A 907605-nucleotide genomic window follows, 5' to 3' on the forward strand; every position below is an offset into this window, starting at 1 on the left:
CCGACCGCGAACGGATCGGAGTCCTCCGTGACCGCACGCAGTGCCCGGGCATGGTGCGGCGACAGCTGCCCGAACACCTCTTCGAGCGCGGCACACAGCTGCCGCAGTCCCGCGTACGGCCGCGTTTCGGACGAGCGCACTTGGACCACCCGATACCCGCGCGTTCGCGCGACGACGTGGCGCAGCAACGCGGTCTTCCCCACGCCCGGGTCGCCCCGCAGCACGAGCGCGCCGTGGCCGTCCCGCACGTGCTGATCGAGCAGGTGGACTTCGGCGGCACGGCCGTGCAGAGTGACGTCGGTTACTACACTGGCCGGGTTCGGGTCGGGCACGGCGTCGACGTTCGCGGGTCCCGGGCCGCTTCGAACCCGGGCCGCCCCGGGCACGACCCCGGGACCCGGGCGAACCCGGGCGAACCGGGCGACATCGGTGAACGCTGTGTACCCGGCGCCGCCCGATGATCGGGATATCCTGCGGGCGCCCGCTGGTCGCCGTGGCCGGAAGGGAAGAGCGAGCACACGGGCAGGTGGGTGAGTGCTGGACCGGCGCGCGGAACGCGAGACCCTCGACCGGCTGCTGGACTCCGTCCGCGCCGGTAAGAGCCAGGTGCTCGTGCTGCGCGGCGAGGCGGGCGTCGGCAAGACCGTGCTGCTCGACCACCTGGCCCGCCAGGCCGCCGGGCTCCGCGTCGCCCGCGCCGGGGGCGTCCAGTCCGAAATGGAGCTTGCGTTCGCCGGCCTGCACCAGCTGTGCGCGCCGATGCTCGACGGCGCCGAAGCCCTGCCGGATCCACAGCGGGTGGCGCTGCGCACCGCGTTCGGCCTGAGCCCGGGCCCCGCGCCCGACCGGTTCCTCGTCGGCCTGGCCGTGCTGGGTCTGCTGGCCGAGGAGGCGCGAAACCGGCCGTTGCTGTGCGTGATCGACGACGCCCAGTGGCTGGACAGCGCTTCCGCGCAAGCCCTCGCCTTCGTCGCGCGCCGGCTGGTCGCCGAGTCGGTCGCGCTGGTGTTCGCGGTGCGGGAGCCGGCCGCGGCCACGGAACTGACGGGCGTCGCGCAGCTTGTGGTCGAGGGTTTGCCCGACGCGGCGGCCCACGACCTGCTCGACTCCGTGCTGCGCCTGCCCGCCGACGACCGCGTGCGCGACCGGATCGTCGCCGAGACCCGCGGCAACCCGCTGGCGCTGGTGGAGCTCTCGCGCGGGCTGAGCCCGAAGGAGCTGGCCGAGGGATTCTCCCTGGCCGGTGCGACCACGATCCCGCGTCGCATCGAGCAGCGTTACCAGGCGCGGCTGGCCCAGCTCGACTCCGACACCACGCGCTTGCTGCTGATCGCCGCACTGGAACCGCAGGGCGACCCGGTGACGCTGTGGCGTGCGGCCGGGCTGCTCGACATCGGCGCCGAAGCAGCGGAACCCGCGCTGGCGGCCGGGTTGATCGAGATCGGCACCCACGTGCGCTTCCACCACCCGCTGGTGCGCTCGGCGATCTACCAGGCCGCGGCACCGAGCGAGCGGCGCCGGGCGCACTGGGCGCTCGCGCAGGTCACCGACCCCGAGACCGACCAGGACCGCCGCGCCTGGCACGCGGCGCAGGCCGCCGAAGCACCCGCGGAAGAGGCCGCCGAAGAGCTCGGCCGGGCGGCATGCCGGGCGCAGGCCCGGGGCGGCATGGCGGCCGCCGCGGCGATGCTGGAGCGCGCGGCGGAGCTGACGGCGGACCCCAAGACCCGGGCGAAGCGCACCCTGGAGGCGGCCCACGTCACGCACGTCGCGGGCGCGCCGGAGGAAGCGCTGCGGCTCTTGTCGATCGCCGAGGCCGGCCCGCTCGACCGGCTCGAGAAGGCCGAGGCCGACCTGCTGCGCGGCCGGATCTCGATGACCGTCAACCGCGGCCGCGAGGCGCCGCCGCTGCTGTTCGCCGCGGCCCGGCAGCTCGAGGAGCTGGACGTGCGGCTGGCCCGCGAGACCTACCTCGACGCGCTGCTGGCTGGGATGTTCGCGGGCGTGACCGACGCCGAACTGCGTGAGGTCGCCGAGGCCGCGCGCGCCGCACCGCGGTCGCCGCAGCCTCCGGGCCCGGCCGACCTGCTGCTCGACGGCCTGGCGATCCGGTTCACCGACGGTTTCGCGCCCTCGCTGCCGATGCTGCGGCGGGCGCTGAGCGCGTTTCGCACTCCCGATCTGTCGCTGAAGGAACTGCACTGGCTGTGGCTCGCCCACATCATGGCCGGGAACATGTGGGACGAGCAGACGCTCGACACCGCGCGGCACCTGCAGCTCGCGCGCGACAAGGGCGCGCTCAACACCCTGCCGCTCGCGCTCGCGTCGCACATCGGCGCCCACGTCTACGCGGGTGACCTGGTCACCGCGGCGCACCTGCGCGACGAGCTCGCCGAGGTGTCGCGGGCGACCGGGATTCCGGCGGCGACGTACGGGACGCTGCTGCTGGCCGCGTGGCGTGGGCGCGAGGACGAGGCACGCGCCGTGATCGCGCGCACCGAAGCGGAGGCAGTGCGGCGCGGGGAAGGGTTCGGGCTGCTGATCGTCGGGTCGGCCCGTGCGGTGCTGTGCAACAGTCTCGGCCACTACGCGGAAGCGCTGGCGTCGAGCGAAGACGCGCGGCAGCGGCCGCCGGTGATGGGTGTGGAGCCGTGGCTCGCGCTGGTGGAGCTGATCGAAGCCGCCACCCGGCTCGGCAAGACCGCGGCGGCCGAGGACGCGTTCGCCCGGCTCGTGGAGACCACGCGCGCCAGCGGCACCGACTGGGCGCTGGGCGTCGAAGCCCGCTCACGCGCGTTGCTGGCCACCGGCGAAGACGCCGAGAGCGCTTACCGCGAGGCCGTGGAACGCCTGTCGCGCACCCGCATCCGGGGCGAGTGCGCGCGGGCGCGACTCCTGTACGGGGAGTGGCTGCGCCGCCGGCGCCGTCGGGCCGACGCGCGGGAACAGCTGCGCGCCGCCCACGACATGTTCACCGAGATGGGCATGGAGGCGTTCGCCGAACGCGCGGGCCGCGAGCTGCGGGCGACCGGCGGCACGGCGCGCAAGCGTTCCGTCGAGACCGGCACGGAGCTCACCGCGCAGGAGGCCCAGATCGTGCGGATGGTGCGCGAGGGACTGTCGAACGCGGAGATCGGCGCGCGGCTGTTCCTCAGCCCGCGCACGGTGGAATGGCACCTGGGGCGGATCTACGACAAGCTCAACGTCACGTCCCGGCGCCAGCTTCAGAGCTGAGTGGGCTCCTCCAGTGCCGCGAAGCCCGACACGTCCACGCAGTTGATACCGCGCTTCTCCACGATGACCATCAGGATCGCGTCGCAATGCCCGCAGCGGGCCACCACACCCGGCGCGTCGCGGTAGACCCGCAGCTGCGCCAGGACTTCCGTGGCGCCGCACGACGCGCAGGTTCCGCTCGCCGTGGTCATCTCGCCGCCGAACACCGCGTTGAGAGTGCCGGCGATGGCGTTGCCGTCGAACATCGTCATGGTGTCCCCGTTCCGCCGAAGCGTTCGGTCCGGATCCGCTCGGGCCGGTGACCGAGGTCGACGAGCGTGTTCGCCACCGTCTCGACGAACCCGGTCGGCCCGCACACGTAGACCACGGGCTCCTCGGTGGGCGGCAGGCCGGCCCGAGTGAGGAAGTCCCGGTCGATCCGCCCGTGCTCGCCCGGCCGGGTGCCCGAGTTTTCGCGAGTGAGTGTGACGCGGATGTCGATCCCGCCGCGTCCCCCGATCCGGGTGAACTCGTCGGCGTAGATCAGGGTCTCCCGCGACCGCGCCGAATACAGCAGTCGCATCGGCACCGTGCTGCCCGCCGCGGCGTGGTGGCGCAGCATCGAACGGAACGGCACCACGCCGGAGCCGCCCGCGACGAGCAGCACCGGACTGCCGCACGTGGACTCCCACACGAAGTGCCCGCCGACGGGGCCGCGCAGCTCCACCTCGTCGCCGACGCGCAGCTCGTCGACGAGATAGGGCGAGACCTCGCCGTCGTCGAGCCGCTCGACCGTGAGCACCACGTCGGGGTCCTCCGGCGCCGAGGCGATCGAGTAGCTGCGCTCGGCCCGGTAGCCGTCCTCGGCGGTCAGGCGCACGTCGACGTGCTGGCCCGCGCGGTGGCCCGGCCAGTCCGGCAGGGCGAACGCGATGCTGCGGGTGTTCGGCGTCTCCGCGACGAGGCCGGTCACCGCGGCCTGCTGCCAGTTCAGTCGCCGGCGTAGCGCTGTTCCCGCCATGGGTCTCCGTAATTGTGGTATCCGTAGCGCTCCCAGAAGCCGGGTACGTCCTGCTCGCGCAGGTCGAGGCCCCGCACCCACTTGGCGCTCTTCCAGAAGTAGAGGTGGGGCACGAGCAACCGCACCGGGCCGCCGTGTTCGGGTTCGAGCGGGGCGCCGCCGAACTCGTGGACCAGCCAGGCCTTGCCCCCGGTGAGGTCGGCCAGCGGCAGGTTCGTGGTGTAGCCGCCTTCACTGAAGGCGACCGCGTAACCGGCCCGGGTTTCCACACTGTCGAGCATCGTGTCGAGCGAGACGCCGGTCCACGTCGTGTCGAGCTTCGACCACTTGGTGACGCAGTGGATGTCCACGGTGATCGACTCGGCGGGCAGCGCGCGCAGCGCGTCCCAGGTCCAGGTGACGGGCCGCTTCGCGGCGTCGCGGACGGTGAACGTCCAGTCGTCGGCGACCACCTTCGGAGTCGGCCCCGCGGAGAGCACCGGGAACCCCGGCGTCACGTACTGCCCGGGCGGCACTCGCCCCGGGTCGACCTCCTCGCGGCGCTTGCCGCGGAAGTTGCGGGTGAAGGCCATCAGGCGCACCTCCCGTGTCCGGCTGCTCGGAGTTCCATGCAGCGCAGCGTTTCTCCCCGGCCCCGTGCTTCGCGTCGGGGAACCCCCGGGTGGACCCACCGGGGCGGTCGGGACTGGGGTCCAAGGCCCGGGCTCACCCCGATGCGACGGGCCGCGGTGCCAGGGCACCCTGGCGGGCAAGGGGAGTAGTCGGGGAGGAGTGAAGGGGTGACCGGCACGATCGGCTCCCGGGCCGGCCTGCGGGTGGTGGTCACGGGGGTGCTCGAGGTCCGCGCCGCGCAAGACGGGCGGCTCGACCTGGCCGTCGTCCTGGACGGTTCGGGGGACTGCGTCGCCCTCGAATTCCCGTCGGACCCCACGGCGCTGACCCGGGCCAGCATCCTGCGCCCGGTGACCGCTTCGGGCTGGCTGCGCCAGGCCGGCAAGCGCTGGATCCTGCACGTGGAGTGGCTGCGTCCGGCGAGGCTGAGCTGATGAGCTCGGCCGAGTACCGCAAGTTCATCGCGGAATAGTTTACGAAAGTGAAACGGACTTCGTCGCGTACCTTTTCGCGGCCTGATCACTGACCGATTGATCACGTGATCATCCGGGCACTGGTGGAACTGCTCGGCACCTGGTTAGCGTCCGGGGAAAGACGAAATCGGCACGAGGATTCCCATGAAGAAGACTGCGCGTTTGTCGTTGGCGACCGGGGTCGCGCTGGCCGCTGTGGCGACCACGCTCATTTCGGGGGCCGGCGCGGCTTCCGCGGCGACGGCCGGGGCCACGCTCTACGACAAGACCTTCTACGCCGATGATTCCGTCGGTCCTGGCACGCTGGCCGCGTCGCTCGGGTCGTTCAACGACCGCGCTTCGTCGATCAAGGTGGTCGGGACGAGCAGCCAGGAGTCCATTTGCTTCTATCTGGACGCCAACTTCAGCGGCGCCCATTTCTCGGGGACCGCGGACGCCGGTTCCACGTTGATGATTCCGGTTCTGCGGCTCGTCAACCCGGCGTATGACAACTCCATTTCCTCGATCCGGCCCAAGCTGCCCGGAGACTGCAACTGACCGGCGGTTTCAGGTGAACGGGGAAGCGTGAAGGTCCGGAAGCTCGCTGCGGGCGTGGTCGGTGCCGTCGTGCTGGGCGGGTGTGCCGCACCGGCGGACTCGCCCGGGCAGAGCTTCGCCGGGGTGCTCGAAACGGTCCTGCCGCCCGGTTTCACGGTCATCTCGGCGCGGCCGGCGCCGCCCGTTCCGCCCGACGACTCCGTGGTTTCGGCGTCCTTCACCGTGAAATCCGGGGCCGCCCACGTCGAGGCGAACCTCGGCGTGGGCATCGCCCGGCTTCCCGTCCCGGTCCCGGTCCTTTTCGCCGCGTGCCCCGACACGTCGTACCACCCCTACAGCCGGTGCAGCAGCACGGTTCTGGCCACGGGTGGCGTGCTCAACCTCGACACGTCCCCGGTGGACGCGGCCGCACCGGACGGCGAGCAGCGCTGGTCGGCGCAGGTGACCTTCGGCGACCAGCGGCAGGTCTTCGCCACGGAGACCCCGCTCGCCGGATCGTCCGAGGCCGCCGTACCGCTCGCCGAACTGGAGACCGTCGTTTCGTCACCGCGCTGGGATCCGCTCGGACCGCAGCCGGCACACTCCGCCCCCGCGAAGCCGCCCGCGACCGGCGACCCCGAGGCGCGCGCGATCGTCGAGACCCTCACCACCCTGGTGCCGCAAGGACTTCACGTCGCCGACGGTGGGGGACAAGGCGGCTACGGCCACCTCACCGTCGACGACTCCCACGTCCGGGCACTCGTCGTCGTCACGCTCCAGCGCTGGAAACGCGACGATCCCACCCTTGCCCCGCTGTACCGCACGACCACCACCGACCTCGACGGCACGAAGATCGCGACCACCGACCTGCCTTCACCCGACGGCGGCAAGGACGTCCGCGAATGGAAGGTCGACGTGCTGCACCCGTCCGGGGTTCGCGTAGTCGTCTCGACGCTCAACGCGCCGGGCTACGGCGTGCCCGCGACACGCACCGATCCCGCTCTCGCGCAGGCGCTGCTCCGGCGCATCGCCCTGTCACCCGAGTGGGAGAAAACCGGCTAGTCGTCCCGAGCCGGCGCGGCGGGTGTCCGCAAAGGACTCTCGGGAGTGGCGGGCCGGAGGCCGGCGCGTTCCAGGAACTGCCACAGGACGCGCCGGGCGGTGGGGTCGGGGCGGCCGCGCAGAAGTTCGACGAGCGCGGTCTCGGCAGCCATCGCGATGAGGAGCCGGGCGGGCCACCGGGTGCTCCACACCGGACACACGCCCTTCGCGTCCGATCCGTCCGGTTTCCTGGCCGTGGTCGAGCCGTTCCTCGCCTCGTGCCGGTCGGCCGAAACCGCGTGAAACCCCCGCCTGGCCTGGGCAATGAGCGGTGAACCGGCAGACCTCGGTGATCCGGGAGACACTCGTACGCGGCCGCTGAACGGCGCGGCCGGAAGGTGGATCCATGGTGGAGGGGAAGGCCGGCGACGTCCAGGTCGTCGAGCCCGCGGTGATCAACCGGGCGGTCGGCGCGGCCGCGATCGGCAACATCACCGAGTGGTACGACTTCGGCGTTTACGGGTACCTGGCGACGACGATCCAGAAGGTGTTCTTCACGGACCTGCCGGCTTCGGCCGGGCAGATCGCGACGTTCGGGGTTTTCGCCGTCTCGTTCCTGATCCGCCCGTTCGGCGGGCTGATCTTCGGGCCGCTGGGTGACCGGATCGGGCGAAAAAAGGTCCTGTCGCTCACGGTGATCCTCATGGCGCTGGGCACGTTCGCCCTCGGCGTGATCCCGAGCTACGGCGCCATCGGCCTCGCCGCGCCCCTGCTCGTGCTGCTCGCCCGGCTGGTACAGGGCATCTCCACCGGCGGCGAGTACGGCAACGCCATGACGTTCATCGCCGAGTACGCGCCGGACCGCCGGCGCGGGTTCTTCGGCAGCTGGCTCGAGTTCGGCACGCTGACCGGCTACGCGTTCGGCGCGACGATCGCCACCGTGCTCAGTGCGGTTCTGTCCGACCAGGCGCTGCTGACGTGGGGCTGGCGCATCCCGTTCCTGCTCGCGCTCCCGCTGGGCGCCGTCGGGCTCTACCTGCGCCGGCGGCTGGAGGAGTCGCCCGCGTTCGCGCAGCTCCAGGAGACGGAGAAGCCGGACGAACGCGTCCAGTCGCTGGGCGGCGAGCTGCGCGCGGTGTTCACGAAGTACTGGCCCGCGATGGTGCTGTGCGCCGGGCTCGTCCTGACGTGGAACGTCGCGAACTACATGCTCACCAGCTACATGCCGACCTACCTGACGGAAACGCTGCCCGAGCAGCACACCGGCGTCGGCAAGACGGCGTCGGAGATCCTGCAGATCGTGGTGCTCGTGCTGCTGATGGTGGTGATCACGTTCGTCGGCCGGCTGTCGGACAAGGTGGGCCGGCGGCCGGTGATCTTGGCCGGCTGCCTCGGGCTCGTGGTGCTGTCGCTGCCCGCCGTGCTGCTGGTCCGCGCCGGCGGCGCCACCTCGACGTTCTTCGGCCTGCTGGTGATGGGGCTCGTGCTGGTGCTGTTCTCGGCGATCCTCCCGTCGACCCTGCCGGCGCTGTTCCCCACGAACGTCCGCGCCGGCGGGCTGTCGATCGCGTTCAACCTTTCGGCGTCCCTGTTCGGCGGGACCACGGCGACGGTGATGAGCGCGCTCGTCTCGGGTACCGGAGACCTCAACTGGCCCGCGTACTACCTGATGATCGCCGGGGTGATCGGCGGCATTTGTGTCTTCTTCATGCGGGAGACGGCGCGCAAGCCGCTGCCGGGATCGGTCGCGCGAGAGGATTAGCCGGCGCAAGGCGTCACCTGTCCGGGCACAGCCGGTCACGCCTGAGCTGTCGCGATGGGCCATCGTGGTCGTATGGACAACACCTTCGAAGGCCGCCTGCTCATCGGGGCGACCGGCTCGGCCGCGGTCGCGACACTGCCGATGTACCTCGGCGCGCTACGGACGGTCTTGCGCGGCCCGATCACCGTGGTCATGACGCATACCGCGGCGACTTTCCTGCCCGCGCACACCGTCGGCCTGTTCGCCGACCGCGTGGTGACCGGCGCGGACGCGGCGACGTGGCCGGCCGACAACCACGCCACGCTGGCCGCCGGACACGACCTCACGGTGATCCTCCCGGCCAGCGCCCACACGCTGTCCACGGTCGCGGCGGGCGCCGCGCCCAACATGCTGGCCACGACCGTGCTGGCCGCCACGCACCCCGTGGCGTTCTTCCCGGTGATGACGGCGGAGATGTGGGCCAAGGCCGCAGTGCAGCGCAACGTGACCCAGCTGCGGGAAGACGGCTACCACGTGTACGACCCGGCGTCCGGCCCGCGCTACGACGTGGCGACCGGCGCGTTCGTCGAGAGCCCGCAGCCCCCGCCGCCGCCCCGGTTCCTGGAGATCGTGCGCGAGCTGATGGGCTGAGCCTCAGGGCCGGGTCGCCCGGAAGGTCCCCGGTGTCGTGCCTTCGGCGGCGCGGAACGCCCGGTGCAGCTGGGCCGCGCCACCGAACCCGGACTGCGCGGCGATCGCGGCCAGCGGCAGGTCCGGCCGGTCACGCAGCAGCCGGCGGGCGCGGGCCACGCGCAGGCGCCGGATCAGCGCGGTGAGCGACTCCCCGTCGTCGGCCAGCGCCCGGAACATCGACCGCCGCGACAGCCCGCACCCCGCGGCTACCGCGCCGGCGTTCAGCGCCGGATCGGCCAGGTGCTGGCCGACGAACCGGTGGATCCGTTCCCGCGACAGCGACGCCGACGTCGGGGTGGTGCCGCGGGCGGCCCAGTCGAGGGCCGTTTCCAGCAGGCCGACGGCGTGCGGCAGCAGCGCGGCGGCCACCCCCGGGTCTTCGCGCTGCTGCAGGGCCAGCCCGGCGAGGAACTCGGCGACGAGCCGGCCGGGGCCGCGCCCGTCGAGCTCGACGGCCGTGACGCCGGCCGCGACCCGGGCGGGCAGCAGCGTCCGCGGCACCCGCAGGATGACCTGGGAGAACGCTCCCGCGAACTCCAGCCGGTAGGGCCGCGTGCTGTCCAACACCGTCATCGTCCCCGGCTCCAGCGCGGCGGTCCGCCCGTCCTGCTGCGCCAGGGAACGCCCGCCCGTTTGCACGTTGACCAGCAGGTACTCCTCCGGGTCGCGCGCGATCAGCCGTTTCGTGCGCGCCACTTCCTGCGGGCCGGAGGCGACCGTCGACAGCCCGACGCCGTCGAGTGCGGCGTGCTCGAGCCGGCCCGTGAACCGCGCCTCGCCGGTCGCGCGGGCCGAGACCTGCACGAGGGCGTCGCAGATGACGTCGGACCAGTACCCGAACGCATCGGGCGCGGCGACGTCCTCTGTGGACCAGGACGAGGGCTCTTCCACCTTGCGATGGTGACACAGGTCCAGTGACTACGGGAGGACACGCCACCGGCGCGGGCTTGATCGACGGGCCGGAACGCCGAAGCCGGTGTCGATCGCAGTCGACCACGCCACGCCCTTTGGGCTAGAGTTCGGGCAACGCCTGCGCGCGATGCACCAGACCGGAGACGACCCGGTTTCTCCCGCCGCGCAGATCTTGCGACTCAGAGCCGGCAACCGCGTGCTCAGCGAGCGACTCGCCCAGACCACTGGCCCGGCGACGCCGGAACCTCCATCACGCACCCGCCTCGGCGCGACGTGGTCTTCGTCCGTGCCGACAGGCGCGCCGAGAACCGAAACCACAAGTACACCGGGCAGATCCACTCCCACCAGCAGAATCGAGCCGACAATGACATGGTCCATGCCACCGATCACCACCGGCACCGAACGCCGTTTGCTCGAGAGCATGCTCGACCGCAATCGGGCCGAGTTGGTCAGCACGGTGCGCGGCCTGTCCGAAGCCGAGGCTCGCCGCCGCTTCGTCGCGTCACTGACCACCCCGATCGGATTGGTCAAGCATGCCGCGGTCGCCGAACGGATCTGGTTCCAGCACGTCCTGGCGGGTCTGCCCGAGAGCGAATGCGACGGCGGCACGACGCCCGGCGACGCCAGTTTCATCGTCGACGACAATGAAAGCCTGGCCGACGTGATCTCCGAATTCGACCGCACCGCCGAGCGTTCCCGCGTGATCGCCGCCGAATTCGACCTCGACGACATCAGGACACACCCCCGTGTCGGCGACGTCAGCCTGCGGTTCGTCTACCTGCTCGCGATCGAGGACTTCGCGCGTCACGCAGGCCACGGCGACATCCTCCGCGAGCAGATCGAGCATCCCGCCGCACTCGACCGGCCACGGCGACCTTCGACGACGAACGAGATCATCGCCGGTCCGCGGGATCGAAATCAGGAAGCCGAACTCGACGGAGGAGCTGCTTGAGGACCCTCAGCGTTCGGTGATGCTCGCCGCCTGGTCGAGGTGCAGCACGAGGTCGGCTTCCGGCAGCGCCTCGCGCGCCGCCCGCTCGTCGGCCGGGGTGAGGCCCGACAGCTCGATGCGCAGCGCGCCGAGCCGACGAAGGCGCACGAGGTCACGCGCCGGGGTCGCGGCGGTGAGGACGAGGGCGCGCAACGACGGCAGCGCGGCGAGCTCGTCGACCTCCGCGACGGAGGGAATGCCGGCCGCGGCGACGGTGTGCACGTCGGCGAGGCGGGTGATGCCCCGCAGGTCGCGCTGGTCCGCGCCCATGTCGACCACGAGTTCGCCCACGCGCAGGCCCTCGGGCAGCACGTCCAGGCCGTCGACGAGTTTGCGGTGGCGCACCGACAACCGCGGCAGGTAGGTGCCCTCGACCGACGCCAGGGCTTGGATCGCGTCGAGCGTGCCGGCGTGCAGCCGCAGGTCGGTGAGGTGCATGCGCGACAGCGCCGAAAGGTCGGTCAGCGCACTGCCGAAGCCGGTGATCCACAGGGAACGCAGCGCGCGGCAGGCGACGAGCCCTTCGAGGTCGTGGACGACGTCGTTGGACTTGATCTCGAGGTGGCGCAGGGCGGGCAGCCGGGTGAGCGGGTGCAGCCCGAGGGCCGGGTCGTCGAGCGTCATGTCGCCGACGAGCTGGATCGCCGTGAGCGTGCGGAGGTGGCGCAGCCGGCGCAGCACGTCCCAGCGGTGCACCTCCAGCACGAAGTCGCCGAAGTCCACAGTGGACAGCAGGGTGGCGGCGTACTCCTCGGAGTACTCATTATGGCGCCAGGCGCGCAGCAGCTCGTCGATCACCGAACCCCGGTGCGTGCGGCTGAACGCCTGGATCTTCTCCCACGACTCCTCGCCGCCGATCAGCGCGAGCGTGCGGATCACGCGCGCCGCCACCAGATCCGCGTCGGCGCTCGCGTGCCGGGCGATCTCGGCCGGCCCGGGGAGCAGGTCGATCACGAACGCGCCGGCCTTGGCCAGCAGCTCCGCCTGGTCGAACCCGGCGGGCGGGATGAGCCTGCGGACCGCGGCCAGCACGTCGGTGCGCACCTGCTCGGGCTCGATCACGTCGACGTAGCTCATCTCCGCCGCGGCCAGCAGCGACAGCCGGTCGGCCACCTCGCGGTTGCCGCGCTTGCGCGCCCGCTCCAGCAGCCTGGCCAGCAGATCGCCGGCCTCCCGTGCGCGGGCCTGGGCGGCGACCATGAACACGACCTCGTTGAGCGCGTCGTCGTGGGCGTGCTCGACGAGATAGCCGAGCTCGCCGGACTTCACGAACTCACCCGCCGCGAGGAAATCGCGGAACGTGCGGTGCACGAACGCGATCCGCCCGTCCACGGCGTTCTGCCGCAGCACGCCGCTGCGCTCGAGCAGGTGCCGCAGCACCAGGTCGGGCTCGATGCCCTGCGAGCGCAGCCCGGACATGGCGCGGCCGAAGCGCTTGCGCGCGTCTTCGGGGTGCACGAGCAGTTCGGCGTTGCGGACCATCGGCGCGGCGAACCGCTCCAGGAGGATGATCTTCTCCTTGTCCGACATCTTCAGCTCGTCCTCGACCTGCACCCCGCGCCGAGTGTCCCACTCGCCGAGCAGCAGCTTCAGCGCTTTGTCGAGCAGGTCTTTGCGGCTCTGCGGGAGGTACATGTTCTCCCGCCGGTAGAGCGCGCACAGCAGGGAGCACAACAACGGGCTCGAGACGAGTCCGCGCACGTCCGGGCGGGTCGCGAGCGAGTCGCCGAGGCGTTGTTCGCAGTCGGCGAGCCAGGAGCGCTGCAGCTCGTCGGTCTCCATCGCGCGGGCGGCGCTGAACCAGTTGCCGATGAGCTCCCGCATGCCCCGCCCGCTCAGCGGCAGCAGCTCGTACGCGGGGAACGGCTCGCCGGCGATCGGCCACTCCGGGTCGACGACGGCGGGCCGGGTGCTCACGACGTAGCGCGCTCCGGGGTACCCGCGCAGCAGGCCTTCGAGCCAGCGGCGCACCTCCTCTCGCCGCGGCTGCAGGACCTCGTCGACGCCGTCGACGAGCACCATCGCGCGCCCGGAGCGCAGCAGCTCGCTGACCCACCGGGCGGGTTTCTCGCCGGCCAGCGCCGGGGCCGTCACGCGCACGAGGTCTTCGGGCTGGGGCAGGCCGCGGTCGGCGAACTCGCGCAGCGGCACGAAAAACGGCACGACGCCGCGCCAGGGGTCTTCGCTTTCGCCGTCGCCGGTGAACTCTGCGGTGGCCGCCGTGTAGGCCAGCCACTGCAGCAGTGTCGTCTTCCCGGCGCCCGCGCCGCCGACCAGCAGCACGCGCCGCTCGGCGGCCAGCGCGTGGGCGGTGTTGGTGCCCGCGCCCGTCAGCGCCGAGCCCGCGGCCGTCCCGCCCTGGCGCGTGACCGACGGGGCCGCGTAGTACTGCGAGAACGAGTGGCGCACGGGGGCGCGGCCGTGGCCGACCTGGAACAGCTCGAACGTGGCGTAGTCCGTGGCGAGGTAGGACAGGTAGTGCTGCTCGAAGGCTTCGGCGCGGTCGCGCGTGCGCCGATCCTCCTGGCTCTGCAGGTCGGCGACGGCGCGACGGATCTTCAGCACGTCGCCGGCCATCCCGGCCTGCACGGCGCGCATCACCTCGTCGACGGCCCGGGCGCGGCGGGCGACGCGCCGGCAGCACTCGTCGAGCAGGCGGTGGAACGCCGCGGTCGCGTCGGCGCCCAGGGCGGCCGCGTCGAGCGCCTGGCCGCCGGCGGTGCGGACGCGGGCCCGCAGGCGGTCTTCGTCGACGAGCACGGCGGGGTTCGTGCGGACGAGCCCGCCCACGTCGGCGGCGTCGAGGGCAACCGCCGCCGCGTCGAGCGCGGCCTGCGAGTCGCCGTCGGACACGGCCGGGAACTCGACCCGCCGCAGCTCGGCCAGGTCCTCCTCGGCCGCGACCAGCTGCCGGTGGGGATCACCCAGGGCGCGCGCCCGGCGCTGAGCCGTGAGCTTGTCGGCGCCGCGCTCGACCGCCCACTGGTACAGCGCGGAGAAGGTGGCACCCAGCGAGGCCACCAGCGCGGAGGAGAGCGGATCTACGACGACACCCCCAGTGTGCGTTCCGGGGTCAGTTTACCGGCCGGGGCGACCCGCGGCGAGGACGTGAGCCGCACCGCGCGCGGGAATCAACCGAGGCCCGCGTACGCTTCCACAGGCGTGAAGAACATTGGTTTCCTCTCGTTCGGCCACTGGTCGGACACCCCGCACTCCGAGACCCGGTCGGCGAAGGACTTCTTGCACCAGTCCATCGACCTGGCGGTGGCGGCCGAGGAGCTCGGCGTGGACGGCGCCTACTTCCGCGTGCACCACTTCGCGCGGCAGGCCGGCAGCCCGTTTCCGCTGCTCTCGGCCATCGGCGCCCGCACCTCGAAGATCGAGATCGGCACCGGCGTGATCGACATGCGCTACGAGAACCCGCTCTACATGGCGGAGGACGCCGGCGCGGCCGACCTCATCTCCAGCGGCAGGCTCCAGCTCGGCATCAGCCGGGGATCCCCCGAGCAGGTGATCGACGGCTGGCGTTACTTCGGCTTCGCCCCCGCCGACGGCGAGACCGACGCGGACATGGCCCGCCAGCACGCCGAGGTCTTCCTGAAGGTCATCGAGGGCGACGGCTTCGCGCAGCCGAACCCGCGCCCGATGTTCGCCAACCCGCCCGGCCTGCTGCGCGTCGAACCGCACTCGCCCGGCCTGCGCGAGCGCATCTGGTGGGGCTCCGGCTCCAACGCGACAGGCGTGTGGGCCGCGAAGCTCGGCATGAACCTGCAGAGCTCCACCCTCAAGGACGACGAGACGGGCGAACCCCTGCACGTCCAGCAGCGCAAGCAGATCGAGGCCTACCGCGAGGCGTGGAAGGAGGCCGGCCACGAGCGCGAACCGCGCGTGTCGGTCAGCCGCAGCATCTTCGCGCTCACCAACGACCTCGACCGCGCCTACTTCGGCCGCGACCGCAACTCGCAGGACCAGGTCGGCATGATCGACGAGAACACGCGCGCCATCTTCGGCCGCTCCTACGCGGCGGAGCCCGACGAGCTCGTGCGGCAACTCAAGGAGGACGAGGCCATCGAGGCCGCCGATACCCTGCTGCTGACGATCCCGAACCAGCTCGGGGTGGAGTACAACGCCCACGTGCTGGAGAGCATCCTGACGCACGTGGCGCCGGAACTCGGCTGGCGCTGAAGTTCTCCACCGAGGCCCGGCCGGTTGGCCGGGCCTCGGTCGTTGCGGTCAAGCCTCGTGCACCACGCGCCCGCCGACGACGGTCATCTGGACGGCGAGGTCCTTGATCGAGCCCGGGTCGGCGGTGAGCGGGTTGGCGTCGAGGACGACGAGGTCGGCGAGTTTGCCGGGGTCGAGGGTGCCGAGGGTGTGTTCGGCGAACTGCGTCTGCGCGCTGCCGAGGGTGTAGAGGTGCAGGGCCTCGCGGGCGGTGATGGCCTGTTCGGGGCCGAGGACGTCGCCCTTGAGGGTCTCGCGCGTGACCATCCAGCCGAGCGACCACAGGGGGCTGGGAGGGACCACGGGGGCGTCGGTGCCGCCGCCGGCGACGAGGCCGGCGTCGAGGATGTCGCGGATCGGCACGGCGCGGGAGCCGCGTTCGGCGCCCCACCACTTGACCTGGTTGGCGCCGAGCAGCACGGGGTGGTCCTGCACGCTCGCGAGCAGGCCCATCTTCCGCATGTGCGCGAGGTTCGGGCCGCTGGGCAGGAACAGGTGCATCAGCACCCAGCGCAGGTGCGTGAGCGACGTGTCGCGGTGCACGGTGGCGAGGACGTCGACGATGAAGTCCATCGCCGCGTCGCCGACCACGTGGGTCTGCACCTGGAACCCGTGCCGTGCGGCGCGGAGGTACATCTCGGTCAGCTCGTCCTTGCCGCCGGGCGGCAGGAGCTGGACGCCGTGGTAGTCCGGGCTGGTCTGCTCGCCGGGGACGAGCTGGTAGGGGTCGCGCAGGAAGCCGCCTTCGACGCCGCCGTCGGAGAGGTACTTGAGGCCGTCGAAGCGGAGCATGTCGTCGCCGGTGCGCGGCTTGAACGCCGCCACGGCCGCGTCGACGTCCGCGAGCGCCGCGATCCGCCAGAGCAGGTGCGCTCGCGTGGTCATCTCGCCGTCGTGCCACAGGCGCGTGTAGATCTCGATCTGCGACGGGTCCAGCCCCGGCTCGGTGACGCCGGTGATGCCCAGCGCGTTGTGCTCGGCCATCTGATCGCGCAGCTGCTGCCGCTGCTGGTCGGCCGACGGCGGGGCCGGCAGGAACGGCGTGACGAGTGAGCGCGCGCGTTCCAGCAGCACTCCGGTGGGTTCGCCGCTCGCGTCGCGGACGATGACGCCGCCCGTCGGGTCGGGGGTGTCGCGCGTGATGCCGGCGAGTTCCAGCGCGCGGCTGTTCACCGTGGCGACGTGGCCTCCGCGCGGGATGAACACCGGATTCTCGGGCGACACCGGGTCGAGCTCGGCCCGTGCGGGCAGCCGTCCTTCGGCGAGGAGGCTTTCGTGCCAGCCCGACCGCGCCTGCACCCACGCGCCGGACGTGCTCGCGGCGACCCGGGTGCCGATGGCCGCCACGACGTCGGCGATGCTGCGCGCTTCCAGCAGCGACACGTTCGGCCGGTCGAGCGCCGAGGTGAACTGGTGCAGGTGGCTGTCGATGAGCCCCGGCAAGACGGCGCGGCCCTTGAGGTCCACGGTGCGAGTGTGCCGCCCGCCCAGGCGCAGGATTTGGTTCGACGTCCCTGCCGCTTCGACGCGTCCGCCGCGGATCGCGATCGCCTGCGCGGTGCGCCCGTGCAGCGCCGCGGTGACGACGTGGCCATTGTGGAGGATCAGGTCGGCGTCGGCGCCGGCGCCCGGTTGGGCGGCGGCGTTCGCCGGTGTCCCGAGCATCATCGGCGTCACGGCGAGCCCGGCCGCAGCGGCGAACAACGTCCGCCTCGAGACCGCGGAGCTTTCCCGCGCTTCAGAACCGCACAACTGGCACATACTCCGACCCTTCGGACGAAAGACCCGTGGTACATCGCGTGCTTGTGGCGGCGGTGACCGTATCAACACATCGGGGTCGAGTAATAGATCTTCCCAACCGAAGATCCTTTTGCTACAGCGGCGTCAGCCTGTCCGGATCCGCCGGTTCAGGACAGGAGGCGCGAATCGCCGGCCGGCCCGCCGTGCGGCCGGTGCCGAACCGCCGCTCGGACCGCGTGCCGGCCGGCGATGGCGGCCGGCGCAGCCGCGCGCACTTCGTCTACATCGGACTTGAGGTCGTCAAGGTGGCGGGTGGTGGGGCTCGTCGTGCTCGGGATCGCGGCGCTCGCCGGATGGCGCCCTAGTGCCCGCTGCAGCACGACGTGCGGGCCGCGGCGACGTAATGCGGGTCGTGCCACCAGAAGGCGGCGTTGGCGGGGTGGTCGGGGATCGGGGCGAGCCGGGTGTTGACCACGGTCGTGGACGAGGGTGACGCCGAGGCGAAGGGCGCCAGCAGGTCGTCCACCGTGTGCACGCGACCGGCCACCAGGGTCTGCCGGACGTCGGCCGCGGCGGTGATGTCGGTCAGCGGGTCGGCGCCGAGGACGACGACGTCGGCGTAGCAGCCACGGGCGATGCGGCCCAGCGGCTCGCCCAGGACTTCGCCTGCGATGCTCGTGGTGGTGGTCAGCGCTTCGTAGGGGGTGAAGCCGTACTTGACCATCGCGCGCAGGTTCATGTGCGTGCTCACGGCGGTGTGGTCGATGGGGGAGTCGGTGCCGGTGACGACGCGGCCGCCGCCGCGCAGGATGGCGGCGGCCTGGGCGACCTGGCGCCGCAGGTTTTCCAGCAGCGCGGTCTGGTCGGCGGATTTCGCGGCGGTGACGGAGTTCTGCAGCGACGTGTACTCCCACGCCGGGTACAGCGTGCGCACGCGGCGGTCGGTCACGAGGCTGGTGTCGTCGCGGAACAGGGCACTGGCGGCGAACAGCGTGGGCGTGCGCGCGGCGCCGCGGCGGACGAAGGGTTCCACCACGTCGTCGTAACCGGAGCCGAGCAGGGACACCGTGCGCGAGTAGCCCAGGCGGTTGGTGGCGCCCATGTGTTCCATGCCGTCGCCGCCGAAGGCGAGTGCCGGGTGGTGGTAGTGCGACGTCACGGGCAGCCGTCGTGCGTGAGCCCAGTCGATCACGCGCCGGTGCATCTCGGGGCTGAGCCGGACGTAGGCCTTCATCAGGTCGTAGTCGAGCTTCTCGGCGCGTTCGAGTTCGAGCTCCAGCTGGCGCTCGTCGAACGTCGGGCGCATGAAGTTGTAGTAGATGCGCGAACCGTCGATCGCCTCGCCGGTCGCGAAGTACCGCGGCCCGAGCCGAGCGCCGGACTGGATCGACTCGCGTTCCTCCACCATGTGGTACGCCGGGCTGCCGGGGGAGCGGGTGGTGGTGAAACCGAGCGAAAGCCACAGCCGGCCCTGGCGGTCGCCGTAGCCGTACCCCTGCATCTGGCGGTGGTTGTGCATGTCGATCATCCCGGGCACGACCACACCGTCGCGCGCGTCGACGACCGTGCCGTCGAGCCCGCTGCCCGCGCGTTCCACACTCGTGATCCGCCCACCGTCCACGACGATGTCCACCTCGGACCGCAGCGTGCGCGAGGTGCCGTCCCACATCCGCCCGGCCCGCACCACCACGCGCCCGCGGCTGCGGGCGTTGGTCCAGGTCAGGTTCGTGGGGACCGTGCGCGGCTTCCCGCCCGAAGCCGCGACCAGCCGCAGCCGGCCGTTGTTGAGGTACAGCAGCGTGCGCGAGTCGCCGCTCCAGCTCGGCGCGTCGGTGACCTCGTCGGTGATCTGCCGCGGTTTCCCGGCGAAGGTGCCGTCCGCGTGCACGTCCACCACCCACAGCACGCTGGCCACCACGAACGCCATCCGCCGCCCGTCCGGCGACCACACCGGCCCGTCGTCGCCGCGGGTCTGCAGCGATCGCTCCGGCATCGGGTCGACGTAACGGCCCTGGCCCGTCGCGACGTCCACCAGCAGGATCTTGCTGAGCCCCTCGCGGTAGCGCGCGGAGAACGGCTTCACCGCGGCCAGCGCGATCACCTTGCCGTCGGCCGACCACGTCGGGCGCCCGGGCTCGAACGTCGCGGTGAAGATCTGCCGCACCGCTCCCGTCGCGACGTCGACGGTGTGCAGCGCGCCGGTCTGGTCGAGGAACGCGATCTTCGTGCCGTCGGCCGACCAGGTGCCCGACACCGCGGCGAGGCCGGGCAGGTTCGTCAGCTGCCGGTCCTGCCCGGTTTTCAGGTCGCGGATCCAGAGGTCGAGCGTGCCGCCGCGATCGGTGGAGTACGCCAACCGAGTGCCGTCCGGTGACCACGCGGGGTCGCTCTTCCACCAGCCGTCGCCGGTCAACGGACGCGGCGGACGGCCGAGCTCCATCACCTGGATGTCGTTGAGCGCCCGGAATGCCACGCTCCGGCCGTCAGGCGACAACACGGGGCTGCCGATGCCGAGCACGGGATTCGGCTTGGTGGAAGTGAAGTCACGCGGCCTGGCGTGTACCGGGCCCTTTGCGACCGTGACGGGAGCGGTGAACGGCACGTCCGTCGCAGCACCGCCGCTGAGTTTGCGGCGCCGCAGCGCGCCGTCGGCGGTGTAGAGGTACTCGTCCGCGTTGAGCCACGAGACGCGGAACGGGAAGACGTCTTCGCCGGTGAACAGCGGTTTCCCGCCGCGCACCAGCTCCGCGGCGCCCACCGCGATCGGTGGCACCCCACCGGAGTACCGCGCGTAGACGAGGTCGCCGCCGTCTGGTGTCCACATCGGACTGTGCAGCACAGTGCCGGGCTCGGTGGCGAACGTGCTGCGGGCGCCGCCGGCGACCGGGACGACGTCGATCCTCGTCCCGGCCGCCACGAAGGCGAGCTTGCTGCCGTCCGGCGACCACGCCGGTTCGTACTCCTCGTCGGCGGTGTCCGTGACGAGCGTGGCCTGGCCCGACGCGACGTCCAGCACGTGGATGCCGTAGCTGCCCGGCGCGTCGGACGAGTAGGCGATTTTCTTGCCGTCCGGCGAAAAAACGGGCTCCCGGTGGTCGAACGGCCCGCTCGTGAGACGGCGCAGACCGGTGCCGTCGGCCCGGATCGTCCACAGGTCGAAGCTGCCTTCGCGGTAGGACTGGAACACCAGCGCGGAGCTGTCCGGCGACCACGTCGGCATCGCGATGTCGAACAGGTCGCCGGTGAGGCGCTTGGCCTGCCCGCCCCGCGCCGGCACGAGCCACAGGACGCCGAGCAGGTCGAGGGCGACTTGGCGGCCGTCCGGGGAGACCTGCGCCGCGACGTTCGTGCCCTGGCGCACCGCGAGCGACTGACCCGCGCGGGGCTCGGCCACCGCGAGCCCGGCGCCGGCCGGGCCGAGGCCCACGGCCCCGACCGCACCCGCCACGCCCGTCAGGAATCCCCGCCTGTTGACCGTCACCGAGCCCCACCTCCACCTCGACGCAAGATCGAACCGGACCCTAGTCCCGAAGTTGCGCCGTGAGTGAACACTCGACCACGGAACGACACGAACAGAGCAGTCGTCTTGCCCGGACGTCCCCGGTCACCGGGGCGTCGGGGGCATCCGGGCGACGCCGAAAGGCCCGATGATCAGATCCCGGCCGCGCCGAACGCCGCGTGGAACTCGGCGAGCAGGTCGCTGTACTCCTCGATGTCGCGTGAGATGTTCGGCAGCGTCAGCACCGACTCCTCCACTCCCGCGCCACCCAGTTCGGCGAGGTCGCCGAGGATCTGCTCGATGCTGCCCTGGTACGGCGGGCGATCTGCTGTCTCCACACGCACGAACTCGCCGCCCAGCGCGATGATCGCGATGCAGCGGATCGCCTGCGGGTCCCGGCCGTGCTCCTCGGCCTGCTTGCGCAGGTCGGTCAGCGTCGAGGCGACCTGGGCGGGCGGCACCATGACCGGAAGCCAGCCGTCGGCGCGGCGGGCGATGCGCTCGAGCGGCTTGCCCGACCAGCCGCCGAGGAACACAGGGATCCGCTCGGCGGGTTTGGGGCCGGTTTCGGCCGGCCACAACGTGTAGCGCTCGTTCTCGAACGACGCCGGGTCCGGGCCCCAGACCGCGTCGGCCACGTCGAGGAACTCCTCCAGGGCGGCGCCGCGCTCTTTCATGGGCCGGGGTGCGGTGGCGGCGAACTCGTCCACGGACCAGCCGGTGCCGAGGCCCGCGATCACCCGCCCGCCGCTGATCGCGCCGATCGCGGCCAGCGAGTTCGCCAGCCGGTAGGGCATGTGCAGCGGCGGCAGGAGCACCGAAGCGCCGATCCGGACCCGCGAGGTGACGGTCGCGGCCATCGTCATCGCCACCAGCGGGTCGAGCACCTTGCGGTAGACGTCGGGCCAGGCGCCGTCGCCGTACTCGGTGAGCCGGTGGATCCCCGTCTGGTCCTGCGGGTAGAGCACCCGTTCGGCCACCCACACGCTGTCGTAGCCGATTTCCTCGGCCTCGCGGGCGCCGCGGACCAGGTCGGTGCTGGGGTCGAACTTCCAGTTCTGGGGCAGCGTTACGCCGAGCTTCATCCAGGTCTCCTTGCTGACCATTAATCATTGACTGTTAATCAATGATCAGCGTACGCCGAAACTGGTTGAGCGCGAAACCATGTGCGGACTATAGGTGGGCGAGTGCCTTAGTCACGTCGAGGGCGGGATCCAGCTCGTGCGCGCCGCGCAGGGCGCCGGCGAGCAGCGCGCAGAACGCCTCCACCAGTGCGTCGAGCCCGAACGGCCGGTCGGCACGCAGCCAGTCGGCCGTCAGCCGTTCGGCGCCGTCGGCGAACGAACGCAGCGCCGCGGCCACGGCGGGGCGGTCCGGGTCGAGGCCGAGCAGTCCGGCGAGCACCCGCAGATTCCGGTCGCGGAGGCCGGCGAACGCCGGGTCCCGGCCGGCGGCGAGGACCAGGTTCAACGCCATGTCGGGGTGCGCGGCGAGGAAGGTGACGAACCCGCGGAAGCGCGCCCGGATCCGATCGGGCACCGTCGTCGGTTGCTCGGCTTCCTCCGCTTCGCGCAGCTGCTCGTAGACCTCGGCCACGGCGGCGACGTACGCGCCTTGCTTGCCCTGGAAGTGGTGCGACACCAGCCCGTGCGCCACGCCGGCGGCGCGCGCGATGTCGCCCACGGTCACCTCGGCGTAGGGCCGCCTTGAGAACTCGGCCAACGCGGCTTCGAGCAGCTTCTGCCGGGTCTGCTCGGCGGCGGCCTGGCGCGCGGTCGGCGGCTTCTCGGGGGTCACGGACCGTCACGGTACTGCAGGTCGCGGCCCGCGTCGTTCGTGGTCACCGTGAGCGCGGTGGAAACGCGATTCTTCTTCGCAGAAAGAATCGTGAAGAATCGGTCAGGATTCTGCGACGGTGAAACCGCTCACGCACATGCCCGCGGTGGCGAATCCGCTCACGACTTGACCGAGAATCCTGCGAAGGCGAAACATTGTCATTTCCTCCCTGTCGATTCCGGTGGGCTCTCAGGAATCGAAGGTAACAGGAAAAGGGGGAGCCGCCAGGCTGAAAACGATCTTGCATGCTTTCGTGCCCGCGGTGCCGGTTCCGCTCACGCTCCGTCGTGGGCAAGGGCTTTCCCGGGCGCAGTGCGCCGGACCCGGCCCCACGGCCTGAACACCGTCAGCAGATAGGCGAACAGGAGCAGGCTCGGCGCCACGACCATCGGGGGCAGCAGATCGACCGGCTGTGCGGGGCCGCCGGCCATCAGCGCGCGGGCGTAGTCGGCGGCCGCGTCGATCCCCGGCCGCAGCGAGAACAGGATGAGCACCGCCATCAGCAGGTTCACCGCCAGTTTCGCGGCAACCCACCAGTACCGCACCAGGCCGTACCTCGAGCCCAGTCCGAGCACGGCGCCGGTGCCGAGCGTGAGCACGCTGGCCGTGAACATCGGCCACACCGCGAAGAACCGCAGCGCACCCAACGAGGTCGCTTTCACGGTGAGGTCATCGGTCAGCAGGGCCGTGCCCGCGAGGACGTCCAGCGCGAGATCGAGGCCGAACCACGCCGCCGCGGCCACGATGTGCCCGACGAGGAACGCCTTTCGCGCGCGGGCACTCAGCCGCCACTCCTGTCCGGTCCCCATGCCGTCTCCCCCTTCGATGGCCCTCTGTGTCCATCGTCGGGGGAAGGTGGGTGCGCGTCGTCCGTCGAGCTGCGGTACTTCGGCGTACTACTGCGCGCGTACGCGGGTGGTGGTCACGCGGCCGGCGCCTCGATGTCGTCGTACACGCGGACCGCGCTCAGCAGCCCGTCGGGGCCTCGGTCGAAGACGCACACCCCGGCCTGCGGTGGCACGTCGTGCCGGCCCCAGGCGACGCAGTTGTACTCGAGGACGCAGCGCACGCCGTCATCGGTGACCACGCACGGTTCCAGGTGGACACCGCCGGCGGCGAACGTCTTCGTGAAGAACTCGCGCAGCTCGCCGGGGCCGGTGTGCTGCGTGTGCGTGCCGATGGGCTCGCGCAGGTAGCCGATGGGGGCGAAGGTGCCGACGATCGCGTCGGCGTCGCCGGCCGCCAGCGCCGCGAGATAGTGCCCGACGACGTCGCCGAGCGGGGTGTCGGCGGACGCGAGGATCGGCGGCCGCAGGTGTCGGCGCCCGTCGACCGGCCACTGGCTGCAGTAGGTGCGGAAGACCACGGACCGTTCGGTCGCCGACTCGGCGACCACCGCCACCGGCCAGGCCACCTCCTGCCCGTCGCCGCCGAGCCACGCCAGCAGCTCGACCACGGCCCGGCCGCCGACGCGCGTGGTCGCGATCGTCTCCGCGCGGGCGTGCTGCTCGCCCAGCCAGACCTGGTTCACGTGGACGAAGTGCCGCAGCTCCTTGCGGCTGCGGATCTCCCCGGCCCGGGGGTCGAACACCGCGACCTCGCCGGGCCAGACCGTCTCGAGCGTGCGCGCGTCGCCGTCGTTCAGCGCCGCGAAGAACTGCCCGACGGGATCCGCGTGCCCCTCGACGCGAGTCTGCTTGCGCGCCAGCTCGGCCGCATTGACGAAGTCCGGGAACCACGGCATCTCGACCCACGCTCCTTCTCCCGAGCGGACACCCGGACCCCACCCTGCCGTGTCGGGCGCCGCGGCGACAGTCCCGACGGGCTGACTTCACCCGGTGTATAACGCCCTACACGGCACGGCGAGTGCTCTCGTCCGGGTCAGAGGCCGGTCAACCGCGTCAGACCGGCGAACCCATCTTCGGTGCCGGGCCAGTGGGCCCGGACGGCGTCGATCCCGGCGTGGCGCACGACGCTGCGCAGAACGAGGGTGACGACGATAGCGTCGTCCGCGTAGCCGAGCACCGGGATGAAGTCCGGGATCAGGTCGATCGGCAGCGCCAGGTAGACCAGCAGCAGACCGAGTCGCACCCGCACGCCGCGGGGGAGCTCCCGGTCGGCGGCCAGGCGGCGGATCAGCCGCAGGACGTCGGGAAGCAGGCGCAGCGCCTCGCGCAACAGGTCGCCGCGCGGGCGGGCCACGACGAGCACGGCCACGAGGGCGAGCCACAGCAGCAGCAGCCCGGCGGCGACCCCGAGCACCAGGTCCCACCAGAACGAGCCGGTCACCGGTTCGGGCCGGGGTCTTCGGAGCCGAGGTCAATCGTCACGGCCTGATGCTACGGAAGCCCTTCAGGACCGCAGTTGCCGGTTCTTGATCCCGTACTGCGCCATCTTCCGGTAGATCGTCGCGCGGCCCATGCCGAGCTCGGCCGCCGCGCGGACGACGGTGGCCCCGGGCTGGGCGAGACAGCGGACGATCTCGTCGCGTTCCATCGCCTGCAGGCGGCTGAGCCGGTGGCCCGTGGTGGTGAACACCTCCGGCGGCAGGTGGTGCGTGTCGACGGTGTCCGCGCGGGCGGCGGCCTCGGCGACGATGCGTCGGAGCTGCTTGGCGTTCTCGGGCCAGTCGTGGGTCGCCAGGGCGCGGGTGGCGGCCGGCGTGAAGGAGACGGCGCGGCCGCGGGCGCGGTGGGCGAAGTGGTGGGCCAGGGGGAGGATGTCGTCGGGCCGCAGCCGCAGGGGCGGGAGCTCGACGACGGTGTCCACGAAGGACAGCAGCGGCTGCGGGATGGCGGCGGAATCCGTTGCGGTCAGGACGAAACCGGTCGGGTGGCCGGTGAAGCGGGCGGCCAGCTCGCCGGCGGCCCAGGCGGGCAGGGCGTCGACGCCGGAGACGATCACGCACGTGTCGGCCTTGCCGACCTCCGGGGCCCACATCGCGAGCCACGCGTCCACGTCGTCGGGCGCGGGCGGTCGTGCGTTGAGCACGCGCTCGCGCGGGTGCAGCTCACGACGGGCCAGTGCGGCCAGCGCCGTCTTGCCGGCGCCCGGCTCACCGACCACCGCGACGGTGCGGCCGCGGCCCATCGTGTCCATCGCCTCCAGCAGCGCGTGCTGCCACGCGGCCGAGAGCTCGGGCGGGTCGATGCGGTCGGCGTACACGCGGAAGACTTCGCCGCGCGGGGCGGGGCGCGGGCGGCGGCCCGAGGCACGCGCGAGCATCAGCGAGGAGGTGTGCCCGGCGGCCGTCTGGGCGAGAGCGAGCAGCAGGCCCGACGACTGCTCGGACCACGTCGTGAGGTTCACGCTGCCCGCGAGCGCCCCCGTGATCGGGTCGAGCACCGGCACGGCGGCGCACGTGTAGCCGCGCAGGCTCGTGCAGTAGTGCTCACCCGCGCGGACCAGCGACGGCGTGCGGTCGGCGAGCGCCAGGGCGAGGCCGTTGGTCCCGGCGTTGCTCTCCGCGTAGGAGAACCCGGGCGCGAGGTGCACCCGATCCAGCGACCGGGTCATCCCCGGGTCGCCGCACAGCCGGCTGAGCACCAGGCCTTCGCTGTCGGTGAGCATCAGGCTGATGGGTTCGTCGGCCAGCGTCGCGTGCAGGCCGCGCAGCACCTCGTTGCCGCATTCGAACAGCAGCGAGCCCGTGTCGACCGTGGCCGTGAACACGGGTTTCACCTCGTCGTCGGGCACCCCGTAGCGCGCGCTGCGCCGCCAGGACGCCCGCAGCCTCGGCGTGGTGTCGCCGCGGGCCTCGAGCCCCTCACCGCGTGTCATGCCACCTCCCGGAAGACGCCACACTGCGTCTAGGCCGATCGTGCGTCCGGCTTGGGCAAGGCTAGAAGACCCAGGGTAGCCGCCGCCGCACTCTCGTGTCTCAAATCGAGACAGCAAGGGCCACCTCCACCGGCAATGATCGCCCTAAGTTCCGGTCTTGACGTGCCGATGTGGTCACGAATGCGGAGGAAAGCCCATGTACAGCAAGGACGGCGAGAAGTACTTCATCCTCGACGCGCACGTCGCGCTCTGGGACGCGCGGCCGGAGAACCAGCGCAACATCCACGGCAAACAGTTCATCGACTGCTTCTACGACTACCACCGCAACCTCAGCCCCGAGTCCGAGGTGTGGTCGTACGAGGACTACCTCTACTACGGTGGCGAGCGGCTGATGAAGGACCTGTTCACCGACGGGTACGTGGACCACGCCATTTTCCAGCCCGCGGCGCTGCCCGCCTTCTACAACAACAACTTCGGGCAGACCGACGAGGCGTTCGCGCTGGCGCAGAAGCACCCCGACAAGCTCACCTACAACCACTGCTGGGACCCGCGCTACGGCGAGGACGGCCTCAAGCAGCTGCGTGAGGACGCCAAGCGCTTCAACCTCAAGGGCGCGAAGCTCTACACGGCCGAGTGGTTCGGTGACTCGCGCGGCTGGAAGCTCGACGACAAGTGGAGCTACAAGTACCTGGAGGCCGCGCAGGAGCTGGGGATCAAGAACATCCACATCCACAAGGGCCCGACCATCCGGCCCCTGGACCGCGACGCGTTCGACGTCGCCGACGTGGACAAGGTCGCCACCGACTTCACCGAGCTCAACTTCGTGATCGAGCACTGCGGCCTGCCGCGGCTCGAGGACTTCTGCTGGATCGCGACGCAGGAGCCGAACGTGCACGCCGGCCTCGCCGTCGCGATGCCGTTCATCCACACGCGACCGCGTTACTTCGCGCAGATCGTCGGCGAGCTGCTCTACTGGCTCGACGAGAATCGCATCCAGTTCTCCAGCGACTACGCGATCTGGACGCCGAAGTGGCTCGTCGAGAAGTTCGTGGACTTCCAGATCCCCGAGGACATGACGGAGTACGCGCCGCTCACCACGGAGATCAAGAAGAAGATCCTGGGCCTCAACGCCGCGGCCATGTACGACATCCCGGTGCCCGAGGAGCTGCAGGTGAAGAACCCGCCCGCGGACGCGAGGGCCGAAGCGGCGGCGGTTGCCTGATGCCCGATCTCGAACAGCTGGCGCGCAGTGCGCTCGACTCGGTGTACGACCCTGAGCTCGACGAACCCATCACCGATCTGGGGTTCGTGCGTTCCGTGGCCGCGACCGAGGACGAGCTCACCGTGCACTTGCGGCTGCCGACCTCGTTCTGCTCGCCCAACTTCGCGTACCTCATGGCTTCGGACGCGAAGGACGTGCTCACCGCCGTCGGGGGCGAGCGGCGCGTGGTCGTGCAGCTCGACGACCACCACGACTCCGACCTGATCAACCGCGGACTCGCCGCCGACGCCGGGTACCTCGGCACGTTCGGCTCCGAGGCCGAGAAGGACCTCGACGAGCTGCGGCTCACCTTCCGCCGCAAGGCCCACACCGCCGCCATGGAGCGAGCGCTGACGGGCCTGCTGCGCGCGGACAAGGAGTTGAAGGAAGAGGACCTGCACGACGTGAAGCTCGGCGACCTGCCGGCGGGCCGCACCACCGCTGCCCTGGTGCGGCGGCGGACGGCGCTCGGCCTGAGCGTCGAACCGGGTGAACCGGTGCTCGTCGACGAGCACGGCGAGCCTTACCCGCGCGAGGAAGTGCCGCTGCGGCTGCGGTTCGCCCGGTCGATCCGGATCTCGATCGACGGCAACGCGCATTTCTGCCGCGGTCTGCTTCGCACGCGTTACCCCGGGTCGGAGACCGACCAGACGACCCGGCCGCACGACCCGTCCGTTTCGGCTGTCGCCGGTGAGGAGGCACGAGCTTCGTGAAGGCTGTCCAGGTCGTCGGGTACGACGAGAAGCTGCGTATGACCGACGTTCCCGAACCCGAGGTGACCGGGCCGCACGATGTGCTCGTGCGCATCGGCGGGGCGGGTGTGTGCCGCACCGACCTCCACATCCTCGAGGGGCAGTGGGCGGAGAAGTCCGGCGTCACGCTGCCTTACACGATCGGGCACGAGAACGCGGGCTGGGTGCAGGCCGTGGGCTCCGCGGTCTCGAACGTGGCCGAGGGCGACAAGGTGATCGTGCACCCGCTGATCACGTGCGGGCTGTGCCCGGCGTGCCGGCGCGGCGACGACGTGCACTGCGAGAACAGCCAGTTCCCCGGCATCGACACCGCCGGCGGCTACGCGCAGGTGCTCAAGACGTCGGCTCGCAGCGTGGTCAAGCTCGACGACTCGCTGGAGCCCTCGGACGTCGCGGCGTTGGCCGACGCCGGCCTGACCGCGTACCACGCGGCGGCCAAGGCGTCGCGTCGCCTTCACCCGGGCGACAAGTGCGTGGTGATCGGCGCGGGCGGACTCGGGCACATCGGCATCCAGGTGCTCAAGGCGATGACCGCGGCCGAGCTGATCGTCGTCGACCGCAACGCCGACGCGGTGAAGCTGGCCGAGTCGATCGGCGCGGACCACGGCGTGGTCGCCGACGGCGGCCACGTGGCGGCCGTGCAGGACCTGACGGGCGGCCACGGCGCGGAGGTCGTGGTCGACTTCGTCGGCGAGGGCGGCGCGACGCGCGACGGCGTGGCGATGCTGCGCCGCGCGGGTGACTACCACGTGGTGGGCTACGGCGAGAACATCAACATCCCGACGATCGACGTGATCTCCACCGAGATCAACTTCATCGGGAACCTCGTCGGCTCCTACACCGACCTGTGCGAGCTGATGGTGCTGGCCGCGCAGGACAAGGTGAAGCTGCACACCACGAAGTACTCGCTCGACAACTTCCAGCAGGCCCTCGACGATCTCGACGGCGGCCGCATCCGCGGGCGGGCGATCCTGGTCCCGTGAGCGCGGCCGTCCACAGCGGACGCGCCCGCGTCGGCGCTACGCTGCTGAGGGCACGAAGGAGGAACAGATGATCTTCATCACCGTGAAGTGGCAGATCAAGCCGGAGTACGCGGACCGGTGGCCGGAGCTCTCGCGGGAGTTCACCGAGGCCACGCGAGCCGAACCGGGCAACAAGTGGTTCGACTGGTCCCGCAGCCTCGACAACCCGAACGAGTACGTCCTCGTGGAGGCCTTCGCCGACGACGCGGCCGCGGCGCACGTCAACGCGGACCATTTCAAGAAGGCGCAGGCCGACTTCCCGCAGTACCTGCAGAAGACCCCGGACATCATCAACACCACGCTCGACCAGGACACCTGGTCGGAGCTGGGCGAGATGAAGGTCGGCTGAGGCACCCCGGACACGACGGCGGCGGCGCACCCCTGAGTGGGTGCGCCGCCGTTTTCGTCTGCCGTACCCCCTCGATCGGCGGTGGCGTGTCTGTGGCGATCGAAACGGAAGCGGCATGGTCCCGTGGTCGGGACCAGCCGGCGGCGCGAGGGAATCGACGGGTTGATCGGCGCCGGCACGACGGCGCTCGACGTGCCGGACGGCACGGTCCTGCCGGCCTTGACGTCCTGAACTCCTTCGCCCTCAAGCTCGCCGGCATCACCGAGGACACGCCCGAGCCGCCCGGCGGCATCATCGAACGGGACGCGTCCGGCCGCCTGGCCGAACGGCTCGTGGACAACGCGCTGCACCTCGCCGAGCACCTGCTGTCCCCGGCCGACTTGGCCAAGCGGGTCGAAGGGTTTCGCCGCGCGTCGGGCGACTGACGGCCGGATCGCGCACCGACCGGCGGCGAGTCCACAAAGGATCAAGTGGCGTACGCGGCCATGAACAGGTCGATCAGGCCGTCGACCGCGGCTTCGTCGACCGGGCGGGTCGAGAGCAGGGCGCGGTAGTAGAGCGTGCCGCACAGGACCTCGGCGGCGAACCCGAGCTCGGCGTCCGCCTTGAGCTCGCCGGTGCGCTGGGCGAGGGTGATGCGCTCGAGTGTGCTCTTCTCCACGGTCACCAGGAACCGCTCGTGCAGCGTTGCGCGCAGCGCATCGTCGGACTGCGCTTCGGCGATCACCGCGCGGTACACGGGCCCGATCGGGGGCGTGGAGAGGGCGGGTGCCGAGCGGAGGAACTGCTCGCGCAGGTCGGCGCGGACGTCACCGGTGTCGTGGTAGTCCAGGTCGGTCGTCCAGACGCGGGCGAGCGCGTCGAGCAGCAGCGCGGACTTCGACGGCCAGCGGCGGTAGATCGTGTGCTTCCCGACCCCGGCCCGGCGCGCGACCGCCTCCATGCTCAGCCCGGCGTAGCCCACCTCCGTCGCGAGGTCGAGCGTGACCCGCAGGAGCTCGTCGGTACGCGCGGCGCCTCGGCGCCGGGGTCCCTCGGCCATGGCTGGGGAGTCTAACGGCACGGACCGTGCCATTGACAGGTGTCGACGGGGAAGCAATGCTGAGCCCGGATCGGCACGGTCCGTGCCGATCTGGACGGAAGGGGAATCTGATGGCCACCAGACAGGCGGCTCGGCGCGAGGGCTTCAGCGCCGAAGAGCGCGCGGCGATGAAGGACCACGCGAAGGACCTCAAGGCGGCCGCGCGTGGCGGCTCGAAAGCCGAGAAGGCGGCGCAGGCGCGCCAGGACGTGCTCGACAAGATCGCGGAGCTGGACCCGGCGGACCGGGAGCGGGCCGAGCGCGTGCACGCCGTCGTCCTGGCCGCGGCGCCGCAGCTGGAGCCGAAACTCTGGTACGGCATGCCGGCCTACGCCCTCGACGGCAAGCTCCTGTGTCACTTCCAGCCGTCGGCGAAGTTCAAGACGCGCTACCCGACGCTCGGTTTCAGTGACTTGGCGAAGCTCGACGACGGTGCGCTGTGGCCGGTCGCGTATGCCGTGACCGAGGTGACCGCCGAGGTCGAGAAGCAGATCACCGCGCTGGTGCGGCGGGCGATCGGCTGATCTCGCGTCGTCCACCGGGGAGGCTGCACGGTTGACATCGCGTACTTGTGACGGTCGGCACGGGTGCTATACGCTCGCGGGCGGTCACCGTGGACCCGTTCGCAGGAGGTTCGAGATGTTCGTCGCGCTTTTCTGGGGCAAGGTCAAGCCGGAGTGGCAGAACGACGAGTACGCCGCGATCGGGGCGCGCATGTTCGAGCGGGCCTGCGCGATGCCGGGGTTCGTCGCGCTGCACAAGCTCGACGTGCCGGACGGGCGTGAGCTGGCCATCGCGTACTTCGAGACCGAAGAGCACATGCGCGCTTGGTACGACGATCCCGAGCACCGCGCCGTGCAAGCGTTGGGCCACCGGGAAATCCTCGACGACTACACGATCGAGATCCTCGAGCTGACGCGCTCCTACACCAAGGCGACCTCGACTTTCGAGGCCACCGAGGAAGATTGCTGCGCCGCGGACGAGCTCGTGGCCGGGCTGCGCGCGAAGGCCTGATCCCGCCCGGAAAGGGCCCGGCCGGGTGAGGTGCCGTAGAGCTCACGGTGGAGCGCGGCGAAGCGGTGGGCGTTGCTGAACCCCCACCGCAGCGCCACCGCCGTCACGGTGGTTTCTTCCGCGCTCTTGGCCACGAGCTCCTCGTGGGCGCGCCGCACCCGGAGCTCGCGCAGGTACTTCATCGGCGAGGGCAGGTCGGCGCGGTGGAACGCCGCGCGCAGGCCGCGCACGCTCAACCCCGCCGCGGACCAGACCGGGGAGATCGTGGTGGTCAGCTGGCTGCTCGGCGGTGAGCAGGTGCCGCTGCTGTGGCACCTGCCGCGCCGGCGCACCGCCGTTCGCGCCAACGTGCTCGGCGTGGTGGTCCGCCCGCACCCGCTGTGGGCGACCGCGAGCGGCCGCCGGCGCAACGCGGCCCGTTGCTGCCGGAGGAACCGGTGCCCCGGCTCACGGGGCAGACGCCGGTGGACTCGGCCGGGCTCAAGAGCGTGATCAAGACCGGGGTGAAGGACGGCCTGCATTTCGAGCAGGGCGAGGTCCACAACGGACTGTGGTGCTGCTCGGTGCGCTCGAACCCACCCAGGCCGACGAACGGCTCGCCCTCGCGGCGATCTGCCTGACCGCGCCGGACGTCGTGCAGGAAAGACGAATCCATCGCGTGCTTCGGCAAGAGGCGTTCAACACGATCGTCGGGCTCACCGCGGGCGGGTGAGGCAGACTCGGGACGCCGCTCGGAGAGGAGTGTCATGAGCGTGACCACGGGAACCGCCGGCGTCGACGGCGGTCTGTTCCGCGAGGCCATGGCGGGGGTGTGCGCGCCGGTGTCCATCGTGACGACGCTGCACGACGGGGTTCCCCACGAAACCATGGTCAGCGCCTTCGCGGCGCTCTCGGCCGATCCGCCGCTGGTCAGCGTCGCACTGGACACCGGTTCGAGGGTGCTGGCCCGCGTGCGGCTTTCGGCGGTGCCGCGGCTGGACGAGCCGCTGACCTACCACAACCGGGCATTCGGAACCCACCTGCCGCAGCAGGTCGAACGGGAGGAGAAGGCGTGAAGGTCGTCATCGGTGCGGAGCTTCGGCCGACGGTGGTCGAAGCCGAGGAGCTGAGGTCGCTGTCGGTCGAACGAGCCGAGGGAGTCACCGAAGCCGACGTCGACGCGGCGTTGCGCGGCGCCGGAGCCGGCACCGCGGCCGGCGGGCACGCGTGGCTGTCGGTGGCGTGGCTGCGGGGCGAAGGACCAGGTGACGATCCACAGTGGACTGAAGCGTTCGGGAAGATGATCGTTTACGCTGAGAGCAAGGGCTGGACCGATCCGCGACGGGACGCGGTGCGGGCCCACCTGTCGTGACGAGGACGGCGTGAAGGGGAAGTAGATGCCGGACGCGATCGTGATCGGCAGTGGCGTCAACGGGCTGGTGGCAGCGGCCGAACTGGCCGGTGCGGGTTGGTCGGTGACGCTCGTGGAGCGCAACGACCGGCTCGGCGGGTTCATCGCGAGCGAGGAACGCACGCTCCCGGGCTACGTGCACGACACGTTCTCCTCCTGGCACCCGCTGTTCGTCTCGGGCGGCGCGTACGCGGCGCTGGGGGAGGAGCTGCACCGGCACGGGCTCGTCTACCGCAACGCCGACGGGCCGCTCGTCGCGAGCATCGCCGACGACGGGCATGCCGTGGTCGCGCACCGCGACCCGGAGCAGACCGCGGCGGAGTTCGCGCACGCCGAGGACCGCACCCGGTACCTGAAGGCGTTGCAGGACTTCCTGGACCACGCCGGCCCCGTCGGCGGGCTGATGGGTTCGGAGCTGCGCTCGCCTCTGTTGTTCAAGCACGCCGGCGGGCTCGCGCGCGGCCTCGGCCGCACGGGGACCGAACGCTGGCTGCGTGACTTCGTGAGCAGCGGCCGTTCGTGGTGCGCGCGGGAGTTCACCGGCTCCGAGGTCGACCACCTGTGGATCCCGTGGCTGCTGCACGCCGGCCTGGCCCCCGACCAGGCCTCGGGCGGGTTCCTCGTGCCGGTGCTGGCGGCGACCATGCACGGGTTCGGCCTGCCCGTGGTCGAGGGTGGGGCCGGACGGTTCGTCGAGGCGTTCCGATCGCTGCTCGAAGCTCGGGGTGTGGAGATCCGCACGGGCGCGCCGGTCGAACGCATCCTCGTCGAAGGCGGCCGCGCGGTCGGTGTCGTGGCCGGCGGTGAGACCCTGCGGGCCACGCGGGCCGTGGTCGCGTCGGTGACTCCGACGGCGCTGTACGGCGAGCTGCTGCCTGCCGGGTCCGTGCCCGAGCAGGTCACCGACGAGGCCCGCCGCTTCCGCTACGGCCGTGCGGAGCTGCAGATCCACGTCGCCTTGTCCGCGCCACTGGACTGGCGCGACGAGCGGCTGCGCGAGATCCCGCTCGTCCACGTCTCCGACGGTTCGGCGAGCACCGGCATCGCCTGCGCCCAAGCGGAAGCCGGCCTGCTGCCGGACCGCCCGACGATCGTGGTCGGCCAGCAGTACCTGCTCGACCCCTCACGCGTGCCCGAGGGCGCGGCCGCGTTGTGGTTGCAGCTGCAGGAAACGCCGTTCGCCCCGGTCGGTGACGCGGCGGGGGAGCTCGACGTCACGGACGGCTGGACGTCGCGGCTCGCCTCCGCCTACGCCGACCGCGTGCTGGACCGGATCGCGCGGCACGCGCCCGGGCTGCGGGACAAGGTGCTGGCCGTCGACGTGATCACCCCGCCCGACCTCGAAGCCGCGAACGTCAACGCCGTCGCCGGCGACCCGTACGGCGGCGCCGCCGAAGTCGACCAGAGCTTCCTGTGGCGCCCGTTGCCCAGCGCGGCCCACCACCGTACGCCGGTGCCGGGGCTGTGGCACATCGGCGCGTCGACTCACCCGGGCGCCGGGCTCGGCGGCGGCTCGGGCCACCTCGTCGCCCAGAGCCTCACCACGCCGTCGCGCGTGGAGACGGCGAAGTCCACGCTGACGTCTTGGTTGAGGGGCTCGCGCCCCTGAGCGCGGGCCCGTGACGACGGGTGCGGCGGCCGGGAAACCACCTCGCATCAGCGGTCGCGGCGGCAGGCGGGATGGCGGCCGGCAGCGAACCCCTCGGCACCCCGCCCGCGAAGGCGGTGCTGCGCCGCGCGCGGGCGATCCTGCGGTCGTTGGACGCGAGCTCGTCCGTGCTCGGGATCAGCGGGCTGGCCCGCCGCAGCGGCCTGCCGAAGGCGACGGTCCACCGGCTCGTGCAGGAGCTCGTCGAATGCGAGCTGCCGGAGCGCGACGGACACCGCTACCGCCTCGGCACGTGGCTCTACGAGCTGGGCCAGCGCGCGCCTGCCCACCGGTCGCTGCGCGTGGTCGCGAGCGAGGCGGGCTTCGGCGAGCGGGACCTCGTGGAGGTGCTGCGCGCGTCTCGTCCGGAGGTATGAGACGGCGGCCGAGGTTCGTTCGCGCGGTCGATCTTCGCCGTCGCCGGTTGCGGGAGTCTCGACGCATCGGCACACGAAGGAGACCCCGATGCTGAAGACGGACTTCATCCCCGGGCCGCAGTGGCTTCCGCAGGGCAGGATCACCGGGCTGCCCGCGTGGTACTTCGTGCTCGTGGGGCTGCTCGCGGCGAGCGGGGACCTCACCGTGCAGTTCCAGGACCGGTACCCGTGGGTGGCGCTGCTGCCGCTCGTCGTGCTCGCGGTCCACCTGGTGTTGTGGTCCACGATGCTCGCGCGGCGACGCCGGCTGCTGCGCGCGGTGTGGCGCCGCAAGCAGGCGCTGGGCCTGGTGGCGACGCTGTTCGTGGCGCGGCTGCTCGTGCAGCTCGGCCTCACGCGGCTGACCGACAGCGTCGCGCCGCTGCACAGCTACACCCACCTGATCCTCGGCCTGATGATGCTCGTGGTGACGACCGTGGGTGCGTGGTTCGACCAGTGGCTGGTGCTGCGCGTGGTGAACAAGGACCGCGCGTGAGCCGTCAGCGGCGGCGCTTCGCGTCCCGGAGCACGCGCTGGGCCGCGAGCCGGCCGGACGTCGCGTTGGTGCCGGCGCCCGGCCAGGTCGCCGCGCCTGTGAGGTAGAGCCCGTCGACCGCCGTGCGGTAGCTGTGGTGGCCCCAGCCGAGCGGGCGGAAGACGAAGTTCTGCGGCAGGTGGTGGCTGCCGCCGACGCTGTCGCCGCCGACCAGGTTCGGGTTTGCGGATTCGAGGTCCTGGGGTGTGTGCACCGCGTACTTCGCGATCCGGGCCGACGCGCCGGGTGCGTAGCGCTCGAGCTTCGCGAGTACGCGTTCGGCCATCGGCTCGGCCGCTTCGGGCCAGGTCGTCGCGCGGATCGTGCCGGCCGCGTCGCCGCGGATCACCGAGGGCACGGTGCGGACCTGCAGCCACGCGACGTGCTTGCCGGCGGGGGCGCGTGTCGGGTCGACGGCCGTGGTCTGGCCGACGACCAGCAACGGGTCGGCGGGCAGGAGGCCGGCCTGGGCTTCGGTGTAGGTCTTGGCGAGGTCGTCGACGTAGGGCGCGGCGTGGACGTCACCAAACTCGGCGAGGTCTTCGCCGGCGGCCCAGGGGAGCGGGCCGTCGAGTGCGAGGTGGAGCATGAGCGTGGCGGGGCCGTAGCGGAAGTTCTTCGCCTTGCGCCGCAGGTCTTCGGGGACGTCGAGCAGCTTTCCGTACAGCGCTCGGGGTCCCACGTTGGCCACGACCGCGCCCCGCGCCCGCAGGCGGGTGCCGTCCGCCGTCCGCACCCGACGGCACGGTCGTCCTCGCGCAGCACCCCGTCGACCTCGAGTCCTGTGTGGACTTCGCCGCCGTGCTCGGCCAGCAGCGCGGCGAGTGCGTCCGGGAGTCGCTGCGCTCCGCCTTCGACGACGGACATGCCGTTTTCCATGTCGGCGAACAGCTCCAGCAGCGGGAACATCGCGCCCCCGCCGACGTCCGGCGCGAAGTCGAGGTGCATGCCCCAGCACGCGGCCATCGCCTGCGCTTCGCGGGTCTCGAACCAGGTTTCGCCGAGCTCGCGGGTGCTCATCAGCAGCGTCCGGGCCAGGTCGAGCGCACCGCGCACCCCCTGCTTCCGGACCAGTCGCGCGACTTCTCCGACGGCGGCTCTCGACGGCAGCGCCGAGCCGTAGAGCGCGAACAGGTGGGTGGCGAACCGACGGTACACCGCGTAAGGCGCTCGAATCCCTCGGCGTCCGCCCGCGAATGGGCGGCGAGGCCTTCGAGCGTCTTCTCGTGGTCGTGGTGGACTCGCAGGCTGCGGCCGTCGGGGAAGACGTTGGAGTAGGGCTGGTGCGTGACTCGGAACTTGAGGCCCAGCCGGGTGAGGTCGGTGCCGAAGTCGGCGTAGGCGGCGCAACCGAGGAACAGGTTCTGGTTCGTCGAGTACAGGTCAGGCTCGAACCCCGGCAGCGTCACCTCCCCGCCGGCGATCGCCCCGCCCACGCTGTCGTTGCGCTCCACGACGGCCACGGACCACCCGGCCTTGGCGAGGTACAACGCCGCGACGAGCCCGTTGTGCCCACCACCGATCACGATCGCGTCGTACGTGCTCACCGGTCCGCCTCGCGCATCGGGGCCCCTCCTCGACTCCGGCTCAGCGTAAGGGTTTTCGGCCCGTCGCGGCTTTCGGCGTGCCCCACCCCAGTCCTCGCCGAAGGTCATCGGCGAGGACCACCCAGGAGCTACGGGCCGAAGACCTCCGCGTTGTGCTCCCCGACGGACGGCGCCGGGATCGGGTCGAGGCGAGCGCCGTCGACCACGAGCGGCGATTTCGGCGCCAGGTGCGGGCCGACGCCGGGCTGGTCGAGGGGTGCGAAGAGGTCCTGGTCCGCCAGTTCGGGGTCGCGGCCGACCTCGGCGAAGGTGCGGTAGCGCTGCCACAGGATGCGGTGGGCGTCGAGGGCCTTGGAGGCGTCGGCGTACGGCGTGGTGGCGAACCAGCGGGCCAGCAGCACCGAGATGAGGTCGCGGTGTTCGAAGCGGGCGGCTTCGCCGGAAAAGTCGATCGCGAGGGAGTCGGCGAGAGCGGCGAAGGCGGCGGTGAGGCCCGTGGCGGCCAGCAGCTTCGTCCAATGGCGTTCGGTCAGCACGACAACCACGACGGCCACGCCGTCGGCCGTGGTGAAGTCGCGGCCGTAGGTGCCGTGGATGTCGTTGCCGGACTTGGCGCGTTCGTGGTCGGTGACCTGGGCTTCGGCGAGGTAACCGAGGTTGCCCGCGGTGGCGAGGGCCACGTCCTCCAGCGCGACGCGCAACGACGCGCCCCGGCCGGTTTGAAGGCGGCGGCGCTCGGCGGCGAGCAGGCCCGTGGCGAGGTACAGGCCGGCGGCGAGGTCCCATGCGGGCAGGACGTGGTTCACCGGCCCGGGCACGTCGGGCGGGCCGGTGATGAGCGGGAACCCCGTGGCCGCCTGGACGGTGTAGTCCACGGCGGCGCCCCCGTCGGAGCGGCCTTCCAGCAGCACGTGGATCACGTCAGGGCGCCGCGCGGACAGCGCGGAGTGCGTGAGCTCGGGATGCCGATCGGTGTTGGTGACGACGACACACGGTCCACCGTGGACGATCAGGTCCGCCACCCGCTGTCGGTCCACTTCGGACGCGAGGTCCACCGCGATCGAGCGTTTCCCTTTGTTGAGCCCGGTCCAGTACAGGCTCGTGCCCGAGTCGGCCAGCGGCCAGCGCGTGCGGTCGGGCGCGCCGCCCAGCGGTTCGACGCGCACGACGTCGGCGCCCAGCTGGGCCAGGGTCAAGCCGCACAGGGGAGTGGCGACGTAGCTGGAGATCTCGACTACCCGCAGCCCGTCGAGCAGTGCCTCAGGCATCGGCGCCGCCCCGGCCGGTGAAGTCGGGCTTGCGGCGTTCCCGGTGCGACGCCAGGCCTTCGCGCACTTCCGGCCCCGCGAACCCGTAGAACTCCAGCGCCAGCGAGGAGTCGAAGATCGCGCCGGCGATCTGCCGGTACCACGCGTTGAGGCTCTGCTTCGTCCACCGGATCGCGTTCGGCGCGCCGAGCGCCAGCTCCCGGGCGAGGCCGCGCGCGGTCGGCAGCAGCTCCGCCTCTTCGTCCACGCACAGCGAAACCAGGCCGATCCGCTCGGCCTCCTCACCGCTCATCGGCCGGCAGGTCATCAGGTAGTACTTGGCTTTCGCCATCCCGCACAGCAGCGGCCAGCAGATCGCCGCGTGGTCCCCGGCCGCGACGCCGAGCCGCGTGTGGCCGTCGACGATCTTCGCCGTTTTCGCGACCACCGACACGTCCGCGAGCACGCCCGCCACCAGCCCCGCGCCGACGGCCGGCCCGTGGATCGCGGACACGATCGGCTTGGAGCAGTCGATGATGTTGTAGACGAGGTCCCGCGCCTCCCGCATGGTGCGCGAGCGGGCCTCGAAATCGGTGGTCAGCTTCTCGACCAGGTCGAACGACCCGCCGGCGGAGAACCCCTTGCCCTCGCCGCGCAGCAGCACCGCGTTCACCGCGGGGTCGCGGTCGAACTCGCGCCAGATCTCGGCGAGGTCGCCGTGTGCGGCCTCGCTCACGGCGTTGAGGTTCGGCCCGTCCAGCACCAGTTCGACCACGCCGTCCTCGTCCGGCCCGTCGACCCTGAGGTGCTCGAAACGCGCGTACCGGCTCATGCGGCTCCTTCCGCTCGTGGATGATCAGAGCTCAGTCTGCACCGTCGGACCCCAGGAGTTCGGCCACGACGGCCGTGGTCGCGCGCAGCACGGCCTCACGGTGGCGCTTGCGGCGGGCGGCCGAGTCGTGGCCGGCGGGGGAGCGGATGTCGGGCGGGGTGAGATTCCACGACTGCGCCAGCGCGAGGGTGAGCATGAGGACGTCGATGCCCTGCTCGACGTCGACGTCGTGCCCGGCGGAGATCTCCGCGGCCTTGTCGAGGTGGGCGCGCACCTCCGCGGCCGACGCTTCGGGGCGCTCGAGCGCCTTCCACTGCATGAGGCGCATCACGGTCGGCTCGGCGACGAGGTAGTCGAACAGCGCGCCGATGTAGCCGGGCAGGTCGTCGGGCGTGAAGGGGACCAGGTCGGCGAGCACGCCGAGCCGCGCGTCGAGGACGGCGTCGAACAGGGCGTTCTTCGAGCCGTAGTACGCGTAGATGGCCTGCTTGTTCGCCGAGGCCGCGGCCGCGATGCGGTCGACCCGGGCACCGGCAAGGCCGCGCTCGACGAACTCGTCGTGCGCCGCCTCCAGCAGGCGGGCGCGGGTCGCGTCCGAGTCGTACGTCATGGCCCCAGGGTAATAAACCAACTGGCTGGTTGACAATCCGGCGGAGCCGTGGCTAGATTTTAAACCATCCAGTTGGTTTTGTCTTGCGCAGATTAAACCAAACAGTTGGAACTATCGAAGGAGCGCGACATGGTCACCTGGTTCGTCACCGGCGCGTCGACCGGCATCGGCCGGGCGGTCACCGAGCAGCTGCTGGCGCGGGGACACCGCGTGGCCGCCACGGCGCGCCGGCCGGAGACGCTGGCCGGCCTGGGACACCCGGACCTGCTGTGGACCGCACAGCTGGACGTGACCGACACGGCGCAGCTGCGGTCCGTGGTCGAGAAGGCGTTCGCGGAGCTCGGGCGCATCGACGTGGTCTTCTCCAACGCCGGCGCCGCGGCGTTCGGGGCCGCCGAAGAGCTGTCGGACGAGGCGATCGAGGGGCAGCTCGCGCTCAACACCACCGCGCCGATCCAACTGTTCCGCGCCGTGCTGCCGCACCTGCGCGCGCAGGGCGGCGGGCGGTTCGTGCAGACGTCCACGATGGGCGCCCACATCTCCAGCCCCGGCGGCAGCATGTACCACGCGTCGAAGTGGGCTGTGGAGGGCTTCCTGGAGTCGGTGATCGGCGAGGTCGCGGCGTTCGGCGTCGGCATCACGATGGTGGAGCCCGGCACCATCCGCACCGGCTTCGGCGCGGCGATGTCCGTCGCCGAACCGCTCGACGTCTACGCGAGCACGCCCGTCGGCCGGCTGCGCCAGTACCTCGAAGGCGCCGGCAACCTCACCGGCGACGCCCCCGGCGACCCGGCCCGCGTCGCGACGGCCGTGATCGACTCGGCCGGCGTCACCCCGGCCCCGCGCCGCCTCGCCCTCGGCGCCGATGCCTTCGAGGCCATCCGGGCCGCACTGACCACGCGCCTCGCCGAGCTGGACGCGGGCGAGGACGTGGCCCGCAGCACCGATTTCCCCCGCTGAACCTTCGGTACCCGGGTGCCGAGAAGATCGAAGAGAGCTGGAAAAATGACTGACACCGCACTTCCGTTCACGGCTTCATCCACTGCCGCCGAGGTGCTCGACGGCGTCGACCTCACCGGCCTTCGCGCCATCGTCACCGGAGGCGCGTCCGGCATCGGCCTCGTCACCGCCCGGACTCTGGCGGCGGCCGGCGCCGACGTGACCGTGGCCGTCCGCAACCCGAAGGCCGTCGAGGATCTGCCCGCTGTGCAGCTCGACCTGGCGGACCGCGCGAGCATCGCGGCTTTCACCGCCGCGTGGGACGGCCCGCTGCACATCCTGGTCAACAACGCCGGGGTCATGGCGCTGCCCGAGCTCACGCGCACCGCCGACGGGTGGGAGCGGCAGTTCGCCGTGAACCACCTCGGCCCGGCCGCGCTCACCCTCGGCCTGCACGACGCCCTCGCCCAGGCCGGCGGCGCCCGCGTGGTCAACGTCGCGTCCTCGGCCCACCTCATGGCCGCGGTGGACTTCGACGACCCGCACTTCGAGCGCACGCCCTACGAAGCGTGGACCGCCTACGCCCGCTCGAAGACCGCGATGATCCTCTTCACCGTCGCCCTCGCCGAACGCTGGGCGGCCGACGGCATCACCGCCAACGCGCTGCACCCGGGCGGCATCATGACCAACCTGCAGCGCCACCTCGACGAAACGCAGCTCGGCTTCGTCGGCGCCCTCGACGACCACGGCAACGTCCTCGCCGTCCCGCCGGGCTGGAAGACTCCGGACCAGGGCGCGTCGACGTCGGTGCTGCTCGCGGGTTCGCCCCTGGTCGAGGGGATCACGGGCCGCTACTTCGAGGACACCGCCCTCGCGCCGGTCCAGCCGAACCCCACCCCGGACGGCAAGGGTGTCGCGCCGTACGCGATCGACCCGGCGCTGGCGGCGCGGCTGTGGGACGAGACGCAGAAGATGCTCGGCTGAGGCCGCTGACCACAGTGGACGGTCCGGGACCGGCTAGCGTGCGGCTCCCGGAACTCCGAGCTCCTTCAGGAACAGGTCGTGGAAGCTGAGCCCGAGCACCTGGCGCACGTCGGGCTCGGCCCAGCCGCGGTGGCGGAGCTCGGCGGTGATGCGGGGGAGCCCGGCCGGGCCTTCGAGGCCGGGCACGAACTCGCGCGCCGTGCGGTCGTCCCACGAGCGTTCGTCGGCACGGCGGAGGCTGTCGGAGACCTCCTTGATGAAGTCGGGGCCGAGGCCGACGTGGGCGACGCCGACGACGTCCGCCGCGTGTTCGATGTGGTCGGCGACGCGGGCGACGGTGTGCTCGTGCTCGTCGACGAACTGGGCCAGGACGTTGATCCCCACGACCCCGCCGGCGTCGGCGATCGCGCGCAGGCGGGCGTCGGTGAGGTTGCGGTGGTGGGCGCGCACGGCGAAGGCCGAGGAGTGGGACGCGACCAGCGGCCGGGTGGCGAGCTCCAGCAGGTGGTCGGTGGACGTGGCGCCGAGGTGGGAGACGTCGAGCATGATGCCCAGCTCCTCGCACACCGCCACGGCGTCCACGCCCGCACTCGTGAGGCGGCCGCCCGTGTCGTCCTCGGCCGAGCCGTCGGCGAGCATTGTGCGCCCGAAGTGCGTGAACGACGCCATCCGCACGCCGAGCCGGTGCAGCGTCTCGAACAGGCCGACGTCGAGGCCCACGGCTTCGCAGCCCTCCAGCGCCAGCAAGAGGGCGATCCGGCCGTCGGCGAGGGTTTCGCGGATGTCGTCGCCGGTGAGGCACAGCCGCACGGCATCGCGGTTGCCGGCCTCGACGCGCCAGGCGGTTTCGATCATCCGCAGCGTCTGGCGCAGCGCGCCTTCGGGGCGGAACTCGGGTTCGAGGAACACCGGCAGCACCTGGAGGTCGACGCCGCCGGCGCGCAGCTGCGGCAGCCATACGCTGCGGAAGTACGCGGCCTGCCGGGCGGCGGGGTAGCGCGAGCAGAGCATGAGCAGGTCGTTGTGCGCGTCCGCGACCACGGCGTCGTGGTGCATGGCGTTGTGGTGCATGGCGTCGTGGTGCAGGGCGACTGCTTCGGTCATGACAAGGCACTCCTCGACGGTCCACAGTGGAATCGCCGACGAGTGTAGGCGTGTGGTGGCTGTGCCGTCACGTGGTGATGTTCTGAGAGCACGCCGTCAGGACGCTCGGCTCATGATGGCACTGAGCCGGCGCGCGGCGACCTTGGTCGTCGCGCTGAGCTCGGTCAGGCGGTCCAGTGCCCGGCTCGTCGGCGCGGACACGTTGAGCGACGCGATGATCCGCCCGGTCGCGTCCCGCACGGGCGCGCCGACCGACAGCAGCCCGCCCTCCAGCTCGTCGATCGCCACGGTGCAGCTCTCCTGCCGCTCGTGGTGCAGCCGTTCGAGCACCTCGGCCACGCTGCGCAGCGCGCGCGGGCCGAACTCGCCCGGCGGCGTGCGCGACAGCAGCGCGCGGATGTCGTCGTCCTCGTGGTCGAGGATCAGCGCGCGGCCCGACGCGGTCACGTGCAGGGGCGAGGTCCGCCCGACCCAGCCGCCGGCCTGCACGGTGTGGGGCGAGCGCTCACGCAGGATCGTGAACGACTGGTCGCCCTGCAGGATCGACAGCAGCGCACTTTCGCCCGTCTCGGCGACCACGGCGCGCAGCACCGCCGTGCCGCTGCCGAGCAGCCGCTGGTCGCCGGCGTGCGCCGCGAGCACGTGCAGCTGCCAGCCGAGCCGGTACCCACGCGTCTCGGGGTTCTGCTCGACCAGCCCGTGGGCGGACAACGCCTTGAGCATCCGCGAGATCTGGCTGCGCTCACGGCCCACGTGGCGGGCGATCTCGGCCCCGGACAGCTCGGGGTGGCGCGTCGCGGTGCCAGTGTCCGAGACTTCGGCCCGGTTGGGGGCACTGCCGTTCGACGCCGGTGCTCCGACGGTCACCCTCCGCACGGCCGGCGGCGGTGGGCACGGGTCCCCTGCGGACCGTCCGGTCGAGGCGGTGCTGCGCGACGTGCGTGACGAGCTGCTTTCCGTGGAGGAGGCGCTCGACGTGTACGGCGTGACCGTGGACCTGGAGGCGCTGACCGCGACGCGGAACGCTTGATCCTCGGTGTGAGCACCATGGTCCCGAGCGCGTGGTGAGCTCCGTAGCGGAGATTCGCTCCCGGTACCCCGGGGGTGAATCTCCGCCGCAGAGGAGATGATCTCGAAACAGTCCGATGAGGACAGTCGGTTCCCCGGTTCTCCGGGCAGGTCGAAGGGCGTCGCCGACCTCGTGGACCGGCGACGCCCGGTCGGCGCGACCTGGCTGGGACCGCGTGCCGCGCCTGAAATTCGGGTACCCCGTCTCGCGGGGGTGAAACCTTGCCGGGACGTGCGAAGCGCTGCCGTCTTCGCTGGTCGTGCTTACACTCGGATGGGTGACGGAGCACTCCGGCGAGACCCGCGATGAGAAGCTCGGGCGGAACGTGAGTGAGCTCCTGCAAGAGCTGCGGGTGGCCCAGGCCGGGGTGCAGATCCTGTTCGGGTTCCTGCTTTCGGTGGTCTTCACCTCCCTGTTCCGCGAGGCCAGCGGGTTCGAGAAGGGCCTGCACATGGCGGCCGTCGTGCTCGCGGTGGCAGCGACGGCAATGCTCACCGCACCCGCGGCCTGGCACCGGTTGCTGTTCCGGACGGGCAGCCGCGAGCACATCCTCACCGTGGGCAACCGCGTGGTGGTCGCCGGGCTGGTCTGCCTGGCTCTGGCCATCACGGTGACGGTCGCGCTCATCGCGAAGGTCGTCTACGGCGCGGCGGCGATGTTCGGCGTGGCCGGCTTCGCGCTGTTGCTCTTCGTCGTGTTCTGGGGTGTCGCGCCGCGCTTGCTCAGACGCCGGTGAGCCACACCTGGACCCGATCGGCGGGAAGATTTTCAACGCCGTGCCCGCTTCCGGGCACAACGGCTACGCTGGGGCGCCTGCGTTGCCACGGGAGGCCGGGATGACCACGTCGGAGAGCGGGCTCGAGAACGTCGACATGAAGGTCGAGGTGCTCGTGATCCCCGTCGCGGATGTCGAGCGGGCCAAGGCGTTCTACACGGGAATCGGCTGGCGCCTGGACGAGACGCCGCCGTGGATCGTGCAGCTGACCCCGCACGGGTCGCCGTGCTCGGTGCAGTTCGGGGCGAACCTCACGGACGCGAAACCCGGGTCGGCGAAGGGGTACGTGGTCGTCTCCGACATCGAGGCGACGCGCGCCGCGCTGGTCGCTGCCGGCGTCGCCATGAGCGAGATCGTCCACTTCGGCCCGGACGGGCCGGAGCCCGGGGTGGACCCGGATCGCACCAGCTACCGGTCGCAGGCCACGTTCGCCGATCCCGACGGGAACCAGTGGCAGCTGCAGGAGATCACCACGCGGCTGCCCGGGCGGGTCGACGCGGCGGAGACGTCGTTCGCGTCGGTGAGCGACCTGGCCGACGCGATGCGCCGCGCGGAGGTGGCGCACGGCGAGCACGAGAAGCGCACCGGCCAGGCCGACGCGAACTGGCCGGAGTGGTACAGCCGGTACATGGTGGCGGAGCGGGCGGGCACGGAACTGCCGCTCTGAGGGATTTCACGAGGCGGCATTTCACGAGGGGGCTTTCACGAGCACGGAGGACGGATGGCGGACGTCGAGCGGGGGCGGGGTCTGGCGGGCCAGACCGTCGTCGTCATCGGAGGCAGCGCGGGGATCGGCCTGGAGACCGCGCGGCTCGCGCGGGCCGAGGGTGCGCAGGTCGTGCTGACCGGGCGCGATCCGGAGAAGCTCGACAAGGCCGCGGCCGATGTCGGCGCGCAGGACACCTCGGCCTTCGACGCGACCGACCCCGCGGCGATGGCGGCGTTCTTCCAGGGCCTGGCCGCCGTCGACCACGTCATGATCACCGCGGGGGCGCCGCGCTACGGGCCGCTGCTGGCGATGTCGGCGGCCGAGATCCGCGACGCGTTGAGCGACCACCTCGTGGTCGGCCTCGAAGTCGCCCGCAGCGCCGCCGCGAAAATGCCCCCGGGTGGCTCGCTCGTCCTGATGGGCGGCACCGGCGGCCGGCGGGTGAACCGCGCGCTCGGCATCGTGTCCTCGGCCACCGCCGCGCTGCCCCCGTTCGCCGCGACGCTGGCCCTCGAGATCGCACCGGTGCGGGTGAACCTGATCGCCGCGGGGTTCGTCGACACGCCGTTGTCGGCGTCACTGCTGGGCGAGGGCCTGGACGAGCGCCGCGCCGAACTGCGCGCCACGCTGCCCATCGGCCGCGTCGTCACCCCGGTGGACGTCGGCGCGCTCGCCGTGCACCTCATGACCAACACGGCGCTGACAGGCGCAACGTACGACATCGACGGTGGGCAGCAGTTCGTCTTCTGACGCTCGGCCTCCGGCGGTGACCCGGCCGGCGAGCACGGTCAGACGGAGCGAGTCTCGGGCGGGCAAGTCCCGTTTCCGAAGTGCGGATTTGCCCGTCAGTCCATTGAGGACCGTCGAGTCGATGTGGCGAGGGTCGAGCCCGGCGAGCGGACGGTCGACGAGCCGCTGGTCGGGTGTGGCGATCAGGCGCCTCGGGGCCCGAACGCGCCGGCGAGATCGTCGGCCGTGAAGGCCCGGCCGCGGTGCGACGGTAGTGCACGCCGTGGCGGGCGAGGCGCTGCCGGAGCGGCCCGGCGTCGAGGTAGCCCTCGGCGAGCCCCAGGACTTCGTCACCGCCAGGCGCTGCGGAGCCCAGCGCCACGTGCCGGGGATCAGCGCCGGCCAGCCGGGCCGGGCAGCCGTTCGCGCAACGAGGTCGACTCGACGTTGGCGAGCCGGCGCGGCCGCTTCGTGGGCGGCCGCCACCGTCGGCCGCGGCGGTCCTGGCAGGCGGTGCCGAGCCGGACGGCCCGCACCGCGCGGCCGCGGTCACCCGGCCGTTCCGCCCGTGTCGCGCACGGTCGATGGCGGTCCGCCGAGGGTGCACCGCAAGGGCGGTCAGGCCACGCCGAAGAATGATGCTTGGGGACGGGGAGTGGACGAATCGGCAGGTCAGTCGGTTTCCGGCTGCTGCCATTCGCGTCCGGCGCGCTGCGCGGCGATCCGGATCTCGTTGCCGGTTTCCCGGCGGTTCTGCCCGGGCAGTTCGGCGGCCCGCGGCGTGGGTTCGGCGTCCGCGTCCGGCTGTTGTCGGGTCTCCTGTTCGGCCATGGTCATGGTTGCCTCCGTTCTCTTTGCCCCACAACGATTCCGGATACCCGCCCCCGCGGCAAGCAAACGCGACTCCGCTTCACCCGGAAGGTGAGGGGTTGCGCATTCGGCCGGCGACCCGTCGACCCCGGCCCGGCAGGCCGGCGGCGCCGCCCGAGTACCCGCCGTTCCACAATGATCCGGAGGTGCCCACGGCGCCCCTGCACCTCGAAAGGCCAGCAGGTTCAGGCGATCCTGGGCCCAAGAAAGTCCGATGTGGACATTCGAGTGTGGATCGTGCGACGCGTCGGTGAACCGCGTTCACGCCGAGCGCCCCGCCGACCTCGAACCGGTGACCGGCGCAGCGCGAGGGCGCCGGCGTCGGACAGCGCTGGGGGTCGGATCGGTCAGTCGCCGCCGCGGAAGTTCTCCGTCCCGCGGCGGGACCGGCCGTGCTCGTCCTCCAGCGGCGTTTCCCGTTCGGCCCACCGCGAAGGCGGCGGACGGTTGCCGCTCGAGTCCTCGTCGGCGGCCACGCGGTGGAGTTCGAGGGTGGGTCGTTCGTCGTCCACGGTCGCTCCCTTGGTCAGTCGTCGCCGGGCCACTCGCCGCTGGCCTTCTCGTAGCCGACGGCGCCGGCGCGCTCGGCGGCGGCCTTCACCGCGCCGAAGATCGCGCCCTGCACGGCCGCGGCGATGAGGATCTCCTGCCAGCCGCGGTGCTTGTCCGTCGCGCTCGGGGCGTCGTCCTCGCCGGCGATCCGCTGCCACAGCAGCTTGAAAACCTGCCCGGCGACCAGACCGCCGAGGGCGCTGACGGCGAAGTTCAAAGGTTTGTACAGCGTCTTTTTCATGCCGGCCGGGTACCCCGGCGCGAGCGAGGCTCAACCTCGGCCGTGACCGGCGTAGGCTCCGGTGACCGCGGTTCACCAAGAAGCCGTCTGCCGTCGTCCCGGCCGTGCCGAGGACTGCGGAGACCGGCCGGGCCCGCGTACCTGGCGTCTCCGCCGATGCGTGGAGGGAGGCCTGCCGTGGCGGAACCCCTCCCGGACGTGGCCGCGAACCGAGCAGCTGGCCGTGGAGCTCGAGCTCGGGCCCCCCGTGCTGCTCATCGACCTGCGTGAGGTCACTTTCTGCTCGTCCGACGGCATCAGCGCCCTCGTCCGGGCCCACGAGGCCGCCCGCGTCGCCGCGGTGCCCTACGCGATCGTCACCGGCCGGGTCGCGGTGCTGCGTCCCCTGCGGATGCTCGCGCTCGACCGCGTGCTGCAGGTTCACCGCGACCTGTCCGACGCGAAGGCGTGGCTGGGGATCGTGTCGCGGCTGCGCTCCTGACACCGGCCGCGTCCGCGTGCGTGAGGGCGCGGCCGGCCCACAGGGGGCGTCGCCGGCGCACCTGCGGTGTCAGGGCTGCGAGAGTCCCAGGTGGTCTCGCAGCGTCGTACCCGAGTACTCCGTCCGGAACACCCCGCGGTCCTGCAGCAGCGGCACCACGGTGTCCGCGAACTCGTCGAGCCCGCCCGGCGTCACGTGGGGCACGAGGATGAACCCGTCGGCGGCATCGTTCTGCACGAGGTCGTTGATGGCGGTCGCGACGGTCGTCGGGGAGCCGATGAACGTCTGGCGCCCCGTGACCTCGATGATGACCTCCCGCGCGGTCAGGTTCTTGGCCTCCGCGAGCTGGCGCCACTCCTTCGCCGTGGCCAGCGGGTCCCGGTACATCCGCACGCTGGCGCGGCCCTTCGAGATCAGGTCCTCGCCGACGACCGGGTCGAAGTCGGGCAGCGGGCCGTTCGGGTCGTGCTCGGACAGGTCGGTGTTCCAGAGCTGTTCGAGGAACTTGATCGCCGTCTGCTCGCTGACCTGCTGCAGCCGCACCACGTGGGCTTTCTCGTGGGCGTCGGCGTCGGTGTCGCCAAGCACGAAGGTCGCCGCGGGCATGATCACGAGCTGGTCGGGCGTGCGGCCGTACTTCGCGAGGCGGCCCTTCACGTCGCGGTAGAACGGCCGGCCGGTCTCGAGCGTGCCGTAGCGGCTGAAGATGGCGTCGGCCGTGGCGGCGGCGAACTCGCGACCCTCGTCGGAGTCGCCGGCCTGGATGGTGACCGGCCGGCCCTGTGGGCCACGCGGCACGGGGAAGCGGCCGTCGATGGTGAAGTGCTGATCGTGGTGGGAGAACGCGCCGGCGTGGGGGTCGGACAGGAAGCGGCCGGTCGCCTTGTCCGCGAGGACCTCGTCGCCGCGCCAGGAGTCGAACAGCTCCCAGGCCGTGCGCAGGAACGTCTCGGCGCGCGAGTACCGCTGGTCCTGCGGCAGGAAGCCGCCGCGGCGGAAGTTCTCGCCGGTGAAGGCGTCCCACGACGTCACGACGTTCCACGCCGCGCGCCCGGCCGAGAGGTGATCCAGCGACGCGAACTGGCGCGCCACGTCGAACGGCTCGTTGAACGTCGAGTTGATCGTGCCCGCGAGCCCCAGCCGCTCGGTGACTGCGGCCAGCGCCGAGAGGACCGTGAACGTGTCGGGGCGCCCGACGACGTCGAGGTCGTAGATGAGGCCGTTCTGCTCGCGAAGCCGCAGGCCTTCGGCGAGGAAGAAGAAGTCGAACTTGGCGCGCTCGGCCGTCTGCGCGAGCTTCACGAACGAGCTGAACTCGATGTGGCTGCCCGCCTCCGGGTCGCTCCACACAGTGGTGTTGTTGACGCCCGGGAAGTGCGCCGCGAGGTGGATCTGCTTCGGCTCGGTCATCGGGTCCCTCCTCAGGCGGCGTAGCGGTTCGCGGGGCGGGGCAGGCCGAGCAGGCCCCGCAGCGTGGCGGCTTCGTAGTCGTGGCGGAACGCGCCGCGCCCGCGCAGCTCGGGCACGAGTCCGCGCGTGACGGCGGTGAGGTCGTCGGGCAGCGCGCCCGGTCGCAGCCGGAACCCGGTCAGGCCGGCGGCGTGCCAGTCGAGCAGCAGGTCGGCGAGCTCGGCGGGCGTGCCGGTGAAGACGTGCGCGTCGGAGGTGTACTCGGTGCCGGCGAGGTCGTCGAGGCGCGCCTTGCGGTCGGCGGCGGCGCCCGGCTTGTCGTCGAGGAACACCACGAGGTCGGCGAACACTCGCAGGCGCTCGTCCACGGCGGCGCGGATTTTCGTGACGTCCGCCCGGTCTTGCGGTGTCACGTACACGAGGTCGGCGGCTTTGTCGGCCAGCCGGTAAGCACGGTCGTTGTGCGCCAAGGCGGCGACGGGCGGCTGGCCCTGCGGCGGCCGCGGCGTGATCGACGGGCCCTTCACCGAGAACCAGCGGCCCTCGAAGTCGATGTAGTGCAGTTTCTCGCGGTCGACGAACCTGCCGGTGGCGACGTCGCGGATCTCCGCGTCGTCCTCCCAGCTGTCCCAGAGCCGGCGCAGCACCTCGACGTAGTCCGCGGCCTCGTCGAACAGGTCCGCGGCGTCGGCCGGTTCGCGACGGCCGAAGTTGCGGTACTCCTCCTCGTGGCGCGACACCTGCACGCGCACGCCCGCCCGGCCGCCGCTGACGTAGTCGAGCGTCGCGATGGCCTTCGACAGGTGGAACGGCTCCGTGTGGGTGACCACAGCCGTCGGCACCAGGCCGATGCGCGAGGTCACCGGTGCGACGCGCGAGGCGATGAGCACCGCGTCGAGCCGGCCCTGGACGACGTCGGTGCGGTCCTCGAACGGGCCGCGGGCGTCGGCGCGCAGGGACAGGAAGTCCTCGAAGGTGACGAAATCCAGCTTCGCCGCTTCGGCCTCCTGCACCAGGCCGGTCCAGTACCCGGCCGTGAGCAGCTCGGCCGGCCGTGCCGCCGGCTCCCGCCACGCCGCCGGGTGCCAGCCGGCTCCCTCCAGTGCGACGGCGAGCAAGGGTCCACCTGCCATGTGCGCGTCCTTTCCGCTCGGCCTGCCTTCGCAGTGTGCGCCGGGACACGCGGGTGCGGCAGCCGGAACCAGCCATTGGGAAAGCCGGGGTTTTCCCGCCCGATCGGGAATAACGCGGGGGAGTAGCGTCCACGCGGGAACCCGGCGTGGACGAGGGAGTGGTGATGGCGGGAGAAGGCCTGGTGACGGTCGCGAGCAGCCGGCCGGTGGGGGAGACCGTGGACCGGCTCGTGGAGCTGGCCGAGAACGCGGGGCTGATCGTGTTCGCGCGCATCGACCACGCGGCCAACGCGGTCGCCGCGGGCCTCGAGCTTCGGCCCATGCAGCTGCTGGTGTTCGGCCACGGCCGCGGCGGCACCCCGCTGCTCGCCGACGGCCCCACGAGCGGCCTCGATCTGCCGCTGAAGGCGCTCGCCTGGGAAGACGACCAGGGCGCCGTCCACGTCACCTACAACGACGCCACGTGGCTCGCCGAGCGCCACAACCTGGGCGACGGCAGCGCGGCCGCGGTGGGGGCGCTGGGCAAGGGGCTCGCGACGCTGGTGGGGAAGGCGACGGAGTAGCGCTCCTCAGCTCATCAACGACGAATGCCGCGCAGCGGTCGTCACCGGGCCGACCAGGGTGGGCTGCAGGCGGCGGGCCGCGTCGAGGTGGTCGGCGGTCCAGATCATCTTCACGGCGGTCGCGGTGCCCTGGTGGTCGTCGCCGGAGAGGTCGCGGTGGACGGCCGTCAGGAGGCGCGCGTCGGCGGCCGGGTCGCGGGACTTCAGCGGCGGGACGATGCCGGAGCCGGTGAGGGCGTCGGCGGTGGCTTCGTACCAGCGGGCCAGTTCGTCGCTCGCCGCGAGGACCTCCAGCCGCGCGGCGGTGCGGTCGCCGACGGCGCCGCCGGTCTCGCGGCGCCACAGGTCCAGCACGGCCTCCGCCGTCAAGCGGAGGACCGCGACGGCCGTGATCATCGCCGCGACGTCGGCCAGGGGCACGTGCTTCGGGCCGCGCTCGGTGAGGAACACGCGGAAGGCGTCGTCCAGGCGGCGGGCCGCGGCGGCGGCGCGGCGGTTCTCGTCGCCGGGCTCGGCGGTCGCGGGGACCAGCGCGTCGCAGCGGCTCACGCCGTACTCGACGGCGCCGCGCAGGTAGCGGGCGCTGTCGGCGAGCCCGTCCGCCACGGCGCGCCGCAGCTCGGCCGCGGCGCCGCGCGGCCAGAACACGAACCCCACCACGAGGCTCACGGCGCACCCGATCGCCACGTCCTCCACCCGCACCAGCCCGATCCGCAGCCCGGCCGGCTGGATGAGCGAGAACAGCAGCAACAGCACGACCGTGAACCCGGCCTGCCCGGCGGCGAACGAGATCACGGCGGGCGCGAGCCCGGTGAACACCACCGCGATCGGCAGCAGCGCCCAGAACACCGCCGTGTCGTGGCCGAGCAGCAGGATCAGCACGCTGCCGACCACGATTCCCGCGACCGTGCCGAGCAGCGCCCGCACCGCGCTCTGCCCGGTGCTCAGCGCGTTGGACCGCAGCACGGCCATCGTGCCGAACGCGACCCAGAACGAGTGCTCCACCCCGGTCAGCTCCGCGATCAGCACGGCCGCCCCGAGCGCGATGCCGCCGCGCAGGCTGTTGTGCAGCGTCACCGAGTTCCAGGCGACGTGCGCGCCGGTCCGCTCCTGCACCGACGACAACGCCGAACCGGCGCCGTCCGGGCGCCGCCCGATCAGGTGCTCCCACCAGGTCCGCCGCCGCGCCGCCACGGTCAGCTCGATGTTCTGCGCGATCTCCGAGATCGCGAAGCTCATCTCCTGGGCGCGGAAACTCGGTTCGAGCGACGTCACGAACTCCGCGGTGTCCGGGTCCGGCAGCGCCGACGTCGCGGTGGCTTCCATCTCCCCGCGCGCGTCCCGCAACCGCGCGAGCTCGGCCACCAGGTCGTCGGGCGCCGAAGCCACCGCCTTCAGCAGCCCCGCGCCGTGGTCGAGCAGCACGGCGGCGGCCAGCTTGACCTCCGACACCGCCGCCGTCGTGGCGCCGTGACCTTCGGCGACGGGCATCCGCGCCAGGATCTCCTCGAGCCACACGACCTCGTCGATGAGCCGCACGAGCGTGCGCGTCGAGGTCGTCAGCCCCGTCGGGCGGTAGGGCGTGCCGAAGAACGAGTCCCGCAGCGCGGCGACGGCGGCACTAGACTCCGCGACGATGTCGTCGACCTGCGCCACCAGGTTCGGCAGGAATCCGCAGCGCACGCACTCGACCTCGGTCCGCAGCCGCTGCGCCAGCAACGCGCACGCGCGGGCCGTCGCGATCCGCAGCGGGTTGCGTACCGGCGAGGGCCACAGCACGGCGATGGCGGCCATCGACACGACCCCCGCCATGCCCCAACCGAGCAGCCGGTCGGGCAGCGTGGCGAGCGAGCCGGGCAGCGTCGCGGGCAGGATGAACGACACGAGCAGCGACGTCGTCGCACTGGCGATCACGGAGCTCACCACTGCGGCGAACAGCACCACGAACGCCACCACCACCGTGGTCACCGCCGCGAGCCAGACGACCCGCGACACCAGCGTGCCCAGCGAGATCAGGAAGCCGCCGGCGAGCACGAGCGCGCCCTGCGCGAACACGCGGTCGCGGATCGGCCCGCCGAAGTCGACGAACAGCAGCAGCGCCACCGAGCCGACGGACGCGAACAGGCCCGTCAGCGCGCTGCCCAGCACCAGGTTCCCGACCGCGAACAGCGACGGCAGGATGATCGCGGCCCGGCCCGTGCGGCGCAGCGCCGAGAGGTTGTTGTCCCGGCTTCGCAGCCACCCGAGAACCGTCATGGCCCGCCGTGCCTCCCACCGTCGAGGGGGCACCACGCCCGGACGCGAGCATGGTCGGGCAAACTCGCGTGTGTCAAGAACCCGGAACGGGCCCGAATCCACTGTGGAACGCCGCCACTCACCGCGCGGACCTGGTTGACTGTCGCCATGCTGCCCTGGGATGCCCCGCTCGCCGGCCGGCTCGACCGTCACACGATCACCTCGGAGCTGCTGCGGGACAACCCGCTCGGCGACCCGCACGAGCGGCCCCTGTGGGTGTACGTCCCGCCTGGCTACGACGACTCCGAGGCGCGCTACCCGGTGATCTACGTGATCCAGGGCTACACCGGCCAGGTCACGATGTGGGCCAACCGCACCGCGTTCCGTCAGCCGTACCTCGAAACGGCCGACGCGGTGTTCGCCGACGGCGCGCCGCCCTGCGTCGTGGTCTACGTCGACGCCTGGACCTCCTACGGCGGCTCGCAGTTCGTCGACTCACCCGGCACCGGCCGCTACCACTCGTACCTCTGCGACGAGATCGTGCCGTGGGTCGACGCGCACTACCGCACCATCCCCGCGCGCGAGTCACGCGCGATCACCGGCAAGTCGTCCGGCGGCTTCGGCGCGATGATCACGCCGATGCTGCGCCCCGATCTGTTCGGCGCGCTCGCCACGCACGCCGGAGACACGCTCTACGAGCTCAGTTACGTGCCCGAGTTCGGCAAGGCCGCGCGCGTGCTGCGCGAGTACGACCACGACATCTTCCGCTGGTGGGACGACTTCCGCTCACGCCCGGCGTTCACCAAACCGGGTGACGAGTCGCTGCTCGTGGCCCTCGGCGTCGCCGCGTGCTTCTCCGCGCGCGAGGACGGCACGCCCGAGTTGCCCTTCGACCCGGTGACCGGTGTGCTCAAACCGGACGTCTGGGACCGCTGGCTCGCGTGGGACCCGGTCCGCATGGCTCCCGCGCACGCCGAGACGCTGCGCTCCCTGGACTCGGTCTGGATCGACGCCGGCACCCGCGACGAGTGGTTCCTCGACCTCGGCGCCGCCGCGTTCCGCGACGAGCTCCTCAAGGCCGGCCTGCCCGAGGACCGCCTGCACTTCGAGCTCTTTGACGCCGGCCACGGCGGCATCGACTACCGCTACCCGCCGGCCCTCAAATGGCTCGCCGAACGGCTGGCCCGCTAGCGCTCACTCCAGGTCGACGCGCACCGTCAGCAGGTTGTTGCCCAAGGTCCGCACCCCGGCGCTGTTCAAGCGCGGCAACGACTTCAGCCGGGCCACGGCGTCGTCGTCGGGGAGGACGTGGGCGGTCCCGCGGTGCCAGCGCCCGCGAAGCCGCACGCGGACGCGCGGGTCGGCCTGCAGGTTGCGGACGTACTGCGAGCGGGTGCCGAACTCCGACACCAGCCAGAACTCGTCGCCGGTGCGCCGGCCGCCGACGGGCGTGCGGCGGGGGAGACCCGACGTGCGGCCCGTGGTTTCCAGCAGGACCTGGCCGGGCAGCCGTGACAGCACGGGGTTGCCGATGCGGCGCTGAAACGTCGTCACCAGCCGGTGCCATCCGCTGCCGCGCTGGGCGGCCTCGCGCAGCCGCCACGGGATGACCACCGCGTGGATCGGCGCCGCGAGTGCCCACAACGCCCGGGCCGGCGCACGGTCGAACCGCACGGTGGTGGTCCAGCGCACCCGCGAGCCGACGTCGACGGAATTGCGCGTGGTCACCAACGCCGACGGCGCTTCGAGCACCACGCTGCCGGGTTCGGAGCTCACGACCGTCCAGCCGAGCACCCGGCCCGGCCCGGGCTGGGTCCGCAGGCCAAGGCACCGCCAGCCCACGCGCAGGAACGCCCGCAGCGGCGCCGGCGCGTCTTCCCAGACGGCTCGCGCCCACTGCTCGGCGGTGCGCTCGTCGCCGGCGGGCCGGGCGATGTCCACTGTGGACGTGTAGTCGGAGGTCACGCGGTCCAGGCTAGTGGTTCGAAGCCTCCGACGCGCGAGCGTGATCGACCGCGGCGGCCGCGTCCGGGCCCCAGCTCGCCAGCAGCCGCAACGCTTCCTGCGACTTCGAACCGGGCTCGGTGTGGTACACCGACAACGCCTGGTCCTGGTCCTCGGGCAGCGTGAACGTCTCGTAGGACAACGTCAGCTCACCCACGAGGGGGTGCCGCAACCGCATCGTTCCGTGCGTCTTGCGCTTCACGTCGCGCGCGGCCCACAGCGTGCGGAATTCGTCGCTCTTCACCGACAGTTCCCCGACCAGCTCGGTGAGCAGCGGGTCGTTCGGATGCTGCCCGGCGTCGAGCCGCAGCTGCCCGACGACGTCGGCCGCCTTGGTGCGCCAGTCCGCGTACAGGCTGTGCGCGGCCGGATCGAGGAAAACGATGCGGGCCCAGTTGCGGTCTTCCGGCGCCCGCGCGGCCCAGTCGCCGAAGAGTGCCGACGCCGTGCTGTTCCAGGCGAGCACGTCGGTGCGGCGGCCCCACACGTACGCGGGCACGCTCTCGATCGCGTCGAGCATCGTCTGCAGCACGGGCCGCACCTGCTGCCGTTGCCGCGGCGCGGGCCGTTTGCGCTGCTGGGGCTTGGCCAGGTGCAGCAGGTGCGCGTGTTCGGTCTCCGACAGGTTCAGCGCGGTGGAGATCGCAGTCAGCACTTCGAGCGAGACGTTGCGGCCGTTGCCCTGCTCCAGCCGCGTGTAGTACGCGACGGAAACCCCGGCCAGCTGCGCCAGCTCCTCACGCCGCAACCCCGGCACGCGCCGGCGCCGGCCGTACTCGGGCAGGCCCACATCGGCCGGCTTCAGGCGGGCGCGCCGTGAGCGCAGGAACTCGCTCAGCTCCGCGCGTGGATCCAGCGCCTGCTCGGTGCGGGGGTGCGTGGCCATGTCCCTCAGTATCGCGCCCGAACCGACTAATCGCTGCTCCTGAGCCTGTCCCTGCCAGTAGTAGGCACGCGGGACGTACGCGAAACGGGCACCTGGGTAACCCCTCGGGCCCGGCGCACAGTGAACAGTGCCCGCCGAGCGGCCCGGCACCAATGAGAGGGATCAGTGAGATGACCGAGACAACCACAACTTCGCCCGCCACCGCGCGTGGCCGGGACCGGCTCCCGGGCAAGGCCCTTTTCGGCCTCTTCCTCGCCGGGTTCATCGGCATCCTCACCGAGTGCCTGCCCGCCGGTCTGCTGCCGGAAATCAGCCGGACCCTGCACACGAGCGTCGCGGCCACCGGCCAGATCGTCACGATCTACGCCGCCGCCACCGCGCTCGCCGCGATCCCGCTCTCGCGCCTGACCGCGAAGTGGTCGCGTAAGACCGTGCTGCAGGTCGCCCTGGGCACCGTCGCGATCACCAACGCGCTCACCGCGTTGTCCACCGACTACACCCTCACGATGGTGATCCGCTTCGTCGCCGGCCTCGGCACCGCGCTGGTCTGGACGCAGCTCGCCGGGTACGCCGCGCGCCTGTCGCCGCCGCGCGTGCAGGGCCGTGCCATCGCCATCGCGCTGGCGGGCACGCCGATCTCGCTGGCCCTCGGCGTGCCGGTGGGCACGTGGCTGAGCACCTTCGGCGGCTGGCAGACGGCGTTCTGGGTCTCGGCGGCGCTGAGCGTGCTGAACATGCTCTGGTTCGTGGTGAACCTCGCGAACCTGCCCGGCCAAGCGGGCCACGAACGCTTCACGCTCCGCCAGGTCCTCGCGATGCCCGGGCTGCGCACGATCCTGTTCGCGCTCACCACGTACATGGTGGCGCACAACATCCTCTACACCTACGTGACCGACTTCCTGCGCTTTGCCGGCATGGAGAGCCAGGCCGGGTGGGTGCTGTTCGCCTTCGGTGTCACGTCGGTGCTGAGCGTGGGCGTGGTCGGCGCGCACATCGACCACCACCTGCGCAAGCTGATCGTCGCGAGCACACTGCTGTTCGCGGTGAGCGTGCTGGTCCTGGCGGTGCTCTCGGATGTGCCCGCGCTCGTCTACCTCGCCGCCGCGGCGTGGGGCCTGGCGTTCGGCAGTTCGCCGAGCCTGTTCATCGGCGGCGCGATCACCGCGACGGCCGAAGCCGCCGACGTCGCGCAGTCGATCGTGATCTCGTTCTTCTCCGGCTCGATCGCTCTCGGCGGGCTCGTCGGCGGGCTCTTGATCGCGAGCCTGGGCACGGCGTCGATCACGTGGGCTTCATTGGTGCTGCTGGTCTTCGCGGCGGTCGCGGTGGTCGGCGGCCGCAGGCACGCTTTCCCCAGGGGCGCCTGAGCGGCACCCCCGGGGAAGGCGTCAGCGCGGGAAAACCGTGCCGTCGAACAGCTTCCGGGCCGTGCGCACGACCCCGCTGCGGCGCACCCGCGGCGGGGTCTCGCCCGGGTCCACCTCGACCTCGACCTGCAGGTGGCCGGTCGGGTGCTCGACGTCGATGCGCGAGGTGCCGGGCAGCTTCGCCAGCTCGTGCCCGACGGCGCCGTCCAGCAGGAGCGCCGTGGCCACGCTGACGGCCCCGAGCACCCCGATCGACGTGTGCGGTTCGAGCGGGATGAACGTGCGGGTGCAGATCGTGCCACCGTCGACGGGCGGCGCGACGAGCGTGGTCTTCGGGACCGAGCTGTCGCGCACGTCGCCGAGGCCCATCAGCTCGGCCGCCCGCAATCGCAGCGACTGGATCCGGTCCCGCAGCGCGGTGTCGGCCTTGAGCTGCTCAGGCGTTTCGTAGCCGGTGAGCCCGAAGTCGGCGGCCCGCGCGACGACCACCGGCATGCCGTTGTCCACACAGGTCACCGGCACACCGTCCACAGTGTCCACGAGGTGCCCGGTCGGGAGCAGGCCGTGGCCCGTCGAGCCGGCGGTGTCGGCGAAGTCGAGCACCACCGGCGCCGCGGTACCGGGCACGCCGGAGATCGCCGTGTCACCCATGTAGTCGACGACCCCGCCGGGAGTGGGGAAGCGGGCGACGGCGGTGCTGTCCGAGTTGACCATCCGGATCCGCACGGTCGTCTCGCCGTCGCCGGCCGGCACGAGGCCACGTTCCACCGCGAACGGGCCGACGCCCGCGAGCAGGTTGCCGCAGTTCTGCCGGTCGGTCACGGTCGCCTCGGCCACGCCGAGCTGCAGGAACAGGTAGTCGACGTCCGCGCCGGGCGTCGTGCTCGGCGACACCACGGCCACCTTGCTGGTGAGCGGGTGGGCGCCGCCGATGCCGTCGATCTGGCGCGGGTCGGGACTGCCCATGATGCGCAGCAGCAGGTCGTCGCGCTCCGCCGCGTCGGCGGGCAGGTCCTCGGCGCGGAAGTACGCGCCCTTGGACGTGCCGCCGCGCATCAGCAGGCAGGGGACGGCGTTCATGCCGCCTCCGCGGGAGGGAGTTCGTCGGTGGTCGTCACGCCTGCTCCTTCGCGTACTCCTCGGCGGTCACCCACCGCACGCCCAGCGAAGTGAGTTTCTCGCGCAGCCCGTAGCGGTCGAGCCCCAGCTCACCGCCGGCGAGGGCCGCCCGTGTGGCTTCCTCCTTGGCCAGACGCGCCTTCGAAGCGGTGATGCCCCGTTCGACGTCGATCTGCGCGACTCGCAGCACGCCGTCGTCGTCGGCCAGGATCACGTCGCCGGCGTGGATGGTCTGTCCGCCGACGGTCACCGGCACGTTGACCGAACCGGCCGTCGCCTTCACAGTGCCCTGCGCGCTGATCGCCCGCGACCACACCGGGAAGCCCATTTCCTTGAGCTCCGCAACATCACGCACGCCCGCGTCGATCACGAGACCCCGCACGCCGCGCGACACCAGCGACGTGGCGAGCAGCTCGCCGAACATCCCGTCGGTCGAAGGGGAAGCGGTGGTGACGACGAGGATGTCGCCCGGCTGGCACTGCTCGACCGCGGCGTGGATCATCATGTTGTCGCCGGGCCAGCACAGCGCCGTCACGGCCGAACCGCCGATGCGGGAGCCGCGGTGCAGCGGGCGGTGCTCGGTGCCGACGTAGCCGACGCGCCCGAGCGCCTCGTGCACCGTGGCGACCCCGAAGCCGGCCAGCTCGTCGATCTTGCCGCCGGGCGCCCGGGGGACGTCGGTCACCACCACGTTGTTCATTCAGCCTGCTCCATCGCTCAGTTGTCGGTCTCGCGCAGCGCGGTGATCACGCTGCGCAGGTGCGCCCGGGCCGCTTGCTCGGCGGCGTCCGGGTCGCGGCGGGCGATCGCGTCGATGATCGCCAGGTGCTCGGGCAGCGATACGTGCGGCCGGCCCGCGCGCATGGCGAGCCGGAACTGGTGGCGGACGATCTGGCCGTGGAGCCGCTCCAGCAGCTCCGCCGCCACGGACTGACCCGCGATCTCCCGCACCGTGCGGTGCAGCTCGCGGTTCAGCTCGGAGTACTTCATCGACTCGCCCTCGTCGACGGCGGCCTGCAGCCGCTTCGCCAGCTCACGCAGCGAGTCGATCTCGTCGTCGCTTACCTTCTCGGCCGCCTTGGCCGCGCACAGGCCTTCGAGCACCATGCGGCACTCGGTGATGGCCACGGCCTCCTCGATCGACACCACCCGCACCCGGGCCCCGCGGTGCGGAATACGCTCCACCAGGCCTTCCGCGGTCAGGTCGATCAGGGCGGCCCGCATGCTCGCGCGCGTGACGCCGAAGGTTTCGGCCAGCTCGGCCTCCACCAGGCGCTGCCCCGGGACGACGTCGCCCGCCAAAAGGGCGGCCCGCAGCGCGTCGAGCGCGGCGTGCTTGCCGACCTCCCCTTCCTTCGGCGTGGTGGGCATCCCGGCTCCTCTCTTCGATGGATGACGCTAAGCATCCCATACGAGATTGTCAACAATTTCGTAGACGACTCTTGTGACGATCCGGGTCCACGAGTTACCTTCCCTCGGACCACTCCGGCCGCGATGACGCGCCCGGCACGACAGGAGATGATCACGACGATGACCGGACCGGCCACGTCACCGCCCGCCGCCTCGGGGGCCAAGACTTCGACCCGCAACGCCGTCATCGGCGCCTCCTTCGGCTTCTTCGTCGACATGTTCGACGTGTATCTGCCGGTGGTGGCGCTGACGCCCGCGATGAACTACTTCCTCCCGCCCTCCGTTTCCGCGGGCAGCCGGGCCGTGATCACTTCGCTGATCTTCGTGGCCACCCTGCTCGGGCGGCCGCTCGGCTCGATGATCTTCGGCCGCCTCGCCGACAAGGTCGGCCGCCGCCGCGTGACGCTGTGGTCGATCACCGGCTGCGGCATCTGCACGCTGCTCATCGCGCTGCTGCCCGGCTACCACGCCGTGGGCCTGCTCGGCGTGGTGCTGCTGGTGGTGCTGCGCCTGATCGACGGCGTGTTCCTCGGCGGCGAGTACACCGGCGCCACCCCGCTCGCCATGGAGGCGGTCCCGACCGGCAAACGCGGTTGGTACGGCGGCCTCGTGGGCATGGGCTTCCCGATCTCGTACTGCGCCATTTCGCTGGTGACCTTCGTGATGTTGCGCATCGCGCCCTCCGGTGGCGTGAACTCGGCCTACTCCCAGTGGGGCTGGCGCGTGCCGTTCCTCGTGGGCGCGCTGCTGTGCGCGGTGTTCTGCTGGTACTTCTCGCGCACCGTCGAGGAGTCCGAGACGTGGAAGTCGGCGAAGAAGTCGCGCACGCCGATCCGCGACGTGCTCGTGGGTTCCTCTCGCAAGCAGTTCCTCCAGGTGTTCGTGATCATGAGCGGCATCTGGTTCGCCTCGAACCTCGCTTCCGGCCTGCTGCCCAGTGCGCTGCAGTTCCAGGCGCACGTGTCGGCGCAGCAGGTGACGGCGGCGCTCGTGATCGTGCAGGCAATCCATTCCGTGCTGTTCCCGTTCCTGGGTGCGTTGTCGGAGAAGATCGGCCGGCGCAAGTTCCTCGCGTGGTCCGGCATCGGCATCGGCGTGGTCTGCTCCGCCGCGTTCGCCACGATCAGCCTCGGCTGGTGGTCGGGCTTCGGCGCGGTGCTGTTGCTGACCTTCGTGATCCGGATCTCGGGTGGCAGCACGTTCGCCGTCACGCCGTCGTACCTGTGCGAGCGGTTCCCGCCCGCCGTGCGCGGCAGCGGCTTCGGTCTCGGCTACAGCATGCCGCTGATCCTGACCTCGTTCTACGCCTACTACCAGGACTGGCTCGGGCACATCATGCCGTCGGGCCTCACCGCCGCGGCCCTGCTCGTGCTCGGTGGCGCGCTCGTGTTCGTCGGCTCGCTGATCGGCCCGGAGACCAAGGACGTCGACCTCGGCGTCGCGGCCGCGGGCCAGCCGCAGCCGAAGGCGGTGACAGCGTGACGACGATCGCGTTGCTGGGCCTCGGTGAGGTGGGTTCCGTGCTGGCGGAAGACCTCACCGGGGTGGACCTCGCGGCGTGGGACGTGGCGCTGGCGGATCCGTCGAGCGCCGCGGCGCGCAACGCCGAACGGTTCGGGCTGGTGTCCGCTGTGGACGCGCACGACGCCGTTCGCGAAGCCGATCTGGTGATCAGTGCCGTGACCGCGGCCAACGACCTCACCGCGGCCAAGTCGATCGTCGACGGGCTGCCCGCCGGCTGCTGGTTCCTCGACCTCAACTCCGCGGCACCCGGCCAGAAGCAGGCCTCCGCCGAGGTGATCGAGAAGGCCGGCGGCCGCTACGTCGAGGCCGCCGTGATGTCGCCCATCAACCCCAAGCGGCTCGCGGCCCCGATGCTGCTCGGCGGCCCGCACGCGGCGGAGTTCGCGGAGTTCGCGCGTCCGCTCGGCTTCACCGGGCTGGAGGTCTACGCCGACGTGGTCGGCCGGGCCGCGGCCACCAAGCTCTGCCGTTCCGTGGTGATCAAGGGCGTCGAAGCCCTGCTCACCGAGTCGCTGCTCGCCGCGCGCGAGTGGGGCGTGGAGGGACGCGTCCTCGGGTCGCTGTCGAACCTGCTGCCCAGCGACGACTGGGAGAGCCTCGCCGCATACATGATTTCCCGCTCGCTGGAGCACGGCGTCCGCCGGGCCGAGGAGCTGCGGGAAGCCGCCGTGACCGTGGCCGAGACCGGCGTCGAGCCCGTGATGGCGGAAGCGATCGCACGCCGCCAGGACTGGGCGGCGGCCCACCGGCCCGCAGACCTCGGCGACCTGGAGTCGCGGCTGCTGCCGCTGCTCGACGCGGTCCGCACGCGAATGTCCGAAGAAGACGCGAAAGGCGACACCGAGTGATCATCGACTGTCACGGCCACTACACGACCGTGCCCGCGGCCCACACGAGCTGGCGGGACGCGCAGCGCGCCGCGTACGACGCGGGGACCGCCGCTCCGGCGTACCCGGAGATCGGCGACGACGAGCTGCGCGAATCGGTGCAGGGCCAGCTCGGGCTGATGGCCGACCGCGGCGTGGACCTCACGGTGTTCTCGCCGCGCGCGTCGGCGATGGGCCACCACATCGGTGACGAGGCCGTGAGCACCGAGTGGGCGCGGGTGTGCAACGACCTCGTCCACCGCGTCACCACGCTCTACCCCGAGAAGTTCGTCGGCGTCTGCCAGCTGCCGCAGTCGCCGGGAGTCCCGGTGGAGCACTCCGTGGCCGAGCTGCGCCGCTGCGTGGAGGAGCTCGGGTTCGTGGGCTGCAACCTCAACCCCGACCCGAGCGGCGGGCACTGGACCGCGCCGCCGCTCACCGACAAGAGCTGGTATCCGTTCTACGAAGCCATGGTGGAGCTCGACGTGCCGGCCATGGTGCACGTGTCGGCCTCGGACAACCCGAGCTTCCACGCCACGGGCGCGCACTACCTCAACGCCGACACCACGGCGTTCATGCAGTTCCTGCAGTCGGACCTGTTCACCGACTTCCCGGCACTGCGCTTCGTGATCCCGCACGGCGGCGGAGCGGTGCCGTACCACTGGGGCCGCTACCGCGGGCTCGCCGACATGCTCGGCCGCCCGGAGCCCGACGAAGGTGTCATGCCGAACGTCTTCTTCGACACGTGCGTGTACCACCAGCCGGGCATCAACCTGCTCTTCGACGTGATCAACGTGGACAACGTGCTGTTCGGCTCGGAGATGGTCGGTGCCGTGCGGGGCATCGACTCGCGCACCGGGCACCACTTCGACGACACCCGCCGCTACGTCGACGCGCTCGGACTGTCCGATGAGGACAAGACGAAGGTGTACGAGGGCAACGTGCGCCGCGTCTACCCGCGCCTGGACCAGGCGCTGAAGGCGAGGGGCGTGTGAGCGCGTTCACGGCCGACCCCGGCTGGCTCTCCTACGACCCCGACCCGTCGAAGCCGGCCTTCGTGCTTCCGCCGGGCACCGTCGACGTGCACACGCACGTGTTCGGCCCGGGCGACAAGTTTCCCTATGCGCCGGAACGCAAGTACACGCCGACCGACGCCGGCAAGGAGAAGCTGTTCGCCCTGCGCGACTTCCTGGGCATCGAGCGCCAGGTGATCGTGCAGGCGACCTGCCACGGTGCCGACAACAGCGCTCTGGTCGACGCGCTCGACGCGGCGGGCGAGCGCTCCCGCGGCATCGCGACGATCCGCGGCACCGAGTCCGACGAGGAGCTCGCCCGGCTGCACACGGCCGGCGTGCGCGGCATCCGGCTGAACTTCGTCCGCCGGCTCGTGGACCCGAAGCCCGACGCGTACTACCACGACCTGGTCGCGCGGATCGCGCCGCTGGGCTGGCACATCGTGATCTATTTCGAGGCCGCGGACCTCGCCGAGAAGTGGGACCTGTTCACCTCGCTGCCGACCACGGTCCTGGTGGACCACATGGGCCGCCCGGACGTGACGAAACCCGTCGACGGCCCGGAGTTCGGCCGCTTCCGCACCCTGCTGCGCGAGCACCCGAACTTCCACGTGAAGGTCACCGGCCCGGAACGCCTCACGGTGGCCGGACCGCCGTACGACGACGTGGTGCCCTTCGGCCGCGCGCTCGTGGAGGAGTTCCCGGACCGCGTCCTGTGGGGCACCGACTGGCCGCACCCCAACATGAAGAGCCACATGCCCGACGACGGCACGCTGGTCGACTTCGTGCCCCGCATCGCACCGAGCGCCGAAGCGCGGCAGAAGCTGTTGGTGGACAACCCGATGCGGCTCTACTGGGCTGACTGAACGCGAGCCGACCGAGCCGGGGAGCCGGGCCGTCCGAAGTGGACGACCCGGCTCAGCCCAGCCGTTCGGCGACGCGCGGGGGAGCGGTGTCGCTGTCGCCGGGAGAGATCGTCATCGGCCAGACCTCCTGCACCGGGTCCTTCGCCGAGGCGACGCGGGCGAGCACGATCTCGCCGAGCCGCCGCCCGTACGCCTCCAGTGAGACCGCGAACGTGGTCAGCGACGGCACGAGGTAATCGCACACCGGGTTCTTGCGGAACCCCACCACGGCCAGGTCCGCGCCCGGCCGCACACCGGCCTCGGCGAAGCGCCGGTAGAGCCCGAGCGCGAGTGTCTCCTGCGCCAGCATCACGGCCGTCGGCGCCGGCGCCATCGCCAGCAGGCGTTCGGCGAGCAGCCCGCCGCCCTCGGGCGTGTCGGGCAGGCGGATCTCGGCGGCGGGCTCGAGCCCGTGCGCGGCCAGCGCCTGCCGGCAGCCGCGGGTGTACTCCCAGGTGCTGTTGACGTCTCCGTCGTCGTAGGCCAGCGCGATCCGCGTGTGCCCGGCGGCCACGAGCCGCTCCACCGTCTCCGCCGCGACGCCCTCGAAGTCCAGGTCGAGCCACGCGTGACCCTCGGGTCCGCCGCGGCCGAGCGCCACGAACGGCACGCCGCGCTCGGTGAGCAGCTCCACCCGCCGGTCGACGCGGTGGGTGTTGGAGATGACGTACGCGTCGGCGATGTGCCGGTCGACGGCGTTGACCAGGTACCGGTAGGGGTCCTTGGCCGGCCCGACCGGCAGCAGCACCAGGTCCATCGAGCGTTTCGCGAGCTCCTGCTGCAGGCCGTCGCAGACGCTGAAGTAGAACGTCTCGCCCATCGCGGTGCGCGCGGTGTTGGTCTGCATCACGAGCGCGACCGTGCCGGTCTCGCCGCGGCGCAGCGTGCGGCCGGACTGGTTCGGCTGGTAGCCGAGGCGCTCCGCGGCCGAGCGGACGCGCTCGCGCGTGGCGTCGCTGACCTCGCCGCGGGAGTTCATCGCGCGCGACACGGTGCTGATCGACATGCCGAGCTCGGCCGCCAGCTCCCGGATCCCGACCCGGCCCATGCGTCCCCCCGTCCCTTCAGGTTGTCGCTCACAGTATCGCGGGTCGATCACTCACTGGCGTACCGGAAACGTTTCCGGTAACGTTTCCGGCGGACGCGCCGAGGCGTCCGGTTGCTCGTGGGCGGAGGATTCATGCTCGAGTCACGTGTGGTGCGGAAGCTGTCGCTGAGACTGCTGCCCGTCTTGATCATCGGTTACTTCCTGGCGATCATCGACCGCGCGAACCTGGGGGTCGCCGCGCTCACGATGAACGCCGACCTCGGGATCGGCGCCACCGCGTTCGGGTTCGCCGCGAGTGTGTTCTTCGTGCCGTACGTGCTGCTCGAGGTGCCCTCGAACCTCGCGATGGCCAGGTTCGGAGCCCGCTGGTGGATCGCGCGCATCCTCGTGACCTGGGGGATCATCTCCGCCGCCCACGCGCTGGTGTGGGACGTGCCGAGCCTTTACGTCGCGCGCGCCCTGCTGGGCGCGGCCGAGGCCGGCTTCTTCCCGGGCGTGATCTTCTACCTGACGCTGTGGTTCCCCGCCGCGCACCGCGGCCGCATCATGGCGACGTTCACCGCCGGCATCCCGGTGGCCCTGATCATCGGCACGCCGCTGTCGGGTCTGATCCTCAATCTCGAAGGCCGGCTCGGCCTGCACGGCTGGCAGTGGGTGTACCTGATCGAGGGTGTGCCCGCCGTGCTGATGGGGATCATGATGCCGTGGCTGCTGCCGAAGAGCCCGGACAAAGCGAAGTTCCTCGACGAGGAGGAACGCGCCTGGCTCACCGGCACTCTCGCCCGCGAGGCCGCCGAACGCGAGGCGCTGGGCGAGCGCGGCAGCACCCGGCGCAAGGTGCTGAAGACGCTGCTGAGCCCGAAGGTGCTCATGTTCGCCGTGGCGTACTACGGCCTGACGAACCTCAACGGCGCGGTGTCGACGTTCCTGCCGCAGATCCTCAAGCCGTTCGGGCTCGGGAACACCGCGACCACGTTCGTCGCCGCGATCCCGTACGTGTTCGGGCTCATCGGCATGCTGGTGCTCGGGCGCCTGGCCGACCGGCCGGGGCTGCGGGCGACGAGCCTGTACATCGCGCTCGGCGTGTCGCTGGTCGGGCTGGTCGCGTCGGCGGTGTTCGACGCGCCGGTGGTGAAGCTCGTCGCGCTGTGCGTGGCCGCGTTCGGCGTCTTCGGCGTGCTGCCGACGTTCTGGGGACTGCCGACGGCGATCCTCACCGGGGCGGCGGCCGCGGGTGGCATCGCGTTGATCAACGCGCTCGGCAACCTCTCGAGTGTCGTGAACCCGGCCGTGATCGGGGCGATCGACGCGAAGACCGGCAGCTTCGACGGCGGCCTGCTGTGGCTTGCCGCGATGGCGGTGGTCGCGATCCTGGCGGTCACGGTGATCCTGCTCGTCTGGCGGCCGGCGCGACGGGCCTTGGTGACTGTGCCTTCGAAGCAGGAGGTCTGACGTGCGTATCGCCGAAGTGCGGTTGCGGCGGCTGAAGGGTGTGCTGCCTACCGACGGCGACCTGTGGGAGGAACGGCTGGTCCGCCCGCTCGACGTCTACCCCGAGTATCGCGCCCGCGACGACCACGAGGGCGGCGTGCAGCGGCCCGGCGGGTTCGAGATCACCACGTTCTTCGTGGAGATCGAGACCGACGAGGGCCTGGTCGGGCGCGCCGGCCCCGTGCCGGAGACGGTGGCGTGGCTGGTGGCGCACGAGCTGCGGCCGCTGCTGCTCGGCCGCGACCCGATCGCGGGGGAGAAGCTGTGGGACCAGCTGCACCGCGCGCAGGTGCACGGACGCGGCGGCCAGCCGATGCTGGCGATCAGCGCGGTGGACAACGCGTTGTGGGACCTGCGCGGCAAGTGGCTCGGGCAGCCGGTGTACCGCCTGCTCGGCGGGCCGACGCGGGACGAGGTGCCGGCGTACGCGTCGATGCTCGGCTTTGCGGTGCAGGACCTGGACCGCGTGCGCGAGCGGGCCGTGGAGTTCCGGGACCGCGGGTACCGGGCGCAGAAGTGGTTCTTCCGCCACGGCCCGGCGAGCGGGTACGAGGGGCTGCGCGCGAACGTCGCTCTCGTCCGGACGCTGCGCGAGGCCGTCGGCGAGGACTACGACCTGATGTTCGACTGCTGGCAGTCGATGGACGTCACCTACGTGACGGAGCTGGCTTCGCGGATCGCCGAGTTCCGGCCGCGGTGGCTCGAGGAAGTGGTGATGCCGGACCGGATAGACGGCTACGCGTTGCTGCGGCAGCGGCTGGCGGTGCCGCTCGCGGGGGCGGAGCACGAGTACACGCGCTGGGGTTTCCGGCGGTTCGTGGACGCCGGCGCGCTGGACGTGCTGCAGCCCGACCTGTATTGGTGCGGCGGGCTTTCCGAGGCGCTGAAGATCGCGGCCTACGGCACGGCTCACGACCTCCAGGTGATCCCGCACGGCCACTCCGCGACGGCGACACTGCACTTCTCGCTGACGCAGTCACCGGCCCACACGCCGTACCAGGAGGATCTGGTGAAGTGGAACCAGGTGCACCAGCTGTTCCTGGCTTCGCCGGTGAACCCGGCCGGCGGGGTGCTTTCGCCGTCGGACGCGCCAGGCCTGGGCATGGAGCTGGACGCGGGCCGCGTCGACGCCGACGACGTCGTTTTCGCTTGAGCTATCGGGAAAGCAGGGGAATGAACACGCCTCGTTGGTGGCAGACCGCCACCGTGTACCAGATCTACCCGCGCAGCTTCGCCGACTCGAACGGCGACGGCGTCGGCGACCTGCGCGGCATCATCGGCAAGCTCGACCACCTCAGCGCGCTGGGCATCGACGTGGTGTGGCTTTCGCCGGTGTACCCGTCGCCGCAGGACGACAACGGCTACGACATCAGTGACTACTACGGCATCGACCCGGTGTTCGGCACGCTCGCCGACTTCGACGAGCTGCTGGCCGAAGCGCACGCGCGCGACATCCGCGTGGTGATGGATCTCGTGGTGAACCACACCTCGGACGAGCACCCGTGGTTCGTCGAGTCGCGCGACCCCGCGAGCCCCCGGCACGACTGGTACTGGTGGCGCCGCCAGCCCAACAACTGGGGCTCGCGCTTCTCGGGCCCGGCGTGGGAGCAGGACCCGGATTCGGGCGAGTACTACCTGCACCTGTTTTCGCGCAAGCAGCCGGACCTCAACTGGGAGAACCCGGAGCTGCGCCGGGAGATCCACCGCATGATGCGCTGGTGGCTCGACCGCGGCGTCGACGGCTTCCGCATGGACGTCATCAACTTCATCGCGAAGCCCGTTTCACTGCCCGATGCGCCGCTCGGCCCCGGCGACCTCTACGGCGACGCGGAATCCCTGTACGCCAACGGCCCCCGCCTACACGAGTTCCTGCAGGAGATGCACCGCGAGGTCTTCGCCGACCGCGCCGACCGGCTCCTGACGGTCGGCGAGACGCCCGGTACGTCCGTTTCCGATGCCGAGCTCCTCACCGACCCGGCGCGCCACGAGCTCGACATGGTGTTCCAGTTCGACCACGTGGAGCTCGACCAGGGGCACTCGAAGTGGGACGTGCGGCCGTTCGACCTGGCGGCGCTGAAACGCACCCTCGCTCGCTGGCAGGTCGGCCTCGCCGACCGCGGCTGGAACAGCCTCTACTGGAACAACCACGACCAGCCCCGCATCGTCTCCCGCTGGGGCGACGACGGTCCCTGGCGTGAGCTGTCGGCCACCGCGTTGGCCACCGTCCTTCATCTGCACCGCGGCACGCCCTATGTCTACCAAGGCGAGGAACTCGGCATGACCAACGTGCCGTTCTCCTCGATCGACGACTTCGCCGACATCCAGTCCCGCAACCACTACTTCGAGGCGACTGGCCCTCTGGGGCAGTCCCCTGTCGAGGTCTTGGCCGCCCTCCGCGCGCGCTCCCGCGACAACGCCCGCACCCCGATGCAGTGGACCGCCTCATCCCAGGCCGGCTTCACTTCGGGCACGCCGTGGCTGCGCGTGAACCCCAACCACACGACGATCAATGCCGCGTCCCAAGTGGACGATCCGGCGTCGGTGTTCTCCCACTACCGCCGTCTGATCGCTCTGCGGCATTCGGAGCCGCTGGTGGTTTCGGGCCGGTACTCGCTGCTGGAGCCTGATCACCGCCGGCTGTTCGCCTTCACCCGCGTGGACGGCGACCACGGGTTGCTGGTGCTGGCCAACTTGTGGCATACCCCGCTCGACGTACCACCGTCCGCGGTGGCCGGTTGGCCTTCCGCCACGCTCGTTCTGGGCAATTACCCGGGCCCGGCGTCGGTGGGTGCGCAGCTCCGCCCCTGGGAGGCCGTCGTCTTCCGCCGCTGACGCCGGACGACAGCACCGACCCTCCCGGCCGGTTCCTCACCCCCCGCAGCGATCGGCAGGCCTCAAGCGGCCGGTTTCCAGCCCAGCTCAGGGCCCAGCCGGGTGGCGATGTCCGTGAGGATCTGCACGTAGTCGGCGTGCTCGAAGCTGAAGGGCAGCGCGAATGCGACCTCCGACACCTCCCGGAACGCGGCGTCCGCGTAGAGCCGCTCGGCGATGGAAGCCGACGTGCCCACCAGGTCTTCCGCGAAGGTCATGCGGGCGGGGCCGTGGGCCTTGCCGACGCGGGGCAGGCGGGAAGCGGCGTACGCCTTGTACTTCGCGCGCTGCTCGGGGCTCGCGCTGTCGGTCGGGATGACGACCAGGCCCTGGGACACGCGGGCGTCGGCGCCGAGGGGGTGGTGGGCGCGGAACTCGCGGATCTGCGCGGCCTGGATGGCGGCGAAGTCGATCTCCGTGGCGTCGGGATCCTCGGCGCGCACGACGCTGCTGGCCAGGTAGTTCATGCGGTGCTCGCCGGCCCAGCGGGCCGAGCGGGTGCTGCCGCCGCCGTACCAGAGGCGGTCGGCGAGGCCGGGGGAGTGCGGCTGGACGCGGGGCGAGTACTCCTCGATGCCCTCGGTGCCACTGAAGTCCGTGGCTTTCTCGCCTCGGATGAAGCCCAGGAGGCGTTCCACGCGCTGGTAGCTGAAGTCCTCGGCCGACGCGGTGTCGGGGTACAGCGCGGGCGCGAGGTGGTCGTAGTGGCGCGGCTCGCCGACGCTCAGGCCGGGGTTGAGGCGCCCGCCGGAGAGGACGTCGACCGTGGCGAGGTCTTCGGCGAGGCGCAGCGGGTTTTCCCAGCCCAGGGGGATCACCGCGGTGCCCAGCTCGATGCGGCTCGTGCGTTGCGTGGCGGCGGCCAGAACCGCGACGGGCGACGAGATGCCGAACTGCAGGTGCCGGTGGCGCACCCACGCGCTGTCGAAACCGAGCTCCTCGCCGAGCTGGATGACCTGCAGCGTCGACTCGTGGCCGGCGGCGGGATCGGCCTCGTCGAACAGCCCGATCGTGAGGAATCCCAGCTTGCGCAACGGTTCCGAGGTGATCGGCACGGCAGTTCCTCCTGGCTCCGGGTCTTGCCGCAGATCAACCTCGACGGCGCCGGGATTGTTCCGGTTCCGGTGTGGTCTGGAGCACTACGTCGGTACCTCACGGGAAGTCCGGTTTCCTGGACCGAAACTAACTTGTAACGGGGCGAAGGTTCCACTCCGGCGGCGCGCGCGCCAGAATCGCGCGTTGTGATCGCGTCAGAAAAGCATTCGGAGGCTTGTCGTAAATCCTGAAAACAGGTACTGGCGCGAATCATTCGGACAAAGTTCCCGAACATTCGGATCGAGGCTCATCCATGGTTGAACCCGCCCAGAAAACCGCATCTGCGGGCACTTCGCCGAAAATGCGCAGATCGGTCGGCTTCTACGGCCTGATGTTCGTTTCGCTCGGCTCGATCATCGGCTCCGGGTGGCTGCTCGGCGCGCTCAAGGCGGCGAAGGTGGCGGGTCCCGCGTCGCTCGTGTCGTGGGTGCTCACCGCGGTCATCATGGCCACGCTTGCCCTGGTCCACGCGGAACTCGGCGCGGCCTACCCGGTCGCCGGCGGCACGGCCCGGTACCCCGCGCTCGCGTACGGAGTGCTCGGCGGGTTCGTCGGCGGCTGGGTCGCGTGGCTGCAGGCGGTGGCGCTCGCGCCGGTGGAGGTCGAGGCGAGTCTCGAATACCTCGACAACGTCACCTGGATCAAGGAACACCTGAATCTGCTGAGTCCCTCGGGCACGCTCACCGCGAGCGGATTCGGCTGGGCGACGCTGCTAATGGCGATCTTCACGATGATCAACCTCGTCGGCGTGAAATTGCTGTCGGAAAGCAATTCGGCGACGGTGATCTGGAAGACCGCGGTGCCGGTGCTGACCGTGGTCGTGCTGCTGTCGCTGCGCTTCCACCCGGGCAACTTCACCGCGGGCGGCGGCTTCGCGCCGCACGGTGCCCACGGCATCTTCGCCGCGCTGCCGGTCGGCGTGGTGTTCGCGTTGCAGGGCTTCGAACAGGCCGTGCAGGTGGGCGGCGAGGCGCGCGACCCGCAGAAGGACCTGTCGCGCGCGATCATCGTCGCGATGGTCATCGGCACGATCGTCTACTTGTTGCTGGAGGTCGCGTTCATCGGCGCGCTCGACCCGGCCGCGCTGCTCAAGGGCTGGGACAACCCGATCGCGCAAGGCTCCTTCGGCCCGTACGCCACGCTGGCGACCCTCGCCGGTGCCGGCTGGCTGTCGTACGTGCTCTACGCCGACGCCTTCGTCTCCCCGGCCGGCACGGGCATGCTCTACCTCGGCACGTCGGCGCGCCTGTCGTACGCGATGGGCCGCGAGCGCACGCTGCCGAAGGGCCTGGGCAAGCTCAACGTGCGCGGGGTGCCGGTCTGGTCGATCGGGTTGTCGTTCGTGGTCGGCGAGATCGCGTTCCTGCCGTTCCCGAGCTGGCAGTCGCTGGTCAGCGTGATCACCTCGGCCACCGCGCTGATGTACGCGTTCGCCCCGGTCTCGATGATCGCGCTGCGCAGGCGCGACCCGGACCGCCCGCGCCCGTACCGCGCGCCGATGCCGAAGGTGCTGGCGCCCGCGGGCTTCGTGGCCGCGAACCTGATCATCTACTGGAGCGGTTTCGACACCACGTGGAAGATCATGATCGCCGTGGTGATCGGCTTCGGCCTGTTCCTCATCGCCCGTGTGACCAGCCCCAAGCTGGAACGCATCCCGATCGACTGGAAGGCCGCGCAGTGGATCGTGCCGTGGCTCGCCGGCCACGTGCTCATCGGCTACTTCGGCCGCTACGGCGAGTCGGGCAACATCAGCGCCCTGCCGGAGTGGATCGACCTGCTGGTGGTGATCGTGTTCAGCCTGGCGGTGTTCTACTGGGCCGTGAACCTCGCGGTCGACAGTGACAAAGTGAAGGCAGCGGTCGAGCGAGAGGCGCTGGAGCTGGCCGTGCAGTGATCTCGCGGGTGACCGGTTTCCCTTGCGGGCGACCGGTCACCGGCGCCGCCACGCCCCGGGCGTCGTTCCTTCGCGGCGGCTGAACACGCGGGTGAGTGCGGCGTTGGACTCATAACCCACCCGAGTGGCGATCTGCGCGACGCTGAGGTCGGTCTCGCGCAGGAGCCGCTTGGCCTGGTGCAGCCGCCACGACGTGAGGTAGCCCAGCGGGGTCTCGCCGACCACGGCCCGGAAGGCGGCCGCGAACGCCGAGCGCGAAAGGCCGGCCTCGCGGGCCAGCGTTTCGACCGTCCACGGGTGCGCGAGGTCGGCGTGCAGCGCGCGCGTGGCGGCCGCGAGGCGGGGGTCGCGCTGGGCGGCGAGCCAGCCGAGGTCGCCGCCTCCGGTTTCGCAGAACGTGCGGACGGCCTGGATGAACAGCACGTCCGCGAGCCGGCTGGTCACGAGCCGGGAGCCGAGGCCCGCGGCGGCGTCCTCGCGGGCGAGCAGGTCGAAGGTCGCGCGCAGCTGCTCCCCGGCCTCGCCGCGCAGGTCGAGCAGGAACAGCGGGGGCAGCATCGCGAACAGCGGCGCGGCCGCGGTGGCGTCGAAGGAGAACCGGCCGGACACGATGTCGGTGCGTTCACCGCTCCCGCCGTGCATCGCGACGGTGCGTTCCGGGTCGGTGAACAGGGATTCGCATTCGACGAGGTCCCGGCCGGGCTCGTCCTCGAGCGTGAACCGCGCGCCGGCGCGGACGACGAAGCAGTCGCCCGCCGCGAGCCGGCGCGGTTCGCCCACGGCGTCGCCCGTGAGCACGCACGAACCGGAGGCGATCAGCACGAGGCGGGTGGTCTCGGGCGAGTGGAAGGCGATGCCCCACGGCGCGCCGGCCTCGATCCGCACGTACCGCGACTGCTCGATCCGCATCGCGGTGAGCACGTCCTCCACCGGATCCATGGGGTGCTCCTGGACGATCAGACAACGATTGCGGACCCGAAGGTAACACTCGTCCGGCTCGGCGGTTCTAGCGTGGGTCGCATGAAGATCACCGAACTGTTCGACCTGACCGGCAGGACCGCCCTCGTCACCGGAGCGAGCCGCGGGATCGGCGCCGCCGTGAGCCGGGTGCTGTCGGAGGCGGGCGCGCGGGTGGTGCTGGTCGGCCGGTTCGCGGAGACCCTGGCCGCGGTGGCGCGCGAGCTCCCGGGTGACGCCGACGTGGTCGCCGCCGACCTGGCGTGCCCGGAGGCCCCAGCCGAGATCCTCGCCGCGGCGGGCTCGGTCGACGTCCTCGTCAACAACGCAGGCAGCGGCACAGGCGCGGGCTTTGCCGACCGGCTACGGCTCGCCGACGTCGACGAGGCTTGGGCGGTGTACCTGCGCGCCCCGATCGTGCTGTCCGGCCTCGCCGCCGCGGGCATGGCCGCGCGCGGCAGTGGCAGTGTCGTCACCTTGTCGTCGGGCGCCGCCCACCAGGGCCTGCCCGGCTTGTCCGTCTACAGTGGACTCCGCGCCGGCGCCGAAGCCGCCACCCGCGCGCTGGCCGCCGAGTGGGGCTCCCGCGGCGTCCGCTTCAACGCCGTCAGCCCCGGCGCCGTCCGCACCACACTCGGCGCCTGGATCGTCGACGACGACTCGGCCCGGGCCAAGTACCTGGAGACGGTGCCGCTGGGCCGGGTCGGCGAGCCGGACGATGTCGCTGCCGCCGTGTTGTTCTTCGCTTCCCCAGCGTCGTCGTACATCACTGGCCAGACCCTCACCGTCGACGGCGGCTGGGTCACGACGGCGCCGTCGCCGGTGGGCTGAGCCGGATTCGCTCGCCGCACGGCCGTTCAGGACTACCTTGCAAAGTGCTGTCGACCGGCCGGCGAGGGCTGAAGATCGAGGTGTGGGGCATGGACGATCGAGCGGCTGCGGGCGGCAACGATCCTGCGGCAGCGTCGCAACCGGCGCGGGCCGGTCGGGTGGCGGGAGAATTGGTCACCGAGATCTTCGAGTACGACGGTGGACGGCGGGTCACCGTGTACGTGCCGCCGGATCCGCCCGAGGCGGTCGTGTTCGCCGGTGACGGTCAGCTGATCTCGCAGTGGGGCGGCCACCTCGAAGCCGCCGACGTGCCGCCCACGATGATCGTCGGCGCCCACCGGACCGCCGGCGAGGACGAGATGGTGCGCATCCGGGAGTACTCGCCGTCGTTCGACCAGGACCGGTTCGCGGCGCACGAGCGGTTCTTCACCGGGGACGTCCGCCGATGGGTGCGGTCGCGCTTCGGCGTCGACTTGCCCGCCGAACGCACGGCGGTGTGCGGTGTGTCGGCGAGCGGAGAGTTCTCGCTGGCGATGGGCCTTCGGCATCCGGATGTCTACGGTGCGGTCTTTTCCGCGTCGCCGGGCGCCGGCTACCGCCCGCCTGTCGCGATGCCGAGCCCGCTACCGCGCGTCTACCTGGTCGCCGGCACGCTGGAGCCGTTCTTCGCGAGGAACGCGACGCGGTGGGCGGACGCGCTGCGCGATGCCGGCGCGGACGTCGTGCTGACGGAACGGGTCGGCGATCACGGCGGCCCGTTCTGGGCCGCGGAGTTCCCGCTGATGGTGGCCTGGGCCTTCGGAAGCTGACCAGCGGCACCATTATCGTTTGCGGCGCGATGTGGGCAGCGATCATCCTCGGGTGCCATGACGGCAAACCTCACTGAGTTCTACGGCCACGATACCGACGAGGACACCCGGCTGACCCGCTCGGCGCACGGGAAGCTGGAGTTCCTGCGGACGCAGGAGTTGGTGCGGCGGGCGCTGAACGGGAAGGCGTTGCGGGTGCTCGACGTCGGCGGTGGAACCGGTGTGCACGCGCGCTGGCTCGCCGCCGACGGTCACTCCGTGCACGTCGTCGACCCGGTGCCCCGGCATGTCGAGGTCGCGGCCGGGATCCCCGGCGTCACAGCGGAACTCGGCGACGCGCGGGCGCTCACGTGGCCGGACGCGAGCGCGGACGTCGTCCTGCTCTTCGGGCCGCTCTACCACCTCGTCGAGGCCGAGGACCGAACGTTGGCGCTGGCCGAAGCGCTGCGCGTACTCCGTCCTGGTGGCCTCCTGTGCGCCGCGGCGATCAGCCGCTACCTGTCCCTTCTGGAGGTGAGTACGACCGGGCGCCTCGACGCGCGGATGGACGGCGCCGTCGGCGAGGTCATCGGCACGGGAAAGTACGACGGGCACGTCGGATTCGTCCCCGCGCACTTCCACACCGCTGCGGAGCTGGGTGGCGAGGTCCGAACCGCCGGCGTGCGGGACGTCGAGGTGTTCGGCGTGGAAGGCCCCGCCTGGGCCGCGCTCGACGTGGCGGGCGCGGCGATCCGGGACGAGCACCTGGAATCGGCGCTGCAGTGCGCCCGGCTGGTCGAGCGGGATTCCCACATGATCAACGCCAGCGCGCACCTTCTCGCCGTCGGAAAGGCTTAGCCGGCAAGAAAATCACTTGACCCCGTCACCAGACTCGCCGGTATGGGGTCGTGGGGGCGGTTGCAGCTGGTCGCGGTGTTCGGATCGGCGGGGGAAGGCCTGGTGCTCTCGGCGATTCCGCTGCTGGCCGTGTCGATCACGACGGACCCGCGGGAGATTTCGCTGGTGACGGTGGCCGGGCAGGCGCCGTGGTTGCTGTTGTCGTTGTTCGCGGGCGTGGTGATCGACCGGGTGCGGCGGACGGCAGTGCTGGCGGGGGCGTACGCCGTGCTCGCCGCGGCCGCCGTGGCGCTCGCCGCGGCCGGATCGCTGCACGAACTGAGCCTGCCCGTGGTGGCGGTGGTGGCGTTCGTGGTCACCACGGCGCAGGTGTTCGGCGACGGCGCCAGCGGCGCGCTCGTGCCGGACGTCGTGGGACCCGACCGGCTGGCGGCGGCGAACGCGCGGCTGCAGGTGATCGACCGGGGGCTGGTGCAGTTCGTCGTCCCGCCGGCGACGGGGGTGCTGCTCGGGATCGGGGCGGGGATTCCGGCGTGGGGCGCCACGGCGGCGGCGGTCGTGGCGTTCGCCTTGGTACGCGGGATTCCGTCGGCGCCGCCGGTGAAGTCGCCGGCGCATCCGTTGCGCGACATCGGCGAAGGGCTGCGGTACCTGGTGGGCACGCCGCTGCTGCGGTCGATCACGATCACCGTCGCGCTGGGGTCGTTCGCGGCGAGCGCGGGCAACGCGATGCTGGTGCTCTTCGCGACGCAGGTGCTGCACCTCGGCCCCGTCGGCTACGGCGGGCTGCTCGCGTGCCTGGCCGTCGGCTGGGTCGCGTCGTCGTTCGTGGTGGACCGGGTGGTGCGGCGGCTGGGTTACTCGTGGTCGATGCGGCTGGCGCAGAGCTGCGGCGTGGTGGCGCAGCTCGCCATCGCTTTGGTGCCGCCGTGGCCGCCGGTCGTGGGGCTGGTGCTCGTGTTCCTCACGGCGACCACGCTCGTGTGGAACGTCTGTTCCCAGTCCTCACGCCAGCGCTTCACGCCGTCGCCGCTGCTGGGCCGTGTGCTCACCAGCCACCGCGCGCTGGCGTGGGGACTGACGCCCCTGGGCGCGCTCGCGGGCGGGTTCGTCGCCGCGCACGTGAGTCTGCGCGCGGTGTGGGTGATGAGCGCGTTGATCCAGCTGGTCGGCGCCGCGGTGGTGTGGTGGCAGTTCTCGCCCGCCGCCTTCCGCGACGCCGAGCTCGCTCAGGCGCGCTTGGGCAGCTTCCACCCGGGGCGGGGGAAGTGACACGTGTAGCCGTTCGGATAGGTCTGGAGGTAGTTCTGGTGTTCGGGTTCGGCCTGCCAGAAGTCGCCGGCGGGGGTGACTTCGGTGACGACCTTGCCGGGCCAGAGGCCGGAGGCCTCGACGTCGGCGATGGTGTCTTCGGCGACCTTCTTCTGCTCGTCGTTGGTGAAGTAGATCGCGGAGCGGTAGCTCAGGCCGATGTCGTTGCCCTGGCGGTTCTTCGTGGTCGGGTCGTGGACCTGGAAGAAGAACTCGAGCAGGTTGCGGAAGTCGGTCTGGGAGGGGTCGTAGAGGACCTCGATGGCCTCGGCGTGGGTGCCGTGGTTGCGGTAGGTGGCGTTGGGGGTGTCGCCGCCGCTGTAGCCGACGCGCGTGGACACGACGCCGGGCTGGTGGCGGAACAGCTCCTCCATGCCCCAGAAACATCCGCCCGCGAGGATCGCCTTTTCCGTGGTCATGGTTCGCCATCGTAGCGGCGCCGCAGCAGGTCGAGCACGAGCGCGAGCGGCGGCCACGCGTCCCGCCCGCGCCGGGTGGCCGTGAACGAGCGCAGCCGCACGTCCGGCCCGGTCAGCGGCAGCAGCGCCACCTCCGGCCGCGTCGGGCGCGCGACCGGCAGCAACCCGACGCCGGGCCCCGCGACGATCAGGTCCTCCACGAGATCGAGGCTGTCGGCCAGGTGCGTGACGCGCGGGGTGAACCCGGCCATCGACGCCAGCGTGCGCACCACGTCCTCGTCGGCGCGGTTGCGGGAGTTGCCGATCCAGTCGTGGTCGCGAAAGGCCTCGAACACGGCCAGTGTGCCCTCGCCGGCCACGCGGCCCGCTTCCGTCGCCGGCACGCCCAGCCCCCACGCGGCCGTCCACAGAGGACGGACGTCGAGCGACCGGTCGGTGGTCGCGGGCGCGAGGTCGTAGTCGTAGATCAGCGCGAGGTCGACGTCGTCGGCCAGCAGCTGGGTCATGGCTTCGGCAGGTTCGTACTCGCTGATCACCAGCCGAACCCGTGGATGCGTCCGCGCCAGCCGGTCGGCCGCCGGCAGCAGCGCACGCCGGATCGCCGTGGCGAAGCCCGCCACCCGCACGGTGCCCGCCGGCTCCGCGTGCGGGTCGAGGTCCGCCCGCGCGGCCTCCACGGCGGCCAGGATCGTCACGGCGTGCTCGGCCAGCCGCTGCCCGGCCGGGGTCAAGCGGACGCGGCGGCCGTCCGGTTCGAGCAGCGGCGCGCCCGTCTCCAGCGCCAGTGCGGCGATCTGCTGCGACACCGTCGACGTGGTGGTGTCGAGCACATCCGCGACGGCGCGCATCGAGCCGAGCCGCGACAGCTCGAGGAGGAACTGCAGCCTGCGGGTGTCCATGCCGCCATTGTCCAGGATTCCCGGACAGTACGTTCACGATCGGCACGTGGACACGAACGGTGGCCATCGGTTCTCCTGGACGCGTGCTCTCCTCCTCCACCCGCACCGGGGCGGCGCTCGCCGTCGCCGCGATGCTCTGCGTGCAGCTCGGCCTGGCGCTGTCCGTCGGCCTGTTCGACCGCGTCGGGCCCGAGGGCGCCGCGTGGCTGCGGCTCGCCTGGGCCGGGGTGCTGCTGCTCGTGCTGGTCCGCCCGCGCCCGTCGTCGTTCAGCCGCTCGACGCTGCTCGCGTGCGTGGTGCTGGGCGTCGTCACTGCCGGCATGACGATGCTGTTCATGGCCGCCGTCGCGCGGCTGCCACTGGGCACCGCGAGCGCGCTGGAGTTCCTCGGCCCGCTCACGGTCGCGATCACGCGCGGGCGCGGCGGCAAACGCCTGTGGCCGGTGCTCGCCGCCGTCGGCGTGCTGTTGCTGACCGAACCGTGGGAGGGCGGGGCGGACCTGGTCGGCGTCGGTTACGCGCTCGCCTCGGCGGTCTGCTGGGCGACTTACATCCTGCTGACGCAACGTGTCGGCGACGAGGTGTCGGGCGTGCGTGGCCTCGCGGTGTCCATGCCGGTGGCGGCGATCGTGGCGACGCTGGTGCAGGGGCCGGCGGTGTTCGGGCACCTGTCGTGGGAGCTGCTGCTCGCCGGGCTGGGGCTCGCGATCCTGCTGCCGGTGGTGCCGTTCAGCTTCGAGATGCTCGCGCTGCGGCGGCTCACAGCGTCGGCCTTCGGCACGCTCATGAGCCTCGAACCCGCCATCGCGATGACGATCGGGTTGCTCGTGCTCCACCAGGTGCCCGACCTGGCCGCGGCCGCGGGAGTGCTGTTCGTGGTGGCGGCGGGCATCGGTGCCGAACGCACGGGCGCGCGGGAACCTGTTGTGGCGCCTTAGGTTTCGGCCAGGCGAGCCCGGCGCGTTCGCAGGAAGGCGCGTTCGGTGTCGTTGCCGGCCAGGCTGATCGCCTCGTCGTAGGCGGCGACGGCTTCCGCGGTCCGGCCCAGCCGGGTGAGCAGGTCGGCGCGGGTGGCCGGCAGCAGGTGGTAGCCCGGCAGGTCCAGCTCGTCCACAGTGGCCAGCGCCGCCGCCGGACCGTGCACCTCGGCAACGGCGACCGCCCGGTTGAGCGCGACGACCGGGGTCGGGGAGTGCTGCAGGAGCTGGTCGTAGAGCGCCAGGACCTGCGTCCAGTCGGTGGTCGGCCCGTCCGTGTGCACGGCGTTGATCGCCGCCTGCAGCTGGTACGGACCCGGCTGCCCGCGGCGCAGACAATGGCGGACCAGGTCGTGCCCCTCGGCGATCAGCTCGCGGTTCCACAGTGACCGGTCCTGCTCCGCTAGCACCACCAGCTCACCCGAGGGACCCACGCGCGCCGGCCGGCGGGCTTCGGTGAGCAGGAGCAGCGCCAGCAGCCCGAGCACCTCCGGCTCGTCCGGCATCAGCTCGGCGAGCGCCCGCGCCAGGCGGACGGCGTCGGCGCACAGGTCCGTCCGCAGCAGCTCGCCGGACGTCGACGTGTAGCCCTCGTTGAACACCAGGTAGAGCACGGTGAGCACGGGCGGCAGCCGGTCGGGCAGGTCGGCCGCGCCGGGCACCCGGTAGGGGATGCCGGCGTCGCGGATCTTCTTCTTCGCGCGCACGATCCGCTGGGCGAGGGTCGCCTCCGGCACGAGGTAGGCGCGCGCGATCTCCGGCACCTCCAGCCCGCCGAGCAGCCGCAGCGTGAGCGCGGTCTGCGCGAGCGGCGACAGCGCCGGGTGGCAGCAGGTGAAGATCAGGCGGAGCTGGTCGTCGCGCACGGGTCCCACCTCCTCGGGCTCGTCGCGTTCGTTCAGCAGCAGGGCCTGCGCGTGGCGCGCCTCGCGCGTGGACTCGCGGCGCAGGCGGTCGATGGCGCGGTTGCGGGCGGTGGTCACGATCCACCCGCCGGGGTTGGGCGGCAGCGCATCGGCCCACTTGGTGACGGCCACCGCGAACGCGTCCTGCACGGCCTCCTCGGCGAGCCCGATGTCGCCGAGGAGGCGCGTCAGCGTGGCCACGCAGGGGCCGTACTCGGCCCGGTAGACGCTGTCGAGGTCCACCGGCGCCTCAGCGCTGCGAGATGTCGTCGAACGGGCGCACCTCGATCAGCTGCCCGCAGGCCAGCGCGCACTTCTCGGCCCACGCGAGCGCCTGGTCGAGGTCGTCGCACCGGATCACCCAGAACCCGCCGAGCTGTTCCTTCGTCTCGGCGAACGGGCCGTCGGTGATCGTGACCGTGCCATCTCCGGGTCGCACGACCGTGGACGCGTGCGAGGGCCGCAGACCACCGACGAACACCCACACCCCGGCGGACTTCATGTCCTCGGTGACCCGGCCGGTCCGGGCCAGCATCGGCTCGAAGTCCTCTTCGGGCTCCGGCTTGCTCTCGTCGAGCTGGACGGCGAGCAGGTACTGCTTCATGGCGGGCTCCTTCGCTCGGGCGACCGGTCCGTTCGCCGGTCCCTCACCCTGCCCACGAACCGGCTCGACGCCATTCGACACCACGAAGGGGAAAACTTCTCGCTTTCCCGTGTTCTCGGCACTACGCGTCGGCGAGGAGCTTCTCGCGCTTGCTCGCGTAGTGGATCGCCCACGCGGCGGCCCCGAACGCGAGGCCGGTGAGCGGGTTGCCCATGGCGATCTTGGCGAAGGCGAGCCAGCCCGTGCGGTCCTGGTCGTAGAGGTACTGCTGCACCAGGAACCGCGACGCGAACACCAGCGTGGCCGTGGCCGTGGCCAGGTCGTAGCCCAGCCGCGAGCGCCGGTCGGCCCGTCAGGTCATCTTCTCGCTGTTGACCAGGCTCCACACCACGCCGACCAGCGGCCGGCGCACGACGATCGACACCGCCAGCGCCACGAAACACGCGAGGCTGAACCAGATGTCGGACAGGAAGTAGCCCAGCCCCGCGAAGGAGTTCACCACCACGAAAACCAGCGACGGCAGCGACGACACGAGCAGGCCCGCGAGCCCGCCCGTCCGCTCCCACGCCGTGCGCGGCCGTGACTCGGAGGCGGACCCGGCGGGCTTCGGTCTTCGTCCCAGGTCGCTCCACACCTCCGATTGAAACGGGCGGGAACTAGGCAAACTCCTAGCTTGGGCCCACGGTCGGGTGGTCCGGGCGGTGACCCTGCGTGGGTCCGCCGCGTGGTGAGTCGTCCCACAGCCGCCGGGCCCGGCTTCGTCGCCGCGCAGGAAGGGGTCGGTTACCTGGGAGTGCGTACTTCTGGATCACCCCCGCGGTCCTTAGGCTGGGGACATGCACGTGGAAATCTGGAGCGATGTCATCTGCCCGTGGTGCTACCTCGGGAAGGCGCGGTTCGAGGCGGCGCTGGAGGGGTTCGAGCACCGGGACGAGGTGGAGGTGACGTTCCGGTCGTTCGAGCTGGACCCGTCGCGCGACACGGTGGAGCCGTTGCAGGAAATGCTGACCGCGAGGTACGGGCCGCAGGCGGTGGAGATGGAGGAGCACCTCGCCGGGCTCGTCGCGGAGGTCGGGCTCGGGTACCGGTCCGACCGGGAGATCGGCAACACCTTCGACGCCCACCGGCTGATGCACCTCGCGCGCGAGCGCGGGCTGGAGCGCCGGATGGTGGACGCGTTGTTCACGGCCAACTTCGCCGAGGCGCGTCCGCTGTTCACCGGGGACACGCTGCTCGACGTGGCGGTGGAGGCCGGTCTGGACCGCGAGGACGCGAGCCGGGTGCTGGCCGATCCGGCGGCCTACGCGGACGCCGTGCGGGCGGAGGAGCGGGAAGCGGCGCAGCTCGGCGCGACCGGGGTGCCGTTCTTCGTGCTGGACCGGCGCATCGGCGTCGCGGGTGGTCAGGCCACCGAGGTGTTCGCGCAGGCGCTCGAGCGCGCGTGGAGCGAGCGCGCCGCCTGACCGCGGTCCACTGTGGACGGCGTGCTCAATCGGACCAGCCGCTGAGCCGGTTGAGCAGCCGTTCCAGCACTTCCGGGTCGGCGGCGACCGGCGCGCCCGACACGGGCTCGTCCACGAGGGTGCGGCGTTCCTGCCGACGCGGCAGGCGGACCTGGCCCGCCGTCATGCCGCTGGGCAGCGGCATCTCGCACCACGTGAGGCGGCCGTTGCGCAGGGGCTCCACGCCGATCCGGTCGCCGGGCGCGGTTCGCGGCGGGTTCGGGCCGACGAGGTCGTCCTCGATCTCGACCACGAGCACCTCGCCGCGCAGCTGCAGGCGCACGGTGATGAACGCGGGGGCGGCGGTGTTGCTCTGGTCCACGATGTCGCCGACGAGCCGCGACGTGGTGGCGGTGACCTGTTCCAGCATCGGCAGGAGCGACCAGTCCGACAAGATCAGGCGGACGAACAGCTCGGTGCACGGAACCGCACTGGGCTGAGCCACCAGTCGGAGATCGTCCACCTGGGTGGTGCGCGTGCTCAAGCCTCACCTTCCTCATCGGCTCACTGCCGCCCTCCGCGGGCGGGACCGGTTGGGGCATCATGCCATCGACCTCCCGCGGGTTCGCGGCGGGAGGTCGATGTGCGTGTCCGCTCGCCTCACGCGTCCGGATTCGCTGGGTGAACGTCCCAGGTCACAGCTTCGAGTGGCCCACCGCGAAGGTCGAGTGGACGACGTCCATGAACGGGATGCCGGAAATGCCCGGAGCGGACTTGCCGGGTTCACGAATGTGAACGATCACTTGTCGCCCAGGTCCCAGAACAGGCCGGTCATGATCGCGACGGCCTCGCGCGCCAGGGGAGCGAGCAGGTGCTCGTCGGGCGCGTGCTGGGCGCAGGCCGGGTAGGAGTGGGGGAGCCAGATCGTCGGCATGTCCAGGATTTCCGCGAACGCGTCGTTGGGGATCGTGCCGCCGAGGTTGGGCAGGAGCACGGGCGCGCTGCCTGTGGTGCGGGCGACGGAGTCGGCGGCCCAGCGCACCCAGGGGTGATCGGGATCCGTGCGCGTCGGCGGCCGGCTCTCGGTGACAGCGACGTCGACCATCGGAAAACCGTGCTCCGCCAGGTGGTTCCGCAGCGCCGGCTCGAGCCGGGCGAGGTCCGTGCCCACCACCGACCGCAGTTGCAGCGTCGCCTCCGCGCGGCCCGGGATGGCGTTGACCGGTGACGCGGGCGTGCCGGCGAGGAACGCCAGCACCTCCACGGTGTTCCATCCGAACAGCCGTTCCGCGGGCGTGAGATCCGGCTCGCCCCAGCCCTCGTCGACGGCCGGGTCGTCCGCTCCGCCGCCGACCGGCACGGTGGCCAACGCGTCGCGCACGGACTCGGGGATCGCCGGGGGACGCAGCCCCGGCACCAGAATCCGGCCCCGTCCGTCCACAAGGGAGGTGATCGCGGCGGCCAGTGTGGTGGCCGCGTTGCGGAGCACGCCACCCCAGTTGCCGGAGTGGTGGTCGCGTGGGCGCAGGTCCGCGGTGAGCGTGAACTGCGTGACGCCGCGAGAGCCGAGGAACAGCGTCGGCAGGTCGGCGCGCACGCGGGGCCCCGTCGGACGCGATCAGGACGTCCGCGCGCAATTCGTCGCGCAGCTGCCCGCACACCTCGACGAGGCCGGGGGAGCCGCGTTCCTCACCGGTTTCGACGAGCACGACGAGGTTGAACCCGAGCTGCCCGCGGGCCCGTAGCACCTCGCGCAGCGCGAAGAGGTTCAGCGTGTGCTGGCCCTTGTTGTCGGCCGACCCGCGGCCGTACCACCGCTCGCCTTCGGCGATCAGCGTCCACGGGTCGAGGCCTTCACGCCATCGGGGTGCTTCGCCGTTGACGACATCGCCGTGGCCGTAGAGCAGCACCGTGGGCCGGTCGGCGGACTCGTGGCGGGTCGCCACCAGCAGTGGGCACTCGGGCGCCACCGGGTTCTCGGCCACCCGGGTGCGGCAGCCCAGGGCTTCCAGGGCCGGGGCGAGCTCGTCGGTGAGGTACGCGCGCAGCCGCGGGTGCCCGGCGGTGAGGTTGCTCTCGGTCCGGTACGCCACGCGGCGGGCGAGCTCGGCGAAGAGCTCGCCGGAGTCGAACCGCTCCAGGGCCTGGTCGATCGTGTCCGCGCGCTGCATCGAGCACCTTCCGGTCGGGGACGCCGGGTCCGTTGTAGCACCCGGCCCCGACGAGAATGGACTCAACCTTTTCGCGGTCCCGCTCGTCTGACCGGTCATGTACGCGCGCGAGGACCGGCATGGCCCGGGGTGACAGTGAGTTCGCGGACTTCGTCCGCGCGTTCTCGCCGCGGCTGCTGCACGCCGCCTACCTGCTGACCGGCGACCGGCACCAGGCGGAGGACGACGTCCAGACCGCGCTGGTGCGCACGTACACGTCCTGGCCGCGGATCCGCAAGCAGGACCCGTTCGCCTACGCGCGCAAGGTGCTGGCCAACCACGTGATCGACCGCTGGCGCCGCCCGTACCGCGAGCAGGCCACCGAGGAGGTGCCCGAGCGCGCCGTCGAGCGCGACTTCACCGTCGGCGTCGTCGACCAGGAGTGGCTCATGCGGGCGCTGGCGCCGCTGAGCCCGCGGGAACGCGCGATCGTGGTGCTGCGGCACTTCTGGGACCTGTCGGAGGCCGACGTCGCGGCCGAGTTGAAGGTGTCGCTGGGCACGGTGAAGAGCACCAACTCGCGTGCGCTGGCGAAGATGCGCGGCACGGCCGCCGAGCGGCACTCGTGCGCGGCGGGGCAGGCGTCGTGACGGATCTCGAAGCGCTGCGCGGGGTGCTGGCGGAACCGCCCGCCGTGGAGTTCACGGCCGTGGACTTGGCGAACGTGATGCGCAAGGGCCGCCGGCGTCGTCGCGTGCGCCGGCTGTCGGCCGCCGCCGCGACGGTGGTCGTGCTCGTCGGCGTCGTCGTGGGCGCGCAACTGCTGCGGACGCCCGATTCGCCCGCGGTGACCACGCTGGCCGTGACGGCGGCCCAGCCCGAACAACGCGCCGCGGCTCCGGTCGGCGAGGTGGTTGGCACCAAGATTGTGGACCCGGAAGGCGAGGTGGTGCTGTTCTTCGAACGCGCATCGGCCGGACCTGATGCCTCGCCGTACCAGCTCGTGCTCGGCCACCGCGACGGCGACGGCATCACCTCCGAGCTCGCCACCGGCTCCCGCGCGAGCTCACCCGGCTTCCACGCGCTCACCGCGGGCCGCCCGGGCCGGGACCTGCCGCTCTACGGCTACTACTCCGGCCCCGCCACCCGCGTCACCGCGGAGGTGGGCGGCCTGATGTACGGCGCCGACACCCAGCGCGTCGAGGCCTTGGCGGTCACGGTTTTCTGGTTCCCCCGCCGCGACACCACCGTCTTGGGCGGCATCTCGACGTTGCCGATGAACGCGTACAGCGCGGTGGGTCACGCGCTGCCGAAGTAACGGCTCAGACCGTCCGCGCCGCTTCCCACGCCGCGCTCGCAATGAAGTACGTGTCGTAGATTTCCTGGACCTCCAGGAGGCTTTCGGGGGCCGCTTTGCCGTACGCGATGCGCTCGAGGTGGCGGAAGTACTCGAAGCGTTCGACGCCCGGCGCGATGACGATGAGCAGGTCGGCGTCTTCGCCCGGTGCGGCCGCGAAGGCGTGGGTCAGGTTGGGCGGCACGACGACGAGGTCGCCGCAGTCGGCGGTGACGACGGTGTCGCCCGAGAGGACCTGGACGGTGCCGCCGAGGACGTAGAACAGCTCGGCGGAGCCGGCGTGGTGGTGGGGCGCCGCGCCGTTGGCGCCGTCCTTGAGCTCGACCTGGATGGTCGACAGGGCGCCGCCCGTGGAGCTGCTGTCGGCGAGCAGCTTGACGGTCGTGGGTGCGCGGCCGATGACCTCGGCGTCGCCCGACCGCACGATCACGGAGTCGTCGAAGCTGGGAATGACGATGGACATGTGAAGCCCCCGGGAAGTCCGTCGTGGGATCGTGGCGGCGCCGGATCCGCGGCGAACCTACCACGCTGCGACCAGCTCCAGCGCCGTGAATTTCTCCAGCGCGCCAACGGTTTTCCGTGACCGGGACACCGCACTGGCGAAGAGGAGGGGTACCTCCGTATAGTGGATCGGAGGCACCCCTCCTCTTAAGCACAAGCTCTACACGCAAGGAGCGATCATGTCCGCACGTGAGGCCATCGAGAATCTGATCTTCACCTACGCCGCGCACGTCGACGCCGGGAACTTCGCCGCGGTCGGCGAGCTGTTCGCCCACGGCACCTTCGCCGGCGGCGACCCGGCGACGGGGCGCGAAGCCGTCGAGCGGTACTTCCACGACACGCTCGTGCTTTACCCCGACGGCACCCCGCGCACCCGCCACCTGACCACCAACGTGCGCGTCCACGTCGACGAGGCCGCCGGCACCGCCACGGCCCACAGCTACTGGACCGCGCTGCAGGCCGCACCCGGGCTGCCGCTGCAGCCCATCGCGTCGGGCCACTACGACGACCGCTTCGAACGCTCGCACGGCGCGTGGCGCTTCGTCGAACGGCGTCCGCACGTGGCGCTGGCCGGGGACCTCAGCCACCACCTCAAAGCCGCGTGACCCGCCCGCTACGGGCCGACGCCCGCCGCAACCGCGAGCGGCTCGTCGCCGAGGCCGGGGCGGCGTTCCTCGCCCACGGCACGGGCGCGTCGCTCGAGGAGATCGCGCGCCGGGCCGGCGTCGGGATCGGCACGCTCTACCGCCACTTCCCGCGCCGCGAAGACCTGCTCGACGCGGTGTTCCAGGGCGAGGTGGACGCGCTGCTCGACCTCGGCCGGGAGCTGGCGCGTGCCGACGACGCGTTCGGTGCCCTCGGTACGTGGCTGAGGGCCGTGGTCGACCGCCACCGCGCGTGGCAGGCCATCGCGGCGGCGTCGGGCCAGGACCGTCCGAACGCGACACTCGCGACGTCGCGGATTCCCGTTGAACAGACCGGGAAAACGCTGCTCGCCCGAGCGCAAAAGGCGGGGGAGGCCCACAAGAGTGCGACGATCGCCGACCTCCTGCGCCTCGCCGGCGCCATCGGTCAGGCATCCGACGAGACGCCGGACGACCCGAAGCTGCCGGACCGCCTGCTGCACCTCGTGGTGGAAGGGCTGCGGGCTCAGCCGCGCACGGGCAAGCGCGCGAGGTAGTGGTCGCGGGCCGTGAGGCTCGTGTCCAGGTGCCGCACCAGCGGCTCGAAGAACGAGCTGCGGTACGTCGAGTCCGTGACCGCGCCGGCCGCGAAGTACAGCGCCGAGAACGCGGCGATGAACAACGACACCTGCAGCAGCTCGTTGGCGATCGGCACCTGGATGCCGAACAGGGTGCCCGGTGTCGGATCGTGCCCGACCCACGACTTGATCACCGGCGCGCGGACCGTGATCACGCCGAACGCCACGAAGAACACGAACGTGAGCACCGACAGCACGAGCGTCTGCAGGATCTGCGTGAGCAGCAGGACGAGCACCATGTTCGCCCGCTCCAGCTTGGTCAGCGGCACCCGCTCGGGCGCGGGATCGGTGCACGACGCGAACGGGGTCCCGTCCAGCGTGTCCGGTTCGGCGGGCTTCTCCGCTTTCGTCAGCGACCGGACCTCGTCCGACAGCGTGGCCACGAGGAACAGCACCGCCACCACCGAGAAAAGCCCGACGACGAGCCAGATCCGGTGCCGGGTGAGGTCGGCGGTGACCTGCCAGATCTCGGTGGTGAAGAAGCCGAATACGGTGAACAGCAGGAGCAGTGGCAACGCGCGGGACGTGAGGTCACCGAGGCGGCCGAGCTGGCGGAACGCGGCCCGCAGCGCCCAGCCGAGGATCGACCCGCCGCCGAAGAACGCCGCGACGAGCAGCACCACCAGCAGCCCGAGCTGTTCCAGCACCCCGACCGGCAGCGAGTCGCGCGGCGGGGCCGCGGCGTCGACGATCGGGTTGAGCACCAGGAACACCGCGGCCACCCCGAGCGCGACGGGCGTGCCCCGCCGAGCCGGCACGCGCCGCCGGACCCAGCGCGCGGCGAGCCACGCGCCTACCGAGGGCACCACCACGTACGCGAGGAGCACGACGAGGTAGAGCAGCGCGAACCAGGTCTGGTCCATCCGGCGCGCGAACTCGTCGTCGCTGCCGCCGTCGACCACTGACGTGGCCGTGGTGAACAGCAACCCGAGCACCACGAACACCTCGGCGGGCACGATCCGCGCCAGCAGGTGCGCCGGGCGGCCGCGCACCACCGACGGCAGGCCGCGCCGCCGGAACCACTGCTCGGCGGCTTCGCGGTCGTAGGGTTCGCGCGCGCTGTCCACGTCGGGTGACCTTAACGGGACTCGCGTGAACTCTCCTGGCGGAACGCGATCAGCCGCGGCGCTTGCGCAGCGCGTCCCGCGTGCGCCGGCCGACGAACAGCGTCGGCACCGCGAGCGCCATGCCCGCCCCGAGCGGGAGGCCCTGCTGCCACGCCGGCGCGCCGAGCGCAACCGGGGTCGCCGAGTCCTGCGCGTCGAAGTCGCTGACCCCGCCCCAGCGTGACGGCGGCAGCACGATGAAGCGCGCCTTGCCGATCACGTCGTCGACCGGCACCGTGCCGTTGACACCGCCCCCGCCCTGGCAGGTGGAGTCGCACGAGTCGTTGCGGTTGTCGCCCATCACCCACAGGCTGCCCTGCGGCACGGTGACCGGGGCGAACGACTTCTGCGCCGGGTCGTTCGGGTCGATCCAGTGGATGTAGGGCTCGTCGAGCGCCTTGCCGTCCACGATCACCCGGCCTTGCGGGTCGCAGCACTGCACCGTCTGCCCGCCGACGGCGATCACGCGCTTGACGAAGTCCTGCTCGTCCGGCGGCGCGAAGCCGACGAGCGAGCCGAGCTCGCGCAGTCCCTTCGCGAAGATGTTGCTCGGCTCCTGCGGCGCGATCTCGTGTTCCGTCCACGGACCGGGTCCGCGGAACACGATCACGTCACCCGGCGAGGGGTCGGTGAAGTCGTAGGTGACCCGGTCGACGACCACGCGGTCGCCGAAGCACCCCGTGCAGCCGTGCAGCGTGGTCTCCATGGACTCGGACGGGATCATGAAGACCTTCGCCACGAACTGCTGGATCAGGATCGTGAGCACGAGGGCGATCACGATCAGGATCGGCAGTTCCTGCCAGAACGGACGTTTCTTGCGCGCCTTGCGTTCGGGACCGTCCGAACCGGACGACTCGCCCTCACCGTCCTGATCAGGACGTTCGGGGTCACTCTCGGCGGAACCGCGGGGGATGGGGTCGACCACGGGGCCAGGCTACCGACTTCCCGCTCAGCGCCGCCGCAGCACCACCGATCACGATCGGGGTGTCGTCCCGCTGAGGGATCACTGGGGTTTCCCGCAGTCGCGCCCGCTTAGCGTGAAGTGATCTTGACCGGAGGGAGCCGGCGGTGGACACACCCGTGCTGAAATGCGGGAACCTGGTGCTGGGCGAGCTGGATCCGGTGCTGCGCGCCGTGCGTGACACCGGTCCGGTGGCCCGCGTGCGGACGCCGGCGGGTGACGAAGCCTGGCTCGTCACCCGGCTCGCGGAGCTCAGGCAGCTGCTGCTCGACCCGCGGCTGGGCAAGACACACCCCGATCCGGGCGCCCGGCCGCGGTACGTGCGCACGCCGATGTTCGACCTGGCGGTGTCCGACGCCGAGCCGGCCGCGGCCCGCGAACGCCACGGCGACATCCGGGGCGCGCTCGTTCCCCACTTCACCGGCCGCAAGATGCAGCGTCTGGCCGACCGCGTCGCGGCGATGGTCGAGCAGATCGACGTCGTGCTCGCGGCCGGGCGCCCGGCCGACCTGCACAACGACTTCTCGCTGCCGCTGTCGTTCCGGATCCTGTGCGACCTCGTCGGCGTGCCCGATTCGGACGGTTTCCTGGCCTTGCTCCTCGGCGCCGGCGAGGTCGGCGCCGAGCACGCGGCGGCCGCGGCGCTGGACGAGCTGTATGCGTACCTGCGCGAGCTCGCGCGCCACAAGCGCAGCACCCCGGGCGACGACCTCGCGTCCACGCTGTGCGAGGTGATCCCGGACGACGCCGACGTGTCGGGCCTGCTCCCGCTCGCGAGCTTCTCGTTCCTGGTCACGCCGAGCAACCTCAGCGCGGGCATCGCGCTGCTCGCCGGGCACCCCGGCCAGCGGGACCGCGTGCGGGCCGACCCGCGCCTGCTCGACACGGCCGTGGAAGAGGTGCTGCGCGTCGGCCGGGTCGCCGAATCCTGCGTGCCGCGGTACGCGGCCGAGGACATCGCCGTGGCGGACGTGGTGATCCGCGCGGGTGATCTCGTGCTGTGCGACCACTACTGGACGGGCTTCGACGACCTCGTGTTCGCCGATCCTGAACGCTTCGACGTCGGGCGCCGCCCCAACCCGCACCCGGCGTTCAGCTACGTCATGTCGCACTGCATCGGCGCTCCGCTCGCGCGGGTTGAGCTGCGCGCCGCGTACGCCGCTTTGCTGCGGCGGATGCCGGACTTGCGCCTGGCCGTCCCGTTCACCGAGATCCCCATGCTGGGCACGGAACTCGGCGAACAGGTGGGCGGGTCGATCGCCCGGCTCCCGATGACCTGGTGAGTGCCCGGCCTAGACTGCCGCGCATGCCCGAAGCTCTCGTCACCGGTGCGACAGCCGGAATCGGCGCGGCGTTCGCCCGCCGGCTCGCCTCGGACGGATTCGGGGTCGTGCTCGTCGCCCGGGACGCGGCCCGGCTCGAGCAGTTCGCGCGCTCGCTGCGGGCCGACCACGGCGTGCCGGTCGAGGTCCTCGTGGCCGACCTGGCGACGGACGCCGGAATCACCCGCGTGGAGCAGCGCGTGGCCACGGTGGACCTCGTGGTGAACAACGCCGGGTTCGGGCACCAGGGCGAGTTCCTCGAGACCGAGGTGGCCGCCGAGCTGGACATGCTGCGGGTGCACTGCGAGGCCGTCCTGCGGATCACGAAGGCGGCGTTGCCCGGCATGCTGGCCCGCCGGCGCGGGGGAGTGATCAACGTCGCGTCGGTGGCGGCGTTCTTCTCGCGCGGCACCTACAGCGCGTCGAAGGCCTGGGTCGTCGTCTTCAGCGACAGCGTGCGCGAACAGGTGCGCGGCAGCGGTGTGCACGTGATGGCGCTGTGCCCCGGCTGGGTGCGCACGGAGTTCCACGAACGGTCCGGAATGGACACCAGCGGCATCCCGGACTCGCTGTGGCTGGACGGGGCGACCCTCGTCGCCGCCGCCATCCGCGACTTCCGCCGCGGCACGGCGGTGAGTGTGCCGGACGTGCGGTACAAGACCGCGGCGGCGCTGGGGAAGCTGCTGCCCCGCCCGCTGATGACGCGGATCGCGGCGCGGGCGGGCAGCAAACACTGACACCGGGCCAAAAACCTCGGCGCCTCCAGTTCTCAGCGCCCCGAAAGTCTCAGTGCCCGAACGCTTCCGCGAGCCACCATGAGCCACCGTCGTCGGAGACCTTCGCGTCGATCACCAGCGGCGCTTCGCGAGGACCGTCGAGCCACTTCGTCACCGCGGCCAGGTCGCCAGGCGTGCGCACGGTGACGCCGGTGCAGCCGAACCCTCGGGCGATCGCCGCGAGGTCCGTGTCGGGGAAGCGCACCGTGTCGAGGTCGGCGTCGCCGAAGTGGTGGACCTCCGCGCCGTACGCGGCGTCGTTGTAGACGATCACCACCAGCGGCAGCCGCAGCCGCACCGCCGTCTCCAGCTCGGAGATCGCCATGTGGAACCCGCCGTCGCCGGCGCCGAGCACGGGCAGCCGGTCCGGGCGTGCGAGCGCCGCACCGATCGCCGTGCCCAGCCCGAGCCCGACGCACTGGTAGGCCTGCGTGAAGCAGAACCCGTTCTCGTCCGGCACGGATAGATATGCGCTCGGGTAACCCATGAAGTTGCCCGAGTCGACCGACACCACCCGCCGGGCGGGCAGCAGCTCGTCGAGGCGGGCGCTGAGCGTGCGCGCGTCGATGCGGCCGTCTCCGGAGTTGTCGAGGTGCGCCACGTCGTTCCAGCGCACCTCGGCCGCCAGGCGCGCCGCGACCTCGGGACCGCGGTAGCCCGCGGCCTTGTGCCCGCGCGCTTCCAGCAGTTCCAGCACGTCGACGGCCGTGGCCGCGACGTCGCCGACCACACCGAGGTCGATCGGCCGGTGCGCGCCGAGCGCGGCCTGCTCGCGGTCCACCTGCACGAGCCGCGCCCGCGGCCCGAGCAGCTTGCCGTGGCGCGTGGTCCACATGTTCAGCGCGCAGCCCCAGCCCACGACCAGGTCCGCGTCCGCGATCAGCTCCGCGGTGAGCGGTGACGAGAAGCCGCCGCTGATCCCGAGTGACCACGGGTCGTCGTGGAAGAGGCCGTTGGCCACGGCCGAGGTCGCCAGCAGGGCGCCGGTGACGTCGGCCAGCGCCCGCAGCGCGGTGGCTTGGCCACGGGCGCCGCGGCCGGCGATGAACACCGGGCGCCGCGCCTCGGACAGCAGCTCCGCCAGCTCGTCGGACACCGCGGTCTCCGGCCGGATCGGCGCGGGACCGGGCACCTCCGGCACTTCGCCGGGCGTCGGGGCTTCGTGCTGCTGCAGGTCGATCGGCAGGCTGAACACGACGGTCCGGTTCTCCTGCCGCGCGGTGCGGAATGCGCGGATCGTGTCGGCGAAAGCGGATTCCGCCGAATGCACGCGGTCGGCCACCGCGCCCACCGCGATGCCGAGCGCGTCCTGGTCGATCTTGAAGTTCGACAGCACGGCCGCCGCGGCGGCGTCGGCGGTGACCACGACCATCGGCGTACGGCTCTTCGCAGCCTCCGTGATGCCGGTGATCGCGTTGGTCAGCCCGCAGCCCTGGTGCAGGCTCAGCACGGAGACCTGGCCGCTCATCCGCGCGTACGCGTCGGCCATGCTCGCCGCGCCGCCTTCGTGCCGCGCGGCGACGAAGCGCACGCCCGCCGCCCGCAGCGCGTTGGTCACCTCGAAGTTGCCGCTGCCGACCACGCCGAAGGCCATGCCCGCGCCGAGGTCGGCGAGCGTGCGCCCGACGAGTTCCGCGACCTTCACGCGCCACGCTCGACGAGCGCGAACACCCGGGCCGGGCTGCCCGAGCCGCCGACGATCGGCAGCGGGCTGATCACCAGCATCGCGCCGGTGGCGGGCAGGTTCGCCAGGTTGCGCAGCTGCGTCAGGCCGAACTTGCCGGCGCCGAGCAGCAGTTCGTGGCACGGGAAGGCCGGGTCGAGCCCGGGCGCCTGACCGGCGTCGGTGCCGACGGTCTCCACGCCCAGCCCCGCGATCGGCGTCTCCTCGGCGAGCCACTTGGCGCACTCCGGCGAGATGCCCGGGGTGTGCGAGCCGGACTCGTCGGCGTTGAGGAACTCGTCCTGGTCGCTGGAGTGCACGTCCCAGCCGCTGCGGTAGAGCAGCCACGCGCCCGCCGGCAGCGCGCCGTGCTCGGACTCCCACTCGCGCACGTCGTCGATGGACAGCAGGAAGTCGGGGTTGCCCTCGGCTTTCGCCGACGCGTCGAGCACCACCGCGGGCGCGACGAGCGTGCTCAGCGGCGCCTGGGAGACGTCGAGACCGTCCTTTCCGGACAGCCAGTGCACCGGCGCGTCGAAGTGGGTGCCGGTGTGCTCGCCGGTGTGGATGTCGTTCCAGTACCAGCGCGGGCCGCGCTCGTCGTAGCGGCTGATCTCCTCGAGCCGGAACGGGATCGTGTTCGCGAACGGCTCGGGCAGCTGCAGGATCGGGGTGCTCGAGGTCAGGGGAGCGGTGAGGTCCACGACCTCGATGCCACCCCCGGTGATCGCCGCGCTCAGCTCGGCCAGCAACGACATGCGTCCTCCAGTGCTCGACGGTGAACTGCTCATCCGTGAAACCTGGGGGAGACCCTATGCCCCGCAAGGGGTTCCGGGGAACCGCTCAGCCGGCGCGCAGGCCGTAGAAGCCGGCGATGTGCCTCGTCACCTCGGCCGACGCACGCTCCGGGTCGCCGGTTTCGATCGCGTCGAGGATCCACGTGTGCTCGGTCGCGAGCTGCCGCGCCGTCGCGGGCCAGTCGGCCGTCCGGGCGTACCCGGCGGTCATCTCGTCGCCCACGGCGTCTCCGAGCGAGGCGAGCAGCACGGCGGCGAGATCGTTGTGCGCGGCGCGGGCGAGGCCGAGGTGGAAGCCGGAGTCGAGCTCGCGGAACCGCACGCGGGTCACGCCGGGACGGCCCATTTCGGCGGTGACCTCCCGCAGCTGTTCGAGGTCTTCCGGAGCCGCGCCGCGGGCCGCGCGCGCCGCCGACGAGCGTTCGAGCTCGAGCCGGATGGACATGAGGTCACCGGTGGCGAATCGCGACAGCGAGAGGTGCAGCCTGAGCAGCTTGTGCAGCGCGCCGCTCGGTTCGCCGGCCACGACCGCGGCCGCCGTGCCCGTGGCCGCCGGTTCGAGTACGCCCGCCGCCTCCAGGGCGCGGACTCCGTCGCGCACGTGCGCGGGCCCGACGCCGAGCGCCCGGGCCAGGTCGCGTTCGGCGGGCAGCGGGTCGCCAGCGCCCAGCCGCGCGGTGAGGATCCAGTCCTGGATCCCCGCCAGCGCCTGGCCGGGTGACCCGAGGTAACGCACGTTGTCCGGTTGGCCCATCGATCGGACCGCCTCCTCGACCGCGTTGTCGGATTTCCGGCTGGTCCGAGCCTAGGTCAGCGGTGGTCAGACCACAATGTGGACTGCTCCGGTAAGTCCAGCTCGTCGTCAAGCGGTGCGAAGAACGCCTCGACGGCCGCGTCGTCGACCTCCGCGAGCGTGCCCGGGCGCCAGCGCGGTGAGCGGTCCTTGTCGAGAATCGCCGCCCGGATGCCCTCGGCCAGGTCGGGATGCGCGAGGAACCGGCTGCACAGGCGGAAGTCCTGGCGCAGGCATTCCTCGATCGAGGTCATCCCACGAGCCTGGCGGACCGCTCGCAGCGTCACCTTGAGTGCCGTCGGGGCGGCCGCGGTGATCGCGGCGCGGGCCTCGCGCGGCCCCGGCTCGTCGATCGCCTCGAGGCGGTACAGCACGTGTTCGACGGTGGTCGCGCCGCCGTACACGTGGTCGATCCAGCACCGCGCTGCCGCGAGCGGCGCAGGGCCGGGATCCTCGGCGTACTTCGCCACGGTCGCCTCGGGTGCAGCGCCGGCGGCGAGGTCTTCGACGAGCGGGGCCAACCGGCCGGCGGGCACGTGGTGGTCCGCGAGTCCACAGTGGACCGCGTCGCCAGGGCCAACGCGACCCGCCGTCAGCGCGAGGTGCGTGCCGAGCTCCCCGGGTGCACGGGCGAGCAGCAGCGCGCCGCCGACGTCGGGTGCCAGGCCGATCGCGACCTCCGGCATCGCGAGCACCGAGCGTTCGGTGACCACCCGGACCGCCGCGTGCGCGCCGATCCCGATCCCGCCGCCCATCGTGATGCCGTCCATGAGCGCGACGACGGGTTTCGGGTAGCGCGCGAGGCGGGCGTCGAGCCGGTACTCCTCGCGCCACAGCGTCCGGGCGACCACCGGATCGCCGACGGCCGACGAGTGCACCACGCCGATGTCGCCGCCCGCGCAGAACGCCCGATCGCCCGCGCCGTCGAGGACCACCGCGGTCACGGCGGGGTCGGACTCCCACTCGTCGAGGGCGGTCAGCATCGCCCGGATCATGGGCAGGTCCAGGGCGTTCAGCGCCTCCGGGCGGTTCACGGTCAGCCTGCCGATCGCCCCTTGTCTGCGGGCCAAAACGGTGCTCACGTCGATCAAGTCGGACACCTTCGCCTTCGTGCAGCCGGGTGGTGCTTGGGCACAGGGTTGCACATTCCGTACGCCCACTTCTATGGTCAGACCACATGCAAGGCAAGACCAGATGCAGTTCAGGTCATGGAACGAGGTGTGGACACGGTGGGTGAGAGCGGCGGCGACCCGATCCGGGTGATGCTGGCCAAGATCGGGCTGGACGGCCACGACCGGGGCGTGAAAGTCGTCGCGCGGACCCTGCGCGACGCGGGCATGGAGGTGATCTACACCGGCCTGCACCGCAGCCCCGAGCAGGTGCTGGAAGCGGCCGTTCAGGAGGACGTCGACGTGCTCGGCGTCAGCCTGCTCTCCGGCGCGCACATGCCGATCTTCACCCGCATCTTCGAGCTGATCGACGCGATGCCCGACCGGCCCGGGTTCGCGATCGTCGCCGGCGGCGTGATGCCGGACGAGGACGAGGAGGCGCTCAAGAAAATGGGGGTCGCCGAGGTACTCGGCCAGGACACGACGCCGGAGACGATCGTCGAGCGCATCCGCGCGCTGGTCGGCGTGACGGAGGAGGCCTGATGGAACAGTGGACCTGGCCGCCGCGCTACGACGAGACCTACCGGCCGCCGGCCGGGCAGGCGCACTGGTTCCCGCGCCGCGAGACCATGCCGGCCGGGGAGCGGGACGAAGCGATCCTCGCCCGCATCCGTGAGGTGATGGCCTACGCGTGGGACCACGCGCCGTTCTACCGGCGCAAGTGGGAGGAAGCGGGGATCCACCCGTCGGCCATCCGCGACCTGTCGGACTTCGAGAAGGTTCCCGTGGTGCGCAAGGAAGAGCTGCGCGCCGACCAGGCGGCCCACGAGCCGTTCGGCAGCTACCTCGCCGTGGACCCGAGCGAGGTCAAGCACGTGAACGGCACGTCGGGCACCACCGGCCGCCCGACCGCGTTCGGCATCGGCGAACGCGACTGGCGCAGCGTCGCCAACGCCCACGCCCGGGTGATGTGGGGGATGGGCATCCGCGAGCACGACACGGTGCTGGTCGCCTCGCCGTTGAGCCTCTACTGGGGTTCCTGGGGCGCCTATCTCGGCGCGGAACGCCTCGGCGCCCGTGTGTTCCCATTCGGCGCGGGCACGCCCGGGCAGACCGCCCGCACGGTCATGTGGATGAAGCAGATGGGCGTGACGGTGTTCTACGGGACGCCGTCGTATGCGCTGCACCTGGCCGAGGTCGCCGCCGACGAGGGCGTGGACCCGGCGGATCTGGGGCTGCGCAAGCTGTTCTTCTCCGGCGAGCCCGGCGCGAGCGTGCCGACGATCCGTGGCCGCATCGAGGCGGCCTTCGGCGCCGAGGTCTACGACTCGGGCAGCATGGCCGAGGTCAGCCCGTGGATGCACCTGGGTGCCGCGAACCACGAGCCGGGTGTGTTCGCCTGGCAGGACCTCGTCTACACCGAGGTGTGCGACCCCGTCGACCACCACCGCGTGGACTACGGCCGCGAGGGCACGCCCGTCTACACCACGCTCGAGCGCACCAGTCAGCCGATGATCCGGCTGCTGTCCAACGACCTCACGCGCTGGGAAGCGCCTTCGGCCGACCGCGGCCGCACGTACCCGTTCCTGCCACAGGGCATCTACGGGCGCATCGACGACATGTTCACCGTGCGTGGCGAGAACGTGTACCCGAGCGCGATCGACGACGTGGTGATGGCCGCCGAGGGCTACGGCGGCGAGCACCGCATCGTGATCAGCCGCAAGTCCACGATGGACACCCTCGCCGTGCAGGTGGAGCACCGCGGAGTCGCGGAGTCCACTCTGGACGGCTGGGCCCGTGCCATCGAGGACAAGCTGCGCCGCGCGCTCGGCGTCGGCGCGCACGTCATCCCCGTGGAGTACAAGACGTTCGACCGCACCGAGTTCAAGGCGCGGCGGGTGATCGACGACCGCGACCTGCTGCGCCGCCTCGGAAGTGGGTCGTGAAGACGCCGGGCGAAGTGGTCGGGCGGGTGCTCGCGGGGGAGCACCCGGCCATCGCACGGATGCTCACGTTCGTGGAACGGCGTACGGCCGGCGTCGACGAGGCGCTCGCCGAACTGCACGGCAAGGCGGGCAACGCCCACGTCCTGGGCCTCACAGGGCCACCGGGCAGCGGCAAGAGCACGCTGGTCAAGTCGCTGACCGAGTTCTACCGCAAGCAGGGCAAGACGGTCGGCGTGCTGGCCGTGGACCCGTCCAGCGTGTTCAGCGGCGGCGCGATCCTCGGCGACCGCATCCGGATGACCGGCCTCGCGGGCGACGAGGGCGTGTTCATCCGGTCCGTGGCCACCCGGGGCGCGCTCGGCGGGCTCTCCCGCGCGACGCTAGACGCGATCACCGTGCTCGACGCCGCCGGCAAGGACGTGGTCGTGCTCGAGACCGTCGGCGTCGGGCAGGCCGAGGTCGACGTGATCAGCGCGGCCCAGACCGTGGCCGTGGTGAGCGTGCCGGGCATGGGCGACGACGTGCAGGCGATCAAGGCCGGCCTGCTCGAGATCGCCGACGTGCACGTGGTGAACAAGTCCGACCGCGAAGGCGCCGCCAAGACCGTGGCGGAGCTGCGCGACATGCTGCGGCTGGCGCACCGCAAGCCGCACCAGTGGAACGTGCCGATCCAGCAGACCGTGGCCGCCACCGGCGACGGCGTGCCCGAGCTCGCCGAGCAGTTCGCCGCGCACCTGGCATGGATGACCGAGCACGGCGAACGCGAGCGGCGCGCCCGGCGCAACAGCGCGACCCGCATCCGGTGGGTCGCCGAACAGCTGGTGCTCGACGACCTGCGCCCCGGCGTCCCCACGTTCGACCGGGCGGTGGACGACGTGACCGCGCGCCGGGAAGACCCGCTTTCCGCCGCGCGCCGCCTGGTCGGGCGGCCGGGTGTGACGACTGACGAGGAGGAATTGTGGTGAACGAGCACGACCCGGCCCCGGCCGACTCAGCACTGACGACCGAAGCGCTCGTCGAGGCGGTCACGCGCGAACTCGCCGGCTGGGAGGGTGACGAGCTCGCGGCGTTCGTCGACCGCCAGCCCGAATCGCGCGAGGTCTACCGCTCCGGCAGCGGCATGGCGGTGCAGCGCGTCTACACCCCCGCCGACCTGCCCGAGGACTGGCACGACATCGGCCTGCCCGGCCGCTACCCGTACACGCGCGGGCCGTACCCGACGATGTACCGCGGCCGCACCTGGACCATGCGCCAGATCGCGGGCTTCGGGCAGGCCGAGGAGACCAACAAGCGGTTCCAGTACCTCATCGCGCAGGGCCAGACGGGCCTGTCCGTCGACTTCGACATGCCGACGCTGATGGGCCTGGACAGCGACGACCCGATGAGCCTCGGCGAGGTCGGGCGCGAGGGCGTCGCGATCGACACGCTGCCCGACATGGAGGCGCTGTTCGACGGCATCGACCTCGAGAAGATCAGCGTGTCGATGACGATCAACCCGTCGGCGTGGATCCTGCTCGCGATGTACGTGGCCGTGGCCGAACAGCGCGGCTACGACCTGAACAAGCTCTCGGGGACGATCCAGAACGACATCCTCAAGGAGTACGTCGCGCAGAAGGAGTGGGTGTTCCCGGTCCGGCCGAGCATGCGGATCGTGCGCGACACCGTGGTCTACGCCAGCGAGCACATGGCGCGCTACAACCCCGTCAACATCTCCGGCTACCACATCAGTGAGGCCGGGGCGAACGCGCTGCAGGAGATCGCGTTCACGATGGCCATCACGAAGGCCTACGTGGAGGACGTCGTCGCCACCGGGGTCGACGTGGACCAGTTCGCCTCACGGCTGTCGTTCTTCTTCGTCAGCCAGGCGGACCTCTTCGAGGAGGTCGCGAAGTTCCGCGCGGTGCGGCGGTTCTACGCGAAGATGATGAAGGAGACCTTCGGCGCCAAGAACCCGCAGTCGATGCGGCTGCGCTTCCACGCGCAGACGGCGGCGGCCACGCTCACGAAACCGCAGCCGCTCAACAACATCATCCGCACCGCGCTGCAGGCCCTCTCGGCCGTGCTCGGCGGCGCGCAGTCCTTGCACACCAACGGTCTCGACGAGGCCTACACGATCCCGAGCGAGCAGGCGATGAAGGTCGCGCTGCGCACACAGCAGATCATCGCCCACGAAACCGGCGTGCCGAACGTGATCGACCCGCTCGGCGGCTCGTACTACGTGGAGAACCTGACCGATCGCCTCGAACAGGGCATCCACGACTACTTCACGAAGATCGAGGAGCTCGGCGGCGTGGTGGCCGCGATCGAACAGGGCTTCTTCCAGCGCGAGATCTCCGACACCGCCTACGACTACGCGCGCCGCAAGGCCAGCGGCGACCGGCCCGTGATCGGCGTGAACTCCTACGTCGACTCCGGTGACGGCGAGAAGATCGAGACCCACAAGCTCGACCCGGAGTCCGAAGCCCGGCAGCTCTCGCGCCTCAAGCAGGTGCGGGCCGACCGGGACCCGGATCGGGCGAAGGCGGCGATGGAGCACCTGCTCGCCGTGGCGGCCGACCCGGCGGCGAACCTCATGCCCGCCACGATCGAGGCCGTGAAGGCACACCTGTCCATGGGAGAGATCACCGGTGCGCTGCGTGATGTCTTCGGCTCCTACACCGAAACGCCGGTGTTCTGACGAGCCCAGCTCCAGTCCCCACCCCCTCTCAACGACGAGAGTCCCGGAGGTGACCTGTGTACACACAGGTTCCCGCGCCACTGGGCGGCAGCCTCGGCTGGTCCGCCCTTGTGTCCGCCCTGCCCCTGCTGGTGTTGTTCGTGCTGCTGGGCGTGTTCCGCGTCCGCGCCTGGCTGGCTTCGGTGATCGCGCTCGTGCTGTCGATCGTCGTCGCCATCGCGGTCTACGGCATGCCCACCGGCCCCGCCCTCGATTCCGCGCTCGAAGGCGCGGCGTTCGGCTTGTTCCCCGCACTGTGGATCGTGCTGAACTCGCTGTGGATCTACCAGATGACGAAGGTGTCCGGGCACTTCGACGTGCTGCGGCGCACCTTCGCGAAGATCAGCGACGACCAGCGGGTGCAGGGCGTGATCATCGCGTTCTCGTTCGGCGCCCTGCTGGAGGCGCTCGCCGGCTTCGGCGCGCCGGTGGCGATCTGCTCGGTGATGCTGGTGGCGGTCGGGCTGAAACCGCTGAAGGCGGCGACGGTCGCGCTGATCGCCAACACCGCACCGGTCGCGTACGGCGCTGTGGCGCTGCCCGTGATCACACTCGCGAAGGTGACCGGGCTGCCGCTCGACGACCTCGCGGCCATGACCGGACGGCAGGTGCCGATCCTCGCGCTGATCGTGCCGCTGGTGCTCATGATCGTGCTCGACGGGCGGCGCGGGCTGCGGCAGGCGTGGCCGGCCGCGCTCGTGTGCGGCGTGAGCTTCGCCGTGGTCCAGTACCTGATGGCGAACTTCGGCCCGGTGCAGCTCACGGACATCGCGGCTTCGCTCGTGTCCGCCGCGGCCGTGCTGGTGCTGCTGCGGTTCTGGCGGCCGAAGCCGGCCGACGCGCCGGACCGCGCGCCGGATGACGGTGGTGAGCGGCCCGCGCCGGTTTCCGGTGGCAGCGGGGTGGCCGCGGCGACGGTGGTGCGCGAGCGGACGGTCGTCGACTCGCGAATCGAGCAACTGCGGTCGTTCGCGCCGTACGCGACGATCATCGTGCTGTTCTCCATCGCCGCGATCCCGGCGGTCGCGGCGGCGCTGGCCACGACGACCAAGACGTTCAGCTGGCCCGGCCTGCACATCGCGACGGCCGCGGGCAAACCGCTGAGCCTGGTGTCGTTCAAGTTCGACTGGCTCGCGGACAGCGGCACGGTGTTGTTCATCGCCGGTGTCGTGTCCGCGTTCCTGCTGAAAGTGCCGCTGCGGCAGGCGATCCGCGCCTACGGGCAGACGATCGTGCAGCTGCGTACCGCAGGGCTGACGGTGATGGCGGTGCTGGCGCTGGCGTACGTGATGAACATGTCGGGCCAGACGGCGACGCTCGGGTTGTTCCTCGCCGGCGCGGGCGGGCTTTTCGCACTGCTCTCGCCGCTGCTCGGCTGGTTCGGCACGGCGGTGACGGGTTCGGACACGTCGTCGAACTCGCTGTTCGGCGCGCTGCAGGTGGCGGCCGCGCACGGAGCGCAGCTGCAACCGACGCTGATGGCGGCGGCGAACAGCAGCGGCGGGGTGCTCGGAAAGATGATCAGCCCGCAGAACCTGGCGATCGGCGCGAGCGCCGTGGGACTGGCGGGTAAGGAGGGCCTGCTGTTCCGGCGGGTGCTCGCGGCGTCGGCGGTGTTCGTGCCGCTGATGTGCGTGCTGGTGTACCTGCAGTCCACGCCGGTGCTGTCATGGATGGTGCCGTGAGCGCGCGCGACGCCGTCGACGAGGCCAACGCGGCGATCGGCGCGGCGGTGTCCACGTGCACGTTGCCGGCCGACGACGAGACGGTGCTGCTCGACGTCCAGTACGAGCTGCTGGAACTGGCCGACGCGCTTGCCGCCGGCGTACCGGTGCCCGAGCTGCCCCGGTTGTGGCGGGCGGCTCGGGACCTCGGTCCTGTGGTGGTGCCGCGCGGGTTCGAGGTGCTCGGCGGGCTGAGTGCCGCGGCCGGGCTGCTGAAACTCGCGCGGGCGGTGGCGCGGCGGGCGGCGCGGGAAGCCCCGGCCGACGCGGTGGTGGTGCTCGACCGCTTGGGTGACGTCCTCCTGGCGATCGCGTTCCGCGCGGAAGAGCGCGAACGCTCACTCGGGTACGCGGGATCGTGTGCCGACTAGTGTGGTCATACCAACAAAGAGGTCATATTGACACTGGCTGCGAGCTCCGATTACCTTGAGTGAGCACTACGCGGTGCAGAGGAACTCCGGTGAGATTCCGGGCCGGTCGCGCCACTGTGATCGGACCCCGCCCGGCGGGGTTCGCAGGCAGACCCTCTCGCCGCGTCCATCCTTGAGCGGGTCGCACGAACCCGAGGAGGAGCGTGACCACCGTGATACCCGGAACGATGCCGGAAACGACGCCGAGGAACCGGTCATGACGACCGAGGCGGCCTGGGAGCCGGTGCGCCGCGTGCGGATGCACGAACAGGTGCTGGCGCAGATCGAGGAGAAGATCCTCGACGGCAGCCTGCGCGCGGGGGAGAAGCTCCCCAGCGAACGCGAGCTCGTGAGCGCGCTGGGGGTGAGCCGGACCAGCGTCCGCGAGGCCCTGCGCGCGCTCGAAGCCATGGGGATCATCGAGGCCCGCACGGGTTCGGGCGCCGACGCGGGTTCGGTCGTCACCGCGCGGTCGACCCCGGCGCTGACCAACCTGCTGCGGCTGCACCTCGCGCTCGCGCGGATCAGCCTGGCCGATCTGGTCGAGACGCGCGTGCAGCTCGAACGCAACGCGGCCCGGGGCGCGGCGGCGACCCGCACCCCCGAGGACGTGGCCCGGCTCGCCGAGCTGGTCGAGGGCATGCGCGCGGCGGACCAGGAGTACCAGCAGTTCAACGCGCTGGACACCGAGTTCCACGTGAGCATCGCCCGGATCTCGGGCAACGCGCTGGCCACCGACCTCATGCAGGCGCTGCGGGGAGCCGTCGAGTCGGAGATGGCGGCGGCGTTCGCGCGCCTGCCGGACTGGCGGGCGGTCGCGGCCGACCTGGTGACCGAGCACGAGGAGATCCTGCGCGCCATCGAGGCGGGCGACGGGGATCGCGCGGCCGAGCTCGTGGCCGAGCACATCACGCGCTTCTACACCGACCGCGTGCTCAACCCCTGATCGCGCGGCGGCAGCCGGCGCGGTCCACGTCGTACGTCACCTGAGCCCACCGGCTCGCCGAACGGGGGCGGGCCAGGGCGTCGGCAGTCACCTGCTCCAGCTCGTGCCGATCGCACCGAGGTCCGATTCACGCTGCCGCGGTGCGCGGCATCGACTAGACTCATTTGCCTCCTTTTCCCGAGAGGGAGGAGTCGGTGATGAGCGACTTCCCCAATTCACTGCACAGCAGGCGGGACGTGTTGCGTGCGGCGGCGGCCGTCACGCTCGGTTCGGTGGCACTGGGCGCCTGCGCCTCCGAGGAGGACACCGGGGAAACCGCCGGTGGCCAGGCCCCGCAGGAGACCTTCAGTGAACCGTCCACAAAGCTCTCCGGTGACCTGAAAATCCTTCTCTGGAGCCACTTCGTGCCGAACCACGACGTGTGGTTCGACCGGTTCGCGCGGGACTGGGGTTCCCGGGTCGGTGTCAACGTGACCGTCGACCACATCGACCAGGCGCAGATTCCCACCCGGATCGCGGCCGAGATCCAGGCTCGCCAGGGCCACGACCTCATTCAGTACATCGCGACGCTGTCGCAGTTCGAGCCGAGCGTGCTCGACCAGCGGGATCTGGTCAGCGAAGCGACCGGGCGCTGGGGACGGCAACTCCCGCTGTGCGAGAAGTCCAGCCTCAACCCCGCCACCGGCAAGTTCTACGCGTACTCGCCGGGCTGGGTACCCGACCCGGGCAACTACCGCAGGTCGCTGTGGGAGGCCGTCGGCATGCCGAACGGCCCCACCACGTGGGACGAGCTCCTCACGGGCGCGGCGCAGATCAAGAACAGCAAGAGTGTCCCGCTCGGCCTCGGCATGTCCCAGGAGATCGACTCCAACATGGTGCTGCGAGCCCTGATGTGGTCCTTCGGGGCGTCCGAGCAGGATGCGAACGAGCGCGTCACGATCAACTCGCCGGAAACGATCGCTGCCGTGGAGTACATGACGAAGCTCTACCAGCAGGCGATGACGCCCGAGGTGTTCTCCTGGAACGCCGCGAGCAACAACCAGGGCCTCGTCGCCGGCAAGATGTCCTACATCGTCAACTCGATCTCCGCCTGGCGGACCGCCGCCGGGTCGAACCCGACCGTCGCCGACGACACGTTCTTCGTCCCGGCACTGCGCGGACCGGAGACCGCGCTGGCCGCGCAGCACGTTCTGTACAACTGGATCATCCCGCAGCACGCCACCGGGATTCCGGCGGCGAAGGAGTTCCTGCTCCACTACACCGCCAACTTCGCCTCGGCGACCTACCAGTCGAAGTTGTACGACTTCTCCGCCTGGTCCAAGCTGACCCCCGAGCTGCCGAACTGGCTCGCGAACGACCCGTTCGGCTCCCGGCCGCCGGACAAACTGAAGCTCCTCGCCGACGCCATCCCGTGGAGCGCCAACATCGGTCATCCGGGGCCGGCCAGCACGGCCATCGGAGAGGTGTTCAGCACCTTCATCATCCCCAATATGTTCGCCAGGGCGGTACGCGGCGAAGCCACCCCGCAACAATCAGTCGCCGAGGCGGAGGGACAGATCAACGCGGTCTTCGCCAAGTGGCGTGCCGCCGGGCTCGTCGGCGGCTGAGTGCGATGGCGGTCGTCGAGGTTCGCGACCTGGTCAAGCGGTTCGACGGCGGGCGGGTGCCCGCCATCGACCGGGTCAGTCTGGCCGCCGCGGCCGGGGAGTACCTGGTGCTGCTGGGCCCGTCGGGCTGCGGCAAGACGACTCTGTTGCGCACCATTGCCGGGCTGGAACAGCCGACCAGCGGCGACGTGCTGATCGGCGGGCACGTGGTGACCGGGCTGCCGCCCCGGGCGCGCCAGATCGCGATGGTGTTCCAGAGTTACGCGCTCTACCCGCACAAGACCGTTCTGGCCAACATCGTGTTCCCGCTCCGGGCTGGGGGCATGGCCAAGGAGGAACGCGAGCGCAAGGCCCGCTGGGCGGCCGAGCTCCTGGGCCTCGAACTGTTGCTGGACCGCAAACCTCGACAGCTCTCCGGTGGCGAACGGCAGCGGGTGGCGCTCGCCCGGGCGCTGGTCCGCGACCCCCAGGTGTTCCTCCTCGACGAGCCGTTGTCCAATCTGGACGCGAAGCTGCGCGCCAGCGCCCGGGACGAGCTCAAGCGGTTCCAGGAGGACGTGGGAACCACGACGATCTACGTGACTCACGACCAGGCCGAGGCGATGGGGCTGGGCGACCGGATCGCCGTGCTCAACGCCGGCCAGGTGCACCAGGCCGGCCCTCCGGTGGAGGTCTACGACAACCCGGCCGACACCTTCGTGGCGACCTTCATCGGCTCGCCGCCGATGAACCTGATCCCGCACGACGGCAAGCTGGTCGGGTTCCGCCCCGAGCACCTGCTGCCGGTCGAGAACGTCCCGGCCGGCGAGCGGGTCACGATGCCGCTCGCCGTGGAGCGGCTCGAATACCTCTCCGGCGACCGGCACGTGTACGGCACGGTGTCGCGGATCGGCGAGCCCACCAGGGTGGTCGCCCGGCTGCCGGCCACAGTGGACACCGCGATCGCGGCGGGCGAGACGCACGAGTTCGCGGTGCCCGGCACACGCCTGCGGTTCTTCGACTCCGACAGCGGGCAACGCTCCGACCCTGTCCGCCTGGACGGTGGGTGAGGTGGCCACCACCGCCGACGCGGTCACCACTCCCGCGACAGCCCCGGCACGGCGCCGGCTGGCGGACCGCGATGGCCTGCTGGCATGGGGTTTCCTGCTGCCCAGCATCGTCTACATCGTCGCGCTGGTGGGCGTTCCGTTCGTGCTCGCCATCGCGTTCGCGTTCTCGGATGTGACGGCAGGGGACCCGTCCTACGATTTCGTCGGGTTCCGCAACTTCACGCGGGTCTTCCAAGACCCCGTGTTCTGGCGGGCGCTGGGCAACACGTTCGTGTTCACCCTGATCTCGATGGTTCTGATCGTGGTGCTGGGCAAGGTGCTCGCCAACATCCTCGTCGCGGACTTCCGCGGCAAGTGGCTCGTCCGCTTCCTGGTTCTGCTGGCGTGGACGACGCCGGTGGCCCTGTCGTCGATCTCGTGGCTCTGGTTGCTCGATTCCATCTACTCGCCGATCGACTGGATGCTGCGGCAGTTCGGCGCGCTCGGTCCGGCGGAGAACGTGTACTGGCTCGGCCGGCCCGGCCTGTCGATGGCCTCGGTGATCGCGGTCCACGTCTGGCGGCTGACCCCGCTGGCCGCGGTGATCATGATGGCCGGGCTGATGGCCATTCCCAAGGACATCGACGAGGCCGCGCGGGTCGACGGAGCCGGGTACTGGCGCCGGATGTTCGAGATCACCATCCCGCTGGTGCTCCCGGTGGCGGCGGTCGCCGCACTGTTCGGCGCGATCTTCACGTTCACCGACATGGCCGTGGTCCGCGTGCTCACCCGCGGTGGCCCCAACGACGCCACGCAGGTGCTCGCCAGCTGGGCCTTCTACCGCGGCATCGACGGCGGCGACGTCGCCCAGGGCGCCGTCATCGCGCTGTTCCTGTTCCCGCTGTTGCTCGCCGCGGCGGTGCTCATCCTGCGCGCGGTGCGCCGAATCGAAGTGCGATGACCACCGCCGAGGAAGCCGGACGGCTGCGGCAGCGATACGCCAGGCGCCACGTGCTCGCCCGGGTCGGCCTGTATCTGACGGCGATCGTGGCGGCACTGATCTGCGCGGCGCCCTTCCTGTGGAGCCTGATCACGGCGTTCAAGCAGAACCGGGACCTGTATAACCCCCAGAACAACCCGTTCGTGTTCAACCGGCCGCCCACCTCGGACCACGTCGGCTACTTGTTCACCGACACCGAGTTCCTGACCTTCGTGGCCAACACCCTGCTCGTCGGGGTCCTCGTCGTGCTGATCACGCTCGCACTCGGCCTCCCCGCCGCGTACGCGCTGGCCCGGCTGGACCGACCGTGGTCCGGGCCGATGGCGATCGGTATCTTCCTCGTTTACCTCGTGCCGCCCAGCCTGCTGTTCCTCGCGCTGTCGCGGATCGTGGTGGCCGTCGGGCTCCAGGACTCGACGTGGTCGCTGGTCCTGATCTACCCGACCATCACCATCCCGGTCTCGGTCTGGCTGCTCATGGGATTCCTCAAGAACATCCCGAAGGACATCGAGGAACAGGCCATGGTCGACGGCTACAGCCGGGTGGGCGCGTTCGTACGGGCCGTCCTGCCACTGGCCTACCCCGGCGTCATCGCGGTGGTCGTGTTCGCGTTCACCCTGACCGCGAGCGAGTTCATCTACGCGCTCGCCTTCGTCGCCCCCACGGACCAGATGTCGGTGAGCATCGGGGTGCCGACCCAGCTGGTGCGCGGTGACGTGTTCTTCTGGCAGTCGTTGCAGGGCGCCACCGTGCTGGTGGCCGTGCCGATCGCATTGGTGTTCACCTGGTTCCTGGACCGGTTCGTCAGCGGATTCACGATGGGCGCGGTCAAGGAATGAGCAGCGGAGTGGGCTCCCTGACCGAGTACGGCCACCGGATCGACCTCGGGGGCCGCGCAACTCCCAGGGAACCGGATCGCGTACTCAACCCCTGATCTACGCTGTCGGCCATGACTGACAGCGCTACCTCTGCCACCGGGGCCACCGCGCTGGCGGCCTTCGGCTACGAGCTAGGGGTGCTCAAACGCGTCCGCCGCAGCGGCTGGTGGCAGGCCGGCGTGCGCGATCCCGAGTCCGTGGCCGAGCACAGCTTGCGGGCGGCTCAGCTCGCGGCGTTGCTGGCCGCCGAGGAAGGCGCGTCACCGGAGCGCGCCGCGTTTCTGGCGCTGTGGCACGACACGCAGGAGACCCGTACGGGTGATCTGCCGCATTCGGCCGGGCCCTATCTGGTGAAGCCGGACCCGCGGGCGATCACGGCGGACCAGACGGCCGCGTTGCCTTCGCGTGCGCGTGCGGTGGTGCGCGAGGCCGTCGACGAATACGAGGCGCGGGAGTCCACTGAGGCGCGTTGCGCCAAGGATGCCGACAAGCTGGAAATGCTCCTGCAGGCGCTGGAGTACCGCTCGTCGGGTGTGTCCACAGTGGATGAGTGGGTCGACTCCGCCTGCGCCGGGTTGTTCACTTCGACCGCCCGCCGTCTCGCCACGGCCGCGTTGACGTTGCCGCCGCTGTCCTGGCGCACGCTCTGATCACGGTTGGTTGGAAACTCGCGGACCGGGGAATTCTTCCTGTGACCGACGGGAGGCAGAACGATGAAGTGGAGGATCACGGCAGCCTTGGCGGGCGCGGCGGCGGTCGCGGCCACGATCGGCTTCGCCGACAGCGCGAACGCGGCCACCGCGCCGTGCAGCACCCAGGCGAAAGCCTGCGTCCAGCTGCACACCGGCAGGGCCTGGCTGATGGACAACGGAAAGGTCGTCCGCGGCGGTGTGCCCATCACGGTGGGCAAACCCGCGTACCCGACGCCGGCCGGCACGTTCCATGTGCAGTACAAGGACATCGACCACTACAGCAAGCAGTTCAACGGGCCCATGCCGTACTCGGTCTTCTTCACGACCACCGGCGTGGCGTTCCACCAGGGCAGCCTGAAGGTGCAGTCGCACGGCTGCGTCCATCTCTCCCACGCCGACGCGGTGGCGTTCTACAACGCACTCCACCCGGGTGACGTGGTCGAAGTGGTGAAGTAGGACGATCGCGGGGTGGGGAGGTTCCCGCCCCGCGCGGTCGTGGTGGTCTGGACCACCGTGCTGGCAGGATGGCCGGGTGACGGTGGGGCAGGGGGAACGGCTGGGCCCGGACTTCGCGCGTGTCTGGGCGGCCGCGTCGGTTTCCGTGGTGGGCGACGGAGTGCGAATGGCGGTGCTGCCGCTGCTCGCGGTGGGGGTGTCGCCGACGGCGGGTGCGGTGAGCGCGGTCGCGGCGGCCGGAGCGCTGCCGTGGCTGGGGTTCTCGCTGTTCGGCGGCGCGCTGGCCGACCGGCACGACCGCCGGACGCTGATGTGGCGCACGGACGCGGTCCGCGCCGTCGTCGTGGCGGCGGCCGCGGTGTGGGTTTTCCTCGCAACGCCGCCGCTCGCGGTGCTGGTGGCGCTGGCGTTCGCGCTGGGGTGCGCCGAAACCGTGTTTGACAACGCTTCCACGGCGATGCTGCCCGACGTTGTGGTGCCCGCGCGGCTCGATGCGGCGAACGGGCGTCTGCAGGGCAGCCAGGTAGTCGGGTTGCAGTTCGTCGGGCCGCCGCTGGGGGCGGCGTTGTTCGCGGCTTCGGCCGGGGCACCGCTGGTGGTGGACGCGGCGTCCTTCGCGGTGGCCGCTCTGTTGATGTGGTTCGTCCGGGCGCGGCCCGCGGTGCCCGCCCGGTCCGGTCGCTCGATGCGCGCGGACATCGCCGAAGGCGTGCGCTGGCTCTGGGGCCACCACGGGCTGCGACTGCTCGCGGTCGAGCTGGCGCTGGCCGCGCTGGCGGTGCAGCTCGCGACCTCGGTGCTGGTGTTGTTCGTCGTCCAGACGCTGCATGCACCGGAGTTCGCCTACGGCCTGGTCCTCGCGGCGGGCGCCGCCGGTGGCGTGCTGGGGTCGTTTGTCGCAGGGTCGCTGAAACGCCGGTTGCCGCTCGGTGCGCGCATCGGTCTCGCGATCGCGGCCATCGGCGCCGCCCTGGTGGTGACTTCGTTCGCGATGTCCGTGGTGCTCGTGGGCGGAATGTACGCGCTGGGCAGTTTCGGCATCGTCGTCTGGAACGTGCAGGCCGTGTCGGTGCGCCAGCGCCTGGTCCCGCGCGAGCTTCGCGGCCGCGTGAGCAGCGCCTACCGCCTCATCGGCTGGGGCGGCATCCCGCTCGGCGCGGCCCTGGGCGGTGTCCTCGGTACCGCGGCGGGCGTCCGCACGCCGATCCTGGTGGGTGGGTGCTTGATGCTCGCTTCGCTCGTGCTGGTCCCGAAACTGGCGAAGCTGGAGCCGGGATCTCGCTAGGCTCACCGGCATGGACCTTTCCGTGCGGTACGGGCCGGAGCCCGACCAGCTCGCCGACGTGTTTTTCCCCGCCACCGCTCCCGCGCCCCTCGTTCTCGTGCTGCACGGCGGATCCTGGCGGCTCGACGTCGACCGCGGATACCTCGAACCGGCGGCTCGGGCGTTGACGCGCCACGGGTTCGCCGTGGCCAACGTGGAGTACCGCCGGCCCGGCGGCGGTGGCGGCTGGCCCGCGACCTTCGCCGACACCGGTCTCGCCGTGAACGCGCTGCCGGGCCTGATCGAGGGTGAGGCACCGGGTCGGATCGACCCGGCGCGGGTGGTGGTGCTGGGGCACTCGGCCGGCGGCACGCTCGCGCTGTGGGCCGCCCACCGGCCCGGCGCGCCCGGGGTCGTCGCGCTCGCTCCGGTGGCCGCGCTGGCCGACGCCCACCGCCGTGACCCCGAAGGTCCCGTCGACCGGCTGCTGGGCGGCGGACCGGAGGATGTGCCGGAGCGCTACGCCGAGACCGATCCCGCCGCGCTCGGCACGCCGCCCGGGCCCGTCGTTCTGTTCCACGGAGAGCTCGACACCGCCCTGCCCACACAGCTGTCCCGCGACTACGCCGACGCGATCGGCGCGGAGCTGGTGCTGGTGCCCGGCGCCGGGCACCTGGACGTCGTCGTGGCGGACGGACCGGCGTGGCCCGCGCTGGTCGAAACGCTCGCCAAACTGTCCACAGTGGAACGGTCCTGAATGGAGTGCCCGCTGCCCGTCGTCGGGTACGTCCGCACCGCCCGCACGGAACTCGAGCGCACCCCGGTGCAGGCCGGCGCCAACCGTGGTGAGGAAGGCGTGCTCGAGCTCGCCGAGGAGTACGTCGAGGGCCTCGACGGGCTGGCCGGCTTCGACTACGCCTGGCTGCTCAGCTGGCTCGACCGCCCGGACCGGCCCCTGACCAGCCTCTCCCAGGTGCCCTACCTGCTGCGTCGCGAGCAACGGCGCAAGGGCATCTTTGCGATGCGTGGGCCACGGCGGCCGAACCCGATCGGGCTGAGCCTCGTGCGGATCGTCGAGGTCACCGGGCACACGGTGCGCTTCGCGGGCGTCGACCTGCTCGACGGCACGCCGATCCTCGACCTCAAGCCCTACGTCACCGCATTCGACCGCCCGCCCGGCGAGCCCGGCAGCGGCTGGTTCGACGGCGTCAAGGTGGCCGAAGGCACCACCCCGGAGGACCTCGCGCCGCCCGGCTGACGGGGAGGTGTTAGCCGCGCTAAGGGATCGCGTCACAGAACGCCGCTGGTCGTGGCCGCGGCGCGAACCTAGCGTCGATCGTGGCCCTGATCCCCGACGACGCCAAGGAGACCCCCAGTGGACGCCGGCACCCCCTCCATGATCCTGACGGCCGCGCTGATGCACGGCCTCGGCATGCACACCGGCGCGTGGATGGCGCGCGAAGGCGACGCCGGTGACCACCTGACCCCCGCGCTGTACAAGGACATCGCCCGCACCGCCGAGGCCGGGAAGCTGCATGCGATCTTCCTCGCCGAGCAGATGACCAACCAAGAGGTCGGCACCGAGCGCCCGTGCGGCGCGCTCGACACCGTCACCGTGCTGTCGCTGATGGCCGGGATCACGGACAAGATCGGCCTGGTCGGCACCGGGTCGACCACCTACAACCAGCCCTACGACCTGGCGCGGCGCTTCGCGACGCTGGACCACCTCAGCCAGGGCCGCGTCGGCTGGAACTCCATCGCCACGCAGAACCCCACCGTGATCGAGATGTTCGGCGGCGGCAGCCACCCCGACCACGCGCAACGCTACGCGCGCGCCGACGAGTTCATCGACGTGGTGCTCAAGCTGTGGGACAGCTGGGAGGAGGGCGCGCTCCTCGGTGACAAGGAAGCCGGCGTGTTCGCCGACCCCGACCTGGTGCACGAGATCAACCACGTGGGCGAGTACTTCGCGGTGAAGGGCCCGATGCCGTTCGCGCGCTCGCCGCAGGGCCGTCCGGTGATCTTCCAAGCCGGCTCGTCCGACCGCGGCCGTGACCAAGCCGCCAAGTACGCCGACGTGGTGTTCACCGCCCAGCACGTGCTCGAAGACGCCGTCGCCTTCCGCGACGACATGCGCCGGCGCGCGGCCGAGTACGGCCGCCACCCCGACAGCATCAAGATCCTGCCCGGCATGTCCGTGGTCCTCGGCGCCACCGAGAAGGACGCGCAGGAGCGCAAGCAGCTGATGGACGAGGTCTTCGGCGTCACCGCGAACATCAAGAAGCTCTCCAAGCGCGTCGGCCTGCCGGTCGAGGTGCTTGAGCTCGACCAGAAGTTCCCCGCGCACCTGCTCGGCCCGGACGAGGAGTTCACCGGTTCGATCGGCTTCCGCCGCAGCATCGTGAGCCTCGCGGTCAAGGAGGACCTGACCGTCCGCGAGCTCATCGGCAGCTACGGCGGCGGTCACCACCAGGTCGTCGGCACCGCGGAGCAGGTCGCCGACCAGATGCAGGAACGCCTGCTCGCGGGCGCGGCCGACGGCTTCACGCTCATGGTCGACATGCTGCCCTCGGGTGTGCACGACGCCGTCGAGATGCTGGTGCCCGAGCTTCAGCGGCGCGGCCTGTTCCACACCGACTACGAGCACGACACCCTGCGCGAGAGCCTGGGCCTGCCCACCCCGTCGCTCGTCCCGGCCGGCTGAAGGAGTCGAGCATGACCGCATTGCCGAGTATCGGGGGAGACCCCGTGCGCGTGCTGGGGATCGGCGGCACGCTGCGGCCGGGTTCGACGTCGGAGCGCGCGCTGCGGCACGCGCTCGCGGCGGCCGCGGCCGAGGGCGCCGAGACCGAGCTGATCACGGCCACGGAGCTGGCCCTGCCGATGTACGACCCGGGCGTGGCGCCGCTGACCGACGAGGCCGTGCGGCTGCTCGAAGCCGTCCGGCGGGCCGATGCCCTCGTGCTGTCCGTGCCCGGCTACCACGGCGGGATCTCCGGGCTGCTGAAGAACGCGCTCGACCACCTGCAGGAACTCGCCGACGACCCGGTGCCCTACCTCGACGGCAAGGCCGTGGGCTGCGTCGTCGCGACGGGCGGCTGGCAGGCCGGGGTCACCACGCTGACGTCACTGCGCTCGACGGTCCACGCCCTGCGCGGGTGGCCGACGCCGCTGGGAGTCGTGGTGAACTCGGCGACCAAGCCGTTCGACGCGGCGGGCGGGATCGCCGACGCGAAGGTCGGCGACCAGCTGGCCACGGTGGGCCGGCAGGTGTGCGGGTTCGCGCGGTTGTGGAGTGCCGCGTGACCCTGTCACCGGCCCGGGAGGTGGTCGCGGCCGGCGGTGTCACGGACGCCGCCGCGGCGCTGGCCCGGGGTGAGGTCGTGCTGGTCGCGGGTGAGGAGGGGGCGGCGCTGGTCGCCGCCGCCGAGCTCGTGACCGGCGAGACGGCGCGGTTCCTGGCCGCCCACGGCGGGCCAGTCGGTTGCGCGCTGCCCGGCAGGTGGGTCGACCGGCTGCGGATCCCGGCGATGGTGCCCGGCTCCGACGTCCACGTCGGGGTGGGGCACGGGTCACCGGCCCGCACCCTGCGCGCGCTGGCCGATCCCGCGACGCGCCGCGAAGACTTCCGGGTGCCCGGGCCCGTGTTCCCCACCCGCACGCGCGAGCTCGGCGTGCTCGAACGCCCCGGCCTCGCCGAGGCGGCCGTGGATCTGGCCCGGATCGCGGGCTGCGAACCCGTCGCGGCCTTCGTGGAGCTCGACGCCGCGGCCGACGGTCTGCCGTGGGTGTCCGTCACCGAAGTGGCGGCGTACCGGCGGGCGCGCGAACGGCTCGTCGAACGCGCTGCGGACGCCCGGCTTCCCCTGGCGCACGGTGGTTTCCGGGCGCTCGGGTACCGCGACCTCGTCGACGGCGGGGAGCACGTCGCCCTCGTGCACGGCGAACCGGGGCGCGGCTCGGTGGTGCGCGTCCACATGGAGTGCCCTGCCGGCGACGCCTTCGGCGCCCGGCACTGCGGGTGCGCGCAGGCCGTGCGCGATTCGCTCGACGAGATCACCCGCGCCGGATCGGGCGTGCTGGTCTACGTCCGCGGCCGCCGATCACTGTGGTCCGCGCTCACCGGGCACCGGGTGCCGGACGGCCGGACGGACCACGTGGCGGCCCAGATCCTGCGCGACCTCGGTGTGGACGACTGACCGCATCCGGTGTTCCACTGTGGACTTCCGGCCGGGAACCGTGCCGCGAAACCGGGTTCGCGCCGCGCGCCTCACCCGAAACGGGTGAGGCCGCGCGCGTCGGACGGCGCCACCGCCGGGTGGCCGGGCGCACCGGTCCGCCGCTGCCCGCGCCCGCGCTGCCGGTGAGGCGGGCGGTGCGCGGGCCGGCGGGATATCTCGCCCTCAGCAGGTGATGGGGAAACCCGCCGTGGTTGAAAGGTTCAGGCGTCGCCGGGGGAAGGGACCCTGGTCGGTGCGAAGAGGACTGAACCATGGCGGGCGATAAGCGGGCCGAGCGGATCGCGGAGTTCATCAGGCCGCTGCGCGTCGAGCCGGGGTCGAAGGTCCGTCTCTCCCGGGACTTCGACCCGGCCTACCGAGGTGACGTGCTGCGCAAGAAGGACGGCCGCGAGCTGCTCGCGGCGGGAGTCACCCTGCTGGCGGACTACCAGCGGCGCCTGGCCGCCCAGAACACCTACGGCGTGCTGGTCTGCCTGCAGGCATTGGACGCCGGCGGCAAGGACGGCACGATCCGGCACGTGATGAGCGGCGTGAACCCGCAGGGCGTGCGGGTGAGCGGGTTCAAGGTGCCCTCGTCCGAGGAGCTGGACCACGACTACCTGTGGCGCTACGCGCGCCGGCTCCCCGCGCGCGGGGACATCGGGATCTTCAACCGGTCGCACTACGAAGAGGTGCTCGTGGTGCGGGTGCACCCGGAGCACCTGGACCACCAGCAGCTGCCCGCGTCGGCGCGGCGCGGGCACGTGTGGGCGCGCCGGTTCCGGGAGATCAACGACTGGGAACGCTACCTGACCGACAACGGGTTCAAGATCGTGAAGATGTTCCTCAACCTGTCGAAGGAAGAGCAGCGCACGCGGTTCCTCAGGCGGATCGACCGGCCCGACCGCAACTGGAAGTTCTCCGCGGCCGACGCCCGCGAACGCCGGTTCTGGGACGACTACCAGCGAGCGTTCTCCAAGGTGCTCTCGGCGACGAGCACGGAATGGGCTCCGTGGTACGTGATCCCGGCCGACCGCAAGTGGTTCGCCCGCACGTGCGCGGCCGCCGTGCTGGCGCACACCCTGATCGACATCGACCCCCAGTACCCGACGGTGAGTGACGAGCGGCGCGACGACCTCCTCGTCGCGCGGGCGGAGCTGGAAAGCGAAGCACCCGAAGGCGCGCCGGCCGACCCGTACGCCGCCGCCGAGAAGAAGAAACGGGACAAGAAGAAGAAAACGAAGCACTGACGACCGCGGTTTCGGCTCACGGCGATCGGAGGGCGGAAATGGTCGCACAGGAGCACGCGCCGGCGAAAGAGCACAACTGGTACTCACGCACCCCCGGCGACGTGGCCTCGGCGTTCGGCGTCGACCTGGAGTTCGGGCTCTCCTCGGCGACGGCGGCGGAGCGGCTGAGCGTGAACGGTCCCAACGCGCTGCCCGAGGAGAAACCGAAAGCGGCCTGGCTGCGGTTCCTCGAGCAGTACACCAGCTACATGCAGCTCATCCTGGTCGCGGCCGCCGCGGTGTCGCTGGTGATCAAGCAGTGGGGCACGGCCACGCTGCTGCTGGTGCTCACCGTCGGCAACGCGATCGCGGGCCTGCGCCAGGAGGGCAAAGCCGAGAGCGCGATGAACGCGCTGAAATCGATGATGAAGGCGACCGCGCGGGTGCGCCGCGACGGGGTCGAAGAAGCGGTGCCGGCCGAAAAGATCGTGGTCGGCGACGTCGTGCTGATCACTGCGGGCGACCAGGTCCCCGCCGACTGCCGCATCGTCGTGGCCAACGCGTTGCAGATCGACGAGTCGTCGCTGACGGGCGAGAGCACACCGGCGGTGAAGGACGCGGTCGCGTTGCCCGCCGGCAAGCTCGGCCCCGGTGACCAGTCGAACATGGCGTTCATGAACTGCCCGGTCACGCACGGCAGCGCGACCGTCATCGTGACCGGCACCGGCCAGGAAACGGAGCTGGGCAAGATCTCGGGGATGCTGTCGGCCACGACGCGCGAGAAGTCGCCGCTGACGAAGCAGCTGAACACGCTCACGCTGTGGATCGCCGCGGCGGCCGGGATCACCATGGTCGTGATGTTCGTGCTGGGCCGCGGCCGTGGTCTGTCGTGGGACGTCCTGTTCGTGAGCGCGATCTCGCTGGCGATCGCGGCCATCCCCGAGGCGCTGCCCACGGTGAGCCAGGTGATCCTGTCGCTCGGCAGCGTGGACCTGGCCAAGCGCAACGCGATCGTCAAGGACCTCCCTTCGGTCGAGACCCTCGGGTTCACCTCCGCGATCAACTCGGACAAGACCGGCACGCTGACGATGAACCAGATGACCGCCGTCGAGGTGGTGAACCACACCGACCGCTACACCGTGAGCGGCATCGGGTACAGCCTCGACGGCAAGGTGCACCACGCCGCCGGTTCGGCGGGCGGCATCGAGAGCGCGATCCTGCCCTACCTGCTCGCCAGCGACGCGAAGATCGTCGACGGCAAGGTCGTCGGCGATCCCACGGAGGGTGCCCTGCTCGTGCTCGGCGCCAAAGCCGGCCTCGACGTCGACGCCACGCTGGAGAAGCTGCCGCGCACGGCGACCTTGCCCTTCGACCCGTCGTACAAGCTGATGGCAACCTTCCACCCGACGACCGACGACTCGGGCCGGGAGGTGGTGCGCTGCTTCGTGAAAGGCGCCGCGCCCGCGGTGCTGGACCGCGCCGCGACCGCCTTGTCGGGCGGCGAGTCCGTGCCCTGGGACGACGCCGTGGACCGGCAGGCCCGCGAACGCATGAAGAGTATGGAAGCGCAGGGCCGGCGTGTGATGGCCGCCGCCCAGTGCGACCTCGACCCGGCCGCGTTCGACCCTGAAGGCGACTTGCTGTCCTACGTGACCGGCCTGCAGGTGATGAGCCTGGTCGCGATGGTCGACCCGCCGCGTGAGCAGTCCCAATCCGCGGTGGCCAGCGCACAGGCGGCCCACATCCGGGTGCGCATGGTGACCGGCGACGACGTCACCACCGGTGCGGCGATCGCGAAGCAGCTCGGCATCCCGGGTGACGCGGTCCTGGGCTCGGAGTTCGCGGACCTGCCCGAGGCCGAACGGTTGTCCCGCATCGACGACATCGGCATCGTGGGGCGCGTTTCCCCGGAACACAAGGTGATCCTGGCCGACACGCTCAAGAAGAAGGGCGACGTCGTCGCGATGACCGGCGACGGCGTGAACGACGCGCCGGCCATCAAGGCGGCGGACCTCGGGATCGCGATGGGCAGCGGCACCGACGTCGCGAAGAACGCGAGCCGGATGATCCTGTCGGACGACAACTTCGCGACGATCGTGTTCGCCGTCGAGCAGGGCCGCAAGATCTACGACAACCTCACGAAGTACATCCGCTTCGTCCTGGTGCTGCTGGTCGTGTTCGTGCTGACGTTCCTGGGCGCCAGCCTGTTCAACATCGCCGCCGGCGAGCCGTTCACGCCGGCGCAGGTCCTGTGGATCCACTTCGTGGTGAACGCGCCCTTCGGGTTCGCGCTCGGCTTCGACCGCGAAACACCGGGGCTCATGGGGCTGAAACCGCGGCCGCGCGGCGAGTCGGTGCTCACCCGCCCGGTGTTCGTCACCGTCGGGCTCTCCGGGCTGGTCGTGACCGTCGGACTGCTCCTGCTGCTTTCGCTGGGCCAGGCGTACTTCGGCAGCGCCGAGGTCGCCACTACGATCGCGTTCACGGCCTTCGCAATGTGCTTGATCGTGGCGGCGGTCGAATGCCGCAGCGAGACGGGGACCGCACTCACGATCGCCACGTTCGACAGCAAGCAGATGAACTGGGCGATGCTGGGCGAGTTCGTGCTCGCGGTGCTGGTCATCAAGATGGACGTCTTCAACAAGCTGCTGGGCACCACGGACCTGACGCTGACGGAGTTCTTCTGGGCCCTGGTCCCGGCGGTCGCGCTGCTGATCCTGTGGGAGGCCGGCAAGGCCGTGGCGCGGTGGCTGAAGGGGAGCGGCGCGCACCGGGTCAATCGCACGTGAGGAAAAAGTAAAGGAACCATTACCTTTCGTTGCCCGTTGTCAGGGCATGGAGCGCACGGTGATCGAGCTCGGGAGCCGCGACCTGCTCGTGGTGGCGGGACTGCCCGGAGCCGGCAAGACGACCCTGCTGCGCCACGCCGCCGGCTCCCTGCGCGTGCTCGATTCGGACCAGGTCCGCGGCCGCCTCGGAGCCGTGCTGCCCGCCGCCGTGCCGTACCGGCTCTACCGGCCGGTGGTGCACGTGTGCCACCGCGCGCGGATCGTGCTGTTCGCGGCTCTGCGACGCGGGCCGCTGGTCGTGCACGAGCCCGCCACCCGCGCGTCGACACGCCGGTGGCTAGGTCTGGTGGCCCGGGGCACCCGGCGTCCGGCCCGGTTGCTGTGGCTCGACGCGACCGCCGAGGAGGCGCTGGCGGGGCAGCACCGCCGCGCGCGGATCGTGCGGAGCCGCTCGTTCGCGCGGCACGTCGCGAGGGCCCGCGTCGTGCGGGAGGAGCTGCGCGCGGGGCGGGTGCCCCCGGGCTTCGCCTGCGCCCAGGTGCTCACCCGCTCCGCCGCTCCGTACGCGGTGCTCAGGCCAGGCGCCGACGGACCCACCAGAACGCCCCTGCCACGCACAGCGCGGCCAGCAGCACGAACAGACCCGCCTCGCACAGCTGCAACGTCCAGAACCGCCCGGCCGGCTGCACGGGGTACAGCCGGGTGAACCCGGCCGCGGCCAGCTTGTCGACCGGCTCCATCCCCGGGATCGGGGGCCGCGGGACCCCGGCCAGGGCCAGGGTTTCGTCGTAGCCGTGGATCACGCCGGCTCCGTCGCGGAACACCTGCGTGCCGACGGTGAGGTCGCCGAAGTGGGTCTGCTCGGTGAGCACGGGGGAGAGCAGCCGCGGGCGCACGAGGTTCTTCACGACCACGATCACCGGCAGGAAGCCCACGAGCGCCACGGCCGCGCCGGCGAGCGTCCGCCGGAACACCGCGCCGCCGGCGACTCCGAGCGCGAAGCCGAACAGGCAGGTCGCCGGAAAGGAAACAAGCCCGAAGTCGAAGGTCGGGAACCAGCCGTCGACCTGCGTGGCCGGCGCGAACCACCACGCGTACGCGGCGGCGAAGACGAGCCCGTAGGCCACGGAGAACGCACCGCCGAGCAGCAGCTTCGAGCCCAGCCAACGGCCGCGGGTCACCGACTGCGTCCAGGTGAACCGGAACGTGTGGTGCTCCAGCTCCGTGGCCACGACGGGCGCGCCGAGGAACATGCCGAGCGCGGCGGGCAGGAGCGTCAGCAGCAGCTGCGCGTAGTTGTGCACGAAGGCGATCAGCGCCGGCCAGTCACCGCACCGCGGGTCCGGTGCACCGGCGAAGCAATCGGGCAGGTCCACTGTGGACAGCGATGACCGCATGCCGGCGCCCATCGCCACGTAGCCCGCGGCCAGTACGACGAACAGGACGGCGAGGCCCAGCAGCCGCGCCCGGTCCTGCCGCCAGGAAACCCAGATCACGCCGCGACCTCCTTCGGCCGCCCGGCCGCGAGGTGGTGCAGCACGAGGTCTTCCAGCGATACCGGCTCGGCGCGCCAGCCCGGCGGAAGCGCCGGCCGCGGACCGCGCAGGAGCATCGTGGCCGCGTCGCCCCGGCGTTCGCAGGACAGCGGGACGCTCCGGATCTCGTCCACAGTGGACGCCGGACCGGTGAGCCGCACGTGCTCCGCCATGAGGTCGTCGACGTCGCCGGACAGCACGACCCGGCCGTGATCGAGCACCACGAGGTGGTCGCACAGCCGCTCCAGCTCGGACACGACGTGCGAGGACAGCACGACCGTGCAGTCGTGGTCGGCCTTCGCCGCCATCAGGCTGCCCATGAGGTCGCGGCGGGCGAGCGGGTCGAGACTCGCGACGGGCTCGTCGAGCACCAGCAGCTCCGGTCGCCGCGCGAGCGCGACGCTCAGCGCCACCTGTGCCCGCTGGCCCCCGGAGAGCTCGCCGACGCGGCGTTGCAGTGGAATGCCCAGCTCACGCACGCGGTCGAGCGCCGCGCGGTGGTCCCAGCGCCGGTTGAGCCGGCGCGCGGCTTCGAGCATCTCGCGCACTCGGAACGATTCATAGAGCGAATGCCGCTGGTCGAGGTATGCGACGCCGTCGGTCGGCTGTCCCGGCTTCACCGGGCGGCCGAACAGCTCGAGGTTCCCGGCCGAGGGCCGCAGGAGCCCGGCCAGGAGGTTCAGCAGGGTCGACTTCCCCGCACCATTGGGTCCGACGAGGCCGACCACGCGACCCTCGCCGATTTCGAGTGTGCAATCCCGAAGCCCCCAGGCGCGACCGTAGCGCCGGCCCAGGGCATGGGTCGCGATCGCCGCTGTGCTCACTCATTGTCCTTCCCAGAACGTTTTCCGATGCGCAGGAGCACGGACGAGACGAGGGCCTCGACGTCGGCGACGGTCAGGCCCGACCCGCGGGCCTCGTTGATCCACCGCTCGAACCCGGCGCGCAGCTGCGCCTGCCGTTCGGGCGACACGCCTGCCGGGTCGTCGCGCGCGACGAACGTGCCCATCCCGGGCCGGCCGCGCACGATGCCGCGGTGGTCCAGCTCGCGATACGCCTTCTGCACGGTGTTCGGGTTGATCACGAGCTGCCGCGCGACCTCTTTGACCGTCGGCAGCCGGTCGCCCCGCTTGAGCTCGCCGAGCCGCACGGCGTGCTCGACCTGCCGCACCAGCTGCAGGTACGGCGGCACACCCGAACCACTCTCGAACCGGAACTCGAACACCGTGTCCGTTACTCCTGTATCCGCTACCCCAATTGACTAGGGAACTAGGTTAACGGCCGGTCAGAGCACTGATCATCCGGGGGTGGTCACTGGGCGCCCATGATCCGTCGCTGCAGGCCACCGTCGGCTTCAGCCACTTCGGCGGCCGGACCGAGGTCGATCCGGACCGTGTGCACGAGCCCCGTGAACGCGTTGGTCCCGGCGGCATAAGCGTCGGACACCGGCGTGCCGAGGTCGACGCCCACGTCGAGTGTCTCGTCGAAGGAGAAGTAGTACGCGATCGTCCGCTCCACGCGGGCCGCCGCGAGCTTCTCGCCGTCGGCGGTGAGCACGGCTTCGCCACCGAGGCCGGGCTCGCCGCCGTCGTAGGTGAACTCGAGGCGCAGCTCGTGGCGGCCCGGGGCGAGCGGGTCGGTCGCCGCCGCGGTGAAGTGCTCGAGGCCGAAGTAGTTGTAGACGTAGACCGGGCGGCCGTCGGCGAAGTACAGCGTCCAGCCACCGAAGCGGCCGCCCTGCGCGATGACGACGCCGGACGCGGGCGTGGCGGGCAGGTCGACGTCGGCGGTGATGACGTGGGAGCGGTTCTTGACGTTCGGCGTGGTCTCCTCGGTGAAGCGCCGCATCCCGCCGCGGTAGGTCACCGACGTTCGCGCGCCCAGCAGGTCGAGCCGCCCCGCCAGCACGGGGTTCTCGCGTTCGGTGACGCGGTCGTCGAGCGGGAACACCTGGTGTTTCGCCGCCTCCACGAGGAAAAGGTCCTGCAGCTCCCGCAGTTTCGCGGGGTGGTCGGCGGCGAGGTCGCGGGCCTGGCTCCAGTCGCGGGTGAGGTCGTAGAGCTCCCAGACGTCGTCGGAGAACGGCCGACGCTTCGTCGCCACCATCTCCCACGGCACGCCGTGGCGCGTCACCGCGGTCCAGCCCTCGTGGTAGATCCCGCGGTTGCCGCACATCTCGTAGTACTGCGTGTGGTGGCGCTCGGGCGCGGCGGCGTCGGTGATCGTCTCGCGCAGGCTCACGCCCTCGATCGGCTGCTGGTGCACGCCGTCGACGCTGTGGGGCGCGGGAATGCCCGCGCAGTCGAGGATCGTGGGCAGCACGTCGATCACGTGGCCGTACTGGTGGCGCAGCCCGCCGGCCTCGGCGCCGCCCGCGGGCCAGTGCACGATCAGCCCGTCGCGGGTGCCACCGAGGTGCGAGGCGACCTGTTTCGTCCACTGGTACGGCGTGTTCAGCGCGAGCGCCCACCCGGCGGGCGCGATCGGGTAGGTGCTGGGGTCCCCGATCTCGTCGAGGTGGCGGATCATCTCCTCCGGGTCGTCGACGAGCCCGTGGCCCAGCCGGTGTTCCACGAGAGTGCCCTCGATGCCGCCTTCGCCCGACGCGCCGTTGTCGCCGAGCAGGTAGAGGAACAGTGTGTTGTCGAGCTCGCCCAGCTCGTCGAGCGCGGAGACGAACCGGCCCACCTGCGTGTCGGCGTGTTCGACGAACCCCGCGAACGTCTCCATGAACCGCGCGGCCAGCCGTCGGCGGGTGTCGTCGAGCTCGTCCCAGCGCGGCACGCCTTCGGCCCACGGCGCGAGTTCGGTGTCTCCGGGCACCACGCCGAGCTCCTTCTGCCGCGCCAGCGTCAGCTCCCGCTGCCGGTCCCAGCCGTGGTCGAACCGGCCGCGGTGCCGCTCGCGCCATTCGCGGCCGACGTGCAGCGGCGCGTGGGCGGCGCCGAGGGCGAGGTAGGTGAAGAACGGGCGGTCGGGTGTGAGCGTGCGCTGCGTGCGCACCCAGTCGACGGCGTGGTCGACGAGGTCCTCGGTCAGGTGGTAGCCGTCCTCCGGCCGCCGGCCGGGTTCGACCGGCGTGGTTCCCTGGTACAGCAACGGGTACCAGTGGTTCATCTCCGCGCCCAGGAAGCCGTAGAAGGTGTCGAACCCCTCGCCGGTCGGCCACCGGTCGAAGGGGCCGACCGCGCTGATCTCGCGCGGCGGCGTCTGGTGCCACTTGCCGAACGCGGCGGTGCTGTACCCGTTGCCCTGCAGGATCTGCGCGAGCGTGGCGGCACTGCGCGGGCGAAAGCCGTGGTAACCCGGCGCCGAGGTCGCCATCTCCGTGGTGCCGCCCATGCCGACGGAGTGGTGGTTGCGTCCGGTCAGCAGTGCCTGGCGGGTCGGTGAGCACAGCGCGGTGACGTGGAAGCGCGTGTAGCGCAGCCCGCCGGCCGCGAGCCGGTCGGCCGTCGGCATGGCGCACGGGCCGCCGAACGCGCTCGACGTGCCGAAGCCCAGGTCGTCGGCCAGCACCACCACGACGTTCGGCGCGCCGTCCGGTGGTGGTACCGGCCCGATCGGCGTTCCCTGGCCGCGCTGCTCGCGCACGTCGAGTGCGGCCGGCGCGGGCACGGGGACGTCCGGGCGCGGCAGTACGTGGCGCCCGGCGGGGAACGCGGACATGAAGGGCTCCTTCCGAAGTGGACGCCAACGAGCTTCACAGCGGCCGGCCCCGGCGGTCAGGCTCCGGACGGGGGTGGCCCAGACCGGAATCCGATCAGGCCGAGAGGTGATCTTTATGGGCCCTCGCCGGCCAGGGCCAGGAACCGTTCCGCGGCAGGGGAGAGCGGCCCGGCGCGCCAGACCATCCGGCCGCGCCGCAGCAACGGCGGGTCCAGTGGCACGGTGATCGCGCCCTGGCGACAGGCGTCTTCGGCCATCGCGCGGGGCAGCAGCGCCGCACCGGCCCCGGCCAGCACGAGGGGCACGATCATCGCGCGGTGCTCGGTCTCCACGACGACGCGGGGCTCGGCCGTGCCGCGCAGGGCTTCCTCGACGATCCACCGCGTCGCCGTGCCCGGCGGGGTGGTGACCAGGTCCAGCGCGGCGAGCTCGGTCACCGGCAGCACGTCGCGCACCGGCGAGTCCGCGGGCAGCACGGCGAACACCTCCTGCTCGGCGAGGTCGAGCCCGGCGAGCCCCGGCGTTTCGGCACCGGACTCGACGAGACCGACCTCGCTCTGTCCATTTCGGACGCGGTTCACGACGTCCGAGCCCGTCTCCGGCGCCCGCACGCGCACGAGGACCCGGGGGTGCGCCGCGCGGAACCGGCCGAGCAGCTTCGCGAGCGGGTCGACGGCGAGCGTGGTCTGCGACGCGAGGTCCAGCGTCCCGCCGTCGAGACCGAGGACCTCGCGCACGGACGCGTCGGCCGTGCGAAGGTCGCGCAGGATCTGCCGGGCCGGGGCGACGAGCGCCGTGCCGGCCGGCGTCAGCGTGGCGCCGTGGGGCAGGCGGTGGAACAGCAGTCCGCCGAGCTCCTTTTCCAGCGTGCGCACGGCGTGCGAGAGCGACGGCTGCGCGACGTGCAGCCGCCGGGCCGCGTTGGTGAAACCGCCGTGGTCGACGACGGCGAGGAAGTACTGAAGCTGGCGGCGTTCCATCCTCGCAGTTCAGGCCACGGGGGCGGGCCGCCGCAAGGCCTGGCGCCGCAACCGGGTGAACTGCTTGGCACTGTTGAGGGCGAAGACCCCGACCGTCACTCCATTGCGCTGGTAAGTCGCCACGAACGCGGGGTCGTCGGGGCCGCCCTCGGTGAACACGACCTCGTCACCGGGCTCGGGGTGGCCGGCGAGCTGCAGGGTGCCCTCGTACTGGTCCGACCAGACGTAGCCGCTCGGCGTGTAGTGCCGGGTGGTGGTGCCGGCGAGCAGGTTCGCGACGGCGACACCGGCTTGCTCGCTCGCGTTGGTCCAGTGCTCGTGCCGGTGCCGCCGCCCGATTTTCTCCGACGGGTGGGCCGCCGACCGGTAGGCCGCGACGTCGCCGGCCGCGACCACGTTGGGCAGCGCGGTGACGAGCCCGCTCGAGACGTGCACGCCGTTGTCCACCTCGAGGCCCGAACCGGCCAGCCACTCGGTCGCGGGCACCATGCCGATGCCGACGACGACCACGTCGGCCGACAGTTCCTCACCGCCCACGAGCCGGACGCCGGTCACCCGCCCGCCCGCGGTCACGAGCTCGTCGACGGCGGCGCCGCAGCGCAGGACCGTGCCATGGCGATCGTGCAGCCGCGAGCACACCTCGGCCAGCTGTGGCCCCAGCACGCGTTCGAGCGGCGTGGCCAGCGCTTCGAGCACGGTGACGTCGAGACCAAGCGCGCGGCAGGTCGACGCGACCTCCGCCCCGATGAACCCGGCGCCCACGATCACCACCCGCGCGCCCGCCACCAGTTCGGCGCGCAGGGCCAGCGCGTCGTCCAGCGTCCGCAGCACGTGGACCCCGGCGACGCCCTCCGTGCCGGGCAGCGTCCGCGCGCGCCCGCCCGTGGCGAGCACGACGCCGTCCACCGCCAGGTCACCGCCGTCGGAGAGCACGAGCCGGCCGGCGGCGGCGTCGAGCCGTTCCGCCCGGGTGCCCAGCCGCAGCTCCAGCGACGCCGTGTCGTCGGCGTCGAGCAGGTCCAGCGACTCCCTCTCGGCGGTGCCGGCGAGGAAGGCCTTCGACAGCGGTGGCCGGTCGTAGGGCAGGTGCGGTTCGGCCCCGACGAGCACTACCCGGCCGTCGAACCCCTGCGCGCGCAGCTCCTGCGCGGCTCGCGCCCCGGCGAGCGAAGCGCCGACGATCGCGACGCTTTTCACGCGGCATCCTCGGCGCGCTCCGCCTGCACGTAGATCACGCCACCGTCGACGAGCACCTCGTACGTGCGCACCGGCTCCTTCGCGGGCAGGCATGACGGCATCCCCGTCCTCAGGTCGAACAGTGCCGCGTGCAGCGGGCATTCGACGAAGCAGCCTTCAAGCCAGCCGTCGGCCAGGGACGTGTCCTGGTGGCTGCACGTGTCGCCGATCGCGTAGAGCTCGCCGTCGGCGTTGAACACCGCGATCGGCTCGGGCCCCGCGATCCGGACGGATTCGCCGGGGGACAGTTCGTCCACTGTGCACGCGCGCAGCATCTGGGCCTCCGGGAGGAGCTGGGGTGTGCTTTTGATGGGGTGCTTTTGATGGGCATCGTGTTGCGTATGGGGGAACGCAGAACGCGATACGCAACAAGTCTGAGTGCGCGGCTGGGGCGCCGTCAAGAGGTGTCCGGGGTCCGATCGGGGCGGATTTTGTGGCCTGTTCCCGGGCACACCGCAGACCCGTGCGCCGGGTGGGCGCACGGGTCCGGCAGACCGGCGGCTACGCGGGACTGTGGCGGTAGAAGGGCTGCTTGATCGGCGCGAGCGGGGTGTTGCCGAGGATCAGGTCCGCGGACTTCTCGGCGGTCATCATCACCGGCGCGTAGATGTTGCCGTTGGGGATGTAGGGCAGCACCGACGCGTCGACCACTCGCAGGCCCTGGATGCCGTGCACGCGCATGCTGCCCGGGTCCACCACGGACAGTTCGTCCACGCCCATCTTCGCGGTGCACGAGGGGTGCAGCGCGGTCTCGGCGTCCTTGGCGACCCAGTCGAGAATTTCCTCGTCGGTCTCCACAGCCGGCCCGGGCGAGATCTCACCGCCGTTGAACGGGTCGAGGGCGCTCTGGTTGAGGATCTTGCGCGCCACCCGCACGGCCTCCACCCACTCGCGGCGGTCGTTCTCCGTGGACAGATAGTTGAACCGCAGCGCCGGGTGCTCGCGCGGGTCGGTGGAGGTGATCTTCACCGTTCCGCGGGTGTCGGCGTACATCGGCCCGACGTGCACCTGGTAGCCGTGCCCGCCCGCCGGCACCGAGCCGTCGTAGCGGATGGCGATGGGCAGGAAGTGGAACATCAGGTTGGGGTATTCCACCGCGTCGTTGCTGCGGACGAACCCGCCACCCTCGAAGTGGTTGGTGGCCGCGGGTCCCGAGCGCAGGAACAGCCACTGCGCACCGATCCACGGTCGCTTCCACTTCGCGAGCGAGGGCTGCATCGACACCGGCTGCTTGCACGCGTACTGGATGTAGACCTCGAGGTGGTCCTGCAGGTTCTCCCCGACGCCCGGCAGATCGCGCACCACGTCGATGCCCAGCTTCTCCAGCTCGGCCGCGTTGCCGACGCCGGAGAGCTGCAGCAATTGCGGCGTGTTGATCGCGCCGCCGCACAGGATGATCTCCTTGCCGTACACCTCCCCGGGCGCGCCGCGGCCCTGCGCGTACTCGACGCCGATCGCGCGGGTGCCGTCGAAGAGGATCTGCGACACGAACGCATGGGTCTTCACGGTGAGGTTCTTCCGGTTCAGCACCGGGTGCAGGTACGCGCGGGCGGCCGAGAGCCGCCGTCCCTTGCGGACGTTGCGGTCGAAGGCGGCGAAACCCTCTTGCCGGTAGCCGTTCACGTCGTCGGTACGCGGGTAACCGGCCTGCACCGCGGCGTCGAAGAACGCCTCGAACAACGGGTTGGTCGCCGGGCCGCGTTCCAGCTCGAGCGGGCCGTCGTGGCCGCGCCACGGCCCGTCGGGCGCGTCGGCGAGGCAGTTCTCCATGCGGCGGAAGTACGGCAGGCAGTGGGCGTAGTCCCACTCGGACATGCCGGGGTCGCCCGCCCAGCGCTCGTAGTCGAGCGGGTTGCCGCGCTGGAAGATCATCCCGTTGATGCTGCTGGAACCGCCGAGCACCTTGCCGCGCGCGTGGTAGATCCGCCGCCGGTTCATGTGGGGCTCGGGTTCGCTGCGGTAGCCCCAGTCGTAGTACTTGCTGCCGATGGGGAATGTCAGCGCGGCGGGCATGTGGATGAACACGTCCCACTTCGCGTCTTCGCGGCCGGCTTCGAGGACCAGCACCTTCGTCGCGGGGTCGGCGGAGAGGCGGTTGGCGAGCGCGCAGCCCGCGGACCCGCCGCCGACGATGACGAAGTCGTAGGTCTCGGTACTCATGTCTCCTCCTTCTCTCAGCCGGTCACGGAACCGGGCGCCGGGGTGTCCGGCTGGTGTTCGGGGCTCGTGTGCGCGGCCGCCCAGTGCCGCCGGCGGACCCACAGCAGGACCCCGCCGACGAGCACGATCAATGCGGTGATGAGCACGGCACCCCACTGGAAGTACCAGTGGTCGTCGCCGTAGACCTCGGCCCGCGGCCAGATCAGGTTGATCGTCATGCCGGCGCCGTAGAGCACCGCGACGAAGTTCACGAGCGTGCCCCAGCGGCCGAGCTTGAAGTACGGGCCGTGCTCGGGGCGCGGCCACTGCCCGCGCAGGCGGCGCACCAGCATCGGGCCGGTGACCATCAGGTAGGGGATGTAGAACAGGATGATCGCCGTCGAGGTGAGCACGAAGAACGCGCGCTGGTTGCCGAGGTTGATCAGCAGCACCACGACCGTGAGCCCGCCGGTGATCAACGCCGGCAGCACCGGCGTCTTCGAGCGCGGCGACACCTTCGCCAGCGCCTTGCTGAACGGCAGCCGCCCGTCGCGGGCCATCGCGAAGGTCATGCGGATCGCGGCGGTCTGCACGGCCAGGCAGCACACCGTGATCGCGATGGCCGAGCAGATCAGGAACGCGTCGCCGAGACCGGTGCCGAGCGTGCTCTTGAGCAGGTACGGCATGCCGGACGTGGAGAGCTCCTCGGCGTTCAGGTCGCCGACGGCCATCATTCCGACGAGCATCATCAGCCCGCCCACGATGAACGCGGCCGTGATCGCGCGGATGATCGCTCGTGGCGCGTGCTTGCGCGGCTGCGTGGTCTCCTCCGCGAGCGAGCCCGCGGTGTCGAAGCCGTAGAACACATACGCGCTCATCAGCGACGCGACCAGGAACGCCCCGAGGTACCCGAGCGACTGGCCGTCGCCGGTGCCGTGGGTGTCGAACACCAGCCCTGGGCCGCGTTTGATGTGCACAGCCAGCGCGATGATCAGCAGGACGCTAGCGCCGAGCTCCACGGCCACGCCGAAGTTGTTGATCTTCGCCATGAGCTTCACGCCGATGATGTTCACGATCGTCGCGAACACCACGAGCACGAGCGCGAGGATGATCGCGTTCTGCGCGCCACCGGGGGTGGAGGTGAGGCCGGCGTCGGAGTCGCTGCCGACGATCTGGAACGCCGTGGAGACCTGCGGCAGGATGATCTGGTAGGCCACCGCGACGGCCGCGGCCGTCACGATCGCGCCGATGATCATGATCCAGCCCGCGAGCCACGATGTCGCCGGTTTCGCGATCTGCTTGGCCCACTGGTACACCGAACCGGCGAGCGGGAACTGCCCGGCCAGCTCGGCGAAGCACAGCGCCACGGCCAGCTGGCCGATGAACACGAGCGGCCAGGTCCAGATGAAGGCTGGGCCGCCCGAGCCGAAGCCGAAGAAGAACAGCTGGAACACGCCGGTCATGATCGAGATGTAGCTGAACCCGGCGGCGAAGCTGGAGAAGGAGCCGAGTGAGCGCTCGAGTTCCTGGCGGTACCCGAACTTGGCGAGCTCGGAGCTGTCGGAGTGGTCCCCGGCGGACCCCCCGCCCGCCGGCTTGGATCGTGTGGTCATGGTTCGTCGTCCTCAAAGGTGGTGGGGCGGGGGATCAAGGGGGTGGGCGAGCGGATCAGCCTTTGAACCAGCGCTGCGGTACGGGGTCGATGTTGTGGTAGACGTGCTTGGTCTCGCGGTACTCCGCCAGCCCCGAGGGGCCGAGCTCACGGCCGATGCCCGACCGGCCGAACCCGCCCCACTCCGCCTGCGGCAGGTAGGGGTGGTAGTCGTTGATCCACACGGTGCCGTGGCGCAGCGCCCCGGCCACGCGCTGCGCCCGCCCCGCGTCGGAAGTCCACACGGCACCGGCGAGCCCGTAGTCGGTGTCGTTGGCGAGCGTGATGGCCTCGGCCTCGTCGGTGAACCGCTCCACGGTGACCACCGGCCCGAAGACCTCCTCCCGCACCACGGCCATGTCGCGGGTGCAGCCGGAGAACACGGTGGGGCGCAAGAAGAACCCCCGCTGCAACGCGGGATCGTCGGGCCGGGCGCCGCCCGCGCGCAGCTTCGCACCCGCCTTGACGGCGCCGGCGATGTAGCCCTCGATCTTCGCGCGGTGCTGTTCGGACACGAGCGGGCCCGCTTCGCTGGCGGGGTCGAGCCCGTCGCCGATGCGGATCCGGTCGGCCCGCGCGGCGAGCTCGGCGACGAAGCGGTCGTGCACGCCGTCCTGCACGATCAGCCGCGCGCCCGCCGAGCAGACCTGTCCGGAGTGGACGAACGCGGCGGCCAGCGCGTAGTCCAGCGCGGTCTCGAAATCGGCGTCGTCGAACACCACGTTGGGGTTCTTGCCGCCCAGTTCGAGGGCCACGCGCCGGACGCCGCGCGCGGCCGCGGCCATGATCTTCTCGCCCGTGGCGAGCCCGCCGGTGAAGGACACGAGGTCGACGCCGGCGTGCTCCACCAGGGTCGCGCCGACCGCACCCGGGCCGAGCAGCAGGTTCACCACCCCGGGCGGCACGCCCACTTCTTCGGTGAGCGCGACGAGCCGGATCGTGGACAGCGGCGTGACCTCGCTCGGTTTGAGCACGGTGGTGTTCCCCGCAGCCAGCGCCGGGGCGAGCTTCCACGACATCTGCAGCAGCGGGTAGTTCCACGGTGCGATAAGCGCGCAGACACCCACCGGTTCGTGCGTGATCCGGCTGATCGCGCGCGGGTCGCCGGTGTCCACCACCCGCCCGGCGTCGTGCGCGGCCAGGGCGGCGTAGTAGCGGAAGACCGCGGTGACGTCGTCGATGTCGATGCGGCCCTCGGCCAGCGTCTTGCCGGTGTCGAGCGTTTCGGTGCGGGCCAGGTCCTCGCGGTCGCGCTGCAGTAGAGCGGCGATGCGGGTGAGCAGGTCCGCGCGGTCGGCCGCGGTCGTTCTTCGCCAGGGCCCGGCGTCGAACGCCCGGCGGGCCGCGGTCACGGCGGCGCCGACCTCGGCGGTACCCGCCACGGCCACGGTGGCCAGCACTTCGCCGTTGGCGGGGTTGAGCACTTCCGAGCACGCCTCGTCGGCGGCTTCGGTCCAGATTCCGTCGATGTGGAGGTCCTTCATCAGGCCTTCCCAAGCAGCTCGCAGAGCCTTTTGCCACGCTGGGTGTGACGCGCGGCACTTCGAGTGCGTACATTTGTACGCTAGGCGTGTACACATGTCCACAACGAGTTCTCGGCGCCGACACCGGGCGTTCGCGCGAGGCCGTGCGACGATCAGCGGTGCCCGACGAGACCGGTGAGTGAAGGAGCTTGGCGGCGATGACGACGCGTGACACCGCCGGGGGCAGGAAGCTGCGCGGCCCCAACGACCCCGAGCGGCGGGCCCGGATCGCGAAGGCGGCGATCGAGGTCGTGGCCGAACGCGGCATCGACGGGCTGACCCATCGCGCGGTCGCGGCGGCGGCCGGGGTGCCGCTCGGTTCCACGACCTACCACTTCGCGACGCTCGACGACCTGCTCGAGGTGGCGCTGCACGAGGCCGCCGCGAGCAACGTGCGCGAGCTTCAGGAGTGGGAGCAGGCGCTCGACCCGGAGGCCGATTTCGCCGCGGCGCTGGCCGATCTGGTGATGGGCTACATCCACGAGCTCTACCCGCACACGGTCGTCGAGTACGACCTCTACGTCGCCGCCCTGCACCGGCCGCGGCTGCGGCCGGCGAGCGCCGCGTGGGACGACGCCCTGATCAAGTTGTTCTCCACTCGCACCGACCCGCTCACCGGCCGGCTGCTCGCCGGGCTGTTCTGCGGCCTGCTCATGCAGGCGGCACTGGCCGACCCACCGCCGACCCGGCCGGAGATCGAAGCGCTCTTCCGGCGCGCCATCGAGGGCCCCGCGGCCTGACGGGCTTTCGTTGGGGTAAAGCCGAAACCGCTTCCGTGCACCAGGTTCGCGGCGGCGTCCGGTAATCGGGTGACGCGAAAATCCCGTCCTTGACAGCGCCGGTCGAGCGCCCGCATTGTGTTCCGGAGAGAGCAACCCGGCGCGTCCTGCGCAACATCAACGCCGGTGGTGCCTCTCCCGTGACTTCTGCCGTTTTCGCGCCCGGCACCTCCCGCATCGAGCCGGCCCGCACCGACCGTCCCGCCCCGAGAGGAGCACCGCCGGTGACCACCACCGACCTCCCGCAGAGCCTCCTGCCGACGCTGTCCGGCCGCCATTACACCGACCCGGAGATCTTCGCCCGTGAGCAGGAGCGGATCTTCGAGACGGACTGGTTCTGCGCCGTGCGCACCGCGGACCTGCCGACCGCGGGGACGTTCGAGACCGTGCAGATCGGCCACGAGAGCGTGCTCGTCGCCCGCGGCCGCGACGGGAAGGTGAACGCGTTCCTCAACGTGTGCCGCCACCGCGGCGCGCGCCTGTGTACCGATGCGCGAGGGCAGGTGAAGCGGGCGTTCCAGTGCATGTACCACGCGTGGACCTACGGCCTCGACGGCAAGCTCATCGCCGCGCCGAACCTCACCGGCATGCCCGACGTCGACCGCACCGAGTTCGGGCTCACGAAGCTGGCCGTGCGCGAGTGGCTCGGCTACGCGTGGGTGTGCCTGGCCGAGGAACCGCCGTCGTTCGAGGCCACGGTGATGGCCGACGTCTCGGACCGGCTCGGCGGGCCGGGGGAGATCGAGGCGTACGGGCTCGACGGGCTCGCGCTCGGCCGGCGCATCGAGTACGACGTGAAGGCCAACTGGAAGCAGATCATCGAGAACTTCATGGAGTGCTACCACTGCGCGACGATCCACCCGGAGCTCACCGAGGTGCTGCCGGAGTTCGCCGACGGCTACGCCGCGCAGTACTACGTGGGCCACGGCGCGGAGTTCGGCGAACAGATCGCCGGGTTCACCGTGGACGGCAGCGCCGGCGTCACGCGGCTGCCGGGTGTGGGGGAGCACCAGGACCGCCGCTACTACGCGATCACCATCCGGCCGCAGGTGTTCGTGAACCTCGTGCCGGACCACGTGATCCTGCACCGGATGTTCCCGCTCGCCCCGGATCGCACGCTCGTGGTGTGCGACTGGCTCTACCTGCCCGAGGTGGTGGAGTCCGGGGCGGACCTCGACCGCTCGGTGGAGCTGTTCCACCGCGTGAACCTGCAGGACTTCGAGGCGTGCGAACGGTGCCAGCTCGCGATGGACTCGCGTTCCTACGCCCGCGGCGGGGTGCTGGTGCCGAGCGAGCACCACATCGGCGCGTTCCACGAGTGGGTCCGCGCGCGGACCGAAGGTTAGATCAGCGCGCGGATCGCCTGTTCGAACCCGGTCACGTGGTCGAGTGTGAGGTCGGCGGCCTTCTTCGCGTCGCCCTCGATGATCGCCGTGAGCAGCGGCAGGTGCTCGTTCACGTGGCCGGCCATGCCGCGCAGGCGCGGCAGGAACACACACCAGATGCGGGTGGCGAGGTTGTCGTAGTGGATCAGGGTGTCCTCGAGGAACGGGTTGTGCACGCAGCCGTAGATCGCGCGGTGCAGTTCGAGGTCGGTGCGCAGCAGTTCGGTGTTGTCGGCCGGGTTCGCCGTGTCGAGCTGCTCGCGCAGCACCGTGAGGCCGGCGCGGTCGGCGTCCGACGCGCGCTCGGCCGCGGCTGCCGTCGCCATCGGCTCCAGGGTGCGGCGCACCTCAGAGATGTGCGCGAGGTCGGAGATGTTCACGTCGGTGGCGAACGTGCCGCGGCGTGGGTAGGCGACCACGAGGTGCTCGGTCTCGAGGCGTTTGAGCGCCTCGCGCACGGGCGTGCGACCCATGCCGAGCGTGCTGCCGAGCCAGTCTTCGTTGATCGGGTCGCCCGGTTTGATGTCGAGCATGACGAGGCGGTCGCGGATGAACAGGTAGGCCTGTTCCGCGAGTGACGGGCCGCTGACCGGGATCGGGCTGTTGACCTGGGTGCTCACCCCGCCTACCCTACATCGAAGATTGATATATCAGAAGTCGACCAGCCAGTTCTGAGTCCAGCGAACGGAAGCAGGCAGGAATGACCTCGACGATCGGGGAAGCGGGCGCCGTGCTCGGCCGCTCCCTGCAGGACTTCGACCCGGACGTGGCCGCCGCGATCGGCGCCGAGCTGGGCCGCCAGCAGTCGACGCTGGAGATGATCGCCAGCGAGAACTTCGCGCCCACGGCGGTGCTGCAGGCGCAGGGCTCGGTGCTCACCAACAAGTACGCCGAGGGCTACCCCGGCCGGCGCTACTACGGCGGGTGCGAGCACGTGGACGTGCTGGAGAACCTGGCGCGCGAGCGCGTCAAGGAGCTCTTCGGCGCCCGCTTCGCGAACGTGCAGCCGCATTCGGGCGCGCAGGCCAACGCCGCCGCCATGGCCGCGCTGCTCAAGCCCGGCGACCGCATCCTCGGCCTCGCGCTCGCGCACGGCGGGCACCTCACGCACGGCATGCGGATCAACTTCTCCGGCCTGCTCTATGAAGTCTCGGTCTACGAGGTGTCCGAAAAGGACTTCCGCGTGGACCTGGCCGAGGTCGCGCGGCTCGCGCGGGAGCACCGGCCGAAGCTGATCATCGCCGGCTGGTCGGCCTACCCGCGGCAGCTGGACTTCGCGCGGTTCCGCGAGATCGCCGACGAGGTGGGCGCGTACCTGATGGTCGACATGGCGCACTTCGCCGGCCTCGTGGCCGCCGGGCTGCACCCGTCGCCGGTGCCTCACGCGCACGTCACGACCACGACCACGCACAAGACCCTCGGCGGCCCGCGCGGCGGCGTCGTGCTGACGAACGACCCGGAGCTGGCGAAGAAGGTGAACTCCGCGGTATTCCCCGGCCAGCAGGGCGGCCCGTTGGAGCACGTGATCGCGGCGAAGGCGGTGGCGTTCAAGATGGCCGCCGAACCGGAGTTCGCCGAACGCCAGCTGCGGACGTTGCGCGGCGCGAAGCTGCTCGCCGACCGGCTGCTGGCCGAGGACACCACGGCGGCCGGCATCTCCGTGCTGACCGGCGGCACCGACGTGCACCTGGTGCTGGCCGACCTGCGCGACTCCGTGTTGGACGGAAAGCAGGCCGAGGACGGCCTGCATTCGGTGGGGATCACGGTGAACCGCAACGCGGTGCCGTTCGACCCGCGGCCGCCGATGGTCACCTCGGGCATTCGCATCGGCACCCCGGCGCTGGCGACTCGCGGCTTCGGTGACGACGAGTTCCGGGAGGTCGCGGACATCGTGGCCACAGCGTTGCTGCCTGGTTTCGACGAAACCGTCGCCGAGAAGCTGCGCGCCCGCGTGGCTGCGCTCACCGCGAGGTTCCCGCTGTACCCGGACTTGGAGGCCCCGCAGTGAACCCGACGGCCCCCGGCGCCGACCTGCCCGAACACCCGGACTTCCTCTGGGACAACCCGGAGCCGAAGCGGTCCTACGACGTCGTCGTGGTCGGCGGCGGGGGCCACGGCCTCGCGACCGCCTACTACCTCGCGAAGGTCCACGGCATCACCAACGTCGCCGTGCTGGAGAAAGGCTGGCTCGCGGGCGGCAACATGGCCCGCAACACCACCATCATCCGGTCCAACTACCTCTGGGACGAGAGCTCCGGCATCTACGAGCACTCGCTGAAGCTGTGGGAAGGCCTGGAGGAGGACCTCGGCTACCCGATCCTGTTCAGCCAGCGCGGCGTGCTCAATCTCGCGCACAGCCTGCAGGACGTGCGGGACAGCGTTCGCCGCGTCGAGGCCAACAAGCTCAACGGCATCGACGCCGAGTGGGTCGACGCGGCCGGGGTCAGGGAGATCTGCCCGATCGTCAACACCTTGCCCGACGTGCGGTACCCGGTGCTGGGCGCCACCTACCAGCCGCGCGCGGGGATCGCGAAGCACGACTACGTGGCGTGGGGTTTCGCCCGCGCGGCCGCCGCGCTGGGCGTCGACCTCATCCAGGACTGCGAGGTCACGGGCATCGAGAGCACAGCCGGCCGCGTGACCGCGGTCAACACGACGCGGGGCCGGATCGGGGCCGGCAAGGTCGCGTTGTGCGCCGCCGGGCACTCGTCGGTGGTCGCGAAGATGGCGGGGTTCGACCTGCCGCTGGTGTCGCACCCGTTGCAGGCGCTCGTGTCGGAGCTGCTCGAACCGGTGCACCCGACCGTGGTCATGTCGAACGCCGTGCACGTGTACGTGTCCCAGGCGCACAAGGGCGAGCTCGTGATGGGCGCCGGTATCGACTCCTACGCGGGCTACGGCCAGCGCGGCGCGTTCCACATCATCGAGGACCAGATGGCCGCCGCGCTGGAGCTGTTCCCGGTGTTCGCGCGGGCGCACCTACTGCGCACGTGGGCCGGGATCGTGGACGTCACGCCCGACGCGTCGCCGATCGTCGGCCTCACGCCCGTGGAGAACCTCTACGTCAACTGCGGCTGGGGCACCGGCGGGTTCAAAGCCACGCCCGGCGTCGGCGACTGCTTCGCCCACACCGTGGCGAAGGGCAAGCCGCACCCGTACGCCGAGCCGTTCACCCTCGACCGGTTCACCACCGGCGCCCTCGTCGACGAGCACGGCGCCGCAGCCGTCGCCCACTAGGAGCTCCCGTGCAACTCATCCCGTGCCCGTGGTGCGGTCCCCGCGAGGAGACCGAGTTCCACTACGGCGGCCAAGCGCACGTCGCCTACCCGCAGGACCCGGCCGCACTGTCCGACGAGGACTGGGCAAAGTTCGTGTTCTTCCGCGCCAACCCCAGCGGCCCGCTGCCCGAGCGGTGGACCCACAGCGCGGGCTGCCGCCGGTGGTTCAACGCCGTGCGCGACACCCGCACCCACGACCTCCTGGCGGTCTACCGCCTCGACGAGCCCAGGCCGGTGATCCCGTGACCCGATTGCCCGACCGCGGCGTCGTCGACCGCGCCGCACCGCTGAAGTTCACGTTCGACGGCCGGGAGCTGACCGGCTTCCGCGGCGACACCCTCGCTTCGGCCCTGCTCGCGAACGGCGTGCACCAGGTGGCCACGAGCATCAAGTACGGGCGCCCGCGCGGCATCCTCGCGGCCGGCGTCGAGGACGCGACCGCGCTCGTGCAGATCGAAGCGCCGTTCCCGGAGCCGATGCTCAGCGCGACCACCGTCGAGTTGTACGACGGCCTGGTCGCCCGCGGCCTGCCCGGTCAGGGCAAGCTCGCCGCCGAGCCCGACCCGGCCCGCTACGACGCCAAGCACATCCACTGCGACGTCCTGGTCGTCGGCGCCGGGCCGGCCGGGCTGGCCGCCGCGGCCGGCGCCTCCGGACGAGTGCTCCTGGTCGACGACCAGCCCGAGCCGAGCGGTGCGATCCCCGACGGCGTCCGGTTCCTCTCCCGCACGACGGCGTTCGGCGTGTACGACGACGGGTTCGTGCTGGCGCTGGAACGACGCGGCGAGAACGCGGCCCCCGAGCGGATCTCGCGCCAGCGCGTGTGGCGGATCCGCGCGAAACGGATCGTGCTCGCGACCGGCGCGCACGAGCGGCCCGTGGTGTTCCCGGACAACGACCGGCCCGGCATCATGCTCGCCGGCGCGGCGCGGACGTACCTGAACCGCTACGGCGTGCTCGCCGGGCGACGCGCGGTCGTGTTCACCACCAACGACAGCGCCTACGCGGCGGCTTTCGACCTCGCCGACGCCGGTGCGGAGATCACGGTGATCGCCGACGCGCGGGACACCGTGTCCGCTCGCCTGGGCGAAGACGCCGCGGCGCGGGGGATCGAAATCCGGACCGCGCACGGGGTCGTCGGCACCGCCGGGGGTGACCGCATCACATCGGCGGTCGTCGCGGAACTCGGGGCCACGCAAGGGGATCGCTTCGCCTGCGACCTGCTGCTCGTGTCCGGCGGCTGGAACCCGGCCGTGCACCTGTTCAGCCAGGCTCGCGGCACTCTGCGCTACGCACCCGAGCTCGGCGCGTACATCCCGGACGGTGACCTGCCGGCCGTACGCGTGGTCGGCAGCGCGGCGGGGGAAGGCCTGCCGGAGGCGAAGGTGCTGTGGCAGGTGCCGGCGGCGGAGTCCGAAGTGGACACCCGATTCGTCGACCTGCAGCGCGACGCCACCGTGTCCGACGTCCTGCGCGCGACCGGCGCCGGCCTGCGGTCGCTGGAGCACGTGAAGCGCTACACGACCATCGGCACCGCGCACGACCAGGGCAAGACGTCCGGGCCGCTCGCCGCGGGCATCACCGCCGAGGCGCTCGGGTGGGACCTGGCCGGGCAGCGGCCGACGACGTTCCGCCCGCCCTACACCTCCGTGTCGTTCGCCGCGCTGGCCGGGCGCAACCGCGGCGACCTGCACGACCCGGTGCGGGTGACGGCGCTGCACCCGTGGCACGTCGAGCACGGCGCGGAGTTCGAGAACGTCGGCCAGTGGAAGCGGCCGTGGTACTACCCGCGGCCCGGGGAGGACCTGGAAACGGCCGTGCTGCGTGAATGCCGCGCCGCCCGTACCGGCGTCGCGCTGATGGACGGCTCCACGCTGGGCAAGATCGACGTGCAGGGCCCGGACGCCGCGGCGTTCCTCGACCTGCTTTACACGAACCTGATGAGCTCGCTCAAGGTCGGCCGCATCCGCTACGGAGTGATGTGCGGGGTCGACGGCATGGTCATCGACGACGGCACCGTGATCCGCGTGGCCGAGGACCGGTTCCTCGTCACCACGACCACCGGCAACGCGGCGATGGTGCTGGAGTGGATGGAGGAGTGGCTGCAGACGGAGTGGCCGCACCTGCGCGTGTTCGCCACGTCGGTGACCGAGCATTGGGCCACGATCCCGCTCGTCGGCCCGCGCTCCCGCGCCGTGCTCGCGAAGGTGGCGCCCGGGCTTGACGTGGCGAACGACGCCTTCGGGTTCATGACCTGGCAGGACGCGGTGGTCGCCGGAATCGACGCCCGCGTCTGCCGGATCAGCTTCTCCGGTGAGCTGGCGTACGAGATCAATGTGCCCTCGTGGTACGGGATCACGCTGTGGGAAGCGCTGCTGACGGCCGGCGCCGAGGACGGGATCACGCCGTACGGCACGGAAACCATGCACGTGCTGCGCGCCGAGAAGGGCTACCCGATCATCGGCCAGGAGACCGACGCGACGGTGACCCCGCAGGACCTCGGCATGAGCTGGGCCGTGTCGAAGAAGAAGCCCGACTTCCTCGGGAAGAGGTCCTTCACGCGTGCGGAGAACCTGCGGCCCGACCGCAAACAGCTCGTCGGCCTGCTGCCGCAGGACCCGGCCGTGCTGCTGCCGGAGGGTTCGCAGCTCATCGAGTCCGACCACGTGCCCGAGCCGCCGGTGCGCATGCTCGGCCACGTGACGTCGAGCTACCGCAGCGCCGCGCTGGGCCGCACGTTCGCCCTCGCGCTCGTGCGGTCCGGGCGGGAACGCGTCGGCCAGACGCTGTACGTGCCGGTCGGCGAAGCCGTGGTGCCGGTGACCGTGACGGAATCCGTGCTGTTCGACAAGGAGGGGACCCGTCGTGACGGCTGACCTGATGCGCCGTGCCCCGTTCGCGGACCACGCGGCCGCGCTGGCCGCCCTCGCGCCCGCCGTGATCGCGGAGGAACGGCCGTTCCTGACGCAGCTCACCGTGCGGGTGCGCGAAGGCCATGACGCCGTGGGGGAGCTGCTCGGGGTGCCGTTGCCGGCCCAGCCGTGCACCTTCACGTCCGGCCGCGGGCCGTTCGGCGCCGTGGACGTGCTGTGGCTGGGGCCGGACGAGTACCTGGTCCTCGCCGGACCCGGCGCGGTGACCGAGACGGATCTGCGGCCGGCGATCGTGGTCGGGGCGGTGACCGATACGTCGGCGCAGCGCACCACCGTCCGGCTGGCCGGGCCGGCGGTGCGCGACGTGCTCGCGCACGGCTGCGCGATCGACCTGGACCCGGCAGTGTCGCCGCCCGGGACCTGCGTGCAGACGTTGCTGGCCCGCACCGGAATCGTGCTGCTGGTCCGCGAGGCCGGTGAGTTCACCGTGCTCGTGCGCCAGTCCTTCGCGCGCTACTTCGCCGCGTGGCTGGCCGACGCCGCCACCGAGTACACCGAGGAGGCACCGTGGCCTTCACGCTGACACTGAAGTGTCCCGAGCGCGCGGGCATCGTCCACGCCGTCACCACGTTCCTGATGGAACGCGGGTGCGACATCGTCGAGCACCAGCAGTTCGACGACGACGTGCGCGGCTCGCTGTTCCTGCGCACCTCCTTCACCTGTTCCGTGCCGGCCACTGTGGACGATCTCCGGCGAGCGTTCGTGCCGGTGGCCGGTGACTTCGGCATGGCGTTCGAGTTCGCCGACGGTACGGCGCCGCGGGTGCTGGTGATGGTGTCGAAGTTCGGGCACTGCCTCAACGACCTGCTGTTCCGCTGGCGCGCCGGCAGCCTGGGCGCCCGGATCGCGCTCGTGGTGTCGAACCACGAGGACCTGCGCCCGATGGTCGAGGCCGCCGGGGTGCCGTTCGAGCACGTGCCGGTGACTCCCGCGACGAAGGCCGGAGCCGAGCAGCGGCTGCTGGACCTGCTGTGGGAACACGAGATCGACCTCGTCGTGCTCGCCCGGTACATGCAGGTGCTCTCCGACGAGCTGTGCGGCAAGCTCGCGGGCCGCGCGATCAACATCCACCATTCGTTCCTGCCGGGGTTCAAGGGCGCGAAGCCGTACCACCAGGCCTACGACCGGGGCGTGAAGTACGTGGGCGCGACCGCGCACTACGTGACGCCCGACCTCGACGAGGGCCCGATCATCGAGCAGGAGGTGCAGCGCGTGGACCACACGTACTCGCCGCGGGAACTCGTCACCGTCGGGCGGGACGCCGAGGCGCTCGCCCTGTCGCGAGCGGTCCGCTGGCACAGCCAACGCCGCGTCCTGCTCAACGGCAACAGCACCGTCGTCTTCCGGTAAGGAGTGTCTTCTCATGACCCGAGTCGTGATCATCGGCGCCGGCATCGTGGGCGCCAACCTCGCCGACGAGCTCACCGCGCGCGGCTGGACCGACGTCACCGTGCTGGATCAGGGGCCGCTGCCGCTGACGGGCGGCTCCACCTCGCACGCGCCCGGTCTCGTGTTCCAGACCAACCCGTCGAAGACGATGACCGAGTTCGCGCGCTACACCGTCGAGAAGTTCAGCGGCCTGGAGGTCGACGGGCTGCCGTGCTTCAACCAGGTCGGCGGCATGGAGGTGGCGAGCACACCGGCGCGGTGGCACGACCTGCACCGCAAACACGGCTGGGCCACGTCGTGGGCCGTCGAGGCGCACCTCATCGATGTCGACGAGTGCGTGCGGCGCTGGCCGTTGCTCGACGGCTCGCGGATCCACGGCGCGCTGTACGTGCCGACCGACGGGCTGGCGAAGGCGTCGCGCGCGGTCGTCGCGCTGGCCCGCCGTGCCGAATCGCGGGGCGCGCGGTTCGTGGGCTCGACGAAGGTGACCGGGCTGAAGCAGGCCGGCGGCCGGGTGACCGGCGTCGAGACGGACCACGGTGAGTTCTCCGCGGACGTCGTGGTCTCGTGCGCCGGGTTCTGGGGGCGCGAACTCGGTGCGCTGGCGGGGATGTCCGTGCCGCTGCTGCCGCTCGCGCACCAGTACGTGAAGACGGGTCAGGTCGCGGAGCTGGTGGGCTGCAACACGGAGACGAGCGAGGCGAGCCTGCCGATCCTGCGCCACCAGGACCAGGACCTGTACTTCCGGGAGCACGTGGACCGGCTCGGTATCGGCTCGTACGCCCACCGGCCGATGCCCGTCGAACCCAGCGGCGTGGACGGCGAGGTGACGGAGTCGTCGATGCCCTCGATGCTGCCGTTCACCGACGAGGACTTCGCGCCGTCGTGGGAGGAGAGCAAGCGGCTGCTGCCCGCGCTCGGCCGCACGAAGGTCGAGGAGGGGTTCAACGGCATCTTCTCCTTCACTCCCGACGGTGGGTCGCTGGTGGGGGAGTCGGAGCACGTGCGCGGGTTCTGGATCGCCGAGGCGGTGTGGGTGACGCATTCGGCCGGCATCGCGAAGGCCGTGGCGGAATTGCTCGTGCACGGTCGTTCGGAGACCGATCTGCACGAGGTGGACGTGCACCGGTTCGAGGAGGTGCAGCTCGCGCCGGAGTACGTGAGCGAGACCTCGCAGCAGAACTTCGTGGAGATCTACGACGTGCTGCACCCGTTGCAGCCCAAGCTTTCGCCGCGCGACCTGCGGGTGAGCCCGTTCAACGTCCGGCAGCGCGAGCTGGGCGCGGTGTTCCTGGAGGCGGGCGGCTGGGAGCGGCCGCACTGGTTCGAGGCCAACGCGCCGCTGGTGAAACGCCTGCCGCACGAGTACCTGCCGCCGGCGCGCGACGCGTGGGCGGGGCAGTTCCACTCGTCGATCGTGGCGGCGGAGGCGTGGCACACGCGCAACGGGGTGGCGCTGTACGACATGACGCCGCTCAAGCGCGTGGAGGTGAGCGGGCCGGGCGCGCTGGCGTTCTTGCAGGGGCTGACGACGAACCAGCTCGACAAGTCCGTGGGTTCGGTGACCTACACGCTGATGCTCGACGATGCCGGTGGCGTGCGCAGTGATGTCACGGTGGCGCGGCTGGAGCCTTCGGTGTTCCAGGTCGGGATCAACGGGAACATCGATGTCGCGTACCTGAACTCGCTGGTGCCTGACGGGGTCCGGGTCCGGGACATCACCGGGGGCACGTGCTGCGTCGGCGTGTGGGGACCGCTCGCGCGCGACCTGGTGCAGCCGTTGTCGGCGGAGGACTTCTCGCACGCGGGACTCAAGTACTTCCGAGCGCGCTCGGCGCGGATCGCCGGGGTGCCGGTGACGGCGATGCGACTGTCCTATGTGGGCGAGCTCGGCTGGGAGATCTACACCTCGGCGGACAACGGCCTGCGGCTGTGGGACGCGTTGTGGGCGGCGGGACAGGAGCTCGGCGTGATCGCGGCCGGCCGGGCGGCGTTCAACAGCTTGCGCCTGGAAAAGGGCTACCGGCTGTGGGGCACCGACATGACCACCGAGCACGATCCGTACGAGGCCGGAGTCGGGTTCGCCGTTCGCCCGGCGAAAGGTCCGTTCTCGGGACGGGAGGCGATCGAGGGCCGTTCGGAGGAGACGGCCGCGCGGCGGTTGCGGTGCCTGACCGTGGACGACGGGCGGACGGTGGTGCTGGGCAAGGAACCGGTGTTCGTCGACGGTGCTGCTTCGGGTTACGTGACCAGTGCGGCGTACGGCTACACGGTCGGGCGGCCGATCGCGTACGCGTGGCTGCCGGGGACCGTCGGCATCGGCGACGCGGTGGAGATCGAGTACTTCGGGCGGCGGGTCGCGGCGACGGTGGCCGCGGAGCCGTTGGTCGACCCGGGTATGGAACGAATTCGGCGCTGAGAGGGGATTTCCGTGCGGGATCAGATCATGAGCGAGTTCCTGAAGTCCCTGGCGACGCCGCCGGTGGGGTCCGCGGTGCCGGCCGGCGGGACCGTCGCGGCCCTCGCGTTGGCTCAGGCAGCGGCCCTGCTGACGCGCACCGGCGGCGGCGATGGCGGCAGTTGGCTGCACGGGCTGCGGCTGGCCGAGCAGGACGCGTTCGCGGTGCGGACGTCGGATCTCGACGCCTGGCGGCCTCCGGCGGACGTGATCACCGCGGCGGCCTCTGTGCTGGCGACGGCCGAACGGCGGCTGCCCGAGGTGAGCGGCGCGGCGCTGCTCGACGTGGCGGCCGCGGCGGAGGCGGTGCGCTCGGCCGTGGTGATCGCGCGGGTGGCGATCGAGAGCCGCACGGGTTCGGTGCCGGCGCTGGAGGTGGACGAACTCGTGTCGCGGGCGGAGCGGATCACGGAGGCGGTGCGGAGTGGCTTAACTAACCAACTGGTTGGTTGACGAACGTCCGGGATCGGTGTCTGATGGAGAGGTAGGCACGAACTCCCGGAAGGCACTCATGTCCAAGACCTGGCTCATCACCGGCAGCTCCCGCGGCTTCGGGCGGGAGCTGGCGAAAGCAGTCCTCGACCACGGCGACCGGCTCGTCGCGACCGCTCGCAAGCCCGAACAGCTCGACGACCTCGTCGCCCAGTACGGCGACCGCGTGCGCGCCATCGCCCTCGACGTCACCGACCCGGCGGCCGCCCGCGCGGCCGTGCAGGCGGCGGTGGACGCGTTCGGCTCGCTCGACGTCGTGGTGAACAACGCCGGCTACGCCAACTCCGCACCCATCGAAGAAATGTCCGACGACGACTTCCGCGCCCAGGTGGACGCTAACTTCTACGGCGTCGTCAACGTCACCAAGGCCGCCCTGCCGATCCTGCGTGCCCAGCGCTCGGGGCACGTCGTGCAGTTCTCGTCGGTCGGCGGCCGCGTCGGCGGATCGCCCGGCATGGGCGCGTACCAGGCCGCGAAGTTCGCGGTCGAGGGCTTCTCGGAGGTGCTGGCCAACGAGGTCGCCCCCTTCGGCGTCAAGGTCCTCATCATCGAGCCCGGCGCGTTCCGCACCGACTGGGCCGGCTCGTCCATGCGCGTCGACCCGGTGACCCCCGACTACGACGAAACCGTCGGCGCGATGAACCGCCGCCGCACCGACTCCGCCACCTGGCCCGGCGACCCCGCCCGCGCCGCCAAGATCATCGTCGACGTCGTCGACCACGCCGCCCCGCCCCGCCGCCTCCTGCTGGGCGCCGGCGCGGTGGAACTGGCCGCACGGTCTTCGGCGGAACGCGCGGCTGAGGCCGAGAAGTGGGCCGACGTGAGCCGCTCGGCGGACTTCCCTCCGGGCGAGTGATTTCCGGCCCTTCGAAGGACCCGCGGCGCCGGCGCGGAGCACTAGCATCGGTCGCATGAGTCGACGTGCTGGGCCGAACCGGTGAAGGCCTTCGTCGTCACCGGGCCCGGCGAGGCCGGGGTGGCCGAGGTGCCGGAGCCGGTCGCGGTGATGGGCGAGGTCGTGGTGGCCGTGGAGCGCGCGGGGGTGTGCGGTACGGACTTCGAGTTCTTCACCGGCGAGATGCATTACCTCGGCGACGGCCAGGCGCGCTACCCGATGCGGATCGGGCACGAGTGGTGCGGCACCGTGGTCGAGACGGGTGAGGGCGTGCATCCCGCGTGGGTGGGGCGGCGGGTCGTCGGCGACACGATGCTCGGGTGCGGCCACTGCCGGCGGTGCCGCAACGGCCACCAGCACGTGTGCGCGGACCGGCAGGAAGTCGGGATCCGCGGTGGGCGGGCCGGGGCGCTGGCGGAGAAGATCGCGGTGCCGGTGACGTCGCTGCACGAGCTGCCCCCGCACCTCGACCCGACGGCGGGCGCGCTGGTCGAGCCGGGCGGGAACGCGCTGCGGGCGGCGCAAGCCGCGTTGGGCGAGAAGGACGGCATGCGGGTCGCGGTCTACGGGCCGGGCACGATCGGGCTGCTCACCGCGATGTTCCTGCGCGCGGCCGGCGCCGAGGTCCACCTGGTCGGCGCCACGGCCGACTCGATCGCCTTCGCGCGTGAGCTGGGGTTCTCCGCGGCCGCCGAGCCACCTGCGTCGCCGGTGGACGCGGTCGTGGACGCCACCAGCGACCCGGCCGTCCCGGCGGCCGCGCTGGAGCTGGTGGAGCCGTCGGGCCGGATCGTCTACATCGGACTCGCCGGTGAGCCCAGCGGGATCGACACGCGGCTGCTGGCCCTCAAGGACGTGACCGCCGTCGGGATCCTCAGCGCGTCGCCCGGCCTCGAGGCGGCGATCGACCGCTACGCCGACGGGGATGTCGACCCACGGCCGATCGTCGCGGCGACGGTCGGGCTCCACGAGGTCGCCGACGTCTTCGCCGGACGCCGCCCGCCGGGCGCGGGGCCGAAGATCCTGGTCGACCCGAACCGGACGTGAAGGCCGGTCCGTGGGCATGGGTCGGGGGACCGCGCCCACGGACCGGGGTCAGGCGAGGTACTCCGCGGCCGCGCGCAGGCTCACGTACGAGCCGCTGAACGTGTCGATCCGCGGCCCCGTGCTCGACGGTCCGGGCACGCCGGTCTCGACGCGGATGTAGTCCACATCGGACAGTTCCGCGAGGAACGCGAGCACCGCCGGGTGCCGGTGTGCCTCGCGCGTCACCACGACCACGCTCGCGAAGTCACGAGCCTCCGAACGCACGGACACGGCGTCCGCCGGGGACACCGTCAACGCGCGGGTGCCCGGCACCAGTTCCGTCAGGTGCGGGCCCAGGCCCCACGGCATCGGCCCGGCCGCGATCGTCGGGTCGGTGCTCACGTCGACGACCAGCGGCGCACCCGCCAGCCGCGGCGAGCCCTGGAACCGCAGGGCCGCGCGAGCCGCCGAGAGGCCCAGCGCGTAGTCGACCGGCTGCGGCTCGGCGGGCGTCGGCGAGGTGCCCAGCGCCGCCGTCCGGGCGGCCGCGTCCGCGAGCCGTTCCGCGGACAGCGTCCCGTCCGAAACCGCGGCCACGATCGCAGAGGTGATGGCGTCCAACGTGTCCGCCTCGAACGCCGCCCCGCCGATGCACAACGCGTCCGCGCCCGCGGCCAGCGCGCGGACAGCCGCGCCGCCGAGCCCGTCGTGCCGGCCGTAGGAGCCGGAGACCGCGCCCATCTCCAGCGCGTCTGTGATCACCGCGCCGTCGAAGCCCAGCTCGCCACGCAGCACCTCGGTGAGCGCGACACGGTTCAAAGTCGCCGGTTCGTCGCCCCACGCGCGGACCACCAGGTGGCCCGACATGATCGACCGCACGCCCGCCGAGATCGCCGCGGCGAACGGCACGAGCTCGATCTCCCGCAGTTCGTCGACCGTCCGCGGCAGCACAGGCAGCGAAACGTGCGAATCCTCCGTCGCCGCACCATGGCCGGGGAAGTGCTTCGCACACGCGGCCACGCCGTACTTCTGCAGCCCCGTCACGAATGCCGCGACGTGCGGCGACGCTTTCGCCGGGTCCGACCCGAACGCGCGGACCCCGATGATCGGGTCCTCCGCCGCGAGCGTGAGGTCCGCGCACGGCGCCAGGTTCACCGTCACGCCGCACGCGGCCAGCCGCTCGCCGAGCGCCGCCGCGACCGCCGTGGTGAGCTCCGGGTCGTCGGCCGCGCCCAGCGCGAGCGGGCCGGGCACGAACGAGCCGGTGTTCACGTCGAGGCGGGTGACGTCGCCGCCCTCCTCGTCGATGCCGACCACCACGTCGTCGCGTTCGGCCCGCAGCGCCGAGGTCAACGCCGCCACCTGCTCGTCGTCGACCACGTTGCGCCCGAACAGGATCACGCCGCCGAGGCCCTCGCCCAGGCGCCGCCGCAACCAGTCCGGCGCCGTCGTGCCCGCGAAACCGGGCAGCAGCACCGCTTCCGCCCCAGCCCGAGGATCAGTCATCGCTCACCCCTTCACCGCGCCGGCGGTCAGGCCGGACACCAGCTTGCGCTGCACGATCAGGAAGAAGATCAGCGCCGGCACCGCGTACACCGCCGAAGCCGCCATGATCGCACCCCAGTCGACCGAGAACGCGGTCCTGAACGACGAGAGCCACACCGGCAGCGTCTGCTTGTTCGGGTCGTGGATGAACACCAGCGCGAACAGGAACTCGTTCCACGCGGTGATGAAGCTGAACACCGAGGTGGTCACCAGCCCCGGCCCGAGCAGGGGCAGCGTCACGCGGCGGAACGCGCCCGCGCGGCTGCAGCCGTCGATCATGGCCGACTCTTCGAGGTCGTACGGGATGCCGTTGATGAAGCCGTAGAGCATCCAGACGGTGAAGGGCAGCGACGTCGCGAAGTACACCAGCAGCAGCGAAGGCAGCGTGTCGAGCAGCCCGATGTCACGCATCAGCAGGTACATGGGGATGAACAGCGCCGAGAGCGGTGCCAGCTGCGCGACCAGGATCAGCAGCAGGAACCCCTTGCGCCCGCGGAAGCGGAACCGCGCGAGCGGGATCGCCGCCAGCACCCCGACCACGAGGGCCGCGATCACGGCGCCGAGGGTGACGATGAGGCTGTTGGTCAGGTACGTCACGAACCCCGGCTTGGTGAGCGCGGAGACGAAGTTCTCGAGCGTTGCCGAGGAGGGGAGCAGGTCGTACTTCGGCGCGAGCACCTCGCCGGGCGTCTTCAGCGACGTGGTGAACATCCAGTACGTCGGGAAGAAGAACACCAGCGCGATGAGCACGCCGACCACCGAGAGCGTGATCCGCTGGGTCAGGGACTTCTTCACGCGAGTTCACCGTCCTTCGAGCGCACCAGCAACTGCACGTAGCGCGCGGTGACCAGCAGCAGGATCACCAGCATGATCGTGGCGATGGCCGCGGCCGAGCCGAAGTGGCTGCCCGCGATGCCTTTGAGGTACTGCAGGATCGCGAGCGTCGTGCTCGCGCCGTCGGGCCCGCCCTGGCGGATGGCCCAGATCTGGCCGAACATGTTGAAGTCCCACAGCACCGACAGGAACGTGACCATCGTCAGGATCGGGCGGATCGCGGGCCAGCTGACCGCGCGGAACGTCTGCCACGGCCCGGCACCGTCGATGCCGGCGGCCTCGTACTGCTCGCGTGGCACGCCGATCAGGCCCGCGTAGAGCGTGAACGCCACGAACGGCGCGGCCTGCCACAGCACCAGCAGCCCGACGACCGTCATCGTGCTCGCGCCGGTGGAGAACCACGAGTAGCCGATGAACGAGTGGAACCCCAGCCGGTCCAGCGTCTTGTTCAGGATCCCGTACTGCTGGTCGAAGATCCACTGGAACACCGTGGTCGTCGCGATCACCGGCACGGCCCAGGCGAGCACGAGCGAGATCTGCAGGAGGATCCGGACCACCGGGTTGAGGTGGCGCATGAGCACCGCGATGACCAGCGCGACCAGCAGCGTGGCGGCCACCAGCAGGGCGGTGAACACGATGGTCCGGACGGCGACCGCCCAGAAATCCGGGTCCGTCAGCTCCTCGGTGTAGTTGTCGAACCCGACCCACACGGCCTTGCCGGTCACCAGCTCGTGCAGGTCGAGCTTGCGCAGGCTGATGCCGAGCATCTGGATCGTGGGCCAGCCGAGTAGCACCAGGACGGCGACGAGGGCGGGCAGGAGCAGCAGGTAGGGCGTGGCCCGCTCGCCGAACCCACCCCGGCGCCGCGGTTTCGCGGGAGTGACGCGCGCCGATGCCGGCGGGGTGGCCCCCGCCGGCATCGGCACGTCTTTGGTGGCGGTCATCCGCCGATGATCTTGTCGAGGGCGGCGTTGGCGTCAGCCGTGGCCTGGTCGATCGACTTCTTCCCGGTCAGGTACGCCGTCAGCATGTCCTTCAGCGGGTTCTGGCCCGACTCGACCTCGCCCCACTTCGGGCTGGTGGGCACCGCGCGGCCGTTCTTCGAGGCCTTCGCCATCACGCCGCCGAGCGGGTCCTTGTCCAGGGCGCTGGTGTCGGTCGAGGTGCCCGGCACGTAGCCGGCGGCGGCCATCTGGCTCATGTACTTGGTGCTGGTGAGCAGCTTCAGGTACTCCTTGGCGAGGTCCGCGTGCTTGCTGTTGAGCGGGATCACCAGGTTCGAGCCGCCGAGGAACACCGGGGCCGTCTGGCCTGCGGTCTTGCTCGGGATCGGGAACGCGCCGGTCTTGTCGGTGATGCTCGGGTCGGTCTTCGCGGCCGTGGCGACCTCGCCCGGCGTGCCGATGAACATCGCGACCTTGCCGCCGCCGTAGATGCCGGCCTGCTGCGGCGTGGCCTCGTCGTTGTCCTTCGGCGCGGTGGTGCCGGAGGCGTCCACGAGCTGCTTGTAGAACTCGAGACCCGCCTTCGCGCCGGCCGAGTCGAGCGTCGACTTGAAGCCCTTGCCGTCGGCCTGGGCGACGTCGCCGCCGTTGTCCCAGATGAACGACAGCAGGGTGTACCAGTACTGACCTGGCAGGTAGAGGGGCTGGAAGTCCTTGTCGCTGCCGAACTTCGCCTTCAGCTTGGCGATGTCGTCGAGCCACTCCGCGTTCGAGGTCGGCGGTGCGGTGATACCGGCCTGCTCGAACATGTCCTTGCGGTAGAGGACCTCGCGGTTGGCGGCGTAGAACGGCACGCCGTAGGTCTTGCCCTCGAACTCGCCCGAGGCCTTGAGCCCGGTCAGCCACTGCGCGCCGTTGAAGCTGTTGACGTCGGCGGAGAGGTCGGTGAGCACCTCGTCGGAGGCGAACGCCGGGGTCTGGGTGTTGCCGACCTCGATCACGTCGGGCGGGGTGTCACTCGCGAGCGCGGTGGTCAGCTTCTGCTGGATGCCGTTCCACGGCTGGATCTGGTAGTTGACCTTGACCCCGGCGTGGGCAGCCTCGAACTCCTTGTTGAGGGCACCCGTGAGGCTGTCCGGCGCGGAGCCGTCCATGAGCCAGACCGTGAGCGTGCCACCGTCCGAACCACCCGAGCCGGACGCGGTGTCACCGCCGCCCGAACCGGCACACCCGGCTGTCGCGAGGGTGAGGGCGGCGGCACCCGCCGCCAGTTTGAGCCAGCGCTTCACTTGTCTGTCCTTTCGGTGTCCGGCCCCCAGGCCGGTCGAGTGACAAATGGTGTAGACCAATGTTGAGCAGAGTGGTCCGGACCACAGCTGGTGTCAAGCCGGTTGCCAAGACGTTGTAAACGCGACGGGGAGTTTGACGCTGCGTGTCCGGCCGGTTACCAGCATGCGGCGCAAAAGCGCAGGTGGCGCACCGGAAAACCTTTACCGGGCAGGGTTTGTCTCGCCGTGGCGGTTGTTCGTGAAGACCTCGCCGGACCGCGGGATGCGGACAGAAGCTGTCCGCGAGACGGGGCGCGACCCGGTCCAGTGGTACGGGCTGGTCCGCCTGAAGGGCGGACGGCGCGAAATCGGCGAGGCTCGGACAGAGCCGAGAGCGGACATCGGCCCCGCGAGCGTACGGAAGCCCGCGATCGAGGTCCGGGTGGGCGACTCCCGCTGGCCGGGACACCGCGAAAACGAGTGCTGCTCAAGGCGTTGACACACGAAAAGGCCCCGCCCGGCGGGTGCCGGGCGGGGCCGTGGTGCGCTCCCCGAGCGGGTCAGGGTCGATCGTTCGGCGGTTGACCGAGCGGTGCCGGCTTGGTCAGCCCTGGATCGTCGAGTACCGGACCGGTCAGTGGTTGACCTTGAACCACGGCTGCGACCAGCCGAGGTAGGTCTGGCCCCACGAGCTCTTGATCTCCGAGATCGTGGTCTGGGTGTAGCTGCCCGCGCCGTGGATGTCGTTCGACAGGAACTGGCCGCCGCCGATCGAGATCATGGTGTGGCCCGCGCCGCCGTTGGAGAAGAAGGCGAGCCCGCCGGCCGGCACGTTCTGGTCGCCGGCGTGCTTGTACTGCGCGGGGATCTGGGTCCAGTGCACGTACGCGGTCTCGGAACCGCTGGCGGAGAACCCGTAGTTCTGGGCGTTGATGCGGTCGCACCAGCCGTCGTAGGAGGCGACGTTGTTGGTGTGCACGCGGGTCTTGGCGTAGGCCACGGCCTGCGCGCAGGTCTTCGCGTCACCGAGCCCGGTGGTGGAGCAGGTGCTCTGCGGCGGCGTCGGGACGCCGGTGCAGTCCGGGGCGATGCGGCCGTCGGAACCGGTGTAGACGTAGGTGTCGGTGATGTAGCCGCCCTTTGCGGCGACGTGGTCCCAGATGTTGCTGGTGCCGTACTTGCCGGTCACCGTGTCGCCGGTGGTCTGGCAGTCGATGACCACGGCGGTGCCGTCGGCGATGGTGCCGACGGAGCTCGCGCCGGTGCCGGGCGCCGAACGTACGGTGAGCGGCGCGCCGGAGTCGGTGTGCACGGTGCCGTTGGCGTCGGCGGCCAGCGCCGGCGCGATGCCCGACAGCGTCAGCGCCGCGGCGAACGCGACCAAACCCAGCGTGCGTTTCGCGATTCTCATCCTCGGTCCTCCTGATCCCCAGTGGGTGTGGGAACCAGGTTCGCCCGAGCCGATACACGCGCCGTACAAATGCGTTCGCGGCGGCCGTGAACCCCGGACAATCCGGGCGCGCGGTCAGCCCTTGCGGGGGTGGCCCGACTTGCGCCGCGGCACGTAGTCGCGGCTGTCGCCCTGGATCAGCCGCGAGCGCAACGTGGTGAGCAGCTCCGAGGTCTGGTTGGCGTGGTCCTCGTCGCGCGAGGCCAGCCCGAGCAGCAGCGCGTCCGCCAGCACCTCGGCGCTGAGCATCTCGCCGGTGAAGTTGCTGGGGGAGTGCGTGGCCTGCAGGGCCACGGCCACGCGGTCGCCGAAGACGGGCGCGAGCGAGTCGGTGATCAGCAGCGTGTGGGCGCCGACCTCGCGCGTGCGATCGAGGAGCACCTCGATGTCGCCGAGCAGCCGGCTCGGCAGGAACAGCACCACGACGTCGCCCTCGCCGAGGCCGAGCAGGTCGTCGGCGAGGCGGAAGCCGGTCGCGCCGCTGGCGCGGGCGCGCCGGCCCATCCGGCCCAGGCGCAACGCGACGTACCCGGCAAGGAAACTCGACGGGCCGATGCCGAAGGCCAGCACCTCGCGCGCGCCGGCCAGCAGGTCCACGGCCTTCTCGAAGTCCTCCTCCGAAATGAGGCGCCAGGTCTCGGCCAGCCGCTCGGTCGCCTCGGTGAACACGCGCGCGAGCACGGTCGTGGGCTCGCCGGTGGGCTCGCCGATCTGGCGGTGGCGCAGCTCGATCGACGGGCTGGTCTCGGTGACCACCTGCCGGGCGAGGTGCTGGCGCATGTCGGCCAGGCCGCTGTAGCCGAGCGTCTTGGCGGTGCGGACCACGGTGGCGTCGCTCGTGCCCGTGGCCGAGCCGATCTGCTCGGCGGTGGCGAAGATCGCCTCGCGTGCGTGGTGGCGCAGGTACTCGGCGACGGCGCGCTCGGCCCGCGACATCCCGGCGAGGCGGCCGGTGATCCGCTCTGTGAGCGAATCGCCGCCGTCGGCGGGGGTGGCGTCGTCGGGCATCGGATCACTCTCCTGTCGGCTCGCCTGCATCGTAGTGGTCCGCGGTGCCGTCGTGTGCGGGACCACAGTGGACGGTGTGGCGCGCCCCTGTGATCCGCGGCGTGGGTTGCCCTCCAGGAATGCGCTGACTAGGGTTCGAGTTAGTCATCGTTAGTGACTAATTCGAATCGAGGAGCTGACGATGTCGGTGATCGAGCTGACGACCTTCACGGTCCGTCCCGACCGGACGCGGGCGATGCTGGACGCCCGCCCCGGCATGGTGGAGGCCTTCCACCGGGACCGGCGCGGATTCGTGTCGGCGCGCCTGGTGCGGGTGTCTGAGGACACCTGGCTGGACTTCGTCGAGTGGACCGACGACACGGCCTGGGACGCCTCGCGCGCGAAGGGTGCGAACCAGCCGGAGATCGCCGAGTTCTTCGCGACGCTCGACACTTTGGTGAGCTCCGAGCGGGGCGTGCGCTACGACGACCCGGCGGGCGCGAGGGTCCGGACCATTGCCTATGGGCCTTCGCCGTCGCAGGTGGGGGAGCTGTACCTGCCTGAGGGAGCCGGGCCGTTCCCGGTGGTGGTGCTCGCCCACGGCGGGTTCTGGACGGCACTGTACGACCGCCGCCAGATGACCCGTCTCGCCGACGACCTCGTAGCGCGCGGGTACGCGGTGTGGAACGTCGAGTACCGCCGCCTGGGCGAATCCGGCGGCGGCTGGCCGGGCACGTTCACCGACTTCGCCGCGGCGGTGGACGCCGTCGCCACCCTCGACCCCGCGCTCGACGTCTCGCGTGTCGTCCTCGTCGGCCACTCCGCCGGCGGCCAGCTCTCGGCCTGGGCCGCCGGCCGTTCGGCTCTGCCCGCCGGCGCACCGGGCGCGGACCCCAGGGTCACGCCCGTCGCCGTCGTGTCACTCGCCGGTGTCCTGGACCTGCGCGGGGCGGCCGACGCCCGCCTCGGCCGCGAACTGGCCGATCCTGATCTGCCGGCCCCGGCCGGTGCCCCCGTCGAAGCGGACCCCGCGTACGTTCCGGCCATCGCCGCCCTCGCCGGCAACGGTCTGGTCCCCGCCCTCCTCGGCGGCACCCCGGCCACCGTCCCGGACCGCTACGCCCTCGCCACCCCGGCCGACACCGGCGTCCCCCTGCTGGTCGTGCACGGCGACGCGGACGAGATCATCCCGGCGGCCCCGGCGCGCAGCCCGTACGCGGAGGAGACGATCGACGTCGCGGGCGCGGGCCACTTCGAGGTGATCGACCCGGCGGACCCGTCGTGGGCGCGCGTAGTGGCGTGGCTGGAGACCAAGCCGGCCGGGTGATCGGCGGGGGAGCTCGGCCGGGTGACCGGGGCCGGTCGCTACGCTGCCGGGCATGACCACCACTCGTCCGGCTTTGCGGGGGTTGCCCGGGTTCGTGCTCATCGTGCGGTTCTGCACGGAGCTGGCCCTGCTGGCGGGCCTGGCGGTCGCCGGGGCGCGGCTGGGTGGGGGTGTGCTGCTGGACGTCGTCGGCGGGGTGCTGTGGCCGGTGCTGGCCGGGGCGATCTGGGCGCTCGTCGTGGCCCCCAAGGCGCCGCGGCGGGCGCCGGAGCCGACGCGGTTCATCCTGGAGTTCGCGTTGTTCGCGGCGGCGGCCGTGGCGCTGGCGGCGTCCGGGCTGCTGATCGCCGGGATCGTGCTCGCGGTGGTCGGCGTGGCGACGGCGGTCGCGGTGCGGGTCTTCGCCAAGGACTCCTAGCCGGAAGCCCTGGTTGTGCTGCCTCAGTCGAGCCGGTCCAGGACGTCCAGGTCGGCGCGGGTCAGCGAGTTCGTGGTGATCGCCAGCTCCGTCAGCAGGTTGTGGTTGAGCGAGTTCCCGATCGGCTCCGGCACCTCCGTGCGCTTGAGCCCGCGCACGCCCTGACCCGAGAGTCGCTCGCGCACGGCCGCGATCACGCGGTCGACCTTCCGCACGTCCCACTCGCCGCCCGGCTCGAGCGCGCCCATGATCTCGGCGACGTGGCCACGGCTCATGGGCTGCGGCTGGACCTCCCGGCGCAGGTACTGCTGGCCGAGCACCGTGAGCACGAGCCGCTGGGCGGCGGTGAGGTCCCACTGCCGGCCGGGCAGCGTCGGACCGGTGACGGGCATCGGCCGGTTGTGGTCGGGCGCGTTGACGCGGACCTCGAGCGGGTGCTTGCGCCCGCCGGCGCCGACCACGAGCAGCGTGGTGAAGCCCGCCGGCAGCGGCTCGGGCTCGTCGTCGGAGTGCAGCAGCCGCGTGGGGGAGAACTCGATCGGCGTGTGGCCGGAGTTGCTCAGCAGCCACCAGCCCCGCCGGTACGTCAGCGCGCCGTGCTCCCGGCTCACGCGCGGGTCGTCCTCGCCGACCTTGACACCGTCCGGCCCGGGTTGGCGCCCGAACGGCAGCCGCGCGTACTCGGCGGGCAGCACGACGGCCGTGCCCGCCAGGCCGCGGACCACGACGGCGCCTGGTGTCTCGGACGCGGGGTTGTCAGCGGGAAAGGAGGTCACCTCGGGTCCTCTCGAATCGGGGACCGGTCCCGTCGCAGGCCGGTACGGTGCGCGCATGGATCTTCGCACCACTGCCCGGGCGGCCGCCGCCCCCGTGGCCGCCGCGGCTCTGCTCGCCGCTCTCTGCGCGTGCGGGAGCGACGCCGCCCCCGCGGCACCGGCGCCGTCGGCGTCCGCGCCCGCCTCGTCCTCTTCGGTCGCTCCGCCCTCGACGTCGGTGCCCGACCGCGAGCCGCACACCCTCGTGCTCAACGCGACGGGCGAGGGCAAGCTGACGCAGATCGAGTACACGCTCGACGGCGAGACGAAGCAGGCCGGCGCGGTGTCCCTGCCGTGGCGTCAGTCGCTCACCGTTCCGGCCGACGGCAAACCGCACCAGTGGACGCTCGAGATCTCCTACGCGGGCGGCACCAAGGGCACCGTGGACATGTTCTCGATCGTCGACGGCAAGGAGAGCATCCACACGGGTGCGGGCAGCGCGGGTTCGCCCGGCTCGCACATCAGTGGCAGCGCGTCCGTCGGCGGGACCGTGCAGGGCTGAGGAACCGCGCTCACACCGGTCCGGCGTCGTGGGTCCACCAGTCGATCAGCGCGAACGGATCGTTGCCGCGGTGGGCGATCGTCTCGATGGTTGTCGCGTCGTCCGTCCACTTGAGCACGCGCTCGCCGCCGGGATCCTCGGTCGCGCAGGAGAGCCGGCCCGTGCGCCCGCCGCGGGAGTACGGCCGGTCGCCCGAGAAGTCCTTCGGCAGGCTCGTGCAAGCGGCGTCGCTGTCGCCGGTGCTGTTGAAGACCTGCCGCATCGTCGCGGCGTCGGGCAGCTGGTAGTAGACCACCAGCCCGGCGCCGCTCGTCCGTCCACACGCGACCGCGGCGACCGTGTTCACCGCACCGAGGTCCTGCCACTTCTGGTCCGCGGACGGGCGCACGCAGTTGAGCCGCGACTGCTGCGGCACGTGCTGCAGCAGGGAGCGCTCGGCGTCGGTCGGGAACGCCGGCGTGGTGTGGGAATTCACCTCGCTCACGATCCGGCTCAGCGGCGCGAGGTGCCACTGCGACCACCACCCGCCGACGACGTCGGGCGAGGAACCCGTGACATGGCCGATCATCGAGAACGCCTCGAGGCTCCAGTCCATCGCGACCGTGCCCTCGGGACCCGGGTGGCACAGCACCTGCCCGAGGTCCACGCTGAGCCAGTCGAACCGCGTCGTGCCGAGGAAAGCGCCGCCCGGGCACCCGCTCCCGCTGGGCGCCTTGGCCGCGCCGACGAGACCGGTGAACGACGAGCGCAGCGCCGCGACGTCGGCGAACCGGAAGTACGAAACCTGACGCGCGCCCGTGCCCTGCGGTGTGCAGGTGATCCCCGCGACGGCACCGGGATACGGGTCGAGGTCCGCGGGTGCCGCGCGCCGGCACGCGGTGCCGGCGGCGACGTCGAGCACGGCCTTTTCGTCCGGGGTGGGGAACGCGGCCGGCGCCCAGCCCGTCCAGCCGGCCCACGCCTTGCGCAGCGCGGCGTCGTCGGGTGCTTCGGCCCGGTTGACGGTGCGGGCCTTTTCGTCGGTCCAGACCACGGTGGCCGTGCCGTCGCGGTCCTGGCACAGCACGCGGCCGCGCGCGGGTCCGGTCGCGGGGTAACGGTGTTCGCCGCCCGTCGCGGCGGCGCAGTCGCCTTGGTTCGCGTCGACGCCCGCACGTGTGACGGCGTCGGCGTACGCGGCCGTGACCTGCTGCGGGGTGGCGTAGAGCGCCGTGGTTGCCGCCTGCCCGGACGCGTCGTGGCACGTCAGGGTGGCGGTCGCGCCCGCCGCGGGCTGGTTCGCCGCGGCGCAGCCGTCGCGCAGGGCGGTGGGTACGCGGGCCAGCGTCGAGTCCGCGGTGCCCGGCGAACCGCCGGTGGTGAACCACAGTACGAGCGACGCCACCACCACGAGCGCGGCGGCCGGGACGCCCACCACCCGCCACCGGCGCTTGCGGCGCCTGGCCCGTTCGGCCGCCTCGGTGGTGGCCACGAGGTCGTCGACGAGCTCCGCGCACGTGCGGTGCCGCTTGGCCGGATCGCGGTCGAGGGCCCGCCGCAGCGCGGCGACGCCGGGGTGCGCGAAGTCGGCGTGGTGGTGCGGCGGGCTGCCGGAGAGGCATTCGTAGAGCACACACGCCAGCGCGTACACGTCGGCAGCCGCCCCGACCGGCCGGCCCTCGCGTTGCTCCGGGGCCGCGTAGTTCATCGTGCCGAGGAACCCGCCGGTCGCGGTGAGCCGCGTCAAGTCGAGGTTGCGTGCGATGCCGAAGTCGCACAGGTACACGCCACCGGTCGCGTCTTCGAGCAGGATGTTGCCCGGCTTCACGTCGCGGTGCACCAGGTTGCGGGCATGGGCGGCGTCCAGCGCCGCGCCGACGCCGCGCCCGATCGCCACCGTCTGCTCGAACGACAGCGCGCCGCGGCGGTGGATCAGCCGCGCGAGGTTCGTGCCGAGCACGAACTGCATCGCGAGGTACCCGAGGTGCCCGTCGGCGGAGAACCCGGCGTCGTAGGACGCGACGATGTGCGGGTGGTCCAGGGCCAGCGCGATGCTCGTCTCACGCTCGAAGCGCCGGCGGAACCCCGGCTCGGCCATGAACTCCGGCCCGACGACCTTGAGCGCGACGGGCCGCTGCGCCACGAGGTCGTAGGCCTCGAAGACCTCGCTCATGTTCGTTTTGGCGAGCTGGCGCAGCAGCCGGTAGCGGGGCAGCCGGCCGGTGATGTCCGGCCGGTCGAGCGTCGGTGCTTCCGTCTCGTCCACTTCTTCGTCCCCCGAGGTGCGCCGGGGGAGCTTAACCGGTGGCACGCGGGTGCCGCTCGGCCTGGCAGGTCGCGGCCGCGCGCCAGGGTTGCGCCCCGCGCGGCGGTGGATGAAACTCCGGGCTATGCCGAGCCCGTTCAGCGCCGAAACCGGCGAAGCGATCCAGCACGCGCGTCAGCACTCCGTCGGTGACCTCCTCCGGCGCACGGCCGCGCGGTACCCGGACAAGCTCGCCGTGGCCGACGGCGAGCGGCGGCTGAGCTTCGCGGAGTTCGACGCGGCCGTGAACCGCTGCGCCCACCGCCTCGCCGAGCGTGGTCTCGTCAAAGGCGACCGGCTCGCGCTGCTGAGCCACAACTGCCTGCAGTACGTGGTGCTGGCGTTCGCGACGGCCCGGCTCGGCGTGGTGCTCGTGCCCGTCAACTTCATGCTCGGCGCCGCCGAGATCGCCTACATCCTCGGCCACGCCGGGGCGTCCGGGCTGGTCGCGGAAGACTCGCTGCTGGCCACCGGGGCCGCGGCGCTGGAGCGCGCCGGGCTCGGCGACGGGGTGCGCGGCCGCATCGGCGGCACCGCCGAGGACTGGGAAGATGTCGACGCCTGGATCGACGGCCCGGGCGACGAGACCGACCCCGGCGTGGCTGTCGCCGACGACGACCCGCTGCGGCTGATGTACACCTCCGGGACCGAGTCGCGGCCGAAGGGCGTGCTGCTCTCGAGCCGTTCGCTGATCGCGCAGTACGTGTCGTGCGTGATCGACGGCGGCATGAGCGCGGACGACGTCGAGGTCCACTCCCTGCCGCTCTACCACTGCGCGCAGCTCGACTGCTTCTTCTCCGTGGACGTCTACCTCGGCGCCACCAGCGTGATCCTGCCCGGCCCGGACCCGGCCGCGCTGCTGGCGGCCGTCGAGCGCGAGCGCGCCACGAAGCTGTTCGCGCCGCCGACGGTGTGGATCTCGCTGCTGCGCCACCCGGCGTTCGACACCACCGATCTCTCCAGCCTGCGCAAGGGCTACTACGGCGCTTCGGCGATGCCGGTCGAGGTCCTGCGCGAGCTGGCCCGGCGGCTGCCCGACGTCGAGCTCTGGAACTTCTACGGCCAGACCGAGATGGCGCCGCTGGCCACGATCCTGCGTCCGCACGAGCAGCTGCCGAAGGCCGGTTCGGCGGGCCGGGCTTCGCTCAACGTCGAGACGCGCATCGTCGACGAGGACGGCCGCGCGCTGCCGCCGGGGGAGATCGGCGAGATCGTGCACCGCAGCCCGCACGCGACGCTCGGCTACTACGAAGACGAGGAGAAGACGGCCGCCGCGTTCGCCGGCGGCTGGTTCCACTCCGGCGACCTCGGTGTGCTCGACGACGAGGGTTACCTGTCCGTGGTGGACCGCAAGAAGGACATGATCAAGACCGGCGGCGAGAACGTCGCGAGCCGCGAGGTGGAAGAAGCCCTCTACCGCCTGGACGGCGTCGCCGAGGTCGCCGTGTTCGGCGTCGCGCACCCGCGCTGGATCGAGGCGGTGACGGCGGCCGTCGTCCCGCGCGAGGGCGTGGAGCTGACCGCCGAGGCCGTGCTCGCCCACGCGCGCGAGCACCTGGCCGGCTACAAGTGCCCGAAATACGTGGTCTTCACCGACGCGTTGCCGAAGAACCCGAGCGGGAAGATCGTGAAGCGCACTTTGCGTGACACCCACGCGGACCTCGCCGCGGAGGAGCAGGGCGCTCGGTCTTTGGGCGCTCAGTCGCCTGGTGCCGTCAGGTAGCGCTGGGCGACGGCCTTGTTGTAGCGGCTCAGCAGCGAGCCGAACGAGCGCAGATCCTCTTCGCTCCAGTCGCCGAGCAGCTCCGCGGCCGCGTTGCGGCGGCGCGACTGCGTCACCCGCATGCGGTGGCGGCCCTCCTCCGTAGGCGTGAGGATGCTGCGCCGGCGGTCGGCGGCCGAGGGACTGCGCTCGACGAGCCCTTTGCCGAGCAGCACCGAACCCTGCCTGCCAACGGTGGACGGGTCTAGACCGAGTGCCCCGGCGAGCGTTCCCACGTCCGCCGAACCCAGCTCGTCCAAAGTGCGCAGCAGCAGGTACTCCGCTTGGTCCAGTTCGGCGTACGCGTCGGTGCGCCGGCGCAGCAGTTCGAAGTTGCGCACGAGCACCGCCGTGGCCAGTTCGAGCACGTCGAGTGTGTCGCCGGTCTCGGCGAGCCGATCCGCGAGCTTCGAGGCTGCGAAAGTCGGTTCGATCACTCGGAACTCCAAACCCCTGTATGACACCGGTATTTATCGGTATCATACCGGTGATCACTCCGAACGCACGGGAAGGCGGGTTTTGTGCTGCCCACGGCCAGGGAGTTCCGCGACAGGGTCGTCGCTTCGGATCCGGGTCTCAACCGGTTGAGATCGGCCGGTTCGGCGACCATCGGCATGGCCAGCGCCCTGGCGGTGGAGTACCTCGTGGCCAAGCTCACCGGCGCCGACGCCATGGGCACGCTCACCTCGATGCTGCTCGGCGCGGTCGTCGGGATGATGGGCGCGATGGCGCTCGGCGACGGCAGTCGGTGGGTGAAGACGCGCACGGCCGCGTTCTTCCCGGTCGCGCTCGGCACCGGTATGACGCTCGGCGTGCTCGTCGGCGACAACGGCACCCTGATGCTCGTCGTGTTCGTGCTGGTGATGTTCATGTCGGTGTACGTCCGCAAGTTCGGCGGGCCGTTCTTCTTCTACGGCTTCATGGGCTGGATGGGCTACTTCTTCGCCGCGTTCCTGCACGCGACGTTCGCGACGCTGCCGAGCCTGCTGCTCGCCGTGGTCGTCGCGAGCGCGTGGCTGCTGCTGCTCTTCGTCACCGTGCTGCGGACCAACACCACGAAGACGCTGCGCCGCGTGCTGCGCGCGTTCGACGCGCGCGGCCGGGCCGTGGCGCGTGCGTGTGCCGACCTGCTGGCCAACCGCGAGCCCAAGCAGGAGGCGCGGTTGCGCCGCCGGCTGCAACGGCGGCAGGCGCGCCTGGCCGACACGGCGCTGATGGTCGAGGGCTGGTCGGCCCAGCCGGGCGCGGTGCCGCGCGGGCGTTCGGCGGCTTCGCTGCGGCGGCAGATGGTCGACGCGCATCACCTGCTCGACGAGCTCGCCACGGCCGCGGACTCGTTGGTGCGCAGCGGTTCGGGCCTCACCGTGCTCGCGGCCGAGGTGGCCGATCGCCTGGCCCGCCGCGACGACCGCGGCGCGAGCGAGGTCGCCTACCGGCTCGCAGGGCACGCCGAGAGTGCCGGCGGTGCCGCGGGCGGCTGGTGGCCCGCGCGGCACTTCGCGGCGGCGGCCCTCGAGGTCGTGGCGGTGTTCGACGCCGCGCCGAAGCCCGAGGAGATCGCGGCCGAACCGGTGGACGACTTCGAGCCGGCCGTCGGGCTCGCGTTCGGCAACCTGCCCGGCTCGCCGGCCGCGGCGGGCGACGTGCCGGCTCGGCAGTCGAAGTGGAACCCCTTGGCGCGGCTGGACTTCATCACGCGGCAGGCGGTGCAGAGCGCGGTCGCGGGCGGGCTCGCGATCCTCATCGGCAAGGAACTGTCCGACGCGCGGTACTACTGGGCAGTGCTGGCGGCGTTCTTCATGTTCACCGGCACGGCCACGCGCACCGAGACGTTCATCAAGGGCTTCAACCGCGTGCTCGGCACACTCGTGGGGCTGCTCGCGTCGGTCGGGTTCGCCGAGCTGACCGCGGGCAACACCGCCGCCGTGCTGATGACGATCTGCGGCGCGATGTTCTTCGGTTTCTACCTGATCCAGATCTCGTACGCGTACATGATCTTCTTCGTCACGATCATGGTCGGGCAGCTCTACAGCGTGCTCAACGAGTTCTCGGCGGGACTGCTCCTGCTCAGACTCGAGGAGACAGCGGCCGGCGCCGTGGCGGGGCTGGTCGTCGCGGTGGTGGTGATCCCACTGTCCACCCGGGACACCGTGCGCAACGCGCGGAACAACCTGCTGGCGGCCCTCGGCGACATCCTCAAGGCCGCGGCCGAGCGGCTGGAGCACGGCAAGGCCGTGGACCCCCAGCCCGATTTCGACGCCCTCGCGCGCGCCCTGGACCACCGGCGGTACCAGCTCGCGCTCGTCGCGCGGCCGCTGACCCGGCCCATCCTCGGCGGCACGGACTCGCCGAAGCTGCGGCACCGGCTTTCGCTCTACGCGGCGCTGGCCACGCACGGCCGCGCGCTCAGCGTCGCGGTCCGCTGGCCGGAAGGCGCGTGCAGCGCGCACCCGGAAGGCCCGGTCGCGGCGTGCACCGCGCTGGCGGCGGCGGTGGAGGAGCTCGCCGCGACGCCGGTGGGCGCGCCCACCACGGCGGTGCGCGGTCCGCTGGCGAGCGCCGACGTGGCGTTGTTCGCGTACACACCGGCGGCGCCAGGGGACCGGGCGAAGGATCCGGTGCTGCTGGCGTTGAGCCACCTTTACCTGGTGTTGCGCGATCTGACGGCCACCGGCCCGATGGAGCTGCGTCCGTCGCCGGCACTCGCGTCGCCGGGTCCGCGGCTCTACCGGCAGATCCGGGCTGGGTTGCCGCCGGTGCCGGCCCCCGTGTCGGCCCCCGTGCCGACCCGGGAAAACTGACATCCGCGCACGAACCGTGCCCTTCGCGACCTTCCTCTGAGACCGGCCGGCGCCTTTCGGACGGCGGAGGCGCTATCACTCTCCTACTGGGGATTTCCGGGAGGAGGGGTCCGATGGCCGCGGAAACGAGGCAGACCGTCCAGCTGTGCCGGTGCGTGTGCTCGGTACTGGGACACCACCACTCGGTGTGCGACGAGCTCGCCGTGCCGGGTGCCACGGTCGCGCTGGTGTCCGGCACCGACGTGCGGGCCGTGCCCGCGTGCCTCGGCTGCCACACCGCCGTGAACCGGCAGCTGGCGCGCCGCTGAGGCTTCGCGGGGGACTACGCTTTCCGGGTGGCGCGACGGAAGAACCCTGCGGTGGACCTGCCCGAGCACCCGAGGCTGACCCTGCCGCCGCGCACCATCCTGCGCGACAGCGTGTACGAGGCGCTCAAGGCGATGCTCATGGACCTCGACGTCGCTCCCGGCAGCCGGCTGTCGATCGACGGCATCGCCCGCCGCCTCGACGTCTCGCCGACCCCCGTGCGCGAGGCCCTCACCAAACTCGAGTCCGACGGCCTCGTCGCGACCCGGCCCAACGCCGGCTACGTCGTCGCGCCCGTCCTCGACGAGACCGAGCTGGACCACCTCTTCGACGTTCGCGTCCTCTTGGAGCCCGAGGCCGCCCGCCTCGCCGCCGGCGCCGCCTCGAAGGCCGAGGTGTCGTCCCTGCGGTCCGCCTGCGCGGCCATGTCCGCCCACCCCGCGGGCGAGGACTACCACGCCTACCGCGACTTCGCGGTGCTCGACGCGCGCCTGCACCGCGTCATCGCTGAGGCCTCGGGCAACCCCCTCATCGCCGACGCCCTCGCCCGCCTCCACGCCCACACCCACGGCTACCGCCTGTACTTCCGAGTGGGCATCGCCGCCGAGACGACGCGCGAACACGCCGCCATCGTCGAGGCGATCGCCTCGCACGACGGCCCGGCCGCGGCGACCGCGATGCGGACGCACCTGGACCGTTCACGGGCCCGGCTGCACAGCGCCTACGCAACCGGGGGAGACCAGTCCGAAGAGGACTGACCGGGGCTGTGCACGGGCACTGATCGGCTTCGCACGACGGCCGCGCGGCCCAGGCCGCGGTCCACGAGCACCGGCCGTTGGCGCTCGGCGGCGCGGCGGTTGCGCAAGCGGCGCGGCCGGGTCTGATTGGGTCGGCCGGCGTTCGCCTGAAGCGATGTCGCCGCGACTCAGCCGTGGTGTTCGGCTGTCCCGACCGTTCGCGCCTGGCGGCGCGACCGGTCGTCCGGCGACGAGCGCGAGGTTGCTCACGGCGCGCTTCGCGTCGGGCCCGGCAGGAGGAGCCGACTGACCGCAGCGGATTTCGGTAGCCGGCGACCGGTCCTGTGCTGCTAGGTTCGCGGGAGTCGTCCGGGCCCGCATTGGTTCGGGCCTTACCTTCCCCCGGCGACGAGGGCCACGGGTCGCGCGGCGATCGTGGCTTGCCCCCGCCGGGTGGCGTGAAGGAATGTCGATGTCTCGCGCCGGTGGTTATCGGTCGCTGTTGTGTACGCGTGGTGCGGCTGCGTTTTTCGTGGCAGCCGCGGTGGGGCGCGTAGGGATCGCCATGACGGGGCTCGGCCTCGTGTGGCTGGTGCATGCGCGCACCGGGTCGTACGGCAGGGCCGGGCTCGCCGGCGGCGGGTTCGCTCTTGCCGAGGCGTTGTGCGGGCCGCAGGTCGCCCGGCTCATCGACCGGCTCGGGCAGACGCGCGTGCTGCCGTGCTGTCTCGTCGTGCACGGCGGCGCGATCGCCGTGGTGCTGGGGTCCTCCAGCGTGGCGGCGGAGGTCGTCGCCGCGAGTTGTGCCGGTGCGGTCGTGCCGCAGCTCGGTGCGCTCTCCGGGGCACGGTGGGCGTACCTGTTGCGAGAGCGGACCGAAGAGCTGCCCACCGCCTTCTCACTGGAGTCGCTGGCCAACGCCACCGCGTTCCTCCTCGGGCCGGTCTTGGTCACCTCGCTCGGAGCGGCCGGAGACGAGGCGCTGGCCACCGCCGTCGCGGCGAGCCTGATTCTCGCCGGGGGAGCGGTGCTGGCGGCCCAGCGCCGCACGGCACCCGAACCCCGGCGAAAAGTCCACACAGGACAGACCCTGCTCCGCCCGGCCTTCGCCCGGATCGCCCTGATGAACCTGGCCCTCGGCCTGTACTTCGGCACCACCCAGGTCTCGGTGAGCGCCTTCGCCCTCGATCACGGCGCCCCGGCCGCACCGATCGTCGCCGTGGCCAGCGTCAGTGGGCTGCTGTCCGGCTGGGTCTACGGACTGCGCCGCCACCGCACCCCCGCCCGGCGCCAGCTCCTCAGAGCCGGCGCCTGCCTCACCGGTGCGTCGGCGCTGCTTCCCCTCGCTCCCAACGCCCTCTGGCTCGCCGTCGCCCTCGCCCTCACCGAGGCGGCGATCCCGCCCACACTCGTCCTGCTGAACGTCGAAACCGAACGGTCCGTCCACCCCGCAGCGCTCACCCAGGCGTTCACCTGGAACAACTCCGCCAGCGCAGCCGGTTCTGCCCTCGCGGCCTCCCTCGCCGGACGAGTGGCGGACGGTGGGGGCGCCTCCGCCGCACTGGCGCTGGCGCTGGTCCCCGCGGCCGGTCTCCTCGCGTTGGTTAGGCCACCCGGCGGTCGTCCATCGCGTCGCGGTTCCACGGGATGCCCAGGCCCGGCGTCTCCGGGGCGACGGCGTGCCCGTCGGAGATCGTCATCTCGGCCGTCGTGATGGCGCGCAGCTGCGGGATGTGCTCGACGTAGCGGCCGTTCGGTATCGCGGCGGTCAGGCTGACGTGCAGCTCCATCAGGAAGTGCGGGCACACCTGGACGTTGAACGCCTCCGCCAGGTGTGCGACCTTGAGCCACGGCGTGATCCCGCCGACGCGCGCGACGTCGACCTGAACGATCGAGGCGGCACCACGGTGGAGGTAGTCGCGGAACTGCGCCACGGAGTACAGGGACTCCCCGACGGCGACGGGGATCGGCGTGGCCGCGGACAACCGGGCGTGGCCGGCGACGTCGTCGGCGGGCAGGGGCTCCTCGAGCCAGAACAGGTCCACCGCCTCGAACGCCCTCGCCCGCCGGATCGCCTCCGCCGCGGTGAGGGACTGGTTGGCGTCCACCATCAGGTCGAACCGCGGCCCGACGGCCTCGCGCACGGCGGTGAGCCGCTCCAGATCCTCGTGTGCGGTGGGCTTGCCGACCTTCACCTTCACCCCGCCCCACCCCGCGGCCACGGATTTCCGGGCGCCCGCGACGAGTTCGTCGGTGCTCAGGTGCAGCCAGCCGCCTTCGGTGTCGTAGAGCGGCACGCGCGGGGCGAACCCACCGGCGACCCGCCACAGCGGCTCGTCCGCGCGCCGGCACTTCAGGTCCCACAACGCCGTGTCCACCGCGGCGAGGGCCAGCGACGTGATCGCGCCGACGGTGGTGGCCCGCGTCGAGGCGAACAGGTCGTGCCAGACCGCCTCGATCCGGCGCGAGTCCTGGCCGATCAGCCGGGGCAGCAGATGGTCGCGCAGCAGCGCGAGCACGGCCGTGCCGCCGGTGCCGATCGTGTAGGAGTAGCCGAGCCCGGTGCCGCCGTCGGCGGTGGCCAGCTCGACGAACACCGTCTCCTGCTTGAGGAACGCCTGCACGGCGTCGGTGCGTTCCTGCTCCACCTCGAGATCGACGAGAAACGCCTCGGCCTTCACGACCACAGCCACGCGGTCCTCCTCGCTGACTCGGCAGGGACAATGCACGATCCTATAGGAAAGTGCACCGATGAGTTTCCGTGCCCGGGCCGGTCGGTACGGGAAACGACCACGGAGGTGCGGAATGGGCAAGCTGCTCTACTCGGCGGCGATGTCGCTCGACGGGTTCATCGCGGGACCGGGCGGCGACATGCAGTGGGTGAAGGAGTTCTTCGGCCCCAACCCCGAGATCGACCGGCTGGTGGCGGACATCGGCGCGCTGCTCGTCGGACGCCGCACGTACGGCGGCGATGACCCGTACCGCGACACGGAAGCCGAGGGCAAGGCCTTCGGCGGCGCCTGGGCAGGTTCGCAATTCGTGCTCACGCGCCGGCCCGCTGAGCCGGCGCCCGACGTGACGTTCGTCGACGACCTGCGCCACGGTGTCGAGCTGGCGAAGGCGGCTGCGGGGGAGAAGTACGTGAACGTCCTCGGTGCGACGGTGGCTCGCGGGTGCCTCGACGCCGGGCTGCTCGACGAGGTCCTCGTGTCGGTTTTGCCCGTGCTGCTGGGCGACGGGGTGCGGCTGTTCGACCGGCCCGGCGGCGATCCGGTGCGTCTCGAACGGAAGTCGCAGACCGAAGCGCCGCTCGCGACAAACCTGTGGCTACGCGTCGTGCGCTGACGAGATCAGGCCGGTGAGGACGGCTTCGGTGAGGTGGCGCAGCCGCGGCGTGAACTCGACGACGCCGTGGCCCAGCCGCGGGTCCTCCCGGTAGAGCTGCGCGAGCGTCTCGGGCGGGTGCGAGATCTGCCAGAATGAGGCGGCCAGTGACGTCACGGCGCCGACGACGTGGCGCCCGCCCGCCGCACCCAGCCCTGGCAGTGTCCGGGTGAGGAGGGCGGCGATGTCTTTGACGGCTTCCAGCGCGGCGAGCTTGAACGCGCGCACCGACTCGAGCGACACGTGCCTTTCGAGGGTGAGCGCCGCGTGGGCGAGGAGGTCGCAGAAGAGCGGTCGTTCGTCGAGCGTGCGCGCGATGACGTCGGCGACCTCGGCCGGCGACGCGCTGGTGGTCTCGTCCAGTGCCGCGTGCAGCCCGGCCGCCCAGTCGCGCCAGCCCTCGGCGGTGAGGTGCAGGTAGATCTCTTCGCGGGTCTCGAAGTAGCGCAGCAGTGCGGACTTGTGCACGCCGACTTCACCGGCGATGTCCCCGAGCGTCACGGCCCGCACGCCGTCGCGGGTTGCGAGCAGCCGTGCCGCGGCGAGGATCGCCTCGCGCCGCTGCTCCTTGTGCTCGGGGCGCCGCGCCCGCTGGAACTCGGAGGTGACCACCTGCACAGGTTACCGCAACGCCGTTGTGTTGTTAAGAGAACAGCGTTGCGCTAACTTGGTGGTGCGGGGAGCCTCCCCGCTCGAGGCGAGAGGGATCGAACGATGAGCAAGGTGTGGCTGGTCACGGGTGGTTCGCGCGGTCTGGGACGGGCCGTGGTGGACGAGGTGCTGGCGGCGGGCAACGACGTTGTGGCGACCGCGCGCAACGTCGACTCCCTGAAGGACCTGGACGAGCGATACGGCGATCATCTGCTGCGCCACCCGCTGGACGTGACCGACCCAGCGCAGGCCGAGGCGGCCGTCGCGGCGGCCGTGGAGCGGTTCGGGCGGCTCGACGTGGTGGTGAACAACGCGGGCTACGCCAATCTGGCCTCGGTCGAGGAGGTCGACCTGGCGGACTTCCGCGCGCAGGTCGAGGCGGTGTTCTTCGGGACTGTGCACGTGACCAAGGCGGCGCTGCCGGTGTTCCTGGCGCAGCACTCGGGGCACTTCATCCAGGTCACGTCGATCGGCGGCCGGGGCACCGCGCCCGGCATTTCGGCTTACCAGAGCGCGAAGTTCGCGACGGAGGGCTTCTCCGGCGTGCTCAACGACGAGGTATCGGGCCTGGGGATCAAGGTCACCATGGCCGAGCCGGGCCTGATGCGCACGGACTGGTCCGGACCGTCGATGGAGGTCCGGCCCTACAAGCCGGAGTACGAGCCCACGATGGGCCCGCTGATCGAGCACCTGCGGAGCAAGCGGGGCATCGAGCCGATCGACCCGGCCGCGGTCGCGCGTGTGTTCCTCCAGGTCGTGGAGATGGCCGAGCCACCGCTGCACCTGGTGCTCGGCAGCGACGCCGTGACGATGATGCGGGCCGGGATGACGAAGCTGATGGCGGAGGACGAGCGCTGGGCCGAGCTCGGCCTGTCCGTCGACTTCGCGAGCTGAGCCGGGCTGAGCCGCGCGGGGTTTGAGCGGGAGGCGAATCGGGGCAAAACCGGGGCACCACGGCGGTAGGTTGGCCCGCAAGGAGGACGTCATGGCTCGTTACGGCACCCAGTTCGGCCCGGACCTCACCTTCCTCGGCGTGGCGCGCTGCGACTGGGCCGATCCCGCCACCTACCCGGCCGCCGACGTCGTGATCCTCGGCGCGCCGTTCGACGGCGGCACCTCGCACCGCGCGGGCACCCGGTTCGGCCCGCAGTACATCCGGCAGAGCTGCTACCTCCCCGCCGACGGTTCGCGCCCGTCGCTCGCCCTGCGGGTGGACGCGTTGCGGGACCTGAAGGTCTTCGACGCCGGCGATGTCGAGATGTACTCGGGCGACGCCGAACGCTCGGTGCGCTCGCTGCAGGAAGCGGTGTACGCGGTCACCGCCACGGGCGCGATCCCGCTGGTGCTCGGCGGGGACCACACGATCGCGTGGCCGGACGCGGCCGGGGTGGCGCAGCACCTCGGCCAGGGGCGGGTGTCGATGGTGCACTTCGACGCACATGCCGACACCGGCGACATCGCGTTCGGCTCGCTCGTGGGCCACGGCCAGCCGATGCGCCGGCTGATCGAGTCGGGTGCCGTGCGCGGCGACCGGTTCCTGCAGCTCGGCCTGCGCGGCTACTGGCCCGGCCCGGAGACGCTCGACTGGATGGCCGAGCAGGGCATGCGGTCCTACGAGATGACCGAGATCGTCGCGCGAGGGCTCGAAGAGTGCCTCACCGAGGCGTTCGGGATCGCCACCGACGAGTGCGACGGCGTGTTCCTCTCGGTGGACATCGACGTGTGCGACCCCGGCCACGCGCCGGGCACGGGCACGCCCGAGCCGGGTGGGCTCACCGCCCGGCAGCTGCTGGATTCCGTGCGGCGCATCGCGTACGAGCTGCCGGTGGTGGGGGTCGACGTGGTCGAGGTGTCGCCGCCCTACGACCACGCGGACATCACGTCGTTCCTCGCGAACCGGGTGGTGCTGGAAGCATTGTCGGGCATCGCGCGCCGGCGCCGCGACCACGCCGACGGCACGGTGTGGGACGCCACGCGGCCGCTGCTGGCCGATTGGCCCGACCGGCGTCCGTGACGGGCGCGGTGACCCGAACGCGCGACGGTTTCCGCCCGTGCGGCCGATGCCGCGTGCCCCCGCGCGCCCCTACGGTGGTGAGTCCTCGGAGTGGGGAGGACACGTGGCCAAGTCGGTCGAGGAGATCCTGGCGAACGTCGACCTGTACGCCGAAGACCAGCGGGAGAACCTGCTGGCCGCGGCCGCGGCCGCCAGAAGTGGTTGTCCCGTCCCGCACACCGACGCGGACGGCGGCTACCACCTGCTCACCCGCTACGAGGACGTGCGGGCGGTCTGCGCCGCGCCGGAGCTGTTCAGCTCGGCGCAGCCCGCGATCCGCGGCGTGCCGGTGCGGGTGATCCCGATCGACACGGATCCGCCCGACCATCGCGAATACCGGAGGATCCTCAACCCGTTCTTCACGCGGGCCGCCCTCGCGCGGTACGAGCCGCAGCTGCGTGAACTCGCGCGCACGGCGGTCGAGTCCTTTGTGGACCGCGGCGCGTGCGACATCGTGAGCGACTTCGCGATCCCGTTCAGCGCCGGCTCGCTCGCGCGGATCGTCTTCGCGACGGACAACCGCGACCTCGTGGACCGCGGGGTGGTGGCGGCCAAGGACGCCGCGGTCACCAGCAGTCCCGAAGCGTTCCAGACGCTCGCGGGCTTGGCGATGGAGGCACTGGCCGAAGCCGAAGCGAAGCCGGACGACGGCGAGGACAGCGTGCTGCGCGCGCTGGTCACCGCGACGATCGACGGCCGGGCGCTCACCCTCGAGGAACGGCTCGGCATGGTGACCACGCTGTTCCTCGGCGGCCTCGACACCACGCGCGGGGTGATCGCGAACGTCGCCTACCACCTCGCCACCCGCGACGACGTCGAGCCGATCCTGCGCGATCCCGGCGGCTGGCAGCGGGAGCTGGAGGAGTTCCTGCGGCTCGAGACCACCGTCGCGTTCATGGCGCGCACCGCCACGCAGGACACCGAGATCGGGGACACGCCGGTGAAGGCGGGGGAGCGCGTCGCCGTGTTCTTCGCCGCGGCCAACCGGGATCCGGCGCGGTTCGAGCGGCCCGACGAGCTGGTGTTCGACCGTCCGAACGTGCCGCACGTGTCGTTCGGCTTCGGTATCCACCGCTGCCTGGGTCTGCACTTCGCGCGTATTCAGCTGGCGGTGGCGTTCGAGGAGCTGCTGGCCCGGACCACACGGTTCCGCCTCGCGCCGGGTGCGGAGATCCGGCGGCAGGTCGGGCTGAGCCTGGGCAGCCCGTACCGGCTGGACGTGACGTTCGACCGCGCCTGACTCACGCGGGTTCGAAGCCGGCGATCGCCTTCGTGACCGCCTCCCCCATGGCGGGGCTGCCGGTGTGGCCGGAGTCGTCGATCACCACGAGCTCGGCGGACGGCCAGGCCTGCACAAGGTTCCACGCCGCCCGCAACGGCACGCTCAGGTCAAGCCGGCCCTGGATGAACACGGCGGGGATCCCGTGGAGGCGGTGGACGTTCCCCAGGATCTCGCCGGCTTCCAGCCACGCGTGGTGGCCGAAGTAGTGCGCGCACATGCGGGCGAGCGTGATGAGCTCTTTCGCGGGGCGATCGCTGTACTGGCCGGCCTTGCCCTTGATCTCGTGCGCGATCACGGCGTCTTCCCAGGTACACCAGTCGCGTGCGGCGTTCAGCTGCACCGCGCGGTCGGGTGAAGCGAGCAAGCGGGAGTACGCGGCGAGCAGATCACCGTCGCGCTCTGCCTCGGGTACGCCGGCGCGGAAGGCCTCCCACTCGCGGGGCAGGAGCCGCCCGACGCCGCGGTAGAGCCAGTCGACCTCGTCGGGAGTACTGGTGAAGCCGGCGATCATCACCATCTCCGACACGCGTTCGGGGTGGCGCTCGGCGTAGGCGAGCATGACCGTCGGGGCCCAGGAACCGCCGTAAAGCATCCACTTCTCGACGCCGAGGTGCTCGCGCAGGCGTTCCATGTCGGCGATCAGGTGGTGGGTGGTGTTGTGCTCCAGGCTCACCGCCGGGTCCGCGATGTTCGGCACGCTCTCGCCGCACCCGCGCTGGTCGAACAGGATGATGCGGAACTTCTCCGGGTCGAACCCCTTGCGGCTGTTGCGTGTCCCGCCCGCGCCGGGGCCGCCGTGCACGCACAGCACCGGTTTGCCGTCGGGGTTGCCGCTGGTCTCCCAGTAGATCCGGTTGCCGTCGCCGACGTCGAGCAAGCCGTGCGCATACGGTTCGAGCGGCGGGAACGGGGCCATGGCGGGATCCTCCAGGCTGTCGGCGGCCCGGGAAGACTACTGACCGGATCTCGCGGTGACACCTCGTTTTCCGCGTGGCCGCTGGCTGGCGCCGCAAATCGGGTGGGATGGCCGGCTGAGGCCCAGCACACATTCGATATTTACATGATTAATCGACGTCGTTACCGTTTCCTGGATGGAACACACAGTCACCGCGGTGTCCGCGGAATTGACCCTGCGCTGGTGTCCTCGGTGGAAGCGTTGTTCCACGAGGACGGCGGCCGCCACGACGACCGGATGGATCTCGCCTGGCCGCAGCGCGAAGGCTCCGCCCACTACACCACGCTGCTGACCGATGAGGACGCGCTTTGCCTTGTCGCACAGGGAGAACATGGCGTCGGCGGGCACCTCGTCGGCCGGCTCCGGCGGCAGGACTCGCTGCACCCCGGCGCCGTCACCGCCGTGCTCGAAAGCATGCGAGTCGCCGTCGAGGAACGCCGCACCGGGATGGGCACTGCGCTCGTCGAGCGATTCGACGAATGGGCGAAAAGCAACGGCGCGAACGGATTCGAGGTCACCGCCTATGCCACCAACACCGACGCCCTCGCGTTCTATCGCCGGCACGGGTTCCGCGAGTTCGAGGTCACCCTCCGGCGCTGATCACCCCGTCGAGATGTCCAGCACGGCCTTGCCGTCGAGGACACCGGAGAGGCGGACGGTCACCATGTGGCCCGCCATGCCGAACGAGCCGCTGCCGCCGACGCCGAAGCTCATCTCGCCGGAGTCCTGCAGAATGCGGACGCCGCTCGAGGTGACGGACGCGGTGAACGTCATGCCGCTCGCGGTGATGTCGGCCTGGCCGGTCACGAGGACCTGGCACTTGCCGCCGGCGCACGCGCCCAAGTCGGTGCCGTTGGCGGCGGACGGCAGCGTCGGGGGCGGTGAGCCGAGCGGTCGGCACTGCGGGGCGACGTCGTGGGAGTGGGCCAGCACCGGGTTCGCGGCCGCGATGGTGGGCAGGTCGGGCGCGGGCAGGGCGATCGTCGCCAGCACCCCGATGATCTGCTGCGCCTGTGGTTTCAGTTGCTCGACGGGCTGGAAGTCCAGATCGGGCATGCGTGAGTCGCTCGACGGCAGTTTCGGCGCCACGGCGCGCAGCGAGGCGAGGAGGCTGTCGTGGTACTTGTCCGCCGCGGGGATGCCCGAAGGCGTGACGGTGCCCAGCGTCTCGACCAACTGGGCAACGCCGGCGCCGGCCGAAGAGATGAAGCTGCTCAGGTCGAAGCCGCTGAGGCGGGCGTAACGCGGATCGGTGATGACGAGGTCTTCGATTTTGTGCGCCTTCAGAGCCGCAGTGGAGGTGACCACGCCGCACATCGTGTCGGCCCACGCCACGAGCGGGCGCGTCGGCGCGGCGGCGTCCACGGGACCGAACTGCCGCAGGGGCGCGCAGGCGGGCGCGACGTTGTACAACGCGTTGAGCTTCGCGTCGCCGCGCACCGCCTTCGTCAGATCGGCGGCCGCCGGCTTCAGCGCGGTGACGACGGTGGCGAGCTCGCGGGCCTGCGCGAGCGTCGGCTGCGCGGTGGTGTCCGGGGTGCCTTCTTGGTCACCTCGTCGAGTGATTTTCCCAGCTGTGCCACGTAGGTGTCCGCGGCCTTGACGCCCGACGGCGGCACGGACTTCAGTCCCGACCCGGCCTGGCCGATCCGCCCCGTGATGCCGCTGACGTAGGAGCTGATCTCCGAGGCGAGGAAGTCGGCCTGCGACGGGTCGGCCGCGGTGTGGTTCACCTCGTCGATCCCGGCCTGCAGGCCCTGCAGCGCCTGCACGCTCGTGCACACCGTCTGCGACCACGCCACGAGCGCCCGGGCGGCGGCGGGCACCGGGGGCAACGGCGCGGGTAACGCGTGCCCGCTCGTGGTGCACCCGGCCGCGACCAGCGCGAACGCTCCCAGCACGACAGCCGACCGAACCCGCATTTCCGACTCCCTTTCCCCGGTGCGCGCAGACTAGGTCGGCCCTCCGGGAGGGGTCCCCGACGATCGCGGGAGACTCCACTGTGGACGGTTCCGGATCAGGGGGCATGTAGCCGACCCCGGGCACGGCGTGGATCAGCGGCGGGCCGCCCAGCGTGCGTCGCAGCTGGCTGATCTGCCCGGGCAGGACGTATTCTCCGTGAAATTCCGTCACCCTGGGTGAGCAAGTGGGGGCGGGTTTACCCGATCGGGCGGAGGTTCATAGGATCTTGCCGCCGGTCGTGCCGCGGGCTCGCGGTCCCGGCGGTGTGGAGGTCTGGATGGCAGGCACGGGGCCCGGCGAAGGTCGCGATGAGCTCGACTCGGTCGCGAAGCTGGTGAGCCTGTCGGAGACGGCGCCGATGCCGCGTATCGACGGCGAGCGGCCACCGCTCGTCAAGCGGCCGAAGCCCCAGCCCGATCCGAGCGGGCTGTACCCCGAGCCCGCCACCGCGCCGCGCACCTCGGGCGAGGGCCCGGCCACGAAACCGCAGTCGATCGTCGGCGAGCTGCCGCTGGGGCTCGACGCGATGTTCGCCGCAGCGGGGCCCGACCACGAAACCGAACGGACGCAGACCTCGCCGCCCGTGGGGAACCGGCGCAATACGCGGTACGTGGTGATCGCCGGCGCGGTGGTCGTCGCGCTGGCCGGGCTCGGCACGTGGGCGCTGTGGCCCGCGCCGGAAAGCGGCTCGGCCGGCCGGCCCGCGGAAGTGCCGGCCGCGCCGTCGAAGCCCTCGTCGGCGCCGCCGGCGGTCACCACCATGACGGCGAGCCCGACGCCGCCGACGGCCACCGACCAGGTGGACCACACCACCGTGCGCACCACCGAGGGGCAGAAGCCGCCGCGGCAGCCGGCGAGCGAGCACCCGAGCGCGCCGCACGGGACGGCAGGCACGACGTCGGAGGACATCTGGAGCTCGGCCGTGAGCTCGTACCTCCAGGACTGGAGCAGCCGCCACCAGCAGCCGCCGAGCCGCCACCGCGGCTGACGGGCGCGGAAGACGCAGGTAGCACCGATTTCCGCGACGACGTGCAGCTGAAACGGGCGACCTCACGTAACCGGAGGGGGTCAAGGTACTACTCTGAGTGGGTCAAAGCCGCCCCCCGAGCCGCCTTGCGAGGTGCCCATGCCCAGCGCTCCGCCGTCCACGCTGTCGCCCAGCCAGGTTCCCGTGGGGGTCGACCCGAACCGGCCGAGCATCGCGCGGATCTACGACGGCTTCCTCGGCGGCAACCACTACTACGAGGTCGACCGCGCGGTCATGGAGAAGATCAGCACGGCCGTCCCCGAGGCCGTGCACATCGCGCGCGGTAACCGCGGTTTCCACAACCGCGCGCTGCGGATGCTGGCCAACCAGACGGGCATCCGCCAGTTCCTCGACTGCGGTTCCGGCCTGCCGACCGCCGAGAACACCCATCAGATCGTGCAGCGCGCCCACCGTGACGCGCACGTGGTCTACGTCGACAACGACCCGGTGGTGCTCGCCCACGGCCGCGCACTGCTGGCCGAGAACGACTACACGCACATGGTCGACGCCGACATCTTCCAGCCGGAACTGGTGCTGGAGAACGAGACTGTGCGCGAGTACATCGACTTCTCGCAGCCGCTGGGCCTGCTGCACATCGGCACCATTCACCACTTCGAGGGCGACGGCGCCGTCGACGTGATGCGCCAGTACATCGACGCCCTCGCCCCGGGCTCCTTCGTGGCGCTCGCGCACTTCTACGACCCCGAGGTGCCGGAGCTGACCGCCGTCGCGAAGCGGATCGAGGAGATCCTCGTGTCCGGTCCGCTGGGCGCCGGCCGCTTCCGCACGCGCACGGAGATCGAAAGCATGCTGCCGGGCCTGGAACTGCTGCCGCCCAACGCGACCAGCGGCCCCGGCATGTCCGTCTGCGACGAGTGGTGGCCGGACGGCCCGCGGCTCACCCCGCTCAGCGACTCCGCGAAGTGCGTCGCGGGTGTCGTCGGGCGCAAGCCCTGAGCTGACCCTACGGAGATCCCCGGCATCCGCGTGGTGCCGGGGATTTTTCTTGCCCGGCAACGGGTTCAGGTCGGCAACGCGCGTGGCGCCGTGGCGAGCACGTGCTTGCGGAACGTCTCGCTCGCCGGCGGGAGCACCCGTCCGGCGAGCTGGGCCAGACCGATGTCGCGAGCCGCGGGCACGTCCGTCACGCGCAGGTGCGGCGTCGTCGGCGCGGTGGCCGCGGGCGGGAAGGTCGCGGTATGGGGGAGCGGTAGCAGGGACACGCCGAGCCCCGCCGTGACGAGCCCGCGCAGGGTCTCCACCTCCTCGCCTTCGAACCCGACGCGCGGTGTGAACCCGGCCTGCGCGCACAGCTGCTCGGTGGTCTCGCGCAGTGCGTATCCCCGGCGCAGCAGGATGAACGACTCCTCGGCGACGTCGGCCAGGCGGGCCTGCTTGCGGCGCGCGAGGCGGTGTTTCGGCGGCACGGCCAGCAGCAGTGGTTCCTCCAGCAGCCGGACCCAGTGGATCAGCGGGTCACCCGGGTCGCCGCTGGTGAGCACGAGGTCCGCCGTGCCGTCGAGCAGTTCGCGCGCCAGGCCTTCCTCGCCGTGCTGGCGCAGCTCGAACCGTGCCCTCGGGTGAGCGGCGCGGTAGCTGCTCACGACCGGCGGCACGAGCCAGGTGCCGAACGTGTGCAGGAACGCCAGCGGGATCACCCCGGACTCGGGATCGACGGCTTCGGCGACGGCGCGCAGGCCTTCGTCGTAGCGCTCCAAGATCGCGTCGACGTGGATCGCGAAGGCGTGGCCCGCGGGCGTGAGCCGCAACGCGCGGCCCGAACGCTGGAACAGGGCGGCGCCCGCTTCGCGCTCGATCCGGTGCAGCGCACGGGAAAGCGCGGGCTGGGTGAGCCGCGCGCGGGCCGCCGTGTCGGTCACCGTCGCCCCGCGGGCCACTTCCCGGAAGAGCCGCAGCACGTGCAGGTCCATGCCATCCATACTGCCACGGCATGGAACCGAGGAGAAAGAGGCATTGGACGCATACGGGCAGGCAGCACATGCTGGAAGCAGGTTTTCCGAGAGAGGAGCGTGGCTCATGGCCACAGTGGCCGAACAGCTCGTGCGGACTCTGCGCGACGCCGGCGTGGAACGGATCTACGGCATCGTCGGCGACAGCCTGAACCCGATCGTCGATGCGGTGCGCCGCACCGACGGCATCGAGTGGGTCCACGTGCGCCACGAAGAGGCGGCGGCTTTCGCGGCCGCGGCCGAAGCCCAGGTGACGGGGAAGCTCGCCGTGTGCGCGGGCAGCTGCGGCCCGGGCAACCTGCACCTGATCAACGGGCTGTTCGACGCCCACCGCAGCGGCGCGCCGGTGCTGGCGATCGCGTCGCACATCCCGTCGGCGCAGATCGGCACGGGGTTCTTCCAGGAGACGCACCCGGAGCAGTTGTTCACCGAGTGCAGCTTCTACAGCGAACTCGTGTCCCAGCCTGAGCAGATGCCGCGGATGCTGCGGATCGCGATGCAGACGGCTGTCGGCAAGGGCGGCGTGTCGGTACTGACCATCCCGGGCGACATCGCCGACCGCAAGGCCGCGCAGCCGGGTGTGGAAAAGGTCCAGCTCGTCAGGCCGTCGCCCGTCGTGCCGCCGGCCGGGACGATCGAGGAGCTGGCGCGCCTGCTCAACTCCGGTGAGAAGGTGATGCTCTTCGCCGGCGCCGGGACCCGCGGCGCGCACGACGAGGTGCTGGCCCTGGCCGAGCGGCTCAACGCTCCGGTCGGCCACTCGCTCGGCGGCAAGGAGTGGATCCAGTACGACAACCCGTTCGACGTCGGCATGAGCGGCCTGCTCGGCTACGGCGCCTGCTACGACGCGATGCACGCTGCAGACCGGATCGTGTTGCTGGGTACGGACTTCCCGTACGACAACTTCCTCCCGCAGGCCCGCACGATCCAGGTCGACACCGACGTCGCGCGCCTGGGCCGCCGCACTCCGCTGGAGCTGGCGGTCCACGGTGATGTGAAGGCGACGATCGAGGCCGTGCTGCCGCTGCTGCGCCAACGGACCGATCGCACCTACCTCGACCGGATGCTGCGCGAGCACGTGCGGAAGCTGGAGAAGGTGGTGTCGGCCTACACCACGAAGATCGAGCACCGCCGGCCCATCCACCCGGAGTTCGCCGCGGCGATCCTCGACGAGGTGGCCGACGACGACGCGGTGTTCACCGTGGACACCGGCATGGGCAACGTGTGGGCCGCTCGGTACCTCACGCCCAACGGCCGCCGCCGCGTGCTCGGCTCATTCCGCCACGGCAGCATGGCCAACGCGCTGCCGCACGCGATCGGCGCCCAGTTCGCGCAGCCGGGCCGCCAGGTCGTGTCGCTCTCGGGCGACGGCGGGCTCGCGATGCTCATGGGTGACCTGCTCACGCTGCCCACCTACGACATTCCGGTGAAGGTGGTGGTGTTCAACAATGCCACGCTCGGCATGGTGAAGCTCGAGATGCTCGTGGACGGCCTGCCCGACTTCGGCACCGACCACGCGCCCGTGAACTTCGCCGCGATCGCCCAGGCGTGCGGCATCCACGCGACGCGCGTCGAAGACCCGCGCGACGTGCGGGAGGCGCTGGCGAAGGCGTTCGTCCACCCCGGACCGGCCGTGGTCGAGCTGGTGACCGACCCCAACGCGCTGTCGATCCCGCCGCACATCACCGGCGCGCAGGTCCGCGGCTTCGCGCTCGGGGCGAGCAAGACGGTGCTCAACGGCGGCGTCGGCAAGATGATCGAGCTCGCGCGCACCAACCTGCGCAACGCGCCGGGCTTCTGAGCCCGCGCCGGCCCGTACGCTGGGCGCCGAGGAGGTGACCGACGTGCGTGAGCTGGCCGGGCGCATGCGGGCGATCGACCCCGGAGCCGGGGCCGCCCTGCAGGTGGTCGCCCACTTCGACGCCCTGGTGGAGGCCCGCGCCGGTCTCGAGGCGACGGTGCGGGCCGCGGCTGTGCTCGCCGGTTGCGCCGCGGGTCTCTTGGTTCCCGGACGCCGGCTGCGGGTCCGCGTGGAGCCGGACGGCCGGCGCGTGGACGGCGAGGTCGCCGGACTTGCGGTGCCGCTGCCGGGGTACGCGGGCGCGCTCGTGTGGGTGGAACGCGAGGCCGACGACCCGGGCCGGGCGGAGTTCGACCGCGTGCTCGTGGACCGGCTCGCCGCGACGGTCGGGATCGTGCTCGACCGCACGGGTGCCGGGTTCTCCACTGGTGACCCGGCGGCGGTGGAGCTCCTGGTGGACGCCACCGCCGACGAAGCCGCACGGCTCGCCGCGGCGCGGCGGCTCGGGTTGTCGCCGGAGGGGTCCTTCGTCGTCACGGTCTGCGCCGGCGGCCCGCACCCGCCCGGTGCGGCGCGGCTCGGCGACTTGGCGGTGACGATCGACCCGGCCGGATTACCCGCAAGGGCCGGCCCGGCGATGCGGTCGGCGTCGGGACCGGCGGTCGCCGTGCGGGATCTGTCGTTGTCCTACGGGCGGGCCGTTCTCGCGCTGCGGCTCACCGCCGTCGACGAACCGGGGCCGTCGCATGTGGACGCCGCCGAGGTGGGTGGGCTGCTGGCGCTCGCCGACGGGTGCGACTCGCCGGCGGCCACGGTGGAAGTGACGCACCTCGAACGCGTCCTCGCCGCGCACCCGTGGGCGCTCGCGACCCTGACCGCGGTCGCGGCGGAGCCGAGCCTGCGGGCCGCCGCGACGGCGCTCCACGTGCACCACTCGACGTTGCAGAGCCGCGTCGACCTGCTCGCCCAGGCGCTGGGCTACGGCGTCGCCACACCGGCCGGGCGGACCAGGCTCACGGTGGCGTTGGTGCTGCGCCGGTTCCGCCGGAACCGCTGACCGCCGCGTGGCGGGCAACGGCCGCCGCGTGACGGGTTCACCGGGGCGGGCTCGGGCCCTAGCGTCGGGGGTCGACGTACCGAGAGGAGCAGGCGGCATGCAGAGGGTGCACCCACCGTTCGACCCCGAGATCGCGGCGGCGCTGGTGGCGGTGAACAAGGCGCTGCCGTCGTCGGTGACGCCGGAGCTCGTGGGCCGGCTGCGCGAGCTGACGGCGGCCGGGCACACGATGAGCGTGGCCGAGATCGGCGAGCACGCCGATGTGCGCGAGGTCGACGCCGGCGTTCCGCTGCTGGTGCTGCGGCCGAAGGACAGCGACCCGGCCGCGCCGTTGCCGGGCGTGTACTTCATGCACGGCGGCGGCATGATGGCCGGCAACAACCGCACGGGCGCCGACTGGCTGCTCGGCTGGCTGGCCGAGATCCCGATGGTCGTGGTGAGCGTCGACTATCGCCTCGCGCCGGAGCATCCGCACCCCGCGCCCGTCGAGGACTGCTACACCGGTCTGACGTGGGTGGGCGAGCACCTCGCCGAGCTGGGCATCGACCCCGCCCGGCTCGTGGTGGCGGGCGGCAGCGCCGGCGGCGGGCTCGCGGCCGCCACCGCGCTGATGGCTCGCGACCGCGGTGGCCCGCCCCTGCGGGGGCAGCTGCTGGTGTGCCCGATGATCGACGACCGCGCGAGCACACCGTCGAGCACCGAACTGGTCGGTGAAGGCGTGTGGGACAGTGTCTCCAACGCCACCGGCTGGTCCGCGCTCCTCGGTGACGCCGCCGGGGGTCCGGATGTCTCCCCGTACGCCGCGCCCGCCCGCGCCACCGATCTCTCGGACCTGCCGCCCGCGTTCATCGAGGTCGGCTCGGTCGAGACCTTCCGCGACGAGGCTGTCGCCTACGCGTCACGCCTGTGGCAGTCGGGCGGGCAGGCGGAGCTGCACGTGTGGCCGGGCGGGTGCCACGGCTTCGACGAGGTCGTCCCGCATGCCCCGATGTCCCGTGAGGCGCGGGCGAGCCGGGCCAACTGGCTACGCCGCGTCTTCGCCGAGTAGGACAGCCGAGTAGGTCACTTGCGCGCTTTGCGCGCCGCCTTGAGGAACTCCCGGTTGAGCGTGTTGATGCTCGTCAGCGGGATGCCCTTGGGGCAGGCCAGCGTGCACTCGCCGCTGTTGGTGCAGCCGCCGAAGCCTTCGGCGTCCATGGTGTCGACCATGTCGAGCACTCGCTGCGCGCGTTCGGGCTGGCCCTGCGGCAAGGAGTTGAGGTGGCTGACCTTTGCGGCGGTGAAGAGCATCGCCGAGCCGTTGGGACACGCCGCGACGCAGGCGCCGCAACCGATGCAGGTGGCGTTGTCGAAGGCGAGGTCGGCGTCCGGCTTGGGCACCGGCGTCGCGTGGGCGTCGGGGGCCGCGCCCGTCGGGGCGGTGATGTAGCCGCCGGCCTGGATGATCCGGTCGAACGCCGAGCGGTCGACGACGAGGTCCTTGATCACGGGGAAACCCTTGGCCCGCCAGGGTTCGACGTCGATCACGTCACCGTCGGAGAACGCGCGCATGTGCAGCTGGCACGTCGTGGTCGTCTCCGGCCCGTGGGCCTGGCCGTTGATGACGACGCCGCAGGAGCCGCAGATGCCTTCACGGCAGTCGTGGTCGAACGCGACCGGCTGTTCGCCCGACTCGATGAGCTGCTGGTTGAGCGTGTCGAGCATTTCGAGGAAGGACATGTCGGTGCTGATGCCGTCGACGGGGTAGTCGACGAGCTGTCCTTCGGTGTCGGGGCCGGACTGGCGCCAGACACGCACGGTGAGTTTCACGTGTAGCTCCGCTGGGTGGGGTGGACGTAGTCGAAGTTCAGGGGTTCCTTGTGCAGCACGGGTTTCTCGCCGTACTCCCAGGCCGAGACGTGCGAGAAGTTCTCGTCGTCGCGGGCGGCCTCGCCCTCGGGAGTCTGGTGTTCCTCCCGGAAGTGCCCGCCGCAGGACTCCTCGCGCACGAGGGCGTCGAGCAGCAGGAGCTCGGCGAGTTCGAGGAAATCGGCGACGCGCGCGGCCTTCTCCAGCTCCTGGTTGAGCTCCTCGCCGGTGCCGGGGATGCGGACGTCGCGCCAGAACTCGGCCCGGAGTTCCGGGACGCGTTCGAGGGCCTTGCGCAGGCCTTCCGCGGTGCGAGCCATGCCGCAGTGGTCCCACATCATCAGGCCCAGCTCGCGGTGGAACGAGTCCACCGACCGCGTGCCGTTCACCGCGAGGAGCCGCTCGAGGCGGTCGCGGACGCCGGTCTGCGCCTCGACGACGGCGGGGTCGTCCAGGGTGACGTCGGTGAACCCGCCCTGTCCGATGTAGTCGTTGAGGGTCGCCGGCAGGACGAAGTAGCCGTCGGCCAGCCCCTGCATGAGCGCCGAGGCGCCGAGGCGGTTGGCGCCGTGGTCGGAGAAGTTGGCCTCGCCGATCACGAACATGCCGGGAATCGTGCTCTGCAGGTCGTAGTCGACCCACAGCCCGCCCATCGTGTAGTGGATGGCGGGGTAGATGCGCATCGGGACCTCGTACGGGTTCTCCGCGGTGATGCGCTGGTACATGTCGAAGAGGTTGCCGTACCGGGCTTCGACGGCCGGGCGCCCGAGACGCTGGATGGCGTCGGCGAAGTCCAGGTACACCCCGAGCCCGCCGGGTCCGACGCCGTAGCCGGCGTCGCAGATGTTCTTCGCCGCCCGCGACGCGATGTCGCGGGGGACCAGGTTGCCGAAGCTGGGGTAGAGGCGTTCCAGGTAGTAGTCCCGTTCGTCTTCCGGGATCTCCGACGGCGGCCGCGGGTCCTGCTTTTCTTTGGGGACCCAGATGCGGCCGTCGTTGCGCAGCGACTCGCTCATCAGTGTCAGCTTCGACTGGTGGTCGCCGGAGCGCGGGATGCACGTCGGGTGGATCTGCGTGAAGCAGGGATTGGCGAAGTACGCGCCCCGCTTGTGGGCCCGCCAGATCGCCGACGCGTTGGAACCCTTGGCGTTGGTGGAAAGGTAGAAGACGTTGCCGTACCCGCCGGTGGCCAGCACGACGGCGTCGGCCAGGTGAGTGGTGACCTCGCCGGTGACGAGGTCGCGCGCGACGATGCCACGGGCCCGGCCGTCGACCACGATCAGGTCGAGCATCTCCGTGCGCGGGTGCAGCTCGACGTTCCCGGCGTCGATCTGCCGCGACAACGCCTGGTAGGCCCCGATCAGCAGCTGCTGCCCGGTCTGTCCGCGCGCGTAGAACGTCCGCTGCACCTGCACGCCGCCGAACGAGCGCGTGTCGAGGAGCCCGCCGTACTCCCGCGCGAACGGCACGCCCTGCGCCACGGCCTGGTCGATGATCTGCGCCGACACCTCGGCCAGCCGGTACACATTGGACTCCCGTGATCGGAAGTCGCCGCCCTTGACCGTGTCGTAGAACAGCCGGTGCACGGAGTCGCCGTCGTTGCGGTAATTCTTCGCCGCGTTGATGCCGCCCTGAGCCGCGACCGAGTGCGCGCGCCGCGGTGAGTCCTGGAAGCAGAACTGCACCACGTGGTAACCCTGCTCGGCCAGCGTCGCCCCGGCGGATCCACCGGCCAGGCCGGTGCCGACCACGATCACCCGGTGCTTGCGCCGGTTCGCCGGGTTGACCAGCTTCGCCGAGAACTTCCGCGCGCTCCAACGCTCGTCGATCGGTCCGGACGGCGCCTTGGTGTCGGTGATCGGCTCGCCGATCGTGTAGTCGAGCATGCTCAGCTCACCCATCCAGTCATGACGGAGATCGGCACGATCATGAACCCGCCGGTGATGACCACGGCCAGGACGGTGCCGACGGTCTTGACCGTGCGGTCCTTGGTCGCGCTCTTGATCCCCAGCGTCTGCGTGGCGCTCCAGAACCCGTGGTTGATGTGCAGCCCGAGCATCAGCAGGGCCACCAGGTAGATGACGTTGACCCACCACACCTGGAAGTCGGCGACGACGTTGTGGAACGGCTGCCCCTCCACGAAGTCCCGGTTCGCGACCCCGACCGTGAGGTCGAGGATGTGCCACACGATGTACACCGCGAGCGTCGCGCCGCCCCAGCGCATGGTGTGCGTGGCGAAGGTCGCCCGCGGCCGCTGCCCGTGCGCGTACCGGACCGGCCGCGCGCGGCGGTCGCGTTTGGACAGCTGTACCGCCGCCGTGACGTGCAGCACCAGCGCCACCACCAGAACCGCGCGCTGGATCCACAGGAACCACGCGTACGGCAGCGCCGGCTCCCCGATCGTGCGCAGCCAGGCCGCGTAGTGGTCGAAGGTCTCCGGCCCGAAGAAGATCTTCAGGTTGCCGGCCATGTGCGCGAGCAGCCAGACCACGAACAGCAGTCCGGTCGCCGCCATCACGACCTTCTTGCCGATCGACGATTCCCAGAAAAGCCGCACCGCCGAGCGTTTGCGCCGGGCGGTGGCGAGTTCACTTGCCACGGCTCCGACGTTAGGTCCGCGTCAACGAGAGGGCAAACACATGATTCCTCTCGTGACGAGAGCCAACGCCTATGATGGCCCTATGCAGTTCCAGCAGCTGGCATATTTCCTGGCAGTGGCCGACACGCGGCACTTCACGCGCGCGGCCGAGCAGGTGCGTGTGGCGCAACCCTCACTGTCACAGCAGATCCGCGCGCTCGAACGCGACGTCGGCGCCACGCTGTTCCACCGTGTCCGCGGCAACGTCACGCTCACCGAGGCCGGCGAGACGCTCCTGCCCATCGCGCGGCGCATCCTGGCCGAGACCGAGACGGCGTACCGGGCGATCCGCGAGCTCGACGAGCTGGGCCGCGGCCGCGTGCGCCTCGGCGCGACGCCCAGCCTGTGCACCGGCCTGCTGCCGGTGATGCTCGCGGCGTTCCGGCGCACCTACCCCGGCATCGAACTGGCGCTGCACGAGAGCGGTTCCCGCGACCTGCAGACCGACCTTTCCGAAGGCGGGCTCGACCTCGCGATGATCGTCGACAGCCGGGTCCGCGACGACCACCGCCTGGAAAGCACGCCGCTGTTCGTCGAGGAACTCGTGGTGATCTCCCCGAAGCACGAGCCGGCGCCGGTGCGCGGACGGCTCGCCATCCAGGACCTGAAGGGCCGGCCGCTCGTCATGTTCCGCCGCGGCTACGACCTGCGCGAGGCCACCGTGAACGCCTGCCGCGCCGCCGGGTTCGACCCGGCCTTCGCCATCGAGGGCGGCGAGATGGACGCCGTGCTCGAGCTCGTGCAGGCGGGCCTTGGTCTCGCCGTCGTCCCGAGCACCGTGGTGGGGGACCGGTTCCGGATGACGCAGTTCACCGAACCCGGCCTCAGCCGCGTCGTCCGGCTCGCCTTCCGCCGCGATGTCGAGCTCACGCGCGCGGCCCGCGCTCTGCAGGAGGAGATTGTCCGATTCCTGGCCGGGGGAGGTGGACTCGGTCACCTCCCACTCGGGATCCGCTCGCTCGCCGGGCGCTGACGGGGGCATGATCAACTCGAGGAGTCCGAGAGGGGAGTGCGTGATGGCGGGAGCGCTGAACGAGCAGTCGGCGGTACGGGTGCTGGAGCTCGCGGGAGTGCGGTTCACCTACGTGGTCGACGGCGCGCTGGCCATGGTGCCCGGCGGCTTCTTCCCTGCCATCCCGGCGGCCTACTGGACCGAACACCCCGAGGTGCTCGACGTGAAGGGACGCGTCACGGCCTCCGTCGGCGGCCTGCTCGTGGAGCGCGACGGCCGGTCGCTGCTCGTCGACGCCGGGCTCGGCGTCGCGACCGACCCGGTCGAAATCAGCGGCGAGCCGATCGCCTTCAGCAATTCCGGTGCCCTGCCCGACACCCTCGCCGCGCTCGGCCACAAGCCCGAGGACATCGAGGCCGTGGCGTTCACGCACCTCCACGTGGACCACACCGGCTGGGCGTTCGTCGACGGCCGCAAATTCTTCCCGGCGGCCACCTACCTCGTCGCCGCGCAGGAGTGGGCGCCGCACGGACGCGGGGAGCTCATCCCGGGGGCGCCGGGCCGGGCCGAGGTGATCGAGCCGCTGGCGGGCACGCACCAGGTGATCGGCGACGGCGACGAGGTTTTCCCGGGTGTCCACGCGCTCGTGACACCCGGCCACAGCCCGGGCCACACCTCGTACGTGATCGAGGCGGGGGAGCAGTGCGTGATCGCGTTCGGCGACGTCTTCCACATTCCCGCGCAGATCACGCACCCCGACTGGCCTTCGCTGCCCGACGTCGACGCCGCGGGCGTGCTCGCCGCCCGTCGCCGGATCGTGCAGGAGCTGGAGCGGCCCGGCGCGATCGGATTCGGCATCCACTTCGGGGACCAGGCGTTCGGCCGCGTCCGGCGAGACACCGAAGGCCTGCTCGGCTGGGAACCGATCGAGGCCGAAGCCGTGCTGCCCGCGCCGCGCGTGCTGGGGGACTGAGCCCGCTCCGCCCGTCGGGCGACGCCCGTGGACAGGGTGCAGTGGGGGTGCTATAACCGGACTACTCCATACTGCATACAACATCCAGTCGAGCGGGTGACGCCATGTCCGAGCACCGGACCACCACCGCGGTTCGCGAACTGAAGGACGTCTACGGACGCCGGTACCGAGTCGGGGAAAGCGATCTGGACCTGCTCGGCCGCCCCCGGAGCTGGATGCTCTGGCTCAGCGGCGCCGCGATGTTCGCGGCCGGGCTGCAGCAGTACGGCTTCGGCGCCATCGCGCCGGTGCTCACCGGCGCGCACGGCTGGACGTTCACCGAAGTGGTGGTGTCGCTCGCCGTGTGGGCGGTGGCCCAGGCGAGCGTGGTGTTCCCCGCCGCGTGGCTGCGCGACCGCGGCCGGCTCTCGCCGTCGTTCGCGGTGGCGCTGGGCGGGATCCTGTGTGCGATCGGGCTCGTGACGCTCGGCCACGCGTCGAGCCTGGCCGTGGTGTTCGTGGGCTACTCGCTGCTCGGCGGCATCGGCACGGGGCTGGTCTACGGCACGTGTGTCGGCGCCGTGATGAGCTGGTTCCCCGACCACACCGCCACCCGCGTCGGCGCGGTGAGCGGCGCCTTCGCCTACGGCAGCGTCCCTTTCGTGCTTGTCGCCGGCTTCGGCCTCAGCGTCGGCAACCGCGGCGTGCTGCTCGACGTGACGGCGGCACTCGTGCTCGTCGTTGTGGTCGGCGCGGGCGTGCTCCTGCGCTATCCGCCGCGCAACTGGTGGCCGTCCGGCGCGCCGGACCCGCGCGAGTGGGCGCGGGACAAGGTCCGCAACCGCACCGTCTCGGTCAACCGCCCCGCCGTCCGCCACTACCGGCCGGTCGAGCTCCTGCGCTGCGGAACGACCCTCGCCCTGTACGTCACGGTGGTGCTGGCCGCCGCCGTGCTGCTGTTCGACCTCGCCTACCTCGCGACGTTCGTCGCCGAGCAGGGTGGCGGCACGGGCCTCGCGGCGGTCGCGCTCGCGGTGCTGGCCGGCGTGACCGGCACCGGCCGCGTGCTGCTCGGCTGGCTGTCCGACCGCGTGGGCCGTCGCCGGATCCTGCAGCTGGCCCTGGTGGCCGGCGGTATCGGCCAGTTCGTGCTCTTCTACTCCGGCGAGCACCGGCAAGCCTTCGGCCTCGTGCTCGGCGCCGCGCTCGCCGGGCTGGGCAACGGCTGCTGCTATACCCTGCTGACCGGGTTGGTGCGCGAGTACTTCGGCGAGGAGTCGGCGTTGCAGAACTTCGGTGTGCTCTACAGCGCCAAAGCCGTCGGCGCGCTCCTCGGCATCGGGCTCGCCGCCCTCGTCGTCACGGCGCACGGCTACTTCGGCGCCTTCGCCGCAGCCGGGATCTTCAGCCTGGCCGGCGCCGTTCTCACCGGACGGCTGACACAGCCGGGCCGGCCCAAGTCCCTGCTTCCCGCGCGCTGATCCCGGAGGTGGCCCCATGGGCCGGATGACGAGCCGACGCCGAGTGTTCCGCGTCGTCGGCGGCGAGCTCACCATGCGCCCGGACACGCTCAGTGCCGAGGAACCGCTGGAGATCCGCGTGGCCGGCAAGGCGCTCACGATCACCATGCGCACGCCCGGCAGCGACTTCGACCTCGCCGCCGGGTTCCTGGTGGGCGAGGGGATCGTGCACCAGGGCGCCGACATCGCCGGGATCCGGTACTGCGCCGGGGCTACTGTGGACGGTTCCAACACCTACAACATCGTCGACGTCGTGCTGCGCGCCGGCGTGCCGCCGCCCGACCCGTCGATGGAGCGCAACTTCTACACCACGTCCTCGTGCGGCCTCTGCGGCAAGGCGAGCCTGGACGCGGTGCGCACGACGTTGCGGTGGCCGGTGACCGCCGACCCGCTCGCCGTCGGTCCGGAGGTGCTGACGGGCCTGCCCGACGCGTTGCGCGCGGCGCAGAAGGTGTTCGACCGCACCGGCGGCCTGCATGCGGCCGGGCTCTTCGACGCCGCCGGAGAGCTGCTGTGCGTGCGCGAGGACGTGGGGCGGCACAACGCGGTCGACAAGGTCGTGGGCTGGGCCGCGCGCGAGGGCCGACTGCCGCTGACCGGCACGATGCTGATGGTCAGCGGGCGGGCGTCGTTCGAGCTGGTGCAGAAGGCGGCGATGGCGGGAATCCCGTTGCTGGCGGCGGTTTCCGCGCCCTCGTCGCTGGCGGTGGAGCTGGCCGAGGAGGTCGGGCTCACGCTCGTCGGGTTCCTGCGTGGCAGCTCGATGAACGTCTACACGCGAGCCGACCGGCTCGGCCTGCACGACCCGCTGCAGCTCGTCGAGCGCTGAGGTCCCGCGCCGGGATCCAGCAGGCCGGGCACTGACGCCATGCCCGAGGACGGCTCCTTTCGCCGCGGGGCAATCGCGGCGAAAGGGGCCGTCGTCGAAGGGTTCAGCGCTTGGCCGAGTACGAGTGCGCACCCGTGCCGGCGAGGTTGCCGCCGTCGACGATGAGGTACTCGTCGCGGATCGGCGTACCGGCGAACCACGACTCGAGGATCTCGCGGGTGCCCGCCGCGTAACGCGTCTGGGCCGAGAGCGTGGAGCCCGAGATGTGCGGCGTCATGCCGTGGTGCGGCATGGTGCGCCACGGGTGGTCGGCCGGCGCGGGCTGCGGGAACCAGACGTCGCCGGCGTACCCGGCGAGCTGACCGCTCTCCAGGGCCCGCATGATCGCGTCGCGGTCGGCGATGCGGGCGCGGGCGGTGTTGATCAGGTACGTCCCGCGCTTCATCGTGGCGATGAGCTTGTCGTCGAACAGGCCCTCGGTCTCCGGGTGCAGCGGCGCGTTGATCGTCACGACGTCGCAGTGCGGCACCATGTCCGTGGCGCTCTCGTGGAACGTCAGGCCCAGCTCCTGCTCGACCTCGGCCGGCAGGCGGTGCCGGTCGGTGTAGTGCAGGTGCACGTCGAACGGCTTGAGGCGGCGCAGCACCGCGGTGCCGATGCGGCCGGCGGCGACCGTGCCGACGTGCATGCCCTCGAGGTCGTAGGAGCGCGCGACGCAGTCGGCGATGTTCCAGCCGCCGTCGAGCACCGTCTGGTACGAGGGCAGGTAGTTGCGCACCTGCGAGAGGATCATCATCACGACGTGCTCGGCGACGCTGATGCTGTTCGAGTACGTCACCTCGGCCACGGTCACGCCGCGGGCGATCGCCGAGTCGAGGTCGGTGTGGTCCGAACCGATGCCCGCGGTGATCACGAGCTTGAGGTTCTTCGCCTTCTCGAACCGCTCGGGCGTGAGGTAGGCCGGCCAGAACGGCTGAGAGATCACGATGTCCGTGTCGGGCAGCTCCTGGTCGAAGACCGAGCCCTCTCGGTCCTTGTCGGACGTCACGACCAACTGGTGGCCCTGGCTCTCCAGGAACTCCCGCAGCCCGAGCTCACCGGAGACGCTGCCGAGCAGGGCGCCGGGCGCGAAGTCGATCGCCTTCGGAGACGGGAGGGTCTGACCGCCGGGGAAGCCGTCGAGGTGAGGAAGATCGTCGCGCGCGTAGGTCTTGGGGTACCCGTCGACCGGGTCGTCGTACAGCACGCAGAGCACCTTTGCCATGGTCTGTCTCCCGAGGTTTTTCGTTGGCAGCTAACGACTTTCAGCTTCCTCCGCTGCCCGGGAGGGGTCAAAGCGTCAGTGCCTATGCCGACATAGGCCCCGGCTATCGCGCGGGCGCGAGGAAACCCGCGAGGACGCGCTCCAGCACTCCCCGGACGTCGACCCGCGGCGTCACCTCGAGCAGGGCGCGGGCGAGGATGGGCTCCGGGCCCCGGTCGGCCATCACCAGCCCGATCTGCGGCGGCTGGGCGGGGTTTTCCAGCGGCACCACACGCATGCCCGGCGGCACGCCGAACATGTGCAGCCACGCGTGGGAGATCACGCTCGACCAGCGCCGCGAGGCGACGTGGGCGTAGAGCCCCGACACGGTGTCGGTCTCGATCGCCGGGACGACCGACGCGCCGGCCTCGGCGAAGAGCCCGTCGAGGATGCGCCGGTTGCGCATCTGCTGCCCGAGCAGGCACAGCGGCACGGTCGCGACCTCGGCCCAGCGGACGCGCTCGCGCCCGGCGAGCTCACCGTCGCGCGGTGTCAGGAGCAGGTAGCGCTCCTCGTAGAGCGGGTAGGTGCGGACGGCGCCGAGCTCCTCATCGTCCACATAGGTCAGGGCGATGTCCAGTTCGTACTCGGCGAGCCGGCGCGTGATCTCCCGTGACGGAAGGGATTCCAGCGTCACGCGGGCGTGCGGGTGGCGTTCGCAGAACGGGGTCGTGAGCAGCGTCGCGGCGGTGAGCGATGTCGGGATCGTGCCGACGCGCAGGACACCCGAGAGGCTGCTGCGCATCGTGGAGAGATCCTGGCGCAGGCCGTCGCACTCGGCGAGGATCCGGTGCGCCCACAGCAGCACACGCTCGCCTTCTGGCGTCAGGCCCTCGAACCGCCGGCCGCGGCGCACGATCGGCGCGCCCAGCTCGTGCTCCAGCTTGCGGATCGCGGCCGACAGTGAGGGCTGCGAGACGTGACAGGCGTCGGCGGCGCGGGCGAAATGGCGTTCTCGCGCGAGCGCGACGAGGTACTCCAGTTGGCGTAGCAGCACATCTCATCATGGCGCACGCCCGAGACCGGGGAAAGGTCTTGCGGCGTCAGGTCAGGTGCCGCAGCACGGCCGCCACCGCAGGCGGGGGATCACCCGCCGGACGGGTCACGGTGATGTGCCAGGTCGGGCCGCCGCGGGAGAAGGGCCGCGAAGTGAGATCGGCGAACCGCGCGGCCACGGACGCGGGCAGGATGCACGCGCCGAGGTCGTGGCGGACGAGCTCCGCCGCGGCGGCGACGTCGGTGACCTCGTGGGCCACGGTGCGACGCACCTGCGCGGTGTGGAACGCGCGGTCGGTCGCCTCGCGGTTGGCCCAGCCCGGAGCGAAGTCGACGACCGCCGCCGCGGCCGCGTCGGCGGCGGTGACCGGCCGGTCACCGCCGCGATCGCCCGCGGGAGTCACCAGCACCATGGCCTCGCGCCGCAGCGGCCGGCTGACCAGACCGTCACCGGCCACGCAGTCCTCCACGGCGACGAGAGCGTCCACACTGGACTCGTGCACGGCCGAGCGCAGCTGCCGCGGCGGGACCAGGAGGACCTGCACCTGCACCCCGGGGTGCTCCCGGCGCAGCGCCGCCAGGGCGCGGTGCGGGTCGGGCCACGCGCCGGGCATCACCCCGATCCGCACGCGGCCGTCGAGTTTCCAGCGCGCCCCGTCCACGGTCGCCCGGGCGTGTTCGGCCGCCTTCAGCGCGGCGCGCGCGGCGGGCAGGAACGCCCGTCCCGCCGGCGTGAGCGCGACGCGGTGGGTGGTGCGCTCGAACAGCGAGGTGCCGAGGTCGCGTTCGAGCGCGCGCACCACCGTGGACACCGTCGACTGCACGGTGTGCAGGCGGTGCGCCGCGGCGGTGAACCCGCCCTCCTCGGCGACCGCGACGACGATCTCCAGCTGCCGCAGGTCCATCCGTCCTCCTCTTCGTCGCGGTCAGGGCAGGGACAGCAGTTCGACGTCACCGCCCCGCCAGCCCGGCGGCACCACGGCGAGGGCGTCGGCGAGCGCCGCGCCCCACAGCGAACCGGGCCGGTCGTGGCCCACCGGGGTGACGTCGCCGCCCGAGCGCACGACGGGCACGAGCCGGGTGTCGCTCGGGTGCGCCGGCAGGGGTTCGGCGGCCCACGCCGTGACGGGCGCCGGCTCGCGGTGCCCGCCGAGCTCGGTCAGCAACGGCATGAGCAGCGTCAACCCGGCCCCGAGTGCCGCGAACGGGTTGCCCGGCAGCCCGACCACGCACCGGCCGTCGGGCAGCACCGCCAGCAGCTGCGGGTGCCCGGGCCGGACCGCGACGCCGTCCACGCGCACGTCGGCGAGCAGCGCGCGCAGCACCCCTCGCAGGTGGTCGGCCGGTCCCTTCGAGGTGGCGCCGCAGACGACCACCACGTCGGCGTCGTTGTCGGTCAGCGCCGCGGTGAGGGCGTCGGGCTGGTCGGCGAGCCGGACAAGGCCGTGCTCGTCGGCACCCGCGGCGCGCAGCAGGCCGGGCAGCAGCGGCCCGATCGCGTCACGCACGCGACCCGGCTCCGGCAGGCCCGAGGTCTGGACCTCGTCGCCGGTCACGACCACCGACATGCGCGGCCGGCGGTGCACCAGCAGCGTGTCGTGCCCGACGGCCGCCGCCGCGCCGAGCACCGCGGCCGTCACGGTGGTCGACGTGGTGAGCAGCTCCTCGCCCTCGGGACAGTCCTCACCCCGGCGGCGGACGTGCTTGCCGGTCACCACGGTGCCGCTCACCCGCCGTCCACTGTGGACGGCGTGCTCCACCGGCAGCACCGCCCTCGTGCCGGTCGGGACCGGCGCGCCCGTGGCGATCTCGAGCGCCGTGCCGTGGGCCAGCACCCCGGCGTACGGCGCGCCGCCGGCCCGGACCGCGCCCACCACGGTCCACGGTCCCGGCCCGGCGACGGCGTACCCGTCCATCGCCGAGTTGTCGTACGCCGGCATCGGCACCAGGGCACGGACCGGGCTCGCCAGCGCCCGGCCCAGCGCTTCGCCCAACGGCAGCTCCACCGCCTCGAGCGGCTTCACCGCGTCGCGGGCGATCCGGCGGGCCTCGGCCCATCCCCGGTGCATGGCGTACCTCCTAGTCCGGCCGGCCCGCGGCGCCGACCTCGGTCATCGCCCCGGTCCGCTCGTCGTACACGAACCCTCGCACGGACGCGGTGTGCGGCAGGAACGGACTGCTGCGCACGCGGCGCAGGCACTGGCGCACGTCCTGCTCGGCGTCGGTGAACGCCTCGGCCGACCAGGGCGGCCGGATCCCGGTGCCCTGCTCGACCTGGCGGGCGAACTCCGTGTCCGTGAAGGTTCGCATGCCGCAGTCCTCGTGGTGGACGAGGATGATCTCCCGGGTACCCAGCAGCCGCTGGCTCACCGCCAGGGACCGGATCGCGTCGTCGGTCACGGCGCCGCCGGCGTTGCGGATCACGTGCGCGTCGCCCTCTTCCAGGCCCAGCAACCGGTACACGCTGATCCGCGCGTCCATGCACGCCACCACCGCCACGCGCCGGCGTGGCCGCTTCACCAGCCGGGTGTGGTCGAGGCCGCGGTGGTAGCGCCCGGCGTTGGCGACCAGCGCGTCGATCTCGCCCACGGCTACGGCGTTCCCGCGAGGACCTCGCGCACCAGCCGCGCGGTCTCGCTCGGGGTCCGGCCGACACGGATGCCCGCCGCCTCCAGCGCCGCCTTCTTCGCGACGGCCGTGCCCGCGGAGCCGGAGACGATCGCGCCGGCGTGGCCCATCGTCTTGCCCTCCGGCGCGGTGAACCCGGCGACGTAGCCGACGACGGGCTTGCTCACGTTCGCCTTCACGAAGGCGGCCGCGCGTTCTTCGGCGTCGCCGCCGATCTCGCCGATCAGCACGATCACGTCGGTCTCCGGGTCCTTCTCGAAGGCCTCGACCGCGTCGATGTGCGTAGTCCCGATCACCGGGTCGCCGCCGATGCCGACGCAGGTGGAGAAGCCGATGTCGCGCAGTTCGTGCATGAGCTGGTAGGTGAGCGTGCCCGACTTCGACACCAGCCCGATGCGGCCGGGCCCCGTGATGTCGGCCGGGATGATGCCGGCGTTGGACAGGCCGGGGGAGACGATGCCAGGGCAGTTGGGGCCGATGATCCGCGTCTTGCCGCCCTTGGCCACGGCGTGCGCCCAGAACACCGCCGAGTCGTGCACCGGCACTCCCTCGGTGATGACCACGGCCAGGCCGATCTCGGCATCGACGGCCTCGATGACCGCGTCCTTCACGAACGGCGGCGGCACGAACAGCACCACCACGTCGGCGCCGGTCTCGGCCATCGCGTCGGCGACGCTGCCGAACACGGGCAGCTCGTGCTCGCCGACCGCCACCTTCTGGCCGGCCTTGCGCGGGTTCACGCCGCCGACCACGTTCGTGCCCGCGGCGAGCATCCGCTTGGTGTGCTTCATGCCCTCGGCGCCGGTCATGCCCGACACGACGACACGGCTGTTCTCGTCCAGGAAGATCGCCACTTCTCAGGCCTCCGCGCTAGCAGTAACGGTCGCGAGCTTGGCCGCCTCGCGGGCGGCGTCGTCCATGGTCTCCACCACGGTCACGAGCGGGTGGCCGGCTTCCGCGAGGATGCGCCGTCCCTCGGCCACGTTGTTGCCGTCGAGGCGCACGACGAGCGGTTTCGTCGCGCGGTCGCCGAGGATCCCCAGCGCCTGCACGATGCCGTCGGCCACGGCGTCGCACGCGGTGATGCCGCCAAAGACGTTCACGAAGACGCTGCGCACGTCGGGGTCGCCGAGGATCACGCCGAGCCCGGCCGACATGATCCCGGCCGACGCGCCGCCGCCGATGTCGAGGAAGTTCGCCGGTCCTCGCGCGCCCAGCTCGGCGGCCGCGGCCGCGACGACGTCCAATGTGGACATCACCAGGCCGGCGCCGTTGCCGATCACGCCGATGTCGCCGTCGAGCTTCACGTAGTTGAGCCCCTGCTCGGCGGCTTCGCGCTCCAGCGGGTCACCGGCGTCCGGGTCGGCGAACGCCGCGTGGTCGGTGTGGCGGAACTCGGCGTTGGCGTCGAGCGTGACCTTGCCGTCGAGCGCGATCACCGCGCCGCCCTTGGTGCGGGCCAACGGGTTGACCTCGACGAGGGTGGCGTCTTCGGCGACGAAGACCTCCCACAGCCGCACCAGCGCGTCGGCGATGTCGTCGGCCACCTCGGCCGGGAACTGCGCCGCGGCGACGATCTCGGCCGCCTTGGCGCGGTCCACGCCCGTCAGCGCGTCGACCGGCACCTTGGCCAGCGCCTCGGGCCGGGTCGCCGCGACCTCTTCGATCTCCATGCCGCCGGCCACCGACGCCATGGCGAGGAACGTCCGCTCCGCGCGGTCGAGCAGGTAGGACACGTAGTACTCCTCGGCGATCTCGCTCGCCTCGGTCACCAGCACCTTGTGCACGGTGTGGCCCTTGATGTCCATGCCCAGGATGTCGTCGCCGACCTGTTCCGCGTCGTCCGGCGTGGCCGCGAGCTTGACGCCACCGGCCTTACCGCGGCCGCCGGTCTTCACCTGGGCCTTCACCACGACGGTGCCGCCGATCACCACGGCGGCCGCGCGCGCTTCTTCCGGGCTCGTGGCGACGCGGCCGCGGGGGACCGGTACGCCGTGCGAGGAGAACAGCTCGCGCGCCTCGTGTTCGAAGAGATCCATCTGAGTCCTTCCTGGCGGGCCCGGGTGGGCCGCGAACGGGACTGGGGAGGAAAAGGGCCGTCCGGCGTGGCGTCATCCGCAGCGGCTCCGGCGAAAAAAAACCTCCGGACAAACCTGCGGATGGCCCTGGACAGCGGGTCGCTCGGAGAGTAATTCTAATGCCTACCTCATACGGTATGCAATCTACAGTTTTCGGTGAAGGTGCCGCTGACCTGGAGGGATGCCCTCGCCGCGGCTGTGGACCGACGGCAGTGCAGACCGGGGAGCGCACCGGAACGAGCGCCCGGATCAGAGAGGTCCGGCGTGAGACCAGAGGAGTTGAGCAATGGCGCCAACCACGACCGGCCAGAACGTCGACAAGGACCGGGCCGCCCCTGCGACGAACGGCGGCCAGCCGGCTCCGGACACGATCTCCGGCGGGCACCTGGTGGCCAAGGCGCTCAAGGCGGAGGGCGTCGACACGATCTTCACGCTGTGCGGCGGGCACATCATCGACATCTACGACGGCTGCGTCGACGAGGGCATCAACGTCATCGACGTACGCCACGAGCAGGTCGCCGCGCACGCGGCCGACGGTTACGCGCGCATCACCGGCCGGCCCGGCTGCGCGGTCGTCACCGCGGGCCCGGGCACCACGGACGCGGTGACGGGTGTGGCCAACGCCCTGCGCGCGGAGAGCCCGATGCTGCTGATCGGCGGTCAAGGCGCGCTGAGCCAGCACAAGATGGGCTCACTGCAGGACCTCCCGCACGTGGACATGATGAACCCGATCACCAAGTTCGCCGCGACCGTGCCCTCGACCGCCCGCGCGGCCGACCTCGTGTCGATGGCGTTCCGCGAAGCCTTGGCGGGCGCGCCCGGCCCGGCGTTCCTGGAGATCCCGCGCGACGTGCTCGACGCCCGCGTGCCGCTGTCGGCCGCACGGATCCCCGAGGCGGGCCGCTACCGCGCGTCCACCCGCAGCGCCGGCGACCCGGCCGACATCGAACGCCTCGCCGACCTGCTCGTGCACGCGAAGAAGCCGGTGATCCTCCTCGGCAGCCAGGTCTGGACCACCCGGGCGGCCGAGCCGGCGGCGGAACTCGTGCGCACGTTGAACATCCCCGCGTACATGAACGGCGCGGGCCGCGGCACCCTGCCGCCGGGCGACCCGCACCACTTCCAGCTCTCGCGCCGCTACGCGTTCGACAACGCCGACGTGATCGTGATCGTCGGGACGCCGTTCGACTTCCGCATGGGCTACGGCAAGCGGCTTTCGCCCGAGGCCACGGTGGTGCAGATCGACCTCGACTACAAGACCGTCGGCAAGAACCGCGACATCGACCTCGGCCTCGTCGGCGACGCCGGCCAGATCCTCGCCGGGGTGTCGCAGGCCGCGTCGGGCCGCGTCGACAACGGCGCGCCGGCCCGCAAGCCGTGGCTGGAAGAACTGCGCACCGTGGAGGAGAAGGCGAAGGAGAAGCGCCTGCCGCAGCAGCACTCCGACGCGAACCCGATCCACCCGTACCGGCTCGTGCACGAGATCAACGAGTTCCTCACCGAGGACTCGATCTACATCGGCGACGGCGGCGACATCGTCACCTTCTCCGGCCAGGTCGTGCAGCCGAAGTCGCCGGGCCACTGGATGGACCCGGGCCCGCTCGGCACCCTCGGCGTCGGCATCCCGTTCGTGATGGCCGCCAAGCACGCCCGTCCGGACAAGGAGGTCGTCGCGCTCTTCGGCGACGGCGCGTTCTCCCTCACCGGCTGGGACTTCGAGACGCTGGTGCGGTTCAACCTGCCGTTCGTCGGGATCGTCGGCAACAACTCGTCGATGAACCAGATCCGCTACGGCCAGGCGCAGAAGTACGGCCTGGCGCGCGAGCGCATCGGCAACACCCTGGGCGACGTCCCCTACGACCAGTTCGCCCGCATGCTCGGCGGCTACGGCGAAGAGGTCCGCGACCCCAAGGACATCGCGCCGGCGCTGCAGCGCGCCCGCGAGTCGGGCAAGCCGTCGCTGATCAACGTCTGGGTCGACCCGGACGCGTACGCCCCCGGAACCATGAACCAGACGATGTACAAGTAGTCGGGAGGCAGGAAAAATGGGAAAGGCACTTGAGGGCGTCCGCGTCCTCGACATGACCCATGTCCAGTCGGGACCGTCGTCGACCCAGATCCTCGCCTGGCTCGGCGCGGACGTGATCAAGGTGGAGACGCCGGGACGCGGTGACATCACGCGCGGCCAGCTGCGGGACCTGCCCGGAGTGGACAGTCTCTACTTCACGATGCTGAACGGGAACAAGCGCAGCATCACGCTCAACATGAAAAGCGAAGAGGGCAAGGAGATCTTCACCAAGCTGGTGTCCGGTGTGGACATCCTCGTGGAGAACTTCGGTCCCGGTGTGGTCGACCGCTTCGGCTTCTCCTGGGAGAAGCTGCAGGAGATCAACGAGGGCCTCATCTATGCCTCCATCAAGGGCTTCGGGCCGGGCCGCTACGCCGACTTCAAGGCCTACGAGGTCATCGCGCAGGCCATGGGCGGCTCGATGAGCACCACCGGCTTCGAGGAGGGCCCGCCCACCGCGACCGGTGCGCAGATCGGCGACTCCGGCACCGGCATCCACCTCGTGGCCGCGATGCTCGCCGCGCTCTACCAGCGCACGAACACCGGCCGCGGGCAGCGGGTGCAGGTGGCCATGCAGGACGCCGTGCTCAACCTCTGCCGCGTCAAGCTGCGCGACCAGCAGCGCCTGGCGCACGGCCCGCTCGGCGAGTACCCCAACGACGTGTTCGGCGACGAGGTGCCGCGCTCGGGCAACGCCTCCGGCGGTGGCCAGCCCGGCTGGGCGGTGCGGTGCGCGCCCGGCGGCCCGAACGACTACATCTACGTGATCATCCAGCCGGTCGGCTGGCAGCCGCTCACCGAGCTGCTGGGCCAGCCCGAGCTCGCCGAGGACCCCGAGTGGGCCACGCCCGAGGCCCGGCTGTCCAAACTGGACAAGGTGTTCGCGCTCGTGGAGCAGTGGACCGAGCGCCACACCAAGTGGGAGGTCATGGAGAAGCTCAACGCCCACAACATCCCGTGCGGCCCGATCCTGTCCACGAAGGAGCTCATCGAGGACGAGACGCTGGCCGAGCTGGGCACCGTGGTCGAGATCGACCACCCCGAGCGCGGGAAGTTCAAGACCGTGGGCTGCCCGCTCAAGCTGTCCGACTCCCCGGTGGACATCGGCCGTTCGCCGCTGCTGGGCGAGCACAACGGCGAGGTGCTGAGCGAGCTCGGCTACGCCACCGACGACCTCGAGCGGCTGCGCACCGCAGGCGTGATCTAAGGAGATTCTGGATGACCACGGGAACCGGCCGCGAAGCGGTCGAGAAGATCCTGGCACAGGCGGCGGCCGAGGGCCGGTCGTCGCTCACCGCCCCTGAAGGCCGCGCGGTCTGCGAGGCCTACGACATCCCCACCCCGCAGGAGCGTCTCGCGACTTCGGCCGACGAGGCCGTGGCGCAGGCGCGGGAGATCGGCCTGCCGGTGGTGCTGAAGATCGTGTCGCCCGACATCCTGCACAAGACCGAGGCCGGCGGCGTGCTCGTCGGCCTGCGCACGGCCGAGCAGGTGGCCGACGGGTACGCCACGATCCTGGCCAACGCCAAGGCCTACAACGCCGAGGCGAGCATCATCGGCGTGCAGGTGCAGCAGATGCTGACCACGGGGCAGGAGGTCATCATCGGGTCGGTCACCGACCAGACCTTCGGCAAGATCGTGGCCTTCGGCCTCGGCGGCGTGCTCGTCGAGGTGCTCAAGGACGTGACCTTCCGGCTGGCCCCGACCAGCGAGGACGAGGCACTGTCCATGGTGGACGGTATTGCCGCGGCGGAGGTGCTCAATGGCGTGCGCGGCAGCGAGCCGGTTGACAAGAAGGCCCTGACGGCCATCATCCACAACCTTTCGCAGCTGGTCAGCGACTTCCCGCAGCTCGCGGAGGTCGACCTCAACCCGGTGCTCGCCACGGCCGACGGCGCGACCGCGGTCGACGTGCGCATCCTGGTCGACCCGGACGCGGCGAAGGAGCCGGTGCGGTTCACGCAGGAGGAGATCCTCGCGTCGATGAACCGGATCATGAAGCCGGCCGCCATCGCGGTGATCGGGGCTTCGGCCGAGGCCGGCAAGATCGGCAACTCGGTCATGAAGAACCTCGTCAACGGCGGCTACGCGGGCGAGATCTACCCGATCAACCCCAAGGCGTCGGAGATCCTCGACCGCAAGGCGTACGCGAGCATCTCCGACGTACCCGGAGACGTGGACGTCGCGGTGTTCGCCATCCCGGCGAAGTTCGTGGCGGCCGCGCTGGAAGAGGCCGGGGCGAAGGGCGTGGCCGGGGCGATCCTGATCCCGTCCGGGTTCGGCGAGACCGGCAACATCGAGCTGCAGAACGAGGTCGTCGCGATCGCGCGCAAGCACGGCGTGCGCGTCCTCGGCCCCAACATCTACGGCTACTACTACACACCCGAAAACCTGTCGGCGACGTTCTGCACGCCGTACGACGTCAAGGGCGGTGTCGCGCTCTCCTCGCAGAGCGGCGGCATCGGCATGGCGATCCTGGGCTTCAGCCGCTCGGCGGGCATGGGTGTGTCGTCCATCGTGGGCGTGGGCAACAAGGCGGACATCGACGAGGACGACCTGCTCACCTTCTTCGAGCACGACGAGAATACCCAGCTCGTCGCGATGCACCTCGAAGACCTCAAGGACGGCCGCTCGTTCGCCGAGACCGCCAAGCGCGTGTCGGCGAAGAAGCCGGTGGTCGTGCTCAAGGCCGGGCGCACCTCCCAGGGCGCCAAGGCGGCGAGCTCGCACACCGGAGCGCTGGCCGGCAACGACAAGGTCTACGACGACATCCTGCGCCAGAGCGGCGTGATCCGGGCCCCGGGGCTCAACGACATGCTCGAGTACGCCCGCGGCATCCCGCTGCTGCCCACGCCGCAGGGTGAGAACGTCGTGATCATCACCGGTGCCGGCGGCTCGGGCGTGCTGCTGTCCGACGCCTGTGTGGACAACGGTCTGTCGCTGATGGAGATCCCCGGCGACCTCGACGAGGCGTTCCGGAAGTTCATCCCGCCGTTCGGCGCGGCCGGCAACCCGGTGGACATCACGGGTGGCGAGCCGCCGTCGACCTACCGGAACACGATCGCTCTCGGCCTTTCGGACGAGCGCATCCACTCCTTGATTCTCGGCTACTGGCACACGATCGTCACGCCGCCGATGGTGTTCGCCGAGCTCGTGGTGGACGTGGTCGAGGAGTTCCGCCGCAAGGGGATCCACAAGCCGGTGGTGGCGTCGCTCTCGGGCGATGTCGAGGTGGAGCAGGCGAGCGACCACCTCTACGCCAACGGGATCGTCGCCTACCCGTACACGACCGAGAAGCCCGTGGCGGTGCTCGGTGCCAAGTACCGCTGGGCGCGGTCGGCCGGACTGCTCGGCTGATCACTTCCGGCGAGAGGGAAGGAGGCGTATCTTGCCGGACACCTAGCCGTCGGCCAAGCGGGGGACACGAGCACACGCACGAAGCGCCGGGCGCGCGCGGTCGCGCCCGGCGGGGGGCAAGGAGCCACCCCACTCAGAGGGAACCGAAGTCAACGTTGACGAAAGAGAACTCTCATGACCGCAGCCTTACCGACGTACCAGGAGATCGTCGACGACAACGGACGCAAGTACCGGATCGGTGAGAGTCCCAGAGACATCATGGGCCGCTCACGCGCATTCATGGTCTGGCTGCCGTGGGTCGCCATGATGGCGGTGAGTGTGTTCGAGTACGGCTGGGGAGCCGTCGAAGGCACACTCGAAGACAAATACGGCTGGTCGCTGTCGGACGCGTTCTGGCTGGCCAGCATCTGGGCCGTGTTCCAGGCCGGGGTCGCGTTCCCGGCCGGGCGGCTGCGCGAGAAGAACATCGTCTCGGCGAAGACCGCCATGCTGTTCGGCGCGCTCTTCTCCGGGATCGGCTACTTCACCATCGCGCACAGTGGGAACCTGGTGCTCGCCTTCATCGGGTACTCCGCGCTCGGCGGCACCGGCGCAGGACTGGTCTACGCCACCTGTATCAACATGGTCGGCAAGTGGTACCCCGAGAAGCGCGGTGCGCGCACCGGCTTCGTGAACGGCGGCTTCGCCTACGGTTCGGTGCCGTTCATCTACCTGTTCAGCGCCTTCCTCGGCCACGAGAACCTGACCATCACGCTCGACGCCATCGGCCTCTACATGCTGCTGGTCGTCGGGATCTGCGGGTTCCTGTTCAAGGACCCGCCGAAGAACTGGTGGCCCGCGGAGGTCGACCCCATCGCGTGGCTGAAGGGAAAGGCGACGGGCAGCGCCAAGAGCCTGGAGAAGAACCCACCCGCCGTCCGGCAGTTCACGCCGATGGAGGCGATCAAGACCGGCATGCTCCCGCTGATGTGGGTCACGCTGATCGTGATCGGCGGCGTGTCGTTGTTCGGCATCAACTTCCAGGTGCCGTTCGCCGAGGAGAGCCACTTCGGTGCGTTCGTCGCGGCGTCCTCGGCGGGCATCCTCGCGATCGTCAACGGCGTCGGCCGCGGCCTGGTCGGCTGGGCGTCGGACCGGATCGGCCGCAAGGCCACCCTGTTCTGGGTCCTGGTGATCGCGGCGGTCGCGCAGTTCGGCGTGATGTGGTCGGGCAACACGCACAGCCTGTTCTGGTTCATGGTGTTCGCGGTCCTGACCGGATTCGGCAGTGGCGCGTTCTACCCGCTGTTCGCCGCGCTCGTGCCGGACTACTTCGGTGAGAACCACAACGCCACGAACTACGGCCTCGTCTACAGCGCCAAGCTCATCGGCGGTGTCGGCGGTGGTGGTCTCGCCGCGGGCGTGATCGCGGCGTGGGGCTACACCGGTGCCTACGTCCTGGCCGGTTGCATCGCGTTGCTGTCGGCCTTCATGGTGCTGTTCCTGCGCCAGCCGGGCCGCCGCAGCGGCCCGACCGCCTCGGAGCAGACCGGCGTGGTCGCACAGGCCTCACCGGCCGCCGGGACCGCCGGCAGCTGACGCCTGCCGGGGTTTTCGGTACAGGGCCCGGGAGTGAGGGGGCGGCTGACGCCCGCCCCCTCACTCCCGGGCTGCTTCGGGCCGCTCGTGGAACGCCCGGCGCGTGCGTTCCGTGTGGTGGGCCATGATCTTCTCCGCCTTATCGACCTCGTGCGCCGCGACGGCCTCGATCAGCTCGGCGTGCTCGTGCCAGGCGTCGTGGCCGCGGGGCCGGGCGATCGGCGTGTAGTACCAGCGCACGCGGCGGTCGACGAGCCCGATCAGCTCGGCCAGCACGGCGTTGCCGGTCAGCTCGGTGAGGAACGAGTGCAGGTCGGCGTTGGCCGAGACCAGGCCCTCGCTGTCGTCGGCGGCGAGGGCTTCGAGGCCGGCGTTCTGCAGCTCCCACAGCCGGGCCACGTCCGCCTCGGTCGCGCACGCGGCGGCCAGCCGGGCGGAGTGGGTCTCGAGCACCGCGCGAACACCGAGCAGCTGGTCGGCCTCCTCGTCGGTGGGCATGTGCACGAACGCGCCCTGCGCGGGCCGCAGGTCGACCCAGCCCTCGGTCTGCAGGCGCTGCAGCGCTTCGCGTACCGGCTGACGGCTCACGCCGAGGTACTCCGCCAAGTCGGCCTCGACGAGGTGCTGCCCGGGCTCGAGCGTGCGGTTGATGATGAGCTCGGCCAGCGCGTCGTACACGACCTGGCGCAGCGGCGCCGGCCGCTCCACACGCTGGGCGGACTTCGCCGCGAGGGACCCCTTGGCCGTTCGCCGACCGGTGGGCCCGCGCTCGGGCAGGGGAGAGGCGGGCTGGGTCACGGGGCACCTCTGGTCTGAGTAGACGCGGTCCGCGGGAACGCGGGGAAACCGCGGGATTTCGTGGAGCTGATCCGAGAATACAGGTTTTGGTATGCAAAATCCCAACTCTTCACTCTGTGGCCTGGATCTCACCCGAAGTGGATCAATCGGACGGGCGTGAAATGACAATCAGTATCGGGTCCGCCTGCTCCGGCCGGGTGTCATCGGCGAATTCCATCACCGGATCCTGGTGCCTGAGCGCGTCTCGGGATACTGTATGCAATCGCTGTGTTCGACCGAGCGGGAGGCACACCATGCGGGTTGCTGTTCTGGGCGCGGGCGCGATCGGCGCCTACGTGGGTGCGGCTATGCACCGAGGCGGCACCGAGGTCCATCTGGTCGCGCGCAAGGCGCACCTCGAGGCGATGCGCGAACACGGAGTGCGGGTGCTCAGTCCCCGCGGAGACTTCACCGCGCGTCCCCACGTCACCGACGACCCGGCCGAGATCGGCCCGGTCGACTTCGTTTTCCTCGGGCTCAAAGCCCATTCCTACCCGAGCAGCGGTGAGCTGCTCGAACCACTGCTGGGCCCGGACACCGCGCTCGTCGCGGCGCAGAACGGCATCCCGTGGTGGTACTTCCACGGCCTGGCCGGACATCCGCTGGAGGGCCACCGGGTCGAGACCGTCGACCCGGACGGCGAGACCAGCCGGGTGATGGCGGTCGAGCGCGCCATCGGGTGCGTCGTCTACTGCTCCACCGTAATCGAGGAGCCGGGCGTGATCCGGCACCTCGAGGGCACGCGGTTCTCCCTCGGCGAGCCGGCGGGCGGGGTCTCACCCCGCTGCGTCGCGCTGTCCGAGGCGATGATCGAGGGCGGCCTCAAGGCGCCCGTCGAGCCCAACCTGCGCGACGACATCTGGGTCAAGCTCATGGGCAACGTCGCCTTCAACCCGTTGAGCGCGCTGACCCGGGCGACGATGGCGCAGATGTGCGAGCACGAGGACACGCGCGAGCTCGTGGCCACGATGATGACCGAGACCCTCGCGATCGCCCGGGCCGCGGGGGCGGATCCCCAGGTCTCCGTGGAGAAGCGGATCGACGGCGCCTGGCGCGTCGGCCACCACAAGACGTCGATGCTGCAGGACCTCGAGGCCGGCAAGCCGCTGGAGATCGACGCCATCATCGGCGCCGTCGTCGAGCTGGCCGAGCTCACCGGGGTGCCCGCACCCGCGCTGCGCCACGTGCACGCGGCCATCGGCTTGCTGAACCGGACGGCCACCGCCGTGCCGGTCGGCTGACACCCATCCCACCACCTCCTGGAGGCAGAAGATGAAGCGCAGGAAGGACACCACGCCGTACACCCGGCTGACGGAGCCGCTGGTGCGGGACTCCGGTGTGCTGCGGCCGGCGACGTGGGAAGAGGCGCTCGACCGCGCCGCCGCGGGGTTCCGGCGCACGCTGGATACGAAGGGCCCCGAGGGCTTCGGCATGTTCTCCTGCGCGCGGTCCACGAACGAAATGAACTATGTGGCCCAGAAGTTCACCCGCGCGGTGATGGGCACGAACAACGTCGACTCGTGCAACCGGACCTGCCACGCGCCCAGCGTGGCGGGTCTGGCGCGGGTGTTCGACAGCGGTGGCGGCACGTCGTCGTACGCGGAGATCGAAGACTCCGACGTGATCGTGATCTGGGGCGGCAACCCGCGCGAGGCGCACCCGATCTTCTTCCAGCACGTGCTCAAGGCCGTCCACAAGGGAGCGAAGCTCTTCGTGGTGGACCCGCGCCAGACGAGCACGGCGAAGTGGGCGCACCGGCAGCTGCAGCTGGAGGTCGGGACCGACATCCCGCTCGCCAACGCGATCGCGCGGGAGATCATCCACTCCGGACTGGCCAACACCACGTTCATCGAGCGGGCCACGGAGGGCTACGAAGAGTTCGCCGCCTCCGTGGAGCCGTGGACGCTCGAGGTCGCCGAGCAGGTCACGAAGGTGCCGGCCGAGCTCATCAAGGAGCTGGCCCACACCTACGCGCGCGCCGACCGCGGGCAGATGTCGTGGACGCTGGGCATCACCGAACACCACAACGGCACCGACAACGTGCTGTCGCTGATCAACCTGTCGCTGCTGGCCGGGCAGGTCGGGCGCTACGGCGCCGGGCTGAACCCGTTGCGCGGGCAGAACAACGTGCAGGGCGGCGGCGACATGGGCGCGATCCCGGACCGGATGCCCGGGTTCCAGGACATCCTCGACCCGGCCGTGCGCGCGAAGTTCGACGAGGCGTGGGGCTCGCACATCCCGCCGTACAAGGGCAAGAACCTCACGCAGATGCTCGAGGCGATGGAGGACGGCCTGATCACCTGCGTGTACGTGATCGGGGAGAACCCGGTGCAGTCCGAGGCCGACTGCGAGCACACGATCAAGCGCCTGTCGAACATCGAGCACCTGGTGGTGCAGGACATCTTCCTCACCAAGACCGCGCAGCTCGCCGACGTGGTGCTGCCCGCGTCGGCCGCGTGGTGCGAGAGCGACGGCACCTTCACCAACAGCGAGCGGCGCGTGCAGCGCGTGCGCAAAGCGGTGAACCCGCCGGCCGGCGCGCGCGACGACATCGAGGTGATCTCGGAGCTCGCCCGCCGCCTCGGGCACGACTGGCACTACAGCGGCGACGACGGCCGTGAGGTGTGGGACGAGCTGCGGTCGCTCTCGCCGATCCACACCGGCATGAGCTACGAGCGCCTCGAGGAGCTCGGCGGCATCCAGTGGCCGTGCTACAGCGAGGACACACTGGAGCCGTCGTTCCTGCACGCCCGCCTGTGGGCCGAGGACCCGGCCGAGCGCGGCCGGCCGGCGCCGTTCACCGTGCTGCGCCACAGCCCGCCGGTCGACGTGCTCGACGACGAGTTCCCGTTGCGGCTCACCACGGGCCGGCGGCTCGATTCGTACAACACCGGTGTGCAGTCCGGCGGGTTCCCGTCGCCGCGCCGGCGCGGCGAGACGCTCGACCTGTGCTCGGCCGACGCCGCGCAGCTGGGTGTGGTGGAGGATGAAATGGTGCAGATTTCCTCGCGGCGAGGCGCGATCGTCGCGCCGGTGCGGATCGACGAGGGGCTGCGCCCCGGCCTGGCGTTCATGACGTTCCACTTCCCGGACGAGGTCGACGTCAACGTGATCACCATCGAGGCGACGGATCCGGTGGCGGGCACGGCGGAGTACAAGGCTGCCGCTATCCGGGTGGATAAATTGTCTTCGGGGGGTCCAGGGGGGCTTGCCCCCCGGCTGGGGTCTGGGGCTCGGCCCCAGAAGACACAGTTCGACGCGGTCGCGGGCTGAGGGGGCGGGCATGGATCTTCAGTTCCTCGACGCGAAGGCCACCTTCGAAGAACGCGCGGCCGTGGACGCGTTGCCCGAGGGTGCGGCGCGAGACCAGTTGCTGCCCGCGCTGCACGCCGTGAACGACCGCGTGGGCTGGATCAGCCAGGGCGCGCTGAACTACATCTGCGAGCAGCTGCACGTGCCGCCGGCCGACGCGTACGGCGTGGCGAGCTTCTACTCGCTGTTCTCTCTCACCGAGCGGCCGGAGCGCGTGGTGCACGTGTGCACCGACCTCGCGTGCCGGGTCAACGGGGCCGACACGGTGTGCGACACGCTCACCGAGCACGTCGGCCCCGCGGGCAAGGCACGCGGCGGTGTGACGTGGCTGCGCAGCCCGTGCCTGGGTGTGTGCGAGAAGGCGCCCGCGGCGCTGGCGTTCGAGGCCGGCGACCCGGCGGGCAGCGAGCTGCTCGCGCCCGCCACCGGAGCGGAGGTGGTGCTCGCCGCTGGCCGCTCTCCGGCTACGGAGGAGGGCGCCGCGCCGGTGCTGCACCAGACGGATCGGGAGTCGCTCAAGCTGCTGCACCGGATCGGAGCTGTCGACCCGGAAAGCCTCGACGACTACCGCGCCACCGGCGGCTACGCGGCGCTGCGCAACGCGTTGCAGCTCGGCCCGAACGGCGTGATCCGCGAGGTCACCGACTCCGGGCTGATGGGCCGCGGCGGCGCCGCTTTCCCGACCGGGCGCAAGTGGGAGGGCGCCGCGCGCCAGCCCGCTCTGCCGCACTACCTGGTGTGCAACGCGGACGAGAGCGAGCCCGGCACGTTCAAGGACCGCGTGCTGCTGGAGGGCGACCCGTTCGCGCTGGTCGAGGCGATGACCATCGCCGGGTTCGCGACCGGCGCCACCCTCGGCTACCTGTACCTGCGAGGCGAGTACCCGCGGGCGCGCCGGCTCGTGCAGAACGCGATCGACGTCGCCCGCGAGCGCGGGTTCCTCGGCACCGACATCATGGGCCACGAGGGGTTCTCGTTCGACATCGAGATCCGCCGCGGCGCCGGTGCCTACATCTGCGGCGAGGAAACGGCGATCTTCAACTCGATCGAGGGCTTCCGCGGGGAGCCGAGGTCGAAGCCGCCGTTCCCGACCGAGCAGGGCCTGTTCGGCAAGCCGACGGTGGTGAACAACGTCGAGACGCTGGTCAACGTGCCGCTGATCCTCACCTCCGGCTACGCGGCGTACCGGGAGATCGGCACGGAGAAATCGGCTGGGCCCAAGCTGTTCTGCCTGTCCGGCAACGTGCGCAAGCCCGGCGTGTACGAGGTCCCGTTCGGCACCACGCTGCGCGAGCTGCTGGAGCTGGCCGGGGGAGTGCCGGAAGGCCGCGAGCTGCGGGCGGTGCTGCTGGGCGGCGCGGCCGGCGGGTTCGTGCGGCCCGACGAGCTCGACCTGCCGCTGACGATGGAGGACGCGCGCGCCGCCGGCACCACGCTCGGCTCCGGCGTCGTCCTGGCGCTGGACGACAAAGCCGACCTCGGCGGGTTCCTGCTGCGCATCGCGTCGTTCTTCCGCGACGAGTCGTGCGGGCAGTGCGTGCCCTGCCGGATCGGGACGGTCCGGCAGGAGGAGGCGGTGAGCCGCATCGTCGGCGGCCGCAAACTGAGTACCGGTGCGGACGATCTGGCGCTGCTGCGGGAGGTCGGGCAGGTGATGCGGGACTCGTCGATCTGCGGGCTGGGGCAGACGGCGTGGAACGCGATCGAGTCGGCCGTCGAGCGGCTGGGTGCGTTGGACGGAGCGGAGTCATGACGATCGTCGAACTGGGTCTGCCGAAGCGCCTCGTCGAGTTCACTGTGGACGGTCAGGCCGTCAGTGTGCCCGAGGGTGCCACGATTCTCGACGCCTGCTCGGCGGTGGGGAAGGAGATCCCCACGCTGTGCTACGGCGACACGCTCAAGCCCGCCAACGCGTGCCGCGTGTGCATGGTGGAGGTCGAGGGCTCGCGGACCCTGGTGCCTTCGTGCTCGCGCAAGGCGGAGCCGGGCATGGTCGTGCACACGGATTCCGAGCGCACGCGGACCAGCCGCAAGGTGGTGCTGGAACTGCTCGGGTCGGCGACGGACCTGTCGACCACGCCCGGCGTCGCCGAATGGATGGCGGAGGCGGGCGCCGACCCCGAGCGGTTCGGCCCGCCGGCGCCGCCTTCCGACGATCGCGACGACGCGCTGCCGGGCGAGCACGAGCCCGTCGACGGTCTCACCGCGGCCACCGTGCGTCAGCCGGTCAAGGTGGACAACGCGCTCTACGTGCGGGACTACGGCAAGTGCATCCTGTGCTACAAGTGCGTGGACGCGTGCGGTGACCAGTGGCAGAACTCGTTCGCGATCTCCGTGGCCGGGCGTGGGTTCGGTGCGCGGATCTCCACGGAGTTCTCGACGCCGCTGCCCGACAGCGCGTGTGTCTACTGTGGAAACTGCGTCGAGGTCTGTCCCACGGGCGCGCTCAGCTTCAAGGCCGAGCACGACAAACGCGAGGACGGCACCTGGGACGAGTCCGCCCAGACGGAAACCACGACCGTGTGCACGTTCTGCGGGGTCGGCTGCAACCTCACCCTGCACGTGCAGGACAACGAGATCGTGAAGGTCACCAGCCCGCACGACAGCTCCGTGACCCACGGAAACCTCTGCATCAAGGGCCGCTTCGGCTGGCAGCACGTGCAGAACACCTGAGGGCGATCCCGGACCGCCTTCCCTCGGACCCGCCGTCTCCCGTCCCGGCCGCCTTCACCGCGGACGTGCGGGACGGCGGGTCCCGCGCGCTCTTTTCCTTGCGGCAAACCCCGAACGAAGGGGGCAATGGTGCCTTCTGTCGAAGAAATCTCCCGAACCGTGGCCACAACCGTCGCGCCGGCCGCGGCCGAGGCCGACCGGCTCGCGCGGTTCCCACGCGCGGCGGTGGCCGCGTTGAGTCGCAAGGGTGTGCTCGCGATGACGGCGTCGCGGCGCCTCGGTGGCGGTGGCCACGGGCTGGCGGAAGCCGCGCGGGTGGTCGAGGTGGTGGCGCGTTCGTGCGCGAGCACGGCCACGGTGCTGCGTTCGCACTTCGCGGCCGTCGCGGTGCTGGAGGCGCACGCCGACCAGTCCGTGCGCGCGGACCTCGCCGCGGGCCGCCACCTCAGCACGCTGGCGCTGTCCGACGCGGCGCCGGGCAGCCGGCTGCTCGCGCCCGACGGCGTGGCCAGTGCCCACGGCGGGGTCGTCGACCTGGCGGGCCGGAAGGCGGGTGTGATCGCGGCGGGCGAGGCCGACAGCTACGTGTGGTCGACCCGGCCGGCGAGAGGCCGGGGCGCCGCGACGCTGTGGTTCGTGCCCGGTCACGCGCCGGGCTTGTTCGTGCCCGCTTCGGGCGGCGGCCTGGGGTTGCGGGCGTCCGCGGCCACCACCGTGTGTGCGGATCCCGTGCAGCTGCCCGAAAACACGATCCTCGGACGAGACGGTGACGGCGCCGAGGTGGTGCTGGATCTGGCGCTGCCGTGGTTTCTCGGTCTCGGCGCGGTCGTCGCGCTGGGGCTCGCGGAGGCGGCGATCGAGCGGGTCGCCGCGGGTGGTACCGGCGCGGCGCGCACGGAGCTGGCGCGGATGCGCCTGCGGGCTTCGACCGTGCGGGTGCTGGCCGCTGACGCGTTCGCGACGTACAGCTGGGACCCCGCCCACGCCCTGGCGAAGTTCTTCCACCTCTGGCTGTCCGCGGGGGAAGCCGTCACGGCCATCACCGAGGCGGCGCTGCGACTGTCCTCGGCCTATCCCGGCGACGCCGTGCTCGAACGGTGCTTCCGCGACGCACGGGCGCACTGTGCGCTGGAGCCGACCGTCGACACCGTGGTGGACCTCGCGGCCCGCGTCGACGGTGCCGCGGTGCCGGAACTGCACTCCGCTCTTTAACTGCGTGCCCTCTAGCTGTAGTGACTATGGACGTTGTTGACGGTTGAGCGGCGCGTTGGCTTGATCATGACGAAGACCTCCGTGTGGGGTGTTGGTGTCTGACGCCATCACCGATCACAACGGAGGTCTTCGTGTTCCACCGTAATGCTCGCCTGACCCTGCACGGGCGTCGGTTGCTGGTCGAGCGTGTCCGGGCTGGCCGCCCGGTCGCGCACGTCGTCGCCGAGCTGGGCATTTCCCGCGCAACGGGCTACAAGTGGGTCCGCCGCTACGCCCGTGACGGTGACGCCGGCCTGGCCGACCGTTCCAGCCGGCCGCATCACTCACCCCGGCGAACCCATACCCAGACCGAGCGGCAGATCCTGCAGCTACGCCACGACCGCCGGCTCGGCCCAGCCCGCATCGCCGGCATCCTCGACCTGCACGCCTCGACCGTGCACCGAGTCTTGACCCGCCACCACCAGCCGAAACTGGCCTGGCTGGACCGCCCCACCGGCCAGCCGATCCGCCGCTACGAACGCGACCGCCCCGGCGAACTCGTCCACGTCGACGTCAAGAAACTCGGCCGACTGCGCGAAGGCGGCGGATGGCGCGCCCACGGACGCGACAGCGACATCCACCGCGCCACCCGCAACGCAGCCCGCGTCGGCTACGAGTACGTGCACTGCGCCATCGACGACCACACCCGCATCGCCTACGCCGAAATCCACCCCGACGAAACCGCCACCACCTGCGCCGGATTCCTCACCCGTGCCGCCAGCGCACTCGCCGACATGGGCATCGACCGGATCGAACGCGTCATGACCGACAACGCCTTGGCCTACCGCCGCTCCCACGCCTGGCGCGACGCCCTCACCGACATCGGCGCCCAAGCCCGCTTCACCCGCCGCTACCGACCACAAACCAACGGCAAAGCCGAACGCTTCAACCGCACCCTCGCCGAAGAATGGGCCTACGCCCAACCCTTCACCAACTCACACCACCGAGCCGAAGCACTGCCCGGATTTCTCCACCACTACAACCACCACCGCAGCCACACCGCCCTCGGCGGCCAACCACCCATCACCCGCGTCAACAACCTCACAGGGCACTACATCTAGCGGCGTGCGCTCCGACCCGTGGCCGTTGACCGCGTGCCAGTCGGGCGACTAGTCTCGATATACGGAAGAAGTATTCCGCAATGCGAAATGACGAGGTCAGAGCAATCCGATGAGCCGAGGTATCCGATGACCGGTCCCGCCGGGGTGCGGCACTCGCTGCCCTACACCGCCAACCTGTCGATCCTGTTCACCGAGCTCCCGCTGCTCGAGCGCGCGCAGGCCGCTCGGGCAGCGGGCTTCACCGCGGTCGAGTACTGGTGGCCGTTCGACAGCGCCGACCCGCGGCCGGTCGAGGTCGAGAAGTTCGTGCGCTCCATCGAGCAGGCCGGCGTGCGGCTGACCGGGCTCAACCTGTACGCGGGCGACATGGCCGCGGGCGAGCGCGGGCTCGTGTCGTGGGTCGGGCGCGAGGCCGAGTTCGCGGTGAGCCTGACGATCGCGATCGGGATCGCGGACCGGCTTGGCTGCCGCAGCTTCAACGCGCTGTACGGCAACCGGCTCGACGGCGTCGCACCGTCCGAACAGGACACGCTGGCGCTGGAGCACCTGGCCACGGCCGCGGAGGCGGCGGGCAAGATCGGGGCTCAGATCGTGCTCGAGCCGCTGTCGGGCACGCCGGCATACCCACTGAAGACGGCGGCCGACGCCGTCGCGGTGGCCGACCGGCTGGGGCTGGACAACGTGCTGCTGCTCGCGGACCTCTACCACCTGGCGGTGAACGGCGACGACCTCGACTCCGTGATCGCCGGGTACACCCCGCGCACCGGGCACGTGCAGATCGCCGACGCGCCGGGCCGGCACCAGCCGGGCACGGGGGAGCTGGACCTCGAGGGACACCTGGAAAAGCTGGAGGCGGCGGGCTACCGCGGGCACGTGGGGATCGAGTACAAACCGGACGGTCCCACGCTCGCGTCGCTGGCCTGGCTGCCGGAAGAGCGAAGGGGAGACAAATGAGCAAGGTGGGATTCATCGGCCTGGGCGTGATGGGCACGCCGATGGCCGCGCACCTGGCCGGTGCGGGACACGACGTGAGCGGTTTCGACCTGAGCGCCGACGCGCTGGCGAAGCTGACCGCCGCGGGCGGGCGCGCGGCGTCCGACGTGGCCGACGCGGTGGCCGAGGCGGACGTGGTCGTCACGATGCTGCCCGACCACCCGCAGGTCGAGCAGGTGGTGCTGGCGGCGGGCGGGGTCCTCGACGTCGTCAAGCCGGGCACGCTGCTGGCCGACATGAGCACCATCCGGCCGGAGACCTCGATCGCCGTCGCGAAGGCCGGTGGCGCCAAGGGGATCCGGGTGCTCGACGCGCCGGTCTCCGGCGGCCAGGCGGGCGCGGAGCAGGCCGCACTGTCCATCATGGTCGGTGGCGAGACTGAGGACTTCGAGGCGGCCAAGCCGATCTTCGAGGTGCTCGGCAAGACGATCGTCCACGTGGGACCCCACGGCGCGGGCCAAGTCGTGAAGGCCGCCAACCAGCTCGTGGTCGGCGGCATCTACGGGCTGGTCGCCGAGGCGATCGTGCTGCTGGAAGCGTCCGGGGTGGACGCCGGCACCGGGCTCGACGTGCTGGCGGGCGGGCTCGCCGGCAGCCGGATCCTGGAGCTCAAGCGCAAGTCGATGGTCGCGCGGCAGTTCCAGCCGGGCTTCCGGATCGACCTGCACCACAAGGACATGGGCATCGCGCTCGCGGCCGCGCGCCAGGCCGACGTCGCCCTGCCGCTGACCGGGCTGGTCGCCCAGCTCGTGGCCGCGGGGCGCGCCATGGGCCACGGCTCGCTGGACCACTCGGCGCTGCTGAAGGTCGTCGAAGAGCTCTCCGGACGCGACTGACGAGGAGACACGGCCGGGTGGTCGCGCACGACGGGCAACGTCGGCGTCGCGTTCGGCTCCCCGGCGCGGACAACGTGAAGATCATGGCGGCCCCCGCAGCTGCTCCGGCACCCGTGTGGTCGACCCAGGCGAGATCCGGCTGGTGCTCGTCGAGATCGTGATCGAGCGCGAGGCCAACGCGGCGATGGGCGCGGCGCTCGGCGCGGTGAAGGTGTTCGAGAGCGCGAGCTGTGCTTCTGCCGCGGGCGGGTCCGGGTGTGCGGGACCAGCCTGCGGCAGTGCCTTCTAATTGCTGTCGACGAGGTTGGCCAGCGACGCGAGCGTTTCGGCGTGGCGGCTGCCCGGGACGGCGTGGAAGACCACCAGCGACAGCGCGTCCGGGCCGGGGAGGGTGAGCTTGTCGCTGTGCAGGTCGAGGGGGCCGGCGGCCGGGTGGCGGAAGCGGGCGAGGTGGCCGGTGCGGGGCTTGATGTCGTGGCGGGACCGCAGTTCGTGGAAGCGCTCGCTCTTCGCGGAGAGCTCGGTGACGAGTTCGGTGGCGGCGGGGTCGCCGACGTCGCGGCCGAGCGAGGCGCGCAGGCCGCCCACGCCGTCGGCCGTCATCTCGTCCCAGTCCACGCGGAAGTCCTGCTCGGCGGGGTCGAGAAACACTTCGCGCAGGAGGTTGTGCCCGGGTGCGTAGCGGGGCGAGAGTGCGGTGGCGATGGCGTTGGCGGCGAGGACGTTGGTCAGGCGGTCCTGCACGTACGCCGGCGTGGCCGGCCAGGTGCCGATCAGCTCGGCGATGCTCGGCGGCACCACCGGAGCCGGCCCGACGGCCGTGGTGGCCGCGGGCGCGGGCGCGGTGAGGCTGTGGAGGTGGTTCGTGGCGTCGTCGTCGAGGCCCAGCACGCGGGCCAGCGCGTCGAGGACCTGCGCGGACGGGTTCTGGTCGCGGTCCTGCTCGAGGCGCATGTAGTAGTCGCTGCTGATCCCGGCCAGCAGCGCCAGCTCCTCGCGGCGCAGGCCGCGCACGCGCCGCCGCCCGCCGGCGGGCAGGCCGACGTCTTCGGGCGACACGAGCTGGCGCCGCGCCCGGAGGTAGTCGCCGAGGAGGTTGTCCACGCTCGACAGTCTACGAGAGCGCGGCCAGGAGTCCGAAGTAGACGGCGCCGCCCACCACCACGCCCACGAAGACGCCGCTGGTCACCTCGGCCGTCGTGTGGTCGCCCAGCTCCACGCGCGACCACGCGACCCACAGCACGAACGGCATCAGCAGGAGCAGCCACGGCCCGTACACCCACACGAGCATCACCGTCGCGCCCGCGGCGACCTCGGCGTGGATGGAGATCTTGAACTTCAGCCCGAACGTGATCGCCACCGCCACCACGAGGCACGCCAGCTCGGTCGCCGTGAGCGCGATCAGTTCTTCAGGAGCCCCACCGACGATCAGCGCCACGAACCCCGCCGCCAGCGAGGCCAGGCACACCGCGAGCGGCACCACCCGACCCGCCCGGTTGGTCACGTGGTGCGAGTCCCACTTCCCGCGCCGCGCCCCGCGCACGATGACGGCCATGGGAATCAGCGATCCCGTGACGCCCACGACGAGCCCCCACAGAACCGTCGCCCCGACCCGGTGGCCGGTCACCTCCCACGCCACTGCGAGCGGCAACCCCAGCACCCACACCCACGGCGCCAACACCTCCGTCGCGACGCGCGCCGCGCCCCGCCGAACCCCACCGGACGCCGAGACGGTCGAGGACATCGGTCTCCTTGCGTTGGGGATCCGCGGTTTTCGCGGACAGCTTGGAGATCTTACGGCGTTCCGCATTGGCCTTTGCGGAGGTCTTCGGTTCAGGGTCTGTCAAAGAGATCGTACTTTTCAGCGCATGCGGAGCTGTGAAACCCGCGAACCAGCCCTCGCCCGAGCCGGCCGCGTCCCGGCAGACCCGACGCCGTGCCGCATCCTCATCGCCGTCCTGACGGCGTCGCCTACCCGGCGCGCTTGGCCGAGACGCACGGGTTGACCAGGCTCAACGAGCCGCGGCTCGCGCCGGCGGCTGTCGAGGAGAGCCGGGTGCGATTCGGCTGGTCTTTCGCTGCGCCGGAGGCTTGAGCCAAACGGCAACGCGTGGTTGGGGGTCGGTTGTGGGCGACGACCTGCTCGGCACGGAGGTGGCGTGATGAGTCACGAGGCGCGGGTCGAACCCGCGGCTGCCGACGAGTGCTGCGGCGGTGCCGATTGCTGTGCGCCCGAGCCGGCTTCCTCGGGCGTTCGTCCTCGGGCGTTGGCGGTGGCGGGGGCGCGTGTTGGCGCGCCGGGCGCGGTGGCTTGGCCGATGGCGCACAACGTGGTCGAGGCCGTGGTCGCGCTGGTCGCGCGGGAGGCGGCGGACTCGGGTGCGCTGATGGCGTTCGGGCTGGGATTCAGTGGTGGAGGTGGCGTCCGAGGCGGCGGTGGCATGGCAGTTCGCCGGGGCGGATCCGGAACGGCGGGAGCCCCCGGCGCTGAAGGCGATCGGTGTGTCGTTCTTCGCGTTGGCGGCGTACGTCGTGGCCGACGCCGTGGGGGCGCTGGTGCGAGGCGCGAGGCACTCGACCGTCGGGATCGGGCTGGTCGCGGTGTCGCCGGCAGTGACGCCGGTGCTGTCGGGCGCGCAGCGCAGAGCCGGCCGCGAGCTCGGCTCCGCGAGCGCCGTGGCCGACTCCAGGCGGACCCTGCTGTGCCCTTACCTCTCGGCGGTGTTGCCGGCCGGGCTGCTGCTCAACACGCTGTTCGGCTGGTACTGGGCCGATCCGGTCGTCGCGCTGGTCATCGCGGTGGTCGCGGTGCCGGAGGGCCGCGAGGCCTGGCTCGGGCCGCACTGCTGTTGAGTGTGCGCCAGCCCGCGGTCGCGGCCCAGCCACCACTGCAACCCCCGCAGCACCACCGCGAACGCGATGAACACGCCCACCAGCAGCACCGAACCGTCGAGATCACTCACCGCGCGCCCTCTTCCCACGCATCACCCTGACGAACCCCAGCGTGCGGCGGCTCGGCTCGGCTCGCCTCCGGCGCTCACGCTTCCTTGACGCCCGCGGGAACGACGTTGACGTCACGCGCCGGGTGCGCGTGGATCAACGCCCGCGCGAGCCGCGGCAAGGCCGTCGCCATGCGCTGCTCGGCGGTGTGCGCGATGCCGTGCGCCTCGGCCAGCGTGCGGCCCGGGTCGACCGACACCTCTGCCTCGGCCGCGAGGGTGTGGCCGATCCAGCGCAGCCGGATCACATCGACGCCCAGCACGCCGGGCGTCTCGGCGAGCGCGTGCTCGGCGTCGTCCACCAGGTGCGGGTCGACGGCGTCGAGCAGCCGGCCGAACACCTCGCGCGCGGCGTCGCGCAGCACCAGCACGATCGCCACCGTGATGAGCAGGCCCACCACCGGATCGGCCCACGTCCAGCCGACGAGCGCCCCGCCCGCCGCGAGCACCACGGCGAGGCTCGCGAACCCGTCGGTCCGCGCGTGGAGCCCGTCCGCGACGAGCGCCGCCGACCCGATCTGCCGCCCGACGCGGATGCGGAAGCGCGCGACGAGCTCGTTGCCCACGAAACCGATCACGCCGGCGAGCGCCACCCACCCGGCGCCCGTGATCGGGCGCGGGTTCAGGAGGCGGTCGATCGCCTCGTATCCCGCGAGCGCCGCGGACCCGGCCATCACCACCAGGATCACCAGGCCGGCGAGATCTTCGGCGCGCCCGAGCCCGTGCGTGAAACGGCGCGTCGCCTGCCTCCGCGCGAGCAAGAACGCGACCGCGAGCGGCACCGCGGTCAGCGCGTCGGCGAAGTTGTGCAACGTGTCGCCGAGCAAAGCGACCGACCCGGTGAACCCGACCACCACGAGCTGGGCGACCGCCGTCGCCAGCAGCCCGGCGAACGACAGCCACAACGCGCGCATCCCGGAGCGGCTCGCCTCGAGCGTGTCGTCGACGAGCTCCGCCGACTCGTGGCTGTGCGGTTTCAGGGCGTGCCTGAGCCGGGTCCAGTGCCCGTGGCCGTGCCCATGCCCGTGTCCTGCGCTTTCCATGTCCGGAACGGTAGCAGAACGAATGAAGATATGTTCATGTCTCCTGCGGTGTTCTAGTCTCCTCTCCATGGGACACGGGGTGGAAGGGCGCCGCCGCCCCGCGGGACCGCTCGACGCGACCACCGCGGCCGCGGTGGCCACCACGCTGCAGGCGCTCGCGACCCCGAGCCGCTTGCTGATCCTCAGCGCGCTGAGCGAACAGCCCCTCGCCGTCGGCGACCTGGTGGCCGCGGTCGGGATGGAGCAGTCGGCCGTGTCGCACCAGCTGCGGCTGCTGCGCAACCTCGGGCTGGTCGTCGGCACTCGCAACGGCCGCAGCATCGTCTACAGCCTGCACGACAACCACGTCGCCCAGCTGCTCGACGAAGCCGTCTACCACAGCGAACACCTGCGGCTCGGGGTCGCGGACCGCGCGGGGGAGGCCGGGTAGGTCGCGCCGGCTTCGGGGTGTGTCTCGGGCGGTGGGTGCTCCCTTCGTTCGCCTAGGGCGTGTCTGACAAACATCGTCTGTGGCAGCTGGGATGCTGTCGGTCGTGTCGCGGTTTCAGTTGCTGTCAGACGAGCAGTGGGCGTTGATCAAAGACTTGTTGCCGGCGCGGACCGGTAAGCGGGGTCGTCCGTTTTCGGATGCGCGGGCGATGGTGGAGGGGATCGTCTACCGATATCGGTGTGGGATCGCGTGGCGGGACGTGCCCGAGGTGTTTGGTTCGTGGCAGACGATCTGGACCTGGCATCGCCGGATGGCGGGGGACGGCACGTGGGACATGGTGCTGCAGCGGCTGCTCACCGCCGCGGACGCGGCCGGGCAGATCGACTGGGCGGTGTCGGTGGATTCCACGATCGCGCGGGCGCATCAGCACGCCACCAACGTCAGGCGTGTCACGGGGGGCTGGGTCGAATTACACGGATCTGCTCGCCGAGCCGCCTGATCACGCGATCGGCCGCTCCCGCGGAGGCTGGAGCACCAAAGTTCACCACCTCGTCGACGGCAACGGGCGGCCGCTGGTAGCTCTGGTCGGGCCCGGCCAAGCCGGGGACGCGCCGATGTTTCCGCACCTGATGCGACATCTGCGCGTCGCTCGAATGGGGCGTGGCCGGGCGCGCACCCGTCCCGACCGGGTCCGGGGCGACAAGGCCTACTCCTCGCGAGCGATCCGCGGGCACTTGCGCACCCGCGGCATCACCGCCGTGATCCCCGAACCTGCCGATCAGGTCGGGCACCGCGCACGGCGGGGTTCACGAGGCGGCCGCCCACCAGCGTTCGACCCGGTCGACTACCAAGGCCGCAACGTCGTCGAACGCGGCTTCAACCTGCTCAAACAATGGCGCGGCCTGGCCACCCGCTTCGACAAGTTGGCCATCGTCTACCGCTCCGCAGTAGTCCTCCATGCCGTGATCACCTGGACCAAGGCTTTGTCAGACATGCCCTAGACTTCAGGTGTGAGTGAGTCTTGCGATGCCGTCGACGAGGTCATCGCGCAGTGGCGGCAGGAACGGCCGGATCTGGACCTGTCCGCCATGGACGTGTTCGGCCGGCTCGCCCAGCTGACCCGGCTGGTCGAGTCCGCGGTGGAGCGCGTGTTCACCGAGCACGGCCTGCGCCCCGGCGAGTTCGACGTGCTCGCCGCGCTGCGCCGAACGGGCCCGCCCTACACACTCACCCCCTCCGAGCTCTCGGCCGCGCTGATGACTTCCCGCGCCGGCATGACCAACCGCCTCGACCGCCTGGAGGCAGCGGGGTACGTCGAGCGCAGCCTCGACCCGGCCGACCGCCGCAGCTTCCGCATCACCCTCACCCCCGCCGGCCGCGACGTCATCGACGCGACCCTCACCGACCACGCGGCGGGTCTCGCGAAACTCCTTTCTTCGGCCACCAGCCCCGACGACGCGGCGACGTTGAGCCGCATCCTCAAGGCCATGCTCGCCGAACTCGGCTGACACCGCGGCGGACGACAGCCTGAATCATCCTTTGTGGACGGACCCAGGGACGCCGGGTCTCGGCCACCCGCGACGACGGTGGTGAGGCGACCGCCGCGAACTGGCCGCCGTGCCGCCACGACAGCCGGCACGGCGTTCCGGCGCGGCGGCCACCAGGCAGGCTCGACCGCCGTGCCGGCGGCGCTGATGGCCATCCGCGCCATCCCCGTGCCGACGGACAAGTGACAATTTTGCAGGCCGCCGCGACTGCAGTGGACCGAGTGCCATCAGTTGGCCGCTGCGCTTTCGCGACGGCCAGTAGTGGGCGTGCTTCACCGTGCGCCGGCAGGCAAAGTCAGAACGGCGGATCCCCCGCACCCGCCGCGACCGGCATCCCGGCGGCGGCCTGGGACCACGGGCTGTCGGAACCGCCCGAACTCTCCGGGGAATCACCAGCAGGCGGCCCGGAACGGTTGGCGCGGTTGACTTTTGCCGTGGCGTAGCGCAGGGAGGGGCCGATTTCGTCGACCTGGAGTTCCACGACGGTGCGGCGTTCGCCTTCCTTGGTGTCGTAGGAGCGTTGGGTGAGGCGGCCCTGGACGATGACCCGCGCGCCGCGGGTGAGGGATTCCGCGGCGTTTTCCGCGGGCTGGCGCCAGAGCGCGCAGCGTAAGAAGAGGGCTTCGCCGTCTTTCCATTCGCCGGAGGCGCGGTCGAAGGTGCGCGGGGTGGACGCGACGGTGAAGTTGGCGACTGCGGCGCCGGACGGGGTGAAGCGCAGCTCCGGGTCGGACGTGAGGTTGCCGACGATGGTGACGACCGTGTCTCCGGCCATGGTGTTCTCCTCGGGTTCCGGCGGCGCCCCGGGGTGAGGGCCGCTTCCGGGATTCAGGAGACCATCCGGGTACGACAGTTTCTCCGACCGTGGCCGTCACCCCATCAGGTGGTGTGCCGGAACCCTTCCTTCGGCCGTGGCCGGATCGGCGCCGCCACGGCACGATGGGCGGCCGAGGCTGCGGAGAGGGAGCGGATGAGGACCTGGAAGAAGGCGCGTGCGGGAGTGCTGGCGCTGGCATTGGTGGCGAGCATCGCGGCAACCCCCGCGAGTGGCACCGCGACCGACTGCTGCGGTGGCCCCTCGTCCTGGACCACCGGGGACAAGTCCGCACTCGGCACCTCGGCGACGACGCAGAGCCCCGTTTGGTTCACCGTCGCGAACGGCGTGACGTCCGAGGTCTTCTACCCACGCGTGGACGTCCCCGAGACGCAGGACATGCAGTACGTGATCACCGACGGCTCCTCCTTCGTCGACCTCGAACGCGACGCCACGAACCACGTCGTCTCGATGCCCGACGAGAAGTCCCTCGAATACACCGTCACCAACACCGCGAAGAGCGGCCGCTACCGCATCACGACCACGTATGTCACCGACCCGGCCCGTGCGACGCTCGTGACCCGCACCCGGTTCCAGTCGCTCGACGGTGGCACGTATCGGCTTTACCTGCTCGCCAACCCGTCCATGGCGGGTGGCGCGGGCGGGGACACGGCGTCGTGGGACGGCAGTGGGCTCGTGGCGAGTGGCACGGAGAACCTCTTCGGCACGACGACCACCGTCGTGTCGTCGCTGCGGGTGTCGACCGGGTTTTCCGCGCACGACAACGGATACTCCGGCGCCGCCAGCGACTGTCTCGTCGACCTGCGCGCCGATCATACGCTGGACGACGGGTTCGACTCCGTCTCCGGCGCCGGCAACGTCGTCCAGTGTGGACAGATCCCGGTCGCCGCGGACACGACCTTCACCGTCGCCCTCGGGTACGGCTCGACCGCACAAGCCGCGACGAGTGCGGCAACCGGTTCACTGACCGCGGGTTTCGGCTCGCTGGAATCCGGCTACCGCACGGGCTGGAGCTCCTACGTCGGCAGCCTCAAGCCCGCGCCGGTCAGCGTCTCGGGGGATCAGCAGCGGCGCCGCGCGTATTACGTCGCCGCGATGGCGTTGCACGCGGCCGAGGACAAGACGTTCCGCGGAGCCAGCGTGGCCGGGCTCGCGACGCCGTGGGGCGACGTCGTCAACGGCGACAGCCTCGGCGACGGTTACCACCGAGTGTGGGGCCGTGACCTCTACCAACAGGCCACCGGTCTCTTGGCCGCCGGCGACACCGCACAGCCGAAACGCATGGCGCAGTTCCTGTGGGGCTCGCAGTGGATCGGCTCGCCGACCGCCGGCGACGGCACGACGTACCCGGCCGGCGCCTTCCCGCGCTACAGCCCCGTGAGCGGCGTTGCCGGCGCCAGAGCCCAGCAGCTCGGGTGTTGCGAGCAGCTCGACCAGGACGCCGACGCGATCGTGCTCGCCTGGCTGACCGGTCTCACCGACGCCGCCACGTACGCGAAGGTCAAGGTCACCGCCGAGCACCTGCGCACGAGCGGTCCGGCCACGACCGAACGCTGGGAAGAGCAGTACGGCCGGTCGCCGTCGTCGATCGCGGCGGAGATCGCGGGACTCGTGACGGCCGGCGCGATCGCCCGCGCGAACGGCGACACCGCGAGCGCCACCACGTGGGAGTCCACAGCGGACTCCTGGCGGGCGTCGCTCGACTCGTGGACCGTGACGACGTCCGGTTTCTGGGGCGGTCACACGTACTACGAACGGCTCGACAAGGGCACCGACCCCGACGACGGCGGCCAGATCTGCTTCGACGAAGGCTGTTTCTACGAGCACGACGTGGTCGACTTCGGCTTCCTCGACCTCGTGCGGCTCGGCGTGCGCGCGCCGTCCGACCCGACGATCGCCGCCTCGATCGCCCCGACGGCCGCCGCGTCGGACGGCAACGCGCCGATGCAGGTGACCCTGCCCGACGGGGACGTCTACTTCCACCGCTACCCGCACGACAACTACGGCGAAAGCACCTCCGCCTGCACCGGCTGGCCCGCCGGCGGCCCGCAACGCTTCGGGCGGCTGTGGCCCGTGCTGTCCGGCGAACGCGGCGAGTACGAGCTCGCCAACGGCCGCTCGGCCGCGGTCTACCTCAAGTCCATGGCCGACGCCGCCAACGACGGTTACTTCATCCCCGAGCAGGTGTGGGACCGTTCGAGCGGCTGCTTCGCCTTCGGCCGTCCGACGGGCAGCGCCGCGCCCTTGATGTGGGCCGAGGGCCAGTACCTGCGGCTGGCGCAGAGCATGGACGCGGGCCACAACCTCGACACGCCTTCGGTGGTGAAGGACCGCTACGGCAGTTGAGGCCGCCGAAAGAGGAGGTGGCTCGCGGAAGGCGCGCGTGACGCAGATGACGCGGAGCATGGACTCGGCCGCTGATGCGCGGCTCGCACGCGACCGGTGGCGGAGGTCCGGCAAAACGCGGCCGGCGTCGCGGGCCGGCCACACCTCACGCGTCTCCGGTGGTGAAGCGCCGGCACGGCAGGTGAGGCGGTGGCACCGGAATGCCTACAGGTCCGTCGAGAACGCCACGCTCTTCTGCTCCCGCACCTCCGCCAGCCGTGCCTCCAGCGCGTCCGTGATCGCCGTCCACGCGTCGCTGCCCAGGACCAGGCGGCGGGGCGCCGGGGTCTGGTCCACGGTGGCGATCATGGCCGCCGCCATGCGGGCGGGGTCGCCGATGGCGAGGCTGGTGCGTTCCTCCAGGACCTGGCGGATGCGGGACGCCGGGGACACGGCGTAGGCGTCGATCTTGGGCGCCAGCTGCGAGTTGCCGTAGCGGAACTCGGTGCGGGCGCCACCTGGTTCGACGAGGGTGACGCCGATGCCGAAGGGCGCGACTTCGTCGGCGAGGGCGTCGGCGAAGCCTTCGATGCCCCACTTCGTCGCGTGGTAGAGGGAGCCGCCCGGCCAGGCGACCTGGCCGCCGACCGAGGAGAGCTGCAGGATGCGGCCGCCGCCGTCGGCGCGGAGGTGGCCCACAGCGGCGCGGATGAGCTGGATGGAGCCCAGCAGGTTCGTGTCGAGCTGGTGGCGCACCTGCTCGTCGGTGAGCTCCTCGGCTGCGCCCATGAGGCCGTAGCCGGCGTTGCTGACCACGACGTCCAGGCGCCCGAAGTGGGCGTGTGCGGCGTCGACGACCGGGCGGATGGCAGCGGTGTCGGTCATTTCCAGCAGGGTGACGTGGAACGCGGCGCCATACGACTCGACGAGGCCGGCCACCGAGTCGAGGCGGCGGACGGTGCCCGCGACGCGGTCGCCGGCGGAAAGCAGCTGTTCGGCGAGGTGCCGGCCGAAGCCGGTGCTCACGCCCGTGATGAACCAGGTTCGTGTCATGCCTCCAGCCTGGGCCGCCACAATACGACCAACCAGACCCCGCCGACAGGGGTGCCGGCAGGGCCACCTTCGGCGAATTATCGTGGGGGACATGGCGGGAAACGTGATCGGCGAGTACCTGCGCGCGCGGCGCGAGCAGGTGCGGCCGGAGGAAGTCGGGATCACCGTGAACGGCCACCGGCGCGTGCCGGGTCTGCGGCGTGACGAGCTGGCGATGCTCGCGGGCATCAGCACGGAGTACTACACGCGGCTGGAGCAGGGCCGGGATCGCCACCCGTCGGCGCAGGTGCTCGACGCCGTGGCGCGCGGGCTCCGCCTCGACCGCGAGGCGACCGCGTACCTGCACGACCTCGCCGACCCTGCGCCACGCCGTCGCCGCGCTCCGGCGAGCCAGGAGAACGTCCGGTCCAGCGTCGCGCGGCTGATCGCGTCGTGGGAACAGACGCCGGCGTACGTGCAGGGCCGCTACCTCGACGTCCTCGCCGCCAACCCGATCGCCGCCGCGTTGTCGCCCGTGTACACGCCGGGCACCAACCTGCTGCGCGCCGTCCTTCTCGACTCCGCCGCGCAGGAGTTCTTCACCGGGTGGGAGGCGCGGGTGGGCGGCCTCGTCGCGAGCTTGCGCGCCGCCGGCGAGCCGGATGATCCGCGGCTGGTCGGGCTGGTCGCGGAGCTGTCGGAGGAGAGCGAGCTGTTCCGCCGCCTCTGGCCCCGCCACGACGTGCGCCCGCAGCCGGGCGGCGGGACCCACCACCTGTGCCACCCGCGGGTCGGCGAGCTGGAGCTGCAGTACGACAAGTTCGCGGTCAGCGGCGCCGAAGACCAGCTGATGGTGATCTACCACGCCGAGCCGGGCACGCGGTCGGCCGAGGTACTCCGGAAGTTGTCGGAGGGCCTCAGCGGACCAGGTGGAACGCCCGAGCCGCAGGGGCGAACGTCACCGACTGCCCGCGCGTCACGGTGACCGCGTCGTTCTCGAGGCCGTCGCCGAACGCGCTGAGGTGGTCGGACTCGACGTCGATCGTCAGCGCCGAAGTCGTGAGCTCGCCCTCGGTGAGCGAGGTCGCGGTCGTGGGGGAGGGCCACGCTTCCCGGACGAACCACACGAGCCGGCGTTCGTCGGCGGCCGGCAGGCGCAGCGGGCTGTGCCGTTCCTGCCAGACCGACCGGCACCAGCCCGTGGCACCGGTGCCGGTGCCGACCAGCAGGCCCGACGACGCCTGCCGCTCGGGGCCGAGGCGGTAACGCGCGGTCTGGTGGCTCGGGTGGCCGAGGTAGATCTCGTTGAGCGCCAAGAGCTTCTGTCCGTCGTCGGCGGTCAGTTCGACCATCGTGCGGGGCTCGACGGAGTCCAGCGAGCGCAGCAGGTCCGCCGTGGCCTCGGCTGGGTGGCGCACCAGGACGCCCGACTCACCAGGCGTGACGCCGACGACGGGCTGGCCCGCCAGGTACTTCGCGACGTTCGCGACGAGCCCGTCCTGCCCGACGACGAGCACCACGTCCTCCGGCGTGAACAGGAAGCGCGACAGGTCCGCTCGCTCGACGCTGCCGCGGCGCCAGTCGAGGGGGATAGCGGCCGACACCGCGGTCAACGCCCGCCGCAGCGCGGCGTCCTGCTCTACCAGGTCACGCAGCGAACGGTCACCGAGCGAACGGCCGCGCGTGGCCAGGAAGAACTCCGCCTGGCCGAGCGTGCCGTGGCGGGCGAGCAGCTCGTCGAGCTCGGTGCGCCGGTGCACCACCACGGCCCGCGGGGCGAGGCTCACGACCCGATCCCCAGCCGGGCCAGCAGCGGGGCGATCAGGTCCGGCGTGAGTACGAGGCTGTCGATCTTCGGCAAGTTCGCGGCCAGCTCCTTCACGGCCAACGCCCGCAGCACCGGCTCCGGCAGGTCGCGGTACGCGGCGAGCCTCGCGGCCTCGCCGGCCGCCTCCGCTTCGCCGAGCGTGCGCGTGGCCTCGGCCTTCACGTGCGCCAGCCGCGTCTCCCGGTTCGCGCGCGCCTCGGTCTCGATGTGGTCGGCCGCCGCGGCTTCTTCGGCCTGACGCCGGGCGTTGGCGCCTCGCTGGACGTGCAGCTGCTCCTCGCGCCGGGCGAGCTCGATCTTGTTCTGCAGCTCGTTCTCGCCGATCGCGCGCTCGCGTTCCACGGCCAGCGCGCGCCGCTCGTAGGTCGCGCGGTCGGCTTCCTGCTGCACCTTCTCTCGTGCGGTCGTCTGCAGCGCCTTCTCGACCTCCGGCTCGGCTCGGATCGCGACGACACGCACGTCGAGCACGGCCGAACCCGTCTGCGCGAGCCGCGTGTCCTCCTCGGCCAGCCCCGCGCGGATGCGGTCGCGCACGGCGCCGACACCGTCCACAAGCGCCTCCGCGAGCGGCGTGCGGGTGAGCACGTCGAGGGCGTACTGCTGCACGTTCTCCGTGAGCAGCCCGCTGATCTGCGCCAGAGGGTCGCCGCGCCAACGGCCCGTGTCCGGGTCGACGGAGAAGTCGAGGCGCTGGGCGGCGAGCGCCGGGTCGACCACACGGAACGTGAGCGCGAGCTGCACCGTCACGTCCTGGAAGTCGGCGGTGCGCGCGTGGAAGAGCAGCGGCAGCTCGCGGTCGTCCACCGGGATCTCCGACAGGGCCGCGGCCAGTGGCCGGTACCAGAATGACAGCCCGGTGCCGTCGTGCACGAGCTTGCCGCCGCGCAGGTGCCGGATGTGCGCGGTCGGCACACCCCGCAGGTGCCGGAACCCGAACCGGCGCTTGATGTCCACCATGGGGCCTCCTTATCGTCGCCGTGACGATATGGGTTCGGCGGTCTTTTCGTCAAGCTGACGATTACGGTGTAGTGTGCGACACATGGAGGAGTTCCCGCCCAGCGCGGTCACCGTGGACCTCGTCGTGCTCACGATCACGGGGGAGCAGCTCTGCGTGCTGCTGGTGCGGCGGGGGATCGAGCCCTTCCGCGACGCCTGGGCGCTGCCCGGCGGCTTCGTCCTCGCCGACGAGGACCTCGACACCGCGGCGCGGCGCGAGCTGGCGGAGGAGACGGGCCTGGCAGCCGGCACCGTCCACATCGAACAGCTCGCGGGCTACGGCGACCCGGGCCGCGACCCGCGGCTGCGCGTGGTGACCATCGCCTACCTGGCGCTCGCGCCCGACCTGCCGGTGCCGCAGGCCGGCACGGACGCGGCCGAGGCGCGCTGGACCCCCGTCGCGAGCCTCGACCCGGCGACGCTCGCCTTCGACCACGCGAAGATCTTCACCGACGGCCTCGAACGGGCTCGCGCGAAACTCGAGTACACCCCGCTCGCCGCGGCGTTCTGCCCGCCCGAGTTCACGGTCGCCGAGCTGCGCCGCGTCTACGAGCTGGTGTGGGACGCGCGGCTGGACCCGCGCAACTTCCACCGCAAGGTCACGGGCGCCGAAGGACTCCTCGAACCAATCGGCACCACCACGACCCGCGACGGCGGCCGCCCCGCCCGGCTGTACCGGAGGGGGCCGGCCGAGCTGCTGTCGCCGCCGATGCTGCGTACCCGCGGTTGAGGTTCAGGACAGGCGGAGCGTCGCGATTTCCCACGGTCGCAGGGAAAGCCGCAGCTCTCTGTCGGTCACCGGCACGGTTTCGCCGGGCTTGCCGAGCAGATCCACTCGCTGTGCCGATGTGAAGGATCCGCGCACCACGGCGGCGGCCGCCTCAGGGGACTGGGCCACCAGCCGCACCTCCAGCGTGCCCTCGCGACACCGCAAGCTGGTGAGCACCGCGCCCTCGACCGTGAGCCCGTGCCGGGACGCGGGCGGCGCGTCGGGCGAGCCCGTACCGAGGGTGGCGTGCAGCGGATGGCGGTAGCGCTCGGCCGCGTCGAGCACGGCGCCGGCGCGCCAGTCGCCCGTGTGCGGGAGGACGGCGAGCTGCACGGTGGTGGTGCCGATCTGCTGGGCGAGCGGCGTCGGGATCTGCGGGCCGGCGGGCTCCTCGCGGTACGGGTGGACGTTGCGGCTGAGCCGGCCGCTCGTGCGCAGCACGGTGAGGGCGAGCGCTTCGTCCAGGAGCTCGTACTCGCACGCCTGCGTCAGCAGCAGTCCGGCGCCGCCGGCGTCGGCGAATCCGTGGGCCGGGAACGTCGGGATCGGGTACTCGCTGAAGCCGCCCTCGGCTGTGCGCCCGCGTTCGACGACGGCGAACTGGCCTTCGGCGTGTGAGGTCTGCGCGGCGCGGGCGAGCGGGACGTGGAATCGCACGCGGTGGTCACGTGAGGTGTTGTCGATCGTGAGGTCGAGGCGGACGAACGGTTCACCCGCGCGCAGTTCGACGGCCATCGTCACCGTGCCACGAGAAGTCGACGGGCTGCGCCGATCGCCCGCCCAGTCCATCTCCGCCGGCCACGAGTACGTCCGCTCGACGGTGAACGTCGTGCGCAGCGGCCCCTCGACGCCCGGTGCCACCCGCACCGAGTCCGGCCGCGTGACCAGGGTGTCCGTGCCGGGCGGGGCGTAGTTGTAGGAATCGCCGCGATCGCCGCCGTCGACGATCCGGCCGACGCCGTCGAGGACAGTGCCGTCGGCCGCGGTGATCCGCAGCGTGCCGTCGTCGCGCACCTCGACCGTCACGAGCCCGTTGCTCAGCGACGGGCCGGCGACGACCGGAGCGGTGACCGAAACAGAGCCCGGCACCACGCGGGCGGTCGTCCAGCCGAGAGCCGGCACGTCGACCAACGCGGTGACCGTCCGCTGCTCTGCCTGGACGATGCGGATCGTCCACGCTCCAGTCGCGCCGGTCACCGCCGCTCGCACGGCTTCGACGTCGAACGGTTCCTCGCCGCCGTGCCGCGCGACGGAGAACTCCAGCAGCCGTGCCGAAGGGTCGCACCGCCAGCCGGTGATCTCACTACCGAACAGCTCGCGCCCGTGGATGCGCGGCAGGAACAGCGGCAGGTCGGGGCCCGCGGCTGCTTCCTCGTGCAGCAACTGTCCGCTGTGTGCCTCCACCTGCGCGGGCAGGCGCGTGCCGTCGGGCAGCTCCAGCGCGACCTCGGCCCACGGCGCTTCCACGTCCAGCGTCACCAGGTCGCGGCGAGCCGCGGGCGTCGGGTTGAGCACCAGCAGCGAATCCCGCGCTACGGAGCGCGCGAGCCGGCCGGCCACGCGGTCGCGCACGGCCTGCCCGAGGTGGCCCGCCTCGCTGATCCGGGCGAACACCTGCGTCGCTGTCTCGTCGACCCCGCAGCCGGTCACGGAGTCGTGCCCCGACGCGTCGACCAAACGCCACCACGCCAGGTCCAGGAACCGCTGCGGCCACTCGGCCGAGAACAGCGCGGCGAACGGCTCGGCGTAGCGCTCCACGAGCCGCTCCGCCCGCGCCATCGCCTGCTTGAGCTGCGGGCGCACCGAAAGGACACCCGGCAGGATGTTGGCCGCCGCGTGGCTGCGCAGCTCACCTTGGACCACCGGCAGCGAAGGGTCCGTGGCGTCGCGCGCGCCGACGTACTCGGCCAGCGTGCTGATCCGCACGTCGACCGACGCCGGGTCGAGCCCGGCGACGAGCTTCACCAGCGAGCCGACGGGCGCGGAGTGGTCGGTGCCGTACATCGCGAGCACGGGGTCGGCGCCGAACGACGGCCGCAGCCGCCGCCCGAGCTCGGCCATGCGGGAGGCGAAGAAGCCGGGGTCGGAGAACACGTAGGCCGCGTTGCCGTAACCGCCGGCCAGGTACTCCACACGCACGGAGCTGCCGTCCGGCGCCGTCCAGCGGAACGCGTGACCTTCCACTCCGGACGGAACCCCGCGCCACACGCACGCGTGCTCGAACCCGGCGGCCGCCAGGATCTGCGGCATCTGCGCGCAATGGCCGAACTCGTCGGGCAGGTAGCCCACGCGCATCGCGCCGCCGAGCTCGGTGGCGCGCGCCCAGCCGAGCTCCAGGTTGCGCACGATGTTCTCGCCCGAGACGAGGAACTCGTCGAGCAGGATCTGCCACGGCCCCACCGCGAGCTGCCCGGACGCGACCAGCGCGGCCACCCGGTCGCGGTTCTCGCCGCGCACCTCCAGGTAGTCGTCGACGGCCGCCATCTGCCCGTCGAGCGTGAACCGGAACCGCGGGTCGGCCTCGGCGTGGTCGAGGAGTTCGTCGAGCAGGTCGACCAGGCGAAGGCGGAACCGCTGGAACGGCTCGTACCACTCACGGTCCCAGTGCGTGTGCGGGACGAGGCGGACCTCGGGCGCACCGGTCATCGGGTGGCTCCTTCGGGCGTGATCGGGGAGAACGTGAGCGTGAGGCTCGCCTTCTGGGCGCGCAGGCGGTAGCGCGGCAGCACGCCGGGCCCGCAGGAGGCGGTGCCGAGTCCGTGCTGGGCCAAGTCGAGGTTGAGGTGCACGAGCTCACCCGGCACGAGGTCGACGGTGTGGCGAGCGGCGTCGAGGTCCTCCGAAGTCCAGCGCCGCGCGGTGAAGTCGAACACCGGCTCGCCCTCGATCCGGAGCCCGGCGCCGCCCGCGGATGTCAGGTGCAACCAGCGCGCGTCGGCGCGGTTGCCGTTCTCCTGCGGGTACACGTACGGCGTCTGCAAAGCGTCCACCGTGGAGGCGAACCGGCCGATCCGCGCCGCCTGACGGCTGTCGGCGTACGCCTCGCCCGGGCCGGCGCCGAACCACTCGACGCCGCCGAACGCGCCCGGCACCGCCATCCGCAGGCCGAGGCGGGGGAGCGTGCAGGGCCACTCGCCGTCCGGCTCCAGCTCGACGCGCAGGCGCAGGCGGTCGCCGTCGGCGGTCCAGTGGTACTCGGCGAGCATGCCGAACCCGAGCCCGGGCGGCGCGACCCGCGTCCGCACGACGAGAGCCGACGCTCGTCCGTCCACTTCGGCCACGCGGTGCTGCAGCCGGTGCAGGCCCGCGGCCCGCCACTGCGCGGCTTCGGGGTCGTCGGAACCCCGGTCGTTGTCGGTCGGCGCGCGCCACAGGTCCAGTCGCGGCCCCTCGACGCGGTGGCCGCCGAGCGCGACGAGCCGGCCGGTGGCGGCGTCGAACGCGCCGGGCCCGAGCCGCAGGAGCCCCCGTTCACGCAGCAGTGGCGCACCCACTGCGGGAGGCACGGGGTCGGCCGCGGGCGTCACGGGCAGCTGCCCCCACGCCACGACGTGGCCCGCGGATGCCCAGCCGGTGTCGGCCGCCAGCACCGCTCGCACGGTGAGCACGCCTTCTCCCGAGGCATCGGGCAGCCGGGGGAGCGGCACGTCGAGGCTCTGTCCGGGGTGGACCTCGGGTACGGCCAGCTCGCCGGCCGCCACCTCGACGCCGTCGTCCTCGAAACTCCAGCGGAACACCAGGTGCGCCGACCCGACCACGTCGTAGTGGTTCGAGATCCGCACCCCCTCGGCGCTCGCGTCGATCCGCACCGGTTCGAAGACCTTCGCGAACTCGGCCAGCGCGGGCGAGGGCGTGCGGTCGGGGTGGACCAGGCCGTCGATCACGAAGTTGCCGTCGTGGATCTGTTCGCCGAAGTCGCCGCCGTACGCGAAGTACTCGCGGCCTCCGGCGTCGCGCTGGGCAAGCCCGTGATCGAGCCACTCCCACACAAACCCGCCTTGCACGTGCGGGTACCGCTCGAACAGCTCGCGGTACTCCAGCAGCCCGCCCGGCCCGTTGCCCATCGCGTGCGCGAACTCGCACAGCAGGAACGGCAGCGACCGGCGGCGTTCGTTGGCGTCGTCGCGGCGGCCGATCCGGTCGACCTCTGCGTGGTCGGCGTACATGCGGCTGTACACGTCCACGTACTCGCACTCGAAGTCGACTTCGTAGTGCACCGGCCGCGACGTATCGCGCTCCCGCGTCCACGCGGCCGTCGCGGCGAGGTTGCGGCCGGTGTGGGCCTCGTTGCCGAGCGACCACAGCACGATCGACGGGTGGTTCTTGTCGCGCTCGACGGTGCGGCGCATGCGGTCGAGGTAGGCCTCGCCCCAGCGCGGGTCGTCGCTCGGGTTGCCCGCCCAGCCCAGGTCGCCGAAGCCGTGGGTCTCGAGGTCGCACTCGTCGATCACCCACAGTCCGTGGGTGTCGCACAGCTCGAGGAAGTACGGGTCCGGCGGGTAGTGGCTGGTGCGCACCGCGTTCACGTTGTGGCGCTTCATGAGCAGCACGTCGGCCAGCGCGAACTCGCGCGGCAGCGCGCGGCCGAACCGCGGGTGGTGCTCGTGCCGGTTGACTCCGCGGAACAGCACCCGCCGGCCGTTCACCTTGAGCAGGCCGTCCTCGATCGCCACGGTGCGGAACCCGATCCGCACCGGCACGCGTTCGGCCGCGGTGTGCACCTCACCGTGGTAGAGCCGCGGCGATTCGGCGCTCCAGGGCTCCACGGCGACTTCCACCGGCGAGCCGGCCGGCAGGTTCTCGACCCCGAGCTCGGGCACGCTCAGCAGCACGCCCTCGGCCGCGGTGACCGAGAGCGTGCCGAGGCCGCCGACGTGGTCGTAGTCGGCGTGCAGCTGGTAGTCCTCGACACCACCCGCCGGGCGCGAGAGCAGCGTGACCCCGCGGAAGATGCCCGAGAGCCACCACATGTCCTGGTCCTCGAGGTAGCTGCCCGAGGACCACTGGTGCACGCGCACGGCCAGCACGTTTCCGCGCGCACGCAGCAGGTGGCTCACCGCGAACTCGGTCGGCAGCCGGCTGCCGCGCGTGACGCCGAGCTCCTCGCCGTTGAGCCACACCTTCGCGCACGAGTCGACGCCGTCAAAGCGCAGCACCGCAGGCTCGTCCGGCCAGCCGGCCGGCAGATCGAACGTGAGGCGGTGATCCCCTGTCGGGTTGTCCGAAGGCACCAGCGGCGGCTGCACCGGGAACGGGTAGTGCACGTTGGTGTAGGCCGGTTTCCCGTGTCCCTGCAGCTGCCAGTGGCCCGGCACCGTGAGCGTGTCCCAGCCTCTGTCGTCGAAGTCGTCGCGCGCGATCCCTTCGGGCGCGGCCGCCGGAGAGGGCGAGAGGCGGAACCGCCACGTCCCGGCCAGGCTCACCGACCGCGCGTTCGAAGAGAACGCGGCGCGGGCCGGTAGTGAGCCGTGGCCGGGGGCGGGGTCTTCGACGTACGACGACGACATGGATTCCTTTCAGCCCTTGAGGGCGCCGGCGGCGATGTTGCGGATGAAGTGCCGGGCACCGAAGAGGAACACGATGATCAGCGGCACGATCGCCACGAGCGTCCCGGCCATCACGACGCTGTAGTCCTTCACGTACACGCCCTGCAGCTGCGAGAGCGCCACCTGCAGCGTCACGTGGTTGGAGTCGATCAGCACGACCAGCGGCCACAGGTAGTCGTTCCAGGCGTTGACGAAGGTGAAGATGCCGAGGAACGCGAGCGCCGGGCGCAGCACCGGCAGCCCGACCGACAGGTACGTGCGGAAGAACCCCGCGCCGTCCATCCGGGCCGCTTCCAGCAGCTCGTCCGGGATGGCGCCGCGGGCGTATTGGCGCATCCAGAAGATGCCGAACGCGTTGGCGGCGGCCGGGATGATGAGCGCCTTGAGGTCGCCGACCCAGCCGAAGTTCGCCATCAACGTGAACTGCGGGATCGCCGAGAGCTGCGTGGGCACCACGAACGTCGCGAGCAGGATGCCGAAGAGCACGCTGCTGCCCGGGAAGTCGTACTTGGCGAAGGTGAACGCCGCCAGCGAGTCGAAGAACAGCACCAGCAACGTGGTGACCACGGCGACGATCAGCGTGTTGAGCAGCGATCCGAAGAAGTCGATCTTCGCGAACACCTCGCCGATGTTGGCGAACAGGTGCCCGCCGAACGTCAGCCGCGGCGGGGTCGCGTAGATGTCGGCCGTGGTGTTGGACGCCATCACGGCGAGCCAGTAGTAGGGGAAAAGGGTGATCAGGGCGCCGACGATCAGCGCCACCAGCGTCAGCACCCGTGCGCGCCTGGTCGTCATCGGCCGGCTCCCTTGGTCTGGACCTGGCCGCGCTCGGGCCGCATCACGAGCCGCCAGTTGAGGATCGAGAAGAGGACGACGACCACGAAGATGCCCCACGCGATCGCCGCGCCGTAACCGAAGTCGTTGTCCGCGAAGGCCGTGTTGTAGAAGTAGAGGACCATCGTCATGCCCGCGCCGCCCGGGCCGCCGCGGTTGCCGAGGAGCACCTGCGACTCGGTGAAGATCTGCAGCCCGTTGATCGCCGACATCACCACGGAGAACAGCAGCACCGGCCGCAGCAGCGGCAGCGTGATGCGGAAGAACGTCTGCACCGGGCCGGCGCCGTCGATGCGGGCCGCCTCGAACACATCCGGTGGCAACGCTTGCAGCCCGGCCAGGAAGATGATCGCGTTGTAGCCGGTCCAGCGCCAGATGATCATGACCGAGATCGCGCCGCGGATGGCCCACGGGTCGCTCAGCCAATCGACGTTGCCGATGCCGAACAGTCCCAGGAACCAGTTCAGGATCCCGAACTCGTCGGAGAAGATCGAGCCGAACACCAGCGACATCGCCACGATCGAGGTCACGTTCGGCAGGAAGTACGCGACGCGCAGCACACCCTTGTACCGCACCGAAGAGTTGAGGCCGACCGCGATGAGCAGCGCGAGCGCCGTCATCGGGACCGTCGACATCACCCAGATGATCAGAGTGTTGCCGATCGAGTCCCAGAACGTGGTGTCCGACAGCAGGAACGCGAAGTTCTCCAGCCCGACGAACTTCATCGGGCCGACGCCGTCCCAGCGCTGCAGCGCGAGGTAGAGCGAGTACAGCACCGGGTAGACGCCGAAGATCGCGAACAGCACGAAGAACGGCGCGACGGCCAGGTACTGCGGCAGGTAGCGCCACCGTTTGCGGCGGCCGTCGGCGGTGTGGCGGACCGGGGCGCGGCGGGCGCCGGCCGTCTCGGCGGGCAGGATCGCGGTCACGAGAGCACCCCCTGGCGGCGCAGCAGGCGTTCCACCGAAGCGCGGGCGTCGCGCCACGCGTCCTCGGGGTCCTTGCCCGCACTCTCCACATTGGTCAGTTCGTCGGTGAACGTGTCGCTGATCGTGATGTCCCACGGGCTGAAGTACACGGGCTGGACCTCCCGCGCGATCTTCGAGAACACGTCCATCGTCACCTGCCCGCCGAAGAACGGCTCGGGTGCGAGCAGCCGCGGGTCGGTGTAGGCCGACGGACTGGGCGGGAAGAGCCCCAGGTCCAGGAACGTCTGCGGCTGGTTCTGCGGCGACTGCAGCCACTTCACGATCTCGAACGCGGCGTGCGGGTCGGGGCAGTACTTCGTGATCGCCAGGAACGAACCGCCCTGGTTGCCCGCGCCGCCGGGCGGCCGGCACACGCGCCACTTGCCCGAGGTGCCCGGCGCCGACTCCTTGAGCTCGCCGGTGATCCAGGAGGCGTTGACGAAGCTGAGCTCCTTGCCGCTGTTCCAGGCCGCGTGGCGGTCGATCGACTGGCCGTTGACGCTCTGCGAACCCGCGTACCCGGCGGTCAGGCCCATCCGGAACGCCTGCACGGCCCGGTCCCACGCGCGGCGCACCTGCGACTGGTCGTCGAGGTAGTGGTTGGCCCGGTCGAAGTACTTGCGCGGTTCCTGCGCGAGCGAGTACGTGAACACCGTCTTGGTGTCGGTGATCATGTACCGCCCGGGCAGCTTCTTCTGCACCTGGGCGCTGAACGTGAAGTAATCGTCCCATGTGGACACGGCCGCGGCGACCTCGTCAGGCTCGCTCGGCAGGCCGGCCTGGGCGAACAGGTCGTGGCGGTAGTACAGCGCGGCCGGGCCGACGTCGACGGGAAACCCGAGCTGGAAGCCGTCGGGGCTGGTGCCCGCCTGCCACTTCCAGGGCAGGTACTCGTCGCGCACACCGGCCGTGCCGAGGCTGTTCAGGTCGACGAAGTGGTCGGTGTCGGCGAAGTAGGTGGCGATGTCGTCGCCGAGCATGGTGATGTCGGGCAGGTAGGCCTCGCCGGCCAGCGCGGCGAGCAGCCGCTGTTTCAGCTCGCCGCTGACCTGCGAAGGGGTCAGCTTGTCGGCGGCGAACCGCTTCACGGCCTCGCCGAGCACGACGTCGGACAGGCCGTTCGAGGTGTACCAGAGCGTGATCCGCCCTGGGTTGGCGGTCGTGGGACTGGTGCAGGCAACTGCCCCGAACGCCGCGGCGCCGAGTGCCGCCGCGCCGGTCAGGAACCGTCGTCGAGTCAACGTCATCGGGGACCCTCCGGAGAGCTCCGTGAACGCTCCCGTGAACGTTCACGAATTGCCCGGAAGTGTGCGCGAGGTGCCGTGAGGTGTCAAGCGGAGAGGCTCAGGCGGATTCGCGGACCAGCAGCTCGGCCTGGATCACGAGCTCGTCGGCCGACAGGGGAGTCGCGCCGGTGAGCAGGCGCGCGGCCTGGTCGATCGCGAGGGCGCCCAGCCGGCGCGTGTCGAGGGCGACGCTGGTCAATGCCGGGTCCACGACGGTGCCGAGCTGGAGCCCGTCGAACCCGACCACGGCGAGGTCGTCCGGCACCCGGCGCCCGAGGCGGCGGGCGGCGCGCAGGGCGCCCATGGCGATGATGTCGTTGAAGGTGAACACGGCCGTCACGTCGGGGTGCTCGGCCAGCAGCGCCTCCAGGGCCGCGGCCCCGCCGTCCACCGACTGGGCGGCCCGCTCGACGACCTCGGCTTCGAGCCCGTGCGCGGCGACCGCGGCGGCGAACCAGTCGCGCCGGACGCTCGGCTCGGCGCGGCCCGCGTGGTCGAGCATGCCGATGCGCCGGTGACCGGCTCGCACGAGGTGCGTGATCGCGGCCTGCACGCCGTCCGCGCCCTCGACCCGGATCGAGCTGAACCGGGGCGTGTGGTGTTCGCGGCCGATGAGGACCACGGGGATGCCGCGGGTGAACCGGTCGAGCTCGTCCTCGGGCCGGCTGAAGTAGCCGACGACGGCGTCGACCTGCGAACCGATCACCTGCAGCGTGCCGAGTTCTTCCTCGGCGCTGTCGGAGGTGTCGTACACGACCACGTGCCAGCCGCGGGCGCGCGCGGCCTCGAGCGCGGCGGCGGCGACCTCGGTGAAGAACGGGTTGAGCAGGTCGGGGATCACGAGCCCGATCGTGGTGGTGTCCTGGCGCACGAGGCCGCGGGCGAACCGGCTCGGCCGGTAGCCGAGCTCACGGGCCGCGTCGAGCACCCGCTGTTTCGTGGTGCCGTCGATCTCGGCCTTGTCGTTGAGCGCCCGCGACACGGTCTGGCGCGACACCCCCGCGCTGCGGGCGACGTCGTGGATCGTCACCTTCCGGGACGTTTCCGACGACACCATCACCGACCTCCCGCCGTGCGACGCGTCCGCGCCGCCGGATCCGAGTATGCCCGCACCGCACACGCCGGGCCGGGAACGGTGCCCGGCCGGGCGTGTGCGGTACGGCCCGGTGCCGGGCTCAGGCGTTGTCGCCGACGCGCGCGCCGCGCCGGCGCGCCACGATCCGCCAGCCGACCGCCAGGACGATCGCGAGCACGGGAATGGAGTAGAACGCGATCTTCTCGGCGCCGTCGGAGAAGCCCATCAGCACGACCACCAGCAGGAGGAACCCGAGCGTGGCCCAGCCGGTGTAGGGCGCGCCCGGCATGCGGTAGCTCGGCCGTTCGACCTCGCCGCGCAGCGCGGCCTGGCGCATCCGGATCTGCGAGTAGATGAGCGTGGCCCACGTGGCCACCACGCCGAGCGACGCCACCGCGATGGCGATGTCGAAGGCCTCCTGCGGCACGATGTAGTTCAGCACCACGCCGAGCACGTAGACGATCGATGTGAACAGGATGCCGCCGTAGGGCACGTGACGGTTGTTCATGCGGCCGACGAACTTCGGCGCCTCGCCGTGGTCGGCCAGCGCCCGCAGGATGCGCCCGGTCGAGTAGAGACCCGAGTTGCACGACGAGAGCGCGGCCGTGAGCACCACGGCGTTCATCACGTCGCCGATGCCGCCGATGCCCAGGCGCGAGAAGACGGTGACGAACGGGCTTTCGTCGCCGCTGTAGAACGACCACGGCATCAGCATCGCCAGCAGCAGCACCGAACCGACGTAGAACACGCCGATGCGCCAGACGACGCCGTTGATGGCCTTCGGCAGCACCTTGCGCGCGTCCTTGGTCTCGCCGGCCGCGATGCCGACGACCTCGATCGCGGAGTAGGCGAAGATCACGGCCTGCAGGGTCATGAGCGCGATGCCGATGCCCGCGGGGAAGAAGCCGCCGTGGTCGGTCAGGTTGTGCACACCGGCCGGGGTGCCGCCGATGTCGGCGCCCGCGAACACGAGGCCGATCGCCGTGATCAGGAAGACGACGATCGCGAGCACCTTCACCACGGAGAACCAGAACTCCAGCTCGCCGAACAGCTTCACGCTCACCAGGTTCACGCCGAGCAGCACGCCGAGCGCGACGAGCGCGGTGATCCACTGCGGCACGTCGGGCAGCCACTTGTGCACGTAGATCGCGACGGCGGTGATCTCGGCGATGCCGGTCATCGCCCAGTTCACCCAGTACATCCAGCCGGAGACGAAACCGGCCCACGGCCCGATGAACTTGCGGGCGTAGGTGACGAAACTTCCCGAACTCGGTTCGTGCAGGACGAGCTCACCGAGTGCGCGCATGACGAAATACGCGGCGATGCCGCAGATGGCGTAGGAGAGCACCAGCGACGGGCCGACCTGCTGGAGCTTGCCGCCGGCCCCGAGGAAGAGGCCGACACCGATCGCGCCGCCGATCGCGATCATCTGCACCTGGCGGTTGCCCAGTGCTTTCGTGTAGCTGTCGCCTTCGCCTGCGACCACTGTGGAATCCATGGTTGCGTGACGCTAGCGGTGCGGGCGCGCGTGACCAAGCACACCAAGGAAGACTTAAGGTGTGCGACACCTCACTCGGGGGAAATCCCGTGAAAACGCTCCCTCGATTTGACAGCGGCACCATTCTTCCGGTGACTTGATCAAGGCTTGATTCGCGCGGGCCGGCGATTCCGGTGACCGGGATTTCGGAATATCTCTCAGGTTCGCGGGGAACTTCAGGAACACTTCCGTGGCCGGGAGGGTAATGCGGCGGGCGCGCACGCGCGACGGCCGTTACCTTCGCGACATGACCACCGAACTGCCCGCGTCCCAGCTCTCCGTGTCCATCGTGGACGAGATCGAGCAGCTGAAAGGCACCTACCCGGGTTACCGCCGGGCCCACGCCCGGGGCGTCTGCTACGACGCCACTTTCGTCCCGTCCGGCGTCGCCGCCGACCTCACCACGGCGGCGCACCTGCGGGGCGAGCCCGTGCGCGCGACCGTGCGGTTCTCGCACACCGACACCAACCCGCACTTGCCCGACGCCGGCACGGCCGTGCGCGGGCTCGCGGTGAAGTTCCACCTCCCGGGTGGCGGCAACACCGACATCGTCGGCGTGAACCTCGACCGGTTCATCGCCGCGACGCCCGAGGACTTCCTCGCGTTGCTCAAGTCGGCCGAGCCCGACCCGGCCACCGGCGCGCCCGACCTCGGCAAGGTGCAGGCCCACGTCGGCGCGCACCCGAGCGCGGGCCCGGGCCTGTTCACCGCCTCGCAGCTGCCCACGCCGGTCAGCTACGGCACCACCACCTACTGGGCGATCCACGCGTTCTTCTGGCGCGCCGCCGACGGTTCCCTGCGCCCGGTGCGTTACCGCTGGGTGCCCGAGGCCGGCGACCACGTGCTCGCCGCCGGCGAGGGCGGCGACTGGTCGGCCGAGCACCTCACCGGTGAGCTCGGCGAGCGGCTGGCGCGCGGACCGGTCGAGTTCACGCTCAAGGTGCAGCTCGGCGAGCCGGGCGACCCCACGAACGACGCCACGCTGGTCTGGCCCGAGGAACGCACGGAGATCACGGCCGGCCGGCTGGCGATCACCGCCGAGGTCACCGACCAGAAGCACTGGAACTCCCAGGTCTTCGACCCCACGCTGCTCACCGAGGGCATCGAGCTGTCCGACGACCCGATCCTGGCCGCCCGCAGCGCGATCTACGCGGTCTCCTACGACCGGCGCAGTCACGACCGCTGACCGGGTGCGGGGTCAGATGAGCGTGCTCATCGTGGTGGCCGCCTTCAGCCCCGAGCCGGTGAGGATGACGGCGGTCCTCTCTCCGGGCGCGAGCACGCCGTCGGCGCGGAAGAGGTCGACGGCGGCCGCCGCGGTGGCGCTGGTCGGCTCGGCGTAGAGGCCGATCCGCGGGAGCTCCCGCGCGGCGCGGGCGATCTCGTCCTCGGCGATCGCCACCGTCGCCCCGCCCGAGCGGCGAATCGCGGCGAGCACCTCGGGGAGGCGGACCGGTTCGCGGATGGCGGTGCCCTCGGCGATCGTCGGCGTGAACTGCGTCGGCACGGCACTGTCGGCACCGGCGCGGAAGGCGGCGTCGATCGGCGCGCAGTTCGCGGGCTGCGCGACGAGCAGGCGCGGCCGCTTCGCGATCGCGCCGGAGGCGAGCAGCTCGCCGAACCCCAGGTCGAGGCCGAGGACGATGCTGCCCGCGCCGGCCACGGTCACGACCGTGTCCGGCGCGGTGTACCCGAAGTCCTCCCACAGCTCGTACGCGAGGGTTTTGGTGCCCTGCAGGAAAAACGGGTGCCAGTTGTGGCTCGCGTAGGTGGTTTCACCGGATCGGCGCAGGGCTTCGGCGGCGGTGTCGTCGCGGGTGCCCGGCACGAGGTCCACGGTCGCGCCGTACGCGCGGCTCTGCAGGATCTTCGCGGGCGACGTCGCCTCCGGCGCGAGGATCGTGGCCGCGATGCCCGCGGCGGCCGCGTAGGCCGACACCGAGGAACCGCCGTTGCCGGAGCTGTCTTCGAGGACCTCGCGCACGCCGGCTTGGGCGAGTGCCGAGAGCATGACGCTGCTGCCGCGGTCCTTGAAGCTCCCCGTGGGGCTGAACCACTCGAGCTTGAACCGCGTGTCGTGCCCGCGCCACGGGCGCTCGACCAGCGGCGTGCAGCCCTCGCCGAGCGAGATCGGCCGCAGATCGCCGGGCAGCGCGGCGCGGTAGCGCCACAGCGACCGCGTGGCGGTGTCCACCTGCTCGCGCGTGATGCCCGGCAGCGCTTCCACGGTGAGCGGCGCGCCGTCGTCCCCGCACCAGCGCAGTGCGTCGAGCGGGTAGCGGCGGCCGGAGCGTTCGTCCACGTAGTCCACGAGGGACACTCTGGCCACGCTCACGCGTCCGGTCAATGTGACGGTCGCCGGAGCCTCGGACCTGCCCGGTGTCACCGGAACGAGTGGCTATCCACAGTGGACACCTCGCCCTACGGTGGACCCGCGGGAACGACCGCCGAGCGGGTGACGAGGAGGGCGCATGACGGCCACCGCCGAGGTGACGCAGGAGGAGCCGGCCGCGCTGGGGGCCGGGTTGTCGCGGCGGAAGATCAACGCGGTGTTCGGCGCGGTGCTGCTCGGCATGCTGCTCGCGGCGCTGGACCAGACGATCGTGGGCACCGCGTTGCCCACGATCGTGGGTGACCTCGGCGGGGCGGGGCACCTGTCGTGGGTCGTCACCGCGTACTTGCTGGCCGAGACGATCATGACCGTGGTCGTCGGCAAGCTCGGCGACCTGTTCGGGCGCAAGCTGATGTTCCAGCTGTCCGTCGTGATCTTCGGGGTCGGGTCCTTCTTCTGCGGCTTCGCCGACAGCATGGTGTGGCTCATCGTGTGGCGGGCCGTGCAGGGACTGGGCGGCGGCGGCCTCATGGTGACCTCGACAGCGCTCATCGCCGACGTCGTGCCACTGCGCGAGCGCGGCAAGTACCAAGGCGCGCTCGGCTCGGTGTTCGGCGTGGTGACCGTGGCCGGGCCGATGCTCGGCGGCTTCTTCGTGGACCACCTGTCGTGGCGCTGGGCGTTCTACGTGAACATCCCGCTGGTCGTCGTGGTGCTCATCGTGGCCGCGTCCGCGATGCCCAACGCGCGAGCCGCCCTCAAGCCCGTGATCGACTACCTCGGCATCCTGCTCATCGGCCTCGCCGCCACCGGGCTGACGCTCGTCACGAGCTGGGGCGGCACCACGTACGCGTGGGGCTCGCCGACGATCATCGGGATGGCGGTCGGCTCGATCGTGCTGCTCGGGCTGTTCGTGCTGGTGGAGCTCCGGGCGAAAGAACCGATGCTGCCGATGCGGCTGTTCCGGAACCCCGTGTTCACCGTGGCCGGGATCATGAGTTTCGTCGTCGGCTTCGCGATGCTCGGGGCGCTGTCCTACCTGCCCACTTACATGCAGTACGTGCAAGGCGTCTCGGCGACGTCGTCCGGGGTGCGGCTGCTGCCGATGGTGCTGGCATTGCTGTTCGCGTCGATCCTTTCGGGTAACCTCGTGAGCCGCACGGGCCGGTACAAGATCTTCCCGCTGGTGGGCTCCGCCCTGATGACAGCCGGGCTCTACCTGCTCTCGCGCCTCGACCCGGACACCGGGTTCTGGGAGTCGGCGCTGTACATGGCGGTGCTGGGTCTCGGGATCGGCCTCGGCATGCAGGTCCTCACCATCGCGGTGCAGAACACGGTCGACTACCGCGACCTCGGCGTCGCCACGTCCGGCGTCACGTTCCTGCGGTCTATCGGCAGCTCGTTCGGCGCGGCGATCTTCGGCACGGTCTACGCCAACCAGCTCGGCCCGAACCTGGCCGGCGCTCTCGCGGCGCACCCCCTGCCGCCGGGAGTCGATCCGCGGGCGACGCAGGTGCCGCAGGCGTTGCACCAGCTTCCCCCGGCGGTGTCACAGCCCGTGATCGCCGCGTACAGCGATTCACTGCATGTGGTGTTCTTGTCGGCCGCTCCGGTGGGCCTCGTCGCGCTGGCGCTGGCGTTCTTCCTCAAGGAGGTGCCGCTGCGTGACACGTCCAGGGCGGCCGCACCCGATCTCGGCGACGGGTTCGCGATGCCCGAGGCGCGCGACCACGACCGCGAGCTGGAACGGGCCGTCGCCACGCTCTTCTTCCGCGAGCGGCGCAAGGTCGCGCCCGCCATCGCGGCGCGCTCCGGTTCCGATCTCGACCACGGTGGCCTGTGGTGTCTCGTGCAGGTCCACCTGCGTGAACGCCGTGGCGAACCGGCGACGCTCACGGCGATCGGGCAACACTACGGCGTGCCTTCGCAGGTGCTGGAACCCGCGTTCGCGCGGCTGGAGCTCACCGGGTACCTCAGGTTCTCCGGCGGGAGCTGGGCGCTCACCGCGGCCGGGCGCGAGGAGTTCGGCAAGCTCGTGCGCGCCTGGCGCGACTGGCTGGCCGAGCGGCTCGCCGACTGGGGCACCGGCGACCGCGCCGAGCTCGACGCCGCGATCGGCCGCGTCGCCGCGCGCGTGCTCGACCAGAGCGCTGACGCTGAGCGCACGGGCCGCCACGCTCTGATCTGAAAAAACGGGGACGTTACGGGCGGGGCGTTAACATCGCCGGAACGAACACCCCCTACTGTTCCCGGACCATGTCGGTGGATGAGTCAGTGGTCACGATCCCGGAAGACGCGGACAGCCGTGTGGAGCCCCACACCAGCAGTGCCGTACGGTCACGCTCCGTGCGCTTCCGTTGGCTGCCCTGGGCCGCGGCTCTCCTGGGCCTGTTGTCGTTCCTCCTCGTGCGCGGGAGCCTGACCGACGACGGGTACATCACCCTCGCCTACGCGAAGAACCTCGCGCTCCACGGCGAATGGGCGCTGGTGCCGGGCATCACGGCGAACTCGGCGACCTCGCCGCTCGACGTGCTGCTGCTCGGGCTGCTCACGCTCGTCACGCGGGTCAGCGGTGCGGCTCACCCGGTGGTCGCGCTCGGCGCGCTCACCGTGCTCTCGTCCGCCGCCATCGGCTGGGCGTGGCAGCGCCTGGCGCGCTCGTTCGGGCTGGCGACGTGGGTCGGCCTGCTCGGCGTGGTGATCGTGGTCGTGAACCCGTTCCTCCTTTCGGCCACGGGCCTCGAGGTCCTGCTGGTGCCGGCGATCCTCCTGTGGCTCACGGTGTTCGCCGTCGAGGGCCGGCCGGTCCTGTTCGGGGTGTTCGCGGCGCTGACGGTGCTCACCCGCCTCGACCTGGTCGTGTTCGTCCTCATCATCACGTTCGGCACGCGCGCCATCCGGCAGCATTTCTGGCGCGCGTTCGGCACGGCCGTGCTGGTCGCCGCGCCGTGGTTCCTGTTCAGCTGGTTCGCGCTCGGCTCGTTCATCCCCGACACCCTGGTCATCAAGCAGGACCAGGAAGGCCTCTTCGGCGCCTGGGGCTACTTCAGCGGCCCGGTGATGTACTTCCTGTACCAGCCGGTGACGGTGATCTTCACGTTCGCCGCGGCGGTCGCGGGTGCCGTGATCCTGCTGGCCTGGCTCGGGCTGCGCTTCGCGCGTCGCTGGGAGGACTTCCCGGCTCTGGCGCCGGTCGTCGGGCTCGGCCTGGGCGGCGTCGTCTACTACATCGTGTACTCGACGCTCGGCGTCGGCCCGTACCACTGGTACTACGTGACGCCGACGGCCACGATCGGGTCGTTCGCCGTGCTCATGACCGGCATCTGGCTGGCTGAGTCCGGCCGTCGGCCGCGGCTGCGCAAAGCCGCGCCGCTCACGGCGCTGGGTCTGGCCTGGGTGACCGCGCTCGGCATGGTGTCGATCGACCTCGCGCAGGGCGTGCCGTGGCCCTCGCCGGTCATCTTCGGCAACTGGGCGAGCTCGACCGACTACGCGCGGGTGGGCCGCGAGCTCGGGCAGCGGCTCAACGGCGCGTCGGTGGCGGGGCCGGGGGAGATCGGCACGCTCGCGTACTACTGCGACTGCCAGATCCTCGACGTGTTCTCCGACCGCAGCCAGGTCGCGTCGATCGTGCGCAAGCGGATCGCGGAGGACGGCGCCGTCTCGCGGCTCGGCCTGCGCATCAACTACCACTGGTTCGACCGGAATCAGCCGCCGCGCCAGGTAGACTACCGGCTTCTTTACGGCAAGGGCCCGGCTTCGGGACCCGACTCGTGGACGGTGTACTCGGCCGCCAAGGGCATCGGGCACTTCACGCTGGAGCCCGCGCGCTGAGACCCTGCCCGACCCCTCCCGACGAGGAGTCCGCGTGGCATCGACCAGCACCACCGCACCCGGCGACGTCGAGGACGCCGGACCGGCACCGCGCCGCCACGGCGTGCTCGCGCTCGTGGTCGCCGTGCTCTCGGCCGGCGCGTTCGCGTTGTTCCGCAACCACCTGATCGACGACACCTTCATCACGCTGTCTTATGCCCGCAACCTCGCTTTCCACGGGCACTGGGGCCTGATCGAGCTGGGCACGTCGAACACGGCGACCTCGCCCTTGAGCGTGCTGGTGCTGGCCGGGCTGACGCTGGTGGTGCGCGACGCCGTGGTGGCCGCGGCGATCCTGTACGTGCTGTGCCAGGTCGTGATCGCCGTCGGCCTGGCCCGCCTGGGTGACCGGGCGGGCCTGCCGCGGTGGTTCTCGCCGCTGGCGGTCGCGCTGCTCACCGTGAACCCGCTGCTGATCTCGTCGATCGGGCTCGAGGTCGAGTTCGGCGTGGCGGCGGTGGTGTGCCTGCTGGTGTTCTCGGCCGAGCGGCGGCCGGTGCTCGTCGGCGTGGCCACGGGCGTGCTCGTGCTCATCCGGGTGGACCTGGTGCTGATCGCGATCGTGGTGGTCCTCCTGCGGGTGCGGTTCTGGGCCGGGCTCGGCAAGTCGCTGCTGACGGCGGTGGTCGTCGCGCTGCCGTGGTTCGTGTTCAGCTGGTTCGTGCTCGGGTCCGCGGTGCCGGACACGCTGATCATCAAAACGCTGCAGAAGTCCTGGGGCGCCTACGGGTTCTCGAACGGCCCCGCGCTGTACGAGAGCGTTTTCCCTGGGGCGACGTGGCTTTCGTTCCTCCCGGCGGCGCTGGGCGTGGTCGCTTTCGCCGTCTGGCTCCTCACGCTGGTGCGGCGCGGCCCCGCGGCGAGGACACTGCTGCCGTTCGTGGCGCTGGTGCCGGCCGGGGTCGTGCACTACCTGGCGTACTCGCGGCTACACGTACCGCCTTATCACTGGTACTACGCGCCGAGCATCGCCGTGACCACGCTCTTCTTCGCCGCAGCAGTCGCCGCCGTGGCCGGGCGCGCACCGGCGGTGGCCCGCTGGACGGCCGGGGCGCCCGCGGTGCTGGCGGCGGTCGGGCTCGTGGTCGTGAGCGCGGCGTTCTACGCGTGGGGCGGGCTGCCACGGCCGTTCGCGCCGATCATGTCCAACCACACCACCACCGCCGAGTACGAGCGAATCGGGCCGGAGCTGGGCCGGCTCGTCGGTACCGGCACGGTGCGCAGCGGCGGGGAGATCGGGGTGCTCGCATACAGCTGCGGCTGCTCGATCGTGGACCTGTTCGACGACCGCGGCGCGGTCGGCCCGGCGATCGCGCAGCGCGAGGCGACCATGGGCTCGTTCGGCCGCAAGCTCGTCGACCTTAACTTCCACTACTTCGACTACGGCGCGGTGGCCGTGAAGCCCGAGTACGCGCTGGTCCCGACCTCGGTCGGCGCGACCGCGCCGGCAAACGTGCTGGCGCAGTGGCGGATCGCGTCGCCATGGGCCGGCGAGCAGGTGCTCTACCTCGTGCGCGGCGACGGGACCTGACGTGGGCCGGGCCGTGGCCCCTGGGCGTCTCCCGGCCGAGCCGGGGGAGCCCGCGAGACGCGGCCGTGGCCGGGCGGTGCTGTGGCCGGCCACGGTGGCCGCGGTCTCGGCCGTGGTGTTCCTCGGCGTCAAGGGAAGCCTGATCGACGACTCGTTCATCACGCTCGGGTACGCGCGCAACCTCGCTGAGCACTTCCACTGGGGCCTGGTCGAGGCCGAGACGGCGAACTCGGCGACCTCGCCGTTGAACGTCCTGCTGCTCGCGCTCGGCGGCACGCTCACGCGGGTCGCGGGCGGCCAGGTCCACCCGGTGGCCGGCGCGGGACTCGTGTTCGTGGCGGAGATGACAGCCGTGGGCTGGGGGTTCGCGCGCATCACCCGGGCGCTGCGGCTGCCGTTTTTCACGGCTGTGGCGGGGACGGCGGCGATCCTGGTCAACCCGTTCGTTCTGTCGGCGACGGGGCTGGAGGTGCACCTGATTTCGGCGGTGCTGGTCCTGCTCACGGCGTACGCGCTGGAGGGCCGGGCGATCGGGTTCGGCGTGGTGGCCGGGCTCGCGGTGCTGGTGCGGCTGGATCTGGTGGTTTTCGTGGTGCTGTTCGCGCTGGGGGTCGGCGCGCTGCGGCGCCGGCTGCTGCCCGTAGTGGGCGTGGCGCTCGCGGTGTGCCTGCCGTGGTTCGTCTTCAGCTGGTTCGCGCTCGGCTCGGCGATCCCGGACACCTTCCTGATCAAGACGACGCAGGGCGCGTTCGGCGAGTACACCTATGGCAACGGGCCGGAGTACTACCTCGACCCGAAGCGCTGGAAGGCGACGCTGGTGGCCTTCGCCCCGGCTGCCGCCGGGCTGGTGGCGCTGCTCGGCTGGCTGGGGTGGCTCGTGGTGCGCCGGGAACAGGCCGCGAGGTTCGGGCCGGTGGGTGTGCTGGGTGCGGGAGGGTTGGCGTACTACGGCGCGTACTCGCTGCTCGGCGTGCCGCCCTACCAGTGGTACTACGTGGCGCCGATCGTCGCGCTCACCGTGGTGTTCGTGGTCGCCGCCGGGTGGCTGGCCCGCGGCGGCGCGTTCCGGGTGGGCGTGGCGATCCTGGCGTTGGCGCTCGCGGTGCTGCCGGCCGGATACCTCGACGTGGACCGCGGGGTGCCCTGGACGGCGCCGCCGATCTTCGGGAACTGGGCCACGGCGGCGGACTACGCCCGCGCCGGCCGGGAAATCGGCGCGCGGGTCGGCGACGCGACGGTGGCGGCCCCGCCCGAGATCGGCACCCTCGCGTACTTCTGCGAATGCGCGATGGTCGACACGTTCGCCGACCAGGGCCGCGTCGTCCCGCTGGTGGCGCAGCGCATCGCGGAGGCGGGACCGGTCGGCGGATTCCTGCTGCGGGTGGACTACCACTGGCTCGACACCGCTCGCAGGCCCCGGCCCGTGGACTACCGCCTCGACTGGAGCTGGACGCCGATCTCCGGACCGGACACCTGGCACCTGTCCTCACCGGCGACGGGCGACGGCTGGGTGCGGCTCGTGCGGATCTGATCGCGCCCGCGCCCCGCAGCGGTTACCGTCACGGCATGGCGAAAGACTCGGCGGTGGAGGTCGCGGTCGGGGACCGCATGGTGCGCATCTCCAACCCGGACCGGGTGTACTTCCCGGCCCGGGGCGAGACAAAGCTGGACCTGGTGAACTACTACCTGTCGGTGGGCGAGGGCATCGTGCGCGCCCTGCGGGAGCGCCCGTGCATGCTGCACCGGTTCCCTTCGGGCGTCGCGGGGGAGAAGGTGCACCAGAAGCGTGTGCCGAACGGTGCGCCGCCGTGGCTGGAGACCGTGCGGGTGCACTTCCCGCGCTACGGCCGCTACGCCGACGAGCTGTGCGTGACGGAGGCGGCGCACGTCGCGTGGGCGGTGCAGATGTCCACTGTGGAGTTCCACCCGTGGAACTCGCGTCGCGCGGACACGGAAAAGCCCGACGAGTGGCGGATCGACCTCGACCCGATGCCCGACTGTCCCTTCGACACGGTCCGCAGCGTCGCGCACGTCGTCCATGAGGTGCTGGACGAGCTCGGCGCCGTCGGCTGGCCGAAAACCTCCGGCGGGAGCGGGCTGCACGTCTACGTGCGCATCGAACCCCGCTGGGGCTTCGCCGACGTGCGCCGCGCGGCGCTGGCCTTCGCGCGCGAGGTGGAGCGGCGCGCGCCCGACGAGGTCACGACCACGTGGTGGCGCAAGGACCGCGATCCGAAGAAGCTTTTCGTGGACTACAACCAGAACGCGCGTGACCACACGATCGCCAGCGCGTACTCCGTGCGCGGCGTGCCGGAGGGCACCGTGTCGACGCCCATCCGCTGGGACGAGGTCGACGACGTCGAGCCGCGCGAGTGCACCATCGCCACAGTGCCCGCGCGCTTCGCGGAGCTGGGCGACCTCCACGCGGGTATCGACGACGCGGTGTTCTCCCTGGAGCCCCTGCTGGAGTGGGCCGACCGCGACGGCCTGGAAGCCGATGACTCTTGATGATCAGGCGATCCGGGTGGCGGCGGCTCCGTTGTGCAGGAAGCGGGCTCGGCCGTGCTCGCCCGAGCCGACCAGGGACAGGACCTGGTGGCCGTCGAACTTCGGCTCGAGCGTGATGATCGTGCTGTCGCCGAGGCGGACGACCTCGACGCGGCTCTCGCGCTTGCCGAGGAGGGACGCGGCGAGCTCGCTTCGAGGGTGGTAGGTGAGAAACGCGCGGTCGTTCTCGACGGCGAGGGCGATGTCGTACAGCGTGGTGCGGTAGGTGCCGCACATGCGGTCCGCGTCGATCGGAGTGGGGTTCGCGGGCGGCACGGGGAGCGGTGCCGTCCCGACGCCGGCGAGCTCCCCGAGCACCGTGCTGAAGATTTCGTGCGCCAGCGGTTCACCGCCCGCGCTGTTGGTCAGCACCGCCACCGCGACGCCGGCCGAGGGGACGACGCGCAGGAACGCCTTTTGTCCTTTGGAGACGCCGGTGTGGCCGAGCACGCGGTCCTGGTAGAGCATCCAGCCGAGCCCCCAGCCGAGGATGCCGCCGCCGAAGTCCGGGACGGACTCGAGCTGGGGTTCGCGCAGTGCCGCGAGCGTCTCGTCGGTGAGGTGCAGGCGGACGAACTCCAGCAGGTCGCGCGCACTCATCGCGAGGTGCGAGCCGCTGGGCACGCAGTGGTAGCGGGCCGCCCACGACGTGGTGGGCACGAGCTCTCCGCCGGCCTCGACGTGGCCGACCGCGGCGCGGTGCAGGATCGCCTCGTACGGGTCGGTGGCGACGGACCGCAGCCCCAGCGGTGCCACGAGGTGTTCGCGCAGCACGTCGTGGAAACGCTTGCCGCGCACCACCTCCACGAGCCTGCCGAGCAGCGCGTACCCGCTGTTGGAGTAGGAGAAGAGCGTGCCTGGTGGAAGGAGCTGGTCCGCGTCGGCGAGGGCGGCGACGAACTTCTCGATCGCGTCGTCGTTGCGACCGGTGTCGGCGTAGTGGTTGCCGTCGAGGCCGCCGGTGTGGGTGAGCAGGTGGCGGGCGGTCAGCAATGCGGTGGCGGCCGCGTCGTTCAGCCGGAAACCGGGCACGTACTCGCGAACGGGACGGTCGAGATCCAGCACGCCCTCGCTCACCAGTTGCCGGACCAGGGTGGCGGTCCAGATCTTGGTGATCGAGCCGATCTTGAACACCGAGTCGGACGTGGTCTCGACTCCCGTGCGCAGGCTCAGCACACCCGCGGCCTCGTCCCGGATCTTCCCGTCGGCCAGCACAGCCACCTGCGCGCCCGGTACGTCGTACTTCGTGATGAGCTCGCCCAGGTTCCACCCCATCCCGGCAACCTAGCGGCCGTTGCACCCGCGAGATCGCGCCGGCTTCCCGATTGTGTGGTGCGATCGGCCCCCGGCCGATCCGACCGCACAATCGGGAAGCCGGCTCAAAGGCGATCTCGCACGCCCCGACGGAGTCGGGGCAGAGTTACAGCCGTTCGATGATGGTCGCGTTGGCGAGGCCGCCGGCTTCGCACATGGTTTGCAGGCCGTAGCGGCCGCCGGTCTGCTCCAGTACGGACAGCAGCGTCGTCATGAGACGCCCGCCGCTCGCGCCGAGGGGGTGGCCGATCGAGATGGCGCCGCCGTTGACGTTGACCTTGTTCAGGTCCGCACCGAGCTCCGCCTGCCACGCCAGCACGACGCTGGCGAAGGCTTCGTTGACCTCGAACGCGTCGATGTCAGACAGCTTCAACCCTGCGCGGTCGAGCACCTTGCGGGTCGCGGGGATCACGCCGGTGAGCATGTAGAGCGGGTCGTCGCCGACCACCGAGAACGAGTGCAGGCGCGCCCTCGGCTTGAGGCCGAGCTTCTTCGCCGTGTCGCTGCTGGTGATGAGCACCGCGGAGGCGCCGTCGTTGATCGGCGAGGAGTTGCCCGCCGTCACGCGCCAGTCGATCTGCGGGAAGCGCTCCGACCAGAGGTCGGCCTTGAACGCCGGCTTGAGGCCCGCGAGGACCTCGGACGTGGTGCCCGGGCGCACCGACTCGTCGGTGGTCACGTCGACGAGCGTGCCGTCGGGGCCCGGCGCCTTGAGCGCGGCGACCTCGCCGGCGAACTTGCCGTCGGCCCAGGCCTGGGCCGCGCGGCGGTGGCTCTCGGCGGAGTACGCGTCGAGCTGCTCACGCGAGAAGCCCCACTTGGCGGCGATGAGCTCCGCGCTGATGCCCTGTGGCACGAGGCCCTCGGGGTAACGGGCGGCGACACCGGCGCCGAACGGGTCCATGCCGGCCATCTGGCTGCCCATCGGCACGCGGCCCATGGACTCGATGCCGGAGGCGATGGCGATGTCGTAGGCGCCGCTCAACACACCCTGCGCGGCGAAGTGGATGGCCTGCTGGCTGCTGCCGCACTGGCGGTCGACGGTCACGGCGGGCACCGACTCCGGCAGCCCCGCGGCGAGCGCGGCCCAGCGCGCGGTGTTCATGCTCTGCTCGCCGATCTGCCCGACCGCGCCGCTGATCACGTCGTCGATCAGCGCGGGGTCGATGCCGGTGCGTTCGACCAGCGACCGGATGGCGTGTGCGTGCAGATCGACCGGGTGGACCCCCGCCAGCTGCCCCGTGGGCTTGCCCTTGCCGATCGGTGTCCGCACCGCGTCGACGATGACCGCGTCCCTCATGACCTGCCTCCTTGCATAGCCGCTTGATCCCGTTGTACGCGTTATGGGTTGGATAACACAACTCACTCGGCGAGGGTTGTCGGCCACCTCACACCCTGGTGGTGACGTGCTAGGTTGGAAATTCCTGCTGGGGTGTAACGGAGGTGGGACGGATGGCAACGCGAGGCCGGGAGTGCTCGATCGCGGACGCGCTCGAGGTGGTCGGCGAGCGGTGGAGCCTGCTCGCGCTCCGGGAGGTCCTGCTGGGCGAGCGGCGGTTCAACCAGATCGCCGAGAACACCGGGGCCAGCCGCGACATCCTGGCGGCGCGGCTGCGCAAGCTGGTCGACGCCGGCGTGCTCGAGAAGCGCCAGTACGAGGACCACCCGCCGCGCTTCGAGTACCTGCCCACGGAGTCCGCGAAGGCGCTCCAGCCGGTGCTGCTCGGCCTGATGCAGTGGGGCGACCGATTCATCCGCCAGGGCCCGCCGCCGACGGTGTACGAGCACGACTGCGGTGAACAGCTGCACGTGAAGAGCGTGTGCGCGCATTGCGGCGAGCCGATCGCGTCGAAAGGCCTGCACGCGGTCCGCGTGGGCGCGGTGCGCTGATCTTCCGCTGAAGCACACGGCTTCCGGGCCGGGCGGGCGCGTGCCAGGATGGCCGCGGAAGCCGTCCGGCCGGGCGGTGGTGCCGGGAAGGGGCGGCGTGCCGGAACGGATCCTGGTGACCGGCGGGACCGGTCAGCTCGGCAGGGTGGTCGTCGAACGCCTGGTGAAGGCGGGGGAGCAGGTGCGCGCGCTGAGCCGCCGGCGCCGCGGTGGAGGCGGCGCCGAATGGGTCGTCGGGGATCTGCGCTCCGGGCGCGGGATCGACACCGCGCTGGCGGGCTGCGACGTCGTTCTGCACTGCGCCACCGATTACCGGCGCGAGGTCGCCACGATGCGCACGCTCGTCGAGGCCGCGCGCTGGACGGGCAACCCGCCGCACGTCGTGTACGTGTCCATCGTCGGCGTCGACCGCGTGCCGCTCGGCTACTACGCGGCGAAGCTCGCCGCCGAGCACGTGCTCGCGAGTTCCGGGCTGCCGCACACGATCCAGCGTGCGACGCAGTTCCACGCGCTCGTGCGCGCCGTGCTCGCGGGCGCGGCCCGGCTGCCGGTGGTCCCGGTGCCGCGCTGGCGGTTCCAGCCCGTGGACGTGCGCGACCTCGCGGTGCGCTTGGCCGAGCTGGCCAAGGCGGAGCCCGCGGGCCGGGCGCCGGACTTCAGCGGACCGGAGGTGCTGGCGGCGGCGGACCTGGCGAAGGCGGTGCTCGCCGCGAGCGGCCGGACCAAACGCGTGCTGCCGGTGCGGCTGCCCGGCGCGTTGTTCCGTGCCTACGCCGACGGCGGCAACCTCGCGCCCGGTCACGCCGACGGGGTGATCACCTTCCGGCAGTACCTGGCGGAGCAGGAGAATCCGGTGGCTCTGCGGTACCACTGACCGCGTGTGGCGAGACCAGCAGCTTCAGCACGTCGGCGAAGAGCGAGTCCGGCACCGCGGACGCTTCGACGCCGCGCTCCACCGCGAGCCCGTTGGACAGCGCCAGCACCACCACCGCGAGCTGTTCCGGCGGCAGCGGCAGCTCGACGCCGTGCTGGGCCGCGGCCCGCGTGATGGCCGCGGTGATGGCGTCGCGCAGCTGCGCCCGGCGCAATGAGAGTCCTTTGTGGACGGCCGGGTTGCGCATCGCGATTCCCCAATACTCCAGCAGAAGCCGGTGCCACGTCGCGTCCGTGTCGACGCCCGCGGCCAGCCGCGCGCCCGCCTCCGCGGTGGCCGCGCCGAGGTCGCTCAGCTCGTCGAACGCCGTGGTGGCCGAACGCATGCGCTCCACGATGTGCTCTTCCATGATGGTGAGCACGAGGTCGTCGCGGCCCTCGAAGTTCGAGTAGACCGCGCCCTTGGTGAGCCCGGCCGCCGCGGCGATGTCGTTGAGCGACGTGGCCGCGATGCCTTGCCGGGCGAACACCTCGCTCGCGGCGTCGATGATCTTGCGCCGGGTCTCGGCGCGGCTCGGGCGACGGCGCGGGGTCCGCGAAGGGGCCATGAGCCGGAGACTACAGCTCCCTCACCTGGACGTTTTTCGTTGACTGTGATCCAGGTCATCTGGTAAGCCTCTGACCCGATACCGCTCGGTATTGAGTTGGAGGTCCCGTGCCCACTGTCAGCGTCGACATCCGCCGAAAGCTCTCCGCCCTCGCCGTCGTCACCGCGATGGCCGCGACGGTCTTTCACGGCCGCCACGCCGTCCGCCACCGCCGCGCCGTCGCCCGGAAATCCCGCGAGCGACCCGTTCTACGCCCAGCCCTCGCCGTTCCCGGAAGTCGCGCCGGGCACCGTGCTCGACTCGCGCCCGGTCACTATCCGGGCGCTGACCCTGCCCGCGCCGGTGCGCGCGTGGCAGGTGAAGTACCGCTCGACCGACACCGACGGTGCCGCCATCGCAGACGTCGCCACGATCATGCAGCCGGTGAACCCGCCGGCGGCCGGCGCGCGCAAGCTCGTGTCGTACCAGACCGCGCAGGACGGGCTGACCACCGACTGCGCGCCTTCATACGTCCTCACCACGGGCACCGCGCTGCCGGCCGAGGAGCTGGCGCTGATGCTTCCGCTGGTCGCGGCCGGTTACACCGTGGTGACCGCCGACTATGAAGGTCCGGACTCCGAGTGGGCGGCCGCCGCCAACGCCGCCCACGGTGTGCTGGACGGGATTCGCGCCGCGCAGTCGTTCCCGCCCGCCGGGCTCGCCGGCCCGCGCACGCCGACGGGCCTGATCGGCTACTCGGGCGGCGCGCTCGCCAGTGAGTGGGCCAACGAGCTGCAGCCGCGGTACGCGCCGGAGCTGAAGTTCGCCGGGGTCGCCGCCGGCGGCGTGCCCGCGGACCTCGACTACATCGCCCGCCACATCGACGGCGGCCCGTTCGCGGGCATCTACGTGGGCGCCGCCGTCGGGCTGGCCCGCGCATACCCGGAGATCGACACGGACACGCTGCTCAACGCGCGTGGCAAGCAGGCGTTCACCGAGGTCGGCGACCAGTGCATCGCGCAGTTCACGGTCGGACAGGCATTCCGGCGGATGCGCGACTACACGACCGTGCCGCAACTGCTCGAGGTGCCCGCGGTGAAGCGCGTGATCGCCGAGAACACCATGGGGCGCTTCAAGCCCGGCTCGCCGGTCTACGTCTACCAGGGCGTGTTCGACGAGCTGGCGTTCTCGCCGCCGGTGGACAAGCTCGTGCGCACGTACTGCGCGCAGGGCGCCGCGGTGCAGTACCGCCGGATCCCGATCGGCGACCACGTGACGGTGGCGGTGCAGGGCGCGCCCGGCGCGCTGGCCTACCTCGCCGACCGGCTGGCGGGCAAGTCCGCGCCCAGCACTTGCTGAGCGCGCTCGGGTGGCGGTCCCCGCCGGCGGAGGCACCGCCACCCGAGTCCTCCGAGGGGTTTGATCCGGCTCCGCCGGAAACCGATCCGTCTCCGTCGTTGGCGGGAAATAATTCCGAAGAATCTTGACCAGGTTCGGGCAGACATCCTATCTTTGGCGAGCTTCAGGCCTCGCTCACGGCCGGATTCCGCCTTCGACGACGAACGGACCTGTCATGTCGGACCTCTCCTCCCCACCCTCCCGTCGGACCTTTCTCAAGCTCGGTGGCGCCGTCGGCGCGGGCTTCGCCTTGAGCGGGTTTCACCCGTTCACAGCGCAAGCGTCGCCCGCGCGACCGCCGGTCGCCGACCTCGTCTCGGACAACGCCGCGACCACGCTCTGGTACCCGGCGCCGGCCGTCGAGTCGCACGTGATCGAGCAGGCGCTGCCGATCGGCAATGGTCGGATCGGTGGCCTCGTCGGCGGTGACCCCGCGGCCGACTACGTGTACTTCACCGACTCGTCGCTCTGGACCGGCGGGCTCAACGACACGGTGCAGGACGACGGCCAGCTGCCCTACGGCAAGGACGACTTCGGCAGCTTCGGTCTCCTGGCCAAGGTGCGGCTGAAGTTGCCCGCCCACACGGGCGTCAGCGGCTACCGGCGAACCCTGGACCTCAGCAACGGCCTCGTCACGGCGACCTACGGCCTGCGTGGCGCGACCTACCGGCGTGAGGTCTACGCGAGCTACCCCGACGACGTCGTGGTGATCCGGCTGACGCAGCAGGGCGGTGGTTCCTACACCGGTTCGGTGACGCTGGAAGGCACTCGCGACGAGAAGCCGACGACGGGCGGCGGCGCCGTCTCGCTCGGCGGCACGTTCGCGAACGGCCTGAAGTACAGCAGCGCCGTCACGGCCGCGTCGAAGGGCGGGCGCGTTGCCGTCTCGGGCACGGAGGTGACCTTCACCGGCTGCAGCGAAGTGGTGATCGTGGTCTGCGGCGGCACGAACTACGTGCCCGACGCCGCGCGGCAGTACCTCGACGCCGGGGCGGACCCGGCTTCCGTGGCCGTCGGCAAGGTGAAGGCCGCGGCCGCCGCGTCCGGCACCGCGCTGCTCGCGACCCACGTGCAGGACTACCGCAAGCTGTTCGACCGCATGAAGGTCGACCTCGGGCAGTCGCCGGCCAACCGGCGCACCCTCGACTCGTGGTCGCGCATCGCGGTGCGCTACACCGACCCGGGCACGCCGGACCCGGAGCTCGAGGCGAGCTACGTGCAGTTCGGCCGGTACCTGACGATCACCGGCTCCCGCAGCGGTCTCCCGATCAGCCTCCAGGGCCTGTGGCTCAACAACAACTCGCCCGACTGGTACAGCGACTACCACACCGACATCAACCTGGAGATGAACTACTGGCTCGCCGACCGCGCGGGCCTGAAGGAGTGCTTCACCGCCCTGGCGGACTACTGCCTCGCGCAGCTGCCCTCGTGGACCGACACGACGAAGCGGCTGTTCAACGACCCGCGCAACCGGTTCCGCAACAGCACCGGCAAGATCGCCGGCTGGGCGATCGCGTTCTCCACCAACATCTACGGCGGCTCCGGCTGGGTGTGGCACCCGGCGGGCAACGCGTGGCTGTCCAACAACTTGTGGGACCACTACGAGTTCACCCAGGACAAGGCCTACCTCGAGAAGGTCTACCCGGTGCTCAAGGGCGCGACGGAGTTCTGGGAGGCGCGCCTGGTCACGAAGAACATCGACGGCAAGGACTACCTGGTCAGCGACACCGACTGGTCGCCAGAGCAAGGGCCGGACGCGCAGGGCAACACCTACTCCCAGGAACTCGTCCACGACCTGTTCGGGCACTTCACGCAGGCGACGCAGATCCTCGGGCGCGACGGCGACTACGGCAAGACGATCACGGGGATGCGCGACCGGCTGCACCTGCCGACCGTCAGTCCGGTCACCGGCTGGCTGCAGGAGTGGCTCTCGCCGGAGAACCTGGGGGAGACCACCCACCGGCATCTCTCGCCGCTCATCGGGTTCTTCCCCGGCGACCGCATCAACACCGACACCGCGTCGAAGGAACTGATCGACGGGGTGCGCAACCTGCTGATCGCCCGCGGGATGGACACCTTCGGCTGGGGCTGCGCGTGGCGCTCCGCGTGCTGGGCCCGGCTCAAGGACGCCGACCGCGCGTACCAGCTCTTCCTCACGGTGCTGCGGCCCTCGTTCAACAACGGCAACGGCACGGCAGCCAACTTCTTCGACATGTACAGCCAGGGCAGCTACACGATCTTCCAGATCGACGCGAACCTCGGCGGGCCGGCCGCGGTACTGGAAATGCTGCTGTACTCGCGCTCGGGTGTGATCGAGCTCCTGCCCGCGCTGCCGTCGGCCTGGGCGGAGTCCGGGCACGTGACCGGCATCGGCGCCCGCGGCGGGTTCGAGGTCGACCTCGAATGGCGGCGGGGCAAGGTCACGAAGGCGGTCGTGCGCAGCGTCGGCGGCACCGAGACCGAACTGCGCGCCGGTACCTGGAAGCAGCAGATCCGGCTGCGCCCGGGCCAGTCGATCACCGTCACCCCGCGGTGACCGGACGGGCGCCGGAGGGTTCCCGTCCGCACCTTCCGGCGCCCGTGCCGTTCGTCGGTTCGACCTCGAACAGTGTAGCGTTCAACTACACGAGTCGGACAGATCAGGAGCGGGCATGAACATCGCGTTGTGGATCGCGGCGGGGATTTCGGCAGTGCTGTACCTGGGGGCGGGCGGGATGAAGCTCGCAACGCCGCGGAAGAAGCTGCTCGAGAACCCCAACATGGGCTGGGTCGAGGACTTCTCGGACACCTCGGTGAAGCTGATCGCGCTCGCGGAGGTGCTCGGCGCGATCGGCCTGATCCTGCCGTGGGCCCTGGACATCGCGCCCGTCCTCACGCCGATCGCGGCGGTGGGTCTGGCGATCGTGGCCCTCGGCGCGATCGTGGTGCACGCGCGGCGCAAGGAGCCGAAGGGCGTGCCGGTCAACGTGGTGCTGCTGGTGCTGACCGTGTTCGTCGCCGTGGGCCGCTTCGCCGGCTGAGCGCGGCCTCACCCGGGCGTCGGTCTCGACCCGGCCACGGAGCCGCGGCTGGCTTAGGCTGGGCGCGGCGAGGGACGGAGGCGCGAGGTGGACGTCGATCTGCGGAAGGTGCGCTACTTCGTCGCCGTGGCCGAGGAACTGCATTTCGGCCGGGCGGCGGAGCGGTTGCACATCGCGCAGCCCGTGCTGTCGCGCCAGATCAGGGCGTTGGAAGAGGAGCTGCGCGCGCAGCTGTTCGTCCGCGACCGGCGCTCGACGGAGCTCACGGCCGCCGGCCGGCAGCTGCTCGAGGACAGCCGGCCGATCCTCGCCTCGGCCGACGCGTTGCGGCGGCGCGTGGCGCTGGCGGCGCGCGGCGCTTCGACCTTCACCATCGGATTCATGCCCGGCATCACCGTGACCGAACCCGTGCGGGCGCTGACGGATCGGCATCCCGGCCTCGAGGTGGAGCTGGTCCGGACCACGTGGGACGACCAGACCCAGGTGCTGCACGACGGCCGGGCCGACGTCGGCATCGTCCGGCTGCCGGTGGACCCGCGCGGGCTCACCGTGCGGCCGATGTTCAGCGAGCCGCGCGTGGCCATCCTGCCGGTGTCGCACCGCCTGGCGGGCAAGGAATCCGTCGACGTGGCCGACCTCGCCGACGAGCACCTGCTCAACGACCCGGACGCGGTGCCGGAGTGGCGGGCCGTCGCGACCGAGCTGCGCGCCGGCGGCGCCGCGCGGCCCCGCGGGTTCCGCAGCATCGAGGAGAAGCTGGAGCACGTGGCCGCCGGTCTGGGCATCGCGATCGTGCCGCTGTCCACTTCGGAGTACTACACGCGCCCCGACGTCACCCACGTGCCGGTCGGCGACCTGCCGCCGGGCCAGGTCGCCTTGGCCTGGGTCGCCGCGCGACGCTCGCGGCTGATCTACGAGTTCGCGGAGCTCGTCACAGCCTGACTGCGGGTCGTGCCGTGGTGTGGTAGGCCAAGACCATGAACGCGCTGGGTTCCTACGTCGAGTCGTGGTCTCCCGAACCGGTCACCGATACCGACGCGCTCCCGGCCGGACCGGCCGCCGCGCTGTCGGCGGCACTGGACCTGCCGCGGCCGGCTGCCGTCGTGGGGCAGGCGCTACCGCCGCTGTGGCACTGGCTGTACTTCCTGGAGTGGCCGCGGCATTCGGAGATCGGCACCGACGGCCATCCGGCGGACGGCCACTTCCTGCCGCCGTTGCCGGACCGGCGGCGGATGTTCGCCGGCGGACGCCTGGAGGTCCGGGCGCCGCTCGTGCTGGGCACGCCTGCGGAACGGACGCGGTCGCTCGGCGAGGTCGCCGTGAAACACGGCAGGACCGGCGAGATGCTGTTCGTGACCGTGCGGTCGGAGATCAGCCAGGACGGGACCGTGCGCGTGGTCGAGGAGCAGGACATCGTCTACCGCTCCGGCGAGGACGCCGGGCGCACCGCGCTGGCGGCGCTTGACGTGACCGGCAAGCCGGAGTCGGCCGCCGAGTGGCAGCAGGCGTGGACGCCGGATCCCGTGCTGCTGTTCAGGTTCAGCGCGCTGACGGCCAACGCGCACCGCATCCACTACGACGAGCCGTACGTCACCGGCACCGAGGGGTATCCGGGTCTCGTGGTGCACGGCCCGCTGCTCGTGCTGCACCTGCTGGAGCTGGCGCGCACCCGGGCGCCGGAACGCGCGATCCCGTCGCTGTCCTACCGCTTGCGCCGCCCGGTCTTCGCGGGCGAGCACCTCCTCGCGACCGGCGTGCCCGGCGACGGCGGCGCGGCGCTGCAGGTCGACTCCGCGCGCGCGGAAGCCGTGGCGACCGCGGACGTCGTGTTCGCCTGACGGCGGTTCAGGCTCGGCGGGCCTCGGCGGGGGACACCGGCGGGTCGGCGTCGACGCCGTGCAGCACGTGGGCGAGGACTTCCGCGCCGCGGATGACGCGCGGGCCGGGGCGGTTGAAGTAGGCCGGACCGTCGAGCAGCCACACCGCACCGGCGCGCACCGCGGGCAGTTCGGCCCAGCCCGGCAACGAGGTGAGGACGTCGAACTCCGCCGCCGTGCGATCGGGGCTGAAGCCGCACGGCAGGACGAGCAGCACGTCCGGGCGCGCGGCTGCCACGGCGTCCCACGGGATCGGGTGCGTGTGCTCGCCGGGCGCCGCGAGCAGCGGTTCGCCGCCCGCCGCGGTGATCTGCTCGGGCACCCAGTGCCCGGCGGGCCACAGCGGGTCGAGCCATTCGAGCGCGACCACGCGTGGCTGCGGCTTGCCGGCGACACGAGCGCGGACGGCGTCGAGTCGCGCGGTGAGTGAGCGGACGCGATCAGCGGCGAGGGCCGGTACGCCCAGCGCGTCGCCGAGTGTCGTGACGCAGCCGAGGACCTCGGCGAGCCGCCGTGGTTCGAGGCTCAGGACTTTCGGCCCCGCGTCGAGCATCCGCACGGCTTCGGCGACGCGGGTGTAGGAGACCGCGCACACCTCGCACAGGTCCTGGGTGAGCACGAGATCCGGCGCGAGCCCGGCCAGCCGCGCGGTGTCCACCGAGTACAGCGAAGACCCGCGGTGGGCCGAACCGCCGACGGCGTCGGAGATCTCGCGGCTGGTCAGCACGGCGTCGTCCACCTCGGCCGCGGTGACGACGGGCACCGACTCGACCCCGGGCGGCCAGTCGCATTCGTGGGTGCGTCCGACCAGGTCATCAAGGCGGCCGAGCTCGGCCACGAGGTCGGTGGCGGCGGGCAGCAGAGACACGATCCGCATGGTTCGAACCTAGCCCGCGCCGAATCGCCCCGCGCGGGGAGGCAGACCGCGATCACCGTCGGTTACGCGGCCCGGTGAAGGCTATTGTGGACCGACTGCGTGGGGTGCCCGATCGGACGCACACCGTGACCTCGCAACTCCGTGGTGGTCGCCGATGCCGAACGCGCGGTGCTCGCGATCGCCGACGAGTTCGCCGCGCGGCGGCGCAAGACCCGCCGAGGCGAACTGGCCCGTGAGGCCGATCCGGGAACGGACCTCACCGCCCTCGCGCGCGACGTCGAACCCGGCGACGCGCGCGGTGCCGGAACTGGCCGGCAGCATGGTGGTGAGGATGTTGACCAAGGTGGTCTTGCCCGCGCCGTTGTGGCCAAGCAGGCCCAGCACGGTGCCGCGCTCGACGCTCAGGCTCACCGAGGACAGCGCGTCGACCGACCCGAACGTCCTGGTGATGCCGGTGGCCTCGATCATCGGGTCGCCGGTGCTCATTCGTGCCCTCCGGGGCTCGCCTCGGGCCGGCATCGAGCTTCTCGGTCCTTCCGGACAGCCGCCGGCGGTGCTTCGACGAAGCCGAGTCTCACCCGGAGGGCGCGGGCGGGTCCACCGTGCCGTAACAGCAAAACTCTCGGTGACCGCTAGAGAAAGCCTCCGGTCAGACGGCCTGGTGCAGGGCCGCCAGCAGCGTCGCGGCGCGCGTGTCCACGTCCTCGGCCTGCAGTTCGTTGGTGGTGAAGGAGAACGAGACACCTCGGTTCGGCCACGCGCCGTGTCGGCCGCCGCCCGCGCCCGAGTGGCCGAAGGCGCCCGGGTCGGCACCTTCCGGACCGTAGGTGCCGATCGGGTCGGCCAGTTCGAAGCCGAGACCGAAGCGCAGCGGCCGGTCGTTGATCGCGTCGACGCCCTCGCTCCACCTGCGGGTCGCCTGCGTCAGCACGGCCGACGGGACGAGGGAACCCGCCAGCAGCAGGTCGTAGAGGCGCGCCATGCTCGTGGCCGTGCCGACGCCGCTGCCGGCCGCGATCTCGGCGCCGCGGTACTCGGGGGAGTTCATGGTGTCGGTGGAGTCCAGCAGGCCGCGGTACATGCGCTCGACGACGCGCCGGCGCTCCTCGTCCTGCAGGAATGTGCTGATCCGGTAGCCGGGCGCGCGTTGCAGCGTCGCGACCGGGATCGACGGCGGGGTGCCGAGCCGCAGATCCAGCCCGTGCGGGGCGGTGAGCAGCTCGTGCAGCAGCTCGCCGACGCGCTGGCCGGTGACGCGGCGGATCAGCTCCGTGGCGAGGTAGCCGTAGGTCAGCGCGTGGTAGGCCACGCGCGTGCCCGGTGTCCACAGAGGACTTTGAGACGCGAGGGCGGCCGCGTTGGCCGCGTTGTCGGCCATCGGCACGTCGGCGTCCACATAGGGCAGCCCGACGGTGTGCGCGAGCACCTGCGACACAGCCACGTCGGCCTTGCCCGCCGCCGCGAACTCCGGCCAGTAACGTGCCACGCGTTCGCTCGGGCCGAGCTGGCCGCGCGCGGTGAGCATCGCGACGAGCGTGGCCACGATCCCCTTGGTGCCGCTGAACAGCACCACGCGCGTGTCGCGGGTCCACGGGACCCCGGGCGCCGCTGATCCGGCACACAGTTCGACCACGAGGCGGCCACGCTGGAAGACGCTGAACGCGACCCCACCCGAGGCCGCGCCGGCGACCTCGTCGAACGCTTCGCGCACCGCCTCGAACCCCGGCCGCACCTCGCCGTGGCCGGTCATAGGCGCGGCGTGGTGGCCAGCAGTTCGCCGGTGTAGGAGTGGGCGGGCGCGGTCAGCACGGCTTCGACCGTACCCTCTTCCACGATCTCCCCGCCGCGCAGAACGGCGATCCGGTCGGCCACCTCGGGCGCGAGCGCGATGTTGTGCGTCACGAACAGCACGGCCATCCCCAGCTCGCGGCGCAGCTCACCGAGCAGCTCCACGATGGTCGCCTGCACCGACACGTCGAGCGCGGAGGTCACCTCGTCGCACACCAGCACGTCGGGGGTCGTGACCAGCGCCCGCGCGATCGCCGCGCGCTGGCGTTCGCCGCCGCTGAGCTGGTCGGGCAGGCGGTTCGCGAGCGACCGGCCGAGCCGCACGCGGTCGAGCACCTCGGCCACGCGCTCGCGCCGCTGCGGACGCGACAGCGAGGTCAGGTGCACCAGCGGCACCTCGATCGACTGCGCAATCGTGCGACGCGGGTTGAGCGAGGAAAACGGGCTCTGGAAGACGTACTGGATTCGCCGCCGCTCGTCGTTGCTGCGCTGGCGCGTGCCGGGCGCGAGCGGGGTCCCGTCGAGCGCGACGGTGCCGGTGAAGCCGCGCGTGAGGCCCGCGACGCACTGCGACAGCGTGGTTTTGCCGGACCCGGATTCGCCCAGCAGCATCACGCACTCGCCGCGCGTCACCTCCAAGTCCACCCCGCGCAGCACCTCGTGGCGGCCGTATGCGACGTGGATGCCGCGCGCGGCCAGCACTGCGTCCGAGGGCGGGGGAGCGACGCCGGGTTCCGCGCCCAGATCCGGCACGGCGGCCAGCAGTTCGCGCGTGTAGGCGTGTTCCGGGCGCTTCAACACGTCCTCGGCCGACCCGGTCTCGACCACGCGGCCCTGGTACATGACCGAGACGCGGTCGGCGAGCTGCGCGACCACGGCCAGGTCGTGGGTGATGTAGAGCGCGGCCACGCCGTGCTCGGCCGTCAGCCGCCGCACGGTCTCCAGCACGAGCGCCTGGGTCATCACGTCGAGCCCGGTCGTCGGCTCGTCGAGCACCACGACACTCGGCCGGCACGCGAACGCCATCGCGATCCCCACGCGCTGCTGCTGCCCGCCCGAGAGCTGGTGCGGGTACCGCCGGCGGTAGGCCGGATCGGCGGGCAGGCCCACCTCCGTGAGCACCTCGGCCACGCGCTCCTCGACCGGGCCGGGGTAGCCGTGCGTCTCCAGCACCTCGGCGATCTGCAGCCCGATCCGCAACGCCGGGTTCAGCGACAGCGCCGGGTCCTGCGGCACGTAGGAAACGGTCGTGCCACGCAGTTTCCGACGCTCGGGCGTGGCGAGCGAGAGCACGTCGACGGGTTCGCCCTCACGCTGGTGCAGAGTCACCTCGCCGCCGTCCGCCACGAGCCCGCGGCGGAAGTGGCCGAGCGCGGCCAGGCCCGCCGTGGTCTTGCCCGACCCGGACTCGCCGACGAGCGCCAGCACCTCGCCCGGCGCGATGCGGTAGGAGATGTCGTGGAGCACCGGCCGACCCGCGGCCGTCTTCACACGCAGGCCGGTCACTTCCAGCGCGAGCTGCGCGTTGTCGACGGCGGTCACGAGCGTTCCTCCCGGGTGCGCCCGGCCGCGGCCGAGGCGAACGAGTCGGCCACGAGGTTCGTGCCGACGGCGAGCAGCGCGATCGCCACCACCGGGAGCAGCACGCCCCACGGCTGCACGACCAGCGCGATCCGGTTCTCGTTGATCATCAGGCCCCAGTCGGCCGCGGGCGGCTGGATCCCGAGCCCGAGGAACGACAGCGACGCGATGTAGCCGATGGAGTAGGTCAGCCGCAGACCGAGCTCCACCATGAGCGGGCCGGTGATGTTCGGCAGGATCTCGCGCAGCAGGATCCGGCTTCGCGGCACCGCGTACATCTCCGCGGCCCGGATGTAGTCCTCGCCGCGCACCGCCACCGTCGCCTGGCGCGCGACGCGAGCCGTGCGGGGCGCGTGGGTCAGGCCGATCACCAGCACGAGCAGCCAGCCTTTCGGCCCGATCACCGCGATGGCGAGCAGCGCGATCACCAGCTGCGGGAATGACAGCAGCACGTCGTTGCCGCGCATCAGCAGGCTGTCGAGGCGGCCGCCGCCGTAGCCCGCGACCATGCCGAGCAGCGCGCCCAGCACGATCCCGAGCACGGTGGCGAGCACCGCGTAGAGCAGCAGCGTGGTGCCGCCGGCGAGGAAACGCGTCAGCACGTCGCGGCCGAGGCCGTCGGTGCCCGCGAGTCCGTCCGGTTTGAACGGCTTGCCCGCGAAGTCCGTGGTGCTGTAGCCGGTGAGCACCGGCCCGAGCCACGGGCCGAGCAGCGCCACCAGCACCACGATCCCGGCCAGCACTGTGCCGACCTTCGCCTGCGGGAACCGCCACGCCGTACGGAGAAGCCCGCCGGCCTTGACGGGTGCTTCGCCGGCCGTGGTGGCCGGTGCGAGCTCGTCGTCGACGGCGGTCATCGGCTCGCCTCCGTCCGCAGCTTGGGGTTCGCGAGGATGCCGACCACGTCGGCGAGCAGGTTCACCACGATGTACACCGCGGCGATGATCAGCGTCACGGCCTGGACCACGGCGACGTCGCGTTTGCTCACCGCGTCGATCAGCGACTGCCCGATGCCGGGGTAGCGGAAGAGGAACTCGACCACCACGACCCCGCCTGCGAGCCACGCGAGCTGCAGTGCCACGACCTGCGCGACGGGACCCACGGCGTGCGGCAAGGCGTGCCGCAGCAGCACGGTCCGCTCGCGCACACCCTTGAGCCGGGCCATCTCGACGTAGCCGGAGTCGAGGACCTCGTTCATGGTCGCCCGCATCATCCGCGTGATGTACGGCGTCACCACCAGCACGAGCGTCGCCACCGGCAGCACGAGCTGGCTCGGCTGCCGCCACACGGGTTCACCGGGCGCGGTGAGCGTGACCGAGGGCAGGACCTTGAACACCGTGGTCGCGAACAGCACGATCAGCGCCACGCCGATCACGAACTCCGGCAGCGCGGCGATCACCAGGCTGATGCCGGACACGGTCTGGTCCGCGGCCCGGCCGCGCCGCATCGAGCTCCACGTGCCCAGCGCCAGCCCGAGCGGCGTCGCGATCACCGCGGCGAGCACGAGCAGCACGAGCGAGGCCACGATCCGGTCGCCCAGCAACGTCGTCACCGGGCCTTGCGTGGACGTCGAGGTGCCGAGGTCGCCGGTGAACAGCCCGCCGAGCCAGGTGAGGTAGCGCTGCCAGACCGGCTCGTCGAGGTGCAGCTGGTGCTGCAGCGCGGCGATCCGCTCCGGTGTCGCTTGCTGGCCGAGGATGGCGCGCGCCGGGTCGCCCGGCAGCAACAGCGTCGCCACGAACACGAGCAGCGTGACCAGCCACAGCACCACGAGGCTCACGAGCAGCCGCTTCACGATCATCCGGGTCATGCCGCACCTCACTTTCCTGAGTCGACGGGCGCGGTGCCCAGCCACGCTTCGCGGAACTGGTAGCCGGACAGCGAGATCCCCGTCCGGTCCGGCACGAGGCCCGCCACGTAGACCTGGTGGGCGTCCACCTGGTCCACGAAGCCCCACACGATGAGGCCGCCGCGTTCGTACTCGATCCGCTGCGCCTGGTGCAGCAAGTCCGTGCGGGCCGCGGTGTCCACTGTGGCGCTCGCGCGCGTGACGAGGTCGGTGAACTGCGGGTCCTGCCAATGGGTCTCGTTGTACGGCGACTTCGGCAGCGAACCATTCGCGACCTGCGGCAGGTAGTTGCGCGTATACCAGAAGTCCTGCGCGAAGTCCCAGGACAGGTAGTTCTCGCCGTAGAACGTGGTGGTGTCGACCTTGCGGATGCGCACGTTGACGCCCGCGGCCTTGGCCTGCTGCTGGAACACCTGCGCCGCCTCGACCGCACCGGCCTGGATGGGCGCGGTGACGAGCTCGATGTCGAGGTTCTCGTGCCCGGCTTCGGCCAGCAGTCGCTTCGCGGCCGGGATGTCCTGTTCGCGTTGCGGCAGCTGCGAGTCGTACGCCGGGTCGAACGGCGCGTAGAGGTCGTTGCCGGGCCGGCCCTGACCGCTCAGGACCTGGTTGATCATCTGGTCGCGGTCCACCACCAGCCGCAGCGCCTGCCGCACGCGCACGTCGTCGAACGGCGGACGGTCCACGCGCATCGTGAAGGGCAGCCAGGTGCCCGTGGCCGAGCGCAGCACGCGCATCCGCGGGTCGCTGCGCAGCACGTCGACGAGCGCCACCGGCACCTGGTCGATCGCGTCCACCTGGGACGAGAGCAGCGCGTTGATCCGGGCGTCGTCCTCGGCGAAGTTGATCAGCACCAGCTCGTCGAGGTAGGGCTGGCCGGGCCGCCAGTAATGGTCGTTGCGCACGAACGTGCTCTGCAGACCCGCGGTGAACTCCTTCAGCCGGAACGGCCCGGTGCCGATCGGCCGCTTCACGTCGAAGTCCGCCGGCACGATGCCGAGGGAGTACTGGCCGAGCAGGTCGTCGAAGCCGGCGTTGGGCTCGGTGAGCCGGAACTCGACGGTCCGCTCGCCCGTCGGCACCACCTGGCCGAGCATGGTCAGGCTGGCGGCTCCGCTCTTGGGATCCTTCGGGTCCGTGATCCGCTTGAACGTCGCCACGACGTCGGCGGGGGTCACCGCGCGGCCGTCGTGGAATCGCACCCCGTCGCGCAACACGGCCGTCCACGTCCGCGCGTCCGACGACGACGTGAGCGATTCGGCGACCAGCATCTGCAGCTTGTAGTCGTGGTCGCGCAGCAGCAGGGGTTCGTAGAGGTTGAGCACGCGGGCGATGTCCGGGTTCGCCACGGGGATGTGCGGGTCGAGCGTGTCGGACGCGCCACCACCGGTCACGCCGACGCGCAGGGTGCCGCCGCGGCGCGGTGGCCCGCTCGGCGCGGCGGCCGCGACGCCGGAGCCGCCGCACGCGGCGAGCAGGGGAGTGGCGCCGAGCAGGGCGGCACCGCCGAGCGCCGCCGTGAGGAACCGGCGGCGTGAGAGGGAATTCGGCTCACATCGTTCTTCCATGGGTGTCTTCCGGTGGGAGGCTGGCCGGGCAGGGGTTCGCGAGAGCGTCAGGCGATGGCGCGCCCGGCGTGTTCGGGCAGTGGCGTGAGGTGGGCGCCGAGGCGCTCGGCGACGGCTTCGGGAAACGGTGCGGCTCTGCCGTCGGCGACGTGCAGGCACAGCAGTTCCTCCGTGGCCACGAGCTCATCGCCCACGTATAGCTCGTGCCACAGCCGCACCTTCTTCGCCCCGACGGCCAGCACGGAGGTCGTCACGGTCAGCTCGGCGTCCGGCCCGACCTCTCGCAGGTAGCGGACGTGCGCCTCCACGGTGTACAGCGAAGCGCCGGTGGACTCGCGGTAGGCGGGATCGAGGCCGACGGCGTCCATCAACGCGGTGGTGGCGTCGCCGAACACCAGCACGTAGTAGGGCTCGGAGAGGTGTCCGTTGTAGTCGATCCACTCGGGACGGACGCGGTCGTGGTGGAGCAGGACCTCACCCACGACGGGCCTCGCCGACGGCGCGCTGGACGGCGATGATCGCCCGGTCCCGCTCGGCCACGAGGTCGGCGATCGCGCGCGGTGCGGCCGCGTCCTCGCAGCCGTCGACCACGGCGTTGCGCAGCTCGGTCGTGAGCTCAGGCGCCTCGAGCCGCGTCCACGGCGCCTTCAGCGACGGTCCGAAGTGGTCCAGCATGTGCGCCATGCCGCCTTCGCCGCCGGCGAGGTGGAACGTGAGCATCGGCCCCTGCACCGGCCAGCGCAAGCCTGGCCCGTCGGTGATCGCGGTGTCGATCTGCTCCACGGTGGCCTCGCCGTTCGCGACCATGTGCAGGGCCTCGCGCCACAGCGCCTCCTGCAGCCGGTTGGCGATGAACCCGGGCACCTCGTGGTCCATGGTGATCACGGTCTTGCCGACGTGCCGGTAGAACTCGCTTGCCCACGTCACGGCCCACGGCGCGGTGAGCTTCCCGCCCACGACCTCGACCAGCGGGATCAAGTACGGCGGGTTGAACGGGTGGCCCACCACGAGCCGTTCCGGTGTCTTCGCCGCCACCTGCATCTCGGTCATGCCGTACCCCGAGGTCGAGGACGCGACCACGACACCGGCCGGCGTGACGGCGTCGATGTCGGCCAGCAGCTTCTGCTTGAGCGGCAGATCTTCGGGAGCGCTTTCCTGCACGAACCCGGCGCCCTCGACCGCCTCCGCGAGCGTGCCGGCGACGGTGATCGCGTCGCGGCTCGCGCCCTCGGCCAAGCCCAGCGACGTGAGCGCGGGCCACGCGGCGTCGACGAGCCGGCCCAGCTTCGCCGCGGCGTCGGGCGCGGGGTCCCAGGCCCGGACGCGGTAGCCGCGCGCGAGGAAGTGCGCGACCCAGCCGCCGCCGATCACCCCCGCACCGACGCACGCGACGGTGTCCACAGTGGATACCTCAGGCACGGACACGCTCCTTGAGGCCGAGGATCTCGCGGGCACGGTCTGGAGTGGCGATGCCGGCGCCGAGGTCGGTGACGATCCGCACCGCCCGCTCCACCAGCTGGCCGTTGGTCGCCTTGACCCTGCGGGCGAGGTAGAGGTTGTCCTCGAGCCCGACGCGCACGTGCCCGCCGAGCAGCACCGACTGCGCCACCCACGGCATCTGGTCGCGCCCGATCGCGAACGACGCCCACTGTGCGCCCTCGGGCAGCAGCTTCACCATCGCCTGCAGCAGCCCTGGGTCGGCGGGCGCGCCGTAGGGGATGCCCATGCACAGCTGGAACAGCGGCGGCGCGTCGATCAGCCCTTCCTCCACCATCTTCGAGGCGAACCACAGGTGCCCGGTGTCGAAGATCTCCAGCTCCGGCTTCACGCCGAGCTCCTGGATCCGTTTCGCGCCGGTGCGCAGCATGTCCGGAGTGGACACGTAGAGCTGGTTGCCCTCGCCGAAGTTCAGCGAACCGCAGTCGAGCGTGCAGATGTCGGGCAGCAGCTCCTCCACGTGCGGCAGCCGGGCCAGAGCGTTGACGAGGTCCGTGCCGTCGATCGGCTTGAGCGGATCCTCCTCGTCGAGCACGAGGTCACCGCCCATCCCCGCGGTCAGGTTCACGACCACGTCCACTCCGGACTCCCGGATCAGCCGCACGGCTTCGGCGTACAGCGCCACTTCGCGCGACGGAGCCCCGGTCTCGGGCTCGCGGACGTGGATGTGGACGACGGCCGCCCCGGCTTCTGCGGCCTCGATGGCGCTCGCGGCGATCTGCGCCGGCGTGACCGGCACGTGGGGACTCCGGCCGACGGTGTCGCCCGCGCCGGTGAGGGCGCAGGTGACGATGACCTCGTGGTTCATCAGGCTCCTTTGACGATCGACCTTTCGATGAAGTCGTGCAAATGCGCGCGCATGGTGGCCACGGTGCTGCCGGGCTTGCGGGTCAGCACCTGGATGCCGAGCCCGTCGATCAGCGCCGTGAGCTGCTCGGTGGCGGCCTCGGGATCGGCCACGCGGAACGCGTGCTGCTCCTGGCCGGTGCGGATGGTCATGAGGATCGTGCGGTACCAGCGGTCGTAGGAATCGGTGTAGAGCGACCGCAGCTCCGGGGCGAGGGACACCTCGTTCCACACCTGAAGCCAGACCGACCACTCGGCGCGCAGCACGCCGTCGGCCGGGAGTTGCAGTTCGACCAGCTTGAGCAGCCGGTCGTGGGCGCCGTCGACGGCGTGCAGCTCCGCGACCTGCCGGTCGAAGGCGAGCTTCACGTTGCGCCGCAACGCTTCGTTGAGCACTTCCGCTTTGCTGGGGAAGTGGTAGTGGATGGTGGCGGTGCTGGTGCCGCACGCCTTCGCGATGTCGGCGATGCGCACCCGGTGGTAGCCGCGCTCGGCGATGAGCAGCCACGCCGTCTCGAGGATCCGCCGCCGCGGCTCGGACTGCATGTGGTGCTCGGGATCGCTCTCCGGACGCGCGGCGAGCGCGGGGACCGCCGTCACGGTCTTCGCGTCGTCGCTGCCGTTGAGCAGCCAGTTGACCGTGACGCCGCAGTACTCGGCGACGCGGACGAGCTCGTGCGGCGAGAATCGGCGGGTGCCGGTCAGCGCCTTGGACAACTTCGTCTCGTCGAGCCCGATGGCGGCGGCGAACTCCCGCTGGGCTCCCGGCATGGACCGGATCAGCTCCCGGACCCTGGTCCGCAGCTCCTCCGACTCGTCCATGCCGGAAGACCGTAACTCCGCGTTGCGATTATCGCAATGGTCCGGACACTTTCACTGTCCCGTTCGCGTAGTTTTGGCGCAGTGTCAGGGAGTTGCGATGGGGTGCTGACTGTCGGATCAGTCAAGCCCCCGGTTTGACCGCCTGCGGCGCGGGCATTACCGTCCGAGCGTGACCGCCGCCCCGTCCTGTGCCGTGCACACCGAGGTGATCGACGGCGTGCTCGTCGCCACCCTGGACCGGCCCGGTGGCAACAAGATCGACTCCCGGATGAGCTTCGAGCTCTACACCGCGTGGGCGCGGCTGCGGGACGACCCGGCGCTGTTCGCCGGCGTGGTGACCGGCACGGGATCGGGGTACTTCTCGGCCGGCTGGGACCTCGCGTCCGGCTCCGGCGGGTTCGCCGGCGTGGCCGACTTCTTCCGGCTCGGCAAACCCATGATCGCGGCCGTCAACGGGCTCGCCCGCGGCGGCGGGTTCGAGCTCGCGCTCATGACCGATCTCATCGTCGCCGCGGACCACGCCGAGTTCGCCCTGCCCGACCCCCGCGGCGCGGTGCCGCTGCCCGAGCGGCTCTCCGCAGCGGCAGTGCACGGACTGTGCCGCACCGGACGGCTCACCGCGGCCGCCGCCGCGCGCTGCGGGGTCGTGCACCGGGTCGTGCCGGCGGGCACCGAACTCGCGGCGGCGGTGGACCTCGCACGCTCGCTCGGCAGCGCGCCCGGCGCGGCCGCGGCCGTGAAGGAGATCGGCCTCGGCGCGCACCGCGGCGACAGCTCGTTCGACTAGTTCTCCTTGGGCACCACGGAGAACCGGCGCAGCGCGAGCGCCGGGTTCGTGGTCCGGACCTGCTCGAGCCGGTCGGTCGAGATCTCCGCGACCGCTACCCCCGGCCGCTCCCCGAGCGACGCCGTGACCACACCCATCGGATCGACGACGAGGCTCGACCCCGACCCCATCGGCGCGATCTGCCCGGCCGCGGCGACGTACACGGTGTTCTCGATCGCGCGTGCCTTCACCAGCGTCGTCCAGTGGTACTCCTTCAGCGGCCCCGGCACCCACTCCGCCGGCAGCAGCACGGCTTGCGCGCCGGCGTCGACGAGCCGGCGCGTCACCTCCGGGAACCGCAGGTCGTAACAGGTCTGCAGGCCGAAGGTCAGGCCGGCGGCCTTGAACGTCGCGGGCTCGGTGATCTCGCCGGCGCGGATCACGTCGGACTCGCGGAAGCCGAACGCGTCGTAGAGGTGGATCTTGCGGTACAGCGCGGCGAAGTCGCCGTCCGGACCCGCGGCGACGAGCGTGTTCCAGATCCGCCCGCCCTCGGGCATGGCTTCGTTCATCCCGGCCACCACGGTGATCCCACGCTCGCGCGCGAGTTCGCGCAGCCCGGTGGCGAACGCGCCATCGAGGGGCTCGGCCGACGCCACGAACCGCTCGTCGACCTTCGGCACGGTGAACATCGAGTACTCGGGCAGCACCACGACCTCGGCGCCGCGGTCGGCGGCCTCGCCCGCGAGCCGCGCGACTTCCGCCAGATTGGCCGGTTTGTCGTCGGTGGGCGCGAACTGCGCGACGGCGACGTGCACCATGACGAGTGTCCTTTCAGGAGGGACGGCGACCGTCACCGTTCTGTGTACTGCGTGTATACACGACGGATTGGAGCCGGTCCAGAGGTGTAGGCTCGCAGCGCGCCGACGCGGGCGCGGGACGAGGGGAGACGCATGACCACCACCGCACCGGGACCGGTCCCGGTCGAGGGCGGCGGACCGGCTCGGGATCGGGTGTACGCCTGGCTGCGCGACGGGATCATCTCGGGCGCGCTGGAAGGCGGACGCTTCCTCGACGAGCTGTGGGTCTCCGGGGTGGTCGGCGTGTCGCGGACGCCGGTGCGCGAGGCGTTCCACCGGCTCGAGGCCGAGCGCTTCATCAGCCTGCTGCCGCGCAAGGGCGCGCAGGTCCGCACGGTGACCGCGCGCGAGCTGGAAGAGGTCTACCAGAGCCGCCGCCTCATCGAGGGTCACGCGATCACCGAGGTCTGCGCCGCGGGCGCGGGTGCCCCCGCCGAGATGGCCGGCCTGATCGAGGACATGGGCCACGCGGGCGCGGAACGTGACTGGTTCGCCGTGTCCGGGCTCGACCGCCGGTTCCACCGCGCGATCGTGAACGCCGCCGGCAACACCGTGCTCACCGAGCTGTACGACACACTCCGCTCGCGCCAGCAGCGCGTCGCCGTGCGGGCGCTGGAGGCGCGTCCGGAACGGCTGTCGATCATCGACGCGGAGCACCGGCAGCTCGTCGCCGCGCTCGACGAGGGTGACACGGAAACGGCGCTGCGGATCCTGAACCAGCACCTTCGGCCGGTTTCCGAGGTGGTCTCGGCCCTTGACCGGACCTGAACGGGCGTGAGCGGCGCGGCACCGCGCGCGCTGATGATAGGAAGGTCGAGTGACCGAACCGAACTCGATCGACGCCGCCGCTGACGAGGCCGTCACGCTCACCAGCGACCTCATCCGCATCGACACCACCAACACCGGAGACCCCGACACCCTGATCGGCGAACGCGCCGCCGCCGAGTACGTCGCGGAGCAGCTCACCGACGCCGGCTACGAGATCACCTACGTCGAGTCCGGTGGCGAAGACCGCCACAACGTCATCGTCCGGCTGGCCGGAGCCGACCCGTCTCGAGGCGCGTTGCTGATCCACGGGCACCTCGACGTCGTGCCCGCCGACCCGGCCGAGTGGTCGGTGCACCCGTTCTCCGGCGCCGTGCAGGACGGCTACGTCTGGGGCCGCGGCGCGGTGGACATGAAGGGCATGGTCGGCATGACGCTGGCACTGGCCCGCCACTACAAGATCCACGGCATCGTCCCCCCACGCGACATCGTGTTCGCGTTCCTCGCCGACGAGGAGGCCGGCGGCAAGTACGGCGCGCAGTGGCTGGTGGAGAACCGGCCGGAGCTGTTCGAGGGCGTCACCGAGGCGATCAGCGAGGTCGGCGGGTTCTCGATCACGCTGAAGGACGATGTGCGCGCGTACGTGATCGAGACGGCCGAGAAGGGCATCCGCTGGATGAAGCTGCGCGTGCGCGGCACGGCGGGCCACGGCTCGATGATCCACCGCGACAACGCGGTCACCAAGCTTGCCGAGGCGGTCGCGAAGCTCGGCAGCCACCAGTTCCCGCTCGTGCTCACCGACTCCGTGCGCGAGTTCCTCGCCGGGGTCACCGAGATCACCGGCTGGGACTTTCCCGAGGACGACCTCGAGGGCTCGGTCGCCAAGCTGGGCAACATCTCCCGCATGATCGGCGCGACGCTGCGCGACACCGCGAACCCGACGATGCTCACCGCCGGCTACAAGTCGAACGTGATCCCGTCGGTCGCCGAGGCCGCGGTCGACTGCCGCATCCTGCCCGGGCGCATCGAGGCGTTCGACCGCGAGCTCGACGAGCTGCTCGGCCCGGACATCGAGAAGGAGTGGATGGAGCTCCCACCGGTCGAGACCACGTTCGACGGCGCGCTCGTCGACGCGATGACCGCCGCGGTGCTCGCCGAGGACCCGGGCGCGCGCACGCTGCCGTACATGCTTTCCGGCGGCACCGACGCGAAGTCGTTCCAGCAGCTCGGAATCCGCAACTTCGGCTTCGCGCCGCTGAAGCTGCCGGCGGATCTCGACTTCTCCGCGCTCTTCCACGGCGTGGACGAGCGCGTGCCGGTGGACGCGCTGAAGTTCGGCACGCGCGTGCTGGACCGGTTCGTTCGGTCGTCCTGAGCGCCGGAAACCACCGAGTTGCCCGCGTTCACGCTCGCTGACGGGACACCCCTGCACCTCGTGCGCTGGGGCGACCCGTCGGCCGGCGTGACCGTGGTGCTCCTGCACGGCTACGCGCTCGACCGGCGCAGCTGGAGCCGGATCGCCCCGTTGCTGCCGGAGGTGGTGGACGAGCCGCTGTCGGTCGTCGGCTACGACCACCGCGGCCACGGCAAGTCCGGCCGCGCGGGGCGTGGCACGGCGACCATGGCCCAGCTGGGCGACGATCTCGCCGAAGTACTGGAACGCGCCGTGCCCGAAGGCCGGGTGGTGCTGGTGGGCCACGACATGGGCGGGCTCGCGATCATGTCGCTCACGCAACGCCACCCCGAGCTGTTCGCCGCGCGCGTGGCCGGGCTCGTGCTGCTCGCGACGTCGTCCGGGCGGCTCGCCACGGAGGCTTCGGCGGAGTGGCCGGGCGCGCTCGGGGTGCTGGCGCAGGACCTGGAAGTGGTGCTGGGCGCCAAGTTGTTCGGGCTGGTGCGCGAGCACACGAGCCGCGCGGTGAGCGCGGGGCTGCGCTGGTGGCTCTTCGGTGACGACCCGGATCCGGAGCTCGTGGAGCTGACCGTGACGATGATCCGGCGCAACTGGCCGCACACCGTCGCCGTGTTCCGCCCGGCGCTCGACGCGTACGCGCGCGAAGCGGCGCTGGCACGCGTGGGTTCCTTGCCGGTCACGGCGATCGTGGGGGAGCGGGACCGGATCGTGGCGGCCACGGACGTCGAGCACCTCGTCGGAGGCCTCGAAAGCGGGACGGCCGTGGTGCTGCCGGGCGTGGGGCACGTCGTACCGCTGGAGGCCGCCGCGCAGGTCGTGCCACGGATCGTGGCGCAGGTGCGCGAGGCGTACCGACAACATCGCGGTTCTTGACAATTTCATTTTTCGGAAGCACCATGGGCGCATGTTTCCCGTTGCGGTGATCGAAGACGCGGCCGCGGCCGAGGTGTCGCTCGACCCGGTCCGCGCCCGGCTGCTGGCCGAGCTGGCGGAGCCGGCGTCGGCGACCATGCTCGCGGCCCGCGTCGACCTGCCCCGCCAGAAGGTCAACTACCACCTGCGCGCGCTGGAGAAGCACGGGCTCGTGGAGCTGGTGGAGGAGCGGCGCAAGGGCAACGTCACCGAGCGCATGATGCGTGCGACCGCGGCGTCGTACGTGATCTCGCCTTCCGCACTGGCCGCGGTGCAGCCGGACCCGGCGCAGTCGCCCGACCGCTTGTCGGCGCGCTGGCTGCTCGCCGTGGCGGGCCGGCTGGTGCGCGACGTCGGGATCCTGATCACGGGCGCCGCCAAGGCGCGCAAGCGCGTCGCGACGTTCGCGCTCGACGGCGAGGTGCGCTTCGCCTCGGCGGCGGACCGGGCCGCGTTCGCCGAGGAGCTCGCAGTGGCCGTGACGACCTTGGTGGGGAAGTACCACGACGAGGGCGCGGAGAACGGGCGCGCGCACCGCGTGATCGTGGCCGTGCACCCGAGCGTGCCGGACGAGGAGGCCTGAGATGGCGGAGTTCACCGGGAAAGAGTTCGAGCTCCCTGGATCGGCCGAGGTGGCCGCCACGCCGGAGCAGATCTGGGCCGCGATCGCGACCGGGCCGGGCATCGACTCGTGGTACATGGGCCGCAACGAGGTCGAAGGCGGCCTCGGCGGCGTCGTGCGCGGCTCCTTCGCGGGCTACGAACCGGACATGGCCATCACCGCGTGGGACCCGCTGGAGCGGCTCGTCTACGGCACGGAGACCGAGCCCGACGGGCGCCGGATCGCCTACGAGTTCCTGATCGAGGGACGCGACGGCGGCAGCTCGGTCGTCCGCTGCGTCACCAGCGGGTTCCTGCCCGGCGACGACTGGCAGGACGAGTTCGAGGCGATGACCGCCGGCGGCGCGCTGTTCTTCCGCAACCTCGCCGAGTACGTCACGTACTTCGCCGGCCGCACGGCCACGCCGGTCACGGCGTTCGGCCCGCCCGTGTCCGACTGGGACCGCTTGTGGGCGGCACTCGGGGCCGAACTGGGCCTGCCGGGCCGGCCCGAGGAGGGCGACCTTGTGCGCGTCGAGCTGGCGGGCCGGTCCGTCGAAGGCGTCGTCTACGCCGTGAATCCGCAGACAGTGGGCGTCCGCACGGCCGACGCGCTCTACTGCTTCCTGCAGGGCTTCCACGGCCCGCTCATCGCCTGCCACCACGTGTTCTCCACCGACGCCGGCGACGAGCAGAGCTGGCAGGAGTGGCTCGGGCGGCTCACCGCCTGAGCCGGGGCCCTGGGGCAGCAGGTCGGTCGATAGGTTCGCCGCCATGGTGATTCGCGCGGTGGTGTTCGACATCGGTGACGTGCTGGAGATCGCGCCCGACCTCGGCGTCGACAGGCGGTGGGAGGCCAGGCTCGGCCTCTCGGAAGGCGAGATCACCCGGCGGTTGGCCGACATCTGGGCAGCCGGCGCCGTCGGCACTGTCACCGAGGACGACGTGCGTGACACGATCAGCAGCAGGCTCGGCGTCGGCCGAGGACGAGCCGACGCGATCATGGCCGATATCTGGGAACAGTACCTCGGCACCGGCAATGCCGACCTGATCGACTACGTCCGCGGGCTGCGGCCGCGCTGTCGAACGGGCATCTTGAGCAACAGCTTCGTCGGTGCCCGGGAACGGGAACAAGCCGCGTACGGTTTCGAGGACCTGGTGGACGACATCGTCTACTCGCACGAGGTCGGGATGAGCAAGCCGGATCCGGAGATCTACCGGCTGAGCTGTGTCCGGCTTGGTGTGGCCCCCGAAGAAATGATCTTCCTCGACGATCTCGAACCCAACATCGACGCTGCGCGTGCGGTCGGAATCCACGGAATCCGCTACCGGGACAACGCCCAAGCGATCACCGAGATCGAAGGGCTTCTGGCGTCCGCCGGCGCGTGAACGAGCGGCCACCGTCCTGGTGGCCAAGGTTTCACGGCGCCACGCACTGTCATCCGCGCGGTGGCGCTGCCGAGGCCCGCGCCCGTAAGATTCCGGCAGCCCGCACACGTCGGACGCACTTGGGCCGGGTCCTGGGCTCGGTCAGGTGGCGAGCTCGGGCAGGCGGTCGGCTGCGGTGCGCTTGCGCCGCAACCAGATTCGCCGTGTGCCGTCGGCGTAGAGCCGCACCGTGCGCAGCTCCCAGCCGGCGAACTCGGCGTGGATCGAGAGCTGGATCGCCGCCGCGCGCCGGGACACACCCGGGGGCAGGCGCAGGCGGCGGTACTCCCAATCCCCTTCGACCACCGCCTCGTCGACAGTCGTCATGGCTGGATCACCTGGGTCCCTTCTCCTGCGGCCGAGCCGACGAGCACTCGGCCGCTCCGGTCGTCGACGCTCACCGAGTTCGGCTGGCGCACGGTCGGGAATCGGTACTTCTCGGTGGGCTCGCCACCGCGGACGTCGAAGCCCACCACCTGGTTCTGGCCGGTCAGGGTGACCCAGGCCAGGTTGCGCTGGTGGTCGTAGGCGATGCCGTAGATCCCGCCCGGCACCGGGTAGCGCTGGCGCAGGATCAGCGGGCCGACGGAGAACGCGAGCAGCGCGCCCGCGCGGGCGTCGGTGACCAGCACGCGCCCGTAGGAGTCGCTGGTGGCGTTGGCGGCGCCGTCGCCGGCGCGCAGGCCCTCGCCCATCGTCCCTGCGTTCACGTCGACGCTGAACACCGCGGTGCGCAGGCGGTCGAGCACGACCACGCCCTGCCCGGTGTCCACGACGTCGTCGGCGCTGTAGAGCTGGCCGGTGATGGTCTTGGTGACCGCGCCGCCGGCCAGGACCTCGACGGCCTTGCGGTCGCGCACGGCCACGATCGTGTCCGGCCCGTCGGCCACACCGGCGGTCGGCTGGCCGGCGACCGGTTGCGTGGTCAGCTGCCCGCCGGGCAGCGCGATCTTGGCCAGCTCGCCCTTGGTCGGGATGCTCGCGATCGCCTGGCCGTCGGACGTCGTCAGCGATTCGGCCGGCCCGGGCAGGGGCACGGTGGCCTTGGGGGTGCTCAGCGAGTCGAGGTCGTAGACGAGCACCGACGGCGGCTGCGTGACCGCGACCGCGAGCGTGCGGGTCTTCTCGTCGGTCGCCATCGCCGACACGGCCGGCGTCGCGAGTACCTGGCCCGCGGGCTTCGTCGTCACGGCGGGGGAGACCGCCGGCTTCGCGGCCACCGGGTTCGCCACCACCTGCAGCGAGTCGGTGTTGTCCTGGCCCGAAGCCGAGCATGCCGAAAGCGCGAGAGCACCGACCAGCGGAATCGCGATCCGCGACGCGGCGGTGAGCCGACGCACCTTGAAGCCTCCAGCTGTCCCTCGGCGAGGTGTCCTCACCAGCATCCCCCACGATTCCCGTGCCGTCACGTGTGCGTCATCCAACAGACACCTGCGCCTCATTTCGGACCCCGCTCGGGGTAGCCCACGTCGACGCAGCTCACGTCGTCGAGCGCGCTGCGGATCGCGGGCGGGAGCGTGAGCTCCTCCGCCGCCAGCGAACCCGTCAGCTGGCCGGTGTCGCGGGCGCCGACGACCGGCGCCACGACCCCCGGCCGGTCGCGCACCCAGGCCAGCGCGACGACCAGCGGCGAGATGCCGAGCCCGTCGGCGGCCGTGGCCACGGCCTGCACGATCCGCGCCGCGCGGTCCGTGCGGTGGTGCTCCACGTACCCGGCGAACTCGCTGGACGCGCCGCGCGAGTCGGCAGGCGTGCCCGTGCGGTACTTGCCAGTCAGCACGCCGCGGCCCAGTGGCGCCCAGGGCAGCAGCCCGATGCCGTGGTGCAGCGCGGCCGGTGCGGCTTCGCGGTCGACTCCGCGCTCCAGCAGCGAGTACTCGTACTGGCAGGACACGATCGGTGCCACGGCGCAGGCGCGCGACGCGGTCGTGGCCAGCTGCCAGCCCGCGTAGTTGGAGACGCCGACGTAGCGGACCTTCCCGCTGGTCACGGCGTACTCGAGGGCCGAGAGGGTCTCCTCGATCGGCACGCCCGCGTCCCACGCGTGCAGCTGCCACAGGTCAACGTGGTCGGTGCCGAGGCGGCGCAGCGAGCCGTCGAGCGCACTCAGCAGCGCGCCCCGGGAAGCCCCGCCGCCAAAGGGCCCTTCGGTGCGCCGCGCGACGGCCTTCGTGGCCACCACCACGTCGTCGCGGGGTACGAGGTCGCCCAGCAGGCTCCCGAGTACGCGCTCGGCCTCGCCTTCGGCGTAGATGTCCGCGGTGTCCACGAGGGTGCCACCGGCGTCGACGAACGCGACGAGCTGGCTGGCCGCCTCCTCGGCGTCGGTGTCGCCGCCCCACGTCATCGTGCCGAGCGCCAGGCGCGAGACCCGCAGTCCCGACCGGCCGAGCTGTCGCTTTTCCACGACCACCGAGCCTAGCCGTCGGCCCGGCCCGTAGTTGACCAAGGTGAGGCCGTGTCGCGACCGGCCACCCCGTCGGTGCACCCAGGGCACGGCGCGAGTCGCGCCCTCGGTACGTTTCCGGCCGTGCGAATGGGACTCAACCTCGGTTACTGGGGCACCGGGGACAACTCCGCGAACCTGGCGCTGGCCAGGAGAGCGGACGAACTCGGGTATTCGGTGGTGTGGGCGGCCGAGGCCTACGGCTCCGATGCCGTGACGATGCTCACCTGGATCGCCGCGCGGACCGAGCGGATCGACGTCGGCAGCGCCGTGCTGCAGATCCCGGCGCGGACGCCGGCGATGACAGGCATGACCGCCGCCACGCTCGACACGCTCTCGGGCGGCCGGTTCCGGCTCGGCCTGGGTGTCTCGGGCCCGCAGGTGTCGGAGGGCTGGCACGGCGTGCGGTTCGCCGACCCGGTGGGCCGCACCCGCGAGTACGTGGAGATCGTGCGGGCCGTGCAGTCGAGGCGCCGCGTGCGCTTCAGCGGCGAGCACTTCGAGCTGCCGCTGCCCGACGGGCCCGGGCTGGCCCTGGGCCTGACCTTCCGGCCCGAGCGCAAGCAGGTGCCGGTGTACCTCGCCGCGATCGGGCCGAAGAACCTCGCGCTCACGGGTGAGGTCGCCGACGGCTGGCTGCCGGTGTTCTTCTCACCCGAGCACGCGGGTGAGCAGCTGGCCCACATCCGCGCCGGCGCCGAGGCGGCCGGGCGTTCGCTCGACGGCTTCGACGTCGCCCCTGCCGTGCCGCTCGTGGTCGGCGACGACTGGCGCGAGTGCGCCGACGCCGTGCGCCCCCACGCCGCTCTTTACGTGGGCGGGATGGGCAGCCGGAAGCAGAACTTCTACAACCGCCTCGCCGTGCGGATGGGGTTCGAGGCCGCGGCGGCCGAAGTGCAGGAGTGCTACCTCGCCCGCGACTACGAGGGGGCTCAGGCGGCCGTGCCGCTCGAGTTCCTCGACGCGACGTCGCTGCTCGGCCCGCGGGAGCGGATCGCCGAGCGGATGGCGGAGTTCGCGAAGGCGGGCGTGACGACGTTGTCCGTGACTCCGTACGGGGAGTCTGCGGGATTCGAGGCGGCTCTGCGGACCGCTGTGGAAGCGATCGAGCTGGCGGGAGTGGCCTGATGGGGTGGTTCGAAGCACTGGTGCTGGGAGTGGTGCAGGGGCTCACGGAGTTCCTGCCCATCTCCTCCAGCGCGCACCTGCGGATCGTGGCCGCGCTCGTCGGCTGGGACGACCCGGGCGCGGCGTTCACGGCCGTGACGCAGATCGGCACCGAGCTGGCGGTGATCCTGTACTTCGGGAAGAAGATCGGCCGGATCCTGCAGGCCTGGTTCTTCTCGCTCTACCGCCGCAGCTGGCGCCGAGACCCCGACGCGCGGCTGGGCTGGCTGATCATCGTCGGCTCGATCCCCATCGTCGTGCTCGGCCTGCTGTTGCAGGACCAGATCGACGAGACCTTCCGCGACCTGCGGATCACCGCGACGACGCTCATCGTGTTCGGCGTGATCCTGCTCATCGCCGACCGCGTGGGCTCGCAGCGGCGCTCGCTCGACCACCTCACCGTGCCGCACGGCCTCGGGTTCGGCTTCGCGCAGGCCCTGGCCCTGATCCCGGGCGTCTCGCGCTCCGGCGGCACCACCAGCGCCGGCCTGCTCATGGGCTACACCCGCGCCGACGCCGCGGAGTACTCGTTCCTGCTGGCCCTGCCGGCCGTGTTCGGCTCGGGCCTGTACAAGCTCACCGACATCGGCAAGAACGGCGAGACCGCGCAGTGGGGGCCCACGATCCTGGCCACGCTGGTGGCCTTCGGCGTCGGGTACGTGGTGATCGCGTGGCTGATGTCCTACATCAAGCGCAAGAGCTTCGTGCCGTTCGTGATCTACCGGATCGTGCTCGGCCTGCTGCTGTTCGGGCTGATCATCGGAGGGGTGCTCGACCCCAACGCCGGACCTGTCGGGAGCTGAGTGAGGTCAGGCGGCAGCGCGGGCGCGAGCCTGGGGTGAGCGTTCGCCCAGCACCTCGCGGTAGTGGTTGATCAGGCGGTCGCCGGAGGCTTCCCAGGTGCTGCGGACCGCGGTGGCGCGGCCCGCGGCACCGAACGCGGCGCGCTTCGCGGGCGACTCCGTGAGCCGGAGCACCGCGTCGCGTAGGGCGCCCGGGTCGAGCGGGGTTACCAGGTACCCGGTGTGCCCGTCCACGACGAGGTCCAGTGGACCGCCGGCCGCCGGCGCCACGACGGGGAGGCCGCTCGCCATCGCTTCCTGGATGGTCAGCCCGAAGGTTTCGAAGGGCCCGGTGTGCGTGAAGACGTCGAGCGTCGCGTAGATGCTCGCCAGCTCGGCACCGACGCGCAGGCCCAGGAAGGTCGCGTCGGGCAGCGCCGCCTGCAGGCTGGGCCGGTTCGGCCCGTCTCCGACGACGACCAGCCGCACCCCCGGCAGCGCGCAGACGTCGCGCAGCAGCTCGACGTGCTTGTCCGGCGCGAGGCGGCCGACGTACCCGACGAGGACCTCGCCGTTCGGCGCGAGCCGGCGGTGCAGCTCCGGATCCCGGTGCCGCGGGTCGAAGCGCACGGCGTCGACGCCGTGGGGGAGCAGGTGCAGGCGAGGGATGCCCTGCGCTTCCAGCGCCCGCTTCGATGCGCTGGACGAGACGATCGTGCGGTCGGCCGGTCCGTGGATCCCTCGCAGCCGGTGCCATACGTACCTCGCGCCACCGGGCACCCGCGGGGCGTAGGAAGCGCAGTATGCCGCGACGTCCGTCTCGTACACCGCCACGATCGGCACCTGCCGCTTCAGGGCGGCCCGTACCGCGTGGGCACCGAGCAGTAGGGGGCTCGACAGGTGCACCACGTCAGGCTGGTGCTCGGCGATCGCGCGCGCCACCGCTCGGGTCGGCAGCGCCATGCGCACGTCCGGGTAACCGGGCCAGGACAGCGCGGGCACCCGCACGACGGGTGAGCTCCCGACCTCCGCCGACGCCTCCTGCCGCAGCCCGGTGGGCGCGGTCGGCGCCACCACCAGCGGCGCGTGACCGCGCTCCGTCAGGTGCTCGGCGACCCGGAACGCGGTGTGCGCGACCCCGTTGACCTGCGGCGGGTACGACTCGGTCACGACGAGGACCCGCAACGAAGATCCCGCGCGATGGCTGGACGTCATTCGCAGATCCAAACCGATGACGCCCACCTCACATCCCCGGGAACAGCACCCCAACACGAGGTGCCCAACAAGCGATGTGAACGCCACCACAGCGCGAGATCGCGCCCGCTTCCCAACAGGCGAAGCCCGGGACTGTCCCAAGGCGACCCCGGCGCGAGATCGCGCCGGCTTCCCAACAGGCGAAGCCCGGGACTGTCCCAAGGCGACCCCGGCGCGAGATCGCGCCGGCTTCCCAACAGGCGAAGCCCGGGACTGTCCCAAGGCGACCCCGGCGCGAGATCGCGCCGGCTTCCCAACAGGCGAAGCCCGGGACTGTCCCAAGGCGACCCCGGCGCGAGATCGCGCCGGCTTCCGGATGGGGCGGTGCGATCGGCCCCGGCCGATCCGACCGCCCCATCCGGAAGCCGGCTCAAAGGCGATCTCGCACGCCTCGGCGGAGCCGAGGCAAAAGATACAGTTAGGGTTACGTTGTGAGTACGGTCATCTTGCTGCGGCACGGGAAGTCCACCGCGAACGGGTCCGGCGTCCTGGCGGGGCGCACGCCGAAGGTCGGTCTCGACGACACCGGCCGCGCGCAGGCCGACAGGCTGGTCGAGCGGCTGGCCGGCGTGCCCGTCGCCGAGCTGGTGGTGTCGCCGATGCTGCGCTGCAAGCAGACGGTGACGCCGTTGGCGACCGCGCTGGGTCTGGACAAGACCGTGGAGCCGCGCCTGTCCGAAGTGGACTACGGCGAGTGGACCGGTCGTGAGCTGAAGACGCTGGTCAAGGAGCAGCTGTGGCGGGTGGTCCAGTCCCACCCGTCGGCGGCGGTGTTCCCCGGCGGTGAGGGGCTGGCCGCGATGCAGGCCCGCGCGGTGGCCGCGATCCGCGCGCACGACGCACGCATCACCGCCGAGCATGGCGACCACGCCGTGTGGATCGCCTGCAGCCACGGCGACGTGATCAAGGCGGTGCTGGCCGATGCCTTGGGCCAGCACCTCGACGCGTTCCAGCGCATTGTGGTCGACCCCGCGTCGGTGTCGGTGGTCCGCTACACCGAGACGCGGCCGTTCGTGCTGCGCGTGAACGAGAACGGCGGCGACCTGAAGGGCATCGTGCCCCCGCCGCCGAAGAAGAAGACCGGCCGCGGCAGGAAGGCGGGCGACAGCGACGCGGTGGTCGGGGGCAGCACCGGGCGCTGAGCCGGCGGACACGCCCTCGGCGGAAAGCGGCTCGACCAGGGCCGCGAAACCCGTAGGGTGGCGGGATCAGCGCGGGACGCACGTGAAGAACCAGGAGCACAACCCGATGATTTCGCCGGACAACCCGTTCGCCACCCCGAGTGAGCTGCCCTACGCCCTGCCGCCGTTCGACCGCATCACGGTCGAGCACTTCAGGCCCGCGTTCGACGAGGGCCTGACCGCCCACGCCGCGGAGATCCACGACATCGCCGCGAACCCGGCGGAGCCCACGTTCGAGAACACGATCGCCGCGCTGGAGCGGGCGGGGGAGCTGCTGGAGCGGGCGTCCGGCACGTTCTTCAACGTCTCCAGCTCCGACTCGACCGACGAGATCCAGGAGATCCAGGCCGAGCTGGCGCCGAAACTGGCCGCGCACTCCGACGCGATCCACCTGGACGCGCAGCTGTTCGCGCGGATCAACGCGCTGTACGAGGGGCGCGAGAGCCTCGGCCTCGACCCCGAGTCGCTGCGTCTGCTGGAGCGCCGGCACACCGACTTCAGCCGCGCCGGCGCCGGGCTGCCCGAGGCCGAGCAGGACAAGCTGCGCAAGCTCAACGAGCAGCTCTCGACCCTGCAGACGAAGTTCCAGAAGAACCTGCTGCGCGACACCAACGAGCTCGCCGTGGTCCTCGACGACGTCGCCGACCTGGCCGGGCTCGACGAGGGGGCGATCGCCACCGCCGCCGAAGCGGCTGCCGCTCGCGGCGAAGAGGCCAAGTACGTCCTGAACCTCACGCTGCCGACCGCGCAGGCGGCCCTGGAGTCGCTGGAGAACCGCGCGGTGCGCGAGCGCGTCTTCACCGCCTCGGTCTCGCGAGGCAACCGCGGCAACGAGTACGACAACAACTCCGTCGCCGCCGAGATCGTCCGTCTGCGGGCCGAACGCGCGGCGCTGCTGGGCTACCCGGACCACGCGTCGTACGTGATCTCCGACGAGACGGCCAAGACCGCCGACGCGGCCTCGGGCCTGCTGGAGCGGCTGGCGCCGGTCGCCGTGGCCAACGCCCGCGTCGAGGCCGCCGAGCTGCAGCAGCACCTCGAGGCGGACGTCCCGGGCGCGACGCTGAAGCCGTGGGACTGGGCGTTCTACGCCGAGAAGGTGCGCCGCGAGCGCTACGAGGTGGACACCGCGGCGCTGCGCCCGTACTTCGAGCTGAACCGCGTGCTGACCGACGGAGTGTTCTTCGCCGCGAACCGCCTGTACGGCCTGACCTTCACCGAGCGCGACGACCTGCCGAAATACCACCCGGAGGTGCGGACCTTCGAGGTCTTCGACGCCGACGGCAGCGGCATGGGCCTGTTCCTCGTGGACTACTACACGCGTGACTCCAAGCGCGGCGGCGCGTGGATGAACAACTTCGTGAGCCAGTCGGACCTGCTGGGGCGCAAGTCCGTGGTGGTCAACGTGCTCAACGTCGCGAAGCCGCCGGCGGGGGAACCGACCCTGCTGACGCTCGACGAGGTCACCACCGTGTTCCACGAGTTCGGCCACGCGCTGCACGGGCTGCTCTCGGGCGTCGAGTACCCGACGTTCTCCGGCCCGAGCGTGCCGCGGGACTTCGTGGAGTACCCGTCGCAGGTCAACGAGATGTGGATGCTGTGGCCCGAGGTGCTGGCGAACTACGCCAAGCACCACGTGACGGGGGAGCCGCTGCCGGCCGAGCAGGTCGCCAAGCTGGAAGCCTCGCAGCAGTACGGCGAGGGCTTCAAGACGACTGAGTACCTCGCCGCGTCGCTGCTCGACCTCGCCTGGCACCGCCTCGGCGTGGACGACCGCGTCGACGACGTGCAGCGCTTCGAGTCCGACGCGCTGGAGAAGGCCGGCGTCGCGCTGGAAAGCGTGCCGCCGCGCTACCGCACCACGTACTTCAACCACGTCTTCGGCGGCGGTTACAGCGCGGGCTACTACTCCTACATCTGGAGCGAGGTCCTCGACGCCGACACCGTGCAGTGGTTCCGCGAGAACGGCGGCCTCAAGCGCGAGAACGGCGACCACTTCCGCTCGACGCTGCTCGGCCGCGGCGGGAGTGTGGACCCGATGGAGGCGTTCGCGAACTTCCGCGGTCGTCAGCCGGAGATCCAGCCGCTGCTGGAGCGCCGGGGTCTCGCGGGGGCCTGATCGTCTTTTCGGGTGGGGCCGGCCGTTCTCGGTCGGCCCCACTTTTGTCTCTTATGGACTGTATAATGATCTATACGGCCAGGGTTGAGTTTGGCTGTGGTCACTCCAGAGGGAACAAGATCGGGCTGATGAGGTGCTGGCGCCGGCCGGGGGTGGGCTCGTTGCGCAGCCGGGGGAGGAGTACTTCGCGGAGCTCGGTGATGAGCTCGGCGAGCTCCTCGTGGCTCAGCCAGACCGAGTGCTGGCGGTAGCCCACCAGGTCCTCGACCGGATCCGCGCCGGCCCGGCCCAGGTACGCGGTGAACTCGGCGATCAACGTCGTCATCGCGGTCGCGAACACCTTGCGGTGATCGTCGAGCGTCGCCGAGGCCGCCGCGTCCGCGTCGATCACCGCGCGGTCACGCCGCAGCCGGTAGCTGCGCTCGACGGCGCCGCGGACGCGTTGTTCCTCGGCCACTTCGAGGATTCCGGCTTCGGCGAGCAGGCCGACGTGGCGGTACAGGGTCGCCTTCGACACGTCGTGGATGCGCTCGGCCAGCTGGGTGGTGGTCAGGGGCTGCCCGCCGGAGAGGGCGTGCACCACGCGCAGCCGCACCGGGTGCACCAGGAGTTCCAGATCGTCCACGCCGTTATGTTCGCACATCTGCTACCATCCTCAATGTTGAGAACGTTGGGCCACTGGGGGCCCGGGACGGGAGGTTCGGCGATGAAGGTCGACGCGGCACCACAGGGCGAGCACTACGAAGTGGCCGGGCGCCGGCTGCTGCTGCATCGCGGCGGCTCCGGCGGGCCGCCGGTGGTGTTCCTGCCTGGCGCGGGCTTGATGGCGTATGACTTCCTGAACGTGCAGCAGCGCGTCGCGGAGTTCACCACGAGCGTGGTGTACGACCGGGCCGGCACAGGCTGGAGCGATGCTGCCGAGCTGCCCCGCACGCCGGACCAGGTGACGGAGGAACTGCGGGCCCTGCTGGCGGCCGCGGACGTGCCCGGGCCGTACGTGCTGGCCGGACATTCGCTCGGGGCGCTGTACGCCCGCCGCTATGCGCAGCGCTTCCCAGGGGAGGTCGCCGGCCTGGTGTTCCTCGATCCGGGCCACGAGGACATCCTGGAGTTCCTGCCGAAGGAGGCCGCCGAGCTGAACGAGAGCCTCAAGCCCGACCTGGCCGCCCTGCCCGAGCCGACTCCCGCGCAACTGGACGCGTCGCGCGACGCATTGCTGAAGCTGTACGCGAACTGGCCCGACGGTGTCCGGGACGCGTTGGTGGACAAGCACCTCACGGAGTGGCGCACGGCGGTCCTGGAGACGCGGAACTTCGAAACCGAGGTGTACGACCAGGTCCGCGCCGGGGGAGTGCTGCCGGACGTACCGCTCGTGGTGCTGAGCGCGCTCGGGGCCAACCCGTACTGGGCGCAGTTCGCCTCCCCGGAGCTGATGGATTCGATGCTCGCGGGGATCAAGGCCCTGCACGCGTCGATCGCCGCGTCCGTGCCGCGAGGTGAGCACCGCATACTCGACGGTGCGGCACACCAGACGATGCACCTGGAGCACGAAGACGCTGTCGTGGAGGCGATCCGCTCAGTCCTCTGAGGACGATCTGCGCGAGATGGCACCCCTTGAAGTGTATAACGACCTATACCGCTGGGCGTTGTGCACAAACCAGGTGATCCCTCGAAGCTCTCACGTACCCCCAAACCTCTGCAAAGACCGGCACCCAGACGGCGGCCGATTCCTTTCGGCTCCGCGCGAGGTCTACCTCTTCGACGGTGCGGCTCGCCCCGAGCCGGCCGTGGTTCGGCAACCCGAGAAGAGGGCTGATCGCCGTGAGCATTCCCGCGACCATGCGCGCGCTGGAGCAGACTTCGCTCGAGGGGCCGCAAGACCTGCGGTTGATCACCGACGTGCCGGTGCCGGCTCCCGGCCGGGGTGAAGTGCTGATCAGGGTCCGGGCCGCCGGGGTCAACTTCGCCGACCTCTCGCAGGCCCGTGGGGTGTTCCGGGGCGGCCCGCAGCCGCCGTACCTGGCGGGTTTCGAGGCCGCGGGCGACGTTGTCGCGTTGGGTGCGGAGGTAACCGGCCTGGGGCCGGGGAGCCCGGTCATCGGTGTCGGGCCCGGTGCGTTCGCCGAGTACGCGGTCCTGCCCGCGGCCGCGGCGATGCCGGTGCCTGCCGGCTGGACGGCCGAGCAGGCGCTGGGCCTGGTCGTGAACCGGCCGACCGCGCTCGCGGCGCTCAAGCCGCTGGGCCGGCTGACCTCGGGGGAGACGGTGGTGGTCCACGCAGCGGCAGGCGCGACCGGCCAGGCCGCGGTGAGGATGGCCAAGCACTACGGCGCGACGGTCATCGCCACCGCTTCCCAGGGCAAGCACGAGACCGTGCGGGCGCTCGGCGCCGATCACGTCCTGGACTCCGCCACCCCCGATCTCGCCGCCGAAGTCCTGCGGCTGACCGGTGGTGCCGGTGCCGATCTGGTGCTGGAGTCCGCCGGAGGTGCCGGCTTCGCGGCCGGCCTGGCCTCCGCCAAGCCGGTCACCGGCCGGGTCGTCGTCTACGGCTTGGCGGGCGGCGAAGCCGCGATCACCAACTGGGACCTGGTGTACCGCCACCAGGTCCACGTCGTCGGCCTCAACCTCGGGATGCTGATCCGGGCGGCTCCCCGGATCTTCGGTGAGGTCATGGGTGAGCTGTCGGCCCTCGTCGCCGCCGGTGTCCTCCCACCCGAACGCCCGGTCGTCTACGACTTGGCCGACGGCCCGCAAGCCCTTGCCGCGCTGGAGTCGAGGGTGACCGTCGGCAAGCTCGCCCTGCGGCCCTGACGTCGCGCTGACCTGGGGTTCGATACCTTCGTGCCACTTTCGGGGTCTTATGGGGTGACGGTCCCGATCCGCGGGAGCGGTCCGGACGAGGAGCAGGGCATGGTCACCAGGCAATCCACGGTCACCCCCATGCCGCGACCTGGGCTCGCCGCATGACGGCCCAGGTGCGGGAGCCGGCGGATCGGGACCGGTTCACCGCCGAAACCGAGCCGTTCCGGCGGGAGCTGCTGGCGCACTGCTACCGCATGGTCGGTTCTGCGCATGACGCCGAGGACCTGGTGCAAGAAACCTACCTGCGGGCCTGGCGGTCCTACGCCGGGTTCGAAGGCCGTGCGTCGATCCGGTCCTGGCTCTACAAGATCGCCACCAACGTCTGCCTGACCGCGGTGGAGCCGCGCAAGATCCGGATGCTGCCCTCGGGCCTGGGCGGTCCCCAGGAGGGATCCGAGACCTCGGCCAACCCCGTCGCGCCGGATGAGGTCTCGTGGCTGGAACCGTGGCCGGACCGGTGGACCACCGCCGCCGACGACGACCCGGCCACGTCGGTCGTCGCGCGCGAGTCACTGCGCCTGGCGCTCATCGCGAGCCTGCAGCACCTGCCCGCCCGCCAGCGCGCGATCCTCATCCTGCGTGAGGTGCTCGCGTTCTCCGCGGCCGAAACCGCGCAGCTGCTCGGTACCACCACGGCGGCGGTGAAGAGCGGGCTGCAGCGGGCCCGGGCGCGGCTGGGTGAGCTGGAACCACGGCCGGAGCAGTTGCTGGAACCGGCTGACCAGCGGGCACGGGCACTGCTCGACGGTTACATCGCGGCCTTCGAACGCTCGGATGCCGGTCTCCTGGAACAGGTGCTGCGCGCGGACGCGACGCTCGAGGCGACACCGTTCCGCGAGTGGCAGGCCGGGCTGGTGAACTGCATCCGCATGCTCACCGCGGACGTGCTGGGGGCACCGGGGGACTGGCGGATGCTCGCCACCACCGCCAATGGCCAGCCCGCTGCCGTCGAGTACCGCCGAGACGAAGCCGGTGTGTTCCGGGGGAGAGGCATCGTGGTGCTGGACCCGACCGCCGCCGGCGTCTCCCGTGTCGTCGCGTTCCACGACGCGGCCCTGGTCACCCTGTTCGGCTTCCCCGAATCGCTCACAGACTGATCCTGACCGGTCGCGCCAAGTCCGGTGTAGACAGTCACTCTCAAAAATGTATAACGACCTATACGGCGGACCAAATGTCAAAAACCAATTTGTCACGCAACAGCCCAGTTAACCACCAAAACCCAGCTAAAGACCAGCGAGAATCCCGACCACGGCGTCGTAGGTCTGTTCCACGTCAAGGCTTTCCGTATCGACCACAGTGCACTTCGGACGTTGTCGCAGGTACGCCGCGAGGTGGTCGTGGACGCGGTCGATCAGCTCCAGCCCGCCGGCGCGGGTGATGATCTCGTCGATGTCGCGGGCCGGTCCGCTGTCGCTGGAGCGGGACGAGTAGCGGTCGAACGCGTGGGGCTTCGCCGCGGTCAGCACGATCTCGACGTACGAAGCTCCTGCGGCACGCGCGGCTGCTTCGAACCCCGAGACCTCTTTCAGGTGCGTTGCCAGCTGGGGCATCACGACGGAGAACCCGGACCGCAGATGGGTTTCGGCCATGGCGACGGCCAGGCGGCGCGCGACGGGCAGGGTGGCGAAGAAGTCGTCGCGCCAGCCGCCGATGAGGGAGACGACGTGGTCGGTGTCGAGGTCGAGCACGCCGGGGTGGCGGTCGGCGTAGAGGCGCGCGACGGTGGACTTCCCGATGCCCGACGGTCCGTTGAGGTGGATGAGGCGAGGGCCGCCCCGGACGGATCCGGGGCGGCCCTCAAAAGAAGCAGTGCTCAACTCAGATGAGGCCGAGCTTCTGCACGGCGTCGCGCTCCTCGGCGAGCTCGCCGACGGTGGCGTCGATGCGGGTGCGGGAGAAGTCGTCGATCTCGAGGCCCTGCACGATCTCGTACTTGCCGTCCTTGGCGGTGACGGGGAAGGACGAGATGAGGCCCTCGGGGACACCGTAGGAGCCGTCGGAGATGACCGCGGCGGAGGTCCAGTCGCCTTCGTCGGTGCCGTTGACCCAGGTGTAGACGTGGTCGATGGCGGCCGACGCAGCGGAGGCGGCGGAGGAGAGGCCGCGGGCTTCGATGATGGCCGCGCCGCGCTTGGCGACGGTGGGGATGAAGGTCTCTTCGACCCAGGTCTGGTCGTTGACGGCCTCGGCGAGGTTCTTGCCGCCGACGGTGCCGTGGGTGATCATCGGGTACTGCGTGGCCGAGTGGTTGCCCCAGATGGCCAGGCGCTTGATGTCCGAGACCGGGACGTCGAGCTTCTTCGACAGCTGCGCGAGGGCGCGGTTGTGGTCGAGGCGGGTCATCGCGGTGAAGCGGTCGGCCGGTACGTCGGGCGCGTGGGACTTGGCGATGAGGGCGTTGGTGTTGGCCGGGTTGCCCACCACGAGGACGCGGATGTCGTCGGCCGCGCCGGCGTTGATGGCTTCGCCCTGGGGCTTGAAGATGCCGCCGTTGGCCTCGAGCAGGTCGCCGCGCTCCATGCCCTTGGTGCGGGGGCGGGCGCCGACGAGCAAGGCGATGTTGGTGCCGGAGAACGCCTGCTTGGGGTCGTCGAAGATGTCGATCCCCGACAGGAGCGGGAAGGCGCCGTCGTCGAGCTCCATCGCGGTGCCCTCAGCCGCCTTGACCGCCTGCGGGATCTCGAGGAGCCGCAGTTTCACCGGGGTGTCCGGGCCGAGGAGCTGACCGGACGCGATGCGGAAGAGCAGCGCGTAGCCGATCTGGCCGGCCGCACCGGTGACGGTGACGTTGACAGGGGCTTGGGTCATAGCGGGTTCTCCAGCTTGAGACGACTTTGGCTAGTACCGCGACTCTAGTACTCGCGGGTGCGATCGTTCGGGTGCGTCCAGTCACTCTCCGGCGGGTGTCGTGACGTTGGCCGCGAGCCGGCTCAGGAGCGTGGCGAGGGTCGCGATCTCGTGGTCGGTGAGGCCGGTGCGCATGCGGTTGTCGTGGGCGACGGCGGCTTCGGCGAGGCGGTGGAAGGTGGTTTCGCCGTGGTCGGTGAGCTCGACGTGGTGGACGCGGCGGTTTTCGGGGTCGCGGGTGCGGGTGAGCAGGCCGGCGGTTTCCATGCCGTTGAGGTGGTGGGTGAGGGTGGCGCCTTGGATGCCGACGGCGTCGGCGAGCTGGCGTTGGCTGGTGTGCTGGTGGGTTTTGAGGGCGATGAGGATCTGCCAGATGGGCTGGGAGCCGCCGACGGCGGCGAGGGCCTGGTCGAAGGCCTGCCCCGCGGCTTTGGCGGTGCGGGCGAGGACGACGCCGATGGGGGCGGTGGTTGGTCGTGGCACGGGTGCACCGTAGCGCAGATTGATCGAAGTCTAAGCGTTTGACACCTAACGATTAGAGTTCTAACGTTTGTCGCGTCAAGCTGCTCCACTGACCGCGGGAGGGATCATGGGCACCACCGAAGAGATCACCGACTTGGGGAAACGCTGGGTCGCGGCCGAGACGGCCGGGGACACCACGACGCTGGCCGGGATGACCACGGGTGACTTCACCTTGGTCGGCCCGCTGGGCTTCGTGCTGAACCGCGACCAGTGGCTGCAGCGCTACGAAGGCGGCGGGCTCGTCACGCGCCGGCTGGACTGGCGCGAGGTCGAGGTGCGAGAGCACGGTGACTCGGCGATCGCGGTCGGCGTGCACGAGCAGGAGGCGACGCACCGGGGCAACGCGGTGGACGGGCAGTTCCGGTCGACGCACGTGCTGGTGCGCGAGGACGGCCGGTGGTTGCTGGCGGGGATGCACCTGAGCCCGATCGGTGCGCCGCCGGCGTTCGCGCGCGGGGGTGCGTGATGGCGGAGCTGAACCACACGATCGTCTGGGCGACGGATCGAGGCGCGTCGGCGGAGTTCCTCGCGGGTGTGTTGGGGTTGGCTGTGGGTGAGGAGACAGCGCCGTTCCTGCCGGTGGTGCTGGGCAATGGGGTGACGCTGGACTTCGCGCAGGCGGGCAAGTCGGACACGGTCGCCGGTCAGCACTACGCGTTTCTGGTGAGCGATGCGGAGTTCGACGCCGCGCTGGAGCGCCTCACGGCGTCGGGGACGGCGATCTACGCCGATCCGCTGCACCGCACGACGGGGATCAACGGGATGTTCGGCGGGCGCGGGTTCTACTTCGACGATCCGGACGGGCACAACATGGAGCTGCTCACGAGGGCCGGTTAGCGCCGGCCGGTGCGGGCTGGGTCGCGTCGACGTTGAACACGCGGCCCAGCGCGATGACGCCTTCGTCGAGGTGGCTGAAGCTGGAGACGACGGCGCGGGTTTCGGAGTCGTCGATGCGGTCGACGACGGGGGTGCCGTCGTCGCGGAGGAGCTTGTCCGTGGGCGTGGTGTTGGGGTGGCGGACGGCTTCGCCGACGAGGTCGATGTTGGCGAGTACACGGCCGGCGAAGAGGTCGAGGCGGTCGGCGACGGGTCCGTCGAGCTGGCCGGGCTGGGCGCGGGCGGCGACGTGGCGGGCGCGGAAGGCGATGCCTTCGAGGGTGGTGAGCACGTGCCAGCCGTAGTCGCGCCGCGCGCTGCGGAGGTTGATGGGGTGGGTGAGCGGTTCGATCGTCTTGCGGACCTGTTCGACGGAGCGGTCGAGGTCGCGGGACATCTCGATGATGTTCACGTTGTCGCGGCCGGAGAGCAGGGTTTCGGCTGATTCGACGAACTCGTGCAGCTCGTCGAGGACGGTCGCGATGTCGTCGAGCATCACCGAGCGGGTGCGGACGGGGACGATGACCATGGCGGCGAGCAGGCCGGAGGCGGCGCCGACGGCGGTTTCGGCGACGCGGATCCAGAGGACCTCGATGCTGAAGGTGCCGAGGAGGCTGTAGAGCAGGCCGAGCATGCTGGTGACGAAGAAGGCCATGAGGAACTGCGAGACGCGGGCCATGTAGACCATGCCGAAGACGCAGACCATGATCAGGGCGAGGATCGCGATGGTGTTGCCGCTGACGAGCAGGGCCAGTGCGACGCCGCCGACGATGCCGATGAGGGTGCCGCCGGTGCGGCGGACTCCTTTGACGAATCGGGCGCCGGCGCTGGAGGTGCCGACGAAGACCACGAAGACGGTCAGTACGGCCCAGTACCAGCGTTGGTGGGAGATGAGCTGTCCGGCGAGGACGGCGAGCCCGCCGCCGATGACGGCCTGGATGGCGCTGCGGGTCTGGTTGTCGTAGGCGAACGCTTTGGTGGGTTCGGGTTCGTCGTCGTCTTCGTCGAGGGAGTAGTCCACTGTGGCCTCGCGGCCGGCGACGCGCTGGGCGCGGTCGTCGGCGACGGCGAGCTCGGCGATGGCGCGGCGGACGCCGTCGCCGGGGCGGGCTTTCTCGTCGATGCGGCTGCCTTCCACGAGCATGCGGCTGTATTCACCGGTCTCGCTGATGAGGGGCAGTTCGCGGGGGTCGCGTTCCATGAGGGAGCGGAACTTCGCCAGCCGGGCGACGAGGTCGTCGGCGACGCCTTCGGGCATCGGGTGGGAGTAGGTGCGTTGCACGGTGATGGTGAGCCATTGGACGGCGAGCTCGACCTCGATGGCGCGGCGGCGTAGGAGGTCGGCGTTGCGGGCGTCGACGACGTCGGGGGCGTTGTCCTCGATGAGCAGGACGGATTCGTGCAGGCGGGCCAGGGCGGTGCGGATCTGGCGGTTGCTGCGGTCGCTGCCGGCGGAGGCGATGTAGGCCTCGGTGGCGCGCACGGTGGCGCCGACGCGGGCGCGGAAGGCGCGGCGGATGCGGATGAATTCGGTTTCGGCGTTGCGGCGCAGCAGGACGAAGCGCACGAGGGCGTTGGCGGCGATGCCGGTGGCCATGGCGATGAGCAGCTGCGGGGCTTGGGAAAGGTGGGCCTGCAGAAACATGGGGAAGAAGAACAGGAAGAACGCCATGGAGCCCAGTGCGGTGCCGCGGGGGCCGAAGCGCTGGATGTAGACCGCGACGAAGATCAGCAGGACGAAGACGATGCTGTCGAGCGGCGGGTAGGCGGCGCCGATCGTGGCCAGGGTGATGGAGCAGGCGCCGACGACGGCCGCGAGGCACAGCGTGACGGCTTGGCCGCCGGTGGTGGGGTCGTTGACGGTGAAGGCGCTCATCATCGCGGCGATGGCGGCGACCAGTGACGTGGTGAGCGGGAAGTGCAGGGGCTGCAGCACGAGGATGGCGATGATGATGCCTAGTACGGCGGAGCCGGCCAGCCGCAGGCGGACGAGGCCGGGATCGGCTCCCGCCAGCCGGTCGAGGGTGGCGTCGCGGAGGTCGGCGATCATCGGGCGAGCAGCTCCCACTGGGCGAGGGTGACGCGGCGGCGGTTCGCCGCCGTGACACGCAAACGGTAGTGCGCGCAGGCCGCGGGGCTGTCGAGGACGAACGGGCGAATCTGGCGGCGCCAGCGGAACAACTCGTCGCTGCGACGGTCGAGCACCGTCCATTGGCGGCCGTCGGCGGAGCCTTCCAGCACCCAGGCGGTCGGGTCGCCGTCGCGGCTGCCCGAGGTGAGCGTGTACATCGTGACTTCGCGGGGGTTGCCGTGCACGGAGAACTCGACCACGGGGGTGCGGGTGGTGAAGGTGGCTTCGGTGCGGCTGGTGTCGTCGACGAGGAGCGCGGCGGGACCGTCGGGGCTGTAGGCGGTGCCGACGAGGTCGGTCAGCGGCGCGGGCTTCGCCGGCGTGGCGGGTTCGGTGCCCCAGGTGCCGGGTTCGCTGCGGACGTCGAACTCCAGCACGGCGCCGCGGGCGAGCACGGCGTGGGAGAGGGTCGCGGAGTGGTGGGGCCGGCCGTCGATGGTGAGGCCGTGGACGTAGGGCGTGTCGACCGTGTCCCCAGTGTCGGCGGCCGTCGCAGCGCCGGGGGCGCGGATCACGAGGTCGTGGCCGTTCTCCAGGTGCAGGGTCGCCTGGCGGAACAGCGGCGCGCACACCACGTACCGCGGGCTGCCGACCGTGAGCGGGTACAGGCCGAGCGCGGCGAAGACGTACCAGGCGGACATCTCGCCGTTGTCCTCGTCGCCCGGGTAGCCCTGGCCGAGTTCGCTGCCGAGGTAGAGGCGGCGCAGGACCTCGCGGACGGTGCGCTGCAGCTTCGCGGGCGCTCCGGCGTAGGCGTAGATCCACGGGATGTGGTGCGAAGGCTGGTTGGAGTGGCCGTACTGGCCCATGCGCACGTCGCGGGCTTCGGTCATCTCGTGGATGAGGCCGCCGTAGGCGCCGGGTTTGCGGCCGGTCTCGGGGGTGGTGAAGAACGTGTCGAGCTTGGCTTCGAGGCCGGCGGTGCCGCCGTGCAGGGCGGCGAGGCCGGGCCCGTCGTGGGGCACGGAGAACGCGGTGTTCCACGCGTTGGTCTCCACGAAGTCGCCGCCCCACGCCTCGGGGTCGTAGCCCCGCGCCGGGAAGTGCCGGCCGCCGTCGGGGGTGCGGCCCTGGAAGAAGCCGATGCGCGGGTCGAAGTGGTGCACGTAGTGCTGGGCGCGCTGGCGCAGGTAGGCGGCGTTGTCGGCGCGGCGGCGCGCGCGAGGGCCTTCGCTTTCGCGGGCGAGCGCGTCGGCGAGGTTGGCGAGGCCGAAGTCGTTGAGGCAGCCTTCCAGCGCCCACGAGAGGCCTTCGCGGGTCGAGGTGGGCGTGTAGCCGAGGAACGGTGAGGTGTCGAGGCCTTTGCGGCCCACGCCGGCGCGGGGCGGGGCGACGGTCGCGTTTTTCAGCGCGGCGTCGTAGGCGGACTCGACGTCGAAGTTGCGCACGCCTTTGAGGTAGGCGTCGGCGAAGGCGACGTCGGAGCTGGTGCCGGTCATGAGGTCGGCGTAGCCCGGGGAGGACCAGCGGGCGATCCAGCCGCCTTCGCGGTACTGCTGCACGAACCCGTCGATCATCCGGCCGCAGCGCTCGGGGGTGAGCAGCGCGTACGCGGGCCAGGTGGTGCGGTAGGTGTCCCAGAAGCCGTTGTTGACGTACAGCTCGCCGTCGACGATCTTCGCGCCGGTGCGTTTGCGGGTGCTGAACGCGCGGCCGCGGGCGACGGGGCTGGCGTGGCGGATGCCGTCGGGCGTGTTCTCGTGCGCGAGGTTCGGGTAGAGGTAGAGCCGGTAGAGGTTCGAGTAGAACGTGGCCAGCTCGTCCTCGCTCGCGCCCTCGAGCTCGACGCGCCCCAGCACGTCCTGCCACTTCTCCCGCGCGCGGTCGCGGACCTCGTCGAATGTGGTGCCGGCCGGGATCTCCAGCTCCAGATTGCGCCGCGCCTGCGCGAGGCTGATCAGCGACGTCGCGATCCGCAGCGTCACCTCCGGCGCGGCGAACTCCAGGAGCCCGGCCACCCGGCGCCGGAACGGGCCGCGGCCCCCGCCGGACGCGGGCACGTCGGCCTGCGCGTAGACGAACATCCGCCGCGCTCCGGTGGACAAGCGGCTGCGCACCCACGTGTGCCCGGTGACCACCCCGGTCGACGGGTGCACGCGCAGGCCGCCGCGGTTGCGGGCGTTGTCGAAGACCACCCAGCCGGCGCCGTCGGGGAAGGTGAATCGGAACATCGCCGCGTGGTCGGTGGGCGCGACCTCCGCTGTGACGCCGTTGCCGAACCGCACGCCGTAGTGGTGCGGCCGATCGGTCTCGTCTTCGTGGGAGAACGCGAGCGCGCGGCGCCGGCGGTCGGTCTCGACGGGACCGGTGCCGGGCATCAGGTGGAAGGTGTGGCGGTCGCCCATCCACGGGCTCGGCTGGTGGCTCAGTGCGAACGCCTGCAGCGCCGGCTCGTTCGCCGCCGTGTTGTGCCGGTGGTAGGAGTAGAACCAGTCCAGCGACCGCGCGTCGGTGACCGGGGTCCAGAAGTTGAACCCGTGCGGCACGGCCGTGGCCGGGAACGTGTTGCCGCGCGAGAAGCCGAAGCCGGAGTGTGTGCCCCGTGTCGTGCGGACGTGGTCGACCGCGTCGCCGGTGCGCGGGTGGTGCTCGCCGATGCGCACGTCGTCGAGCCAGCCCTTGACGTCACGGCCGCCCGGCGCGTCGGTGAGCAGCACGATCCGGCGCACGCGGCGCCCGGCGAACGCGCCCAGCGGGCGGCGCACGAGGTTCCACTGGTCCACCAGCAGGGTCTTCGCGTGCCCCTGCTCGGTGGCCGAGAACCCGGCGGTGCTGCCGTCGTCGAACTCGACGTCCAGCGCGACGAACGTGCTGCGGTAGGAAGGGACCGCCGCGTCCGACGCCGGGAAGACCACGTAGGACAGTGCACTGTGGGCGGTGACCTCGACGTCGGTCTCGAACAGCACCGTCCGCGCCACGCCGCTGTAGCGCAGCGCGCGCATGCCGGTGAACCCCACACCTGGTTTCGCGGTGGGGGACCGGTCGGGTCCGCTGTCCACGCGGACACCGGAGGCGACCGGCTGCGGGTCACCCGCCTCGAACGATGAGAAGAACCCGGCGCTGGTCACGCGCTCACGGTAGTCGCTGCGCCACGGGTCGGCCTGCCGTGACCACGACCTCCCGGGCACCACTGATCCGGCGAATTGCCAGTAGGGGATTCGAATTGACATGGTCGCCATTGTGTGGCGAGCCGATTTCGCCCTCTCAGGCCACGAAATTCCTTTTCCGGCAACGGGATGGATGTCTCAACACTCATCACGTCCTTTTCCGGGCGTGGACTTTTATTGCGGCTAGGGTCGGATTTCATGGAATGGAGTTTTCACTCGGCCGAACAGCTCGCCACGGCCTTGCGGGCCGGTGAGGTGACCTCGGTGGAACTGACCGACGAGGCGATCTCCCGGATCGAACGGGACGACCCGGCGATCAACGCGATCTGCGTGCCGGACTTCGACCGGGCACGGGCCGCCGCGCACTGCGCCGACCAGGCACGCGCCCGCGGCGAGGACCGGCCCCTGCTCGGCATCCCGGTGACGGTCAAGGAGTCCTACGACATCGCCGGATTGCCCACGACTTGGGGACTGCCGCCGCACCGCGACCACGTGCCGGCCGAGGACGCGGTGCAGGTGTCGCGGCTCAAAGCCGCCGGCGCGGTGGTGCTCGGAAAAACCAACGTGCCCTTGGGTCTGCAGGACATCCAGAGCTTCAACGAGATCTACGGCACCACCGACAATCCGTGGGATCACGATCGCACGCCGGGCGGCTCCTCCGGCGGATCAGCGGCGGCCCTGGCCTCCGGATTCGGCGCATTGTCCATCGGCTCCGACCTCGCCGGTTCGCTGCGCACCCCCGCGCATTTCTGCGGCATCTACGCGCACAAGCCGACACTCGGGCTGGCGGCCACCCGCGGCATGGTCGCGCCGCCGGCACCACCATTGCCGGTCGACCTCGACCTCGCCGTCGTCGGTCCGATGGCTCGCACCGCCCGCGACCTGGCGCTCCTGCTTGACGTCATGGCCGGACCGGACCCGTTGACGCTCGGCAAGGCGCACCACGTGACGCTGCCGCCCGCACGCCACGAGAAGCTGTCCGACTTCCGCGTCCTGGTCCTCGACGACCATCCGCTCATCCCGACCGGGTCCGCCGTGCGGGCGGGCGTGAACCGGGTGGCCGACGCGCTCGTCGACGGCGGTGCCCGCGTCCACCGGCGCAGTCCGCTGCTGCCTGACCTGGCCGAAGCGGCGACGCTGTACATGCAGTTGCTGATTTCGGGCTCCGTCGCGCGGTTTCCCCTCGACGGATACGAGCAGTTGCAGGCCCGCGCCGCCGGGCTGAGCCCGGACGACCGGAGTCTCGACGCCGTGCGGCTGCGCGCCATGGTGTTCAGCCACCGCGACTGGCTCGAGGCGAACAACCGTCGCGAACTCCACCGCCACGCGTGGCGGCAGCTGTTCGCCGAGTTCGACGCCGTGGTGTGCCCGATCACGCCCACCCCCGCGTTCCCGCACGACCACGACCCCAACCCACTGGAACGGCGCCTCGACATCGACGGCGTCGAGTACCCGTACTTCGACCAGCTCGTCTGGGCCGGTCTCGCCACCATGCCCGGTCTGCCCGCCACGGCCATCCCGGCGGGCCGCTCCCCGGAGGGCCTGCCGGTGGGAGTGCAGCTCATCGGCCCGATGTTCGAGGACCGCACCCCACTGCAGCTGGCAGATCTGCTCGAACGCGAGATCGGCGGCTTCCAGGCACCGAAGTAGCGAACCCCCGGACACAGGTGTGGCCCCGCAGGAAACCCTGCGGGGCCACACCTGTCAGCTCGGCCGGCTACAGCTTCGCGCACTGCCCCGCGGCCGGGCCGCGGACGGTGTTGGCGAGGTCGTGGTCGGTCGGGGCGGGCGTGTTGCCCGTGCAGGCCAGCGGCCCGCCCACGGTGCTGCCGGCCAGCACCGGCCCGTGGTTGCCCGTGAAGGTCGCCGGGCCGCCGATGTCGGTCAGCTCGACCGAGACGGCCCCGGTCGTGCCCGTGATCGCCACCGGACCCGACACCTTCGTGCGGTTCAGCACCACCTGGCCCGCACCCGTCGCCGCGAGTGGTCCCGCGATCGAGCCACCGCGCACGACCAGCGACGCACCGGCGGACACGGTCACCGGACCGGACACCGTCGCGCCCTCGAGGCACACGGTGCCGCTCGACACCGCCAACGGACCCTTCTGCACACCCGTCAGCGTCTTCGTGCACGACGCGTCCGGCCGGCCCAGCAGCTCGAACTCCGCCAGCGAAGCCGGACCGCCGCTGCTGTCGGTCACGGTGAGCCGGTAGTAGGCGTAGTGCGCCGGGTTGGCCACCGCGAACGCCCGCGTCTGCTGCCGCCACGGGAACGTCTGACCGGTCTGCTGGTCGGCGACCGCCCACGTCTTCCCGTCGTAGGAACCCTCGAGCTGCCAGCTCTTCGGATCACCCGCGCCCTTCGGCGAGGTCAGCGTGTAGTGCGTGACCGCCTCGTCCGTCGAGTTCAGCTGGTAGGTCACCGCGCCGGTCACCTTCGCCTCGGTGCGCGACGAGTTGTCGATCAGCGCCACCGCGTTCGAACCGTCCGAAGTGGACAGCGTGCCCTTGCCGGCGCCCGTCTCGTCGTGCAGCGGCGTCGGCACCGCGTCGCCTGTGGTGATCGACTTCGGCGCGTCGTTGGCACCCGCGCCCCAGGCCGAGGGGTTCGGGCCCATGTCGAAGTCGAGCGTCGCCCCGTGCGAGAGCACGTCCTGCGGCAGCGACGTCGACGTCCAGGCCTTGCCGTTGATCTTCAGGCCCTGCACGTAGACGTTCTTCGCCGAGTTCTTCGGCGCGTTGATCACCACGTCACCACCCGGCAGGTGCAGCGTCGCTTTGGTGAACAGCGGCGACCCGATCGCGTAGTTCGGGCTGCCCATCTGCAACGGGTAGAAACCGAGCGCGCCGAACACGTACCACGCGGACATCTCGCCGTTGTCCTCGTCGCCCGCGTAACCCTGGCCCAGCTCGCTGCCCGAGTACAGCCGCGAGAGCGCCTCACGTACCTTGGCCTGCGTCTTCGACGGCTGGCCCGCGTAGTCGTACATGTAGAGCAGGTGGTGCGAAGGCTGGTTGGAGTGGCCGTACTGGCCCATCCGCACGTCCCGCGCCTCCCGCATCTCGTGGATCGCGCCGCCGTAGGTGCCCGGGAAGGTCGCGGTCTCCTGGTCGGCGAAGAACTGGTCCAGCTTCTGCGCCAGCTTGTCCTTGCCGCCGTAGAGGTTCGCCAGCCCCTGCCCGTCCTGCGGCACGGTGAACGCCATGTTCCAGCCGTCGGTCTCCGTGTAGTCCCCGCCCCACACCCGCGGGTCGTACTGGTCGGCCGTCTTCGTGAACTTGCCGCTGGCGTCCTTGCCCTGGAAGAACCCGATGCTCGGGTCGAACAGGTTCACGTACTGCTGCGCGCGGCTGGTGAAGTACTGGTAGTTCTCCAGGTACTCCGCCTTGCGCGGGTCACTCGCCGGCGCCTCGTCGTAGAGCTTCTTCGACAGGTTCGCGATGCCGAAGTCGTTGACGTAGCCCTCGATCGCCCACGAGAAGCCCTCACCCGTGGTGTTCGGCGTGTAGCCGAGGAAGATCGACTGGTCCAGGCCCTTGCGGCCCACTGCCGAGTTCGGCGGGGTCACCGTGGCGTTCTTCAGCGCCGCGTCGTAAGCCGACTTCACGTCGAAGTTCGTCACGCCCTTGAGATAGGCGTCGGCGAACGCGACGTCGGAGCTCGTGCCCGTCATCAGGTCCGCGTAACCGGGGGAGGACCAGCGCGCGATCCAGCCCGAGTCGCGGTACTGCTGCACGAACCCGTCGACCATCTTCCCGGCCATGTCCGGCGTGAGCAGCGAATACGCCGGCCACGTGGTGCGGTAGGTGTCCCAGAACCCGTTGTTGACGTAGATCTGGCCGTCCACGATCTTCGACCCGGTCTGCGTCGCGGTGTCCGCGCCCGTCTTGGCCGCCACCGGGCTGGCGTACTTGTAGGCCGGGGCCTGCGGCGTGCCGGTGTTCTCGAACGCCTCGTTCGGGTACAGGAACAGCCGGTAGAGGTTCGAGTACAGCGTCTCCAGCTGGTCCTTCGACGCGCCCTGCACCTCGATCACGCCCAGCTGCTTGTCCCACGCCTGCTGCGCGGCGTCGCGCACGGAGTCGAACGTGGCCGTCGGGGCGAGCTCCTGCTCGAGGTTCTTCTTCGCCTGCTCCACGCTGATCAGCGACGTCGCGATCCGCATCGTCACCGTCTTGTCCGCGCCCGCGGCGAACCGCAGGTAGCCCGTGACGTTGTCGCGGCCCTGGCCGGTCAGCTTCGCCCCGGCGGTCACCGGCTTGTCGAAGCTCGCGTAGACGAACATCCGCCCCGCACCCGCGGACAGCCCGCTCTTCGCGTCCGAGTACCCGGTCAGCGTGCCCGTGGCCGGGTCGAGCGTGAGCCCGCCGGAGTTGTTCACGTTGTCGAAGATCAGGCTCGAGTCGTTGCCCGGGAAGGAGAATCGCATGACCGCCGCGTGGTCGGTCGGCGCGATCTCCGTCTTGATCCCGTTGTCGAACGTCACGCCGTAGTAGTGCGCCCGCGCGACCTCGTTGTCGTGGGAGAACGCCAGCGCCCGCGCGTCGCGGTTCGCGTCCGGCACCCCGGCCGCGGCCGACGGCATGACCTGGAAACTCTGCCGGTCACCCATCCACGGGCTCGGCTCGTGGCTCGCCGAGAACGCCTGCAGCTGCGGCCGGTTGTCCGCGTTGTTCTGCGTCGAGTAGTTGTACAGCCAGCTGTCCGAACCCGCGTCCGTCACCGGCGTCCAGAAGTTGAACCCGTGCGGCACCGCCGTGGCCGGGAAGTTGTTGCCCCGCGAGAACGTGCCGTTGGCCATCGTGCCGCGCGTGGTCAGCACGTTGTCACTCGGGCGCTGGCTCGCCGGCGGCGTCGGGGTCGCCGAGATCTTCACGTCGTCGAGCCAGCCCTGGAACGCGCCCGGCCCGTTCGGGTTGTCATAGCCCACGAGGATCCGGTCGATCGTCTTGCCCGCCGCGACCGTGCCGACCGCCGAACGCACCAGGTTCCACTGGTTCGCGTACAACACCTTGCTCGCACCCTGGCCCGACGGCGTGAGCGGGAACCCGTACTGGTCCGTCGCACCCAGCCCCGACAGGTACGTCCCGTCGGTGAACGCCAGGTCGATCGCGACGTTCGTGCTCGGGTACTTCAGGTCGTTGCCCGTCAACTGCGGCTGCACCTTGTAGGACAGCTCGGTGGTCGGGACCACCGGCAGGTTCACGTCGAACACCTTGTTGTAGGAGTAACCGTGCCCGGCCGCGGTCTGCGTGCCGGCGTAGCGGAACGCCTTCTTGCCCGTGAAGCCCACGCGGTTCTTGTTCGTGTACCCGCTGGTGGGCCCGGAGTCGACGAAGCTGCGCATGTTCGGCAACGGCGGCGGCGCAGCGTCGTCGTTGGCCAGCAGCAGCTCCGACATCTGCAGGATGTCGTCACCGTGGTTGCGCGTCACGTCGAGGCGGTAGTAGCGGTAGGCCGCGCTCGACGCCGCCAGCTTGTACTGGTGCTCCTGGAACCGCGCGTCGAACGACTGACCCGACTGCTTGTCCAGGTCCGTCCACTGCTGCGCGTCGTTCGACCCCTGCAGCGTCCAGTCCTGCGGATCACGGCCGGGGAAGTCGTTGGCCGAGCTGAGCGCGTAGTGCGTGATCGCCACCGGCTCCGACAACGTCAGCTGCGTCCACGCCGTGGGCTCCCACGAAAGCCACTTCGTGTCCGTCGTGCCGTCGACCAGATTCGCCGAGACCTCACCACCGTCGGTGTTCTCGCTGCTCGCGCTCGTCTCGGTCACCTTGCCCCGGATGTCACCCGGGATCGTGGCACCGTTCGCGCCGTTGACCCCCGACGTCCGCGGCTGCCCCGCGGCATCGGTGTCAACGGTGTCCTGCCACGTCGGCTGCGGATCGGACGGCTCGAACGAGGACGAGAAATCCGGCGGAGGGGCGTCCGCCTCGGCGGTCGAGGTCGCCGGCACGGCGACCAGTCCGGCCGCCGCCACGACCGCGACCAGCGCGGCGCGGACGGATCTGACGCTTCGGGGCATCGTTGCTCCCAGCTTGTCGGGGCGGGTCGGGCGCGCCCGCGCAGGAACCCTCCCGGCGGCGGCGCTACGGAAGGGAAACCCGTGTGTGACATCGATGTCAAGATCCGGTGGGCAAACCTGACCGGAAACGGACAACGCCGGACGTACCCGCTGGCGCATCCGGTCGCCGGACGCATCAGAACCCGCGGAACACCCCGTCCTCGTCCGCCGCCGACGTGAACTCCTCCCAATCCATGTTGGCCAGCGAGATGTTGTTCTCGATCGAGTACAGGTGCTCCGCGACCACCCGCAGCCGCCCGCTCACGCGCGGGCTCACCCGGACCACCAGCAACGGCAGCTCCGCCGACGCGAGCGCCGTCCGGTCCGCCAGCACCAGCAGCGCCCACTCCGGCGCCAGCGCGACCAACTGGTCCGCGGTCGCGTCGCGGTACGCCGGGTCGTCGACCACGTGCAGGTCCGGCAGGAAATCCTCTTCGATCGGGGTCGTCACGGCGGTGCGGACCGCGTCCCAACCCGCCGGATCGGCGAAGTCCGTACGGATCAGCAGGCTGGTCTGGAGGTCGGGCAGTCGGTTCATGGCGATCAGTGAACCGCAGCCGCACAGTCGGGCCGTCACCGGATTCGCGCCGGATTCACACCAGGGAGCCTTGCGCGGCCGGGTGGCGCATCCGGAAATCCCGCACACCGGATGGCCGCCGCCGGTATAAGGGGAAGATGCCCCCTGAAGCCATCGACCAGGCGGCGGCCGACGACGCCGCGCGCCGCCGCGCCGAGACCGCGCTGGCCTCCGGCGACCCGACGGGATGGTTCGAACCCCTCTACGCCGCGGCCGAAGCGGGGCAGGCCGTCGTGCCGTGGTACCGCGGCGAACCGGGTCCCGAACTCGCGGCCTGGGCGGCGGCGAACCCCGGCCAGGGCCGCAGCGCGCTCGTCGTCGGGTGCGGCATGGGCGACGACGCGGAACTGCTCGCCGAGGCCGGCTACGCGACCTCGGCGTTCGACGTCTCGCCCAGCGCGATCAAGGCCGTGCTGAACCGCTTCCCCGACACGCGCGTCTCCTACCGCACCGCCGACCTGCTCGACCCGCCCGCCGAATGGCACCACGCCTTCGACGTCGTCGTCGAGATCCTCACCGTGCAGTCCATGCCGAAGTCCGTGCGCGACGCGGCGATCGCCTCCGTGGCCGGCTTCCTCGCCCCCGGCGGCACGCTCGTCGTCGGCGCGTTCGCCGAGGAGAGCATCGACCTCGCGACCTGGTCCGGACCACCCTGGCCGCTCAACCGCGCCGAGCTCGACTCCTTCGCCCGCGACGGCGTCCAAGCCACCACCGTCGACCGCGTCCGCGACGGCAGCCGCTGGTGGGCCCAGTTCACCCGGACGGCCTGACGTGAACCCGATCCTCGAACGCTGGTTCACCGAGCACCTCCCGGACCTGCCGCCGACCGAGGTGCTCACCGCGCTGCTCATGGCCGCCCAGCTCGGCCACGCGGCCCCCGACGACGTGCTCGACGCCTGGGGCCGCGAAGTCGTCACCAGCCGCCGGATCGTCGACCAGTCCGAACCCGAGTTCATCAACCAGGCCCGCCGGCGCGGCTGGTCCTGGGAACGCATCGCCGAACGCCTAGGCCTCCCGAGCGCCGAAGCCGCCGAACAGCGCCAAGCCGCGCTCGAAGCGGAACTCGACCGCACGCACCCGCAGAACCTGCCGGGCGCCTGGCGCGCCTAGCGCTACGGACGGCCACCGCGCACGAACAGTCTCCGTAGGTCGGGGCGGCACTAAAACGTGCCCGCGCTCTTCCGGCGGTTCCCCGGCCTGCGCACGACCGTGCCGATGGACGACGGCCTCGGGGAACATCGGTACAGCGGTTAACGCTAAGCCGGTGATCATGGCTTCTAGCACAGGTAGCGGGTGCTGCTGCCCGGGGTGTCGGTGCTGGCCCGGCAGGTGTCGGAGGCCCGCGCGGTCGCCGAGCACCTGCTGCGCGTGGTCGACCCCGTGGACGACACCTACCGGAGGCAGATGAACCGGCAGCTGACCGTGCAGGAGTCCCGCCACAAACTGGCCCGGGACGTGTGCCACGGCAAGCGCGGCACCATCCACCAGGCGTACCGGGACGGCATGGAGGACCAGCTCGGCGCGCTCGGCTTGGTCCTCAACGCCATCGTGCTGTGGACGACGAAGTACATCGGCGCGGCCGGTGCCCAGCTGAAGGCCGGGGCCACGAGATTCGCGAGGAGGACATCGCCCGGCTCTCCCCGCTCAAGCACCGCAAGAGGCGGATGGTTAGCCGGCGGGTACCAGAGCTGCGTCGCATTGCTCGACGGCCGAGGCCGCACCACACAGGACGTACGTCTGCGCCGCCTCGGCTTGCCGCACGCAGGCGCGGCCGGCAGTTCTCGTCGTACTCCTTGACTTCGCTGCCAGAGCCGGGCTTCGTCATGCCGTCGTCCGGTGCAGGCCGTCGAGGATGGTCTCGAAGAGGGGGCGTAGGTAGTCGGGGGTTTCATTAACCTTGGCGGTGGCGACGATCAAGTCGAAGACCTGCTCCAGCGTGAGGTCGTCGCGGATCTGCCCGGCTTCCTGGGCAGCGGCCAGCAGGGGACGGCCCGCCTCTATGGCGCGGGCGCGGTGGCTGGTGATGCCGTCCCGGTCGGTGTGCTCCAGCAGCTCGGAGATGATGAGCCGCTTGTGCGGTATGAATGCGATCTGCAGGCGCAGCCAGGCGATGAGGGCTGACGCGGGGGTCTGGCCGGGCTCGATCGTGGCCGCAGCGCAGATCTGGTCGACTTCGTCGGCGTAGAGCGCTTCGAGGAGTTCCTGCCGGCCGGGGAAGTTGCGGTACAGGGTGGCCATACCGACTCCGGCGCGGCGGGCGATCTCCGCCATGGAGATGTCGGGGGCAGGGTCGGCGAATGCCTCTCGGGCCGCGTCGAGGATCTTGTCGCGATTGCGCTCTGCGGCTGCGCGCCGCTTCGGGAACGCTGCCTTGCCTGCCTCCATGAACTCCTCCACGCGTGCTCAGGCGCGCCCACTGGTCAAGGCCCGCACTTCTCAAGTGGACAGCCTATCCGGTATCGCTCTATCTTTGACGGACAGGCTATCCGGAAACTTCGAGGAGCACAGCCATGCCCAGCCGATCACACCTCTCCCCAAGCGCCGGCGCATCCGCGCCGTCAGAGACAGACCCCTCACACGGGGTGGCCAAGCGCGGTGTCGGACTCGCGGCCGTCGCGGCCGTCGCATGCGTGGCGCAGTTCATGGTGGTGCTGGACTCCTCCATCGTGAACGTGGCCCTGCCGAGCATGAAGTCGGGCCTGGGCCTGTCGCCCTCTGCCCAGCAGTGGGTGGTCAACGGCTACCTGGTCGCCTTCGGCGGTCTGCTGCTGTTCGCTGCGCGCGCCAGCGACCTGTTCGGGCGCCGCCGCGTCTTTCAGGTCGGACTGGTCGTTTTCTCGCTGGCGTCCCTGGCCGGCGGGCTGGCGCAGGACGGCTGGATGCTGCTGGCGGCCCGGTTGGTGCAAGGAGCTGGGGCGGCGGCGCTGGCACCGTCCAGCCTCAGCCTGATCACGGCCAGTCACACCGAGCCCTCCCAGCGCACCCGGGCCATGACGTGGTGGGGTGTTGCCGCCTCCAGTGCCGGGGCCGCGGGCATCGTCGTCGGTGGGCTGCTGGCGTCGGTGAGCTGGCGGTGGGTGATGCTGGTCAACGTGCCGATCGGCATCGGCCTGTTGATCGCCAGCCTGATGTGCCTGGCACCGACCGAGACCGGACAGCGGCGCTCTCGCATCGATCTTCCCGGCGCGATCACCGTGACACTGTCGGCCGCGGCACTCGTCTACGGCGTCTCGGCTGCACCCGACGCGGGCTGGGGATCGGCCCGCGTGGTCGTCTCCCTGGTGGCCGGCGTGCTCCTGCTCGCGGCGTTCGTGGCCATCGAACGCCGCAGCAGTGACCCGCTGATCCCGCTAGGGATCTTCTCCCTCGCCAACGTGCGCATGGGCAACGTCCTTACGCTGTGCATGGGCGCCGTCATCACCGCGCCGCTGTTCTTCCTCTCGCTGTATCTGCAGCAGGTCCTGGGCCAGAGCGCCGTGCGCACCGGACTGGCCCTCCTGCCGATGGTCGCGGTCATCAGCATCGGAGTTCTGCTGTCCCAGAAGCTGATCCCCATCGTTGGCGCGCGCCGCCTGGTGGTGATCGGCGGCATCATCGTCGCCGCAGGACTGACCTGGGTGGGGCAGCTGCCCGTCCACTCCGACTACGTCGCCCACGTGCTGCTGCCCACCGTGGTCGTCGGTGCGGGCACCAGCCTGACGATGATGCCTGCGATCGTCGCATCGACCAGCGGCATCGACCCGCGTAACGCCGGCGTCGCCTCCGGGCTGATCAACATGTGCCGCCAGCTCGGCGCCGCCCTCGGCCTGGCCGTCCTGGTCACCATCTCCACCACCGTCACCAGCCATAGCACCAGCAGCGGCAACACGGCCGTCGTGGACGGCTACCGCATCGCCTTCTACGCCCTCGCCGTCCTCGGCCTCGTCACCGCCGCCCTGGCCCTGCGGCTCAAGCCCGCCCAGGACACCGCAGCCGACGCCGACTGAGCCGGACCGCCACCCGATTGAGCCGGTCCCCCCAGACCAAGCAGGGTCACGCCTGAACTGTCCGCTCACACCAGAAGGAAGCGCAGCGGTTAGCGGTAAGGACAACCTTGCCCTGCCTGTCGTCAAACGATTGTTTGACGACAGGCAGTCGGCGCGTCCAATGAACCCGTGCAATCCGGGGGTTCGAGGCGGCGCGAATCCAATCAGATCCGATGGTGATTGCTGACAGGGTTTGACGGCTCATCACAGATGAGGGTGGACTGGGAACTTTGACACGGCGACGGCGTCGCAGCTGCTCACCAAAGTTGCAGCAGCTCTGACTAGTGGCCGTGGCGCGCCCAGGACGGGTGCCATCTGTCGCTGCCTTGTCGGCCGGCGAAGTCGGCTTCGAGGAAGGCGAGCAGCTCGGCCAGATCGGGCTGCCGGTTGTCGGTACGCCAGATGACCCAAAGCGGGAAGACCGGTGTGGGGTCGACGATCGGGATGCGTCGAAGGTCGTAGTGCGCGGGCCAGAGATAGCGGGAGCCTTCGCCGACGAGGTTCGCGAGTGTCGCCGACTCGGCGATCTCGGTCATCAGCACCTCGGCCCCGAACGCAGGGCCCAGGACGTCGATGGTGATCCCGAAAGTGGCGGCGAGCTCGGCGTAGTAGGCCGCGACTTCGTCCCCGCTGGGCAGCCCCGGCATCCAGATCGGGTGATCGGCGAGCTGGCGTGGGGTCACTGAGGGGGCATCGGCAAGCGGGTGCTTCGGGCCGACCAGTAGCTCGTGGCGGTCCTCGATGACCAGGGCGCTGGAGAGTCCCGTGCCTGAGAGTTGCCTCTTCGGGTCGGTCAGGCCGCGGAAGGTGGCGTCGACGGTGCCGCTCGCGACCGCCGCGAGCGCCGCCTCGAGGTTGAGGTCGGCCAATGCGACGACGTTCAGGTCGAGCCCGCGGCGTTGCTGATAGAAGGCATGAAGGAGGGTGGCCGGTGCCGTCCGCCGGTTCCGTACGTCGACTCGGAGCGCTCGGCGTCCGGGCATCACCGATGCGATAGCGCGATCCTCGGCCTGGAGCAGCTCGCGGGCGTGCGGCAGGAACGCCTGGCCGTCGACCGTCAGCGTGGCGCCGCGAGGCCCGCGGGCGAAGAGAACCACGCCGAGCTCGCGCTCGAGGGCACCGATGCGCTTCGAGACAGCCTGCTGAGTGACGCCCAGCTCGTCGGCCGCGCTCTGGAACTGTCCTTCCGAAGCGACCTGGAGGAAGGTCCGCACCGCGTCGAGATCCACACACTCACCCTAGTGACACAACGGGGAGTTGTGGCGCGCCGCCAGATCGGTTGTTACCTCCCGCTTCGCCACTGGGGATTGCATATCCCGAGCAGTACGGACGGTTGTGGATACACGAGATGGAGGAACGACGTGGCACGCAGGAAGCTCGGGCGGCAGTTCGGATGGCTGTGGGCCGCGTACGTGGTCAGTGCCTACGGCTCCGGTCTCGGGTTCGGCGCCTTCGGCCTGATCGCCATCAGCGTCCTGCACTCCAGCCCCGCCAGCGTTTCCGCGCTCTCGTCGGCAAGCCTCATCGTCGGTGCCCTCGTCGCTATCCCGACCGGGCCCTGGATCGAAACCCGACGCAAGCGGACCGTCATGATCACGATGGACCTGCTGCGCTTCGCCGCGATGGCGACCATTCCGCTGGCCTACTGGCTCGGCTGGCTGACCTACGTGCAGCTGTTGCTCGTCGCGATCGTGGTTGCCGCTGCCAAGATCGGGTTCGCCACCGCCAGCGGCGCCTACCTGAAGTCGGTCGTGGCCCGCGACGACCTCCTGGCGGCCAACAGCCGCTTCGAATCCACATGGTGGAGCTCGATCGCGATTGGCCCGCCGCTGGGCGGCGCCGCGATCGGGCTGTTCGGCTACACCACTACCGTTGTCGCCGACGGCCTGAGCTACCTGCTCTCAGCGCTCGGCATCACCGCCATCGGCGGCCGCGAGCCGACTCCCATGAAGGATGCGGCGAAGAAGGTCACCCTGCGGGATCTGCCGGACAGTTGGCGGTACCTGCTCAGCCACCCGCAGCTGCGTCCAGTATTCCTGAACCGCCTCGCCGTAGGCGGCCTCATCATGGCGCAGGAACCGCTGGTCGCGGTGCTCATGCTGCGTGACCTCCACTTCGCGCCGTGGCAGTACGGACTCGCCTTCGCCGTACCGTGCATCGGCGGATTCGTCGGCTCGCGCCTTGCCGGTCCAACAGTCGCCAAGTACGGCGAGCACAAGGTCATGTGGCTCGCGGCCATCGGCGCGGTCCTATGGCCGATTGGACTGGCGTTCATTCCCACCGGCATCGCCGGACTGCTGCTGGTCATGGTCATCGAGTTCGGTGTCATCATGCCGATGAGCCTGTTCAACCCGGTGGTCGCGACCTTCCGGCTCAAGCACATCGAGCACGTGCGACTCTCACGGACGCTGTCGGCGTGGCAGATCAGCAGCAGCCTCGCTACGGCCTTCCTCACGCTCGCGTGGGGCGTCCTGGCAGCGCTGACGTCGACGAGGATCGCGATCGGGTTGGCCGGCCTTGTGCTGCTTGCCACGCCGCTGCTCCTGCTCCGGGCCGCGACATCGCGCGACAGCGCCCCTGCGCGCACCGGGCCACCTGGCGAGCGCCAAACGAGGCCGCTCATCACTGAGGAGATGTGACCGCCCGCCATACGGCGGCGGGTTTCGCGTGCCCTGACCTGACCACGTTCTGCCGACTCGACGAGCTCGGTCTCGAAGCCATAGGACAGCGTCTCGAGTTAGACCGCGCGGTGATCACGTGCCGGGTCGTCAAGTCCGATCAGTGGTGCCGTCGCTGCGGCGGTGAAGGCGTCCCGCGTGACAGTGTCGTCCGTCGGTTGGCGCACGAACCGCGGGGCTGGCGCGCGACGATGCTGGAGATCATCGTGCGTCGCTACAGATGCACCGACTGCAAGCACGTCTGGCGTCAGGACACCACGCTGGCGGCCGAGCCGCGAGCGAAGTTGTCGCGCCGCGGGCTGCGGTGGGCGCTGGAAGCGATCGTGGTCCAGTACCTGACCGTCGCCCGGGTCGCCGAAGGCCTCGGGGTCGCGTGGAACTCCGCCAACGACGCCGTCCTGGCCGAAGGCAAGCGGCTGCTGATCGATGACGAGCGCCGGTTCGACGGCGTCACCGCGATCGGGATTGATGAGCACGTATGGCGTCACACCCGCCGTGGCGACAAGTACGTCACGGTGATCATCGACCTCACCGGGATCCGTGACGGCACCGGACCTGCACGGCTGCTCGACATGGTCGAGGGCCGCTCCAAGCAGGCGTTCAAAACCTGGCTCTCCCAGCGCCCCGAGGCATGGCGCGACGCCGTGGAGGTCGTTGCGATGGACGGGTCACCGGCTTCAAGACCGCCACTACCGAGGAGCTTCCCGACGCAGTCGCGGTGAGGGACCCCTTCCATGTGATCCGCCTGGCGGGCGACGCGCTCGACCGCTGTCGCCGCCTTCCGCGACCACGCGATTGCCCACAACCCGCTTCGCCTGCCGGTCAACAGAACCCCCCGGGACAAGGGCGCCTAACAGGACTCCAGGAACCGCTTCAGCACCCGCGTCCCGAACCGGAGCCCGTCGACCGGCACGCGTTCGTCGACGCCGTGCGCCATCGCGCGGTACGGGAACCCCTCGGGCAGCGACAGGGGAGCGAAGCCGTAACACGCCATGCCCAGTTTGGAGAACGCCTTCGCGTCGGTGCCGCCGCCCATGCAGTACGGCACCACCACGGCGTCGGGATCCTCGCCGCGCAGCGCGGCGGCCATGGCGTCGAACCAGGGCGAGTCCACCGGCGCCTGCACGGGCGGCTGGTGCGCTACGAACTCCCGCGTCACCCCGGGACCCAGCAGCGAGTCGAGGACCTCGAACAGCTCGTCCTCCGCGTCCGGCAGCACCCGCACGTCCACCTGGGCCGTCGCGGTCGACGGGATCACGTTCACCTTGTAGCCGGCGGACAGCATCGTCGGCGTGGTGCTGTTGCGGACCGTCGGCAGCACCAGCGAACCCGCCGGACCGAGCCGCGCCACCGTCGCGTCTACCGCGTCACCCGAAGAAAGGTCCACGGGCACGCCCAAAGCCGTACCGGCGCGGTCCAGGAACGCCCGCACGGTCGGGGTCAGCCGCACCGGCCAGCGATGCCCGGCGATCCGGTGCAACGCGTCGGCGAGCATGGTCACGGCGTTCTCGTCGTTGGGGCGCGAACCGTGCCCGGCCCGGCCGCGCGCGGTCAGCTTGATGTGCGCGGTGCCGCGCTCAGCCGTCCCGACCGGGTACAGCCGCACGGTGCGCCCGTCGGCCGCCGGCACGTGGTAGCTGTAGCCACCCGACTCGCTGATCGCCGCGACGCAGCCCTCGAACAGCTCCGGGTGCCGCTCGACCAGCCAATGCGCCCCGAAGTCGCCCTTGTCCTCCTCGTCCGCCACGAACGCCAGCACCAGATCCCGGCGCGGCCGCAGCCCCGACGCGACGGCGGACAGCACCATCGCGCAGAAGTCCTTCATGTCCACCGCGCCCCGGCCCCACAAGAACCCGTCGCGCACCTCACCGGAAAACGGCGCCACCGACCAGTCCGCCGCGTCCGCCGGCACCACGTCCAGATGCCCCTGCACCAGCAGCGCCGGCAACGCCGGATCGGCACCCGGGATCCGCGCGATCACGTTCGCCCGTCGCGGCGCCGACTCCACGATCTTCGCCGAAACCCCGTGCCGCCCCAGGAATTCGGCGACGTATTCCGCCGCCTCCCGCTCGCCCTCGGAGTCCCCGCCACCGCGGTTGGTGGTGTCGAACCGGATCAAGTCCGCGCAGAGCTCTACGACGTCAGCCATAGATACCCTGCACCGCCCCCGCCGCGATGGCCGTGACCACCTTGAACGCCTTCATCGCCTCGGTCATGCTCGGCGCGTCGAACCCCACGCGGCGCGTGCCAATCTGCTCCACCGTCGGGATCACCGCCGTCGCCTGCGCCAGGTGGCTCGCGTCGAACTCCACCTCGATCCGGTGCCGCCCCGGCAACCGCTCCACCCGCCCGGCCCGCACGCACGAGTCCAGCGCCGCCGTCCTCAGCAGCTCCGCGGTGCGCACCGGCGGCAGGCAGATCGCCGCGTACCGGCTCACGCATTCCTTCACCGGCACCAGCTCCGCCTCGGGAGCGTAGTCACGGGCGTCTTCGCACGCCTGGTCGTCACCGCTGACCAGCAGCACCGGCACGCCGTACTCCGCGGCCAGCGCCGCGTTGAGCCGGCCCTCGCTCGCGGGCACGTCGTCCAGCCACACCCCGGTGATCTGGTTCTCCAGGTAGGTGTGCGACAGCACCCCGTCGAACCCCGCGCCCGCGTGGTAACCGAGGAACACCACACCGTCCACACCGGAATCGATGCCCTGCATCATCGACAACGGCTTGTGGCGCCCCGTGAGCATCCGCGCCCGCGGATCCAGCTCCTCCAGCAACAGGTTCCGCTGCGACGAATGCGCCTCGTTCACGAGGACGTCGGACGCACCGGCATCGAACAACCCCGCCAGCACCGCGTTGACGTCACCGGTGAACAACCGCCGGAACCGCTGCCAGGGCTCGGTGCCGGGCACGACGTCGTCGGTCCACGTGACGCCCGTGGCGCCTTCCATGTCCGCCGAGACCATGATCCGCATGCGGGCACTCTAGTCATCCTACGTCCGGCCCGCGGCGGAACACCCGAGGTCACCCACGGTGACCCCGCTTCGCACATAACGATCGGACCCGCACAGTTGTCGGAACATATTGCGCCCTTCCCTCGGTATGTGGTTACTTTTCGAATCTGGGGCTAGACGATGGGGTGGTCTTCAAGTGCGGATCAAGCACGTTCGGCGCGGGGTGAACCGCGTCATCGCGGTTCTGGCCGCGGGAACCATGGCGATTTTGCCGCTGGCGGGCACCGCCGCGGCGCAGCAGCCGGCGCAGCCGAAAGTGCTGCGGGTGGCGCTCACGACCGGGATCGATCACCTGAACCCGTTCACGGCGTCGCTCGCGGCGTCGACGCAGGTCGGCCGGTTCATCTACGAGTTCCTCACCATCCCGAGCGCGGACAAGGCCGAAGCCTCGCCCGCGCTCGCGGAGTCGTGGACGACCTCGCCCGACAAGCTCACCTGGACGTTCAAGATCCGCCAGGGCGTGAAGTGGTCCGACGGGCAGCCGGTCACGGCCAAGGATGCGGCGTTCACCTTCCAGCGCATGCTCGACGACGAGACCGCGCGCACCGCGAACGGCAACTACGTCGCCAACTTCCAGAGCGTCGCCGCGCCGGACGACACGACGCTGGTGATCAAGACGAAGGCCGTGCAGGCCACCATGGACCTGCTCGACGTGCCGATCGTGCCCGAGCACATCTGGGCGCCGATCAAGGACCTCAACGACCCGAAGACCGATGACCTGTCCGTGGTCGGCGTGAGCGACGGCCCGTACCAGCTCACCGAGTACAAGCAGAACGAGTACGTGAAGTTCAAGGCCAACACGTCCTACTGGCGCGGCGCGCCCAAGGTCGACGAGCTGCAGCTGCTCGTGTTCAAGGACGTCGAGGCCGCCGTCAACGCCCTCAAGCAGGGCGAGGTCGACGTGATCAACCGGCTCACCCCGACCCAGTTCGACGCCCTCGCGGGCCAGCCGAACATCGCCACCAACAAGGCACCCGGGCGCCGCTACAACGAGATCAACATCAACTTCGGCGTCGAAGACGTGAACAACAAGCCCATCGGCAACGGCAACCCCGTGCTGAAGGACCTCCGCCTGCGACAGGCCATCGCCCAGAGCATCGACACCAAGACCATCGTGGACAAGGTTATGGGGGGCTACGGCCAGCTCGGCGGAGGCGTCATCCCGCCGATCTACTCCGCCTACCACTGGGATCCCGCACCGACTGAGGCCCGCAAGTTCGACCTTGCCGCCGCCAACGCGGCGCTGGACCAGGCCGGCTACACCAAGGGCCCGGACGGCGTCCGGATCGCCCCGGGTGGCGCGCGCCTCGAGCTGCGCCTCACCGGCCACGCCAACCGTGCGTTCGACCAGCGCACCGCGCAGTACGTCACGGGCTGGCTGCAGCAGATCGGCATCTCGGTCAAGCAGGAGCTCGTCTCCGACGAAGAGCTCAACGACCGCACCACCGCCGGCAACTACGACCTCGTGATCTCCGGCTACGCCACCAACCCCGACCCGGACTACGCGCTCGCGCTGCACACCTGCGCCTCGCGGCCCAACGCCGAGGGCAAGGGCGCCACCACCGACACCTTCTTCTGCGACCCGACCTACGACGGGTTCTACAAGCAGCAGCTCACCGACACCGACCCGGCCACCCGCGCCGGCTACGTCAAGCAGGCCCAGGCGCGCCTCTACAGCCAGGCCGTGAACGTCGTCCTCGACTACGACAACGCGCTCGAGGCCTACCGCTCCGACAAGTTCTCCGGCTTCCAGACCCAGCCGCAGCCCCAGGGCTCGATCCTGGAGCAGACCGGCTACTGGGGCGTCTACGGCGCCGTCCCCGCCGGCACGGAGAACACCGCCGCCGAGAGCGGCGGCTCGAACACCGTGCTGTGGATCGTGCTCGGCGCGGTCGTGGTCGTGGTGCTCGTCGGCGGCGGCGTCCTGCTCGGCCGGCGCGGCAAAGCCGCGGACGACCGGGAGTAAATCCTCTTGACGCAGGCATTTTCCCCTTCGGACCCGGCTTCGCTGCTCGTCGACCCCGACGAGCAGCGAAGCGGCACCGGGACCCTCCGCTTCGTCCTGACCAAGGTCGCCGAAGCCGTCGCCAGCATCCTGCTCGTGATCGTGCTGGGCTTCCTGCTGTTCCGGCTCCTGCCGGGCGACCCGGTGGCGTTCATGGTCCGCGAACGCCCCACCGACCCCGCCCAGATCGCCGAACTGCGCGACCGCCTCGGCATCGACAAGCCCATGCTCACGCAGTTCTGGGACTACTTCACCGGCCTGTTCCGCGGCGACTTCGGCGAGTCCTACATCGAACGCCGGCCCGTGCTCGACATGATCGGCGAACGCCTCTGGCCCACCGTGCTGCTCGTCGGCAGCGCCACCGTGCTGGCCGTCGCGATCGGCTTGTGGCTCGGCATCCGCGCCGCGTGGAAGCGAAACAGCTTCTTCGACCGCGCCCAGACCGGCATCGCCCTGACGTTGTGGTCGGTCCCGCAATTCTGGCTCGGCCTGATCCTGCTCGTCGCCACCGGCGGCCTGTTCCCCAGCCGCGGCATGCACTCACCCGACGCGGCACCCGGCTTCCTCCCGCAGACGCTCGACGTGCTGCACCACCTGATCCTGCCGTGCGTGACCCTGCTAGTGGTCTTCTACGCGCAGTACATGCTGGTGATGCGCTCGTCGTTGCTGGGGGAGATGAACGCCGACTACCTCACCACCGCCCGCGCCAAAGGCCTGCGCGAGGACCTCGTGCGCCGCCGCCACGCCGTGCCCAACGCGCTGCTGCCCACCGTGACGCTGGTGTTCATGCAGTTCGGCATGGTCGTCTCCGGCGCCGTCACCGTCGAGGCCGTGTTCTCCTGGCCCGGTCTCGGGCAGCTCACCTACGACGCGATCCACGGGCCCGACCTCCCGGTGCTGCAAGGCGTGCTCGTCGTGCTGGCGAGCGCCGTGGTCCTGATGAACCTGTTCGCGGAACTGCTCTACCGCGTACTCGACCCGAGGGTGCGCACCGCATGACCACCTCCGCCCCGACCGAGACCTCGCGCGCCATCACCTGGCGCCGTCGGCGCGCGGCGGTCGCGCGCACTTGGCGCGACTTCGCCACCCAGAAGGGTGCGTTGATCGGTTTCTGCCTGCTCGCCGTGACCGTCGTCGTCGCGATCCTGCTACCCCTGATCAGCGACTCCGACGGTCTCGACGTCACCAAGGCCACCGGCCGTCCCCTCAGCCCACCGGACGGGCAGTTCTGGCTCGGCACCGACATCGACGGCCGCTCCGTGCTGCTCATGACGATCTGGGGCACCCGGCTCTCGCTGCTCGTCGGATTCTCCGCCACCGTGCTGAGCGTGCTGATCGGTGCGATCGTCGGCATCGCCGCCGCGCACTTCGGCGGCTGGTTCTCGGCGATCCTGCTGCGATTCACCGACTTCTTCCTCGTGCTGCCCTCGCTGATCCTCGCGATCGCGCTCTCGGCGGTGCTGCCGCAGAGCCCGCGCACGATCATCCTCGCCATCGGCCTCACCGCCTGGCCCAGCACCGCCCGGCTCGTGCGCGCCCAGACCCTCACCATCGAGAGCCGCCCCTACATCGAGCGCGCCCGTGCTCTCGGCGGCGGCCACCTCCACGTCATCGGCCGGCACGTGCTGCCCGGCGTGCTGCCGCTCGTGCTCGCCAACACCACCCTGGTCGTCGGCAACGCCGTGATCGCCGACGCGACCCTAGCGTTCCTCGGCGTCGGCGACCCGAACGCCATCTCCTGGGGCGCGATGCTCCAGACCGCCCTCTCCACCGGCGCCGTCACCCGCGGAGCCTGGTGGAACCTGCTGCCGCCGGGCATCGCGATCGTGCTCGTCGTGCTGTTTTTCACCCTGGTCGGGCGCGGGCTGGAGACGGTGCTGAACCCGAGGCTCAAAGGACAACACCAGTGACCGCCCTGCTCGAACTCAAGAACCTCGGCGTCACCTACCGCACCGGCGGCGGCGACATCTCCGCCGTCCGCGGCGTCGACCTGCGTCTCGAAGCGGGCGGCACGCTCGGCGTGGCGGGGGAGTCCGGCTCGGGCAAGTCCACCGTCGCCATGAGTGTCCTGCGGCTGCTCCCGCGCAGCGCCAACGTGACCGGTGAAATCCTGCTCGACGGCGAAGACGTGAGCACCATGCGCTGGGGCCGGTTGCGCACCGTGCGCTGGGCCGAGGCGTCGGTGGTGTTCCAGGGCGCCATGCACGCGCTCAACCCCGTGCGCCGCGTCGGCGAGCAGATCGCCGAACCCCTGCGCCTGCACCCACCCGAGACCGGCGCGCTCAGCGAGACCCAGGTGAAAGCCCGCGTCGCCGAGCTGCTCGAACAGGTGGACCTGCCGACCTCGCGCGCCGGCGCCTACCCGCACGAGCTGTCCGGCGGGCAGAAGCAGCGCGTGATGATCGCGATGGCCCTGGCCTGCTCACCCCGCCTGGTGATCGCCGACGAGCCCACCACCGCGCTCGACGTGATCGTGCAGGCCCAGGTGCTGGCGCTGCTGTCGAAGCTCGTGGCCGAACAGGACATCGGGCTCGTCATGATCAGCCACGACCTGTCCGTGCTCGCCGCCACCTGCGACCGCATCGCCGTGATGTACGACGGGCAGCTCGTCGAAGAACGCCCCAGCGCCGAGCTCATGGCCGACCCGCACCACGAACACAGCCGCGCGCTCGCCGCCGCGTTCCCCACCGTCGGCGACCCCGTGTCCCGCTTCGCCCCGGCCACCAGCACCCCGCTGCCCCCCGAACCCGAACACCGCGCCGGGCCCGACGACACGCCGCCGCTCGAAGCCGAGAACCTCCACGTGAGCTTCCGCGACCGCACCGGCAAGCGCATCCACGCCGTCAACGGCGTCGACCTCACCGTGCGCCGCGACGAGATCGTGGCCTTGGTCGGCCAGTCCGGCTCCGGCAAGACCACGCTCGCGCGCACACTGCTCGGCCTGCAGAAAGCCGACTCCGGCGCGGTCCGCCACGACGGCAAACCCATCCCCGCCGGGGGTGCCGCGCTGCGCGCGTACCGGCGCAAGGTCCAGCTCGTGCTGCAGGACCCCACCAGCGCGCTCAACCCGGCCCACACCGTCTACGAAGCCGTCGCGGAAGGCCCGCGCATCCACGGCCTGCCCGCCGAACGCGAGACCGTGCTCAAGGCCCTGGAGGCGGCGGAGCTGCGGCCCCCGGAGAAGTTCCTCGACCGCCTGCCCCACGAGCTCTCCGGCGGCCAGCGCCAGCGCGTGGTCATCGCCGGTGCCCTCGCGCTCGAACCCGCCGTGCTCGTGGCCGACGAACCCGTCGCCTCGCTCGACGCGTCCGTGCGCGGCGAGATCCTCGCGCTGCTGCTGCGGCTGCGGCGCGAGCTCGGCCTCGCCGGGCTCGTGATCACTCACGACCTGGGCCTGGCCTGGAACATCGCCGACCGCGTCGCCGTGATGTACCGGGGCGAGCTCGTCGAAACGGGCACCGTCGAACAGGTCCTGCTCGACCCCCGGCACGAGTACACGCGCTCCCTGCTCGCCGCCCTGCCCGGCGGCACGGCCCAGCGCGCGACCAGCGGCAGCTGAGCGTTCCGGACAGCTTCCGGAAAAACCGACGTTCACCACCCACGGGCGGAAGATTCACCCGGACCGCACGCCGGCCATCCGAACAGGTGCGCGAAATGGCATCGGTGCGGGAGCCCGTGCGGTGAGGCGAAGATTCACCCGGTAATCTCCTGGATCGAAATGGCGACCACCACCGACTCCGCGCAGCCGTCCGCGATCAGCGCCCCGGACGCGCGATTCCTCACGCCCTCGCGGTTCCCATACCGCACGATCGCGATGGGCACCATCGGGACCACGCTGCTCATGCTCGCCGCGCTCGGCGCCGGCGGGATCCTGATCCGCGACCCCGTCCTCGGCCACGGGCCCCTCTCGTGGATCCGCTACGGCCACGGCCGCGCGCTCGCCAACGCACTGCTCTACCTCGGCTTCGCGCTCGTCGTCTGGGCCTGGGTCCGCCTCGGCCGCTACGTGCTCGCCGGCCGCATCGGCAGCAAACCGATCCTCATCGCCGCGCTGTGCTGGATGGCGCCCCTGCTGGTGTCGCCGCCGCTGTTCACCCGCGACGTCTTCTCCTACCTCGGCCAGGGCGCGCAGCTGCTCTACGGGCTCGACCCGTACGCCAACGGCCCCGCCGAGCTCGACGTGCTCCCCAACGTGGTGCAGAACGTCCACCCGCTGTGGCAGACCACGCCCGCCCCGTATGGGCCGCTGTTCCTGCTGATCTCCAAGGGCATCGTGTCCATCACGCAGGACAACATGATCGCCGGCGTGATCCTCACCCGCGTCGTGCTGCTCGTCGGCCTCGGCATGACCCTGTGGGCGCTGCCGCGGCTCGTGAAGCACCTCGGCGGCAAGCTGCCCGTGGCGCTGTGGCTCGCGGTCGCCAGCCCGATGATGGTCATCCACCTCTTCGGCGGCCCGCACAACGACCTCATGATGCTCGGGTTCCTCACCACCGGCGTCCTCGCCGCGCTCGAACGCAAGTACATCGTCGCCGTCGTGCTCGTCACCATCGGCATGCTGATCAAACCGACCGCCGCCGTCGCGCTGCCCTTCCTCGTGTGGATGTGGGCCGCGAACATGACCGGCGAGTCGAAGGTCAAGAACTTCTTCAAGGCCGGCGCCGCGTCCGTCGGGCTTTTCCTGCCCGTGTTCGTCGCCGGCACGTGGCTCTCACTGGGCTCGCTCAACCTCGGCTGGTGGTCGGGCCTCGCGGCGCCCCAGCTCATCGCCAACTGGCTCAACTTCCCGACCGGCATCGGCGAAGCCGTGTACAACCTCGTGCACCTCGTCGCCAACGTCCAGGCCTCGCCGTTCGTCACCGTCGCCCGCGCGATCGCCATGCTCGGCCTCGCCGCCTTCGGCATCCGCCAATGGTGGCTCGCCCGCGAAGGCGGCGCCAAGGCCGTCTACCGCGCCGCGATCACCCTGCTGGCCGTCGCGATCCTCATGCCGCCCACCCTGCCGTGGTACCTCACATGGGGCTTCGTGCTGATTTCCGCGTTCCCCTGGGGACGCCGCAACCTCTCCGCCGTGGTCGCCGTCTCGGTCTTCGTGACCCTCGTGTACTACCCGACCGGCGAGCAGGCCCTGTACGACTGGTGGTTCATCGCGATCGTCGTGGTGGTGAGCCTCTACGCGGCCGCGTCGCTGCTGCGCCCGGACCCGCTGGGCCTCATCGCGGCGTGGCGGCGACCGCGGGAAGAGAAGTTCCTCCCCGCAGCTCCTGCCGCTCCTGCTGCTTCCCCTGCTTCCCAGGACTAAGACCGCGCGAGCGCCTCGGCGAACACCGGGGCGACTTTCTTCAACACGGACTGGCCCGCCTTGTCGACCCAGTCGATGTTCTTGAACACGAGCGCCTCGGCACGATCACCCTTGCCCAGCACCAGCACGCAGATCCGCACCCCGATGGGTTCGGTCGGCGCCGCGCAGAACCCGTACTGCGCATCCGCCACCTTCGGCGCCGTGAACTCGCTGACCGACGCGAAATCAAGGTGCTGCACCGTCACGTGGCCACAGGCGAGCGCCTTTTTCACGCCATCCACGACCTGAGCACCGGTGTAACCGTCGTACTCGGCCACGAGCTGCGCGATCTCCCCGCTGCGATCGCTCGAATGCGCCTGGGCGCCCAGCTTGGCTTTCGCGTCCCACGGCTGCGCCGCACCGCAGGCATTCACCAGCCGCAGCGGCGTGGTCTCGCCGATGATGTACTCGACTGGCTGCACGTACTCGTCCTGCCCGACCTTCGCCAGTTCGTCGTCGGTCGGCAGCAGCCGCTCCAAGGTCGGCGGATGCACCACCGGCGAAGGCGGCGCACTGCTCGACACGGGCGGCGCCTTCGGCATCACGCTGGGCGGCGCCGTCGCCGCGCCGGACGAACACCCCGCGACCAGGACCGCGAGACCGGACACCACCGCCGTTTTCCACAAAATCCGTCTGTGCACGCACCAAGATCGTCGATCACCCGGTGATCGTTACCGGTCCTTCGTGAAGGCCCCGGCGAACATCGGCAGCGTGGTCAGCAGGCTCTTCTTCGCCTTGCCGGGTTTCAATCCCTCGTCGTTCACTTCGCTGGATTGGAGGGCCTCTGCCGATCGCCGTGCGCGAGGAACAGAAAGCACTTGCGAGCATCGGGCGCGTCGGTGGCGGCGCCGCAGAACCCGTACTGCGCGTCGACCCCAGGGAGAGCGGGGGCGGAGAAGGTTTCGTCCACCTTGAAATCCTCCACGGCCTTGTCCCACGACTCCATCGCCACGTTCTTGCACGCGACGATGAGCTTCTTCGGGTACGCGACGCTGATGATCGACTGGGCCGGCGTCTCCAGCGCGAACCCGGTCGGCAGCAAGATCGTCGATCACCCGGCGATCGTCAGCCGCCGTCGTCACACCGTTATGCGAAGGACCAGCCGTGCCACGAACGGACGGTCGTGAGGATCACGGCGTGCTCCGGCGGGCGCTCGGCGTACTGCGGGTACTTCGCCACCAGCCACGACACCGGCTCGGCCCGCGCGGCCGGATCCAGCACGCGCGCGACGCCGTCCGCCCGCGCCCACCACAGCTGGGACCAGTCGTCGGAGTAGGCGTCGACCAGGAAGGACACCGACGGGTTCTCCGCGATGTTCGCCAGGCGTCGCAACGAGGTCGTCGACTTCGGTTTGTGGTCCACGGCGAAGGCGATCTCGTCGCCGGACACCGCGAAGGTCACCGGTACCAGGTGCGGGACGCCGGCAGCCGAGACGGTCGCCAGGCGGGCCACCCGAGCGGCGGCAAATCTGGTGCGAGCCTCAAAACCGGAAAGCCGCATGATCAGGCCAGCGCGGGGGAGTCGAGAGTCAGCGTGCCCAGCTCCGTGTCCAGCGAAGCCCGCGCGCCCAGCGGCAAGGTCGGCGACGACGCCACGTGGCCGAACCCGAAGTCGCCCAGCACGGGGATCCCCAAAGGCGTCAAGCGGTCCAGCACCAGCGACCGGATCTCGGCCGGGTCGCCGCACGCGGCCCACGAACCCAGCACCACGCCCCGCGCCCCGGCGAACCAGCCCGAGCGCAGCAGCTGCGTCAGCATCCGGTCGATCCGGTAGACGCTCTCGGTCACGTCCTCCAGCAGCACGATCCCGTCCTCGGCCGACCCCCGCTCGGCCGTGCCGAGCCCAGCCGCGAGCAGCGACAGGTTCCCGCCCACCAGCACCCCCGACGCGCGGCCCGGCACGAGCACGTCCGCCTCCGGTGCCCGCAGCACACGCGTGCGCTCCGGTTCGAACAGCGTGCGGCGCAGGTGCTCGGCCGCGGTCTCGTCGAACAAGACCGAAGCGGGCATCGGCGAGAACAGCGTGTCCAGGTCCAGGTGCGTGGCCACGGCGCGGTGCAGCGCCGTCACGTCGGACGAGCCCGCCAGCACCTTCGGGCCGGCAGCCCGCAACGCCGCCCAGTCGATCAGGTCGAGCATCCGCTGCGAGCCGTACCCGCCGCGGGCCGCGAGTACGCACGAGACCTCCGGGTCGAGCCACGCGGCCGTGAACTCCGCGGCCCGCACCTGGTCCGGCGCCGACAGGTAGCCCGACGTCGAGCCGTGCACCGCCTCGCCGACCCGCACCTTCACGCCCCAGCCGCGCAGCACCGGGAGCGCCGCGTCGAGCAGGTCCGGCGCCACGGGACCGGACGGCGCCACCAGCGCCACCGTGTCCCCGGGCGCCAGCCGCGGTGGTCTCATCGGGACAGCTCCAGCTTCGCCACGTCCGGCGTCGCGAACCCGAACACCTGGCCGTAGAACGACAGCTCGGCCTCCAGCGCCGTCACGATCGTCTCCGCCCGCCGGAACCCGTGCTGCTCACCCGGGAACCGCAGGTAGGCGTGGCCGACGCCGCTGCCGGCCAGCCCGGCGACGAACCGGTCCGCCTGTTCCGGCGGGCAGATCTGGTCCTCCAGCCCCTGCAGGAACAGCACCGGCCCCGCCAGCGAACCCGCGTGCGTGATCGGCGAGCGCTCCCGGTAGCGCTGCTCGGTCTCCGGGTACGGCCCGACCAGTCCCACCAGGTACTGCGACTCGAAGTCGTGCGTCTCGCCGCCCGCTCCCGTCCACGTGGCGAGGTCCAGGATCGGGAACTTCACCGTCGCCGCCGCGTACGTGCGGGTCATCGTGATCGACGCCGCCGACGTGAACCCGCCCGCACTGCCGCCCCGGATCCCCAGCCGCGCGCCGTCGGCGGCGCCCTCGGCCACGAGCGCCTCGGCCACCGCCACGCAATCGCCGACGTCCACCACACCCCACTGCTCGCGCAGCCGCTCCCGGAACGCCCGCCCGTAGCCGGTCGAGCCGCCGTAGTTCACGGCCACCACGCCGATGCCGCGGCTGGTGAAGTACGCGATCGTCAGGTCCAGCGCCGCGTCGCTGCGCCCGGTCGGCCCGCCGTGCACGTGGACCAGGAACGGCGGCCGCTCACCCTCGGGACCGGTGAAGTCCGGGTTCCGCGGCCCGAACACGAATGCCGGGATCCGCGAACCGTCCGCCGCGGCGAACACGCGCTCCTGCGGCACCGGCAGGTAGTCCGACGACGGCAGGTCGGCCGGCTGCGGCGTCAGCGCCGTCCACGTACCCGCCTCGAGATCCACCCGCACCACGGCGCTCTCGCGATCCGCGCCCCCGGCGATCCCCGCGACACCACCCGGCACCGTGGCCAGCCCCGACGTCGACCACACGCTCAGCTCCGGCACCACCGGCGTCACCGAACCGGCGTGCTCGTCGAGCACCGCCAACCCGTCCTCCGTGAGGACGGCGTGCCGCCCGCCGCCGAGCGGGGCGAACCAGCTCGCGCCGAGCTTCCACATCGCACCGCCGATCTCCTGCTCCACCGGTGCGAGGTTCACCACCGACCCGTCGAGCCCGACGCGGTGCAGGTTCCACCAGCCGTCCGGGTCCAGCAGCGCCAGCAGCCGGTCCGGCGTCTCCCACTCCAGCTGGCAGACCGCCACGTCAGTGCCACCGGCCAGCACGCGGGCCTCACCGAACACCCCGTCGCCGTCCACGGGCGCGACGAACAGCTCCGTGCCGTCCCACGGCATCGCCGGGTGGTCCCACGCGAGCCACGCCGCGTGCGCGCCGTCGGGCGAGAGCTGCGGCGCCGTGAAAAAGCGGTGCCCCTCCACGAGCACCCGCTCGGCACCGCCCGCGAGGGGGATGGCCACGAGCTCGCGGGAAATGTCCGTGCGGCGCGGCCCGGTGCTGCGCTCGCGCACCGCCCACACTTCGCCGGCGCGGCCTGCGCGGAGATCGCTGTAGCGCACGCCCTGCGACTCGGCCGGCTCCGGCGTCAGCGGCGTCACCTCACCGGCGACGGACGCGTACACCCGCTGATCGGCCCAATGGGTGAAAACCACGACGGCACCGATCGCGACCCACGGGCGGCCGCCGTACTCGTGCACCCGGTTGCGGACGTTCCACGGCGCGGGCACCACGTCCTCGACCCCGCCACCCGGCACCGCGCGCACGAGCGCCACGCGGCCACCTTCGGCCGGTCGGGCCTCGGCCCACCACAGTTCGTCACCCACGGTCGCCGGCCACTGTGCGCCACCTCCCGCGGCCGCCACGTCCGCCGCCGAAACGGGTGAGGTCCAGGTTCCGTATGCAGAGATCTGTGGCACCCGGAAAGCCTAACGGCGATCCGCTGCGTGTCCGCACCCGCACGCACCGCACCGAAATCCCGATCAACCAGGGGCGGCGGATGCCGATCAAGCGACCGTGGCCTAGGGTCGGGGGTGCTATGTCTCGCGTAATCCACGTCTTCCGCAAGCCCGACCGGTTCGTCGCCGGAACGGTCGGCGAGCCCGGCGATCGCACGTTCTACCTCCAGGCGTCGGAAGATGTCCGGACGGTCAGCGTGACGATCGAGAAACAGCAGGTCGTCGTTCTCGCCGAACGCCTCGGCTCCCTTCTGGAGGAGGTCGCCAGCCGCTTCGGCGCGGACGTGCCCACCGACGTCCCCGACGACCAGCTCGACGTCGACCCCCTCACGGTCCCCGTCGAGGAGGAGTTCCGCGTCGGCACCATGGGTCTCGGCTGGGACGCCGACTCCAGCGCCGTCGTGATCGAGCTCCTCGCGATCACCGAGGGTGAGGTCGACGAGACCGTGGTCCTCGACGACACCGAAGAGGGTCCCGACGCCGTGCGCGTGTTCCTCACCCCGGTCGGCGCCCGCGCCTTCGCCGAGCGCGCCGACCGCGTCGTCAACGCCGGGCGCAAGCCGTGCCCGCTGTGCGGCGAGCCGCTCGACTCGACCGGGCACATCTGCCCGCGGCAGAACGGCTACCGCCGCGACGTCGACGTGGCCGAGGACTGAGGGCGCCGGTGGCCAGCACTCCGCCGGAGCCGACGGACCCCGCTGCGCGCGAGTTCGTCACCCACGGCCGCATCGACGTCGAGGGCCGGCTCGTCGACGCCTCCAACGTCACCCTGTTCTGCGCGATCGAGCTCGACGGCGTCACCGGCCGTGTGGTCTACAAGCCGGTGTCGGGGGAGCGGCCGCTGTGGGACTTCCCCGACGGCACCCTCGCCGGCCGTGAGGTCGCGACCGCGATGATCGCCGACGCGTCCGGCCTCGGCACCATCCCGCCCACGGTCCTGCGCGACGGCCCGTTCGGGCCCGGCATGGTCCAGCTGTGGGTGGAGACCGCCGAGGACGACGACGTCGTCGACGTCTGCGCCCCCGACGAGGTCCCCGAAGGCTGGCGCACCGTGCTGCACGCCCACGACCGCCTCGGTGACCCGGCGGTGCTGGTGCACGCCGACCACCCCGGGATGCGTGAGCTGGCGGTGCTCGACGTCATCGTGAACAACACCGACCGCAAGGGCGGGCACCTGCTCGCGGGCACCGACGGCCGTGTCTACGGCGTCGACCACGGCATCTGCCTGCACACCGACCCGAAGCTGCGGACCGTGCTGTGGGGCTGGATCGGCGAGCGACTCGGGGACGACACCGCGGAGAAGTTGCGCAAGCTGCGGTCCGACCTCGACGGCAAGCTCGGCGCCGACCTCGGCGAGCACATCACCACCTTCGAGGTCCGCGCGCTCTCACAGCGCGCCGACTTCCTGCTCGCCGAAGGCGTCTTCCCCGAACCCGGCGACGACTGGCGCGCGATCCCCTGGCCGCTCTTCTGAGCGACTCGCTGGACACCGCGGCCCGCGCCCGGCTGGTCGACCGGTTCGGCGCGGGCGTCGGACCGTGGTGCGACGCACTGCCCGACCTCGTCGCGCGCCTGGCGCAGCGCTGGAACCTCACGGTCCGGGAAGCGCGCCCGGGCAACACCGGCCGGACGCTGCTGTGCGACGGCCCCGATGGTCCCCATGTCCTGAAGCTGTGCCCCGATCCCGGGATCGCCCAGGCCGAAGCCACGGCTTTGCTGGCGTGGGCCGGTCTGCCGCGGGTCGTGCAGCTGCTCGACACCGACCTCGCCGCAGGTGCGATCCTGCTCGAAGGCCTCGTGCCCGGCACGACCCTGACCGGCACCGAAATTCCCTGGGACGAGGTCCGCGACCTGCTCGGCCAGCTCCACGAGGTCGCGGCGGACGGCCCGTTCCCGACCCAGCTCGAGCGCGTCCACGCGATGTTCGACCTCGCCGAACGCCGGCTGCGCGGCAGCAGGGCGGAAGAGCACCTGCCGCTCGACGTGCTGCACGCCGGACGCACCCGCGCCGAAACCCTCGCCACGACCGGTCCCGTCGCCCTCGTCCACGGCGACCTGCACCCCGGCAACGTCCTCGACGCCGGCCCGGCCCGCGGCATCGTCGCGATCGACCCCCGCCCGTGCGTCGGCGACCCCGCTCTCGACGGCGTCGACTGGGCGTTCCTCCCGCTCGCCGACGGCGGCACGCTCGACGATGGCCTCGCCCGGCTGCCCGACCCCGACCGCACCCGCGCGTGGTGCGTCGCGCTCGCCCCGCTGATGGCGATGGGACCCCTGCGCCGTACCGGCCCGACGCCCTTCACCGACGCGGTCCTCGCGCTCCTGCCTTAACGAGTGTGGCGCTCGTCACTGTTCGGCCCCGGGTTCAACCGCCGCCGCCCCGGGCCCCGTGTCGCGGGGAGCCGCGCGCGCACGCGCCGGCTCCCGCTGCCGAAGGACTGACATGACCGCAACGAAGGCTCCCGGCGCGATGACCCGCGAGATGCGCATGGTGCACACCGCGCTGCGCCGCGAGTTCGGGCTGATGCCGAAGCTGATCGCCGGCGTCGCCGAAGGGGACACGCAGCGCGCCGCGCTCGTCGCCGACCACCTCGGGCTCGTCAGCACGATCCTGCACCACCACCATCACGCCGAAGATCTCGAGATCTGGCCCAACCTGCTCGAACGCTGCCCCGCCGACGTCGCCCCGCTCGTGTACGGCATGGAGCGCCACCACGAACGCATCGCGTTCCTCGGCGTCGACCTCACCGACGCCGTCGCGGCCTGGCGCGCCGAGCCGAACACCGCGCACCGCGACGCCGTGCTGGCCGTCCTCGACCCGCTGATCGCCGTGCTGAACGAACACCTCGGCGCGGAAGAGGACTACGTGCTCCCGCTCATCGAACAGCACATCACCGCCGCGGAGTGGGACACCATGGTCGCCCAGGGCGCGGCCGAGCTCCCCGCCGAGAAGCTCCCGCTCGTGCTCGGGATCATGATGTACGAAGGCGACCCCGGCGCCGTCCAGGACGCACTTGGCAACCTGCCCGCCGAAGCCCGCGACACCGTCGCCGAGCTGGCGCCGCGCCTGTACGCGGACCTCGCCGAAACCCTCCACGGCACCCGCACCCCGCCGAAGGAATCCACGCCGGCCCGCTGAACCGGCACGTCACGGCCACACGTCACGGCCACAGGAGCGGCACCGCCTTCTCCAGTGCCCAGCCGATGACCACGAACCAGCCGGCGATCCACACGAACGCCGGGATCGAGGTGAGCTCCGCGAGGCCGGCCGCGTCGTCGGTGTGGTGCCGCAGGCCGTGGCGCACCCGGTTGGACACGAGCGCGGCCAGCCCGCCGATCTCGCTGGTGAGCAGCAGCCACGTCTCGCCGTACGCGACCGCGTTCTGCACCCACCCCGGCGCCGTCCGCCAGACGGTGAAAGTGACCATCCCGAGCGCGACGACCGCGACGAAGGTGATCAGGTCGCGCGTGACCACCAGCACGAGCACCATCACCAGCGTGGTGAGCGCGAGGACGGCGGGCGCGTAGCCGTGCCGCAACAGCCCGGCGGCACCGAGCCCAGCCAGCGACGGCATCGCGTACCCGGCCACGCTGGTCAAGGTCCGCGACCACAGCGATCGCGTCCACGACCACGTGGCGCCGCTGTCGGCGCTGGTGATCGCGATCCGGTACACCCCACCGCCGGTGACGACGCTCGCGAGCGCGTGCCCGCTCTCGTGGAACACCGTCCCCAGCACGTTCGCGCGCCCGATCAGCAGATCCTTCTCGCTCGTCAGGAACGCGAACGTCCCCGTCGACACCGCGGCCGCGAACAGCCCCGTCACCAGCACCAACCACTGCCCGGGCGCCTCGACCGCCTCAGTCAGCGACCCGAAGAACCCCCCACCCGCCATGACCTCGACCTCCCCTGGGAACGGCAGGAACCCGAAGAATCGCACGTGGGTACGACATTTCCGGCCCACCGAAGCGCGTCAAGGATCAGCCGCCGCCCGGCGTGGCGGCAGGACTTCACCCCACGAACCGCACTAGCGTGCTCGGCCGTGCGCTCACATTCGTACGACGACGTGCTGTCGGGTCCGCGCAAGCGGAAGATCCCCGAAGTCCCGGCCGAACGGGGGCTCGTGGTCGAAGACCCCGACAGCGGCTTTTGCGGCGCGGTCGTGAAGATCGAGTACGGCAACGTCGTCCTCGAGGATGCCAAGGGTCGCCAGCGTGTGTTCCCGCTCGGCCCCGCGGCGTTCCTGCTGGAGGGCAAGCCCGTCACGCTCGTGCCGGTCCGCGAGGCCGCCGCGCCCGTCAAGCAGGTGTCGGCGTCCGGGTCGGTGAAGGTGCAGGGTCTGCAGGCGCGCGTCGCGCGGGACTCCCGGATCTGGGTCGAGGGCAAGCACGACGCGGAGCTCGTCGAGCGCGTGTGGGGCCACGACCTGCGCGTGGAAGGCGTCGTCGTGGAACCGCTCGACGGCGTCGACGTGCTGGCCGAGAAGATCGCCGAGTTCGGCACCGGGCCCGGCCGCCGCCTCGGCGTGCTGGTCGATCACCTCGTGAAGGGCAGCAAGGAGTCGCGGCTGGTCGCACAGGTCCGCGACGAGCAGGTGCTCGTGACCGGTCACCCGTACGTGGATATCTGGCAGGCCGTGAAACCTGCCGCCGTCGGCATCCGCGCGTGGCCGGAGATCCCGCGCGGCACCGAGTGGAAGGTCGGCATCTGCGAGGCGCTCGGCTGGGGCGAGACCTATGAAGGCTGGCAACGGGTCCTGGCCGCCGTGAGCAGTTTCCGCGACCTCGAGACACCGCTCATCGGCGCCGTCGAACGGCTCATCGACTTCGTCACCGAGCCCTCGGAATGAGCACGAAATGAGCCCGGTATGCCCGGTTTCGGACAAGGTCACGCGTCGGTCACGTCGAGTCACTTGCCCGGTGCGAACCGGCGCGATCTGAGAGCATGAGCACATGGCAGCAGCATTGATCTGGCTGATCATCGGCATCGTCCTGATGATCGCGGAAGTCATCTCCGGCGACTTCGTGTTGATCATGCTCGGCATCGCCGCGCTGCTCGGCGCCGGCTCCGAAGCGATCACCGGCAACATCTTCATCGACGTCGCCGTGTTCGCCGTCAGCTCCGTCGCGCTGCTGGCGCTGGCCCGCCCCATGCTCAAGCGCCGCTTCCTCGCCGGCTCCCACACGCCCACGGGCACGGACGCGCTCATCGGCGCCCGCGCCGTCGTGGTGTCCACAGTGGACTACGACGCCGGGCAGGTGAAGATCGGGGGAGAGATCTGGTCGGCGCGCGCCGTGCACGAGTCGCACCCGCCGATCGCGCCGGGCACCAGCGTCACCGTCGTCGAAATCTCCGGCGCCACCGCCGTGGTGGACATCGTGTCGTGATCGCGAGAACTCCGGAAAACGGTACTAGGTAAGGGGAAACGCTCTTGTCCACAATTGCGATCGTCGTGGTCGCGCTCCTGATCTTGTTCGTCATCATCACGGTGGTCAAGGCGATCATGGTGGTGCCGCAGGCCCAGTCGGCGGTGATCGAGCGACTCGGCCGGTTCCGCACGGTCGCCTCGCCCGGCCTGACGTTCCTGGTGCCGTTCCTGGACAAGGTCCGCGCCCGGATCGACCTGCGCGAGCAGGTCGTCTCGTTCCCGCCGCAGCCGGTGATCACCGAGGACAACCTGACGGTCAACATCGACACCGTCGTGTACTTCCAAGTCACCGACTCGCGCGCCGCGGTCTACGAGATCTCCAACTACATCATCGGTGTCGAGCAGCTCACCACCACCACACTCCGCAATGTGGTCGGTGGCATGAGCCTGGAGCAGACGCTGACCTCCCGCGACGCGATCAACAGCCAGCTGCGCGGCGTGCTCGACGAGGCCACCGGCCGCTGGGGCATCCGCGTCGCGCGGGTCGAGCTCAAGGCGATCGACCCGCCGCCGTCGATCCAGGACTCGATGGAGAAGCAGATGCGCGCCGACCGGGAGAAGCGCGCGATGATCCTCACCGCCGAAGGTCAGCGGGAGTCGTCGATCAAGACGGCGGAAGGCCAGAAGCAGAGCCAGATCCTCTCCGCCGAAGGCCAGAAGCAGGCCGCGATCCTCGCGGCCGAGGCCGAACGGCAGTCCCGCATCCTGCGCGCGCAGGGTGAACGCGCCGCCCGCTACCTGCAGGCCCAGGGCCAGGCGAAGGCGATCGAGAAGGTGTTCGCCGCCATCAAGGCCGGCCGCCCGACGCCCGAGGTGCTCGCCTACCAGTACCTGCAGACCCTGCCGCAGATGGCGCAGGGCGACGCGAACAAGGTCTGGATGATCCCGAGCGACTACGGCAAGGCCCTCGAAGGCTTCGCCCGCGCGCTCGGCGCCCCCGGCGACGACGGCGTGTTCCGCTACGAGCCGCCGAAGGACGACACCCCCGAACGCCCCGACCTGGACGACGACGAGGTCGCCGGCTGGTTCGACACCTCGACCGACCCGAAGGTCGCCGAGGCCGTCGCCGCCGCGGAAGCCGTGGCGCGCAAGGAGGTGCCGAGCCCGCTCAACACCGCGCCGCCGCGCCGCGCCCTCGGTGGAGCGACCCCGGCACCGGAAGCCGCGGCTCCGGCGGCACCGGCGGAAGAAGAGCCGCCCGCACCGCCGGCCCCGGCCACGCCGCCGCCCAGCACGCCGCCGCCGGGTGTCCAGCAGCAGAACCCGCCGTCGCTCCCGCAGCCGCAGCCCCCGACCACGCCGCCGGGTGGCCCGTACCAGGGCCCGCCGCAGCAGTTCGGCGGCCAGCAGGGTCAGCAGGGACAGCAGGGTCCGGGCAGCGGGCCGTTCCCGCAGCAGGGCCCGTTCGGCGGACCCCAGGGCGGGCCGCCGCAGCAGCGCCGCTGACACATCACGCAAAAAGAGGGGCGCCGCACCGGATTCCGGTGCGGCGCCCCTCTTTTTGTCGCTAGCGGCGGGCGTAGACGCTGACGTCGTCGATGTTCGCCTTCGACCGGTCCGGCAGCGCGATCACACACAGGATCGTGACCACCGCGGACAACACGATGTAGATCGACACCGAGTACGGCGTGCCCGTCAGGTGCAGCAGCCAGGTCGCCAGCAGCGGCGCGGGCCCACCCGCGAACACCGACGCCAGCTGGTACCCGAGGCCGGCGCCGCCGTAACGCAGGTGCGTCGGGAAGCTCTCGCCGATCAGCGCGGCCTGCGGCCCGTACTGCATCGCGTGCGCGACCAGCGACACGATCACCGCGATGAAGATCAGGGCGTGCCCGCCGTGGCTCAGCACCGTGAAGTACGGGAACGCGATCAGCGCCGTGAGCACCGCGCCGGTCAGGTACACCCGTTTTCGGCCGATGCGGTCGGAGAGCTGGGAGAACACCGGGATCAGCACCAGCTCCGCCAACGCGCCGACGAGCACCGCGTTGAGGACGAACGTCTTGCTGAACTCAGGACGCTCCACCACGTACACGAGCACGAAGCTGGTGAACAGGTAGAACGGCATCTGCTCGCTGAAGCGCAGACCGGCTGAGAGCAGGATCTCCCGCCAGTGGTGGCGCACCGCGTCCTTCACCGGCGCCTTGGACGTCTTCTTGTTCGCCACCACCGCCGCGAACATCGGCGTCTCGAGGATCCGCAGCCGGATCACCAGCCCGATGACCACGAGCACCAGACTCAGCAGGAACGGGATCCGCCAGCCCCACGAGTCGAAGTCCTCTTTCGACAGCGTCGCCGACAGCAGCGTCATGCCACCGGTTCCGAGCACCAGGCCGACCGGCACGCCGATCTGCGCGAAGCTCGCGAGGAGCCCGCGCCTTCGCTGGTCACCCCATTCCATCGCGAGCAGCACCGACCCGCTCCACTCACCGCCGATCGCGATGCCCTGGATCAGTCGCAGCAGCACCAGGATCAACGGCGCCGCGAACCCGATCGACGCCGTCCCCGGCAGCACCCCCACCACCGCCGAGGACAGGCCCATCAGCAGGAGTGTGACGATCAGCGTCGCCTTGCGCCCCAGCCGATCGCCCCAGTGCCCGAAGATCGCCGCGCCGACCGGCCGGGCCGCGAACCCGACCGCGTAGGTGGCGAACGACTGCATCACGCCGGCGTATCCGCTCGAGGAGGGGAAGAACAGGTGCGGGAAAACAAGTGCCGCTGCCGTGTTGTAGAGGAAAAAGTCGTACCACTCGATCGTCGTGCCGATCGACCCGGCGAGCGCCGCTCGCCGCACTTGCACTCGACGGTCTCCCGTGGACGCTTGGACTGACTGGCTGACTTCGTTGTCGCCTAGAACCATGGGTGCACACCTCTCGTGACTGGCGTCACTCAATAGTGTGAGCCGTGCCCGCCTGTTTGGCGATTCCTGACGAACGATGCGGGAAGGTCGTTTCGTTCTGTCACCCTTTGTGGTCGTATTCCGCCGAAAACCACGGTCTGCGATTGTTCCGAAAAACTTCGCGATGGGATGTCGGAAACCCGTGCGCGGCTCCGTCCCCGCGGTGACAACAGACCGAAGCTCACCGGCCGGACCGACACCACCGAGGAGAACCCCGTGGACCGCAGTGAGATCACCGAGATCCTCGACCGCCCGCTCAGCCAGGAGCTGCTGGCGCGCGACCTGACCCGCCTGGCGTACGTCGCGCAGGACGGGACGCCGCGCAACGTGCCGATCGCGTTCACCTGGAGCGGCACCGAGATTGTCATGTGCACCGCCAAGAACGCGCCGAAGCTCCCGTCCCTGCGGGCCAACCCGATGGTCGCGCTCACGATCGACACCGAGGTGCACCCGCCCAAGATCCTGCTCATCCGGGGCCGCGCCGAGCTCGACGTCGTCGACGGGATCCCCGAGGAGTATCTGCAGATGAACGGCAGCTACGAGATGACCGCCGAACAGCGGGTCGAGTGGGAGGCCGAGGTCCGCTCGCTCTACGACGGCATGGTCCGCATCGTCGTGACCCCGACCTGGGCGAAGCTCATCGACTTCGAGACCACACTGCCCAGCGCCGTCGAAGAGCTGGTCAAGCAGCGCGCCGAGCGTCAGCAAGCTTGAAAACCCCAGCCGGAAAAAGTTTCGCCGCGGGATGTCGAGAACCCGCGAACGGCTGCGTCCCCGTACCGAACCCGGCCAGAATGGGCCGGACCACACCAAGGAGAACGACGATGGCCAAGTACCTGCTGCTCAAGCACTACCGCGGCGCGCCGGCCGCGGGCAACGACGTGCCGATGGACCAGTGGACCCCGGAGGAGGTCACGGCCCACATGCAGTACTTGCGTGACTTCGCGGCCAAGCTCGAAAGCACCGGCGAGTTCGTGGACAGCCAGGCGTTGTCGCAGGACGGCACGTGGGTCCGCTCCGGCGGCGAGGGCCGGCCGCCGGTCACCGACGGGCCGTTCGCGGAGACCAAGGACCTCATCGCCGGCTGGGTGATCATCGACGTCGACACCCACGAGCGCGCGGTCGAGCTCGCCGGCGAGCTGTCCGCGTCGCCGGGTGCGGGCGGGAAGCCGACCCAGGAATGGCTCGAGGTGCGCCCGTTCTACGGCGAGTGCCCCGCCATCACCGAATGACGGCACCGGTGGACGAAACCCTGCTGCGGGCCCTCACACCGGCCGTGATCGGGATCCTCGGCCGTCGCGGAGCGGATTTCGCGGCGGCCGAGGACGCGGTGCAGGAAGCCCTGGTCGAGGCGGTGCGCGTGTGGCCGGACGACCCGCCGCGCGACCCGAAGGGCTGGCTGGTCACCGTCGCGTGGCGCAAGTTCCTCGACGCCGTGCGCGCCGACTCCTCGCGGCGCCACCGCGAGCTGCGCGCCGACGAGGAGCCCGAACCCGGACCGACCGAGGTCACGGACGACACGCTGCAGCTGTATTTCCTGTGCACCCACCCGTCGCTGACCCCGGCTTCGGCCGTCGCGCTCACGTTGCGCGCGGTCGGCGGGCTGACCACGCGGCAGATCGCGCAGGCCTACCTCGTGCCAGAGGTGACGATGGGCCAGCGCATCACCCGGGCCAAGAAAACCGTGGCGGGCGTGCGCCTGAACCAGGCCGGCGACGTCGGCACGGTGCTGCGGGTGCTGTACCTGGTGTTCAACGAGGGCTACTCCGGCGACGTCGACCTCGCCGCCGAGGCCATCCGGCTCACGCGCCAGCTCGCCGCCCGGATCGACCACGAGGAGGTCGCGGGCCTGCTCGCCCTCATGCTGCTCCACCACGCCCGCCGCCCGGCGCGGACCAGCTCCGACGGCCGGCTCGTGCCGCTGGCCGACCAGGACCGCAGCCAGTGGGACACAGGCCTGATCGCCGAGGGCGTCGACATCCTGCAGGCGGCGCTCACGCGCGACCGGTTGGGCGAGTTCCAGGCCCAGGCCGCGATCGCCGCGCTGCACGCCGACGCGCAGGCGGCCGAAGAGACCGACTGGGTGCAGATCGTCGAGTGGTACGACGAGCTGGTGCGCCTCACCGACAGCCCGGTCGCCCGGCTCAATCGGGCCGTCGCGGTCGGGGAGGCCGACGGTCCCCGCGCGGGCCTGGCCGCGCTCGCTGAGCTCGACCCCGCCCTGCCCCGCCACACCGCCGCGTCGGCGTACCTCCACGAACGCGAGGGCGACCCCGCTACCGCGGCCCGGCTCTACGTCGAAGCCGCCGCGGCCGCGCCCAACCTCCCCGAACGCGAGCACCTCACCCGGCAGGCCGCCCGCCTGAACTCCCGGCTGCGCGGGTGAACGCAGCTCGGGGTCAGGCGGTCGCGTAGATGTCGCGGTAGCGCTTCAGCGCGCGGCGGGTGAGGTCGTCGCCGTCCTGTCCGGCGAAGCGGCCGGGCCGCAGCGTCTCGAGGTGGGGGACGCCGGGGTCTTCGCCGCGCAGCAACGCGGCGAGCGCCGCGGCCGACCCGGCGGCGTGCGTGACCCAGATCGCCTCCGCCAGCCACAGGCCCGCGACGTGCGCGACCGGGCCCAGCAGCGGCAGGTTGTCGGGCGTCATGGAGAACACGCCGTTGAGCCGCTCGGCCGGCGTGAAGCGCGTGGCTTCCGGCAGCAGCGCGAGCGCGGTGGCGATGGCCGGGTCGAACTGCTCCGTGACCCACGGCTGTTGGGCGGACTCGCCGGGCGTGACCGGCAGCGGACGGTGGCCGTAGGTGCCGAGCCCCAGGCGCTCGCCGTGGTCGCGCGCGTAGACGTGGTGCTCGGGCCAGCGCACGAACCGGATCCACGAGCGCCGGAACATACGCGGCCGCCTCCGCCGGATCCAGCGCCCGGGCCGGCAGCCCTGCGGCTTCGGCCGCCGTCGCTCGTCGCTCCAGATCCCGCAGACCGTCCACAGTGGTCGCGACCTCCAGGCCGCCGACGCGGCTGAACCCGGCCGGGATCTCGTCGTAGCGCGCGGCGCTGGCCCGCGCCAGCTCGGTCAGCACGGGAGCCTCGTTGAACAGCCCGACGAACCCGGGCGCGTACCCGGTCGAGCCCCACCCACCCTGGCGCAGCGCTCCGCGGTTGACACGTAGGAATTATCCTACCTATTGTTTCCGGCATGACCGTCTCCCGCATCCAGTTCGTCACCGTGCCGGTGGCCGACCAGGCGAAAGCCCGCGAGTTCTACGTCGACAAACTCGGGTTCGAGGTCGTCGTCGATCGCCACGGCCCGGCCGGCCGGTTCGTGATGGTGGCGCCGAAGGGCGCCCAGACCGGCCTGGTGCTCGTCGACTACCCGATCTCCGGTGTCACGCTCACCGGCCCGCTGCACTTCCAGCTCGACACCACCGACCTCGACGCCGACGTGGCCGCGTTGCGCGACAACGGGATCGAGGTCCCCGAGCCGCAGGCGATGCCGTGGGGCCGCGCGACCTCGTTCCAGGACCTCGACGGCAACGGCGTCGGCCTGCTCGAGCCCTCGGCGTTCGGCAACCGGCCGGGCTGAGCGGCGTGCCCGTCAACGACGACGTCTTCGCCGCGCTCGCCAACCCCGCGCGGCGCGAGGTGCTGCGGATGCTGCTCGACGGCCCCATGGCCGCCGGCGATCTGGCCGAGCGCTTCGACATGCGCCGGCCCAGCCTGTCGGAACACCTGCGCGTGCTGCGGGAAGCCGGCCTGGTCACCGAGCAACGAGCCGGGCGCAACCGCCTCTACTCCCTCGAAGCCGCGCCGCTGGAGGAAGTCACGACGTGGCTGCACCCGTTCGAGCGGTTCTGGCGCACGAAGCTCACCAACCTGCGTGATCTGCTCGACGAGGAGGACCTGTGACCGAGGCCGCGCCGAACCCGGAAGACCCGACGGCGGTGCACGTCGACCAGTTCCTGCCGCACCGGGGTTCCCGGACATCTCGCGGAATATCCAACGGAATGGCCGCTGACCAGCAGTAATGCGGGTGTTTACGAGCGTTCGCGTCGGCGGCGGGCGGCGCGGATCTCGTCGTCGGCGACCTGGTCGGCGAGCAGGGTGTAGATCTGGGTGGTTTCGGTGCTGGCATGTCCGAGCCGGCGGCGGACGACTTCGATGGAGACGCCGGAGTTGATGAGTTCGGTGGCATGGGCGTGGCGCAGCTGGTGGATCTCGATGCCGAGCCCGGCTGCGGTGCAGTAGCCGTTCCAGCGGTGGTGGGCGGCGTCGTAGGACAGCGGGCCGCCCTTGCCGTTGATGCTGGCGCGGAACATCGGCCCGGCGGTGTATCCGGAGCGGGCGAGGTAGAGCTTGACCAGCGCGACGTACCCGCGGTCGTCGAGCAGGACCGTGCGCACGGTGCCGCCCTTGCCGTGGATCTGGACGTGCTCGTCGTCCAGGCGCAGGTCGAAGTCCTCGACGTAGAGCCCGCACACTTCGGCCGCGCGGGCGCCGCAGACGTAGGCTGTCTCGAACAGCACCCGGTCGCGCAGCCGGGCGAGCGGAAGCTCTTTGCGTGGCCGGCGGGTGCAGATCACGGCGAGCACCGTCTGCACGTCCTTCGCCGCGGCCGGGCGCGGCAGCGTCTTGGGGACCTTGATGGTGTCGATGCGGTCCATCGGGTTCGCGTCGAGTTCCTCATGCCGGACCGCCCATTTGCAGAACGACGCGACTGCGGCGCGTTTGCGCTTGCGGGTCGAGGGCGCGAGCCCGGCGATGTCGGAGAGGTACGCCCGGACCGGCTGAGCGGTCAGCTCACTGATCTCGCCGTCGTGGTGGGCGGCGAACTGGGTGAGGTCGCCGCGGTAGGCGCGGATGGTGTGCGCGGAGGCGTTGGTGTTGGCGAGGTCGGCGAGGAAGTCGTCGATGTGTCGGGCGAGCGGATGCGCCCGGTCGAGCTGCCCCGGGGCCACCGTCATGCCCTCATCCTCCGAGTTGCCAGATAACCGGGAAACGAACCAGGGGGCCGGGGTGGTGTCCGCCCAGCTCGCCGATCGCCCTTAAGGCCGATCTTGCCAGATAACGAGAAGGTTATCCCGCAACCGACCACATCGTCGGCGAAGCCCACCAGACCGCCGGTCCCGTGGAGTTGAACCGCGCCTTCGGCCTCGGCGTGAGGACCGCCGTGCGCTACGTCCGCGCCGCCCAGCCCGATCGCTACACACCCGACCCCGATGGCGTAAGCAGCACCACGCCCCGCCATCCCAAGGGGACCTTGCCGGGAGAGGGCTGGTTTGCCAGTGTCACCGGCGTGACTGAGCAGGTGAGCCGCCGCGACGACATCGGGCGGGGCGAGCGGGCGTGGATGACCCGGGGCGTGGGCGGGATCGGCACGGCCAGTTTCCTCGCTGACATTGGGCACGAGGTGCCGACCGCGTTGATGGCCAGCCTGGTCACCGGCACTCTCGGGGCGCCGGCCTCGGCGCTGGGGCTGATCGAGGGCATCTCCGACGGATTGGCCGGTGCGGGCCGGTTTCTTGGTGGCCCACTCGCCGACGACCCGGGCCGGCGCCGCCGGCTCGCCGTGGGCGGCTACACCGCCACCGCGGTGCTGTCGTCGCTGATCGGCACCGCCGGGAACGTCGTCACGGCCGGGGTGCTGCGAGGAAGCGCCTGGGCCGCCCGTGGCCTGCGCGTCCCGGCCCGCAACGCGCTGCTCGCCGATGTCGTGCCGGCCGGGGCCTACGGACGCGCCTACGGGTTCGAGCGCACCATGGACAACCTCGGCGCGATCGTCGGCCCATTGCTCGCTCTCGCGCTGGTCGCGGTGTTCTCCGTGCGCACCGCGATCCTGATCTCCGTCGTCCCGGGTCTGCTCGCCGCCGTGGCGATCATCTACGCCATCCGCCAGGCCAAACTGCCCACGGCCCGGGAGCGACACAAGCTGCGGTTCCAGGTCCGGCCGGTCCTGCACGGCCAGCTCGGGCGGCTGATCGGGGCGTTCGCGCTGTTCGAGATGGGCAACCTCGCCGCGACCCTGCTCATCCTCCGAGCGACCGACCTGCTCACCCCCGCCCACGGCACCCAGAGCGCCACCCAGATCGCACTCGGGCTCTACACCGCCTATAACGTCGCCGCCACCGTCGTGTCCTTCCCCGCGGGGAAGGTCTCCGACCGCCTCGGCGCCCGCGGCCCCCTGCTCGTCGTCACCGTCGGGGTCGTGACGTTCCTGCTCGCCTACATGCTGTTCGCGGCCACCGGCCCGGCGGTCACGGTCCTGGCCGTCGCGTTCATCGCCGCCGGGATCGGCATCGGCTGCGCCGAGACCGCCGAGCACGCCGCCGTCGCCGCGCTCGCACCACACCAGCTGCGCGGCTCGGCATTCGGGCTGCTCGCCACCGTCCAGGCCGGCGGGAACCTCATCGCCAGCGCCGTCGCCGGCCTGCTCTACACCGTGGTCTCCCCGGCCGCAGCGTTCGGCTACGTCGGCGCCTGCATGGCCCTCGCACTGGCCGGACTCGCCTGGGCCGCACGGCCAGCACGGGCGTGACGGTCGCGCCCGCCCCGGTCATGCACCGGCTTCACCGGCTCGACCTGCGCGGGGGTTGTGGCGCCTGCGCGATCCGGCCACAACCGCCGACCCCGACGCGCAACTGACGTGCAGTCAGTCGCAGCAGCCGGCAGGCTGCGAGTCCTTGTCCACCTCGCCGGTATCGGCGTCGGGGGTGCAGCAGGCCGCGGCGGTGACGGTGGCGGGGCTGTCCTGGCCGAACGAGGCGGAGTCGCCGGTGACGGTGTAGACCTCCCATGGCTCCTGGCCGGGGCCGTGCACCCAGACCTTGTCCTGCAGGGCGTAGCAGCAGGTCGTGCCGTTCTCGACCAGGGTGTCCATGCCTTCGCCGGTGAGCCGCTTCGACGCCGCATCGACCTCCTCTGTGGACTCGACCTCCACGCCGAGGTGGTCCATCACGGTCGCCTGGCCGGGCTCGCCTTCGAGCAGGACCAGCTTGAGCGCGGGCTCGGCGATGGCGAAGTTGGCGTAGCCGGCGCGACGCTTGGCCGGTTCGGTGTTGAACAGCTTCGAGTAGAAGTCGATCGAGCCTTCGAGGTCACCGACGCGGAGGGCGAGCTGGACGCGGGACATGAGCGAACTCCCTTAAGTAGATGTTCATCTAAACAGCTGAGGCTTAGATTGCTCTCTAGATAGAACCCTGTCAAGGTAGACGTATGTCGAAGCAACTGCCGTTGGCGGCGATGGACGCCTGCTGTACCCCGCTGGCCCGCGAGCCGCTGTCCGAGCCGCAGGCCGTCGAGCTGGCGCGGGTGTTCAAGGCGATTTCGGACCCGATCCGGCTGCGCCTGCTGTCTCTGATCGCCTCGCACGAGAGTGGGGAGGCGTGTGTGTGCGATTTGACCGACGCCTTCGAGGTCACCGGCCCCACCATCTCCCATCACCTCAAAGTGCTGCGGGAATCCGGCTTGATCGACGGCGAGCGGCGCGGGACCTGGGTGTACTACCGGGTTCACCCCGAAGTCCTCGCCCGGCTCTCGGCGGTGCTCGTCCCGGCCGACCCGGCGGGCGTGCCGGCATGAGCGTCACCGCGGAACCCGCCACGGCGGGCGTGGTCGGCAAGCTCTCCACGCTGGACCGGTTCCTGCCGGTGTGGATCGCGGCCGCGATGGCGCTGGGCCTGCTCGGCGGCCGGGTCGTGCCCGGCCTGGGCACCGCGTTGAACGCGGTCTCGGTCGACGGGATTTCCCTGCCGATCGCGATCGGGTTGCTGGTCATGATGTATCCGGTGCTGGCGAAGGTCCACTACGACCGCCTCGACTCGGTGACCGGTGACCGCAAGCTTCTGTGGTCCTCGCTGGTGCTGAACTGGATCATCGGCCCGGCCCTGATGTTCGCCCTCGCATGGCTGCTGCTGCCCGACCTGCCGCAGTACCGGACCGGGCTGATCATCGTCGGCCTGGCCCGGTGCATCGCGATGGTCATCATCTGGAACGACCTCGCCTGCGGCGACCGCGAAGCCGCCGCGGTCCTGGTCGCACTCAACTCGGTGTTCCAGGTGATCATGTTCGGCGTGCTCGGCTGGTTCTACCTGTCGGTGCTGCCCGGCTGGCTCGGCCTCGCCCGGACCGACCTGACCGTGTCGGGCTGGCAGATCGCCAAGAGCGTGCTCATCTTCCTCGGCATCCCACTGGTGGCCGGGTTCCTGACCCGCCGCTTCGGGGAGAAAGCCAAGGGGCGCGCCTGGTACGAGGCGACGTTCCTGCCCAAGATCGGCCCCGCCGCGCTCTACGGGCTCCTGTTCACCATCGTGATCCTCTTCGCCCTGCAAGGCGATCAGATCACCAGCCGCCCGGTCGACGTCGTCCGGATCGCGGTGCCGCTGCTGGTGTACTTCGCGATCATGTGGGGCGGCGGCTACGCCTTCGGCAAAGCCGTCGGCCTGAACTACGAACGCACCACGACGCTGGCGTTCACCGCGGCGGGCAACAACTTCGAACTCGCCATCGCCGTCGCGATCGCGACCTTCGGCGCCACCAGCGGCCAGGCTCTCGCCGGGGTCGTCGGCCCGCTCATCGAAGTCCCGGTGCTGGTCGCGCTGGTGTACGTCTCGCTCGCCCTGCGCCGCCGCGTCACCTCCACCACCGACCCGCTGGAGACCCGGCCATGACCGTGCCCCACCACCACCGCGAAGGCGAACGCTGTCTCGACGTCGAAGACTGCCGCCTCATCGATCCCCGCGTGCAGGTCCTGCTTGACCGCGAAGCCGCCACGCTCGCCGGCCGGTTCGACGGGATCTTCTCCGCCGAGACCGTGACCGCCTCGTGCACGACTCGTTCGACCAGCTCGCCGCGACCGCCACCGTCCACACCCACCTGCCCGTGCTGGCGGCGCGGTTCGCCCGCCAGCGCCTCGAGGCCACCGCCAAAAACGAAGGAGCCACCGTGTCCGACCTGCCCGAGGTGCTGTTCGTCTGCGTGCACAACGCCGGCCGCTCCCAGATGGCCGCAGCCCTGCTCAACCACCACGCCCACGGCCGCGTCGTGGTCCGCTCCGCCGGATCCGCGCCCGCCGACTCGATCAACCCCGCCGTCGTGGCCGCGATGGCCGAACTCGGGCTCGATCTGACCCAGGAGTTCCCCAAGCCGCTGACCACCGAAGCCGTGCAGGCCTCCGACGTCGTGATCACGATGGGCTGCGGCGACGCCTGCCCGATTTTCCCGGGCAAGCGCTACCTCGACTGGCAGCTCGACGACCCCGCCGGCCAAGGCATCGACGCGGTGCGCCCGATCCGGGACGAGATCGACCGCCGCGTCCGCGCGTTGCTCGCCGAACTCGTTCCCGTCGCACGCTGAGTCTTCCCGCCGGAACCTCTTCCCTAGCCTCTCGGCGAGAGACTAGGGAAGAGGTTTCTTGTGCTCGATCGTGAATCATCGCGGGCTGGGGACGCCGACATCGAAGGCGAACTCGCCCAGCTCGGCCCGACCGGCTACCGGCCGCTGCGGGTGCGCGACACCCTCTTCTGAGCTGCCTGCTCAGGGCGCGGCGGTGCCCGCGCGGGCGGGCACGAGCCGAGGCACGAGGCGGACGTAGGCGACCATGCCGAGCACCTCGACGAGAGTCTGGGCGACGACAACGGCCGCGGCGAGCGACAGCCGGTCGGGTAGCGCGAGGGCCAGGGGCAGCACGACCAGGGAGTTGCGGGTCGCACCGGTGAACACCACCGCCCGCGCGGCGGGGACGTCGAGCCGGAACGTGCGGGCCACGGCCCAGCCGGCGAGCGCCATGATCACCAGGAACGCGACGTAGAAGGGGATGACGGCGGCCACGTCGGCGAGGTTGCCGCCCAGCTTCGGGACCTGGGACGCCACGACGATCAGCAGGGTCGCGGCCATCAGCGGCACCATCGTGGTGTTCGCCGCCGCGGACACCGCGCGCCCGGCGGCGGCACGGGCGGCCCAGGCCTGAGTGGCCCAAGCCAGGGCGAGCGGGATCACGATCAGCACGACGAACGCCTCGACGAACGGGCCGATCTCGACGATGTCGGCCAGTTCGGAGCCCATGAACAGGTAGAGAAACAGCGGCAGCAGCAACATCTGCGCGACCAGCAGCAACGGGGTGGCGGCCAGCAGGCGCCGGTTGCTGCCACCGGCCAGCCCGCTGAACACGATGACGTAGTCCACGCACGGGCACAGCAGCACCAGCAGCACCCCGATCCGGACGGCCTGTTCGGCGGGCAGGAATGCGAACATCGCCGCGACGATGAGCGGCACCACGACGAAGTTGACGACCAGCGTCGCGGACAGGAACCGGCCGTCGCGCAGGGAGCGCATCAGTTCCGCGGCGGGGACTTGGAGGAACGTCACGTACAACAGGGCGCCCAGCACCGGGTTGATGGCGTGCCCCAGGCCCGGCCCGGCCGCGGGCAGGGCCCAGCCCAGCAGGCCGCCGGTCACCATCGCCGCCAGGTAGATCACCACCTGGTGGTGTTCCATCCGGTCGGCCAGACTCTGTGATTGCTGCGCCGCCACCCTGCCGACTCCCGTTCCTCGGCACCGGTCCCTGCTGATTCATCCTCGCAGGACCGGTCCCGACAGCGCCCGCGCCGGTCCGGGCTTAGCGGTCCGCGCGGGCCGTGATGTCGTCGGGTTCACCGGGGACGGCGGGCAGGCCCAACACGACCGGCCCAGTGCCAGCACGGCAGTTCGACGCGCGCCGTCTGCGGCGCACCACGAGGACGGCCACGGCGGCGAGCAGGGCCAGCACCGCGAGCGCGGGCACCCAGATCGCCGCGACCGCGAACACCGCGCCCAGGCCGCCGAGCACGGCCAGGATCGGCCCCGCGCAGCACAGCGCGCACGCCGCGACGGCTGCCGCACCGACTCCCCACGCCGTCCCTGAGCGGGAGGGCCGGGGCCTCCGGGTGTTCATGCGCTCACGGCGAACAGCTCGGCCAGCAGGGCGCCGGCCGCTTCGGGGGCCCGCACAGTCAACTCCAGCGCGGTCGGTGTCAGGTGCAGGGTGAAGTCGAAGAACGCGCAGCAGTCCTGTTCCGCCGCGGCCAGCGCGGCGACCTCGGCGGCCAGCTCGGGCGTGGCCGGCAAGATCAGCGTCAGCCCGTCGGCGGTGTCGCGCCGGCTGGTGGCCTGCCCGGTGATCCGCTGCCACTGCGCGATCCGCTCGCCCAACGCGGCGCTCTCCAGCGTGCACGCCACCGGCGCCTGCCTCCACGTCTCGGCCGCAGTCCCCCCGGCCGCGGTCTCCCCGGCCGCGGTCTCCTCGGAGTAGGTGCGCGAGAGCGGCACCGGCACTGGGCCGGGTCCGGTGGTGGTGGCGGTGCATCCGCAGTCCGGGCCGCACCCGCCGGCCGGGGCGGGGGTCGAGAGCTGCTGGTGGACCTCGGTGAGGCGGGCGGAGAACGCCGCGAGCTCGGCCTGGCGGCGATCGGCATCGGCGATCCGCTCGGCGAGCAGGGGCAGCATCCGGGCCCGCACCGCCGCGCACACCCCTTGCTCCCACACTCCGAGCAGGTCGCGGATCTCCTCCAACGGCAGGCCGAGAACCTTCGCCGAGGAGATGAACGCCAACCGCTGCACCGCCTCCTGCCCGTAGACCCGGTAGCCCGCAGTGGTGCGCTCGGCGGGCAGCAACCCCGCCGTCTCGTAGAACCGCAGAGTGGTCGCCGGCACACCGGTCCGGGCCGCGAGTTGGGAGATCCGCAAGCTGGTCACCACCCGAACCTAAACCTTCGACCCGACTCGAAGGTCAAGCTCAGCGAACGCACCGGCGCGCACAAATGACGCTACTTCGCTCGATCGACGGGGGCATCGAGGGCGAGCTTGCCCAGCTCAGCCCCGGCCGCTGCGGGTGCGTGAGAACCTAGGTGATCTCGCCTGGTCGACCGGGTCAATGATCGCCAATGACGAAGACCGCGTACACCTCGCGGGCGGCGTAGGCCAGCAGCACATACCCGGCGATCGGGTCTGCCCACCACCACCCGGCGGCGGCGTTGAGGACCAGGCCGACCAGTACGGCGACCGCGAGCAGCCCGTCGACCAGGGTGACCCGGCCTTCGGTGCGCAGCACTGGGTTGTCCAGGGCGGCGCCGGTGCGGGCCTTGCCAGCCGCGAGCGCGAACATCACCACCGCGGTAACCGCGGTCCAGATGATCCCGCCCGTGCTGTGCTGCGGGTGGTAGCCGGTGACCAGTACGAACGTGGACTGCACGGCCAGGTAGATCGCCAGCAGCGCGAACGCGCCACCGATCAGCCGCAGTGCTCGCCGCTGCCGGGCCTCGCCCGTCCCCGAGAGCTCCCAGATCACCACGATGGAGGCACCGATCTCGATCAGGGAGTCCAGCCCGAACCCGGCCAGCGCGACCGACCGCGCGGTGACCGCGGTGATTGCGAGCACGACGATGCCGACCACGTTCCAGGCCAGGGTGGTGTACTCCAGGGCGAACCCGCGCCGCAGCAGCCGGCGGGCGACGGCGTTCTCGATGTTCTGCACGACGACAGTCTGCCCGACCGCTTCTCGCAAACGCTCGTTTCTGAGAGAGTGTTCGCCGCTGCGGTTCGCCGGGTCGACGGAGGGCGGTTTTCTTCTCAGAACCCATTCTCACTCAAATAAGGTGTCCAACCTGTTCTGAGAAATGTTTGTGAGAAGATTCCGGTGTGAACACCGACCGCGAGGCCGCCGACCTGTCCGACGCTGACGACATCGAGCGGCATCCCTGCCCTCGCTGCGAGGTCCAGCCCGGCTCCCCGTGCCGGTCGCGCTCCGGAGCGGTCGCCTCGACCTACCACACCGGCCGGTTCACCAAGGTCCCTCGCCTGGTCAAGGAACTGCGCATCCCCACCCCGGCCGACCGCGGGCCGGGACAGCCGTGGCGGCCGGGCACCCCGCCACCGGCACCCATCCCCGCGGACTCGCCGAGCGCGGACATCCGCGTCGGCTACGCCCGCTGCTCGCACCTGACCCAGGAACTGCAGTCCCAGCTCGACGCCCTGGCCGCGCACGGGATCCCGCGCGACAAGATCTTCGCCGAAAAGGTCTCCACCCGCATCCGGGTCCGGCCGAAGTTCGAAGCCGCCCTCGAGGCCGCCCGGCAGATCAAGGCCCACGCCCCGCACTGCCGGGTCATCTTCACCGTCTACGAGATGAAACGCCTCGGCCGCGACTCCGCCGAACTCACCGCCCTGGCAGACCACCTCACCGCCCACGGCATCGCCCTGGAAATGCTCGCCGGGCCGCTGACCGGGATCTACGACCCGTCCGGCACCGGGCGGGTGCTGTTCGCGTTCTTCGCCGCGATGGCCGAGACCGAACGCGAGAACATCCGTGAAGCCACACTCGAAGGCCTCAACGCGGCCGCACGCAAGGGAAACCACGGCGGCCGGCCCCCGGTCATCACCGACGACATGCTGCACACCGTGCTGCGCCGCCGCGCGAACGGCGAGTCCATTGAGGATATCCGCGGCGACCTGATCATCCCGACAGGCAAACGCAAGGGCAAGAACCCCGGACTGGCCAGCATCTACCGAGCCCTCGCCGAGCACGAGAAGACCCGGACCTACCCCGACGCCGTCGCACGGGCACACGCCGAATTCGCCGCCATAGTCCCCACTTCCACACGACAGGCCAGTCGATGAAAGACCTGATCAGCTCCGGCACCCGCGGTCAATTCCGCGACCTCATGACCAACAGCACCCTGGCCGCCATCAGGTCTGCCTTCCAGGACGAAGGCTTTGCGCCCAATCCGGACACCCGCTACGACGACACCAGCTCGCGGCGCACCGCCACCCAGGAATACCTGGAGTCGGTCGCCTGGTCCGACCCCGACCACGTCGCGCGCGCGTGCCGGGCGTTCGAACGGCTGCTGATCGACTGGGACGACGACGAACCCCACCTGAAGAGCTTCTACAGTGCGTTGCGTCGAGACGGCTGCACGTTCGACCCTCACGGAATGATCACCCCGCCTGTCGGCAACGGTTCGCTGCGACCGCTGAAATCCATGGCCAGCTTGACTGACCCGTCCGCGATCCAGGAGCAGCTCGACCGTATCCAGCGCGCCATCATCGACGACCCCGCCCAGGCCATCGGCAGCGCGAAGGAACTGATCGAGAGCACCGCGAAAGTCGTGCTTGTCGAGCGCGGCCACCCGGTCAACGACAAAGACGACCTGCCCGCGCTGGCCAGGGCAGCCCAGGACGCCCTCGGGTGCACCCGTCGTCTGTAACACCGGGCCCCGACGGCAGCGACGCGGTCAAGAAGATCTTGGGCGCGGTCACCACCATCGCCGCAGGCCTCGGCGAACTACGCAACCGCGGCTATGGCACCGGGCACGGCCCGGCGGCCGCGCGAACCGGACTTCACCCCCGCCACGCGCACCTCGCGGTCAACGCCGCTGTGACCTGGTGCCAGCTGCTGCTCGACACCCTCGCCGATCCCCAAGCGCCGTGGCACAAGAACCCCTGAACTGCAGGTTCTGGGCTAAGCGCTAACGGCTGTACCGCTGCTACTCAACCCCGCACTCGGGCCAGCCTTGTTCAGTCCAGCACGGGGATCATGGCGTCCGGTGCACGCAGCGGACGTAAGCCTTGGCGTGCCAGGACTTTCTCGATAGGGAAGGTGTAGGTGCCGTACTGGTTGACGTGCTCCATCAACGCTGGGGACAGGTGGGCGAGGACATCGGGCGGGACGGGGCCGTGGGCGCGGACATACTCGGCGAGGGCGAGGGCGAGTTCGAGGTAGACGGTGTTCCAGGTGATGATCGCGTTCACCACGAGGCTCAGACAGAGCGCCTGGTCGGTCTGCTGGTCCAGGTGCCGGCGCCGGACACTGCCTTCGTGGGCGAAGAACAGGTCCCGGCGCAGCGAGTGCAGGGACTCGCCCTTGTTGAGCTGGCGGGTGATCCGGCGCCGGTAGGCCTCGTCGGCGAGATACCGCAGGGAGTAGAGGGTGCGCTGGATCGCGCCGTACTCGACCAGGGCCTGCGCGACCGCCGAGCGCCGGGAGGCGGCGTGCAGCTTGCCGACCACCAGCGATGCGGTGGCGTGTCCGTACTTCAGCGACGCGGCCACGCGCAGCATCTCGTTCCATTGCTCGCTGATCAGCTTTGTGTCGATCGTGCCGGTCAGCAGCTGTCCGGCGTTCGGAAAACGGCCCAGCAGGTCGCGTTTCGAACCGAGCCGATGCAGCGTGATCCCGCCCAGGTCCCGGATCCGCGGGGAGAGCACCAGCCCGGTGAGCTTGAACAGGGAGAACACCGTCAGCGTCTGGCCGGCGGTGTCGGTGGCGTGCTCGGAGATCGGCAGGGTCGTGGCGTTGCCGAGGATCTCGTCCAGGACGTAGACCGCTTCCCGGTCGGACACCGGGATGATCTTCGTGCCGTAGGTGGAGTGCTGGTCGGAGACGTGCGTGTAGGTCGAGATGCCCTCGTCCACGAAGTACCGCGACAGCGCGCGGGCGGTGAGCGACTTGCCCTTCATCGGGAACCGCTGCCCGTCGGAGGAGGACATCGTGCCGCCACCCCAGGCCTGGGCCATCGGCAGCGTGTGGTGGTGGTTGACCACCGCGGCGTTCGCCTCGCGCAGCGTCTCCTCCCGCAGGTACCACTGCCCGGTCCAGGCGAGGATGTCGTAGGTCAGCCCACACGCCTCGGCCATCGCGGTGGTGCCGAAGTTGCAGGCCTGCGCCAGGATCGCGGCGTAGAGCTGCTGGCGCAGCCGGTTGTCCCGCGCGGTCTTACCCGAGGCGTGCACGAGCTTGTCGGAGAACCCGGTCCAGCGGTCGACCTCGATGAGCAGCTCGGTGATCGGGATCCGAGGCAGCAGCTCCACCAGACCGAGCTTGACCGCCTCGACCTGGTCAGGCAGCTGCTCAGCGGTCAACCGGTTGATCGACAGCTGTCCCTGCTCGGAGAGCCGGACCGGGCCCTCGCCCGCCGCGAGCAGCGGCTCAACGGCCAGCAGCGCGGTCTCCAACTGCTCCTCGGCCTCGGCCAGCGCGTGCTCGGCCGACGGGGCGGCGCCGACCAGCGCGCAGTACTCGAGCTTCGACACCGCCCACTTGTCCGCGGGCATGAGGAACGCGACCGGGTTGGCGTACCGGCGTGACCCGGGCACCCACACATCACCCGAGCGCAGGCAGTCGCGCAGCCCGAGCAGCGTGCACAGCTCCCAGAAATGCCGGTACCGCACCGGATCCGCCTCCGCGCGGGCCCGGTCGAGGTAGCCCCGCCACCGCGAGGGCACGAACGAGGCCGGCGCGGTGTCGGGCACATGGCGGGTGCCCTTCGCGTACAGCCCCCGCAACAGCTCCACCGCCGCGAGCAGTGGCTGCGCGTCGAGGCTCCCGGCGAACTCGAGGTGGCGGATCACCAGCGGCGCGAACTGCCGAAGGTAAGTGAAGGAGTCCTCCACCGTGTCCAGATGCCCGTGATCCTGATACGGCCGGTCCTTCGGGTGCCGCCGCGCCGAGCGCATCCGCTCCAGCCCGACCCGATCCCGCAACAGGCCGCCGACCTGCTCGGCCGGGATCGCGGTGTCGGCCGCGATGGCGACGATCTCCTCCAGCAGCTCCAGCTTGTCCACCGACTCGCGGCCGCGGGCGGCGAGCTTCTCCTTCACCTTGGCCTTCGCCCGGTTCTCGATCCCGGACAGGGCCTGGTCGAACATCTGCACCAGCTCGTCGAGCACCTCGACGTAGCACTCGACCACTGTGGACAGCAGGATCGGATACTTGCTTTCCGCCCGGCGCCCGCGCAGCGCCTGGTTGCGCAGCCGCCGCCCCAAACCGGCCAGCCGCCGACGACGCGCCTCGGGGATCATCGACAGGTCCAGCGTGTCGACGCCCAGGCCACGCAGGAACAACACCTTGTCCACCTCGGCCCGGATCGCCGAGGGCGAGTAGCTGGTCGCGCCGCGGTGCAGCCACGTCAGCCGGGACACCGGCATCTCAGGTGCCACCTCCAGCACGCTGCCCATGTCGGTGAGCCGGCGTTCGGTCAGCAACGGCTCGATCCGGGCGAACACTTCCCGCTCGGCGACCTCGCGGGCCGAGGCGATCTCCTCCATCAGTGACACCACGCCCGGCCGCACGATCCGCACGTCCTGTGAGGCCAGGTGCTCAGTCGCCAGGCGGAACAGCACGCTCGGCACATCGTGCTCGATCGCGCGGTCGACCAGGAACTCCCGCAGCGTCTTCCACCCGGCCCGATCGTCGTCCTCAGCGGTGTGCCAGCCCAGGCGCTGCGCGACCAGCCGCAGATGATCCGACCTGGTCTGCTCCCGGCGCCCGTAATGCGTCAGCGCGCCGGGCTCCACCCCGAGCTGGGTCGCGACCCGCGCGACCGCCGGCGTCGGCGCCGCGCGCACGTCGGCCGGGACGAACCCCAGCCACGGCAACGCAGCCAGCTGCAACCCCAGACCCAGCTTGTTCGGCGCCCCGCGGGTCGTGCGGTGCACCCACTCGACGTCCTCCACTGCCAGCTGGAAGTACTGCACCAGTTCGTCTCGGCCGACTTCGGCCGGCCAGGACTCCAGCTCGCCGATCTCGCTCGCGGAGAAGAACTGCGTCGCCACCAGACACCGCCAACCCGTGCACCAACTCGACGCCCGAGATCATCTCGGGCGGTTCTCGTCATCAGCACTCGGGGTCTTGTCAGCGCTGGTCAGGGGCTATTCCGTTGGATATTCCGCGAGATGTCCGGGACCCCCGCACCCCGCGCGCAAGGTCTGGCGCGCGCTCACCGAACCCGAGCTGCTGGAACGCTGGCTCGCGATGCCCAACGACATCAAACCCGTGGTGGGACACCGCTTCGAGCTGCTCGCCCAGCCCGTGCCGGCGGCCGGGTTCGCGGGCGGGCCGGTGCGGTGCGAAGTGCTCGTGGCCGACCCCGAACGCGAGCTGAGCATCAAGTGGGGTCCGAAGTGGACGGTCACGTGGCGGCTCGTGCCGGAGGGCACCGGCACCCGGCTGTTCCTCAGCCACGAGGGCTTCGACCCGGACGACGAGTTCGAGCGTGTGTCCCGCCGGATCATGGGCGGCGGCTGGCGCTCGCACGTGCCGCGGGCCCTGGAACGCGTGCTCAGCGCGCTGCCCGGCTGAACCCGGCTACGATCAGGCACCGTGACGGAGTCCAAACCGCTGCGCGCCGACGCCCGGCGCAACCGGGCCAAAGTGCTCGAAGCCGCGGAGACGGTGTTCGCGGCCAAAGGCACGGGCGCCCCGACCGAGGAGGTCGCACGCGAGGCGGGCGTGGGCGTCGGCACGGTGTTCCGGCACTTCCCGACCAAGGAGGCGCTGCTCGAAGCGGTGCTCTACGCGCGGCTGCACCGCTTCGTCGACGAGGCCGAGGCCGTCGTCGCCCAAGACTCACCCGACGCCGGCGCCGCGTTCTTCACGTTCCTGACCAGCTGGATCGAGATGTCCAGCGCAAAGAACGCCTACTTCGAAGCCCTCAGCGCCGCCGGCGTCCACGTGCCGAAGGCAGGCTCGGACGTCGCCACCCACCTGCTGGAAGCGCTCGGGGTGCTGCTGCGCCGCGCGCAGGACGCCGACGCGGTGCGTGCCGACCTCACCGTGGCCGAGCTGATCCCGGTGATCATCGGCACGGCCAAGGCCGCCGAGCACATCGGTGCCGACTGCGCGCTGCGCAACCGCGTGGTCGCGATCCTGTTCGACGGCCTGCGCCCGGCCTTGTCAGCCGCGCACGCTCCGCGCGTCGGAGCCTGACTCAAGCGCGCCTGACTCAAGCGCGCCGGATCCGAACGGTTCCAGCACCGGGCGCTTCGGGCTCATCGTGTCGCCGGACGACTCGCCGCGCAGGCGGCGCTGCACCCAAGGCCACGCGTGCTCGCGGCTCCAGCGCAGGTTCTCCTCGCGGCGTTCGCGGGTCGACAGGCGCGGGCGCGGCGCCAGCTCGGCCGAGGTGAGGTCGTGGGGGACCCCGAGCGCGCCGAGGACCGCGATCGCGATCTCGAGGTGGCCCCGGGAGTTGAGGTGGAGGCGGTCCGGTGCCCACAGGCGCCGGTCGCGCAGCTGCCGCATCGACCACATGTCCACCAGCAGCGTTCCGTGGCGGGCGGCGATGCCGCGCACGTTCTCGTTGTAGATCGCGACGCGCCCGCGCATCTGCCGGAACAGCGCGTCCTCGACCCCGTCGACACCGGTGAACAGCACGACCCGGGCGCCGGTCCCACGCAGCCGGGCGACGGCGAGCTCGTAGGAGTCGGTCAGCGCGTCGATGTCGACCTTCGGGCGCATGAGGTCGTTGCCGCCCGCGTAGAGCGTGACCAGGTCCGGTTCCATCGCGATCGCCGGCTCGACCTGCTCGGCGAGCACCTGCGGCAGCAGCTTCCCGCGGATGGCGAGGTTGGCGTAGCGGAAGTCCGGCTCACGGGCGCCCAGCACCTCGGCGACGCGGTCGGCCCAGCCACGCACGCCGTTCGGCGCGGCGAGATCGTCGTCGCCGACACCTTCGGTGAAGGAATCGCCCAGAGATACCAAGCGGTTGGTCATAACGAGAACCCTAATGCAGCCCGAATCGTCCCTTGATCGCCTCCGGTGTCACAGAGTGACGAGATTCGCTGAGATTTCTCCACGGATGGCTGAACTTCTCAGCGTCTCCGTCCGTTGTTGCAAGTGTGAAGTCACGATCCGGTCACCGTCGCTCCCGGCACGGCGCGCTGGCACTCGCCATCGTCGCTGGTGCGGGCCTCGCCGGCTACGTCACCATCCAGAAGGGCCCGACAGCGTCCGCCGCCGGGACCGCCGACGCGGCCGAAGTCGCGCACACGCGGGCGGGCGCGGGCGGCCAGGGCACGTCGGCCCAACCGAAGCCGGCGCCCAGCAGCACTGCTCCGGCCTTGCCGCCGAGCGTGATGCCGTTCAACGCGAAGCTCACGTCGAAGGACATCCCCGTCGAGGGCGGCGGCGTGCGCGGTGGTGGCTGCAGCGGGTCCCTGATCGCGCCGGACTGGATCATCACGGCCGGGCACTGCTTCCACGACCTCGACGGCACCCGCGCCGGCGGCGCGCCGAAGTACCACATGACGGTGGCGGTCGGGAAGATCAACGACGAGGACCCGCGCGGGCACGTGGTGCAGGCCGTGGACGTGCGCCAGTCGCCGGTCAACGACCTCGCGCTGGTCAAGCTCAGCGCCCCGATCACCGACATCGCGCCGTTGACGCTGCCGACCGGTCCGCCGAAGGTCGGCGAGGACGTCGACTTCGTGGGCTGGGGCTCGCTCTCGGCCACCGTCGTCGCGCCGGCCGACCACATGAAACGCGGCCACTTCGAGGTCAGCGACATCCGCCACACCGAGCTCGACATGAGCCCCCGGGAGGCGCGCACCGTCGAGAACAGCCCGTGTCACGACGACTCGGGCTCACCGTTTTTCATCCCCGAGGGCGACCAGAAGGGCCGGCTCGTGGCGATCGAGGACAACGGCCCGGACTGCCCCCAGCCCGGTGTGGAGACCACCGCGCGCGTGGACACGATCCTCGACTGGATCCACGAGCAGATGAGCTGAGTCAGGCGCTGAGCTGCCGGGCCCGGTGGTCGGCGACGTTGACCCGCGTGCCGCACCGCGTCGAGCAGAAGCGGCGGCGGCCGTTGCGAGAGGTGTCCACGAACGCGATCCCGCAACCCTCACGTGCGCACAGGCCGAAGCGGTCGGGCGCCTCACACACGAGGTGGGCGAGCCCACCGGCCGAGTGCGCCTGCACGCGTTCCACGGCCTCGGCGTCTTCGCCGACGTAGTGCAGGTGCGGGGGTTTGCCGTCGTGGCCGGAGATGTGCGGTCGCACCGCCGCGGTGAGGAGCAGCCGGTTCACCAGCTCCACCTGGTCCGCTTTGCCCGCGCCGAAAACTTCACGCAGCCGCCGGCCCCAGTCGAGGATGCGGGCGCCTTCGTCGTCGGTGAGCCCGGTCAGCGTCATGCCGTGGGCCCGGCAGGTGTCCAGCACGTCGTCCGCCGAGACGCTGTCGTCCCGGGCCAGCGTGGCCAGCGCCGCGGCCACCTGAGCACCGGAGCCGCCGTAAGGGTTGAAGTGCACTGACTCATTACAGCACGATCGGGGCATGGATGAGAACCGTTGCCCCCGTTGTGGCTGGCCCCTGGCTGAACTGCCCCCGTCCGCCGTCGTGCCCGCCTCGCGCGGCAGTCGTGCCGACTACGTCCGCTGCCTGTGCGGCAGCTGGGTCGCGCGGCTCGGTGGCGTGGTGGTCGGGTCGACGCGGCCGGCTACCAGTGGGCGGGCCGGCTGAGGCGCTCGGTGAGCCGGGTCGTGGCGTCGCCGCGGGCGGCGTTGACCTGCGACTGCGTGAGGAACAGGCAGGCGGTGAGGTCCGCGCCGCGGACGTCGGCGTCGCGCAGGTCCGCCCCGATCAGGTCGGCCTGGCGAAGATCGGCGCCGCGCAGGTCCGCGGCGATGAGGTAGGCCCCGCGCAGGTTCGCGCCCCGCAGGTCCGCGTTCGCGAGTTTGGCCCCCATGAGATCGGCACCCCGGCGGTCCTTCTTCTTGCCGTGCACCCCGTCCCGCACGAGCCGGCTCGTGGCCTGCAGCAGCACGTCCACGCGGGCGCGCTGCTCTGCGACGTCTAGCGCGAGCAGGGTGCCGGGGTCGGTCAGCGTCAGTTGTCCGGTCTCGGCGAGCGCCGCGTCGAGACCGGCGTGCAGCTCCCGCGTGACGTCCAGGGACCGGGCTTCGGTGAGGTACCAGAGCAGTTCGTGCAGCTGGCGCATCACAGGCAGCGCGGCGAACATCTGCTTCGCGCCACCCGGTTCGCCGCGCCAGTCACGCCCGGCGAAGGTGATCTGCGAGATCTTCTGCCCGGCGCCGAAGCAGTCGTAGACGGTGCAGCCGGAGAACCCCTTGTCCCGCAGGCGATCGTGGATGCCGCAGCCGAACTCCGGTTCCAGGTTGACGCACGGCTCGCCGGCCGCCTTGTCCATCGCGAAGTCCGCGGAACGCGTGAAGGTGAGGGCGACACAGCACAGCCCGAAGCAGCTGCCGCAGTCGGCAGTGAGCGAATCGTGGTGGGACAAGTGTTCTCCTGGCCGGCGGGGTTCTCACCAGGGTATCGGCACCGCCGTTGCCGCTCTGGACAGCCGGCGTACAGCGACTGGCAGGCCTTCGGCGGGCTGTGATCGCTCGCAGGGTCGGCCACGCCTCCGGCACCGCCGCGACCGCCGTCCGGACGACGTCCAGGTGCTGTTCCATTCCCCGTTCGAACAGCGCGTTGTACACCGCGGCGCCGTGGCCGCACGTCAGCCAGCGGTGGTGTCGTCGGGGAACCAGCTGCTCGCGACGAGGTCGACGGCGCTGCGTTCCGGCGCGCGGGCGGCGTGGTCGTAGGTCTGCTGGGTGGTGTCGATGCTGCTGTGGCCGACGTCGGCCTGCACGTGGACGAGTTGGGCGCCCGCCTCGACGGCGGTGGTGACGTAGAAGTGACGCAGCGCGTGGGGGTGCATGGCGCCGGCGATGGGTTCGAGGTCGGTGCCGCCGGTGGCGGTGATGCGGCGGAGCAGCTGCCAGATCGCCTGGCGTTGGTAGCGGTTGCCGGTGCGGGTCAGCAGTAGCGGCGACGGCGGGGCGTGGCGCGCTTGGGTCCGGCGTTCGACGGTGGTCTCGCGTGAGGCGGCTGCAGTGTCGCGGGCGGAGAGGTAGCTCATGAGCGCGTTCTCCGCCGGGACGCTGAGGTAGACCACGCGCGTCTTGCCGCCCTTGCCGAGCACGCGCAGCGCGCGGCGGCCGCGGGTGACGTGCAGGTCGGAGCGGTCCAGGCCACACACTTCGCTCACGCGCAGCCCGAGTGTGAAGAGCGCGACCACGGCCACCGCGCGCGCCGTGTCCAGCGGGCCGGCACCACGCCGGGGGGTGCCGGCGGCGGTGTAGAGGGCGCGGACCTGGCGTGTGGTGAGGGTGACGGTGCCGGACGTGCTGCTCGCGGCCGTGGCGAGGCCGAGCCGGCGGCGGTTGAGGGCGGCGGGGTTTCCGGTGACGAGGCCGGTGTCGGCGAGGTAGCCGTAGAGCGCTTTGACGGTGGCGAGCATCCGGTCGCGCGTCGCGGGAGCGGCGTCGGCGGTGGCGAGGGTGTCGAGCCAGCTCTTCACGTCGGCCGAGGTGGCGGCCATCGGGTCGAGGCCGCGGGTGACGCACCAACGGAACCAGTGGTGCGCGCGCAGCCGGCCGCGCGGTGCGGGCGGGGGAGCGGCGGAACTCGGGCTCGGGCTCGGAGTGAGGCGGAGGGCGTCGGCGTAGTGGAGGACGGCCGTGCGCCAGGTGTCGAGGTGACGTCCCGGTTCGGCCCACTCGGCGAGGTCGGCCGCGGTGACGGGGAGGCCGAGTCCTTCGGCGTAGGTGCGGCGGGTGGCCTGGTTGCCGTAGCCGGCGAGCCAGTCCGCGATCGCGTCGAGCAGTGCGGCGGGGTCTTCGACGCCCGGCCAGACGTCGTGGTCGGCCGAGAGGGGGTACCCAGTTTTCGAGCCGGTTTCGAGGCGCACGATCTCACTCACAGCTGCTGGTTCCGTCACTCTCCGTCGATCGATCATCTTCCCTGTCAGCTTAGCAACAAAAGCTCTGTTCTGTAGCTGACCTATGTATTGAGTTAGATAACTACAACCTCAGTTACAGGTTGCATAACTGATCAGATAGGCTTCAGAAGTGACTGAGGGAGCTGTGATCGAGGACCGGACGGCCGCGCTGTGTGGGTTCCGGCAGTGCCGGGCGCCGTTGCCGCCACCGGGACCGCGTGGGGGCCGGCCGTTCGAGTTCTGCCCGGACCGGCGCTGGCCCGGGGACCGCACGTGCAAGCAACTCGCCGCCGCCGACCAGGCACTGCGCGAAGCACTGGGCGATTCGGTCTCACACGCCGGCCTCACCGACGCGGCCGCGGAGTTCGTCCGCGCCGCCACGGAGCTGGGTGGGCCGCTGCAGACGCTGCGCAACGCCCTCGACAGCGTCGCCGCCCGCGCCCAGGACGAGGTGACCTCCGCTCTCTCCCGCGCCGAAACCGCGGAAGCCCGCGCCACCGAAGCAGACGGCCTCCGCCAAGCCGCCGAAGCCCGCGCGCTGGAAGCCGAACAAGTCACCGCCGCCGCCCAGGCCCACTCCCAGGAACAGACCGACATGGCGAAAGCCGCCCAGGAAACGGCCGCGGCAGCGGTGAAAGCCCGGAAGACGGCCGAGCTCGACCAGGCCCGCGCCGAAGCATCCGCCATCGCCGCTGCCGAACGCGCCGACCAGGCCGCCGCCGAAACCCGCACCGAACGCACTCGCGCCGACGCCCTCGCCGCGGAGCTCGCTCAACGCTCCGAGCAGCTCGCCGTCCGCACCACCGAACGCGACGCGGCGCTCACCAGCCTGGCGCAGGCACGCGCGCGCGAAGAGGAGGTCCGGCGGGACCTCACCGGCCGGCTCGACCAGGCCACCGAGGCGCTCACCACCACCCGGGCCCACCTCGGGGACCTCGAGCAACGTCTGGACGCCGCTCACCATCACCAGCGCGCGGAATCCGCCGCCTCGGCCGAAGCTGTCGCGGAGGCACGCAGCCGGTCCGCTGTCCTGGCCAGTCGGCTGGACGCGGCCCAGGAGCAGCTGACCCGGGCCGCGGAGCACCACACCGGCTTGCGGTCCCGGCTCGAGCGCGTGCACGGGCTCGCGCTGGCGACTCCCACCGAGAACACCGACCTGCGCGCGGATCTGCTGGCGGAACTGCTCGATCTGCCCGGGGAGACCCCTCCGCCCGGGCCGTGAAGTTTCAACCGCACCCCGCTTCGGCCGCCGTGAGACTACGTCGTGCCGGCCGGGGCGACTGACGGCTCGCGGACGTGCGTGGGCGGCGTTCGGAGCCGCTTTCCCTTGAACGGCAGAGGAAGACGGCCGTCGAACGCCGGTCCCGCACCGCGGAGGCGGGCGCCCGCAGATCCGGCGGAGCCGTGGCACGCATCGTCTGACGTGCGCGTTCGTGCCTTGCGGCCACGACGGCACGCGCGGGACATTGGCCGCGGGGGAATCGGACAGGGGAGGGAGAACGTGATGACCGCACAGTCACAGACCGATCCGACCTTCTACCGCAGCCCCGGCGACGCGATCGCGGCCCCGCCGGAGAAGCTCGCGTACGTCGTGGCATTCGACCGGACGGCCGCCAAACCGGACGCCCTGGCGACGGTCGACGTGGATCCCGACTCGGGCACTTACGGCAGCGTGGTCGGCTGGTCGGAGCTGCCGACCCTCGGCGATGAGCTGCACCACTTCGGATGGAACGCGTGCAGTAGCGCGTTCGCGCACACCGGGCACGACCCCGACGGCCTGCGCCGCCGATTCCTGCTGCTGCCCGGGATCCGTTCGTCGAACATCCACGTGTTCGACACCCAGCCCGACCCGCGCCAGCCCGTCCTGCACAAGACGGTGACCGCGGCCGAACTGGCCGAGAAGGCCGGATACTCCCGTCCGCACACCTCCCACTGCGGGCCGGACGGCGTGTATCTGACGTGCCTCGGCGCGGGGGAGGGCTCGGGCGGCCCGGGTGGCATCGCGCTGCTGGACCACGACACGTTCGACGTGGTTCGCGCGTGGGAGACCGAGCGGGGCCCGCAGTACCTGGCCTACGACGCGTGGTGGCACCTCAACCGGAACGTCCTGATCAGCAGCGAGTGGGGTACCCCCGCGATGATCGAGGACGGCATCAACCCTGAGCTGCTGCTGGGCCACAAGTACGGGCACGCGCTGCACTTCTGGGACTTGGCCGAGGGCCGGCACCGCCAGAGCGTCGACCTCGGCGAGCAGCACCAGATCGTGCTCGAGGTGCGCCCGTCGCACGACCCGGACGCCACGTGGGGGTTCGTCGGTGTGACAGTGTCCACCGAAGACCTGTCGGCGTCGGTGTGGCGCTGGCACCTCGACGGCGACACCTGGGCGGTGGACAAGGTGATCACCGTGCCCGCCGAGCCCGCCGACGCCGCGGACCTGCCACCGGCGCTGCGGCCGTTCGGTGCCGTGCCGCCCCTGATCACCGACATCGGCCTCAGCGTGGACGACCGGTTCCTATACGTGTCGTGCTGGGGCATCGGCGAGCTCAAGCAGTTCGACGTCAGCGACCCCGCCCGGCCGAGGGAGGCCGGCTCGGTGCGCCTCGGGGGCATCACCGGCCGGGTCCCGCATCCGTCCGCGCCGTCCCTGCAGCTCTCGGGTGGCCCCCAGATGGTCGAGGTGAGCCGCGACGGTCGCCGGATCTACGTCACCAACTCCCTCTACGGCGCCTGGGACGACCAGTTCTACCCGGACGGTGTCGGGGCCTGGATGGCGAAGCTCGAGACCGATCCCGCGGTCGGCGGGCTGCGCGTCGACGGGAAGTGCTTCCTGCACGGCGACGACTTCCGTGGCCTGCGCCCACACCAGGTCCGGTTGGAGGGCGGCGACGCCTCGTCGGACTCGTACTGTTTCCGCTGATCTGAGCACCCGACCGCGACCGGCCGAGTCGGTCAGGTCGCGGATTCCGTGAAGGGGGACGCGCAGAGACTGCAGGTGATCGGCCCCAGTTCGAGGACTGACCGGGCCGCGCGGATGCGGCGCGGCTTGTCGCACCCGCACACCGCGGCCACGTAGTTCGGCCCGCCGCGGTGAGCACCGCGGCCGTCCACGGGCGCGATCACGATCGGAGTCGGTGCCGGCACGACGACATCGGGCTGGTCGGGGTCCGTGGGCAGCGGCTGCGGAGCCTGCGCACGGACCGCGACCTCCTGTTCGGTGTGCCGCCACACCGTCAACGCCCGTTCGAGAACGCGCAGCGAATCCGCGTAGGCGTCGATCGTCTCGGGCAAGGCGGTGGTGGCCGACCACCCGATCCGATCCGCCTGCTCGGCCCGCACACCCAGCTCGTGGGCGAGCGCCGCGAACCGCTTGTTGTGGTACCGGCCGTCGCTCACGTCCACGATGTCGCGCGTGGCGGCGAGGCCGTGGGCGGCTTCGTGCAGCGTGGTGGCCAGGATGTCGGTGGCGGGGCGGCGCAGGCCTTCGGCACCGAGGAAGAACTCGGCGCGCGGATCCTCGCCACGGCCGACGTGCCAGCGGGATCGGGCGAAGTGGCCGTGGATCTCGGTGGTGGTGCCCATCGTGCCGGATGCCAGGACGAGGATGGCCTCGGGCACGTCGGGGTGGCGGCGGCGGATTTCGGCCCACAGTTGTTCCATCCCGTGCATGACGCGGGTCGTCGGGCCGAGTGCGGGGATCACGCCGCAATCTTGCCGCTTAAGCGGTAACCGGGCCACCGGGGCCGTCGAGGACGCGGGCGAGGCCGGCGTCGAACGCGGTGTCCGGGTCGGGGTGGGAGCCGAGGTCGACGGCGCGGGCGAGGGTGGGGTAGCGGCCGGTCGCGAGCATGCGCCGCAGGTAGGGGGCCGACGCGCGTTGCCACTGCGCTTCGTCCTGGCCGGACTCGCGTTCGCGGCGCAGCTCGGTGATCTCGCTGCGAACGGCGCCGGTCACGTAGGAGTGCACGGCGTGCACCGCGACGAGCGCGTCGTCGAGATCGCCTTCGTCCGCGGCGGCGAGTGACGCTTCGAGGTAGGCCAGCGCGTTCGGGCCGAGCCCGGGGCGCCCGCCGAGAAGGTCGGCGAACCATTCGTGCCGGTGTGCCGCCGTGCGGACCGCGCGGGCGAGCGCCCGCAGGCCCGCGCGACGGCCGGTGCCGGGCTCGGGCAGGGGCAGCTCGCCGTAGACGGCGTCGGCCATGAGGTCGAGCAGTTCGTCCTTGGTGGAGAGGTAGCCGTAGAGGCGCATCGGCCCGGCGCCGAGCGCAGCCCCGACCTTGCGCAGCGACACGGCCTCCAGCCCTTCGGCGTCGGCGAGCGCACAGGCCGCGGCGACGATCCGCTCCCGGCTCAGCGGGGTCGGCGCCGATCTGGCCGGTGGCTCGGGCCGTTCCCACACCAGTTCGCTCACCGCGGTAACGATACACCGCACTCGTCGATACATCGTATTGTAGAAATACACCGTATCGATCGGAGGTCTCATGCGTCGTATCGCCATTGCCGGAGGGGGCCTCGGTGGCCTGACTCTCGCCCGGGTCCTGCACGTCCACGGCATCCACGCCGACGTCTACGAACGCGACGCCGGCCCGACCGCTCGCATCCAGGGCGGCACGCTCGACCTGCATCCCGCCGGCGGCCAGCTCGCGCTGCGCGAAGCGGGGCTGACCGACGACGCGTTCGGCCGCCCGGAAGCCGACCGTCCCGCGCTGCGCAAGCTGCTGCTCGACGCCCTGCCTCCCGAGACCGTCCGCTGGGGACGCGCCGTGGAGGACGTCACCCCGCTCGCCCACGGTCATCGCCTGCACCTGACCGACGGCGGCACCGCCGACTGCGACCTGCTCGTCGGCGCGGACGGCGCCCGTTCCCGCGTCCGCCCGCTCGTCACCCCGGTCGAACCCGCGCACACGGGCGTGAACGCGATCGAGCTCGTGATCCCCCACATCGACCGCGCCCATCCGGTGCTGTCGGGGATCGTCGGGCGCGGCAGTTTCATGGCGATCGGCCCGAACCGCACGCTGTCCGCGCAGCGCAACGGCGATGGCAGCGCCCGGGTGCATCTGACGATGCGCGGTGAGGAGGACTGGTTCGCCACCTCGGGCATCGCGTTCGACGACCCGGCGACGGCCAGGAACCAGCTGCAGGACCTCTACGCGGGCTGGGCCCCCGAGTTCCTGGAGCTCGTCGCCGCGGCCGAAGGACCGATCACGCGGCTGCCGATCACGGCGCTGCCGGTCGGCCTGAGATGGGATCCGGTTCCGGGCGTGACATTGCTGGGCGACGCGGCGCACCTGATGCCGCCGTTCGCCGGGGCGGGCGCGAACCTGGCGATGCTCGACGGAGCCCGGCTCGCCTTGGCGCTCGCATCGGCAGAAGACGTGCGCGGCTTCGAGGAAGAGATGTTCGCCCGCGCCGCCGAGGAGGCGCGGGACTCGGCGGTGAACCTGGCGAAGTTCCTGTCGCCGCGCGGCGCCCAGGGGGTGCTGGAGCTGATGCGGTCCCTGGGCGCCGTGGACGTCAGCTCAGGTGCTTGATGACCTCGGCGAACGCGGCGAGGTGCGGTTCGAGCACGCTGATGTAGGTGGTGCCGAACGTTTCGCGGTAGCGCTCGAGCCGCTCGGCGATCTCGCGCGGCGAGCCCACGAGCACGCCGGGCAGCTGGGTGAGCTGCTCGTCGGGCAGGCCGCTGGCCTGGCGGATGATGCCGAGGTCGAGCTCCTCGACGCTGTCGCCGACGGCCGCGACGAACAGGTTCAGCTCGATGTCGCCGAAGCGGTCGCCGGCGGCGTCGCGTAGCACCTGCACGCGGTGGGCGAACGCGTCTTCCGGGGCGGTGCCGGCGGTGACGCCGGCCATGATCGAGAAGCTGAAGATGTCGGCTTCGCGGCCGCCGAGCGCCACCATGCGGTCGCCCGAACCGGACAGCATGATCGGCGGCACGGGGGTGCCGGTTTCGGCGGCGAGCAGCTCGCGGGTGGCCTTGAGCGTGGACTCCAGCTTGCGGATGCGCTCGCCGCCGGAGCCCATCGGCACGCCGACGGCCTCGAACTCGTTCGGCATGTAGCCGGTGCCGAGACCGAGCTCGAGCCGGCCGTCGGTGAGGCGCTGCACGTCGGCGACGTCGCGCGCGAGGTAGGCGGGGCTGAGGATGCCGGCGTTGAGCACGTAGGTGCCCAGCCGGATGCTCGTGACGTCGGCCGCCGCGACCAGCGCGGGGAACGGCGAGGGCATCCCGAGGTGGTCGGGGACCTGGAGCACGTCGTAGCCGCGGTCCTGCACCTCGCGGGCACGGGCGCGCCAGTCCGTGCGGGAGCCGACGTTGAGCAGGGAGACCCCGAAGCGGAAGGGCTGGGTAGTCATAGGGGCGGATCCTTCGTATGCGGACGAACGGAGAAAGCCGGTACGGCCTCCGGCTCACACGTACGCCACGCTAGTCCCGTTCAACGCCATGATCGAGATCACGAGGTTTCGCGACCCTTACCGGTGACGCGGGGTTCGCGCAGGTGGTCGAGGACGCGCCCGAGCTGGTCGACGAACTGCTCGCGCTCGGCCGCGGGCAGGGGCGCGGTGAGCTCGTCCTGGACGTCGTCGAGGGTTTTCGTCATCGCGGCGAGGTGGGTGCGGCCTTCGCCGGTGAGGGTGACGACGTTGCGGCGGCGGTCGGCCGGGTCGGGTGCGCGCTGCACCAGGCCGCCGGCGTCCAGCTCGCCCACGGCCTCGACGACGTAGCTGCGGTCGATTCGGCAGCGCCGTCCGAGCGCGGCCTGGCTCGCGGGGCCGAACTCGTCGAGCGCGGCGAGCAGCGCGTAGTGGTAGCGGCGGAACCCGGCGGCGTCGAACGCCTCGCCCACCAGCCGCGTGACCTGCGTGGCGAGCTGGGTGACGAGCCAGCTGGGCCGGCTGCGCAACAGGGTGGGGACGCGGTCGTCCCCGGTGTTCTGCATGGGCAGAGCGTAACGACGGCGCGATGCCGCGACGCGGGAAGTGGCTGCTTCGCGCAGCTACCTCTGGGTGATCGCCCGGAGCGAACCGCGCACGCCGTGAGCGAACGGCGCCCCCACGGCGTCGCCCACGCTCCTACGTTCGGGACGGACAGGGATCTCGCGAAGAGAAGGAGAAGACGATGACGCTGACGGTGGTTCCCGGGATGCACGCGGCGGGGCAGCAGCCGAACGAGTCGGTGTACGAGCAGTTGCTGCGCGACCGGATCGTGTTCCTGGGCACCGAGGTGACCGACGAGGTGGCGAACCGGATCACGGCGCAGCTGTTGCTGCTCGCCGCGGACGACTCCGAAAAGGACATCACCTTCTACCTCAACTCGCCCGGCGGTTCGGTCACGGCGGGGATGGCGATCTACGACACGATGCAGCTGGTGAAGCCGGACGTGGCGACGTGGGGGCTGGGGTTCGTGGCGTCGATGGGGCAGTTCCTGCTCTCGTCGGGCACGCCGGGCAAGCGGCACCTGCTGCCGAACACGCGGATCGTGATGCACCAGCCGTCGGCGGGGATCTCGGGGGCGGCGACGGACATCGCGATCCAGGCGGAGGTGTTCGGGAAGATGAAGCGGCGGATCGCGGAGCTCACGGCGACCCAGACGGGGCAGTCGGTGGAGCGCATCACCGCCGACGCCGACCGCGACCGGTGGTTCGACGCCGAGGAGGCGCTGGCCTACGGGTTCGTGGACCACATCGTGGGCGCGGAGCGGGTCGCGACGGCCTGACCGTCCCTTCCGGACGGACACTCGGGCACTCGCGTCCCGGCGTCCTCACGCCGGGACGCGAGTGCGGTACTGCTGGGGGCTGCGGCCGTATTCGCGTTTGAACGCGGCGCTCAACGCGAACGCGCTGCCGTAGCCGACCTGGCGGGCGATCGCGCCGATCGTCGTGTCGGGCTGCTGGCGCAGGAGGTCGGCGGCCAGGGCGAGGCGCCACGCGGCGAGGTAGGCCATCGGGGGCTCACCGACGGTGGCGGTGAAGCGCCGTGCCAGGGCGGCACGGGAGACGCCGGTGCCGGCGGCGAGCCCGGCGACGGTCCACGGGTGCGCGGGCTGGTCCTGCAGCAGCCGCAGCGCGCGGCCGGCCACGGGGTCGTCGTGGGCGTGATACCAGGCGGGCGCGGGTGAGCCGGGGCGGGCGAACCAGGTGCGCAGCGCCGCGATGAGCAGCAGGTCCAGCAGGCGGTCGAGCACGGCTTCCTGGCCGGGCACGTCTTTGCCGATCTCGGTCGCAAGCAGCGGGACGAGGGGGCTGTCCCAGTCGGCCGCGCGAACCAGCAGGGTCTGGGGCAGGGCGGCGAGCAGCCGTCGCGACACCTCGCCCACCCGCGGATACGTCCCCGTGAGCAGCACCGTGGTGCCACCGGCGGGGGTGCCCCACGTTCGGACGCCGACGTCGACGAGGTCGATGAGGTGCTCGCCGTCGGGGGTGCGGCACTCCTGGCCGGGCAGGATCACCGCCTGCGGCGGGGTGGCCGGGTCGTCGGCGAACAGGTACGGGTCCGGGCCGAGGGCGATCGCGATGTCCCCCGCCTCCAGGTGCGTGGCGTCGCCGTGGTCGGGCACGAGCCACGCCTCACCGGCCACCACGGCGACGATGGTGAGCGGTGCCTCGTCCTCGATGCGCAGTGACCACGGCGGCGTCAGGACCGAGCGGAGCAGGAAGGCCCCGTGCGCGCGGGGCCCGTCGAGGAGCGCGGCGAGCGGATCCATGCCCAGCAGTGTAGACGCTGGAACATGGGATCGAGCTGATGAACCATGGAGAGTCTCACCCGGCCGGGCTTCACTGACGGGCATGACAAAAACAACTTTGGTTCTGGGTGGCACGGGCAAGACAGGGCGCCGGGTGACGCAGCGGCTGGCTGCGCGCGGCGTCGAGGTGCGAGCGGTGTCGCGTGGCAGCGAGCCGCGGTTCGACTGGGCGCACGACACGACCTGGGCGCCGGTGCTCGACGGGGCCGGCGCGGTGTACGTGACGTTCTACCCCGATCTGGTGGTGCCGTGGGCGGCGCCGGTGATCCGCGCGTTCTGCGCGGAGGCGGTGGCGGCCGGGGTCGAGCGGATCGTGCTGCTGTCCGGGCGCGGCGAGGAGGACGCGGCCGTCAGTGAGGAGGTGGTGCGCGAGTCGGGTGCGGCGTGGACAGTGCTGCGGGCGAGCTGGTTCTTCCAGAACTTCAGCGAGCATTTCTTCCTCGAGCCGGTGCTGGCGGGCGAGATCGCGCTGCCGGCCGGGCAGACCACGGAGCCGTTCGTGGACGCCGACGACGTCGCCGACATCGCGGCAGAGGCGCTGACCACGGGTGCACTCGACGGCCGCACGCTGGAGCTGACCAGTCCGCGGCTGCTGACCTTCGGCGACGTGGCCCGGGAAATCTCCGCCGCGATCGGGCGGGATGTCCGCTATCGTCCGGTTTCGGCGGAGGAGTTCGTGCGGCTCGCGACCGACGGCGGCGTGCCGGCGGCCGAGGCGCAGGTGCTGGTCGAGCTGTTCGCGCGGGTGCTGGACGGGCGCAACTCGCACGTGACCGGTGACGTGGAGCAGGTGCTGGGGCGTCCGGCGCGCGATTTCGCGGACTACGCGCGCTCGACGGCGGCGACGGGCGTCTGGACGCGGTGAGCCGCGCCGGCTGGGGAAGGGAGCACGTGATGTCCACAGTGTCCGGAGTGGTCCTCGTGGTCGCGATCGTCGCGGCGGGGCTGATCGCGGGGTTGTTCTACTCCTACGCGGTGTCGGTGATGCCGGGCCTGGCGCGGGCCGACGACCACACGTTCGTGACGGCGATGCGCGAGATCAACATCGCGATCGTCAACGGCTGGTTCCTGCTCACGTTCCTCGGCGCGCCCCTGCTGGCGGCGGGCGCGGTGGTGCTGAACCTGGTGGCCGGCGGACGTGGGGCGCTGCCGTGGCTGATCGCCGGCTTCGCGCTGCTGCTGGCGATGATCGTGATCACGGCCGTGAAGAACATCCCGATGAACAACGCGCTGGACCGCGGCACGGCTTCACTCGCCGAGCTGCGCGGGCAGTTCGAGACGAGCTGGGTCCGGTGGAACCTGTTGCGTGCCTTCGCCTCGACGGCCGGGTTCGCGTGCCTGCTCGGCGGGTGGCTGGCGCGCGGGACCGGTTGACGCTGTGCCGGAGCCGGTCCAGCGGCGCGCGGGTCAGTCGGCGAGGCGGAAGTACAGGTCGGTCTCCCACTTCGTGGCGTCGGGTTCCACACGCGGGTCGGTGCGGTAGACCTCAAGGCGCCCGGTCCAGTGCTCGCCGTCGGCGGCCCGGGTGCGGTCCCAGCGCACGCCTTCGGCTGCACCCCACGCGAGGACTTCGGCGGTGGCGGCGACGAGTCCGTCCGGCGCGCCGTGGTGGGTGGCGGTCACGTACTTCCCGCCGGGCACGACGTCGTTGAGGTAGTCCTCGCCCAGTTCGACCGGCGCCGCGACGGGCACCCCGGCTTCCACCGTCAGGCTCGCCATGTCCGGGCCGATCACGAGGTAGCGGAAGAACGGCGCGCCCGCCGGCGTGACCCCGCGTTCGGCGAGGGCGCCGACGATCGCGGCGATGCGGTGCGCGATCTCGCGCAGCCCGTCGAAGCCGACGGTCGCGCGGTAGGCGACGTAGGGCTGGTCTTCGCGGTCCACCAGGGACGGCATGGGGTTCTCCTCGTGTTCGGGTCAGCCCAGCATCGGGCGGACTTCGATGGTGCCGTACGCGGCGGCGGGATGGCGGGAGGCGATGTCGACGGCCTCGTCGAGGTCGGCGCAGTCGATCATGACGAAGCCGCCGATCTGTTCCTTGCTCTCGGTGAACGGCCCGTCGGACAGCAGGACGTCGCCGCCGCGGACGCGGACGGTGGTGGCGGTGGCCGGCGGGTGCAGGCCTCCGCCGCCGACGAGGATTCCGCGGGCGAGCAGGTCGTCGGTCCAGCCTCCGCAGCCGGCGATCTTCTGGTCTTCGGTGGGCTCTTCGCCGGCGATCATGAGCAGGTAACGCATGAGCTGCCTCCTAGGCGTGGGTGAGGACTTCGGTCAGGCGGGCGGCGAAGGGACCGGGCTCGCCGGCGAACCCGCCGTGGTCGCCGGGAAACTGCACGGCGTCCTGCCCGAGCGCACGGGCCAGTTCGAGCCCGGCGGTGTGGGCGGGGGTGCCGTCCGCGGCCTTGCCGACGGCGACGACGAGGCGGGTGTCGGTGGCGCGCAGGGCGTCGAGGTCGGGTTCCCAGGCGCCGATCGCGGCCATGAGATGGCCGAAGAAGAAGGCGAAGTTGCCCTGCATCCGTTTGCCCTGCGCGATTTCCTCGGCCGTCGGGTTCGCCGGTGGCGGCGGCACGTCGAACCCGGACGCCGCCATGAACGCGCCGAGCGCGGCCTCGACGCCCTGCTCGCGGTAGATCGCCGGGATGTCGGGGAAGTCGGCGAGCATCTCGCCGAGGTAGCGGCTGACCGGCGGCTCGTGCGCGATCAGGGTGGCGACCTCGCCGGGGTGGCGCCGGGTGTGCTCCAGCATCGTGATGGCACCGCCGCTGTTGGCGAACACGTGCGCGGGCCCGCCGCCGATCTCGGTGAGCAGGCGGTGCACGTCGTCGGCGTGCTCACCGACGAGGTTGCTGCCGGGTTCGCCGGCGATCGGGCTGCGGGAGATGCCGCGCGGGTCGAAGGTGACCACGGTGTAGTGGTCGGTCAGGTGCGGGCGCAGGCCGGTGAAGGCTGTGGCGTCGGCGGGGCCGCCGGGCACGAGCAGCAGCACGGGGCCGTCGCCGTCGAGGTCGTAGGTCAGCTCGGCGCCGGGTACGCGCAGCGTCTTGGTGATCATCGCGGTCCTTCCGGTTCACGGGTCGGTTCGTCCAGCCGACGAACGGGCGGCGCCGGGACCGACACTTCGGCTCCGGAATTCCCGGGAGATGTTTCAGCGAGCCTGCGCCGCAGGTAGCTGCGCTCGGCGTCGGTGCGGGCGAGGTCGAACGCGTCGGTGTATGCGGCGTGGGCTTCGGCGGTGCGGCCGAGGCGGCGGAGGAAGTCGGCGCGGGTGGCGGGCAGCAGGTGGTAACCGGCCAGCGTGCCGCGGGCGGTGAGCTCGTCGGCCAGCGCGAGGCCGGTTCCGGGCCCGAACGCCATCCCCGCGGCGACCGCGTGGTTCAGCTCCACGACGGGGGTGGGCAGGTGGCGGCGCAGCTCGCGGTAGAGGCCGGCGATCTGGGCCCAGTCGGTGTCGGCGGCGCGCGCGGCCGTGGCGTGGCACGCGGCGATCGCGGCCTGCACCTGGTAAGGCCCAGGGCTGCGGCGGCGCAACGCGGCCTCCAGCAGGGCGGTGCCCTCGGTGATGGCGGCGGCGTCCCAGCGGCCGCGGTCCTGTTCCTCCAGCGGCACGAGCTCCCCGTCGTCGGCGACGCGGGTGGCGCGGCGGGCGTGCTGCAGCAGCAGGAGCGCGAGCAGGCCGGTGGCCTCGGGTTCGTCGGGCATCAGGTGCGCGAGCACGCGGGCGAGGCGGATCGCTTCCGCGGCGAGGTCGGGCCGTTGCAGGTCGGGCCCGGCGCTGGCGGTGTAGCCCTCGTTGAACAGCAGGTACAGCACGCCGAGGACGGCCGCGGTGCGTTCGGGCAGCAGGTGCGCGGGCGGCACACGGTAGGGGATGCCGGCGCTGCGGATCTTGCGTTTCACCCGCACGAGCCGCTGCGACATCGTGGCCTCCGGGACGAGGAACGCGCGGGCGATCTCGGCCGTGCTGAGCCCGGCGAGGGTGCGCAACGCGAGCGCGACCTGCGCTTCGACGGCGAGCGCCGGGTGGCAGCAGGTGAAGATGAGGCGGAGGCGGTCGTCGGGCACGGTGCCGTCGTCGGTCGGTGGTTCGTCGGGGACGATCATGCGCGCGGCCTCCCGGAGCTTGCCCGCGCCGACGGCGTCGCGGCGGATCCGGTCGACGGCTCGGTTGCGGGCGGCGGTGGTGAGCCAGGCCCCGGGTTTGGCCGGGATGCCGTCGCGCGGCCAGGTGCGCACGGCGAGGGTGAAGGCGTCCTGGGCGCACTCCTCGGCGAGGTCCCAGTCGCCGGTGACCCGGATGAGGGTGGCCACGACCAGCGACCACTCTTCCCGGAACGCCTGCACGACGGCGGCCTCCATCGCGGCGTCTCGCCCTTCCTGCTGCAACCCTCGCTCCCTCCGGTACCGGCTCGTACCCGCTCGACGAGCGGGCCACGCCGAAACCGACACCCGGGTGCGAACCTAAACCGCGGGACCGACAGTTCTCCAGGCCTTCAGCGGCGCTCGACGAGCAGCGTCACCCCGTCGAGGATGCGGGCGAGGCCGAAGCGGAAGTGGTGCTCGGGGTTGGTCGCGGCGCCGTGGGCCTGGCCGGCGGCGGTGCCGACGCGGCTCGCGCGCGGGAAGTTCGCGGCGTCGGCGGCGGGGATTTCGGCGAGGACGGGCGCGCTGCGTTCCCACCACTCGGCGTCGGTCAGGCCGCTGCGGCGCGCGAGCCGCACGGCGTCGATGGAGCCGCGCGCGGTGCCCTGCACGAGCCCGATGACGAGGCCGACGACGGCGTCGAGCTCCAGCTCGTCGAGGTCGAGGCCGTCGAGCGCGCTGAGTTCGCGTTCGTACTTGGCGAAGGTGTTGGGTCCGAGCGGCGGGCGGGCGGTGGTGATCTGCAGCAGCCAGGGGTGGCGGTGGTAGAGGCGCCACAGGTCCTCGGCCACGGTGGTGAGCGCGTCCCGCCAGCCGGTCGACGGCAGTTCGGCGGTGAGCTCGCCGTGGGCGTCGTCGAGCATCAGGTCGATCAGCTCGGCGTGCCCGGGCACGTAGGTGTAGAGCGACATCGGGGCAACGCCGAGCTCGTCGGCGACGCGGCGCATGGTCACGGCCTCGAGCCCGTCGGCGTCGGCCAGCCGGGTCGCGGTGGCGACGACGTCGGCCACGGTGAGCTTGGGTTTCGGCCCGCGCCGCGGCGGTCCGGGGACGCCCCAGAGCAGCTCGATCGTGCGCCGCGGGTCGCCGCCGCCGGTGTACTCCGTGCTCATCCGCGTCATTCTGCCCTGCATTTCCTCGTACGTCGTACAGAGTTCTGGTAATGTCGGCGGACGGCGTACGAGACCGACGGGAAGGGGAGTCGTGGGGAGCGCATCGCCGGGGGAGGCCGTGGTGGTCGAGCCGGGTTTCGTCGTGTTCTGGCACCCGGACGGCACCACACCGGCGGGACCGGGCGAGCCGGGGACGGTCGACGTCGTCCTGCGCGACGGACTGCGCACGGTTCCGGCGCGGCGGGTGCCGATTGCCGACGCCGTCGCGCTGCTGCGGGAAGTCTCCGGCGACGCGTCGGCCGAGTTCTGGTCGGTCGCCGCGCAGGCGGGCACGCGCTTGGCCGAGGCTGGGTGGACGGGACCGCTGGCACCGGAGGAAGAACAGTGGCTGCGCCGGCTCGCCGACGCGATGCCGCCGCACGCCCACGCCACCCCGCTGCCCGGCGACCCGGCCCGGCTGCCCGAGCGGTTCCCTGTGCTGCTGCGCTTCCTGCGTGACGTCGCCGGCCTCGCCGCCGCCACACGGGTGTCGCTGCGGCTCGAATCGGACGACTTCGACGGCGGCCGGTTCCGCGCCGTGGTGCAGGTCCACGGCGACACGCTCGTGGACGCGGAGGAACTGTGGCGGACGGGCGCCGAGGCGGTCCGCCACGAGGTGCTGCTCGTGCTGCGGCGCTGCGCCGAGGTGTGGCCGCCGCTCGCCCCGCTGCTGTCCGCGCCCGTGCCCGCGGAGGTGGCGCTGCTCGACGACGACATCCGCGAGCTGCTCGGTGACGCCGCCGGCCGGCTGGCCGAGCTCGGCGTCGCCGTCCACTGGCCCGCGGAGCTGGCGGGACTCACGGCCCGCGCGGTCGCCCGCCCTGGCGCCGCGCCGGACGACGTGCCCGCGTTCTTCGGCGGCAGCCGCGCGCTGGAGCTCGACTGGCAGCTCGCCCTCGGCGGCGCGCAGCTGTCGGCGGCCGAGCTGGACGTACTCGCGGAGGCCCGCCGGCCCGTCGTGCGGCTGCGCGACCGGTGGGTGTTGCTCGACCCGGCGTCCGCTAGCCGCGCGCGGGAGCGGGCGCTGAAGCCCCTCACGCCTGTCGACGCGCTGGCCGCCGTGCTGGCCGGCACGACCGAAGTGGACGGTGCCGAGGTCGAGCTCGTCACCGACGGCTGGCTCGCCACTCTGCGGTCCCGGCTCGCCGAGCTGCCCGGCCCGGCGCCACAGCCGGCGGGGCTGACGGCGACCCTGCGCGACTACCAGCTGCGCGGCCTGCACTGGCTCGACACCGTCACCTCACTCGGCCTGGGCGGCTGCCTCGCCGACGACATGGGCCTGGGCAAGACGCTCACCCTCATCGCGCTGCACCTGCACCGCGACGCCGGCCCGACGCTGGTGGTGTGCCCGGCGTCGTTGCTGGGCACGTGGGAGGCCGAGATCCACCGCTTCGCCCCGGGCGTGGCCGTGCGGCGGTTCCACGGCGGCGCCCGCTCGCTCGACGACCTGGACGGGTTCGTGCTCACCACCTACGGCACGCTGCGCGCGGACCCGGCGCCGCTGGCCGCGGTGGCGTGGGACCTGGTGGTGGCCGACGAGGCCCAGCACGTGAAGAACCACCGCTCCGGCACGGCGAAAGCGTTGCGCACGCTGCGATCGTCCGCGCGGGTCGCGCTCACGGGCACGCCGGTGGAGAACACGCTGTCCGAGCTGTGGGCGATCCTGGACTGGACCACGCCGGGCCTGCTCGGCACGCTCACGGAGTTCCGCGCCCGCTGGGCGAAACCCGTCGAGACGGGCAGCGATCCGGCAGCGGCCGAGCGGCTTTCCAGGCTGCTGCGGCCGTTCCTGCTGCGGCGGCGCAAATCCGATCCGGGGATCGCGCCCGAGCTGCCCGCGAAGACCGAGACCGACCGGCCCGTGGCCCTGACGTCGGAGCAGGCCGCGCTGTACGAGGCGGCCGTGCGGGAGCTGCTGGCCGAGGTCGGTGCGAGCGACGGGATGGCGCGCCGCGGCCGGATCGTCAAGCTGCTCACCGCGCTCAAGCAGATCTGCAACCACCCGGCCCACTACCTGGCCGAAGGCGACGAAGCGCCCCTGTCCGGCCGATCCGGCAAGCTGGAGCTGCTGGACGAGCTGCTCGACACGATCCTCGCCGAAGACGGCGCGGTGCTCGTGTTCACCCAGTACGTGGTGATGGCGCGGCTGCTGCAACGCCACCTCGCGGGTCGTAAAATCCCCAGCCAGTTCCTGCACGGCGGCACCCCCGTTCCTCAGCGGGAGGAGCTGGTCCGCCGGTTCCAGGACGGTGCCGTGCCGGTGTTCCTGCTGTCACTGAAGGCGGCCGGGACGGGCCTGACGCTCACCCGTGCCGACCACGTCGTGCACTACGACCGCTGGTGGAACCCGGCGGTGGAGGACCAGGCGACTGACCGCGCGTACCGGATCGGGCAGACGCGACCGGTGCAGGTGCACCGGCTCGTCGCCGAGGGCACCGTGGAGGACCGCATCGCCGCGCTGCTGCGGGAGAAACGCGCGCTCGCCGACGCCGTGCTCGCCGGTGGGGAAGCGGCGTTCACCGAGCTGACGGACATCGAGCTCGCGGAGCTCGTGCAGCTGAGGAGGCCGGCATGACCGACCGCGTCAGGGGGTTCCCGGCGTTCCCCGCCCGCGAGGGCCGAGGTCCGTTCGCGCGCACGTGGTGGGGCCGCGCGTGGCTACAGGCCATGGAGGACACGGCCCTGGATCTGCGGCAGCTGCGGCGCGGCCGCCGTTACGCCGTGGCGGGACTGGTCGGGCCGATCACCGTGAGCCCCGGCCGGATCGCCGCGACCGTGGACGACACCGACGGCGGTCCGTTCCGCACGAGCGTGCACCTGGCCGAACTGTCCACAGCGGACTGGGACCTGCTGCTCGGCCGCGCCGCCGACCGGGCCGGGAACCTCGCCGCGCTGCTCGACCGGCACCTGCCGCCGGAGCTGGCCGACGACGTGCCGCTGCTGCCGGGGATCGGCGACCTCGACCCGGACTGCGACTGTCCCGGCTTCGAGCTGCCGTGCCGGCACGCGGCCGCGCTGTCGTTCCAGGTGTCGTGGCTGCTCGACGCCGACCCGTTCGTGCTGCTGCTCGCCCGCGGCCGCACCGAACGCGAGGTCCTCGACGAGCTCGGGCAGCGCTCCACCCGCCCCGCCGACGGCATCCTCGCCGCCGACGCGTACGCGCGGGTGGTGCCGCCCCTGCCGGATCTGGCCGAGTTCAGCCCGGTGCCGCGTTAGGCGTGGGTGCCGCCGTCGATGCGGATCTCGGTGCCGGTGATGAACTCGCCGTCGTCGGAAGCCAGCATCGCCACGACACCGGCCACCGACTCCGGGCGACCGACCGGGTTGCCGACCGGCGTCGCGAGATCCGTCGGCAGGATCGGCAGGAGCTTGCCGAACAGCGCCCAGTCCACGTCCTGCGGCATCCAGGTGCCCGCGTTGTCGGTGATGCCGCTCTTCACGCTGCCCGGTGCGACGCTGACCGCGCGCACGCCCTGCTTGCTGTACTCCAGCGCCAGCGAGTGCGTGAACGCCTGGATCCCGCCCTTGCTCGCCGCGTACGCCGCCATGTAGGGGTGCGCGAACGCCGCGGACGTGGAGCTGAAGTTGATCACCACGCTCTTCCCGGTGGCGATCAACGCGGGCAGCGCCTCGCGCGTGACCAGGAACGTGCCGGTGAGGTTCACCGCGACGATCCGGTTCCAGAACTCCAGCGACGTCTCGTGCGTGTGGGAGGCCTGCAGGATCCCGGCGGCGTTGACGAGCACGTCGAGCCCGCCGAGGTGCTCGACCGCGGCCGCGGTGCCCTTCACCACCGACTGCTCGTCGGCGACGTCCATCACGAAGGTCTCGAGGCGCGGGTCTCCGGCCAGCTCGGCGGTGCCCGCGATCGTCTCGGCGGACACGTCGGTGGCCACCACCCGCGCCCCCTCCGACAGCAGACGCAGCGTCGTGGCGCGGCCGATGCCGGAACCGGCACCCGTCACGAGGATCCGGCGATCGTGCAGGCGAGTCATCGATCTCCCTCAGGTTGCTCCGACGATCACCGTACCGAGTTCACCACTGCCTGCCACGGCGAAGTTTCCCCAGTTCCGGCATCGACACGTGCCCGATCCGGTACCGCACGGGGTCTTCGTCCGGTGCGTCCTCGGCCCACAGCGTGTAGCGCACCAGCTCCCAGCCGCGCGGGTCGATCACGAGCGCGGCGGAATGGACGCCGTCGCGCTGGGAGTGCTCCGACAGGTCAGCCAGCGCCGGCGTGATCACGTCACCCGGAAGGACCTCGCGCGGCAGGGTTTCGGTGCGTTTGCCGGCCGCGCGAGGTGTCGTGCCGAACGCCGGTCCCTCCTCGAACGCCAGCACGGTCCAGTGCTGCACGGGCGGGCGCCCGAAGTCGTCCACGATCCCGCGGAACCCGCCCTCCCACAGGAACGAGTGCATCCCGGCCGGGTCGTGCCAGAGGTAGAAGGGGGAGTACTGGTTGAGCTGCGAGCCGTCGACGCCGCGCTCGCGCACCCCGTACGCCTTGAGCCCCAGCCCGGGGAACTCGTCCAGCAGCGGCCCGCGCTCGCGCACCCTGCGGTGGATGATCTGCATGTCGTAGTCGGCGGGCAGGGTGATCTCGTAGTGCATGGCGTGCACGGGTGACCTCCGATCGTCGAGGTCCACACTAGGAGGGCGGGGGCATGCGGGCGTACGGGTTTGTGGGAGCAGGGGAGATCACGGCCGCGATCGTCGAAGGACTGAGCGCGGAGGTGGCTGACCCGCCCGCCGTGTTCCTCTCCCCGCGCGGGCGGCAGGTCGCACACGAGCTGGCCGGGCGGTTCCCGAACGTGGCTGTCTGCGCGAGCAACGAGGACGTGCTCGACGCGGCTTCGGTGATCGTGCTCGCGGTCCGGCCCGCCGTGGCGCAGGAAGTGGTGGCAGAGCTGGAGTTCCGGCCGGACCACGCGGTACTCAGCGCCGTGGCCGGGGTACCGCTGGCGACGCTGCGGGAGTGGACCGCGCCGGCCGCACCCGTCGTACGGACCATCCCGCTTCCCCAGGCCGCGCGCCGGCAGAGCCTCACCGCATTGTTCCCGGACCACCCCGTCGCCCGCGGCCTGTTCGAGCCCCTCGGCGGGGCGGTCGTCCCGCCCGACGAGCCGACGCTCGACGTCTTCAGCGCCGCGACCGCCACCTTCGCCGCGCACCTGGACTACCTGGCCACCATCGCGAGCTGGCTCGCCGGCCACGGCGTCGAACCCGGCGCCGCCGACACCTACGTGACGCACCTGTTCGCCCAGCTGGGCGAGTCGCTGGGCACCGAATCACTCACCGAGCTGACCGGCAAGCACATCACACCGGGAGGGATCAACGAGCAGCTGAAGACCGCGTTGCGCCACGACGGCGTGTCCGACTCGGTGCGCCGAGCCCTCGACGCGGTGCTGGCCCGGCTGCGCGAGTAGCTCAGCTTTCCTTGCGCGCCAACAGATAAGCCTGCGGAGTCTTCTCGTGCGGCGGCTCCGGTGCGCGAACCAGCCGGGCTTCCACCGTGAGGCCGGCCTCGGTCAGCAGACCGGCGATGAAGTCCGGGTCGAGGCGGTAGGCGTCGAGGGAGATGTCGTGGCCGTAGCCGTTGGCGATGTGCCGGCGTTCGGCACCGACCTGGAATCCCGTCAGCAGCCGCCCGCCCGGCTCGAGCACGCGGGCGAGCTCCATGATCAGCACCGACAACTGCCCCGGCGGAGTGTGGATCAGCGAGTACCACGCGAGCGCACCCGCCAGCGACGCGTCGGCCAGCGGCAACGCGGCCATCGACCCGACCTCGAACTCCAGCCCCGGATACGCCTCACGCGCGACCTCGACCATGCCGGGGGACAGGTCGATCCCGAACGCGTCGAGCCCGCGCCCCGCGAGATACCCCGTGACCCGGCCCGGCCCGCACCCGAGATCACCGACCCGCGCTCCGGCGCCGACCAGCTCGCTGAAGGTGTCCAGCATCGCGCGCTCCCACGGACTCGCGGCGAGGGCGTCCTTCAGCAGATCGGCGTAGGACACAGCAACGGTGTCGTAGGCGGTGCGGGTGGCGGACACGAAGTCGGTTTCGGAGGCGGTCATAACCGCGCACGCTAGCGGGCCGCCCGGCCCCGTGTCCGCGAAACGCCCCGGTTACACCCGGGCGCGGTCGATGATCGCCGAGGTGTCCGTGCCCGCCGGCAGCGTGCCGAACGCGATGCCCCAGTCACCGGCGAACCGCGACGCGCAGAACGCGTCGGCCACCGCCTGATCACCGTGGCGCGCCAGCAGGGAACCCTGAAGCACCAACGCCATCGACTCCACCACACGCCGCGCCCGGAACTCCAGATCGTCCAGATCGGACAGTTCCTTCTTCAGCCGGTCCAAGGCGTCGTCCAGCCGCGCGTCAGCACCGGCGGCCTGCTCGACCTCGGTGAAGAACGCCGCCATCGACTCGGGCTGGCGGGTCATGGCGCGCAACGCGTCGAGCGCCGCGACATTGCCCGAACCCTCCCAGATGGACATCAGCGGGGCCTCGCGGTAGAGCCGCGGCATCCCGGACTCCTCGACGTACCCGTTGCCGCCGAAGCACTCCAGCGCCTCGGCCGCGTGCATCGGCGCCCGCTTGCACACCCAGTACTTCGTGACCGCCAGCCCGAGGCGCCGAAACGCCTGCTCCTGCGCGTCGTCCGGCCGATCGCCCGCCGCCGCGAGCCGCATCGCCACGGTCGCGGCCGCGTCGGACTCAACCACAAGGTCGGCCAGCACGTTCGCCATCAACGGCTGATCCACCAGCGCCTTGCCGAACGCGTGCCGGTGCGTCGCGTGGTGCACCGCCCGCACCGCACCCAGCCGCATCCCCGACGCACTGCCGAGCGCGCAGTCGAGCCGCGTGTTGTTCACCATCTCGATGATCGTGCGGACCCCGCGGCCCTCCTCGCCGACGAGCCAGCCCACGGCGTCCTCGTACTCGATCTCCGACGACGCGTTCGACCGGTTGCCCAGCTTGTCCTTCAGCCGCTGCAGGCGGATCGGGTTGCGGCTGCCGTCGGGCAGCACGCGGGGGAGCAGGAAACACGACAGGCCGCCGGGCGCCTGCGCCAGCGTGAGGAACAGATCCGACATCGGCGCCGAGGTGAACCACTTGTGGCCCACCAGCCGGTAGGAACCATCGGCGACCGGCCGCGCGGTCGTGGTGTTGGCCCGCACGTCGGAGCCACCCTGCTTCTCCGTCATCGACATGCCCGCGATCAGCCCGCGCTTGGTGCTCGGCTCCCGCAGCCCGAAGTCGTACTCCGTCGACGCCAGCAGCGGCTCGTACAGCGCCGCCAGCTCCGCGTTGGCCCGCAACGCCGGAACCGCCGCGTAGGTCATCGAAATCGGGCATGTGTGCCCGGCCTCCACCTGACCCCACACGTACATCTTCGCCGCCCGCGCCGCGTGCGCCCCGGCCCGCTCGTCACGCCACGGCGCGCCCTGCAAGCCGTGCGACACGGCGACGGTCATCAGCTCGTGCCAGTAGGGGTGATACTCGACCTCGTCGATCCGGTTCCCGTACCGGTCGTGCGTGCGCAGCACCGGCTCGTTCTCGTTGACGATCCGGCCCCACTCCTGGGCCTGTTCACTCCCGGCGAGCCGGCCCAGCTCGTGGACCTCCTCGGCCGCCCAGCCCGCGTCCGCGCGATCCAGCGACTCGAGCAGCGCCGGATCCTTCGCGACGTCGTAGACCAACGGCGGCACCTGGTTGGTGACCTCATGCGTGGCGGACATCGGAACCTCCCAAAGACCGGACGACGAACGTCCGCAACTCGACGACATCACTCACCGCACCGCCTCGCAGCGGCCCGATCAACACCTCCGCCGCGGCACCCACCAGCGCCGCCGCGGTCAGCACGGAATCCTGCGCGGGCAACGCACCCGAACGCACCCCGGCGGCCACGTGCTCGGCCACCACATCCCGGAAAGCGCGCCGGAACTCCAGCCGCTCCGCGTCGATGAGCGCGTCCACCGGCTCGGCCAGCAGCGCGTACGCCAGCCGCGGCGCCTTCAACGCGCGCGCCGCGAACGTCTCGAACACCGCCGCCACCCGCTCCGCCGGCTCACCCGGCCCCGCCGACGCCTCCCGCACCGCCTCGACCTCCCGCGTCACGACCTGACGGAACACCCGCACGACCAGCTCGGCCTTGGTGGGGAAGTGCCGGTACACCGTGCCGACGGCGACCCCGGCCCGCTCCGCGACGGCCGCCACGGAACAGCCCGCGTAGCCGTGCTCGGCCAGCTGCTCGACCGCCGCGGCGACGATCGAGTCGCGCAGCGCGTCGAGGCGCTCCTGCACCTTGGGAGTCCTGCGGTAGGGCACGTCAAGAAGTGAAGCACTGATTCATTACTTCAGTCAACTACGCCGGCCCCCACCAAAAAAGTCGCCCAGCCAAGGGGGAGTGGGGCGTGCTTGGCTGGGAAACCGGACGAAAGGACCACACCATGCTGCGTGGAATGGCCACCCTGAACTTCTCCGCCGACGACCTCTCCGCCGCCCAGGCCTGGTACACGACCGTGCTCGGTATCGAGCCGTACTTCGCCAGGCCCGGCTACATCGAATACCGCCTCGGCGACCACGAGGCCGAGCTCGGCATCATCGACCGCCAATACCTGCCACCGGCGCCCGAAGGCCCCGCCGGCGCGATCCTGTACTGGCACGTCGACGACTTGCCCGCCGCACACGACCGCCTCATCGCCCTGGGCGCCACCGAACACGACGGCCTGCGCGAACGCGGCCACGGATTCGTCACCGCCTCGGTCGTCGATCCGTTCGGCAACGTCCTCGGCATCATGTCCAACCCGCACTACGTCGACATGCTCGCGACGACCTGAGACCAGGGGAGAGGCAGCCGAGACCGGCCACGCACACCCCGAGCGACCCCGACCGGGCGAACGCCCGGAACACCCCCGCATTCCGCTGCCTCGCGCCGCTACGATTCGGCCATGATCTGGGTGCGTACGGTGTTCGCCACACTCGGGCTGCTCGCGGTGACCTGGGTCGGCGTCGCACTGACCGTGTTCCACGGCAGCGGCGGCACTCTGCTGATCTGGGTCAGCGCCGCCCTGATCCTCGTGATCCCGGCGATCCTGGCACGGTCCGCGGTGTTCGGCCTGCTGAGCATCTTCGTCGCCGGCATCCACATCGTGATCATCTTCATGGCCGGACTCACCGCCGTCGACGGATTCGTCCTGGAGACCCGTGGCGTGCAGGTGCAGGCGACCGCAACCGGCTACACCGACCATTGGACCGCCGCACAGTTCACGCCGCCGAGCAAGTACACGCGCAACGGCCTGGCCGTCGTCACGCCGGACGGGCAGCACGGCGTCGTGGCCGTGGACGGCGACAAGCCGGGCTCGGTCATCGACGTGGTAGCCGACCCGGCAGCGGCAGTGGACCTGCACAGGCCCGACGAGGTCGACTTCACCGTCGGCATCGTCTGCGGGGCCATCGATCTCTTGATGATCTTCGGATGGGTCCATTGGGCAGACCGGTCACGGTCCCGACGTCGGCGTTCGGCCAACGAGGTGCCAGCGGCTGCGGAGTAGTGGTCCACACCGGTCTCTGATCCGGAGGAGCGGCCGATTGCCGCGACTTGACATAATGTACATTATCGGCACTTGGCCGACCTGCTGAAGGAAGCCCGGAGAGGGGCTTCAGGAGGCTGATTCCAGCGGTTTGAGCACCGCGAACGAGAGAGCATCCCGGGAAGCCCGCCGGAGCGCCGCGATCCGCACCTGACCGAACCTTCACCACACGACAGGTCCTGAGCAAGCCTCCTGGAGGCCGTCCGGAGACTTCGGCGGAGATCCCCGAGCTCAGCCGTCAATACCACCCCGGAACACCCGTTCAATTCGTCACCGTGACGAATTGAACGGGACTGGCGGGACATCGAAAGTACGCAACCAACACGCGTACTGGAGCATCGACAGTCGATCAGCTCTCGACACAGCCGCCTGGAACGACCTCAGACAACCACTCGAACAGATGAACGATCCCTCGACAATCCTGCACCACACAGTCGAAGACTCGCCAAACCGGCCATGCGAGCCGAGGACGCGAGACCGAGAGAACCGTTGTCCCCCAAGGGGATTCACCCCTGCCGTGGCCATGTTTCATGCATAATCGCCATTATGCAGCATACCGGACAAGCATCCGGGCGACAGAACTGTCGGTGCTGTGCTGTACAAGATCCAGATGCTGGTTTCCGAGGCGCAGCAAGCGTTCTTCGCGGCACGGCGGCCGCGCAAGGACTCGCCGCACACCACTGCCGCCTACCGTCGTGATCTGGCCGGGATCACCACTCTCCTGCTCCAGGAGCTCGGCCGCGCGCCCGAGGAGCTGGATGTCGAGCATCTGACGGCGCCGGCGTTGCGGACGGCGTTCGGCGCGTTCGCCGACGGGCACGCGAAGAGCTCCGTGCTGCGGGCGTGGTCGACGTGGAACCAGTTCCTTACGTTCTGCGTGTCCGACGGGCTGCTGGCGGGCAACCCGATGGGCGCGGTCGCCCGGCCCAAGACTCCCCCGCTGGTGCCGAAACCGTTGCGGGGTGAGGAAACTCCGGAGCGGTTGCTCGCCGCGGCAGCCGACGGTGCGCGGCGCGCGCGGGATCCGTGGCCGGAACGCGACGTGCTGGTGCTGGCGCTCGGGCTGGTGGCGGGGTTGCGGGCGGCGGAGATGCGGGCGCTGACGCCGCGTTCGGTGGTGGGCCGTGACGGTGAGCTGCGGTTGCACGTCTCGGGCAAGGGCAGCCGGGACCGGTCGATCCCGGTGCAGCCGGTGCTGGCGAAGCTGATCGAGGACTACGGGAAGTCGTGCCGGCGGCGGTTTCCGCAGTTGCGGTTCCCGGCGGCGGAGCCATTGCTGCGCGATCGGGCGGGTGAGCCGATCGGGCGCGGGGCTCTGGAGTACCTGGTGAAGTCGTGTTACCGGTGGGCGGGGTTGCACGACCGGGTTCCGGCGGGCGCGAATCTGCACGCGTTGCGGCATACGTTCGCGACGCGCTTGGCGGAGGACGGGGCGACGGCGTCGGAGATCATGGCGTTGCTGGGGCACGCGAGCCTGGCCACGAGCCAGAACTACATCGAGGCGACGGGCCGGGAGCAGCGGGCCGCGGCGGCGAGCAACCGGACGTACCGCGCGCTGGACGGGCTGGGCGCGGGTGATGCGGGCTGAGGGTTCAGTGGGTGGCCATGTACTGCTCGCGGAGCAGGTGTTTGCGGATCTTGCCGGAGCCGGTGAGCGGGAACTCGGTGACGAACTGCCACACCTTGGGTGTCTTGTGCGGTGCGAGGTGTTCGCGGACGTGGGCGAACAGTTCTTCCTCGCCGGCGTCGGCGCCGGGCCGCAGGAGCACGAACGCGCCGACTTGTTCGCCCCACTCCGGGTCGGGGATGCCGACCACGGCGACGTCGGCGACGGCGGGGTGGTCGAGCAGGACGTGTTCGATCTCGCGCGGGTAGATGTTCTCTCCCCCGCGGATGATCATCTCTTTCACGCGGCCTTCGATGGTGAGGTAGCCGCGGTCGTCCATGCGGGCGAGGTCGCCGGTGTGGAGCCAGCCTTCGGCGTCGATGGCGGCGGCGGTCTGTTCGGGCATGGCGTGGTAGCCGGTCATCACGTGGTAGCCGCGGGTGCAGAGCTCGCCGGTCTCCCCCGTGGCGGCGATTTCGCCGGTGAGGGGGTCGACGATCTTCACGGCGCAGGCGGGCAGGGCGCGGCCGAGGGTTTCGGCGCGGTCGTCGGCGCTGTCGGCGGGGGTGGTCATGGAAATGCCGGGTGAGGCTTCGGTCTGGGCGTAGATGATGGACATCGGGACGCCCAGGGTGGCTTCGATGCGGCGGACGAGGGCGGGTGGCACGGTCGCGCCGCCGCTGAGGGCGTAGCGGACGGAGCTGAGGTCGGTCTTGGGGAAGTCGGGGTGGCCGAGCAGGGCAAGCAGCATGGTGGGCACGCCGCCGAAGACCACTCCCTTCTCCTGTTCGAGGAGGGCGAGCTGTAGTGCGGGGTCGAACCAGGGCATCAGGACTTGAGTGCCGAGGGTGGCGATCGGGGCGAGGGTGGCGAGTACGCAGCCGGCGGTGTGGAACAGGGGCATGGGGTTGACGAAGTTCTCGCCGGGTCGCATGTCCAGTGTGCGGGCGTAGGAGAGCAGGGCGTTGTTGGTGATGCCCCGGTGGTGGAGCACGGCGCCTTTGGGGGTGCCGGTGGTGCCGGAGGTGTACTGGATCTGGGCAGGGTCGCCGGGTTCGACGGTGGGCAGGGCCTGGGTGGGCAGTCCGGAGGCGCGGAAGGCGCGCCAGTCTTCGAACCGGATGGTTTCGCGCAGGTTTGGTAGGTCGTGGCGGACGTGGTCGAGGATGGCGGCCATGGGGGTGCCGCGGTATTCGCCGACGAGGAACACGCCGGAGGCGCCGGACTGGCCGAGGACGTGGCGGAGTTCGGCTTCGCGCAGGGCGGGGTTGACGGTGACGAGCGTCAGGCCGGCGAGGGCGGTGGCCATCTCGAGCAGGACCCATTCGGGGATGTTGTTGGCCCAGGCGGCCACGCGTTCGCCGGGTTCGAAGCGCCCGAGCAGGGCGCGGGCGGCGTCTTCGGCTTCGCCGAGGAGCTCGCCGTAGGTCCAGCGGCGCCGCGCTGCGGGGTCGGGCAGGCCTTCGACGAGGGCGGGTGCGTCCGGGGCTCGGTCGGCGGCTTCGCGGAGCAGGTCGCCGACGGTGAGCTCGCGGACGGCGTCGAGTTCGGTGGCGGGTGTGAACGCGGCCTTCGTCACGGGCGTCTCCCTCGCTCGGCCGGCGCGCGGCTTCGCTGCCGGCAGTCCCCCGGGGACATTCCGGACTCTAGTCCGCCGCGCGGGCCGGCGGAGCCGCTTGAAATCCCGGCGGAGCCGCGTGAATCCTCAGCGGAGCTGCTCGAGGTCCTTCGCGGCGTGCACGATTGCTTCGGCGAGGCGGCGAAGCTCGTTGGCGTCGGCGCCGTCCTGGGTGGCAGTGGCGATGTCCTCGGCGGCGCAGCGCAGCTGGAAGAGGCGGTCCTGCAGGGCGGCGATCTCGGTGTCGGAGAGCACGACGGCGTCTTCGGGCAGGCCGCTGCGTTGCAGGGCGGTGCGGCGTTCGTAGGCGCGCTGGCGGCAGGACTGCCCGCAGTAGCGGCGGCGCCGGCCGACGTTGCCGCCCTCGGGCAGGCGGCGGCCGCACCAGCCGCAGTGCTTGGGTGCGTTGCTGCGGCGCGGTACGACCAGTTCGTCGCCGGTCATCGGGTGCTCGGCCAGTTCCCTCACCCGCCAGACCCTAGCTGGCCATCGTGTTCTCATGCCGAGGCCATGCCGGTGGAGCACACTGTGGAGATGCGCCCACCGTTTCCGTATCTGGCCGATCCGCTCCCCCGTGCGTTCGCCCACCGCGGGTGGCACCTCGACGAGCTGGAGGGGATGGAGAACTCGCTGCCGGCGTTCAAGCGCGCGGTCGAGGAGGGTTACCGGTACGTCGAGACGGATGTGCACGCGACGTCGGACGGTGTGGTGGTGGTGCATCACGACGACACGCTGGACCGCACCACCGATGGTGGCGGGTCGATCGCGGCGCAGACGTGGGAGCAGGTGAAGGGCGTCAAGGTCGGTGGGCGGGCGACGTTGTCGCGGTTGGAGGACGTGCTGGAGGAGCTGCCGCAGGCTCGGTTCAACGTGGACGTGAAGGCCAACAGCGCGGTGGAGCCGTTCGTGCGGGTGCTGGAGCGCACGGGTGCGATCGACCGGGTGGCGGCGGCGTCCTTTTCGGACTCGCGGCTGGCTCGGCTGCGGCGGCTGGCGGGGCCGAAGCTGTGCACGGCGATGGGGCCGCGGTCGGTGCTGATGGTGTGGGCCAACGGGTGGGTGCCGCCCTTGCCGCTGAGCCGGTTCGCGGGCGGGTATCTGGCTCAGGTGCCGGCGAAGCAGGGGCCGCTGACGGTGGTGGACCGTTCGTTCGTGAAGACGGCGGAGCGGGCGGGGTTCGAGGTCCACGCGTGGACGATCGACGATCCTGCGCAGATGCGGGAGCTGCTGGACCTGGGTGTGCACGGGATCGTGACGGACCGGCCGGACCTGCTGCGCGACGTGCTGGTCGAGCGGGGTGTGTGGCAGCAGGCCGGCTGAGCCGCGTTTCTACCTGGGGCGTTTGCCCTGCCAGGCGGCCTTCCACGTGAGCGGGCCGAGGCGGCCGGAGTCTTTGATGCCGTTGGCGCGCTGCAGGTCGAGCACGGCGGTTTTGGTCTTGTCGTAGTAGCAGCCGGTGCCGGTGAAGCCGTAGCCGAAGGCGTTCATGCGCAGCTGGAACGTTTTGAGCGCGGGTGCGCAGTCGCCGTAGGCATAGACGACTCCGGGCCAGGCGGGCATGCCGCCGGGCGGCGCGGGTGGTGCGGGCTGGGGCTTCAGGGTCGGCGGGGCGGGCAGGCCGGTGCCGCCCATGTAGGCGGATTCGTCGTAGGACGGGATGCGCTTGCTGCGCGCGTCGGCGTCGCCGACGAGTTTGAGCATCCCGCCGCACTGCCAGGGCTGCCAGCCACGCATGCGGTAGAGGTAGAGCGCGCGGTAGTCCTGTTCGCGGGGGCTGGCCTGGTCGGGGCGACCCTGGCCGCCGACGCTGCGCCAGGTGGGCAGGTCGAACTGGTAGGCGCCGTAGTAGCCGTTGCCGGTGTTGATCGTGTAGCGGCTACTGGACTCGCACATCCGCAGCTTGGCCCAGGCGCTCGAAGCGGGGTCCGCGGACGCGGCGCCGGCGACGGCGAGCTGCAGCCCCAGGACGGCGGCCGCGAGGAGCAGGATCCTCACGGCGCCGCGGTGAGCAGTGCGAACGCGGTTGGTCATGGGTTGCACAGTAAGCACGTGACCCATTGACCACAAGAGTCACAACACGCACACCAGTCTCACACAAATCGGTAAAGAATCACGTGAGCGACACGCTCGCCGCGCTATTTCGGGAGCCGTTCGGCGCAGCGCGGATGATCGGCAAGCGACGAACCGGACACGGTTTACCCGTTCGGCGGTGTCGCGCGCGGCCGCCCCAGTAGTCTGCCGCCTGACCTGGAGATTCGCGACCGCTGAGGAGCCGTGGATGACGCTGGCCGAGACCCGTGACAAGAAGCGGGAACGGTGGGGCTGGTACTTCTACGACTGGGCCAATTCGCCGTTCTATTCGTCGGTGACGACGGTGTTCGGCGCGCTGTATATGAGCACTGTCGCGGCGGCGGACGCGAAGCAGAACATCACCCTTAACGGGGACAAGGCGTGCCTCGACGCGTCCGGTGTGGACGACAAGCTCCACAACTGCGACGTGTCGTTGTTCGGGCTGCATTTTCCTGCCGGTTCGACGTGGGGTTACCTGCTGTCGGTGGCGACGGTGGTGCAGGTGCTGGTGCTGCCGATCGCGGGCGCGGTGGCCGACCGCAGCCGGAACAAGCGGCGCATCCTGGGCTGGTTCGCGTGGCTCGGCGCGGCGGCGTCGGCGCTGATGTTCTTCATGGCCGGCTCCGACTGGCAGCTGGGCGCGGCGCTGTTCATCGTCGCGAACATCGGCTACGGCGGTTCGCTGGTCGTCTACTACTCGTTCCTGGTCGACATCGCCGGGCCAGACGAGCGTGACTCCGTGTCCGCGAAGGGCTGGGCGTTCGGTTACCTGGGCGGCGGGCTCGCGCTCGCGTTGCAGCTGGCGTTCTACCTCAGCCGCGACGCGCTGGGCGTGGACACGGGCACGGCGGTGCGGATCTGCTTCCTGACCTCCGGCCTGTGGTGGGCGGTGTTCACCATTCCGGTGGTGCGCGCGCTCCCCCACGTCCACACACCGGTGGCGGTCGAGCGTGGCGTGTCGGTGCTGCGGGCCGGGTTCCGGGAGCTGCGGCGGACGGCAGTGGAGGCGAAGGCGTTCCCGCTGACGCTGGCGTTCCTGGGCAGCTACCTGCTCTTCGCCGACGGGATCTCCACGGTGGTGGCGGTGTCGGCACAGTACGGGAAGGACGAGCTGCGCTTCTCCGACGAGGTGCTGATCATCACGGTGCTGGTGATCCAGTTCCTCGCCTACGTGGGCGGGGTGCTGCACGGGCTGGTCGCGCGCCGGCTGGGCGCGAAGCGGACGATCCTGGGCAGCCTGGTGCTGTGGGTGGTGGTGCTGGTGGGCGCGTACTTCATCCAGCCGGAGCAGCCACTCCAGTTCTACGCGGTGGCGGTGGGAATCGGGCTGGTGCTGGGCGGCACGAACGCGTTGTCGCGGTCGCTGTTCAGCCAGATGATCCCGGCCGGCAAGGACGCGCAGTACTACTCGCTCTACGTCGTGGGTGAGAAGGGCACGTCGTGGCTGGGTCCGCTGGTGTTCGCGGGCGTCGGGCAGGCGACGGGGTCGTTCCGGTTGGCGATCGTCGCGCTGGTGGTCTTCTTCGTCCTCGGGTTCGTGTTCGTGGCGCTGGTGCCGGTGCGGCGCGCGATCGTGGCGGCCGGGAACCGTCCGCCCGCCGTGCTGTGAGCGGGCGGGCCGGGGCCGGATAGGGTCGATCGTCGTGACTGCCCTCGAAGAAGCCGTGCCCGACGATCCCACCGACGCGCTGTCCCCGGTCCCTGCCGCGCGCGCCCGGGGCGGCCGCCTGAAGTTCTGCTACGGCCCGATGGACTGCGGGAAGTCGACGCTGGCCCTGCAGATCGACCACAACCACGCTCGGCAGGGCCGGCGCGGGCTGGTGCTGGTGCGCCACGACCGGTCCGGGGCGCCGCAGATCAGCAGCCGGATCGGGATCACGCGCCTCGCCACGGAGGTCGCCGCGGGCACGGACGTGCGCGACCTGGTGCGCGAGCGCTGGGCCGACGGGCAGCACGTGGACTACATCATCGTCGACGAGGCGCAGTTCCTCTCCCCCGCGCAGGTCGACCAGCTGGCGGAGCTGGCCGACGAGGCCGGCATCGACGTGTACTGCTTCGGCATCGCCACCGACTTCCGCAGCCGACTGTTCCCCGGTGCGGGCCGGCTGTTCGAACTGGCCGACGAGCTGCAGCCGGTGCAGGTCGAGGTGCTGTGCTGGTGCGGGCTGCCGGGCCGGTTCAACGCACGCGTGCGGGACGACGAAATACTCCGCGAGGGTGACACCGTTGTAGTAGCAGATACCGAACAGCCTGTAGTTGAATCTTCAGCTTCGGCACGTTCCGATGCTGAATCCACTACGGTCCGTTATCAGGTATTGTGCCGCCGACACTTCCGGTTGGGTGACTTGGGTCCCGTGACGGCCCACCACGGTCAGTTACGGTTGTCGTGAACGGATCGCCAGTAGCCCAACTGGGGGATATCCGCACTTGGAAGGCGGTGTCTGCGTCACGCCGGAGCGCGAAACCTGTCCCAGTAGAGGAAGCTGATGCCGAAGGGTGACACAGCTCATCGTGAGCAACGACATGGTTACCGGGGAATCCCCCGAACGCCTCGTTCGTTGCATAGGGTGAGCAACACCCTGGCTCCACCCGGAGCTGACTGAAAGGACCCCATCATGGCCGACCGTGTTCTCCGTGGAAGCCGGCTGGGAGCGGTCAGCTACGAGACCGACCGCAATCACGACCTCGCCCCGCGCCGCACCGTGCGCTACGCGTGCCCCAAGAACCACGAGTTCGAGGTGCCGTTCTCCGACGACGCCGAGATCCCGACCGTCTGGGAATGCCGCCTGCACGGCAGCGAGAGCGAGATCGTCGATGGCGGGCAGCCCGAGCAGAAGAAGACCAAGCCTCCCAGGACCCACTGGGACATGCTTCTGGAGCGCCGCTCCATTCCCGAGCTCGAGGACCTGCTGAACGAACGTCTCGCCGAGCTCAAGGGACGCCGGACCAGCCGGTCCGCGTGAGTCTCGGCCAGTAGCTGGCTCCCACCCATCCCCCGATCGATCGGCCCCCGTGACCTCCCTCCACGGGGGCCTTTCGCATGTCCGGGGCGACTACGGCGGGTTGCTCCCCTGGTTGGCCTGCCAGCCCGCCTGTGCGGCTGGCCGGAGAAGGTGGGTTCCCACGCCTCGGAGGGTGACGAGCGCGACGTGGACGGGATCGAGAGCGTCGACTGGACGGCCGTAGCGGACGACCCGCGTAAGCTCCAGCACAGCTTTCTCCGGACATGCGAGAGTCCGCCGCCCCGGAAAAGGACGGCGGACTCTCGCGGGAACTCAGTACGTCAGTGCCGGCCGAGCAGGCGCTTGACCTGCTCCAGGCGCCGCTTCACGCCCCATTCCGCGACGCGGAAGAAGGCCTCGCGCATGATGTCGCCGCTCATCTTCGACTGGCCGATCTCGCGGTCGGTGAAGGTGATGGGGACCTCGACGATGTCGAAGCCCGCGTCGGCGGTGCGGCGGGTGAGGTCGATCTGGAAGCAGTAGCCGTGGGAGGCGATCTCGTCGAGCTCGAGCTTCTCCAGCACCGGCCGGCGGTAGGCGCGGAAGCCGGCCGTCATGTCGGAGACCTTGAGGCCCAGGGCGATGCGCGAGTAGATGTTCGCGCCGCGCGAGAGCAGCTGCCGGCTCAGCGGCCAGTTGACCGTGCTGCCGCCGGGCACGTAGCGCGAGCCGATGGACAGGTCGGTGTCCGTGACCGCGTCCAGGATCCGCGGCAGGTCCTCCGGGGCGTGCGAGCCGTCGGCGTCCATCTCGACGAACGTGGCGTAGCCCTGCGCCAGGCCCCAGCGGAACCCGGCGATGTAGGCCTTGCCCAGCCCCGCCTTCTCCGTGCGGTGGAGCACGTGGACGCGCTCGTCGGCGGCGGCCCGCTCGTCGGCGAGCTCACCGGTGCCGTCCGGGCTGCCGTCGTCGACGACGAGCACGTGGACGTCCGGGAGTGCCTTGTGGAGCCGGTCCAGAACCGGGCCCAGGTTCTCCCGCTCGTTGTAGGTCGGGATCACCACCAGCACCGGCTCGATTCCTTCGGCCCCCCGCGGCGCCTGCGCCATCCGTCTCCTCCGAATCCGGCGGTTCAGCCCGCCGCGTCCCCTGCTGTCGTGCCGGCGCGAGTGCGCCGGGTGCGAAAACGGAGTACGAACCCGCCGGCGATACCGGCGATCGCCAGTGCCAGCAGTCCGTACTCCGTCCACGCACCGAGTCGATCCGACAGCGTAGTCTGCGTCCGCAGCGGCATGCGGCCGACCAGGGCGTCTGCCGTGAAAAGGCCGGTTGAGCTGGTGATCGTCCCGTCCGGGGCCACCAGGGCGCTCACTCCGGACGTCGCCGAGACCACCACGGCGCGCCCGTGTTCGACCGCGCGCAGCCGCGACATCGCCAGCTGCTGGTAGCTCATCTCCCCCGGTCCGTACCACGCATTGTTGGTCGGCACGACGAGCAGCTCGCCACCGTCGTCGGTCGCTTCGCGGGCGGGGTAGTCGAACGCGGTCTCGTAGCAGATGAACACACCGACCTTGGTGCCCGCGACCGACAGGGCCGCGTTGCTGCCGTCGCCCGTGCGCATGTCGGCGGTGTCGTCGACGAACGGGGTGACCAGCCGCGCGATGTCGCGGGCGGGCACGTACTCCCCGAAGGGCACCAGCTGCTGCTTGGCGTAGCGCTGGCCCTGCCCGGTCTTCGGGTCCCACACGATCGCGGAGTTCTGGGCGGTCCCGTCGGGCAGGCGGTAGAGCGCGCCGATGATGGCGGGCACGCCGTAGGAGTTCACCATCTGGTCCACCGCCGGGTCGTCGCCGTCGACCGCGGTGGCGGTCTCGGGCCACACGAGCAGATCGGGTTTGGGCACCTTGCCCGCCTGGATCTGCGCGAGGAGCTTCGCGCTCTCCTCGAGGTGGTTCTGGCGCAGTACGTCGCGCTGGCCTTCGAGCGCGATGCCGATGTCGGGCGCGTTGCCCTGCACAGCGGCGACGGTGAGCGAGCCGTCCTGTGCGTCGGTGCCGACTGTCGGCCACACGGCCAGCCCGGCGACGACCGGCAGGAACGTGAGCACCAGGGGCGCGATGAGCCGGCGGTCGCGCAGCTTGCGCTGTTCCCACCACCGCGCGGCCAGCGCGGCGAGGCCGAAGCCGCTGAGTACCACGGCGAGTCCGACGAGCGGCGCGCCGCCGACGGACGCCAGCGACAGGTACGCGCCTTCGGGCTGGCTGAACGCGACGCGGCCCCACGGGAAGCCGCCGAGCGGGAACCACGCCCGTGGCGTCTCCAGCGCGACGAACACCAGCGCCCCCCACAGCGGCGCCAGCGGCAACCGGGACACGACCCGGATCAGCACCCCGGCGAGTCCGAAGTAGAGCGACAGCGCGCACGACAGCCCCAGCCACGGCCACGGCCCGAACTCCCGGCCGAGGAAGTCCTGCAGCCACACCAGCAACGCCAGGAAGAACACGACGCCGTAGACGAAGCCGTAGCCGAACGCGCCGCGCAGCGACCGTCCACGAAGGACGAGCGCGAACCCGGCGAACGCGATCGGCGCGAGCCACCACAGCGGTCTCGGCGCGAAGCTGAGGTAGTACAGGTAGCCCGCGGCGCCGGCGGCGACGAGCCGCACCAGCCACGCACGCGTGAACCGCGGTCGTTTCCGCCGCTTGGAGGTCGTTTCGTGCGGAGCGCCCGGTTCGGGGTCCACGACAGTCACTGCCACGCCCCGAACTCTAGGAGGCGGAGGTGAACTGGTCGTAGATGACCGTGCCTGCGCGCACCGTCCGCAGGCATTTCGGCAGCGGCGCACCCGGGTCGAGGCGCGGCAGCGGCGGCACGCCGGAGCGCGGATCGGTGGACCAGCGCTGCACGCGGGTGTCGGCCGTGGCGACGACGAGGTCGGTCGCGTCCCAGATCGCGTAGTGCGCCGGTGCGCCGGGCACGAGGCTGCCGGTCACGCCGTCGTTGACGCCGGCGGCGCGGTGGCCCGCGCGGGTGTGGGCGGTGAAGGCGGCGCGCGCGGAGAGCCGGGCGGCTGGGGTGTGGTGGTGCACGGCCGCGCGGACGGCGGCCCACGGGTCGAGCGCCGTCACCGGGGAGTCGGAGCCGAAGGCGAGCACCACGCCCTCCGCGGCGAGCGTGGCGAACGGGTTGAGCCCGGCGGCGCGGTCGGCGCCGAGGCGCTCGGCGTACATGCCGGCGTCGCCGCCCCACGCGTCGTCGAACAGCGGCTGCACCGAGGCGACGACACCCCAGCCGGCGAGGACGCGGGCCTGGTCGGCGGTGACCATCTCCAGGTGCTCGAGCCGGTGGTGGCGGGCGGCGAGCGCGCGCTGGCCCACCTCCTTCTCGGCCAGCCGGAAGCCTTCGACGACCTCCGCGACGGCCGCGTCGCCGATCACGTGGAACCCGGCCTGCAGCCCGGCCTCGGTGCACGAGGCTAGGTGCTCGCCGATGCCGGCTGCGTCGGCGTAGAGGGCACCGGATGTGCCCGGCTCATCGGCGTACGGGCTGCTCAGCGCGGCGGTGCGGGAGCCGAGCGCGCCGTCGACGAACAGGTCGCCCGCCACGCCGTGGGCACCGAGGGCGCGGGCGGTGTCGAGACCGCCGAGCTCACCCCAGTAGCCGACGACCTCGGGCAGGCCGGGTTCGGCGGCGAGGGCGAGCAGGCCGGCGAAGTCGTCCTGGGCGGCGATGTCCGGGCCGCCGCACTCGTGCACGCCGACGATCCCGCGCGCGGCGGCCTCGGCGAGGAACGCGCGCTGCGCCGCGGTGCGCTGCTGCGGGCTGATCGCGGCGCGCGCGGCCGCGCGGACCTTGTGGTGGGCGTCGCGGGTGAGCGGTCCGTCGGCGGAGAAGCCTTCGCCGACGCGGGCCTCGGGCGCGAGGTCGATCAGCGCGGTGGACACGAGCGCGGAGTGCACGTCGACGCGGCTGAGGTAGACGGGCGTGGTGCCGGCGGCGTCGTCGAGCTCGGCGCGGCCGGGCAGGCGCGGGTCGGTCCAGGCCGACTCGTCCCAGCCGTGCGCGAGCAGCACCTGACCCGGCGCGGCGGCGACGGCGGCACGGACCGCGGCCAGCAGCTCGCCGGCGCCACGCACGCGCGTGAGGTCGAGGCCGGTCAGGTGCAGGCCGGTGGCGGTGGCGTGCACGTGGGCGTCGACGAACGCCGGGGCGACGAACGCGCCGTCGAGATCGACCACCGTCGCGTCCGGGTGCAGCGCGCGGGCGGGGGCGTCCTGGCCGACCCAGACCACGGTGCCGCCGGACACGGCCAGCGCCGTCGCGTCGGGGGAAGACGGGGTGTAGATCCTGCCGCCGAGCAGGAGCGTCGTGCTGTCGTTCGTCACGGTGTCGAGTCTCCCCCGCGTCGCGCGCGCCGACCGCCCGGGGTCGGTTTTCCTCACTCCGTGTGAACACGAGTTCACCCCTGTGAGCCAGGTCACCTGAACGGGTCGGGCCGGTCGGCACGTGCTTGGTCCGTGAGGGAGCGCCGCCGCCAGGTGGCCGCCGAAGGGGACGCGCGGTGCGGGTGACCGGCCGGGCGGGAGACAGGGGACTTCGATGCACCAGATCGTCGCGAGCCCGGTGACCGGGCTCATCCAGGCCGAAGACATCACCGACCTCGTCGCTGTGACCGAAGGCGAGGTGCTGCTGCCGGGCGAGCCCGGATATGCCACCGAGTGTGCCGCCTTCAACTTCAACAACCCGCTCGAACCCGCGCTCGTCGTCGCCGCGGCCTCGTCCGCCGACGTGCAGAACGCCGTCCGGTTCGCGCGGCGCCGATCACTGCCCGTAGCGATCAAGGCCACGGCTCACCAGGTCGTGGCCCAGGTGCGCGACGCGGTGCTGATCACCACGAGCCGCATGACCGGCGTGACCGTGGACCCGCGGCGGCGCACCGCGCGGGTCGAGGCCGGCGCCCGCTGGCAGCAGGTCCTCGACGCGGCGGCCGAGCACGGGCTGGCGCCGCTGGCCGGGTCCGCGCCGGGCGTCGGCGTCGTCGGCTACACGCTCGGCGGCGGCCTCAGCCCCGTGATCGGGCGGACCCGCGGCTACGCCGCCGACCACGTGCGGCTCATCGAGGTCGTGACCGCCGACGGCGCGCACCGGACCGTGACGGCCGAGACCGAGCGCGACCTGTTCTGGGCGCTGCGCGGCGGCAAGGGCAACTTCGGCGTGGTCACCGCGCTCGAGTTCGACCTGTTCCCCGTCACCCGCTTCTACGGCGGCGGCCTCTACTACGCGGGCGAGGACCTGGCCGTGGTGCTGCACGCGTGGCGCCAGTGGGTGCCGCTGCTGCCGGAGGAGGCCACGACCTCGGTGATGGTGCAACGGCTGCCGCCGGCACCCGAGCTGCCCGATGTGCTGCGCGGCGCGTTCGTGGTGCACCTGCGCTTCGCCCACCTCGGCTCGCCCGAGGCCGCCGAACGGCTCCTCGCGCCACTGCGCGACGTCGCCCCGGTGCTCCTGGACCTGGTGGAAGACAAGCCGTTCAGCTCGATCGGCGAGATCCACCTCGACCCGGCCGACCCGCTCCCGTACTACGACCGCACCACCAGCCTGCGCGAGATCACCGCCGAGACGATCGACGCGCTCGTCGAACTCACCGGGCCGGACTCGGACTGCCCGCTGCTGGGCGTGGAGCTGCGCGCCCTCGGCGGCGCGCTCGACCGCGAGCCCGCGGTGCCGAACGCGGTCCCTGTGCGCGGCGTGCCGTTCCTGGTGTTCGCCCTCGGCGTCGGCGGTCCCGAGCGCGCCGAGGAGCTGCGCGCTGCCCTCGACACCGTTGTCGGCGCGCTGGAGCCGTGGACGGCCGAGCGGCAGTCGCCGAACTTCCTCTCGGCCGACGAGGGCTCGTCGGCCGCCGCGGTGCGCGCGATCTACGGGCCGGAGCGCTACGACCGGCTCGCCGCGGTGAAGCACGTCTACGACCCGGGCAACCTCTTCCGCGTGAACCACAACATCCGTCCGGCAGCTTGAGAACGCGTGCCGCAGTGGTCTGACCGCTGCGGCACGCACAGTCACCGTGCAAGAAGATTTACGTCGTGAGAACGTTATGGCAGGATAATTTAACGCGTTACCGACGACTTGAAGCACGAATGACTGGAGTACAGATGACTGCGATCCAGGAACCTGTGCCGCCTCCCGCCCACGACCAGCCGTACGAGTACGCGCGCACCGAGCTGGTGGAACCGGACTGGCGCCGCTTCCCCGGCTGGCACCACGTGACCGACGCCGAGTGGCGCGACGCGCAGTGGCAGCGGGTGCACTGCGTCCGCAACGTCAAACAGCTGCGCGCGCTGATGGGTGATCTGCTGGAGGAGCGGTTCTACGAGGACCTGCTCGCGGACCAGCGGGAAATGGCCACGATGTCGATGCTGCTGCCCCCGCAGATGCTCAACACGATGGCCCCGTCCGCCGGCAGCGACCCGGCGAAGGTCACCGAGGCGTTCTACGCCGACCCGATCCGCCGCTACATGCTGCCCGTGCGCAGCGACCGCGACCTCGCGTGGCCCAGCCACCCGCACTCGGAGCGCGACTCGCTGCACGAGGCCGAGATGTGGGTCGTCGAGGGTCTCACGCACCGGTACCCGACCAAGGTGCTCGCGGAGATGATCTCGACGTGCCCCCAGTACTGCGGGCACTGCACGCGCATGGACCTCGTCGGGAACTCGACGGAGCAGGTCGAGAAGCACAAGCTCACGCTCAAGCCAGTCGACCGCCAGGACGCGATGATCGACTACCTCAAGCGCACCCCGGGCGTGCGCGACGTCGTGGTGTCCGGCGGCGATGTCGCCAACGTGCCGTGGCCGCAGCTCGAGTCGTTCCTCATGCGCCTCATGGACATCGAGACCATCCGCGACATCCGCCTCGCCACCAAGGCGCTGGCCGCGCTGCCGCAGCACTGGCTGCAGCCGAAGGTGACCGAGGGCCTCGAGCGCGTCGCCGTCACAGCCCAGCGGCGCGGCGTGAACCTCGCCATCCACACGCATGTCAACCACGCGCAGTCCGTCACGCCCCTGGTCGCCGAAGCCGCGCGCACCGCGCTCGAGGTGGGTGTGCGCGACGTGCGCAACCAGGGCGTGCTGATGCGCGGCGTCAACGCCACCCCCGCCGCACTGCTGGACCTGTGCTTCGCGTTGCAGGGCGAGGCGAACATCCTGCCGTACTACTTCTACATGTGCGACATGATCCCCAACGCCGAACACTGGCGCGTCGCCGTGTGGGAAGCCCAGGACCTGCAGCACGCCATCATGGGCTACCTCCCGGGCTACGCCACCCCCCGCATCGTCTGCGACGTCCCCTACGTCGGCAAGCGCTGGGTCCATCAGCTCGCCGACTACGACCGCGACCGCGGCATCTCCTACTGGACGAAGAACTACCGCACCGGCATCGAGCACGCGGACCCGGAGGCCTTGCAGCGGCGGTACCCGTACTACGACCCGATTTCGACGCTGCCGGAGAGCGGGCGGAAGTGGTGGGCCGAGCAGAACGGCTGAGGCGCTCGACGCGGTGGTGGGCGTCGCGACGGGTTCCGCGCGACGCCAACCACCGTCCGGTCGGTGCCGGAAGTCAGCTGACCGCGGCCACGGCGACCACGCCGCGGTCGACCTGCACCGTGCCGCCGTCGGTGACCGTGAACGGCTCGGTGCGAGCGGTCTGGAAGTACTGGTTCTCGCCGTTCGGCGTGAAGTCCGAGTCGACGCGGTCGTCCCCGGCGTCCGGCGTGGTGAAGAGCCACCGGCTGGTCTGGACCTCGACCTCCGCGTAGTACTCCTTCGCCGGGACCTGCTCGGAGTACTGCCCGTCGAAGGTGTTCGCCCCGCCGTACAGGTCGTCGTCGCCCACCGAACGGACGCTGATGCCGCCCGGGTCCACCGCGGGCTCGCCCGGCTGCCGCAGCCCGTCGGCGTTGAGGTCATTCCAGAACTGCGTCTTGACGATCCCCTTGCCGACGTAGGTCAGCGTCTGCCGGTCGGTGTCGTTCGCCGCGTTCGCGTCGGGTGACGTCGTCGACGCCTCCGCCGTGACGTCGGACGCCCCGCCCACGGTCGCGCCGGACACCCCCGCGGTCAGGCTCAGCCCGTAGGGCTCGGCACCGGCGGCGAGGTCGCCGACGAACGCACACGTGGTGGTGCGTCCCTCACCCGAGCAGTCCCACTGGTTCGTGGTCATGCTGCCGCTCTCCTGCAGCTCGGGCGGCAGCGTCACACTGAACCGCACCCCGGACGCTGCCGCGGTCCCGGCGTTGAGCACCTGCACGTACACCGAGGTCCAGCCGCCGTCGGGGAGGATATCGAGCGCGGCCGGGCCTTGTAGAACTGCCGACGGTATGCGCGAACACGGCGTGAACATGAAGAGCAAGATCCGGCTCACCTGTTCGAGGGGTTCTCGAGGCCGGGAACAGGCGGGAAGAAAGCACACGCTCCCCCGCCACTATCAACGTATAACGCACCCCGGGGCTTGTGGCAAGACCCGGGTGATGCCGCACAATCACCACCCTGAAGCCGCGACCTGCGAAAACGTGGTGGCGGCGAGAGTGGTGAAGGGGATCTGTGTCAGCTGAGGGGTACGAACAGGAATTGCGGTCCGAGCGCGCCTACGTCGCCCGGCTTTACACGCGCCTCGACGGCGAACGCGCGCGGGTGAAGGGCGAGTACGAGGCCGCGCTGGGGGAAAACGGCGGGACGCCCATGGAGCGCGACGTGCGCGTGCGTGCGCTGGGCAGGGAGGTGCGGCGGCTGGACGTGGTGGACAACGGCCTGTGTTTCGGCCGCCTGGACACGCTCGACGACGACGTGTCCTACATCGGCCGCATCGGGTTGTTCGACGAGGAGGACGAGTACCGGCCCGGGCTGCTGGACTGGCGGGCGCCGGCGGCGCGCCCGTTCTACACCGCGACCGGGGCGCACCCGGAGAACGTGCGCCGGCGCCGCCAGTTCCACACGCGCGGGCGGCGGGTCCGCGAGTTCACCGACGAGGTGCTCGGCCGGCCCACCACCGGCGAGCACGGTGACGCCGACGCGGCGCTGCTGGCGGCCGTCAACGCGCCGCGCGGTGAGGGCATGCGCGACATCGTGGCGACGATCCAGGCCGAGCAGGACGAGATCATCCGGCTCGACCACCCGGGCGTGCTGGTGATCGAAGGCGGCCCGGGCACAGGGAAGACCGTGGTGGCGCTGCACCGCGTCGCCTACCTGCTCTACACGCAGCGGGAGCGGATGGAACGCCATGGCGCGCTTGTCGTCGGGCCGAACCCGGCGTTCCTGCAGCACATCGGGCGCGTGCTGCCGTCGCTGGGCGAGACCGACGTGGTGTTCACGACCACCGGCGGTTTCGTGCCCGGCCTGCACGTGACCGCCGAGGACGGGCCGGAGGCGGCGCGGCTGAAGGGCGAGCTGAAGATCCTCGACGTGCTCGCGGCCGCGATCGCCGACCGGCAGCGGATGCCGGAGGAGCCGGTGCCGGTCACGGTCGGCGACGTCATCGTGCGGATCGACGCCGAGACCGCGCAATGGGCCATCGAGGAGGCGCGCGCGAGCGGGCTGCCGCACAACGAGGCGCGCGACGTGTTCACCGAGATCGTCACCTACGTGCTCACCGAGCGCGCGATCAACCGCATCGGCCGCGGCTGGCTGGGCCGCGACAACCGCGAGGAACGCGACGACCTCAAGCGCACCCTCCTCAAGGAACTCGCCGGCAACCCGCGGTTCGTCGCCGCCGTCGACGAGCTGTGGCCCATCCTCACTCCGCAGGGCCTGCTCGCGTCGCTCTACGAGTCACCGGAACGGATGCGCGCGGCGGGCGCCGACGCGGTACTGCTGCGCGAAGACGGCGAAGCGTGGACGGTGTCGGACGTGCCGCTGCTCGACGAGCTCGTCGACCTGCTGGGCCGCGACAAGGCCGCCGACGCCCGGGCCGAGCAGGCGGCCGAGCGGGAGCGCAAGGCCCAGGCCGCCTACGCCGCCGACGTGCTCGACTCGCTCATCGAACGCGAGGACCTCAACGACGACGTCGGCCTGCTCGCCAAGGACCTGCTCTACGCCGAGGACCTCGCCGACCGGTTCGTGGCGCGCGACACCCGCGACCTCGTCGAACGCGCCACCTCCGACCGTGACTGGACCTACCGGCACGTGGTGGTCGACGAGGCCCAGGAACTGTCCGAAATGGACTGGCGCGTGCTGATGCGCCGCTGCCCGGGCCGCTCCTTCACCGTCGTCGGCGACCTCGCGCAACGCCGGTCGGCAGCCGGGGCGACGTCGTGGGCCTCGATGCTGGACCGCTACGTGAGCGACCGCTGGGCGTACCGCTCCCTCACGGTCAACTACCGCACGCCGGCGGAGATCATGAGCGTCGCGGCCGCCGTGCTCGCCGGGTTCGCCCCGGGGATCCGCCCGCCGGACTCGGTCCGCGCCAACGGGGTCCAGCCGTGGTCGCGGCACGTCACCGAGGCCGAACTGCCCGCCGCGGTGGAGGAGTTCGTGCGCGAGGAAGCCGGACGCGAAGGCACCAGCGTCGTCATCGGGCCCCCGGACGTGCCCGGCGCCGTGCCGGCCGCGGAGACCAAGGGGCTGGAGTTCGACGCCGTGCTGGTTGTGGACCCGGACCGCATCCTCGAGGACGGTCCCCGCGGCGCTGCCGAGCTGTATGTGGCACTGACGCGCGCGACGCAGCGCCTCGGTGTCCTGCACCGCGGCCCGTTGCCGGTGGCGCTGACGGGGCTCACCGAAACGGCGACGCGCGCGACGGCCGGGGCGCTAACGGTGGAGGTTCGAAGAGTCTGACGCGGAGATGCGAGGCCTCTGCCAAGCACTGCCAAGGGGCTGGTGCACCACACCGTCACCGGTACGGCCCACCAGCCTCTTGGCGGTCGACGACCTCGCCTCACCCAGACCGAAAGGCCGGTCTCCTGTGCAGAAGGAACCTGACCCCGAGTAGCCGTAGGCGTCGAACGCGGGCGCGACCATGGCGTCTGTTCCAGACCATCACCTGCCGGCGTGCCACCAGCAGGCCAGATGGCAGCCAATATTCGCGCGGCGCGCGGCGGGTCGTCAGCTCGAGAGCAACACCCCGACCGCCAGCTCGAATATCTCCCGCAGCTGCCCGAACAGTGGTGGCCCGCTCGTCGGGGTGATCTGCGCCGTGATGGACACCGCGACGCCGCCGCGGCCGTCGGGTGTGGCGGCGGTGAACTGGGTGTAGCCGAGGGTGTTGCCGGTGTGGCCGTAGACGCGGCCGTAGCGGGTGTCGTAGCGGAAGAGGGCCAGGCCGGCCGCGTTCGTGCCCGGGCCGGGTGGTTCGGACCCGCCCGCCAGGAACCGGAGCTGGGCGTCGCGGGTCTTGCGGTCGATCAGGGCGCCGCCGACGTAGCCGCGGATGAAGCGCACCAGGTCGGCCGGTGTGGACACCACGCCGCCGGAGGCCCAGCTCCAGCCGGCGGCGACGGTGGTCGTCACGTCTTCGGGCGGGCCTGCGACAGTGGTGTCGTAGCCGTGCAGTGCCGGTTCCGGCAGGTCCGGACCACGCGGGAGGCTCGTGTCGCCCAGCCCCAGCGGCTGCAGCACGCGCTGGCGGAGCACGTCCTCGTACCGCCGGCCGGTGACCGACTCGCACATCAGCGCGACGAGGATGTTGTCGGAATTCGAATACGCGTAGCGGCTGCCGGGGCGGAACAGCAGTTCGGGATCGGTGGTGTACGACAGCAATTCCCGCGGCGGTGGCGGGTCGCGCAGGCTCGCGACCAACGCGTCGCGGAACTCGGTGGCGTCGCTGAAATCGGGGATGCCGCTCGTGTGGCCGAGCAGCTGGCGCACCGTCACGGCCGACCACTCCCGCGGCATCCCGCGCACCGTCCGGCCCACCGTGGTGTCGAGCGACAGCCCGCCGCTGCTCACGAGGGAGAGCGCCGTCGCGCCGCTGAACGCCTTGGCCACGCTCGCCACCCGCATGCGGTGGTCCGCGCGCGGGGAGCGGTGGGTACCGAGCCGGGGAACTCCCGCCGTGTAGAGGGAAGTTCCCGACCCGCGGCCGATCGCGACGACGACCGCCGGCGGGCCGTGCGGGCTCTCGTGCAGCCGCCGGATCGCCGCGCGCAGCGAGTCCTCCACGCGCGGGCGCCCGGTGGCCGTGGCCGGGGCGGCCGTCCACACGAGACCGCCCGCGGCGGCGAACGTGGCTTGGGCGAGAATCGCGCGCCGAGACATCACCATCGCACCACGGTAGCCGCGGGAAATGCGCAGCCCTAACGTTTCTTCGTCGCCCGGAAATCGTCACGACGGAGAATCGTTCCCTATTCCCCCGGTGCGCATTCCGCGCGTTCACGCACCCGGCGGTGAATTACGGGCCGGGCCGGCGGTGCGCTTCCCCGCGCACCGGCGGCCCGGACACCGCTCACGCCATCTCGGGCACGTTCAGGTGCGCGATGGCGAGGTCGAACTCGCGGACGTCGAGCCGTTCGGCGCCGGCTTCCCGCAGGGTGGCCGCGCGCAGCGAGTTGGCCTTCTGGGCGGTGCGGCCCAGTGCCTCGGCGCTGTCGTAGCCGATCGAGGCCACGCACCGGCCGCTCGTGCGGTCGACCAGCAGGCTCGCACTGCAGAACCCGTCGAACTCGGCGAGCGCCGGCAGCGTGGTCATCTTGAACACGTCGACGACGGCGTCCACTTGCTCGGGCGCCACCTTCAGCCACGTTCCCCGCACCGCCGCACCGGCACCGGAATGGTGATCACGGTGCAGCAGCGCGATCTCCCACTCCTCCACCTGCGGTGGTCCGCCGAACATGTCGGCGACCTGCTGCCGCAGCACGGTCATCGCCTGCGCGCTCTCATGCATGAACTCGGCCGAGCGCCACGCCGTGGTCACGATGGTGCGGCTGTCCTTCCGGCCGAGAAGCATCGACAGTCCCACGTTCCCCTCGGTGGCCAGCGCCGCGGGCATGACGGTGTCGCGCACGTAGGCGACCGCGTCGTCCTGCGACGCCGGCTTCAGCTGGATCGTCGTGCTGCGAGCGAACACGATCCACCTCCCGGCGGTCGTGGCGGCGCCCCGGTGACGCCACCGGTCCCCTCACCCTCCCCCCGGGCGCGGCGGGTCACAACGCCCCGAATTTCACGGCGCCCGGGTCAGAACGCGGCGGTACCGTTCGGCGTGCCGAGACCGGTCGGGCCGTCGTAGCCCGCGCCGCCGGTGCACAGGTACGAACCACCACAGGAGCCGTTGCTGCCGGAGGTCACGTCGAACAGGCCATCAGGGTGCGCGTACGGCTGCGCGGCGGCCGTGACGGAGTTCCCGGCCAGCGCGTACACCGACGCGACGACCGGCGACGACAGGCTCGTGCCACCGACCTGCACCCAGCCGTCGGCGCCCTGCGCGAGCCCGAGCGTCAGCAGCAGATCGCACAACGCCCCGCCGCCGCAACTGTTGTACGTGTCGTACACGCCGAGCCCGGTCTTCGGGTCGGCCACCGCGGCCACGTCGGCGACAGTTCGCTTCGCACACGCGGTGTCGTGCTGCCACGCGGGTTTCGGCTCGAGCGCGGAGCACCCGCTGCCGCTGCCCGACCACGTCGTCTCCGCCCAGCCGCGCGAGGTGCCGGCGGCCTTCTTCAGTGTCGTGCCGCCGACCGCCGTCACGTAGGGCGACGACGCGGGCCAGCTCACGCCGTAGCCGGCATCGCCGGACGACGCGGTGATGGCGATGCCGGGGTGGTCGAGGTGGGTGTCGGCGGCGGTGATCGTCGGGTCCTCGTCGCCGCCGTAGCTGTTGGAGATCGCCACGACCCCCGGGCTCGCGGCGGCCGTGTCGACGGCCGTCATCAGCGGGTCGGTGTCCGGGGAATCGGCTTCCACCAACAGGATGCGGCAGTCGGCGCAGGTCGCGGACACGGCGTCGAGGTCGAGGCTGATCTCCTCCGCCCAGCCGTAGTCCGGTGCCGGCAGCGGGCTCGCCGCGCCGTGCTGGTTGACCTTGCGGAAGCAGCCGTCGGCCGATGTGCACGGCGCCAGCCCCCGCGCGGCGCGGTAGGTCGCGAGGTCGCTCTCGGCGGTCGGGGCGTCCATGGCGTCGACGATCGCGACGGTGCGGCCGTTCGCGTGCCGGCCGCCGAGGCCGTAGGCGGCCTGGATCTCGGCCGGTCCGTAGCCGACCGGCGTCGCCGCGACCAACGGTCCCGGCCCGTCCGGCGATTTGATCGCCTTGCCCAGGCAGTGCAGGCGGGCCTGCGCGCACCCGAAGTCGACGAGGCCGCCGCCCAGCAGCGGCGCGGCGTTCGCCGTGGTCGTGGTGGCAGCCGCCAGGGGAACGGCCAGCGTCACCGCCACGAGCACGCGGGCCAGGTTCTTGAGTCGCGACACTGCGGCCTCCTTGATCACGCTGAGACAGCGAATGGTCGCATGTAACTCGTTCCGGGTCACCCGTCCGAATGAGGGAAAGTTCCAGACCTCCGTTCCGGGTTGGCCCACCTCCACCAGTATTGGTCCAGACAACTGTTACCAAGGCGTGACGCGCAGGCCGCCGACCGGCGGCTACTTTGTTGTGACTTACAACAAATCCGTGTCTGTGAATCACCGACGGAGGTGCCACGGCGTGAACCGGACCTTGGACCGCAGCTCCCGATCCCGAAGTTCCCGATCCGACGGCGCGCGATGGCGGAGGGCGCTCGCCACGGCCGCGCTCCTGGCGGGGGCCGGGCTGGTCGCCGCTCCCCCGGCCTCGGCCGCCGGCGACTACACCCAGGCCGCCGCGGCGGCCGGCGCGCAGCAGGTGCAGCTCACCTTCACCCCCGCCGGCCCGGCGCGCTACGTCGATGTGCACTACACGGGCGTGCCCGGCGTAGGGCAGCAGAACGTGCGCATGACCGAGGGCGGCGGCACCTGGCACACCACCGTCGGCGGGCTCGGCAGCGGCAGCGTGCTCGACTACTGGTTCACCTACGAGAAGAACGGGCCGCAGTTCGACACCCCGCACTTCACGTTCACCCAGGGCGGCGGCACGCAGGCCGGCTGCCCGGCACAGCCCGACGTGCCGGACTTCGGTCCGAACGTGCGGATCTTCGACCCGAACATGCCCGCCGCCACGATCCAGGCGCAGCTCGACGCCGACTTCAACGCGCAGAAGGACACGCAGACCGCGCAGTTCGCCGACCGTCGCGTGGCGCACCTGTTCAAGCCCGGCACCTACGCCGTGCACGACGACGTCGGCTTCTACACCTCCGTCGCGGGCCTCGGGCGCAACCCCGACGACGTGACGATCAACGGTGACATCACCGTCGACGCGTTCAACGCCTCCGACCAGGGCGTGGCGCTGCAGAACTTCTGGCGCTCGGCCGAGAACATGGCCGTGAACCCTGCCAGCGGCAACGACCGGTGGGCCGTGGCGCAGGCCGCGCCGTTCCGCCGGATGGACATCCGCGGCGGGCTGCAGCTCTACCCGGCCAGCTTCGGCTTCGCCAGCGGCGGCTACGTCGCCGACACCCGCGTGTCCGGGCAGACCGCGTCGATCTCGCAGCAGCAGTGGTACACGCGCGACTCGGCCTTCGGCAGCTGGGACGGCGGTGTGTGGAACATGGTCTTCTCCGGCACCACCGGCGCGCCGGCGAACACCTTCCCGAACCCGCCCGAGACGACGCTGGCCACCACGCCCGTCTCGCGCGACGTGCCCTACCTCTACCTCGACGGCGCGAACTACCGCGTGTTCCTGCCTGCCCTGCGCACCAACGCGTCGGGCCCGAGCTGGGCCGCCGGCTCCACCCCGGGGACGTCGCTGCCGATGAGCCAGTTCCGCGTGGTCAAGCCCGGTGACACCGCGGCGTCGATCAACAGCTCGCTGGCCGCGGGCTGCAACCTGTTCTTCACCCCCGGCGTGTACCACCTCGACCAGACGTTGAACGTCACGCGCGCCGACACCGTCGTGCTCGGCATCGGCTACCCGACCCTGGTGCCCGACAACGGCGTCGACGCCATGCACGTCGCGGACGTCGACGGCGTCCGGGTGAAGGGCCTGCTCTTCGACGCCGGCACCACGAACTCGCAGTCGCTGCTGACCGTCGGCACGGCCGGGTCACACGTCGACCACGCGGCGGACCCGACGACGCTGCAGGACGTGTTCTTCCGCGTCGGCGGTGAGCTCGCGGGCAAGGCCACCACGAGCCTGGTCGTGAACAGCGACGACACGATCATCGACCACACCTGGGCGTGGCGGGCCGACCACGGCAACCCCGGCACGGTCGGCTGGACCACCAACACCGCCGACACCGGGGTGCTGGTCAACGGCGACGACGTGCTCGCGACCGGCCTGTTCGTGGAGCACTACCAGAAGTACCAGGTGATCTGGAACGGCCAGCGCGGGCGGACGATCTTCTTCCAGAACGAGATGCCCTACGACGTGCCGCACCAGGCGTCGTGGAACGCGCCCTCGGGCGTCGCCGGGTACGCGGCCTACAAGGTCGGGGCGAACGTGACCTCCCACGAGGCGTGGGGTCTGGGCAGCTACTGCTTCTTCGACACCAACCCCGCCGTGTCGAGCTACCACGCGTTCGAAGTGCCGAACACGCCCGGCGTGCGGTTGCACAGCCTGCTCACGGTGTCGCTGAACACCCGCGGCAGCATCACGCACGTCGTCAACGACACCGGCGCGGCGACACCGTCTGGCACGGCGCCGGTGAACGTGGTCAGCTACCCGTAGCGGCGCGCGACGGGTACAAGAGGGCTCTTCGCCGGCGTCGCTCCGGCGAAGAGCCCTCTTGTTGTTCGAGGAAGTTCCGGCGAGTGTCGAAGTGCCCTTCGGCTGTTCGTGTAACGGGTGACGAGAGGGAAGGATCGAGCCATGAAGCAGTACCTGCTCAGCGTCTACCAGCCCGACGGACCCACGCCGTCGGCGAAACAGCTCGACACGATCGTGGACCGGCTGGACGCGCTCAACGCCGAGATGAAGGACGCCGGCGCGTGGGTGTTCTCCGGTGGCCTGCACGCGCCCGGTTCGGCGACGGTCGTGCGGGCCGAGGACGGTGATCTGCTCACGACCGACGGCCCGTTCACCGAGGGCAAGGAGCACTTGGGCGGGTTCACGATCGTGCGCGCGCCGGACCTCGACGCCGCGCTCGGCTGGGCCGGGCGGATCGCCGAGATCACCACGCTGCCGGTGGAGGTCCGGCCGTTCCAGGGCGAGGCCTGAGCGTGTCCACTGTGGACGCTCTGGATCGGGTGTTCCGCGCCGAGTACGGGCGGACCGTGGCTGTGCTGGTGAAGGTGTTCGGGGACGTCGACGTCGCCGAGGAAGCGGTGCAGGAGGCGTTCGCGGTGGCGGCGAGCCGCTGGCCGTCCGACGGACTGCCACCGAGCCCCGCCGGATGGCTCGTGACCACCGCTCGTCGCCGGGCTCTGGATCGTTTGCGCCGCGAGTCCTCGCGCTCTGACCGGCACGCGCAGGCCGCTCTCCTGCACGCCGGCACCGAACCGGTCGAGGAGGGCCCGGTGCGTGACGAACGGCTCCGCCTCATCTTCACCTGCTGCCACCCGGCGCTCGCCCCGCACGCCCGGGTCGCGCTCACCCTGCGGCTGCTGGGCGGCCTGACGACAGGCGAGATCGCCCACGCGTTCCTCGTGCCGGAGCCCACGATGGCGCAGCGCGTCTCCCGCGCCAAGGCCAAGATCCGCGACGCCGGCATCCCCTACCGCGTCCCCGCCGACGCCGACCTGCCCGACCGCCTCGCCGCCGTGCTGGCCGTGGTGTACCTGATCTTCACCGAGGGCCACACGGCGACGTCGGGAGCCTCGCTGGGCCGCCCCGACCTCGCGGCGGAGGCGATCCGGCTGGGACGGGTGCTGGCTTCGCTGATGCCCGACGAGCCCGAGGTGCTGGGATTGCTGGCGCTGATGCTGCTGGTCGAGTCACGCCGTCCGGCTCGCACGGGTCCCGGCGGTGCGGTGGTGCTGCTGCCCGACCAGGACCGCGGGCTTTGGGATCGTGCCCTGGTTTCCGAAGGGCAGGACCTCGTGCGCCGCTGCCTGCGCCGCGACCGGCCCGGGCCGTACCAGCTGCAGGCCGCCATCAACGCCGTCCACAGCGACGCTGCCACCGCCGGGGAAACCGACTGGCGGCAGATCGTGCAGTTGTACGACCACTTGCTGCTTCTGACGCCGACGCCGGTGGTCGCGCTGCACCGTGCGGTGGCCGTTGCTGAGGTCGACGGGCCGGGCGCGGCGTTGGCGCTGGTGGACCCCTTGGATCTGGACGGTTACCACCTGCTGCACGCCGTGCGGGCCGACCTGCTGGCGCGCGCCGGCCGACGCAGCAAGGCGGTGGCCGCGTACGACCGGGCGGTGGAGCTCGCGGAGAACGCCGCCGAACGAGCCCTGCTGGAACGCAAGCGTGCCGCCCTCGCCGACACCTAGGCGGACCGCGGCCGATCGCCGGCGACTACGAGGCGGATGACTGGCTTCGGGGCAGCCGCTAGCTGTAGTGACTATGGACGTTGTTGACGGTTGAGCGGCGCGTTGGCTTGATCATGACGAAGACCTCCGTGTGGGGTGTTGGTGTCTGACGCCATCACCGATCACAACGGAGGTCTTCGTGTTCCACCGTAATGCTCGCCTGACCCTGCACGGGCGTCGGTTGCTGGTCGAGCGTGTCCGGGCTGGCCGCCCGGTCGCGCACGTCGTCGCCGAGCTGGGCATTTCCCGCGCAACGGGCTACAAGTGGGTCCGCCGCTACGCCCGTGACGGTGACGCCGGCCTGGCCGACCGTTCCAGCCGGCCGCATCACTCACCCCGGCGAACCCATACCCAGACCGAGCGGCAGATCCTGCAGCTACGCCACGACCGCCGGCTCGGCCCAGCCCGCATCGCCGGCATCCTCGACCTGCACGCCTCGACCGTGCACCGAGTCTTGACCCGCCACCACCAGCCGAAACTGGCCTGGCTGGACCGCCCCACCGGCCAGCCGATCCGCCGCTACGAACGCGACCGCCCCGGCGAACTCGTCCACGTCGACGTCAAGAAACTCGGCCGACTGCGCGAAGGCGGCGGATGGCGCGCCCACGGACGCGACAGCGACATCCACCGCGCCACCCGCAACGCAGCCCGCGTCGGCTACGAGTACGTGCACTGCGCCATCGACGACCACACCCGCATCGCCTACGCCGAAATCCACCCCGACGAAACCGCCACCACCTGCGCCGGATTCCTCACCCGTGCCGCCAGCGCACTCGCCGACATGGGCATCGACCGGATCGAACGCGTCATGACCGACAACGCCTTGGCCTACCGCCGCTCCCACGCCTGGCGCGACGCCCTCACCGACATCGGCGCCCAAGCCCGCTTCACCCGCCGCTACCGACCACAAACCAACGGCAAAGCCGAACGCTTCAACCGCACCCTCGCCGAAGAATGGGCCTACGCCCAACCCTTCACCAACTCACACCACCGAGCCGAAGCACTGCCCGGATTTCTCCACCACTACAACCACCACCGCAGCCACACCGCCCTCGGCGGCCAACCACCCATCACCCGCGTCAACAACCTCACAGGGCACTACAGCTAGCCCCGGCGCACCGAGCGCTACGCGTGGCGGACCGCGTGCAGGGCGGCTCGGCGCCAGGCCGCCGCCGTCATCGGGGCCACGAGCGGGCGGGCGCCCGGCACCGTCATCGGGTACAGGTCGGCCGCGGCGACCGTGACGTCCCACGCCGGCAAAGCGAGCTGGTGGGCCCAGGTGGCCTCGACGATGGTGCGGATGGCCTCGTCACCGCCGGTCGTCAAAGCCGGAGCGAGGGACGCGTGCGCCGCGGGCGTGAGGGTGTGGCCGGCGAGGAGGCGCTCGGCTTCGCGGCGCAGGCGGGTTTTCGCGGCGGGGACGGAGAGGTCGTGGGCGGGGCTGTCGGCGTAGACGTCGCGGGCGAGGTCGCGCACGAGGGCCTGGCGGTCGGCGCCGGCGAGGACCTGTTCGACGAGCTCCGCGCGGGCGTCGGGGGTGCAGTAGATGCCGAGGTCGCGCACCACGTCGGCGGGGTGGACGAGGTTGAGCAGCGCGTAGCGGCCGAGTTCGGTGCGCAGCCGCCCCGGTTCGCGCGCGGCGGGGTCGCTGGGGCCGACGAGCTCGGCGAGACGGACCGGCACGGGCAGGTCCGCGAGCGGGCCCTGATCCCCGGCCGGGGCGACGACCAGCAGCAGCGAGTCGGTGCAGCCGGCGCAGTGGTCGGCGATGCGGCGCAGCTGCGGAGTGGCCGTGTTCCACTGGAAGTACCACAGCGCCCGCAGGGTCACCGGGGTGAGCCGCACTCGGCGGGCGCCGACGACGCGGAAGCCGTTCTCCGCCAGCCAGTCCATTGTGGACATTATGCGGCGGGCGGCGATCGCGTCGGGTTTGAGCAGCAGCAGCCCGTGGGCGCTCGCGAAGCGTCCGACGTCGCCGGTCAGGGTGCGCAGGTGCTCGAGCGACTCCTGGAAGTAGGTGTCGGCCGCGGACCGGGCGCGCTTGTCCACGTCGCGGGTCAAGGCCTCGTGCGGCCGCTGTCCGTCCTTCTTGTGCCCGTTCATGGCATCCGCTCCCTTCCGGGTGGTGACCAATGTCCCAGCGCGGGACCGGGGAAAACCCCAGAGCCGGGCGCACTCGCTAGACTCGGGCGGCGATGCGACGATTCCGGTGGTGGTGGGGAGCCCTCGTCCTCGCCTGCGTGGCTGTGCTCGCGGGCTTCTTCGCGTTCTCCGGCCCCGGGCTCAAACCCGGCCAGCCGCTGCCGCGCAAAGGGCCGCCCGGCACAGGCCCGCTGACGGTCGTGGCGATCGGTGACAGCACCGTGTCCGGTGAGGGCGCCGGCGACTACACCCCCGACACCGACGGCCGCAACGGCGACTGGTGCCATCGCTCGGCCAACGCGTTCGTGCAGAAGGTCCGCATTCCGGACGTCACGGCGCGGGTGAACCTGGCGTGTTCGGGCGCGCCGGCGGAGCAGGTGTCGCTGGGCGGCGTGAAGCAGTGGGGTGAGCCGTCGCAGGCGCAGCAGCTGGCCGCGGTGGTGAAAAACCACCGGGTGGCCGCCGTGGTGATCGCGATCGGCGCCAATGACGACCCGAAGTTCTCCACGCAGGTGTCCGAGTGCTTCAAGGCGTGGTTCTCGGTGAGCGCGCCGTCGTGCAACGTGGCGCTGCAGAAGACGTGGCAGTCCAAAGTGGACGCGATGGTGCCGAAGGTGGTCAACGCCGTCGGCGATGTGAAGAAGGTGCTGGCCCAGGCGGGTTACGTGCCGGCCGACTACCAGCTCGTGGTGCAGTCCTACGCCACGCCCGTCGCCACGGACGTTCCGCCTGGGTTGCAGAACCTCGACGGCTGCCCGTTTCGCACCGACGACCTGCAGTGGATCTCGACCACGGGCATCACCACGCTCTCGGCGGGTCTGAAGCAGGCCGCCGTGCAGTCCGGCGCGCGGTTCCTGGACCTGGCGCGCGCGGGTGAGCACCACGAGGCGTGCAGCGGCGGGGCGAACCCCGCTTCGGAGTGGTTCACGCGCCTGACGCTGCACCTGAGCGATCTGGGCCAAGCGGACCGGGCGCAGCACGCGCTGCAGGAGTCGTTCCACCCCAACGCCGCGGGGCACGCCGCGATCGCCGACTGCCTCTCGGAGTTCCTCGCCGGGCGTGACGAGCTCGCCGCCTGCCTTTCCGGGCCCGACGGCAAGCTCCACGCCGTGCCCGAGGTCGCCAACCGCTGAGCGGCGGCACTAGAGGTCGAGCGCAGCCCGCAGTGCGACGTCGATCTGTTCCTGCACTTCCTGGTCGATCTCGGCGATGCGCTCGTCGAACCACGGCCGGTACAGCCGGGTCAGGTTGAGCGTGGACACCCAGTACCGCGCGTCGACCGCGACGCCCAGAATGTCCTGCGGGTCACGGTCGAGCAGTTCGGTGCCGAGCAGCCAGGGTCGCTCGGACTCGTTCACCCCGTCCGACGACAGGAGCACCACGGTGCGTTCCCGGGCCGGTTCGGTCGGCGGATGGTACGTCCAGACTTCACCCCTGCGCACGCATGTCCTTTTCCGCCGCGGTCCGTTCCACCTCGTCCGCCTCGGCCGCCGGCGCGATCGGCGCCTGCTGCGGGGTGTAGCCCGTGCGCACCGCCTCCCGCCGAGCCGCCTTGGACAACCAGGACGAGACCGAGATCCCGTGCGCTTTCGCAGCTCGTTCGGCGAACTCGAGCGCACCACTGTCGAGAGAAAGGGTGACCTTACGTGTTGCCATACCTTTTATCGTACCAGCGGTCGGGCTTGGAGGCGCCACAGCGACGTCACCTCCCCGGCACGGGCGGCGTGAAGGGGGTCTTCGGTGGCAGCCGCCTTCGGGTGCCGCGGTGTCGTGTCGATGCGGCCGGCTACGCGTAGACCCGCGGCGCTGACGAGGTCCAGAAGTTCGGCGCGGGTTCGCGGCCCGGGCCGGCTCCGGAAGTCGCCCGATCCGGTGTGGCGGTACTCGCCGGCCGGTGAGCGGGTTCGCGGCCTGCCATGCTGGCGCGGATGACGGACACGGGATACGCGCGGCTGCGGCTGGAGGTGCGGGTCGACGAGGTCGACGGGGTCCGGACGCCGCAGGTGGTGCCACTGGTGGACGGGCGGATCCTCGGGCTCGGCGTGGAAGCGCACGCGGTGCGCGGTGACTACGGCCGGGGAACGGATCCGGATGTGCTGCTCGGGCGGCGCAGCCCGCTGCGTCCACCCGACGTGGGCCTGGAGCTGTTCGACGAACGGCCGCGGGCGCCGCTGTGGCGGGGCTCGCGGGCCGAGGATCCGGTGGCGATCTCCGTGCGGGTCGAGCGGGAGAACGCGGGCTGGGGCGCGCCGCACGACGCGGTGGTGTGGGCAGACTGGCAGGTCCAGCGGTGGGAAGGGCTGACGCCGCCGGAGGCGGCGCGGTTCGATCCCGGGCAGTGCTTCGAGGAGCTGATCCGCGCGGACGTCGACCGGTGGTGGGAGGACGTGCCGAGGCGGGTGGCGCGGCGCGTGGTGTCGGTGCTGGACGACCGGCCCGGGGTTCTCGGGCAGTGGGGGTTCGGGTTGCTCGGCGGGCGGGGCTGGATGATCGGGGACGACGGCGAGGTGGAGATCTCCGTCGTCGGCCCCGGGGGCCGGCACTACCTCCGGTTCGGCCGCGATCCCCTGGGCGATCCCGATGCCGAGGCCGGCCGGATCCTCGACCGGCTCGGCGACACGCACCCCGAACGGTTGCCGGCGACGGTGCGCTCGACCGTGGTGTAGCGGCCGGTGGTGGTGCTCTGCCCACGGGGAAAGCACCACCACCGGCAGTCACAACGTCGGCGAACGCCCTTCGAACGGCGTCGACAGCACCACCGTCGTCCGGGTCGACACCTTCGCCGCTTCCCGGATCCGTCGCAGCAGGTCCTCCAGCCCCAGCGGCGAAGCGACGCGCACCAGCAGGATGTACGACTCGTCGCCGGCGACCGAGTAGCAGGACTCGATCTCCGTGATGTGCTGGATGCGCTGCGGGTAGTCGTCGGGGGCGGCCGGGTCGTTGGGGGTCAGCGAGATCAGAGCGGTGAGCGGGAGGCCGATCTGCTCGCCGTCGAGGCGGGCGGTGTAGCCGAGGATCACGCCGCGCTGTTCCAGCCTCCGCACGCGCTGGTGCACGGCCGACACCGACAGCCCCACGCGCTCGGCGAGGTCGGTGAAGCTGCGCCGGCCGTCGGCGGCGAGCTCCTGCACGATGGCCTGGTCGAGCGGCTCGAGGGGGCCGCTCATGCTTCGAGCACGACGAGGTCGTGCGGCCGCGTGTTCACGGCCTCGACGCCGGTCTCGGTGACCACGACGATGTCCTCGATGCGGGCGCCCCAGCGGCCCGGCTGGTAGATGCCCGGCTCGACGCTGAACGCCATGCCCGGCTCCAGCGGCAGCGTGTTGCCCGCGATGATGTAGGGCTCCTCGTGCACGTCGAGGCCGATGCCGTGGCCGGTGCGGTGGATGAAGAACTCGCCGAAGCCGGCGGCGTCGATCACGTCGCGCGCGGCGGCGTCGATGGACTCGGCCGTGGCGCCGGGGCGCACGGCGTCGACCGCGGCCTGCTGGGCCTGCTGCAGCACGGCGTAGGTCGAGGCGACGTCGGCGTCGCGCGGTTCGCCGACTGCGTAGGTGCGGGTGGAGTCGGAGTTGTAGCCCTCGGGCAGCGGGCCGCCGATGTCGACGACGACCACGTCGCCGCGCTCGATCACGCGGTCGGAGACATCGTGGTGGGGGCTGGCGCCGTTGGGACCGGAGCCGACGATCACGAAGTCGGCCACCGTGTGGCCCTCCTCGACGATGGCGGCGGCGATGTCGGCGCCCACCTCGGCCTCGGTGCGCCCGGCGCGCAGCCACTCGCCCACGCGCGCGTGCACGCGGTCGATGGCGGCACCCGCGGCGCGCAGCGCGGCGATCTCGGCGGCGTCCTTGCGCATCCGCAGCTCGCGCACGACGGGACCGGCCAGGGTCTGCTCGGCGTCGCCAAGGGCGGCGCGCAGGGCGAGCACGTGCAGGGCCGGGGTGAAGTCGCTGACGGCGACGCGGCGGGCCTTGCCGAGCCGGTCGGCCACCAGCCGGTAGGCGTCGTCGCCGTCGACCCAGGTGAGGACCTCGACGCCGAGCTCGGCGGTGGGCACGTCGGCGTAGCCGGGGGCCTCCAGCTTGGGCACGACGAGCGCGGGCACGCCGTCGGCGGGCACCACGAGCGTGGTGAGGCGCTCGAACGAGCCGCCCGCCTGGCCGAGCAGGTAGCGCAGGTCGGAGCCGGGGGCGATGAGCAGGGCGTCGGTGTCCGCGGCGGCGGCCGCTTTCGCTGCGCGGTCGAGGCGGGCGCGGAGCGCGGCGGCGTCCGGGGCGGGCGTGTGGAGGGATCGGCGCGACATGCGGCTGAGCCTAGTACCGGCGCGGGAGGGCGCCCGTCACCCGGGCGGGGCCGGAGTTTCGAACAGCGGCGGCAACGCCGTGAGCATCAACGCGGACCAGACCACATGGGTCAGCAGCGGCGCCTGAATGCCGCCCGTGGCACGGCGTTGCAGCCCGAACAGCGTCCCCATCACGATCGACGCCAGCACGAGCGCCGGGTTGCGAGTGGCCACGGTGGACAGTGCGTAGACCGCCGTGGAGGTCACCACCGGCGCGCGCGTCACCGAGCCTTGCAGGGCGCCGCGGAAGAAGACTTCCTCGGCGGCGCCGGTGATCAGTGTCGTCGCGTAGACGGCCGGACCCGAGCCGCGGTCGGCGTAGGCGAGCACACCCGCGATCGCCCGCGACAACGGCGGGATGCGGCGGGCCACCAGTGCACAGCCGTAGAACACGCCGAACGCGCCGGCGGCGACCGTCACCGGCCCCGCGACGGGGTGGCGTGAGGTGCCCCGCGGCGGCGGTCCCGCGGCGAGCGCGCCCGCGACCCAGGTGGCGGCGACGGCTCCCGTACGCCCGTGGAAACGGGCCGAACCGGGAGGCGTCGAGAGCGACCAGCCGAGCAGTCCGGTGCCGGCCGCGGTGACCAGCCCGAGCAGCGAGCGCCGCATCACGCCGCCCGCACGCGCTCGGCCAGCGCCGCCAGGGCCGCGGAGTCGTAGTCCATGGGTTCGAACGGTACGACGTCGCGGATCGCGGGATCGCGCACGACCACCTCGTTGGCCATGGAGTCGATGAGCGTGCGGCCGGTGGCCACGTCGACGTCGGTCACGAGCGCGAGCCAGTACGCCGACAGCCGCGGCGAGAGCAGCGGCACGGGCACGATCAGCGGGCTGCGGCCCTCGATCCGGGCCAGCCGCCTCAGCATGTCCAGGTAGGCAAGCTGTTCGCTGCCGCCGATCTCGAACGTCCGGCCTTCCGCGGCCTGCGAGTCGAGCACACCCACGAGGTAGCGCACGACGTCGGCGATCGCGATCGGCTGGGCGCGGGTGGCGGCCCAGCGCGGGGTGACCATCGCGGGCAGGTGCTCCACGAGCTGGCGGGTGATCTCCCACGAGATGCCGCCGTGGCCGATCACGATGGCGGCGCGCAGCACGGTCACGGGCACGCCGGTGCCGGCGAGCAGGTACTCGACCTGGCGGCGGCTGCGCAGGTGGGCGGACAGGTCGTCGGAGTCGTCGCCGAGGCCGCCGAGGTAGACGATGCGGCCGGTCCCGGCGGTGCGAGCGGCGAGGGCGAACGCGCGGGCCGCGGCGGCGTCCCGGCGTTCGAAGTCACGAGCGTCGAGGGCGTGCACGAGGTAGTAGGCGGCGTCGGTGCCCCGCAACGCGTTGTCGAGCGAGCGGGAGTCCTCGACGTCACCGTGCACCGCGGTGCCCGCGCCCGTGTATGCGGCCGGGTTGCGGGTCATCGCGAGCACGTCGTGCCCGTCGGCGGCCAGTGCCTCGGCGACGCGGCTCCCGACGAAACCGGACGCCCCGGTGACCAGTACGCGCACTCCCACTCCCCTTTCTCACGGTGTCGATCAGGGGTACCCGGGACGGGGCGGTGGAAACCGGGCGGCGCGTCAGGCGGGGTACTGCGCGGGCAGACGTGGCAGGCTGGGCGCGTGACCGGACCACTCGCCCTCCTCGACTCCGCGAGCCTGTACTTCCGCTCGTACTACGCGCTGCCCGACTCGATGACCGCGCCCGACGGGACGCCGGTCAACGCCGTGCGCGGGTTCACCGACACGCTGGCGCGCATCCTCACCGACCGGCGCCCGTCGCGGCTGGTGGCGTGCCTCGACGCGGACTGGCGGCCGAAGTTCCGCACCGACCTGCTGCCCAGCTACAAGGCGCACCGGGTCGCCGTGCCGGGGCACGGCGAGGGCGAGGCCGACGTGGAGGAGGTGCCCGACACGCTCACACCGCAGGTGCCGGTGATCCTCGACGTGCTGGCCGCGTTCGGGTTCGCCACGGCCGAGGCGGCGGGCTACGAGGCCGACGACGTGATCGGCGCCCTGGCCACCCACGAGCAGGACGCGCCCGTCGAGGTCATCACCGGCGACCGCGACCTGTTCCAGCTCGTGCGCGCGACGCCGACGCCGACCTCGGTCGTGTACGTGGGCAAGGGCTGGGCGAAGGCCGAGGTGCTGGGGCAGGCCGAGATCGCCGAGCGCTACGGCGTGCCGGCCGGCCACGCGGGTCCCGCCTACGCCGACATGTCCGCGTTGCGAGGTGACCCGTCCGACGGGCTGCCCGGCGTCGCCGGTATCGGTGAGAAGACCGCGGCGAAACTCATCACGCAGTTCGGGTCGCTGGAGGAGCTGATCTCGGCCTCGCAGTCGGGGGACTCGCGGCTGCCGCTGAAGACCCGGCTGCGGCTCAAGGACGCGGCCGACTACCTCGCCGTGGCCCCCACCGTGGTGCGGGTCGCCGTCGACGCGCCGGTGGTGCAGTCCGGGCCGGACGCCGTGCCGACGAGCCCCGCGGACCCGGACCGGGTCGCGGAGCTGGCCGAGCGGTGGAACCTGGGTCGCTCGGTCGAACGGCTCCTGGCGGCGCTGCCGAAGGCGTGAGCGCGGCTCAGAAGTACGTGCCGCACCACGGCCGTGTGTCGGTGGCGAACAGGGTGTCGGCACGACCGAGCGCCGCCGGGTCGACCGCGGTGATCCGGCCGGCTTGCGCGAGCGTCGAGGCGCGCCACTCGCCGAGGTAGAGCATGGCGAGGCTGTCGGCGTCGAGGAGCAGGTCCGCATCGGCGTCGGTGCGTTCGGCGCCGTCGGGGCCGACGCGGTAGCGGCCGCGGTTGGCCGGCAGCAGCCGATCGTCCACTTCGAACACGACGGGTTCGCCCTGCCCGTAGGTGCGAGCGGCGAGCGCGCCGGCGACGTCGACCAGCCGCAGCCACAGGTCGTCTTCCACCTCGGTGGTGCGGGCGCGGCGCGGGTCGGTGAGCAGCACGGAGAGGGGTTCGTCGAGCGGGCGGAAGCGGGAGCTCACGGTGGCGATGAGGTCGATCGAGAGCAGGAACCGCCACAGCGCGGCGATCGCCTCCGGGTTCGTGCCGTGCAGGTCGCGGACCTCCAGCAGAGGGCCGCGTTCGGGTTCGGCGACGGTGGACTGGTCCACGCTCGTGAACATCGCGAACGCGTCGTCCTCACCGTTCGGTCCGGTGTGGACAGCCACGCGATACCCGCCCTCACGGCTGAGGCGGCGGTTGAGCGCGACGGGCCACCAGACGTCGGGGCGCGCGATCATGCCCGGCCGGTGCAGCCCGATCTGTTGGTACAGCGCGGGAAGCTGCGCGCGGGCCTCGTCGGTGTCGAGCAGCCGGACGGCGCCGCCGGCTTCGGCGCCCTCACGCAGCCGCGCGGGGTGGTCGACGCGGACGGTGGCGCCGAAGGTGGCGATGCCGTAGCCGAAGCGGCCGTAGATCACGGCTTCGCTGGCGTGCAGGCACGCCAGCGTGGTGCCGCGTTCGGCGAGGTCGTTCAGCTGCGCGCTCATCAACGCGGTGACGACGCCGCGGCGCGTCCAGTCGGCGCGCACGCCGACACCGTCGACCGCCGTCGCGGGCAGGAGCGCGCCGCCGGGGACGGCGATCGTGGTGGCGAAACCGCTGGTGATCCCGATCGGACGGTCGTCGGCGAACGCGGCGAACTTGCCGGGCGCGGCCCAGGAATCGCCGATCTGCGCCCACGTCTCGTCCGAGACCAGGGGGCTGTGCAGTGCTTGCCCGAGCAGGTCGAAGGTGGGCCGGCGCTCGTCGTCGGTGATCGGGCGTACCACGAAGTCGGTCATGCCGCGATCCAACCAAGCCCGCGGCGTGGGTGCCACGCGTTTTCCTTCGCCCGGCTACTTCGGGGCGTCGACGCGGTAGTCGCCCGCGGTGCCGGTGACCGTGATGGGCACGTGTTTCTCCTCGCCCGCGATGTCGACCACGCACTGGAACGTGGAGCCGTCGGTCACGGCCTGGCGGTCGGGGCAGCTGACCTCGCCGACACCGTCGAGCTGGTAGGTGTCGGCGAGGATCTTGGCGACGGCGGCGTCCATGGCTTTCGCGTCGAACACGCGCCCGGGCCCGGTGGCCGACGCCGGCGTCGCGCCCGAACTTCCCGCCGACGTCTCTGAAGGCGTGGTGGCGGACGGCGTGACCGTGACGGTCTTGACGGGCGCCGCCGGGTCGGCTTTGGTCGAACAGCCGGTGGCGAGCAGCATTCCGAGTCCGCACAGACCCAGCACCAGCACGGCGCGCATTCCCGCTCCTGTCCCCCGATGCCCGGTTCAGGGCCCTTGGTCAAGGTCAGAAGAAAGTACCGCACCACGACGCGCGGCGCGTGCCGAACAAGGTGTCCACGTGCGACACCGCGGTGTCGTCGAGGACTTCGATGCGGCCGGTGTCGGCCAGGGCCGAGGCGCGCCACGCTCCGAAGTAGAGCATCGCGAGCGAAGTGACGTCGAGGCGCAGGGCGGGGGCGGCGTCGGTGCGTTCGGCGCCGTCGGGGCTGATGCGGTAGCGGCCGTCGTTGGCGGGCAGCAGCGGGTCGGCCACTTCGAGGACGACCGCTTCGGCCTCGCCGTAGGTGCGGGCGGCGAGTGCGGCGGGCGCGTCGATCACGCGCAGCCACGTTTCGTCTTCGACGGCCTTGACCTTGACCGCGCGCGGGTCGGTGAAGAGCAGTTCGACGGGTTCGTCGACGGGGCGGGCGATCACGGAGATGTCGTCGACGAGGTCCACCGACAGCAGGAATCGCCACAGGCCGGAGAACGCGGCGGGGTTGGTGTAGTGGAACTCGAAGACCGTGAGTTTCTGCCGGTCACCGTCGCCGCGTTCGACGTGGTAGACGAGGTAGCCGTCGACGCCGTCCGGGCCGCGGTGCACCGCGGTGTCGACGGGGCTGTCCGAGCGGCGGGCCTGGTTCTCGTTCATGGGCCAGTAGTGCGCGGGCCGCGTGATCATGCCGGGCCGGGCGGTGCCGGTGGCGGCGTAGAGGTCGGGCCAGTGCAGCAGGGCCTGCTCGAGGCCGAACACGCTGACCTCGCCGCCGGCCGGCGCTTCCGGGCGCAGCCGCGCGTGGCGGCGGTCGACGACGAGGTTGCGGCTGAGGGTGGCGACGCCGTAGCCGTACCGGCCGTAGATCGCGCCTTCGGTGGCGTGCAGGGACGCCAGCACCACGTCGCGTTCGGCGAAGTCCTGCAGCTGCGCGGCTTGCAGGGCGCTGAGCACGCCGCGGCGGGTGCGGCCGGCGCGCACGCCGACGCCGGTCACGGCCGCGAGCGGCACGCGCGCGCCGCCGGGGAGGACGACCTCGTGGTCGGCGGCGCGCACGGTGCCGATCAGCTCCGGGTCGAACGCGGCGAACACGCGCGACTCCTGCAGAGCCTTGCCGATCCGCTCCCACTCCTCGTCGCTGCCGGCCTTGACGTGCAGCGCGGCCCGGAACAGGTTCCAGGCCGCGCGCTGCTCGTCGGCGGAGGACAGGAGTCGTACGGTGTGGTCGCTCATGCCGCGATCATCCTGTGGCCCGCGGGGTGCGGGCCACCGATTTACCCGGCTTCACTTTTCAGGGTGGATCACTGCGGTGATCATTGGGCGGCGGGCGGCGAAACCTCGTAGTTGCCGTCGCTGCCCTTGACAGTGATCGGCACCTGCTGCGGCTTGCCGTTGATGGTCGCGGTGCAGTCGAACTTGGCACCGTCCTCGACCTTCTGCTCGGCCGGGCAGGTGACGCCGGTGACGCCTTCGATCTTGTAGGTGTCGGTGAGCAGCTTCGCGACGTCGGTCTGCATCTGGGTGTTGTTGAAGACCTCGGTCTTGAAGAAGCCGGGGGCGACGAACCCGAGGATCGCGACCACGGCCACCACGACGATGAGCGCCCCGATGCCGATGAACAGGCCGCGCTTCGACTTCGGTTCGTCACCGGCGTCGCCGACGGTCTGTGTGAGAGCGGTCGCCTGGCCGTAGTCGTACTGGTTGCCCGCGGGCTGGCCATAGGGCTGCTGAGCCTGAGGACCGGTCTGCGGCTGGCCGTACAGCGGCTGCTGCTGCGGGCCGCTCTGCGGGTACCCGCCGCCGGGCTGCTGCCCGTACTGCTGGGGCGGCTGCTGCCGGTTCGGGTCGTAAGGCTGGCCGTACTGCTGCGGGGGCGGCTGCTGGCCCCACTGCGGTTGCTGGGGCGACTGCGGGGGCTGCTGCTGCGGGTAGCCGCCGGGCTGCTGGCCGTACTGGGGCTGCTGCTGCGGCTGGACCCACTGCGTCGGCTGCGAGTCGTAGGGCTGCTGGGGCTGCTGGCTGTACTGCTGCGGGTTGTAGGGCTGCTGTTGCTGCTCCTGCGGCCCGCTCGGCGGGTAGGCGCCGCCCGGCTGTTGCCCGTATTGCGGCTGCTGCCCGTACTGGGGCTGCTGCTGCGGGTCGTTGCCGCCATACGGCGTGCTCATCGTTCGCCTCCGCCTTGATTGCCTGCGGCAGTGACCTCCTCGGGAGGGGTCGCTGCCCACGGTGTCGAGCGCGATCCAACCACAGGTCGGGGCCGAGCACACGCGCCCACGCGCACCCTGTCCGAGCGGTGACCTCGACCTGCCCGCGAACGCCCTGCGGCCGAGGCGCGCGCTTCAGGCAAAACAGTCACGCCGCGCCGGCCGCGACGACGCCGCGGCGCAGGGCACGCACGGCTTCCGCGGCGGCGGCACCGACCGGGTCGGCTTTGCCGAGGACGTCGCGGATCTGGTCGAGCAGGTCGATCACCTGGCGTGACCAGCGGACGAAGTCGCCGGCGGACAGTTCCTGGCCGTTGGTCTCGGCGGCGGTGAGGACCTTCTCGAGCGATTCGCCGCGGGCCCACCGGTAGACCGGCCACGCGAAGCCGGCGTCGGGTTCGCGGGTGCGGTCGAGGTGGTGGCGGCGTTCGTCCTCGGTGAGGTCGACCCACAGCTTGGTGGTCTCTTCCCAGGCCTTGGGCACGGAGCCACCGGGCAGGCGCGGCTCCCCCGCCGTGTCGCGGCGGGCCTCGAACACGAGCGTGGACACGACGGCGGCGAGCTCGGCCGCGCCGAGGCCTTCCCACACGCCGTGGCGGATGCACTCGGCGGCCAGCAGGTCGGACTCGCTGTAGAGACGGGCGAGGCGGTGGCCGTGTTCGGTGACGCGGTCCTCGCCGGTGCCGGGGCCGAGGTAGCCGCGTTCGCCGAGCAGCGCGAGGATCCGGTCGAACGCGCGGGCCAGCGAGTGGGTGGTGGCGGCGACCTTGCGTTCGAGCTGCTCGGTCTCGGCCTGCAGGCGCTGGTAGCGCTCGACCCAGCGCAGGTTGGCCTCACGTTCGGCCAGACCGTGGCAGGGGTGGGCGCGCAGGGCGCGCTGCAGGGTGTTGAGCTCCGCGTCGTCGCCCTGGCTCGTGCGGCGCCGCTGGCGCCCGGGCAGGGAGATGCCGGAGTCACGCAGGGCCGAGGCGATGTCACGGCGGGTCTTGGGTGAGCGCAGCTCGATGTGCTTGGGCAGGCGGATGTGGCCGAGCGGCTCGACCGGGGACGGGAAGTCGGCGACCGACAGTGGGCCGGACCAGCGGTCCTCGGTGACGACCACGGGCCGCGGCTCGCGGATCGGATCCAGGCCCGGGTCGACGACCACGGCCAGACCGGCGCGGCGCCCGGCGGGCACGGCGATGACGTCGCCCTTGCGCAGCTTCTCCAGCGATTCCGCGGTGCCGGCGCGGCGGGTGGCGGTGTTCTGCCGGGAGAGGGTCTTCTCGCGGGCGGAGATCTTGGCGCGCAGCTCGACGTATTCGAGCATCTCGTCGAACTCGCCGGTGACCGCGCGGGCGTAGCCGACGAGGGCTTCCTTGTTGCGGTCGATGCGCCGGGAGGTGCCGACCACGGACCGGTCGGCCTGGAACTGGGCGAACGACTGTTCCAGCAGCTCGCGTGCGGAGTCGGCGCCGACCTGGGCGACGAGGTTCACGGCCATGTTGTAGCCGGGCCGGAACGACGAGCGCAGCGGATACGTACGGGTGGAGGCGAGGCCGGCGACCTGCTTCGGGTCGACGCCGGGCTGCCACGCGACGACGGCGTGGCCTTCGACGTCGATGCCGCGGCGCCCGGCGCGGCCGGTCAGCTGCGTGTACTCGCCCGGGGTGAGGTCGACGTGGGCTTCGCCGTTGTACTTGACCAGGCGTTCGAGCACCACGGTGCGGGCGGGCATGTTGATGCCCAGCGCGAGGGTCTCGGTGGCGAACACGGCCTTGACCAGGCCGCGCAGGAACAGTTCCTCGACGGTCTCCTTGAACGCGGGCAGCAGGCCCGCGTGGTGGCCGGCGAAGCCGCGTTCCAGCGCTTCGCGCCACTCCCAGAAACCGAGGACGCTCAGGTCGCCCTCGGGCAGGTCGGCGGTGCGCTCGGCGACGATGCGGCGGATTTCCTCGACCTGCTCGGGCCCGTTGAGCCGCAGCCCGGAGCGCACGCACTGCGCGACGGCGGCGTCGCAGCCGGCGCGGGAGAAGATGAACACGATCGCGGGCAGCAGCCCGGCCGTGTCGAGGCGCTCCACGACGTCGACGCGCGAAGGCGGGCGGAACCGTTGCGGGCGGGGCGCGCCGCGGCGGCCACCGCGGTTGCCGCGCATCGAGGCGGGGGCGAAGCGGCCGAGCTCTTCGGCGCGGCGCAGCAGGCCGGGGTTGATGCTCAGCTCGGCGTTCGGGTCGCCTTCGTCCTGGCCGGCGAACAGGTCCATCAGGCGGTTGCCGATGAGCATGTGCTGCCACAGCGGCACGGGCCGGTGCTCGTCGACGACGACGGTGGTGTCGCCGCGGACCTCGACGAGCCATTCGCCGAACTCCTCGGCGTTGCTCACGGTGGCCGAGAGCCCGACGACGCGGACGTGTTCGGGCAGGTGGAGGATCACTTCCTCCCACACGGCGCCGCGGAAGCGGTCGGCGAGGTAGTGGACCTCGTCCATCACGACGTAGCCGAGCTCGGGGATCGCGGAGCTGCCGGCGTAGAGCATGTTGCGCAGCACCTCGGTGGTCATCACGACCACCTGTGCGTTGCCGTTGATGGAGGTGTCGCCGGTGAGCAGGCCGACGGCGTCGTTGCCGTAGCGGGCGACGAGGTCGGCGTACTTCTGGTTGGACAGCGCCTTGATGGGCGTGGTGTAGAAGCATTTGCGGCCTTCGGCGAGCGCCAGGTGCACGGCGAACTCGCCGACCACGGTCTTGCCGGCGCCGGTGGGCGCGCACACGAGCACGCCGTGGCCGTCTTCGAGAGCCTCGCAGCCGCGGACCTGGAAGTCGTCGAACTCGAACGACACCTCGCCGGCGAAACGCGTCAGCTGGGGGTACTTGGCGCGGCGGCGTGAGACCGCATAGGCCTCGGCCGGGGAAGGTGAAGGGCTAGTGGCCACCCCGTCAGGGTTCCACACGGCACCGACAGTCCGCACGCGGAGTGCCGACCGGTGTGTGGCCGTGCGGTTACGGGGCGACGACGGTGAGCGCGCCGGGCACGCAGGTGGCGGTGACGGGGGTGGTGCCCTGGGATTCACCGTCGGCGTAGGCGGGCCAGCCGGGGCCGGTTCCGGTGTTGCTGCCGGTTTCGATGCTCAGTGTCCGGGTGCGCAGGGTGCGGACGGCGGGGTGGTCGAGGTGGGCGCCGGTGCGCAGGCCGGGCAACAGGCGCAGCAGCTGCAGGCGGCCGGCGGCGCCGATCACGGTGACGTCGAAAAGCCCGTCGTCCGGCGTGGCCTGGGGGCAGATGGGGACGCCGCCGCCGTAGTAGGGGGTGTTGCCGACGGCGACCAGGGTGGCGTCGAGCTCGAGGGTGCCTTCGTCGGTGTGGAGGGTGACGGGGCTGGGGCGGAAGGCGGCGAGCTCGGCGAGGATGGCGACGTCGTAGCGGCGGGGTCCGGAAGGCCAGCGGAGGCTGTTGGCGCGGGCGTTGACGGCGGCGTCGAAGCCGGAGCACAGGACGGTGGCGAACCAGGCGCCGTGCTCCCCGTCGCCGCCGCCTTCCGCACTGCCTTCCGCGCCGCCGAGGCGGCCGAGGTCGAGGGTGCGGCGGGTGCCGGCGCGCAGGGCTTCGGCGAGCTTGCCGGCAGCCGTGAGGGCGTCGGGTGGGGTACCGAGGGCGCGGGCGAAGTCGTTGCCGGTGCCTGACGGCACGAGGCCGAGGGCGACGTCGTGGTCGGCGCAGAACTGCACGCCTTGATGTGCGGCGCCGTCACCGCCGAGGACGATGAGCACGTCGAGGCCTTCGGCGTGCGCGGATCGCATGAGGGCTCGTGATTCCTCGACGCTGGTGGCGGTGAGGACGTCGAGCCGTTCGACGGCGGGGCGCAGCCGGGCGGCCACGGCGTCCGCGATCCGGGCCGCGGCGCCGTGGCCGGAGGCCGGGTGGACGGCGAGTGCCGCGGTGAGCCCCATGCGGTGGTGGTTACGTGATGTCGTCGGTCGACTGGCTGCGCGGCGAGGTTACGGGCTCGTCTTCCTCGACGGTGCTCGGCGTGTAGTCGAACGGCGCGGCTTCGTCGTCGTCGAGCTTGTCCCAGCCCTCGTCTTCGCGGATCTTGTCGCGCTTGCGGTCGTTGAAACGCGTGATCTGGATGGCGATCTCGAACAGCACGGTGAGCGCGGCGGCGAGACCGAGCATGGAGAACGGGTCGGAGCCCGGCGTCGCGAACGCGGCGAACACGAACAGCGCGAACAGGATGCCGCGGCGCCAGCGCTTAAGCTGCTGGTACTTGACGACGCCGACGAGGTTGAGCATCACCACGATGAGCGGGAGCTCGAAGCTGACGCCGAAGATGATCAGCAGCGACAGGATGAACGAGATGTACTTGTCGGCCGTCAGCGCGGTGACGAACTGGTCCTGGCCGAAGCCGGCGAGCAAGGCCAGCGCGTGCGGCACGAGGAAGTAGGCCAGCACGGCACCGGCGGCGAACAGCAACGATGCGAAGCCTACGAAGGTGAGCGCGTACTTGCGCTCCTTCGAGTACAGCCCGGGGGCGATGAAGGCCCAGAACTGGTACAACCAGAACGGCGAGAGGAGCACAGCGCCCGCGGCGACGCCGACCTTCAGGCGGACCATGAAGATCTCGAACGGCTGTGTGGCCAGCAGCCGGCAGCCGGTCTGGTCACCACCCAGCCGCTGCGAGGCCGGGATGGCGCAGTACGGCCCGTTCATGATCTGGCCGAGCGACGGGATCGGGCCGAGGTGCTGTTCGAACCAGATCCAGCCGAAGATGCCGCCGATGACGATGAACAGCAGGGCGAACCCGAGCCGGCGCCGGAACTCGTAGACGTGCTCGATGAGTGTCATCGTGCCGTCGGGGTTTCTCCGGCGGCTGCGCCTGCGCCGATTGCTGGGGCGCGCGCCTGTGCCGTTGGCGGCTTCCGCCACTGGTCGTTCCGTTCTCGTCGTAGCCCGCCGGAGCGCGCTGGGTGTTCAGCGCGCTCCGCGGACCGGGGACCGGGTGGGGTGGTCGGGCCTCAGCTGGCGTTCTTTTGCGGCTGCTCGGCCGCCTGCTGCTTCTTCAGCTCGTCGAGCTGGCGCTGGAGGTCGGCGACCTGCTGGTCCTGGGCCGGGGCGGTAGCCTGCGGGAGCTGGCGGGTCTCGACCTGCTCGGCCTCGTCCTTCTGCTCGCCCGTGAGGTCCTTGGTCTCGGCCTTGAAGATCTTCATGGACTTGCCGATGGAGCGGGCGGCGTCCGGAAGCCTCTTGGCCCCGAACAGCAGAACCACGACGAGCACCAGAATGATGATGTGCCACGGCTGCAGCGCGTTCATGGCGGTGGCCTCCTTGTTTCTTTAGTCGTTGCCGATGTTACTGGTTTCCGGTGCGTCGCGGCGCTGAGCCACGGCCACGCGAAGTGCTGCGGACCGGGCGCGGAGGAGTCCGGTCCGGTCCTGGGTGTTCGTAGCCACCATGCTCAGGGTCCGGCGGAACTGGCGCAAGACTCTGATCGTCCGTACTGCCAGGACAATCAGGACGAGCACGCCCGCCGCGAGCACTACGTAAGTGGGCCAGTACGACACGTGGGTTACCTTAACGGCCGTAGGTTGACGGTAGGTGACGGGATCGGGCCACCGCGTCGGCCGCTCGTCGTCGAACCGCGTCAGCCAGTGTGACCGGGCTCTCCACCTGCGCGTCTCCGGCGAGTCCGAGGACCAAACGGACCATCCAGGACTCGTCCGCATAGCGCATCCGGATGCGCAGCCGCCCACCGTCGAGTTCGGCGAGTTCTTCACACGGGTAGTACTCCGCGACCCAGCGCGCGTCGGGGTCGAGCACGAGCTCGGCCTCGCACTGGTCGGGCCGGGCGGAGAACACGCCGTCGGACAGGTCGGTCGGGCGCGCGTGGGCCGGGGGCGCGGCGGGTTCGTCGAGCACGGTCAGCTCGTCGATGCGGTCGAGCCGGAACAGCCGGACGTCCTCGACGCGGCGGCACCAGGCTTCGAGGTAGCCGACGGCCTGCACGATGAGCAGCCGCATCGGGTCCACGGTGCGTTCGGTGATCTGGTCCTTGGACGCGGTGTAGTAGCGCATCCGCAGGGCGCGCCCGGCCTGCAGCGCGGCCGCGACCTCCTCGCGGGTCTTCGCGGCGCGTTTGCCCTCGCGCACGCCGCCGCCGACCACGACACCGGCCGGCTGGGCCTGGCCCGCGGCGTCCTCGATCTTGGCGATCGAGCGGCGCACGGCGTCGCCGTCGACCACGCCTGGGGTGTCGGCGAGCGCGCGCAGGGCCACGAGGAGGGCGGTGGCCTCGCCGCCGGTGAGGCGCAGGGGGCGGCTCATGCCGGCGTCGTGGGTGACGACGATGGTGTCGCCTTCGAAGGACAGGTCGATCAGGTCGCCTGGGCCGTAGCCGGGCAGGCCGCACATCCACAGCAGTTCGAGGTCCTTGCGCAGCTGGCGCGGCGTGACGTCGAAGTCGTGGGCGGCCTCGTCGACGCGCACGCCGGGGCGCGCGAGCAGGTAGGGCACGAGCGCGAGCAGGCGCGGCATGCGTTCGGTGGAGCCGCTCATCGGCTGCTCCCCTGCTCGGCGCGGGCGAGGACGGCTTCGAGGCGGTGCTGCACGGATTTGGCGAGCACGTCGGGTTCGAGCACGAGCACGTCGGGTCCCTGGGCGGCGATCCAGTCGGCGGCCGACTCGGGGAAGAACAGGCCGATCTCGATGAGGTCGCCCTCTTCGCCGTCGATCGTGTCGCGGCCGACGACCTCGCCGCGGCGGCGCACGCCGGCGGCCCGCCCGTCCGCGACCCAGAGGCGGGCGGTGGTGACGGGGCTGGATTCCTCGCCGCCGCCGGTGACGGACACGAGCTGCAGCAGGTTCACGCCCTCGGGCCGCGTCACCGCGCCGGGTTCGCCGATCGGGGTCACTTTGCCGGTGACGCGGGAAAGCCGGAAGCAGCGGGTCGCGCCGCGGTCGCGGTCGTGCCCGACGACATACCAGCGGGCGCGCCAGGACACGACTCCCCACGGTTCGAGCTCACGCATGCGGCGTTCCGGGGAGCCGACGCGGCGGTACTCGAACCGCACGGCCTGGCCGCTCTGCACAGCGGCGAGCAGCGGCCCGAACGCCGGCTCGGCGCGCACGCGGGGCTCGATCACAGTGGGGGCCTGGTCGTCGACCTCGACGCCGGCGGCGCGCAGCTTCACGAGCGCGCCCTGGGCCTGCCCGGTCAGCTCGGGCGAGTCCCACAGGCGCACGGCGAGGCCGACGGCGGCCGCTTCGTCGGGGGCAAGATCGATCTCGCCGAGCTCGTAGTCGCGGCGGGCGATGCGGTAGCCCTCGACGGGGTCGAAGGCGGAGTTGCGGCCGGTCTCCAGCGGGATGCCGAGCTCCCGCAGCTCCGTTTTGTCGCGTTCGAACGTGCGGAAGAAGGCCTCGTCGCTGGCCGCGTCGGCGTACCCGGGCACGATTCCGCGAATCCGCTCGGCGGTGAGGTACTGCCGGGTGGACAGCAGGGCGAGCACGAGGTTGACCAGCCGTTCGGCGCGTGCGGTGGACACCCCTACAACCCTAGCTCTCCTCGTCCTCCCCGATCGTGAGGTTCCCCGAACGCGTCGCGGCCCTAGCCTGGAACCATGGCTGAACGTGTACTGCTGGTGACCGGAGCGTCGCGAGGGATCGGGGCGGCGACGGCCAGGCGCGCCGTGGCGGCGGGGTTCCGGGTGGCGCTCGTGGCCCGGAAAGCCGAGGCCGTGGCCCCGCTCGTCGCCGAGTTCGGCGAGGAAAACGCGCTGGCGCTGGCCGCCGACGTCACCGACTGGCGGGGTGTGTCGGGCGCGGTCGAGGCGACGCTGGCGCGGTTCGGGCGGCTGGACGCGGCTTTCGCGAATGCCGGGATCGGCATGGGCGTGTCGTTCTTCGGCGACGGCGGCGCGGAACCCGAACAGTGGCGGGAACTGGTGCTGACGAACGTCTACGGTCCCGCGCTCACGGCCCGTGCCGTGCTGCCGGCGTTGGCGGCCACGAGCGGTCATCTCGTGCTGACCGGTTCGGTCGCCGGCCGTTACCCGCGCAAGGGGAGCCTGTACTCGGCGACGAAGTGGGCGGTGAGCGGGCTGGCGGCGGGGATCCGGAAGGAGGCCGTGGGCACCGGCGTGCGGGTGACGCTGGTGCAGCCCGGCATCACCGACACCGACATCCTGACCGACGAGCAGCGGCGCAAGCCGAAGCTCGAGGCCGACGACGTCGCCCGCGCGGTGCTCTACGCCCTGGAGCAGCCGCCGACGGTGGACGTCAACGAGATCATGGTCCGCCCGACCGGGCAGGTCCTTTAACGCTGCAGAAGGGCGACGCGGCCGCCGGTGCCACTCGCCCAGCAGCTGCCCGCGGGCACGCAGTCGACGGTGTCGAAGCTGCCGCTGTCGAACCGCGTCCAGTGGCGGCCGCCGTCGGGGCTGAGGTCGCTACCGCTCGGGCCGACGGCGATGACGGAGCCGCCGAGCCACGCGAGCCCGGAGCGGTAGCCCGCGGGGTAGTGCGCCGGCGTGCGCCACGTACGGCCGCGGTCGGCGCTGAGCGCGACGGCCGGGCCGGGCGCCGTGGGGTTCGCGAAGTCCCCGCCGATCGCGACGCCTTGCCACGGCGTGCGGAACGCGAGCGCGAACACGCCGGCGGACGCGCTGCTGGGCAGGGGGGTGTCGGCGACGGTCCAGTGGCGCCCGGCGTCGCCGGTGTGCAGCACGCGGGCGCGGTCCCCGCCGCCCATCGCGAGCCACGCGTCGAACGGCCCGGAGGTGGCCACGCACTGGCCGCTCGCCGCGAAGCCCGCTTCGCCGGGCAGGGCAGGCGGGAACGCGCTGTCGGGGATCTGCCGCCAGGTACGGCCGCCGTCCGCGGTGGCCTGCATGCGGAACTTCCCGTCGACGGGGTCGCTCATCGCGAGACCGCGCCAGGGGTCGAAGAAGGCGAGGCAGTCATAGAACGCTTTCGGGTCGGGGTTGGCGAACGTCTGGCGCCAGTGCCGGCCGGCGTCGTCGGTGCGGTAGACGCGCGAGTCCTCCCCTGGGCCGATGGAGAGCACCACGGCGTGGTCGGCGTCGAAGGCCTCGATGTCGCGGAACTCCAGCGTCTCCGTGCCGGGCGGCCCGACGGGGCTCCAGGTACGGCCGCCGTCGGTGGTGCGCAAGACGGTCCCCTGCGTGCCGCTGACCCACGCCACGCGCCCGCTGACGGCCGAAAGCCCCCGGAACTGCGCCGTGACCCCGGTCGGCGTCAGCCGCCACGACGGCAGCCGCTCAGCCGCGCCCGCCACCCCGCCGGCGACCAGCGGCAGCACCGCACCCAGCAGAACCACCAACGCACGCACGACCCGCATGCGGCCGATCTTGCCGCACCCGGACGGCGACTTTCGTCGGGAACGCCGGATCTGCCGACCGCCCTTCAGGCCCGAGCCGAGTGCACCGGAAATGCCCGAGGGTCGCCCCGCGTGGTGCGGGGCGACCCTCGACGGCTGCGGTCCTGGCGGGTTACAGCGAGCTGATCAGGCGTTCGACTCGCTCGTCCACCGAGCGGAACGGGTCCTTGCACAGCACGGTGCGCTGGGCCTGGTCGTTGAGCTTGAGGTGGACCCAGTCGACGGTGAAGTCGCGGCCGGCGGCCTGGGCGGCGGCGATGAAGTCGCCGCGGAGCTTCGCGCGGGTGGTCTGGGGCGGGGTGTCCTTCGCGGCTTCGATCTCGCCGTCGTCGGTGACGCGCTTGACCAGGCCCTTGCGCTGCAGCAGGTCGAAGATGCCCCGGCCGCGGCGGATGTCGTGGTAGGCGAGGTCGAGCTGGGCGATGCGGGGGCTGGAGAGGTCCAGGTCGTGCTTCGCGCGGTAGCGCTCGACGAGGCGGTGCTTGATGGCCCAGTCGATCTCGGTGTCGATCTTGGCGAAGTCCTGCTGCTCGACGGCCTCCAGCGCGCGGCCCCACAGCTCGACCACGCGCTCGTTGGCGGGGGTGGAGCCGTTTTCCTTGAGGTGCTGCACGGCGCGCGCGTGGTACTCGCGCTGGATGTCGAGCGCCGAGGCCTCGCGGCCGCCGGCGAGGCGGACCTGGCGGCGGCCGGTGAGGTCGTGGCTGATCTCGCGGATCGCCCGGATCGGGTTGTCGAGGGTGAAGTCGCGGAACTGGACGCCGGCCTCGATCATCTCGAGCACCAGGTTCGCCGACCCGATCTTGAGCATCGTGGTGGGCTCGGCCATGTTCGAGTCGCCCACGATCACGTGCAGGCGCCGGTAGCGCTCGGCGTCGGCGTGGGGCTCGTCGCGGGTGTTGATGATGGGACGCGAGCGCGTGGTGGCGCTGGAGACGCCCTCCCAGATGTGCTCCGCGCGCTGAGAGAGGCAGTACACAGCGCCGCGCGGGGTCTGCAGGACCTTGCCCGCGCCGCAGATGAGCTGGCGGGTGACGAGGAAGGGCAGCAGCACGTCGGCGATCCGGGAGAACTCGCCGGCGCGCGTCACGAGGTAGTTCTCGTGACAGCCGTAGGAATTGCCCGCGGAGTCGGTGTTGTTCTTGAACAGGAAGATGTCGCCGCCGATGCCCTCGTCGGCCAGCCGGCGCTCGGCGTCGACCAGCAGGTCCTCGAGGATCCGCTCACCGGCCTTGTCGTGCGTGACCAGTTGCGTGAGGTCGTCGCACTCGGCCGTCGCGTACTCGGGGTGCGAGCCCACGTCGAGGTAGAGCCGGGAGCCGTTGGACAGGAAGACGTTCGACGAGCGTCCCCAGGACACGACCCGCCGGAAGAGATACCGCGCGACCTCGTCGGGCGAGAGCCTGCGCTGACCGTGGAAGGTGCACGTGACCCCGAACTCGGTCTCGATGCCAAAGATCCGCCGCTGCATCTCACCAGAGTAGGCGCTGCACCCCCTTGAGCGGTGCGCCGTTCGGGCGGCGACACGCGGTCGGTACGTTGCGTGGGGTGAGAAATCGCGCGAATCCGGCGACGGAGCAACGCGACCCACGCCGGACGGAGAAGAGGTCAACAACGGTGTTGCACCAGCTCAGCCGCCCGTTCCGGAAGGTCGGGCGCACCGATCGGGCCCTGATCCGCCACAGTGCGGCCCTGCCGAGGACCCGCGCCGACGATGTTCTCGGCTGGCTTTCCAAATCCGCCAACAAGTCGCGCCTGTGGTGGGTCGTGGCCGCCGCGCTGGCCGCCCGCAAGGGTGCGACGCGCCGGGGAGCGCTGCGCGGAATGGTCGCCATCGCCGGGGCCAGCGCCGCGGCGAACCTGCTCGGCAAGCCGCTGTTCCCCCGGCGGCGCCCGGCCGAGGACGAGGTGCCCGAGCACCGGCGGCTGCGCAAGCGGCCCACGTCCTCGTCGTTCCCGTCCGGCCACGCCGCCTCGGCCGCCGCGTTCGCCACGGCCGTCGCGATGGAGTCACCGAAGGCCGGGCTCGTCGTCGCACCGCTGGCGGGCGCGGTGGCGTACTCGCGGGTGCACACCGGCGTCCACTGGCCCAGCGACGTCGGCGCCGGCCTGGTGATCGGCGTCGGGGTCGCCGCCCTGACGAGGCACTGGTGGCCGCTGCACCCCGACGTGCCCGCCCGCACCGCGCACACGGCCGAAGCGCCGGAAATGCGCGACGGCGAGGACATGCTGGCCCTGGTCAACCCGCACTCCGGCGTCGACGGCCAGGACCCGACCGAGGACGTGCGCTACGCCTGGCCCAAGGCCACGCTCCTCTACCCCGACCCGCGCCAGGACCTGCGCGACCAGCTCGCAGCCGAGATCGACGCCCGCGGCGGCACCGTGCGCGCGCTGGGCGTGGCCGGTGGTGACGGCACGGTCGCCGCGGTCGCGTCCGTGGCCGCCGAACGCGGCCTGCCGCTCGCGCTCATCCCCGCGGGCACGCTCAACCACTTCGCCCGTGACGTCGGCGTGCGCTCGATGCCCGACGCCGACGCGGCCACCGAAGCCGGCAACGCCGTCGGCATCGACCTCGGCGAGGTCGAGGTCCACGGCGCGGGCGAGCCGGAGCACCGCTGGTTCGTGAACACCGCGAGCCTCGGCGGCTACCCCGAGATGGTCCGGCTGCGCGAGAAGCTGCAGCAGAAGCACCCGAAATGGCCTGCGGCCGCGCTGGCACTCGCCCGCGTGCTGCGCCGCGCGAAACCCCTGCCCATCCTGCTCAACGACGAACCCGCCGACGTCTGGCTGATCTTCGTCGGCAACGGCACCTACTCCCCCAAGGGCTTCGCGCCGTCGCGCCGCCCGGCCCTCGACACCGGCCTGCTCGACGTGCGCTACCTGCGCGCCGACGTGCCGTACTCCCGCGCCCGGTTCCTGCTCGCGATGGTGACCAACAGCCTCAACGCCAGCCACGTCTACCAGCAACTGGACCTGCCGGAGCTGCGCGTGAAGCTGCTCGGCGGCAACCGCCGCGTCGCCACCGACGGCGAGGTCGGGCCACTCGGCAACGAGTTCACCTTCCGCGCCCGCCCCAGCGCCCTGACGATCTACCGCAACCCCGACAACCGGGCTTGACCAGCGCTTTACCCGCTCACAGCGAATCCACAGCGCCTCGTCCCTAGCGTGATCACGTCAGGTGCGGGCGACCCTGCCCGCTTCCGTTCACGGCAGGGAACCCCCTCGTGCGTTTTTCCTCATGCGATGCCACGCGCCCGGCGGTGCGGTCGTGATGCCACAGGCCGCGGTCGACCCGGTACTGCCGCCCGACATCACGGCGCAGGCGCGTGACCTCGGCCCGCTCGAGTCACCGGCGATCTGGCTGACCGCCGCCGGCGCGGCCGTCGCCGTGCTCGCCGTGACCATCGTGCTCGGGCACCACCGGCGCGCCCGCCGCTGGGGAACCGGCGGCGCGGTGGTGCTCTTCCTCCTCGCGGCCGTGACCGCCGTGAACAGCTACGTCGGCTACGTCCGCACCCCCGGCGACCTCGGCCGGCTCTTCGAACGCGGCTCCGGCGCGGCCGACGCCGTGGCGATGCTGCTCGACGACGGCGCCGACGAACCCGATGCGCCGGCCGACACCGCCGCCACCGCGCAGCACCACCCCACGGTGGTGAGCACCGGGCAACGCGTCGACGTGCTCAGCCTGCCCGACCCCGCCGACGCCGTGCCCTCGGGCGAGAACTACGTGATCCTGCCGCCCGGCTACGACGACCCGGCCAACGCCGACCACCGCTACCCCGTCGTCTACCTGATCCACGGCTACCCCTACGGCGGCCCGCGCGACTGGCTCACCTCCGGCGCCGCGCCCGACGCGCTGAGAAACCTCGAAGCCGACCACGTGATCGCCCCGATGATCGTGGTCAGCGTCGACCTCACGGCCGGCATGCCCAGCAAGGACTGGGAAGGCCTCGACGTCCCCGGCGGCCCGCAACTCGAGACCTACCTCGCCAAAACCGTCGTCACCGGCGTCGACCACCACTACCGGACCCTCGCCGACCGCCGCCACCGCGCACTCGGCGGCATGTCCGGCGGCGGCTTCGCCGCCCTCAACACCGGCCTGCACCACCTCGACGAGTTCGCCACCCTCGTGATCGCCCTGCCCTACGACGACCTCAACGACTCCATCGGCGTCCTCGACGGCCATCCCTCAGCCATCGCCGCGAACACGCCACGCCATTACCTGCCGACGATGACGTTCACCGCACCGATCTCCGTGCTCCTCGCGGCCGGCACCGGCGCCCCCACCGACGTCACCACGGCCCACCGCATCGCCGACGCGCTGCACCGCCGCGGCCAGGAAGCCGTCGTCCACACCGAACACGGCTTCAACCACACCTGGCACACCGCCCGCGCGACGCTGCCCTACCTCCTGGCCTTCGCCGACCAGAACTTCCGCAGCCCCACGCCGGCGTCCTGAACCAGTCCTGAACCAGTCGTGAAACGCCGAGTGGGCCGCCCGGAAACCCGGGCGGCCCACTCGCACGACTACTTCACTCCTTGGCCGTCACTCCTTGGCGGAGTCACCGTTCGAGTCACCCTCGGCCGGCTTCTCGGCGTCGTCCTTCGCCGGCGGCTCGGGCAGCAGCGCGTCCAGCGCCGCCCCCGTCAGCCGGCGGAACGCCCGCCGCGGCCGCGCCCGGTCCAGCACCGCGACCTCGAGCTTGATCTGGTCCGGCTCGGCAACCGCACCGTTGTTGCCGTTCGCCGTCGAAGCGGTCGCCCGCAGGCCCTCGATCGCCGTCGCCAGCGCCGTCGCCAGATCGTGCTCCGGGTCGACGGTGTCCTTCAGCTTCGTACTGATCGGCTCGGTCTGGCCACCCATCACCACGAACGGCGACTCGTCGAAGATCGACCCGTCGTAGGTCAGCCGGTACAGCTGGTCCTCCGACTGGTTCGCCCCGACCTCGGCGACACACACCTCCACCTCGAACGGCTTCAGCTGCTCGGTGAAGATGCTGCCCAGCGTCGCGGCATACGCGTTCGCCAGCGCCCGCGCGCTCACGTCACGCCGGTCGTACTGGTAGCCCTTCAGGTCCGCGTGCCGGATCCCCGCCACCCGCAGGTTCTCGAACTCCGAGTAGCGGCCCACCGCGGCGAACCCGATCCGGTCGTAGATCTCCGACACCTTGTGCAAGGTCGCCGACGGATTCTCCGCCACGAACAGCACCCCGCCGGAGTACTTCAGCACCACCACGCTCCGGCCGCGCGCGATGCCCTTGCGCGCCAGCTCGGAACGCTCCCGCATCAGCTGCTCGGGAGAGGCATACAACGGCATCGTCACGGTGTCGGCTCCACGTTCTCCGGTGTACCGGCGGTCGAAGGTTCTGCGTTCGGGAAAGTCACCGGCGATCAGCTCGGCCGGTGGTGCGTGCGCTCGGCGCGGCCGGCCACCACGGCCTCCGCCACCGCCGCCGTCTGCTCCGACGGCAGCTGCACCGCACCGGTCTCGGCGGTGATCGTGACAACGCTCGGGAAGATGCGCCGCACCAGGTCCGGCCCGCCACTCGCCGTGTCGTCGTCCGCGGCGTCGTACAACGACTCCACGGCCGCGCGCACTGCGGCGTCGACATCCGCGTCGGGGTCATACAGCTTCTTCAGCGCCGACTTCGCGAACAGCGAACCCGAACCGACACCCGCGTACCCGGCGTTCTCCTCGTAGCGCCCACCGGCGGCGTCGTACGAGATGATCCGGCCGGCGCGCTTCGCGTCCTCGGCCTCCAGGTCATAGCCCACGAACATCGGCACCACCGCCAGACCCGCCATCGCCATCTCCAGGTTGGCCTTCACCATCCCGGCCAGCTTGTTCGTCTTGCCGTCCAGCGACAGCGACACACCCTCGATCTTCTCGTAGTGCGCCAGCTCCACCGCGTACAACCGGACCATCTCCACGGCCAGGCCCGCGGTACCCGCGATCCCCACCGCCGAGTACTCGTCCGTGACGTGCACCTTCTCGATGTCCCGGCTCGCGATCAGATTCCCCGACGTCGCCCGCCGGTCACCCGCGATCAGCACACCCCCGGCGAACGTCAGCGCCACGATCGTGGTCCCGTGCGGCACCGCCAGCTCACCCGCCCCGGACGACGGCACCCGCCGCGCCGGCAACAGCTCAGGCGCCTGCGCCCGCACGAAGTCCGCGAACGACGACGAAGCCGGCGAGAAGTACGAAGCAGGCAGGCCGGGTCCCGAAAAACCCGCCCGAGGGAAGGTGTTGTCCATACGTGCTCTTGGTTCCCATCTGTATCGGCTGAAGAAACAACGCTGAGGCCGCGCGCCGAAGCCGTGCAACCCGACACAGTGCCGAGACGAACTCTGCCGCGCAACCCGTCGCCGCGCAGTATGTCGCCCGCACCGCCGAAGTCGTGCAGCGGCACGCCAACCGACAACCGCCCCCGGAAACCCGAGGGCGGCTACCGGCCGCGAACGACTACTCGCCGCCCTTCTGCACGTAGGCGCGAACGAAGTCCTCGGCGTTCTCCTCCAGCACGTCGTCGATCTCGTCGAGGATCGTGTCGACGTCCTCGCCGAGCTTCTCGCGCCGTTCCTGGCCCGCCGCTCCGGTGGCTTCGAACTCCTCGTCGGAGTCTCCACCGCCGTGCTTCTCGATCTTCTCCTGCGCCATATCGCCTCCCGGTGTGGCCGATGATTCCTAGCCTACCCAGCGGCCCCGACATTCGGGGCAACGCCGCGATCCCGATCCGCGGCCCTGTGCCGGTTCGGACTAGTCCGAACCGGTGATCGCCTCGACCAGCTCCTCGGCCGTCGCCGCCGCGTCCAGCAGCTTCCCGACGTGCGCCTTCGTGCCCCGCAGCGGCTCCAGCGTCGGGATCCGCACCAGCGACTCCTTGCCCACGTCGAAGATGACCGAATCCCACGACGCGGCCGCGATCGACGTCGCGTACTTCTCCAGAGCTCGGCCCCGGAAGTACGCCCGGGTGTCCGACGGCGGAGTCGTGATCGCCGCCTGGACCTCCTCCTCCGTGACCAGCCGCTTCATCGACCCACGCGTGACCAACCGGTTGTACAGGCCCTTCGCCAGCCGCACGTCCGAGTACTGCAAGTCCACCAGCCGCAACCGCGGCGCACCCCACGCCAGCTGGTCCCGCTCTCGGTACCCCTCCAGCAGCCGCAGCTTCGCCGGCCAGTCCAGCCGATCCGCGCACTCCTGCGGATCCCGCGTCAGCGCGTCCAGCACCTCGCCCCAGACCCGCAGGACCTCCTTCGACGCCTCGTCCGCACCCGTGCGCTCGAGGTTCGCCGACGCGATCTCGTGGTAGGCGAACTGCAGGTCCAGCCCCGAGAACTTCTTCCCGTTCGCCAGTTCGACCTTCGTCTTCAACGTCGGGTCGTGACTGATCTTGTGCACGGCCCGCACCGGCTCGTCCAGCTTCAGCTCGTCGAACCGGATCCCCGACTCGATGAGGTCCAGGATCAGCGCCGTCGTACCCACCTTCAGGTAGGTCGAGTACTCCGACAGGTTCGCGTCACCGATGATGACGTGCAGCCGCCGGTACTTGTCCGCATCCGCGTGCGGCTCGTCGCGCGTGTTGATGATCCCGCGCTTCAGCGTCGTCTCCAGGCCGACCTCGACCTCGATGTAGTCCGACCGCTGCGACAGCTGAAAACCGGCCTCTTCGCTCTGCTGGCCGATCCCGACCCGCCCCGAGCCCGTCACCACCTGCCGCGACACGAAGAACGGCGTCAACCCGGCGATGATCGCGGTGAACGGCGTCGACCGCGAACACAGGTAGTTCTCGTGCGTGCCGTAACTCGCACCCTTGCCGTCCACGTTGTTCTTGTACAGCTGCAACGGCGGCTGACCCGGCACGGACGCCGCCTTCAGCGCCGCCTCCTCCATCACCCGCTCGCCGGCCTTGTCCCAGATCACCGCGTCCCGCGCGTTCGTGACCTCAGGCGCCGAATACTCCGGGTGCGCGTGGTCCACATACAGGCGCGCGCCGTTCGTCAGAATGACGTTCGCGGCGCCCAGATCCTCCACGTCCGGGTCGTGCCCCGGCCCACCAGGACCCGTCAAGTCGAACCCGCGCGCGTCGCGCAACGGCGACTCCACCTCGTAGTCCCACCGGGCCCGGCGAGCCCGCGGAATGTCAGCAGCCGCCGCGTAGGCGAGCACCACCTGAGTCGAGGTGAGCACCGGGTTCGCCGTGGCGTCCCCAGGCACGGCGATGCCGTACTCGACTTCGGTTCCCATGATCCGACGCATACCACCACCCTACGGGGTAAGGCCGTGCGACGATGCCCCCATGCCAGGCAGTGACGAACTCGTTGCCCTCTATGACCACGCCGGCCACGTCGTCGGCCAGGCACCCCGCTCCCGCGTCCGAGCCCAAGGTCTGTGGCACGCCGCCGGCGTGGTGCTCGTCCGTTCGGGCGACGGCGAATCCGTGTACGTCCACCTCCGCACCGCGGACAAGGACATCTTCCCGTCCACCTGGGACTGCTGGGCCGGCGGTGTCGTCGCCGCGGGCGAAACCCCCGCCGACTGCGCCCGCCGCGAGCTCGCCGAAGAACTCGGCGTCCACGGAGTGGAACCGGAACCCCTGTTCACCAAGATTTACGACCAGGGCACCGTCCACTGCCACAACTTCGCCTACGAAGTCCGCTGGGACGGCCCCATCCACCACCAGGCCGAAGAGATCGCCGAAGGCCGCTGGCTCCCCCTGACCGAACTGCGCGCCTGGGTCGACGACCCCGAAAGCCCCTTCATCCCCGACGGCCGCGAAGGCGTGCAGGAGTGGTTCCGCCGCTACGGCTGAGCAACCAGCTTCGCCACGACCTTCGGCAGCAACCGCTTCGCCGCGTCCGCCGCCCGCGCCGGCGTGCTCGCCACCACGCTCAACGCCGAAACCAGCTCACCCTTCGCCAGCAGCACCGTGCAGGTCGACCCGTCGCACCACGCCCGCTGCTGCGCAACACCCGGCTGCGGCGCGATCGCGAGCACCTGACCGGCACAGTCCGCAGCGGACACCACGTCGGCACCCGACCCGCCCGCGTACGCCGTGACCTCGTGCGTGATCCCCGAACCACTCGGGTACACCCAGCTCGCCGACCGCCGCTCCCCCTGAGCCAACCCCGACAAGCACCCCGACGCCTTGCCCGGCCCGGGCGAAACGCCCTCCTCCGCAACGTCCTCATCGGACAGCAACGCGGCCGAAGCCGCCGCAGCGGCCAGAATCCGAGGATCGGGCGCGGCGGACGTGGGAGAACTCGGCGGCGCGGCAGGCGGCGGAGTCACCGGCGCGGACGTCGTCGCGTCGTTCACCGGCGTCGGATCGTCGTAGTACGTCTCGAGATCGTTGGGCCGGTTGCCGCACGCGGTCGTGAGCCCCACCAGCGCTACCGCCGCCACCGCGAGCACCTGCCGATGACGCACCTGCCGCCCCTCCGGAAGAGCCGAGAACCGCGGCCCACCCGCCGGGCGCGCGCTGCAGAGAGGGTAATGCAGCCCCTCAGTCCCACCCGAGGTGGGACCGGTGCCGCCAGTACTCCTCCGGCGTCTCCGCCAGACCCGCCAGCTCGGCCACCTCGTCCGCGGTCAGCGAAACCCGCGTGGCGGCCAGGTTCGCGGCCAGCTGCGCAGTGCTCGACGGACCCACCAGCGCCGCAGAAACCCAGTCGTTCGCCAGGACCGCGGCCACCGCGACCGCGTCCGGACCCACCCCGTGCGCGGCGGCGATGCGCGCGAGCGGCTCGGGCGCCTCCACGACCAGGCGGCCGTTGGCCAGCGTCTCCTTGACCAGCACCCGTTTCCCCGCCGCGCGCGCCTGGGCGAGCGCCCCGCCGACCGACGGCTCCAGAACGTTCCAAGTGGACTGCACCGACGAGAACACGGGCCGCCCCGCCGCTTCCAGCTCGAACGCGCGCCGCACCGCGTCCGCCTGCGCCGGCCCGGACGTGGAGAACCCGACCTCGACGCCCTGATCGGACAATCCTGCCAGCGCGTCGATCAGCGCCGCGTCGGAGAACAACGGACTGTCCACAGTGAGCGAATGCACCTGGTACAGACTCACGTGGTCGGCCAGCAAGGCCCGCGTCTCGGCCCACTGCTCGGCGAACCGCGCCGCCGAGTGCTCCTTGACCTCGTGCACCGGCGCGTCGAGCCGCCACTCGCCGGCGTAGCGGTAGCCCCACTTGCTCGACACGGTCACGTCGGTGTGGCCGGTCTCCGCGAGCCAGCTCGCGAGGAAGTCCTCGGCCAGCCCGTAGGAACGCGCGACGTCTACCCAGCGCACGCCCGCCGCGTAGGCCGCGTCGAGCACCTCGTGGGTCGCGGCGCGCATCGCCGGCACGTCCCGTGTCCCCGGCAGCTCCCGGCCCAGGTTGATGTACGCGGGCCGGCCGAGAGCGGCTAGCCCGACCGCGATGCGCTCCATTCGGTGTCCTTGTCTGTGCAGGTTTGGTGTGGTGACGGGAATGCGTTGCCGGCCACGGGTTTTTAAGACCAAGGCCAGCTGTATAGGTCGTTATACAGTTTGTTTGTGTCGGAGGATGGCGAGCCATTGTCCGGAGTTCTGGGCTTGGCGGTGGAGTTTTTCCAGCCGGGCGGCGGGCGCCCGGACGTAGCCCTTGCCGAAGACCGGGGCGATCTGGCGGAGGCTGGCGCCTTCCTCGCGGGCGGCGAGCAGGGCCCAGTCGGACGCGTCGGCACAGGCGGCGGACGCGCGGCGCAACTCCCCCAGCAGGTCGATGAGGTCGTTGGCGTTCAGCTCCCCCGCCTGGACGGCGGCCGCGGTCGTCTCCAGCCAGGTCAGGACGTCGGCTTCGGTGATCGGGGCGCGCGGGCGCGGCGTGTCGTCGGTGCTCACAGCCGTGAAGTATAGGTCGTTATACACCAGACTTGGATGAGATGGCCGATAACCGCTGGTCTCGCGGCGTGGCGAGCCGTTGACTGGCCACGAGTGTGGCAGTCGATCAGGAGGGGCATGACCGGGCAGTTCGGTATCAGTGCGCGATTCGTCGCGCTGGCAGTGGTGTGGGGCGCGAGTTTCCTGTTCTGAGTTGTCTGCCCCGCCTCCGGCAGGGCGGAGCCGGGGCAGACAACACAGTGGCGTTCGGGCAGGTCGGCTTCGCGACCGTGCTGCTCTTACTGCTGGCCCCCCTGGTGGCGACCCAGCCGATGCACCTCAGCGCCGCCGTGGTGGTCAGCATGCTCACGCTGAGCGTGCTGGGAACGAGGATCGCGTATGTGTGGAACACACGCGTAGTAGCGGCCTGGGGCGCGGCACACGCATCGTCGGTGACTTACCTCACATCCGGGGTGGGCGTGGTGCTCGGAATCCTCGCGTCGCACGGGAAACTCTCGCTTCGTCGACGGCAGACCGCGAGCGTGGCCGGAAAGGTGTGAAACGCAGGCGTGGGGCCGCCGGCGAACCGGCGGCCCCACGTCGGGGTACTGCGTTTTCTACAGGTACTGACCCGTGTTCGTGGCGGTGTCGATCGCCCGCCCCGAGTCCTGGTTCTTGCCGGTGACGAGCGTGCGGATGTAGACGATCCGCTCACCCTTCTTGCCGGAGATCCGGGCCCAGTCGTCCGGGTTCGTGGTGTTCGGCAGATCCTCGTTCTCTGCGAACTCGTCGACGATCGCGTCCAGCAGGTGCTGCACGCGCAAGCCGGGCTGCTGGGTCTCCAGCACCGACTTGATGGCCGATTTCTTCGCCCGGTCCACGATGTTCTGGATCATCGCGCCCGAGTTGAAGTCGCGGAAGTACAGGACTTCCTTGTCCCCGTTGGCGTAGGTCACCTCGAGGAACCGGTTTTCGTCGCTCTCCTCGTACATGCGCTCGACCGTGTGCTGGATCATCGCGTCGAACGTGGCCTTCTGGTCCCCGCCGAACTCCGCCAGGTCGTCGGCGTGGATCGGCAGGCCCTCGGCCAGGTACTTGGAGAAGATGTCCTTCGCGCCTTCGGCGTCCGGACGCTCGATCTTGATCTTCACGTCGAGCCGGCCCGGCCGCAGGATCGCCGGGTCGATCATGTCCTCACGGTTGGAGGCGCCGATGACGATGACGTTCTCCAGCCCTTCCACACCGTCGATCTCCGACAGCAGCTGCGGCACGATCGTGGTCTCCACGTCGGAGGACACGCCCGAACCACGGGTGCGGAAGATGGAATCCATCTCGTCGAAGAACACGATGACGGGAGTGCCCTCGGAGGCCTTCTCCCGAGCCCGTTGGAAGATCAGGCGGATGGACCGCTCGGTCTCACCGACGAACTTGTTGAGCAGCTCGGGGCCCTTGATGTTCAGGAAGTAGGACTTCCCGTCCTCCTTGTCGCCCCGCGCCTGCGCGACCTTCTTGGCCAGGGAGTTGGCCACCGCCTTGGCGATGAGCGTCTTCCCGCAGCCCGGGGGCCCGTAGAGCAGCACACCCTTCGGCGGCCGCAGCTGGTATTCCTGGTAGAGATCGGCGTGCAGGAACGGCAGCTCCACCGCGTCGCGGATCTGCTCGATCTGCCTGCTCAGGCCACCGATGTCCTCGTAGCGGACGTCGGGCACCTCCTCCAGCACCAGGTCCTCGACCTCGGCCTTCGGCACGCGCTCGTACGCGTACCCGACCTTCGTGTCCACGAGCAGCGAGTCGCCAGGCTTGAGCGGCTGCTCGGCCAGCGGTTCGGAGATCAGGACAACCCGCTCCTCGTCCGCGTGCCCCACCACGAGAGCACGGGGCACGCCGCCCTCGTCCTCGGGTGCGAGCACCTCACGCAGTGCGCACACCTCACCGGTGCGCTCGAAATCGCCGCCTTCGACGACGGTGAGTGCCTCGTTGAGACGCAGCGCCTGACCACGGCGCAGCGACGAGATCTCCACGGCCGGCGACACCGAGACCCGCATCTTGCGGCCCGCGGTGAAGACGTCCACCGTGTTGTCCTCGTACGAGGTGACGAAGACCCCATAGCCGCTCGGCGGCTGGGCCAGCCTGTCGACCTCTTCGCGGAGGGCAAGCAGCTGACCACGCGCCTCGCGCAGGGTCTCGACCAGTTTCGTGTTGCGCTCGGTGAGCTGGCTCACCCGTTCGGACGCCTCGGCGAGGCGCTGTTCGAGAACTCGGTTCTGCCGCGGCGAATCGGTGAGTTTGCGACGCAACAGCGCCACTTCCTCCTCGAGAAAACGGATCTGCCGGGCTTGTTGTTCCGCCGTCTGCCCAGCTCCGCCTGTTGCTGAAGGGTCGGCCTCCTCGCGCCGACCTCCGGGAAGGTCATGATGCATCGGGCACCTCCTCGGAGTGCTTTTCATTCCACGGTACCGGCGATCACCGACAATAAAAGGCCTTTCCGCATCACAAGATCGGCGCGTCGCGATTTCCGCACCCGCTCAGCACGGTCGTCACGGATGCGCAAGCGGCCGATTCGGTGCCCGGACACCGGAGGCCGTCACGCCGTGTTCCACCAGGCGAAAGCAAGCACGGTGCAGGTACCCCTCGGCCCCGCCGGCAACCCCGGTTTCGCCGGATTCCGGCCTGAGCGCACGGATCCCGGGCGGCCTGGCTAGCATCCCCCGGGGTTCACCTCACCCGGTGGCCAGGTCGGCACGCGAAGGAACACTAGGGGGCACCACACATGACCTACCCGCCGCAGCAGCCCGGTGGTCACGGCCAGCAGGGCGGTGGCTACGGAGGTTACGGGCAGCAGCCGAATCCCTACGGACAGTCCCAGCAGGGCCCAGGTCAGCCCCCGTCCGGCCCTCAGCCGCAGCCCGGCTACCCCGGCGGGCAGCCCCACGGCGGGCAGCAGCAGCCGGGCACCTGGCCCCCGCAGGGCGGGTACCCGCAGTCCGGTCCGCAGCAGCAGCCGGGCTACCCGGCTCAGCAGCCCCCGCCCTTCGGGCAGCAAGATCCGTACTCCCAGCCGCCGCAGTACGGGCAGCAAGATCCCTACCAGCCCCACGGCGGGCCCCAGCAGTACGGGCAGCAAGATCCGTACCAGCAGGGTGGAACGCAGCAGTTCGGGCAGCCGGAGGGCCACCAGCAGGGCGGTTTCGGCGATCAGTACGGCCAACCGGGTGGTTATCAGTCCTTCGGCGGCTACAACGAGCAGCCTCCGAAGAAAAAGAAGACCGGCCTGATCGTCGGGATCGCCGTCGGCGTGGTGGTCGTGGTGGGTGCCGCGATCGGTCTCGTCATCGGGCTTTCGGGTGACGACAAGGACAAAACCGACACCGCGGCCCCGCCGGCGCCCCCGGCCGTGAGCAGCCCGGGCGGGGGCCTGCCGAACACCGGCGCGCCGACCCAACCCAGCACGAGCACCGGTTCGACCCCGTCGACGGGGTCGGCCTCCGGCAGCAACTCGCCCGCACCCGGCGGGAAACAAAGCGCGCAGGAGCTGTTCCAGGCCGCCGCGGACGACTTCACCAGCGGCGACGGTGCCGCGCTCGCCGGACTGGCCTGCCGCAGCCTCTACAACGGTGGCGCCGTGGACATCCCGACCACCCAGATCCAGCTCACGGGCGCCGCACAGGAGAACGGCAACACTGCGTCCGTGCGGTACAAGGCCACGCAGGGCGCGAAAACGGCGAACGGGACGATGACCTCGAAGCGCGAGGCCGGCGTCTGGTGCCTGGTCGACGCCCAGGCGGACAAGCAGTGAGACCCCGGCGGTGAGTGGCAGACTCACCGCCGGGCTCGTCGTGCTCGGCGCTCTCGTGGCCGGCGCGGTGCTCGGCCTGGTGCTGGTCGCACCGGCCGGGCCCTCACCGCCACCGCCTGTAGTGCCTGCCCAGCCTGCGAGCGTCCCCCCGTTTTCCTTGCCCGCGAGCGACGCGGACGTCGCCGCGACGAACGTACTCGCCAACGCCATCGTCGACGCCATCAAGCGCGGCGACGCCACGGAGTTCGGCCGGCTCACGTGCGAACCGCAGACGTCCCAGGCTCTGGCCCGACTGCAGTCCCAGTGGGACGCGGCGGGACCGCTCACCGTCACCCTCGCCGGGCCGCCGAACGTGGCCGGGGACTCGGCCGGCGTCACCGTGCACGTGGAAGGCGCGGGCGGGCGCAAGGACACGCCGTTCCCGATGCACCGGGAAAACGGCCGATGGTGCGTGCCGGGCTAGGCCTCAGCCCTTGCCCTTCGCGGGCCGGCGCGACACGCGCGGGGACACCGTGCCGTCGGCGAGCCGGCGCGCGGTGAGCAGGAACGCCGTGTGCGCCACCATCCGGTGGTCCGGCCGCACCGCGAGGCCGACGACGTGCCACGGGCGCATCAGCGTCTCCCACGACTCCGGTTCGGTCCAGCACTGCTGTTCCCGCAACGACTCCGTCACGCGGGAAAGCTGTGTGACGGTCGCCACGTACACCGTGAGGACACCACCCGGCACGAGGTGCGCGGCGACGTTCGGCAGCTGGTCCCACGGCGCGAGCATGTCGAGCACGACCCGGTCGACCTCGCCGGCGTGCGTAGCCAGGTCCGCGACGGTGAGCGTCCAGTTGTCCGGCTTCTCGCCGAAGAACTTCACGACGTTGCGCTCGGCGTGCTCCGCGTGGTCGTCGCGGATCTCGTAGGAGGACACGTGCCCGGCCGGGCCGACGGCGCGCAGCAGCGAGAGCGTCAGCGCGCCCGAGCCGGCACCGGCTTCGAGCACGCGCGCACCCGGGAAGATGTCGCCCCACATCACGATCTGCGACGCGTCCTTGGGGTAGATCACCTGGGCGCCGCGCGGCATGGACAGCACGTAGTCCGGCAGCAGGGGCCGCAGCGCGAGGTAGTTGCTGCCGCCGGCCGAGGTCACCACGGAGCCCTCAGGGAGCCCGATCAGCTCGTCGTGCGCGAGCGCACCGCGGTGCGTGTGGTACTCGCCGCCCTCGGCGAGCGTGAGGGTGTAGTGCCGGCCCTTCGAGTCCGTCAACTGAACCCGGTCTCCTGCGCGAAACGGTCCGCTGACCGACAACTTCTTCCTCCACCTCACACGCGAAACGCTGGCGTCAGATCCTCGCAGGTCGTCCGCGCGGGTCGCCGGTCGGGTGCACTCTCAGTGAGCGTGGCGGCCGCGCACGAGCGCGGCCCGGAGGTCTTCGCGGCGCAGCACGCCGGCGGGGCGGCCCTCGTCGTCGACCACGAGGAACTGCCACGCGGGGGTTTCGCGCACGCGCTCGGCGATCTCCTCCCCCGGCTCCGAGGCCAGCAGCACCGTTTCGGCACGGATCGGCTCGGCCGCGAGCTCCGCCGGGGCGTGCGGGTGGGTCCCGGCCAGCTGTTCGGCGGCCTGCTCGTCGAGCAGCCCCGCGGCGACCCCGTCGGCGCGCACGAGGACGACCCCGCGGCCGGCCGAGGCGGCGAGCGCGTCGGACACCGGGCTTTCCGCGGGCAGCTGCAGAACGGGGCGGACCAGCGCAGCCAGCTCGAGGCCGTCGGGCCAGCTGCGCCGGGCTTCGGCCGCGAGCTCCGAACGGGCGCCGAGGATCACGAACCAGGCCGTGACCACGCAGACGCCGAGCCGCAGCCAGCGGTCCTCGCTCTGGGTGGCCAGGCCCCACAGTGCCCACACGATCAGGCCCGTCGCGACCACCGCGCCCCCGGCCACTGCGGCGCGCGTGCCCTTGGCGCGCATCCCCGTCGCGGCCCAGACGCCGGCCCGCACAAGGCGGCCGCCGTCGAGCGGCAGCCCGGGGAGCAGGTTGAACACGCCCACCGCGAAGTTCGCCACAGCGCACTCCGCGACCAGCAGCCACACCGCACCGTCCGGCGGAACGGCGAGCATCAGCAGGGCACAGAACCCGCCCAGCACCAGCGAGACCGCCGGCCCGGCCGCGGCCACCAGCCCTTCCTGCCCGGGCCGGCGCGGCGTTCGCGCGACCTCGGACAGCCCACCGAGCAAGAACAGCCGCAGCCGGCGCACGGGAATCCCCAACCGCAGCGCCACGAGGCAGTGCCCCAGCTCGTGCGCGAGCACCGACAGCCCCAGCAACACCGCGAACGCGGCCGCCAGCAGCCACGACGTGGGCGTCGACGCGTCCGGCAGCAGCCGCCCCACCAGCGGCGCGTACAGCACCACGATGATCAGCGACCCGATCCACCACGACGGCGCCAGCAGCACCGGCACCCCGGCCACCCGGAACAGCAGCAGCCCGCCGTCGCCGGGCGTGGCGCGCCGGGACGGCCCGGCACCGTGCTGTCGGGTCGCGGCCATGCGGGCAAGAGTAGGGGTCAAGGTGTGGGAAGGGAGTGACCTGTGTCTTTTGCCCCGCCTACGGCGTGGCGTGCTGTGTTGTCTGCCTCGGCTCCGCGTTGTCTGCCTCGGCTCCGCCGAGGCGTGCGAGATCGCCTTTGAGCCGGCGTTTCGATCGAGCGGTCTGATCGGCCGGGGGCCGATCGCACGCTCGATCGAAACGCCGGCGCGATCTCGCTGGTGGGTCGCCTCGACAGCTGGCGGCACGATCTCCCGCTGGGATTGCCTCGTCAGCGCGGCGAGGCGGCAGAGCGCGGATGGCAGTCGTCCGAACGCGGCGGGTGTGGTCGTGGGCAAAGCCGACTGCCGTCCCCTCGCCGCCACCCCGACACGCCCGACCCCACCACCAAACGCACCCTCCCTCCCAACTCCCCCCACCGGGCCAGCCCCTCACTCACCTTCCCAAGTCAACTCACCAGCGAGGTCGCGTCGGTGTTTCGACGAGGGCGGTGCGATCGGCCGCCAGGCCGATCCGACCGCCCTCGTCGAAACACCGACTCAAAGGCGACCTCGCACGCCCCGGCGGAGCCGGGGCCAACAATCCTGTCGGTGCCCAGCGTTACGCTCTGGCCATGCCCGACACCGCTACGGTCATCACCCCACCGGGAACCGGTGACGCGCCCGTCCGCAGGCGGCCGGCGCTGTCGCCGTCACGTGCCAGCGATTTCAAACAGTGTCCGCTCCTCTACCGATTCCGGGCCGTCGACCGGCTGCCCGAGGTGCCCACGAAGGCCCAGGTGCGCGGGACGCTCGTGCATGCCGTGCTGGAACGGCTGTTCGGTCTGCCCGCGGGTGAGCGCGTGGCGCCGCGGGCGAAGGATCTGCTGGCGCCCACGTGGGCGGAGCTGTCGGCCGCGAGTCCGGAGTGGACCGAGTTGTTCACGGACGCCGAGGAGGGCGAATCCGACAAGTGGCTGGCGTCGGCGGAGAAGCTGCTCGACGCGTATTTCGAGCTGGAGGACCCGCGCCGGCTGGAGCCGGAGGCGTGTGAGCTGCACGTGGAGATCGAGCTGGGCTCGGGGGTGCTGCTGCGCGGGTACATTGACCGCGTGGACGTGGCGCCGACGGGCGAGATCCGCGTGGTGGACTACAAGACCGGGGCCGCGCCGCGTGAGATCGGCGAGGCCAAGGCGATGTTCCAGATGAAGTTCTACGCCGTGGTGCTGTGGCGGCTGCGCGGCATCGTGCCGCGGCAGCTGAAGCTGATGTACCTCACCGACGGCCAGTCGCTCGCCTACACGCCCGACGAAGCGGAGCTGGTGAGGTTCGAGCGCACGCTGGAAGCCATCTGGCAGGCGATCCTCAAGGCGGGCAAGACCGGCGACTTCCGGCCCAACCCGGGCAAGCTGTGCTCGTGGTGCGACCACCAGGCGCACTGCCCGGAGTTCGGCGGCACTCCGCCGGAGTACCCCGGCTGGCCGGAACCCGACGCGGGCGAAGAGACCGCACTGGACCGGGCCGACTGATGGCCGACGCGTTCTACGTCCCGCTCGGCGACGAGCGGTACGCCGCGACCGAGCACACCAGCGGTCCCTGGGTACCCGGCGCGCAGCACTTCGGGCCACCGTCGGCGCTGCTCGCGCGCGGGCTGGAACAGCTCGAAGCGCCGCACCCGGCGCTGATCGCGCGCGTGACCATCGAGATCCTCGGGCCGGCGCCCGTCGCGGAACTGGACCAGCGGTCGTGGATCGAGCGGCCGGGCCGGTCGGTGGAGCTGTTGCAGTCGGAGCTGTCCGCGGGCGGCAAGCTGATCGCCCGGGCCAGCGCGTGGCGGATCGCGACCACCGACACCACGAGCGTCGCGACCGACGCCGGTCCCCTGCTGCCCTCGGCCGAGGTGGGCACGGAGACGACGTTCCCCGCCGACTGGCGCGGCGGTTACCTCAACGCCGTCGAGTGGCGGGCCGTGCGCGGCAGCATCTCGGCACCGGGCCCGGCCGCGGTGTGGGGCCGGCAGCGGATCCCGCTCGTCGACGGCGAGGAGCCCACCGGGTTGCAGCGGCTGTTCGCGGTCGCGGACTCGGCCAACGGCGTGTCCCACTTCCTGCCCACCGACGACTGGTGGTTCATCAACTCGGAGCTCACGGTCCACCTGCGCCGGGCGCCGGAGGGCGAGTGGATCGGGCTTGACGCCGTGACCTTGGTCGGCCCGCACGGCGTCGGCACCGCCACGAGTACTCTGCACGACGGCTCCGGTCCGATCGGCACCGGCGCGCAGGCTCTGCTCGTCCGGCCGCGACAGGCCCAAAACGGATAACCGCGCGCCCGCGCCCCAGATCCAATAACCTTCGCGGAACGACCGACAAGGGAGCGCTCCGGCATGCAGATCACCTCGGTGGTCAACCAGAAAGGCGGGGTCGGCAAGACCTCACTCAGCGTGGGCGCGGCCGCGGCGTTGGCCGAACGCGGCCGGCGCGTGCTGCTGATCGACCTCGACCCGCAGGGGCACGCGACGACCGAGATGCTCGGCCTGGCTGAGGCGTCCGGTGACACACCCACGCTCGCGAAGGCGCTCACGAAGCTCTGGAAGGGCCCGATCGAGGAGCTCGCGGTGCCGCACCCGCGCAGCAACCTCGGCCGCGGCGGCGCGTTCGACGTGATCCCGACGTCGCCGGGCATGTTCGACCTGATCCGCCGGCTGGACTCGTTCCGCGTGCCGGGCTGGCAGCTCGCGCGCGTGATCCAGTTCGCGAACTACGACCACGTGGTCATCGACTGCCCGCCCGCGCTCGACGTGCTGACCAACAACGCACTCGCGGCGTCACACGGAATCCTGGTGCCGGTGCAGCCGGACAAAACGAGCATCCGCGCGCTGCGGCTGCTCGGCGACCAGGTGCGCTACGTGGAACAGACCACCGGCCGCACGCCGATCGCGTGGTACGGGATCGTGCCCGGGCTCTACCGCCGCCCGATCTCCCACTACGCGGCCGCCGCGCTACAGGAGATGCACAGCTTCGGCGTCCCGATGCTCTCGCACGTACCGCTCGGCGTCGTGATGAACGAGGCCGCGGCCAACGGCGTTCCCGTCACCACGTACGCCCCGGAAACCCTGCAGGCCCTGTCGTTCCGCGAGATCGCCGAAACCCTCGACGGCTACCTGGCCCAGAACCCCGGCCCCACCGAAGTCCCGGCCGACGACGAGTTCGTCTTCGAGGACTTCATCTCCGAAGTCGCGATGACCCGCAACGCCAACGACAACGGCGCCCGCAAAAAGCTCTACGACTTGATGCCCAAACGCCCTACCCGGCCGAGGTAGCTGTCTGTCCTTATCGGACGGTCAGCTCAAAGGCGAACCGCTGGGTGACCACAGCGCGAGATCGCGCCGGCGTTTGAATCGAGCGATGCGATCGGCCCCCGGCCGATCAGATCGCTCGATTCAAACGCCGGCTCAAAGGCGATCTCGCACGCCTCGGCGGAGCCGAGGCAGAAAACACAGCTTTGATTACAACCGGCAGGAGCGGATGTCCGAGGCGAGGATCGCCTTGGCGCCCACTTCGGCGAGTTCGTCCATGATCTGGTTGACCTTCTTGCGCGGCACCATCGCGCGCACGGCGACCCAGTCCTCGTCGGCCAGCGGGGCGACCGTCGGCGACTCCAGGCCCGGGGTGATGGCGATGGCCTGCTCCAGCAGCGTGCGCGGGCAGTCGTAGTCGAGCATCATGTACTGCTGCGCGAACACGACACCCCGCAGCCGCGCTGCCAGCTGGCTCTTCGCCTTCGCCGAGTCGCTGCCCGCGCGCTGCAGCAGCACGGCCTCCGACACGCAGATCGGGTCGCCGAAGGCCACCAGGTTGTGCTGGCGCAGCGAGCGACCGGACTCGACCACGTCCGCGATCGCGTCGGCGACGCCGAGCTGGATCGAGATCTCCACGGCGCCGTCGAGGCGGATCACCTCGGCCTCCACGCCGTGGCGTGCCAGGTCCTCACGTACGAGCCGCGGGTACGAGGTCGCGAGACGCTTGCCCTGCAGGTCGGCCGGCTTCCAGTCCTGGCCCGCCGGGGCGGCGTAGCGGAAGGTGGACCCGCCGAAGCCGAGCGCGAGCATCTCCTCGACCGGCGCGCCCGAGTCGAGCGCGAGGTCCCGGCCGGTGATGCCGAGGTCCAGCTCGCCGGAGCCGACGTAGATCGCGATGTCCTTGGGGCGCAGGAAGAAGAACTCGACCTCGTTGACCTGGTCGAGCACGGTCAGGTCCTTCGAGTCATGTCGCTTGCGGTAGCCCGCCTCGGAAAGCATCTCGGCCGCCGCCGCGGCGAGGGCTCCCTTGTTAGGCACGGCAACACGCAGCATGTGACTCTCTCCTCGATCTCCGGTGCGCGAACGCGTCACAGGTAGCGGTAAACGTCCTCGGTCGAGATCCCCCGGCCGAGCATGAGTACCTGGACCCGGTACAGCAGTTGCGAGATCTCCTCCGCGAGGCGGTCGTCGGACTCGTGCTCGGCGGCGATCCACACCTCGCCGGCTTCCTCGAGCACCTTCTTGCCCTGTGCGTGCACCCCGTCGTCGAGGGCGACGACGGTGCCGGACCCGTCGGGACGGGTGCGGGCGCGCTCGGCAAGCTCCGCGAACAGCTCATCGAAGGTCTTCACGGTCTGCAGATCCTTCCATCCCGCACGGGCGGGCGCTGCCCCGGGTGACCCCGATGCCGCAAGGGTCACACTCGCGGCAGCAACGCGGCCAGCGCGGCCACGTCGACGCCCGCGAGCGACTCGCGGAACACCCGCCCCGGCCCCGCCGGAACCTCCACGTCGTTCGGGACCACGAGCACCGAGCAGCCTGCGCTCTCGGCCGACTCCGCGCCCGGCGGCGAGTCCTCCACCGCGACGCACCGCTCCGGCGGCACGCCGAGCAGCTCGGCGGCCTTGAGGTACGGCCTCGGGTGCGGCTTGTTCAGCCCGTCGACCTCGTCACCGCACACCGTGACGTCGAAGAACTCGCGGCCGATCGTCTGCAGCGCCAGCTCCGTCAGCGCGCGCTCGGTCGACGTGACCAGCGCCGAAGGGATGCCGGCGGCCTTCACCGCGGCCAGCGCCTCGCGCGCGCCCGGGCGCCACGGCAGCGCGTCGTCGAACAGGCCCGCCGTGCGCCGTCGGATCCACGCGCCGGTCTCGGCGACCGACTCCGGCGTGACCTCCCGCGCGGTCACCTCCAGCAGGTAGGTGGCCGTGGCGTCCATGTTGGACCCCACGAGCGTCATCCGCTGCTCCTCGGACAGCCTGCCGCCGAGCGCTTCCGCGCACTCGTACAGCGCGACGTCCCAGAGCTTCTCGGAATCGACGAGCGTGCCGTCCATGTCCCACAGGACGGCGCCCAGTCCGTCCGAAGAGGACGGTGCAGTCACGGTTTCTCCTTGTCGGTGCGTCGGCGGGTGGACGGACGGCCGCGGCGCACCCGCACGAATCCGCCCCGAAAGAGTGGGCTTGCCTCGCGCCGGCGGCGGCCCCGGACCGTCCACCGGGGGGACCGGGCACGACGGCGGGCCGGATCGTCTCCAGTATCCCATCCGCATCGCGCCGCCGGGCGGGGGCGCCGCGCACCGTCCACAAGGCGCTGAGCTGCGGCTCCCCGGCGTGTCCCGCACACCGGTACCCGGGCGCCGCGCGCGGGCGGCGGTGGTGACGGCGCGCGGTCGGACATGCTGCACAGGTTACGGGCGAAGGGTCGTAGGCTGGGAAGGTGAGTGAGCCAGTCGACGAGACCCAGCGACCCGGAGACCCGGATCGCGCCCGCCCGGAATCGAAGCGCCCCCTGATGGTGGTGGCCTTCGAAGGCTGGAACGACGCTGGCGACGCGGCCAGCCGCGCGATCGAGCATCTGCAGCTCAACTGGGACGCCACCCCGCTGGCGGAGCTGGAGCCGGACGACTACTACGACTTCCAGGTCAGCAGGCCGACCATCAGCATGGTCGACGGCGTGACCCGGCAGGTGGAGTGGCCGACCACGCGCCTGTCCATCTGCCGGCCCGAGGGGCTCGACCGCGACGTGGTGCTGGTGCAGGGCCCCGAGCCGAACATGCGCTGGCGCGCGTTCTGCGCGGAGCTGCTGGAGCACATCATGCAGCTCGACGTGGACACCGTCGTCGCGCTGGGCGCGCTGCTGGCCGACACCGCGCACACGCGGCCCGTCCCGGTCACCGGGACCGCCTACGACAAGGACACCGCCAGCCGGTTCCGCCTCGAGCTGAACAACTACCAGGGGCCGACCGGGATAGTGGGCGTGCTGCAGGACTACTGCGTGCAGGCCGGCATCCCCGCCGTGTCGATCTGGGCGGCGGTGCCGCACTACGTGTCGCACCCGCCGTCCCCGAAGGCGACCCTGGCGCTGCTGCACAAGCTCGAGGATGTCCTCGACGTCGAGATCCCGCTGGGCGCGCTGCCCGAGCAGTCCGAGGAGTGGCAGCGGACCGTCAGCGAGATGGCCGACGAGGACGAGGAGATCAGCGAGTACGTCCGCAGCCTCGAAGAACGCGGCGACGCGGAAACCGACTTCACCATGGAGGAGGTCTCCGGCGACAAGATCGCGGCCGAGTTCGAGCGCTACCTGCGCCGGCGCCGCCCGGGCCAGGAGGGCGGGGGCTTCGGCCTCCGCTGAGCCGCTACCCAGCCGGAATGGCCCCTGCCGCACTCGCGGCGGGGGCCTTTCCCGTCTCCGGGCTCGGCTCAGCGACGCCAGCGGGCCGCGAACGCACGGGCCGGATTCGAGACCAGCATCGCCTGCACGATGTCGTCGCCCAGGGCTCGGACGAGCCGGGGCCGCAGCGTCGTGAGCAGGTACGGGATGCCGGGGCCGCCGCCGGAGGACAGCCGGGCCGCGGCGGTGGTCGTGTCGCCGCCGAGGAGCAGCTGGCCGGTGTGACCGGAGGTCGCGAGCTCGAACAGCAGGTCGGCCAGGCGCCAGTCGGTGGCGTGGTTGGCGCGCGACGGGCCGTCGAAACCCAGGAAGACGCCGGTGTCGGCGACCTCTCGCAGCACACGCAGGTCGGGGTTGCGGTTGAGGTGGCCCAGGATCACGCGCGACGGCGGCACGGCCAGCTCGCCGCACAGCAGGTCGGCGACCTCCCGGGCCGCGGTGCCCAGCTCCAGGTGCACGGCGATCGGCGCGCCCGTTTCCTGATGGGCCTGCGCGGCGGCGACCATCGTCCAGCGGGCGTGCCGGTCGACGACGTGGAACGCGCCCGCGACCTTGATCAGGCCCGCGCGAGGTCCGGTGCGGTCGGCGTCCGGGTCGTCGCCCGCGGGGATGCCGTCGAGGAGGTCGGCCACGAAGATCTCGGCCAGCCGGTCGGCGACGCGGTCGAGGACGTCGGCCGGGTAGTGCTCGGCGCGGTGGAAGCCCGTCGCGGCGACGACGTGCACGCCGGTCGCCTGCGAAAGCGCGGCGAGGTCGGCCGCGCGGCGGTTCAGGCCGAACGGCGTCCACTGGACCACCGTGCGCCCGCCCGCGGCCGCGAACGCCCGCAGTTCGGTCTCGGCGGCCGCCACGTCGTCGAGGTCCTGCCCGGCGAGCTGCCGGGAGGCGAAGAACAGGTGGTCGTGGGCGTCGCACACCTCGAGTGACGAGGGCGCGACGTCGCCGAGGACGGTGCGAATCCGGGGTTCGCCGGTCACGCAGTCAGCAGCTTCCGTAGCGGCACGGCCCCGCGGGCGCGGCGGCTCCACTCGCGCGGGTAGCCGAGCGAGACCTCCTCGAACCGCACGCCGTCGGCCGACGTCGTGCGCGGGATGTGCAGGTGGCCGTACACGGCGAGCTCGGCGCGGTAGCGCAGGTGCCAGTCCTCGGTCTCCGTGGTGCCGCACCACAGCGCGAAGTCCGGGTAGTGCAGCGGCGCGGTCGGGTGGCGGTGCAGCGGCCAGTGCGACACGAGGATCGTGCCGTGCTCGGCCGGGATGGCGTCGAGGCGGTCGGTGCTGACCTTCAGGCGCTCGGCGCACCAGGCCTGGCGGCTCGGGAACGGGTCGGGGTGCAGGAAGTACTCGTCCGTGCAGACCACGCCGGCCTCGCGTGCCTGCGCGAGCGCCTCCTCGATCGTCTTGCCCGCGGCGGCCGGGGTACGCCAGCTGTAGTCGTAGAGCACGAACAACGGCGCGATCGTCAGCGGCCTGGCGCCGTGCTCCCACACGGGGAACTCGTCCTCGGGAGTCAGCACGTCGATCTCCCGGCACTGCTCCACGAGGAACTCGTAGCGGGCCTGGCCGCGCAGCTGCGACTCGTCCTTCGGCGTGGTCCACAGCTCGTGGTTGCCCGGCACCCACACGACCTTGGCGAACCGCTCGCGCAGGGTGGCGAGCGTGTCGCGGATGACGGACGAGCGTTCGGCGACGTCACCGACCACGAGCAGCCAGTCTTCCGGTGAATCCGGCACGACACGGTCGAGGATCGGCCCGTTGCCCTCGTGGGTCACGTGGAGGTCGCTGGTGGCGAAGAGAGACGGCACTCCTCCACCGTAGCCATTTCCCGACCGGCAGATCGCCAGAACCGCCCCTTACGCCACCCCAGCAGCACCAGCCCGGCCACCACGTAGACGCCGGCCTGCACGTCGAGCAGCACCGCCGGGCCGGTCACGGCCACCAGCGACCCGGCGAGCAGCGACCCGGCGGCCTGGGCCGCCGCGACCACGGCGAACACCGTGCTCAGCACCCGGCCGGCACGCTCGGGCGCCGCCACGCTCTGGACGTGCGCCAGCAGGCCGGCGCCCGTAAGCACTGCGGGTCCGCCGGCCACCGCGAACAGGCCCACGTAGATCCCCAGCGCCGTCGTGAGGGCTGCCGTATTCCAGATCAACGCCGACACCAGACCGGTCGCCAGCGAGCCCCACGCGAGCAGCGAAGCGCCCGCCACGCGCCGGGCGAGCGTCGCCACGCCGAAGCCCGCCGCCAGCCCGCCGATCGCCTGCACGCCGCGCAGCAGCCCCGCGTCGGCCTCGCTGCCGCCGAGCACGTCCAGCACGAAGACCACGAACAGCACCAGGAACATCCCCTGGGCCACGGACACGAGCACCGTCGCGATCCCGGTGGCCCGCAGCCGCGGGTCCCGCGTGAGCTCTCTCAGCCCGGCCAGCCACGCGGCGACGACGGGTTCCCGGGGTGGCTGACGGACGCGTGGCGCCGCCGGACCCGGGAACGGACGCGCGAGCAGCAGCGCCGCGACGGCGAGCGCGCCGAGGTACCCGAGCACCACGCGGTCCAGCCCGCCCCAGCCGAGCAGCGCGCCACCGGCCCAGCCGCCCGCGAGCCGGGCGACGCTGCCGTTCACACTCATCAGGCCGTTGGCGCCGGTCACCTCGGCGACGCCGACCAGCTCCGGCACCAGCGCGTTGCGCGCCGGTTCGAACACCGACGCCAGCCCGGCCTGCGCGGCCGTCACCAGGTACACGAGCGCGACGGGGATGCCATCTCCTGCGAGCAGCGGCAGCGCGACCGCCGCTTGGCCGACGCACACCACGGCGAGCACGGCCCGGCGGTCCCACCGGTCCGCGACGACCCCGGCGACCGGGCTCAGCAGCACCGCGGGCAGCAGGCCGAGCACGACGCTCAGCGCCGTCGTCGCGGCCGAGCCGGTGGTCGCGAACAGGAACACCGGCAGTGCGACCTGCAGCATCCACTCGGCGGACTCGCCGAAGAACGCGGCCAGCCAGAGCCGCACGAACGCGGGCACGCCCAGCAGCTGTCTCACGACACCGGCTCCCCGTCCGGCCCGAGCCGCAGGAACGCGCGCAGGCCGACGTGCACCGCCAGCGCGTCTTCCGGCGTGTCTTCGCGGATGGCGCCGACGTACGGGCGGACCAGCGCGTCAACCGCCTGTAGCAGCCGGTCGAGCTCCGCCGGCGTGACCTGCAGCGTGTACGAGCTGAAGCCGCCCACCGCGCGCCAGGCCGGGTCGAGCGTTTCGAGGGAGTCCAGGTAGCGCCGCGTGAGGTCCTGTTCCTCCGCGAGCTGCGTGCCCACCACGGCCAGCTGCGCCCGGTTGAACGCCGGGTCGTCCCCCGGGTCGCCGAGGTCGAGGCCGACCTGCAGGGCGCGCCACGGCCGCTCGCGTCCGTCGGTGGCGTCGGCGCGTTCCACGAGGCCGTGCTGCGCGAGCCGGCGCAGGTGCCAGCTGCAGTTGGACGCGGTGGAGCCGACCGCGTCGGCGCATTCGCTGGCCGTGCGGGGCCCGACGGCCATCAGGTGGTGCAGCAGCGCCGAACGCAGGGGGTGCGCCAGCGCACGCAGCAGCTCGGCGTCGTCGATGCGTTTGCGCGGCGGCAGCTCGGCCATCGGTCCTCCGGCTCTGCGACTTCAAATCCTGAAGGGTTTCTTTCGAAACTTCCCTTTCAGAGTTGCAGCCGCCCGACCTGCTGTCAACGGGCTTCGCTACCATCACGGACAGTTACTGCTCCGCGCAGTCGTTGTGTCCGCCAGCCACTCCCGCGCCGAGGACGGTCTGTTGCCCCACCAGCGAGAACTCGCCACTGCCGCCGCACTGGCACTCCCCCGGTTCGTGAGCGCCACGGTCCGCTTCCACACCGCGGTCGCCGACCGGCTCGGCGTGACACCGGCCGAGCTGCACTGCCTGCAGCTCGTGCACAGCGGCGCCACCGACTCCCCCACGGAGCTGGCGCGGCTGCTCGGGATGACCACCGGCGCGTTCACGCGGATGCTCGACCGGATGGAGCGCGCCCGGCTCGTGGAGCGCGCGCCCGACCCCGCGGACCGCCGGCGGCTGCGCGTGCGGGCGCTGCCCGACCGCATGGCGGAGCTGACCGAGCTCTACGCCCCGCTCGCCCAGCGTCTCGGCGAACGCCTGGCCGGGTTCGACCGCCGTCAGCTCACCGCCCTGGTGTCGTTCCTGACCGAGGGCGAGTCGGCCGCGGACCTGGCCACACAGCAGGTCGACGAGGCCGCGCGGCAGCCTCGCGAAATTCGGGGTTGACTAACCCTACTGGTGTTGCGTTAACCTCTTCCCATCATGGACAACTGAGCCCAGCCCTTTCCCGCACCGAGGCAGCTTCCGGTCGAGCACCGCTCCCGCGAGCCACGAGTCCCGTCGGGGAACCCGCTTTACCCACCAGGGCCGGTGATCCCCCATGTCTTTGTCCCTCAAAGCCACCGACGTCGTGTTCGGCTACGGCGCCAGGACCGTCCTCGACGGCGTCTCGCTCACCGCGTCGGCCGGGCGCCGCCTCGGGCTCGTCGGCGAGAACGGCACCGGCAAGTCCACGCTGCTGCGCCTGCTGGCGGGCTTCGAACAGCCGCGCTCGGGCGAGATCGTCCGCGGCGACGACGTCGGCTTTCTGTTGCAGGAGCTGCCGTTCCCGGCGTCGGCGACCTTCGGTGACGTCCTCGACCACGCGCTGGCCGACATCCGCTCGGCCGCCGCTCGGCTCGACGCGCTCACCGCGGCGATGACCGACCAGCCCGACGACGCGGGCGTACTCGACGAGTACGGGAAGCTCCTGGAGTGGGCACAGGCCCACGACCTCTGGGACGCCGACCGCCGCGCCGAGCTGGTGTGCGACGGGCTGGGCCTCGGCGCGCTCGGGCGCGACCGGCTCCTCGGCGAGATGTCGGGCGGGCAGCGGTCCCGGCTCGGGCTGGCGGCACTGCTGATCCGCCGTCCCGCCACGATGCTGCTCGACGAGCCGACCAACCACCTCGACGACACCGCGATGGAGTTCCTGGAGCACCACCTCGCGGAGCTGTCCGGCATCGTCGTGCTGTCCTCGCACGACCGCGTGTTCCTCGACGCGGTGTGCACCGACATCGTCGACCTCGACCCGGCGCCGGCCGACCGGCTCGTGGGCGGGGCGACGCGCTACGGCGGCACCTACAGCGACTACCTCGACCAGAAGCGGGCCGAACGCGCGCGCTGGGAGCAGCGCTACACCGAGGAACAGGACGAGCTGAAGGAGCTGCGGGAGTCCGTCGCGGTCACGGCGCGGCGGGTCGCGCACAACCGCGCGCAGCCCGACGGCGACAAGAACCTCTACAACTTCAAGGGAGGCCGGGTGCAGAAACAGGTGTCCCGGCGCGTCCGCAACGCCCAGCTGCGGCTCGACGAGCTAGAACACGACCAGGTGCGCAAACCCCCTGCGCCACTTCGATTCCGGGCACGCCTCACGGTCGCCGCGTCCGGCGAAGGACCGGCGATCTCGGTGCGGGACCTGGACGTGCCTGGCCGGTTGACCCTCGACCGGCTCGACGTGAGCGGCTCGGCACGCCTGCTCGTGACCGGCGGCAACGGTGCAGGCAAGTCCACGCTCCTGTCGGTGCTGGCGGGCCGGCTGGCACCCTCGCGCGGGTCCGTCCACTTCGGACCCGGGCTGCGCGTGGGGTTGCTGGAGCAGGACGTTGTGTACCCCGATCCGGAGCGCGTGGCCCACGAGGTCTACCGCGCCGCGCTCGGGGACGACGCGCCGCCGTTGTCCCGCCTGGGTTTGCTGTCTTCGCGGGACCTCGGCCGGCCTGTCGGCGAGCTGTCCGTGGGCCAGCGGCGGCGGCTCGCGCTCGCGGTCCTGCTCGCGGACCCGCCGGACGTGCTGCTCCTCGACGAGCCGACCAACCACATCTCGCTCACCCTCGCCGAGGAGCTCTTCACAGCACTGCACGCCGCTCCGGGCGCCGTCGTCATCGCCTCTCATGATCGCTGGCTGCGCCGCCGCTGGCCCGGCAACCACCTGGACCTGACGGCAACCCAACCCGCGACTGTATAGGCCGTTATACAGTCACAGGGTCCATTAGCCGGCCGCGCGGATCGAGGTCCCCCCGCTTCGGCGACCAGAGCGCGAGATCGCGCCGGCGTCTCGATCGAGCGGTGCGATCGGCCCCCGGCCGATCAGACCGCTCGATCGAGACGCCGGCTTCCAGGCGATCTCGCACGCCACGCCGGAGGCGGGGCAGACAACACAGCGATCTCGCACGCCACGCCGGAGCCGAGGCAGAATTACAGCTCGATACCGAGGAGGGCGTCGACCGCGGAGCGGATGAGGCCCGGCGCGGTGGGGTCAGTGCCGTCCCGGCGCAAAGCGGCAGTCGCCCACGCGTCGATAGCAGCGAGGGCGTTCGGGGTGTCGAGGTCGTCGGAGAGGTGGTCGCGCAGTTGCGCGAGGGTCTCCGTCGCGTCGGGACCCGCGGGCAGGGCCACGGCCTCGCGCCAGCGGGCCAGGCGTTCCTGCGCCTCGGTCAGCAGCGCGTCGGTCCACGGCCGGTCCTCGCGGTAGTGGCCGGAGAACAGCGCGAGCCGGATGGCCGAGGGGTCCACGCCGTCGGCGCGCAGCCGCGAGACGAACACCAGGTTCCCGCGCGACTTCGACATCTTCTCGCCGTCGAGGCCGATCATCCCGGCGTGCACGTAGTGCCGCGCGAACGGGTGCTCCCCCGCGACGGCTTCGGCGTGCGCGGCGCTGTACTCGTGGTGCGGGAAGATCAGGTCGGAGCCGCCGCCCTGCAGGTCGAAGCCGAGCCCCAGCCGGTTCACCGCGATCGCGCTGCACTCGATGTGCCAGCCCGGGCGCCCGGCGCCGAGCTCCGACTCCCACGACGGCTCCCCCTCGCGCTCCACTCGCCACAACAACGCGTCGAGCGGGTGGCGCTTGCCGGCGCGGTCCGGGTCACCGCCGCGTTCGGCGAAGAACTTGCCCATCGTCGGCTCGTCGTAGTTCGACTCGTAGCCGAACCGGCCCGTCGCCGAGTGGTCGAAGTACACGTCCGGGTACTCGGCGTCGTCGGCCCGGTAGGCGCTGCCGTTGGCCACCAGCTTCGCGATGACCTCCACGATCTCCGGGATCGCCTCGACCGCGCCCACGAACTGCCGCGGCGGCAGCACGCGCAGCGCCTCCATGTCCTCGCGAAACAGCGCCGTCTCGCGCATGCCGAGCACGACCCAGTCGTCGGAGTCGCGCTCGGCGCGCTCCAGCAGCGGCTCGTCGATGTCGGTCACGTTCTGGACGTAGTGGACCTCGTGCCCGTTGTCCCGCCAGATGCGGTTGACCAGGTCGAACGCCAGGTAGGTCGCGGCGTGGCCGAGGTGCGTGGCGTCGTAGGGCGTGATGCCGCAGACGTACATCCGGGCGGTGGCTCCCGGAGCCGTCGGGCGGATCTGCCCGGTCGACGTGTCGTGGAGCCGAAGCGGGCGGGGCGTGCCCGGCAACCGGGGCACGTCGACGGAGGACCAAGTCTGCATACCTCGACTGTAAACGGGACGGCCGTCCTGTGTTGTCTGCCCCGGCTCCGCCGGGGCGGCGAGATCGCTCTGTTGTTGGCCCCGGCTTCGCCAGGGCGTGCGAGATCGCCTTTGAGCCGGCTTCCGGATGGGGCGGTCGGATCGGCCGGGGCCGATCGCACCGCCCCATCCGGAAGCCGGCGCGATCTCGCTGGTGGGTCGCCTTGGCGGGGTGAGCTGGGTGGGGGTGGTCGGAGGTGGTCGAGGTCACGGCCGAGCGGCAGTCGCTGCCCCGGCGCCGGAGTCTCGTTGCGGGGCGCGCATCGCGGTCCACAAGCGCTGAGAGCCCGCCACCGCCCACGAAGATCTGTCTCCCACGGCGCCCACAGCGCGAGATCGCGCCGGTGTGGGGGATCGAGCGGTGCGATCGGCCGCCAGGCCGATCGCACCGCTCGATCCCCCACACCGGCTCAAAGGCGATCTCGCACGCCACGGCGGAGCCGGGGCCAAAGACACAGCCGGGGCAAAATTACCGCCTATTGCGCAGGTAGTCGCCGACCACGGCGGCGCCCAGGCCGTCCAGGTCGGGGGCCACCACGCGGCCGCCGGAGCGGCGGGCGATGGTGTCCACGAACGCTTCCAGCCGCGGGTCCTCCCCGAGGCGGAAGACCGTGACCGAAGCGCCCATCTTGGCGATCCGGTCCACTTCGGACAGTGTCTTGTAGATCGTGCGCGGGTCCGGCGGGTAGTCGAACACCGCTTCGCCGTCGGGTTCCAAATGCGCCGTCGGCTCGCCGTCGGTGACCATCAGCACCACCGGCTGCGCGTCGGGGTGGCGGCGCAGGTGCTGGCCGGCCAGCAGCAGCGCGTGGTGGGCGTTGGTGCCCTGCTCCCACGTGCCCTCCAGGCCCACCAGCTCCGGCAGGTCCACCTTCATCGCGTAGCGGCCGAAGGTGATCAGCTGCAGCGCGTCGTTGCGGAAGCGGGTGCTGATCAGCTGGTGCAGGGCGAGCGCCGTGCGCTTCATCGGCAGCCAGCGGTCCTCCTGCACCATCGACCACGACGTGTCCACCAGGAGCGCCACGGCCGCGCGCGAGCGGTGCTCGGTCTCGACGACCTCCACGTCCTCGACGTCGAGCGTCACCGCGCGCGAGCCGACCGACGTCGAGCGCAGCACCGCGTTGCGGACCGTGCGCGGCACGTCCCACGGCTGCATGTCCCCGAACCGCCACGGGCGGCTCGAGCCCGTGGGCTCCCCCGCGGCGCCGGCGGACTCGGTCTCCCGGTCGCCCGTCTTGCCGCGCAGCGAGTTGACCACATCGGACAGTGCCGTCTCGCCCAGGCGCCGCAACGCCTTGGGCGACAGGCGAAGCGAGCCGTCGGCCGCTCGTTCGAACAGGCCCTGCCGGCGAAGCTCACGCTCCAGTTCGGACAGTCTCCGCGCGTCGACACCGGCGTCGGGACCCAGCTGGCGCTGCAGCGCGTCCATGTCGATGTCCTCGAGCCGCGCGCCCGGGTAGGCCTGGCCCAGCTGCTCGGCCAGCCCGTCGAGCTCCGCGAGGTCCTGCATCGCCTGCGCGCCCTCGCCCAGGCCCAGCGGGTCCTGGCCGCGGAAACGCTCCGAGCCCTGCCAGTCCTCCCCCGGCCGCAGCGCCTGCAGCGCCGCGTCGAGAGCGGACAGCTGCTGGGCGATGCGCGGATCACCGAACGCCTGCTGCGACAGCTCCGCCAGCTCGGCGCGCTGCTCGGCCGACATCGAGTTCAGCATCCGCTGCGCGGCCGCGGCGCGCGAGGCCAGCGCGTCGATCAGCTCCTCGACGTTGCGCGGGTTCTCCGGGAAGAACTCGCCGTGGCGGTTCATGAACTCCGCGAACCGCTCGTCGATGTCGTCGGCCCCCTGCGCGTGGGCCTGCAGCAGTGCGTTGAGGTCGGACAGCATCTGGTTGACCTGCTCGACGTCTTCGGGCCCGGCGTTCTGCAGCGCCTGCTTCATGCCCTGGAACCTCGCGTCGAGCGCCTCGCGGCCGAGCAGATCGCGGATCTGCTCGTACTTTTGACGGCCTTCGGACGACCGCCAGTCGTACTCGCTCAGCTCGCGCACGGCCGCGGCGGTGCCCGGCGGGAGGGCGTCGAGCTGCGCCTCGCGGAAGCGCGCCTCGTCGTCCGGGTCCGGGAACAGCTCGCGGCGCTCGGCGGTCAGCGCCTCGCTCAGCAGCTCCTGCACCTCCTGCAGCGTGCCGTCGAGCCGGTGGCGGCGCTGGATCTCCGAACGGCGCTGCCACAGCCGCCGCGTGAGCTCGTCGAGGCCCGACGTGCGCTCGGTGCCGCGGCGCAGCAGCTCCTCCAGGGCCGAACGCGGCGACGCGCCGGCCATCACGTCGCGGCCGATCTCGTCGAGCGCGTCGCGCAGGTCTGCCGGCGGCGCCAGCGGATCCGGCCCGTCGTGCCACGGGCCGTAGGAGTACCCCTCGGGAATGAGCGGCATTACTGGCCGTACACCGTGGTGTTCTCGTCGGAGTCCTTCGCCAGCCGCCTGGCGAGGAACAGCGACTCCAGTGCCAGCTCCACCGCGGCCGCGATGCGACCGGCAGGCTCGTCGGAGGACACCCCGGCACGCTGGGCGACCTCGTGCAGCACCGGCAGCTCCGGCAGGGCGGCGAGCACGTCGCGGGCCGGCACGCGCTCGCCGGTGGCCACCAGGTGGCCGTCGGCGACGGCGTCGGACAGCGGACGCAGGTCCAGCCCGGCGAAGCGCTCCCGCGCGGTTTCGGCCACGGCCCGGCGCATCAGGTGCACGAGGTGCTCGACCTCGCGGCCCTCTTCGCCCGGCTCGAACTCGATCTTGCCGCGCAGCACGGCAGGCACGGCTTCGAGGTCGACCGGCCGCGCGACGGCCGGGTTCTCCCCGGTGAGCGCCGACCGGCGCAGCGCCGCGGCGGCGACGGTTTCGGCGGCGGCCACGGCGAAGCGCGCCGACACCCCGGACCGCTGGTCGATCACCGGCGACTCGCGCAGGTTGCGCACGAACCGGGCCAGCACCTCCAGCAGCGGCTCGCCGACCTCTGCGACGAGGTGCGCCTCCTGCTTCACCACGGCGACTTCGGCGTCGACGTCGAGCGGATAGTGGGTGCGGATCTCCGCGCCGAAGCGGTCCTTGAGCGGCGTGATGATGCGGCCGCGGTTGGTGTAGTCCTCGGGGTTCGCGGTGGCGACGAGCAGCACGTCCAGCGGCAGCCGCAGCGTGTAACCGCGGACCTGGATGTCGCGCTCCTCCATCACGTTCAGCAGCGCGACCTGGATGCGCTCGGCGAGGTCGGGCAGCTCGTTGATCGCCACGATGCCGCGGTGGGCGCGCGGAACGAGCCCGAAGTGGATCGTCTCCGGGTCGCCGAGGCTGCGGCCCTCGGCCACCTTCACCGGGTCGACGTCGCCGATGAGGTCACCGACGGACGTGTCCGGCGTCGCGAGCTTCTCCGTGTAGCGCTCGCTGCGGTGGCGCCACGCCACGGGTAGGTCGTCGCCCAGCTCCGCCGCGCGGCGGATCGAGGCGGGGGTGATCGGGTCGAGGGGGTGCTCGCCGAGCTCGGAGCCCTCGATGACGGGGGTCCACTCGTCGAGCAGGCCGGCGAGCGTGCGCAGCAGACGGGTCTTGCCCTGGCCTCGTTCGCCGAGCAGGACGACGTCGTGGCCGGCGAGCAGCGCGCGCTCGAGCTGCGGCAGGACGGTACGGGAGAAGCCGACGATGCCGGGCCACGCGTCGCGGCCTTCGCGCAGCGCGGTCAGCAGGTTGTCGTGGATCTCCTGAGCGATGGGGCGCGGGGTGTACCCGGCGGCGCGGAGCTCGCCCGCGGTACGGGGAAGTGAGTCTGGGACAACGGTCACGGCATCGACGCTACTTACCGTTTCGGCGTACGTCGACGTGGAGCGACTCCAGCGTGGGCGATCGTCCACGAAGTGTGGACTACCGGTAAAATAGGCCGTCGTGTGCCGTCCCAGTGCGACCCTCGCCGTCTGGTCCTCCGCGTGGCTCAACGGAGCCGCCGCTTCCGACGATGTGCTCGACGCCCTCGCTGCCTGGGGCGAAGCGCACGACGTCGTCGCGGCCGACGCCCCCGCTGCCGAGGCCTTCGAGCTCCCGCTGGCGTTCCACCGCGCCGCCACCCCGGTCCAGCTCCTCATGGCGCTGCGCGCGCAGAGTGTGAAAATGGCGCAGCTCGTGCTCCCCGTACCCGGCGACGTCCGCGGCCTCGGCGGGAGCGGCCCGTTCGCCGAGGCGGCGCTGCGCTGCGGTGACGCGGTGGTGCTGACCGAGCTCGGCTTCGGCCTCGTGCCCGAGCCGATCGCGGAAGGCCTGATGCGCTGGACGGTCTACTCGGTGCCCGCCCCGGTTCCGCTGGAGTACCAGTCGCTGCCCGACTCCGAACACGGGCTCACGGACGCGATCCGCGCCAGCGCGGGTGCGTTGCAGGCGCTGGACGTGGCCAGCGACCGCCCCGGCGTACGCGCCGAGCTGTCGGCCCATCTGCGATCACGCCCGCAGGTCGAGTGGCCGGCCGGTACGCCCGCGCGGGCGCTGCGCGTGCTGCAGCGCGCGGAGGAGATCTCGGCGATCCTGGCCATCGCCCGCACCGACGACCCGGGAGGCGCGCTGTCCGCCTCGGCCGCCAGCCGTCGCGCCGAAGCGTTGCGGCCCTTGTCGGACGCGGTGCGCACGGCTCGGACGGCGTCGGTCAACGAAGCGGTGCGGGTGTTCGCGGAGCAGGCCGACCGGCAGCCGTGAGGTTCTCCACGCTCAGCTGACAGCGAACACGCGCCTCCGCAGCTCAGCCGAGAGCGAACAACACGCTTTTTGTCCGCGTTGCCCGGTTTTTCCGGGCAACGCGGACACTTTTCAGTTCAGCGGGCGGGACGCTTTGGGGGCTCGCAGCACCCGATCGAGCAAGGCGCGCCGTTGACCGAGCAGCCGTCGGCCGGGAAGGGCGAGAGCTTGCGGGCCGGGGCGTCGGAAACGTGCTCGCGCACCAGTTCCACCACCAGCTCGGCGAAGCGCGGGTCGACGTCGGGCGTCGCAGCGCGGGCGAAGGCCATGCCGTGTTCGGCGGCGCGCTCGGCGGCTTCGTTGTCGAGGTCCCAGATCACCTCGAGGTGGTCGGAGACGAAGCCGATCGGGCTGACCACCACGGACTTCACGCCGGCGGCGTGCAGGGCGTCGACGTGGTCGACGATGTCCGGCTCCAGCCACGGCACCTGCGGCGGCCCCGAGCGCGACTGCCAGACCACGTCGTACTCCGCGATGCCCGCCTCGGCCGCCACCAGCCGCGCGGCTTCGGCGATCTGGCGGGAGTATCGCCGGCCCCCCTCGGCGGGCGGACCGGAGGCGACGTCGGCGCTCACCGGCACGGAGTGCGCGGTGAAGACCGTGCGCGTGTCCGGGCGGTCACCGAGGCGCGCGTGGGCGGCGCGCACCGCGTCGGCGATCGAGGAGATGAACAGCGGGTGGTCGAAGAACTGGCGCAGCTTCACGATCTCCGGCGCTTCGGGTCCCACGGCTTCGCGGGCGCGCACGATGTCCTCGTCGTACTGGCGGCACGCGGAGTAACCGCCGTAGGCACTGGTGGGGAACGCGAGCACGCGCCGCACGCCGTCGGTCTTCATCCGCGCCACGGTGTCCTCCACCATGGGCTGCCAGTTGCGGTTGCCGAAGTACACCGGCAGGTCGAGACCTTCGGCCGCGAGCTGCCTCTCGACGGCCGCGATGGCCGCGCGGTTGAGCCGGTTGATCGGCGACACCCCGCCGAAGTGCTGGTAGTGCTCGGCGACCTCGAGCAGCCGCTCACGCGGCACCCCGCGTCCCCGGGTGACGTTCTCCAGGAACGGCATCACCTCGTCGGGCCCCTCCGGACCGCCGAACGAAAGCCATAACAACGCGTCGTAACCCACGGTGTCCATCTTGCCCCTGTGGCGGCGCCCACGACGGAGCGGGCTCATTGTGTACTGACCTATCCAAAACCTGGTACGGTGTCCGTATGCCCAGGCCACGCGAGTTCGACGAGACCGAAGCCCTCGAAGGCGCCATGAACGCCTTCTGGGCCCGCGGCTACGAGGCGACCTCCACACAGGACCTCTGCGCCGCGACCGGACTCGGGCGCAGCAGCGTGTACAACACGTTCACCAGCAAGGAAATCCTGTTCCGGCGCGCGCTCGAGCACTACATTCAGCTCGGCGTCCGCGGCCGGGCCGCAGTGCTGGAACAGGCCGACGACGGACTCGACGCGATCCACCGGCTCCTGGCGTCGGTGATCGACGACGAGCTCACCCACGGCCGCCGCGGCTGCCTGGTGGTGAACACGGTCGCCGAGTTCGGCACCGCGGACCCCGAGATCACGGCCCGGGTCGAGGCCGACACCGCCGCGCACCTGGCCTCACTCGCCGAGTGCGCCCGCCTCGGCCAGGCCGACGGCAGCATCACCCGCGACCGGGATCCACACGACATCGCGGAGTTCGTGCACAGCACCGTGAGCGGGCTGCGGCTGATGTCGCGCCGCGGCGCCGAACGCGCGGCCATGACGGCCGTGGCCGACATCGCCGTCGCCGCACTCGCCCGCCGCTGACCCACCCGCACCGACTACTCCACCCGAGCATCAGCGTCGATGCGACACGAGCCAGTTTTGTACCAATCGATCCATAAGGAGAGACGAACCGTGCCCTTGGCCGTCTTCGTGCTCGGGCTCAGCATCTTCGCCCTCGGCACCTCGGAGTTCATGATCACCGGCCTGCTCCCCGGGATGGCGGCCGACCTCGGCGTCAGCATCCCCGACGCCGGCCTGCTCATCTCGGCGTTCGCCGTCGGCATGGTGGTCGGCGCGCCGCTGCTGGCCGTCGGCACGCTCAAGCTGCCCCGCCGCACGACCCTGCTCGCGCTGCTGGTGGTGTTCGCCGGCTCGCACGTCGGCGGCGCACTCGCCCCGGGTTACGCCCTGCTCTTCGCGACCCGCATCGTGAGTGCCCTGGCCTGCGCCGGGTTCTGGGCCGTCGCCGCTTCGACCACCGTTTCGCTCGTGCCCGCGGCGCGCCGCGGCCGCGCGCTCGCGGTGCTGGTCGGCGGCCTGACCCTGGCGAACATCGCGGGCGTCCCCGCCGGCACCTTCCTCGGCCAGCACGCCGGCTGGCGCACCGCGTTCTGGGCGGTGGCCGCGCTGACCGTGGTGGCCGTCGTCGGCGTGCTCGCGTTCGTGCCGCGCACCGTCTCGGACTCCTCGGCCCTGCGGGTGCGGACCGAACTGCGGGTCTTCCGCAACGGACGGGTCTGGCTGGCGCTGGGCGTGATCGCGCTGACGCAGGCCATGGTCTTCGCGACGTTCAGCTACCTCGCGCCGTTGCTCACGACAACCGACGGCCTGCCGTCCTCGTGGGTCCCGCTCGTGCTCGTGCTCTTCGGCACAGGCGCGGTGATCGGCATCCTCGCCGGCGGCAAGCTCGCCGACGCCCGTCCGTTCTCGACGCTGTACGGCAGCCTGGGGCTGGCCGTCGCCGCGCTGATCGCCCTCGCGGTCACTTCGGACACCGTCGTCGCCGTGGTCGCAGTCCTCGTGCTCGGCGCCGCCGCGTTCGCGGCCAACCCGGCCCTCAACGTCCGGGCGTACTCGGTCGCGGGCGGATCGTCCACATTGGTCGGCGCCAGCACCACGTCGGGCTTCAACGTCGGCAACACCGCGGGTCCGTGGGTCGGCGGTGTCGCGATCAACGCGGGTCTCGGCTTCCCGAGCGTCGCATGGGTGAGCGTGGGGCTCGGCGGGCTGGCGCTGGCCGCCCTCACGTTCGCCCTGCGCCTGCAGCGTTCCGACGACGCCCGCGCTCCCCGCTCGGCGCTCTCCTCCAAGGAGCCGGTAACCCAGCCGGCCGCGCAGTGAAACGGCGAACGGCTCCCGCGAAAACTTCGCGGGAGCCGTTCGCCGTAAGGGAAAGAGCTCAGATGCCGAGCGCGTGCACGCCGCCGTCGACCATGATCATCGAGCCGGTGGTGGCCGGCAGCCAGTCCGACAGCGCGACGCAGACGGTCTTGGCCGTCGGGTCCGGGTCGGAGCTGTCCCAGCCGAGCGGGGCGCGCTCGTTCCAGCCGTCTTCGAGCTCGTTGAAGCCCGGGATCGACTTCGCGGCCATCGTCTTCATCGGGCCGGCGCTGACCAGGTTCACGCGGATGCCGCGCGGGCCGAGGTCCCGCGCGAGGTAGCGGTTCACCGACTCCAGCGCCGCCTTCGCGACGCCCATCCAGTTGTAGGCCGGCCACGCCACGCGCGCGTCGAAGTCCATGCCGACGATCGACGAGCCCCGCGAGAGCAGCGGCAGCGTCGCCACCGCCAGCGACTTGAACGAGAACGCCGACACGTCCACGGCGATCTTCACGTCGTCGCTCGGCGCGTCCAGGAACGGCGCGCCCAGGCAGGTCTGCGGTGCGAAGCCGATGGAGTGCAGCACGCCGTCGAGGCCGTCGACGTGCTCGCGCACGCGGTCGGCCAGCGAGTCCAGGTGCTCCTGGTCGGTCACGTCGAGCTCGAGTACCGGCGCCGGCTTCGGGAGGCGCTTGGCGATCGTCTTGACCAGCGAGAGCCGGCCGAAGCCGGTGAGCACGACCTCAGCGCCCTCCTGCTGCGCGATCTTGGCCGCGTGGAACGCGAGCGAGGCGTCGGTGATGACACCGGTGATCAGCAGCCGCTTGCCTTCGAGCAGTCCGGGCAACGGGTTCCTCCAGGTCTTGTGGTGGTCGCGGAAGAGTCGGGGAACGTCAGTGGCCGAGGCCGAGGCCACCGTCGACCGGCAGCACCGCGCCGTTGACGTAGGCGGCGTCGTCGGAGGCGAGGTAGCGCACGGCCGCGGCGATCTCGGCCGGCTCGGCGTAGCGGCCGGTGGGCACGTTGGCGAGGATCTCCTTCTTGCGGTCCTCGCCGAGCGCTTCGGTCATGTCGGTGCGGACGAAGCCGGGGGCGATCACGTTGGACGTGATGTTGCGCGAGCCGAGCTCCCGTGCGAGCGAGCGCGAGAAGCCGACGAGACCGGCCTTCGACGCGGCGTAGTTCGCCTGGCCCGCCGAGCCCGAGAGGCCGACGACCGACGAGATGAAGATGAACCGGCCCCAGCGGGCGCGCAGCATGCCGCGCGACGCGCGCTTGGCGACCCGGAACGCGCCGGTGAGGTTCGCGTTCACCACTCGCTCGAACTGCTCCTCGCTCATGCGCATCAGGAGTGTGTCGTCGGTGAGCCCGGCGTTGGACACGAGCACCTCGACGGGGCCCTGGTGCTCCTCGACCAGCTTGAACGCGGCGTCGATCTGCTCGGCGTCCGTGACGTCCGCTTCGACCCCGAACAGCCCTTCCGGCGCGCCGGAGCCGCGGTGGGTGACGGCCACCTGGTGGCCCTGCTCGGCGAGGTCCCGGGCGATCGCCAGACCGATACCCCGGTTGCCGCCGGTGACCAAGACCGACCGTCCCACTGCATGTCTCCCTCTGCTCGGTGTCCCTGTCGCGTTCGTGCCGAGACGAGGCTATCGGCCGCGCGCGGCGTCGCCGCACCCGGCGCCACCTCCGCGTCCGGGCCGGGCGCGGAAGTCCAGAGCGGAGGTTAGGGCGCGGCGCGGCGGTCCGTTTGCGCAGACCAGAGGGTTCCTACAAACGGGGGGAAGGCCGGGCGTGCGATCCGCACAAAACGTGATCAGGATCGCCGGTCCCCCGGCCCTTCGAGACGGTCGCAACTCACCTAAGGCCAGGTAAGGAACAGCGCCGCGACCTTGCCGCGGGAGTACTCCGGTGGTCACCGTGAGTCGCGACACAGGAGGTCAAGGATGACTACCCGGATCCCCACCCCGGTGACCCGCGAGGGCGAGCGCCGAGTCGTCGGCAACGTGCTGCGCGGCTCGATCGGCAATCTCGTCGAGTGGTACGACTGGTACGCCTACTCGGCGTTCACGATCTACTTCGCCAAAGCGTTCTTCCCCGGCGGCGACGCGACGGCCCAGTTCCTCAACACCGCGGCCGTGTTCGCCGTGGGGTTCCTGATGCGCCCACTGGGCGGCTGGATGCTCGGGCGCTTCGCCGACCGGTTCGGGCGCCGCAGCGCGCTCGTGCTCTCGGTTTCGATGATGGCGTTCGGCTCGCTGCTCATCGCGGCGACGCCGGGCTACGCGTCCATCGGCGTCGCGGCGCCGATCCTCCTCGTGCTCGCGCGACTGCTGCAGGGTCTTTCGGTGGGCGGCGAGTACTCGACGTCGGCGACGTATCTGTCCGAAGTGGCCACACCCGGCAAGCGCGGTTTCTACTCCAGCTTCCAGTACGTGACGCTCGTCGGCGGACAGCTGCTCGCGCTCGGGCTGCAGCTGATCCTGCAGAGCGTGCTCACCGAGGCGCAGATGGGCGACTGGGGCTGGCGCATCGCGTTCGTGGTCGGCGCCGTCGCGGCGGTGGTCGTGATGGCGCTGCGGCGCAGCATGGACGAGTCGGCCAGCTACGAGCGCGTCGCCGCCCAGGAGAGTTCTGCACAGTCCGGCTCGGGCAAGCAGGCCGGCGAACGCGGCACACTGCGCACGCTCGTGAAGTACCCGAGGGAGATCGCGCTCGTCGTCGGCCTCACGCTCGGCGGCACGGTCGCCTTCTACACATACGCCACCTACACGCAGAAGTTCCTCGAGAACACCGCCGGCATCCCGCGCCGCACGGTCACGTGGATCCTCTTCATCGCCTTGCTGATCTTCGCGCTCCTGCAGCCGGTGGCCGGACGGCTGTCGGACCGGATCGGCCGGCGGAAGCTGCTGATGTTCTTCGGCATCGCGGGCACCGTGCTCACCGTCCCGATCATGACGACCATGGCGCACACGAAGCAGCCGGTGCTCGCCTTCCTGTTGCTGCTCGGGGCGCTCGTGATCGTCACGGGTTACACGTCCATCAACGCGATCGTGAAGGCCGAGCTGTTCCCCACGCGGATCCGCGCGCTCGGTGTCGGCCTGCCGTACGCGCTGACGGTGGCGATCTTCGGCGGCACGGCCGAGCTCATCGCCCAGGCGCTGAAGAAGGCGGGGCACGAATCGCTGTTCTTCTGGTACGTCGCGGGCTGCATCCTCGTCTCGCTCATCGTGTACGGGACAATGCGCGAAACGTCGCGTTCGTCCGCCCTGGAGCGTGACGAAGACTGAGCGGGAGGACGGCCGTGCGCGTGCTGCTCGTGGAGGACGACACCGGGGTCGCCGGTGCGCTCGCCGAGACGCTGCACGCGCGCGGCCACGCCGTGACCAGCGTCGGCCGCGGTGCCGACGCGCTGCACCGGCACCGTGAGGCCGATCTGCTGCTGCTCGACCTCGGCCTGCCCGACCTCGACGGGCTCGACGTGCTGCGCAAGATCCGCCAGGTCTCCGCCGTGCCCGTGATCGTGCTGACCGCCCGCGGCGACGAACGGTCCGTCGTCCGCGGGCTGCGCCTGGGCGCGGACGACTACCTCACGAAACCCGTGCGGCTGGCCGAACTGCTCGCGCGGATGGACGCCGTCGTGCGCCGGGCGGGCGTGCGCGACACCCCGGCCGACGACGCCGTGGTGCGGCTCGAAGACGTCGAGATCGACCTCGGCGGGCGCCGCGTCCTGGTGGCGGGCCGGGACATCGGGCTGACGACGAAGGAGTTCGCGGTGCTGGCCGTGCTCGCCGCGCGGCCGGGCACCGCCGTGAGCCGCCAGCAGCTGATGGACGAGGTGTGGGGCGACGCGTACCTCGCCATCTCGCGATCGCTCGACGTCCACATGACACAGCTGCGCGCCAAGCTCGACCGGCCGGGCCTGCTCACGACGATCCGCGGCTTCGGCTACCGGCTGGGCCGGGGCTGAGCGGTGCGCACCCGCCTGCTCGTCGTGCTGGTCGCGCTCGCGCTGCTTGTGGTGGCCGCGTTCGCTGTGCCGCTGCTGGCGAGCACAGCGGAGCAGCGCACGCAGCAGCTGGTGATCTCCCGCAGCAACGACGTCGACCGGTTCGGCGTGCTGGCTCAGCAGGCGGTCGACGCGCACGACCCGGCGGCACTCGACGCGGAGGCCGAGCGGTACTCGGAGCTCTACGGCGAGGCCGTGGTGGTGGTCGACGCGCAGCGCACCCCGCTGGTGCAGACAGGTGGGCTCACGGCCGCGGCGCCGGAGGTGCGCGCGCTCGTGGAGGCGACCATGCGCAACGAGCCCGCCCAGCACGTCGAGCGGCTGAGCCCGTGGTCAGTCGGGCCGGTGCTGTTCGCGCGCCCGGTGGGGTCCGGCACGCGGGTGGCCGGTGTGGTGGTGCTGCGCGCCTCCGTGGCCGCGGCGGCCGCCGATGTCGCCGCCCGCTGGAGCGCGATCGCCGCCGGGGCACTGCTCGTGGCAGCCGTGTTCGTACTGCTGGCGGTGCTGCTCGCGCGGTGGATGGTGCGGCCGCTCGTCGAGCTGGAGACGGGCGTGCTGGCCGTCGCGGGCGGCCACCGCGCGCAGGTGCCGGAGAGCTCCGGGCCGCGAGAGCTGCGGTCGCTCGCGGCTTCGGTGAACCGCATGTCCGACGCCGTGGCCGAGGCCGCCGACCAGCAGCACCGGCTCGTCGCGGACACCTCCCACCAGCTGCGCAACCCGATGGCCGCGCTGCGGCTGCGCGTCGACTCACTCGCCTCGGCCGAGGCCGGCCGGCCGGCGTACCGGGCGATCGTCGCGGAGGTCGAACGCCTCGAACGCATCCTCGACGGCCTGCTCGCCCTCGCCACCGCGGAGTCCACCGCCACCCGCATCGCCGCCGGCTCGGACGACGAACCCGCCGACCTCGCCGCCGTGATCGCCGAACGCGTCGACGCCTGGCGTCCCGCCGCCGACGACGCCGGCGCCACCCTGCTCCCCTGCCCCGGCCACGACGAACCCGTGCTCGTGCACACCCCCGAGGGTGAGCTCGCGCAGATCCTCGACGTGCTGCTCGACAACGCCGTCCACCACGCCGGCCGCGGCGCCACCATCTCGGCCGTGTGGGAGACGTCGCCGGGCGCCGCCACCCTCGTCGTCACCGACGACGGCCCCGGCCTGCCACCCGCCGACCTCGCCCGCGCGACGGACCGCTTCTGGCGGGCCGGCGGTGACGGCGCGCCCCGCGGCACGGGCCTCGGCCTCGCCATCGCGCGCGAGCAGACCCGCGCCCGCGGCGGCACGCTCGAACTGCACGCCAACGAGCCGCACGGGTTGCAGGTCCGCGTGGCACTGCCGGCGGTGACGCCGTGACGATCACACGCCGCACCGCGTTGCTCGGCGGGCTCGGCCTCGCGCTGGCCGGGTGCGCGCCCGCCTACCGCGGCCCCGAACGGTCCGTCACGATCGCCGCCGGGGAGCAAGGCGGGTTCTACCTGGCGTTCGCGGAGGTGCTGGCGGCCGAGGTGAGCCGGGCGGAGCCGCGGTTGCACTGCGCGGCCGTGGCGACCGAGGCGAGCGTCGTGAACGTCGAGCGCGTGCGCGACGGCGGGGCCGACCTCGGTCTGGTGCTCGCGGACGTCGCGCAGTCGGCGCTCGCGGGCCAGGCGCCGTTTCCCGCGCCGGTGCCGTTGCGGGCACTGGGCCGGGTGTACGAGAACTACCTGCAGCTCGTGGTGCGCGCGGACGATCGTCTCGCGCAGCTGCGGGACCTGGCGGGACGGCCGGTGTCCGTCGGCGCGGGCGGGTCGGGCGCCGCGCAGCTGGGCGAGCGCGTGTTCGCCGCGGCCGGTGTGTCGGTGGTGGCGCGGCACCTGCCGCTGGCGGACGCCATCGCCGCGCTGGCGAGCCATCGCATCGACGCGCTTCTGTGGTCGGGCGGCCTCCCCACCCCGGCGCTCGCCGAGCTCAACCGCACGACACCACTCGCGTTGTTGCCGCTCGCGTCGGTGATCCCCGCGTTGCGGGCGCAGCACGGGCCGGTCTACGAACAGGTCCAGGTGCCCGCCGGCGCGTACGCGGGCGTCGGGGCGCCGGCGACGATCGGCGTGGCGAACCTGCTCGTCTGCGCCCCGCGGCTGCCCTCGGACGTCGCCGCGGCGGTGGTGCGGGTGCTCGCCGGGCGCGCGGCCGATCTGGTGCCGGCGCAGGCCGTCGGGACGCAGTTCCTCGACGTGCGCACGCTCATCGGCACCCAGCCCGTGCCGCTGCACCCCGGGGCCGCCGACACCTACCGGGCACTCCACGGCTGATCGGCGCTCGCTAGATTGGTTGCGTGACCCCACCGCGCCGACCGCTGGTCGAGATGCCCTTGCGCGTGCGCTACCACGAGTGCGACGGCCAGGGGATCGTCTTCAACGCCCACTACCTCGCGTACGTGGACATGGCCTCTTTCGAGGTCGAGAAGGCGCTGTTCGGCTCGCACGAAGCGTTCCTGGCCACGGGGATCGACGTGGTGGTCGCGGAGTCGAACCTGCGCTACCGCGCGCCGTGCCGCTACGACGACGACCTCGTGGTGTCGGTGTTCCTCACACACCTCGGGACCACGTCGATGGTCTACGAGTCGGAGATCCGCCGCGGCGGCAAGCTCACCACCGAGGCGAAGATCCGCTACGTGTTCATCGACCCCGTCACCCTGCGCAAGACCGAGCCGCCCGTCGCCGTGCGCGACGTCTACGCGGCCCACCTGCCCGCACCCACCGCTCCCTGACGTTCCTGAGGTCCGGCCATGTTCCGCGTGCTCTTCTACCACCCCGAGATCCCGCCGAACACCGGCAACGCGATCCGCCTCGCCGCCAACACCGGCTGCGAGCTGCACCTGGTCGAGCCGCTGGGGTTCACGCTCGAGGACAAGCAGCTGCGCCGCGCCGGGCTCGACTACCACGACCTCGCGCGCGTCCGCGTGCACGCCGATCTCGCCGCCGCGTGGCGAGCGCTGTTGCCGGCCAAGGTCTACGCGTTCAGCGCCAAGGCCACGCGCCTCTACACCGACGTGGCCTACGAACCCGGCGACGTGCTGCTGTTCGGCCCCGAGTCCGCCGGCCTGCCCGACGACGTGCAGCAGGCGACCGAGATCACCGACCGGGTGCGGCTGCCGATGGTGCCCACGAGCCGCTCGCTCAACCTGGCCAACACCGCGGCCATCACGATCTACGAAGCCTGGCGGCAGAACGGTTTCGGCCTGCCGCCATGCTGAGTCGCCGAAATTCGCAGCTCGCTACGGGAGTCTCTGGCCGATCAGCAACGCGGCGGCCGCCCCGATCATCAGCACCAGGGTGCCGATCACGACCCACGGCTTGCTCGCGTCGGCGTTCTTGAGCTCGTAGCCGATCTGCTCGCCGAGGTCGGCGTAGACCTTCTTCAGCTCGTCGGCGCTGGCCGCCTTGTAGAAGTCTCCGCCGGACAGCCGCGCGATCTCCTTCAAGGAGTCGTCGTCCACCCGCACGTCCTGCGGCTTGCCCTCGATGTCGACCGAACCGTGCGTGGTGCCGAACGAGATCGACGAGATCGGCATCTGCGCCTGCTTCGCGGCCTGCGCCGCGGTGTACGCGCCGCGCGGGGCGTAGAGATCCTCCGGCACGGTCTGCTTGCCGTCGCTCATCAGCACGATGCGCGCGGGCGGCGGACCGTCGGCGCCGCCGACCACGGCCGAGAAGCTCTCGATCGACTGCATGGCCGCGAAAATGCCTTCACCGGTGGCCGTCGACTGCGCGAGCTTCAGGTTGTCGATCGCCTTCACCACGCCGGCGCGGTCGGTGGTCGGGTTGACCAGGACGGTCGCGGTGCCGGCGAAGGAGATCAGCCCGAGGTTCACGCCCGGGGTCATGTTCTCGGCGAACTGCTTGGCCGCGTCCTGCGCCGCCTTCAGCCGGTTGGGCGCGACGTCGGTGGCCTCCATCGACAGCGACACGTCGATCACCAGCACCACGGTGGCCCGGTTGCGCGGCACCTTCTGCTCCGCCGTCGGCCCGGCCAGCGCCACGGTGAGCACGAGCAGCGACAACACGATCAGCACCGCCGGCAGGTGCCTGATCCAGCCCTGCGTCTTCGGCGCGACCTTGTCGAGCAGCTCCAGGTTCGCGAACCGCATCACGCGCTTGCGCCGCGCCCGCTGGGCCAGCACGTATGCGACGGCCACGGCCGCCACCACGATCAGCAGCAGGAACCACCACGGTGAAGTGAAGCCGCCGAGGCTCATGCGACACCACCCGACCAGCGGCGCTTGCGCGCGACCACGAACCGCACCATGTCGGCGATCCAGTCGGAGTCGGTGCGCAGCACCAGGTGCGCCGCACCCGCGCGGCGCAGCCCGGCCGCGACGTCCTGCCGGTGGGCATGCGCCGCGGCGCCGAACTCCTTGCGCAGCAAGGCGGAAGCGTGCACTTCGCGCTGTTTCCCTGTCTCCGGGTCGGCCAGGACGACGGTGCCCACGTCGGGCAGGTCCACGTCGCGCGGGTCGAGGACTTCGATGGCGATGAGCTCGTGATGCCCGCCGAGCGCGCGCAGCGGCCGCTGCCAGTCGATGGGTCCCAGGAAGTCCGAGATCACCACGCCCAGGCCGCGCCGGCGGGGCGGACGGCGAAGCTGCTCCAGCGCGTCGGCGAGATCGCCGCGGACGCCCTCGGGCGCCCGCGGGGTCTCGGCCAGCCGCCGGATCAGGCCGCGCGCGTGGGCGAGCCCACCGCGCGCGGGGATGCGGTTCACGCCCTGGCCGTTGGACACCAGCGCGCCGATGCGGTTGCCGCCCCCACCGGTGAGGTGGGCGACGGCTGCCGTCGCGCACACCACCAGGTCGCGTTTCTCGCACAGCGCCGTGCCGAAGTCGAGGCTCGCGGACATGTCCGCGACCACCCACGTCTCCAGCTCGCGGTCGGCGACCGTCTCGCGGATGTGCGGCGTGGTCGTGCGGGCCGTGACGGCCCAGTCCATCCGCCGCACGTCGTCGCCCGGCTGGTACGGCCGCGCCTCACCCGGCTCTGAGCCGGGGCCCGGCACGAGGCCGAGGTGGTTGCCCTGCAGCAGCCCGTCGAGCCGACGGCGGACGTCGAGCTCCAGCGTGCGCAGCCCCGCCTCCAGGCGGTCACCGCGCAGCACCGGGGGCGCCCACCCGGGACGCTGGTCCTTCTGCGCCTTCCCTGCCACGCCGACTACCTGACGGGCGCGCCCGCCGGCACCGGCCCGGTCCCGCCCTGCGGCCGGGCCGAGACCTGCGGCAGGGGCACCGTCTGAAGCACGCGGGTGATGATGTGGTCCACGGGCACGCCGTCGGCCAGCGCGTCGTAGGACAGGACGAGGCGGTGGCGCAGCACGTCGGGCACCACGTCGACGACGTCCTGCGGCAGCACGTAGTCGCGGCCGCGCACGAGCGCGAGCGCGCGGGCGGCGGCGATGATGCCGAGGCTCGCGCGCGGCGACGCGCCGTAGGAAACCCAGCCCGCGACGTCGGCGAGGCCGTGGTCGTTGGGCGTGCGGGTGGTGAGCACGAGGCGCACCACGTAGTCGACCAGCGCGTGGTGGACGAACACCTGCGACGCGACGCCCTGCAGGCGCACGAGCTCGCTGGGGCTGAGCACCTCGTGGGGCACCGGCGGCGTGACGCCCATCCGGTAGATGATCTCGCGCTCTTCCTCGGCCGTGGGGTACTCGACCACGATCTTGAACAGGAAGCGGTCGCGCTGTGCCTCCGGCAGCGGGTACACGCCCTCGTTCTCGATGGGGTTCTGCGTGGCGAGCACGAGGAACGGGTCGGGCATCGGGAAGGTCTGGCCGCCGATCGACACGTGCCGTTCGGCCATCACCTCCAGCATCGCCGACTGCACCTTCGCGGGCGCGCGGTTGATCTCGTCGGCGAGGACGAAGTTGGCTACGACCGGGCCCAGCTCCACGTCGAAGCGCTCGGCGCCCTGGCGGTAGATGCGCGTGCCGAGGATGTCGGCCGGCACGAGGTCGGGCGTGAACTGCACCCGGGAGAACGAGCCGCCGACCACCCGCGCGAAGGTCTCCACGGCCAGCGTCTTCGCGACACCGGGCACGCCTTCCAGCAGCAGGTGCCCCTTCGCCAGCAGCCCGACGAGCACGCGCTCCACCAGCCGGTCCTGGCCGACGATGATGCGCTTGACCTCGAACACGGTGCGTTCCAGCAACTGGGCGTCCCGCGCCGGCGTGCCGGGCTGCTGCCCGTTCCCGCCCTCGGCGTAGCCGGGCTCGGTCACTCTGCCTCCTGTGGTTCTGCTTCCTCCGGGCTCGCCCGCGACCGTACTGCTTCCCGGTGGTCGTAGTCCGCGCGGCACGCTGGCCCGTCACGGTAGCCAAGCGCATCAGCGGTGTGACAGCTGTGAAGACAGTGTCAGCGGCTTCGGCACAGGTCGCGCGGCGTGTCGTGATCGTCGCTTTTGACCGGTTCGGCTTGCGGTCCGGGGCACCCGCGGCTCCTCCCCTGCCGCATCGACGAGGGCAGCGCCGTCGCGGTCGGCGCGATCAGCCGGTCCACAGTGGACGCTTGGCCGGGCCCCGACGGCTTCCACTCGCGATCAGCTCCGGTTTGTCCACACCGGACAGTCGCCGGGCGACACCGCCGCCGAGCACGTTCGCGGCGTACGTTACCGCTAGCGTCGTCCCATGACCGACCCCTTGCTGGCCGCCTACGACGCCGAAGTCCGCACCGCCGAGCTGACCACCGCGGAACCGGGCACGACCCTCGACCGCGACGCCCCCGTCACCCGCATCCTCGGCTCCCGGCGTGGTTTCGTGGTGGGCCCGCCGGACCTCGGCGTGACCGGCCCTTCGCTGGACGCGCTCATTGACCGGCAGGTCCGCTTCTTCGCCTCACGCGGTGAAGCTTTCGAATGGAAAACCCGCGCGTACGACCGCCCCGCCGATCTGCCCGACCGCTTGATCGCCGCCGGTTTCGCGCCGGAGGAAACCGAAACGGTCCTCATCGCCCCCGTCGCCGTGATTTCCCCCTCGGCCCCGCCCTCGGCCGATGTCACCATCCGCGAAGCCACCGGCGAGGCCGACCTGCGCCGCATCGCCCACCTCAGCGCCACCGTCTTCGGCAGCGACGAGGCTGCCGTCGCCCGCGACCTCCTCGCGCGCGCCCGCGAAGACAACGAGGGCACAACGGTCCACGTCGTCGCCGAATCCGCCGGCCGCGTCGTCTCAGCGGCCCGCCTGGAACTCGTCGGCGGCACCACCTTCGCCGGCCTCTGGGGCGGCGCCACCCTGCCGGACTTCCGGGGCCGCGGCCTCTACCGCGCGCTCGTCGCCCACCGCGCCGCCACCGCCCACACCCGCGGCGCGCGCTACCTCCAGGTCGACGCCCTCCCGCCGAGCCGCCCGATCCTCCAGCGCCTCGGCTTCACCGCCGTGACCACGACCACGCCGTATGTCTGGACCCCGGCTTAGGCCGGCCCACCTCGGCCTCGACCTCGGCGAGCCAGCCGAGGTACCAGCGGTCGAACGTCATCCGGCCGTGGTCGTCGGCCTGCGGCCCGATGCCGCCGTCGGAGGCCTCGCCGTCGAACCACAGAGCGCCACGGTCGGGGCCGGTCACCACGAGGAGGTCGTAGTGGCCGCAGCCGCTGTGGCAGAGCGGCAGGGTGCCGTGGGTGTCGGCCTCGTCGCGAGCATCGAGCGACCGGGTCAGCTCCGGCCGGCGCTCCTGCGGGATCTTCGTGAAGTCGGGCCATTCGGCGTGGTGGAAGAGCTCGCGGTGCGGGAACTCCGTCCGCAGGTCCACGCGGTCGCCGCCACGGCGGTCGTCGGCGGCGAACTCCCAGCGGCGACCGGAGCGGCCGAAACCCAGCAGCCCGTAGCCCGGGCCGGCCCCGCCGGCGCCGACCTCGACGAGGAAGTTCCGGTACGGCTCGGGCAACGGCGCGCCGAACTGCTCCTCGACAGCCTCGACGTCGCGTTCAGTCAGCGGCGAGGCCAGCCGGAATCCGTGGGCGCTCGCGCCGAACACCGAGCGCGCGTCCCGCCGCTTCGCCAGCCGCGCCAGCCGGTCGCGGACTCCGTCCCACGTCACGAGGGACGAGCGTAGGACCTCAGCCGATCAACCGGGTCGCATACGGCATGATCCCGCCGTACCGGACCGCCGTCACCCGCACGTACGAGCCGGACTGCGGAGCCTCCACCATCTGCCCGCCGCCGAGGTACAGGGCGACGTGGTGGATGCCGCCCGAGCCGCCCCAGAAGAGCATGTCGCCGCGGCGCATCTGGGAGAGGGGGACGCGGCGGCCGGAGGTGTACTGGTAGCCGCTGTAGTGCGGCAACGACCGGACGCCGGCGAAGGCGTAGATCATCAGTCCGGAGCAGTCGAAGCCGATCTTGCGGTAGTCGCCGTACATGTCGGCGACGCCGCCGTCGTGGATGCCACGGGTGGGGCCGCTGCCGTTGCCGCCGCCCCAGGCGTACGGGCGGCCCAGCTGCGACAGCGCCCGGGCGATCACGGACTCGATCGACGAGCCCGCCGCGGGCGAAGGCCGGCCACCGCCGCCCGACGAGGGACGGCCGCCGCCACCCGAGGAACTCAGCGCCGCCTGGCGGGCGCGTTCCTCGTCCTCGCGCTGCTTCTGCGCCACCCAGTCCTGGTAGCGCTGGCGCTGGCCCTGCAGGCCGGTGACCTTCGACTGCGCCGCGTAGAGCTGCTGCTCCACCGAGCTCTTGCTCGCCTGCAGCTGCTGGTTCTGCGACGCCTGGGACTGCTGCGCCTGCACGGCGTCGGCCTGGGCGGCGTCGGCCCCGCTCTTCGCCTGGCGCGCGGCTTCCTGCTTCTGCTGCGCGACGTCGAGGGCCTTACGTGCGGCGGCGTCCTTGTTGGACTTGTCCGTCTGCGCCTGCTGGAGGCGGTCGAGGGCGTTGAGCCGCGAGCCGCCGATGGAGTCGAGGATCTGGGCGCGGGCCAGCAGGTCCTTGGGGCTGTCGGAGGTCAGGTACGCCGAGATCGAGCCGACCGTGCTGCCCTGCTCGAAGCTGGCCGCCGCGAACTCCTTGAGGTCCTGGCGCGCCTTCTCGATCGCGCCCGCCGCGGCGTCGGCCTGCGTGCGCGCGGACTTCGCGGCGTCCTCGGCCTGGCTCGCGGCGTCCTGCGCCGACTGCAGGTCGACCAGGGCCTTCATGGCCTGTTCCTGCTTCAGCTCGACGTCGTCCTGCAGCGAGCTGAGCTTCTGCTCGGCCTGCGCGAGCTGGTTGGTGAGCTTGCCGACCTCACCGGCCTTCTCGTTGGCCGCGGCCTTCGAGGAGTTCAGCTCCGAGTCGCTCGGGTTGGGCGGGGGCGGCGGCACCGCCAGGCCCGTGCCCGCTGCTCCGAACAGGACCACGAGGGCGAAGGAGCCGACTGTGAGACCACGCCGCAAGACCCGTCCACGCCGGACCACCACGACCAGCCACCTCCCGCTCACCTGCGTCTGCCAGCAGTGATCACACCGCGTGCCACTGCAGTCACACCACTATCACAAGCCTCAGGCGGAACTCACACACCGTAGACACCAATTCCCCTCATCGGGGGACCCCTGACGTTCGGCGTGTCCGAATGGCCCAGCTCACTCCGCGTGCCGTCTTGAAGTTAATACAGGACACGCGTACTGTTTGCGGCGACGACGAGGTGTGCCATCCCGATTCCGGTCCTACGGTGGGGGTGCGCAAGACTCGGACGCGGTCTTCCCGAGGACCGCGAAACACACACCGAACTGACCCGGGGCCCGCACCCGCGACGGCGCGGGTCCCCGCCACTGGAGTTAGACGTGACTGCACCTGCCAGCAAGGACAGCTTCGGCGCCAAAGACACGCTGAAGGTCGGAGACAACTCGTACGAGGTCTTCCGCCTGAACAAGGTCGAGGGCGCCGAGCGCCTGCCCTACAGCCTGAAGATCCTGCTCGAGAACCTGCTGCGCACCGAGGACGGCGCGAACATCACCGCCGACCACATCCGCGCGCTCGGCAGCTGGGATCCCAGCGCCGACCCGTCCATCGAGATCCAGTTCACGCCCGCGCGCGTGATCATGCAGGACTTCACCGGCGTTCCTTGCGTCGTGGACCTCGCCACGATGCGCGAGGCCGTCACCGACCTCGGTGGCGACCCCGACAAGGTGAACCCGCTGGCGCCGGCCGAGCTGGTCATCGACCACTCCGTGATCATCGACGTGTTCGGCCGCGCCGACGCGTTCGAGCGCAACGTCGAGATCGAGTACGAGCGCAACCGCGAGCGCTACCAGTTCCTGCGCTGGGGCCAGGGCGCCTTCGACGAGTTCAAGGTCGTGCCGCCGGGCACCGGCATCGTGCACCAGGTCAACATCGAGCACCTCGCGCGCACGGTCATGGCCCGTAACGGCCAGGCCTACCCCGACTCCTGCGTCGGCACCGACTCGCACACCACGATGGTCAACGGCCTGGGCGTGCTGGGCTGGGGCGTCGGCGGCATCGAGGCCGAGGCCGCCATGCTGGGCCAGCCGGTGTCGATGCTCATCCCGCGCGTGGTCGGCTTCAAGCTGACCGGCGAGATCCCGACCGGCGTGACCGCTACCGACGTGGTGCTCACCATCACCGAGATGCTGCGCAAGCACGGCGTGGTCAGCAAGTTCGTCGAGTTCTACGGCGAGGGCGTCGCCTCGGTGCCGCTGGCCAACCGCGCCACCATCGGCAACATGAGCCCCGAGTTCGGCTCCACCGCCGCGATCTTCCCGATCGACGACGAGACCATGCGCTACCTCAAGCTCACCGGCCGCTCGGCCGAGCAGGTCGCGCTCGTCGAGGCCTACGCCAAGGAGCAGGGCCTCTGGCACGACGCGTCCCACGAGCCGGTCTTCTCCGAGTACATCGAGCTGGACCTGTCGACGGTCGTCCCGTCGATCGCCGGCCCGAAGCGCCCGCAGGACCGCATCGAGCTGTCCGACGCCAAGAACTCGTTCCGCAAGTCGGTGCACGACTACGTGGAGGAGCAGTTCCCGGCGCCGCACACCAAGGTCGACGAGACCATCGAGGAGACCTTCCCCGCGAGCGACCCGGCTTCGCTGTCGTTCGCCGACGAGGACGCCGTGCCGGTGCAGTCGGCTGCCAACGGCGCGTCGGGCCGTCCGACCAAGCCGGTCACGGTCAAGTCGGACGAGCGCGGCGAGTTCGTGCTCGACCACGGCGCCGTGGTGATCGCGTCGATCACCTCGTGCACCAACACCTCGAACCCCTCGGTGATGCTGGGCGCCGCTCTGCTCGCCCGCAACGCGGTGGACAAGGGCCTCGCGGTCAAGCCGTGGGTCAAGACGTCGATGGCGCCGGGCTCGCAGGTCGTCACCGACTACTACAACAAGGCCGGCCTGTGGCCGTACCTGGAGAAGCTGGGCTACCACCTGGTCGGCTACGGCTGCACCACCTGCATCGGCAACTCCGGCCCGCTGTCGGACGAGATCTCGGCCGCGATCCAGGAGAACGACCTCACCGCCGTCTCGGTGCTCTCGGGCAACCGGAACTTCGAAGGCCGCATCAACCCCGACGTGAAGATGAACTACCTCGCGTCGCCGCCGCTGGTCATCGCCTACGCGCTGGCCGGCACGATGGACTTCGACTTCGAGAACCAGCCGCTGGGCCAGGACACCGACGGCAACGACGTCTTCCTGAAGGACATCTGGCCGTCGCCGCAGGAGATCCAGGAGACGATCGACTCCTCGATCACGCAGGAGATGTTCTCCAAGGACTACGCCGACGTGTTCGACGGTGGCGAGCGCTGGAAGGCGCTGCCCACCCCCGAGGGCAAGACCTTCGAGTGGGACACCGAATCCACCTACGTGCGCAAGCCCCCGTACTTCGAGGGCATGCAGGCCGAGCCGGCGCCGGTCACCGACATCTCCGGCGCGCGCGTGCTGGCGAAGCTGGGCGACTCGGTCACCACCGACCACATCTCCCCCGCCGGTGCGATCAAGGCCGACACCCCGGCCGGCCAGTACCTCACCGAGCACGGTATCGACCGGAAGGACTTCAACTCCTACGGTTCGCGCCGCGGCAACCACGAGGTGATGATCCGCGGCACCTTCGCGAACATCCGGCTGCGCAACCAGCTGCTGGACGACGTGCAGGGCGGCTACACCCGCGACTTCACCCAGGACGGCGCGCCGCAGGCGTTCATCTACGACGCGGCCCAGAACTACGCGGCGCAGGGCACCCCACTGGTCGTGCTGGGCGGCAAGGAGTACGGCTCGGGCTCGTCGCGTGACTGGGCGGCCAAGGGCACCTCGCTGCTGGGCGTGCGCGCGGTGATCACCGAGTCGTTCGAGCGCATCCACCGCTCGAACCTCATCGGCATGGGTGTCATCCCGCTGCAGTTCCCGGCCGGCGAGTCGGCCGCGTCGCTGAAGCTGGACGGCACGGAGACGTTCGACATCTCCGGCATCACCAAGCTCAACGACGGTGAGACCCCGCGTACGGTGCACGTCACCGCCACCAAGCAAGACGGCACCAAGGTCGAGTTCGACGCCGACGTCCGCATCGACACCCCGGGCGAGGCCGACTACTACCGCAACGGCGGCATCCTGCAGTACGTGCTGCGCAAGATGACCAACGCCTGATCCACAGGGAACGACGCGCGAAGGCCGCTCCGGAAGCTTCCGGAGCGGCCTTCGCCGTATCACCAGCCGACCGCCGCGGGTCAGCGGACCACGGCACCCGTTTTCGGATCGAGCTTCAGCGGTTTCGCGTTCGGGTGCGAGAAGTCGAACATTCCGGTGAGGGGCGCGGCCAAGGCGTCGAACGAGCCGTCGCCGATGCGGCCGAGGCGCCAGTTGTCCTCGATGAACCGCAGCACCGACGTCTGGTCGGTCATGGTGTGGTCGACGTGGTTCGCCCGGCTGTAGGGCGAGATCACCAGCAGCGGCAGGCGTGGGCCGTAGCCGCAGCGGTCGGCGTAGCCGCCGAGGCGCACCGGGTGCGAGGTGCACACCGACGAGTCCTGCGCGGAGTCGTGCGAGCCGTTCACGATCTTCGAGGGCACGTGGTCGTACCAGCCGTCGGAGTCGTCGTAGGCGAGCACGATCGCGGTGTCGCGCCAGTGCGGCGAGGACTGGATGCGGTTGATCTCCGAGACCACGAACGCCTGCTCGTCGAGCGGGTCGGAGTAGCCGGCGTGACCGTCCTGGTAGGACGGTGCCTTGAGGAAGCTGACCGCGGGCATGGTGCCGGTGCGCAGCGCGTCGTCGAAGTCGCTCACGTCGTACTGGTGGTTGGCCTGGTCGGTCTGGCCCACGGCGTGGAGCGAGCTCGGCGGCAGGTGCTTCGCGTTGGCGGTCGACTCGTAGTACTGGAACGGCTCGTGGTGCGGGCTGTAGTCCACGGCCGCCTGCCCGCCGACGTTCGGGTGCTGGGTGCCGCAGACCGCGTAGCCGCCGGCCGCGCCGGTGGGCTTGAAGCCGCCTTCGAACCAGCCCCACGTGACGTGCTTGGCGTTGAGCAGGTCACCGACGTTGCGGCCCTGGAAGGCGCCCAGGTTGTCGGTCGCGGTGTGGTTCTTGTCGGAACAGTCGTCGAAAGCCGGGTCCGGGTCGGTGATCATCGTGCCGACGCCGTGCTCGTCGGGCGAGGCGGCGGTGTTCGGGTCGACCTTCGGCTCGCCCGTGACCGAGTCCACGGGCTGCAGGCCGTGGGTCTGGCCCGAGATCAGGTTGATCGCGCCAGGGCTGGACGGGCCGAAGACGGCGTCGAACGAGTTGTCGTTGAGCGCGTAGTGCTGCGCGTAGTTCCACATCGCGGTGACGGTGTTGCCGTCGAAGTAGTCCATCACCAGGCCGGGCTCACCGAACAGCACGGGCTGGCCCGTGCACTTGTCCTTCTCGGTGTTCTCGACGAACTTGTCCATCTTCCCGCCGTTGAAGGCGGCCTGTTCCTTGTTGTAGTCGTGGGCCTGGTCGCACGTCAGCGCCTGGTCGGGAGCGAGCCGTTTCGGGTTGTAGGCGTTGGGGTTGTCCGTGAGCAGCTTGTGGTCCAACCCGTTGACCTTCGGCGTGTGCGGTGCCGCGTGGAACGGGGTGCCGTTCTCGTTGGTGGCGTCCGGGTAGGTGCCGAAGTAGTGGTCGAACGAGATGTTCTCGCCGAAGATCACCACCACGTGCTTGATCGGTGACGTGGTCGGGAAACTCGCCGCGTCCACGGCCTTGTCCGGCACCGCCGGCGACGCGGCGCTGCTCGCACACGCCGCCGCCATCAGCACGGCCGTGCCCAGCGCCCCGGCCGCCAGCGCGGTCCTCCTGCTCCTGCCCACGACCTGCCCCTTCCCGCTCATCCCAGCAACGTCCGGCCGTAGTGGTCGGCCGGATCCGTCACGCCGGGGAGCAGGTAGAAGTACCCGCCCCCGAACGGCGAGACGTAGTCCGTGAGCGGCTCGCCTTCGAGCCGCTTCTGCACCGCCTCGAACTGGCTCTCGAGGTCACGCTGGTAGCAGGTGAACACGAGGCCCATGTCGAGGTTGCCGTTGGAGTCCACGCCGCGGTCGTAGTTCACCGCGCGCCGCAGGATCCGCTCGCCGTCGGTCCGCGGCGTGCGCGGGTTGGCGAGGCGGATGTGGCTGGTCAGCGGGATCACCGTGCCGACGGGGTCCTCCGCGTAGCGCGGCACGTCGAGTTCGCCTGCGCCGTCGAGCGGCGCGCCGGTGTCGCGGCGCCGGCCGATCATGTTCTCCTGCTCCGACAGCGATACCCGGTCCCAGAACTCCACGAGCATCCGGATGAGCCGTACGACCTGGTAGCTGCCGCCGTCGTCCGTCCACACCAGACGGTCCAGTTCGGACGGCTGCGGATTGGCGGTGCCGTCCTTGAACCCCAGGAGGTTGCGGGGTGTGCCGGCCGGGCGTGGCGGTGAGGTGAAGCCGTCGATCTTCCAGCGCACCTGCATGCCGCCGCGCGTGGCCCGGGTGAGGTCGCGCAGGGCGTGCAGCACGGTATCGGGCTCGGCCGCGGTGAGGACCAGGCTCAGGTCGCCGTGGCACCACCGCGGGTCGAGGGCGTCGTCGGGGAACACCGGCATCGGCTTGAGCTTCGCGGGCTTGCGGGCGGCGAGGCCGTAGCGGTCGTCGAACAGCGACGAGCCCACGCCCACCAGCACCGCCAGCTCACCCGCCGGCACCTCGGGCCCGAGCACGCCGGAGTCGGCGGGCGGACCGGTGATCCCCAGCGCGGCCGGTGCGCCGCCCGCGGTGAGGAACGCGGCGCGATCGGTCAGCTCGCGCAGCAGGCCGGTCAGCTCCTGCCGGTTCTCCGCCACCACGTCGAACGCCGCGACGATCGAATGCCGCGCCGGCTCGGCCAGTATCGCGGCCTGGCGCGGTCCGTGGAACGGCGCCGGCCCGGTCGCCGACGCGCTCCCGGCAAGGCCCGCGAGCCCCGCTCCGGCTCCGGCGGCCGCGGCCCCGCGCAAGAACGCACGCCGCCCGAGCGTCACGAGATCCTCCTCGGCTCGGCGATCGCCGCGATCGGCGCGAGACGCTCGGTGAGCTCGGCGACGTCGGCGTTGATCTTCTCGCGCCGGGCCTGCGTCAGGTTCGCCAGAGAAGTGCCCTGTGCCGCGTGCAGATCGCGTTCGGTGCGGTCGAGCCACGCGTCGAGGTCCGCCAGCCCCGGGAAGCGGGTGACGAGCAACGGCCGCAGCACGTCGAGCACGGCGCGCGTGCCGGTGATGTTGGCCTGGGCTGTGGCGAGTGTGCTCCCGCTGCCGTAGTCGGTGCGGCCGGTGAGCTCGAACTGCAGCGTGTTTTCCATGATCTCGTGGGCGCGCAGGCCGAGGTCGTTCTGGTCGACCTGCGCGTCGCCGAACGCCGTGCGCAGCTGCCGCACATCCGTGTCGAGCTGCCTGGCCACCGGCTCCAGTGCGGCCGGGTCCTCGTAGTGCCACAAGCCGTTCTCGAGACGGTGGAACCCGGTGAACCCCGGATCCGCCGCACCGCCGGCCAGGCCCGCCGTGGTGCCGTTGACGGCCCCGTCGGCGTCGCCGAAAGCGTCGTAGGCCGCGCCGAGCCGTTCGTAGGTCAGGTGCGCGGTGAGCCAGGCCCGTTCGCTCGCCTCGCGGTCTCCATTGTGGACGGCGTTGTCGAGCGCGGCCGTCTGCCCGGCCAGCGTGGTAAGCCCTTCGGCCACGTAGTGGTGGTACTTCTCGAGCGGTTCCAGCAGGTCGGCGTTGGTCACGGGCACGACCGCGGGCCCCGGCCGCTGCGCGCCGCCGCTCACGCGGACCTCCGGCCCGACGAACGGAGTGCCGTCTTCCGGCGCGCACCGCAGCGCGTACGCGCCGTCGGCCAAGTTCACCGGCAGAGCTCGGGTGGTGCCGGACCCCACGCCCTCCAGCTCGCCGAACACGGTGCCGGTGGCGGGATCGACGACTTCGACCGCCATGGTCACCGCGCCGGTGTTGCGCACCTGCAGCGTCTGCGGGCCCGGCGGCGGCGCCACCCAGCCCGCACCGCACCCGGACCGCGACACGACGATCGGCCCGGCGTCGGCGTCCGGTCCGGCCGCGTCGACGACGACCACCACGACGCCGGCAGCGACCACGACCAGGCCGGCCACCGCCGCCCAGCGCCATCGCCGCACCGGCAACTCCCCTCAGGTGAACTTCTGGCGAACACTTTCACGTATTCGCACACACCTGACAAGAGCTCTGCCCCGTTATGCCCGATTTTGGCGCGCGGTCTGTCCTACGCCGTCACTTTCGCGACAACACGAACACCGGCAACGGCCGCCCGGCCGCGACGCGTTCCATCTCGTAGCCCGGCCAGAACGCGAGCAGCTCGGACCACATCCTGTCGTACTCCGCGCCTTCGAGCTCCCGGGCCTTGACCTCCACGACCCGCGCGCGGATCCCGACTGTCGCTTTGGGATCCGCGCGCAGGTTGTAGGTCCAGGCCGGGTTGTTCGGCCGGCCCCAGTTCGAGCCCGTGAGCACGAAGTCGTCGCCGTGCGGGAAGTACAGCAGATTCGTGCTGCGCGGCAGCCCGCTCTTGCGCCCGGTCGTGGTCAGCCGCAGCGACGGCAGGCCCGCGATGCCGACCAGGCTCACCCGCCCGCCGAAGAAGCGGTGCAGCTTCTGGTCGGTCCAGATGATGCCGCGCGACAGCGTCATCACGAAGGGCCTGGTGCCGAGCTTGCGAGCGAAGGGCTCGAGGGGGTTACGCACGTACAGATCTTGCCAAACTCACCCCGAACCGCTCCTGGGAGTCCGTCCACCAGCGCTCGACGGCGAAACCGGCGGCGGCCAGCTCCGCCTCGACGCCCGTGCGGCGGAACTTCGCGGAGATCTCCGTGCGGATGTGCTCGCCCGCGGCGAAACGCACCTGCAGGTCGGCGCCCGGGATGTCGACGGTGACCTCGTGCCGCGCGCGCAGCCACATCTCGATCCACTCGTCCTCGGCGTTCCAGTGCGAAACGTGCTCGAAGGTGTCGAGGTCGAAGTTCGCCCCCAGCCGGGAGTTGATGACCCGGAGCACGTTGCCGTTGAAGGCGGCGGTGACCCCGGCCGCGTCGTCGTAGGCGCGCTCCAGTGTTTCGCGGTCCTTCACCAGGTCGGTGCCCAGCAGGAGCCACTCGCCCTCGTCGAGCACGTCGCGCACCGAGCGCAGGAACACGGCGCGCTCGTCGGGCAGGAAGTTGCCGATCGTCCCGCCGAGGAACGCCACCACGCGCGGCGAGGTGCCCGGCAGCAGGTTCAGGTGCTGGGTGAAGTCGCCGACGACGCCGCGCACCTCCAGCTTCGGGTAGTCCGCCGCGATCGCTTCGGCGGCTTCGGCCAGCGCCGACTCCGAGACGTCCAGGGGCACGAACGACTCGAGCGTGCCGTGCTCGGTCAACGCGTCGAGCAGCAGCCGCGTCTTCTCGCTGGACCCGGAACCGAGCTCGACGAGCGTGTGCGCGTCGGTGAGCCGAGCGACGTCACCGGCGCGCGCGGCGAGCACCTCACGCTCGCTCCGGGTCGGGTAGTACTCGGGCAGCTCGGTGATCTTCTCGAACAGCTCGCTGCCCTCGGCGTCGTAGAACCACTTGGGCGGCAACCACTTCTGCTCCGCCGCCAGGCCCGCTCGCACGTCCGCGCGAAGCTCGCCCGCGACGTCGCGGCGATGGCTTTCGAGATCCACTTCCGTCATGAGGTGGTGCTCCGATCCAGGGTCAAGGGAAGGAGTTCGACGCCGGCCGCGGTGACGCGCACGGCGTGGTGGTCGGGAACGGGGGTCCAGGCCGGGTCCGGGTCACACGGCTCGGACGCCAGCACCACACCGCCGGTCATGGACCGCACCGACAGCGCGTGCGTCCACGTGGTGCCGATCAGCGTGGTGCCGTCGGTCAGCAGGAAGTTCAGCCGCGAACCCGGGGCCACGGCCTCGACCTCGGCGATCAGGTCGGTGACCGCGGCCAGCGGGTCGGCTCCGTCCCGAAGCCGGGCGCGCAGCAGCGCCCACAGCAGCGCCGCGTCGGTCGGCGCCTCGAGTGTGAGCAGCTCGGTGACGTCGAGGGTCTTCGCCAGCCCGGCCATCGAACCGGGCCAGCCGCGGACCACGCCGTTGTGGCTGAACAGCCACCGCCCGTCGGTGAACGGCGCCGCGGCCGCCTCGGTCACCGGCATCCCGGTGGTGCCGTTGCGGACCGCGGCGACGAACGCCGTGGTCGAGACCGAGGCGGCCAGCGCGGGCAGCGTCTGGTCCGTCCACAGTGGAGACGCGCGCCGGTAGCGCTGCGGCGCGCCTCCGGGCTCGGGGTACCAGCCGAGGCCGAAACCGTCGGCGTTGACCGAGCCGCCGCCGCGCATGTCGAGCGGCGCGTACGACTGCACGAGCAGCGCGTGGGGCGCCGCGAACACGAGCTCGGCGGGCGAGATCGGCGCGCCGAGGTACGCGAGGTGCCGGCACATGCCGTTCAGTTCACCTCGCCGGGCTGGGCGTCACGGGCGCAGCGGAAGCCGGAGAAGATCTGCCGCCGGATCGGGTAGTCCCAGTTGCGGAACGTGCCGCGGATCGCCGCCGAGTCGGTGCCGAACGAACCCCCGCGCAGCACCTTGTACTCCGGGCCGAAGAACACCTCCGAGTACTCCCGGTACGGGAACGCCACGAACCCCGGGTAGCCGTGGAGGTCGGTGCTCGTCCACTCCCACACGTCGCCGATCAGCTGGTGCAAGCCCAGCGGCGACGCCCCGGCCGGGTATGCGCCGGCCTCGGCCGCGCGCAGGTGGCGCTGCCCGAGGTTGGCGTGCTCGGCCGTCGGTTCCTCGTCGCCCCAGGGGAAGCGCCGCGAACGGCCCGTCGCCGGGTCGTGGCGCGCGGCCTTCTCCCACTCCGCCTCGGTGGGCAGCCGCTTGCCCGCCCACGCGGCGTACGCCTCGGCCTCGTAGTACGACACGTGCACCACGGGCTCGTTCACGGGCACCGGCTCGTGCACGCCGAACCGCGTGCGCCACCAGCCGCTCGGCTCGCGGTGCCAGAAGCGCGGCGCCGTGATGTCGTGCTCCTGCCGATACGCCCAGCCGGGCTCGCTCCAGAACCGCCGCTCGTCGTAGCCACCGGACTCGAGGAACTCGACGTAGGCCCCGCACGTGACCGCGCCGGTGTCGAGGAAGTACGCCGGCACGTCGATCTCGTGGGCCGGGCGCTCGTTGTCCAGCGCCCACGGCTCGGCCGTGGTGCCCATGGTGAAGCGGCCGGCCGGCACGAAGACCTCGGCGGGCAGCCGGCCCGCCCGCGCGGGAGGCGGCTCCGGCGCGTGCAGCACCGGCTCGCCCTTGCGGAGCTGGTGAGTGGCCAGCATGGTCTCGTCGTGCTGCTGCTCGTGCTGGGTGATCATGCCGAACGCGAACGCGCTCTCGGTGAGCCGGCTGCCGTCGAGCGGCGCGGTCTCCAGCACGTCGAACGCCTTCTCACGGACCTCACGCACGTAGGCGCGGGCCTCGGCCGGGCCGAGCAGCGGCAGGGCCGGCCGGTCGGCGCGCGCGTGCTGGAACGCGTCGTAGAGGTCGTCGATGTCCGGGCGCAGCGGCTCGCGCCCGCCCACGTCGCGGACCAGCCACAGCTCTTCCTGGCTGCCGATGTGCGCGAGGTCCCAGACCAGCGGCGACATCAGCTTCGAGTGCTGGCGGACCAGGTCCTCGTCGTCGACGGCGTCGGTGAGGACGACGCTGCGCGCCCGCGCCCGGGTGAGGGCCTCGGCCGCGTGAGCCCGCAGGTTCTGCGGGCTCAGCTCCAGCAGCGGGTTGTGTTCCGGGGTAACGCTCATCGCTCCTGACTCCTCGATCCGTTCACGCGTGTGCGCACGCTCTCGGTGATCTCCGTGATGGTTGCGGCCGGCAGGCCCGTGGCGGGCAGCTCGGCGATGCCGAGCTCCACGAGCTTGCGCGCGACGGCGGCGATGGCGTCGTCGGCAAGACCCCGGGCCGCGGCGTCGACCCAGCGGCCCGCCACCGGCGCGCACAACCGGCGCACCTCGTCCACTGTGGACGGACGGGCGAGCAGGGCCCAGACGAGGGCGACCGGGGGCAGCCACTCGCCGGGCGGCTGGGCGTCGAGGTACCGGATCTCCAGGTACCCGTGGGGCCGCACCGGGGTGAACATCGTGGTGAGGTGGTAGTCGAGGTCCTCCGCCGTCGGGCGGCGCAGCACCCCGGCCGCACCGCGGCCGTCGATCCAGTCGGCGAACGTGAGCCCGTCCGGCGCGTCCCACGGCCGCTCGCCGCGGGGCAGCACCATCAACGGCGTGTCCATCATCCGCCGGCCCCAGTCGGCGGCGGGGTCTGGACCAGGCTCGGCCGAATGGGTCCGAACCGGTTCGGTCTCGAGCACCGCGAGCCAGCGCGCGGACTCGAGGCCGGTGTCGCGACCGGCGTGCACCCGGGAGTTGGCGAACACGGCGAGCAGCGGCGGCCCCATCACGTGGGCCGCCTCCCAGCGCGCCGCGATCTGGTCTGCTTCCCCTGTGTCCACACAGATCTGCAGCCCGGCGGTGCTGCACATCATGGTGATCCCGCCTTCGCCGATCGGCTCGAACCGGCGCTCCATCGCGGCGTAGCGAGGAGTGCGCAGGGCGCGCCGGGGCGGACGGTGGGCGTCGATGCCCGACTCGCCGAGCACGAGTCCGTGCCGGGCCAGCAGGCTGGCGAGATGGGAGAGGTCGGCCGAGACGACTGCGAGCAGATCTGGCAGCGAGGCCTGAGGAAGAGCGGAGATCTCCACCTGGCACCCGGGCTCGAGGCTCACGGGAGAGCCTGCCGGTAGCGGGGTGGCCGGACTGTCGGGGCGCAGTGTCCGCGGGGTGTGCGGGCCCAGCGCCGTGGCCAGGACATCGGGGTCGAGCGGGCGGGCCGGGTCCTCGGCGTGGTGCACCGTGAACTCGAGTTCCACGCCCAGCAGTCTCGGTGGGCCGTGCTTGAAACACACCGAGGCGACGTACGCCTCCCCGGCCGCGCGGTCCGAAAGCACCCGCGCGGTGAGGTTCGACGCACTTCCGGACTTCTCCGGAAAATCGTGCACCGCAGTCATCGTTCGCCGTCCGAGTCAAGGAGGTCCGCGGGGTGGGACCTCTCGCCTTCGGACGCTACACGGAGGGTCTGACAAAATCAGGTGCCCGCGAGTACGCGCGAGATCCACAAGACTCTCGTAAGGACTCCTGACCTGGGTGTTTGTCCTGAAGTTCCGGCACGCTGCTCCGTCCGGATGATCAGGGCAGGGCAGGTTCGGTGCCCAATCCGAGCTCCGCGGCCGCGGACTGCACGGCCCCGATCACGAGGTGCAACGCCGGGCGGCGGATCTCGGTGCGCCGGTAGGCGATCGACACCGTGCGCAGCAGCGGAGTCGTCAGCGTGACCACGTCGATGCCCGGCGGCCGCAGCAGCCGCAGCCCGAGGTCGGACACGAGCGTGACCCCGAGGCCGGCGCCCACCATGGCCATGGCCGTCGACTGCTCCTCGACCTCGTGGTTGATCTTCGGCGAGAAGCCGTGGCGGTGGCACGCCATGCGCATCGCACGGCCGAAGTGCGACTTCGGGCTCGCGAGGATCCACGGGTGCTCGGCCAGCTCGTCGAGCGACACCGAACCGGTGGGGAACGCGCCCGCCGGCACCGCGGCGTGCAGGCGTTCGATGGCCACCACCGCGCGTTCCAGCCCGTTGTCCCACCGCGTCGGCGCGTCGGAATAGTCGATCACGAACGACAGGTCGAGCGTGCCGTCGCGCACCGCCTCCGCGGTGTCCTCGGGGGCCAGCTCCCGCGTCTTCAGCTGGATCCCGGGGTACTCGGCGGCGAGCGCGGTGAGCGCGGTGGGCAGCAGGCCGGACGCCACCGACGCCCACACCCCGGCGGTGAGGCGCGCCGACATCGAGCCCTGTGCTTCCTCCAGCGCCAGCGTCGCGCGCTCGACCGAGCCCAGGATCTCCTCGGCGTGCTCGGTCAGCAGCACGCCGAGCTCGGTCAGCTGCACACGCCGGCCCAGCCGTTCGAACAACTTCGCGCCCACGTCCCGTTCGAGCTGCGCCAGCTGCTGCGACACGGCCGAAGCCGTGTAGTGCAGCGACACCGCGGCAGCGGTGACCGTCCCCCGGCGCCGCAGCTCCCGGAGCATCCGCAGGCGGTGCAACGAAAGCTCCATACAGAAACCCTAAACAACTTCGTGCAGCTTCGTTAACTGGACGCGAAGGCGGTCGCGACCGCACCCTCGAAAGCGGCGGCCGAGCAGGGCCGCCCCCGACTCTTGGAGGTGAGTGGCCCGATGCTTTCGCCGAACGCCGAACCGTTGATGAGGCTGACGTGGACCGACCCCATCACCGGCGCGCACGGCTACCTGGTCGTGCACAGCCTGGTGTCCGGCGTCGCCACGGGCGGCACGCGAATGCGGGCGGGCTGCACGATGGGCGAGGTCGAGGACCTCGCCCGCGGGATGGCGAACAAGACGGCCACGTTCAACCTCCCCGTCGGCGGTGCCAAGGGCGGCATCGACTTCGACCCCAAGGACCCGCGGGCGTTCAGCGTGCTCACGCGGTTCTGCGAGTTCCTGCGCCCGTGGCTCGACGCCAGCTGGGTGACCGCCGAGGACCTCGGCGTGCCACAGCACCTCATCGACTCCGTGTTCGAGAAGCTCGGGCTGCAGCAGTCCTACCACGCCGCGATCCACCGTTCGGCCGATCCCGGGCGCACGCTGCGGCGCGTGCAGGCCGGGCTCAACGCGCCCGTGCCCGGCGGGCTCCTGCTGGGTGACGTGATCGGCGGCTACGGCGTGGCGCAGGCCTGCCTGGGCGCCGCCTCGGCGTGGGGCTGGGACGCGGCCGAAACGACCGTCGCGATCCAGGGCATCGGCACCATGGGCGGCGGGGCCGCGTGGTACCTGCACGAAGCCGGCGTGAAGGTCGTCGCCGTGGCCGACGCGGCGGGCACGCTCTACGACCCCGAGGGCCTCGACGTGCCGGCGCTGCTCGACCTGCGCGACCGCTTCGGCGAGGTGGACCGTTCGCGGCTGCCCGAAGGCGTCCGCACCCTGCCACGCGAGGCGGTCGTGGCGACCGACGCCGACATCCTCGTGCCGGCCGCGATCTCCTACGCGCTGCGCGTGGACAACGAGAACCTCGTGAAGGCCAAGGTCGTGGTGGAAGCCGCGAACGCGGCGACGACGCCCGAGGCCGAGGCCTCGCTGTCCGCACGGGGTGTCGCGGTGATCCCGGACTTCGTCGCGAACGCGGGTGCCGCCGCGTGGGCGTGGTGGCTGCTGCTCGGCGAGGTGGGCGCCGACCCGGCCGACTCATTCCTTCGCCTGCGCACGGAGATGCAGGCGAAGGTGGCGCTGCTGCTGGCCGAGTGGAACCTCGACCGCGTGCCGCCGCGCGTGACCGGCCTGCAGCTGGCCGAGACCACCCGCGCCGCCCGGGCGGCTGAGGCGCAGGCGAACGAGGGTGCGCCTGCCCTTCTCATCCCGTAGCAGGCCGCAGCCCCTCGGGACCGGGGGTCGCGCGGTGCCCCGAGACGGGGCGGGGCACCGCGCGGAACTTCCCGGCGTTCCAGAATTTCGGGGAGCTCAGGACCGGGCGAACCGGTCGAGCACGCCGACGAGGACCTCGCTGATCGAGCCGGTGGCCGTGGTGTGCCCGGAGTCGCCGACGAGCAGGAGCTCCGCGTCCGGCAGCGCCCGTTCCAGCAGCCACGGCGTGCCGACCAGGTTGCCGAGATCGAGCGAGCCCTGGACCAGCGCCGCCGGGATCCCCGCGAGCCGGTGGGTGTCGCGCAGGATGGCGCCGTCCTCACTGAAGCAGCCGTTGGCGAAGTAGTGCGTGACGAGCCGCGCGAACGCCAGCCGGTACGCGGGGTCGGTGAACCGCGACGCCACCGGTTCGATCGAGAGCATCGCGTCTTCCCACTCGCACCAGCGGCGGGCGGCGGCTTCGTGGACGGCGGGGTCGGGATCCATCAGCAGCCGGTGGTACGCGCGGGCCAGGTCACCGTCGCGCTCGGCCTCCGGCACGCCGTCGCGGAACTTCGCGAACGCCGCCGGGAACACCGCGCCGAGCCCCCGCGTGAGCAGGTCCAGCTCGGCCTGCCGGTCGGTGGCCAAGCCGAGGAGCACGAGCTCGCTGACGCGCTCCGGGTGACGTTCGGCGTACAGCAGCGAGAGCGCCGACCCCCAGGACCCACCGAACAGCAGCCAGGTGTCGATGCCGAGCGTGGTCCGCAGCAGTTCCATGTCGGCGAGCAGGTGCGGGGTGGTGTTGGCCGAGAGGTCGGCGACGGGCTCGCCCGCGTACGGCGTGCTGCGCCCGCAGCCGCGCTGGTCGAACAGCACCACGCGGTAGCGATCGGGGTCGAAGAACCGCCGGTGCGCCGGCAGGCAGCCACTGCCGGGTCCGCCGTGCACGACGAGGGCGGGTTTTCCGGCGGGGTTGCCGCACTCCTCCCAGTACACGGCGTGGCCGTCGCCGGCGTCCAGCATTCCGGTGCGGTACGGGGTGGTCTCGGGGTGCAGTCCAGGCACGGCACGTCCCTTTCGACGGAGCCTTCCGGCGGGTCAGAGCAGGTCCGCGGCCAGCTCCCACAGCGCACGGCACAGCTGTGCGGGTGCGGCAGGGCCGAGGTGGATCACGGCTTCGGCGCCGGAGCCGGCGGTGTGGCTGAGGTAGCGGCCCCAGTCGGTGTCGGCGTAGTGCAGGGGTTCGTCCACACACAGGCGGCGGCCGACTTCGTCGCGGCGGGCGACGTACAGCTCACCGCTGCCGTGGACCGGGCGCCGCACCAGGCTGACGACGTCGGCCAGCTCGGGTTCGAGCGGGTACGCGTCCTCGCCGCGGCGCGCGGCGTCCGCGAGGTCAGAGACACGGACCGAACGCGGGACGCCGCCACCGGCCCCGACGACCGGGAGCTGCTCCACAAGGGTCTCGACCAGCCGCTGCCGGTCGATCTCCTGCACGCCAACGTGCTCACCGTCGGACACGGCGAGCACCGCCTGCAGCCCGCTCGCGGCGACGAGCACGCCGTAGGTGCGCCCGCCCGTGGCGACCCAGCCGTAGTACTCCTCCGCCGGCCGCGACAGCAGCGGCAGCCAGTCGAGGAAGTCGACGGTGGCGCGGCCGCGCCGGTCGACGAGGCCGGCCACGGCGAGCGCGTCGTCGATCCGCTTGGCGGCCTCCTCGCGTTCGAGATCCGACAGCCACACCGGTTCGGGGCGCAGCGTCACGTGCAACGACCCGACCTGCTCGCGCTCGGCGAGCGCCGCGAGCGCTTCCAGCGGTACGTCGACCCGTCCGGCCACGGCCGTCACTCGCCGATGACCGGCGGGATCGTCCGCTGATCGGTGCCGAAGAGGGCGTCGGGGTCGGGTTCGACGAGGAAGTCGGGACGGCGGTGCTCGGCGTCCTCCTCCTCTTCCCCGCGGCGGCCGGCGGCACCCCCCGGTCCCATCGATGTCCCGCGGCTCCCCGCGGCGCCCCGCGCGGCAGCGGCTTCTTCGGCCGCGACGGCGTTCAGACCACCGACGCCGGACCGCGCAGCGGCACCGCCACGCAGCGCGCGGCCTTCTGCCGCGCCGGCTTGGCCCCCCGTGCCGCCCGCGAACCGGCCGCCGGACGCGCCTCGGCCCGCGGTGCCTGCGGGGTCGCCGCCGATGAGGCCGGTCGGGCCGGACGTCGGGGTCTGGCCGGTGTCCGGGACGAACGCCGTGCCACCCCGGCTCGAGGTCGGGTCCGGCCACGTCGACGTGGCCGGCGGGACCGCGGTGTTCGTGCCGCCGGTGCTGCTCTGCGTGGTGGTCGTGTCCGCCGGGTGGCGCGTACCGCCGGTCCCGCCGGTTTCCCCGGTGTGGCCGGTGCCGCCCGTCCCGCCGGTGTGGCCGGTGCCGGTGTGGCCGCCCGTGATCACCTGCTCGCCGGTGCCGTGGAAGCCGGTGGCCGGGGTCTGCCCGGCGGTCCCGGTCCCCGTCGTCCCGCCCGGCGTGGTGCTCCCGAGCGACCCCGGGACGGTCACGTGCCCCGGCGGCGCCGGCGTGGACAGCCGGATCGCCGCGCCGTCGGACTCCAGCGTGCCGTACTGCGTCGGCAGCACCGACTTCGTGCTCGTCGTGACGCCGTTGTATTGGTCCATCACGCGCACGTTGGTGTCGTTGGCGGCGTTGTACTTGTTCAGCTTGTCCTGGTACGAGTTCTGGTCGTGCGCCGCCATGAACGGCCCCGCGATCGGGATCGCCGCCTTCAGCCCCGTCGTCCACGGGCTCGGCTTGTCCGGCTTCGGCGGCACCTCGACCACGGCGTGGCTCGAGTCCTCGAAACTGCTCGCCTGCATGTCCACCGACGCGTTGGTCATGTCGAGCGGGTCCGCGGTGTCCGCGAACGCCTTCTCCAGCGGGCCCGCGCCCGCGTTGGCGGCGTCGGCACCGTTGCCCGTCCACGACTTCGCCATGCGGTCCTGCAGGTCCTTGATGCTCTGCGCCCGCTCCAGGTATGCCGACGACAGCTCCTGCACCTGCGTGGCCGCGGTCCGCAGCCCCGAGGTGTTGCCGGTTCTGAAGTTCTCGTAGATCTGCTTGCCGTCCACCTAAGCCCCCTTGAGTGTGCCGACGACGGCGCCTGCCACGGTTTCCGCGACCTGGCACGAATCCTGCTCGCCTTGATAACCCTGGGCCGCCGTGGCGAAGGCGAGCTCGTCCGAGAGACCCACCCAGAGGGTGCAGTTCCCGCGAGCCCTGCGGTCGCTGAGATCGCTGAACACCGCGGGGTGACCGGCCACCGAGGGAGCGGGGTCCACGAAGCCCAGTTGCCCCGCGTCCTTCGCGCGGTAGATACCGGCGAGGCCGCCCATCCCCTGGTCGCGGTTCCCCGTGCCGATGATGATCTGGACGCTGAGCCCTTCGGCACCGATCTGCCAGCCACAGCCGGGCCCCGCCTCGGCGAACGGCCCGCTCACCGTTGCTTCGCCCTGCGCCGGATAGCGCAGCGGGGCCAGCACGCTCTCCGGCACGAGCGCGCAAGGTTTGCCCAGGTACGCGGCCGGATCGAGGGGGTCCGTCACCTTCGGCGCACGGGAATCGGGGGCGGTGCCGGAGGCACTGCTCGGAGCCGGCTGCGCGGTGCCCGCGGTGGGTGCCGAACACCCGGCCGCCACCACGGCGGCCACGACCACGAGCGCGGCGCACCCCGCCGCCCTCGCGCTGGCTCCCCTCATCGTGCCTGGCCGAGCTCGGCGTTCGCCTGGTCGGTCGCCACGGTCTTGTCCTTCGCCGCCTTCAGCTTCGCGACGTAGCCCTGCACGTACTGGCGCATCGAATCGTTCTGCTCCTGCAGCGCGCGCAACGAGTCGCCACCGGTGGTGGCGTAACCGCTGCTGGCGGGATCCTTCCCAGGAGCTTTCAACGCCGCGACGATGTCCACGATCTTGCGGCCGTCCGCGGTGATCTTCGTCAACTGGTCTTCCCACAGGCCGATCACGGCGTCGAGCTCCGCGGGCTCCATCTCGAAGGTGCCGCCGCCACCGCTCCCACCGCCGTACACGGGGCCACGGCCGGAGACGTCGCCGAAGACGGTTTGGGCCGCGCGGCCCGCTTCGCCGATGATCAAGGCTCGTTCCTCTCCCCAGTCTCACTCACCGTGATGGCGCACAGCGTAGTCACCGGCCACGTCCGTGTCAGCAGAACGTGGCCGAGGTGAGACGAAGAAAAGGGGGTGGCGGTTCCGGCGACTCCACGTCACAGTACGTACGTACGGATTGCAAGAACCCCGTCCCAGATGTCAGGATTCCAGGATGCCCCGGGTCAGCCAGGATCACCTCGACGCACGCCGGCGCCAGATCCTCGACGGTTCGCGCGTGTGCTTCGCCCGCTACGGATACGAGGGTGCCACAGTCCGCCGCCTCGAGGAGGCCACGGGTCTGTCCCGCGGAGCCATCTTCCACCATTTCCGCGACAAGGAGTCGCTTTTTCTCGCACTCGCCGAGGACGACGCCGTGCGGATGGCCGACGTCGTCGCCGAACAGGGCCTCGTGCAGGTCATGCGCGAGCTGCTCTCCGGCGACAGCGAACACCCCGCCGACTGGCTGGGCACACGGCTCGAGGTGTCGCGGCGGCTGCGCACCGACCCCGAGTTCCGCGGCCGCTGGGCCGAGCGCTCCGAGCAGCTGACCACCGCGACGCGCGAACGGCTCATGCGCCAGCGCGAGGCCGGCAACCTGCGCGACGACGTGGACGTGGACGTGCTCACCGCGTTCCTCGAGCTCGTGCTCGAAGGCCTCGTCTCCCACCTCGCGATGGGACTGCCCGGCGACGACCTCGGCCCCGTGCTCGACCTGGTCGAGGAGACCGTCCGGCGCCACCGGCCCGGGGCCACCCGATAGGTGCTCACACTGCGCCGCGGTCGCTTTCGTGTTGAATGTGGCCGTGGAGATCCTCGACGCGCACGGACAGTCTCTCGCCCTCTTCGACCGGGCCGTGCACGAGATCGGACCCGGTGACTGGGGCCGCGACACCCCCTGCGCCGACTGGTCCGTACGCGACCTCGTGAACCACCTCGTCGTCGAACAGCTGTGGGTCCCGCCGCTGCTCGACGGCGCCACCCTCGACGACGTCGGCGACCGCTTCGACGGCGACCGGCTCGGCGACGATCCCGTCGCCGCCTGGGAGACGTCGGCGGCCACGGCGCGCGAGGCGTGGCTGGTGCCGGGCGTGCCGCAGCGCACCGTCCACGTCTCCTTCGGGCTGATCCCGGCCGAAGAGTACGGCTGGCAGATGTCCATCGACTTCGCCGTGCACGCCTGGGACCTCGCGACGGCGCTCGGCAAGCCGAACCCCATCCCGGCGGACCTGGCGGCCCGCCTGCTCGAGGTCGTGCGCCCGTGGGTCGACGACTGGCAGGGCATCGGCCTGTTCGAGCCGCCGGTCGCGGTCGGGCGCTCCGCGGACGACGCGACGCGGCTCGTGGCGCTCCTGGGCCGGCAGCCGCGCTGAGCCACACCGCTTCACCCGGCTGTCACCCGTCCGGCGTCCGGCGCACGTTAAGATTGTCGGCATCGTCGCAGTACAAGCCGATTCCCTTGCTAGGAGTGACTCCACACGTGCGCGCCGCGCAATCGCCCGGTGACAGTACCGGGCCGGGTCGACAACCCGGCTGCCCGCTAGCCTCCACCGCTCCTTCTCGCGTCCCGGACGGTGCGGCATGACCCACGTCCTGCTCTCCGTGGGCGGTGTGCTGGTCTTCATCCTCCTCACGATCGGCACCGGCCTCGCCGTCGCCGCCGAGTTCTCGCTGACCGCCCTCGAGCGCAGCACCGTCGACGCCGACGTGCGCCAGGTGGGCGACCGCCGCTCGCTCGCGGTGCAGAAGGCGCACCGCACGCTGAGCTTCCAGCTCTCGGGTGCCCAGGTCGCGATCACCCTCACCACGCTGATCACCGGTTACCTCGCCGAGCCGCTCATCGGCGAGCTCGTGCGGCCGGCCTTCGACGCGTTCGGCCTGTCCGAAGCCGTCGCGGCCGGCGCGTCGATCGCCGTCGCACTGGTGCTGGCCACGTTCCTGTCGATGATCCTCGGCGAGATGGTGCCGAAGAACATCGCGATCGCGCGCCCGCTGCAGACCGCCCGCGCGGTGACCGGCTACCACTCACGGTTCTCCGCGCTGTTCCGCTGGCTCATCACGCTCATGAACAACAGCGCCAACTTCGTGGTGCGCAAGTTCGGCGTCGAGCCGCAGGAAGAGCTGCGGTCCGCGCGCTCGCCGCAGGAGCTCGGCTCGATCGTGCGCTCCAGCGCCGAGAGCGGGAAGCTGGACACGTCCACGGCCGAGCTGCTGGACCGTTCGCTGCGCTTCGGTGAGCGCACCGCCGACGAGCTCATGACCCCGCGCGTGCAGGTCGAGTCGCTGACCGTGGACGACACGATCAACGACCTCATCGAGATCTCGCGCCGCACCGGCTTCTCGCGGTTTCCCGTCTACCGCGAGGACCTCGACGACGTGCAGGGCGCTGTGCACGTGAAGCAGGCCTTCGCCGTGCCCGGCGAAGAGCGCGCCACCGTGCGCATCGGCTCGGTCATGCGCCCTGTGCCGACCGTGCCCGAGTCGCTCTCGGGCGACGACCTGCTCAACCGCCTGCGCGACTCCCGCTACCAGCTCGCCATCGTCGTCGACGAGTACGGCGGCACGGCCGGGCTGGTGACGCTGGAGGACGTGGTCGAGGAGATCATCGGCGACGTCCGCGACGAGCACGACGACCGCGAAGCCCCGGCGTCGCAGCAGGTCGGCTCGGACAGCTGGCTCGTGTCGGGCCAGCTGCGCTCCGACGAGGTCAGCGAGGTCACCGGCTTCCGCATGCCCGACGGCGACTACGAGACGATCGCCGGCCTGATCCTCGAACGCCTCGGCCGCATCCCCGCCGAGGGTGACGCCGCCGTCGTCGACGGCTGGCGGCTCACCGTCACGAGCATGGACCGCCACCGCATCGCCGAGGTCGAGGTGCGGCCCGTGGAACCCGGGCCGGGCCAGAACACCGACCAGAACACCGGCCACGACCCGGCCGCTGCGCCGAAGCGGAACGCCGCGCCGCAGCCGGTCACCGAACGCGAGGTGGTCGCGTGAACGACTGGCTGAACATCGCCCTGGTCGTGGTGCTGCTGCTCGCCAACGCGTTTTTCGTCGGCGCCGAGTTCACCCTGATCTCCTCGCGGCGCGACCGCCTGGAAGCGTTGCTGGAGCAGGGAAAGACGCGCGCGCGGATCGTGATCAACGCGAGCAGGAACGTCTCGCGGATGCTCGCGGGCGCGCAGCTGGGCATCACCATCTGCTCGCTGCTGCTCGGCCGGCTGGGCGAACCCGCCGTGGCGCACCGGCTTTCCGGGTTCTTCGACCTGCTCAACCTGCCCGAACAGCTGCTGTTCCCGATCTCGTTCGCGATCGCGCTGGCGTTCATCACGATGCTCCACGTGCTGATCGGCGAGATGGTGCCGAAGAACCTCGCCATCGCCGAGCCGGAACGGCTCGCGCTGTGGCTGGTGCCCGCGCACGTGGCGTGGGTGAAGCTCGCGAACCCGGTGATCTGGTTCCTCAACCTCGTGGCGAACTCGTTCCTGCGCCTGGTGAAGGTGGAGCCGAAGGACGAGCTGGAAACGGCCTACACCTCCGACGAGCTGGCCGAGCTGCTCAGTGAGTCGCGGCGCGAGGGACTGCTCGAACAGTCGGAGCACCAACGGCTTTCGCAGACGTTGTCGTCGGTCGAGAAGACGGTGTCCGACGTGCTCGTGCCCACCGCGCAGCTGACCACCCTCCCTTGTGGACCGACGCTCGGCGACGTGGAACGCGCGGTGTCCTCGACCGGGTTCTCGCGGTTCCCGGTCTGCACCGACGACGGCACGCTCACCGGCTACATCCACGTGAAGGACGTGCTCGACCTCGTCGGCCAGAGCCCGGACACGAGCGTGCCGGACTCGAAGACCCGGCCGCTCACGGAGCTTCGCGCCGACGCGCGGCTCGACGTGGCGCTTTCGGCCATGCGCAAGGAAGGCAGCCACCTCGCGCGGGCGCTCGACGCCGCCGGCAAGGCCGTGGGTGTCGTCGCGCTGGAGGACCTCGTCGAGGAGTACGTGGGCACCGTTCGCGACGGCACGCACGTGACGGCATGACCGGGCCGCTCGTCCTCGCGGGACCGGAGTGGCAGGCACGTCAGGCCCAACACGTCGAGCGCATGCGCGCGTGGACCGTGCCGCACCAGGAACGCCGGGCGCGAGATGAGAAGCACCCCGTGCTCGACTTCCTGTTCACGTACTACTCGTACCGGCCCGGGCACCTCGAACGCTGGCAGCCGGGCCCGGGCGTGGTGCTCGCCGGCCCGGCCGCGCGGCGCTTCCTCGACCGGCCGGCCTTCGTCGAGACGGCCGCCGGCGTGACGCTCGACCCGGCCGCCTTCACCGAACGCCGGGTCCGGACGGCGGATTTCGTGCTGCGGCTGCTGGAAGCCACGGCGAGCCGTTCCCCGCGGTTGAGCTGCTTCGGCCTGCACGAGTGGGCCATGGTGTACCGCGAGCCGGCCGACTCCGTGCGGCACTCGCACGTGCCGCTGCGGCTCGGCTCGGCCGGCACGGACACGGTGGTCGAGTCGCTCGAGATCCGCTGCGGGCACTACGACGCGTTCCGGTTCTTCACCGACCCGGCACGGCCGCGCAACACCCTCGAGCCGGTCCGCGAGAACCAGGTCGAGCTGGAGCAGCCGGGGTGCCTGCACGCGAACATGGATCTGTTCAAGTGGGCGTACAAGCTCGACCCGTTCGTCCCGGCGGAGCTGGTGGCCGACTGCTTCGAGCTCGCGGCCGACGTCCGGGAGCTCGACATGCGGGCCAGCCCGTACGACCTTTTGGCCTACGGCTACTCTCCTGTGCGCATCGAGACGCCCGAAGGGCGGGCCGAGTACGCCCGCGCGCAAGGCGGCTTCGCGCGCCGGGCGGCGCCGCTGCGGGCTCGGCTGATCGCGCTCTGCCGTCACCTGCTCGGCGGCACTTGGTGAATTGTGTACAGACCGTGCAACTCTGAGTCACAATATTCACCGAGGGTCGCTAACCTGTTAGAGTGATAACGGTTTGATTGCATAGCAGCGCGTGTGCGCACATCTCGAAAGGACAACGATGGGGCGACACACACTGGCCGAAGAGCCGGTGCCGCACCCTCTCGATCCGCCGAAGCGCCAGCAAGGCCGCAGCGAGACGACGGGCTCACACCGGATCGTCGCCGCGAAGGCCCCGCGCCGCCGGATCGCCAAGTGGCCCATCGCCTGTGCCGGGCTCGTCGTCCTGGTCGCACTCGGCGTCTTCGGCTGGAACTGGGCCGACAGCGTGCTCAACAACCGCGCAGAGGCCCAGGCCGCCAGCTGCGGCGGGAACCGGACCACCATCAAGCTCGTCGTCACCCCGCAGATCGCGAAGCCCGTCGAGGCCGCCGCGCACCGCTGGGACGCCGATCTGACCCCCGTGCACGGCGCGTGCTTCCAGGTCAACGTCACGACCAAGTCGTCGTCGGAGGTGCTCGACGCGCTGACGGGCAAAACCGACCTCTCGACCATCGGCGGCCTGCCCGACGGCTGGGTCCCCGAGTCGTCGTACTGGGTCACGCAGCTGACCGACGCCAAGCCCGAGCTCATCGGTTCGCCGGCGATGCCGATCGGCTCTGGCCCGCCCGCCGACTACCCGTTCGTGGGCCTCGCGGCGTCGTCCGTCGGCGGCGCCACCACCGACGAGAACCAGCAGCGCGCCACGCAGAGCTTCCGCGCGTACCTCAAGGAGCCCGCCCAGCTGGCCGACTTCGCGGCCGCCGGCATCCGGGCGTCCTGAGCCGCGTCAGCCGAAAGCGCCGAAACGGCCGGTCCCGGAATTCCTGGGGCCGGCCGTTTTCCGTTCGCCGGGCGGCGTGACTCAGCCGAAGGTGTCGGGGTCGGCGCCCGTGCGGGTGCCGTTGTCGAGCTCGGCCAGCGCCGCGAGGTCGTCGTCGGCGAGTTCGAAGTCGAACACGGCGAAGTTCTCCCGGATCCGCGCCGGCGTCGCCGACTTCGGGATGGCGATCGTGCCCATCTGCAGGTGCCAGCGCAGCACGAGCTGGGCGGGTGTCTTGCCGTACTTGGCCGCGAGCGCCGTGATCACGCGGTCGGCCAGCAGCCGGCCGCGCGCGAGCGGGCTCCACGCCTCCGTGGCGATGCCGTACTCGGCGTGGAACGTGCGCAGCGGCAGCTGCTGCAGCCACGGGTGCAGCTCGACCTGGTTCACGGCCGGGACCACGTCGGTCTCGTCCAGCAGCCGGCGCAGATGCGTGATGCCGAAGTTCGACACACCGATCGCCCGCACTCGCCCGTCCTGGTAGAGCTGCTCCAGCGCCCGCCAGGTCTCCACGTAGCGGTCGCGGCGCGGCTGCGGCCAGTGGATCAGGAACAGGTCGATCTGCTCCAGCCCGAGCGCGGCGGCGCTGTGGTCGAAGGCACGCAACGCGTTGTCGTACCCGTGCTGGTCGTTCCACAGCTTCGTGGTCACGAAGAACTCGTCCCGGGGCAGGCCCGAAGCGCGGATCGCTTCGCCGACCTCGGCCTCGTTGCCGTACATCGCGGCGGTGTCGATGCTGCGGTACCCCGCTTCGATCGCGGCGCCGATCACCTTCCCGGCCTGCGCGGCGCGGACCTGGTAGACACCGAAGCCGAGCTGCGGGACGGTGACGGAGTTGTTCAGGGTGAGCAGGGGCGGGTTGGCCATGAAGGCGGATCCTCACTGCGGTGTCCTGGGGTGACCTCTCCGATCCTTCCACTCCCCCGGTCCACCGGCTCGTCACCCCGCCGCACGATCGAGCGGTCCGGCTCAGGCGCTCGCCTGGGCGCGCAGGTACTCGGCCGTCTCCGGGTTCGCCGGGTAGAAGGACTCGATGACCAACTCGGCGACCGTCACGTCGAGCGGGGTGCCGAAGGTCGCGACCGTGCTGAAGAACGTGAGCTCCGTGCCGCGGTGGCGATAGCGCAGCGGGACGAAGATGTCACCTGGCCCAGGTATCTCGACCTCGGGCACCGGCTGGTCGCACGGGTACTCCCGCAGCTCCGCCAGCAGCTCGGCGAGACCCGCGTCGGCCGTCTGCTCGACCTGACGCCGCAGGCGGCCCAGCAGGTGGGCCCGCCACTCCCCCAGGTTCAGCACGTTCGGGGCCATGCCGTCGGGGTGCAGGGTCGCGCGCAGGACGTTCGCCGGCGGTGCCAGCAGTTCCGGCGCCACGCCCTCGATGAGCACGCCGAGGCTCGTGTTGGCGTCGACGAGGTTCCAGCCGCGGTCGACCACGGCCGCGGGATACGGTTCGTGGCCGGTGAGCAGCAGCCGGACGGCGTCGCGCACGGCCGTCAGCTCCGGCGCGCTCAGCTCGGTCTCGCCGTACGCGGGGGCGTAGCCGGCGGCCAGCAGCAGGCGGTTGCGTTCGCGCAGCGGCACTTCGAGGTGCTCGCCGAGGCGCAGCACCATCTCCCGGCTCGGCTTCGAGCGGCCGGTCTCGACGAAGCTCAGGTGCCGTGTGGAGATGTCCGCGGCGATCGAGAGGTCGAGCTGGCTGATGCGGCGCCGGTCGCGCCACTCCCGCAGGAGCTCGCCGACCGCGCGCCGTGCCGGGGCCTTCACCGAAGTCGTCACGCCCCCGACGCTACGGGTCCGCCCGCGCTCAGGCCATTACCTTGCGGGTAATCGCCGGGGGGAGCGCAGGCAAGGGTGCGGCCGTTACCTCCGGCGTAATCGACGAACCGCGCCCGGCACATCAGTGTTGGTGACATCAGGACGGCGAACCCGTTGTCCGCCAAGCAAAGGGAGTTTCCCCGTGTCCGACGTGACGAGCACTGTCGAGCAGTACATCGCGATCTGGAACGAGACCGACGCCGAGCGCCGTCGTGCCCTCGTCGCCGAGGTTTTCACGCCCGACGCGTCCATGACCGATCCCCTGGGCTCTGTGACCGGCCACGACGGCATCGACGGGTTCATCGGCGGCGCGCAGGCGCAGTTCGCCGGGCTGACCTTCAGCCTGCCGAAGGCTCCCGACGCCCACCACGACCTGGCGCGGTTCCAGTGGTACCTCACGGCGCCGGGCGCCGACGAGCCGATCGCGATCGGGTTCGACGTCGTCGAGCTGGCCGACGGCCGGATCGCCAAGGTGCACGGGTTCCTGGACAAGATCCCGGGCTGAGGTCGTGGTGCACGAGCGCGGCGGACTCGCGATCGGGCGGGTCCGCCGTTGCTCCACAGTGGACGGCCGATGAGACGTGGATCACAGGAATGCGTGCCGGCGGTGCGAAATCCGACGGCCGCACGAGGTTCGGACCACCGCGAAGCCTGCCCGGGAATGATCGTGGTCCGGAGGTCTGAACCATCCGACTCGGACCCGATGACCACCGGGTCCGAGGTCCTCCCCACTCTGTCCGTACCCCGTGGGGCGCCTGAGAGTTTCACCCGCGTGGATACCCGGGTTTGCACCGTCGGCGGAACCGGCCGGTGGTGTCCAGCGGGCCCACTTTCCAGAGGCGTCTCATCCGCGCGGTCCAGGGTGCCTGAGAGGTTCCGGGGAGGACTTGCTCCTTCGGCGCCGAGCTCGTGGATGCCGGCTCGGTCTCTCCCGCGCGGGTTCGTCGACCGCGCGCTCAGAATACCTTGCCCTCGCGGGCGGTGATCACCCGGTGCGGCGGGAGTTGCGGCGCTGGGTGAGTTCGTCCGGGACGACCGATTCGATCACGCCGCCGTCGGCGCGTTCGGCGGGGAACTCGTGGATCGTGCCGCTGATCTCCTGCATCGCGCCGCTCACGGCGATGCCGAACACGCCCTGCCCGCCCTGGAGCAGATCCACGATCTCTTCGGGCGAGGTGCACTCGTACACCGTGGTGCCGTCGGAGAACAGGGTGACCTTCGCGAGGTCGCGCACGCCGCGCACGCGCAGGTGCTCCACCGCGACGCGGATGTTCTGCAGCGAGACCCCGGTGTCCAGCAGCCGCTTCACGACCTTCAGGACGAGGATGTCCTTGAACGAGTACAGCCGCTGCGAGCCCGAACCGTGCGCGGTGCGAATGCTCGGCGCGACCAGCTTCGTCCGGGCCCAGTAGTCGAGTTGGCGGTACGTGATCCCCGCGATCTGGCACGCGGCGGGACCGCGGTACCCCACGAGCTCGTCCGGAAGGGAGGCGTCGGGGAACAGCTCGCCCTGCTCGCCATCGGCGGCACGAACGGGCGGCCTCTCCGGACTACCAGCCTCGACCACGCAAGCCTCCCTTCGCCCGACCTGGCGGCCGGCGAATGACAGCCGGTCGAGCCCAGGAGCGGGATCGGCCGGGGAGAACCGCCACGATCGTGCTCCGGTCGGAGAATCACATCGTGACGATTTACCGCCTTCGACGGTAAGGCCGCGCCGCGGGCCGGTCAACGCGACGCGCGGCGCACCTCAAGCTCGTCTTGAGCCTTTAGTCCGTTCGTCGTACGGGTTGACACTTATTACTTGATTGAGTAACTTGTTACTCATGCGAGTAAATTTCGACACGCAAGCGGAACTCGGGCTGAGCGTCACGGAGGCGACGACCCGGGCGCAGATCATCGCGGCGACCATCGCCACGATCGCCGACCACGGCTACGCGCGCACCACCTTCGCCAAGATCAAGGAACGCGCGGGGCTGAGCAGCACGCGCATGATCTCCTACCACTTCACGAACAAGGCCGGGCTCATGCAGGCCGTGCTGAGCACGGTGTCCGAGACGAAGGCGATGTTCCTGCAGGAGCGCAGCAAGGACCTCGACCCCGGCGACCGGCCGGGCAACCTGCGGGCCCACATCGAGACGTCGGTGGCGTTCCTGCGCGACTACCCGGAATGCGTCCGGGTGCTCGCGGAGCTCTCGGCGAACGCCGACGACGCGGACGGCTGGGCGATGACCTCGGTGCTCGTGGGCCAGCTGCGGGTGGGCGGCGTGCAGCGCCAGCTCAAGCAGGGCCAGGACGAGGGGGTGTTCGGAGAGTTCGCGCCGGACGTGATGGCGATGTCGATCGCACAGGCCATCGACGGGGTGGCGACGACCTATGCGGCCGATCCGTCGACCGACCTCGACCGCTACGGGCGGGAAATCGCCGACCTCTTCGAGCGGGCGACTGCTCCGAAGCGGTGAATACGCCGCCCGAAAGCAAGGCGGGAACGTGGTGCACGACCGCGTTCCCGCCGCCGGCAGCTCAGGTGTCGGCGCCGCGGAAGTCTTCAGGGGACACGGAGTCGAGGAACTCGCGGAACTTCTCGACCTCGTCCTCCTGCTCGTCCGGGATGATCAGGCCCGCCTCCTCCAGCACCGCGTCCACGGCGTGGATGGGGACCCCGATCCGCAGCGCCAGCGCGACCGAGTCGCTGGGGCGCGCGGACACCCGGATGTCACCGTCGAAGACGAGCTCGGCGAAGAAGGTGCCTTCCTTCAGGTCCGTGATCACGACCTGCTCCAGCTCGCGGCCGAGCGCCCCGATGACCTCTTTGAGGAGGTCATGGGTCAGTGGCCGGGCGGGTCGTACTCCCTGCTGCTCCAAGGCGATGGCGGTGGCCTCGACCGAGCCGATCCAGATCGGCAGGTAGCGCTCGCCGTCGGTTTCCCGCAGCAACAAGATCGGCTGATTGGCGGGCAGCTCCACCCGCACACCGACGACGCGCATCTCGCTCATCGGGTTTCGCCTCCCTCTCGTGCACACGGGCTGCAGCGCTCGACGTACTCGCGCCGTTGGGTTCGACGCTACCCGTCATCCGGGCGCTGTGCTCGCTAGTGGCGGACATTCTCGGTTCACTGCACCGCAAACCGTCTCTCACGGTACGGCATACGGTCCCGAACATTCAGTCATTGACATGTGACGCACACCGGTGTTCAGCCCGTTACGTCCGGTTCAACCGCCGGTGACTCCCCGGATCCCCGCTTTCACGAGGAGCGTGTGGAGTGTGACGGACAGTGCGGCGAGCTCGCGGACCACCTCGTCTGCCCTCGCTTTCGCATCCTCGTCACGGTGGCGATACACGGGGGTCACGATCTGCTCCAGCAGGCCGACTTCGCGGTCGGCCGCGGCGCGGAAGGCACGCAGATGTCTCGGCTCGATACCGAATTCGGTCATTGCCTTCACCGTGCGCGCGATCAGCACCGCGTCGGGGCCGAAGAATCCCGCCGCGCCCGGCCGTACGAGCCCGTACTGCTGCAGCTCTGTGAGCGTCGCGGCGGTGATGCCGGCTTGCGCCAGCAACTCCTCCTGCGTCAGCCGGATCTCGGGACCGGTCTCGAAGTCGTCGGCGTCGGGCAGCCCGCCGGTGTCGGCCGGGTCGAGCGACACCAGCTTCCGGGGCAGGCGTGGAGCGACCGCGGCGGGCTCCGCTCCGGAGTCCGCCGCGTCCAGCTGTTCCTTGATGACCTTGAGCGGGAGGTAGTGGTCCCGCTGCGCGGACAGCACAAAGCGAAGCCGCTCCACGTCCGCCGGGGCGAACTGCCGGTACCCCGAGGGCGTGCGGCCAGGCCGGACCAGGCCTTCCGCCTCGAGGAACCGGATCTTGGAGATGGTGACATCGGGGAAGTCGCCGCGCAGCTGCGCCAGGACCGCCCCGATGCTCAACCCGTCACGCCGGGCCTCCGAACGACCGGGCTGCCCGGCCGCCGTCACTGTGCCCCCTGGCCCCCGTGCCCCGGGCCCGTCAGGAAGACGAGGCGGAACTTCCCGATCTGCACCTCGTCGCCGCCGGCCAGCACGGCCTGGTCGACCGGCTCGCGGTTGACGTAGGTGCCGTTCAGGCTGCCGACGTCGATCACCACGAACTCCCCGCCCTCACGCCGGAACTCGGCGTGCCGGCGGGAAACGGTGACGTCGTCGAGGAAGATGTCGCTGTCGGGGTGCCGGCCCGCGCTCGTGGTGTCGCGGTCCAGCAGGAAGCGCGACCCCGCGTTGGGGCCCCGCTTCACGACCAGGAGGGCGGAACCCGGCGGCAGGGCGTCGACGCCCTGCACCGGTGCCTCGGCGGCCGGTGCGGACTCCTGGCCTTCGACGTCGGCCAGGAAGTCGGCCCGGAAGACAGAGGTCCGCTCCGGAGACTGCTCCGGGGGAACGCCGGGCCCGTCGTTCGTGCTCACCTGAGCTCTCCTCTACACACAATGTTGCTATGACCAAGAACGTGTAGCTGCCAACGTACCGTGCCTGATCGGTTCGGAACCCCGGGGCTCCCCCTTGTGCGGGCGGAACCCCCGGGCCAGGCCGAACCCGCCTCAGCCGGTGATGAGCGCCTGGTACGCCTCGGCTTCGAGCAGGGCTTCGAGCCCCGCGGGGTCGTCGAGGCGGATCTCCACGAGCCAGCCCTCGCCGTACGGGTCGGAGTTGATCAACTCGGGCGAATCAGAGACCGCGGCGTTCACCGCGACGATCTCGCCGTCGACCGGCGCGAACAGCTCCGAGACGCTCTTGGTGGACTCCACCTCGCCGAAAACGTCGCCCGCGTCGACGTGCTTGCCGACCTCGGGCAGGTCGACGAACACCACGTCGCCGAGCTGGTCCTGGGCGTACTCCGTGATGCCCACGCGGACCAGCGCACCCTCACGCGTGGCCACCCACTCGTGTTCCTCGGTGTAACGCAGCTCTTCTGGAGTGGTCAACGCCCCTCCCCTTCCTAGAACCGACTTCCTCGCGGGCAGTCTTCCATCACCGGCTGCGAAGCGCGCGCACTGCCTGCACGACATAGAGCGCGCCGGACCAGACGTAGAGCACCCCGCCCCAGACCATGAAGGCGTAGGCGATCGGCCGGGCCACCACGGCCACAGTCGAGCCGCCCTGCGTGAGCAGCAGGAACGGGAAGGCGTACATGAGCACGAAGGTCGCGCCCTTGCCGATGTAGGTCACCTCGGGCGGCGCGAACCCGCCGCGGCGGAGCACGAGCACGCAGATCGCGAGCACGGCTTCGCGCAGCACCAGCGGCACGACGACCCACCACGGGATGATGTCGCGGATGAGGAACGCGACGAGGGTCGCGAGGATGTAGAGCCGGTCGGCGGCGGGGTCGAGCAGCTGGCCCAGCCGCGACATCTGGTCGAGCCAGCGGGCGAGCTTGCCGTCGAGCCAGTCGGTCAGCGCCGAGAAGACGAGCAGCGCGAGCGCCCAGCCGTCCTCCTTCGGGCCGAGCAGCAGCCAGAGGAACACGGGCACGCCCGCGAGCCGCAGCAGCGACAGGAGGTTGGGGACGTTGAACGCCTGCCGCAGCAGGGAAGGCTCCGTCTTGGGCTCGGGGACCGTGGTCACTCGCTCAGCCTAGAGGTGAGGACCGGCGCCGACGCCGGTGGTCACGCGGTCGGGTCGCGGGTTCGTGGCGCGCGACCCGACCGCGGGGCTGTGGGTGGAAAAGCCGTGGATGGAAAGCCGTGGATCGAAAAGCCGCCGGGCATCAAACCCGTGGACTCTCAAGCCGTGGGGCTTCGAAGCGGTCGGCCGGGAAAGCCGCGGGGGTGCTCAGCCGGCGCGGCGGTGGCTCCAGCCGCGGCGCTGCAGCTCCGCGCTGCTGAGGCGCTCGGGGCGGCCGCGGTCGTCGTTGCCGACCCAGCGGGCTCGGCCGGCTCGGCCTTCGAGGACGTACGGGCGGCCGCAGCACCACACGACGCTGCAGGGCGCGGTGGGCGGAGTGGTCTCGGTGGGCCGCTCGGACGGGTCGGTGAGGGCGGACGCTGACGGGATGGCGGGCTCGCTGGCCGTTTCGGTGGTCATGCTGTGCGGTGCTCTTGTCTCTCGGGGTCGGCGGGTGATCGGGGACGGGAACGCGCCGGGGCGCTCCTCACCTATTTCGGTCCGAGAGCGCCAGACGTTAACGTCCGCGCCGGAGATTCGTCCGATCGATGAGCGAGCGGTTCCCGGTGTCTCACTGCGTGAACGCGATGTTAACCGTCCACAATAGACAGACTTTCGCGGGAGCCCGGCGAGGCGGAAGCCCCGGTTCCGGTAACCTCCGCCCGCCGCGCCGGGTGTCGGTGCGGGTCACAGCGCCGGCGGCGGGCCAGAATGCCGGGGAAGACCCCTGGCGAAAGGACCCCGGTGCCCCCGTCGAAGCCCGCGTGGCGGCCGCTGCTCGCGGCCTGGCTCGTGCTGCCGGCGCTCGCCGCCTGTTCGGGGGAACCCGAGCCCCGGGCGGCGGTACCGCCGCCACCGTCCGCGACCACGCCCCCGCCGACGACCTCGACGGCGCACTCGGTTCCTCCCCCGCCGCCTGAAACGACACAGGCGCCGCCGAGCACGCACACCAAGGCCCCGAGCACCACACCGGCCGTTCCGGGGTCCTGCGGCACCGTGACGGCCGCGAGCGGCCTGACCCTGTACGTGTTCGACAGCCGCGCGGGCGGGGTGCCGTGCGCCGAGGCCATGGCGCTCGTGCGCGACTTCCACGCGAAGATCGCCGGCCGGCAGGGCACGGGGTCCAACGACGCCGTGAACGACACCGTGTCGGGCTGGCTGTGCACCTCGGGTCCGCCCGCGGCGCAGGGCGGCACGACGTGCAGCAAGGGCGAGCAGACGGTGTTCGCGGCCGTCGTCCCCTCGGAGTGAAGCCGAGGGGACGACGGCCGCGCGGCTCAGGCCTTGAGGTCCGGGAAGTCGTCCTCGCGGTACTCGCCCTCGGGCCGGGTGTTCTCGTGCTCGCGCCCGCGCAGCTCGACGCGGCGGATCTTGCCGGAGATCGTCTTCGGCAGCTCGGCGAACTCCAGGCGCCGGATCCGCTTGTACGGCGCGAGGTGCTCCCGCGCGTACGCCAGGATCGCGCGAGCGGTGTCCGCGGTGGGCTCGTGGCCCGCGGCCAGCACGACGTAGGCCTTCGGCACGGCGAGTCGGATCGGGTCCGGCGCGGGCACCACGGCGGCTTCGGCGACGGCTTCGTGCTCGAGCAGCACGCTCTCCAGCTCGAACGGCGAGATCCGGTAGTCCGATGCTTTGAACACGTCGTCGGTGCGCCCGACGTAGGTGATGTAGCCGCGTTCGTCGACCGAACCGACGTCACCCGTGTGGTAGTAGCCGTCGCGGAAGGCTTCCGAGGTGCGCTCGTCGTCGTCCGCGTAGCCCGTCATCAGGCCGACCGGTCGGTGCGCGAGGTCGAGGCAGATCTCGCCCTCGCCGGCGCGCTCGCCTGTGACCGGGTCGACCAGAGCCACCACGAAACCCGGCAGCGGCCGGCCCATCGAGCCGGGAACCACGTCCTGGCCGGGAGTGTTGGCGATCTGCACGCTGCTCTCGGTCTGGCCGAACCCGTCGCGAATGGTGACGCCCCAGGCCTTCTCGACCTGCTCGATCACCTCGGGGTTGAGCGGCTCGCCCGCACCGACCACCTTCTGCGGCGGGGTTTTCAGCGCCGTCAGGTCGGCCTGGATGAGCATGCGCCACACCGTGGGCGGCGCGCAGAAGCTCGTGACCCCGCAGCGGTCCATCTGCGCCATGAGCGCCGTGGCGTCGAAGCGCGTGTAGTTGTACAGGAACACCGTGGCCTCGGCGTTCCACGGCGCGAACACGTTGCTCCACGCGTGTTTCGCCCAGCCGGGCGAGGAGATGTTCAGGTGCACGTCGCCCGGTTCGAGGCCGATCCAGTACATTGTGGACAGATGCCCGACCGGGTAGGAGACGTGAGTGTGCTGCACGAGCTTCGGCTTCGCCGTGGTGCCCGAGGTGAAGTAGAGCAGCAGCGGGTCACCCGCGGCCGTCACGCCTTCGGGGGTGAAACCGGCCGGCTCGGCGTACGCGGTGGCGTAGGCGTGCCAGCCCTCGACCGGCTCGCCGACGGCGATGCGCGTGTAGTCGCCCGCCACGTCGGCGAACTTCGGCGCGTCGGCCGAGCGCACCACCACGTGCTTGGCCTTGCCGCGCTCCACGCGGTCGACGAGGTCGGCCGGCCCGAGCAGCGTCGAGGCCGGGATGATCACGGCGCCGAGCTTGATCGCGGCGAGGATCGTCTCCCACAGCTCGCCCTGGTTGCCCAGCATGAGGATCAGCCGGTCGCCGCGCGAGACGCCGAGGCGGCGCAGCCACGTGGCGACCTGGTCCGAGCGGGCGGCCATCTCCGGGTAGGTCCAGCGGTTCTCGGTGCCGTCCTCCTCGACGATCCAGAGCGCGTACCGCTGCGCGTTCGCCGGGTCGCGGGCCACCACGTCGAACCAGTCGAGCGCCCAGTTGAACTCCGCGGGCTGCGGCCACGCGAACTCCCGGACGGCGGTGTCGTAGTCCTCGCGGTGGGACTGGAGGTAGTCCCGCGCCTCCCGAAAGACCTGGTAGGCCTCGTCGGCCCGCTGGTTCCCCGAAGCGCCATTGCTCACGTCGTGCTCCCTCGTGCTCGCGTACGTGCTTGTTCTACTCGCCCTTGAACTCGGGCGCGCGGCGCTCCATGAACGCCTGCACGGCCTCGGCGAGGTCCTTGCTCGGGAGGAACGCGGAGTTCCACGCCGCGACGTACCGCAGGCCCTCGGCGACCTGGCGCTCGGTGTTGGCGGCGAGCACCTGCTTGGTGCCTTGCACGACCAGCGGCGGGTTAGCCGCGATGTCGGCGGCGAGCTTGCGGGCCTCGGCCAGCAGCGTGTCGGAGTCGGGGTAGACGTCGTTGACCAGGCCGATCTTCTCGGCGCGCGCGGCGTCGACGTCCTTGCCCGTGAGGGCGAGCTCGCGCACGTGGCCCTCGCCGACGATCGTGGCCAGCCGCTGCAGGCTGCCGAGGTCGGCGACGATCGCGACCTTCACCTCGCGCACGCTGAACTTCGCGTCGGCGCTGGCCAGGCGCACGTCGGCGGCGCTGATCACGTCGACGCCGCCGCCGATGCACCAGCCGGACACGGCGGCGATCACGGGCTTGCGGCACTCGGCGATCGAGCTCACGGACTCCTGCAGGCGGCGGACCTCGCGGTGGAAGTCCGTGCGCGGGCCGGCCAGCGCGTCGCCGGCGAGCATCGGGGCCCAGCCGCCCATCATCGCGGGCAGGTCGAGGCCGTAGGAGAAATGCGCGCCGCTGCCGGTGAGCACGATCGCGCGCACGCGCGGGTCGGCGTCGAGGGCGGCGAAGACCAGCGGCAGCTCGCGCCAGAAGTCGGGGCCCATGGCGTTGCCCTTCGCCGGGCCGAGCAGGGTGACTTCGGCGACGTGGCCGTCGAGGTCGACCTTCAGCGAGACGAGATCGGGCAGGGAGTCGGCAGGTCCGGTCATGCCTGTCATCTTGAACCATCCGGTTGACGCTGTGCCAATTCGGTCGCGGGATGCTTTCCTGGGAGGGCCACGAGAGATCGAAGCGGCCCTCGACCACGAGAGGAAGGTGGCGCATGGCCCCGGCCCCCGTTCTTGCCGTCGACGACCTGCCTGCGGATCCCCCGCCGGCGCGCCGCTCGCGCCCGATCGAGCTGTCCGGCTCGTTCACCTGCGACGGCCAGCGCCTGGCCTACACCGAGTACGGCTCGGGCGAGCGCGTGGTGGTCCTGATGCACGGCATCATGTTCACCCGCCGCATGCACGCTCCCCTGGCCCGCCGGCTCGCGCGCTCGGGCTTCCGCGTGATCACCCTCGACCTGCTGGGCCACGGCGAGTCCGACCGGCCGACCGAGTCGTGGCGCTACTCGATGCCGGCGTTCGGGGAGCAGGCCGTGGCGCTGCTCGACCACCTCGACCTGCCCGACGCCGTGCTCGGCGGGACGTCGCTCGGCGCGAACGTGGCGCTCGAGGTGGCGGTCGCGCAGCCGTCCCGCGCCCGCGGGCTGGTCGTGGAGATGCCGGTGCTGGACAACGCGATCGTCGCCGGGCTGCTCACGTTCGCCCCGCTGCTGTTCGCCGCGCGCTTCCTGCCCGTGACCGTGCGCGGCGTCGCGCTGGCCGCCAACCTCGTGCCCCACGGCAGCCAGTGGGTCGACGTCGTCACCGACACCCTGACCCAGCAGCCCGAGCCGATGGCCGCGCTCCTGCACGGCGTGCTGTTCGGCCGCATCGCGCCGCCGAAGTCGGTGCGCCGGGCCATCACCACGCCCGCGCTGGTGATCGGCCACGAAGGCGATCCGATCCACCCCTTCGGCGACGCCGACACCCTGGCCGCCGACATGCCCGGTGCGGAGTTCGTCCAGGCGCGCAGCCCGGTCGAGCTCCGCTCCGACCCGAAGCGCCTGACCTCGGCGATCACCGACTTCGCCGAGCGCTGCTACGAAAGCTGACCCGGCCGGGTCACTTCGCGAGGCCGGCCACCGGGCCGAACACGATCACCGCCGGCGGCCGGACACCGGCGGCGGCCGCTTCGCCGGCCACCTTCCCCAGCGTGGAGCGCAGGGTGCGCTGTGTGCGCATGGTGCCGTCTTCGACGATGGCGACCGGCGTGTCGGCGGGGCGGCCGCCATCCAGGAGCGCCGCCGCGAACTGGGGCAGCCGTTCGACGCCCATCATCAGCACGATCGTGCCGCGCAGGACGGCCAGCAGGGACCAGTCGACCAGCGAGCGCGGGTCACCGGGGGCGACGTGGCCCGAGACGACCACGACCTCGTGGGCGACGCCGCGGTGGGTGACCGGCACGTCGGCCACGGCGGGGACCGCGAAGGCGCTCGTGATACCCGGGACCATGGTCACCGGCACGCCCGCCTCGGCGCAGGCCAGGACCTCCTCGAACCCGCGGCCGAACAGGTAGGGGTCGCCACCCTTGAGCCGGACGACGAACTTCCCCTCCTTGGCCTTCTCGATCAGCGTGCTGTTGATCACGTCCTGGCTCGCGGCGCGGCCGTACGGGATCTTCGCCGCGTCGACGACCTCGACCTCGGGCGCGAGCTCATCCAGCAGCTCGCGGGGCGCGAGCCGGTCGACGACGACCACGTCGGCGCGCGAGAGCAGCCGCCGGCCGCGGACGGTGATCAGGTCCGGGTCGCCCGGGCCGCCGCCGACCAGGGCGACACCCGGCAGCTCCGTGTCGGTGCCTCGCGGCGCGCGGCCGCCGGCAGCATCCTTGACGGTGCCGGCGTGCAGGGCGTCGAGGATGCTGTCGCGCACGGCGGCCGAGCGCAGCGGCTCACCGCCGGACAGGACGCCGAACAGCAGCCCGCCGTGGCGGCCCGAAGCCGGGGTCACGGCGCTGCCGGACTCCCCCTCGTCGGCGCGCACGCAGAACACGCGCTCGCGTTCGGCTTCGGCGCACACTGCGGCGTTGACCTCGGGGTCGTCGGTGCAGGCGAGCGCGTACCAGGCGTCGGCGAGGTCGCCCTCGGCGTAGCGGCGCTCGTGCCAGACCAGCTCGCCCGCGTCGGCCATCGCGCTCACCGACGGCGTGGTGTGGGGCGAGACCAGCTCCACCCGCGCGCCCGCGCGGATGAGCCGCGGGAGGCGGCGCTGGGCGACCGAGCCGCCCCCGACCATCACGACGCGGCGGCCTGCGAGCTGGAGTCCGGAGAGGTAGTGCGGGTCGTCCATAGCCCGAAAGTCTGCCTGCCCGGCCCGCTCAGCGCTGCAGCAGGGCCAGCAGCCCGGTGTTGCCGAACATCGTCGCCGCCTCGACCGCGGACGGCGTGCCCGCCCGTGGATCGGCACCACCCGCCACCAGCGCCTTCACGACCTCGGGCTCGTCCTTGAACACGGCGCCGGTGAGCGGGCTCTGGCCCCGGTCGTTGACCCGGTTGGGATCCGCGCCGCGCGCCGGCAGCGCGGCCACCGTCTCCGCGTGCCCGTGGTAAGCGGCGAGCATCACCAAGGTGTCGCCGCGGTCGTTGGTGAGGTTCGCGGGGATGCCGGCGTCGACGTAGGCGGCGAGGCGCTCCGTGTCGTCCGCACGCGCCATGGTGAACACGCGGGCGCAGAGGCCGAGCTCCTCGTCCGACGGCGTCCCGGAAGCCATGCGCCGAGTCTGGCACGCCGACTCCCGGGACGCCGGGTGCTCAACCCCGGGCGGAGTTCGGGTAGGGCAGCAGCGCCATCTCCCGCGCGTTCTTGATGGCCGAGGCCACCTGCTTCTGCTGCTTCGGCGTCAGCCCCGTCACGCGGCGGGCGCGGATCTTGCCGCGGTCGGAGATGAAGATCCGCAGCAGGTCGACGTCCTTCCAGTCGACGGCCGTGATCCCCCGGGCGTGCAACGGGTTCGCCCGCTTGCGGGGCACGCGTTCGTGCTTCGGCACGCGCCTCACCAGCTCGACTTCGAGACGCCGGGCAGCTCGCCGTTGTGCGCCATCTGCCGCATCCGCACGCGCGACAGGCCGAACTTGCGCAGGTAGCCGCGCGGGCGCCCGTCGGCGGCGTCGCGGTTGCGGATGCGGATGGCGCTCGCGTCGCGCGGCATGCGCTGCAACGCCACCACCGCGTCGGCCTTGTCCTGCGCCGACGAGTGCGGCGAGGCGATCACGGCCTTGAGCGCCCGGCGCTTCTCGACGTAGCGGGCGGCGATCACCTTCCGCTGCTCGTTCTTCGCGACCTTCGACTTCTTCGCCATCAGCGCTCTTCCTTGAACTCGACGTGCTTGCGCACCACGGGGTCGTACTTGCGCAGGACCATCCGGTCGGGGTCGTTGCGCCGGTTCTTCTTCGTCACGTACGTGTAGCCGGTGCCCGCGGTGGAGCGCAGCTTGATGATCGGCCGGACGTCGGTGCTCTTCGCCATCTAGAGCTTCACCCCCTTCGCGGCCAGTTCCGCGACGACCGCGTCGATCCCGCGCTTGTCGATCGTCTTCATGCCCTTCGCCGACACCTTGAGCCGCACGGTCCGGCCGAGGCTCGGCACGTAGTAGCGGCGGGTCTGCAGGTTCGGCTCCCAGCGCCGTGACGTGCGGCGGTGCGAGTGCGAGACCTGCTTGCCGTAGCCCGGCTTGCGGCCGGTGACCTGGCACACGGCTGACACGGACCCTCCCGAGTTGATAGTGATATTCGTTTTCAATTACGCTGGCCACCGTACCCCGTCCCGTCGACTGGAGCTTCAGTGACCCCACACCCGCGTGTCCCGCTCGTGCTCGTCAGCGGACTCGCCGCCGAAGGCAACGACGAGCTCGCCGAACTGCTGCGCCGCGCCGGCCCCGGCGTCGCCGTGGTCCACCACGACCTGCGGCAGATCGGCAGCGGCATCGTCCGCAGGCGGATCCGCCTCGGCCCCCGCGACCAGCTCACCGCGCTGGAGCTCGCGCACGGCTGCGTGAATTGCACGCTGCGCGAAGACCTCCTGCCGCTGCTGCGCCGGCTCGCCCGGCTGCCGGAGGTGGACCGGATCGTGCTGCGCCTCGACGAGGCCATGGAGCCCGAGCCGGTCAGCTGGGCGATCGCCAACGTGCTCGTCGGCGACCGGCCCGTGAGCGACGACGTCGAGATCGAGGCCGTGTTCACCACCGTCGACCGCGCCGCCTGGCTCGCCGACGCGTCCGGCGACGAGCTACTCCTGGAACGCGGCCTGCTGGGCAGCCCCGAGGACGAGCGCAGCGTCGCGCAGGTCGCGCTCGCGCAGGTGGAGTTCGCCGACGTGCTGGTGCTCGCGGGCGAAGTGCCCGACGCGTGGTGCGCCGCGAAGACCGCGGCCGTGCTCGACCGCGTCGCGCCGTCCGTCCCGCGCGTCGTCCTGAAGGGCGCGAACGCCGGGCTGCTGTTCGCCGCCGTGCCCGCGGAATCGCGGCGCGGCGAGGTGATCGACCTGCACGGCGCGCTCCTGCGGGGCCAGCCGCCGCTGCACGCCGACTGCGGGATCGAGGTGCTCACCTTCACCTCGCAGCGGCCGTTCCACCCCGAGCGCCTGCACGAGGCGATCGACACGCTGCTGGGCGGCGTGATCCGCACCCGCGGCCGCGCATGGGTCGCGAGTCAGCCCGACATCGCGTTCTGGCTCGAGTCGGCGGGCGGCGGCCTCGCGATCGGGCACGCCGGGCCGTGGCTGACCTCACCCGACGGCCCGGACTGGGCCGAGGTCTCCCCCGAACGCCGCACGCTCGCGTCGCTGCGCTGGCACCCGGTGCACGGCGACCGCGCGCAGGAGCTCGTCGTGGTCACGGATCTGGTGGCACCGAGGGAAATCGAGGACGCGCTGCACGCCGCGCTGCTCACCGACGCCGAGCTGGCCGAGGGAGAAGCTGCCTGGCGCAGCTACCCCGACCCGTTCGGCGAGTGGCACGAAGACCCGTGCGAGGCCATCGAAACCGACGACGAAGACGAAGAGCGGCACGTCAACGCCGCGAACCGAAAGGAAGAACCGCAGTGAAACCCGGCATCCACCCCGACTACCACCCCGTGGTGTTCCGCGACTCGTCCACGGGCGACGCGTTCCTCACCCGCTCCACCGCGACGTCCGAGCGGACGATCGAGTGGAGCGACGGCAACACTTACCCGCTCGTGGTCGTGGACATCAGTTCGTGGTCGCACCCGTTCTGGACTGGCAACCAGCGGATCGTCGACTCCGCGGGCCAGGTCGAGAAGTTCCACCGCCGTTACGGCCGTCGTGAGAAGGGCGGTGCGCGCTGATGGCCGTGCCGAAGCGGAAGAAGTCCCGCAGCAACACCCGCGCGCGCCGCGCGCAGTGGAAGGCCGCGGTGCCCGATCTGGTGCCGATCACGGTCGACGGCGAGCGCAAGCTCGTGCCGCGCCGCCTGATCAAGCACTTCCAGCGGCTCGATCGGTGAGCGTGCCCGTCACCGTCCTGTCGGGGTTCCTCGGCGCGGGCAAGACGACGCTGCTCAACCACATCCTCGCCAACCGCGAAGGCCTGCGGGTCGCGGTGATCGTGAACGACATGAGCGAGGTCAACATCGACGCCGCGCTCGTGCGTGACAGCGTCTCCCGCACCGAGGAGCGCCTGGTCGAGCTGACCAACGGGTGCATCTGCTGCACCCTGCGCGAAGACCTGCTCGACGAGGTCGCGCGCCTGACGGCGGAGGGGCGGTTCGACCACCTGCTCATCGAGTCGAGCGGGATCTCCGAGCCGATGCCGGTCGCCGCCACGTTCTCCTTCCCCGGCGACGACGGCAGCCCGGCGCTCTCCGGCGCCCGGCTGGACACGATGGTGACCGTGGTCGACGCCGTGAACTTCGGCCGTGAGCTGGCCGGTGGCGACTCCCTGGCCGAGCGCCGCCTCGACCAGTACGAGGGCGATGAGCGCACGGTCAGCGACCTGCTCGTGGACCAGGTCGAGTTCGCCGACGTGCTGCTGCTGAACAAAACCGACCTCGTCTCCCCCGCCGAGGCCGACCGACTGGTGGCGGCGCTGCGCCGGCTCAACCCGGGCGCCGACGTGGTGACGGCGGAGTTCGGCCGGGTACCGCTCGGGCGCGTGGTCGGCACCGGTCGCCACGACCCCCTGCGGGCGCAGCAGGCGCCGGGCTGGGTCGCGGAGCTCAACGGCGACCACGTGCCGGAGACGGAGGAGTACGGCATCTCCAGCGTCGTGTTCCGCGCCACCCGGGCGTTCGACCCGGCACCGCTGTGGGACTTCGTCACGACCCGCCTCGACTCGGGCGAGTTCGGCACGGTGTTGCGCTCCAAGGGGTTCTTCACGCTCGCGTCGCGACCGGGTGTGCTCGGCCTGTGGTCGCAGGCGGGCTCGGTGGCGCGGTTCGAACCGCAGGGGGTGACCGACGCGCCGCGGCAGGAGCTGGTCTTCATCGGCGTCGGGCTCGCCGGCGACCCGCTGCTGGCCGCGCTCGAGGCGTGCCTCACCGACGAGCCGGTGACGGCGGATCCCTTCCCCGCATGGGAGCCCATGCGCGTCCATTGAGGACAGACGAACCGAAGGCCGCGCGACCCGGATCACACCGGTCGCGCGGCCTTCGTGTTCCCGGAAGTTCCTTGATCGTTCACCGGCCGGCGTGATCATGCGGATCAGGCTCGGTCCACGCCGGACACACCACGTCTGAACTGGGCGATTCGTTGGGGTTAGGGGTGTTTCGCGAAGGTTGATCAACCCAGGTTTATCAGTCTAGGTTGACTAATATGCCGGATCGGATCACCAAAGATCTCGTGGAGGCCGCCGCCGACCTGAGGATCGCGATCGGGCGGCTGGTGCGCCGGATGCGGCAGGGCTACGTGGCGGGCGAGGCCACGCTCTCGGAGAGCTCCGTGCTCTCGCGGCTCGACCGCGACGGGCCCTCTACGCCCGGCTACCTGGCCGAGCAGGAGCGGGTGAAGCCGCAGGCCATGGGCGCGACCCTGGCCGGGCTCGTCGAACGCGGGCTCGTGAGCCGAAGCCCCGACGCCGCCGACGGCCGCCGCGTCCTGATGTCCGTGACCGCGACCGGCCGGAAGCTCCTGACCGACCGGCGCTCGCTGAGCACCCAGCGCGTCGCCCAAGCCCTGGCCGGCGGCTTCACCGCCGAGGAACGCCACCGACTGCTCGAAGTGATCCCATTGCTCGAACGCCTGGCAGACGAACTGTGACAACCACAACCACCAGCCGCGGAGACCGCTACAAGTGGGTCGCCCTCTCCAACACCACCCTCGGCGTGCTCATGTCGGCCCTCGACGGGTCGATCGTGATCATCTCGCTGCCCGCGATCTTCCGCGGCATCGGGCTCGACCCGCTCGCGCCGGGCAATATCGGCTACCTGCTCTGGATGATCCTGGGCTACCTGCTGGTGTCGGCGGTGCTCGTGGTCACGCTCGGGCGCCTCGGCGACATGTTCGGCCGCGTGAAGATGTACAACGTCGGGTTCGTGATCTTCAGCGTCGCCTCGGTGGCGCTGTCGTTCGACCCGTTCCACGGCGGGCAGGGCGCGCTGTGGCTGATCGGCTGGCGCATCATCCAAGCCGTCGGCGGGTCCATGCTCACGGCCAACTCCGCGGCGATCCTCACCGACGCGTTCCCGCGCGAACAACGCGGCATGGCACTCGGCATCAACCAGATCACCGCGCTGGCCGGGCAGTTCCTCGGCCTCGTCGCCGGCGGCCTGCTCGCCGAGATCGACTGGCGTGCGGTGTTCTGGGTGAGCGTGCCGTTCGGCATCCTCGGCACGGTGTGGTCGATCCGCAGCCTGCGCGAGATCGGCAAGCCGCGCCGCGCGCGCGTCGACTGGGGCGGCAACGTCACCTTCGCCCTCGGCACCGGTGTGCTGCTCGCCGCGATCACCTACGGCATCCAGCCCTACGGCGGGGCGGCCACCGGCTGGGGCAGCCCGTGGGTGCTGGGCGGCATCGGTTCCGGAGTGCTGCTGCTCATCGCGTTCGGCGTGATCGAGACACGCGTGAAGGAACCGATGTTCCAGCTCTCGCTGTTCCGGATCCGGGCCTTCACCGCGGGCAACCTCGCGGTGCTGCTCACGTCGATCGCGCGCGGCGGGCTGCAGTTCATGCTGATCATCTGGCTGCAGGGCATCTGGCTGCCGCTGCACGGGTACGAGTACGAGAAGACCCCGCTGTGGGCCGGGATCTACCTGCTGCCGCTCACGGTCGGGTTCCTCATCGCCGGCCCGATGTCCGGCTACCTGTCCGACCGGTTCGGCGCGCGGCTGTTCTCCACCGGTGGGCTCGTGCTCGTCGCCGGGTCGTTCCTCGGCCTGCTGGCGCTGCCGGTCGACTTCTCTTACCCCGTGTTCGCGCTGCTGCTCGTGATCAGCGGGATCGGACAGGGGATGTTCTCGGCGCCCAACACCTCGGCGATCATGAGCAGCGTCGCCGACCACCAGCGCGGCGTCGCGTCGGGCATGCGCTCGACGTTCCAGAACTCCGGCACCGCGCTGTCGATCGGCGTGTTCTTCTCGCTGATGATCGCGGGCCTGGCCGGCTCGCTGCCCGCCACGCTCACCGGCGGGCTGCAGGCCCACGGCGTGCCCGCCGACGTCGCGGCGAACGTCGCCCAGCTGCCGCCCGTGAGCACACTGTTCGCGGCGTTCCTCGGCAGCAACCCGATGGCGCACCTGCTCGGCCCGGGTGTCCTTTCCGGACTGTCGCCGAGCGACTCGGCGGCGCTGACCGGCAAGGAGTTCTTCCCGCAGCTCATCTCCGGCCCGTTCCACAACGGACTGGTCACGGTCTTCACTGCGGCCGCCGTGATGGCGCTCGTCGCGGGCCTCGCCTCGGTGTCGCGCGGCAAGCGCTACTTCCACCCCGACCTCGCCCCGCGCGCGGGCGAGCAACGCAGCACCCCGGACAAGGAGAACGGATGAACGACACGCTCACCGCCGGCACCGTCACGATCACCGGCCACGGCGGTGACGAGATCGAGGCGTACCTGGCGCGCCCGCTCGACCCCGCTCCGCGCGGCGGCGTCGTGGTGATCCACCACATGCCCGGCTACGACCCGGCGACCAAGGAGATGGTGCGCCGCTTCGCTGCCGAGGGTTTCGCGGCGCTGTGCCCGAACCTGTACTCGCGCGAGGCGCCGGGCGCGAGCCCGGACGACGCCGCCGCGACCGTCCGCGCCAACGGCGGCGTGCCCGACGAGCGCCTCGTCGGCGACGTCGAAGGTGCGGCCGCGTACCTCAAGGCGCTGGACGGCGCCAACGGCAAGATCGGCGTGATCGGCCACTGCTCCGGCGGCCGCCAGACGTTCCTCGTCGCGTGCTCGACCCAGGTCGACGCCGCGGTGGACTGCTACGGCGCGTTCGTGGTGAACGAGCCGCCGGCCGGCATGCCCGCGTCGATGAAGCCGCTGCTGGGCCTCGCACCGCAGCTGTCGGCCCCGCTGCTCGGCATCTTCGGCGCCGACGACCAGTACCCCGCCCCCGAGGAGACCGCGAAGCTCGCCGCCGAGCTCGACCGCCTCGGCAAGGAGCACGAGTTCCACACCTACGACGGCGCCGGCCACGCGTTCTTCGCCGTCGACCGCCCGAGCTACCGGCCGGAGGCCGCCGTGGACGGCTGGGCCAAGATCCTCGACTTCTACGGCCGGCACCTCGCGGCCTGATTCCGCTTCGCAGGAAGGACGTTTCCCATGTGCACCTACCTCACCGAGAAGTTCGCCGTGGAGGGCAGCGGCAAGAGCGCGACCGGCTGGCACAGCGTCAACGAAGCCACCGTCTACGTCGACCACCCGACGCACGCCCGGTTCGCCCACACCGTGAACATCGACTTCCGCAACCCGGCGATGGGCCCGGCCGCGCGCGTCGCGCTGGAACTGACCGAAGAGGACGCGCTCGCCCTCGCCGACGCGATCCACACCGCGCTGGCGTCGGCGCCGGCGGGGCTGGCCTCGCGCAACCAGTGAGCCGCACCGGCTGGCCCGGATTCACGCCCGGGCCAGCCGGTCAGGGCGTGTAGAGCGCGCCGAGGAACTCCAGCAGTAGCCGTTCCCGCAGCGGTTCCGCCGCTGTCGCCAGCAGTGCGTTGATCGGTGCCATCCGCTCGGGCAGGCCGGCGTCGCCGACGAGGCCGGCGGCGGCGAGCAGGCCCGCGAACTGCTCCGCCGTCAGGGTTTCCGGGTCCAGCGCCGCCACGAACGCGGCCACGTCCGGGTCCACCGACGTCGGGCCGGCTTCGCGCGCCGAGGCGACCGAGGCGGTCAGGTCCGCGAGGAACTCTGCCTCGCTGCCGTGGTTCGCGGCCGTGATCGTGAGGTGCAGGTTCAGCGGCGAGTCGCCGTGGGCGAACTGCGGCTGTACGTACCAGCCGCGGACCTTCATCTCGTCCGCGACCGTGAACAGGTCGAACCCGTCGTCGGCAGTGCCGGTCGTGGCGAAGGCGATCAGCGTCGAGTCCGGGTCGCCCAGGACCCGCAGGCCCGGCAGGGTCTCGACCCCCGCGCGGATCCGGGTCACGGCCTCGCGGGTCACCTCCGCGAGGCGCAGGTAGCCGTCCTCGCCGAGGTGGTTCACCACGGCCCACGCGGCCGCGAGCGGGCCGCCGGAGCGGGTGCTCTGCAGCGTCGGGTTCAGCATCGTGTAGCCCGGCCAGGCCGCGCTGGCGAAGTAGTGCGTGCGCCGCAGCTCGGCGTTCGCGTGCAGGAGCACCGAGACGCCCTTCGCACAGTAGGCGTACTTGTGCAGGTCCACCGAGATGCTCGTGACGCCCGGCACGCGGAAGTCGAACGGCGGCACGTCCGCGCCCAGCTTCGCGAAGTACGGCAGCACCCAGCCGCCGATGCACGCGTCCACGTGCATCCGCACACCGCGAGCGGCCGCGGCGGCCGCGATCTCCGGGATCGGGTCGACCACGCCGTGGGCGTAGGAAGGCGCGCTCGCCACGACGAGCACGGTGGACTCGTCGATTGCCGCCGCCATCGCGTCGGGCACCGCGCGGAAGGTCTTCGCGTCGACCGGCACCACGATCTTGCGCAACCCGAACAGGTGCGCGGCCTTGTGGAACGCCGCGTGCGCGGTGTCGGGCAGCACGATGCTCGGCGCGGTGATGTCCGGCCGCGCGTCCCGCGCGGCCAGCACCGCGAGCAGGCACGACTCGGTGCCGCCGGACGTCACCGTGCCGACCGTTTCCGCGGTTGCGCCCAGGAGCCCCGCCGCGCGCCCGACAAGGTCGTTCTCCAGGCGCAGCAGGCTCGGGAACGCCGTGGGGTCCAGGCCGTTGGCCGACGACGCGAGCGCGTGCGCGGCCGCCGCGATCTCGTCCACTTCGGACAGACCGCTGTCGTAGACGTAGGCGAGCGTGCGCCCGCCGTGCGTCGGCAGGTCGCCCGCGCGCAGCGCCCGCAGCTCGGCCAGGACGTCGGTCACCGCTGCGGCTCCACCGGCCGCGGCTCGAGCACCTTGCGGCGCAGCAGCGGGATCGCCAGCGCGATGAGCACCGCCGGCAACACCGAGGTGCCCACGGTGATGGCCGTGATCGCCGAGGACGGCTGCGCGGTCGTCGCGTCGGTGCTCGACACGTAGCCGCCGGCCTGCAGCACCAGCCCGAACAGGCCCGGGCCGAGCGCCAGACCCAGCGTCTCCGACGCCGTCCACACGCCGGCCGTGATGCCCGCGCGGGTCTCGCCGGTGCGTTCCTCTTCGGCACTGATGAGGTCGGGCAGGATCGCCAGCGGGAACACGGAGATCCCGGCGTACCCGATGCCCGACAGCGCGACGAACACCATCGTCACCGCGAACGGGATGTCCTTGGCGAACAGGATCCCGAGCAGGCCGACGGTGAACGAGACCGTCGCGATGCGGAAGCCGACGAGCTTGCCCCAACGGTGCCCCAGCCGCGGCCACAGCGGCATCGTGATCAGCGCCGGGCCGACGAAGCCCACGAACAGCACCGTGCGGTAGCTCGGGTCGCCCAGCACGTGCTCGGCGAAGTACGGGATCGCGGCGAGCACCGTGCCGATGCCCAGCGCCTGGATGAAGTACGAGCCCATCAGCCAGCAGAACGGGCGCCACTGCGCGATCGTGCGGATCAGCTGCTTGAAGCTCACGGCGTTGGGCCGCAGCGAACCGACGGGTGCGCCGCGCAGACCGAAGTAGACGCCCAGGGTGGCGAGCAGGATGATCACGGCCATCACAAGGCCCATGACCCGGTAGCCGGCCACGCCTTCGAGGATGTCGGTGATCGCCGGGGCGGCGCCGCCGGACACGAGGATCGCCACGGCCAGCACGCCGATACGCACGCTGGTGAGCTTCGTGCGTTCCTCGGCCGAGTCCGTGAGCTCGGCCGGCAGCGCGTTGAACGGTACCTGGAAGAACGCGTACGCGGTGGCACACAGGAAGAACACGATCACCACGTAGGTCGCGTCGATCGCCGGCTTGCCGAAGCCCGGGTGCGCGAACAACGCGAAAAACAGGATCGCGACGCCGACGCCGCCGCCCAGCAGGAACCGCCGCCGGCTGCCGGTCCGCACGAGGTCCGCGTCGGAAAGCCGGCCCGCGATCGGGTTGAACACCACGTCCCACGCCTTCGGCACGAACACGATCACGCCGGCCGCCGCGGCAGGCACGGCCATCGTGTCCGTGAGGTACGGCAGGAGCAACAGGCCCGGCACGGTGCCGAAAGATCCGGTGACGAACGAGCCGAGCGAGTAACGGAAACGCGTCCGGCGGGGCAGCGGCGCCAAGGGTCCTCCTCGAGGGCGGTCCGACGAACGCAATACCTAGTGGATCTTCGCCGTTCCCCGGTAGTGGTCGGAGGGAATCGTGCCACCGTCGTAATGCACCGCGAGTACCGGGCCGACCTCGCCCCGTGCCCTGCTCACGACAGGGCTTCGGCCACCTTCGCCAGCGACCCCGCGTCGCCGCGCAGCAGCAGCGTCGTGACCACAGTGTCCTCCCAGGCAGCGAGCTCCTCGCGGATCTTCGCGGCCGGGCCGACGAGCGAGGTGTCCTCCACGAGCGACGTCGGGATCGCGGCGACTGCCTCGTCCTTGCGCCCGGCGAGGTAGAGCTCCTGCACCTTGTCGGCCACCTCCTCGTAACCCAGGCGTGCGAACACGTCGTGGTGGAAGTTCACGGCCTTGGCGCCCATGCCGCCGATGTACAACGCGAGCGCCGGCTTGATCCAGCTCGCCGCCTCCTCCACGTCGTCGTGGACGATCACCGGCACCGACGCGGGCACCTCGAAGTCCTCGGGCTTGCGCCGGGCACCCGGCCGGGCGAACCCCTCGGCGAGCGCGGCCCGGTAGAACGCGTCGGCCTTGGGCGAGAAGAACAGCGGCAGCCAGCCGTCGCAGATCTCCGCCGACAGCGCGACGTTCTTGGGGCCCTCGGCCGCGAGGTAGATCGGGAGGTCGGCGCGCAGCGGGTGCACGGTCGGCTTGAGCGCCTTGCCCAGCCCCGCTCCCCCTTGCAGCGGCAGCTGGTAGAACTGCCCGTCGAGCGTCACGGGTGCCTCGCGCGCCAGCACCTGGCGGATGATCGCTACGTACTCGCGGGTGCGGGCCAGCGGCTTCGGGTACGGCTGGCCGTACCAGCCCTCCACCACCTGCGGGCCCGACGCACCGAGCCCGAGCACGAACCGGCCGCCGGAGAGGTGGTCGAGCGTCAGCGCCGTCATCGCGGTGGCGGTGGGCGTGCGCGCGGACATCTGCACGATGTTGGTGCCGAGCTTCACGCGGCTGGTCGACGCACCGGCCCACGCGAGCGGGGTGAACGCGTCGGAGCCGTAGGCCTCCGCCGACCACACCGAGTCGAACCCGAGGCGCTCGGCCTCGAGCACGGCCTCCAGCGCGCCCGGCGTCGGGCCGCTCCCCCAGTACCCGAGGTGGTAACCCAGCTTCATACGGCCCTCCGTGCTTCAGATGTTCGGCGAGTAGTGCTCCGGCTTGCCGCGTTCCCCCACGGGCGGCAGGTTCCTCCGTGGAGTCTCGACCACGGGCGCGCCCGCGGCCACCTCACCCCTTGCCCGGCGCCGGCCGGCGCGCGCCCGCGGGTGGTAGCGGCGGTCGTGCGGGACGAGGGAGAACACGGCGTTGATCGCGCGCCCGGCGAAGCGGTGCCGGCGTTCGTCGAGCGCAGTCCAGGTGAAGCCGAGTAGGTCGCGGATCTCCGGGTCGTAGAGCCCGACCGTGAGCCAGACGAACCGCTTCGCGATCACCGCCGAGACGGGCCGCCACAGCAGGTCGGGCAGCCACGCCAGGTTCGGCGGTTTCGCGATGCCGCGCAGATCCAGGACGTCGCGCGTGGCCTTGTTGTCTTCCAGGACCTCGGCGCACATGTGCTTCCAGTACCGCCGGAAGTCCTCCCAGGACTCGGGGACCGGCCGCATCGTCATGTCGTACATCCGCCACCAGCGCACGTGTTCGTCGAACAGCTTGCGCTTCTCCTCTTCGCCGATGCCGCCCATGAAGTGGTCGGCGATGAGGATCGTGCTGACGAAGAACGTGGAGTGGGCCCAGTAGAACGTGTCCGGGTCGAGCGCGTGGTAGCGGCGGCCTTTCGCGTCGACGCCCTTGATGCGGTCGTGGTACCCGCGCACCTCGAGCGCGGTCCGGTGGGCGAGCGGGCCGTCGTAGACCACGCCGCCGATCGGGTAGAGCGAGCGGAACAGCCGTTGCCAGCGTTCCTCGAAGAACCGCGAATGCTGCTCGACGCCGGCGCCCAGACCCGGGTGCATGTTCTGCATCGACCCGGCCCACAGGGCGATCAGCAGCCCCCGCCAGTCGCCGAAGTAGCGCCACGTGAGCGAGTCCGGTCCCAGCGGTTCGGGTTCCTCCCCCGGCATGGCGGCTCCTGCGGTCGGGTCGATGAACTGACTACGCCTGTTGTCAGGTTAGGATGTGACAACGGGCGTGGTCAACTACGGGAGTGGATATGCCGGGCCGCACGTGGGCGGGCACGACGCTGGACGATCGGAAAGCGGCACGGCGGGACCAGCTGGTCGCCGCGGGCCTCGACCTGCTCGGCACCGAGGGCTCCGCGGCCGTCAGCGTGCGCGCGGTCTGCCGCCAGGCCCACCTGACCGAGCGCTACTTCTACGAGAGCTTCGCCGACCGCGAGGAACTCGTCGCGGCCGTGTACGAGCACGTCGGCGAGCGGGCGCGCCAGGCTTTGGTCGACGCGATCGGCGACGCACCCGATCCGCGGCAGCGGGCGGAACGCGCGGTGCGGGCGTTCGTGGCCCTCCTGGTCGACGACCCGCGCCAGGGCCGGGTGCTGTTGCTGGCGCCACTGACCGATCCCGCACTGACTCGCCGCGGCCTGCACCTGTTGCCGGCGTTCGCGGCGCTCGTCGGCGAACAGCTCTCGCACGGCGACGAGACCGACCGGCAGCTGGTGTCGATCGGGCTGGTCGGGGCGCTGAGCAACGTATTCATCGCCTACCTCGACGGCACGCTGCGGGTGAGCCGCGAACGGCTCGTCGCGCACTGCGTCCGGCTGGTGCTCGGAGCGGACGAGTTCGATCACTGAGCTCACTGAGCTCACCCAGCTCATCGTGCCGAGGCTCGTTCCGCCCGCAGCCGCAACGCGATGTCGATGATCATGTCCTCCTGGCCGCCGACGTAGCGCTCCGCGCCGACGCGGTAGAGGATCTCGTGCGCCGGCACGCCGTAGCGTTGCGCCGCGCGCTCGGCGTGCAGCAGGAAACTCGAGTACACGCCGGCGAAGCCCTGCACGATCGACGAGCGGTCCATCACCGGCAGCCGGGTCAGGTACTTCTTCACGACGTTCTCGGCCGCGGCCATCAGCACGTCCTTGTCGACGCCGGTCGGAACGCCGAGGCGTTCGAACGTCGCCGCGAGCACCTCGGTCGGCGAGTTCCCCGCGCCCGCGCCGAGGGCGGCGAGGGAACCGTCGATCTGCCGCGCGCCGGCGCGGTAGGCGAGCACGGAGTTGGCGACGCCGAAGCTGAGGTTCTGGTGACCGTGGTAGCCGACCTGGGCGTCGTCGCCCAGCTCCGCGACGAGCGCGGCGACGCGATCGGCGGCTTCGTCGAGGATGAGCGCGCCGGCGGAATCGACCACGTAGACGCACTGGCAGCCGGCGTCGGCCATGATCCGCGCCTGCTTCGCGAGGTGCTCGGGCGCCGCCAGGTGCGCCAGCATCAGGAATCCCACGGTTTCCAGACCGAGGTCGCGGGCCGCGCCGAAGTGCTGCACGGAAACGTCGGCTTCGGTGCAGTGCGTGGCGATGCGGGCGGCGCCGGCGCCGAGGTCCGCGGCGACGCGCAGGTCGGTGACGGTGCCGAGCCCGGGCAGCAGGAGCACCGCGATCTTGGCGTCGTTCGCCTCGTCGACGGCGGCGGCGATCAGCTCGCGTTCGTCGGTGAGGGAGAAGCCGTAGGTGAAGGTCGAACCACCGAGCCCGTCGCCGTGGGTCACCTCGATGAGCGAGATCCCGGCGTCATCCAGCGCGCGCACGGTGTCGCGCACCTGGCGTTCGGTGAAGCGGTGGGCCATGGCGTGGCTGCCGTCGCGCAGGGTGGTGTCGACCAGTCGCACCGGCGCGTTCTTCGCCGGCTGCTTCCGGATGAGCGCGCTCATGCCGACACCAGCTCCGCGGCCACCAGGTCGCCGACGCGGGCCGCGGCGGCCGTCATGATGTCGAGGTTGCCGGCGTAGGTCGGCAGGTAGTCGCCGTTGCCCGCGACTTCGAGGAACACGCCGACGCGCGCGACGCCGTTCCACTCGGGACGCGGCGGGTCGAACTGCGGATCGGCTTTGAGCGTGTAGCCGGGCACGTACCGGCGGACCTCGGCGACCATGCGGTGGATCGAGTCGGTGATCGCCGCGAAGTCCGCTTCGGCGCCGACCGCGCAGAACACAGTGTCGCGCATGATCATGGGCGGGTCCATCGGGTTGATGACGATGATCGCCTTGCCCTTCGCGGCGCCGCCGACCTCTTCGAGGCCCCGCGCGGTTGTTTCGGTGAACTCGTCGATGTTCGCGCGCGTGCCCGGGCCCGCCGAGCGCGAGGACACGGACGCGACGATCTCCGCGTACGGCACCGGAGTCACGCGGGCGACGGCGTGCACAATGGGGATCGTCGCCTGGCCGCCGCAGGTGATGAGGTTGAGGTCCGGCACGTCGAGCCGCTCCGGCGGAGTCACCGCGGGGCAGGTGAACGGGCCGACGGCCGCGGGCGTCAGGTCGATCGAGCGGATGCCCGCTTCGGCGTAGCGCGGCGCGTGCGCGAGGTGCGCTTTCGCCGACGTCGCCTCGAAAACGAGCTGCGGAAGTTCGGCTTGGCGCAGGAGCCAGTCGACGCCGTCCGCCGAAGTCTCCAGGCCGAGTCGCGCCGCGCGGGCGAGCCCGTCGGACGCCGGGTCGACGCCGACCATGTACCGCACGTCGATCTTCTCGCTGCGCCGCAGCTTCGCCAGCAGGTCCATGCCGATGTTGCCGGGGCCGACGATCGCGGCCGTCACCTTGCGTTCCGCCATGTTTTCCGACGGTCCTCGCCGCGGCGGTGCACACTCAACCCGTGCGTACCACTGGACGGAACGGCGGCGAAGGCCTGGTCGCCTCGCGCGTCGCGGCGATCCTGGGTGCCTTCCGCCCGGGCGACGACACCGTCGGCGTGTCGGAGCTGGCGCGGCGGACGGGGCTGGCGAAGACGACCGTGCACCGCCTGACCCGCCACCTCTGCGACACCGGCCTGCTCGAACCCGACGGCACCGCGCTGCGGCTCGGGCTGCGGCTGTTCGAGATCGGCCAGCTCGCGATCCGGCGCCGTGGTCTGGTCGAGGCCGCCCGCCCGTCGCTGGCCGACCTGCGCGAGGCCACGCGCAACACCGTGCACCTCGCCGTGCTGGAGGGCACCGAGGTGGTCTACCTCGACGTGCTGCGTGGCCCGGACGCCCCCGATGTACCGTCCCGCATCGGCGGCCGCTTCCCGGCCCACGCCACCGGCGTCGGGAAGGCCATCCTCGCGTTCTCGCCGGAACCGTTGGTGGCGCGGGTGATCGACGCCGGTCTCCCCCGCATCAGCCGGCGCACCATCACCGCACCGGGATTGCTGCGCCGCCAGCTCGCGCGCATCCACGCCGAGGGCGTGGCGTTCGAACGAGAGGAGTCCGGCGTCGGAGTGGTCTGTGCCGCGAGTCCCCTGCTCGACGCCGCGGGCATGGCGGTCGCGGCGATCTCCATCACCGGCTGGGCGACCCGGATGCGCACGGAGCGTGTCGCCCCGGCGGTGCGCACGGTCGCGCTCGCGTTGTCCCGTTCGTTTGTCCAGACCTGAGCAGTCGGAAAAATTCCTGCCGCACAACGGGTTGCGTGAGGGTTAGGCCGTTCGGATGACGTCAGGGGCGGAGGTCTGGTCTCGTGATTCTCCGTAACTACGATCGTCCGGATGGCCCAGCAGAGCTGGGGGATCACGTTCCCGGGCCGGTCCCCCACGCCGATCTCCAGGATCCGCCGCGATCCCGTCGCGGCGGCCGGAACCCGGCTGCTGTCGCTCGATCTCGTGCTCGGTCTGCTCGCCCTCGCCGGTGGTCTGCGCGTGATCTACCTCGCGGCCACCACGCCCGCCCTGCCCGGAGAAGCCACGACCGTCGCCCGCGCCTACGCGCTCGGCCACCTCACGGCGTACGGCGGTACGACCACGGCCGGCGCCAGCCCGTTCGGGCAGCTGCAGCTCGCCGGGTACACGATGTTGTCCCACGCCTTCGACCGCGCGGCGACGCCGGTCGCCGCCGTGCGCGAGGCGATGATCGTCGCCACGGTGGTGACGACGGTGCTGGTGTGGCTGCTCGCCCGCCGGCTCGGCCTTCCGCGCTGGGCGGGCCTGGTCGCCGCCGTGCTGCTCGCCGTGTCGCCGCTGGCGATCGGGCTGCAGCACGTGGTGGTCGTCGAGCACCTCGCGGTGATGTGGGCACTGGCCGGGCTGTGTCTCGTCGCCGCACCTCTCCGTCCTTCTCACGCCGCCGGCGACCACAGTGGACCTGCGCGCCACGGCCTTGCCCAGGACCTGCTGGGCGCGGGGTGCCTGCTGGCCGCCGTGCTGACCTCACCACTCACGCTGCTGTTCCTGCCCGCCGCGGGCTGGCTGCTGCTGCGGCGTTCTCCAGTGCGGGCCGGGCTCGTCGCCGTGGTGGTGAACCTCGGCCTCGGCCTCGCCTTCGGGCCGCTGTCCGCGTGGTTACGCCCCGCTCTCGCCACCGGCGGCGAGCCGGCCCTGCCCAGGTGGCTGGTTTTCGATCCGGCCCTCACGGCGGTGTCGGCGCTCGCGTTGATCGCCGGCCTGTTCGTCGCGACGGTGCGCCCGCTCGCGGTGTCCGGCATCTTCGTGGCCGGTCTGCTCGCGGTCCCCGGATTGCCGGCCACCGCCGTGCTGGCCCTGCTGCTGCCCCTCACTCCGCTGGGCGCGGCCGGAGTGGCGCACGCCGTGGTTTCCGCGCACCACGAACCGGAGCACCGGCGCGCTCCCGCCCGGGCCGGCGTCGCCGTGGGCGTGGTGGTCCTGACCGCGGCGTTCGCGCTGAGCTGGACGTACGGGTTCACCGCGCTGCGCCCCGGGCCCGCGAGCCCGGACCCGGCGATCGAGGCCCGCACCTGGTTGCAGGCCAACGCGGAGGGCTCCCGCGTGCTCGTCGACGACGCCACCTGGACCACGCTCGCCGCGGGCGGCTGGCCGACCGGGCTGCTCGTCACGACGGCCGACGCGAACCCGCCACCGGACTGGGCTGCCCTCACCCCACGGGCGCTGGCCCAGTCCTCCACAGTGGACTCCCCCGACGCGGCCGCGGTGTTCGGCAGCGGCGCGGGACAGGTCACCGTCGCCCGGCTCGGGCCGCCCGTGCTCGTGCCGGACGAGAACGGCGAGAAGACCGCGCGGGCCCACGCGGGTGCCGCGCTCACCAGGTCCGGACGCGTGAACTGCGTGCCGGAAACACGTGCCGTGCTCGGCCGGGGCGATCTCGATCCCCGGCTGATCTCGACGCTGGCGGCGTTCGCGTCGCAGCAGCCGGTGCGGGTCGCGGCGTTCCCGCCCGTGCCCGGCGAGGACGCGGCGGGGCAGCCGCGCCGGCAGGTGCTCGTCACCGGCGCCGACGGCGCGGCCACCCGGTTCTACGCCGGGCAGCGCGCCGTGTTCCGCCCGGCCTCGGTCCTGCGGACGGCCGGCGGCGTGCTCGTCACCTACCCGCCGTTCGCCCCGCCCGGCCTGCTCACCTCCTTCACCGCACCCTGATCCTCCGAAAGGTCCCCTCCGATGCGCTTTCGAACCCTTTTGAGACCCACCGGTCTCCTCGCGGCCGCCGGGCTGCTGCTGCTCACGACCACTCCCGCCGCGGGAGCGGCCACCGGCCCCGGACCCGGCGTCGGCTGGATCCGCGTCGGGCACCTGTCGCCGGGTGTACCGCCGGTCGACATCTACTTCGCGCCGTTCGGGCAGCCCGAGAAGGTGGTGATCCGCAAGGCGGGCTACGGCGCCGTCACGCCGTACTCGTCGCTTGACCCGGGCCAGTACACGCTCTCGATGCGGCCCGCCGACGCCGCGCCGACGACCGTGCCCGCACTCAGCGCGACGATCTCCGTGGCACAGCAGACCGCCTACTCGCTGCTGGTGTTCGAGAACGGTCCGGACGGGACGCTGCACGGCGCCCTCGTGACCGACGATCTCACCGCGCCGGGCGCGGGCAAGGGCCGCGTGCGCGTGGTCGAGGGGTCGGCGACACCCGCGCCGGTGAGCGTCGGCGGGCCGGACGGCATGACGCTCGCCACGAACGCGGCCTACGGCGACACCACGCCGTACGCCGAAGTGCCGGAGGGCACCGTGCCCCTGCAGCTGACGAGCGGCAGTGTCAAGGCGAACGCCGACGTCCCCGTGGCGGCCGGTTCGTCGACCACGTTGCTCGTGACGCAGGACAACGGAACGCTGAAGGCGACCCCGATCTCCGACGGCGCCAACCTGCCGAACCCGCCGAAGCTCGGCGTCGAGACCGGGGGCGGCGGCACGGCGTCCGGCGGCGACCACTCCGAACCGTGGTTCGCGGGCGGCGTCGGGGTGTTCCTGCTCGTACTGGTGCTCACGCCGCTGGTCCGGCGGATTCGGGAAGGCCGTGCGCGCTGACCTGATCCGGGTGGGCTGCGCGGTCGCGCTGGTCTGCGCCGCGTGCACGCCCGCACCGTCCACAGTGGTCTCCGCGACGACGTCCGTCTCCCCTCCGGCGGCAACAGCCACCGAACCGGCCGGCAGCGTCGGGCCGCTGCCTCCCGCGGCGAGCGTGAGCCCGGTCCGCCTGACGATCCCGGCGATCGGGGTCGACGTGCGCGGGCTGGTCCCGCTCGCCCTCGGCCCGGCGCACGAGCTGCAGGCGCCGGAGAGCTTCGACGACATCGGCTGGTACGCCGCCGGCCCGGCACCTGGTGACCCCGGGCCGGCGGTCATCGCCGCCCACGTGGACTCCCGGTCCGGCCCGGCGCCGTTCTTCCGCCTGCGCGAGCTTCAGCCCGGAGACGAGGTCCGCGTCGAACGCTCCGACGGCGGCGCCGCCCGCTTCGTCGTCGATGCCGTGCAGCGCTACCCGAAGGACGCCTTCCCGACCGACGCCGTGTACGGCCCCGCCCCGGGTGCCGCGCTGCGCCTGATCACCTGCGGCGGCGCCTTCGACGCCGCCGCCCGGTCCTATCGCGACAACGTGGTGGTCTACGCCTCGACCCGCTGGATCTGACCTACTGGGCCGCCACACTCCGTTGCGCGAGCTCCTCCTCGAACCGCAGCACAGGCTCGTCGGCCAGCAGACCGCGGCGGGCCAGCGCCGGCCGCACGCCCTCGCCGAACCAGTACGCCTCCTCCAGGTGCGGGTAGCCGGACAGCACGAACTCCGAGACGCCCACCGCGTGGTACTCCTCGATGAGGTCGGCGATCTCCTCGTGGCTGCCGACCAGCGCGGTGCCCGCGCCGCCGCGTACGAGGCCGATGCCGGCCCACAGGTGCGGGTGGATCTCGAGCCCGCGCGCACCCGCGTCGAGGCGGCCGCCGTGCAGCGCGACCATGCGGCGCTGGCCCTCCGACTCGCTGGCGGCGAGCTGGGCCTGTGCCTGCGCGACCTGCGCGGGGTCGAGAGCGTCGAGCAGGCGCTGCGCTTCGGCCCACGCCTCGGCCGACGTGTCGCGCGCGATGGTGTGCAGGCGGACGCCGAACCGGACGGTTCGCCCTTCGGCCGCGGCCAGCGCGCGCACCTTCCCGATCTTCTCCGCGACTTGCGTGGGCGGCTCGCCCCACGTCAGGTAGACGTCGGCGTGGCGCGCGGCCACCGGCAGCGCGGCGGGCGACGAGCCGCCGAAGTACAGCGGTGGCACCGGATCGGGCGCGGCCAGCGTCGTCGCACCCGCGACCTCCAGGTGCTCGCCGGAGAAGTCGAACGGGCGGCCCGACCACACGCCGCGCACGATCGTGAGGAACTCGTCGGTGCGGGCGTAGCGGGCGTCGTGGTCGTGCCAGTCGCCGAAGCGGCGCTGCTCCACCGCGTCGCCGCCGGTCACGATGTTGAGCAGCACCCTTCCCGACGACAAGCGCTGGAAGGTGCCCGCCATCTGCGCCGCCAGCGTCGGCGAGATGACGCCGGGCCGGAACGCGACGAGGAACTTAAGCCGGCGCGTCTCGCGGATCAGCGCGGCCGTGGTGAGCCACGCGTCCTCGCACCACGTGCCGGTGGGCGTGAGCACGCCCTCGAACCCGAGCTGCTCGGCCGCCCGCGCGATCTGGGCGAGGTAGTCGACATCCGCCGGTCGCTGCGCGGTTCGGCCCAGGGACTTGTTGGCGTGGAAGCGTTCCACGATCGTGCGACCGTCGCCGCTGGTCGGCAGGAACCAGTGCAGTTTCAGGCTCATCCGTTGCTCCTCACGGCTTCGATATCGGGCCCGTAGCGGCGGTCGGCGAACGCCGCGAAATCGACCTTGCCGGGCAGGGTGCCGTCTTCGGTGAAGGCGTCGGCGAGCCGCTGCTCCGACGCGACGACCGAGTCGTCGAGCGGGATCGGCTCGTCGCGCCCGGCGGACACGGCCTTCTGCGCCACGGCGGGCTCCAGGCCTGTCTCGGCGGCCCACGCCTTCGCCCACGCGTCGCGGTGGGTGTTCGCCCACAGCTGCGCCTTGACCACGCGCTTCACGAAGTCCTGGATGGCGGAGTTGCGTCCCGGATCGGCGAGTGCGGCGGTGCTCGCGGTCTCGAACGCGAGGCCGTTGGAGCTGCCGCGTCCGTCGGAAAGCACGCGGGCGTGCGCGTCGAGCTGCGCCTGGGCCGTGTAGGGGTCCCAGATCGCCCACGCGTCCACCTGGTGCTGGGTGAACGCCGCGTATGCCTCCGACGGCTGAAGGAACGACAGCTTCACGTCCTTCGTGGACATTCCCGCCCGCTTGAGCGTGTTCAGCAGCTGCCCGTGGGCGGAGCTGCCCTTCGACACCGCGATCGTCTTGCCCCGCAAGGAAGCCACGTCCTTCAGCTGCGAGTCCGGCGGCACCAGGATGGCCTCGCGCTCGACGTTGCTCTTCGCGACGCTGACCACCGAGATCTTCGCTTTCGCCGCGGCCGCGAAGAGGGGCGGGGTGTTGCCGACGCGGCCGACGTCGATCGCACCGGCCGAGGCCGCCTCCAGCAGCGGCGGGCCGGAGGTGAACGTGGACCACTCGATGCGGTATGGCACGTCGGACAGCAGGTTCGCCGCCGTGAGCAGCGACTTCACGCCGCCCTTCTGGTCTCCGACGCGCAGCGTCACCTTCGCCAGGTCGGCCGCCGAGACGGGGGCGGGCACGGGCGCGGGTCCGGTCGCCGCCCCGGAGGACGAGCAGGCGGTGAGCCCGCCGAGCGCTACGGCCACGGCCAGCGCGAGTGCGGTTTTGCGGGCGGGGTTACGCAGGTGCACCTTCGGTCACTCCCAGGTCGGCCAGCACGCGTGAGCGCACGTCGGCGTGGTCGGTGGCCGTCCTCGGCCGCGGGTGGCCGAGGACGTGTTCGGAGACGATGCGGCCCTCGTCGAGGACCAGCACGCGGTCGGCGAGCAGCAGTGCCTCGTCGACGTCGTGGGTCACGAGCAGCACCGCGGGTTCGTGCGTGCGCCACAGCCGTTCGACGAGCCGGTGCATCGCGAGGCGGGTCAGCGCGTCGAGCGCGCCGAACGGTTCGTCGAGCAGCAGCAGGTCCGGCTCGCGCACGAGCGCGCGGGCGAGCGAAACCCGTTGTGCCTCACCGCCGGACAGCGTCAGCGGCCAGTCGTCCTCGTGCCCGGACAGCCTTACTTCTTCCAGTGCCTGCTCGGCGACGCGGCGGTCGCGCGAGCGGTTCTCACCGTCGCGGCGCAGGCCGAGCACGACGTTGCGCCAGACCTTGCGCCACGGCAGCAGGCGCGGCTGCTGGAACGCGACCGACACGGTGCCCTCGACGCGCGCGGTGCCGTCGATTTCCGTGTCGAGCCCGGCAAGAACGCGCAGCAGCGTCGACTTGCCCGAGCCGCTGCGGCCGAGCAGCGCGACGAACTCGCCGCGACCGATCTCGAGCTCGAGTCCGTCGAGGACAGTGCGCTCGCCGAACCGTTTCGTCAGGTCGCGCACCGCGACCACCGGCGTCACGGGACCAGCCATCGCAGCGCCCTCCGTTCCAGAACCCGCACCAGCGCGTCGGTCGCGAGGCCGAGGATCGCGTAGACGATCAGGCCGACCACTACGACATCCGTGCGCAGGAACTCACGGGCGTTGTTGATCAGGTAGCCCAGGCCGGCGTCGGCGTTCACGGTTTCGCCGACGATCAGCGCCAGCCACGCGAGCCCGAGCGACTGCCGCAGCCCGACCAGCGCCTGCGGCAGCGCGCCGGGCAGGATCACGTGCCACAGCCGTTCGCCCCGCGTGAATCCCAGTGCGCGCGTGGCTTCGACCAGCCGGGCGTCGGCCGTGCGGATTCCCGAGTGGACATTCAGGTAGAGCGGGAACGCGACCCCGAGGGCCACGAGCACGATCTTTGTCTCCTCGCCGATCCCGAACCACAGGATGAACAACGGGATCAGTCCGAGGAACGGCAGTGTCCGCAGCATCTGCACGGGCGGGTCGACCAGCGCCTCGCCCCACCGCGACAGCCCTGCGACGATCCCGAGCAGCACGCCGGCGACGGCGCCGATCGCGAACCCCGCCCCGACCCGGCCGAGCGAAACGACGAACGCGTTGCCCAGTTCACCGGTGCGGGCGAGGTCGAACGCGCTGGTCAGCACCGTCCACGGGGCGCTGAGCTTCTCAGGCGGCAGCACGCCGGTGGAGCTCGCGAGCTGCCACGCGACCACGAGCACGACCGGGCTGATCCAGCGGCGGAGGGAAACTCGGCGCCGGGACGGCCGTTGCGCGGGCCTCGGCGGCCCGGTGGCTTCGGATTTTCGGGCGCGCGTCAGCACACCCGTGGTGGAAATCGACACGGATTTCTCCCGGGTACGGGTTTTGCTACAGGGAAAGGGGAACTGCTCAGCGCGGACGGCAGATCGCGCTCGCCTGCTGCCGGAGGTCGACGTGCAGGCGGCTCACGAGCAGCGCGCCGAGGTTCATGCCCCGAGCTTCACCCGATCCGGCGGACCGCGTCAACAAAGCCCGCGCCGGCTCCCAGGCACTGGAACCGGTGCGGCGCTTGTTCCGCTTGTGGGCGCTCAGAAAGGCACGGGAGATCCGAGGAGTGGGACGGCGTCAGGCGCCGAACATCCGGTGCCACTCGTCGAGCGAACGCGGCCGGAACACGAAGTTCGTGTCCTTCACGTGCGACAGCGCGGCCGACGGCTCGGCCGAGTACTGGTGGCCCGGGTAGACGACGGGGTCGCCGGGCAGCGTCGCGAGCCACTGGAGGCTGCGGTAGATCGCGTCGGCGTCGCCGCCGGGGAAGTCGGTGCGGCCGCAGCCCTCGAGGAACAGCGTGTCGCCCGAGACGAGCCGGTCGCCGACGAGGAAGCACTGGCTGCCCGGCGTGTGGCCGGGCGTGTGCAGGAGCCGGATGTCGATCGCGCCGACGCTGAGCACGTCGTCGTGGTCGTGCACGCGCAGGTCCGTGTCGGACACGCCGGTGACGCGGCGGACCCACTCGGTCTCTTCGGTGTTGACGTGGATCGGTACTTGCTGGATCGCGAGCAGCTCGGCGATGCCGGGCAGCGAGAAGCCCATCATGTCGCCGCCGACGTGGTCGGGGTGGTGATGCGTGGCGAGCACGCCGACCAGGCGCATGCCATCGTCGCGGAGCACCTGCACCAGGTCGCCCACCGCGTAGGCCGGATCGACGATCACGGCCTCACCCGACTCGCGATCGCCGATCAGGTAGGCGAAGTTGACCATCTGCGTCGCGACCGGGTCCCCGACCGCGAAATCCCGGCCGGCGAGCAGTTGGCGGAAGTACAGCTGGTCTGCCATGCGGGCAGCCTATCGGCTCACTCCCCCACGTCTCCGTCCGCCAGCTCGCGCAGCGCGTCGAGGTGGCCGACGTGGCGGGCGGTCTCCTGCACGACGTGGGCCAGTACCCACCGCACGGTGAACTCCCCGCCGCGGCGCGTCCGCTCCTCGGGCGTGAGACCCGCGAGCGCGACAGCCGTCCGCTCCCACTCGGCGCGGTAGGCGGCGACCATCGACGCCAGGTCGTCGCCGGTGGCCAGGTCCCAGCTCGGGTCCGGCGAACCCGGCCACAACGACGGCGCGTCGGAGCCACCGGCCTCGATCGAGAGCCACCACCGTTCGACGGCCGTCAGGTGCTTCACCACCCCGAGCGCACTCATCCGCGGCGAGCTCGGCAACGGCGTCGCGACCGCTTGCTCCCGGGTGAGGCCCGCGACCTTGTTCACCGCGGTCGCCCTCAGGAACCCGAGGAACCGCAGCTGGACGGTCATTTCGTCGCCGCTCAGCGGGTCGGGCCAGGCACGCTCGACCTTCGAACTAGTGTTCGACATGGCTGCGGAGTCTACAACGCGGGCCAGGTCACCGACGAACGTGCACGAGGCCGGTGTTTCGTCGCAGCTGTGGGCGCCTGTTGTCACCCACGCCGACCCCCGGTCCACATCACGGATGCGCCTTGCGCCCGCGCCGAACAGGCTGTTGCCCACTTCACCGCGTCCGTCGACAGCTGGGGCCGGGCCGACGCACCCGAACCGCAGGCCTTGGTACTGGCCGACCTCGGTGACCCAGACGCCGCGACCGCGCGTCTGTGCGCCGAGATCGCGGTAACCGAACGGTCGGCCCGGCGTGCGCCACGTCGGTGACGTGGGAGTGCGCTGCCGATCCTTTTCGCCGGTTGAGGTCGGACCCCGCGGTGGTGAGAAGTTTGTTCACCCCTGGTTTTTCAACGGTGCTCAGTCGAGCGACCTCGGCCCTGAGGACGTGCTCGTCGCCGTCCGGTTCCCGCTGCCGCGTGCGGGGGAAGGCTTCGGGTTCGCCGAGGTCGCCCGGCGCCACGGCGACTTGGCGCTCGCCGGCGTCGCGATCCGGGTCCGGGTGTCCGGCGGGCAGGTGGAGGAGGCCGTGCTGACGGCCTTCGGTGTGTCCGACCGGGCAGTCACTCGCGATGTCACCGCGATGGTGTGTGAAGCCGGAGGCGACGCGGACGCCCTCGCCGATCCGGTGGCGGCGCCCGCCGGCGAGCTCGTCGACACCGCCGGGGACTCGCACGGCTCGCCCGCCCACCGGCGCCGGCTGCGGTCCGCACTGGGTGCGCGGGGCCCGGCGCACGCGTACCGTTTCGCCACGAGGGGAAAGCGGTGATGACGCTTCCTCGCCCGGTCCTGGCGCGGAGCTCACCAAGCACCTCGGCGACGACCGCTACCGCGGCCGGGCGCGGGTGGCCGTCGGCTCGATCCGGCTCTCGTTCGCCGGCGCACACAGGTTCCGCGTCGTCGGCCCAGGGCGAGGACGCCGGCGGCCGGACGCAGGCCGGCATCGTGCTGGTCGCCGAGGAACCGGCCAGACGGGGCGCGGCTGCGGGCCATCACTGCCTTTACCTCACCGGGCGGATCGCCCAGTTCGGCCGGGCATTCGCCGGCGACGTCGGCCGGCGGATGTTCGAGCAGTTCGCGGGTGGCGGTGGAGAAGACCGCGGTTCCGCGGGGCACCCGCCGCCCCGCCGGAGCCCCGAGCGCCATCGTCCTGGTGGCAGGCACGCTCCGTTCGCGAGCGCGCAATTGGTGGCGGCGCATCCGCGGCCGTCGTTCCGGCAGGACTCACAACACGTGATGAGGGGAACTCAACGGTGAGCTCGACTTCGACGATCGACACCTCGGCTATGGACCGAGTGCTACGAGACGCGGTCGGCGCTGGGCACGCGCCCAACGTCGTCGCCGTCGCGGCGGATCGTGACGGCATCATCTACGAAGGCGCGGCCGGACCCCGTGCCGCGGGGGCGCCGGAGCCGGTCTCGGCCGACTCGCACTTCCGGATCATGTCCATGACCAAGATGGTGGGCACCGTGGCCGCGCTGCAGCTGCGCGACCGCGGCGAGCTCGAGTTCGACGCCCCCATCGACACCTACCGGCCCGAGTTCGCCGATATCCAGGTAATGGAGGGCTTCGACGGCGAAAACCCGGTGCTGCGCCCGCCCGCGAGCCGTGCGACTGTCGCACAGCTGGTGACGCACACGAGCGGCCTGAGCTACTGGTTCTGGAACGCCGACATCCTCAAGTGGGAGCAGGCCACCGGCACACCGAACGTGCTGGCCGGCAAGACCGTGATCTTCGACGCGCCGATGGTGGCCGACCCGGGCACGACATTCGAGTACGGCATCAACACCGACTGGCTCGGCCGGGTCGTCGAGGCCGCGTCCGGCAAGTCGCTCGACGTCTACCTCAAGGAGAACATCACCGGCCCGCTCGGCATGGCGGAGACGACGTTCGTCCCGAGCGCCGAGCAGCGGGCCAACCTGGTGCCCGTCCACGTGCAGGATAAGGACGGCACCTGGGCGGTCACGGAGATCGACCTGCCGACCGAGCCCGAGTACTACACCGCCGGCCACGGGCTCTACTCCACGCCGCGCGACTACCTGAAGTTCCAGCGCATGTTGCTCGGCGGCGGCACGCTCGACGGGGTCGAGGTGCTTCGGAAGTCCACTGTGGACGAGGCGTTCACCAATCAGGTGGGCGAGATCGAGTTCCCGGCGCACATCCCGACCGCGGACCCGGCGACGACGCACGACCTCGACCTCGGCCCGGGCCTCAAGTGGGGCTGGGGCCTGGTGCTCACCACGGCGCAGCAGCCGGGCATGCGCGCACCCGGCAGCGGTGCGTGGGCAGGACTGTGCAACACGCACTTCTGGGTCGACCCGGCCAGCGGCGTCACCGGCGCGATCTACTCGCAGTCGTTGCCGTTCGTCCCGCCGGGGCAGCTCCAGATGTACGCGGATTTCGAGCGGGCGCTCTACGCCTCGCTCTGAACCCGGCGAGAACCGTGAAGGGCGCTCTTCCCGTTGCGGGGTAGCGCCCTTCACGGCGTTTCACGCAGTCACATCAGCTCGTCGCCGGTCAGCGGATCGGGCCAGGCACGCTCTACCTTCGAACTCGTGTTCGACGTGATGGGAACCCTGCAACGCGGGTCATGCCATGCTGGCACCATGACCGGCAACGACGAGGACCTTCCGGTGTTGCTCGTCGACGGATCCCGTTTTTCCGACTTCGCGGGCTTCGTCCGCGAGTTTTCGCGCCTGCTCGACGGCTACCGCTGGCGTGGGAGCCTGGACGCCTTCAACGACGTGCTCCGGGGCGGCTTCGGCACCCCGGACCGCGGCTGGGTCCTGCGCTGGCTCGACTCGGACGTGTCTCGCCGCGCGCTCGGATACGAGGCGACAGTCCACTGGCTGGAAGAGAATCTCCTGGTCTGCCACCCGGGCAACCGCTCCGCCGTCGCCGCCAGGATCGCCGCCGCGCAACGCGGTGAGGGCCCGACCCTGTTCGACGCGATCGTCGACATCATCCGCATCCACGGCCCCGGTGGTCGAGAATCCGAGGACGGCATCCTGCTGGAACTGGCCTGACCGGCGCTGTCCGAACCGGACCGCACACCCGCCGGGTGAACAGCCTGACCTCCGCTCGATCGCCCGGAATAGGGTGACGGTCATGGTGTGGGGACTGCTGTGTGCGCTGCTCTCGGCCGTGGCGTACGGCGTCGCTTCGGTGATGCAGGCCGTGGCGGCGAAGGCGACGCCCGACGCGGGCGCGGGAGTCGACCCGCGGTTGCTGCTGCGGGTGCTGCGGCAGTGGAAGTACGTGGCGGGCCTGGGGCTGGACGTGCTCGGGTTCGTCGCGCAGATCGCCGCCCTGCACGTGTTGCCGTTGTTCGTCGTGCAGGCCACGCAGGCGGCGAGCCTGGCGGTGACGGCCGTGGCCGCTCGGGTGTTCGGCGTGCGGCTCGGGGCGCGCGAGTGGGCGGCCGTGGTCGTGGTCTGCGCGGGGCTCGCGCTGCTGGGTTCGTCGGCGCAGAGCGAAGGTTCGGACCAGGTGGGCCTGGGCTTCCGGCTGGCGCTCGCGGGCGCCGTGGTCGTGCTCGGGCTGGCCGGGATCGCGGCGGGCAAGGCCGGGCGCCGCGTCCGGACGCCGGCGCTGGGCCTGATCGCGGGCCTGTGCTTCGGGCTCGTCGCCGTGGCCGGCCGGATCATCCCGAGCCTCGCCCCGCTCGACCTGCTGACCGACCCCGCGCTCTACATCGTCGCCGTCTCTGGCGGCATGGCGATGCTGTTCTACGCCACGGCGTTGCAGCGCGGCAGCGTGACCACGTCGACCGCGATGATGGTGCTCGGCGAGACAGTGCTGCCCTCGCTCATCGGCGTCGTGTTGCTCGGCGACCGCACGCGGCCCGGCTTCGTGATCGTGGCCGTCGCCGGGTTCGTGCTCGCGGTCACCGCGGCGCTCGCCCTCGCCCGGTTCGGCGAGCCGGCGCCGATCGAGCAGCCCGTCTGAGGATCAGCCGCGGTTGCGCCGCCACTGGCTCGACAGCAGCCACATCAGGTAGAGACCGCCGATCGCGCCGGTCGCGATGCCGACCGGCAGCCCTTCCTCACCGAACACCAGGCGCGTCACCAGGTCGCTGGCCACGAGCAGCAGCGCGCCCATCAAGGCCGACGACACGAGCGCCGGTTTCGCCGAGCGCGCCAGCCGTTTCGCCAGCTGTGGCGCGGCGAGCGCGACGAACGCGATGGGTCCCGTCGCCGCGGTGGCGATCGCGCACAGCGTCACGGCCACCGCGAGCAGCATCGCCCGGCTGCGCTCCACCGGCACGCCGAGCCCTTTGGCCGAGTCGTCGCCCATCTCCAGCAGCGCGAGCCGGCGGCCGTAGCCGAACGCGAGCGGCAGCAGCACCACCACGGCGATCGCGACCGGCCAGATCTCGTCCCACCCGCGGCCGTTGAGGCCGCCGACGAGCCACGCCTGCGCGGCGTACGCGTCCTGCAGCGAAGCCCGCGTGATCAGGTACGAGTTCGCGGCCGTGAGCATGGCGGCGACCCCGATGCCGACCAGGATCATCCGGAACCCCTGCAGCCCGCGCCGGTAGGCGAGCAACCCGACGGCCAGCGCCGTGAGCATCCCGCCGACGAGCGCGCCGAGCGCCACTTCGCCGGAACCGCCGTGCGCCAGCACGATCACGAGCAACGCGCCGGTCGCCGACCCCTCGGTGAAGCCGATGACGTCCGGGCTGCCCAGAGGGTTGCCCGACAGGCTCTGCAGCACGCCGCCGCTCACCGCGAGCGCCGCGCCGACCAGGATCGCGAGCAGCAGCCGCGGCAGCCGCAGCGTGGTCACGATGAACTCCGTGCCCGCGTCGCCGAAGCCGAAGAGCGTCTTCACGACGTCGAGGACCGACAGCGGGTAGTCACCCGTCGTCATGCTGACGGCGCTGAGCACGAGCAGCGCCACGGCAAGCACGATGCCCACCGCCAGCGCGCGCGGTGTCACGCGCAGCGAAACCCGCCGCACCCGGACGGGACGTTCCTCGATCGCGGTCACAGGCGCGCCAGCTTCCGCCGCCGGCACAGGGCGATGAACACCGGCGCGCCGAGGAACGCCGTCACGATGCCCACCTGCAGCTCCTCCGGCGGGTTGAGGATGCGGCCGATCACGTCGGACCCGATCAGCAGCACCGGCGACAGGATCATCGAGTACGGCAGCACCCACCGCTGGTCCGGACCCACCAGGATCCGCACCGCCTGCGGCACCGCCAGGCCGATGAACGCGATCGGCCCGATGGCCGCCGTCGAAGCGCCGCACAGCAGGGTGACCGCGATCGCGCCCAGGACCCGCGTGCGGCCGATGTGCGCGCCGAGCGCCTTGCCGGTCTGCTCGCCCAGCGCGAGCACGTTCAGCGGCCGCGCGAGCAGCAGCGCCAGCACGATGCCGATCGCGATGAACGGCGACACCTGCACCAGCACGTCCGCGCGCCGGCCGCTGAGCGAGCCGACGTTCCAGAACCGGAACTGGTTGAACGTGTCGGGGTCGATGAGCAGCACCGCACCGATGTAGGCCTGCAGCACCGCGGTGAGCGCCGCGCCCGACATCACGAGCCGGTCGGGCGTCGCGCCGCCGCGGCCGGCCGTGCCGAGCAGGTAGACGGCCACCGAAGCGACCGCGGCGCCGAGGAACGCGAACCACACGTAGCCGAGGACGGTCGTGACGCCGGTGAACGCGATGGCCGAGACCACCGCGGCGGCAGCGCCGTTGTTCACCCCGAGCAGGCCCGGGTCGGCGAGCGGGTTGCGCGTGAGCGCCTGCATTACCGCGCCGGCGAGCCCGAGGGCGGCGCCGACGAGGGCGCCGAGCAGCGTCCGGGGCAGGCGCTGGTCGTGGATGATGACCGCGTCCGCGCTGCCGTCGTTGTGCCAGAGGACCGACCAGGTCGAGCCGAACGGGATGCTCTTCGAGCCCACCCAGAGGCTGACAAGCATGATCAGCACGAGCAGCGCGACGGCACACACCAGGCCGCCGCCGCGCAGGGTTCGGGCCCGCCCCCGGTGTGCGGGTGGCCCCGCCGCCACGGGTGGGCTGACGCTGACGACCACCGACACCTCCTGGGGACCGGGCACTCCTTCGCGGGCGGTTCTTAGACTAGCCTTACCTATCAAGATGCGGTGCGGGCGGCACGCTGAGCAGGTGGAGCGAAGGGGAGGGCGCCGGTGACGACGGCTGCAGCGACGACCGGGCGGGACGTGCTGCGGCACGCGATCTCCGGACAGCGGGGGGCCGTGACGCTCTCGTCCGTTCTCGCCGCCGCGCACCAAGGGGGTGAAGCCCTGGTGCCCGTGGTGATCGGCGTGGTCATCGATCACGCCGTGGCCGACAGCTCCGTGCTCACGCTGCTCACCTGGCTGGGGGTGCTGGCGGTGGTGTTCCTGGTGCTGTCCTACAGCTACCGCTTCGGCGCGCGGGCCGCGGAACGCGCCGCCGAGCGCGCGGCGCACGACATCCGGCTCTCGCTCTCGCGGCGCGTGCTGCATTCGCGGGGCGGCACCGAAACGGGCGCGCTCGCGGGTGAGCTGGCCAGCATCGGGACGTCGGACGCGCGCCGCGTCGGGATGATCAACGCGACGGTGCCGTTCGGGATCTCGGCGCTGGCGGGCCTCGTGGTCAGCGCGGTCGCGCTGCTGCGGATGTCGGTGCCGCTCGGCCTGCTGGTGCTGCTCGGCACTCCCCCGTTGCTGTTGCTCGCACACCTGATCGGCAAGCCGCTGGAGAAGCGCAGTGAGGTGGAGCAGGAGCGCGCGGCGCACGCGTCAGGCGTCGCGGCCGACCTGGTGGCGGGGCTGCGGGTGCTCAAGGGCATCGGCGCCGAACCGGCCGCCGTCGACCGGTATCGCCGCACCAGCCGGGATTCACTGCTGGCCACCGTGCGCGCCGCCCGCGCGCAGGCCTGGCACAACGGCGCGCTCCTCGCGTTGACGGGCATCTTCATCGCGCTGGTGGCGCTCGTCGGCGGGAACCTGGCGGCAAACGGCGACATCAGCGTCGGCGACCTCGTCGCGGCGGTCGGGCTCGCGCAGTTCCTGCAGACGCCGTTCTCGATCTTCGCGTGGGTCAACGGCCAGTTCGCGCAGGGCCGCGCGTCGGCCGGGCGCGTCGCGACCGTGCTGAACTCCCCGCTCGCCGTGCCCGAGGGCAGCGCGTCGCTGCCGGCGCCGGCCGCGGGCGGGATCGAACTTTCCCGCGTGACGCACGGAAAGCTGCGGGAGCTCGACCTGTCCGTGCCCGCCGGACAGCTGCTGGGGGTCGTCACCGCCGACCCGGCCACGGCCACCGACCTGCTCGACTGCCTCGGCCGTTTCACCGACCCCGGTGCGGGCATGGTGCGCGTCGACGCGGTCGACCTGTCCACTGTGGACCCAGACCGCGTGCGTGAGGTGGTGCTCGTGGCCGCCCACGACGCCGATCTGTTCGAAGGAACCCTGGAGGAGAACGTGCGAGCGGGTGGCCCGGCGGTGCCGGACGGAGTGCTGGCGGCCGCGGCCGCCGACGAGGTGGCGAGCACGCTGCCGTCCGGCACGGCCACGGCCGTCACCGAACGGGGGCGCTCGCTCTCGGGCGGGCAACGACAACGCGTCGCGCTCGCGCGGGCGCTGGCGGCGGACACACCGGTGCTCGTGCTGCACGACCCGACCACGGCCGTCGACACGGTCACCGAAGCCCGGATCGCCGAAGGCATCGCCCGATTGCGCCGCGGCCGCACCACGATCGTGGTGACGACCAGCCCGGCGCTGCTCGCGGCCACCGACCGGGTGGTGCTGCTCGACGAAGGACGCGTGGTCGCCGAAGGCGAGCACGCCGGCCTCGTGCGCGAGCGCGCCGACTACCGCGCGGCGGTGCTCTCGTGAGCACCCGCGAACTGCTCCCGACCGCGGACGGGCACCGCATCCGCGCGGTACTGGGCGAACTGCTGCGCCGCTCGAAGGCGCGCGCCGCCGGGTCGTTCGCCTTCGTCGTGGCCGCCACGGCCGTCGGCCTGCTCACCGCGCCACTGCTGGGCCGCGTCGTCGACATCGTCGCGCAGCACCGCCCGGCCACGGACCTCGTGACGCCGGTCGTGGAGCTCGTGCTCGTGGCGGTCGCGTCGGCGATCGCCACGGCCATCGGGACCTCGATGCTCGCGCGCCTCGGCGAGACGATGCTGGCGGATCTGCGTGAGCGGTTCGTGGACCGCGCGCTGGGCCTGCCGCTCGAACAGGTCGAGAAGGCCGGTTCCGGCGACCTCACCACGCGCGTGACCAACGACGTGTCGGTCGTCGCCGAGGCCGTGCGCGAGGCGTTGCCGGAGCTGGGCCGGTCGGTGCTCACGATCGTGCTGACGCTCGTGGCCATGGCCGTGCTCGACTGGCGGTTTCTCCTCGCGGCCCTGCTCGCCGTGCCGATCCAGCTGCACACCGTGCGCTGGTACGTCCGGCAGGCGAAGCCGCTCTACGCGGCGCAGCGGGCCGCCGTCGGTGCACAGCAGCAACAGCTGCTCGACACGATCGGCGGTGCCAAGACCGTGCGCGCGTTCCGGCTGGCCGACGAGCACGTGGAGCGAGTGCGTCAGCGTTCGGACGGCGCGGTCGAGCTGGCGCTGCGCGGGATCCGCCTGGTCACGCGGTTCTTCGGCCGGCTGAACCTCGCGGAGTTCATCGGGCTCTCGGCCGTGCTGGCGGCGGGGTACCTGCTCGTGGGCGCGAACCTCGCGACGGTCGGTGTCGCCACCGCGGCGGCGCTGTACTTCCACAGCCTCTTCGGCCCGATCAACACGGCGCTCGCGCTCGTCGACGACGCGCAGGCGGCCGCGGCGAGTCTCGCGCGGCTGATCGGCGTGGCCGACCTGCCGGCACCGGTCGAGCCGCGGCAGCCGGCCCGGCCGGTCGACTCGTCGGTGAAGGCCGGCGCGTTGCGCCACTCCTATGTGGACGGTCACCCGGTGCTGCGGGAGGTGGACCTCGAACTCGCGCCCGGCGAACGCGTCGCGCTGGTCGGCGCGAGTGGCGCGGGCAAGACGACGCTGGCGAAGCTCATCGCCGGCATCCACCAGCCGGGCTCGGGTTCGGTGTCGCTCGGCGGCGTGGCGCTCGCCGACCTGGGCCCGGCCCAGACGCGGCGGACCGTGGCGCTGATCAGCCAGGAGGTGCACGTCTTCAGCGGCACACTGGCCGACGACCTGCGGCTGGCACGGCCCGAAGCGTCCGAAGAGGACCTTCGCGCGGCGCTGACCGTTATCGGCGCGCTGGAGTGGGCCCAGGCGCTTCCGGAGGGGCTCGACACGGTCGTCGGCGACGGCGGGCACCAGCTCACCGTCACGCAGGCGCAGCAGCTCGCGCTCGTGCGGCTCGTGCTGGCCGACCCGCCGGTCGCGATCCTCGACGAGGCCACGGCCGAAGCGGGCAGCGCGGGCGCCAAGACGCTGGAGGCGGCCGCCGCGGCGGCGCTCGCGGGGCGGACCGGGCTCGTGGTGGCCCACCGGCTCACGCAGGCGGCGGCGTCGGACCGGATCGTGGTGCTCGACGCGGGCGCGGTCGTGGAGACGGGCACGCACGACGAGCTGGTCGCCGCGGGCGGGCAGTACGCGACGTTGTGGGCCGCGTGGTCGGGGACGCGCCGGGTGGACGACCCAGTAACGGAGTGAGGCTCGCCGCGGTGGACGTGGTTGCATCGACAGGGCGGTCTGACTTAGGTTAGGCAAACCTGATTAATCGAGAGGACCGACGATGGCCCGCTTCTCCCTCCTGTCCGCCGCGCGCGGGCGCGCCCGGACCGCCGGGGCGCTCGCCGCGGCGCTCGTGCTCACCGGCGCGCTCACGGCGTGCGGCTCCGACACCCCCGCGGCACCGGGCTCGACCGGCACTTCCGGCGCCACGGACCCCGGCGCGTTCCCGGTCACCATCGAGCACAAGTACGGCTCGACCACGATCGAGAAGGCGCCGCAGCGCGTCGTCACCGTCGGCCTCACCGAGCAGGACTCGCTGCTCGCGCTCGGCGTCGTGCCCGTCGGCACCACCGACTGGCTCGGCAACTTCCCCGGCGCCATCGCGCCGTGGGCCAAGGCGCAGCTCGGCAACGCGCCGCTGCCGACCGTCCTGAAGGACGCCGACGGGCCGCAGTTCGAAAAGATCGCCGCGCTGAAGCCGGACCTCATCATCGGCCTGTACTCGGCGCTCACGCAGGAGCAGTACACCACCCTGTCGAAGATCGCGCCGACGATCGCGCAACCCAAGCAGTACAACGACTACGGCATCCCGTGGCAGGACACGACCAGGACGGTCGGCAAAGCCGTGGGCAAGGCGAAGGAAGCCGACGCGCTCGTCGCCGGGGTCGAGGACCAGTTCGCCAAGGCCCGCGCCGCGCACCCGGAGTTCGCCGGCAAGAGCGCCCTGATGGCCACCCAGTACGACGGCTACTTCGTCTACGGCAGCGAGGACCCGCGCTCGCGCATCCTGACTTCGCTGGGCTTCCAGCTGCCCCCGAACCTCGACCAGCTCATCGGCGACAAGTTCGGCGCGAACATCAGCGCGGAACGCACCGACCTCCTCAACGTCGACGCCCTGGTCTGGATCGTCGACACCATCCCGGGCGGCCAAGCGACCCTGGCGAAGGACAAGCTGTACTCGGGCCTGAACGTCGCGAAGCAGAAGCGCGAGGTCTTCATCGAAGACCCGAGCACCTACGGCAGCGCCACGTCGTTCGTCAGCGTGCTCAGCCTGCCCTACACGCTCGAGCGGATCGTCCCCCAGCTCGCCGCCGCCGTCGACGGCAATCCGGCCACGGACGTGAAGCCCGCGGCCTGATCTGTGCACGCCCCAACGCCCGGCCGGGAGACGTCCTCCGGCCGGGCGTTGTGACTGCCTGCCGACTCAGCTTGCCGGCGAGCCAGCGGACTCAGTCCTCGGTGGAGTACACGAGCCGATCCACGTAGTGACGATTTCGTCGAGAACGGACAATGGCACCTGGCCCTCGGAAAGTACTGCCGTGTGGAAAGCGCGAAGGTCGAAGTGGTTGCCGAGCACGTGACGGGCCTGGTTACGCAGTCGGCCGATCTCACGGCGGCCCACCATGTACGCCAGGGCCTGCCCCGGCTCCGACAGGTAACGGTCCACTTCGGACTCGATCAGCGCCGGAGCCATCGGGGTGTTGGCAAGGAGGTACTCCACCGCGCGCCGGCGGCTCCAGCCCTTGGCGTGCAGCCCGGTGTCGACGACCAGTCGGGCCGCGCGGTTGGAGTCCATCGCGAGCATGCCCAGCCGGTCGAGCGGACCGGAGTACAGACCCATCTCGTCGGCCAGCCGTTCGGCGTAGAGAGCCCAGCCTTCGCGGAACGCGGTGACCTGCGCGGTGCGGCGCAGCAGCGGCAGGTTCGTGCGTTCCTGGCTCAGCGTCATCTCGAAGTGGTGACCCGGCACGCCCTCGTGGAACGCCGTGACCTGCGCCTTGTGCCTCGGGACATCGGCGGGGCTCCTCGTGTTCACGAAGTAGGTGCCCGGCCGGGCACCGTCGAGGCTGCCGACCAGATAGGCGGAGGGAACACGGGACGAGCTCGTAGGTGGGTACGCGGCCACCTCGCATTCCGACGAAGGCATGGCGGCGAACCAACCAGGTGCGGCCGCCGTTGCCCGCACTACCGCGTCGCGGGCCGCGAGGAGCATCTCCTCCCCGGTGCGGAACCGGAGCGTCAGGTCGCCCCGCAACCGCGCGAAGATCTCGCTCAGCCTCGAAGTCCCGAACACCGCCGGGCCGAGCGCCACGTACTCCTCGCCGAGCTCGGCGACGAGTGAGAGACCGATCCGGTGCAGTTCGTCCGGCGAAAGGCCGGTCGTGGTGTGTCCGCGCACGGCGGCCGCGTACCGGATCTCCCCGCCCGGCAGCCAACACACCCCAGCGTGGTCAGCGTCGCGGCCGCGTGGCAGGAGCTCGCTGGTCAGCACGTCGCGGTAGGCCCGGATCGCGGGGGCGGCAACCTCTCCGAGGATCTCGTCGCAACGGTCGCCGAGCGCACCCTCAGCCGACCGGCGCAGCGTGCCGAGGTCGGCGAGCTGGTCGTCGAGGTGCTTCACGGCGGCCACCACGAGGTGCGCGACCGGGAGCAGCCCGGCCGCCATGCCGTCGCGATGGCGCCGGGTGAGCGTCTCGAAGAACGTGGGCAGGCTACGCAATCGGCCCACAAGGTCCTCGCCCATGGTCAGCGGCAGTGTGGCCAGATCGAGCAGCAACCCGGGAACAGGGGTGAGGATGAAGTCGCTGACGGTGAACTCGGTCCACCGGCCCTCGGCCCGTTGACTGTGCATCCGTGCCTGCTGAACGACGACCGCCCGGGTGACCAGCTCGGAGGCGGTCAGCTCGGCCGGGTCCAGCCGTTCGGCGCGGTCCGCGATCCGCGCGACGGTGGTGGCGAAGTCCGATTCGGTGGCTTCGCCGTAGTCGGGCAGCCGGTCGCCATAGCCGGGGATGCCCTGCACGATCGCGGACATCGGGAACCGGTCGAGCACCGTCCGATGGAGCTCATCAGCCAGCTTCGTGACCTCGGCCATCGTTCCCCCAACGGCCGGACCGGACCCACTCATCGTGTCATCCCGATCCTGATCGGTCGCGGGCACGCCCACAGCGTGGTGAGTCGTCTTCGACTGCAGTCCCCCTTCCGAGTTCCCAACCCGAGAGAAGCCGTCGCTCGTCAACGAACCTCAGCACAGAGCCTGAAACACCGAACCGTCCGGCCGGAAGCTCTCCGCCCGGGCGGTTTCGTGTTGCTGCGTCAGGACTCCATGGCCTCGATGAGCGACTTCGGCCGCAGGTCCGTCCAGTTCTGTTCCACGTAGTCGAGGCACGGCTGGCGAGCGTCGGGGCCGAAGGCGGTGGTCCAGCCGGCCGGGACGGCCACGAACTGTGGCCACAGGCTGTGCTGGCCCTCGTCGTTGACGAGCACGAGGTAGGTGCCGTCGGGGTTTTCGAAGGGGTTGGTCATGGTGTTGTCCTAATCGGTAGTAGGAGTAGTTCTTCCGGCTCGTGATCGAGCCGGTTGGTGCTGGTCCGCCGGCGGGCGATGCCTAGGTTTTCCGGTCGTTCGACGACTTAAGAAAGAACGGCGCGTCGGCCGGTGGGCCGGTGCTTGTGGTGGTGGGATGTCGTGGCGCGAGTCCGCCGCAGGAGGTGACCTCTCGGTGTGTTCCCGAGCCGCGAGCTCTTCGGCAGAACGAGGTTCCTGCGGTGTGCTGGAGTCACGAACGGCTACTGAGATGACGGACCATCGAGTCCCGCGATTAGGGCGCTGCGTGACCCTGCCTGGACCCGTGAGCAGCCGCAATAGCGAAGGAGGCGTGACGGTTTGACACTGTTCTGCGGCATCGACTGGGCCGAATCCCACCACGATGTCGCCATCGTCAACGACACCGGAACCGTGGTCGCGAAAGCCCGCATCGGCGACGACGCGACCGGGTTCGCCCACCTGCTCGACCTGCTGGCCGAGGGCGGCGACACCGCCGGAAACCCGATCCCGGTCGGGATCGAGACCGACCACGGACTGCTCGTCTCTGCGCTGCGCGCCACCGGACGCACCATCTACGCGATCAACCCGCTCTCCGCATCGCGGTACCGGGCCCGGCACCAGGTCTCGGGCGCGAAGTCCGACGCCGCGGACGCGGTGATGCTGGCCAACATCGTGCGCACCGACGCCGACGCACACCGCCCACTGCCGGCCGACACCGATCTCGCCCAGGCGGTGCGGGTGCTCGCGCGGGCCCAGCAGGACGCGGTCTGGGCCCGCCAGCAGCTGGGCAACCAGCTCCGATCGCTGCTCAAGCAGTTCTACCCCGCCGCGCTCGACGCGTTCGCCGGCCAGCCCGAGGGCGGCCTGGCCCGTCGCGACGCCCGCACCGTCCTCGCCGCCGCACCCACACCCGCGCTCGCAGCGAAACTCACCCGAGCACGTCTGCGGACACTGCTGGCCAAGGCCGGGCGCCGCCGCAACGTCGATACCGACGTTGATCGCCTCCACGGTGTGTTCCGGTCTGATCGGTTGCGGCAGCCACCGATCGTGGAGAACGCGATGGGCATCCAGTTTTCGGCTTTGCTGAGCCAATTCGAGGCCGCCTGCGCCGCCGCTGACAGTCTGGCGGAAGCGGCACGAACCCATTTTGAGCAGCACCCGGACGCCACGATCATCACCAGCTTCCCCGGCCTGGGACTGCTGGCCGGCGCCCGGGTGCTCGCCGAAATCGGAGACGACCGCACCCGCTTCACCGACCCCCGCGGCCTCAAGGCCTACGCCGGATCCGCCCCCATCACCCGCGCCAGCGGCCGAAAAACCGTGATCACGCACCGACACATCAAAAACCGGCGCCTGGCCGCGGTCGGCCCGATCTGGGCACTGGCCTCGCTGCGCGCCAGCCCCGGCGCCAGACGCCACTTCGACACCCGCCGCGCCGCCGGAGACTGGAACCACCAAGCCCAACGACACCTGTTCAACAAGTTCCTCGGACAGCTTCACCACTGCCTCCAAACAGGACAACTCTTCGACGAACATCAGGCCTTCCCACCTCCACTCACCGCTGCGGCTTGACTCTTAAGAACCTGAGATGTCTTTCTCACTGCGAGTTTTCGGCGTGGCGCACCAGGGCGCCCAGCGCGCGGAACCACGTTTCGGCCAGGTCGCGCACCCGCGATTCGGGTGCGAGGGCCTCGGGCCACGACCAGTGGGCCGCCAGGGCGGGGCCGTCGGGCCGGTCTTCGGCCAGCGCGTTGACGGTCAGCGCGTGGGAGACGCACTTGCCGGGATCGGCGCCGAGGTCGGCGGCGTCGCCCTCGGGGGCGTACTCCCAGTCGCCCTGGTCGGCGTGGCCGAAGCGGCCCATGTAGTTGAACTCGATCTCCGGCTCCGGCAGCGCCGCGAGCTCCGGCCCGGTCACGGGGTTCAGGTGCCGCAGCAGCCCGAAGCCCGTGCCCGCGACGGGTGCGGCGTCCAGCTCCGCCCGCACGCGCTCGAGTGCCGTGCGCGCCGCCGGGCCGCCCGCCAGCGCGTCGGCGAGGTCGAGCTTGCCCAGGTCGAGGCAGACGGGCACGACGCTGGTGAACCAGCCGACCGTGCGCGACAGGTCCGCGCCGCCGGCGAGCTCGTCCTCGCGGCCGTGGCCCTCGAGGTCGACGAGCGTCGCCGTGCCCTCGCCCGCGCCGTGGCGGCGGCGCCAGTCGGCCACCGCGAGCGCGAGGCCGGTGAGCAGCACGTCGTTGACGGTCGCCCGCAGCGCCGCCGGCACGCGGCCCAGCAGCGGACCCGTCACCGCCGCCGGCAAGGTCAGCGACAGAGCTGCCAGCCCCGAATCGACGTCCATCTCCGGATCACGCGAACGCAGCAGCGGCAACGGATCGCCGCCGGCGAGCACCGAGCGCCACCGGTCCAGCTCAGCCTCGCGAGCCGGCTCCTGCGCCCGCGCCGCGAGCTCCTCCGACCACCGCCGGAACGACACGTCCACCGGCGGCAGCTCCGGGTTCCGCCCGGCGGCCACGGCCTCCCACGCCGCCGCGAAGTCGGGCAGCAGCACGCGCCAGGACACCCCGTCGATCACGAGGTGGTGCACCAGCACCAGCAACCGGCCCCGCGCCGGCCCGGCGTCGAACCAGGTCGCCCGCAGCATCGCGCCGGCGTCCGGGTCGAGCCGCGCCCGCGTGGCCAGGGCCTCCGCCGCGATCACGCGCTCCAGCTCCGCACCCGCGAGCCCGCGAACGTCCACTCGCGACACCCAGCCGCTCACGTCCACCGGTGCCGGCACCCGCAACGCCCACCGCTCGGGCTCCCGGTCGAGCCGCGCCCGCAGCATCGGGTGCCGGTCGACCACGGCCTGCAGGACGGCCGAAAGCCTCTCGCTCGTCACCTCGGCCGGCGTGATCAGCAGCGCCGCCTGGTGGTACCCGGCGATCGGGCCGCCCAGCTCCCGCATCGCGTGCATGATCGGGGTCAGCCCGACGGTGCCGGTGCCGTCGTCGGACACCGGCTTCACGACGCCGGCCTCGGTGGCCACCGTCGCGAGCCCCGCCACCGTCCGGTGCCGGAAGATGTCGCGCGGCGAGATCCGCAGCCCACCCGCGCGGACGCGGGCCACCAGCTGCATGGCCACGATGCTGTCGCCGCCCAGCGCGAAGAAGTCGTCGTCGACGCCGAGGCCCGGCACGCCGAGCACCTCGCCGACCATCGCGCACAGCTCGCGCTCCCGCTCGGTCGACGGTGCGCGGCCGCCGACCTGGGCCGAGAAGTCCGGCGCGGGCAAGGCCGCGCGGTCGAGCTTCCCGTTGGCCAGCACCGGAAGCCGCTCCAGCACCACGAACGCCGCCGGCACCAGGTGATCCGGCAGCGCCGACGCGGCGTACTGCCGCAGCTCCGCAGCGTCCACCGGCGCCGCCGGCACCACGTACGCCACCAGCTGCTTCACCCGCGCCTCGCGCACCACGACCACCGACTGCACCACCGCCGGGTGCCGGTCGAGCGCCGCCTCGATCTCCGCGGGCTCCACGCGGAAGCCGCGGATCTTCACCTGGTCGTCGGCGCGGCCGCCGAAGTCGAGCCGGCCGTCGGGCGTCCACCGCGCGAGGTCGCCCGTGCGGTACATGCGCGTGCCGGGTTCGCCGTACGGGTCCGCGACGAACCGCTCAGCCGTCAGCGCCGACCGGCCGAGGTATCCCCGCGCCAGGCCGCCACCGGCGAGGTACAGCTCCCCCGTGACGCCCGGCGGGACGGGCCGCAGCGAACCGTCGAACACATACGCGCGGGTGTTGGCCACCGGCCGGCCCACGAGCGGCCGGTCACTGTCCGCGATCCGCGCCACCAGCGCGTCCACAGTGGACTCCGTCGGCCCGTAGAGGTTGACCGCCTCGGTCCCGTCCAGCTCGGCCAGCCGGCGCCAGAGCGCGTCCGGCACCGCCTCGCCGCCGACGCCGACCACGGCCAGCGGGCACCGGTCACCCTCGACGAGCCCGGCGTCGGCCAGCTGCGTGAACAGCGACGGCGTGACCTCGATGAAGTCGAGGCCCTCGCGCCGGATCAGGTCGGCGAGCTGCTCCGGGTCGCGGCGCACCTCGTCGGGCACCACGTGCACGGCGTGGCCGTCGAGCAGCCACAGCTGCGGCTGCCACGACGCGTCGAACGAGAACGACCACGCGTGCCCCACCCGCAGGTGCTCGCGCCCGGCGCGGGCCACGGCCGGCCGGTGCAGCGTCGCCCGGTGGCTGTGGAACAGGTTCACCAGCCCCGCGTGCGGCACCACGACGCCCTTCGGCGTGCCCGTCGAGCCCGACGTGTAGATCACGTACGCCGGGTTCTCGGGACGCAGCGGGCGCAGCCGGTCGGCGTCCGTCAAGTCCTTTTCAGACACTTCGGACACCTCGGCCGCAAGGAGATCCGGCAGCAGCACCGTGCCGGCGAACTCGGGCAGGACACCGCGGACCTCTGTGACGGTGACCAGCAGCCCGGGCCGGGCATCCGCCAGCATCGCGGCGAGCCGTTCGGCCGGGTAGTCCGGGTCGATCGGCAGATAGCCCGCGCCGGCCTTGTGCACGGCGAGGATCGCCAGCAGCACGTCGGCCGACCTCGGCAACGCCAGCGCCACCAGTGTCTCCGGCCCGGCACCGCGCTCGACCAGAGCCCGCGCGAGCCGGTTGGCCCGCGCGTTCAGCTCCGCATAGGTCCACTTCGCCCCCCCGACGACGGCGACGGCGTCGGGCGAGCGCCGCACCTGCGCCTCGAACAGCCCGGCGACGGTCGACGGCTCCACCGCGCCTGCGTTGTCGTTCCAGTCGCGCAGGATCCGCCGCGACAGCTCCGCCGGCAGCACGTCGACCGTCCCCGCCGGACGGTCCACTTCGGACACCATCGCACCCAGCAGCAGCTCCATGCCGGCGAGCAGGCGCTCCGCGTCGTCGTCGGTGAACAGGTCCGCGCGGTACTCGGCGGTGAGCCGGAGCCGCTCGGCCGGTTCGATCGCCCACGTCAGCGGGTAGTGCGTGGAGTCGCGGTGGTCCACGATCGTCGCCCGCAGTCCGTCGTCAGGATCGTCCTCGGCGCCGGGGTAGCTCTCGAACACCACGAGCGTGTCGAACAGCTCGCCCAGCCCGGCCTCGCGCTGGATGTCGGCCAGCCCCACGTGCTGGTGCGGCAGGAGCGCGGCCTGCTCCTCCTGCACGCGCTCCAGCAGCGCCGACAGCGGTTCGGCCGGGTCGTGACGCACGCGCACCGGCACGGTGTTGATGAACAGGCCGAGCATCCGCTCCATTCCGGGCAGCTCCGGCGGCCGGCCCGCGGCCGTCGCGCCGAACACCACGTCGGTGCGCCCGGTGAGCGACGCGAGCAGGAGGCCCCACGCCGTCTGGACCAGCGTGTTCACCGTGAGCCCGCGCTCGCGCGCCAGCTCCGTCAGCTCGGCAGTCGCTTCACGGGGCAGTTCCAGCGTCCGCTGCTTCGGCAACGCGGGCGCCCGATCCGGGTCCACGGGCGCGAGCCGGGTCGGCTCGGCCAGTCCCGCGAGCGAATCCCGCCAGGCCGCCTTGGCCGTGGCCTCGTCCTGGTCACGCAGCCAGCCCAGGTAACCGCGGTACGGCAGCCCGGGCGGCAGCTCCCGGCCGGCGTACAGCGCGGACAGCTCGGCCAGCAGCTGCGGCACGGACCAGCCGTCGAGCAGCAGGTGCTGGTGCGAGACCACCAGCCGGTGGTGCCGGTCGGCGAAGCGCACGAGCAGGAACCGCAGCAGCGGCCCGGCGGTGACGTCGAACCGGCAGCGCTCGTGCGCGAGCTCCGCGTCGAGGGCGTCGTCGGTCGCTTCCCGCCACTCGGGCTCCGCCGAACGCGCGACGAGCGCGACCGGACGCCCGGAAGCCAGGTACCGGTAGCTCGTGCGCAGGTTCGGGTGCCGCCCCAGCAAGTCCCGCACCGCCAGCCGCAGCCGGGACGGGTCGAGCGGGCCGGCGAGGTCGAACCCGAACTGCACGGTGTAGACGTCCGGGCCCTCGGTGTCGGCCGTGGCCAGGAACAGCAGCCCCGACTGCAGCGGCGTGAGCGGCCAGACCTCGGCCGCGTCGGGTGCGCTCGCCTGCAGCTCCGCGCGTTCCGCCTCGGTCAGGTCCAGCAGCGGCCGTCCGTCGTCCGACGACGGCGTGGCCAGCACCTCCCCCGCGACCTCCGCGAGGCCGGTGACCGTGCGGTGGCGGAACACGTCCCGCGCGCCGAGCAGCAGACCGGCGGCCCGGGCGCGGGCCACGAGCTGCATCGCGACGATGCTGTCGCCGCCCAGGCGGAAGAAGTCGTCGCGCACGCCGACGCGCGGCAGCCCGAGCACGCCGGCCACCACCTCCGCGAGCACTTCCTCGCGGGGTGTGGCCGGAGCGTCGTCGCCGGCCTCGAACTCCGGTGCGGGCAGCGCCCGGCGGTCGAGCTTGCCGCTCGGCGTCAGCGGCAGCTCGTCCAGCCGCACGACTGCGGCCGGGACCATGTGCTCGGGCAGCGTCTTCGCGACGTGCTTGAGAACGGCTCTGTCGAGCAGGTCGTCCGTGGCCCCGCTCGCGACGACGTAGGCCACGAGCTGCCGTCCTTCGTGGACGATCACGCGCGCCTGAGCGACGGCCGGGTGCGTGCCCAAAGCGGCCTCGATCTCGCCGAGCTCCACGCGGAAGCCGCGGATCTTGACCTGGTCGTCGGCGCGGCCCAGGAACTCGAGCTCCCCGTCCGCCGTCCAGCGCGCGAGGTCGCCGGTCCGGTACATCCGCTCGCCGGGCGCGCCGAACGGGTCCGCGACGAACCGTTCCGCCGTCAGGCCCGGGCGCGCGTGGTAGCCGCGCGCCAGCTGCACGCCGGACAGGTACAGCTCCCCCGCCACGCCCGGCGGCACGGGCCGCAGGCGCGCGTCGAGGACATGGGTGCGGGTGTTCCACACCGGACGACCGATCGGGACCCGGCCCGACGCCGCCACTCGCGCGGGCGCCGCGGTGACGTCGACCGACGCCTCCGTGGGCCCGTAGAGGTTGTGCAGTTCGGCGTCGAGGTCGAACCTCGCCACGACGTCGGCCGGCAGGGCCTCACCGCTGCACAGCACGCGCCGCAGGCTCGGGCACGCACGGGCACCCGGTTCGCCGAGGAACACCTCCAGCATCGACGGGACGAAGTGGACGGTCGTCACGCCTTCACGCTGGATCAGCCCCGCGAGGTACACGGGATCCTTGTGCCCCTCGGGTTTGGCGACCACCAGCGTCGCGCCGGTGACGAGCGGCCAGAAGAACTCCCACACCGACACGTCGAAGCTCGACGGCGTCTTCTGCAGCACGCGATCGTCGGCGGTCAGTGCGTACTCGTCCTGCATCCACTGCAACCGGTTCACGATCCCGGCGTGCGGGACCACGACGCCCTTGGGCCGCCCGGTCGAGCCCGAGGTGTAAATCACGTACGCGGGCGCGTCCGGTGGAACCATGAGCTCCAGGTTCGTGCTGCCGTGACCGGACGCGTCGACCGGGCCGTCGAGCACGACCGCCGGAGCGGCGTCGGCGAGCATGAACTCACGCCGGTCGGCCGGGTAGTCCGGGTCGAGCGGCAGGTAGGCCGCGCCCGCCTTGTGGATCGCGTAGAGCGATACCACGAGGTCCAGCGACCGCGGCAGCGACACCGCGACCACGGACTCCGGCCCGGCGCCCTTCTCGCGCAGCCACCGGGCGAGCTGGTTGGCCCGCACGTTCAGCTCCGCGTACGACAGCGACGCGCCCTCGAACACCACCGCGGCGGCATCCGGCGTCCGAGCGACCTGCGCCTCGAACAGCTCCGGCAGTGTCGCCGGGACCACGTCGTGATCGGTGGCGTTCCACGTCGCCAGCAGCGCCGATTCATCGTCCGACAGCACGTCGACCGACCCGACCGGCACCGAGGGATCAGCGGCCACCTGCTCCAGCACCCGCACCAGCCGCGTCGAGAACGACTCCGCCGTCGCGCGGTCGAACAGGTCAGCGCTGTACTCCACCGCGCCGGCGATCGCGCCGCCCGGCTGCTCCAGGAACCCGAACTCGAGGTCGAACTTCGCGACGTCCTGCGTCACGTCCTCGCGCACGACCTGCAGCCCTGGCAGCTGTGGCGAGTCCGCGCCCTCCGGCAGGTACACGACCATGGTCTGGAACAGCGGGTGCCGCGCCAGGGAACGCTCCGGGTCCGCCACCTCGACCACGCGGTCGAACGGCAGGTCCTGGTGTGAGAACGCGGCCAGGTCCGTCGCCCGCACCCGTCGCAACAGCTCGCCGAACGCGGGATTGCCCGCCAGATCCGTGCGCAGGACCAGCGAGTTCACGAAGAACCCGACCAGATCCGTCAACCGTTCGTCCGTGCGCCCGGACACCGGCGCGCCCAGCGCGATGTCGGTGCCGGCGCCCAGGCGGTGCAGCAGCGTGGCGACCGCGGCCTGGCTGAGCATGAACATGCTGGTGTCGTGCCCGATCGCCAGCGCGCGCAGCCGCGCCGTGAGCTCGGCCGGCACCTCAAACGTCACCGTGCCGCCGCGGTGGCTGGACTCCGCCGGCCGCGGCCGGTCGGCGGGCAGATCCAGCTCCTCCGGCAGCCCGGCGAGCGCGTCGCGCCAGAACGAGCTCTGGCCCTCCTGCTCGCCGTCGAGCACGGCCTGGTGCCACAACGCGTAGTCCGCGTACTGTGCCGGCAACGGTGTCCACTCGGGAGCGACACCGTCGAGCCGCGCGCGGTAGGCCGCCGCGAGGTCGGCGAGCAGCGGGCCTTCCGACCACTCGTCGGTGACCACGTGGTGCAGCAGCACCAGCAGCATGTGCTCGTCGTCGGCCACGGTGAACACGCGCACGCGCACCGGCGGGGCCTCGTCGAGCCGGAACGGAACGTCCACTTCGGACCGGATCCCCGCGGCCACCTCGGTCACGTGCTCGACGGCGAAGTCCAGCGGCGCGCCGGCGAGGATCCGCTGCGCGGGGACCCCGTCGTGTTCCTCGAAGACCGTGCGCAGCACCTCGTGCCGGGTGACGACGTCGCCGAACGCCGCGCGCAACGCGTCGAGGTCCAGCGCTCCCCGCAGCCGCCACGTGTGCGGCACGGAGTACGTCGACGTGGGGCCGTCCAAGCGGTAGAGGAACCAGAGCCGTTGCTGCGCCGCCGAAAGCGGGAGCACCTCCGGCCGCGTCGCCGCCACCAGTTCGGGCCGCCCGGCCGACAGACCGTCGAGTCGGGTGGCCAGCTGCGCGACCGTCGGCGCATCGAACACCGTGCGCAGCGGCACGTCGACGCCGAGGGCGCCCCGGATCCGGCTCACCAGCCGCATCACGAGCAGTGAATGCCCGCCGAGAGCGAAGAAGTCGTCGTCGACGCTCGGCTCGGCCACGCCGAGCACCTCGGCGAAGAGCTCGCACAGCTCGGTCTCGCGCGCCGTCCGGGGCGCCCGGCCGGACCCGGCCGAGAACTCCGGCGCCGGCAGCGCACGGCGGTTCAGCTTGCCGCTCGGGGTGAGCGGCAGCTCCGCCAGCTCGACGACCGCCGCCGGAACCAGGTGCGCCGGCAGCGTTTCCGCCGCCCGCGCCCGCAAACCGGCCGCGTCCAGCGCACCGGCCGGGACGACGTAGGCGACCAGCAGCCCGTCGCGCGCGGCCACCCGGACCTGCGCCACCGACGGGTCGCCGGCCAGCGCGGCCTCGACCTCACCGGGCTCGATCCGGACGCCGCGCACCTTCACCTGGTCGTCGGCGCGGCCCGAGAACTCCAGCACGCCGTCGGCGCGGTGGCGGGCCAGGTCGCCAGTGCGGTACATCCGCGAACCTGGCGGGCCGAACGGGTCGGCGACGAAGCGATCCGCCGTCAGGCCGGGCCGCCCGAGGTAACCACGGGCGAGCTGGGCGCCCGCGAGGTATAGCGCGCCGGTGACGCCCGGCGGCACCGGCTGCAGGCGCGCGTCGAGCACGTACGCGCGCACGTTCCAGCCCGGCCGCCCGATCGCGATCGGCCCGCCGTCGTCGGTCCAGGCCAGCACGTCGATCGACGTCTCGGTCGGGCCGTAGAGGTTGTGCAGCGGGATGCCGAGCACCTCGCGGACCCGGGCGGCCAGGTCGCGTCCCAGCGCCTCGCCGCCGACGACGATCCGCGTGAGGCTCGTGCACCCGGCCGCGGCGGGTTCTTCCAGGAACAGCTGCAGCATCGACGGCACGAAGTCGGCGGCTGTCACGCGCTCGGCCTGGATCAGCTCGGCCAGGTACCGCGGGTCGCGGTGCCCGTCCGGGCGCGCGACGACCACGACGCCGCCGACCATGAGCGGCCAGAACACCTCGCTCACCGACACGTCGAAGGTGATCGGCGTCTTGTGCAGCATGCGGTGCGTCGCGTCCATCGGATAAGCGTGCTGCAGCCAGCGCAGCCGGTTCACCACGCCTTCGTGCGGAACAACCACGGCCTTGGGCCGACCGGTCGAACCGGACGTGTAGAGGACGAACGCGGGGTTCGCCGGGCGCGCCACGCGTTCCGGTGCCGTGGCGGGGTAGCCGTCCAGCCGCCCGAGGAGCGCCGGGTCGTCGAGGACACACACCGCAGCGGCATCGGCGAGCAGGTACTCCACGCGCTCGGCCGGCTGGCCGGGGTCGAGCGGCAGGTAGGCGGCGCCCGCCTTGTGCACGGCGTACAGCGCCACGACCAACTCGACCGAGCGAGGCAGCGCGACCGCGACCACCGATTCGGCGCCAATGCCCTGCTCCCGCAGCCAGTGGGCGAGCCGGTTGGCCCACGCGTCCACCTCGGCGTAGGTCAGGGAAGTGCCCTCGAACACCACGGCCACGCCGTCCGGCGTCGCCGCCACCTGGGCCTCGACCAGCTCCGCCACGGTCGCCGGTTCGCTCTCGTGCGCGGTGTCGTTCCACTGGCGCACAACGAGATCGCGTTCGTCGTCGCCGAGCAGGTCGTACTCGCCGATCGTGGCGGCGGGTTCGGCGGCAACCTGGCCGAACAGCGAGACCAGCCGCGCGAGCATCCGCTCCGCCGTGCCCGCGTCGAACAGGTCGGTGGCGTACTCCAGCTGCAACGTGATCTCGGCACCGGCGCCGTCGACCATTGTGAAGCTCAGGTCGAACATCGCCGTCTCACCGGGCACCTCGAGCCACTCGGTGGGCAGCCCCAGCACGTCCGGGTCGCCGTCGGGCCGGTAGTGGTAGCCCGTCATGACCTGGAACAGCGGGTTGCGCCCCGGCACGCGGTCCGGGTTCAGCTCTTCGACCAGCCGGTCGAAGGGCAGGTCCTGGTGCGAGAACGCGGAAAGGTCCGCTTCGCGCAGCCGGGCGAGCAGCTCGGCGAACGTCGGCTCACCGGACAGGTCGGCGCGCAGCACGAGCGTGTTGACGAAGAACCCGACCAGCTCGTCGAGCGCGGCGTCGGTGCGGCCCGCGATCGGCGCGCCCAGCGGGATGTCCTCGCCCGCCCCGAGCCGGTGCAGCAGGGTCGCGACGGTCGCGTGCAGCACCATGAACATGCTCGCGCCCGACGACGCCGCCAAGCCGTGCAGCGCTCGGGCGACCTCGGCCGGCAGTCCGGCCCGCACGGTCCGGCCGGCACCACTCGGACGGGCGGGGCGGGGCCGGTCGGCCGGCAGAGCCAGCTCGTCCGGCAGGCCGCGCAACGCCGTGGTCCAGAACTCCAGCTGCTCGGAACCGAGCCGGTCGAGCAGCGCCTCCTGCCAGAGCGCGTAGTCCGCGTACTGCACGGGAAGCGGCGCGAGCTCCGGCGAGCGGCCGGCCACGCGCGCCTCGTACGCAGTGGTCAGGTCCGCGAGGAACGGCCGGTCGGACCATTCGTCGGTGGCGACGTGGTGGAGCACGATCGCCACCACGTGGTCACGATCGTCCAGCCGCAGCACCTCGGCGCGCAGCGGCGGCTCGCGTCGCAGGTCGAAGCGGTACCGGGCCAGCTCCCGCAGCCGCTCGGGCACGTCGGCCTCCGCGCAGTCCCCGACCGTGAGCTCCGGCTCCGCCGCGGGCAGAACCCGTTGGTACGGCGAGCCTTCGTGGTCGGCGAAGACGGTGCGCAGCGACTCGTGCCGGGCGACGACGTCGCCGAGCGCGGTGCGCAGCGCGGCCACGTCGAGGTCGCCACACACGCGGAAGAACAGCGGGAAGTCATACGCCTCGCCGACCTCGCCCAGCTCTTCCAGCAGCAGTAGCCGGCGCTGGGCCGCAGACAGCCGGACGCGCTCGGGCCGTTCCGCGCGCACAACCGACGGCCGCGCGGGTTCGCCGCTCCCGGCCCGCGCGGCCAGCTCCGCGACGGTCGGGGCCTCGAACAGGTCCTTGATCGCCAGCTCGGCGCCGAGCTCGGTCCGCGCGCGGCTGATCAGACGGGTGGCCAGCAGCGAGTGCCCGCCGAGGTCGAAGAACGAGTCCTCCACGCCCACGCGCACGAGGCCGAGGACCTCGGCGAACAGCTCGCAGAGAACCTCTTCCTCGCGCGAGGCCGCGGGCCGGCTCTCCGCCAGCGACACGGCGGGTTCGGCATCGGGCAGGGCGCGGACGTTGAGCTTGCCGTTGTCGGTCAGGGGCAGGCTGCCGAGCGTCACGAACGCCGCCGGGACCATGTAGTCGGGCAGCTGCCGCTTCAGCTCGTCGCGCAGCACCTGCACCAGTTCGGCGCTGCCGCGCGCGGCGGTGGGGCGGTTGGCGAACCGCGTGAGGTTCGTGCCGGTCGCAGCGGGCACGTACAGGCCCGAGACCGGTGCCTCCGCGCGGACGAACACGGCGTCGAACACCCCGTCGACGCCGGTCGACCACGTCGTGTGCACGGCATAGCCCAGGCGCTCACCCAGGCGGTGCACCGCTTCGGGTTCGATGCCGTCACCGGTGCCGTGGAAGCGATCCAGCACGTCGAGCAGCGGCGCGCCCGCGTCGAGCGCCCGCATGGCGGCGAACTCCGCGGCGAGCCGCGCGTCCGGAATCCGGCTGACACGCAGCTGGTCGCCGGTCAGCCTGCTCTCCAGCTCGGCGAGCGAGCCGGCCTCGTCCCACAGCAGGCGCGGCGCCTGCGCCACCGGCACCTCGCCCGCGGTGTCCTTGGTGAGCACGACGTCGTAGCGGTAGCGGCTCAGCTCGTTGTGCAGTTCGGCCCGCTTCACGCGGATGCGGGCGCCGACGCCGGGCAGCGTGTGCGCGAGCGCCGTGAAGTAGTCCGGGTCGAGCAGGAGCTCCTTCTCCAGCGCGGCTCCGCGTTCGATCGCGCGGCGCAGCTGGGCGACGTCTGACGTCGCGTCGGCGCGCGTGAGCTGGATGGCCGTGTGGAACGACCTCACCAGCCGGAGGTTCCGCACGTCGCCGACGAACAGCGAACCGCCCGGCGCGAGCAGATCGAGCGCCGTGCTCAGCACCTGCGTGAGGTAGTCGACGCTCGGGAAGTACTGGATCACGGAGTTGATGACGACGGTGTCGAAGTGGCCGCGCGGCAGGTCGCCGAACTCGTGCGCCGGCTGCGCCCGCAGTGCGACCTTGGCGGCCAGCTCCGGATCCCGCTCCAGCTCTCGCGTGAGCTTGCCGATCACCGGCGCGGCGAGGTCGGTGCCCCAGTACTCCTCGGCGTGCGGCGCGAGCTGCCCCATCAGCAGGCCGGTGCCGACGCCGATCTCCAGGATCCGCCGCGGCGCCAGCTCCTCGATGCGCGCGACGGTGGCCGCGCGCCACTCCCGCATGTGCGCCAGCGGGATCGGCGTGCCGTCGTAGCTGGAGTCCCAGCCGGCGAAGTCCTCGGTGAACAGCGCGGTCGGGATCTCGGTGTACTCGTCGGAGTAGATCTGCTCCCATTCGCCGACCTGGTCGGCCTCGGCCGCGTCGCGCTCGTCGCCGCTCAGCTCGGCCGGCACGACGTAGCCGACGAGCCGCTGCAGCCCCGGTGCCGACGGGTCCGGTCGCGCGATCACGGCCGCCTGCGCGACCTGCGGGTGCCGCGCCAGCGCCGTCTCGATCTCGCCCAGCTCCACGCGGTAGCCGCGGATCTTCACCTGGTCGTCGGTGCGGCCGAGGAAGTCGAGGTTCCCGTCGGGCCGCCGGCGCACGAGGTCGCCCGTGCGGTACATGCGCGCGCCGGGCTCGCCGAACGGATCCGCGACGAACCGCTCCGCGGTGAGGGCCGCTCGACCGAGGTAGCCGCGGGCCAGGCCGGTGCCGGCGATGTAGAGCTCACCGGGCACGCCGTCGGGCACCGGCCGCAGCCAGTTGTCCACGATGTACGCGCGGGTGTTCCAGATGGGCTTGCCGACGGTCGGGGTGTCGCTGTCGGTCGTGCCGCCCCCGAGGGTGTTGATCGTGTACTCGGTGGGGCCGTAGAGGTTGTAGCCGTAGACGCCTTCGGTGTCGCGCAGGCGGTTCCAGACCGATTCGGACACGGCCTCGCCGCCGAGCAGCACCAACGCGGGGCGGTGGCTTTCGGGACCTTCCTCGAGCAGGCCCTCCTCGATGAGCAGGTGCGCGTAGGTCGGCGTCACGTTCACCACGTCGACGCGATGCCGGTCGCAGTACGCCACGAGCGCGCGGGCGTCGCGGCGCAGGTCCTCGTCGCACACGTGCACCTCGTGGCCCTCCACGAGCCACAGCAGCTCTTCCCACGACATGTCGAACGCGAACGACACGGTGTGCGCGATCCGCAGCCGCCGCCCGCCGGCCGACTCGATGGCCGGCCCGAAGATCGCTTCCTGGTGGTTGAGCTGCATGTTCGTCAGGCCGCGGTAGGGCGTGACGACGCCCTTCGGCTTCCCCGTGGAACCGGAGGTGTAGATGACGTACGCGGGGTGTTCCATGCGGTCGGCACGGTCGCGGCCGAACAGTGGGCGTTCGGCGTCCGCCAGGTCGCCGCCGGACAGCGCGCCGAGTTCCGCGCGCGTCTCCTCGCTGTCGAGCAGCACGCGCGGCAGGTCCTGCGGCAGATCCCGCGCGACGGCCGTGGTCGTGACCAGGCACAGGGGGCCGGCATCGTCGAGCATCAGCGCGAGGCGGTCGGCCGGGTAGTCGAGTTCGAGCGGCAGGTACGCGGCTCCGGTGCGCAGCACGGCGAACAGCGCCACGACCATGTCGATCGAGCGCGGCAGGCCGAGCGCGATCACGCGTTCGGGCTCGGCGCCGCGGGAAAGAAGCAGACGGGCCATACGGTTCACGGCGTCGTCGAGCTCCGCGTAGGTCAGCGCCTGCTCGCCGAACACGAGGGCGGTGGCATCCGGCGTGCTCGTGGCCTGCGCGGCAAGCAGGTCGGCGATCGTGTCCCGCACCATCGGGTGCTCGGTGGCCGACCAGATCTCCGCCAGCTCCGCGCGGCGCTCGGCGGACACCGTCTCCAGCGCGCCGACGGGTGCGGTGAGGTCGCCGACGAGCTGCTCGACGAGCCCGGTGAACCGGCTCAGCAGCACGGCGGCCTCGTCGGCCGCGATCACGTCGTCGCGGTAGGACAGGGTCACGCGCATCAACTGCCCCGGCGTGACGACCAGCGTCAACGGGTAGTGCGTGGCATCGACGTTCACGAGGCTCGAGATGCCGTGGCGGTGGCGCAGCCCGGCGTATCGCTCGTCGCCGTCCGCGCCGCGGAGCACGAACAGCGTGTCGAACAGCACGCGGTGGCCGGCCTCGCGCTGCAGCACGCCGAGGCTCATGAACTCGTACGGTGTGAGGTCCATGCGCTCGGACTGGATGCGGCGCAGCAGGTCGAGCACCGGCTCGTCGGGCAAGAGCCGCACACGCGCCGGCACGGTGTTGAGAAACAGGCCGATCGTGGTCTCGATGTCCGGCACGGCGGCGGGGCGCCCGGCGACGGCGGCGCCGAACACCACGTCCTGGCGGCCGACCATCGTGGACAGCACGAGGGCCCACGCCGCGTTGAGCACCGAGTTCACCGTGAGACCGTGGCGCCGGGCCTCGTCGCGCAGCCGGTCGGTCAGCTCGGGCGTCAGGTGTGTGTCGAGGTTGACCGGCGTGACGGGTTCCAGCCCCTGCGTGTCGGGGCCGATCAGCGTCGGCTCGCCCAGCCCCGACAGCGCCAAGCGCCACGCCGCCGTGGCCTCCTCGACGTCCTGGCGGGACAACCACTCCAAGTAGTCCACATAGGACCCGCCGGTCGGCTGTTCGCCGCCTTCGTAGTGCGCGAAGAGCTGCTCGATGAACAGCCACGCGGACCAGCCGTCCCACAGCAGCAGGTGCCGGTTGAGCACCACGCGGGCGCGTTCGTCGCCGAGGCGCACGAGCGTGATCCGGAACAGCGGCGGGGTAGCGAGGTCGAACCGGGTCGTCCGGTCGCGCTCCATCAGCTCGGCCAGCTGCCGCTCACGGTCCGCTTCGGACAGTCCGCGCAGGTCCACTTCGGTCACCGGCGGCGGGAAGCCAGCGGTGACGAACTGCACCGGCCCGCGCAGGCCTTCGCTGGTGAAGCCCGCGCGCAGGCTGGGCGTGCGGTCCATCAGCGCCGCGCACGCGGCACGCAGGCGATCGGCGTCGAGGTGCCGGTCGAGGTCGATGGCCTCCTGGATCGTGTAGACGTCGATGCGCGACTGGTCGTAGCTGGAGTGGAAGAACAGGCCTTCCTGCAACGGCGAAAGCGGCCAGATGTCCGACAGCGGCAGCGGGCTCAGCCGTTCGACGTGCTCGATCTCGTCCTGTGCCAACTCGATCAGCGTGAGGTCCGACGTGGTCAGCCCGGCCGCGGCGACGTCCGTCCCGGCGAGGTCGGCCAGTGCGGCGACCACCCGGTCGACGAAGTCCGGTGTGGCACCGGCGAAGGTGAGCGCCAGCACCGGTCCTTCCGGCGTGTCCTCGCAGACCGCGCCGATGCGCAGCGCGTGCGCGCCGACCGGTGCGCCCGGGCCGGCCGCGAAGTCCCAGTCCTGCGCGCCGAACGACACGTGGCCCGCGTAGCGCAGCAGCACGTCGGCGCGGGCGAGCTGGGCGAACAACGGCGCGGCCTGCGGGTTGAGGTAGCGCAGCAGGCCGTAGCCGAGCGTGTCGGGGGCTGCGCGGACGAGGTCCTTGACCTGCTTGAGGTCCGGCGCGGTCAGCCGCACCGGACGCGCGGTGTGCAGCGCGCCCACCGCGGCAGGTGTCCCTTCAGGACGGTCGAGCACGTCGACGATCAGCTCGCCGCCGGCTTGCGCGAGGGCCGTGAGCAGCACGTCGGTCACGTCTCCGCGCACCGACGCCGGCAGCTGCTCGACGAGGGCCCGGCTCTGGTCGAGGGGGAACCGCACGATGCGTTCGATCTGCGTCCCGGCGACGGGGACCGTCGCGGCACCCGGCGCGAGCGTCGCGGCCCAGTGTTCCAGGTCCGCCAGCAGCTCCGGCGCCTGCGCTCGCTCGGTGACGGCGCGGGCGTGGGTGCGCAGCGAGGTTTCCACCGCGGCGAACACCGGCGTGCGCCCGGCCTGCACCGCCGTCCATACCGTGGCGAGGTCGGCGGCGATCGTGCGCCACGACGGCGCGTCGACCAGCAACGGGTGGGCCGTGAGCACGAGCCGGTCGCCGGACCGGACGGCCTGCAGCAGGATCCCGGCGTCCGGGTCGAACTCGGCAGCGTTCTCCGCGGCAGTGGTGTTCGCGGCGAGCAGCACCTCGGCGGCGTCGACCGCGCCGACCGGGCGCGTCTCAAGCGACCACAGCACAGACGCGACACGGCTGCGCTTGAGCCGCAGCCCGTCGTGGTGGTCGAACACTGCCTGCAGCGCGGCCGCGAGACTTTCGGTGTCCGCGTCGGCCGGCAGGCGCAGCTGGATCGACTCGGCACCGCTGTCGCCGAATTCGCGCAGGCGGTGGACCTCGGGAAACAGCGGCACGTCGCCGACCCCGTCCGGATCGGACACCGGCCCCTGCGCCACGGGCTCGCCACCGAGCGCCGCCAGCGCGGCGGGCGTGCGGTGGGTGAACACGTCCTTCGGGCTCAGGTCGAACCCGGCCCGGCGGGCGCGGCTCGACACGCTGATCGACGTGATGCTGTCGCCGCCCAGCAGGAAGAAGTCGCCGTCCGCGCCGACCTCGACCAGCCCGAGCACGTCGGCGAAGATCGCCGCCAGGGTGGACTCGCGGTCGTCGCCGCGCTGCATGGTCGCCGCGGCCGCGGGGACGGCCGGCGCGGGCAGGGCGCGGGTGTCGAGCTTGCCGCTCGGGGTCAGCGGGAACTCGTCGAGCACCACGAGGGGGTGGGGCACCATCGTCGCGGGCAACGCGGCGGTCAATGCGGCCCGGAGCTCGTCGGTGTCCACGGCACCGGCTGCGTAACCGACCAGGGCGCCGTCGCGCACGACGACCGCGGCCGCCCGGACGCCCGGCTGCGCCGCGAGCACGGCTTCGATCTCGCCCAGCTCGATGCGGTTGCCGCGGATCTTCACCTGCCGGTCGGTGCGGCCCAGGTACTCGAGCTCGCCGTCCGCGCGGCGCTGCACCAAGTCGCCAGTGCGGTACATCCGCGCGCCGGGCTCGCCGAACGGGTCGGCCACGAACCGTTCCGCCGTCAGCGCGGGCTGCCCGAGGTAACCCCGCGCGAGCTGCACGCCCGCGAGGTACAGCTCCCCCGCCACGCCGTCGGGCACCGGGCGCAGGCACGTGTCCAGCACGAGCAGGCGCGTGTTCCACACCGGACGTCCGATGGGGACAGTCGTTTCCGGACCGTCGCGGAACGGGAAGTACGACACGTCCACGGCCGCCTCGGTGGGGCCGTACAGGTTGTGCAGCGGCACCCCCGTCAGCCGCCGCCAGCGTGCCGCGGCCTCGCCGGGCAGCGCCTCGCCGCTGGTGAACGCGCGACGCAGCGACGCGGCCCAGCGCGGATCGCCGGTGACCTCCTCGACGGAGAGGAACGCGGCCAGCATCGACGGCACGAAGTGGAGCGTTGTCACACCGTGGGTGCGGATCACCTCGGCGAGGTAGGCCGGGTCGCGGTGGCCGTCGGGCCGGGCGAACACCACGGCCGCGCCTTCGCGCAGCGCCCAGAAGAACTCCCACACGGACACGTCGAAGCTCGACGGCGTCTTCTGCAGCACGCGGTCGTCGGCGCCCAGCCGGTACTCGTGCTGCATCCACACGAGCCGGTTGACGATCGCGCGGTGCGTGACCACAACACCCTTGGGCCGGCCGGTCGAACCGGACGTGTAGATCAGGTAGGCGGCGTCGTCCGGCCCGCCAACCGCGCCGGGAACCCCGACCGCGGTGCTGTCTTCGGGGCCGTCGACGGCCACCTGTTCGGGCCCTGCCGGGACCTTCGCGGCCGTCCCCGGTTCGATGACGACCAGCGCGGCCCCCGAGGAAGCGAGCATGTACTCGAGCCGTTCGGCCGGGTAGTCGAGGTCGAGGGGCAGGTAAGCCGCGCCCGACTTCAGCACGCCCAGCAGTGCCACCATCAGCTCGGCCGAGCGCGGCACCGCGACGGCGACCACCGACCCGGGCCCGGCACCGCGGGCCCGCAACCGTCGGGCCAGCGCGGCCGCGCGAGTGTCCAGGTCCGCATAGGACAGTCGCTGGTCCTCGAACAGCACGGCCGTCGCGTCCGGAGCCTCGGCCACGTGGTGTTCGAACGCCGTGAGCAGCGTCTGCTCCGGCACTGACACGGCGGTCGCGTTCAGCTCTCCCAGCCGCTCCAGCTCGGCGGCCGAGACGAGGTCCACGTGCGCCACCGGCGCGTCCGGGGCCGCGGCGAACGCTTCGAGCACGCGCGCGAACCGCTCCGCGAGCTGCTCGGCCGCCCGTGCGTCAAGGCGCGCCGCGTCGAACTTCAGCCCGAACTCCAGCGTGTCGCCCGGCGTGGCGATGAGCGCGACCGGGTAGTGCACCGCGTCCACGACCTCGACGCCGGTCACGCGCAGCGCGCCCGCGTCGTCGTTCTCACGCGGGTAGTTCTCGACCACGACGAGCGTGTCGAAGAGCTCTTCCTGGCCCACGCCGGCGATCCGCTGCAGCTCGGCGAGCCCGAGGTGCTGGTGGTCCAGCAGCGCGGCCTGCTCGTCCTGCAACTGCCGCAGCAGCCCGGCGACGGTGTCGCCCCCGGTCCAGCGGACCCGCACGGGCAAGGTGTTGATGTACAGGCCGACGGCATCCTCGATCCCCGCGACACCGGGGTCGCGGCCCGACACCGTGCTGCCGAAGACCAGGTCTCCACGTCCGGCCAGGCGGCCGAGCAGCAGACCCCACGCGCCGTGCAGCACGGTGCCGAGCGTGAGCCCGTGCTCGCGCGCGAACGTGCCCACTCGGGCGGTGGTCGCCTCGTCGACGGCGAAGTGCACGCGCGAAGGATGCCGTGGCACCACTCCGGCGGGCGTGGTCACCAGGCGGGTCGGTTCCTCGACACCCGCGAGCACTGCGCCCCACGCCTGCCGTGCCGCGTCGTGGTCGCGCGCGGCCAGCCGGCGCAGGTGCGCCGTCCGCGAGGCGGGTTCGGGCCGAAGCGGTTCGGTGGCGCCGTAGCGCGCGAGGATCTCGCGCACCATCACGGCAACCGACCAGCCGTCGGCCACGATGTGGTGGAACGTCAGGGCGAGCCGCTCGCGCCCGACGAGCGTGGCGCGCAGCAGCGGCGGCCGGTCGAAGGTGAAGCGGCGGTCGCGGTCGGTGGCCAGCGCGTCGGCGGCGGCCTCGGGCGAGACCTCCCGCCACGGCAGCTCGGCGTGCGCGGCCACGACCTGGACCACTCGGCCGTCGTCGAGCTGGCGGAAACCCGACCGCAGCGACGAATGGCGGTCGAGGAGGTTCTGCACGGCGCGGCGCAGCGTCGGCGGGTCCACCGGCCCGGCCAGGTCGAAGATCTCCTGGACGGTGTAGACGTCGTCGTCCTCGAACGCGGCGTGGAAGAAGAACCCTTGCTGCAACGGGGTCACCGGCAGCACCTCGGCGTGCGAGCCGAGGGCGGTCGAGTCCGTTTCCGACAGTTCCAGCAGCGGCTCGGCCGATTCGTCGGCTGTGGTCACTTCACCGGCGCACCCGGCGAGCGCCTCCGCGGTGCGGTGCTGGAACACCTGCCGTGGCGTGATGGCGAGGCCGTGCCGGGCGGCGCCGAGCACGAGCCGGATCGACGAGATGCTGTCGCCGCCGAGCGCGAAGAAGTCGTCGTCCGCGCCGGCCGAGGGCACGCCGAGGACGTCGGCGATCACCGTGCACAACGCGACCTCGCGCGGCGTCCGAGGCGAGCGGCCCCGCGCCAGCGCCCCGAAGTCGGGCAGGGGCAGCGCGGCGCGGTCGAGCTTGCCGTTGGTCATGATCGGCAGGCGATCCAGCGGCACGAACGCCGAGGGCACCAGGTAGTGCGGCAACGCCCCTTCGACGTGGGTGCGCAGATCCTTCATCAGCGACGCGGGATCGCGGTAGACCACCGGCACGTTGGCGAGCGGACCGTCGGTCGCACCGAGGTACGTCGCGACCGGCTCCTCGCGCGACAGCACGAGGTCGAACGCCGTCGCCGTGTCCCCCGACCACGTGGCCGCCGCGCGGTATCCGGCCGCGCCGGCCAGCTCGACCAGCACGTCCGGGTCCGTGGCCGCACCGCGAGCCGGCGCCGGCTCCCCGCCGAGCGCCCGCAACGCCGTGAGATCCGGGATGAGCCGCTCGTTCGGGATCCCCGTCACGCGCAGCGCGGCCGGCTGGTGCTCGCCGAGGTGAGCCGAGAACGCGTCGGACGAGCCCAGCTCGGCCCACGGCACCGCCGGAACCTCGCGCGGGGCAACGGGTTCCGTCCGCAGCACGACGTCGTAGCGGTACCGGCTGAGCTCGTTCTCGTACGTCGCGCGCTTCAGCCGCACGTCGGCCGCGGTGAACGCACTGATCCGCCTCGGCAGCGCGGCGAAGAAGCCCGGGTCGAGCACCAGCTCGTCCTCGCGAGCCACAGCCGCGTCGACCGCGGCGGGCGTCGCGTCCCCCTGCGCGGCCGCGATGCCCGCGCGCAGCACGCGCTGCAGGCTCAGGTTCCGCACGTCACCCACGAACACTGAGCCACTAGGGGCGAGCAAGCCCGTGACCTGCCGCAACACGTCGACGAGGTAATCCGCGCTCGGGAAGTACTGCACGACCGAGTTGATCACCACGGTGTCGAAGTGTCCGGCAGGCAGGTCGCCCAGCTCGTGCGCCGGGCGCGCCCGCAGGTGCACCTTGCCCGCCAGCTCCGGCCGGTCCGCGACACAGGTTTCCAGCAGCCGCACCACTTCTTCGGACAGGTCCAGCGCCCAGTATTCGTCGGTGTCCGGCGCGAGCTTCGACAGCAGCAGCCCGCTGCCCACGCCGAGCTCCAGCACGCGACGCGGCCGCAACGCCCGAATCGAGTCCACAGTGGATTCCCGCCACGCACGCATGTCGCCCAGCGGCAGCGGTTCCCCGTCGTAGCTGGAGTTCCAGCCGGTGAACCCCTCGTCGAACGGGTCGCGGTCGGCGACCGAGTAGAGCAGCTCGTGCACGTCCTTCCAGCGGTCGACCTGCGCGGCCTCCCGCGCCGCGTCCCGGTCGGCGCCCGGCGCCTGCTCCGGCACCACGTACGCGACCAGCCGCCGGTCACCCGGCTTGACCTCGCGCGGCACCACGGCCACGCGTGCGACGCCGTCGTGCGCCGCGATCACCGACTCGATCTCACCCGGCTCCACCCGGAAACCGCGGATCTTGACCTGGTGGTCGGCGCGGCCCAGGAAGTCGAGGTTCCCGTCGGTGCGCCAGCGCACGCGGTCGCCCGTGCGGTACATGCGCTCGCCCGGGCCGGCGAACGGGTCGGCCACGAACCGCTCGGCGGTGAGCCCGGCACGCCCGACATACCCGCGCGCGAGGCCGCGGCCGCCCACGTAGAGCTCGCCCTCGACGCCCGGTGGCACGGGGTTGAGCGCGGTGTCCAGCACGTAGCAGCGGGTGTTGGGGTCGGGGCGCCCGATCGGGATCGGCCCGGTCCAGTCCGCTTCCGCGAGCCACAGCGTGGAGTTCACCGTCGCTTCGGTGAGCCCGTACGCGGCGACCACGCGCAGGTCCTTCGCCCAGCGCGCGATCAGCTCGGGCGGCACGGTTTCCGTGCCGACGATGAGCACCGCGCCTTTCGGCAGCTCGCAGTCGGCCGGCAGCGCGGCGACCAGCGAGGGCGGCAGGATCATGTGCGTGGCGGCGTTGTCGGCGATGTAGCCGGTGAGCTCGACGCCCGCGACGCGGCGGTGCGACGGCACCACGATCACGCGCCCGCCCACGCACAGCGACATCACGAGGTCCCACACCGTCACGTCGAACCCCGCCGACGCGAACTGCACGACCCGGCTCTCGGGCGTGATCCCGATGCGCTCGGTGGCCGTGACGATCAGGCTGCCGATGCCGTCGTGCGAGAGCACCACGCCCTTGGGCTTGCCGGTGGAACCGGAGGTGTAGATGACGTACGCGGCGCGGTCGAGCCGCAGCCCGCCGCGGTCGACGGGCGCGCCGTCCAGAGCGGTGAGCTCCGCGCGCACAGCGGGGTCGTCCAGCAGGACGACGTCGTCGACCACGGGCAGCTGGTCCGCGGACTCGGCGACCGACAGGACGACGCGCGCGCCCGAGTCCGTCAGCAGGTACTCCAGGCGGTCCTCGGGCAGGTCCAGGTCCAGCGGCAGGTACGCGGCGCCGGCCTTGAGCACGCCCAGCAGGCCCACGACCAGGTCGATCGAGCGCGGCAGCGCCACGGCGACCACGTCCTCGGCCCCCACCCCGCGGGCGGCGAGCAGGCGCGCCAGGCGGTTCGCGGCGGCGTCGAGCTCGGCGTAGGTGAGCTGCTCGCCCTCGCACACCACGGCGACGGCCTCCGGCTGCCGCGCGACGACGCGGGCGAAGGCCTCGGGCCAGTTCAGCTCCGGGGATTCGGCGGGCGACGTCGCGAACTCGGTCAGCACGAGCTGCCGTTCGCGTTCGGTGAGCAGGTCGATCGCTGCGATCGGGCGGTCGGCGTGCGCCGCCATGGCGTCGAGCACGGCGAGGAAACGGCGCTCGTGCTCGGCGAGCGTCCCGGGGGTGCCGGCGGCCGCGAACTCGAGCCGCAGCCCGCCGCCCGCGCCGGCGTCGTGCGCGGTCACGGCAAGGTCGGTGACGGGGCCGAGCGCGACGCTGTGCACTGTCGCCACGGCTTCGCCGAATGCGACCGAGACCTCCGGCAGGAAGTTGAGGCTCAGCCCGGTGAGCTCGTGCATCCCGCCGGTCAGGTTCTCCTCGCGCGCGAGGTCCTCACCGCGGTAGCGGCCGTGGTCGAGCAGGTCGGCGACCTCGCGGGTGACCGCCGAGACCAGCTCGACCGGTGTCGTCGAGGGCCGCGCGGAAACCCGCAGTGGCAAGAGGTTCGACAGCATTCCAGGCCGGCCGCGCAGCTCGGCGTCGGGACGCGCCGCGACGGGCAGGCCGAGCACGAGGTCCTCGGCGCCCGTCATCCGGTGCGCGTAGGCGGCGAGCGCCGCGAGCACCACGCGCGACAGGCGGGTGCCGTGGTTGCCGGCGAACTTCCGCAGCGCGTCGGCGCGGGCGGCCGGCAGCGTGACCGACCGCCGGACCACCTCGCCGTCGCCGCCGGCCAGCCGCACCGGATCGGGCCGGCCGGCGAGCTTTTCGCGCCAGTACGCGCGGTCCGCTTCGTGCGCGGCCGATTCCCGGTACTCGCCGTCGGCGGCGAGGAGCGGCGCCACCGACCAGTCCATAGTGGACGTGGCGCCGTCGTAAAGCTCCGCGGCCCGGCGGGTGAGCACCGCCTGGCCGTACGCGTCGGTCACCAGGTGGTGGAACGTCTGCGCCCACCACACGCGGTCCGGTCCCAGCGCCAGCACCGCGTGCGCGGTCAACGGCCCGCACCCGAGGTCGACCGGCTCCGCCAGTGCGGCCCGCACCCACGCGTGCGCCGCCGCTTCGGAGTCAGGTTCGCCGGACAGGTCCACCACGGGCACCTCGGCCACCCACGGCGCCGGGTACTGCCGCGGCACGCCGGTCTCGTCGGCCTCGGCCGTCACATGCAGCCCCTCAGCTTCGCCGACCGCCCGGCGCACCGCGTCCGCGAGCCGCGCCGGATCGACGCGGCCGCGCACGTCGGCGTACCAGCCGATGCGGTACGCCGGGTCCGCCGGGGCGAGCGACTGCGCGAAGAAGACCCCGGCCTGCGCCGTGGTCAAGGGGGAACCGGGCACGACGCCGGTCATCTGGGAGCCTCCACCGTTGGACTGAAGCTGGACTGACTGGGCGCCGCGCCGTCAGCGCGTGCCGCTCACCGCGTACTCGGGCAGGTGCGCCACAGCGGCCCGGCGATCCACAATGGACTGCAGGATCTCGCCGACGCGCACCGCGGTGTTGGACAGCAGCGACGACGTGATGCCATGCGTGTGCTCGGTACCGCCCTGCAGGTAGAGCCCACCGCGCACGGCGGCGTCGGTGGTGATGCGGTAGTCGCGCTCCACGCGCAGCCGGCCTTCCGCGTCCCGCCGGCAACCCGTGGCAAGCTCCCCGAGCAGCGGCGTCGGGTCCGCCGGCAGGTACCCGGTGGCGTAGACGACCTCGTCGGCGTCGAGCACCGCGCGTTCGCCGGTGGTCAGCGATTCAACCGTCGCGCGCACGTGGGTGCCGTGGTCGGTCACGTCCACGGGCCGGGACACGTTGAACAGCCGCAGCCGCTCCACACCGAGCACCTTCTCCTGGTACACGCGGCGGTAGAGCTCGTCGATCAAGTCGAGGTCGACCGCGGAGTAGTTGGTGGCACCGTGATAGCGCATGAGCCGGTCCTTCACGGGTTCGCTGGCGCCGTAGAAGTGGTCGACCGCCTCGGGGTCGAAGATCCGGTTGGCGAACGAGCTGTCGTCGGCCGGGCTGTAGCCGTAGCGGGCGAAGACCGCGCACACCTCGGCACGCGGGAACTCGTCGTGCAGCAGGGCCGCGACCTCGGCCGCGCTCTGGCCCGCGCCGACCACCACGAACCGCTTCGGTTCGCTGTCGCGCAACCGTTCGACGCGCGGCAGCAGCTGGCTGTTGTGCCAGATCCGCTCACCGCCGGTGACGCCCTCGGGCAGGTTGGGCCGCAATCCCGTGCCCAGCACGAGGTTGCGGGCACGCAGCTCCACGATCTCGTCGCCGGACTTCGCGCAAACGTCGAAGAAGACCACCTCGTCGCCGTCGCGGACCGGCTCGACCGAGACCACCTCGGTGCCGTAGGACACGACGTCGTCGACCTTGGCCGCCGCCCACTCGAAGTAGTCGTGGAACTCGATCCGAAGCGGGAACAGGTTCTTGTGGTTGATGAAGTCGATCAGCCGGCCCTTGGCGTGCAGGTAGTTCAGGAAGCTGAACTCACTCGTCGGGTTGCGCATGGTCGCGAGGTCCTTGAGGAACGAGACCTGCATCGTGGCGGTGTCGATCAACATCCCGCGGTGCCAGCCGAAACGCGGCTGGCGCTCGAGGAAGTGCGCGGTGACCGTGTCACCGGACCCGGGCGCAGCGTTGTGTTCTGTCAGCGCGATCGCGAGGGCGAGGTTCGATGGTCCGAACCCCACCCCGACCACGTCGTACACCGGCACCTGGCCATCGACCACTGCTCGTGACATGAAAGTCCCCTAGCGCGGCACTGCCGCATCTCGGTTCGGCTCAGCTCCACTCGAAAAAGCTCAGGAAACCCTAACCTAACTTAGGAGAGGCTCAGCTAGTACCTTGTGGGTGATGTTCGTCCCCTCGACCGCGAAAGGGATTCGCCGATGCGCGTGGCCATGTTCGGCTACCAGACCTGGGGGCACCGCACCTTGCGGGCCCTCATCGACGCTGGTCACGAGGTCGTCCTCGTGGTCACGCACCCCAAGAGCGACCACGCGTACGAGAAGATCTGGGACGATTCGGTGGCCGAGCTCGCCGAGGCCAACGGAATCCGCGCCCTGCTGCGCAACCGCCCCGACGATCCCGAGCTGCTGGCGGAGCTCAAGGCCGCGGAGCCGGAGCTGATCGTCGCGAACAACTGGCGGACCTGGCTGCCGCCGGAGATCTTCGACCTGCCGCCCCACGGCACGCTCAACGTCCACGACTCGCTGCTGCCCGCGTACGCCGGGTTCTCACCGCTGATCTGGGCGCTGGTCAACGGCGAACCCGAGGTCGGCGTGACCGCCCACATGATGAACGCGGAACTCGACGCCGGCGACATCGTGGTGCAGCGCGCGGTGCCGGTCGGCCCGAAGGACACGACCACGGATCTGTTCCACCGCACGGTGGATCTCATCGAGCCGATCGTCGCGGAGGCGCTCTCGCTCATCGAGACGGGCACCGTGGTGCCGATCGCCCAGGACCGGTCGAAGGCGAGCTTCTTCCACAAACGCGCGCCACGCGACAGTCTCATCGACTGGACTTGGCCCGCTTCGGACATCGAACGGCTGGCGCGGGCGCAGTCCGACCCGTACCCCAACGCGTTCGCCTACCACCGCGGTGCACGGCTGCGGATCGTGCGCGCATCGGTGTCGGCCGGGCACTACGGCGGCACGCCGGGCCGCATCTTCATCAAGGAGGGCGACGGCGTGGTGATCGTCGCCGGTCCCGAGGCGCGGCGCGGTCACTCCCCCGGCCTGCTGGTGGAACGCGTGCGCACGGAGGACGGCACGGAGCTGGCTGCGGCCGACTACTTCACGACGATGGGCGGGTACCTCACCGACCGGCCGTGAGCGCGTTTTGCCGATCGGCTGAAACTGCCGGGTGAGCCGAGTTTGTCGGTACGCCGGGTTACGGTGGCCGCAACCGTAACCCGGCGTGAGCGCGCCGGGCCCGACCACTGGAGGAACCCGAGATGGCCACCCCGATGTCCGCTGAACGCGCGCGCACTTTCCTCACCGAAGGCAGCCGCAGCGCCATCTTCGTCACCGTCCGTGCCGACGGCCGCCCGCACGCCGTCCCCGTGTGGTTCGCCGCCGACGGTGAGGACCTGCTGGTCAACATCACGCAGGACAGCGTGAAAGGCCGCGCGATCGTCGCGTCGGGCGAGGTCGCGCTCACGGTGCACGACGACGTGCCGCCCTACAGCTTCGTCTCGGTGAACGGGACGGCCGAGATCGTGACCGACCCCGCACGCGTGCGCAGCGGTTCGGAGCTCATCGCGCGCCGCTACCTGCCCGCCGAAGGAGTGGACCAGTTCGTCGGCTACGCCACCTCGCCGGGCAAGGTCCTCGTGGTGGTCCACCCGTCGCACACCACGGGGGTCGACGCCGTGGCCGGCTGACGCGTCAGGACTCGGTGACTTTCCCGTCCGCCACTTCGAAGCGCCGCGTGACCGAGACGGCGTCGAGCATGCGGCGGTCGTGGGTCACGAGCAGCAGCGTGCCGGGGTAACGGTCCAAAGCGGACTCGAGCTGTTCGATCGCGGGCAGATCGAGGTGGTTGGTGGGCTCGTCGAGCACAAGCAGGTTCACCCCGCGCGCCTGCAGCAACGCGAGAGCGGCGCGCGTGCGCTCGCCCGGCGAGAGCGTGGCCGCGGGGCGCAGCACGTGCGCGGCCTTGAGGCCGAACTTCGCGAGCAGCGTGCGGACCTCGGCGTCGGGCAGCTCCGGGACCTCGCGCGCGAACGCGTCGGCCAGCGGGACGTCGTCGAGGAACAGCTGACGCGCCTGATCGACCTCGCCGACGACGACGCCGGGGCCGAGCGCCGCGCTGCCCTCGTCGAGCGGCAGCCGGCCGAGCAGGGCGGCCAGCAGCGTGGACTTGCCCGCGCCGTTGGCGCCGGTGATGGCGACCTTGTCCGCCCAGTCCACCTGGAGGTCGACGGGACCGAGCGTGAAGGGGCCGCGGCGCACGACAGCGCCGCGCAGCGTGGCGACGACCGCGCCGGCACGCGGGGCCGCCGCGATCTCCATGCGCAGCTCCCACTCTTTACGCGGCTCGTCCACGACCTCCAGGCGCTCGATCATGCGCTCGGTCTGGCGCGCCTTCGACGCCTGCTTCTCCGTGGCCTCGCTGCGGAACTTGCGGCCGACCTTGTCGTTGTCGGTCTGCTTGCGCCGCGCGTTCTTGACGCCCTTCTCCATCCAGCCGCGCTGCATCTGCCCGCGCGCCTCCAGCGCGGAGCGGGTGGTGGCGTACTCCTCGTAGTCCTCGCGCGCGTGACGCCGCGCGACGGCGCGTTCCTCCAAATAGGACTCGTAGCCGCCGCCGAACGTGTTCACCTGCTGCTGCGCGAGATCCAGCTCCACGACGCGGTCCACGGTGCGGGCGAGGAACTCACGGTCGTGGCTCACGAGCACCGTGCCGGCACGCAGGCCGGTGACGAACCGCTCGAGGCGGGTGAGGCCGTCGAGGTCGAGGTCGTTGGTGGGCTCGTCGAGCAGGAAGATGTCGTACCGGCTCAACAGCAGCGACGCGAGCCCGGCGCGCGCGGCCTGTCCGCCCGACAGCGAGACCATCGGCTGGTCGAGGTCCACGGCCAGCCCCAGCTCCGCGGCGACCTCGCCGGCGCGGTCGTCGAGGTCAGCGCCGCCGAGGGCGAGCCAACGGTCGAGGGCCGTCCCGTACGTGTCGTCCGCGCCGGCGACGCCCTCGGTCAACGCTTCGGTGGCGGCGTCGAGCTCACGCTGCGCTTCGGCGACGCCGGTGCGCCGTGCGAGGAACTGCCGCACCGACTCCCCCGGCCGCCGCTCGGGCTCCTGCGGGAGGTGACCGACGGTGGCCGTCGGCGGGTTCAGCCGGATCTCCCCCGACTCGGGCGGCTGCAGCCCCGCGAGGGTGCGCAGCAGCGTGGACTTGCCGGCGCCGTTGACGCCGACCAGCCCGACGACGTCGCCAGGAGCGACGACCAGGTCGAGGCCGGAGAACAGGATGCGGTCGCCGTGGCCGGAGGCCAGGCCCTTCGCGACGAGTGTTGCGCTCATTTCCCGGCTGATTCTACGGGTGCCGCTCCGCGCCGCCGACGCGCTCCCAGTGTGTCGAGTGTCGTCTCGGTCACTGAACGTGGGTAGCCTGGGCGGGTTACGAACCACGGAGCAGTGAGGTCGGTGAAAGCGATGGCGGAACCCGCCACGTCGGTCACGCTCGGCCAGCGCGCGAAGCAGCGGGAACCCCGCTCGGCGGCGCCGCGGCCGACGGTCAGCAGGCGCCGCGAGGTCAGCCACGCGAGTGCCCGGTCCCTGTTGATGACTGTGCTGGGCGAGTACGTGCTGCCCCGCGACCGTCCCGTGTGGACGTCCATGCTCGTCGAAGCGCTGGGCATGCTGGACATCGAGGAGAAGTCGGCGCGCCAGGCACTCGCGCGCTCGGCCGCCGAGGGCTGGCTGGTGTCCGAACGCGTCGGCCGGCGCGTGCGCTGGTCGCTCACGCCGCCGGGCCGTCGCCTGCTCACCGAAGGCGCCGAGCGGATCTACGCGTTCGGGCGCGAGGCCGTCGCGTGGGAGGGCCGCTGGCTGATGCTGATCGTGTCGGTGCCCGAGGCCAAGCGCGACCTGCGCCACCGGCTGCGCACACGCCTGACGTGGGCCGGGTTCGGCTCGCCCGTCGCGGGCGTGTGGGTGAGCCCCGACCCCGGCCGGCAGCACGAAGCGCAGCAGATCGTGGCGGAGCTGCAGCTCGACGCCCAGGCGATGTCCTTCACGGCCGCGTACGGCGAGGTCGGTGAGCAGGAGAGCATGGTCGAGCGGTCGTGGGACCTCTCGGAGCTGACCGACAGCTACGAGGACTTCATCGACCGCTTCACCGGCCTGCGCCCCACTGGCGACCCGGCCGTGCTGCGCGCGCAGACCGAGCTGGTGCACGAATGGCGGCGTTTCCCGTTCCTCGACCCGCGGCTGCCGGCCGAGCTGCTGCCCGCCGAGTGGAGCGGGCGCAAGGCGAGCGAGCTGTTCCACCGCAAGCACGTGGAATGGCGGCCCGCGGCCCAGGCGTACTGGGACAAGCTGCTGGACAACGAGGAGAACGCGTGACCCGGCTCGACCGCGAAGACGGCCTGGCGGTGCTGACGATCGACGCGCCGCCGCTCAACCTCTACACCGCTTCGTTGCAACGCGACTTGCTCGAAGCCGTCGCCGCCCTGGAAGCCCAGCCGGCGCGGGCGTTGCTCATCCGGGCCGAGGGCCGTGTCGTCAGCGGCGGCGTGGACGTCGCGCTGTTCGACGCACAGGGCTCGCCGGCCGAGGCGAAGGTGTTCTTCGACGAGCTGCTCACGGTGCCCGACCGCATCGCCGCGCTGCCGTTCCCCACGGTGTTCGCCGCCCACGGCCTGTGCCTCACGTGGGCGTTCGAGGTCGCCGTGGCGTGCGACCTGCTGCTGGCCGCTTCGCGGGCCAAGTTCGGGCTCGTGGAGAAGGTGGTGGGCCTGACGCCGACGATGGGCGGCACCCAGCGCCTCGCCGCGCGTGCGGGAGTGGCCCGCGCCAAGGAGTTCGTGTTCACCGGCGACACGTACTCCGCCGAGACGCTCGAACGCTGGAACGTGGTGAACCGCGTGCTGCCCGACGAGGGCTTCGACGCCGCGGCGCGCGAGTTCAGCGCGCGCCTCGCCGCCGGCCCCACGCAGGCGCACGCGGCCACCAAACGCGTACTGGCGCATTTCGAGCACGGCGGTGTGCCGGAGGCCAACGCCCACGTCACGTCGATCGCCGCGGAGCTGTTCGACACCGAGGACCTGCGCGGCGCGGTGAAGTCGTTCCTCGCCGAGGGGCCCGGCAAAGCGAGCTTCACCGGCCGCTGAGGCCTCAGCGCGGCAGCTGCCCCACGTGGTCGACGATCCCGTAACCGACCACGGCGCCCTGCGTGGTGCCGAGGTAGGTGTAGGTCTTCGCGTCGAAGACCAGGGTCACCCCGTGGCCGGGCCAGGTGATGCCGACGCCCGGGCGGCCCGCCGCGTCGGTCACGTGGTCCACGGCCTGCAACCCGGGCACCTTCGCGGCTGCGTCGAACAGCGCGGCCTTGGTCTGCGGCCGCAGGTACGTCTCGCCGACGAGCAGCTGGACGTCCTTGCCCATCGCGTTCGCGTCGCCGGCGTCTCCGCTGTGGTTCTTGTTCAGGTAGCTGAACATCGCGTCGGCGGTGGTCGGCAGGTCGGTGCGGTACGCCGGCGTCACGACGCACGGCTCTTCCCTTCCGTTCGCAGCCGGGTTGTTGGCGCCCTCGACGCGGTACTTGCCGTCGACGCACGCCTGAAGGGTGAGCGTCTGGCCGTCTTGCTCGACGTAGCCGTCGTGCTTGCCGTCGGCGGAGATCCAGGCCTCGCGGTCGCTGTTCGCGTACTGCGTCTTGACGTAGACGAACTGGTCGGGCCGCGGCGGGGTGTCGGGCAGCTTCAGGGCCTCGGCCGCGGCGCCGTGCAGCACGCGCACGGGGTCGGCGGCCGCTTGCGGCGGCGTCAGCGGTCCGTCTCCGGTGGGCGCGAACGAGACGACGGCGGTGATGGCCGCCGCAAGCCCCAGTGTCGCTGCGCCGGCCTGCCGAAGGCGTTTCCCGGTCTTGCGGCGAGGCTCGCTCGCGGCGGCCGCGAGCAGCCGGGCGCGGGCGGCACCCAGGTCGGCCAGGTCGGGCAGCGGGACGTCGGCCGCGCGGTCGCGGACCAGCTGCAGCTCATCCATGGGACGGAACCTCCTTCACGTCGGGGTGTTCGGCACCGCCGAGGGCGGCGCGCAACTGGCGGCGGGCGCGGTTGAGCCGGGACCGCACGGTCCCGACGGGGATTCCCAGCGCCTGGGCCACCTCCTCGTAGGCGAGCTGCTCGGCAGCGACGAGCAGCACGACGTCGCGGTCTTTGGCGCTGAGCGCCGCGAGCGCCGCGCCGAGCTCCGGCCCGCGCGCCTGGGCGCTGACCTGGGCGGCCACGCGGTCGGCGTGCCCGTCGACCGCGGCCTGCGGGCCGACGGCGCGCAGCAGGCGGTACTGGCGCACCTCGTCGCGGCGGTGGCGGCTCACGATGTTGGTCGCGATGCCGTAGAGCCACGGCCGCGCGTCGGGCCGGGTGCCGTCGTAGTGAGCCCGTTTGCCGAACGCGACCAGGAACGTGTCCGCCAGCGCGTCGTCGGCCACGTCCCGGCCCAGCCGCCGCGCGAGGTAGCGGTGGATGTGCGGTGCGTGCCGGTCGAAGATGGCGGCGAACAGGTCGGGCTCGGCCACGGACCGGCCGATCACCCCCGCGTCGTCCATCGATCACCCCTTCTCGGATGCAGTGTCACGGGTTATCCGCAGAAGCCGCCATTCGAGTTCATTCAGCGGGCTGAACGTATTTTTCGAATGCGAATGATGTCCACGTGCGTGCTTGACGTGAGGTGGTCTGGACCATGACACTGGTGCGCAGCGCTCACCGGTGATCGAGATCGACGACGACCTCCCTTCCCCCTCACCGAGGAGAGCCATGTCCTTTCGGGCCCGAAAACTCGCGTCGCTGGTCGCGACGATCCCTGTCGCGCTGGGACTGCTGGCGGCACCGGTCTCCGCCGCTCCGGCCACGTTCACCCACCCGGGCGTGCTCGTGAGCCGTCCGCAGCTGGACTTCGTGCGCGCCAAGGTGAACGCCGGCGCGCAACCGTGGAAGAGCGCGTACGACCAGATGATGGGCAGCAAGTACGCCTCGCTCACGCGCACGGCGAAACCCCGCGCCGTCGTGGAGTGCGGCTCGTACTCCAACCCGAACAACGGCTGCACCGACGAACGCGAAGACGCCATCGCCGCCTACACCGACGCCTTGGCCTGGTACATCACACAGGACGCGCGCTACGCGCAGAAGGCCATTGCGTTGATGGACGCGTGGTCCGCGACGATCACCAGCCACACCAACAGCAACGCACCCCTGCAGACGGGCTGGGCCGGCGCGTCGTGGTCGCGCGCCGCGGAGCTCATCAAGTCGACCTACACGAGCTGGCCCAACGCCGGCCGCTTCGCGACGATGCTGCGCAACGTCTACCTGCCCAAGCTCCTGGCCGGCTCCAACAGCAACGGCAACTGGGAACTCGTCATGACGGAGGCCGCCGTGGGCATCTCCGTCTTCCTCGACGACAAGTCCAGCTACGACTCCGCCATGACCCGCTACCGCAACCGCGTCGCGGCCTACGTGTATCTGTCCACGGACGGCGCCCTCCCCAAGACGGTGCCCGGCAGCGGACTGTCCACCCGCGACCAAATCGTCAACTACTGGCAGAAACAAAGCACCTTCACCACCGGCCTCACCCAGGAAACCTGCCGCGACTTCGTCCACACGGGCTACGGCATCGCCTCCATCGCCGACGTCGCCGAAACCTCGCGCATCCAGGGCCAAGACCTCTACGGCACCGACATCGGCGAGCGCCTCCGCCAGGCCCTCGGCTTCCAATCCAAGTACGAACTCGGCGCCGCGGTCCCCAGCAATCTCTGCGGCGGCTCGTTGAACCTCGGCCTGGGCCCCGTGACCGAAGTGGGCTACAACGCGCTGCACGGCCGCCTCGGCATCGCCATGACCAACACCCAAGCTCTGACCGAACGCCAACGCCCAGCTGGGACGAACAATCTCTTCGTCGCCTGGCAGACGTTGACGCACGCCGACAACCCGAACTGACGCCCTGTCGGCCCTGGGGATCACCCTCTGTTGTCGGGGTTCCCGCAGGTCAGGGCATAAATGTGGGCCTCCCTGCAACCCCCCGATCGCGACCCGCTACAGTACTTACATCGCGCTTCACGGAGCACCTCCGCGGAGCACGGGTCCGGGCTGTGGCGCAGTTTGGTAGCGCACTTGACTGGGGGTCAAGGGGTCGCAGGTTCGAATCCTGTCAGCCCGACCGGAGATTTGAAGGGCCCGTGGGCAGCAAACTCGCTGCTCACGGGTCTTTTGCTGTCTGCGCTGACTTGTGCCGTTGATCTACGCGTCCGCGTCAGCGTGGACCAGTTGTGGACCAGCCAAGTAGGCACACTGTCTCGACCTGTGTTCGTGTCGTGCTTCGCGCCGCTATTGGACGGATCGCGCGGTGGCCCGCCTTGCGCATCCACTCGACTGGCCCGGTACAGGCAGGGTCCGCGGCCGGCCCCTTGTCGCGCAGTGGCGGCCCCGTTTTGAGTCCAGCCCGGAAACGGCCCCTGACCTGCGCGGTAGCTGATCCCCGGCGGTGGTCCGAGGTGAAGTGGACAGCGCCGAAGCGGGTCCGGGCGACCCGTCCGCGCGTGGTCGTCAACACGCGGCAAGGGCCACAGATGCTGGCGGCAAAGCCCGTGATCGTGGCGCGCATCGAGGGAATCGAACGGCCCTGGGTCGTCCTCGAGCTGCGCTCGCGACAAACTGACGCCGCACTTGATCGACCCCCTGGTGTTGGACCTGCTGATCGACCCGCGCCGGTCCGGGAAATGGCAGTTGGCGTCGGTGTGCGCGCTACGGCGTCGAGCTCTCGGACGAGGACGCGCAATCCAGCAACGCCGACTGCCTCGCCGACGCCCGGCTTGGGTACCGGATGGCGGCCCGGTACCCGAAGCTCGCGGCCATGCCGCTGCCGGAGCTCCAGGTCTGGCAGGCCGGCCGTGCGCAGGGGATGGGCAACCCGCAGACTTCGCTGCGCGCGACGCGCTCGGTCCCGGAGTGCTGGATAGCGGAAACGACCCCTTCGGGTGGACACAGGACCCGTCCGTCGTCATGGTTTGTACGACGTTTGTTGAAGAATTGCCACCGACGGAGATCTTTGAAATTCTCCACGCGGAGCAGCTCGACTCGCGGATGTCGTCTACGCAGTTGGCCATGGCGGTCGGCAATGACCGCAAGGGGATCCGTGTCGCAGACATGGGAGCTTGGGCCCTCACCATCGAGCTTGAGTCGCTTGTTGCTGTCCGTGACGAGGTCCTGGCGAGGCTCTCCGCAAGTCGGAGACGTGTCGTTCAGGTCTATAGGACCGGCTCGGGGATGGAGAGTTTCGGCTACTGGCGCGACGGCGAGTTGCAGTGTCGGTTTGAACCGACCAATCCTGCGAGGCGAACAGGATGCGACCCTGATGTGCTCGTGAGCGAGATGCGAGCTTCAGGGATTGAGCCTGCATCCGCCGAAATGTTGCGAGGATACGAGATGTACACGCTGGCTGCCGAGGTGACCGGCGTGATCGCTGACACTGGTCTGGTGTTGGAGGCGGAGCTCGAGTCAGGTCTGGTGGCTCGCAGACGTCGTCGAGTCAGCTAACTCGTCAGGAGCGACGGGCTACCGGGGTCATCAACAAGGCCCCAGCAACCCGTCGGCGGTTCGCTCTATTTGGACCGGTCACCCTTCCCGCCTCACAGAGCAGCAGGCCGAGCATGCGGTGGCGGGTGGGGTCGCCGCCGCATGCGATCGGCGCAACGGTTCGCCTATAGGGCATGGTTCAAGTCGTCGGACTGTTCGCTGTCCCCACGAGCATTCGATGGGCTATCCCTCAATTGTCAGCTGCGTCGGGCCTGCGATTTGAAGCTTCTGTTGGACAACGACGTGGTCGAGCTGCGCCGCCAGTCGCGGGATCGTCGTTGATGCCAGGTACGTCTCGGCGCCCGCGTCGATCATGCGGCGGACCGGCCCCTCATAGCGGATGCCCAATTCCGGGTCCTCGATCTCGGCGACAACGACACGCGCCTTCGGGTACGTCTCGTGCAAGGCGCTAATCAGCTGCGGGCTCGCCGGCGGCACCAGCACCACATCCGCCGTCTTCGGCGCGGAGTGCAAGTCCAGCACAAGGTAGTCCGACCCCAACTGCTCGGATAGCGCCGCACGGGCCGCACGGGACAGCTTCATCGTGGTGGCCACGACCGTCACGTTGTCGTAGACGTCCCGCGTGCCGGGATCGACGTCGAACGCGGTCCTTGTTACGGTCGCGATCGGTTCGCCGTCCCTCGTGATCACGAGGTCCTCGCCGCCGATGATGAGGTCCGCGACGTCCTGAGGCAACTGCCGCACATCGATACGGGTCGTCATAGCACTCGATCATGTCACAAAGTGCGGTGCAGTAACTCGGCCAGCGAATCACCGACGGCCGTCAACGCCCACACACCCGGGCTGCTGCAGCGATACGGCGTCGGTCCTGACACCGCCGCAGCGCTGTTCCTGGCCGCCGACGACAACCCACACCGGCTCACCAGCGAAGCGTCTTTCGCGGCACTGGGCAGACCCCGGTTCCAATTTCGGACCCTGTCAGCCCGGCAGACACAGACACGGGGCCTGTGAGCAGCGAAACCGCAGCTCACAGGCCATTTTAGTTGAGCAGTCACGTGGTGAATGTTGTCTACACGACGCGCAGGCGTCGACCACTGGTAGACCTGGGCGCCGATAGGTGGGCACTCAGCAGGTCGCCGGCATCCCGGATCGAGGCGAGGTCGGGGTGGAGATACCGCTGCGTCGTGCTGAGCGAGCCGTGGCCCGCGATCATCCGGAGTACGTGGACCGGTACCCCTGAGTCGGCGAGCCAGGTCAACCCCGTGTGCCGGAGGTCGTGCCGCCTGAGGTGCTCGTACCCCAGCTTGGTAACCACCTCGTCCCAGTGTGTCGCGTCCCGGAGAACCGCGGTCGTCACGCATCCGCCACGCGGGCCGGTGAACAACCTGGCCATTGGGTCGGCACCGATCGCGTCGAGGCGGCTCGCCACCAACGGGCGGATCTCCTCGATCAACGGCACTTTGCGCGCACGCCGCCCTTTTGTGGCCTTGTTGATCAACCCTCCGGGACCCGGCGTCGTCTGCCGGCGCACCGTCCATATCCAGCTCTCGCGATCGACGTCGCACACCCGGACGCCAGAAACCTCGCCGATCCGGGCCGCCGTGCACGCCTTGAACTTCACGACGTGACCCCAGCCCACGTAGTTGTCAGCAGCGCGCGCAACGAGTGCGCCCGCCAGCCGCTCCAGCGTCTCCCAGTCCGGCAGCGCCAATGACCGCGGATCGTCGAGCTCGTCCTCGGCGAGCTGGAACTCGCGCTGCCAACCGGTGATCCTAGCGGGGTTCCGGTCCACGAGCCCGTCGCGATATGCCTGCTCCATCACCCGGACCAGCATCGCCAGGCTGTTCTTGATCACCGACTTGGTGCACCCGTCCGCAATCCAGCTCATGGCCGCACGATCAACCGCGCCGTACGTCACCATCCGAACGGGAATGTGGCCGAGCGTCGGTTTCACTCGCTTGCGCCAGCCCGCCAGATACGGGTCGGTCGTCTTCGCGGCCAATCCCCGGAGGGCAAGGGGAAGGTTGAGGTCACCGTATGTACCGAGCGGCATCGTGGCGGCGTTCGGGTTAACCCCGCCGGCCGCGAGCTTGCGCATCTCGTCGCACCAAGTCTCCGCCGCCTCTCGGGAATCTTTCGAGCGCGACACCGATCGGCGCTTTTTGGTGACCGGGTCCGTCCAGCGAACGCGCGCTCGGAACGGGGTAGCCCGCCCCTCTGGCCTTCTCGTCGGCGTAGGTAATGGTACTACGTTCATATTTGATGAAGAAACAAAACGCACGATCGCTGTCCCGTCAAGTCAGGTTCAGCTTGCAATCGCCGCGTTCTAATTCCAGCGGCGTCGAACCACGTCTTCCTGCCGCGTGATGACACGGCGAGCCGACGCAGCCGCAGGTGTTGCGCGACGGGAGGCCCCGCATGCACCGCAGACTAGCCGGCTGCTTCGCACAGCCATGACTGGACTGGACCGCGGACATGCTCACGGCCTGGCACGGTCTATGCCCGGTCCCCACAGTCAGGAAATCCGCTGCCGTGCAGGTCAGAGACCACTTCCGGCTGGATTCAAAACCCGTCCAGTGAGAGTTCGAATCTCACCGGGGCACATCTTCTGACCTGCACACGCCAGTCCCGCCGCACAGCCAACCTGGTGCTGTCCGGCTACGTCCGGCTAGATCCGAGCAATTGTCAAGACCTGTGGATCGAGTACGAGGCGCCGCTCGCGCGGTCTGGTTGATCGTGTTCTGAGTTGGCGCTAGTGGAACCCTTGGCGTGTGCTCCCCGCTCTCTGCCGCGTGGAAGGGACCATCGTCCTGCCATCATCGGCATATGGGAAAGAGCTACGAGCGGATAGACGGCAGACTGCGTGCCTTCATCGAGGCGCAGCACATCTTCTTCACCGGGACGGCGCCGCTGAACGGCGGCGGCACCGTCAACCTTTCACCCAAGGGCTTGAACGGCTCGTTCGCCGTGCTCGACGAACTCACCGTGGCCTACCTCGATTTTGCTGGCAGCAACGCTGAGACGATCGCCCATCTGCGCGAGAACGGCCGCATCACCCTGATGTGGTGCGCCTTCGACGGTCCGCCCAACATCGTGCGCGTGCACGGCCGCGGAGAGCCGGTCTTTCGCGACGATGCGCGTTGGGCGGAGCTGATGGGGCACTTCCCAGACATCGACCCGATCCTGCACGGCCTGCGCGCGATCATTGTCGTGACCGCCGAGAAGATCCGCGACACCTGCGGGTACGCGGTCCCGTTCATGACCTATGACGAGGACCGGCCGCTGCACGCGTCGCGCTTCGCGCGCGAGTCCGATGAGTCCCTCGACGTGTACTTCCAGAAGAAGGAGTACATCGCGACCAGCATCGACGGCCTGCCGGGGTTGCCGCTGCGGCTGCCACCGCTTCCGCGCGCTGAATAGGACCCCGGCCGCTGGGCGGACACCACAGCGAGTCTGTCCGGACGGAAGTCATGCCTCCAGAGTCTCCTCCCGTTCGACCAGGTGGCCGCGCTCGAAGCGGGCGCCGGCGCGGAGGAGCGCCACGAGACGGGGTGCGTTCACCGCACGCCAGCGGGGCCGTACGTTCGCCGACTCCAAGCGTTCGCCGCTGCCGCAGGGTCGTCTGCTGCAGCTATCGTTTCGACGTACGAGGGAGTCGCCGCCGCTCGGAGCCTGTTCTCCTTGGTGTATCCCAGGACCACACACCACAGCTGCTGACCGGTCGCCGGCCACGGTTCGCCAGGCTTGTCCGTGATGTGTGAGCTGTCCACATAACCGCTTTCACCGTCGTGGGACTCGACCAGGAGACCGTAGTGTGCGTGACCGATAATCGAACAGTGGACGATGTCGTATCGACGGCGTGCCGGTGACTCCATGGGACCTCCTACAACGTCTTCGTCTGTGGCTTACTTGCTGTTCATCCGCTCGTGGTGGCCGCATACGCGGTGGCGGGTGTTCGGTCGGCGCACCGACCGTACGATGCACCACGGCAAGGCCCGTACCCCTCAGGTCACGCTCGGCGTCCCAGCGGCGCGAGCTCTAGTGTGCCACTCAGCTCGTGGACGCCACGCCTTTCTCCGAACGGGTCACGATCTATTTCCGGTCCACGCAACGGCCTCTGGGAGCAGCCTCTTCTCCACCGCGAACTCTCGCCCATCGCTGAAGCGTTACGGGCGTGGACCAGACGTGGACCACCACACCCGCGACAGGTGCGAAACACGCAAGTCGAGGAGACTCACCTGAGCGCCTGCGTCGCTGTTTTCGCAGGTCACGCGTGATGCGAAATCCTGGGGGTCAAGGGGTCGCAGGTTCGAATCCTGTCAGCCCGACCGGAACAAAAGGGACGCTTGAGCGGCAACATCGCAGCTCAAGCGTCCCTTTCGCGTTCAGGGGTCATCACGGTCATGATCCCCGCTGGGGACCCTTTGGAGACATGCCTGACTAACTGCCTGACTACGGTTCCCGGACCCTTCGGCCCACGATGCCGTCCATCGCCGTTTCGGCCTCGACCATCACCGGCCGAATCTGGTGCCGGTAGACGCGCTCGGTCACTAACTCGGGGGCAGCCCACCCCCATTGGTCTCGTCGGTGCCCTGGATGATCTGCCCTGTGACCGCACATGCCTGGCTCAACAGCAGCGACCAGCTCACCCCCGGCAAGGAGCTCTACAGCTCCGACCGGACGTTCAAGTGGTGGGACTACACCCCCAGCCATGGCCAGCTGCTGCTGCGCAGCGAGGGCGGCACTGACCGGACGCGCGTCGACGTGCTCTTCAAGCCCGTCGACGTGATCAAGGTCCGCAGCCACTACCAGAGGCTTCAGATCCGCTGCGCCACCCCCGCCGAGCAGACCCAGATCCAGGCTGAGACCCCCGAAGTCACCTACCGAGACCCTGCGGACAACAAATTCGGCCAGGGACACCACTATTTCGTCCTGCAGCCAGCAGGCGGCGGAGTCGACTACATCGTCGCCCGGGCCGTCGGCTGGCACGAGGACCGCGACCTCGGCGAGCCCAGCTACTTCGCCGACCCCTCCGGCGGCAGCGCCCCATGGTCGCCTCCAGCCAAACCCCGGTGGGCGCAAACCGCGCTCAACGGCGTAGCCGGCGGGCTCGGCAGTCCCATGGCCACGATCGACGAACTCGTCGACGCCATCCGCACCACCGGCGACCTCCCCACCGAGGACCGCTCCCGCTACCGCTACATCTACGTCCTCACTATGGGCACGCGGGACGGAGACACCAATGCCATTGGGGCGTTCCTCACTCACGACGAAGCTGAACGGCGACTGCAGCAACTGGCCGGTCGCCACGCCAACTTCACCTGCACCATCAACGCGATCCCCATCGGAATCTGACATCCTTGCGGACGATCCCCAGTTAGCGCAGAGAAGCTTGAACAGGAACCGCACAGTCGCCCAGTCGCACTGGTTGCGCAGGGACCGTGCCCATTCCGGGTGCAGTGGCTGGGTTCCGGGGCCCGACTCGCCACCGGCCACGACCCAGTAGTGCCCGAGGGTGCCGCGCCGGCGTTCGGCGAACGGCTTGGCGTAGCAGTGGTCGCAGCCCTCGGAGACCTCGGTGCACCCGGTGACGGGATCCCAGGTCGCGTCGGTCCACTCGATCGTGGTGGTGGCGCTCATCAGGCGGCGCTCCTTCCGTCCGCGGTGTGGTTCTACAGCGGCAGTTGCTCTGCGCGGGTGCGGTGGTGGGGACCAGGCGAGCGAGTCGGCCGAGTCGATGTAGGCGTGATGCTTGAGCGGACCGAGTGTTTTGAATCCGAACCCGTGGATCCGTTGGACGCCGTGGCGCCGCACGGCGCGCAGGATCTCTCCCGCGAGCGTGGTGTCCTCAGCTGGCTGAATGCGCCGTTCCCCAGAACCTGGTGTCTCATGAGACATCTGAATCGCGGTGGATGACACAGCTGGGGGAAGTCGTTGCGGTTCCTGGTTGGTATGGGAGTGTTGACCGCGAGCCGCATGAGCAGGCACCCGTAGGCTGCACGTCCGAGTCTTTGCGGCGGAATCAGCACTTGCGTGGGGTCGTCCTGCTGCCCGATGGGACGCCGATTGTGTGTGGTGTTGTTGCCATCCGCGAAGACAGCGGGATCGACTGGCTGGACTTCTATCTGCCGCTGGGCGCGTTGGGACGCGCTGATCCACGAGTGGGTGCATTCCCATACCCGTCCGAAGGCGAGGGTGCGCTGGCGCACTTGGCCTGGCGGCGGCCCATTGACGACTGGCTTGCCGAAATCGGCAGGCAGTTGTACTCCCGTGTTGGCTACTCGCTCGGGCTGATCGTCCATGCGGTGTCCGGCCAGGTTTATGCTGCCGATCTTGCCGAGGAACCACCCGAGCAACGCGGCATTGGCTACCTCATTCCAACCCACGGCAAACTCCGCTACTGGCCGGCCACCAGTCAGTCGATCATGCCCGCTCGTGCCCGCCGGACCGGTTGACTTGCCGGGCCCCAGAACTCGGTGTCTCGTGAGTTGTCGCTGCGGGGGCGGCTCGGCCGTACTCGGCAGGCTGTCTGGGTGGAGTCCTCGGCGGTGAGCTCGTCGTTGCGGCCGTGGTGAAACAGGTCGATGTGTCCGCAGTGGCAGCGGTGCACGATGAGGGCCATCAGGCGGCGCTCCTTCCGAGATTGCGGCGAGGGTTGGCTTTTCCGGCTGCCAGCGCGGTCGTGATCACGCCGTGGGGGCCGAGGTCTTTGGCGGCCGACTTGTCGTCACCCCAGGCGGCCCAGGCGTTCTCGAGTGCGGCGAGCGCGTCGGGTTCGGGCGGGGCGTGGGCGCCGACGAGTTGGCCGAGGGCATAGGCCGAGCGGGACAGGGTGTCGCGCCGGGGGCGCCGGGGGCGCCGGTCTCGGCTGCGATGGCGGCTGCGACGTAGGCCGACGTCCGCCCGCCGACCCCGCCTACTGTGGAGGTGGGCGGGGTGGCGCGGGCCGGGGCGACGGTGGCGCGTTCGGTGCAGACCTGGACCAGCCAGGCGGGCAGCTCGACCGGGTCGGTGTCGTCGGTGACCCGGTAGACGCCGTGGTCGGTGGCCGAGCCGGGGGCGGCGACGTAGCCGCCACCCGCGCGGGTGTCTGGGGGGTGATCCTGGCCGGGTTCCGGTCTACGAGCCTGTCGCGATACGCCTGCTCCGTCACGCGGACCAACATCGCCAGGCTGTTCTGGATCACTGACTTGGTGCACCCGTCCGCGATCCAGCTCATCGCAGCACGATCAACCGCGCCGTACGTCACCATCCGAACGGGAATGTGGCCGAGCGTGGGTTTCACTCGCTCGCGCCAGCCCGCCGGATACGGGTCGGTCGTCTTCGCGGCTAATCCACGCAGCGCAGGCGAAAGGTTGAGGTCGCCGTATGAACCGAGCGGCAACGCGGCGGCGTCCGGGTCGACCCCGCCGGCGTCGAGCTTTCGCATCTCGTCGCACCAGTCTTCCGCCTCCTCTCGGGAGGCTTCCGAGCGCGACAGCGATCGGCGCTTCTTCGTGGCCGGTCTGTCCAGCTAACGCGCGCCCGGAACGGGGTAGCTCGATCCTCGTTGCGGGCGTCCGGGTCGTCCGGCACCGGTCCGAACGCGTCCATGGCCCACTGCTGCGGTTCCTCGGCCACGCACTCGCCGAGTTCCCGGCGGCGCTGGTCGGCGGTGTCGGCCAGCGGCGCAGGTAGGTCGTCCACTGCGCGTCGTCGACCGTCAGCAGCCGGTCGGCGTAGGAATCGCCGACCGGTTCCAGGCTCGCGTTTCCGGTGATGCGGTGGTGGAGCACGTTCGACATCTGCCGCACCCCAGACAGTGACTCCGTCGCGATCGCTGCGGCGAAGACCTGGCGCGGGTCGTGCCCCGCCAGCTCCGCCCGGCGCAGCAAACGCGCCAACGTGGGCGCCCCGTCCTCGGCGGCGATCCGGGCGCGCTGGTTCTCCGTCAGCGTCCCGGATCCCACCAGGTCGCCCAGCCACCGCGCAGCGCGGCCCGCGGTCGCCAGCTCGGTGGCGTCGGCGAGCAGTTCCCGGCGTGCGGATCGCCTCGTTGTCGGCGGCGGCCTCCGTCGCCTCCGCCAGCCCCGAACGCTGCAGCCCAGCGCCCTGGAACGCGCCCGCCAGCACCGCGGCCGGACCCTTGCTGTCAAGACGCGCTTGATTTCGGAAACCCTCGGAGTTTCACGCTGGGTGAGCTCGTTACCGAAATTTGGTTCCGTCCGGTATTCGGGATACGGCGGAATCGGGGAACTCCGAAAGAGCGACGAACGAGAAATCGATTCACCTTCGTGCGAGGGGTCGAAATCGGGCCGGAACAGGTGTAGGCAGGAGTCGCGGTGGGTCGTGGAGGTGTCGGATGGACACTGGTGGGCTGCCGGGGCGGGGTTCGTCCGCGCAGGTTGCCGTGCTGAGCGAGACCGGGCGCACGCGCGTCTGCCGGGTGTCCCTCGGGAATCAGACCGTGGTGTGCAAGCAGCCGCTGGGCCCGGACGCACCCGAGCGGCTGCGGCACGAGCGCGCGATGCTGGAACGGCTTCGCGGGGTTTCGAATGTCGCGCAGCTGCTGGACGCGCCACGCTATGCGGGGTCGATCGTGCTGGCGGACGCCGGCGGAAGAAGCCTGGCCGGACGGGCGGAGCCACTTCCCGTCGACGTCCTTCTCGGTGTCGGGCTCGGGGTGGCCCGAGCCGTGGCGGCGATGCACCGGCGCGGGGTGTTGCACCGCGACATCACCCCCGCGAACATCGTGCTCTCCCCCGACGGCACCCCGTGCCTGCTCGACTTCGAGCTGGCGACCTCCCTCACTGACCCCGCTCCCCCCTCCCCCGGCCGAAGCGACATCGCCGGGACACTGGCCTACCTCGCGCCCGAGCAAACCGGGCGGACCGGCCGTCCGGTGGATCAACGCAGCGACCTCTACGCCGTGGGGGCCACGCTCTACGAGCTGGCGACGGGCGCGCCGCCGTTCGGCTCCGGGGACCCGCTGCGCCTGGTCCACGGCCACCTGGCCCGGGTGCCGGCACCCCCGGTCGAGGTGAACCCGGCCCTGCCGGCCCCACTGTCCGAGATCATCCTGCACCTGCTGGAAAAGGAGCCGGACAACCGCTACCAGACCGCGGAGGGTGTCATCCACGACCTGGAACGGTTGCGCGACGCCCGGGCCGGGCGCGCCACGGAACCGATCCGGATCGGGCACCACGACTTCCCGCGCCGGCCCGTCGCCCCGGCACGGCTGGTGGGGCGCGATACCGAGGTAGCCGCGTTGCAGGCGGCGTTCGAGGACGCGCTGGCGGGCCGGTGCCGGGGAGTGCTGATCGGCGGCGCGGCCGGAGTCGGCAAAACGGCGCTGGTCCACGAGCTACGGCCGGCGGTCACCAGCCGGGGCGGCTGGTTCCTGGCCGGCAAGTTCGACCAGTACCGGCGCGACCTTGAATTCGACGGGGTGTTCCAGGCGTCCCGCTCGCTGGGCCGGCTGCTGCTGGCCCAGCCGGAGAGCGAGCTGGCCCAGCTCCGGCAACGGATCACCGACGCGGTCGGCCCGAACGCGGGCCTGCTGACCGCGGTCGTGCCGGAGTTCGCCGCCCTGCTGGCCGTGCCGCCCGACCCCGGCGATCTGCTCACCGCGCAAGTGCGCGCGCAGCACAACGGCGTTCGCATCCTGCGCGCGGTCACCTCACCGGACCGGCCGGTGGTGCTGTTCCTCGACGACCTGCAATGGGCCGGCCCCGGCCCACTCGGCTTCGTCGACCTCCTGCTCGATACCGACCCGATCCCCGGCCTGTTGCTGGTGGGCGTGCATCGGGACGACGGGAACTCGGCACAGCCACCGACGCTGTCGCGATCACGCGACCGGGTCGGCGTGCGGTACCTGCAGCTGGAGAACCTGCCCACCCCAAGCCTGATCGCCCTGGTCGCCGACATGCTGCACGCCGACGCGGCCGCGGCGGCGGGCCTGGTCGAGGTGATCGCGCCACGCACCCACGGCAACCCCTACGAAACCGTGCAGCTGCTCACCGCGCTGGCTCACCACGGCGTCCTCACCGCGACCTCCGCGGGATGGCAGTGGGACCCCGCAGCGGTGCGCGCCCACCTCGGCCCGGCGGAGGGCGGCGACCTGCTGACGTCGCGGATCCAAGCCCTGCCGCCACCGTCGCGGCAGCTGGTGGAGGCGATGGCCTGCGTGGGTGGGCGAGTCGAGACAGATGTGCTGCAGACCGCCACCGGCGAGCCGGCGGACGTGGTGGCACAGCGCCTGACCCCGCCGGCCGATGAGGGTCTCCTCGTGCTGGAGCACGGCGCCGTGCGGTTCCGCCACGACCGCATCCGCGAGGCCATCCTGGGCGGGCTCAGTCCCGAGCGGCGAAGCGCCTTGCAACTGGCCATGGCACGACGGCTCGCCGGAGCACATGGCCTGTTCGCGGTCGCCGCCGAGCAGTACCTGCCGGTGCTCGACGCGGTCGAGGACCTCGCGGAGCGGCGAGAGATGACCGAGCTGCTCCAGCGCGCGGCCGGCCAGGCCGCGCTGATCGGCGATCACACGCTGGTGAACGCGCTCCTGGTGGCCGCGTTGCGGGTGGTCGATCCCGCGGAGACCGCCGTGGCGCTCGAGCTGCGCACGGCCCGGCAGGCGGCGCTGTTCAGCTTGGGCCGCCTGGTGGAGGCCGACGAGGAGTACCGGGAGATCGAGCGGCTCTGCCCGAGCACACCGGACCGCGCGGGCGCGACCGCGATTCACGTGCGCAGCCTTAGCTTCCAGGCCCGGTTCGGGGAGGCGATCAGCCTGAGCCTGCAGTCGCTGCGAGAGTGCGGGCTCGACGTCCCGTCGGCGGAGCGGCTCCCCGCCGAACTCGACCGGAGGTTCGCCCTCCTGCACCACTGGCTGGAGCACAGCGATCCCGCCGACGACCTGGCCCGGCCGGACCTCACCGACTCCGTGCTCCTGGCTGCGACCCACGTGCTCGACGCGGCGTTCCTGGCGGCCTACTTCGCCGCCGATTTCGCCTGGGTCGCGTGGCTCGGGCTGGAAGGCTTGCGGATCTGGATCGAGCACGGCCCCGGCCCCACCGTGCTCGGGCCCGCCGGCGCCGCCGCCTACTGCGCCGTGTCGCAGCGCGGCGACTACGTCGGCGGATACCGGGCGTCATGGCGGCTCCTGGCGTGGGCCGAGGCCCGCGGCGCCGAGCCCGGCATGTCGCGGGCGCGCCACAGGTCCGCCCTCTTCAGTTGCTGGCTGGAGCCGATCGAGAACGGAGTCCACGAAGCTCAGCGGGCCCGGGAGGGGCTGATCGCCGAGGGCGACCTGGCGAACGCCGGCTACACCTACCTCTTGACAGTGCGGTCCCTGGCGGACTGCGCCCCCTCGCTGGAAAGCCTCCTCACCGAGGTCGACGGTGGACTCAACTTCGTGCACCGGACCGGCAACGAGCAGACCGGACAGGTGCTCGAGACCTACCGGTGGCTGGCCGACGTGCTCCGCGGCGGCAGCCCTGCCGACCCGATCACCCTCGACCGGTTCACCGATAACCCTCTCGCGCTTCTCCACGCGTATCTCGCCCGCGCGATCGCCGCCGCCGTCTCGGGGGATCTGGCCGGTCTTGTCCGAGAGAGTGCGGCGGGAATGCGGCTGCTCCCGGTTGCCGCCGGCTTCTACCCCACCGCCGTGGTCCGCTCGCTCCACGGGCTGGCCCTCGCCGAGCAGGCCCGCGCGGCCGACGGCGACGAACGCGCCGCGCTGCTGTCCGAACTGGACGAGGTGACGGGCTGGCTGGCCGGCCGGGCCGCGGACGCCCCGGACAACTTCCTGCACCTGCTGCGGTGGGCGGAGGCCGAGCGGGCCTGGGCGGCGGGTGCTGTGCAGGCCGCCGAGCTGGCGTTCGACGCGGCCCGCAGCGAGGTCTCCCGCCGCGCCCGGCCCTGGCACCGTGCGTTGATCACCGAGCGCGCCGCGCGCTTCCACCTGGCCCGCGGCCTGGACCACGCCGGTCGCGAACTGCTCGCCCAGGCCCGTGGGCACTACGCCGCCTGGGGCGCGAGCGCCAAGGTCACCCAACTCGACTGGGCCTACCCCACCCTGCGACGACACTTCGAGGCGAGCCTCGGGCTGGCCGTGAACCAGCCCGGCGAGCTGCTGAATCAACCCGGCGCAGTCACCACGGGCACCCTCGACCTGCTCGGCATTCTTTCCGCATCCCAGGCACTGAGTTCCGAGACCAGCATCGAGCGCCTGCACACGCGCGTCGTCGAGGTGCTCAGCGCGATGACCGGGGCCACCGGCGTCCGCCTGCTGCTGTGGAGCGACGACCGGCAGGACTGGCTGCTGCCCGACCCCACGGGCGCCCCCGGTCACGACCGCGCGGTGCCGATGTCGGTGCTGCGCTACCTCCGCCGAACCGAGACACCACTGGTGGTCGACGACGTCACCCACGATGAACGCTTCGCCGACGACCCGTGCTTCACCGACCTCGCCGGCTGTTCGCTTCTCGCCGTACCCATCCTCAGCCGCGCAACCCTACGAGCCGCGCTGCTGCTGGAAAATCGCCTGATCCGCGGCGGGTTCACCACCGACCGGCTCGACGCCGTCAAACTCATCGCCGGCCAACTCGCCGTCTCCCTCGACAACGCCCAGCTCTACACCCAGCTCACCGCCTCCCGAGCCCGCATCGTCACCGCCGCCGACCAAGCACGCCAACGCATCGAACGCGACCTGCACGACGGCGCCCAGCAACGCTTGGTCGCTCTCACCCTGCGCCTGCGCGCGATCCAAGCCGACATGCCACCGGACACCGGCCACCTCACCACCGAACTCGACAACCTCGCCACCGAAACCACCGGCGTGCTCGACGAGCTACGCGAAATCGCCCACGGCCTCCACCCCGGCATCCGGGCCACCGGCGGACTCACACCGGCCGTCCGCGCACTGGCCCGCCGCTCACCGATCCCGGTCGAGCTCGACCTGCACCCGCTACCACCCCTACCCGAACCCATTGAAGTCAGCGCCTACTTCATCATCGCCGAAGCCCTGACCAACGCGGCCAAACACGCACGCGCGTCCTCGGTCACCGTCACCATCGATCCCGACCCCCCCACCGGCGTCCTGCGCATCACGGTCCGCGACGACGGCGTCGGTGGCGCCGACCTCACCCGGGGCACCGGGCTGCTCGGCCTCAAAGACCGCGCCGAAGCCATCGGCGGCCGACTCCACCTCCAAAGTCCACCCGACGCGGGCACGAGCCTGCACCTGGAGCTTCCCCTCGCGGGACCGGACCAGAGATCACCCCGACCGACCGGCCGGCCAGACCTGGATCCGCCAGGTACCGCGACGCCGAGCGGTGCGGCGTTTCGCTAGCCGGGTAGGACCGAACGCCAGGCGTCTCACTGCTCGGTCAGGGTCCCTCCGCGACCGGCCGCCGCACTCCCCCTCGGTGCGGTGGCCGGTCGCTCTTCTGCGACGTGAGCCGCGCGACCGCCTCGGTCATGTGCCTGCAGTACAAAGAAGGGTTCCCACCTTCGGCCGCGGCAGCCACTCAACGAACCCGAGGCCTACGGCGGTCGCTGTTTTCGCAGGTCGCGCACGCCGCGAAATGCTGGGGGTCAAGGGGCCGCAGGTTCGAATCCTGTCAGCCCGACCGGACAAACGCAGGGCCCTTGAGCGGCGAAATTGCTACTCAAGGGCCCTTTTCGTTGATAACACCTCAGAGCCTATTTGATCTTGAGCTCGCCACCCCGGGGACAACTTGGGACAGGAGCAGCCTCCCACCGGCTACATCGCGAAGGTCGACATCGCGGGTTTCCCTCGCGCGGACCTGTTCTGGTCCAGCCCGTCGTGTCCGCAATGGACCGACGCGCGCGGCGTGAAGCGCGACTTCGACCGCCCCACCCAGGGCGTCACGTTCGACATCGCCCGGGGTCCGGCCGCGACCGACCGGGCAGCTGCGCGGGCGCGGGCGTTGATGGAGGAGGTCCGGCGGTATTGCGGGCGATGCGGCGTAAGGGCCGGCCGGCACTGGCATTGCCGGTGCTCATCGGGTCACCTCCACCAGGTCGTATCGGGTGTGCAGCTCGGTCCAGTCGGCGTGGTGCCGGCCATCAGGGGTGTGCCAGCGGCCGTCCGGGCCGGGGCACCACTGGCGCATCAGGTCGTCGCGGACGGTGGGCCGGTCGCCCGGCGCCGGCCTCCCACCGAGCCCGGCCGCCAGCCACACCCGCGCCCGCCGCGCGGTCTCGGTGGTGGTCACGACCGACCACCGGCCCGCTGCTGCCCGGCCCGGCGCACGCACCACGCCTTGACTTCGGCAGCTGGCGAGGTCCTGTCGATGGCCAGGTCGCGGTCGAACTCGCGCGCCTGCACGGCCTGCTCATGGCGCCCGATCGACGGGGGCAGGACTCCGCCCCACCCGGGCAGTACGCACATGCCGGTCCAGCGGTCGAACCCGACGAGGACCCCGTTCGCGGTGGGTTCGAGCGCCGGCGCCACGCCCGGGGCGCCGCCGATCGGCAGATACGGCCGGGGCAAGGCCACTGTCACGTCGCCGATCTCCTGCTCGTTCGTCATCCCAACGACGCCCTGGCCAGAGAGGTGAAAGGACACGAGGTTGAGGTAGGTCATCGCTTGTTTCCCTTCCGGGAGGTCTAAGTGGTCTTCGGAGCCGCGAGGCGAATGGGGTGCTGGGCCTCGGCAGCGGAATTGGTTGAGCGCGGCATGAAGCGCCCACGCGGGCTCGCTCGGAACCGGGTCCGGCGCGGCCACAGGTAGGGGTGGGGTTGTCGCGGCGCAGCACCACCGCGCCGGTGCCGGACGGGGTGGACATGCCGAGCACAACCAGGTGGGGCCAGGCTGCCTCCGCATGTCGGCCACCAGATGGAGGCACCATCGAGGAACGCAGACAACCGCCGGCTGACCAACAACAGACCCGACGGTGGGGACCACACGTCACGCACGGCAGCGAACGACCAGGCGATTCGGACTCGGCAGATGATCACGCACACGGGCTCTGAGCTGGGAAGACCCAACTCCCACGTCCTCGGGGTCAAAGGGTCGCAGGTTCGAATCCTGTCAGCCCGACCGGATCGGCCACGTTCACGCAGGTAAACGTGGCTTTTTCATGCCCCGGGTATGACTCAGCCCGGGGGCTGACCACATTTTGCCCACATGCCCCGGGGCTGATCATCACGCCGCCATGCTCGTGGCGTCGCCTTCCGGTGGAGGTCCAGGACGTCGGCCAGCTCGTCGAGGGGGTCCGGGAACAGTTGCCCGTAGACGTTGAGCGTCATCGCCGCCTCGGCGTGCCCGAGCATCTGCTCCACGACCCGCGCGACATCGTGGCCCAGCTGCCAGTCGCGGAGACGAGAGACGACAAATTCGTCGGCACGCGTGATGCCATGATCACCCTCGATGGCACTCCCGCTGGACCTGTTGTCGTACAGATCAGCCAGGCGCTTCCGGACCGATCACCCGCACTCGGCTCGGATCGGGCCACTCGGCAGGTGTCTGGTCGAAGTACACGTACTCGAGACAGCTCAGCCTGCCGTCGTCGGCAAACAGGATCACTTGCCCTGGGAGCTCATCGCCGACCGGCAGAACCTCGAGCTCAGACGGCACAAGTCTCGAACTCACCCGTGCAATCGGCGCGGCGTCTCCCGCCCGCAGATCGACCGAGGGACAACCGCAATCACAGCGCCCGACGACGACGGCAGACGTCGATTGTTCTCGCAGCTGCGCCGCACCGACGAAGTCGGGCGAGAGCACGAGGTCGAGCATCACCCGTTCCTGCGCGGTGAGCGGCCTCGGCGGATCGATCTTCACCCGGTCAAGCCTGCCCTGTCCGACCGTTCGCCTTCAACCAAACGCCTCGAACCGCACGTCAAGCGCAAGCCGGCCATTCCGGGGCCGCGCCACCATCGGCCGGATCGCGCGGGGCCGCCTCCGGTAACCATGCGACCGGCCGACGGCCGACCACAAGAAGCCTCGCCGGACGGGCGGGTCTCCGAGACAGCGAGCACATCGTGTTCACGAATGTCTTGAAGCCGGCTCAGCCCGCGACGCTGATCCGATCGCCGCCACGCACTAAGCGGATCGGGCCGTCGAAAGCCGAGGCGGCGGAAGTGCGCAGCTGCTCAAGCCAAGAAGCCTCGCCGGAAGCGAAGTGGGTCAAGGCCAGCGAACGAGCCCCCGATCGAGTCGCGATCGCCCCGGCATCAAGAGCGCTCAGGTGACCATGATCCGTGACATCCGGCGCGTTCAACGTGGCCTCCGCCAGCAACAAATCCGCATCCGCCGCCAGCTTCACCGCGGCGTCGGTCATGCCGGTGTCCCCCGTGTAAGCCAGAACAGCCCCGCCCGACTCGACGCGGATGCCGCAGTTGGGGAGGACGTGGCGGAGTTCGTGGAGGCCGATGGTGGCGTCGCCGGCCTCGAAGCGGTCGCCCGGCTGGTATTCGCGGACGTCGAAGGCCCGCTCGAAAGCCTTGTCCAGCAAGGGCATCGTGGTGACGGGGAAGAGGGCGGCCCAGCGGGTGAAGACCTCGGTGGCGTCGCCGGGGACGAACAGGGGCACGCGGCGCAGGGAGGCGCAGCGGGCGGCGGGGCCGCCGGGGAACGTCAGGGTGGCCGACAGCAGGGACTTGCCGATGGGCAACAGGTCGTAGCAGTGGTCGGCGTGCAGGTGGCTGATGACGACGCCGTCCAGGTCCGTCGGGTCGCAGACCGCGGAGAGGGCGGTCGCGACGCCGGGGCCGCAGTCCAGGAGAAGCCGCGCCGAGGCGGTTTCGACGAGGTAGCCCGAACTGGCTTGGCCGTCGGCCGGCATTCCGGACCGGCAACCGAGGACGGTGAGGTGCATGTTCGCTTTCCGATCTACTGGGGTTCGCAGGGCTTCCGCGCAGCATGACCGGTCCGGACCACCGGAACAGCCCGGCGAGGGAAAGAGCTACCGCACGATTGGCACTGCCTATCGAGCACCACTCACACGTCGAGGACCAACTGCGCCGAACGGGACCGGGAGACGCAGATCATCATCGACTTGCCCGACGCGCGGAACAGGCCCGGCCCGGGTCCTCGCGCAGCACCGCGATCCAGCGAGTACTGCCGCGCGTCGCCCGGCCGCACCTCGACGTCGATGTGCGCGCCCGGCGTCCACGCCGGCAGTCCGTCGCCGCTCAGTGCGAACGACACCACGTCCTCGGCCTCCGTCGTCCTGGCCGTCACCCGTACCTGCCGCACGTGTCCTCCTCCGCGTCGTGATGCGTCCAGAGTGGGCACCGCGCGCGGGCGAGAGGGCCTCCTTCGCCGATTTCGACTCGCCTGATCGGAAATTGCAATAGACTCGCCTCAGCACGAATCGGTGCACCGATTCCGTTTCGCAATGGCACGATAAAAAACCCCGATAACACCGTCGTCGAAAGCGATCGACAACCGCTCACAACAGACCATTTCCCCAGGTCAGAGCAAGTGCAAAAGCGCGACGCAGCCTGGCCTGCCGTTCATCCTCCGGACATTCCGGCGTGCTCCAATTCGCCGGCATCAGCGAGGAGATCGAAGGGACATTCGGTGGGCCACATCCGGGTTCGAGGAGCAACCAAGCGTTTCGGTGCCGTGACCGCGGTCGACGGGGTGACGCTGGACATCGCCGACGGCGAGTTCCTCGTGCTGCTCGGGCCGAGCGGGTGCGGCAAGTCCACGCTGCTGCGCGCCATCGCGGGGCTGGCCCCGCTCACGGCCGGGCAACTCGAGCTCGACGGCCGCGACATCACCCACACCCCGCCGCGCGAGCGCGACCTGGCGATGGTGTTCCAGAGTTACGCGCTCTACCCGCACCTGTCGGTGGAGCGCAACATCGGCTTCCCGCTGCGTGCCCGGCGCGAGTCCCGCAAGGACGTGCGGCGCAAGGTCGGCGAGGTCGCCGCGACGCTGGAGCTGTCCGAGCTGCTGCACCGCCGTCCGCGCGAGCTCTCGGGCGGGCAGCGCCAGCGCGTCGCCCTCGGGCGGGCGCTCGTGCGCGACCCCGGCGCGTTCCTGCTCGACGAGCCACTGTCCAACCTGGACGCGAAGCTGCGGGCCTCCACCCGCTACGAGCTCGTGGAGCTGCACCGCCGGCTGGGCACCACGTTCGTCTACGTCACCCACGACCAGGTGGAGGCGATGACGATGGCCACCCGCATCGCGATCCTCAACCAGGGCCGGCTCGAACAGATCGGCACCCCGGCCGAGGTCTACGACGAGCCGGCGTCGGAGTTCGTCGCCGGCTTCCTCGGCTCCCCGCCGATGAACCTCTTCCCCGCCACCGTCGTCTCGCGCAGCGGCGAGCTCGTCGCTGTCGCGCCCGGCCTCGAAGTCCCGCTGGGCCGCCGCGGTGAAATCCCCGACACCGAGGTCGTCCTCGGCATCCGTCCCGAGCACCTGCGCCCGCACGGCCCGCGCCCGGCTCTGCACGGTGTCGTGCGGCTGCTGGAGAACCTCGGCGGCGAGGAGATCGCCCACCTCACCGTCGGTTCCGCGCGCGTGTGCGTGCGCGGCCCCCGCCCGCTCGGCCTGGAGCCCGGCGACGAGGTGGGGCTCGCCACCGAACCCGCCCACGTCCACGTGTTCCACCACACCACCGGCCGTCGCCTGCGCTGGCAGGACAACCACGCCGACGCCGCCCTCCCCTCCGAAGAAACAGAACAAGGAGTTCCCGCATGAGAATCCCCCGTTCCCGCGCCGGCGGCCTGCTCGCGCTCGCCGCGCTGCTGGGCGTGTCGGCCTGCGGCGTCGGCACGCCGACCGCCTCCCAACCGTCCACTGTGGCCCAGGCCCCGCAGCTGGCCCCCGGCCAGCAGGTCTCGATCGTGTTCGAGAGCTACAACTTCGGCCTCGCCGGCACCTGGACCGACACGTTCAACGAGCTCATCGGCCAGTTCGAGAAGAAGTTCCCGAACATCAAGGTCACGCCGCAGAAGCCCAACGGAAGCGACCCGAACCCCGCCCACAACTCCACCTCCAGCGTGCAGACCGAGATCGCCGCCGGCAACCCGCCGGACGTCGCGCAGCTCGGCTTCGACACCCTCGCCTTCGCCGCGGGCCAGCTCGGCGCGCAGCCGCTCGACGACCTGTTCGGCAAGAGCGAAATCGACTCCGAGTTCGGCGGGCAGTTCCCCTACGCGAACGCCATCCGCACCATCGGCAACGTCGACGGCAAGACCTACGGCGTGCCGTTCGTGCTCTCCACGCCGGTGCTCTACTACAACGCCACGCTCTTCAAGCAGGCCGGACTAAACCCCGACAACCCGCCGAAGACGTGGGCCGAGGTCCAGCAGGACGGCGCCAAGATCAAGCAGGCCACCGGCAAGGACGGCGCGTACGCCGACTGCCTCGTGCGCTCCGCGAGCGACTGGTGCTTCCAGAGCCTCGTGCGCTCGGCCGGCGGCCGCGTGCTGTCGCAGGACCGCAAGCAGCTGACCTACGACCAGGCGCCGACCGTGCAGGCCGTGAAGCAGATGCAGGACATGGTCACCGCGGGTGCCATGCCGAAGCTCAGCCAGGTGCAGGCCACCGCCGCGTTCCCGCGTGGTGACCTCGGCATGATGCTGGAGAGCAGCGCCGCGCAGGGCGGGTACCTCAAGGGCGCCCAGGGCGCAGGCTGGGAGCTGCGCGCCGCGCCGATGCCGAGTTTCGGGGACAAGCCGACCGTGCCCACCAACTCCGGCGCCGCACTGTACGTCTTCTCCAAGGACCCCGCCAAGCAGCGCGCCGCGTGGGAGCTCATCAAGTTCCTGACCAGCGCGGGGGCCTACGACGTGATCACCAGCAAGATCGGCTACCTGCCGCTGCGCCTGGGCCTGCTCGACGACCCGGCCCACCTCAAGCCGTGGGCGGACAAGAACCCGATGATCAAGCCGAACGTGGCCCAGCTGCAGCACATCGAGCCGTGGGTCGCCTTCCCGGGCACCGGCTTCCAGCAGATCCGCGACACGATGATGGACGCCGTCGAGAAGTCCGTGTTCCAGGGCGCCGACCCGCAGACGTCGCTCACCGCCGCGGCGAAGCAGACCGCGTCGCTGCTGCCCGGCGGCGGCAAGTGAGGCTCACGGCTCCCGAGCTGACCCTGATCCAGCTGAGCGACCCGCACATCTGCGCCGAAGGCGAGCTCCTGCATGGGGCCGTCGACACCTTCGCCACGCTGGACACCGCGCTCGGGACGATCCTGTCGTCCCGAGCGCGGGTCCACGGCCTGCTGCTCACCGGCGACCTCGCCAACGAGGGCAAGCCCGAGGCGTATCGGAGGCTCGCCTCGGCACTGGCGCCGGCGGCGGCCGAGCTCGGCGCGGAAGTCGTGTACGCCATGGGCAACCACGACGAGCGCGCCGCGTTCCGCCGGGAGCTGCTGCCCGAGTCGCCGGACCCGATCGCCGCGGTGGACTCGGTTCACCGCATCGAAGGCGTCCGGGTCGTCGTGCTCGACAGCAGCACGCCGGCCCGGCCCGACGGGCGGCTCGAGCCCGCCCAGCTGGAGTGGCTGCGCGACGAGCTGGCGAGCCCGGCCCCACGCGGCACGATCCTGGTGGTGCACCACCCGCCACTCCCCTCGCCTGTGCCGTCGGCGCACCTGCTCCGGCTGCACAACGCGGACGACCTGGCGGCGGCGCTGGCGGGCACGGACGTGCGGATGATCGTCACCGGCCACGCCCACCACACCGGCTGCGGGTCGCTGGCGGGGATCCCGGTGTGGGTCGGGCCGGCGCTCGCCTACCGGTCGGATCCGCTCCCGCCGCCGGGCCGGATGCGCGGGCGGGTGGGCGCGGGGATCAGCCGCATCGACCTGATCGACGGGACGTTCGTCGCCACCGCGGTCGAGATCGGCGACGCGCCGGTGGTGTACGACGAGGACAAGGAGGAACGCGTGCGCTACGCCCTGGACAAGTTCTTCAAGGACGGGTGAACGATGTTCGTCGAAATCCCGGCACCCGTGGTGGTGGTCCCGGCGCGCGTGGCTCGGCCGGCGCTGGTGCGGCGGCTCCTGCGCGGGGCGCCGCCGTACCTTTACCTCCTGCCGGCGTTGGCCCTGCTGGTGATCTGGACCTACCGCCCGCTCGTGCAAACCGCGCAGCTGTCGTTCTTCTCCTGGAACCTGTTGCCCACCCAGCCGGCGACACCGGTGGGGCTGGGCAACTACGTGCGGTTGTTCCAAGTGCCCGCCGTGGGCCAAGCCGCGCTGCGAACCCTGGAGGTGATCGGGGGCCTGATCCCGTTCACACTCCTGGTCCCGGTGCTGGTCGGCCTGCTCGGCCAGCGCGTGCGGGGCCGGGCACGCGCGGTGTACCAGGCGCTCGTGTTCGCCCCGCTGCTGGTCGCGCCCGTAGCCAGCGCAACCGTGTGGGAGTGGCTGCTCGAACCGTCGGGCGGCGCGGTGAACCGCGTGCTGGGCACCCACGTGAACTGGCTGCACGACACCACGTGGGCGCAGCCCGCGATCATCCTGGTGACCGGGTGGCACCTGATCGGGTTCGCGGTGCTCGTGGTGTCCGCGGGGCTGTCCAACATCAACAGCGACTACAGCGAGGCGGCCATGATCGACGGCGCCTCCCGCGGCCAGATCACCCGCTGGATCACGCTGCCGCTGCTGTCGCCGACGCTGGTGTTCCTGGCGCTGATGACGGTGCTGCTGTCGGCGCAGTGGACCTTCCCGCTGATCGACACGATCACGCAGGGCGGCCCGTCGGGCGCCACCACGAACGTCTACTACCTGCTGTGGGACTACAGCTTCCACAGCTTCGACGCCGGGCTCGGCACGGCGGCGGGGATGGTGCTGTTCGTGGTGTTCGGCATCATCGCCGCGGGGCTCGTTTTGCTCAGCGAGAAACTGTCCGTCCACGACGACTGAGGAGGCGTCCATGGTGGATTTCGTTCCGGGAGCGAGCTCGCGCCTGCGGGCCCTGCCCGGGCACCTGGCGCTCGGTGCGCTGGGCGTGCTGTGCGTCTTCCCCATCTACTGGCTCTACGCGACTTCGCTGCGCCGGCCCGACCAGGTGCTGTCGCTCTCGCCCATCCCGTGGCCGCTCTCGCTCGGCAACTACGCCGAGGCGATCCAGCTGGTCGACATCCCGCAGCTGCTGATCAACACGACGCTGGTGGCGCTGCTGACGGCGCTCGGACAGCTGCTCACCGGCCTGCTGGCGGCGTACGCGTTCGCCGGCTGGACCTTCCCGCTCAAGCGGCTGTGCTACCTGCTGTTCGTGGGCACCTGGCTCGTGCCGTTCCAGGTGACGATGCTGCCCAACTACGTGCTGCTGCTGCAGCTGGGCCTGCTCAACACCCTCGGCGGCGTGGTCGTGCCGAACCTGTGCTCGGCACTCGGCGTGATCCTGCTGCGCCAGCACCTCGACGGCTTCCCCAAGGAGCTCCTGGAGGCGGCCAAGATGGACGGCCGCTCCTCCTGGCGGACCTTGTGGACGGTCGTGGTGCCGAACCTGCGGGCCCCGCTCGCCGCGCTGGCGATCCTGCTGTTCGTCACGGCCTGGAACGAGTACTTCTGGCCCGCGATGGTGCTGCAGCGCAGCAACGACGTGCTGCAGCTCGGGCTGCGCAGCTTCATGATCAGTGAGGGCGGCCAGGGCACCTACTGGGGACCGCTGATGGCGGTGGCCGGCCTGGCGTGCCTGCCGATCTTCGCGCTGTACCTGGTGCTGCGCCGCCACATCGTGAACGCGTTCGTGCGCTCCGGTCTGAAATGAGACGCGGCGAACCCACTGGATGGGCGCACCCGCGGCATCGGTGTCGTCGGCCTGGTCGTCATGATCTGATCGACTTGTGTGATGGCGGGCTGGAGAACGGGCCGACGGCGTCGAGACATTCCAGAAACGAATCCCGCAGCCGATCGTCCTGATCGTCACGCCACACCACGTAAAGGTCGACGGCGGGCACGGGATCGTAGAGCGGAACCGCGACCGTGCGCGCGCCACCCGCGACGGCCCCGGCGAGCATCGCCCGCGAGATCGACGCGAAACCCACGAGGGATCGTGCCGTCACCAGGATCTCGGTCGTAGCCGGGTGATCGATCTCGTGCACGACGTCGAGCCCGATGCCTGCCTCGTCGGCGGCCCGGACGATGGCGTCGTACATGGCCGGGCACAGATCCCGTTCGAACAGCACGCACGGTTGGCCGGCCAGCTCGGCGAAGGGCACCCCGGGGCGCCCGGCCCACTTGTGCCGCTGCCGCACGACGGCGACGAGCGAAAGCCGCATCAAACGCCGGTAGCGGAACTTCGCCGTGGCCGGACGGCCGTAGACGAGCGCCACGTCGAGCGCGCCGCGCTCGAGCGCCTGAAGCTGCGGCCCGGTCCGCTTCTCCTCCAGCACCACGGCCACCTCCGGGTGGTCGGCCTGCATCTTCTCCATGACCGAGGGCAGGACGTGTTGCGCCGCGGGGAAGTTGTAGCCGACGCGGATCGTGCCGGAGCGACCGGCGGCAGCCTCGCGGACGGACCGCCCGGCCTGCTCGACCAGGCGCACGAGCTCACGCGCCTCGGCTTCGAACGCCTGCCCCGCCCGAGTCAGGTGCACCGCGTGGGTCGTCCGCGCCACCAGTTCCACGCCGAGGGTGCGCTCGAGACGTTGCAGCTGCTGGCTCAGCGATGGCTGGGTGAGGTGCAGCTTCAGGGCGGCGCGGCCGAAGTGCAGCTCGTCCGCAAGCGCCAGGAAGGCCAGCACGTGCCGGTACTCCATCACCACCTCCGCGACCCGTGGTCCGTCATCTTCACCCGCCAAGGCGAACACGCCGTGAACGGACCTCGAACCCGGGCGGGGCATAGCGGATCTCAAGGGTGCCGGAGCCGGCGGCAAGTGGTCCGCCAGGTCGCACGCATCGGGAGCAGCCCGCCGTGATCACCGGCCTGCTGGAGAAGTTCCTCGCCTGAGGCTCACGCGATGCGCGCCTCCGCCCGCGCGGGCGCGTGGAACGGCCCGGCGGCCTCCAGGCAGTCGAGGAACGCCGTGCGTGGGCTGTGCGGCCCGTCGCCTTCGCGCCAGACGGCGTAGAGGTCGATCATCGGGACCGGGTCGTAGAGCTGGACCCACGTCGGGCGCACGCCGCCGGCGGTCCCGATGCCGAAGATGCCGCGTGACACCGACGCGAAGCCCACCAGCGGCTTGACCGAGACAAGGATGCCCGTCGCCACGGGGTCGTCGACCACGTGCGCGACCCTGAGCCGCACGCTCGCACGCTCGGCCGCGGTCATGATCGCGTCGTACATCGCCGGGCACTTCTCGCGGGAGAACAGGATGCACCCCTGCCGGGCGAGCTCGGCGAACGGCACGCCCGGCCGGCCGGCCCAGCGGTGCCCCTGACCGACGATGGCGATCATCGGCAGACTCATCAGGCGCCGGTGGCGGAAATCGCTGGTGACGGGGTGCCCGTAGACGAGCGCGACGTCGAGCTCCCCCTCCGCCAGCGCGGCGAGCTGCGCCCCGGTGCGCTTCTCCTCGAGCTTGACCGACAGCTGCGGGTGCTGCACGTGCATCATCGCCATCGTCGCCGGCAGGATGTGCTGCCCGGCCGGGAAGTTGTAGCCGACGCGGACCGTTCCCGTCCGCCCCGCGGCGGCCTCGCGGGCCGAGTCCGCTGCCTTCTGCGCCTGCGCCATGATCGCGCGGGCGTCCACCGCGAACGCCCGCCCGGCCGAGGTCAGCCGCACCTCGTGCGACGTCCGGTCCACGAGCTGGACCTCCAGCGTCCGCTCGAGCCGCTGCAGCTGCTGACTCAACGACGGTTGCGTCCGGTGCAACCGCGCCGCAGCTCGCCCGAAGTGCAACTCCTCGGCGACTGCGAGAAAGCCCTCCAAGTGCCTGAACTCCATTTCCTGCCTCCGCACAGTTGTGGTCGCCAGCGTCGTCCACTCGTGAGAACGGGCGGTGAACCTCCGTTGCTGGCCGCAAGGCACCCGGATTAGATGCTGGTGCCACGAGCGGGCTCACCCCGCACGCAAACACTGAAGTCCACTGTGGACTCAGAGCTCAGAGGCTCTCGGTGAAGAAGCCCGCCAGTTTGTCCACCGCCGGGCCCACGTAGCGCTCCTTGTCGTAGAGGTCGACGTGGCTCGCGCCTTCGACATGGTGCAGTTCCTTGGGACCCGTGGCCTTCAGGAACGCCTCGACACTCATCCACGCGGTGATCGCGCGCGTGCCGACGATCATCAGCAGCGGGCGAGGGCCGATCAGCGGCACGGCGGCGAAGGCGTCGAACGTGGCGAACTTGTCGACGCTCGTCCAGTCGAAGAACTCGGCCGAGCGCGGGTGGTGTCCGCGCGCGGTGCGGTAGTACTCGAAGCCCTCCGCGCCGTGCTCCCCGCCGAGGGCGCGGGCCTGTTCGACCGTCTCGGGGAACAGCGTGAGCGGCGCGGGCTTCTCGCCGGCGGCCGCCACGGTGCGGGCGTGGGCGGCGGCGCCCAGCATGCCTTCGAACACGGCCGGGTCCTGCGCACCGTCGGCGCCCAGGCGGAACTGGCGGGCGATGTCGGCGCCGCTGACGGTCGCGACGGCCTTCACCCGGCGGTCGCTGCCGGTGGCCGACAGCACGTAGCCGCCGGACGCGCAGATGCCGAGCTCACCGATGCGGCCGGCGTCCACTTCGGAACGGGTGGTCAGGAACGACACGGCGGCCTTGAAGTCCTCCACGCGCTGCGCGGGGTCTTCGAGGCCGCGCGGCTCGCCGCCGCTCTCGCCCTGGAAAGCGGCGTCGAACGCCAGCGTGACGAACCCGCGTTCGGCCAGGCGGGCCGCGTAGAGACCGGCGGCCTGTTCCTTCACGCCGCTGCCTGGGTGGCCGACGATCACGGCCGGGCTCGGGCCGTCGGCCTCGGCCGGGACGTAGAGGTGGCCGGCGAGCCGGACGCTAGCGCTGTCGAAGGTGACGTCGATCTTCGGCACGGGGTGCTCCCTGGGGGGAATCTGTGCCCGGCGGGGTGCCGGGGCCTGGCTCCACGATCCGGCCGTGTCCGCGGGTCCACCAGAGACGGGTTTCCGGGTGGTCAAGATCCTGGCCCTCTTGCGCGCGGCAGGCCGGGCGCAGAATGAACGCATGACCACTCCGTCCGGCTCCGCGCGGCTCGGCGACTTCCTCAAGGCGCGCCGCGCCCAGCTGACCCCTCGCGACGTCGGGCTGCCCGAAACCGGCACCCGCCGCAAGGTCGCGGGGCTGCGCCGCACCGAGGTCGCACAGCTGGCGGCCATCAGCGTCGAGTACTACACGCGGCTGGAACAGGGCCGCGCCCAGGCGTCGGCGACGGTCCTCGCCACGCTCGCACGCGCCCTGCTGCTCGACGACGACCAGCAGACCTACCTCTACGACCTCGCCGGCAAGGCCGACGCCCGCCCGCGCCGCCGTCGCACGGTGCAACGGGTGCGGCCCGCCATCCGGCGCCTGCTCGACCAGCTCACCGAAACCCCCGCGATCGTCCTCGGCAAACGCCTCGACATCCTGGGGTGGAACACCGCGGCGACCGCCCTGTACGTCGACTTCGCCCAGGTGGCGCCCGCGCGGCGCAACTATGTGCACCTCATGTTCACCGAGCCGGCGTTCCGCGCCCTGCACCCGCACTGGCAGCACGACGCTCGTGTGGCCGTGTCGGCCCTGCGGATGGAGGCGGCCACCGATCCCGAGGATCCGGAGCTGGCCCGCCTCGTCGGCGAGCTTTCCGTGCAGAACGGCGACTTCCGCACGTGGTGGGTCGAGCACCGGGTCACCAGCGCGGGCTTCGGCACCAAGAACTACCGGCACCCGCTCGTCGGCGACCTCACGCTCGACTGCGACACCTGGCTCAGCCCCGACGGCTCCGGCCAGCGACTGATGGTCCTCACCGCCGAGCCCGGCACCCCGTCGCGCGACGCGCTGGACATCCTGCTGTCCTGGAACGCCGAACATTCGGCGGCCGAGCGATGACCTGGACCGCTTCGGAACTGGCTGCGCTTTCGGCTTCGGAGTCGCTGGAGCTCAGTGCGGGGTCCGATGGTGACGCCTGGGTGGAGGTCGGTTTCGTCCTCGTCGACGGCACGCTGTTCGTCCGCGCGTTCCGCGGTCCCGGCTCCCGGTGGTTCCAGGCCGCCTCGAACCACCGCCGCGGCCGACTCCGGGTCGCCTCGCTGAGCCGCGCCGTCGCGTTCGCTGCCGACGGCGAGGGTGCGGCCGAGATCGACGAGGCTTACCGCGCCAAGTATGGAGCCGCTTCGCTCGTTACCAATGCCCACGCTCGAGCCGCGACGCTCCGGATCACCCCGGCGTAGCGCGATCGGCCGGCAACGACAGGTCTCAGCAGTCCTGCTTGTCGACGCGGTCGACGAGCAGCGTCCGGATGAGACTCGCCGGTGCGGGAGGCGCGGGGTCGGGCCGGCCCCACGCCGTGATGGCCCCGGCGACGGCCTCGATCTGTTCCGTGGCCGGGGTTGTCGCGCCGGCGTCGAGGGTTTCGCGTAGCGCGGTGATGCCGTCGGTCGCGTCTTCGAGGGCGACGGCCGCGGGCAGTGCGGCCGCGGCCAGTCCGGCGAACGGCGGCGGATCCGCGAGGGCGGTCGTGACGGTGGCGCGGGTCTGGTGCACCGTGCGGTAAGTCTCGTCGCGGACGGCCTGGTACCCGGTCGGATTTCTGGTCGGCGCAACGGTTCGGCGGAGGTACACGACCACCTGGCGGGCGGTCGCGGCGAGATCGGCCTTGTCGGGCAAGGCGTACCGGCCGGGCCAAAGCAGGTAGCCGAACACGAGCGCGATCGCGCAGCCGAGCAGCGTGTCGGTGACGCGCACGAGCGGGAACTGCGCGTCCTCGGCTGCGATGCACGCGCTCAGCAGCGCCGAGGACGTGACCCCGACGACGCTCAGCGCGTACAGCCTGGGCGCCACCAGCACCGCGAAGCCGATCGAGACCGCGGCGACCGCCGCGATCGGCCAGCCGGACCCAAATCCCAGCAAGGCCGCCATCGCCACGAGCGCGCCGCCCACCGTCCCCGCCACGCGGTTGACCGTGCGCACGAACACCGTGCCGTACTCGGTGCGAACGACGACGGCGACCGTCAGCGGGAGCCAGTACCCGTGCCCTCGGTGGTGCACCAGCCCGGCGAGCAGTGTCGCGATGGCCATGCACCAGGACAGGCGCACGCCCGCGAACACCACCGATCGCCGGCCGAGGGTCCGCGCCGCGGCAGCCGCGCGCTGTCGCAACGGGAGCGCCACGACGACGTCGTGACTGCCGAACCCGGGGAGCCGACCGGACCGCACCTCGGCGGCGCCGCCCGTGCCGCGCTCGAGAGTTCGGGTGACGCCCGACCTTCGACGTAGTACGTAGCCGCGCGTGCCGCCGTCTCCTGCGCCGCGGCCAGCGCGATCAGCAGGTCCCGGTGCCGTCGCGGAGCTCTCAACCGGTGGTCGAGCACGGCGGCGTGGGCACCCGCGCTGCACGCCGCCAACTCGACCCGGAGCCGCGCCGCCGGCCCGGTCCCGACGGCGTCCAGGAGGTCCGCGCAAGCGCGGAACACCTCCGCGATCGCCTGCCGCTCGTGACTCCGCCGCCGCACCGCCCACGGCAGCAGCGCCGGCACCGACACGATCGCGGTCGCCAGCAGGTACCACGCCGACTGCTCCCACCACGGCATCGTCACCCCGCTGAACTGCGCGAACGCCGTGCCGATCACGGCCATCACCGCACCGGCCGTGAACATCGGGCCCAGCGCCCCGACCATCCCGCAGACCAGCGCCACCCCGGCGGCGACGGCGACCTGACCCGCCAGGGCACCCGCCACGGCGCCGAGTCCCAGCCCGGCCACGGCACCCAGGCCCTGGCTCGTCAGGGCGAGGGCGCGGGTGCGGTACCGCGTCCCGGACGGAGGACGCGCCGATGGCCCCACTCACGTCCCCACCTCCCCGATCCGCAGCAGGGACATGCTACGCGGGACCCGGCGTTTACTCCACTGTGGACGGACGCGGCCGGCAGGTCAGAACGTGAGGCTGCGCGCGAGGACGTCCTTGCGCACCTTGCCCATCGCGTTGCGCGGCAGCTCCGGCACCAGCTCCAGGCGCGTGGGCCAGTACCACTCCGTCATGCCGAGTGTGGCGAGGTGGTCACGCAGGCCCGCGAGCGTCGGCGGCTCGGCAGCGGCCACGACGACCGCCGCGGGCAGCTCGCCGCCGGAGGTGTCCGGGTAGCCGACGAGCGCGACGTCGCGGACGGCCGGGTGCTCCAGCAGCGCGGACTCCACGTCGGCCGCCGGGATCATGAGCACGCCGCCGATGCGGTCGGCGTCGCGGCCCAGGAGACGGATGCCGCCGCGGCCGTCGGGGATCGCGAGGTCACCCGTGTCGTACCAGCCGTCGTCGTGGTCGGCCGCCACGGTGAGCTCACCGGTGTCCCGCCCGACGGTGGCCAGGCAGACGGTGGCACCCCGGACGTAGAGCCGGCCCGGCCGTTCCGCGGTGATTTCCCCCAGGTCGGACCGCAGATCGAGTTCGCTGCCCCGGGAGATCCGGCCGACGCTGTGCAGCGCCCAGTCCGGCGGGTCGTCGGCGCGCATGAGGGTGCCGCCGGACTCGGTCATGCCCCAGCACGTGCGCAGCGGCACGCCCAGGGCGCGGGCGACGTCGGCGACGAGCGCGGCGGGAGTCGCGGTGCCGAGCGTCGTCACGGTGCGCAGCCGGCCGGGCCGCGCGTACGGCAGCAGCTGGGTCAGGAACACCGGCGCGATCAGCAGCTGCGTCACGGCCGTCTGTTCGAGGTAGGCGCCGATGGCTTCGGGTTCCCAGCGGTCCGCGACGACCCCGCAGCCGCCGGTGAGCAACGGGCGCATGAGGCAGTGGAAGATGCCGCCGGTGTGGGTGAGGGAGTGCGGGGTGAAGAACCGCTCGGCCGGTCCCTGGTCGTCGGCCGTGATGTGTGCGGCGGCGGTGGCGTACTCGGTGTTGAGGGTGTGCAGCGCGCCCTTCGGCCGGCCGGCGGTGCCGGAGGTGAAGAGCACCAGGCAGACCTGGTCGGGGTCTGGCCGGGCGTCCTCCAGGGCGACGGCGTGCCGCGTTTCCCACGGTTGTTCGAAGTGCTTCGTAAAGTCGACCTCGTCCGCCGCGACCCGCGAGCCCAGCACGACCCGATGCCGCAGCTTCGGCAGCCGCGGGACCATCTCCGCCAGGGCCGCCGCGTGATCGTAGCCGTCAAAGACGCCGGCCGTCACGCACACCGCCGCGCCGACCCGGGCGAGCACGCGCTCCAGCTCGCGCGACCGGATCGTCGGCATCACGGGCGCCACCAGCGCGCCGACCCGGAAACAGGCCAGCAGCAACGGATTGACCTGCCACACGTTCGGCAGCTGCACGGCCACGACCTGCCCCGGCCCCACACCCAGCTCGGTCAGCGCCCCGGCGTACCGCTCCACGCACCGCGCGTACTCGCGATAGGTCAACCGCGTCGTTTCGCCCGTCGCCGTCTGCAGCGCGATGAGGGCGGGCGCGTCCGGAGACTCGTCTCGCCACCGCACGAGGTCCTGCAGCGGATTTCCGTCCCGCCACACGCCTTCCGCGCGAAACCGGTCCACAACGGACGGTGGCGGCCGGAGGCTGAACACCGTCCGCCCCGGTCCTGGCGTGAACACGTCGGTGATGGCCGGCCCCTTCGGCTCGCAGGCGGTGAACAGCACGACCACGCTACGGTCCCCGCCCCACCCGGCCCGAGGCCCCGCCGGGCAAAGTTTTCCGGCCGACCGGGCAACGCGATCCGCCCTTCGCACGTATACGTCTCGAATCGAGGGGGAACGGATGCCCGATCCGACCGACGCCGAGATCAAGGCGGCCGGCCGATGGCTGGAGAAGCACGACGTCCCGGCGAGCCGGCTCACGCCGTTTCTCGCGCGGCGGCTCGGCGTGCGCGCAGGTGCGCGACCCGGGCCGACGTGGTCCGGAATGCTCGCCGGCCTGCTGGTGATCGCGTTCGGCTCGTTCGCGATGCAGTTCTTGTCACTGCTGCCCGGAATCGACCACGACGACCTGCCTGAGGGCCGCACCACCTTCTGCCTCTTCGCCGGGCTGCAGCTCACCCTCTGGCTGCCCGTGCGGTGGGCCAACCGGCGCACCGCGGCCTGGCTCGGCGCCCCGACGCCCGCGCAGCGACCTTCGTGGCACGAGGTGCTGAACGGGTGGTACGTCGCGGCCGCCGTGGTCACATTCGGCGGCGGCGCCGGCCTGGCGGTGGCGATGGTCGTGTCGTCCGGCAGCGTCTGGGCGCTGTTGTGGCTCGGGCTGCTGACGCTCGGCGCGGCCGTGGTGGCGGCAGTGCTGACCGACGTGCTGACGCGGCCGGTGCTCGCCGACGACGAGCTCTCCCGCTCCGTCGACGGAATCCTCCGCCGTAACGAGCCCTACTTCGCGCTGCCGGCGTTCTACGCGCTACCGGTGGTCGCCGACCTGGCGACGACCAACCGGCAGCCGCCCGGGTTCGTGCCGTGGCTGATCGTGTACGTAGTGGTCGCCGTCGGCGCGCAGGCGGCAGGGCTGGACCGGCACCGGCGCCGGGCCCTGACCGTGGCCGCCTGAAGCGATGGCGGGCGTCTCGGACCGGAAGCTGTGCCCGAGGTGCTCGCCGAGGCCGAAGTAGTGGCGGAAGTTGTAGATCAGCGGGCTCCACTTCGCGGGATCCACGTGCTGGGTACCGGGCACGACCAGCTCCGGCGCGCAGTGCACCCGCAGCACGTCGGCCTCGATGACGAGGAACCCGGCGCGCTCGCGGATGGCGGCCGCGCGGGCTTCCAGCTGCAGCGGGCATTCGGCGATGCGCGGCGGCCGGACCAGCTCGGCCGGTTGTGGCCGCAGACCGGCCGCGGCGAACTTGTCGGGCTCGTGCCGGAACCGGTCGCGTTTGTGCTTGGGCACCGGGTCCGCGCCCGTCAGCGGGGCGAGCCGCTCCACCGCGGCCCATTGGCCGGGACCGGGCAGGTTGATCACGAGGTCGGGACGCGAGGTGAGGTTGCGCGCGCCGTGGCCGCAGCGGGCCAGCCCGAGCACCACGACCTCACCGAGCGCCCAGGCCGACGACATCGGCGTGATGTTCGGGGAGCCGTCGGCGTTTTCTGTGGTCAGCAAGGCGACCGGTGTGCCGAAGTACAGGATGCTGGGGGCAATCGCGACATGATCGTTCACGAGCGCCCACGCTAGGGGCGCGGCGCTTCGGCCCCGGCCGAAGCGATCGGCGGCCTCAGAACTCCTCGGCGATCGACGACCAGAAGCGCAGTGCCGCTCGTTCCATCTCCAGCCCGAGCCGCAGCGGGATCATGCGGCGCGCGTACTGGGGCTCGGAACCGAAGCGGCGCTGCATGTCCTCGTACACGGAGATGCGTTCTTCGTGCTGTTTGATCTGCTCGCGCGCCAGGTTCACGATGTTGCCGGAGTCGCCGAGCTCGTTGAAAAAGAGCTTCATCTCGGCGATGTCGCGCATCTCGAAATGCTCGTGCGTGGGCGCGGCGAGCCACGCCCGCACGGCTTCGCGGCCTTCGTCGGTGAGGCTGTAGACCTTGCGCCGGCGCCCGGTCTGCTCGGTCTCGACCTCCAACAGCCCCATGCGCTCCAGCCGCTCCGGCTCCGAGTACAGCTGCGCGTGGGGGAAGGACCAGAAGTACCCCACCGAGTGTCCGACGGCGCGCTTGAGGTCGTACGGCGTGGACGGGCCACGCAGCCCGATCGTCCCCAGCACGACGTACGAAGTCGTGCTCAACCGTCCGCTTGACATGCCCTCGACCCTACCGTAATTTCGCCCATAGTCCGAAACAGACGATTCGATTCGGACCATCGATCTCCGGATCTCCGGGAGTGAGAGTGCGCCGATGGACTTGGTGAAATCCTTCCGCTGGACAGCCGAGCGGTACCCGCATCGCCGGGCCGTGGGTGGCCGGCATCCGATGACCTACGCCCAATGGGACGACCGCACTGACCGCCTGGCCGGTGCGCTGACCCGGCTGGGCGTGCGCCCGGGCGACCACGTCGCGCTCCTCCTCGCCGGCGGGGAGCCGCTCGCGAGCCTGCACCTCGCCGTGCAGAAGACCGGGGCGATCTCCGTTCCGCTGTCCACGCGGTTCAGCGCCGACGACGTGGCCTACTGCCTGCGCGACTGCTCCCCCGCCCTGCTGATCACCGACAACACCACCGACACCACGGTCGCCGGCATCGCCGAGCTGCCGGCCCGCGCATACTCCGGAGCGGCGCTGGATGCACCCGACCGGGTGACGCCGCTGGCGCGGCTGCTCGACTCCCCCGCGCCGAAGCACCAGCCGGCCGATGGCGACACGAGCGTCATGCTCTACACGTCCGGCACCACGGGCCGGCCGAAAGGTGTGCCGCGCCGCCACTCCGCCGAGCACGCGGCCGCGGTGGCGCACCTGATCCAGACCCAGCACCGCCCTGGCGAGGTCGCGCTCGGCGTGATGCCGATGTTCCACACCATGGGCATGCGCGCGCTGCTGGCCAGCATCCTCGCGGCGGGCACCTGGGTGCCGCAGGAGAAGTTCGACGCCGAGGAGTCGCTGGAGCTCATCACCGGGGAAGACGTGAGCGCGCTCTACCTGGTGCCCACCGCGTACTGGTCGCTGGTCCACACAGGACGGCTGGCCGAAGCGAAGTCCGTGCGGCGGCTGGCCTACGCGGGCGCGTCGATGACGCCCGCGCTCGCCGAACGGCTCGACGCCGAGCTGCACCCGGAGGTGTTCGTCAACCACTTCGGCAGCACGGAGATCTACACCTTCACGATCGGGCCCGACGTGCGCCGCAAACCGGGCTGCGCCGGCCGCGCCGGGGTCTTCTCCCGCGTCCGCCTGGTCAGCCCGGCCGAGGGCGCGTCACCGGACGACCTCGTGGCGCCGGGCGAACCGGGCCAGGTGGCGGTGTCGCTCGAGAGCCCGGAGGCGTTCAGCGGGTACTGGCACCGGCCCGACGCCGACGCGAAGTCGCTGCGCGCCGGCTGGTACTTCACCGGCGACCTCGCGACCGAGGACGAGGACGGCGACCTGTGGGTCGCGGGCCGTGTGGACGACATGATCAACTCCGGCGGCGAGAACATCTACCCCGAGGACATCGAAGACGCCCTCGTGCGCTGCCCGGCCGTCGCCGAGATCGTGGTCGCCGGGCTCCCCGACGACCGTTGGGGCAGCGCGGTCACGGCGTTCGTCGTGCCCTCGGCCGGGTACCGGCCCGAGGAAACGCTGGCACAGCTGGAGTCCTACGCGCGGGAACACTCGGGACTGCCGTCGCTGAAACGGCCCAAGCGCTACCTGGCCGTGGCCGGTATCCCCAAGTCGGCCGTCGGCAAGATCCTGCGCCGCGAGCTGACCGCGGGCCACTACCGCCGGCTGGCGCAGCTCGTGCCGGGCAAGGAGCGCGCATGACGGCGGCCCGCATCGAAGACGTTCCCTTGCTGTGCGGCAAGGGGAAGTTCCTCGACGACCTCGATCCGATGCGCGGCTCGCTGGTCGCGGCGGTCGTGCGCAGCCCGCACCCGCACGCGCGCATCCGGTCCGTCGAGCTGTCGCGCGCCCGGGCGCACCCGGGCGTCGCGGTGGTCCTCGGCCCGGACGACGTACTCGCGGCGCTGAAGCCGTTCCCCCTCTCGCTCAACACACCGATCCGCTACTACCCCACCGGGACCGACAAGGTGCGATTTGTCGGCGAGCCCGTGGCCGTCGTCGTCGCGACCGACCGCTACACGGCCGAGGACGCGGCGGAACTGGTCGAAGTGGACTACGAGCCGCTACCGCCCGTGGTCGACTCCACGCGCGCGATCGCCGAGGACGCACCGTTGCTGCACGAGGAGCTGGGCAGCAACGTCGCCACCGACCGCACGTTCAGCTTCGGTCCCGTCGACGAGATCTTCGCCGCCGCCGCGCACGTGGTGACCGGCGAATACCGGTTCCCGCGCTACACGTCGGCACCCATGGAGTGTTACTCGGTCGTCGCGGAGTGGCTTGAGGACGCCGACGGACCGGGTGTCACCGCGTGGGCCAACTTCCACGGGCCGTTCTCCATGGTCCCGGTGCTGGCGGCGGGCCTCGGGCTGCCGACGTCGCGAGTGCGGCTGCGCGTGCCTGCGGACATCGGCGGCAGCTTCGGCATCAAGTCGGGCATCTACCCCTACGTCGCGCTGATGGCCTTGGCCAGCAAGCACTGCGGCCGGCCGGTGCGCTGGACCGAGGACCGCGTGGAGCACCTGCTGTCGAGCTCGGCGGGTTCGGACCGGTGGATGCGGTTCGAGGCGGCCGTCGACGCCGACGGCAAAGTCGAGGCCCTGCGCGCCGACCTCGTCGACAACGTCGGCGCGTACCTGCGCCCGCCCGAGCCCAGCACGCTCTATCGCTGCTTCGGCAACATCACCGGCGCGTACGGCATCGGCGCGGTGGCGATCCGGGCCCGGGCGGTGGTCACAAACAAGACGCCCACCGGCCTCAACCGCGGCTTCGGCGGCCAGCAGCTCTACTTCGGGCTCGAGCGGATCATGGACCGCGTCGCCCGCGAGCTCGACCTCGACCCCGCGGAGATCCGGCGGCGCAACCTGATCCAGGCCGGCTCGTTCCCGTACCACACGCCCAGCGGCGGCGTGTACGACTCGGGCGACTACCCGCGGGCGTTCGAGCTGGCCCTGCGCAACGCCGACTACGAGAAGCTGTGCGAGCGCCGGCGGCAGGCTCGTGAAGCCGGCGAGTACTTCGGCATCGGCATGGCGACGATCGTCGACCCGTCGGCGACCAACATCGGCTACGTCGGTCTCGCCACCCCGGCCGAGCAGCGCGCGAGTGGGCGCGGGAAGTCGGGCAGCACGGAGCACGTCCGGATCAGCGTCGACCCGCAGGGCGTGGTGTCGGTGCTGCTGGGCACGGTGCCGCAGGGCCAGGGACACGCCACGGTCGCGCGCCAGCTCGTGGCCCAGCGGCTGGGGCTGCCGCAGGAGTCCGTGCGGCCGGTGGTCGAGATGGACACGGCCACCACACCGTGGACGATCACCTCCGGCAGCTACTCCTCGCGCTTCGCTCCCCTGCTCACCAGCGCGCTCGTCGCCGCGGCCGACAAGATCGCCGAGACGATCCGGGCCGCGGCCGGCGTGCTGCTCGACACGGATCCCGCCGGGCTGGAGCTGGCCGACGGGTTCGTGCGCGAACGCGACGCACCCGATCGGTGCGTGGCCTTCCGGCACGCCGCCGGGTTGGTGCACTGGGACCCCGGGTCACTGCCGGAAGGGGTGCCGGCGCGGCTGTACGAGGAGGCGGCGTTCAACCCGCCCCAGGCCAAAGCACCGTCCACAGGGGACCAGATCAACTCCAGCCTGTGCTACGGATTCGTCGCCGAGCTGGTCGCGGTGCGGATCGACCCGGTGAGCCTCGCCGTGGAGGTCGAGCTGGTGTCCACAGTGCACGACGCCGGCACGATCCTGAACCCGAAGCTGCTGGAGGGCCAGGTGCACGGGGCGCTCGCGCACGCCCTCGGCGGCGCGCTCTACGAAGAGCTCCGCTACGCCGATTCGGGCCAGCCCACGTCGGCGACCTTCATGGACTACCTCTGCCCCACCAGCGCGGAAGCCAGCTACCCGCTGATCAGCGACCACCTCGAGACGCCCTCTCCGTTCACCACGCTCGGCGCGAAGGGCTGCGGCGAGGGCTCGAGCATGAGCCTGCCGGTGGCGATCGCCAACGCGGTCACCGACGCGCTCGGCGTCGAGGTCACGACCCTGCCCCTGCACGGCAACGTCGTGCACGAACTACTGGAAAGGAAGGCCTAATGGCGCTCACCGGAGGCGAGATCCGGCTCGGCCGCACCCACGACGGGCAGGTCGCCCAGCTGACGCTCTCCCACGGCCGCTTCACGATCATCACGTGGGAGATGCGGCAGCGGATGGCGGAGCTGTTCGCCGAGATCGACGCCGACGACGACGTGCGCGTGGTGGTGCTGAAGTCCGACGGCGAGCACTTCTCCTCGGGCGGCGACATCCCCGGCTTCATGGAGGTCGAGCCGGTCGGCTTCACCGACCTCGGCCACAACGTCACCGCGCCCGCGCGCAGCAGGAAGATCGTGGTCGCGGCCGTCGACGGCTACTGCTTCGGCGTGGGCCTGGAGCTCGTGCTGTCGACGGACATCCGGCTGGCCACGCCGCGCAGCCGGTTCGCGCTGCCCGAGATGAAGCTCGGCATGATCCCCGGCAGCGGCGGCACGCAGCGGCTCGCGCGGCTGATCGGCCTGTCGCGCGCCAAGTTCCACATCCTCACCGCCGAGCGGATCACCGGCGAACAGGCGCTGGACTGGGGCCTGGTGGCCAAGCTCGCGGCCGACCGCGACGAGCTCTACGCGGAGACGGACAAGGTCGTCGAGACGCTGCTGGGCTACTCCCCCATGGCGGCGCGCACCGCCAAGGAGGTGCTCGACAAGGGCGTCGACGGGCCGCTCTACACGGGCATCGAGCTGGAGCGCAAGGCGTACGCGATGCTGCGCGCGAGCCACGACTTCGCCGAGGGCGTGGCGGCGTTCACCGAGAAGCGGCCCGCGAAGTTCCAGGGGCGCTGAGCCGTGAAAGCCGCACCGTTCGCCTACGTCCGGCCCGCGACGCTCGACGACGCCGTCGCCGAGCTCGTGCGCAGCGCCGGTGAGGGCAAGGTGCTCGCGGGAGGCCAGTCGCTGGTGCCGATCCTGGCGATGCGGCTTGCGCGTCCGTCCACCGTGGTCGACATCGCGGCACTGTCCGAACTGGACTTCGTGCGCCGCGACGGCGACGAGCTCGTGATCGGGGCCCTGGTGCGCCAGCGGACGCTGGAAGGGCACCCGCTCGCCGCGGCCGTGCCGCTGCTGCGCCTGGCGCTGCCGTGGATCGGGCACCGCGAGCTGCGCAGCCGGGGCACGGTGTGCGGCAGCATCGCGCACGCCGACCCCGCCGCCGAGCTGCCCGCGGTGGCCTGCTGCCTGGGCGCGTCGCTCGAGATCGCCGGTCCGCACGGCCGGCGCACCGTGACGGCGGCCGAGTTCTTCCACGGCGCCATGGCCACCTCGGTCGGCGCCGAGGACGTGCTGGCCGCGGTGCGCTTCCCCGTGGCCCGCCCTGGTGAGGGCTTCGGGTTCGCCGAGATCGCGCGCCGCCACGGCGATTTCGCGCTGGCCGGGGTGGCCACGCGGTTCCGTGCCGACGACGGGGAAGCCGCGTTCACCGCGTTCGGGGTGTCCGATCGTCCGGTTACGCGCGACGTCACCGGTCTCGGCGACGACGAAGTGGCCGACCTGGCCCGCGACCTCGTGGACACCGCGGGCGACACCCACGGCTCACGCGAGTACCGGCAGCGGCTCGTCGCGGCGCTGGCCGTGCGCGAGCTGGCCCGGGCGCGGCGAGCGGCGGAAGGAGGAACGGCATGACTCTGCCGCGGCCGGTCCGCGCGGAAGCCGGCGAGCCCGTCGACGTGACGATGACCGTGAACGGCACGGAGGTGTCGCTGTCGCTGCCCGCGCGCGTGACGCTCGCCGACGCGCTGCGCGACCACCTCGGCCTCACCGGCACGCATCTGGGCTGCGAGCACGGCGTGTGCGGGATGTGCACCGTGCTGGTCGACGGCTCCGCCGCCCGCGCGTGCCTGTTGTTCGCCTGCCAGCTCGACGGCGCGGACATCGTGACGGTCGAGGGCCTCGGGCGCCCGGACGACCTGCACCCGTTGCAGGAGGCGTTCGGCTCGCACCACGCGCTGCAGTGCGGGTTCTGCACGCCGGGGTTCCTGCTCAGCTCCTACGACCTGCTGGCGCACAAGCCGGACGTCGCCGAAGAGGACCTCCCCGTGGAGCTGTCCGGCGTGCTGTGCCGGTGCACCGGCTACCGCAACATCCTCTCCGCGGTGTCCGAAGTGGCCGGTGCGCACCGCGACGGGATCCCCGAGCCACGCAACTGCGGGCACCACGTGCTGATGGGCCACACCGCGGCCAAGCCCGGCGCCAAGTCCGCGCCCGAACCGGTGGGCGTCGAGGAGATCGAACTGCCGCAAGGGGATCCGACCTTCACCGTCGAGGTCACCCAGGAGCTCACCGCGTCGCCAGAGAAGACGTGGGCCGTGCTCGACGACATCGACCTCGTCGCCGCGTGCCTGCCCGGGGCGGAGATCACCGAGCACCTCGGCGACGATCGTTACCGCGGCCAGGCGCGGGTCTCCGTCGGGCCGATCCGGCTTTCGTTCGCGGGGCTGGCGCAGGTCACCGAACGTGACGCGGAGGCGCACCGCCTGCGGGTGATCGGCCAGGGCGAGGACGTCGGGGGCGGGCGCACCCAGGCCGTCATCCTGCTCGTCGCGGAGGAAACCGGCGCGGGGACGCGGCTGCGGGCGACCGCGCAGGTGTACCTGACCGGCCGGATCGCGCAGTTCGGCCGCGCGCTGGCCGGCGACGTCAGCCGGCGTATGTTCGAGCAGTTCGCCGCGGCCGTGGAGGAGACCGCGGTGTCCGGGGTGCGCACGACGGCAAGGAAGCCGCCGGGCGCACTGGCCCTCCTCGCAGCCACTCTCGCGGCGAAAGCCCGGGAATGGGGCCGGCGCCTGCGCCGGGCCGAGCACAACCCACCCACACATCCGAAAGGGACTCAACGATGAGTTCGACCGCCCCGATCGACAAGATCCTGAGCGACGCCGTCGACGCCGGCGACGTGCCCAACGTCGTGGCCATCGCCGCCGACGACAACGGCATCATCTACGAAGGCGCCGCCGGCCCGCGCGCCGCCGGCAGCGCCGACCCGGCGTCCGCGGACACACACTTCCGCATCATGTCGATGACCAAGATGGTCACGACCACCGCGGCGTTGAAGCTGGCCGACCAAGGGCAGCTCGACCTCGACGCGCCGGTCGAGCGGTACCGGCCCGAGTTCGCCGAGATGAAGGTGCTCGAAGGCTTCGACGGTGACCAGCCGAGGCTGCGGGCGCCGGCCTCGCGGGCGACCGTGCGGCAGCTGATGACGCACACCTCGGGCCTGAGCTACTGGTTCTGGAACGACGACATCGTGAAGTGGGAGAAGGCCACCGGCATCCCCAACGTGCTGTCGGGCCAGAAGATCGTGCTGACCGCCCCGATGATCGCCGATCCCGGCACGAAGGTCGAGTACGGCACCAACACCGACTGGCTGGGCCAGGTGGTCGAGGCCGTCGCCGGGGTGACGCTCGACGTGTTCTTCAAGGAGCACATCACCGGGCCGCTGGGGATGACCGAGACGTCGTTCGCCCCGACCGGCCCGCAGCGCAGCAACCTGGCGCCGGTGCACGTCCTGGGCGAGGACGGCAAGTGGCTGGCCACCGACATCAACATCCCCGAGCAGCCCGAGTACTGGGCCGGCGGCCACGGTCTGTACTCCACGCCGCGCGACTACCTCAAGTTCCAGCGGATGCTGCTGGGCGGCGGCACGCTCGACGGCACCAAGGTGCTCGAACGCTCCACTGTGGACGCCGCGTTCACCAACCAGATCGGCGACCTGGACTTCCCGGCGCGTATCCCGACCGCGGACCCGACGTCGTCGTTCGACTTCGCCGCGGGTCCGGGCCACAAGTGGGGCCTGGGGCTCGTGCTCAACAGCGAGCAGCGACCGGGGATGCGCGCCGCGGGCAGCGGGACGTGGGCCGGGCTGTGCAACTCGTTCTTCTGGGTCGACCCGGTGAACCGCGTGACGGGCGCGATCTACAGCCAGTCGCTACCGTTCGTGCCGCCGCCGTTCGTCAAGCTGTACGAGGACTTCGAGCGGGCACTGTACGCGACGCGCTAGTTCCTGAGGCGGCGACGTCCCCGGCCGGGTGCCGCGACCATCCGGCCGGAGTCGTCGGACTCTACGCGTCAGGCGGCCAGCGCCAGCCCGCCGTCCACGGCGAGGACCTGGCCGGTGAGCCAGGCCGCGTGCGGGTCGGCCAGCCGCACGATCCAGGCGGCGACGTCGGCCGGCTGACCACGGCGGCCCAGCGGGATGCGCTCAACCTCGGCTGCCTTGACGCGGTCGACCTCCTCTGGTGACAGGCCTGCCGACACCAGCGCTTCGCTCTCCGTCGGCCCGGGGGCGACCGCGTTGACGCGCACTCCGTCGGGCGCCAGCTCGAGTGCCCAGCTGCGCGTGAGGGATTCGACGGCCGCCTTCGAGGCGCCGTAATGGGCCGCGCCGGCCAGCGGGCGGTGGCCGAAGGTGCTGGAGACGTTGACGATCGCGCCTCGGCTTTCGCGCAATGGCTTCAGCGCGGCGCGCGCGAGCAGGCTGGGCGCGACGACGTTGACGGCGAACAGGCGCTCGACACCCTCGGCGGTAGTGTCGGCGAGCGGCATCCCGGTGAAGATGCCGGCGTTGTTGACCAGCACGTCGAGCCGGCCCCAGCGGTGCAGTGCGGCGTCCACAACGGACTCCGCGGCCCCGGTTCGCGCCAGGTCGGCCGCGTGGACCTCGATCACCGGATGCCGGGCGGCGGTCTCGGCGAGGGCTTCGACCCGCCGGCCGACGACGAGGACTTTCGCCCCCGCGTGCGCGAACGCCTCCGCGCTCGCGCGGCCGATGCCCGATCCGGCACCGGTGACGATCACGACGTGTCCGGACAGGTCGCTCAACGTCGGGTTCACGGGTTCACTCCTTCGTTCGATGTTCTGCGAACGTCGAACGTAGCACGTTGTTCGGCCGTCGTAGAATGACGGGCGACTCTCCCCCGACGAACGGATCCGCATGAGGCACCCGACGCCCCCGCCGGCGCCCGAGGACATGAAGCTGGCCGAGGTGCTCTCCGCGTTGAGCGACTCCGTGCGCCTCGGCCTGGTGCGCCAGCTCGCCGACGGCGCCGAACGCAAGTGGGGCGACCTGCGTGCGCCCGTCGCGAAATCCACGCTCAGCCACCACCTGAAGACGCTCCGCGGCGCCGGCGTCACCGAAACCCGCGAAGACGGCACCCGTTGCTTCGTCACCCTCCGCCGTCGCGCGCTCGACCAGCGGTTTCCCGGCCTCCTGGACGCGGTGCTGAAGGCCGCCGACGAAGAGCAGATCGGCCAAGCGCCCGCGCTCGACAGGACCGCCCCGCGCCCCTAACCTGACTAGAGCGATCGCTCCAGCGGGAGGCGCCATGCCGACGATCGAACTGTCCGCCGGGCCGATCGACTACGTCGACACCGGCGGCCCCGGACCCGTGGTCGTGTTCACGCACGGCTTTCCGATGAACGAGACGCAGTGGCGCAAGGTCGTCCCGCTGCTGGCCGGCTACCGCTGCGTGCTGCCGACGCTCCCCCTCGGCGCCCACCGCAAGCCGATGCGCCGCGACGCGGACCTCTCCCAGCGCGGCCAGGCACTGCTGCTCGGCGAGTTCCTGGAACGCCTCGGCCTCGCCGACGTCACCCTCGTCCTCAACGACTGGGGCGGCCCGCAGTTCCTCGTCTCCGAAGGCCGCGCCGACCGCGTCGGCCGCCTGGTGCTCGTCGCGTGCGAGGCATTCGACAACTTCCCGCCGCCACCCGCCCGGCCGCTGGCGCGGCTGGCCGAAGTTCCCGGCGGCGTCTGGCTCCTCATGCGACTGTTGCGCACGAAGTTCTTCCGCCACAACGAAAAGACTTACGGCGGCCTCGCCAAGCACGGCATCCCCGACACCGTGCTCGACGACTGGTTCGCCCCGGCCACCCGCGACCGCGCCATCCGCCGCGACCTCGCCAAGTTCGCCGTCTCGACGCCGGGCCACGACGTCCTGCTGCGGTGGACGGCGCGGCTGTCCGACTTCGACCGCCCCGTGCTGGTCGTGTGGGCGCCGGAGGACCGCATGATGCCGGTGCCCCACGGCCGCCGCCTGGCGGAGCTCTTCCCGGGCGGCCGGCTCGTCGAGATCGCCGACTCGTGGACGCTCGTCCCCGAGGATCAGCCGGACCGCCTGGCCGAAGTGCTGCGAAAGTTCCTGCCCGCGGCTGTCTGACTCGCTACTGCTGATACGGCCGTTGCTGCGGCTGGTATCCCGGCGGCGGCGGTTGCTGAAACCCTCCCGGCGGCGGGAATCCCGGCTGTTGCTGGTATCCCGGCTGCTGCTGATACCCCGGCGGCTCCTGGTATCCCGGCTGCGGCGCGAATCCCGGCTGCTGCTCGTACCCCGGCGCCGGCGCGAATCCCGGCGGCGGAGCGAAGGCGGGCTGCTGCCCGGGCACGGGCTGGGAAACCAGGCCGGTCCCCTGGTCGGCCCTGCGCCGGATCGCGACCACCAGCCGCCAACCGCACGCGGCCGCGATCCCCGCGCCGATCCCGAACGTGACCCACCGGCCGCCGCCCTTGAAGGTCTCCGCGTCGTCGATCGACTCCTGCAGTTTCTCTTCGTAGGTCTCGCTCGACGTCACGCCGTACTGGGTCCTGTCGCAGGTCTGCCCCGGCCGCATCTCGTCGCTGCCGCACAACACCTTGCCGGACGACCCGGTGCCGAACAGGCCGAGCGCCATCAACCCCAGCCCGAACAGCAGGCCGACAGACCACCAAACCACGCTTTTCATTCATCCCCCGCTGCGTCATATCGGATAGCGAGGCATATCAGACCACAAATCGAACTGTGACGCACAGGCTTCCGACGTAACTTCCGAAAGAGTCAACCCACCCGAGTGGCGGTGCGTCTTCCGCGGGATTGCCTCGCAACACCCCGACCAGCGCGCGGTGCGGTGACGTCGCTCCCCCGCCGCAGCGCTGACCCGGTTTCACCGCCCGTGCGCGGTGGTAACCGAGAGGCAGGAAGGGAGCCACCCATGACTGCCGACGAGAAGCAGCTGGACGAGCAGCTCGAGGAAGTGCGCCACGCGATCGGCGAGGCCAAGGACGCCGCTCAGGAAGCCCGCGACTCGCGCCCGGACCCCATGGGCGCCGGGTCCGGGTCGGCGGATCCCGGCGAGCGGGAGGAGGACGCACCATGAGCGACCCGGAAAAGCACGAAGAACGCGACGATCCCTACGGCGAATCCGCCGAGGCGCAGCGCGAGACCGTCCGCGGCGAACAGGGCACCTCGCAGGACCCGCACGACGACACCGACCCGCAGTCGGGCTCCTGACCGGTTTCACCTGCGCCGCACCGGGTATCCGCCGCTCACGAGCGAAGGAGGAGCCGTGCCTCAGGAAACCTGGAGCGACAAGCGCGAGCGCCAGTACGAGCACATCAAGTCGGCGCAGAAAGACCGCGGCGCCGGCACTTCGCGGGCCGAGGAGATCGCCGCCCGCACGGTGAACAAGAACCGCGCCCGTTCCGGCAAGTCCCGCACCGCGAGCACGACCTCGATCCGCGACAAGAGCCCGCAGCAGCGCGGCGGGGAACGCAGCGGCAAGGGCCTCGGGCCGGGCGGGCCGACCAGGGATCAGCTGTACAACGAGGCCAGGCAGCGCAACATCAAGGGCCGCTCGAGCATGACCAAGAAGGAACTGCAAAAAGCCCTGGGCCGCTGACTCCGGCCCTGGGCCCGATCCCGTCGGCAGCCCCCTGCCGACGGGATCGGCGCGTCCACTCTGGACTTTTTCGCCTGACGAGGGAGGCCGACCGTGAACAGCCGGCTGATCGCCGTCGCCATCGACTGCCGCAACGCCGAGGCACTGGCCGAGTTCTGGCGAGAGGCCCTGGACTACCCGGCCACCGAACGCTGGACCGACCACCACGGGCTGACCTACGTCGAGCTCAAAGCGCCCGGCCGGGCGTCGCTGCTGTTCCAGCCCGTGCCCGAGGGCAAGACCGTCAAGAACCGGCTGCACCTCGACGTCGCGCCCACCACCGCCGAGCAGCGCGACGAGGTCGAACGCCTCGTCACCCTCGGCGCGAAGATCCTCGACGACCCGGACGACGAGCACTGGATCGTCCTGGCCGACCCCGAGGGCAACGAGTTCTGTGTCCTGCCGCGGCGCTGACCTCGGCCGGTTCCGACGCGAGTACCGAGGAGGGTCCATGCAGCGTGAACGACAGCCGGTCCTGGAAGCGACCGAGCGGAGGCAATCCGCCGAACCCCCGCAGCTCACCGAGGTGCACTACCGGTTGTGGGCCCGCTTCGCCGGCCCCGCGTGGCTGCGCCGCCTCCTCGGCGACCGCAACGGCCTTCGCCTCGACGCAGAAGGCCTGTACGTGCGCCTCGGCCCCTGGCTCGTCACGACGCCACTGGACAACCTCGCCGGCGCCCGGGTCACCGGGCCCTACCGCTCGTGGCGCGCGCTCGGCCCGCACCTGTCCCTCGCCGACCGCGGCCTCACCCTCGGCACGACGACCGAACGCGGCGTCTGCCTCGGCTTCCGCGGGCCGGTCCGCGGGCTCGACCCGTGGGGCCTGGTCCGCCACCCCGGCCTGACCGTGACGGTCGACGAGCCGGAGCTCGTCGCCGAGGTCGTCAACCGCGTCGCCGACCGCTGAACGGAGCGTCACCCGTGACCAAGGCCCAGGAAGTCTTCGACAGCACAGGCGCGCACCCCGAGGTCACGATCGCGCGGGTCAACAACCACGGGAGTGACACTTCACCCGGACGGTTGACCCCATTCGGAGTGGGTACCCGGCGGGGCGATGACGCTGGGAGCACAGCCATGAGCACCGATGACCTCGTCTCCGTCCTCGCCGAGGACCACCTGGGGTTGAGCAGGATCTGCACCGAGCTGGAAATCGACCACGGCAGCCCGGAGAACCGCCGGGAAGTGGCCGATCACCTCATCGCCCAGCTCGTGCGGCACGAGGTGGCCGAGGAGCCGTACCTGCCGCCCGGCCCCGCCCTGCACGGCGCCGACGACCTGATGCGCCCGGTGGAAGGCCTGGGCCCGCAGGACGCACGCTTCGAGCGCCTGCCGGCGACCTTGCTTCACGCCGTGCGGCAACATCTGCGCGAAGCCGGGCCCGCGGTCACCAGGCCGCGCAACCGCTACCCGGCCGACCGGTTGCGGGAGCTCGGCCAGGACGTCCGCGAAGGCCGCCGGGCCGCGGACTCACTGCCCCACCCGGCGATCGCCGGCCGCACACCCCCGAACGCGCTGCTGCGAACGGGGCCGGGGTTCGTCGACCGCGTCCGGGCGACGCTGACCTCCGTCCACTGAGGACCGTTCGCCACCAGCTTCGAACCGGAGGAACCCGCGAATGACCGCAGTGGAGGACGTGCTGGCCGAGTACGGCACCACCCACGCCGAGCGGGCCGGCATCAAGCTCGCCGACAAGCCGCAGCCGCTGTACCAGCTGCTCGTTCTCACCACGCTGATGTCGGCGCGCATCGGCTCCGACATCGCCGTGGCCGCGGCGAAGGAGCTGTGGCAGGCGGGCTGGCGGACCCCGAAGGCCATGCGGGACTCCGAATGGACCGACCGCGTCCACGCGCTGGGGCGCGGCCGTTACGTGCGCTACGACGAGAGCACCGCCCGCTACCTCGTGGACAGCGCGGAGTTCCTGCACGAGCGCTACCAGGACGACCTGCGCAAGCTCGCCGACGCCGCCGGCCGCTCGCCGGAACGGCTGGAGAAGCTGCTCACGGAGTTCCCCCGCATCGGTCCGACCGGCGCGCAGATCTTCTGCCAGGAGGTCCAGGCCGTGTGGCCGTGGGTGCGCCCGTACTTCGACAAACGGGCGCTGGCCGGCGCGAAGAAGGCCGGGCTGCCGGCCGATCCCGAGAAGCTCGCGGGCCTCGTGGCCGGCGACGACGTGGCCCGGCTCGCCGCCGCCCTCGTGCAGGTGAACATCCACGCGAAGAAGGACTGAGAACCGACGCTGCCGGGTCTCGCGCCCGGCAGCGTCGGTTCGATCACGGGTCCACCGTCACGGGTCCACAGTGGAGTCGGCGACCGCGGTGTGGGCCAGTGCCGCGACCGTCTCCTCGAGGCCGCGCTGGATCTCGTCGCCAGAGCCCTCGCGGACGCTGCTCAGGGTCACCTCCACGCGGCTGGCCGCGGGTCCGGCCTCGTCGATCGAGAGGGTGCCGTGGTAGTCGTCCGGGCCTTCGGCGCCCCAGGACAGGGTGCGGGTGCCTTCGTCCACTTCGAGCCAGGCGTCACCCTCGACGTGCCGGCCGTGGACCTCGGCCTCGACGTGGACGGTGTCGCCGCCTTCAGGACGCGCCGCTTGCATCTGCGAGAAGTAGTGCGGCAGGTTGCGCGGCTCGCGCAGGTAGGCGAACAGCTCATCGGCGGGCAGTTCCACGGTGGCGCTGTGCCGGTAGTCGGTCATGGGAACACCTCCTGGCCCGCCGGGTACCCGCGGGCCGCCGCGCCAACCACCGCCTGGCGGCTCCGCCGGCCGCTCGCGTTGCGGGACCACCACGTACTTCGGGTCCTGGTACGGCTGCGGCGCTCGAAGCGAAGCGCGCCCGCTGAAGGTTGAGCCGACGCGAGAGCGGGAACCCGGGGACCACCCGGCGGCCCGTGCCGGAGGGCGACGCGACGATGGAGGTGCTGTGGTGACCGAAGAGGTGCAGCCGATTCCGCCGAAGGAACGCTCGTTCGGCGAGCTCGTCTCCGACCTCACCGACCAGGTGAAGCGGCTGGTGCGCGACGAGGTCCGGCTCGGGGTCCTGGAGCTGAAGCAGAAGAGCACGCGGATGGGCGTGGGCGCCGGGTTGTTCGGCGCCGCCGGGCTCGTCGCGCTGTTCGGCGCGGGGGCGCTGGTGGCCGCCGCGATCATGGCGCTCGCGCTCGTGCTGCCCGGATGGGCGGCGGCGCTGGTCGTCGCGGGCGCGTTGTTCGTCGTCGCCGGGATCTCGGCGCTCGTCGGGCGCACGCAGATCAAGAACGCGACGCCGCCCGTGCCGCAGGAAGCCATCGAGGGCGTCCGCAAGGACGTCGAGGTCGTCAAGCAGGAGGTGCGCTCGTGAACCGCGAGTTCCCGGAGACCCCGGACGACGTCCGCATCGACCGCGACGCCACGCGCGCCGAGCTCGCGCAGACGCTGGAAACCCTCGAGCAGAAGCTCGATGTGCGCCCGAAGATCAAGCAGGGCATCGACGACCGGCTCGACCAGGCCGAGGCCAAGGTCGGCACGGTCGTCGGCGAACCGACGGCCGCGAAGTTCCGCCAGGGCGCCGAAACCGTGCGCGCCAACCCGGTCCCGGTCTTCGCGAGCCTACTCGGCCTGATCGTCGTGCTGCGGCTCATCCTGCGCCGGCGCTCGCACGAAGATTGAGTGGCGCCAAGGATGTTTGCCCGCCGCGGCCCCGCGGTACCCGGGCGGCATGACCACAACCGTTGCGGACTACGTGTTGCAGAGGCTGCGCGAATGGGACGTCGAGCAGGTGTTCGGCTATCCCGGGGACGGGATCAACGGCCTCGTCACCGCGTTCGGCGCCGCGGGGAACGACCCGCGGTTCGTGCAGGCGCGGCACGAGGAAATGGCGGCGTTCGAGGCCGTCGGGTACGCGAAGTTCAGCGGACGCGTCGGCGTGTGCGCGGCGACGTCCGGGCCCGGCGCGATCCACCTGCTCAACGGCCTCTACGACGCCAAACTCGACCACGTGCCCGTGGTGGCGATCGTCGGCCAGACCGCGCGCAGCGCGATGGGCGGCAGCTACCAGCAGGAAGTCGACCTGCAGGCGCTGTTCAAGGACGTCGCGAGCGAGTACCTCGTCGAGGTCAACGTGCCCGAGCAGCTGCCCAACGCGCTCGACCGCGCCATCCGCACCGCGCTCGCGCAGCGCGCCCCCACGGCCCTGATCATCCCGGCGGACGTGCAGGAGCTGCCGTACTCGCCGCCCGGGCACGAGATCAAGCACGTGCCCTCCAGCCCGCCCGGCCACCCGCGCGCGAAGGTCGTGCCGCCGGACGAGGAGCTGACGCGGGCGGCCGAGGTCCTCAACTCCGGTGAGATGGTCGCGATCCTGCTCGGCCAGGGCGCGCGCAACGCCGTGACCGAGGTCCGCGAGGTCGCCGAGCTGACGGGCGCGGGTGTGGCCAAAGCGTTGCTGGGCAAGGACGTGCTGCCCGACGATCTGCCGTACGTGACCGGCGCGATCGGCCTGCTGGGCACGCGCCCGAGCTACGAGCTCATGCACGACTGCGACACTCTGCTGATCATCGGCTCCGGCTTCCCGTACAGCCAGTTCCTGCCACCGTTCGGGCAGGCGCGCGCGGTGCAGATCGACCTCGACGCGCGGTACCTGGGCCTGCGCTACCCCACCGAGGTCACCCTCCTCGGCGACGCCAAGTCCACTTTGGAAGGGCTCCTCCCGTTGCTGGAGCGCAAGACCGACCGCGTGTGGCGTGAGCGGATCGAGAAGAACGTGACCGAGTGGACGGACACCGTCACGCGGCAGGCCATGCTGGCGGCGGACCCGATCAACCCGATGCGGATCGTCCAGGAGCTGTCCGAGCGGATCCCCGAGGACGCCATCGTCACCGCCGACTCCGGCTCGACGGCCAACTGGTACGCCCGCAACCTGCGCATCCGCGGGCGGATCCGCGCTTCGCTGTCGGGGACGCTCGCGACGATGGGCCCGGGGGTGCCGTACGCGATCGGCGCCAAGTTCGCGCATCCCGACCGCCCGGTGGTCGCACTCGTGGGCGACGGGGCCATGCAGATGAACGGCATGGCCGAGCTGCTCACCCTCGCGCGCTACCGCGAGCTGTGGCCCGACCAGCGGTGCGTGATCTGCGTCTTCCACAACGGCGACCTCAACCAGGTCACGTGGGAGCTGCGCGCGATGGGTGGCGCGCCGAAGTTCGAGCCGTCGCAGTCGCTGCCCGAAGTGTCCTATGCGGACTTCGCCCGCGGCATCGGGCTGGGCGGCATCGCGGTCGACGACCCCGAGCGGCTCGGCGACGCCTGGACCACGGCGCTCAACGCCGACGTCCCGACCGTCCTCGACGTGCGGTGCGACCCCGAGGTGCCGCCGATCCCGCCGCACGCGACTTTCGAGCAGATCAAATCCATGACCGAATCGGTGCTCAAGGGCGATCCCCACGCGTGGCACCTGGTCGCCCAGGGCCTCAAGACCAAGGTCCAGGAGCTCCTGCCGACGCGCACCTGATCCCGCGCACCAGAAAGGAGTCCCTTGTGGACACGCACGACCTGCGTCCCCTGACGACAGCGACCGGACCGTTCGCCTCGGTCCACTTCGACCAGTCACATGACACGGAAGACGCGGCCAAGCAGCTTCGCTTGCGACTCAGGGAGATCAACGCGGCCCTGTCCGAGCAGGACGCCGACCCGGCGACGGTCGCCGCGATCGTCGAGGCGATCGAAGCCGCTCCCCCGCCTGTCGGGCCGGCCGGGCGGAGCCTGATCGCCGCGCACGGCGAGATCGTGGCCGACCGGCGGCTCGCCGCGCCACCTGCCGCGCAGGAGGCGCGGTACTCGGACCTGCCGTACTTCCTGCCGGTGGTGACGCACGCCGAGGACGCGCCCGAGCACGTGGTGGTGCTCGTCGATCGCCACGGCGCGGACGTCGAGGTGCACCACCCCGACGGCACCGTGCGCGCGGAAACCGTGCAGGGCCCCGAGGACGACGTGCACAAGGTCCGCGGCGGCGGCCCGGCGCACCGGAACCTGCAGCACCGCACCGAGGAAGCCGTGCGGCACAACCTCGAGGGCGTCGCCGCGGCCGTGGCCAAGACGGTCGAACGGACCGGCGCCCGCCTGGTCGTGCTGGCCGGCGAGGTGCAGGCCCGCGCCGAGCTGCTCGGCCTGCTGCCGGAGCCCGTTCGCGCGATCGCCGAGGAGACCGACGTCGGGGGCCGCGCCGCCGGCGCCGACCGCGCCGAGCTGGACGAACACGTCCACGAGCTGCTGGCCGGCCGCCACCTCGGCGAGCTCGACGACCTCGCCGAACGCTTCCGCGCCGAGGTCGGGCGCGGTTCGGGCCTCGCCGTCAGCGGCCTCGAGGCCGTCACGGCGGCGCTGTCCGAGGCCAACGTCGCCACCCTGCTCGTCGGCGACCCCGGCGACGCCGAGGTGCTGACCGGCCGCGAACCCACCCAGGTCGGCGTCGCCGCGCCCCGGCTGGCGGCGCTCGGCGCTCCCGAACCCGCACCCCACCGCGCCGACGAGGCCCTCCCCTACGCCGCCGTGGCCGTCGGCGCGGACGTGGTGGTGATGGACGAGCGCCTCGACCTGCCCGGCGGGTTCGCCGCCCTGCTGCGCCACCCGTGACCCCGTGACCCTCTGACCCCCGGGCGGTGCGGGCAGGCGGCGGGGTGTGCCCGCACCGCCCGGACACCACGGCGGTGCCAGACATTCCCCGCCAGACATCGCACTGCAGAAGGGCCGGCCGGACACGCCGTTCCGGCCGGCCCTCTGCGCTGCCTCAATCCTCCTTCGCAGCCCCCATCACCGCGCCCGCGACGGCTTCCACCACGCCGTCGTCGAAGACGGTCGGCACGATGCGCTGCGGGGTGAGGTCGTCGGCGACGACGTCGGCGAGGGCGCGGGCCGCGGCGAGGAGCATGCGGCTCGTGACGCGGGGCGCGCCGGAGTCCAGCAGGCCGCGGAAGACGCCCGGGAAAGCGAGCACGTTGTTGATCTGGTTCGGGTAGTCGCTGCGGCCCGTGGCGACGATCTCCGCGTGCTTGCCCGCGATGTCCGGGTCGATCTCGGGGTCCGGGTTGGCCAGTGCGAACACGATCGCGCGGTCGGCCATCGCGGCGACGTCGTCTTCGCCGAGCAGGCCGCCGGCGCTGACGCCGATGAAGACGTCGGCGCCGGAGAGCGCGTCGTGCAGGCTGCCCTCGACGGCACCGTCGCGGTTGGTGTTCTCCGCGAGCCAGCGCTTCTCGCCGACGAGGTCGCGGTCGGGGTGCAGCACGCCTTGGCTGTCGCAGACGGCGATCCGCTCGTACCCGGCCTCGCGCAGCAGCCGCGCCGTGGCGCTGCCCGCCGCGCCCGCGCCGGAGATCACCACGGAAGTGCCGGCGGGCTCGCGCTCGGTCAGCTTCATCGCGTTGTGCAGCGCGGCGAGCACGACGACCGCGGTGCCGTGCTGGTCGTCGTGGAAGACGGGGATGTCGAGCTCGTCGTGCAGGCGGCGCTCGACGGTGAAGCACCTCGGCGCGGCGATGTCCTCGAGGTTGATCGCGCCGAACGAGGTCGCGAGGTCCTTCACCGTCCGCACCAGGTCGTCCGGATCCCGGCTGACCGGGCAGATCGGCCACGCGTCGACGTCGGCGAACCGCTTCAGCAACGCCGCCTTGCCCTCCATCACGGGCAGCGCGGCGGCCGGGCCGCGGTCGCCAAGGCCGAGCAGCGCCGAACCGTCGGACACGATCGCGACCGAGTTGGCCTTCACCGTCTCGCGCATCAGCGCGGACGGGTCGTCGGCCACCCGCTCGGCCACCTCGGCGACCCCGGGCGTGTACTCCTTGGCCAAGTCCTCGGGTCCCTCGAGTCGGACCCGGACCGAGATCTCCACTTTTCCACGGCTACGGCTCATGTCCCGCCGGATACCCCGGGCGGACACCGGGAAATCAGCCGGTTTTTCACCGGCGTTACGCCCGCAGAGCCGGCAACAGCTCCTTCTCGCGAAAGCCAGGAACTCCTCCCGCCGGTCGCCTCCGACCTGGATCAGCGCCGGGTCCGTGACGCCCGAATCCGCGAACTGCTGCACCGCTTCCCGGATCGGCCCCACCTCCGGACCACCCGGGATACCCGCGGCCACGTCGTCCTGGCGCACGAACTGCGTCGCGCCCGCGAACCCGGCCGGCCCCGGCAGCTCCGAGTTGACCTTCCACCCCCCACTGAACCAGCGGAACTGGTCGTGCGCTCGCCGGATGGCCGCGTCCCGGTCGGGATCCCAGCACGGCAGCTGCGCGACCTTGCGCATCGGCGGGCCGAGGCGCGTGGCGTCCCACTCGCCGCACAGCGCCGGGTCGGGCTCGACCGCGATCATCACGTCGGCCCGCGCGGCGAACCGGTACACCGCCTGGTCACCGGTTCGCCGTCACCCGGCGCGGCGCGCTCCGGGGGCGTTTCCCGGGGTGATCTGCGAAGCTGCCTTCCATGGCTTCCCGGACGAGTTCTCCCTGGTTGCGCTGGACGACGATCGCCCCGGTGGTCGCGGTGGTCGTGCTGGCGGTGACGTGGGGGCGGGTGCTCGGGACGGTGCCGGTGATCATCGTCGCGGTGGTGCTGGCGGCCGCGGTGCTCGCGGCGGTGCATCACGCGGAGGTGGTGGCGCACCGGGTCGGCGAGCCGTTCGGGTCGCTCGTGCTGGCGGTGACCGTCACGGTGATCGAGGTGGCGCTCATCGTCACGCTCATGATCTCCGGCGGCCCGAAGACGGCGTCGCTCGCGCGGGACACGGTGTTCGCCGCCGTGATGATCACGTGCAACGGCATCCTCGGCCTGTCGCTGCTGGTGGGTGCGTGGCGGCGCAAGACGGCGGTGTTCAACGCGGAGGGCACCGGCTCCGCGCTGGCCACCGTCGCGACGCTCGCCACCCTCAGCCTCGTCCTGCCCACGTTCACCACTTCCCGCAGCGGCCCGGAGTTCTCCCCCGGGCAGCTGGCGTTCGCCGCCATCGCGTCGTTGATCCTCTACGGGCTTTTCGTCGTCACGCAGACCGTGCGCCACCGCGACTTCTTCCTGCCGATCGACGACGAAGGCGCCGTGGTCGAAGAGGATTCGCACGCGAAGCCGACGACCACCCGCACCGCCCTGTTCAGCCTCGGACTGCTGCTGGTGGCGCTCGTGGCGGTGGTCGGGCTGGCCAAAGTGGAGTCGCCGGCGATCGAGGCCGGCGTGGCGGCGCTGGGGTACCCGCAGTCGTTCGTCGGCGTGGTGATCGCGCTGCTCGTGCTCCTGCCCGAGACGCTCGCCGCCACCAACGCCGCGCGGCGCGACCGCGTGCAGGTGAGCCTGAATCTCGCGCTGGGTTCGGCGATGGCCAGCATCGGCCTCACGATCCCGGCGATCGCGCTCGCGTCGATCTGGCTCAGCGGGCCGCTGCTGCTGGGCCTGGACGCCACGCAGATCGTGCTGCTGGTGATCACCGTCGTGGTCGGCGGCCTCACTGTGGTGCCGGGCCGCGCGACGCGCCTGCAGGGCGGCGTCCACCTCGCGCTGCTGGCGGCTTTCGTGTTCCTCGCCGCCAGTCCCTGAGCCAGTTCCCAGGCCACTGTCGAGCCGGGCCGCGCCCGTTCGTCCTCGGGGTGCAAGGACCTCGTGGAAAGGACGGACGATGGAGACTTTGGCGTTGTACCGGCAGGCGCAGGACGGGTTCGACGCGGTGCTCGCCGTGGTGCCGGCCGAGCGCTGGGACGCGCGCTCGACGTGCCCCGAGTGGTCGGTGCGCGACCTCGCGGGCCACGCGGTCTGGGGCCAGCACCAGCTGCGCGCCTGGGCCACCGGCGAGGACTACGCCGACCGCTCGGGCGCACCGGGTTCGCCCCACCCCGCGCCGATCGCCGGTGACGATCCGCTCACGAGCTGGCGGACGGCCCGCACGGCCTGCCTCGCCGCGCTGACCCCCGCGGCGCTCGCGCGGACCACCACGATCCCGGGCCTCGGCGAGGTACCGGTCGCCGCCGTGGTGAGCCTGCTGACCACCGACCTGGTGGCCCACGCGTGGGACATCGGCCACGCCCTGGGCGCCGACGTGCGCCTCGACCCCGCCACGGTCGCGGCCGCCTTCGACTGGGCCCGCGCGCACGCCGTGCGCGCCCCCGGCTTCTTCGGCCCGGAACTCACGCCGCCACCCGGCTCGGACGACCAGACGCGGATGCTCGCGTTCCTCGGCCGGGCCGCGTGGGAGCCGGTCGCCGCGTGACGCCGGCCGGTGGGTGTGTCCGATGTGGACACACCCACCGGCACGGCAGTCGGTGCCGCGCCAGGTCGAGTCGAGCTGTTCGGCAACCAGCCCGGTCAGCAAATCGAGTATTCGGCGTACCTGCCCGATTTCGGCGGGTGGCAGCAATCCGGCAAGAACCGTCAGGAAGCGGGCACGACCTGGCCGAGCGAGCCGATCACCGCACTCTGGGTCTCCCTCCCCTGACGCGGCACCGGCGAACGGCGGGCGTGACCCCGGTCTTCGAGGTCGCGCCCGCGCCGGGTCACTCCCCGAGCGCCTTCCGGCCCCGGTCGAACGCGGCCAGTGCGGCGCCGACCGCGGCCGCGACCGTGACCTCGAAGACCTCGTCCTCGGTGTGGCCCGCGGCCAGCAGCGCGGCGACGTCGGAGTCGGTCACGCGGTAGGACGCCGTGCGGACGGCGCCGGCGTAGGTCTGCCACGGTTCGGCCACCGGGTCGCCCGCGACGAGCGCCGCGCGCAGGGCCCGGTCGGTGACGCCGCTGGCCTCGGTCACCGCGTGGCGGAGGTTCGAGACGACGTCGCCGTGGTCGGCGCGCGGGCCGCCCGACAGCAGGAAGCCGGGGAAGCGGTAGCCGAAGCGGTGCAGCGACCGGGTGCCGCTCTCCAGCTGGCCGTCGCGCAGCTCGAAGCCGAACGCGTTGGCCAGGCGGTTGACGACGTCCCACACCAGGTTCACCCGCAGCGCCTCCAGCACGGCCGGCGCGGGCACGTCGGCGACCAGCGACGCGTCGGGCTCGCCGCCCGGCCGCGAAACGGTGTCGAGGAAGGCGCGCACCGCCCGCAGTTCCGGGCGGGCGGACGCCGGCTCGTCCGGGTCGAGGGCGCCCTCGCCGGCGATGCGCGTGAGCTCCGCGTGGGTGACGATGCAGAACGGGCACTCGTGCAGCTTCGCCGTGCCCATCGCCAGGTACTCGCGCTCGCCGGCCGTCCAGGACGACGGGCCGCGCATGGCCGGCGCCGTGAGGTCCAGCAGCGCGCGGGTCATGAACTCCGGCCGGTACAACAGCGTCAGCACGATGTCGGGACTGTCCACACGGGACACCGCGGACGTGGCCGACAGGAACAGCTTCGCGCGACGGCGGTGACCGCGCTCCAGAATGGACAGTCTCACGGTGTCTCCCCAGGGCCGAGTGCGTCGAGGTCGAGCAGGCGGCGGGCGAGGAACCGCCGGTCCGCCGGCGTGTGGGCCAGTTCGTGGGCACGCCGGTAGGCGGTGGCCGCTTCGGCTCGCCGGTCGAGGCGGCGCAGCAGGTCGGCGCGCGCGGCGTGCATCAGGTGGTAGTGCTCAAGGCCGTCGATGCGGTCGATCAGCGCGAGCCCGTCGACCGGGCCCTGCGCCATCGCGACCGCCACGGCGTGGTTCAGCGCGACGACGGGCGAAGGCGTGAGCTCCAGGAGCCGCGTGTACAGGCCCGCGATGCCCGCCCAGTCCGTGCGTTCGGCCGACGGCGCCTGCGCGTGCAGCGCCGCGATCGCGGCCTGCACCTGGTACGGCCCGGGCTCGCCGTGGCGCAACGCGCGGTCCAGCAGCCCGAGGGCTTCCGCGATCTCGGCCCGATCCCACAGCGTGCGGTCCTGGTCTTCCAGCAGCACCACGTCACCGTCGCCGTCGTGCCGCGCGGCCGCGCGCGAATCGTGCAGCAGCAGCACGGCGACGAGGCCGAGCGCCTCCGGTTCGTCCGGCATCAGCGTGGCCACGAGCTTGCCGAGCCGGATCGCTTCCTGCCGCAACGCGGTGTGCTCGGGTGAGCCGGCCGCGGCGGTGTAGCCCTGGGTGAAGATCAGGTACACCACGGCAAGTACGCCGGCAAGCCGTTCGGGCAGCAGGTGGTCCGGCGGAACTTCGAGCGTGATGCCGGCGTCGCGGATCTTGCGCTTGGCCCGGACCAGCCGCTGCGCGAGCGTGGCTTCACCGATCAGGAACGTCCGCGCGATCTGCCCGGCCGTCAGCCCGACGACGGCCTGGAGGGTCAGCGCAACGCGCGCCGGCTCGGCGAGCGCCGGGTGGCAGCAGGTGAAGATCAGGCTCAGCCGTTCGTCGCCGACCTCGAGCAGGCGCCGGTCGGAGAAGTCGGACATCGGCACCTCCTCCGGCTCGACCCCGATCGCCGCGAGCTTCTCCCGGCCCAGGCGGGCGCGGCGCAGCCGGTCGATCGCGTTGTTGCGCGCCGCCGTGAGCAGCCACGCGACCGGGTCGTCGGGTACGGCGCTCCACTTGCGCAGGGCGAGTGCGCACGCCTCCTGCAACGCGTCCTCCGCGAGCTCGAAGTCGCCGAGCACGCGGATCAGCGCGGCGAGCATCCGCGCACGGTCCGCGCGGTAGACCCGCTCCACCGCGGCGGCCGCCGGCTCACTCAGCAGGGGCCGCCACGTCGACCGGCGCGTGGCTCACACCCGGGATCCCGACGACCGGCCGTACCTCGATCGACCCTTCCTCCGCCATCGGGCACAACGCGGCGAGCTCGAGGGCTTCGTCGAGGTTGCGGCAGTCGAACAGGTAGAACCCGCCGAGGTGCTCGTGGGTCTCCGCGAACGGGCCGTCGGTGATCAACGTGCGCCCCTCCCTCACGCTCACGGTGGTCGCCGTCGACTCCGGGTGCAGCGGCTTGCCCTCCACCCACACGCCGCGGCGCCGGCACTCGTCGGCGAACGCGTTCACCCGCGCCACCGCCTCTTCGAACCCGGGGTCGCCCGGTTCGGGGCGTACGCAGTTGTAGATCAGCAGCATGTACTGCACGTGTCCTCCGCCTCATCTGGTCCAGGTCGTCCGAAGAGGATGACGAACAGCCCGACCGTAACTCGACACGGCGCGGCGAGCGTGGCGAAAAGTTTCTTCGGGCCCGTTCAGCCGAGCAGCGACGGGTGCGGCACGGGCGGCGCGCCGAGCTCGTCGCGGCGGCTGAGCGGGGCGGTGCCGTCCACGTCGGTGACCCCGAGCCGCCCGCCGAGCTCCGCGCCGATGAGCGCACGGCCCGAGTAGGCCATCAGGTCGGGCGACGCGTAGAGCGCGGCGATCACGCGGCCGGTGAACTGCGGCGATTCACGCGGGACGGCGGTGCGGGCGGCCGGCGGGAGCGTCGCGAGGTGCGCCTCGGCGCGTTCGGTGCGCAGGCCGCCCATCCAGATCGAGACGGCGGCGACGCGGTGCGGGCGCAGGTCTTTCGCCATGTCCGCGGCCATCTTGTCCGCGCCCGCCTTCTGCGCGCCGTAGGCCGGGCCCTGGTGGTAGGAGACCGCGCCGTAGTGGCCCGTGTGGACGATCAGGCCGCGGCCGTTGGCCAGCAGCAGCGGCGCGGCGTGGTGGGCGGCGACGAAATGCGAGCGCAGGCCGACGGTGATCAGGTCGGCCGCCTCGAGCGGATTGGCCCAGAACCCGCCGGGTCGCATCGGCTCGGCGACCTTCGCCGCGTTGTTCACGAGGATGTCGAGCCGGCCGTGCTCCTGCGCGACCCGGGCGAACAGCGCGGCGACGGCTTCGTCGTCGGCGTGGTCCACGACCACGGGCACGCCGGTGCCGCCGGCCTCGTCGATCAGGGCCGCGGTGTCGGCGACCGTGCCGCCGTGGGGCGAGTCGCCGGGTTTCGCGCTGCGGCCGGTGACGTAGACCGTGGCGCCGGTCGCGCCCAACGCCAGGGCGATGCCCTTGCCGGCGCCGCGGCTCGCGCCGGTGACCACGGCGATCACGGGAGCCATGGGATCTCCTCTCCATCCGGACGTCGTGTCCGTTTCCTGCCACCGACGATATGGACACGGCGTCCGGATGTCACGGTGATAGCGGACACGGCGTCCGGATACACTGGCGGCGTGACCGGTCCGGCCAAACGCCAGCGCGCCGATGCGCGCCGCAACTACGACGTGCTCTTCGAAGCGGCGAAGGACGTCTTCGCGCGCCTGGGCACCGACGCGCCGCTGGAGGTCGTCGCGCAGGAGGCGGGGGTCGGGCGCGGCACGCTGTACCGGCACTTCCCGTCGCGCGAGCACGTGTTCGCCGCGATCATGCGCGACAGCGCGGACCTGCTCGACGCGCAGGCCCGCGACCTGCTCGACGCACCCGACGGCGCCGGCCGGCTTCCGGAGTGGCTACGGCTTTACGACCGCGCCGCCACCGAGTACCCCGGGATGAGCGGGCACGTCGGCGACGGGCTGGCCGACGACGGCTCTCCCGTGGCCACCACGTGCGCCCCGATGAAGGCGAGCTTCGCCGCGTTGCTCGACCGCGCCCGCGCCGAGGGCCACGTGCGGCCCGACGTGACGGCGACGCAGGTGCTCACCCTCGTCGGCGCCCTGCCGAAGGACCCGGCGACGGGCCGCACCGCCGAGCCCTACCTCGACGTCGTGCTGGAAGGGCTTCGCATCACCACGTGACGGGCAGCTCGTACACGCCGTACACGGAACCGTTGTGTTTGAAGGGAATCTCGTCGAAGCCGGCCGCGAGGGCGAGCGTCGGGACGCGCCTGTAGAGCGTGTTGTAGACGACCTGCAGCTCCACCCGCGCGAGCGGCTGCCCGAGGCACTGGTGCACGCCGAACCCGAACGCCACGTGCCGGCGCGAGTCCGGGCGGCGCACGTCGAGCCCGTCGGGATCGGGGAACACGCTCTCGTCGCGGTTGGCGATGTCGTTGGCCATGATCAGGCCCTCGCCCGCGCGGATCGTCTCGCCGGCGATCTCGATGTCTTCGATCGCCACGCGGCGGCGGCCGTTGTGCGTGATCGTGAGGTAGCGCAACAGTTCCTCGACCGCGCCGGCGATCACGGCCGGGTCGTCGGCCTCGCGGACCAGGGCGAGCTGCTCGGGGTGGCGCAGCAGGGTCAGCGTGCCGAGCGCGATCATGTTGGCCGTGGTCTCGTGGCCCGCGATCAGCAGCAGCACGCCCATCTGCGCGGCCTCGGCGCGCGTGAGCTCCCCGGCCTCGACGCGGTCGGCGAGGCCGGACAGCAGGTCGTCCTGCCGGTGGGCGAGCTTCTCCCCCATCAGCTCGTCGAGGTACCCCAGCAGCGCGCGGTGCCCGGCGGCCCGTTCGGCCGGGTCGGCGTCGCGCTTGATGATGACCTTGCTGTTGGCCTGGAAGAAGTCGTGGTCGCGGTAGGGCACGCCGAGCAGCTCGCAGATCACCAGCGAGGGCACCGGCAACGCGAACGCCTCCACCAGGTCCACCGGGTTCGGCCCGGCGAGCATCGCGTCGAGCGAGTCGTCCACGATCTTCTGCACCGCCGGCCGCAGCGCCTCGATCCGCCGCACCGTGAACGGCGCCGTCACCATGCGGCGCAACCGCGCGTGCTCCGGGTTGTCCATCAGGATGAAGCTGATCGCCGACCCACCCGGCGGCAACGGCGCGGGGCTCGGGTAGCCCGGCCGCGTGATGTCCGCGCTCACCCGTGCGTCCGCCAGCAGCGCCCGCTGGTCCGCGTACCGCGTGACCAGCCACGGCGTGCTGCCGTCCCACAGCCGCACCCGCGCCAGCGGCCCGGCCTCCTGCAGCTCGCGCGCCCGCGGCGGCGGGTCGAACGGGCACCCGGCCGCCCGGGCCATCGGGAACTCGGGCACCTCGTCGGCGCCCGGGGTGGCCTGGTCCAGCGTGCTCGTCATGCGTTCCTCCGCGGCGGGTGGGTTCGTCGGTCTGAAGTGGACAGTGGTGGGGTGGTCAGCCGTGTGTTCTTGCCGCGCCTGAGGGGCGCTTGCCCGGGCAACCCAGCACACGTGCGCGACCGGCTCGAGCGTCAGCGGGCATCGGGTGTCGTCACCGTGGCCGGGGCGAGCCAGAGGCCGACGATGGCGTCGACGAGGCCCGTGCCGGCGGTGGGCCAGTCGGGGCGCGGGGTGGGGATGGCTTCGGCGAGGGCGCGTTCGCGTTCGGCGCAGGTGTGGACCATCAGCAGGCGCGCCATGGCGTCGCGTTCGGTGCGGGCGGCGGGGGTGAGGTGGGGCAGGCAGGTGTCGAGGCCGTGGAGGATGCGGTGCAGCGCCGGGGCGCTGAGGGCCTCCTCGATCATGATCCCGCGCAGCGCGGGGTCGGTCATCACCTGCGCGGCGAAGCGCGCGAACCACGTCGGGGCGCGCAGGGCGGCCAGGTGGTCGGTGACGGGCCGCACCAGGCACTCGACCCAGTCGCGCACGCCGGCGTCCTCGGCGACCCGCGCGACCATGCGCGTCCGGATCGTCTCGATGCCCGCGGCGTGCTTGCGGGCGATCGCGCGGACGAGGTCGGCTTTCGTGCCGAAGTGGTAGCCCACGGCGGCGTTGTTGCCCTGGCCCGCGGCCTCGCTGATCTGCCGGTTGGACACCGCGTACACGCCGTGCTCGGCGAACAGCCGCTCGGCCGTGGCGAGGATCCGTTCCCGCGTCGACTCCGCGCGGATCGCCTTCCCGGTCATTCCGGCCAACGTTGCTCCTCCCCGCGTCGCACCTGCGGTTCGTGATCAGTCAACCGGATCTTCGTGAGTTAAGTCAAGCGCTTGAATTCAACCCAGGATGTGCGGCACCCAGGAAGCCGCGTCCTTCCGCGCGCACGACCCCCACCGAATGCTGGGCGGCGAACCCCTCAGGAAGCCGACCATGACCGAAGCACTCGAGATCACCACGTTCCACCTCACCGGTGACTTCGGCGGTACCGACTTCATCGCCGTGAACTCCGACGTGGACGCCTACCTCAAAACCCGCCCCGGCTTCCGCTGGCGGCGCATCACGCAGGACGACGACGGCACGGTGGTCGACGTCGTCGCGTGGGACAGCGAAGCCGACGCACGCGCCGGCGCCGCCGGCATCATGACCGAGCTCGCCGGCTCCCCCGTGCACGCGATGATCGACCAGGCGACCGTCGACTTCCGGATCCGGCCGGTGATCCACCGGCTCGACTGACGGGGCGGCTACGCCGCGACGGGGTACTGGTTCTGGAAGTCCAGCCGGTGATCGGCCCCTGCCGCCAGGCGGTCGAGTTCCTCGTCGAGCTTCAGGAACGTCTGCCACGGCTGCTCACCGGTGGCATCGGCGAGACGGGCGACGACGAGCTGCTCCAAGTCCGGGACCCGTTTCGCTTTCCAGACCTTGTCGGCCAGGCTGACCAGCAGGTCGTCGAGCTTGGTGTCGGGCTGATCCCAGCAGCCGTGAGTCCGCGCGAACCGCGCCAGCCGCTCGTCGATGCCCTGTGCGAGCAGCAGCTCGTAGCCCGCTGCCTCGTAGTCCGAGCCGGGCCCGGACAGTTCCCCGGGGTGGGCGATCTTGCCGATGTCGTGGGTCGCCGCGCCGAACAGCACCGCGGGCCGGTCGAACGCGACCGTCGGGTAGGACCGCAGGAGCCCGCGTCGGTGGCCACGAAACCAGGGTAATCCGGGGCGCCAACGCACGTTCACGACGGAGTAGCGTCACACTGCGCGACAGCCAGCACGACAGGGAGGACCCGGCGTGACGCCGATCGACGCCACCTTCAGCCTCGTCGACCACCATGGCGCGGCGGTGACCGAGCAGGACTACCGAGGCAAGTGGGTCACGGTTTTCTTCGGCTTCACCCACTGCCGCATGGTGTGCCCGCGTGCGCTCGGCCGCCTGACGACCGCGCTGGACGAGCTGGGGCCGCCGGCGGACAAGGTGCAGCCGCTGTACATCACCGTCGACCCGGAGCGGGACAGTCCCGAGGTGATGCGCGCCTACCTCGAAGGCGACCACCCGCGTTTCACCGGCCTCACCGGCACGCCGGAGCAGATCGAGCGGGCCAAGCGCGCCTTCCGCGTTTTCGCGCGCCGCAAGGACGATCCCGAGGACCCCGACGGTTACGCGGTGCCGCACACCGCCATCACCTACGTGCTGGACCCCGACGGCGCCTACGCCACGCACCTCACCGACGGCCTCGACGACAAGACGTTCACCGAACGGCTGCGCGAAACCGTCACGCAAGAAGCCTGAAAGCTGGGGACCGGTTGCCGGAGCCGCCCTACGGCCGGCTCCGGCAACCGGAAGTCAGCTCAGCTTCGCCGGCACGTTGTACGCCTCCACCGACAGCCGCGGGGACTTCACGGACCGCCGCGGCGCGACCGTGACCGTGCGGGACTCCCCTGGCAGCAGCCAGAAGTAGTTGTCGCCGTAGATCGTCGGCAGCACGCGGTCCTTGCCGTTGTTCTCGCGCAGCGACAGCCGCACCATCGCGGCCACGGTCTTGCCCGTGTTGCGGATCGTTGCGGTGTAACCGTCCTTGCCCGCCGAACGAAGGCTGGTCGACAGCTGCGTGCGCCCCAGCTGGTTGAGCGCGCGCATCGACGTGTCCGCCTGGTAGCGCCAGTACGTGTTCTCCGAGACGACGGCGCCGTGCGAGTCCGTCATCGTCAGGCGCAGCAGGTGCAGCGCAGGAAGGTCCGCACCGAACGGCACCGTAAACGCGGCCGTGCCCGAGATCGGGGCCACGTCGACCTTCTCCGTCTGCGCCGCGCCCAGCGGCTTGCCGTCGAGCCCGTGCAGCTGCGCCGTCACGGTCATGCCGCTCATCGCGTCGGGCGTGTGGTTGATCGCCCGCACCTGCCAGGTCGTGAGATCCGCCTGCACGTGCCGCGACTCGCAGCCCTTGCGCGAGCCGTAGTAACTGCCGTTCACGTCGAGGTCGTAGTCGTAGGTCTGCCACACCGTGCTGTGCCAGGCCGGGTGCGACATCCACAGCAGCACGCCGGTGGCGTCGTTCCACAGCTTGGAGTTCCACGCCTCGAAGATCGCGCGCATGCTCTCGAAGTTCACGAACTGCGCCTTGCGGCAGAACTCCTCCAGGCTCGACGAAGGCGCGAGCCGCGCGTCGATCGCCGCGAGGTAGGTCTGCGGCGACTGGTTGCCCTGCGTGGACCAGTCGTGCAGGAACCACGGCGCGCCGATCGGCCAGCCCGCGTCGCCCTCGCCGACGAGGTTGCGCATGCTCTCCACCACGGACACGGTGGGGATGCCGATTTCGCTCCAGAAGCCGGCCTTGCCGCCCGTCGCCTCACCGGTGAAGTACTGCTTCGGGTCGAGCCAGCGGTACGGGCCGTCGCCGGTGATCACGCCGCCGGCGGAGTTGCTCTGGTAGAGCAGGTCCGTGTTCTCCGTGACGATCGAGCGCAGCGCCTGGTCGATCACCGCCGGCGGGGTGCCCTCGTTGCAGCCGAACCACACCGCGACCGACGGGTGGGCGCGGTAGCGCAGCACGGTGTCCTTGGCCTGGGCCAGGAAGATGTCGTGGTTGGCCGGATCGGTCGAGAAACCGTCCCAGAACTCCGTCCACACGAGAATGCCGTAGCGGTCGCACGCTTCGAACAGCTCTTCGCGGTAGGAGGAGCCGATCCAGTTGCGCAGCATGGTGAAGTTCATGTCGCGGTGCATCGCGACGACGTTGTCCACGCGCTCCGGCGGCATCCGGCGCAGCAGCTCGTCCCAGCCCCAGCTGCCGCCGCGGCAGAACACCTTGACCCCGTTGACGATGAACGTCAGCGGCTTCGCGGAGTTGTCCACCGACGCCACGTCGGTCCAGGCGTCGCCGTCGGCCGAGACCTGGATCCGGAACGTCTGCGCATACGCGGTCTCCCACGCCAGCACGACGCGGTCGAACGACGTCGTGGCACCGAGATCGACCTGCAGCCACTGGTTGTCGGCGTACTCCGAGGTCCAGCGCGTCTTCGGGTCGCCGTCGAACGCGTTCGGCGGCGGGTTGCCGTCGGCGACCGTGGAGCTGGTGCCCGTCTTGCCCTGGGCCAGGTCGGTGCCGGCGTTCGCACTGTCCACCACGGACATCGTCCAGAGCGAGAAACCCCATCCGGTGGCGCGTTTGTCGCACTGCACGCGGACGTAGCGCGCCTGCTGCGGCGCGAGGTCCACGGTCTGGGAGGCGACGCCGTCGACCGGCGTCACCGGCTGGTCGTAGGTGTAGGTGATCTGGCGGATGCCGAACTTGAGGTTCTTGCGGTCGCTCACCGCGGAGCCGATGGCGGCGGTCACGGTGAGGTCGTGCAGGGTCGCGTCGCCGTACCCGTTGGGCCACCACAGCTTCGGGTTCTTGATCCGCAGCTGGCCGAACGCCGACGGCGCGAAGACGGCCGCGCCCTCCTCACCCGGCGCGACGGTGACGGTGCTGGACAACGAGATCCCGTCGAACGCCGTGGTGACCTTCACCCGCTGGGCCACCGATCCGGCGTTGCGGACGGGGACCGTGATGGTCACCTCGGCGACGTCGGTCGCGGGCAGGTTGGGCAGTTTGGTGTCCACGCGGGTGTCACCCACCACGATCGCGCCGGTCGAGCGCAGCCGGACGTGGTTCCAGATGCCGGACGCGCGGTCGCGCACCGCGGGCATCCAGTCCCAGCCGGACACCGCGACGAGCGTGGGCGAGTTGGCGAACATCGTGCCGCCCGCGTCCACGAAGGACTGCCCGGCCGGCCCCTTGTCGCCCGGGCTGCCGGGGAACGGCATCGGCGCGATCTTCACGGCGACGTTCTGGTCGCCGGTGCGGCGCAGCGCGGCCGTGACGTCGAGGGCGGCGCGGCCGAACGGGTGCGCCAGGTTGCCGACGTGGGCGCCGTTGAGCCAGATATCGGCCTCGTGGTTGACGCCGTCGAACTCGAGCCACACGTGCCGGCCCGCGGAGGTGTCGAGACCGCGCGGCACGGAGAACGTGCGGCGGTACCACCAGGAGTGCCGCGACAGGGCCTCCGGGATGTGCATGTTGCCCATGCCCTTGGCCGGGTCGGGCAGCTGGCCCTGCTCCACGAGCGAGCCGAGCACGGTGCCCGGCACGGACGCCGGCAGCCAGCCGCGCGTGTCGACCGCGGTGCCCGACAGGACGGCGCCGTCGGTGCTCGGCGCCCAGTCCTGCATGGTGAGGACCCAGCCCGACTCCAGCGGCACGGAGCCGTCGGCGGCCACCGCCAGCGCGGGCGGGTTGTCGTGCCCGCGCACGGGGAACGACGTCCAGCCGCGAACAGCCGGGCGGTTGTCGCCGGTCGTGCCGTAGACCTGGAACCCGTTGAGCCCCAACGGGTTGGTGGTCGAGCCCGCAGAGCTCGTGAGGCGGACCCAGCGCGCGGTGACGGCCGGCTTCAGCGGGATGGTCACCACGCCGCCGGTGCCCTGCGCGGTGCTGTGGACGGTGCGCCAGGACTTGCCGTCCTGGGAGATGTCGAGGTCGAACACGGTCGCGTAGCTCGACTGGACCTCGGTGCCCTTCGTGTTGCTGCGCGAGGCGGTCGTGTCGAACGCCGGGTCGCCCGGGCGGGCCTCGAACGTGAGCACCACGGAGTCGACCTGGCAGCGCCCCTGCAGGTCCACGATGATCCACTGCGAGTCGCCCTTGGCCGCGCGCCAGCCGGAGCCCTGCACGCCGACCTGAGCGAGGCCGTCCACCGCGAACTCGGCGGGCGTGGCCGCGTAGTCGGTGGAGGACACCTGCACGGGGCGGAACAGCGCCAGGTCGGTCGAGGTGTGTCCGTCCGTCACCGCGGGGGACGCGGGCGCCGCCGAGGCCACGCCGGGCAGCACCGCCGTCAGGCCGAACCCGGCCAGCAACCCGGTGCCGGCGGCCAGCACGCCCCGTCGCGACAGTGCCGAATCCGCGCCGGGCGCGCCGCTCTGGTCCAACGTCATGGGATCTCCCGATCTCGAGACAAAACCCGTCCACATGACGCGGGGACCGCAGGCGTCGACGTCGACGGGTGACAACGTTGCCAGGAAGCTTCCCGGCCGGTCACCCGCCCGTCAAGAAGACAAGAGAGACAAGAATCGGCCGAGATGACATCGATGTCGGAACTCGGGAGGGCGCCGGTCGTCAAGAGCCGGAGTGAACGCCGAGGTGCCCGGTTTGTCCGGCCGGGCGCGTCCGGGTTGAGCGGACGAGCCCGGCCGGACGGGTCAGCGCACGAGCACCGCGTCGCCGATCGGACGCTCGCCCGTGGCGTCCGACGGGTGGTTCACGAGCTGTCCCGCGACGGCCATGGCGGTGGAGCCGCCACCGTCGAGGTTGAGCGCGTCGACCGCGCCGAGGCTGCGCATCAGCTGCGCGCCCTCCTCGATCGTCACGCCTTCGCTGACGCCGGGCTGACGGCCGTCGACGGTCACGAGGAGCAGGCGGCCCTGCGCGTCGAGCCCGGCCATCGTGCGCGGCTGACGCTGCTCGGCCCAGGCGTAGCCGAACGACAGGTCCTTCGGGTCGAGCACGCCCTCGGTCGCGGCGTCGATGGCCTCGCGGCCGTGGCGCAGCAGCACCGGCGCCGCGCTGACGATGCCGTCGCCGGCGCGGAGGTCGACCGGCCGGCCCGACGCGGTGCGCACGCGCTCGTCGACGGTCAGCTTGCGGCCGATCGCGGCGTGGGCGGCGAGCCAGCCGGCGGCCGGGCCGATGCCCTGCACGGCGGAACCGCCTGCGGGCACCGCGCCACCGCGCGCGCCCACGGTGAGCACGCGGCCGTTGCGGTCGAGCGTGACCTGCGTGCCCGTGCCGGTGGGCAGGGCGGCGCCGAACTCGGCGGTGAAGAGCACGAGGTCGTCGACGGTGGTGCAGGTGAAGTCCTGCCGCGGCTTCGTGGTGGGCGTCAGGCCCGGCCGGCCGCAGTCGCGCACGACACCGGGCTTGCGGTTCACGCCTTCGACCGCGTGGGTCGCCGCGCCGGAGCGCAGCGTCACCGTGGACGTCAGGTTCTCGATGGACACGTCGCCGCGGTGGCCCAGGACCAGCGCGGCCCGGGCGCCGGACGACTGCGACTCGAGCTTGCCGTCGTACGCGGCGAGCCCGGCGGGCACGCCCTGGAAACCGTCGGCGTCAGCGGTCACGAAGAACCCGCCGTTCACGGCCACGAGCGCACCCGTCTTCGCCGCGATCGACGACGTGGTTTCCCGCTGTGCCACCGTGCCGTCGTGCGTTGCCTCGATGCTGCCGTGGAAGCGGCCACGGTCGATCACGGCGACGTGCACGCGCTCGGCGTCGGGCGCCTGGTCGGCGTCGTATCCCGTCCACTCCGCCACGGCGCTGAACCCGGCCGCCTTAAGCGTCGTCGCGGCCGCGGTGGCCGCCGCCTGCGTCGGGTAGGAGCCGGTGCGCACGCGCACGCCCTCGACGCCGTGCGGGGTGTCGGAGAAGCCAGGCCAGCGGACGGTGTCCTGGCGCGCGGGGTAGCCCGCCGCCTGCAGCCGGGCGGCGGTGTCGCGCGCCCACGCCGCCGTGCCGAGTTCGGCGGTCGTCGCGGCGCCGGTGACGATGTTCTTGGCCGGCGCGGTGATCGTGACCGTCCAGAACGGAGGGTGGGCCGTGGCGCTCAGCACTCCCGTGCGCACGGTAACGCCCGGCGCGACCGCGTCGGTGGTCCAGGTGTAGCCGGCGGGACCGGCCACCGAAGCGTCGGCTGCCGGCGTGAGAACCGCCGCCGCCCCTGCGACGACGACGGCTGCCGCGAGCACGCGCCGAGCGCGTGACGAAGTGAACACTGTGGGTTTCTCCCTTGGCTCAAGCGGATCCGGGTGAGTTCACTCGCTGCGGTCGACCCGGACCTGTCCGTCGGCTGGAGCGCCGGTGAACCTCTGCCGAACCGGATACGTACGTAGTTTCTCCGTAGGACTCCCGATGTGCGGGCCGCGCCGAGCCGCGACTCTGGAAGAGCAAGAAGCACAACCGACACGGAGGTCCCGCAATGGCGATCGACTCCCTTCGCCAGCCGTGTCCGGCCTGCTTCCGGTCCACGGTCCTCATCAGCCACTGGTGGGGCCGGCAGTGGACGCACGTGGGTACCTGGCGGCCGGGCTGTGAGCCGGCCGGGCGCGACCGGGAAGCGTCCCACTCCCCGGCACCGGACACCAGACCGCCCTCATCGGATCTGGCTGCCTGAACCAAGTTTCGCCGTTCCCGCCGAAAGGAGGTGCTCACTCTCCCCCCGATGGAGTGAGCCGACCCGCTGGACCCCGTACCACGGAGCACACGACGTGGTACGGGGTCCCGTGCTGCCTGCGTAAAACGGACCAATCTGACATCGGCCACCGCGAGACGTACTCTCACACCAACTCGTGGAGGTGGTCTCGATGGGGACGCTGCCCGCGGAGCTGACCAGCTTCATCGGTCGGCAGCGGGAATTGGTCGAGATCCGCAGGCTCCTCTCTGCGGGGCGCCTCGTCACGCTCACGGGAGCCGGGGGCGTCGGCAAGACCCGCCTCGCCGTCCGCATCGCCGACCAGGTGGCGCACACATTCCCCGACGACGTCTGGCTGATCGAGCTGGGCGACCTCCACGATCCCGCGCTGCTCGCCCAGACAGTCGGCGCGGAGTTCGGGATCCGCGACGCCGACGAGGATCCGCCGGGCCGGCTCGCCGAGTACCTTCGCGACAAGAGCCCGCTGCTGGTGCTCGACAACTGCGAGCACCTCGCCGAAGCGTGCGCGCGGCTCGCGCGCGACCTCCTCGCCCGCGCACCGGATCTCCGGATCCTGGCCACCAGCAGGCACGTGCTGGGCATCGAAGGCGAACGCGTGTACTCCGTGGCACCGCTGGCGGTGCCGGAAGTCCACGACCTTGCCGACGCCATCGGCCTCGACGCGGTAACACTGTTCACCGAACGGGCCACCGCCGTGTCGAGCGGGTTCGCCCTCGACAGCACCAACTGGTCCACCGTCGTCGAGGTGTGCCGCCGCCTTGACGGGCTGCCGCTCGCGATCGAGCTCGCGGCCGTGTGGCTGCGCACCCTGGCGATCGACGAGCTGCTCGACCGGCTCGACGGCACCTTCCAGCTGCTGAGCCCCAACCCGGTCGCGCCGCAGCGGCAGAAGTCGCTGATGGGCACGATCGACTGGAGCTACCTGCTGTGCACGCCGCGTCAGCGGGTTTTGTGGACGCGGCTGGTGGTGTTCTCCGGTGGCTTGCACCTCGCCGCGGCGGAGGAGGTGTGTTCCGGCGACGGCATCGAAACCGGCGAGGTGCTCGGCCTGATGGCGGGGCTCGTGGACAAGTCCATCGTGCAGACCTCGGCCAACCGGGCACCGACGCGCTTTCGCCTCCTGCAGACGATCCGTGAGTACGGCCGGCAGAAGCTGGCCGAAGCGGGCGGCGAACGGGCGCTGCGGGACCGGCACAGCGAGTACTTCCACCGCCTGGCCGGGCGCGCGCAGAGCGGCTGGGACACGGGAGCCGACCAGGTCGAGGTGTACGCGACAGTGCTGCGCGACCACGCCAACCTGCGTACGGCGCTCGAACACGACCTCGGCGCGCCGGAACGGTTCGCCGCGGGCCTCGATCTCGTCGTTTCGCTGCACTTCTTCTGGCTGCACTGCGGGCACCTCACCGAGGGGCGGCTGTGGCTCGCGCGGGCACTGGGCGTGAACCCCCGGCCGAGCCGCGATCGCGCGCGGGCGTTGTGGATCAGCGCGTACGCCGCGTGCCTGATGGGCGAACCCCGGGCGGCGCTGCCGCTCATCCGCGAGGCCGAGGAGTGGGGCCGCCGCACCGGCGACCAGGTCGTGCTCAGCTACACGGAGATGCTCACGGCAGCGTGTCGCTTCCTCGAGGGCGATTTCGCCACCGCGACGGCGTTGTTCCGCGAAGCGAACGTCCGGTTCGCCGCGATTCCGGGCTACACCAGCATCAAAGTCCTCAGCCTGGGAACGGTGGCGCAGTCCGAGGCGTGGGGCGGCGACCCTGCCACGGCCGTGACCGTCGCGAACGAGGGTTTGGCCGCGTGCGACTCGACCGGTGAGCTCCGCGCCCGCACGCACCTGCTGTACGCGCGCTCGCTCGCGCAGTGGATGCTCGGCGATAACGAGGCGGCGGAAGTGGGGCTGCTACGCGGACTTCGCACGGCGCGGCTGTTCAACGACATCCTCGGGGCGTCGCTGTCGGTGGAGCTGTTGTCGTGGGTCGCCGCCGCGACCGGCCGGACCGAACTGGCGGCCGAACGCCTCGGCGTGGCGAACCGAGTGTGGCCGCTCGTCGGCGGCAAGGCGATGCTCGGGCTGTGCCGCATGATCGACGAGCACGCCACCTGCGAACGCGAGGTCCGAGAAGTCCTGGGCGATGCCCGTTTTCGCACGGCGTTCAAGCGCGGCGTCGAGGCGTCGACCGGGTTCGAGGCCGCGCTCGCCCACCTGCTCGGTGAAAATGTCGCCCCTCCCGCGCCGGTCGCGCCCTCCCGGGACACGTCGGAGCCGGAGCTCACGAGCCGCGAGTTCGAAGTGGCCGAACTCGTCGCCGAGGGCCTGACGAACAAGGAGATCGCGCAGCGGCTGGTGATCAGCCGCCGGACGGTGGAGTCCCATGTGGACCACATCCTCGGCAAGCTGGGCTTCAGCTCGCGCAGCCGGATCCCGGCGTGGCTCGCGCAGCGGCGCGGCGGCTGAGGATCACCTCGCCGGCAGCCGGGACTCGATACCGTCGAGGAGGAAGCCGAGGCCGAGGTCGAACTGGGCGTCGCGGGGCGGGCCGGACGGGTTCGTGAGCCACGCGGTGAGCAGCGGCACGGCGGGGTCTGCGGCGGCGAGGTCCCGCACGGACGCCAGCGCCTCGGTGAAAGCTTCGCCGGTGGGTTCGTGGCGGGCTTCTTCGGCTTCCTGCGCGCCGCTGCCGAGGACGTGGCGGTCGATCAGCGCGGCGTAGGTCATCGCGTCGGGCAGCGTGGCGCCGCGCGTGGTGAGGACGGCGAGCATGAACTCGAGGCGCCGCATGAGGTGCGGGCCGGCGGGCGGGCGGGTGTGGGCGAGCAGGGCGGACCACGGGTGGCGACTCAGCATGTCGCGCGTGTCGAGCGCGAGGGCGCGGAGGTCTTCACGCCAGTCGCTGCTCGGGGCGGCGGGCACGGGGACCTCGGCGACCGCCGCGTCGAGCATGAGGTCGCTGAGGCCTTCGCGGCTGTGGACGTAGCGGTAGAGCGCCATCGACGTGTAGGGGCCGAGCCGGGCGGCCACGGACTTCATGGTGACCGCGGCGCCTTCGTCGGCCAGGGCGATCGCCGCGGCGACGATCTCTTCGCGGCCGAGGGAGCGCTGGCGCGGCGGAGGCGGGGGCAGCGTCCAGATCGATGGGGGCTCTGCTGGCATGCCCGGAGTTTATCGCATATAGTTAGAGTTTATCAGTGAAACTTTCAGGGGGATGTGGTGACCGAAGCGCTGCCGGGCGTCCGGCTGGGTGTGGCGCGGGGCATCAGTTACGGGCTGTTCGGCGAACCGGGTGAGTTCGTGCCGCAGGCTCGCGCACTCGGTGCCGGGCTGCTGCGCGCCTACGTGTTCTGGAGCCAGGTCGAGCCGCGGCCCGGCGAGTACGACTGGACGGCCGTCGACGCACTGCTGGCTCAGCTCGACGGCGACGAAGAGGTGTGGCTGACCGTCTGTTCGAGCTCTCCGTGGGCGACGAAGGTGTCCACGGACTTCCTGCCGCCTTCGCCGGCGCACGATCCGGCGGTCTACGGGCGGTTCATCGGGGAGCTGGTGCGGCGGTGCGCGGGCCGGGTCAAGTTCTGGCAGTGCGACAACGAACCGAGCAACACCGGGCTGCTGTGGGCCGGGACGGCCGAGGAGTACGTCACGCAGCTGAAGGTGCTGCACGAGGTGGTCAAGGACGTCGATCCGGCCGCGCTGGTCGTACTCGGCGGCTGCGGGTACGACGTGTTCTCGAGCGAACCCGGCAGTGAGCCGCGGCGGTTCTTCGACCACCTCGTGTCGGCGGGACGCGAACATTTCGACATGTTCAGCGCGCACCTCTACGGTGACCCGCTGACGGTGCCGTCCACTGTGGACGCGGCGCGCGCGATGATGGCGGCGTACGGGGAGCCCAAGCCGATCGTGGCGGGTGAGCACGGCGGGCCGGTGCCGTTCGAGTTCCCGGAGCTGGAACCCGTGATGCAGCAGGCGTTCCTGGGTGCGTTCGCCGACGCGCCGGCCACTCAGAGCACAGGCGAGCTGCAGGAACGTGCGGTGCGGGAGACGCCGGAGCGCGCCGCGATGCGGGCGCTGTACTCGCGAATGGCAGAGCTGCCGCCGTGGCTGCGGATGTTCCTCGACGGCTGCCCGCCCGAGCTCGACGCGCTGCGCGACCGGATCGGCTGCCGGCAGCTCGTGGTGCGGACGGTGCTGGCGCTCGCGGCGGGGATCCGGCGCACGGCGTACTGGAACCTCGCGCCCGAGGTGCCGGGACCCGTCGACCCGCTGCAGATGATGCACCTGCTGTTCGGGAAACTGCCGCTGCTGGGCTACCGCGGCCGTTCGCTGGAGGTGCGGCGGCCGATGGCGGACACGTTTTCGCTGGTCGCCGAGCAGCTCACGGGGGCCGAGCGAGTGTCGCGAATGGACGCCGGGGTTCAGGCCTACGCCGTCGAGCGCGCCGTGCGCGGTCCGCTGGTGGTGGTGTGGGACCAGCGCGACCCGGTGGACGGGGAGCAGGAGCCGCCGGTCCCGGTGACGTTGCCGTGGACCGCGCCCGAGGCGGTTGCCGTCGACACCTTCGGTGCGCCCGTCTCCGTGCGCCTCGAGAGCGGCTCGGTGCGGCTGGACGTGTCGCTCACGCCGGTGTTCGTCAGCGGGCGGTGACGCGGGAACTACGATGCGCTGGTGGAACTGCGCCAGCTGCGGTACTTCGTCGCCGTCGCCGAGGAGATGAACTTCGGACGGGCCGCGGAACGGCTGCACATCGCCGGACCGTCGCTCTCCCAGCAGATCAAGGCGCTCGAGCGCGACCTGGGCGTGCGCCTGTTCGACCGGGACCGCCGGTCGGTGGCGCTGACCGCGATCGGCGAGTCGCTGCTGCCGGGCGCCCGCGCGCTGCTGCAGCAGGCGGACGACCTGCGCCGCCAGGCCACCGGGCTGTCGGGCACCGAAGCCGTGCGGCTCGGTTACGTGAACTGGCGCCCCGCCGACCTCGTCGAACGCACCGCCGGCGTCGCGCGCGTGCAGGTCGACGCGTGGGTGCTGCCCTCGCACGCGCAGGCCGGGCGAGTCGCCGACGGCAGCATCGACCTGGCCATCTGCTGGGTGCAGACGCCCGACCTCGCCGACCAGGACCTCACCGCGCGGCTGATCGGCGCCGACCACCTCTACGCCGTGGCCACCGGCACCGACACCTCGCCCGTAGCGGCGAAGGACCTGGTGGTGCTGGTCGACTCCGACACGCTCAGCTGGTCGTCGTGGAACCTCTACGCCGGTCAGTTCGCTCGCGACACGGGCGCCACCGTCGTGCAGACCGACGACGGCGGCGTCACCGGCCCCGCATTCTTCGAGCACGTCCGCCGCCTGCGCCGGCCCGTCGTCAACTCGCCGAAGGGCCAGACCACTCCCCTGCCGCCGGACCTGGTGCGCCGCCCCATCGTCTCCCCGACGCCGTGCTGGACCTGGTCGCTCGTCACCCGCCGCGACGACACCCGCGCTTCCGTCCAAGCCGTCGTCGACGCTCTGACCGCGGACCTCGGCACCTTCGGCCTCGACGACTCCACATGGCTGCCGGCCACCGACCCGTACTCCCGGCGCACCGCCGACCCCGTGTGAGCCGCGGCCTCCGACCTACGAGCGATCCGGTCGTGGCCCCCGCGGGCCGGCGCGGCGCAAGATCTCCTTGTCGGAACGGCTTCCCGAGGAGACAGTCATGCAGGAGTTCCTGGTCCGCATCACCACCACCGTCCCCGACGGCACCGACCCGGCCGAGGTCGACCGGCGCCGCGCCGCCGAAGCCGTGCGCGCCCGCGAGCTCGCCGCCACCGGCCACCTCGGCCGCCTGTGGCGCCCGGTCGGCGAGCTGCGCAGCATCGGCCTCTGGCGCGCCGACACCGAAGCCGCCCTCCGCAGCGACGTCCTGGGCGAACTCCCGCTGCACGACTGGATGACGTTCGAGGTCACGGCCCTCGAACCGCATCCGAACGACCCGGGCCCGAAGGCCTGAAGCTCCCGCCGCACGTCCGAGCCGGTTCCACCGCAACGGCGGTCGAGGACCTCGGCGCGGAGACGGCGAGAACGTCCGGCCGAAGCCCATCGGGACCAGATCCCTCGACACCGCATCCATGCCGCGAAAACCTGAACCCACCTCAGCGGACCGGCTGCGCCCCCGTCGCGAAGCGGGCCGAGGCGGCGAGCAGGGCGTCCAGTGCGGCGCGGATCCCGCTGTGTTCTTCCTCGCCCGTGCGGCAGATCGCGACGATCGTGCGCGACAACGCGGGTCGGGTGGTCAGGATGCGCACTCCGGCGGGCGGCGTGCCGCGGGCGAGGCGGGGCACGAGCGCGGCGCCCGCGTTGCCGGCGACGAGCGCGAGCTGCGTCGGATAGCCGCCGACGGTGCAGCTGATCTTCGGCTCCAGCTGTTGCGCCCGGAGGACGTGGACGAGCCATTCGTAGCAGCCCGAGCCGGCGGTCCAGGCGATCCAGGGCACGTCGTCGACCTCGGCGAGGTCGACGGTGCGGCGGTGCGCCAGGCGATGGGTGCCGGGAAGGGCGAGGTCGGCGACGTCGGAGAACAGCGTGGTGGCGGTGACCGTCGGCGGGAGCACCGTGGGGCGGTCCGCCCAGCTCTCGGCCACGGCGATGTCGAGGTCGCCCGCCACGACCTGGGGCAGGGTCTGCTCGGCCTCGCCCTCGCGCAGGGTCACCTCGAGGCGCGGGTGCTGGGCGGCGAGCGTCGCGAGGGCGGGCGGCAGGAGGGCGTGGATGGTCGTCGGGATGGCGCCGAGGCGCAGCGGGCCGAGCACGTCTTCGTTGAGCAGCTCCAGATCCGACCGCGCCTGTGCGATCTGGGCGAGGATCCGGCCGGCGTGCCCGGCGAGCACCTGGCCCGCGCGCGTGAGCCGCACGCCGCGTCCGCGGGGTTCGAGCAGCGCCTGGCCGGCCTCGCGTTCCAGCTTCGCGAGCTGCTGCGACACCCCGGACGGCGTGACGTGCAGCGCCGCGGCCGCAGCGGCCACCGAGCCGTGCTGGGCGACCGCGTGCAGGGCGCGCATCCGGTCGAGACTGAACACGGTAGTGATGCTACCGAATTCCGCTCAGGAACATTCGCTTGTCCTTGACAGTTGAGCACCGCAGGCTTGAGGGGTGACCACGACCGAGCTCCCGTCCCGTCCCCCGGTGGCCGGGCCGATCACCGTTCTCACCGATCGGGTCGACCCGCGCCTGCTCGCGGCGGCCGGCAGCCTCTGCATCGCGTTGTCGTCGGTGTTCATCAAGGTGTCGGGCGCGAGCGGCTCCACGAGCTCGTTCTGGCGGTGCCTGCTCTCGATCCCCGTGCTGGCCACGCTTGCCTTCTGGGAGTGGCGGCGCACGGGCGTGCGGCCGAAGATCCTGTTCCCGCTGCTGGGCGGCCTCGGTCTCGGCCTCGACTTCGTGCTGTGGGGCGAGTCGATCCCGCGCGTCGGCGCCGGGATCGCGACGGTCCTGCTCGGCGTGCAGGTCGTGATCGTGCCACTGCTGGCGTTGCTGTTCCTCTCCGAGCGCCCGGGCCGGCGCTTCCTGCTGACGGCCCCGGCGCTGCTCGTCGGCATCGTGTTGAGCGGCGGGTTCCTCGGCAAGAGCGCCGTCGGCTCCGACCCACTCAGTGGCGCGCTCCTCGCGCTGGCCGCGGGCGCCGGCTACTCCTGCTACCTGCTGCTCATCCGGCTCAGCAGCGGCCCTGCCACGCAGATCCGGTCGCTGCTGCTCGCGACGGTCTCGGCCGGCGTCGTCGCCGTCGCGCTCGGCGTGCCAACCCACCGGCTCGACTTCACGCCGGGGTGGCCCGCGTTCGGCTGGCTGGTGGCGCTCGCGCTCGTGGGCCAGGTCGTCGGCTGGCTGCTCATCGCCGCCGGGCTGCCGCGGATGACGTCCGCGACGGGCTCGGTCCTGATGCTGCTGCAGCCGATCGGCGCGGTCGTCTACGGCATCGTGCTGCTCGGCGAGGAGCCGACAGTGCTGCAGCTGGCCGGCTGCGCGGTCGTCGTGGCGGCGGTGTGTTTCGCCGGCCGCGCACCGCGAGGGGTCAGCTCTCCGGGAACGCCAGCCCCACCGACGCGAGGATCACGCCGACGAGCTCACGCGCCTCGTCGCGACGGAACTCGATGACGTCCGGCGTGCCCAGCAGCTCCTCTTCGAGCTGCTCCACCGGCCACGTCACGACGGTGCCGTGCCGCGCGAGCAGCAGCCCGACGTCGCGGATCCGGTAGATGTCCCCGACGTCGAGCCACGCGTAGAGCAGCAGCTGCCACAGCCAGCGGCCGACGCGGTCCGGATCGCGGACACCGACCACGGTCTTCACGTCGAGCAGCGTCGCCGTGCCGTCGCCGATCCCGCCGGCCGGGTCGATCGCGCCCAGCAGCACGTCGCCGTCGGCCCAGCCGGGCACGATCGTGGGCCCGGCGATGCCGAGCTGCGTGCCGTCCGGCGGGTTCCCGCCCCTGCGGCGCAGCTCCCACAATGCGCCCCGGTCGTGCAGCCGCTTCGCGATTTCCGCCAGCTCCGAGACCTGGTCGTCGGTCGCCAGCCCGCGCAGCGCGTCGACGCTCGCCCCGCCGCCGTCGACGACCCGCGCCAGCCGCGGGTCGATCCCGCCCGACCGGTAGACGTCCTCGCACGCCGAGAGCACGAAGTTCGTCCGCGCCAGGACGGCCTCGACTCCCGGCGACCCGAGCGTGCCCGGCGGCGCGTACCGGTCCTGGTACGAGCGGGTGCGGTCGAAGAACTCCGCCCACGCCTCGGCGACGCCGGGCAGCGGCTCGGCCATCGCACCGCCGAGCTGGTCGCCGAGATCCAGCCACGTCGTCGCGGCGGGCCGCACGCCGAGCGCGCGGGCGCGGAACTCGGCCGGCAACCCGCGGTGCGTCGGGTACTCGGCTGCCTGAGCGTGCGCCCACGCCCCGGTGGCCCATTGCGCACCGATGAGGCCGAGCAGCGCGTAATACGGCGGCGCCGGCTGCACGAGATCGGCCACGCGCTGGCCGAACGCGCCCCCGATCTCGGCCCAGTGGCGGCGCGGGACGTCGCGGGCGGCCGGGCGGACCGGCCGCACGTCCTGCACCGCTGCCTCGACCTGGGCCGCCACGGCCGGGGTGCCGGTGAACACGCGGGCACACCAGGACGTGAGGACGCTCGCCGGGTCGGCCAGCTCCGAAGTCAGCGACACGCGGTCATCCCGCGAGCGCCTGGCCTTCGCGGAAGAACGCGAGGAGGTCGTCGAGCTCCCGCACCGGGTGCGCGGCGCCGAACGGCGCGTTCCAGAACTCTCCCTCCCGCGGCTCGTGCGGGCCGACGTAGGCGTACGGCTCGGGCAGGTAGCCGTCGCCGGGCGAGACGCCGTAGTTGACCGCGCCGAGCGTGATCGCGACGTCGAAGTGCTCCGGCCACAGCACCGGGGTCTCGTCCGGCGCGAACTCCCGCAGTGCCCGATCCCCGGCGGCGAAGGCGGACAGCAGGGTGGCCACCGCTTCGGCGTCGAGCTCGATCGTCTCGTCGGCGCGCACGGACGGTCCGTCGGAGTAGACGTCGGCGAGGTCGCTCGGCTCCACGCCGATCAACGCCGCCACCTCGCGGTAGGTACGGCCGGGCAGGTCGACTGCCCCGGTAGCCGTACGCAGCCGGGTTCCTTCCACCGCCAGGCCGGGCTCGGCGATCGTCGCGAACCCCTCACCCGCCACCCGCAGCTCGATGCGCTCGGACGTGCGGAACTGCGGTCCGGCCAGCAGCAACTCGGCCACGCCGTGGAGGGAACGCCTGGTCGTCGTCAACGCCGTCATGCCCCGATCCTGCCCCTCACCTGCCCGGCGGGCGAACCGGACACCCAGTACAGTCGCCGCGTGATCAAGAAGGCACTCTCCGCCGCGGTCGTGCCCGCCGCGCTCCTCGGTCTCGTCGCCTGCACCAACCCCACCGGGAAGTCGTGGGCCATCAGCTACGAGGTCACCGGCAGCGGGACCACGAGCGGGATCACCTACGCGGAGTCGGTCGACCGCTACCAGGACGACTCGACGCAGCACCAGCTCACCGGCCCGCTCGGGCTGCCGTGGAAGCAGGACGTGATCATCAGCGCGGGCCGCGACGCCTCGGTCACCGCCACACCGACCGGCAACGTCACGCTGACGTGCCGGATCCTGCTGGACAAGCAGAGGGAGCTCGCGAAGGCGACTTCGCCCGCGCCCGGCAAGCCGGTGACGTGCAGCAAGACCACGGACGACTGAGGCGGCTTTACCGGCCGCGCTGATCGGTGACGTCGGGACCGGTCCCGCCCGGGTGTGGTGGTCTTGGCCGGTTCCTGCCGCCGTCCACCGGAAAGGCCCCGCGGGGGTTTGTTCGGCGGACGTCCCCGAGAGGTGGTGCCCGCCGTGTCCGACCCGAGTCCCTTCGAGCTGCCGGCTCAGCAAGATCCGTACGACGACGAAGACATCCGCCGCGCCATCTCCTCGGCCCGGTGGGCGATGGCCGCGCAGGCAACGCTCTACCTCGCACTGTCGGTGTTCATCTGGGTCCTCGTGACGAGCACCGCCGACACCGCCGGCCTGGGCGGCGTCCTCGCGCTGGCCTCGCTCGACGCCGCGCTGGCCGTGGCGGTCGCGGTCTGCGCGGTGCTCCTCGGTCGCCGCCGGCCCGCGGTGTGGTGGACGACGCTCGGCGTCGAGCTCGGGTTCGCGCTGATCCTCGTGGTCGGCGGCGTCATCACTCTGCTCTCGGACGCGGGCGGCAGCGCCGCGCCGGTCGGCATCTTCCTCTGGCTGCTCCTGGCGCAAGCCGTGCTGCGGCCGCTGCAGCGGCCCGAGGTGAAGGCGGCGTTCGGGCTGCGCGTCAAAGACCAAGAGTGGCAGCGGGCGGCGCGGCGAAAGCGGCGTTGAGCCGCGCCAGGTACCGCGTCAGGACAGGAACTTCGCGACGGTCTCGGTGAAGGCGCCCGGGTCGTCGATCCACGGGTAGTGGCTCGCGCCGTGCTGGGCCACGGTGTGCGCGTCCGGGAAGAGGGCCGCGATGGCGGCGGCGACGTCGGGCCGGGTGATCCAGTCGAGCTCGCCCGCGAGCACGAGCACCGGGGCCGTGACGGCGGCCAGTTCGGCTCGCGTACGCGGCGGGTCGAAGGCGCCCTCGGAGTTGTAGCCGCGGGCGGCCCGGGCGTTGCGCTGGGCCGATTTGGTGGCGTGGTGGGCTTTCGCGGTGTCGTCCCAGCGGCCGTAGTACATCGGCGCGATGGCGGCCCAGGCGGCGCTCGTGGCGCGGCCGGCGGCGATCTCTTCGTACGCGGCCGCGACGGCCGCGTGCCAGGGTTCCGCGGCCCGGCGGGCGATCGAGTGCCGGCGCTGGCCGGGTGTCTGTTCGAAGGCGACGGACCGGGCGCTCGGGGTGATCAGTGCGAGCCGGCCGACGCGCTGGGGCCGCGTGGCCGCGTACCGCATCGCCAGGCTCGCGCCCGCGGAGTGGCCGAGCAGGTCGAGGCTTTCGAGGCCGAGGTGCGCGCGCAGGGCCTCGACGTCGCCGACCTGGCGGTCGCAGCGGTAGGTGTCCGGGTCTTCGGGCTCCGCGGACGCGCCCGTGCCGCGCAGGTCGAGCACCAACAGGCTGCGGTGCGCGGCCAGGCCCCCGAGGTCGCCGAGGTAGGCCGCGTCGCGCATCGGGCCGCCCGGCAGGCAGACGACCGGTGTGCCCGAACCGAGCACGCGGTAGGCGAGGGTGGTCCCGTCCGGCGCGGCGAAGGTCGGCATGCGCGGATCTTGGCACCGCCGGGTGACCGGCGGCAAATTCGGTGGTCGGACCGGGGCTCCCGCCGTAGCGTCCGCGTCGGCATCGAGCGCGAAGGAGCGGGACAGTGAGCACGACCTACCACGGGGAAGCCGACGAGCGGTTCGGAGCGGTCGCCGACGCGTTCGCGCGGAATTTCGCCGAGTTCCCCGAACTCGGCGCCGCGGTCACGGTGTTCGTGGGCGGCCGCAAGGTCGTGGAGCTCTGCGGTGGCGTCGCCGACGAGGCCACGGGACGCGCGTGGCAACACGACACCGTGGTGCCGGTTTTCTCCTGCGCCAAGGCGATCGTGAGCCTGTGCGCGCACTTGCTCGCGCAGGAGGGGAAGCTGGACCTCAACGCGCCGGTCAGCCGGTACTGGCCAGAGTTCGCGCCGGAGGGCAAAAAGGGCATCACGCCGCGGATGGTCCTGGGGCACCGCGCGGGGCTGCCGGTGCTCGACAAGACCGTGCCGTTCGAGGAGATCGCGCGGTGGACGCCGGTGATCCGCGCGATCGAGGAGCAGAAACCGTTGTGGGAACCGGGAACCACGTACGCCTACCACGGCCACGTGTTCGGGTTCCTGCTCGGCGAGCTCGTGCGGCGGCTCACCGGGCTGACGCCCGGGGCGTACTTCCGTTCGGTGGTCGGCGAGCCGCTCGGGCTGCGCGCGTGGCTCGGCCTTCCCGAAGCCGAGATGGCCGCGCGGGCCCGGCTGGCGGAAGCCGAGGGTCGCCCGCCCATGCCGCCGCCCGAGCACATCCTGACCCGGATCGTCACGATGAACGGCGCGCTCGTGTTCCCGGGCCTCGACGAACCGCGCGGCTGGAACGACCCGGCGCTGCTGGGCATGGAACTGCCGGGCGCGGGGGCGACCGCGTCGGCGAGCGGGCTCGCCGGCCTGTACGCGGCCGCGGTCACCGGCCTCGACGGCAGCCCGCGGCTGCTGTCTCCGGAGACCGTGACCGACGCCGTCCGCGAGGTCTCGTCCGGCCAAGACTGGTTCGGCTTCGACGCGGGAGCCCGCTGGGGCTCGGGTTTCCTGCTCGATTCGGCGTTCCGCCCGATGCTCGGCGCGCGCAGCTTCGGCAACGACGGCGCCGGCGGCCAGTTCTCCTTCGCCGACGACGAGCACGGGGTGGGCTTCGCCTATGTTGCCAACCGCATGGTCGGCCACGGCGACGCGCGGGCCACCAACCTTGTCACCGCGCTGCGCGAGTGCCTGGGCTGACCGGGCTGCCCGGCGGAAAGTCCACATCGGACACCACCGGCGGCCGGTGTGGCTTCGCTCAGCGTGAGTAAGCGCCGGCCGCTGCGGGGCGCATCAGCGAGGGCACGGAAAGCATTCGTCGCCGCGAGTCGCGGGCGCTCGCCGACCGAGCCGGCTGCGTCGGCAACGCGCTCACCGAAACGGCAGCGAGCAGGCGGCGACGGCTGTCCCAGTGCGAGGAACCGCCGGCCTGAAGGGTCAGCGCGGGCCCGGCAGCGCGCCGGTCGCGGCGAATTCGAGCCGCTTGGCGACCGACACGGTCTGGTCGGCGAAGCGTTCGTAGAAGCGGGTGAGCAGCGTGGCCGCGACGGCGGTGCGCTGGCCGTGGGTCCACTGCGCGGAGGTGATCGTGGCGAGGACCCGGGCGTGGAGAGCGTCGACGGTTTCGTCGGAGCGGCTGAGCTCCGCGTAGCCGCCTTCGACGCCGCCGCCGCGGATGAACTGCGTGAGGCGGTCGGCCATGCGGGCGGTGACGTCACCCAGTTCGGCGAAGACCGGCTCCAGGTCGGCGGGCACGGTGCGCTCCGGGTGGCTGCGCCGGGCCGTGCTGGCGATGTGGGCGGCCAGGTCGCCCATCCGCTCGATCTTCTCGGCGCAGTACACCACCGCGAGCACGCCACGCAGGTCGCCGGCGACGGGGGCCTGCAGGGCGAGCAGCGAGTACGCCTCTTCCTCGCACTCGGCGCGCTGGCCGTCGAGAGCGGAGTCGGCGCCGATGACCTGCTCGGCGAGCGCGAGATCCGCGGTCAGCAACGCGCGAGTCGCGGACCGCATCGCCGCGGCCGCGGCATCACCCATCCCGGCGAGCCGTTCGTCGAGCCGGTCGAGGTCGTCCTTGAAACCTTCGCGCATGAATCGCGACTCTACCGAGGTCCGCCCGGCCTCGCCGCGTCGGCCAGTTCCTCGAGGTGCTCAAGGTCCACGAGGTCAGACGGATGACCGCCCTCGTGTCCACCGGGTACGCGGCACACCGCGCCGTTTTCGGCGAGCGCGCCGCACTCCGCGCGGGCCTCCAGCACGCGCCGGCCCGGCCACCAGCGCAACCACCACCTCGGGCCGCCCGGCCCGTCACCGCGGACGCCCGCGACGTGCTCGTGGCCGTGTCCTGCTTCGAGCTCGCAGTACAACGACGAGGACGCCCCGCGGACCGCAACGCTCCGCAGGACCGATCGTTCCCGCCCGGACAGCTCCAGTGGCTCCAGGCACAGCGCGCGATCCGCCATGGCCGTACAGCCTAGGCGCATTCGCCCACGCCCACCTCCCGACCCTGGTCCACCGGCGCGTCGCGCCTGGTCACAGACCGGGAAACCCTTGCGGTGAACCGGATTCCTCCGGCGTCCGTGATGGGCGGTGAGCCGGACGGACGATCCGGCACCTCGAGAAAGGGTTCGTGTCCCATGCGCGTCACCACCGTGGCCACCGTCGTCTCCTTCGCCGCGCTCGCCGTGTCCCTCACCGCGTGCAGCGGCTCGACGGGTGGCACGGCCTCGCCCGACCCGCTCGTCGCCCGCAACGCCACGGCGTCGGCCACCGCGCCCGTCACGGTTCCGGCCACCACCCGAGCCCCTTCGACGTCCGCGAAACCGCCTGTCCAGAAGGCCACCGCGGCCGGGACGTTCCACGCGGAGCTCACCCTGCAGCCCGACCAGAACGTCGCCCTCCTGACGCTCGAGAACCGCGGCAAGACCACAGTGACGCTCAAGGGCTGGCCGAAGCTGCGGTTCCTCGGCGCCGACGGCTCGCCGCTCGACTTCCCGATCCACGACGTCGAGATCCCGGGCGCGGCCATCCCCGTCACCCTCAAGCCCGGCACGACCGCGTTCGCCGGCGTGAAGTGGACCCTCGGCGACAAGGCCGACTCCGACGCGTTCGTGGCCAGCAACTTCGAGGCGACCCCGCCCGGCACCACTGGAACCACGAACATCGACCTCATCGGCCTCGACGGCCAAACCGTTCAGGTGCCCCAGTTCCCGATCAAGTCCGTGGAGGTCGGCACGCTGCAGCCGGCCGCGCAGGGCGTGCTCGTGTTCTGAGTCCACAAAGGACGTCAGCCGGGCGGCGCGACCAAGAGTTCCAGCGCCGTGCCCACCGACGCCAGCGAAGCGTCGTCGCGCGAAGCCAGCGCGACGACAAAAGCCCCTTGCAGCAACGCGAGCACGGCGTCGGCGAGCACCTCGGCCGGCTGGTCCGCCCGCACGTCACCGCGCCGCTGCCCTTGGCGCAGCAGCTCGGCGATCCGTCCTTTCCAGACACTCAGGTCCTCGGCCAGCTGTGCGCGGAACGCTTCGTGTTCCGCGCACAGCTCCGTGGCGAGCTTGCCCGCCAGGCAGGCGTCCCGGTGCCCGGAGGCGATGAACCGGCCGGCCATCGCGCGGAAATACCCCGACAGCACAGCGGGTGTGGTCAGGTCCGCGCGGCCGCTCCACTCGCCGAGCTGATCGAGCTGGAACTGCACGTACCGCGCGAGCACCTGCTTCGCGAAGCCTTCCTTCGAGCCGAAGTGGTGGTAGAACGAGCCCTTCGGCACGCCGGCGCCCTCGAGGATCGCGTCGATCGTGGTTCCGTGGAAGCCGTGGACGTAGAGCCGGCGCATGCCCTCGCGCAGCAGCTTCTCCCGGTGCGGGATCGTCGTCGACGCAGTCATCTGCACCTTTCCGCATCGGCCCGACTCGGGCCACGCGGAGCGTAGCGCCGGGCGCCGGGCCGGTCCAGCCGGCGCCGGAGGACTACGTGTGCAGCCCCGCGACCAGCAGCGAGACCAGGCGGCGCGCGTCGTAGCGGTCGTCGTTCTCCGCGCCGATGCAGAGGTTGCCGACGCCGCGCATCAGCTCGTAGGCCTCGACGTCGGCGCGGATCTCGCCGGCCTCGGCCGCCGCGGTGAGCAGCTGCGCGCACACCGGCATCAGGCGTTCGAGGAACAACGAGTGCAACGCCTCGAACCCGGCCTCGTCCGACTGCATCGCACCGGCCAGCCCGTGCTTGGTGACAAGGAAGTCGACGAACAGCTCGATCCAGCGCCCCAGCGCGGCGTGCGGCGTCGGGCCCGCCGCGAGCAGCTCAGGCCCGGCCTCGACGCACGCCTCGATCTGGTGCCGGTACACGGCGACGATCAGCTCCGCCCGCGTCGGGAAGTGGCGGTAGATCGTGCCCATTCCGACGCCGGCCTTCGCCGCGATGTCGCGCACCGGCGCGTCGACCCCGGACGCGACGAACACCGCGGCCGCCGCGGCCAGCAGCGACTCCTCGTTGCGCCGCGCGTCCGCCCGCTTCGTCCGCGCGACGGGCTCCTCGTTCACCACAGCTCCCCTCACCGGCCTGAACGGAACAGTGTTCCGCCTGCCCATGATGTCATGGTGGCCGGGCTCAGACCGCGACCGTGCCGCCTTCGCGCCGGGTCTCGTACTCGACGATCGCGAGCTCGCCGGCCAGGCGGATGTGCTCCTCGCAGGCGCGCCGGGCCTCGGCCGGGTCGCGGTGCACCGCGGCAGCGGTGACGATCGCCCGCACCTCTCGCAGCGACAGCTCCGCCCGCCGGTCGTCGACGAACGCGAAGTGCCGGAAGATGCTGATCCGCGAGTGGATCCCGCGCAGCTGGTCGGCGAGCACCGGGTTGTGCGCGCCGAGCAGCAGCAGCCGGTAGAACTCGTCCTTCTCCCGGCCACGCGTGGTCACGTCGCCTGCGAGGAACGTCGACTCCATGTGGTCCAGCTGGGCCACCAGCGCCTCGGCGTCGGACTCCGACGCGCGCTGCGCGAACTTTTCCCCCGCGAGCCCTTCCAGATTCTGGCGGACCTCGTAGAGTGCTTCGATGTCGTCCGGAGTCAGGACCGTGACGATGGGCCCGCGGTTGGGCCGCATGGTGATCAGGCTTTCGGTCTCCAGCTGGCGCAGCGCCTCGCGCACGACCGTGCGGGAGACGTCGTACGCCTCGCAGAGCGCGGTCTCGACGAGCCGTTCGCCCGGTTTGCGCACCCCGTCCAGGATCTCGCCCCGCAGCTGCCGGACGACCTGCTGGCGCAGCGGAGCGGCGTGCCGCTCGAGGCTCATGAGCAGTCGACCTCGTTCCATCCCTGGGAGTGACACCCCGGTCTCGGAACGGTCACCTTTGTGTTCATCCCCGCCCCCTCGTATGATTGTATGATCGTATTACGCTCCCGTCCCCAGCCTACCGCCGGAGTCCGACCGTGGCCCATGACGACGAAGTCAGCCGCATCCAGAAGGCGAAGGACGACTTCCTCGCCACGGCAGCACCCGAACGCTGGCACAACGTCGAGCTCATGAGCTCCTGGCAGCGTTCGCAGCTGGCCATCGGCACGCCGGAGAACGTCATCGACGTGCCCCACGTGCGGGAGGACCTGCTCGACGCGCACCTGCTCGACATGTTCCAGGCGCCGCTCGCGCGGTTCTCCGAGAGCCTCGACGGGACCGGTCTCGCGGTGCTGCTCGCCGACTCCAGCGGCCGGATCCTGCAGCGCTGGTGCCACGACACCACGGCGGCCGCGCACCTCGACCGCATCGGCACCTCGCGCGGCGCGGTGCTCGCCGAGAACGCGGTGGGCACGAACGGCGTGGGCACGGTGGCCGTCACCGGCAAGAGCGTGCAGATCCGCGGGGTCGAGCACTTCGCCGACCTCTACCGCAACGCCGTGTGCACCGGCGCGCCCGTGCTGCACCCGGCCACGGGCAAGCTCCTCGCGGTCGTCACGGTCTCGTGCGACGTCCGCCCGGGCACCGACTTCCTGCGGCCGCTGCTGCGATCGGTGACCACGCAGCTCGAACAGCACGTGCTCGACGTCGAGCAGCCCTCGGCCCGGCACACGTTCAACGCGTTCCTCAGCGCCACCCGCACGCAGACCGCGCCCGTGCTCGCGTTCGGCCCCGAAGGGCTGCTGATCCAAAACCCGCAGTCGGGCAGCCTGTCCACTGAGGACATCGGGCTCATCCGCGAGCTGTGCGAGGACGGGATGCGCGACGGCAAGCACTCCGTGCCGCTTTCGCGCGGCACGGCCACGATCTCCGTGACCAACCTCGACCCCGGCAACCGGATCGTGGTGCTGCTCCCCCGCGAGGCGGGCGCGCCGGTCGCGCGGCAGGCACCGGCACCGGAGCGCCCGCGGCGCGACGAGCTCGCCGGGCACTCCGCGGACTGGCTGCGGACCGCGCGCGAGGTGGCCGCGCACCGCGAGGCCGGCACCCCGCTGATCGTCGCGGGCGAGCCCGGGGCCGGGAAGACCTCGCTCGCGCTCGGCACCCCGTTCCGGCCCGAGGCGCACGCGCGCGGCGGCCGGATCGCCGACGCCGCCGAGGCGCACGTCTGCGGAGCCTCGCCGTGGCTGCAGCAGGTGGCGAGCCGCCTGACTGAAGCCGGGCCGCTGGTCGTCCGGGGCGTCGAGACGCTCGACGCGAAGGTCCTGGCGGGTCTGCGGTCGGTGGTGGAGTCGACGCCCGCGCGCGGGCCGGTGGTGCTCACGCTGGCCGCGGCAGACGAGGCCGAAGCCGAGGCCTTCGCGCTCAAACTCGGCATCGCGCACCTGTGGGTGCCGCCGCTTCGCGAGCGCCCGCAGGACATTTCCGTGCTGTGGCACGCCTTCGCGCTCGCGGCCGCGCCCGGCACGGGCCTCGTGCCGAGCCGCGAGACCCTCGAGCTGCTGCGCGCCTACCCGTGGCCCGGCAACGTCCGAGAGCTGAAGTCCGTGTTCACCCAGGCGGTCAAGAGCCGCGGCAAGGGCCCGGTCGAGCCGGCCGACCTGCCGCGGGCGCTGCAGAAGGCGCAGACGCTCACGATGATCGAGCGGATGGAGCTCGAGGCGATCCAGCGCGCACTGCAGGAGGCGGGCGGCAACCGCGGCAAGGCGGCCGAGATCCTCGGCATCTCGCGCGCCACGGTGTACCGCAAGATGAAGGCCTACCGGCTCACGGCGTGACCGGGGCCCGCCGCGAGCCGGCAGGCCCCGGTGCATCACGGTCAGACCGCCGCGGGCAGTGCCGGGCCCGGCCGACGCAACCGCCGCACGAGCACCGGCACCAGCTCGCGCGCCAACACCACCGCCACCAGCGCCACCGACTGCGCGATCAGCTGCACCTCGCGACCGGGGCCGGCCCACAACCCACCCACCACCATCACATCACCGCCGGCAGCGCCGGATCCGGCCGACGCAACCGCCGCACGAACACCGGCACCAGCTCGCGCGCCAACACCACCGCCACCAGCACCACCGACTGCGCGATCAGCTGCGTCGAGTCGGGCCAGCCGACTGCGCGCAGCAGCTGGCCGAGCTGCGTCAGGAACAACGCCGCGGCGCCGGAAGCGACCACGCTGGCGAGCCCGCCTGTGAGCGCCGTGCCGCCGAGCACCACCGCCGCGACAGTCGGCAGCAGGTACGAGTCGCCGAGGAACAGCGGCGGGGTTTTCGTGTAGCCGGCCAGCAGCACGCCCGCGAGCCCGTAGCAGACGCCGGCGAACCCGTAGGCGAGCAGCTGGTGCGAGGGCACGCGGATGCCGGTGGCGGCGGCCGCGCGCTCGCTCACCCCGACGGCGGTGAGCCGGTGCCCGAACGCCGACCGCTGGGCGACCACACCGGTGACGCCGACGACCACGATCGCGATCAGCGCCGTGTTCGGCACGCCCGCCGTGCGGTCGAGCGCGAACTGGTTCAGCCCCTCCGGGGCACCGGCGGGCGTGCCGTTGGCCACCGCGAACACCGTGCCGAGCAGCACGGCGTTCATCCCGAGCGTGACGACGAGCGGCATCACGCGGAAGACGGTCACCAGCAGGCCGTTGATCAGGCCCGCCACCGCCGGGACCAGGACCCCGGCCGCGACGGCGGCGGAAACCGGCCAGCCGTGGTTCTGCGGCAGCCCGGTACCGAGCGCGGCGGCCAGCGCGATCATCCCCGGCACCGACAGGTCCAGGCCGCGCTGCTGCACCACGAGCGTCTGTCCCGCCGCGGCGATCGCGAGCACCGCCGCGAACGGGAGCATGCTCAGGATCGGCGCCGCGCCCAGGCTGCCCGGGGCCACCAGCGGGCTGATCGCGAAGAGCACGACGCACGCGACCCAGATGGCTGCGGACCGGCCGCTGAGCAGGCGCGTCCACACCCGGTCCACGGGCGTGGTGTCCACAGTGTTCACACTCGAATGTCGAGTCATGCTCGGCTCCTTCCGCCGCGCAGCCGGGCGTAGAGCAGGGCCGCACCCAACGTGATCAGTCCCGGCAGCCAGTACGACCAGGCTTGCGACAGCCCGAGGAACGGCGACGCCGTGACCAGCTGCTGCACGAGCAGCGCCGCCGCCAGCACGCCGAGGAACGACCCGCGCCCACCGAACACGCTGGCCCCGGCGAGCACGACGATCGTGATCGACGAGAGAGTGTAGGTGAGGCTGGGCCGCCCGTCGCCGATGCCGATCTGCGCCATCACGATCACCGCCGCCGGGAAACACAGGAGTGCCGAGGCCACGTAGGACAGCAGCTGTGTGCGCCCGACGCGGACGCCGAGCTGCTCGGCCGCCGTGCGGTTCGAGCCGGCCGCCCGCAGCTCCACGCCCCAGCGCGTGCGCCGCAGCGCCCACTCCAGGACCACGATCAGCACCACCGCGCCGATCGTGACCACCGGCAGCACCCCGACGCGCAGCGAGATCTGGGCCGTCACGCCGTCGGGGAACACCCCGCCCGGGGTGCTGCGCAGTGTCAAGTACACGCCTTGCAGCGCCATGTACGTCGCCAAAGTCGCCACCACCGCGTTGACCCGGAACCTGGTGACGAGCAGGCCGTTGACCACGCCCACGAGCAGCGCGGCGCCGAACATCAGCGCGTACCCGATGCCCGCCGGTCCCCCGGCGACGACCCAGAACGACGCGATCACCACCAGGAGCCCGACGAGCGGGCCGACGGACAGGTCGATCCCGGCGCCGAGCACGACCACGTGCTGCGCGGTCCCGACCAGGATCAGCGGGGCCGCGGCGAACAGCAGGTTGTAGAGGTTGAACTCGGAGAAGTAGCTGGTGCTCCCGGCCCCGACCACGAGGCCGAGCAGGAGGAACACGAGCGTGAGCACGGCGGCGGGCGTGTGGTCGCCGCGCAGCCACCGGTGCGCCGTGAGCCACCGCCCGGCCCGCGCCGCGACGCGCGCCCGGACGGTGGTCGCGGTCAGGGCTGCCTCCGTGATCGCGGCTTCGGAGACCTCGTCGCCCGCCAGCTCCGCGACGATCGAGCCGCGGGACATGATGAGCACGCGGTCGCAGAGCCCTTCGAGCTCGACGCCGTCCGAGGAGAGCAGTAAGACCGCCGCGCCTGCGTCGGCCGCTTCGCGCAGGATCCGGTAGATGTCCACGCGGGCGCCGGCGTCGACACCCTGCGTGGGCTCCTCGGCCAGCAGCAGGCGTGGTTTCGCGAGCATCGCGCGCGCCAGCACGACTTTCTGCTGGTTGCCGCCCGACAGCGCGGAGATCGGCGTGGCGACGCCCGGTGTCTTCACCCCGAGCCGCTCCACCTCGCCGCGCGCGACGGCGTCGACGCGCCGGCCGGACACCAGCCCGGCCGTGGTGACCTCGTCCAGCGTCGCCAGCACGGTGTTCTCCCCGACGGCGAGCGGCCCGAAGACCCCCTCGCCGTGCCGGTCGGCGGGCACGTACACCGCCCCGGCTCGCGCAGCCGCGGCGTTGCTGCCGAGCCGCACCTGCCGGCCGGCGACCGTGACCGTGCCGGTGGCGGGCTCCAGCCCGGCCAGCGCGCGCAGCACCGAGCTCTGGCCGTTGCCCTGCACGCCGGCGAGGCCGACGATCTCGCCGGGGCGCACGGTCAAGGCCACGTCGGCGAAGTCCGCGCCGGACAGTCCCTCGACCCGCAGCAGCCCGGTTTCCCCCGTGCCGCCACCCTTCGGCGGGAACACCGTCTCCAGCGCCCGGCCGATCACCCGCTCGACGATCTGCTGTTCGTCCACTTCGGACGCCGCGAACGTGCCGCGCACGGCTCCGTCGCGCAACACCGTGATCCGGTCCGCGATGAGCTTCACCTCGGGGATCCGGTGGGAGATGTAGACGACGGCCGCGCCGGCGCGCACGCATTCGCGGACGCGGTCGAAGAGCGTCTGCACCTCGTCGACGCTGAGGTGCTCGGTCGGCTCGTCGAGGATCAGCACCTTCGGCCCGAGCGCGAGCGCCTTGGCGATCTCGACCACGAACCGCTGCTCCACGCTCAGCTCGGCCACGCGGCTGCGGGCGCGGATGCCCATGCCCCACGGGTCGAGCTGCTCCTGCGCCCACGCCGGGGCGCGCCGCAGACCGCCGACGCGCCCGTAGCCGACGGCCACGGCCATGTTCTCCGCGACGGTCAGGTCCGGCAGCAGCGCCGGCTCCTGCCGCACGATGCCGAGACCGAGCTCGCGAGCGAGCTGGGGCGAGGCCGACGTGAGCCGCTCGCCGCCGATGACCACAGTCCCCGCGTCGGGGGCCAGGACCCCCGACGCGACGGCCATCAGCGTGGACTTGCCCGCGCCGTTCTCACCGACCAGGGCGTGCACCTCGCCGGCCCGGATCTCCAGGTCCACGTCGGACAGCGCCCGGACGGGGCCGAACGACTTCGAGATCGAGGTCAGGCTCAATACCGCCGGTGCGGTCGCGCCGGCGGTCCCGGCCGGCTCGCCGGCGCGTTCACCGACGACGGGAACTTCGAACTGCGTCACGGTCGCCCCTCTCCTCCTCGGGCCGGTGCGCTCACTTGAACAGCGCCTGCAGGTCGGGCACCGACAGCCCGGACGAGAGGATCGCGTCCGGCGGCAGCGACTTCTCGCACTTCGGCTGTTTGGCCGGATCGGTCGAGTCCTCGATGATCTTCAGGTCGTAAGTGGACGGTTCGTCGTCGGCGATGCCGTTGGCCGCGGCGAGTCCCTTGTGGAGGGCGACGTTGACGATCCAGTTGCGCGAGGACTCCGTGGCGATCTGGTAGCCCGGCTGGGAGTCCTTGTACTGGTACCACAGGCAGCCGAACTCGTTGGAGTCGTTGGCCGACCACACCGGCAGCGGCTTGTTCGCCGCGATGAACGCCCGCACCCCGCCGACCGAGCCGCCGCCGTAGTCCGACACAATCCCGTCGATGGTGCCGTACTTCGTGATGAGCCCGGCCACGACCTGCTGGGTCTTGCCCGGCTCCCAGTCGGTGGCGACGGGGCCGTCGGTGTTGAGCAGCTTCACGTCCGGGTGCTTCTTCACCGCGTCGAGCACGCCCTGGTACACGCCCTGGGAGTAGGAGTTGCCGGCGATGCCGCCGAGCATCACCAGGTTCCCCTTGCCGTGCATCGCGTTCACCGTCCACTCGGCGAGGGCGGAGCCGTAGGTCTTGATGTCCTCGGACACGAAGTCCACGTAGTCCTTGCCAGGCACCCCACCGGGCGAACCGACGAACGGCACAACCTTGACCCCGGCCGCGGTCGCCTTCTTGATCGTCGGCAGCAGCGCCTCGCCGCCGTCGACGAAAGTGACGATCACGTCCACCTTCTGCGCGACGAGGGAATTGAGGTCGGAAATGGCCTTCTGCGTGTCACCCTGCGCGTCGGTGTAAAGCACCTTCTTGATGTTCGGGCACTTCGCGGCCTCTTCCTCGAACAGCTTGCGCGTGATCTTGCGCCAGGAATTGCCGCCGAACCCATCGGCGAACGCGACGGTGAGCGGTTTCGTGCCGCAGAACTTGCCTACGTCCTGGATCTGGTCCTGCGTGCCGACGACCCCGACTTTCTGCTGCAGGGCCGCGTTGTCCGCGCCGGCCTCGCTCCCGCCCTGGCCGGTGGGAGCGCCCGTGGCGCAGCCGCCCAGGAACAGCGCGGCCGAAACGGCCGCAACCGCGGTTTTCTTCTTGATCGCCATGTTCGCCTTCCCGATATTCCGCCCCCGAGTTGGCAAAAGTGTCGGCTACCGCAGGGGGTGCGGACCCGGTCAGTGTGAGACGCGGCTGTGTCAATTTGACACACGCCGCGGAGATTTCCCGACCGTTTTCCGCGCGAGGTGGTAAAGGATCTCCGGCGGACGCGAAAAAGCCGGAGCCGCCCCGGTTGTCGGGGCGGCTCCGGCTTTTTCGCCGTGTTGGCTTTTCGCCGTGTTCAGTCGCGCGGTCTCAAGGCGGCGCGCAGCCGCATCAACCGCTCGTCGCGCCAGCTCACGCGGGCGTCCCACTCGTCCAGCGGCACGAGGGCTCTGCGCTGCTCGCTCGCGAGCGCGACGAGTTCGTCGGTCCACGGATCGTCCTGCCCGCGTTCCGCGCCCATCCGCGCGTAGGCGGGGCCCATCCGCGCGGCATGCGCGGCGATGCCGCCGCGGGTGTTGAGGTCGACGGTCTCGAACGGACCGATCACGCTCCACCGTGGACCGAGCCCGCTGCGCACCACCTCGTCGATGTCCTCGACGTCGGCCACGCCGTCGCGCAGCAGGCAGTACGCCTCGCGCAGCAGCGCGCCCTGCAGGCGGTTGAAGACGAAGCCCTCGACCTCCTTGCGCACCAGCACGGGTCTCATCCCCGCCCGCTCGTACACCGCCCGCGCGCGGGCCAGGATGTCCGCGCGAGTGTCCGACGCCGGGATCAGCTCGACGACCGGCAGCAGGTACGGCGGGTTGCCCGGGTGTGCGCCGAGCACCCGGCCGCCGAGGCCCGTGCCGAACGAGCTCGGGACCAACGCCGAGCTGGAACTGGCGAGCACCGTGTCCGGACCGGCACGAGCGGCCAGCTCGGCGAACAACGCGCGCTTCACCACCACGTCCTCGGCCGCGCATTCCTGCACCAGCGCGACGCCGTCGACGGCCTCGCCGAGCTGCTCGTGGTAGAAGATCTCCGCGAGTTTCCCAGGCAGCAGGCCGTGTTTCCCGAGCAGCGCCAGCCGATCGGCCACGGCCGCGCGGGCCCGGTCGTAGGCCGCCGCGTCTGCGTCCCACGCCCGCACCGGGACCCCGGCCAGGGCAAACAGCACCAGGAACCCGACGCCGATCGCGCCCGTGCCGATGACCGCGACCGGTTCGACGGGGTCTTCGGTCACAGCTCCCACCACGTGCGGTCGTCGGCGTACCCCCGTTTGAGGATCTCGACGATCGCGGACTCCGTGAGCTCGCGCGGGTTGTTCGCGGTCAGCCGCGTGGCGAGCATCGCCTGCTCGGCCACGAACCCGAACCGGTCCGGTTCGAGGCCCAGGTCCTTCAGGTTCAGCGGCACGCCGAGCGCGCCCAGGATCTCCTCGATCCGCTCGATCGCCGCCCGCGCACGCTGCGTCCGCGACAACGCCGGATCGGCGATGCCGAACGCCCGGCCGATCTCGGCGAACTCCGCCTCCCGCGCGGGGAGGTTGAACCGCATCACGTACGGCAGCAGCGCCCCGACGCCGAAGCCGTGCGCGGTGTGGGTGAGCGCTCCGATCGGCGACTGGATGGCGTGCGCGGCCGCCGTGCCGGCGGTGTTGATGGCCATGCCCGCGCTCAGCGCGCCGAGCATCGTGTCGGTCCTCGCGGCCAGGTCCGCCGGGTCGTTCGCGACGCGCTCCAGCGAGCTGCCCAGCAACGTGAAGCCGCGCAACGCGTACAGGTCGGTCAGCACGTTCTTGCCGGCGTAGAGGTGGCGGTGCAGGTGCTCGGCGTCCGGGTGCTTCTCGCGCGCGGTGAACGACTCGACGAGGTGCGAGAGCGCGTCGGCACCGGTGGCGGCGGTCAGCCCCGGCGGGCAGCTCAGCGTGAGCTCCGGGTCGACGACCGCCGCGTACGGCTCGAGGTACGGGCTCGCCACCCCGACCTTCATCCCCTTGTCCGCGTCGAACACCACGGCGATGCAGGTGACCTCGGCGCCGGTGCCGCCCGTGGTGGGCACGGTGACCAGCGGCAGACCCGGGCCCTCGACGAGGTTCTCGCCGTAGAGGTCCGCGACGTTCCCGCCGCGCTTGAGCATGATCGACGCGACCTTGGCGAAGTCCAGGCAGCTGCCGCCGCCCAGGCCGATCACCGCGTCGATCTCGCCGCCGTCGACCTCCGCGAGCAGCGCCTCCACGTTCTCGCGCGGCAGGTCCGGCTCGACACGCGAAAACACGCGCACGTCGAGGCCCTGGCCGGTCAGCGAGTCGCGGATCCCGGCGAACTCGGGGCTGCCGGCCATCCGCTCGTCGGTGCACACCAGCACCGTGCGGCCCAGCGGCTTCACCAGGTACGGCAGCTGCGCGCGGCGGCCGGGTCCGAACAGGACGGTCTTGGGCTGGCGCAGCAGGCCCAGGGTTTCGGAGCTCACGCGCCCACCTCCTCTTCGTTCACGGTCACGGCCAGGTACTTCGGCTCGAGGAACTCGTAGATGCCGTCGTGGCCGCCCTCGCGCCCGAGGCCCGACTCCTTGACGCCGCCGAACGCGGCGGCCGGGTCGGCCATGATGCCGCGGTTGATGCCGACCATGCCGAAGTCGAGCCGTTCGGCGATCGCGAAAGCGCGCGACAGGTCCTTCGTGAACAGGTACGACGCGAGTCCGTAGGTCGTGTCGTTGGCGAAGTCCAGCGCCTGCCTCGCCGAGTCCACGGTGAACAGCGCGGCGACCGGGGCGAACAGCTCCTGGTTGCACAGCGCGGGATCCGCCTCGCGCAACCGCAGCACGGTCGGCTCGAAGAAGTTGCCCGCCGACTCGATGCGGTTTCCGCCGGCGAGCAGCTCGGCGCCGGCCGCGGTGAAGGTGTCCACCAGGGACTGCACGCGTTCCAGCTGGAGCGGCGTGATGATCGGCCCGACGTCCACGCCGTCCTCGAACCCGTCACCGACGCGCAGCGCCCGCGTGGCCGCGACGAACTTCTCCGTGAACTCGTCGGCGATCGCGCGGTGCAGGATGATCCGGTTGGCCGCGACGCACGCCTGCCCCGCGTTGCGGAACTTGCACGCGATCGCCTCGCGCACGGCCAGGTCCACGTCGGCGTCGTCGAGGACCACGAACGGGCCGTCGCCGCCGAGCTCCATCGAGGAGTTCACAATGTGCTGGGCCGCCTTGGCCAGCAGCAGGCTGCCGACGCCGGTCGACCCGGTGAAGCTGATCTTGCGCAGCCGCGGGTCGGCGAGCACGACGTCGGACACCGCGGCGGAGTCGCTGGTGTGCACGAGGTTCACCACGCCGGGCGGGAACCCGGCGTCGTGCAGCGTCCGGATGAACAGCGCCGCCGTCAGCGGCGTCTCCTTGGCCGACTTGACCACGACCGTGCAGCCGGCCGCGAGCGCCGCGCCGCCCTTGCGCGCCACCATCAGCAGCGGGAAGTTCCACGGCGTGACGAGGAAACTCGGACCCACCGGCTGGTGGGTGGTGACCACGCGGTACCCGCCGGGCGAGCCGGGCGCGTACGTGCCGTGCAGGTGGGCGATCTGCTCGGCGTACCAGAGGAAGAACCCGGCCGACAGGGCGAACTCCCCCGCCGCCTCGGCGCGGGGCTTGCCGCTCTCCAGCACCATCACGTCGGCGAACGCGTCGGCCCGCTCGACGAGCATCGCGTGGGCGCGGTGGAACAGCGTGGCGCGCTCGCGCGGCGACCAGTGCCGCCACGCGTCCTGGGCCGCCACGGCGTGGCCGAGCGCGGCCAGCGCGTGGTCAGGGCCTCCGTCGGCGACCTCGGCGAGCGGCTTCCCGGTGCTCGGGTTGAGCACCTCGAAGGTCTTGCCCGGGTGCGTCCACTCGCCGTTGAGGTAGAGCCCGAGCGGTACTTCGTGCCCGGCGAAGAGCCCGGCCGGGGATTCGGCCAGTGCGGTCATGGTTGTCGTCCTTTCTCGGCGCGCTCAGCGCGCGGTGTAGCCGCCGTCGACGGGGAGGTTCACGCCGGTGACCCAGGCGGCCTCGTCGGAGGCGAGGTAGAGCACGGCGTAGGCGACGTCGATCGGGCGCCCGAGCCGGCGCAGGGACTGGTTCGCGGTCATCATGCGTTCGTAGGCGGGCAGGCCGCCCTCGTACGCCTCGGCGATCCCCTCGACCAGCGGGGTGAGCACGGTGCTCGGGTGCACGGAGTTCACGCGGATGTCGTACTTGCCGTACATCGCCGCGTCCTGGCGCGTCTGCATCGTCACCGCGCCCTTGGCCACGTGGTAGGGCGTGAACTCGTCGTTGCCGACGAGGCCGTAGATCGAGGAGTAGTTGACGATGCTGCCGCCGCCGTTCTCGATCAGGTGAGGCACGGCGTGCTTGGTCGAGAAGAACACGCCCTTCACGTCCACTGCGAACAGCGCGTCCCACTCGGCCTCGGTGACCTCGTGCGTGGGCTTGTCCACGCCGATCACGCCGGCGCAGTTGACCAGGATGTCGAGCTTGCCGAACTCCGCCACGATCTCGGTGTACGCGCGCTCGATCGACTTCTCGTCGCGCACGTCCACCGCGTGGAACCGCGCGGCGGCGCCGATTTCCCGTGCCACCGCCGCGCCCTGGTCCGCGTCCACGTCGGTGAGCGCGACCCGCGCACCCTCCGCGGCGAACAGCTCCGCGGTCGCCCGGCCCATCCCGGACGACGCACCGGTCACGATCGCCGTCTTGCCCGCCAAGCGGGGCATGGCCGTCTCCTGTCTCACGCGTCGGCGGTCTGGGGCACGAACCCGGGGTAGCCGGCGTCGGCGATCTCGGCGCAGCGGCGGAAGTACGTGTCCGCGCCTCCCATGTAGACGTTGAACTCCAGTGGTTTGCCCGGGATGTTCGCGCCGATGAACCACGCGTTGGCCTTGGCGCCGCTGGCCATGATCGTCGCCGAGCCGGCGCGGTTGACCTCCTCGGCCCACTCGCGCTCGGCCTCCGCCGTGGACTCCAGCCGCTCGATTCCGTGCTCACGGGCGTACTCGACGGCGTCGGCGATCCAGCCCACGCCGGCCTGGATGGCCACCGGCAGGTTCGCGTACGGCGTCTGCGGCCCGAGGATCATGAAGAAGTTCGGGAAGCCGTGGGCCGAGAGGCCGAGGTTGGTCTTGATGCCGTCGGCCCAGTGCTCACGCAGCACCTCGCCGTCGCGCCCGACGATGTCGATGCGGGTGAGCGTGCCGGTCATGGCGTCGAAGCCGGTCGCGAAGATCAGCACGTCGAGCTCGTACAGCTCGCCGCCGACCACGATGCCGTCCGGCGTGATCTCATCGATGCCGCGGGACTTCACGTCGATCAGGTGCACGTTCTCGCGGTTGTAGGCCTCGTAGTAGCTGTGGCCGCCCGGCGGGCGCTTGCCGTTGAACGGGTAGTCCTTGGGGCACAGCAGCTCCGCGGTCGCCGGGTCCGTCACGGTCTCGCGGATCTTGCGCCGGATGAAGTCCGACGCGTGGTCGTTGGACTCCTGGTCCACGGCCAGGTCGTTGAACGTCTCCAGCATGAAGTGGAAGCCGCCCTCGGCCCAGCCCTGCTCGAACACGCGCTCGCGATCCTCGGCGCTCGCGTCCTTCGCACCGAGCTCCGGCTTGACGAACGGCACGGCGAACCCGTGGTCGAACGCCTTCTCGAAGCTCTCGTCGTAGTTCTCGCGGACCTCGTTCATCCACTGCTCGTCGACAGCCCGGTTGGAGCTCGCGACGACGTAGTTCGGCGTGCGCTGGAACACGAACAGCTCACCGGCGGTCTCGGCGACCACCGGGACCAGCTGCACGCCCGACGCGCCGAGGCCGAGCACGCCGACGCGCTTGCCCCGCAGGTCGACCTCACGATCACGCGGCCAGCGCGAGGTGTGGTAGCTCTCGCCCGCGAACGTGCTCGCGCCCGGGATGTCGGGCAGGTTCGGCGCGGACAGCACACCCATGCCGCTGACCAGGTACTTCGCGGTGAGGACCTGGCCGTCGGCGGTCGTCACCGACCACAGGTTCGCGTCCTCGTCGTAGACGGCCGTCTCGACCTTCGTCCCGAAGCGGATGTCCTTGTACAGGTCGAGCCGGCGCGCGACGAACTCCAGGTACGCCTTCACCTCCGGCTGCGACGGGTAGCGCTCCTGCCACGTCCACTCCTCGCGGACCTCCTTCGAGAAGGAGAACGAGTAGTAGTAGAACTCGCTGTCGGTGCGGGCGCCCGGGTAGGTGTTCCAGTACCACGTGCCGCCGACGCCGTCCGCGGAGTCGAGCACGACCGAGCGCAGGCCGAGCTGGTTGAAGTGGTGCAGCATCGCCAGCCCCGAGAAGCCGGCGCCGATCACGATGGCGTCGAAGCTGGTGTCCTGAGTGGACGGCATGGTGATCCCTTCGGTGATGGTGGAAAAGTCTCAGCGGCCCAAGCGGTAGAAGTCCGCGATGGTCCGGATCTCCTGGTCCGCGCGCGGGTGGCGGCCCGCCAGGAACGGGTAGACGTGCTGCATCCCCTCGCCGACGACGAAGGTGACGTCGACGCCGTGCTTGGTCGCGAGCGCGTGGAACCGCACGCTGTCCTCGTAGAGCGATTCGGTGTCCGCGGCGCTGATGTAGAGCCGTGGGAAGCCGGTGAGGTCGGCGTAGAGCGGGTTCACGAGCGGGTCGCGCGGGTCGGCGCCGCCGCTGAGGTAGCGGTCGATGTTGGCCTGCAGGCCTTCGCGCGCGATGAGGAAATCGGTGTCGTTGTTGGTCTCGATCGTGGTCCCGCTGTTCTCCATGTCGAGCCACGGCGAGAGCGTGATGACCTGGGCGGGCAGCTCGCGGCCGTCTTCGCGCAGCTTCAGCACGGTGGCGACGGCGAGGTTCGCGCCGGCGCTGTCGCCGACCGGCGTGATATCGCGGACGCGGTGACCGCGCGCGAGCAGCGCGTCGAACGCCTTGACACCGTCTTCCAGCGCCGCCGGGTACGGGTGCTCGGGCGCGAGGCGGAAGTCGGCGACGAAAGCCGTGGTGCCACAGGCTTTCGCGAGGTGGCCGGCGAGCTTGCGGTGACTCGCGGACGACCCGAGCGCGAAGCCGCCGCCGTGGAAGAACAACAGCACCTGGTCTGCGTCGGCGCCCTCGGGCGTCACGAAGATGCCGGGCACGCCACCGAGTTCGGTGTGGGCGTAGGACACGCCCTCGGGTTCGGCGGTCGCACGCTGCCAGTCGTCGAAGACGATCCGCAGCAGCTCCACCGACATGTCCGGGTGGCGGTTCATCTCGACCGCCCACCCGGCGTAGATCTGGCCGAGCAGGTCCGTCGGCTCGGGCAACGTCATGGGCTCTCCTGGAGGGGAATCCCGCTTCGACAGCGAGGTCACAGGGGTGTCCGGTGCCCGTCCGGGCGCCGGTCCACCCAGCATCACCACGCGGGAGCCGCCCGCCACGCGCTGTCGCAAAATGACACATCCGCGTCTCACACTGAACGACCACGACGTCCACGCGACGGGCGAAGCTGAGCCGGACAGCCTCCCCTCTTCCGTGCTTCGAGCGAGGAACCATGAACCGTCTGCAGGGCAAGGTCGCCCTCGTCACCGGCGCCGGCCGCGGCATCGGCCGCACCATCGCCGACACCTTCGCCCGCGAAGGCGCCACCGTGATCGCCACCGGCCGCAGCGAAGCGAACGGGTTCGCCGACGGCGTCGAGTACCACCGCCTCGACGTCGCCAGCGACACCGACTGGGCCCGCGTCGTCGGCGACGTCGCCGACCGCCACGGCCGCGTCGACGTGCTGGCCAACAACGCCGGGGTGATCGCGTACGAGTCCTTGCACGAGCTCTCGCTCGAGAAGTGGCAGCAAGTCGTGGCGATCAACCAGACCGGCGTGTGGCTCGGCATGCGCGAGGTCGTCCCGCTGATGCAGCGCAACGGCGGCGGCTCGATCATCAACGTCTCGTCGATCTGGGGCACCGTCGCCGTCGCGGGCGCCCACGCCTACCACGCGACCAAGGGCGCGGTGCGGAACATGTCGAAGAGCGCGGCGATCACCTACGCGCGCGAGAACATCCGCGTGAACTCCCTGCACCCCGGCTTCATCCGCACCCCGCTCACCGAGGCGCAGGACCCGGAGATCAACGAGTTCGTGATCGGCCAGACCCCAATGGGCCGCGCCGGCGACCCCCAGGAGGTCGCCAACGGCGCGTTGTTCCTGGCCAGCGACGAGTCGAGCTTCGTGACCGGTTCCGAGCTGGTCGTGGACGGGGGTTATCTGGCTCAGTGAGGCGGCGGCGCGGCCTGCAGACTCCCCGCCGGCAGCCGGTCGGCGCCCCAGCTGCGCTCGAGGTACCCCACGATCCGCTCGACGTCCTCGGCCGGCACCTTCTCCGGCTCACCGTGTTCGAGCGGGTCCACGTGGAAGAGGTAGAGCCGCGAGGCGAACTGGTCGAACGCCAGTGAGGCCTCGCCGAAGCGTTCGCCGTTGCCGGCGGTGGAGACGACCACGCCGTCGCCCCAGTCCTGTCCGCTGTCGTTGTTGGGGTTGAAGAAGTACACGCGCATCACGTCGTGCGGGTCGGGCGCGACGCGCAGGATCGTGATCGCGTGCCAGCCGACGTAGCGGGCCGCGCTGTCGGTGACGGCGACGCCGGCCGGCTGCGGGTGGATCAGCGGCTGGTCGCCGTTGTAGGCCGGGTGGTAGCTGGCATGGAAGGCGCGCAGGAACTCGTCGAGGTCGATGAGGTTCCCGGTGGCGACGTCGACGTTGATGCGGAAGCCGCGGAACGCCCACCAGCCGTGGAACTCGGGGTTGACCCAGCGGTGCGGGTCGCCGGGCCGGTCGACACAGCGCCGGCCCATCTCGGCGTAGATCCGGTCGAGGTGGGGCACCACGAGCAACGACACCGGGTCGAGGTCCACGGGCAGCTTGCGCGCGATGCCGCCCTCGCTTTCGCGCGAGGAGATCGGCTGGCCCTCGAAGTGCATGGTGATCTCGTCGTCGCGGGCCGCCCACACGACCATCTGCAGCAGGTAGTCCGGGTCGTTGCCCGCCCACATCGACAGCGCGCGGGCCGACTGGCAGGTCGGGTTGTCGCCCTGGCCGACGCCGAGCGGCAGGCCGAGCATCGACAGCACGCCGGCGGTCAGGCGCGCCTTCGCCTCGGGCGCGGGACCGAACACGGCCGTGAGCCGTTCACGCGCGGCCGGGCCGAGGGTGAGGGCCAGCTGGCGCCACAACGCGGGAACCACCGGGGGCTCGTGCAGGATGCCGCGGTCGAGCAGCAGCGCGAGGCCGTAGACGCACTGCGCGGTCTCCGGGTGTACGGCGTCGGCGATGAGCTGGTGCACGAGATCTCGGTAGCGCAGCAGGCAGTTGCGGCCGGTGTCGGACAGCCCGAGCGCCTCCGCGACGAGGTAGTCACCCTCGTGGCGCACGAACCGCAGCAGCTCGGCGTGGTAGGGCGAAACCAGCCCGGTGTCGTGCATCGCGCGGGCGAAGCCGGACGCCTCGTACTGCAGGCCACCGGCGTCCATCGCCTCGAGCCGCGAGCGGAAGACCTCGAAGCCCGGGTCTTCCCGGCAGGCCTCGGTGGTGCCGAACAGGCTCGTGATGAGCCGGTCGAGCCCCTGCCCGGAGTTCGGGCCGAGGTCGACCTCGGGGTCGCCGCGGTAGACGGAGATCCGCGTGATCAGCGACTGCACCTGCTCGACCTGGATCGGGCGCTGGCGCAGGATCCGCCAGATCTCCTCGACCAGCTTGTCGAGCACGCTGGCGTAGCCGATCCCGTCGGCCACGTGGCGGAACAGCGCCCGGATGAGCTGCGCGGTGCGGCCCTCGTGCGCCCGCTCGGCCTCGGTGGGCGGGGTGAACAGCAGCTCCAGGTTCATCGCCAGGACCTGCGACAGGAACCCGCGGGCGTCCTCGGCGGACAGCGTCGCGTGGGTGTACTCCCCCAGCGCGACGGCGAGCATGCGCAGCTCGCTCGCCGCCTCGATCACGACGGTGTCCGCTTCCCCGCTGTGCAGCCCGGGGCCGACCAGCGCCGGCAGGAGGATCTCCGGCGAGGCCCAGTCGGTGCCCTGGTAGAGACCGGCTTCGTCCAGCGCCTGCGCGCGGGCCTGCACGGCGGCGGCCCCGCCGGGCTGCAGCAGCACGCGCCGCAGGGCCTCCAGCACGCGCCGCAGCTTCGTGTGCTTGCCGAAGTCGCGCGTCTCGGCCATGGCCTGGACGGCGTCGTCGAGCGAAGCCACCCGTTTGGCGAGGGTGGTGCCCTCCGTGGCGTCGGCGTTCGGATTCACTGGTGTTACCCCGGTCGGCTCTCCCGTCTGGTGCTCAGACGTAGAAGTCGAGCTCTTCCTGCTTCTTCAGCGTTTCGCGCATCCGGTAGGCGTCGTCACCGAAGAAGTACAGCAGTCCCCAGTGGGTGCCGAACGCGGTCCGCTTGGTCACCGTCTCCTCCGGCGGCGCCGACAGGTCGTGGGACTCGTAGTAGTCGTCGTCTTCGGTTTCTTCCGGGATCCTCAGCTCGCTGACGACCCGCCGCCGAGGGTAGACCCCGAAGCAGCCGGCGACACCGGCCGCGTCGACGACCTCGCGCGGGAAGAACGCGTCGATCTCCTCCTCGGTCGTCTTCGGGTCGAACGCGAGCGCCAACGCCTGGTAGGCGTTGAAGCCGTAGGCACGTTCGAGCAGCTCGAAAACCTTGAAGCCCGGCGGGCGGTAAGCCACCTCGCCGAAGTACATCTCGCCGTCGCTGGTCACGAAGTACTCGGGGTGCACGAACCCGAACTCGATGTCGAAGGTCTTCACGAGCTTCTCGATCTGCGCGGTGATCTGCGGCCGGTAGCGCTCCAGCTCCGGCGTCGCGGGCACGAACACCGAGTACCCGAGCGTGACGTACTCGGAGATGTTGAGGAACTTGATCTTCCCGTCGTGGATCCACGCTTCGACGGCGAACTCCCAGCCGTCGAGGTGGGATTCCATGAGGACGGGGAACTCCTCCTCCGGAATCATGTCGATCTCGTCGGGCGTGCGGATCACGCGGTGGCCCAGGCAGCCGGCCTTGTCGAACGCCTTGAGGTGGATCGGGTCGTTGGGGTCGCCGTCGAGCTTGAGCAGCGTCTGGTTGACGCGCTTGAGGAACCGCACCACGTCGTCACGCGCGTGGGCCTCCTCGAAGATGCCGACGCGGATGCCGCCCAGCTGCGCGCGGCGCTTCATCAAAGCCTTGTCCCGCAACAACATCGCCTGCCCGAACAGGCGCGGGTTGTCCATCAGCACGGAGTTGATCGCGCCGGCCCACTCCACCGTCTCTTCGAACAGCGGGATGGCGACGTCGACCCCCTCCTGCTTCAGGGTCTCGGCGATCTCCATCGACCGGTCGTTGAGTCTCTCGAAGTTCCACGGCAGGTAAGGGATGCCGTGTTCCGCGCAGTACTGCTCCGCCCAGTCGGGCGCGACCACGATGTAGCGGCGGTCGAAGCGGTCGAGCGCCTCGATCGCGTTGAGACTCCAGCCGAGCACGGCCAGATATCCTTTGTCGGGATTCTTCGTGACCGGTACGGACTGGGTCATGGACCGCTCCTCTGTTCGGCGCGTGCGGGGTCGGACGGGGTCTGTACCTTCACGGTCCCAGATGTCCGCACCTTCCGCCGATCGAGCGGGTCGCCTGTCCACTGTGGATACTCTCGATCCGGCCACCCGCTAGCCTCCGGGTGAGATCCAGGTCACGTCCGGTCCACTCGCCGCGCCACCCGTTCGGGTGCCTGCGATCCTGTGCGCTCAAGAACGCGCGGTTCGCGCCGGAGTTCGACGCCGCACCGCGGCCGGGAGGACAGTCATGGGAATCATCAGCTGGATCGTGCTGGGCTTGATCGCGGGGCTGATCGCGAAGGCGCTCATGCCGGGCAAGGACCCCGGCGGCTGCATCATCACGATCCTGCTCGGCATCGGCGGCGCGTTCGTGGGCGGCTGGGTCGGCAAGACGCTGTTCCACGTGCAGCTGGGCACGTTCTTCGACCTGCGCACGTGGGGCCTGGCCATCCTCGGCGCGCTGATCATCCTCGTCGGCTACCGGATGATCTTCCACCGCAGCCGGGACTGACCAGCGGGCGGGGCGGCTCTTCGCGAGCCGCCCCGCCCCTGGCTCACTTCACGCGCTCCAGCAGCGCGAACAGGTTCTCCCAGTGCCGCTTCTCGCCGGCCTCGTCGTAGGCCGCCGTGTCGGTCATGGTGTACCCGTGGGTCGCGCCCTCGTAGACCTCCGAGCGGTACGTGACCCCGGCCTCGTCGAGCGCGGCCTCCAAGGTCTTGATCTGCTCGGCCGACATCGAGTGGTCCTGGTCGGCGTGCCCGAAGTACACCTCGCCGGTGATCGAGCCGACGCCCAGGTGCGCGCTGTCGGGCCCGTCCGTGACCACCCCGCCCGCGTGGAACGCCGCGATCGCCTTGACGCGCTCGGGGAACGCCTCGATCACGCGCAGGGCGTTGGTGCCGCCCATGCAGTAGCCCGTGATCACGACCGGTCCCTCCGCGACACCTTCCTGCGCCGCGAAGAAGTCGAGGTACATCTGGGCGTCACGCTGGATCGCGTTGTCCGTGCCCAGTCCCTGGATCAGCGGCATGATCTTGCCGAAGATCTCGCCCCGCTTGTCCGGATCGCCCAGCTCCGAAACGTCGATCTGCGGCGCCGGGCCACCGCGGTAGAGCAGGTTCGGGGCGAGCACGGCGTAGCCGGCCTCCGCGATTCGCTCCGCCATCTCCTCGATCCGCGGCCGCAGCCCGAACGCGTCGATGAACAGCAGCACCCCGGGGTGCGGCCCGCCGTCGGGAACGACCAGGTACGAGTCGGCGACCCCGTCGGCGGCCGGGACGTCCACCTTCTCCTTGCGCATGTCACTCCTGTCGATCAGCTTGCTGGCTCTCGTCGTCAACCTAGTACCCCGTGCAGGACCGCCGTGACGACGGCGTCCGCGTAGGTGTGGTCGAGCGGCCGGCGGCCGGTGAGCAAGCGGTAGTGCAGCGGCGCGAAGACCAAGTCCAGCAGCAGGTCCACGTCGGCGTCCGGACCGACGACCTCGCGTACCGCGGCGCGGACGGGGGCGCGGCGGGGCTCGAACCAGTGCTCGTCGAGGCGGGCGGCGAGGTCGGGGTCCTGCTGAGCGGCGCCGAGCAGGCCGGTGAAGACACGGCCCAGCACCGTGTCCACGTAGAGGTCGGCGAAGTGGCGGGCGTGGGCGCGCAGCAGCCCTTCGGCGGTGGTGGCGCGCGTGGTGACCGGGTTGGCGCGGGCGTGGTCGAGGAAGGCTTCGAGCACCACGGCAGCCTTGCCGGTCCACCAGCGGTACACGGTGCGCTTGCCGACACCGGCGCGGGCGGCGATGGCGTCGACGCTCACCGCGGCCCAGCCGCCGGCGACGATGAGGTCCCAGGCGGCGTCGAGGATCGCGCGGTGGGTCTGGGGGTTGCGGCGGGTGGCGTCAGGCACCGCGCACCGCCCACCCGGCGGCCACGCGCCGGTTGACCTCGGTGATCGCGCCGACGAGGTCGTCGTAGGGCTCGTCCCACGGATCCTTCAGGCCCCAGCCACGATGCGGGTTTTCGACGTAGGCGCACCAGTGCCAGCCCAGGCACCAGTCCAGCGCGGCGAACGCCTCGGCGGTGCGGACGTACCCGGCGGCGCGGTCGGCCTGGTCGCGCATGCCGCCGGTGCGGTGCGGGCTCAGCCGCGTGGGGCACCAGTTGCCGGTGTCGGCGACGAGCACCGGCAGGCCGGTCCTCGCGTGCCAGCGTTCGAGCGTCTCCAGCGCCGTGTCGAGCGCGCCCGGGCCTGGGAACGTCTGCACCGACAGGACGTCGACGTGCTTCGCGGCGGCATCGAGGACTTCGTCCGGTGCGCCCGCTTTCGTCCCGAAGCGGTCGCCGAGGATCAAGTGGTTCGGGTCGTGGCGGCGGATCGCCGCGGTGGCCGTGGCGTAGTAGGCCTCGGCCGTCTCGGCGAGCGGGCCGGGCCAGCCGGCACCCGTCGGGTGGCGCGCCCAGGCCGGCCCGTCGACGAGGAAGTACCCGAGCAGCAACGGATCCTCCGGGCGGCACAGCGTGCGGGCCAGGTGGTCGCAGTACTCGGCGAACGCGGGCGAACGCGGATCACGGTAGGCCGGGTGCCCGTTCCACGACTCGATCTCCGCCACCCGCAACGCCTGCACGTACGGCAAACCGGCCGCGGCGACGTCCGCGCCCGGCAGGTCCTCCGCGTGCCCCAGGTCCACGACGGTGCCTGTGACGCCGAGCCCGGTGCCGCTGATGTACTCCGCGGTCGAGCCGACCGTGGTGAACCCCCAGGCGCGCAGGTCCGCGCCCAGGCCGTCGCGAAGCCACTTCTCGCGCGAGCCGCCGTACCGAGTGCGCCAGATGTCCTGGTTGTGCTGGTATCGGAGGTTCGTGTCGTGCGCGTGCGCGACCCCGATCGACGGGAACGGCTCGCCGTCCGGCCCGGAGAACGTCCACCGCCCGTGGCGGGCCACCGTGAAGAACGCCATGGATTGAGGATACGAACCGGTTCGTCTCCCCTGCCGTCCGGGGTCACCCGCCTGCGTGAGCGGAGGGGCGCGCCGGGACCGCCGGTGTCACCATCACCGCCATGAGGTGGAAAGGCGTGGCCTGGGCCGCGGGCGTACTGGTGGGCATCGGGCTCGCGGCGGGGGCCGGGGTGTGGGTCCACTCCGCCGAGCGCACGGCCGGGGACACGTGGCACTCCATCGGCACCGACGAGCCCGACCGGATCGACGTGAACGCCACCGTGCAGAAGGTCGACGCGGTCGCGCGGGAGGTGACGTTGCGGGTGCTCGTCGTGCCGCGCGGGCGGCTCGGCGAGGACGACGGGGTCGCGCCGGCGAGCGATCTCACGTTGCTGAACTCCTCGAGCCTGCGCGGTGACCAGACGCTCCCCGCCCACGAGCGGATCGCGAGCGCCGACCTGCCGATCGCGCTGGCGGGCGGCGCGATCACCGACTACCCGTTCGACGGCTACGAAAGCCACATCCAGTTCGCCGCCGTGCAGGACGGCAAGCCGGTGCCGGTGCTGCTCACGCTGGACAAGGTCGACAGTCTGTTCGGCCTCACGGTGACCGGCTCCGACAGCTCCGGCGGCCTCGACATCCGCCTCACCCGCGCGACGAGCGTGCTCGTGTTCGCGCTGTTCATGATGTTCGCGATGTGGGCGATCGCCGTCGCGGTGGCGCTCGGTGCGCGCCACCTCGTCGCGCGCCGCCGCGGGCTGGTGTGGCCGGCGTTCGGGTTCATGGCCGCGTCGTTGTTCGCGCTGGCTTCCTTCCGCAACGCCGCTCCGGGCTCGCCGCCGATCGGCACGCTGCTCGACTACACGGCGTTCCTCTGGGCCGAGCTGATCGTGGCGCTGAGCGTGTTCGCGTCGGTGGTCGCCGGCGCCGCCGTGGAACGGGCGAATCGCACGAGTTAGCCGCGCGGTGTCGGTTTCGGGCCCTCCGGTTTGTCGTCCCCACGACAGCCCGACGACGAGGGAGCGCACCGTGATCACCCCGAACCTGGCCTGGCAGCTCGAACACCAGACGCCCCGCGACCACCGCGCCGCCGGCGAACGTCTCGGCCGCCTGGCGGCATTTCTCACTCGGCGGCGCCGGCGGACGAGTGTCCGTGCGACGATCCGGGGCGAGCACCGACCCCAGGGAGCGCGCACATGGCCCGGCACCACCTCGACCCGACCCGTGAAACCACGATCGACGTCTTCAACCGGGACACCGAGCCCGTCCTGACCGTCGACCCCGGGGACACGGTCGTGGTCGGATCGCTGGACTGCCACGGGTTCCTGGAACGCCAGCGCACACCCGGCGAACAGCGGCCGCGGATGATCGACCCGAGCCGCGGCCACTGCCTCACCGGCCCGATCGCCGTGCGCGGCGCGGAGCCGGGCGCGGTGCTCGCCGTGCACCTGGACGACCTGCGGCCCGGCGACTGGGGCTGGACCGTGTCGGCGTCGAAGGACAACTGGCTCACGCAGAAGCTCGGCGTCGCCGGCGGCCCGCCCGGACGGCTGCTGTGGGAGCTCGACGCCGGCGAGCGCACCGGCACCAACGACCGCGGCCAGACCGTGGCGCTGGCGCCGTTCCTCGGGGTGATCGGCCTGCCGCCGGCCGAGCCGGGCGACCACTCCACCGTGCCGCCGCGCCCGGAAGGCGGCGGCAACATCGACTGCCGCGAGCTCGTGGCGGGCTCGACGCTGTACCTGCCCGTCACGGTCCCCGGCGCGCGGCTGCTCGCCGGCGACGGGCACGCGGCCCAGGGCGACGGCGAGGTCGGCGGCACTGCGATCGAGTGCCCGATGACCACCGAGCTGACCCTGGACCTCACCACCGACCGGCCCGTGCCCGGCATCCACGCCGAGGCGCCCGCCGGGCGCATCACGTTCGGCTTCCACACCGACCTCAACGAGGCCACCGCCGAGGCGCTCGGCGCGATGCTCACGTGGCTGGAGAAGCTCTACGACCTCGACCGCCCCACCGCGCTGGCGCTCGCGAGCCCGGTGGTCGACCTGCGCGTCACCCAGGTCGCCAACCAGACCTGGGGCGTGCACGCGGTACTCCCCACCTACGCGATCCGCTGACGATCCGGCGAAGTCTGCCTTCGCGGCCACCCGGGTCTGCCCGGGGCGCGCACTGGTCTGGTCCATCCGTGACCCAGGTGCGATCACACCTTAATTCGAGGCGAGAAATAACGGACTTCCGTAGGGTCCGGACCTCTTGACGCCATCCTCTTTGTCCGGTCAGGATCGCCAAGGCCCGCTTTGGGCCCGTCCCCGCCGCCCTCTGCAGAACGGACTGTCGATGGCCAGAAGATCCCCCGGGTGGTCCCGGGCCCGAAGGACCACGTTCGCCGCGCTCGCGAGCCTCACCCTGCTGGGCGGTGTGGCGAACGCGGCGCCCGCCCCCGCCACACCGGCCGCACCGGCCGCGGCGCAGCCCGAGATCGGGCAGCCCGCGCTCGACAAGAACGGCTGCGCGCGCATCGAGAACACCCTGCCGACGCTTTCGGATTGGCCGAAGGTCGACAGCTTGATGCAGAAGAACCCGCAAGACGAGGCGCGCATCGCGAAGATCCTCTCCGGCATGACGCTGGAGGAGAAGGTCGGGCAGATGACGCAGCCCGAGATCAACGCGATCACCCCCGACGAGGTCAAGCAGTACGCCATCGGCTCGGTGCTCAACGGCGGCGGCTCGTGGCCCGGCGGCAACAAGCACGCCACGCAGCAGGACTGGCTGAACCTCGCCGACGCGTACTGGAGCGCGTCGAAGACCAGCCGCACGAAGATCCCCGTGATCTGGGGCATCGACGCCGTGCACGGCAACAACAACGTCTACGGCGCCACCGTCTTCCCGCAGAACATCGCGCTCGGCGCCGCCCACGACCCGTGCCTGGTCCGCGACGTCGAGAACGCCACCGCGCGCCAGATCCGCGCCACCGGCCAGGACTGGGCCTTCGCCCCCACGCTCGCCGTGGTGCAGGACGACCGCTGGGGCCGCACATACGAGGGCTTCTCCGAGGACCCGCGCATCACCCGGGCCTACGGCTACGAGGCCATCAACGGCCTGCAGGACGGCGCCACCAAGCGCATCACCTACAACGGCGTGATCGCCACCGCCAAGCACTACATCGGCGACGGCGGCACGATCAAGGGCCAGGACCAGGGCGTGAACCCCTCGTCCGAGGCAGACATGATCAACATCCACGGTCAGGGCTACTACGGCGCGCTCGCCGCCGGCACCCAGACCGTGATGGTGTCGTTCAACAGCTGGACCAACGCCGACCTCGGCATCAACGAGGGCAAGCTCACCGGCAGCGACAAAGCACTGAACCAGATCCTCAAGGGCAAGATGGGCTTCGACGGCCTCGTCGTGTCGGACTGGAACGGCATCGGCCAGGTCCCCGGCTGCACCAACGCGAGCTGCCCTCAGGCGATCAACGCCGGCGTCGACCTCGTGATGGTGCCCGCCGACTGGAAGGCGTTCATCACCAACACCGTCGCGCAGGTCAACGACGGCCAGATCCCGATGGCCCGCATCGACGACGCCGTGACCCGCATCCTGCGCGTGAAGCTGCGCGCCGGGATCCTCGACGAGCAGAAGCCGTCGGACCGCTCCTACGCCAACTCAGACGAGGCGCTCACGGACAACTGGCTCGCCCGCGACGCCGTGCGCGAGTCGCAGACGCTGCTGAAGAACAACGGCAACGTGCTGCCGCTCAAGCCGAAGTCGAAGGTGCTGGTGGTCGGCAAGAGCGCCGACAGCATCCAGAACCAGACCGGCGGCTGGACGCTGTCGTGGCAGGGCACCGGCAACACCAACGCCGACTTCCCCAACGCCACCTCGATCCTGGGCGGGCTCAAGGAAGACCTCGGCGACGCCAACGTCACCTTCAGCGAGAAGGGCGACGTCGACCCGACCGGCTACGACGCGGTGATCGCCGTGATCGGCGAAACGCCGTATGCCGAGGGCGTGGGCGACCTGCAGCGCAAGTCGCTGGAGGCCGCGAAGCTCTACCCCGAGGACCTCGCCGTGCTGGACAAGGTGAGCGGCAAGGGTGTCCCGGTCGTCACCGCCTACGTCGGCGGTCGTCCGCTCTACCTGAACAAGGAGATCAATCGCTCCGACGCGTTCGTGGCGGCCTGGCTGCCCGGCACCGAGGGCGGCGGCGTGGCGGACATGATGGTCAAGGGCAAGGACGGCACGGGGTACCAGGGCAAGCTGTCCTACTCGTGGCCGAAGAGCGCGTGCCAGACGCCGCTCAACCCGTGGAGCCCGGACTACGACCCGCTGTTCGCGCTGGGCTACGGCCTCAAGACCGGTCAGCGCGCCACCGTGGCGAAGCTCGACGAGGCCGAGGGCCCGACGACCTGCGGGTCGACCGGTGGCGGGGGCACCGCGACCGAGGACCTGTCGATCTTCGACCGCACGGACATCGCGCCGTACAAGAGCTACATCGGCTCGGCCTCGAACTGGGGCGGCACCGAGATCGGGCCCGACGGCACCGCGGAGCACCCGGAGATCACCGTGACTCCGGCGGACGTCAACGTGCAGGCCGACGGCCTCAAGACGACGTGGACCGGCACCGGCGCGGCACAGCTGTACCTGCAGAGCCCCGCGACCAGCGACCTGCGCGGGTACCCCAACGCGGACGGGGCGCTCGAGTTCGACGTGATCGTGAACTCGCCACCGGTGAACCGCACCGTGGTGAGCATGCACTGCGTCTACCCGTGCTTCTCGGAGGTCAACGCCACCAAGCTGTTCACGGATCTGCCGGCGGGGAGCAAGTCGACGGTGAAGATCCCGCTCTCGTGCTTCGCGAACGGGCTCGACTTCGAGAACGTCAACACGCCGTTCCTGGTCTACACCGACGGTGCGTTCTCGGCGTCGTTCGCGAACGTGAGGTGGTCGCCAGGCGGAGCGAAAGATCCGGACGCTGTGAAGTGTTCGGATCTGACGTGAGGTGAGTGCCGGGGCGCTCGCGGGACTTTCCCCGCGAGCGCCCCGCGTTTGGGTGAGCACTGTCATGCGACCAGCTCGAGAATCCGTTCACGAGCCTGGGAAGGGAGCGGTCGGTGACAACAGTGGCTGACCCATATCGAGTGCTCGGGCGTGGCTATGCCGCGATGCGGCAGCCTTCCCTCGCATCGGGCATCGTCTAGACGCCGCGCTCGGTGACGCCATCACTGCAAAACCCCGAGAACGTGACATTGGCGCGGACACGGCATGCTTTAGAGGTCTCTCCTGCGGAAACGCCGATCAGCCGCGCGTGTCTCGCAAACGATCGTTTTTGAGACTCTCCCCAGCCTGCGCGGATGGCACAGACCTTTCTGGGGCGGTTCGCAGGCGCGGCGGGGGACCGGAACCCGTGTCGCTGGTACCCGTCCCGCCGATACGCCCGGTTCGAGCTCCGTCCCGGGGGCTAGTCAGCCTCGACCGAGCCCACGAACGCCAACCGGCCGGGACTGTCAACCTCGGACTGCCGATCATCGTCGACCCGAAGCCCTAAACCGACCTTGGGACCATTCAGCTGACGCTTGGCACGAGGACCGGACTGTCCACATAGGACAACGTCCGGTCCTTTGTTTAAAGCGACGATCTGATGGCGCGAATCATGTCTGAGACCAGCACGGGCGCTTGCGGGAGAACGCGCTGCGCATATGAGACCAGCTCGTACCCTTCAGGCAAAACATGCCAGCCTGCCGCTACCCGGCCCCGAGGGTTTCACCGGCCGGCTGCCCTGCGGCCGGCGGTCCAGAAGGCGACGGTGGGGTGGGGTCGGCGGGCACCGGCTCGGCGCCGCCCTGGTCAAGTCGGAACGGCGGATAGCGGTCGGTCATCAGTCCGGTGTAGGCGGCCACGCGCAGCGCCCAGCGGTTTATGCCGAGCACGAAGTCGTACAGCGACTTCGGGTACCGGCCGGTGAACAGCAGCACGATCGCGGCGATCAGCAGGAGCAGCGCGAGGAGGCCGACACCGCCGGCGCCGGCGTTCCAGCCACCGTCGGTGGTAGCGCCGGAGCTTGCCCACAGTCCGCCGCCGACCAGGATCGACAGCACGATGTAGTGCGGCAGGGCCAGCAGCCACCACTTGACCAGCACCAGGCCGCGGGACAGCCGCTCGGGGTAGGGCACGTCGAGGTGCGCCGGGTAGTCGGCCACTTCTGCGAGGGTGAAGGGCGGATAGCGGTCGGTGCCCAGGGCGCTGTAGCCGTAGTAGTTCACCCGCCAGGTCCAGCGCAACACGCCGACGTTGAAGTCGAACAACGATCGCGGATAGCGCGCGGTGATCAGAATGGCGAAAAACGCGATCACGCTGACTACGGAGAAGGCGACCCACAGGAAGAACAGCACGACGAAGTGCGGGATCAGCAGCAGCCATTTGACCAGCCACAGGCCGCGGGAGCCCGACGGCTCGAGCGCCGCGTCGACGCGGACCGGGTAGGGCGTACGGGGATCGGTCATGGTGTGCTCCCTGTGGCGGGTGCCGGGGGGAGGACGGAGACGACGAGCTTGCCTCGGGTCTTCCCGTCGAGCAGGTGGCGGATGGCCGCAGCGACCTCGGCCAGTGGGTAGGTGCGGTCGATCGCGGGGGTGAGCTTTCCGCCCTCGATGAGCGCGCCGAGCGCGATCAGATCGACGGCGGTCTCCTTCGCGACGAAGGTGCCCAGCTGCTGGCGGACGAACGGCGAAAGCAGCTTCGCCCGGATCTGGCGGTCGCTGCCGCCGAGCAGCCGGCCGCCGCTCTCTCCGCCGACGATGACCAGTCGTCCCCGTGGTGTCAGAACCCGCCGTAGATCGGACAGCCGGGCGTTGCCGCCGATGTCGAGGACGACGTCGTAGCGGTGTCCGCCGTCGGCGAATTCGGCGCCGGTGTAGTCGATAACGTGGTCGGCGCCCAGGGCGCGGACCATCTCCACCTTGCTGGGGCTGCAAACGCCGGTGACGTCCGCGCCGAATGCCTTCGCGATCTGCACCGCGAACGTACCGACACCGCCCGAGGCGCCGATGATCAGCACCGTCTCACCGGCCCGGACGCGTCCGTGGTCGCGGACCGCCTGCAGGGCGGTCACCCCCGAGACCGGAACGGCAGCAGCCTGTTCGAAGGAGAGGTTCGCCGGCTTCGGGGCGAGCTTGCCAGGGCGGGCGGTCGCATACTGCGCGAAGGTGCTGGTGGACATCCCGAACACCTCGTCGCCCGGGGCGAAGCCGGTGACGCTGGGGCCGACCGCCTCGACCGTTCCGGCCAGGTTCCGGCCTGGGTTGGCGTACTTCGGGCGGCGAAGTCCGAAGCCTGCGAGCCGGATCGGATAGGGCAGGCCGGACATGATGTGCCAGGTGCCCCGGTCCACGCTGGCCGCGTGCACCCTCACCAGGATGTCGTCGTCCCCCATAGTGGGTGTGTCGGTCTGCGCGACCCGGAAGAGGTCCTCGGGAGCGGCGCTGTAGTGGTCCTGCACGACCGCCGTCATCGTTGCCCCTGCGGTCTCGAGAGGGGGACCCCTGAGTCTGTCGACGTGAGTTGTGCGCATCGTGACCTTCGCTTTCACCGTTGATCACTGGACGGTGTACATGATTTGTACGCCGTACAAAGAACCGTCTACCCTGGTGGTACCGAAGTCAAGAGGAGGAAGGCACCATTGTCCGAATCAGGTAGGCGACGCCCTCGCGGTCCGCGGCGCGCCCTCACCGAGAACGAGATCCTCGACGCGGCGCTGAGCCTGCTCGACCAGGGCCCGGATGCGGCGTCCGTGCGGGCGATTGCCGCGCGGGTCGGCGTGGTCCCGAACGCGATCTACACCTACTTCCCGGACAAGGCCGCCGTGGTCGATGCGCTCGTCGAGCGGCTGCTCGGCGAGGTGGACCACGACGTCTTCGCCGACCGTGCGCAGCCCTGGCGCGAACGCGTGGAAGCACTGGCCCTGGAACTGCGAGCGAAACTGTCCGCACATCCGGGCGCGGTCAGCCTGATGGTCGGCAGCCGGATGGATGGGCCCATCGCGCAGGCCCTCACCGAACGGCTCCTGCAGTTGCTGGCCGACGCCGGACTCGACGCCACCGACGCCGCGCGGGCGTCCTACCTGCTGTTCGTCTACATCTTCGGCTCACTCGTCCTGGAAGTCGCCGATGTGCAGCACAAGGTCCCGCTGCCGGCGGAGTCGGAACGGATCGCCATCCGCCAGCTCGCCTTCTCGGCGAGGCCGCCTGAACACTTCCCGCTCAGTGCCGCAGCGGCGGCGACTATGGCCGGCTACATCTCCACCGAGCAGTACCTCTGGGGCCTTCGCCGGATCCTCGAGGGCCTCACCGCCCGAGTGGCTACGGGGCGGAAGTCCGTCGGATCCGGCTAAGCCGCTTCCCCTCGAGCCGGCGTTTGATGAACATCGGAACGAAAAGCAGCGCTAAGCCGAGAACCCACTGGAAGCATTGCCGCCGGGCGATGAGTTCTGGCGTGGCTGGGCGAATGATCGCGTGACGATCCACAAGCTGCATGCCGCGCCGTCACGACGAAAGCGCACGGACCATCCGCGTCGCCGAGCCGGGCCGGCGGGATCTGAAGATCCGGCCTGGCTGCTTCGTGACCGCGGCCGAGCGCGACGAGTTCGGCGACCGCTCTGCGTGCACGCTGGCGGCCGGCCACGTGGGCAGGCACAGCTTCGTCTTCGGCGGCGACGAGCCCGCGGGCGGACTGGAGCCGGTGCTGCTGCCCGACTCGCCTGATCCCGCCACGCTCACGCCGATGCAGCGGCACAATCTCGCCGTGCTCGCAGCGGCCGGGCCGACCGCGGAGGTGTACTTGGAGATGGAGTCCCTGCAATACCAAGAGGAGATTTTCGGGGTGGTCTCGACCCGTCACTTCGGTGTCCAGACCAGCGTCGCGGTGCCGCAGCTGACGCACCTGGCCGCGACCACCCGCGGGCTGTCGGCCGCCGTCGCCCTGGAGTACCTCGCGGTCACCGGCCGGCCGCTCGGCGGCGGGGACACGCTGCCGAGCGACAGCGCGTTCGTGTCCCTCACCGACACCGGTCGCGCCGTGCTCGCGCGCCTGACGCCGCAGCTGCAGGACTGACCCACACCCCGCTCGAAACCCTGGCGGCCCGGTTCGAAGCGGAACGGCCCCGGCTGCGCGCGCTGGCGCGGCGGATGCTCGGCTCGGCGGCCGAAGCCGAGGACGCCGTGCAGGAATTCTCGCTGCGACTGGCGTCGGCATCCGAGGTCGACAACTTGGCAGCGTGGCTGACCACCGTCGTTTCGCGGATCTGCCTCGACCTGCTGCGCGCGCGGCGGGAGACACCGTTCGAGCAGCTGCCGGACCGCGGCGTCGCAGGCCCGGAGGAGGACCTCGCGCTCGCCGACGAGGTCGGCCGGGCCCTGCTCGTGGTGCTGGCGGCGCTCGCACCCGCCGAGCGCGTGGCGTTCGTGCTGCACGACTTGTTCTCGGTGCCGTTCGAGGCCGTCAGCCCGATCCTGGACCGCTCGCCCGCGACGGCGAAGAAACTCGCGAGCCGCGCGCGGCTGCGGGTGCGCGGTACTCCCGCGGCCGGGTCCGGGCTCGGTGAGCACCGGAAGGTCGTGGAAGCGTTCCTGGCCGCGGCCCGCGGCGGTGATCTCGCCGCACTGCTCGAACTGCTGGCTCCCGACGTCGTCCGGCACGCCGACGCGGCCGCGTTGCCGCCGGGTGCCGCCGCCGTCCTCCGCGGCGCCGACGCCGTCGCGCGCGGCACCACCGCGTTCGCCGACCACGCGCGCCTCGCGGAGCCCGCTCTGATGGACGGCACCGTCGGGCTGGTGCTGGCGCCCTACGGCCGGCTGACGGGCGTGCTCAAGGTGTCGGTGACGGCGGGGCGGGTCGCCGCGTACGAGGTGATCGCGGATCCGGAGCGGCTCGCGAAGGTGGCGGTCGCCGTCCTCCCTTGATCGCACTGTGATCGCGCAGTCGTCGCACGATGGTGTGACACTTCGAGTCAAAGTGCAACATCGGGGGTGGTGATCATCTACGTTTCAGCCGGATGGTCCACTTCGTTCAGGGGCGTGGACCGCGACACCGGAGGGGACCATGTCCATCACCAGGAAGATCGCCGTGATCGGCGCACTGTCCGCAGTGGCGGCAACCTTGTTCACGGGCACCGCGTCGGCGAAGACCGAAAAGAACTGCACCGCGTCGTTCTGCAACACCACGGACGGAAGCGGCCTGTACGTGAACCAGGTCATCGCGTTGCGGCAACAGCCGATCAAGGCGAAGTACGGGTACTTCCAGGTCTTCGGGCGCGGCTGGAGCCGCGGGCCGACATCCTCGGGCACCACGGCGGCGCAGATCATCCACATCGGACAGCAGGTGGTGAAGAACGAGCTCGTGTGCCTGCGTTTCGTGGCGCGCGAGAACGGAAAGTGGAAGGAAATCGGCCCGCCGGCGTGCACCACGGCGCCGTTCTGATCACTGCGCGCTTTGCCGGCCACTGCTCTGTGCCAGCCACTGCTCTGTGCTGACCGCTGCCTCACCGGCCGCCGTGTAGGTCGTTATACAGCTCGGTGGTCCTAGGGGAACGGCCACGAGTTCGTGGCGCACACGCGGTGGTCGGCCGGCACGGCGCCCTGGTCGCCGCCGGGGACGTTGTTGAGGCGGGCGACGTAGTCGTCGGCGACGCCGAAGGTCTGCTGCATCATCACGGGCGCCGGCTGGCCGGTGCCGCCGCAGCCGACGTGGGAGTGGCCCAGCGCGTGGCCGACCTCGTGATTGATCGCGTACTGCCGGTAGGCGGTCATGTTCGCCCCATAGGCCTTCGCGCCGCGTACCCAGCGCGAGAGGTTGATCAGCACGCGGCGCATGCTGCGGCGGAAGCAGGAAGCCTCGTAGGTGATGGAAAACCCGCAGGCGTCGGCGCGGTGCGTGGTGTCGGGGGTGGAGAGGCTGACGCGGAAGTCCGGGTGCGGATCGCTCGCGTCCACGCGCTGCAGCGCGACCTTGCCGTCAGCGGTCCAGCTCTTCGGGTCGGACAGGATGCCCTGCACGGCGGCGGCGAAGCTGTCGTCGCCGGCGTAGCTCGCCGGGTCGATGCCGTCCTCGACCTCGACGGTGTAGCGGTAGAGGCGGCCGGTGCCGATCTTCGGGCCGGAGCCGGGGATCACGTGCCACTTGCCCCGGCCGGTCTGCGTGTACGGGCCGCCGGCGGGCAGGTCGGCGGTGGGGGCGTTGGGATCGGCCGGTTTCGCGGGGTTCTCGGGAACGCCCGGCTCGAGGGAGACCACGGAGGACTCGGACCGGGACTCGGCGCGGGCTTGTCCGGGAGCCGGGGCTTGCTGCTGCGCCGCCGTCGACGGGGCCGAGGTAGACGCCGTGTTGACCAGCACGAGCACGGTGAGCACGACCATGACCGGCAGCGCGTAGACGCGCCAGCCGTCGGTGCGCAGGAAGCCCTTCTTCCTCCTCGCGGATCTCCGCTCCGGCAACGGTTTCCGCGAGGCACGCAACGGTTCCCGCGCCCGCGTTTCGTCCTGCGCCACGCACTTCCCCAGCTCCCCGGTGACAGTTCCTCCCCGTCCAACGGGTGGGACGGGCGAAAGGTTGAGACCAAGCGGCACGTCACGGGCGGTGACCCCGACTTTCGTCGGTTCCGGACAACGGCCCTGTTGATCATGCTGAAGTCGTGTCTGCGCAGCACCCCGGCTCGTTCGCGGTCACGCTCGACGCCGCGATCGAAGACTCCGGGCTCTCCCTCGACCGGGTCCGCCACCACCTCGCCAACCGAGGCGTGACGCTCTCGCGCTCCGCCCTGTCCTACTGGCGCCGTGGCCGCTCCCGGCCCGAGCGCGAGGCGTCGCTGAACGCCGTGACGCAGCTCGAAGCCGTGCTGGAGCTCTCCCCCGGCTCACTCACGTCGCTGCTCGGCCCGCGCGCGCCGCGTGGTCGCTGGCTCGGCCACCCGCCCGACCGCGTGGAGCGCCGCCGGTTGTGGCCCGATCTGCGGCCGCTCACGGTGGAGCTCAAACCGCCGCCGGACGGGCAGCTCGCGTTCTGGTCGGTGCACGACCGCGTGGCCATCGACGACGACGGATGCGAGCGGGCCTTGCACGTGCGGCTCGTCGCGGAGGCCACGATGGACGGCGTCGACCGCATGATGACCTACCACCAGGCCGACGGCTCGCTGCCGGCCGAACCGCGCTACCAGGGCGTGCGGTTCGCGCGCGTCGGGCGCGTGCGGGTGGATCGCGAGACGGGCATGACGGCCGGTGAGCTGCTGCTCGACCGCGTGCTCGCGGCCGGTGAGGTCACGGCCGTCGAGTACGAGATCCTGCTGCCGCCCGGCACGCCGGCGCAGGAGTACGGCCGGCGTTTCACGCGGCCGGTGCGCGAATACGTGTGCCAGGTGCAGTTCGGCCTGCGGCTGCCGCGGCGGGTCCGCTCGTTCGAACGCCGCGGCCCCGACGGGCCCCGCCACACCGGCGACCCGCTGCGCGTCGGCACGACCCACGCCGTCACCTTCGCCACCCGCGACACGCGGCCCGGCATCCACGGCGCGTGGTGGACGTGGTGACGCCAATTCTGTGAACACGAGCCGCCGACCTGCGAATTCTCGGCGCCGGGCACCGGCTGTCCACTTCGGTCTGGAGCGCGCGGTCCGCGGCTGGTTACCGTCCGCCGCGGCACTCCCCCGATCCCCCGTTCCCCGGAAAGGCACCGCCATGCGCCGTCTCACCCGGACCCTGGCCACTCTCGCCGCCGCGGCCGCGCTCACGGCCACCGGCGCGGCGGCCGCTGTGCCGGCTTCGGCCGCTGTGCCGACAACGCCGACCGCGCCCACGCCGGCCACGGCCACGGCGACCGCGGCCGCGCGCCCGATGTCGATGGCCGCCCGGCTCGGCACCCTCGCGCCGTCGGCCAAGGCCAACCTCATCGGCGACAACTACCCCGCGAAGTGGCGCAACATCTCGCAGGACTCCGTCGTCGACGACTGGAACATGTACAACCGCGAGTGCGTCTCCTGGGCCGCGTTCACCATCGACCGCCACGGCGAGAGCGCCTCGAACTACGGCGACGCCAAGTACTGGGACGACAACGCCCGCAAGCACGGCTACCGCGTCGACAACACGCCCACCCCGGGCTCCATCGCCCAGACCGACGCGGGCCGCTACGGCCACGTCGCCGTCGTCGACAGCGTCCACGGCTCCACCGTCACGGTCGAGGACTACAACTGGGCCGGCGACGGCCACTACCTCGTCCACGACCTCACCAAGGGCGACTTCCGCTACATCCACTTCTACAACTGAGCGTTCCCCGAACCCTCGGCCGGACGGCGCCTTCCCGCCGTCCGGCCGAGTCCACGTCGGACCCCTGGTGAAATCCGGTCCGGTGCTTTCGCCGCAACGCGACGCCAGGTGCTTCCGCCACCTGCGACGTAGCCGAACGGCGGAACGTTCTTGTCGGCTCACGACTTGTCCTTGCGCCCTACGGACAAGAGCGCCCGGGCCAGATCTTCGAAGTGCTCGTGTCGAGGCAATGCGGCCACCGGAACCCAGATCTCGTAAGTCTCGTCCGGGCGCAACCGGACCGGCAGGCGCCGTCGGTCGTCGAGCCGTTCCTCAGCGCACCTGCGGCCGGTAGCCGCGTTCCTGGTGGGGCACCTCCTGCCCGCCGGCGGGCGCGGCGGGCTTCGGCAGCTGCGCGACCTCGTACTGCGCCAGGGTGTACTGGCCCTGGGTATCGGGCAGGGTCGGGGCGTGCTTGGTCGCGTCGTGGAAGCGGAAGACCGACGTGAGGTCCCCGGTGGTGCGCCGGCGCCAGTCGGTGATGTTGGGTTCGCGCACGCCGGTGACGTGTTCCAGCAGCTGCAGCTGCGAGGTGTGGTCGAACACCTCCGAGCTCACCCAGCCCCCGGCGGTCCACGGCGAGACGACGATGCACGGCACGCGGTAGCCCAGCCCGGTCGGCAGGCCGCCGCCCTTGACCCCGCTGGGTGAGGTGCCGTTGACGAACTCGCCGGGCGTGTCCGGGGGCGGAGTCGGCGGCAGAACGTGGTCGAACAGCCCGTCGTTCTCGTCGTAGGACAGGATGAACACCGTCTTGGCCCAGACCTCCGGGTTGGCGGCAATGGCGTCGATCTTGCCGGCGACGAACGTGGCGCCGGCAGCCGGCAGGTTGGCGGGGTGCTCGTCATACGCGCTGGGCGGCAGCAGCCAGCTGACGGTGGGCAGCTGGTCGTGCAGCGCGTCGTACTCGAACTGGCCCAGCGGTGAGGGCGCGATGGCCTGGTCGTAGAGCGGCGTGCCCGGTTTCGCCTCGGCGTACTGCTTGATCGCGCTGAACGGCGGGAGCCCGGTCGCGCCGCCCGGCGAGTGGTAGACCTTCCAGCTGACGCCCGCTTCCGTGAGCCGCTCCGGGTAGGTCTTGAAGGTGAAGTGCCCGTCGGGCACCTTCCCCGTCTCCAGCGACGGGCCGCCGAACTCGCCGTCCGCGTCGATGGTGCCGGACAACCACATGAAGCGGTTGGGCCAGGTCGGGCCCAGCACCGAGCAGTGGTAGGCGTCGCAGATGGTGAACGCGTCCGCGAGCGCGTACTGGAACGGGATGTCCTCGCGCGTGAAGTAGCCCATGGTGTAAGGACCCTTGGTGGCACCGTCGGCCGCGAGGTGCGCCGGCAGCCAGTTGTCCATCCTCCCGTCGTTCCACGCCTGGTGCTGCACGCCCCATGCGTGGCTCGTGGACGGGATCGCCTGCGCCGCACTGATTTTCGTGTTCAGTCGGTACGGCAGCAGGTAGCCGTCCGGGTGCGTCGGGTCGGGCTGGTGGAACACCGAACGCCCGCCGGGCAGCCGCAGGGCGTGCGGGTCGTCGAACCCGCGCACGCCGGACAGCGTGCCGAAGTAGTGGTCGAAGCTGCGGTTCTCCTGCATCAGCATCACGACGTGCTTGATGTCGCGCAGGTGACCACCGGCCGGAGGCGGGGACGCCAAGGCAGTGCGGACGTTCGGCGGCAGCACGGCCGCGGCGGCGGCCAGCCCACCGGCGGCGGCGCCGAACAGCCTGCGGCGGGTCAAACCGGTTCTGTCGTTCTCCGGGGTCTCGGTCATCGGAATCCTTCCGGCTTCGGGCACGGCGGGGAGCTCCGACAGGCTTTCGGCCGCGGTTGATCCCCGGGTGATCCGGCCGGTGGCGACCGATTGAACTTCGGCTGAACGCCTGCGCGGAAGTCTCCGCGGATGGGCGATTCCTCCCTTTCCCGGCCCCGGCGGAGACTCTCCACAAAGGACTCCGTCAGTACCCCGCCGCCCGCTTCAGGTACTCGAGCGGCGCCGCGTGGGCCCACGTCGTGCCGTCGCTGCCGCGGTGGCCACCGACGACGGTGTCGACGTCGAGGCCCAGGGCCTGGATGGCGTCGTACAGCGGTCGATCGTGCGGGGCGACGAGTTCTCACCCGGCTCCGTGACCGACGTCGTGCGCGTGCAGCTCACCGACTACGCGGCGGTCGTCCTGGGGAACCGCCTGTTCCGCCAGGTGTTCGGGCAGGCGCCGGGCATCTCCGTGCAGGCCGGCTGGCTCTCGCCCGAGTCGTTCGACGACCTCGAGCACGGCCGCGCCGACCTCGTCCTGACCCCCGTGCCGCCGCCCGCTCCCCTGCGCTGGCAGCCGCTGTTCACCGAGCGGTTCGTCTGCGTCCTGTCGCGCGACCACCCGCTGACGGCGGACCGCCTGACGGTCGAAGATCTCGCGTCGTACCCGCACGCGAGCGTTGTGGTCCTGGGCGCCGAACGAATGCTCGCGGAGTCCCGGCTCGCGACGCTGGGCATCACGGCGCGGCCGGGACTCCGGGTCCCGTTCTTCACCGGGGCGATCGCGGCGCTGCCCGGCACCCCGCTCATCGGGGTCCTGCCGAGCCGCCTGGTGGACCACGTCCCGGAGCGGGAAGTGCGTGTCGCCGCCGCCCCGAGCAGCTGGAGGATTTCGCGTACGGCATGGCTTGGCACCCACGGCTCGACGCCGATCCGCTGCACGCCTGGCTGCGGAACCTGGTCCTCGACGCATCCCTTCAGCTCGCGGATCTCGACGAGCGGGCCTGACCCCGGCCGTCACTCGGTGCGCGTCGCGGCTTCCTCCTCCGCCGTCACCTCGAGCGGCGCGTCCGGCGCCGGATCGCGGTTGACGATCGCGATGGCGACCGCGCCGACGGCCGCGACCACGGCGAAGAGGTAGAAGCCCCACGGGTAGGCCAGCCCGGCCGTGAGCAGGAATCCGGTGACGAGCGGGCCGGAGATCGCGCCGAAGCGCCCGATGCCGCTGGCCGCGCCCAGGGCCGTGCCGCGGGCGGCCACCGGGTACACGCGGGCGACGTAGACGTACACGAGCACCTGCGCGCTGAAGGTGAAGATCCCCGCAAGCAGCACGCCGACGTACACGCTGAAGCCTGGCAGCTTGATGCTCAGCAATGCGAGGAACACGGCCGCCGCGGCGAACCAGACGATGGTGGAACGGCGGTAGCCCAGGCGGTCGGCGACACGGCCGCCGATCAGCAGGCCGATCACGGCGCCGACGTTGAGCACCAGCAACAGGGCGAGCGCCGCGCCGAGCTCGTAACCGGCCTCGCGCATGATCTGCGGCAGCCAGGTGTTGAGGCCGTACACGAGCAGCAGCCCCATGAACGACGTGACCCAGAACGCGATCGTCGCGCGCCCGTAGCCGTGGCGGAACAGGATGCCGATCGGGTTGCGCTCGCGCGGCGGCCGGGCCGCGCGGGTGCCGCGCGCCTTGAGGAACTCGGCCGACTCCGGAAGGAACTTCACCATCAGCGGCACGAGGATCACCGCCGGAGCGGCGCCGATCACGAACATCCACTCCCAGCCATACCGCTCCACCACGAGGATCCCGAGCAACGCGGTGAGCACCGCGCCCACGTGGTAACCGGTCATGAGCACCGTGGTGGAGCTGCCGCCTCGGCCCACGCGGGCGTATTCGGTGATCAGCGCGAGCGCGGTCGGCAGCACGCCGCCGAGGCCGAGCCCGGCGAGGAAGCGCAGCAGCCCGAACAGCCAGGGGCCGTCGACCACCGCGCACAGCAACGTGAACACCGAGAAGCTCGTGACCGTGAGCAGCATCGTGCCGCGGCGGCCGAACAGGTCGCTCACGGGGCCGATGGTGAGCGCGCCCACGGCCACGCCGAGAAGGCCGACCACGGAGATCAGCGAGGCCGAGTTGGGGTCCAAGCCCCAGCTCGGAACCTTGAGCAGCGCGGGCAGCACCACACCCAGCACCACGAGGTCGAACCCTTCGAGCGCCACCGCCGTCCAGCAGAGCGGGGCGACCCAGCGCGCGTACTTGGCCTGGGGGTCGATCGGGGAGGAGACCGTCATGTCATCACCTGCGTCGTCGGAGGGGACTGGGGAACCGGTGCGTCAGAGGGGATAGCGCGGGAGGTCACCACGCACGGTGACCCATTGGATCTCGGTGAACGCCTCCAGGTTGGCCCGCGCACCACCGTGGCGGGAGCCCGTGCCCGACTCGCCGACCCCGCCGAACGGCGCGAGCGCCTCGTCGTTCACGGTCTGGTCGTTGATGTGCACGAGTCCGGACGGGATCCTCTCGGCGAGCGCGAGCCCCTTCGAGACGTCCTGGGTCAGGATGCCGAGTGACAGCCCGTATTCGGTACCGCCGGCCAGGCGGACTGCTTCGTCCACTGTGGAGAACGGCACGACCGGGGCCACCGGCCCGAAGATCTCCTGGGCGTACGCCGGCGCGGTCAGCGGGACATCGGTGAGCACCGTCGGGCTGTAGAAGAGGCCCTCGAACGTGCCGCCGGCAGCCAGCTTCGCGCCCGCGTCGACGCTGCTCGTCACGATCTCGTGGATGCGGTCGCGCTGCCCGGCGTCGATGATCGGGCCGACGGCGACGTCGGTCCGCGCCGGGTCGCCCACGGGCAGGCGGGCGGCGTGCTCGGAGAGCGCGGCCGCGTAGTCGGCGGCGATTTTCTCCGCCACGAGGTGGCGGCTGGTGGCCATGCAGATCTGCCCGGAGTGGTTGAACGAGCCGAACGCGCCGACGGACACGGCCTGCTCGACATCGACGTCGTCGAGCACCACCAGTGCCGAGTTTCCGCCCAGTTCCAAGTGGACGCGCTTGAGCCGCTCTCCCGCCGCCGCGGCGATCTGCCGGCCCGCGCGCGTGGAGCCGGTGAACGCGATCACGCGCACCAGCGGGTCCTCCACGAGAGCCCCGCCGATGTCGGCCCCGCCCGGCAAGAGGTGGAACAGACCTTCGGGCAGGCCCGCCTCCTCGAAGACCCGGGCCAGCACCACGCCGCCGCACACGGCCGTGCGCGGATCGGGCTTCATGAGCACGGCGTTGCCCAGCGCCAGCGCGGGCGCGATCGCGCGGATCGAGAGGATGATCGGCGCATTGAACGGCGAGATCACGGCGACGACGCCGGCCGGGACTCGCCGCGCCATCGACAGCCGCGGCTGGTTGGAGCGCAGCAGCTCGCCGTACGGGTGGGCCGCCAGCGCCGCGGCCTCGTGGCACTCCTCGGCCGCGACCGCGACCGTCTGGAACCGCGCGAACGGCCGCGTGGCCCCGGACTCGCGCACGAGCCACTCGTCGATCTCGTCGGCGTGATCTTCGAACAGCCGCGCCGCGCGGCGCAGCACCCGGGCGCGCTGATCGTAGGGCAGCGCGGCCCACTCGTGCTGCGCGCGCCGCGCGGTTTCGGCCGCCTGGGGCACGTCGGAGGCCGACGCCGCGCCGACGCGCGCGAGTACCTGGCCCGTCGCCGGTTCCACGGAGTCGTACTCGCCGCCGGACCCGGGCACCCAGCCGCCGGAGAAGATCCTTCCCTGCCAACGGACCCCGCCGAGCAGCGGGCCGGGCGGGGCGCTCACCGCGCCACCGCCACGTCGAGCACGAGCGGCCGGGTGGCCCGCGCCAGCGCCGGCAGCACTTCGTCCAAAACGGACTCCAGTTCCTCGTGGGTCTCGACCCGCCGGGCGGGACACCCGAGCGAGCGCGCGAGACCGCTCACGCTGATCTCGTCGAACACGGGCCACGGCGCGGCACCGGGGGCGGCCGAGCGTTCACCGTGCCGGGCGGCAAGCTCGTCCATGATCGCGTACCGGCCGTTGGCGAGCACCACGACGAGCACGCCCACGCCGTAGTGCGCGGCGCTCCACAGCGCCTGGATCGCGTACAGCGACGAGCCGTCGCCGACGACCGCGACCACCGGGCGGTCCGGGCGCGCCATCCGCACGCCGATCGCCGCGGGCACCGCGAAACCGAGGCCGCCCATGGCGGCGCTGAGAAAACCGAGCGGCGCGCGAGCGGGCACGAGCGCGTGCAGCAACGGCCGGCTCGACGGGGTTTCCTCCACGAGCACCGCGTCGCGCGGAATCCGCCGGGCCAGGGCGGCGAACACGTGCTCCGGTGCCAACCCGTCGACGGGTGGCTCGGGCAGGTCGATCGTGCGTCCCGGCGGTTCGGCGGACGCCGGACGCGCAGGCAGGCGTAACGCGAGCGGACCGCACACGGCGGCGGGCCGCGCGAGCACGGCGAGGTCGGCCGGGCTGCGGTGGGCCTCGTCGGGATCGTCGGTGACCACGGCGATCCGCGTGCCCGGGCCGATCAGCCGGCCGGGCTCGCGCGGGTACTGCCGGAACACCGGCGCGCCCACGGCGAGCACGGCGTCGTGGCCGGCGAGCACCTTGCGCAGCTCCGCGCGGCCCGCGGGCAGGTGCCCGGCGAACCGCGGGTGGTCCTGCGGGAACCCGGCGCGGGCGCCGAACGCCTCCTGCCACACCGGACACTGCAGTCGCTCGGCGAGCGCTTCCAGCGCGTGCCACGTCTCCGCGTCGTCCGCGCCGGCCCCGACCACGAGCACCGGTTTTTCCGCCTCCGCCAAGAACTTCTCGAGCTCGGCGACGACCTCCGGCTCGGCCGCGGTGGTCCGGACCAGCCGGGCCGGCGCGGGCAGCGGTTCGTCGTCGGCGGCCGGTGCGAGCCAGTCGTCCATCGGCACGATCACCAGCGCGGGGCCGCGGTGGTCGCGGGCCTCGTGCCACGCACGGGCCAGCGCGCCCGGCACGTCCTGCGGCCGCGGCGGTTCCCCCACCCACACGGGCGCGGGCGCGGCGACGTCGTCGAGCCGGTGGCCCGCGAGGAACGGCTCCAGCGCGAGGTGGCGGCGGTCCTGCTGCCCGACGAGCACGACCAGCGGCGCCCGATTGACGCGCGCGGTCGCCAGCGCACCCACGGCGTTGCCCAGGCCCGCCGTGGTGTGCAGGATCGCGACCGCCGGCCGGTCCGCGGCGAGCGCCCAGCCCGTGGCCATCCCGACCACCGAGCCCTCGTGCAGCGCCAGCACGAACTCGAAGTCGCCCGGCAGGTCGGTGAGCAGCGTGATCTCGGTCGAGCCCGGATTGGCGAACAACGTCGTCGCGCCGTAGCGGCGCAGGACGTCGAACGCGGCGTCTCGGACGGTGGCGGGCAAGGAACCTCCCTGGCGTGTGTGGCTCAGGAGTGTCCGGTACGTCCGTCTGCCGCGCCCAGCCCCACTCTCACTGGACGGAAAACTTCAGGCCGTCTGGATCGCGCGCGAGACGTTGAGCGCGGCCATCCGGACGACCGGGATCAGCGGCGAGAGGTTCGGCGTGCTGCTGGGCACGACCACGGAGATGGCGGCGATGACCTCGTCGGCGAGCCCGCGCACCGGCGCGGCGACCGACGACGCGCCGTCGGTCATCTCGTCGCGCGAGATACTGAAACCGGACCGGCGGATCTCGGCGAGCACACCACGCAGCTGCGCGGGATCGGTGATGGTGCCGCTGGCTCGGCGGTCCAGGCCGGCCGACACCACCTCGTCGACGCACTCGGCGGGCGCGTGCGCGAGCAGCACCTTGCCGGGCCCGGTCGCGTGCAGCGGCAACCGTTTCCCGACGCGCGACGTGACCGCCACGTCCGGGTGCGCCTCGAGTTTTTCGAGGTAGAGCGCGCGGCCCTCGTCGAGCACCACGAGGTGCACGACCTCGTGGGTCACCTGCAGCAGATCCTGCAGGAACGGCAGCGCGACGTCGCGCAGCTCCCGCCCGCTCGGCGCCTGTGAGCCGAGCTGCCACAGCCGCAGGCCGACGCGGTAGCGGCCGCGGCCGGTGCGTTCGAGCGCGCCCCAGCCGACGAGCTCCGCGAGCAGCCGGTACACCGTGGCGGGCGCGAACCCGGTGGCTCGCGTGATCTCGCCGTGCGTCTGCTCGGGGCGGCCGTCGAGGAACGAATCCAGGATCGCGAACGCACGGCTGAGCACCGTGCGCCCGGGTTCGGCAGCGTTACCGGCGATCGCGCGCCTCCCTGACCTCGGGGATACCGAGTCGCCCATCATCCGCCCGTGGCGCGGCTGAGGCAAGCGGAGGCGACCCGGTCCCCGCGTCAGGAGGCCAGGTTCCACGCCTTTCCGACCTGCGCCGCCGCGCAGACACCCACCGCGAGGAGGTACGCGCCGGCGTGCCCGCACTGGTCGGGACCCGTGCCGGGAGCGACCGGCTGGCCGTGGCCCATGCCCGTGATCGAGTAGGTCTCGACTGCGGCGCGGCCCGAGCCGTCGCGGTAGACCGCGTGCGGGAAACCGCCGACAGTGTCCGTTGTGGACGGTGTGGCGGCCACGCCAGCGACGTTCGTCCACTGTTCGGTGAGCTCACGCAGGTTCACCGGCGCGACGGTGAAGTCCGCAGTGCCCTGCCACAGGCTCACCGTGGGCCGTGTGCCGGAAAACGGCGCCGCCGCACGGACTTTCGCACCCCACTGCGCGGGCGTGAGGTCCTTGCCCGGGTACATGCACGAGTACGCGTCGAGCGCCGAAGACGCGCAGCCGTACGGCAGACCGGCCACCACCGCGCCGCCGGCGAACAACTCCGGATACGCGGCGAGCAGCACCGACGTCATCGCCCCGCCCGCCGACAGACCGGTGACGTACACCCGCGACGCGTCGGCCCCCGTGTCCGCGACCGCGCGCCGCACCATCTGCGCGATCGACTCGGCCTCCCCCGACCCGCGGGTGCTGTCGGAGGCCTGAAACCAGTTGAAACAGCTCGTGATGTTGTTCGCGGACTGCTGCTGGGGCAGCACCAAGGAGAAGTGCCAGCGGTCGGCCAGCTCGACCCAGCCGGTGCCCTGGCCGTAGCCCGTCGCGTTCTGCGTGCAGCCGTGCAACGCCACCACCACGGGCCGCCCGGCGGGCAGCCCGTCGGGCACGTACTCGTACATCTTCAGCGCGCCGGGGTTCGCCCCGAACCCCGTGACCTCCTTGATCGTCGCCGCCGACGCGAACCCGGGCAGGAGCACCAGCAGAGCCGACACCAGCAGCCCGGTGAGGACCTTCCGCACACCGACCACCTCCTTGTGACCTCGGTGAGCACCGTCACGCTCAGCGTAGGAACGCCGACTCCGCGTTCCCACGGTGCCGACCACCACAACTCGCGCCCGGTTTGTGTGGTCCCGCCGGATACCGCCCGCAGTGGTCCGGACCTACGGTTCCGGCATGCGTACGCGGCGGCTCCCCCTCGTCCTCGCCGGCCTGCTCGCCGGCACCGTCCTCGCGGCCCCGGCGGCGACCGCGGCCCGGTGCGCGCCGGTCCCCGTTCCCGGTGCGGCACACCAGGAACAGGCGTGCCTCGCCGACCTGACCACCACCGGCACGCTCGCCACCGGCCACACCGTCCAGGCGGACTGGGCGGGCCTGACCTCGGCGGCGCTCCCCGCGCCGAGCGGCGTGCCCGGCGTTCAGGTCGACGGCTACTTCCCCGACACGTCGACGACCAACACCAATCACGGCTGGAACCACGACGCGCAGTTCGTGCTGCGCCTGCCGGACCACTGGAACGGCGGGCTCGTGGTCTCCGGCTCCCCCGGCACGCGCCGCCAGTACGCCAACGACCGCGCGATCGGCGATCAGGTGCTCGCCGCCGGCTACGCGTTCGCCGCCACGGACAAGGGGAACACCGGCGTGGACTTCTACGCCGACGGACGGCGTCCCGGCGACGCGCTCGCCGAGTGGAACGACCGCGTCACCCAGCTGACCGTCGCCGCGAAGCTCGCCGCGGGCCGGCACTACGGCCGCGCGCCGGCGCGGACCATCGCGGCCGGGCTGTCCAACGGCGGTTACCTCGTGCGCTGGCAGCTGGAAAACCGGCCGTGGCTCTACGACGGAGGTGTCGACTGGGAGGGCACGCTCTGGACGGCCGACGGACCGAACCTGCTGACGTTCCTGCCCCCGGCATTGCGCGAGTACCCGGCCTACGCCGCCGGCGACCCCCAGGCGCACCAAGCGATCCTCGACGCGGGCTTCGCGCCGGGCTCGGAGTTCCTCTGGCCCTACCACGACCAGGTCTATTGGGACCTCACGCAACGCACCTACCGCGCCGAGGTCGATCCCGGCTTCGACGGCACCCTCGCGGCGGGGATCCCGTTCTGCACCAGCGGAACCCCGGCATGCGACGCCGACTACGACTATGCAGCGCGACCGGCCGCGGTGCACCGCGCGGTGGAGCGCGTGGCGCTGACCGGGCGCATCGGCCGTCCGCTGGTGACCCTGCACGGCACGCTCGACAGCCTCCTGCCGATCAGCCGCGACTCCGACGTCTACGACCGGATGGTCGAGCGCGCCGGGCGGGGCGCGCTGCACCGCTACTACCGCATCCAGGACGGCAACCACGTCGACGGGCTGGTCGACACGTTCCCGGACCGGCTCCGCCCGATCGCCCCGTGTTTCCACACGGCGTTCACCGCGCTCGCGGGCTGGCTGCGCGGGGTGCAGCCGCCGGTCTCGGCGACGGTGGCCCGCCCCGCGGGTGCGACTCCCGCGGAGCTGGCCACCGCCTGCTCACTGTGACCGAGCGTCAGAAGTCTCAGGACTCCTTGCGGCGCAAGCCGTACCCGGCCGTCATCAGGAGCAGCAGCACGGTGCCGAGGATCAGCGGCTGCTGCAGGATCAGCTGCACCACCTGCGGCAGCACCTTCATCGTCGCGGGCGGCACGAACAGCCCGCCGATCGCGGTGATGAACGGGAAGCCCGCGAGCATGAGGTTGTCGCGGGACCAGTGCACCCCCGAGAGCGTGTCGATGGCGCTCGCGAACAGCACTCCGAACAGGACGGTGCCGGCCGCGGCGAGCACGGGCAGGGGCACGGCCTGCAGCAGGTGGTCGAACGGGCCGAGACCGCCCAGCACGAGCAGGATGACACCGGTCGCCAGCGTCACGTAGCGGGAGCCGACCTTCGTCACGCGCAGCAGGCCGATGTTGTCCGGGTAGGCCAGCGTGGACATGCCGCCGAAGACCGCGCCGACGGTGCTGCCCACGACCTCGCCGAACACGCCCTGCGAGACGCGGTAGCCGGACAGCTCCTGACGGCCCCAGCCGGCGACGATGTCGTAGGTCGCGATGCTTTCGGCGATCGCCGGGAACAGCGTGATGAAGAAGATCAGCACGAGTTCGCCGTCGACCGAGAAGCCGAACGGGAAGATCCGCGGCACCGTGAAGCCCACGTTGTGCACCACGCCCGCGAAATGCGTCGGTTCGAAGATCGCATACACGACCGTCCCGACGATCACCGCGACCAGTACGGCACCGCGGCGCAGGATGGTTCCCTTGGGCAGCAACGTGAGCAGGATGACGACCAGCGCCGTGACCAAGCCCGACACGAGGTTCATGCCGGGGAACCCGGGTGAACCGGGGGTGCCCAGCACGTTGGGCAACGCGGTGCTGGTGAGCTGGGTCGCGAGGATCAGCACCAGCACACCGCAGATGATCGGGTCGCGCACGAACTTCGACAGGTACGTGACCAGCCCGTACTTCTTGATCGGGATCGCGAGCACACACCAGATCAGGCCGGCCACGACCATCGAGCCGAACGCGGCGCCCAGCCCGCCCTTGCCGTGGCCCACGGCCAGCAGCGCGGCCAGCGAACCGGCGTACGGGCCCTGCACGATCGGCAACCGCAGCAGGAACACCGACTGCAGGATCACCACGAGCCCGGACGTCATGAACGTGACGCCGTAGAGGTAGGCGGTGTCGGTGGCCGACAGCTTGAACGCGGTGCCGATCAGGGCGGGGAAGATCAGCAGCCCGGCCATGCCGAGGATGTTCTGGACCCCGAGCCCGATCGAGCTCGAGACCTTGACCTTGTCGTCGATCCCGATGTCGAAGATCGGCACGGGTTCGGTTTCGGGAGTGGCAGGAGCCGTGGCGGCGGCGGTGACGGCCATGGGGGAAGCTCCAAGCGATGACGGACGGCTGCGGCGGCCATCGAGCGGGGGGACGGGGAGCGGAGCGTGGATCGGTCGGGCGGTGGACGGGTCAGGCTTCGGCAGACTTGCGCAGGCGCGCGGCCCACCTTTCGAGGTAACCGGCGAGCACGATGCGGATCAGCACCGACGCCTTCATCGGCGGTGCTTCGTCGAACTGCGGAGCGGGACGGGGCGGGGTTGCAGTAGCGGTCGCGGCGGGCGTGGGAGCGGCCGAACCGTTGACCGCGGCGGCCGGGGCGGGAGCGGGAGCCACGGCCGGGGCTTCTTCCCCGGCTTCGATCCGCTGCCGCACCCGCGAAGCCAGCTCGCCGACCATCCGCCCGGACACGTCGGACATGATGCCCCGGCCGAACTGCGCGAGCTTGCCGGAGATGGTCAGGTCGGTCTCGAGGGAGACGTGCGCTCCCCCTTCGGCCGGCGTCACGCGCATGGTCGCCTTGGCTTTCGCCGTGCCGGCTCCGCGGGTGTCCTTGCCGTCGGCCACCAGCACGGCCACGCGGGCGGCGCCGTCCTTCTCCACGATCTTCGCGACGCCCTGGTAGGCCGCCGTGACCGGGCCGACCTTGATCTTCACCTTGCCGCGGTAGGAGTCGTCGCCCAGGTCCTCCACGAGCTCCGCGCCCGGGAAGCAGGCGGCGACGTTGTGCGCGTCCTGCAGGAAGGTGAAGACCTCGTCCGGGTCGGCGGAGACGTCGAAGGAGTTTTCGATGAGCATCCGGTGCCTTTCAGTCCTGGCCCGCGGCCGCGGCCACGATGGCGTCGACGATGCGCGCCGGGGTGATGGGTGCGCGCGTGACGCGGGCCCGCAGCGGGCGCAGCGCGTCCTCCACGGCGTTGGCGATCGTGGCCGGCGCCGGGATCGTGCCGCCCTCCCCCGCGCCCTTCACCCCGAGCGGGTTGAGCGGGCTGGGGGTCTGGATGTGGAACAGCTCGACCGGCGGCACCTCGGTGGCCGACACGAGCGCGTAGTCGAGGTAGCTTGTCGCCTGCGGCTGGCCTTCGACGTCGTAGACCGGTTCCTCGTACATCGCGTTGCCGATGCCGTGGGCGAAGCCGCCGAGCACCTGGCCGTCGACGAGCAGCGGGTTGATCACGTTGCCGCAGTCGTGGCCGATCACGTACTTGAGGATCTCGATCTCGCCGGTCTCCGGGTCGACCTCCACGAGCGCGGCGTGCGCACCGCTGGCGTACGCGGCCCGCTCCGGCGAGAAGTAGCTCGACGTCTCGATGCCGGCTTTGATGCCGCGCGGCATCGTGATGCCGTGCTTGCCGATGTTCGCCGTCTGCGCGAGCTGTTGCAGGGAAACGGATTTCTCCAGGTCCCCGCCGAGGCAGGCCTTGTCGCCGACGAAGTCCACTTCGGACGCGTCGCAGCCGAGCAGCACCGACGCGGTGTCGAGCAGCCGCTCGCGCATCTGCTTCGCCGCGTCCATCACGGCCGGCCCGCAGGTCGCCGTGATGCGCGAGGCGAACGTGCCCTGCCCGAACGGGATCCGGGCCGTGTCGCCGGTCTTGACCTCGATGTAGTCCATGTCGAGCCCGATGCCGTCGGCGGCGATCTGCGCGTAGACGGTCTCGTAACCCTGGCCCTGCCCGGCCGCCGCGAGCGTGACGAGGATGCGGCCCTTGTTGGTCAGCCGGATCTTCGCGCCCTCGTACGGGCCGAGACCACAGCCCTCGATGTACACCGACAGGCCGATACCGAGGTAGCGGCCCTCCTGGCGGAGCTTGGCCTGCAGCGCTCGCGCCTCGTCGTAGCCGATGCGCTCGAGAGTGCCTTCCAGCAGCGTTGGGAAGTCGCCGCTGTCGTAGGTGAGCGGACTGCCGTCGCGGAACATGATGCCGACCTTGTACGGGAACTCGTCGGCCTGGATCAGGTTGCGGCGCCGCACTTCCGCCGGGTCGAGCCCGAGGTGCTCGGCGATCCGGTCGATCATCCGCTCCATCACGAACACCGCCTGCGGGCGGCCCGCGCCGCGCACCGACGACGTCGGCACCATGTTCGTGTAGCACGCGCGCAGCTCGATCGCGATGTTCGGCACGTGGTACGGGCCGGGCACCGTCGAGGTGGTGATCGACGGGACCTGCAGGCCCGCGCAGTACGCGCCCTGGTCGTGCTCGATCACGTCCTTGACCGCCAGCAGCAAGCCGTCGTTGTCGAAACCGACGTCGACGCGGTGGGTCTGCGAGCGCTCCATCATCGAGGTGACCATGTTCTCCTGGCGGTCCTCGACCCACTTCACCGCGCGGCCCAGCTTCATCGCGACCCACGGGATCACGACCTCTTCGCCGTAGAACTGGGCCTTCGGGCCGAACCCGCCACCGACGTCGGCCGGCGCGATCACGCGGATGTCGTCCTCGGCCATCTCGTAGATGACCGAAAGCTGCTGGCGCGCGTAGTGCGGGGCCTGCGTGGTGTCCCAGATGGTGACCTGCCCGGTCGCCGCCTCGAACCGCGCCGCGACGCCGCGGGTCTCCATCGAGTGGCCGCCGCCGCGCATCACGAAGAACTCGTCGGACAGCACGTTCGGCGCCTCGGCGAGCGCCTTGGCCGCGTCACCCGCGCTCTGGCTGAGCAGCACGGCGACGTTGGTCTCGTCGCCGGAGTGGGCCAGCGGGCCGTTCTCCTGCAACGCGGCGGCGGTGGACGCGACCGCGGGCAGCACCTCGAAGTCGACCTCGATGAGCTCCATCGCGTCTTCGGCGATGTAGCGCGACTCGGCGATCACCACGGCGAGCGGCTCGCCGACGTAGTGCAGTTCGGCCGGCGGCATCGGCAGGCGCGGGTAGTCGCGCAGCTGAGGGTGCTGCACCTTCGGCGCCAGCGGCTTCTGGATCTCCATCAGGTCGGCGCCGGAGAACACGGCGATCACGCCGGGCAGCGCGAGCGCCTCGGTGGCGTCGAAGGAGAGGATCTTCGCGTGGGCGTGAGGCGAGCGCAGGAACGCGGCCGCGAGCGCGTCGGGCAGGTCGAGGTCGTCGAGGTAACCGCCGTGGCCGGCCAGCAGGCGCTCGTCCTCGCGGCGCTCCAGGCGCCGGCCGATCATCGTGCCTTCGGGGACCAGGGTGTCGCTCATGCCTGGGCGTCCTTTCCGGCAGAGGCTTCCAGTACGGACTTCACGAGGCCGGTGTAGCCGGTGCAGCGGCAGATGTTGCCGGACAGCACCTCGCGGGCCTGCTCCTCGGTCGTCACGCTCTCCTCGCGCAAGGCCGCCGTCACGCTCATCAGGAAACCGGGCGTGCAGAAACCGCACTGCAGCGCGTGGTTGCGCTTGAACGCGCACTGCAGCGGCGACAGCTCGCCGTCTTCGGCCAGGCCCTCGACGGTTTCGAGCTGGGCACCGTCGGCCTGCACGGCGAGCATGAGGCACGAGCGCGTGGCGGCGCCGTCGACGATCACCGTGCACGCGCCGCACACGCCGTGCTCGCACCCGAGGTGCGTGCCGGTGAGGCGCAGCTTCTCGCGCAGGAAGTCGGCGAGCGTCATCCGCGGGTCGACGACGGCCTCGTACTCGCGGCCGTTGACCGTGCACCCCACGGTGTGCGTCTCGTCCTGGGTGCGGGTGGGGAACTCCGTCGCGTGGTCACGCACGGGTGGCCTCCAGTTTTCCTCGGATGTCGGCGAGCGCGCGCTTGACCAGCACGCCGGTGAGCCGGCTGCGGTACTCGGCGCTCGCGTGGATGTCCCCGGTCGGGTCGACCTGCGCGCGGGCGGCGGCTTCGGCCTCGGGCAACAGGTCGTCGCCGAGCGACGCGCCGGTGACCAGCGCCTCGACGTCGGTGAGCCGGTGCGGGGTGGGCGCGACGCCGGCCGCGGCGATGCGGCACGCGGTGACCACGCCGGCGGCGTCGACCTCGCACACCGCGGCCACGCCGGCGAGCGCGAAGTCGCCGCGACGCGTCGCGAACTCGCTGAACGCCGAGAACTGGTTCGCCGGCGGACGCGGCACGCTGACCTGCAGCAGCAGCTCGTCGGGCTCGAGCGAAGTGGTGAGGTGGAAGAGGAAGAACTCCTCCGCCGGCACCTCGCGCACCCCGCGCGACGAAGCGATCGTGAAGGTCGCGTCGAGCACCGAGAGCACGCTCGGCAGCTCCGCCGCCGGGTCGGCGTGGGCAAGGCTGCCGCAGATCGTGCCGCGGTTGCGGATCTGCGGGTGTGCCACCTGCTGCAACGCCTCGGTGAGCACCGGCAGCACGGCGGCGGCCTCGGCCGAGCGTTCGACGCGGCGCTGCCGCACGAGCAGCGGGATCGTGATGCGCGTGTCGCCGAACGTCGGCTCGGCGTACTCGGCGCCGACGCGGTTCACGTCGACCAGGTGCTCGAAGCGCGCCAGGCGGAAGTTGAGCATCGGCATCAGGCTCTGGCCGCCGGCCAGGACCTTGGCGTCGTCGCCGTAGACCTGCAGCGTCGCGAGCGCCTCGTCGAGGCTGCGCGGCGAGTGGTAGGTGAACCTGCCGGGTTTCATGCGGTCTCCGTGCCGGTCGTGCCGGTCTTGAGGTGCGCCCGCACGCGCTCGGCGAGCGCGGGCCGTTCGATCAGGGACATGTGCCGCAGGCCGGTCTGGACCTCCAGCACGGCGCCGGGGATGCCCTCGGCCAGCGCGGCCGCCATCTCCGGCGGCGTCGCGTAGTCGTGCTCCCCGACGAGCACGAGCGTGCTCGCGGTGACCGACGGAAGCAGCGAGCGGGAGTCCATCTCGCCCATCGCGATAGACGCCGCGGCGTGCGCCTCGCTGTTGGTGCGCAGGAAGATCTTCACGATCCGGTCGGCCTCGTTCGGGTTCGCCTCGCGGAACTCCGGGGAGAACCAGCGGTCCAGCTGGAACGCGACCTGCTTCGAGCGCGGCACGGACACGGCCTTCTCCGCGCGCTCGGCCCAGACCTGCGGCGCGCCGTCGCCGTAGTACGCCGTGGTGTCGGCGAGCACGAGCGAACGCACGCGGCCCGGGAAGCGGCCGGCGAAGTTCACGCCGACGCTGCCGCCCATCGACAGGCCCAGCAGCGACACGCTCTCGAGCCCGAGCGAGTCGAGCGCGGCGCCGAGGTCGTCGGCCAGGTCGGCGATCGAGAACGGCTTGCCGTCCCACGAGGACTCGCCGTGGCCGCGCAGGTCGAACGCGAACACCTGGAACTCGTCGGCGAGTGCTTCGGCCAGCGGCGTCCACAGCTCGCCGGAGGTGGCGAGCGGGTGCAGCAGCACCACGGGCTCGCCCGCGCCCCAGCGGCGGACCGCCAGCGGACCCGCGGTCGAGGTGGACGGGATCATGCGGGCCTCCGGAAGATCTTCTCGGCGTTGGTGCGCAGGATCGCCTCGGTGTCGCTTTCGGACAGTCCGGCGTCCAGCACGGTGTGCACGGGGCGCGGGTCGCCCAGCGCGAACGGGTAGTCGCTGCCCAGCACCACGTGGTCGGAGCCGACGAGCCCGGTGAGGAAGCGGATGGCCGGCGCGGACAGCGCGACGGTGTCGTAGACGAAGTCGCGCAGGTAGTCCGACGGTTTCTCCCGCTCGAGCTCCCCCGCGAACGCCTCCTTGGTGCGGTAGCCGCCGTCGAGCCGGCTCGCCTGGTACGGCAGGAACCCGCCGCCGTGCACGAGGATCACCTTGAGGCCGGGGTGGCGGTCGAGCAGGCCGTGGAGGATCAGCTCGGTCACGGCGACGGTGTTGTCGATCAGCCGGCCGTGGACGTTGCCCATCGTGCCGAGCGTGGCGAGCTCACCCGAGGGCCCGTACGTGGGCGGGTGCAGCACCACCGGGATCTCCTCGCGCGCGGCGACCGTCCACAGTGGCTCGAAGTTCTCCTCGTGCGGCGCCGAACCGGTGAGCGGGTCGGTGCTCAGCATGACGCCGGTGAACTCCGGGCGCTTCCACGCCTCCAGCAGGTCGGCGGCGGCCTGCTCGCCGTCGTCGGTGGCCACGGACGCCAGCGCGGTCGTGCCGCCGCCGAGCTCGGCCACGGACTCGGCCATCGCGTCGTTGACCGTGCGGGCCCAGTCGCGCGCGGCGGGCGGTTCCAGGAACGCCGACTGGATGTCCATCCACGGCGAGATGACCTGGGTGGCCACGCCCGTCTGCGCGCGCCAGCCGGCCCGCGGGCCGGTCTCGTTCATCCGCGCGCCGATCGGGCGGGTCTCGCCCATGCCGGGCACGTCGACGACCCAGCCCTTCTCCGTGCGCCGGGCGCTGAAGCCGCACGCGGGCGCCTTCTCGAGCGCCGCGAGCAGCGATGGCGGGACGATGTGCGCGTGCGTGTCGAGAACCGGGTAGGGGACGATCTCGTCGCTGTCCGTCCGACTCACCTCTCAGTGCCGAAGACCACGTGTGGGAAAACTCGCTGGTCCTCGACGCTAGGTGCCCAGGACAGGGGCAACCAGCGCGCTTTGCTGTCGGCCCCGGTAAGCAGTTCTTACAGCGGCCCCCTCGCGCGAGCGGGGCCCGGCGTGATGCGATGACCCGAGCCCGGCACCACAACCGGGTGACAGCGAAAGGCAGGTGCCCGTTGACGGAGACAGGACTTCCGCGGCGAAACGTCGTCGTGGCCATCACCGGGGCGAGCGGTGCGTGTTACGGCGTGCGCATTCTGCAACTGCTCCGCGAGCGTCCGGACTTCTCGACGCACCTCATCCTGTCGAAGGCCGGGATCGTGACGCTGCGCCACGAGTGCGACCTGTCCGCCGAGGACGTGCGCGAACTGGCCGACGTCACGCACCGGCCCGGCGAGATCGGCGCGACCATCGCGTCGGGCTCGTTCCCCGTGGAGGCCATGGTGGTGGCCCCGTGCTCCATCAAGACGCTCTCGGCCATCGCCACCGGTTACACCGACGACCTCGTCGCCCGCGCCGCCGACGTGTGCCTCAAGGAGGGCCGGCCGCTGCTGCTCATGGTGCGCGAGACGCCGCTGCACCTCGGGCACCTCAAGTCGATGACCGCGGCGGCCGAAGCGGGCGCCATCATCGCGCCCCCGGTCCCGGCCTTCTATTCTCGACCCGAGACGATCGACGACCTGGTGGACTTCACCGCTCGCCGCGCGCTCTCCCGGGTGGGCCTGTGGGAGCTCGCTCCCCCGGCGTGGGACGGTGACGTGACCAGACGCAAAGACGCTCTCACCCACGGTGGCTGACGGCGGGACCGCGAGAGCGGTCGGGAAAGGACTCGGGTGCTCGAAGCTCGGCGACTGCAGATCTTCTCGGCGGTGGCCGAACGCGGCTCGTTCACCGCGGCGGCCGAAGCCCTGTTCATGACCCATTCCGCCGTGTCGCAGCAGATGGCGCTGCTGGAGCGGCAGCTGGGCGTGCCGCTCATGATCCGCGGCCCCCGCGGCATCGAGCTCACCGACTCCGGGCGCATCCTCGCCGAGCGCAGCACGGGCCTGCTCGGCACGATCGCGAACATCGAGCAGGAGATGCAGGACCTCAAGGCGCAGCAGTCGTACGTGCGCCTCGGCGCGTTCCCCACCGCCGGCGCGGACCTCATCCCGCGCGTGGTGCGGACGTACCAGGAGCGCTACCCGGACACGAAGATCGTGCTGCGCTCGGCCCACGCCTCCGACATGCCCGCGAACCTGCGCGACGGCTCGATCCACCTGGGCCTGGCCTGGGACTACGACTTCGACCCGCGCTCGGTGCCCGCCGACATCGAGTGGATCCACCTGGCCGACGACCCCCTGTGCGTGCTCGTGCCGGTGGACCACCCCGTGGCCGGTGAGTCCGAAGTGGAGCTGCGCGAGCTCGCGGGCGAGAGCTGGGTGGTGCGCAGCCACCGCCCGCCGTACGACGAGGCGTTCACGACGCTGTGCCGGCTCGCCGGGTTCGAACCGGACATCGGCTTCGCCACGGAGGACTACCTGTCGGCGCAGGGCCTGGTGGCGGCGGGCGTCGGCATCAGCGCGGCTCCGCGGCTCGCGCTGGTGGCGCTGCGGCCCGACGTCGTCGCCGTGGACATCGCCGGTCCCGCGCCGCGCCGGCGCATCGCGGCCGTCCGGCTGCTCAACGCGAGCCACCCCCCGGCCGCACAGCAGATGCTCGACGTCCTGCGAGCGGCCACGACCCCCGAGGAGACCCCGTGACCGTGCCGGACGAAACCGGCGAACGGCCCGGCACCGACGTCCTGCGCCGCATCCTGCGGGACGGGCGCACCGAGATCTCGCTCGTGGACCGCATCGTCGAGGACCTCGCAGTGCAGATCATCGACGGCCGCCTGCCGCCGGGCGCCGACGTGAACTCCGTCGAGCTCGCCCGCCGCTACACCAGCAGCCGCACGCCCGTGCGCGAAGCGCTGCTGACGCTGCAGCGCGAAGGCCTCGTGGACATCCCGGCCCGCCGGCGCCCGCGCGTGGCCCCGGTGACGCTGAGCCAGGCGCGCGAGATGTACGAGATCCGCGCGAGCCTGCACGGCCTGGTCAGCGAGCTGATCGTGCGCAACGCCCCCGACAGCGCGCTCGACGTGCTGGAAAACTGGCAGACCCACCTGCGCGAGGACGCCGAACGCGGCGACGTGGACTCCTACTTCTGGCACAACGTCACCTTCCGCCAGGCCGAGGCGGAGGTCGCGGGCAACCACCAGCTCACCCGCCTGCTCGGCTCACTGGGCCTGCGCACGCTCCAGTTGCGCCACGTGAGCCTGTCACTGCCCGGCCGCCTCACGCGCTCCGTGGACGACCACGAGCGGCTCCTGGAGGCCTACCGCGACCGCGACGCCCCGCTGGCCGTGGCGCTGACGAAGTCCATCATCGCGGCCGGGCTGCAGGCGATAGAGGAGTCCGGCTGGTCGGGCCTGCAGGTCGAGCGCTCCCCCGGCCCGCCCGACGCCTGACTGTCCCGGCCGGACGCGGGTGACCGGCGCCTGTGCACGGGTCGGGGCCTCGCGCGCACAGACGGCGGTTACGCGCGCCCGGCCGGGAAGCCGGGCACTACGACTGCCTCACACCTGGCCGGACCGCTCGATCGCCCGGTAACCCCGCAGCACCAGCGACCGGCTCACCGCCGCGGCGAGCGGCGCGTCGCGGTCGGCGTAGGCGTTGACGAGGCGCTCGTGGTCGGCGACCGAGTGCAGCAGCCGGCCCGGCAGAGACAGGCTCAGGTGCCGGAAGCGGTGCATCTGCAGGCCCAGCGAGGACAGCCGCCGCTGCAGCTCGCCGTTCTGCGAGAGGCTCGCCTCGGCGTTGCGGAACCCGACGTTGTGCCAGAAGTAGCCGTGGACGTCGCCGCGTTCGGCGTCGTCGGCCAGCACCTTCTGCCAGGCACGCAGACCGTCGATCTCCTCGTCCGTGGCGCGGGCGACCACCAGCTCGCTGACCAGCCCGTAGAGGCTGCCCCGGATCTCGTAGATCTCCCGCACCTGCCGCATGTCCACCGGCGAGACGTACGGCCGCCGCCGCGGCGGCACGATCACCAGCGACTCCCGTTCCAGCAGGAGCAGCGCCTCCCGCACCGGGGTGCGGGAGGTGCTGAACCGCCGGGCCAGCTCGGCCGAGTTGACCTCGTGACCGGGCCGCAGCCTGCCCTCCACGATGCTCGTGGCGAGCTCACGGAAGATCGTGAACGCGAGCGACGAGTCGCCGTCGGACCCGCGCAACGCGCTGAACAACAGCTCCTTCCGCAGGTCTTCGACGCCCGCGTCGGTCACTAGCCGAGCACCTCGGGCCAGCGCCTGGTCACCGAAGCGACCAGGTCCTCGGTCGACTCGGCCACCGCCGGGAAGCTCGCGAGCCGCTCGAACGGCCGGCACGCGTCGATCACCGCGCGGCTGTTGAACGCGATCTCGCCCGGCAGCGTGAGCGGGTCGACGCGGCTGCCCCACGTCCGCTTCATGACCTCGATGTCGAGCTCGGGGTTGGTGCGCCCGCACATCGCCCACACGACCTCGCCGAGATCACGCGGGTTCACGTCGTGGTCCACGACCACCGTGAAGCGGTTCATGTACGCGGCGTTCGGCAGCTGCGCCGTGAGGTACGCGGCCTGGCGCGCGTGCCCCGGGTACTTCTGCTCGATCGCCACGATCAGCAGCGACCGCCCGCCACCGGCCTCGTGCGCCCACACGGCGCGCACGCCGGGCAGCCCGGTCTTGCGCAGCGAGTCGGTGATGATCGCGGACTTCATCACGGTGCGCATGTACGAGTAGTCGTGCGGCGGCTTGCCCGGAGGCGCCCCGAGCAGGATCGGGTCGTCGCGGTAGTAGACCTTCTCGATGTCGATCGCGAGGATCGGGTCCTTCGAACCGGAGTAGTACCCGGTCCACTCGCCGAACGGGCCCTCCGGGCGCGTGTCGGCCGGGCGCACCCAGCCCTCGATCGCGATCTCCGCGTCGTGCGGCAGCGGCAGGCCCGTGGCCAGGCCCGCGATCGTGCGCACCGGCGAACCCGTCATGGCCCCGACGTAGTCGTACTCCGACACGTCGCCGGGCACCTCGACGCCCGCCGCCACCAGGTACGCCGGGTGGTGCCCCAGCGACGCGGCGATCGGCGCGCGGCCCTCGGCCTCGAACCAGCGGCGCAGGTGCTGCGCGCCGTGCTTGCCGGCCTCGATGTTCACGGTCGCCGAGCGGCCCTCGTCCTGCACCTGCATGCGGTAGGCGCCGAGGTTGATCCGCCCGGTGTCGTAGTCACGCGTGACCACGGCGCAGCCCGTGCCGATGTAGCGCCCGCCGTCGCCCTCGTGCCAGCGCGGCACAGGGAACTTCAGCAGGTCGATCTCGTCGTCCACATGGGACAGCAGCGGGCCGTCGGTCACCGTGACGGCGCGGAACTCGGCCGCGTTGGCCGCCCACTCGCCCGGCTTCACCGCGAGGGTCTCCATGAGGTCCTCGTCGGTGTTGTCCCAGCCGAGGCCCAGCACGGAGCCGAGCAGCCGCGGGTTGCTGACCGAACCGGACAGCACCCGCGAGCCTGCGGAGTAGTCCTTGATGGAGTCGAACAGCATCGCCTTCGGCTTGCTGCGCCGGTAGTTGACCTGTGAGAGCGCGCCGATCTCCAGCTCCCAGTGGGCGCCCTCGATCGGCTGGACCTCGCCTTCGCGCTCGGCTTCGGCGAGCCAGCGCCGCAGGTCGGGACCGGTGTCGTTCATGCTGCTCCTCGTCGCGTGTCGGCCTGGAAGTACTCGGTGGCCGCGTCGGCGGTGATCACGTCGGCGTACTTCTGGTTGAGATCGAACAGGCTCAGCCAGTGCGACGACTCGAACCGGTCGAAGCACAGGTCGCCGACCACGCCCACGCGGTAGCCCCGGCTGCACGCGTCGACCACGGTCGAGCGCACGCAGCCGCTGGTGGCCTCGCCGACCACGAGCAGCGTGTCGTAGCCCCCCGCCCGGAGGATGGTGTCGAGCGGGGTCTCGAAGAAGCAGCTCGGGCCGATCTTCCGAAGCACGATGTCACCCTCGGCCGGGGCCACCTCGGCGACGATGGCGTTGCCGTCCACCGCGCGCGGCTTCGGCGCGAGCGCCGGAGCCGGTTTGCGGTTCCAGCGCCCGTACTCCGGTGGCGTGGCGTGGAAGTACGCCACGCGCACGCCGGCATCGCGGGCCGCCTGGAGGAACGGTGCGGTGCGGTCGACGACCTCCCAGCCGGCGTCCCCGCACGAGCTGGGCCAGTCGGCGACCGACTCCACGATGCCGGCCCGCGGCAGGCCGAGCGCGGCGTAGTACAGGTCGACGGCCACCACGAGCGGGCGCGAGCCGAGGCCGAACGGCGCCTGCTTGGCCCACGACGTGGCCGCGAGCACGGCCCGGTCGCGATCCGTCAGGTAAGGCGCCCAGCCGTCCTCGAACACGGCGGCGGCCGTCTTCGGCACGGTCATGCCGCCGCCAGCGTGCTGTCGATGTACTTCGTGACGTCCGCCGGCGGGGTCGACTTCGCGTTGTGCGCCGCTTCGTCGAACGCCTGCTTGATCACCTTGGGATCGACCTCGGGGGTCTGCGACCACACGGTGAGGAAGAAGTCGTACGCGTAGTTGGCCAGGTCGTCGCTCTGCACGCCGCTGTACTTCTTGATCGCCTTCACGGTCTCGGCCTTGTGCGAGCGCAGGTACTGCAGCGACTCGGCTTCCGCGGCGTAGAACCGCTTCACCGCTTCACGGTTGTTCTGCAGGAACTTGTTCTGCACCGTGTACGCGCCGAGCGGGAACTGCAGATCGGCCAGCGAAGCCAGGCGGTGGGCGCCCTTCTCCCGGCTCTGCGTGCCGTTCGGCGGCTGGGTCAGCAGCGCGGACACCGCACCGCTGCCGAGCGCCGCGACCTCGGCGGGCACGCTCTTCACGAACACCGCCTGCACGTCTTCGCGCTTCATGCCGTTGGCCTCGAGCAGGTCGGTCAGCCCGAAGTCGCTCTGCGAACCGGGCGAGGAGATCGCGACCTTCTTGCCCTTGAGGTCCTTGATCGTCTTGATGTCGGGGCTGGCCCACATCTCGAGGTTGTAGTGCGGTTCCGACATCGCCACGTACTTGAGGTCGGAGCCCTTCATGATCGCGGCGGCGGAGTCCGCTGCCACGCCGACCCCGATGTTCACGCTGTTGCTCGACAGCGCGGCGACGAGCTGCGAGCTGTCGTTGAGCCGGTTGAGCGTGACCTTGAGGCCGTGCTTGGCGAAGATGCCTTCGTCCTGGGCCACGTACAGGTCGGAGTAGCCCGCGCCGAGCGCGGTGTAGCCGATGGTGATCGGCAAGGCGCCGCTGGCGTCCGCCTTGACCGGGTCGGTGCCGCCCTTGCCGGCGCAGCCGGACAGGCCGAGCGCCAGGGCCGCCGTGGCGGCGACCGTCGAAAGAAGCTTCTTGTTCATTGCGAACCTGCCCAGTGGGTGAAGCGGCGTTCGATCATCCGCACGGCGCCGTTGAGCAGCAGCGCGACGACAGCGAGGATGATGATGCCGGCCATGGCGTTGTCCATGTTGAAGTTCGAGGTCTGGGTCTGGACGAAATACCCGAGGCCCTGGCTCGCGAGGAACAGCTCCGCGACGATCGCGCCGACCAAGGCGCGGCCGACGGCGAGGCGCACACCCGCGAGGATGTACGGCAGCGTCGCGGGCAGCGCGATGGCGTAGAAGAACCGCAGCCGCGGCGTGCAGAACACCGTGGCCACGCGGGTGTAGTCGCTGTCGAGGTTCCGCACGCCGGCGGTGATGTTGATGATGAGCGGCAGGATCGCGGCCCAGATGATCACGAGGATGCGCGAGACGTCGCCGATGCCGAACCAGAAGATGATGATCGGCAGGAACATCACGTACGGCACGGAGTAGAGGATGTTGACCATCGGCTCGGTCATGTCGTGCAGGATCTTGCTGCGGCCCAGCACGAGCCCGACCGGGATGCCGACGACGAACGTGATCAGCAGGCCCCACAACAGCTCGAGACCGGTCGCGCCGAGCGCGGGCCAGATGGTGCCCGAGCCGAACAGGTCGATCTCGGAGGAGACGATGCGCGTCGGGCTGCTGCTGAAGGAGACGTCGACGACGCCGGTGGCGGTGCAGACCTGCCACAGCACCAGGACGATGACGAGCCCGGCCGCGCCGAGCAGGCCGCTACGCCTGCGCTGAACCCAGGCGGACAGTCCCCTGGACTCCACTGCCGCGGGTTGCCCGGGCGGGCTCGGCGGCCTGGTCAGTGTTGACGCCGTTGTCATGGTTCCTCGCTGAGTCTTCCGCAGCCGCGGATTCCTGGGTGGGGGTGGGGTTCGCGCTCTCGTCGGCCGGCTTGTGGTGCAGCGCCTCGAGAATCCGGTCGCCGTAGGCGAGGAACTCGGAGCTGCGCCGCCAGGCCGCGTCCCGGGGGCGGGGCGCGTCGATCTTGACCTCGAGGGCAACGCGGGCCGGGGAAGATGAGAACACGAGCACGCGATCGGCGAGCAGCACGGCCTCGTTCACGTCGTGGGTCACGAACATCGCGGTCTTCTTCGAGCTGACGGTGTCGGCCTGCCAGATCCGCAGGAGCTCGTCCTGCAGGTTCTCGCGCGTCTGCGCGTCGAGCGCACCGAAGGGCTCGTCGAGCAGCAGCAGGGTGGGGTCGGTGGCCAGGGCCCGCGCGAGGTTCACGCGCTGCTTCATGCCACCCGAGAGCTCGTGCGGGTACTTGCGGGCGACGTGCGAGAGGCCCACGATCTCCAGCAGTTCCTCGGCCCGGGCGCGCACCTCCCGCGTGAGCCGGCCTTGCACCTGCGGTCCGAAGAGGACATTGTCCAGCACCGTGCGCCACGGGTAGAGCGACGCGTGCTGGAACACCAGCGATCGTTCGGGGCCGGGTCCCTTGACGGCCTTGCCGCCCACCTCCAGCGCACCGCCGGCGACCGGGACCAGCCCGGCGACGGCTTCGAGGAACGTGGTCTTGCCGCACCCGCTGGGCCCGACGATGACCACGAACTCCTCGTCCATGATCTGGAGGTTGAGGTCGAGGACCGCCGTGGAGAACGCGTTGCCGCGCCGGGCCTTGTGGCCCAGCAGCAGATCACGCGCGTCCAGACATACATTCGACGACGTCATCGGCCGACCGCCACCCCAACCGGTCGGACTTCTGGGTTGCTCACTACTGCTCCTCCTTGCTGATGGCTGCACTGCTATTCGCAAGGTGTCGACACTTCGGGAGAGTCTCTGCCCCAGCCCAGTCTGTGTCAAGAGTCGCAGTGAGACGATCGCCATGATCGACCACGAAAAAGATCTTCCACGACAAGGAAAATTCCTGGTCACGCAAGTGAAGTGACGCGTCGATTCCTCTCGGTACTGATCGTCCCGTTATCGAGGTGTCATCGCGCTGGAGGCCTCAACTGTCGACACTAGCCACTTCGTTCGACCGTCAGCGGGCCGCCCGCAGCAGCGCCGCGGCGGTCGCGAAGGCGCCTTCGAGGTCGTGGGCGAGGCCGCTGAGCACGTCGTCGAGCCCGCGCAGCCCGGCGCGCTCGATGAGGGTCTTCTCGTTCGTGACCCACTCGCCCCGCCCGGCGAGCACGGCGTGCGCGGTCTGCAGCGCCGCGACGCCCACCGACGCCGCCGTCTCCGTGGTGTGCCCGCGCTCGACGTGCGCGCTCTTCGCGTAGCCGAGCGTCTGCTCCGCCGAGGCGCGCCAGAACTTCGGGGCGGTCTCCCGCAGCGCCGGCGGGTACTCCGGACGCGGCAGGCTGCCCCGCAGCACCTCGTTGACGGCCAGTTCGGCCACCACGAGGTAGCTCGGGATGCCGGCGAGGTGGAACGCGAGCGGCTCCCAGTGGAACCGCCCGACGCGCGCTTCGGCCAGCTCGTGTTCGACGGAGTCGAGGTCGCGGTAGTGGACGTCGACGCGCCGGCCGTCGATCGTGAGCCACGCGCCGCCGTTGAACACGCCGCCGCCCCACTCGCCGAGCTCGGACACCTCGCCCGGGTAGCCGAGCGCGCGCAGGTCGCCGGGGTCGAACGCGCCGCGGTAGTAGACCGCCACGTCCCAGTCACTGTCCGGGCCGGCGCTGCCCTGGGCGCGCGACCCGCCCAGCGCGACCGCCACGACCCCGGGCAGCGCGCCCAGCCCGTCGGCCACCTGGTCGGCAAAGATTTTCCCGTTGTTGTCCGGCATCGTCCGAACATGCCATGAACTCGGCGGATGATCGCTACGATTTCGCCACTTTCCGCACTCGACCTGGGGGTCACCACACATGCACCGCTTCCGCGCGCCCGTGGCGCTCGCCGCGGCCGCCACCGCGTTCGCGCTGGTCACGGCACCCGCCACCGCGGCGGCCACACCGTTCACCTCGACGACCTTCAAGGCCACCCACAACAGCTACTCCGGCGACGTGGACGGCGCGAAGGGCTCGATCACCTACCAGCTCGACCACGGCGTCCGCTTCGTCGAGTTCGACATCCACGACAACGGTTACGCCACCACCCACGACTACGGCATCGGGCACGGCAGCCCGGGCGACCTCGTCGACCACGCCGGCAACCCCGCGTCGAACAACCTGCGCGACTGGCTCGCCGTGGTGAACACCTGGTCGGCCGCGCACCCCACGGCCGCGCCGATCGTGGTGATGCTCGACCTCAAGGACGACCTCACCGACAACACGTCGTTCGCCGCCGGCAACCTGGCCGCGGTGAACCAGGAGCTGCAGACCGCCTTCGGCCCTCGGCTGCTGCTCGCCAAGGACTACCCGGCCGGCGCGACCACGGACTCGTTGCGCGGCAAGGTGCTCACGCTCCTCTCGGGCGACAGCGGCACGCGTGCCGAGTACCGCCGCGACGTCGGCTACCACCCGGCGGTGGCCATCAACGGCCGCGGCCAGGTCGTGGAGGTGCACGACTCCGGCGCCGGCGCGCTCTGGTACTGGACCGGGACGTACGGCGCCGACGGCCGCGTGACCTGGAACCGCCACGGCCGCTACGACAGCGGCCAGACCCCCGCGATCGCGCTCGACGACTCGGGCCGGCTCGTGGAGGTCCACCAGTCGCAGACCGCGGCCACGCTCTGGTCCCACACGGCGAAGCTCGGCGCCGACGGCGAGCTGACCTGGTCGGCGAGCCAGAAGTACGACGACGGCGTGTCCCCCACCGTCGCCCTCACCGGCACCGGTGTGCGCGAGATCCACCGCAGCCAGTCTTCCAGCCAGAACTGGCAGTGGCAGGGCGCGCTCGACGCGTCGGGCGCCGTGACCTGGAGCGGCAACGCGAAGACCTCGGATGCGCTGTTCCCGAAGGCGACCGGCACGTCGGGCACCCGCCGCGTGACCGTGTCGACCGGCGCCGACGGCCCGACGCCCGCCCAGACCCTGCGCTACGCCACCGACCGCGTCTCCGGCGAACGCGTGCGCTATCCGCAGGTCGCGTTCGACGAGTACCAGCAGGGCGACCCGGCGGAGCTGCAGCAGGACGCGCTGTTCTACGGCGCCCCCGCCACGGAGTCGGCGTTCATCACCTCGGCCCGGCAGAGCGGGCACCTGGTCCGCGGGTGGGACTTCGACTCGGCGGGCCTGGCCACGAACCCGCCGGCGAACTACGCGGCGACCAACCACCCGTGGGACGCGTGGTACCAAACCCTCACCTCGGGCGCGGCCCAGTAATCACCCCGCGCGCGAGACGAGCCGGGCTCCCGCACCCCGACGGTGGGAGCCCGGCCCTTTCCCCGCAGGTGCCCACGCCGGTCTCCGTCCCTGGCCGCCGCCCGCGGCCGTGACCGGCGCCGCACCACGTTCCCGAATTCACCTGGTGGTCCGCACCGGGCGGAAATCAGTGCGGCAGAGCCACTGTCGGCGCCGCCACCGGACGCGGAACTTCGCGGTCCGTAGTCCTGCGAAGCGTTGCCCGTTCAAGCGCAGGCCTTTCCGGCGTGCCTTCGCCCGCCGCGGCTCTCGCCGGGACCCGGGTGCAGTGCTGCTCGAACCGCTCCATCAACACGGCGGCGACCATCAGGACCACGGGTGTACCCAACGCGAACCACATGCCCTTGAAGTACCCAGCGACAACCCGGCCAAACCGGAATCTGCAAGTCCGGGGGATTTGTGTTGCCCTGCCAGGAGAAATCGCTTTCACGCTGCCGATCTTCGCCGCGCGGGTCATGATCGAAAAGTGAGCGGGCGGCGGGCAGCGAACTTCGGTATCTGGTTCTTCGGCGCACTGGGCGGGATCCTGTGGGGCTAAGCCCGCGCTGGCTCGCGGTCAACCAGCATGACGAACGCACGGCCCGCACCGTCCTGACCCGCCTGCGCGGCAGCGAGGACGCGGCCGATGCCGAGCTGGCCGTCGTCCGCGCCGGCGCCCGCGACGAGGCCGAGCGCGCGGAGCCGTTGCGGCTGCGGCTGCTCACCGGCGCCGGCTTGCCCACGTTGGCGAGGATCGCGCCGGACGAGCCGAACCCGACGTTGGTCAGCAGCGTGGGCGCGTATTAGATGATCGTGTTGATGCCCACGAAGTTCTGGAAGAACACGAGCAGAATCCCGACCGTGAACACCTTCCGCAGCGGTGGCGCTCGTGTTCCCGCCGCTGCTGGATGCCTTCGGGGCCGCGCTCAACTTCGGGTTCTTCGCCGTGATGACGGCCCTCGCGATCGTCTTCGTGTGGCGGCTGAGCCGGAGACCAAGGGGCGCAGTCTCGAGGACCTCGAACGCGACCTCGTGGGTGCGTAAGCTGATCCGGTGCGGACACGACCGACCCTGACCTGGACCGGCACGGGTGGACCGCTCCCGCGCACCGGAAGCGTCGCCGAGGTGGCCGAGGTCGTCTCCCGCGGCCGCGTGGTGGTGCTGAGCGGGGCGGGGATCTCCACCGAGTCCGGCATTCCCGACTACCGCGGCGAGTCCGGCAGCCTGCGCCGGCACACCCCGATGACCTACGACGAGTTCACCAGCAGCGCCGAGGGCCGCCGCCGCTACTGGGCGCGCAGCCACCTGGGCTGGCGCACCATCGCGCGCGCCGAGCCCAACTCCGGGCACCACTCCATCGCGACCCTGCGCGAAGCCGGCCTGCTGTCCGGCGTGATCACGCAGAACGTCGACGGCCTGCACCGCGCGGCGGGCACGCGCGGTGTGGTGGAGCTGCACGGCAACCTCGATCGCGTGATCTGCCTCGGCTGCCGCCGCACCACGCCGCGCGAAGAGCTGGACGACCGCCTGCGCGCGGCCAACCCGGACTTCGGCGGCACCGCCACCCGGATCAACCCCGACGGCGACGTCGAGCTCGCCGAGGAAGCCGTACGCACGTTCACGCTCGTCGACTGCACCACGTGCGCCGGTGTGCTGAAGCCCGACGTGGTGTTCTTCGGCGAGAACGTGCCGCGCCCACGCGTCGAACGCTGTTACCGCCTGGTCGACGAATCCTCGGCGGTGCTCGTCCTCGGCTCGTCGCTCACGGTCATGTCCGGTCTGCGCTTCGTCCGCCACGCCGCGAAAACCGGCAAACCCGTCCTCATCGTCAACCGCGGCCAGACCCGCGGCGACGCGCACGCGCGGGTCCGCGTCGACCTGCCGCTGGGCGAGGCGCTGGCCGACCTGGTCGACCTCGTCGGTGGGCCCGCGCGCCTCGCCTGACGCGAGCCCACCGCAGCCCGCGCGCCGGCCCACGCGGAGATCGACGCGGCCGGCGCGGCGGGCTGGTGCACCTTCGCCGGTCCCTCAGCGGAACGCGGCGACGGAGTCCGCCACCCACTCGGCGAACGCACGGGCCGGGCGGCCCAGCACCCGCGGCACGTCGGGGCTCACCCGGCGTTCGGCGGGCAACGGGGAACCCAGCACCCCGAGCGTCGCCTCGACGATCGGCGGCGGCATGAACTCCAGCATCCGCGCGCGAGCCTCGTCCGGCGTCTGCTCGGCGAACCGGACCGGCTCGCCGAGCGCGGTGCCGATCATCGCCGCCCGTTCACGCGGGGTCAGCGACTCCGGACCGGTCACCTCGTACTCGGCGCCGTCGTGCGAGTCGTCCAGCAGCGCCGCGGCGGCGACCGCCGCGATGTCCGCCGGGTCGACGAACGGGAGCGCCACGTCGCCGAAGGGAGCTTCGACAAGGCGCGAAGCGCGCACCGAAGGGGCCCACCCCAGCGTGTTCGTGGTGAACCCGCTCGGCCGCAGGATCGTCGCCGCCGGCACCGACGAGCGCACAGCCCGTTCGTACGCCGTGAAAAACGCGTAAGCCTCCGGCCGCGTGGCCGCGCCCTGCGAGGACAGCAGCACGAGCCGCCGTACTCCCCCGGCCTTCGCGACGTCGGCCAGCTCCGCCGGAGCCGGGCCGCCCGGGAACAGGAACAGCGCGTCCGCCCCGGCCACCACGTCGCGCAGCGATTCCGGCGCGGCCAGGTCGGCGACCCGATGCACCACTCCCTCGGGCAGCCCGGCCGGCGCCGTCCGCGACACCGCCGTCACCGGCGCGCCCGCCGCCGCCAGCGCCGCCACCAGCGGACGGCCGATGTTCCCCGTCGCCCCTGTCACCACGATCATCTTCGAACCCCAATCCTTACGATCCACAGTGGTCACGAAGGTGCCGTGCGCGTCCCCCGGCCGGAAGGACGCACCTTTAAGTAAGCTCACGACATGGAGGAATGGACGCAGTTCGCGGGCCGGTCGGCTCGTGACGGGTATGAGGTGTTTCACACCGACTGCCCCGCGCGGACGGTGCTCGACCACGTCACCAGCCGTTGGGGCGTGTGGGTGCTGATCGCCTTGCGCGAGCGGGAACTGCGGTTCTTCGAGCTCCGCCGCAGCATCGAAGGCGTCAGCGAGAAGATGCTGGCGCAGACGCTGCGCACCCTCGTGCGCGACGGCCTCGTGTGGCGCCGGGTCGAGCCCACCACGCCGCCGCAGGTCACCTATGGCCTCACGCCGCTCGGCCGTGGCACCGGCGACCAGCTCTCGACGTTGTTCTCCTGGCTGCGCGACCACGCCGTCGACATCCTCGCCACGCAGGCCGGGTACGACGAGTCCGGCGGCCGGCAGAGCGCGTAGGCATGGCGGAGGAAAAACCAGGGGGCACGGCTGTCCCGAAGACCGGTCACGCCCGGCGCACGTTCCTGCTCGGAGCCGGCGCGGCCATCGCGGCCTCGGGCGCGCTCTCGGCCGCGCTGCACCAGCCCGCGCCGGTCGAGGCGACGAGCGGGTTCGGCGCCGACTGGCTGTTCGGCCCGTTCGTGCCGGGCTGCACCGAAGTCGACTTCGACGACCGGTCCATGACGCTCGTGTCGGTTCCCCACTGCGTCACACCGTTGTCGTGGGAGGGCTGGCACCCGAACGACTGGCAGCACCTGTGGGTGTATCGCCAGCACTTCTTCGTGCCGCCGCAGCTGCGCAAGAACCGCGCGTTCCTGCGGTTCGACGGGGTCCTCAGCGCCACCACCGTGTTCCTCAACGGCCGCCGCGTCGCCTCGCAGAGCGGCGGCTACCTGCCGCTCACGTGCGAGATCACCGGGCTGCTCACCGGCTCCGACAACGTGCTCGCCGTGGCCGTCGACGGCCGCTGGCAGCAGGACACTCCCCCGGACCTGCCCGAGTACCCGAACCCGACGGCCATCGACTTCTACCAGCCGGCCGGGATCTACCGCACCGTCAACCTGTACGGCACCCCACAGGCCTACCTGTCCGATGTGTACGCCCAGCAGATCGCCGTGCTCACGCCCAACCGCGCGGTGGTGGTGCACTGCACGGTCGACGCGGCGAAGGCGGTGAAGGGACCCGTGCGGCTCACGGCGACGCTGAGCCAGGCCGGCACGGAGATCGCCACCGCGGTCACCGACATCACGGGGCTGCGCAAGGGCGAGACGAACACGACCGTCACGCTCGAAGGCCTCGACGCGGTGAAGCTGTGGGACGTCGACGAGCCGGAGATGTGCGACGTCCTGGTCACGCTCTCGGTGGCCGGGCGCAAGGTCCACACCTACCCCGTGCGCACCGGGCTGCGCGACGCCCAGTTCACTGTGGACGGTTTCCGCCTCAACGGCCGCCCGCTCAAGCTCTTCGGGCTCAACCGCCACCAGTGGTACCCGTTCGTCGGCGGCGCCATGCCCGAGCGCGTGCAGCGGCGCGACGCCGAGATCCTCAAGAACGAGCTCAACGTCAACATGGTGCGCTGCTCGCACTACCCGCAGTCGCCCGCGTTCCTCGACGCGTGCGACGAGCTCGGCATCCTCGTCTGGGAGGAGCTGCCGGGCTGGGACCACGTCGGCGACACCGCGTGGCAGGAGCTCGCGGTGCGCGACGTGCACGACATGATCGTGCGCGACCGCAACCACCCGTCGATCATCGTGTGGGGCACGCGCGTGAACGAGACGCTCGGCCAGTACACGCTCTACGGCAAGACCGACCAGCTCGCCGCCGAGCTCGACCCGATGCGGCCGTGCACCGGCGCGGTCGCCGGGCAGAGGGGCTACGTCTCGCCGCTGTACCCGGTGAAGGAGAACGGCGGGGTGTTCTCCTTCAACGACTACAGCCGCCCGCCCTCGCGCAACGCGCCGCCGCCACTGCGCCCGCCGCGCCACGGCGTGCCGTACCTGGTGAGCGAAGCCGTGGGCACGCTCGTGGGCGCGCCGTACTTCCGCCGCACCGACGCCGCCGCCGTGCAGCGGGAGCAGAGCATGCTGCACGCGTGGGTGCACGAACACGCCGCGGCCGACCCGCGCTACTGCGGGCTGATCGCGTGGTGCGGCTTCGACTACCCGTCCGGCTGGTACCACTCGCTGCGCGGGGTGAAGTACCCCGGCGTGGTCGACTTCTTCCGGATTCCCAAGCTGGGCGCGGGTTTCTACCGCGCGCAACGGGCCCCGTCGCGCGGCGCCGTGATCGAGCCCGCGTTCTACTGGGACTTCGGGCCCGGCTCGCCGCGGGGCGGACCCGGTCGCAACGCGCTGATCTGGTCGAACTGCGACCAGCTCGTGGTCACGGTCGCGGGCCGGCGGCCGGTCACGGTGCACCCCGACCGGGCGCGGTTCGGTCACCTGAAGCACCCGCCGTTCCTGGTGAACCTCACCGTGACCGGGAAAGTGCGCCCGGACCTGACAATCGAGGGCCGGGTGAAGGGGCAGACGGTGCTGCGCCGCAGGTTCAGCGCCGACCCGGCGTTCGACACGCTGGCCGTGGCCGCGGACGACGGCGCCATCACCGCCGACGGCCAGGACACCACGCGCGTCACCCTTCGATCGGTGGACCGCTACGGCGCACCGCGCCCGCACGCCCGAGGGGTGCTCAGCGTCGCGGTCGACGGGCCGGGAGTCCTGATCGGCGATCCGTTCCTGGACTTCGGTGCCCTTGGCGGCGCGGCGGCGGTGTGGATCCGCTCGATGCGCGACACTCCCGGGACGATCACCGTGACCGCGTCGCATCCGTTTCTGGACACGGGATCGGCCACGATCTCCGCGGTCTGAGCCACTCGCCGGACACGGGTACCATCGGCGAGGACGCCGCGGTGACACGAGAACGCTGGGAGGCGGCATGGCGCGAACGCTGACCCACACGGATCCGGCCGAGGTGACGTTGCAGCAGGCACTCGACGCGCTGACCGATCCGGTCCGCCGCACGATCCTGCGCGAGCTCTCGGACGGGCCGGACTTCTCGCGCGCGTGCGGCACCTTCGACCTGCCGGTGTCGAAAGCGACGGCGAGCCACCACTTCGCGGTGCTGCGGTCGACGGGACTGCTCGAACAGCTCGACCGCGGACCGCGACGCTACAACCGGCTGCGGCGCTCCGAGTTCGACGCGCGCTTCCCCGGCCTGCTGGACCTCGTGCTCACCGAGCCCTGAGCCCCCGGCCGGGCGATCCGTCCACTTCGGACTCGTCAGTCGCGGGTCAGGCCGTCGAGCCACTTCAGCAGCAGCTGTGTCTCCTCCGTGCCGAGCGTGGTGTCCTCGGTCCGCAGGAGCGCGGCGAGCTGCAGGGCCGCGGTCGGCAGCGGCGCTGCCGAGCTTTCGGTCTCCTCGGTGCCGTTCTCGGGCGTGAGCAGACTGTCGTGCACGGCGTCGCGCACGCGCCGGGACAGCTCGGGATCGGTGTAGACGCCCGGCTGGGTGACCATGTTGAGCGCCACCCCGATGTTCGCCGACATCACGCGCTGCGCGGCGGCGTCCGGGTCGACGCGCAGCCGGCCGATCGCGGCGCAGCGCACGAGCACCTCCCGCAGCAGCCGCAGCGCTTCCTGCGCGGCACTGGGGATCTCGGTGAACGCCGGGGAGTACATCAGCCGGTAGACGGCCGGGTGCTCCTGGGCGAAGGCGATGTGGGTGTCCCAGCCGTTCTTGAGGTCGGCAATCGGGTCGGCCGACGGCTCGGCCGCGCGCTTGGTGGCCAGGTAGCGGTCGAACCCGTGGTCCACGACGGCCGAGAGCAGGCCGTTCTTGTCGCCGAACAGGCGGTACAGCATCGGCGCGCCGACCCCGACCGCCTCGCACACGGCGCGCGTGGAGATGTCGCGGTCGGGCGAGGCGTCGAGCAGCTTCTCGGCGGCCTCCAGCATCTGGGTGCGGATGTCCATGCACCCAGTGTAGCTCAGATATCCCGCTTACGTAGCACTGTTACGCACGTCATAGCGCCGCTACGGATTATCTCTACCAACGATAGAACGACTCGGGCCGCACCCCGGGAAGGAGTGCGGCCCGGCGCGGTCACCAGGTGACCGGCACGCTCGAAACCCCGCCCGTGAGGCGGTTGGAGCGCACGTCGAGGTCGTCGACGTCCACGGCCAGGCGCAGGTTCGGGACGCGGCGGAACAGCGTGCTGAACACCACGCGCAGCTCGGTGCGCGCCAGGCTCGCGCCGATGCAGAAGAACCCGCCGTAGCCGAAAGCGATGTGGGAGTTGGGTTTGCGGTCGGCGTCGAACTCCTCGGGGTCGGCGAACACGCTCGCGTCGCGGTTGGCCGAGGAGGTCGAGATCATCACGGCGTCACCGCGCTGGATGGCGACACCGCCGATCTCCACGTCCTCGTGGGCGTAGCGCAGCAAGCCCAGGCCACCCGGCGCGGACATCCGCAGGATCTCCTCGACGGTGCCGTGCACGCGGCCCTCGGGGTCGGCGGCCAGCGCGTCGCGGCGCGCGGTGTCGGTGAGCAGGAACAGCACGCCGAGGTCGATGCGGTTCGACGTGGTCTCGTGGCCGGCGAAGAGCAATCCCGCACCCAGCCGGGCGAGGTCGTCGTCGGTGAACGTCGGGTCGTCGGCCTGCGCGGCGACGAGGTCGGACACGACGTCCTGCGCCGGCTCCGCGCGCTTCTTGTCGGCCAGCTCGCCCATGTAGGCGGCGAACTCGTCCATCGCGCGCTTCGCGTCGCCGCCGCTGTCGAGCACGCCGATACGGTCGGACAGGTCGCGGAACTTGTCGCGGTCGGCGTACGGCACACCGAGCAGCTCGCAGATCACCAGCACCGGCAAGGGGAACGACAGGAAGTCGTGCAGGTTCACGGGTTCGCCGCCCGCGGCGTCGTGCGCGGCTTCGAGCTCGTCGAGGCACCGGTCGGCGAGCTCCTGGATGTGCTCGCCGAGCTTGCGCATCCGGTTGGCCGAGAACGCCGGCACCAGCAGGCGCCGCAGCCGCGCGTGCTCGGCCTCTTCGTTCTCGTAGTCGCCCTGCGGGCCGCTCAGCACCGCGGCGTCCGACACCGCCGAGGCCTCCTCCGGCTTCGGGTGCGAGCGGCCGAAGCGCGCGTCGGCGAACACCGCGCGGGCGTCGGCGAACCGCGTCACGAGCCAGGCAGGGTCGCCGGCCGGCGTGGTCACGCGCGCAATCGGGCCTTCGCGGCGCAGAACCTGGTACAGGGGCGCGATCTCGAGCACGTTGGGCCGGTCGAACGGCAGCCGCGGCGCACGCTCGGTGGTGGTCATCGGGTCTCCTCCTCGGGTGACGGTTTCCGGGCCCGCGCACGCACCGTCGCGAGCCAGCTCAGTTCCTGCTCGGCCCGGCGGCCGACCTCGGCCAGCACCAGCCGGCTCCACGGGTCCTCCTGCGCCTCGGCGAGCTTGGTGAGGCGCTCGCGCTGGGCGGCGAGCGCGTGTTCTCGCGCGTCGAGCACGCGCCGGCGTTCCTCGGGTTCGAGCCAGCCGAACCCCGCGAGCCGTGCGAAGAACTCGGCAGGGTCACCGGCGAGCTCGGCGGGCAGGTCCGCGAGCAGGTCGTGCAGCAGCTCTCGGCCGACATCGGTGATCGTGTACACGTGGCGCGGCGGCTTGCCCTCGTGCGCTTCGTCGACGCGCGTGACCGCGCCGGCTTCGGCGAAGCGGCGCAGCGTCGGGTAGAGCGAGTTGTTCGACAGCGCGCGGCCACTGGATTCCTCGACCTGCTTGCGCAGCTCGTATCCGTGCAGGGGCTGCGCGGCGAGCTTGGCGAGGAGCAGGACGTCGATCCACATCTAGGTCACCGTAACCTAGGTCTTGGTAACTGATCAACAGCCGAACGGCGGCAGCCGGGGGAAAATCCCCGTCACGCGTGGAGCACAGCGGCGCCGGTGAACCGGCCCGCGGCGAGGTCCGCGAGAGCTTGATCAGCGTCGGCCAGCGCGTACGGACGAGTGGTCACTTCGAGGTGGTGGCGGCCGGCGAAGTCCAGGAACTCCCGCGCGTCGGCGCGGGTGTTGGCCGTGACGCTGCGGACCTGCCGCTCCTGGAACAGGTGCCGCTGGTAGTTCAGCTCCGGCACGTCGGTGAGGTGGATCCCGGCGATTGCGAGCGTGCCGCCGCGGTCGAGCGCGGCGAGCGCCACCGGCACGAGCCCGCCCGCCGGTGCGAACAGGATCGCCGCGTCCAGCGGTTCAGGCGGCGAGGCGTCCGCGGGACCGGCCGAAGCCGCGCCCAGCTCGAGCGCGAGCTCTTGCGCCGCCCGGCCGCGGGTCAGCACGTGGACCGTGGCGCCCTGCGCGAGCGCCACCTGCGCCGCGAGGTGCGCGCTGCCGCCGAAGCCGTACAGACCGAGCCGGCCGCCCTCGGGCACCTCGGCCCGCTGCAGCGCGCGGTAGCCGATGAGCCCGGCGCACAGTAGGGGCGCCAGTTCGTCGTCGGTGTACCCGGCGGGCAGGTGGTGGGCGTAGGCCGCCGGGACGACCGTGTATTCGGCATACCCGCCGTCGGCGTCCCAGCCCGTGTACCGCGACTGCGGGCACAGGTTTTCCGCGCCCCGCAAGCAGAACTTGCACTCGCCGCACGTGTGACGCAGCCACGCGACACCGACGCGGTCGTCGAGCGCGAACCCGCTCGCCGTGTCCCCCTTCGCGACGACCTCACCGACCACCTCGTGCCCCGGGGTCACCGCGGGCCGGTGCACCGGCAGATCACCTTCGGCGACGTGGAGATCGGTGCGGCACACGCCGCACACCAGCACCCGCACCAGCAGCTCGTCCGGCGCCGGTTCGGGGACCGGGACGCTCGAAAGGCGCAGCGGGCCGGTGCCGATCGGGCCCGGCGTGGTGACGCGCCACGAGCGCATGGTCGCGGGCAGTCCCGTCATGACCGCTCCTTCGTCCGGGAACCCGAACGTACCGCGCGCGACGCGGGGCGGCGGGCTCTCCGCCGCCCCGCACCACCCGGTCGGTCAGCGGCCGCTCCACTGGAAGGTGACGGTGGCGCCGGCGCCCACGGTCGCGTCGAACGAGCGGTCACCGGAGACGACGGTGAACTTCTGCTCGGTCTTCGCGGTGTTCAGCGCGACCACGGTGGTCGAGTGGTCGGGGTTCGTGAACGCGACCGCCTCGATCGGCGTGCTGCTGCCGCTGGTGTAGACCACGGACGAGGCGATGTGCACCGAGCCCGGCGGCACGAACTTCGAGAAGTGCTCGATATCGCGGTACTGGTCGTTGTAGGTCACGGCCTTCGTCTGCGAGTTCACGGTGATGGTACCGTTACAGGTGCCGCAGCCGCCCAGGTGCGGGCCGTGGTTCTCGTCGAGCGCGATGTTCCAGTCGATCGAGCTGCGGCCCCAGTTCTGCATCACGCCGAGGATCGTGGACGAGTCGCCGCCCTCGCACTCGGTCATGAAGATGTCTTTGCCGGGAAACGATGCCTTGAGCGGTGTCTGCGCGTCGGACGAGCCGTAGTAGCAGTGGTAGGCGGTGCCGGCCATCCACTTCGCGGCCGGGGTGGACAGCAGGTCGTACGGGTACTCCGGCTGCGGGTCCTCCCCTGCCCGCTGGTGCGAGGCGATGTCACCGGGGTGCTCGCTCCAGTTGTGGTCGAAGCCGAGGATCTTCGTGTCGAGCCCGGCGGCGCGGATGGCGGGGCCGAGGGCCTCGATCACCTTCGCTTCCTGCTGCCACGGCAGGTCGGTGCCCGGGTAGTTGTTGCGCTCCAGGGCCTGCGGCTCGTTCTGCACGGTCAGGTAGTCCACGTGCACGCCCGCCTTGCGGTAGGCCTGCAGGAACTTCACCAGGTACAGCGCGTATGCGCGGTAGATCTTCGGCGAGTCGATGAGCTTGCCGTCGATCATCGAGCCGGACGTCTTCATCCAGCCCGGCATGCTCCACGGGCTGGCGACGATCTCCAGCTGCGGGTTCAGCTTCTTCGCCTGGCGCACGAGCGGGAGGATCTGCGCCTCGTCGTGGGCGATGGAGAAGTGCTTCATGTCGTAGTCGGTCTGCCCGGACGGCAGGTCGTCGTAGCTGTAGTCCTGGCCGACGGCGAAGTCCGACGCGCCGATGGGCTGGCGCAGGAAGCTGATGCCCGCGCCGGCGCGCGGGTCGAAGAGGTTCTTCATGACCTCGTCGCGATTGCCCGGCGTGAGGCCGTAGAGCACCTGGGCCGACGAGTCGGTGATGGCCGCGCCGAAGCCGGACACCGTCTGGAACTTCACGTTCGGATCGATGCGGACCGTCGTCGGCGCCGCCGCGGCCGGGCTCTGCCAGCTCAGCTGCGTATCGACGGGCGTGGCGTCACCGGGGTTCGTGAGCCACTCGTGGACGGTCCGCGACACGGCGGCAGGGGCCTGGGCGGCGGGCGCCGCCGGCGTGATCTCGGGCCCGGAGGCGGCGGTCGCCGACCCGGCCGCCACGGTCACGGCGGCCAACGCGGCCGTCACCGAACACAGCACTCTTCGCAAGCGCGGCATGCAGATTCCTTCGTTTCACGGGGAAAACCCAGCGGACACGGCACCTGATCGGCACCGTGGGGAACCCGTGCCCGCGTTGGCGGCCGCGACCGGGGTCCGCACCGACACAACCAAACCGCGGGCGCGGTGACAAGATCCCCGCCCCGGTTTCCCATCGTTGGGGCGGTTTGTCCGCACGTCCGGCCCCTCCTCGTGCCGCTGACCGGCAACCGTGCGCGGGTTCCCGTTGTCGGGCAAGGCAATTCAGCCCACTGAACGCGGACTCGTTACGGTGGCCCGATTCCCGCACCGCTGACGTGAGGAGACCCCGGTGAGCACCCTGCGCCACGGCTTGTACCTGCCGCCGTTCGGACCGTTCGGCGACCCGGCGGTTCTCGTCGAGCTCGCCGTGCGGGCCGAGGCCGCAGGCTGGGACGGGGTGTTCCTGTGGGACCACGTCGTGCCCGGCGCGCCACCGATCGCGGACCCGTGGACCACGCTCGGCGCGATCGCCCAGGCGACAAGCACGATCCTTCTCGGCCCGATGGTCACTCCCCCGGCACGGCGCCGGCCGTGGGTGCTCGCGCGACAGGCCTCGACCGTCAGCCGCCTCTCGCGCGGCCGCCTCATCCTCGGCACCGGCCTCGGCTCCGACGAGACCGGCGACTTCAGCCGCTTCGGCGAACCCCTCGGCCCGCGCTCGGCGAAGTTCGACGAGGCTCTGGCGGTCGCCCGCGCGATCTGGTCGGGCGCCGAGGTGCACCACCGCGGCGAGCACTTCCACGTCGACCTCGACGCCGGCGCACCCGAACCGCACCCCATCCCCGTCTGGACCGCGATGTCCACCGACCACCCGCGCGTCCTCACCCGCGCCACCACGGGCGACGGCATCTTCCCGCTGGCCGGCCCGCACCCACCGCCGCCGGAGGAGCTGGCCCGGCTGGTCGCCGCCGTGCGCCCTGCCGGCCGCCCCTTCGATGTCGCGGTGGCCGGCAACGCCAGCCCGGCCTGGGACCAACCCCCGACGGTCGACCTCGTTGCGCTGACCGAGGCTGGCATGACCTGGTGGCTCGAATCCCTGATCCACTTCGACCCCCTCGACCTTTCGTTGGCCGTCGTCGACGCCGGGCCGCCACGCCGGTGACGCCTCGGGCTGCCAGGCGGGGCCGGGGCTGTTACGTTCGGACGAACCACGGTTGAGCACCCAGCCGTCACCAGACCCTGTCCCGGCCGCAAGCCGGGCACCCGGCCTGCTGGGTGCTCGTCCGGCCCGGCGGGCCCGTGATCGCGGAGGGAACCGTCGTGACCGACGACCTCAGAGCGGCCGGCGCGCGACGCCTGCCCACGCTCCACATCACCACCACGACCGCCGCCGGCACGATGGTGGTCACCGCCGCCGGGGAGATCGACACCGCGGTGTCTGACACGCTGCGCGACAAGCTCGTCGCGGCCCTGGAAGCCCGCCCCGACGTGCTCGTCGTGGACCTGTCCGAGGTGCCGTTCTGCGACTCCAGCGGCCTTTCGGTGCTGATCGACGTCCGGGGCCGCGCGACCGAGGCCGGGATCCCGTTCCGCATCGTCACCCAGCAGCGCGGCCTGCTGCGGCCGATCGGGTTGCTGCACCTCGACTCGGTGCTGGAGATCCACCCGAACCTGGCGGCGGCCACCGGTAGCGTCCCCTCGTCGTAGTGCGAGCCCGCGGCAGTGGGCCTAATGTCCTCACATGAGCGATCTGCCACGGTTTCCTGACGACTCCACGCCGCCTTCCTTCTCCGGCGAACCCCCACGTCCGGCCGTGCCCAACACCATCACGGTCGCGTTCTGGGCGTTCGTCGCCTCGACCGTGATCGGCATCGTCGCCGCCCTGCTGCTGTTCGGGCAGAAGGACGACCTCGTCGACGCCGCCCGCCGCACCAATCCCAACCTCGACCAGGCGCAGCTCGACCAGGCCGCGAACATCGCGCTCATCGTGGCGGTCGTGATCGCGGTCATCATCGCGCTGCTGTACCTGCTGTTCGCGGTGAAGCTGCGCGCCGGTCGCAACTGGGCGCGGATCGTGCTGACCGTGCTCACGGCGCTGCAGGTCCTGTCGCTCCTCACTGGCAATGGCGGCACCTGGCTGAGCTACCTCTCGGCGCTGGCAGCCGTGATCGGCGTCGTGTTCTCGTTCCTCGGCGATTCCAACGCCTACATAGCGGCGGGCAAGCAGGTTCGGAGGTAACCACTCCGGCAGCGGCTGGCGGCTCTAGTGCACGTGCACTACTCTGGGTCTTGGTTGAGTCACCAGCCGCCGCGATTTCACCGCGCTCCGGGAGCGTTGGCGCCGATCGGCTGGGATGCCCGAACTCCGGCCCGGGTCGGCCGTGACCCGGGTGCGCGTTCTACGAGAGGCGGGCCGCGATGAGCGCCCTACGCCGCACGAAAGCTCCTTCCGCCAGGGTCGGCCACGTCGACCCGAAACGCCTGCTCGACCTGCACGTCCACCGGCCCGTGCCAGGCGTGTCCGTGGTGGAGGTGGTGGGCGAGGTGGATCTCTGCACCGCCCCGCACCTCGCCGAGGTCGTCGAAGCCAGGATCCGCAGCACGGTCGGCGTAGTGATCATCGACCTCGGCCGCACCACGTTCCTCGCCGTCGCCGGCCTGAAGGTCCTGCGCCGCATGCAGCTGCTGGCCGAGCTCCTCGACACCGACTTCTACGTGGACCCCGGCGACTCCCACCCGGCTCGCCGCCTGCTTCAGCTCATGCCACTCGGCTGCGAACGCCCCGGCGCCGCAGCGGGCCTCTCACCCGTCCACGTCCCCGGCCAGCGGCGGCTCACCACCTGACGGTTTCCCGGCGCACATCCCTGGCCGCGGACCCGGGATCCGATGGCAAGATCACCACGGGGACCACCACCGCGGACGCCGGGAGAGCACCATGCGCATCGGTTTCACCCTGCCCCAGTTCGGCCCGTTCGCCGGAGACGGCTCGGGCGTCACCCGCTTCGCCCGGCGTGCCGAGGAGCTCGGTGCCGCGAGCCTGTGGGTCGGCGACCGCCTGCTCGCACCGGTGCACCCGACGGTCGGGTACGGCGGCTCCGACGCGATCCCGGCCGAGTTCGCCGTGCGGCTCGACCCGTTCGCGCTGCTGGCCGCCGCGGCCGCGGTGACCGAGCGGGTGCGGCTCGGCACCAACGTGCTCAACGCGCCCTGGTACCCGCCCGCTCTGCTCGCGCGCTCGCTCACCACGATCGACGCGCTCAGCGGTGGCCGGCTGGTCCCTGGGCTGGGCACGGGCTGGTCTCCCGAGGAGTACGAGGCCGTGAACGTGCCGATGACCGAACGCGGCGCGCGCCTCGACGAATGCCTCGACGCCCTCGAAGCACTGTGGACCACCGATCCCGCCGAATACCGCGGCCGGCACTGGACCGTGCCCGAAACCCACGACTCGTTCAAGCCGCTCCGCACGCCGCCGGTGTACCTCGCCGGGTACGCGCCGGCCGCGATGCGCCGGATCGCGCGGCGGGCGGCTGGCTGGCTGCCGGTGATCACGCCGCCGGCCGAGTACGACCCGGCGACCGCGATCCTGGCGCCGCTGGCGAACCTGCGGCAGCTGGCCGAGGAGGCCGGCCGTGACCCCGCGGAACTGGGCGCGATCCTGCGCGTCTACCCGCGGGCCGGCGCCGGCGTGGCGGACGTGGTCACGGCCATCGAGCGCACCGCCCAGGACACCGAGCTTCGCGACGTGTTCGTCGACCTCACCTTCACCGCGCGCAGCACCGACCACGCCCTCGAGCTCGTGGAGACGATCTTGGGGCAGACCTCCCACGAGCCCGCGTGACGCGTTCACCCTCCGTTGGTTGCCCGCCGGGGTCCGGACTGCCGAAGATGTCGGGATGATCGAGCGCCACCACCACCGGCACGAGTCCGACGAGAACGACGGACTCGCCGAGGCCGCCCAGCACGCCGGCTTCGACCTCGGGACCGACGTCGCCCAGCCGGTGGCCGGGCACGAGCACAACGCCTTCGACGCGGAGGTCGACCTCGGCGTGGACGGCGAGCCGCCGGAGCTGCGCGGCTGACCGAAGATCATCCCCGGGTACGAAGATGGCCCCCGACCGGAGCCAGGTCGGGGGCCATCGTCTCGGGCCGGTGCGCTGTGCCCGCCTCTCGGCAGATCGCGCGACGCGGCGCAGGCCGGATGCCGAGGCAGCCGGACGGAACACCGCCTCGACGAGGGGTGAGCCCGGCGGACACGAAACGCATCGACCGCCTCTTTCAACATCACGAGCGGCGATCGCTATTCCCGCTCAGGCGGGCCCTGGTCCGGGGTCGCGGAAGTCGTCCGGGCTGACCTCGTCGAGCAGGTCGCGGAACTGGCGGATCTCGTCCTCGGTGCCCACGCCCGGCTCGCCGCCGAGCGCTTCGGCCGGGTCCTCGCCGCCGGCCACCGTCACGTCCACCGCGGCCTCGGCGAGCACGGCCTCGGCGACGTCGATGGGTGCGTGGGCGCGCAGCCCGACCGCGATCGCGTCGCTGGGCCGCGCCGACACGCGCACACCGTCCGAGAGCACCAAGTCGGCGTGGAAGATGCTGTCGCGCAGCTCGGTGACCTCGACGCTCGTGACTTGCCGGCCGAACGCCGACACCACCTCGAGGATGAGCTCGACCGTGCCCGGCCGGGCCGAGGTCACCTGCTCCTGCGCGGCGGCGAGTTCCTGCGCCTCCGGTGCGCCGATGGTGATGGCCAGCCAGCGGCGCTGCCCCGTTTCCTCGCGCAGCAGCACCACCGGCGCCACCTCCTGGGCGACAACGGCGAGACCCTGGACCCGCACTTGCACCATGTGATTCACCCGCTTCCGGACTGAGATCCCCCTGGGGGACATACCCAGTGTCGCGCGCGGGCACGCGTACCCGCGCGGGGCGGGGTCAGGTAAAACTGGACACGGCGGCCACGAACTCGGCCGCCACGTCGTAGAGCTTGCGGTTTCCGTCCTGCGAACGCTTCACGAGCCGTTGGAAAGCTTCCTCGGCCGTGATGCGGTGAGCGGCCATCAGGATGCCTTTGGCCTGGTCGATGACGGCACGCGTGTCCAGCGCGCGGTTGAGCTGCGCCACCAGCTCCTGCGCGTCGAAGTAGCGCCGCGCGCTGCGCAGGCCGAACACCACCGTGGCGGTGTAGAGCTCCAGGATTTTCACCTCGAGGTCGCTGAACCCGTGTTCGCCGAACCCGAACAGGTTCATCGCGCCGCTGATGTCGCCGTCGACGGTGAGCGGGGCGGCGAGGAAGCTCGCCACGCCGAGTTCGTCGGCGGCCGAGGCGAACTGCGGCCACTGGTCGGCCACCGCGCCGACGCCGACCCGCACGGGCGCCCCCGTCTCGGCCGCGCGCAGGCACGGCCCGTCGCCGATGCGGTACTGCTCGCGGTCGAAGTTCACCGCGCGCTGGTCGGTGCTGGCGACGGTCTCCCCGACGCCGTCCCGCACCAGCGTGATGCTGGCCATGTCTGCCCCGGCCACCACACCGACCACGTGCTCGCAGACCGCCTGCAGCATCTGGCCGAGATCGAGTTCCTGGTGGTCGAGCATCGCGGTCAGCGACTCCATCGCCACGGTGACTTCGTCAAGCCGCGCGGATAGCCGTTCCTGGCCGCCGGTCATGTTTCCCAGACCCTTCTCTTGGGTACTTGACGGGCGCTGCAGACCAGGCGAGACCCGGGCGCGCGCCACTACTGGCCGCTAGCGCTTTAACGGGTCCTCGGGCGACATTACTGCATCCCGATCACCTGTCCGGCACGCGGTGCCGCTCCCTCTCACCACCCCGTACGAGTCGCGAAACCGAGGTGTCGAAGCCTGACCGAGTGGGTATGCGGGGGGCATGGAGAACGAAGCAGCCGGCAGCTCGCCGAGCCAAGGGATGCCGGCGGTCGACAACCTGCTCGCCGAGGTGGTCGAGCTGCGTCTGCCCGCCGAGACCGCGCAGATCCCGCTGGTACGGATGCTGGCCCAGGCGGTGGCCGCGCGCGCCGACTACGGGCTCGACGCGATCGCCGACGCGAAGATGGCTGTCGACGAGGCCTGCGCGCAGCTCGTGGAACTCGCCGACTTCGGCGAGACCATGACCTGCCGCTTCCACGTGGCACCCGAGGGCATCGCGATCACCGTGGAGACCCGCACCGGGCACGCGCGGCTGCCGAGCGAGCGCAGCTTCGGCTGGCACGTGCTCACGACGCTGGCCGCCGCCGTGTCATCGACCAACACCACGGCTCCCGACGGCGTCGGCAACACCCTGGCGATCCACCTCGAGCTGGGCCCGGGGACGGCCAGGTGAACCAGCAGCCGATCACCCGGCGCCGGGACGAGTACGCCCACACGGTGCCGCTGTTCGAAGAGTTCGTCGCCCTCGACGCGGACGATCCGCGCCGCCCGCGCCTGCGCGAGCAACTGGTGACGGAGTTCCTCCCGGTCGCCGAGCACATCGCCACGCGCTTCACCGGCCGCGGCGAGCCGCGCGAGGACCTCGTGCAGGTGGCCCGCATCGGGCTGCTCAACGCCATCGACCGGTTCACCCCGGACCGCGGCCCGGACTTCCTCTCCTTCGCCGTGCCCACGATCATGGGCGAGATCCGCCGCCACTTCCGCGACACCGGCTGGTCCGTGCGCGTGCCGCGCCGGCTGAAGGAACTGCACCTCGCCCTGAGCCACGGCTCGAGCGCGCTGTCTCAGACCCTCGGCCGCGCGCCGACGCCGACGGAGCTCGCGGAGCACCTCGGGCTCGACGTCGACGAAGTCCACGAAGGTCTCATCGCCGGCAACGCCTACCAGACGCTGTCGGTCGACAAGCCCGTGCACGACGACGCGGAACCCCTCTCGCTCGCGGACACCCTCGGCGAGGAAGACGCGGAACTCGAGCACATCGAAAACCACGAGGCGCTGGAACCGCTGCTTCGCGAACTGCCGCAGCGCGAGCGCGCGATCCTCGTGATGCGCTTCTTCGGCGGTCTCACGCAAACCCAGATCGCGCACCGCGTGGGCATTTCCCAGATGCACGTCTCGCGCCTGCTGTCACAGACTCTGGAACAACTTCGCGGAAAACTCACCACCGACCCGTGAGCACGGTTATAACGGAAATCTTTTCACCGAGAACGCCGAAAACCGCCACACGGCAACGGAAATCCCCCCATCGCAGGGCACTCGTTCCCGTTACCGAAGCGCGATTTCTTCACCCGCCGGAGCGACCCCGTTGTCCACCCCTTCGTCTTCTGCAAGGATTCATTCCCTTCCACGACGAAGGAGTGTCCGGTGGCTTCGATCCTCAACCCGTACATCAGCTTCCGCGACGACGCCCGGCAGGCGATGGAGTTCTACCAGGACGTGTTCGGCGGGACGCTGACCGTGAACACGTTCGGGGAATCCGGCATGCCGGACTCCCCCGCGGCGAACAACATCATGCACGCTCAGCTCGAAACCGAGAACGGGTTCACGTTGATGGCGGCCGACACGCCGCCGGGCATGGACCACAACCCCGGCACCAACATCTCGGTCAGCCTCAGCGGCGACGACGGCGACCAGCTGCGCGGCTACTGGGCCAAGCTCTCCGACGGCGGCAACGTCGCGGTGCCGCTGGAGAAGCAGATGTGGGGCGACGAGTTCGGCATGTGCGTCGACAAGTTCGGCATCGGCTGGATGGTCAACATCACGCAGCCGCAGGGCTGAGCGCACCCGGCGGCACCCGGGCTGCCGCGGCCGCCGCCGGGTGACCGCCGCGTGTCCGGCAACCGTACGGGGAGGAGACGTGATGCGGGTCGTGATCGTCGGGGGCGGGTTCGCCGGGTACAACGCGGCGAAGCGGCTGCGCAGGACCGCGGACGACGACGTGGAAGTGGTGGTGGTCAACCCCACCGACTACTTCCTCTACCTGCCGCTGTTGCCGGAGGTCTCGGCCGGGCTGCTCGACCCGCGCAGCATCACCGTCTCGATCCCCGGAACCCTGCGCGGCGTGCGGCTGGTGCTGGGCACGGTGACCACTGTGGACTTCGACGCGCACACGATCGGCTACACCGACCCCGAGGACCGCGGCCACGAGCTGTCCTACGACCGGCTCGTGCTCGCAGCCGGCAGTGTGAACAAGCTCCTGCCGATCCCGGGCGTAGCCGAGACCGCCCACGGGTTCCGCGGGGTGCCGGAGGCGCTCTACCTGCGCGACCACATCACCCGTCAGATCGAGCTCGCCGCCGCGGCCGACGATCCGGAGGAGCGCACGGCTCGCTGCACGTTCGTGGTCGTGGGCGCCGGCTACACCGGCACCGAGGTCGCGGTCCAGGGTCCGGCGTTCACCGAGGCGCTCGCCGCGCGCCACCCCGAGCTCACGGGGCAGCCGGTGCGCTGGCTGCTGCTCGACATCGCCGACCGCGTGCTGCCCGAACTGGCGCCACGCCTGGGCAAGACCGCCGACACGGTGCTGCGCGAGCGCGGCGTCGAGGTCCTGATGAAGACGTCGGTGAAGGACGCCACCGCCGACGCCGTCACGCTCACCACCGGCGAACGCGTCCCGACGCGGTCGCTCGTGTGGTGCGTCGGGGTGCGGCCCGACCCGCTCGTCGCCGATGTCGGCCTGCCCACCACCAAGGGCCGCGTCGTGGTGACCGCGCAGCTCGGCGTGCCGGGCTACCCGGACGTGTTCGCGTGCGGCGACGTCGCGGCCGTGCCCGACCTGACACGGCCGGGCGAGTGCACGGCGATGACCGCGCAGCACGCGCAACGCCAGGGCAAGCTCGCGGGGACGAACGTCGCCGCGTCACTCGGGTACGGCCGGCCCGGCACCTACCGCCACCACGACCTCGGGTTCGTGGTCGACCTGGGCGCCGGCCGCGCGGCGGCCAACCCGCTGCACGTGCCGCTTTCGGGCTGGCCCGCGAAGATCGTGACCCGCGCGTACCACCTGCTGGCGATGCCGGGCAACCGCCTGCGCACCGCCACCAACTGGGGACTCGCGACGGTGAGCCGCCGCCCGACCGTCCAACTGGGACTGGTCCGGGGCTCGTCTGTGCCGCTGGACACCGACTCCCCCGAGGTACCGCACCGCCGACACTGAGTCCACTATGGAACTCATCGGTTCCACAGTGGACAGATCAGGCCTTCACCTCGACGGACGCGCCCACCGGCAGCCCGGCGAAGAACACCGCCGAGTCGGCGTCGGCCAGGTGGATGCAGCCGTGGGAGGGCTTGTCCAACGGCCCGGCGTGGAACGCGATCCCGCCGGCCGCGAAAAACACCGAGTTCGGCATCGGGTCGCCGTACTCGCTGCTGGTGTGCACCTTGTCCTTCCACGCGACCTTGAAACTGCCCACGGGCGTCGGCTGGCTCGCGTCGCCCGGTTCCATCGCGACCGGTCCGCGCACGACCACGCCGTCCTTGAGCAGCCACGCGAGCCGCAGTGACAGGCTCGCGCACGCGCCGGTCGTGACCGCGCACGGCGGGGGCGGGGGCGGAGGCGGAGTGGTCGACGTGGGCGTGGTCTCCGTGGTGGCGGGCGCGAGGCTCGAGGTCTCGGCCAGCGGCGTGGGGGTGGTGGTGGCCGCCTGCGGCGCGGCGCACGCCGTCATCGCGGCCGCGACGGCCACCAGCACTCCCGTCGCGAAGGTCTTTCCCTGCATCGACAACTCCTGTCGTCCCGGTCCACCGTGATCAACGGGTGAGCGGGCGGGAAGGTTGAGTCCGTGACCGCGGACACTACCGACAAGAAATGTTGACGCGTCATCAAAGCCTGGTAGGTTCGACGCCAGGAACTCGCGAGGAAGTGGACATGGAACTCGGTATCTACAGCTTCGGCGACCGGACGCCCGACCCGGTGACCGGTGAGCAGGTGTCGGTGGCGCAGCGGCTCGCCGAAACGGTGGAGCGCATCAAGCTCGCCGACGAGCTCGGTCTCGGGTTCTACGGCCTGGGCGAGCACCACCTGGAGCACTACGCCATCTCGAACCCCGCCACCGTGCTGGCCGCGGCGGCGAGCGTCACCGAGCACATCACGCTCGCGAGCGCGGTCACGGTCCTCTCCACCGAGGACCCGGTGCGCCTGTACCAGCAGTTCACGACGCTCGACCAGCTCAGCCGCGGCCGTGCGGAACTGCTTGCCGGGCGCGGGTCGTTCACCGAGTCGTTCCCGCTCTTCGGTGCCGACCTCGGCGACTACGACGAGCTGTTCGAAGAGAAGCTCGCCCTGCTGCTGCGCATCGACCGCGAGGACCCGATCACGTGGTCGGGCCGCTTCCGCCCGCCGCTGAACGACGCGCACATCTACCCGCGCCCGTACGGCCGGCGCCTGCGCATCTCCGTCGGCACCGGCGGAAACCCGGAGTCCTCGATCCGCGCCGGGCTGCTCGGCCTGCCCGTGGTCTACGCCGTGATCGGCGGCGAGCCGGAGCGCTTCGCGCCGCTCGTGGACCTCTACCGCCGCGCGGCCGCGGCCGGCGAGCACGCCGACGACGAGCACGACGTGACCATGGGCGCCATCGGCTTCGTCGCCGAGAACTCCCAGGACGCCAAGGAAACCTTCTACCCGTACTGGCTCGAGACGATGAAGTGGGGCGCGCGTTCGCGCGGCTGGGCCGTGCCCACGCGCCGCGAGTACGACCAGTACACCGAGGGCGCCCGCGCACTGTTCGTCGGCAGCCCGAACGAGGTGGCCGAGCGCATCATCAGCGTCGGCAAGCTGACCGGCGCCGACCGCTACGCCATGCAGATGGACTGGTCGGGCGTGCCGCACGCGAAGGTGATGAAGGCGATCGAGCTGCTGGGCACCGAGGTGCTCCCGCAGATCCGCAAGGAGTTCGGCTGAGGCCCGAGCACCGGGAAGAGCCTCAGCAGAACTGCTTCGCCCCGCCGGCCAGCCGCGCCGCCCGCTCCACCGCCACGTGCAGCAGATCGGTTGGGGCGCAACACGTTTCCACCAGTCCGGCGACGAGCGCCGCCTCCGGCGTGAACGTGCGCTCGCCCGAGCGGACCGTGCGCCAGACCGGGCCGGCGTGGCGGCGCAACACCGCCTCGACGGCGGGCGGCACGTGCGCGGCCGCGCCGAGTCCGAGCCGCCCCTGAGCCATCACGCGCAGGTCGGTGGCCGCCGCCAGGGCGTAGCCGGCGCCCAGCGCGTCTCCGCCGATCGCGGCGACGACCGGGCTCGGGTGGTTCGCGATGGCGAGCACGGCCCGCTCCAGCCGGTCCGCCGTGCCGGCGAAGCCGCGGGCGAACACGTCGTCACCGCCGGTGAGGACGACCGCGTACGAGCCGCCGATGTAGCCCAGCGCGGCGGTGATCCGGTCCAGCGTCTCGGGAACCATGCTCCCGCAAGGGTTCTCGTGCATCCGGACCACCGCGACGCCGTGGTCGTGCTCCAGGTCGATCATGCGCCGTCCTCCCCGCACCCGATCGCAGCGCCCCACGCGAGACCGCTCACGACGGGATGTCGATGCCGTAGTCCCGGATCTTGCGGTAGATCGTGGCCCTCGACATGCCGAGGGAGTGGGCCGCGCGGGACTTGTTCCCGTCGGCGTCGAGGAGGCTGCGCACGATCGCGTCGCGCTCCAGCGACTCCAGCGGGTTGAGCACGCGCTTGACCACCGTCCGGCACTCCGGCGGCAGGTCCTCGGGCTCGATCACGCCGGCGCGGCGGGTGTGCACGACCTTGCGCAGCACCTGCCGCAGCTGGGCGACGTTGCCCGGCCACTCGTTGCGCAGGAGCAGTTGCAGCGCGGCCGGCGAGCAGTGCAGCAGCGGGCCCTTGCCGAGCTGCGCGAGCAGGAACGGCACGAGCACGCGCACGTCCTCGATGTGGTGGCGCAGCGGCGGCACCGTGACCGACGTCGGGAAGTGGCGCATCAGGTCGGTGTCGAGACCGTCCTGCTCACCCTCCGACACCGTCGCGACGCCCCACACGCGGGCGTCGAGCCGCGCGTCGTCGAGCACCGCGGCCAGTGCCCGCTGCTCCTGCTGCGAGAGCTTGTCCAGGTGGCGGAACACCACCGTGCCCGGGCCCTTGCGCAGCGCGCGCCGCACCGGGACCTCCCACTCCCCCGGCTTGATGCCGTCGAGCTCCACGACCTCGCACGGCGCGCTCGCCGTGGAGCCGGAATGTGCGGCTCGGGCGACGGCGAGCTTGCCGCTGCCGGGTCCGCCCTCGACCACGGTCCACTTCCGGTCGCGCGCGAAGCGGCCGACCGAGTGACACGCCCGCACCCACAACGCGCCCGTGCCGACGATGCCGGGCAGCACGGGCTGGCGCGTGTCGGTGCGCGCGGACACGACCTCGGGCTCCTGCAGCAGCCGGGCCCGCACGACGCCGCCGGCCGGGCCGACATCGCTCGAGACCGGCGTGTACGACAGCCGCGCGCGGGCGCCGCTGGGCAGGTCCATCGACAGCGAGCGGTCCGACTGCGAGCTCAGCGCCTCGACGGCCCGGGCCAGCAGCGCGGCCTGGTCCTCGGGCACGAGCAGCTGGCGGGCGTGGTCGTTGAGCATCACGAGATCGTTGTTGACCGCGAGCACGATCCCCTGCCCGCGCCGGCACGCCCGCAGGTACGCCGAGAACAGGCTCAGCTCGCGCAGGCCGACCTGGGTGGTCAGCTCCGTCTCGATGTCGTGCGCGGTCGCCTTGGCCAGCGCCAGCAGCAGCGGGCCGGCGTCCTTCTTCCAGCACGTGAGATCCAGCAGGCCGAGGACCTGGCCCGAGATCGGGTGACGGATGGGCACGCCGGCGCACGCGAGCGTGTCGAGGTTCTCCGCGTAGTGCTCGTGACCGAACACCGCGGTCGCCTGCCTGCCTTCGAGCGCCGTGCCGATCCCGTTCGTGCCGACGAACTCCTCGGCGTAGCTGAACCCGCGCGCGAGCTGCACCCCGTCGAGGTAACGCTCGAGCGCGCGGTCCTCCGTCCGGCGGTCCAGCACCAGCGCCTGGTCGTCGGTGAGCACCACGCTCACCGCGAGGTCGCTCAGCTTGTCCTCCAGGGCGTCGAGCACCGCGCCCGCGCTCTGCAGCAGCGGCGTCTCGAGGTTGGGATCCTCCACATACGGAGTTTTCACGTGGTCGGCGGCCACCCGGTGCGTCCGGGACCGCCACCACGACGCGAGGATCGTCTTGCGGACACTTTCCGCGTCGACCTCCTCCGTGGACAAGAACTGCTCCCTGGCGTTCGCCAGCCTGTCCGGCGACGAAATGGAGGCGCCTGCGTCGGTCAAAGCCTCACCTCCCGGCAGTAGGGCGTCGTGCGCCCCGGCCAGGCACACGACGTCGTGTGCCAGTCACCATAACGGCAGCGCAGACCACTGCCTGTCTCATATTGAGACCACCATCACAGGGTACTCGCGGTGTCATTCCCTGCATCCGGACGGCGACGTGCGAGCTGCATCCGGTGCCCGGCGGCCAGGCGGCCGGGGACCGGATCACCACCCGCGAGCGGCGCGAACCAAGCCGAGCCAGGAACTGCCGACGACCGATCAGGTGGAGGTACACGGCGTGAGTCGACAAAGTCTGAGCAAGGCCCACAAGAAGATCACGGAACTGTCGTGGGAACCGACCTTCGCGACCCCCGCGAAGCGCTTCGGGACCGACTACAAGTTCGACAAGGCCCCCAAGAAGGACCCGCTCAAGCAGATCCTTCGTTCCTACTTCCCGATGGAGGAGGAAAAGGACAACCGCGTGTTCGGCGCCATGGACGGCGCCATCCGCGGCAACATGTTCCGCCAGGTCCAGGAACGCTGGATGGAGTGGCAGAAGCTGTTCCTGTCCATCATCCCGTTCCCGGAGATCTCGGCCGCCCGCGCGATGCCGATGGCGATCGACGCGGTGCCGAACCCCGAGGTGCACAACGGCCTCGCGGTGCAGATGATCGACGAGGTTCGCCACTCGACGATCCAGATGAACCTCAAGCGCCTCTACATGAACCACTACATCGACCCCGCCGGGTTCGACATCACGGAGAAGGCGTTCTCGAACAACTACGCCGGCACGATCGGCCGGCAGTTCGGCGAGGGCTTCATCACCGGTGACGCGATCACCGCCGCCAACATCTACCTGACGGTGGTGGCCGAGACCGCGTTCACGAACACCCTGTTCGTCGCCATGCCGTCGGAGGCCGCGGCCAACGGCGACTACCTGCTGCCCACGGTGTTCCACTCCGTGCAGTCCGACGAGTCCCGCCACATCAGCAACGGCTACTCCATCCTGCTGATGGCGCTGGCGGACGAGGACAACCGGACGCTGCTCGAGCGCGACCTGCGCTACGCGTGGTGGAACAACCACTGCGTGGTCGACGCGGCCATCGGCACCTTCATCGAGTACGGCACGAAGGACCGCCGCAAGGACCGTGACAGCTACGCGGAGATGTGGCGTCGGTGGATCTACGACGACTACTACCGCAGCTACCTCATCCCGCTCGAGAAGTACGGCCTGAAGATCCCCCACGACCTCGTCGAAGAGGCGTGGAACCGGATCATCAACAAGCACTACGTGCACCGCGTGGCGCAGTTCTTCGCCACCGGGTGGCCGGTGAACTACTGGCGCATCGACCCGATGACCGACACCGACTTCGAGTGGTTCGAGTCGAAGTACCCGGGCTGGTACAACCAGTTCGGCAAGTGGTGGGAGGCGTACAACCGCCTGCGCTACCCGGGCAAGAACAAGCCGATCGCGTTCGAGAACGTGGGCTACGAGTACCCGCACCGCTGCTGGACCTGCATGGTCCCCGCCCTCATCCGCGAGGACATGGTGACCGAGAAGGTCGACGGCCAGTGGCGCACCTACTGCTCGGAGACCTGCGCCTGGACCGACACCACGGCGTTCCGCGGCGAGTACGAGGGCCGCGAGACCCCGAACATGGGCCGGCTCACGGGCAAGCGCGAGTGGGAGACGCTCTACGACGGCATGGACCTCGCCGACATCATCTCCGACCTCGGCTACGTCCGCGACGACGGGAAGACTCTCATCCCGCAGCCGCACCTCGACCTCGACGACCCGAAGAAGCTGTGGACTCTCAACGACGTCCGCGGGATCACCTTCGGCAGCCCGAACATCGCGCTCAACAAGATGTCGGACGCCGAGCGCGAGGCGCACATCGCCGCGTACAAGGCGAACCCGAACGTCACGGTGGCCTGAGGCCGCACCCCGAAACGGTCCCCGCCGGGGTTCCCGGGTTCGAATCCCGGGTGCCCCGGTGGGTACCCCCATCCCCAGGAGCGGCGTCCATGGGCGACAAGCACAAGATCCGGTTCGAACCGGTCGGCATCGACATCGAGGCCGACGAGGACGAGACCATCCTCGATGCGGCCTTCCGGCAGGGCGTCATGCTCATGCACGGCTGCAAGGAGGGGCAGTGCTCGGCGTGCAAGTCCTTCTTGCTCGAGGGTGACCTGCAGATGGACCGGTACTCCACGTTCGCGTTGGCCGACTACGAAAGCGAGGAAGGGTTCGTGCTGCTCTGCCGAGGGCACGCGTACTCCGACCTCGAGATCGAGCTGACCAACTACGACGAGGACATGATCCGGTCCGGCCTGCCGGTCGTCACGGCGGGAACCACGGTGGAGTCGATCACCGACCTGACCCACGACATCTCGCTCGTCCGCCTGAAGGTGGACGAGGACGCGGGCATCCGGTTCCACCCGGGGCAGTACGTGGACATCAAGATCCCGGGCACGGACGAGCACCGTTCGTTCTCCATGGCCAACGTCACGGTGGCCGGCGGGATCCTCGAGTTCATCATCAAGCGCTACCCCGGTGGCAAGTTCTCCGGGCTGCTCGAAGGACCCCTGTCCGCCGGCGACCCGCTGGAGGTGACCGGGCCGTACGGCACGTTCACCCTGCGGGTCAGCTCCGACCGGCGGCTGGTCTTCGTCGGCGGTGGGGCCGGGATGTCCCCCATTCTGGCGCTGCTGCGGCAGATGGCGGAAAGCGGCAACGAGCGGGAGGTCGTGTACTACTACGGCGCCCGCACCGAGCGGGACCTCTTCCACCTCGACGAGATGGCGGAGCTCGCCCGGCAGCTGCCGAAGTTCCGGTTCGTGCCGTGTCTGTCCGACACCGCTCCCGAAGGCTGGCCGGGTGACGGCGAAGGCGAAACCGGGCTCGTGACCCAGGTGCTCGAACGGCGGGAGGACAACATCGCCGAATGCGACGTGTACCTGTGCGGCCCGCCGCCGATGATCGACGCGGCCCTGCCCCTGCTGGAAAGCCTGGGTGTGCCGTCAGATCAGGTCTTCTACGACAAGTTCACGATCACGGCCGCGGCGGAGGACTGACCACCGCGGGCCGATCCCACCCGAAGCAGGCCACACACACAGAGAGGTGTGCTCATGGTCAGTACGGAAAAGCCCCAGCAGAGCTTCCCGAAGCCGGAGTTCACGGGCGCCGAAGCCGGGCTGCTGGACTTCCCGAGCTCGAAGAGCCGAAGCTACAACTACTTCAAGCCGCGCAAGATGCGTGCGACGATTTACGAGGACGTGACCTTCGACGTCCAGCCCGACCCCGAGCGGCACCTCTCCCAGGGCTGGATCTACGGCTTCGCGGACGGCCCCGGCGGCTACCCGAAGGAGTGGACGGAGCTCAAGTCGGGCAACTGGCACGAGTTCCTCGACCCCAACGAGGAGTGGGAACAGACGATCTTCCGGAACAACTCCAATGTCGTCCGGCAGATCCAGCTCAACCTCGACAACGCCAAGAAAGCCGGCGCCTACCAGAACTGGGCGCCGAGCTGGAGCAAGTTCGTCGAACGGCATCTGGGTGCCTGGATGCACGCCGAGCACGGGCTCGGCATGCACGTGTTCTGCTCGGAGCAGCGCTCGGCGCCGACGAACATGATCAACAACGCGATCGCCGTGAACACCGCGCACAAGCTGCGTTTCGCTCAGGACCTCGCGCTCTACAACCTGGACCTGACCGAGTCGGGGATCGACTTCGACGGCGCGGTGCACCGTTCGGTGTGGCACGAGGACCCGGCGTGGCAGGGCGTGCGTGAGAACGTCGAGCGCCTCACGGCGATCGGAGACTGGGCCGAGTCGCTGTTCGCCGCCAACGTGGTGTTCGAGTCCCTGGTGGGTGAGCTCTTCCGCAGCCACCTGGTGATGCAGGTGGCCGCCCGCAACGGCGACTACGTCACGCCGACGGTGGTCGGTGCCGGCGAGCACGACTACGGGCGCGACCGCTCCTACACCCGGGCCCTGTTCAGCATGCTCACCAGCGACGCCGAGCACTCCGCGCAGAACAAGCGGGTGCTCACGTCGTGGCTCGAGAAGTGGGTGCCGGTGTCCGAGGCCGCCGCCCGCACGCTGCAGCCGATCTGGTCGCAGCCGCAGGAGAAGGTCGTGACCTTCGCCGAGTCCTGGGACCGCTCGGTGGCCAGCCTGCGCAGCCTCCTGTCCGACCTCTCCCTCGACGAACCGAAAGGGCTGCTTTCATGACCGCGAGCAGGCAGTTTAGCGTCGACCGCACCGCGTCGAACATGTGCGGCGTCACCCTGATGAACAACCAGAACGGCTACGTCGTGGCTGAGGTCATGCGCAGCAAGCCGGGCATCACGGTGGCGGAGTACCCGTCCATGATCCGCCTCGACGGCACGAACAAGATCGTCTTCAACTGGGACGAGATCTCCGAGGCGATCGGCTTCGACTTCGGGCAGACCGACTTCGAGGAGATCATGTCGACCCACTACGGGCGCATGGTCCACCTCGACGACGAGACGGTGCTGTTCGCCAACCCGGAGGACGCGGCCGAGTACATCGACTTCGACCTCGAACCGGTCGAGTAGCCCGCGCACGGACACCGGTTCGCCCCGAGGGGGGCCGGGCCGGGACGGTGCTCGCCGTCCCGGCCCCGGCCCCGGGGCCCTTCCCGCGAAAGGACTCCCCATGTACCGCAAGGACGGCGAGAGCTATTTCATCGTCGACAGCCACGTGCACTTCTGGGACGGCTCGCCGGCCAACCAGGCCAACCGGTACGGCAAGGGCTTCATCGAGTGCTTCTACGACCACCACCGCACTCTCAGCCCCGCCGAGTGGCTGTGGTCGCTGGAGAAGTTCGGCAAGTACTCCGAGGAGACGCTGATCGACGACCTGTTCACGACGGGCTACGTGGACAAGGCCATCTTCCAGCCGACCTACCTCACCGAGTTCTACGTCAACGGGTTCAACACGACCGAGCAGGACGGGGCCGTCGCGGAGAACAACCCTGGCAAGTTCATCGTCAACGGCGCCTTCGACCCTCGCGACGGTGAGGCCGGGCTGGACAAGCTCGAAGCGCTGGCCGAGCGGTGGGACCTCAAGGGCGTGAAGCTCTACACGGCGGAGTGGAAGGGCGAGTCGAAGGGCTGGCAGCTGTCCGACCCGTGGGCCTATCGGTACCTGGAGAAGTGCGAGCAGCTCGGGATCCGCAACGTCCACGTCCACAAAGGACCCGCGATCGACCACAGCGAGCGGGACTCGGCCGATGTCGCCGACATCGACGACGCTGCCGTCGCGTTCCCGAACCTCAACTTCGTCGTCGAGCACGTGGGCCTGCCCCGGTTCGAGGACTTCTGCTGGATCGCCACGCAGGAACCCAACGTCTACGCCTGCCTCGCGGTGGCGATGCCGTTCATCCACACGCGGCCGCGCTACTTCGCGCAGGTCGTGGGCGAGCTGTTGTACTGGCTCGGGGAGAACCGCATCACCTTCGCCAGCGACTACGCGATCTGGCAGCCGAAGTGGCTCGTCGAGTCCTTCGTGGACTTCGAGTTCCCCGAGGACATGCAGGGCGACTACGGCACGCTGACCACGGACGCGAAGAAGAAGATCCTCGGCCTCAACGCCGCGCAGCTCTACGACCTCGAAGTGCCCGCGGAGGTGACCGCCGGGATGGCCGGTGCCCGCGCGGCCGCCGAAGCGAGTTCGAAGGTCCCGGCATGACCGCGGCGACAGCGGAAACGCTGACCAGCAGAGTCTGGCGTGCCCTGGCCGACGTCGTGGACCCCGAGTTCCACGAGCCGATCACGGACCTCGGGTTCGTGGGCGGCGTCCGCGTGCGCCTGCACAACGACCGCGGCCACTCGGTTTCGGTGCGGCTGCGGCTGCCCGCGTACTTCTGCGCGCCCAACTTCGCGTACCTGATGGTGGCCGACGCGCACGACGCGGTGCTGAGCCTGCCGAGCGTCGACACGGTCGACATCGTGCTGGAGGGGCGCGCCGGCGACGAGGTCACCGCCGCCGGCTTCGGCGGCTCGGTCCCCGAACAGGCCGGCGGTGGGCTCGCCGAGCTCCCGGCGGGCTTCCGGCGCGAGGCGCACCTGGCCTGCATGGAGCGGGCCGTGCGCAAGCTGGTGGACGAGGGCTGGCAGGTCGACGCGCAGCGGTCCCCCGAGCGCGAGAGCCTGCTGCGGTTCGCCAAGGGCGTGCGCGTGTCCATCGAGGACAGCACGAAACCGCGGTACTACCGGACCGGCGACGAGGTGCGAGAGGAGGTACCGTCGTGAAAGCGGTGCAGCTACGTGGTTACGACCGCACCCCCGAGCTCGTCGAGGTGCCCGACGCCCGCGTGCAGGGACCGCTCGACGTGGTGGTGAGGATCGGCGGCGCCGGCGTGTGCCGCACAGATCTGCACATCATCGAGGGTCAGTGGGCGGAGAAGTCGGGCGTCACGCTGCCCTACACGCTCGGCCACGAGAACGCGGGCTGGGTCGCGGAGATCGGCGAGGGTGTCACGTCGGTGTCCGTGGGCGACCCGGTGATCCTGCACCCGCTCGCCACGTGCGGGCTGTGCAAGGCGTGCCGCGCGGGCGATGACGTCCACTGTGTACAGTCGGCGTTCCCGGGCATCGACCGTGACGGTGGCTACGCGGAATACCTGCGCACCAACGCGCGGGCTGTGGTAAAGCTGGACTCCTCGCTCGAACCGGCGGCCGTGGCGGCGCTGGCCGACGCGGGGCTCACCGCGTACCACGCCGCCCGCAAGGCGGCGGCCCACCTGCACCCGGGTGAGCGCGTGGTGTCGATCGGCGCGGGCGGGCTCGGCCACATCGGCATCCAGGCGCTGAAGGCGATCAGCCCTGCGGAGCTGATCGTGGTCGACCGGTCTCCGGAGGCGCTGAAGCTCGCGGGCGAGCTCGGTGCCGACCACCTCGTGGTGGCCGACGGCTCGGAAGCCCAGGCGGTGCTCGAGCTCACGGGCGGCGAAGGCGCGGAAGCCGTCGTCGACTTCGTGGGCGAGGGCGGCGCGATCGAGGCCGGCGTGAAGATGTTGCGACGCGCCGGGAACTACTACGTGGTCGGCTACGGCGGGACGCTGGCGGTGCCGACCATCGACATCATCTCCACCGAAATCAACTTCGTCGGCAACCTCGTCGGGTCCTATTCGGATCTCGCCGAGCTCATGGTGCTTGCCGCGCAAGGAAAAGTCGCGCTGCACACCAGTAAGTACGCCCTGACCGACTTCGAGAAGGCGCTCGACGATCTGGACCGCGGCCTCGTCCGCGGCCGCGCGATCCTCGTGCCCTGACCGCCGGCAGGTTCAGCCGCGACCACGACCTCCGTACGGAAAGGACAGACATGGCCAAGGACTTGCGCTTCAACGTCGAAGCCCGCCAGCTGCTGGAGTCGGGCGTGAACGCGCTCGCCGATGCGGTGAAGGTGACGCTCGGCCCCAAGGGACGCAACGCCGTGATCGAGAAGCTCACCGGAGCCCCGACGATCACGAACGACGGCGTCACCATCGCCAAGGAGATCCAGCTGCGAAACCCGTTCGCCAACATGGGCGCGCAGCTGGTGAAGGAGGTGGCGATGAAGACCAACGGCGTGGCGGGCGACGGCACGACCACCGCCACCGTTTTGGCGCAGGCGATCGTGCGCGAAGGCCTGCGCGCCGTGGACGACGGCGCCAACCCGCAGCTGCTGAAGAACGGCATCCAGAAGGCCGTGCAGCGCGTGGTCGAGGTGCTGCAGGCCGGCGCCCGTGAGGTGACGGAGGCGGGCGACCTCGCACACGTCGCGACGCTTTCGGCGAACAACGACCCGGAGATCGGCGACATCATCGCCGAGGCGATGGGCCGCGTCGGGCTCGGCGGTGTGGTCACCGTGGAGGAGTCGCCGGCGTTCGGGCTGCAGGTGAACTTCGTGGACGGCATGGAGTTCGACAACGGCTACATCTCGCCCTACATGGCCACGGACAAGGACCGCATGGAGACGGTCTTCGAGGACCCGTACATCCTGCTCACCAACGAGAAGATCTCGAAGGTGCAGACGCTGATGCCGGTCCTGGAGCAGGTGACCCGGACGCAGAAGCCGCTGGTGATCATCTCCGAGAACGTGGACGGGCCCGCGCTGGGCATGCTCGTGGCGAACAACGTGCACAACACGTTCCGCTCGGTCGTGGTGCGCGCGCCGGGCTTCGGGCACCGACGGCTCGCGGAGCTGTCGGACCTCGGCGTATTCACCGGTGGCGAGGTCGTGACCGGCGACGCGGGGCAGAGCATCGACGCGGTGCGCCTGGAGCAGTTGGGCCGGTGCCGTCGCATCACCGTCACCGAGGGCAGCACCACGCTCGTCGGCGGTGCGGGCGCCGACACCGCGGTGTCGGCGCGGATCGAGCAGATCAAGCGGGAGCTGGAGCGCGCCGAGAACGAACACGACCAGGACAGCCTCCAAGCACGGATCGCGCGGCTTTCGGGCAGCGTCGCGGTGATCCACGTCGGCGCGGCCACCGAGGTCGAGCTGCGGGAGAAGCAGCACCGCGTGGAGGACTCGCTGTCGGCCACGCGCGCCGCGATCGAGGAGGGCATCGTCGCCGGCGGCGGCACCGCCCTCGTGCAGGCCCGTGCCGAGGTCGACAGCCTCGACCTCACCGGCGACGCCGCCGTGGGCCGCGACATCGTCCGGCGCGCGCTGGTCGAGCCCCTGCGCTGGATCGCCATCAACGCCGGCTACGACGGTGACGAGGTCCTCGCCGCCGTCGGCTCGTCCGCTCCGGGCCACGGCTTCAACGCCCTCACGGGCGAGTACGGCGACATGTTCGAGGCCGGCGTCATCGACCCCCTCAAGGTGACCCGCTCGGCTCTGCAGAGCGCGGCGTCCATCGCGGCTCTGCTGCTGACCACGGAGACGCTCGTGGTGGAGGAGATCATCCAGAACCCGGGCGCCATCATCGCTCCCGGCTTCGGTGACCTCGCGGAGGGCATGGTGCGGCCTTCCAACATCTACTGACCGCAGCCGGCCTCTGCTGACCTTTGTTGACCTGCCGGCTGGGCGCTGCCGCTCGACGGGACCGGGTGCGAAACCGGTTTCGGTCCCGTCGAGCGAGCGGCCGGGCTCTGTGCCGGCGGGGTGGAAAGTCGGCCGGCCGATCGGCACCATGCCACGCCGGCCGGCAAGTGTCCTGCGGTACGGCTTGTTGCCGGCTACTCAGGCAACAAGCCATCGGAACCGGCCAATGGCCTGGCACGCAGGCAACCCAGATGGCAAATTGCCGAACCCAACGGCATCCCGCCAACTGGTTCGCTGCTTGCCAGGGGCCGTGGCACCACGCCACACCAACTGGCAACAGACCATGCCGCATCACCAGTTGCCGGAACGACGTGGCAACCAGCTACGCCAACGGCAAATCGTCACGGCAACGGCAAGCGGCCACAGCAAATCGCCACGGCAATGGCAAGCCGCCATGGCAACGCCAAGACGGACGGCAAGGGCCAGCCGCCACAACCACGGCAACTGGCCAAGCCAACGGCGAGTTGCCACGACAGCCGCAGTAGCCGTGGGAATGGCAAGACACCACGGCAACGGCGAGTTGCCACGACAGCCGCAGTAGCCGTGGCGACGGCAAGTCGCCACACCCATGGCAAGTCGCCATGGCAAGGGCGAGGCGCAGCGGCAAGCAGCCGACAGGAACGGCAAGGTGCCACAGCCCGTGGCAAGCGGACAGCCGGACGAGTCGGTTTCCAGGGCGATCTGCCACCGCGATGGCAGGTTGCCAGCACTGATGGCAAGTGAGGCAGCCGTGTCAACGGCAGCCGGGGCGAGGTAACCAGCCCCGGCGAACCCGGACTCGGTTCCCGGCGCGGGACGCCCGCCGGGGGCCGCGGCCGGTCGTGAGTACGGGTGGTCGCGGCGCCCGGCTCACGCCCGGTCACGAGGCAGCGTGGCCTCGTGCGCCGTCTGTGCCCCTTTCGGAGGACAGCATGATCTTCATCGTCGTCAAGTTCACCGTCCGGCCCGAGCGGAGCGAGGACTGGCTCGGTCTGGTCGACGACTTCACCCTCGCCACCCGGCGCGAGCCCGGGAACCTGTTCTTCGAGTGGTCGCGCAGCGTCGACGTGCCCCACCAGTTCGTGCTGGTCGAGGCCTTCGCCGACTCCGACGCCGGCCGTGCGCACGTGAAATCGCCGCACTTCGCGGACGCGATGGCGTGGATGCCCGGCGTCATCGCCCGCACCCCGGAGATCGTCAGCCTGGACGCCCCCGGCGCCGGCTGGAGCCCGATGGGCGAGCTCCGAGTCGACTGACCGCTCCCACCACAGGCCGGGCGAGGTCCGGACCGCCGCGAAGGGTCCGGACCCGTCCGGCCGCGTCGCCCGAGAAATCACCGGAGAAATCGCCTCGGAAATCGCCCGGGAACGCCGTCAGCGCTTTCTGCCGCGCCGGCGCCGGGTCGCGCGGGTGAGGATCCAGGCCAGCGAGATCACCATCCCACCCACCGCGAGACCCCAGGCCGTGACGTCCACGGCGGGCACCCACGTGACCTCCGAGCCGCGGATGACGAACGCCCCCGTGGGGCGCGCGAAGAGCCCGAAGCCGACACCTTCCTTGTCCGGCGCCTCCTGCCCGCCGCCCCCGCCGCCGGTCACCATGGCCGCCGGGATGACAACGATGCCATCCTTCTCGACCGGGTCACTGTAGACGCGTTGCGCCGTGTACAGCTCCGCCGTGGACGCGGTGATGTCCCTGAGTCCCATGTGGTCACTCCTTCGTCGAGTCGCTGTCGGTCACGATCCTCGTCGATTACAACGTCCGGGTGAAGTCCCTGGCCACCACGGCTCACGTTGTTAGCGTGGACGCCGCTGACTCGACGGACGGTGGGGACATGACAGCATCCGTGCAGGCGCGGACCAGCACACCACGAAGAACGAACGAAGGAGTGAAACCGTTGTCCCGCAAGGAAGAGCCAGGTTTGGCGCTGAGCATCGCGCTCACGACGGCACTGGGCTTCGCCTGGGCGGCGGAGGTGGGGTTCGGTGTCGGGGTGAGCATCGGGAACCTCGTGACCGGCAACGCGCGTAAACCGCTCCCCTACTGAAAAACAACGGATAGACCACGGAAACGCCGCCGCCGCAACGAAAATCGGCTCCGGGCGGCCCGCAGCCAAGGAGCGGCACATGCTCATCGTCGCCGGGCACCTGGTCGTCGACCCCGGCCGGCGGGAGGCCTACCTCGCCGGCTGCGTGAGCGTGGTCGAGCAGGCCCGCGACGCACCGGGCTGCCTCGGCTTCTCCCTCACCGCGGACCTGCTGGACCCCGGGCGCATCGTCGTCTTCGAGCGCTGGGAGTCGCAGGCGGCCGTCGAGGCGTTCCGGGGCAGCGGCTCGAGCGACGAGCAGAACGCCGAGATCCTCGCCGCCGAAGTGGCCGAGTACGACGTTGCCGGCGTGCGCGAACTGACCTGACCGAAAAGGCTAAGACCAGATCGTCACGTACACCGGCGGCCGGAACCGCGAAGGCGGCACGCCACTGCCCGGCGCGCGCATCACGTGCATCGCCGCCGGCGTCGTCAGGAAGTGCCGCAACGAGTTGGCCGCACCCGTGCGGCGGTCGGTTGGCAGGGTGGTCACGTACCAGCACGTCGACATGGGCGTGTGGCGCGTCGGCACCACAACCAGCTCGTGGCGGCGCAGCTGCGGCGCCACCAGGTGCTCCAGCGCCACCGACACCCCGCCCCCGCTGGCGGCCGCCGACCACGCGGCCGTCTGGTTCGGGAAGACCTGGATCTCGTCGTCGGGCACGCCGAGGCGGGCCAGCAGCCGGCCGGTGTCGCTGCCCGGGTCGGCGCCCGCCGGGTCGAGCAGCCACGGCCAGTGCGCCGGGCTGCCCTGGTGGCGGCAGTGCGGCGAGCCGACCACCACGAGTGACGCGCGGAAGATCGGCGTGCAGTCGAGGTCGCCGCCGTCGCCGGTCACGTCGGGGCCCAGCGCGACGTCGGCGAGCCGGTTGGTGATGAGCACGGGCAACTCGGCGGTGCGCGCGAGCCCGGACGACGCGTCGATGGCGTTGCCCGATCTTCGCGTGAACGCCTCGAGCAGCGGGTTGGCGACGAACTCCGCGATCTCGCTGGTCACCGCCAGCTGCAAGCGCGCCGCGACGCCGTTGGCCTGGCGCACGGCGGCGTCGGCCTCGGCGCCGAGCGCCACCATCTGCGACGCGATGGGCAGCAGCCGGCTGCCGCCCGCGGTGAGTGTCATGCCGCCGGAGCGCTTGATGAGCAGCTTGTCGCCGTGGTGCTGGCGCAGCGCGGCCAGCGCCTGCGACACCGCGGGCTCGCTCACGCCGAGCGCCTTCGCGGCGTCGGTGACCGACCCCAGCCTTGCCACCAGGACGAACGCGTTGAGCTGGCCCAGTGTCATGGTCAAATACTCTCGGTAACCCCGGATCCTGGACAATACTCCTTAAGCAAAGGGTTAATCCAGCGCTGCGCAACCGCGCCCGCGGTGTTCACTCGCCCCATGGACGACGAAGCGCTGCAAGTCCTGCGCGAGGTCTGGCGCGCCCGCGGCCAGGACGCCGACGAGCTGGAAGCGGCCTGCGGGCCCCAGCGTTCGTGCAAGAACATGTCGGCCGTGGGGTTCGGCGGGCTCGCCGAGAACGGCGACCTGCACACGGCGTGGCACGACCAGCTCGCCCGCGAGGGGAAGCTGAAGCCCGGCACGAGCACGGTGCGTGACCTCGTGCTCGGCGCGGACGAGCAGCCGTAACGGGATGGCCGAGCCGGACACCGTCGCGGGGCTCACCGCCGCCCTGCGCGACGGCGCGTACCTCGCCGACCGCGGCCTCGCCACGGCGCTGCTGGTCGGACTGCGGCTGCACCGGCCCGTGCTGCTCGAAGGCGAGGTCGGCGTCGGCAAGACGGAGGTCGCGAAGACGCTCGCCACGGTGCTCGGCCGCCGCCTCATCCGGCTGCAGTGCTACGAGGGCATCGACACCGCCCAGGCCCTCTACGAATGGGACTACGCCCGCCAGCTGCTGCGCATCCGCGCGCTGCAGGACCACCAGGCCGAGTCCGGCGAGGTGGTCGAGCAGCTGTTCGGGCCCGAGTTCCTCGTCGAACGGCCGCTGCTCGCGGCCGTCCGCGCGGGCGCCGGCGCCGTGCTGCTCGTGGACGAGATCGACCGCGCCGACGACGAGTTCGAAGCCTTCCTGCTCGAACTGCTGTCCGACTTCCAGGTCACCGTGCCCGAGATCGGCACCATCGTCGCGCCCAGCCCGCCGCTGGTCGTGCTCACCTCCAACCGCACCCGCGAGCTGCACGACGCGCTCAAACGCCGCTGCCTCTACCACTGGCTCGGCTACCCGGGCGCCGACCGCGAGGTGGAGATCGTGCTCGTGCGCGAGCCCGGCGTCGAGGAGAGCTTGGCGCGCCAGGTCGTGGCCGCCGTGCGACGGCTGCGGGAGCTCGACCTCGCCAAGCCGCCCGGCGTCGCCGAGACCATCGACTGGGCTCGCATGCTGCGGTTCCTCGGCGAGCGCACGCTCGACGAACGCTCCGCCGGCGACACGCTCGGCGCCGTCGTGAAGGACCGCGACGACCTCGACGTGGTGCGCGAGCACCTCGCGGAACTCGCCTCCGGTGGCTGAGCTCACCCGCGTGCTGGTGGGTTTCGCGCGGGCGCTGCGCGAAGCCGGGCTCCCCGTGGGCTCCGGCGACGCGCTCGGCTGCTGCCGCGCGATGACCGTCCTCGACACCACCGACCTCGCCGACCTCTACTGGGGCGGCCGCACCACGCTGCTGAAGCGCCACGAAGACCTCCCCCGCTACGACGAGACGTTCCGCCGTTACTTCCTCGGCGCCGGTGAACCGCCCGCGGCGCTGCTCACGATCCTCGCCGAGTCGGGCGTCGACGCCACGCTGGCGCTGCCCGAGCCCGAACGCGCCGGCGACGAGCACGAGACCGACACGCTGCTCGGGCTCACCGCGTCCGATGTGGACAGCCTGAAACGCAAGTCCTTCGGCACCTGCACGCCCGAAGAGCTCGCCGCGATCCGCCGCATCATGGCGCGGATTCGCCTCACCCCGCCGAAACGCCGCACGCGCCGCACCCGGCCCGCGCGCAAGGGCCGCGAACCGGATCTGCGCCGCACGGTCCGGGATTCGCTGCGGACGTTCGGCGAACCCCGCGCGCTGCGATGGCGCGAACGCCGCGTGCGGCTGCGGCCGCTGATCCTCGTCCTCGACGTCTCCGGCTCCATGGCCGACTACTCCCGCACGCTGTTGCAGTTCGCCTACTCCGCCCGCAGCGCCGCGGCGGAGGTCGAGGTGTTCTGCTTCGGCACCCGCCTCACGCGGATCACCGACCAGCTGCGCACCCGTGACGCCGACGAAGCCCTGGCGCGAGCGGCCGAAGCCGTGGTCGACTGGGAGGGCGGCACCCGCATCGGCGCCGCGCTCGACGAGTTCGTGCGCACCTTCGGCCGGCGTGGCCGGTGCCGCGGCGGTGTGGTCGTGATCTGTTCCGACGGCTTCGACCGCGGTGACCCGGAGGTGCTGGCCAAGGCGGTGGAGCGGCTGTCGCGGCTGTGCCACCGGCTGGTGTGGACGAACCCGCACGGCGGCGCCCTCAGCCCGGCACCGCTCGGGATGAGGATCGCCGCGCCGTACGTGGACCTGCTGGTGGCCGGCCACGACCTGCGCAGCCTGGAGGAGCTCGCGGCAGCGCTGCCCCGAGTTCGGTGAGGAGCACCGGCGATGCGGTGGAGCGTGGGGATCGAAGCGGACGGCGAGCGCGTGTTCACTCGCGAGGAGATCGTGAGCCTGGCCGACGCGGTGGCGGCCTCGGGCGGGATCGCCAGCGGGATCGGCACCACGAGCTACGGCGCGCGCCTGCTCGTCGAGGCACCCGACCGGGAGAAGGCGATCACGCTCGCCACGGCGGAGTTCCGCCGCGCGGCGAAGGAGGCCGGGCTGCCGTCGTTGCCGGTCGGGCGCGTCCAGGCCGTCGGCGAACACGAATGATCCGCCTCGGCTCGGCTTCGGGGTACCCGTTCGAAGGCCCCCGTCTGCTCGGCGGGTGGACGCCGCCCGCCGTCGCCGCGGTGTACGCCGTGCTCTACCGCCCCGAGCCCGAATCCCGGCCCGAGCGCTACGCCGTGGTGTACGTCGACCACGCGGACGACCTGTCCCAGGCGAGCCTCCCGTGGCGGCACCCGCGCGCGCAGTGCTGGATCGCCCGCGCGGGCTCACGGTGGAAGGTGCACATCTGCACCTACGAGGTCCCCGGTGGTCTGCCCGCGCACCGCGAGCAGATCGTCCGCGAGCTCGCCGCCGTCTACCGGCCGCGCTGCAACGAAACGCAGTTCGACCACAGCTGGGCCGAGGAGTGGATCGGCCACGAGCGCTGAGGCGCCCCTCTCATCCCCCACGGATGAGGCCGCGTCGCTCGGTCGGCGGCGACGATGCTCGCGGACACGACCGGAGCCCGTGATGCGTCGTGACGGAGCTGGAGGCAGGGATGACATCGACAGCCATCGAGCCGCCGCGGGCGGACGTCCTCGTGATTTTCGGGATCACCGGCGACCTGGCGAAGGTGATGACCTTCCGTTCGCTCTACCGCCTCGAGGCCCGCGGGCTGCTCGACTGCCCCGTCGTGGGGGTGGCCGCCGACGACTGGACACTCGATCAGCTCATCGAACGGGCCCGGTCGTCGATCGAAGCGACCGGAGACCTCGACAAGGCGGTCTTCGAGCGGTTCGCCGCCAAGCTGTCCTACGTCAGCGGCGACTTCACCGACCCGGCCACCTACGAGCGGGTCGGAACCGCGGTCAAGGGCGCCGCGACACCGGTGTTCTACCTGGAGATCCCGCCGTTCCTGTTCGCCCGAGTGGTCAAGGGACTGTCCGAAGCCGGGCTGACCACCGGTGCCCGGCTCGTCATCGAGAAGCCGTTCGGCCACGACCAGCAGTCCGCCCGTGCGCTCGCTGATGAGCTGCACCAGTACGTCGACGAGGCGCAGCTGTTCCGGGTCGACCACTACCTGGGGAAAATGGGGCTGCAGGAGATCCTCCACCTGCGTTTCGCCAACGCCGTTCTCGAGCCGCTGTGGAGCCGCAACTACCTCGAGTGCGTGGAGATCACGATGGCGGAGAGCTTCGGCGTCGAGGACCGCGGTCATTTCTACGACCCGGTCGGCGCGTTGCGCGACGTCGTCGTCAACCACCTGATGCAGGTGGTGGCGGCCGCCGCGATGGAGCCGCCGTCGCGGGGCGACCCGGTGACCCTCAAGGAGTCGCAGGTCGGTCTGTTCCGAGCGGTGGTGGAAGCGAATCCGGCCCACTACGTGCGCGGGCAATACCGCGGCTACCTCGACATCGACGGCGTTCCCCGCGACTCGGCCACCGAGACGTTCGCGGCGCTGCGGCTCGACATCGAGAACTGGCGCTGGGCCGGCGTGCCGTTTTTCATCCGGACCGGCAAGCGGCTGCCGGTGACGCAGACCGAGCTGCGGCTGGTGTTCAAGCGCCCGCCCAAGCTGGGTTTCGGGCTCGTCGGACACGCGGCGCAGCCGAACCAGCTCGTCCTGAGGCTCGACCCGTCGACCGGGGTCCGGATCCAGGTCGACGCGTTCCGCGCGGACGTGGCCCGCATCGCGCCGATCGAGCTCGACATGGAGTTCGCGGACGAGGGCGGCGAGGGCCCGACACCGTACGAGGTTCTGCTGCACGCGGCGATGATCGGGAACAGCACCCGGTTCTCCCGCCAGGACGGCGTCGAGGAGACCTGGCGGGTCATGCAGCCGCTGCTCGACGCGCCGCCGCCGGTGCAGGCCTACGAACCCGGAACCTGGGGGCCGGCCGCGGCCGACCAGATCACGGCCGGGTTCGGCGGCTGGCGCACGCCCTGGACGTCCCGCTGACCAGGCTCGGCCGAGCCGCGCCGGTGGCCGGTCGCGACCCGAAGTGCTCCCGCGTCGGCCGTCCGCCTCAGGAACGGCCGGCCGACGTCGTGGAGTCGCCTCGGTCGAGAGAGATGTGCGGAGCGTCCGCCTCGTCGTCTCCCCAGACGATGCGGTGGGGTTTCGTGGACCACTCGACGATCGCGGCGTGGTCGCGCTCGAAATAGTCCCACGCCCACGACATGAAGGCGTCGACCCTGCTGTGCACCCCGCTCAGCAGCATCGCGTGGACCCCGAGCCAGGCGGCGAACGCGAGGGGCCCGTCGACCTGGTGCCGGTGCTTGCCGACCTCGGCGACGGCGGCGTTGCGGCCGATCATGGCCATGATGCCCTTGTCCTTGTAGTGGAACGGTTTCGCCGGCTGTCCGGCTCGCCGGCGCAGGATGTTGGCGGCGGCCCACTCGCCGGACTGCTGGGCCACGGAGCCCAGTTGCGGCAGCGTCCCTTTATTCCGCGCCGGGATGTTGGCGGCGTCTCCGATCGCGTACACGTCCGGGTGTCCGTCGACCGTCAGGTCGGGCAGCACGTCGACGCGCCCGCCACGACCGGTCCCGAGGCCGGCGGCGGCCTGCACCACGGGGGCCGCCGACTCGCCGCCGCCCCAGATGACGGTGCGGGTGCGGATGGCGGTGCCGTCGTCGAGCTCCACCCGGTCGGCGTGCACCGCCGCGACTCCCGTGTCGAGCCGGGGCTCGGCGCCGTGCTCGATGAGCCGCTTGTGCGCGTACTGGTGCGACCGGTGGGAAAAGGCGCCGAGCAGCCTGCTGCCGCGGTCGATCAGGAAGATCCGCCCGGAGGTCGGGATCCGCTCCATGGCCGCGAGGGCGGTCATCAGCTCGGTGAGCGCGCCGGTGATCTCGACGCCGGTCGGGCCGCCGCCCACGACGACGATGTCGAGGGCGTCCTCGCCGAGCCGTTTTTCCGAGACCTCCCGCACCAGGTCCTGCACGTGAAGCCGGAGCCGCACGGCGTCCGCCACCGAGTAGAGCGGGAACGCGTGCTCGGCGGCGCCCGGGACACCGAAGTACTCGGGCTGCGCGCCGGCCGCGATCACCAGGTGTGATCCGCTGATCTTCTCGCCGCCGGACAAGGTCAGGCCGAGGCTCGCGATGTCGAGCTCCGTGACGCGCGCGGTGCGGATCTCGACCGTCGGGTGGTCGCGGAAGATCACCCGGTGCGGGCGCGCGATGTCTTCCGCGGGCAGCTGCGAAGTGGCGACCTGGTAGAGGAGTGGCTGGAACTGGTGGTAGTCGTTGCGGTCGACGAGGGTCACCCCGATGCCCTCGTCACCGAGGCGCCGGGCACACGCGACGCCCGCCAGCCCGCCGCCCAGCACCACGACGTTCCGGTTCCCGGTTCGCTGCTCGGTCACAGTGACAGCTCCGCCATGAAGTCGGACAGGATGATCCGGCTCGCCGCCTGGATCAGGGCGAGGTGGGAGAACGCCTGGGGGAAGTTGCCCAGGTGCCGTGCGCGGTCGACTTCGAACTCCTCCGCGTACAGGCCCAACGGCGACGCGATCCGCAGCAGGCGCTCCATCAGGCTGCTCGCCCGGTCCATTTCGCCCACCATCGCCAGCGCGGAGACCAGCCAGAACGAGCAGATGAGGAACGTGCCTTCCTTTCCGGACAGCCCGTCGTCGGTCTCGTCGGTCTTGTAGCGCAGGACGTAGCCGTTCTCGGTCAGCTCGTCGGCGATCGCGTCGACCGTCTTGCGCATGCGTTCGTCGGTACCCGGCAGGAAGCCGAACAGAGCCGCGAGCAGAGTCGAGGCGTCCAGCGCGTCGGTGTCGTAGTGCTGCCGGAACACGCCCCGTTCGCTCAGGCCGTGCTCGAGGATGTCCGCGCGGATCTCGTCCGCCGTCGTGCGCCACTGGCTCTCGAGCTTGCCGTCGTCGCGGATGTTCGCCAGCTTGGCGGCCCGGTCGAGCGCCACCCAGCCCATCAGCTTCGACGACACGTAGTGCTGCGGCTTGCCGCGAGCCTCCCAGATGCCCTGGTCCGGCTCGCGCCACACCGCGGTCGCGGCCGCTGCCTGCGATTGGACGAGCGGCCACAGCCGGCGCGGCAGGTGCTTGCTCCTGGCGGTGTGCAGCAGAAGCGAGTCCAGAACCGCGCCGAAGACGTCGTTCTGGCGCTGGTCGAACGCACCGTTCCCGACGCGGACCGGCCGGGCGCCTTCGTAGCCGCCGAGATCGTCGCGAGTGGACTCGGCCAGATCCCGGCGTCCGTCGATGCCGTACATGATCTGCAGGCCGCCGTCGCTGTTCGGCTCGAGGTCGCCGACGAACTGCATGAAGTCGCCGGCTTCCCAGTCGAGGTTCAGGTAATGCAGCGCCTGGAGTGTGAACGTGGTGTCGCGGATCCAGGTGTAGCGGTAATCCCAGTTGCGCTCACCGCCCGGCGCCTCGGGCAACGACGTCGTCAGGGCCGCGACCGTCGCGCCGGTCGGCATGTAGGTCAGGCCTTTGATGGTGAGCGCCGAGCGCTCGAGGGGAAGGCGCAGTGGGTGGTCCGGGATGCGGGCCCGGGAGAGCCAGCTGCGCCAGAACTGGACCGTCGCGTCGATCCGGGCCTGCGCCTCCGCGACGTCGGCCGGCGAGGCCAGCCCCTCGGCCCACGACAGCGCGCAGAACGCCTTGTCGCCCTTGGTGAGCACGTGCCGAGCCCGCGCGGTGCCACCTTCGATGCCGATGAGCATGTCCGTGCTCAGCCGGAAGGTCTGGCCGGCCCCGGTCGCGTCGGCGCGGTGATCGTCGCCGACGATGGTCCAGACGGCAGGCTCCCGCCCGTAGTCAAACGCCGGCTCGCAGACCAGCTCGACCTCCAGCTCACCTTCGAGGCACTCGACGGTGCGCACGAGCAGGTGGTCGGCGTCGCTGTCGGCGGGTGGCCTCGTGTGGGGCGTGACCGTGTCGGGGCCGCGCCGGGGGCCCATCGTCAGGGCATCGTGGACCAGCAGCCAGCCGCGGGGCGTGTGCCAGGTGGTGGTCATGACGTTGGTACCCGGCACGTAGGCGCGCGAGGTCGGCACGTTGATCCCGTAGGGACCGAACCGGAAGGAGCCGGCTCCGCGGTCGAGCAGGTTGCCGAAGCTGCTCGGGGCGTCGAACGCGGGCACGCACAGCCAGTCGATGGACCCGTCCGGCGCCACCAGGGCACCGGTGTGGCAGTCGGACAGGAACGCGTAGTCGGCGATCCGCGGGAAGGGCGAGGTCGTGGCGTTCACGGGGGCTCCTTCACATTCGTGACGCGCGAGGTCGCGGGCCTGCTTCGACGATCGATGGACCGGGCGGCGCGGCAATCACCTTTCGCAGGTGATTGCGGTACGGCTCAGCCGGCCTCGGTGTCGACGATCCGGTCGGCGGCGTCCTCGACACCTTCCTCGGGGAGCAGCCGGCGCTGGTCAAGCACGTAGAGCAGCACGAAGCCCGGCAGCACGATCAGCACCGCCAGTCCCACGGCGACCAGCAACGTGATCAGGGTTCCGGTCGGTGCGGCCGCGGCGGAGACGGTGACGCTCTCCGGCAGCAGGTACGGCCACTGGGCGACACCCCAGCTGAAGATGATGCAGGCGACCGCGACGACGGCGAGCACGCGCGCGCCGCGGGCCGCGCCGCGGACCAGCAGCACCAGGGCACCGAACCCGCTCAGGACGCTGAGCACGACAGGGGGCAACGCCCACGAGATCAACCGGTCGAAGACGTGCGGAGCCGAGGCGCTCAAGACGACGAAGCCGATCACGGCGACCACGGCCGCGGCGACGGCGCTCAGCACGGCGCGGCGGCGGAAGTAGCCCGCCAGATCGGTGTCACCGGCTCGCCGTGCGTCCCTGACGAGGTACACCGCCGCCAGGTAGGCCGCCAACACGACCGCCAGCCCACCTGTCACGAGCGAAGTCCGGTTGAGCCAGCTGCCCACCGGGTCGCCGGCCTTGCCCCCGGCCGGCACGCGACCGGACGCGATACCGCCCGCGATCGCGCCGAAGCAGAAGGGCACGAGCACCGACGAGAGGGCGAACAAGCCACCGAAGACCCGCCGGAAGCGCACGGTGACCACCGTCTTGCGGAACGCGAAACTCGCGCCGCGCAACACGATCCCGAAGGCCGCGATGGCCAGCGGGACGAACATCGTGTCGAGGCCTTGGACGACGGTCGACCGGCCGGTGCTGCATCGCGTCGTTGAAAATCACCGCGAGCGGGTCGACGTCGACGATCTCGCCCTGCGCGTTCGCGGTGAACCCGGAGGGGGCGTTCATCCAGGCGTTCGCGGCGACCACGGAGATCGAGCCGAACACCCCGGCGAGGACGATCGGCACGCCGGTCCAGAAGTGTGTCCACGGTTTCAGCCGGCGCCAGCCGAAGATGTAGATCGCGACGAAGATCGCCTCGGTGAAGAAGAACAGCCCCTCGAACGCGAACGGCACGCCGAAGGCTTCGCCCCAGGTCCCCATGAAGTGCGGCCAGATCAGCCCGAACTCGAAACTCAGCACGGTCCCGGTCACCGCGCCCACCGCGAACGTCACGGCCATGTACTTCGACCACCGCTGCGCGAGCACCAGCGCGGCCCGGTCGTGGCGGCGCACCGCCCGATAGTTCGCGATCAGCGTCATGAACGCCCACGACACCCCGAGCGGCACCAGGATGATGTGGAACCCGAGCGTGAACGCCATCTGCGAACGCGCCCAGGGCACGGGATTCACGGCGGCGGCCGCGTTCGCCAGACCGGTCAACGTCTCGCCCACGATCACCCCTGCCCGCTTGCCCGTGCACCGGCCCCAGCCGCTCGGAGGGTTCGCCGGTTGTAGCGATGCCCCCGATCGCGGCGGGGCGGAAACTGCGGCTGCCGCCCGCAGTCGACAGCCGGCACGGCAGAATTCGGGGGTGACAAATCTGATCGAGATGAGTGAGCGCGAGTACTTCGCCTTCTTCGCCAAGCGCACCGGCATGTTCATCGGCCGGACGACGCTCAGCGGAACGACTGCCTTCATGGCGGGTTATAACCACGCTGCCAGCCGACACGGCGGGCCTGGCCTGGATGGTTGGCGCGAGTGGCTGATGGCGAACCATGAGGTCAGTCGCAACCTCGCCTGGCAAGCCCAGATCGAGCAGATCGCCCTTCCGGATCGGCAGGGCGGGACCGTCCTCACGCCCGAGCAGGAAGCACATGTTCTCGAGGTGCTCTTCGAGTTGCTCGACGAGTTTCTCGCCGAACGGGAGAGCTCTGCTTCACAGGCTTGACGCATCACCTGGTAGTTCGGATGGCCTCGCTTCCACGATGGCGAATTCGACAGGTCGTCGCGGCGGCGCTGGTCAAGGTGCTGGTGTCGGGACTGTCGCGAAGCGTTGGCCCGCCGCGCCGGCGCCGAACAGGGTCAGTGCGACGCGAACCCCACCGCGTCGTGCAACCGCGAACGCCGCGTGCCCGAAGCCGGGCGCGCGGGCGGGCGTTCCTCCGTCGGCGGCGCGTAGGTCGCGCCCGCCACGATCTCCTCCGCCATCCCGTACAGCAGCGGCAACGCGCCGGCCACCACCGCGCCCGTGCGGTTGATGTGCGAGACGCCCGGCACGATCGCCTCGGCGTGGGTGTTGATGCGCCGCAGGGTGTCCGCGCAGTCCTCCAGGTTCGTGGCGATGCGGGCGAGCAGGCCGCCGACCCAGAACAAGTACACCGCGAGGCCCGCGATGAGCAAGACGATGTCGACGACGGTCAGCACGATCAGGGTGGTGGTCACGATTTCACCTTTCCGAGCACACGGCCGAGGAACAGGTGGTGTTGCAGGCCCTCGGCGAGCACGGCGTCGACGCGCGTGGCCGTGACGGGGATCAGGTCGGTGTGCTGCGTGTTGTCGGCGGCGCCGTGCAGCGTGTCGCGGATGCCCGCGACCCGGCGGTCGATCACCTTCACGTAGCGGATGAGCAGGCTCAGCAGAGCCACCACCACGAGGATCACCACGAACCCGGCGGCGATGGCGATCCACCACAACGTCTCGTCCTGTGTGGACACCCGGATCAGCCTCCCAGCCGCTCACGGCCGCGCCGCAGACCGGCGACGATGACCTCGGCGTGGTCGATGGTGGTGCGCAGCTCGGCCAGCGGCGCGGTGTTGCGTTCGGCCGCCTTGAGCTCGTCGTCGATGAGCGGCGCGGCCCGGCCGATGGAGCGCGCGAGCGCCAGGATCGGCACCACGAGCGCCACCACGACGAGCACGATGACGACCCCGATCGAAAACCCGATGATCCAGCCCGTGGTCACGACACTCCCCCTCTCACACCGACTCGCAGAAGTCGCGCACCGGCTTGAGGTTCGCGTTGACCGAGCCCAGCGCGGCGGGCACGGGCGCGGTCTCCTCCGCGATAACGCGCACGCCGCCCAGCACGCTGCCGAGCGTGCGGCGGACGTGGCGCAGGTGCAGGATCACGCGGAGCAGGCCGACGGCGGCGAACAGGATGATCAGCGCGCTGATGGCCAGGGTGGCCCAGGCGGCGGCAGGCATGGCGGAACTCCTTCAGCCCAGCAGTTTCGCGACGCTGCCGGCGTACCGGGTCGCGCCGACGGCCACTTCGCCGATGGTGCGGTCGGTGCGCGCGAGCGCCTCCGGGACGGGTTCGAGCTGCCCCGCGAGGCGCACGCCGCCCACGAGGATGTCGTCGGCCGCGGCGCGGATCCGCTCGACGGCGGCCAGCACGCGGTTGAGCAGGGCGATCACCACGGGCAGCACCACGAACAGCAGCACGGCGTTGCCGATCCACCACAGGACCACGGTTGCCTCCTCAGGCCGGGGTGCTCGGGTAGGGCGCGAAGAACCGGCGGAACACGCGCCTGAGCGCCATGAGCGTCGCCTGCAGGCCGATCGTGAACCCGCGGGCCGGGGCCGCCGCGTGGCGCGCCGCCGCCTCCCCGCGTTCGGCGCGCGCGATGGCCTCCTGCACGTTGAGGGCGAACTGGCGCATCAGCACCGACGAGACGTCGGCGATCATGCCCCGCCCGTACTGCGCGGCGGCGCCGGACACCTGCAGGTCCTGCTCGAAGTCGACGCGGGTGCCCACGTCCGCGCGGGCCAGCGTCGCCGTCACGACCATGGCCGCCTGGCCCCGGCCGCGGGCTTCGGCGCCACTCGCGTCGACCACGAGCCGGCGGGCGTCCTCGTCGCGCGAGGTGATGGCCGCGACGCCGTCGAACTTCAGCGACACCGGCCCCAGGCGGACGCCCACGCGGCCGCGGTAGTGCTCGTCGCCGAGGTCCTCGGTCAGCTCGGCGCCGGGCAGGCACGTCGCCACAGCCGGCACGTCGTCGAAGAACCGCCAGACCTTGTCCACGGGCTGCGCGACCTCGAACTGGTTGCGGATCAGCATCGGCTCTCCTTCTTGGCGTACGCGCCGGGGTCGCGCAGGAAAGCGGCGCGGCAGCCGGCGCAGCAGAAGCTGTACTCGTGGCCCTCGAACACCACCGGGTCGTCGACCTCCACGGTCATGCCGCACACCGGGTCGACGGCCGCGGCCTCGACCTGCCCCGGCGATCCGGGCGGCACCCCGCGGGCCGCCCGGATCCGCACGAGCTCGGCCAGGATCGCCACGGCGATTTCCCGGTGCGACACACTGCCGAGGTCCAGCCCGGCCGGCACCTGCACGCGGTCCAGCTCGTCGCCCGGCACGCCCCGGTCGGCGAGGTAACCGAGCACGCTCGCCCCGCGGCGGCGCGAGCCGACGAGCCCGACGTACGCCGGCCGTGCGGCGAGGGCTCGCTCCACCGACTCTTCGTCGTGGTGCCCCTGCGTCGCCACGACCACAAAGGACCGCTCGGTCACCGCGTCCAGCTCCGTGTGCTCGACGAGCTGCGCGTGCCAGCCGAGCGAACCCGCCAGCTCCACCAGCGTGTGCGCCATCGGCGAGCGCCCGACCACCACCAGGTGCGGCACGGGCTGCACCGGCTCGATGTAGACCTCCAGCGCGCCCTCGCTCTGGCACGAGATCGGCACCACCGTCATGCCTTCGGGCACCGCCGCGCCGAACTGCTCCAGCGAACCGAGCAGCAGCAGCCGGGGCGTGCCTTCGACGAGCGCCTGCCGGGCCTCGCGGATCACGGCCGGCTCGGCGCACGCGCCGCCGATCCACCCGCGCAGCTCGCCCTCGGCCGTGATGATCGCGCGGCAGCCCTGCTTGCCCGACGACGGGCCCTGGCGCCACACCACGGTCGCGAGCGCGAACGCCTCACCGCGGCGGGCCAGCTCCCCGGCGTGGGTGAGGACGTCCCAGCCGTCGGATGAGTCCATAGTAGACATCTCAGGCACCTCAGTCGTCTGTCCGCACGGGCGGCGCACCGGACACGTCGTGGCGCTGCGTCAGCGCTTCCCACACGCGGTCGGGCAGCAGCGGCATGTCGATGTTGCGCACGCCGGTGTCGTCGAGGGCGTCCATCACGGCGTTCACGAAGGCCGCCGGCCCGCCGACCGCGGCGCACTCCCCCACGCCCTTGGCGCCGATCGGGTGGTGCGGTGACGGCGTGACGACCTCGCTGTGCAGCTCGAACCCCGGCGTCTCCCACGCGGTGGGCAGCAGGTAGTCCATGTAGTTCGAGCCGACGCAGTTGCCCTCGGCGTCGAAGGTGATGAACTGCATGTTCGCCATCGCGTAGGCCTCGGTGAGCCCGCCCATGATCTGGCCCTCCACGATCATCGGGTTGATGCGCACGCCGCAGTCGTCCACGGCCACGGTGTTGAGCACGTCCCACACACCGGTCTCGGGGTCCACTTCGACCGTGACGATGTAGACCGCGAACGGCCAGGTCAGGTTCGGCGGGTCGTAGTAGGCGTGGTTCTCCAGCCCGGGCTCCATGCCGTCGGGCATGTTGCCGTACGCCGCCATCGCGCACTCCTGGATGGTCACGCCGTGCTCGGGCACCCCGCGCACCGAGAACCGGCCGAGCTCCCACTCGAGGTCCTCTTCGGACACTTCGAGCAGGTGCGCGGCGAGCTTGCGCGCCTTGGCCCGGATCTTGCGCGACACCATGGAGATCGCCGCGCCCGCGACCGGCGTGCTGCGCGAGGCGTAGGTGCCCATGCCGAACGGCGCGGTGTCGGTGTCGCCCTCCTCCACCGTGACGTCGTCGGCCGGGATGCCCAGCTCGTGGCTCACGATCTGGGCCCACGTGGTCTCGTGACCCTGCCCCTGGCTCTTCACCCCGACCCGAAGCAGCGCCTTGCCGGTCATGTGCACGCGCAGCTCGGCCGAGTCGAACATCTTGATGCCGAGGATGTCGTACTCGCGGCTGTTGCCGGCGCCGAGCGGTTCGGTCATCGTGGAGATCCCGATGCCCAGGCGCCGCCCGCGTTTGCGCGCCTCTTCCTTCTGCCGCAGGAAGTCCTCGTAGCCCACGGCTTTCAGCCCCACGTCGAGGCACGCCTCGGGCTGGCCGGAGTCCACGAGGAACCCGAACGGCGTGCGGTGCGGGAACGCGTCGGCGCGCACGAAGTTGCGCCGGCGGAACTCGGCCGGGTCCAGCCCGAGGTCTTTCGCGGCTTGGTGGACCATGCGCTCCTGGAAGAACATCGCCTCGGTGACGCGGAACGAGCAGCGGTACGCGACGCCGCCGGGCGCCTTGTTGGTGTAGGTGCCGCGCGCGGTGAGGTGCGCGGCGGGCACGTTGTAGCAGGCGAACGTCGAGTGCAGCAGCCCGATCTTGAACTTGCTCGGCTGCGCGTCGGCGAAGAACGCGCCGTGGTCGGCCTCGGCGTGCATGCGGACGCCGAGGATCTTGCCGTCTGCGCGCAACGCCATCTCGCCGTCGAGGTACATGTCGCGGGCGAACCCGGTGGAGATCAGGTTGCCGGTCTTGTCCTCGATCCACTTCACGGGCCGTTCCAGCAGGATCGAGCACAGGATCGAGCACACGTAGCCGGGGTACACGGGCACCTTGTTGCCGAAGCCGCCGCCGATGTCCGGCGAGACGATGCGGATCAGGTGCTCGGGCAGCTCGGCGACCATCGCGACGGCGGCCCGGATGATGTGCGGCGCCTGCGTGGTCATGTACACGGTGAGCTTCTGCGTCGCGCGGTCGAAGTCGGCCACGGAGCCGCAGCACTCGATCGGCGAGGGGTGCGAACGCGGGTAGTGCAGCCGCAGTTTCGAGACCACGTCGGCCTTCTCGAACGCCGCGTCCGTGCCGGTCTGGTCGCCGACTTCCCAGCGGTAGACGACGTTGTCGGCCTGACCCGCCTTGTCGTCGCGGATCAGCGGCGCGCCCTCGGCCACGGCCTGGCCGGGGTTCACGATCACGGGCAGCGGTTCGTACTCGACATCGATGGCCTCGCACGCGTCCTTGGCGATGTAGGGGTCGTCGGCGACGACACACGCGACTTCCTGGCCCTGGAACCGCACCTTGTCCGTGGCGAGCACGGCCTGGGTGTCGTAGGAGAGCGTGGGCATCCACGCGAGGTTGCGGGTCGCGGCCATCTCGCCGGTGAGCACGAGCCGCACCCCCGGGATCTCCCATGCGCGGCTGGTGTCGATCGACTTGATCCGCGCGTGCGCGAGCGGGCTGCGCAGGATCTCCATGTGCAGCATGCCGGGCAGCACGATGTCGTCGGTGTAGTTCCCGCGCCCGCGGATGAACCGGTTATCCTCCACCCGCTTGCGGCTGACGCCGAGCCCGCCGATCTTGTTCTCGTCCAACGCCTGCGACACGTCGAGCCTCCTATTCGGACCGCAGCTTGGCGGCGGCCCACAGCACCGACTTCACGATGTTCTGGTAGCCCGTGCAGCGGCACAGGTTCCCCGACAGCGCCCAGCGGACGTCCTCTTCGGACGGATCCGGGTTCTCGTCGAGCAGGGCCTTGGCCGAGAGCATCATCCCCGGCGTGCAGAAGCCGCACTGCAGGCCGTGTTCCTCGCGGAAGCCCTCCTGCAGCGGGTGCAGCTCGCTCGCCGTGGCGAGCCCCTCGACCGTGGTGACCTCGTGCCCGTCGGCCTGCACCGCGAGCATCGTGCACGACTTCACCGCGCGGCCGTCGACGAGCACGGTGCACGCGCCGCAGTTGGTGGTGTCGCAGCCCATGTGCGTGCCCGTGAGGCGCAGGCCCTGGCGCAACAGGTGCGCGAGCAGCAGCCGCGGTTCGCACTCGACCACGCGGCGCTCGCCGTTGACCGTGACCGTGATCCGGCGGATCGGGACGTCGCCGGTGGTTTCCTCGTGGATCTCGTGGACGCTCGTCATGCCGCTTCCTCCCCGGTGCGGCCCAGCGCGCGCACCACGAACGTGCGCACCACGTGCCGCTTGAACTCGGCCGTGCCGCGGTGGTCGGTCTTCGGGCGGGCCGCCGCGGCGGCCAGGTCCGCGGCTTCCGCCACGCTGTCCGGCGTCAGCGGGCCGCCCACGAGCGCGTGCTCGGCGTCGGTGGCTTCGATCGTCGAACCGCCGACGCCGGTGAGGGCGATGCCGGCGCGGGTGACCGTGCCGGCCTGCGTCTCCACCGCCACGGCGACGCCGACCGTCGCGAAGTCGCCGACCCGCCGTTCCAGCTTGAGGTAACCGCCCGCGGGTGTACCGCGGGGTGCGGGAATGACAGCCTCCACGGCGATCTCGTCGGGCGCCAGCGCGTTCTGGAACGGGCCGAGCACGAAGTCGCGCGCGGCGATGCGGCGCCGGCCGGCGGGCCCTTGCGCGACGATCGACCCGTCCAGCGCCAGCACCACCGAAGCCCAGTCGCCCTGGGGATCGGCGTGGCACAGCGAACCGACCAGCGTGCCGCGGTTGCGCACGATGGGATCGGCGATCAGCGGCGCCGCGGCGGCCATCGTGGGCTGCACGGACTTGAGCAGCTGCGAGCGTTCGAGATCGGCGTGCCGGCACAGCGCGCCGACGTGGAGGTTGCCCTCGGCGTCGAGCTCGTGGTGGGCGAGGCCGGGGACGTTGTTGATGTCGACGACGAGCGCGGGTGCGGCAAAACGCAGCTTCATCAGTGGTACCAGGCTCTGCCCACCGGCGAGGACCTTGGCCTCGTCGCCGCCCGTGCGCAGCAGGTCAAGCGCCTCGGGCAGGGAACGCGGTGCTTCGTAGCGGAACCGGGACGGGTACACGCGGGCCTCCTCAGGCGTTCTCGGGAGGTTCGGCCACGGCCGTGGGCAGCGTGTCCTCTTCCGGGTCCGGCCGAGGCCGTTGGTGCGGTGGCCACGGCCCGGCGACCGGGCGGCCCGCCACCTTCAGGAAGTCCACGAGGTCGGGCCACGCCCACACGGTCGGGCCCGGGCCCTGCTTCGGTGCGTCCTCGACGAGCTCGAACAGCCGGGGGTTGCCGCGGCTGTGCCCGTCGGACTCGATCCGCATGACGCGCACCTGCTTCCGCCGTTGGTCAGCTGCTGTGATGCTCCACCCGGACCACGGACGCGACAATCCGCGATTAACCCTTTGCTTAACCCCGCGCCGAGCTGGGCGGAACCGGTGCATATACCTGTTGCCAATCCGACCAAAAGTAGGCAGACCCCGGGCATGACGTAACCGTTGCTACGAAAGCTCGGAGCCGTGGCTGTGGTCGGATTGGTAACCAACGGCGCAGTAGGTCATCGGTTAATCCGCTGTTGCGGCGGGCCCGCGCGGCGGGGACGATCGACCGTCATGCAGGTGCCGGCGCAGTTCGAGTACGAGCGGGCCACGAGTGTCGAGCACGCGCTGGCGCTGCTGGCCAAGTACGGTCCGGAAAGCCGCGTGATCGCAGGCGGGCACAGCCTGATCCCGATGATGAAGCTGCGCCTGGCCCGGCCCGAAGCGCTCGTGGACGTCAACGAGCTCACCGAGCTGTCCGGGATCGAGGTCGCCGACGGCGAGCTGCGCATCGGCGCGCTGGTGCGGCACGCGGAGCTGCTGGCCTCGGCCGAGGCCGGCGCGCTGTTCCCGGTTCTGGCCGACGCCGAGCGCGTGATCGCCGACCCGATCGTGCGCAACCGCGGCACGATCGGGGGTTCGCTGTGCCAGGCCGACCCGTCGGAGGACCTGTCGGCCGCCTTCGCCGCCGTGCGGGCCAACGCCGTGATCCGCGGGGAGGAAGGCACGCGAACCGTGCCCGTGCGCGAGTTTTTCACCGGGCCCTACAGCACGGTCGTCGGTCCCGCCGAGCTGCTCGTGGAGCTGCGACTGCCGATCCGCGAGGGCAGCGGCAGCGCGTACGCGAAGGTCGGCCGCCGGGCGGGTGACTGGGCGGTGGCGGCCGCCGGGGCCGAGCTCGTGCTCGAAGGCGACGACGTGGGCGAGGCCGGCATCGGGCTCACCGCGGTCGGCGCGCCGCGGTTCGTCGCGGCCGAGGCAGAGGATTTCCTGCGCGGTGGCGCCGCTTCGGCGGAACGCTTCGAGAAGGCCGGGGTCATCGCGGCCGAGCACTGCTCCCCCGCCGCCGACCAGCGCGGCCCGGCGGACTACAAACGCCACCTCGTCGCCACGCTCACCACACGGGCGTTGCACCGGGCGGCGGAACGGGCCGGAGGCTGACGGGCGTGGAGATCACGGTGACGGTCAACGGCGAACCCCACCGCCGCACGGTCGAGCCGCGCCTGCTGCTCGTGCACCTCCTGCGCGACGACCTCGGGCTCACCGGCACGCACTGGGGCTGCGACACCTCCAACTGCGGCACCTGCGTGGTGTGGCTCGACGACCTGCCGGTGAAGTCGTGCACAGTGCTGGCGGTGATGGCCGACGGCAAGCGGGTGCGCACCGTCGAGGACCTCGGCCACGGCGCGCAGCTCGACCCCGTGCAGCAAGGTTTCGTGGCGTGCCACGGGATCCAGTGCGGCTTCTGCACGCCGGGGATGCTGATGACCGCGCGCTGGCTGCTCGACCGCGACCCGGATCCGAGCGAAGACGTGATCCGCGAAGCGATCTCCGGGCAGCTGTGCCGCTGCACCGGTTACGAGAACATCGTCCGCTCGATCCGGTGGGCGGCCGAGCACCCGGACGGGGAAGCCCCATGACCTACGGTTCGCTGCCCCGCAAGGAAGACGCGCGCTTCGTGCGCGGACGCGGCACGTTCCTCGACGACTTCGTGCTGCCCGGGATGCTGCACGGCGCGATCCTGCGCAGCCCGCACGCCCACGCGCGCCTCGTGTCGGTGGACACCAGCGCGGCCGAGGCGCACCCCAAGGTCCGCGCCGTGCTCACCGGGAAAGACCTGGCCGAACGCGGGATGGCGTGGATGCCGACGCTCTCGCACGACGTACAGGCCGTGCTGGCCACCGACAAGGTCCGGTTCCAGGGCCAGGAGATCGCGTTCGTCGTCGCCGAAGATCGGTACGCGGCAAGAGACGCACTCGAGCTGATCGACGTCGAATACGAGCCGCTGCCGGTGGTCGTCGACGCGCCGGCCGCGCTCGCCGCCGGCGCCGCCGTGATCCGCGACGACCTCGGCAAGGCCGACAACCACGTGTTCGACTGGTCCTCCGGCGACGAGGAAGCGACGGAAGCCGCGTTCGCGAAAGCGGACGTGGTGGCCCGGCAGGACATGCTCTACCCACGCGTGCACCCGGCGCCGCTGGAGACGTGCGGCGCCGTGGCCGACATCGACGCGATCACCGGCAAGCTCACGGTGTGGGCCACGGCGCAGGCGCCGCACGCGCACCGGATCCTGTACTCGCGGATCACCGGCCTGCCCGAGCACCGGATCCGCATCGTCGCGCCCGACATCGGCGGCGGTTTCGGCAACAAGGTCGGGATGTACCCGGGGTACCTGTGCGCGGTGGTCGGTTCGATGGTCACCGGGCGGCCGGTGAAGTGGACCGAAGACCGGTCGGAGAACCTGATGAGCACGTCGTTCGCCCGCGACTACCACATGCGCGGCGAGATCGCGGCGACGCGCGACGGCCGGCTGCTCGGGCTGCGCGTGCGCGTGCTCGCCGACCACGGCGCGTTCAACGGCACCGCACAGCCCGCGAAGTTCCCCGCCGGGTTCTTCCACGTGTTCACCGGCTCCTACGACCTGCCGGCCGCGTTCTGCTCGGTCACCGGCGTGTACACGAACAAGGCGCCCGGCGGCGTCGCGTACGCGTGCTCGTTCCGGATCACCGAGGCCGTGTACGTGGTCGAGCGGATGATGGACGTCCTCGCGCGTGAGCTGGGGCTCGACCCGGCGGAGCTGCGCATGCGCAACCTGCTGCGGCCCGAGCAGTTCCCGTACACGTGCGCCACGGGCTGGCAGTACGACTCGGGCGACTATCCGCGCGCACTGACGCTGCTGAAGGAGATCGCGGGCTACGACGAGCTACGCCGGGAGCAGGCCGAGAAACGCGCCCGCGGCGAGCTGATGGGCCTCGGGCTGAGCTTCTTCACCGAGGCCGTGGGCGCCGGCCCGCGCGAGCACATGGACATCCTCGGCTTCGGCATGGCCGACGGCGCCGAGCTGCGCGTGCACCCGTCCGGCTCGGCCGTGCTGCGCCTGTCCTGCATGTCGCAGGGCCAGGGCCACGAGACGACGTTCGCGCAGCTCGTGTCGGCCGAGCTCGGCATCCCTCCCGACGAGGTCGAGGTCGTGCAGGGCGACACCGACAACACGCCGTTCGGCCTCGGCACCTATGGCTCGCGTTCGACGCCGGTGTCGGGCGCGGCCGCCGTCACGGTGGCGCGAAAGGTGCGCGAACGCGCGCGGCAGGTCGCGTCGGCGATGCTCGAGGTGAGCCCGGACGACCTCGAGTGGGAACGCGGGCGCTGGTTCGTGCGCGGTGTCCCCGGCCGTGGGCACACCATCCGCGAGATCGCGTTGGCCGCCCACTCCGACCTGGCGTTGCCCGACGGCGTGGAGGGACAGCTCGACGCGAGCGCCGTGTACAGCCCGCCGAACCTCACGTATCCCTTCGGCGCGTACCTGTGCGTGGTCGACGTCGACGCGGACACCGGCCAGGTGCGCGTGCGCCGCTTCATCGCCGTGGACGACTGCGGCGTGCGGATCAACCCGATGATCGTCGCGGGCCAGGTGCACCGTGGCCTCGCCGACGGCATCGGGATGGCGCTGATGGAGCTGATGGCGTTCGACACCGACGGAAACCACCTCGGCGGCTCCTTCATGGACTACCTGCTGCCCACGGCTTTGGAGTGCCCGTCCTGGGAGCTCGGCGAGACCGTCACGCCCTCGCCGCACCACCCCATCGGCGCGAAGGGCATCGGCGAGTCCGCGACCGTCGGCTCGCCCGCGGCCGTGGTCAACGCGGTGGTCGATGCGCTGGCCCCGTTCGGGGTGCGCCACGCCGACATGCCGCTGACGCCGGCCGCGGTCTGGCGGGCGATGCGCGGCTCACCGCTGCGAGCTGACCTGGCCATCTCCTGGGCGGGGTGAACCCGCGGGGCCGCAGATCCGTGTTCGAGGTGAGGGACGCGGAAAGGAATCGCCATGACGACGACACCGCTCAACGGCCGGGCGCTCGCTCTGTTGCGCGCCGTCGCGGCGGGTCGCGCCGAGCTCGGCGCCGGCAGGGAACCCGACCTGCGGATCGACGGCCTGCTCTGCTCCGACCAGCCCACCGCGCACGCGCTCACGCACGCCGGGCTCGTCCGGCCGGTGCGGGAAGTCGCTCCCGGGCGCTGGGTGCCGGCCGAGCTCACGCCGGCCGGGGCACAGGCGCTGGACGACCTGAACTCCGCCGCCTGAGGAACACCACCTTGGCCGCCGCCGTCGGGCTCAGCCTGTGGTGACCGGCGAGCGCGGAAACGCGATCACCGCACCGAGACTGATCAGCGCGACCGCCACCATGTACAGCGACACCGACAGCGACGTGCCGGTCGACGTCTGCAGCGCCGTCGCGATCAGGGGCGCGAAACCACCACCGAGGACCGCGCCCACGGCGTACGCGAACGAGGCGCCGCTGTAGCGGTAGCGCGGCTCGAACAGCTCCGCGAACAGCGCCGACTGCGGCCCGTACGTCGCGCCCAGGCCGAGGTTCAGCACGACCACCGCGACCCCGAGCAGCCACGGCTGGCGCGTGTCGACGAGCAGGAAGAACGGGATCGACCACACGACGAGCAGCACCGAACCCACGAGGTACACCCGTTTTCGCCCGACGCGGTCCGACCAGATCGCGCCCGCGATGATGCTCACGAGCCACACGACACTGCCGACGATGATCTCCACCAGCATCGTGGTGCTGCTCAGCTTCAGCACGGAAGTGCCGTAGGACAACAGGTACGCGAAGAAGACGTAGCCCAGCGCGGTGTTGGCGATGAAGCTGAGCGCCGCCACGGTCACCTCACGCGGGCGGCGGCGCAGCACGTCGACGATCGGCACGCGGCTGCGTTCGCCGGTCTCCCGCAGCCGCGCGAACACGGGACTTTCGGCCACGCGCAAGCGGATCACCAGGCCCACGACGACCAGCACGAGACTGACCAGGAACGGCACGCGCCAGCCCCACGACCGGAATTCCTCCGGTGACAGGGAGCTCGTCACCGCGAAGAACACCAGCTGCGCGATGATCAGCCCGGCGGGCACGCCGATCTGGGAGAACGAACCGTACCGCCCGCGCCGGCCCGCCGGTGCGTGCTCGACGGCCATCAGCGCGGCGCCACCCCACTCGCCGCCGGCCGAGATGCCCTGCAGCACGCGCAGCACCACCAGCAGCACGGGCGCGAGCACGCCGGCCTGCGCGAACGTGGGCAGTACCCCGACCGCGGCCGTCGCGAGCCCCATCAGGACGAGCGATGCGACCAGCATCGCCTTCCGCCCGACCCGGTCGCCGAAGTGGCCCCACACGATCCCGCCCAGGGGCCGCGCGACGAAGCCCACGCCGAGCGTCGCGAACGCCGCCAGCGTGCCCGACGCCGGGGAGAGCGACGGGAAGAACAACTTGTTGAACACCAGCGCGGTGGCGGTGCTGTAGATGAAGTAGTCGTACCACTCGATCGTCGTGCCGATCGCGCTCGCCACCGCGACGCGGCGCACCTGCTCGCCGCGCACCAGGACCTGCTCAGCCATCCCGTCCTCTCCCCCGTTGATCAACCCGGCGAGCATAGTCCGCGCAGGTCGAGGGGGAAACGGCCAATCCTCGCCAGGGTGCCCGCCCGTCCCGTCAGTTCTTCCCCATCCGCACCAGCGAGCTCAGCGAGGCGTCCGGCAGGTACGCGCGCGCGAGCGCGACGCCGATCCGCGGCAGGTCGGCCTCCTCGCGGTAGGCGAGGTACATCGGCACGTAGCGGGGCTTGAACTTCGTCTTGAACGCGTGCAGCGAACGGAACCCGTAGTAGGGCTCCATCGCTCCGCCGAACGAGTCGAGGAGTCGTTCGAGCGGCGCGGCGGGCGGCGCCTCCGGGGCGCGGGCCAGCGGGGCGCCCGACAGCGAGACGAAGCGCGCGCCCTCGGCGCGGAACGCCTGGCAGGACGAGGCGATGAGGAACTCCACCACGGGCCGGAACCCGTTGCCGCGGCGGCGCATCACGTCGAGCGTCCAGCCCTCGACCTGCCCGTCGCCGCCGTACACGGGCAGCCACGACGTGACGCCCTGGACCACGCCGTCCGTGTCCACGGCCAGGCCGACGCGGACGCGCGGGTCCAGCGCCTCGTCCACGCCGCCGAGGGTGAAGCCCATCTCGGGCATCCCCTTGTCCCCCACCCACTCCTCGGAGATCGCGCGCACCTGCGCGACAAGCGACCACGGTTCGTCGGCCAGCGTCACCAGGCGGAAGGTGACGCCCTCCTTCACCGCGCGGTTGAGCGCCGAGCGCACGGTCTGCCACGCCTTCCCGCGGAACTCCAGGTCCTCGAGGTCGACGAGGGTGTCCTCGGCGACCTGCACGCGCGCCCAGCCGAGCGAGTCCGTGACGGCGGTGGTCTCGTCGGTGACGGAGAACAGGCACGGCACCAGCCCGGAGTTGTCGCACAGCTCGGCGAACGCCCTGATCGTGCCGGCGGTGTTGGGGCCGATCGGGTCGCCGAGGGCGATGGCCACCCCGGCGTGGCGGCGGTAGGCGAGGTAGCACTCGGCGTCGGGGCCGAAGAAGTGGGAGTTCTCCGGCCAGAGGGTCATCCAGGACAGCGTGCCGCCGCCGTGGCGTTGCAGCAGCTCGGTGGCGCCGTCGACGTCGCGGGAGCCGAGCGCGCGGCGCCGCTTCCGCCGGGAGGGGACGCGGAATGCCCCGCGCGCGGCGATGAGCAGCGTCAGCATGGCGCCCCAGAGCACGGCGTCGGCGATGAGGAACGACGCGTTTTCGATCGTGTAGGCCAGGCCGAAGATCTCCGCGACGAGCACGACCACGGCGATCACGACGCCGAGCGCCACGATCAGCGAGGCGAGCCCCACCGCCCATCGCCAGGCGGCGCGTTTGCCGCGCCGCAGGCCGTTGATCATCAACGCGATCACCACGAGCACGATCGCCAGCTCCGGCACCGAGTCGGCCTGGTCCGCCGTGGAGCCGAGCGGGCTGACGCCGGGCGCGATGCGCACCACGATCTGCACCGCGCCCGCGATGACGAGACCGGTGACCGCCAGCAGCCGCCACTCCCGCCGCGTCGGGCGGCCCGTGGAGCGCAAGCGTTTCGGGCCCGCGAGCCGGCGCGCGAGCGGCAGCGTGAGGCCGACGGCAAGCAGGTGTTCCAGGTCGGCGAGCGTGCCGATGTAGAGGATCGACACCCCGACGTACACGCACAGCAGCGCGCGCAACCGCAGCCGCCACGGTGAGCGGATGGTCGCGCTGACCACGGCGACCACGGCGAGTGCGCCCGCGGAGAACCCGACGTCGGTGCGGCCGGCGAGCTGCGTCGCCCATTCCCAGCCGGTGCCGCGCAGCGCGAGCAGGATCAGCGAAGCGCCGAGGGTGGCGGCCAGCTGCGCGCCCACGGCGATCGCGGCGGTCCGGCGCGTTCCCAGCCGTGCTTCGGATGGGCCGACGAGCAGGGCGAACCCGCCGGCCACCGGCAGGTAGAAGAGCGGGGTCAGCGCGAAGAACGGGCCGGTGAGGAACGTCCACCAGCGGCCGTCGAGGAGCGAGGGCAGGCCGTAGGACACCTGCGGGAACCACTCGCGCGTCTCGACGGCGCTCCACAGCGTGCCCGTCGCCAGGCCGAGCGCGACCATGGCCACGACAACGGCCGTGGTGAACGGGGCGCGCCGCCACAGCACCAGCGCGATCGACCGTGCGCGGCTGAGGAACTCGGGGGTTTTCGCGTGCTCGACGGTCGCGGTGTGTTCTGCCATGGTTGCCGGCCCGGTCCGCGGTCTCAGTACTGCGGCGGCGGGGTCGGCGTGGTCGGCTCCGGGGCCTGGCTGCGGGGCCGGCCCATCGCGAGCGCGACGATGGCGGCCACGACCAGGACCAGCCCGCCGATGAGGAAGCCGAGCGCGTAGCCGAAGAGGCCCGGCAGGTTCAGGTTGACGCTGAGGCGGGAGTCCACGCCGGGTGTGCCGTCGGCGTTCATCACGACCGCGCGGTAGTCGCCGTCGGTGATCTGCCAGGTCACGTCGGTCGCCCCGGACGCGACCCAGAACGGCTGGGTGGCCGGCGGGAACGCCAGTGCCGTGCCGTCGCGGCGGACGGCGTCGAGCGCGAACGGGTCGAGGTTGAAGTTGCGCGCCTGCTCGATCGCCACCCCGGTCAGGTACCGGTCGACGTCCGCGGCGGGCCCGATGCCGATGAACAGGCCGGACGAGTTGCCGCCCGTCGCGTGGACGCTCACCGAGGGCGACCCGAGCGCGCGGGTGAGCCGGCCGGTGTCGGTGATCTGCGCCGTGTCGGTCACGATGGCCGCGGTCGGGGTCGTGACGTCGTGCTCCCCCGACTTCAGCGACCCGCCGGAGCCGAACACGAGCAGCAGGACACCGCCCCCGATGGCCAGGCACACGCCGATCACGAGCACGACCACCGCGATGACGATCACGGCGATCCGCGCGGGGCTGCGGCGCGGCGGATAGGTCTCAGTCATCGGCGCCTCCCCGGCTCGAAGACAGCTCTCGGCAGGCGATCCCCGACCTCAGCGGTCCTCGGGTGTCCTTTGTGGTCGGTGGTGACCAGGAAGGGCCACGCGGTGGAAACTCACCCGTCGAGCTCGCTGCGCGCCAGTTCCCCGCACGATGCGACGCCGGGCTTCGTGGGGCACGCCTCGGCCCGGCGACCGAGGAACATCGGCGCAGCATGAATCGGATGGTAACCCCGGTTTCGGGCACCTCCGGCCGGCTCGGGACCGGGCACCGGCCGGATCCCCGCGCTGCTCGGCGTGGATCCGCGGGGCCGGATTCACCGCGGGCGGCTGGGCACGGGCGTCGCGCACGTCGACGTCCTGGTCGCCTTCTCGGGGATCGATGCTGCTGCCTGCGGCGTGCCGGTGCGTCGGCGATCGGGCCTGATTCGGGTGGGCACGGTTCGGGAATCCTCTTGCGGTGCACCGGTTCGGCGGCGCTCACCAGCTTCGGCCATCCGCCCCCGCTCGACGTTCGAGCCACGCGATGACGACCCCCGCCGTGCGCCGAGCCGGGCTCTCTGACGCCGCGGTGCCTGCACCGGCCTTCGGACCGGGTCTCGATCACGTGCGGCCGCGGTGCTGCTGACGGCCTCTTCGGGCGATTGGCTACCGGCTGTGAAAAGTGCATCCGCAACCGGGTGCGTCAGCGCCGGTCGATCGTCGCCGGCGGCCAGAGTCCCTGGACGGCACAGCCGGCGGCGACCAGCCGCCCGCCCGCGTGACGTCGTGACCCGCGTCGGCCAGGCCCGTCAGCAGCCCGGTGAGCCACGCGATGCCCGCGATCCCCCTCCGCCCAGGACCAGCGCGCCGGTCACCACGGCAGCTCGCCGTGGCGGTCGGAAAACGTGCCGGTAGGACCGTTCGCGCCGATGCTCGCCAGGCGCACGATCGCGTCGGTGCCCTCCTCGGCGGTCTGGATCCCGTCGCCGCTCATGCCGTGCATCTCGGTCGCGGTGAACCCGGGATCCACCGCGTTCACGCGGATCCCCGGCAGCCCCTTGGCGTACTGCACGGTCAGCATCCCCACCGCCGCCTTCGACGACGCGTACGCCGGCAACGGAAACCGCGACTCGTGCCGCTCGGGGTTGTTCACCGTCCCGAACGACCCCAGGCCGCTGCTCACGTTCACGATCACCGGCGCGTCGGACCGTCGTAGCACCGGCAGGAACGCGTGGATCGTCCGGACCACACCGAACACGTTGACGTCGAAGATCTCCCGCATGTGCCCCACCGTCGCGTCTTCGGGCTTGAGCATGCCCTCGAACGCGCCCGCACAGTTCACGAGCACGTCCAACTCGGTCAACCGGCCGGCCGCCGCGGCAACGGACTCGTCGTCGGTCACATCGAGCTGCAGGAACTTCGCCCCGAGCTGATCCGCGGCCTCGCGGCCCCGCGTAGCGTCCCGCGCTCCGATGTAGACAGTGTGCCCGCCGGCGATCAACCTGCGCGCGGCTTCCGGCCGAGACCCCTGGCGCCGCCGGTGATGGTCATGGATTCTTCCCCCGTCAGCTGTCGGTCTTGTGCAGCTTCAGCACGCGGCCGGTGACGGGGTTCGCCATTGCCCGCAGATACGCCTGCGCCACCTCGGCCGCGGCACGGGCGTGAAACCGGGGAAATACGGGTGGTAGGCCGTGGATTCGGTGAGGACCGTCGGGCTGACGCAGTTGATGCGCACGCCCCGCGGCAGCTCCGTCGCCGCCGCCTTGACGAACCCCTATCACTGCGTGCCTGTCATTAGATGCCTCCTGTGTCAGTGACTGACATTTCAGCATTGCACGCCATCGGGTGGCTCGTCCACCGGGGGTAGCGCCCGTCACTCCACCTTCGGCGGGCACGGCGGAGAGAGAGTTCTGGCACGATCACGGCGTGGCCCCCGCTCACGACCCGTCCGCGTCGCTGCAACTCCTGGTCTGCCGCGAGATCAGCGCGGTCAGCTTCGTCCGCGACTACGTCGAACTGCATTTCGACGGACCCGTCTTGCGAGCGCTCACGAACCCGTTTGGGATGTACGGCTGCCGCGCATGGCGCTTTCCCGAAGGACAGTCGCTGGTCGTCATGCGCTATTTCGTCGGCAACGTGATCGACGGCTACGAAGTGGTCCCCCACAGCTACCTCGCGGTCGACTCCGGCGAGCATCGCTTCGCCATCCCGCTGGACGACGACTCCCGCAGCGGCCCCGAAGCAGCCCATCTCGTCGGGGTCGATGAAAACGGTCAGCCCGACGCGCGACTGTTGTCGGTCTGGTAGCGAGGACATCATCGACTGACTGACTGACTGACTGCCACCGCCGACCGCATCTCGGGGCCAGGACAACCCGCTGGTGCGATCAGGGCGACAGAGGAACTTCCACCTCACCCGGCACCCGATCCGGCCTCAACCCCCGCCAAGCCGTGTGCCGAAGCCGCTGGTCGCCCGGAGTCAGGCGGCGGTACACCACCTCGCCGACGAGCGAAGGTGCCAGCCAATGCGCCCCCCGGGCCCGGTCCCGGGGCACCACGTTGGCGAACGGGCTCGCCGGCCGCTCCAACGGCGCCAGCGTCTCCCGCAGATCCACCAGCATCTGCTCGGTGAACCCCGTCCCCACATCACCCAGGTACAGAAGATCGCCCGTCGCAGGATCGTGCGCACCGAGAAGCAAAGCGCCCAGGGTCGAAGCGCGACGCCCCTGGCCCGGCCGCCAGCCCCCGAGCACGACTTCCGTGGTGCGGATCAGCGGGTGCTTCAGCCACTCCGGGCTCCGCCGGCCGGGGTGGTACCGCGAAGCTCGCGCCTTGACCACCAGGCCTTCGAGCATCGTCTTCTGAGCCACGTCCAGCAGGTCCTGCGGCGACATCCCCTGCGCCGACAAGTCCGTGTGGGAGTAGGACGGGGTGATGGCCGCCAGGCGGCGGTCCAACGGCGCAAGTGACTCAAGAACACCCCGACGTTCGTCGTACGGAGCGTCCAAAAGCGAATCACCGCCGAGCCACAGCACGTCGAACACGAAGTACGACACGGAACGCTGGGAACTGTCGTGGTTCTGCAGCAGCCCGAAGTCGGGATGCCCCTGCTCGTCGAGAGCCACGATCTCGCCGTCGAGCACCGCGGGCCGCCCGCCCAGCGCGTCGCCGAACACGCCCAGCAGCTCGGGGAAGCGCCCGGTGAAGTCGTTGTTGTTGCGGCTTGTCAGCACGGTGGTGCCGTCGGGGGCGACGCGCATGATGGAGCGGTAGCCGTCCCACTTGAACTCGTAGGCGTAGTCCGGGCTGTCGCGCAGGAGGCCGCCGTCGGGGGTCGCGAGCATCGGCTCGATCGGGGCCGGCACGCGCGACCGCTCAGCACCGCCTGCCATGCCGGCCTCCCGCCTCGGACGTCCCGCTCGCCCCACCGTAAGGCGAACCGAGCGGAAACGTCCACAGTAGTCACCCGCCGTGCGTGCTGCCGCTCTGGTATTCGGTGTAGGTGTACGGGTTGTCCAGGACCTTCGCCGCGGGAACGTCGGGGTTCATCCCCTGCTCCCAGGCCTCGTCGCCCAGCTGCGCACGCAGGTGTTCGACCGTCGCGTCCACCGTGCGGCGCACCGCCGCGAGGTCGGCGTCCACGAGGCGGCCGTCGCGCTTCACGATGCGGCCGTCGACCAGCACGGTGTGCACGTCGCCGCGCTGGGCCTGGAACGCGATGTGGCCGTGGGGATTGAGCAGCGGGAACGACACGGGCGAGTGATCGTTTTTCACCAGCACCAGGTCGGCCTTCTTGCCGACCTCGACGCTGCCCAGCTCGGCCTCCCGCCCGAGTGCCCTGGCGCCGCCGCGGGTGGCCCACTCCACGACCTGGTCGGCGCGCAGCGCGGCGTGCGTGACGGTGTCGCCCTTCGCGTGCGCCTCAAGGTGCTCGCGGGACCGGTCGGCGCCCAGCGTGGTGCGCATGGCGGAGAACAGGTCGCCGCTCCACCACACCGAAGTGTCCATCGACAGCGACACCGGGATGCCGTGCGAGCGCAGCGCCCAGGTGGGCGGGTAGCCCTGGCCCGCGCTCTGCTCGCTCTCGGTGGACACCGACACCGAGCCGCCGGTCGCGGCGATCCGGTGGTACGAGTCGGCCGAGAGCGACGCGCCGTGCACGTAGATCGTCTCCGGCGTCATGAAGCCGTGGTCGTGCATGAGGCGGATGCCGTCGTCGCCGGTCGCGCCCCACACGCCCGCGTGCGTGGTCACGGGGACGCCGAGCTCGCGCGCGACCTCGAACGCCGGCTTCTCCGGGAACGCCGGGTCGCCGGTCACGTCGAACGCCAGCTGGAAGCCGAGCATCGGGTCGCCGGTCATGCGGCGCGCGACGAACTCGCGGAACTCGGGCGTGGCGGTCCAGTGCGCCGGCGCGTCCTGGATGTTGCCGTATGCCAGCACGAACCGGCCCGGCACGGCCTGCAGCGCGTCCACGGCCGCGTCGGCGTGCTCGGTCGTCTGCAGCCCGTGCGACCAGTCCACTGTGGTCGTCACGCCGGCATCGAGCGCTTCCCAGGCGGACAGCACGTTGCCCGCGTAGACGTCGGCCGGGCGGAACGTCTTGCCGTGTTCGAGGTAGTACCAGACGAAGTACTGCGTCAGCGTCCAGTCGGCGCCGTAGCCGCGCATCGCCGTCTGCCACATGTGCCGGTGCGTGTCGATCATGCCCGGCATCACGATGCCGCCGGTCGCGTCGATCTCCACGGTGCCTTCGGGCACGGCCAGCTCCGGGCCGACGGCGGTGATCGTGTCGCCGGTGACCAGCACGTCGTGCCCGGGCAGCACGCGGCGGGTGGCGTCGACGGTCAGCACGGTCCCGCCGCGCAGGACGACCGGCCGGCCGGTGGGCTCGCTCATGGCTGCCTCTCTTCCACGCCGGAGCCCCCACGGACCCCTGACGCGTACAATCGTCCGCTTGACGGACAACCAGTGGGGTGCAGACACTTTTGCGCACCGCGGAGCCCCTGTCAATGCCCGGCCGGGCCCCGGCGTCGCGCGAGGCTGGGCGACGCTGTCCGTCTCGCGGACAGCGAGCGGATACGCTTCGCGGGACGCAGTGCCCGCCAGGCCGTGAGGAGGTCGTGCCATGCCACGAGAGGGAACCGGTCCGGACTTCATCGAGGCGCTCGCCCGCGGGCTCGAAGTGATCGCCGCCTTCCGGCCCAACCAGCCGGTGATGACGCTCGCCGAGGTCGCGACCGCCACGAAGCTGGCCCGCCCCACCGCGCGGCGGATCCTGCTGACGCTGGAAGAACTCGGCTACGTGCGCGCGGCCGAGCGTGGTTACGCCCTCACGCCCCGCGTGCTCGAGCTCGGCGTCGCCTACGTGCGGTCGATGGGCCTGTGGGACATCGCGCGCCCGCACCTGGAGAAGCTCGTGGCGCAGACGAACGAGTCCTGCTCGATCGCGCAGCTCGACGGGTCCGACATCGTCTACGTGGCCCGGGTTTCGGTGCCGAAGATCGTGTCGCTGGCCGTGCAGATCGGCACCCGGTTCCCGGCGTTGCCGACATCGCTGGGCAAAGTCCTGCTCGCTGCCCTGTCACCCGAGGAGCTCGAGACGACCCTCGCCGAGCCGACGCGCTCCGGGCTCGTGCCGCGCTGGCAGCCCGGTCACGCCGAACGCGACGCCGAGCTGCGTGAGGTCCGCGCCCGCGGCTGGGCGCTGACCGACGAGCAGCTCACCCTCGGCATCCGCTCGGTGGCGGCGCCGCTGCGCGACGGGTCCGGCCGCGTGATCGCGAGCGTCAACGTCAACTGCCACGCCGCCGAGACCCCGGTCGACCGCCTGATCGGCCACCACCTGCCACTGCTGCTGCAGGCCGCGGGCGACATCAGTGCGGACTTCGCGCGCCTGCAGGACGTGCCCCACAGTGCTGCCGCCACCGCGCCGGCCGTGTCCTGACCCACGCTTGACCGGCGCGCCGCACTGGCGCAGACTCTCGGTTGGACGACTCGGACGGACACTGGTCCGCCTGACGGACGCGAAGAGAGGCGAAGTATGGAAGACTCCCCGGCGGGAGCGGGCACCGGACCGCTGTCGGGGCTGCTGGTGGCGGACTTCTCCCGGGTGCTGGCCGGCCCGTACGCCACGATGCTGCTCGCCGACCTCGGCGCCGAAGTCGTGAAGGTCGAGGGCCCACAGGGCGACGAGACCCGCACCTGGATGCCGCCGGTGCGCGGCGAGACCTCCACCTACTACCTCGGCGTGAACCGCGGCAAGCGCTCCATCGCCCTCGACCTGCGAGACGAGGCCGACGCGGCGCTCGGGCGCGAGCTCGCCGCCCGGGCCGACGTGCTCATCGAGAACTTCAAGCCCGGCGGCCTCGCCAAGTACGGCCTCGACTACGAAACCGTCCGCGCCCTCAACCCCGGCCTCGTCTACGCGTCGATCACCGGCTTCGGCTCCGGCGCGGGCAGCCACGTGCCCGGTTACGACCTGATGGTGCAGGCGATCTCCGGCCTGATGAGCCTCACCGGCGACCCCGCCGGGCCGCCGTACCGCGCCGGCATCTCCGTGTTCGATGTGATGGCCGGCAACCACGCCGTGATCGGCATCCTCGCCGCGCTGCGCCACCGCGACGCGACCGGCGCCGGCCAGCTCGTGGAGGTCAACCTGCTGTCCTCGGCGCTCACCGGGCTGGTGAACCACAGCTCCGCCTACGTCGCGGGGGGCGTGGTCCCCTACCGGATGGGCAACGCGCACCCCAGCGTGTTCCCGTACGAGCCGCTGCCGACCGCCGACGACGACATCATCGTCGCCGCGGCCAACGACGGCCAGTTCCGCAAGCTGTGCGACGTGCTCGCCATCCCGGAGATCGCCGAAGACCCGCGCTTCACGCACAACGCCGACCGCACGCGCAACCGCGAGGAGCTGCGCCCGATCCTCGTCGAGCGCCTGTCCACCCGCGGCGCCGTCGACTGGTTCGAGGCCCTCACAGCCGTGGGCGTGCCGTGCGGCCCGATCTCCACGATCGACGGCGGCTTCGCGATGGCCGAGCGGTTCGGGCTCGATCCCGTGGTCGAAGTCGGCGAAGGCGACCGCGCGGTGCCCACGACGCGCCACCCGCTGCGGCTCTCGGCGACCCCGGCGTCCTACCGGCTGCCGCCGCCGGAGCTCGACGAGCACGGTGCCGAGCTGCGCGCCTGGCTCCGTACCCCGCGAGAGGAATCCGAGTGAGCGAACCGCCCGTGTACGAGACGGCGCTCGGAGCGTCGTCGCTCGACAAGATCACCCTGCTCGGCCAGGACCTGGCCCACGACGTGATGGGCAAGGTCGGCTTCGGCGAGCTGGCCTTCTGGCTCGCGACGCAGCGCCGGCCGACGCCGGGCGAGACCCGCGTGTTCGAGGCCGTGCTCGCGGCGCTGGCCGACCACGGCTTCACCCCGACCGCGATCGTCACGCGGCTGACCTACCTGTCCGCGCCCGACTCGATCCAGGGCGCGCTCGCCGCCGGCCTGCTCGGCGGTGGCTCGCGCTTCCTCGGCGTCACCGAGGACTGCGGCCGCTTCCTGCACGAGGTGCTCGCCTCGGCCGGCGACCTCCCCACCGACGACGCCGGCTGGGACACACTCGCCCTCGAAACCGTTCGCACGAAACGGGAAGCCCGCGAGTTCGTCCCCGGGCTCGGGCATCACGTGCACAAGCAGGGCGACCCGCGCACGCCGCGCCTGCTGGAGATCGCCGCCGAGGAAGGGCTCGTCGGCCCGCACCTGGCGCTGTTCACCGCGATCGGCCGCGTGCACCCGCAGGTGCTCGGCAAAACGCTGCCGCTCAACGGCGCGGGCGTCTGCGGCGCGGCGCTGGCCGACCTCGGGCTGCCGCTGGAACTGCTGCGCGGGTTTGCCCTGCTGGCCCGCACGGCCGGGCTCATCGGGCAGCTCGCCGAGGAACTGCGCCACCCCGTGGGCAACGACATCTTTCTCGCGGTAGACCTGAACAACCGGCCCGTGGAGCCGGACCCGTACACGCCCTGACCCCACGGAATCCGGTCGAGAAGAGGACGTCAATGGAGCTCGTCACCGAGGACAACATCACGGAGCTGGCCGCGCAGCGGTGGGGCACCGCGCACGACCCGCGCACGAAGGAGCTGATGACCGCGCTCGTACGTCACCTGCACGACTTCGCGCGCGAAGTGCGGCTCACCGAGCCGGAGTGGATGGCCGCGATCCAGTGGCTCACCAGGACGGGCCAGATCAGCGACGAGAAGCGCGAGGAGTTCATCCTCGCCTCCGACGTGCTCGGCCTGAGCATGCTCGTCGTGCAGATGAACCACGCCTTCGAGAAGGAAGCCACGCCGGCCACGGTGCTCGGCCCGTTCCACATCGACGGCTCCCCCGAGCTCGACTTCGGCGGCGACATGTCCGACGGCGTCGAGGGCACCCCGCTCTACGTCAGCGGCGCCGTCCGTTCCCTCGATGGCTCTCCCGTCGCCGGCGCGCTGCTCGACGTGTGGCAGGCGGACGCCGACGGCTCGTACGAGTCGCAGCTGCCGGAGATCGACGAAGCCCGGTTGCGCGCGAAGTACACCGCTCGCGCCGACGGCACCTACTGCGTGCGCACGATCGCCCCGAAGGGGTACTCGATCCCGATGGACGGTCCCGTCGGCGACCTGATCTCGCGCACCGACATCAGCCACTTCCGCCCCGCCCACGTGCACTTCCTCGTGAACGCCGCCGGGCACGAGCCGCTGATCACGCACCTGTTCCAGGAAGGCGCCGAGTACCTCGACAGCGACGTCGTGTTCGGCACCAAACAGGAGCTCGTGGTCACCTTCGAGCCCCGCGAGCCGGGCCCGACACCCGACGGCGGCGAGTCGGCCGTGCCGTGGGTCGAGGCGCGCTACGACTTCGTACTTCAGCCCGTCGGCTGATCCCGAGAATCCCGAGAATCCCGGCAGCAGAGACAGCAAAAGGCCCCCAGCGCTCACGAGTCGCTGGGGGCCTTCTTGCGCGGTCAGCGCCCGAGCTGCTCCAGCAAGGCCGGCCACGCGGCGGCGCGAACGTCGAGTTCGCCGCCCTGGCGGTCCTTGGTGTCCCGGATGCCGACCGACTCGATGCCCACGGCGACCTCGACGCATTGCCCTTCACTGCTCGAATACGACGAGGTGCGCCACAGCCGGGTCTCGTTCACGTTCTACCCGCCTTGGTGCTCGGTTCGAATGGTCGCCATCAGGCTAGTCGAATCCTCGAAGCTCAACGCTGTCGCCTGGAGCGCCTCCCAGGCCGACTCATACCGGTCCACGTCGCGAGTCTCCTCCAGGTACGAGCCACCGGCGAGGGTGTCGAGGTAGACATACGTGGCCCGATCGGCAAGATCGAGCAGCGTGAAGGGAGTTCCCATCGCCGGATGGCCGCTCATGTCCGTCGGGAGCACCTGCACACGGATGCCCGGCGAGTTGGCCGCCGAGATCAGCGCGGCCACTTGGTCCGCCATCACGCCGCGACCGCCGACGGGGCGCCGCAGCGCCATCTCGTCGAGGATCACCCACATCCGCAGGTCTCGGGATCGGGCACTCTCCTGGAGTTCGGTTCGGACCTTGAGCCGCTGCTGGATTGTCTCCTCGCTGGCATCCGGCAGACCGAGGCGCAGAACCGCCTCGGTGTACCCGCTGGTCTGGAGCGCGCCCGGCACGATGCCTTCCTCGAACTCGCGAATGCGAACTGCATCGGCCTGCATTTCGATGTAGTCCGTCAGCCGGCCGAGCGCATCATCGGAGTACGCCGCCCACCACCCGCGCTGCTTGGAGCTTCGCGCGAGCTGCACGAGCGCATCCGTTGTCTGCTGGTCCGCCCCGTAGACCTGGGCGAGCCGGAAGGTGTCGTCGCCGTTGACCATGTGCCGCAGCGTTTCGATCCGGCTGAGCTTGGCTTCGGAGAACCCCGCGGCCTCGGCAGCGTCCACAATGGTCAGCCCCGCTTCGGTGCGCAGCCGGCGAAGCGCCGACACCAGGCGCCGACGGCGAAGGGAAGGCGGGTTGGACACGATCATGCTCCTTTCGAGTGAGGCGAGAGTGTAAATATTGCACTCTCGCCTCATCTACTTCAAAGTGTAGCCCCGTGCACACGTGACGTGTTCGGGGAGGGTGAGCGATGACAATAGCGGCAGATGATGTGACCGGCGAGCTGTCACCGGCGATGATCGAGCGTGGCCTGTTCGCCGTGCATTTCTGGGCGGGAGACACGCGTAACCACCGGTACCTGCGCGCTCAGCTGGAAGACGAGGAACGGGACACCTTCAGCCCCGGCTGCACGCAGAACGGCTTCGTCATTCCCGCGCGGTGGGCGTTCCGCTCGGAACTGTCGCAGGAACTCGGCGACGACCGTGACAGGGCACGCGACTGCCGCACCTGCTTCCGGCGGCCGCGATGACCGCACTGGTCCAGCGGTCGGCGCTCGCGCAACTCGACATCGTCGCCGCGCGGCTCGAAGAGATCCGCGTCGCCGAGGGCCTCACCCTGCGGGAAGCGGGGCGGATCCTCGGCATGCTCGCCGGCAACATCCACTCGCTGCGCACCCGGGCCCGCACCAGCCAGACCCTGCCTACCCTCGACGCCTACGCCCGCCACCTCGGCTACCGCCTGCACGTCGTCCTCGTCGAAGACGACCCGGGACAACGCCGCCCGCCCTGGCGCGAGCGCATGCCCCACGGCGACAACGCCGGCGACGCCCAGGCGATGTCCGAACTGTGGCAGCTCCTGCAACACCTGCAGACGCTGCGCCAGAAGGCCGGCCTGACCCGCGACGAGGTCGCCGAAACCCTCGGCATCAGCCCACTCACCTTGTGGCGCCTGGAAAACAACCCCGGCGCAGCCGATGCGGCCTTCACCAACGTGCTGCTCTACGCCCGCTTCTACGGCTACACCGTCCAACTCCTCCTCGCCGAGCCGCTGGAGGTGACGGCGATAGGCAAATGGATGCGCGACGACGGCTCAGTGATCTACGACGGCAACCCCGAAACCGGCGACGACGAAGACCACCCCGACGACGAATGATCTCCCGGCTGCCGCGTGCTGACCCCGACCAGGTGCGGCGGCCGGGTTCCCACTCCCGCCTCGGGCGGGCTGAGCCGAAGCCTCCAGGGACTCACGAGCCTGGGGGCTTCGTGCTGCGGCCTGTCTGCCGCTGGTTTGCCTGCCGCTGGTTTGCCTGCCGCTGGGGCCGGGAAGACCTAGGCTCGTGTTGGGGACGGCCCGCGCGGCCGCACCGCGACGAGGAGAAGGGACGGCTCCGCCATGGCGATCGCCACCATCAACCCCGCGACCGGGGAGACGGTCAAGACGTTCACCGAGCTGACCGAGGCCGAGGTCCGGGACAGGATCGGGATCGCGCACGAACAGTGGCAGACCTACCGGCGCACCACGTTCGCCGAGCGCGCCGCGCTGCTGCACGCCACCGCCGACCTTCTCGAAAAAGAAGCCGACGACGTCGCGCGGATGATGACGACCGAGATGGGCAAGACCCTCGCCTCGGCCCGCGCGGAGGCGCTGAAGTCCGCCAAGGGCATGCGGTACTACGCCGACCACGCCGAAGAATTCCTCGCCGACGAGCCGCTGCCGGACCCGTCGGTGGTCGGCGCGTCGCGCGCACTGGGCCGCTACCAGCCGCTCGGGGTGGTGCTGGCCGTGATGCCGTGGAACTTCCCGCTGTGGCAGGTGATGCGCTTCGCCGCGCCCGCGCTGATGGCGGGCAACGTCGGGCTGCTCAAGCACGCGTCCAACGTGCCGCAGTGTGCCCTGTACCTCGAGGACGTGTTCCGCCGCGGCGGATTCGGCGAAGGCTGCTTCCAGACGCTGCTGGTCTCCGCGCACCAGGTCGAGCCGATCCTGCGTGACGCGCGCGTCGCCGCCGCCACGCTCACCGGCAGCGAGCCGGCCGGGCGCTCGGTCGCCGCGATCTGCGGTGACGAGGTGAAGCACACCGTGCTGGAACTGGGCGGCAGCGACCCGTTCGTGGTGATGCCCTCGGCCGACCTCGACCGCGCGGCCGAGACCGCGGTGACGGCGCGCACGCAGAACAACGGCCAGTCGTGCATCGCGGCGAAGCGCTTCATCGTGCACACCGACGTCTACGACGAGTTCGCCAGGAAGTTCGTGGAGCGGATGCGGGCGCTGACCGTCGGCGACCCGTTCGACGACGACACGAAGGTCGGGCCGCTGGCCACGGAACAGGGCCGCGCCGACGTCGAGGAACTGGTGGACGAGACCGTTTCCGCGGGCGCCACCGTGCTGTGCGGCGGGAAACGGCCGGAAGGCCCGGGCTGGTTCTACCCTCCGACGGTGATCACCGACATCACGCGCGAGATGCGCATCTTCACCGAAGAGGTGTTCGGCCCGGTCGCCTCGCTCTACCGCGTGGCGGACCTCGACGAGGCGCTGGAGATCGCGAACGCGACGCCGTTCGGCCTCGGGTCCAACGCGTGGACCGAGGACGCCGGCGAGATCGAGCGGTTCATCGACGACCTCGACGCCGGGCAGGTGTTCATCAACGGCATGACGGTGTCCTACCCGGAGCTGCCGTTCGGCGGCGTGAAGCGCTCGGGTTACGGCCGCGAGCTGTCGTCGCACGGAATCCGGGAGTTCTGCAACCTCAAGACGGTCTGGGTCGGCTGACGCTCGGGGGCCCGGGCGTCAGAGCACGCCCGGGTACGCCCCGCCGTCGATGAGCAGGCTCTGGCCGGTGACGAACCCCGCCTGCGCCGAGCAAAGGTAAGCGCACGCCGCGCCGAACTCCGCGGGCTCGCCGAACCGGCCGGCGGGGATCGCCGCGCGTTGCCGGTCCGCAACGGCTTCCGGCGTCACTCCCGCGTTCGCAGCCGCCGTTTCCTGACCCGAACGCAGGCGGCGGGTGTCGAACGAGCCGGGCAGCAGGAAGTTGATCGTCACGTTGGCGTGCGCGACGGACCGGGCGACGCCGGCGAGGAACCCGGTGAGGCCGGCCCGCGCGCCGCTGGAGAGGTCGAGTCCGGCGAGCGGCATCTTGACCGAGCCGGACGTGATGTTCACGATCCGGCCGAACCGGCGTTCCACCATGCCGTCGACGACCAGCTGCACCAGCCGGATCGGCGTGGCCATGTTGGCGCGCACGCCGGCGAACAGCGCGTCTTCGTCAACCTCGCGGAAGTCGCGGAACGGCGGACCGGCGTTGTTGTTCACGAGGATGTCGACCGGTCCCGCGGCCGAGAGCAGCGCGTCCTGCACGGCGTGGTCGCCGAGGTCGCCCGCCACGGGCACCACGGTCGCGCCCGTTTCCGCCGCGAGCTCCGCGGCCGCGGCGCGCGTCGAGTCCTCCGAGCGCCCGTTGACGACGACGGTGCAGCCCGCCCGGGCGAGCTCCACCGCGCAGGCCCGCCCGAGGCCCTGGGTCGACGCACACACCACGGCCGTGCGGCCGGCGACTCCGAGATCCACGAGCGTGCTCCCCTGTCGTACCAACGGAAACTCCCCGGTGGACCTTACCCGGCGATCTCGCAGAGCACCTCGCCCTGGGCGCGGCTGTCGCCCACCGCCACCGCGAGTCCCGTGACCACGCCGGATTTGTGCGCCTTCACCGGGTTCTCCATCTTCATCGCCTCCACCACGGCGATGAGGTCGCCGGCCTCGACCGGGTCGCCTTCGGCCACGGCGAGCTTCACGACCGTGCCCTGCATCGGCGTCGTCACCGCGTCGCCGGACACGGCCGTCGCGCGGGGACCGAGCGCCACGGCCGCGGAAGCCGCGCGGATCTTGTCGGCCCGGCTGCCCACTTCGGACAGACCGGGCAACGACACCCGCAGGGCGCGGCCGCCGACGGAGATCGACACCTTGCCGTCGTCGGCGGGTTCGGCGGAGTACTCGGGCAGGGTGTTGGCGAAGTCCTCCTCGATCCAGCGCGTGTGGACGGTGAACCCGTTCTCGGCGGTGAACGCCGGGTCGCGCACCACGGCGCGGTGGAACGGCACCACGGTCGCGAGACCCTCCACCGCCAGCTCGGCCAGCGCCCGCCGGCTGCGAGCAAGGGCCGTCGCGCGGTCGGGCCCGGAGACGATCAGCTTGGCCAGCATCGAGTCGAACTGTCCACCCACAACGCTGCCCGCCTCCACACCGGAGTCCAGGCGGATGCCGGGGCCCTCGGGTACGTCGAAGCGGCGCACGGTGCCGGGCATCGGGAGGAAGCCGCGGCCCGGATCCTCGCCGTTGATGCGGAACTCGAACGCGTGCCCGCGTGGTTCGGGATCGGCGATGGTCAGCCGCTCGCCGCGGGCGATGCGGAACTGCTCCAGCACGAGGTCGAGGCCCGTCGTCTCCTCGGTCACGGGGTGCTCGACCTGCAGACGGGTGTTGACCTCCAGGAACGAGATCGTGCCGTCGGTGCCCACGAGGTATTCGACAGTACCCGCGCCGAGGTATCCCGCCGCGGCGCAGATCTGCTTGGCGGACGAGTGGATCAGCGCGCGCTGATCGGCGCTCAGGAACGGCGCCGGGGCTTCCTCCACCAGCTTCTGGTGACGGCGCTGCAACGAGCAGTCGCGGGTGCCGGCCACGACGACCGTGCCGTACGCGTCGGCGAGCACCTGCGCCTCGACGTGCCGGGGGTGGTCGAGGTAGCGCTCGACGAAACACTCGCCCCGGCCGAAGGCCGCGACGGCTTCGCGCGTGGCGGACTCGAACAGTTCGGGGATCTCTTCGAGCGTGCGCGCGACCTTGAGCCCCCGACCCCCACCGCCGAACGCTGCCTTGATCGCCACCGGCAGCCCGTGCTCGCGCGCGAACGCCACGACCTCCTCGGCCGACGCCGCCGGCTCCTCGGTCCCCGGCACCAGCGGCGCGCCGACGGACCGGGCGATCTTGCGCGCGGTCACCTTGTCGCCGAGGTCGCGGATCGCCTGCGGGCCCGGGCCGATCCACACGAGACCGGCGTCGAGCACGGCCTGGGCGAAGGCGGCGTTCTCCGAGAGGAACCCGTAGCCGGGGTGCACGGCGTCGGCGCCGCTGACCTTGGCGACGTCGAGGATCTTGTCGATGTCCAAATAGGACTCCGCGGCCGTGCTGCCGTGCAGCGCGTAGGCCTCGTCGGCGAGTCGGGTGTGCGGTGCCCGGGCGTCCGGATCGGCGTAGACGGCGACCGAAACCAGCCCGGCGTCGCGCGCGGCGCGGATCACGCGGACCGCGATCTCGCCCCGGTTCGCGACCAGGACCTTGGTGAACTCAGACACGGGACATCCCCCTCTCCCGGATCCCCGGGAGGACCTCGGTGGCGAACAGGTCGATCGCGCGGTCGTGATCCGCGCACGCGGGCGCGAAGATCACGCTCTCGGCACCCGCTTCGGCGTACTCCGCCAGCCGCTCACGCACGCGCGCCGGCGTGCCGAACAACAGGTAACGGTCGGCGTGGCCCTCGAAGTCCTGGCGGTAGGTCTCGCTCACGGCCGACACCACCTCACGCCGGGCCCGGTCGCCGTCGGTGTCCACACTGGACCACATGTACACGCCGCCGCGAATGTCCTCGGGCCGCCGCCCGTACCCCACGGCCAGCTCCCGCACCTGCGCCAGGCTGTCGCGCAGCCGATCCGGCGCGACCAGGTAGGGCAGCCAGCCGTCACCGTGCCGCGCGGCCCGCCGCATCGCCGCGCGCCGCCGGCCACCGACCCACACCGGCGGCCGACGTTCGGGCACCGGCTGGAGCTCCTGATCCTTGATGGTCGTGAACTCGCCGTCGAACGTCACCGGGCCCCCGGCGAGCAGCCGGTCGAGCACCTCGAGGGCCTCGTCGGTCCGGCGGCCGCGCTCGGCCAGCGGCACGCCGACGGCCTCGAACTCCGGCGGATGCTCACCACCCACGCCGACCCCCAGCTCGAACCGGCCGCGAGACACCGCCGCGAGCGTCGCCACGAGCTTCGCCGCCAGCGCCGCCGGATACACCGGCAGGATCGTGAGCGCGCTCATTAGCCCGAGCCGCTCGGTCGCCCCGGCCGCCGCGGCCAGCCCCACGAAGGCGTTGGTCATCGGCCCGTGGAAGAACACGTGCTCACCACAACAGAAGAAGTCGAACCCGGCTTCCTCGGCCCTGCGCGCGACCGCGGGGATCTCCCCCGGATCGCCCGCGGGCGGGAACATCAACCCGACGCGCATCACGCCTCCCCCGGCACTCGGGCCAGCACTGTGCGCGCCATGCGGACGTGGACGTCGTCGACCATCTGGCCGTCGACGACGGCGACGCCGGAGTCGGCGGCGGCCAGGACGGCGCGCGCGTGGGCGACCTCGTCCGGGGCGGGCGTGAAGACCTCGTGCGACAGCTCGACCTGGCGGGGGTGCACGCAGATCTTGCCCGTGTAGCCGATCGCGCGGCCCTGGTGGGCGTCGGCGCGGAAGCGGTCGTCGTCGCGGATCGAGACGACGGCCTGGTCCACTGTGGACACCCCGCACAGATGGGCGGCCAACCGCACTTCACTGCGGGCGTACAAGACCTCGTCCCCGCGGGCGGTGCGGACGCCGCCGATGTCGGCGATGTAGTCCTCCGCTCCGAAGTAGACGGAGTCGATCCCGGCGCGCAGCAGGTCACGGCAAAACGCCACGCCGCGCACGGTCTCCAGCCCGGCGATCACCGACACGTCGGGACCGACCCGCGCCCGCACCGCGTCGATCTCCTCACGCCGCTCGTACTTGGGCAGCACCACGCCGACGCCGCCCAGCGAAGCCACCGCGGCCAGGTCGTCCGCGAACCACGGCGAGGTGACGGGGTTGACCCGCACCAGCACCGTCGTCGAAGGGCCGGCGTCGAAGCCCTCCAGCGCGGCCACGGTCGTCTCCCGCGCTTCGGCCTTCTGCGCGGCGGGCACGGCGTCCTCGAGGTCGACCACGGCCGCGTCGGGCGCGATCGCCGGGATCTTCGCGATCATCGCCGCTTTCGAGCCCGGCATGAACAGCAGGCTGCGGGGCACCAGTCCGTCCGACATCAAAGCTCCCTCACACCGGGCTGATCAGGTGGTGACGGCGGTGGCCCGAACGCTCCCAGCTCCCCGCCGCGCGCAGGCGGCCCAGCAGCTCGGCCCGCAGCGCCTCCGGTTTCACCACCGTGTCGACGTGCAGCTCACCGGCCAGCCGCAGCAACGTGAAGTCCGCGGCCTGCTCGGCGACGCGCGCGGCCACGAACGCCTCGCGTTCGGCCGGGTCCTCGATCGCCGCGATCTTGTTGGCGTACACCGCGTTCGCCGACGCCTCGGGGGACATCGTGCCGATCGTCGCGGTCGGCAAAGCGATCGTGGCGCGCGGTTCGAAGCCCGGCGCGCACATCGCGTAGAAGCCGGCCGCGTACGCCTTGCGCAGCACCACGCTGAACTTCGGCACCTCGGCGCTCGCCATCGCCGCGACCATCTTCGCACCGTGCCGGATGATCCCCTGCCGCTCCACCGCGACGCCGACCATGAAGCCCGGCACGTCCTGCAGGAACACCAGCGGCACGTTGAACGCGTCGCACATCGACACGAACCGCGCCGCCTTGTCGGCCGAGTCCACGAAGATCGCGCCGCTGCGCACCGACGGCTGGTTCGCGACGAGCCCGACGGTCTGCCCGCCCAGGCGCGCGAAGCCCGTCACCATCTCCTCGGCCCACGCGGACTTGATCTCGAAGAAGCTCCCGGCGTCGACCAGCCGCAGGATCACGTCGCGCACGTCGTAGGCCGCGTTGGGGTCCTCCGGGATCAGGCCGTCGGGCCAGTCCGGGATCTCCGGCGCCACGGCCTCGGCGCGGGCGGGCGCCGAGCGCCAGTCGTCGGGCAGGTACGACAGCAGCAGCCGCGCCGCCGCGATCACCTGCCAGTCCTCGTCGAACACCTCGTCGCCGCAGCCGGAAACGGTGGCGTGCATGGTCGCGCCGCCCATCTCCTCGAGCGTGGTGCGCTCGCCGGTCACCTTCTCCGCGACGCGCGGCGAGGCCAGGTACATCGACGCGTTGCCCGCGACCATGCCCACCCAGTCGGTGAACGCCGGCATGTACGCGCCGCCCGCGGCCGAAGGCCCGTGCAGGCAGCAGATCTGCGGCACCCTCCCGGAAAGCTTCACCTGCAGCTGGAAGATCCGCGACGCCCCGCGCCGCCCGGAGAAGAAGCCGAGCTGGTCGGTGAGCCGCCCGCCGGCGGAGTCGACGAGGTAGAACACCGGCAGCAGGTCACGGTCGGCGCGCTCCAGGATGCGCACCTGCTTCTCGCACGTCAGCTCGCCCCACGACCCGGCCTTCACCGAGAAGTCGTGGGCGATCACGGCGACCGGCCGGCCCTCGACCGTGCCGACGCCGGTGAGCACGCCGTCGGCGGGCAGGCCGTCGCCCGACGCGTCGGCGAGCAGCCCGTCCTCCACCCAGCTGCCGGGGTCGAGCAGCAGCGCGATCCGTTCCCGCACCGGGAGCTTGTTCGGCCAGCGGCTCGCGTCGCCGCCCGCCAGCGCGATCTCTTCGGCCGTCTCGAGCTCGGCCGTCACCTCGCTCATCGCGCTGCCTCCTCCGTGACCACGAGGGTCTTCAGCGACGCCGCCAGCACGGTTTCGCCACGCTGGTTGAGGATCCGGAACGCGGAGGTGACCACGCCCCTGCCGTCGCCGCGCGGGGTCAGCTCGGTGACCTCGGTCTCGACGTGGATCGTGTCGCCCACGCGCACCGGCGTGACGAACCGCAGCCGGTCGATGCCGTAGAACGCCTTCATCGCCTCGGGCCAGAACGTGACCAGGCCCAGCGCGACCGACAGCGACAGCGCGCCGTGCGCCACGCGGCCGCCGAACACCGGGTCGGCCCCGAAGTACTCGGCATCGGTGTGCGCCGGGTGCCAGTCGCCGGTGAACATGGCGAACTGCACGATGTCGGTCTCGGTGATCGTGCGGGCCCGGCTGACGTGGGTGTCGCCCACCTTGATCCGGTCGAAGTACTCGGTGATCACGCGGCATCCCCCACTGGTCGGCGGTGCATCAGGCCGGTGCGCTTGGCCCGGCACACCAGTTCGTCGCGCTGGTTGTAGGCGCGGTGCTCGAACACGACGATCCCGGCGTTCGGCCGCGACTTCGAGGCGCGGGCCTCCACGACCTCGCTCTCCACGCGGATCGTGTCGCCCGCGAACACCGGCTTCGGGAACTCCACCTCGGACATCCCGAGCTGCGCCACGATCGTGCCCAGCGTGAGCTCGTACACCGAGAGCCCGACCACCAGCGCGATCGTGAACATGCTGTTCACCAGCGGCTTGCCGAACTCGGAGCGCGAGGCGTAGTCGGCGTCGAGGTGCATCGGCGCCGGGTTCATCGTCATGGTCGTGAACAGCACGTTGTCGGTCTCGGTCACGGTGCGCCGCGTCGCGTGCCGCACCACGGTGCCGACTTCCAGCTGTTCGAACCACCGGCCCGAGACCGGGCGATCGGTGTCTGTGCTCATGGTTTACCTTTCCGCGCCGGGCCACCGGCGATCTTGAATCAGAGACTGCCGAACCGCGGCGCTCTCCGCTCGGCGAACGCGGCCAGCCCCTCCCGTGCGGTGGGGCCGGCCAGGTGCGCGAGCAACGTCTCCCGCTCCGCGGTGATCGCGGCGGCGGGTTCGTCGGCGAGTGCCTTGCGGTGCAGGCGTTTCATGCCGCGCAACGCGTCGGGCGCGTGCCGGGCCAGGCGCGCGACGAGCGCCTCGACGGCGTCGTCGAGCTCGGCCGCGGGCACCGCGCTGCTCACGAGCCCGAAGCCCGCGGCGGTGGCGCCGTCGACGATTTCGCCGGTGTAGAGCAGCCTGCGGGCGATCGCCGGGGCGACGGCGTGGGTGAGGCGTACCGAACCGCCGGCGCCCGGCAGCAGCCCGTACTCGAGGTGCCGGTCGCCGATCTGCGCGGTCTCGCTGACCACGGCGAGGTCGCAGGCGAGCATGATCTCGCAGCCACCCGCCACCGCGTAGCCGTCGATCACGCAGACGGACACGAACGGCGCGGCTTCCAGCCGGTCGAGCGTCACCCCGATGGACGTGATGTACTCGCGCACCGCGGCCGGGTCGTCCAGCACCGAACGCAGGAACTTCAGCTCGGCGCCGGCCGACAACGTTCCGCCCCGCCCGCGCACCACGACCACCGAGCACTCCGCCGCGGCCGTGATCGCCTTGTCCAGACCGGCGATCACCTCGGGGCTGAGCGCGTTGCGCGTCGCCTCCTGGTCGATCGTGATCCGGCCGACGGGGCCGTCCACACTGAACCTGACGGCTTCACTTCCTGATGACAATGCCCGCCGCCTCCCGGTCCCACAGCTCGCCGACGCGGTCCGCGGCAGCGGTCTTCAGCTTGTACTTCTCGATCTTCTCGCTCGGTGTCTTCGGCAGGCGCTCGATGAACTCCAGGTAGCGCGGCACCATGAAGTAGGGCATGTGCTCGTCGCAGAACGCGATGATCTCCTCGTAGGAGGCGCTCGCGCCCTCTTCGAGCACGACGTACACCATCAGGTCGTCCTCGCCCAGTTCCGAAGCCACGGGCACGGCGGCGGCCTCGAGGATCGCCGGGTGCTTGCAGACGATGGTCTCCACCTCATACGCGGAGATGTTCTCGCCGCGGCGGCGGATGGCTTCCTTCTTGCGGTCGGAGAAGAACAGGTACCCGTCTTCGTCGAGCCAGCCGCGGTCGCCGGTGTGGAACCACAGGTCGCGCGTGGCGCCGACAGTGGCGTCGGGCATCTTGTAGTACTCCAGCATGGTCATGCCGGGTTCGTTGGGGCGCAGGCGGATCTCGCCGACCTCACCCGTCGCCAAGGCGCGGCCCTCGTCGTCCACGATCTGCACGCTCATGTCCGGACGCACGCGCCCGGCCGAGGGCACCTTCTCCGGCGAGTCGTCGGGGCTGAACACGGTGACCGCGCAGTTCTCGGTCATGGCGTACACCGACGTCACGCGCGTGCCGTAGCGCTCGAGGAAACCCTGGGCCAGCTCACGGGAGTTGGGCACCATCATGCAGATCCGCACGTTGTGGTCGCGGTCGCGCTCCGAGGGCGGCTGCTGCCAGATGATGTTCGCCATCGCGCCGAGGCAGTTGAACACCGTCGCCTTCGACTCACGGATCTGCGACCAGAACCGGCTGGCCGAAAAATGCGGGTAGAGCGCCACCGACGCTTCCGCCCACAGCGCGGCGTAGACGGTGTACCAGATCGCGTTGCCGTGAAAGACCGGCAGGCACGTGTAGAGCACGTCGTCCTGGCGGTAGGAGTTGAGCGAGGCCATCTGGTGGCCCACGGCGTGGCCCTGCGCCTGCGGGCAGATCGCGCCCTTCGACGGACCGGTCGTGCCGGAGGTGTAGAGGATCAAGTGCGGGTCGTTCCAGCGCACGGGTTCGGCCAGCCGCGGCGGCTCGGGTGAAGCCCGGCCGAGGTCCGCGAGGTCGTGCGTGGTGATCCCGTCGAGCGCGGCCAGCTGCGCCGGGTCGGAACCGAGCCCCAGCACCGTGCGCACGGCCGGCACCTCGGGCAGCACGGCGGCGACGCGCGCGAGCAGGTCGCCGGCCACGCACACTGCCGTGGATTCGGACTGGTCGAGGAAGTACCGCAGCAGCTCGCCCTTGGCGGCGGTGTTGAGCGGCACCGCCACAGCGCCGAGCTTGCCCAGGCCCCAGAGCGTCCACAGGAACTCGGGTCCGTTGGGCATCATCATCGCCACGTGGTCGCCCCGGGAAATGCCGAGGTCGGCGAACCCGTTGGCGTAGCGGTTGGTCATCTCGTCGAGGTCGCGATAGGTGAAGGTGCGCCCCGCCCAGTGCAGGAACGGGCGGTCGCCGACGCGAGCGGCTTTGTCGGCGAGGATGTGCGCGGTGGTCCTCTGGTCGATCTCGTAGTAGCGCATCGTCGGGCTGCCTCCAAGTCTCCTCCCGGACGCTAACCGCACGGACGCGATCGGTCAACAAACAGTTGTTGCACTCGTTCTGCCCATCGACTCGTCACTCGCCGTAGTGTCTAATGGGCGGGTGTCCGAACGAGCCACCGACTACGTCACGCCCATCGTCGAGATCGCCGCAAGCCTGTTCGCCCGCAAGGGCTACCACGGGACCTCCATGCGCGACATCGGCCGGGAGGTCGGCGTGCACGCCGGAAGCCTGTACGTGCACATCCAGAGCAAAGAGGATCTGCTCGAGGCGATCGTGCACAGCATCATGGAACGGTCCGAGCGCGACATGGAGGAGATCCTCGCCGCCGGCGGCACCGCGACCGAGCAGCTGCGCCAGGTCGCCGCGCGCGACCTCAAGCTCATCGGCGAGAACAAGGAGTTCGCCACCGTGTTCTTCCACGAGTGGCGCAACCTCAGCGAACCACGCCGGCAAGCTGTGATCGCCAGCCGCGACCGCTGGGAAACGGGGCTGCGCGGCATCATCACGAAGGGCATCGAAGCCGGTGAGTTCCGCGAAGCGGACCCGCGCATCGCCGGCATCGCGCTCACGAGCATCCTGAATTGGGCGTATGTCTGGTATTCACCCGAAGGTGAGCTGACGACCGAAGAGCTGGCGGACCGGTTCGCCGACCTGTTGATCGAGGGCCTGCGCGCGCACTGAACCAGGTTGTGGTCACGGTCTCGCGCGGCGCGCGCACCTGCCTCGCGGACCTATGATCGCGGCATGCTCGAACTTTCCCCGGACCAGTTGCTGTCCACCACGCGCGCCGTGCGCAAACGCCTCGACTTCACCCGCGACGTGCCCGACGACCTCATCCGCGAATGCGTCGCCCTCGCCCTGCAGGCCCCGGCCGGCTCGAACATCGTCACGGCCCGCTTCGTGGTCGTGCGCGACGAAGCCAAGCGCCGCGCCATCGGAGAGATCTACGGCTCGATCTTCGCCCAGTACAAGGCGTCCCCTGGCTACCCGGGCAACAACTCGGGCGAGACCGAGCGGGACCGCGTGCAGTCCCGCGTCGCCAGCTCGGCCGACTACCTCGGTGACCACATGGGCGAAGCGCCGGTCCTCGTGCTGGCCTGCAACGAAGGCACCGACCGCGCGTCCGCCACGGCGGGCATGTCCAACGTCCTGCCCGCCACCTGGAGCTTCATGCTGGCGGCCCGCGCCCGCGGTCTGGGCACAGCCTGGACCTCCATGCACGTGGTCCGGGAGAAGGAGGTCGCGGAGCTCCTCGGGATCCCGTACGAGACCGTCGCGCAGGCCGTCTTGACCCCGCTGGCGTACACGAAGGGCACGGACTTCCGCCCGGCGACGCGGCCCGCACCGGACGAGGTCACCCACTGGGACAAGTGGTGACCACCACCCGGTCCACACCCTGACCGTCCACATCGGACCTCGGCCGTCCCGGGCAGCGCGATCCGCACTGCCCCGGACGGCCGAGAAGCCACTGCCCGATCAGCTCAGGTTGGAGTTGCGCTTCCCGATGTCCTTGCCGTAGTTCTTCCACCAGTTGTCGTCCGGCGGGTTGGCGTGGTAGGTCGACGTCCACTTACCCTTGGTGCTGTCGTAACCGGTCGTGATGTCGTAGATGATCCCGTCGTCCTGCGGGACCTTCTTGTAGTCGTTGATCACCGTGTTGTTGCGAGCTTCGACCTCGGCTTTGTACTGCTGCTCGAAGTCGTCCTGATCCTTCTTTGCAGCCTTGTAATCCGCCGCCAGGGAGTCTCGCTCCTTTTCCAGCCGCGTGATGTCGTCGGCCGAAGCGTTGGGGTCTTTCTTGGCGTTCTTCAGCTCCTGGACCTTGTCCATACCATTGTTCTTGAGGTCGGTGACCGTTTCCTTCTGGTTTTCGAACTTGGTCTCCGCGTCCGAAACCCTCTGATCGAACGGGCGGGTCTTCTCGTTGGTCATCTTCCCGACTTGTTCGGCCATGTGGTTCTGGTGCCACGACTCGTCCACGTTGCCCGGGAATTTGGTCCCCGACCCGCCCTTATACGGATTCATCCCGAGGAAGCTGTTGCCGCCCTGCTGGTGTTTGGCCTGGTGGGAGTCGACGTTCACGTCGACCCCGTTGTGGTCGCCGAGGTTGTACGATTCCTTGTCCGCGCTCAGCTTTCCATTGCCGCCCTTGCCACCGCTCGAACTGGCCGACGTGTCGGTGTCGTTCGCCTTGTTCTTGCCCTTGCCCTTCTTGTCCGGGACGTTGCTCGCATCGTTGCTCGCGCCCGGCCGGTCAGAGGCGCCACCGGAACCGCCGCCGCAGGCGCCCTTCTTGCCCTTCGTCGGTGCAAGGCCCAGCGGGTCGCAGTCCGCGAACGGGTTGGGGACGTACGCGACCGGGTTCTCCGCGGGCCCGAGCCCGAGCGGGTCCTGGCTGAGGTACCGGCCGGTGGCCGGGTCGTAGTAGCGGTAGACGTTGTAGTGCAGGCCTGACTCGCTGTCGGCGTACTGGCCGGGGAAGCGAAGCGGCGTGAGCGTCGCGCCGCCGGCGCGGTCCCAGAGCCCGCCGCTGTCGCGCCACACCGTGGATCCGTCGGCGTCGAGCAGTTCGGTCGGGGTGCCGAGCAGGTCGGTGACGATGGAGAAGAACTGCTCGTCCACAGTGGACGGTTGGCCGACCTGCAGGATCGGGCGGTCGTCCTCCGGGTGGTACTCCCACGTGGTGACGGTCCGCGCACCCGACTCGTCGATGTGGCACTGCTCCACGAGCTGTGCACCGCTCCACGAGAACTCGAAGGTCTCGGCCACCCGCCACGAACCCGCGGCGGGCACCAGCCGCTGCTTGCCGATGCGGCGGCCCACCGGGTCGTAGCGGTACGTCCACCGGTCACCTTCGGGGGTGAGAAGCCCGATCAGCCGATCGTGCGCGTCCCAGGTGTAGCGCCACGCCCGGTCGCCCTCGCGCCGCAGGACCACGCGTCCCTGCAGGTCGTGTTCGTACGCGGTGGCGCCCGCGCCCACCAGGGTGTTCCTCGTGTAGCGGTGGACCGCAGCGGCCACCGGTTCGGCGGACTCGACGACGTTGCCCAGGCCGTCGTAGCGGTACTGCCGGCTGCCCTGCGGCGTCCGCAGCTCCACCACCCGGCCGACGGCGTCGAGGACCAGCTGCGTCGGGCCGGCCACCTCGTCGTCGATGGCGGTGAGGAAGCCGTCACGCCGGTAGGTGAACCGGCGGCTCCGCTCGGCTCCGCCGGTCCGCACCGACTGCGCGACGAGGTTCTCGTCGCTGTCGAAGGCGTGCGAGACGACCACCCGGCCGTCGATCGTCCGCACGATCTCCCGGCCGCTTTCGTCGTGGCGGAAGCGCACGGAGTGCCCGCCCACCGTCACCGCGTCGGGATTGCCCGCGGCGTCGAAGCTCCACACGCTCTCCGCCCCGGAAGGCGTGCGCCGCACCGTCGCGCCGCTTTCGTCGCGGCTGGTGGTCACGGTGCGGCCGTCGACGGTTTCGCTGAGCAGAGTGCCGTCGGGCGCGTACTCGACCTGGAGCTCGACGTCGCCGATCACGGCGTGGATCATCCGCCCGACCGGGTCGTACGCGTAGCGGGTCGTCCCGGTCGGAGTGCGCCGTTCGAGGACGTTGCCGAGCTGGTCGTAGACGTAGTCGGTCTGGTCGCCGGCTCCGTTGACCGACCGGACCAGCTGCCCGGCGCGGTCGTAGTCGAACCGCAGGACACGCCCGTCGAAGTCGACCTCTTCCACGAGCCGGCCCGCCGCGTCGTGGCGGTAGCTCCACTGAAGACCCAACGGGTTGGTCACCGAGGTGAGCCGCAGCTCGGTGTCGTAGGCGTAGGTGGTCCTCGCGCCGGAAGCGTCGATCGACGCCGTCCGCAACCCGAACGGCCCGTACTCGGTCCGGCTCGCGAACCCGGCACCGTTGACGTGCTCGACCTCGTTGCCCTCCGCGTCGTACCGCCGGGCCTCCCGGATCCCGGACGGGTGGACCCGCAGATTCTCCTCGCCCTCGACGGTCCAGCCGAGGCGGACCTGCCGCCGTGACCGGTTGAGCACGGTGGTCGCGCGGCCGAACACGTCGCGCGCGTCCGGCGCCGCGGCGGCGCCGGTGCTCGTCGTCGCGACCACCGGGCTCGCGTTCTGGCGGTCGATCACCTCGGTGTAGCTCAGCGCGGTCGACACCCCGAGCGGGTCGGCCAGCGGATCGGGCACGTTGTCGCCGCTGTACGTGCGGCTCCAGTAGCGGTCCTCGTCCCGCACCGTGATCGCCAGCTCCGTGTCGTCGCCGCCGAGCTCGACGACGGAACCGTCGGGACGGGTCACGGACATCAGCTCGCCGTCGGCGTCGTAGGAGTACGCCGTGGTCCGGCCGAGCGGGTCAACGCGTTCGAGCAGCCGGTCGTAGCGGTCCCAGACGTAGCCCGTCACGTTCCCCATCGGGTCGACGCGGCGCAGCATCTGGTTCGCCTCGTTGAGGTGGTACTCGGTGACGTTGCCCAGGGAGTCGGAGTAGCGCGTGATCAGCCGCTCGCGGTCGTAGGCGAAGGCGCCGCTGAAGTAGCCCTGCGGGCCCACCGTGCGCACGCAGCGGCCGTCGGCGTCGTAGACGTAGCGGTACCAGGTACCGGTGCGGTCCTGCCAGCCGACCATGCGGCCGTGCACGTCGTAGTCGTAGCCCGCCGCCAGCCCGGACGAGTTCGAGGCGTTCGTCAGCTGGCCCAGCTTGTTGTAGCCGAACCTGGCGACGGTCACCGACACGTCGCCGGCCGCGGCGGTGACGTCGACCCCGGTGATCCGGCCCTGCTCGCTGAGCAACCGGACCGCACGACCGTCGGATCGGGTGAGCCCGGCCGGCACGCCGGACGGACCGTACTCGAAGTCGATCCGGTCGCCGCCGGCGTGCTCGATCGCGACGAGGGGGAACACCCCGGGACGCGACCCCGGGACCGCGGCGAACTCCAGGTCCACCTGCCCCGCCGGGTCGGCCAGCCGGTATCCCGACTCGGTGGCGACGAGCGGCAGCCGCGGGCCCTCGACCGGGAGCACGGCCGCGTTCGCGCCCGGCAGCGGGTACACGAGGATCATCCCGTCGGCCGAGAAGTAGCAGGCGTTCTCGTCGTCGAACTCCAGGCGCTGGTCCAGAGTGGACGCCCACGTCGCGCCGAACAGCCGGCCGGCGCGGTAGGACGAGATGTGCGTGCGCTCCAGCGAAAGCTCCGGCAGCCCGGGCATCACCAGGTCGAGCACCGTCATCACCACGTCGCCGGTCGCGATGTCGATCGGGTCCGACTCGCACACGCGGTCGTCGGTGCCCACCGCGCCATCGCGCGGTGGCTCCGGCTTGTCGGTCACTCCCCTCGAGTTCCCGGCGCCGGAGGTCTTGGTGCCCGACCCGGTGTCGGGCGCCTTGGTCGGCGGCGGGATCTCGCCACCGCCACCGGTACCACCACCGGTACCGCCGCCCTCGCTCGAGGTGTGGGTGGTGTCGCCGGTTTTCCCCGGGGGCGTGCCACCACCACCGGACTCGCCGCCGCCCGCGCCGGACGCGTGGGTGGAGTCGTCGCCACCGGACTTGCCCGGAGGTGGGGTGTAGTCCTTCGGGTCGCCCTCGTACCCCGAGGCCGAGGTGCTGTCGTCGCCGCTCGATTTCCCCGGGGGCGGGGTGTAGTCCTTGGGCGTGCCTTCGTAACCGCCGCCCTTCGGGGTGCCGCCGCCGTCGCCGCCGGGGGTTTTGACCGGCGGGGCCTTCGGGGTGCCGGAGAGGTCACCGGCCTTGGGCGGCGGGGTGACCTTGCCGCCCTTGAGACCCTTGAACGCCTTGCCCGCGTCCTCGAACAGCGTCCCGGCCTTCTTCAGCAACGGCACCAGCGCCTTGAGCGCCTTCACCAGCTTCGTCACGAGGCCGGTGATCTGCGACGCCGTCTTCGCCACCGCGCTCACGACCTGCGGCACGACCCAGGCGAGACCGATGCCGAGGGTGAACACGACCTGCAGGGCCCAGCTGATCATGTGCCCGATCAGCTCGGAAATGATGTCGCGCACCAGCGTGCGGACCGCGGCGACCACCTCACCCGCGGTCTTCACCCCGGAGGACGCGCCTTCACAGCCCTTCTGCGCCGCCTGCAGCGACGTCGCCAGGTCCTGCCCCCGCTGCCGGTAGGCGTCCGAGGCAGACCCGGACCACGACTGCAGGTCGGCGTTGATCGCGTCGGTCAGGTCAGAGGAAACGGAGCCCAGTTCCTTGGCGACGTTTGCCCACGTCTCCGACTGCGCCTTGATCTGATCCGCGTTGCCGGTCAACCCGTTCAACGCGTCCTTCAGCGGGCCGACGTGCTCCATCAACCACGACACACCGGCCGCCAGGATCGCGCCGAACGGGTCCATCGCCATCGACAACGCATCCAGCGCCGTCCCGACCGCACCCATCGCCACCGACGCCCAGTCACCCGACTCGATCGCCGTGGACAGGTCGTTGGCGGTTTCCAGGAGCGAAATCCCCGAATACGCCTTCGTCGAGTCCTGGGTTTGCGCGATCAACGGATTGCTCACTTCGACACCCCTCCTATGCCGGCGAGCGAACCCTGCCGGGAAAAAAAGAAACTGCGAAGAAAGAAAAAGCACGTGATTCCGGGAAACACGGCAACCGGGAATTCGGCAATTTCTCTTCGGCCGACATCCGCGACCGTCATTTCGATTTCAATCGTGGTTACGGCCGGCCGGACAAGCCGGCCGCAACCACGGAGCACCTCGACCCACCACGAGTCCACTGTCCTCAGTGGACATCGGGGATCACCAGGGGTTGTTGTCCTGCTCGTCCGGGTCGATGCCACCTCGGCGGCGCGGCGCAGCCGGACCGGCCGGGCCCGGCGGAGCGGCGGGCGGCGGCGGGGTCGCGGCGCCACCGGCCGACGGCGCGGGTGGCACCGGCGGCGGGGTCGGGGCCGGCGGCTCCGGCTCGCCCGGGCCGTCTTCGGGCTCGTCGAGGTCCGGGAAGCGGCTGCGGAGGCTGCCGAGCAGCGCGGAGCGGGTGTCCTGGTCCTCGTCGCCGAGGTTCTCGGTCATGACCTCGGCCACGCGCTGGGTGATGCCCGACTGCGCGCGCCGCATGGTGTCCAGCACCATGCGGGCCAGCTCCTCCTGCGGCATGGTCCGCGTCTTGGACCCGAAGACCAGGTCGGACACGACCCCGTCGGCGCCGACGGTGACCTTGACGGTGCCGTCGGGGCTCGACGCCGTGAGGCGCAGCCGTTCGGTCTCCTGCTGGGCGGCCGCGTAGCGCTCGGCCTTGCGGGCGAAGCCCGCCGCCCACTCGTCCATCCGCCGGATCGCCTCGTCGGGGTCCCTGATCAGGTCACCCAACCCTCCCGCACTGGTCATGGTGTTCGTACTCCTCGATCTGCCTGCTGCTGAACTGTTCGGGTGGCGCCGGGCGAAGCGTCGCCCGGCGCCAACTGGCACCGGCTACTCGGTGACCGTGCCGATCCTGAACGACGACGGGTTCACCACGGGCTCTTGGTCGGGCACCGTGGTACCGATGCGAGGCGACAGCGGCGCCTGCAACGGCTCGCTCGGCACGGTCGTGCCGATGCGGTACGACGGGCGATCGGCCTCCAGCGGCGCCTGCAACGGCTCGCTCGGCACCGTGGTGCCGATGCGGGGCGACAGCGGCTCCTGCAGCGGCTCGCTCGGGATCGTCGTGCCGATCCGCGGCGACAGCGGTTCGCTGCCGGACGGGTAGCTGCTCGACGAGTAGCCGTCCGAGCCCCCGCTGGTGAAGCCCGCCGCCTCGTCGCTGTTGGCCAGCTGGTTGAGGAACGGCTGCGCCTCCTGGGAGTCGCCGTCCATGTACGCCTGCGCCGTGGTGCGGACGTTGTCCGCAGTGGTCTGCATGCCTTCGGCCGCGGCGCTCACCGCGTCCTTGGCCTGCTCCCCCGTCGGGTTCACGATCGGCGGGAGAAACGCGCACAGCAGGCCGTAGGCGTCGTCGTTCAACGCGTAGTCCGCCGCCTGCACGGCGTTGTTCAGCCGGTCCACGAGCCCGTCGAGGTGGCTGGCGTGCGCCGTCAGCTCGTCGGGTTCGACGTCGAAGCCTCCGCTGGTCATCCCCGCCTCACTTCCAGTCCTTGTTCTTCCAGTCACCGATCACCGGCGGCGCGACGACCTCGTCCGGGGCGAAGAAGCTCGGGTCGTCCGACTCCACGTAGTCGGCGATCTTGTGCTCCTTGTCCTCCGGGCCCTTGCCGCCCTTCTGGCCGGCACCCATGCCGCCCATGCCCGGCGAACCGGCCGCGCCCTTGGCGCCCGCCTGTGCGCCACCGCCTCGCGCGGCCAGCTCCTCCTCGGTCGCCGCGGCACCGGAACCGGCACCCGCGCCGGCCGCGCCACCGAGGCCTGCGCCCTTGATGCCGGCGCCACCACCGATGCCGCCGATCCCGCCGCCACCGGCACCGCCGCCACCGCCGAGGCGGCTGCTGATGCTGTCGCCGTTGATGCCGCCACTACGGCCGATGGTCGGGATCTTGCCCGAGCCCCCGCCGAGGCCGCCACCGGAACCGCCGAGCGAGCCACCGCCGACGCCCGTGCCGGGGTTGAACGGCGGCGGGGTGAAGCCCGTGCCGGAACCCGAGCCGCCGCCCAGGCCACCGCCACCGACACCGCTGCCCGGGTTGAACGGCGGCGGGTTGAAGCCACCGCCGCCGATCCCGGTACCGCCGGGACCGTCGGGCACGTTCAGCGGCGGGGGCGTGAAGCCCGAAGTCTTCGTGGTCTCGTCGTTCGGCAGGCCGGAGCCGCCGCCGAGGCCGCCACCGCCCAGGCCACCGCCACCGGCGCCGCCCGGACCGTCGGGCACGTTGAGCGGAGGCGGGTTGAAGCCGCCGGCGCCACCACCCGCACCGCCGCCGGCGCCGCTGCCGGAACCACCGCCGAGACCACCGCCACCGGCGCCGCCCGGACCGTCGGGCACGTTGAGCGGAGGCGGGTTGAAGCCGCCGGCGCCACCACCGGCACCGCCACCAGCGCCGCCGCCCGCGCCACCACCGGCACCGCCGATCGGCAGCCCGTCGGGACCGATGGGCCGGCCGTCCGGGCCGATCGGCAGGCCGTCGGGGCCGATCGGAAGACCCTGGCTCCCGGCACCGCCACCGCCGGCGCCACCGGCGCCGCCGCCGTTCGCGGCGGTCGAGCCCGGCAGCTTCGGCGGAGCCGCGAACGCCGGCGTCACGACGGCCGAGCCGATCGTGTGGTCGTACTGCGTCATCAGCTGCGCCGCCTGCTGGCGCGCGGCCTGCTGCTCGGTGAAGGTCGCCATCGCCTTGGACGCCTGCGCGGCGTACTCGGTGGGGTCCTTGATCTGCTGCAGCTGCGCGTTGGCGTCCTGCACGTTGAACTGCACGGGCGGGTTCGCGGCCATCGCGATCTGCGTCTGGTTCAGCGCCTGCGAGTGGATCTCCTGCTGGCGCCCGGCCAGGGTCGCGCCCTGGGCGGTGGTGCCGAGCCACTTGCCGACGTTCGCGAGGTGCTCGCGCGCCGCGTCGCCGCCCGCGCCCTGCCAGTTGCTCGTGCTGGCGGAGATCGCCTGCGCGAGGTTCTGCTGGTGCGTGGCCAGGTCGTTGCCGACCTGCACCCACTCCTCCGACGACTCGGCCACGGTGCCCGAGTTCGCCTGCTGGGTGATGGCCTGCTGCATCTGCTCGTGCGTCGCCTGCGACCAGTCGGTGTAAGGCGCGCCGTCGGTCTGGCGCAGCTGGAGACCACCGTCGAGGCCGGACTTCGCCTCCACGAGCCGCTGCTCGTAGAGCTCCTGGATCTTGTCGTTGCGCGTCTTCGGGTCGACGACGGGGCCGAGCCAGCCCTGGGCGATCTCGTCGTCGACCTCCTTGGCGGCGTCGGCACGGATCTGGTCACCGGAGGCGACGTCGTCCGGCTTGACCGGGCCGACGAAGTACTTCGACGACGAGTCGGCCGTCACTTCGTAGTAGGGGCTGTGCGGGTCGTAGTCCGGTGACGACGGGTCTGAAACCGCCGAGGTGGACGTGTCGGTTGTCGTGGCCACGAGATCCTCCTCAGGTCAGCTCGTCGACGGGAAGCCGGTTGATGGTGTCGCGCGTTCCGGCTTCGGTGTTGCTGTAGTTCTGCTTCGCCAGCTTGATCGCCTCGACGTATGTCGGGAACTCGTCGCGCGCCGCCTGCAGCTGCGTGAGCAAGCCCTGGGCGTCGCTGGCGGTGTTGAGCATGTGGTTCGACACCCATTGACCGGTCGCCGTGGACGACAGAGCCGGGGCAGTGCCCAGCTTCTGCAAAGCGTCCCACCGCGCCTGAAGGGTGTCGATCACACCTTCGAGCGCCTCGATCATCTGGTTGCCGGTGGTGTCGTCCACCGCGAAACTGCCGGTCTGCGCCAATCGCTTCAGCTCGGTCCCGGACAACTGCGGTGTAAATTCACGCGCAGTCATCTTCGCCGGGGTCGCGTCGTCGGCCACCGGATCTCCCTCCTCTTGGTGCGCGCGCGTCAGTAGACGGCGGCGATGGCGTTCTGCACGGCGCGGGCCACCTCGGACCGCCCTGCGGGGACGTACTTCGCGCTCAGGTCACCGGCCTCGCCGGTGGTGGTGTGGATCAGGTAGCGGCCGTCCTGCGTGTCGAGCCAGCTGAGCGGGTCGGCCGCGCGCAGCTCGCCGTGCCGGCCCCAGCCGGTGACGGTGACGTGGCCGCCGCCGAGGCGCGGCGCGGCCATGACGCGCTCCAACACCTCGGTGCTGCCAGGCGTCGGTGTCACACGGGGGTCGGTGCGGCTGGGCCGCACGGTCCCGCGGACCTCGATCATCCCGAACGCGTCCGTCTCTTCCTCGTCCTCGGCCGCCTCGGCGATGCGCCGCGCGGTCATCGCCGACACCGCACGCGTCGCCTGCCGGCTCACCTCGTGGGCGCCGGTCGTCGCGGCGCGCGCCGGAGGTAGCACGCCGGTGACGACGTCGACGAGGTCCTCGTCGGCGAAGAGGGAGAACAGCAGGTCGTCGGTGCGCGGGTTCTGCGTGATCCCGAGCGCCTGCCTGCCGTCACTGAGGGCGAGCACCGCGATGTCGGCGCCGACGCCGTCGACCCCGGCCACCGCGACGGAGACGCGCGGCCGGGCGAGCAACCCGAACGCCGTCTGCACGTGGGGGCTGAGCTCACCATGAGTGGAGAGCCGCTTGTCCTCCATCGCCCGGTAGACCTGGGTCGCCAGGCGGACGAACCGGATGGGATCCGAAGGCACCGTGCCGATTCGCAACGGGTACTGGCGGATGTCACCGCCGGTTGCCTGGCTGACTACAAGAGCTTCGAAGACGTCGAGAACGAACTCGAACCTGTCCGCCATACCCGAGAGCTTCCTTCCCCACGGCGGGTCGTGCACGGCGCTGCGCCGCGGTCCGGACACCTGCGCAAAAGGGGCGCAGATGTCACTGATCGGAGCGTAGCAGTCCTGGTGTGACGGGAAATCACCACTCGAACCGGTGCCCGAAAGACCATCCGTCCGTGTCAACCCGGGCACGGCCTTCGCGCCCTTCCGCACCCATCACGTGGGCCGGAGCCGATTCGGTTCACCGCGATCGGCGAAAAAGTTCACGGACTTCTCCCGGGGTGCCGAAACGGGGTTCGTTCGGGGACTCAGCCCAGCCGTGACCGGTACACGCGCAGGTTCAGCCGGACCAGTTCCAGCAGTGGTACGGACACCCCGAGCGCGTGCGCCCGGTCCACCAGATCACCGAAGATCTGCTCGCCCTCCACAGGCAGCCCGGCCGTGAGGTCGCGGTAGAGCGAGGGCGCGCGCAGGGAGCCGACCTCGGTCACGGTACCGCGGGCGTTCTCGAGAGCGGCGGCCTCCAGCGGGTGCCCGGCGGCCGCCGCGACGGCCGCGCACTCGGCGACCACGGCCTCGGCGAACGCGATCCCGCCCGGCTGCCCGGCGACGTCGCCGACGGTGCCGCGCATGAGCGAGGTCACGGCACCGATCGAGGCGATGAACACCCACTTCGCCCACATGGCGGCCGTGATGTCCGGGGACAGGACCGTGTCGAAGCCCGCACCCGAGAGCAGTTCGTGCACCCCAGTGAGCCCGGCCGGCGCCGGCTCGGTGCGGGCGCCGTAGGTCAGCGACTGGAGGTCGAACAGGCGGCGGATGTCGCCCACACCGTCCACAGTGGTCATCACGATCGCGACACCGCCGAGCACCCGCTGCTCGCCGAAGCGGGCCACGAGCGCGTCGAGGTGGCGCAGCCCGTTGAGCACCGGCAGCACGAGGGTGTCCGGCCCGACCGCCGGCGCCACGTCCTCGATCGCCTGCTCGAGCCCAGCGGCCTTGACCGTGAACAGCACGAGGTCGTACGGCTCGGTGAGCTCACCGGCGTGCACGAGCTTCGGTGTGAGCACCGTCTCCTCGCCGAGCCCGGTGATCCGCAGGCCGCGTTCGCTCAACGCCGCCGAGCGCCCGGGGCGCACCAGGAAGGTCACGTCACGGCCGGCCTGCACCAGCCGGCCACCGAAGAACCCGCCGGTCGCGCCGGCACCCACCACCAGGATTCGCTTCGCGCTCGTCACCCGTGCGGCAGTAGGCCGCTGACTTGTCTAGGCCAAGCCAGAGTCACTGCTCTCACACCTCGGCGGTTCGACTCAGACGCCGACGACGCCGTCGACGCCCTCGCGCAGGAAGTCGGCGTGGCCGTTGTGCCGGGCGTACTCGTGGATCAGGTGCAGCATCACCAGCCGCAGGGAGACGTCCTCGCCCCACCGCGCGTTGTACGCGACGACGTCGAGCGACTCGGCGGCCGCCTCGATCCGCCGCGAGTGCTCCACCTCTGCCTGCCACGCGGCGAAGGCCTCGGCCCGCGTGCCGTCGGTGGCGTCGTAGGCGGCCTGGTAGTCACCGTCGGCCGACCAGACGAGCGGCACGTCCTCGCCGTCGATCACCCGGCGGAACCAGGCGCGCTCGACCTCGGCCAGGTGCCGCACGAGCCCCAGCAGCGACAGCGACGAGGGCGGCATCGACTGCCGGCGCAGCTGCTCGTCGGAGAGGCCGTCGCACTTGATCGCGAGCGTCGCGCGGTGGAAGTCGAGGAACGCGCGCAGCATCTCCCGCTCCCCCGCGATCGCCGGCGGCCCGATCCGTTCCGTCGCCACGGCTCCCCCTTCACCCGGTGACACGTCCGGGCTCAGGCTACCGCCGCGCCAAGGTGCGGCGAACGGCGCCGCCGCGGGCGCCTCCAGCCGCACGGCTTCGTGCGCGACCCGGCGCACGGACCCGGGCTCCCGTACCCCGTGGACTGTCCACTGTGGATTCGCGCGGCGCGAGGTTCAGCTCACGGGTTCCGCGAGCGCCACGGGTTCGGGCGAGCGCCACGGCCGGTACCAGAGCATGTCCTCGCGGCGCATCGGTTCGCCGCATTCGTCGCACAGCGTGCCGGGACGGGTGCGCGCCCCGCAGGCGCCGTGGACGATCAGCATGCGCTCGGCGGGCGGGTCGGAACGCGTGTGCTCATCGCCCCACTCGGCGAGGGACAGCAGCACCGGCAGCGCGTCGGCGCCGGCCTTCGTGAGGCGGTACTCGTGGCGGGTGCGGCCGCCGTCGCGGTACGGCACGCGCGTGAGCAGCCCTGCTTCCGTGAGTTTGGTGAGCCGGGTCGTGAGCACGTTGTCGGCGATGCCGAGCTCGTCGCGGAACTCGTCGAAGCGCGCGGTACCCGTGGTGGCGTTTCGCAGGATCAGCAACGTCCACGGTTCACCGAGCACGTCGACCGCCCGGGCGATCGGGCACGCTTGCCCAGACCACTGGATGCGTCGGACCATCACCGCTCCCTTCCTTCCACCACACCGCGTTCGCTGCCTTTCGCGGTGCAAGCCGTCATCGACCGTAGCACGCGGCGGGCGGGCGCTGGGCCGTTCGGCCGATCACAGCGGCTTCACAGCAACACACAGGAAACAGACAGGTGGAATCTGCTGCAACAAAGCGGTTCCGCGGCGTTGTCCCGGGTATGGCAAGACGGCTGAGATGGACACTGGCTGCCGCGGGGCTCACCGCGACGGTCCTCACGACGGCGGTCGTCGTCACGGTGAATACGCGCCACGTGACGACGATGCCCGCGGCGCAGACGCTGCCACCGCCCTCGTCCTCCCCCGCGCCGCCGTCCACGAGCGAACCACCGACGTCGACGACACCACCGACCACTTCCTCGCCTCCTCTGCCCGACCCCTCGGCCGTGGCCGACGATGTAGTCGACGCGGTGACCGCCGCGTCGAAGGGCACGAAGGTCGGGCTCGCGGTGTACGACACGAAGACGGGCAAGACGCTCGCGCTGAACAACCCCCAAACCTCGTACTACACGGCTTCCGTGGTGAAGCTGCTCATCGCGCTCGACTCACTGTACGACGACGGCACCTGGCAGGTCCCCTCCGGCGACACCGCCGACGAGCTCACCGACATGATCTCCGGCAGCAACGACGCCGTCGCCGACAAGCTGTGGGAAGCCGACGGCGGGACCGCGATCGTCGGGCGGATGGCCCACCTCATCGGGCTTTCGCACACACTCGAACCGACGGACCCGGGCCAGTGGGGCATGACGAAGATGAGCCCCGACGACGTGGTCACCACCTACCGCTACCTCACCGACACCGTCCCCGACGCCACGGCACAACCACTGCTCACCGCGATGGCCGACGCGCGCCAGCCCGCCGACGACGGCTACCCGCAGTACTTCGGCATCCCGGACGGCATGCCCGGCACGACGTGGGAGATCAAGCAGGGCTGGATGATCCTGCGCTCGTCGCTCGTGCTCAACACCACCGGGATCGTCGACTCCCGCTTCGTCGTGGTGCTCCTGACGCAGCAGCCGGCCGCCACCTCGTCGGCGAAGGGCCGCGCCGCGGTGACCGCGGGGATCAAGGCTTTGGCGCCGGCACTGGCCGCGTGGACGGCGGGGTGACAGACCCCGATCACTCCTCTGTGGACAGTGTGATCCCGCACCGCCCCACCGGAGTTCGGGGCGGGGCCACGGTTCGGTGAGAACCGCGGCGGCCCCGCCCCGCTCGGGTGCGACGACTGCGCGCCGGGTCAGCGGCGCTTAGCGATGTCCGCCCACGACGGTTTCGGCGGCGCCGTCGAACTGCTCGGCGCCGGGCCCGAAGGAGCGGGAGCAGGAGCCGGAGCCGGTGTGGGCGTCGGAGCGGGTGCGAGAGCCGGGGCGGGAGCCGCCGGTGCGGGAGCCGGCGCCGGGGCCGGCGCGGCCTGCGGCAACGGGCGCGCGGGCAGCGTGGGGTCCGAGTGCCCCGACGGGCGGATCCCGAACTGCCCCAGCACGTGGTCGCAGGTCGTGCAGGGCGGGAAGTAGCGGCCCTGCCGGTCGCTGAGCCCGCCCGTCTTGCTGTCGACACCCGCGATGCCCATCCGGCCGCCGTTGAGGTCGTCGAGCCGGTTCTGCAGCGCCTGCCGCGTCAGGGGACGGCCGCGGCTGTCGTGCAGTGCCTGGTTGACCGCGTCCATCTCGGCGCACCCGCCGTGCTGGAAGTTCTCCGCGCGGCGGTTCGGCGGCACGTTGTTCAGCGCCTGCGTGAGCCTCGGGTGCTGCGTCGTGCCGCCCGGCAGCTTGTGGGTCTCGGGGTTGCGGCCGTTGAGCCGGTTCTGGTTCGCGTACGACCCTTGCCGGCCGGTGCGGATGTCGTGGTTCCCGCGGCCGCTGAAGCCGTAGAACACCGAGTTCTGGTCGTGCCCGGCCGGACGCAGCACCGACGCCATCGCGGTCGGGAAGTTGTTGCGCGACGCGATGTCCGCGACCTCTTCCGCTTCGGACTGCACGCACATGAACAGGCCGAGCGGGTCGAGCATCGTCGTCGGGTTGGGCACATACGCGCGGGGGTTGGGCCCCGCCCGCATCCCGAGCGGGTCGCGCGAAAGGTAGTGCGCCTGCGCCGGGTCGTAGTAGCGGTAGAAGTTGTAGTGCAGCCCGGTTTCCGCGTCGTGGTACTGGCCGGGGAACCGCAGCGGGGTCGTCGCCGGACCGGCCGGGACCGCCGCGCCCGGCTCGGCGCCTCAGGCCGTGTGGCGCGCGTGCCAGACCACCCGGCCGCCGTCGTCGACGAGCTCCTGGGGCGAGCCCACGAGATCGGTGACGATGGCGTAGAAGTTCGTGTCCACCCAGCCGCGCTGTGCGTCGGCGGAGGAAGCGCCTTCACAGCCCTTCTGCGCCGCCTGCAACGAAGTGCCCAGGTCCTGTGCCCGCTGCCGGTCCGCGTCCGACGCGGACCCGGACCAGCTCTGCCGATCCGCGCTGATCGCGTCGTTCAGGTCCGACGAGATACCGCCCAGCTCCTTGGCGACGTTCGCCCATGTCTCGGACTGCGCCGCGATCTGGTCCGCATTGCCCGTGAGCCCGTTGAGCGCGTCCTTGAGCGGACCGACGTGCTCCATCAACCACGACACACCGGCCGCCAGGATCGCACCGAACGGGTCCATCGCCATCGACAACGCATCCAGCGCCGTCCCGACCGCACCCATCGCCACCGACGCCCAGTCACCCGACTGGATCGCCGTCGACAGGTCGTTCGCGGTTTCGAGCAGCGAGATCCCTGACTACGCTTTCGTGGAATCCTGGGTCTGCGCGATCAGCGGATTGTTCACGGACGTGCCCCTCCCCACCAGGCCTTGTCACCTCGAATTCACAAGTTATCAATTGGTCTGGACCCCCGCCCGGCGGGCCCGCTCGATGTCCGGACCGCGGTAGAGCCGCTCCGGAATGGACGCCAGCGTCGACTCGCGCACCTGCGGGCCCAGGCCGTAGAGCTTCTGGAAGCTCATGATCAGCGGACGCCACGCGTCGGGGTCCACGCGGTCGTCGGTACCGGGCAGGCGGATGTCGTCGTGGACGAAGACGCGCTGGACGCGGACTTCCAGGCCCACGATGGAGCCGTGCTGGGTCTCGTCGTCAGCGGCGAAGGGGTGGGTGGCCTCGAGGACGGCCTCCATGGCCACCGGGCACTCGGCGACGCGTGGCGGCGCGACCGTCTCGGACGAGACGGGGGTGAGGCCCGCGCGGCCGAACTTGTCGGCGACGTGGAAGTAGCCGCGCTGCTGCTTGCCCGGGGGCACCGGGTCCGAGCCTGTGGTGAGCGCGAGCCGGTCGACGGCCGCGGCGAGAGCGGCCGAAGGCAGGTTCAGCACGCATTCGCGCGTGCGCCGCAGGTTCTGGGTGGTCTTCGAGCGCGCGCCCAGGCCGAGCATGGCTCGCCAGCCGAGCCAGAACGCCGAGGACATCGGGGCGAGGTTCGCCGAACCGTCCTCATTGGTCGTGGAGATCAGCACCACGGGGGTGCCGAAGTACAGGATTCCGGGCTCGATGGCCGTGTGCAAGGGAAACGTCGTGTTCACGTTCCCCAGTCTGCGCACGCCGGGCGCGCTCGGCTGGCGGGAAACGGACGTCACGATCACGCCCGTTCCCCACCGGCCGAGCGGCTCAGGCGATGCCCGCCGCCAGCAGTGCCCGCCGCGTCAGCACGCGCGCCAGGTGCCGGCGGTACTCCGCCGACGCGTGGGGCTCGTCGGGCGGCGAGGTGTCCTCGGCGGCGAGCGCCGCGGCCTCGTCGGCCGAAGCGCCGTCCGCCAGCGCCTTCTCCGTCGCCGCGGCCCGCAGCGGGGTGCCGCCGAGGTTGATCAGGCCCACGGACTTGCCGACCACCGCGACGCCCACGATCGCCCAGTCGATGTTCCGGCGCGTGAACTTCTCGAAGCCCCAGCCCAGTCCGGCCTGGCTGGGCAGGCGGATCTCGGTCAGCAGCTCGTCCGGCTCCAGCGGCGTGGTGAACGGGCCCAGGAAGAACTCGGATGCCGGGATACGCCGCTCCCCCGCCGGACCGCGCGCGACGAGCACGCCGTCGGACGCGAGGATCACCGCGGGCAGGTCGGCGGCCGAGTCGGCGTGCACGAGCGAACCGCCGAGCGTGCCGCGGTGGCGCACCTGCGGATCTCCGACGGCACCCGAAGCGTGCGCGATGAGCGGCGCGTGCTCGGCGAGCACCGGGTCGCTGTGGAGGTCGTGGTACCGCGACAGCGCGCCGATCACCACCTCCTCGCCGTCGAGCCGCACGAACTTCAGCTCGTCGAGCGGCGCGATGTCCACCACGACCTCGGGCGCCGCGAACCGCAGTTTCATCAGCGGCAGCAGCGAATGCCCGCCGGCGAGCAGCTTCGCGTCCTCACCGTGCTCGGCCAGCAGCGCCAGCGCCTCGTCCACAGTGGACGCCCGACGGTAGGAGAACTCGGCGGGGATCACCGGTCCACCTCCTGCCCGGAAGCCTCGACCACGGCGCTCACGATGTTGTGGTAACCCGTGCAGCGGCACAGGTTCCCTTCGAGCGCCTCCCGGACCTCGCGTCGCGAGGGCTGCGGGTTCTCCTTCAGCAGCGACACCGAAGCCATCATCATCCCCGGCGTGCAGAAGCCGCACTGGAGCCCGTGCTGCTCGCGGAACGCGCGCTGCACGGGGTGCAGCTCGCCGTCGTCGCCGGCCAGACCCTCCACTGTGGTCACCTCGTGCCCGTCGGCCTGCGCGGCCAGCACCGTGCACGACTTCACCGACTCGCCGTCGAACAGGACCGTGCAGGCGCCGCACGAAGTGGTGTCGCAGCCGATGTTCGTGCCGGTGAGCCCGACGGTGTCGCGCAGGTAGTGCACCAGCAGCGTCCGGTCCGGCACCTCCCCGGCCGTGGTCCGGCCGTTCACCTCGATGGAGACCCGCACGTCAGTCCGCCTTCCTCACGTCGTTCAGGGCCGCCCAGACCCGCATCGGGGTGGTCGGCATGTCCAGGTGCCGCACGCCGTGGTGGGCGAGCGCGTCGACCACCGCGTTGTGCACCGCCGGCGTCGACCCGATCGTCGCGGCCTCGCCGATCCCCTTGACCCCCAGCAGGTTCCGAGTCGTCGGCGTCGCCATGTCCACGAGCTCGAAGTCGGGCAGCTCGGTCGCGGTCACGAACGAGTAGTCCGCGAGCGTGGCCGTGGTCGGGTTGCCGTCCTCGTCGTAGTTCACGACCTCCAGCAGCGCCTGCGCGATGCCCTGGCCGAGCCCGCCGTGGCGCTGGCCGCGGAAGGTCAGCGGGTTCACCACCGGCCCGGCGTCGTCGACCGCGACCAGCCGCCGCACCTCGACCTTGCCCGTCTCCGTGTCGACCTCGACCACGGCGAGGTGCGCGCCGAACGGGAACGTCGGCTTGCCGTCCCCGAACCACACGTCGGCCGACAGCGCCGCGCTCTCGGCCGCGGACACGATCCGCGCCCAGTCGAGCGTGGTGCTCGACGGCGCGCCGCGCACCTGCCAGACCCCGCGTTCCGTGTCGAGCTCCAGATCCTCGGCCGCGGCCTCGAGCAGGTCGGCCGCGAGCTCCCGGGCCTGGGCGATCACCTCGTCGGCCGCCTGCCGGACCGCCGAGCCGCCGAGCTGCAGAGACCGCGAGCCGAACGTGCCGACCGCGCGCGGGACCTCGTCGGTGTCGCCGTGCTTCACGGTGATCTTCGCCAGCGGCACGCCGAGCTGGTCTGACAGGAGCATCGCCAACGACGTCGCCAGCCCCTGGCCGTGCGGCGAGCTGCCCGTGTACGCGGTGACCGAGCCGTCTTCGTGGATATCGACGCGGCCGCTCTCGCCGCTCGCGTCGCCGCCGGTGATCTCGACGTAGGCCGCGATGCCGAGACCCAGTGCCACCGGGTCGCCCGCGGCGCGGCGCAGCTCCTGCTCCGCGCGCAGCTCGGCGTAGCCCGCGGCCTCGAGCACCTTGTCGAGCGCCGCCGCGTACTCGCCCGTGTCGTAGTCCCCGCCGGTCGGCGTGGTGTACGGGAATTCCTCCGGGCGGATGAAGTTGACCCGCCGCACCTCGGCCGGGTCCATCCCGATCTCGGCGGCGAACAGGTCCATCGCGCGCTCGACCGCGGCCGTCGCCTCGGGCCGGCCCGCGCCGCGGTAGGCGGCGATCGGCGTGGTGTTCGTGACCACGCAGCGGCTGCGCGTCTGCACCACGGGGAAGCGGTACACGCCGGGCGCCATCATCTCGGTCAGCGTGGGCAGGAACATGGCGCGCGGGTAGGCGCCGCTGTCCTGCACGACGTCGATCCGGTACGCGAGCACCGCCCCGTCGCGCTTGCCGCCGATGGTCACCGTGTTCTGCTGCGCCCGGCCGTGGGTCATCGCCGTGAGGTTCTCGCTGCGCGACTCGGTCCACCGCACCGGCCGCCCGACGGCACGCGCGGCCCAGCCGAGCAGGCTCGCCTCGGGGTCGGCGCCGATCTTGGCGCCGAAGCCGCCGCCGACGTCCGGCGCGATCACGCGCACGCGTTCCTCGCCGAGCCCCAGAGCACCCGCCACGGTGGTCCGGGCGATCTGGGCGTTCTGCGTGGACAGCCACAACGTCAGCCGGCCGTCCTCGCCCCACGCCGCCGATCCGCCGCGCACCTCGAGCGACGCCGGGGCCACGCGCGGGTTGAGGATCGTCTGCGTGACGACGGCGTCGCAGTCCGCGAACACCGCGTCGTCGAACTCCTCGGCGCCGTTCACCTGCATGACGTTGCCGGTGCCACCACCACCGGGGAACAGCTCGATTTCGCCGGACAGCGCGGCGTCGATGCTCGCCACGGCGTCCAGCGGGTCGTAGTCCACGTCGACCAGCTCCGCCGCGTCGGCCAGCTGGTAGCGCTCTTCGGTGAGCACCAGCGCGACGGGTTCGCCGACGTAGCGCACGACGTCCGTGGCGAGGAACGGTTCGGTCACGGGACCGACTTGCTGAGGCGCGAGGTCGAGATCCGCCGCCGTGAAAACGCCGACGACTCCCGGTGCCTGCTTCGCCTCTTCGGTGTCGATGCCGGTGATGCGCGCGTGGGCGATCGGGCTGCGCACGAAGACCGCGTGGACGGCGCCGGTGAGCGCCGCCTCCCGCAAGTCGTCGACGTACGTTCCGCCCGAGGTGATCAGCTTCTCGTCCTCGACGCGCACCACGCGGGTGCCGACAATGCTCATCTGGCCTCCTGCTCGGGTACCCCGCCGATCATGCCCCCTGGGGTGCCCGCGCGTCAGCCGGGCACGGCAACGGTTCCGCTGCGATCAGCCCGCGTAGGCTTCGCGGGCAAGCATCACCGCGAGCACGAGCCCGCCGATCGCGATCGCGATCCGCAGCGGGGTCGCGGGCAGGTACCGCACGAGGATCGAACCGAGCCAGGACCCCGCGACCGAACCCAGGCACACGGCGAGCGCCGCGGGCCAGAGCACGCGGCCGGTGAACGCGAAGACGGCCGCGGCGATCAGGTTCGCCGTGCCCGTGGCGATGTTCTTGGCCGCGTTCGTGCGGGCCAGCGGCTGCGTCCACACGGTGGTGAGCAGCGCCAGCATCAGCACGCCCGCCGCGGCACCGAAATAGCCGCCGTACACGCCGACCAGGAACGCCGCAGCGCCGGTGACCGGGCCGATGCCGTGGCGCTCCGCGCCTTCCGCCAACCGGCGCAACCGCGGACCCGCCAACAGGACCAGCGCCGCACCGCCGATCAGCCACGGGACCACCACGGTGAACGCGTCGGGCGGCGTCAGCAGCAGCACGAGCCCGCCGCAGCCACCGCCGGCCGTGGTGATCAGGCACAGCGGCAGCAGGCGGCGCCACTGCCCCGTCAGCTCAGGCCGCGCACCGGCGGCCGCGCCCGCGGTGGTGCCGAGCATCGCGACGGTGTTGGTCATGTTCGCGACCACCGGCGGCATCCCGGCGGCGAGCAGCGCGGGGTACGACACGAGCGAGGCCAGTCCCGCGGTGGCGCCGACGAGGCCGGCGCCCACTCCGGCGAGCAGCAAGAGGACGAACTCGCCCGCGTCGATGATCACGCCGGCAATCAGAACACGCGCTCCCGCGCCGCCGTATAGGTTGTTATACATGTCACTTCCGGCGGAACGGACACCGCCGAACGGACGCCCGGCAACAGGCGGACAGGCGAGTACGTTGAAGAGAAGGCAACCCGCCCGGTGCTCGGATTCGCATGGAGGACCGATGCGCGTCACGATCGCGGAGGTCGCCCGCCGAGCGCGGGTGAGCAAGACGACCGTGTCCCGGGTGCTCAACAACAAGTCCGACGTGGACGCCGCCACCGCTGTGCGCGTGCGTGAAGTCATCGCCGCGACGGGCTACATCCCGAGCGCCGGGGCCGTCGGTCTGGCGAAGGGCCGGACCCGGCTCGTCGGGGTGCTCGTGCCGGGACTCTCGCCGGCAGGCGTCGGCGAGGTGTTGCAGGGAGTGGCCGACGTCGTCGAGGAGAGTGACCACGGCCTGCTGCTGAGCACCGCCGCCCGGGGCGCGGACTCGCTCGAGCGCTTCACGCACCAGGTGCGGGCGCACGCGTTCGACGGGCTGCTGCTGCTCGACCCGCCACCCGCTGTCACGGACAACGACGCGCTGCGCGACGCCGACCTCCCGGTCGTGGTCGTCGATGGGGCGCGCTCGGCGTTCCCGTCCGTGACCGGCGACGACGCCGCGGGCGCCGCCGCGGTGGCCCGGCACTTCCTGGAGCGTGGCCGGCGCCGCGTCGCCGTGGTGACGGGTCCCGGCGAACACGCCGCCTCCCGGCTCGCCGGATTCCGGTCCGTACTCGAAGAAGCCGGTTCACCGCTCACCGGGAACGCCGTCACCGAGGCGGCTTCCACCGCGGGCAGCGGCCGCTCGGCCGTGCGGCGGCTCGTCGCCTCGGGCCACGGATTCGACGCCGTGTTCGCCTGTGACGACGTGGTGGCAGCCGGTGTCCTCACCGGACTGCGCGAAGCCGGCCGCACCGTGCCCGGAGACGTCGCCGTGGCCGGGTTCGGCGACCTGCCGCTCGCGGCGTTCACGCACCCGCCGCTCACGACCGTGCGCCGGCCCTCCCGGGCGCTCGGGGAAACGGCGGCGCGACGCCTGCTCGGCAAGCTGACCGGCGACACGCCTCTCGACGGCGTGACCGTGCTGCCGACCGAACTGGTGGTGCGGGAGTCGGCGCCCTGACACGGACGATCCGATGTGGACGGTTCAGCTGGCGAGGCCGGCGTGGCCGAACCCGGCGGGCAGCACAAGGCTGTGACCGGTGTGCTCGACCTTCGCCCGCAGGTACCGGACGTTGGTCTCCGTCGCGAACACGCCCGTGGGCACGCGGTCACGCACGTCGAGACCGTGGGCGGTCAGCTGCGCGGCCTTGTCGGGATTGTTCGACAGCAGGTCGAGCCGGCGCACGCCGAGCGCGGTGAGCATCTGCGCGGCGGCGGTGTAGTCGCGGGCGTCCTCGGGCAGGCCGAGCGCCGCGTTGGCCTCGTAGGTGTCGAGCCCGCCGTCCTGCAGCGCGTACGCGTCGAGCTTGTTGTACAGGCCGATGCCGCGGCCTTCCTGGCGCAGGTAGAGCAGGTAGCCGCCGGTCTCGGAAATCCGGGCGACCGACTCGCGCAGCTGCGGGCCGCAGTCGCAGCGGGCCGAGCCGAAGACGTCGCCGGTCAGGCACTCGGAGTGCATCCGCACGAGCGGCACCGGGCCCGGCTCGCCGAGCACGAACGCGAGGTGCTCCAGCCCGTCGGCGAGCCCGTGGAACGTCACGGCCTCCGAGTCGACGGAGAGGTCGTCGCCCAGCCGCAGCGGGATCCGCACCCGCGTACGCACCTCCGCCACCGTCGCCATCGGCTGCTCCGTTCTCCCAGGTGGTTCAAATTCGAACCACGACTTGATCGACCCTACAACATGGTTCAAATTCGAACAACCTGCGTTACCATGGGTGCATGGCCGACCCCCGATGGCTCACGGATCGCCAGCTGAAGACCTGGCAGGCCTTCCTGGCGGTGAGCTCGCAGCTCAACCGTCGCGTCGAACAGCAGCTTCGCGACGACGCGGGGCTTTCGCACCCACAGTACGAAGTTCTGGCGCGCCTCGCCGCCGCCGGCGGCGCCCTGCGCATGACGGAGCTGGCGGGCGCGGCTCTCACGTCCAAGAGCGGGCTGAGCTACCAGGTCGGCCAGCTGGAGAAGACCGGGCTCGTCGGGCGCCGCTCGTGTGAGTCCGACGACCGCGGCGTGATCGCCTTCCTCACCGATCTCGGCTGGTCACAGCTTCGCGAGGCCGCCTCCGGGCACGCCGCGCTCGTGGGCGAGCTGCTCGTCGACGCGCTCACGCCCGAGCAGTTCGGCGTGTTCAGCACCGCGCTCGACACCCTGGAGTCCCGGCTGCGTGGCGCCCAGCGGCCGCAGCGAACCGCCGTGTGACGCTCGGCACCCGGCACTACGAGCCGACTGTCCTCTGTGTCCAGTCGGGCACGCGCGGTTGCGGCACGGGTTCGGCGGTCAGCAAGGCCAGATCCGGCGGCACCAGCACCGCGGCGGCCAGCAACGCACCGAGCAACAGGTCGTCGCCGCTCGCCGGGTGGAACCGGGCCCGCACGCCGTCGAGGGCGGCCCGCACGCCCAGCGAGGTCCAGTCGCCGCCAGGGTCCAGCACCGCGAGCTGAGCCGCCGCCCGCTCCGGCGGCACCGGCCGTGGCTGCGCCTCCCAGCGCAGGAAGCTCTGGCCGACCACGGTGAGCGCCAGCCGTTCGCGCGTGTCGAGCACCCCGTGCGGCGCGGGTCGCCCGGCGGGCCTGCCGTCGGCGACGTGCACCTCCAGCACGTGCTCCCGCCCGCGCGAGCCGTGCACGAACAACGGCAGGTAGCCCGCCGGCAGCGCGACCGGCGCCGCGCCGGTGAACAGGAGCCGGGATTCCGGCAGCCGTAACGGGACCTTGCCCGTCGCCCGCACCCACCAGCGGTCGCGGTGGTGCTCCAGCACGCCATGGCGGCGGCTCACCCACCGGTCGTCCTCCCCGACCGGCACGGAAACCTCCGCGGTGTTGCGCCCGAACGTCACCGGACCCGGCGCCGACGGCGGCACCAGCACTCCCCCGGCGAGCCCGAGCACGACCAGCGTGCCGGGCGGTGACGCGAAGCCCCGCGCCAGGCTCGGATGCCCGGCGGGCAGTGCCCGCATCCCCTCACCCGTCACGACGCCCCCCGCCCGTTCCCGGCGCGGGGCCTGCCCCACCGCGCGCCGCGAGGCTAACCGGGCGGCGCCGGGACCCCTCCCGGAGCGGTTTCGTCGGGTGGTTCGAGCAGCGCGAGGTCCGGCGGCACCAGCGAAGTGGACAGCAGGAGCTCCTTCACGAGGTTGTCGTTGAGGGAGTTGCCCACCGGCTCACCGACCTCTTCACGAGTGAGGCCCGTGACGCCGGCGCGCGCGAGCCGCGCCCGCACGGCGACCACGAGGTGCTCCACCCGTTTGGGCGTCCAGCGGCTGCCCGGCGCCAGCTCGGAGAGCTGCTCGGCGACCTGCCGCCACGCCATCGGCTGCGGGTAGGGCTGTTGCAGCAGGTAACGCTGGGCCAGCGAGACCAGCACGAGGCGCTCTTCGGGGCTCAGCCGCCACATGCGCGGCGGCTCGGTCACGTCCTGCGGGCGCGACTCCGGCCGGCGTCCGTCCGCCCCCGACACGTACAGCTCCAGCAGGTGCTCTCGGTCGGCCGAACCGCGCACGAACACCGCCGTGTAGCCCTCCGCGAGCGGCACGGGCTCCTCTTCGGGGAACAACAGGCGCGAGCCGGGCATGCGGATCGGCAGCCGCCCGGTGTTGTGCATCCACCACGCGTCGCGCCGGCGCACGAGAAAACCCTGTTTGCGGCTGACCTTCCGGTCGTCCTCCCCCACGCACACGTGGACGTCTTCGCGGTTGCGTCCGAAGAGGACTTCCCGGCCGTCGCGGGGCGGCATGCGCACGCCGCCGGTCACGGCCAGTGCGAAGATCGTGCCCGGCGCCGCGGGCGGCACCCCGTAGGCGAGGCTGCCGTGGTCGGCGCCGAGGGACTCCGCCGGCCCGCCGGATCGCAGCGCGGTCATGCCTGCGGCAGCTTCGCGACGACGTCGCCGGCCAGTGACGTGGCCGGGGCGCAGAGGTCCTGCGACGGCGGGTCGCCGTGGACCACCACCTTGATCTGCTCCACCGCGGCCTCTCCTTGTGCGTCGGTGTAGCGCCGGTAGACCAGCAGCGCCTGGCACGTGTCGTCGGCGAAGTCGTCGGTCGCGAGGTACGCGTCGTGCCCGGAGACCTTGACGAGCTGGCCCGAGTCGCCGTCCGGCGGCTGGTCGCGGTCGAAGATCACCGTGACCGCGCGGTCCGACGCCGAGCTGTCCCAGTCACAGGTCCAGTCCCCGTAGCCAGGCACCACCTGCACCGGCGCCGTGACGCCCGCGGTGCTGCCGAGCGAGGCGGAGCTCAGCAGCGAACACGCGTCCACATCGGACAGCGAACCGGCAGGGACCGGCGTCGACCGCGCGGGCACGCCCGCCACGGCGAGCACCTTCGTCGCCGACGCGACCGCGACGTCGGCGGGCTTGCAGGTGTCGAGGTTGTCGCCGTCGTCGTCGGACACGGTCACGCGCACGAGGTAGTGGTCCTGCAGCTGGATCAGGCGCACGCACGCGCCGTCCTGCGCGGGGTCGCCGAACACGTCGAACGGGCCGGAGCGCGAGCGCTGCCCCTCCGGCGCGGCGCCGCCGGACGGCGGGTCCTCCAGCTCGACCTTCACGTCGGCCTGAAGATCGTTGCCACGCTTGAGGATCACGTCGCAGCGGTCGAAGTTGCCGTAGTCCGGGTCCACCTCGGGGTCGCCGTAGGGGCGCAGCGGCACCGCGTCCACGAGCCGGCACGGATCGGCCGAACGCGGGTCCTTGCCGATGCCGAGCTTCGCCGGAGCGGCGGGCACCTTCGAAGCCGCGGCCGGAGTCGGCGGCTTTCCACTGTCCGGCAGCAGGATCAGGGCCACGCCCGCGAGCACCACGACGGCGGCGACCGCCCCCGCGATCACGAGCCGCCGCCGGCGCCTGTCGGGCCGGCGGCGCAGCGGCGACGAGGGAGGCAGCCCGCCCACGCCGGCGACCAGCAGGTCGTGCGCGGCGGCCGCGGTGGGCCGGTCTTCGGGAGCCGTCCGCATCAACGCGGCGAGCACGGGCGCGAGTTCACCGGCCTTGCGCGCCGGCGGGACCGCGCCCTCGGCCGCGCGCCGGATGGTCGCGTACTCGTTGCCGCCGCCGAAGGGCGGAGCGCCTTCGACCGCGGAGAACAGCGTGGCGCCCAACGAGAAGACGTCGGACGCGGCGGTCGGCGGGTGTCCCTGCGCGACTTCCGGCGCGAGGTAACCGGGGGTGCCGCCGATGTGCGGGGAGTCCGTGACCGTCTCGTCGGTGCGGACCGAGCGCGAGATCCCGAAGTCGGTGAGCTTGGCACGGCCGTCGTCGGTGATGAGGACGTTGCCGGGCTTCACGTCGCGGTGCACCACGCCGCCCTCGTGCACCGCCGCGAGCGCGCCCGCGACCTGCACGCCGATCTCGGCGACCGTGCGCACGGTCAGGCTGCCCTCGGCGGTGAGGACCTCGGCGAGGCTGCGCGAGGGCACGTACTCCATCACGAGCCACAGCTCGTCGCCCTGGGCGACGACGTCGAAGAAGGTCACCACGTTCGGGTGCTGCACCCCGGCGGCGAGCCGGGCCTCGCGACGCAGGGTGCGGCCGCTGACCGCATCGGAAAGCCGCGCCTGCTTGAGTGCCACCTCACGATCGAGCTGCTCGTCGTGCGCACGCCAGACCACGCCCATGCCCCCGGTGCCGATCCGCTCGAGCAGTCGATAGCGCTCCGCGATCAGCCGGTCACCCTGCACCGACGCTCCCCTCGGCGTGGTCGGACCTCTGTGAGGTAACTCGCAGTAACGATACTGCATCACGTCCGGTGGCAGGAAGCGGCCCGGATCGCGACCACTCCCCCGATGCCCGCCTACGGTCCGGGCACAAACGACTCCCACGCCGAAGACAACCACGTCGACCCGCCGATCCACTGCGAGGTCGGAATCGACAAATCGTCCCGTGACGGATACGTCGTCCCCGAGCCGGCCTGCGCGCCGCGACCCCGGCGCCGGTTCCCTTGCCCGCCAACAAGAATCGGCCCCGAACCGCGCTGCGCTGCGTGAACACCCGGGTCACCCGTCCGGCCGATCAAGCGTCCACAGTGGACATCGAAACCGGCACGGCGGTCCAGGATTCGACGTATAGGCCGTTATACGGATGGGTGCGGCCGGGTGAATCCGCTGCGGAGCGCCCGGATCGGCGATTGGATCACGGTGGCCGGGGGTATCTGGCGGAGGTGACGGCAGGCGCGCCGCCGAAGGAGACCTCCATGCTCAGTCACCACGAACGCAGCGAGCTGGACAAGATCGAACGCTGGTTCGAGTTCAGCGATCCGGAACTGGCGGCGACGCTCTCCCGAGGCAGGCCGGGGCCGAACCGTCGTCTGCTCACCCTCTTCGCGGTGCTCTTCGACGTCTCGGCCGTCGCGTTCCTCGTGGCCGGTGTCGTCACCACGAGCCCCGCCTTCACGCTGTGCGCGCTGTTCGCCGCCGGCGGCGGGGTGGCGCTGCACGTCGTGCGCGGGCACGGCCGCTCCTGACGCGGCGGGAGCCGCGGCGCGTTTGACGTGCGCTCACCCGGGTCCGCGCCGCACACTGGTGCGGTGTCCGCCTGGGTCCTGCACGTCGATCTCGACCAGTTCATCGCCGCGGTCGAGATCGCGCGCCGGCCCGAGCTGCGCGGCCGGCCGGTGGTCGTGGGCGGCAACGGCGACCCCGCCGAGCGCGCCGTGGTGGCCACCGCGTCCTACGAAGCGCGCGAGTTCGGCGTGCAGTCCGGCATGCCGATGCGGCTGGCCGCGAAACGCTGTCCCGACGCAGTGTTCCTGGCCACCGACGCGCCCGCGTACCAGGAGGTCTCCGACCGCGTCATGGCGCGGCTGCGTGAGCTGCCGGTGGTGGTCGAGGTGCTCGGGTGGGACGAGGCGTTCCTCGGCCTCGACACCGAAACCGTCGACACCGACACCCCCGAGGCGTTCGCGGCCGAGGTCCGCCGGGCGGTCGAGGACGAGACCGGGCTTTCGTGCTCGGTCGGCATCGGCGACAACAAGCTGCGCGCCAAGCTCGCCACCGGATTCGCGAAACCGGCCGGGATCTTCCGCCTCACGCGGGAGAACTGGTGGGCCGTGATGGCCAAGCGGCCCACCGACGCGCTGTGGGGCATCGGGCGCAAGACGGCCAAGAAGCTCGCCGAAGCCGGGTTCACCACGGTGCTGCAGCTGGCCGGCGCCGACGCGGACGACCTCGCCGCGCGGTTCGGCCCGCGCCTCGGCCCGTGGTACCGGGTGCTGGCGGGCGGGATCGGCGACGCCGAGGTCACCGCCACGCCGTACGTCGCGCGCTCCCGCAGCCGCGAGACGACGTTCCAGCAAGACCTCACCGATCCCGCGCGCATCGCGGAAGAAATCGACGCCCTCGCCGTGCGGGTCGCCCGCGACGTCGTGGGCGAGGGCCGCCCGGCGGCGCGCGTCGCGGTGAAGGTGCGCTTCGCGCCGTTTCACACGCACACCCACAGCATCACGCTGCCGGAGCCGACCTCGGACGCCTCGGCGATCGGGCGCGCCGCGCGCGAGGTGCTCGGGATGTTCACGCTGGACCAGCCCGTGCGACTGCTCGGGGTGCGCGCGGAGTTCCCGCACCCGCCCGCGTGATCGGACGCGGTGACCGGCGGGGGCGCGTTTGGCCGAGCCTGTCGGCGGGGTAATCGGGACTCCGGGCACACGAGTGAGGTGAGGCATGTCCGAAAACGGAGTCCCCGCGACCGGTTCCGACGACCGATTCGGCGGGCTGGGTGGCGAGTTCCTGGACCTCACGCGGTCGCTGCTGGAGGTCACGACCGTCGGGGGCGTGCTGCAGCAGCTCGTGACGGCGGCGGTCCGGGTGATCCCCGCGGCGAGCGTCGTCAGCATCACGCTGCGCTCGCCCGACGGGCTGTTCTACACCCCGATCGAGACCGATGCGATCGCCGTCGAGCTCGACCAGGTGCAGTACCGCACCGGGGAGGGCCCCTGCCTCGACGCGGCCCGCCCGGACGGCCCGGCCCACGCGGAGAGCCAGGACCTCGCCCACGAGACCGAGTGGCCGAAGTTCGGACCGGCCGCGGCCGAACGCGGCATGGGCTCGATGCTCGCCATCGCGTTGCTGCCCGACGCCCGTGAGCCGCAGTTGTCCGGTGCCCTCAACGTCTACGCGCGCGAGACCGGCGCACTCACGCCCACCGACCGCGACCTCGCGCTGCTGCTGGCCACCCACGGTTCGCTGGCGCTGGCTACCACCAACGCCGTGACGACCGCGGACCTCCAGCGGGCGCACCTGCGCAAGGCCATCGACGCGCGCGACGTGATCGGCCAGGCGAAGGGCATCCTGATGCAGCGGCGGGGCATCTCGGCCGACGAGGCGTTCGACATCCTGCGCCGCACATCACAGGACCTCAACGTGAAGCTCGCCGTGCTCGCCGAGACCCTGGCCACGCGCCACACCGAGCTCGACCTGCCCGGTCCGCGCGCTTGACAGCCTCCGGCCCACCTTGCCATGGTGGGAACCGGTAGAACGAACCGTGCGCCGCGAGGGCGCACTCCGGGCCGAGAGGCGCTGCGACGGAAGCCGAGAGTTTCCGCCACGCTCGGCCCGCGAGTTCCGGACAAGGGCGCCTCCTGCGAAGGAGGTGCCTTTTTTGTTGACCCAGCTGTCGTCGACGCGGACGTCGTCGGCACAGGTGTTGCCGTCCCAGGAAAAGCCGGCGGACGGCCTCCTCATCTCCTGAACCCTCCCGGGTGAGCCCGGTGCTGCCGAACGCGGTGGTGCCGCGATTCCCCGTGCCCTGAAACAGAAACCAGAACCGTATCGAATGGGAGCGGAACCTCTATGAGCCCGAAACTGCAGAACGTCGGCGGACTCGAGTTCGCGGTGGCCGACCTGGCGCTCGCCGAGGCCGGGCGGACGCAGCTGCGCCTGGCCGAGCACGAGATGCCGGGCCTGATGGCGATCCGGCGAGAGTTCGCCGGGGCGCAGCCGCTGAAGGGCGCCCGCATCGCCGGCTCGCTGCACATGACTGTGCAGACCGCGGTGCTGATCGAAACCCTCGTGGCGCTGGGCGCCGACGTTCGCTGGGTGTCCTGCAACATCTTCTCCACCCAGGACGAGGCCGCGGCCGCCGTCGTCGTCGGTCCGAACGGGACGGCCGAGCGGCCCGAGGGCACGCCGGTGTTCGCGTGGAAGGGCGAGACGCTCGACGAGTACTGGTGGTGCACCGACCTGCTCTTCCGGTTCGCCGACGGGCAGGGCCCCAACATGATCCTGGACGACGGCGGCGACGCGACGCTGCTCGTCCACAAGGGAGTCGAGTTCGAGGCCGCGGGCGCCGTGCCGGCCGCCACGGACGCCGACGCCGAGGAGTACGCGATCGTCCTGCGCACGCTCGCCGAGAGCCTCGCCGCCGACCCGAAGCGCTTCACGCGCATCGCCGGCGAGGTCCGCGGTGTGACCGAGGAGACCACCAACGGCGTCAAGCGGCTCTACAAGCTGGCGACCGAGGGCACGCTGCTGTTCCCGGCGATGAACGTGAACGACTCGGTGACGAAGTCCAAGTTCGACAACAAGTACGGCATCCGCCACTCGATGGTCGACGGCCTCAACCGTGCCACCGACGTGATGATCGGCGGCAAGCTCGCCGTCGTCTGCGGGTACGGCGACGTCGGCAAGGGAGCCGTCGAGGCGCTGCGCGGCCAGGGCGCGCGCGTGGTGGTCACGGAGATCGACCCGATCTGCGCGCTGCAGGCGGCCATGGAGGGCCTCGACGTGGTCGAGTTGGACGACGTCGTGGAGCGCGGCGACATCTTCCTCACCACCACCGGCAACTTCGGCATCATCTCCGCCGCGCAGATGGCGCGGATGAAGCACAACGCGATCGTCGCCAACGTCGGCCACTTCGACAACGAGATCGACATGGCCGGCCTCGGCAAGGTGCCCGGCATCCGCAAGCTGGAGATCAAGCCGCAGGTGCACGAGTGGGCCTTCGCTGGACAGCACGAGGGGCGCCCAGCGCACTCGATCATCGTGCTGTCCGAGGGCCGGCTCATGAACCTCGGCAACGCCACCGGGCACCCGTCGTTCGTGATGTCGAACTCGTTCGCGAACCAGGCGATCGCGCAGATCGAGCTGTTCACCAAGCCCGGCGAGTACCCGGTCGGCGTGCACCGCCTGCCCAAGCTGCTCGACGAGAAGGTGGCGCGGCTGCACCTCGACGCGCTCGGCGTGAAGCTGACGAAGCTCACGAAGGAGCAGGCGGAGTACATCGGCGTGGACGCGGCCGGCCCGTTCAAGCTGGAGCATTACCGCTACTGAGCCCCGGGCCGCCCCGGCGGAGACCGGAGGCCGGAAATAAGGGGTCCTCCGGCTCCGAGGGGGAGGGAGAGCCGAAGGACCTCGTTAGTGTTAGCACATCGCCAAGCCGGTGTACACAGCTGCATACACGATCGGGTAAGGATCGGGGCCGGAGGGGAAACCCTCGGCGGAAAACCGTGAAGGCCTCGTTCCCCGGCGGTCCGGGGAACGAGGCCTTCACGGTCACTGGGCCGCGGGAGGGCTCAGGAAGCTTGCCGAAGCTCCGCCTCGACCTCGACGGCGAGCGTGCAGGAGCACTCCGCGTCGACAGTGTGGCAGTCGATGATCAGGCCGTGGCGGACGCGGTCGAGGTCCGCGCAGCTCTCGTCCGTGCACTCGGCGAACCCGCCGTCCGGGTGAACCACCAGGGTGCCGTGACAGTGGTCGATCCCGCTGGTGCAGAACGCGCACTCCATGCTCAGGCCGCCTTCCGCTCTCGTGCTCTCGAACCGGCTCAGGTCAACACCGGCTCTTATCAGACCGGACAGCTTCTTGGTACCACCGGTGGGCGCCAGAGTCTGGCATACGGGCGGCGTGTCGCCGCAGCCGGTCCGGTGATCTCGGACCGGCGGTGATGTCCCCCGGCTTTCCCGGGGCTCGGCGGGAAAAGCTCGCTCAGGCGCTCTTCGGCCGGCGGGTCCGCGGAGCGGCCTTCTTGGCCGGCTTCTCCTCGTCCGGCGCGGCCTTGCGAGAGCGCGACGAGGTACTCTTGGCCGGCGCCGCCGAACGCGTCTTGCGGGCTTCGGAAACGCTCGCCTCCAGGGCCGCCATGAGGTCGACGACGTCGGCTTTCGCCGCCACCGCACCGGGTTTCGTCGTCTCGTTGCCCGAGACCTTGGCCTCGATCACGGATTCGAGCGCCTCACGGTAGCCGTCGGTGTACTTTTCGGACTCGAACACCGGTTCCGACAGCGAATCGATCAGCGAGCCGGCCATGGTCAGCTCCTGCGGGCGCACTTGCGGCGGATCCTCGCGCAGGAACGGGAAATCGGGCGTGCGCACCTCGTCTGGCCAGAGCATCGTGGTCATCACGAGCACGTCGGACACCACGCGCAGCAGCGCCAGGCTCTCGCGCTGGCGCACGGCCACCTTGGCGATCGCCACGTGGCTGGCCTTGTGCAGCGCGTCGCGCAGCACCACGTACGGCTTGACGGCGTTCTTCTGCGGCTCGAGGTAGTAGGTCTTGTCGAACTGGATCGGGTCGATCGACTCGAGCGGCACGAACTCCAGCACGTCGATCGTGCGCTGCGTGGCCAGCGGCAGGTCGGCGAGGTCGGCGTCGGTGATCACGACCATCTCGCCGTCGGGCAGCTCGTAGCCCTTGGCGATCTCGGCGTAGGGCACCTCCTGCCCGTCGACCGAGCAGAAGCGCTTGTACTGGATGCGGCCGCCGTCGGACTCGTGCACCTGGCGCAGCGAGACGTTCTTGTTCTCCGTGGCCGCGTACAGCTGGATCGGGATGCTGACCAGCCCGAACGAGACCGAGCCCTTCCACATCGACCGCATGCGCGCTCCTCCGCCGTCCGCCCGTGCTCCACTCACGCTCGGTAACAACCGTAGCCCGGATCATCCGATCCCGACAGTCCCGCCGGTCGGCGCGGCTCCCGACCGGCCCAGCCTGACCTGCGACGACCCGCCGGGACCGGTCACCCGGGGTAGCGGCTCCCCGGAGGCGCCACGTCACGCAAAAGTGCGGGGCACGCAGATTATTGCGTGCCCCGCACTTTTGCTACGCTGGTTCGCATGACCTCCGAATCCGTGGCGCCCGTGCTCGGGCTGCGCGAACGCAAGAAGCTGGCGGCCCGGCAGGCGCTGGGTGCCGCGGCGCTGCGGCTCGCGCTCGAGCGTGGCCTGAACCAGCTGCGAGTCGAGGACATCGCGAGCGAGGTCGGCGTGTCGCCGCGCACGTTCAACAACTACTTCTCCAGCAAGGAGGAGGCGGTCTGCTCGTTCATCGTCGCGCAGCAGGAGCGCGTGCGGGAGGCGCTGCGGGCCCGGCCGGCCCACGAGCCGCTGTGGGAGGCCGTGATCAACGCGGCGGTGGAGCAGGCCTCACGCGACGGCTCGCCCCGGCGCGAGGACGTGCGCCGCATGCGCGACATGGTGCGCAACGCCGGACTGTTCGCGGAGATGCTGCGCGCGCACGCCACCGTGGAGCGCGTACTGGCCGAAGCCGTCACCGAACGGGCGGGCGGCACCGCAAATCCGTTGCACGCGAGGATGCTCGCGGGGATCGTACAGAGCGCCTCCCGCATCGCGTTTCACACGTGGCTGACCTCCGGGCCGGACGCCGAGTTCCTGCCCACGTTCGTGGACCTGCTGCGGGAGGCTTCCGCGGGCATGCCCACCCTGGCCGCGGCCGCGGCGAGCACCACCGCACCATGAGCCACCCGAACCGTCCAAAACAGACACACCACCACAGAACACCATCCTGGGGGAGAACCGACCCGTGCTGATCCGCCTGTTGCGCAGTCATCTGCGCCCCTACAAGACGACCATTTGGCTGGTCGTCGTCCTGCAGCTGGTGCAGACGCTGGCCGCGCTGTACCTGCCGACGCTCAACGCCGACATCGTCGACAACGGGCTCGTGAAAGGCGACACCGGCTACATCATGCGGATCGGCGGCATGATGCTGCTGGTCACGCTGGTGCAGATCGCCGGCTCGATCGGCGCCGTCTACTTCGGCGCCCGCACCGCCATGTCCCTGGGCCGCGACGTGCGCGGCTCGGTGTTCCACCGGGTCCAGGACTTCTCCGCCCGCGAGGTCGGCCAGTTCGGCACACCCTCGCTCATCACCCGCACCACCAACGACGTGCAGCAGGTCCAGATGCTGGTGCTGATGACGCTGACGCTGATGGTGTCGGCACCGATCATGTGCGTCGGCGGCATCCTCCTGGCGCTGAACCAGGACGTGCCGCTCTCGTCGCTGCTGCTGGTGATCGTGCCGGTGCTGGGCGTCGCCGTCGGCCTGATCATCGCCCGTATGCGTCCGGCGTTCCGGCTCATGCAGGTGCGCATCGACAAGATCAACCAGGTGATGCGCGAGCAGATCATGGGCATCCGCGTGATCCGCGCGTTCGTGCGCGACGAGCGCGAGCGCGAACGCTTCGGCCAGGCCAACGACGAGCTGCTCACCGTGTCGCTGCGCGTCGGCCGGCTGATGGCGCTGATGTTCCCCACCGTGATGCTGGTGGTCAACGTCTCGAGCGTCGCCGTGCTGTGGTTCGGCGGGCACCGCATCGAGAGCGGCTCGATGCAGATCGGCGCGTTGACGGCGTTCCTGGCCTACCTGCTGCAGATCCTGATGTCGGTCATGATGGCCACGTTCATGTTCATGATGGTGCCGCGCGCCGAGGTGAGCGCGGAGCGCATCTCCGAGGTCCTCGACACCGAGTCGAGCGTCCGCCCTCCGCTGAAGCCGGTCTCCCCCGGCCGCGTGCACGGCGTGCTGGAGCTGACCGGCGTCGAGTTCTGCTACCCCGGCGCGGAGAAGGCGGTGCTGCGCGACATCTCGCTGAGCGCGCGCCCCGGTGAGACGACCGCCGTGATCGGCAGCACGGGCAGCGGCAAGACCACCCTGCTCAACCTGATCCCCCGGCTCATGGACGCCACCTCCGGCACCGTCCGCGTGGACGGCGTCGACGTGCGCGAGCTCGACCCGGCCGTGCTCGCCTCGGCCGTCGGGATGGTGCCGCAGAAGCCGTACCTGTTCGCGGGCACGGTGGCGAGCAACCTGCGTTACGGCAACCCGGACGCCACCGACGACGAGCTCTGGCACGCGCTGGAAGTGGCGCAGGGCAAGGACTTCGTGCAGAAGATGACCGAAGGGCTCGCCTCCCCGATCGCCCAGGGCGGCACGAACGTCTCGGGCGGGCAGCGCCAGCGTCTCGCCATCGCGCGGATGCTGGTGCACAAACCGGAGATCTACCTGTTCGACGACTCGTTCAGCGCGCTGGACTACGCGACCGACGCGGCGCTGCGCCGCGCGCTGACCGACGAGACCCGCGAGGCGACGGTGGTCATCGTCGCGCAGCGCGTGAGCACCATCCGGGGCGCCGACCGCATCATCGTCCTCGACGACGGGCGCGTCGTCGGCACCGGAACCCACCACGAACTGATGGACGGCAACGAAACGTATCGCGAGATCGTGCTTTCGCAGCTGACCGAGCAGGAGGCGGCGTGAGCGAGGAAGAGGGCACCACGGGAGCGGTCGCGACGGAGGTCGGCGAACGGCCGACCGCGGCGCGCAACAAGAACGTCGCGCCCGCCGCGGGGCCGGGGCGGTTCATGGCCGGCGGCATGCCGCCGGAGAAGGCGATGGACTTCAAGGGGTCGCTGGCCCGGCTGCTGCGCCTGCTGAGGCCGCAGCGGGCGGCGCTGATCGGCGTGCTGATCCTCGGCACGGTGAGCGTCGCGCTGACCGTGATCGGGCCGAAGATCCTCGCGCGTGCCACCGACCTGATCTTCGCGGGCGTGATCGGCAAGAACCTGCCCTCCGGCGTCACGAAGGACGCCGTCGTCGCGGGCCTGCGGGCGCAGGGCAACACCACGCTCGCGGACATCTTCGCGCGCGCCGACATCGTGCCGGGCCAGGGCATCGACTTCACAGCCGTGGGCCAGGTGCTGCTGATCGTGCTGGCGCTGTACGTGATCGCGTCGTTCTTCGGCCTGATCCAGGCGCGCCTGACGACGAGCCTCGTGCAGGGCGCTGTCTACTCGCTGCGCCGCGACGTCGAGGAGAAGCTCGCGCGGCTGCCGCTGCGCTACTTCGACCGCCAGCCGCGAGGTGAGGTGCTCAGCCGCGTCACCAACGACATCGACAACCTCGCGCAGTCGCTGCAGCAGACGCTCTCGCAGATCGTCACCTCGGTGCTGACGGTGATCGGCGTGCTGCTGATGATGTTCCTGATCTCACCGCTGCTCGCGATCATCGCGCTGCTGACCGTGCCCGTGTCGGTGTTCATCGCGGCCAAGATCGGCAAGCGCGCGCAGCCGCAGTTCATCAAGCAGTGGGCCACGACGGGAAAGCTCAACGCGCACATCGAGGAGATGTACACCGGCCACTCGCTGGTCAAGGTCTTCGGCCGGCGTGAAGAGGCCGAAGCGATGTTCCGCGAGCAGAACGACACACTGTACAACGCGAGCTTCCGGGCGCAGTTCATCTCCGGGACGATCCAGCCGGCGATGATGTTCATCGGCAACCTGAACTACGTGCTGGTCGCCGTGATCGGTGCGCTGCGCGTGGCGTCGGGCACCCTGACGCTGGGCGACGTGCAGGCTTTCATCCAGTACTCGCGCCAGTTCAGCCAGCCGGTGACCCAGATCGCGAGCATGGCGAACCTCCTGCAGTCGGGCGTCGCGTCGGCCGAGCGGGTGTTCGCACTGCTCGACGCGAAGGAGCAGGAGCCCGAGCCCGCGAACCCGGAGCGCCCGGCCGTGGTCCACGGCAAGGTCGAGTTCCACGACGTGTCCTTCCGCTACCTCGAGGACACGCCGCTGATCGAGAACCTCTCGCTCACGGTGGAGCCGGGCCAGACGGTCGCGATCGTCGGCCCGACCGGCGCAGGCAAGACCACGCTGGTGAACCTGCTGATGCGGTTCTACGAGATCGACAGCGGGCGCATCACGCTCGACGGCGTGGACATCGCGAAGATGAACCGCGAGGAGCTGCGTGACAAGACCGGCATGGTCCTGCAGGACGCGTGGCTGTTCGGCGGCACCATCGAGGAGAACATCGCCTACGGCGCCGACGACGTGACCCACGAGCAGGTCGTGGAAGCGGCCACCGCGACCTACGTGGACCGCTTCGTGCGCACGCTGCCCGACGGCTACGCCACGGTGATCGACGACGAGGGCGGCACGGTCAGCGCCGGTGAGAAGCAGCTGATCACGGTGGCGCGGGCGTTCCTCGCGAAGCCGGCCATCCTCATCCTCGACGAGGCGACCAGCTCCGTGGACACCCGCACAGAGGTGCTCATCCAGCACGCGATGAACTCGCTGCGCGAGGGCCGCACGAGCTTCGTGATCGCCCACCGCCTGTCCACGATCCGCGACGCCGACGTGATCCTGGTGATGGAGTCGGGCCGCATCGTGGAGCAGGGCGACCACGAAACCCTGCTGCACGCGGGCGGCGCGTACTCCCGCCTGTACGCGGCGCAGTTCGCCGAGGCGATGGCCGAGACGGACTGATCCGGGGCGTTCGATCCGGGGCGGTGCCGCTGTGATGAAACACGGTGGCGCCGCCCCGGATGCGTTTACGGGCTCTGGTTCTCCAGGCGTGCTACAGGCGGGGCACGTTGCGCAGATTGGACTTCGCCAGCTGCAGCATCTTGCCCACTCCGCCGCCGAGGACGGTGCGGCTCGCGGCGAGTGCGAAGCCGCGCACCTGGGCGGCGGTGATGTTCGGCGGGATCGACAGCGCGTTGGGATCGGTCACCACGTCGAGGACCGCGGGGCCGTCGTGGTCGAGGATCTCGCGGATGCCCTCGCGCACGTCGGCCGGCTTCTCGACCCGGCGGGAGTGCAGGCCGGACGCGCGGGCGATGGCGGCGAAGTCGACGGAGTCGTGGTCGGTGCCGAACTCGGGCAAGCCGTCCACGAGCATCTCGAGCTTCACCATGCCGAGCGAGGAGTTGTTGAACACCACGACTTTCACGGGCAGCGCGTGGGTCTTCAGCGTGAGCAGCTCCCCCATCAGCATCGCCAGCCCGCCGTCGCCGCACATCGCCACGACCTGGCGACCCGGCGCCGCCGACTGCACGCCGATGGCGTGGGGCAGCGCGTTGGCCATGCTGCCGTGCACGAACGAGCCGATCAGCCGGCGCCGGCCGTTGGGCGTGACGTAGCGGGCCGCCCAGACGTTGCCCATGCCGGTGTCCACGGTGAAAACCGCGTCGTCGGCGGCCTCCTCGTCGAGGATGTCGGCGACGTACTCCGGGTGCAGCGGCACGCGCTGCGCGACGTCGCTCGTGTACGCGTCGACCACGCGCTGCAGGCTGCGTTCGTGCTTGTGCAGCATGCTGTGCAGGAACGAGCGGTCCTCGCGGCGGCGCAGCCGCGGCAGGGCGGCGCGGATTGTGGCGCCGATGTCGCCCAGCACCCCGAACTCGAGCACCGAGCGGCGGCCGATGCGGGCGGGGTCGATGTCCACCTGCACGGTGTTGCGCTGCGGCAGGAACGTGTCGTACGGGAAGTCGGTGCCGAGCAAAAGCACGAGGTCGGCCTCGTGCATCGCGTCATAGCAGGAGCCGTAGCCGAGCAGGCCGCTCATGCCGACGTCGAACGGGTTGTCGTACTGCACGAACTCCTTGCCCCGCAAGGAATGCCCCACGGGCGCGCCGATCGTGTCGGCCAGCGCGAGGAGGTCTTCGTGGGCGTCGCGGCAGCCCGCGCCGGCCATGATCATCACCTTCTCGGCGCGGTTGATCCGCTCCACGAGCCGGTCGACGTCGGCCGCGGCGGGCACGATGGCCGGTGGAGTGCCGAGCGGCGCCGACACCCCCGTCGGGTTCACGGCGGACTCGTGCGAGACGTCGCCGGGCAGCACCAGCACGGCCGCGCCGCGCCGGCCCACCGCGTTCTGCACCGCGATCCGCGCGAGCCGCGGCATCTGCTCGGGGCCGCTCACCAGCTCGCAGTAGTGCGAGCACTCCGCGAACAGCTGCTGCGGGTGCGTCTCCTGGAAGAAGCCGGTGCCGATCTGAGTCGACGGGATGTGCGACGCGAGCGCGAGCACCGGCGCGCCCGAGCGGTGCGCGTCGTAGACCCCTTGCAGCAGGTGCAGGTTGCCAGGACCGCAGCTGCCCGCGCACACGGCCAGCTCACCGGTGAGCTGCGCCTCGGCGGCCGCGGCGAACGCGCCGGCCTCTTCGTTGCGCACGTGCACCCAGTCGATCCCGCCGCGCGCCGAGCCGCCGGTGCGGCGCACGGCGTCGACCACGGGGTTGAGGCTGTCGCCGACCACGCCGTAGATGCGGCGCACGCCGGACTGCACGAGAACGTCGATCAGCTGGTCGGCCACGGTCGCCATGAGCGGTCCTTTCCCTCGGGTCCCCGGCAGTCTCGCACCTCCCGGTGAACGTCGCTCGCCCTTGACAACTATTCTTGTCAATGACACCGTGGAATTCCCGTCAGGTGAGGAGGAACCGGTCATGACCCACGAGTTCGACGTAACCAAGCAGGTCCGCCTGCCCGCACCCCCGGAGGCCGTGTGGGACGCCGTGGCCACGGGACCGGGCATCGACTCGTGGTTCATGGGCAAGCACGAGGTCGACGCCCAGGCGCGGCGCGTCCGCTTCGCCATGGGCGAGTTCACCAGCGAAGCCGAGATCACCACGTGGGAGCCACCGCGGCGCTTCGCCTACCGCGCGACGCCGGCGCCCGACGGCAGCTTCGACGCCTTCGAGTTCCTCGTGGAGGCGGCCGAGGGCGGCACGTCGGTGCTGCGCTTCATCCACCACGGCTTCACCGCGCAGGACTGGGGCGAGGAGTACCACGAGGGCTTCAGCCGCGGCTGGGACATGTACCTGCACACGCTCGGCCAGCTCCTGCAGCACTTCCCCGGCCGCCGCGCGCGGTTCGTGATCGCCGCCGGTCCGGAGTCGTCGGCGTCGCCGGAAGCCTGGCCGAAGCTGGTGCGAGCGCTGGGGCTGCCGGACGCGCCCGAGGCCGGGCAGCCGGTGCGGTTCGCGGTCGACGCCGTCGGGCCTGTCGAGGGCATCCTCGACTACACGACCCCGCACTACGCGGGCATCCGGACCCCGGACGCGCTCTACCGCTTCCACGAGCGGTCGGGGATGGGGATGCCGATCGCGATCGGGCACCACCTGTTCGCCGGCGACGCCGACGTCGAGCAGGAAAGCAAAGCCTGGCAGGCGTGGCTGGAGCGCGTACTGGCGTGATCGGGCGCTAAAGTGGGCGCACCCGAAGGGACGGGGGTGCCACGCCTGCGATGGCGGACGAACTCGCCGAACGCCGGCGCCGACGCGCACTCGGCCAGGCACCCGAAGCGGCACCCGAGCATCCCGTCGACCAGCACCCCATTGACCAGCGCCTCATCGAAAACAGTGGCGTGTTCGTGGTCCAGGAACACCGCGCTTCGCAGCTGCACTGGGATTTCCGCCTCGAACGCGGTGGGGTGCTCACGTCGTGGACCGTCCCGCGCGGCCTGCCCCGCTCTCCCGGCCGCGGTCGGCTCGCCATTCGCATCGACGACCAGCCCGTGGCCTACGCGGACTTCGAAGGCGAGATCCCGGCGGGCGAGTACGGTGCCGGGACGGTCGAGGTGTGGGACCGCGGCCGCTACGAAACCGTGCACTGGCACGAGCACCGCATCGAGTTCGTGCTCCACGGCGAACGCCTGCGGGGCCGCTACGAGCTCGACCGCGGCAGCACCGAGGCCGGAGAGGCGGACGGCTGGCGGCTGCGTCGTCTCGACCCCGCCGAGCCCGGCCACGAGGACACGCCGCGGTTCCTCGCGCCGATGCCCGCCCGGCCGGGACGCATGCCCTCCACCGCCGAGGACGGCGACTGGGCGTACGAGTTCGCGTGGCCGGGCCGTCGCACGCTCGTGCGCGCGGGCGGCGCGCGCGTGGCGGCCGTCGACCAGACCGGCGTCGACGTGACCGCGCGCTACCCGGAGCTGCGTGGTCTCGCCGCGCAGCTCGGATCCACGGAAGCGTTGCTGGACGGGCAGATCGTGGTGTTCGCCGCGGGCAGGCCGGACCCGGAAGGGCTGCGCCGCCGCGCGGAAGCGGACCCCGGAACGGCGCGCCGGCTCGTGGACCGGCATCCCGCGTTCTTCTTCGTCTCCGACGTGCTGCACCTCGACGGCCGCTCGCGGCTGGCCCTGCCGTATCTCGAACGCCGCGCGCTGCTCGACGACTTGGGCCTCGCCGGCGACCACTGGCAGGTGCCGCCGACCCACCTCGGCGACGGCGGCGCCGTCGCACGGGCGAGCCGCGACCACGGTCTGCCCGGCCTTGTCGCGAAGCGCCGGAGCAGCCCGTACCGGCCGGGCCGGGCGAACACGGACTGGCTGTTCGTGGAGTCCCCGGACGTGCGCCGGGTGCTCATCGCGGGCTGGCGTCCCGGCGGCGGCCGGCGAGCCGGGACGTTCGGGTCACTGCTGCTGGCCGTGCCCGACGGCGCGGGCCTGCGCTACGCGGGCAGCGTCGGAGTCGGCTTCTCCGAGGAGGAACTCGGCTCGCTCGCCGCGGTGCTCGCGCAGCTGGAACAACCGCGGCCGCCGTTGGCCGACGTGCCGGACCACCCCGATGCGCGCTGGGTACGGCCCGTGCTCGCCGCGGAGGTCCTGCACGGGCCGAAGTCCGCGCCGCGCTGGCGCGGGCTGCTCAGCGAGCCCGGGTAGCCGGGCGGCGCAGGCACAGCGCGATACCGGCCAGCAGCACGACGGCACCGGCGACGATGTTGCCCGTCAACGCTCCCACCGACGGCGCGGTTTCGTCCCCGTAGCGCAGGATTAGCGGCGACACCGCGGCCCAGACGCCGAGCACCGGCAGGACCCACGTGAGGGCCTGCGGGCGCGTGGTGCGCGCTCGCACGGCGGCGAGCACGATGATCGCCAGACCGGCCACCGTGTTGCTGATCGCGAGCTCCGCCGCGCCGCCGAACCGCGCCAGCCACGGGCCGATGATCAAGTACAGACCGGCCAGCACGGCCAGCCCCGCGGCGCCGCCGACCAGTGCGCCGACGGCACCGTTCGTGCCGGTGCGTTCGGTCGTGGTGGACATCCCGGATCACCTCGCCGTAGTCGGGTTCCCTTGATCGGGTTCACGGGTGGAGTACCCACGATCGGCGTGGCTCGCACGGGCCCGGGGTGATCTCCACCCGTTCGGCGGCCGGTCAGGCGCGGGCGGCCGCGCAGGCGTCCACGAGCCGCGGCCGCACGTCGAGGGCCTGGGCGGCGCCCGTGACGTCGAAGACCCGCAGCACGAGGCGTCCGGTCGCGACCACGGACAACGCGGGGCGCGTGCGGCTCGTCTCCTCCAGCACGCGCAGGCCGGCGCAGCTGAGGAACCCGACGCGCGAGAGGTCGACCACGAGCTTGTCCCCCACTACGCACGCCGCGGCCAGCACCGTCCGGAAGTCGCCGACCGAGGCGGCGTCGATCTCGCCCGCGGCGGTGACGAGCACGAGGTCGTCGTCGCGGACGGTGGTCAGGAGGGTGAGACCGGAATCCCCTCGGCGCTGGGGCATTGGCCTGACGGTACGCGCTCCCCCGGCCCGGTCAACCCCCGCGCGGCGCGCAGGTGGGGGACCTCACGAGTCACCCGGAGTGACCGTAACGGTGCGGAACGGTCATCGGTGCTGCTGGGGCCGGGCCGGAGACTGCCCATCGCCCTCAGTGGTGGGCAGTCCCCGGCCGGCCGCGCGGCCGGTGCGAACGGAGGGTCCGATCAGCCGCCGGCGGTGTAGTAGGTGATGTCCCAGTGATTGCCCTCGTCGCAGTAGAGGTTGCTGGAGGGGGCCTGCCACTGCGGGTAGCCGTCGCCGCGCAGGCCGATGTAGGAGAAGTTGTTCTTGACGTAGCCGTCGATGCAGCTGTTGTGCGAGATGTCCACCTTGTAGCCGTTGTAGTGGCTGTAGGTGCCCGAGGCGTGGCCGACCTCGGTGCCGCCGGTGATGTTGATCGCGCAGCCGCTGGCGCGCTTGAGCGTGATCACGCCACTGACAGTGGTCTGGTTGATCTGCTCGAACGACGTGCAGGTGGAGTTCGACCGCGTGGTGCACCCGCCGCTCGACGAGTGCGTGACACCCGCCGCCGACAGCTGCGACGCCGCCTGGGACTGCGTCAGCTTGGTGACGGTGGGTGCGGCCGAAGCCGTGGCCGTACCGAGCACCGTCATGGCCGCCGCGGCAGCCAGTCCGACGGCCGCCTTGGGCAGCATCGGAGGAACGCGCATGACTTGCCTCCTCGTGGGGACTTACGACGAGGGGGAGCCTTGTGCGCGGCTCCATACGAACGCCAAACGCGCTCGCGCCGGGGGTGTCGCGGCGCGCGTCAGATCCTGATCTTCGCCAAGACTTCACGAGCCCGGTCGCCGGCGGGTGAATCACTCGAAGCAGCGTTGAGCTCCCGCAACGCGCGCAGCTCCCACAGCGGGAAGCCGAGGTCGCGGAAGACGTCCGCGGCACCGGCGAGAGCTTTGGGTGCTTCGCCCGCGCCGGCCTGCAGTTTGCCGAGGCTCAGCAGCGTGTAACCCGTACCGCGACGGTCGTGCAGGTCGCGGAACACGGCCATGGCGCGGCGCAGGTGCTGCTGCGCGCCGGCCGGGTCCGCCGCGCGCAGGCGGGTCTCGGCGAGGCTGCGGTGGGTGTAGGCGGCCGCGTGCCGGTGGCCGATCTGCTCGAACAGGTCGAGCGAGCGCGTGAGGCAACGCTCGCCCTCGGCGACCTCGCCGGCGTCGGTGTGGAGGTCACCGAGGCTGCGCAGCACGTGGGCTTCCCAGTGGCGCTCACGCGTGCGGACGGCGCCGCCGAGCGCGCCCGTCAGCAGGTCGGCGGCGCGGTCAGTGCGGCCGTGGCGGCGGAGCACGTCGGCGTAGCGCTTGGCGACCTGGTCGTGCCAGCGGCCGGCGCAGTCGCCGGCGAGCAGCAGGGCGGCTTCGAAGCTCTCGACGGCGCGGCGGAGGTCGCCGAGGTCTTCCGACAGGCCGCCGAACTGGGCGGCCGCGATGGCCTGGCCCCGGACGTCGCCGCACGCGCGCAGGAGCTCCAGGGCTTCGCGCAGCTCTTCGACGGCGAGCTCGGCCTGGCCCGCGTCGGCGTCGAGGTCGGCCAGCGCGACCAGGGCGGCGCCGCGGCCGCGCGGGTCGCCGAGGGTCTTGAAGCGGGTGCCGGCCATGGCGAAGTAAGTGCGGGCCTGGCGCGATCGGCCGAGTTGCCAGTGGACGGACGCGAGGGTGAACAGCTTGCCCGCCTCGGCCGGGCGGTCGCCGAGGCGGCGCGCCGCGGCGAGGCCGACGACCGAGACCGCCCTCGCGGAGCGGCCGAGCCACGGCGTGCCGGCCAGGGCCGCGCACGCGTCGGAGAGACGGGCGGCCAGGGCGTGCCAGTGGTGGCGGCCGGCGAGCCGGGCGGCCGTGGCGACGAGTTCGGTTTCCCGGCGTCGCCAAGCATCGGGGTCGGCGGTCGCGGTGCGGACGGCTCCGGCATCCGACTGGGCGAACGGGGGTCCGGCCGGGATGAAACCCTTGTCCAGGACGGAAAGCACGCGTTCGGCCAGGGCGAGGGTGGCTTCGAGGGCGCGCTTCAGCGCGGCCTGATCGAGTTCGCCGGGCAGCCGCGCGAGGCCGAGGCGGACGAAGCGGGGGACGGCGTGGCGGCCGTGGTCGTCGGCGGCCAGGAGGTGGGTGTCGGCGAGGGCTTCGAGGCGGTCGCGGGCTTCGGCGGGGCGGACGGCGAGGAGCGCGGCGGCGCACCAGTCGGGCACGGGGCGGCGGAACAAGCCCAGCAGGCGCAGGAGATCGCGGTCTTCCGCGGAGCATTCGCGCAGCGCCGGAAGGATCGCCGCGCGGACGCTGACGTCGCCGGCGGCGAGCTCGTCGAGGGCGCGGCGGTCGTCGCCGAGGCGGGCGGCCAGGTCCGTGATCCGGAGGTGGGGCCGGGTGGCGAGCCGCAGCCCGGCGATGCGCAGGGCGAGGGGAAGCCCGGCGCAGCGAGCGACCACTTCGTCGGCGGCGGCGGGCTCGGCCGCGATCCGGGCTTCGCCGGCGACGGCGGTGAGCAGCGCTGCCGAGTCCGCAGTGGACAGATCACCGACGGGAACCGGCCTGGCTGCCACCAATCCTGGCAACGGCCACCGCGCCGTCACGAGGACGCCGCAGGCGGAGCCGCTCGGCAACAGGGGGCGGACCCGGGCTTCGGTACGCGCGTTTTCGAGCAGGACCAGCAGCCGCAGGTCGACGGTGTGGCTGCGCCAAGCGGCCACCAGCGCCGTGAGATCGCCGGTGAGCTCGGCCGTGGCGGCGCCGAGGGCGCGCAGGAAGGCAATGAGGACGTCACGGGGTTCGGTGGCGGCAAGGTCGGCCACGAGCTGCCCGTCGGGGAAGCGGCGTCGCGCCCGCCACGCGGCCTGCACCGCGAGCGCGCTCTTGCCCGCCCCGGCGGCGCCGTGGACCACGACCGGCGCGGGCGCGCGCAGGTGACGCGCGACGGCGGCCAGTTCCGTTGCGCGGCCCGTGAAGTCGGGCACGGGCGCGGGCAGCTGCGCGGGCGGGCCTCCGGCCGTCCACTCGGCGCCGGCGATGCGGCGGTACAGCGCGTCGAGTTCCGGCCCCGGCACCACGCCGGCCTCGTCCCACAGCGCGCGGCGCGTGCGGCGCAGCACGTCGAGCGCGGCGTCGCGGCGGCCCAGCCCCTCCAGCGCCCCGGCGAGGCGACCGGCGAGCCGTTCGTCGGCGGGCCGCGCGGCCACGACGGCGGCGAGCCGGTGCACCACGGCCTGCCCGTCGCCCTCGGCGAGCTGCAGCTCCACCAGCTGCAGCAGGACCGTCCGCCGGCGGTCCTCCAGCCACACCTCGTGCGCCTCGACGAGCGGTCCCGTCGCGACGTCGCAGAACGCCCCGCCCCGCCAGCACGCGAGCGCGCGGGTCAGCAGCTCTTGCTTCGCCTGGGTGTCCTCCGCCGCCAACCCGGCCGACGCGAGCGCGACGAACTCCGCGGCGTCGAGCTCCCCTTCGGCCACCCTGAGGACGTACCCCCGCGGCCCCGACTTGAGCCGCTGGCCTGGGTCATCCGCGGCCAACCCGGGCGACACTGCCTTGCGCAGCTTCGACACCGTCACCTGCACGATCGCCGCCGCACTCGGCGGCGCCCCCTCGGGCCACAGCTCGTCGACGATCGTCGCCCGCCCGACCACCTCGTTGGGCCGCGCGAGCAACAACGCGAGCAACCGCCGCGGCTGCGCCGCCGACGGCAGCGCGACGGTCGCCGCCAGCGGACCGAGGACCTGGAACCGCACCGCAAGCTCCCCACGGCCGCACGTCACCTGATCGAGCGACCCGAAAGTACCTGCGCCACCCTCCGCTCCCGACTGTTCGGGCGGCCCTCACCCGGATGGCCCACCCCGTTGGAAGGGTGCACGGTCCCTTCACGCCGGCCCGCGTCTGCACCCCGCCGGGCAGGTGGCCCGTGCGGCGCGCTCGGCCTGAAAAACTGGGCGCGAACAGTCCCGCCGCGCTCGACCTTCGCTCGACGAGCGGTCGGTTCACCGAACGCAACGCAGCGCCCACCCGACCATGCGCGGCGCGGGGCTAGTGGTCCCGCCGCGTCTACTCCTCGCGCGGCCGCGGCACCGCCGTGTCGAGCCGACGCCGTCAGCGCGCGCCACCCGCCAACACAATGCGGCGCGAGCGGTCCGTTCGCGCCGGCCTCCCCGCTCGGGCCCGAGCGAGCAGGTTCGCCCTCAAATCCGGCCGGTCGGCCAGGACGTCGTCGCCCAGGGCGTGCTGCAGCAAGAGCTGCAGGGCGCCGTGTGAGCGCTCGACCATTGCTCAGCACCGCACCGTCACCGAACGCACCGCAGCGCCCGCCCGACCATGCGCGGCCCGGCGCGAACAGTCCCGCCGTGGACCGGGGCACCGCCCACTCGAGCGGTGAAGCCCGGCGCGACCGGTCCGTTCGCGCCGGCGTCCCGGCTCAGGCGTGAGCGAGCAGCTTCGCCTTCAGATCCGGGCGGTCGGCCAGGACGTTGTCGCCCAGGGTGTGTTCCAGCAACGGCTTCAGAGCACCATGCGGGGCGTTTGACCAGTCGAGCGGACCCAGCGGCGGCTCCGGGTCGTATTCGATGCCGAACTGGATGGTGCGGGCGACTTCGGGGCCGGCGAGGCGGTCGACGAGGTGCAGGGCCAGGTCGATGCCCGCCGAGACGCCCGCGGCGGTGATCACGGGGTCGGCGTCGACCCAGCGGCGGGCGACCGGGGTGGCGCCGAAGGCGCGCAGCAGGTCGCGGAACATCCAATGGGTGGTGGCCTCGCGGCCGTCGAGGAGGCCGGCCTCGCCGAGGAGCAGGGCGCCCGTGCAGACGGACGTCATCAGCTCGGCCGTGCGCGCGGTCGTGGCCAGGTAGTCGATCAGCGGCCGGTTCGCGAGCGCCTCCAGGGTCGGCGCGGAGCCGCCCGGGACGAGGACGCCGTAGGGCTCGCGGATGTCGGCGAAGGTGTGGCTGGGCGCGATCCGCAGGGGCGTGTCGGTGCCGATCGGGTCGAGGGTCTCGCCCACGACCACCACGCGGAAGTCCTGATCCGCCATGGCGAACGCGCTCAGCACCTGGAGCGGGCCCACGAGGTCGAGCACTGTGAGGCCGGGGTAGAGGACAAAGGCGAACGTCTTCTCGGTCATGCGTCCCACCGTGCCCCCGCGGGCGGGCGGACGGGAGGGCGATGTCCGTAATCCTGCGAACCATGTCGATCGGCCTGCTGACCTGCTAAAGTTTGATCATGCCGGGGCCAGAACGGCAGGTCGTGATCGTCGGGTATCCCGACGCCGAACTGCTGGACATCGCGTGCGTCTCCGACGCGCTCGACGCCGCCAACCGGCTCGGCGCGCGCCCGGGCTACGCCCTGCGGCTGGCCACTGTGGACGGACACCCGTTCCACTGCCAGTCCGGCATCACGCTGACGCCCCACGTGCGGCTCGACCAGGTTTCGGGGCCCCTGCACACGATCGTCGTCTCCGGCGGCCTCGGCCACCGCGCGGCGGCGGGCGACGAGCGCCTGCTCGAACACGTCCGCCGCCTCTCCCGCGACAGCACGCGCACGGCGTCGGTCTGCACCGGCTCCACCGTGCTCGCCGCGGCCGGCCTGCTGAGCGGCCGCCGCGCGACCACGCACTGGGCGTACGCGGCGCAGCTCGCCGCGAAGTACCCGTCGGTGACCGTGGACCCGGTGCCGCTGTTCATCCGCCACGGCGACGTCTACACCTCCGCCGGCGTCACCAGCGGGCTGGATCTCGCGCTGGCGTTCGTCGAGGAGGACCACGGCCCGACGCTCGCCCGCGAAGCCGCCCGCGCCCTCGTGACCTACCTCCAGCGGCCCGGCAACCAGGCTCAGGTGAGCATGTTCCTGTCCGGCCCGCCACCCGAGCACCGGCAGGTGCGCGACCTCACCGCGTTCGTCGCCGAACACCTGGGCGAAGACCTCGGCACGCCGGTGCTGGCCCGGCAGGCGGGCATCAGCACCCGCCAGCTCACGCGCCTGTTCGACGCGCACCTGGGCACCACGCCCGGCAAGTACGTGCGCACCGTCCGCGCCGAGCACGCCGCCCGCCTCCTCGCGGGCACTGACCTGCCCTTGGCCGCCATCGCCCGCCGCTGCGGCTTCGGCTCCACCGAGACGCTTCGCCAGGCCTTCCTCGACCACTTCGACACCCCGCCGTCCGCCTACCGCCGCGTGCACCTGCGCCAGGCCCTCGGCTGAGCGAAACGCCGGATACGACCGGGTCGTCCCCACCCGGTACGGGCGACGGCCACCGCCGGAGTGCAGGATGTGCGCCGTGGCACCGCCCGATTACCCCGACGACGCCGACGACACCGCCGACACCGGCCCCATCCGCCGCGTCGCCGGCGACCCCTCCGCGCCCCCAGCCCGGTCCCGCCGATCCCACACGGGCGACGAGCCGGCCTGGCCCGGAGCCGAAGAGCCGGTGCGCCGAGCCGCGCCCCGTTCCGGCGACAACCCCGCCGCCCGCCGCACGGGCGAAACCGCGCTGCCACCACGCCGCGCCGGCGACACTCCGGCCGGCCGCCGCAACGGAGACACGCCACCCCCGGCAAGTGCCCGCACCGCGGACACCCCGCGGGCCGACCGAACCGGGAAAGCTCCGCTGCCGTCGCACCACGCCGACGGAACCCCGGCGTCCGCCGGCCGCCACACGGGCGAAACCCCGCTCCCCCCACGCCGTCGCGGCGAGACTCCACCGCCGACCGGCCGCCGTGGCGGCCAAACATCGCGCCGCACCGGCGAAACTCCGCTGCCGCCCTCCCGCCGCACCCAGGGGCAAGCGCGCCGAGACGGCGAAATCTCGCGCACCACAAGTGAACCCTCCTCACCGGATGCCGACGGCGCCTGGCCGACCGCCGGCCGTCGCACCGGCGACACGCCACCCCCCACCGGCCGCCGCCCCCGCACCGCCGTGAGCCCGGACGAAGCGCCGGAACCCCCCGACGCCGCCGAACCCGCCGCGCGCAAGGGCCTCCGCGCCGCCCTCGCCGCGCAAGCGGACGGCCACGGTCATGGGCACGGCCACAGCCACGGCCCCGCCGCCCCCGCCTCCACCCGCGTCCGCAAGCTCCTCATCTGGCTGCTCGTCCCGCTCGCCCTCGCGACGGTCGTCGGCATGGTCGTGCTGTACCCGTGGGGCAAAGCGTCGCCGACGAGTGTGGTGCCGCAGGGCACGCCGGTGCAGGCGTCGATCACGGCAACCACCACGGGGCCGTGCCTCGCGAACGGCCAGGTGCAAGTCGGCGCCGACACCGACCCCGACCAGAAGCCGTGCCAGACCGTCGACCTGACGATGACCGACGGCCCGGGCAACGGGAAACCCCTGCGCCTCATCGTGCCGATCGAGCCGAGCACGCCTCGTTTCTCCACCGGCGACAACGTGGTCCTCGCCTACAACGGCGGCAACGCCACCGACCCGTCGTCGTTCCAGCTCGTCGACTTCCAGCGCGGCACGCCGCTCGTGCTGCTGGCCGCGCTGTTCGCCCTCGCCGTGCTCGTGCTCGGCCGCTGGCAGGGGCTCGCAGCGCTCGTCGCGCTGGTGCTGAGCTTCGTGGTGATCGTGCTGTTCGTGCTCCCCTCGATCCTCGCCGGCGAGAACCCGCTGGTGGTCGCGATCGCGGGCGCCGGCGCGATCATGTTCGTGGCGCTGTACCTGACCCACGGGCTGTCGGCGAGAACGTCGGTGGCGGTGCTCGGCACGCTCGTCAGCCTCGCGCTGATCGGCGTCCTGTCGGCGATTTTCTCCGTCGGCGCCTCGCTCACCGGCCTCGACGACAGCACGTCCACGCTCATCGGCTCACTCGGCCACGGCATCGACGCGCGCGGCCTGTTGCTCGCCGGCATCGTGATCGGCGCGCTCGGTGTCCTCGACGACGTGACGGTGACGCAGACCAGCGCCGTCTGGGAGCTGCGGCGCGCGAACCCGTCGCTGGGCTGGCGGGAGCTCTACCGCTCGGGTCTGCGCATCGGACGAGACCACGTCGGCTCGGCCGTGAACACCCTCGTGATGGCCTACGCCGGCGCCGCGCTGCCGGTGCTGCTGTACTCGTCGATCTCCGGCGTCGGGCTCGGCGCGCTGCTCGGCAGCGAGGACATCGCGTCGGAGATCATCCGCACGCTCGCGGGGTCCGTGGGCATCGTCGCGGCGGTCCCGGTGACGACGATCCTGGCGGCGCTGATCGCGGCGCGCGAGCCCGTCGACCACCTCGTGAGCACCACGAATACCCCTTAGTCACACCAGTAACACGAGCGAACCCCGGCCGGAACCGGACCCGATGGCTGCGGTACGAAGTCCGCGACCGAGGCGAGTACATCCGTACCCGAGGAGGGGTCGTGTTCTCAGCCGTACTGGCGGGACCGCGGGTCACCGTGCACCTGGTCCGGCGGTTGTTCGCGGCGCTGCTGGAGGCGGCCGAGGCCGTCCCGCGGATCGCGAGCGCGCTCGACGACGTGCGGGCGACGCTGCGCCACCTCGAGCGCCTGCTCGCCTACGTCGCCGAGGAGCTGCCGGACCTCGCCGACCAGGTGGAGCAGATCCGCGCCCGCGTCGACAGCACGGAGGAAACGTCGAAGTGCAGCGTCCCTCCAGCGGTCACTCCAGCGTCGCGACGAAGCGGCTGACGGCCTCCATCGGGAACCGCTGGATGTAACGCCCGGCCGGGGCCGCCGACGCGAGCCGGTACAGCGGCCGCTCGGCCACGGCGTCGCCACGCGCCTCCGACCGCAGCTCCGCCACCAGCAGCTCGGAGAACACCAGCCCGTTGGCCTCGGTGTTGTTCAGCAGCGCGTCGGCGACCCGGCGCAGCTGCAGCGCGCCCAGCTCACGCCCGCCTGTACCGGCGAACACGGCGAGGTCGACCTTCACGGTCTTGCGCCGCTTGCCCGCGTTCACGAGCAGGCTCACCGTGCGGGTGCCGCGCACGTCGCCGATCACGATGTCGAGCCGCTCCGCCTCGACGAGCCCGATGCGCCGGATGCCCCACGTACGCACGACCAGCGTCGTGCCTTCGAGCCAGACCCGGCGGCGCAGCGTGTAGAGAACGATGTACAGCAAGGGAAGCGCCACGACCACCGCGACGATCAGCCCCGCCAGCTGCCCGCCGATCAGCCCGGCGATGCCACCGAACGCCGCGGCCACGATCACCGCGCCGATGAAGCCGGACCACGCGCGCCGGCGGGTGAGCTTCACATCCTCGGCGAACAGCGGCAGCCGTTCCGGTGCGCCCTTGACGCCGTCCTGCTCGGTCATGCCCGTCACGCCTCCGCCGCCGTGAGCGCGGGGTTGGTCGCGCGTTCGCGCCCGATGGTCGTGGCGGGCCCGTGGCCCGGCAGCACCACGGTGTCGTCGGGCAGGGTCAGCAGCTTCGTCCGCAACGATCTCTCCAGTTCGGCGCCGGAGTCGTCGGAGCGCCCGATCGACCCGGCGAACAGCGTGTCCCCCGTGAGCACCAGCCTGCCACCTTCGCTCGCCCGCACGGCGAAAGCCACCGAACCCGGCGTGTGGCCGGGCATGGCCACGACCTCGAGCGCCAGACCCGCCACTTCGAGCGGGCCTTCGGCCAGCGGCACCGACGGTCCCGCGAACCACTCGCGGTCGGCCGGGTGCAAGTGCAGCGGGAGGTCGTGGCCGGCGGCGCCGGCGACGTGGTCGGGGTGACCGTGGGTGGCGAGCAGCGCGACCGGTGTGAGCCCGTGCTCGGCCAGCGCGGCCGCGAGCGGCTCTGCGGCCTCCTGCGCGGGGTCCACGACCACGCACTCGCCGCCGGGCGCCGGGGCAAGCAGATAGCAGTTCGCGCGCAGCGGCCCTGCGGCGAACCCGACGACGAGCACCAAACCCCTCCTGTCCCGGCGTTGGCGAAGCGGCGCTGATCACGATCGGATCGAGACTAGCGGCCCCGGTACAGAGTCCTCACAGGCTGTGCCCATACACTGCCGCTACCTCAGACGTGTGACATCGAGCCTGAACTGGAGGGCGGGTGGCGACCAACCAGCAGCGCCGTGAAGCCGCTAAGCGGAAACTCGAGCGGCAGATCGAGCGCCGGCGGGACCGGGCCAAGCGACGCAAGATCGTGGGCGCTGGAGTGGTCGGCGGTGTCGTCCTCATCGTGGCCGGGGTAGTCGTGTGGGTCGTGAACAGCGGCGGTGGCGACGACACGACGGCGGCCGCCAGCCCGCCGCCGTCGAGCTCGGCCCCGCCGGTGCCGACCGTCGGCCAGATCCCGACGCAGCGCACCGCGCTGCCGACGCGGCCGAAGGCCCTGCCGAACCCGACCACGTGCGCGTACCCGGCCGACACGCAGAGCGCGCCGCCGCCGAAGAAGACCACGGCGCCGGACGGCAAGAACGTGTCGTCGCAGGGCAAGGTCGACATCACGATGAAGACCACCGTCGGCGACATCCCGATCACGCTCGACCGCGCGCTGGCGCCGTGCACCGTCGAAGCGTTCGTGAGCCTGGCGAAGCAGGGCTTCTACACCGACACGATCTGCCACCGCCTCGGCGTCACCGACCTGCAGATGCTGCAGTGCGGCGACCCGAACGCCAAGGGCGACGTGAACGCGGACGGCACCGGCGGCCCCGGCTTCACCATCCCGGACGAGTTCATCGACGGCGAGAAGTACGGCCGCGGCATCCTCGCCATGGCCAACACGGGCCAGCCCAACTCGGGCGGTAGCCAGTTCTTCATGGTCTACGGCACCGCCGAGCTGCCCCCGAACTACACCATCTTCGGCAGCATCTCCGACGACGGCCTCAAGGTCCTCGACGCGATCGCCAAGACGGGCATCGGCACCGTCGGCCAGGACGGCGCGACCGGTGAGCCGAAGCAGCAGGTCAAGTTCACGGCCGTGAACGTCGCGGCCTGAGTGTCTTTCCCGTTCGAGCTGAACGGCGCTGAACCCGGCGCCGTTCAGCTCGCTCGCGTTCTGGGCGGCTACGGCCACTTCACCGCGATGCAGGTGCGCGACGGCCGGGTCCGCGGCCTCGACCTGCACCTCACGCGGCTGGCCACGAGCACCTCGCTGCTGTTCGGCGGCGAACTCGACCTCTCCCTCGTCCGCGGCTACGTCCGCAAGCTCGTTGCCGGGCAAGGCGCGCTGTCCGTGCGCGTGCTCATCGCGTCCCGCTCCAGCGAAGAAGCTCCCGTCATGGAGCCCGAAATCCTCGTGCGCACCGGTCCCCCGCACGAGCACGTCGCCGACCCGATCCGGCTGAGGTCGGTGCGATACCAGCGCGACTTGCCCGAGGTGAAGCACACCGGCACGTTCGGGCTTGTCCACCACTCGCGCCAGGCCGTGCTCGCGGGCTACGACGACGCGGTGTTCATCGACCACAGTGGACACCTCAGCGAAGCGTCCATTTGGAACCTCGGGTTCCTCGAGGGCGACACCGTGGTGTGGCCGGAAGCCGCGGTGCTGCCGGGCATCACCTACCTGCTGCTGAAGGAACGGCTCGGCGCCGCCGGGGTCGCGCAGGTGACCCGCCCGGTCCATCCCCGCGAGCTCCCCGGCTTCGACGCCGTCTTCCTCACCAACTCCGAGACCGTCGGCCGGCCCGTCGCGTCCGTCGACGGTGTGGCGCTGCGCAACGACCCCGCCGCCGCGCGGCTGCTCGCCGCGGCGTACGAAAGCGTGCCCTGGGAAGAGATCTGAGCGCCCCTCAGCGGTGCGTGAACTTCGGCGGCCGGCGGTTCAGGAAGGCGTCGACGCCCTCCGCGTAGTCTTCGCCGTGCAGTGCGGCGAGGCGGATGGCGTCCACTTCGTCGTCGGGCGTTTGCCGGCCCGCGACGATCTTCTCGATGATGCGGTTCATGCCGCGGATCGAGGTCTGCGAGCGGGAGCAGAGGGTGTCCACGAAGGCCGCGGTGGCCGCGAGGAGGCCTTCGGCGGCGTGGAGGTCGTTGACGAGGCCGATCTCGCGGGCGCGCACGGCGTCGATGAGCTCGCCGGACAGCAGGAGGTACCTGGCGTTCGCGGGGCCGACGAGGGAGACCAGCAGGCGCGTCGAGTCGAAGTGGAAGACGATGCCCAGCTTGGCGGGCGTGATGCCGAAGCGCGCGTCTTCCGAGGCGAAGCGGAAGTCGCACGCCACCGACAGCTGGCAGCCGCCGCCGATGCAGTTGCCCTGGATCATGGCGACGGACGGTTTGCGCATCGAGGTCAGGGCGGCCACGGCGCCGTCGACGGCCTTGTCGTAGGTGGCCGCGCCGTCGGCGGTGGAACGCAGGTCGCGGAACTCGCTGATGTCGGCGCCGGCCGAGAAGTGCTTGCCCGCACCCGTGAGCACGAGGACCTTGAGCGCCGGGTCGGCCTCGACCTCGGCCACGACGTCCGGGATCGCCGACCACATGCCGTAGGTGATGGCGTTCATCTTCTCCGGCCGGGCGAACGTCAGCCGCGCGACTTCGCCGTCGCGCGTGAACTCGAATCCGTCGGTCATGCCAGCACCCTAGCGGGATCGCCCTGCGCGAAACCCGCGTCTGTGACCAGCTCCCCGCGCTAGCGTGGCACCCATGGGGATGATCGAGGTCGACGGCGTGCGGTTCGGCTACGACGAGGCCGGCGAGGGCCCGCCCGTGGTGCTAGTGCACGCCGGGCTCGCCGACCGGCGCATGTGGGACCACCAGTTCGCGGCCCTGGCCGAACACCACCGCGTGATCCGCTACGACCGCCGCGGCCACGGCGACTCGCAGGCGGCCGAAGGCACCGTCTCCCACCACCGCGACCTGCTCGCGCTCATGTCCGCGCTCGGCATCGACCGCGCCGCGCTCGCCGGCTCCTCGATGGGCGGCGCCTACGCCCTCGACACCGCACTCGCCGCGCCCGAGCGCGTCACGAGCATCGCCCTGATCGGCGCCGGTCTGTCCGGGCACGACTGGCCCGAGCCCATGGCGTCGGACAGCCGCGAAGCCATGCTCGCCGCGGTGCCGCTCGAGAAGCTCAAGCGCTACCTCGACCACACCGCCGACCACATCGACGAGGCAGACGTCCGAGCCATCGCCGACGCCAACGTCCGCTATCTCGTCGTCGGTCCACATCGGACACAATCGGACGTCGCCCAAGATTTCTACGCCCGCGCCCTCGAAATGTGCGAGGGCGTCTACCGCCGCGAGTGGACCGATCCGAAGTGGACGGAGGACGTCCCCGACAGCCGTCACCGTCTCGGCGAGATCACCGCACCCACGCTGGTGGTCATCGGCCGAGAAGACGGCTCAGGCCTGCTGGAGCTGGCCGACAAGTTCGAGCAGGAGATCCCCGGCTCGACCCGGCTCGACCTGCCCGACACCGGCCACCTGCCCCCGATGGAGCGCCCCGCCGAAGTGACCGAAGCGCTCCGCTCGTGGTTCGAGGATCAGGAAGCCGACGTGACCCGGTAGACGTCGTACACACCCTCGACGCCCCGGACCACCTTCAGCACGTGACCGAGGTGCTTCGGGTCGCCCATCTCGAACGAGAACCGGCTCACGGCCACGCGGTCGCGCGTGGTCGTGACCGACGCCGAGAGGATGTTGACCTTCTCGTCGGCCAGCACCTTGGTGACGTCCGACAGCAGCCGGTGCCGGTCGAGCGCCTCGACCTGGATGGCCACCAGGAACACCGACGAGGACGACGGTGCCCACTCCACCTCGACCAGCCGCTCGGGCTGGGTGCGCAGGTCCTCGGCGTTGGTGCAGTCCGTGCGGTGCACGCTCACGCCACCGCCGCGCGTGACGAACCCGAGGATCTCGTCGCCCGGCACCGGGGTGCAACAACGGGCGAGCTTGGCCCACACGTCGCTGGCGCCCTTCACGATGACGCCGACGTCGTTGGACCCGCGCCGCCGCGAAACCGTGGACGGCGTGGCCCGCTCGGCGAGCTCCTCCTCCGCCTCGTCGACGCCGCCGATGAGCGCAACCAGCCGCTGCACCACGTGCTTCGCGCTGGTGTGGCCCTCCCCCACGGCCGCGTACAGCGAGGAGATGTCGCCGTGGCGCAGCTCCTTGGCGACCGAGCCCATGGACTCCGCCGAGACGAGCCGCTGAATGGGCAGCCCGACCTTGCGGATCTCCTTGGTGATCGCCTCCTTGCCCGCGTCGATCGCCTCGTCGCGGCGCTCCTTCGCGAACCACTGGCGGATCTTCGCGCGCGCCTTCGGCGACCCGGCGAACTGCAGCCAGTCGCGGCTCGGGCCGGCGTTCTCCGCCTTCGAGGTGAAGATCTCGACGTTCTCGCCGTTCTCCAGCTTGCGCTCGAGAGCCACGAGACGGCCGTTCACGCGGGCGCCGATGCAGCGGTGGCCCACCTCGGTGTGCACGGCGTAGGCGAAGTCGACCGGCGTCGAGTCCGCCGGCAGCGTGATCACGTCGCCCTTCGGCGTGAACACGAAGATCTCGCGCGCGGCCAGCTCGTAGCGCAGCGACTCGAGGAAGTCACCCGGGTCCGCGGCCTCGCGCTGCCAGTCGAGCAGCTGGCGCATCCACGCGATCTCGTCAACGTCCATCGAGTTCCCGCTGTGGGTGCCCTTGGTTTCCTTGTACCGCCAGTGCGCCGCGATGCCGTACTCGGCGGTCCGGTGCATCTCGTACGTGCGGATCTGCACCTCGAGCGGCTTGCCGTCCGGACCGATCACGGTGGTGTGCAGCGACTGGTACACGCCGAAGCGCGGCTGGGCGATGTAGTCCTTGAACCGCCCGGGCACCGGCTGCCACAGCGCGTGGACGACACCCATGGCGGCGTAGCAGTCGCGCACGTCCTCCACGAGGATTCGCACGCCCACCAGGTCGTGGATGTCGTCGAGGTCGCGCCCGCGCACGATCATCTTCTGGTGGATCGAGTAGTAGTGCTTCGGCCGGCCCTCGACCTTGGCGGTGATCCGCGACGACACGAGGTTGCCCGTGAGGTCGGCGATCACCTTGCGCAGGTACGTGTCGCGCGAGGGCGCGCGGTCGGCGACCAGGCGCACGATCTCGTCGTACTTCTTCGGCTGCAGGATCGCGAACGCGAGGTCTTCGAGCTCCCACTTGACCGTCGCCATGCCGAGGCGGTGGGCCAGCGGGGCGAGCACCTCCAGCGTCTCGCGGGCCTTGCGGGCCTGCTTCTCCGGCGGGAGGAAGCGCATGGTGCGCATGTTGTGCAGCCGGTCGGCCAGCTTGATGACCAGCACCCGCGGGTCCTTCGCCATGGCGATGACCATCTTGCGGATCGTCTCGGCCTCGGCCGACATGCCGAGCTTGACCTTGTCCAGCTTGGTGACGCCGTCGACGAGCTCGCCGACCTTGTCGCCGAAGTCGGCCTTCAGCTGGTCGAGCGAGAAGCCCGTGTCCTCCACGGTGTCGTGCAGCAGCGCCGCGACGAGTGTGGTGGTGTCCATGCCCAGCTCGGCGAGGATCGTGGCCACGGCGAGCGGGTGCGTGATGTACGGGTCGCCGGACTTGCGCCGCTGGTCGCGGTGCAGCTCCTCGGCGACGTCGTAGGCGCGCTGCAGCAGCGCGAGGTCGGCGTTGGGGTGCAGCTCGCGGTGGATGACGGCGAGCGGCTCGAGCACCTGCTTCACGGGCGCGGCCCGTTGGGCCGTGATCCGGCGAGCCAGACGGGCCCGCACCCGGCGGGTCGCCGACGGGTTGGGCGCGGCCCCGTTCGCCTTCGGCGGCGGCACCGACTGCGCACCACGCGCACCGGAGCCATCCTTCGCGGGCACCGGCTTGGCGGGCACCGCGGCGTCGAGCTCTTGGCTCACCCGCACCTCCTGCTGCTCGTGCGGCCTTCGAACCCCCAGGGTAGCCGCTCGGCCGCGTGGCCTCGCCGCCTACGTCCGATCGGCAGACGGCGCGCCGCCGAGCACCGGCGGAACCACACGTTGTTCAACGCCGCGCGAGCGTCCCGGCTTCCCGGCCGTTCGCGCTGGTGACGCGGGATCAGACGACCTGCAGCGCTTCGACCCGGCGACCCGCCAGCACGCCACGACCACCGAGCGCCGCGAGCTCCAGCACCACCGACACGCCGTCGACCACGGCGCCGGCGTCTTCGAGCAGCTTGGCCGTCGCGGCGACCGTGCCACCGGTGGCGAGGACGTCGTCAATCACCCCGACGCGCTGGCCGGGGTGCACGACGCCGGCCGGCAGCTCCACGCCGGCGGTGCCGTACTCGAGCGCGTAGTCGACCCGGCCGGCCACCGACGGCAGCTTGCCGGGCTTGCGGATGAGCACCACGCCGAGGCCGCGCGCGTACCCGACGGCCGCGGCGAGGAGGAACCCGCGAGCCTCGACGCCGGCCAGCAGCTCAACCCCGGGGCTGAGCTTGCCGGCCAGGGCGTCGACGACCGTGGCGAACCCGGGGCCGTCCGCGAAGAGCGGGCTCAGGTCGCGGAACAGCACGCCGGGCTCGGGAAAGTCCGGCACCTCGGCGATCAGGCCGAGGGCCTTCTCCAGCTCCATCCGGCTCAGCGCTTCCGCTTCGCCGACGACACGCCGCCACCGGTGCGGCGCGGCTTGTTCTGCGGGCGCGCCTTCGGGGTGCGCGCCGGAACGCCGGCCGCCGCGGCCATCGCCTTCTCCTTGCGGAGCTCGGCGGCCAGGGCGTCGTCGTCCGCCGCGTCGAAGTCCTCGCCCGCGGCCTCGCGAGCGGCGGCCTTGGCCCGGCGGGCCGCGACGCGCTGTGCCTGCTGCTGGTACTGCGGCTCACGCATCTTGAGGTCGACCAGCAGCGGCGTCGCGAGCGCGACCGACGACAGCACACCGACCAGCGTGCCCGTGAGCTGCACGAGCGCCAGGTCCTGCAGCGTGCCCGAGCCGAGCAGGATGTACCCGACGATGAGCAGGCCGAGGATCGGCAGCAGGGCGATGAACGCCGTGTTGAACGACCGCATCAGCGTCTGGTTCAGCGCCAGGTTCGCCGCTTCGGGGTACGTGCGGCGGGTGAGGCCGAGCAGGCCGCGCGTGTTCTCGCGGACCTTGTCGAACACCACCACCGTGTCGTACAGCGAGAACCCGAGGATGGTCAGCAGGCCGATCACCGTCGCCGGCGTGACCTCGAAGCCGACGAGCGAATACACGCCCGCCGTGACCACGATGTCGTGGATCAGCGAGATCAGCGCGGCCGCGGCCATCCGGGTGTCGAAGTAGATCGCCAGGAAGATCACCACGGCCACGAGGAAGACCGCGAGCGCGATCAGCGCCTGCCTCGAGATCTCGTCGCCCCACGACGCGCTCACCGCGCTGTCGCTGATGGCCTGCACGCTCGCCTGGTTGTCCGCCCCGATCGGCGCCCAGTCGGTGAACAGCTGCTGCTTCACCTTCGCGACCTGGTCGGCCGGCAGTGCCTCCGAGCGGATCTGGATGGTGGCCGCGTTGCCCGTGCCCACGCGCTGGGTCTCCGACGGCTGCTCGCCCAGCGCCTTGGTGAACGACTCGGCCGCCTGCGAAGTGCTGATGTCACCGCGCGCGCCGTGCGCGGGCAGCTGGATCTGCGTGCCGCCCTCGAACTCGATGCCGACGTTGAAGCCGCGGATGAACATCGAGCCGATGCAGACGAGCACCAGCGCCGCGAAGAAGATGTACCAGCGCTTGCGCTTGCCGATGATGTCGAACGCGCCCGTGCCGACGTAGAGCCGGTGGAAGACGCTTTCCTTCTTGCCGGACGGGGTGGCCTTGCCGGCGCCCGATTCGGCGTCCGTGCCCAGGTCTTCGACGCCCACGTCAGGCCTCCTTCACGTTCGTGCGGCCGACGGCGGGCCGAGACGCCCTGCGTTCCGAGGCCAGGCGCTGGACGGCACCGAGGCCGAGGTTGCGGGGGTTGGACAGGAACGTCGACTTCGACGTGGACACCATCGCCACCACAGGGTGCGTCACGAGGTAGACCACCACGAGGTCGAGCACCGTCGACATGCCGAGGGTGAACGCGAAGCCCTGCACGTCGCCGACCGCGATCACGTACAGGATCGCCGCGGCGAGGAAGCTCACCGCGTCGGACGCCAGGATCGTGCGCCGGGCGCGAGCCCAGCCGCGCGGCACCGCGGACCGGAACGTCCGCCCTTCCCGGATCTCGTCCTTGAGCCGTTCGAAGTAGATGACGAACGAGTCCGCCGTGATGCCGATGGCGATGATCAGGCCGGCGATGCCGGCGAGGTCGAGCGTGTACCCGATCCACCGGCCGAGCAGCACCAGCACCGCGTAGACCAGCAGGCCGGACAGCGCCAGCGACAGGATCGTCAGGATGCCGAGCAGGCGGTAGTAGATCAGGCAGTAGATGAAGACCACGATCAGGCCGATCGCGCCGGCGAGCAGGCCCGCCTGCAGCGACGCGGAACCGAGCGTCGCCGACACCGTGGTGGCGTCGGACGAGTCGAACGAGAGCGGCAGCGAGCCGTACTTCAGGACGTCGGCGAGGTTCTTCGCGGTCGCCTGCGTGAACTGCCCGGTGATCTGCGTGTTGCCGCCGAGGATGGCGCCCTGGATGGTCGGCGCGGACACGACCTGGGTGTCGAGCACGAACGCGGCCTGCTGGCCGACGTTGGCCGCGGTGAAGTCACCCCAGGTCTTGCTGCCGGTGCCGTTGAACGTCAGGTCGACGATCCACTGGCCGCGCTGCTGGTCGTAGCCCGAGTTCGCGCCGGAGATCTCGGTGCCGGGCAGGAACTGCGGGCCGAGCACGTACTTCGTCGCGTCCTGGTCACCACAGGCGACCAGCGGCTTGTCCGAGAGGTCGTTGCCCTCGAGCGGGTCGGCGACGTTCGGCGCGCAGGTGAGCGAGGCCAGCGCGGCCTGCTGCGCGGCCTGCGCCTTGGCCTGGTCGTCCGAGGCCAGGTCCGGGTTCTGCCGGATCGCCTGCGCCTGCTGAATCGGCGTCTGCGCCTGGCCACCGGCCGCCGGCGTGTTCGAAGCCGGCGGAGCCGACGGCGTGGTGCTCGGCGGCTGCTGGGCCGGGGCACCGGCCGCGCCACCGCCGCCGTTCGGCGTGCTCGACGGCGCGCCCGTGGCGGACGGCGGGGCCGAGGGCGCACCGGAGGACGGCGGCGTGGAGGGAGTGCCCGAAGCCGGCGGGGCAGCCGGGTTGCCCGAGGCGGGCGGCGCGGCCGGGGCGTTCGGCTGCGAGGTGATGACCTTGCGGAAGCCGAGCTTCGCGGTCTGGCCGAGGGACTTCGCCTGGTCACCCTGCGCGCCCGGGACCGTGATGACGACGTTGTTGCCGTCGAGCACGACCTCCGTGCCGGCGACACCGATGCCGTTCACGCGCTGTTCGATGATCTGGCGCGCCTGGTTCAGCGAGTCTCGCGTGGGCTGGCCGCCGTCCGGCGTCCGCGCGGTGAGCGTGACCCGGGTGCCGCCCTGCAGGTCGATGCCGAGCTTCGGCGTGGCCTTGCCGCTGCCGGTGAAGAACACCAGGGCGTAGAGCACGACCACGATCAGGGCGAAGAAGGCGAGATAGCGTCCCGGGCGGAGATGCCCGGCCGATGGTGCCACGGTGCTTCGGTCTCCTCGGACTGGGTGGACCCCAACTGGTTCGGTGAGCGAGCCGGGACGGTGCTCCCGGCACGCTGCTGGGCATGACTATGGCGGCGGACACGCACGCAGCACCGAGACAGTACTCGGTGCTGCGTGAGCCCTGCGTTCGCCCGTACCGACTTTCGTCGGCTACGCGCGTGTCACTGCCCGGGGAAGAAGCAGGTCACTTCTTGCCGTGCTCCAGCGGGGGCGCGATCTGCGCACCGGACTTCTCGCCCTCGTCCTCGATGGACTCCTGGGCCGGCGCCTCGGCGGTGGTCGAAGCGACGCCGCCGACGGTGTCGTCGGAGTCCGTCTCCACCTCGGTCTCGTCGTTCTCGACGGCCGGCTGCACCTTCTCGCGGACCGCGATTCGCAGCCACGTGGTGACGACGCCCGGGGCGATCTCGATGTCGATGGTGTCGTCGCCGGAAGCGTCGGCGACGGTGCCGTAGAGACCCGAGGTGGTCATCACGCGGTCGCCGGGGGCGATGCTCTTCTGCAGGTCCTGCTGGGCTGCCTGCTGCTTCTTCTGCTTGCGGGTACCGAGGACGAGCGGCACGGCCACCACGACCAGCAGCAGCAACGGCAGCAGTAAGTTGTTCATGACTCTCCATTCGACGGACGTCACGTCGTCGGTGCTTACGTCCGGTTTTGACGGATGTGCTGTCTTCGAGTGTGCCAGGTGCTCGCGAAATCGCCAGCACCCACCGTCCGTTGCGCTCCCGCCGGCCGGTGTCCGACGTCCCCGTCAGCCCTGGTCGAACAACGAGGGACCGCCCTGGTCCGGCCGCCCTGCCTCAGGCGGCGGCACCAGGCCGAGGTGCTCCCACGCGGCCGCGGTCGCGACCCGGCCACGCGGAGTGCGGGCGAGCATACCCGCGCGGACCAGGTAGGGCTCGCACACCTCTTCCACCGTGGTCGCCTCCTCACCGACGGAGACGGCGAGCGTCGAGATGCCGACCGGTCCCCCGCCGAACGAGCGGGTCAGCGCGCTGAGCACGGCCCGGTCCAGCCGGTCGAGGCCCAGTTCGTCCACGTCGTAGACCTTCAGCGCCGCCCGGGCGACGTCAATGGTCACGTTGCCGTCGGCGCGGACCTCCGCGTAGTCGCGGACGCGGCGCAGCAGACGGTTCGCGATCCGGGGCGTGCCGCGCGAGCGGCGGGCGATCTCCGAACAGCCGTCACGGTCGATGGGGATGTCGAGGATCGTCGCGGCGCGGCGCACGACGAGCTCCAGCTCGGCGTCGGTGTAGAACTCCATCTGGCCGGTGAAGCCGAAGCGGTCGCGCAGCGGCCCGGTGAGCGAGCCCGACCGTGTGGTGGCCCCGACCAGCGTGAACGGCGCGATCTCGAGCGGGATGCTCGTGGCGCCCGGCCCCTTGCCGACCACGACGTCGACGCGGAAGTCCTCCATCGCGAGGTACAGCATCTCCTCGGCGGGCCGGGCGATGCGGTGGATCTCGTCGATGAAGAGCACGTCGCCGGGCGCGAGGTTCGACAGCATCGCGGCCAGGTCGCCCGCGCGTTCCAGCGCCGGACCGGACGTGATGCGGATGGCCGCGCCGAGCTCTGCGGCCACGATCATCGCCATGCTCGTCTTGCCGAGCCCCGGTGGACCGGACAGCAGCACGTGGTCGGGCGGCACCCCACGGCGGCGGGCGCTCTCGAGCACCAGCTCCAGCTGCTCGCGCACGCGGGGCTGGCCCACGAACTCGTCGAGCTTGCGCGGCCGCAGGGTCGTCTCGACCTCGCGTTCGCCGTTCTGCGAGAGAGCGGAGAGTGTCTCGTCGTCCGCTTCGAACTCCGTCACTTCGTGGTCCATCGGCTACCGCTTGCGCCCGAGGGTGGCCAGCGCCGAGCGCAGCACCGTGGCGGTGGTGTGCCCGTCGCCCTCGGCCAGCACGCGGTCCACCGCCTGCTCGGCCTGCTTGGCCGGGAAACCCAGTCCTGCCAACGCTTCCACGACCTCGGCGCGCAGCGCGCCGGGCGCGGACACGGCCGGCACCTCGCCGGTGCCGCCGAGCGCGGTGACCTTGTCGCGCAGTTCGAGGCTGAGCCGTTCGGCGCCCTTGCGGCCGATGCCGGGCACCTGCGTGAGGACGGTGATGTTGCCTTCGACGAGCGCGGCGCGCAGCTTGTCGGGCTCCAGCACGGCGAGCGTGGCGAGCGCGAGCCGCGGTCCGATGCCCGACACGGTCTGCAGCAGGCCGAACAGCTCGCGCGCGTCGTCGTCGGCGAACCCGAACAGGGTCAGCGAGTCCTCGCGCACGACCAGCGCGGTGTGCAGCCGCACCTGCTCGCCGCGGCGCAGCGTCGCGAGCGTCGCCGGGGTGGCCTGCACGGCGAAGCCCATGCCGCCGACCTCGACCACGACGTGGTCCAGGCCGACGGACAGCACTTCACCGCGTACGGAGGAGATCATCGGGGTGCTCCAGTGTCGTCCAGCTTGCTCGGGGTCCGGCGGGCCGCGCGCCGCACCGGGGTGCGGGTGGCGGCGCCCGCCTGTTTCGCGGCGGCCGCCAGCTTGGCCTTGTGCGCGCGGGCCAGCTCGGCCGCGCGCGCCTCGGCCTCGGCGAGGCGAACCCGCATCGGCTCGCGCCAGAGGTGGCAGATGGCGAGCGCCAACGCGTCGGCCGCGTCGGCGGGGTGCGGCTTCACCTCGAGGTTGAGCAGGCGCATCACCATACCGGTGACCTGCGCCTTGTCCGCGCGGCCCGACCCGGTGACCGCGGCCTTGACCTCGCTCGGGGTGTGGAACACGACCGGCAGCCCGCGCCGCGCCGCGGCCAGCGCGACGACGCCGCCCGCCTGCGCGGTGCCCATGGCCGTGCGGACGTTGTGCTGCGCGAACACGCGCTCGACGGCGATCGCCTCGGGCTTGTAGCGGTCCAGCCAGACCTCGACCTCGTCGGCGATGCCGAGGAGCCGGTGGGCGAGATCGTCCTCCGGCGGGGTGCGCACGACACCGACGGCCACCGCGCGGACGACCCGGCCCTTGCCACCGTCGACCACGCCGAGACCGCACCTGGTCAGACCGGGGTCGACCCCGAGCACCCGCACACCTTCTCCTTCGCCCGCACGAACATCCGTTCGACGTGCAGGCTACTGGGCCGGGGCCCGGCAGGATGGGCGCCATGCCGCAGCCACCGGAATTCATCCGCCACCTGGGTCTGTCGCCGCTGCCCGTCGAAGGCGGCCTCTTCGCGCAGAGCTGGCGTTCCGAAGAGGGGTCCGCGATCTACTACCTGCTGGTGGCGCCGCAGTTCTCGGCGCCACACCGGTTGGACCGCGTCGAAATCTTCGTGCACCACGCCGGGGCGCCGGGGCGGATGCTGCTCCTGCACCCGGACGGCATGGTGACGCGGCCGGTGCTGGGCACCGACGTCGCCGCGGGCGAACGGCCGCAGGTCGTGGTCCCCGCCGGGACGTGGCAGGCGACAGTACCGCTGGGCGAGTGGTCTCTGCTCGGCACCGTGGTGGTGCCGCCCTACACCGACGACTGCGTGGAGTTCGCCGACGTCGAGACGCTCGCCGCGCGGTTTCCCGCCGCCGCAGCGGATCTCAGGGACTTGCCGCGGTGATCAGCGGCCGGTGATGATCAGGGCCGGTGATCAGGCGCCGGTGATCAGGGCCCGTCGACGCCCGGGGTCCAACTCTCGGGCACACCGCTTTCGGTGAGCACCGGCTGCCACTCGGAGAAGCCCTCGGGAGCCGTGTCCTGCCAGGGGAAGTGCCCGTCGGCCGTGGCGACGACGACCTGCAGCGCCGGGAAGTCGCCGTCGGGGTAGACGAGGAACGCCGACCCGAAAAACTCCGGGTAGTGGCCTTTGGCGACGCGTTCGAAAACGACGGCGCTGCCCTGGAAGAAGTCGTCGTAGCGTTTGCCGACCTCGAAGATCTCGCCGTTGGCCGCGCGGTCGACGTACGCGTCGAGCAGGATCGGGCCCAGATCGCCGGGCAGGCCGACGACCACGACTTCCGGCACGTTGTGCAGCGCCCACGCGCAGGCGGTGAAGCAGAAGCCGGCGCCTTGATCGTCCTGCGGGACCGCGATGACCGCGTTACCCCGTTCCTTCGCTTGGGATTCGATCCAGTCGATCAGGCGCTGCTCTTCGGCGGTGAGGGCTGAGGTCGTCACGGCGGTCATTGTGCCGCACCCGCGCGGTTGAGCCCAGTACCGACAGCCGCGAATTTCCGGGCACAGCAAGGAATCCGACTACGCTCCGCTGATCGCATGAGAAACGGCCCCGGCCGGACGCGGATTCTCCCGCGCTCGACCGGGGCCGTTTGCCGGCACGCTCTACTCTCGGTGTGCCGCCGAAATCCCTTGCCGCGGCGGGAAAACCGCCGCACCGTCGTCAGTCGACGGACGCCATGACCTCATCGGACACATCGAAGTTCGCGTACACGTTCTGCACGTCGTCGCAGTCCTCGAGCGCGTCGATCAGCTTGAAGACCTTCCTCGCGCCGTCGACGTCCAGCGGCACCGAGACCGTCGGGAGGAACGTGAGCTCCGCCGACTCGTACTCGAACCCGGCCTCCTGCAGCGCCTTGCGCACCGGCACCAGGTCGCCGCCCTCGGAGACGATCTCGAAGCTCTCGTCGAGGTCGTTGACCTCCTCGGCGCCCGCGTCGAGCACGACCATGAGCACGTCGTCCTCGCTCGCCTCGCCCTTGGGCATGATCACGACGCCCTTGCGGTTGAACATGTAGGCGACGGAGCCCGGGTCGGCCAGCGAGCCGTTGTTGCGCGTGAGCGCGGTCCGGACCTCCATGGCGGCGCGGTTTTTGTTGTCGGTGAGGCACTCGATCAGCACCGCCACGCCGTTGGGCCCGTAGCCCTCGTACGTGATGTTCTGCCAGTCGGCGCCGCCGGCCTCTTCACCGCCGCCGCGCTTGCGCGCGCGCTCGATGTTGTCCTGCGGGACCGAGTTCTTCTTCGCCTTCTGGATGGCGTCGTAGAGCGTGGGGTTGCCGTCGGGGTCCCCACCGCCGGTGCCGGTCCGGGCGGCCACCTCGATGTTCTTGATCAGCCGGGCGAAGAGCTTGCCACGCTTCGCGTCGAGGTTGGCCTTCTTGTGCTTCGTCGTGGCCCACTTGGAGTGGCCGCTCATCTTTCCTCCATTTGTTCCGCGTACCCCCGACTCGCGTCGCGCGCACGCCGCAATCCCTGCTCAGGCTTCTCGCACGAGCTCGACGAACAACCGGTGCACCCGCTCGTCCCCGGTGATCTCCGGGTGGAACGCCGTGGCCAGCACCGACCCCTGCCGGACGGCGACGATCCTAGCCTCGGGCTCACCGACCGCGGGATCTTCGGGCACCGAGTCTCCCGGCACGAGCGCCGCCGGCACGGTGGCCAGCACCTCGACGCCCGCCCCCGCCTTCTCGACCCACGGGGCCCGGATGAAGACCGCGTGCACGGGCCCGCCTTCGACACCCGCGAAGTCGAGATCCACCTCGAACGAGTCGACCTGCCTGCCGAACGCGTTGCGCCGGACGACCACGTCGAGCCCGCCGAGCTGCTGCTGGTCCGGGCGCCCGTCGAGCGCCTGGCGCGCCAGCAGGATCAACCCGGCGCACGAGCCGAAGGCGGGCATCCCGTCCGCGATCCGCGCTCGCAGCGGCTCGAGCAGCTCGAAGCTCTCCAGCAGCCGCGACATGGTGGTGGACTCCCCGCCGGGGAGCACCAGGCCGTCCACTTCGGACAGCTCCGCCTCGCGGCGCACGGGCACGGCGTGCGCACCCGCGCGCTCCAGCATCGCGACGTGCTCGCGCACGGCGCCCTGCAGGGCGAGCACACCGACTGTCGGCCGTGCTCCCGAAGCTGTCGCCACCCGACCTCCCGAAAGACGTTCTGCTCAGCTTAGGGGGACGCCTCGCGGGCCTCCCGGCCAGGTCAGCGGGCGGTCGGCCGGCTGTCACCCACCCGAGGGACCGGGCCGGCCACCGGACTCCGGCGCCGACAAGTGGCCTTCCCGAAACGTCGCCGAGTGGCCACCTCGAGGGGGATCTTGCCGGAGCTCACGACACCCACCGGCCGGACAGCACCGGGAATCCGCGAAGCGACCCCCATCCGTACCTCCAGGGTACCCCGTCGGCACCGGCGCAGGTCAGCGTCGATCCGGCGGCACGTGACGCGGCCGACACCGCCCCGCGGCGACCGGATCCGCAGGTGGTGGCCACTCGGAAAGTGGACTGCCGAGATAGCCGGGCACTGGCCTGGTTCACCGGTCCACCACACCCCTACGCTCGAAGGTGCAGGAGTCCGTCCCGAGAAAGGCCCCCGAAGTGTCCGAGCAGCAGACCACCCCCGAACCCCAGTCCGTCACCGGCACCGCCAAGGTCAAGCGCGGCATGGCGGAGATGCTCAAGGGCGGCGTGATCATGGACGTGGTCACCGCCGAGCAGGCGAAGATCGCCGAGGACGCCGGCGCGGTCGCGGTCATGGCGCTCGAGCGCGTGCCCGCCGACATCCGCGCCCAGGGCGGCGTCGCTCGCATGAGCGACCCGGACCTGATCGACGGCATCATCGAGACCGTCTCGATCCCGGTCATGGCAAAGGCCCGCATCGGCCACTTCGTCGAGGCGCAGGTGCTGCAGTCGCTCGGCGTCGACTACATCGACGAGTCCGAGGTGCTCACGCCCGCCGACTACGCCAACCACATCGACAAGTGGGCCTTCACCGTCCCCTTCGTCTGCGGCGCGACCAACCTGGGCGAAGCGCTGCGCCGTATCACCGAGGGCGCGGCGATGATCCGGTCCAAGGGCGAGGCCGGCACCGGTGACGTCTCCAACGCCACGACCCACATGCGCCAGATCCGCGCCGAGATTCGCAAGCTGTCCTCACTGCCCGAGGACGAGCTGTTCGTCGCGGCGAAGGAGCTGCAGGCACCGTACGAGCTGGTCAAGGAGGTCGCGCAGAACGGCAAGCTGCCGGTGGTGCTCTTCACCGCGGGCGGCATCGCGACCCCGGCCGACGCGGCGATGATGATGCAGCTCGGCGCCGAGGGCGTGTTCGTGGGCTCGGGCATCTTCAAGTCCGGCAACCCCGCGCAGCGCGCCGAGGCCATCGTCAAGGCGACGACGTTCTACGACGACCCCGACGTGCTGGCCAAAGTCTCGCGCGGCCTCGGCGAGGCGATGGTGGGCATCAACGTCGAGGAGCTGGCGGAGCCGCACCGGCTCGCCGAGCGCGGCTGGTAAGCCCCGGGTTTTTCACCACCGGTTTTTCACGAGTACTCCTTTCACGAGTACTCCGAGATCTCCACCCCGAACGTGCCGGCCTCCAGCGCCTCGAAGATGTGCGGCACGTCCCCGGGGTAGCAGATGTAGTCGCCGGGCAGCAGCTCGACCGGGTCGTCGCGCACGCCGACGCGGGCCCGTCCGGCGCAGATCACGATGTGCTCGACCACGCCGTTCATGTGCGGATCCGACCTGCGCGGAGTGCCCGGCTCCGCGCGGATCACGTACATGTCCCGGCGCGCCGAGGGCGGGCACGCGGACAGCAGCGTGCACGCGTAGTCGGCGTGCTCGGCGAACACCGTCGGCCCCTTGCCCGCGCGGATCACGCGGACCTGGGGCCGTTGGGGTTCCACGAGCCGGGAGAACGGCACGTCGAGCGCCACGCCGAGGGCCCACAGCGTCTCCACGCTCGGGTTGCCCGAGCCGGACTCCAGCTGCGACAGCGTCGACTTCGCCAGGCCTGCGCGGCGCGCGACCTCGGTGAGCGACAGGCCCGCACGGGTGCGCTCGCGGCGCAGCGACGCGGCGATGATCTCCAGCGGCGCGCCGGTGGTCTCCTGCGACATGCGTGTTCGCTCCATCAGTCTTTCCGTTCGCCTTGACGAACACCCGGTCTTGTGTTCAGCATAAGGCACTATGCGTTCGATTTGGCGAACACTCGACCGGGAGCTGACCCGGGACATCGCGCTCGTCTGCGTGGCCGACGGCCTCGTGGGCGTCTCCTACGGCGCCATCGCGGTGAGCTCGGGCTTCCCGCTATGGGCTCCGATGCTGCTGTCGCTGCTGGTCTTCGCGGGCGCGTCGCAGTTCATGCTGGTGGGCATCATCGCCGGCGGCGGCAACCCGCTGGCCGCCGTGGTCGCGGGCCTGCTGGTGAACGCGCGGCACCTGCCGTTCGGCTTCGCGATCGGCGACGTCTTCGGCTCGAAGTGGGCCGCCCGCATCGCCGGCAGCCACCTGATGATCGACGAGTCGGTGGCCTTCGCCCTGGCCCAGCGCGATTCCGGGCGCCGCCGCGCGGCCTACTGGGCGTGCGGCGCGGGCCTGTTCGTCGCGTGGAACGCCGGCTGCGTCGCGGGCGCCTTCGCCGGCACCGCGATCAGCGACACCGCCGCCTTCGGCCTGGACGCTGCGTTCCCGGCCGTGCTGCTGGCCCTCGTGCTGCCGTCGTTGCGCGACCGCGCCACCCGGCTGCCCGTCGCCGTGGGCGTGGTGGTCGCCCTGGTGGCGACCCCGTTCCTGCCCGCGGGTCTCCCGGTGCTGCTGGCGCTGGCCGGCGTGCTCGTCGGCGTCGCGGCCAAGGAACCGAAGACGCTGGAAGGAGCCCACTGATGGACGGCGTCGAGCTCCTGATCGCCACCGCGGTCCTCGCGGCAGGCACGTTCGCCTTCCGCTTCGCGGGGCCGGTGCTGCGCACGCGCGTGCGCCTCTCCCCTCGCGCCCAGCGGCTCATGGCGCTGTCTGCCGTCGTCCTGCTGGCCGCGTTGGTCGCGACAAGCGCGCTGATGGACGGGCATGCGTTCGCCGGCGTCGCCCGGCCGGCCGGGGTGCTGGTCGGCGGTGTGCTGGCTTGGCGCAAAGCCCCGTTCGTGGCCGTGGTCGTGGCCGCCGCGGCGACGGCGGCGCTGCTGCGGCTGGCCGGAGTCCCCTGACGCTCAGTCGTCGGCCGCGGTCACCACGGCGTCGGCGGCGACCGTGCGCGAGTGGACGCCGTCGGGGGCCGTGGCGACCAAGCCGGCGGTGCGCAGGAGCTGGAGGTGCTTCGCGACAACACCCTGCTTCAGGCCCGTGCGGCGCGCCAGCTCGCCGACGTCCGCCGGCGTGGTCAGTGAGGTGAGGAGCGTGCTGCGGCTGCGGCCGAGCACCCCGCGCAGGGCCGCCGACGACGCGGTTCCGCCGGATTCCCACAGGCCGGCGACGCCGCGGGCCGGATAGCGCAGCACGGGCTGCCGGCCCGCGTGGGTCCGGGAGATCACGCGCGGCCAGACGAACACCGACGGCGCCAGCACGAGCCCGTGGCCGTGCGGCGCGCCCGTGCCGGGGACGTGGCGCTGCGCGACGATCAGCGCGCCCTCGGCCCAGTGGACAGCGGGCGCCAGGTCGCGGAACAGGTCCTCAGCCGCACCGGCGGCGAGCAGGCGCGAACGGTGCAGCACGTCGCCTTCCAGCAGGGCCCGCATGCGTGGCCACGCGGGCGCCAGCGCCACCGCCCAGTACCGCTCCATCAGCTCCGCGAGCCGGTCGAGCCCCGCCTCCGGGGCGCGGTGCAAGCGGGTCAGCGCGGCCGAGCGCGGCGGGTCCATCGCCTCCAGCTCGCGCCGCACCGCGCGCGGGGCGACGTCGCGCAGGTCCGCGAGCTCGTCGGCCAGCTGCGGCACGGGCGAAGCCGGCGTGGGCGTGAGGAACCGCGGCACCGAGCGGCCGGCGACGAGATCGGCGAGCGGCGTGACGTCGATGCCCGCGTCGGCCAGCGCGCCCGACGCCTTGCGCACCCACGGCAGGTGCAGCGCGTGCTCCCCCGGACGCGCCAGCACCCGGACGCTCGCCACGATTTCCCACAACGGGGAGAACGCGAGCCTCGTTCGCGCCAATTCGTCCACCGACCACGCCAGCTCCAGCACGTTCCTCCTCCTCGAAAAACGGGAATCGGAGAAGTGTAAAACAATCCGTTGTGGACAGTCAGGCCGGGGTAACCCCTTGCGGGAAGGCGAACACGCGGTCCGGGTCGTACCGGCGGGCGAGGGCGCGCAGCCGGGGCAGGTTTCCGCCGTAATAGGCCTGACCCCAGTCGGGCATTTCCGGATCGAGGTAGTTGACGTAACCGGTTGTGCCGAATTCCGGCCCGAGCCCGTCGCGAATTCGCCCGATCGCGCGCCTTGCCGCGGTTTCGGTCGCGTGCTCCAGCCCGTGGGTGAACTGGAAGCTCGCGAGCGCCCGCCGGTGCGGGAAAGCCGAGTCGCCGCGCGCGATCGCGCCGCCGCCACCGTCCACGATCGTGTAAGAATCCGGGTCCTCGCTCAGCAGCTCGAGGACCGCGGCCGGATCCTTGGCCGGGCGCATCAGCATCCGCGAGGTCGCCACGTACGCCGCGGTCCCGATCTTGCCGGTGCCGCCGCCCCAGCCGGGGCCGCACGCCGAACCCGCGAGGTCCGTGCAGCCGGCGAAGTACCTCATCGCGCCGAGGAAATCGGTCTCCGGCTCCTCACGCTTCAGCGGCGCGGCGCCCACCCGGCGGACGAAGTCGTCGAGGATCGGCTTCAGCTGGCTGCGCGGACCTGCGAAGCAGCCGCCGAAGTTCGCCGCCGTGGCGCCGAGCCCGAGGTCGGACCAGAGCTCGTCGGGCATCCGCGGCTGCCAGTCCTGCCACTCGGCGAACAGCGTCGCGGCCGTCTCGGGCGGGAACTGCAGGCTGAACGACGTGAGGTCGGGCGCCTCGGCGGTCCGGAAGGTGAACGACGTGACGATGCCGAAGTTGCCGCCCCCGCCGCCGCGCAACGCCCAGAACAGGTCCGCGTGCTGATGCGCCGACACCGTGCGCGCCACGCCGTCCGCCGTCACGACCCGCGCCGACTCGAGCTGGTCGCACGTGAGCCCGAGCTTGCGGCCCAGCACGCCGACTCCCCCACCGAGCGTCAGCCCGGCGATGCCGACGGTCGGGCACGTGCCCGCCGCCAGCGCCCGCCCGGCCGAACCGAGCGCCTGGTACACCGGCCCCAGCCGCGCGCCCGCACCCACCACGGCCCGTCCGTGGCCGAGGACGCGGATCCCGTCGAGCCGCCCCACGTCCACCACCAGGCCGCCGTCCACAGTGGAGTACCCGACGTAGCTGTGCCCGCCCGAGCGCGCGGCCACCGGGATGCCGTGCTGCGCGGCGAAGTCCACGCACGCCTGCACCTCCGCCTCGCTCACACAGCCGGCGATCGCCGCCGGGTGGTGGTCGTACAACGTGAAATAGCCGTGGCGGGCGGCCTCGTACCCCGTGTCGCCGGGCACCAGCAACGCCCCCGAAAGCCGCCGCCGAAGGGCCGCCCACCGGTCCGGCGCCGTGTCCGGAGTGGTGGCCCCCAGGCCCGCCGCCACCGGTACCGCCGCCCCGGACACCCACAGGAACGTGCGCCTGCTGATCGTCATCCCGCTCCCCCCTGCCCGGCCCGAGGCCGGAACCCACCGGGGAGCAAACGCGTGGTCCCCCCGGCCCTGCCTTGCCCTGCCCAGGGTAGCGGGTGTGTGATCGAGGACACATCGCGTACACCAGCCGTTCGCCGAGGAGTCGCTATGGCCGACAAACAGAGCAGGAGTACCGACACCGGGGCCGCCGTCGCTGTGGCCGACCCCGCCCGGGTGCGCAACGTCGTACTGGTCGGGCCTTCGGGTTCCGGGAAGACCACGCTCACCGAGGCGTTGCTCGCGGCGTCGGGCACCGTCCCGCGCGCCGGGTCGGTCGTCGAGGGCACCACGGTGTGCGACCACGACCCGGCCGCACAGCGCCAGCAGCGTTCCGTCGGGCTGTCGGTGGCGCCGGTGCTGCACCAGGGCCACAAGATCAACCTGATCGACACGCCGGGGTACGCCGATTTCGTGGGTGAGCTGCGGGCCGGGCTGCGCGCCGCCGACGCCGCGCTGTTCGTGGTGTGCGCGGCCGAAGGCGTCGACGCCGCGACGGTCGCCGTGTGGGAGGAGTGCGCATCGGTCGGGATGCCCCGGGCCGTGATCGTCTCCCGCCTCGACCACCACCGGGCCGACGCGCTCGCGGAGATCGCCGCCTGCCAGGCCGCGTTCGGCGCGGGCGTGCTGCCGCTCTACCTGCCGGCCCGCGACGGGCTGGTCGGCCTCATCACCCAGCGCTACTTCGACTACTCGGCCGGCTACCCGCCGCGGATCGGCGAGCCCGACCCGGCCGACCTCGCCGGGCTCGAAGACGCCCGCAACGCGCTCATCGAGGGCATCATCGCCGAGAGCGAGGACGAGACCCTCATGGAGCGCTACCTCGGCGGCGAGGAGATCTCCGAGGACACGCTCATCGCCGATCTCGAGACGGCCGTGGCGCGCGGGTCGTTCCACCCCGTCATCCCCGTGTGTGCCACCAGCGGCATCGGGCTCGCGGAGGTGCTCGACGGGATCGTGCGCGCGTTCCCGTCACCGCTGGAGCACGCCCTGCCGGGCGTCACGACCCCCGACGGCGGCCCCCACGGTGATCTGACGGCCGACCCCGCCGGACCGCTCGCGGCGGAGGTCGTGCGCACGGCCGTGGACTCCTACGTCGGCCGCGTGTCGCTCGTCCGGGTGTTCTCGGGGACGCTACGGCCGGAGAACGCGGTGCACGTGTCCGGCCACGGCCTCGCCGAGCGCGGGCACGAGGACCACGACGCCGACGAACGCGTGGCGCACCTGTACTCGCCGCTCGGCTCCGCGCTGCGCGAAGTCCCCTACTGCGTGGCGGGCGATCTGTGCGCGCTGACCAAGGTCGGCTCGGCGGAAACGGGCGACACCGTCTCGTCGCCGGACGACCCGCTGGTGATGAAACCCTGGCGCATGCCCGAGCCGCTCCTGCCGGTCGCCATCATCGCGAAGACCCGCAGCGACGAGGACACGCTCTCGCGCAACCTGTCGCGCCTCGTGGCCGGCGACCCGACACTGCGGCTCGACCGCAACGCCGAGACCGGTCAGCTCGTGCTCTGGTGCATGGGCGAGGCGCACGCCGACGTCGTCCTGTCCCGGCTGCGCGCCGGCGGCGCCGACGTGGACACCGAACCGGTGCGCATCAGCCTGCGCGCCACGTTCGGCAAACCCGCCCGCGGCCACGGCCGCCACGTGAAGCAGTCCGGCGGCCACGGCCAGTTCGCCGTGTGTGACATCGAAGTGGAACCGTTGCCGCGCGGCAGCGGTTTCGAGTTCGTGGACAAGGTCGTCGGTGGCTCGGTGCCGCACCACTTCATCCCGAGCGTGGAGAAGGGCGTCCGCGCGCAGCTCAAGCGCGGGCTCGTCGACCGGCACCCGGTCGTCGACGTGCGCGTGACGCTCGTCGACGGCAAAGCCCACAGCGTCGACTCGTCGGACGCCGCGTTCCAGACCGCCGGTGCGCTCGCCCTGAGGGAAGCCGCGGCCGCCAGCCGGATCACGTTGCTGGAACCCTTGGACACCGTCGCCGTCACGCTCCCGGACGAGCACCTGGGCACCGTTCTCGGCGACCTGTCGTCCCGCCGCGGGCGGGTCCTCGGCACCGAGTCGGGCGAGGGCGGCCGGACGGTCATCAACGCCGAGGTGCCCGCCGCGGAACTCCTGCGGTACGCGATCGACCTGCGTTCGCTGACGTCGGGCACGGCCACGTTCACCCGCGTCCACGCCCGGTTCGAACCACTGCCGGAAGGGGCGGTGCCTCTGTGAGCGCAGTGCCGGTCTGACCGCGGAGACTCAGAACTCGAAGCCGCCCGGCTTGTCGTTGCGGTCGGCGATGAGGCCGGCCAGCACGGCGATGGCGATCTCGGCCGGCTTGCGCGAGCCGATGTTCAGCCCCACCGGGCGGTGCACCCGCGCGATGTCCGGCGCCGGCACGCCCAGAGCCGTCAGCGCCGACACGTGCGGCCCTTCGTGACGCGGGTTGCCCAGAACGCCGACCCAGCGGGTGTCCTCCGCGAGCGCGTCGCGCAACACCAGGCCCAGCTCGGGGCGGTGGTGGTCGGTCACCACGACGTC

The 907605-nt window shown here is 71.4% G+C and carries 852 protein-coding genes, 1 tRNA gene, 11 pseudogenes and 2 riboswitches (2 of these 866 cut by a window edge); of the genes and pseudogenes, 413 read left to right on the plus strand and 451 right to left on the minus strand.

Features of this window, described 5'->3' with window-relative positions; translation table 11 throughout:
- On the minus strand, positions 1–332 hold the start of the coding sequence (locus tag K1T34_RS43200; protein ID WP_220240410.1) for a LuxR family transcriptional regulator. It extends 2197 nt beyond the left edge of the window; only the first 332 of its 2529 coding nucleotides appear in the window; its start codon is at positions 330–332; its stop codon lies beyond the left edge, outside the window.
- A gap of 202 nt (positions 333–534) precedes the next feature.
- Here K1T34_RS43200 and K1T34_RS43205 point away from each other — a divergent pair, with 202 nt between their 5' ends.
- Positions 535–3234 (plus strand): AAA family ATPase, encoded by a 2700-nt coding sequence (locus tag K1T34_RS43205; RefSeq protein ID WP_220240411.1) that lies wholly within the window; start codon positions 535–537, stop codon positions 3232–3234.
- Here K1T34_RS43205 and K1T34_RS43210 read toward each other — a convergent pair.
- From K1T34_RS43210 to K1T34_RS43220, 3 genes are read right to left on the minus strand one after another with little or no spacing between them, the layout of a single operon-like run.
- Positions 3225–3485, minus strand: coding sequence for a DUF6510 family protein (locus K1T34_RS43210; RefSeq protein WP_220240412.1), 261 nt, complete (start codon positions 3483–3485; stop codon positions 3225–3227). The genes K1T34_RS43205 and K1T34_RS43210 overlap by 10 nt on opposite strands.
- The gene (locus K1T34_RS43215; protein WP_220240413.1) at positions 3482–4234 is read right to left on the minus strand and encodes a ferredoxin reductase; all 753 of its coding nucleotides are present in this window, start codon (positions 4232–4234) and stop codon (positions 3482–3484) included. Before K1T34_RS43215 ends, K1T34_RS43210 begins: the two co-directional genes overlap by 4 nt.
- Positions 4204–4809 (minus strand): sulfite oxidase-like oxidoreductase, encoded by a 606-nt coding sequence (locus tag K1T34_RS43220; RefSeq protein ID WP_370643858.1) that lies wholly within the window; start codon positions 4807–4809, stop codon positions 4204–4206. The genes K1T34_RS43215 and K1T34_RS43220 overlap by 31 nt, the downstream gene beginning before the upstream one ends.
- A 204-nt stretch (positions 4810–5013) precedes the next feature.
- On the opposite strand from K1T34_RS43220, the gene K1T34_RS43225 reads away from it, so the two are divergent.
- From K1T34_RS43225 to K1T34_RS43235, 3 genes are all read left to right on the plus strand, one after another.
- Positions 5014–5280: a hypothetical protein gene (locus tag K1T34_RS43225; protein ID WP_220240415.1), complete on the plus strand. Its 267-nt coding sequence runs from the start codon at positions 5014–5016 to the stop codon at positions 5278–5280.
- A gap of 183 nt (positions 5281–5463) precedes the next feature.
- Positions 5464–5856 carry a hypothetical protein gene (locus tag K1T34_RS43230; protein ID WP_220240416.1) on the plus strand — a complete coding sequence of 131 codons (393 nt, stop codon included), beginning with the start codon at positions 5464–5466 and terminating at the stop codon, positions 5854–5856.
- Between the two features lie 27 nt (positions 5857–5883).
- On the plus strand, positions 5884–6897 hold the full coding sequence (locus tag K1T34_RS43235) for a hypothetical protein (RefSeq protein WP_220240417.1): 1014 nt from the start codon (positions 5884–5886) through the stop codon (positions 6895–6897).
- On the opposite strand, the gene K1T34_RS43240 is transcribed toward K1T34_RS43235, so the two are convergent.
- On the minus strand, positions 6894–7049 hold the full coding sequence (locus tag K1T34_RS43240; RefSeq protein ID WP_220240418.1) for a hypothetical protein: 156 nt from the start codon (positions 7047–7049) through the stop codon (positions 6894–6896). The two genes, K1T34_RS43235 and K1T34_RS43240, sit on opposite strands and share 4 nt — an antisense overlap.
- 233 nt (positions 7050–7282) lie before the next feature.
- On the opposite strand from K1T34_RS43240, the gene K1T34_RS43245 reads away from it, so the two are divergent.
- Both K1T34_RS43245 and K1T34_RS43250 read left to right on the plus strand, forming a co-directional pair.
- Positions 7283–8638 carry an MFS transporter gene (locus K1T34_RS43245; protein ID WP_220240419.1) on the plus strand — a complete coding sequence of 452 codons (1356 nt, stop codon included), beginning with the start codon at positions 7283–7285 and terminating at the stop codon, positions 8636–8638.
- Between the two features lie 72 nt (positions 8639–8710).
- Positions 8711–9268, plus strand: coding sequence for a flavoprotein (locus tag K1T34_RS43250; RefSeq protein WP_220240420.1), 558 nt, complete (start codon positions 8711–8713; stop codon positions 9266–9268).
- Positions 9269–9271: 3 nt separating this feature from the next.
- Here the strand turns inward: K1T34_RS43250 and K1T34_RS43255 are convergent, their stop codons facing one another.
- Positions 9272–10201: an AraC family transcriptional regulator gene (locus tag K1T34_RS43255; protein ID WP_220240421.1), complete on the minus strand. Its 930-nt coding sequence runs from the start codon at positions 10199–10201 to the stop codon at positions 9272–9274.
- 397 nt (positions 10202–10598) lie between these two features.
- Here K1T34_RS43255 and K1T34_RS43260 point away from each other — a divergent pair, with 397 nt between their 5' ends.
- Positions 10599–11174, plus strand: coding sequence for a DinB family protein (locus K1T34_RS43260; protein WP_370643528.1), 576 nt, complete (start codon positions 10599–10601; stop codon positions 11172–11174).
- Between the two features lie 6 nt (positions 11175–11180).
- On the opposite strand, the gene K1T34_RS43265 is transcribed toward K1T34_RS43260, so the two are convergent.
- On the minus strand, positions 11181–14234 hold the full coding sequence (locus K1T34_RS43265; protein WP_220240422.1) for an NACHT domain-containing NTPase: 3054 nt from the start codon (positions 14232–14234) through the stop codon (positions 11181–11183).
- A 141-nt stretch (positions 14235–14375) separates the two neighbouring features.
- Here K1T34_RS43265 and K1T34_RS43270 point away from each other — a divergent pair, with 141 nt between their 5' ends.
- On the plus strand, positions 14376–15398 hold the full coding sequence (locus tag K1T34_RS43270; RefSeq protein ID WP_220240423.1) for an LLM class flavin-dependent oxidoreductase: 1023 nt from the start codon (positions 14376–14378) through the stop codon (positions 15396–15398).
- A 48-nt stretch (positions 15399–15446) separates the two neighbouring features.
- On the opposite strand, the gene K1T34_RS43275 is transcribed toward K1T34_RS43270, so the two are convergent.
- From K1T34_RS43275 to K1T34_RS43310, 8 genes are all read right to left on the minus strand, one after another.
- Entirely contained in the window at positions 15447–17141 is a 1695-nt protein-coding gene (locus tag K1T34_RS43275) for an amidohydrolase (RefSeq protein ID WP_220240424.1), read from the minus strand.
- 397 nt (positions 17142–17538) lie between these two features.
- Entirely contained in the window at positions 17539–20658 is a 3120-nt protein-coding gene (locus K1T34_RS43280) for an amidohydrolase family protein (RefSeq protein WP_255637999.1), read from the minus strand.
- Between the two features lie 170 nt (positions 20659–20828).
- Positions 20829–21761 carry a TIGR03619 family F420-dependent LLM class oxidoreductase gene (locus K1T34_RS43285; protein WP_220240425.1) on the minus strand — a complete coding sequence of 311 codons (933 nt, stop codon included), beginning with the start codon at positions 21759–21761 and terminating at the stop codon, positions 20829–20831.
- Between the two features lie 88 nt (positions 21762–21849).
- Positions 21850–22473: a TetR/AcrR family transcriptional regulator gene (locus K1T34_RS43290; RefSeq protein WP_220240426.1), complete on the minus strand. Its 624-nt coding sequence runs from the start codon at positions 22471–22473 to the stop codon at positions 21850–21852.
- A gap of 314 nt (positions 22474–22787) precedes the next feature.
- Positions 22788–23321 (minus strand): hypothetical protein, encoded by a 534-nt coding sequence (locus tag K1T34_RS43295; RefSeq protein ID WP_220240427.1) that lies wholly within the window; start codon positions 23319–23321, stop codon positions 22788–22790.
- A gap of 113 nt (positions 23322–23434) precedes the next feature.
- Positions 23435–24256 (minus strand): nuclear transport factor 2 family protein, encoded by an 822-nt coding sequence (locus K1T34_RS43300; protein WP_220240428.1) that lies wholly within the window; start codon positions 24254–24256, stop codon positions 23435–23437.
- A gap of 137 nt (positions 24257–24393) precedes the next feature.
- On the minus strand, positions 24394–24801 hold the full coding sequence (locus tag K1T34_RS43305) for a YkvA family protein (protein ID WP_220240429.1): 408 nt from the start codon (positions 24799–24801) through the stop codon (positions 24394–24396).
- Positions 24802–24864: 63 nt separating this feature from the next.
- Positions 24865–26292, minus strand: a complete 1428-nt coding sequence (locus K1T34_RS43310) for a helix-turn-helix domain-containing protein (RefSeq protein ID WP_220240430.1) — start codon at positions 26290–26292, stop codon at positions 24865–24867.
- 196 nt (positions 26293–26488) lie between these two features.
- Here K1T34_RS43310 and K1T34_RS43315 point away from each other — a divergent pair, with 196 nt between their 5' ends.
- The 5 genes from K1T34_RS43315 to K1T34_RS43335 all read left to right on the plus strand — a co-directional run bounded on the left by K1T34_RS43315 (position 26489) and on the right by K1T34_RS43335 (position 30101).
- Complete coding sequence (locus tag K1T34_RS43315; protein WP_220240431.1) at positions 26489–27514, plus strand: amidohydrolase family protein; 1026 nt, start codon at positions 26489–26491, stop codon at positions 27512–27514.
- Positions 27514–28266 (plus strand): iron-sulfur cluster assembly protein, encoded by a 753-nt coding sequence (locus K1T34_RS43320; RefSeq protein ID WP_220240432.1) that lies wholly within the window; start codon positions 27514–27516, stop codon positions 28264–28266. The genes K1T34_RS43315 and K1T34_RS43320 overlap by 1 nt, the downstream gene beginning before the upstream one ends.
- Positions 28263–29288, plus strand: a complete 1026-nt coding sequence (locus tag K1T34_RS43325; protein ID WP_220240433.1) for an NAD(P)-dependent alcohol dehydrogenase — start codon at positions 28263–28265, stop codon at positions 29286–29288. Before K1T34_RS43320 ends, K1T34_RS43325 begins: the two co-directional genes overlap by 4 nt.
- Before the next feature lie 67 nt (positions 29289–29355).
- Positions 29356–29676 carry a putative quinol monooxygenase gene (locus K1T34_RS43330; RefSeq protein WP_220240434.1) on the plus strand — a complete coding sequence of 107 codons (321 nt, stop codon included), beginning with the start codon at positions 29356–29358 and terminating at the stop codon, positions 29674–29676.
- 92 nt (positions 29677–29768) lie between these two features.
- Entirely contained in the window at positions 29769–30101 is a 333-nt protein-coding gene (locus K1T34_RS43335) for an amidohydrolase family protein (RefSeq protein WP_220240435.1), read from the plus strand.
- A 41-nt stretch (positions 30102–30142) separates the two neighbouring features.
- Here the strand turns inward: K1T34_RS43335 and K1T34_RS43340 are convergent, their stop codons facing one another.
- A complete protein-coding gene (locus K1T34_RS43340) occupies positions 30143–30718 on the minus strand; it encodes a TetR/AcrR family transcriptional regulator (RefSeq protein WP_220240436.1) in 576 nt (191 codons plus the stop codon).
- A 110-nt stretch (positions 30719–30828) separates the two neighbouring features.
- On the opposite strand from K1T34_RS43340, the gene K1T34_RS43345 reads away from it, so the two are divergent.
- Both K1T34_RS43345 and K1T34_RS43350 read left to right on the plus strand, forming a co-directional pair.
- On the plus strand, positions 30829–31281 hold the full coding sequence (locus tag K1T34_RS43345) for an iron chaperone (RefSeq protein ID WP_220240437.1): 453 nt from the start codon (positions 30829–30831) through the stop codon (positions 31279–31281).
- 115 nt (positions 31282–31396) lie between these two features.
- Complete coding sequence (locus K1T34_RS43350; RefSeq protein ID WP_220240438.1) at positions 31397–31771, plus strand: antibiotic biosynthesis monooxygenase; 375 nt, start codon at positions 31397–31399, stop codon at positions 31769–31771.
- On the opposite strand, the gene K1T34_RS43355 is transcribed toward K1T34_RS43350, so the two are convergent.
- A complete protein-coding gene (locus K1T34_RS43355) occupies positions 31681–32292 on the minus strand; it encodes a helix-turn-helix domain-containing protein (RefSeq protein WP_220240439.1) in 612 nt (203 codons plus the stop codon). The two genes, K1T34_RS43350 and K1T34_RS43355, sit on opposite strands and share 91 nt — an antisense overlap.
- A 29-nt stretch (positions 32293–32321) precedes the next feature.
- Between K1T34_RS43355 and K1T34_RS43360 the strand changes: the two genes are divergently transcribed.
- From K1T34_RS43360 to K1T34_RS43385, 6 genes are all read left to right on the plus strand, one after another.
- A complete protein-coding gene (locus K1T34_RS43360) occupies positions 32322–32483 on the plus strand; it encodes a hypothetical protein (protein WP_220240440.1) in 162 nt (53 codons plus the stop codon).
- 34 nt (positions 32484–32517) lie between these two features.
- On the plus strand, positions 32518–32826 hold the full coding sequence (locus K1T34_RS43365; protein ID WP_220240441.1) for a flavin reductase family protein: 309 nt from the start codon (positions 32518–32520) through the stop codon (positions 32824–32826).
- A complete protein-coding gene (locus K1T34_RS43370; RefSeq protein WP_220240442.1) occupies positions 32823–33122 on the plus strand; it encodes a hypothetical protein in 300 nt (99 codons plus the stop codon). The genes K1T34_RS43365 and K1T34_RS43370 overlap by 4 nt, the downstream gene beginning before the upstream one ends.
- 25 nt (positions 33123–33147) lie before the next feature.
- Positions 33148–34770: an NAD(P)/FAD-dependent oxidoreductase gene (locus tag K1T34_RS43375; protein ID WP_220240443.1), complete on the plus strand. Its 1623-nt coding sequence runs from the start codon at positions 33148–33150 to the stop codon at positions 34768–34770.
- A gap of 71 nt (positions 34771–34841) precedes the next feature.
- Positions 34842–35186 carry a helix-turn-helix domain-containing protein gene (locus K1T34_RS43380; RefSeq protein WP_220240444.1) on the plus strand — a complete coding sequence of 115 codons (345 nt, stop codon included), beginning with the start codon at positions 34842–34844 and terminating at the stop codon, positions 35184–35186.
- A gap of 88 nt (positions 35187–35274) precedes the next feature.
- On the plus strand, positions 35275–35721 hold the full coding sequence (locus K1T34_RS43385) for a hypothetical protein (protein ID WP_220240445.1): 447 nt from the start codon (positions 35275–35277) through the stop codon (positions 35719–35721).
- Positions 35722–35725: 4 nt separating this feature from the next.
- On the opposite strand, the gene K1T34_RS43390 is transcribed toward K1T34_RS43385, so the two are convergent.
- From K1T34_RS43390 to K1T34_RS43410, 5 genes are all read right to left on the minus strand, one after another.
- Positions 35726–36496, minus strand: a complete 771-nt coding sequence (locus tag K1T34_RS43390) for an NAD(P)/FAD-dependent oxidoreductase (RefSeq protein ID WP_220240446.1) — start codon at positions 36494–36496, stop codon at positions 35726–35728.
- Between the two features lie 283 nt (positions 36497–36779).
- A complete protein-coding gene (locus K1T34_RS43395; protein ID WP_220240447.1) occupies positions 36780–37307 on the minus strand; it encodes an NAD(P)/FAD-dependent oxidoreductase in 528 nt (175 codons plus the stop codon).
- Positions 37308–37435: 128 nt separating this feature from the next.
- Positions 37436–38575 (minus strand): CoA transferase, encoded by a 1140-nt coding sequence (locus K1T34_RS43400; RefSeq protein WP_220240448.1) that lies wholly within the window; start codon positions 38573–38575, stop codon positions 37436–37438.
- A complete protein-coding gene (locus K1T34_RS43405) occupies positions 38568–39386 on the minus strand; it encodes an enoyl-CoA hydratase/isomerase family protein (protein ID WP_220240449.1) in 819 nt (272 codons plus the stop codon). Before K1T34_RS43405 ends, K1T34_RS43400 begins: the two co-directional genes overlap by 8 nt.
- A 31-nt stretch (positions 39387–39417) precedes the next feature.
- Complete coding sequence (locus K1T34_RS43410; RefSeq protein WP_220240450.1) at positions 39418–39996, minus strand: TetR family transcriptional regulator; 579 nt, start codon at positions 39994–39996, stop codon at positions 39418–39420.
- Positions 39997–40125: 129 nt separating this feature from the next.
- Between K1T34_RS43410 and K1T34_RS43415 the strand changes: the two genes are divergently transcribed.
- Together K1T34_RS43415 and K1T34_RS43420 are read left to right on the plus strand one after the other, a co-directional pair.
- A complete protein-coding gene (locus K1T34_RS43415) occupies positions 40126–40956 on the plus strand; it encodes an SDR family oxidoreductase (RefSeq protein ID WP_220240451.1) in 831 nt (276 codons plus the stop codon).
- Positions 40957–41001: 45 nt separating this feature from the next.
- Positions 41002–41919 (plus strand): SDR family NAD(P)-dependent oxidoreductase, encoded by a 918-nt coding sequence (locus tag K1T34_RS43420; protein ID WP_220240452.1) that lies wholly within the window; start codon positions 41002–41004, stop codon positions 41917–41919.
- 33 nt (positions 41920–41952) lie between these two features.
- On the opposite strand, the gene K1T34_RS43425 is transcribed toward K1T34_RS43420, so the two are convergent.
- Positions 41953–43023: a dipeptidase gene (locus K1T34_RS43425; protein ID WP_220240453.1), complete on the minus strand. Its 1071-nt coding sequence runs from the start codon at positions 43021–43023 to the stop codon at positions 41953–41955.
- A 96-nt stretch (positions 43024–43119) separates the two neighbouring features.
- Positions 43120–43890, minus strand: coding sequence for an IclR family transcriptional regulator (locus K1T34_RS43430; RefSeq protein ID WP_220240454.1), 771 nt, complete (start codon positions 43888–43890; stop codon positions 43120–43122).
- A gap of 479 nt (positions 43891–44369) precedes the next feature.
- Between K1T34_RS43430 and K1T34_RS43435 the strand changes: the two genes are divergently transcribed.
- From K1T34_RS43435 to K1T34_RS43445, 3 genes are all read left to right on the plus strand, one after another.
- Positions 44370–44828: a DUF6328 family protein gene (locus tag K1T34_RS43435; protein ID WP_220240455.1), complete on the plus strand. Its 459-nt coding sequence runs from the start codon at positions 44370–44372 to the stop codon at positions 44826–44828.
- Positions 44829–44928: 100 nt separating this feature from the next.
- Complete coding sequence (locus K1T34_RS43440; RefSeq protein WP_220240456.1) at positions 44929–45534, plus strand: VOC family protein; 606 nt, start codon at positions 44929–44931, stop codon at positions 45532–45534.
- A gap of 54 nt (positions 45535–45588) precedes the next feature.
- The gene (locus tag K1T34_RS43445) at positions 45589–46326 is read left to right on the plus strand and encodes an SDR family oxidoreductase (RefSeq protein ID WP_220240457.1); all 738 of its coding nucleotides are present in this window, start codon (positions 45589–45591) and stop codon (positions 46324–46326) included.
- A 651-nt stretch (positions 46327–46977) separates the two neighbouring features.
- Here K1T34_RS43445 and K1T34_RS43450 read toward each other — a convergent pair.
- From K1T34_RS43450 to K1T34_RS43460, 3 genes are all read right to left on the minus strand, one after another.
- Positions 46978–47142 carry a hypothetical protein gene (locus tag K1T34_RS43450; protein ID WP_220240458.1) on the minus strand — a complete coding sequence of 55 codons (165 nt, stop codon included), beginning with the start codon at positions 47140–47142 and terminating at the stop codon, positions 46978–46980.
- Between the two features lie 380 nt (positions 47143–47522).
- Positions 47523–47687, minus strand: coding sequence for a hypothetical protein (locus tag K1T34_RS43455; RefSeq protein WP_220240459.1), 165 nt, complete (start codon positions 47685–47687; stop codon positions 47523–47525).
- Positions 47688–47701: 14 nt separating this feature from the next.
- Positions 47702–47968 (minus strand): DUF4235 domain-containing protein, encoded by a 267-nt coding sequence (locus tag K1T34_RS43460; RefSeq protein ID WP_220240460.1) that lies wholly within the window; start codon positions 47966–47968, stop codon positions 47702–47704.
- Between the two features lie 223 nt (positions 47969–48191).
- On the opposite strand from K1T34_RS43460, the gene K1T34_RS43465 reads away from it, so the two are divergent.
- Positions 48192–48449, plus strand: coding sequence for an STAS domain-containing protein (locus K1T34_RS43465; RefSeq protein ID WP_220240461.1), 258 nt, complete (start codon positions 48192–48194; stop codon positions 48447–48449).
- Between the two features lie 69 nt (positions 48450–48518).
- Here the strand turns inward: K1T34_RS43465 and K1T34_RS43470 are convergent, their stop codons facing one another.
- Entirely contained in the window at positions 48519–49859 is a 1341-nt protein-coding gene (locus tag K1T34_RS43470) for an NtaA/DmoA family FMN-dependent monooxygenase (protein WP_220240462.1), read from the minus strand.
- Between the two features lie 11 nt (positions 49860–49870).
- Positions 49871–50992, minus strand: a complete 1122-nt coding sequence (locus K1T34_RS43475; RefSeq protein ID WP_220240463.1) for an LLM class flavin-dependent oxidoreductase — start codon at positions 50990–50992, stop codon at positions 49871–49873.
- Positions 50993–51138: 146 nt separating this feature from the next.
- On the opposite strand from K1T34_RS43475, the gene K1T34_RS43480 reads away from it, so the two are divergent.
- Positions 51139–51555, plus strand: a complete 417-nt coding sequence (locus K1T34_RS43480) for a DUF302 domain-containing protein (RefSeq protein WP_255638001.1) — start codon at positions 51139–51141, stop codon at positions 51553–51555.
- Between the two features lie 6 nt (positions 51556–51561).
- On the opposite strand, the gene K1T34_RS43485 is transcribed toward K1T34_RS43480, so the two are convergent.
- A complete protein-coding gene (locus K1T34_RS43485; RefSeq protein ID WP_220240464.1) occupies positions 51562–53811 on the minus strand; it encodes an FUSC family protein in 2250 nt (749 codons plus the stop codon).
- 147 nt (positions 53812–53958) lie between these two features.
- Between K1T34_RS43485 and K1T34_RS43490 the strand changes: the two genes are divergently transcribed.
- A complete protein-coding gene (locus tag K1T34_RS43490; RefSeq protein WP_220240465.1) occupies positions 53959–54981 on the plus strand; it encodes an alpha/beta hydrolase family protein in 1023 nt (340 codons plus the stop codon).
- A 3-nt stretch (positions 54982–54984) separates the two neighbouring features.
- On the opposite strand, the gene K1T34_RS43495 is transcribed toward K1T34_RS43490, so the two are convergent.
- Both K1T34_RS43495 and K1T34_RS43500 read right to left on the minus strand, forming a co-directional pair.
- Complete coding sequence (locus K1T34_RS43495) at positions 54985–55755, minus strand: nitroreductase/quinone reductase family protein (RefSeq protein WP_220240466.1); 771 nt, start codon at positions 55753–55755, stop codon at positions 54985–54987.
- Positions 55756–55765: 10 nt separating this feature from the next.
- A complete protein-coding gene (locus K1T34_RS43500; protein WP_255638002.1) occupies positions 55766–56680 on the minus strand; it encodes a helix-turn-helix domain-containing protein in 915 nt (304 codons plus the stop codon).
- Between the two features lie 170 nt (positions 56681–56850).
- Between K1T34_RS43500 and K1T34_RS43505 the strand changes: the two genes are divergently transcribed.
- Entirely contained in the window at positions 56851–58047 is a 1197-nt protein-coding gene (locus K1T34_RS43505; protein WP_220240467.1) for an MFS transporter, read from the plus strand.
- 21 nt (positions 58048–58068) lie between these two features.
- Here K1T34_RS43505 and K1T34_RS43510 read toward each other — a convergent pair whose 3' ends face one another.
- The 3 genes from K1T34_RS43510 to K1T34_RS43520 are packed head-to-tail and all read right to left on the minus strand — an operon-like array spanning position 58069 to position 60537.
- Positions 58069–59127 carry a 4-oxalomesaconate tautomerase gene (locus tag K1T34_RS43510; RefSeq protein ID WP_220240468.1) on the minus strand — a complete coding sequence of 353 codons (1059 nt, stop codon included), beginning with the start codon at positions 59125–59127 and terminating at the stop codon, positions 58069–58071.
- A 34-nt stretch (positions 59128–59161) separates the two neighbouring features.
- Positions 59162–59866, minus strand: coding sequence for a 4-carboxy-4-hydroxy-2-oxoadipate aldolase/oxaloacetate decarboxylase (locus K1T34_RS43515; RefSeq protein WP_220240469.1), 705 nt, complete (start codon positions 59864–59866; stop codon positions 59162–59164).
- Positions 59867–59883: 17 nt separating this feature from the next.
- Complete coding sequence (locus K1T34_RS43520; protein ID WP_220240470.1) at positions 59884–60537, minus strand: GntR family transcriptional regulator; 654 nt, start codon at positions 60535–60537, stop codon at positions 59884–59886.
- A gap of 159 nt (positions 60538–60696) precedes the next feature.
- Between K1T34_RS43520 and K1T34_RS43525 the strand changes: the two genes are divergently transcribed.
- Genes K1T34_RS43525 through K1T34_RS43540 form a run of 4 tightly spaced genes read left to right on the plus strand, consistent with a single transcriptional unit; the run spans position 60697 to position 64845 of the window.
- Positions 60697–62058, plus strand: coding sequence for an MFS transporter (locus tag K1T34_RS43525; RefSeq protein WP_220240471.1), 1362 nt, complete (start codon positions 60697–60699; stop codon positions 62056–62058).
- A complete protein-coding gene (locus K1T34_RS43530) occupies positions 62055–62948 on the plus strand; it encodes an NAD(P)-dependent oxidoreductase (RefSeq protein ID WP_220240472.1) in 894 nt (297 codons plus the stop codon). The genes K1T34_RS43525 and K1T34_RS43530 overlap by 4 nt, the downstream gene beginning before the upstream one ends.
- Positions 62945–63961 carry an amidohydrolase family protein gene (locus K1T34_RS43535; RefSeq protein WP_220240473.1) on the plus strand — a complete coding sequence of 339 codons (1017 nt, stop codon included), beginning with the start codon at positions 62945–62947 and terminating at the stop codon, positions 63959–63961. Before K1T34_RS43530 ends, K1T34_RS43535 begins: the two co-directional genes overlap by 4 nt.
- Positions 63958–64845, plus strand: coding sequence for an amidohydrolase family protein (locus K1T34_RS43540; RefSeq protein WP_220240474.1), 888 nt, complete (start codon positions 63958–63960; stop codon positions 64843–64845). The genes K1T34_RS43535 and K1T34_RS43540 overlap by 4 nt, the downstream gene beginning before the upstream one ends.
- 52 nt (positions 64846–64897) lie before the next feature.
- Here the strand turns inward: K1T34_RS43540 and K1T34_RS43545 are convergent, their stop codons facing one another.
- Positions 64898–65932, minus strand: coding sequence for a LacI family DNA-binding transcriptional regulator (locus K1T34_RS43545; RefSeq protein WP_220240475.1), 1035 nt, complete (start codon positions 65930–65932; stop codon positions 64898–64900).
- 132 nt (positions 65933–66064) lie between these two features.
- Here K1T34_RS43545 and K1T34_RS43550 point away from each other — a divergent pair, with 132 nt between their 5' ends.
- Genes K1T34_RS43550 through K1T34_RS43560 form a run of 3 tightly spaced genes read left to right on the plus strand, consistent with a single transcriptional unit; the run spans position 66065 to position 70255 of the window.
- Complete coding sequence (locus K1T34_RS43550; protein WP_220240476.1) at positions 66065–67384, plus strand: MFS transporter; 1320 nt, start codon at positions 66065–66067, stop codon at positions 67382–67384.
- A 1-nt stretch (position 67385) separates the two neighbouring features.
- Positions 67386–68576 carry an enolase C-terminal domain-like protein gene (locus tag K1T34_RS43555; RefSeq protein WP_220240477.1) on the plus strand — a complete coding sequence of 397 codons (1191 nt, stop codon included), beginning with the start codon at positions 67386–67388 and terminating at the stop codon, positions 68574–68576.
- A gap of 20 nt (positions 68577–68596) precedes the next feature.
- Positions 68597–70255: an alpha-glucosidase gene (locus tag K1T34_RS43560; RefSeq protein ID WP_220240478.1), complete on the plus strand. Its 1659-nt coding sequence runs from the start codon at positions 68597–68599 to the stop codon at positions 70253–70255.
- Between the two features lie 62 nt (positions 70256–70317).
- Here the strand turns inward: K1T34_RS43560 and K1T34_RS43565 are convergent, their stop codons facing one another.
- Positions 70318–71349 (minus strand): LLM class flavin-dependent oxidoreductase, encoded by a 1032-nt coding sequence (locus K1T34_RS43565; RefSeq protein ID WP_220240479.1) that lies wholly within the window; start codon positions 71347–71349, stop codon positions 70318–70320.
- Positions 71350–71690: 341 nt separating this feature from the next.
- Here K1T34_RS43565 and K1T34_RS43570 point away from each other — a divergent pair, with 341 nt between their 5' ends.
- Positions 71691–73283, plus strand: coding sequence for an APC family permease (locus tag K1T34_RS43570; protein ID WP_255638003.1), 1593 nt, complete (start codon positions 71691–71693; stop codon positions 73281–73283).
- Between the two features lie 36 nt (positions 73284–73319).
- Here the strand turns inward: K1T34_RS43570 and K1T34_RS43575 are convergent, their stop codons facing one another.
- The gene (locus K1T34_RS43575) at positions 73320–74222 is read right to left on the minus strand and encodes an AraC family transcriptional regulator (RefSeq protein WP_220240480.1); all 903 of its coding nucleotides are present in this window, start codon (positions 74220–74222) and stop codon (positions 73320–73322) included.
- 81 nt (positions 74223–74303) lie between these two features.
- On the opposite strand from K1T34_RS43575, the gene K1T34_RS43580 reads away from it, so the two are divergent.
- The 4 genes from K1T34_RS43580 to K1T34_RS43595 all read left to right on the plus strand — a co-directional run bounded on the left by K1T34_RS43580 (position 74304) and on the right by K1T34_RS43595 (position 77989).
- Positions 74304–75071: an SDR family NAD(P)-dependent oxidoreductase gene (locus tag K1T34_RS43580; protein ID WP_220240481.1), complete on the plus strand. Its 768-nt coding sequence runs from the start codon at positions 74304–74306 to the stop codon at positions 75069–75071.
- Between the two features lie 89 nt (positions 75072–75160).
- Positions 75161–75880 carry an esterase family protein gene (locus tag K1T34_RS43585; protein ID WP_220240482.1) on the plus strand — a complete coding sequence of 240 codons (720 nt, stop codon included), beginning with the start codon at positions 75161–75163 and terminating at the stop codon, positions 75878–75880.
- 57 nt (positions 75881–75937) lie between these two features.
- Positions 75938–76717: a class I SAM-dependent methyltransferase gene (locus K1T34_RS43590; protein WP_220240483.1), complete on the plus strand. Its 780-nt coding sequence runs from the start codon at positions 75938–75940 to the stop codon at positions 76715–76717.
- A gap of 42 nt (positions 76718–76759) precedes the next feature.
- Entirely contained in the window at positions 76760–77989 is a 1230-nt protein-coding gene (locus K1T34_RS43595) for an MFS transporter (protein ID WP_220240484.1), read from the plus strand.
- On the opposite strand, the gene msrA is transcribed toward K1T34_RS43595, so the two are convergent.
- Together msrA and K1T34_RS43605 are read right to left on the minus strand one after the other, a co-directional pair.
- Positions 77947–78447: a peptide-methionine (S)-S-oxide reductase MsrA gene (msrA, locus tag K1T34_RS43600; protein WP_220240485.1), complete on the minus strand. Its 501-nt coding sequence runs from the start codon at positions 78445–78447 to the stop codon at positions 77947–77949. The two genes, K1T34_RS43595 and msrA, sit on opposite strands and share 43 nt — an antisense overlap.
- Positions 78444–79346, minus strand: coding sequence for a LysR family transcriptional regulator (locus K1T34_RS43605; RefSeq protein ID WP_220240486.1), 903 nt, complete (start codon positions 79344–79346; stop codon positions 78444–78446). The genes msrA and K1T34_RS43605 overlap by 4 nt, the downstream gene beginning before the upstream one ends.
- 83 nt (positions 79347–79429) lie before the next feature.
- On the opposite strand from K1T34_RS43605, the gene K1T34_RS43610 reads away from it, so the two are divergent.
- Positions 79430–80284 (plus strand): DMT family transporter, encoded by an 855-nt coding sequence (locus K1T34_RS43610; RefSeq protein WP_255638004.1) that lies wholly within the window; start codon positions 79430–79432, stop codon positions 80282–80284.
- Here the strand turns inward: K1T34_RS43610 and K1T34_RS43615 are convergent.
- From K1T34_RS43615 to K1T34_RS54110, 3 genes and pseudogenes are all read right to left on the minus strand, one after another.
- Positions 80281–81471, minus strand: a complete 1191-nt coding sequence (locus tag K1T34_RS43615) for an RNA polymerase sigma factor (protein WP_220240487.1) — start codon at positions 81469–81471, stop codon at positions 80281–80283. The two genes, K1T34_RS43610 and K1T34_RS43615, sit on opposite strands and share 4 nt — an antisense overlap.
- 7 nt (positions 81472–81478) lie before the next feature.
- The gene (locus K1T34_RS43620) at positions 81479–81832 is read right to left on the minus strand and encodes a YciI family protein (RefSeq protein WP_220240488.1); all 354 of its coding nucleotides are present in this window, start codon (positions 81830–81832) and stop codon (positions 81479–81481) included.
- A 121-nt stretch (positions 81833–81953) separates the two neighbouring features.
- A pseudogene (locus K1T34_RS54110) lies at positions 81954–82466 on the minus strand (DUF3159 domain-containing protein).
- A gap of 202 nt (positions 82467–82668) precedes the next feature.
- Between K1T34_RS54110 and K1T34_RS43635 the strand changes: the two are divergent.
- Positions 82669–83295 carry a DsbA family oxidoreductase gene (locus K1T34_RS43635; RefSeq protein ID WP_220240490.1) on the plus strand — a complete coding sequence of 209 codons (627 nt, stop codon included), beginning with the start codon at positions 82669–82671 and terminating at the stop codon, positions 83293–83295.
- A 25-nt stretch (positions 83296–83320) separates the two neighbouring features.
- Here the strand turns inward: K1T34_RS43635 and K1T34_RS43640 are convergent, their stop codons facing one another.
- The 3 genes and pseudogenes from K1T34_RS43640 to K1T34_RS54955 all read right to left on the minus strand — a co-directional run.
- Positions 83321–83818: an ATP-binding protein gene (locus tag K1T34_RS43640; RefSeq protein WP_220240491.1), complete on the minus strand. Its 498-nt coding sequence runs from the start codon at positions 83816–83818 to the stop codon at positions 83321–83323.
- 255 nt (positions 83819–84073) lie between these two features.
- Entirely contained in the window at positions 84074–84871 is a 798-nt protein-coding gene (locus K1T34_RS54950) for a peptidase dimerization domain-containing protein (protein WP_370643534.1), read from the minus strand.
- A gap of 82 nt (positions 84872–84953) precedes the next feature.
- Positions 84954–85544, minus strand: a pseudogene (locus K1T34_RS54955) (M20/M25/M40 family metallo-hydrolase); the annotation flags it as partial.
- A 20-nt stretch (positions 85545–85564) separates the two neighbouring features.
- Here K1T34_RS54955 and K1T34_RS43650 point away from each other — a divergent pair.
- Positions 85565–86074 carry a SigE family RNA polymerase sigma factor gene (locus tag K1T34_RS43650; protein ID WP_220240492.1) on the plus strand — a complete coding sequence of 170 codons (510 nt, stop codon included), beginning with the start codon at positions 85565–85567 and terminating at the stop codon, positions 86072–86074.
- A complete protein-coding gene (locus K1T34_RS43655; RefSeq protein ID WP_220240493.1) occupies positions 86071–86742 on the plus strand; it encodes a hypothetical protein in 672 nt (223 codons plus the stop codon). Before K1T34_RS43650 ends, K1T34_RS43655 begins: the two co-directional genes overlap by 4 nt.
- A gap of 4 nt (positions 86743–86746) precedes the next feature.
- On the opposite strand, the gene K1T34_RS43660 is transcribed toward K1T34_RS43655, so the two are convergent.
- Entirely contained in the window at positions 86747–87244 is a 498-nt protein-coding gene (locus tag K1T34_RS43660; RefSeq protein ID WP_220240494.1) for a cupin domain-containing protein, read from the minus strand.
- A 217-nt stretch (positions 87245–87461) separates the two neighbouring features.
- Here K1T34_RS43660 and K1T34_RS43665 point away from each other — a divergent pair, with 217 nt between their 5' ends.
- On the plus strand, positions 87462–87887 hold the full coding sequence (locus K1T34_RS43665) for a nuclear transport factor 2 family protein (protein ID WP_220240495.1): 426 nt from the start codon (positions 87462–87464) through the stop codon (positions 87885–87887).
- Positions 87884–88462 carry a TetR/AcrR family transcriptional regulator gene (locus K1T34_RS43670; RefSeq protein WP_220240496.1) on the plus strand — a complete coding sequence of 193 codons (579 nt, stop codon included), beginning with the start codon at positions 87884–87886 and terminating at the stop codon, positions 88460–88462. The genes K1T34_RS43665 and K1T34_RS43670 overlap by 4 nt, the downstream gene beginning before the upstream one ends.
- Here the strand turns inward: K1T34_RS43670 and K1T34_RS43675 are convergent.
- Positions 88432–89610, minus strand: coding sequence for a hypothetical protein (locus K1T34_RS43675; protein WP_220240497.1), 1179 nt, complete (start codon positions 89608–89610; stop codon positions 88432–88434). The genes K1T34_RS43670 and K1T34_RS43675 overlap by 31 nt on opposite strands.
- Before the next feature lie 49 nt (positions 89611–89659).
- Entirely contained in the window at positions 89660–90574 is a 915-nt protein-coding gene (gene lepB, locus K1T34_RS43680) for a signal peptidase I (protein WP_220240498.1), read from the minus strand.
- Positions 90575–90717: 143 nt separating this feature from the next.
- Here lepB and K1T34_RS43685 point away from each other — a divergent pair, with 143 nt between their 5' ends.
- Together K1T34_RS43685 and K1T34_RS43690 are read left to right on the plus strand one after the other, a co-directional pair.
- Positions 90718–91893 (plus strand): cytochrome P450, encoded by a 1176-nt coding sequence (locus K1T34_RS43685; RefSeq protein ID WP_220240499.1) that lies wholly within the window; start codon positions 90718–90720, stop codon positions 91891–91893.
- 23 nt (positions 91894–91916) lie between these two features.
- A complete protein-coding gene (locus tag K1T34_RS43690; protein WP_220240500.1) occupies positions 91917–92669 on the plus strand; it encodes an SDR family oxidoreductase in 753 nt (250 codons plus the stop codon).
- Between the two features lie 49 nt (positions 92670–92718).
- Here K1T34_RS43690 and K1T34_RS43695 read toward each other — a convergent pair whose 3' ends face one another.
- From K1T34_RS43695 to K1T34_RS43710, 4 genes are all read right to left on the minus strand, one after another.
- Positions 92719–94353, minus strand: coding sequence for a thiamine pyrophosphate-binding protein (locus K1T34_RS43695; RefSeq protein ID WP_220240501.1), 1635 nt, complete (start codon positions 94351–94353; stop codon positions 92719–92721).
- Entirely contained in the window at positions 94350–95129 is a 780-nt protein-coding gene (locus K1T34_RS43700; protein ID WP_220240502.1) for a cyclase family protein, read from the minus strand. The genes K1T34_RS43695 and K1T34_RS43700 overlap by 4 nt, the downstream gene beginning before the upstream one ends.
- A gap of 85 nt (positions 95130–95214) precedes the next feature.
- On the minus strand, positions 95215–95922 hold the full coding sequence (locus tag K1T34_RS43705; RefSeq protein ID WP_220240503.1) for a FadR/GntR family transcriptional regulator: 708 nt from the start codon (positions 95920–95922) through the stop codon (positions 95215–95217).
- Between the two features lie 56 nt (positions 95923–95978).
- Positions 95979–97043, minus strand: a complete 1065-nt coding sequence (locus K1T34_RS43710) for an enoyl-CoA hydratase/isomerase family protein (RefSeq protein WP_220247710.1) — start codon at positions 97041–97043, stop codon at positions 95979–95981.
- A gap of 126 nt (positions 97044–97169) precedes the next feature.
- Between K1T34_RS43710 and K1T34_RS43715 the strand changes: the two genes are divergently transcribed.
- From K1T34_RS43715 to K1T34_RS43820, 22 genes are all read left to right on the plus strand, one after another.
- Entirely contained in the window at positions 97170–97613 is a 444-nt protein-coding gene (locus K1T34_RS43715) for a cobalamin B12-binding domain-containing protein (protein ID WP_220240504.1), read from the plus strand.
- Entirely contained in the window at positions 97613–99016 is a 1404-nt protein-coding gene (locus K1T34_RS43720; RefSeq protein ID WP_220240505.1) for a phenylacetate--CoA ligase family protein, read from the plus strand. Before K1T34_RS43715 ends, K1T34_RS43720 begins: the two co-directional genes overlap by 1 nt.
- Positions 99013–99981, plus strand: coding sequence for a methylmalonyl Co-A mutase-associated GTPase MeaB (meaB, locus tag K1T34_RS43725; protein ID WP_255638005.1), 969 nt, complete (start codon positions 99013–99015; stop codon positions 99979–99981). Before K1T34_RS43720 ends, meaB begins: the two co-directional genes overlap by 4 nt.
- Positions 99978–101693 (plus strand): methylmalonyl-CoA mutase family protein, encoded by a 1716-nt coding sequence (locus K1T34_RS43730; protein WP_255638006.1) that lies wholly within the window; start codon positions 99978–99980, stop codon positions 101691–101693. The genes meaB and K1T34_RS43730 overlap by 4 nt, the downstream gene beginning before the upstream one ends.
- Before the next feature lie 56 nt (positions 101694–101749).
- The gene (locus tag K1T34_RS43735; protein ID WP_220240506.1) at positions 101750–103417 is read left to right on the plus strand and encodes an L-lactate permease; all 1668 of its coding nucleotides are present in this window, start codon (positions 101750–101752) and stop codon (positions 103415–103417) included.
- Complete coding sequence (locus K1T34_RS43740; RefSeq protein ID WP_220240507.1) at positions 103414–103827, plus strand: hypothetical protein; 414 nt, start codon at positions 103414–103416, stop codon at positions 103825–103827. Before K1T34_RS43735 ends, K1T34_RS43740 begins: the two co-directional genes overlap by 4 nt.
- 256 nt (positions 103828–104083) lie before the next feature.
- Positions 104084–104812 carry a FadR/GntR family transcriptional regulator gene (locus K1T34_RS43745; RefSeq protein WP_220240508.1) on the plus strand — a complete coding sequence of 243 codons (729 nt, stop codon included), beginning with the start codon at positions 104084–104086 and terminating at the stop codon, positions 104810–104812.
- Positions 104813–105009: 197 nt separating this feature from the next.
- Positions 105010–106419, plus strand: coding sequence for an ABC transporter substrate-binding protein (locus K1T34_RS43750; protein WP_220240509.1), 1410 nt, complete (start codon positions 105010–105012; stop codon positions 106417–106419).
- Between the two features lie 5 nt (positions 106420–106424).
- The gene (locus K1T34_RS43755; RefSeq protein ID WP_220240510.1) at positions 106425–107468 is read left to right on the plus strand and encodes an ABC transporter ATP-binding protein; all 1044 of its coding nucleotides are present in this window, start codon (positions 106425–106427) and stop codon (positions 107466–107468) included.
- A 1-nt stretch (position 107469) separates the two neighbouring features.
- Positions 107470–108408: a carbohydrate ABC transporter permease gene (locus K1T34_RS43760; RefSeq protein WP_220240511.1), complete on the plus strand. Its 939-nt coding sequence runs from the start codon at positions 107470–107472 to the stop codon at positions 108406–108408.
- Positions 108405–109286, plus strand: coding sequence for a carbohydrate ABC transporter permease (locus K1T34_RS43765; protein ID WP_220240512.1), 882 nt, complete (start codon positions 108405–108407; stop codon positions 109284–109286). Before K1T34_RS43760 ends, K1T34_RS43765 begins: the two co-directional genes overlap by 4 nt.
- Positions 109287–109396: 110 nt before the next feature.
- Positions 109397–109975: an HD family hydrolase gene (locus K1T34_RS43770; protein WP_220240513.1), complete on the plus strand. Its 579-nt coding sequence runs from the start codon at positions 109397–109399 to the stop codon at positions 109973–109975.
- A 63-nt stretch (positions 109976–110038) separates the two neighbouring features.
- On the plus strand, positions 110039–110473 hold the full coding sequence (locus tag K1T34_RS43775) for a L,D-transpeptidase (RefSeq protein ID WP_220240514.1): 435 nt from the start codon (positions 110039–110041) through the stop codon (positions 110471–110473).
- A 76-nt stretch (positions 110474–110549) separates the two neighbouring features.
- Positions 110550–111758, plus strand: a complete 1209-nt coding sequence (locus tag K1T34_RS43780; protein ID WP_220240515.1) for an MFS transporter — start codon at positions 110550–110552, stop codon at positions 111756–111758.
- A gap of 10 nt (positions 111759–111768) precedes the next feature.
- Positions 111769–112494: a S9 family peptidase gene (locus K1T34_RS43785; protein WP_220240516.1), complete on the plus strand. Its 726-nt coding sequence runs from the start codon at positions 111769–111771 to the stop codon at positions 112492–112494.
- A complete protein-coding gene (gene tsaA, locus K1T34_RS43790) occupies positions 112495–112995 on the plus strand; it encodes a tRNA (N6-threonylcarbamoyladenosine(37)-N6)-methyltransferase TrmO (RefSeq protein ID WP_220240517.1) in 501 nt (166 codons plus the stop codon).
- A 117-nt stretch (positions 112996–113112) separates the two neighbouring features.
- Positions 113113–114441, plus strand: coding sequence for an NtaA/DmoA family FMN-dependent monooxygenase (locus K1T34_RS43795; RefSeq protein ID WP_255638007.1), 1329 nt, complete (start codon positions 113113–113115; stop codon positions 114439–114441).
- A gap of 11 nt (positions 114442–114452) precedes the next feature.
- Entirely contained in the window at positions 114453–115043 is a 591-nt protein-coding gene (locus K1T34_RS43800) for an NADPH-dependent FMN reductase (RefSeq protein WP_220240518.1), read from the plus strand.
- Positions 115040–115936, plus strand: coding sequence for a 3,4-dihydroxy-2-butanone-4-phosphate synthase (locus tag K1T34_RS43805; protein ID WP_220240519.1), 897 nt, complete (start codon positions 115040–115042; stop codon positions 115934–115936). The genes K1T34_RS43800 and K1T34_RS43805 overlap by 4 nt, the downstream gene beginning before the upstream one ends.
- Before the next feature lie 293 nt (positions 115937–116229).
- Positions 116230–117207 (plus strand): polyphosphate kinase 2 family protein, encoded by a 978-nt coding sequence (locus K1T34_RS43810; protein ID WP_220240520.1) that lies wholly within the window; start codon positions 116230–116232, stop codon positions 117205–117207.
- A 38-nt stretch (positions 117208–117245) separates the two neighbouring features.
- The gene (locus tag K1T34_RS43815; RefSeq protein WP_220240521.1) at positions 117246–119975 is read left to right on the plus strand and encodes an HAD-IC family P-type ATPase; all 2730 of its coding nucleotides are present in this window, start codon (positions 117246–117248) and stop codon (positions 119973–119975) included.
- A 58-nt stretch (positions 119976–120033) separates the two neighbouring features.
- Entirely contained in the window at positions 120034–120681 is a 648-nt protein-coding gene (locus tag K1T34_RS43820; RefSeq protein ID WP_370643536.1) for an AAA family ATPase, read from the plus strand.
- A 786-nt stretch (positions 120682–121467) separates the two neighbouring features.
- Here K1T34_RS43820 and K1T34_RS43825 read toward each other — a convergent pair.
- The 9 genes from K1T34_RS43825 to K1T34_RS43865 all read right to left on the minus strand — a co-directional run bounded on the left by K1T34_RS43825 (position 121468) and on the right by K1T34_RS43865 (position 132669).
- The gene (locus tag K1T34_RS43825; protein ID WP_220240523.1) at positions 121468–122334 is read right to left on the minus strand and encodes an ABC transporter ATP-binding protein; all 867 of its coding nucleotides are present in this window, start codon (positions 122332–122334) and stop codon (positions 121468–121470) included.
- On the minus strand, positions 122331–122735 hold the full coding sequence (locus tag K1T34_RS43830; protein WP_220240524.1) for a GntR family transcriptional regulator: 405 nt from the start codon (positions 122733–122735) through the stop codon (positions 122331–122333). Before K1T34_RS43830 ends, K1T34_RS43825 begins: the two co-directional genes overlap by 4 nt.
- Before the next feature lie 86 nt (positions 122736–122821).
- Positions 122822–125179, minus strand: coding sequence for an arylsulfatase (locus K1T34_RS43835; protein WP_220240525.1), 2358 nt, complete (start codon positions 125177–125179; stop codon positions 122822–122824).
- Between the two features lie 113 nt (positions 125180–125292).
- Positions 125293–126159, minus strand: coding sequence for a LysR family transcriptional regulator (locus K1T34_RS43840; RefSeq protein ID WP_220240526.1), 867 nt, complete (start codon positions 126157–126159; stop codon positions 125293–125295).
- Positions 126160–126168: 9 nt separating this feature from the next.
- Positions 126169–127356 carry an NAD(P)/FAD-dependent oxidoreductase gene (locus tag K1T34_RS43845; RefSeq protein ID WP_220240527.1) on the minus strand — a complete coding sequence of 396 codons (1188 nt, stop codon included), beginning with the start codon at positions 127354–127356 and terminating at the stop codon, positions 126169–126171.
- Positions 127353–127670, minus strand: a complete 318-nt coding sequence (locus K1T34_RS43850) for a bifunctional 3-phenylpropionate/cinnamic acid dioxygenase ferredoxin subunit (protein ID WP_220240528.1) — start codon at positions 127668–127670, stop codon at positions 127353–127355. Before K1T34_RS43850 ends, K1T34_RS43845 begins: the two co-directional genes overlap by 4 nt.
- A gap of 226 nt (positions 127671–127896) precedes the next feature.
- Positions 127897–129555, minus strand: coding sequence for a choline dehydrogenase (gene betA, locus K1T34_RS43855; RefSeq protein WP_220240529.1), 1659 nt, complete (start codon positions 129553–129555; stop codon positions 127897–127899).
- Between the two features lie 14 nt (positions 129556–129569).
- Positions 129570–131147, minus strand: coding sequence for an amino acid permease (locus K1T34_RS43860; RefSeq protein WP_220240530.1), 1578 nt, complete (start codon positions 131145–131147; stop codon positions 129570–129572).
- 55 nt (positions 131148–131202) lie between these two features.
- Entirely contained in the window at positions 131203–132669 is a 1467-nt protein-coding gene (locus K1T34_RS43865; RefSeq protein WP_220240531.1) for an aldehyde dehydrogenase family protein, read from the minus strand.
- Positions 132670–132866: 197 nt separating this feature from the next.
- Here K1T34_RS43865 and K1T34_RS43870 point away from each other — a divergent pair, with 197 nt between their 5' ends.
- On the plus strand, positions 132867–133448 hold the full coding sequence (locus K1T34_RS43870) for a TetR/AcrR family transcriptional regulator (RefSeq protein WP_220240532.1): 582 nt from the start codon (positions 132867–132869) through the stop codon (positions 133446–133448).
- A 263-nt stretch (positions 133449–133711) separates the two neighbouring features.
- Entirely contained in the window at positions 133712–134833 is a 1122-nt protein-coding gene (locus K1T34_RS43875) for an aromatic ring-hydroxylating dioxygenase subunit alpha (protein WP_220240533.1), read from the plus strand.
- Here K1T34_RS43875 and K1T34_RS43880 read toward each other — a convergent pair.
- Entirely contained in the window at positions 134830–135492 is a 663-nt protein-coding gene (locus tag K1T34_RS43880; protein ID WP_220240534.1) for a GntR family transcriptional regulator, read from the minus strand. The two genes, K1T34_RS43875 and K1T34_RS43880, sit on opposite strands and share 4 nt — an antisense overlap.
- A gap of 80 nt (positions 135493–135572) precedes the next feature.
- Here K1T34_RS43880 and glyA point away from each other — a divergent pair, with 80 nt between their 5' ends.
- The 10 genes from glyA (at position 135573) to K1T34_RS43930 (ending at position 147364) form a co-directional block, all read left to right on the plus strand.
- Positions 135573–136880, plus strand: a complete 1308-nt coding sequence (glyA, locus tag K1T34_RS43885) for a serine hydroxymethyltransferase (protein ID WP_220240535.1) — start codon at positions 135573–135575, stop codon at positions 136878–136880.
- Entirely contained in the window at positions 136877–138109 is a 1233-nt protein-coding gene (locus K1T34_RS43890) for a sarcosine oxidase subunit beta family protein (RefSeq protein ID WP_220240536.1), read from the plus strand. Before glyA ends, K1T34_RS43890 begins: the two co-directional genes overlap by 4 nt.
- Before the next feature lie 8 nt (positions 138110–138117).
- On the plus strand, positions 138118–138396 hold the full coding sequence (locus K1T34_RS43895; RefSeq protein ID WP_220240537.1) for a sarcosine oxidase subunit delta: 279 nt from the start codon (positions 138118–138120) through the stop codon (positions 138394–138396).
- On the plus strand, positions 138393–141026 hold the full coding sequence (locus tag K1T34_RS43900) for a 2Fe-2S iron-sulfur cluster-binding protein (protein WP_220240538.1): 2634 nt from the start codon (positions 138393–138395) through the stop codon (positions 141024–141026). The genes K1T34_RS43895 and K1T34_RS43900 overlap by 4 nt, the downstream gene beginning before the upstream one ends.
- 4 nt (positions 141027–141030) lie before the next feature.
- Positions 141031–141606 carry a sarcosine oxidase subunit gamma gene (locus tag K1T34_RS43905; protein ID WP_220247714.1) on the plus strand — a complete coding sequence of 192 codons (576 nt, stop codon included), beginning with the start codon at positions 141031–141033 and terminating at the stop codon, positions 141604–141606.
- Positions 141591–142433: a formyltetrahydrofolate deformylase gene (gene purU, locus K1T34_RS43910; RefSeq protein WP_220240539.1), complete on the plus strand. Its 843-nt coding sequence runs from the start codon at positions 141591–141593 to the stop codon at positions 142431–142433. Before K1T34_RS43905 ends, purU begins: the two co-directional genes overlap by 16 nt.
- Before the next feature lie 13 nt (positions 142434–142446).
- On the plus strand, positions 142447–144891 hold the full coding sequence (locus tag K1T34_RS43915; RefSeq protein WP_220240540.1) for an FAD-dependent oxidoreductase: 2445 nt from the start codon (positions 142447–142449) through the stop codon (positions 144889–144891).
- A gap of 27 nt (positions 144892–144918) precedes the next feature.
- Complete coding sequence (locus tag K1T34_RS43920) at positions 144919–145383, plus strand: hypothetical protein (protein ID WP_255638009.1); 465 nt, start codon at positions 144919–144921, stop codon at positions 145381–145383.
- Positions 145384–145441: 58 nt separating this feature from the next.
- The gene (locus K1T34_RS43925; protein ID WP_220240542.1) at positions 145442–146278 is read left to right on the plus strand and encodes an oxidoreductase; all 837 of its coding nucleotides are present in this window, start codon (positions 145442–145444) and stop codon (positions 146276–146278) included.
- A gap of 81 nt (positions 146279–146359) precedes the next feature.
- Positions 146360–147364, plus strand: a complete 1005-nt coding sequence (locus K1T34_RS43930; RefSeq protein ID WP_220240543.1) for a zinc-binding dehydrogenase — start codon at positions 146360–146362, stop codon at positions 147362–147364.
- 48 nt (positions 147365–147412) lie between these two features.
- Here the strand turns inward: K1T34_RS43930 and K1T34_RS43935 are convergent, their stop codons facing one another.
- The 6 genes from K1T34_RS43935 to K1T34_RS43960 all read right to left on the minus strand — a co-directional run bounded on the left by K1T34_RS43935 (position 147413) and on the right by K1T34_RS43960 (position 154392).
- On the minus strand, positions 147413–148849 hold the full coding sequence (locus K1T34_RS43935; RefSeq protein WP_220240544.1) for a glycoside hydrolase family 3 protein: 1437 nt from the start codon (positions 148847–148849) through the stop codon (positions 147413–147415).
- 3 nt (positions 148850–148852) lie between these two features.
- Positions 148853–149683 (minus strand): carbohydrate ABC transporter permease, encoded by an 831-nt coding sequence (locus tag K1T34_RS43940; RefSeq protein ID WP_220240545.1) that lies wholly within the window; start codon positions 149681–149683, stop codon positions 148853–148855.
- Positions 149680–150666 (minus strand): carbohydrate ABC transporter permease, encoded by a 987-nt coding sequence (locus K1T34_RS43945; protein ID WP_220240546.1) that lies wholly within the window; start codon positions 150664–150666, stop codon positions 149680–149682. The genes K1T34_RS43940 and K1T34_RS43945 overlap by 4 nt, the downstream gene beginning before the upstream one ends.
- Entirely contained in the window at positions 150663–151955 is a 1293-nt protein-coding gene (locus K1T34_RS43950) for a sugar ABC transporter substrate-binding protein (RefSeq protein ID WP_220240547.1), read from the minus strand. Before K1T34_RS43950 ends, K1T34_RS43945 begins: the two co-directional genes overlap by 4 nt.
- A 613-nt stretch (positions 151956–152568) precedes the next feature.
- Positions 152569–153345, minus strand: coding sequence for a hypothetical protein (locus tag K1T34_RS43955; RefSeq protein ID WP_220240548.1), 777 nt, complete (start codon positions 153343–153345; stop codon positions 152569–152571).
- 114 nt (positions 153346–153459) lie between these two features.
- The gene (locus K1T34_RS43960; RefSeq protein ID WP_220240549.1) at positions 153460–154392 is read right to left on the minus strand and encodes a MurR/RpiR family transcriptional regulator; all 933 of its coding nucleotides are present in this window, start codon (positions 154390–154392) and stop codon (positions 153460–153462) included.
- Positions 154393–154573: 181 nt separating this feature from the next.
- On the opposite strand from K1T34_RS43960, the gene K1T34_RS43970 reads away from it, so the two are divergent.
- A complete protein-coding gene (locus K1T34_RS43970) occupies positions 154574–155698 on the plus strand; it encodes an alpha/beta fold hydrolase (RefSeq protein ID WP_255638010.1) in 1125 nt (374 codons plus the stop codon).
- 52 nt (positions 155699–155750) lie between these two features.
- Positions 155751–156116, plus strand: a complete 366-nt coding sequence (locus K1T34_RS43975; RefSeq protein ID WP_220240550.1) for a YrdB family protein — start codon at positions 155751–155753, stop codon at positions 156114–156116.
- A gap of 23 nt (positions 156117–156139) precedes the next feature.
- Here the strand turns inward: K1T34_RS43975 and K1T34_RS43980 are convergent, their stop codons facing one another.
- Positions 156140–156892: an FHA domain-containing protein gene (locus K1T34_RS43980; protein ID WP_220240551.1), complete on the minus strand. Its 753-nt coding sequence runs from the start codon at positions 156890–156892 to the stop codon at positions 156140–156142.
- 55 nt (positions 156893–156947) lie between these two features.
- On the opposite strand from K1T34_RS43980, the gene K1T34_RS43985 reads away from it, so the two are divergent.
- Complete coding sequence (locus tag K1T34_RS43985; RefSeq protein WP_220240552.1) at positions 156948–157433, plus strand: hypothetical protein; 486 nt, start codon at positions 156948–156950, stop codon at positions 157431–157433.
- Positions 157434–157443: 10 nt separating this feature from the next.
- On the opposite strand, the gene K1T34_RS43990 is transcribed toward K1T34_RS43985, so the two are convergent.
- A complete protein-coding gene (locus tag K1T34_RS43990) occupies positions 157444–159678 on the minus strand; it encodes a serine/threonine-protein kinase (RefSeq protein ID WP_220240553.1) in 2235 nt (744 codons plus the stop codon).
- 124 nt (positions 159679–159802) lie between these two features.
- On the opposite strand from K1T34_RS43990, the gene K1T34_RS43995 reads away from it, so the two are divergent.
- Positions 159803–161440, plus strand: a complete 1638-nt coding sequence (locus tag K1T34_RS43995; RefSeq protein WP_220240554.1) for an acyl-CoA synthetase — start codon at positions 159803–159805, stop codon at positions 161438–161440.
- Here the strand turns inward: K1T34_RS43995 and K1T34_RS44000 are convergent.
- The gene (locus tag K1T34_RS44000) at positions 161416–161916 is read right to left on the minus strand and encodes a MarR family winged helix-turn-helix transcriptional regulator (RefSeq protein ID WP_255638011.1); all 501 of its coding nucleotides are present in this window, start codon (positions 161914–161916) and stop codon (positions 161416–161418) included. The two genes, K1T34_RS43995 and K1T34_RS44000, sit on opposite strands and share 25 nt — an antisense overlap.
- Before the next feature lie 177 nt (positions 161917–162093).
- On the opposite strand from K1T34_RS44000, the gene K1T34_RS44005 reads away from it, so the two are divergent.
- The 4 genes from K1T34_RS44005 (at position 162094) to K1T34_RS44020 (ending at position 167037) form a co-directional block, all read left to right on the plus strand.
- On the plus strand, positions 162094–164280 hold the full coding sequence (locus K1T34_RS44005) for an FUSC family protein (RefSeq protein ID WP_220240555.1): 2187 nt from the start codon (positions 162094–162096) through the stop codon (positions 164278–164280).
- Between the two features lie 113 nt (positions 164281–164393).
- A complete protein-coding gene (locus tag K1T34_RS44010) occupies positions 164394–164588 on the plus strand; it encodes a hypothetical protein (RefSeq protein ID WP_220240556.1) in 195 nt (64 codons plus the stop codon).
- Positions 164589–164615: 27 nt separating this feature from the next.
- Positions 164616–165344 (plus strand): GntR family transcriptional regulator, encoded by a 729-nt coding sequence (locus tag K1T34_RS44015; RefSeq protein ID WP_220240557.1) that lies wholly within the window; start codon positions 164616–164618, stop codon positions 165342–165344.
- Between the two features lie 451 nt (positions 165345–165795).
- Positions 165796–167037: an MFS transporter gene (locus tag K1T34_RS44020; protein ID WP_220240558.1), complete on the plus strand. Its 1242-nt coding sequence runs from the start codon at positions 165796–165798 to the stop codon at positions 167035–167037.
- Here the strand turns inward: K1T34_RS44020 and K1T34_RS44025 are convergent.
- Positions 166928–168016 carry a mandelate racemase/muconate lactonizing enzyme family protein gene (locus tag K1T34_RS44025; RefSeq protein ID WP_220240559.1) on the minus strand — a complete coding sequence of 363 codons (1089 nt, stop codon included), beginning with the start codon at positions 168014–168016 and terminating at the stop codon, positions 166928–166930. The genes K1T34_RS44020 and K1T34_RS44025 overlap by 110 nt on opposite strands.
- A 112-nt stretch (positions 168017–168128) precedes the next feature.
- Here K1T34_RS44025 and K1T34_RS44030 point away from each other — a divergent pair, with 112 nt between their 5' ends.
- Positions 168129–168668, plus strand: coding sequence for a dihydrofolate reductase family protein (locus K1T34_RS44030; RefSeq protein WP_220240560.1), 540 nt, complete (start codon positions 168129–168131; stop codon positions 168666–168668).
- Here the strand turns inward: K1T34_RS44030 and K1T34_RS44035 are convergent.
- The gene (locus K1T34_RS44035) at positions 168651–169319 is read right to left on the minus strand and encodes a TetR/AcrR family transcriptional regulator (protein WP_220240561.1); all 669 of its coding nucleotides are present in this window, start codon (positions 169317–169319) and stop codon (positions 168651–168653) included. The genes K1T34_RS44030 and K1T34_RS44035 overlap by 18 nt on opposite strands.
- Before the next feature lie 102 nt (positions 169320–169421).
- Here K1T34_RS44035 and K1T34_RS44040 point away from each other — a divergent pair, with 102 nt between their 5' ends.
- From K1T34_RS44040 to K1T34_RS44050, 3 genes are all read left to right on the plus strand, one after another.
- Positions 169422–170252, plus strand: coding sequence for an SDR family NAD(P)-dependent oxidoreductase (locus K1T34_RS44040; RefSeq protein ID WP_220240562.1), 831 nt, complete (start codon positions 169422–169424; stop codon positions 170250–170252).
- Positions 170253–170343: 91 nt separating this feature from the next.
- The gene (gene speB / locus K1T34_RS44045) at positions 170344–171372 is read left to right on the plus strand and encodes an agmatinase (RefSeq protein WP_220240563.1); all 1029 of its coding nucleotides are present in this window, start codon (positions 170344–170346) and stop codon (positions 171370–171372) included.
- 103 nt (positions 171373–171475) lie between these two features.
- A complete protein-coding gene (locus K1T34_RS44050; RefSeq protein ID WP_220240564.1) occupies positions 171476–172651 on the plus strand; it encodes a cytochrome P450 in 1176 nt (391 codons plus the stop codon).
- 1 nt (position 172652) lies between these two features.
- On the opposite strand, the gene pip (K1T34_RS44055) is transcribed toward K1T34_RS44050, so the two are convergent.
- Positions 172653–173609 carry a prolyl aminopeptidase gene (pip, locus tag K1T34_RS44055; protein ID WP_220240565.1) on the minus strand — a complete coding sequence of 319 codons (957 nt, stop codon included), beginning with the start codon at positions 173607–173609 and terminating at the stop codon, positions 172653–172655.
- A 222-nt stretch (positions 173610–173831) separates the two neighbouring features.
- Here pip (K1T34_RS44055) and K1T34_RS44060 point away from each other — a divergent pair, with 222 nt between their 5' ends.
- Positions 173832–174248 carry a GNAT family N-acetyltransferase gene (locus K1T34_RS44060; protein ID WP_255638012.1) on the plus strand — a complete coding sequence of 139 codons (417 nt, stop codon included), beginning with the start codon at positions 173832–173834 and terminating at the stop codon, positions 174246–174248.
- Here the strand turns inward: K1T34_RS44060 and K1T34_RS44065 are convergent, their stop codons facing one another.
- Together K1T34_RS44065 and K1T34_RS44070 are read right to left on the minus strand one after the other, a co-directional pair.
- Positions 174249–175088 carry a hypothetical protein gene (locus K1T34_RS44065; RefSeq protein ID WP_220240567.1) on the minus strand — a complete coding sequence of 280 codons (840 nt, stop codon included), beginning with the start codon at positions 175086–175088 and terminating at the stop codon, positions 174249–174251.
- A 29-nt stretch (positions 175089–175117) separates the two neighbouring features.
- Entirely contained in the window at positions 175118–175570 is a 453-nt protein-coding gene (locus K1T34_RS44070; RefSeq protein ID WP_220240568.1) for a hypothetical protein, read from the minus strand.
- A 317-nt stretch (positions 175571–175887) separates the two neighbouring features.
- Here K1T34_RS44070 and K1T34_RS44075 point away from each other — a divergent pair, with 317 nt between their 5' ends.
- Positions 175888–176598, plus strand: coding sequence for a hypothetical protein (locus K1T34_RS44075; RefSeq protein ID WP_220240569.1), 711 nt, complete (start codon positions 175888–175890; stop codon positions 176596–176598).
- A gap of 138 nt (positions 176599–176736) precedes the next feature.
- Positions 176737–177594 carry an SAM-dependent methyltransferase gene (locus tag K1T34_RS44080; protein WP_220240570.1) on the plus strand — a complete coding sequence of 286 codons (858 nt, stop codon included), beginning with the start codon at positions 176737–176739 and terminating at the stop codon, positions 177592–177594.
- Positions 177595–177659: 65 nt separating this feature from the next.
- Here K1T34_RS44080 and K1T34_RS44085 read toward each other — a convergent pair whose 3' ends face one another.
- Positions 177660–178568 carry a LysR family transcriptional regulator gene (locus K1T34_RS44085; protein WP_220240571.1) on the minus strand — a complete coding sequence of 303 codons (909 nt, stop codon included), beginning with the start codon at positions 178566–178568 and terminating at the stop codon, positions 177660–177662.
- 106 nt (positions 178569–178674) lie between these two features.
- On the opposite strand from K1T34_RS44085, the gene K1T34_RS44090 reads away from it, so the two are divergent.
- The 3 genes from K1T34_RS44090 (at position 178675) to K1T34_RS44100 (ending at position 182513) form a co-directional block, all read left to right on the plus strand.
- Positions 178675–180408, plus strand: a complete 1734-nt coding sequence (locus tag K1T34_RS44090) for a pyruvate dehydrogenase (RefSeq protein WP_220240572.1) — start codon at positions 178675–178677, stop codon at positions 180406–180408.
- 34 nt (positions 180409–180442) lie between these two features.
- Positions 180443–181465: a helix-turn-helix domain-containing protein gene (locus K1T34_RS44095; RefSeq protein ID WP_255638013.1), complete on the plus strand. Its 1023-nt coding sequence runs from the start codon at positions 180443–180445 to the stop codon at positions 181463–181465.
- 97 nt (positions 181466–181562) lie between these two features.
- Positions 181563–182513 carry an alpha/beta hydrolase gene (locus K1T34_RS44100; protein ID WP_220240573.1) on the plus strand — a complete coding sequence of 317 codons (951 nt, stop codon included), beginning with the start codon at positions 181563–181565 and terminating at the stop codon, positions 182511–182513.
- 14 nt (positions 182514–182527) lie between these two features.
- On the opposite strand, the gene K1T34_RS44105 is transcribed toward K1T34_RS44100, so the two are convergent.
- The 3 genes from K1T34_RS44105 to K1T34_RS44115 are packed head-to-tail and all read right to left on the minus strand — an operon-like array spanning position 182528 to position 185912.
- Positions 182528–183274, minus strand: a complete 747-nt coding sequence (locus K1T34_RS44105; protein ID WP_220240574.1) for a succinate dehydrogenase/fumarate reductase iron-sulfur subunit — start codon at positions 183272–183274, stop codon at positions 182528–182530.
- Positions 183271–185214 (minus strand): fumarate reductase/succinate dehydrogenase flavoprotein subunit, encoded by a 1944-nt coding sequence (locus K1T34_RS44110; protein WP_370643538.1) that lies wholly within the window; start codon positions 185212–185214, stop codon positions 183271–183273. The genes K1T34_RS44105 and K1T34_RS44110 overlap by 4 nt, the downstream gene beginning before the upstream one ends.
- Positions 185202–185912: a succinate dehydrogenase cytochrome b subunit gene (locus K1T34_RS44115; protein WP_220240575.1), complete on the minus strand. Its 711-nt coding sequence runs from the start codon at positions 185910–185912 to the stop codon at positions 185202–185204. The genes K1T34_RS44110 and K1T34_RS44115 overlap by 13 nt, the downstream gene beginning before the upstream one ends.
- An 82-nt stretch (positions 185913–185994) precedes the next feature.
- Between K1T34_RS44115 and K1T34_RS44120 the strand changes: the two genes are divergently transcribed.
- From K1T34_RS44120 to fdhD, 4 genes are all read left to right on the plus strand, one after another.
- Positions 185995–186924, plus strand: coding sequence for a LysR family transcriptional regulator (locus K1T34_RS44120; RefSeq protein ID WP_220240576.1), 930 nt, complete (start codon positions 185995–185997; stop codon positions 186922–186924).
- A gap of 43 nt (positions 186925–186967) precedes the next feature.
- The gene (locus tag K1T34_RS44125; RefSeq protein WP_220240577.1) at positions 186968–187876 is read left to right on the plus strand and encodes an MBL fold metallo-hydrolase; all 909 of its coding nucleotides are present in this window, start codon (positions 186968–186970) and stop codon (positions 187874–187876) included.
- Positions 187877–187980: 104 nt separating this feature from the next.
- Positions 187981–189336 carry an OFA family MFS transporter gene (locus tag K1T34_RS44130; protein ID WP_220240578.1) on the plus strand — a complete coding sequence of 452 codons (1356 nt, stop codon included), beginning with the start codon at positions 187981–187983 and terminating at the stop codon, positions 189334–189336.
- Between the two features lie 16 nt (positions 189337–189352).
- Positions 189353–190204 carry a formate dehydrogenase accessory sulfurtransferase FdhD gene (fdhD, locus tag K1T34_RS44135; RefSeq protein ID WP_220240579.1) on the plus strand — a complete coding sequence of 284 codons (852 nt, stop codon included), beginning with the start codon at positions 189353–189355 and terminating at the stop codon, positions 190202–190204.
- Positions 190205–190307: 103 nt separating this feature from the next.
- On the opposite strand, the gene K1T34_RS44140 is transcribed toward fdhD, so the two are convergent.
- From K1T34_RS44140 to sucC, 7 genes are all read right to left on the minus strand, one after another.
- Complete coding sequence (locus tag K1T34_RS44140) at positions 190308–191468, minus strand: NAD-dependent formate dehydrogenase (protein ID WP_220240580.1); 1161 nt, start codon at positions 191466–191468, stop codon at positions 190308–190310.
- Positions 191469–191571: 103 nt separating this feature from the next.
- On the minus strand, positions 191572–192504 hold the full coding sequence (locus K1T34_RS44145; RefSeq protein ID WP_220240581.1) for a LysR family transcriptional regulator: 933 nt from the start codon (positions 192502–192504) through the stop codon (positions 191572–191574).
- A 46-nt stretch (positions 192505–192550) separates the two neighbouring features.
- Entirely contained in the window at positions 192551–193408 is an 858-nt protein-coding gene (locus K1T34_RS44150) for a LysR family transcriptional regulator (RefSeq protein WP_220240582.1), read from the minus strand.
- A gap of 21 nt (positions 193409–193429) precedes the next feature.
- Positions 193430–194572 (minus strand): molybdopterin molybdotransferase MoeA, encoded by a 1143-nt coding sequence (locus K1T34_RS44155; protein WP_220240583.1) that lies wholly within the window; start codon positions 194570–194572, stop codon positions 193430–193432.
- Between the two features lie 10 nt (positions 194573–194582).
- Positions 194583–195092: a carbonic anhydrase gene (locus tag K1T34_RS44160; RefSeq protein ID WP_304504299.1), complete on the minus strand. Its 510-nt coding sequence runs from the start codon at positions 195090–195092 to the stop codon at positions 194583–194585.
- 2 nt (positions 195093–195094) lie between these two features.
- Complete coding sequence (gene sucD, locus K1T34_RS44165) at positions 195095–195985, minus strand: succinate--CoA ligase subunit alpha (RefSeq protein WP_220240584.1); 891 nt, start codon at positions 195983–195985, stop codon at positions 195095–195097.
- A gap of 3 nt (positions 195986–195988) precedes the next feature.
- Positions 195989–197170 carry an ADP-forming succinate--CoA ligase subunit beta gene (gene sucC, locus K1T34_RS44170; protein ID WP_220240585.1) on the minus strand — a complete coding sequence of 394 codons (1182 nt, stop codon included), beginning with the start codon at positions 197168–197170 and terminating at the stop codon, positions 195989–195991.
- A gap of 325 nt (positions 197171–197495) precedes the next feature.
- On the opposite strand from sucC, the gene K1T34_RS44175 reads away from it, so the two are divergent.
- The 4 genes from K1T34_RS44175 to K1T34_RS44190 all read left to right on the plus strand — a co-directional run bounded on the left by K1T34_RS44175 (position 197496) and on the right by K1T34_RS44190 (position 204212).
- On the plus strand, positions 197496–199238 hold the full coding sequence (locus tag K1T34_RS44175) for a thiamine pyrophosphate-binding protein (RefSeq protein WP_220240586.1): 1743 nt from the start codon (positions 197496–197498) through the stop codon (positions 199236–199238).
- A gap of 16 nt (positions 199239–199254) precedes the next feature.
- Positions 199255–200484, plus strand: coding sequence for a formyl-CoA transferase (gene frc, locus K1T34_RS44180; RefSeq protein WP_220240587.1), 1230 nt, complete (start codon positions 199255–199257; stop codon positions 200482–200484).
- An 11-nt stretch (positions 200485–200495) separates the two neighbouring features.
- Positions 200496–202634, plus strand: a complete 2139-nt coding sequence (locus K1T34_RS44185) for an acetate--CoA ligase family protein (protein ID WP_220240588.1) — start codon at positions 200496–200498, stop codon at positions 202632–202634.
- A 174-nt stretch (positions 202635–202808) separates the two neighbouring features.
- Positions 202809–204212 (plus strand): OFA family MFS transporter, encoded by a 1404-nt coding sequence (locus K1T34_RS44190; RefSeq protein ID WP_220240589.1) that lies wholly within the window; start codon positions 202809–202811, stop codon positions 204210–204212.
- Between the two features lie 60 nt (positions 204213–204272).
- Here K1T34_RS44190 and K1T34_RS44195 read toward each other — a convergent pair whose 3' ends face one another.
- Complete coding sequence (locus tag K1T34_RS44195) at positions 204273–205010, minus strand: GntR family transcriptional regulator (protein ID WP_220240590.1); 738 nt, start codon at positions 205008–205010, stop codon at positions 204273–204275.
- 293 nt (positions 205011–205303) lie between these two features.
- On the opposite strand from K1T34_RS44195, the gene K1T34_RS44200 reads away from it, so the two are divergent.
- The 9 genes from K1T34_RS44200 (at position 205304) to K1T34_RS44240 (ending at position 215464) form a co-directional block, all read left to right on the plus strand.
- Complete coding sequence (locus K1T34_RS44200; protein ID WP_220240591.1) at positions 205304–206290, plus strand: 2-dehydropantoate 2-reductase; 987 nt, start codon at positions 205304–205306, stop codon at positions 206288–206290.
- A 31-nt stretch (positions 206291–206321) separates the two neighbouring features.
- Positions 206322–208322: a molybdopterin oxidoreductase family protein gene (locus tag K1T34_RS44205; RefSeq protein WP_220240592.1), complete on the plus strand. Its 2001-nt coding sequence runs from the start codon at positions 206322–206324 to the stop codon at positions 208320–208322.
- Between the two features lie 10 nt (positions 208323–208332).
- Positions 208333–210114: an NAD(P)H-dependent oxidoreductase subunit E gene (locus K1T34_RS44210; protein WP_220240593.1), complete on the plus strand. Its 1782-nt coding sequence runs from the start codon at positions 208333–208335 to the stop codon at positions 210112–210114.
- Positions 210111–211034, plus strand: a complete 924-nt coding sequence (locus tag K1T34_RS44215) for a 2Fe-2S iron-sulfur cluster-binding protein (protein ID WP_220240594.1) — start codon at positions 210111–210113, stop codon at positions 211032–211034. Before K1T34_RS44210 ends, K1T34_RS44215 begins: the two co-directional genes overlap by 4 nt.
- Positions 211035–211160: 126 nt before the next feature.
- Entirely contained in the window at positions 211161–212246 is a 1086-nt protein-coding gene (locus tag K1T34_RS44220; protein WP_255638014.1) for an acyl-CoA dehydrogenase family protein, read from the plus strand.
- 131 nt (positions 212247–212377) lie between these two features.
- Positions 212378–213346, plus strand: a complete 969-nt coding sequence (locus K1T34_RS44225; RefSeq protein ID WP_220240596.1) for an IS481 family transposase — start codon at positions 212378–212380, stop codon at positions 213344–213346.
- A 126-nt stretch (positions 213347–213472) separates the two neighbouring features.
- Positions 213473–214300, plus strand: a complete 828-nt coding sequence (locus K1T34_RS44230; RefSeq protein ID WP_220240597.1) for a hydroxypyruvate isomerase family protein — start codon at positions 213473–213475, stop codon at positions 214298–214300.
- Positions 214297–215175 carry a 2-hydroxy-3-oxopropionate reductase gene (locus K1T34_RS44235; RefSeq protein WP_220240598.1) on the plus strand — a complete coding sequence of 293 codons (879 nt, stop codon included), beginning with the start codon at positions 214297–214299 and terminating at the stop codon, positions 215173–215175. The genes K1T34_RS44230 and K1T34_RS44235 overlap by 4 nt, the downstream gene beginning before the upstream one ends.
- A 115-nt stretch (positions 215176–215290) precedes the next feature.
- Positions 215291–215464: a hypothetical protein gene (locus K1T34_RS44240; RefSeq protein ID WP_220247889.1), complete on the plus strand. Its 174-nt coding sequence runs from the start codon at positions 215291–215293 to the stop codon at positions 215462–215464.
- On the opposite strand, the gene K1T34_RS44245 is transcribed toward K1T34_RS44240, so the two are convergent.
- Complete coding sequence (locus K1T34_RS44245; RefSeq protein WP_220240599.1) at positions 215461–216279, minus strand: helix-turn-helix transcriptional regulator; 819 nt, start codon at positions 216277–216279, stop codon at positions 215461–215463. The genes K1T34_RS44240 and K1T34_RS44245 overlap by 4 nt on opposite strands.
- A 10-nt stretch (positions 216280–216289) precedes the next feature.
- Complete coding sequence (locus tag K1T34_RS44250; RefSeq protein ID WP_220240600.1) at positions 216290–216919, minus strand: hypothetical protein; 630 nt, start codon at positions 216917–216919, stop codon at positions 216290–216292.
- 418 nt (positions 216920–217337) lie between these two features.
- Here K1T34_RS44250 and K1T34_RS44255 point away from each other — a divergent pair.
- Positions 217338–218028, plus strand: a pseudogene (locus K1T34_RS44255) (cobalt transporter).
- A 184-nt stretch (positions 218029–218212) separates the two neighbouring features.
- On the opposite strand, the gene K1T34_RS44260 reads toward K1T34_RS44255, so the two are convergent.
- Positions 218213–219217 carry a cation diffusion facilitator family transporter gene (locus tag K1T34_RS44260; RefSeq protein WP_220240601.1) on the minus strand — a complete coding sequence of 335 codons (1005 nt, stop codon included), beginning with the start codon at positions 219215–219217 and terminating at the stop codon, positions 218213–218215.
- Between the two features lie 67 nt (positions 219218–219284).
- Between K1T34_RS44260 and K1T34_RS44265 the strand changes: the two genes are divergently transcribed.
- The 4 genes from K1T34_RS44265 to K1T34_RS44275 all read left to right on the plus strand — a co-directional run bounded on the left by K1T34_RS44265 (position 219285) and on the right by K1T34_RS44275 (position 221155).
- The gene (locus K1T34_RS44265; RefSeq protein ID WP_220240602.1) at positions 219285–219647 is read left to right on the plus strand and encodes a metalloregulator ArsR/SmtB family transcription factor; all 363 of its coding nucleotides are present in this window, start codon (positions 219285–219287) and stop codon (positions 219645–219647) included.
- 91 nt (positions 219648–219738) lie between these two features.
- Complete coding sequence (locus K1T34_RS54120) at positions 219739–220146, plus strand: transposase (RefSeq protein ID WP_255637899.1); 408 nt, start codon at positions 219739–219741, stop codon at positions 220144–220146.
- Positions 220094–220648, plus strand: a complete 555-nt coding sequence (locus K1T34_RS54125) for an IS5 family transposase (protein ID WP_255637898.1) — start codon at positions 220094–220096, stop codon at positions 220646–220648. The genes K1T34_RS54120 and K1T34_RS54125 overlap by 53 nt, the downstream gene beginning before the upstream one ends.
- Positions 220649–220657: 9 nt before the next feature.
- Complete coding sequence (locus K1T34_RS44275; RefSeq protein WP_220240603.1) at positions 220658–221155, plus strand: MarR family winged helix-turn-helix transcriptional regulator; 498 nt, start codon at positions 220658–220660, stop codon at positions 221153–221155.
- Between the two features lie 334 nt (positions 221156–221489).
- On the opposite strand, the gene K1T34_RS44280 is transcribed toward K1T34_RS44275, so the two are convergent.
- On the minus strand, positions 221490–221969 hold the full coding sequence (locus tag K1T34_RS44280) for a single-stranded DNA-binding protein (RefSeq protein ID WP_220240604.1): 480 nt from the start codon (positions 221967–221969) through the stop codon (positions 221490–221492).
- Between the two features lie 195 nt (positions 221970–222164).
- Here K1T34_RS44280 and K1T34_RS44285 point away from each other — a divergent pair, with 195 nt between their 5' ends.
- Positions 222165–224375: a glycoside hydrolase family 15 protein gene (locus K1T34_RS44285; RefSeq protein ID WP_220240605.1), complete on the plus strand. Its 2211-nt coding sequence runs from the start codon at positions 222165–222167 to the stop codon at positions 224373–224375.
- A gap of 204 nt (positions 224376–224579) precedes the next feature.
- Here K1T34_RS44285 and K1T34_RS44290 read toward each other — a convergent pair whose 3' ends face one another.
- A complete protein-coding gene (locus K1T34_RS44290; RefSeq protein WP_220240606.1) occupies positions 224580–225407 on the minus strand; it encodes an SDR family oxidoreductase in 828 nt (275 codons plus the stop codon).
- Between the two features lie 91 nt (positions 225408–225498).
- Between K1T34_RS44290 and K1T34_RS44295 the strand changes: the two genes are divergently transcribed.
- The gene (locus tag K1T34_RS44295; RefSeq protein ID WP_220240607.1) at positions 225499–226371 is read left to right on the plus strand and encodes a helix-turn-helix domain-containing protein; all 873 of its coding nucleotides are present in this window, start codon (positions 225499–225501) and stop codon (positions 226369–226371) included.
- On the opposite strand, the gene K1T34_RS44300 is transcribed toward K1T34_RS44295, so the two are convergent.
- Positions 226304–227173: a hypothetical protein gene (locus tag K1T34_RS44300; RefSeq protein WP_220240608.1), complete on the minus strand. Its 870-nt coding sequence runs from the start codon at positions 227171–227173 to the stop codon at positions 226304–226306. The two genes, K1T34_RS44295 and K1T34_RS44300, sit on opposite strands and share 68 nt — an antisense overlap.
- Positions 227170–228171 (minus strand): SPFH domain-containing protein, encoded by a 1002-nt coding sequence (locus tag K1T34_RS44305; RefSeq protein ID WP_220240609.1) that lies wholly within the window; start codon positions 228169–228171, stop codon positions 227170–227172. Before K1T34_RS44305 ends, K1T34_RS44300 begins: the two co-directional genes overlap by 4 nt.
- 82 nt (positions 228172–228253) lie before the next feature.
- Here K1T34_RS44305 and K1T34_RS44310 point away from each other — a divergent pair, with 82 nt between their 5' ends.
- Positions 228254–228940, plus strand: coding sequence for an NUDIX domain-containing protein (locus K1T34_RS44310; RefSeq protein WP_220240610.1), 687 nt, complete (start codon positions 228254–228256; stop codon positions 228938–228940).
- Positions 228941–228943: 3 nt separating this feature from the next.
- Here K1T34_RS44310 and K1T34_RS44315 read toward each other — a convergent pair whose 3' ends face one another.
- The 7 genes from K1T34_RS44315 to K1T34_RS44345 form a co-directional block, all read right to left on the minus strand.
- Positions 228944–231625, minus strand: a complete 2682-nt coding sequence (locus K1T34_RS44315; RefSeq protein WP_220240611.1) for a glycoside hydrolase family 38 C-terminal domain-containing protein — start codon at positions 231623–231625, stop codon at positions 228944–228946.
- Positions 231622–234486, minus strand: coding sequence for a glycoside hydrolase family 2 TIM barrel-domain containing protein (locus tag K1T34_RS44320; RefSeq protein ID WP_220240612.1), 2865 nt, complete (start codon positions 234484–234486; stop codon positions 231622–231624). The genes K1T34_RS44315 and K1T34_RS44320 overlap by 4 nt, the downstream gene beginning before the upstream one ends.
- A 9-nt stretch (positions 234487–234495) precedes the next feature.
- The gene (locus K1T34_RS44325; RefSeq protein ID WP_220240613.1) at positions 234496–235320 is read right to left on the minus strand and encodes a carbohydrate ABC transporter permease; all 825 of its coding nucleotides are present in this window, start codon (positions 235318–235320) and stop codon (positions 234496–234498) included.
- Positions 235317–236288 (minus strand): carbohydrate ABC transporter permease, encoded by a 972-nt coding sequence (locus K1T34_RS44330; RefSeq protein WP_220240614.1) that lies wholly within the window; start codon positions 236286–236288, stop codon positions 235317–235319. The genes K1T34_RS44325 and K1T34_RS44330 overlap by 4 nt, the downstream gene beginning before the upstream one ends.
- Complete coding sequence (locus tag K1T34_RS44335) at positions 236285–237574, minus strand: extracellular solute-binding protein (protein WP_220240615.1); 1290 nt, start codon at positions 237572–237574, stop codon at positions 236285–236287. The genes K1T34_RS44330 and K1T34_RS44335 overlap by 4 nt, the downstream gene beginning before the upstream one ends.
- A 97-nt stretch (positions 237575–237671) precedes the next feature.
- Positions 237672–238643, minus strand: coding sequence for a LacI family DNA-binding transcriptional regulator (locus K1T34_RS44340; protein ID WP_220240616.1), 972 nt, complete (start codon positions 238641–238643; stop codon positions 237672–237674).
- 145 nt (positions 238644–238788) lie between these two features.
- Complete coding sequence (locus tag K1T34_RS44345; protein WP_220240617.1) at positions 238789–240186, minus strand: amino acid permease; 1398 nt, start codon at positions 240184–240186, stop codon at positions 238789–238791.
- Positions 240187–240472: 286 nt separating this feature from the next.
- On the opposite strand from K1T34_RS44345, the gene K1T34_RS44350 reads away from it, so the two are divergent.
- Positions 240473–241411, plus strand: coding sequence for a catalase family peroxidase (locus K1T34_RS44350; RefSeq protein WP_220240618.1), 939 nt, complete (start codon positions 240473–240475; stop codon positions 241409–241411).
- A 12-nt stretch (positions 241412–241423) separates the two neighbouring features.
- On the opposite strand, the gene K1T34_RS44355 is transcribed toward K1T34_RS44350, so the two are convergent.
- Positions 241424–242536 carry a pyridoxal-phosphate dependent enzyme gene (locus K1T34_RS44355; protein WP_255638015.1) on the minus strand — a complete coding sequence of 371 codons (1113 nt, stop codon included), beginning with the start codon at positions 242534–242536 and terminating at the stop codon, positions 241424–241426.
- A gap of 160 nt (positions 242537–242696) precedes the next feature.
- On the opposite strand from K1T34_RS44355, the gene K1T34_RS44360 reads away from it, so the two are divergent.
- The 5 genes from K1T34_RS44360 to ligD (K1T34_RS44380) all read left to right on the plus strand — a co-directional run bounded on the left by K1T34_RS44360 (position 242697) and on the right by ligD (K1T34_RS44380) (position 250469).
- On the plus strand, positions 242697–244745 hold the full coding sequence (locus K1T34_RS44360) for an MDR family MFS transporter (protein ID WP_220240620.1): 2049 nt from the start codon (positions 242697–242699) through the stop codon (positions 244743–244745).
- Positions 244746–244903: 158 nt separating this feature from the next.
- Complete coding sequence (locus K1T34_RS44365) at positions 244904–246391, plus strand: hypothetical protein (protein ID WP_255638016.1); 1488 nt, start codon at positions 244904–244906, stop codon at positions 246389–246391.
- A 34-nt stretch (positions 246392–246425) separates the two neighbouring features.
- Positions 246426–247961 (plus strand): hypothetical protein, encoded by a 1536-nt coding sequence (locus tag K1T34_RS44370; protein WP_255638017.1) that lies wholly within the window; start codon positions 246426–246428, stop codon positions 247959–247961.
- Positions 247962–247974: 13 nt separating this feature from the next.
- Positions 247975–249492 (plus strand): hypothetical protein, encoded by a 1518-nt coding sequence (locus tag K1T34_RS44375; protein WP_255638018.1) that lies wholly within the window; start codon positions 247975–247977, stop codon positions 249490–249492.
- A 35-nt stretch (positions 249493–249527) separates the two neighbouring features.
- Entirely contained in the window at positions 249528–250469 is a 942-nt protein-coding gene (gene ligD / locus K1T34_RS44380) for a non-homologous end-joining DNA ligase (RefSeq protein ID WP_220240621.1), read from the plus strand.
- A gap of 3 nt (positions 250470–250472) precedes the next feature.
- On the opposite strand, the gene K1T34_RS44385 is transcribed toward ligD (K1T34_RS44380), so the two are convergent.
- Together K1T34_RS44385 and K1T34_RS44390 are read right to left on the minus strand one after the other, a co-directional pair.
- Positions 250473–251783: a serine hydrolase gene (locus K1T34_RS44385; protein ID WP_220240622.1), complete on the minus strand. Its 1311-nt coding sequence runs from the start codon at positions 251781–251783 to the stop codon at positions 250473–250475.
- Positions 251784–251928: 145 nt separating this feature from the next.
- A complete protein-coding gene (locus tag K1T34_RS44390) occupies positions 251929–253122 on the minus strand; it encodes a thiolase family protein (RefSeq protein ID WP_220240623.1) in 1194 nt (397 codons plus the stop codon).
- 152 nt (positions 253123–253274) lie between these two features.
- On the opposite strand from K1T34_RS44390, the gene K1T34_RS44395 reads away from it, so the two are divergent.
- Both K1T34_RS44395 and K1T34_RS44400 read left to right on the plus strand, forming a co-directional pair.
- A complete protein-coding gene (locus K1T34_RS44395) occupies positions 253275–253712 on the plus strand; it encodes a helix-turn-helix domain-containing protein (protein ID WP_220240624.1) in 438 nt (145 codons plus the stop codon).
- Positions 253713–253809: 97 nt separating this feature from the next.
- Complete coding sequence (locus K1T34_RS44400; protein ID WP_220240625.1) at positions 253810–254586, plus strand: SDR family oxidoreductase; 777 nt, start codon at positions 253810–253812, stop codon at positions 254584–254586.
- On the opposite strand, the gene K1T34_RS44405 is transcribed toward K1T34_RS44400, so the two are convergent.
- Together K1T34_RS44405 and K1T34_RS44410 are read right to left on the minus strand one after the other, a co-directional pair.
- Positions 254528–255193 (minus strand): TetR/AcrR family transcriptional regulator, encoded by a 666-nt coding sequence (locus K1T34_RS44405; protein ID WP_220240626.1) that lies wholly within the window; start codon positions 255191–255193, stop codon positions 254528–254530. The genes K1T34_RS44400 and K1T34_RS44405 overlap by 59 nt on opposite strands.
- Before the next feature lie 248 nt (positions 255194–255441).
- Entirely contained in the window at positions 255442–255711 is a 270-nt protein-coding gene (locus K1T34_RS44410; RefSeq protein WP_220240627.1) for a hypothetical protein, read from the minus strand.
- Between K1T34_RS44410 and K1T34_RS44415 the strand changes: the two genes are divergently transcribed.
- The 5 genes from K1T34_RS44415 to K1T34_RS44435 all read left to right on the plus strand — a co-directional run bounded on the left by K1T34_RS44415 (position 255608) and on the right by K1T34_RS44435 (position 261428).
- On the plus strand, positions 255608–256531 hold the full coding sequence (locus K1T34_RS44415; protein WP_255638846.1) for a lipase family protein: 924 nt from the start codon (positions 255608–255610) through the stop codon (positions 256529–256531). The genes K1T34_RS44410 and K1T34_RS44415 overlap by 104 nt on opposite strands.
- 214 nt (positions 256532–256745) lie before the next feature.
- Positions 256746–259106, plus strand: a complete 2361-nt coding sequence (locus K1T34_RS44420; RefSeq protein WP_220240629.1) for a glycoside hydrolase N-terminal domain-containing protein — start codon at positions 256746–256748, stop codon at positions 259104–259106.
- A gap of 115 nt (positions 259107–259221) precedes the next feature.
- Complete coding sequence (locus K1T34_RS44425; protein ID WP_220240630.1) at positions 259222–259590, plus strand: DoxX family protein; 369 nt, start codon at positions 259222–259224, stop codon at positions 259588–259590.
- 87 nt (positions 259591–259677) lie between these two features.
- A complete protein-coding gene (locus K1T34_RS44430) occupies positions 259678–260532 on the plus strand; it encodes a LysR family transcriptional regulator (protein WP_220240631.1) in 855 nt (284 codons plus the stop codon).
- Positions 260533–260567: 35 nt separating this feature from the next.
- Positions 260568–261428 (plus strand): hypothetical protein, encoded by an 861-nt coding sequence (locus K1T34_RS44435; protein WP_220240632.1) that lies wholly within the window; start codon positions 260568–260570, stop codon positions 261426–261428.
- 7 nt (positions 261429–261435) lie between these two features.
- On the opposite strand, the gene K1T34_RS44440 is transcribed toward K1T34_RS44435, so the two are convergent.
- The 11 genes from K1T34_RS44440 to K1T34_RS44490 all read right to left on the minus strand — a co-directional run bounded on the left by K1T34_RS44440 (position 261436) and on the right by K1T34_RS44490 (position 272295).
- Positions 261436–262344, minus strand: a complete 909-nt coding sequence (locus tag K1T34_RS44440; RefSeq protein WP_220240633.1) for a cobalamin-binding protein — start codon at positions 262342–262344, stop codon at positions 261436–261438.
- A gap of 81 nt (positions 262345–262425) precedes the next feature.
- Positions 262426–262830 (minus strand): ATP-binding cassette domain-containing protein, encoded by a 405-nt coding sequence (locus tag K1T34_RS44445; RefSeq protein WP_220240634.1) that lies wholly within the window; start codon positions 262828–262830, stop codon positions 262426–262428.
- A 163-nt stretch (positions 262831–262993) separates the two neighbouring features.
- The gene (locus K1T34_RS44450; protein WP_220240635.1) at positions 262994–264094 is read right to left on the minus strand and encodes a serine hydrolase; all 1101 of its coding nucleotides are present in this window, start codon (positions 264092–264094) and stop codon (positions 262994–262996) included.
- On the minus strand, positions 264091–265674 hold the full coding sequence (locus K1T34_RS44455) for an ABC transporter ATP-binding protein (protein ID WP_255638019.1): 1584 nt from the start codon (positions 265672–265674) through the stop codon (positions 264091–264093). The genes K1T34_RS44450 and K1T34_RS44455 overlap by 4 nt, the downstream gene beginning before the upstream one ends.
- Positions 265671–266570, minus strand: a complete 900-nt coding sequence (locus K1T34_RS44460; protein WP_220240636.1) for an ABC transporter permease — start codon at positions 266568–266570, stop codon at positions 265671–265673. The genes K1T34_RS44455 and K1T34_RS44460 overlap by 4 nt, the downstream gene beginning before the upstream one ends.
- Positions 266567–267523 carry an ABC transporter permease gene (locus K1T34_RS44465; protein ID WP_220240637.1) on the minus strand — a complete coding sequence of 319 codons (957 nt, stop codon included), beginning with the start codon at positions 267521–267523 and terminating at the stop codon, positions 266567–266569. The genes K1T34_RS44460 and K1T34_RS44465 overlap by 4 nt, the downstream gene beginning before the upstream one ends.
- An 8-nt stretch (positions 267524–267531) precedes the next feature.
- Positions 267532–269130 carry an ABC transporter substrate-binding protein gene (locus K1T34_RS44470; protein WP_220240638.1) on the minus strand — a complete coding sequence of 533 codons (1599 nt, stop codon included), beginning with the start codon at positions 269128–269130 and terminating at the stop codon, positions 267532–267534.
- A 47-nt stretch (positions 269131–269177) separates the two neighbouring features.
- Positions 269178–269612, minus strand: coding sequence for a thioesterase family protein (locus tag K1T34_RS44475; RefSeq protein WP_220240639.1), 435 nt, complete (start codon positions 269610–269612; stop codon positions 269178–269180).
- The gene (locus tag K1T34_RS44480) at positions 269605–270549 is read right to left on the minus strand and encodes a 3-hydroxyacyl-CoA dehydrogenase NAD-binding domain-containing protein (RefSeq protein WP_220240640.1); all 945 of its coding nucleotides are present in this window, start codon (positions 270547–270549) and stop codon (positions 269605–269607) included. Before K1T34_RS44480 ends, K1T34_RS44475 begins: the two co-directional genes overlap by 8 nt.
- Entirely contained in the window at positions 270542–271435 is an 894-nt protein-coding gene (locus K1T34_RS44485) for a 3-keto-5-aminohexanoate cleavage protein (protein ID WP_220240641.1), read from the minus strand. The genes K1T34_RS44480 and K1T34_RS44485 overlap by 8 nt, the downstream gene beginning before the upstream one ends.
- Positions 271435–272295 (minus strand): TetR/AcrR family transcriptional regulator, encoded by an 861-nt coding sequence (locus K1T34_RS44490; protein ID WP_220240642.1) that lies wholly within the window; start codon positions 272293–272295, stop codon positions 271435–271437. The genes K1T34_RS44485 and K1T34_RS44490 overlap by 1 nt, the downstream gene beginning before the upstream one ends.
- A 169-nt stretch (positions 272296–272464) precedes the next feature.
- Between K1T34_RS44490 and K1T34_RS44495 the strand changes: the two genes are divergently transcribed.
- Positions 272465–273082, plus strand: coding sequence for an enoyl-CoA hydratase-related protein (locus K1T34_RS44495; protein ID WP_220240643.1), 618 nt, complete (start codon positions 272465–272467; stop codon positions 273080–273082).
- Here the strand turns inward: K1T34_RS44495 and K1T34_RS44500 are convergent.
- Positions 273079–273882 carry a carbon-nitrogen hydrolase family protein gene (locus K1T34_RS44500; protein WP_220240644.1) on the minus strand — a complete coding sequence of 268 codons (804 nt, stop codon included), beginning with the start codon at positions 273880–273882 and terminating at the stop codon, positions 273079–273081. The two genes, K1T34_RS44495 and K1T34_RS44500, sit on opposite strands and share 4 nt — an antisense overlap.
- A 132-nt stretch (positions 273883–274014) precedes the next feature.
- Here K1T34_RS44500 and K1T34_RS44505 point away from each other — a divergent pair, with 132 nt between their 5' ends.
- Genes K1T34_RS44505 through K1T34_RS44530 form a run of 6 tightly spaced genes read left to right on the plus strand, consistent with a single transcriptional unit; the run spans position 274015 to position 279001 of the window.
- Positions 274015–274689, plus strand: a complete 675-nt coding sequence (locus K1T34_RS44505) for a GntR family transcriptional regulator (RefSeq protein WP_220240645.1) — start codon at positions 274015–274017, stop codon at positions 274687–274689.
- Between the two features lie 49 nt (positions 274690–274738).
- Positions 274739–276061 (plus strand): M20/M25/M40 family metallo-hydrolase, encoded by a 1323-nt coding sequence (locus K1T34_RS44510; RefSeq protein WP_220240646.1) that lies wholly within the window; start codon positions 274739–274741, stop codon positions 276059–276061.
- An 18-nt stretch (positions 276062–276079) separates the two neighbouring features.
- On the plus strand, positions 276080–276973 hold the full coding sequence (locus tag K1T34_RS44515) for an alpha/beta fold hydrolase (RefSeq protein ID WP_220240647.1): 894 nt from the start codon (positions 276080–276082) through the stop codon (positions 276971–276973).
- Positions 276974–277004: 31 nt separating this feature from the next.
- Positions 277005–277595 carry a helix-turn-helix domain-containing protein gene (locus tag K1T34_RS44520; protein ID WP_220240648.1) on the plus strand — a complete coding sequence of 197 codons (591 nt, stop codon included), beginning with the start codon at positions 277005–277007 and terminating at the stop codon, positions 277593–277595.
- Position 277596: 1 nt separating this feature from the next.
- Positions 277597–278343 (plus strand): SRPBCC domain-containing protein, encoded by a 747-nt coding sequence (locus K1T34_RS44525; protein WP_220240649.1) that lies wholly within the window; start codon positions 277597–277599, stop codon positions 278341–278343.
- Positions 278344–278386: 43 nt separating this feature from the next.
- A complete protein-coding gene (locus K1T34_RS44530; protein ID WP_220240650.1) occupies positions 278387–279001 on the plus strand; it encodes an HAD family phosphatase in 615 nt (204 codons plus the stop codon).
- A gap of 141 nt (positions 279002–279142) precedes the next feature.
- Here the strand turns inward: K1T34_RS44530 and K1T34_RS44535 are convergent, their stop codons facing one another.
- From K1T34_RS44535 to K1T34_RS44545, 3 genes are all read right to left on the minus strand, one after another.
- A complete protein-coding gene (locus tag K1T34_RS44535; protein ID WP_220240651.1) occupies positions 279143–279367 on the minus strand; it encodes a DUF5703 family protein in 225 nt (74 codons plus the stop codon).
- Complete coding sequence (locus K1T34_RS44540; protein WP_220240652.1) at positions 279364–280380, minus strand: YncE family protein; 1017 nt, start codon at positions 280378–280380, stop codon at positions 279364–279366. The genes K1T34_RS44535 and K1T34_RS44540 overlap by 4 nt, the downstream gene beginning before the upstream one ends.
- 98 nt (positions 280381–280478) lie before the next feature.
- Positions 280479–281447: an aldo/keto reductase gene (locus K1T34_RS44545; protein ID WP_220240653.1), complete on the minus strand. Its 969-nt coding sequence runs from the start codon at positions 281445–281447 to the stop codon at positions 280479–280481.
- A gap of 123 nt (positions 281448–281570) precedes the next feature.
- Between K1T34_RS44545 and K1T34_RS44550 the strand changes: the two genes are divergently transcribed.
- Positions 281571–282614: an LLM class F420-dependent oxidoreductase gene (locus tag K1T34_RS44550; RefSeq protein WP_220240654.1), complete on the plus strand. Its 1044-nt coding sequence runs from the start codon at positions 281571–281573 to the stop codon at positions 282612–282614.
- A complete protein-coding gene (locus tag K1T34_RS44555) occupies positions 282614–283456 on the plus strand; it encodes an undecaprenyl-diphosphate phosphatase (protein ID WP_220240655.1) in 843 nt (280 codons plus the stop codon). The genes K1T34_RS44550 and K1T34_RS44555 overlap by 1 nt, the downstream gene beginning before the upstream one ends.
- Before the next feature lie 6 nt (positions 283457–283462).
- On the opposite strand, the gene K1T34_RS44560 is transcribed toward K1T34_RS44555, so the two are convergent.
- Positions 283463–284650, minus strand: coding sequence for a glycosyltransferase family 1 protein (locus tag K1T34_RS44560; protein WP_255638020.1), 1188 nt, complete (start codon positions 284648–284650; stop codon positions 283463–283465).
- A 470-nt stretch (positions 284651–285120) separates the two neighbouring features.
- Here K1T34_RS44560 and K1T34_RS44565 point away from each other — a divergent pair, with 470 nt between their 5' ends.
- A complete protein-coding gene (locus K1T34_RS44565) occupies positions 285121–285831 on the plus strand; it encodes a histidine phosphatase family protein (protein WP_220240656.1) in 711 nt (236 codons plus the stop codon).
- A 106-nt stretch (positions 285832–285937) separates the two neighbouring features.
- Entirely contained in the window at positions 285938–287989 is a 2052-nt protein-coding gene (locus K1T34_RS44570) for a M3 family metallopeptidase (RefSeq protein WP_220247725.1), read from the plus strand.
- Between the two features lie 100 nt (positions 287990–288089).
- On the opposite strand, the gene K1T34_RS44575 is transcribed toward K1T34_RS44570, so the two are convergent.
- The gene (locus K1T34_RS44575) at positions 288090–288614 is read right to left on the minus strand and encodes a helix-turn-helix domain-containing protein (protein ID WP_220240657.1); all 525 of its coding nucleotides are present in this window, start codon (positions 288612–288614) and stop codon (positions 288090–288092) included.
- A gap of 81 nt (positions 288615–288695) precedes the next feature.
- Between K1T34_RS44575 and K1T34_RS44580 the strand changes: the two genes are divergently transcribed.
- From K1T34_RS44580 to K1T34_RS44590, 3 genes are all read left to right on the plus strand, one after another.
- Positions 288696–289577: an alpha/beta hydrolase gene (locus tag K1T34_RS44580; RefSeq protein ID WP_220240658.1), complete on the plus strand. Its 882-nt coding sequence runs from the start codon at positions 288696–288698 to the stop codon at positions 289575–289577.
- A gap of 233 nt (positions 289578–289810) precedes the next feature.
- Positions 289811–290803: a zinc-binding dehydrogenase gene (locus tag K1T34_RS44585; RefSeq protein WP_220240659.1), complete on the plus strand. Its 993-nt coding sequence runs from the start codon at positions 289811–289813 to the stop codon at positions 290801–290803.
- Positions 290804–290955: 152 nt separating this feature from the next.
- Positions 290956–291951: a sigma-70 family RNA polymerase sigma factor gene (locus K1T34_RS44590; protein ID WP_220240660.1), complete on the plus strand. Its 996-nt coding sequence runs from the start codon at positions 290956–290958 to the stop codon at positions 291949–291951.
- A gap of 126 nt (positions 291952–292077) precedes the next feature.
- Here the strand turns inward: K1T34_RS44590 and K1T34_RS44595 are convergent, their stop codons facing one another.
- The 3 genes from K1T34_RS44595 to K1T34_RS44605 form a co-directional block, all read right to left on the minus strand.
- Positions 292078–292671 (minus strand): AAA family ATPase, encoded by a 594-nt coding sequence (locus K1T34_RS44595; protein ID WP_220240661.1) that lies wholly within the window; start codon positions 292669–292671, stop codon positions 292078–292080.
- Between the two features lies 1 nt (position 292672).
- Positions 292673–293662 carry a malate dehydrogenase gene (locus K1T34_RS44600; RefSeq protein ID WP_220240662.1) on the minus strand — a complete coding sequence of 330 codons (990 nt, stop codon included), beginning with the start codon at positions 293660–293662 and terminating at the stop codon, positions 292673–292675.
- 81 nt (positions 293663–293743) lie between these two features.
- Complete coding sequence (locus K1T34_RS44605; protein WP_220240663.1) at positions 293744–294184, minus strand: MarR family winged helix-turn-helix transcriptional regulator; 441 nt, start codon at positions 294182–294184, stop codon at positions 293744–293746.
- 106 nt (positions 294185–294290) lie between these two features.
- Between K1T34_RS44605 and K1T34_RS44610 the strand changes: the two genes are divergently transcribed.
- The gene (locus tag K1T34_RS44610) at positions 294291–294689 is read left to right on the plus strand and encodes a nuclear transport factor 2 family protein (protein WP_220240664.1); all 399 of its coding nucleotides are present in this window, start codon (positions 294291–294293) and stop codon (positions 294687–294689) included.
- Positions 294689–295060 (plus strand): VOC family protein, encoded by a 372-nt coding sequence (locus K1T34_RS44615; RefSeq protein WP_360589240.1) that lies wholly within the window; start codon positions 294689–294691, stop codon positions 295058–295060. Before K1T34_RS44610 ends, K1T34_RS44615 begins: the two co-directional genes overlap by 1 nt.
- Here the strand turns inward: K1T34_RS44615 and K1T34_RS44620 are convergent.
- Both K1T34_RS44620 and K1T34_RS44625 read right to left on the minus strand, forming a co-directional pair.
- Positions 295044–297149 carry an FUSC family protein gene (locus K1T34_RS44620; protein ID WP_220240666.1) on the minus strand — a complete coding sequence of 702 codons (2106 nt, stop codon included), beginning with the start codon at positions 297147–297149 and terminating at the stop codon, positions 295044–295046. The genes K1T34_RS44615 and K1T34_RS44620 overlap by 17 nt on opposite strands.
- The gene (locus tag K1T34_RS44625) at positions 297146–300298 is read right to left on the minus strand and encodes a GH92 family glycosyl hydrolase (protein ID WP_220240667.1); all 3153 of its coding nucleotides are present in this window, start codon (positions 300296–300298) and stop codon (positions 297146–297148) included. The genes K1T34_RS44620 and K1T34_RS44625 overlap by 4 nt, the downstream gene beginning before the upstream one ends.
- 237 nt (positions 300299–300535) lie before the next feature.
- Between K1T34_RS44625 and K1T34_RS44630 the strand changes: the two genes are divergently transcribed.
- Entirely contained in the window at positions 300536–301987 is a 1452-nt protein-coding gene (locus K1T34_RS44630) for an amidase (protein WP_220240668.1), read from the plus strand.
- Between the two features lie 67 nt (positions 301988–302054).
- Here the strand turns inward: K1T34_RS44630 and K1T34_RS44635 are convergent, their stop codons facing one another.
- Entirely contained in the window at positions 302055–306362 is a 4308-nt protein-coding gene (locus tag K1T34_RS44635; protein WP_220240669.1) for a GH92 family glycosyl hydrolase, read from the minus strand.
- 175 nt (positions 306363–306537) lie between these two features.
- On the minus strand, positions 306538–306939 hold the full coding sequence (locus K1T34_RS44640; RefSeq protein WP_220240670.1) for a hypothetical protein: 402 nt from the start codon (positions 306937–306939) through the stop codon (positions 306538–306540).
- 137 nt (positions 306940–307076) lie between these two features.
- Here K1T34_RS44640 and K1T34_RS44645 point away from each other — a divergent pair, with 137 nt between their 5' ends.
- The 3 genes from K1T34_RS44645 to K1T34_RS54960 all read left to right on the plus strand — a co-directional run bounded on the left by K1T34_RS44645 (position 307077) and on the right by K1T34_RS54960 (position 308775).
- Positions 307077–307748, plus strand: coding sequence for a bifunctional 2-polyprenyl-6-hydroxyphenol methylase/3-demethylubiquinol 3-O-methyltransferase UbiG (locus K1T34_RS44645; RefSeq protein ID WP_220240671.1), 672 nt, complete (start codon positions 307077–307079; stop codon positions 307746–307748).
- A 1-nt stretch (position 307749) separates the two neighbouring features.
- Complete coding sequence (locus K1T34_RS44650) at positions 307750–308088, plus strand: hypothetical protein (protein ID WP_220240672.1); 339 nt, start codon at positions 307750–307752, stop codon at positions 308086–308088.
- A 183-nt stretch (positions 308089–308271) separates the two neighbouring features.
- Positions 308272–308775 carry a Tn3 family transposase gene (locus tag K1T34_RS54960; protein ID WP_370643540.1) on the plus strand — a complete coding sequence of 168 codons (504 nt, stop codon included), beginning with the start codon at positions 308272–308274 and terminating at the stop codon, positions 308773–308775.
- A 24-nt stretch (positions 308776–308799) separates the two neighbouring features.
- On the opposite strand, the gene K1T34_RS44660 is transcribed toward K1T34_RS54960, so the two are convergent.
- On the minus strand, positions 308800–309363 hold the full coding sequence (locus K1T34_RS44660) for a TetR/AcrR family transcriptional regulator (protein WP_220240673.1): 564 nt from the start codon (positions 309361–309363) through the stop codon (positions 308800–308802).
- A gap of 125 nt (positions 309364–309488) precedes the next feature.
- On the opposite strand from K1T34_RS44660, the gene K1T34_RS44665 reads away from it, so the two are divergent.
- Positions 309489–310964, plus strand: a complete 1476-nt coding sequence (locus K1T34_RS44665) for an MFS transporter (protein WP_255638021.1) — start codon at positions 309489–309491, stop codon at positions 310962–310964.
- Positions 310965–311284: 320 nt separating this feature from the next.
- On the opposite strand, the gene K1T34_RS44670 is transcribed toward K1T34_RS44665, so the two are convergent.
- A complete protein-coding gene (locus K1T34_RS44670; RefSeq protein WP_220240675.1) occupies positions 311285–312232 on the minus strand; it encodes a LysR family transcriptional regulator in 948 nt (315 codons plus the stop codon).
- A gap of 132 nt (positions 312233–312364) precedes the next feature.
- Here K1T34_RS44670 and K1T34_RS44675 point away from each other — a divergent pair, with 132 nt between their 5' ends.
- The gene (locus K1T34_RS44675) at positions 312365–313642 is read left to right on the plus strand and encodes an MFS transporter (RefSeq protein WP_220240676.1); all 1278 of its coding nucleotides are present in this window, start codon (positions 312365–312367) and stop codon (positions 313640–313642) included.
- Positions 313639–314459, plus strand: a pseudogene (locus K1T34_RS44680) (ISL3 family transposase); the annotation flags it as partial. The gene K1T34_RS44675 and the pseudogene K1T34_RS44680, both read left to right, overlap by 4 nt.
- A 72-nt stretch (positions 314460–314531) precedes the next feature.
- Here K1T34_RS44680 and K1T34_RS44685 read toward each other — a convergent pair.
- Both K1T34_RS44685 and K1T34_RS44690 read right to left on the minus strand, forming a co-directional pair.
- A complete protein-coding gene (locus K1T34_RS44685; protein WP_220240677.1) occupies positions 314532–315830 on the minus strand; it encodes a M20/M25/M40 family metallo-hydrolase in 1299 nt (432 codons plus the stop codon).
- A complete protein-coding gene (locus tag K1T34_RS44690) occupies positions 315823–316650 on the minus strand; it encodes a M55 family metallopeptidase (RefSeq protein ID WP_220240678.1) in 828 nt (275 codons plus the stop codon). The genes K1T34_RS44685 and K1T34_RS44690 overlap by 8 nt, the downstream gene beginning before the upstream one ends.
- Positions 316651–316888: 238 nt before the next feature.
- On the opposite strand from K1T34_RS44690, the gene K1T34_RS44695 reads away from it, so the two are divergent.
- The 5 genes from K1T34_RS44695 to mptB all read left to right on the plus strand — a co-directional run bounded on the left by K1T34_RS44695 (position 316889) and on the right by mptB (position 323996).
- Positions 316889–318655: an ABC transporter substrate-binding protein gene (locus tag K1T34_RS44695; protein WP_255638847.1), complete on the plus strand. Its 1767-nt coding sequence runs from the start codon at positions 316889–316891 to the stop codon at positions 318653–318655.
- Positions 318656–318661: 6 nt separating this feature from the next.
- A complete protein-coding gene (locus K1T34_RS44700; RefSeq protein ID WP_220240680.1) occupies positions 318662–319693 on the plus strand; it encodes an ABC transporter permease in 1032 nt (343 codons plus the stop codon).
- Positions 319690–320604 (plus strand): ABC transporter permease, encoded by a 915-nt coding sequence (locus K1T34_RS44705; protein WP_220240681.1) that lies wholly within the window; start codon positions 319690–319692, stop codon positions 320602–320604. The genes K1T34_RS44700 and K1T34_RS44705 overlap by 4 nt, the downstream gene beginning before the upstream one ends.
- Positions 320601–322253 (plus strand): ABC transporter ATP-binding protein, encoded by a 1653-nt coding sequence (gene nikE, locus K1T34_RS44710; RefSeq protein ID WP_220240682.1) that lies wholly within the window; start codon positions 320601–320603, stop codon positions 322251–322253. The genes K1T34_RS44705 and nikE overlap by 4 nt, the downstream gene beginning before the upstream one ends.
- A 159-nt stretch (positions 322254–322412) precedes the next feature.
- Entirely contained in the window at positions 322413–323996 is a 1584-nt protein-coding gene (gene mptB, locus K1T34_RS44715) for a polyprenol phosphomannose-dependent alpha 1,6 mannosyltransferase MptB (RefSeq protein WP_220240683.1), read from the plus strand.
- Here mptB and K1T34_RS44720 read toward each other — a convergent pair.
- The 5 genes from K1T34_RS44720 to K1T34_RS44740 all read right to left on the minus strand — a co-directional run bounded on the left by K1T34_RS44720 (position 323993) and on the right by K1T34_RS44740 (position 328365).
- Complete coding sequence (locus tag K1T34_RS44720) at positions 323993–324580, minus strand: hypothetical protein (protein ID WP_220240684.1); 588 nt, start codon at positions 324578–324580, stop codon at positions 323993–323995. The genes mptB and K1T34_RS44720 overlap by 4 nt on opposite strands.
- A gap of 215 nt (positions 324581–324795) precedes the next feature.
- Entirely contained in the window at positions 324796–325077 is a 282-nt protein-coding gene (locus K1T34_RS44725; protein ID WP_220240685.1) for a hypothetical protein, read from the minus strand.
- Between the two features lie 44 nt (positions 325078–325121).
- A complete protein-coding gene (locus K1T34_RS44730) occupies positions 325122–325535 on the minus strand; it encodes a TIGR03668 family PPOX class F420-dependent oxidoreductase (protein ID WP_220240686.1) in 414 nt (137 codons plus the stop codon).
- A gap of 2 nt (positions 325536–325537) precedes the next feature.
- Positions 325538–326437, minus strand: a complete 900-nt coding sequence (locus tag K1T34_RS44735) for an LD-carboxypeptidase (RefSeq protein WP_220240687.1) — start codon at positions 326435–326437, stop codon at positions 325538–325540.
- Positions 326434–328365: a prolyl oligopeptidase family serine peptidase gene (locus K1T34_RS44740; protein ID WP_220240688.1), complete on the minus strand. Its 1932-nt coding sequence runs from the start codon at positions 328363–328365 to the stop codon at positions 326434–326436. Before K1T34_RS44740 ends, K1T34_RS44735 begins: the two co-directional genes overlap by 4 nt.
- A gap of 119 nt (positions 328366–328484) precedes the next feature.
- Between K1T34_RS44740 and K1T34_RS44745 the strand changes: the two genes are divergently transcribed.
- The 4 genes from K1T34_RS44745 to K1T34_RS44760 all read left to right on the plus strand — a co-directional run bounded on the left by K1T34_RS44745 (position 328485) and on the right by K1T34_RS44760 (position 331543).
- A complete protein-coding gene (locus K1T34_RS44745; RefSeq protein WP_220240689.1) occupies positions 328485–329060 on the plus strand; it encodes a DUF3090 domain-containing protein in 576 nt (191 codons plus the stop codon).
- An 8-nt stretch (positions 329061–329068) separates the two neighbouring features.
- A complete protein-coding gene (locus tag K1T34_RS44750) occupies positions 329069–329878 on the plus strand; it encodes an SCO1664 family protein (protein ID WP_220240690.1) in 810 nt (269 codons plus the stop codon).
- Complete coding sequence (locus K1T34_RS44755; RefSeq protein ID WP_220247726.1) at positions 329863–330735, plus strand: phosphotransferase; 873 nt, start codon at positions 329863–329865, stop codon at positions 330733–330735. The genes K1T34_RS44750 and K1T34_RS44755 overlap by 16 nt, the downstream gene beginning before the upstream one ends.
- Positions 330736–330847: 112 nt before the next feature.
- Positions 330848–331543 (plus strand): hemerythrin domain-containing protein, encoded by a 696-nt coding sequence (locus K1T34_RS44760; protein WP_220240691.1) that lies wholly within the window; start codon positions 330848–330850, stop codon positions 331541–331543.
- Positions 331544–331565: 22 nt separating this feature from the next.
- Here the strand turns inward: K1T34_RS44760 and K1T34_RS44765 are convergent, their stop codons facing one another.
- Positions 331566–332342: a M50 family metallopeptidase gene (locus K1T34_RS44765; protein WP_255638022.1), complete on the minus strand. Its 777-nt coding sequence runs from the start codon at positions 332340–332342 to the stop codon at positions 331566–331568.
- A gap of 102 nt (positions 332343–332444) precedes the next feature.
- Here K1T34_RS44765 and K1T34_RS44770 point away from each other — a divergent pair, with 102 nt between their 5' ends.
- The 3 genes from K1T34_RS44770 (at position 332445) to K1T34_RS44780 (ending at position 335276) form a co-directional block, all read left to right on the plus strand.
- Positions 332445–333251: a DUF3097 domain-containing protein gene (locus K1T34_RS44770; RefSeq protein ID WP_220240692.1), complete on the plus strand. Its 807-nt coding sequence runs from the start codon at positions 332445–332447 to the stop codon at positions 333249–333251.
- 103 nt (positions 333252–333354) lie between these two features.
- Positions 333355–333789, plus strand: a complete 435-nt coding sequence (locus K1T34_RS44775) for an NfeD family protein (RefSeq protein ID WP_220240693.1) — start codon at positions 333355–333357, stop codon at positions 333787–333789.
- A gap of 53 nt (positions 333790–333842) precedes the next feature.
- Complete coding sequence (locus K1T34_RS44780; RefSeq protein ID WP_220247728.1) at positions 333843–335276, plus strand: SPFH domain-containing protein; 1434 nt, start codon at positions 333843–333845, stop codon at positions 335274–335276.
- A 61-nt stretch (positions 335277–335337) separates the two neighbouring features.
- Here K1T34_RS44780 and K1T34_RS44785 read toward each other — a convergent pair whose 3' ends face one another.
- The gene (locus K1T34_RS44785) at positions 335338–336684 is read right to left on the minus strand and encodes an MFS transporter (protein ID WP_220240694.1); all 1347 of its coding nucleotides are present in this window, start codon (positions 336682–336684) and stop codon (positions 335338–335340) included.
- 255 nt (positions 336685–336939) lie between these two features.
- Here K1T34_RS44785 and K1T34_RS44790 point away from each other — a divergent pair, with 255 nt between their 5' ends.
- The 3 genes from K1T34_RS44790 (at position 336940) to K1T34_RS44800 (ending at position 339109) form a co-directional block, all read left to right on the plus strand.
- Positions 336940–337437, plus strand: a complete 498-nt coding sequence (locus K1T34_RS44790; RefSeq protein WP_220240695.1) for a pyridoxamine 5'-phosphate oxidase family protein — start codon at positions 336940–336942, stop codon at positions 337435–337437.
- Between the two features lie 110 nt (positions 337438–337547).
- The gene (locus tag K1T34_RS44795) at positions 337548–337955 is read left to right on the plus strand and encodes a YciI family protein (RefSeq protein ID WP_220240696.1); all 408 of its coding nucleotides are present in this window, start codon (positions 337548–337550) and stop codon (positions 337953–337955) included.
- Complete coding sequence (locus K1T34_RS44800) at positions 337952–339109, plus strand: RNA polymerase sigma factor (RefSeq protein WP_255638023.1); 1158 nt, start codon at positions 337952–337954, stop codon at positions 339107–339109. The genes K1T34_RS44795 and K1T34_RS44800 overlap by 4 nt, the downstream gene beginning before the upstream one ends.
- A 13-nt stretch (positions 339110–339122) precedes the next feature.
- Here the strand turns inward: K1T34_RS44800 and K1T34_RS44805 are convergent, their stop codons facing one another.
- Entirely contained in the window at positions 339123–339611 is a 489-nt protein-coding gene (locus K1T34_RS44805; protein WP_220240697.1) for a hypothetical protein, read from the minus strand.
- Positions 339612–339914: 303 nt separating this feature from the next.
- Between K1T34_RS44805 and K1T34_RS44810 the strand changes: the two genes are divergently transcribed.
- Together K1T34_RS44810 and K1T34_RS44815 are read left to right on the plus strand one after the other, a co-directional pair.
- A complete protein-coding gene (locus K1T34_RS44810; RefSeq protein ID WP_220240698.1) occupies positions 339915–340301 on the plus strand; it encodes a VOC family protein in 387 nt (128 codons plus the stop codon).
- 5 nt (positions 340302–340306) lie between these two features.
- Positions 340307–340624 carry a metalloregulator ArsR/SmtB family transcription factor gene (locus K1T34_RS44815; RefSeq protein ID WP_220240699.1) on the plus strand — a complete coding sequence of 106 codons (318 nt, stop codon included), beginning with the start codon at positions 340307–340309 and terminating at the stop codon, positions 340622–340624.
- Positions 340625–340752: 128 nt separating this feature from the next.
- Here K1T34_RS44815 and K1T34_RS44820 read toward each other — a convergent pair whose 3' ends face one another.
- Positions 340753–341679 carry a tyrosine-type recombinase/integrase gene (locus K1T34_RS44820; RefSeq protein WP_220240700.1) on the minus strand — a complete coding sequence of 309 codons (927 nt, stop codon included), beginning with the start codon at positions 341677–341679 and terminating at the stop codon, positions 340753–340755.
- 332 nt (positions 341680–342011) lie between these two features.
- Between K1T34_RS44820 and K1T34_RS44825 the strand changes: the two genes are divergently transcribed.
- Positions 342012–343250, plus strand: a complete 1239-nt coding sequence (locus K1T34_RS44825) for an MFS transporter (RefSeq protein WP_255638024.1) — start codon at positions 342012–342014, stop codon at positions 343248–343250.
- A gap of 114 nt (positions 343251–343364) precedes the next feature.
- Here the strand turns inward: K1T34_RS44825 and K1T34_RS44830 are convergent, their stop codons facing one another.
- On the minus strand, positions 343365–343844 hold the full coding sequence (locus tag K1T34_RS44830; protein WP_220240701.1) for an ArsI/CadI family heavy metal resistance metalloenzyme: 480 nt from the start codon (positions 343842–343844) through the stop codon (positions 343365–343367).
- A gap of 83 nt (positions 343845–343927) precedes the next feature.
- Between K1T34_RS44830 and K1T34_RS44835 the strand changes: the two genes are divergently transcribed.
- The 3 genes from K1T34_RS44835 (at position 343928) to K1T34_RS44845 (ending at position 346066) form a co-directional block, all read left to right on the plus strand.
- On the plus strand, positions 343928–344293 hold the full coding sequence (locus tag K1T34_RS44835) for a helix-turn-helix transcriptional regulator (RefSeq protein WP_220240702.1): 366 nt from the start codon (positions 343928–343930) through the stop codon (positions 344291–344293).
- Positions 344290–345381 (plus strand): ACR3 family arsenite efflux transporter, encoded by a 1092-nt coding sequence (arsB, locus tag K1T34_RS44840; protein ID WP_220240703.1) that lies wholly within the window; start codon positions 344290–344292, stop codon positions 345379–345381. The genes K1T34_RS44835 and arsB overlap by 4 nt, the downstream gene beginning before the upstream one ends.
- Positions 345382–345535: 154 nt before the next feature.
- Complete coding sequence (locus K1T34_RS44845; RefSeq protein WP_255638025.1) at positions 345536–346066, plus strand: arsenate reductase ArsC; 531 nt, start codon at positions 345536–345538, stop codon at positions 346064–346066.
- A 180-nt stretch (positions 346067–346246) separates the two neighbouring features.
- On the opposite strand, the gene K1T34_RS44850 is transcribed toward K1T34_RS44845, so the two are convergent.
- The 4 genes from K1T34_RS44850 to K1T34_RS44865 form a co-directional block, all read right to left on the minus strand.
- The gene (locus K1T34_RS44850; protein WP_220247732.1) at positions 346247–347206 is read right to left on the minus strand and encodes an arsenic resistance protein; all 960 of its coding nucleotides are present in this window, start codon (positions 347204–347206) and stop codon (positions 346247–346249) included.
- A gap of 121 nt (positions 347207–347327) precedes the next feature.
- The gene (locus K1T34_RS44855; protein WP_220240704.1) at positions 347328–347642 is read right to left on the minus strand and encodes a hypothetical protein; all 315 of its coding nucleotides are present in this window, start codon (positions 347640–347642) and stop codon (positions 347328–347330) included.
- Positions 347639–348442, minus strand: a complete 804-nt coding sequence (locus tag K1T34_RS44860; protein WP_220240705.1) for a MerR family transcriptional regulator — start codon at positions 348440–348442, stop codon at positions 347639–347641. The genes K1T34_RS44855 and K1T34_RS44860 overlap by 4 nt, the downstream gene beginning before the upstream one ends.
- Positions 348443–348617: 175 nt before the next feature.
- Positions 348618–349220 (minus strand): cation transporter, encoded by a 603-nt coding sequence (locus tag K1T34_RS44865; protein WP_220240706.1) that lies wholly within the window; start codon positions 349218–349220, stop codon positions 348618–348620.
- 164 nt (positions 349221–349384) lie between these two features.
- Here K1T34_RS44865 and K1T34_RS44870 point away from each other — a divergent pair, with 164 nt between their 5' ends.
- The 3 genes from K1T34_RS44870 to K1T34_RS44880 are packed head-to-tail and all read left to right on the plus strand — an operon-like array spanning position 349385 to position 351188.
- Positions 349385–350362, plus strand: coding sequence for a recombinase family protein (locus K1T34_RS44870; RefSeq protein ID WP_220240707.1), 978 nt, complete (start codon positions 349385–349387; stop codon positions 350360–350362).
- On the plus strand, positions 350359–350949 hold the full coding sequence (locus K1T34_RS44875) for a hypothetical protein (protein WP_220240708.1): 591 nt from the start codon (positions 350359–350361) through the stop codon (positions 350947–350949). Before K1T34_RS44870 ends, K1T34_RS44875 begins: the two co-directional genes overlap by 4 nt.
- Positions 350931–351188 carry an abortive infection family protein gene (locus K1T34_RS44880; RefSeq protein WP_220240709.1) on the plus strand — a complete coding sequence of 86 codons (258 nt, stop codon included), beginning with the start codon at positions 350931–350933 and terminating at the stop codon, positions 351186–351188. Before K1T34_RS44875 ends, K1T34_RS44880 begins: the two co-directional genes overlap by 19 nt.
- Before the next feature lie 71 nt (positions 351189–351259).
- On the opposite strand, the gene K1T34_RS44885 is transcribed toward K1T34_RS44880, so the two are convergent.
- On the minus strand, positions 351260–354295 hold the full coding sequence (locus tag K1T34_RS44885) for a Tn3 family transposase (RefSeq protein WP_220240710.1): 3036 nt from the start codon (positions 354293–354295) through the stop codon (positions 351260–351262).
- A 16-nt stretch (positions 354296–354311) separates the two neighbouring features.
- Between K1T34_RS44885 and K1T34_RS44890 the strand changes: the two genes are divergently transcribed.
- Both K1T34_RS44890 and K1T34_RS44895 read left to right on the plus strand, forming a co-directional pair.
- Positions 354312–354821, plus strand: coding sequence for an SRPBCC domain-containing protein (locus K1T34_RS44890; protein WP_255638026.1), 510 nt, complete (start codon positions 354312–354314; stop codon positions 354819–354821).
- 21 nt (positions 354822–354842) lie between these two features.
- Positions 354843–355448: a TetR/AcrR family transcriptional regulator gene (locus K1T34_RS44895; protein ID WP_220240711.1), complete on the plus strand. Its 606-nt coding sequence runs from the start codon at positions 354843–354845 to the stop codon at positions 355446–355448.
- Here the strand turns inward: K1T34_RS44895 and K1T34_RS44900 are convergent.
- Positions 355416–356234 (minus strand): SGNH/GDSL hydrolase family protein, encoded by an 819-nt coding sequence (locus K1T34_RS44900; protein WP_220240712.1) that lies wholly within the window; start codon positions 356232–356234, stop codon positions 355416–355418. The two genes, K1T34_RS44895 and K1T34_RS44900, sit on opposite strands and share 33 nt — an antisense overlap.
- Positions 356235–356359: 125 nt before the next feature.
- Between K1T34_RS44900 and K1T34_RS44905 the strand changes: the two genes are divergently transcribed.
- A complete protein-coding gene (locus K1T34_RS44905; protein ID WP_255638027.1) occupies positions 356360–357247 on the plus strand; it encodes a trypsin-like serine protease in 888 nt (295 codons plus the stop codon).
- A 1-nt stretch (position 357248) separates the two neighbouring features.
- On the opposite strand, the gene K1T34_RS44910 is transcribed toward K1T34_RS44905, so the two are convergent.
- The 3 genes from K1T34_RS44910 to K1T34_RS44920 all read right to left on the minus strand — a co-directional run bounded on the left by K1T34_RS44910 (position 357249) and on the right by K1T34_RS44920 (position 360235).
- Complete coding sequence (locus K1T34_RS44910) at positions 357249–357773, minus strand: CGNR zinc finger domain-containing protein (protein WP_220240713.1); 525 nt, start codon at positions 357771–357773, stop codon at positions 357249–357251.
- Between the two features lie 188 nt (positions 357774–357961).
- Entirely contained in the window at positions 357962–358765 is an 804-nt protein-coding gene (locus K1T34_RS44915; protein WP_255638028.1) for a pentapeptide repeat-containing protein, read from the minus strand.
- A gap of 222 nt (positions 358766–358987) precedes the next feature.
- Complete coding sequence (locus K1T34_RS44920; RefSeq protein ID WP_255638029.1) at positions 358988–360235, minus strand: tyrosine-type recombinase/integrase; 1248 nt, start codon at positions 360233–360235, stop codon at positions 358988–358990.
- 148 nt (positions 360236–360383) lie between these two features.
- Between K1T34_RS44920 and K1T34_RS44925 the strand changes: the two genes are divergently transcribed.
- A complete protein-coding gene (locus K1T34_RS44925; RefSeq protein WP_220240715.1) occupies positions 360384–361475 on the plus strand; it encodes a response regulator receiver protein in 1092 nt (363 codons plus the stop codon).
- A 282-nt stretch (positions 361476–361757) separates the two neighbouring features.
- On the plus strand, positions 361758–363170 hold the full coding sequence (locus K1T34_RS44930; RefSeq protein WP_220240716.1) for a selenium-binding family protein: 1413 nt from the start codon (positions 361758–361760) through the stop codon (positions 363168–363170).
- A gap of 32 nt (positions 363171–363202) precedes the next feature.
- On the opposite strand, the gene K1T34_RS44935 is transcribed toward K1T34_RS44930, so the two are convergent.
- Positions 363203–363952 carry a hypothetical protein gene (locus K1T34_RS44935; protein ID WP_255638030.1) on the minus strand — a complete coding sequence of 250 codons (750 nt, stop codon included), beginning with the start codon at positions 363950–363952 and terminating at the stop codon, positions 363203–363205.
- Positions 363953–363968: 16 nt separating this feature from the next.
- Positions 363969–364661, minus strand: coding sequence for a TetR/AcrR family transcriptional regulator C-terminal domain-containing protein (locus tag K1T34_RS44940; RefSeq protein WP_255638031.1), 693 nt, complete (start codon positions 364659–364661; stop codon positions 363969–363971).
- A 70-nt stretch (positions 364662–364731) separates the two neighbouring features.
- On the opposite strand from K1T34_RS44940, the gene K1T34_RS44945 reads away from it, so the two are divergent.
- Complete coding sequence (locus K1T34_RS44945; RefSeq protein ID WP_220240717.1) at positions 364732–365781, plus strand: NAD(P)/FAD-dependent oxidoreductase; 1050 nt, start codon at positions 364732–364734, stop codon at positions 365779–365781.
- On the opposite strand, the gene K1T34_RS44950 is transcribed toward K1T34_RS44945, so the two are convergent.
- Both K1T34_RS44950 and K1T34_RS44955 read right to left on the minus strand, forming a co-directional pair.
- Positions 365765–366607, minus strand: a complete 843-nt coding sequence (locus tag K1T34_RS44950) for a TIGR03621 family F420-dependent LLM class oxidoreductase (protein ID WP_220240718.1) — start codon at positions 366605–366607, stop codon at positions 365765–365767. The two genes, K1T34_RS44945 and K1T34_RS44950, sit on opposite strands and share 17 nt — an antisense overlap.
- A gap of 98 nt (positions 366608–366705) precedes the next feature.
- Complete coding sequence (locus tag K1T34_RS44955; RefSeq protein ID WP_220240719.1) at positions 366706–367191, minus strand: MarR family winged helix-turn-helix transcriptional regulator; 486 nt, start codon at positions 367189–367191, stop codon at positions 366706–366708.
- 176 nt (positions 367192–367367) lie between these two features.
- Between K1T34_RS44955 and K1T34_RS44960 the strand changes: the two are divergent.
- Positions 367368–367967 (plus strand): annotated as a pseudogene (locus tag K1T34_RS44960) (ClpP family protease); the annotation flags it as partial.
- Positions 367968–368012: 45 nt separating this feature from the next.
- On the opposite strand, the gene K1T34_RS44965 reads toward K1T34_RS44960, so the two are convergent.
- Complete coding sequence (locus tag K1T34_RS44965; RefSeq protein WP_220240721.1) at positions 368013–368954, minus strand: AraC family transcriptional regulator; 942 nt, start codon at positions 368952–368954, stop codon at positions 368013–368015.
- Between the two features lie 82 nt (positions 368955–369036).
- Between K1T34_RS44965 and K1T34_RS44970 the strand changes: the two genes are divergently transcribed.
- Both K1T34_RS44970 and K1T34_RS44975 read left to right on the plus strand, forming a co-directional pair.
- Positions 369037–369858 carry an NAD(P)H-binding protein gene (locus K1T34_RS44970; protein ID WP_220240722.1) on the plus strand — a complete coding sequence of 274 codons (822 nt, stop codon included), beginning with the start codon at positions 369037–369039 and terminating at the stop codon, positions 369856–369858.
- A 29-nt stretch (positions 369859–369887) separates the two neighbouring features.
- Positions 369888–370367 carry a DUF1772 domain-containing protein gene (locus K1T34_RS44975; protein WP_220240723.1) on the plus strand — a complete coding sequence of 160 codons (480 nt, stop codon included), beginning with the start codon at positions 369888–369890 and terminating at the stop codon, positions 370365–370367.
- Positions 370368–370400: 33 nt separating this feature from the next.
- Here K1T34_RS44975 and K1T34_RS44980 read toward each other — a convergent pair whose 3' ends face one another.
- The 5 genes from K1T34_RS44980 to K1T34_RS45000 all read right to left on the minus strand — a co-directional run bounded on the left by K1T34_RS44980 (position 370401) and on the right by K1T34_RS45000 (position 374257).
- Complete coding sequence (locus K1T34_RS44980; RefSeq protein WP_220240724.1) at positions 370401–370889, minus strand: GyrI-like domain-containing protein; 489 nt, start codon at positions 370887–370889, stop codon at positions 370401–370403.
- 21 nt (positions 370890–370910) lie between these two features.
- On the minus strand, positions 370911–371231 hold the full coding sequence (locus tag K1T34_RS44985) for a YciI family protein (protein ID WP_220240725.1): 321 nt from the start codon (positions 371229–371231) through the stop codon (positions 370911–370913).
- Positions 371232–371241: 10 nt separating this feature from the next.
- Entirely contained in the window at positions 371242–372048 is an 807-nt protein-coding gene (locus K1T34_RS44990; protein ID WP_220240726.1) for an alpha/beta fold hydrolase, read from the minus strand.
- Positions 372045–373352, minus strand: a complete 1308-nt coding sequence (locus tag K1T34_RS44995) for an RNA polymerase sigma factor (protein ID WP_220247738.1) — start codon at positions 373350–373352, stop codon at positions 372045–372047. Before K1T34_RS44995 ends, K1T34_RS44990 begins: the two co-directional genes overlap by 4 nt.
- Before the next feature lie 134 nt (positions 373353–373486).
- Positions 373487–374257 carry a TetR/AcrR family transcriptional regulator gene (locus K1T34_RS45000; protein WP_220240727.1) on the minus strand — a complete coding sequence of 257 codons (771 nt, stop codon included), beginning with the start codon at positions 374255–374257 and terminating at the stop codon, positions 373487–373489.
- Positions 374258–374339: 82 nt separating this feature from the next.
- Between K1T34_RS45000 and K1T34_RS45005 the strand changes: the two genes are divergently transcribed.
- Both K1T34_RS45005 and K1T34_RS45010 read left to right on the plus strand, forming a co-directional pair.
- Entirely contained in the window at positions 374340–376862 is a 2523-nt protein-coding gene (locus tag K1T34_RS45005; protein ID WP_255638032.1) for a DEAD/DEAH box helicase, read from the plus strand.
- The gene (locus K1T34_RS45010; RefSeq protein ID WP_220240728.1) at positions 376859–377503 is read left to right on the plus strand and encodes an SWIM zinc finger family protein; all 645 of its coding nucleotides are present in this window, start codon (positions 376859–376861) and stop codon (positions 377501–377503) included. The genes K1T34_RS45005 and K1T34_RS45010 overlap by 4 nt, the downstream gene beginning before the upstream one ends.
- Here K1T34_RS45010 and K1T34_RS45015 read toward each other — a convergent pair.
- Together K1T34_RS45015 and K1T34_RS45020 are read right to left on the minus strand one after the other, a co-directional pair.
- Positions 377500–378282: an SDR family NAD(P)-dependent oxidoreductase gene (locus K1T34_RS45015; protein WP_220240729.1), complete on the minus strand. Its 783-nt coding sequence runs from the start codon at positions 378280–378282 to the stop codon at positions 377500–377502. The genes K1T34_RS45010 and K1T34_RS45015 overlap by 4 nt on opposite strands.
- A 40-nt stretch (positions 378283–378322) precedes the next feature.
- Positions 378323–378898, minus strand: a complete 576-nt coding sequence (locus tag K1T34_RS45020) for a DUF4865 family protein (RefSeq protein ID WP_220247740.1) — start codon at positions 378896–378898, stop codon at positions 378323–378325.
- 53 nt (positions 378899–378951) lie between these two features.
- Here K1T34_RS45020 and K1T34_RS45025 point away from each other — a divergent pair, with 53 nt between their 5' ends.
- Positions 378952–379713, plus strand: a complete 762-nt coding sequence (locus K1T34_RS45025; RefSeq protein ID WP_220240730.1) for an NAD(P)-binding domain-containing protein — start codon at positions 378952–378954, stop codon at positions 379711–379713.
- Between the two features lies 1 nt (position 379714).
- On the opposite strand, the gene K1T34_RS45030 is transcribed toward K1T34_RS45025, so the two are convergent.
- The 3 genes from K1T34_RS45030 to K1T34_RS45040 are packed head-to-tail and all read right to left on the minus strand — an operon-like array spanning position 379715 to position 382622.
- Entirely contained in the window at positions 379715–380365 is a 651-nt protein-coding gene (locus K1T34_RS45030; protein WP_220240731.1) for a bifunctional 2-polyprenyl-6-hydroxyphenol methylase/3-demethylubiquinol 3-O-methyltransferase UbiG, read from the minus strand.
- A gap of 51 nt (positions 380366–380416) precedes the next feature.
- Complete coding sequence (locus tag K1T34_RS45035; RefSeq protein ID WP_220240732.1) at positions 380417–382033, minus strand: acyl-CoA dehydrogenase family protein; 1617 nt, start codon at positions 382031–382033, stop codon at positions 380417–380419.
- Positions 382017–382622 (minus strand): TetR/AcrR family transcriptional regulator, encoded by a 606-nt coding sequence (locus K1T34_RS45040; RefSeq protein ID WP_220240733.1) that lies wholly within the window; start codon positions 382620–382622, stop codon positions 382017–382019. Before K1T34_RS45040 ends, K1T34_RS45035 begins: the two co-directional genes overlap by 17 nt.
- Before the next feature lie 122 nt (positions 382623–382744).
- Between K1T34_RS45040 and K1T34_RS45045 the strand changes: the two genes are divergently transcribed.
- The 3 genes from K1T34_RS45045 to K1T34_RS45055 all read left to right on the plus strand — a co-directional run bounded on the left by K1T34_RS45045 (position 382745) and on the right by K1T34_RS45055 (position 385475).
- A complete protein-coding gene (locus K1T34_RS45045; protein WP_220240734.1) occupies positions 382745–383134 on the plus strand; it encodes a VOC family protein in 390 nt (129 codons plus the stop codon).
- A gap of 111 nt (positions 383135–383245) precedes the next feature.
- Entirely contained in the window at positions 383246–383848 is a 603-nt protein-coding gene (locus K1T34_RS45050) for a hypothetical protein (protein WP_220240735.1), read from the plus strand.
- 631 nt (positions 383849–384479) lie between these two features.
- On the plus strand, positions 384480–385475 hold the full coding sequence (locus tag K1T34_RS45055; RefSeq protein ID WP_220240736.1) for a tyrosine-type recombinase/integrase: 996 nt from the start codon (positions 384480–384482) through the stop codon (positions 385473–385475).
- A gap of 4 nt (positions 385476–385479) precedes the next feature.
- Here K1T34_RS45055 and K1T34_RS45060 read toward each other — a convergent pair whose 3' ends face one another.
- Entirely contained in the window at positions 385480–387072 is a 1593-nt protein-coding gene (locus K1T34_RS45060) for an AMP-binding protein (RefSeq protein ID WP_220240737.1), read from the minus strand.
- Between the two features lie 126 nt (positions 387073–387198).
- Positions 387199–387555, minus strand: a complete 357-nt coding sequence (locus tag K1T34_RS45065) for a hypothetical protein (protein ID WP_255638848.1) — start codon at positions 387553–387555, stop codon at positions 387199–387201.
- A gap of 90 nt (positions 387556–387645) precedes the next feature.
- Here K1T34_RS45065 and K1T34_RS45070 point away from each other — a divergent pair, with 90 nt between their 5' ends.
- Complete coding sequence (locus K1T34_RS45070; RefSeq protein WP_220240739.1) at positions 387646–388431, plus strand: glycerophosphodiester phosphodiesterase; 786 nt, start codon at positions 387646–387648, stop codon at positions 388429–388431.
- 9 nt (positions 388432–388440) lie between these two features.
- Here the strand turns inward: K1T34_RS45070 and K1T34_RS45075 are convergent, their stop codons facing one another.
- Positions 388441–389142, minus strand: a complete 702-nt coding sequence (locus K1T34_RS45075; RefSeq protein ID WP_220240740.1) for a transglycosylase family protein — start codon at positions 389140–389142, stop codon at positions 388441–388443.
- Between the two features lie 247 nt (positions 389143–389389).
- Between K1T34_RS45075 and K1T34_RS45080 the strand changes: the two genes are divergently transcribed.
- From K1T34_RS45080 to K1T34_RS45090, 3 genes are all read left to right on the plus strand, one after another.
- The gene (locus tag K1T34_RS45080; protein WP_220240741.1) at positions 389390–390790 is read left to right on the plus strand and encodes an MFS transporter; all 1401 of its coding nucleotides are present in this window, start codon (positions 389390–389392) and stop codon (positions 390788–390790) included.
- A 34-nt stretch (positions 390791–390824) separates the two neighbouring features.
- Positions 390825–391571, plus strand: a complete 747-nt coding sequence (locus K1T34_RS45085; RefSeq protein ID WP_220240742.1) for a thymidine kinase — start codon at positions 390825–390827, stop codon at positions 391569–391571.
- A gap of 225 nt (positions 391572–391796) precedes the next feature.
- Complete coding sequence (locus K1T34_RS45090; RefSeq protein WP_091613651.1) at positions 391797–392144, plus strand: RNA polymerase-binding protein RbpA; 348 nt, start codon at positions 391797–391799, stop codon at positions 392142–392144.
- 320 nt (positions 392145–392464) lie between these two features.
- Here the strand turns inward: K1T34_RS45090 and K1T34_RS45095 are convergent, their stop codons facing one another.
- Genes K1T34_RS45095 through K1T34_RS45105 form a run of 3 tightly spaced genes read right to left on the minus strand, consistent with a single transcriptional unit; the run spans position 392465 to position 396508 of the window.
- Positions 392465–393232, minus strand: coding sequence for a polyprenol monophosphomannose synthase (locus K1T34_RS45095; protein ID WP_220240743.1), 768 nt, complete (start codon positions 393230–393232; stop codon positions 392465–392467).
- Positions 393233–393255: 23 nt separating this feature from the next.
- Positions 393256–394881, minus strand: a complete 1626-nt coding sequence (gene lnt, locus K1T34_RS45100; RefSeq protein WP_220240744.1) for an apolipoprotein N-acyltransferase — start codon at positions 394879–394881, stop codon at positions 393256–393258.
- 10 nt (positions 394882–394891) lie between these two features.
- Positions 394892–396508, minus strand: a complete 1617-nt coding sequence (locus K1T34_RS45105) for an amidohydrolase (RefSeq protein ID WP_220240745.1) — start codon at positions 396506–396508, stop codon at positions 394892–394894.
- A gap of 214 nt (positions 396509–396722) precedes the next feature.
- Between K1T34_RS45105 and K1T34_RS45110 the strand changes: the two genes are divergently transcribed.
- A complete protein-coding gene (locus K1T34_RS45110) occupies positions 396723–398141 on the plus strand; it encodes an FAD-binding oxidoreductase (protein ID WP_220240746.1) in 1419 nt (472 codons plus the stop codon).
- Between the two features lie 134 nt (positions 398142–398275).
- Positions 398276–399661, plus strand: a complete 1386-nt coding sequence (locus K1T34_RS45115; protein WP_220240747.1) for a KamA family radical SAM protein — start codon at positions 398276–398278, stop codon at positions 399659–399661.
- Between the two features lie 73 nt (positions 399662–399734).
- Here K1T34_RS45115 and K1T34_RS45120 read toward each other — a convergent pair whose 3' ends face one another.
- Positions 399735–400538, minus strand: a complete 804-nt coding sequence (locus K1T34_RS45120) for a DUF11 domain-containing protein (protein ID WP_220240748.1) — start codon at positions 400536–400538, stop codon at positions 399735–399737.
- A 179-nt stretch (positions 400539–400717) separates the two neighbouring features.
- Here K1T34_RS45120 and helR point away from each other — a divergent pair, with 179 nt between their 5' ends.
- A complete protein-coding gene (gene helR / locus K1T34_RS45125) occupies positions 400718–402946 on the plus strand; it encodes an RNA polymerase recycling motor ATPase HelR (RefSeq protein WP_220240749.1) in 2229 nt (742 codons plus the stop codon).
- A gap of 267 nt (positions 402947–403213) precedes the next feature.
- On the opposite strand, the gene K1T34_RS45130 is transcribed toward helR, so the two are convergent.
- From K1T34_RS45130 to K1T34_RS45140, 3 genes are all read right to left on the minus strand, one after another.
- Positions 403214–404371 (minus strand): serine hydrolase, encoded by a 1158-nt coding sequence (locus tag K1T34_RS45130; RefSeq protein ID WP_255638034.1) that lies wholly within the window; start codon positions 404369–404371, stop codon positions 403214–403216.
- Between the two features lie 181 nt (positions 404372–404552).
- On the minus strand, positions 404553–405173 hold the full coding sequence (locus K1T34_RS45135; protein ID WP_220240750.1) for a hypothetical protein: 621 nt from the start codon (positions 405171–405173) through the stop codon (positions 404553–404555).
- Between the two features lie 107 nt (positions 405174–405280).
- Entirely contained in the window at positions 405281–406510 is a 1230-nt protein-coding gene (locus tag K1T34_RS45140; protein ID WP_255638035.1) for a peptidase S8, read from the minus strand.
- Between the two features lie 232 nt (positions 406511–406742).
- On the opposite strand from K1T34_RS45140, the gene K1T34_RS45145 reads away from it, so the two are divergent.
- From K1T34_RS45145 to K1T34_RS45160, 4 genes are all read left to right on the plus strand, one after another.
- Positions 406743–408839: a hypothetical protein gene (locus K1T34_RS45145; protein ID WP_255638036.1), complete on the plus strand. Its 2097-nt coding sequence runs from the start codon at positions 406743–406745 to the stop codon at positions 408837–408839.
- Between the two features lie 141 nt (positions 408840–408980).
- Entirely contained in the window at positions 408981–409328 is a 348-nt protein-coding gene (locus K1T34_RS45150) for a YciI family protein (RefSeq protein WP_220240751.1), read from the plus strand.
- A gap of 11 nt (positions 409329–409339) precedes the next feature.
- Positions 409340–410548: an RNA polymerase sigma factor gene (locus K1T34_RS45155; RefSeq protein WP_370643542.1), complete on the plus strand. Its 1209-nt coding sequence runs from the start codon at positions 409340–409342 to the stop codon at positions 410546–410548.
- A gap of 178 nt (positions 410549–410726) precedes the next feature.
- Positions 410727–411695: an IS481 family transposase gene (locus tag K1T34_RS45160; RefSeq protein WP_220240752.1), complete on the plus strand. Its 969-nt coding sequence runs from the start codon at positions 410727–410729 to the stop codon at positions 411693–411695.
- A gap of 17 nt (positions 411696–411712) precedes the next feature.
- Here K1T34_RS45160 and K1T34_RS45165 read toward each other — a convergent pair whose 3' ends face one another.
- A complete protein-coding gene (locus tag K1T34_RS45165; RefSeq protein WP_220240753.1) occupies positions 411713–412690 on the minus strand; it encodes a nucleoside-diphosphate kinase in 978 nt (325 codons plus the stop codon).
- 92 nt (positions 412691–412782) lie between these two features.
- On the opposite strand from K1T34_RS45165, the gene K1T34_RS45170 reads away from it, so the two are divergent.
- Entirely contained in the window at positions 412783–413862 is a 1080-nt protein-coding gene (locus tag K1T34_RS45170) for a GDSL-type esterase/lipase family protein (protein WP_220240754.1), read from the plus strand.
- A 9-nt stretch (positions 413863–413871) separates the two neighbouring features.
- Here K1T34_RS45170 and K1T34_RS45175 read toward each other — a convergent pair whose 3' ends face one another.
- Together K1T34_RS45175 and K1T34_RS45180 are read right to left on the minus strand one after the other, a co-directional pair.
- Positions 413872–414171 carry a hypothetical protein gene (locus K1T34_RS45175; protein WP_220240755.1) on the minus strand — a complete coding sequence of 100 codons (300 nt, stop codon included), beginning with the start codon at positions 414169–414171 and terminating at the stop codon, positions 413872–413874.
- Positions 414158–414385, minus strand: a complete 228-nt coding sequence (locus K1T34_RS45180; protein WP_220240756.1) for a hypothetical protein — start codon at positions 414383–414385, stop codon at positions 414158–414160. Before K1T34_RS45180 ends, K1T34_RS45175 begins: the two co-directional genes overlap by 14 nt.
- A gap of 272 nt (positions 414386–414657) precedes the next feature.
- Between K1T34_RS45180 and K1T34_RS45185 the strand changes: the two genes are divergently transcribed.
- On the plus strand, positions 414658–415395 hold the full coding sequence (locus K1T34_RS45185) for a hypothetical protein (RefSeq protein ID WP_220240757.1): 738 nt from the start codon (positions 414658–414660) through the stop codon (positions 415393–415395).
- Positions 415396–415443: 48 nt separating this feature from the next.
- On the opposite strand, the gene K1T34_RS45190 is transcribed toward K1T34_RS45185, so the two are convergent.
- The 4 genes from K1T34_RS45190 to K1T34_RS45205 are packed head-to-tail and all read right to left on the minus strand — an operon-like array spanning position 415444 to position 418570.
- Positions 415444–415896: an Lrp/AsnC family transcriptional regulator gene (locus K1T34_RS45190; protein ID WP_009078207.1), complete on the minus strand. Its 453-nt coding sequence runs from the start codon at positions 415894–415896 to the stop codon at positions 415444–415446.
- Entirely contained in the window at positions 415893–417035 is a 1143-nt protein-coding gene (locus K1T34_RS45195; RefSeq protein WP_220240758.1) for a Xaa-Pro peptidase family protein, read from the minus strand. Before K1T34_RS45195 ends, K1T34_RS45190 begins: the two co-directional genes overlap by 4 nt.
- 36 nt (positions 417036–417071) lie before the next feature.
- Positions 417072–417683: a CPBP family intramembrane glutamic endopeptidase gene (locus K1T34_RS45200; protein ID WP_220240759.1), complete on the minus strand. Its 612-nt coding sequence runs from the start codon at positions 417681–417683 to the stop codon at positions 417072–417074.
- On the minus strand, positions 417683–418570 hold the full coding sequence (locus tag K1T34_RS45205; RefSeq protein WP_220240760.1) for an NAD(P)H-binding protein: 888 nt from the start codon (positions 418568–418570) through the stop codon (positions 417683–417685). The genes K1T34_RS45200 and K1T34_RS45205 overlap by 1 nt, the downstream gene beginning before the upstream one ends.
- Positions 418571–418681: 111 nt before the next feature.
- Here K1T34_RS45205 and K1T34_RS45210 point away from each other — a divergent pair, with 111 nt between their 5' ends.
- Positions 418682–419632: a 5'-3' exonuclease gene (locus tag K1T34_RS45210; RefSeq protein ID WP_220240761.1), complete on the plus strand. Its 951-nt coding sequence runs from the start codon at positions 418682–418684 to the stop codon at positions 419630–419632.
- Positions 419633–419639: 7 nt separating this feature from the next.
- On the opposite strand, the gene K1T34_RS45215 is transcribed toward K1T34_RS45210, so the two are convergent.
- The 11 genes from K1T34_RS45215 to K1T34_RS45265 all read right to left on the minus strand — a co-directional run bounded on the left by K1T34_RS45215 (position 419640) and on the right by K1T34_RS45265 (position 431053).
- Positions 419640–420857, minus strand: a complete 1218-nt coding sequence (locus K1T34_RS45215; protein ID WP_220240762.1) for a GNAT family N-acetyltransferase — start codon at positions 420855–420857, stop codon at positions 419640–419642.
- A gap of 54 nt (positions 420858–420911) precedes the next feature.
- Complete coding sequence (locus K1T34_RS45220) at positions 420912–421313, minus strand: DUF4333 domain-containing protein (RefSeq protein WP_220240763.1); 402 nt, start codon at positions 421311–421313, stop codon at positions 420912–420914.
- Between the two features lie 46 nt (positions 421314–421359).
- On the minus strand, positions 421360–422562 hold the full coding sequence (locus K1T34_RS45225) for a GNAT family N-acetyltransferase (RefSeq protein ID WP_220240764.1): 1203 nt from the start codon (positions 422560–422562) through the stop codon (positions 421360–421362).
- A gap of 80 nt (positions 422563–422642) precedes the next feature.
- The gene (locus tag K1T34_RS45230; protein ID WP_220240765.1) at positions 422643–423494 is read right to left on the minus strand and encodes a DUF4333 domain-containing protein; all 852 of its coding nucleotides are present in this window, start codon (positions 423492–423494) and stop codon (positions 422643–422645) included.
- A 187-nt stretch (positions 423495–423681) separates the two neighbouring features.
- Complete coding sequence (locus K1T34_RS45235; RefSeq protein WP_220240766.1) at positions 423682–426447, minus strand: RNA helicase; 2766 nt, start codon at positions 426445–426447, stop codon at positions 423682–423684.
- A 67-nt stretch (positions 426448–426514) separates the two neighbouring features.
- On the minus strand, positions 426515–427462 hold the full coding sequence (locus tag K1T34_RS45240; RefSeq protein ID WP_220240767.1) for a diacylglycerol kinase family protein: 948 nt from the start codon (positions 427460–427462) through the stop codon (positions 426515–426517).
- A gap of 10 nt (positions 427463–427472) precedes the next feature.
- Positions 427473–428438, minus strand: a complete 966-nt coding sequence (gene tatC, locus K1T34_RS45245) for a twin-arginine translocase subunit TatC (RefSeq protein WP_220240768.1) — start codon at positions 428436–428438, stop codon at positions 427473–427475.
- A gap of 89 nt (positions 428439–428527) precedes the next feature.
- On the minus strand, positions 428528–428824 hold the full coding sequence (tatA, locus tag K1T34_RS45250) for a Sec-independent protein translocase subunit TatA (protein ID WP_220240769.1): 297 nt from the start codon (positions 428822–428824) through the stop codon (positions 428528–428530).
- Positions 428825–428845: 21 nt separating this feature from the next.
- Complete coding sequence (locus K1T34_RS45255; RefSeq protein ID WP_220240770.1) at positions 428846–429073, minus strand: bacteriophage holin; 228 nt, start codon at positions 429071–429073, stop codon at positions 428846–428848.
- 10 nt (positions 429074–429083) lie between these two features.
- A complete protein-coding gene (locus K1T34_RS45260) occupies positions 429084–430064 on the minus strand; it encodes a YafY family protein (protein ID WP_220240771.1) in 981 nt (326 codons plus the stop codon).
- Complete coding sequence (locus tag K1T34_RS45265; RefSeq protein ID WP_220240772.1) at positions 430061–431053, minus strand: YafY family protein; 993 nt, start codon at positions 431051–431053, stop codon at positions 430061–430063. The genes K1T34_RS45260 and K1T34_RS45265 overlap by 4 nt, the downstream gene beginning before the upstream one ends.
- A gap of 75 nt (positions 431054–431128) precedes the next feature.
- On the opposite strand from K1T34_RS45265, the gene K1T34_RS45270 reads away from it, so the two are divergent.
- Positions 431129–431827, plus strand: coding sequence for an SDR family oxidoreductase (locus K1T34_RS45270; RefSeq protein WP_220240773.1), 699 nt, complete (start codon positions 431129–431131; stop codon positions 431825–431827).
- On the opposite strand, the gene K1T34_RS45275 is transcribed toward K1T34_RS45270, so the two are convergent.
- Together K1T34_RS45275 and pafA are read right to left on the minus strand one after the other, a co-directional pair.
- The gene (locus K1T34_RS45275; protein WP_370643545.1) at positions 431824–432867 is read right to left on the minus strand and encodes a WD40/YVTN/BNR-like repeat-containing protein; all 1044 of its coding nucleotides are present in this window, start codon (positions 432865–432867) and stop codon (positions 431824–431826) included. The genes K1T34_RS45270 and K1T34_RS45275 overlap by 4 nt on opposite strands.
- Before the next feature lie 151 nt (positions 432868–433018).
- Positions 433019–434377 carry a Pup--protein ligase gene (gene pafA, locus K1T34_RS45280; RefSeq protein ID WP_220240774.1) on the minus strand — a complete coding sequence of 453 codons (1359 nt, stop codon included), beginning with the start codon at positions 434375–434377 and terminating at the stop codon, positions 433019–433021.
- A 146-nt stretch (positions 434378–434523) separates the two neighbouring features.
- Here pafA and K1T34_RS45285 point away from each other — a divergent pair, with 146 nt between their 5' ends.
- Both K1T34_RS45285 and K1T34_RS45290 read left to right on the plus strand, forming a co-directional pair.
- Entirely contained in the window at positions 434524–436023 is a 1500-nt protein-coding gene (locus K1T34_RS45285) for a bifunctional phosphatase PAP2/diacylglycerol kinase family protein (protein ID WP_220240775.1), read from the plus strand.
- Between the two features lie 154 nt (positions 436024–436177).
- Positions 436178–437365 (plus strand): esterase family protein, encoded by a 1188-nt coding sequence (locus K1T34_RS45290; RefSeq protein WP_255638037.1) that lies wholly within the window; start codon positions 436178–436180, stop codon positions 437363–437365.
- Positions 437366–437452: 87 nt separating this feature from the next.
- Here K1T34_RS45290 and prcA read toward each other — a convergent pair whose 3' ends face one another.
- From prcA to dop, 4 genes are all read right to left on the minus strand, one after another.
- Positions 437453–438229 carry a proteasome subunit alpha gene (gene prcA, locus K1T34_RS45295; RefSeq protein WP_220240777.1) on the minus strand — a complete coding sequence of 259 codons (777 nt, stop codon included), beginning with the start codon at positions 438227–438229 and terminating at the stop codon, positions 437453–437455.
- Between the two features lie 68 nt (positions 438230–438297).
- Positions 438298–439164, minus strand: a complete 867-nt coding sequence (gene prcB / locus K1T34_RS45300) for a proteasome subunit beta (RefSeq protein WP_220240778.1) — start codon at positions 439162–439164, stop codon at positions 438298–438300.
- Positions 439165–439372: 208 nt separating this feature from the next.
- On the minus strand, positions 439373–439567 hold the full coding sequence (locus tag K1T34_RS45305; protein WP_220240779.1) for a ubiquitin-like protein Pup: 195 nt from the start codon (positions 439565–439567) through the stop codon (positions 439373–439375).
- A gap of 99 nt (positions 439568–439666) precedes the next feature.
- Positions 439667–441169 carry a depupylase/deamidase Dop gene (dop, locus tag K1T34_RS45310; RefSeq protein WP_220240780.1) on the minus strand — a complete coding sequence of 501 codons (1503 nt, stop codon included), beginning with the start codon at positions 441167–441169 and terminating at the stop codon, positions 439667–439669.
- A 40-nt stretch (positions 441170–441209) separates the two neighbouring features.
- Between dop and K1T34_RS45315 the strand changes: the two genes are divergently transcribed.
- A complete protein-coding gene (locus K1T34_RS45315) occupies positions 441210–441722 on the plus strand; it encodes an NUDIX domain-containing protein (protein ID WP_220240781.1) in 513 nt (170 codons plus the stop codon).
- On the opposite strand, the gene K1T34_RS45320 is transcribed toward K1T34_RS45315, so the two are convergent.
- The 3 genes from K1T34_RS45320 to K1T34_RS45330 all read right to left on the minus strand — a co-directional run bounded on the left by K1T34_RS45320 (position 441713) and on the right by K1T34_RS45330 (position 443771).
- Positions 441713–442339 (minus strand): hypothetical protein, encoded by a 627-nt coding sequence (locus tag K1T34_RS45320; RefSeq protein WP_220240782.1) that lies wholly within the window; start codon positions 442337–442339, stop codon positions 441713–441715. The genes K1T34_RS45315 and K1T34_RS45320 overlap by 10 nt on opposite strands.
- A 76-nt stretch (positions 442340–442415) precedes the next feature.
- Positions 442416–443339 (minus strand): aldo/keto reductase, encoded by a 924-nt coding sequence (locus K1T34_RS45325; protein WP_220240783.1) that lies wholly within the window; start codon positions 443337–443339, stop codon positions 442416–442418.
- Positions 443340–443429: 90 nt separating this feature from the next.
- Positions 443430–443771 (minus strand): hypothetical protein, encoded by a 342-nt coding sequence (locus K1T34_RS45330; RefSeq protein ID WP_220240784.1) that lies wholly within the window; start codon positions 443769–443771, stop codon positions 443430–443432.
- Between the two features lie 239 nt (positions 443772–444010).
- On the opposite strand from K1T34_RS45330, the gene K1T34_RS45335 reads away from it, so the two are divergent.
- Positions 444011–444310 (plus strand): hypothetical protein, encoded by a 300-nt coding sequence (locus tag K1T34_RS45335; RefSeq protein ID WP_220240785.1) that lies wholly within the window; start codon positions 444011–444013, stop codon positions 444308–444310.
- 57 nt (positions 444311–444367) lie between these two features.
- On the opposite strand, the gene arc is transcribed toward K1T34_RS45335, so the two are convergent.
- On the minus strand, positions 444368–446170 hold the full coding sequence (gene arc / locus K1T34_RS45340; protein WP_220240786.1) for a proteasome ATPase: 1803 nt from the start codon (positions 446168–446170) through the stop codon (positions 444368–444370).
- A gap of 350 nt (positions 446171–446520) precedes the next feature.
- On the opposite strand from arc, the gene K1T34_RS45345 reads away from it, so the two are divergent.
- Both K1T34_RS45345 and K1T34_RS45350 read left to right on the plus strand, forming a co-directional pair.
- Positions 446521–447546 carry a hypothetical protein gene (locus K1T34_RS45345; RefSeq protein ID WP_220240787.1) on the plus strand — a complete coding sequence of 342 codons (1026 nt, stop codon included), beginning with the start codon at positions 446521–446523 and terminating at the stop codon, positions 447544–447546.
- 10 nt (positions 447547–447556) lie between these two features.
- On the plus strand, positions 447557–448009 hold the full coding sequence (locus tag K1T34_RS45350; RefSeq protein ID WP_220240788.1) for a hypothetical protein: 453 nt from the start codon (positions 447557–447559) through the stop codon (positions 448007–448009).
- A 3-nt stretch (positions 448010–448012) separates the two neighbouring features.
- On the opposite strand, the gene K1T34_RS45355 is transcribed toward K1T34_RS45350, so the two are convergent.
- Together K1T34_RS45355 and K1T34_RS45360 are read right to left on the minus strand one after the other, a co-directional pair.
- A complete protein-coding gene (locus K1T34_RS45355; protein WP_220240789.1) occupies positions 448013–448843 on the minus strand; it encodes a tRNA (adenine-N1)-methyltransferase in 831 nt (276 codons plus the stop codon).
- Between the two features lie 81 nt (positions 448844–448924).
- Positions 448925–450082, minus strand: a complete 1158-nt coding sequence (locus tag K1T34_RS45360; protein ID WP_220240790.1) for a M50 family metallopeptidase — start codon at positions 450080–450082, stop codon at positions 448925–448927.
- 611 nt (positions 450083–450693) lie between these two features.
- Between K1T34_RS45360 and K1T34_RS45365 the strand changes: the two genes are divergently transcribed.
- The 3 genes from K1T34_RS45365 to K1T34_RS45375 all read left to right on the plus strand — a co-directional run bounded on the left by K1T34_RS45365 (position 450694) and on the right by K1T34_RS45375 (position 453377).
- Positions 450694–451587 (plus strand): RecB family exonuclease, encoded by an 894-nt coding sequence (locus K1T34_RS45365; protein WP_220240791.1) that lies wholly within the window; start codon positions 450694–450696, stop codon positions 451585–451587.
- A complete protein-coding gene (locus K1T34_RS45370) occupies positions 451587–452378 on the plus strand; it encodes a thioesterase family protein (protein WP_220240792.1) in 792 nt (263 codons plus the stop codon). Before K1T34_RS45365 ends, K1T34_RS45370 begins: the two co-directional genes overlap by 1 nt.
- A 63-nt stretch (positions 452379–452441) precedes the next feature.
- The gene (locus K1T34_RS45375) at positions 452442–453377 is read left to right on the plus strand and encodes a ParA family protein (RefSeq protein ID WP_220240793.1); all 936 of its coding nucleotides are present in this window, start codon (positions 452442–452444) and stop codon (positions 453375–453377) included.
- Between the two features lie 186 nt (positions 453378–453563).
- Here K1T34_RS45375 and hisG read toward each other — a convergent pair whose 3' ends face one another.
- The 3 genes from hisG to K1T34_RS45390 all read right to left on the minus strand — a co-directional run bounded on the left by hisG (position 453564) and on the right by K1T34_RS45390 (position 455460).
- Positions 453564–454409: an ATP phosphoribosyltransferase gene (gene hisG, locus K1T34_RS45380; protein ID WP_220240794.1), complete on the minus strand. Its 846-nt coding sequence runs from the start codon at positions 454407–454409 to the stop codon at positions 453564–453566.
- Positions 454410–454444: 35 nt separating this feature from the next.
- Positions 454445–454708 carry a phosphoribosyl-ATP diphosphatase gene (locus K1T34_RS45385; protein WP_184778231.1) on the minus strand — a complete coding sequence of 88 codons (264 nt, stop codon included), beginning with the start codon at positions 454706–454708 and terminating at the stop codon, positions 454445–454447.
- 65 nt (positions 454709–454773) lie between these two features.
- The gene (locus K1T34_RS45390) at positions 454774–455460 is read right to left on the minus strand and encodes an HAD family phosphatase (protein WP_255638038.1); all 687 of its coding nucleotides are present in this window, start codon (positions 455458–455460) and stop codon (positions 454774–454776) included.
- Between the two features lie 335 nt (positions 455461–455795).
- Between K1T34_RS45390 and K1T34_RS45395 the strand changes: the two genes are divergently transcribed.
- A complete protein-coding gene (locus tag K1T34_RS45395) occupies positions 455796–456710 on the plus strand; it encodes a PAC2 family protein (RefSeq protein ID WP_220240795.1) in 915 nt (304 codons plus the stop codon).
- 68 nt (positions 456711–456778) lie between these two features.
- Here the strand turns inward: K1T34_RS45395 and K1T34_RS45400 are convergent, their stop codons facing one another.
- From K1T34_RS45400 to K1T34_RS45415, 4 genes are read right to left on the minus strand one after another with little or no spacing between them, the layout of a single operon-like run.
- On the minus strand, positions 456779–457726 hold the full coding sequence (locus K1T34_RS45400) for a phosphotriesterase (RefSeq protein ID WP_220240796.1): 948 nt from the start codon (positions 457724–457726) through the stop codon (positions 456779–456781).
- Positions 457723–458553: a metallophosphoesterase gene (locus tag K1T34_RS45405; RefSeq protein ID WP_220240797.1), complete on the minus strand. Its 831-nt coding sequence runs from the start codon at positions 458551–458553 to the stop codon at positions 457723–457725. Before K1T34_RS45405 ends, K1T34_RS45400 begins: the two co-directional genes overlap by 4 nt.
- The gene (locus K1T34_RS45410) at positions 458517–459791 is read right to left on the minus strand and encodes an MFS transporter (protein WP_220240798.1); all 1275 of its coding nucleotides are present in this window, start codon (positions 459789–459791) and stop codon (positions 458517–458519) included. The genes K1T34_RS45405 and K1T34_RS45410 overlap by 37 nt, the downstream gene beginning before the upstream one ends.
- Positions 459788–460375, minus strand: a complete 588-nt coding sequence (locus tag K1T34_RS45415; protein WP_220240799.1) for a helix-turn-helix transcriptional regulator — start codon at positions 460373–460375, stop codon at positions 459788–459790. Before K1T34_RS45415 ends, K1T34_RS45410 begins: the two co-directional genes overlap by 4 nt.
- A 169-nt stretch (positions 460376–460544) precedes the next feature.
- Between K1T34_RS45415 and K1T34_RS45420 the strand changes: the two genes are divergently transcribed.
- Positions 460545–461030 (plus strand): MarR family winged helix-turn-helix transcriptional regulator, encoded by a 486-nt coding sequence (locus K1T34_RS45420; protein ID WP_220240800.1) that lies wholly within the window; start codon positions 460545–460547, stop codon positions 461028–461030.
- Positions 461031–461184: 154 nt separating this feature from the next.
- The gene (locus K1T34_RS45425) at positions 461185–462810 is read left to right on the plus strand and encodes an ABC-F family ATP-binding cassette domain-containing protein (protein ID WP_220240801.1); all 1626 of its coding nucleotides are present in this window, start codon (positions 461185–461187) and stop codon (positions 462808–462810) included.
- 230 nt (positions 462811–463040) lie between these two features.
- Here the strand turns inward: K1T34_RS45425 and mshC are convergent, their stop codons facing one another.
- The 3 genes from mshC to K1T34_RS45440 all read right to left on the minus strand — a co-directional run bounded on the left by mshC (position 463041) and on the right by K1T34_RS45440 (position 468140).
- Complete coding sequence (gene mshC, locus K1T34_RS45430) at positions 463041–464279, minus strand: cysteine--1-D-myo-inosityl 2-amino-2-deoxy-alpha-D-glucopyranoside ligase (RefSeq protein WP_220240802.1); 1239 nt, start codon at positions 464277–464279, stop codon at positions 463041–463043.
- A gap of 508 nt (positions 464280–464787) precedes the next feature.
- Positions 464788–466743, minus strand: a complete 1956-nt coding sequence (locus K1T34_RS45435) for a VWA domain-containing protein (RefSeq protein ID WP_220240804.1) — start codon at positions 466741–466743, stop codon at positions 464788–464790.
- Complete coding sequence (locus K1T34_RS45440) at positions 466743–468140, minus strand: ATP-binding protein (protein ID WP_220240806.1); 1398 nt, start codon at positions 468138–468140, stop codon at positions 466743–466745. Before K1T34_RS45440 ends, K1T34_RS45435 begins: the two co-directional genes overlap by 1 nt.
- A gap of 100 nt (positions 468141–468240) precedes the next feature.
- On the opposite strand from K1T34_RS45440, the gene K1T34_RS45445 reads away from it, so the two are divergent.
- Entirely contained in the window at positions 468241–469038 is a 798-nt protein-coding gene (locus K1T34_RS45445) for a hypothetical protein (RefSeq protein ID WP_220240808.1), read from the plus strand.
- 116 nt (positions 469039–469154) lie between these two features.
- On the opposite strand, the gene K1T34_RS45450 is transcribed toward K1T34_RS45445, so the two are convergent.
- Positions 469155–470198: a ferrochelatase gene (locus tag K1T34_RS45450; protein WP_220247747.1), complete on the minus strand. Its 1044-nt coding sequence runs from the start codon at positions 470196–470198 to the stop codon at positions 469155–469157.
- An 86-nt stretch (positions 470199–470284) separates the two neighbouring features.
- On the opposite strand from K1T34_RS45450, the gene K1T34_RS45455 reads away from it, so the two are divergent.
- Both K1T34_RS45455 and K1T34_RS45460 read left to right on the plus strand, forming a co-directional pair.
- Positions 470285–470869 (plus strand): TetR/AcrR family transcriptional regulator, encoded by a 585-nt coding sequence (locus K1T34_RS45455; RefSeq protein WP_220240810.1) that lies wholly within the window; start codon positions 470285–470287, stop codon positions 470867–470869.
- A gap of 90 nt (positions 470870–470959) precedes the next feature.
- Entirely contained in the window at positions 470960–472168 is a 1209-nt protein-coding gene (locus K1T34_RS45460) for a Cmx/CmrA family chloramphenicol efflux MFS transporter (RefSeq protein WP_220240812.1), read from the plus strand.
- A gap of 58 nt (positions 472169–472226) precedes the next feature.
- On the opposite strand, the gene fabI is transcribed toward K1T34_RS45460, so the two are convergent.
- Complete coding sequence (gene fabI / locus K1T34_RS45465; protein ID WP_220240814.1) at positions 472227–472994, minus strand: enoyl-ACP reductase FabI; 768 nt, start codon at positions 472992–472994, stop codon at positions 472227–472229.
- A gap of 46 nt (positions 472995–473040) precedes the next feature.
- A complete protein-coding gene (gene fabG, locus K1T34_RS45470; RefSeq protein WP_220240816.1) occupies positions 473041–473745 on the minus strand; it encodes a beta-ketoacyl-ACP reductase in 705 nt (234 codons plus the stop codon).
- A gap of 348 nt (positions 473746–474093) precedes the next feature.
- On the opposite strand from fabG, the gene K1T34_RS45475 reads away from it, so the two are divergent.
- Genes K1T34_RS45475 through K1T34_RS45500 form a run of 6 tightly spaced genes read left to right on the plus strand, consistent with a single transcriptional unit; the run spans position 474094 to position 479388 of the window.
- Positions 474094–475437, plus strand: a complete 1344-nt coding sequence (locus K1T34_RS45475; RefSeq protein ID WP_220240818.1) for an MFS transporter — start codon at positions 474094–474096, stop codon at positions 475435–475437.
- A 14-nt stretch (positions 475438–475451) separates the two neighbouring features.
- Positions 475452–476117, plus strand: coding sequence for a response regulator transcription factor (locus K1T34_RS45480; RefSeq protein WP_220240820.1), 666 nt, complete (start codon positions 475452–475454; stop codon positions 476115–476117).
- A 3-nt stretch (positions 476118–476120) separates the two neighbouring features.
- Positions 476121–477506 carry a HAMP domain-containing sensor histidine kinase gene (locus K1T34_RS45485; protein WP_220240822.1) on the plus strand — a complete coding sequence of 462 codons (1386 nt, stop codon included), beginning with the start codon at positions 476121–476123 and terminating at the stop codon, positions 477504–477506.
- A complete protein-coding gene (locus K1T34_RS45490; protein ID WP_220240824.1) occupies positions 477503–478444 on the plus strand; it encodes a TAXI family TRAP transporter solute-binding subunit in 942 nt (313 codons plus the stop codon). The genes K1T34_RS45485 and K1T34_RS45490 overlap by 4 nt, the downstream gene beginning before the upstream one ends.
- A 23-nt stretch (positions 478445–478467) precedes the next feature.
- Entirely contained in the window at positions 478468–478902 is a 435-nt protein-coding gene (locus K1T34_RS45495) for a thioesterase family protein (protein WP_220240826.1), read from the plus strand.
- 18 nt (positions 478903–478920) lie between these two features.
- A complete protein-coding gene (locus K1T34_RS45500; RefSeq protein WP_220240828.1) occupies positions 478921–479388 on the plus strand; it encodes a tRNA (cytidine(34)-2'-O)-methyltransferase in 468 nt (155 codons plus the stop codon).
- Between the two features lie 21 nt (positions 479389–479409).
- Here the strand turns inward: K1T34_RS45500 and K1T34_RS45505 are convergent, their stop codons facing one another.
- From K1T34_RS45505 to K1T34_RS45515, 3 genes are read right to left on the minus strand one after another with little or no spacing between them, the layout of a single operon-like run.
- Positions 479410–480390, minus strand: a complete 981-nt coding sequence (locus K1T34_RS45505) for a VWA domain-containing protein (protein ID WP_220240830.1) — start codon at positions 480388–480390, stop codon at positions 479410–479412.
- On the minus strand, positions 480387–481334 hold the full coding sequence (locus K1T34_RS45510; RefSeq protein ID WP_220240832.1) for a DUF58 domain-containing protein: 948 nt from the start codon (positions 481332–481334) through the stop codon (positions 480387–480389). Before K1T34_RS45510 ends, K1T34_RS45505 begins: the two co-directional genes overlap by 4 nt.
- A gap of 5 nt (positions 481335–481339) precedes the next feature.
- Positions 481340–482404 carry a MoxR family ATPase gene (locus K1T34_RS45515; RefSeq protein ID WP_220240834.1) on the minus strand — a complete coding sequence of 355 codons (1065 nt, stop codon included), beginning with the start codon at positions 482402–482404 and terminating at the stop codon, positions 481340–481342.
- Positions 482405–482810: 406 nt separating this feature from the next.
- On the opposite strand from K1T34_RS45515, the gene K1T34_RS45520 reads away from it, so the two are divergent.
- The gene (locus tag K1T34_RS45520; protein WP_220240837.1) at positions 482811–483596 is read left to right on the plus strand and encodes a GNAT family N-acetyltransferase; all 786 of its coding nucleotides are present in this window, start codon (positions 482811–482813) and stop codon (positions 483594–483596) included.
- On the opposite strand, the gene K1T34_RS45525 is transcribed toward K1T34_RS45520, so the two are convergent.
- A complete protein-coding gene (locus K1T34_RS45525; RefSeq protein WP_220240838.1) occupies positions 483550–484218 on the minus strand; it encodes an SMI1/KNR4 family protein in 669 nt (222 codons plus the stop codon). The genes K1T34_RS45520 and K1T34_RS45525 overlap by 47 nt on opposite strands.
- A gap of 19 nt (positions 484219–484237) precedes the next feature.
- Entirely contained in the window at positions 484238–485569 is a 1332-nt protein-coding gene (locus K1T34_RS45530; protein WP_220247748.1) for an NlpC/P60 family protein, read from the minus strand.
- 366 nt (positions 485570–485935) lie between these two features.
- On the opposite strand from K1T34_RS45530, the gene acnA reads away from it, so the two are divergent.
- The gene (gene acnA / locus K1T34_RS45535; RefSeq protein ID WP_220240840.1) at positions 485936–488746 is read left to right on the plus strand and encodes an aconitate hydratase AcnA; all 2811 of its coding nucleotides are present in this window, start codon (positions 485936–485938) and stop codon (positions 488744–488746) included.
- A gap of 80 nt (positions 488747–488826) precedes the next feature.
- Here the strand turns inward: acnA and K1T34_RS45540 are convergent, their stop codons facing one another.
- From K1T34_RS45540 to K1T34_RS45580, 9 genes are all read right to left on the minus strand, one after another.
- On the minus strand, positions 488827–490452 hold the full coding sequence (locus K1T34_RS45540; protein ID WP_220240842.1) for a phospholipase C: 1626 nt from the start codon (positions 490450–490452) through the stop codon (positions 488827–488829).
- Complete coding sequence (locus K1T34_RS45545; RefSeq protein WP_220240844.1) at positions 490449–491606, minus strand: Dyp-type peroxidase; 1158 nt, start codon at positions 491604–491606, stop codon at positions 490449–490451. The genes K1T34_RS45540 and K1T34_RS45545 overlap by 4 nt, the downstream gene beginning before the upstream one ends.
- Positions 491603–492751 carry an EfeM/EfeO family lipoprotein gene (locus K1T34_RS45550; RefSeq protein ID WP_255638039.1) on the minus strand — a complete coding sequence of 383 codons (1149 nt, stop codon included), beginning with the start codon at positions 492749–492751 and terminating at the stop codon, positions 491603–491605. The genes K1T34_RS45545 and K1T34_RS45550 overlap by 4 nt, the downstream gene beginning before the upstream one ends.
- 112 nt (positions 492752–492863) lie before the next feature.
- Entirely contained in the window at positions 492864–493334 is a 471-nt protein-coding gene (locus K1T34_RS45555) for a nitroreductase family deazaflavin-dependent oxidoreductase (protein ID WP_370643546.1), read from the minus strand.
- The gene (gene egtD, locus K1T34_RS45560; RefSeq protein WP_220240846.1) at positions 493327–494298 is read right to left on the minus strand and encodes an L-histidine N(alpha)-methyltransferase; all 972 of its coding nucleotides are present in this window, start codon (positions 494296–494298) and stop codon (positions 493327–493329) included. Before egtD ends, K1T34_RS45555 begins: the two co-directional genes overlap by 8 nt.
- The gene (gene egtC, locus K1T34_RS45565; RefSeq protein WP_220240848.1) at positions 494295–495059 is read right to left on the minus strand and encodes an ergothioneine biosynthesis protein EgtC; all 765 of its coding nucleotides are present in this window, start codon (positions 495057–495059) and stop codon (positions 494295–494297) included. The genes egtD and egtC overlap by 4 nt, the downstream gene beginning before the upstream one ends.
- Positions 495060–495064: 5 nt before the next feature.
- Positions 495065–496414 carry an ergothioneine biosynthesis protein EgtB gene (gene egtB, locus K1T34_RS45570; RefSeq protein WP_220240850.1) on the minus strand — a complete coding sequence of 450 codons (1350 nt, stop codon included), beginning with the start codon at positions 496412–496414 and terminating at the stop codon, positions 495065–495067.
- On the minus strand, positions 496411–497673 hold the full coding sequence (locus K1T34_RS45575) for a glutamate-cysteine ligase family protein (protein ID WP_220240852.1): 1263 nt from the start codon (positions 497671–497673) through the stop codon (positions 496411–496413). The genes egtB and K1T34_RS45575 overlap by 4 nt, the downstream gene beginning before the upstream one ends.
- Before the next feature lie 178 nt (positions 497674–497851).
- Positions 497852–498778, minus strand: a complete 927-nt coding sequence (locus K1T34_RS45580; protein WP_220240854.1) for a LysR family transcriptional regulator — start codon at positions 498776–498778, stop codon at positions 497852–497854.
- Positions 498779–498898: 120 nt separating this feature from the next.
- Here K1T34_RS45580 and K1T34_RS45585 point away from each other — a divergent pair, with 120 nt between their 5' ends.
- Positions 498899–500098 (plus strand): Glu/Leu/Phe/Val dehydrogenase dimerization domain-containing protein, encoded by a 1200-nt coding sequence (locus K1T34_RS45585; protein ID WP_220240856.1) that lies wholly within the window; start codon positions 498899–498901, stop codon positions 500096–500098.
- 96 nt (positions 500099–500194) lie between these two features.
- Here the strand turns inward: K1T34_RS45585 and pip (K1T34_RS45590) are convergent, their stop codons facing one another.
- From pip (K1T34_RS45590) to K1T34_RS45610, 5 genes are read right to left on the minus strand one after another with little or no spacing between them, the layout of a single operon-like run.
- A complete protein-coding gene (gene pip, locus K1T34_RS45590) occupies positions 500195–501136 on the minus strand; it encodes a prolyl aminopeptidase (RefSeq protein WP_220247751.1) in 942 nt (313 codons plus the stop codon).
- Between the two features lie 42 nt (positions 501137–501178).
- Positions 501179–501928, minus strand: coding sequence for an ESX secretion-associated protein EspG (locus K1T34_RS45595; RefSeq protein ID WP_220240858.1), 750 nt, complete (start codon positions 501926–501928; stop codon positions 501179–501181).
- On the minus strand, positions 501925–503196 hold the full coding sequence (locus K1T34_RS45600; RefSeq protein ID WP_220240860.1) for a WXG100 family type VII secretion target: 1272 nt from the start codon (positions 503194–503196) through the stop codon (positions 501925–501927). Before K1T34_RS45600 ends, K1T34_RS45595 begins: the two co-directional genes overlap by 4 nt.
- Positions 503197–503823, minus strand: coding sequence for a DUF3558 domain-containing protein (locus K1T34_RS45605; RefSeq protein ID WP_220240862.1), 627 nt, complete (start codon positions 503821–503823; stop codon positions 503197–503199). It abuts the gene before it with no gap.
- On the minus strand, positions 503820–504215 hold the full coding sequence (locus tag K1T34_RS45610; protein WP_220240864.1) for a hypothetical protein: 396 nt from the start codon (positions 504213–504215) through the stop codon (positions 503820–503822). The genes K1T34_RS45605 and K1T34_RS45610 overlap by 4 nt, the downstream gene beginning before the upstream one ends.
- A gap of 184 nt (positions 504216–504399) precedes the next feature.
- Between K1T34_RS45610 and K1T34_RS45615 the strand changes: the two genes are divergently transcribed.
- The 6 genes from K1T34_RS45615 to K1T34_RS45640 all read left to right on the plus strand — a co-directional run bounded on the left by K1T34_RS45615 (position 504400) and on the right by K1T34_RS45640 (position 509959).
- Positions 504400–504987 (plus strand): TetR/AcrR family transcriptional regulator, encoded by a 588-nt coding sequence (locus tag K1T34_RS45615; RefSeq protein ID WP_220240866.1) that lies wholly within the window; start codon positions 504400–504402, stop codon positions 504985–504987.
- A 43-nt stretch (positions 504988–505030) separates the two neighbouring features.
- On the plus strand, positions 505031–505597 hold the full coding sequence (locus tag K1T34_RS45620) for a TIGR03086 family metal-binding protein (RefSeq protein ID WP_220240868.1): 567 nt from the start codon (positions 505031–505033) through the stop codon (positions 505595–505597).
- 208 nt (positions 505598–505805) lie between these two features.
- On the plus strand, positions 505806–507221 hold the full coding sequence (locus tag K1T34_RS45625; RefSeq protein WP_220240870.1) for a hemolysin family protein: 1416 nt from the start codon (positions 505806–505808) through the stop codon (positions 507219–507221).
- The gene (locus K1T34_RS45630; protein WP_220240872.1) at positions 507218–508261 is read left to right on the plus strand and encodes a hemolysin family protein; all 1044 of its coding nucleotides are present in this window, start codon (positions 507218–507220) and stop codon (positions 508259–508261) included. The genes K1T34_RS45625 and K1T34_RS45630 overlap by 4 nt, the downstream gene beginning before the upstream one ends.
- A complete protein-coding gene (locus K1T34_RS45635; RefSeq protein ID WP_220240874.1) occupies positions 508258–509139 on the plus strand; it encodes a 3-methyladenine DNA glycosylase in 882 nt (293 codons plus the stop codon). The genes K1T34_RS45630 and K1T34_RS45635 overlap by 4 nt, the downstream gene beginning before the upstream one ends.
- Before the next feature lie 118 nt (positions 509140–509257).
- Positions 509258–509959 carry a substrate-binding domain-containing protein gene (locus K1T34_RS45640; protein WP_220240875.1) on the plus strand — a complete coding sequence of 234 codons (702 nt, stop codon included), beginning with the start codon at positions 509258–509260 and terminating at the stop codon, positions 509957–509959.
- 81 nt (positions 509960–510040) lie between these two features.
- On the opposite strand, the gene K1T34_RS45645 is transcribed toward K1T34_RS45640, so the two are convergent.
- Positions 510041–510865 carry an aldo/keto reductase gene (locus tag K1T34_RS45645; RefSeq protein ID WP_220240877.1) on the minus strand — a complete coding sequence of 275 codons (825 nt, stop codon included), beginning with the start codon at positions 510863–510865 and terminating at the stop codon, positions 510041–510043.
- Positions 510866–510967: 102 nt separating this feature from the next.
- Positions 510968–511777: a helix-turn-helix domain-containing protein gene (locus K1T34_RS45650; protein ID WP_255638041.1), complete on the minus strand. Its 810-nt coding sequence runs from the start codon at positions 511775–511777 to the stop codon at positions 510968–510970.
- A gap of 181 nt (positions 511778–511958) precedes the next feature.
- On the opposite strand from K1T34_RS45650, the gene K1T34_RS45655 reads away from it, so the two are divergent.
- Positions 511959–512321: a nuclear transport factor 2 family protein gene (locus tag K1T34_RS45655; protein WP_220240878.1), complete on the plus strand. Its 363-nt coding sequence runs from the start codon at positions 511959–511961 to the stop codon at positions 512319–512321.
- 338 nt (positions 512322–512659) lie between these two features.
- Positions 512660–512760, minus strand: a riboswitch (glycine riboswitch).
- A gap of 41 nt (positions 512761–512801) precedes the next feature.
- On the opposite strand, the gene K1T34_RS45660 is transcribed toward K1T34_RS45655, so the two are convergent.
- Positions 512802–513383: a MerR family transcriptional regulator gene (locus K1T34_RS45660; protein ID WP_220240879.1), complete on the minus strand. Its 582-nt coding sequence runs from the start codon at positions 513381–513383 to the stop codon at positions 512802–512804.
- Between the two features lie 256 nt (positions 513384–513639).
- On the opposite strand from K1T34_RS45660, the gene K1T34_RS45665 reads away from it, so the two are divergent.
- Positions 513640–514275: a TetR/AcrR family transcriptional regulator gene (locus tag K1T34_RS45665; protein ID WP_220240880.1), complete on the plus strand. Its 636-nt coding sequence runs from the start codon at positions 513640–513642 to the stop codon at positions 514273–514275.
- Between the two features lie 61 nt (positions 514276–514336).
- Here K1T34_RS45665 and K1T34_RS45670 read toward each other — a convergent pair whose 3' ends face one another.
- From K1T34_RS45670 to K1T34_RS45695, 6 genes are all read right to left on the minus strand, one after another.
- The gene (locus K1T34_RS45670; protein WP_091613264.1) at positions 514337–514810 is read right to left on the minus strand and encodes a bifunctional nuclease family protein; all 474 of its coding nucleotides are present in this window, start codon (positions 514808–514810) and stop codon (positions 514337–514339) included.
- Between the two features lie 216 nt (positions 514811–515026).
- Positions 515027–515785 (minus strand): MerR family transcriptional regulator, encoded by a 759-nt coding sequence (locus K1T34_RS45675; RefSeq protein ID WP_220240881.1) that lies wholly within the window; start codon positions 515783–515785, stop codon positions 515027–515029.
- A complete protein-coding gene (gene garA, locus K1T34_RS45680) occupies positions 515782–516249 on the minus strand; it encodes a glycogen accumulation regulator GarA (protein WP_033287853.1) in 468 nt (155 codons plus the stop codon). Before garA ends, K1T34_RS45675 begins: the two co-directional genes overlap by 4 nt.
- A 132-nt stretch (positions 516250–516381) precedes the next feature.
- Positions 516382–516765, minus strand: a complete 384-nt coding sequence (gcvH, locus tag K1T34_RS45685) for a glycine cleavage system protein GcvH (protein WP_220240883.1) — start codon at positions 516763–516765, stop codon at positions 516382–516384.
- A 46-nt stretch (positions 516766–516811) separates the two neighbouring features.
- On the minus strand, positions 516812–517405 hold the full coding sequence (locus K1T34_RS45690) for a CDP-alcohol phosphatidyltransferase family protein (RefSeq protein WP_220240885.1): 594 nt from the start codon (positions 517403–517405) through the stop codon (positions 516812–516814).
- A 207-nt stretch (positions 517406–517612) separates the two neighbouring features.
- Positions 517613–517864 carry a hypothetical protein gene (locus tag K1T34_RS45695; RefSeq protein WP_220240887.1) on the minus strand — a complete coding sequence of 84 codons (252 nt, stop codon included), beginning with the start codon at positions 517862–517864 and terminating at the stop codon, positions 517613–517615.
- Positions 517865–518188: 324 nt separating this feature from the next.
- Here K1T34_RS45695 and K1T34_RS54130 point away from each other — a divergent pair, with 324 nt between their 5' ends.
- Positions 518189–518695, plus strand: coding sequence for a hypothetical protein (locus K1T34_RS54130; RefSeq protein WP_255638042.1), 507 nt, complete (start codon positions 518189–518191; stop codon positions 518693–518695).
- Between the two features lie 26 nt (positions 518696–518721).
- On the opposite strand, the gene K1T34_RS45705 is transcribed toward K1T34_RS54130, so the two are convergent.
- Positions 518722–520446 carry an AMP-binding protein gene (locus K1T34_RS45705; protein ID WP_220240889.1) on the minus strand — a complete coding sequence of 575 codons (1725 nt, stop codon included), beginning with the start codon at positions 520444–520446 and terminating at the stop codon, positions 518722–518724.
- 34 nt (positions 520447–520480) lie between these two features.
- Positions 520481–521323: a crotonase/enoyl-CoA hydratase family protein gene (locus K1T34_RS45710; RefSeq protein WP_220240891.1), complete on the minus strand. Its 843-nt coding sequence runs from the start codon at positions 521321–521323 to the stop codon at positions 520481–520483.
- Between the two features lie 113 nt (positions 521324–521436).
- Here K1T34_RS45710 and K1T34_RS45715 point away from each other — a divergent pair, with 113 nt between their 5' ends.
- Complete coding sequence (locus K1T34_RS45715) at positions 521437–522312, plus strand: alpha/beta fold hydrolase (protein WP_220240893.1); 876 nt, start codon at positions 521437–521439, stop codon at positions 522310–522312.
- Between the two features lie 10 nt (positions 522313–522322).
- Here K1T34_RS45715 and cobA read toward each other — a convergent pair whose 3' ends face one another.
- The 6 genes from cobA to rpmB are packed head-to-tail and all read right to left on the minus strand — an operon-like array spanning position 522323 to position 524962.
- Positions 522323–523549, minus strand: coding sequence for a uroporphyrinogen-III C-methyltransferase (gene cobA, locus K1T34_RS45720; protein WP_220240895.1), 1227 nt, complete (start codon positions 523547–523549; stop codon positions 522323–522325).
- Positions 523550–523577: 28 nt separating this feature from the next.
- Positions 523578–523970 carry an ankyrin repeat domain-containing protein gene (locus K1T34_RS45725; protein WP_220240897.1) on the minus strand — a complete coding sequence of 131 codons (393 nt, stop codon included), beginning with the start codon at positions 523968–523970 and terminating at the stop codon, positions 523578–523580.
- 40 nt (positions 523971–524010) lie between these two features.
- Positions 524011–524256 carry a 30S ribosomal protein S18 gene (rpsR, locus tag K1T34_RS45730; RefSeq protein WP_220240899.1) on the minus strand — a complete coding sequence of 82 codons (246 nt, stop codon included), beginning with the start codon at positions 524254–524256 and terminating at the stop codon, positions 524011–524013.
- Entirely contained in the window at positions 524253–524558 is a 306-nt protein-coding gene (gene rpsN / locus K1T34_RS45735) for a 30S ribosomal protein S14 (RefSeq protein ID WP_220240901.1), read from the minus strand. The genes rpsR and rpsN overlap by 4 nt, the downstream gene beginning before the upstream one ends.
- Complete coding sequence (rpmG, locus tag K1T34_RS45740) at positions 524558–524725, minus strand: 50S ribosomal protein L33 (protein ID WP_220240903.1); 168 nt, start codon at positions 524723–524725, stop codon at positions 524558–524560. Before rpmG ends, rpsN begins: the two co-directional genes overlap by 1 nt.
- On the minus strand, positions 524726–524962 hold the full coding sequence (rpmB, locus tag K1T34_RS45745) for a 50S ribosomal protein L28 (protein WP_220240905.1): 237 nt from the start codon (positions 524960–524962) through the stop codon (positions 524726–524728). It lies immediately after the preceding gene.
- 78 nt (positions 524963–525040) lie between these two features.
- Here rpmB and mrf point away from each other — a divergent pair, with 78 nt between their 5' ends.
- The 8 genes from mrf (at position 525041) to K1T34_RS45785 (ending at position 531232) form a co-directional block, all read left to right on the plus strand.
- The gene (gene mrf, locus K1T34_RS45750) at positions 525041–526300 is read left to right on the plus strand and encodes a ribosome hibernation factor-recruiting GTPase MRF (protein WP_220240906.1); all 1260 of its coding nucleotides are present in this window, start codon (positions 525041–525043) and stop codon (positions 526298–526300) included.
- The gene (locus K1T34_RS45755) at positions 526297–526560 is read left to right on the plus strand and encodes a type B 50S ribosomal protein L31 (protein ID WP_220240908.1); all 264 of its coding nucleotides are present in this window, start codon (positions 526297–526299) and stop codon (positions 526558–526560) included. The genes mrf and K1T34_RS45755 overlap by 4 nt, the downstream gene beginning before the upstream one ends.
- Positions 526560–526718 carry a 50S ribosomal protein L32 gene (gene rpmF / locus K1T34_RS45760; RefSeq protein ID WP_220240910.1) on the plus strand — a complete coding sequence of 53 codons (159 nt, stop codon included), beginning with the start codon at positions 526560–526562 and terminating at the stop codon, positions 526716–526718. The genes K1T34_RS45755 and rpmF overlap by 1 nt, the downstream gene beginning before the upstream one ends.
- The gene (locus K1T34_RS45765) at positions 526715–527809 is read left to right on the plus strand and encodes a GTP-binding protein (protein ID WP_220240912.1); all 1095 of its coding nucleotides are present in this window, start codon (positions 526715–526717) and stop codon (positions 527807–527809) included. The genes rpmF and K1T34_RS45765 overlap by 4 nt, the downstream gene beginning before the upstream one ends.
- Positions 527810–528024: 215 nt before the next feature.
- Positions 528025–528468 (plus strand): MarR family winged helix-turn-helix transcriptional regulator, encoded by a 444-nt coding sequence (locus K1T34_RS45770; RefSeq protein ID WP_220240914.1) that lies wholly within the window; start codon positions 528025–528027, stop codon positions 528466–528468.
- Positions 528465–530192 carry an MFS transporter gene (locus tag K1T34_RS45775; RefSeq protein ID WP_255638043.1) on the plus strand — a complete coding sequence of 576 codons (1728 nt, stop codon included), beginning with the start codon at positions 528465–528467 and terminating at the stop codon, positions 530190–530192. Before K1T34_RS45770 ends, K1T34_RS45775 begins: the two co-directional genes overlap by 4 nt.
- Positions 530189–530932 (plus strand): dienelactone hydrolase family protein, encoded by a 744-nt coding sequence (locus K1T34_RS45780; RefSeq protein ID WP_220240916.1) that lies wholly within the window; start codon positions 530189–530191, stop codon positions 530930–530932. The genes K1T34_RS45775 and K1T34_RS45780 overlap by 4 nt, the downstream gene beginning before the upstream one ends.
- A 27-nt stretch (positions 530933–530959) precedes the next feature.
- The gene (locus K1T34_RS45785) at positions 530960–531232 is read left to right on the plus strand and encodes a DUF6295 family protein (RefSeq protein WP_220240918.1); all 273 of its coding nucleotides are present in this window, start codon (positions 530960–530962) and stop codon (positions 531230–531232) included.
- Positions 531233–531272: 40 nt separating this feature from the next.
- Here K1T34_RS45785 and K1T34_RS45790 read toward each other — a convergent pair whose 3' ends face one another.
- The 4 genes from K1T34_RS45790 to K1T34_RS45805 form a co-directional block, all read right to left on the minus strand.
- Positions 531273–532691 (minus strand): aminotransferase class V-fold PLP-dependent enzyme, encoded by a 1419-nt coding sequence (locus tag K1T34_RS45790; protein WP_220240920.1) that lies wholly within the window; start codon positions 532689–532691, stop codon positions 531273–531275.
- Complete coding sequence (locus K1T34_RS45795) at positions 532688–534007, minus strand: MFS transporter (RefSeq protein WP_220240922.1); 1320 nt, start codon at positions 534005–534007, stop codon at positions 532688–532690. The genes K1T34_RS45790 and K1T34_RS45795 overlap by 4 nt, the downstream gene beginning before the upstream one ends.
- A 134-nt stretch (positions 534008–534141) precedes the next feature.
- The gene (locus K1T34_RS45800) at positions 534142–535167 is read right to left on the minus strand and encodes an LLM class F420-dependent oxidoreductase (RefSeq protein ID WP_220240924.1); all 1026 of its coding nucleotides are present in this window, start codon (positions 535165–535167) and stop codon (positions 534142–534144) included.
- A 15-nt stretch (positions 535168–535182) separates the two neighbouring features.
- Complete coding sequence (locus K1T34_RS45805; RefSeq protein WP_220240926.1) at positions 535183–536109, minus strand: oxygenase MpaB family protein; 927 nt, start codon at positions 536107–536109, stop codon at positions 535183–535185.
- Positions 536110–536198: 89 nt separating this feature from the next.
- Between K1T34_RS45805 and K1T34_RS45810 the strand changes: the two genes are divergently transcribed.
- A complete protein-coding gene (locus tag K1T34_RS45810; RefSeq protein ID WP_220240928.1) occupies positions 536199–536795 on the plus strand; it encodes a TetR/AcrR family transcriptional regulator in 597 nt (198 codons plus the stop codon).
- A 20-nt stretch (positions 536796–536815) separates the two neighbouring features.
- Here the strand turns inward: K1T34_RS45810 and dmpG are convergent, their stop codons facing one another.
- Together dmpG and K1T34_RS45820 are read right to left on the minus strand one after the other, a co-directional pair.
- Positions 536816–537868: a 4-hydroxy-2-oxovalerate aldolase gene (gene dmpG / locus K1T34_RS45815; protein ID WP_220240930.1), complete on the minus strand. Its 1053-nt coding sequence runs from the start codon at positions 537866–537868 to the stop codon at positions 536816–536818.
- Entirely contained in the window at positions 537865–538767 is a 903-nt protein-coding gene (locus K1T34_RS45820; protein WP_220240932.1) for an acetaldehyde dehydrogenase (acetylating), read from the minus strand. The genes dmpG and K1T34_RS45820 overlap by 4 nt, the downstream gene beginning before the upstream one ends.
- 41 nt (positions 538768–538808) lie before the next feature.
- Between K1T34_RS45820 and K1T34_RS45825 the strand changes: the two genes are divergently transcribed.
- The 4 genes from K1T34_RS45825 (at position 538809) to K1T34_RS45840 (ending at position 543000) form a co-directional block, all read left to right on the plus strand.
- Positions 538809–539567, plus strand: a complete 759-nt coding sequence (locus K1T34_RS45825) for an IclR family transcriptional regulator (RefSeq protein WP_220240934.1) — start codon at positions 538809–538811, stop codon at positions 539565–539567.
- 111 nt (positions 539568–539678) lie between these two features.
- A complete protein-coding gene (locus tag K1T34_RS45830; protein WP_220240936.1) occupies positions 539679–541517 on the plus strand; it encodes a phospholipid carrier-dependent glycosyltransferase in 1839 nt (612 codons plus the stop codon).
- A 21-nt stretch (positions 541518–541538) separates the two neighbouring features.
- Entirely contained in the window at positions 541539–542399 is an 861-nt protein-coding gene (locus K1T34_RS45835) for a DUF4397 domain-containing protein (RefSeq protein ID WP_220240938.1), read from the plus strand.
- Positions 542389–543000, plus strand: a complete 612-nt coding sequence (locus K1T34_RS45840; protein ID WP_255638044.1) for a class F sortase — start codon at positions 542389–542391, stop codon at positions 542998–543000. Before K1T34_RS45835 ends, K1T34_RS45840 begins: the two co-directional genes overlap by 11 nt.
- Position 543001: 1 nt before the next feature.
- Here the strand turns inward: K1T34_RS45840 and K1T34_RS45845 are convergent, their stop codons facing one another.
- From K1T34_RS45845 to K1T34_RS45870, 6 genes are all read right to left on the minus strand, one after another.
- A complete protein-coding gene (locus K1T34_RS45845) occupies positions 543002–544162 on the minus strand; it encodes an LLM class flavin-dependent oxidoreductase (RefSeq protein ID WP_220240940.1) in 1161 nt (386 codons plus the stop codon).
- Positions 544159–545193: an ABC transporter substrate-binding protein gene (locus K1T34_RS45850; protein WP_370643549.1), complete on the minus strand. Its 1035-nt coding sequence runs from the start codon at positions 545191–545193 to the stop codon at positions 544159–544161. Before K1T34_RS45850 ends, K1T34_RS45845 begins: the two co-directional genes overlap by 4 nt.
- Positions 545180–545908: an ABC transporter ATP-binding protein gene (locus K1T34_RS45855; RefSeq protein WP_220240942.1), complete on the minus strand. Its 729-nt coding sequence runs from the start codon at positions 545906–545908 to the stop codon at positions 545180–545182. Before K1T34_RS45855 ends, K1T34_RS45850 begins: the two co-directional genes overlap by 14 nt.
- The gene (locus K1T34_RS45860; protein WP_220240944.1) at positions 545893–546726 is read right to left on the minus strand and encodes an ABC transporter permease; all 834 of its coding nucleotides are present in this window, start codon (positions 546724–546726) and stop codon (positions 545893–545895) included. The genes K1T34_RS45855 and K1T34_RS45860 overlap by 16 nt, the downstream gene beginning before the upstream one ends.
- 262 nt (positions 546727–546988) lie before the next feature.
- Positions 546989–547699, minus strand: coding sequence for an MBL fold metallo-hydrolase (locus tag K1T34_RS45865; RefSeq protein WP_220240946.1), 711 nt, complete (start codon positions 547697–547699; stop codon positions 546989–546991).
- A gap of 17 nt (positions 547700–547716) precedes the next feature.
- On the minus strand, positions 547717–548229 hold the full coding sequence (locus K1T34_RS45870) for a DinB family protein (protein WP_220240947.1): 513 nt from the start codon (positions 548227–548229) through the stop codon (positions 547717–547719).
- A gap of 427 nt (positions 548230–548656) precedes the next feature.
- Here K1T34_RS45870 and K1T34_RS45875 point away from each other — a divergent pair, with 427 nt between their 5' ends.
- The 4 genes from K1T34_RS45875 (at position 548657) to K1T34_RS45890 (ending at position 552216) form a co-directional block, all read left to right on the plus strand.
- Entirely contained in the window at positions 548657–549037 is a 381-nt protein-coding gene (locus tag K1T34_RS45875; protein ID WP_255638045.1) for a hypothetical protein, read from the plus strand.
- Between the two features lie 484 nt (positions 549038–549521).
- On the plus strand, positions 549522–550697 hold the full coding sequence (locus K1T34_RS45880; protein ID WP_255638046.1) for a serine hydrolase: 1176 nt from the start codon (positions 549522–549524) through the stop codon (positions 550695–550697).
- A 177-nt stretch (positions 550698–550874) separates the two neighbouring features.
- A complete protein-coding gene (locus tag K1T34_RS45885; RefSeq protein ID WP_220240949.1) occupies positions 550875–551294 on the plus strand; it encodes a barnase inhibitor in 420 nt (139 codons plus the stop codon).
- An 82-nt stretch (positions 551295–551376) separates the two neighbouring features.
- Positions 551377–552216 carry a DMT family transporter gene (locus K1T34_RS45890; protein ID WP_220240950.1) on the plus strand — a complete coding sequence of 280 codons (840 nt, stop codon included), beginning with the start codon at positions 551377–551379 and terminating at the stop codon, positions 552214–552216.
- A gap of 3 nt (positions 552217–552219) precedes the next feature.
- Here K1T34_RS45890 and K1T34_RS45895 read toward each other — a convergent pair whose 3' ends face one another.
- Both K1T34_RS45895 and K1T34_RS45900 read right to left on the minus strand, forming a co-directional pair.
- A complete protein-coding gene (locus K1T34_RS45895; protein ID WP_255638047.1) occupies positions 552220–553260 on the minus strand; it encodes an iron chelate uptake ABC transporter family permease subunit in 1041 nt (346 codons plus the stop codon).
- Complete coding sequence (locus tag K1T34_RS45900) at positions 553257–554309, minus strand: iron ABC transporter permease (RefSeq protein WP_220240953.1); 1053 nt, start codon at positions 554307–554309, stop codon at positions 553257–553259. Before K1T34_RS45900 ends, K1T34_RS45895 begins: the two co-directional genes overlap by 4 nt.
- 114 nt (positions 554310–554423) lie before the next feature.
- On the opposite strand from K1T34_RS45900, the gene K1T34_RS45905 reads away from it, so the two are divergent.
- The 3 genes from K1T34_RS45905 to K1T34_RS45915 all read left to right on the plus strand — a co-directional run bounded on the left by K1T34_RS45905 (position 554424) and on the right by K1T34_RS45915 (position 559046).
- The gene (locus K1T34_RS45905; RefSeq protein ID WP_255638048.1) at positions 554424–556115 is read left to right on the plus strand and encodes an ABC transporter ATP-binding protein; all 1692 of its coding nucleotides are present in this window, start codon (positions 554424–554426) and stop codon (positions 556113–556115) included.
- Entirely contained in the window at positions 556112–557887 is a 1776-nt protein-coding gene (locus K1T34_RS45910) for an ABC transporter ATP-binding protein (RefSeq protein WP_220240956.1), read from the plus strand. Before K1T34_RS45905 ends, K1T34_RS45910 begins: the two co-directional genes overlap by 4 nt.
- A gap of 82 nt (positions 557888–557969) precedes the next feature.
- The gene (locus K1T34_RS45915) at positions 557970–559046 is read left to right on the plus strand and encodes an iron-siderophore ABC transporter substrate-binding protein (RefSeq protein ID WP_220240958.1); all 1077 of its coding nucleotides are present in this window, start codon (positions 557970–557972) and stop codon (positions 559044–559046) included.
- A gap of 66 nt (positions 559047–559112) precedes the next feature.
- On the opposite strand, the gene K1T34_RS45920 is transcribed toward K1T34_RS45915, so the two are convergent.
- Together K1T34_RS45920 and K1T34_RS45925 are read right to left on the minus strand one after the other, a co-directional pair.
- A complete protein-coding gene (locus tag K1T34_RS45920; protein ID WP_220240959.1) occupies positions 559113–560783 on the minus strand; it encodes a DUF885 family protein in 1671 nt (556 codons plus the stop codon).
- Positions 560784–561004: 221 nt separating this feature from the next.
- On the minus strand, positions 561005–561214 hold the full coding sequence (locus tag K1T34_RS45925; RefSeq protein WP_220240961.1) for an MbtH family protein: 210 nt from the start codon (positions 561212–561214) through the stop codon (positions 561005–561007).
- Between the two features lie 360 nt (positions 561215–561574).
- Between K1T34_RS45925 and K1T34_RS45930 the strand changes: the two genes are divergently transcribed.
- Complete coding sequence (locus K1T34_RS45930) at positions 561575–562807, plus strand: IS110 family transposase (protein ID WP_220240205.1); 1233 nt, start codon at positions 561575–561577, stop codon at positions 562805–562807.
- A gap of 25 nt (positions 562808–562832) precedes the next feature.
- On the opposite strand, the gene K1T34_RS45935 is transcribed toward K1T34_RS45930, so the two are convergent.
- The 3 genes and pseudogenes from K1T34_RS45935 to K1T34_RS45940 form a co-directional block, all read right to left on the minus strand.
- Positions 562833–583157 (minus strand): non-ribosomal peptide synthase/polyketide synthase, encoded by a 20325-nt coding sequence (locus K1T34_RS45935; RefSeq protein ID WP_255638850.1) that lies wholly within the window; start codon positions 583155–583157, stop codon positions 562833–562835.
- Between the two features lie 69 nt (positions 583158–583226).
- Positions 583227–586355: pseudogene (locus K1T34_RS54135) on the minus strand (amino acid adenylation domain-containing protein); the annotation flags it as partial.
- A gap of 51 nt (positions 586356–586406) precedes the next feature.
- On the minus strand, positions 586407–587747 hold the full coding sequence (locus K1T34_RS45940) for a lysine N(6)-hydroxylase/L-ornithine N(5)-oxygenase family protein (protein ID WP_220240965.1): 1341 nt from the start codon (positions 587745–587747) through the stop codon (positions 586407–586409).
- Positions 587748–587894: 147 nt separating this feature from the next.
- On the opposite strand from K1T34_RS45940, the gene K1T34_RS45945 reads away from it, so the two are divergent.
- Both K1T34_RS45945 and K1T34_RS45950 read left to right on the plus strand, forming a co-directional pair.
- A complete protein-coding gene (locus K1T34_RS45945; protein WP_220240967.1) occupies positions 587895–588842 on the plus strand; it encodes a methionyl-tRNA formyltransferase in 948 nt (315 codons plus the stop codon).
- A gap of 122 nt (positions 588843–588964) precedes the next feature.
- The gene (locus K1T34_RS45950) at positions 588965–589393 is read left to right on the plus strand and encodes a PPOX class F420-dependent oxidoreductase (protein WP_220240969.1); all 429 of its coding nucleotides are present in this window, start codon (positions 588965–588967) and stop codon (positions 589391–589393) included.
- 4 nt (positions 589394–589397) lie between these two features.
- On the opposite strand, the gene K1T34_RS45955 is transcribed toward K1T34_RS45950, so the two are convergent.
- Complete coding sequence (locus K1T34_RS45955) at positions 589398–591035, minus strand: ABC-F family ATP-binding cassette domain-containing protein (protein ID WP_220240970.1); 1638 nt, start codon at positions 591033–591035, stop codon at positions 589398–589400.
- Positions 591036–591167: 132 nt separating this feature from the next.
- Between K1T34_RS45955 and K1T34_RS45960 the strand changes: the two genes are divergently transcribed.
- A complete protein-coding gene (locus tag K1T34_RS45960; protein ID WP_220240972.1) occupies positions 591168–592079 on the plus strand; it encodes a PaaX family transcriptional regulator C-terminal domain-containing protein in 912 nt (303 codons plus the stop codon).
- A complete protein-coding gene (locus K1T34_RS45965; protein ID WP_255638049.1) occupies positions 592076–592846 on the plus strand; it encodes an enoyl-CoA hydratase/isomerase family protein in 771 nt (256 codons plus the stop codon). The genes K1T34_RS45960 and K1T34_RS45965 overlap by 4 nt, the downstream gene beginning before the upstream one ends.
- A 4-nt stretch (positions 592847–592850) precedes the next feature.
- On the opposite strand, the gene K1T34_RS45970 is transcribed toward K1T34_RS45965, so the two are convergent.
- Both K1T34_RS45970 and K1T34_RS45975 read right to left on the minus strand, forming a co-directional pair.
- A complete protein-coding gene (locus K1T34_RS45970; RefSeq protein ID WP_220240976.1) occupies positions 592851–593720 on the minus strand; it encodes a CU044_5270 family protein in 870 nt (289 codons plus the stop codon).
- Complete coding sequence (locus tag K1T34_RS45975; protein ID WP_220240978.1) at positions 593713–594285, minus strand: RNA polymerase sigma factor; 573 nt, start codon at positions 594283–594285, stop codon at positions 593713–593715. Before K1T34_RS45975 ends, K1T34_RS45970 begins: the two co-directional genes overlap by 8 nt.
- A 208-nt stretch (positions 594286–594493) precedes the next feature.
- Here K1T34_RS45975 and K1T34_RS45980 point away from each other — a divergent pair, with 208 nt between their 5' ends.
- From K1T34_RS45980 to K1T34_RS45990, 3 genes are all read left to right on the plus strand, one after another.
- Positions 594494–595669 (plus strand): alginate lyase family protein, encoded by a 1176-nt coding sequence (locus K1T34_RS45980; protein ID WP_220240980.1) that lies wholly within the window; start codon positions 594494–594496, stop codon positions 595667–595669.
- Between the two features lie 146 nt (positions 595670–595815).
- Positions 595816–595889, plus strand: a tRNA-Pro gene (locus K1T34_RS45985).
- A gap of 788 nt (positions 595890–596677) precedes the next feature.
- A complete protein-coding gene (locus tag K1T34_RS45990; RefSeq protein WP_220240982.1) occupies positions 596678–597265 on the plus strand; it encodes a DUF6461 domain-containing protein in 588 nt (195 codons plus the stop codon).
- 222 nt (positions 597266–597487) lie between these two features.
- Here K1T34_RS45990 and K1T34_RS45995 read toward each other — a convergent pair whose 3' ends face one another.
- Together K1T34_RS45995 and K1T34_RS46000 are read right to left on the minus strand one after the other, a co-directional pair.
- Entirely contained in the window at positions 597488–598027 is a 540-nt protein-coding gene (locus K1T34_RS45995) for a hypothetical protein (protein ID WP_220240984.1), read from the minus strand.
- A 307-nt stretch (positions 598028–598334) separates the two neighbouring features.
- Positions 598335–599363 (minus strand): site-specific integrase, encoded by a 1029-nt coding sequence (locus tag K1T34_RS46000; protein ID WP_255638050.1) that lies wholly within the window; start codon positions 599361–599363, stop codon positions 598335–598337.
- A 728-nt stretch (positions 599364–600091) separates the two neighbouring features.
- On the opposite strand from K1T34_RS46000, the gene K1T34_RS46005 reads away from it, so the two are divergent.
- Positions 600092–600685, plus strand: a complete 594-nt coding sequence (locus K1T34_RS46005) for a pyridoxamine 5'-phosphate oxidase family protein (RefSeq protein ID WP_220240988.1) — start codon at positions 600092–600094, stop codon at positions 600683–600685.
- Between the two features lie 1188 nt (positions 600686–601873).
- Positions 601874–602620, plus strand: a complete 747-nt coding sequence (locus K1T34_RS54140) for a hypothetical protein (RefSeq protein ID WP_255638883.1) — start codon at positions 601874–601876, stop codon at positions 602618–602620.
- 30 nt (positions 602621–602650) lie between these two features.
- Here the strand turns inward: K1T34_RS54140 and K1T34_RS54965 are convergent.
- Positions 602651–603163 (minus strand): annotated as a pseudogene (locus K1T34_RS54965) (DUF5131 family protein); the annotation flags it as partial.
- A 131-nt stretch (positions 603164–603294) separates the two neighbouring features.
- Between K1T34_RS54965 and K1T34_RS46015 the strand changes: the two are divergent.
- Positions 603295–603720, plus strand: coding sequence for a hypothetical protein (locus K1T34_RS46015; protein ID WP_220240992.1), 426 nt, complete (start codon positions 603295–603297; stop codon positions 603718–603720).
- A gap of 231 nt (positions 603721–603951) precedes the next feature.
- Here the strand turns inward: K1T34_RS46015 and K1T34_RS46020 are convergent, their stop codons facing one another.
- On the minus strand, positions 603952–604464 hold the full coding sequence (locus K1T34_RS46020; RefSeq protein ID WP_220240994.1) for a bifunctional DNA primase/polymerase: 513 nt from the start codon (positions 604462–604464) through the stop codon (positions 603952–603954).
- Positions 604465–605606: 1142 nt separating this feature from the next.
- On the opposite strand from K1T34_RS46020, the gene K1T34_RS46025 reads away from it, so the two are divergent.
- A complete protein-coding gene (locus K1T34_RS46025; protein ID WP_220240996.1) occupies positions 605607–610595 on the plus strand; it encodes an AAA family ATPase in 4989 nt (1662 codons plus the stop codon).
- 673 nt (positions 610596–611268) lie between these two features.
- Here K1T34_RS46025 and K1T34_RS46030 read toward each other — a convergent pair.
- From K1T34_RS46030 to K1T34_RS46055, 6 genes are all read right to left on the minus strand, one after another.
- Positions 611269–611484 carry a hypothetical protein gene (locus tag K1T34_RS46030; RefSeq protein WP_220240998.1) on the minus strand — a complete coding sequence of 72 codons (216 nt, stop codon included), beginning with the start codon at positions 611482–611484 and terminating at the stop codon, positions 611269–611271.
- Positions 611481–611855: a hypothetical protein gene (locus K1T34_RS46035; protein ID WP_220241000.1), complete on the minus strand. Its 375-nt coding sequence runs from the start codon at positions 611853–611855 to the stop codon at positions 611481–611483. Before K1T34_RS46035 ends, K1T34_RS46030 begins: the two co-directional genes overlap by 4 nt.
- A 512-nt stretch (positions 611856–612367) precedes the next feature.
- Positions 612368–612553 carry a hypothetical protein gene (locus K1T34_RS54150; protein ID WP_255638051.1) on the minus strand — a complete coding sequence of 62 codons (186 nt, stop codon included), beginning with the start codon at positions 612551–612553 and terminating at the stop codon, positions 612368–612370.
- Between the two features lie 121 nt (positions 612554–612674).
- Positions 612675–613052: a hypothetical protein gene (locus tag K1T34_RS46045; RefSeq protein WP_220241002.1), complete on the minus strand. Its 378-nt coding sequence runs from the start codon at positions 613050–613052 to the stop codon at positions 612675–612677.
- Positions 613053–613278: 226 nt separating this feature from the next.
- Positions 613279–614055, minus strand: coding sequence for an MBL fold metallo-hydrolase (locus K1T34_RS46050; RefSeq protein WP_255638052.1), 777 nt, complete (start codon positions 614053–614055; stop codon positions 613279–613281).
- A 155-nt stretch (positions 614056–614210) separates the two neighbouring features.
- A complete protein-coding gene (locus K1T34_RS46055) occupies positions 614211–614468 on the minus strand; it encodes a hypothetical protein (RefSeq protein WP_220241005.1) in 258 nt (85 codons plus the stop codon).
- 372 nt (positions 614469–614840) lie between these two features.
- Between K1T34_RS46055 and K1T34_RS46060 the strand changes: the two genes are divergently transcribed.
- The 5 genes from K1T34_RS46060 to K1T34_RS46080 are packed head-to-tail and all read left to right on the plus strand — an operon-like array spanning position 614841 to position 619954.
- Positions 614841–615926, plus strand: coding sequence for an ABC transporter ATP-binding protein (locus K1T34_RS46060; protein WP_370643551.1), 1086 nt, complete (start codon positions 614841–614843; stop codon positions 615924–615926).
- A complete protein-coding gene (locus tag K1T34_RS46065) occupies positions 615923–617305 on the plus strand; it encodes an ABC transporter substrate-binding protein (protein ID WP_220241009.1) in 1383 nt (460 codons plus the stop codon). The genes K1T34_RS46060 and K1T34_RS46065 overlap by 4 nt, the downstream gene beginning before the upstream one ends.
- Positions 617302–618162 (plus strand): metallophosphoesterase, encoded by an 861-nt coding sequence (locus tag K1T34_RS46070; RefSeq protein WP_220241011.1) that lies wholly within the window; start codon positions 617302–617304, stop codon positions 618160–618162. Before K1T34_RS46065 ends, K1T34_RS46070 begins: the two co-directional genes overlap by 4 nt.
- Positions 618163–618165: 3 nt before the next feature.
- Positions 618166–619104 carry a carbohydrate ABC transporter permease gene (locus K1T34_RS46075; protein ID WP_220241013.1) on the plus strand — a complete coding sequence of 313 codons (939 nt, stop codon included), beginning with the start codon at positions 618166–618168 and terminating at the stop codon, positions 619102–619104.
- A 10-nt stretch (positions 619105–619114) separates the two neighbouring features.
- Positions 619115–619954, plus strand: a complete 840-nt coding sequence (locus K1T34_RS46080; protein WP_220241015.1) for a carbohydrate ABC transporter permease — start codon at positions 619115–619117, stop codon at positions 619952–619954.
- A gap of 58 nt (positions 619955–620012) precedes the next feature.
- Here the strand turns inward: K1T34_RS46080 and K1T34_RS46085 are convergent, their stop codons facing one another.
- The 3 genes from K1T34_RS46085 to K1T34_RS46095 form a co-directional block, all read right to left on the minus strand.
- Complete coding sequence (locus K1T34_RS46085; RefSeq protein WP_220241016.1) at positions 620013–620945, minus strand: LysR family transcriptional regulator; 933 nt, start codon at positions 620943–620945, stop codon at positions 620013–620015.
- Positions 620946–621139: 194 nt separating this feature from the next.
- Positions 621140–622075, minus strand: coding sequence for a LysR family transcriptional regulator (locus K1T34_RS46090; protein WP_220241018.1), 936 nt, complete (start codon positions 622073–622075; stop codon positions 621140–621142).
- Between the two features lie 157 nt (positions 622076–622232).
- On the minus strand, positions 622233–623144 hold the full coding sequence (locus K1T34_RS46095) for an alpha/beta hydrolase (protein ID WP_255638053.1): 912 nt from the start codon (positions 623142–623144) through the stop codon (positions 622233–622235).
- A 151-nt stretch (positions 623145–623295) separates the two neighbouring features.
- On the opposite strand from K1T34_RS46095, the gene K1T34_RS46100 reads away from it, so the two are divergent.
- Both K1T34_RS46100 and K1T34_RS46105 read left to right on the plus strand, forming a co-directional pair.
- Positions 623296–624156, plus strand: a complete 861-nt coding sequence (locus tag K1T34_RS46100; RefSeq protein WP_220241022.1) for a helix-turn-helix domain-containing protein — start codon at positions 623296–623298, stop codon at positions 624154–624156.
- Positions 624153–624497 (plus strand): DUF2255 family protein, encoded by a 345-nt coding sequence (locus tag K1T34_RS46105; RefSeq protein ID WP_220241024.1) that lies wholly within the window; start codon positions 624153–624155, stop codon positions 624495–624497. The genes K1T34_RS46100 and K1T34_RS46105 overlap by 4 nt, the downstream gene beginning before the upstream one ends.
- Positions 624498–624522: 25 nt before the next feature.
- Here the strand turns inward: K1T34_RS46105 and K1T34_RS46110 are convergent, their stop codons facing one another.
- The 5 genes from K1T34_RS46110 to K1T34_RS46130 form a co-directional block, all read right to left on the minus strand.
- On the minus strand, positions 624523–625362 hold the full coding sequence (locus K1T34_RS46110) for an FUSC family protein (protein WP_220241026.1): 840 nt from the start codon (positions 625360–625362) through the stop codon (positions 624523–624525).
- On the minus strand, positions 625278–626108 hold the full coding sequence (locus tag K1T34_RS46115) for an FUSC family membrane protein (RefSeq protein ID WP_220241028.1): 831 nt from the start codon (positions 626106–626108) through the stop codon (positions 625278–625280). Before K1T34_RS46115 ends, K1T34_RS46110 begins: the two co-directional genes overlap by 85 nt.
- Before the next feature lie 87 nt (positions 626109–626195).
- Positions 626196–627890, minus strand: a complete 1695-nt coding sequence (locus K1T34_RS46120) for an AMP-binding protein (protein ID WP_220241030.1) — start codon at positions 627888–627890, stop codon at positions 626196–626198.
- A gap of 739 nt (positions 627891–628629) precedes the next feature.
- The gene (locus K1T34_RS46125) at positions 628630–629379 is read right to left on the minus strand and encodes a flavin reductase family protein (RefSeq protein WP_220241032.1); all 750 of its coding nucleotides are present in this window, start codon (positions 629377–629379) and stop codon (positions 628630–628632) included.
- A gap of 55 nt (positions 629380–629434) precedes the next feature.
- Positions 629435–629965 carry a PadR family transcriptional regulator gene (locus K1T34_RS46130; protein ID WP_220241033.1) on the minus strand — a complete coding sequence of 177 codons (531 nt, stop codon included), beginning with the start codon at positions 629963–629965 and terminating at the stop codon, positions 629435–629437.
- Between the two features lie 94 nt (positions 629966–630059).
- On the opposite strand from K1T34_RS46130, the gene K1T34_RS46135 reads away from it, so the two are divergent.
- Genes K1T34_RS46135 through K1T34_RS46160 form a run of 6 tightly spaced genes read left to right on the plus strand, consistent with a single transcriptional unit; the run spans position 630060 to position 637981 of the window.
- Positions 630060–631613: an AMP-binding protein gene (locus K1T34_RS46135; RefSeq protein ID WP_220241034.1), complete on the plus strand. Its 1554-nt coding sequence runs from the start codon at positions 630060–630062 to the stop codon at positions 631611–631613.
- Positions 631610–633994: a xanthine dehydrogenase family protein molybdopterin-binding subunit gene (locus tag K1T34_RS46140; RefSeq protein ID WP_220241035.1), complete on the plus strand. Its 2385-nt coding sequence runs from the start codon at positions 631610–631612 to the stop codon at positions 633992–633994. The genes K1T34_RS46135 and K1T34_RS46140 overlap by 4 nt, the downstream gene beginning before the upstream one ends.
- Positions 633994–634773, plus strand: coding sequence for an enoyl-CoA hydratase/isomerase family protein (locus tag K1T34_RS46145; RefSeq protein WP_220241036.1), 780 nt, complete (start codon positions 633994–633996; stop codon positions 634771–634773). The genes K1T34_RS46140 and K1T34_RS46145 overlap by 1 nt, the downstream gene beginning before the upstream one ends.
- 3 nt (positions 634774–634776) lie before the next feature.
- Entirely contained in the window at positions 634777–635610 is an 834-nt protein-coding gene (locus tag K1T34_RS46150; RefSeq protein ID WP_220241038.1) for a xanthine dehydrogenase family protein subunit M, read from the plus strand.
- Complete coding sequence (locus tag K1T34_RS46155) at positions 635607–636824, plus strand: 2Fe-2S iron-sulfur cluster-binding protein (RefSeq protein WP_220241040.1); 1218 nt, start codon at positions 635607–635609, stop codon at positions 636822–636824. The genes K1T34_RS46150 and K1T34_RS46155 overlap by 4 nt, the downstream gene beginning before the upstream one ends.
- The gene (locus K1T34_RS46160; protein WP_220241041.1) at positions 636821–637981 is read left to right on the plus strand and encodes a serine hydrolase; all 1161 of its coding nucleotides are present in this window, start codon (positions 636821–636823) and stop codon (positions 637979–637981) included. Before K1T34_RS46155 ends, K1T34_RS46160 begins: the two co-directional genes overlap by 4 nt.
- A 68-nt stretch (positions 637982–638049) precedes the next feature.
- Here the strand turns inward: K1T34_RS46160 and K1T34_RS46165 are convergent, their stop codons facing one another.
- Positions 638050–638814, minus strand: coding sequence for an SDR family NAD(P)-dependent oxidoreductase (locus tag K1T34_RS46165; protein WP_255638054.1), 765 nt, complete (start codon positions 638812–638814; stop codon positions 638050–638052).
- A 100-nt stretch (positions 638815–638914) separates the two neighbouring features.
- Between K1T34_RS46165 and K1T34_RS46170 the strand changes: the two genes are divergently transcribed.
- Both K1T34_RS46170 and K1T34_RS46175 read left to right on the plus strand, forming a co-directional pair.
- Positions 638915–639271, plus strand: coding sequence for a helix-turn-helix transcriptional regulator (locus tag K1T34_RS46170; RefSeq protein WP_255638055.1), 357 nt, complete (start codon positions 638915–638917; stop codon positions 639269–639271).
- A 34-nt stretch (positions 639272–639305) separates the two neighbouring features.
- Positions 639306–640139 (plus strand): alpha/beta fold hydrolase, encoded by an 834-nt coding sequence (locus K1T34_RS46175; protein ID WP_220241045.1) that lies wholly within the window; start codon positions 639306–639308, stop codon positions 640137–640139.
- Positions 640140–640143: 4 nt separating this feature from the next.
- Here K1T34_RS46175 and K1T34_RS46180 read toward each other — a convergent pair whose 3' ends face one another.
- Positions 640144–640701 (minus strand): hypothetical protein, encoded by a 558-nt coding sequence (locus K1T34_RS46180; protein ID WP_220241047.1) that lies wholly within the window; start codon positions 640699–640701, stop codon positions 640144–640146.
- Positions 640702–640947: 246 nt separating this feature from the next.
- On the opposite strand from K1T34_RS46180, the gene K1T34_RS46185 reads away from it, so the two are divergent.
- From K1T34_RS46185 to K1T34_RS46215, 7 genes are all read left to right on the plus strand, one after another.
- A complete protein-coding gene (locus K1T34_RS46185; RefSeq protein ID WP_220241049.1) occupies positions 640948–641112 on the plus strand; it encodes a hypothetical protein in 165 nt (54 codons plus the stop codon).
- A complete protein-coding gene (locus K1T34_RS46190; RefSeq protein WP_220241051.1) occupies positions 641109–641246 on the plus strand; it encodes a hypothetical protein in 138 nt (45 codons plus the stop codon). Before K1T34_RS46185 ends, K1T34_RS46190 begins: the two co-directional genes overlap by 4 nt.
- A 55-nt stretch (positions 641247–641301) precedes the next feature.
- Complete coding sequence (locus K1T34_RS46195; protein ID WP_220241053.1) at positions 641302–641634, plus strand: plasmid stabilization protein; 333 nt, start codon at positions 641302–641304, stop codon at positions 641632–641634.
- Positions 641635–641727: 93 nt separating this feature from the next.
- The gene (locus tag K1T34_RS46200; protein WP_220241055.1) at positions 641728–642087 is read left to right on the plus strand and encodes a VOC family protein; all 360 of its coding nucleotides are present in this window, start codon (positions 641728–641730) and stop codon (positions 642085–642087) included.
- Positions 642088–642124: 37 nt separating this feature from the next.
- Positions 642125–642580 (plus strand): hypothetical protein, encoded by a 456-nt coding sequence (locus tag K1T34_RS46205; protein WP_255638056.1) that lies wholly within the window; start codon positions 642125–642127, stop codon positions 642578–642580.
- Positions 642581–642747: 167 nt separating this feature from the next.
- On the plus strand, positions 642748–643248 hold the full coding sequence (locus K1T34_RS46210) for a hemerythrin domain-containing protein (protein ID WP_220241057.1): 501 nt from the start codon (positions 642748–642750) through the stop codon (positions 643246–643248).
- 40 nt (positions 643249–643288) lie between these two features.
- On the plus strand, positions 643289–643900 hold the full coding sequence (locus K1T34_RS46215; protein WP_220241059.1) for an endonuclease: 612 nt from the start codon (positions 643289–643291) through the stop codon (positions 643898–643900).
- 57 nt (positions 643901–643957) lie between these two features.
- Here K1T34_RS46215 and K1T34_RS46220 read toward each other — a convergent pair whose 3' ends face one another.
- Positions 643958–644365: an SRPBCC family protein gene (locus K1T34_RS46220; protein ID WP_220241061.1), complete on the minus strand. Its 408-nt coding sequence runs from the start codon at positions 644363–644365 to the stop codon at positions 643958–643960.
- Between the two features lie 229 nt (positions 644366–644594).
- On the opposite strand from K1T34_RS46220, the gene K1T34_RS54155 reads away from it, so the two are divergent.
- Genes K1T34_RS54155 through K1T34_RS46240 form a run of 4 tightly spaced genes read left to right on the plus strand, consistent with a single transcriptional unit; the run spans position 644595 to position 648277 of the window.
- Positions 644595–645008 (plus strand): phage holin family protein, encoded by a 414-nt coding sequence (locus K1T34_RS54155; protein WP_255638057.1) that lies wholly within the window; start codon positions 644595–644597, stop codon positions 645006–645008.
- Positions 645005–645316, plus strand: a complete 312-nt coding sequence (locus K1T34_RS46230) for a DUF3618 domain-containing protein (protein WP_220241065.1) — start codon at positions 645005–645007, stop codon at positions 645314–645316. Before K1T34_RS54155 ends, K1T34_RS46230 begins: the two co-directional genes overlap by 4 nt.
- 49 nt (positions 645317–645365) lie before the next feature.
- Positions 645366–647156 carry a thiamine pyrophosphate-requiring protein gene (locus tag K1T34_RS46235; protein WP_220241067.1) on the plus strand — a complete coding sequence of 597 codons (1791 nt, stop codon included), beginning with the start codon at positions 645366–645368 and terminating at the stop codon, positions 647154–647156.
- A 26-nt stretch (positions 647157–647182) separates the two neighbouring features.
- Positions 647183–648277, plus strand: coding sequence for a Vms1/Ankzf1 family peptidyl-tRNA hydrolase (locus K1T34_RS46240; RefSeq protein ID WP_220241069.1), 1095 nt, complete (start codon positions 647183–647185; stop codon positions 648275–648277).
- A gap of 154 nt (positions 648278–648431) precedes the next feature.
- Here K1T34_RS46240 and K1T34_RS46245 read toward each other — a convergent pair whose 3' ends face one another.
- Complete coding sequence (locus K1T34_RS46245) at positions 648432–650039, minus strand: malic enzyme-like NAD(P)-binding protein (protein WP_360587259.1); 1608 nt, start codon at positions 650037–650039, stop codon at positions 648432–648434.
- A gap of 80 nt (positions 650040–650119) precedes the next feature.
- On the opposite strand from K1T34_RS46245, the gene K1T34_RS46250 reads away from it, so the two are divergent.
- From K1T34_RS46250 to K1T34_RS46260, 3 genes are all read left to right on the plus strand, one after another.
- Positions 650120–651220, plus strand: a complete 1101-nt coding sequence (locus K1T34_RS46250) for a calcium:proton antiporter (protein ID WP_220241070.1) — start codon at positions 650120–650122, stop codon at positions 651218–651220.
- 79 nt (positions 651221–651299) lie between these two features.
- A complete protein-coding gene (locus K1T34_RS46255; RefSeq protein WP_220241071.1) occupies positions 651300–651887 on the plus strand; it encodes a TIGR03086 family metal-binding protein in 588 nt (195 codons plus the stop codon).
- A gap of 24 nt (positions 651888–651911) precedes the next feature.
- Entirely contained in the window at positions 651912–652112 is a 201-nt protein-coding gene (locus tag K1T34_RS46260; RefSeq protein WP_220241072.1) for a hypothetical protein, read from the plus strand.
- A gap of 58 nt (positions 652113–652170) precedes the next feature.
- On the opposite strand, the gene K1T34_RS46265 is transcribed toward K1T34_RS46260, so the two are convergent.
- The 4 genes from K1T34_RS46265 to K1T34_RS46280 all read right to left on the minus strand — a co-directional run bounded on the left by K1T34_RS46265 (position 652171) and on the right by K1T34_RS46280 (position 655622).
- On the minus strand, positions 652171–653040 hold the full coding sequence (locus K1T34_RS46265) for a hypothetical protein (protein WP_220241074.1): 870 nt from the start codon (positions 653038–653040) through the stop codon (positions 652171–652173).
- Positions 653037–654287: an RNA polymerase sigma factor gene (locus K1T34_RS46270; RefSeq protein WP_255638851.1), complete on the minus strand. Its 1251-nt coding sequence runs from the start codon at positions 654285–654287 to the stop codon at positions 653037–653039. The genes K1T34_RS46265 and K1T34_RS46270 overlap by 4 nt, the downstream gene beginning before the upstream one ends.
- Positions 654280–654666 carry a YciI family protein gene (locus K1T34_RS46275; RefSeq protein ID WP_220241077.1) on the minus strand — a complete coding sequence of 129 codons (387 nt, stop codon included), beginning with the start codon at positions 654664–654666 and terminating at the stop codon, positions 654280–654282. The genes K1T34_RS46270 and K1T34_RS46275 overlap by 8 nt, the downstream gene beginning before the upstream one ends.
- A 107-nt stretch (positions 654667–654773) precedes the next feature.
- Positions 654774–655622 (minus strand): SDR family NAD(P)-dependent oxidoreductase, encoded by an 849-nt coding sequence (locus K1T34_RS46280; RefSeq protein WP_220241079.1) that lies wholly within the window; start codon positions 655620–655622, stop codon positions 654774–654776.
- Between the two features lie 111 nt (positions 655623–655733).
- On the opposite strand from K1T34_RS46280, the gene K1T34_RS46285 reads away from it, so the two are divergent.
- Entirely contained in the window at positions 655734–656294 is a 561-nt protein-coding gene (locus K1T34_RS46285; protein WP_220241081.1) for a TetR/AcrR family transcriptional regulator, read from the plus strand.
- Here the strand turns inward: K1T34_RS46285 and K1T34_RS46290 are convergent.
- Together K1T34_RS46290 and K1T34_RS46295 are read right to left on the minus strand one after the other, a co-directional pair.
- A complete protein-coding gene (locus K1T34_RS46290) occupies positions 656284–657516 on the minus strand; it encodes a cytochrome P450 (RefSeq protein WP_220241083.1) in 1233 nt (410 codons plus the stop codon). The two genes, K1T34_RS46285 and K1T34_RS46290, sit on opposite strands and share 11 nt — an antisense overlap.
- Before the next feature lie 131 nt (positions 657517–657647).
- The gene (locus K1T34_RS46295) at positions 657648–658301 is read right to left on the minus strand and encodes a TetR/AcrR family transcriptional regulator (RefSeq protein WP_220241085.1); all 654 of its coding nucleotides are present in this window, start codon (positions 658299–658301) and stop codon (positions 657648–657650) included.
- A gap of 181 nt (positions 658302–658482) precedes the next feature.
- Here K1T34_RS46295 and K1T34_RS46300 point away from each other — a divergent pair, with 181 nt between their 5' ends.
- Positions 658483–658785, plus strand: coding sequence for a hypothetical protein (locus tag K1T34_RS46300; protein WP_220241087.1), 303 nt, complete (start codon positions 658483–658485; stop codon positions 658783–658785).
- A gap of 8 nt (positions 658786–658793) precedes the next feature.
- Here K1T34_RS46300 and K1T34_RS46305 read toward each other — a convergent pair whose 3' ends face one another.
- A complete protein-coding gene (locus tag K1T34_RS46305; RefSeq protein ID WP_220241089.1) occupies positions 658794–659276 on the minus strand; it encodes a phosphohydrolase in 483 nt (160 codons plus the stop codon).
- A 52-nt stretch (positions 659277–659328) separates the two neighbouring features.
- Between K1T34_RS46305 and K1T34_RS46310 the strand changes: the two genes are divergently transcribed.
- Entirely contained in the window at positions 659329–659826 is a 498-nt protein-coding gene (locus tag K1T34_RS46310) for an SCO family protein (protein ID WP_220241091.1), read from the plus strand.
- 54 nt (positions 659827–659880) lie between these two features.
- Here the strand turns inward: K1T34_RS46310 and K1T34_RS46315 are convergent, their stop codons facing one another.
- Positions 659881–663513, minus strand: a complete 3633-nt coding sequence (locus K1T34_RS46315) for a discoidin domain-containing protein (protein WP_220241092.1) — start codon at positions 663511–663513, stop codon at positions 659881–659883.
- 264 nt (positions 663514–663777) lie between these two features.
- Positions 663778–665346 (minus strand): phosphodiester glycosidase family protein, encoded by a 1569-nt coding sequence (locus tag K1T34_RS46320; RefSeq protein ID WP_255638058.1) that lies wholly within the window; start codon positions 665344–665346, stop codon positions 663778–663780.
- Between the two features lie 588 nt (positions 665347–665934).
- Between K1T34_RS46320 and K1T34_RS46325 the strand changes: the two genes are divergently transcribed.
- Positions 665935–668238, plus strand: coding sequence for a LuxR C-terminal-related transcriptional regulator (locus K1T34_RS46325; RefSeq protein WP_220241093.1), 2304 nt, complete (start codon positions 665935–665937; stop codon positions 668236–668238).
- 3 nt (positions 668239–668241) lie between these two features.
- On the opposite strand, the gene K1T34_RS46330 is transcribed toward K1T34_RS46325, so the two are convergent.
- Positions 668242–668934: a TetR/AcrR family transcriptional regulator C-terminal domain-containing protein gene (locus tag K1T34_RS46330; RefSeq protein WP_220241094.1), complete on the minus strand. Its 693-nt coding sequence runs from the start codon at positions 668932–668934 to the stop codon at positions 668242–668244.
- A gap of 57 nt (positions 668935–668991) precedes the next feature.
- Between K1T34_RS46330 and K1T34_RS46335 the strand changes: the two genes are divergently transcribed.
- The 3 genes from K1T34_RS46335 to K1T34_RS46345 all read left to right on the plus strand — a co-directional run bounded on the left by K1T34_RS46335 (position 668992) and on the right by K1T34_RS46345 (position 671761).
- Positions 668992–670419 (plus strand): hypothetical protein, encoded by a 1428-nt coding sequence (locus K1T34_RS46335; RefSeq protein WP_220241095.1) that lies wholly within the window; start codon positions 668992–668994, stop codon positions 670417–670419.
- Between the two features lie 21 nt (positions 670420–670440).
- Complete coding sequence (locus tag K1T34_RS46340) at positions 670441–671370, plus strand: LysR family transcriptional regulator (protein WP_220241096.1); 930 nt, start codon at positions 670441–670443, stop codon at positions 671368–671370.
- A 97-nt stretch (positions 671371–671467) separates the two neighbouring features.
- Positions 671468–671761 (plus strand): muconolactone Delta-isomerase family protein, encoded by a 294-nt coding sequence (locus K1T34_RS46345; protein ID WP_220241097.1) that lies wholly within the window; start codon positions 671468–671470, stop codon positions 671759–671761.
- A 142-nt stretch (positions 671762–671903) separates the two neighbouring features.
- On the opposite strand, the gene K1T34_RS46350 is transcribed toward K1T34_RS46345, so the two are convergent.
- Positions 671904–672827 (minus strand): LysR family transcriptional regulator, encoded by a 924-nt coding sequence (locus K1T34_RS46350; RefSeq protein ID WP_220241098.1) that lies wholly within the window; start codon positions 672825–672827, stop codon positions 671904–671906.
- Between the two features lie 73 nt (positions 672828–672900).
- On the opposite strand from K1T34_RS46350, the gene K1T34_RS46355 reads away from it, so the two are divergent.
- Positions 672901–673902: a DMT family transporter gene (locus K1T34_RS46355; RefSeq protein ID WP_220241099.1), complete on the plus strand. Its 1002-nt coding sequence runs from the start codon at positions 672901–672903 to the stop codon at positions 673900–673902.
- On the opposite strand, the gene K1T34_RS46360 is transcribed toward K1T34_RS46355, so the two are convergent.
- On the minus strand, positions 673820–674959 hold the full coding sequence (locus tag K1T34_RS46360) for a hypothetical protein (protein WP_220241100.1): 1140 nt from the start codon (positions 674957–674959) through the stop codon (positions 673820–673822). The two genes, K1T34_RS46355 and K1T34_RS46360, sit on opposite strands and share 83 nt — an antisense overlap.
- A 4-nt stretch (positions 674960–674963) precedes the next feature.
- Positions 674964–675569: a hypothetical protein gene (locus K1T34_RS46365; RefSeq protein WP_220241101.1), complete on the minus strand. Its 606-nt coding sequence runs from the start codon at positions 675567–675569 to the stop codon at positions 674964–674966.
- Positions 675570–675629: 60 nt separating this feature from the next.
- Here K1T34_RS46365 and K1T34_RS46370 point away from each other — a divergent pair, with 60 nt between their 5' ends.
- Positions 675630–676010 carry a hypothetical protein gene (locus tag K1T34_RS46370; protein WP_220241102.1) on the plus strand — a complete coding sequence of 127 codons (381 nt, stop codon included), beginning with the start codon at positions 675630–675632 and terminating at the stop codon, positions 676008–676010.
- A gap of 144 nt (positions 676011–676154) precedes the next feature.
- Positions 676155–676658, plus strand: a complete 504-nt coding sequence (locus K1T34_RS46375) for a hypothetical protein (RefSeq protein ID WP_220241103.1) — start codon at positions 676155–676157, stop codon at positions 676656–676658.
- A gap of 18 nt (positions 676659–676676) precedes the next feature.
- Here K1T34_RS46375 and K1T34_RS46380 read toward each other — a convergent pair whose 3' ends face one another.
- On the minus strand, positions 676677–677516 hold the full coding sequence (locus tag K1T34_RS46380) for an alpha/beta fold hydrolase (protein WP_220241104.1): 840 nt from the start codon (positions 677514–677516) through the stop codon (positions 676677–676679).
- Positions 677517–677620: 104 nt separating this feature from the next.
- Here K1T34_RS46380 and K1T34_RS46385 point away from each other — a divergent pair, with 104 nt between their 5' ends.
- The gene (locus K1T34_RS46385; RefSeq protein ID WP_220241105.1) at positions 677621–678763 is read left to right on the plus strand and encodes a serine hydrolase; all 1143 of its coding nucleotides are present in this window, start codon (positions 677621–677623) and stop codon (positions 678761–678763) included.
- A 237-nt stretch (positions 678764–679000) separates the two neighbouring features.
- Here K1T34_RS46385 and K1T34_RS46390 read toward each other — a convergent pair whose 3' ends face one another.
- Positions 679001–679654 (minus strand): phosphate uptake regulator PhoU, encoded by a 654-nt coding sequence (locus K1T34_RS46390; RefSeq protein WP_220241106.1) that lies wholly within the window; start codon positions 679652–679654, stop codon positions 679001–679003.
- An 11-nt stretch (positions 679655–679665) separates the two neighbouring features.
- The gene (locus K1T34_RS46395) at positions 679666–680025 is read right to left on the minus strand and encodes a hypothetical protein (protein ID WP_220241107.1); all 360 of its coding nucleotides are present in this window, start codon (positions 680023–680025) and stop codon (positions 679666–679668) included.
- Positions 680026–680199: 174 nt separating this feature from the next.
- Between K1T34_RS46395 and K1T34_RS46400 the strand changes: the two genes are divergently transcribed.
- Positions 680200–680835, plus strand: a complete 636-nt coding sequence (locus K1T34_RS46400) for a DUF4232 domain-containing protein (RefSeq protein ID WP_220241108.1) — start codon at positions 680200–680202, stop codon at positions 680833–680835.
- A gap of 14 nt (positions 680836–680849) precedes the next feature.
- Here the strand turns inward: K1T34_RS46400 and K1T34_RS46405 are convergent, their stop codons facing one another.
- The 3 genes from K1T34_RS46405 to K1T34_RS46415 form a co-directional block, all read right to left on the minus strand.
- Positions 680850–681446, minus strand: coding sequence for a TetR/AcrR family transcriptional regulator (locus tag K1T34_RS46405; protein ID WP_220241109.1), 597 nt, complete (start codon positions 681444–681446; stop codon positions 680850–680852).
- 82 nt (positions 681447–681528) lie between these two features.
- Positions 681529–682098, minus strand: a complete 570-nt coding sequence (locus tag K1T34_RS46410; RefSeq protein ID WP_255638059.1) for a TetR/AcrR family transcriptional regulator — start codon at positions 682096–682098, stop codon at positions 681529–681531.
- 67 nt (positions 682099–682165) lie between these two features.
- A complete protein-coding gene (locus tag K1T34_RS46415; protein WP_220241111.1) occupies positions 682166–682849 on the minus strand; it encodes a GntR family transcriptional regulator in 684 nt (227 codons plus the stop codon).
- Positions 682850–682986: 137 nt separating this feature from the next.
- Here K1T34_RS46415 and K1T34_RS46420 point away from each other — a divergent pair, with 137 nt between their 5' ends.
- Complete coding sequence (locus K1T34_RS46420; protein ID WP_220241112.1) at positions 682987–684726, plus strand: sigma-54-dependent Fis family transcriptional regulator; 1740 nt, start codon at positions 682987–682989, stop codon at positions 684724–684726.
- Between the two features lie 41 nt (positions 684727–684767).
- Here K1T34_RS46420 and K1T34_RS46425 read toward each other — a convergent pair whose 3' ends face one another.
- The 10 genes from K1T34_RS46425 to K1T34_RS46470 all read right to left on the minus strand — a co-directional run bounded on the left by K1T34_RS46425 (position 684768) and on the right by K1T34_RS46470 (position 696897).
- Positions 684768–684923, minus strand: coding sequence for a hypothetical protein (locus K1T34_RS46425; RefSeq protein WP_220241113.1), 156 nt, complete (start codon positions 684921–684923; stop codon positions 684768–684770).
- The gene (locus K1T34_RS46430) at positions 684923–685951 is read right to left on the minus strand and encodes an ABC transporter permease (RefSeq protein ID WP_220241114.1); all 1029 of its coding nucleotides are present in this window, start codon (positions 685949–685951) and stop codon (positions 684923–684925) included. Before K1T34_RS46430 ends, K1T34_RS46425 begins: the two co-directional genes overlap by 1 nt.
- The gene (locus K1T34_RS46435) at positions 685948–688482 is read right to left on the minus strand and encodes an ATP-binding cassette domain-containing protein (protein ID WP_255638060.1); all 2535 of its coding nucleotides are present in this window, start codon (positions 688480–688482) and stop codon (positions 685948–685950) included. The genes K1T34_RS46430 and K1T34_RS46435 overlap by 4 nt, the downstream gene beginning before the upstream one ends.
- A gap of 31 nt (positions 688483–688513) precedes the next feature.
- Positions 688514–689659 carry a substrate-binding domain-containing protein gene (locus K1T34_RS46440; protein WP_220241115.1) on the minus strand — a complete coding sequence of 382 codons (1146 nt, stop codon included), beginning with the start codon at positions 689657–689659 and terminating at the stop codon, positions 688514–688516.
- 233 nt (positions 689660–689892) lie between these two features.
- Entirely contained in the window at positions 689893–690819 is a 927-nt protein-coding gene (locus tag K1T34_RS46445; RefSeq protein WP_220241116.1) for a 3-hydroxyacyl-CoA dehydrogenase, read from the minus strand.
- Positions 690816–692048 carry an iron-containing alcohol dehydrogenase gene (locus K1T34_RS46450; RefSeq protein ID WP_220241117.1) on the minus strand — a complete coding sequence of 411 codons (1233 nt, stop codon included), beginning with the start codon at positions 692046–692048 and terminating at the stop codon, positions 690816–690818. Before K1T34_RS46450 ends, K1T34_RS46445 begins: the two co-directional genes overlap by 4 nt.
- The gene (locus K1T34_RS46455) at positions 692045–693535 is read right to left on the minus strand and encodes an NAD-dependent succinate-semialdehyde dehydrogenase (protein ID WP_220241118.1); all 1491 of its coding nucleotides are present in this window, start codon (positions 693533–693535) and stop codon (positions 692045–692047) included. The genes K1T34_RS46450 and K1T34_RS46455 overlap by 4 nt, the downstream gene beginning before the upstream one ends.
- 24 nt (positions 693536–693559) lie before the next feature.
- Positions 693560–694321 (minus strand): SDR family NAD(P)-dependent oxidoreductase, encoded by a 762-nt coding sequence (locus K1T34_RS46460; protein WP_220241119.1) that lies wholly within the window; start codon positions 694319–694321, stop codon positions 693560–693562.
- A gap of 14 nt (positions 694322–694335) precedes the next feature.
- On the minus strand, positions 694336–695961 hold the full coding sequence (locus K1T34_RS46465) for an NAD(P)/FAD-dependent oxidoreductase (RefSeq protein ID WP_220241121.1): 1626 nt from the start codon (positions 695959–695961) through the stop codon (positions 694336–694338).
- A gap of 30 nt (positions 695962–695991) precedes the next feature.
- Positions 695992–696897, minus strand: a complete 906-nt coding sequence (locus tag K1T34_RS46470; RefSeq protein WP_220241123.1) for an alpha/beta hydrolase — start codon at positions 696895–696897, stop codon at positions 695992–695994.
- 221 nt (positions 696898–697118) lie between these two features.
- Here K1T34_RS46470 and K1T34_RS46475 point away from each other — a divergent pair, with 221 nt between their 5' ends.
- Complete coding sequence (locus K1T34_RS46475; RefSeq protein WP_220241125.1) at positions 697119–697838, plus strand: SDR family NAD(P)-dependent oxidoreductase; 720 nt, start codon at positions 697119–697121, stop codon at positions 697836–697838.
- Here the strand turns inward: K1T34_RS46475 and K1T34_RS46480 are convergent.
- Positions 697832–699853: a hypothetical protein gene (locus K1T34_RS46480; RefSeq protein WP_220241127.1), complete on the minus strand. Its 2022-nt coding sequence runs from the start codon at positions 699851–699853 to the stop codon at positions 697832–697834. The two genes, K1T34_RS46475 and K1T34_RS46480, sit on opposite strands and share 7 nt — an antisense overlap.
- A 34-nt stretch (positions 699854–699887) precedes the next feature.
- Positions 699888–701129: an acetyl-CoA carboxylase biotin carboxylase subunit family protein gene (locus tag K1T34_RS46485; RefSeq protein ID WP_220241129.1), complete on the minus strand. Its 1242-nt coding sequence runs from the start codon at positions 701127–701129 to the stop codon at positions 699888–699890.
- A gap of 265 nt (positions 701130–701394) precedes the next feature.
- Here K1T34_RS46485 and K1T34_RS46490 point away from each other — a divergent pair, with 265 nt between their 5' ends.
- The gene (locus tag K1T34_RS46490) at positions 701395–701658 is read left to right on the plus strand and encodes a GlsB/YeaQ/YmgE family stress response membrane protein (protein ID WP_220241131.1); all 264 of its coding nucleotides are present in this window, start codon (positions 701395–701397) and stop codon (positions 701656–701658) included.
- Between the two features lie 43 nt (positions 701659–701701).
- Here the strand turns inward: K1T34_RS46490 and K1T34_RS46495 are convergent, their stop codons facing one another.
- Genes K1T34_RS46495 through K1T34_RS46505 form a run of 3 tightly spaced genes read right to left on the minus strand, consistent with a single transcriptional unit; the run spans position 701702 to position 704092 of the window.
- On the minus strand, positions 701702–702448 hold the full coding sequence (locus K1T34_RS46495) for a dienelactone hydrolase family protein (protein ID WP_220241133.1): 747 nt from the start codon (positions 702446–702448) through the stop codon (positions 701702–701704).
- 35 nt (positions 702449–702483) lie between these two features.
- Entirely contained in the window at positions 702484–703041 is a 558-nt protein-coding gene (locus K1T34_RS46500; protein ID WP_220241134.1) for a TetR/AcrR family transcriptional regulator, read from the minus strand.
- On the minus strand, positions 703034–704092 hold the full coding sequence (locus K1T34_RS46505) for an agarase (protein WP_220241135.1): 1059 nt from the start codon (positions 704090–704092) through the stop codon (positions 703034–703036). Before K1T34_RS46505 ends, K1T34_RS46500 begins: the two co-directional genes overlap by 8 nt.
- 101 nt (positions 704093–704193) lie before the next feature.
- Here K1T34_RS46505 and K1T34_RS46510 point away from each other — a divergent pair, with 101 nt between their 5' ends.
- The 3 genes from K1T34_RS46510 (at position 704194) to K1T34_RS46520 (ending at position 709069) form a co-directional block, all read left to right on the plus strand.
- Positions 704194–705030, plus strand: coding sequence for a DUF4436 family protein (locus K1T34_RS46510; protein WP_220241137.1), 837 nt, complete (start codon positions 704194–704196; stop codon positions 705028–705030).
- 237 nt (positions 705031–705267) lie between these two features.
- Positions 705268–706191 (plus strand): acetamidase/formamidase family protein, encoded by a 924-nt coding sequence (locus tag K1T34_RS46515; RefSeq protein WP_220241139.1) that lies wholly within the window; start codon positions 705268–705270, stop codon positions 706189–706191.
- 220 nt (positions 706192–706411) lie between these two features.
- A complete protein-coding gene (locus K1T34_RS46520) occupies positions 706412–709069 on the plus strand; it encodes an exo 1,3/1,4-beta-D-glucan glucohydrolase (RefSeq protein WP_220241141.1) in 2658 nt (885 codons plus the stop codon).
- A gap of 743 nt (positions 709070–709812) precedes the next feature.
- Here the strand turns inward: K1T34_RS46520 and K1T34_RS46525 are convergent.
- Positions 709813–710571 carry a DUF4389 domain-containing protein gene (locus tag K1T34_RS46525; protein ID WP_220241143.1) on the minus strand — a complete coding sequence of 253 codons (759 nt, stop codon included), beginning with the start codon at positions 710569–710571 and terminating at the stop codon, positions 709813–709815.
- A complete protein-coding gene (locus tag K1T34_RS46530) occupies positions 710568–711578 on the minus strand; it encodes an NAD(P)-dependent alcohol dehydrogenase (RefSeq protein WP_220241145.1) in 1011 nt (336 codons plus the stop codon). The genes K1T34_RS46525 and K1T34_RS46530 overlap by 4 nt, the downstream gene beginning before the upstream one ends.
- 168 nt (positions 711579–711746) lie before the next feature.
- Here K1T34_RS46530 and K1T34_RS46535 point away from each other — a divergent pair, with 168 nt between their 5' ends.
- From K1T34_RS46535 to K1T34_RS46550, 4 genes are all read left to right on the plus strand, one after another.
- Positions 711747–712457: a TetR/AcrR family transcriptional regulator gene (locus K1T34_RS46535; protein WP_220241147.1), complete on the plus strand. Its 711-nt coding sequence runs from the start codon at positions 711747–711749 to the stop codon at positions 712455–712457.
- Between the two features lie 140 nt (positions 712458–712597).
- Complete coding sequence (locus K1T34_RS46540; protein ID WP_220241149.1) at positions 712598–713176, plus strand: hypothetical protein; 579 nt, start codon at positions 712598–712600, stop codon at positions 713174–713176.
- Entirely contained in the window at positions 713173–714024 is an 852-nt protein-coding gene (locus K1T34_RS46545) for a sigma-70 family RNA polymerase sigma factor (protein ID WP_220247764.1), read from the plus strand. Before K1T34_RS46540 ends, K1T34_RS46545 begins: the two co-directional genes overlap by 4 nt.
- A 139-nt stretch (positions 714025–714163) precedes the next feature.
- Positions 714164–714541: a hypothetical protein gene (locus K1T34_RS46550; protein WP_220241150.1), complete on the plus strand. Its 378-nt coding sequence runs from the start codon at positions 714164–714166 to the stop codon at positions 714539–714541.
- Positions 714542–714642: 101 nt separating this feature from the next.
- Here the strand turns inward: K1T34_RS46550 and K1T34_RS46555 are convergent, their stop codons facing one another.
- Positions 714643–715608, minus strand: coding sequence for a DUF3152 domain-containing protein (locus tag K1T34_RS46555; protein ID WP_370643554.1), 966 nt, complete (start codon positions 715606–715608; stop codon positions 714643–714645).
- A gap of 143 nt (positions 715609–715751) precedes the next feature.
- Here K1T34_RS46555 and K1T34_RS46560 point away from each other — a divergent pair, with 143 nt between their 5' ends.
- Both K1T34_RS46560 and K1T34_RS46565 read left to right on the plus strand, forming a co-directional pair.
- Entirely contained in the window at positions 715752–716639 is an 888-nt protein-coding gene (locus K1T34_RS46560) for an XRE family transcriptional regulator (RefSeq protein ID WP_220241152.1), read from the plus strand.
- 148 nt (positions 716640–716787) lie between these two features.
- Positions 716788–717372, plus strand: coding sequence for a CHAP domain-containing protein (locus tag K1T34_RS46565; protein ID WP_220241154.1), 585 nt, complete (start codon positions 716788–716790; stop codon positions 717370–717372).
- Between the two features lie 312 nt (positions 717373–717684).
- Here K1T34_RS46565 and K1T34_RS46570 read toward each other — a convergent pair whose 3' ends face one another.
- Positions 717685–719172 (minus strand): alkaline phosphatase family protein, encoded by a 1488-nt coding sequence (locus K1T34_RS46570; protein WP_220241156.1) that lies wholly within the window; start codon positions 719170–719172, stop codon positions 717685–717687.
- Positions 719173–719536: 364 nt separating this feature from the next.
- Between K1T34_RS46570 and K1T34_RS54160 the strand changes: the two are divergent.
- Positions 719537–720058, plus strand: a pseudogene (locus K1T34_RS54160) (LysR substrate-binding domain-containing protein); the annotation flags it as partial.
- 110 nt (positions 720059–720168) lie between these two features.
- On the opposite strand, the gene K1T34_RS46575 reads toward K1T34_RS54160, so the two are convergent.
- The 5 genes from K1T34_RS46575 to K1T34_RS46595 form a co-directional block, all read right to left on the minus strand.
- Positions 720169–721446 (minus strand): aromatic acid/H+ symport family MFS transporter, encoded by a 1278-nt coding sequence (locus tag K1T34_RS46575; protein ID WP_220241157.1) that lies wholly within the window; start codon positions 721444–721446, stop codon positions 720169–720171.
- Positions 721447–721488: 42 nt separating this feature from the next.
- Complete coding sequence (locus K1T34_RS46580) at positions 721489–722967, minus strand: aldehyde dehydrogenase family protein (protein WP_255638061.1); 1479 nt, start codon at positions 722965–722967, stop codon at positions 721489–721491.
- Positions 722964–724568 (minus strand): thiamine pyrophosphate-dependent enzyme, encoded by a 1605-nt coding sequence (locus tag K1T34_RS46585; RefSeq protein WP_220241159.1) that lies wholly within the window; start codon positions 724566–724568, stop codon positions 722964–722966. Before K1T34_RS46585 ends, K1T34_RS46580 begins: the two co-directional genes overlap by 4 nt.
- Positions 724569–724652: 84 nt before the next feature.
- Positions 724653–725378, minus strand: a complete 726-nt coding sequence (locus K1T34_RS46590; protein WP_255638062.1) for an IclR family transcriptional regulator — start codon at positions 725376–725378, stop codon at positions 724653–724655.
- Positions 725379–725500: 122 nt separating this feature from the next.
- On the minus strand, positions 725501–726454 hold the full coding sequence (locus K1T34_RS46595; RefSeq protein WP_220241160.1) for a PHB depolymerase family esterase: 954 nt from the start codon (positions 726452–726454) through the stop codon (positions 725501–725503).
- 154 nt (positions 726455–726608) lie between these two features.
- Here K1T34_RS46595 and K1T34_RS46600 point away from each other — a divergent pair, with 154 nt between their 5' ends.
- A complete protein-coding gene (locus K1T34_RS46600) occupies positions 726609–727958 on the plus strand; it encodes a tannase/feruloyl esterase family alpha/beta hydrolase (RefSeq protein ID WP_220241163.1) in 1350 nt (449 codons plus the stop codon).
- A gap of 16 nt (positions 727959–727974) precedes the next feature.
- Here the strand turns inward: K1T34_RS46600 and K1T34_RS46605 are convergent, their stop codons facing one another.
- The 7 genes from K1T34_RS46605 to K1T34_RS46635 all read right to left on the minus strand — a co-directional run bounded on the left by K1T34_RS46605 (position 727975) and on the right by K1T34_RS46635 (position 735669).
- Positions 727975–729330 (minus strand): uracil-xanthine permease family protein, encoded by a 1356-nt coding sequence (locus K1T34_RS46605; RefSeq protein WP_220241165.1) that lies wholly within the window; start codon positions 729328–729330, stop codon positions 727975–727977.
- A 91-nt stretch (positions 729331–729421) separates the two neighbouring features.
- Positions 729422–730087, minus strand: coding sequence for an SRPBCC family protein (locus K1T34_RS46610; protein ID WP_220241166.1), 666 nt, complete (start codon positions 730085–730087; stop codon positions 729422–729424).
- 10 nt (positions 730088–730097) lie between these two features.
- On the minus strand, positions 730098–732449 hold the full coding sequence (locus K1T34_RS46615; RefSeq protein ID WP_220241168.1) for a xanthine dehydrogenase family protein molybdopterin-binding subunit: 2352 nt from the start codon (positions 732447–732449) through the stop codon (positions 730098–730100).
- Positions 732446–732964: a (2Fe-2S)-binding protein gene (locus K1T34_RS46620; protein ID WP_220241170.1), complete on the minus strand. Its 519-nt coding sequence runs from the start codon at positions 732962–732964 to the stop codon at positions 732446–732448. Before K1T34_RS46620 ends, K1T34_RS46615 begins: the two co-directional genes overlap by 4 nt.
- A complete protein-coding gene (locus K1T34_RS46625; protein WP_220241171.1) occupies positions 732957–733838 on the minus strand; it encodes a xanthine dehydrogenase family protein subunit M in 882 nt (293 codons plus the stop codon). Before K1T34_RS46625 ends, K1T34_RS46620 begins: the two co-directional genes overlap by 8 nt.
- Positions 733835–734638 (minus strand): alpha/beta fold hydrolase, encoded by an 804-nt coding sequence (locus K1T34_RS46630; protein WP_220241172.1) that lies wholly within the window; start codon positions 734636–734638, stop codon positions 733835–733837. The genes K1T34_RS46625 and K1T34_RS46630 overlap by 4 nt, the downstream gene beginning before the upstream one ends.
- Entirely contained in the window at positions 734635–735669 is a 1035-nt protein-coding gene (locus K1T34_RS46635) for an amidohydrolase family protein (RefSeq protein ID WP_220241173.1), read from the minus strand. Before K1T34_RS46635 ends, K1T34_RS46630 begins: the two co-directional genes overlap by 4 nt.
- 200 nt (positions 735670–735869) lie before the next feature.
- On the opposite strand from K1T34_RS46635, the gene K1T34_RS46640 reads away from it, so the two are divergent.
- The 3 genes from K1T34_RS46640 to K1T34_RS46650 are packed head-to-tail and all read left to right on the plus strand — an operon-like array spanning position 735870 to position 738181.
- Complete coding sequence (locus tag K1T34_RS46640) at positions 735870–736490, plus strand: UbiX family flavin prenyltransferase (RefSeq protein WP_255638063.1); 621 nt, start codon at positions 735870–735872, stop codon at positions 736488–736490.
- Between the two features lie 36 nt (positions 736491–736526).
- Positions 736527–737435, plus strand: a complete 909-nt coding sequence (locus K1T34_RS46645; protein ID WP_220241177.1) for a LysR family transcriptional regulator — start codon at positions 736527–736529, stop codon at positions 737433–737435.
- Positions 737432–738181, plus strand: coding sequence for a GntR family transcriptional regulator (locus K1T34_RS46650; protein ID WP_220241178.1), 750 nt, complete (start codon positions 737432–737434; stop codon positions 738179–738181). Before K1T34_RS46645 ends, K1T34_RS46650 begins: the two co-directional genes overlap by 4 nt.
- Before the next feature lie 108 nt (positions 738182–738289).
- On the opposite strand, the gene K1T34_RS46655 is transcribed toward K1T34_RS46650, so the two are convergent.
- From K1T34_RS46655 to K1T34_RS46685, 7 genes are all read right to left on the minus strand, one after another.
- Positions 738290–738994: a GntR family transcriptional regulator gene (locus K1T34_RS46655; protein WP_220241180.1), complete on the minus strand. Its 705-nt coding sequence runs from the start codon at positions 738992–738994 to the stop codon at positions 738290–738292.
- Positions 738994–740430 carry a UbiD family decarboxylase gene (locus tag K1T34_RS46660; protein ID WP_220241182.1) on the minus strand — a complete coding sequence of 479 codons (1437 nt, stop codon included), beginning with the start codon at positions 740428–740430 and terminating at the stop codon, positions 738994–738996. Before K1T34_RS46660 ends, K1T34_RS46655 begins: the two co-directional genes overlap by 1 nt.
- Positions 740427–741158 carry a cysteine hydrolase family protein gene (locus K1T34_RS46665; RefSeq protein WP_220241183.1) on the minus strand — a complete coding sequence of 244 codons (732 nt, stop codon included), beginning with the start codon at positions 741156–741158 and terminating at the stop codon, positions 740427–740429. The genes K1T34_RS46660 and K1T34_RS46665 overlap by 4 nt, the downstream gene beginning before the upstream one ends.
- The gene (locus K1T34_RS46670; protein WP_220241184.1) at positions 741155–742135 is read right to left on the minus strand and encodes an ABC transporter substrate-binding protein; all 981 of its coding nucleotides are present in this window, start codon (positions 742133–742135) and stop codon (positions 741155–741157) included. The genes K1T34_RS46665 and K1T34_RS46670 overlap by 4 nt, the downstream gene beginning before the upstream one ends.
- Positions 742132–742917, minus strand: a complete 786-nt coding sequence (locus tag K1T34_RS46675; protein WP_220241185.1) for an ABC transporter permease — start codon at positions 742915–742917, stop codon at positions 742132–742134. Before K1T34_RS46675 ends, K1T34_RS46670 begins: the two co-directional genes overlap by 4 nt.
- Positions 742874–743827: an ABC transporter ATP-binding protein gene (locus K1T34_RS46680; RefSeq protein ID WP_220241187.1), complete on the minus strand. Its 954-nt coding sequence runs from the start codon at positions 743825–743827 to the stop codon at positions 742874–742876. Before K1T34_RS46680 ends, K1T34_RS46675 begins: the two co-directional genes overlap by 44 nt.
- 310 nt (positions 743828–744137) lie before the next feature.
- On the minus strand, positions 744138–744887 hold the full coding sequence (locus K1T34_RS46685) for a nucleotidyltransferase domain-containing protein (RefSeq protein WP_220241188.1): 750 nt from the start codon (positions 744885–744887) through the stop codon (positions 744138–744140).
- Positions 744888–744966: 79 nt separating this feature from the next.
- Between K1T34_RS46685 and K1T34_RS46690 the strand changes: the two genes are divergently transcribed.
- From K1T34_RS46690 to K1T34_RS46700, 3 genes are all read left to right on the plus strand, one after another.
- The gene (locus K1T34_RS46690; RefSeq protein WP_220241190.1) at positions 744967–746364 is read left to right on the plus strand and encodes a hypothetical protein; all 1398 of its coding nucleotides are present in this window, start codon (positions 744967–744969) and stop codon (positions 746362–746364) included.
- A gap of 567 nt (positions 746365–746931) precedes the next feature.
- Complete coding sequence (locus K1T34_RS46695) at positions 746932–747189, plus strand: hypothetical protein (RefSeq protein WP_220241192.1); 258 nt, start codon at positions 746932–746934, stop codon at positions 747187–747189.
- A 246-nt stretch (positions 747190–747435) separates the two neighbouring features.
- Positions 747436–748326, plus strand: coding sequence for an NAD-dependent protein deacetylase (locus tag K1T34_RS46700; RefSeq protein ID WP_220241194.1), 891 nt, complete (start codon positions 747436–747438; stop codon positions 748324–748326).
- Positions 748327–748410: 84 nt separating this feature from the next.
- Here the strand turns inward: K1T34_RS46700 and K1T34_RS46705 are convergent, their stop codons facing one another.
- Positions 748411–749229 carry an NAD(P)H-binding protein gene (locus tag K1T34_RS46705; RefSeq protein WP_220241196.1) on the minus strand — a complete coding sequence of 273 codons (819 nt, stop codon included), beginning with the start codon at positions 749227–749229 and terminating at the stop codon, positions 748411–748413.
- A gap of 93 nt (positions 749230–749322) precedes the next feature.
- Between K1T34_RS46705 and K1T34_RS46710 the strand changes: the two genes are divergently transcribed.
- The 3 genes from K1T34_RS46710 to K1T34_RS46720 all read left to right on the plus strand — a co-directional run bounded on the left by K1T34_RS46710 (position 749323) and on the right by K1T34_RS46720 (position 752517).
- Positions 749323–749733: a helix-turn-helix domain-containing protein gene (locus K1T34_RS46710; RefSeq protein ID WP_220241198.1), complete on the plus strand. Its 411-nt coding sequence runs from the start codon at positions 749323–749325 to the stop codon at positions 749731–749733.
- A 2-nt stretch (positions 749734–749735) separates the two neighbouring features.
- On the plus strand, positions 749736–752141 hold the full coding sequence (locus K1T34_RS46715) for a glycoside hydrolase family 2 protein (RefSeq protein WP_220241200.1): 2406 nt from the start codon (positions 749736–749738) through the stop codon (positions 752139–752141).
- A 67-nt stretch (positions 752142–752208) separates the two neighbouring features.
- Positions 752209–752517 (plus strand): helix-turn-helix transcriptional regulator, encoded by a 309-nt coding sequence (locus K1T34_RS46720; RefSeq protein WP_220241202.1) that lies wholly within the window; start codon positions 752209–752211, stop codon positions 752515–752517.
- Positions 752518–752552: 35 nt separating this feature from the next.
- On the opposite strand, the gene K1T34_RS46725 is transcribed toward K1T34_RS46720, so the two are convergent.
- The 5 genes from K1T34_RS46725 to K1T34_RS46745 all read right to left on the minus strand — a co-directional run bounded on the left by K1T34_RS46725 (position 752553) and on the right by K1T34_RS46745 (position 757798).
- On the minus strand, positions 752553–753245 hold the full coding sequence (locus K1T34_RS46725) for a TetR/AcrR family transcriptional regulator (RefSeq protein WP_220241203.1): 693 nt from the start codon (positions 753243–753245) through the stop codon (positions 752553–752555).
- A 130-nt stretch (positions 753246–753375) separates the two neighbouring features.
- Positions 753376–754590, minus strand: a complete 1215-nt coding sequence (locus tag K1T34_RS46730; RefSeq protein ID WP_220241205.1) for a cytochrome P450 — start codon at positions 754588–754590, stop codon at positions 753376–753378.
- On the minus strand, positions 754587–755114 hold the full coding sequence (locus K1T34_RS46735) for a PadR family transcriptional regulator (protein WP_220241207.1): 528 nt from the start codon (positions 755112–755114) through the stop codon (positions 754587–754589). Before K1T34_RS46735 ends, K1T34_RS46730 begins: the two co-directional genes overlap by 4 nt.
- Before the next feature lie 71 nt (positions 755115–755185).
- Positions 755186–756184 (minus strand): zinc-binding alcohol dehydrogenase family protein, encoded by a 999-nt coding sequence (locus tag K1T34_RS46740; protein WP_220247767.1) that lies wholly within the window; start codon positions 756182–756184, stop codon positions 755186–755188.
- 105 nt (positions 756185–756289) lie between these two features.
- Positions 756290–757798 carry a glycoside hydrolase family 30 beta sandwich domain-containing protein gene (locus tag K1T34_RS46745; RefSeq protein ID WP_220241209.1) on the minus strand — a complete coding sequence of 503 codons (1509 nt, stop codon included), beginning with the start codon at positions 757796–757798 and terminating at the stop codon, positions 756290–756292.
- A 310-nt stretch (positions 757799–758108) separates the two neighbouring features.
- On the opposite strand from K1T34_RS46745, the gene K1T34_RS46750 reads away from it, so the two are divergent.
- From K1T34_RS46750 to K1T34_RS46775, 6 genes are all read left to right on the plus strand, one after another.
- Positions 758109–758921, plus strand: coding sequence for an LLM class flavin-dependent oxidoreductase (locus K1T34_RS46750; RefSeq protein WP_220241211.1), 813 nt, complete (start codon positions 758109–758111; stop codon positions 758919–758921).
- Between the two features lie 158 nt (positions 758922–759079).
- Positions 759080–759466 (plus strand): STAS domain-containing protein, encoded by a 387-nt coding sequence (locus K1T34_RS46755; RefSeq protein WP_255638064.1) that lies wholly within the window; start codon positions 759080–759082, stop codon positions 759464–759466.
- A 34-nt stretch (positions 759467–759500) separates the two neighbouring features.
- Complete coding sequence (locus K1T34_RS46760; RefSeq protein ID WP_220241213.1) at positions 759501–759998, plus strand: hypothetical protein; 498 nt, start codon at positions 759501–759503, stop codon at positions 759996–759998.
- Positions 759999–760177: 179 nt separating this feature from the next.
- Positions 760178–760603: an STAS domain-containing protein gene (locus K1T34_RS46765; RefSeq protein WP_255638065.1), complete on the plus strand. Its 426-nt coding sequence runs from the start codon at positions 760178–760180 to the stop codon at positions 760601–760603.
- Positions 760604–760694: 91 nt separating this feature from the next.
- Complete coding sequence (locus tag K1T34_RS46770; protein WP_220241215.1) at positions 760695–761597, plus strand: TIGR03619 family F420-dependent LLM class oxidoreductase; 903 nt, start codon at positions 760695–760697, stop codon at positions 761595–761597.
- 55 nt (positions 761598–761652) lie between these two features.
- Positions 761653–761838: a hypothetical protein gene (locus K1T34_RS46775; RefSeq protein WP_220241216.1), complete on the plus strand. Its 186-nt coding sequence runs from the start codon at positions 761653–761655 to the stop codon at positions 761836–761838.
- Positions 761839–762066: 228 nt separating this feature from the next.
- Here K1T34_RS46775 and K1T34_RS46780 read toward each other — a convergent pair whose 3' ends face one another.
- Both K1T34_RS46780 and K1T34_RS46785 read right to left on the minus strand, forming a co-directional pair.
- Positions 762067–762600, minus strand: a complete 534-nt coding sequence (locus K1T34_RS46780) for a bifunctional nuclease family protein (protein ID WP_220241218.1) — start codon at positions 762598–762600, stop codon at positions 762067–762069.
- A gap of 85 nt (positions 762601–762685) precedes the next feature.
- Entirely contained in the window at positions 762686–763417 is a 732-nt protein-coding gene (locus K1T34_RS46785) for an ANTAR domain-containing response regulator (protein ID WP_220241220.1), read from the minus strand.
- Positions 763418–763634: 217 nt separating this feature from the next.
- Here K1T34_RS46785 and K1T34_RS46790 point away from each other — a divergent pair, with 217 nt between their 5' ends.
- The 4 genes from K1T34_RS46790 (at position 763635) to K1T34_RS46805 (ending at position 766850) form a co-directional block, all read left to right on the plus strand.
- Positions 763635–764087: an ATP-binding protein gene (locus K1T34_RS46790; RefSeq protein ID WP_220241221.1), complete on the plus strand. Its 453-nt coding sequence runs from the start codon at positions 763635–763637 to the stop codon at positions 764085–764087.
- Positions 764084–764869 (plus strand): SigB/SigF/SigG family RNA polymerase sigma factor, encoded by a 786-nt coding sequence (locus K1T34_RS46795; RefSeq protein WP_220241223.1) that lies wholly within the window; start codon positions 764084–764086, stop codon positions 764867–764869. Before K1T34_RS46790 ends, K1T34_RS46795 begins: the two co-directional genes overlap by 4 nt.
- 189 nt (positions 764870–765058) lie before the next feature.
- A complete protein-coding gene (locus K1T34_RS46800; RefSeq protein ID WP_220241225.1) occupies positions 765059–765472 on the plus strand; it encodes a VOC family protein in 414 nt (137 codons plus the stop codon).
- Between the two features lie 82 nt (positions 765473–765554).
- The gene (locus K1T34_RS46805) at positions 765555–766850 is read left to right on the plus strand and encodes an NAD(P)/FAD-dependent oxidoreductase (protein WP_220241227.1); all 1296 of its coding nucleotides are present in this window, start codon (positions 765555–765557) and stop codon (positions 766848–766850) included.
- A 37-nt stretch (positions 766851–766887) separates the two neighbouring features.
- On the opposite strand, the gene K1T34_RS46810 is transcribed toward K1T34_RS46805, so the two are convergent.
- Positions 766888–767412, minus strand: coding sequence for a L,D-transpeptidase (locus tag K1T34_RS46810; RefSeq protein WP_220241229.1), 525 nt, complete (start codon positions 767410–767412; stop codon positions 766888–766890).
- Between the two features lie 149 nt (positions 767413–767561).
- Here K1T34_RS46810 and K1T34_RS46815 point away from each other — a divergent pair, with 149 nt between their 5' ends.
- A complete protein-coding gene (locus tag K1T34_RS46815) occupies positions 767562–768593 on the plus strand; it encodes an LLM class flavin-dependent oxidoreductase (protein WP_220241231.1) in 1032 nt (343 codons plus the stop codon).
- A 22-nt stretch (positions 768594–768615) separates the two neighbouring features.
- Here K1T34_RS46815 and K1T34_RS46820 read toward each other — a convergent pair whose 3' ends face one another.
- On the minus strand, positions 768616–769158 hold the full coding sequence (locus tag K1T34_RS46820) for an enoyl-CoA hydratase-related protein (RefSeq protein ID WP_220241233.1): 543 nt from the start codon (positions 769156–769158) through the stop codon (positions 768616–768618).
- 46 nt (positions 769159–769204) lie between these two features.
- Complete coding sequence (locus tag K1T34_RS46825; protein WP_255638066.1) at positions 769205–770923, minus strand: sigma-54-dependent Fis family transcriptional regulator; 1719 nt, start codon at positions 770921–770923, stop codon at positions 769205–769207.
- Positions 770924–771263: 340 nt separating this feature from the next.
- Here K1T34_RS46825 and K1T34_RS46830 point away from each other — a divergent pair, with 340 nt between their 5' ends.
- The 9 genes from K1T34_RS46830 (at position 771264) to K1T34_RS46870 (ending at position 781260) form a co-directional block, all read left to right on the plus strand.
- On the plus strand, positions 771264–772901 hold the full coding sequence (locus K1T34_RS46830; RefSeq protein ID WP_220241236.1) for an aromatic/alkene/methane monooxygenase hydroxylase/oxygenase subunit alpha: 1638 nt from the start codon (positions 771264–771266) through the stop codon (positions 772899–772901).
- Positions 772902–772990: 89 nt separating this feature from the next.
- Entirely contained in the window at positions 772991–774040 is a 1050-nt protein-coding gene (locus tag K1T34_RS46835; protein ID WP_220241237.1) for an FAD-binding oxidoreductase, read from the plus strand.
- 54 nt (positions 774041–774094) lie between these two features.
- Complete coding sequence (locus K1T34_RS46840) at positions 774095–775198, plus strand: aromatic/alkene monooxygenase hydroxylase subunit beta (RefSeq protein ID WP_220241239.1); 1104 nt, start codon at positions 774095–774097, stop codon at positions 775196–775198.
- Complete coding sequence (gene mimD, locus K1T34_RS46845) at positions 775195–775545, plus strand: propane 2-monooxygenase effector subunit MimD (protein WP_220241241.1); 351 nt, start codon at positions 775195–775197, stop codon at positions 775543–775545. Before K1T34_RS46840 ends, mimD begins: the two co-directional genes overlap by 4 nt.
- A 100-nt stretch (positions 775546–775645) precedes the next feature.
- Positions 775646–776680 (plus strand): amidohydrolase family protein, encoded by a 1035-nt coding sequence (locus K1T34_RS46850; protein ID WP_220241243.1) that lies wholly within the window; start codon positions 775646–775648, stop codon positions 776678–776680.
- Complete coding sequence (locus tag K1T34_RS46855) at positions 776677–777243, plus strand: iron-sulfur cluster assembly protein (protein ID WP_220241245.1); 567 nt, start codon at positions 776677–776679, stop codon at positions 777241–777243. Before K1T34_RS46850 ends, K1T34_RS46855 begins: the two co-directional genes overlap by 4 nt.
- Complete coding sequence (locus K1T34_RS46860; protein ID WP_220241247.1) at positions 777240–778265, plus strand: NAD(P)-dependent alcohol dehydrogenase; 1026 nt, start codon at positions 777240–777242, stop codon at positions 778263–778265. The genes K1T34_RS46855 and K1T34_RS46860 overlap by 4 nt, the downstream gene beginning before the upstream one ends.
- 50 nt (positions 778266–778315) lie before the next feature.
- Positions 778316–779965: a chaperonin GroEL gene (groL, locus tag K1T34_RS46865; protein WP_220241249.1), complete on the plus strand. Its 1650-nt coding sequence runs from the start codon at positions 778316–778318 to the stop codon at positions 779963–779965.
- Between the two features lie 971 nt (positions 779966–780936).
- A complete protein-coding gene (locus K1T34_RS46870; RefSeq protein ID WP_220241250.1) occupies positions 780937–781260 on the plus strand; it encodes a putative quinol monooxygenase in 324 nt (107 codons plus the stop codon).
- Positions 781261–781377: 117 nt separating this feature from the next.
- Here K1T34_RS46870 and K1T34_RS46875 read toward each other — a convergent pair whose 3' ends face one another.
- Entirely contained in the window at positions 781378–781710 is a 333-nt protein-coding gene (locus tag K1T34_RS46875; protein ID WP_220241252.1) for a hypothetical protein, read from the minus strand.
- A 191-nt stretch (positions 781711–781901) separates the two neighbouring features.
- Between K1T34_RS46875 and K1T34_RS46880 the strand changes: the two genes are divergently transcribed.
- Together K1T34_RS46880 and K1T34_RS46885 are read left to right on the plus strand one after the other, a co-directional pair.
- Entirely contained in the window at positions 781902–782051 is a 150-nt protein-coding gene (locus K1T34_RS46880; RefSeq protein ID WP_220241254.1) for a hypothetical protein, read from the plus strand.
- 79 nt (positions 782052–782130) lie between these two features.
- Positions 782131–782418, plus strand: a complete 288-nt coding sequence (locus K1T34_RS46885) for a putative quinol monooxygenase (RefSeq protein WP_220241255.1) — start codon at positions 782131–782133, stop codon at positions 782416–782418.
- 9 nt (positions 782419–782427) lie between these two features.
- Here K1T34_RS46885 and K1T34_RS46890 read toward each other — a convergent pair whose 3' ends face one another.
- Entirely contained in the window at positions 782428–783372 is a 945-nt protein-coding gene (locus K1T34_RS46890; RefSeq protein ID WP_220241257.1) for a LysR family transcriptional regulator, read from the minus strand.
- A 99-nt stretch (positions 783373–783471) separates the two neighbouring features.
- Between K1T34_RS46890 and K1T34_RS46895 the strand changes: the two genes are divergently transcribed.
- The 6 genes from K1T34_RS46895 to zwf all read left to right on the plus strand — a co-directional run bounded on the left by K1T34_RS46895 (position 783472) and on the right by zwf (position 787872).
- Complete coding sequence (locus tag K1T34_RS46895) at positions 783472–783720, plus strand: hypothetical protein (RefSeq protein ID WP_220241259.1); 249 nt, start codon at positions 783472–783474, stop codon at positions 783718–783720.
- 4 nt (positions 783721–783724) lie between these two features.
- Positions 783725–784600 carry a MoxR family ATPase gene (locus K1T34_RS46900; protein WP_220241261.1) on the plus strand — a complete coding sequence of 292 codons (876 nt, stop codon included), beginning with the start codon at positions 783725–783727 and terminating at the stop codon, positions 784598–784600.
- Positions 784593–785696, plus strand: coding sequence for a VWA domain-containing protein (locus K1T34_RS46905; RefSeq protein ID WP_220241263.1), 1104 nt, complete (start codon positions 784593–784595; stop codon positions 785694–785696). The genes K1T34_RS46900 and K1T34_RS46905 overlap by 8 nt, the downstream gene beginning before the upstream one ends.
- A gap of 12 nt (positions 785697–785708) precedes the next feature.
- The gene (locus tag K1T34_RS46910; protein ID WP_220241264.1) at positions 785709–785975 is read left to right on the plus strand and encodes a hypothetical protein; all 267 of its coding nucleotides are present in this window, start codon (positions 785709–785711) and stop codon (positions 785973–785975) included.
- On the plus strand, positions 785972–786361 hold the full coding sequence (locus K1T34_RS46915) for a hypothetical protein (protein ID WP_220241265.1): 390 nt from the start codon (positions 785972–785974) through the stop codon (positions 786359–786361). The genes K1T34_RS46910 and K1T34_RS46915 overlap by 4 nt, the downstream gene beginning before the upstream one ends.
- Positions 786362–786471: 110 nt before the next feature.
- Positions 786472–787872 carry a glucose-6-phosphate dehydrogenase gene (gene zwf, locus K1T34_RS46920; protein WP_220241266.1) on the plus strand — a complete coding sequence of 467 codons (1401 nt, stop codon included), beginning with the start codon at positions 786472–786474 and terminating at the stop codon, positions 787870–787872.
- A 67-nt stretch (positions 787873–787939) separates the two neighbouring features.
- Here zwf and K1T34_RS46925 read toward each other — a convergent pair whose 3' ends face one another.
- The 4 genes and pseudogenes from K1T34_RS46925 to K1T34_RS54165 all read right to left on the minus strand — a co-directional run.
- Positions 787940–789283 (minus strand): NAD(P)/FAD-dependent oxidoreductase, encoded by a 1344-nt coding sequence (locus K1T34_RS46925; RefSeq protein WP_220241267.1) that lies wholly within the window; start codon positions 789281–789283, stop codon positions 787940–787942.
- Positions 789280–791139, minus strand: coding sequence for a glycoside hydrolase family 15 protein (locus K1T34_RS46930; RefSeq protein WP_220241268.1), 1860 nt, complete (start codon positions 791137–791139; stop codon positions 789280–789282). The genes K1T34_RS46925 and K1T34_RS46930 overlap by 4 nt, the downstream gene beginning before the upstream one ends.
- A 104-nt stretch (positions 791140–791243) precedes the next feature.
- Positions 791244–792041 carry a cytochrome d ubiquinol oxidase subunit II gene (locus K1T34_RS46935; RefSeq protein ID WP_220241269.1) on the minus strand — a complete coding sequence of 266 codons (798 nt, stop codon included), beginning with the start codon at positions 792039–792041 and terminating at the stop codon, positions 791244–791246.
- 43 nt (positions 792042–792084) lie between these two features.
- Positions 792085–792900: pseudogene (locus tag K1T34_RS54165) on the minus strand (cytochrome ubiquinol oxidase subunit I); the annotation flags it as partial.
- On the opposite strand from K1T34_RS54165, the gene K1T34_RS46945 reads away from it, so the two are divergent.
- Positions 792794–793150 (plus strand): hypothetical protein, encoded by a 357-nt coding sequence (locus tag K1T34_RS46945; RefSeq protein ID WP_255638067.1) that lies wholly within the window; start codon positions 792794–792796, stop codon positions 793148–793150. The pseudogene K1T34_RS54165 and the gene K1T34_RS46945 overlap by 107 nt on opposite strands.
- Positions 793151–793284: 134 nt before the next feature.
- Here K1T34_RS46945 and K1T34_RS46950 read toward each other — a convergent pair whose 3' ends face one another.
- Genes K1T34_RS46950 through K1T34_RS47000 form a run of 11 tightly spaced genes read right to left on the minus strand, consistent with a single transcriptional unit; the run spans position 793285 to position 800230 of the window.
- Positions 793285–793644: a hypothetical protein gene (locus tag K1T34_RS46950; protein WP_255638068.1), complete on the minus strand. Its 360-nt coding sequence runs from the start codon at positions 793642–793644 to the stop codon at positions 793285–793287.
- Positions 793641–793916, minus strand: coding sequence for a hypothetical protein (locus tag K1T34_RS46955; RefSeq protein ID WP_220241270.1), 276 nt, complete (start codon positions 793914–793916; stop codon positions 793641–793643). The genes K1T34_RS46950 and K1T34_RS46955 overlap by 4 nt, the downstream gene beginning before the upstream one ends.
- A gap of 5 nt (positions 793917–793921) precedes the next feature.
- Positions 793922–794164 carry a hypothetical protein gene (locus K1T34_RS46960; RefSeq protein ID WP_255638069.1) on the minus strand — a complete coding sequence of 81 codons (243 nt, stop codon included), beginning with the start codon at positions 794162–794164 and terminating at the stop codon, positions 793922–793924.
- A gap of 13 nt (positions 794165–794177) precedes the next feature.
- A complete protein-coding gene (locus K1T34_RS46965; RefSeq protein ID WP_220241271.1) occupies positions 794178–794405 on the minus strand; it encodes a hypothetical protein in 228 nt (75 codons plus the stop codon).
- Between the two features lie 12 nt (positions 794406–794417).
- Positions 794418–794672, minus strand: coding sequence for a hypothetical protein (locus K1T34_RS46970; protein ID WP_220241272.1), 255 nt, complete (start codon positions 794670–794672; stop codon positions 794418–794420).
- Positions 794673–794682: 10 nt separating this feature from the next.
- Positions 794683–795264: an SRPBCC family protein gene (locus tag K1T34_RS46975; RefSeq protein WP_220241273.1), complete on the minus strand. Its 582-nt coding sequence runs from the start codon at positions 795262–795264 to the stop codon at positions 794683–794685.
- Positions 795258–796181, minus strand: a complete 924-nt coding sequence (locus K1T34_RS46980) for an XdhC family protein (RefSeq protein ID WP_220241274.1) — start codon at positions 796179–796181, stop codon at positions 795258–795260. Before K1T34_RS46980 ends, K1T34_RS46975 begins: the two co-directional genes overlap by 7 nt.
- 19 nt (positions 796182–796200) lie before the next feature.
- Positions 796201–798591, minus strand: coding sequence for an aerobic carbon-monoxide dehydrogenase large subunit (locus K1T34_RS46985; protein ID WP_220241275.1), 2391 nt, complete (start codon positions 798589–798591; stop codon positions 796201–796203).
- Between the two features lie 10 nt (positions 798592–798601).
- Entirely contained in the window at positions 798602–799120 is a 519-nt protein-coding gene (locus K1T34_RS46990; protein WP_220241276.1) for a (2Fe-2S)-binding protein, read from the minus strand.
- A complete protein-coding gene (locus K1T34_RS46995) occupies positions 799117–799983 on the minus strand; it encodes a xanthine dehydrogenase family protein subunit M (protein ID WP_220241277.1) in 867 nt (288 codons plus the stop codon). Before K1T34_RS46995 ends, K1T34_RS46990 begins: the two co-directional genes overlap by 4 nt.
- Positions 799984–799993: 10 nt before the next feature.
- Positions 799994–800230 carry a hypothetical protein gene (locus tag K1T34_RS47000; RefSeq protein WP_220241278.1) on the minus strand — a complete coding sequence of 79 codons (237 nt, stop codon included), beginning with the start codon at positions 800228–800230 and terminating at the stop codon, positions 799994–799996.
- A 288-nt stretch (positions 800231–800518) separates the two neighbouring features.
- Here K1T34_RS47000 and K1T34_RS47005 point away from each other — a divergent pair, with 288 nt between their 5' ends.
- The 4 genes from K1T34_RS47005 to K1T34_RS47020 are packed head-to-tail and all read left to right on the plus strand — an operon-like array spanning position 800519 to position 804527.
- A complete protein-coding gene (locus K1T34_RS47005; protein WP_220241279.1) occupies positions 800519–801385 on the plus strand; it encodes a xanthine dehydrogenase family protein subunit M in 867 nt (288 codons plus the stop codon).
- A 5-nt stretch (positions 801386–801390) separates the two neighbouring features.
- Positions 801391–801864, plus strand: a complete 474-nt coding sequence (locus K1T34_RS47010; protein WP_220241280.1) for a (2Fe-2S)-binding protein — start codon at positions 801391–801393, stop codon at positions 801862–801864.
- Positions 801861–804215, plus strand: a complete 2355-nt coding sequence (locus K1T34_RS47015; RefSeq protein ID WP_220241281.1) for an aerobic carbon-monoxide dehydrogenase large subunit — start codon at positions 801861–801863, stop codon at positions 804213–804215. Before K1T34_RS47010 ends, K1T34_RS47015 begins: the two co-directional genes overlap by 4 nt.
- A 54-nt stretch (positions 804216–804269) precedes the next feature.
- Positions 804270–804527 carry a hypothetical protein gene (locus K1T34_RS47020; RefSeq protein WP_220241282.1) on the plus strand — a complete coding sequence of 86 codons (258 nt, stop codon included), beginning with the start codon at positions 804270–804272 and terminating at the stop codon, positions 804525–804527.
- Between the two features lie 30 nt (positions 804528–804557).
- Here the strand turns inward: K1T34_RS47020 and K1T34_RS47025 are convergent, their stop codons facing one another.
- The 4 genes from K1T34_RS47025 to K1T34_RS47040 form a co-directional block, all read right to left on the minus strand.
- Positions 804558–805844 carry an MFS transporter gene (locus K1T34_RS47025; protein ID WP_220241283.1) on the minus strand — a complete coding sequence of 429 codons (1287 nt, stop codon included), beginning with the start codon at positions 805842–805844 and terminating at the stop codon, positions 804558–804560.
- A gap of 94 nt (positions 805845–805938) precedes the next feature.
- Entirely contained in the window at positions 805939–808059 is a 2121-nt protein-coding gene (locus K1T34_RS47030; protein WP_255638070.1) for a bifunctional lysylphosphatidylglycerol flippase/synthetase MprF, read from the minus strand.
- Between the two features lie 23 nt (positions 808060–808082).
- The gene (locus tag K1T34_RS47035; RefSeq protein WP_220241284.1) at positions 808083–808784 is read right to left on the minus strand and encodes a hypothetical protein; all 702 of its coding nucleotides are present in this window, start codon (positions 808782–808784) and stop codon (positions 808083–808085) included.
- A gap of 847 nt (positions 808785–809631) precedes the next feature.
- The gene (locus K1T34_RS47040) at positions 809632–810261 is read right to left on the minus strand and encodes an SDR family NAD(P)-dependent oxidoreductase (protein WP_370643556.1); all 630 of its coding nucleotides are present in this window, start codon (positions 810259–810261) and stop codon (positions 809632–809634) included.
- Between the two features lie 425 nt (positions 810262–810686).
- On the opposite strand from K1T34_RS47040, the gene K1T34_RS47045 reads away from it, so the two are divergent.
- Positions 810687–811067 carry a hypothetical protein gene (locus K1T34_RS47045; RefSeq protein ID WP_220241285.1) on the plus strand — a complete coding sequence of 127 codons (381 nt, stop codon included), beginning with the start codon at positions 810687–810689 and terminating at the stop codon, positions 811065–811067.
- Positions 811068–811146: 79 nt separating this feature from the next.
- Here K1T34_RS47045 and ligD (K1T34_RS47050) read toward each other — a convergent pair whose 3' ends face one another.
- Positions 811147–812151 carry a non-homologous end-joining DNA ligase gene (ligD, locus tag K1T34_RS47050; RefSeq protein ID WP_220241286.1) on the minus strand — a complete coding sequence of 335 codons (1005 nt, stop codon included), beginning with the start codon at positions 812149–812151 and terminating at the stop codon, positions 811147–811149.
- A 70-nt stretch (positions 812152–812221) separates the two neighbouring features.
- Positions 812222–813658 carry an amidohydrolase family protein gene (locus K1T34_RS47055; RefSeq protein ID WP_220241287.1) on the minus strand — a complete coding sequence of 479 codons (1437 nt, stop codon included), beginning with the start codon at positions 813656–813658 and terminating at the stop codon, positions 812222–812224.
- 229 nt (positions 813659–813887) lie between these two features.
- Between K1T34_RS47055 and K1T34_RS47060 the strand changes: the two genes are divergently transcribed.
- From K1T34_RS47060 to K1T34_RS47075, 4 genes are all read left to right on the plus strand, one after another.
- A complete protein-coding gene (locus K1T34_RS47060) occupies positions 813888–814706 on the plus strand; it encodes an IclR family transcriptional regulator C-terminal domain-containing protein (RefSeq protein WP_220241288.1) in 819 nt (272 codons plus the stop codon).
- Positions 814707–814802: 96 nt separating this feature from the next.
- Positions 814803–815981 (plus strand): CaiB/BaiF CoA-transferase family protein, encoded by a 1179-nt coding sequence (locus K1T34_RS47065; RefSeq protein WP_220241289.1) that lies wholly within the window; start codon positions 814803–814805, stop codon positions 815979–815981.
- The gene (locus K1T34_RS47070; RefSeq protein ID WP_220241290.1) at positions 815978–816778 is read left to right on the plus strand and encodes a citryl-CoA lyase; all 801 of its coding nucleotides are present in this window, start codon (positions 815978–815980) and stop codon (positions 816776–816778) included. Before K1T34_RS47065 ends, K1T34_RS47070 begins: the two co-directional genes overlap by 4 nt.
- A 32-nt stretch (positions 816779–816810) precedes the next feature.
- The gene (locus K1T34_RS47075) at positions 816811–817674 is read left to right on the plus strand and encodes a dioxygenase (protein ID WP_220241291.1); all 864 of its coding nucleotides are present in this window, start codon (positions 816811–816813) and stop codon (positions 817672–817674) included.
- Between the two features lie 83 nt (positions 817675–817757).
- On the opposite strand, the gene K1T34_RS47080 is transcribed toward K1T34_RS47075, so the two are convergent.
- Both K1T34_RS47080 and K1T34_RS47085 read right to left on the minus strand, forming a co-directional pair.
- Entirely contained in the window at positions 817758–817934 is a 177-nt protein-coding gene (locus K1T34_RS47080) for a DUF397 domain-containing protein (RefSeq protein ID WP_220241292.1), read from the minus strand.
- A gap of 3 nt (positions 817935–817937) precedes the next feature.
- Complete coding sequence (locus K1T34_RS47085) at positions 817938–818786, minus strand: helix-turn-helix transcriptional regulator (RefSeq protein WP_220241293.1); 849 nt, start codon at positions 818784–818786, stop codon at positions 817938–817940.
- Positions 818787–818914: 128 nt separating this feature from the next.
- Between K1T34_RS47085 and K1T34_RS47090 the strand changes: the two genes are divergently transcribed.
- The 3 genes from K1T34_RS47090 (at position 818915) to K1T34_RS47100 (ending at position 821412) form a co-directional block, all read left to right on the plus strand.
- Positions 818915–819172, plus strand: coding sequence for a hypothetical protein (locus K1T34_RS47090; RefSeq protein WP_220241294.1), 258 nt, complete (start codon positions 818915–818917; stop codon positions 819170–819172).
- Complete coding sequence (locus K1T34_RS47095; protein ID WP_220241295.1) at positions 819169–819795, plus strand: helix-turn-helix domain-containing protein; 627 nt, start codon at positions 819169–819171, stop codon at positions 819793–819795. The genes K1T34_RS47090 and K1T34_RS47095 overlap by 4 nt, the downstream gene beginning before the upstream one ends.
- A 240-nt stretch (positions 819796–820035) precedes the next feature.
- A complete protein-coding gene (locus K1T34_RS47100; RefSeq protein ID WP_220241296.1) occupies positions 820036–821412 on the plus strand; it encodes an NADP-dependent succinic semialdehyde dehydrogenase in 1377 nt (458 codons plus the stop codon).
- 18 nt (positions 821413–821430) lie between these two features.
- Here the strand turns inward: K1T34_RS47100 and K1T34_RS47105 are convergent, their stop codons facing one another.
- The 9 genes from K1T34_RS47105 to K1T34_RS47145 are packed head-to-tail and all read right to left on the minus strand — an operon-like array spanning position 821431 to position 830611.
- Complete coding sequence (locus K1T34_RS47105) at positions 821431–822210, minus strand: SDR family oxidoreductase (protein WP_220241297.1); 780 nt, start codon at positions 822208–822210, stop codon at positions 821431–821433.
- A gap of 44 nt (positions 822211–822254) precedes the next feature.
- Complete coding sequence (locus K1T34_RS47110; protein WP_255638071.1) at positions 822255–823994, minus strand: biotin carboxylase N-terminal domain-containing protein; 1740 nt, start codon at positions 823992–823994, stop codon at positions 822255–822257.
- Entirely contained in the window at positions 823987–824910 is a 924-nt protein-coding gene (locus K1T34_RS47115; protein WP_220241298.1) for an LLM class flavin-dependent oxidoreductase, read from the minus strand. The genes K1T34_RS47110 and K1T34_RS47115 overlap by 8 nt, the downstream gene beginning before the upstream one ends.
- On the minus strand, positions 824910–825734 hold the full coding sequence (locus K1T34_RS47120; protein ID WP_220241299.1) for a CoA ester lyase: 825 nt from the start codon (positions 825732–825734) through the stop codon (positions 824910–824912). Before K1T34_RS47120 ends, K1T34_RS47115 begins: the two co-directional genes overlap by 1 nt.
- A gap of 10 nt (positions 825735–825744) precedes the next feature.
- Complete coding sequence (locus K1T34_RS47125) at positions 825745–827262, minus strand: acyl-CoA carboxylase subunit beta (protein ID WP_220241300.1); 1518 nt, start codon at positions 827260–827262, stop codon at positions 825745–825747.
- Positions 827259–827705: a MaoC/PaaZ C-terminal domain-containing protein gene (locus tag K1T34_RS47130; RefSeq protein ID WP_220241301.1), complete on the minus strand. Its 447-nt coding sequence runs from the start codon at positions 827703–827705 to the stop codon at positions 827259–827261. The genes K1T34_RS47125 and K1T34_RS47130 overlap by 4 nt, the downstream gene beginning before the upstream one ends.
- Positions 827702–828190 (minus strand): MaoC family dehydratase, encoded by a 489-nt coding sequence (locus K1T34_RS47135; RefSeq protein WP_220241302.1) that lies wholly within the window; start codon positions 828188–828190, stop codon positions 827702–827704. The genes K1T34_RS47130 and K1T34_RS47135 overlap by 4 nt, the downstream gene beginning before the upstream one ends.
- Before the next feature lie 38 nt (positions 828191–828228).
- Entirely contained in the window at positions 828229–828978 is a 750-nt protein-coding gene (locus tag K1T34_RS47140; RefSeq protein ID WP_255638072.1) for an enoyl-CoA hydratase/isomerase family protein, read from the minus strand.
- A gap of 16 nt (positions 828979–828994) precedes the next feature.
- Entirely contained in the window at positions 828995–830611 is a 1617-nt protein-coding gene (locus K1T34_RS47145; RefSeq protein ID WP_220241304.1) for an ATP-dependent acyl-CoA ligase, read from the minus strand.
- 121 nt (positions 830612–830732) lie between these two features.
- On the opposite strand from K1T34_RS47145, the gene K1T34_RS47150 reads away from it, so the two are divergent.
- The gene (locus K1T34_RS47150) at positions 830733–831314 is read left to right on the plus strand and encodes a TetR/AcrR family transcriptional regulator (protein ID WP_220241305.1); all 582 of its coding nucleotides are present in this window, start codon (positions 830733–830735) and stop codon (positions 831312–831314) included.
- Positions 831315–831377: 63 nt separating this feature from the next.
- A complete protein-coding gene (locus K1T34_RS47155; protein ID WP_220241306.1) occupies positions 831378–832010 on the plus strand; it encodes a nitroreductase family protein in 633 nt (210 codons plus the stop codon).
- Positions 832011–832109: 99 nt separating this feature from the next.
- On the opposite strand, the gene K1T34_RS47160 is transcribed toward K1T34_RS47155, so the two are convergent.
- From K1T34_RS47160 to K1T34_RS47200, 9 genes and pseudogenes are all read right to left on the minus strand, one after another.
- Positions 832110–837158, minus strand: coding sequence for an RHS repeat-associated core domain-containing protein (locus tag K1T34_RS47160; RefSeq protein ID WP_220241307.1), 5049 nt, complete (start codon positions 837156–837158; stop codon positions 832110–832112).
- Positions 837159–837398: 240 nt separating this feature from the next.
- Positions 837399–837986 carry a YbaB/EbfC family nucleoid-associated protein gene (locus tag K1T34_RS47165; RefSeq protein ID WP_220241308.1) on the minus strand — a complete coding sequence of 196 codons (588 nt, stop codon included), beginning with the start codon at positions 837984–837986 and terminating at the stop codon, positions 837399–837401.
- Between the two features lie 435 nt (positions 837987–838421).
- Positions 838422–838712, minus strand: a pseudogene (locus tag K1T34_RS54170) (type VII secretion target); the annotation flags it as partial.
- A 7-nt stretch (positions 838713–838719) separates the two neighbouring features.
- Positions 838720–840663, minus strand: coding sequence for a WXG100 family type VII secretion target (locus tag K1T34_RS47175; protein ID WP_220241310.1), 1944 nt, complete (start codon positions 840661–840663; stop codon positions 838720–838722).
- A 10-nt stretch (positions 840664–840673) separates the two neighbouring features.
- Positions 840674–841063, minus strand: a complete 390-nt coding sequence (locus K1T34_RS47180; RefSeq protein ID WP_220247775.1) for a hypothetical protein — start codon at positions 841061–841063, stop codon at positions 840674–840676.
- Between the two features lie 56 nt (positions 841064–841119).
- A complete protein-coding gene (locus K1T34_RS47185; RefSeq protein WP_220241311.1) occupies positions 841120–841968 on the minus strand; it encodes an ESX secretion-associated protein EspG in 849 nt (282 codons plus the stop codon).
- A 290-nt stretch (positions 841969–842258) separates the two neighbouring features.
- Positions 842259–843188: a 2-dehydropantoate 2-reductase gene (locus K1T34_RS47190; protein WP_220241312.1), complete on the minus strand. Its 930-nt coding sequence runs from the start codon at positions 843186–843188 to the stop codon at positions 842259–842261.
- Between the two features lie 72 nt (positions 843189–843260).
- Positions 843261–843767: a DinB family protein gene (locus tag K1T34_RS47195; RefSeq protein ID WP_220247776.1), complete on the minus strand. Its 507-nt coding sequence runs from the start codon at positions 843765–843767 to the stop codon at positions 843261–843263.
- 174 nt (positions 843768–843941) lie between these two features.
- Positions 843942–844433: a helix-turn-helix domain-containing protein gene (locus K1T34_RS47200; protein WP_220241313.1), complete on the minus strand. Its 492-nt coding sequence runs from the start codon at positions 844431–844433 to the stop codon at positions 843942–843944.
- 185 nt (positions 844434–844618) lie between these two features.
- On the opposite strand from K1T34_RS47200, the gene K1T34_RS47205 reads away from it, so the two are divergent.
- Positions 844619–845566, plus strand: coding sequence for a hypothetical protein (locus K1T34_RS47205; protein ID WP_220241314.1), 948 nt, complete (start codon positions 844619–844621; stop codon positions 845564–845566).
- A gap of 128 nt (positions 845567–845694) precedes the next feature.
- Here K1T34_RS47205 and K1T34_RS54175 read toward each other — a convergent pair whose 3' ends face one another.
- The 7 genes and pseudogenes from K1T34_RS54175 to K1T34_RS47235 form a co-directional block, all read right to left on the minus strand.
- The gene (locus K1T34_RS54175) at positions 845695–846465 is read right to left on the minus strand and encodes a YwqJ-related putative deaminase (protein WP_370643859.1); all 771 of its coding nucleotides are present in this window, start codon (positions 846463–846465) and stop codon (positions 845695–845697) included.
- Positions 846445–847203: pseudogene (locus tag K1T34_RS47210) on the minus strand (RHS repeat-associated core domain-containing protein); the annotation flags it as partial. The pseudogene K1T34_RS47210 and the gene K1T34_RS54175, both read right to left, overlap by 21 nt.
- Positions 847204–847305: 102 nt before the next feature.
- Positions 847306–848004 carry a flavin reductase family protein gene (locus K1T34_RS47215; RefSeq protein ID WP_220247777.1) on the minus strand — a complete coding sequence of 233 codons (699 nt, stop codon included), beginning with the start codon at positions 848002–848004 and terminating at the stop codon, positions 847306–847308.
- Positions 848005–848089: 85 nt separating this feature from the next.
- Positions 848090–848905: a xanthine dehydrogenase family protein subunit M gene (locus K1T34_RS47220; RefSeq protein ID WP_220241315.1), complete on the minus strand. Its 816-nt coding sequence runs from the start codon at positions 848903–848905 to the stop codon at positions 848090–848092.
- A complete protein-coding gene (locus K1T34_RS47225; RefSeq protein ID WP_220241316.1) occupies positions 848902–849372 on the minus strand; it encodes a (2Fe-2S)-binding protein in 471 nt (156 codons plus the stop codon). Before K1T34_RS47225 ends, K1T34_RS47220 begins: the two co-directional genes overlap by 4 nt.
- A 1-nt stretch (position 849373) precedes the next feature.
- Complete coding sequence (locus K1T34_RS47230) at positions 849374–851638, minus strand: xanthine dehydrogenase family protein molybdopterin-binding subunit (protein ID WP_220241317.1); 2265 nt, start codon at positions 851636–851638, stop codon at positions 849374–849376.
- A gap of 84 nt (positions 851639–851722) precedes the next feature.
- Positions 851723–852487 carry a sulfite exporter TauE/SafE family protein gene (locus K1T34_RS47235; RefSeq protein ID WP_220241318.1) on the minus strand — a complete coding sequence of 255 codons (765 nt, stop codon included), beginning with the start codon at positions 852485–852487 and terminating at the stop codon, positions 851723–851725.
- 163 nt (positions 852488–852650) lie between these two features.
- Here K1T34_RS47235 and K1T34_RS47240 point away from each other — a divergent pair, with 163 nt between their 5' ends.
- Positions 852651–853634, plus strand: coding sequence for a LacI family DNA-binding transcriptional regulator (locus tag K1T34_RS47240; protein WP_220241319.1), 984 nt, complete (start codon positions 852651–852653; stop codon positions 853632–853634).
- Between the two features lie 24 nt (positions 853635–853658).
- On the opposite strand, the gene ribA is transcribed toward K1T34_RS47240, so the two are convergent.
- Entirely contained in the window at positions 853659–854294 is a 636-nt protein-coding gene (gene ribA, locus K1T34_RS47245; RefSeq protein WP_220241320.1) for a GTP cyclohydrolase II, read from the minus strand.
- 98 nt (positions 854295–854392) lie between these two features.
- Here ribA and K1T34_RS47250 point away from each other — a divergent pair, with 98 nt between their 5' ends.
- On the plus strand, positions 854393–854872 hold the full coding sequence (locus tag K1T34_RS47250; RefSeq protein ID WP_220241321.1) for a MarR family winged helix-turn-helix transcriptional regulator: 480 nt from the start codon (positions 854393–854395) through the stop codon (positions 854870–854872).
- A 16-nt stretch (positions 854873–854888) separates the two neighbouring features.
- Here K1T34_RS47250 and K1T34_RS47255 read toward each other — a convergent pair whose 3' ends face one another.
- The 3 genes from K1T34_RS47255 to K1T34_RS47265 all read right to left on the minus strand — a co-directional run bounded on the left by K1T34_RS47255 (position 854889) and on the right by K1T34_RS47265 (position 858348).
- Complete coding sequence (locus K1T34_RS47255; RefSeq protein ID WP_220241322.1) at positions 854889–855629, minus strand: FHA domain-containing protein; 741 nt, start codon at positions 855627–855629, stop codon at positions 854889–854891.
- Positions 855630–855697: 68 nt separating this feature from the next.
- Entirely contained in the window at positions 855698–856531 is an 834-nt protein-coding gene (locus K1T34_RS47260) for an FHA domain-containing protein (protein WP_220241323.1), read from the minus strand.
- Entirely contained in the window at positions 856528–858348 is a 1821-nt protein-coding gene (locus K1T34_RS47265; RefSeq protein WP_220241324.1) for a serine/threonine-protein kinase, read from the minus strand. Before K1T34_RS47265 ends, K1T34_RS47260 begins: the two co-directional genes overlap by 4 nt.
- A gap of 512 nt (positions 858349–858860) precedes the next feature.
- On the opposite strand from K1T34_RS47265, the gene K1T34_RS47270 reads away from it, so the two are divergent.
- From K1T34_RS47270 to ahcY, 4 genes are all read left to right on the plus strand, one after another.
- Entirely contained in the window at positions 858861–859130 is a 270-nt protein-coding gene (locus tag K1T34_RS47270) for a DUF3040 domain-containing protein (protein WP_220241325.1), read from the plus strand.
- 63 nt (positions 859131–859193) lie between these two features.
- Positions 859194–860240: a DNA polymerase IV gene (locus tag K1T34_RS47275; RefSeq protein ID WP_220241326.1), complete on the plus strand. Its 1047-nt coding sequence runs from the start codon at positions 859194–859196 to the stop codon at positions 860238–860240.
- Positions 860241–860325: 85 nt separating this feature from the next.
- Entirely contained in the window at positions 860326–861099 is a 774-nt protein-coding gene (locus K1T34_RS47280) for a GAF and ANTAR domain-containing protein (protein ID WP_220241327.1), read from the plus strand.
- Positions 861100–861166: 67 nt separating this feature from the next.
- Positions 861167–861248, plus strand: a riboswitch (S-adenosyl-L-homocysteine riboswitch).
- Positions 861249–861453: 205 nt separating this feature from the next.
- Complete coding sequence (gene ahcY / locus K1T34_RS47285) at positions 861454–862932, plus strand: adenosylhomocysteinase (RefSeq protein WP_220241328.1); 1479 nt, start codon at positions 861454–861456, stop codon at positions 862930–862932.
- Positions 862933–863174: 242 nt separating this feature from the next.
- Here ahcY and K1T34_RS47290 read toward each other — a convergent pair whose 3' ends face one another.
- Positions 863175–863387: a hypothetical protein gene (locus tag K1T34_RS47290; protein ID WP_220241329.1), complete on the minus strand. Its 213-nt coding sequence runs from the start codon at positions 863385–863387 to the stop codon at positions 863175–863177.
- A 199-nt stretch (positions 863388–863586) separates the two neighbouring features.
- On the minus strand, positions 863587–864477 hold the full coding sequence (locus tag K1T34_RS47295; protein ID WP_220241330.1) for a Ku protein: 891 nt from the start codon (positions 864475–864477) through the stop codon (positions 863587–863589).
- A gap of 237 nt (positions 864478–864714) precedes the next feature.
- On the opposite strand from K1T34_RS47295, the gene K1T34_RS47300 reads away from it, so the two are divergent.
- From K1T34_RS47300 to K1T34_RS47310, 3 genes are all read left to right on the plus strand, one after another.
- Positions 864715–865356, plus strand: a complete 642-nt coding sequence (locus K1T34_RS47300; RefSeq protein WP_220241331.1) for a TetR/AcrR family transcriptional regulator — start codon at positions 864715–864717, stop codon at positions 865354–865356.
- Between the two features lie 64 nt (positions 865357–865420).
- Positions 865421–867154, plus strand: coding sequence for an ABC transporter ATP-binding protein (locus tag K1T34_RS47305; protein ID WP_220241332.1), 1734 nt, complete (start codon positions 865421–865423; stop codon positions 867152–867154).
- Between the two features lie 104 nt (positions 867155–867258).
- Positions 867259–869160 (plus strand): ABC transporter ATP-binding protein, encoded by a 1902-nt coding sequence (locus K1T34_RS47310; protein ID WP_220247778.1) that lies wholly within the window; start codon positions 867259–867261, stop codon positions 869158–869160.
- Positions 869161–869251: 91 nt separating this feature from the next.
- Here the strand turns inward: K1T34_RS47310 and K1T34_RS47315 are convergent, their stop codons facing one another.
- Positions 869252–871000: a pyruvate dehydrogenase gene (locus tag K1T34_RS47315; RefSeq protein WP_220241333.1), complete on the minus strand. Its 1749-nt coding sequence runs from the start codon at positions 870998–871000 to the stop codon at positions 869252–869254.
- A gap of 121 nt (positions 871001–871121) precedes the next feature.
- Between K1T34_RS47315 and K1T34_RS47320 the strand changes: the two genes are divergently transcribed.
- Together K1T34_RS47320 and K1T34_RS47325 are read left to right on the plus strand one after the other, a co-directional pair.
- Entirely contained in the window at positions 871122–871871 is a 750-nt protein-coding gene (locus K1T34_RS47320; protein WP_220241334.1) for an SRPBCC domain-containing protein, read from the plus strand.
- Between the two features lie 50 nt (positions 871872–871921).
- Complete coding sequence (locus K1T34_RS47325; protein ID WP_220241335.1) at positions 871922–873340, plus strand: DNA polymerase ligase N-terminal domain-containing protein; 1419 nt, start codon at positions 871922–871924, stop codon at positions 873338–873340.
- On the opposite strand, the gene K1T34_RS47330 is transcribed toward K1T34_RS47325, so the two are convergent.
- The 5 genes from K1T34_RS47330 to K1T34_RS47350 form a co-directional block, all read right to left on the minus strand.
- Positions 873324–873722: an SPW repeat protein gene (locus K1T34_RS47330; protein ID WP_220241336.1), complete on the minus strand. Its 399-nt coding sequence runs from the start codon at positions 873720–873722 to the stop codon at positions 873324–873326. The two genes, K1T34_RS47325 and K1T34_RS47330, sit on opposite strands and share 17 nt — an antisense overlap.
- A gap of 112 nt (positions 873723–873834) precedes the next feature.
- Entirely contained in the window at positions 873835–874188 is a 354-nt protein-coding gene (locus K1T34_RS47335; protein ID WP_220241337.1) for an STAS domain-containing protein, read from the minus strand.
- A gap of 200 nt (positions 874189–874388) precedes the next feature.
- Positions 874389–874895, minus strand: coding sequence for a hypothetical protein (locus K1T34_RS47340; protein ID WP_255638073.1), 507 nt, complete (start codon positions 874893–874895; stop codon positions 874389–874391).
- A gap of 98 nt (positions 874896–874993) precedes the next feature.
- On the minus strand, positions 874994–877954 hold the full coding sequence (locus K1T34_RS47345; RefSeq protein ID WP_220241338.1) for a BTAD domain-containing putative transcriptional regulator: 2961 nt from the start codon (positions 877952–877954) through the stop codon (positions 874994–874996).
- Positions 877955–878631: 677 nt separating this feature from the next.
- On the minus strand, positions 878632–879333 hold the full coding sequence (locus tag K1T34_RS47350; RefSeq protein WP_220241339.1) for a DJ-1/PfpI family protein: 702 nt from the start codon (positions 879331–879333) through the stop codon (positions 878632–878634).
- A gap of 98 nt (positions 879334–879431) precedes the next feature.
- Here K1T34_RS47350 and K1T34_RS47355 point away from each other — a divergent pair, with 98 nt between their 5' ends.
- From K1T34_RS47355 to K1T34_RS47365, 3 genes are all read left to right on the plus strand, one after another.
- Positions 879432–880409, plus strand: coding sequence for a GlxA family transcriptional regulator (locus K1T34_RS47355; protein ID WP_220241340.1), 978 nt, complete (start codon positions 879432–879434; stop codon positions 880407–880409).
- Positions 880410–881124: 715 nt separating this feature from the next.
- Positions 881125–882444, plus strand: coding sequence for a YibE/F family protein (locus K1T34_RS47360; RefSeq protein ID WP_370643860.1), 1320 nt, complete (start codon positions 881125–881127; stop codon positions 882442–882444).
- A 101-nt stretch (positions 882445–882545) separates the two neighbouring features.
- Positions 882546–882833 (plus strand): hypothetical protein, encoded by a 288-nt coding sequence (locus K1T34_RS47365; protein WP_255638074.1) that lies wholly within the window; start codon positions 882546–882548, stop codon positions 882831–882833.
- Here K1T34_RS47365 and K1T34_RS47370 read toward each other — a convergent pair.
- Both K1T34_RS47370 and K1T34_RS47375 read right to left on the minus strand, forming a co-directional pair.
- Positions 882805–883461, minus strand: coding sequence for a hypothetical protein (locus K1T34_RS47370; protein WP_220241341.1), 657 nt, complete (start codon positions 883459–883461; stop codon positions 882805–882807). The two genes, K1T34_RS47365 and K1T34_RS47370, sit on opposite strands and share 29 nt — an antisense overlap.
- A 5-nt stretch (positions 883462–883466) precedes the next feature.
- Positions 883467–884042 carry an MBL fold metallo-hydrolase gene (locus K1T34_RS47375; protein WP_220241342.1) on the minus strand — a complete coding sequence of 192 codons (576 nt, stop codon included), beginning with the start codon at positions 884040–884042 and terminating at the stop codon, positions 883467–883469.
- Between the two features lie 146 nt (positions 884043–884188).
- Here K1T34_RS47375 and K1T34_RS47380 point away from each other — a divergent pair, with 146 nt between their 5' ends.
- Together K1T34_RS47380 and K1T34_RS47385 are read left to right on the plus strand one after the other, a co-directional pair.
- Complete coding sequence (locus K1T34_RS47380) at positions 884189–885076, plus strand: peptidylprolyl isomerase (protein ID WP_220241343.1); 888 nt, start codon at positions 884189–884191, stop codon at positions 885074–885076.
- Positions 885077–885862, plus strand: coding sequence for an aminotransferase class IV (locus K1T34_RS47385; RefSeq protein WP_220241344.1), 786 nt, complete (start codon positions 885077–885079; stop codon positions 885860–885862).
- A gap of 7 nt (positions 885863–885869) precedes the next feature.
- Here K1T34_RS47385 and K1T34_RS47390 read toward each other — a convergent pair whose 3' ends face one another.
- Complete coding sequence (locus K1T34_RS47390; protein WP_220241345.1) at positions 885870–886649, minus strand: enoyl-CoA hydratase/isomerase family protein; 780 nt, start codon at positions 886647–886649, stop codon at positions 885870–885872.
- Between the two features lie 73 nt (positions 886650–886722).
- On the opposite strand from K1T34_RS47390, the gene K1T34_RS47395 reads away from it, so the two are divergent.
- The gene (locus K1T34_RS47395; protein WP_220241346.1) at positions 886723–887586 is read left to right on the plus strand and encodes an alpha/beta fold hydrolase; all 864 of its coding nucleotides are present in this window, start codon (positions 886723–886725) and stop codon (positions 887584–887586) included.
- On the opposite strand, the gene K1T34_RS47400 is transcribed toward K1T34_RS47395, so the two are convergent.
- The 8 genes from K1T34_RS47400 to ruvC form a co-directional block, all read right to left on the minus strand.
- A complete protein-coding gene (locus tag K1T34_RS47400) occupies positions 887562–889925 on the minus strand; it encodes a bifunctional (p)ppGpp synthetase/guanosine-3',5'-bis(diphosphate) 3'-pyrophosphohydrolase (RefSeq protein ID WP_220241347.1) in 2364 nt (787 codons plus the stop codon). The two genes, K1T34_RS47395 and K1T34_RS47400, sit on opposite strands and share 25 nt — an antisense overlap.
- 178 nt (positions 889926–890103) lie before the next feature.
- Complete coding sequence (locus K1T34_RS47405; protein ID WP_220241348.1) at positions 890104–890622, minus strand: adenine phosphoribosyltransferase; 519 nt, start codon at positions 890620–890622, stop codon at positions 890104–890106.
- 5 nt (positions 890623–890627) lie between these two features.
- Complete coding sequence (gene secF, locus K1T34_RS47410; RefSeq protein WP_220241349.1) at positions 890628–891881, minus strand: protein translocase subunit SecF; 1254 nt, start codon at positions 891879–891881, stop codon at positions 890628–890630.
- Position 891882: 1 nt separating this feature from the next.
- Entirely contained in the window at positions 891883–893646 is a 1764-nt protein-coding gene (gene secD / locus K1T34_RS47415; protein WP_220241350.1) for a protein translocase subunit SecD, read from the minus strand.
- A gap of 205 nt (positions 893647–893851) precedes the next feature.
- The gene (gene yajC / locus K1T34_RS47420; protein WP_220241351.1) at positions 893852–894274 is read right to left on the minus strand and encodes a preprotein translocase subunit YajC; all 423 of its coding nucleotides are present in this window, start codon (positions 894272–894274) and stop codon (positions 893852–893854) included.
- A gap of 144 nt (positions 894275–894418) precedes the next feature.
- On the minus strand, positions 894419–895492 hold the full coding sequence (ruvB, locus tag K1T34_RS47425) for a Holliday junction branch migration DNA helicase RuvB (protein ID WP_220241352.1): 1074 nt from the start codon (positions 895490–895492) through the stop codon (positions 894419–894421).
- A 3-nt stretch (positions 895493–895495) separates the two neighbouring features.
- A complete protein-coding gene (gene ruvA, locus K1T34_RS47430) occupies positions 895496–896092 on the minus strand; it encodes a Holliday junction branch migration protein RuvA (protein ID WP_220241353.1) in 597 nt (198 codons plus the stop codon).
- Entirely contained in the window at positions 896089–896730 is a 642-nt protein-coding gene (ruvC, locus tag K1T34_RS47435; RefSeq protein ID WP_255638075.1) for a crossover junction endodeoxyribonuclease RuvC, read from the minus strand. Before ruvC ends, ruvA begins: the two co-directional genes overlap by 4 nt.
- 74 nt (positions 896731–896804) lie before the next feature.
- Between ruvC and K1T34_RS47440 the strand changes: the two genes are divergently transcribed.
- Entirely contained in the window at positions 896805–897251 is a 447-nt protein-coding gene (locus tag K1T34_RS47440) for a cupin domain-containing protein (protein ID WP_220241354.1), read from the plus strand.
- 44 nt (positions 897252–897295) lie between these two features.
- Here the strand turns inward: K1T34_RS47440 and K1T34_RS47445 are convergent, their stop codons facing one another.
- From K1T34_RS47445 to pdxT, 3 genes are all read right to left on the minus strand, one after another.
- Complete coding sequence (locus K1T34_RS47445) at positions 897296–897817, minus strand: DUF4262 domain-containing protein (RefSeq protein WP_220241355.1); 522 nt, start codon at positions 897815–897817, stop codon at positions 897296–897298.
- A 211-nt stretch (positions 897818–898028) separates the two neighbouring features.
- Positions 898029–898784, minus strand: coding sequence for a YebC/PmpR family DNA-binding transcriptional regulator (locus tag K1T34_RS47450; RefSeq protein ID WP_220241356.1), 756 nt, complete (start codon positions 898782–898784; stop codon positions 898029–898031).
- 60 nt (positions 898785–898844) lie between these two features.
- Positions 898845–899504, minus strand: a complete 660-nt coding sequence (gene pdxT / locus K1T34_RS47455) for a pyridoxal 5'-phosphate synthase glutaminase subunit PdxT (RefSeq protein WP_220241357.1) — start codon at positions 899502–899504, stop codon at positions 898845–898847.
- A gap of 454 nt (positions 899505–899958) precedes the next feature.
- On the opposite strand from pdxT, the gene pdxS reads away from it, so the two are divergent.
- On the plus strand, positions 899959–900873 hold the full coding sequence (gene pdxS / locus K1T34_RS47460; protein ID WP_220241358.1) for a pyridoxal 5'-phosphate synthase lyase subunit PdxS: 915 nt from the start codon (positions 899959–899961) through the stop codon (positions 900871–900873).
- Positions 900874–900914: 41 nt separating this feature from the next.
- Here pdxS and K1T34_RS47465 read toward each other — a convergent pair whose 3' ends face one another.
- The gene (locus K1T34_RS47465) at positions 900915–901478 is read right to left on the minus strand and encodes a helix-turn-helix domain-containing protein (RefSeq protein ID WP_220247781.1); all 564 of its coding nucleotides are present in this window, start codon (positions 901476–901478) and stop codon (positions 900915–900917) included.
- Positions 901479–901548: 70 nt separating this feature from the next.
- Here K1T34_RS47465 and K1T34_RS47470 point away from each other — a divergent pair, with 70 nt between their 5' ends.
- Both K1T34_RS47470 and K1T34_RS47475 read left to right on the plus strand, forming a co-directional pair.
- Positions 901549–902244 (plus strand): AzlC family ABC transporter permease, encoded by a 696-nt coding sequence (locus K1T34_RS47470; RefSeq protein ID WP_220241359.1) that lies wholly within the window; start codon positions 901549–901551, stop codon positions 902242–902244.
- The gene (locus tag K1T34_RS47475) at positions 902244–902564 is read left to right on the plus strand and encodes an AzlD domain-containing protein (protein WP_220241360.1); all 321 of its coding nucleotides are present in this window, start codon (positions 902244–902246) and stop codon (positions 902562–902564) included. The genes K1T34_RS47470 and K1T34_RS47475 overlap by 1 nt, the downstream gene beginning before the upstream one ends.
- Before the next feature lie 3 nt (positions 902565–902567).
- Here the strand turns inward: K1T34_RS47475 and K1T34_RS47480 are convergent, their stop codons facing one another.
- Together K1T34_RS47480 and K1T34_RS47485 are read right to left on the minus strand one after the other, a co-directional pair.
- A complete protein-coding gene (locus K1T34_RS47480; protein WP_220241361.1) occupies positions 902568–903533 on the minus strand; it encodes a DUF5937 family protein in 966 nt (321 codons plus the stop codon).
- Positions 903534–903591: 58 nt separating this feature from the next.
- Positions 903592–905043 carry an FAD-binding oxidoreductase gene (locus K1T34_RS47485; protein ID WP_220241362.1) on the minus strand — a complete coding sequence of 484 codons (1452 nt, stop codon included), beginning with the start codon at positions 905041–905043 and terminating at the stop codon, positions 903592–903594.
- 144 nt (positions 905044–905187) lie between these two features.
- Here K1T34_RS47485 and K1T34_RS47490 point away from each other — a divergent pair, with 144 nt between their 5' ends.
- Complete coding sequence (locus K1T34_RS47490) at positions 905188–907296, plus strand: elongation factor G-like protein EF-G2 (protein ID WP_220241363.1); 2109 nt, start codon at positions 905188–905190, stop codon at positions 907294–907296.
- A gap of 27 nt (positions 907297–907323) precedes the next feature.
- On the opposite strand, the gene K1T34_RS47495 is transcribed toward K1T34_RS47490, so the two are convergent.
- A protein-coding gene (locus tag K1T34_RS47495; protein ID WP_220241364.1) for an XdhC family protein crosses the window boundary here: on the minus strand, positions 907324–907605 show its 3' portion. 231 nt of this gene lie beyond the right edge of the window; only the last 282 of its 513 coding nucleotides appear in the window; its start codon lies off the right edge, out of view; the stop codon is at positions 907324–907326.

Source organism: Amycolatopsis sp. DSM 110486 (genome assembly GCF_019468465.1).
Lineage (GTDB): Bacteria > Actinomycetota > Actinomycetes > Mycobacteriales > Pseudonocardiaceae > Amycolatopsis.

Bases quoted from the DNA above. Each gene is read 5' to 3' on its own strand.
- K1T34_RS43210 (WP_220240412.1), bottom strand. From the start codon at position 3,485: ATGACGATGTTCGACGGCAACGCCATCGCCGGCACTCTCAACGCGGTG.
- K1T34_RS43215 (WP_220240413.1), bottom strand. From the start codon at position 4,234: ATGGCGGGAACAGCGCTACGCCGGCGACTGAACTGGCAGCAGGCCGCG.
- K1T34_RS43230 (WP_220240416.1), top strand. From the start codon at position 5,464: ATGAAGAAGACTGCGCGTTTGTCGTTGGCGACCGGGGTCGCGCTGGCC.
- K1T34_RS43240 (WP_220240418.1), bottom strand. From the start codon at position 7,049: ATGGCTGCCGAGACCGCGCTCGTCGAACTTCTGCGCGGCCGCCCCGAC.
- K1T34_RS43245 (WP_220240419.1), top strand. From the start codon at position 7,283: ATGGTGGAGGGGAAGGCCGGCGACGTCCAGGTCGTCGAGCCCGCGGTG.
- K1T34_RS43250 (WP_220240420.1), top strand. From the start codon at position 8,711: ATGGACAACACCTTCGAAGGCCGCCTGCTCATCGGGGCGACCGGCTCG.
- K1T34_RS43260 (WP_370643528.1), top strand. From the start codon at position 10,599: ATGCCACCGATCACCACCGGCACCGAACGCCGTTTGCTCGAGAGCATG.
- K1T34_RS43285 (WP_220240425.1), bottom strand. From the start codon at position 21,761: ATGAAGCTCGGCGTAACGCTGCCCCAGAACTGGAAGTTCGACCCCAGC.
- K1T34_RS43295 (WP_220240427.1), bottom strand. From the start codon at position 23,321: ATGGGGACCGGACAGGAGTGGCGGCTGAGTGCCCGCGCGCGAAAGGCG.
- K1T34_RS43300 (WP_220240428.1), bottom strand. From the start codon at position 24,256: ATGCCGTGGTTCCCGGACTTCGTCAATGCGGCCGAGCTGGCGCGCAAG.
- K1T34_RS43310 (WP_220240430.1), bottom strand. From the start codon at position 26,292: ATGACACGCGGTGAGGGGCTCGAGGCCCGCGGCGACACCACGCCGAGG.
- K1T34_RS43315 (WP_220240431.1), top strand. From the start codon at position 26,489: ATGTACAGCAAGGACGGCGAGAAGTACTTCATCCTCGACGCGCACGTC.
- K1T34_RS43320 (WP_220240432.1), top strand. From the start codon at position 27,514: ATGCCCGATCTCGAACAGCTGGCGCGCAGTGCGCTCGACTCGGTGTAC.
- K1T34_RS43330 (WP_220240434.1), top strand. From the start codon at position 29,356: ATGATCTTCATCACCGTGAAGTGGCAGATCAAGCCGGAGTACGCGGAC.
- K1T34_RS43340 (WP_220240436.1), bottom strand. From the start codon at position 30,718: ATGGCCGAGGGACCCCGGCGCCGAGGCGCCGCGCGTACCGACGAGCTC.
- K1T34_RS43345 (WP_220240437.1), top strand. From the start codon at position 30,829: ATGGCCACCAGACAGGCGGCTCGGCGCGAGGGCTTCAGCGCCGAAGAG.
- K1T34_RS43350 (WP_220240438.1), top strand. From the start codon at position 31,397: ATGTTCGTCGCGCTTTTCTGGGGCAAGGTCAAGCCGGAGTGGCAGAAC.
- K1T34_RS43355 (WP_220240439.1), bottom strand. From the start codon at position 32,292: ATGCAGGCCGTCCTTCACCCCGGTCTTGATCACGCTCTTGAGCCCGGC.
- K1T34_RS43365 (WP_220240441.1), top strand. From the start codon at position 32,518: ATGAGCGTGACCACGGGAACCGCCGGCGTCGACGGCGGTCTGTTCCGC.
- K1T34_RS43375 (WP_220240443.1), top strand. From the start codon at position 33,148: ATGCCGGACGCGATCGTGATCGGCAGTGGCGTCAACGGGCTGGTGGCA.
- K1T34_RS43380 (WP_220240444.1), top strand. From the start codon at position 34,842: ATGGCGGCCGGCAGCGAACCCCTCGGCACCCCGCCCGCGAAGGCGGTG.
- K1T34_RS43385 (WP_220240445.1), top strand. From the start codon at position 35,275: ATGCTGAAGACGGACTTCATCCCCGGGCCGCAGTGGCTTCCGCAGGGC.
- K1T34_RS43400 (WP_220240448.1), bottom strand. From the start codon at position 38,575: ATGCCTGAGGCACTGCTCGACGGGCTGCGGGTAGTCGAGATCTCCAGC.
- K1T34_RS43405 (WP_220240449.1), bottom strand. From the start codon at position 39,386: ATGAGCCGGTACGCGCGTTTCGAGCACCTCAGGGTCGACGGGCCGGAC.
- K1T34_RS43410 (WP_220240450.1), bottom strand. From the start codon at position 39,996: ATGACGTACGACTCGGACGCGACCCGCGCCCGCCTGCTGGAGGCGGCG.
- K1T34_RS43415 (WP_220240451.1), top strand. From the start codon at position 40,126: ATGGTCACCTGGTTCGTCACCGGCGCGTCGACCGGCATCGGCCGGGCG.
- K1T34_RS43420 (WP_220240452.1), top strand. From the start codon at position 41,002: ATGACTGACACCGCACTTCCGTTCACGGCTTCATCCACTGCCGCCGAG.
- K1T34_RS43425 (WP_220240453.1), bottom strand. From the start codon at position 43,023: ATGACCGAAGCAGTCGCCCTGCACCACGACGCCATGCACCACAACGCC.
- K1T34_RS43440 (WP_220240456.1), top strand. From the start codon at position 44,929: ATGACCACGTCGGAGAGCGGGCTCGAGAACGTCGACATGAAGGTCGAG.
- K1T34_RS43445 (WP_220240457.1), top strand. From the start codon at position 45,589: ATGGCGGACGTCGAGCGGGGGCGGGGTCTGGCGGGCCAGACCGTCGTC.
- K1T34_RS43450 (WP_220240458.1), bottom strand. From the start codon at position 47,142: ATGACCATGGCCGAACAGGAGACCCGACAACAGCCGGACGCGGACGCC.
- K1T34_RS43460 (WP_220240460.1), bottom strand. From the start codon at position 47,968: ATGAAAAAGACGCTGTACAAACCTTTGAACTTCGCCGTCAGCGCCCTC.
- K1T34_RS43470 (WP_220240462.1), bottom strand. From the start codon at position 49,859: ATGACCGAGCCGAAGCAGATCCACCTCGCGGCGCACTTCCCGGGCGTC.
- K1T34_RS43475 (WP_220240463.1), bottom strand. From the start codon at position 50,992: ATGGCAGGTGGACCCTTGCTCGCCGTCGCACTGGAGGGAGCCGGCTGG.
- K1T34_RS43485 (WP_220240464.1), bottom strand. From the start codon at position 53,811: ATGACGGTTCTCGGGTGGCTGCGAAGCCGGGACAACAACCTCTCGGCG.
- K1T34_RS43490 (WP_220240465.1), top strand. From the start codon at position 53,959: ATGCTGCCCTGGGATGCCCCGCTCGCCGGCCGGCTCGACCGTCACACG.
- K1T34_RS43500 (WP_255638002.1), bottom strand. From the start codon at position 56,680: ATGGCCACGCACCCCCGCACCGAGCAGGCGCTGGATCCACGCGCGGAG.
- K1T34_RS43505 (WP_220240467.1), top strand. From the start codon at position 56,851: ATGACCGAGACAACCACAACTTCGCCCGCCACCGCGCGTGGCCGGGAC.
- K1T34_RS43510 (WP_220240468.1), bottom strand. From the start codon at position 59,127: ATGAACGCCGTCCCCTGCCTGCTGATGCGCGGCGGCACGTCCAAGGGC.
- K1T34_RS43515 (WP_220240469.1), bottom strand. From the start codon at position 59,866: ATGAACAACGTGGTGGTGACCGACGTCCCCCGGGCGCCCGGCGGCAAG.
- K1T34_RS43520 (WP_220240470.1), bottom strand. From the start codon at position 60,537: ATGCCCACCACGCCGAAGGAAGGGGAGGTCGGCAAGCACGCCGCGCTC.
- K1T34_RS43525 (WP_220240471.1), top strand. From the start codon at position 60,697: ATGACCGGACCGGCCACGTCACCGCCCGCCGCCTCGGGGGCCAAGACT.
- K1T34_RS43545 (WP_220240475.1), bottom strand. From the start codon at position 65,932: ATGGGCCGGGTCGGGATCCGGGAGCTGGCGGCCGAGCTCGGCATGTCG.
- K1T34_RS43550 (WP_220240476.1), top strand. From the start codon at position 66,065: ATGCTCGAGTCACGTGTGGTGCGGAAGCTGTCGCTGAGACTGCTGCCC.
- K1T34_RS43560 (WP_220240478.1), top strand. From the start codon at position 68,597: ATGAACACGCCTCGTTGGTGGCAGACCGCCACCGTGTACCAGATCTAC.
- K1T34_RS43570 (WP_255638003.1), top strand. From the start codon at position 71,691: ATGCGCAGATCGGTCGGCTTCTACGGCCTGATGTTCGTTTCGCTCGGC.
- K1T34_RS43575 (WP_220240480.1), bottom strand. From the start codon at position 74,222: ATGGATCCGGTGGAGGACGTGCTCACCGCGATGCGGATCGAGCAGTCG.
- K1T34_RS43580 (WP_220240481.1), top strand. From the start codon at position 74,304: ATGAAGATCACCGAACTGTTCGACCTGACCGGCAGGACCGCCCTCGTC.
- K1T34_RS43585 (WP_220240482.1), top strand. From the start codon at position 75,161: ATGGACGATCGAGCGGCTGCGGGCGGCAACGATCCTGCGGCAGCGTCG.
- K1T34_RS43590 (WP_220240483.1), top strand. From the start codon at position 75,938: ATGACGGCAAACCTCACTGAGTTCTACGGCCACGATACCGACGAGGAC.
- K1T34_RS43595 (WP_220240484.1), top strand. From the start codon at position 76,760: ATGGGGTCGTGGGGGCGGTTGCAGCTGGTCGCGGTGTTCGGATCGGCG.
- msrA (WP_220240485.1), bottom strand. From the start codon at position 78,447: ATGACCACGGAAAAGGCGATCCTCGCGGGCGGATGTTTCTGGGGCATG.
- K1T34_RS43605 (WP_220240486.1), bottom strand. From the start codon at position 79,346: ATGGACACCCGCAGGCTGCAGTTCCTCCTCGAGCTGTCGCGGCTCGGC.
- K1T34_RS43620 (WP_220240488.1), bottom strand. From the start codon at position 81,832: ATGAAGCAGTACCTGCTCGCCGTCCAGCTCGACGAGAGCAAGCCGGAG.
- K1T34_RS43635 (WP_220240490.1), top strand. From the start codon at position 82,669: ATGCACGTGGAAATCTGGAGCGATGTCATCTGCCCGTGGTGCTACCTC.
- K1T34_RS43650 (WP_220240492.1), top strand. From the start codon at position 85,565: ATGGCCCGGGGTGACAGTGAGTTCGCGGACTTCGTCCGCGCGTTCTCG.
- K1T34_RS43660 (WP_220240494.1), bottom strand. From the start codon at position 87,244: ATGTCCATCGTCATTCCCAGCTTCGACGACTCCGTGATCGTGCGGTCG.
- K1T34_RS43665 (WP_220240495.1), top strand. From the start codon at position 87,462: ATGTCCGCACGTGAGGCCATCGAGAATCTGATCTTCACCTACGCCGCG.
- K1T34_RS43690 (WP_220240500.1), top strand. From the start codon at position 91,917: ATGCCCGAAGCTCTCGTCACCGGTGCGACAGCCGGAATCGGCGCGGCG.
- K1T34_RS43700 (WP_220240502.1), bottom strand. From the start codon at position 95,129: ATGTCGTTGCTGGCCGAGCTGAGCGCGGCGATCACCGGGGGTGGCATC.
- K1T34_RS43705 (WP_220240503.1), bottom strand. From the start codon at position 95,922: ATGGGCCAACCGGACAACGTGCGTTACCTCGGGTCACCCGGCCAGGCG.
- K1T34_RS43715 (WP_220240504.1), top strand. From the start codon at position 97,170: ATGGAACGAGGTGTGGACACGGTGGGTGAGAGCGGCGGCGACCCGATC.
- K1T34_RS43720 (WP_220240505.1), top strand. From the start codon at position 97,613: ATGGAACAGTGGACCTGGCCGCCGCGCTACGACGAGACCTACCGGCCG.
- K1T34_RS43745 (WP_220240508.1), top strand. From the start codon at position 104,084: ATGACGACCGAGGCGGCCTGGGAGCCGGTGCGCCGCGTGCGGATGCAC.
- K1T34_RS43750 (WP_220240509.1), top strand. From the start codon at position 105,010: ATGAGCGACTTCCCCAATTCACTGCACAGCAGGCGGGACGTGTTGCGT.
- K1T34_RS43755 (WP_220240510.1), top strand. From the start codon at position 106,425: ATGGCGGTCGTCGAGGTTCGCGACCTGGTCAAGCGGTTCGACGGCGGG.
- K1T34_RS43765 (WP_220240512.1), top strand. From the start codon at position 108,405: ATGACCACCGCCGAGGAAGCCGGACGGCTGCGGCAGCGATACGCCAGG.
- K1T34_RS43770 (WP_220240513.1), top strand. From the start codon at position 109,397: ATGACTGACAGCGCTACCTCTGCCACCGGGGCCACCGCGCTGGCGGCC.
- K1T34_RS43775 (WP_220240514.1), top strand. From the start codon at position 110,039: ATGAAGTGGAGGATCACGGCAGCCTTGGCGGGCGCGGCGGCGGTCGCG.
- K1T34_RS43785 (WP_220240516.1), top strand. From the start codon at position 111,769: ATGGACCTTTCCGTGCGGTACGGGCCGGAGCCCGACCAGCTCGCCGAC.
- tsaA (WP_220240517.1), top strand. From the start codon at position 112,495: ATGGAGTGCCCGCTGCCCGTCGTCGGGTACGTCCGCACCGCCCGCACG.
- K1T34_RS43800 (WP_220240518.1), top strand. From the start codon at position 114,453: ATGACCGCATTGCCGAGTATCGGGGGAGACCCCGTGCGCGTGCTGGGG.
- K1T34_RS43810 (WP_220240520.1), top strand. From the start codon at position 116,230: ATGGCGGGCGATAAGCGGGCCGAGCGGATCGCGGAGTTCATCAGGCCG.
- K1T34_RS43815 (WP_220240521.1), top strand. From the start codon at position 117,246: ATGGTCGCACAGGAGCACGCGCCGGCGAAAGAGCACAACTGGTACTCA.
- K1T34_RS43835 (WP_220240525.1), bottom strand. From the start codon at position 125,179: ATGTCCGCGTTCCCCGCCGGGCGCCACGTACTGCCGCGCCCGGACGTC.
- K1T34_RS43840 (WP_220240526.1), bottom strand. From the start codon at position 126,159: ATGGAACGCCGCCAGCTTCAGTACTTCCTCGCCGTCGTCGACCACGGC.
- K1T34_RS43850 (WP_220240528.1), bottom strand. From the start codon at position 127,670: ATGCTGCGCGCGTGCACAGTGGACGAACTGTCCCCCGGCGAATCCGTC.
- betA (WP_220240529.1), bottom strand. From the start codon at position 129,555: ATGAGTACCGAGACCTACGACTTCGTCATCGTCGGCGGCGGGTCCGCG.
- K1T34_RS43860 (WP_220240530.1), bottom strand. From the start codon at position 131,147: ATGACCACACGATCCAAGCCGGCGGGCGGGGGGTCCGCCGGGGACCAC.
- K1T34_RS43865 (WP_220240531.1), bottom strand. From the start codon at position 132,669: ATGAAGGACCTCCACATCGACGGAATCTGGACCGAAGCCGCCGACGAG.
- K1T34_RS43870 (WP_220240532.1), top strand. From the start codon at position 132,867: ATGACGACGCGTGACACCGCCGGGGGCAGGAAGCTGCGCGGCCCCAAC.
- glyA (WP_220240535.1), top strand. From the start codon at position 135,573: ATGACCTCGACGATCGGGGAAGCGGGCGCCGTGCTCGGCCGCTCCCTG.
- K1T34_RS43905 (WP_220247714.1), top strand. From the start codon at position 141,031: ATGCGCCGTGCCCCGTTCGCGGACCACGCGGCCGCGCTGGCCGCCCTC.
- K1T34_RS43915 (WP_220240540.1), top strand. From the start codon at position 142,447: ATGACCCGAGTCGTGATCATCGGCGCCGGCATCGTGGGCGCCAACCTC.
- K1T34_RS43920 (WP_255638009.1), top strand. From the start codon at position 144,919: ATGAGCGAGTTCCTGAAGTCCCTGGCGACGCCGCCGGTGGGGTCCGCG.
- K1T34_RS43925 (WP_220240542.1), top strand. From the start codon at position 145,442: ATGTCCAAGACCTGGCTCATCACCGGCAGCTCCCGCGGCTTCGGGCGG.
- K1T34_RS43935 (WP_220240544.1), bottom strand. From the start codon at position 148,849: ATGACTGATCCTCGGGCTGGGGCGGAAGCGGTGCTGCTGCCCGGTTTC.
- K1T34_RS43945 (WP_220240546.1), bottom strand. From the start codon at position 150,666: ATGACCGCCACCAAAGACGTGCCGATGCCGGCGGGGGCCACCCCGCCG.
- K1T34_RS43955 (WP_220240548.1), bottom strand. From the start codon at position 153,345: ATGAGAATCGCGAAACGCACGCTGGGTTTGGTCGCGTTCGCCGCGGCG.
- K1T34_RS43960 (WP_220240549.1), bottom strand. From the start codon at position 154,392: ATGCCCGACGACGCCACCCCCGCCGACGGCGGCGATTCGCTCACAGAG.
- K1T34_RS43970 (WP_255638010.1), top strand. From the start codon at position 154,574: ATGTCGGTGATCGAGCTGACGACCTTCACGGTCCGTCCCGACCGGACG.
- K1T34_RS43975 (WP_220240550.1), top strand. From the start codon at position 155,751: ATGACCACCACTCGTCCGGCTTTGCGGGGGTTGCCCGGGTTCGTGCTC.
- K1T34_RS43985 (WP_220240552.1), top strand. From the start codon at position 156,948: ATGGATCTTCGCACCACTGCCCGGGCGGCCGCCGCCCCCGTGGCCGCC.
- K1T34_RS43995 (WP_220240554.1), top strand. From the start codon at position 159,803: ATGCCGAGCCCGTTCAGCGCCGAAACCGGCGAAGCGATCCAGCACGCG.
- K1T34_RS44005 (WP_220240555.1), top strand. From the start codon at position 162,094: ATGGCCAGCGCCCTGGCGGTGGAGTACCTCGTGGCCAAGCTCACCGGC.
- K1T34_RS44010 (WP_220240556.1), top strand. From the start codon at position 164,394: ATGGCCGCGGAAACGAGGCAGACCGTCCAGCTGTGCCGGTGCGTGTGC.
- K1T34_RS44020 (WP_220240558.1), top strand. From the start codon at position 165,796: ATGTCTCGCGCCGGTGGTTATCGGTCGCTGTTGTGTACGCGTGGTGCG.
- K1T34_RS44030 (WP_220240560.1), top strand. From the start codon at position 168,129: ATGGGCAAGCTGCTCTACTCGGCGGCGATGTCGCTCGACGGGTTCATC.
- K1T34_RS44040 (WP_220240562.1), top strand. From the start codon at position 169,422: ATGAGCAAGGTGTGGCTGGTCACGGGTGGTTCGCGCGGTCTGGGACGG.
- speB (WP_220240563.1), top strand. From the start codon at position 170,344: ATGGCTCGTTACGGCACCCAGTTCGGCCCGGACCTCACCTTCCTCGGC.
- pip (WP_220240565.1), bottom strand. From the start codon at position 173,609: ATGGCCCCGTTCCCGCCGCTCGAACCGTATGCGCACGGCTTGCTCGAC.
- K1T34_RS44070 (WP_220240568.1), bottom strand. From the start codon at position 175,570: ATGCGGGTTCGGTCGGCTGTCGTGCTGGGAGCGTTCGCGCTGGTCGCG.
- K1T34_RS44075 (WP_220240569.1), top strand. From the start codon at position 175,888: ATGGCAGGCACGGGGCCCGGCGAAGGTCGCGATGAGCTCGACTCGGTC.
- K1T34_RS44080 (WP_220240570.1), top strand. From the start codon at position 176,737: ATGCCCAGCGCTCCGCCGTCCACGCTGTCGCCCAGCCAGGTTCCCGTG.
- K1T34_RS44085 (WP_220240571.1), bottom strand. From the start codon at position 178,568: ATGGACCTGCACGTGCTGCGGCTCTTCCGGGAAGTGGCCCGCGGGGCG.
- K1T34_RS44090 (WP_220240572.1), top strand. From the start codon at position 178,675: ATGGCCACAGTGGCCGAACAGCTCGTGCGGACTCTGCGCGACGCCGGC.
- K1T34_RS44100 (WP_220240573.1), top strand. From the start codon at position 181,563: ATGCAGAGGGTGCACCCACCGTTCGACCCCGAGATCGCGGCGGCGCTG.
- K1T34_RS44110 (WP_370643538.1), bottom strand. From the start codon at position 185,214: ATGGGTGAGCTGAGCATGCTCGACTACACGATCGGCGAGCCGATCACC.
- K1T34_RS44120 (WP_220240576.1), top strand. From the start codon at position 185,995: ATGCAGTTCCAGCAGCTGGCATATTTCCTGGCAGTGGCCGACACGCGG.
- K1T34_RS44125 (WP_220240577.1), top strand. From the start codon at position 186,968: ATGGCGGGAGCGCTGAACGAGCAGTCGGCGGTACGGGTGCTGGAGCTC.
- K1T34_RS44130 (WP_220240578.1), top strand. From the start codon at position 187,981: ATGTCCGAGCACCGGACCACCACCGCGGTTCGCGAACTGAAGGACGTC.
- fdhD (WP_220240579.1), top strand. From the start codon at position 189,353: ATGGGCCGGATGACGAGCCGACGCCGAGTGTTCCGCGTCGTCGGCGGC.
- K1T34_RS44140 (WP_220240580.1), bottom strand. From the start codon at position 191,468: ATGGCAAAGGTGCTCTGCGTGCTGTACGACGACCCGGTCGACGGGTAC.
- K1T34_RS44150 (WP_220240582.1), bottom strand. From the start codon at position 193,408: ATGGACCTGCGGCAGCTGGAGATCGTCGTCGCGGTCGCCGAGGAGGGC.
- K1T34_RS44155 (WP_220240583.1), bottom strand. From the start codon at position 194,572: ATGCACCGGGGATGGGCCGAGGCCCGCCGGATCGCCCGCGACGCGGTG.
- sucC (WP_220240585.1), bottom strand. From the start codon at position 197,170: ATGGATCTCTTCGAACACGAGGCGCGCGAGCTGTTCTCCTCGCACGGC.
- K1T34_RS44175 (WP_220240586.1), top strand. From the start codon at position 197,496: ATGGCGCCAACCACGACCGGCCAGAACGTCGACAAGGACCGGGCCGCC.
- frc (WP_220240587.1), top strand. From the start codon at position 199,255: ATGGGAAAGGCACTTGAGGGCGTCCGCGTCCTCGACATGACCCATGTC.
- K1T34_RS44185 (WP_220240588.1), top strand. From the start codon at position 200,496: ATGACCACGGGAACCGGCCGCGAAGCGGTCGAGAAGATCCTGGCACAG.
- K1T34_RS44190 (WP_220240589.1), top strand. From the start codon at position 202,809: ATGACCGCAGCCTTACCGACGTACCAGGAGATCGTCGACGACAACGGA.
- K1T34_RS44200 (WP_220240591.1), top strand. From the start codon at position 205,304: ATGCGGGTTGCTGTTCTGGGCGCGGGCGCGATCGGCGCCTACGTGGGT.
- K1T34_RS44205 (WP_220240592.1), top strand. From the start codon at position 206,322: ATGAAGCGCAGGAAGGACACCACGCCGTACACCCGGCTGACGGAGCCG.
- K1T34_RS44210 (WP_220240593.1), top strand. From the start codon at position 208,333: ATGGATCTTCAGTTCCTCGACGCGAAGGCCACCTTCGAAGAACGCGCG.
- K1T34_RS44215 (WP_220240594.1), top strand. From the start codon at position 210,111: ATGACGATCGTCGAACTGGGTCTGCCGAAGCGCCTCGTCGAGTTCACT.
- K1T34_RS44220 (WP_255638014.1), top strand. From the start codon at position 211,161: ATGGTGCCTTCTGTCGAAGAAATCTCCCGAACCGTGGCCACAACCGTC.
- K1T34_RS44230 (WP_220240597.1), top strand. From the start codon at position 213,473: ATGACCGGTCCCGCCGGGGTGCGGCACTCGCTGCCCTACACCGCCAAC.
- K1T34_RS44235 (WP_220240598.1), top strand. From the start codon at position 214,297: ATGAGCAAGGTGGGATTCATCGGCCTGGGCGTGATGGGCACGCCGATG.
- K1T34_RS44250 (WP_220240600.1), bottom strand. From the start codon at position 216,919: ATGTCCTCGACCGTCTCGGCGTCCGGTGGGGTTCGGCGGGGCGCGGCG.
- K1T34_RS44260 (WP_220240601.1), bottom strand. From the start codon at position 219,217: ATGGAAAGCGCAGGACACGGGCATGGGCACGGCCACGGGCACTGGACC.
- K1T34_RS44265 (WP_220240602.1), top strand. From the start codon at position 219,285: ATGGGACACGGGGTGGAAGGGCGCCGCCGCCCCGCGGGACCGCTCGAC.
- K1T34_RS54120 (WP_255637899.1), top strand. From the start codon at position 219,739: ATGCTGTCGGTCGTGTCGCGGTTTCAGTTGCTGTCAGACGAGCAGTGG.
- K1T34_RS44280 (WP_220240604.1), bottom strand. From the start codon at position 221,969: ATGGCCGGAGACACGGTCGTCACCATCGTCGGCAACCTCACGTCCGAC.
- K1T34_RS44285 (WP_220240605.1), top strand. From the start codon at position 222,165: ATGAGGACCTGGAAGAAGGCGCGTGCGGGAGTGCTGGCGCTGGCATTG.
- K1T34_RS44290 (WP_220240606.1), bottom strand. From the start codon at position 225,407: ATGACACGAACCTGGTTCATCACGGGCGTGAGCACCGGCTTCGGCCGG.
- K1T34_RS44295 (WP_220240607.1), top strand. From the start codon at position 225,499: ATGGCGGGAAACGTGATCGGCGAGTACCTGCGCGCGCGGCGCGAGCAG.
- K1T34_RS44305 (WP_220240609.1), bottom strand. From the start codon at position 228,171: ATGGTGGACATCAAGCGCCGGTTCGGGTTCCGGCACCTGCGGGGTGTG.
- K1T34_RS44310 (WP_220240610.1), top strand. From the start codon at position 228,254: ATGGAGGAGTTCCCGCCCAGCGCGGTCACCGTGGACCTCGTCGTGCTC.
- K1T34_RS44315 (WP_220240611.1), bottom strand. From the start codon at position 231,625: ATGACCGGTGCGCCCGAGGTCCGCCTCGTCCCGCACACGCACTGGGAC.
- K1T34_RS44320 (WP_220240612.1), bottom strand. From the start codon at position 234,486: ATGTCGTCGTCGTACGTCGAAGACCCCGCCCCCGGCCACGGCTCACTA.
- K1T34_RS44325 (WP_220240613.1), bottom strand. From the start codon at position 235,320: ATGACGACCAGGCGCGCACGGGTGCTGACGCTGGTGGCGCTGATCGTC.
- K1T34_RS44335 (WP_220240615.1), bottom strand. From the start codon at position 237,574: ATGACGTTGACTCGACGACGGTTCCTGACCGGCGCGGCGGCACTCGGC.
- K1T34_RS44345 (WP_220240617.1), bottom strand. From the start codon at position 240,186: ATGGATTCCACAGTGGTCGCAGGCGAAGGCGACAGCTACACGAAAGCA.
- K1T34_RS44350 (WP_220240618.1), top strand. From the start codon at position 240,473: ATGACCACCGAACTGCCCGCGTCCCAGCTCTCCGTGTCCATCGTGGAC.
- K1T34_RS44360 (WP_220240620.1), top strand. From the start codon at position 242,697: ATGACGGCCACCGCCGAGGTGACGCAGGAGGAGCCGGCCGCGCTGGGG.
- ligD (WP_220240621.1), top strand. From the start codon at position 249,528: ATGGCGAAAGACTCGGCGGTGGAGGTCGCGGTCGGGGACCGCATGGTG.
- K1T34_RS44385 (WP_220240622.1), bottom strand. From the start codon at position 251,783: ATGGGGTGGAACCTGGGCGAGCTCATCACGAAGTACGACGTACCGGGC.
- K1T34_RS44390 (WP_220240623.1), bottom strand. From the start codon at position 253,122: ATGAGGGACGCGGTCATCGTCGACGCGGTGCGGACACCGATCGGCAAG.
- K1T34_RS44395 (WP_220240624.1), top strand. From the start codon at position 253,275: ATGGCAACGCGAGGCCGGGAGTGCTCGATCGCGGACGCGCTCGAGGTG.
- K1T34_RS44405 (WP_220240626.1), bottom strand. From the start codon at position 255,193: ATGGCCCCTTCGCGGACCCCGCGCCGTCGCCCGAGCCGCGCCGAGACC.
- K1T34_RS44415 (WP_255638846.1), top strand. From the start codon at position 255,608: ATGCAGCCGGTGAACCCGCCGGCGGCCGGCGCGCGCAAGCTCGTGTCG.
- K1T34_RS44420 (WP_220240629.1), top strand. From the start codon at position 256,746: ATGTCGGACCTCTCCTCCCCACCCTCCCGTCGGACCTTTCTCAAGCTC.
- K1T34_RS44425 (WP_220240630.1), top strand. From the start codon at position 259,222: ATGAACATCGCGTTGTGGATCGCGGCGGGGATTTCGGCAGTGCTGTAC.
- K1T34_RS44435 (WP_220240632.1), top strand. From the start codon at position 260,568: ATGAACGCGCTGGGTTCCTACGTCGAGTCGTGGTCTCCCGAACCGGTC.
- K1T34_RS44440 (WP_220240633.1), bottom strand. From the start codon at position 262,344: ATGCGGATCGTGTCTCTGCTGCCCGCCGCCACCGACCTCGTGGCCGAG.
- K1T34_RS44445 (WP_220240634.1), bottom strand. From the start codon at position 262,830: ATGAGCACCGGCGACCCGATGATCGAGGCCACCGGCATCACCAGGACG.
- K1T34_RS44450 (WP_220240635.1), bottom strand. From the start codon at position 264,094: ATGACCGGCCACGGCGAGGTGCGGCCGGGGTTCGAGGCGGTGCGCGAA.
- K1T34_RS44460 (WP_220240636.1), bottom strand. From the start codon at position 266,570: ATGACCGCCGTCGACGACGAGCTCGCACCGGCCACCACGGCCGGCGAA.
- K1T34_RS44465 (WP_220240637.1), bottom strand. From the start codon at position 267,523: ATGACCCGGATGATCGTGAAGCGGCTGCTCGTGAGCCTCGTGGTGCTG.
- K1T34_RS44470 (WP_220240638.1), bottom strand. From the start codon at position 269,130: ATGGAAGAACGATGTGAGCCGAATTCCCTCTCACGCCGCCGGTTCCTC.
- K1T34_RS44485 (WP_220240641.1), bottom strand. From the start codon at position 271,435: ATGAACCACGAGGTCATCGTCACCTGCGCCCTCACCGGCGCGGGCGAC.
- K1T34_RS44490 (WP_220240642.1), bottom strand. From the start codon at position 272,295: ATGGACGAGTCGGAGGAGCTGCGGACCAGGGTCCGGGAGCTGATCCGG.
- K1T34_RS44500 (WP_220240644.1), bottom strand. From the start codon at position 273,882: ATGGTGCACGTCGCCGTCGCGCAGTTCGCGCCCACCGACGACAAACCG.
- K1T34_RS44505 (WP_220240645.1), top strand. From the start codon at position 274,015: ATGACCACCACCGCACCGGGACCGGTCCCGGTCGAGGGCGGCGGACCG.
- K1T34_RS44520 (WP_220240648.1), top strand. From the start codon at position 277,005: ATGTTTCCCGTTGCGGTGATCGAAGACGCGGCCGCGGCCGAGGTGTCG.
- K1T34_RS44525 (WP_220240649.1), top strand. From the start codon at position 277,597: ATGGCGGAGTTCACCGGGAAAGAGTTCGAGCTCCCTGGATCGGCCGAG.
- K1T34_RS44530 (WP_220240650.1), top strand. From the start codon at position 278,387: ATGGTGATTCGCGCGGTGGTGTTCGACATCGGTGACGTGCTGGAGATC.
- K1T34_RS44535 (WP_220240651.1), bottom strand. From the start codon at position 279,367: ATGACGACTGTCGACGAGGCGGTGGTCGAAGGGGATTGGGAGTACCGC.
- K1T34_RS44555 (WP_220240655.1), top strand. From the start codon at position 282,614: ATGGGGTGGTTCGAAGCACTGGTGCTGGGAGTGGTGCAGGGGCTCACG.
- K1T34_RS44560 (WP_255638020.1), bottom strand. From the start codon at position 284,650: ATGACGTCCAGCCATCGCGCGGGATCTTCGTTGCGGGTCCTCGTCGTG.
- K1T34_RS44570 (WP_220247725.1), top strand. From the start codon at position 285,938: ATGATTTCGCCGGACAACCCGTTCGCCACCCCGAGTGAGCTGCCCTAC.
- K1T34_RS44580 (WP_220240658.1), top strand. From the start codon at position 288,696: ATGAAGGTCGACGCGGCACCACAGGGCGAGCACTACGAAGTGGCCGGG.
- K1T34_RS44590 (WP_220240660.1), top strand. From the start codon at position 290,956: ATGACGGCCCAGGTGCGGGAGCCGGCGGATCGGGACCGGTTCACCGCC.
- K1T34_RS44600 (WP_220240662.1), bottom strand. From the start codon at position 293,662: ATGACCCAAGCCCCTGTCAACGTCACCGTCACCGGTGCGGCCGGCCAG.
- K1T34_RS44610 (WP_220240664.1), top strand. From the start codon at position 294,291: ATGGGCACCACCGAAGAGATCACCGACTTGGGGAAACGCTGGGTCGCG.
- K1T34_RS44615 (WP_360589240.1), top strand. From the start codon at position 294,689: ATGGCGGAGCTGAACCACACGATCGTCTGGGCGACGGATCGAGGCGCG.
- K1T34_RS44620 (WP_220240666.1), bottom strand. From the start codon at position 297,149: ATGATCGCCGACCTCCGCGACGCCACCCTCGACCGGCTGGCGGGAGCC.
- K1T34_RS44630 (WP_220240668.1), top strand. From the start codon at position 300,536: ATGGAATGGAGTTTTCACTCGGCCGAACAGCTCGCCACGGCCTTGCGG.
- K1T34_RS44635 (WP_220240669.1), bottom strand. From the start codon at position 306,362: ATGCCCCGAAGCGTCAGATCCGTCCGCGCCGCGCTGGTCGCGGTCGTG.
- K1T34_RS44640 (WP_220240670.1), bottom strand. From the start codon at position 306,939: ATGAACCGACTGCCCGACCTCCAGACCAGCCTGCTGATCCGTACGGAC.
- K1T34_RS44645 (WP_220240671.1), top strand. From the start codon at position 307,077: ATGCCCCCTGAAGCCATCGACCAGGCGGCGGCCGACGACGCCGCGCGC.
- K1T34_RS44660 (WP_220240673.1), bottom strand. From the start codon at position 309,363: ATGGAGGCAGGCAAGGCAGCGTTCCCGAAGCGGCGCGCAGCCGCAGAG.
- K1T34_RS44665 (WP_255638021.1), top strand. From the start codon at position 309,489: ATGCCCAGCCGATCACACCTCTCCCCAAGCGCCGGCGCATCCGCGCCG.
- K1T34_RS44685 (WP_220240677.1), bottom strand. From the start codon at position 315,830: ATGGCTGACGTCGTAGAGCTCTGCGCGGACTTGATCCGGTTCGACACC.
- K1T34_RS44690 (WP_220240678.1), bottom strand. From the start codon at position 316,650: ATGCGGATCATGGTCTCGGCGGACATGGAAGGCGCCACGGGCGTCACG.
- K1T34_RS44695 (WP_255638847.1), top strand. From the start codon at position 316,889: ATGGCGATTTTGCCGCTGGCGGGCACCGCCGCGGCGCAGCAGCCGGCG.
- K1T34_RS44705 (WP_220240681.1), top strand. From the start codon at position 319,690: ATGACCACCTCCGCCCCGACCGAGACCTCGCGCGCCATCACCTGGCGC.
- mptB (WP_220240683.1), top strand. From the start codon at position 322,413: ATGGCGACCACCACCGACTCCGCGCAGCCGTCCGCGATCAGCGCCCCG.
- K1T34_RS44730 (WP_220240686.1), bottom strand. From the start codon at position 325,535: ATGCGGCTTTCCGGTTTTGAGGCTCGCACCAGATTTGCCGCCGCTCGG.
- K1T34_RS44735 (WP_220240687.1), bottom strand. From the start codon at position 326,437: ATGAGACCACCGCGGCTGGCGCCCGGGGACACGGTGGCGCTGGTGGCG.
- K1T34_RS44745 (WP_220240689.1), top strand. From the start codon at position 328,485: ATGTCTCGCGTAATCCACGTCTTCCGCAAGCCCGACCGGTTCGTCGCC.
- K1T34_RS44760 (WP_220240691.1), top strand. From the start codon at position 330,848: ATGACCGCAACGAAGGCTCCCGGCGCGATGACCCGCGAGATGCGCATG.
- K1T34_RS44775 (WP_220240693.1), top strand. From the start codon at position 333,355: ATGGCAGCAGCATTGATCTGGCTGATCATCGGCATCGTCCTGATGATC.
- K1T34_RS44785 (WP_220240694.1), bottom strand. From the start codon at position 336,684: ATGGTTCTAGGCGACAACGAAGTCAGCCAGTCAGTCCAAGCGTCCACG.
- K1T34_RS44795 (WP_220240696.1), top strand. From the start codon at position 337,548: ATGGCCAAGTACCTGCTGCTCAAGCACTACCGCGGCGCGCCGGCCGCG.
- K1T34_RS44800 (WP_255638023.1), top strand. From the start codon at position 337,952: ATGACGGCACCGGTGGACGAAACCCTGCTGCGGGCCCTCACACCGGCC.
- K1T34_RS44805 (WP_220240697.1), bottom strand. From the start codon at position 339,611: ATGTTCCGGCGCTCGTGGATCCGGTTCGTGCGCTGGCCCGAGCACCAC.
- K1T34_RS44810 (WP_220240698.1), top strand. From the start codon at position 339,915: ATGACCGTCTCCCGCATCCAGTTCGTCACCGTGCCGGTGGCCGACCAG.
- K1T34_RS44820 (WP_220240700.1), bottom strand. From the start codon at position 341,679: ATGACGGTGGCCCCGGGGCAGCTCGACCGGGCGCATCCGCTCGCCCGA.
- K1T34_RS44830 (WP_220240701.1), bottom strand. From the start codon at position 343,844: ATGTCCCGCGTCCAGCTCGCCCTCCGCGTCGGTGACCTCGAAGGCTCG.
- K1T34_RS44835 (WP_220240702.1), top strand. From the start codon at position 343,928: ATGTCGAAGCAACTGCCGTTGGCGGCGATGGACGCCTGCTGTACCCCG.
- arsB (WP_220240703.1), top strand. From the start codon at position 344,290: ATGAGCGTCACCGCGGAACCCGCCACGGCGGGCGTGGTCGGCAAGCTC.
- K1T34_RS44850 (WP_220247732.1), bottom strand. From the start codon at position 347,206: ATGGAACACCACCAGGTGGTGATCTACCTGGCGGCGATGGTGACCGGC.
- K1T34_RS44855 (WP_220240704.1), bottom strand. From the start codon at position 347,642: ATGAACACCCGGAGGCCCCGGCCCTCCCGCTCAGGGACGGCGTGGGGA.
- K1T34_RS44875 (WP_220240708.1), top strand. From the start codon at position 350,359: ATGAAAGACCTGATCAGCTCCGGCACCCGCGGTCAATTCCGCGACCTC.
- K1T34_RS44900 (WP_220240712.1), bottom strand. From the start codon at position 356,234: ATGACCAACCGCTTGGTATCTCTGGGCGATTCCTTCACCGAAGGTGTC.
- K1T34_RS44930 (WP_220240716.1), top strand. From the start codon at position 361,758: ATGACCGCACAGTCACAGACCGATCCGACCTTCTACCGCAGCCCCGGC.
- K1T34_RS44945 (WP_220240717.1), top strand. From the start codon at position 364,732: ATGCGTCGTATCGCCATTGCCGGAGGGGGCCTCGGTGGCCTGACTCTC.
- K1T34_RS44950 (WP_220240718.1), bottom strand. From the start codon at position 366,607: ATGACTACCCAGCCCTTCCGCTTCGGGGTCTCCCTGCTCAACGTCGGC.
- K1T34_RS44955 (WP_220240719.1), bottom strand. From the start codon at position 367,191: ATGCAGAACACCGGGGACGACCGCGTCCCCACCCTGTTGCGCAGCCGG.
- K1T34_RS44965 (WP_220240721.1), bottom strand. From the start codon at position 368,954: ATGGATCCGCTCGCCGCGCTCCTCGACGGGCCCCGCGCGCACGGGGCC.
- K1T34_RS44970 (WP_220240722.1), top strand. From the start codon at position 369,037: ATGACAAAAACAACTTTGGTTCTGGGTGGCACGGGCAAGACAGGGCGC.
- K1T34_RS44975 (WP_220240723.1), top strand. From the start codon at position 369,888: ATGTCCACAGTGTCCGGAGTGGTCCTCGTGGTCGCGATCGTCGCGGCG.
- K1T34_RS44980 (WP_220240724.1), bottom strand. From the start codon at position 370,889: ATGCCGTCCCTGGTGGACCGCGAAGACCAGCCCTACGTCGCCTACCGC.
- K1T34_RS44985 (WP_220240725.1), bottom strand. From the start codon at position 371,231: ATGCGTTACCTGCTCATGATCGCCGGCGAAGAGCCCACCGAAGACCAG.
- K1T34_RS44990 (WP_220240726.1), bottom strand. From the start codon at position 372,048: ATGATCACCAAGACGCTGCGCGTACCCGGCGCCGAGCTGACCTACGAC.
- K1T34_RS44995 (WP_220247738.1), bottom strand. From the start codon at position 373,352: ATGGAGGCCGCCGTCGTGCAGGCGTTCCGGGAAGAGTGGTCGCTGGTC.
- K1T34_RS45000 (WP_220240727.1), bottom strand. From the start codon at position 374,257: ATGACGCGGATGAGCACGGAGTACACCGGCGGCGGCGACCCGCGGCGC.
- K1T34_RS45010 (WP_220240728.1), top strand. From the start codon at position 376,859: ATGACCGACCGCGTCAGGGGGTTCCCGGCGTTCCCCGCCCGCGAGGGC.
- K1T34_RS45015 (WP_220240729.1), bottom strand. From the start codon at position 378,282: ATGACTCGCCTGCACGATCGCCGGATCCTCGTGACGGGTGCCGGTTCC.
- K1T34_RS45020 (WP_220247740.1), bottom strand. From the start codon at position 378,898: ATGCACTACGAGATCACCCTGCCCGCCGACTACGACATGCAGATCATC.
- K1T34_RS45025 (WP_220240730.1), top strand. From the start codon at position 378,952: ATGCGGGCGTACGGGTTTGTGGGAGCAGGGGAGATCACGGCCGCGATC.
- K1T34_RS45030 (WP_220240731.1), bottom strand. From the start codon at position 380,365: ATGACCGCCTCCGAAACCGACTTCGTGTCCGCCACCCGCACCGCCTAC.
- K1T34_RS45035 (WP_220240732.1), bottom strand. From the start codon at position 382,033: ATGTCCGCCACGCATGAGGTCACCAACCAGGTGCCGCCGTTGGTCTAC.
- K1T34_RS45045 (WP_220240734.1), top strand. From the start codon at position 382,745: ATGCTGCGTGGAATGGCCACCCTGAACTTCTCCGCCGACGACCTCTCC.
- K1T34_RS45050 (WP_220240735.1), top strand. From the start codon at position 383,246: ATGATCTGGGTGCGTACGGTGTTCGCCACACTCGGGCTGCTCGCGGTG.
- K1T34_RS45065 (WP_255638848.1), bottom strand. From the start codon at position 387,555: ATGACCGGCGACGAACTGGTCGTACCGCGCCGCAGCAACGCACCCAAG.
- K1T34_RS45070 (WP_220240739.1), top strand. From the start codon at position 387,646: ATGCGCCCACCGTTTCCGTATCTGGCCGATCCGCTCCCCCGTGCGTTC.
- K1T34_RS45075 (WP_220240740.1), bottom strand. From the start codon at position 389,142: ATGACCAACCGCGTTCGCACTGCTCACCGCGGCGCCGTGAGGATCCTG.
- K1T34_RS45080 (WP_220240741.1), top strand. From the start codon at position 389,390: ATGACGCTGGCCGAGACCCGTGACAAGAAGCGGGAACGGTGGGGCTGG.
- K1T34_RS45090 (WP_091613651.1), top strand. From the start codon at position 391,797: ATGGCCGACCGTGTTCTCCGTGGAAGCCGGCTGGGAGCGGTCAGCTAC.
- K1T34_RS45095 (WP_220240743.1), bottom strand. From the start codon at position 393,232: ATGGCGCAGGCGCCGCGGGGGGCCGAAGGAATCGAGCCGGTGCTGGTG.
- K1T34_RS45110 (WP_220240746.1), top strand. From the start codon at position 396,723: ATGCACCAGATCGTCGCGAGCCCGGTGACCGGGCTCATCCAGGCCGAA.
- K1T34_RS45115 (WP_220240747.1), top strand. From the start codon at position 398,276: ATGACTGCGATCCAGGAACCTGTGCCGCCTCCCGCCCACGACCAGCCG.
- K1T34_RS45130 (WP_255638034.1), bottom strand. From the start codon at position 404,371: ATGGTGATGTCTCGGCGCGCGATTCTCGCCCAAGCCACGTTCGCCGCC.
- K1T34_RS45150 (WP_220240751.1), top strand. From the start codon at position 408,981: ATGAAGCAGTACCTGCTCAGCGTCTACCAGCCCGACGGACCCACGCCG.
- K1T34_RS45165 (WP_220240753.1), bottom strand. From the start codon at position 412,690: ATGAACGGGCACAAGAAGGACGGACAGCGGCCGCACGAGGCCTTGACC.
- K1T34_RS45170 (WP_220240754.1), top strand. From the start codon at position 412,783: ATGCGACGATTCCGGTGGTGGTGGGGAGCCCTCGTCCTCGCCTGCGTG.
- K1T34_RS45180 (WP_220240756.1), bottom strand. From the start codon at position 414,385: ATGGCAACACGTAAGGTCACCCTTTCTCTCGACAGTGGTGCGCTCGAG.
- K1T34_RS45185 (WP_220240757.1), top strand. From the start codon at position 414,658: ATGACGGACACGGGATACGCGCGGCTGCGGCTGGAGGTGCGGGTCGAC.
- K1T34_RS45190 (WP_009078207.1), bottom strand. From the start codon at position 415,896: ATGAGCGGCCCCCTCGAGCCGCTCGACCAGGCCATCGTGCAGGAGCTC.
- K1T34_RS45195 (WP_220240758.1), bottom strand. From the start codon at position 417,035: ATGTCGCGCCGATCCCTCCACACGCCCGCCCCGGACGCCGCCGCGCTC.
- K1T34_RS45200 (WP_220240759.1), bottom strand. From the start codon at position 417,683: ATGCGGCGCTCGCTGCTCGGGCTGGTCACCGCGGCCGGCACCGGACTG.
- K1T34_RS45215 (WP_220240762.1), bottom strand. From the start codon at position 420,857: ATGACCGACTTCGTGGTACGCCCGATCACCGACGACGAGCGCCGGCCC.
- K1T34_RS45220 (WP_220240763.1), bottom strand. From the start codon at position 421,313: ATGCGCGCCGTGCTGGTGCTGGGTCTGTGCGGACTCGGAATGCTGCTC.
- K1T34_RS45225 (WP_220240764.1), bottom strand. From the start codon at position 422,562: ATGAGCGACCACACCGTACGACTCCTGTCCTCCGCCGACGAGCAGCGC.
- K1T34_RS45230 (WP_220240765.1), bottom strand. From the start codon at position 423,494: ATGAGCACGCCGTATGGCGGCAACGACCCGCAGCAGCAGCCCCAGTAC.
- K1T34_RS45240 (WP_220240767.1), bottom strand. From the start codon at position 427,462: ATGGGGCTCACCGCGGCACTCGCCGTCCACCCGGCCTCCGGCCACGGC.
- tatA (WP_220240769.1), bottom strand. From the start codon at position 428,824: ATGAACGCGCTGCAGCCGTGGCACATCATCATTCTGGTGCTCGTCGTG.
- K1T34_RS45260 (WP_220240771.1), bottom strand. From the start codon at position 430,064: ATGAGCGGCTCCACCGAACGCATGCCGCGCCTGCTCGCGCTCGTGCCC.
- K1T34_RS45270 (WP_220240773.1), top strand. From the start codon at position 431,129: ATGGCTGAACGTGTACTGCTGGTGACCGGAGCGTCGCGAGGGATCGGG.
- K1T34_RS45275 (WP_370643545.1), bottom strand. From the start codon at position 432,867: ATGCGGGTCGTGCGTGCGTTGGTGGTTCTGCTGGGTGCGGTGCTGCCG.
- pafA (WP_220240774.1), bottom strand. From the start codon at position 434,377: ATGCAGCGGCGGATCTTTGGCATCGAGACCGAGTTCGGGGTCACGTGC.
- K1T34_RS45290 (WP_255638037.1), top strand. From the start codon at position 436,178: ATGCCACAGGCCGCGGTCGACCCGGTACTGCCGCCCGACATCACGGCG.
- prcB (WP_220240778.1), bottom strand. From the start codon at position 439,164: ATGGACAACACCTTCCCTCGGGCGGGTTTTTCGGGACCCGGCCTGCCT.
- K1T34_RS45305 (WP_220240779.1), bottom strand. From the start codon at position 439,567: ATGGCGCAGGAGAAGATCGAGAAGCACGGCGGTGGAGACTCCGACGAG.
- dop (WP_220240780.1), bottom strand. From the start codon at position 441,169: ATGCGTCGGATCATGGGAACCGAAGTCGAGTACGGCATCGCCGTGCCT.
- K1T34_RS45315 (WP_220240781.1), top strand. From the start codon at position 441,210: ATGCCAGGCAGTGACGAACTCGTTGCCCTCTATGACCACGCCGGCCAC.
- K1T34_RS45325 (WP_220240783.1), bottom strand. From the start codon at position 443,339: ATGGAGCGCATCGCGGTCGGGCTAGCCGCTCTCGGCCGGCCCGCGTAC.
- arc (WP_220240786.1), bottom strand. From the start codon at position 446,170: ATGCATCATGACCTTCCCGGAGGTCGGCGCGAGGAGGCCGACCCTTCA.
- K1T34_RS45345 (WP_220240787.1), top strand. From the start codon at position 446,521: ATGACCTACCCGCCGCAGCAGCCCGGTGGTCACGGCCAGCAGGGCGGT.
- K1T34_RS45360 (WP_220240790.1), bottom strand. From the start codon at position 450,082: ATGGCCGCGACCCGACAGCACGGTGCCGGGCCGTCCCGGCGCGCCACG.
- K1T34_RS45365 (WP_220240791.1), top strand. From the start codon at position 450,694: ATGCCCGACACCGCTACGGTCATCACCCCACCGGGAACCGGTGACGCG.
- K1T34_RS45370 (WP_220240792.1), top strand. From the start codon at position 451,587: ATGGCCGACGCGTTCTACGTCCCGCTCGGCGACGAGCGGTACGCCGCG.
- K1T34_RS45375 (WP_220240793.1), top strand. From the start codon at position 452,442: ATGCAGATCACCTCGGTGGTCAACCAGAAAGGCGGGGTCGGCAAGACC.
- hisG (WP_220240794.1), bottom strand. From the start codon at position 454,409: ATGCTGCGTGTTGCCGTGCCTAACAAGGGAGCCCTCGCCGCGGCGGCG.
- K1T34_RS45415 (WP_220240799.1), bottom strand. From the start codon at position 460,375: ATGGCCGAGCTGCCGCCGCGCAAACGCATCGACGACGCCGAGCTGCTG.
- K1T34_RS45425 (WP_220240801.1), top strand. From the start codon at position 461,185: ATGTCTTTGTCCCTCAAAGCCACCGACGTCGTGTTCGGCTACGGCGCC.
- mshC (WP_220240802.1), bottom strand. From the start codon at position 464,279: ATGCAGACTTGGTCCTCCGTCGACGTGCCCCGGTTGCCGGGCACGCCC.
- K1T34_RS45435 (WP_220240804.1), bottom strand. From the start codon at position 466,743: ATGCCGCTCATTCCCGAGGGGTACTCCTACGGCCCGTGGCACGACGGG.
- K1T34_RS45455 (WP_220240810.1), top strand. From the start codon at position 470,285: ATGCCCAGGCCACGCGAGTTCGACGAGACCGAAGCCCTCGAAGGCGCC.
- K1T34_RS45475 (WP_220240818.1), top strand. From the start codon at position 474,094: ATGACTACCCGGATCCCCACCCCGGTGACCCGCGAGGGCGAGCGCCGA.
- K1T34_RS45500 (WP_220240828.1), top strand. From the start codon at position 478,921: ATGTTCCGCGTGCTCTTCTACCACCCCGAGATCCCGCCGAACACCGGC.
- K1T34_RS45505 (WP_220240830.1), bottom strand. From the start codon at position 480,390: ATGAGCCTCGGCGGCTTCACTTCACCGTGGTGGTTCCTGCTGCTGATC.
- K1T34_RS45520 (WP_220240837.1), top strand. From the start codon at position 482,811: ATGACCGACCCCTTGCTGGCCGCCTACGACGCCGAAGTCCGCACCGCC.
- K1T34_RS45540 (WP_220240842.1), bottom strand. From the start codon at position 490,452: ATGAGCGGGAAGGGGCAGGTCGTGGGCAGGAGCAGGAGGACCGCGCTG.
- egtD (WP_220240846.1), bottom strand. From the start codon at position 494,298: ATGACGGAAGTGGATCTCGAAAGCCATCGCCGCGACGTCGCGGGCGAG.
- egtC (WP_220240848.1), bottom strand. From the start codon at position 495,059: ATGTGCCGGCACCTCGCGTACCTCGGCGCGCCGATCTCGCCCGCCGAG.
- egtB (WP_220240850.1), bottom strand. From the start codon at position 496,414: ATGAGCGTTACCCCGGAACACAACCCGCTGCTGGAGCTGAGCCCGCAG.
- K1T34_RS45575 (WP_220240852.1), bottom strand. From the start codon at position 497,673: ATGACTGCGGTGCACGATTTTCCGGAGAAGTCCGGAAGTGCGTCGAAC.
- K1T34_RS45580 (WP_220240854.1), bottom strand. From the start codon at position 498,778: ATGGAGCTTTCGTTGCACCGCCTGCGGATGCTCCGGGAGCTGCGGCGC.
- K1T34_RS45585 (WP_220240856.1), top strand. From the start codon at position 498,899: ATGCTTTCGCCGAACGCCGAACCGTTGATGAGGCTGACGTGGACCGAC.
- K1T34_RS45605 (WP_220240862.1), bottom strand. From the start codon at position 503,823: ATGAGGGGAGCCAGCGCGAGGGCGGCGGGGTGCGCCGCGCTCGTGGTC.
- K1T34_RS45615 (WP_220240866.1), top strand. From the start codon at position 504,400: ATGCCCCGGGTCAGCCAGGATCACCTCGACGCACGCCGGCGCCAGATC.
- K1T34_RS45625 (WP_220240870.1), top strand. From the start codon at position 505,806: ATGACCCACGTCCTGCTCTCCGTGGGCGGTGTGCTGGTCTTCATCCTC.
- K1T34_RS45635 (WP_220240874.1), top strand. From the start codon at position 508,258: ATGACCGGGCCGCTCGTCCTCGCGGGACCGGAGTGGCAGGCACGTCAG.
- K1T34_RS45640 (WP_220240875.1), top strand. From the start codon at position 509,258: ATGGGGCGACACACACTGGCCGAAGAGCCGGTGCCGCACCCTCTCGAT.
- K1T34_RS45645 (WP_220240877.1), bottom strand. From the start codon at position 510,865: ATGGCCAACCCGCCCCTGCTCACCCTGAACAACTCCGTCACCGTCCCG.
- K1T34_RS45665 (WP_220240880.1), top strand. From the start codon at position 513,640: ATGCGAGTAAATTTCGACACGCAAGCGGAACTCGGGCTGAGCGTCACG.
- K1T34_RS45670 (WP_091613264.1), bottom strand. From the start codon at position 514,810: ATGAGCGAGATGCGCGTCGTCGGTGTGCGGGTGGAGCTGCCCGCCAAT.
- K1T34_RS45695 (WP_220240887.1), bottom strand. From the start codon at position 517,864: ATGACCACCGAAACGGCCAGCGAGCCCGCCATCCCGTCAGCGTCCGCC.
- K1T34_RS45710 (WP_220240891.1), bottom strand. From the start codon at position 521,323: ATGACCGGACCTGCCGACTCCCTGCCCGATCTCGTCTCGCTGAAGGTC.
- K1T34_RS45715 (WP_220240893.1), top strand. From the start codon at position 521,437: ATGGCCCCGGCCCCCGTTCTTGCCGTCGACGACCTGCCTGCGGATCCC.
- cobA (WP_220240895.1), bottom strand. From the start codon at position 523,549: ATGGACGACCCGCACTACCTCTCCGGACTCCAGCTCGCAGGCCGCCGC.
- K1T34_RS45725 (WP_220240897.1), bottom strand. From the start codon at position 523,970: ATGGCTTCCGGGACGCCGTCGGACGAGGAGCTCGGCCTCTGCGCCCGC.
- rpsN (WP_220240901.1), bottom strand. From the start codon at position 524,558: ATGGCGAAGAAGTCGAAGGTCGCGAAGAACGAGCAGCGGAAGGTGATC.
- rpmG (WP_220240903.1), bottom strand. From the start codon at position 524,725: ATGGCGAAGAGCACCGACGTCCGGCCGATCATCAAGCTGCGCTCCACC.
- rpmF (WP_220240910.1), top strand. From the start codon at position 526,560: ATGGCCGTGCCGAAGCGGAAGAAGTCCCGCAGCAACACCCGCGCGCGC.
- K1T34_RS45770 (WP_220240914.1), top strand. From the start codon at position 528,025: ATGCCGGATCGGATCACCAAAGATCTCGTGGAGGCCGCCGCCGACCTG.
- K1T34_RS45780 (WP_220240916.1), top strand. From the start codon at position 530,189: ATGAACGACACGCTCACCGCCGGCACCGTCACGATCACCGGCCACGGC.
- K1T34_RS45785 (WP_220240918.1), top strand. From the start codon at position 530,960: ATGTGCACCTACCTCACCGAGAAGTTCGCCGTGGAGGGCAGCGGCAAG.
- K1T34_RS45800 (WP_220240924.1), bottom strand. From the start codon at position 535,167: ATGAAGCTGGGTTACCACCTCGGGTACTGGGGGAGCGGCCCGACGCCG.
- K1T34_RS45805 (WP_220240926.1), bottom strand. From the start codon at position 536,109: ATGCCGGGGGAGGAACCCGAACCGCTGGGACCGGACTCGCTCACGTGG.
- K1T34_RS45810 (WP_220240928.1), top strand. From the start codon at position 536,199: ATGCCGGGCCGCACGTGGGCGGGCACGACGCTGGACGATCGGAAAGCG.
- dmpG (WP_220240930.1), bottom strand. From the start codon at position 537,868: ATGAGCGCGCTCATCCGGAAGCAGCCGGCGAAGAACGCGCCGGTGCGA.
- K1T34_RS45820 (WP_220240932.1), bottom strand. From the start codon at position 538,767: ATGGCGGAACGCAAGGTGACGGCCGCGATCGTCGGCCCCGGCAACATC.
- K1T34_RS45830 (WP_220240936.1), top strand. From the start codon at position 539,679: ATGGCCCAGCAGAGCTGGGGGATCACGTTCCCGGGCCGGTCCCCCACG.
- K1T34_RS45835 (WP_220240938.1), top strand. From the start codon at position 541,539: ATGCGCTTTCGAACCCTTTTGAGACCCACCGGTCTCCTCGCGGCCGCC.
- K1T34_RS45845 (WP_220240940.1), bottom strand. From the start codon at position 544,162: ATGAGCCTGAAACTGCACTGGTTCCTGCCGACCAGCGGCGACGGTCGC.
- K1T34_RS45855 (WP_220240942.1), bottom strand. From the start codon at position 545,908: ATGGCTGGTCCCGTGACGCCGGTGGTCGCGGTGCGCGACCTGACGAAA.
- K1T34_RS45865 (WP_220240946.1), bottom strand. From the start codon at position 547,699: ATGGCAGACCAGCTGTACTTCCGCCAACTGCTCGCCGGCCGGGATTTC.
- K1T34_RS45870 (WP_220240947.1), bottom strand. From the start codon at position 548,229: ATGTCGAACACTAGTTCGAAGGTCGAGCGTGCCTGGCCCGACCCGCTG.
- K1T34_RS45885 (WP_220240949.1), top strand. From the start codon at position 550,875: ATGACCGGCAACGACGAGGACCTTCCGGTGTTGCTCGTCGACGGATCC.
- K1T34_RS45890 (WP_220240950.1), top strand. From the start codon at position 551,377: ATGGTGTGGGGACTGCTGTGTGCGCTGCTCTCGGCCGTGGCGTACGGC.
- K1T34_RS45915 (WP_220240958.1), top strand. From the start codon at position 557,970: ATGGCCCGCTTCTCCCTCCTGTCCGCCGCGCGCGGGCGCGCCCGGACC.
- K1T34_RS45920 (WP_220240959.1), bottom strand. From the start codon at position 560,783: ATGGCCGAGGTCACGAAGCTGGCTGATGAGCTCCATCGGACGGTGCTC.
- K1T34_RS45925 (WP_220240961.1), bottom strand. From the start codon at position 561,214: ATGACCAACCCCTTCGAAAACCCCGACGGCACCTACCTCGTGCTCGTC.
- K1T34_RS45940 (WP_220240965.1), bottom strand. From the start codon at position 587,747: ATGTCACGAGCAGTGGTCGATGGCCAGGTGCCGGTGTACGACGTGGTC.
- K1T34_RS45945 (WP_220240967.1), top strand. From the start codon at position 587,895: ATGCGCGTGGCCATGTTCGGCTACCAGACCTGGGGGCACCGCACCTTG.
- K1T34_RS45950 (WP_220240969.1), top strand. From the start codon at position 588,965: ATGGCCACCCCGATGTCCGCTGAACGCGCGCGCACTTTCCTCACCGAA.
- K1T34_RS45955 (WP_220240970.1), bottom strand. From the start codon at position 591,035: ATGAGCGCAACACTCGTCGCGAAGGGCCTGGCCTCCGGCCACGGCGAC.
- K1T34_RS45960 (WP_220240972.1), top strand. From the start codon at position 591,168: ATGGCGGAACCCGCCACGTCGGTCACGCTCGGCCAGCGCGCGAAGCAG.
- K1T34_RS45970 (WP_220240976.1), bottom strand. From the start codon at position 593,720: ATGGATGAGCTGCAGCTGGTCCGCGACCGCGCGGCCGACGTCCCGCTG.
- K1T34_RS45975 (WP_220240978.1), bottom strand. From the start codon at position 594,285: ATGGACGACGCGGGGGTGATCGGCCGGTCCGTGGCCGAGCCCGACCTG.
- K1T34_RS45980 (WP_220240980.1), top strand. From the start codon at position 594,494: ATGTCCTTTCGGGCCCGAAAACTCGCGTCGCTGGTCGCGACGATCCCT.
- K1T34_RS45995 (WP_220240984.1), bottom strand. From the start codon at position 598,027: ATGACGACCCGTATCGATGTGCGGCAGTTGCCTCAGGACGTCGCGGAC.
- K1T34_RS46000 (WP_255638050.1), bottom strand. From the start codon at position 599,363: ATGCGCAAGCTCGCGGCCGGCGGGGTTAACCCGAACGCCGCCACGATG.
- K1T34_RS46005 (WP_220240988.1), top strand. From the start codon at position 600,092: ATGGGAAAGAGCTACGAGCGGATAGACGGCAGACTGCGTGCCTTCATC.
- K1T34_RS46025 (WP_220240996.1), top strand. From the start codon at position 605,607: ATGGACACTGGTGGGCTGCCGGGGCGGGGTTCGTCCGCGCAGGTTGCC.
- K1T34_RS46035 (WP_220241000.1), bottom strand. From the start codon at position 611,855: ATGACCTACCTCAACCTCGTGTCCTTTCACCTCTCTGGCCAGGGCGTC.
- K1T34_RS46050 (WP_255638052.1), bottom strand. From the start codon at position 614,055: ATGCCGGCCGACGGCCAAGCCAGTTCGGGCTACCTCGTCGAAACCGCC.
- K1T34_RS46065 (WP_220241009.1), top strand. From the start codon at position 615,923: ATGAGAATCCCCCGTTCCCGCGCCGGCGGCCTGCTCGCGCTCGCCGCG.
- K1T34_RS46075 (WP_220241013.1), top strand. From the start codon at position 618,166: ATGTTCGTCGAAATCCCGGCACCCGTGGTGGTGGTCCCGGCGCGCGTG.
- K1T34_RS46080 (WP_220241015.1), top strand. From the start codon at position 619,115: ATGGTGGATTTCGTTCCGGGAGCGAGCTCGCGCCTGCGGGCCCTGCCC.
- K1T34_RS46085 (WP_220241016.1), bottom strand. From the start codon at position 620,945: ATGGAGTACCGGCACGTGCTGGCCTTCCTGGCGCTTGCGGACGAGCTG.
- K1T34_RS46090 (WP_220241018.1), bottom strand. From the start codon at position 622,075: ATGGAGTTCAGGCACTTGGAGGGCTTTCTCGCAGTCGCCGAGGAGTTG.
- K1T34_RS46100 (WP_220241022.1), top strand. From the start codon at position 623,296: ATGACCACTCCGTCCGGCTCCGCGCGGCTCGGCGACTTCCTCAAGGCG.
- K1T34_RS46105 (WP_220241024.1), top strand. From the start codon at position 624,153: ATGACCTGGACCGCTTCGGAACTGGCTGCGCTTTCGGCTTCGGAGTCG.
- K1T34_RS46130 (WP_220241033.1), bottom strand. From the start codon at position 629,965: ATGTCAAGCGGACGGTTGAGCACGACTTCGTACGTCGTGCTGGGGACG.
- K1T34_RS46135 (WP_220241034.1), top strand. From the start codon at position 630,060: ATGGACTTGGTGAAATCCTTCCGCTGGACAGCCGAGCGGTACCCGCAT.
- K1T34_RS46140 (WP_220241035.1), top strand. From the start codon at position 631,610: ATGACGGCGGCCCGCATCGAAGACGTTCCCTTGCTGTGCGGCAAGGGG.
- K1T34_RS46145 (WP_220241036.1), top strand. From the start codon at position 633,994: ATGGCGCTCACCGGAGGCGAGATCCGGCTCGGCCGCACCCACGACGGG.
- K1T34_RS46155 (WP_220241040.1), top strand. From the start codon at position 635,607: ATGACTCTGCCGCGGCCGGTCCGCGCGGAAGCCGGCGAGCCCGTCGAC.
- K1T34_RS46160 (WP_220241041.1), top strand. From the start codon at position 636,821: ATGAGTTCGACCGCCCCGATCGACAAGATCCTGAGCGACGCCGTCGAC.
- K1T34_RS46170 (WP_255638055.1), top strand. From the start codon at position 638,915: ATGAGGCACCCGACGCCCCCGCCGGCGCCCGAGGACATGAAGCTGGCC.
- K1T34_RS46175 (WP_220241045.1), top strand. From the start codon at position 639,306: ATGCCGACGATCGAACTGTCCGCCGGGCCGATCGACTACGTCGACACC.
- K1T34_RS46180 (WP_220241047.1), bottom strand. From the start codon at position 640,701: ATGAAAAGCGTGGTTTGGTGGTCTGTCGGCCTGCTGTTCGGGCTGGGG.
- K1T34_RS46185 (WP_220241049.1), top strand. From the start codon at position 640,948: ATGACTGCCGACGAGAAGCAGCTGGACGAGCAGCTCGAGGAAGTGCGC.
- K1T34_RS46190 (WP_220241051.1), top strand. From the start codon at position 641,109: ATGAGCGACCCGGAAAAGCACGAAGAACGCGACGATCCCTACGGCGAA.
- K1T34_RS46205 (WP_255638056.1), top strand. From the start codon at position 642,125: ATGCAGCGTGAACGACAGCCGGTCCTGGAAGCGACCGAGCGGAGGCAA.
- K1T34_RS46210 (WP_220241057.1), top strand. From the start codon at position 642,748: ATGAGCACCGATGACCTCGTCTCCGTCCTCGCCGAGGACCACCTGGGG.
- K1T34_RS46215 (WP_220241059.1), top strand. From the start codon at position 643,289: ATGACCGCAGTGGAGGACGTGCTGGCCGAGTACGGCACCACCCACGCC.
- K1T34_RS46220 (WP_220241061.1), bottom strand. From the start codon at position 644,365: ATGACCGACTACCGGCACAGCGCCACCGTGGAACTGCCCGCCGATGAG.
- K1T34_RS46235 (WP_220241067.1), top strand. From the start codon at position 645,366: ATGACCACAACCGTTGCGGACTACGTGTTGCAGAGGCTGCGCGAATGG.
- K1T34_RS46250 (WP_220241070.1), top strand. From the start codon at position 650,120: ATGGCTTCCCGGACGAGTTCTCCCTGGTTGCGCTGGACGACGATCGCC.
- K1T34_RS46255 (WP_220241071.1), top strand. From the start codon at position 651,300: ATGGAGACTTTGGCGTTGTACCGGCAGGCGCAGGACGGGTTCGACGCG.
- K1T34_RS46280 (WP_220241079.1), bottom strand. From the start codon at position 655,622: ATGGCTCCCGTGATCGCCGTGGTCACCGGCGCGAGCCGCGGCGCCGGC.
- K1T34_RS46290 (WP_220241083.1), bottom strand. From the start codon at position 657,516: ATGACGAGCACGCTGGACCAGGCCACCCCGGGCGCCGACGAGGTGCCC.
- K1T34_RS46295 (WP_220241085.1), bottom strand. From the start codon at position 658,301: ATGACCGGGAAGGCGATCCGCGCGGAGTCGACGCGGGAACGGATCCTC.
- K1T34_RS46300 (WP_220241087.1), top strand. From the start codon at position 658,483: ATGACCGAAGCACTCGAGATCACCACGTTCCACCTCACCGGTGACTTC.
- K1T34_RS46315 (WP_220241092.1), bottom strand. From the start codon at position 663,513: ATGACGTTGGACCAGAGCGGCGCGCCCGGCGCGGATTCGGCACTGTCG.
- K1T34_RS46325 (WP_220241093.1), top strand. From the start codon at position 665,935: ATGGGGACGCTGCCCGCGGAGCTGACCAGCTTCATCGGTCGGCAGCGG.
- K1T34_RS46330 (WP_220241094.1), bottom strand. From the start codon at position 668,934: ATGCCAGCAGAGCCCCCATCGATCTGGACGCTGCCCCCGCCTCCGCCG.
- K1T34_RS46345 (WP_220241097.1), top strand. From the start codon at position 671,468: ATGCAGGAGTTCCTGGTCCGCATCACCACCACCGTCCCCGACGGCACC.
- K1T34_RS46365 (WP_220241101.1), bottom strand. From the start codon at position 675,569: ATGACGGCGTTGACGACGACCAGGCGTTCCCTCCACGGCGTGGCCGAG.
- K1T34_RS46380 (WP_220241104.1), bottom strand. From the start codon at position 677,516: ATGCCGACCTTCGCCGCGCCGGACGGGACCACCCTCGCCTACCGCGTG.
- K1T34_RS46390 (WP_220241106.1), bottom strand. From the start codon at position 679,654: ATGCGCGAAGGTTTCAAGGACGACCTCGACCGGCTCGACGAACGGCTC.
- K1T34_RS46395 (WP_220241107.1), bottom strand. From the start codon at position 680,025: ATGGCGGATCGCGCGCTGTGCCTGGAGCCACTGGAGCTGTCCGGGCGG.
- K1T34_RS46400 (WP_220241108.1), top strand. From the start codon at position 680,200: ATGCGCGTCACCACCGTGGCCACCGTCGTCTCCTTCGCCGCGCTCGCC.
- K1T34_RS46405 (WP_220241109.1), bottom strand. From the start codon at position 681,446: ATGACTGCGTCGACGACGATCCCGCACCGGGAGAAGCTGCTGCGCGAG.
- K1T34_RS46415 (WP_220241111.1), bottom strand. From the start codon at position 682,849: ATGAGCCTCGAGCGGCACGCCGCTCCGCTGCGCCAGCAGGTCGTCCGG.
- K1T34_RS46425 (WP_220241113.1), bottom strand. From the start codon at position 684,923: ATGGTGGTGGGTGGGTTGTGGGCCGGCCCCGGTCGCGAGGTGCAGCTG.
- K1T34_RS46430 (WP_220241114.1), bottom strand. From the start codon at position 685,951: ATGACTCGACATTCGAGTGTGAACACTGTGGACACCACGCCCGTGGAC.
- K1T34_RS46440 (WP_220241115.1), bottom strand. From the start codon at position 689,659: ATGGCGATCAAGAAGAAAACCGCGGTTGCGGCCGTTTCGGCCGCGCTG.
- K1T34_RS46455 (WP_220241118.1), bottom strand. From the start codon at position 693,535: ATGACCGCACTGGCCGAATCCCCGGCCGGGCTCTTCGCCGGGCACGAA.
- K1T34_RS46460 (WP_220241119.1), bottom strand. From the start codon at position 694,321: ATGCCCCGCTTGGCGGGCAAGACGGCGATCGTGACCGGTGCGTCGTCC.
- K1T34_RS46465 (WP_220241121.1), bottom strand. From the start codon at position 695,961: ATGCCGTCCACTCAGGACACCAGCTTCGACGCCATCGTGATCGGCGCC.
- K1T34_RS46470 (WP_220241123.1), bottom strand. From the start codon at position 696,897: ATGACGTTGCCCGAGCCGACGGACCTGCTCGGCCAGATCTACGCCGGG.
- K1T34_RS46475 (WP_220241125.1), top strand. From the start codon at position 697,119: ATGAACCGTCTGCAGGGCAAGGTCGCCCTCGTCACCGGCGCCGGCCGC.
- K1T34_RS46485 (WP_220241129.1), bottom strand. From the start codon at position 701,129: ATGACCCAGTCCGTACCGGTCACGAAGAATCCCGACAAAGGATATCTG.
- K1T34_RS46490 (WP_220241131.1), top strand. From the start codon at position 701,395: ATGGGAATCATCAGCTGGATCGTGCTGGGCTTGATCGCGGGGCTGATC.
- K1T34_RS46495 (WP_220241133.1), bottom strand. From the start codon at position 702,448: ATGCGCAAGGAGAAGGTGGACGTCCCGGCCGCCGACGGGGTCGCCGAC.
- K1T34_RS46505 (WP_220241135.1), bottom strand. From the start codon at position 704,092: ATGGCGTTCTTCACGGTGGCCCGCCACGGGCGGTGGACGTTCTCCGGG.
- K1T34_RS46510 (WP_220241137.1), top strand. From the start codon at position 704,194: ATGAGGTGGAAAGGCGTGGCCTGGGCCGCGGGCGTACTGGTGGGCATC.
- K1T34_RS46515 (WP_220241139.1), top strand. From the start codon at position 705,268: ATGGCCCGGCACCACCTCGACCCGACCCGTGAAACCACGATCGACGTC.
- K1T34_RS46520 (WP_220241141.1), top strand. From the start codon at position 706,412: ATGGCCAGAAGATCCCCCGGGTGGTCCCGGGCCCGAAGGACCACGTTC.
- K1T34_RS46525 (WP_220241143.1), bottom strand. From the start codon at position 710,571: ATGACCGATCCCCGTACGCCCTACCCGGTCCGCGTCGACGCGGCGCTC.
- K1T34_RS46530 (WP_220241145.1), bottom strand. From the start codon at position 711,578: ATGACGGCGGTCGTGCAGGACCACTACAGCGCCGCTCCCGAGGACCTC.
- K1T34_RS46540 (WP_220241149.1), top strand. From the start codon at position 712,598: ATGCCGCGCCGTCACGACGAAAGCGCACGGACCATCCGCGTCGCCGAG.
- K1T34_RS46550 (WP_220241150.1), top strand. From the start codon at position 714,164: ATGTCCATCACCAGGAAGATCGCCGTGATCGGCGCACTGTCCGCAGTG.
- K1T34_RS46565 (WP_220241154.1), top strand. From the start codon at position 716,788: ATGCGCCGTCTCACCCGGACCCTGGCCACTCTCGCCGCCGCGGCCGCG.
- K1T34_RS46570 (WP_220241156.1), bottom strand. From the start codon at position 719,172: ATGACCGAGACCCCGGAGAACGACAGAACCGGTTTGACCCGCCGCAGG.
- K1T34_RS46575 (WP_220241157.1), bottom strand. From the start codon at position 721,446: ATGACGGTCTCCTCCCCGATCGACCCCCAGGCCAAGTACGCGCGCTGG.
- K1T34_RS46600 (WP_220241163.1), top strand. From the start codon at position 726,609: ATGCGTACGCGGCGGCTCCCCCTCGTCCTCGCCGGCCTGCTCGCCGGC.
- K1T34_RS46605 (WP_220241165.1), bottom strand. From the start codon at position 729,330: ATGGCCGTCACCGCCGCCGCCACGGCTCCTGCCACTCCCGAAACCGAA.
- K1T34_RS46610 (WP_220241166.1), bottom strand. From the start codon at position 730,087: ATGCTCATCGAAAACTCCTTCGACGTCTCCGCCGACCCGGACGAGGTC.
- K1T34_RS46615 (WP_220241168.1), bottom strand. From the start codon at position 732,449: ATGAGCGACACCCTGGTCCCCGAAGGCACGATGATCGGCCGGCGCCTG.
- K1T34_RS46625 (WP_220241171.1), bottom strand. From the start codon at position 733,838: ATGAAACCCGGCAGGTTCACCTACCACTCGCCGCGCAGCCTCGACGAG.
- K1T34_RS46630 (WP_220241172.1), bottom strand. From the start codon at position 734,638: ATGATCCCGTCCACCTCGACCGCGGGTCCGCTGGCGGTCCGCCGCTGG.
- K1T34_RS46660 (WP_220241182.1), bottom strand. From the start codon at position 740,430: ATGAACGACACCGGTCCCGACCTGCGGCGCTGGCTCGCCGAAGCCGAG.
- K1T34_RS46665 (WP_220241183.1), bottom strand. From the start codon at position 741,158: ATGACCGTGCCGAAGACGGCCGCCGCCGTGTTCGAGGACGGCTGGGCG.
- K1T34_RS46670 (WP_220241184.1), bottom strand. From the start codon at position 742,135: ATGAACAAGAAGCTTCTTTCGACGGTCGCCGCCACGGCGGCCCTGGCG.
- K1T34_RS46680 (WP_220241187.1), bottom strand. From the start codon at position 743,827: ATGACGTCGTCGAATGTATGTCTGGACGCGCGTGATCTGCTGCTGGGC.
- K1T34_RS46685 (WP_220241188.1), bottom strand. From the start codon at position 744,887: ATGCCGGACAACAACGGGAAAATCTTTGCCGACCAGGTGGCCGACGGG.
- K1T34_RS46690 (WP_220241190.1), top strand. From the start codon at position 744,967: ATGCACCGCTTCCGCGCGCCCGTGGCGCTCGCCGCGGCCGCCACCGCG.
- K1T34_RS46705 (WP_220241196.1), bottom strand. From the start codon at position 749,229: ATGATCGTGGTGACAGGGGCGACGGGGAACATCGGCCGTCCGCTGGTG.
- K1T34_RS46710 (WP_220241198.1), top strand. From the start codon at position 749,323: ATGGAGGAATGGACGCAGTTCGCGGGCCGGTCGGCTCGTGACGGGTAT.
- K1T34_RS46715 (WP_220241200.1), top strand. From the start codon at position 749,736: ATGGCGGAGGAAAAACCAGGGGGCACGGCTGTCCCGAAGACCGGTCAC.
- K1T34_RS46720 (WP_220241202.1), top strand. From the start codon at position 752,209: ATGGCGCGAACGCTGACCCACACGGATCCGGCCGAGGTGACGTTGCAG.
- K1T34_RS46725 (WP_220241203.1), bottom strand. From the start codon at position 753,245: ATGGACATCCGCACCCAGATGCTGGAGGCCGCCGAGAAGCTGCTCGAC.
- K1T34_RS46730 (WP_220241205.1), bottom strand. From the start codon at position 754,590: ATGACCACCACCGAGCGTGCGCCGCGGCTGCCGTTCGACCGGCCCAAC.
- K1T34_RS46735 (WP_220241207.1), bottom strand. From the start codon at position 755,114: ATGTGGATCGACGTCCTGCTCCTCGCCAAGCTCGCCGCGCAGCCCCTG.
- K1T34_RS46740 (WP_220247767.1), bottom strand. From the start codon at position 756,184: ATGCGCTCGTGGCGCGTCACCACGCCGGGCCCGATCGGCACCGGCCCG.
- K1T34_RS46745 (WP_220241209.1), bottom strand. From the start codon at position 757,798: ATGCCGCGCTTGCGAAGAGTGCTGTGTTCGGTGACGGCCGCGTTGGCC.
- K1T34_RS46760 (WP_220241213.1), top strand. From the start codon at position 759,501: ATGAGCGATCTGCCACGGTTTCCTGACGACTCCACGCCGCCTTCCTTC.
- K1T34_RS46765 (WP_255638065.1), top strand. From the start codon at position 760,178: ATGAGCGCCCTACGCCGCACGAAAGCTCCTTCCGCCAGGGTCGGCCAC.
- K1T34_RS46770 (WP_220241215.1), top strand. From the start codon at position 760,695: ATGCGCATCGGTTTCACCCTGCCCCAGTTCGGCCCGTTCGCCGGAGAC.
- K1T34_RS46775 (WP_220241216.1), top strand. From the start codon at position 761,653: ATGATCGAGCGCCACCACCACCGGCACGAGTCCGACGAGAACGACGGA.
- K1T34_RS46780 (WP_220241218.1), bottom strand. From the start codon at position 762,600: ATGGTGCAAGTGCGGGTCCAGGGTCTCGCCGTTGTCGCCCAGGAGGTG.
- K1T34_RS46785 (WP_220241220.1), bottom strand. From the start codon at position 763,417: ATGACCGGCGGCCAGGAACGGCTATCCGCGCGGCTTGACGAAGTCACC.
- K1T34_RS46790 (WP_220241221.1), top strand. From the start codon at position 763,635: ATGGAGAACGAAGCAGCCGGCAGCTCGCCGAGCCAAGGGATGCCGGCG.
- K1T34_RS46805 (WP_220241227.1), top strand. From the start codon at position 765,555: ATGCGGGTCGTGATCGTCGGGGGCGGGTTCGCCGGGTACAACGCGGCG.
- K1T34_RS46810 (WP_220241229.1), bottom strand. From the start codon at position 767,412: ATGCAGGGAAAGACCTTCGCGACGGGAGTGCTGGTGGCCGTCGCGGCC.
- K1T34_RS46815 (WP_220241231.1), top strand. From the start codon at position 767,562: ATGGAACTCGGTATCTACAGCTTCGGCGACCGGACGCCCGACCCGGTG.
- K1T34_RS46820 (WP_220241233.1), bottom strand. From the start codon at position 769,158: ATGATCGACCTGGAGCACGACCACGGCGTCGCGGTGGTCCGGATGCAC.
- K1T34_RS46835 (WP_220241237.1), top strand. From the start codon at position 772,991: ATGGGCGACAAGCACAAGATCCGGTTCGAACCGGTCGGCATCGACATC.
- K1T34_RS46840 (WP_220241239.1), top strand. From the start codon at position 774,095: ATGGTCAGTACGGAAAAGCCCCAGCAGAGCTTCCCGAAGCCGGAGTTC.
- mimD (WP_220241241.1), top strand. From the start codon at position 775,195: ATGACCGCGAGCAGGCAGTTTAGCGTCGACCGCACCGCGTCGAACATG.
- K1T34_RS46850 (WP_220241243.1), top strand. From the start codon at position 775,646: ATGTACCGCAAGGACGGCGAGAGCTATTTCATCGTCGACAGCCACGTG.
- K1T34_RS46855 (WP_220241245.1), top strand. From the start codon at position 776,677: ATGACCGCGGCGACAGCGGAAACGCTGACCAGCAGAGTCTGGCGTGCC.
- groL (WP_220241249.1), top strand. From the start codon at position 778,316: ATGGCCAAGGACTTGCGCTTCAACGTCGAAGCCCGCCAGCTGCTGGAG.
- K1T34_RS46870 (WP_220241250.1), top strand. From the start codon at position 780,937: ATGATCTTCATCGTCGTCAAGTTCACCGTCCGGCCCGAGCGGAGCGAG.
- K1T34_RS46875 (WP_220241252.1), bottom strand. From the start codon at position 781,710: ATGGGACTCAGGGACATCACCGCGTCCACGGCGGAGCTGTACACGGCG.
- K1T34_RS46885 (WP_220241255.1), top strand. From the start codon at position 782,131: ATGCTCATCGTCGCCGGGCACCTGGTCGTCGACCCCGGCCGGCGGGAG.
- K1T34_RS46890 (WP_220241257.1), bottom strand. From the start codon at position 783,372: ATGACACTGGGCCAGCTCAACGCGTTCGTCCTGGTGGCAAGGCTGGGG.
- K1T34_RS46895 (WP_220241259.1), top strand. From the start codon at position 783,472: ATGGACGACGAAGCGCTGCAAGTCCTGCGCGAGGTCTGGCGCGCCCGC.
- K1T34_RS46900 (WP_220241261.1), top strand. From the start codon at position 783,725: ATGGCCGAGCCGGACACCGTCGCGGGGCTCACCGCCGCCCTGCGCGAC.
- K1T34_RS46910 (WP_220241264.1), top strand. From the start codon at position 785,709: ATGCGGTGGAGCGTGGGGATCGAAGCGGACGGCGAGCGCGTGTTCACT.
- K1T34_RS46915 (WP_220241265.1), top strand. From the start codon at position 785,972: ATGATCCGCCTCGGCTCGGCTTCGGGGTACCCGTTCGAAGGCCCCCGT.
- zwf (WP_220241266.1), top strand. From the start codon at position 786,472: ATGACATCGACAGCCATCGAGCCGCCGCGGGCGGACGTCCTCGTGATT.
- K1T34_RS46935 (WP_220241269.1), bottom strand. From the start codon at position 792,041: ATGTTCGTCCCGCTGGCCATCGCGGCCTTCGGGATCGTGTTGCGCGGC.
- K1T34_RS46965 (WP_220241271.1), bottom strand. From the start codon at position 794,405: ATGCCTGCCGCCGCCTGGGCCACCCTGGCCATCAGCGCGCTGATCATC.
- K1T34_RS46975 (WP_220241273.1), bottom strand. From the start codon at position 795,264: ATGCTGATCCGCAACCAGTTCGAGGTCGCGCAGCCCGTGGACAAGGTC.
- K1T34_RS46980 (WP_220241274.1), bottom strand. From the start codon at position 796,181: ATGGACTCATCCGACGGCTGGGACGTCCTCACCCACGCCGGGGAGCTG.
- K1T34_RS46990 (WP_220241276.1), bottom strand. From the start codon at position 799,120: ATGACGAGCGTCCACGAGATCCACGAGGAAACCACCGGCGACGTCCCG.
- K1T34_RS47000 (WP_220241278.1), bottom strand. From the start codon at position 800,230: ATGCGGATCGAGTCCGACGGGCACAGCCGCGGCAACCCCCGGCTGTTC.
- K1T34_RS47005 (WP_220241279.1), top strand. From the start codon at position 800,519: ATGCAGGTGCCGGCGCAGTTCGAGTACGAGCGGGCCACGAGTGTCGAG.
- K1T34_RS47015 (WP_220241281.1), top strand. From the start codon at position 801,861: ATGACCTACGGTTCGCTGCCCCGCAAGGAAGACGCGCGCTTCGTGCGC.
- K1T34_RS47020 (WP_220241282.1), top strand. From the start codon at position 804,270: ATGACGACGACACCGCTCAACGGCCGGGCGCTCGCTCTGTTGCGCGCC.
- K1T34_RS47025 (WP_220241283.1), bottom strand. From the start codon at position 805,844: ATGGCTGAGCAGGTCCTGGTGCGCGGCGAGCAGGTGCGCCGCGTCGCG.
- K1T34_RS47030 (WP_255638070.1), bottom strand. From the start codon at position 808,059: ATGGCAGAACACACCGCGACCGTCGAGCACGCGAAAACCCCCGAGTTC.
- K1T34_RS47035 (WP_220241284.1), bottom strand. From the start codon at position 808,784: ATGACTGAGACCTATCCGCCGCGCCGCAGCCCCGCGCGGATCGCCGTG.
- ligD (WP_220241286.1), bottom strand. From the start codon at position 812,151: ATGGCAGGCGGTGCTGAGCGGTCGCGCGTGCCGGCCCCGATCGAGCCG.
- K1T34_RS47055 (WP_220241287.1), bottom strand. From the start codon at position 813,658: ATGAGCGAGCCCACCGGCCGGCCGGTCGTCCTGCGCGGCGGGACCGTG.
- K1T34_RS47060 (WP_220241288.1), top strand. From the start codon at position 813,888: ATGCCACGAGAGGGAACCGGTCCGGACTTCATCGAGGCGCTCGCCCGC.
- K1T34_RS47065 (WP_220241289.1), top strand. From the start codon at position 814,803: ATGGAAGACTCCCCGGCGGGAGCGGGCACCGGACCGCTGTCGGGGCTG.
- K1T34_RS47075 (WP_220241291.1), top strand. From the start codon at position 816,811: ATGGAGCTCGTCACCGAGGACAACATCACGGAGCTGGCCGCGCAGCGG.
- K1T34_RS47095 (WP_220241295.1), top strand. From the start codon at position 819,169: ATGACCGCACTGGTCCAGCGGTCGGCGCTCGCGCAACTCGACATCGTC.
- K1T34_RS47100 (WP_220241296.1), top strand. From the start codon at position 820,036: ATGGCGATCGCCACCATCAACCCCGCGACCGGGGAGACGGTCAAGACG.
- K1T34_RS47115 (WP_220241298.1), bottom strand. From the start codon at position 824,910: ATGCGCGTCGGGTTGATGTTCCCGCCCGCGGGCGATCCGGGGGAGATC.
- K1T34_RS47120 (WP_220241299.1), bottom strand. From the start codon at position 825,734: ATGTCGGACGGACTGGTGCCCCGCAGCCTGCTGTTCATGCCGGGCTCG.
- K1T34_RS47125 (WP_220241300.1), bottom strand. From the start codon at position 827,262: ATGAGCGAGGTGACGGCCGAGCTCGAGACGGCCGAAGAGATCGCGCTG.
- K1T34_RS47135 (WP_220241302.1), bottom strand. From the start codon at position 828,190: ATGAGCACAGACACCGATCGCCCGGTCTCGGGCCGGTGGTTCGAACAG.
- K1T34_RS47145 (WP_220241304.1), bottom strand. From the start codon at position 830,611: ATGCGCTACTACGAGATCGACCAGAGGACCACCGCGCACATCCTCGCC.
- K1T34_RS47155 (WP_220241306.1), top strand. From the start codon at position 831,378: ATGCTCGAACTTTCCCCGGACCAGTTGCTGTCCACCACGCGCGCCGTG.
- K1T34_RS47165 (WP_220241308.1), bottom strand. From the start codon at position 837,986: ATGACCAGTGCGGGAGGGTTGGGTGACCTGATCAGGGACCCCGACGAG.
- K1T34_RS47180 (WP_220247775.1), bottom strand. From the start codon at position 841,063: ATGACTGCGCGTGAATTTACACCGCAGTTGTCCGGGACCGAGCTGAAG.
- K1T34_RS47185 (WP_220241311.1), bottom strand. From the start codon at position 841,968: ATGGCGGACAGGTTCGAGTTCGTTCTCGACGTCTTCGAAGCTCTTGTA.
- K1T34_RS47200 (WP_220241313.1), bottom strand. From the start codon at position 844,433: ATGGTCCGACGCATCCAGTGGTCTGGGCAAGCGTGCCCGATCGCCCGG.
- K1T34_RS47205 (WP_220241314.1), top strand. From the start codon at position 844,619: ATGGCAAGACGGCTGAGATGGACACTGGCTGCCGCGGGGCTCACCGCG.
- K1T34_RS54175 (WP_370643859.1), bottom strand. From the start codon at position 846,465: ATGCTCGACCCGCTCGGCCTGTTCATGTGCGTGCAGTCCGAAGCGGAA.
- K1T34_RS47230 (WP_220241317.1), bottom strand. From the start codon at position 851,638: ATGAGCATTGTCGGCACCCGCGTGGTGCGCGTCGAGGACGAGAAGCTG.
- K1T34_RS47240 (WP_220241319.1), top strand. From the start codon at position 852,651: ATGCGCGTCACGATCGCGGAGGTCGCCCGCCGAGCGCGGGTGAGCAAG.
- ribA (WP_220241320.1), bottom strand. From the start codon at position 854,294: ATGGCGACGGTGGCGGAGGTGCGTACGCGGGTGCGGATCCCGCTGCGG.
- K1T34_RS47250 (WP_220241321.1), top strand. From the start codon at position 854,393: ATGGCCGACCCCCGATGGCTCACGGATCGCCAGCTGAAGACCTGGCAG.
- K1T34_RS47255 (WP_220241322.1), bottom strand. From the start codon at position 855,629: ATGCGGGCACTGCCCGCCGGGCATCCGAGCCTGGCGCGGGGCTTCGCG.
- K1T34_RS47260 (WP_220241323.1), bottom strand. From the start codon at position 856,531: ATGACCGCGCTGCGATCCGGCGGGCCGGCGGAGTCCCTCGGCGCCGAC.
- K1T34_RS47270 (WP_220241325.1), top strand. From the start codon at position 858,861: ATGCTCAGTCACCACGAACGCAGCGAGCTGGACAAGATCGAACGCTGG.
- K1T34_RS47280 (WP_220241327.1), top strand. From the start codon at position 860,326: ATGTCCGAAAACGGAGTCCCCGCGACCGGTTCCGACGACCGATTCGGC.
- ahcY (WP_220241328.1), top strand. From the start codon at position 861,454: ATGAGCCCGAAACTGCAGAACGTCGGCGGACTCGAGTTCGCGGTGGCC.
- K1T34_RS47290 (WP_220241329.1), bottom strand. From the start codon at position 863,387: ATGGAGTGCGCGTTCTGCACCAGCGGGATCGACCACTGTCACGGCACC.
- K1T34_RS47295 (WP_220241330.1), bottom strand. From the start codon at position 864,477: ATGCGGTCGATGTGGAAGGGCTCGGTCTCGTTCGGGCTGGTCAGCATC.
- K1T34_RS47300 (WP_220241331.1), top strand. From the start codon at position 864,715: ATGACCTCCGAATCCGTGGCGCCCGTGCTCGGGCTGCGCGAACGCAAG.
- K1T34_RS47310 (WP_220247778.1), top strand. From the start codon at position 867,259: ATGGCCGGCGGCATGCCGCCGGAGAAGGCGATGGACTTCAAGGGGTCG.
- K1T34_RS47315 (WP_220241333.1), bottom strand. From the start codon at position 871,000: ATGGCGACCGTGGCCGACCAGCTGATCGACGTTCTCGTGCAGTCCGGC.
- K1T34_RS47320 (WP_220241334.1), top strand. From the start codon at position 871,122: ATGACCCACGAGTTCGACGTAACCAAGCAGGTCCGCCTGCCCGCACCC.
- K1T34_RS47325 (WP_220241335.1), top strand. From the start codon at position 871,922: ATGGCGGACGAACTCGCCGAACGCCGGCGCCGACGCGCACTCGGCCAG.
- K1T34_RS47330 (WP_220241336.1), bottom strand. From the start codon at position 873,722: ATGTCCACCACGACCGAACGCACCGGCACGAACGGTGCCGTCGGCGCA.
- K1T34_RS47335 (WP_220241337.1), bottom strand. From the start codon at position 874,188: ATGCCCCAGCGCCGAGGGGATTCCGGTCTCACCCTCCTGACCACCGTC.
- K1T34_RS47340 (WP_255638073.1), bottom strand. From the start codon at position 874,895: ATGCGCGTTCCTCCGATGCTGCCCAAGGCGGCCGTCGGACTGGCTGCC.
- K1T34_RS47350 (WP_220241339.1), bottom strand. From the start codon at position 879,333: ATGACCGAGAAGACGTTCGCCTTTGTCCTCTACCCCGGCCTCACAGTG.
- K1T34_RS47355 (WP_220241340.1), top strand. From the start codon at position 879,432: ATGCCGGGGCCAGAACGGCAGGTCGTGATCGTCGGGTATCCCGACGCC.
- K1T34_RS47370 (WP_220241341.1), bottom strand. From the start codon at position 883,461: ATGACCGAGCAGGACGGCGTCAAGGGCGCACCGGAACGGCTGCCGCTG.
- K1T34_RS47390 (WP_220241345.1), bottom strand. From the start codon at position 886,649: ATGACCGACGGATTCGAGTTCACGCGCGACGGCGAAGTCGCGCGGCTG.
- K1T34_RS47395 (WP_220241346.1), top strand. From the start codon at position 886,723: ATGGGGATGATCGAGGTCGACGGCGTGCGGTTCGGCTACGACGAGGCC.
- K1T34_RS47405 (WP_220241348.1), bottom strand. From the start codon at position 890,622: ATGGAGCTGGAGAAGGCCCTCGGCCTGATCGCCGAGGTGCCGGACTTT.
- yajC (WP_220241351.1), bottom strand. From the start codon at position 894,274: ATGAACAACTTACTGCTGCCGTTGCTGCTGCTGGTCGTGGTGGCCGTG.
- ruvB (WP_220241352.1), bottom strand. From the start codon at position 895,492: ATGGACCACGAAGTGACGGAGTTCGAAGCGGACGACGAGACACTCTCC.
- ruvA (WP_220241353.1), bottom strand. From the start codon at position 896,092: ATGATCTCCTCCGTACGCGGTGAAGTGCTGTCCGTCGGCCTGGACCAC.
- K1T34_RS47440 (WP_220241354.1), top strand. From the start codon at position 896,805: ATGCCGCAGCCACCGGAATTCATCCGCCACCTGGGTCTGTCGCCGCTG.
- K1T34_RS47445 (WP_220241355.1), bottom strand. From the start codon at position 897,817: ATGACCGCCGTGACGACCTCAGCCCTCACCGCCGAAGAGCAGCGCCTG.
- K1T34_RS47450 (WP_220241356.1), bottom strand. From the start codon at position 898,784: ATGAGCGGCCACTCCAAGTGGGCCACGACGAAGCACAAGAAGGCCAAC.
- K1T34_RS47465 (WP_220247781.1), bottom strand. From the start codon at position 901,478: ATGTCGCAGGAGACCACCGGCGCGCCGCTGGAGATCATCGCCGCGTCG.
- K1T34_RS47470 (WP_220241359.1), top strand. From the start codon at position 901,549: ATGCGTTCGATTTGGCGAACACTCGACCGGGAGCTGACCCGGGACATC.
- K1T34_RS47475 (WP_220241360.1), top strand. From the start codon at position 902,244: ATGGACGGCGTCGAGCTCCTGATCGCCACCGCGGTCCTCGCGGCAGGC.
- K1T34_RS47485 (WP_220241362.1), bottom strand. From the start codon at position 905,043: ATGACGATCAGCAGGCGCACGTTCCTGTGGGTGTCCGGGGCGGCGGTA.
- K1T34_RS47490 (WP_220241363.1), top strand. From the start codon at position 905,188: ATGGCCGACAAACAGAGCAGGAGTACCGACACCGGGGCCGCCGTCGCT.